830 protein-coding genes, 10 tRNA genes, 17 pseudogenes and 6 riboswitches (1 of these 863 running past the window's edge) are annotated in these 903,311 nt (G+C 69.7%); of the genes and pseudogenes, 464 read left to right on the top strand and 393 right to left on the bottom strand.

The features are described 5' to 3' along the window. Positions 1-1,285, bottom strand: partial view of a hypothetical protein gene (locus ACUZ2Y_RS09640; protein WP_476329004.1) — the 5' portion only. Its footprint begins 149 nt before the window's first position; 1,285 of the gene's 1,434 nt are visible here — the first part of the coding sequence; its start codon is at positions 1,283-1,285; the stop codon falls past the left edge of the window. Positions 1,286-1,500: 215 nt separating this feature from the next. Continuing rightward, on the bottom strand, positions 1,501-1,953 hold the full coding sequence (locus tag ACUZ2Y_RS09635; RefSeq protein WP_476329002.1) for an SRPBCC family protein: 453 nt from the start codon (positions 1,951-1,953) through the stop codon (positions 1,501-1,503). Between the two features lie 104 nt (positions 1,954-2,057). Between ACUZ2Y_RS09635 and ACUZ2Y_RS09630 the strand changes: the two genes are divergently transcribed. The 7 genes from ACUZ2Y_RS09630 (at position 2,058) to ACUZ2Y_RS09600 (ending at position 7,924) form a co-directional block, all read left to right on the top strand. Next, positions 2,058-2,630, top strand: coding sequence for a TetR/AcrR family transcriptional regulator (locus ACUZ2Y_RS09630; RefSeq protein ID WP_476329000.1), 573 nt, complete (start codon positions 2,058-2,060; stop codon positions 2,628-2,630). Continuing rightward, complete coding sequence (locus tag ACUZ2Y_RS09625) at positions 2,631-2,906, top strand: DUF167 domain-containing protein (RefSeq protein WP_476328998.1); 276 nt, start codon at positions 2,631-2,633, stop codon at positions 2,904-2,906. Between the two features lie 74 nt (positions 2,907-2,980). After that, the gene (locus ACUZ2Y_RS09620; RefSeq protein WP_476328996.1) at positions 2,981-4,462 is read left to right on the top strand and encodes a potassium/proton antiporter; all 1,482 of its coding nucleotides are present in this window, start codon (positions 2,981-2,983) and stop codon (positions 4,460-4,462) included. Between the two features lie 78 nt (positions 4,463-4,540). Then, a riboswitch (SAM riboswitch) is annotated at positions 4,541-4,656 on the top strand. A gap of 30 nt (positions 4,657-4,686) precedes the next feature. After that, positions 4,687-6,051 (top strand): aminotransferase class V-fold PLP-dependent enzyme, encoded by a 1,365-nt coding sequence (locus ACUZ2Y_RS09615; RefSeq protein ID WP_476328994.1) that lies wholly within the window; start codon positions 4,687-4,689, stop codon positions 6,049-6,051. A gap of 18 nt (positions 6,052-6,069) precedes the next feature. Then, positions 6,070-6,678 carry a signal peptidase II gene (gene lspA / locus ACUZ2Y_RS09610; RefSeq protein ID WP_476328992.1) on the top strand — a complete coding sequence of 203 codons (609 nt, stop codon included), beginning with the start codon at positions 6,070-6,072 and terminating at the stop codon, positions 6,676-6,678. Beyond that, positions 6,675-7,604, top strand: coding sequence for an RluA family pseudouridine synthase (locus ACUZ2Y_RS09605; RefSeq protein WP_091374454.1), 930 nt, complete (start codon positions 6,675-6,677; stop codon positions 7,602-7,604). Before lspA ends, ACUZ2Y_RS09605 begins: the two co-directional genes overlap by 4 nt. 65 nt (positions 7,605-7,669) lie before the next feature. Next, the gene (locus ACUZ2Y_RS09600) at positions 7,670-7,924 is read left to right on the top strand and encodes a hypothetical protein (RefSeq protein WP_476328990.1); all 255 of its coding nucleotides are present in this window, start codon (positions 7,670-7,672) and stop codon (positions 7,922-7,924) included. A gap of 120 nt (positions 7,925-8,044) precedes the next feature. On the opposite strand, the gene ACUZ2Y_RS09595 is transcribed toward ACUZ2Y_RS09600, so the two are convergent. Then, positions 8,045-9,115, bottom strand: coding sequence for an AsnC family protein (locus tag ACUZ2Y_RS09595; protein WP_476331689.1), 1,071 nt, complete (start codon positions 9,113-9,115; stop codon positions 8,045-8,047). A 98-nt stretch (positions 9,116-9,213) separates the two neighbouring features. Then, positions 9,214-9,849, bottom strand: coding sequence for a nucleoside/nucleotide kinase family protein (locus tag ACUZ2Y_RS09590; RefSeq protein ID WP_476328988.1), 636 nt, complete (start codon positions 9,847-9,849; stop codon positions 9,214-9,216). Positions 9,850-9,909: 60 nt separating this feature from the next. Here ACUZ2Y_RS09590 and dnaE point away from each other — a divergent pair, with 60 nt between their 5' ends. From dnaE to ACUZ2Y_RS09570, 4 genes are all read left to right on the top strand, one after another. Further along, positions 9,910-13,443: a DNA polymerase III subunit alpha gene (gene dnaE / locus ACUZ2Y_RS09585; RefSeq protein WP_476328986.1), complete on the top strand. Its 3,534-nt coding sequence runs from the start codon at positions 9,910-9,912 to the stop codon at positions 13,441-13,443. 85 nt (positions 13,444-13,528) lie between these two features. Next, positions 13,529-14,734 carry a cytochrome P450 family protein gene (locus tag ACUZ2Y_RS09580; protein WP_476328984.1) on the top strand — a complete coding sequence of 402 codons (1,206 nt, stop codon included), beginning with the start codon at positions 13,529-13,531 and terminating at the stop codon, positions 14,732-14,734. A gap of 266 nt (positions 14,735-15,000) precedes the next feature. Further along, positions 15,001-15,744, top strand: a complete 744-nt coding sequence (locus tag ACUZ2Y_RS09575) for a hypothetical protein (protein WP_476328982.1) — start codon at positions 15,001-15,003, stop codon at positions 15,742-15,744. Between the two features lie 107 nt (positions 15,745-15,851). Further along, positions 15,852-17,120, top strand: a complete 1,269-nt coding sequence (locus ACUZ2Y_RS09570) for an adenosylmethionine--8-amino-7-oxononanoate transaminase (protein WP_476328980.1) — start codon at positions 15,852-15,854, stop codon at positions 17,118-17,120. Between the two features lie 15 nt (positions 17,121-17,135). Here ACUZ2Y_RS09570 and ACUZ2Y_RS09565 read toward each other — a convergent pair whose 3' ends face one another. Further along, positions 17,136-17,387: a glutaredoxin family protein gene (locus tag ACUZ2Y_RS09565; protein WP_476328978.1), complete on the bottom strand. Its 252-nt coding sequence runs from the start codon at positions 17,385-17,387 to the stop codon at positions 17,136-17,138. Positions 17,388-17,457: 70 nt separating this feature from the next. On the opposite strand from ACUZ2Y_RS09565, the gene bioD reads away from it, so the two are divergent. From bioD to ACUZ2Y_RS09545, 4 genes are read left to right on the top strand one after another with little or no spacing between them, the layout of a single operon-like run. Next, positions 17,458-18,204: a dethiobiotin synthase gene (bioD, locus tag ACUZ2Y_RS09560; protein ID WP_476328976.1), complete on the top strand. Its 747-nt coding sequence runs from the start codon at positions 17,458-17,460 to the stop codon at positions 18,202-18,204. A gap of 57 nt (positions 18,205-18,261) precedes the next feature. Beyond that, positions 18,262-19,299, top strand: a complete 1,038-nt coding sequence (bioB, locus tag ACUZ2Y_RS09555; RefSeq protein ID WP_476328974.1) for a biotin synthase BioB — start codon at positions 18,262-18,264, stop codon at positions 19,297-19,299. Beyond that, positions 19,296-19,502 carry a biotin synthase auxiliary protein BsaP gene (gene bsaP / locus ACUZ2Y_RS09550; RefSeq protein WP_091374488.1) on the top strand — a complete coding sequence of 69 codons (207 nt, stop codon included), beginning with the start codon at positions 19,296-19,298 and terminating at the stop codon, positions 19,500-19,502. The genes bioB and bsaP overlap by 4 nt, the downstream gene beginning before the upstream one ends. 36 nt (positions 19,503-19,538) lie before the next feature. Next, positions 19,539-20,171, top strand: a complete 633-nt coding sequence (locus tag ACUZ2Y_RS09545; RefSeq protein WP_476328972.1) for a DUF2567 domain-containing protein — start codon at positions 19,539-19,541, stop codon at positions 20,169-20,171. Positions 20,172-20,188: 17 nt separating this feature from the next. Here ACUZ2Y_RS09545 and ACUZ2Y_RS09540 read toward each other — a convergent pair whose 3' ends face one another. Beyond that, positions 20,189-20,869, bottom strand: a complete 681-nt coding sequence (locus tag ACUZ2Y_RS09540; RefSeq protein WP_476328970.1) for an LON peptidase substrate-binding domain-containing protein — start codon at positions 20,867-20,869, stop codon at positions 20,189-20,191. A gap of 51 nt (positions 20,870-20,920) precedes the next feature. Beyond that, a complete protein-coding gene (locus ACUZ2Y_RS09535; protein WP_476328968.1) occupies positions 20,921-21,640 on the bottom strand; it encodes an NUDIX hydrolase in 720 nt (239 codons plus the stop codon). A 59-nt stretch (positions 21,641-21,699) separates the two neighbouring features. Between ACUZ2Y_RS09535 and nadA the strand changes: the two genes are divergently transcribed. The 4 genes from nadA to ACUZ2Y_RS09515 all read left to right on the top strand — a co-directional run bounded on the left by nadA (position 21,700) and on the right by ACUZ2Y_RS09515 (position 26,645). Beyond that, positions 21,700-22,707 carry a quinolinate synthase NadA gene (gene nadA, locus ACUZ2Y_RS09530; RefSeq protein ID WP_476328967.1) on the top strand — a complete coding sequence of 336 codons (1,008 nt, stop codon included), beginning with the start codon at positions 21,700-21,702 and terminating at the stop codon, positions 22,705-22,707. Further along, positions 22,704-24,332 (top strand): L-aspartate oxidase, encoded by a 1,629-nt coding sequence (locus ACUZ2Y_RS09525; protein WP_476328965.1) that lies wholly within the window; start codon positions 22,704-22,706, stop codon positions 24,330-24,332. Before nadA ends, ACUZ2Y_RS09525 begins: the two co-directional genes overlap by 4 nt. Continuing rightward, positions 24,329-25,168 carry a carboxylating nicotinate-nucleotide diphosphorylase gene (gene nadC / locus ACUZ2Y_RS09520; protein WP_476328963.1) on the top strand — a complete coding sequence of 280 codons (840 nt, stop codon included), beginning with the start codon at positions 24,329-24,331 and terminating at the stop codon, positions 25,166-25,168. The genes ACUZ2Y_RS09525 and nadC overlap by 4 nt, the downstream gene beginning before the upstream one ends. Positions 25,169-25,322: 154 nt before the next feature. Further along, on the top strand, positions 25,323-26,645 hold the full coding sequence (locus tag ACUZ2Y_RS09515) for an IS4 family transposase (RefSeq protein ID WP_476331683.1): 1,323 nt from the start codon (positions 25,323-25,325) through the stop codon (positions 26,643-26,645). A 37-nt stretch (positions 26,646-26,682) separates the two neighbouring features. Here ACUZ2Y_RS09515 and ACUZ2Y_RS09510 read toward each other — a convergent pair whose 3' ends face one another. Beyond that, entirely contained in the window at positions 26,683-27,099 is a 417-nt protein-coding gene (locus tag ACUZ2Y_RS09510) for a nuclear transport factor 2 family protein (protein ID WP_476328961.1), read from the bottom strand. A 100-nt stretch (positions 27,100-27,199) separates the two neighbouring features. Next, on the bottom strand, positions 27,200-27,781 hold the full coding sequence (locus ACUZ2Y_RS09505) for a TetR/AcrR family transcriptional regulator (protein ID WP_476328959.1): 582 nt from the start codon (positions 27,779-27,781) through the stop codon (positions 27,200-27,202). A 77-nt stretch (positions 27,782-27,858) separates the two neighbouring features. Here ACUZ2Y_RS09505 and ACUZ2Y_RS09500 point away from each other — a divergent pair, with 77 nt between their 5' ends. After that, positions 27,859-29,157 (top strand): cytochrome P450, encoded by a 1,299-nt coding sequence (locus tag ACUZ2Y_RS09500; RefSeq protein WP_476328957.1) that lies wholly within the window; start codon positions 27,859-27,861, stop codon positions 29,155-29,157. Positions 29,158-29,297: 140 nt separating this feature from the next. Next, positions 29,298-30,632: a diaminopimelate decarboxylase gene (gene lysA / locus ACUZ2Y_RS09495; RefSeq protein WP_476328955.1), complete on the top strand. Its 1,335-nt coding sequence runs from the start codon at positions 29,298-29,300 to the stop codon at positions 30,630-30,632. Position 30,633: 1 nt separating this feature from the next. On the opposite strand, the gene ACUZ2Y_RS09490 is transcribed toward lysA, so the two are convergent. After that, the gene (locus tag ACUZ2Y_RS09490) at positions 30,634-31,281 is read right to left on the bottom strand and encodes a LysE family translocator (protein ID WP_476328953.1); all 648 of its coding nucleotides are present in this window, start codon (positions 31,279-31,281) and stop codon (positions 30,634-30,636) included. A gap of 17 nt (positions 31,282-31,298) precedes the next feature. Further along, positions 31,299-32,072, bottom strand: coding sequence for a carbon-nitrogen hydrolase family protein (locus tag ACUZ2Y_RS09485; protein WP_476328951.1), 774 nt, complete (start codon positions 32,070-32,072; stop codon positions 31,299-31,301). A 40-nt stretch (positions 32,073-32,112) separates the two neighbouring features. Between ACUZ2Y_RS09485 and ACUZ2Y_RS09480 the strand changes: the two genes are divergently transcribed. The 7 genes from ACUZ2Y_RS09480 (at position 32,113) to ACUZ2Y_RS09450 (ending at position 38,652) form a co-directional block, all read left to right on the top strand. Next, positions 32,113-33,561: an ABC transporter substrate-binding protein gene (locus ACUZ2Y_RS09480; RefSeq protein WP_476328949.1), complete on the top strand. Its 1,449-nt coding sequence runs from the start codon at positions 32,113-32,115 to the stop codon at positions 33,559-33,561. Further along, positions 33,528-34,742, top strand: coding sequence for an aminotransferase class V-fold PLP-dependent enzyme (locus ACUZ2Y_RS09475; RefSeq protein WP_476328947.1), 1,215 nt, complete (start codon positions 33,528-33,530; stop codon positions 34,740-34,742). The genes ACUZ2Y_RS09480 and ACUZ2Y_RS09475 overlap by 34 nt, the downstream gene beginning before the upstream one ends. Before the next feature lie 71 nt (positions 34,743-34,813). Beyond that, positions 34,814-36,130: a histidinol dehydrogenase gene (gene hisD, locus ACUZ2Y_RS09470; RefSeq protein WP_476328945.1), complete on the top strand. Its 1,317-nt coding sequence runs from the start codon at positions 34,814-34,816 to the stop codon at positions 36,128-36,130. Then, positions 36,127-37,230: a histidinol-phosphate transaminase gene (locus tag ACUZ2Y_RS09465; protein WP_476328943.1), complete on the top strand. Its 1,104-nt coding sequence runs from the start codon at positions 36,127-36,129 to the stop codon at positions 37,228-37,230. Before hisD ends, ACUZ2Y_RS09465 begins: the two co-directional genes overlap by 4 nt. After that, on the top strand, positions 37,227-37,826 hold the full coding sequence (hisB, locus tag ACUZ2Y_RS09460; RefSeq protein WP_476328941.1) for an imidazoleglycerol-phosphate dehydratase HisB: 600 nt from the start codon (positions 37,227-37,229) through the stop codon (positions 37,824-37,826). The genes ACUZ2Y_RS09465 and hisB overlap by 4 nt, the downstream gene beginning before the upstream one ends. A 20-nt stretch (positions 37,827-37,846) precedes the next feature. Continuing rightward, complete coding sequence (locus tag ACUZ2Y_RS09455) at positions 37,847-38,008, top strand: hypothetical protein (RefSeq protein ID WP_476328939.1); 162 nt, start codon at positions 37,847-37,849, stop codon at positions 38,006-38,008. Positions 38,009-38,046: 38 nt separating this feature from the next. Further along, positions 38,047-38,652: a hypothetical protein gene (locus ACUZ2Y_RS09450; protein ID WP_476328937.1), complete on the top strand. Its 606-nt coding sequence runs from the start codon at positions 38,047-38,049 to the stop codon at positions 38,650-38,652. Between the two features lie 303 nt (positions 38,653-38,955). Here the strand turns inward: ACUZ2Y_RS09450 and soxR are convergent, their stop codons facing one another. Both soxR and ACUZ2Y_RS09440 read right to left on the bottom strand, forming a co-directional pair. Beyond that, positions 38,956-39,399, bottom strand: coding sequence for a redox-sensitive transcriptional activator SoxR (gene soxR / locus ACUZ2Y_RS09445; protein ID WP_476331686.1), 444 nt, complete (start codon positions 39,397-39,399; stop codon positions 38,956-38,958). A gap of 234 nt (positions 39,400-39,633) precedes the next feature. Next, entirely contained in the window at positions 39,634-40,170 is a 537-nt protein-coding gene (locus ACUZ2Y_RS09440; protein WP_476328935.1) for an RNA 2'-phosphotransferase, read from the bottom strand. An 85-nt stretch (positions 40,171-40,255) separates the two neighbouring features. Here ACUZ2Y_RS09440 and ACUZ2Y_RS09435 point away from each other — a divergent pair, with 85 nt between their 5' ends. Both ACUZ2Y_RS09435 and ACUZ2Y_RS09430 read left to right on the top strand, forming a co-directional pair. Further along, positions 40,256-40,930 (top strand): thiamine pyrophosphate-dependent enzyme, encoded by a 675-nt coding sequence (locus ACUZ2Y_RS09435; RefSeq protein WP_476328933.1) that lies wholly within the window; start codon positions 40,256-40,258, stop codon positions 40,928-40,930. Between the two features lie 2 nt (positions 40,931-40,932). Beyond that, positions 40,933-41,844: a transketolase family protein gene (locus ACUZ2Y_RS09430; RefSeq protein ID WP_476328931.1), complete on the top strand. Its 912-nt coding sequence runs from the start codon at positions 40,933-40,935 to the stop codon at positions 41,842-41,844. On the opposite strand, the gene ACUZ2Y_RS09425 is transcribed toward ACUZ2Y_RS09430, so the two are convergent. Then, positions 41,838-42,074 (bottom strand): hypothetical protein, encoded by a 237-nt coding sequence (locus tag ACUZ2Y_RS09425; RefSeq protein WP_476328929.1) that lies wholly within the window; start codon positions 42,072-42,074, stop codon positions 41,838-41,840. The two genes, ACUZ2Y_RS09430 and ACUZ2Y_RS09425, sit on opposite strands and share 7 nt — an antisense overlap. Before the next feature lie 126 nt (positions 42,075-42,200). Between ACUZ2Y_RS09425 and hisH the strand changes: the two genes are divergently transcribed. Genes hisH through ACUZ2Y_RS09405 form a run of 4 tightly spaced genes read left to right on the top strand, consistent with a single transcriptional unit; the run spans position 42,201 to position 44,210 of the window. Then, complete coding sequence (hisH, locus tag ACUZ2Y_RS09420; protein ID WP_476328927.1) at positions 42,201-42,836, top strand: imidazole glycerol phosphate synthase subunit HisH; 636 nt, start codon at positions 42,201-42,203, stop codon at positions 42,834-42,836. Then, positions 42,833-43,066 (top strand): hypothetical protein, encoded by a 234-nt coding sequence (locus tag ACUZ2Y_RS09415; RefSeq protein WP_091374559.1) that lies wholly within the window; start codon positions 42,833-42,835, stop codon positions 43,064-43,066. The genes hisH and ACUZ2Y_RS09415 overlap by 4 nt, the downstream gene beginning before the upstream one ends. A 9-nt stretch (positions 43,067-43,075) precedes the next feature. Beyond that, the gene (gene priA, locus ACUZ2Y_RS09410; protein WP_476328925.1) at positions 43,076-43,807 is read left to right on the top strand and encodes a bifunctional 1-(5-phosphoribosyl)-5-((5-phosphoribosylamino)methylideneamino)imidazole-4-carboxamide isomerase/phosphoribosylanthranilate isomerase PriA; all 732 of its coding nucleotides are present in this window, start codon (positions 43,076-43,078) and stop codon (positions 43,805-43,807) included. A gap of 4 nt (positions 43,808-43,811) precedes the next feature. Continuing rightward, positions 43,812-44,210 (top strand): hypothetical protein, encoded by a 399-nt coding sequence (locus ACUZ2Y_RS09405; RefSeq protein WP_476328923.1) that lies wholly within the window; start codon positions 43,812-43,814, stop codon positions 44,208-44,210. Between the two features lie 4 nt (positions 44,211-44,214). Here ACUZ2Y_RS09405 and ACUZ2Y_RS09400 read toward each other — a convergent pair whose 3' ends face one another. Next, positions 44,215-44,607 (bottom strand): PPOX class F420-dependent oxidoreductase, encoded by a 393-nt coding sequence (locus ACUZ2Y_RS09400; protein ID WP_476328921.1) that lies wholly within the window; start codon positions 44,605-44,607, stop codon positions 44,215-44,217. Between the two features lie 159 nt (positions 44,608-44,766). On the opposite strand from ACUZ2Y_RS09400, the gene ACUZ2Y_RS09395 reads away from it, so the two are divergent. Continuing rightward, the gene (locus ACUZ2Y_RS09395) at positions 44,767-46,404 is read left to right on the top strand and encodes an alkaline phosphatase D family protein (RefSeq protein WP_476328919.1); all 1,638 of its coding nucleotides are present in this window, start codon (positions 44,767-44,769) and stop codon (positions 46,402-46,404) included. A 130-nt stretch (positions 46,405-46,534) separates the two neighbouring features. Here the strand turns inward: ACUZ2Y_RS09395 and ACUZ2Y_RS09390 are convergent, their stop codons facing one another. Together ACUZ2Y_RS09390 and ACUZ2Y_RS09385 are read right to left on the bottom strand one after the other, a co-directional pair. Further along, positions 46,535-47,266, bottom strand: coding sequence for an ABC transporter permease (locus tag ACUZ2Y_RS09390; RefSeq protein ID WP_476328917.1), 732 nt, complete (start codon positions 47,264-47,266; stop codon positions 46,535-46,537). Further along, positions 47,263-47,982, bottom strand: a complete 720-nt coding sequence (locus ACUZ2Y_RS09385) for an ABC transporter ATP-binding protein (protein ID WP_476328915.1) — start codon at positions 47,980-47,982, stop codon at positions 47,263-47,265. The genes ACUZ2Y_RS09390 and ACUZ2Y_RS09385 overlap by 4 nt, the downstream gene beginning before the upstream one ends. A 99-nt stretch (positions 47,983-48,081) precedes the next feature. On the opposite strand from ACUZ2Y_RS09385, the gene ACUZ2Y_RS09380 reads away from it, so the two are divergent. After that, positions 48,082-48,612, top strand: coding sequence for a hypothetical protein (locus tag ACUZ2Y_RS09380; protein WP_476328913.1), 531 nt, complete (start codon positions 48,082-48,084; stop codon positions 48,610-48,612). A gap of 17 nt (positions 48,613-48,629) precedes the next feature. After that, on the top strand, positions 48,630-49,469 hold the full coding sequence (locus tag ACUZ2Y_RS09375; protein WP_476328911.1) for a hypothetical protein: 840 nt from the start codon (positions 48,630-48,632) through the stop codon (positions 49,467-49,469). A 5-nt stretch (positions 49,470-49,474) separates the two neighbouring features. Here ACUZ2Y_RS09375 and ACUZ2Y_RS09370 read toward each other — a convergent pair whose 3' ends face one another. Next, a complete protein-coding gene (locus tag ACUZ2Y_RS09370) occupies positions 49,475-50,056 on the bottom strand; it encodes a TetR/AcrR family transcriptional regulator (protein WP_476328909.1) in 582 nt (193 codons plus the stop codon). A 57-nt stretch (positions 50,057-50,113) separates the two neighbouring features. Between ACUZ2Y_RS09370 and hisF the strand changes: the two genes are divergently transcribed. The 3 genes from hisF to hisI are packed head-to-tail and all read left to right on the top strand — an operon-like array spanning position 50,114 to position 51,565. Further along, positions 50,114-50,887, top strand: a complete 774-nt coding sequence (gene hisF, locus ACUZ2Y_RS09365) for an imidazole glycerol phosphate synthase subunit HisF (RefSeq protein ID WP_091374586.1) — start codon at positions 50,114-50,116, stop codon at positions 50,885-50,887. Further along, positions 50,884-51,228: a hypothetical protein gene (locus tag ACUZ2Y_RS09360; RefSeq protein WP_476328906.1), complete on the top strand. Its 345-nt coding sequence runs from the start codon at positions 50,884-50,886 to the stop codon at positions 51,226-51,228. The genes hisF and ACUZ2Y_RS09360 overlap by 4 nt, the downstream gene beginning before the upstream one ends. Then, positions 51,221-51,565 (top strand): phosphoribosyl-AMP cyclohydrolase, encoded by a 345-nt coding sequence (gene hisI, locus ACUZ2Y_RS09355; protein ID WP_476328904.1) that lies wholly within the window; start codon positions 51,221-51,223, stop codon positions 51,563-51,565. The genes ACUZ2Y_RS09360 and hisI overlap by 8 nt, the downstream gene beginning before the upstream one ends. Positions 51,566-51,568: 3 nt before the next feature. Here hisI and ACUZ2Y_RS09350 read toward each other — a convergent pair whose 3' ends face one another. Then, positions 51,569-52,177, bottom strand: coding sequence for a TetR/AcrR family transcriptional regulator (locus ACUZ2Y_RS09350; protein ID WP_476328902.1), 609 nt, complete (start codon positions 52,175-52,177; stop codon positions 51,569-51,571). Positions 52,178-52,270: 93 nt separating this feature from the next. On the opposite strand from ACUZ2Y_RS09350, the gene ACUZ2Y_RS09345 reads away from it, so the two are divergent. The 5 genes from ACUZ2Y_RS09345 (at position 52,271) to trpA (ending at position 57,289) form a co-directional block, all read left to right on the top strand. Further along, entirely contained in the window at positions 52,271-53,821 is a 1,551-nt protein-coding gene (locus tag ACUZ2Y_RS09345; RefSeq protein WP_476328900.1) for an anthranilate synthase component I, read from the top strand. Positions 53,822-53,841: 20 nt separating this feature from the next. Then, on the top strand, positions 53,842-54,360 hold the full coding sequence (locus ACUZ2Y_RS09340) for a Trp biosynthesis-associated membrane protein (protein ID WP_476328898.1): 519 nt from the start codon (positions 53,842-53,844) through the stop codon (positions 54,358-54,360). Between the two features lie 111 nt (positions 54,361-54,471). Beyond that, the gene (trpC, locus tag ACUZ2Y_RS09335; RefSeq protein ID WP_476328896.1) at positions 54,472-55,281 is read left to right on the top strand and encodes an indole-3-glycerol phosphate synthase TrpC; all 810 of its coding nucleotides are present in this window, start codon (positions 54,472-54,474) and stop codon (positions 55,279-55,281) included. Beyond that, positions 55,260-56,498: a tryptophan synthase subunit beta gene (gene trpB / locus ACUZ2Y_RS09330; protein WP_476328894.1), complete on the top strand. Its 1,239-nt coding sequence runs from the start codon at positions 55,260-55,262 to the stop codon at positions 56,496-56,498. Before trpC ends, trpB begins: the two co-directional genes overlap by 22 nt. After that, positions 56,498-57,289, top strand: coding sequence for a tryptophan synthase subunit alpha (trpA, locus tag ACUZ2Y_RS09325; RefSeq protein ID WP_476328892.1), 792 nt, complete (start codon positions 56,498-56,500; stop codon positions 57,287-57,289). The genes trpB and trpA overlap by 1 nt, the downstream gene beginning before the upstream one ends. A gap of 270 nt (positions 57,290-57,559) precedes the next feature. Here the strand turns inward: trpA and ACUZ2Y_RS09320 are convergent, their stop codons facing one another. Further along, complete coding sequence (locus tag ACUZ2Y_RS09320; protein ID WP_476328890.1) at positions 57,560-58,324, bottom strand: class I SAM-dependent methyltransferase; 765 nt, start codon at positions 58,322-58,324, stop codon at positions 57,560-57,562. Between the two features lie 104 nt (positions 58,325-58,428). Between ACUZ2Y_RS09320 and lgt the strand changes: the two genes are divergently transcribed. Next, positions 58,429-59,574, top strand: a complete 1,146-nt coding sequence (lgt, locus tag ACUZ2Y_RS09315; RefSeq protein WP_476328888.1) for a prolipoprotein diacylglyceryl transferase — start codon at positions 58,429-58,431, stop codon at positions 59,572-59,574. Between the two features lie 243 nt (positions 59,575-59,817). Here lgt and ACUZ2Y_RS09310 read toward each other — a convergent pair whose 3' ends face one another. The 5 genes from ACUZ2Y_RS09310 to ACUZ2Y_RS09290 form a co-directional block, all read right to left on the bottom strand. Next, positions 59,818-61,140: an IS4 family transposase gene (locus ACUZ2Y_RS09310; RefSeq protein ID WP_476331683.1), complete on the bottom strand. Its 1,323-nt coding sequence runs from the start codon at positions 61,138-61,140 to the stop codon at positions 59,818-59,820. A gap of 162 nt (positions 61,141-61,302) precedes the next feature. Then, complete coding sequence (locus ACUZ2Y_RS09305) at positions 61,303-61,773, bottom strand: hypothetical protein (protein ID WP_476328886.1); 471 nt, start codon at positions 61,771-61,773, stop codon at positions 61,303-61,305. Positions 61,774-61,836: 63 nt separating this feature from the next. Beyond that, positions 61,837-62,631 (bottom strand): ABC transporter ATP-binding protein, encoded by a 795-nt coding sequence (locus ACUZ2Y_RS09300; RefSeq protein ID WP_476328884.1) that lies wholly within the window; start codon positions 62,629-62,631, stop codon positions 61,837-61,839. Continuing rightward, complete coding sequence (locus ACUZ2Y_RS09295) at positions 62,628-63,653, bottom strand: FecCD family ABC transporter permease (RefSeq protein ID WP_476328882.1); 1,026 nt, start codon at positions 63,651-63,653, stop codon at positions 62,628-62,630. The genes ACUZ2Y_RS09300 and ACUZ2Y_RS09295 overlap by 4 nt, the downstream gene beginning before the upstream one ends. Next, on the bottom strand, positions 63,650-64,579 hold the full coding sequence (locus ACUZ2Y_RS09290; RefSeq protein ID WP_476328880.1) for an ABC transporter substrate-binding protein: 930 nt from the start codon (positions 64,577-64,579) through the stop codon (positions 63,650-63,652). The genes ACUZ2Y_RS09295 and ACUZ2Y_RS09290 overlap by 4 nt, the downstream gene beginning before the upstream one ends. Positions 64,580-64,665: 86 nt before the next feature. Further along, a riboswitch (cobalamin riboswitch) is annotated at positions 64,666-64,788 on the bottom strand. 193 nt (positions 64,789-64,981) lie between these two features. Between ACUZ2Y_RS09290 and gltB (ACUZ2Y_RS09285) the strand changes: the two genes are divergently transcribed. From gltB (ACUZ2Y_RS09285) to ACUZ2Y_RS09270, 4 genes are all read left to right on the top strand, one after another. Further along, positions 64,982-69,541 (top strand): glutamate synthase large subunit, encoded by a 4,560-nt coding sequence (gene gltB / locus ACUZ2Y_RS09285; RefSeq protein WP_476328878.1) that lies wholly within the window; start codon positions 64,982-64,984, stop codon positions 69,539-69,541. Continuing rightward, positions 69,534-71,033, top strand: coding sequence for a glutamate synthase subunit beta (locus tag ACUZ2Y_RS09280; protein ID WP_476328876.1), 1,500 nt, complete (start codon positions 69,534-69,536; stop codon positions 71,031-71,033). The genes gltB (ACUZ2Y_RS09285) and ACUZ2Y_RS09280 overlap by 8 nt, the downstream gene beginning before the upstream one ends. A gap of 104 nt (positions 71,034-71,137) precedes the next feature. Beyond that, positions 71,138-71,659, top strand: a complete 522-nt coding sequence (locus ACUZ2Y_RS09275; protein ID WP_476328874.1) for a hypothetical protein — start codon at positions 71,138-71,140, stop codon at positions 71,657-71,659. A 94-nt stretch (positions 71,660-71,753) separates the two neighbouring features. Further along, the gene (locus tag ACUZ2Y_RS09270) at positions 71,754-73,247 is read left to right on the top strand and encodes a PstS family phosphate ABC transporter substrate-binding protein (RefSeq protein WP_476328872.1); all 1,494 of its coding nucleotides are present in this window, start codon (positions 71,754-71,756) and stop codon (positions 73,245-73,247) included. On the opposite strand, the gene ACUZ2Y_RS09265 is transcribed toward ACUZ2Y_RS09270, so the two are convergent. Beyond that, positions 73,244-74,473, bottom strand: a complete 1,230-nt coding sequence (locus tag ACUZ2Y_RS09265; RefSeq protein ID WP_476328870.1) for a lipase family protein — start codon at positions 74,471-74,473, stop codon at positions 73,244-73,246. The two genes, ACUZ2Y_RS09270 and ACUZ2Y_RS09265, sit on opposite strands and share 4 nt — an antisense overlap. Positions 74,474-74,703: 230 nt before the next feature. On the opposite strand from ACUZ2Y_RS09265, the gene ACUZ2Y_RS09260 reads away from it, so the two are divergent. The 6 genes from ACUZ2Y_RS09260 to tesB all read left to right on the top strand — a co-directional run bounded on the left by ACUZ2Y_RS09260 (position 74,704) and on the right by tesB (position 80,085). Continuing rightward, entirely contained in the window at positions 74,704-74,850 is a 147-nt protein-coding gene (locus tag ACUZ2Y_RS09260) for a hypothetical protein (RefSeq protein WP_476328868.1), read from the top strand. 100 nt (positions 74,851-74,950) lie between these two features. Continuing rightward, entirely contained in the window at positions 74,951-75,883 is a 933-nt protein-coding gene (locus ACUZ2Y_RS09255; RefSeq protein WP_476328866.1) for a trypsin-like serine peptidase, read from the top strand. A gap of 68 nt (positions 75,884-75,951) precedes the next feature. Continuing rightward, complete coding sequence (locus ACUZ2Y_RS09250; RefSeq protein WP_476328864.1) at positions 75,952-76,722, top strand: aminotransferase class IV; 771 nt, start codon at positions 75,952-75,954, stop codon at positions 76,720-76,722. Next, positions 76,719-77,378: a DUF2461 domain-containing protein gene (locus ACUZ2Y_RS09245; protein WP_476328862.1), complete on the top strand. Its 660-nt coding sequence runs from the start codon at positions 76,719-76,721 to the stop codon at positions 77,376-77,378. Before ACUZ2Y_RS09250 ends, ACUZ2Y_RS09245 begins: the two co-directional genes overlap by 4 nt. An 88-nt stretch (positions 77,379-77,466) precedes the next feature. Continuing rightward, complete coding sequence (pyk, locus tag ACUZ2Y_RS09240; protein WP_476328860.1) at positions 77,467-78,897, top strand: pyruvate kinase; 1,431 nt, start codon at positions 77,467-77,469, stop codon at positions 78,895-78,897. A 261-nt stretch (positions 78,898-79,158) separates the two neighbouring features. Then, positions 79,159-80,085 carry an acyl-CoA thioesterase II gene (gene tesB / locus ACUZ2Y_RS09235; protein WP_476328858.1) on the top strand — a complete coding sequence of 309 codons (927 nt, stop codon included), beginning with the start codon at positions 79,159-79,161 and terminating at the stop codon, positions 80,083-80,085. An 18-nt stretch (positions 80,086-80,103) separates the two neighbouring features. On the opposite strand, the gene ACUZ2Y_RS09230 is transcribed toward tesB, so the two are convergent. Then, positions 80,104-80,403: a hypothetical protein gene (locus ACUZ2Y_RS09230; RefSeq protein WP_431420842.1), complete on the bottom strand. Its 300-nt coding sequence runs from the start codon at positions 80,401-80,403 to the stop codon at positions 80,104-80,106. 271 nt (positions 80,404-80,674) lie between these two features. Here ACUZ2Y_RS09230 and ACUZ2Y_RS09225 point away from each other — a divergent pair, with 271 nt between their 5' ends. The 4 genes from ACUZ2Y_RS09225 (at position 80,675) to ACUZ2Y_RS09210 (ending at position 85,103) form a co-directional block, all read left to right on the top strand. After that, a complete protein-coding gene (locus ACUZ2Y_RS09225; RefSeq protein WP_476328856.1) occupies positions 80,675-81,556 on the top strand; it encodes a helix-turn-helix domain-containing protein in 882 nt (293 codons plus the stop codon). After that, a complete protein-coding gene (locus ACUZ2Y_RS09220) occupies positions 81,553-81,759 on the top strand; it encodes a DUF397 domain-containing protein (RefSeq protein WP_476328854.1) in 207 nt (68 codons plus the stop codon). The genes ACUZ2Y_RS09225 and ACUZ2Y_RS09220 overlap by 4 nt, the downstream gene beginning before the upstream one ends. Before the next feature lie 139 nt (positions 81,760-81,898). Next, a complete protein-coding gene (locus tag ACUZ2Y_RS09215; RefSeq protein ID WP_476328852.1) occupies positions 81,899-82,081 on the top strand; it encodes a hypothetical protein in 183 nt (60 codons plus the stop codon). A 25-nt stretch (positions 82,082-82,106) separates the two neighbouring features. Continuing rightward, complete coding sequence (locus tag ACUZ2Y_RS09210; RefSeq protein WP_476328850.1) at positions 82,107-85,103, top strand: helix-turn-helix transcriptional regulator; 2,997 nt, start codon at positions 82,107-82,109, stop codon at positions 85,101-85,103. 43 nt (positions 85,104-85,146) lie between these two features. On the opposite strand, the gene ACUZ2Y_RS09205 is transcribed toward ACUZ2Y_RS09210, so the two are convergent. From ACUZ2Y_RS09205 to ACUZ2Y_RS09195, 3 genes are all read right to left on the bottom strand, one after another. Beyond that, positions 85,147-85,401 (bottom strand): hypothetical protein, encoded by a 255-nt coding sequence (locus tag ACUZ2Y_RS09205; RefSeq protein WP_476328846.1) that lies wholly within the window; start codon positions 85,399-85,401, stop codon positions 85,147-85,149. Positions 85,402-85,681: 280 nt separating this feature from the next. Then, positions 85,682-87,265 carry a succinic semialdehyde dehydrogenase gene (locus ACUZ2Y_RS09200; RefSeq protein ID WP_476328844.1) on the bottom strand — a complete coding sequence of 528 codons (1,584 nt, stop codon included), beginning with the start codon at positions 87,263-87,265 and terminating at the stop codon, positions 85,682-85,684. Positions 87,266-87,299: 34 nt separating this feature from the next. Then, a complete protein-coding gene (locus ACUZ2Y_RS09195) occupies positions 87,300-88,397 on the bottom strand; it encodes a GNAT family N-acetyltransferase (protein ID WP_476328842.1) in 1,098 nt (365 codons plus the stop codon). A 155-nt stretch (positions 88,398-88,552) separates the two neighbouring features. On the opposite strand from ACUZ2Y_RS09195, the gene ACUZ2Y_RS09190 reads away from it, so the two are divergent. Next, positions 88,553-89,107, top strand: coding sequence for a hypothetical protein (locus ACUZ2Y_RS09190; RefSeq protein WP_476328841.1), 555 nt, complete (start codon positions 88,553-88,555; stop codon positions 89,105-89,107). Positions 89,108-89,137: 30 nt separating this feature from the next. Here ACUZ2Y_RS09190 and ACUZ2Y_RS09185 read toward each other — a convergent pair whose 3' ends face one another. Beyond that, the gene (locus ACUZ2Y_RS09185) at positions 89,138-89,533 is read right to left on the bottom strand and encodes a PAAR domain-containing protein (RefSeq protein ID WP_476328839.1); all 396 of its coding nucleotides are present in this window, start codon (positions 89,531-89,533) and stop codon (positions 89,138-89,140) included. Then, a complete protein-coding gene (locus ACUZ2Y_RS09180; RefSeq protein ID WP_476328837.1) occupies positions 89,530-90,144 on the bottom strand; it encodes a Pvc16 family protein in 615 nt (204 codons plus the stop codon). The genes ACUZ2Y_RS09185 and ACUZ2Y_RS09180 overlap by 4 nt, the downstream gene beginning before the upstream one ends. A gap of 206 nt (positions 90,145-90,350) precedes the next feature. On the opposite strand from ACUZ2Y_RS09180, the gene ACUZ2Y_RS09175 reads away from it, so the two are divergent. The 14 genes from ACUZ2Y_RS09175 (at position 90,351) to ACUZ2Y_RS09110 (ending at position 104,088) form a co-directional block, all read left to right on the top strand. After that, a complete protein-coding gene (locus ACUZ2Y_RS09175; protein ID WP_476328835.1) occupies positions 90,351-91,883 on the top strand; it encodes a phage tail sheath family protein in 1,533 nt (510 codons plus the stop codon). Positions 91,884-91,920: 37 nt separating this feature from the next. Next, positions 91,921-92,382: a phage tail protein gene (locus tag ACUZ2Y_RS09170; protein ID WP_431422837.1), complete on the top strand. Its 462-nt coding sequence runs from the start codon at positions 91,921-91,923 to the stop codon at positions 92,380-92,382. Position 92,383: 1 nt separating this feature from the next. Next, complete coding sequence (locus ACUZ2Y_RS09165; RefSeq protein ID WP_476328832.1) at positions 92,384-92,785, top strand: phage tail assembly protein; 402 nt, start codon at positions 92,384-92,386, stop codon at positions 92,783-92,785. Next, a complete protein-coding gene (locus ACUZ2Y_RS09160) occupies positions 92,782-92,934 on the top strand; it encodes a DUF6760 family protein (protein WP_091374686.1) in 153 nt (50 codons plus the stop codon). Before ACUZ2Y_RS09165 ends, ACUZ2Y_RS09160 begins: the two co-directional genes overlap by 4 nt. 16 nt (positions 92,935-92,950) lie before the next feature. Next, positions 92,951-95,158, top strand: coding sequence for an eCIS core domain-containing protein (locus ACUZ2Y_RS09155; RefSeq protein ID WP_476328830.1), 2,208 nt, complete (start codon positions 92,951-92,953; stop codon positions 95,156-95,158). A gap of 8 nt (positions 95,159-95,166) precedes the next feature. Then, positions 95,167-95,631, top strand: coding sequence for a phage tail protein (locus ACUZ2Y_RS09150; RefSeq protein ID WP_431422832.1), 465 nt, complete (start codon positions 95,167-95,169; stop codon positions 95,629-95,631). An 18-nt stretch (positions 95,632-95,649) separates the two neighbouring features. Then, on the top strand, positions 95,650-96,102 hold the full coding sequence (locus ACUZ2Y_RS09145) for a phage tail protein (RefSeq protein ID WP_476328827.1): 453 nt from the start codon (positions 95,650-95,652) through the stop codon (positions 96,100-96,102). A gap of 10 nt (positions 96,103-96,112) precedes the next feature. Beyond that, a complete protein-coding gene (locus ACUZ2Y_RS09140) occupies positions 96,113-96,931 on the top strand; it encodes a LysM peptidoglycan-binding domain-containing protein (protein WP_476328825.1) in 819 nt (272 codons plus the stop codon). Continuing rightward, positions 96,928-98,844: a phage baseplate assembly protein V gene (locus ACUZ2Y_RS09135; RefSeq protein ID WP_476328823.1), complete on the top strand. Its 1,917-nt coding sequence runs from the start codon at positions 96,928-96,930 to the stop codon at positions 98,842-98,844. Before ACUZ2Y_RS09140 ends, ACUZ2Y_RS09135 begins: the two co-directional genes overlap by 4 nt. A gap of 9 nt (positions 98,845-98,853) precedes the next feature. Next, a complete protein-coding gene (locus ACUZ2Y_RS09130) occupies positions 98,854-99,261 on the top strand; it encodes a GPW/gp25 family protein (protein ID WP_476328821.1) in 408 nt (135 codons plus the stop codon). Continuing rightward, positions 99,261-101,204: a putative baseplate assembly protein gene (locus ACUZ2Y_RS09125; protein ID WP_476328819.1), complete on the top strand. Its 1,944-nt coding sequence runs from the start codon at positions 99,261-99,263 to the stop codon at positions 101,202-101,204. The genes ACUZ2Y_RS09130 and ACUZ2Y_RS09125 overlap by 1 nt, the downstream gene beginning before the upstream one ends. Next, the gene (locus tag ACUZ2Y_RS09120; protein ID WP_476328817.1) at positions 101,204-101,743 is read left to right on the top strand and encodes a phage tail protein; all 540 of its coding nucleotides are present in this window, start codon (positions 101,204-101,206) and stop codon (positions 101,741-101,743) included. The genes ACUZ2Y_RS09125 and ACUZ2Y_RS09120 overlap by 1 nt, the downstream gene beginning before the upstream one ends. A gap of 788 nt (positions 101,744-102,531) precedes the next feature. Beyond that, positions 102,532-103,458, top strand: a complete 927-nt coding sequence (locus tag ACUZ2Y_RS09115; protein WP_476328815.1) for an NADase-type glycan-binding domain-containing protein — start codon at positions 102,532-102,534, stop codon at positions 103,456-103,458. 111 nt (positions 103,459-103,569) lie between these two features. Then, on the top strand, positions 103,570-104,088 hold the full coding sequence (locus tag ACUZ2Y_RS09110) for a carboxymuconolactone decarboxylase family protein (protein WP_476331680.1): 519 nt from the start codon (positions 103,570-103,572) through the stop codon (positions 104,086-104,088). Here the strand turns inward: ACUZ2Y_RS09110 and ACUZ2Y_RS09105 are convergent. Continuing rightward, on the bottom strand, positions 104,058-104,507 hold the full coding sequence (locus ACUZ2Y_RS09105; protein WP_476328813.1) for a MarR family winged helix-turn-helix transcriptional regulator: 450 nt from the start codon (positions 104,505-104,507) through the stop codon (positions 104,058-104,060). The two genes, ACUZ2Y_RS09110 and ACUZ2Y_RS09105, sit on opposite strands and share 31 nt — an antisense overlap. 57 nt (positions 104,508-104,564) lie before the next feature. Here ACUZ2Y_RS09105 and ACUZ2Y_RS09100 point away from each other — a divergent pair, with 57 nt between their 5' ends. Further along, positions 104,565-105,143, top strand: a complete 579-nt coding sequence (locus ACUZ2Y_RS09100) for a pyridoxamine 5'-phosphate oxidase family protein (RefSeq protein WP_476328811.1) — start codon at positions 104,565-104,567, stop codon at positions 105,141-105,143. Here the strand turns inward: ACUZ2Y_RS09100 and sph are convergent. The 3 genes from sph to ACUZ2Y_RS09085 form a co-directional block, all read right to left on the bottom strand. Further along, positions 105,131-106,072: a sphingomyelin phosphodiesterase gene (gene sph, locus ACUZ2Y_RS09095; protein WP_476328809.1), complete on the bottom strand. Its 942-nt coding sequence runs from the start codon at positions 106,070-106,072 to the stop codon at positions 105,131-105,133. The two genes, ACUZ2Y_RS09100 and sph, sit on opposite strands and share 13 nt — an antisense overlap. 58 nt (positions 106,073-106,130) lie before the next feature. Beyond that, on the bottom strand, positions 106,131-106,268 hold the full coding sequence (locus tag ACUZ2Y_RS09090) for a hypothetical protein (protein ID WP_476328807.1): 138 nt from the start codon (positions 106,266-106,268) through the stop codon (positions 106,131-106,133). Positions 106,269-106,334: 66 nt separating this feature from the next. After that, on the bottom strand, positions 106,335-108,878 hold the full coding sequence (locus tag ACUZ2Y_RS09085) for a choice-of-anchor D domain-containing protein (RefSeq protein WP_476328805.1): 2,544 nt from the start codon (positions 108,876-108,878) through the stop codon (positions 106,335-106,337). 183 nt (positions 108,879-109,061) lie between these two features. Between ACUZ2Y_RS09085 and ACUZ2Y_RS09080 the strand changes: the two genes are divergently transcribed. After that, positions 109,062-110,372, top strand: coding sequence for a COG1470 family protein (locus ACUZ2Y_RS09080; RefSeq protein ID WP_476328803.1), 1,311 nt, complete (start codon positions 109,062-109,064; stop codon positions 110,370-110,372). Positions 110,373-110,573: 201 nt separating this feature from the next. Here ACUZ2Y_RS09080 and ACUZ2Y_RS09075 read toward each other — a convergent pair whose 3' ends face one another. The 3 genes from ACUZ2Y_RS09075 to ACUZ2Y_RS09065 all read right to left on the bottom strand — a co-directional run bounded on the left by ACUZ2Y_RS09075 (position 110,574) and on the right by ACUZ2Y_RS09065 (position 114,240). Next, positions 110,574-111,206 carry a helix-turn-helix transcriptional regulator gene (locus ACUZ2Y_RS09075; RefSeq protein ID WP_476328801.1) on the bottom strand — a complete coding sequence of 211 codons (633 nt, stop codon included), beginning with the start codon at positions 111,204-111,206 and terminating at the stop codon, positions 110,574-110,576. Positions 111,207-111,322: 116 nt separating this feature from the next. Further along, a complete protein-coding gene (locus ACUZ2Y_RS09070; RefSeq protein ID WP_476328799.1) occupies positions 111,323-111,979 on the bottom strand; it encodes a response regulator in 657 nt (218 codons plus the stop codon). Then, positions 111,976-114,240 carry a sensor histidine kinase gene (locus ACUZ2Y_RS09065; RefSeq protein WP_476328797.1) on the bottom strand — a complete coding sequence of 755 codons (2,265 nt, stop codon included), beginning with the start codon at positions 114,238-114,240 and terminating at the stop codon, positions 111,976-111,978. The genes ACUZ2Y_RS09070 and ACUZ2Y_RS09065 overlap by 4 nt, the downstream gene beginning before the upstream one ends. A gap of 208 nt (positions 114,241-114,448) precedes the next feature. Here ACUZ2Y_RS09065 and ACUZ2Y_RS09060 point away from each other — a divergent pair, with 208 nt between their 5' ends. Next, a complete protein-coding gene (locus ACUZ2Y_RS09060; RefSeq protein ID WP_476328795.1) occupies positions 114,449-114,919 on the top strand; it encodes an NUDIX domain-containing protein in 471 nt (156 codons plus the stop codon). A 186-nt stretch (positions 114,920-115,105) separates the two neighbouring features. Here ACUZ2Y_RS09060 and ACUZ2Y_RS09055 read toward each other — a convergent pair whose 3' ends face one another. Both ACUZ2Y_RS09055 and ACUZ2Y_RS09050 read right to left on the bottom strand, forming a co-directional pair. Continuing rightward, positions 115,106-116,167 carry a sialidase family protein gene (locus ACUZ2Y_RS09055; protein ID WP_476328793.1) on the bottom strand — a complete coding sequence of 354 codons (1,062 nt, stop codon included), beginning with the start codon at positions 116,165-116,167 and terminating at the stop codon, positions 115,106-115,108. Positions 116,168-116,393: 226 nt separating this feature from the next. After that, entirely contained in the window at positions 116,394-117,011 is a 618-nt protein-coding gene (locus ACUZ2Y_RS09050) for a TetR/AcrR family transcriptional regulator (RefSeq protein ID WP_476328791.1), read from the bottom strand. 113 nt (positions 117,012-117,124) lie between these two features. Here ACUZ2Y_RS09050 and ACUZ2Y_RS09045 point away from each other — a divergent pair, with 113 nt between their 5' ends. From ACUZ2Y_RS09045 to ACUZ2Y_RS09020, 6 genes are all read left to right on the top strand, one after another. Beyond that, positions 117,125-118,273, top strand: a complete 1,149-nt coding sequence (locus ACUZ2Y_RS09045) for an acyl-CoA dehydrogenase family protein (RefSeq protein WP_476328789.1) — start codon at positions 117,125-117,127, stop codon at positions 118,271-118,273. A 24-nt stretch (positions 118,274-118,297) separates the two neighbouring features. Next, the gene (locus ACUZ2Y_RS09040) at positions 118,298-119,434 is read left to right on the top strand and encodes a CaiB/BaiF CoA transferase family protein (RefSeq protein ID WP_476328787.1); all 1,137 of its coding nucleotides are present in this window, start codon (positions 118,298-118,300) and stop codon (positions 119,432-119,434) included. Positions 119,435-119,760: 326 nt separating this feature from the next. Then, positions 119,761-119,922 carry a hypothetical protein gene (locus ACUZ2Y_RS09035; protein WP_166658057.1) on the top strand — a complete coding sequence of 54 codons (162 nt, stop codon included), beginning with the start codon at positions 119,761-119,763 and terminating at the stop codon, positions 119,920-119,922. 224 nt (positions 119,923-120,146) lie between these two features. Then, on the top strand, positions 120,147-120,635 hold the full coding sequence (locus ACUZ2Y_RS09030; RefSeq protein WP_091374757.1) for a transcriptional regulator: 489 nt from the start codon (positions 120,147-120,149) through the stop codon (positions 120,633-120,635). Between the two features lie 109 nt (positions 120,636-120,744). Continuing rightward, the gene (locus ACUZ2Y_RS09025; RefSeq protein WP_476328784.1) at positions 120,745-121,572 is read left to right on the top strand and encodes a lytic transglycosylase domain-containing protein; all 828 of its coding nucleotides are present in this window, start codon (positions 120,745-120,747) and stop codon (positions 121,570-121,572) included. 569 nt (positions 121,573-122,141) lie between these two features. Then, positions 122,142-122,543, top strand: a complete 402-nt coding sequence (locus ACUZ2Y_RS09020; protein ID WP_476328782.1) for a DUF4143 domain-containing protein — start codon at positions 122,142-122,144, stop codon at positions 122,541-122,543. Positions 122,544-122,559: 16 nt separating this feature from the next. Here the strand turns inward: ACUZ2Y_RS09020 and ACUZ2Y_RS09015 are convergent, their stop codons facing one another. Next, positions 122,560-123,810 carry an HNH endonuclease signature motif containing protein gene (locus tag ACUZ2Y_RS09015; RefSeq protein ID WP_476328780.1) on the bottom strand — a complete coding sequence of 417 codons (1,251 nt, stop codon included), beginning with the start codon at positions 123,808-123,810 and terminating at the stop codon, positions 122,560-122,562. Here ACUZ2Y_RS09015 and ACUZ2Y_RS09010 point away from each other — a divergent pair. The 6 genes from ACUZ2Y_RS09010 to ACUZ2Y_RS08985 all read left to right on the top strand — a co-directional run bounded on the left by ACUZ2Y_RS09010 (position 123,759) and on the right by ACUZ2Y_RS08985 (position 127,840). Further along, the gene (locus ACUZ2Y_RS09010; RefSeq protein WP_476328779.1) at positions 123,759-124,796 is read left to right on the top strand and encodes a DUF5753 domain-containing protein; all 1,038 of its coding nucleotides are present in this window, start codon (positions 123,759-123,761) and stop codon (positions 124,794-124,796) included. The genes ACUZ2Y_RS09015 and ACUZ2Y_RS09010 overlap by 52 nt on opposite strands. A gap of 10 nt (positions 124,797-124,806) precedes the next feature. Next, a complete protein-coding gene (locus ACUZ2Y_RS09005; protein ID WP_476328777.1) occupies positions 124,807-125,049 on the top strand; it encodes a DUF397 domain-containing protein in 243 nt (80 codons plus the stop codon). Positions 125,050-125,087: 38 nt separating this feature from the next. Beyond that, the gene (locus ACUZ2Y_RS09000) at positions 125,088-125,426 is read left to right on the top strand and encodes a hypothetical protein (RefSeq protein ID WP_476328775.1); all 339 of its coding nucleotides are present in this window, start codon (positions 125,088-125,090) and stop codon (positions 125,424-125,426) included. Further along, positions 125,423-125,776, top strand: coding sequence for a DUF3817 domain-containing protein (locus ACUZ2Y_RS08995; RefSeq protein WP_476328773.1), 354 nt, complete (start codon positions 125,423-125,425; stop codon positions 125,774-125,776). Before ACUZ2Y_RS09000 ends, ACUZ2Y_RS08995 begins: the two co-directional genes overlap by 4 nt. Positions 125,777-125,862: 86 nt before the next feature. Further along, entirely contained in the window at positions 125,863-127,125 is a 1,263-nt protein-coding gene (locus ACUZ2Y_RS08990; protein ID WP_476328771.1) for a hypothetical protein, read from the top strand. Between the two features lies 1 nt (position 127,126). Continuing rightward, positions 127,127-127,840, top strand: a complete 714-nt coding sequence (locus ACUZ2Y_RS08985) for a hypothetical protein (RefSeq protein ID WP_476328769.1) — start codon at positions 127,127-127,129, stop codon at positions 127,838-127,840. A 9-nt stretch (positions 127,841-127,849) separates the two neighbouring features. Here ACUZ2Y_RS08985 and ACUZ2Y_RS08980 read toward each other — a convergent pair whose 3' ends face one another. The 5 genes from ACUZ2Y_RS08980 to ACUZ2Y_RS08960 form a co-directional block, all read right to left on the bottom strand. Beyond that, positions 127,850-128,704 (bottom strand): spermidine synthase, encoded by an 855-nt coding sequence (locus ACUZ2Y_RS08980; protein WP_476328767.1) that lies wholly within the window; start codon positions 128,702-128,704, stop codon positions 127,850-127,852. Continuing rightward, on the bottom strand, positions 128,701-129,102 hold the full coding sequence (gene speD, locus ACUZ2Y_RS08975) for an adenosylmethionine decarboxylase (RefSeq protein ID WP_476328765.1): 402 nt from the start codon (positions 129,100-129,102) through the stop codon (positions 128,701-128,703). Before speD ends, ACUZ2Y_RS08980 begins: the two co-directional genes overlap by 4 nt. Positions 129,103-129,126: 24 nt before the next feature. Beyond that, entirely contained in the window at positions 129,127-130,287 is a 1,161-nt protein-coding gene (locus ACUZ2Y_RS08970) for a type III PLP-dependent enzyme (protein WP_476328763.1), read from the bottom strand. Between the two features lie 119 nt (positions 130,288-130,406). Then, positions 130,407-131,993 (bottom strand): solute symporter family protein, encoded by a 1,587-nt coding sequence (locus tag ACUZ2Y_RS08965; protein ID WP_476328761.1) that lies wholly within the window; start codon positions 131,991-131,993, stop codon positions 130,407-130,409. Continuing rightward, positions 131,990-132,397, bottom strand: a complete 408-nt coding sequence (locus ACUZ2Y_RS08960) for a DUF485 domain-containing protein (protein ID WP_476328759.1) — start codon at positions 132,395-132,397, stop codon at positions 131,990-131,992. The genes ACUZ2Y_RS08965 and ACUZ2Y_RS08960 overlap by 4 nt, the downstream gene beginning before the upstream one ends. Positions 132,398-132,923: 526 nt before the next feature. Between ACUZ2Y_RS08960 and ACUZ2Y_RS08955 the strand changes: the two genes are divergently transcribed. From ACUZ2Y_RS08955 to ACUZ2Y_RS08935, 5 genes are all read left to right on the top strand, one after another. Next, complete coding sequence (locus ACUZ2Y_RS08955; RefSeq protein WP_476328757.1) at positions 132,924-133,115, top strand: hypothetical protein; 192 nt, start codon at positions 132,924-132,926, stop codon at positions 133,113-133,115. 138 nt (positions 133,116-133,253) lie between these two features. Further along, complete coding sequence (locus ACUZ2Y_RS08950) at positions 133,254-136,496, top strand: nitrate- and nitrite sensing domain-containing protein (RefSeq protein WP_476328755.1); 3,243 nt, start codon at positions 133,254-133,256, stop codon at positions 136,494-136,496. 28 nt (positions 136,497-136,524) lie between these two features. Further along, the gene (locus tag ACUZ2Y_RS08945) at positions 136,525-136,965 is read left to right on the top strand and encodes a roadblock/LC7 domain-containing protein (RefSeq protein ID WP_091374789.1); all 441 of its coding nucleotides are present in this window, start codon (positions 136,525-136,527) and stop codon (positions 136,963-136,965) included. Between the two features lie 7 nt (positions 136,966-136,972). Then, entirely contained in the window at positions 136,973-137,533 is a 561-nt protein-coding gene (locus ACUZ2Y_RS08940) for a DUF742 domain-containing protein (protein WP_476328753.1), read from the top strand. Continuing rightward, positions 137,514-138,116: a GTP-binding protein gene (locus ACUZ2Y_RS08935; protein ID WP_476328751.1), complete on the top strand. Its 603-nt coding sequence runs from the start codon at positions 137,514-137,516 to the stop codon at positions 138,114-138,116. Before ACUZ2Y_RS08940 ends, ACUZ2Y_RS08935 begins: the two co-directional genes overlap by 20 nt. Position 138,117: 1 nt before the next feature. Here ACUZ2Y_RS08935 and ACUZ2Y_RS08930 read toward each other — a convergent pair whose 3' ends face one another. Together ACUZ2Y_RS08930 and ACUZ2Y_RS08925 are read right to left on the bottom strand one after the other, a co-directional pair. After that, on the bottom strand, positions 138,118-138,870 hold the full coding sequence (locus ACUZ2Y_RS08930; RefSeq protein ID WP_476328749.1) for a phosphatidylinositol-specific phospholipase C: 753 nt from the start codon (positions 138,868-138,870) through the stop codon (positions 138,118-138,120). A 468-nt stretch (positions 138,871-139,338) separates the two neighbouring features. Next, entirely contained in the window at positions 139,339-139,977 is a 639-nt protein-coding gene (locus tag ACUZ2Y_RS08925) for a TetR/AcrR family transcriptional regulator (protein ID WP_476328747.1), read from the bottom strand. Between the two features lie 100 nt (positions 139,978-140,077). On the opposite strand from ACUZ2Y_RS08925, the gene ACUZ2Y_RS08920 reads away from it, so the two are divergent. The 5 genes and pseudogenes from ACUZ2Y_RS08920 (at position 140,078) to ACUZ2Y_RS08900 (ending at position 144,368) form a co-directional block, all read left to right on the top strand. Next, positions 140,078-141,229 (top strand): acyl-CoA dehydrogenase family protein, encoded by a 1,152-nt coding sequence (locus ACUZ2Y_RS08920; protein WP_476331677.1) that lies wholly within the window; start codon positions 140,078-140,080, stop codon positions 141,227-141,229. 11 nt (positions 141,230-141,240) lie between these two features. Then, positions 141,241-142,411 (top strand): annotated as a pseudogene (locus ACUZ2Y_RS08915) (acyl-CoA dehydrogenase family protein). A 26-nt stretch (positions 142,412-142,437) separates the two neighbouring features. Next, positions 142,438-143,517 (top strand): zinc-binding dehydrogenase, encoded by a 1,080-nt coding sequence (locus tag ACUZ2Y_RS08910; RefSeq protein WP_476328745.1) that lies wholly within the window; start codon positions 142,438-142,440, stop codon positions 143,515-143,517. Between the two features lie 53 nt (positions 143,518-143,570). Then, positions 143,571-143,675, top strand: a pseudogene (locus tag ACUZ2Y_RS08905) (ABC transporter ATP-binding protein); the annotation flags it as partial. Positions 143,676-143,846: 171 nt separating this feature from the next. Then, positions 143,847-144,368 (top strand): GNAT family N-acetyltransferase, encoded by a 522-nt coding sequence (locus tag ACUZ2Y_RS08900; protein WP_476328743.1) that lies wholly within the window; start codon positions 143,847-143,849, stop codon positions 144,366-144,368. On the opposite strand, the gene ACUZ2Y_RS08895 is transcribed toward ACUZ2Y_RS08900, so the two are convergent. Both ACUZ2Y_RS08895 and ACUZ2Y_RS08890 read right to left on the bottom strand, forming a co-directional pair. Then, positions 144,273-145,253: a hypothetical protein gene (locus ACUZ2Y_RS08895; RefSeq protein ID WP_476328741.1), complete on the bottom strand. Its 981-nt coding sequence runs from the start codon at positions 145,251-145,253 to the stop codon at positions 144,273-144,275. The two genes, ACUZ2Y_RS08900 and ACUZ2Y_RS08895, sit on opposite strands and share 96 nt — an antisense overlap. Positions 145,254-145,343: 90 nt before the next feature. After that, positions 145,344-146,039: an Rv0361 family membrane protein gene (locus tag ACUZ2Y_RS08890; RefSeq protein ID WP_476328740.1), complete on the bottom strand. Its 696-nt coding sequence runs from the start codon at positions 146,037-146,039 to the stop codon at positions 145,344-145,346. A 186-nt stretch (positions 146,040-146,225) separates the two neighbouring features. Between ACUZ2Y_RS08890 and ACUZ2Y_RS08885 the strand changes: the two genes are divergently transcribed. The 8 genes from ACUZ2Y_RS08885 to ACUZ2Y_RS08850 all read left to right on the top strand — a co-directional run bounded on the left by ACUZ2Y_RS08885 (position 146,226) and on the right by ACUZ2Y_RS08850 (position 153,370). Beyond that, positions 146,226-146,933, top strand: coding sequence for an energy-coupling factor ABC transporter permease (locus tag ACUZ2Y_RS08885; protein WP_476328739.1), 708 nt, complete (start codon positions 146,226-146,228; stop codon positions 146,931-146,933). Beyond that, the gene (locus ACUZ2Y_RS08880; RefSeq protein WP_476328738.1) at positions 146,930-147,262 is read left to right on the top strand and encodes a PDGLE domain-containing protein; all 333 of its coding nucleotides are present in this window, start codon (positions 146,930-146,932) and stop codon (positions 147,260-147,262) included. The genes ACUZ2Y_RS08885 and ACUZ2Y_RS08880 overlap by 4 nt, the downstream gene beginning before the upstream one ends. After that, a complete protein-coding gene (gene cbiQ / locus ACUZ2Y_RS08875) occupies positions 147,263-148,000 on the top strand; it encodes a cobalt ECF transporter T component CbiQ (protein ID WP_476328737.1) in 738 nt (245 codons plus the stop codon). Then, a complete protein-coding gene (locus ACUZ2Y_RS08870) occupies positions 147,997-148,725 on the top strand; it encodes an energy-coupling factor ABC transporter ATP-binding protein (protein ID WP_476328736.1) in 729 nt (242 codons plus the stop codon). Before cbiQ ends, ACUZ2Y_RS08870 begins: the two co-directional genes overlap by 4 nt. Before the next feature lie 31 nt (positions 148,726-148,756). Next, a riboswitch (glycine riboswitch) is annotated at positions 148,757-148,864 on the top strand. A 285-nt stretch (positions 148,865-149,149) separates the two neighbouring features. Then, positions 149,150-150,247 (top strand): glycine cleavage system aminomethyltransferase GcvT, encoded by a 1,098-nt coding sequence (gene gcvT / locus ACUZ2Y_RS08865; protein ID WP_476328735.1) that lies wholly within the window; start codon positions 149,150-149,152, stop codon positions 150,245-150,247. A gap of 19 nt (positions 150,248-150,266) precedes the next feature. Then, a complete protein-coding gene (gene gcvH, locus ACUZ2Y_RS08860; protein ID WP_476328734.1) occupies positions 150,267-150,644 on the top strand; it encodes a glycine cleavage system protein GcvH in 378 nt (125 codons plus the stop codon). Between the two features lie 5 nt (positions 150,645-150,649). After that, positions 150,650-151,921: a serine hydroxymethyltransferase gene (gene glyA, locus ACUZ2Y_RS08855; RefSeq protein ID WP_476328733.1), complete on the top strand. Its 1,272-nt coding sequence runs from the start codon at positions 150,650-150,652 to the stop codon at positions 151,919-151,921. A gap of 75 nt (positions 151,922-151,996) precedes the next feature. Further along, positions 151,997-153,370, top strand: a complete 1,374-nt coding sequence (locus tag ACUZ2Y_RS08850; protein WP_476328732.1) for an L-serine ammonia-lyase — start codon at positions 151,997-151,999, stop codon at positions 153,368-153,370. Between the two features lie 11 nt (positions 153,371-153,381). On the opposite strand, the gene ku is transcribed toward ACUZ2Y_RS08850, so the two are convergent. Continuing rightward, positions 153,382-154,338, bottom strand: coding sequence for a non-homologous end joining protein Ku (gene ku / locus ACUZ2Y_RS08845; RefSeq protein WP_476328731.1), 957 nt, complete (start codon positions 154,336-154,338; stop codon positions 153,382-153,384). Positions 154,339-154,498: 160 nt separating this feature from the next. Between ku and ACUZ2Y_RS08840 the strand changes: the two genes are divergently transcribed. Then, the gene (locus ACUZ2Y_RS08840; protein ID WP_476328730.1) at positions 154,499-154,807 is read left to right on the top strand and encodes a WhiB family transcriptional regulator; all 309 of its coding nucleotides are present in this window, start codon (positions 154,499-154,501) and stop codon (positions 154,805-154,807) included. Here ACUZ2Y_RS08840 and ACUZ2Y_RS08835 read toward each other — a convergent pair. Both ACUZ2Y_RS08835 and ACUZ2Y_RS08830 read right to left on the bottom strand, forming a co-directional pair. Then, on the bottom strand, positions 154,804-155,580 hold the full coding sequence (locus ACUZ2Y_RS08835) for a SigB/SigF/SigG family RNA polymerase sigma factor (protein WP_476328729.1): 777 nt from the start codon (positions 155,578-155,580) through the stop codon (positions 154,804-154,806). The two genes, ACUZ2Y_RS08840 and ACUZ2Y_RS08835, sit on opposite strands and share 4 nt — an antisense overlap. A gap of 90 nt (positions 155,581-155,670) precedes the next feature. Further along, positions 155,671-156,459, bottom strand: coding sequence for an alpha/beta hydrolase (locus ACUZ2Y_RS08830; protein WP_476328728.1), 789 nt, complete (start codon positions 156,457-156,459; stop codon positions 155,671-155,673). A 38-nt stretch (positions 156,460-156,497) separates the two neighbouring features. Between ACUZ2Y_RS08830 and lpdA the strand changes: the two genes are divergently transcribed. The 5 genes from lpdA (at position 156,498) to ACUZ2Y_RS08805 (ending at position 167,600) form a co-directional block, all read left to right on the top strand. Then, positions 156,498-157,898 carry a dihydrolipoyl dehydrogenase gene (lpdA, locus tag ACUZ2Y_RS08825; RefSeq protein WP_476328727.1) on the top strand — a complete coding sequence of 467 codons (1,401 nt, stop codon included), beginning with the start codon at positions 156,498-156,500 and terminating at the stop codon, positions 157,896-157,898. 336 nt (positions 157,899-158,234) lie between these two features. Then, positions 158,235-166,097, top strand: a complete 7,863-nt coding sequence (locus ACUZ2Y_RS08820) for an RICIN domain-containing protein (RefSeq protein WP_476328726.1) — start codon at positions 158,235-158,237, stop codon at positions 166,095-166,097. A gap of 10 nt (positions 166,098-166,107) precedes the next feature. Beyond that, complete coding sequence (locus tag ACUZ2Y_RS08815; RefSeq protein WP_476328725.1) at positions 166,108-166,401, top strand: hypothetical protein; 294 nt, start codon at positions 166,108-166,110, stop codon at positions 166,399-166,401. Positions 166,402-166,819: 418 nt separating this feature from the next. Further along, positions 166,820-167,332, top strand: coding sequence for a cupin domain-containing protein (locus ACUZ2Y_RS08810; RefSeq protein ID WP_476328724.1), 513 nt, complete (start codon positions 166,820-166,822; stop codon positions 167,330-167,332). 22 nt (positions 167,333-167,354) lie between these two features. Beyond that, positions 167,355-167,600, top strand: a complete 246-nt coding sequence (locus tag ACUZ2Y_RS08805) for a hypothetical protein (protein WP_476328723.1) — start codon at positions 167,355-167,357, stop codon at positions 167,598-167,600. Positions 167,601-167,700: 100 nt separating this feature from the next. On the opposite strand, the gene ACUZ2Y_RS08800 is transcribed toward ACUZ2Y_RS08805, so the two are convergent. The 4 genes from ACUZ2Y_RS08800 to ACUZ2Y_RS08785 are packed head-to-tail and all read right to left on the bottom strand — an operon-like array spanning position 167,701 to position 171,892. Next, a complete protein-coding gene (locus ACUZ2Y_RS08800; RefSeq protein ID WP_476328722.1) occupies positions 167,701-168,231 on the bottom strand; it encodes an SRPBCC family protein in 531 nt (176 codons plus the stop codon). Between the two features lie 32 nt (positions 168,232-168,263). Next, on the bottom strand, positions 168,264-169,298 hold the full coding sequence (locus ACUZ2Y_RS08795) for an ABC transporter ATP-binding protein (RefSeq protein ID WP_476328721.1): 1,035 nt from the start codon (positions 169,296-169,298) through the stop codon (positions 168,264-168,266). Then, positions 169,295-170,863 carry an ABC transporter permease gene (locus ACUZ2Y_RS08790; protein ID WP_476328720.1) on the bottom strand — a complete coding sequence of 523 codons (1,569 nt, stop codon included), beginning with the start codon at positions 170,861-170,863 and terminating at the stop codon, positions 169,295-169,297. The genes ACUZ2Y_RS08795 and ACUZ2Y_RS08790 overlap by 4 nt, the downstream gene beginning before the upstream one ends. Then, positions 170,864-171,892 (bottom strand): extracellular solute-binding protein, encoded by a 1,029-nt coding sequence (locus ACUZ2Y_RS08785; protein WP_476328718.1) that lies wholly within the window; start codon positions 171,890-171,892, stop codon positions 170,864-170,866. It abuts the gene before it with no gap. A 157-nt stretch (positions 171,893-172,049) separates the two neighbouring features. Here ACUZ2Y_RS08785 and ACUZ2Y_RS08780 point away from each other — a divergent pair, with 157 nt between their 5' ends. Further along, the gene (locus ACUZ2Y_RS08780) at positions 172,050-172,463 is read left to right on the top strand and encodes an organic hydroperoxide resistance protein (RefSeq protein ID WP_476328717.1); all 414 of its coding nucleotides are present in this window, start codon (positions 172,050-172,052) and stop codon (positions 172,461-172,463) included. A 20-nt stretch (positions 172,464-172,483) separates the two neighbouring features. After that, positions 172,484-172,915 (top strand): MarR family winged helix-turn-helix transcriptional regulator, encoded by a 432-nt coding sequence (locus ACUZ2Y_RS08775; protein WP_476328716.1) that lies wholly within the window; start codon positions 172,484-172,486, stop codon positions 172,913-172,915. 48 nt (positions 172,916-172,963) lie between these two features. Here ACUZ2Y_RS08775 and ACUZ2Y_RS08770 read toward each other — a convergent pair whose 3' ends face one another. Genes ACUZ2Y_RS08770 through ACUZ2Y_RS08755 form a run of 4 tightly spaced genes read right to left on the bottom strand, consistent with a single transcriptional unit; the run spans position 172,964 to position 178,134 of the window. Next, entirely contained in the window at positions 172,964-174,001 is a 1,038-nt protein-coding gene (locus tag ACUZ2Y_RS08770) for an NlpC/P60 family protein (protein WP_476328715.1), read from the bottom strand. Between the two features lie 10 nt (positions 174,002-174,011). Beyond that, entirely contained in the window at positions 174,012-174,494 is a 483-nt protein-coding gene (locus ACUZ2Y_RS08765) for a poly-gamma-glutamate biosynthesis protein PgsC/CapC (protein WP_476328714.1), read from the bottom strand. After that, on the bottom strand, positions 174,494-175,918 hold the full coding sequence (gene pgsB, locus ACUZ2Y_RS08760; protein WP_476328713.1) for a poly-gamma-glutamate synthase PgsB: 1,425 nt from the start codon (positions 175,916-175,918) through the stop codon (positions 174,494-174,496). Before pgsB ends, ACUZ2Y_RS08765 begins: the two co-directional genes overlap by 1 nt. After that, complete coding sequence (locus tag ACUZ2Y_RS08755; protein WP_476328711.1) at positions 175,915-178,134, bottom strand: HAMP domain-containing protein; 2,220 nt, start codon at positions 178,132-178,134, stop codon at positions 175,915-175,917. The genes pgsB and ACUZ2Y_RS08755 overlap by 4 nt, the downstream gene beginning before the upstream one ends. Positions 178,135-178,281: 147 nt before the next feature. On the opposite strand from ACUZ2Y_RS08755, the gene ACUZ2Y_RS08750 reads away from it, so the two are divergent. Both ACUZ2Y_RS08750 and ACUZ2Y_RS08745 read left to right on the top strand, forming a co-directional pair. Further along, positions 178,282-179,220, top strand: coding sequence for a hypothetical protein (locus ACUZ2Y_RS08750; protein ID WP_476328709.1), 939 nt, complete (start codon positions 178,282-178,284; stop codon positions 179,218-179,220). Between the two features lie 47 nt (positions 179,221-179,267). Next, complete coding sequence (locus tag ACUZ2Y_RS08745) at positions 179,268-181,733, top strand: CapA family protein (RefSeq protein WP_476328708.1); 2,466 nt, start codon at positions 179,268-179,270, stop codon at positions 181,731-181,733. 22 nt (positions 181,734-181,755) lie between these two features. On the opposite strand, the gene ACUZ2Y_RS08740 is transcribed toward ACUZ2Y_RS08745, so the two are convergent. Beyond that, a complete protein-coding gene (locus tag ACUZ2Y_RS08740; RefSeq protein WP_476328707.1) occupies positions 181,756-181,923 on the bottom strand; it encodes a hypothetical protein in 168 nt (55 codons plus the stop codon). A 143-nt stretch (positions 181,924-182,066) separates the two neighbouring features. Between ACUZ2Y_RS08740 and ACUZ2Y_RS08735 the strand changes: the two genes are divergently transcribed. Continuing rightward, positions 182,067-182,834: a VOC family protein gene (locus ACUZ2Y_RS08735; protein ID WP_476328706.1), complete on the top strand. Its 768-nt coding sequence runs from the start codon at positions 182,067-182,069 to the stop codon at positions 182,832-182,834. A 161-nt stretch (positions 182,835-182,995) separates the two neighbouring features. Next, positions 182,996-184,219 carry a lipase family protein gene (locus ACUZ2Y_RS08730; RefSeq protein ID WP_476328705.1) on the top strand — a complete coding sequence of 408 codons (1,224 nt, stop codon included), beginning with the start codon at positions 182,996-182,998 and terminating at the stop codon, positions 184,217-184,219. A 64-nt stretch (positions 184,220-184,283) separates the two neighbouring features. Here the strand turns inward: ACUZ2Y_RS08730 and ACUZ2Y_RS08725 are convergent, their stop codons facing one another. Together ACUZ2Y_RS08725 and gltB (ACUZ2Y_RS08720) are read right to left on the bottom strand one after the other, a co-directional pair. After that, the gene (locus ACUZ2Y_RS08725) at positions 184,284-185,735 is read right to left on the bottom strand and encodes a glutamate synthase subunit beta (protein ID WP_476328704.1); all 1,452 of its coding nucleotides are present in this window, start codon (positions 185,733-185,735) and stop codon (positions 184,284-184,286) included. Further along, positions 185,728-190,251 carry a glutamate synthase large subunit gene (gltB, locus tag ACUZ2Y_RS08720; RefSeq protein ID WP_476328702.1) on the bottom strand — a complete coding sequence of 1,508 codons (4,524 nt, stop codon included), beginning with the start codon at positions 190,249-190,251 and terminating at the stop codon, positions 185,728-185,730. The genes ACUZ2Y_RS08725 and gltB (ACUZ2Y_RS08720) overlap by 8 nt, the downstream gene beginning before the upstream one ends. Before the next feature lie 461 nt (positions 190,252-190,712). Here gltB (ACUZ2Y_RS08720) and ACUZ2Y_RS08715 point away from each other — a divergent pair, with 461 nt between their 5' ends. The 3 genes from ACUZ2Y_RS08715 (at position 190,713) to ACUZ2Y_RS08705 (ending at position 192,643) form a co-directional block, all read left to right on the top strand. Continuing rightward, a complete protein-coding gene (locus ACUZ2Y_RS08715; protein ID WP_476328701.1) occupies positions 190,713-191,198 on the top strand; it encodes an FxsA family protein in 486 nt (161 codons plus the stop codon). Positions 191,199-191,272: 74 nt separating this feature from the next. Then, on the top strand, positions 191,273-191,818 hold the full coding sequence (locus ACUZ2Y_RS08710) for a superoxide dismutase (protein WP_476328699.1): 546 nt from the start codon (positions 191,273-191,275) through the stop codon (positions 191,816-191,818). Positions 191,819-191,896: 78 nt separating this feature from the next. Beyond that, positions 191,897-192,643: a hypothetical protein gene (locus ACUZ2Y_RS08705; protein ID WP_476328697.1), complete on the top strand. Its 747-nt coding sequence runs from the start codon at positions 191,897-191,899 to the stop codon at positions 192,641-192,643. Positions 192,644-192,646: 3 nt separating this feature from the next. On the opposite strand, the gene ACUZ2Y_RS08700 is transcribed toward ACUZ2Y_RS08705, so the two are convergent. The 8 genes from ACUZ2Y_RS08700 to ACUZ2Y_RS08665 all read right to left on the bottom strand — a co-directional run bounded on the left by ACUZ2Y_RS08700 (position 192,647) and on the right by ACUZ2Y_RS08665 (position 201,477). Then, entirely contained in the window at positions 192,647-193,474 is an 828-nt protein-coding gene (locus ACUZ2Y_RS08700) for an NUDIX hydrolase (RefSeq protein WP_476328695.1), read from the bottom strand. Then, positions 193,461-193,865, bottom strand: a complete 405-nt coding sequence (locus ACUZ2Y_RS08695) for a pentapeptide repeat-containing protein (protein WP_476328693.1) — start codon at positions 193,863-193,865, stop codon at positions 193,461-193,463. The genes ACUZ2Y_RS08700 and ACUZ2Y_RS08695 overlap by 14 nt, the downstream gene beginning before the upstream one ends. 12 nt (positions 193,866-193,877) lie before the next feature. Next, a complete protein-coding gene (locus ACUZ2Y_RS08690) occupies positions 193,878-196,379 on the bottom strand; it encodes a DEAD/DEAH box helicase (protein WP_476328691.1) in 2,502 nt (833 codons plus the stop codon). Between the two features lie 204 nt (positions 196,380-196,583). Next, complete coding sequence (locus ACUZ2Y_RS08685) at positions 196,584-197,060, bottom strand: hypothetical protein (protein ID WP_476328689.1); 477 nt, start codon at positions 197,058-197,060, stop codon at positions 196,584-196,586. A gap of 165 nt (positions 197,061-197,225) precedes the next feature. Further along, positions 197,226-198,056: a metallophosphoesterase family protein gene (locus tag ACUZ2Y_RS08680; protein ID WP_476328687.1), complete on the bottom strand. Its 831-nt coding sequence runs from the start codon at positions 198,054-198,056 to the stop codon at positions 197,226-197,228. A 37-nt stretch (positions 198,057-198,093) separates the two neighbouring features. After that, entirely contained in the window at positions 198,094-198,555 is a 462-nt protein-coding gene (locus ACUZ2Y_RS08675) for a (2Fe-2S)-binding protein (protein WP_091374921.1), read from the bottom strand. 10 nt (positions 198,556-198,565) lie between these two features. Beyond that, complete coding sequence (locus ACUZ2Y_RS08670; RefSeq protein ID WP_476328685.1) at positions 198,566-200,761, bottom strand: xanthine dehydrogenase family protein molybdopterin-binding subunit; 2,196 nt, start codon at positions 200,759-200,761, stop codon at positions 198,566-198,568. Between the two features lie 206 nt (positions 200,762-200,967). Beyond that, the gene (locus ACUZ2Y_RS08665) at positions 200,968-201,477 is read right to left on the bottom strand and encodes a hypothetical protein (RefSeq protein WP_476328683.1); all 510 of its coding nucleotides are present in this window, start codon (positions 201,475-201,477) and stop codon (positions 200,968-200,970) included. A gap of 111 nt (positions 201,478-201,588) precedes the next feature. On the opposite strand from ACUZ2Y_RS08665, the gene ACUZ2Y_RS08660 reads away from it, so the two are divergent. Further along, entirely contained in the window at positions 201,589-201,843 is a 255-nt protein-coding gene (locus ACUZ2Y_RS08660) for a hypothetical protein (RefSeq protein ID WP_476328681.1), read from the top strand. Here ACUZ2Y_RS08660 and ACUZ2Y_RS08655 read toward each other — a convergent pair. The 7 genes from ACUZ2Y_RS08655 to ACUZ2Y_RS08625 all read right to left on the bottom strand — a co-directional run bounded on the left by ACUZ2Y_RS08655 (position 201,806) and on the right by ACUZ2Y_RS08625 (position 208,021). Next, entirely contained in the window at positions 201,806-201,997 is a 192-nt protein-coding gene (locus ACUZ2Y_RS08655) for a DUF397 domain-containing protein (RefSeq protein WP_476328679.1), read from the bottom strand. The two genes, ACUZ2Y_RS08660 and ACUZ2Y_RS08655, sit on opposite strands and share 38 nt — an antisense overlap. 6 nt (positions 201,998-202,003) lie before the next feature. Then, positions 202,004-202,876 (bottom strand): helix-turn-helix domain-containing protein, encoded by an 873-nt coding sequence (locus ACUZ2Y_RS08650; protein ID WP_476328677.1) that lies wholly within the window; start codon positions 202,874-202,876, stop codon positions 202,004-202,006. Further along, positions 202,876-203,406: a DUF998 domain-containing protein gene (locus ACUZ2Y_RS08645; RefSeq protein ID WP_476328675.1), complete on the bottom strand. Its 531-nt coding sequence runs from the start codon at positions 203,404-203,406 to the stop codon at positions 202,876-202,878. The genes ACUZ2Y_RS08650 and ACUZ2Y_RS08645 overlap by 1 nt, the downstream gene beginning before the upstream one ends. Further along, complete coding sequence (gene recQ, locus ACUZ2Y_RS08640) at positions 203,403-205,226, bottom strand: DNA helicase RecQ (protein ID WP_476328673.1); 1,824 nt, start codon at positions 205,224-205,226, stop codon at positions 203,403-203,405. Before recQ ends, ACUZ2Y_RS08645 begins: the two co-directional genes overlap by 4 nt. A gap of 106 nt (positions 205,227-205,332) precedes the next feature. Next, positions 205,333-206,988 carry an FAD-binding dehydrogenase gene (locus ACUZ2Y_RS08635; protein WP_476328671.1) on the bottom strand — a complete coding sequence of 552 codons (1,656 nt, stop codon included), beginning with the start codon at positions 206,986-206,988 and terminating at the stop codon, positions 205,333-205,335. After that, positions 206,985-207,596, bottom strand: a complete 612-nt coding sequence (locus ACUZ2Y_RS08630) for a TetR/AcrR family transcriptional regulator (RefSeq protein WP_476328669.1) — start codon at positions 207,594-207,596, stop codon at positions 206,985-206,987. The genes ACUZ2Y_RS08635 and ACUZ2Y_RS08630 overlap by 4 nt, the downstream gene beginning before the upstream one ends. Positions 207,597-207,649: 53 nt before the next feature. Continuing rightward, positions 207,650-208,021: an ArsR/SmtB family transcription factor gene (locus ACUZ2Y_RS08625; RefSeq protein WP_476328667.1), complete on the bottom strand. Its 372-nt coding sequence runs from the start codon at positions 208,019-208,021 to the stop codon at positions 207,650-207,652. A 111-nt stretch (positions 208,022-208,132) separates the two neighbouring features. Here ACUZ2Y_RS08625 and ACUZ2Y_RS08620 point away from each other — a divergent pair, with 111 nt between their 5' ends. Genes ACUZ2Y_RS08620 through ACUZ2Y_RS08610 form a run of 3 tightly spaced genes read left to right on the top strand, consistent with a single transcriptional unit; the run spans position 208,133 to position 209,870 of the window. After that, the gene (locus ACUZ2Y_RS08620; protein WP_476328665.1) at positions 208,133-208,822 is read left to right on the top strand and encodes an aquaporin; all 690 of its coding nucleotides are present in this window, start codon (positions 208,133-208,135) and stop codon (positions 208,820-208,822) included. Next, entirely contained in the window at positions 208,819-209,463 is a 645-nt protein-coding gene (locus ACUZ2Y_RS08615; RefSeq protein WP_476328663.1) for an arsenate reductase ArsC, read from the top strand. Before ACUZ2Y_RS08620 ends, ACUZ2Y_RS08615 begins: the two co-directional genes overlap by 4 nt. Next, the gene (locus ACUZ2Y_RS08610; protein ID WP_476328661.1) at positions 209,460-209,870 is read left to right on the top strand and encodes an arsenate reductase ArsC; all 411 of its coding nucleotides are present in this window, start codon (positions 209,460-209,462) and stop codon (positions 209,868-209,870) included. The genes ACUZ2Y_RS08615 and ACUZ2Y_RS08610 overlap by 4 nt, the downstream gene beginning before the upstream one ends. Here the strand turns inward: ACUZ2Y_RS08610 and ACUZ2Y_RS08605 are convergent. Next, entirely contained in the window at positions 209,855-210,244 is a 390-nt protein-coding gene (locus ACUZ2Y_RS08605; protein WP_476328659.1) for a cupin domain-containing protein, read from the bottom strand. The two genes, ACUZ2Y_RS08610 and ACUZ2Y_RS08605, sit on opposite strands and share 16 nt — an antisense overlap. 128 nt (positions 210,245-210,372) lie before the next feature. On the opposite strand from ACUZ2Y_RS08605, the gene ACUZ2Y_RS08600 reads away from it, so the two are divergent. Beyond that, positions 210,373-210,621: a hypothetical protein gene (locus ACUZ2Y_RS08600; protein WP_476328657.1), complete on the top strand. Its 249-nt coding sequence runs from the start codon at positions 210,373-210,375 to the stop codon at positions 210,619-210,621. Between the two features lies 1 nt (position 210,622). Continuing rightward, positions 210,623-211,006, top strand: a complete 384-nt coding sequence (locus ACUZ2Y_RS08595; protein WP_476328655.1) for a hypothetical protein — start codon at positions 210,623-210,625, stop codon at positions 211,004-211,006. Between the two features lie 229 nt (positions 211,007-211,235). Here ACUZ2Y_RS08595 and ACUZ2Y_RS08590 read toward each other — a convergent pair whose 3' ends face one another. The 10 genes and pseudogenes from ACUZ2Y_RS08590 to ACUZ2Y_RS08545 form a co-directional block, all read right to left on the bottom strand. Beyond that, positions 211,236-211,619 carry an MmcQ/YjbR family DNA-binding protein gene (locus ACUZ2Y_RS08590; protein ID WP_476328654.1) on the bottom strand — a complete coding sequence of 128 codons (384 nt, stop codon included), beginning with the start codon at positions 211,617-211,619 and terminating at the stop codon, positions 211,236-211,238. Between the two features lie 154 nt (positions 211,620-211,773). Then, on the bottom strand, positions 211,774-213,981 hold the full coding sequence (gene helR, locus ACUZ2Y_RS08585; protein ID WP_476331675.1) for an RNA polymerase recycling motor ATPase HelR: 2,208 nt from the start codon (positions 213,979-213,981) through the stop codon (positions 211,774-211,776). 96 nt (positions 213,982-214,077) lie between these two features. Continuing rightward, positions 214,078-214,584 (bottom strand): annotated as a pseudogene (locus tag ACUZ2Y_RS08580) (glycosyltransferase); the annotation flags it as partial. A gap of 768 nt (positions 214,585-215,352) precedes the next feature. Continuing rightward, a complete protein-coding gene (locus ACUZ2Y_RS08575) occupies positions 215,353-216,399 on the bottom strand; it encodes an alpha/beta fold hydrolase (RefSeq protein WP_476328652.1) in 1,047 nt (348 codons plus the stop codon). A 10-nt stretch (positions 216,400-216,409) separates the two neighbouring features. Continuing rightward, complete coding sequence (locus ACUZ2Y_RS08570) at positions 216,410-217,651, bottom strand: esterase/lipase family protein (RefSeq protein ID WP_476328650.1); 1,242 nt, start codon at positions 217,649-217,651, stop codon at positions 216,410-216,412. 16 nt (positions 217,652-217,667) lie between these two features. Next, positions 217,668-218,492, bottom strand: a complete 825-nt coding sequence (locus tag ACUZ2Y_RS08565; protein WP_476328648.1) for an alpha/beta fold hydrolase — start codon at positions 218,490-218,492, stop codon at positions 217,668-217,670. A 144-nt stretch (positions 218,493-218,636) separates the two neighbouring features. Continuing rightward, on the bottom strand, positions 218,637-219,476 hold the full coding sequence (locus ACUZ2Y_RS08560) for a sulfite exporter TauE/SafE family protein (RefSeq protein WP_476328646.1): 840 nt from the start codon (positions 219,474-219,476) through the stop codon (positions 218,637-218,639). Next, entirely contained in the window at positions 219,473-220,801 is a 1,329-nt protein-coding gene (locus tag ACUZ2Y_RS08555; protein WP_476328644.1) for an MBL fold metallo-hydrolase, read from the bottom strand. The genes ACUZ2Y_RS08560 and ACUZ2Y_RS08555 overlap by 4 nt, the downstream gene beginning before the upstream one ends. 177 nt (positions 220,802-220,978) lie before the next feature. After that, positions 220,979-222,100 (bottom strand): fatty acid desaturase family protein, encoded by a 1,122-nt coding sequence (locus tag ACUZ2Y_RS08550; protein WP_476328642.1) that lies wholly within the window; start codon positions 222,098-222,100, stop codon positions 220,979-220,981. Between the two features lie 12 nt (positions 222,101-222,112). Next, positions 222,113-223,183 carry a ferredoxin reductase gene (locus ACUZ2Y_RS08545; RefSeq protein ID WP_476328640.1) on the bottom strand — a complete coding sequence of 357 codons (1,071 nt, stop codon included), beginning with the start codon at positions 223,181-223,183 and terminating at the stop codon, positions 222,113-222,115. A 93-nt stretch (positions 223,184-223,276) separates the two neighbouring features. On the opposite strand from ACUZ2Y_RS08545, the gene ACUZ2Y_RS08540 reads away from it, so the two are divergent. Continuing rightward, a complete protein-coding gene (locus ACUZ2Y_RS08540) occupies positions 223,277-224,440 on the top strand; it encodes a PucR family transcriptional regulator (protein ID WP_476328638.1) in 1,164 nt (387 codons plus the stop codon). A 1-nt stretch (position 224,441) separates the two neighbouring features. Here the strand turns inward: ACUZ2Y_RS08540 and ACUZ2Y_RS08535 are convergent, their stop codons facing one another. The 19 genes and pseudogenes from ACUZ2Y_RS08535 to ACUZ2Y_RS08445 form a co-directional block, all read right to left on the bottom strand. Further along, the gene (locus tag ACUZ2Y_RS08535; RefSeq protein WP_476328636.1) at positions 224,442-224,816 is read right to left on the bottom strand and encodes a YchJ family protein; all 375 of its coding nucleotides are present in this window, start codon (positions 224,814-224,816) and stop codon (positions 224,442-224,444) included. Then, positions 224,813-225,280 (bottom strand): PaaI family thioesterase, encoded by a 468-nt coding sequence (locus ACUZ2Y_RS08530; protein ID WP_476328634.1) that lies wholly within the window; start codon positions 225,278-225,280, stop codon positions 224,813-224,815. The genes ACUZ2Y_RS08535 and ACUZ2Y_RS08530 overlap by 4 nt, the downstream gene beginning before the upstream one ends. A gap of 37 nt (positions 225,281-225,317) precedes the next feature. Continuing rightward, complete coding sequence (locus ACUZ2Y_RS08525) at positions 225,318-226,565, bottom strand: MDR family MFS transporter (RefSeq protein ID WP_476328632.1); 1,248 nt, start codon at positions 226,563-226,565, stop codon at positions 225,318-225,320. Next, positions 226,562-227,668, bottom strand: coding sequence for a PLP-dependent cysteine synthase family protein (locus ACUZ2Y_RS08520; protein ID WP_476328630.1), 1,107 nt, complete (start codon positions 227,666-227,668; stop codon positions 226,562-226,564). Before ACUZ2Y_RS08520 ends, ACUZ2Y_RS08525 begins: the two co-directional genes overlap by 4 nt. A gap of 99 nt (positions 227,669-227,767) precedes the next feature. Further along, positions 227,768-228,115 carry a hypothetical protein gene (locus tag ACUZ2Y_RS08515; protein WP_476328628.1) on the bottom strand — a complete coding sequence of 116 codons (348 nt, stop codon included), beginning with the start codon at positions 228,113-228,115 and terminating at the stop codon, positions 227,768-227,770. A 444-nt stretch (positions 228,116-228,559) separates the two neighbouring features. After that, the gene (locus ACUZ2Y_RS08510) at positions 228,560-229,180 is read right to left on the bottom strand and encodes a TetR/AcrR family transcriptional regulator (RefSeq protein ID WP_476328626.1); all 621 of its coding nucleotides are present in this window, start codon (positions 229,178-229,180) and stop codon (positions 228,560-228,562) included. 10 nt (positions 229,181-229,190) lie between these two features. After that, positions 229,191-229,967, bottom strand: coding sequence for a methyltransferase domain-containing protein (locus ACUZ2Y_RS08505; protein ID WP_476328624.1), 777 nt, complete (start codon positions 229,965-229,967; stop codon positions 229,191-229,193). Further along, a complete protein-coding gene (locus ACUZ2Y_RS08500) occupies positions 229,964-231,127 on the bottom strand; it encodes an MAB_1171c family putative transporter (protein WP_476328622.1) in 1,164 nt (387 codons plus the stop codon). Before ACUZ2Y_RS08500 ends, ACUZ2Y_RS08505 begins: the two co-directional genes overlap by 4 nt. Position 231,128: 1 nt before the next feature. After that, positions 231,129-231,632, bottom strand: coding sequence for a hypothetical protein (locus tag ACUZ2Y_RS08495; protein ID WP_476328620.1), 504 nt, complete (start codon positions 231,630-231,632; stop codon positions 231,129-231,131). Between the two features lie 65 nt (positions 231,633-231,697). Then, a complete protein-coding gene (locus ACUZ2Y_RS08490) occupies positions 231,698-232,168 on the bottom strand; it encodes a hypothetical protein (protein ID WP_476328618.1) in 471 nt (156 codons plus the stop codon). A 278-nt stretch (positions 232,169-232,446) separates the two neighbouring features. Then, a pseudogene (locus ACUZ2Y_RS08485) lies at positions 232,447-232,869 on the bottom strand (winged helix-turn-helix domain-containing protein); the annotation flags it as partial. Between the two features lie 35 nt (positions 232,870-232,904). Beyond that, positions 232,905-234,019 (bottom strand): annotated as a pseudogene (locus tag ACUZ2Y_RS08480) (potassium-transporting ATPase subunit KdpA); the annotation flags it as partial. After that, complete coding sequence (kdpF, locus tag ACUZ2Y_RS08475) at positions 234,019-234,114, bottom strand: K(+)-transporting ATPase subunit F (RefSeq protein WP_476328616.1); 96 nt, start codon at positions 234,112-234,114, stop codon at positions 234,019-234,021. The gene kdpF and the pseudogene ACUZ2Y_RS08480, both read right to left, overlap by 1 nt. 156 nt (positions 234,115-234,270) lie before the next feature. Then, a complete protein-coding gene (locus tag ACUZ2Y_RS08470) occupies positions 234,271-235,473 on the bottom strand; it encodes an MFS transporter (RefSeq protein ID WP_476328614.1) in 1,203 nt (400 codons plus the stop codon). A 1-nt stretch (position 235,474) separates the two neighbouring features. Beyond that, positions 235,475-236,806 carry an FAD-dependent oxidoreductase gene (locus ACUZ2Y_RS08465; protein ID WP_476328612.1) on the bottom strand — a complete coding sequence of 444 codons (1,332 nt, stop codon included), beginning with the start codon at positions 236,804-236,806 and terminating at the stop codon, positions 235,475-235,477. Between the two features lie 183 nt (positions 236,807-236,989). Beyond that, entirely contained in the window at positions 236,990-237,673 is a 684-nt protein-coding gene (locus ACUZ2Y_RS08460; RefSeq protein WP_476328610.1) for a cation diffusion facilitator family transporter, read from the bottom strand. Further along, a complete protein-coding gene (gene cmtR, locus ACUZ2Y_RS08455) occupies positions 237,670-237,990 on the bottom strand; it encodes a Cd(II)/Pb(II)-sensing metalloregulatory transcriptional regulator CmtR (protein WP_476328608.1) in 321 nt (106 codons plus the stop codon). The genes ACUZ2Y_RS08460 and cmtR overlap by 4 nt, the downstream gene beginning before the upstream one ends. Before the next feature lie 16 nt (positions 237,991-238,006). Beyond that, a complete protein-coding gene (locus ACUZ2Y_RS08450; RefSeq protein WP_476328606.1) occupies positions 238,007-239,263 on the bottom strand; it encodes an MFS transporter in 1,257 nt (418 codons plus the stop codon). Between the two features lie 112 nt (positions 239,264-239,375). Continuing rightward, complete coding sequence (locus tag ACUZ2Y_RS08445) at positions 239,376-240,728, bottom strand: MBL fold metallo-hydrolase (RefSeq protein WP_476328604.1); 1,353 nt, start codon at positions 240,726-240,728, stop codon at positions 239,376-239,378. A 52-nt stretch (positions 240,729-240,780) separates the two neighbouring features. Between ACUZ2Y_RS08445 and ACUZ2Y_RS08440 the strand changes: the two genes are divergently transcribed. Beyond that, positions 240,781-241,476, top strand: a complete 696-nt coding sequence (locus tag ACUZ2Y_RS08440) for an ArsR/SmtB family transcription factor (protein ID WP_476328602.1) — start codon at positions 240,781-240,783, stop codon at positions 241,474-241,476. A 45-nt stretch (positions 241,477-241,521) separates the two neighbouring features. Here ACUZ2Y_RS08440 and ACUZ2Y_RS08435 read toward each other — a convergent pair whose 3' ends face one another. Further along, entirely contained in the window at positions 241,522-242,157 is a 636-nt protein-coding gene (locus ACUZ2Y_RS08435) for a class I SAM-dependent methyltransferase (RefSeq protein WP_476328600.1), read from the bottom strand. 300 nt (positions 242,158-242,457) lie between these two features. Further along, positions 242,458-243,483 carry a cation diffusion facilitator family transporter gene (locus tag ACUZ2Y_RS08430; RefSeq protein ID WP_476328598.1) on the bottom strand — a complete coding sequence of 342 codons (1,026 nt, stop codon included), beginning with the start codon at positions 243,481-243,483 and terminating at the stop codon, positions 242,458-242,460. A gap of 56 nt (positions 243,484-243,539) precedes the next feature. On the opposite strand from ACUZ2Y_RS08430, the gene ACUZ2Y_RS08425 reads away from it, so the two are divergent. After that, positions 243,540-243,884 (top strand): ArsR/SmtB family transcription factor, encoded by a 345-nt coding sequence (locus ACUZ2Y_RS08425; protein WP_476328596.1) that lies wholly within the window; start codon positions 243,540-243,542, stop codon positions 243,882-243,884. A gap of 68 nt (positions 243,885-243,952) precedes the next feature. Continuing rightward, a pseudogene (locus ACUZ2Y_RS08420) lies at positions 243,953-244,399 on the top strand (SRPBCC family protein); the annotation flags it as partial. 380 nt (positions 244,400-244,779) lie between these two features. On the opposite strand, the gene ACUZ2Y_RS08415 reads toward ACUZ2Y_RS08420, so the two are convergent. The 5 genes from ACUZ2Y_RS08415 to ACUZ2Y_RS08395 all read right to left on the bottom strand — a co-directional run bounded on the left by ACUZ2Y_RS08415 (position 244,780) and on the right by ACUZ2Y_RS08395 (position 247,323). Next, on the bottom strand, positions 244,780-244,965 hold the full coding sequence (locus ACUZ2Y_RS08415) for a hypothetical protein (protein WP_476328594.1): 186 nt from the start codon (positions 244,963-244,965) through the stop codon (positions 244,780-244,782). 62 nt (positions 244,966-245,027) lie between these two features. Next, positions 245,028-245,915: an MFS transporter gene (locus tag ACUZ2Y_RS08410; RefSeq protein ID WP_476328592.1), complete on the bottom strand. Its 888-nt coding sequence runs from the start codon at positions 245,913-245,915 to the stop codon at positions 245,028-245,030. Then, positions 245,804-246,418, bottom strand: coding sequence for an MFS transporter (locus tag ACUZ2Y_RS08405; RefSeq protein ID WP_476328590.1), 615 nt, complete (start codon positions 246,416-246,418; stop codon positions 245,804-245,806). The genes ACUZ2Y_RS08410 and ACUZ2Y_RS08405 overlap by 112 nt, the downstream gene beginning before the upstream one ends. Positions 246,419-246,679: 261 nt before the next feature. Then, positions 246,680-246,868, bottom strand: a complete 189-nt coding sequence (locus ACUZ2Y_RS08400; RefSeq protein WP_476328588.1) for a hypothetical protein — start codon at positions 246,866-246,868, stop codon at positions 246,680-246,682. Positions 246,869-247,176: 308 nt separating this feature from the next. Beyond that, a complete protein-coding gene (locus ACUZ2Y_RS08395; protein WP_476331672.1) occupies positions 247,177-247,323 on the bottom strand; it encodes a PspC domain-containing protein in 147 nt (48 codons plus the stop codon). 204 nt (positions 247,324-247,527) lie between these two features. Here ACUZ2Y_RS08395 and ACUZ2Y_RS08390 point away from each other — a divergent pair, with 204 nt between their 5' ends. Continuing rightward, positions 247,528-248,370: a poly(ethylene terephthalate) hydrolase family protein gene (locus ACUZ2Y_RS08390; RefSeq protein ID WP_476328586.1), complete on the top strand. Its 843-nt coding sequence runs from the start codon at positions 247,528-247,530 to the stop codon at positions 248,368-248,370. Between the two features lie 63 nt (positions 248,371-248,433). On the opposite strand, the gene ACUZ2Y_RS08385 is transcribed toward ACUZ2Y_RS08390, so the two are convergent. The 5 genes from ACUZ2Y_RS08385 to ribA form a co-directional block, all read right to left on the bottom strand. Continuing rightward, positions 248,434-249,336, bottom strand: coding sequence for an SMP-30/gluconolactonase/LRE family protein (locus ACUZ2Y_RS08385; RefSeq protein ID WP_476328584.1), 903 nt, complete (start codon positions 249,334-249,336; stop codon positions 248,434-248,436). Positions 249,337-249,415: 79 nt separating this feature from the next. After that, the gene (locus ACUZ2Y_RS08380; protein ID WP_476328582.1) at positions 249,416-250,264 is read right to left on the bottom strand and encodes a serine hydrolase; all 849 of its coding nucleotides are present in this window, start codon (positions 250,262-250,264) and stop codon (positions 249,416-249,418) included. Positions 250,265-250,404: 140 nt separating this feature from the next. Then, positions 250,405-251,403 carry a glycosyltransferase gene (locus ACUZ2Y_RS08375; RefSeq protein WP_476328580.1) on the bottom strand — a complete coding sequence of 333 codons (999 nt, stop codon included), beginning with the start codon at positions 251,401-251,403 and terminating at the stop codon, positions 250,405-250,407. Between the two features lie 200 nt (positions 251,404-251,603). Continuing rightward, the gene (locus ACUZ2Y_RS08370; RefSeq protein ID WP_476328578.1) at positions 251,604-251,969 is read right to left on the bottom strand and encodes an RNA-binding S4 domain-containing protein; all 366 of its coding nucleotides are present in this window, start codon (positions 251,967-251,969) and stop codon (positions 251,604-251,606) included. A gap of 55 nt (positions 251,970-252,024) precedes the next feature. Continuing rightward, positions 252,025-252,663 (bottom strand): GTP cyclohydrolase II, encoded by a 639-nt coding sequence (gene ribA / locus ACUZ2Y_RS08365; RefSeq protein WP_476328576.1) that lies wholly within the window; start codon positions 252,661-252,663, stop codon positions 252,025-252,027. Positions 252,664-252,749: 86 nt separating this feature from the next. On the opposite strand from ribA, the gene ACUZ2Y_RS08360 reads away from it, so the two are divergent. From ACUZ2Y_RS08360 to ACUZ2Y_RS08345, 4 genes are read left to right on the top strand one after another with little or no spacing between them, the layout of a single operon-like run. Continuing rightward, positions 252,750-253,148: a 6-pyruvoyl trahydropterin synthase family protein gene (locus ACUZ2Y_RS08360; protein ID WP_476331669.1), complete on the top strand. Its 399-nt coding sequence runs from the start codon at positions 252,750-252,752 to the stop codon at positions 253,146-253,148. Continuing rightward, positions 253,145-254,215 carry a glycosyltransferase family 4 protein gene (locus ACUZ2Y_RS08355; RefSeq protein ID WP_476328574.1) on the top strand — a complete coding sequence of 357 codons (1,071 nt, stop codon included), beginning with the start codon at positions 253,145-253,147 and terminating at the stop codon, positions 254,213-254,215. The genes ACUZ2Y_RS08360 and ACUZ2Y_RS08355 overlap by 4 nt, the downstream gene beginning before the upstream one ends. Further along, positions 254,212-255,000: a class I SAM-dependent methyltransferase gene (locus ACUZ2Y_RS08350; protein ID WP_476328572.1), complete on the top strand. Its 789-nt coding sequence runs from the start codon at positions 254,212-254,214 to the stop codon at positions 254,998-255,000. The genes ACUZ2Y_RS08355 and ACUZ2Y_RS08350 overlap by 4 nt, the downstream gene beginning before the upstream one ends. A 19-nt stretch (positions 255,001-255,019) precedes the next feature. Further along, complete coding sequence (locus ACUZ2Y_RS08345; protein ID WP_476328570.1) at positions 255,020-255,955, top strand: lysylphosphatidylglycerol synthase transmembrane domain-containing protein; 936 nt, start codon at positions 255,020-255,022, stop codon at positions 255,953-255,955. Here ACUZ2Y_RS08345 and ACUZ2Y_RS08340 read toward each other — a convergent pair. Next, a complete protein-coding gene (locus tag ACUZ2Y_RS08340) occupies positions 255,878-256,588 on the bottom strand; it encodes a creatininase family protein (protein WP_476328569.1) in 711 nt (236 codons plus the stop codon). The two genes, ACUZ2Y_RS08345 and ACUZ2Y_RS08340, sit on opposite strands and share 78 nt — an antisense overlap. Further along, positions 256,578-257,558, bottom strand: a complete 981-nt coding sequence (locus ACUZ2Y_RS08335; RefSeq protein WP_476328567.1) for a zinc-dependent alcohol dehydrogenase — start codon at positions 257,556-257,558, stop codon at positions 256,578-256,580. The genes ACUZ2Y_RS08340 and ACUZ2Y_RS08335 overlap by 11 nt, the downstream gene beginning before the upstream one ends. Before the next feature lie 36 nt (positions 257,559-257,594). Between ACUZ2Y_RS08335 and ACUZ2Y_RS08330 the strand changes: the two genes are divergently transcribed. After that, positions 257,595-258,314 carry a CDP-alcohol phosphatidyltransferase family protein gene (locus ACUZ2Y_RS08330; protein WP_476328565.1) on the top strand — a complete coding sequence of 240 codons (720 nt, stop codon included), beginning with the start codon at positions 257,595-257,597 and terminating at the stop codon, positions 258,312-258,314. Next, positions 258,307-258,717 carry a DoxX family protein gene (locus ACUZ2Y_RS08325; protein WP_476328563.1) on the top strand — a complete coding sequence of 137 codons (411 nt, stop codon included), beginning with the start codon at positions 258,307-258,309 and terminating at the stop codon, positions 258,715-258,717. Before ACUZ2Y_RS08330 ends, ACUZ2Y_RS08325 begins: the two co-directional genes overlap by 8 nt. Here ACUZ2Y_RS08325 and ACUZ2Y_RS08320 read toward each other — a convergent pair. Next, positions 258,699-259,364: a RibD family protein gene (locus tag ACUZ2Y_RS08320; protein ID WP_476328561.1), complete on the bottom strand. Its 666-nt coding sequence runs from the start codon at positions 259,362-259,364 to the stop codon at positions 258,699-258,701. The two genes, ACUZ2Y_RS08325 and ACUZ2Y_RS08320, sit on opposite strands and share 19 nt — an antisense overlap. A 93-nt stretch (positions 259,365-259,457) precedes the next feature. On the opposite strand from ACUZ2Y_RS08320, the gene ACUZ2Y_RS08315 reads away from it, so the two are divergent. The 4 genes from ACUZ2Y_RS08315 (at position 259,458) to ACUZ2Y_RS08300 (ending at position 264,889) form a co-directional block, all read left to right on the top strand. Continuing rightward, the gene (locus ACUZ2Y_RS08315) at positions 259,458-261,110 is read left to right on the top strand and encodes an alkaline phosphatase family protein (protein ID WP_476328559.1); all 1,653 of its coding nucleotides are present in this window, start codon (positions 259,458-259,460) and stop codon (positions 261,108-261,110) included. A gap of 99 nt (positions 261,111-261,209) precedes the next feature. Then, the gene (locus ACUZ2Y_RS08310) at positions 261,210-261,590 is read left to right on the top strand and encodes a hypothetical protein (protein ID WP_476328557.1); all 381 of its coding nucleotides are present in this window, start codon (positions 261,210-261,212) and stop codon (positions 261,588-261,590) included. Between the two features lie 63 nt (positions 261,591-261,653). Then, the gene (gene secD, locus ACUZ2Y_RS08305; RefSeq protein ID WP_476328555.1) at positions 261,654-263,915 is read left to right on the top strand and encodes a protein translocase subunit SecD; all 2,262 of its coding nucleotides are present in this window, start codon (positions 261,654-261,656) and stop codon (positions 263,913-263,915) included. Beyond that, a complete protein-coding gene (locus tag ACUZ2Y_RS08300) occupies positions 263,912-264,889 on the top strand; it encodes a phosphotransferase enzyme family protein (RefSeq protein ID WP_476328553.1) in 978 nt (325 codons plus the stop codon). Before secD ends, ACUZ2Y_RS08300 begins: the two co-directional genes overlap by 4 nt. A 708-nt stretch (positions 264,890-265,597) precedes the next feature. Here ACUZ2Y_RS08300 and ACUZ2Y_RS08295 read toward each other — a convergent pair. From ACUZ2Y_RS08295 to ACUZ2Y_RS08275, 5 genes are all read right to left on the bottom strand, one after another. Further along, entirely contained in the window at positions 265,598-267,982 is a 2,385-nt protein-coding gene (locus ACUZ2Y_RS08295; RefSeq protein ID WP_476328551.1) for an ATP-binding cassette domain-containing protein, read from the bottom strand. A 58-nt stretch (positions 267,983-268,040) separates the two neighbouring features. Continuing rightward, the gene (locus ACUZ2Y_RS08290) at positions 268,041-268,451 is read right to left on the bottom strand and encodes a VOC family protein (RefSeq protein ID WP_476328549.1); all 411 of its coding nucleotides are present in this window, start codon (positions 268,449-268,451) and stop codon (positions 268,041-268,043) included. Positions 268,452-268,461: 10 nt separating this feature from the next. Beyond that, a complete protein-coding gene (locus ACUZ2Y_RS08285) occupies positions 268,462-268,905 on the bottom strand; it encodes a helix-turn-helix transcriptional regulator (RefSeq protein WP_476328547.1) in 444 nt (147 codons plus the stop codon). Positions 268,906-269,047: 142 nt separating this feature from the next. Then, complete coding sequence (locus tag ACUZ2Y_RS08280; RefSeq protein WP_476328545.1) at positions 269,048-270,928, bottom strand: proprotein convertase P-domain-containing protein; 1,881 nt, start codon at positions 270,926-270,928, stop codon at positions 269,048-269,050. 303 nt (positions 270,929-271,231) lie between these two features. After that, entirely contained in the window at positions 271,232-272,311 is a 1,080-nt protein-coding gene (locus ACUZ2Y_RS08275) for a LuxR C-terminal-related transcriptional regulator (RefSeq protein ID WP_476328543.1), read from the bottom strand. A gap of 100 nt (positions 272,312-272,411) precedes the next feature. On the opposite strand from ACUZ2Y_RS08275, the gene ACUZ2Y_RS08270 reads away from it, so the two are divergent. After that, the gene (locus ACUZ2Y_RS08270) at positions 272,412-272,699 is read left to right on the top strand and encodes a hypothetical protein (protein WP_476328542.1); all 288 of its coding nucleotides are present in this window, start codon (positions 272,412-272,414) and stop codon (positions 272,697-272,699) included. 241 nt (positions 272,700-272,940) lie between these two features. On the opposite strand, the gene ACUZ2Y_RS08265 is transcribed toward ACUZ2Y_RS08270, so the two are convergent. Further along, a complete protein-coding gene (locus tag ACUZ2Y_RS08265; protein ID WP_476328540.1) occupies positions 272,941-273,624 on the bottom strand; it encodes a hypothetical protein in 684 nt (227 codons plus the stop codon). A gap of 147 nt (positions 273,625-273,771) precedes the next feature. Here ACUZ2Y_RS08265 and ACUZ2Y_RS08260 point away from each other — a divergent pair, with 147 nt between their 5' ends. From ACUZ2Y_RS08260 to ACUZ2Y_RS08245, 4 genes are all read left to right on the top strand, one after another. Beyond that, positions 273,772-273,897 carry a hypothetical protein gene (locus ACUZ2Y_RS08260; protein WP_476328538.1) on the top strand — a complete coding sequence of 42 codons (126 nt, stop codon included), beginning with the start codon at positions 273,772-273,774 and terminating at the stop codon, positions 273,895-273,897. Next, positions 273,894-274,898, top strand: coding sequence for an Acg family FMN-binding oxidoreductase (locus ACUZ2Y_RS08255; protein ID WP_476328536.1), 1,005 nt, complete (start codon positions 273,894-273,896; stop codon positions 274,896-274,898). The genes ACUZ2Y_RS08260 and ACUZ2Y_RS08255 overlap by 4 nt, the downstream gene beginning before the upstream one ends. Beyond that, on the top strand, positions 274,895-275,782 hold the full coding sequence (locus tag ACUZ2Y_RS08250) for a universal stress protein (protein WP_476328534.1): 888 nt from the start codon (positions 274,895-274,897) through the stop codon (positions 275,780-275,782). The genes ACUZ2Y_RS08255 and ACUZ2Y_RS08250 overlap by 4 nt, the downstream gene beginning before the upstream one ends. A gap of 134 nt (positions 275,783-275,916) precedes the next feature. After that, positions 275,917-277,626, top strand: coding sequence for a sensor histidine kinase (locus ACUZ2Y_RS08245; RefSeq protein WP_476328532.1), 1,710 nt, complete (start codon positions 275,917-275,919; stop codon positions 277,624-277,626). Between the two features lie 116 nt (positions 277,627-277,742). Here ACUZ2Y_RS08245 and ACUZ2Y_RS08240 read toward each other — a convergent pair whose 3' ends face one another. The 3 genes from ACUZ2Y_RS08240 to ACUZ2Y_RS08230 form a co-directional block, all read right to left on the bottom strand. Next, on the bottom strand, positions 277,743-278,384 hold the full coding sequence (locus ACUZ2Y_RS08240; protein WP_476328530.1) for a response regulator: 642 nt from the start codon (positions 278,382-278,384) through the stop codon (positions 277,743-277,745). A 374-nt stretch (positions 278,385-278,758) separates the two neighbouring features. Then, a complete protein-coding gene (locus ACUZ2Y_RS08235) occupies positions 278,759-280,669 on the bottom strand; it encodes a PA domain-containing protein (RefSeq protein ID WP_476328528.1) in 1,911 nt (636 codons plus the stop codon). 261 nt (positions 280,670-280,930) lie between these two features. Further along, positions 280,931-281,503 carry a TetR/AcrR family transcriptional regulator gene (locus tag ACUZ2Y_RS08230; RefSeq protein WP_476328526.1) on the bottom strand — a complete coding sequence of 191 codons (573 nt, stop codon included), beginning with the start codon at positions 281,501-281,503 and terminating at the stop codon, positions 280,931-280,933. Between the two features lie 201 nt (positions 281,504-281,704). On the opposite strand from ACUZ2Y_RS08230, the gene ACUZ2Y_RS08225 reads away from it, so the two are divergent. Continuing rightward, complete coding sequence (locus ACUZ2Y_RS08225) at positions 281,705-282,205, top strand: DUF2269 domain-containing protein (protein WP_476328524.1); 501 nt, start codon at positions 281,705-281,707, stop codon at positions 282,203-282,205. 45 nt (positions 282,206-282,250) lie between these two features. Here ACUZ2Y_RS08225 and ACUZ2Y_RS08220 read toward each other — a convergent pair whose 3' ends face one another. The 5 genes from ACUZ2Y_RS08220 to ACUZ2Y_RS08200 form a co-directional block, all read right to left on the bottom strand. Beyond that, positions 282,251-282,856 carry a DUF305 domain-containing protein gene (locus ACUZ2Y_RS08220; RefSeq protein WP_476328523.1) on the bottom strand — a complete coding sequence of 202 codons (606 nt, stop codon included), beginning with the start codon at positions 282,854-282,856 and terminating at the stop codon, positions 282,251-282,253. 51 nt (positions 282,857-282,907) lie between these two features. Beyond that, a complete protein-coding gene (locus ACUZ2Y_RS08215) occupies positions 282,908-283,264 on the bottom strand; it encodes a hypothetical protein (protein ID WP_476328521.1) in 357 nt (118 codons plus the stop codon). 357 nt (positions 283,265-283,621) lie between these two features. Continuing rightward, the gene (locus tag ACUZ2Y_RS08210) at positions 283,622-284,662 is read right to left on the bottom strand and encodes a zinc-dependent dehydrogenase (RefSeq protein WP_476328519.1); all 1,041 of its coding nucleotides are present in this window, start codon (positions 284,660-284,662) and stop codon (positions 283,622-283,624) included. Then, complete coding sequence (locus ACUZ2Y_RS08205) at positions 284,659-285,105, bottom strand: PTS mannitol transporter subunit IIA (RefSeq protein ID WP_476328517.1); 447 nt, start codon at positions 285,103-285,105, stop codon at positions 284,659-284,661. Before ACUZ2Y_RS08205 ends, ACUZ2Y_RS08210 begins: the two co-directional genes overlap by 4 nt. Next, complete coding sequence (locus ACUZ2Y_RS08200) at positions 285,098-286,504, bottom strand: PTS mannitol transporter subunit IIBC (protein WP_476328515.1); 1,407 nt, start codon at positions 286,502-286,504, stop codon at positions 285,098-285,100. The genes ACUZ2Y_RS08205 and ACUZ2Y_RS08200 overlap by 8 nt, the downstream gene beginning before the upstream one ends. 168 nt (positions 286,505-286,672) lie before the next feature. Between ACUZ2Y_RS08200 and ACUZ2Y_RS08195 the strand changes: the two genes are divergently transcribed. Next, entirely contained in the window at positions 286,673-287,602 is a 930-nt protein-coding gene (locus tag ACUZ2Y_RS08195; RefSeq protein WP_476328513.1) for a sugar-binding transcriptional regulator, read from the top strand. Positions 287,603-287,710: 108 nt separating this feature from the next. Here the strand turns inward: ACUZ2Y_RS08195 and ACUZ2Y_RS08190 are convergent. Further along, positions 287,711-287,787: transfer RNA gene (locus ACUZ2Y_RS08190), tRNA-Leu, on the bottom strand. Between the two features lie 154 nt (positions 287,788-287,941). On the opposite strand from ACUZ2Y_RS08190, the gene ACUZ2Y_RS08185 reads away from it, so the two are divergent. Beyond that, on the top strand, positions 287,942-288,544 hold the full coding sequence (locus tag ACUZ2Y_RS08185) for an ANTAR domain-containing response regulator (RefSeq protein ID WP_476328511.1): 603 nt from the start codon (positions 287,942-287,944) through the stop codon (positions 288,542-288,544). Here the strand turns inward: ACUZ2Y_RS08185 and ACUZ2Y_RS08180 are convergent. Then, a complete protein-coding gene (locus ACUZ2Y_RS08180; protein ID WP_476328509.1) occupies positions 288,541-290,307 on the bottom strand; it encodes a hypothetical protein in 1,767 nt (588 codons plus the stop codon). The genes ACUZ2Y_RS08185 and ACUZ2Y_RS08180 overlap by 4 nt on opposite strands. 364 nt (positions 290,308-290,671) lie before the next feature. Here ACUZ2Y_RS08180 and ACUZ2Y_RS08175 point away from each other — a divergent pair, with 364 nt between their 5' ends. The 7 genes from ACUZ2Y_RS08175 to ACUZ2Y_RS08145 all read left to right on the top strand — a co-directional run bounded on the left by ACUZ2Y_RS08175 (position 290,672) and on the right by ACUZ2Y_RS08145 (position 297,381). Next, positions 290,672-291,901: a branched-chain amino acid ABC transporter substrate-binding protein gene (locus ACUZ2Y_RS08175; RefSeq protein WP_476328507.1), complete on the top strand. Its 1,230-nt coding sequence runs from the start codon at positions 290,672-290,674 to the stop codon at positions 291,899-291,901. Between the two features lie 84 nt (positions 291,902-291,985). Further along, positions 291,986-292,915 (top strand): branched-chain amino acid ABC transporter permease, encoded by a 930-nt coding sequence (locus ACUZ2Y_RS08170; RefSeq protein WP_476328505.1) that lies wholly within the window; start codon positions 291,986-291,988, stop codon positions 292,913-292,915. Next, on the top strand, positions 292,912-294,651 hold the full coding sequence (locus ACUZ2Y_RS08165; protein ID WP_476328503.1) for a branched-chain amino acid ABC transporter permease: 1,740 nt from the start codon (positions 292,912-292,914) through the stop codon (positions 294,649-294,651). The genes ACUZ2Y_RS08170 and ACUZ2Y_RS08165 overlap by 4 nt, the downstream gene beginning before the upstream one ends. Next, the gene (locus tag ACUZ2Y_RS08160; RefSeq protein WP_476328501.1) at positions 294,648-295,532 is read left to right on the top strand and encodes an ABC transporter ATP-binding protein; all 885 of its coding nucleotides are present in this window, start codon (positions 294,648-294,650) and stop codon (positions 295,530-295,532) included. The genes ACUZ2Y_RS08165 and ACUZ2Y_RS08160 overlap by 4 nt, the downstream gene beginning before the upstream one ends. Next, a complete protein-coding gene (locus tag ACUZ2Y_RS08155) occupies positions 295,529-296,242 on the top strand; it encodes an ABC transporter ATP-binding protein (protein WP_476328499.1) in 714 nt (237 codons plus the stop codon). Before ACUZ2Y_RS08160 ends, ACUZ2Y_RS08155 begins: the two co-directional genes overlap by 4 nt. Positions 296,243-296,364: 122 nt before the next feature. Then, positions 296,365-297,207 (top strand): helix-turn-helix domain-containing protein, encoded by an 843-nt coding sequence (locus ACUZ2Y_RS08150; RefSeq protein WP_476328497.1) that lies wholly within the window; start codon positions 296,365-296,367, stop codon positions 297,205-297,207. 6 nt (positions 297,208-297,213) lie between these two features. Continuing rightward, positions 297,214-297,381 (top strand): DUF397 domain-containing protein, encoded by a 168-nt coding sequence (locus ACUZ2Y_RS08145; RefSeq protein WP_476328495.1) that lies wholly within the window; start codon positions 297,214-297,216, stop codon positions 297,379-297,381. On the opposite strand, the gene ACUZ2Y_RS08140 is transcribed toward ACUZ2Y_RS08145, so the two are convergent. Further along, positions 297,378-297,812, bottom strand: a complete 435-nt coding sequence (locus ACUZ2Y_RS08140) for a hotdog fold thioesterase (RefSeq protein ID WP_476328493.1) — start codon at positions 297,810-297,812, stop codon at positions 297,378-297,380. The genes ACUZ2Y_RS08145 and ACUZ2Y_RS08140 overlap by 4 nt on opposite strands. Positions 297,813-297,987: 175 nt before the next feature. Between ACUZ2Y_RS08140 and polA the strand changes: the two genes are divergently transcribed. The 3 genes from polA to ACUZ2Y_RS08125 all read left to right on the top strand — a co-directional run bounded on the left by polA (position 297,988) and on the right by ACUZ2Y_RS08125 (position 301,932). Next, positions 297,988-300,642 carry a DNA polymerase I gene (gene polA, locus ACUZ2Y_RS08135; protein ID WP_476331666.1) on the top strand — a complete coding sequence of 885 codons (2,655 nt, stop codon included), beginning with the start codon at positions 297,988-297,990 and terminating at the stop codon, positions 300,640-300,642. 91 nt (positions 300,643-300,733) lie between these two features. Then, positions 300,734-301,363 carry a 5,6-dimethylbenzimidazole synthase gene (bluB, locus tag ACUZ2Y_RS08130; protein WP_476328491.1) on the top strand — a complete coding sequence of 210 codons (630 nt, stop codon included), beginning with the start codon at positions 300,734-300,736 and terminating at the stop codon, positions 301,361-301,363. A 38-nt stretch (positions 301,364-301,401) separates the two neighbouring features. Further along, complete coding sequence (locus ACUZ2Y_RS08125; RefSeq protein WP_476328489.1) at positions 301,402-301,932, top strand: Rossmann-fold NAD(P)-binding domain-containing protein; 531 nt, start codon at positions 301,402-301,404, stop codon at positions 301,930-301,932. Positions 301,933-301,949: 17 nt separating this feature from the next. Here the strand turns inward: ACUZ2Y_RS08125 and ACUZ2Y_RS08120 are convergent, their stop codons facing one another. From ACUZ2Y_RS08120 to ACUZ2Y_RS08095, 6 genes are all read right to left on the bottom strand, one after another. Beyond that, positions 301,950-302,108, bottom strand: a complete 159-nt coding sequence (locus tag ACUZ2Y_RS08120; protein ID WP_476328487.1) for a hypothetical protein — start codon at positions 302,106-302,108, stop codon at positions 301,950-301,952. Positions 302,109-302,195: 87 nt separating this feature from the next. Further along, complete coding sequence (locus ACUZ2Y_RS08115) at positions 302,196-302,786, bottom strand: TetR/AcrR family transcriptional regulator (protein ID WP_476328485.1); 591 nt, start codon at positions 302,784-302,786, stop codon at positions 302,196-302,198. Then, positions 302,783-304,762 (bottom strand): YhgE/Pip family protein, encoded by a 1,980-nt coding sequence (locus ACUZ2Y_RS08110; protein WP_476328483.1) that lies wholly within the window; start codon positions 304,760-304,762, stop codon positions 302,783-302,785. The genes ACUZ2Y_RS08115 and ACUZ2Y_RS08110 overlap by 4 nt, the downstream gene beginning before the upstream one ends. Continuing rightward, positions 304,759-305,370, bottom strand: coding sequence for a hypothetical protein (locus tag ACUZ2Y_RS08105; protein ID WP_476328481.1), 612 nt, complete (start codon positions 305,368-305,370; stop codon positions 304,759-304,761). Before ACUZ2Y_RS08105 ends, ACUZ2Y_RS08110 begins: the two co-directional genes overlap by 4 nt. 92 nt (positions 305,371-305,462) lie before the next feature. Continuing rightward, positions 305,463-306,374 carry an N-acetyltransferase family protein gene (locus ACUZ2Y_RS08100; RefSeq protein WP_476328479.1) on the bottom strand — a complete coding sequence of 304 codons (912 nt, stop codon included), beginning with the start codon at positions 306,372-306,374 and terminating at the stop codon, positions 305,463-305,465. Beyond that, a complete protein-coding gene (locus tag ACUZ2Y_RS08095) occupies positions 306,371-307,192 on the bottom strand; it encodes a class I SAM-dependent methyltransferase (protein ID WP_476328477.1) in 822 nt (273 codons plus the stop codon). The genes ACUZ2Y_RS08100 and ACUZ2Y_RS08095 overlap by 4 nt, the downstream gene beginning before the upstream one ends. 277 nt (positions 307,193-307,469) lie before the next feature. Between ACUZ2Y_RS08095 and rpsA the strand changes: the two genes are divergently transcribed. Together rpsA and ACUZ2Y_RS08085 are read left to right on the top strand one after the other, a co-directional pair. Then, entirely contained in the window at positions 307,470-308,981 is a 1,512-nt protein-coding gene (gene rpsA / locus ACUZ2Y_RS08090; RefSeq protein WP_476328475.1) for a 30S ribosomal protein S1, read from the top strand. A 319-nt stretch (positions 308,982-309,300) separates the two neighbouring features. Then, a complete protein-coding gene (locus ACUZ2Y_RS08085; protein WP_476328473.1) occupies positions 309,301-309,987 on the top strand; it encodes a Clp protease N-terminal domain-containing protein in 687 nt (228 codons plus the stop codon). On the opposite strand, the gene ACUZ2Y_RS08080 is transcribed toward ACUZ2Y_RS08085, so the two are convergent. Together ACUZ2Y_RS08080 and ACUZ2Y_RS08075 are read right to left on the bottom strand one after the other, a co-directional pair. After that, entirely contained in the window at positions 309,988-310,200 is a 213-nt protein-coding gene (locus tag ACUZ2Y_RS08080; protein ID WP_476328471.1) for a hypothetical protein, read from the bottom strand. It lies immediately after the preceding gene. 85 nt (positions 310,201-310,285) lie between these two features. After that, entirely contained in the window at positions 310,286-310,885 is a 600-nt protein-coding gene (locus tag ACUZ2Y_RS08075; protein ID WP_476328469.1) for a DUF4126 domain-containing protein, read from the bottom strand. A gap of 58 nt (positions 310,886-310,943) precedes the next feature. On the opposite strand from ACUZ2Y_RS08075, the gene coaE reads away from it, so the two are divergent. The 3 genes from coaE to ACUZ2Y_RS08060 all read left to right on the top strand — a co-directional run bounded on the left by coaE (position 310,944) and on the right by ACUZ2Y_RS08060 (position 313,006). Next, complete coding sequence (gene coaE / locus ACUZ2Y_RS08070) at positions 310,944-312,113, top strand: dephospho-CoA kinase (RefSeq protein ID WP_476328467.1); 1,170 nt, start codon at positions 310,944-310,946, stop codon at positions 312,111-312,113. 70 nt (positions 312,114-312,183) lie between these two features. Further along, positions 312,184-312,537 carry an ArsR/SmtB family transcription factor gene (locus tag ACUZ2Y_RS08065; protein ID WP_476328465.1) on the top strand — a complete coding sequence of 118 codons (354 nt, stop codon included), beginning with the start codon at positions 312,184-312,186 and terminating at the stop codon, positions 312,535-312,537. Then, positions 312,521-313,006 (top strand): SRPBCC family protein, encoded by a 486-nt coding sequence (locus ACUZ2Y_RS08060; RefSeq protein ID WP_476328463.1) that lies wholly within the window; start codon positions 312,521-312,523, stop codon positions 313,004-313,006. The genes ACUZ2Y_RS08065 and ACUZ2Y_RS08060 overlap by 17 nt, the downstream gene beginning before the upstream one ends. Before the next feature lie 44 nt (positions 313,007-313,050). Here the strand turns inward: ACUZ2Y_RS08060 and ACUZ2Y_RS08055 are convergent, their stop codons facing one another. Both ACUZ2Y_RS08055 and ACUZ2Y_RS08050 read right to left on the bottom strand, forming a co-directional pair. Beyond that, positions 313,051-313,572 carry a ribonuclease FAU-1 family protein gene (locus tag ACUZ2Y_RS08055; protein WP_091375467.1) on the bottom strand — a complete coding sequence of 174 codons (522 nt, stop codon included), beginning with the start codon at positions 313,570-313,572 and terminating at the stop codon, positions 313,051-313,053. A gap of 145 nt (positions 313,573-313,717) precedes the next feature. Next, positions 313,718-314,281 (bottom strand): ribonuclease FAU-1 family protein, encoded by a 564-nt coding sequence (locus ACUZ2Y_RS08050; RefSeq protein WP_476328460.1) that lies wholly within the window; start codon positions 314,279-314,281, stop codon positions 313,718-313,720. 129 nt (positions 314,282-314,410) lie between these two features. Here ACUZ2Y_RS08050 and ACUZ2Y_RS08045 point away from each other — a divergent pair, with 129 nt between their 5' ends. From ACUZ2Y_RS08045 to ACUZ2Y_RS08020, 6 genes are all read left to right on the top strand, one after another. Further along, on the top strand, positions 314,411-315,739 hold the full coding sequence (locus ACUZ2Y_RS08045; RefSeq protein ID WP_476328458.1) for a DUF5685 family protein: 1,329 nt from the start codon (positions 314,411-314,413) through the stop codon (positions 315,737-315,739). Positions 315,740-315,810: 71 nt separating this feature from the next. Continuing rightward, positions 315,811-318,243 (top strand): molybdopterin-dependent oxidoreductase, encoded by a 2,433-nt coding sequence (locus ACUZ2Y_RS08040; RefSeq protein WP_476328456.1) that lies wholly within the window; start codon positions 315,811-315,813, stop codon positions 318,241-318,243. Beyond that, positions 318,236-318,799 (top strand): TetR/AcrR family transcriptional regulator, encoded by a 564-nt coding sequence (locus ACUZ2Y_RS08035; protein WP_476328454.1) that lies wholly within the window; start codon positions 318,236-318,238, stop codon positions 318,797-318,799. The genes ACUZ2Y_RS08040 and ACUZ2Y_RS08035 overlap by 8 nt, the downstream gene beginning before the upstream one ends. A gap of 45 nt (positions 318,800-318,844) precedes the next feature. After that, positions 318,845-321,004: an excinuclease ABC subunit UvrB gene (gene uvrB / locus ACUZ2Y_RS08030; protein ID WP_476328452.1), complete on the top strand. Its 2,160-nt coding sequence runs from the start codon at positions 318,845-318,847 to the stop codon at positions 321,002-321,004. Positions 321,005-321,142: 138 nt separating this feature from the next. Beyond that, positions 321,143-322,201 carry an LLM class flavin-dependent oxidoreductase gene (locus tag ACUZ2Y_RS08025; protein WP_476328450.1) on the top strand — a complete coding sequence of 353 codons (1,059 nt, stop codon included), beginning with the start codon at positions 321,143-321,145 and terminating at the stop codon, positions 322,199-322,201. 476 nt (positions 322,202-322,677) lie between these two features. Continuing rightward, positions 322,678-323,352, top strand: coding sequence for an ArsR/SmtB family transcription factor (locus ACUZ2Y_RS08020; protein WP_476328448.1), 675 nt, complete (start codon positions 322,678-322,680; stop codon positions 323,350-323,352). A 3-nt stretch (positions 323,353-323,355) separates the two neighbouring features. Here ACUZ2Y_RS08020 and ACUZ2Y_RS08015 read toward each other — a convergent pair. The 3 genes and pseudogenes from ACUZ2Y_RS08015 to ACUZ2Y_RS08005 form a co-directional block, all read right to left on the bottom strand. Next, positions 323,356-324,504: pseudogene (locus ACUZ2Y_RS08015) on the bottom strand (MFS transporter); the annotation flags it as partial. Positions 324,505-324,645: 141 nt separating this feature from the next. Then, a complete protein-coding gene (locus ACUZ2Y_RS08010) occupies positions 324,646-325,443 on the bottom strand; it encodes an alpha/beta fold hydrolase (protein WP_476328446.1) in 798 nt (265 codons plus the stop codon). A 26-nt stretch (positions 325,444-325,469) separates the two neighbouring features. Beyond that, complete coding sequence (locus tag ACUZ2Y_RS08005; RefSeq protein ID WP_476328444.1) at positions 325,470-325,628, bottom strand: hypothetical protein; 159 nt, start codon at positions 325,626-325,628, stop codon at positions 325,470-325,472. A gap of 177 nt (positions 325,629-325,805) precedes the next feature. On the opposite strand from ACUZ2Y_RS08005, the gene ACUZ2Y_RS08000 reads away from it, so the two are divergent. Then, on the top strand, positions 325,806-326,630 hold the full coding sequence (locus ACUZ2Y_RS08000) for a crotonase/enoyl-CoA hydratase family protein (protein WP_476328442.1): 825 nt from the start codon (positions 325,806-325,808) through the stop codon (positions 326,628-326,630). A 79-nt stretch (positions 326,631-326,709) separates the two neighbouring features. Here the strand turns inward: ACUZ2Y_RS08000 and ACUZ2Y_RS07995 are convergent, their stop codons facing one another. Beyond that, positions 326,710-328,020 carry an FAD-binding oxidoreductase gene (locus ACUZ2Y_RS07995; protein ID WP_476328440.1) on the bottom strand — a complete coding sequence of 437 codons (1,311 nt, stop codon included), beginning with the start codon at positions 328,018-328,020 and terminating at the stop codon, positions 326,710-326,712. A 205-nt stretch (positions 328,021-328,225) separates the two neighbouring features. On the opposite strand from ACUZ2Y_RS07995, the gene ACUZ2Y_RS07990 reads away from it, so the two are divergent. The 7 genes from ACUZ2Y_RS07990 (at position 328,226) to ACUZ2Y_RS07960 (ending at position 332,014) form a co-directional block, all read left to right on the top strand. Beyond that, complete coding sequence (locus ACUZ2Y_RS07990; protein WP_476328438.1) at positions 328,226-328,480, top strand: hypothetical protein; 255 nt, start codon at positions 328,226-328,228, stop codon at positions 328,478-328,480. Continuing rightward, positions 328,477-328,686 (top strand): hypothetical protein, encoded by a 210-nt coding sequence (locus ACUZ2Y_RS07985; RefSeq protein ID WP_228769914.1) that lies wholly within the window; start codon positions 328,477-328,479, stop codon positions 328,684-328,686. The genes ACUZ2Y_RS07990 and ACUZ2Y_RS07985 overlap by 4 nt, the downstream gene beginning before the upstream one ends. A gap of 25 nt (positions 328,687-328,711) precedes the next feature. After that, the gene (gene clsA / locus ACUZ2Y_RS07980) at positions 328,712-329,314 is read left to right on the top strand and encodes a cardiolipin synthase ClsA (RefSeq protein WP_476328436.1); all 603 of its coding nucleotides are present in this window, start codon (positions 328,712-328,714) and stop codon (positions 329,312-329,314) included. A 131-nt stretch (positions 329,315-329,445) separates the two neighbouring features. Next, entirely contained in the window at positions 329,446-329,898 is a 453-nt protein-coding gene (garA, locus tag ACUZ2Y_RS07975) for a glycogen accumulation regulator GarA (RefSeq protein ID WP_091375509.1), read from the top strand. A 70-nt stretch (positions 329,899-329,968) separates the two neighbouring features. Beyond that, on the top strand, positions 329,969-330,625 hold the full coding sequence (gene ftsR / locus ACUZ2Y_RS07970) for a transcriptional regulator FtsR (protein ID WP_476328434.1): 657 nt from the start codon (positions 329,969-329,971) through the stop codon (positions 330,623-330,625). 151 nt (positions 330,626-330,776) lie between these two features. After that, entirely contained in the window at positions 330,777-331,250 is a 474-nt protein-coding gene (locus ACUZ2Y_RS07965) for a bifunctional nuclease family protein (RefSeq protein WP_054046144.1), read from the top strand. Between the two features lie 197 nt (positions 331,251-331,447). Continuing rightward, a complete protein-coding gene (locus tag ACUZ2Y_RS07960) occupies positions 331,448-332,014 on the top strand; it encodes a MerR family transcriptional regulator (RefSeq protein ID WP_476328431.1) in 567 nt (188 codons plus the stop codon). Between the two features lie 107 nt (positions 332,015-332,121). Here ACUZ2Y_RS07960 and ACUZ2Y_RS07955 read toward each other — a convergent pair whose 3' ends face one another. Then, positions 332,122-332,886: a GNAT family N-acetyltransferase gene (locus ACUZ2Y_RS07955; RefSeq protein WP_476328429.1), complete on the bottom strand. Its 765-nt coding sequence runs from the start codon at positions 332,884-332,886 to the stop codon at positions 332,122-332,124. A 79-nt stretch (positions 332,887-332,965) separates the two neighbouring features. Continuing rightward, positions 332,966-333,066: riboswitch (glycine riboswitch) on the top strand. Positions 333,067-333,244: 178 nt separating this feature from the next. Between ACUZ2Y_RS07955 and gcvP the strand changes: the two genes are divergently transcribed. Continuing rightward, positions 333,245-336,112, top strand: a complete 2,868-nt coding sequence (gene gcvP / locus ACUZ2Y_RS07950) for an aminomethyl-transferring glycine dehydrogenase (RefSeq protein WP_476328427.1) — start codon at positions 333,245-333,247, stop codon at positions 336,110-336,112. Between the two features lie 87 nt (positions 336,113-336,199). Continuing rightward, positions 336,200-336,520, top strand: coding sequence for a hypothetical protein (locus ACUZ2Y_RS07945; RefSeq protein ID WP_476328425.1), 321 nt, complete (start codon positions 336,200-336,202; stop codon positions 336,518-336,520). 47 nt (positions 336,521-336,567) lie between these two features. Here the strand turns inward: ACUZ2Y_RS07945 and rnhA are convergent, their stop codons facing one another. Continuing rightward, positions 336,568-337,047, bottom strand: coding sequence for a ribonuclease HI (gene rnhA / locus ACUZ2Y_RS07940; RefSeq protein ID WP_476328423.1), 480 nt, complete (start codon positions 337,045-337,047; stop codon positions 336,568-336,570). An 85-nt stretch (positions 337,048-337,132) separates the two neighbouring features. Here rnhA and ACUZ2Y_RS07935 point away from each other — a divergent pair, with 85 nt between their 5' ends. After that, on the top strand, positions 337,133-337,960 hold the full coding sequence (locus ACUZ2Y_RS07935) for an aldo/keto reductase (RefSeq protein WP_476328421.1): 828 nt from the start codon (positions 337,133-337,135) through the stop codon (positions 337,958-337,960). Here the strand turns inward: ACUZ2Y_RS07935 and ACUZ2Y_RS07930 are convergent, their stop codons facing one another. From ACUZ2Y_RS07930 to ACUZ2Y_RS07905, 6 genes are all read right to left on the bottom strand, one after another. Further along, entirely contained in the window at positions 337,961-338,473 is a 513-nt protein-coding gene (locus ACUZ2Y_RS07930) for a SecDF P1 head subdomain-containing protein (RefSeq protein ID WP_476328419.1), read from the bottom strand. Positions 338,474-338,575: 102 nt separating this feature from the next. Beyond that, positions 338,576-340,339, bottom strand: a complete 1,764-nt coding sequence (locus ACUZ2Y_RS07925) for a vWA domain-containing protein (protein WP_476328417.1) — start codon at positions 340,337-340,339, stop codon at positions 338,576-338,578. Positions 340,340-340,433: 94 nt separating this feature from the next. Further along, positions 340,434-341,312 (bottom strand): 3-methyladenine DNA glycosylase, encoded by an 879-nt coding sequence (locus ACUZ2Y_RS07920; protein ID WP_476328415.1) that lies wholly within the window; start codon positions 341,310-341,312, stop codon positions 340,434-340,436. A gap of 1 nt (position 341,313) precedes the next feature. Then, complete coding sequence (locus ACUZ2Y_RS07915) at positions 341,314-342,363, bottom strand: hemolysin family protein (RefSeq protein WP_476328413.1); 1,050 nt, start codon at positions 342,361-342,363, stop codon at positions 341,314-341,316. After that, positions 342,360-343,682, bottom strand: a complete 1,323-nt coding sequence (locus ACUZ2Y_RS07910; protein WP_476328411.1) for a hemolysin family protein — start codon at positions 343,680-343,682, stop codon at positions 342,360-342,362. The genes ACUZ2Y_RS07915 and ACUZ2Y_RS07910 overlap by 4 nt, the downstream gene beginning before the upstream one ends. A 170-nt stretch (positions 343,683-343,852) precedes the next feature. After that, positions 343,853-344,446, bottom strand: a complete 594-nt coding sequence (locus ACUZ2Y_RS07905) for a TetR/AcrR family transcriptional regulator (RefSeq protein ID WP_476328409.1) — start codon at positions 344,444-344,446, stop codon at positions 343,853-343,855. Positions 344,447-344,611: 165 nt separating this feature from the next. Between ACUZ2Y_RS07905 and egtA the strand changes: the two genes are divergently transcribed. The 4 genes and pseudogenes from egtA (at position 344,612) to egtD (ending at position 348,921) form a co-directional block, all read left to right on the top strand. Further along, positions 344,612-345,847, top strand: coding sequence for an ergothioneine biosynthesis glutamate--cysteine ligase EgtA (gene egtA, locus ACUZ2Y_RS07900; protein ID WP_476331663.1), 1,236 nt, complete (start codon positions 344,612-344,614; stop codon positions 345,845-345,847). Between the two features lie 14 nt (positions 345,848-345,861). Then, positions 345,862-347,157 (top strand): ergothioneine biosynthesis protein EgtB, encoded by a 1,296-nt coding sequence (gene egtB / locus ACUZ2Y_RS07895; protein WP_476331660.1) that lies wholly within the window; start codon positions 345,862-345,864, stop codon positions 347,155-347,157. A gap of 3 nt (positions 347,158-347,160) precedes the next feature. Then, positions 347,161-347,880: pseudogene (gene egtC, locus ACUZ2Y_RS07890) on the top strand (ergothioneine biosynthesis protein EgtC); the annotation flags it as partial. Positions 347,881-347,976: 96 nt separating this feature from the next. Beyond that, positions 347,977-348,921 carry an L-histidine N(alpha)-methyltransferase gene (gene egtD, locus ACUZ2Y_RS07885; protein ID WP_476331657.1) on the top strand — a complete coding sequence of 315 codons (945 nt, stop codon included), beginning with the start codon at positions 347,977-347,979 and terminating at the stop codon, positions 348,919-348,921. A gap of 155 nt (positions 348,922-349,076) precedes the next feature. Here the strand turns inward: egtD and ACUZ2Y_RS07880 are convergent, their stop codons facing one another. Together ACUZ2Y_RS07880 and ACUZ2Y_RS07875 are read right to left on the bottom strand one after the other, a co-directional pair. Beyond that, complete coding sequence (locus ACUZ2Y_RS07880) at positions 349,077-349,790, bottom strand: TSUP family transporter (protein ID WP_476328407.1); 714 nt, start codon at positions 349,788-349,790, stop codon at positions 349,077-349,079. A 70-nt stretch (positions 349,791-349,860) separates the two neighbouring features. Continuing rightward, positions 349,861-352,686, bottom strand: coding sequence for an aconitate hydratase (locus tag ACUZ2Y_RS07875; protein WP_476328405.1), 2,826 nt, complete (start codon positions 352,684-352,686; stop codon positions 349,861-349,863). 408 nt (positions 352,687-353,094) lie between these two features. Here ACUZ2Y_RS07875 and ACUZ2Y_RS07870 point away from each other — a divergent pair, with 408 nt between their 5' ends. Beyond that, positions 353,095-354,513, top strand: coding sequence for a phytoene desaturase family protein (locus ACUZ2Y_RS07870; RefSeq protein WP_476328403.1), 1,419 nt, complete (start codon positions 353,095-353,097; stop codon positions 354,511-354,513). Between the two features lie 213 nt (positions 354,514-354,726). Here ACUZ2Y_RS07870 and ACUZ2Y_RS07865 read toward each other — a convergent pair whose 3' ends face one another. Together ACUZ2Y_RS07865 and ACUZ2Y_RS07860 are read right to left on the bottom strand one after the other, a co-directional pair. Then, a complete protein-coding gene (locus ACUZ2Y_RS07865; protein ID WP_476328401.1) occupies positions 354,727-356,250 on the bottom strand; it encodes a flagellar basal body protein FliL in 1,524 nt (507 codons plus the stop codon). Further along, on the bottom strand, positions 356,247-356,681 hold the full coding sequence (locus ACUZ2Y_RS07860; RefSeq protein WP_476328399.1) for a hypothetical protein: 435 nt from the start codon (positions 356,679-356,681) through the stop codon (positions 356,247-356,249). Before ACUZ2Y_RS07860 ends, ACUZ2Y_RS07865 begins: the two co-directional genes overlap by 4 nt. Positions 356,682-357,044: 363 nt before the next feature. On the opposite strand from ACUZ2Y_RS07860, the gene ACUZ2Y_RS07855 reads away from it, so the two are divergent. Together ACUZ2Y_RS07855 and ACUZ2Y_RS07850 are read left to right on the top strand one after the other, a co-directional pair. Further along, entirely contained in the window at positions 357,045-358,325 is a 1,281-nt protein-coding gene (locus ACUZ2Y_RS07855) for an NlpC/P60 family protein (protein ID WP_476328397.1), read from the top strand. 87 nt (positions 358,326-358,412) lie between these two features. Then, the gene (locus ACUZ2Y_RS07850; RefSeq protein WP_476328395.1) at positions 358,413-358,913 is read left to right on the top strand and encodes a GNAT family N-acetyltransferase; all 501 of its coding nucleotides are present in this window, start codon (positions 358,413-358,415) and stop codon (positions 358,911-358,913) included. Between the two features lie 42 nt (positions 358,914-358,955). Here the strand turns inward: ACUZ2Y_RS07850 and ACUZ2Y_RS07845 are convergent, their stop codons facing one another. From ACUZ2Y_RS07845 to ACUZ2Y_RS07825, 5 genes are all read right to left on the bottom strand, one after another. Then, a complete protein-coding gene (locus tag ACUZ2Y_RS07845) occupies positions 358,956-359,825 on the bottom strand; it encodes a S1 family peptidase (RefSeq protein WP_476328393.1) in 870 nt (289 codons plus the stop codon). Between the two features lie 169 nt (positions 359,826-359,994). Continuing rightward, positions 359,995-360,741, bottom strand: coding sequence for an SAM-dependent methyltransferase (locus ACUZ2Y_RS07840; protein ID WP_476328391.1), 747 nt, complete (start codon positions 360,739-360,741; stop codon positions 359,995-359,997). A 144-nt stretch (positions 360,742-360,885) separates the two neighbouring features. After that, complete coding sequence (locus tag ACUZ2Y_RS07835) at positions 360,886-361,620, bottom strand: maleylpyruvate isomerase family mycothiol-dependent enzyme (protein WP_476328389.1); 735 nt, start codon at positions 361,618-361,620, stop codon at positions 360,886-360,888. After that, positions 361,617-362,234: a TetR/AcrR family transcriptional regulator gene (locus ACUZ2Y_RS07830; RefSeq protein ID WP_476328387.1), complete on the bottom strand. Its 618-nt coding sequence runs from the start codon at positions 362,232-362,234 to the stop codon at positions 361,617-361,619. Before ACUZ2Y_RS07830 ends, ACUZ2Y_RS07835 begins: the two co-directional genes overlap by 4 nt. Positions 362,235-362,267: 33 nt before the next feature. After that, positions 362,268-362,624 carry a DUF4180 domain-containing protein gene (locus ACUZ2Y_RS07825; protein ID WP_476331654.1) on the bottom strand — a complete coding sequence of 119 codons (357 nt, stop codon included), beginning with the start codon at positions 362,622-362,624 and terminating at the stop codon, positions 362,268-362,270. Between the two features lie 46 nt (positions 362,625-362,670). Here ACUZ2Y_RS07825 and mobA point away from each other — a divergent pair, with 46 nt between their 5' ends. The 4 genes from mobA to ACUZ2Y_RS07805 all read left to right on the top strand — a co-directional run bounded on the left by mobA (position 362,671) and on the right by ACUZ2Y_RS07805 (position 366,285). After that, entirely contained in the window at positions 362,671-363,225 is a 555-nt protein-coding gene (gene mobA / locus ACUZ2Y_RS07820) for a molybdenum cofactor guanylyltransferase (RefSeq protein ID WP_476328385.1), read from the top strand. 74 nt (positions 363,226-363,299) lie between these two features. Next, positions 363,300-364,358, top strand: a complete 1,059-nt coding sequence (locus ACUZ2Y_RS07815) for an AAA family ATPase (RefSeq protein WP_476328383.1) — start codon at positions 363,300-363,302, stop codon at positions 364,356-364,358. Between the two features lie 65 nt (positions 364,359-364,423). Beyond that, complete coding sequence (locus ACUZ2Y_RS07810; RefSeq protein ID WP_476331651.1) at positions 364,424-365,305, top strand: DUF58 domain-containing protein; 882 nt, start codon at positions 364,424-364,426, stop codon at positions 365,303-365,305. Then, positions 365,302-366,285 (top strand): VWA domain-containing protein, encoded by a 984-nt coding sequence (locus ACUZ2Y_RS07805; protein ID WP_476328381.1) that lies wholly within the window; start codon positions 365,302-365,304, stop codon positions 366,283-366,285. Before ACUZ2Y_RS07810 ends, ACUZ2Y_RS07805 begins: the two co-directional genes overlap by 4 nt. Before the next feature lie 313 nt (positions 366,286-366,598). Here ACUZ2Y_RS07805 and ACUZ2Y_RS07800 read toward each other — a convergent pair whose 3' ends face one another. Then, complete coding sequence (locus tag ACUZ2Y_RS07800; protein WP_476328379.1) at positions 366,599-366,805, bottom strand: AbrB/MazE/SpoVT family DNA-binding domain-containing protein; 207 nt, start codon at positions 366,803-366,805, stop codon at positions 366,599-366,601. A gap of 260 nt (positions 366,806-367,065) precedes the next feature. On the opposite strand from ACUZ2Y_RS07800, the gene ACUZ2Y_RS07795 reads away from it, so the two are divergent. The 7 genes from ACUZ2Y_RS07795 to ACUZ2Y_RS07765 all read left to right on the top strand — a co-directional run bounded on the left by ACUZ2Y_RS07795 (position 367,066) and on the right by ACUZ2Y_RS07765 (position 372,040). Beyond that, on the top strand, positions 367,066-367,923 hold the full coding sequence (locus ACUZ2Y_RS07795; protein WP_476328377.1) for an alpha/beta hydrolase family protein: 858 nt from the start codon (positions 367,066-367,068) through the stop codon (positions 367,921-367,923). Between the two features lie 69 nt (positions 367,924-367,992). Continuing rightward, positions 367,993-368,283, top strand: coding sequence for a GtrA family protein (locus tag ACUZ2Y_RS07790; protein ID WP_476328376.1), 291 nt, complete (start codon positions 367,993-367,995; stop codon positions 368,281-368,283). A 14-nt stretch (positions 368,284-368,297) separates the two neighbouring features. Next, positions 368,298-368,450 (top strand): hypothetical protein, encoded by a 153-nt coding sequence (locus ACUZ2Y_RS07785; protein ID WP_476328374.1) that lies wholly within the window; start codon positions 368,298-368,300, stop codon positions 368,448-368,450. Between the two features lie 390 nt (positions 368,451-368,840). Continuing rightward, on the top strand, positions 368,841-369,389 hold the full coding sequence (locus tag ACUZ2Y_RS07780; RefSeq protein WP_476328372.1) for a hypothetical protein: 549 nt from the start codon (positions 368,841-368,843) through the stop codon (positions 369,387-369,389). 128 nt (positions 369,390-369,517) lie between these two features. Continuing rightward, positions 369,518-370,222 carry a 3-oxoacyl-[acyl-carrier-protein] reductase gene (gene fabG / locus ACUZ2Y_RS07775; RefSeq protein WP_476328370.1) on the top strand — a complete coding sequence of 235 codons (705 nt, stop codon included), beginning with the start codon at positions 369,518-369,520 and terminating at the stop codon, positions 370,220-370,222. A gap of 28 nt (positions 370,223-370,250) precedes the next feature. After that, positions 370,251-371,018, top strand: a complete 768-nt coding sequence (fabI, locus tag ACUZ2Y_RS07770) for an enoyl-ACP reductase FabI (RefSeq protein ID WP_476328368.1) — start codon at positions 370,251-370,253, stop codon at positions 371,016-371,018. Further along, a complete protein-coding gene (locus ACUZ2Y_RS07765; RefSeq protein ID WP_476328366.1) occupies positions 371,015-372,040 on the top strand; it encodes a ferrochelatase in 1,026 nt (341 codons plus the stop codon). The genes fabI and ACUZ2Y_RS07765 overlap by 4 nt, the downstream gene beginning before the upstream one ends. A 435-nt stretch (positions 372,041-372,475) precedes the next feature. Here the strand turns inward: ACUZ2Y_RS07765 and ACUZ2Y_RS07760 are convergent, their stop codons facing one another. The 6 genes from ACUZ2Y_RS07760 to ACUZ2Y_RS07735 all read right to left on the bottom strand — a co-directional run bounded on the left by ACUZ2Y_RS07760 (position 372,476) and on the right by ACUZ2Y_RS07735 (position 380,580). Then, the gene (locus ACUZ2Y_RS07760; RefSeq protein ID WP_476328364.1) at positions 372,476-373,042 is read right to left on the bottom strand and encodes a hypothetical protein; all 567 of its coding nucleotides are present in this window, start codon (positions 373,040-373,042) and stop codon (positions 372,476-372,478) included. A gap of 276 nt (positions 373,043-373,318) precedes the next feature. After that, positions 373,319-373,861, bottom strand: coding sequence for a hypothetical protein (locus tag ACUZ2Y_RS07755; protein ID WP_476328362.1), 543 nt, complete (start codon positions 373,859-373,861; stop codon positions 373,319-373,321). Between the two features lie 14 nt (positions 373,862-373,875). Further along, positions 373,876-375,633, bottom strand: a complete 1,758-nt coding sequence (locus ACUZ2Y_RS07750; protein ID WP_476328360.1) for a substrate-binding domain-containing protein — start codon at positions 375,631-375,633, stop codon at positions 373,876-373,878. Between the two features lie 55 nt (positions 375,634-375,688). After that, complete coding sequence (locus ACUZ2Y_RS07745; protein WP_476328358.1) at positions 375,689-379,195, bottom strand: P-loop NTPase fold protein; 3,507 nt, start codon at positions 379,193-379,195, stop codon at positions 375,689-375,691. Between the two features lie 55 nt (positions 379,196-379,250). Then, positions 379,251-380,045: a hypothetical protein gene (locus ACUZ2Y_RS07740; RefSeq protein WP_476328356.1), complete on the bottom strand. Its 795-nt coding sequence runs from the start codon at positions 380,043-380,045 to the stop codon at positions 379,251-379,253. A gap of 52 nt (positions 380,046-380,097) precedes the next feature. Then, positions 380,098-380,580, bottom strand: a complete 483-nt coding sequence (locus ACUZ2Y_RS07735) for a YcxB family protein (protein ID WP_476328354.1) — start codon at positions 380,578-380,580, stop codon at positions 380,098-380,100. A 24-nt stretch (positions 380,581-380,604) separates the two neighbouring features. Between ACUZ2Y_RS07735 and ACUZ2Y_RS07730 the strand changes: the two genes are divergently transcribed. Genes ACUZ2Y_RS07730 through ACUZ2Y_RS07720 form a run of 3 tightly spaced genes read left to right on the top strand, consistent with a single transcriptional unit; the run spans position 380,605 to position 385,219 of the window. Beyond that, positions 380,605-381,822, top strand: a complete 1,218-nt coding sequence (locus tag ACUZ2Y_RS07730; RefSeq protein WP_476328352.1) for a low temperature requirement protein A — start codon at positions 380,605-380,607, stop codon at positions 381,820-381,822. A gap of 53 nt (positions 381,823-381,875) precedes the next feature. Continuing rightward, positions 381,876-383,282, top strand: coding sequence for an AAA family ATPase (locus tag ACUZ2Y_RS07725; RefSeq protein ID WP_476328350.1), 1,407 nt, complete (start codon positions 381,876-381,878; stop codon positions 383,280-383,282). After that, positions 383,279-385,219 carry a vWA domain-containing protein gene (locus tag ACUZ2Y_RS07720; protein WP_476328348.1) on the top strand — a complete coding sequence of 647 codons (1,941 nt, stop codon included), beginning with the start codon at positions 383,279-383,281 and terminating at the stop codon, positions 385,217-385,219. The genes ACUZ2Y_RS07725 and ACUZ2Y_RS07720 overlap by 4 nt, the downstream gene beginning before the upstream one ends. 57 nt (positions 385,220-385,276) lie before the next feature. On the opposite strand, the gene ACUZ2Y_RS07715 is transcribed toward ACUZ2Y_RS07720, so the two are convergent. Both ACUZ2Y_RS07715 and ACUZ2Y_RS07710 read right to left on the bottom strand, forming a co-directional pair. Next, entirely contained in the window at positions 385,277-386,476 is a 1,200-nt protein-coding gene (locus ACUZ2Y_RS07715) for an RNA polymerase sigma factor (RefSeq protein WP_476328346.1), read from the bottom strand. Continuing rightward, a complete protein-coding gene (locus tag ACUZ2Y_RS07710; RefSeq protein ID WP_476328345.1) occupies positions 386,473-386,844 on the bottom strand; it encodes a YciI family protein in 372 nt (123 codons plus the stop codon). Before ACUZ2Y_RS07710 ends, ACUZ2Y_RS07715 begins: the two co-directional genes overlap by 4 nt. Before the next feature lie 109 nt (positions 386,845-386,953). Here ACUZ2Y_RS07710 and ACUZ2Y_RS07705 point away from each other — a divergent pair, with 109 nt between their 5' ends. Further along, complete coding sequence (locus tag ACUZ2Y_RS07705; protein WP_476328343.1) at positions 386,954-387,373, top strand: YybH family protein; 420 nt, start codon at positions 386,954-386,956, stop codon at positions 387,371-387,373. Positions 387,374-387,376: 3 nt separating this feature from the next. Here ACUZ2Y_RS07705 and ACUZ2Y_RS07700 read toward each other — a convergent pair whose 3' ends face one another. Both ACUZ2Y_RS07700 and ACUZ2Y_RS07695 read right to left on the bottom strand, forming a co-directional pair. Then, positions 387,377-388,528 carry a TIR domain-containing protein gene (locus tag ACUZ2Y_RS07700; RefSeq protein ID WP_476328341.1) on the bottom strand — a complete coding sequence of 384 codons (1,152 nt, stop codon included), beginning with the start codon at positions 388,526-388,528 and terminating at the stop codon, positions 387,377-387,379. Positions 388,529-388,550: 22 nt separating this feature from the next. Beyond that, positions 388,551-389,795 (bottom strand): Rv0361 family membrane protein, encoded by a 1,245-nt coding sequence (locus tag ACUZ2Y_RS07695; RefSeq protein WP_476328339.1) that lies wholly within the window; start codon positions 389,793-389,795, stop codon positions 388,551-388,553. Positions 389,796-390,082: 287 nt separating this feature from the next. Between ACUZ2Y_RS07695 and ACUZ2Y_RS07690 the strand changes: the two genes are divergently transcribed. Together ACUZ2Y_RS07690 and ACUZ2Y_RS07685 are read left to right on the top strand one after the other, a co-directional pair. Then, entirely contained in the window at positions 390,083-390,310 is a 228-nt protein-coding gene (locus ACUZ2Y_RS07690; RefSeq protein WP_312880510.1) for a hypothetical protein, read from the top strand. Continuing rightward, positions 390,307-391,113 carry a hypothetical protein gene (locus tag ACUZ2Y_RS07685; RefSeq protein WP_476328336.1) on the top strand — a complete coding sequence of 269 codons (807 nt, stop codon included), beginning with the start codon at positions 390,307-390,309 and terminating at the stop codon, positions 391,111-391,113. Before ACUZ2Y_RS07690 ends, ACUZ2Y_RS07685 begins: the two co-directional genes overlap by 4 nt. A gap of 148 nt (positions 391,114-391,261) precedes the next feature. Here ACUZ2Y_RS07685 and ACUZ2Y_RS07680 read toward each other — a convergent pair whose 3' ends face one another. From ACUZ2Y_RS07680 to ACUZ2Y_RS07670, 3 genes are all read right to left on the bottom strand, one after another. Further along, the gene (locus ACUZ2Y_RS07680; protein WP_476328334.1) at positions 391,262-392,359 is read right to left on the bottom strand and encodes a J domain-containing protein; all 1,098 of its coding nucleotides are present in this window, start codon (positions 392,357-392,359) and stop codon (positions 391,262-391,264) included. A 197-nt stretch (positions 392,360-392,556) separates the two neighbouring features. Further along, entirely contained in the window at positions 392,557-393,525 is a 969-nt protein-coding gene (locus ACUZ2Y_RS07675) for an ABC transporter permease (RefSeq protein ID WP_476328332.1), read from the bottom strand. Further along, entirely contained in the window at positions 393,522-396,368 is a 2,847-nt protein-coding gene (locus tag ACUZ2Y_RS07670) for an alpha/beta fold hydrolase (RefSeq protein WP_476328330.1), read from the bottom strand. The genes ACUZ2Y_RS07675 and ACUZ2Y_RS07670 overlap by 4 nt, the downstream gene beginning before the upstream one ends. A gap of 268 nt (positions 396,369-396,636) precedes the next feature. Here ACUZ2Y_RS07670 and ACUZ2Y_RS07665 point away from each other — a divergent pair, with 268 nt between their 5' ends. From ACUZ2Y_RS07665 to ACUZ2Y_RS07655, 3 genes are all read left to right on the top strand, one after another. Next, positions 396,637-397,659 (top strand): TerC family protein, encoded by a 1,023-nt coding sequence (locus ACUZ2Y_RS07665; protein WP_476328328.1) that lies wholly within the window; start codon positions 396,637-396,639, stop codon positions 397,657-397,659. A 93-nt stretch (positions 397,660-397,752) separates the two neighbouring features. Further along, positions 397,753-399,687: a S9 family peptidase gene (locus ACUZ2Y_RS07660; protein ID WP_476328326.1), complete on the top strand. Its 1,935-nt coding sequence runs from the start codon at positions 397,753-397,755 to the stop codon at positions 399,685-399,687. 1 nt (position 399,688) lies between these two features. Further along, a complete protein-coding gene (locus tag ACUZ2Y_RS07655) occupies positions 399,689-399,961 on the top strand; it encodes a MafI family immunity protein (RefSeq protein WP_476331648.1) in 273 nt (90 codons plus the stop codon). A 76-nt stretch (positions 399,962-400,037) separates the two neighbouring features. Here the strand turns inward: ACUZ2Y_RS07655 and ACUZ2Y_RS07650 are convergent, their stop codons facing one another. The 6 genes from ACUZ2Y_RS07650 to ACUZ2Y_RS07625 all read right to left on the bottom strand — a co-directional run bounded on the left by ACUZ2Y_RS07650 (position 400,038) and on the right by ACUZ2Y_RS07625 (position 406,548). After that, positions 400,038-400,877 carry an alpha/beta fold hydrolase gene (locus ACUZ2Y_RS07650; RefSeq protein WP_476328324.1) on the bottom strand — a complete coding sequence of 280 codons (840 nt, stop codon included), beginning with the start codon at positions 400,875-400,877 and terminating at the stop codon, positions 400,038-400,040. 134 nt (positions 400,878-401,011) lie between these two features. Next, on the bottom strand, positions 401,012-402,622 hold the full coding sequence (locus tag ACUZ2Y_RS07645) for a LuxR C-terminal-related transcriptional regulator (protein ID WP_476328322.1): 1,611 nt from the start codon (positions 402,620-402,622) through the stop codon (positions 401,012-401,014). A 553-nt stretch (positions 402,623-403,175) separates the two neighbouring features. Then, positions 403,176-403,565 (bottom strand): hypothetical protein, encoded by a 390-nt coding sequence (locus ACUZ2Y_RS07640; RefSeq protein WP_476328320.1) that lies wholly within the window; start codon positions 403,563-403,565, stop codon positions 403,176-403,178. Positions 403,566-403,709: 144 nt separating this feature from the next. Continuing rightward, positions 403,710-403,982, bottom strand: a complete 273-nt coding sequence (locus ACUZ2Y_RS07635) for a hypothetical protein (protein WP_476328318.1) — start codon at positions 403,980-403,982, stop codon at positions 403,710-403,712. 714 nt (positions 403,983-404,696) lie between these two features. Further along, positions 404,697-406,406 (bottom strand): nSTAND1 domain-containing NTPase, encoded by a 1,710-nt coding sequence (locus ACUZ2Y_RS07630; RefSeq protein ID WP_476328316.1) that lies wholly within the window; start codon positions 406,404-406,406, stop codon positions 404,697-404,699. Further along, complete coding sequence (locus ACUZ2Y_RS07625) at positions 406,393-406,548, bottom strand: hypothetical protein (RefSeq protein WP_476328314.1); 156 nt, start codon at positions 406,546-406,548, stop codon at positions 406,393-406,395. Before ACUZ2Y_RS07625 ends, ACUZ2Y_RS07630 begins: the two co-directional genes overlap by 14 nt. Before the next feature lie 93 nt (positions 406,549-406,641). Here ACUZ2Y_RS07625 and ACUZ2Y_RS07620 point away from each other — a divergent pair, with 93 nt between their 5' ends. From ACUZ2Y_RS07620 to ACUZ2Y_RS07610, 3 genes are read left to right on the top strand one after another with little or no spacing between them, the layout of a single operon-like run. Continuing rightward, on the top strand, positions 406,642-407,385 hold the full coding sequence (locus ACUZ2Y_RS07620) for an NUDIX hydrolase (RefSeq protein WP_476328312.1): 744 nt from the start codon (positions 406,642-406,644) through the stop codon (positions 407,383-407,385). Continuing rightward, a complete protein-coding gene (locus tag ACUZ2Y_RS07615; RefSeq protein WP_476328310.1) occupies positions 407,382-408,551 on the top strand; it encodes a 5'-methylthioadenosine/S-adenosylhomocysteine nucleosidase in 1,170 nt (389 codons plus the stop codon). The genes ACUZ2Y_RS07620 and ACUZ2Y_RS07615 overlap by 4 nt, the downstream gene beginning before the upstream one ends. Before the next feature lie 10 nt (positions 408,552-408,561). Further along, positions 408,562-411,114: a tetratricopeptide repeat protein gene (locus ACUZ2Y_RS07610; protein WP_476328308.1), complete on the top strand. Its 2,553-nt coding sequence runs from the start codon at positions 408,562-408,564 to the stop codon at positions 411,112-411,114. 141 nt (positions 411,115-411,255) lie between these two features. Here ACUZ2Y_RS07610 and ACUZ2Y_RS07605 read toward each other — a convergent pair whose 3' ends face one another. The 3 genes from ACUZ2Y_RS07605 to ACUZ2Y_RS07595 all read right to left on the bottom strand — a co-directional run bounded on the left by ACUZ2Y_RS07605 (position 411,256) and on the right by ACUZ2Y_RS07595 (position 413,406). Further along, the gene (locus ACUZ2Y_RS07605; RefSeq protein ID WP_476331645.1) at positions 411,256-411,534 is read right to left on the bottom strand and encodes a tyrosine-type recombinase/integrase; all 279 of its coding nucleotides are present in this window, start codon (positions 411,532-411,534) and stop codon (positions 411,256-411,258) included. A gap of 2 nt (positions 411,535-411,536) precedes the next feature. After that, positions 411,537-412,711, bottom strand: a protein-coding gene (locus ACUZ2Y_RS07600; RefSeq protein ID WP_476328306.1) for an IS3 family transposase whose coding sequence is annotated in 2 segments (ribosomal slippage) — positions 411,537-412,453 and positions 412,453-412,711 — 1,176 coding nt in all. Because the reading frame shifts where the segments join, the coding sequence is not laid out codon by codon here. Positions 412,712-412,761: 50 nt separating this feature from the next. Further along, positions 412,762-413,406: a tyrosine-type recombinase/integrase gene (locus ACUZ2Y_RS07595; RefSeq protein ID WP_476328304.1), complete on the bottom strand. Its 645-nt coding sequence runs from the start codon at positions 413,404-413,406 to the stop codon at positions 412,762-412,764. 419 nt (positions 413,407-413,825) lie between these two features. On the opposite strand from ACUZ2Y_RS07595, the pseudogene ACUZ2Y_RS07590 reads away from it, so the two are divergent. Next, a pseudogene (locus ACUZ2Y_RS07590) lies at positions 413,826-414,070 on the top strand (cytochrome P450); the annotation flags it as partial. A 6-nt stretch (positions 414,071-414,076) separates the two neighbouring features. Here ACUZ2Y_RS07590 and ACUZ2Y_RS07585 read toward each other — a convergent pair. Further along, entirely contained in the window at positions 414,077-414,676 is a 600-nt protein-coding gene (locus ACUZ2Y_RS07585; protein ID WP_476328302.1) for a TetR/AcrR family transcriptional regulator, read from the bottom strand. On the opposite strand from ACUZ2Y_RS07585, the pseudogene ACUZ2Y_RS07580 reads away from it, so the two are divergent. After that, positions 414,646-415,188 (top strand): annotated as a pseudogene (locus tag ACUZ2Y_RS07580) (DUF4267 domain-containing protein). The gene ACUZ2Y_RS07585 and the pseudogene ACUZ2Y_RS07580 overlap by 31 nt on opposite strands. Before the next feature lie 34 nt (positions 415,189-415,222). Beyond that, a complete protein-coding gene (locus tag ACUZ2Y_RS07575) occupies positions 415,223-415,642 on the top strand; it encodes a DUF2871 domain-containing protein (protein ID WP_476328300.1) in 420 nt (139 codons plus the stop codon). A 14-nt stretch (positions 415,643-415,656) separates the two neighbouring features. On the opposite strand, the gene ACUZ2Y_RS07570 is transcribed toward ACUZ2Y_RS07575, so the two are convergent. Beyond that, a complete protein-coding gene (locus ACUZ2Y_RS07570; protein WP_476328298.1) occupies positions 415,657-416,568 on the bottom strand; it encodes a LysR family transcriptional regulator in 912 nt (303 codons plus the stop codon). A 130-nt stretch (positions 416,569-416,698) separates the two neighbouring features. Between ACUZ2Y_RS07570 and ACUZ2Y_RS07565 the strand changes: the two genes are divergently transcribed. The 5 genes from ACUZ2Y_RS07565 to ACUZ2Y_RS07545 all read left to right on the top strand — a co-directional run bounded on the left by ACUZ2Y_RS07565 (position 416,699) and on the right by ACUZ2Y_RS07545 (position 420,368). Continuing rightward, entirely contained in the window at positions 416,699-417,250 is a 552-nt protein-coding gene (locus tag ACUZ2Y_RS07565; RefSeq protein ID WP_476328296.1) for a dihydrofolate reductase family protein, read from the top strand. Positions 417,251-417,330: 80 nt separating this feature from the next. Beyond that, positions 417,331-418,266, top strand: a complete 936-nt coding sequence (locus ACUZ2Y_RS07560; RefSeq protein WP_476328294.1) for an NADP-dependent oxidoreductase — start codon at positions 417,331-417,333, stop codon at positions 418,264-418,266. Positions 418,267-418,295: 29 nt separating this feature from the next. Beyond that, positions 418,296-418,937 carry a Type 1 glutamine amidotransferase-like domain-containing protein gene (locus ACUZ2Y_RS07555; protein ID WP_476328292.1) on the top strand — a complete coding sequence of 214 codons (642 nt, stop codon included), beginning with the start codon at positions 418,296-418,298 and terminating at the stop codon, positions 418,935-418,937. Between the two features lie 22 nt (positions 418,938-418,959). Next, positions 418,960-419,403: a carboxymuconolactone decarboxylase family protein gene (locus ACUZ2Y_RS07550; RefSeq protein ID WP_476328290.1), complete on the top strand. Its 444-nt coding sequence runs from the start codon at positions 418,960-418,962 to the stop codon at positions 419,401-419,403. Between the two features lie 59 nt (positions 419,404-419,462). Further along, positions 419,463-420,368, top strand: coding sequence for an NAD-dependent epimerase/dehydratase family protein (locus ACUZ2Y_RS07545; RefSeq protein ID WP_476328288.1), 906 nt, complete (start codon positions 419,463-419,465; stop codon positions 420,366-420,368). Between the two features lie 73 nt (positions 420,369-420,441). Here the strand turns inward: ACUZ2Y_RS07545 and ACUZ2Y_RS07540 are convergent, their stop codons facing one another. Next, on the bottom strand, positions 420,442-420,612 hold the full coding sequence (locus ACUZ2Y_RS07540) for a hypothetical protein (RefSeq protein ID WP_476328286.1): 171 nt from the start codon (positions 420,610-420,612) through the stop codon (positions 420,442-420,444). 832 nt (positions 420,613-421,444) lie between these two features. Here ACUZ2Y_RS07540 and ACUZ2Y_RS07535 point away from each other — a divergent pair. Next, the gene (locus tag ACUZ2Y_RS07535; RefSeq protein WP_476328284.1) at positions 421,445-422,017 is read left to right on the top strand and encodes a hypothetical protein; all 573 of its coding nucleotides are present in this window, start codon (positions 421,445-421,447) and stop codon (positions 422,015-422,017) included. Here ACUZ2Y_RS07535 and ACUZ2Y_RS07530 read toward each other — a convergent pair. Both ACUZ2Y_RS07530 and ACUZ2Y_RS07525 read right to left on the bottom strand, forming a co-directional pair. Then, positions 422,014-422,457: a tyrosine-type recombinase/integrase gene (locus ACUZ2Y_RS07530; protein WP_476328282.1), complete on the bottom strand. Its 444-nt coding sequence runs from the start codon at positions 422,455-422,457 to the stop codon at positions 422,014-422,016. The genes ACUZ2Y_RS07535 and ACUZ2Y_RS07530 overlap by 4 nt on opposite strands. Then, complete coding sequence (locus ACUZ2Y_RS07525; RefSeq protein WP_476328280.1) at positions 422,444-422,908, bottom strand: hypothetical protein; 465 nt, start codon at positions 422,906-422,908, stop codon at positions 422,444-422,446. The genes ACUZ2Y_RS07530 and ACUZ2Y_RS07525 overlap by 14 nt, the downstream gene beginning before the upstream one ends. Before the next feature lie 185 nt (positions 422,909-423,093). Between ACUZ2Y_RS07525 and ACUZ2Y_RS07520 the strand changes: the two genes are divergently transcribed. From ACUZ2Y_RS07520 to ACUZ2Y_RS07500, 5 genes are all read left to right on the top strand, one after another. After that, the gene (locus tag ACUZ2Y_RS07520; RefSeq protein ID WP_476328278.1) at positions 423,094-424,434 is read left to right on the top strand and encodes a hypothetical protein; all 1,341 of its coding nucleotides are present in this window, start codon (positions 423,094-423,096) and stop codon (positions 424,432-424,434) included. Positions 424,435-424,510: 76 nt separating this feature from the next. Further along, entirely contained in the window at positions 424,511-425,731 is a 1,221-nt protein-coding gene (locus ACUZ2Y_RS07515) for an AAA family ATPase (RefSeq protein WP_476328276.1), read from the top strand. Next, positions 425,731-426,954, top strand: a complete 1,224-nt coding sequence (locus tag ACUZ2Y_RS07510; RefSeq protein WP_476328274.1) for a vWA domain-containing protein — start codon at positions 425,731-425,733, stop codon at positions 426,952-426,954. The genes ACUZ2Y_RS07515 and ACUZ2Y_RS07510 overlap by 1 nt, the downstream gene beginning before the upstream one ends. A 116-nt stretch (positions 426,955-427,070) precedes the next feature. Beyond that, a complete protein-coding gene (locus tag ACUZ2Y_RS07505) occupies positions 427,071-427,616 on the top strand; it encodes a hypothetical protein (RefSeq protein WP_476328272.1) in 546 nt (181 codons plus the stop codon). 29 nt (positions 427,617-427,645) lie between these two features. Continuing rightward, positions 427,646-428,844 (top strand): IS3 family transposase gene (locus tag ACUZ2Y_RS07500; RefSeq protein ID WP_476325799.1). Its coding sequence is split into 2 segments (ribosomal slippage): positions 427,646-427,934 and positions 427,934-428,844, totalling 1,200 coding nucleotides; the frame shifts between segments, so codons are not numbered across the junction. 392 nt (positions 428,845-429,236) lie between these two features. Here ACUZ2Y_RS07500 and ACUZ2Y_RS07495 read toward each other — a convergent pair. The 3 genes from ACUZ2Y_RS07495 to ACUZ2Y_RS07485 all read right to left on the bottom strand — a co-directional run bounded on the left by ACUZ2Y_RS07495 (position 429,237) and on the right by ACUZ2Y_RS07485 (position 434,099). After that, the gene (locus ACUZ2Y_RS07495; protein ID WP_476328270.1) at positions 429,237-432,779 is read right to left on the bottom strand and encodes a CHAT domain-containing protein; all 3,543 of its coding nucleotides are present in this window, start codon (positions 432,777-432,779) and stop codon (positions 429,237-429,239) included. 67 nt (positions 432,780-432,846) lie between these two features. Then, entirely contained in the window at positions 432,847-433,746 is a 900-nt protein-coding gene (locus ACUZ2Y_RS07490; RefSeq protein ID WP_476328268.1) for a hypothetical protein, read from the bottom strand. Continuing rightward, complete coding sequence (locus ACUZ2Y_RS07485) at positions 433,746-434,099, bottom strand: hypothetical protein (protein WP_476328266.1); 354 nt, start codon at positions 434,097-434,099, stop codon at positions 433,746-433,748. The genes ACUZ2Y_RS07490 and ACUZ2Y_RS07485 overlap by 1 nt, the downstream gene beginning before the upstream one ends. 181 nt (positions 434,100-434,280) lie before the next feature. Here ACUZ2Y_RS07485 and ACUZ2Y_RS07480 point away from each other — a divergent pair, with 181 nt between their 5' ends. From ACUZ2Y_RS07480 to ACUZ2Y_RS07465, 4 genes are all read left to right on the top strand, one after another. Then, positions 434,281-434,886, top strand: a complete 606-nt coding sequence (locus ACUZ2Y_RS07480; RefSeq protein WP_476328264.1) for a hypothetical protein — start codon at positions 434,281-434,283, stop codon at positions 434,884-434,886. Positions 434,887-435,206: 320 nt separating this feature from the next. After that, on the top strand, positions 435,207-435,827 hold the full coding sequence (locus ACUZ2Y_RS07475; protein WP_476328262.1) for a dihydrofolate reductase family protein: 621 nt from the start codon (positions 435,207-435,209) through the stop codon (positions 435,825-435,827). Positions 435,828-435,879: 52 nt separating this feature from the next. Continuing rightward, a complete protein-coding gene (locus ACUZ2Y_RS07470; RefSeq protein ID WP_476328260.1) occupies positions 435,880-436,203 on the top strand; it encodes a YciI family protein in 324 nt (107 codons plus the stop codon). Continuing rightward, the gene (locus ACUZ2Y_RS07465; RefSeq protein WP_476328258.1) at positions 436,200-437,426 is read left to right on the top strand and encodes an RNA polymerase sigma factor; all 1,227 of its coding nucleotides are present in this window, start codon (positions 436,200-436,202) and stop codon (positions 437,424-437,426) included. The genes ACUZ2Y_RS07470 and ACUZ2Y_RS07465 overlap by 4 nt, the downstream gene beginning before the upstream one ends. A gap of 254 nt (positions 437,427-437,680) precedes the next feature. Here the strand turns inward: ACUZ2Y_RS07465 and ACUZ2Y_RS07460 are convergent, their stop codons facing one another. From ACUZ2Y_RS07460 to ACUZ2Y_RS07450, 3 genes are read right to left on the bottom strand one after another with little or no spacing between them, the layout of a single operon-like run. Then, positions 437,681-438,460, bottom strand: coding sequence for a patatin-like phospholipase family protein (locus ACUZ2Y_RS07460; RefSeq protein ID WP_476328256.1), 780 nt, complete (start codon positions 438,458-438,460; stop codon positions 437,681-437,683). 1 nt (position 438,461) lies between these two features. Beyond that, positions 438,462-439,115 carry an RES family NAD+ phosphorylase gene (locus ACUZ2Y_RS07455; RefSeq protein ID WP_476328254.1) on the bottom strand — a complete coding sequence of 218 codons (654 nt, stop codon included), beginning with the start codon at positions 439,113-439,115 and terminating at the stop codon, positions 438,462-438,464. Between the two features lie 26 nt (positions 439,116-439,141). Beyond that, a complete protein-coding gene (locus tag ACUZ2Y_RS07450) occupies positions 439,142-439,726 on the bottom strand; it encodes a DNA-binding protein (protein ID WP_476328252.1) in 585 nt (194 codons plus the stop codon). Between the two features lie 164 nt (positions 439,727-439,890). Here ACUZ2Y_RS07450 and ACUZ2Y_RS07445 point away from each other — a divergent pair, with 164 nt between their 5' ends. Then, the gene (locus tag ACUZ2Y_RS07445) at positions 439,891-441,813 is read left to right on the top strand and encodes a beta-propeller domain-containing protein (protein WP_476328250.1); all 1,923 of its coding nucleotides are present in this window, start codon (positions 439,891-439,893) and stop codon (positions 441,811-441,813) included. Here ACUZ2Y_RS07445 and ACUZ2Y_RS07440 read toward each other — a convergent pair. Then, positions 441,786-443,078: a nitric oxide synthase oxygenase gene (locus ACUZ2Y_RS07440; RefSeq protein WP_476328248.1), complete on the bottom strand. Its 1,293-nt coding sequence runs from the start codon at positions 443,076-443,078 to the stop codon at positions 441,786-441,788. The two genes, ACUZ2Y_RS07445 and ACUZ2Y_RS07440, sit on opposite strands and share 28 nt — an antisense overlap. 436 nt (positions 443,079-443,514) lie before the next feature. Continuing rightward, positions 443,515-443,904, bottom strand: coding sequence for an SSI family serine proteinase inhibitor (locus ACUZ2Y_RS07435; RefSeq protein WP_476328246.1), 390 nt, complete (start codon positions 443,902-443,904; stop codon positions 443,515-443,517). A gap of 238 nt (positions 443,905-444,142) precedes the next feature. Here ACUZ2Y_RS07435 and ACUZ2Y_RS07430 point away from each other — a divergent pair, with 238 nt between their 5' ends. From ACUZ2Y_RS07430 to ACUZ2Y_RS07415, 4 genes are all read left to right on the top strand, one after another. Beyond that, positions 444,143-445,177 carry a transposase domain-containing protein gene (locus ACUZ2Y_RS07430; RefSeq protein WP_476328244.1) on the top strand — a complete coding sequence of 345 codons (1,035 nt, stop codon included), beginning with the start codon at positions 444,143-444,145 and terminating at the stop codon, positions 445,175-445,177. A gap of 2 nt (positions 445,178-445,179) precedes the next feature. Then, positions 445,180-446,226, top strand: coding sequence for a Gfo/Idh/MocA family oxidoreductase (locus tag ACUZ2Y_RS07425; RefSeq protein WP_476328242.1), 1,047 nt, complete (start codon positions 445,180-445,182; stop codon positions 446,224-446,226). Then, positions 446,216-446,611, top strand: coding sequence for a class I SAM-dependent methyltransferase (locus tag ACUZ2Y_RS07420; RefSeq protein ID WP_476328240.1), 396 nt, complete (start codon positions 446,216-446,218; stop codon positions 446,609-446,611). Before ACUZ2Y_RS07425 ends, ACUZ2Y_RS07420 begins: the two co-directional genes overlap by 11 nt. 450 nt (positions 446,612-447,061) lie before the next feature. Then, on the top strand, positions 447,062-447,601 hold the full coding sequence (locus tag ACUZ2Y_RS07415) for a hypothetical protein (protein ID WP_476328238.1): 540 nt from the start codon (positions 447,062-447,064) through the stop codon (positions 447,599-447,601). Positions 447,602-447,626: 25 nt separating this feature from the next. Here the strand turns inward: ACUZ2Y_RS07415 and ACUZ2Y_RS07410 are convergent, their stop codons facing one another. Further along, positions 447,627-448,913, bottom strand: a complete 1,287-nt coding sequence (locus ACUZ2Y_RS07410) for a cytochrome P450 (protein ID WP_476328236.1) — start codon at positions 448,911-448,913, stop codon at positions 447,627-447,629. Between the two features lie 47 nt (positions 448,914-448,960). Between ACUZ2Y_RS07410 and ACUZ2Y_RS07405 the strand changes: the two genes are divergently transcribed. After that, complete coding sequence (locus ACUZ2Y_RS07405; protein WP_476328234.1) at positions 448,961-449,689, top strand: alpha/beta fold hydrolase; 729 nt, start codon at positions 448,961-448,963, stop codon at positions 449,687-449,689. A gap of 193 nt (positions 449,690-449,882) precedes the next feature. On the opposite strand, the gene ACUZ2Y_RS07400 is transcribed toward ACUZ2Y_RS07405, so the two are convergent. Continuing rightward, positions 449,883-450,257: an FKBP-type peptidyl-prolyl cis-trans isomerase gene (locus tag ACUZ2Y_RS07400; protein ID WP_176926859.1), complete on the bottom strand. Its 375-nt coding sequence runs from the start codon at positions 450,255-450,257 to the stop codon at positions 449,883-449,885. 156 nt (positions 450,258-450,413) lie between these two features. Further along, positions 450,414-450,698, bottom strand: coding sequence for a putative quinol monooxygenase (locus ACUZ2Y_RS07395; protein ID WP_476328231.1), 285 nt, complete (start codon positions 450,696-450,698; stop codon positions 450,414-450,416). A 71-nt stretch (positions 450,699-450,769) separates the two neighbouring features. Between ACUZ2Y_RS07395 and ACUZ2Y_RS07390 the strand changes: the two genes are divergently transcribed. Beyond that, positions 450,770-451,132 (top strand): ArsR/SmtB family transcription factor, encoded by a 363-nt coding sequence (locus ACUZ2Y_RS07390; protein WP_476328229.1) that lies wholly within the window; start codon positions 450,770-450,772, stop codon positions 451,130-451,132. Continuing rightward, the gene (locus ACUZ2Y_RS07385) at positions 451,129-451,593 is read left to right on the top strand and encodes an SRPBCC family protein (protein WP_476328227.1); all 465 of its coding nucleotides are present in this window, start codon (positions 451,129-451,131) and stop codon (positions 451,591-451,593) included. The genes ACUZ2Y_RS07390 and ACUZ2Y_RS07385 overlap by 4 nt, the downstream gene beginning before the upstream one ends. Positions 451,594-451,635: 42 nt before the next feature. Here the strand turns inward: ACUZ2Y_RS07385 and ACUZ2Y_RS07380 are convergent, their stop codons facing one another. Further along, a complete protein-coding gene (locus ACUZ2Y_RS07380; protein ID WP_476328225.1) occupies positions 451,636-452,736 on the bottom strand; it encodes an NAD(P)/FAD-dependent oxidoreductase in 1,101 nt (366 codons plus the stop codon). Between the two features lie 71 nt (positions 452,737-452,807). Beyond that, positions 452,808-453,329: a TrmH family RNA methyltransferase gene (locus ACUZ2Y_RS07375; RefSeq protein WP_476328223.1), complete on the bottom strand. Its 522-nt coding sequence runs from the start codon at positions 453,327-453,329 to the stop codon at positions 452,808-452,810. Between the two features lie 166 nt (positions 453,330-453,495). Between ACUZ2Y_RS07375 and ACUZ2Y_RS07370 the strand changes: the two genes are divergently transcribed. Continuing rightward, the gene (locus tag ACUZ2Y_RS07370; protein ID WP_476328221.1) at positions 453,496-453,918 is read left to right on the top strand and encodes a hypothetical protein; all 423 of its coding nucleotides are present in this window, start codon (positions 453,496-453,498) and stop codon (positions 453,916-453,918) included. A gap of 15 nt (positions 453,919-453,933) precedes the next feature. Here the strand turns inward: ACUZ2Y_RS07370 and ACUZ2Y_RS07365 are convergent. The 3 genes and pseudogenes from ACUZ2Y_RS07365 to ACUZ2Y_RS07355 all read right to left on the bottom strand — a co-directional run. Continuing rightward, positions 453,934-454,125, bottom strand: a pseudogene (locus tag ACUZ2Y_RS07365) (MBL fold metallo-hydrolase); the annotation flags it as partial. Positions 454,126-454,151: 26 nt separating this feature from the next. Continuing rightward, positions 454,152-455,405 (bottom strand): ATP-binding protein, encoded by a 1,254-nt coding sequence (locus ACUZ2Y_RS07360; protein ID WP_476328219.1) that lies wholly within the window; start codon positions 455,403-455,405, stop codon positions 454,152-454,154. Between the two features lie 202 nt (positions 455,406-455,607). Next, entirely contained in the window at positions 455,608-456,312 is a 705-nt protein-coding gene (locus ACUZ2Y_RS07355) for an MBL fold metallo-hydrolase (protein ID WP_476328217.1), read from the bottom strand. A 122-nt stretch (positions 456,313-456,434) separates the two neighbouring features. Here ACUZ2Y_RS07355 and ACUZ2Y_RS07350 point away from each other — a divergent pair, with 122 nt between their 5' ends. Next, positions 456,435-457,673 carry an acyltransferase family protein gene (locus ACUZ2Y_RS07350; protein WP_476328215.1) on the top strand — a complete coding sequence of 413 codons (1,239 nt, stop codon included), beginning with the start codon at positions 456,435-456,437 and terminating at the stop codon, positions 457,671-457,673. A gap of 140 nt (positions 457,674-457,813) precedes the next feature. Here ACUZ2Y_RS07350 and ACUZ2Y_RS07345 read toward each other — a convergent pair whose 3' ends face one another. Beyond that, a complete protein-coding gene (locus ACUZ2Y_RS07345) occupies positions 457,814-458,566 on the bottom strand; it encodes a maleylpyruvate isomerase family mycothiol-dependent enzyme (RefSeq protein WP_476328213.1) in 753 nt (250 codons plus the stop codon). 239 nt (positions 458,567-458,805) lie between these two features. Here ACUZ2Y_RS07345 and uvrA point away from each other — a divergent pair, with 239 nt between their 5' ends. The 7 genes from uvrA (at position 458,806) to mug (ending at position 468,209) form a co-directional block, all read left to right on the top strand. Beyond that, positions 458,806-461,658 carry an excinuclease ABC subunit UvrA gene (uvrA, locus tag ACUZ2Y_RS07340; RefSeq protein ID WP_476328211.1) on the top strand — a complete coding sequence of 951 codons (2,853 nt, stop codon included), beginning with the start codon at positions 458,806-458,808 and terminating at the stop codon, positions 461,656-461,658. Between the two features lie 57 nt (positions 461,659-461,715). Next, entirely contained in the window at positions 461,716-461,949 is a 234-nt protein-coding gene (locus ACUZ2Y_RS07335; RefSeq protein WP_091383855.1) for a hypothetical protein, read from the top strand. 37 nt (positions 461,950-461,986) lie between these two features. Continuing rightward, positions 461,987-464,332 carry a YcaO-like family protein gene (locus ACUZ2Y_RS07330; RefSeq protein ID WP_476328208.1) on the top strand — a complete coding sequence of 782 codons (2,346 nt, stop codon included), beginning with the start codon at positions 461,987-461,989 and terminating at the stop codon, positions 464,330-464,332. A gap of 92 nt (positions 464,333-464,424) precedes the next feature. Next, positions 464,425-465,915 (top strand): AlkA N-terminal domain-containing protein, encoded by a 1,491-nt coding sequence (locus tag ACUZ2Y_RS07325; RefSeq protein ID WP_476328206.1) that lies wholly within the window; start codon positions 464,425-464,427, stop codon positions 465,913-465,915. A 38-nt stretch (positions 465,916-465,953) separates the two neighbouring features. Next, complete coding sequence (locus ACUZ2Y_RS07320) at positions 465,954-466,457, top strand: methylated-DNA--[protein]-cysteine S-methyltransferase (protein ID WP_476331642.1); 504 nt, start codon at positions 465,954-465,956, stop codon at positions 466,455-466,457. A 183-nt stretch (positions 466,458-466,640) separates the two neighbouring features. Beyond that, a complete protein-coding gene (locus ACUZ2Y_RS07315) occupies positions 466,641-467,543 on the top strand; it encodes an esterase/lipase family protein (protein WP_476328204.1) in 903 nt (300 codons plus the stop codon). Between the two features lie 126 nt (positions 467,544-467,669). Continuing rightward, positions 467,670-468,209 (top strand): G/U mismatch-specific DNA glycosylase, encoded by a 540-nt coding sequence (mug, locus tag ACUZ2Y_RS07310; protein ID WP_476328202.1) that lies wholly within the window; start codon positions 467,670-467,672, stop codon positions 468,207-468,209. Here the strand turns inward: mug and ACUZ2Y_RS07305 are convergent. Then, positions 468,163-470,127, bottom strand: coding sequence for an ABC1 kinase family protein (locus tag ACUZ2Y_RS07305; protein WP_476328200.1), 1,965 nt, complete (start codon positions 470,125-470,127; stop codon positions 468,163-468,165). The genes mug and ACUZ2Y_RS07305 overlap by 47 nt on opposite strands. Positions 470,128-470,295: 168 nt before the next feature. Here ACUZ2Y_RS07305 and ACUZ2Y_RS07300 point away from each other — a divergent pair, with 168 nt between their 5' ends. After that, positions 470,296-471,537, top strand: coding sequence for a sensor histidine kinase (locus tag ACUZ2Y_RS07300; RefSeq protein WP_476328198.1), 1,242 nt, complete (start codon positions 470,296-470,298; stop codon positions 471,535-471,537). Beyond that, the gene (locus tag ACUZ2Y_RS07295) at positions 471,534-472,181 is read left to right on the top strand and encodes a response regulator (protein WP_476328196.1); all 648 of its coding nucleotides are present in this window, start codon (positions 471,534-471,536) and stop codon (positions 472,179-472,181) included. The genes ACUZ2Y_RS07300 and ACUZ2Y_RS07295 overlap by 4 nt, the downstream gene beginning before the upstream one ends. Before the next feature lie 5 nt (positions 472,182-472,186). Here ACUZ2Y_RS07295 and ACUZ2Y_RS07290 read toward each other — a convergent pair whose 3' ends face one another. Beyond that, positions 472,187-472,462, bottom strand: coding sequence for a type II toxin-antitoxin system RelE family toxin (locus ACUZ2Y_RS07290; protein WP_476328194.1), 276 nt, complete (start codon positions 472,460-472,462; stop codon positions 472,187-472,189). Next, entirely contained in the window at positions 472,459-472,731 is a 273-nt protein-coding gene (locus ACUZ2Y_RS07285; protein WP_476328192.1) for a type II toxin-antitoxin system Phd/YefM family antitoxin, read from the bottom strand. Before ACUZ2Y_RS07285 ends, ACUZ2Y_RS07290 begins: the two co-directional genes overlap by 4 nt. A gap of 109 nt (positions 472,732-472,840) precedes the next feature. Here ACUZ2Y_RS07285 and ACUZ2Y_RS07280 point away from each other — a divergent pair, with 109 nt between their 5' ends. Together ACUZ2Y_RS07280 and glmS are read left to right on the top strand one after the other, a co-directional pair. After that, the gene (locus ACUZ2Y_RS07280) at positions 472,841-473,110 is read left to right on the top strand and encodes a hypothetical protein (RefSeq protein ID WP_476328190.1); all 270 of its coding nucleotides are present in this window, start codon (positions 472,841-472,843) and stop codon (positions 473,108-473,110) included. A 9-nt stretch (positions 473,111-473,119) separates the two neighbouring features. Then, complete coding sequence (gene glmS, locus ACUZ2Y_RS07275; RefSeq protein ID WP_476328188.1) at positions 473,120-474,946, top strand: glutamine--fructose-6-phosphate transaminase (isomerizing); 1,827 nt, start codon at positions 473,120-473,122, stop codon at positions 474,944-474,946. Position 474,947: 1 nt separating this feature from the next. Here the strand turns inward: glmS and ACUZ2Y_RS07270 are convergent, their stop codons facing one another. The 4 genes from ACUZ2Y_RS07270 to ACUZ2Y_RS07255 form a co-directional block, all read right to left on the bottom strand. Next, complete coding sequence (locus ACUZ2Y_RS07270) at positions 474,948-476,696, bottom strand: EAL domain-containing protein (protein WP_476331640.1); 1,749 nt, start codon at positions 476,694-476,696, stop codon at positions 474,948-474,950. Between the two features lie 155 nt (positions 476,697-476,851). Further along, positions 476,852-477,952, bottom strand: a complete 1,101-nt coding sequence (locus tag ACUZ2Y_RS07265; RefSeq protein WP_476331637.1) for a lycopene cyclase family protein — start codon at positions 477,950-477,952, stop codon at positions 476,852-476,854. A gap of 169 nt (positions 477,953-478,121) precedes the next feature. Beyond that, positions 478,122-478,952, bottom strand: coding sequence for a class I SAM-dependent methyltransferase (locus tag ACUZ2Y_RS07260; protein ID WP_476328186.1), 831 nt, complete (start codon positions 478,950-478,952; stop codon positions 478,122-478,124). Continuing rightward, entirely contained in the window at positions 478,949-479,839 is an 891-nt protein-coding gene (locus tag ACUZ2Y_RS07255) for an NAD(P)/FAD-dependent oxidoreductase (protein ID WP_476328184.1), read from the bottom strand. Before ACUZ2Y_RS07255 ends, ACUZ2Y_RS07260 begins: the two co-directional genes overlap by 4 nt. 77 nt (positions 479,840-479,916) lie before the next feature. Here ACUZ2Y_RS07255 and ACUZ2Y_RS07250 point away from each other — a divergent pair, with 77 nt between their 5' ends. The 4 genes from ACUZ2Y_RS07250 to ACUZ2Y_RS07235 are packed head-to-tail and all read left to right on the top strand — an operon-like array spanning position 479,917 to position 483,454. Next, a complete protein-coding gene (locus ACUZ2Y_RS07250; RefSeq protein ID WP_476328182.1) occupies positions 479,917-480,483 on the top strand; it encodes a helix-turn-helix domain-containing protein in 567 nt (188 codons plus the stop codon). Between the two features lie 36 nt (positions 480,484-480,519). Next, positions 480,520-482,076, top strand: a complete 1,557-nt coding sequence (locus ACUZ2Y_RS07245; protein ID WP_476328180.1) for a deoxyguanosinetriphosphate triphosphohydrolase family protein — start codon at positions 480,520-480,522, stop codon at positions 482,074-482,076. A gap of 4 nt (positions 482,077-482,080) precedes the next feature. Beyond that, positions 482,081-482,752, top strand: coding sequence for an acVLRF1 family peptidyl-tRNA hydrolase (locus tag ACUZ2Y_RS07240; RefSeq protein ID WP_476328178.1), 672 nt, complete (start codon positions 482,081-482,083; stop codon positions 482,750-482,752). Between the two features lie 51 nt (positions 482,753-482,803). Beyond that, complete coding sequence (locus ACUZ2Y_RS07235) at positions 482,804-483,454, top strand: hypothetical protein (RefSeq protein WP_476328176.1); 651 nt, start codon at positions 482,804-482,806, stop codon at positions 483,452-483,454. A 166-nt stretch (positions 483,455-483,620) separates the two neighbouring features. On the opposite strand, the gene ACUZ2Y_RS07230 is transcribed toward ACUZ2Y_RS07235, so the two are convergent. Both ACUZ2Y_RS07230 and ACUZ2Y_RS07225 read right to left on the bottom strand, forming a co-directional pair. After that, on the bottom strand, positions 483,621-484,139 hold the full coding sequence (locus ACUZ2Y_RS07230; protein ID WP_476328174.1) for a DinB family protein: 519 nt from the start codon (positions 484,137-484,139) through the stop codon (positions 483,621-483,623). A 62-nt stretch (positions 484,140-484,201) separates the two neighbouring features. Next, the gene (locus ACUZ2Y_RS07225; RefSeq protein WP_476328172.1) at positions 484,202-484,972 is read right to left on the bottom strand and encodes an SDR family oxidoreductase; all 771 of its coding nucleotides are present in this window, start codon (positions 484,970-484,972) and stop codon (positions 484,202-484,204) included. 176 nt (positions 484,973-485,148) lie between these two features. Here ACUZ2Y_RS07225 and ACUZ2Y_RS07220 point away from each other — a divergent pair, with 176 nt between their 5' ends. After that, positions 485,149-486,777, top strand: a complete 1,629-nt coding sequence (locus ACUZ2Y_RS07220; RefSeq protein ID WP_476328170.1) for an ABC-F family ATP-binding cassette domain-containing protein — start codon at positions 485,149-485,151, stop codon at positions 486,775-486,777. A gap of 186 nt (positions 486,778-486,963) precedes the next feature. Beyond that, entirely contained in the window at positions 486,964-487,173 is a 210-nt protein-coding gene (locus ACUZ2Y_RS07215) for a helix-turn-helix domain-containing protein (protein WP_091382460.1), read from the top strand. 32 nt (positions 487,174-487,205) lie between these two features. Here ACUZ2Y_RS07215 and ACUZ2Y_RS07210 read toward each other — a convergent pair whose 3' ends face one another. Further along, positions 487,206-488,483 carry a glycosyltransferase family 87 protein gene (locus tag ACUZ2Y_RS07210; RefSeq protein ID WP_476328167.1) on the bottom strand — a complete coding sequence of 426 codons (1,278 nt, stop codon included), beginning with the start codon at positions 488,481-488,483 and terminating at the stop codon, positions 487,206-487,208. 174 nt (positions 488,484-488,657) lie between these two features. On the opposite strand from ACUZ2Y_RS07210, the gene ACUZ2Y_RS07205 reads away from it, so the two are divergent. Then, positions 488,658-490,490, top strand: coding sequence for an ABC transporter ATP-binding protein (locus ACUZ2Y_RS07205; protein WP_476328165.1), 1,833 nt, complete (start codon positions 488,658-488,660; stop codon positions 490,488-490,490). A gap of 139 nt (positions 490,491-490,629) precedes the next feature. On the opposite strand, the gene ACUZ2Y_RS07200 is transcribed toward ACUZ2Y_RS07205, so the two are convergent. The 3 genes from ACUZ2Y_RS07200 to ACUZ2Y_RS07190 all read right to left on the bottom strand — a co-directional run bounded on the left by ACUZ2Y_RS07200 (position 490,630) and on the right by ACUZ2Y_RS07190 (position 492,822). Next, positions 490,630-491,343, bottom strand: a complete 714-nt coding sequence (locus tag ACUZ2Y_RS07200; RefSeq protein WP_476328163.1) for a sugar isomerase domain-containing protein — start codon at positions 491,341-491,343, stop codon at positions 490,630-490,632. Further along, positions 491,333-491,914 (bottom strand): nucleotidyltransferase family protein, encoded by a 582-nt coding sequence (locus ACUZ2Y_RS07195; protein ID WP_476328161.1) that lies wholly within the window; start codon positions 491,912-491,914, stop codon positions 491,333-491,335. Before ACUZ2Y_RS07195 ends, ACUZ2Y_RS07200 begins: the two co-directional genes overlap by 11 nt. Before the next feature lie 83 nt (positions 491,915-491,997). Next, positions 491,998-492,822 carry an alpha/beta fold hydrolase gene (locus ACUZ2Y_RS07190; protein ID WP_476328159.1) on the bottom strand — a complete coding sequence of 275 codons (825 nt, stop codon included), beginning with the start codon at positions 492,820-492,822 and terminating at the stop codon, positions 491,998-492,000. 63 nt (positions 492,823-492,885) lie between these two features. On the opposite strand from ACUZ2Y_RS07190, the gene ACUZ2Y_RS07185 reads away from it, so the two are divergent. From ACUZ2Y_RS07185 to ACUZ2Y_RS07160, 6 genes are all read left to right on the top strand, one after another. Then, positions 492,886-493,584, top strand: coding sequence for an alpha/beta hydrolase (locus ACUZ2Y_RS07185; RefSeq protein ID WP_476328157.1), 699 nt, complete (start codon positions 492,886-492,888; stop codon positions 493,582-493,584). A gap of 14 nt (positions 493,585-493,598) precedes the next feature. Beyond that, positions 493,599-494,879 (top strand): NAD(P)/FAD-dependent oxidoreductase, encoded by a 1,281-nt coding sequence (locus ACUZ2Y_RS07180; RefSeq protein ID WP_476328155.1) that lies wholly within the window; start codon positions 493,599-493,601, stop codon positions 494,877-494,879. Then, positions 494,876-495,613 (top strand): DUF1365 domain-containing protein, encoded by a 738-nt coding sequence (locus ACUZ2Y_RS07175; protein WP_476328153.1) that lies wholly within the window; start codon positions 494,876-494,878, stop codon positions 495,611-495,613. The genes ACUZ2Y_RS07180 and ACUZ2Y_RS07175 overlap by 4 nt, the downstream gene beginning before the upstream one ends. Further along, entirely contained in the window at positions 495,610-496,833 is a 1,224-nt protein-coding gene (locus tag ACUZ2Y_RS07170) for a class I SAM-dependent methyltransferase (RefSeq protein ID WP_476328151.1), read from the top strand. The genes ACUZ2Y_RS07175 and ACUZ2Y_RS07170 overlap by 4 nt, the downstream gene beginning before the upstream one ends. A 115-nt stretch (positions 496,834-496,948) precedes the next feature. Further along, the gene (locus ACUZ2Y_RS07165; protein WP_476328149.1) at positions 496,949-498,079 is read left to right on the top strand and encodes an LCP family protein; all 1,131 of its coding nucleotides are present in this window, start codon (positions 496,949-496,951) and stop codon (positions 498,077-498,079) included. A gap of 174 nt (positions 498,080-498,253) precedes the next feature. Next, positions 498,254-498,913 carry a peptidylprolyl isomerase gene (locus ACUZ2Y_RS07160; protein WP_476331634.1) on the top strand — a complete coding sequence of 220 codons (660 nt, stop codon included), beginning with the start codon at positions 498,254-498,256 and terminating at the stop codon, positions 498,911-498,913. 139 nt (positions 498,914-499,052) lie between these two features. Here the strand turns inward: ACUZ2Y_RS07160 and ACUZ2Y_RS07155 are convergent, their stop codons facing one another. The 4 genes from ACUZ2Y_RS07155 to ACUZ2Y_RS07140 form a co-directional block, all read right to left on the bottom strand. After that, positions 499,053-499,508, bottom strand: coding sequence for a peroxiredoxin (locus ACUZ2Y_RS07155; protein WP_476328147.1), 456 nt, complete (start codon positions 499,506-499,508; stop codon positions 499,053-499,055). Next, positions 499,508-500,308, bottom strand: coding sequence for a DUF1295 domain-containing protein (locus ACUZ2Y_RS07150; protein ID WP_476328145.1), 801 nt, complete (start codon positions 500,306-500,308; stop codon positions 499,508-499,510). Before ACUZ2Y_RS07150 ends, ACUZ2Y_RS07155 begins: the two co-directional genes overlap by 1 nt. After that, complete coding sequence (locus ACUZ2Y_RS07145; protein WP_476328143.1) at positions 500,305-501,558, bottom strand: class I SAM-dependent methyltransferase; 1,254 nt, start codon at positions 501,556-501,558, stop codon at positions 500,305-500,307. Before ACUZ2Y_RS07145 ends, ACUZ2Y_RS07150 begins: the two co-directional genes overlap by 4 nt. Before the next feature lie 70 nt (positions 501,559-501,628). Then, positions 501,629-501,838, bottom strand: coding sequence for a hypothetical protein (locus ACUZ2Y_RS07140; RefSeq protein WP_476328141.1), 210 nt, complete (start codon positions 501,836-501,838; stop codon positions 501,629-501,631). 206 nt (positions 501,839-502,044) lie between these two features. On the opposite strand from ACUZ2Y_RS07140, the gene ACUZ2Y_RS07135 reads away from it, so the two are divergent. Continuing rightward, the gene (locus tag ACUZ2Y_RS07135; RefSeq protein ID WP_476331631.1) at positions 502,045-502,176 is read left to right on the top strand and encodes a YxiG-like protein; all 132 of its coding nucleotides are present in this window, start codon (positions 502,045-502,047) and stop codon (positions 502,174-502,176) included. 26 nt (positions 502,177-502,202) lie between these two features. Here ACUZ2Y_RS07135 and ACUZ2Y_RS07130 read toward each other — a convergent pair whose 3' ends face one another. The 3 genes from ACUZ2Y_RS07130 to ACUZ2Y_RS07120 are packed head-to-tail and all read right to left on the bottom strand — an operon-like array spanning position 502,203 to position 504,366. Beyond that, complete coding sequence (locus ACUZ2Y_RS07130) at positions 502,203-502,697, bottom strand: hypothetical protein (protein WP_476328139.1); 495 nt, start codon at positions 502,695-502,697, stop codon at positions 502,203-502,205. A 43-nt stretch (positions 502,698-502,740) separates the two neighbouring features. Further along, positions 502,741-503,544 carry an ArsR/SmtB family transcription factor gene (locus ACUZ2Y_RS07125; RefSeq protein ID WP_476328137.1) on the bottom strand — a complete coding sequence of 268 codons (804 nt, stop codon included), beginning with the start codon at positions 503,542-503,544 and terminating at the stop codon, positions 502,741-502,743. Between the two features lie 33 nt (positions 503,545-503,577). Next, the gene (locus tag ACUZ2Y_RS07120) at positions 503,578-504,366 is read right to left on the bottom strand and encodes a class I SAM-dependent methyltransferase (protein WP_476328135.1); all 789 of its coding nucleotides are present in this window, start codon (positions 504,364-504,366) and stop codon (positions 503,578-503,580) included. 185 nt (positions 504,367-504,551) lie between these two features. Between ACUZ2Y_RS07120 and ACUZ2Y_RS07115 the strand changes: the two genes are divergently transcribed. The 3 genes from ACUZ2Y_RS07115 (at position 504,552) to ACUZ2Y_RS07105 (ending at position 506,022) form a co-directional block, all read left to right on the top strand. After that, positions 504,552-505,136, top strand: coding sequence for a hypothetical protein (locus tag ACUZ2Y_RS07115; protein ID WP_476328133.1), 585 nt, complete (start codon positions 504,552-504,554; stop codon positions 505,134-505,136). Then, positions 505,133-505,675, top strand: a complete 543-nt coding sequence (locus tag ACUZ2Y_RS07110; protein ID WP_476328131.1) for a hypothetical protein — start codon at positions 505,133-505,135, stop codon at positions 505,673-505,675. Before ACUZ2Y_RS07115 ends, ACUZ2Y_RS07110 begins: the two co-directional genes overlap by 4 nt. A gap of 137 nt (positions 505,676-505,812) precedes the next feature. After that, on the top strand, positions 505,813-506,022 hold the full coding sequence (locus tag ACUZ2Y_RS07105; RefSeq protein WP_476328129.1) for a hypothetical protein: 210 nt from the start codon (positions 505,813-505,815) through the stop codon (positions 506,020-506,022). On the opposite strand, the gene ACUZ2Y_RS07100 is transcribed toward ACUZ2Y_RS07105, so the two are convergent. Next, complete coding sequence (locus ACUZ2Y_RS07100) at positions 506,019-506,480, bottom strand: nucleoside deaminase (RefSeq protein ID WP_476328127.1); 462 nt, start codon at positions 506,478-506,480, stop codon at positions 506,019-506,021. The two genes, ACUZ2Y_RS07105 and ACUZ2Y_RS07100, sit on opposite strands and share 4 nt — an antisense overlap. Positions 506,481-506,489: 9 nt before the next feature. Then, entirely contained in the window at positions 506,490-506,855 is a 366-nt protein-coding gene (paaI, locus tag ACUZ2Y_RS07095) for a hydroxyphenylacetyl-CoA thioesterase PaaI (protein WP_476331628.1), read from the bottom strand. 134 nt (positions 506,856-506,989) lie between these two features. Here paaI and icmF point away from each other — a divergent pair, with 134 nt between their 5' ends. From icmF to ACUZ2Y_RS07075, 4 genes are all read left to right on the top strand, one after another. After that, positions 506,990-510,232 (top strand): fused isobutyryl-CoA mutase/GTPase IcmF, encoded by a 3,243-nt coding sequence (icmF, locus tag ACUZ2Y_RS07090; protein WP_476328125.1) that lies wholly within the window; start codon positions 506,990-506,992, stop codon positions 510,230-510,232. 93 nt (positions 510,233-510,325) lie between these two features. Then, the gene (locus ACUZ2Y_RS07085) at positions 510,326-511,183 is read left to right on the top strand and encodes a 3-hydroxybutyryl-CoA dehydrogenase (protein ID WP_476328123.1); all 858 of its coding nucleotides are present in this window, start codon (positions 510,326-510,328) and stop codon (positions 511,181-511,183) included. Positions 511,184-511,306: 123 nt separating this feature from the next. Next, on the top strand, positions 511,307-512,080 hold the full coding sequence (locus ACUZ2Y_RS07080) for a nuclear transport factor 2 family protein (protein ID WP_476328121.1): 774 nt from the start codon (positions 511,307-511,309) through the stop codon (positions 512,078-512,080). A 276-nt stretch (positions 512,081-512,356) separates the two neighbouring features. Beyond that, complete coding sequence (locus ACUZ2Y_RS07075) at positions 512,357-513,346, top strand: beta-ketoacyl-ACP synthase III (RefSeq protein WP_476331625.1); 990 nt, start codon at positions 512,357-512,359, stop codon at positions 513,344-513,346. 6 nt (positions 513,347-513,352) lie between these two features. Here ACUZ2Y_RS07075 and ACUZ2Y_RS07070 read toward each other — a convergent pair whose 3' ends face one another. The 6 genes from ACUZ2Y_RS07070 to ACUZ2Y_RS07045 all read right to left on the bottom strand — a co-directional run bounded on the left by ACUZ2Y_RS07070 (position 513,353) and on the right by ACUZ2Y_RS07045 (position 521,133). Beyond that, positions 513,353-514,729 (bottom strand): GH1 family beta-glucosidase, encoded by a 1,377-nt coding sequence (locus ACUZ2Y_RS07070; RefSeq protein ID WP_476328119.1) that lies wholly within the window; start codon positions 514,727-514,729, stop codon positions 513,353-513,355. A gap of 12 nt (positions 514,730-514,741) precedes the next feature. Further along, on the bottom strand, positions 514,742-515,959 hold the full coding sequence (locus ACUZ2Y_RS07065) for an MFS transporter (RefSeq protein WP_476328117.1): 1,218 nt from the start codon (positions 515,957-515,959) through the stop codon (positions 514,742-514,744). A 471-nt stretch (positions 515,960-516,430) separates the two neighbouring features. Next, positions 516,431-517,630, bottom strand: coding sequence for a UDP-N-acetylglucosamine 2-epimerase (locus ACUZ2Y_RS07060; RefSeq protein ID WP_476328115.1), 1,200 nt, complete (start codon positions 517,628-517,630; stop codon positions 516,431-516,433). Between the two features lie 140 nt (positions 517,631-517,770). After that, the gene (locus ACUZ2Y_RS07055) at positions 517,771-518,445 is read right to left on the bottom strand and encodes a response regulator (RefSeq protein ID WP_476328113.1); all 675 of its coding nucleotides are present in this window, start codon (positions 518,443-518,445) and stop codon (positions 517,771-517,773) included. Positions 518,446-518,448: 3 nt separating this feature from the next. After that, on the bottom strand, positions 518,449-520,245 hold the full coding sequence (locus ACUZ2Y_RS07050) for a GAF domain-containing sensor histidine kinase (protein WP_476328111.1): 1,797 nt from the start codon (positions 520,243-520,245) through the stop codon (positions 518,449-518,451). 333 nt (positions 520,246-520,578) lie between these two features. Further along, positions 520,579-521,133: a histidine phosphatase family protein gene (locus tag ACUZ2Y_RS07045; RefSeq protein ID WP_476328109.1), complete on the bottom strand. Its 555-nt coding sequence runs from the start codon at positions 521,131-521,133 to the stop codon at positions 520,579-520,581. A 211-nt stretch (positions 521,134-521,344) separates the two neighbouring features. On the opposite strand from ACUZ2Y_RS07045, the gene ACUZ2Y_RS07040 reads away from it, so the two are divergent. Beyond that, a complete protein-coding gene (locus tag ACUZ2Y_RS07040) occupies positions 521,345-521,554 on the top strand; it encodes a CbtB domain-containing protein (RefSeq protein ID WP_091382376.1) in 210 nt (69 codons plus the stop codon). A 20-nt stretch (positions 521,555-521,574) separates the two neighbouring features. Further along, entirely contained in the window at positions 521,575-522,354 is a 780-nt protein-coding gene (locus ACUZ2Y_RS07035) for a CbtA family protein (RefSeq protein ID WP_476328107.1), read from the top strand. 125 nt (positions 522,355-522,479) lie between these two features. Here ACUZ2Y_RS07035 and ACUZ2Y_RS07030 read toward each other — a convergent pair whose 3' ends face one another. The 3 genes from ACUZ2Y_RS07030 to ACUZ2Y_RS07020 are packed head-to-tail and all read right to left on the bottom strand — an operon-like array spanning position 522,480 to position 526,422. Beyond that, a complete protein-coding gene (locus ACUZ2Y_RS07030) occupies positions 522,480-523,835 on the bottom strand; it encodes a cobyrinate a,c-diamide synthase (RefSeq protein ID WP_476328105.1) in 1,356 nt (451 codons plus the stop codon). After that, complete coding sequence (gene cobO / locus ACUZ2Y_RS07025) at positions 523,829-524,443, bottom strand: cob(I)yrinic acid a,c-diamide adenosyltransferase (protein ID WP_476328103.1); 615 nt, start codon at positions 524,441-524,443, stop codon at positions 523,829-523,831. The genes ACUZ2Y_RS07030 and cobO overlap by 7 nt, the downstream gene beginning before the upstream one ends. Positions 524,444-524,457: 14 nt before the next feature. Beyond that, positions 524,458-526,422 (bottom strand): putative cobaltochelatase, encoded by a 1,965-nt coding sequence (locus ACUZ2Y_RS07020; RefSeq protein WP_476328101.1) that lies wholly within the window; start codon positions 526,420-526,422, stop codon positions 524,458-524,460. Between the two features lie 128 nt (positions 526,423-526,550). Continuing rightward, positions 526,551-526,676, bottom strand: a riboswitch (cobalamin riboswitch). A gap of 100 nt (positions 526,677-526,776) precedes the next feature. Between ACUZ2Y_RS07020 and cbiE the strand changes: the two genes are divergently transcribed. Further along, entirely contained in the window at positions 526,777-527,973 is a 1,197-nt protein-coding gene (gene cbiE / locus ACUZ2Y_RS07015; protein WP_476328099.1) for a precorrin-6y C5,15-methyltransferase (decarboxylating) subunit CbiE, read from the top strand. Then, positions 527,970-528,713, top strand: a complete 744-nt coding sequence (gene cobM / locus ACUZ2Y_RS07010) for a precorrin-4 C(11)-methyltransferase (protein WP_476328097.1) — start codon at positions 527,970-527,972, stop codon at positions 528,711-528,713. Before cbiE ends, cobM begins: the two co-directional genes overlap by 4 nt. Here the strand turns inward: cobM and ACUZ2Y_RS07005 are convergent. Then, on the bottom strand, positions 528,707-529,798 hold the full coding sequence (locus ACUZ2Y_RS07005) for a cobalt-precorrin-5B (C(1))-methyltransferase (RefSeq protein ID WP_476328095.1): 1,092 nt from the start codon (positions 529,796-529,798) through the stop codon (positions 528,707-528,709). The genes cobM and ACUZ2Y_RS07005 overlap by 7 nt on opposite strands. A gap of 50 nt (positions 529,799-529,848) precedes the next feature. On the opposite strand from ACUZ2Y_RS07005, the gene ACUZ2Y_RS07000 reads away from it, so the two are divergent. Next, positions 529,849-530,592 carry a cobalt-precorrin-6A reductase gene (locus ACUZ2Y_RS07000; RefSeq protein WP_476328093.1) on the top strand — a complete coding sequence of 248 codons (744 nt, stop codon included), beginning with the start codon at positions 529,849-529,851 and terminating at the stop codon, positions 530,590-530,592. A 51-nt stretch (positions 530,593-530,643) separates the two neighbouring features. On the opposite strand, the gene ACUZ2Y_RS06995 is transcribed toward ACUZ2Y_RS07000, so the two are convergent. Continuing rightward, the gene (locus tag ACUZ2Y_RS06995; RefSeq protein ID WP_476328091.1) at positions 530,644-531,378 is read right to left on the bottom strand and encodes a TetR/AcrR family transcriptional regulator; all 735 of its coding nucleotides are present in this window, start codon (positions 531,376-531,378) and stop codon (positions 530,644-530,646) included. A gap of 80 nt (positions 531,379-531,458) precedes the next feature. On the opposite strand from ACUZ2Y_RS06995, the gene ACUZ2Y_RS06990 reads away from it, so the two are divergent. The 3 genes from ACUZ2Y_RS06990 (at position 531,459) to ACUZ2Y_RS06980 (ending at position 535,783) form a co-directional block, all read left to right on the top strand. Then, the gene (locus tag ACUZ2Y_RS06990) at positions 531,459-531,833 is read left to right on the top strand and encodes a VOC family protein (RefSeq protein WP_476328089.1); all 375 of its coding nucleotides are present in this window, start codon (positions 531,459-531,461) and stop codon (positions 531,831-531,833) included. Between the two features lie 39 nt (positions 531,834-531,872). Then, entirely contained in the window at positions 531,873-534,650 is a 2,778-nt protein-coding gene (locus tag ACUZ2Y_RS06985) for a DEAD/DEAH box helicase (protein ID WP_476328087.1), read from the top strand. Between the two features lie 89 nt (positions 534,651-534,739). Next, entirely contained in the window at positions 534,740-535,783 is a 1,044-nt protein-coding gene (locus tag ACUZ2Y_RS06980) for an SWIM zinc finger family protein (protein ID WP_476328085.1), read from the top strand. A gap of 36 nt (positions 535,784-535,819) precedes the next feature. Here ACUZ2Y_RS06980 and cobJ read toward each other — a convergent pair whose 3' ends face one another. Genes cobJ through ACUZ2Y_RS06965 form a run of 3 tightly spaced genes read right to left on the bottom strand, consistent with a single transcriptional unit; the run spans position 535,820 to position 539,015 of the window. Beyond that, positions 535,820-537,328 carry a precorrin-3B C(17)-methyltransferase gene (gene cobJ / locus ACUZ2Y_RS06975; protein WP_476328083.1) on the bottom strand — a complete coding sequence of 503 codons (1,509 nt, stop codon included), beginning with the start codon at positions 537,326-537,328 and terminating at the stop codon, positions 535,820-535,822. After that, positions 537,325-537,948, bottom strand: a complete 624-nt coding sequence (locus ACUZ2Y_RS06970) for a precorrin-8X methylmutase (protein ID WP_476328081.1) — start codon at positions 537,946-537,948, stop codon at positions 537,325-537,327. Before ACUZ2Y_RS06970 ends, cobJ begins: the two co-directional genes overlap by 4 nt. Beyond that, entirely contained in the window at positions 537,945-539,015 is a 1,071-nt protein-coding gene (locus ACUZ2Y_RS06965; RefSeq protein WP_476328079.1) for a precorrin-3B synthase, read from the bottom strand. The genes ACUZ2Y_RS06970 and ACUZ2Y_RS06965 overlap by 4 nt, the downstream gene beginning before the upstream one ends. Positions 539,016-539,030: 15 nt before the next feature. Next, positions 539,031-539,150: riboswitch (cobalamin riboswitch) on the top strand. Positions 539,151-539,178: 28 nt separating this feature from the next. Here ACUZ2Y_RS06965 and cobN point away from each other — a divergent pair. The 6 genes from cobN to ACUZ2Y_RS06935 all read left to right on the top strand — a co-directional run bounded on the left by cobN (position 539,179) and on the right by ACUZ2Y_RS06935 (position 548,661). Next, positions 539,179-542,763, top strand: a complete 3,585-nt coding sequence (cobN, locus tag ACUZ2Y_RS06960) for a cobaltochelatase subunit CobN (protein WP_476328077.1) — start codon at positions 539,179-539,181, stop codon at positions 542,761-542,763. A 249-nt stretch (positions 542,764-543,012) separates the two neighbouring features. Then, positions 543,013-543,891, top strand: a complete 879-nt coding sequence (dapA, locus tag ACUZ2Y_RS06955; protein ID WP_476328075.1) for a 4-hydroxy-tetrahydrodipicolinate synthase — start codon at positions 543,013-543,015, stop codon at positions 543,889-543,891. Between the two features lie 60 nt (positions 543,892-543,951). After that, a complete protein-coding gene (locus ACUZ2Y_RS06950; RefSeq protein ID WP_476328073.1) occupies positions 543,952-544,458 on the top strand; it encodes a hemerythrin domain-containing protein in 507 nt (168 codons plus the stop codon). A gap of 13 nt (positions 544,459-544,471) precedes the next feature. Beyond that, complete coding sequence (locus tag ACUZ2Y_RS06945) at positions 544,472-545,044, top strand: DoxX family protein (RefSeq protein ID WP_476328071.1); 573 nt, start codon at positions 544,472-544,474, stop codon at positions 545,042-545,044. 121 nt (positions 545,045-545,165) lie between these two features. Further along, positions 545,166-547,715, top strand: coding sequence for a bifunctional FO biosynthesis protein CofGH (locus ACUZ2Y_RS06940; protein WP_476331622.1), 2,550 nt, complete (start codon positions 545,166-545,168; stop codon positions 547,713-547,715). A 163-nt stretch (positions 547,716-547,878) separates the two neighbouring features. Then, positions 547,879-548,661, top strand: coding sequence for a DeoR/GlpR family DNA-binding transcription regulator (locus ACUZ2Y_RS06935; protein ID WP_476328069.1), 783 nt, complete (start codon positions 547,879-547,881; stop codon positions 548,659-548,661). A 54-nt stretch (positions 548,662-548,715) separates the two neighbouring features. On the opposite strand, the gene ACUZ2Y_RS06930 is transcribed toward ACUZ2Y_RS06935, so the two are convergent. The 5 genes from ACUZ2Y_RS06930 to fabG (ACUZ2Y_RS06910) are packed head-to-tail and all read right to left on the bottom strand — an operon-like array spanning position 548,716 to position 552,755. Beyond that, positions 548,716-549,324 carry a TetR/AcrR family transcriptional regulator gene (locus ACUZ2Y_RS06930; RefSeq protein ID WP_476328067.1) on the bottom strand — a complete coding sequence of 203 codons (609 nt, stop codon included), beginning with the start codon at positions 549,322-549,324 and terminating at the stop codon, positions 548,716-548,718. Beyond that, positions 549,321-550,367 (bottom strand): acyl-CoA dehydrogenase family protein, encoded by a 1,047-nt coding sequence (locus ACUZ2Y_RS06925; protein WP_476328065.1) that lies wholly within the window; start codon positions 550,365-550,367, stop codon positions 549,321-549,323. The genes ACUZ2Y_RS06930 and ACUZ2Y_RS06925 overlap by 4 nt, the downstream gene beginning before the upstream one ends. After that, positions 550,364-551,533, bottom strand: coding sequence for an acyl-CoA dehydrogenase family protein (locus tag ACUZ2Y_RS06920; protein WP_476328063.1), 1,170 nt, complete (start codon positions 551,531-551,533; stop codon positions 550,364-550,366). The genes ACUZ2Y_RS06925 and ACUZ2Y_RS06920 overlap by 4 nt, the downstream gene beginning before the upstream one ends. Next, positions 551,530-551,997: a MaoC family dehydratase gene (locus tag ACUZ2Y_RS06915; RefSeq protein WP_476328061.1), complete on the bottom strand. Its 468-nt coding sequence runs from the start codon at positions 551,995-551,997 to the stop codon at positions 551,530-551,532. Before ACUZ2Y_RS06915 ends, ACUZ2Y_RS06920 begins: the two co-directional genes overlap by 4 nt. A gap of 2 nt (positions 551,998-551,999) precedes the next feature. Then, positions 552,000-552,755, bottom strand: coding sequence for a 3-oxoacyl-ACP reductase FabG (gene fabG / locus ACUZ2Y_RS06910; protein WP_476328059.1), 756 nt, complete (start codon positions 552,753-552,755; stop codon positions 552,000-552,002). A 513-nt stretch (positions 552,756-553,268) separates the two neighbouring features. Between fabG (ACUZ2Y_RS06910) and ACUZ2Y_RS06905 the strand changes: the two genes are divergently transcribed. The 3 genes from ACUZ2Y_RS06905 (at position 553,269) to ACUZ2Y_RS06895 (ending at position 556,880) form a co-directional block, all read left to right on the top strand. After that, complete coding sequence (locus ACUZ2Y_RS06905) at positions 553,269-553,709, top strand: Lrp/AsnC family transcriptional regulator (RefSeq protein WP_476328057.1); 441 nt, start codon at positions 553,269-553,271, stop codon at positions 553,707-553,709. After that, positions 553,702-554,574 carry an NAD(+) diphosphatase gene (nudC, locus tag ACUZ2Y_RS06900; RefSeq protein WP_476328055.1) on the top strand — a complete coding sequence of 291 codons (873 nt, stop codon included), beginning with the start codon at positions 553,702-553,704 and terminating at the stop codon, positions 554,572-554,574. Before ACUZ2Y_RS06905 ends, nudC begins: the two co-directional genes overlap by 8 nt. A gap of 113 nt (positions 554,575-554,687) precedes the next feature. Further along, positions 554,688-556,880, top strand: a complete 2,193-nt coding sequence (locus ACUZ2Y_RS06895) for an MMPL family transporter (RefSeq protein ID WP_476328053.1) — start codon at positions 554,688-554,690, stop codon at positions 556,878-556,880. Between the two features lie 49 nt (positions 556,881-556,929). Here the strand turns inward: ACUZ2Y_RS06895 and ACUZ2Y_RS06890 are convergent, their stop codons facing one another. Next, on the bottom strand, positions 556,930-557,715 hold the full coding sequence (locus ACUZ2Y_RS06890) for a helix-turn-helix domain-containing protein (protein WP_476328051.1): 786 nt from the start codon (positions 557,713-557,715) through the stop codon (positions 556,930-556,932). A gap of 61 nt (positions 557,716-557,776) precedes the next feature. Here ACUZ2Y_RS06890 and ACUZ2Y_RS06885 point away from each other — a divergent pair, with 61 nt between their 5' ends. Then, the gene (locus ACUZ2Y_RS06885; protein ID WP_476328049.1) at positions 557,777-558,403 is read left to right on the top strand and encodes a phosphoribosyltransferase; all 627 of its coding nucleotides are present in this window, start codon (positions 557,777-557,779) and stop codon (positions 558,401-558,403) included. Here the strand turns inward: ACUZ2Y_RS06885 and ACUZ2Y_RS06880 are convergent. From ACUZ2Y_RS06880 to ACUZ2Y_RS06850, 7 genes are all read right to left on the bottom strand, one after another. After that, positions 558,400-559,301 (bottom strand): IS5 family transposase gene (locus ACUZ2Y_RS06880; protein ID WP_476326208.1). Its coding sequence is split into 2 segments (ribosomal slippage): positions 558,400-558,953 and positions 558,953-559,301, totalling 903 coding nucleotides; the frame shifts between segments, so codons are not numbered across the junction. The genes ACUZ2Y_RS06885 and ACUZ2Y_RS06880 overlap by 4 nt on opposite strands. 35 nt (positions 559,302-559,336) lie before the next feature. Continuing rightward, complete coding sequence (locus ACUZ2Y_RS06875; protein ID WP_476328047.1) at positions 559,337-559,699, bottom strand: STAS domain-containing protein; 363 nt, start codon at positions 559,697-559,699, stop codon at positions 559,337-559,339. Between the two features lie 123 nt (positions 559,700-559,822). Then, positions 559,823-561,262, bottom strand: coding sequence for a sensor histidine kinase (locus tag ACUZ2Y_RS06870; protein WP_476328045.1), 1,440 nt, complete (start codon positions 561,260-561,262; stop codon positions 559,823-559,825). Then, complete coding sequence (locus tag ACUZ2Y_RS06865; protein WP_476328043.1) at positions 561,240-561,965, bottom strand: response regulator transcription factor; 726 nt, start codon at positions 561,963-561,965, stop codon at positions 561,240-561,242. Before ACUZ2Y_RS06865 ends, ACUZ2Y_RS06870 begins: the two co-directional genes overlap by 23 nt. Before the next feature lie 89 nt (positions 561,966-562,054). Then, complete coding sequence (locus ACUZ2Y_RS06860; RefSeq protein WP_476328041.1) at positions 562,055-562,387, bottom strand: hypothetical protein; 333 nt, start codon at positions 562,385-562,387, stop codon at positions 562,055-562,057. Between the two features lie 40 nt (positions 562,388-562,427). Beyond that, positions 562,428-562,715: a hypothetical protein gene (locus ACUZ2Y_RS06855; RefSeq protein ID WP_476328039.1), complete on the bottom strand. Its 288-nt coding sequence runs from the start codon at positions 562,713-562,715 to the stop codon at positions 562,428-562,430. A gap of 407 nt (positions 562,716-563,122) precedes the next feature. Next, positions 563,123-563,740, bottom strand: a complete 618-nt coding sequence (locus tag ACUZ2Y_RS06850) for an alpha-ketoglutarate-dependent dioxygenase AlkB (RefSeq protein WP_476328037.1) — start codon at positions 563,738-563,740, stop codon at positions 563,123-563,125. Positions 563,741-563,846: 106 nt separating this feature from the next. Between ACUZ2Y_RS06850 and ACUZ2Y_RS06845 the strand changes: the two genes are divergently transcribed. The 7 genes from ACUZ2Y_RS06845 to ACUZ2Y_RS06815 all read left to right on the top strand — a co-directional run bounded on the left by ACUZ2Y_RS06845 (position 563,847) and on the right by ACUZ2Y_RS06815 (position 568,142). Further along, complete coding sequence (locus ACUZ2Y_RS06845; protein WP_476328035.1) at positions 563,847-564,113, top strand: hypothetical protein; 267 nt, start codon at positions 563,847-563,849, stop codon at positions 564,111-564,113. Positions 564,114-564,481: 368 nt separating this feature from the next. Next, positions 564,482-564,823, top strand: coding sequence for a hypothetical protein (locus tag ACUZ2Y_RS06840; protein WP_476328033.1), 342 nt, complete (start codon positions 564,482-564,484; stop codon positions 564,821-564,823). Continuing rightward, the gene (locus ACUZ2Y_RS06835; RefSeq protein WP_476328031.1) at positions 564,813-565,097 is read left to right on the top strand and encodes a DUF6235 family protein; all 285 of its coding nucleotides are present in this window, start codon (positions 564,813-564,815) and stop codon (positions 565,095-565,097) included. Before ACUZ2Y_RS06840 ends, ACUZ2Y_RS06835 begins: the two co-directional genes overlap by 11 nt. 158 nt (positions 565,098-565,255) lie before the next feature. After that, positions 565,256-565,807, top strand: coding sequence for a DUF6423 family protein (locus tag ACUZ2Y_RS06830; RefSeq protein WP_476328029.1), 552 nt, complete (start codon positions 565,256-565,258; stop codon positions 565,805-565,807). A gap of 73 nt (positions 565,808-565,880) precedes the next feature. Next, positions 565,881-567,173: an FAD-dependent monooxygenase gene (locus ACUZ2Y_RS06825; RefSeq protein WP_476328027.1), complete on the top strand. Its 1,293-nt coding sequence runs from the start codon at positions 565,881-565,883 to the stop codon at positions 567,171-567,173. After that, positions 567,166-567,591 (top strand): DUF6187 family protein, encoded by a 426-nt coding sequence (locus ACUZ2Y_RS06820; RefSeq protein ID WP_476328025.1) that lies wholly within the window; start codon positions 567,166-567,168, stop codon positions 567,589-567,591. The genes ACUZ2Y_RS06825 and ACUZ2Y_RS06820 overlap by 8 nt, the downstream gene beginning before the upstream one ends. Beyond that, positions 567,588-568,142, top strand: a complete 555-nt coding sequence (locus ACUZ2Y_RS06815) for a carboxymuconolactone decarboxylase family protein (RefSeq protein ID WP_476328023.1) — start codon at positions 567,588-567,590, stop codon at positions 568,140-568,142. The genes ACUZ2Y_RS06820 and ACUZ2Y_RS06815 overlap by 4 nt, the downstream gene beginning before the upstream one ends. Positions 568,143-568,384: 242 nt before the next feature. On the opposite strand, the gene ACUZ2Y_RS06810 is transcribed toward ACUZ2Y_RS06815, so the two are convergent. The 4 genes from ACUZ2Y_RS06810 to ACUZ2Y_RS06795 all read right to left on the bottom strand — a co-directional run bounded on the left by ACUZ2Y_RS06810 (position 568,385) and on the right by ACUZ2Y_RS06795 (position 572,157). Then, positions 568,385-568,507: a hypothetical protein gene (locus tag ACUZ2Y_RS06810; protein WP_476328021.1), complete on the bottom strand. Its 123-nt coding sequence runs from the start codon at positions 568,505-568,507 to the stop codon at positions 568,385-568,387. A 98-nt stretch (positions 568,508-568,605) separates the two neighbouring features. Further along, positions 568,606-569,202: a DUF7711 family protein gene (locus tag ACUZ2Y_RS06805; RefSeq protein ID WP_476328019.1), complete on the bottom strand. Its 597-nt coding sequence runs from the start codon at positions 569,200-569,202 to the stop codon at positions 568,606-568,608. Positions 569,203-569,941: 739 nt separating this feature from the next. Beyond that, positions 569,942-571,378 carry a S8 family serine peptidase gene (locus tag ACUZ2Y_RS06800; protein WP_476328017.1) on the bottom strand — a complete coding sequence of 479 codons (1,437 nt, stop codon included), beginning with the start codon at positions 571,376-571,378 and terminating at the stop codon, positions 569,942-569,944. Positions 571,379-571,428: 50 nt separating this feature from the next. Further along, entirely contained in the window at positions 571,429-572,157 is a 729-nt protein-coding gene (locus ACUZ2Y_RS06795; RefSeq protein WP_476328015.1) for a ZIP family metal transporter, read from the bottom strand. 107 nt (positions 572,158-572,264) lie between these two features. Between ACUZ2Y_RS06795 and ACUZ2Y_RS06790 the strand changes: the two genes are divergently transcribed. From ACUZ2Y_RS06790 to ACUZ2Y_RS06775, 4 genes are read left to right on the top strand one after another with little or no spacing between them, the layout of a single operon-like run. Next, a complete protein-coding gene (locus tag ACUZ2Y_RS06790; RefSeq protein WP_091382500.1) occupies positions 572,265-572,546 on the top strand; it encodes a metal-sensitive transcriptional regulator in 282 nt (93 codons plus the stop codon). 48 nt (positions 572,547-572,594) lie between these two features. After that, on the top strand, positions 572,595-572,876 hold the full coding sequence (locus tag ACUZ2Y_RS06785; protein ID WP_091382265.1) for a metal-sensitive transcriptional regulator: 282 nt from the start codon (positions 572,595-572,597) through the stop codon (positions 572,874-572,876). An 8-nt stretch (positions 572,877-572,884) separates the two neighbouring features. Further along, positions 572,885-573,775, top strand: a complete 891-nt coding sequence (locus tag ACUZ2Y_RS06780) for a hypothetical protein (RefSeq protein ID WP_476328013.1) — start codon at positions 572,885-572,887, stop codon at positions 573,773-573,775. A gap of 11 nt (positions 573,776-573,786) precedes the next feature. Then, positions 573,787-575,988, top strand: a complete 2,202-nt coding sequence (locus tag ACUZ2Y_RS06775) for a heavy metal translocating P-type ATPase (protein ID WP_476328011.1) — start codon at positions 573,787-573,789, stop codon at positions 575,986-575,988. Positions 575,989-576,136: 148 nt separating this feature from the next. Here ACUZ2Y_RS06775 and ACUZ2Y_RS06770 read toward each other — a convergent pair whose 3' ends face one another. From ACUZ2Y_RS06770 to ACUZ2Y_RS06760, 3 genes are all read right to left on the bottom strand, one after another. Continuing rightward, a complete protein-coding gene (locus ACUZ2Y_RS06770; protein WP_476328009.1) occupies positions 576,137-576,559 on the bottom strand; it encodes a universal stress protein in 423 nt (140 codons plus the stop codon). After that, a complete protein-coding gene (locus tag ACUZ2Y_RS06765; RefSeq protein ID WP_476328007.1) occupies positions 576,556-577,587 on the bottom strand; it encodes a TRM11 family SAM-dependent methyltransferase in 1,032 nt (343 codons plus the stop codon). The genes ACUZ2Y_RS06770 and ACUZ2Y_RS06765 overlap by 4 nt, the downstream gene beginning before the upstream one ends. A gap of 106 nt (positions 577,588-577,693) precedes the next feature. Next, entirely contained in the window at positions 577,694-578,500 is an 807-nt protein-coding gene (locus ACUZ2Y_RS06760) for an ArsR/SmtB family transcription factor (RefSeq protein ID WP_476328006.1), read from the bottom strand. A 345-nt stretch (positions 578,501-578,845) separates the two neighbouring features. Between ACUZ2Y_RS06760 and ACUZ2Y_RS06755 the strand changes: the two genes are divergently transcribed. Both ACUZ2Y_RS06755 and ACUZ2Y_RS06750 read left to right on the top strand, forming a co-directional pair. Beyond that, the gene (locus ACUZ2Y_RS06755) at positions 578,846-579,412 is read left to right on the top strand and encodes a copper resistance CopC family protein (RefSeq protein ID WP_476328004.1); all 567 of its coding nucleotides are present in this window, start codon (positions 578,846-578,848) and stop codon (positions 579,410-579,412) included. Between the two features lie 49 nt (positions 579,413-579,461). Then, on the top strand, positions 579,462-579,923 hold the full coding sequence (locus ACUZ2Y_RS06750; protein WP_476328002.1) for an SRPBCC family protein: 462 nt from the start codon (positions 579,462-579,464) through the stop codon (positions 579,921-579,923). Here the strand turns inward: ACUZ2Y_RS06750 and ACUZ2Y_RS06745 are convergent, their stop codons facing one another. The 4 genes from ACUZ2Y_RS06745 to acs all read right to left on the bottom strand — a co-directional run bounded on the left by ACUZ2Y_RS06745 (position 579,924) and on the right by acs (position 586,060). After that, entirely contained in the window at positions 579,924-581,243 is a 1,320-nt protein-coding gene (locus ACUZ2Y_RS06745) for a glycoside hydrolase family 125 protein (RefSeq protein WP_476328000.1), read from the bottom strand. Between the two features lie 67 nt (positions 581,244-581,310). Beyond that, complete coding sequence (locus ACUZ2Y_RS06740) at positions 581,311-581,697, bottom strand: VOC family protein (protein WP_476327998.1); 387 nt, start codon at positions 581,695-581,697, stop codon at positions 581,311-581,313. Positions 581,698-581,794: 97 nt separating this feature from the next. Further along, positions 581,795-583,882: a M14 family zinc carboxypeptidase gene (locus tag ACUZ2Y_RS06735; RefSeq protein WP_476327996.1), complete on the bottom strand. Its 2,088-nt coding sequence runs from the start codon at positions 583,880-583,882 to the stop codon at positions 581,795-581,797. A gap of 216 nt (positions 583,883-584,098) precedes the next feature. After that, positions 584,099-586,060, bottom strand: a complete 1,962-nt coding sequence (gene acs / locus ACUZ2Y_RS06730; RefSeq protein ID WP_476327994.1) for an acetate--CoA ligase — start codon at positions 586,058-586,060, stop codon at positions 584,099-584,101. A gap of 147 nt (positions 586,061-586,207) precedes the next feature. Between acs and ACUZ2Y_RS06725 the strand changes: the two genes are divergently transcribed. The 7 genes from ACUZ2Y_RS06725 to ACUZ2Y_RS06695 all read left to right on the top strand — a co-directional run bounded on the left by ACUZ2Y_RS06725 (position 586,208) and on the right by ACUZ2Y_RS06695 (position 593,390). Then, positions 586,208-587,284, top strand: a complete 1,077-nt coding sequence (locus ACUZ2Y_RS06725) for a sensor histidine kinase (protein ID WP_476327992.1) — start codon at positions 586,208-586,210, stop codon at positions 587,282-587,284. Next, positions 587,281-588,069 carry a LytR/AlgR family response regulator transcription factor gene (locus ACUZ2Y_RS06720; RefSeq protein ID WP_476327990.1) on the top strand — a complete coding sequence of 263 codons (789 nt, stop codon included), beginning with the start codon at positions 587,281-587,283 and terminating at the stop codon, positions 588,067-588,069. Before ACUZ2Y_RS06725 ends, ACUZ2Y_RS06720 begins: the two co-directional genes overlap by 4 nt. A gap of 20 nt (positions 588,070-588,089) precedes the next feature. After that, positions 588,090-588,425, top strand: coding sequence for a hypothetical protein (locus ACUZ2Y_RS06715; RefSeq protein WP_476327988.1), 336 nt, complete (start codon positions 588,090-588,092; stop codon positions 588,423-588,425). Continuing rightward, complete coding sequence (locus ACUZ2Y_RS06710; RefSeq protein ID WP_476327986.1) at positions 588,422-590,185, top strand: sodium/solute symporter; 1,764 nt, start codon at positions 588,422-588,424, stop codon at positions 590,183-590,185. Before ACUZ2Y_RS06715 ends, ACUZ2Y_RS06710 begins: the two co-directional genes overlap by 4 nt. Before the next feature lie 69 nt (positions 590,186-590,254). Beyond that, a complete protein-coding gene (locus ACUZ2Y_RS06705) occupies positions 590,255-590,599 on the top strand; it encodes a DUF485 domain-containing protein (protein ID WP_476327984.1) in 345 nt (114 codons plus the stop codon). Next, entirely contained in the window at positions 590,596-592,224 is a 1,629-nt protein-coding gene (locus tag ACUZ2Y_RS06700; RefSeq protein WP_476327982.1) for a solute symporter family protein, read from the top strand. Before ACUZ2Y_RS06705 ends, ACUZ2Y_RS06700 begins: the two co-directional genes overlap by 4 nt. A gap of 254 nt (positions 592,225-592,478) precedes the next feature. Next, positions 592,479-593,390, top strand: coding sequence for a glutaminase (locus ACUZ2Y_RS06695; RefSeq protein WP_476327980.1), 912 nt, complete (start codon positions 592,479-592,481; stop codon positions 593,388-593,390). Here ACUZ2Y_RS06695 and ACUZ2Y_RS06690 read toward each other — a convergent pair. After that, positions 593,387-594,322: a methionyl-tRNA formyltransferase gene (locus ACUZ2Y_RS06690; RefSeq protein WP_476327978.1), complete on the bottom strand. Its 936-nt coding sequence runs from the start codon at positions 594,320-594,322 to the stop codon at positions 593,387-593,389. The genes ACUZ2Y_RS06695 and ACUZ2Y_RS06690 overlap by 4 nt on opposite strands. A 115-nt stretch (positions 594,323-594,437) precedes the next feature. Between ACUZ2Y_RS06690 and ACUZ2Y_RS06685 the strand changes: the two genes are divergently transcribed. From ACUZ2Y_RS06685 to ACUZ2Y_RS06645, 9 genes are all read left to right on the top strand, one after another. After that, positions 594,438-595,763, top strand: coding sequence for a lysine N(6)-hydroxylase/L-ornithine N(5)-oxygenase family protein (locus ACUZ2Y_RS06685; protein ID WP_476327976.1), 1,326 nt, complete (start codon positions 594,438-594,440; stop codon positions 595,761-595,763). Positions 595,764-595,795: 32 nt separating this feature from the next. Then, complete coding sequence (locus ACUZ2Y_RS06680) at positions 595,796-596,227, top strand: PEP/pyruvate-binding domain-containing protein (RefSeq protein ID WP_476327974.1); 432 nt, start codon at positions 595,796-595,798, stop codon at positions 596,225-596,227. Positions 596,228-596,274: 47 nt separating this feature from the next. Beyond that, positions 596,275-596,742, top strand: a complete 468-nt coding sequence (locus tag ACUZ2Y_RS06675; protein WP_476327972.1) for a hypothetical protein — start codon at positions 596,275-596,277, stop codon at positions 596,740-596,742. Positions 596,743-596,909: 167 nt separating this feature from the next. Then, on the top strand, positions 596,910-597,248 hold the full coding sequence (locus ACUZ2Y_RS06670; protein WP_476327970.1) for a PEP-utilizing enzyme: 339 nt from the start codon (positions 596,910-596,912) through the stop codon (positions 597,246-597,248). Positions 597,249-597,263: 15 nt separating this feature from the next. Next, positions 597,264-598,058, top strand: a complete 795-nt coding sequence (locus ACUZ2Y_RS06665) for a pentapeptide repeat-containing protein (RefSeq protein WP_476327968.1) — start codon at positions 597,264-597,266, stop codon at positions 598,056-598,058. 71 nt (positions 598,059-598,129) lie between these two features. Then, the gene (locus ACUZ2Y_RS06660) at positions 598,130-598,720 is read left to right on the top strand and encodes a dihydrofolate reductase family protein (protein ID WP_476327966.1); all 591 of its coding nucleotides are present in this window, start codon (positions 598,130-598,132) and stop codon (positions 598,718-598,720) included. After that, positions 598,717-599,061, top strand: coding sequence for a YciI family protein (locus ACUZ2Y_RS06655; protein WP_476327964.1), 345 nt, complete (start codon positions 598,717-598,719; stop codon positions 599,059-599,061). Before ACUZ2Y_RS06660 ends, ACUZ2Y_RS06655 begins: the two co-directional genes overlap by 4 nt. Next, the gene (locus tag ACUZ2Y_RS06650; protein ID WP_476327962.1) at positions 599,061-600,251 is read left to right on the top strand and encodes an RNA polymerase sigma factor; all 1,191 of its coding nucleotides are present in this window, start codon (positions 599,061-599,063) and stop codon (positions 600,249-600,251) included. The genes ACUZ2Y_RS06655 and ACUZ2Y_RS06650 overlap by 1 nt, the downstream gene beginning before the upstream one ends. Next, a complete protein-coding gene (locus ACUZ2Y_RS06645) occupies positions 600,146-600,451 on the top strand; it encodes a DUF3037 domain-containing protein (RefSeq protein ID WP_476327960.1) in 306 nt (101 codons plus the stop codon). Before ACUZ2Y_RS06650 ends, ACUZ2Y_RS06645 begins: the two co-directional genes overlap by 106 nt. Here ACUZ2Y_RS06645 and ACUZ2Y_RS06640 read toward each other — a convergent pair. After that, complete coding sequence (locus tag ACUZ2Y_RS06640) at positions 600,378-600,950, bottom strand: hypothetical protein (RefSeq protein ID WP_476327958.1); 573 nt, start codon at positions 600,948-600,950, stop codon at positions 600,378-600,380. The genes ACUZ2Y_RS06645 and ACUZ2Y_RS06640 overlap by 74 nt on opposite strands. A gap of 608 nt (positions 600,951-601,558) precedes the next feature. Then, complete coding sequence (locus tag ACUZ2Y_RS06635; protein WP_476327956.1) at positions 601,559-602,122, bottom strand: SRPBCC family protein; 564 nt, start codon at positions 602,120-602,122, stop codon at positions 601,559-601,561. Between the two features lie 115 nt (positions 602,123-602,237). Here ACUZ2Y_RS06635 and ACUZ2Y_RS06630 point away from each other — a divergent pair, with 115 nt between their 5' ends. Then, positions 602,238-602,654: a CBS domain-containing protein gene (locus tag ACUZ2Y_RS06630; RefSeq protein WP_476327954.1), complete on the top strand. Its 417-nt coding sequence runs from the start codon at positions 602,238-602,240 to the stop codon at positions 602,652-602,654. Between the two features lie 94 nt (positions 602,655-602,748). On the opposite strand, the gene ACUZ2Y_RS06625 is transcribed toward ACUZ2Y_RS06630, so the two are convergent. From ACUZ2Y_RS06625 to bla, 3 genes are all read right to left on the bottom strand, one after another. Then, positions 602,749-603,579 (bottom strand): hypothetical protein, encoded by an 831-nt coding sequence (locus tag ACUZ2Y_RS06625; protein WP_476327951.1) that lies wholly within the window; start codon positions 603,577-603,579, stop codon positions 602,749-602,751. A gap of 63 nt (positions 603,580-603,642) precedes the next feature. Further along, positions 603,643-604,440 (bottom strand): SigB/SigF/SigG family RNA polymerase sigma factor, encoded by a 798-nt coding sequence (locus tag ACUZ2Y_RS06620; protein WP_476327949.1) that lies wholly within the window; start codon positions 604,438-604,440, stop codon positions 603,643-603,645. Between the two features lie 131 nt (positions 604,441-604,571). Further along, the gene (gene bla, locus ACUZ2Y_RS06615; RefSeq protein WP_476327946.1) at positions 604,572-605,456 is read right to left on the bottom strand and encodes a class A beta-lactamase; all 885 of its coding nucleotides are present in this window, start codon (positions 605,454-605,456) and stop codon (positions 604,572-604,574) included. 377 nt (positions 605,457-605,833) lie between these two features. Between bla and ACUZ2Y_RS06610 the strand changes: the two genes are divergently transcribed. Both ACUZ2Y_RS06610 and ACUZ2Y_RS06605 read left to right on the top strand, forming a co-directional pair. After that, positions 605,834-606,982: an inorganic phosphate transporter gene (locus ACUZ2Y_RS06610; protein WP_476327944.1), complete on the top strand. Its 1,149-nt coding sequence runs from the start codon at positions 605,834-605,836 to the stop codon at positions 606,980-606,982. After that, a complete protein-coding gene (locus ACUZ2Y_RS06605) occupies positions 606,979-607,203 on the top strand; it encodes a hypothetical protein (RefSeq protein WP_476327942.1) in 225 nt (74 codons plus the stop codon). Before ACUZ2Y_RS06610 ends, ACUZ2Y_RS06605 begins: the two co-directional genes overlap by 4 nt. Before the next feature lie 48 nt (positions 607,204-607,251). Here ACUZ2Y_RS06605 and ACUZ2Y_RS06600 read toward each other — a convergent pair whose 3' ends face one another. After that, on the bottom strand, positions 607,252-607,824 hold the full coding sequence (locus ACUZ2Y_RS06600; protein ID WP_476327940.1) for a dihydrofolate reductase family protein: 573 nt from the start codon (positions 607,822-607,824) through the stop codon (positions 607,252-607,254). Positions 607,825-607,963: 139 nt separating this feature from the next. On the opposite strand from ACUZ2Y_RS06600, the gene ACUZ2Y_RS06595 reads away from it, so the two are divergent. Next, positions 607,964-609,034: a zinc-dependent alcohol dehydrogenase family protein gene (locus ACUZ2Y_RS06595; protein ID WP_476327938.1), complete on the top strand. Its 1,071-nt coding sequence runs from the start codon at positions 607,964-607,966 to the stop codon at positions 609,032-609,034. A gap of 61 nt (positions 609,035-609,095) precedes the next feature. Here the strand turns inward: ACUZ2Y_RS06595 and ACUZ2Y_RS06590 are convergent, their stop codons facing one another. Continuing rightward, entirely contained in the window at positions 609,096-610,445 is a 1,350-nt protein-coding gene (locus ACUZ2Y_RS06590) for a PucR family transcriptional regulator (protein WP_476327936.1), read from the bottom strand. Between the two features lie 502 nt (positions 610,446-610,947). Between ACUZ2Y_RS06590 and ACUZ2Y_RS06585 the strand changes: the two genes are divergently transcribed. From ACUZ2Y_RS06585 to ACUZ2Y_RS06570, 4 genes are all read left to right on the top strand, one after another. Further along, positions 610,948-612,537, top strand: a complete 1,590-nt coding sequence (locus ACUZ2Y_RS06585; protein WP_476327934.1) for a DUF6801 domain-containing protein — start codon at positions 610,948-610,950, stop codon at positions 612,535-612,537. 146 nt (positions 612,538-612,683) lie between these two features. Next, positions 612,684-613,838 carry a DUF6801 domain-containing protein gene (locus ACUZ2Y_RS06580; RefSeq protein WP_476327932.1) on the top strand — a complete coding sequence of 385 codons (1,155 nt, stop codon included), beginning with the start codon at positions 612,684-612,686 and terminating at the stop codon, positions 613,836-613,838. A gap of 30 nt (positions 613,839-613,868) precedes the next feature. Then, entirely contained in the window at positions 613,869-615,137 is a 1,269-nt protein-coding gene (locus ACUZ2Y_RS06575) for a DUF6801 domain-containing protein (protein ID WP_476327930.1), read from the top strand. A 165-nt stretch (positions 615,138-615,302) separates the two neighbouring features. Then, complete coding sequence (locus tag ACUZ2Y_RS06570) at positions 615,303-616,472, top strand: lipase family protein (protein WP_476331619.1); 1,170 nt, start codon at positions 615,303-615,305, stop codon at positions 616,470-616,472. Positions 616,473-617,002: 530 nt separating this feature from the next. Here ACUZ2Y_RS06570 and ACUZ2Y_RS06565 read toward each other — a convergent pair. Both ACUZ2Y_RS06565 and ACUZ2Y_RS06560 read right to left on the bottom strand, forming a co-directional pair. Then, complete coding sequence (locus ACUZ2Y_RS06565; protein WP_476327928.1) at positions 617,003-618,247, bottom strand: DUF6801 domain-containing protein; 1,245 nt, start codon at positions 618,245-618,247, stop codon at positions 617,003-617,005. A gap of 278 nt (positions 618,248-618,525) precedes the next feature. After that, positions 618,526-619,992 (bottom strand): DUF2079 domain-containing protein, encoded by a 1,467-nt coding sequence (locus ACUZ2Y_RS06560; protein ID WP_476327926.1) that lies wholly within the window; start codon positions 619,990-619,992, stop codon positions 618,526-618,528. Between the two features lie 241 nt (positions 619,993-620,233). On the opposite strand from ACUZ2Y_RS06560, the gene ACUZ2Y_RS06555 reads away from it, so the two are divergent. The 18 genes from ACUZ2Y_RS06555 to ACUZ2Y_RS06470 all read left to right on the top strand — a co-directional run bounded on the left by ACUZ2Y_RS06555 (position 620,234) and on the right by ACUZ2Y_RS06470 (position 646,499). After that, positions 620,234-621,097 carry an SDR family oxidoreductase gene (locus ACUZ2Y_RS06555; protein ID WP_476327924.1) on the top strand — a complete coding sequence of 288 codons (864 nt, stop codon included), beginning with the start codon at positions 620,234-620,236 and terminating at the stop codon, positions 621,095-621,097. 44 nt (positions 621,098-621,141) lie between these two features. Continuing rightward, positions 621,142-628,362, top strand: a complete 7,221-nt coding sequence (locus ACUZ2Y_RS06550; RefSeq protein ID WP_476327922.1) for an SDR family NAD(P)-dependent oxidoreductase — start codon at positions 621,142-621,144, stop codon at positions 628,360-628,362. 4 nt (positions 628,363-628,366) lie between these two features. Next, a complete protein-coding gene (locus ACUZ2Y_RS06545; RefSeq protein ID WP_476327920.1) occupies positions 628,367-631,066 on the top strand; it encodes an acyltransferase domain-containing protein in 2,700 nt (899 codons plus the stop codon). After that, on the top strand, positions 631,063-631,386 hold the full coding sequence (locus ACUZ2Y_RS06540) for an acyl carrier protein (protein ID WP_476327918.1): 324 nt from the start codon (positions 631,063-631,065) through the stop codon (positions 631,384-631,386). Before ACUZ2Y_RS06545 ends, ACUZ2Y_RS06540 begins: the two co-directional genes overlap by 4 nt. A gap of 11 nt (positions 631,387-631,397) precedes the next feature. Beyond that, complete coding sequence (locus ACUZ2Y_RS06535) at positions 631,398-632,213, top strand: alpha/beta fold hydrolase (RefSeq protein ID WP_476331616.1); 816 nt, start codon at positions 631,398-631,400, stop codon at positions 632,211-632,213. A gap of 70 nt (positions 632,214-632,283) precedes the next feature. Further along, a complete protein-coding gene (locus ACUZ2Y_RS06530; protein ID WP_476327916.1) occupies positions 632,284-633,426 on the top strand; it encodes a glycosyltransferase in 1,143 nt (380 codons plus the stop codon). A gap of 193 nt (positions 633,427-633,619) precedes the next feature. Next, entirely contained in the window at positions 633,620-635,695 is a 2,076-nt protein-coding gene (locus tag ACUZ2Y_RS06525; protein WP_476327914.1) for an AMP-binding protein, read from the top strand. Between the two features lie 258 nt (positions 635,696-635,953). Beyond that, a complete protein-coding gene (locus tag ACUZ2Y_RS06520; RefSeq protein ID WP_476327912.1) occupies positions 635,954-637,141 on the top strand; it encodes an ABC transporter ATP-binding protein in 1,188 nt (395 codons plus the stop codon). 8 nt (positions 637,142-637,149) lie between these two features. After that, entirely contained in the window at positions 637,150-637,932 is a 783-nt protein-coding gene (locus tag ACUZ2Y_RS06515) for an MlaE family ABC transporter permease (protein ID WP_476331613.1), read from the top strand. Positions 637,933-637,936: 4 nt separating this feature from the next. Beyond that, positions 637,937-638,776, top strand: coding sequence for an MlaE family ABC transporter permease (locus ACUZ2Y_RS06510; RefSeq protein ID WP_476327910.1), 840 nt, complete (start codon positions 637,937-637,939; stop codon positions 638,774-638,776). Continuing rightward, positions 638,773-639,999, top strand: a complete 1,227-nt coding sequence (locus ACUZ2Y_RS06505; protein WP_476327908.1) for an MCE family protein — start codon at positions 638,773-638,775, stop codon at positions 639,997-639,999. The genes ACUZ2Y_RS06510 and ACUZ2Y_RS06505 overlap by 4 nt, the downstream gene beginning before the upstream one ends. Next, complete coding sequence (locus ACUZ2Y_RS06500; RefSeq protein WP_476327906.1) at positions 639,996-641,030, top strand: MCE family protein; 1,035 nt, start codon at positions 639,996-639,998, stop codon at positions 641,028-641,030. Before ACUZ2Y_RS06505 ends, ACUZ2Y_RS06500 begins: the two co-directional genes overlap by 4 nt. Beyond that, on the top strand, positions 641,027-642,046 hold the full coding sequence (locus ACUZ2Y_RS06495; protein WP_476327904.1) for an MCE family protein: 1,020 nt from the start codon (positions 641,027-641,029) through the stop codon (positions 642,044-642,046). Before ACUZ2Y_RS06500 ends, ACUZ2Y_RS06495 begins: the two co-directional genes overlap by 4 nt. After that, complete coding sequence (locus tag ACUZ2Y_RS06490; protein ID WP_476327902.1) at positions 642,046-643,050, top strand: MCE family protein; 1,005 nt, start codon at positions 642,046-642,048, stop codon at positions 643,048-643,050. The genes ACUZ2Y_RS06495 and ACUZ2Y_RS06490 overlap by 1 nt, the downstream gene beginning before the upstream one ends. Continuing rightward, a complete protein-coding gene (locus ACUZ2Y_RS06485) occupies positions 643,047-644,105 on the top strand; it encodes an MCE family protein (protein WP_476327900.1) in 1,059 nt (352 codons plus the stop codon). Before ACUZ2Y_RS06490 ends, ACUZ2Y_RS06485 begins: the two co-directional genes overlap by 4 nt. Continuing rightward, positions 644,105-645,238: an MlaD family protein gene (locus tag ACUZ2Y_RS06480; RefSeq protein WP_476327898.1), complete on the top strand. Its 1,134-nt coding sequence runs from the start codon at positions 644,105-644,107 to the stop codon at positions 645,236-645,238. The genes ACUZ2Y_RS06485 and ACUZ2Y_RS06480 overlap by 1 nt, the downstream gene beginning before the upstream one ends. A gap of 39 nt (positions 645,239-645,277) precedes the next feature. Further along, positions 645,278-645,790, top strand: coding sequence for a hypothetical protein (locus ACUZ2Y_RS06475; RefSeq protein ID WP_476327896.1), 513 nt, complete (start codon positions 645,278-645,280; stop codon positions 645,788-645,790). A 10-nt stretch (positions 645,791-645,800) separates the two neighbouring features. Then, positions 645,801-646,499, top strand: coding sequence for a hypothetical protein (locus tag ACUZ2Y_RS06470; RefSeq protein WP_476327894.1), 699 nt, complete (start codon positions 645,801-645,803; stop codon positions 646,497-646,499). Between the two features lie 128 nt (positions 646,500-646,627). Here the strand turns inward: ACUZ2Y_RS06470 and ACUZ2Y_RS06465 are convergent, their stop codons facing one another. The 3 genes from ACUZ2Y_RS06465 to ACUZ2Y_RS06455 all read right to left on the bottom strand — a co-directional run bounded on the left by ACUZ2Y_RS06465 (position 646,628) and on the right by ACUZ2Y_RS06455 (position 650,497). Continuing rightward, positions 646,628-647,626 carry an IS481 family transposase gene (locus ACUZ2Y_RS06465; protein ID WP_476327892.1) on the bottom strand — a complete coding sequence of 333 codons (999 nt, stop codon included), beginning with the start codon at positions 647,624-647,626 and terminating at the stop codon, positions 646,628-646,630. 116 nt (positions 647,627-647,742) lie between these two features. Beyond that, positions 647,743-648,999 carry a PucR-like N-terminal domain-containing protein gene (locus ACUZ2Y_RS06460; RefSeq protein WP_476327890.1) on the bottom strand — a complete coding sequence of 419 codons (1,257 nt, stop codon included), beginning with the start codon at positions 648,997-648,999 and terminating at the stop codon, positions 647,743-647,745. Between the two features lie 259 nt (positions 649,000-649,258). Next, positions 649,259-650,497, bottom strand: a complete 1,239-nt coding sequence (locus ACUZ2Y_RS06455) for a PucR-like N-terminal domain-containing protein (RefSeq protein WP_476327888.1) — start codon at positions 650,495-650,497, stop codon at positions 649,259-649,261. Between the two features lie 456 nt (positions 650,498-650,953). Between ACUZ2Y_RS06455 and ACUZ2Y_RS06450 the strand changes: the two genes are divergently transcribed. Continuing rightward, positions 650,954-651,508, top strand: coding sequence for a hypothetical protein (locus tag ACUZ2Y_RS06450; RefSeq protein ID WP_476327886.1), 555 nt, complete (start codon positions 650,954-650,956; stop codon positions 651,506-651,508). A 204-nt stretch (positions 651,509-651,712) separates the two neighbouring features. Here the strand turns inward: ACUZ2Y_RS06450 and ACUZ2Y_RS06445 are convergent, their stop codons facing one another. From ACUZ2Y_RS06445 to ACUZ2Y_RS06435, 3 genes are all read right to left on the bottom strand, one after another. Beyond that, the gene (locus ACUZ2Y_RS06445; protein WP_476327884.1) at positions 651,713-652,564 is read right to left on the bottom strand and encodes an ABC transporter permease; all 852 of its coding nucleotides are present in this window, start codon (positions 652,562-652,564) and stop codon (positions 651,713-651,715) included. Further along, positions 652,561-653,505, bottom strand: a complete 945-nt coding sequence (locus tag ACUZ2Y_RS06440; protein ID WP_476327882.1) for an ABC transporter ATP-binding protein — start codon at positions 653,503-653,505, stop codon at positions 652,561-652,563. The genes ACUZ2Y_RS06445 and ACUZ2Y_RS06440 overlap by 4 nt, the downstream gene beginning before the upstream one ends. A 156-nt stretch (positions 653,506-653,661) precedes the next feature. Continuing rightward, the gene (locus tag ACUZ2Y_RS06435; protein ID WP_476327880.1) at positions 653,662-654,837 is read right to left on the bottom strand and encodes an acyltransferase family protein; all 1,176 of its coding nucleotides are present in this window, start codon (positions 654,835-654,837) and stop codon (positions 653,662-653,664) included. 364 nt (positions 654,838-655,201) lie between these two features. Here ACUZ2Y_RS06435 and ACUZ2Y_RS06430 point away from each other — a divergent pair. The 6 genes and pseudogenes from ACUZ2Y_RS06430 (at position 655,202) to ACUZ2Y_RS06405 (ending at position 664,574) form a co-directional block, all read left to right on the top strand. After that, positions 655,202-655,767: pseudogene (locus tag ACUZ2Y_RS06430) on the top strand (DUF6766 family protein). A 140-nt stretch (positions 655,768-655,907) separates the two neighbouring features. After that, complete coding sequence (locus ACUZ2Y_RS06425; protein WP_476327878.1) at positions 655,908-660,449, top strand: HAMP domain-containing protein; 4,542 nt, start codon at positions 655,908-655,910, stop codon at positions 660,447-660,449. A 24-nt stretch (positions 660,450-660,473) separates the two neighbouring features. Further along, a complete protein-coding gene (locus ACUZ2Y_RS06420) occupies positions 660,474-662,831 on the top strand; it encodes a SpoIIE family protein phosphatase (RefSeq protein ID WP_476327876.1) in 2,358 nt (785 codons plus the stop codon). A 106-nt stretch (positions 662,832-662,937) separates the two neighbouring features. Next, positions 662,938-663,285: an STAS domain-containing protein gene (locus ACUZ2Y_RS06415; protein ID WP_476327874.1), complete on the top strand. Its 348-nt coding sequence runs from the start codon at positions 662,938-662,940 to the stop codon at positions 663,283-663,285. A 250-nt stretch (positions 663,286-663,535) separates the two neighbouring features. After that, on the top strand, positions 663,536-663,991 hold the full coding sequence (locus tag ACUZ2Y_RS06410) for a hypothetical protein (RefSeq protein ID WP_476327872.1): 456 nt from the start codon (positions 663,536-663,538) through the stop codon (positions 663,989-663,991). A gap of 67 nt (positions 663,992-664,058) precedes the next feature. Continuing rightward, on the top strand, positions 664,059-664,574 hold the full coding sequence (locus ACUZ2Y_RS06405) for a MarR family winged helix-turn-helix transcriptional regulator (RefSeq protein WP_476327871.1): 516 nt from the start codon (positions 664,059-664,061) through the stop codon (positions 664,572-664,574). Positions 664,575-664,612: 38 nt separating this feature from the next. On the opposite strand, the gene ACUZ2Y_RS06400 is transcribed toward ACUZ2Y_RS06405, so the two are convergent. After that, a complete protein-coding gene (locus ACUZ2Y_RS06400; RefSeq protein WP_476327869.1) occupies positions 664,613-665,440 on the bottom strand; it encodes an SDR family oxidoreductase in 828 nt (275 codons plus the stop codon). Positions 665,441-665,543: 103 nt separating this feature from the next. Here ACUZ2Y_RS06400 and ACUZ2Y_RS06395 point away from each other — a divergent pair, with 103 nt between their 5' ends. The 4 genes from ACUZ2Y_RS06395 to ACUZ2Y_RS06380 all read left to right on the top strand — a co-directional run bounded on the left by ACUZ2Y_RS06395 (position 665,544) and on the right by ACUZ2Y_RS06380 (position 669,034). Continuing rightward, a complete protein-coding gene (locus tag ACUZ2Y_RS06395) occupies positions 665,544-666,338 on the top strand; it encodes a crotonase/enoyl-CoA hydratase family protein (RefSeq protein ID WP_476327867.1) in 795 nt (264 codons plus the stop codon). Between the two features lie 227 nt (positions 666,339-666,565). Continuing rightward, a complete protein-coding gene (locus ACUZ2Y_RS06390) occupies positions 666,566-667,345 on the top strand; it encodes an ATP-grasp domain-containing protein (protein ID WP_476327865.1) in 780 nt (259 codons plus the stop codon). Between the two features lie 264 nt (positions 667,346-667,609). After that, positions 667,610-668,383 carry a phosphotransferase enzyme family protein gene (locus tag ACUZ2Y_RS06385; RefSeq protein ID WP_476327863.1) on the top strand — a complete coding sequence of 258 codons (774 nt, stop codon included), beginning with the start codon at positions 667,610-667,612 and terminating at the stop codon, positions 668,381-668,383. Positions 668,384-668,449: 66 nt separating this feature from the next. Beyond that, on the top strand, positions 668,450-669,034 hold the full coding sequence (locus ACUZ2Y_RS06380; RefSeq protein ID WP_476327862.1) for a lipase family protein: 585 nt from the start codon (positions 668,450-668,452) through the stop codon (positions 669,032-669,034). 80 nt (positions 669,035-669,114) lie between these two features. Here the strand turns inward: ACUZ2Y_RS06380 and eda are convergent, their stop codons facing one another. Both eda and edd read right to left on the bottom strand, forming a co-directional pair. Further along, a complete protein-coding gene (eda, locus tag ACUZ2Y_RS06375) occupies positions 669,115-669,726 on the bottom strand; it encodes a bifunctional 4-hydroxy-2-oxoglutarate aldolase/2-dehydro-3-deoxy-phosphogluconate aldolase (protein WP_476327860.1) in 612 nt (203 codons plus the stop codon). Beyond that, positions 669,723-671,537, bottom strand: coding sequence for a phosphogluconate dehydratase (gene edd / locus ACUZ2Y_RS06370; protein WP_476327858.1), 1,815 nt, complete (start codon positions 671,535-671,537; stop codon positions 669,723-669,725). Before edd ends, eda begins: the two co-directional genes overlap by 4 nt. A 100-nt stretch (positions 671,538-671,637) precedes the next feature. Here edd and ACUZ2Y_RS06365 point away from each other — a divergent pair, with 100 nt between their 5' ends. Next, a complete protein-coding gene (locus tag ACUZ2Y_RS06365; protein WP_476327856.1) occupies positions 671,638-672,807 on the top strand; it encodes an ROK family protein in 1,170 nt (389 codons plus the stop codon). 41 nt (positions 672,808-672,848) lie between these two features. After that, positions 672,849-673,580 carry a GNAT family N-acetyltransferase gene (locus ACUZ2Y_RS06360; RefSeq protein ID WP_476327854.1) on the top strand — a complete coding sequence of 244 codons (732 nt, stop codon included), beginning with the start codon at positions 672,849-672,851 and terminating at the stop codon, positions 673,578-673,580. Positions 673,581-673,656: 76 nt separating this feature from the next. Here the strand turns inward: ACUZ2Y_RS06360 and ACUZ2Y_RS06355 are convergent, their stop codons facing one another. From ACUZ2Y_RS06355 to ACUZ2Y_RS06320, 8 genes are all read right to left on the bottom strand, one after another. Further along, entirely contained in the window at positions 673,657-674,133 is a 477-nt protein-coding gene (locus ACUZ2Y_RS06355; protein ID WP_476327852.1) for an N-acetyltransferase family protein, read from the bottom strand. 34 nt (positions 674,134-674,167) lie between these two features. Continuing rightward, positions 674,168-675,193 carry a LacI family DNA-binding transcriptional regulator gene (locus ACUZ2Y_RS06350; RefSeq protein ID WP_476327850.1) on the bottom strand — a complete coding sequence of 342 codons (1,026 nt, stop codon included), beginning with the start codon at positions 675,191-675,193 and terminating at the stop codon, positions 674,168-674,170. After that, positions 675,190-676,527, bottom strand: a complete 1,338-nt coding sequence (locus tag ACUZ2Y_RS06345; RefSeq protein ID WP_476327848.1) for a GH1 family beta-glucosidase — start codon at positions 676,525-676,527, stop codon at positions 675,190-675,192. Before ACUZ2Y_RS06345 ends, ACUZ2Y_RS06350 begins: the two co-directional genes overlap by 4 nt. After that, positions 676,524-677,309, bottom strand: a complete 786-nt coding sequence (locus ACUZ2Y_RS06340) for a carbohydrate ABC transporter permease (protein WP_476327846.1) — start codon at positions 677,307-677,309, stop codon at positions 676,524-676,526. The genes ACUZ2Y_RS06345 and ACUZ2Y_RS06340 overlap by 4 nt, the downstream gene beginning before the upstream one ends. 186 nt (positions 677,310-677,495) lie before the next feature. Then, positions 677,496-678,443 (bottom strand): carbohydrate ABC transporter permease, encoded by a 948-nt coding sequence (locus tag ACUZ2Y_RS06335; protein ID WP_476327844.1) that lies wholly within the window; start codon positions 678,441-678,443, stop codon positions 677,496-677,498. Next, positions 678,440-679,723, bottom strand: coding sequence for an ABC transporter substrate-binding protein (locus ACUZ2Y_RS06330; RefSeq protein ID WP_476327842.1), 1,284 nt, complete (start codon positions 679,721-679,723; stop codon positions 678,440-678,442). Before ACUZ2Y_RS06330 ends, ACUZ2Y_RS06335 begins: the two co-directional genes overlap by 4 nt. An 11-nt stretch (positions 679,724-679,734) precedes the next feature. After that, positions 679,735-680,670, bottom strand: coding sequence for a DUF1996 domain-containing protein (locus ACUZ2Y_RS06325; RefSeq protein WP_476327840.1), 936 nt, complete (start codon positions 680,668-680,670; stop codon positions 679,735-679,737). Between the two features lie 3 nt (positions 680,671-680,673). Continuing rightward, positions 680,674-682,119: a carbohydrate-binding protein gene (locus ACUZ2Y_RS06320; protein WP_476327838.1), complete on the bottom strand. Its 1,446-nt coding sequence runs from the start codon at positions 682,117-682,119 to the stop codon at positions 680,674-680,676. Positions 682,120-682,267: 148 nt separating this feature from the next. On the opposite strand from ACUZ2Y_RS06320, the gene ACUZ2Y_RS06315 reads away from it, so the two are divergent. From ACUZ2Y_RS06315 to ACUZ2Y_RS06305, 3 genes are read left to right on the top strand one after another with little or no spacing between them, the layout of a single operon-like run. After that, entirely contained in the window at positions 682,268-682,693 is a 426-nt protein-coding gene (locus ACUZ2Y_RS06315) for an AAA family ATPase (protein WP_476327836.1), read from the top strand. Between the two features lie 30 nt (positions 682,694-682,723). Next, positions 682,724-683,575, top strand: a complete 852-nt coding sequence (locus tag ACUZ2Y_RS06310; RefSeq protein WP_476327834.1) for an oxygenase MpaB family protein — start codon at positions 682,724-682,726, stop codon at positions 683,573-683,575. Then, a complete protein-coding gene (locus ACUZ2Y_RS06305) occupies positions 683,572-684,207 on the top strand; it encodes a TetR/AcrR family transcriptional regulator (protein ID WP_476327832.1) in 636 nt (211 codons plus the stop codon). Before ACUZ2Y_RS06310 ends, ACUZ2Y_RS06305 begins: the two co-directional genes overlap by 4 nt. 11 nt (positions 684,208-684,218) lie before the next feature. On the opposite strand, the gene ACUZ2Y_RS06300 is transcribed toward ACUZ2Y_RS06305, so the two are convergent. The 3 genes from ACUZ2Y_RS06300 to ACUZ2Y_RS06290 are packed head-to-tail and all read right to left on the bottom strand — an operon-like array spanning position 684,219 to position 687,964. Further along, a complete protein-coding gene (locus ACUZ2Y_RS06300) occupies positions 684,219-684,815 on the bottom strand; it encodes an acetoacetate decarboxylase family protein (RefSeq protein ID WP_476327830.1) in 597 nt (198 codons plus the stop codon). Positions 684,816-684,824: 9 nt separating this feature from the next. Beyond that, positions 684,825-686,489, bottom strand: coding sequence for a GMC oxidoreductase (locus tag ACUZ2Y_RS06295; protein ID WP_476331610.1), 1,665 nt, complete (start codon positions 686,487-686,489; stop codon positions 684,825-684,827). 20 nt (positions 686,490-686,509) lie between these two features. Further along, positions 686,510-687,964, bottom strand: a complete 1,455-nt coding sequence (locus tag ACUZ2Y_RS06290) for a flavin-containing monooxygenase (RefSeq protein ID WP_476327828.1) — start codon at positions 687,962-687,964, stop codon at positions 686,510-686,512. A gap of 101 nt (positions 687,965-688,065) precedes the next feature. Between ACUZ2Y_RS06290 and ACUZ2Y_RS06285 the strand changes: the two genes are divergently transcribed. Genes ACUZ2Y_RS06285 through ACUZ2Y_RS06275 form a run of 3 tightly spaced genes read left to right on the top strand, consistent with a single transcriptional unit; the run spans position 688,066 to position 691,143 of the window. After that, positions 688,066-689,085: an AraC family transcriptional regulator gene (locus ACUZ2Y_RS06285; protein WP_476327826.1), complete on the top strand. Its 1,020-nt coding sequence runs from the start codon at positions 688,066-688,068 to the stop codon at positions 689,083-689,085. Between the two features lie 49 nt (positions 689,086-689,134). Next, on the top strand, positions 689,135-689,530 hold the full coding sequence (locus ACUZ2Y_RS06280) for a hypothetical protein (protein ID WP_476327824.1): 396 nt from the start codon (positions 689,135-689,137) through the stop codon (positions 689,528-689,530). 59 nt (positions 689,531-689,589) lie between these two features. Then, on the top strand, positions 689,590-691,143 hold the full coding sequence (locus ACUZ2Y_RS06275) for an alpha/beta hydrolase family protein (RefSeq protein WP_476327822.1): 1,554 nt from the start codon (positions 689,590-689,592) through the stop codon (positions 691,141-691,143). Here the strand turns inward: ACUZ2Y_RS06275 and ACUZ2Y_RS06270 are convergent. The 3 genes from ACUZ2Y_RS06270 to ACUZ2Y_RS06260 form a co-directional block, all read right to left on the bottom strand. Further along, complete coding sequence (locus ACUZ2Y_RS06270; RefSeq protein ID WP_476327820.1) at positions 691,124-691,456, bottom strand: hypothetical protein; 333 nt, start codon at positions 691,454-691,456, stop codon at positions 691,124-691,126. The genes ACUZ2Y_RS06275 and ACUZ2Y_RS06270 overlap by 20 nt on opposite strands. A 265-nt stretch (positions 691,457-691,721) precedes the next feature. After that, a complete protein-coding gene (locus ACUZ2Y_RS06265) occupies positions 691,722-692,369 on the bottom strand; it encodes a phosphonatase-like hydrolase (protein WP_476327818.1) in 648 nt (215 codons plus the stop codon). Continuing rightward, positions 692,366-693,139 carry a GntR family transcriptional regulator gene (locus ACUZ2Y_RS06260; protein WP_476327816.1) on the bottom strand — a complete coding sequence of 258 codons (774 nt, stop codon included), beginning with the start codon at positions 693,137-693,139 and terminating at the stop codon, positions 692,366-692,368. The genes ACUZ2Y_RS06265 and ACUZ2Y_RS06260 overlap by 4 nt, the downstream gene beginning before the upstream one ends. 153 nt (positions 693,140-693,292) lie before the next feature. Between ACUZ2Y_RS06260 and ACUZ2Y_RS06255 the strand changes: the two genes are divergently transcribed. The 5 genes from ACUZ2Y_RS06255 to ACUZ2Y_RS06235 all read left to right on the top strand — a co-directional run bounded on the left by ACUZ2Y_RS06255 (position 693,293) and on the right by ACUZ2Y_RS06235 (position 698,579). Then, positions 693,293-694,405: a TIGR03364 family FAD-dependent oxidoreductase gene (locus ACUZ2Y_RS06255; RefSeq protein WP_476327814.1), complete on the top strand. Its 1,113-nt coding sequence runs from the start codon at positions 693,293-693,295 to the stop codon at positions 694,403-694,405. A 28-nt stretch (positions 694,406-694,433) separates the two neighbouring features. Next, the gene (locus ACUZ2Y_RS06250; RefSeq protein WP_476327812.1) at positions 694,434-695,339 is read left to right on the top strand and encodes a phosphate/phosphite/phosphonate ABC transporter substrate-binding protein; all 906 of its coding nucleotides are present in this window, start codon (positions 694,434-694,436) and stop codon (positions 695,337-695,339) included. Then, on the top strand, positions 695,329-696,090 hold the full coding sequence (locus tag ACUZ2Y_RS06245) for a phosphonate ABC transporter ATP-binding protein (RefSeq protein WP_476327810.1): 762 nt from the start codon (positions 695,329-695,331) through the stop codon (positions 696,088-696,090). Before ACUZ2Y_RS06250 ends, ACUZ2Y_RS06245 begins: the two co-directional genes overlap by 11 nt. Before the next feature lie 151 nt (positions 696,091-696,241). Continuing rightward, entirely contained in the window at positions 696,242-697,042 is an 801-nt protein-coding gene (gene phnE, locus ACUZ2Y_RS06240) for a phosphonate ABC transporter, permease protein PhnE (protein ID WP_476327808.1), read from the top strand. A 22-nt stretch (positions 697,043-697,064) separates the two neighbouring features. Further along, on the top strand, positions 697,065-698,579 hold the full coding sequence (locus ACUZ2Y_RS06235; protein WP_476327806.1) for an alkaline phosphatase family protein: 1,515 nt from the start codon (positions 697,065-697,067) through the stop codon (positions 698,577-698,579). A gap of 54 nt (positions 698,580-698,633) precedes the next feature. Here the strand turns inward: ACUZ2Y_RS06235 and ACUZ2Y_RS06230 are convergent, their stop codons facing one another. Next, a complete protein-coding gene (locus ACUZ2Y_RS06230) occupies positions 698,634-699,215 on the bottom strand; it encodes a TetR/AcrR family transcriptional regulator (protein ID WP_476327804.1) in 582 nt (193 codons plus the stop codon). A 386-nt stretch (positions 699,216-699,601) separates the two neighbouring features. On the opposite strand from ACUZ2Y_RS06230, the gene ACUZ2Y_RS06225 reads away from it, so the two are divergent. Both ACUZ2Y_RS06225 and ACUZ2Y_RS06220 read left to right on the top strand, forming a co-directional pair. Continuing rightward, the gene (locus ACUZ2Y_RS06225; protein WP_476327802.1) at positions 699,602-699,883 is read left to right on the top strand and encodes a family 20 glycosylhydrolase; all 282 of its coding nucleotides are present in this window, start codon (positions 699,602-699,604) and stop codon (positions 699,881-699,883) included. A gap of 411 nt (positions 699,884-700,294) precedes the next feature. Continuing rightward, positions 700,295-700,477 (top strand): hypothetical protein, encoded by a 183-nt coding sequence (locus ACUZ2Y_RS06220; RefSeq protein WP_476327800.1) that lies wholly within the window; start codon positions 700,295-700,297, stop codon positions 700,475-700,477. 141 nt (positions 700,478-700,618) lie between these two features. Here the strand turns inward: ACUZ2Y_RS06220 and ACUZ2Y_RS06215 are convergent, their stop codons facing one another. The 3 genes from ACUZ2Y_RS06215 to ACUZ2Y_RS06205 all read right to left on the bottom strand — a co-directional run bounded on the left by ACUZ2Y_RS06215 (position 700,619) and on the right by ACUZ2Y_RS06205 (position 702,324). After that, complete coding sequence (locus ACUZ2Y_RS06215; RefSeq protein ID WP_476327798.1) at positions 700,619-701,014, bottom strand: STAS domain-containing protein; 396 nt, start codon at positions 701,012-701,014, stop codon at positions 700,619-700,621. 75 nt (positions 701,015-701,089) lie between these two features. Beyond that, on the bottom strand, positions 701,090-701,884 hold the full coding sequence (locus ACUZ2Y_RS06210; protein ID WP_476327796.1) for an RNA polymerase sigma factor SigF: 795 nt from the start codon (positions 701,882-701,884) through the stop codon (positions 701,090-701,092). Then, the gene (locus ACUZ2Y_RS06205) at positions 701,881-702,324 is read right to left on the bottom strand and encodes an ATP-binding protein (RefSeq protein WP_476327794.1); all 444 of its coding nucleotides are present in this window, start codon (positions 702,322-702,324) and stop codon (positions 701,881-701,883) included. The genes ACUZ2Y_RS06210 and ACUZ2Y_RS06205 overlap by 4 nt, the downstream gene beginning before the upstream one ends. A gap of 133 nt (positions 702,325-702,457) precedes the next feature. Between ACUZ2Y_RS06205 and ACUZ2Y_RS06200 the strand changes: the two genes are divergently transcribed. The 8 genes from ACUZ2Y_RS06200 to ACUZ2Y_RS06165 all read left to right on the top strand — a co-directional run bounded on the left by ACUZ2Y_RS06200 (position 702,458) and on the right by ACUZ2Y_RS06165 (position 708,999). Further along, on the top strand, positions 702,458-702,952 hold the full coding sequence (locus ACUZ2Y_RS06200) for a hypothetical protein (RefSeq protein WP_476327792.1): 495 nt from the start codon (positions 702,458-702,460) through the stop codon (positions 702,950-702,952). Between the two features lie 47 nt (positions 702,953-702,999). Further along, positions 703,000-704,226, top strand: coding sequence for a glycosyltransferase (locus tag ACUZ2Y_RS06195; RefSeq protein ID WP_476327790.1), 1,227 nt, complete (start codon positions 703,000-703,002; stop codon positions 704,224-704,226). Positions 704,227-704,271: 45 nt separating this feature from the next. Continuing rightward, positions 704,272-704,406 carry a hypothetical protein gene (locus ACUZ2Y_RS06190; protein ID WP_476327788.1) on the top strand — a complete coding sequence of 45 codons (135 nt, stop codon included), beginning with the start codon at positions 704,272-704,274 and terminating at the stop codon, positions 704,404-704,406. A 116-nt stretch (positions 704,407-704,522) separates the two neighbouring features. Continuing rightward, complete coding sequence (locus tag ACUZ2Y_RS06185) at positions 704,523-706,223, top strand: PP2C family protein-serine/threonine phosphatase (RefSeq protein ID WP_476327786.1); 1,701 nt, start codon at positions 704,523-704,525, stop codon at positions 706,221-706,223. Positions 706,224-706,459: 236 nt separating this feature from the next. After that, complete coding sequence (locus ACUZ2Y_RS06180; protein ID WP_476327784.1) at positions 706,460-707,383, top strand: anti-sigma factor RsbA family regulatory protein; 924 nt, start codon at positions 706,460-706,462, stop codon at positions 707,381-707,383. Positions 707,384-707,453: 70 nt separating this feature from the next. Further along, on the top strand, positions 707,454-708,029 hold the full coding sequence (locus ACUZ2Y_RS06175; RefSeq protein ID WP_476327782.1) for a nucleotidyltransferase family protein: 576 nt from the start codon (positions 707,454-707,456) through the stop codon (positions 708,027-708,029). Further along, positions 708,026-708,292, top strand: coding sequence for a BON domain-containing protein (locus tag ACUZ2Y_RS06170; RefSeq protein ID WP_476327780.1), 267 nt, complete (start codon positions 708,026-708,028; stop codon positions 708,290-708,292). Before ACUZ2Y_RS06175 ends, ACUZ2Y_RS06170 begins: the two co-directional genes overlap by 4 nt. After that, on the top strand, positions 708,289-708,999 hold the full coding sequence (locus ACUZ2Y_RS06165) for a metallophosphoesterase family protein (protein ID WP_476327778.1): 711 nt from the start codon (positions 708,289-708,291) through the stop codon (positions 708,997-708,999). Before ACUZ2Y_RS06170 ends, ACUZ2Y_RS06165 begins: the two co-directional genes overlap by 4 nt. A 190-nt stretch (positions 709,000-709,189) precedes the next feature. Here the strand turns inward: ACUZ2Y_RS06165 and ACUZ2Y_RS06160 are convergent, their stop codons facing one another. After that, positions 709,190-710,164, bottom strand: coding sequence for a TIGR03557 family F420-dependent LLM class oxidoreductase (locus ACUZ2Y_RS06160; RefSeq protein ID WP_476327776.1), 975 nt, complete (start codon positions 710,162-710,164; stop codon positions 709,190-709,192). Between the two features lie 100 nt (positions 710,165-710,264). On the opposite strand from ACUZ2Y_RS06160, the gene ACUZ2Y_RS06155 reads away from it, so the two are divergent. Next, complete coding sequence (locus tag ACUZ2Y_RS06155) at positions 710,265-711,764, top strand: FAD-dependent oxidoreductase (RefSeq protein WP_476327774.1); 1,500 nt, start codon at positions 710,265-710,267, stop codon at positions 711,762-711,764. A gap of 42 nt (positions 711,765-711,806) precedes the next feature. Here the strand turns inward: ACUZ2Y_RS06155 and surE are convergent, their stop codons facing one another. Both surE and ACUZ2Y_RS06145 read right to left on the bottom strand, forming a co-directional pair. Then, on the bottom strand, positions 711,807-712,565 hold the full coding sequence (surE, locus tag ACUZ2Y_RS06150) for a 5'/3'-nucleotidase SurE (RefSeq protein ID WP_476327772.1): 759 nt from the start codon (positions 712,563-712,565) through the stop codon (positions 711,807-711,809). Beyond that, entirely contained in the window at positions 712,562-713,524 is a 963-nt protein-coding gene (locus ACUZ2Y_RS06145; RefSeq protein ID WP_476327770.1) for a PfkB family carbohydrate kinase, read from the bottom strand. Before ACUZ2Y_RS06145 ends, surE begins: the two co-directional genes overlap by 4 nt. A gap of 237 nt (positions 713,525-713,761) precedes the next feature. Here ACUZ2Y_RS06145 and ACUZ2Y_RS06140 point away from each other — a divergent pair. Beyond that, positions 713,762-714,418: pseudogene (locus ACUZ2Y_RS06140) on the top strand (SulP family inorganic anion transporter); the annotation flags it as partial. Positions 714,419-714,601: 183 nt separating this feature from the next. Here the strand turns inward: ACUZ2Y_RS06140 and ACUZ2Y_RS06135 are convergent. After that, on the bottom strand, positions 714,602-716,098 hold the full coding sequence (locus ACUZ2Y_RS06135; protein WP_476327768.1) for a flavin-containing monooxygenase: 1,497 nt from the start codon (positions 716,096-716,098) through the stop codon (positions 714,602-714,604). A 72-nt stretch (positions 716,099-716,170) separates the two neighbouring features. Further along, complete coding sequence (locus ACUZ2Y_RS06130; protein ID WP_476327766.1) at positions 716,171-717,175, bottom strand: AraC family transcriptional regulator; 1,005 nt, start codon at positions 717,173-717,175, stop codon at positions 716,171-716,173. Between the two features lie 157 nt (positions 717,176-717,332). Here ACUZ2Y_RS06130 and ACUZ2Y_RS06125 point away from each other — a divergent pair, with 157 nt between their 5' ends. Then, on the top strand, positions 717,333-718,784 hold the full coding sequence (locus ACUZ2Y_RS06125; protein ID WP_476327764.1) for a flavin-containing monooxygenase: 1,452 nt from the start codon (positions 717,333-717,335) through the stop codon (positions 718,782-718,784). Between the two features lie 3 nt (positions 718,785-718,787). Further along, positions 718,788-719,612, top strand: a complete 825-nt coding sequence (locus ACUZ2Y_RS06120; RefSeq protein WP_476327762.1) for an SDR family oxidoreductase — start codon at positions 718,788-718,790, stop codon at positions 719,610-719,612. A 262-nt stretch (positions 719,613-719,874) separates the two neighbouring features. Here the strand turns inward: ACUZ2Y_RS06120 and ACUZ2Y_RS06115 are convergent, their stop codons facing one another. Both ACUZ2Y_RS06115 and ACUZ2Y_RS06110 read right to left on the bottom strand, forming a co-directional pair. Next, entirely contained in the window at positions 719,875-721,686 is a 1,812-nt protein-coding gene (locus tag ACUZ2Y_RS06115) for an SDR family NAD(P)-dependent oxidoreductase (RefSeq protein WP_476327760.1), read from the bottom strand. 70 nt (positions 721,687-721,756) lie between these two features. Then, on the bottom strand, positions 721,757-722,455 hold the full coding sequence (locus tag ACUZ2Y_RS06110; RefSeq protein ID WP_476327758.1) for a TetR/AcrR family transcriptional regulator: 699 nt from the start codon (positions 722,453-722,455) through the stop codon (positions 721,757-721,759). Positions 722,456-722,557: 102 nt separating this feature from the next. Here ACUZ2Y_RS06110 and ACUZ2Y_RS06105 point away from each other — a divergent pair, with 102 nt between their 5' ends. From ACUZ2Y_RS06105 to ACUZ2Y_RS06085, 5 genes are read left to right on the top strand one after another with little or no spacing between them, the layout of a single operon-like run. After that, a complete protein-coding gene (locus ACUZ2Y_RS06105) occupies positions 722,558-723,748 on the top strand; it encodes a lipid-transfer protein (RefSeq protein ID WP_476327756.1) in 1,191 nt (396 codons plus the stop codon). A gap of 30 nt (positions 723,749-723,778) precedes the next feature. Then, on the top strand, positions 723,779-724,210 hold the full coding sequence (locus ACUZ2Y_RS06100) for a type II toxin-antitoxin system Rv0910 family toxin (protein WP_431424399.1): 432 nt from the start codon (positions 723,779-723,781) through the stop codon (positions 724,208-724,210). Continuing rightward, positions 724,210-725,049, top strand: coding sequence for a MaoC/PaaZ C-terminal domain-containing protein (locus tag ACUZ2Y_RS06095; protein ID WP_476327753.1), 840 nt, complete (start codon positions 724,210-724,212; stop codon positions 725,047-725,049). Before ACUZ2Y_RS06100 ends, ACUZ2Y_RS06095 begins: the two co-directional genes overlap by 1 nt. 14 nt (positions 725,050-725,063) lie before the next feature. Then, positions 725,064-725,942: an SDR family oxidoreductase gene (locus ACUZ2Y_RS06090; RefSeq protein WP_476327751.1), complete on the top strand. Its 879-nt coding sequence runs from the start codon at positions 725,064-725,066 to the stop codon at positions 725,940-725,942. An 11-nt stretch (positions 725,943-725,953) separates the two neighbouring features. Continuing rightward, entirely contained in the window at positions 725,954-728,188 is a 2,235-nt protein-coding gene (locus ACUZ2Y_RS06085; protein ID WP_476327749.1) for an acyl-CoA dehydrogenase, read from the top strand. A 133-nt stretch (positions 728,189-728,321) separates the two neighbouring features. Here the strand turns inward: ACUZ2Y_RS06085 and ACUZ2Y_RS06080 are convergent, their stop codons facing one another. Further along, positions 728,322-729,005: a transposase gene (locus ACUZ2Y_RS06080; protein ID WP_476327747.1), complete on the bottom strand. Its 684-nt coding sequence runs from the start codon at positions 729,003-729,005 to the stop codon at positions 728,322-728,324. A 120-nt stretch (positions 729,006-729,125) separates the two neighbouring features. On the opposite strand from ACUZ2Y_RS06080, the gene ACUZ2Y_RS06075 reads away from it, so the two are divergent. The 8 genes from ACUZ2Y_RS06075 to ACUZ2Y_RS06040 are packed head-to-tail and all read left to right on the top strand — an operon-like array spanning position 729,126 to position 737,272. After that, positions 729,126-729,740, top strand: a complete 615-nt coding sequence (locus tag ACUZ2Y_RS06075) for a helix-turn-helix domain-containing protein (protein ID WP_476327745.1) — start codon at positions 729,126-729,128, stop codon at positions 729,738-729,740. A 57-nt stretch (positions 729,741-729,797) separates the two neighbouring features. Next, on the top strand, positions 729,798-730,973 hold the full coding sequence (locus ACUZ2Y_RS06070; RefSeq protein ID WP_476327743.1) for an NAD(P)/FAD-dependent oxidoreductase: 1,176 nt from the start codon (positions 729,798-729,800) through the stop codon (positions 730,971-730,973). Beyond that, positions 730,970-731,236, top strand: a complete 267-nt coding sequence (locus ACUZ2Y_RS06065; protein WP_476327741.1) for a (2Fe-2S)-binding protein — start codon at positions 730,970-730,972, stop codon at positions 731,234-731,236. Before ACUZ2Y_RS06070 ends, ACUZ2Y_RS06065 begins: the two co-directional genes overlap by 4 nt. Then, entirely contained in the window at positions 731,233-732,582 is a 1,350-nt protein-coding gene (locus ACUZ2Y_RS06060; protein ID WP_476327739.1) for an FAD-dependent oxidoreductase, read from the top strand. The genes ACUZ2Y_RS06065 and ACUZ2Y_RS06060 overlap by 4 nt, the downstream gene beginning before the upstream one ends. After that, positions 732,579-733,499: a dihydrodipicolinate synthase family protein gene (locus ACUZ2Y_RS06055; protein WP_476327737.1), complete on the top strand. Its 921-nt coding sequence runs from the start codon at positions 732,579-732,581 to the stop codon at positions 733,497-733,499. Before ACUZ2Y_RS06060 ends, ACUZ2Y_RS06055 begins: the two co-directional genes overlap by 4 nt. Position 733,500: 1 nt before the next feature. Next, entirely contained in the window at positions 733,501-734,502 is a 1,002-nt protein-coding gene (locus tag ACUZ2Y_RS06050) for a proline racemase family protein (protein WP_476327735.1), read from the top strand. Beyond that, on the top strand, positions 734,499-735,869 hold the full coding sequence (locus ACUZ2Y_RS06045; RefSeq protein WP_476327733.1) for an aldehyde dehydrogenase family protein: 1,371 nt from the start codon (positions 734,499-734,501) through the stop codon (positions 735,867-735,869). Before ACUZ2Y_RS06050 ends, ACUZ2Y_RS06045 begins: the two co-directional genes overlap by 4 nt. Continuing rightward, on the top strand, positions 735,866-737,272 hold the full coding sequence (locus ACUZ2Y_RS06040) for an aminopeptidase P family protein (protein WP_476327730.1): 1,407 nt from the start codon (positions 735,866-735,868) through the stop codon (positions 737,270-737,272). Before ACUZ2Y_RS06045 ends, ACUZ2Y_RS06040 begins: the two co-directional genes overlap by 4 nt. Here the strand turns inward: ACUZ2Y_RS06040 and ACUZ2Y_RS06035 are convergent. Continuing rightward, entirely contained in the window at positions 737,253-737,624 is a 372-nt protein-coding gene (locus ACUZ2Y_RS06035; protein WP_476327728.1) for a hypothetical protein, read from the bottom strand. The two genes, ACUZ2Y_RS06040 and ACUZ2Y_RS06035, sit on opposite strands and share 20 nt — an antisense overlap. 51 nt (positions 737,625-737,675) lie before the next feature. Next, positions 737,676-738,632, bottom strand: coding sequence for a LysR family transcriptional regulator (locus tag ACUZ2Y_RS06030; protein ID WP_476327726.1), 957 nt, complete (start codon positions 738,630-738,632; stop codon positions 737,676-737,678). A 172-nt stretch (positions 738,633-738,804) separates the two neighbouring features. Here ACUZ2Y_RS06030 and ACUZ2Y_RS06025 point away from each other — a divergent pair, with 172 nt between their 5' ends. Continuing rightward, positions 738,805-741,252 carry a collagenase gene (locus ACUZ2Y_RS06025; RefSeq protein WP_476327724.1) on the top strand — a complete coding sequence of 816 codons (2,448 nt, stop codon included), beginning with the start codon at positions 738,805-738,807 and terminating at the stop codon, positions 741,250-741,252. A gap of 344 nt (positions 741,253-741,596) precedes the next feature. Here ACUZ2Y_RS06025 and ACUZ2Y_RS06020 read toward each other — a convergent pair whose 3' ends face one another. After that, the gene (locus ACUZ2Y_RS06020; RefSeq protein WP_476327722.1) at positions 741,597-742,220 is read right to left on the bottom strand and encodes a TetR/AcrR family transcriptional regulator; all 624 of its coding nucleotides are present in this window, start codon (positions 742,218-742,220) and stop codon (positions 741,597-741,599) included. 105 nt (positions 742,221-742,325) lie between these two features. Between ACUZ2Y_RS06020 and ACUZ2Y_RS06015 the strand changes: the two genes are divergently transcribed. Further along, entirely contained in the window at positions 742,326-743,501 is a 1,176-nt protein-coding gene (locus tag ACUZ2Y_RS06015; RefSeq protein ID WP_476327720.1) for a lipase family protein, read from the top strand. A gap of 233 nt (positions 743,502-743,734) precedes the next feature. Beyond that, positions 743,735-744,532 carry a prepilin peptidase gene (locus ACUZ2Y_RS06010; protein ID WP_476327718.1) on the top strand — a complete coding sequence of 266 codons (798 nt, stop codon included), beginning with the start codon at positions 743,735-743,737 and terminating at the stop codon, positions 744,530-744,532. Here ACUZ2Y_RS06010 and ACUZ2Y_RS06005 read toward each other — a convergent pair. From ACUZ2Y_RS06005 to ACUZ2Y_RS05970, 8 genes are all read right to left on the bottom strand, one after another. Further along, positions 744,510-746,561 carry a hypothetical protein gene (locus ACUZ2Y_RS06005; protein WP_476327716.1) on the bottom strand — a complete coding sequence of 684 codons (2,052 nt, stop codon included), beginning with the start codon at positions 746,559-746,561 and terminating at the stop codon, positions 744,510-744,512. The genes ACUZ2Y_RS06010 and ACUZ2Y_RS06005 overlap by 23 nt on opposite strands. Beyond that, on the bottom strand, positions 746,558-747,199 hold the full coding sequence (locus ACUZ2Y_RS06000) for a prepilin-type N-terminal cleavage/methylation domain-containing protein (protein WP_476327714.1): 642 nt from the start codon (positions 747,197-747,199) through the stop codon (positions 746,558-746,560). The genes ACUZ2Y_RS06005 and ACUZ2Y_RS06000 overlap by 4 nt, the downstream gene beginning before the upstream one ends. Next, positions 747,190-747,633, bottom strand: a complete 444-nt coding sequence (locus tag ACUZ2Y_RS05995) for a type IV pilus modification PilV family protein (protein ID WP_476327712.1) — start codon at positions 747,631-747,633, stop codon at positions 747,190-747,192. Before ACUZ2Y_RS05995 ends, ACUZ2Y_RS06000 begins: the two co-directional genes overlap by 10 nt. A gap of 1 nt (position 747,634) precedes the next feature. Further along, positions 747,635-748,837 carry a type II secretion system F family protein gene (locus ACUZ2Y_RS05990; RefSeq protein ID WP_476327710.1) on the bottom strand — a complete coding sequence of 401 codons (1,203 nt, stop codon included), beginning with the start codon at positions 748,835-748,837 and terminating at the stop codon, positions 747,635-747,637. Between the two features lies 1 nt (position 748,838). After that, positions 748,839-750,461, bottom strand: a complete 1,623-nt coding sequence (locus ACUZ2Y_RS05985) for a GspE/PulE family protein (protein ID WP_476327708.1) — start codon at positions 750,459-750,461, stop codon at positions 748,839-748,841. Next, positions 750,458-751,552, bottom strand: coding sequence for a type IV pilus twitching motility protein PilT (locus tag ACUZ2Y_RS05980; protein WP_476327706.1), 1,095 nt, complete (start codon positions 751,550-751,552; stop codon positions 750,458-750,460). The genes ACUZ2Y_RS05985 and ACUZ2Y_RS05980 overlap by 4 nt, the downstream gene beginning before the upstream one ends. Before the next feature lie 85 nt (positions 751,553-751,637). Further along, entirely contained in the window at positions 751,638-751,970 is a 333-nt protein-coding gene (locus tag ACUZ2Y_RS05975; protein ID WP_476327704.1) for a type II secretion system protein, read from the bottom strand. A 36-nt stretch (positions 751,971-752,006) separates the two neighbouring features. After that, positions 752,007-752,801 (bottom strand): CpaE/TadZ family protein, encoded by a 795-nt coding sequence (locus ACUZ2Y_RS05970; protein ID WP_476327702.1) that lies wholly within the window; start codon positions 752,799-752,801, stop codon positions 752,007-752,009. Positions 752,802-753,030: 229 nt separating this feature from the next. On the opposite strand from ACUZ2Y_RS05970, the gene ACUZ2Y_RS05965 reads away from it, so the two are divergent. Then, a complete protein-coding gene (locus ACUZ2Y_RS05965; RefSeq protein WP_476327700.1) occupies positions 753,031-753,678 on the top strand; it encodes a response regulator in 648 nt (215 codons plus the stop codon). 101 nt (positions 753,679-753,779) lie between these two features. Here ACUZ2Y_RS05965 and ACUZ2Y_RS05960 read toward each other — a convergent pair whose 3' ends face one another. Further along, the gene (locus ACUZ2Y_RS05960) at positions 753,780-753,971 is read right to left on the bottom strand and encodes a hypothetical protein (RefSeq protein ID WP_476332165.1); all 192 of its coding nucleotides are present in this window, start codon (positions 753,969-753,971) and stop codon (positions 753,780-753,782) included. Then, positions 753,964-754,182, bottom strand: a pseudogene (locus ACUZ2Y_RS05955) (IS630 family transposase); the annotation flags it as partial. The pseudogene ACUZ2Y_RS05955 and the gene ACUZ2Y_RS05960, both read right to left, overlap by 8 nt. Positions 754,183-754,287: 105 nt before the next feature. Between ACUZ2Y_RS05955 and ACUZ2Y_RS05950 the strand changes: the two are divergent. From ACUZ2Y_RS05950 to ACUZ2Y_RS05940, 3 genes are all read left to right on the top strand, one after another. Then, complete coding sequence (locus ACUZ2Y_RS05950; RefSeq protein ID WP_476327698.1) at positions 754,288-754,806, top strand: RNA polymerase sigma factor; 519 nt, start codon at positions 754,288-754,290, stop codon at positions 754,804-754,806. Next, positions 754,799-755,527, top strand: coding sequence for a hypothetical protein (locus tag ACUZ2Y_RS05945; RefSeq protein ID WP_476327696.1), 729 nt, complete (start codon positions 754,799-754,801; stop codon positions 755,525-755,527). Before ACUZ2Y_RS05950 ends, ACUZ2Y_RS05945 begins: the two co-directional genes overlap by 8 nt. A gap of 61 nt (positions 755,528-755,588) precedes the next feature. After that, positions 755,589-756,206, top strand: coding sequence for a hypothetical protein (locus ACUZ2Y_RS05940; protein ID WP_476327694.1), 618 nt, complete (start codon positions 755,589-755,591; stop codon positions 756,204-756,206). Here ACUZ2Y_RS05940 and ACUZ2Y_RS05935 read toward each other — a convergent pair. Both ACUZ2Y_RS05935 and ACUZ2Y_RS05930 read right to left on the bottom strand, forming a co-directional pair. Continuing rightward, positions 756,172-757,635: an SDR family oxidoreductase gene (locus ACUZ2Y_RS05935; protein WP_476327692.1), complete on the bottom strand. Its 1,464-nt coding sequence runs from the start codon at positions 757,633-757,635 to the stop codon at positions 756,172-756,174. The two genes, ACUZ2Y_RS05940 and ACUZ2Y_RS05935, sit on opposite strands and share 35 nt — an antisense overlap. Positions 757,636-757,794: 159 nt before the next feature. Further along, entirely contained in the window at positions 757,795-758,238 is a 444-nt protein-coding gene (locus ACUZ2Y_RS05930; RefSeq protein WP_476327690.1) for a hypothetical protein, read from the bottom strand. A gap of 133 nt (positions 758,239-758,371) precedes the next feature. Between ACUZ2Y_RS05930 and ACUZ2Y_RS05925 the strand changes: the two genes are divergently transcribed. The 3 genes from ACUZ2Y_RS05925 to ACUZ2Y_RS05915 all read left to right on the top strand — a co-directional run bounded on the left by ACUZ2Y_RS05925 (position 758,372) and on the right by ACUZ2Y_RS05915 (position 759,999). Then, a complete protein-coding gene (locus ACUZ2Y_RS05925) occupies positions 758,372-759,361 on the top strand; it encodes an alpha/beta hydrolase (protein WP_476327688.1) in 990 nt (329 codons plus the stop codon). A 140-nt stretch (positions 759,362-759,501) separates the two neighbouring features. Continuing rightward, the gene (locus tag ACUZ2Y_RS05920) at positions 759,502-759,759 is read left to right on the top strand and encodes an amphi-Trp domain-containing protein (protein ID WP_476327686.1); all 258 of its coding nucleotides are present in this window, start codon (positions 759,502-759,504) and stop codon (positions 759,757-759,759) included. Between the two features lie 81 nt (positions 759,760-759,840). After that, positions 759,841-759,999 carry a hypothetical protein gene (locus tag ACUZ2Y_RS05915; RefSeq protein ID WP_476327684.1) on the top strand — a complete coding sequence of 53 codons (159 nt, stop codon included), beginning with the start codon at positions 759,841-759,843 and terminating at the stop codon, positions 759,997-759,999. 151 nt (positions 760,000-760,150) lie between these two features. Here the strand turns inward: ACUZ2Y_RS05915 and ACUZ2Y_RS05910 are convergent, their stop codons facing one another. Further along, complete coding sequence (locus ACUZ2Y_RS05910) at positions 760,151-760,369, bottom strand: hypothetical protein (RefSeq protein WP_476327682.1); 219 nt, start codon at positions 760,367-760,369, stop codon at positions 760,151-760,153. 234 nt (positions 760,370-760,603) lie between these two features. Between ACUZ2Y_RS05910 and ACUZ2Y_RS05905 the strand changes: the two genes are divergently transcribed. Beyond that, entirely contained in the window at positions 760,604-761,050 is a 447-nt protein-coding gene (locus ACUZ2Y_RS05905) for an STAS domain-containing protein (RefSeq protein ID WP_476327680.1), read from the top strand. 83 nt (positions 761,051-761,133) lie between these two features. Next, positions 761,134-761,997 (top strand): ANTAR domain-containing protein, encoded by an 864-nt coding sequence (locus ACUZ2Y_RS05900; protein ID WP_476327678.1) that lies wholly within the window; start codon positions 761,134-761,136, stop codon positions 761,995-761,997. Between the two features lies 1 nt (position 761,998). Here ACUZ2Y_RS05900 and ACUZ2Y_RS05895 read toward each other — a convergent pair whose 3' ends face one another. Continuing rightward, positions 761,999-762,490: a metallophosphoesterase family protein gene (locus ACUZ2Y_RS05895; protein ID WP_476327676.1), complete on the bottom strand. Its 492-nt coding sequence runs from the start codon at positions 762,488-762,490 to the stop codon at positions 761,999-762,001. A gap of 52 nt (positions 762,491-762,542) precedes the next feature. Beyond that, positions 762,543-762,923, bottom strand: coding sequence for a DUF6292 family protein (locus tag ACUZ2Y_RS05890; RefSeq protein ID WP_476327674.1), 381 nt, complete (start codon positions 762,921-762,923; stop codon positions 762,543-762,545). A gap of 283 nt (positions 762,924-763,206) precedes the next feature. Between ACUZ2Y_RS05890 and ACUZ2Y_RS05885 the strand changes: the two genes are divergently transcribed. Further along, positions 763,207-764,385, top strand: coding sequence for an extracellular catalytic domain type 1 short-chain-length polyhydroxyalkanoate depolymerase (locus ACUZ2Y_RS05885; RefSeq protein WP_476327672.1), 1,179 nt, complete (start codon positions 763,207-763,209; stop codon positions 764,383-764,385). Between the two features lie 11 nt (positions 764,386-764,396). On the opposite strand, the gene ACUZ2Y_RS05880 is transcribed toward ACUZ2Y_RS05885, so the two are convergent. Further along, positions 764,397-765,428, bottom strand: coding sequence for an alpha/beta hydrolase (locus ACUZ2Y_RS05880; protein WP_476327670.1), 1,032 nt, complete (start codon positions 765,426-765,428; stop codon positions 764,397-764,399). 413 nt (positions 765,429-765,841) lie between these two features. Between ACUZ2Y_RS05880 and ACUZ2Y_RS05875 the strand changes: the two genes are divergently transcribed. After that, positions 765,842-766,882: an isoaspartyl peptidase/L-asparaginase family protein gene (locus tag ACUZ2Y_RS05875; protein WP_476327668.1), complete on the top strand. Its 1,041-nt coding sequence runs from the start codon at positions 765,842-765,844 to the stop codon at positions 766,880-766,882. Positions 766,883-767,523: 641 nt separating this feature from the next. Here the strand turns inward: ACUZ2Y_RS05875 and ACUZ2Y_RS05870 are convergent. Then, on the bottom strand, positions 767,524-768,135 hold the full coding sequence (locus ACUZ2Y_RS05870) for a QsdR family transcriptional regulator (RefSeq protein ID WP_476327666.1): 612 nt from the start codon (positions 768,133-768,135) through the stop codon (positions 767,524-767,526). Positions 768,136-768,243: 108 nt separating this feature from the next. On the opposite strand from ACUZ2Y_RS05870, the gene ACUZ2Y_RS05865 reads away from it, so the two are divergent. Together ACUZ2Y_RS05865 and ACUZ2Y_RS05860 are read left to right on the top strand one after the other, a co-directional pair. Further along, entirely contained in the window at positions 768,244-769,263 is a 1,020-nt protein-coding gene (locus ACUZ2Y_RS05865; RefSeq protein ID WP_476327664.1) for an NADP-dependent oxidoreductase, read from the top strand. Positions 769,264-769,292: 29 nt separating this feature from the next. Continuing rightward, positions 769,293-770,450 (top strand): acyl-CoA dehydrogenase family protein, encoded by a 1,158-nt coding sequence (locus ACUZ2Y_RS05860; protein ID WP_476327662.1) that lies wholly within the window; start codon positions 769,293-769,295, stop codon positions 770,448-770,450. Between the two features lie 49 nt (positions 770,451-770,499). Here the strand turns inward: ACUZ2Y_RS05860 and ACUZ2Y_RS05855 are convergent, their stop codons facing one another. Continuing rightward, on the bottom strand, positions 770,500-770,910 hold the full coding sequence (locus ACUZ2Y_RS05855; RefSeq protein WP_476327660.1) for a VOC family protein: 411 nt from the start codon (positions 770,908-770,910) through the stop codon (positions 770,500-770,502). Beyond that, entirely contained in the window at positions 770,907-771,491 is a 585-nt protein-coding gene (locus ACUZ2Y_RS05850) for a dihydrofolate reductase family protein (RefSeq protein WP_476327658.1), read from the bottom strand. The genes ACUZ2Y_RS05855 and ACUZ2Y_RS05850 overlap by 4 nt, the downstream gene beginning before the upstream one ends. 289 nt (positions 771,492-771,780) lie before the next feature. On the opposite strand from ACUZ2Y_RS05850, the gene ACUZ2Y_RS05845 reads away from it, so the two are divergent. Together ACUZ2Y_RS05845 and ACUZ2Y_RS05840 are read left to right on the top strand one after the other, a co-directional pair. Then, positions 771,781-780,282: a SpvB/TcaC N-terminal domain-containing protein gene (locus ACUZ2Y_RS05845; protein WP_476327656.1), complete on the top strand. Its 8,502-nt coding sequence runs from the start codon at positions 771,781-771,783 to the stop codon at positions 780,280-780,282. Then, positions 780,282-780,761, top strand: a complete 480-nt coding sequence (locus ACUZ2Y_RS05840) for an immunity 26/phosphotriesterase HocA family protein (protein WP_476327654.1) — start codon at positions 780,282-780,284, stop codon at positions 780,759-780,761. The genes ACUZ2Y_RS05845 and ACUZ2Y_RS05840 overlap by 1 nt, the downstream gene beginning before the upstream one ends. A gap of 2 nt (positions 780,762-780,763) precedes the next feature. Here the strand turns inward: ACUZ2Y_RS05840 and ACUZ2Y_RS05835 are convergent, their stop codons facing one another. The 12 genes from ACUZ2Y_RS05835 to ACUZ2Y_RS05780 all read right to left on the bottom strand — a co-directional run bounded on the left by ACUZ2Y_RS05835 (position 780,764) and on the right by ACUZ2Y_RS05780 (position 797,863). Further along, positions 780,764-781,384, bottom strand: a complete 621-nt coding sequence (locus ACUZ2Y_RS05835; RefSeq protein ID WP_476327652.1) for an antibiotic biosynthesis monooxygenase — start codon at positions 781,382-781,384, stop codon at positions 780,764-780,766. A gap of 350 nt (positions 781,385-781,734) precedes the next feature. Continuing rightward, positions 781,735-783,465 (bottom strand): malto-oligosyltrehalose trehalohydrolase, encoded by a 1,731-nt coding sequence (treZ, locus tag ACUZ2Y_RS05830; protein ID WP_476327650.1) that lies wholly within the window; start codon positions 783,463-783,465, stop codon positions 781,735-781,737. Then, a complete protein-coding gene (gene treY, locus ACUZ2Y_RS05825; protein ID WP_476327648.1) occupies positions 783,462-785,720 on the bottom strand; it encodes a malto-oligosyltrehalose synthase in 2,259 nt (752 codons plus the stop codon). Before treY ends, treZ begins: the two co-directional genes overlap by 4 nt. Continuing rightward, on the bottom strand, positions 785,717-787,891 hold the full coding sequence (gene glgX, locus ACUZ2Y_RS05820; protein WP_476327646.1) for a glycogen debranching protein GlgX: 2,175 nt from the start codon (positions 787,889-787,891) through the stop codon (positions 785,717-785,719). The genes treY and glgX overlap by 4 nt, the downstream gene beginning before the upstream one ends. Before the next feature lie 71 nt (positions 787,892-787,962). Then, positions 787,963-789,936, bottom strand: coding sequence for a 4-alpha-glucanotransferase (gene malQ / locus ACUZ2Y_RS05815; protein WP_476327644.1), 1,974 nt, complete (start codon positions 789,934-789,936; stop codon positions 787,963-787,965). A gap of 177 nt (positions 789,937-790,113) precedes the next feature. After that, positions 790,114-791,418: an ABC transporter substrate-binding protein gene (locus ACUZ2Y_RS05810; RefSeq protein ID WP_476327642.1), complete on the bottom strand. Its 1,305-nt coding sequence runs from the start codon at positions 791,416-791,418 to the stop codon at positions 790,114-790,116. Positions 791,419-791,466: 48 nt separating this feature from the next. Further along, positions 791,467-792,606 (bottom strand): branched-chain amino acid ABC transporter permease, encoded by a 1,140-nt coding sequence (locus ACUZ2Y_RS05805; protein WP_476327640.1) that lies wholly within the window; start codon positions 792,604-792,606, stop codon positions 791,467-791,469. Further along, entirely contained in the window at positions 792,603-793,511 is a 909-nt protein-coding gene (locus ACUZ2Y_RS05800; protein WP_476327638.1) for a branched-chain amino acid ABC transporter permease, read from the bottom strand. Before ACUZ2Y_RS05800 ends, ACUZ2Y_RS05805 begins: the two co-directional genes overlap by 4 nt. Continuing rightward, positions 793,508-795,376: an AMP-dependent synthetase/ligase gene (locus ACUZ2Y_RS05795; protein ID WP_476327636.1), complete on the bottom strand. Its 1,869-nt coding sequence runs from the start codon at positions 795,374-795,376 to the stop codon at positions 793,508-793,510. The genes ACUZ2Y_RS05800 and ACUZ2Y_RS05795 overlap by 4 nt, the downstream gene beginning before the upstream one ends. Further along, positions 795,373-796,407 carry an ABC transporter ATP-binding protein gene (locus ACUZ2Y_RS05790; protein ID WP_476327634.1) on the bottom strand — a complete coding sequence of 345 codons (1,035 nt, stop codon included), beginning with the start codon at positions 796,405-796,407 and terminating at the stop codon, positions 795,373-795,375. The genes ACUZ2Y_RS05795 and ACUZ2Y_RS05790 overlap by 4 nt, the downstream gene beginning before the upstream one ends. Next, the gene (locus ACUZ2Y_RS05785) at positions 796,404-797,189 is read right to left on the bottom strand and encodes an ABC transporter ATP-binding protein (protein WP_476327632.1); all 786 of its coding nucleotides are present in this window, start codon (positions 797,187-797,189) and stop codon (positions 796,404-796,406) included. The genes ACUZ2Y_RS05790 and ACUZ2Y_RS05785 overlap by 4 nt, the downstream gene beginning before the upstream one ends. 164 nt (positions 797,190-797,353) lie before the next feature. Then, positions 797,354-797,863, bottom strand: coding sequence for a VOC family protein (locus ACUZ2Y_RS05780; protein WP_476327630.1), 510 nt, complete (start codon positions 797,861-797,863; stop codon positions 797,354-797,356). Between the two features lie 127 nt (positions 797,864-797,990). Here ACUZ2Y_RS05780 and ACUZ2Y_RS05775 point away from each other — a divergent pair, with 127 nt between their 5' ends. Together ACUZ2Y_RS05775 and ACUZ2Y_RS05770 are read left to right on the top strand one after the other, a co-directional pair. After that, positions 797,991-798,599 carry a hypothetical protein gene (locus tag ACUZ2Y_RS05775; protein ID WP_476327628.1) on the top strand — a complete coding sequence of 203 codons (609 nt, stop codon included), beginning with the start codon at positions 797,991-797,993 and terminating at the stop codon, positions 798,597-798,599. Between the two features lie 254 nt (positions 798,600-798,853). Continuing rightward, the gene (locus ACUZ2Y_RS05770; RefSeq protein ID WP_187217814.1) at positions 798,854-799,057 is read left to right on the top strand and encodes a cold-shock protein; all 204 of its coding nucleotides are present in this window, start codon (positions 798,854-798,856) and stop codon (positions 799,055-799,057) included. Between the two features lie 64 nt (positions 799,058-799,121). Here ACUZ2Y_RS05770 and ACUZ2Y_RS05765 read toward each other — a convergent pair whose 3' ends face one another. From ACUZ2Y_RS05765 to ACUZ2Y_RS05745, 5 genes are all read right to left on the bottom strand, one after another. Beyond that, positions 799,122-799,895, bottom strand: a complete 774-nt coding sequence (locus ACUZ2Y_RS05765) for an SGNH/GDSL hydrolase family protein (RefSeq protein WP_476327625.1) — start codon at positions 799,893-799,895, stop codon at positions 799,122-799,124. A 63-nt stretch (positions 799,896-799,958) separates the two neighbouring features. Then, positions 799,959-800,471, bottom strand: coding sequence for a hypothetical protein (locus tag ACUZ2Y_RS05760; protein WP_476327623.1), 513 nt, complete (start codon positions 800,469-800,471; stop codon positions 799,959-799,961). 41 nt (positions 800,472-800,512) lie between these two features. Then, on the bottom strand, positions 800,513-801,448 hold the full coding sequence (locus ACUZ2Y_RS05755) for a sigma-70 family RNA polymerase sigma factor (protein ID WP_476327621.1): 936 nt from the start codon (positions 801,446-801,448) through the stop codon (positions 800,513-800,515). Positions 801,449-801,458: 10 nt separating this feature from the next. After that, positions 801,459-802,646 carry an NAD(P)/FAD-dependent oxidoreductase gene (locus tag ACUZ2Y_RS05750; protein WP_476327619.1) on the bottom strand — a complete coding sequence of 396 codons (1,188 nt, stop codon included), beginning with the start codon at positions 802,644-802,646 and terminating at the stop codon, positions 801,459-801,461. Positions 802,647-802,859: 213 nt separating this feature from the next. Continuing rightward, positions 802,860-803,009, bottom strand: coding sequence for a hypothetical protein (locus tag ACUZ2Y_RS05745; protein ID WP_476327617.1), 150 nt, complete (start codon positions 803,007-803,009; stop codon positions 802,860-802,862). Between the two features lie 337 nt (positions 803,010-803,346). Between ACUZ2Y_RS05745 and ACUZ2Y_RS05740 the strand changes: the two genes are divergently transcribed. The 7 genes from ACUZ2Y_RS05740 (at position 803,347) to ACUZ2Y_RS05710 (ending at position 805,907) form a co-directional block, all read left to right on the top strand. After that, positions 803,347-804,621 (top strand): MFS transporter, encoded by a 1,275-nt coding sequence (locus ACUZ2Y_RS05740; RefSeq protein ID WP_476327616.1) that lies wholly within the window; start codon positions 803,347-803,349, stop codon positions 804,619-804,621. A 606-nt stretch (positions 804,622-805,227) separates the two neighbouring features. Further along, positions 805,228-805,300, top strand: a tRNA-Arg gene (locus tag ACUZ2Y_RS05735). Positions 805,301-805,334: 34 nt separating this feature from the next. Then, positions 805,335-805,407 (top strand) — tRNA-Gly (locus ACUZ2Y_RS05730). Between the two features lie 22 nt (positions 805,408-805,429). Further along, a tRNA-Glu gene (locus ACUZ2Y_RS05725) sits at positions 805,430-805,501 on the top strand. Positions 805,502-805,613: 112 nt separating this feature from the next. Beyond that, positions 805,614-805,686 (top strand) — tRNA-Thr (locus ACUZ2Y_RS05720). A gap of 33 nt (positions 805,687-805,719) precedes the next feature. Continuing rightward, positions 805,720-805,806 (top strand) — tRNA-Ser (locus ACUZ2Y_RS05715). A 24-nt stretch (positions 805,807-805,830) separates the two neighbouring features. After that, a tRNA-Lys gene (locus tag ACUZ2Y_RS05710) sits at positions 805,831-805,907 on the top strand. Between the two features lie 595 nt (positions 805,908-806,502). On the opposite strand, the pseudogene ACUZ2Y_RS05705 reads toward ACUZ2Y_RS05710, so the two are convergent. Beyond that, positions 806,503-806,904: pseudogene (locus ACUZ2Y_RS05705) on the bottom strand (recombinase family protein); the annotation flags it as partial. A gap of 68 nt (positions 806,905-806,972) precedes the next feature. On the opposite strand from ACUZ2Y_RS05705, the gene ACUZ2Y_RS05700 reads away from it, so the two are divergent. After that, positions 806,973-807,365, top strand: coding sequence for a hypothetical protein (locus ACUZ2Y_RS05700; RefSeq protein WP_476327614.1), 393 nt, complete (start codon positions 806,973-806,975; stop codon positions 807,363-807,365). Between the two features lie 56 nt (positions 807,366-807,421). On the opposite strand, the gene ACUZ2Y_RS05695 is transcribed toward ACUZ2Y_RS05700, so the two are convergent. Continuing rightward, complete coding sequence (locus ACUZ2Y_RS05695; RefSeq protein WP_476327612.1) at positions 807,422-807,616, bottom strand: DUF397 domain-containing protein; 195 nt, start codon at positions 807,614-807,616, stop codon at positions 807,422-807,424. 12 nt (positions 807,617-807,628) lie between these two features. Next, positions 807,629-808,510: a helix-turn-helix domain-containing protein gene (locus ACUZ2Y_RS05690; protein WP_476327610.1), complete on the bottom strand. Its 882-nt coding sequence runs from the start codon at positions 808,508-808,510 to the stop codon at positions 807,629-807,631. A 406-nt stretch (positions 808,511-808,916) separates the two neighbouring features. Here ACUZ2Y_RS05690 and ACUZ2Y_RS05685 point away from each other — a divergent pair, with 406 nt between their 5' ends. The 5 genes from ACUZ2Y_RS05685 (at position 808,917) to ACUZ2Y_RS05665 (ending at position 812,810) form a co-directional block, all read left to right on the top strand. After that, the gene (locus tag ACUZ2Y_RS05685) at positions 808,917-809,282 is read left to right on the top strand and encodes a hypothetical protein (RefSeq protein ID WP_476327608.1); all 366 of its coding nucleotides are present in this window, start codon (positions 808,917-808,919) and stop codon (positions 809,280-809,282) included. A gap of 694 nt (positions 809,283-809,976) precedes the next feature. Next, positions 809,977-810,390: a hypothetical protein gene (locus ACUZ2Y_RS05680; protein WP_476327606.1), complete on the top strand. Its 414-nt coding sequence runs from the start codon at positions 809,977-809,979 to the stop codon at positions 810,388-810,390. Between the two features lie 192 nt (positions 810,391-810,582). Next, on the top strand, positions 810,583-810,723 hold the full coding sequence (locus ACUZ2Y_RS05675) for a hypothetical protein (RefSeq protein WP_476327604.1): 141 nt from the start codon (positions 810,583-810,585) through the stop codon (positions 810,721-810,723). A 75-nt stretch (positions 810,724-810,798) separates the two neighbouring features. Continuing rightward, positions 810,799-812,019: a JmjC domain-containing protein gene (locus ACUZ2Y_RS05670; protein ID WP_476327601.1), complete on the top strand. Its 1,221-nt coding sequence runs from the start codon at positions 810,799-810,801 to the stop codon at positions 812,017-812,019. Beyond that, entirely contained in the window at positions 811,935-812,810 is an 876-nt protein-coding gene (locus tag ACUZ2Y_RS05665) for an aldo/keto reductase (RefSeq protein ID WP_476327599.1), read from the top strand. Before ACUZ2Y_RS05670 ends, ACUZ2Y_RS05665 begins: the two co-directional genes overlap by 85 nt. Here ACUZ2Y_RS05665 and ACUZ2Y_RS05660 read toward each other — a convergent pair. After that, positions 812,782-813,690: a hypothetical protein gene (locus ACUZ2Y_RS05660; protein WP_476327597.1), complete on the bottom strand. Its 909-nt coding sequence runs from the start codon at positions 813,688-813,690 to the stop codon at positions 812,782-812,784. The two genes, ACUZ2Y_RS05665 and ACUZ2Y_RS05660, sit on opposite strands and share 29 nt — an antisense overlap. A gap of 181 nt (positions 813,691-813,871) precedes the next feature. On the opposite strand from ACUZ2Y_RS05660, the gene ACUZ2Y_RS05655 reads away from it, so the two are divergent. The 5 genes from ACUZ2Y_RS05655 to ACUZ2Y_RS05635 all read left to right on the top strand — a co-directional run bounded on the left by ACUZ2Y_RS05655 (position 813,872) and on the right by ACUZ2Y_RS05635 (position 815,715). Beyond that, positions 813,872-813,943, top strand: a tRNA-Arg gene (locus ACUZ2Y_RS05655). A 10-nt stretch (positions 813,944-813,953) separates the two neighbouring features. After that, positions 813,954-814,024 (top strand) — tRNA-Asn (locus ACUZ2Y_RS05650). 137 nt (positions 814,025-814,161) lie between these two features. Beyond that, positions 814,162-814,232: transfer RNA gene (locus tag ACUZ2Y_RS05645), tRNA-Cys, on the top strand. A 296-nt stretch (positions 814,233-814,528) separates the two neighbouring features. Continuing rightward, positions 814,529-815,302, top strand: coding sequence for a lysostaphin resistance A-like protein (locus tag ACUZ2Y_RS05640; protein WP_476327595.1), 774 nt, complete (start codon positions 814,529-814,531; stop codon positions 815,300-815,302). A gap of 203 nt (positions 815,303-815,505) precedes the next feature. Beyond that, complete coding sequence (locus tag ACUZ2Y_RS05635) at positions 815,506-815,715, top strand: hypothetical protein (protein WP_476327593.1); 210 nt, start codon at positions 815,506-815,508, stop codon at positions 815,713-815,715. A gap of 28 nt (positions 815,716-815,743) precedes the next feature. On the opposite strand, the gene ACUZ2Y_RS05630 is transcribed toward ACUZ2Y_RS05635, so the two are convergent. After that, complete coding sequence (locus tag ACUZ2Y_RS05630; RefSeq protein ID WP_476327591.1) at positions 815,744-815,875, bottom strand: hypothetical protein; 132 nt, start codon at positions 815,873-815,875, stop codon at positions 815,744-815,746. Positions 815,876-815,905: 30 nt separating this feature from the next. Further along, entirely contained in the window at positions 815,906-816,370 is a 465-nt protein-coding gene (locus ACUZ2Y_RS05625; RefSeq protein ID WP_476327589.1) for a DUF4383 domain-containing protein, read from the bottom strand. Between the two features lie 100 nt (positions 816,371-816,470). On the opposite strand from ACUZ2Y_RS05625, the gene ACUZ2Y_RS05620 reads away from it, so the two are divergent. Continuing rightward, positions 816,471-816,770 carry a DUF1905 domain-containing protein gene (locus ACUZ2Y_RS05620; RefSeq protein ID WP_476327587.1) on the top strand — a complete coding sequence of 100 codons (300 nt, stop codon included), beginning with the start codon at positions 816,471-816,473 and terminating at the stop codon, positions 816,768-816,770. A gap of 70 nt (positions 816,771-816,840) precedes the next feature. Here ACUZ2Y_RS05620 and ACUZ2Y_RS05615 read toward each other — a convergent pair whose 3' ends face one another. Beyond that, on the bottom strand, positions 816,841-822,297 hold the full coding sequence (locus tag ACUZ2Y_RS05615) for an ATP-binding protein (RefSeq protein WP_476327585.1): 5,457 nt from the start codon (positions 822,295-822,297) through the stop codon (positions 816,841-816,843). A 358-nt stretch (positions 822,298-822,655) separates the two neighbouring features. On the opposite strand from ACUZ2Y_RS05615, the gene ACUZ2Y_RS05610 reads away from it, so the two are divergent. The 4 genes from ACUZ2Y_RS05610 (at position 822,656) to ACUZ2Y_RS05595 (ending at position 826,588) form a co-directional block, all read left to right on the top strand. After that, on the top strand, positions 822,656-823,249 hold the full coding sequence (locus tag ACUZ2Y_RS05610; protein ID WP_476327583.1) for a hypothetical protein: 594 nt from the start codon (positions 822,656-822,658) through the stop codon (positions 823,247-823,249). Between the two features lie 32 nt (positions 823,250-823,281). Further along, positions 823,282-824,526 carry an MFS transporter gene (locus ACUZ2Y_RS05605; RefSeq protein ID WP_476327581.1) on the top strand — a complete coding sequence of 415 codons (1,245 nt, stop codon included), beginning with the start codon at positions 823,282-823,284 and terminating at the stop codon, positions 824,524-824,526. Positions 824,527-824,624: 98 nt separating this feature from the next. Beyond that, on the top strand, positions 824,625-825,134 hold the full coding sequence (locus ACUZ2Y_RS05600; RefSeq protein WP_476327579.1) for a mycothiol transferase: 510 nt from the start codon (positions 824,625-824,627) through the stop codon (positions 825,132-825,134). Between the two features lie 35 nt (positions 825,135-825,169). Further along, positions 825,170-826,588: an endonuclease/exonuclease/phosphatase family protein gene (locus ACUZ2Y_RS05595; protein ID WP_476327577.1), complete on the top strand. Its 1,419-nt coding sequence runs from the start codon at positions 825,170-825,172 to the stop codon at positions 826,586-826,588. A gap of 43 nt (positions 826,589-826,631) precedes the next feature. On the opposite strand, the gene ACUZ2Y_RS05590 is transcribed toward ACUZ2Y_RS05595, so the two are convergent. Then, positions 826,632-827,774: an aminotransferase-like domain-containing protein gene (locus ACUZ2Y_RS05590; protein ID WP_476327575.1), complete on the bottom strand. Its 1,143-nt coding sequence runs from the start codon at positions 827,772-827,774 to the stop codon at positions 826,632-826,634. Positions 827,775-827,929: 155 nt separating this feature from the next. Between ACUZ2Y_RS05590 and ACUZ2Y_RS05585 the strand changes: the two genes are divergently transcribed. Genes ACUZ2Y_RS05585 through ACUZ2Y_RS05575 form a run of 3 tightly spaced genes read left to right on the top strand, consistent with a single transcriptional unit; the run spans position 827,930 to position 829,822 of the window. After that, positions 827,930-828,442, top strand: a complete 513-nt coding sequence (locus ACUZ2Y_RS05585) for an Lrp/AsnC family transcriptional regulator (protein WP_476327573.1) — start codon at positions 827,930-827,932, stop codon at positions 828,440-828,442. Continuing rightward, entirely contained in the window at positions 828,439-828,849 is a 411-nt protein-coding gene (locus ACUZ2Y_RS05580) for a cupin domain-containing protein (RefSeq protein WP_476327571.1), read from the top strand. The genes ACUZ2Y_RS05585 and ACUZ2Y_RS05580 overlap by 4 nt, the downstream gene beginning before the upstream one ends. A 1-nt stretch (position 828,850) precedes the next feature. Beyond that, positions 828,851-829,822, top strand: coding sequence for an NADPH:quinone reductase (locus ACUZ2Y_RS05575; RefSeq protein WP_476327569.1), 972 nt, complete (start codon positions 828,851-828,853; stop codon positions 829,820-829,822). A 194-nt stretch (positions 829,823-830,016) separates the two neighbouring features. Here ACUZ2Y_RS05575 and ACUZ2Y_RS05570 read toward each other — a convergent pair whose 3' ends face one another. Then, a complete protein-coding gene (locus tag ACUZ2Y_RS05570; RefSeq protein WP_476327567.1) occupies positions 830,017-830,616 on the bottom strand; it encodes a hypothetical protein in 600 nt (199 codons plus the stop codon). A gap of 221 nt (positions 830,617-830,837) precedes the next feature. Here ACUZ2Y_RS05570 and ACUZ2Y_RS05565 point away from each other — a divergent pair, with 221 nt between their 5' ends. Further along, the gene (locus tag ACUZ2Y_RS05565; protein ID WP_476327565.1) at positions 830,838-831,476 is read left to right on the top strand and encodes a pyridoxamine 5'-phosphate oxidase family protein; all 639 of its coding nucleotides are present in this window, start codon (positions 830,838-830,840) and stop codon (positions 831,474-831,476) included. 38 nt (positions 831,477-831,514) lie between these two features. Next, entirely contained in the window at positions 831,515-832,093 is a 579-nt protein-coding gene (locus ACUZ2Y_RS05560; RefSeq protein WP_476327563.1) for a TIGR03086 family metal-binding protein, read from the top strand. A gap of 255 nt (positions 832,094-832,348) precedes the next feature. On the opposite strand, the gene ACUZ2Y_RS05555 is transcribed toward ACUZ2Y_RS05560, so the two are convergent. The 6 genes from ACUZ2Y_RS05555 to ACUZ2Y_RS05530 all read right to left on the bottom strand — a co-directional run bounded on the left by ACUZ2Y_RS05555 (position 832,349) and on the right by ACUZ2Y_RS05530 (position 837,009). After that, positions 832,349-832,546 carry a ferredoxin gene (locus ACUZ2Y_RS05555; protein WP_476327561.1) on the bottom strand — a complete coding sequence of 66 codons (198 nt, stop codon included), beginning with the start codon at positions 832,544-832,546 and terminating at the stop codon, positions 832,349-832,351. After that, positions 832,543-833,742 carry a cytochrome P450 gene (locus tag ACUZ2Y_RS05550; RefSeq protein WP_476327559.1) on the bottom strand — a complete coding sequence of 400 codons (1,200 nt, stop codon included), beginning with the start codon at positions 833,740-833,742 and terminating at the stop codon, positions 832,543-832,545. The genes ACUZ2Y_RS05555 and ACUZ2Y_RS05550 overlap by 4 nt, the downstream gene beginning before the upstream one ends. Positions 833,743-833,767: 25 nt before the next feature. Beyond that, entirely contained in the window at positions 833,768-834,583 is an 816-nt protein-coding gene (locus ACUZ2Y_RS05545; RefSeq protein ID WP_476327557.1) for an ABC transporter permease, read from the bottom strand. Then, entirely contained in the window at positions 834,583-835,539 is a 957-nt protein-coding gene (locus ACUZ2Y_RS05540; protein WP_476327555.1) for an ATP-binding cassette domain-containing protein, read from the bottom strand. Before ACUZ2Y_RS05540 ends, ACUZ2Y_RS05545 begins: the two co-directional genes overlap by 1 nt. Before the next feature lie 22 nt (positions 835,540-835,561). Then, a complete protein-coding gene (locus ACUZ2Y_RS05535; RefSeq protein WP_476327553.1) occupies positions 835,562-836,410 on the bottom strand; it encodes a DUF4097 family beta strand repeat-containing protein in 849 nt (282 codons plus the stop codon). Between the two features lie 80 nt (positions 836,411-836,490). Next, a complete protein-coding gene (locus ACUZ2Y_RS05530) occupies positions 836,491-837,009 on the bottom strand; it encodes a toxin-antitoxin system HicB family antitoxin (RefSeq protein ID WP_476327551.1) in 519 nt (172 codons plus the stop codon). 877 nt (positions 837,010-837,886) lie between these two features. Here ACUZ2Y_RS05530 and ACUZ2Y_RS05525 point away from each other — a divergent pair. The 6 genes and pseudogenes from ACUZ2Y_RS05525 to ACUZ2Y_RS05500 all read left to right on the top strand — a co-directional run bounded on the left by ACUZ2Y_RS05525 (position 837,887) and on the right by ACUZ2Y_RS05500 (position 868,718). After that, entirely contained in the window at positions 837,887-839,206 is a 1,320-nt protein-coding gene (locus tag ACUZ2Y_RS05525) for a serine hydrolase domain-containing protein (RefSeq protein ID WP_476327549.1), read from the top strand. Between the two features lie 92 nt (positions 839,207-839,298). Beyond that, a pseudogene (locus tag ACUZ2Y_RS05520) lies at positions 839,299-846,792 on the top strand (amino acid adenylation domain-containing protein); the annotation flags it as partial. A 21-nt stretch (positions 846,793-846,813) separates the two neighbouring features. Beyond that, the gene (locus ACUZ2Y_RS05515) at positions 846,814-866,157 is read left to right on the top strand and encodes a non-ribosomal peptide synthase/polyketide synthase (RefSeq protein WP_476327547.1); all 19,344 of its coding nucleotides are present in this window, start codon (positions 846,814-846,816) and stop codon (positions 866,155-866,157) included. 183 nt (positions 866,158-866,340) lie between these two features. Next, positions 866,341-867,573, top strand: a complete 1,233-nt coding sequence (locus ACUZ2Y_RS05510) for an MFS transporter (protein ID WP_476327545.1) — start codon at positions 866,341-866,343, stop codon at positions 867,571-867,573. After that, a complete protein-coding gene (locus tag ACUZ2Y_RS05505) occupies positions 867,570-867,767 on the top strand; it encodes an MbtH family protein (RefSeq protein ID WP_476327543.1) in 198 nt (65 codons plus the stop codon). The genes ACUZ2Y_RS05510 and ACUZ2Y_RS05505 overlap by 4 nt, the downstream gene beginning before the upstream one ends. Before the next feature lie 294 nt (positions 867,768-868,061). After that, positions 868,062-868,718 carry a response regulator gene (locus ACUZ2Y_RS05500; RefSeq protein WP_476327541.1) on the top strand — a complete coding sequence of 219 codons (657 nt, stop codon included), beginning with the start codon at positions 868,062-868,064 and terminating at the stop codon, positions 868,716-868,718. Between the two features lie 246 nt (positions 868,719-868,964). On the opposite strand, the gene ACUZ2Y_RS05495 is transcribed toward ACUZ2Y_RS05500, so the two are convergent. The 7 genes from ACUZ2Y_RS05495 to ACUZ2Y_RS05465 form a co-directional block, all read right to left on the bottom strand. Further along, complete coding sequence (locus ACUZ2Y_RS05495; RefSeq protein ID WP_476327539.1) at positions 868,965-869,789, bottom strand: hypothetical protein; 825 nt, start codon at positions 869,787-869,789, stop codon at positions 868,965-868,967. A gap of 34 nt (positions 869,790-869,823) precedes the next feature. Further along, entirely contained in the window at positions 869,824-871,854 is a 2,031-nt protein-coding gene (locus tag ACUZ2Y_RS05490) for a hypothetical protein (protein ID WP_476327537.1), read from the bottom strand. Further along, positions 871,851-873,194 (bottom strand): glycosyltransferase, encoded by a 1,344-nt coding sequence (locus ACUZ2Y_RS05485; RefSeq protein ID WP_476327535.1) that lies wholly within the window; start codon positions 873,192-873,194, stop codon positions 871,851-871,853. Before ACUZ2Y_RS05485 ends, ACUZ2Y_RS05490 begins: the two co-directional genes overlap by 4 nt. Next, complete coding sequence (locus ACUZ2Y_RS05480) at positions 873,191-873,748, bottom strand: archaeosortase/exosortase family protein (RefSeq protein WP_476327533.1); 558 nt, start codon at positions 873,746-873,748, stop codon at positions 873,191-873,193. The genes ACUZ2Y_RS05485 and ACUZ2Y_RS05480 overlap by 4 nt, the downstream gene beginning before the upstream one ends. A gap of 4 nt (positions 873,749-873,752) precedes the next feature. Then, a complete protein-coding gene (locus ACUZ2Y_RS05475; RefSeq protein ID WP_476327531.1) occupies positions 873,753-873,920 on the bottom strand; it encodes an LPXTG cell wall anchor domain-containing protein in 168 nt (55 codons plus the stop codon). A gap of 90 nt (positions 873,921-874,010) precedes the next feature. After that, a complete protein-coding gene (gene wecB / locus ACUZ2Y_RS05470) occupies positions 874,011-875,177 on the bottom strand; it encodes a non-hydrolyzing UDP-N-acetylglucosamine 2-epimerase (RefSeq protein ID WP_476327529.1) in 1,167 nt (388 codons plus the stop codon). Between the two features lie 127 nt (positions 875,178-875,304). Next, on the bottom strand, positions 875,305-876,261 hold the full coding sequence (locus ACUZ2Y_RS05465; RefSeq protein WP_476327527.1) for a poly(ethylene terephthalate) hydrolase family protein: 957 nt from the start codon (positions 876,259-876,261) through the stop codon (positions 875,305-875,307). A gap of 91 nt (positions 876,262-876,352) precedes the next feature. Between ACUZ2Y_RS05465 and ACUZ2Y_RS05460 the strand changes: the two genes are divergently transcribed. Next, entirely contained in the window at positions 876,353-878,911 is a 2,559-nt protein-coding gene (locus tag ACUZ2Y_RS05460; protein WP_476327525.1) for a LuxR C-terminal-related transcriptional regulator, read from the top strand. A gap of 74 nt (positions 878,912-878,985) precedes the next feature. Here ACUZ2Y_RS05460 and ACUZ2Y_RS05455 read toward each other — a convergent pair whose 3' ends face one another. The 3 genes from ACUZ2Y_RS05455 to ACUZ2Y_RS05445 form a co-directional block, all read right to left on the bottom strand. Next, positions 878,986-879,549: a TetR/AcrR family transcriptional regulator gene (locus tag ACUZ2Y_RS05455; RefSeq protein ID WP_476327523.1), complete on the bottom strand. Its 564-nt coding sequence runs from the start codon at positions 879,547-879,549 to the stop codon at positions 878,986-878,988. Further along, entirely contained in the window at positions 879,546-881,087 is a 1,542-nt protein-coding gene (locus ACUZ2Y_RS05450; RefSeq protein ID WP_476327521.1) for a class I adenylate-forming enzyme family protein, read from the bottom strand. The genes ACUZ2Y_RS05455 and ACUZ2Y_RS05450 overlap by 4 nt, the downstream gene beginning before the upstream one ends. 78 nt (positions 881,088-881,165) lie before the next feature. After that, positions 881,166-881,753, bottom strand: coding sequence for a QsdR family transcriptional regulator (locus ACUZ2Y_RS05445; RefSeq protein WP_476327519.1), 588 nt, complete (start codon positions 881,751-881,753; stop codon positions 881,166-881,168). Between the two features lie 162 nt (positions 881,754-881,915). Between ACUZ2Y_RS05445 and ACUZ2Y_RS05440 the strand changes: the two genes are divergently transcribed. The 7 genes from ACUZ2Y_RS05440 to ACUZ2Y_RS05410 all read left to right on the top strand — a co-directional run bounded on the left by ACUZ2Y_RS05440 (position 881,916) and on the right by ACUZ2Y_RS05410 (position 889,123). Continuing rightward, a complete protein-coding gene (locus ACUZ2Y_RS05440; RefSeq protein ID WP_476327517.1) occupies positions 881,916-882,695 on the top strand; it encodes an ABC transporter ATP-binding protein in 780 nt (259 codons plus the stop codon). Between the two features lie 10 nt (positions 882,696-882,705). Continuing rightward, a complete protein-coding gene (locus ACUZ2Y_RS05435; protein WP_476327515.1) occupies positions 882,706-883,413 on the top strand; it encodes an ABC transporter ATP-binding protein in 708 nt (235 codons plus the stop codon). 11 nt (positions 883,414-883,424) lie between these two features. Further along, the gene (locus ACUZ2Y_RS05430; protein ID WP_476327513.1) at positions 883,425-884,276 is read left to right on the top strand and encodes a branched-chain amino acid ABC transporter permease; all 852 of its coding nucleotides are present in this window, start codon (positions 883,425-883,427) and stop codon (positions 884,274-884,276) included. A gap of 1 nt (position 884,277) precedes the next feature. Further along, positions 884,278-885,366, top strand: a complete 1,089-nt coding sequence (locus ACUZ2Y_RS05425) for a branched-chain amino acid ABC transporter permease (RefSeq protein WP_476327511.1) — start codon at positions 884,278-884,280, stop codon at positions 885,364-885,366. Beyond that, positions 885,363-886,688, top strand: coding sequence for an ABC transporter substrate-binding protein (locus ACUZ2Y_RS05420; protein ID WP_476327509.1), 1,326 nt, complete (start codon positions 885,363-885,365; stop codon positions 886,686-886,688). Before ACUZ2Y_RS05425 ends, ACUZ2Y_RS05420 begins: the two co-directional genes overlap by 4 nt. A 492-nt stretch (positions 886,689-887,180) precedes the next feature. Further along, positions 887,181-888,379 (top strand): IS3 family transposase gene (locus ACUZ2Y_RS05415; RefSeq protein WP_476327507.1). Its coding sequence is split into 2 segments (ribosomal slippage): positions 887,181-887,463 and positions 887,463-888,379, totalling 1,200 coding nucleotides; the frame shifts between segments, so codons are not numbered across the junction. 141 nt (positions 888,380-888,520) lie between these two features. Beyond that, positions 888,521-889,123 (top strand): TetR/AcrR family transcriptional regulator, encoded by a 603-nt coding sequence (locus tag ACUZ2Y_RS05410; protein ID WP_476327505.1) that lies wholly within the window; start codon positions 888,521-888,523, stop codon positions 889,121-889,123. Between the two features lie 26 nt (positions 889,124-889,149). Here the strand turns inward: ACUZ2Y_RS05410 and ACUZ2Y_RS05405 are convergent, their stop codons facing one another. Together ACUZ2Y_RS05405 and ACUZ2Y_RS05400 are read right to left on the bottom strand one after the other, a co-directional pair. Further along, the gene (locus tag ACUZ2Y_RS05405; protein WP_476327503.1) at positions 889,150-889,905 is read right to left on the bottom strand and encodes a lysyl oxidase family protein; all 756 of its coding nucleotides are present in this window, start codon (positions 889,903-889,905) and stop codon (positions 889,150-889,152) included. 78 nt (positions 889,906-889,983) lie between these two features. Then, positions 889,984-890,385 (bottom strand): hypothetical protein, encoded by a 402-nt coding sequence (locus ACUZ2Y_RS05400; RefSeq protein ID WP_476327501.1) that lies wholly within the window; start codon positions 890,383-890,385, stop codon positions 889,984-889,986. 990 nt (positions 890,386-891,375) lie between these two features. On the opposite strand from ACUZ2Y_RS05400, the gene ACUZ2Y_RS05395 reads away from it, so the two are divergent. Next, the gene (locus tag ACUZ2Y_RS05395; RefSeq protein ID WP_476327499.1) at positions 891,376-892,533 is read left to right on the top strand and encodes a cysteine desulfurase family protein; all 1,158 of its coding nucleotides are present in this window, start codon (positions 891,376-891,378) and stop codon (positions 892,531-892,533) included. Between the two features lie 287 nt (positions 892,534-892,820). Here the strand turns inward: ACUZ2Y_RS05395 and ACUZ2Y_RS05390 are convergent, their stop codons facing one another. Beyond that, complete coding sequence (locus ACUZ2Y_RS05390; RefSeq protein WP_476327497.1) at positions 892,821-893,096, bottom strand: alpha/beta fold hydrolase; 276 nt, start codon at positions 893,094-893,096, stop codon at positions 892,821-892,823. A gap of 69 nt (positions 893,097-893,165) precedes the next feature. Next, positions 893,166-893,705, bottom strand: a pseudogene (locus ACUZ2Y_RS05385) (pyridoxal-phosphate dependent enzyme); the annotation flags it as partial. Positions 893,706-894,017: 312 nt separating this feature from the next. Between ACUZ2Y_RS05385 and ACUZ2Y_RS05380 the strand changes: the two are divergent. Then, a complete protein-coding gene (locus tag ACUZ2Y_RS05380; protein ID WP_476327495.1) occupies positions 894,018-898,376 on the top strand; it encodes an OmpL47-type beta-barrel domain-containing protein in 4,359 nt (1,452 codons plus the stop codon). Between the two features lie 32 nt (positions 898,377-898,408). On the opposite strand, the gene glpK (ACUZ2Y_RS05375) is transcribed toward ACUZ2Y_RS05380, so the two are convergent. Continuing rightward, a complete protein-coding gene (glpK, locus tag ACUZ2Y_RS05375; RefSeq protein ID WP_476327493.1) occupies positions 898,409-899,911 on the bottom strand; it encodes a glycerol kinase GlpK in 1,503 nt (500 codons plus the stop codon). Between the two features lies 1 nt (position 899,912). Then, positions 899,913-900,677 carry an IclR family transcriptional regulator gene (locus tag ACUZ2Y_RS05370; RefSeq protein WP_476327491.1) on the bottom strand — a complete coding sequence of 255 codons (765 nt, stop codon included), beginning with the start codon at positions 900,675-900,677 and terminating at the stop codon, positions 899,913-899,915. A gap of 255 nt (positions 900,678-900,932) precedes the next feature. Between ACUZ2Y_RS05370 and ACUZ2Y_RS05365 the strand changes: the two genes are divergently transcribed. Both ACUZ2Y_RS05365 and glpK (ACUZ2Y_RS05360) read left to right on the top strand, forming a co-directional pair. Beyond that, positions 900,933-901,730, top strand: coding sequence for an MIP/aquaporin family protein (locus ACUZ2Y_RS05365; protein WP_476327489.1), 798 nt, complete (start codon positions 900,933-900,935; stop codon positions 901,728-901,730). Between the two features lie 29 nt (positions 901,731-901,759). After that, positions 901,760-903,280 (top strand): glycerol kinase GlpK, encoded by a 1,521-nt coding sequence (gene glpK, locus ACUZ2Y_RS05360; RefSeq protein ID WP_476327488.1) that lies wholly within the window; start codon positions 901,760-901,762, stop codon positions 903,278-903,280. The last annotated feature ends 31 nt before the right edge of the window (positions 903,281-903,311 follow it).

Raw genomic sequence — 903,311 nt, 5'->3', positions numbered from 1 at the left:
AGGTGTCGACGCACTCGTCCGGTCGGGTGGTGGCGGCAACCGGCCGCCCGTCGAGCACCAGGTCCACCCAAGTCGAATCGTCGGTCAATATCCGCGCCTCGGGCAGATTCACCCGCAGCCAGCTCGCCGCCGCGGCGGCCGGGGCGATGTCGGGCCGCTCGGTCGCGCCGACCGGGCTCGCCCACGCGGGGATCGCGAACGCCGCCACGGTCACCGCGAGCGCCGCCGTGGGCACCAGGAACGGCCGGACCAACTGGTGCCTGCCGACCCGTTCGCGGTGGGTGATGCCGAGCTCGACGGTCCCGGCGATCAGCAGTGCGGCCAGGGGCGGCACCACGGTCAGGGCCGCGGTTCCGGGGCCGCCGGGGATCAGTGCGGTCACGATCAGGGTGAGGACGCCGACGGCGAGCGGGCGCAGCCGGTAGGAGAACAGGGCGCCGCAGGCGGCGAAGACGGCGGTGGCGGCCAGGACCGGGTCCATGCCCACCCAGTGCGCCGGGACGGGGCCGTCGCCGGTGAGATAGACGCCGTTGAGGACCGATGTGGTGCCCAGGCCGATGCCGACGCCGAGGGTGAACAGCGAGGCCACCATCAGCGACAAGCGCTTGCGCCTGCGCCGCCAGATCAGCCAGGCGCCGGTGGGGACCAGGGCCAGGGTGACCGGGGCGGTGATCACCGCGATGACCAGGAACGCCGTGGCCCACAGGTCTGGGGCGAGCGAGCGGTGCCGGTTGTGCGTCCACAGCAAACCGAGTCCGGCCAACGCCCACGGCATGGCCACGTTCTCCGGCCGCACGGCGGTCTGCATGGAGATCGCCAGCGGTGACAGCGCCACCATGCCGACCGCCGCGGCGGCGGTCCACCGCGACAGGGACATGCGGCGGGCGAAGAGCCACACCAGCAGGGCGCAACAGGCGGAGGCGAACAGGATCGACTCGCGGACGGCGATGGTGCCGGTCGCGTGCCGGGCGAACGCGTCGGTCAGGGCGGTGTAGCCGCCGATCTGTAACCAGGCCAGCGGCGCCGCCGCGGCGCCGAGCGGGTCGAGCAGCTTGCCCAGTTCGGCCACGGCGTAGACCTGGGCCACATGCTGTGCTTCGACGGGTTGGGCGGGGGACTGGAGCATTCCCACCCGGAGGGCGGCGATCAGCCCGGCCAAGCTGAGCGGGACGATCAGTCTGACTAACGCCCGGCCCGCGGTCGCTGTCCGTTCTTCGGCGCGCAAACGCCAGGAACGCGCGATGAGGCGGACCGAGGAGAGGGCACTCCATCGGTGTGCGGTCATCTGGTTGCCTGCTCGGCGATCCGACACTGGGCCGGATGCGAGCGGAGCCTCCTTCGGTGGGCGAGTCCGGCAGGGGGGTGGAGCGGTCCGTCGCACGCTGCGTTCGCCCATGTTAAACGCAGATCTTCCCCTTGCGTACTGCAACTTTCCGTAAAAGAACCATGCCGCCTTACGGGTGATGCAGGAACGCTTGATGCGCCATTTGGGTGTAGCTCTTAGACCGTCGTGCGGGCGCGTTTGCGCGCCGCCCCATGCATGATCCGCACCCAGGGCGACCACTTCGCGCGCCGCGCGGGAGGGTGTCCGACGGAGTCCGCGGCTCGGTCGAGCAGATCCTCCAGGAGCGCGTCGTGCAGCCACCGCACGGCCAGGGGCCAGAGGAGGTGGCCGATCCCGCGGGGACGCGCGCTGATGACGTGCCGCAGCACGCAGGAGTCTGGAGTCGGGCCGTCGAGCACGTCGAGCGTGTGCGTGCCGCGCAGCGGGCCGGGGATGAACGTGCACTCGACCAGTTCGCCGGGCTGGTAAGCGGTGCAGGTGTAGCGGATGTCCGCGTGCCCACCGGTGGCGCCCACCGAGAGCGGTCGGTCGAACAGCACGGCGGGCCAGGCGTCGACGGGCCATAGCGGGCTTTCGGCGCCCGTGATCCGGTTGATGAGCTCACCCATTGTCGAGCGGCTGACGGGGTATTCCCGTTGGTGCACATTGTGAATCATCGTCACAGCCTTCCGTACGGAACCGTATGGTTCGCGGCGTACGGTAGCGTATGGGGGTGTCGACGAGAAGGACCAAGGACGATTGGACGGCGATCGCGCTCGAGGCGATCGCCGAAGGCGGCGCGGCCGCGGTCGCCGTCGAGCCGCTCGCCGCTCGCGTCGGCGCCACGAAAGGCAGTCTCTACTGGCACTTCCCGACTCGGGACGCGCTGCTCGAAGCCGCGCTCGCCCGGTGGGAGCGGGAGCACACCGAAGGCGTGATCGGCTTCGCCGACCGAGGCGCCACCGCCGAGGAGCGGCTGCGGCTGCTGTTCGGCGCCATCCTCGCGGGCGATCACGCCATCGGCATCGAACTGGCGTTGCTGGCCTCCACCGCCGATCCCGTGGTGTCCGCGGCCGTCGCGCGGGTGACTGAGCGCCGGATCGCCTATCTGGTCACACAGTTCGCCGACATCGGCTTCACCCGCGCGGCCGCGCGCAGGCGCGCTATCGTCGCCTACTCCGTCTACCTCGGACAGGCTCAGCTCATGCGCGCCGCGCCGGAGACGCTGCCGCGCTCGGCGTCGAGCAGGCGTGCCTACGTCGACGACGTGCTGCGAGTCATCCTCGTGCCGCCTGCGGAGCGGTGAATGGCGTTCCGCTTCGGGGTCCGGGTCAAGCCGGGCGCGCGTAAGACCAAGGTCGGCGGCCGGTGGACCGACGCGCTGGTCGTGGCCGTCGCCGCGCCCGCGGTCGAGGGCAAGGCGAACGAGGCAGTGCGCCGCGCGCTAGCCGCCGCGTTCGGCGTGCGCCGCCAGGACGTCCACATCGTCACGGGGGACCGCGGCCGGGACAAGGTCGTCGAGATCGATCCCCCTCCCGACGACGCGAAATCCACTCTGGACCGGCTGCTCGACGAGCGGTGACACGGGGACTGGTTGTCGAAAGACGCCTGCCGTCCCGCGGCAGGGGAGAATGCGTCTGACAACGTGGAGGTAGCGTGGCTGATCTGACCTTGGCGCTCGGCATCGGGGCGGCCGTGATCCTCGCGGCCGTGCTCGCGGTGCGCGTGTCGGTGAAGGTCGGTCTGCCCTCGCTGCTGCTCTACCTCGTGATCGGCGTCCTGATCGGCGAAGCGGGCTTCGGCATCGAGTTCTCCAACGCCGAACTGACGCAGGCGCTCGGCTTGGCAGCGCTGGTCCTCATCCTGACCGAAGGCGGCCTCACCACCCGGTGGGACGAGGTGAAACCCGCGCTGGGGCCCGGAATCGCACTGTCCACAGTGGCGGTCGTGATCAGCGTCGGGGTCGCCGGGGTGATGCTGCACTGGATCCTCGGCCTGGACTGGCGGATGGCCATGCTCTGGGGTGCCGTGCTGGCCTCCACCGACGCCGCCGCCGTGTTCAGCGTCCTGCGCAACCTGTCGGTCACCAGGCGGCTCGTCGGCTCGCTGGAGCTGGAGTCCGGCATGAACGACGCGCCCTGCTACATCGCGGTCGTGCTGCTCGCCTCGACCGACCCGGTCACCTGGACCCTGCCGCTCACCCTCGCCTACGAACTCGGCCTCGGCGCGGTGATCGGCGTCGGACTCGGCTGGCTCGGCACGCACGCCCTGCGGCGGGCAGCGCTGCCCGCGACCGGCCTGTACCCGCTCGCCACGGTCGCCGTGTGCGTCCTGGCGTTCGCGGGCGGGCAGGCCGCGCACGCCTCCGGCCTGCTCGCCACCTACATCGCGGGCCTGGTGCTGGGCAACTCCAAGCTGCCGCACCGGGCTGACACCGTCTCCTTCGCCGAAGGTCTCGGCTGGCTCGCCCAGATCGGCCTGTTCGTCCTGCTCGGGCTGTTCGCCTCACCGTCGCGGCTGCTCGACGCGATCGTGCCCGGGCTGGTCGCCGGGGCGGTGGTCACCTTCCTGGCGAGACCCCTGTCCGTGCTGATCTCCACCACGCCATTCCGGGTGCCGTGGCGAGAACAGGTGTTCCTCTCCTGGGCGGGACTGCGCGGGGCGGTGCCGATCGTGCTCGCGATGATCCCGCTGTCGCAGGGCGTGCCCGGCGCCACCGAGCTGGTCGACGCGGTGTTCGTGCTGGTCATCGTGCTGACTCTGGTACAGGGCAGCACCCTCGGACTGCTGTCGCGTGCCCTCAGGCTCGATCCGGGGGCGAAGCCGAAGGAGGTCGAGGTGGACGTCGCCACCCTCGACGAACTCGACGCCGAGTTGCTGCAGGTGACCATCCCGCCAGGCTCGAAGCTGCACGGCGTGTACCTGGCTGAGCTGCGCCTGCCCCCCGGCGCCACGGTCAGCCTGGTCGCCCGGGACGGCAAGGGCTTCACCCCCGGCCCGACCACCCGACTGCAGGAGGGCGACCAGATCCTCGTGGTCACCACCCAGGCCGTGCGCTCGGCCACCGAGACCCGGATCCGCGCGGTCGACCGGGCGGGCCGCTACGCCCGCTGGAAGGGCGAAACCGGCAAGGACTGATCGACTCCCAGAATCCGGACTCCCAGAATCTGGACGACAGTGCGGTGCGCCCGGGTGGTCGGCTAGGGTCGAGACCAAGGTCATGAGTGTCAGCGTCAAGCCCCGGCTCGCTGACCGGCAACCCTCCTTCCGCGGTGGGGTGCCCCGGGTGAGGACCTGGCCCGTCGCGTGGTGCGAGCGGGCAAGCGCGGACCCATGAGGGTCCCAGGACCCGGAGGCCTGCCTTGACGCTCGCCATCAACTTCCCGACCGCACGCACCGCTGACCCGAGTGAGTCCACCGTGCCCACAGTCGTCGGCGCCCGCCTGACCGTGCCGCTGCTCGACGGCCGCCAGGTCGGCTACGCCAATCTCGATCACGCCGCCAGCGCGCCCTGTCTGGACGCGGTGCGCGACGCCGTGGACGAGCTGCTTCCCTGGTACGCCAGCGTGCATCGCGGAGCGGGCTTCGCCTCGCAGGTGTGCACCCGGGTCTACGGGCAGGCGCGCGACACACTGCGCCGGTTCGTGGGCGCGCGCGCGACCGACGCGGTGGTCTTCACGCGCAACACCACCGACAGCCTGAACCTGCTAGCCCGCGCGCTGCCCAAGGGCACCTCGGTGGTGCTGTTCGACACCGAGCACCACGCGGCGCTGCTGCCGTGGCGCGGCCCGCGGGTCCAGCGCGTCCAGACCCCGGCCGACGCGGGCGCGACCATCGCCGCGCTCGACGCCGCCCTCAGCACCTGCCCGGTCGGTCCCCGGCTGGTGGTGCTGACCGGCGCGTCCAACGTCACCGGCGAGGTGTGGCCCATCGCCGAACTCGCCAAGGTCGCCCGCCGCCACGGCGCCCGGGTCGTGCTCGACGCCGCGCAACTCGCCCCGCACCGGCCGGTCGACATCCGGGCACTGGACGTCGACTACGTCGTCCTGTCCGGGCACAAGCTCTACGCCCCCTATGGCGCGGGCGCGCTGATCGGGCGCTCCGACTGGCTCCAGGCGGCCGAGCCGTACCTCGTCGGCGGCGGCGCCACCCGCCAGGTCGTCGACTGGGGCGACCACCTCGGCGTGTCCTGGACGGCCGTGCCGGAGCGGCACGAGGCGGGCTCGCCCAACGTCGTCGGCGTGCACGCGCTCGCGGTCGCCTGCGAGACGCTGTCGCAGAGCTGGGACGACATCGCCGCGCACGAGCGGACCCTGCTGCGCAGGCTGCGCCAAGGCCTCGCGGGCATCCCCGGCCTGCGGGTCCTCGAACTGTTCGGTCCCGAGCAGGACCGGGTCGGCGTGGTCAGCTTCAGCGTCGACGGCCTCGACGCCGGTCTCACCGCCGCTGTCCTGTCCGCCGAGCACGGCATCGGCGTCCGCGACGGCGCGTTCTGCGCGCACATCGCCACCCGCAGGCTCCTCGACCGCGCCGGCGCCGACCAGCAGCGGGCCGTCCGGGCCAGCCTCGGCCTCGGTTCGACCGCCGAACACGTCGACCGGCTCGTCGCCGCGCTGCGCTCGCTGGTCGCCGACGGACCGGCCTTCACCTACGCGCAGGTGGACGGCCGGTGGGTTCCCGCGGCCGACGCGCGGCCGCTGCCGTCGTTCCTGCGAGAGGTGTCCTGACCGGCCGCTTCGCACACCATGGACAATGGGCCGGTGAACACTGAGCGCGGCGACGACCGTGATACCCCGACCGAGTCGGAACCGGCAGCGTCCGCACTGTCCGCACCGCCCGCCCGCCGCCGCCTGCTGCTGATCTCGGCCGCGCTGGTCGTGTTCATCGCGGACCTGGTCACCAAGATCATCGCCGTCGCGACGCTGGAGGGCGAGGCCCCGGTCCGGCTGCTCGGCGGCGCCGTCTACCTGCAGCTCGTGCGCAACCCAGGCGCCGCGTTCTCCATGGCGACCGGCATGACCTGGCTGCTGAGCCTGGTCGCGATCGGTGTCGTGGTGGCGATCATCTGGGTCATCCCGAAGCTGCGGTCCGCCGGTTGGGCGCTGGGCCTCGGCCTGGTCCTCGCGGGCGCGCTCGGCAACCTGACCGACCGCGTCTTCCGTGCCCCGAGCGTGCTGCAGGGCCACGTGATCGACTTCGTGTCGGTGTTCGGACCCAACGGCGAGGTGTGGCCGGTGTTCAACGTCGCCGACTCGGCGATCTGCGTCGGCGGCGGCCTGATCGTGCTCATGGCGATGCTCGGCCGCGACTACGACGGCACCCACACCTCGGCCAAGGCGAAAGAAACCACATGAGCGACTCCCGCACCCTTCCCGTGCCTGATGGACTAGACGGCATGCGTGTCGACGCGGGCCTGTCGAAGCTGCTGGGCCTGTCCCGCACCGTCGTCGCCGCGCTCGCCGAGTCCGGCGACGTGCTGGTCGACGGCAGGCCCGCGGGCAAGTCCGACCGTCTGCTCGCGGGCACGTGGCTCGAGGTGACGCTGCCCGAGCCGGAGCGGCCGATCGAGGTCCAGGCGATCGCCGTCGAGGGACTGATCGTGCTGCACCAGGACGACGACGTGGTCGTGGTCGACAAGCCCGTCGGTGTCGCCGCGCACCCCAGCCCCGGCTGGTCCGGCCCGACCGTGATCGGCGGACTCGCGGGCGCGGGCATCCGCATCTCCACCTCCGGCGCCGCCGAGCGCCAGGGCGTCGTGCACCGGCTCGACGTCGGCACGACCGGCGTCATGGTGGTCGCCAAGAGCGAGCGCGCGTACACCGTGCTCAAGCGCGCGTTCAAGGAGCGAACCGTCGAGAAGCGCTACCACGCGCTGGTCCAGGGCCACCCGGATCCGAGTGTCGGCACCATCGACGCGCCGATCGACCGCCACCCCAAGCACGACTACCGCTGGGCCGTGGTGGCGGGCGGCAAGCCGAGCATCACCCATTACGAGACGATCGAGGCCTTCCGCGCGGCGTCACTGCTGGACGTGAAGCTCGAAACCGGGCGCACCCACCAGATCCGGGTGCACTTCTCCGCGCTGCGGCACCCGTGCGTCGGTGACCTCACCTACGGCGCCGACCCGGTCCTGGCCAAGCGCCTCGGCCTGACCCGCCAGTGGCTGCACGCCCGCACGCTCGGCTTCCACCACCCCGACGACGGCCGGTGGGTCGAATTCACCAGCGAATACCCCGCCGATCTCGCCGGGGCACTGGAATTGCTCGCCGCGGACTACTGAATCCCACCCGTTCGTGTCGCTCTGGGCTAGTTTGGGTCGGAGAGTCGGTAAGAGGGTGGGGAGCGATGAGCGATCAGCGCGAGGCGAAGTGGGATGGCGCGAACGACGGTGATCCGTTCGCGACCGGGGGACACGGTCGGTTCATGCGGGACGGCGCCGCGCCGTCGGTGATCGGCGCGTCGCCGGACGACGTCGACGAGACGGTCCGGGTGAGCCCCGACGAGGTGCGCTACGACCGTGAGCCGCCGACGTCGCCGATCCCGGTGGCTAACCCGGCCACCGAGAAGAAGAGCTGGCTGGGAAAACTATTCAGGCGTTAGGCCTGCATGGCCCATCGAACCGCCACCTAAGGGGACCGTGACGGCAGCCGACCACGGTTGCCCACCAACCCGCACCATCATCCGGCAGGTGACCCCAACTCAAAATTCCGGGGAGGCGGACTAGCTCTCGATCTTCCAGGTGAGCGTCCGGGATTCCTCATCCGGGCGGGGGCTCCACTGCACGGCGGTGATCTCAAGGTCCTCAGGCACGACATACACGGTGTGTCCGCCCGCGGTCTCGCCCGGCGCCACGCCGATGCGGTGCGGCGGCCGGGACGAGAGTGACACCGGCGCCTTGGACATCGACTTGCCGTCCGGGGTGACCAGGACCAGGTAGAGGTCGGGCAGCGTGCCGAAGCGGACGGTGCCGCGGTTGGTCAGCTCGGTGTGCACGACGACCGACCGCTCGCCCGGCTGCAGCCGATAGCCCGCGGCGGTGAACAGGTAGTCGGCCGGGTCGACGACCTCGACGAGCTGGATCGACAGCCGCTCGCCCTCCAGGCCCTCGGCCTGCAGCGTCTCGCCCGCGACGCCCTGCCTGCGGGGGCGGGTCGTGGGTCGCGTGCGGTCGTCGGCCATGGTCGTGGCGGGAGGCTGGTCGCCGCGCGCCCACGACGAACTGCCCGGGGGGCCCCAGGTGGAGATCGGCTCGGCGGGCGTCGGGAACGGCTGGCTCGGCGGGCCGGTCGGCGTGGGGAACGGCTGGCTGGGCGGGCCGGTGCGGACCTGGTGCGGGCCTGACGGCGGGAACTGCTGCTGCTGGTAGGGCTGCTGCTGGTACCCGGCGGGCGGCGGGTAGACCCCGGACGGCGTCCCTTGCGCTCCGTAAGCACCCGACGGCGTGCCCTGCGCGCCGTAGGACGGGCCAGGCGGTGTCTGCTGAGCGGCATAGACGCCCGAGGGCGTCCCTTGCGCGCCATAGACCCCGGACGGCGTGCCGTGCACACCTTGACCGGGTCCGACGTGTCCCGGGGCCGGCGCTCCGTAGTTGGTGGGGGCCGTCATCCGGGCCAGCGCGGCCCGCACACCGTTCTGGTCGCACTCGACGCCGACGAGCAGCGGCACACCCGCCGCGGACAGCGCGACCAGTCGGGACGCCACCTCGCGAGGGTCCATGCCGAGCCGCGCGGCCACCTCGTGCACCGCGGCACGGCCCATCTCGGCGACTACGCCGAGTACCCGTGCGTCCATGGGATCCGTCACGGATCGCACGCTACCGGGTCACCCATCGTCCTGCGCCGGAAGCTGTCACACCGGCCCGGCGAAGATCCGTTTGCGTGTTCGCCCGCTCACACCGGGGCGTCGTCGAGCACGGCCAGGCGCAGCGGGTCGTCGGCGCGCACACCGGTGTCGGCGATATGGAGCGGGCGCACCTCGGCGTCGTAGCGGGCGAACGCGGGCAGCGCCCAGTGCTCGCTCTCCGGGAGCTTGCGAGCCAGCGCGGGCGCGGAGAGCCACAGGTGCACCGAGTAGTCGTGCGGCAGCCCACGGCCCAAGAGCAGTTCGCCGTCGATCAGCACCACACCATCGGGAAGGTCGACGTAGTCGGCGCGTGCGGCGCGGTCGGTCTCGGTGTTCCACAGTCGCGGCAGGACTCGACGCGACCCGTTGGGCCCCAACGGGTCGAGTACCTCACGCCGCAGCGCTCCGCCGTCGAGCCACTGGTCGTACCGGGCGTCCGGATCGGTACGTCCCCGCTCGAACCGCAGGGACGCGGCGCGCTGGAAATCGGCCGCCGAGACCCTCAACACAGGACGGCCCAGCACCCGCAGCCGCTCGCCGAGCCGGTCGGCCAGCACGTCCGGGCGAGTGGGCGGCGCACCATCGATGATCACGCGGGTGATCTCCGGACGGGCCGCCACCTGCGCGGACACCTCGTCGATGAGAGCGGGCGGCGAAAGCGGTCGGAAACGCACACCCGCCATCCTTCCTTGTCTCGCGTGCCGGTCCACAGAACTGTCCGACGGCCCGACTAAGGTGTGCCCGTGGCTGACTCCTTCGCTCATCTTCACGTGCACACCGAGTACTCGATGCTCGACGGAGCGGCCAAGCTCAAGGACATGTTCGCCGAGTGCGAGCGCCTCGGCATGACCTCGGTGGCCATCACCGACCACGGTCACACCAACGGCATCTACGACTTCTACCGGCAGGCCAAAGGCGCCGGGATCAAGCCGATCCTCGGTATCGAGGCCTACATCGCACCTGGGTCGCGCTTCAACAAGGACCGGGTCCGCTGGGGTGACCCGGGCCAGAAGTCCGACGACGTCGGCGGCAGCGGCGCCTACAACCACCAGACGATCTGGGCCCGCGACGACCAGGGCCTGCGGAACCTGATGCGGCTGTCGAGCCTGGCGTCGTTGGAGGGGCAGCTCGGCAAGTGGCCCCGGATGGACCGCGAGCTGATCACCGAGCACTCGGCGGGTCTGATGGCCACCACCGGCTGCCCGTCCGGTGACGTTCAGACTCGGCTCCGGCTCGGCCAGTTCGACGAGGCGGTCGCCGCGGCGGGCGCCTGGAAAGAGATCTACGGCGAGGGCAATTTCTTCGTCGAGCTGATGGACCACGGCATCGAGATCGAGCGCCGGGTCCGCGACGGGCTGATCGCCGTCGCGAAGAAGGTCGACCTCCCGTTCGTCGTGACCAACGACTCGCATTACACCTATAAGGAAGACCGCGACGCGCACGACGCCCTGCTGTGCGTGCAGACGGCCAGCACGCTGCAAGACCCGACGCGATTCCGGTTCGACGGCACCGGCTACTACCTCAAGTCGCCCGACGAGATGCGCGCCATCGACTCCTCCGACCCCTGGCAGGAGGGGTGCCGCAACACGCTGGTGATCGCCGAGAAGGTCGACATCAGCGGGATGTTCGAATTCCGCAACCTGATGCCGAAGTTCCCGATCCCCGACGGCATGACGGAGGACGAGTTCTTCCGGCAGCAGGTGTGGGAGGGCATGCACAAGCGGTTCCCCGGCGGCATCGACGAGGAACACCGCAGGCAGGTCGAGTTCGAGATCAACGTCATCACCCAGATGGGGTTCCCGGCGTACTTCCTCGTGGTCGCCGACCTCATCCAGTGGGCGAAGAACAACGGCATCCGGGTCGGCCCCGGCCGAGGGTCCGCCGCGGGCGCGCTGATCGCCTACGCGATGGGCATCACCGACCTCGACCCGCTGGCCCACGGCCTGATCTTCGAGCGGTTCCTCAACCCCGACCGCGTCAGCCCGCCCGACATCGACATCGACTTCGACGAACGTCGGCGCGGTGACGTCATCCGCTACACCACCGAGAAGTGGGGTGCGGACAAGGTCGCGCAGGTGATCACCTTCGGCACGATCAAGGCGAAGGCCGCGATCAAGGACTCCGCGCGGGTGCTGTTCGGGCAGCCCGGCTACGCCGTCGCGGACAAGATCTCCAAGGTCTACCCGCCCGCGGTCATGGCCAAGGACATCCCGCTCAACAACCTGTTCGACCCGCAGCACAAGCGCTACGCCGAGGCCACCGAGATCCGCGAGCTGTACAACAGCGACCCGCAGGTCAAGGAGATCATCGACACCGGCCGCGGCCTCGAAGGCCTGATCCGCAACGCCGGTGTGCACGCCTGCGCGGTCATCCTGAGCGCCGAGCCGCTGATGGACACGATCCCGCTGTGGAAGCGCCCGCAGGACGGGTCGATCATCACGCAGTTCGACTACCCGACGTGCGAGTCGCTCGGGCTGCTGAAGATGGACTTCCTCGGCCTGCGCAACCTGACCGTCATCGACGACGCGCTGCGCAACATCGAGCGCAACGGCAAACCGGTGCCGGACCTGGAAACCCTTGGCCTGGAAGACAAGCCGACCTATGAGCTGCTCTCGCGCGGGGACACGCTCGGCGTGTTCCAGCTCGACGGCGGGCCCATGCGCGACCTGCTGCGCCTCATGCGTCCCGACAACTTCGAGGACATCTCCGCGGTCGGCGCGCTCTACCGGCCGGGTCCGATGGGCGCCAAGTCGCACACGAACTACGCGCTGCGCAAGAACAAGCAGCAGGAAATCACCCCGATCCACCCCGCGCTGGCGGAGGCGCTGGAAGACATCCTCGGCACGACCTACGGCCTGATCGTGTATCAGGAGCAGGTCATGGCGATCGCGCAGAAACTGGCGGGATACACGCTCGGACAAGCGGACTTGCTTCGCCGGGCCATGGGTAAAAAGAAGAAAGAGGTCCTGGACGCGGAGTTCGTCAACTTCTCCGGCGGTATGGAGAAGAACGGCTACCCGAAGGACGCGATCAAGACCCTCTGGGACATCCTCGTCCCCTTCGCCGACTACGCGTTCAACAAGGCGCACTCCGCCGCGTACGGCCTGGTCTCCTACTGGACGGCCTACCTCAAGGCGAACTACCCGGCCGAGTACATGGCCGGACTGCTGACGAGTGTGCGCGACGACAAGGACAAGGCGGCCGTCTACCTGGCCGAATGCCGCAAGATGGGCATCACCGTCCTGCCGCCCGACGTCAACGAGTCGGAGAAGGAGTTCGCCCCGGTCGGCGGCGACATCCGATTCGGCCTCGGCGCGATCCGCAACGTCGGCGCCAACGTCGTCGACTCGATCATCAAGTCGCGTACCGAGAAGGGGGAGTTCACCGACTTCTCCGACTACTTGCGCAAGGTCGAAGCGGTGGCCTGCAACAAGAAGGTCGTCGAATCGCTGATCAAGGCGGGTGCGTTCGACTCGCTCAAGCACCCGCGCAAGGGCTTGTTCCTGATCCACACCGACGCCATCGACGCGGTCATGGACACCAAGAAGGCCGAGGCGGTCGGCCAGTTCGACCTCTTCGGCGCGGCCGGTGGCGCGGACGAGGAGGTGGCCAGCGTCTTCGACGTGCGGGTGCCCGACGAGGTCTGGGAGTCCAAGCACCAGCTCGCGCTGGAGCGGGAGATGCTCGGCCTCTACGTCTCGGGCCACCCGCTCAACGGGGTGGAGCACGTGCTCACCTCGCAGTCCGACACGTCCATCGCGGCGATCCTCGAAGGCGGCATCCCCGACGGGACGCAGGTGGTGATCGGCGGGATTCTCGCCTCGGTCAACCGACGGGTGAACCGCAACGGCGAACCGTGGGCCTCGGCGATGCTCGAGGACCTCGCGGGTGGCATCGAGGTGCTGTTCTTCCCGAAGACGTACGCCGTGATCGGCATGGGAGTGCTGGAGGACGCGATCGTCCTGGTGAAGGCCCGGGTCGCCAAGCGCGACGACCGGACCTCGCTGATCGCGAACGACCTCGCGGTCCCCGACCTGTCCAACGCGGCGGGCGCGCCGTTCCGGCTGATCATGGCGGCGACCAAGTGCACACCGCCGCTGGTCGCGCAGCTCAAGGACGTCCTCGGTTCCTACCCGGGAACCACGGAAGTCCATTTGAAACTGATCAACGGACCTCGGCAGACGCTCCTCAAACTCGACGACGCGCTGCGGGTCAGCCCGTCGCCGTCGCTGATGGGGGACCTGAAGGCGCTGCTGGGTCCCGGCTGCCTCTCCTAAGCCTGTGGACAACTACTCGCGGTGATCCCGAAAGTGAGTACGGTGGAAGCCAAGGGGCTCGAACCGCGCACCACTGGGGGATTTCGTGCTGGACAACGACATCAAACTCGGCGCCCGATTCATCGAGGACCCGTACGGGGTCTACGCCGAACTGCGCTCAACCGGTCCGGTCCGCAAGGTCGAGCTGCCGACCGGGGTGCGCGTCTGGCTGGTCACCGACTACGCCGAGGCGCGCGCGGCGCTGGCGGATCCGACGCTGAGCAAGAATATCCGCAAGTCCGCGGACGTCATCGACCGCCACCTGGCGCCCCGCGCGAAGCGCGTCGACTTCAGCACCAGCCTGTCGTCGCACATGCTCAACACGGACCCGCCGAACCACACCAGGCTGCGCAAGCTCGTCAACAAGGCGTTCACCGCGGGCGGAATCGACCACCTGCGGCCACGCATCGAGGCGATCACCGAAGACCTGCTCGCGGGGATGGAAGGCGCCGACGAGATCGACCTGTTGGAGGCCTTCGCCTTCCCGCTGCCGATCACCGTGATCTGCGAGATGCTCGGCGTCCCGGTCGACGACCGGGACGACTTCCGGTCGTGGTCGAACCTGCTGTTGTCGAACGACCGCTCCGAGAAGCTGCACAACGCGGCGGCGTCGATGCAGACCTACCTGATCGGCCTCGTCGAGGCCAAGCGCGCCGAGCCGAGCGCCGACCTGCTCACCGCCCTGATCGAGGCCAGCGAGGACGGTGACCGGCTCTCCGGCGAGGAACTGGTCTCCATGGCCTTCCTCCTGCTTGTCGCGGGTCACGAGACCACGGTCAACCTCATCGGCAACGCCATGCTCGGCCTGCTCACCCGCCCGGACCAGTTGGCGGCGCTCAAGGCCGACCCCACGTTGCTTTCGGGTGCCATCGAGGAGTTCCTCCGCTACGACGGCCCGGTGAACCTGGCGACCTTCCGGCGCACCACCCAACCGCTGGTGCTGGGCGACACCGAGATCCCCGCCGACGAGTTCGTCGTCGTCGCCGTCACCGCCGCCAACCGCGACGAAGCCCGCTTCCCCGACGCCGACCAACTTGATGTCACCCGCAACGCCGGCGGTCATCTCGCCTTCGGCCACGGCATCCACTACTGCGTTGGCGCCCCCCTGGCGCGAATGGAAGCCGAGATCGCCCTTGGCGGCCTGCTGTCCCGCTTCCCCAACATGACCCTGGCCCAAGACAAGGACGACTTGCGCTGGCGCAACAGCATGATCCGAGGCCTGGAAGAACTACGCGTGCGCCCCCAAGGCTGACCGAGGGCAACAGCAGACTGGGCACTCTCGACACGCCCCACCGGCGCCGCGCACCGGGCCTCCTTGTCGTGGCCGCCCTGGCAGTCCGACACAGCCAATAGCGCGCTGTCGACAAGTGCCACCAAGTGCCAAGCTCGCTGATCGCGCAACGACTTGGACAATTGAGGCCGAGGAGACTCACATAACGCGGGAACGCGACGACGGCGAGAGCACGCCACGCCACCGTAATCCCAGGTTCTGGCCACCGCATTGGGTACCGTGACCTGGTGCGGGGGCAACATGGTCAGGACAGTGGTGGCGTGGTGGCCGCCCGGCTGCGCCGGGTGCGACCGCAACTCGCCGCTGTGATCGCGCTTGGGCCGCTGCTGGGCATCGCCGCGGTTCTGGTGTTCGGTGGCTGGCTGCCGGGGGTGGCTGTGCCCGCCCTCATCTTGTTCGCGGGTGTGGGTTACTTCGCCCTCCACCGTTTCCGCCCGCGCCGCTGGCCGCACGCCGCCGCCGTGCTCGGCGTGGTGTCCGGGGCGTACCTCGGGCTGAGTGTGCCCGCCGTCGCCTGGATGACCGCTCCGCTGGGGGCGGTCTCGTTGGGACTGCTGGGTTTCACCGTCGCGGACCGGGCGCGCAGGCAGGTTCTCCTGCCGTACACAGCTGAATTCGCCGACTCGCCCGTCGAGGTCCCCTGGCCCGCCCGCGGCGCCCGCGGCCTGGAACTGCTGGTCGGCGCCGACCGGATCACCCTCATCGGCAGCCGAGGCAGGCTCCGCTCCGCCCGCTCCACCGTCGACTTCGACGACGTCGGAACGATCGAACAGGTCATGGTCGCCCGCCGCGCCACCCTGCACGTCCCGGGGGTCGGGGAGCTGAACGTGACGGTCACCCCAGGCCCCGCGGTGCGCATCGCAGTGCCGCCGGGCGAGTGGATCCTCCCGACCGACCAGGGCCGTGACATCGCCCGCCTCGTCGCCCGCCGCAAGGAACTCGCCGGAGAAGAGGTCTCCGCCCACCTGTGACGCCTGCTCGCGGCTCGCGCTGAGAGAGCTGTCGCCCGGCCCACGTGGACAGTGACGTTGCTCAGGTTCTGATTCGTCGCACCTGATTCGGCGGTTAGCCTGCAACGGTGAGCCCTGACGACCTCATCGCCCTCGACCGTGCGCATGTGTGGCATCCCTACGGCCCCATGCCCGGCACCCACGATCCGCTGGTCGTCGAGTCCGCGCAGGGTGTGCGGCTTCGGTTGGCGGATGGGCGTGAGCTCGTCGACGGGATGTCGTCGTGGTGGGCGGCTATCCACGGGTACCGCAACCCCGTCCTCGACGCCGCCCTGGCCGAGCAGGCGGGGAAGATGAGCCACGTCATGTTCGGCGGCCTTACCCACGAACCCGCCGTCCGCCTTGCCGCGAAGCTTGTGGAGATCACCCCGGCTCCGCTCCAGCACGTCTTCCTCTGCGACTCCGGCTCGGTCGGCGTCGAGGTGGCGATCAAGATGTGTCTGCAGTACTGGCGGTCACTGGGTCGCACCCGCAAGACCAAGCTGCTCACCTGGCGCGGCGGGTACCACGGCGACACGTTCAACCCGATGAGCGTCTGCGACCCCGACGGCGGCATGCACAGCCTCTGGCGCGGTGTCCTGCCCGTCCAGCTCTTCGCCGAGGTGCCACCCGCCGAGTTCGAGCACGACTACGTCGCTCACCTGGCCGCGGTCATCGAGGAACACGCCGACGACCTCGCCGCCGTCATCGTCGAGCCGGTGGTGCAAGGCGCGGGCGGGATGCGTTTCCACGACGCTCGCTACCTGCATGTCCTGCGGGAGCTGTGCCTCACCCACGACGTCCTGCTGGTCTTCGACGAGATCGCCACCGGCTTCGGCCGCACCGGCGAACTCTTCGCCGCCGACCACGCGGGCATCAGCCCGGACGTGATGTGCGTCGGCAAGGCCATGAGCGGCGGCTACCTGAGCATGGCCGCCACCCTCTGCACGTCCCGGGTCGCCGACGGCATCTCCCAGGGCGAGGTGCCGATTCTCGCCCACGGCCCCACGTTCATGGGCAACCCGCTGGCCTCGGCGGTCTCGCTGGCGTCCATCGACCTGCTGTTGAGCCAGGACTGGCGAAGCACGGTCAAGCGGATCGAGTCCGAGCTGACCGCGGGCCTGGCCCCGGCCCGAGACCTGCCCCACGTCCGCGACGTCCGAGTCCTGGGCGCTATCGGTGTCGTGCAACTCGACCACCCGATCGACATGGCTGCCGCGACCAAGGCCGCCACCGACGCGGGTGTCTGGCTGCGACCGTTCCGGGACCTGATCTACACGATGCCGCCATTCGTCAGCACCACCGACGACGTCGCCACCATCACCGAAGGTGTCTTGGCCGCCGCCCAAGCGGGCTAAGGCTCGGAACAGGCGCTAAGCGACAGAGAGCCCGAACGCCTCGGCCAACTCCGAATTCGTCGGCTCCACCAACACTTCCCCACCCGGCAGCACCACGACCGGAATGTTCTTCCGCCCACCCGCCAGCTCCACCGCGCGGTCCCGCTGAGACTCATCATGTTCGACGTCGATCTCACTGAACGAGACGCCGTTCGCGGTCATCCAGGACTTCGCCCGGCGGCAGTCGCCGCACCAGTCCGCGCTGTAGATGAGGACTTGATTGTTCACGGGTTCGACACTAACGGAGGAGGACGGGTGACTACGTCACTACCAGTTGCCAGGTCTAACCTGTCACCCCGTGAGTGTCCTCGTGATCACCGGGACCGGCACGGGCGTCGGCAAGACCGTCGTCACGGCCGGGATCGCCGCGCTCGCACTGCGGTCGGGGCGTCGTGTCGCTGTTCTCAAACCCGCGCAGACGGGTGTCTCCGCCGCTGAGCCGGGCGACCTCGACGACGTGCGCAGGCTCGCCGGTGAGCTGACCACCCGGGAGCTTCGCCGCTTCCCCGACCCCCTCGCCCCAGACACGGCCGCACGGCGGGTCGGGATGCCCGCGGTGCGGCCCTCGGAGGTCGCGCAGGTCGCGGGGCAGTTGGCCAACACCCATGACCTCGTGCTGATCGAGGGCGCGGGTGGCCTGCTGGTCCGCTTCGACGACGCGGGCGGCACCCTGGCCGACGTCGCCTGGTCGCTGGGCGCGCCCGTGGTGATCGTCGCCGAGGCGGGGCTGGGCACCCTCAACGCCACCGCGCTGACCGCTGAGGCGCTGCGCGGTCGCGGCATCATCTGCCACGGCGTCGTCGTCGGCTCCTGGCCCGCCGTGCCCGATCTGGCCTGTCTGCACAATCTCGAAGACCTGCCGGTCGCCGCGGGCGCCCCGCTCATCGGGGTCGTGCCCGCGGGCGCCGGAGCGCTCGACGCCGCCGATTTCGCCCTGGTGGCCCGCACGTCCCTCGCGTCCCGGCTGGGTGGGGACTTCGACGCGGACGAGTTCGCCAAAGAGCTCGTCGCCGAGACCCGCCCGAGGCGTGAGGAACATCGCTGACGAGTGAGTCCGCCATGAGGCAGACTGCTGCGGACCGGACTCACTAGGAGGAACAACGTGACGGCTACCGCCGAGCACATCAAGGACAGCCCGATCGCGGGCGACATCCTGACTGTCGCGCGCGAACAGGTTCTCGACGGCGGCGTCGGTCTGTCCGAGGACCAGGTGCTGCAGGTCCTCCGGCTCGGTGACGACCGGCTCGACGACCTGCTCGCGCTCGCGCACGACGTGCGGATGAAGTGGTGCGGTCCCGAGGTCGAGGTCGAGGGCATCGTCAGCGTCAAGACCGGCGGCTGCCCCGAGGACTGCCACTTCTGCTCGCAGTCGGGCCGCTTCCCGACCCCGGTGCGTTCCGCGTGGCTCGACATCCCCGGCCTGGTCAAGGCCGCCCGCGAGACCGCGGATTCCGGCGCGACCGAGTTCTGCATCGTCGCCGCCGTGCGCGGCCCCGACGCCCGCCTCCTCGCGCAGGTCCGCGACGGCATCAAGGCCATCCGCGAGTCCGGCAACGACATCCAGATCGCCTGCTCGCTGGGCATGCTCACGCAGGAGCAGGTCGACGAGCTCGTCGCGATGGGCGTGCACCGCTACAACCACAACCTCGAGACCGCGAAGTCGCACTTCCCGCAGGTGGTGACCACGCACTCCTGGGAGGAGCGGTGGGACACCCTGCGCATGGTGCGCGAGGCGGGCATGGAGGTCTGCTCCGGCGGCATCATCGGCATGGGCGAGACCGACGAGCAGCGCGCCGAGTTCGCCGTGCAGCTCGCGGACCTGGACCCGCACGAGGTCCCGATGAACTTCCTCATCCCGCAGCCCGGCACCCCGTACGAGAAGTACGAGCCGATCGAGGGCAAGGACGCCCTGCGCGTTGTCGCCGCGTTCCGGCTCGCGCTGCCCCGCACGATGCTGCGCTTCGCCGGCGGCCGTGAGCTCACCCTGGGCGACCTGGGCGCGGAGAAGGGCATGCTCGGCGGTGTCAACGCGATCATCGTCGGCAACTACCTGACCAACCTCGGCCGACCGGCCCAGCGGGACATCGACATGCTGGCCGACCTGAAGATGCCGATCAAGGCGCTGAGCGACTCGCTATGACGTTCTGCGTGCACTGCGGCCGACCGCCCGCGGACGGGGACCACACCCCGTGCCGCGGGGGGCGTGCCGCCTTGGAACCGCCGCGATTCTGCGGCGAGTGCGCCCGCCGGATGATCGTCCAGATCACGCCCGCGGGGTGGTCGGCGCGCTGCAGCCGACACGGCGAGTCGACCAGCGCGGGCACGCTTGCCCTGACCGACTAGGCTCGCGCGCAGCGTCAGGCGTCGTAAGCGGAGGTCATGGTGACGGAACAGCCCGTCGAATCAGGGCAGCACGTCTACTCCGACGACTCCGGCGACTCCACAGTGCGCACCGAACCCAAGGTGCACGGCCCAGAGTTCCCGATGTGGCACCGCCCCGCGCCCCGGGTCGTGGTCAAGGCCGACCTGCTTCCGGCGATCAGCATCCTGTCGTTCGTGTCGCTGTTCGGCATGGCGGTCGGCTGGCTGTGGTCGCGTCTGGCCCCGGCGCAGCTCGTCATCATCGGCGAGGCGGGCAAGCTGTTCAACGTGCGTGGGGAGAGCCTGCACCGCTTTCACGACCTGGCGTTGTTCGTGCTCCTGGGCCTCGGCGCGGGCATCGTCACCGGCGCGGGCGTGTGGATGCTGCGCGAGCGGCGTGGTCCCGTGGTCATGCTGGCCGCCGTGATCGGTTCCGCGGTGGCTGCCTGGCTGGCCGCGCAGGTCGGCGTCTCGTGGGCCGAGGCCCGCTACGTCGTGACCGGCGTCCCGAAGGTCGGCGACGTCGTCGCGGTGGCCCCGCGCCTGGCATCCCTGTGGGCCGTCGTCGCCTGGCCGCTGGGCACGGCGATGGCCTACGGCCTGGCCGCCGCCTGGAACGGCCACGACGACCTCGGCCGCAGGCTCGGATAGAACTCGCAGGCCACGATCTAGTTCAGGCTTGCCGGTGCGCTGAATTCTGTTGGGGGAGCGGGGACCGCGCGCAAGGCCGTGAGCAAGCCGGCCTCGCGGTTGAGCAGCCGGATGATCATCCGCAGCCGGTGCAGCGGCCTGGTTTCCTCCAGCAGCTTCTGCCGGTCTTCCATGGTCAACAGGCAGTCCGCGGCGAGAGCGTGCGCGAGTTCGCAGGTGTCGGTGTCGTCGGCGGGCTCGTCCCAGTCCTCGCTCTGCCACGCGGCGTCGCAGTAGCGCCGGTGCGCGGACCGGGCGGCCTCGGCGAGCATCCTGACCGACTCGGCCGGAGCCGTCGGCGGGGGGATGTCCGGTATCCACTCGACCTGCCCGATCAGGTACGGCGCGCTCGTCGCGTCCAGTTCGAGCAGCCGAAACCGCCGGTCGCCGGTGGAGACGATGTCGAATCTGCCGTCGGGCAGCCGTTTGGCCTGCCGCAGCGCCGCCGAGCAGCCGATCTCCTGCAGTTGCGCCACCTCGGTGATCTCGTGGTGCGAGGACGGCCGCATCGCGATCACCCCGAACCGCCGGTCGGGCACGGTGCCGGTGACCAAGTCGACCGTCAACTGCCGGTAGCGCGGCTCGAAAATGTGCAGCGGCATGTTCGCACCGGGCAGGAGCACGGCCTGCAGGGGAAACAGGGGAAGCGAATCAGCCACGCGGACCACGCTACGACGAAGCGCGCCGCTCCGCTGTCCGATGGGTCACGGTTAGTTCGTACGGCCTAGCGCTCCGTCACCGGCTGGTGGTCGGAGCACCGCGAACGGGTCGGTCACCGCCATCCGGGTGTCGGCGAAGCGGAACTGCGCCGCCGGCCTGCCGCCCGCGCGCCCTGGCTTGGCTGTCTCACCCGTCGGAACAAGGAGTCCGCGGCGGGCCAGGACCCGTTGCAAGTTGGTCGCGGACACGCGGTAGCCCAGCGCCGCGGAGTACAGCTCGCGCAGCTCCGAGATCGTGAACGCCGGCGGCGCCAAGGCGAATCCGATGTTCGTGTACGACAGCTTCGACCGCAGCCTGCTCTGCGCCCGCAAGGCGATCGTCTCGTGGTCGAAAGCGGTGGGGGGCAAGGCGTCGAGGGAATGCCACGCGGTGTCGGGCGGCAGCTCGGGGTCCAGGTGCGACGGCACGAGGCAGAGGAACGCGGTGGCCACGACCCGCGGTCCCGGAACCCGGTCGGGGGCGCTGAAAACCGCCAGCTGTTCGACGTGGGAGACCTTTCGCACATCGACTTTCTCGGCCAGCTGCCGTCGAATCGAGGCCTCGACGTCCTCGTCCGCGCGCAGCCTGCCACCGGGCAGTGACCACCTGTGCGCGTGCGGTTCCATCGCGCGCTCCCACAGCACCACCTGCAGTGATCCCGCTCTCACCCGGAGCACCGCGGCCAGGACTTCGTGCGCGAGAGCCGTTGTGCCGGTGGTAGCATCTGTCATGTTTTCGATTCTAAGGCGAAAACCTCGGGATCGGAAATCTGACCAATGAGGAGGGCCCGATGACCGCGGAACTGATCGACCTGACCCCTTATGGCGGGGTGGAGCCGAACAGCGCGTGGCGGGACGAAGTGCGCAGGCTGGCCAAGCAGCGCGACGCCGTGCTGCTGGCGCACAACTACCAGCTCCCGGAGATCCAGGACATCGCCGACCACACCGGCGACTCCCTGGCCCTGAGCCGGATCGCCGCGCAGAGCACCGCGTCCACGATCATCTTCTGCGGCGTGCACTTCATGGCCGAGACGGCCAAGATCCTGGCCCCCCAGAAGACCGTGCTCATCCCGGACGAGCGCGCGGGCTGCTCGCTGGCCGACTCGATCACCGCCGACGAGCTGCGGGCCTGGAAGGCCGAGCACCCCGGCGCCGTGGTCGTGTCGTACGTGAACACCACGGCCGAGGTGAAGGCCGAGACCGACATCTGCTGCACCTCCTCGAACGCCGTCGACGTCGTGCGCTCGATCCCGGAGGACCGCGAGGTGCTGTTCCTGCCCGACCAGTTCCTCGGCGCGCACGTCAAGCGCGAGACCGGCCGGGAGAACCTCCACATCTGGGCGGGAGAGTGCCACGTCCACGCCGGCATCAACGGCCCCGAACTGGCCGAGCGCGCCGCGGCGAACCCCGACGCCGACCTGTTCATCCACCCGGAGTGCGGCTGCGCCACCTCGGCGCTCTACCTCGCCGGTGAGGGCATCGTGCCCAGTGAGAAGGTCAAGATCCTCTCGACCGGCGACATGGTCACCCAGGCCCGCTTGACCAAGGCGAAGTCGGTTCTGGTCGCCACCGAGATCGGCATGCTGCACCAGCTGCGCAAGGCCGCCCCGGACGTCGAGTTCACCGCGGTCAACGACCGCGCGTCCTGCCGCTACATGAAGATGATCACCCCGGCGGCGCTGCTGCGCTCGCTGCGGGAGAACCGCGACGAGGTCCACGTCGACCTCGAGATCGCGCTGCGGGCCAAGGGCGCGGTGCAGCGGATGATCGAGATCGGCCAACCTGGTGGTGGCGAGTGACCAGCCCGCGCTGGGAGGCGTCCGCTGACCTGGTGGTTGTCGGGACTGGCGTCGCGGGCCTGACCGCGGCGCTGCGGGCGCATTCCCTGGGCCTGCGGGTCCTGGTCGTGACCAAGGGCGCCGCCGACGAGGGCAACACGCGCTGGGCTCAGGGCGGCGTCGCCGTCGTCCTGCCCGGTGAGCACGAGGCGGGCGACTCGGTCGACAAGCACGTCGCCGACACCCTGGTCGCGGGCGCGGGCCTGTGCGACGACGACGCGGTCCGGGCGATCATCGCCGACGGTCCCGCCGCGGTCACCCGACTGCGTGAGCTGGGTGCGGTCTTCGACCCGGGCGCGGACGGCAACCTCGCCCGCACCCGCGAAGGCGGCCACAGCGCGTTCCGCGTGGTGCACGCGGGCGGCGACGCGACCGGCGCGGAGATCGAGCGGGCGCTGCTCGCCGCGACCCGCGACGGCAGGCTGCCGATCCTGGAGCACCACGTCGCCGTGCAGGCCCTGCGCACCCCTGCGGGCGCCGTGACCGGGCTGACCGTGCTCGACGACGACGGCGTGCCGGGCGTGATCACTGCCGCCGCCGTCCTGCTGGCCTCCGGCGGGCTCGGGCAGCTCTACCAGGCGACGTCGAACCCCGACGTCGCCACCGGTGACGGCATCGCGCTCGCGCTGCGGGCCGGGGCGCCGGTCGCCGACATCGAGTTCGTCCAGTTCCACCCGACCGTGCTCTACACCGGCCAGGGCGCGCGTGGGCGCTGCCCGCTGGTCACCGAGGCGGTGCGCGGCGAGGGCGCGGTCCTGATCGACGCCACCGGCGCGTCGGTGATGCGGGGCGTGCACCCGCTGGCCGACCTTGCCCCGCGTGACGTCGTCGCCGCCGCGATCACCCGGCGGATGGCCGAGGGACGCGGCGGGATCGACGACCACGTCTTCCTCGACGCCACGCGGCTCGCCGACGTGGACTTCGCGACCCGATTCCCGACTGTCTACGCGGCTTGCCGGGCCGCGGGCATCGACCCGGCCGTCAACCCGATCCCGGTCGCGCCCGCCGCGCACTTCTCGTGCGGCGGCGTGATCGCCACGGTCGACGGTCGCACGGCGGTGCCCGGCCTGTACGCGGCGGGCGAGGTGGCCAGCACCGGCCTGCACGGCGCGAACCGGTTGGCGTCCAACAGCCTGTTGGAGGGCTTGGTCGTCGGGGCACGGGCCGCGGAGACCATCGCCGGGGACCTCGCGGGCGGGCGCCTGGGCGATCCCCGGCTCGCCGTCGTCTCCGACATCCCGTGCGCGCCCGTGGCCGACCGCGACTCACTGCAGCGCGTGATGAGCCGCTACGCCGCGATCGGCCGCGAGGCCGAGGGGCTGGCCGTCGTGGGCTCGGTGCTCGACGTGTCCGCCGTGGTCCGCCCCCTGGACACCCGCGAGGCGGTGGAGGACGCGGCGCTGACCCTGGTCGCGCGGTCGCTCATCGCCGCCGCCGCGGCCCGCACGGAGTCGCGTGGGTGCCACGTCCGCACCGACTTCCCGGTCCGCGACGACGCGAACTGGCGGCGCAGCCTGGTCGTCCGGCTCAACCCGTCCGGCCAGCCCGTCCTGGCCGCCCCGACCGCTCTGCGAGGTGCGGCGTGATCGACCGCGACGACCTGGCCCGGGTCATCCGGACCGCGCTGGAGGAGGACCTCCGGTACGGCCCGGACGCGACCACCGAGGCCACCGTGCCCGCCGACGCCGTGGCCACCGCGGAGATCACTCCGCGTCAACCCGGTGTGCTGGCGGGCATCCCGGCCGCGCTGGCCGTGTTCGAGCAGGTCGTGCCGGACCTGGTCGTGGTGTCCGCGCTGGAGGACGGCGGCGCGGCCGTCGCCGGTCAGCCCGCGTTGGTGCTGCGGGGCAACACCCGCGCGCTGCTGACCGCCGAGCGGACCGCGCTGAACCTGGTCTGCCACCTGTCCGGCATCGCCACCGCGACCGCCGAGTGGGTGCGAGAGATCGCGGGCACCAAGGCCGCCGTCCGGGATTCGCGCAAGACGCTGCCGGGTCTGCGGCTGCTGGAGAAGTACGCGGTCCGCTGCGGCGGCGGCGTCAACCACCGCCTCGGCCTTGGCGACGCGATCCTCATCAAGGACAACCATGTCGTCGCCGCGGGTTCGGTCAGCAAGGCCATCGCCGCGGCCCGCGCCCACGCGCCGGACCTGTTCCTGGAGGTCGAGGTCGACGGCCTGGCGCAGCTGGACGAAGCGCTGTCCGAGGGCGTGGAACTGGTGCTGCTGGACAACTTCACCGCCAGCGACTGCGCGAAGGCCGTCCAGCGGGCGCAGGGCACGGGCACGCGACTGGAGGCCTCCGGCGGCCTGACCCTGGCTGTCGCGCGGGAGTACGCCCAGACCGGCGTCGACTACCTCGCGGTCGGGGCGTTGACGCACTCGTCGCCGGTGCTGGACCTGGGCATGGATCTGCGGGGCTAACCCCAAGGCCGCTCAGTTAGGCGGTTTGAGGTCTCGTCAAGGGGCCGCTGATCATGAGACAGCGGAGCCCCGGTAGACAGGTTTGTCCTCGCGAGACAACCACTACCAAGGGGCTCCGCTGCCTGCCCAGTCTGTCATCACCCGCACGATCACCGTGGCCCAGGGACCGTTCGCACCCGGTCATCTGGGCGAGTTGACCCAAATCGTGCCCTTCGACATGGTCGACGAGATCCTTGCCGAGACCCGCACCGTGCAGGCCAGGGTGCGGGATCTGCCCTCCCGTGTCGTGGTCTATCTCCTGCTGGCCGGGTGCCTGTTCGCGGATCTGGGCTACGGGCAGGTGTGGCACCGCCTCACCGCCGGCCTGGGTGGTCTGGATGTGGCCACACCGACCACGGGAGCGTTGTGCCAGGCCCGCCGTCGGATCGGGATCGCACCCCTGCGGGCACTGTTCGACCTGCTGCGCGGCCCCGCCGCGGCGGGCACCACGGGCGGGGTGCGGTGGCGCGGGCTGCTGGTCACCGCGATCGACGGCGCCACCATGACCGTCGCGGACAGCACGGCCAACCTGACCGTGTTCACCAAACCCGGCAGCCACAACGGCGGGTCCTCATATCCACTGCTGCGGATGCTGGTCCTGGTCTGCTGCGGCACCCGCACCGTCCTGGACACGGTCTTCGGCCCGGCCACCAGCGGTGAGACCACCTATGCCGCCCGGCTGGTCAGCGGCCTGCGGAAGGGCATGATCGTGCTGGCCGACCGGAACTTCGCCGCCGCGGACCTGGTTGCCGCGATCGCCGAAACCGGGGCGCACGTGCTGTTCCGGGTCAAGGCCGCCCGGAAGCTGCCGCCCTTGCGCCGCTACGACGACGGGTCCTACCTGTCGATGCTGGGTGTGCTCCCGGTCCGCGTCATCGACGCCGAGATCACCATCGCGACCAGTGCCGGGCTGCGAACCGGTGCCTACCGGCTGGTCACCACCCTGCTCGACCACCACCGCCATCCGGCGTTCGACATGGTCAGGCTCTACCACGAGCGGTGGGAGATCGAAACCGCGTTCCTGGAGATCAAGTCCACGATCCTGGGCGGGAAGGTCCTGCGCGCCCGCACCCCGACCGGCGTGGTCCAGGAGGTCTACGCCCTGCTGCTCACCTACCAGGTCCTACGCCTGGCGATGGCCGACGCCACCGACACCCGGCCCGGCATCGACCCGGACCGGGCCGGATTCACCGTCGCACTGCACGCCGCCCAAGACCAAGTCGTCCTGGCCGCAGGCGTCATCGCCGACACCGTGATCGACCTCGTCGGCGCGATCGGCAGGCTGGTCCTGGCCAACCTCCTACCCGACCGGCGCATCCGAACCAGCCCCCGCGTCGTCAAACGGGCCATCTCCAAATACAACGCCCGCGGCACCATCGACCGGACCAGCTACAAAGCCACCATCAACATCGACATCCCCGCCCTGCCCGATCCTTGACAACCAGAGCGAACCCCTTAACTACACGGCCTTGGGGCTAACCCCGGCTGGCTGGGGCCCATTCGTGGCCCCAGCCGCCCTGGATCATGGTCTGGAACGCCCAGCCCTGGGTGGTCCGCACGAGCACGTCGGCGTAGGTCATCTCCTGCCGCTCACCCTCGACCGTCACGGTCGCCTCGGTGACCACGACGACGAGGTTCTCGCTCAGGAAGTGCGGTGTCCGCACGGATTCCATAGCCGCGCCGCCGCCGACCACCTCACTCATGGTCCCCACGTACTCTTCACGGCTCCACGACGCCACCGCCGCATGTCCACCGGGCACGTCGGTGGCGAGGTTCAGCGGGAAGACCGCCAGATTCGCCATCTCCTCGACGGCTCCGCGCTCTGCCAGGGCGTCGTAGTGGACGAACCACTCGCGAATGCTTTCCCGCGCTTCATCAGTCGGCTGATACATCAGCACCCCATTCTCTCGTACGCTGTACCGTACAGCGTACTACAAGGGTGCGGCGACCCGGTTCTCGCGCTCTCGGATCGGCCTAAAATGGGTCATACCCTCAGTTCTTCGACCGTTCGATCATCTCCGCGAGTCCCGCCAGTAGATCTTCCGCCTTCGGGGTGCGGCTCGGGTCGAGCATCCACTGCAGGGCGAAGCCGTCGCACACGGCCAAGACGAAGCTCGCCACCGCCATGCAGCGAGGGTCGTCCGCCGGGACGTCCTCGCCATACGAGGTCGCGACGATCGCGGCGATGCGGTTTCGGGTGCGGTGTTGCAGTGCGGCCAGTTGTTCGCGCAGGCCGGGGTCCCGCTCTGCCTGGGCGAGGGCCTCGACGAAGCTGAGCAGCAGGGCCCGGTGGTCGGTGAGGTGGGTCAGGACGGTGGCCCAGGTGAGGTGGGCTCGGGCGATCGGGGAGGCGTCCGGGTCGGCCAGCGCCACCTGGGTGAGGCGTTCGCTCCACTCCTCGAACATCGCGCCGAGGGCCTCGTTGAGCAGCCCGGCCTTCGAGCCGAAGTGGTAGCCGATCGACGCCAGGTTGGTGCCCGATTCGGCGACCAGGTCGCGCGTGGTGATGTGCGCGTATCCCTTGTCCTGCAACAGTCTTCCGGCCGCCGCGAGGAGTTGTTCTCGATGTCCCACCGGCCAAGCGTAGTTGACCGGCGGATCTATACGGGTGTATGAATCGTGGAGCGGGTCACAATGCCGGAGGGTGCGCCATGAGTTCTGCCGAGGTCGTCATGCGTGAGTCGCTCCCGCCCGGGTCCCGCCTGCCTCGGCCCATCCAGACGATCCTGTTCCTGCGCTCCCGCCACCGCTTCGGACCGATCTGGCGCCGCAAGCACGGCGACACGTTCACCGTCCGGCTCGCCGCCGACCGGACCGTCGTCGTGGTGAGCAGGCCCGAGGACATCCGCGAGATCTTCGCCGGCCCGTCGTCGGTGTTTCACGCGGGCGAGGGCAACGCGATCCTCGAACCGGTGATGGGCAGCCAGTCCGTGCTGATCCTCGACGAGGACGCCCACCTGCGCTCCCGCAAACGCCTGATGCCCGCGTTCAACGGCGCCGCCCTGCGCGGCTACGCCGGGATGATGACCGAACTGGCCGAGAAGTCCGCCGACCGCTGGCCGGTCGGCAAGCCGTTCGCCGTGCACCCGGAAATGAACGCGCTGACCCTCGAGATCATCCTGCGGGTCGTGTTCGGCATGGCCGAGGGCGACCGGCTGGCCCGGCTGCGGCCGCTGATCAACAAGGTCGTCGACATCGGCCCGATCGCCATCCTCGGCTGGACCTACCCGGCGCTGAGCCGGTACTGGCCGTGGAAGCGCAACGCCCAGAACCTCGCCGACGCCGACGCCCTGCTGTACGAGGAGATCGCCGAGCGCCGCACCGAGGACCTGACCGGCCGCGACGACGTCCTGTCCCGCCTGCTCGCCGCGGACCCCGACGCGCCCGCCGCCGAGTTGCGCGACCACATGATGACCCTGCTCCTCGCCGGCCACGAGACCACCGCGACCGCTCTCGCCTGGTCCCTGCACGAACTGGCGCGCCACCCGGAAACCCTGCGCACCGCACAGGAAGCGGCCGACAACGGCGACGACGACTATCTTCAGGCCGTCACCAAGGAGGCCATGCGGCTGCGCCCTGTTATCTACAGCGTCGCCCGCAGGCTGACCGAGCCGACGGTCGTGCGCGGACACCTGCTGCCGAAGGGCACGATCGTCACGCCCAGCATCGGTCTCGTGCAGAGCGACCCCGACAACTTCGCCGAGCCCGAGGAGTTCCGCCCGGAACGCTTCATCGGCGCCCAGCCCGAAGCGGGCACCTGGATCCCGTTCGGCGGCGGCGTCCGACGCTGTCTCGGCGCCGGGTTCTCCTTGCAGGAGGCCGCGGCCGTCCTGCGCGCGGTGCTCGTCCGGTATGACATCGAGCCGGTGGGCCAGCCGGAGGCCACGATCACCCGCAACATCACCCTGGTCCCCGCGAAGGGCGCCCGAATCGTGGCCCGCCGCCGCTGATGGCGCCGGTCACAGCCGGGTCAGCATCGCGTCAACGAGAGCGTTGAGCCCGTAAAGATCGCGTAGCCGAAACCTCAGCCGTGCCTCTTCTCGGCGTTGTGTTGTCCATGGATGACACCCGAGCTACGCGGAGGACACCGGTGACACTCGTCGACCACATACCCACGCTGCGGGGCTCGCTGAACCGGCGGCTCGAACCCGGCCTCTGGCCCCGCGGCGCACGCCTTCGTACCGACAACGAACTGGAGATCGGCGGCGTCGAGACGACCCAGATCGCCGCCCGCTTCGCCACCCCCGCCTACGTGCTCGACGAGGACGACATCCGGGCCCGCTGCCGGGCCTACCGCGCCGCCCTCCCGGACGTGGAGATCGCCTACGCGGGCAAGTCGCTGCTGTGCCGCGGCGTGCTGCGGATCATCGCCGAGGAAGGTCTGTCGCTGGACGTCTGCTCGGCGGGCGAACTGGCGGTGGCCCGCTCGGTCGGCTTCCCGGCGGAGCGGATCCTGTTGCACGGCAACGTGAAGACCGCCGAAGACCTCAAGGCCGCCCTCGGCTACGGCGTGGGCCGCGTGGTGATCGACTCACTCGACGAAATCGACCAACTCGGCGCGCTGACCACCACCGCCCAGCCGGTCCTGATCCGCGTCACGCCGGGCGTCGACGGCAGCACCCACCACGCCATCACCACCGGCGTCGACGGCCAGAAGTTCGGGTTCTCCCTGGCCGACGGCGCCGCCGAACGGGCGGTCGAGCGGGTGCTGGCCGAACCGGGACTCCGCCTGGTCGGGCTGCACTGCCACATCGGATCGCAGATCACCCGGGTGGCCGCCTTCGAGGAAGCGGCTCGGCGGATGGTCGGTCTGCTGGCGCTCATCCGAGACCGACACGGCGTGGTGCTGCACCAGCTCGACGTCGGTGGTGGTCACGGGATCCCTTATCTCCCAGGGCAAGCGGAGTTCGATCTCACCGGATTCGCCAACCGCCTGCGCTGCGCGGTGAACTACGAATCGGGCAGGCGACAGTTTCCCGTGCCCGCGCTCACCATCGAGCCCGGCCGGTCGATCGTCGGCCCGGCGGGCGTGACCCTCTACCGGGTCGCGGTCGTCAAACGCGGCGCCACGACGTTCGTCGCCGTGGACGGCGGCATGAGCGACAACCCCCGGCCCGCCCTGTACGGCGCCCGGTACACCGTGCGGATGGTGGGCCGGCCTTCCTCGGCTCCCGCGGTCCCGGTAACGGTGGTCGGCCGACACTGCGAAGCGGGCGACGTCCTGGCGACCGACATCGAACTCCCGGCCGACATCGCCGCGGGCGACCTGCTCGCGGTGGCGGCCACCGGCGCCTACCACCACAGCCTGTCGTCCAACTACAACGCCGTGGGCAGGCCGCCGCTGGTCGCCGTCCGCGACGGGGTGGCCCGGCTGCTGGTCCGCCGGGAGACCGAGGACGACCTGCTCGCCCGCGACCAGGGCTGAGTCAGGCGGGCAGGGGCCTGCCGCGGTCGGTCGCGACGGTGATCGCGAAGAACGCCAGCGCCGCGCCGGTCACGTAGCGCTGCACCCGCAGCCAGTCCGGCCGACGGGTGAAGAACGCGCCCACCGCGCCCGCGGCCAGCACGAACGTCCCGTTGAACGTCAGCGCCACCGCGATCTGGGTCAGTCCCAGCAGCAGGCTCTGCATCGCGACCGAGCCGTGCGACGGGTCGATGAACTGCGGCAGCAGCGACACGTACAGGATGGCGATCTTCGGGTTGAGCAGGGCGGTCAGCAGCCCCATGCCGAAGAGCTTGCGCGGCCGGTCAATGGAGAGCCCCTGTGGTGCGAACGGCGACGCACCACCAGGCCGGACCGTCTGCCACGCCAGCCAGAGCAGATATGCCGCCCCCGCCAGTTTGAGTGCCAGATAGAGCTGCGGCACGTAGGTGAACAGCGTGACCACCCCGGCGGTGGCGGCGATCAGGTACACGAACAGCCCCGCCCCGACACCGGCCAGCGAGACCAGCCCCGCGCGGCGACCCTGGGTCACCGACCGCGAGACCAGGTAGATCATGTTCGGCCCGGGCGTCAACACCATGCCCAGGGAGACGAGTGCGACACCGACGAAAGCGCTGAGTTCGATCCCCATGGAACCCATTGTTCCAGTCAGAGCCGACGGTTCTCCAATACTGGGATCGCCGCCCGCGTGGTGTCCACGAGGTCGGTGTCGATGTCGACGACCAGCACGTCCGGTTTGCCCTCCAGCGCCGCCACGACCCGCCCACGCGGATCGGCGACCAGGCTGTGCCCGATCCCCAGCGGAGCCGTGCCGGTGACCGGGCCGGGGTCGGCCTGCCCGCAGGCGAGCACCCAGGACGTGCAGTCGAGCGCCCGCGCGCGCACGAGCAACTCCCACTGCTCGAGCTTGCCCTCGCCCGCACCCCACGAAGCCCCCAGCAGGATCGCCTTGGCGCCGCGGTCGGCCAGCGCGCGGAACAGCTCGGGGAAGCGGACGTCGTAACAGGTGGCGACGCCGAGGGTGATTCCGTCGACCTCGATCGTCACCGGCGTCTCGCCTGGCGCGACCGTGCGCGACTCGGCGAAACCGAAGGCGTCGAACAGGTGGATCTTGTCGTAGCCGAGGTGCTGCCCGCGCCCGGTGACCAGCAGCGTGTTGCGCACCCGCCCGTCCGGATCGGGGGTGAACATCCCCGCCACGACGACCACGCCGTGCTCGTCGGCGATCTCCCGGACGGCCGTCGCCCACGGCCCGTCGAGCGGCTGCGCCACCGGCCCGAGGGGCACGCCGAAGCGCGACATCGTCGCCTCCGGGAACAGCACCACCGACGCGCCGTCGGCCTGGCGCACGCCTTCGCGGACCAGCGCGAGGTTCGCCTCCGGATCGGCGGTGGCGGAGATCTGGCAGAGGGCAACTCGCACAGTCGCTCCTTACGTTTCGATCGACCACTACTCTGAAGTCGTGCCGGTTCTGCGCGCGGTAGCCGCTGTCGTTCTGATGATTTCCCTGGCCGCCTGCACGGCCGAACCTACCCCGCCCGCCTCCGGCGATCCCGACGGTCGGTCGATGATGATCGCCGCCGCCGTCGCGCCCGCGTCACTCGACCCGGCCGCGGGGTACGCCCCGCTCGGCGCGGCGAAGATCTACGACGGACTCGTCGAGTACCAGCCTGGCGGCACGCTCCGTGCGGCGCTGGCCGCCAGGCTGCCCGTGCCCGCCGCCGACGGTCGCTCCTGGGCCGTCGCCCTGCGCGGCGACGTGAAGTTCCACGACGGCAGCGCGTTCGACGCCGACGACGTCGTGGCCACCTACCGGCGCGTCCTCGACGGCCCGCTGCGCTCGAAGTTCTGGATGCTCTCCGACGTCCGGGCGCTCGACGCGGGGACCGTGCGCTTCGAGCTGTCCCAGCCCTACCCGGCGTTCACCGGCCTGCTGGTGCTGGGCGTGAAACCGACGGCTGAGGGGACCAACGGCACCGGCCCGTACCAGGTCGCCGGCTGGGAGCCGGGCCGCAAGCTCGTCCTCAAAGCCCACTCCGCCTACTACCTCGGCGCGCCGAAGCTGAGCGAGATCACCGTCGAGTTCGTCGCCGACGACGAGACCCGCGCCCAACTCCTGCGCGACGGCAAACTCGATGGCGCCGTGCTGCCCGCGAGCCTGGCGTCGGGTTTCGCCACCACCTCCGGCCTCACCGTCGTCGACCACGCCGCGGGCGACGTCCGGCTGATCTCCCTGCCTGACGGCCCCGTCACCGGCGACCCAGCGGTGCGGCGGGCGCTGAACCTCGTGGTCGACCGGCGCAAACTCATCGAAGAGGCGTTGGCGGGCAAGGGCGCGGCGACCTCGATCCCGCTGCCCGCCGCGCTCGCGGAGTTCGCCGAGCCTGGCGCGCGCTTCGACCTCGACGTGCCCCGCGCGAAGGAGCTCCTCGAAGCCGCCGGATGGTCGGCGGCCGCCGACGGGCAGCGTGCCAAGGCGGGCGTGCTCGCGGTCATCCCGGTCGGCTACCCCGTGGGCGATCTCGCCGCGCGTGACCTCATCGCCGGTTTCGCCCGCGACGCCGCCACGATCGGCGTGCGGGTCACCGCCGAGCCGGTCGCGCGCGACGCCCTCACCGGCGCCACCGCCGAACTGCGCGCGGTGGGGGACCCGTTCGACCCGAGCCGGGCGCTGTCGTGGCTGGGCGACGCGGCGGCGCGTGCCGTCACCGACCCGGCCCAGCGCGCGGTGGCGTACCGGGCGCTCACCCGCGCGTACCTCGCCGCGCCGTCCGCGGTGGTGCTCGCGGAGACCGGACACAGCTACGTGATTCGCCAGAACTGGACCGGATACCGGGTCGTCGTCGACGGCCCGGGCACAGACCACACGTGGGGGGCATGGTGGAACCTGCAGACCTGGGCGCCTCGATGATCGACCTGGACATCGACCTGGACACAGTGCGGGCGCTGACACCCGGCGCGGCGAACGGCGTGTTCCTCGACAGCGCGGGCGCGTCCCTGATCCCGCGGCCGATCGTCGACGAGGTCATCGCGCACCTGCGCCGCGAGGAGGAAGTCGGCGGCTACCGTGCGGGCGCCGAACGCCTCGACGACCTCGAAGCGGGCTACGGGGTCTTCGCCGACCTGCTGGGGTGCGATCCCGACGAGATCGCCTTCACCGACAGCGCGACCCGCTCCTACCTCGCCGCCTTCGACGCGCTGCCGCTCGGACCGGGCGACCGCCTGCTCGCTACCGAGGCCGAATACGGCGGCAACGCGATCCCACTGCTGCGGCGGGCCGAGCTCAGCGGTGCCACGGTCGAGCGCATCCCGTCCACTTCGGACGGCGAAGTCGACGTCGACGCGCTGCGGGGGATGCTCGACGAGCGGGTCAAGTTCGTCTCGCTGGTGCACGTGCCGACCAACAACGGCCTGGTCAACCCGGTCGAGTCGGTGGTCGATGCGGCGCACGAGGTGGGCGCGCTGGTGGCCCTCGACGCCTGCCAGTCGATCGGCCAGCTGCCATTGTCCTTGCGCGACATGGGCGTCGACATCATCAGCGGCGCGGCCCGAAAGTGGCTGCGCGGCCCGCGCGGGAACGGTGTGCTGGCCGTGAGCAGGGAAGCCCGCGAGCGGCTGCGTCCCCGCCTGGTCGACCTGCACAGCGGCGAGTGGACGGGCGCGAGCGAGTTCGAGTTGCGCGACGACGCCCGGGTGTTCGAGCTGTGGGAAAGCGGCGTGGCCGAGCGTCTCGGGTTCATCTCCGCCGCCCGTTACGCCCTCGACCTCGGCATCGACGCGATCGCCGCCGCCGTGGCCGACCGGGCGGGCCGGCTGCGCGCCGGGCTGGCGGCGATCCCTGGTGTTCAGGTCCGTGACCAGGGTAAACAGCGGTGTGGCCTGGTCACCTTCACGGTCGAGGGCATGGCCGACGCGGAGGTTCGCGACAAGCTGCGGGCCCAGGACATCACGGTCACGGTCAGTGAGCTGCCCTCTACCCGCTATGACATGACTCGCCGCGGTCTGAGCGCGGTCGTCCGGGCCTCGCCGCACTACTTCATCTCCCCGGACCAGATCGATACAGCTGTCGAGGCGGTCGCCGCCCTGCGGTGACGGACGCGACGGTCACGCTGGGAGGGCGACGCCTTACTCTTGAGGGGTCCCCGCGCTGATGGAAGGACCCCATGCTCACCCGTACTGACCTGCGCTCCGCCGTCCCGTCGCCCGTCGAGCTGCGCCACGCGCTGCCCCGGGCCGAGGTCGACGTGGACGCGGTCATCCATCAGGTGCGGCCGATCGTCGACGGGGTCCGTGAGCGCGGGGTCGAGGCCGCCCTGGAGTTCACCGAGCGCTTCGACCGGGTCCGCCCCGAGTCGATCCGGGTGCCCGCCGCGGAGTTGACGCTCGCGCTGGACGAGCTGGACCCGGCGGTGCGTGCGGCCCTCGAGGAGTCGATCGCGCGCGCCCGCGTGGTGCACGCCGAACAGCGCCGCACCGACGTGACCACCCAGGTCGTCCCCGGTGGCACGGTCACCGAGCGCTGGGTGCCGGTCGCCCGGGTCGGGCTCTACGCGCCGGGCGGGCTCGCGGTGTACCCGTCGAGCGTGGTCATGAACGTCGTCCCCGCGCAGGCCGCCGGGGTGGAGTCGCTGGTCGTCTGCTCCCCGCCGCAGGCCGAGTTCGGCGGCCGTCCGCACCCGACGATCCTGGCCGCCGCCGAGCTGCTCGGGGTCGAAGAGGTCTGGGCCGTGGGCGGCGCGCAGGCGGTGGCGCTGCTGGCTTACGGCGGCGTCGACACCGACGGCGCCGAACTGGCCCCGGTCGACATGGTCACCGGGCCGGGCAACATCTACCTGACCGCCGCGAAGCGCCTGCTGCGCGGTCTCATCGGCATCGACTCCGAGGCCGGGCCGACCGAGATCGCCATCCTCGCCGACGCCACCGCCGACCCGGCGCACGTCGCCGCCGACCTCATCAGCCAGGCCGAGCACGACCCGCTCGCGGCGAGCGTGCTGGTGACCGACTCGGTCGAGCTGGCCGATGCCGTCGACGCCGAGCTGGAGATTCGGGCCAAGGCGACCAAGCACGCCGACCGGGTCACGACCGCGTTGCGCGGCAAGCAGTCCGGCTGCGTCCTGGTGTCCTCAGTGGACGACGGGCTGCGGGTCGTCGACGCCTACGCGGCCGAGCACCTGGAGATCCAGACCGCCGACGCGCGGTCCGTCGCCGCCCGCGTTCGCAGCGCGGGCGCGATCTTCGTCGGCGCGTACGCCCCGGTCTCGCTCGGCGACTACTGCGCCGGGTCCAACCACGTGCTGCCCACCGGCGGCTGCGCGCGGCACTCGTCGGGCCTGTCGGTGCAGACGTTCCTGCGCGGCATCCACGTCATCGACTACTCCGAGGACGCGCTGCGCGAGGTGGCGGGCCACGTCGTCGCGCTCGCCAACGCCGAGGACCTGCCCGCGCACGGCGAAGCCGTCACCGCGAGGTTCGAGTCATGACCGCCCCCGGAGCGCGGGCGGCCCTGGCCGACCTGCCGCTGCGCGACGACCTGCGCGGCCGCTCGCCCTATGGCGCGCCGCAGCTCGACGTGCCGTTCCCGTTGAACACCAACGAGAACCCGTACCCGCCGCCGCCCGAGCTGGTCGCCGACATCACCGCGGCGGTCGGTGAGATCGCGGGCACGCTGCACCGGTATCCGGACCGCGACGCCATCGCGCTGCGCGACGACCTGGCGCGCTACCTCGCCGAGTCGACCGGCGTGCCGCTGACGGTGGCGAACCTGTGGGGGGCCAACGGGTCCAACGAGATCCTGCAGCAGATCCTGCAGGCCTTCGGCGGTCCGGGCCGGGTCGCGCTGGGCTTTGAACCGTCGTACTCGATGCACCCGATCATCGCGGGCGGCACCCGCACCGAGTGGGCGCCGACTCCGCGCCGCGCCGACTTCTCCCTCGATGTCGAGGAAGCGGTGAAGGTGCTGGCCGAGAAGTCGCCGGACGTGGTCTTCGTGACCAGCCCGAACAACCCGACCGGCCAGTCGATCCCGCTCGACGACCTGCGCGCGCTCGTCGAGGCCGCGCCGGGGATCGTCGTGGTCGACGAGGCGTACGCGGAGTTCTCCCCGCAGGAGAGCGCCGTCCACCTCATCGACGAGTTCCCCACGCAGGTCATCGTCAGCCGCACCATGAGCAAGGCGTTCGCCTTCGCAGGCGGGCGGCTCGGCTACCTGGCCGCCGCGCCCGCCGTCGTCGACGCGCTTCTGTTGGTGCGCCTGCCGTACCACCTCTCCGCGCTCACCCAGGCCGCCGCCCGCGCGGCCCTGCGCCACGCCGAGCAGACCCTGGCCTCGGTGCACGCGCTGGCCGCCGAACGCGACCGGGTGGCCGCCGCCCTGGCGGGACTCGGTGCCAATGTGGTGCCAAGCGACGCCAATTTCGTCCTCTTCGGACAGTTCGACGACGCGCCCGCCGCCTGGAAGTCCTATTTGGACGAAGGCGTGCTCATCCGGGATGTCGGCATCCCCGGGTTCCTGCGGGTGACCGTGGGCACGCCGGTGGAGAACGACGCTTTCCTGGCCGCCAGTAAGGAGATCTTCAAGTGAACCGTGTCGGCCGCGTGGAGCGGATCACCAAGGAGTCGTCCGTGCTCGTCGAGGTCGATCTCGACGGCTCGGGCAAGGTCGAGGTCTCGACCGGTGTCCCGTTCTTCGACCACATGCTCACCGCCTTCGGCGCGCACGCCTCGTTCGACCTGACCGTGCGTGCCACCGGCGACATCGAGATCGACGCCCACCACACGGTCGAAGACGTCTCCATCGTCCTGGGCCAAGCGCTGCGTGAAGCCCTGGGCGACAAGTCCGGCATCCGCCGCTTCGGCGACGCCTGGATCCCGATGGACGAGACCCTCGCGCACGCGGCGGTCGACGTGTCGGGGCGGCCGTACTGCGTGCACACCGGCGAGCCCGAGGTGATGACCGGCTTCGTCGTCGGCAACAACTACCCGACGGTCCTCAACCGACATGTCTTCGAGTCGATCGCCTTCCACGCGCAGATCGCCCTGCACCTGCGGGTGATCCACGGCCGCGACCCGCACCACATCACCGAGGCCGAGTACAAGGCCTTCGCCCGGGCCCTGCGCGCGGCGACCGAACCGGACCCGAGGGTCGGCGGCGTCCCGTCGACCAAGGGCGTTCTCTGAGCAGTCGGGAGACTGAGTTGGTGTCGAAGGACCTCGTCGTCATCGGCCTGATCGCGTTGGCGGGAATCCTCATCGGAGGCGTCTACACGACCTGGAAGACGGCCAAGGGAATGGCGATCCTGCTGGCCTTCTTCGCCCTGATGGCGGGCGGCGGCGCCCTGGCCTGGCATCTCTCCTCATGAGACGCGCGGCCGTCTGGGTCCGCGACGACTTCGAAGACGTGCGGACCCGCCTGCTCGACCGGCAGGGCAGGCGGAGGTTACTCGTGCCCACACCGAACGGGACGTTCATCCTCGGGCCGAACCCGCTGACCGAGCGGACGATCAAGGACACCCGAGCCGTGCTCGGCGGCGGGATCGGTCTGGTGTGGACCGATTCCGGGATCGTGGTAGAGCATGCGGATTACTTTGACGCGGACCCATCATTGCCCGCCATCGAACTGTTCCACCAGGAGGGCCTGCCCGCCGAGGCCGAGCTGATCCGGTGGCTCGACCAAGCCGGCGCCGACGCCGCCGTGCCGACCCATCCTCGGCCGTGGTGGGAGAAGTTGTTCGGCGAGCGCTCCAAGACCGTGCACGCGTACCGACGCTCCCGTGGTCTCCCTGTGGAACTGGCGATGCGTGTGGCGTTGTTCGCCTTTTTCGTGGTGACGTGGCCCGTTGCCTTCGCCGACCTGCCGCCGCTCTTCAAGTTGATGTTCGTCTCGGTCGTGCCGGTGGGTGTGATCGACACCGTAGCCATGCTGTTGGCTGCATCCAGGTGGCGGCAGGAAATCCCCGTGCTTGATCCGCTGGGTGTGCGAACGGACGTTCAGGCTCCTCGATAGCGCATTGGCGTGTACGCGAGTTCGCCGCACCGGCCCAGCGGTATTCCTGGTGCTTGACCGGGGTCTCACCGAAGTCATAGGCCAGGTAGGTGCTGTGGTCGCGGCTGGTCCAGCGCTCGAACAGCCGTACGTGCTTCCCCGAAGCCACCAGCGCGTCCCCGGTGCGCAGGTCCTCGCGGCGGATCGGATCGGTGATGTCGCCGAGGTCGCGCCCACCGCCGGGCCTTGGTGTGGCGTAGCTGACCGAGAGACCCCAGGTCATCGAGACGAAGCCGGAGCAGTCGGCGCCATGTCACAGCGGCATCAGACCCCGCCCTCAGTCGCCGCCTTCAGCCGAGGTGCGCCAGGCCCGAGTTTCGCCATCCCGTCGTCGCTGTTGATCAGGCCGCAGCTCTTGAGGGACAGGCAGCCGCACCCGATGCAGGACGTCAGGTTGTCCCGAAGCCGCTGCAAGGCGTCGATGCGCGCCTCGATCTCGCCGCGCCACGACTTGGACAGCTTGCTCCAGTCCACCTTCGTCGGCGTCCGCCGCTCCGGCAGCAAGTCGAGCGCGTCGTGGATTTCCTCCAGGGATAACCCCACCCGCTGGGCGGTCCGAATGAAGGCCAACCGACGCAGAACCGCCCGCGCGTACCGCCGCTGGTTGCCCGCGGTGCGTTCGGAGGTGATCAACCCCCGCTCCTCGTAGAAGCGCAGGGCCGTATGGGGGACACCGCTGCGATCGGCGACCTCGCCGATGGTCAGCATCTCAGGAAGCTTGGACACCCGGCGAGCCTACCGGGACCTCCAGGTAGGTCGAAGTACGGACACCCGCTGGTCAGGATGCAACAGCCGCCCGTCCGTCACCGCGACGTCGAGACCGATGCGGCGCGTGAGAGCGTCTGATCTCCAACTGTTCGAGATCAGGTCCGGAGCGCAAGAAGTGTTTGAAGTCTCCGCCGCCGCCCCTATAAGGCCTTCGGCGCTCGCCGACGTCGATGGCTATTCCTGAGCCCCTGTCATCCCGCTCCCGAAGTACGCCGGCGGGACGTGGTCGGTCAGCCAGACACCGTTGGCGCTGACGTGGAACACGTGGCCGTCGGCCGCCATCCGGGCCGCGTCGATCACCAGGATCACCGGCTTCCCTCGCCGTGCCCCGACCGTCACGGCGGTCTCGCGGGTGGCCGACAGGTGCACGTGGTGCCGGTTCATCGGCCGCAGGCCGTCCGCCTCGATCGACGGCAGCACCGCCGCGACCGTCCCGTGGTAGAGCACGTCCGGCGGTGTGGCGGGCAGCAGACCGAGGTCGATGGGGACGCTGTGGCCCTGGTTGGCCCGGATCCGCGTCCCGGTCTCGTCGTAGGCGAAGCGCTGTTTGTTGTTCTCGGCCACGACGGCGTCGAGGGTCTCGCGGTCGACGCGCAGGGCGGCGAGGACGGCGGAGACGTCGGTCCAGCCCGCGGAGTCGAGGGTGAGGCCCAGGTGGGCCGGGTCGTGACGCAGCGCCTTCGACAGGCGCTTGGAGAGTCTGATGTCCATAACGGGGTGTAGTGGATCACAGCGCCTGCCCGGATCGCCAGGAAGTTCTTGACCTCCAGTGAACTGGAAGTTGCACGGTAGGGCCATGACACCCGACACCACGCACCTGGCGCCGCTGTTCGCCAGGATGACCGGCGACGAGAAGCACGAGTGGGCCGCGGCGTCGACGCTCGACGTGCTGTGGGTCCTCTACGACCGCGTGCTCGACGTCGCGCCCGACCGCGTCGACGACCCCGACCGTGACCGGTTCCTGCTCTCCAAAGGCCACGGCCCCATGGCTTTCTACGCCGTTCTCGCGGACAAGGGCTTCATCGACCCGTCCATCTTGGACACCTGGACCGACTTCGGCTCCATCCTCGGCCAGCACCCCGACCGCACGCTCGTCCCCGGTGTCGAGATCGGCTCCGGCTCCCTCGGCCACGGCCTGCCGATCGCCGTCGGGCAGGCGTTCGGGCTGCGGGCGCAAGGCCGCGCGGCCCGCGTGTTCGTCCTCATCGGCGACGGCGAACTCGACGAGGGCAGCAACCACGAGGCCATCGCCGTCGCGGGCCGCCACGGCCTCGACCGCCTCACCGCGATTGTGATCGACAACCACAGCGCCAACCACGGCTGGCCGGGCGGCATCGCCGAGCGATTCGCGGTGGAGAACTGGGCGACCGCCACGGTCGACGGCCGCGACCACGACGCCCTGCACGCCGCTCTCACCGCCGACCACCCCGGCAGGCCGCTCGTCGTGGTCGCCGACGTCCAGAAGGGCTGACCATGACCACCGTCGACCTGCGCACCATGCGCGAGGCGTTCGCCGTGCACCTGACCGAGGCGCTCGACCAGGACCCGCGGGTGGCGCTCGTGCTCGCGGCGATCTCCCGAGACCTGTTCGAGCGCCCGTTGCGCGACTACCCGGACCGGGTGGTCAACGTCGGGATTCGCGAACAAGCCATGATCGGTGTGGCGAGCGGCCTCGCCCTGACCGGCTTCCGCCCGGTCGTGCACACCTACGGACCGTTCCTCGTCGAGCGGCCATACGAGCAGATCAAGCTCGACCTGGGCCACCAAGACGTCGGAGCCGTCCTCGTCAGCGTCGGCGCGTCCTACGACAACCCCGCCATGGGCCGCACCCATCAGGCGCCCGCCGACGTCGCGCTGTTCGACACGCTGCCCGGCTGGACGGTGCACGTCCCCGGCCACCCCGACGAGGTCGGACCGCTGCTCGCCGGCGCCATCGCCGGCGACGACCGCGTCTACCTGCGGCTATCGGCCCGCTCCAACTCCCGGCCGCGCCCGGTGACCGGGGAGTTCGTTCCGCTCAAGCACGGCAGCCTCGGCACTGTCCTCGCGGTCGGTCCGACCCTGGACAACGTGCTGGCCGCGACCGAGGGCGTGGACGTCTCCGTGCTCTACACCCCGACGATCCGCCCGTTCGACAGCGCCGGGCTGCGGGCGGCGGTCGACTCGACCGCGCCGAATGTGCTGGTCGTGGAGCCCTACCTGCGGGGAACCTCCGCCGCGCAGGTCGCCGACGCGCTCGCCGACGTCCCGCACCGGCAGCGGTCGATCGGCGTGCGGCGGGACCTGGAAGTGCACGCCTACGGGACACCGGAGCAGCACGATGAGATCCACGGGCTGGATGCCGCCGGGATCGCGAAGACCCTGAGGGAGCTCCTCGGCTACTGAGCGCTCAGACGTGCGCGGCGCGCGGGCACCGGCGCGGGCCGGGGGCTGGGGACGTCGACGACCGGGGAAGCCGGTCGCGCCGCGATGAGCGCGCCCGCGATGCCGATCCAGACGACGGCGAGCACGGCTGGCCACAGCACCGACTCCGACATCGCCAGATAGGCGTCGATGATCGCGGCCAAGAACAGAATGACGGCCAAACCCCAGCGCACCCGGGTGTTGGTGGTCATTGTGGGCCCTCCTCGGACTCCGGCCCCGACCTGGCCGTGGCCTGGTAATTACCCACCTTCGAGTGAATTCACACGCCAGTTTGGTCACGGTTAGGTCACGCACGTTTGGCGACTAGGCTGGGCGGCGTGGCACGAGTCGTCGTACTTGATTACGGATCCGGAAACCTGCGCTCCGCTGAGCGAGCCCTGCGCCGCGTCGGCGCCGAGGTCGAGGTGACCGGTGACTTCCAGGCCGCCGTCGAGTGCGACGCGCTGGTCGTCCCCGGTGTCGGCGCCTACGCCGCCTGCATGGCGGGACTGCGCGCCATCCGCGGCGAGCGGATCATCGGCCGCAGGCTCGCGGGCGGGCGTCCGGTGCTGGGCATCTGCGTCGGCATGCAGATCCTGTTCGACCGCGGCATCGAGCACGGCGTGGAGACCGAGGGCTGCGCCGAGTGGCCCGGCGTCGTCGACCGCCTCGACGCCCCGATCGTGCCGCACATGGGCTGGAACACCGTGCGCGCGCCGGAGAAGTCGGTCCTGTTCGGCGGGATGGACCCGGCGACCCGGTTCTACTTCGTGCACTCCTATGCGGCGCGCACCTGGGACCTGCACCCTGAGCCGCCGATGATCCCCCCGCTGGTCACCTGGGCGAACCACGGCGGCGACTTCGTGGCCGCGGCCGAGAACGGCCCGCTGTCGGCCACCCAGTTCCACCCGGAGAAGTCCGGCGACGCGGGCGCGCAGCTGCTGGAGAACTGGCTCAAGGACGTCACCGGATGACCGCCCCGCGCAAGCGGCGCACCACACCCGCCAGCAGACGCCGGTCGACCACGGCGCGCAGGCGCAGGCGGTCCACCGCCACGACGCTGGGCGGAGCGGTCGGGGCCGCCCTCGCGGGGGTGCTGACGGCGCTGGTCGGCACCCTGCCGCTGTGGGTGTGGGCACTGCTCCTGGTGGTCGGCCTCGGCGTGGGCTACCTCATGCATCGCCGCGCGCACCCGGCCACATAGGCTGCTCCGGTGAGCTTCTACTTGCTACCCGCCGTCGACGTGGCCTACGGCCAGGCCGTCCGACTCGTCCAGGGTGCCGCGGGCACCGAGACCGACTATGGCTCCCCGCTGGACGCCGCCCTCGCGTGGCAGGCCGACGGCGCCGAGTGGGTCCATCTGGTCGACCTTGACGCCGCGTTCGGGCGGGGCAGCAACCGCGACCTCATCGCCGAGGTCGTCGGCGCCCTCGACGTGAAGGTCGAGCTGTCGGGCGGCATCCGCGACGACGACTCCCTGGCCGCCGCGCTGGCGACCGGCTGCGCCCGGGTCAACCTGGGCACCGCGGCGCTGGAGGACCCCACCTGGTGCGCCAAGGCCATCGCCGAGCACGGCGAGAAGGTCGCGGTCGGCCTGGACGTGCGCATCACCGACGGCGTCCACCGGGTCGCGGCCCGCGGCTGGACCACCGACGGCGGCGAGCTGTGGGACGTCCTGGAGCGCCTGGACAAGGACGGCTGCTCGCGTTACGTGGTGACCGACGTGAGCAAGGACGGCACTCTCGAAGGCCCGAACCTGACGCTGCTCAGCGACGTCTGCGCCCGCACGGACGCCCCGGTGATCGCCTCCGGCGGAGTGTCCAGTGTGGACGACCTGATCGCGCTCGCCGGCCTGGCCGACATCGGCGTCGAAGGCGCCATCGTCGGAAAAGCCTTGTACAACGGCAACTTCACGCTTCCGCAGGCGTTGTCGGCACTGCGCTGACCAGATGACTCCGGCAGCGGCCCGCGAAGCGCTGCTGTTTCACTCGGGAGAGCACTCGGACATCGAGGATCCCCGTTGGCGCACAGGGTTCCTTGGATCGCTACGGCCGTTCGCCGGGCTCCGTGAGGAGAGCTTCCACGAGGTGATGGCCGCGCTGCGGGCGCTCGCGGAGTTGCTGGGAGCCGACGACGTGCCGCGCGAGGTCGTGTCAAGCGTCGTCGGCATCTGCCATTTCGCCCGCGCGTGGGGGATCGACCCTGACGGCATGCTGCGGCGCAACGATCTGATCAGCGACGCCGACGTGGAGCGGCTCGAAGACTGGATCTCGACGATCTCCTACGCTTTCGCCTGTCTTCTCGAAGGCAGTGTCGACGAGGCGTTCCACGAGTACGACCGGCGCTGATGCCTCAGTCCGACGCGCCGACGGTGATCTCGACGCCGATGGTGCCCTCGGAGCCGCGACGCAGCCTGCTGCCGAGCATGGTGATCCGGCCGACCAGCCCGTACTTGCTCTGGATCAGCGAGCGGGCCCGGTCGGACCCGTCGGCGTCGAGGACGCGGGCTTTGCCCTCGAAGGTGTCGCCGAGGGGCTTGCCGCCGAAGTCGCACTCGGCGAGTTGGACGCGGCCGTTGTTGCGGATGCGCTTGACCTTGCCCGAGTCGGCGACGGTCCAGAAGTAGAGGGCCTCACCGTCGCGCGCGATCCAGACCGGGGTGGGAACCGCGGTGCCGTCGCGCTTGAAGGTGGTGACCAGGAGGTATTTGCCGTCGCCGAGTCGGGTCAGCCCGTCCGATGCCATGGGGGGACAGTACTCGGATTTCGTGGTGGCAAAGCCATCCGGGCATGGGGGCGGTTGGGGCACGAACTTTCTCGCGGGCCATTCGTCGGCGTAAGTTGCCGGCAAGTTCATCCGAATAGTGGGTGTGACACTTCGCGTCGAGGTGTACCACTTGTAGGCGTGACTCCCACCACGCCCTTCGACCGTCGCGCCTTCCTCCGCACCTCCGCTGTCGCAGGTGGCGCCCTGCTGATCCCGGCCGCGCTGGCTTCCTCGGCCAGCGCGGCGGCCGTGCCGCAGTTCGCGCACGGCGTCGCTTCCGGTGATCCCTTACCCGACGGTGTCCTGCTGTGGACCCGCGTCACGCCCACTCCCGACGCTACGCCGGGCTCCGGCTCCGGCCCGGAGGTCGAGGTGCGCTGGGATGTGGCCACCGACCCGGCGTTCACCAACGTCGTCCAGTCGGGCGCCGCGGCCACCGGACCCGCGCGCGACCACACGGTCAAGATCGAGGCCGGGGGACTGGATTCGGCGACCGTCTACTACTACCGGTTCACCCTCGACGGCGTCGCCTCGGCGACCGGCCGCACCCGCACCGCCCCGGCCGTGGACGCCGACGTGAGCAGGCTGCGCCTCGGTCAGGTGTCCTGTTCGAACTGGCAGGCGGGCTACTTCTCCGCCTACCGCCACCTCGCGGCGCGCTCCGACCTCGACGGTGTCCTGCACGTCGGCGACTACCTCTACGAGTACCAGGTCGGCGGTTTCGGGGCCGGTGGCGTGACCGTCCGCCCGCACGAGCCCGCCCACGAGATGCTCTCCCTCGCCGACTACCGCCGCCGCCACGCCCAGTACAAGACCGACCCGGATCTTCAGGCGCTGCACGCCGCCCAACCGTGGTTCATCACCTGGGACGACCACGAGTACGCCAACGACACCTGGTCCGGCGGCGCCGACAACCACCAGCCGAACGAGGGCGACTGGAACGCGCGCAAGGCCGCGGCGCGGCAGGCGTACTTCGAGTGGATGCCGGTGCGCCAGGGGCCCGGCGGCCAGATCTACCGCCGGTTCCGCTGGGGCAGGCTCGCCGAGTTGTCCCTGCTCGACCTGCGCAGCTACCGCTCGCTGCAGACCACGCCGTCCTCCGGCGACCCGAACGACCCGGCCCGCACGATCACCGGCGACCCGCAGATGGCGTGGCTCAAGTCCGGCCTGTCGGGCACCGACGCCACCTGGAAGCTCGTCGGCAACTCGGTGATGATCACGCCGATCTCGGTGGGCAACGTCGAGGCGCGGTTCCTCGAAGCGCTCGGCAGCCTGCTCGGGCTGCCGCTCGGCGGCGTCGCGGCCAACTCCGACGCCTGGGACGGCTACACCGCCGACCGGCAGGAACTGTTGGGGCACCTCAAGGACAACCGGGTCAAGAACACTGTCTTCCTCACCGGCGACATCCACTCGTCGTGGGGCGCGGACGTGCCGATCGACCGCTCCAGCTACTGGTGGAACGGCAACAGCGTGGCCACCGAGTTCGTCACGACCTCGGTGACCAGCGACAACATCGACGACATCCTCAAGATCCCCGCGCGGACCGGGTCCGTGGTCGCGGAAACCGCGCTGTACGCGGGGAACTGGCACCTCAAGTACATCGAGCTGGACTCGCACGGCTACTCGGTGGTCGACGTGAACCCGCAGCGGGTCCAGATGGACTGGTACTACCTCACCGACCGGCTCAGCCCGACCTCCGGCGCACGGCACGCCAAGTCCCTAGCCACCCCCACCGGCACTCAAAAGATCAAACCCGCCGGCACCCCCGTCCTGTAGGCGGTTTCAGACAAACCAAGCCGCGCACTCAACCGCACCTAAGGGGACCGTGGCGAGACACGACCACGGTCCCCACCGATCCGCACCTGTCAGACGCAGGTGACCCAAACCCAAAATTCCGGGGAGGCGGTCAAGTGCGGCGGCGCAGGGTCGCCGCACCCAGGACCACGGCGAGCACGACGCAGGCCCCGACGATCACCAGGTTGCGCAGCAGGGTCAGGTCGACCTCGGCGGACCTGGTGACCTGGGTCAGGGCGTCGACGGCGTAGGACAGCGGCATCACGTCGGACAGCGCGTTGAGCACCCAGCCCATGCTGTCGCGCGGCTGCAGCAGTCCGCACAGCAGGAACTGCGGCAGCACGAACAGCGGCATGAACTGGATCGCCTGGAACTCGCTCGTCGCGAACGCGCTGACCAACAGTCCGAGCGCCATTCCGAGCAGGGCGTCGAGCACCGCGATCAGCAGCAGCGTCCACACCGAACCGGCGACGTCGAGTCCCAGCCACAGCACCGAGACGCCGGTGGCGATGCCCACTTGGAACACGGCGATCCCGCCGAAGGCGATGGCGTAGCCCAAAATCAGGTCCAGCTTGGCCATCGGCATCGTCATCAGCCGCTCAAGTGTGGCCGTCGTGCGCTCGCGCAGCGTCGTGACGGAGGCGATCAGGAACATGATCACGAACGGGAACACGCCGAGCAGCGCGGGCGCGATCCGGCTGAACACCAGCTCGTCGTTGAACACGAACCGCAGCAGCGTCATCAGCAGTGTGGGGACCAGCAACAGCATCGCGATGGTGCGCGGGTCGTGCCGCAGCTGGGCCAGGATGCGTCGGGCCGTGGCCAGGGTGATCGTCGCGTTCACGCCGCCTCCCTCGATCGCACCAGGTGCAGGAACGCCTGCTCCAGGTCGTGTTTGCCGGTGTCGACGCGCAAACCTTCGGGGGTGTCGTCGGCGAGGATGACGCCCTCGCGCATGAGTAGCAGCCGCTCGCAGCGGGCGGCCTCGTCCATCACGTGGCTCGACACCAGCAGCGTGGTGCCCGCCGTGGCGAGCCTGCCGAACAGCGCCCACAGGTCGTCGCGCAGGACTGGGTCCAGGCCGACCGTGGGCTCGTCGAGCACCAGCAGCTCCGGCTCGCCGAGCAGCGCGACCGCCAGGCCGGCCCGGCTGCGCTGGCCGCCGGAGAGCTTGCCGACGAGTTGGTTCTTCTGGCCGCCGAGGTCGACGTCGGCGATCACCCGGTCCACATCGGACGCGGGCGCCTTGAGCACGGAAGCGAAGTAGCGCAAGCATTCCGCCACTGTCAGGTCGGCGTAGACGGCCGGGTTCTGGGTGGCGTAGCCGACCCGGTCGCGCAGCTTGGGGTCGCCCGCGGGCAAGCCGAGCACGGTCACCTCGCCTGCCTCGACGATCTGCGCGCCGACGATCGCGCGCATCAGCGTCGTCTTGCCGCACCCACTGGGCCCGAGCAGGCCGGTGACCGATCCGTGTGGCACCTCGAATCCGATATCGCGCAGCACCTCGAGACCGCCGCGGCGGACCCGCAAGCCGCGTACCAGCACCGCGGAATTAGTCATGTGTTTAATTCTGCGCCCGTGGAGTTCGCCCGTCAAGAGGTACGCACGGGACCGTTCGAGTCGTACGGTGATCACGCCAACGCGCCACCCGGAGGTCCGATGCCCGCCGCCCAAGCCATGTCCGCGCTGTTACTGGCCATGTCCGCCGACCGCCCCAGGTTGCGCGTCGACGTGATGCCGGAGCGGTTCCTCTCCACGGTGCGCGGAGGGATCGAGGCGTGGCAGGCGGCGGTGGCGTCCTTCGACGCCGGGGGCGAGGCGACGGCCGCGCTGCCCGCCGTCGAGGCACTGTTCGAACCGGACACCTCGATCGCGCGAGCCGCGGCCGCCGCCGAGGACTCCGTGCGGTTCGGTGTCGGCAAGCCGATCGACAAACTGGTCGTCGGCCTGGTCAAGGTCCACCGCGAACTGGTCAAGGAGAACCGCAGGCCGGTCGCGATGGTCCGCAAGGCCGCCCACATGGAACGCCGCGCGACGAGCCGCTGGCGCGGCGCCGAGGGGCGCAAGGGCCTGCTGGTCGACCGGGATCTGCAACTGGAGGAAACCCGGGTCGAAGTCCGCGTCCTGCTCGACGACGCCCGCGCCGTGGCCGACCTCATGCACCGCTGGCGCGCGCAGCCGGTCGCATAACTGACACTCTGGTCTCGATGGCACCACACCGCGAGGCCGCTGACGAGCGGGTCGAACAGGTCCGCGACGACGCCGCGGGCCGGTTCCGGCTCGCGGGGGAGTTCTACGACGCTCCGGCCCGCCGCGGTTTCGCGCGGGGCGAACTGAGCTTCCTGCGCTGGGAGTTCGAGCGCGGCGTGCTGTCGCCGGTGCGGGGGAGCCCGTGGTGGCGGGCGGTCAACGGGCGCCTGCTGCGCGACAAGATCGAGGCCGACCTGGCGCGCGGCGGTCAGGTGTCCTCGCGCGCGGTCGAACTCTGGACCGACTTCGTCCGCAAGCCGACGCCGGTCACCTGGTACCGGGCGCACAACGCCAGCATCGTCGCCGGCTACCTCGAACACGAGGAACTCGCCCACGACGAGACCCCGCTCGAACGTTTCATGATCAACGTGACCCTGGTCCGCGCGCTCTACGCGCACGCTCTGGTCGCCGAGCCCCGGCTGGCCGCGGGCAGGCTCGGCCGCGCGGCCAGACACCTCGGCGACCCACGCTATGGGACGGTCGGCCTGTTCCTCAGCCTGCGCCGGGTGTTCCCGCAGCACTACCCGGTGGCGGGCGGCTCACTGGCCCGGCTGCTCGCCGAGGAGGGCGGCCTGCCGCGGCTGCTCGACTTCGGCGTGATCCTCCCGCGGCTGGAGCAGCTCTACGACTTCGCGGCGAAGTCGCTGGACGAGCCGAGGATCACGGAGCTGATCACCGACGGCATCCCGTCCTACGGCCAGGCGCCACTGGAGCCCTCAGCGTGGACGGTCACCCGCCCCAGCCTCACCATGCGACTCGTGCGCCTGGCCACGAAACCGGTCGCGGACGACCGGTAGTGCGGTCAACTCGGCAGCGCGCCGCCGTCCAGGTAGTGCTGGATCACCGGGGCCACCACGGCGACGACCTCGTCGTCCGACGCCGAGGCCATCGGCTCCACCCGCACCACGTACCGGACCATCGCCAGTCCCACCAGTTGCGCGGCCATCGCCGTCATCCGCAGCCGGGGGACCTCCAGCGCTGCCGCGACTTTCGTCAGCACAGCGCGCTCCAGGAACTCGCGGAGCATTCTGGCGGCCTCTTCGTTGGTCGACACCGAGCGCAGCAGGGCCAGGAAGGACTTGCTGGGTTCCGGAGCCGACCACAGGCCGAGCATCAGCCGCACCAGCCGCTCGCCCGCGCGGTCCCGGGGGCCGTTCAGCACGACCTCGGCCATGACCGTCGGGTTGACCGGCAGGCTCAGCGCCTCGACGAAGACCTGCTCCTTCGTGCCGAAGAAGTGGTGGATCAGCGCCGGGTTGACCTCCGCCTCCGCCGCGATCCCGCGAATGGTCGCGCCGCCGTAGCCGAGCGCGCCGAACTGGGTGCGCGCGGCGGACAGGATGTGCTCGCGTGTCTGGGTCTGTCCCGGTCTGCGGCCTGCCATCGGTTCCCCTTCGTGGTGCTTGGCTGCCCAGTATCGTCGCCACGTAGGCTCGAAGGCATGTCTGTAGCGGTGCGCGTGATCCCTTGTCTCGATGTCGACGCGGGCCGGGTGGTGAAGGGTGTCAACTTCGCCGACCTGGTCGACGCGGGCGACCCGGTGGCACTGGCCGCCGCCTACGACGCCGAAGGCGCCGACGAACTGACCTTCCTGGACGTCACCGCGTCCTCTTCGGACCGCGAGACCACCTTCGACGTCGTCCGCCGCACCGCCGAGCAGGTCTTCATCCCGCTGACGGTCGGCGGCGGCGTCCGCGAGGTCGGCGACGTCGACAAATTGCTCCGCGCGGGCGCGGACAAGGTCAGCATCAACACCGCCGCCATCGCCCGCCCCGAGTTCCTCCGCGAGGCGTCCCACCGCTACGGCGCCCAGTGCATCGTGCTGTCGGTCGACGCCCGCCGAGTCCCCGAGGGCTCCGCGCCGACCCCGTCGGGCTTCGAGGTCACCACCCACGGCGGCAGGCGCGGCACCGGCATCGACGCCGTCGAGTGGGCCGCGCGCGGCCAGGAGTTGGGTGTGGGCGAGATCCTGCTCAACTCGATGGACGCCGACGGCACCAAGGCGGGCTTCGACCTGGACCTGATCGACTTGGTCCGCGCCGTCGTGGACGTGCCGCTGATCGCCAGCGGGGGAGCGGGCGCCCTGGAGCACTTCCCACCCGCCGTCGCCCATGGGGCCGACGCGGTCCTCGCGGCCAGCGTGTTCCACTTCGGACAGTTGCGCATCGGCGAGGTCAAGGACACCCTGCGTGCGGCCGGGGTCGAGGTGCGGTGAGACCGCTGGAGGTCCGGCTGTCGGCGGCGGTCGTCGGTGCCGCGGCGGTGGTTTTCCTCGGGCTGGCGTTGCTCCGTGATGAGCCTGGCGTGCTGCGGTTCCCAATGGTGCTGGCAGTGATCGCGGCTGTGGCGATGGTCGCGATGTGGACCAGAATCCGCCCGGCAGCTCTTGTGGCGGTCGGGCTCCTTGCCTTGGCGCACACGGTGATCGCCCTCGGCGCGCTGCCGTGGTGGGCCCGGGTGGCGTCCGGTGTGCTGGCCGCGGCACATGTGTACGTGGTGATCTTGTTGCTGACCGGCCCCGCGCGGGCCCATTTCTCGGGAGTGCCGAATGACTGAGCTGGACCCGGAGATCGCCGTCCTCCTCAAGCGCAACGCCGAAGGCCTGGTCTGCGCCGTCGCCCAACAGCGCGGCACCGGCGAGGTCCTCATGGTCGCCTGGATGAACGACGAAGCACTACACCTGACTTTGACCACAAGGCGTGCCACGTACTTCTCGCGCAGCCGAGGAAAGCTGTGGGTCAAGGGCGAAACATCAGGCCACACCCAGCAGGTCCACGACGTACGCCTCGACTGCGACGGCGACACGATCCTGCTGGTCGTAGAGCAGGAAGGCGCGGCTTGCCACACCGGCGACCGAACCTGCTTCGATGCCCGGCAGCTCCTGAAGCCGTAAGCCTCAGTCCAGTGGGCCGGTCAGGTAACGCTGCACATTCGGCCCAATAGCCCGAACCAACGTCTCCACATCAGATTCGGCAAGCGGATCGAACTTGGCCACATACCGAACCACCCCAAGCCCGATCATCTGCGAGGCAACGAGATTCGCCCGCAACTCCGGCCGATCATCGGCAACAGTCCCCGCCAACTGGGCGAACACGTTCTTGAGAAAGAAGTCCCGCAACGCGTGCGCCACCTGCTCATGCGCCGCCACGCTACGAATCAACGCCGCGAACACCCCTCCGCCCTGAGCGTCCCAGTTCGTCAGGAACGTCCGGATGATCCGCGAGCCCAAGTCGTCGACCCCGCCTTCGAGCAGGTGGGCGATGATCTCCTTCGGGTTGAACGGCAGCTGTAGTACCGCCTCCCCGAACAGCGCGTCCTTCCCGCCGAACCAGTGGTTGACCATCGCCGCGTCCACCCCGGCGCGCGCCGCGATCGCGCGGACGGTGGCCCCGTCGTACCCCTGCTCGCTGAACACCTCGCGGGCGGCGGCGAGCAGCGCCGCGCGTGTGTCGGTGCCGCCGGGGCGCCGCCCGCGCTTGGGGTTCTGCTGAACTTCGTCCGCCATAGCATCATGATGAAGCAGACGCGATAATAGTTCAACATATGTTGAATTAACCCTCTCCCCGCGTGCCCGCGTGCCACCCGGCAGAATGGCGCCATGGTCAGCGCCATCGGCATCGCGTCCCGGGTCCCAACGACCACCGGGATGGGTGAGATCAGCCCCACCCGCGAGGAGTTCCACGCCCTCGCGGCGGACCGGCGCGTCATCCCGGTCGTGCGGCGGGTCCTCGCCGACGCCGAGACGCCCGTCGGGGTCTACCGCAAGCTCGCGGGCGACCGTTCGGGCACCTTCCTCTTCGAGTCCGCCGAGAACGGCCGCTCCTGGTCGCGCTGGTCGTTCGTCGGCGTGAACAGCCCCGCCGCGCTCACCGCGACCGGCGGCGAGGCGCACTGGCTCGGCACCCCGCCCGTGGGCCTGCCGACCGGCGGCGACCCGCTCGAGGCGCTCAACGAGACGGTCAAGGCGCTGCACACCGACCCGCTGCCCGGGCTGCCGCCGCTGACCGGCGGGATGGTCGGCTACATCGGCTACGACGCGGTCCGCAGGCTGGAGCGCCTCCCCGAACTGGCCGAGGACGACCTGAAGCTGCCCGAGTTGGTCATGCTGCTGGCCACCGACCTCGCCGCGCTCGACCACCACGAGGGCACGATCACCCTCATCGCCAACGCCGTGAACTGGGACAACTCGCCCGAGCGGGTCGACGCGGCCTACGACGACGCCGTCGCCCGGCTCAACGCGATGACCCACGACCTGCAGACCCCCGCCGCGCCCACGGCCGCGGTGTTCGACCGGCCCAAGCCGGACTATTCGCGCAGGCGCGAGCCCGCCGATTACCAGGCCGCCGTCGAGACCGCCAAGGAAGCCATCCGCGCAGGCGAGGCGTTCCAGGTCGTGGTGTCGCAGCGGTTCGAGATGCGCACCCAGGCCGACCCGCTCGACGTCTACCGGGTGCTGCGCACGACCAACCCGAGCCCGTACATGTACCTGCTGAAGCTCGACGGGTTCAGCATCGTCGGCTCCAGCCCCGAGGCCCTGGTCACCGTCCGGGACGGCCGTGCCACCACGCACCCCATCGCGGGGACGCGCTGGCGCGGGGTCGACCCCGAGGAAGACCAGATCCTGGAGAAGGACCTGCTCGCCGACGAGAAGGAGCGCGCCGAGCACGTCATGCTCGTCGACCTCGGCCGCAACGACCTGGGCCGGGTCTGCAAACCCGGCACCGTGCACGTCGTCGACTTCTTCCGGGTCGAGCGCTACAGCCACGTCATGCACATCGTCTCCACGGTCACCGGTGAGCTGGCCGAGGGCAAGACCGCGTTCGACGCGGTCGCGGCCTGCTTCCCCGCGGGCACCCTCTCCGGCGCGCCCAAGCCGCGGGCGATGGAGCTGATCGAGGAGCTGGAACCCACTCGGCGCGGCCTCTACGGCGGCGTCGTGGGCTACCTCGACTTCGCGGGCGACGGCGACACCGCCATCGCCATCCGCACCGCGCTCATCCGCGACGGCGTCGCCTATGTGCAAGCGGGTGCGGGCATCGTCGCCGACTCGAACCCCGCGGCCGAGGACACCGAGTGCGTCAACAAGGCGGGCGCGGTCCTGGCCGCCATCGCCACCGCGGAGACCATGCGTGAGGCCACCAGTGGCTGAGCTTTCCCTTGTGCGCGGCCATGAACGCTAAGCGTCCACTGTGGATAGTCTGCCTGCTGCTGGCGTTGGCGGCCTTGGCGCTGTGGGGCTCGTCGCGGCTGAGTTGGGGCACGGACTTCCGGACGCGCCCAGGGCAGGCCTACGACATCGACGCCTACGAGACGGTCCCGGTGGTCGGCGCCGACATGCTGCCCGCCCTGGTGCCGCTGGCGCTGTTCGCCCTCGCCGCCATCGCCGGGGCTATCGCGCTGGGCGGCTTGGCCCGCCTGGCCGTCGGCGGCCTGGTGGCGCTCCTGGGGCTGGTGCCGCTGATCTTGCCGCTGGGCGAAAGCCCGCTGCTCTGGGGACGGGCACTGGCGGTGACCGGCGGTGCGCTCATGGTGGCCGCCGGAATGCTGTTGGTGGTCCGCGGGCACGGCATGCCCCGGCTCGGTTCCAAGTACCGGACTCCGAAGGCGGCCAACGAGTCTACCGCCGCCGAACCGGATCTCTGGCGGGCGCTGTCCGAGGGGGACGATCCCACCGCGCGGGAGAGCTGAAGCGCGGACCCGGTGCCAGACCGTCGGAAGGCTCGGAGTTAGCATCATTTAGGCGGAAGGGGCAATGCTTGTGAGGCACTACACGAGCCGAACACCGATCGAGGGTGGCCAGTGAGCATCCTCGAATCGATCGTCGACGGTGTCCGGGAGGACCTTGCCGTTCGTGAGGCGGCGATTTCGTTCGACGCCATCAAGGAGTTGGCGACGAAGGCGCCCGCGCCCAGGGACGCGATGAGCGCGTTGCGCGGTTCGGATGTGGGCGTGATCGCCGAAGTCAAGCGGCGCAGCCCCTCCAAGGGTGACCTGGCGGCCATCGCCGACCCCGCCGCGCTGGCCAAGGACTATGCCGAGGCGGGCGCCCGCGTGATCAGCGTGCTCACCGAGCAGCGGCGCTTCGGCGGCTCCCTCGCCGACCTCGACGCCGTCCGCGCCGTCGTGGACATTCCGGTGCTGCGCAAGGACTTCATCGTCAGCCCGTACCAGGTGCACGAGGCCCGCGCGCACGGCGCGGACCTGGTGCTGCTGATCGTCGCGGCGCTCGAGCAGAACGCGCTGGCGTCGCTGCTCGACCGGGTCGAGTCGCTCGGCATGACCGCGCTGGTCGAGGTGCACACCGCCGAAGAGGCCGATCGCGCCCTGGAAGCCGGTGCCAAGGTGATCGGCGTCAACGCCCGTGACCTGCACACGCTCGAAGTCGACCGCGACGTCTTCGGCAGGCTCGCGCCAGGACTGCCCTCGGGCATCGTCAAGATCGCCGAGTCCGGTGTCCGCGGCCCGAGCGACCTGATGACCTACGCCGGGGCCGGTGCCGACGCGGTGCTGGTCGGCGAGGGCCTGGTCGCCTCCGGCGACCCGCGCGCCGCGCTCATCCAGCTGGTCACGGCCGGTTCGCACCCCGCTTGCCCGAGGCCGAGTCGATGAGTCCGGCTGAGGCGCCCGGCAAGCACGATCCGGACGAGCGGGGCCACTTCGGCCCGTACGGCGGCCGGTTCATGCCGGAGGCGCTGATCGGGGCGCTCGACGAGCTGAGCGCGGAGTACGACAGGGCCCGGCTCGACCCGGAGTTCACCGACGAGTTCGCCCGGCTGCTGCGGGACTACGCGGGCAGGCCGTCGCTGCTGACCGAGGCTCCCCGCTTCGCCGAGCACGCGGGCGGCGCCCGGGTGTTCCTCAAGCGCGAAGACCTGAACCACACCGGCTCACACAAGATCAACAACGTGCTGGGGCAGGCGTTGCTGACCAAGCGCATGGGCAAGAAGCGGGTCATCGCCGAGACCGGCGCGGGCCAGCACGGCGTGGCCACGGCCACCGCGTGCGCGCTGATGGGCCTGGACTGCGTCGTCTACATGGGCGAGGTCGACACCGAGCGCCAGGCGCTCAACGTCGCCCGGATGAAGCTGCTCGGCGCTGAGGTCATCCCGGTCAAGTCCGGTTCACGCACCCTCAAGGACGCCATCAACGAGGCGCTGCGCGACTGGGTGACCAATGTGGACTCCACGCACTACCTGCTGGGCACGGCGGCCGGTGGCCACCCGTTCCCGCTGATGGTGCGCAACTTCCACAAGGTCATCGGCATCGAGGCGCGCGCCCAGATCCTCGACCTCGCAGGCAGGCTGCCCGACGTGGTCACCGCGTGCGTCGGCGGCGGCTCCAACGCGATCGGCATCTTCCACGGCTTCATCGACGACGCCGACGTGCGGCTGGTCGGGATCGAGCCCGGCGGGCACGGCATCGAGTCCGGTGAGCACGGTGCGACGTTGTCCGAGGGCAGCCCCGGCATGCTCCACGGCGCGCTGTCGTACCTGCTGCAGGACGAGGACGGTCAGACGGTCGAGGCGTACTCGATCTCGGCGGGCCTGGACTACCCGGGCGTCGGCCCCGAGCACGCGTGGCTCAAGGACACCGCCCGCGCCGAGTACCGCTCGGTCACCGACGACGAGGCCATGGCCGCGTTCAAGCTGCTCTCGCGCACCGAGGGCATCATCCCGGCGATCGAGTCGGCGCACGCGCTGGCCGGTGCGCTCAAGCTTGGTCAGGAACTCGGTCCTGAGGGTCTGATCCTGGTCAACCTGTCGGGTCGTGGGGACAAGGACATGGACACCGCTGCGAAGTACTTCGGCTTCTACGAGGAGTCCTGATGGGCCTGGCCACCTTGTTCGAGGGCACCCGGGCCGAAAGGCGCGCGGCCCTGGTGGGCTACCTGCCCGCCGGCTACCCGACCGTCGACGCCTCGATCGAGCTGCTCAAGGGCATGATCGACGCGGGCTGCGACCTGGTCGAGGTCGGTGTCCCGTATTCCGACCCGGTGATGGACGGCCCGGTCATCCAGGCCGCCGCCGTCGAGGCCCTGAGCAACGGCTTTCGCTTGCGCGACGTGTTCCGTGTGGTCGAGGCGGTGTCGTCGCACGGGGGCAAGGCTGTCGTGATGACGTACTGGAACCCCGTGCACAAGTACGGCGTCGACGCGTTCTCCCGTGACCTCGCCGCGGCCGGTGGCCTGGGCATCATCACCCCGGACCTGATCCCGGACGAGGCCGCCGAGTGGATGACCGCGTCCACCGAGCACGGCCTGGACCGGATCTTCCTGGTCGCGCCGTCCTCGTCGGATGAGCGGATCGCGAGCACGGTGAAGGCGTCGTCCGGCTTCGTCTACGCCACCGCCGTCATGGGCGTCACCGGCGCCCGCGACGCGGTCGGCTCGGCCGCCGAGGGGCTGGTCACCCGCACCCGCGCGCACACCACACTGCCGGTCGCCGTCGGCCTGGGTGTCCGCTCGGGGGCGCAGGCCGCCGAGGTGGCCGCGTTCGCGGACGCGGTGATCGTCGGCTCCGCCTTCGTCACCCGCGCCGCCGCGGGCGTCGACTCGGTCCGAGAGCTGGCCGCGGAACTGGCGGCGGGCGTGCGGAAGGCACCGACCCCCATCGGGTGATTGTCAGGGTCAGGGCGCTCCTTGGGCGGTTTCTGTCGGGTGGTGCTGATCAAAGTGGCGTCATGCGGACAAGTGGCATTGATGTGCGCTACTTCGAACCCGCCGATGTGCTGCTGGTAGTCGAAGTACCTTCTCGTGGACCCGGGTATGCGCCCTTCCTTGGCAACACTGTTTCGGCTGGACGGCGAGGCGTTTGTCGAAATCGCCGTCAGCAACGGTGGCAGGCTGACCTTCGACGAACGCTGCCCCACTGACACCGACCTGCTCTGATCAGACCTCTCGGTAGGCCCGGGTGATCTCGCGGATCTCCGTCGCCTGGCGTTTCTGCACGTGAGCGAAGAAGTCGCTGTTCTCGATCAGCTTTGGCTTGCGGCGCAGCAGGCCGGGGGATTCGCGGCGGAACACCGAGAAGCAGTCGGTGTAGTCGGTGCCGCCCCACGGGATCAGTTCCTGGACCAGGCACCGCAGGCCCGCTTCGCGGCAGAACTGGTGGAACTTCTCGGCCGACATGCTGGTCGCGCGCCAGTGCTCGTTCTCGATGGTGAGTTCGCCATCGGCGCCGCGGTAGGCGGCCATGTTCGAGTGGTGCAGGAAGCCCGTGCCGCCGGGGACCAGCTTCTTGGCGAGTTGGGCCAGGTAGCCGCGGATGACGTCTTCCTCGGCGTGGATCAGCGAGTCCCAGCTGAACACGAAGTCGACCGAGTCATCCTCGACCATGTCGAGGGACAGGCCGTCGTTGACGTGGTACTCGATGTGGTCGAGGTCGGCGAAGCGCTTCTTGCAGGCGTCGATGCACCGCTGGGTCAGGTCGACGACGGTCAGCCGGTTGCACGACGGCGCCAGGTACTGGGTGGCGCGTCCGAAGCCCGGGGCGATCTCGAGGATGTGCGCGGCGGGCAGGAACGGGCCGATGCGGGGGCGGATCGTCCACGTCCACATCGCCTCGGTGCCGCCATAGCCGACCGACCACTCGTCACCGCCCGACGACCACTCGTGGTTCGACCACTGGTTGAGGTTCTCTTCGACGCTGGGCACGGTCCGCCTCCTGGCACTGCTGGTGTGCGGGCATTGTCGCGCGCCTGCGGCCTGGATGCCACCTCTTCACGCCGAGGAGACGGCGAGCCGTTACCGTGTGCCCCGTGACAAGCGCTTCCAGCCTGATCCTGGCGAACATCCCCAGCCCCGACCGCGGCGTGTGGAAACTCGACCTCGGGTTCATCACGCTTCCGCTGCGGGCTTACGCCCTGTGCATCATCGTGGGCATCGTCATCGCGATCTGGTGGGGGGAGCGGCGGCTGATCGCCCGCGGCGGCGCCCCCGGCACGGTCATCGACGTGGCGGTGTGGGCCGTCCCGTTCGGCCTGGTCGGCGGCAGGCTCTACCACGTCGCGACCGACTATTACCGGTACTTCGGTGAGGGCAAGAACCCGCTCGACGCACTGCGCATCTGGGACGGTGGTCTCGGCATCTGGGGCGCCATCGCCCTCGGTGGCGTCGGCGCGTGGATCGGCTGCAGGCGCAAGGGCATCCCACTTCCCGTCTTCGCCGACGCTGTCGCGCCCGGCATCGTGACCGCGCAGGCCATCGGCCGGATCGGCAACTACTTCAACCAGGAGCTCTACGGCGGTCCGACGGACCTGCCCTGGGGCCTGGAGATCTACCGCCGCGTCAACGAGTTCGGCGTCGAGGACCCGCTCAACGGCGTCGCGGTCAGCCACGCGCTGGTCGATGGCAGCCCGGTGCATCCGACGTTCCTCTACGAACTGGTCTGGAACCTCCTCGTCGCGCTGCTCGTCGTGTGGGCAGACCGCAAGTTCCGCCTGGGCCACGGCCGCGCGTTCGCCGTCTACGTCGCCGGCTACACCGTGGGCCGCGGGGTCATCGAGATGATGCGGACCGACCCGGCCACCCAGGTGCTCGGCCTGCGGATCAACGTCTTCACCTCAGCGGTGCTGTTCGTCGGCGCCATCGCCTACATCATCATCGCCCGCCGCCGCGGCCCCCGCGAGGATCTGTCCACAGTGGACGCCATCGACGGCGGGCCGGTCACCGTGATCGACGAGGACACCGACCTCGACGCCGTGGAACCCACCGACTCCGAGCGCGTCGACAAGACCCCGGACACCAAGACCGACAGCACGGACACCAAGACCGACAGCACGGACACCAAGACCGACAGCACGGACACCGAGACCGACAGCACGGACACCGACAGCCAGGACGCGCGGGCCGACGAGACGGCCGAGGCGGCGAAGTCCGGCAACGAGGCCAAGCCCACCAGCTGACCGGCCCCGAAGCCGCTTCAAACACCTGAAACGCCGCCCTCACCCGCTCTGCCGGGTGGGGGCGGTACGTCAGTGCCGGAAACACCCGCACCAACTACCTAAGGGGACCGTGACGGTGGCCGACCCCGATTACCACCAATCCGCACCATCACACGACACGTAAACCAAACCAAGAATTCCGGGGAGGCGGGTTAGTGGCGGGCTAGCGGCAAGGCCGTGTAGTTAAGGGGTTCGCTCTGGTTGTCAAGGATCGGGCAGGGCGGGGATGTCGATGTTGATGGTGGCTTTGTAGCTGGTCCGGTCGATGGTGCCGCGGGCGTTGTATTTGGAGATGGCCCGTTTGACGACGCGGGGGCTGGTTCGGATGCGCCGGTCGGGTAGGAGGTTGGCCAGGACCAGCCTGCCGATCGCGCCGACGAGGTCGATCACGGTGTCGGCGATGACGCCTGCGGCCAGGACGACTTGGTCTTGGGCGGCGTGCAGTGCGACGGTGAATCCGGCCCGGTCCGGGTCGATGCCGGGCCGGGTGTCGGTGGCGTCGGCCATCGCCAGGCGTAGGACCTGGTAGGTGAGCAGCAGGGCGTAGACCTCCTGGACCACGCCGGTCGGGGTGCGGGCGCGCAGGACCTTCCCGCCCAGGATCGTGGACTTGATCTCCAGGAACGCGGTTTCGATCTCCCACCGCTCGTGGTAGAGCCTGACCATGTCGAACGCCGGATGGCGGTGGTGGTCGAGCAGGGTGGTGACCAGCCGGTAGGCACCGGTTCGCAGCCCGGCACTGGTCGCGATGGTGATCTCGGCGTCGATGACGCGGACCGGGAGCACACCCAGCATCGACAGGTAGGACCCGTCGTCGTAGCGGCGCAAGGGCGGCAGCTTCCGGGCGGCCTTGACCCGGAACAGCACGTGCGCCCCGGTTTCGGCGATCGCGGCAACCAGGTCCGCGGCGGCGAAGTTCCGGTCGGCCAGCACGATCATGCCCTTCCGCAGGCCGCTGACCAGCCGGGCGGCATAGGTGGTCTCACCGCTGGTGGCCGGGCCGAAGACCGTGTCCAGGACGGTGCGGGTGCCGCAGCAGACCAGGACCAGCATCCGCAGCAGTGGATATGAGGACCCGCCGTTGTGGCTGCCGGGTTTGGTGAACACGGTCAGGTTGGCCGTGCTGTCCGCGACGGTCATGGTGGCGCCGTCGATCGCGGTGACCAGCAGCCCGCGCCACCGCACCCCGCCCGTGGTGCCCGCCGCGGCGGGGCCGCGCAGCAGGTCGAACAGTGCCCGCAGGGGTGCGATCCCGATCCGACGGCGGGCCTGGCACAACGCTCCCGTGGTCGGTGTGGCCACATCCAGACCACCCAGGCCGGCGGTGAGGCGGTGCCACACCTGCCCGTAGCCCAGATCCGCGAACAGGCACCCGGCCAGCAGGAGATAGACCACGACACGGGAGGGCAGATCCCGCACCCTGGCCTGCACGGTGCGGGTCTCGGCAAGGATCTCGTCGACCATGTCGAAGGGCACGATTTGGGTCAACTCGCCCAGATGACCGGGTGCGAACGGTCCCTGGGCCACGGTGATCGTGCGGGTGATGACAGACTGGGCAGGCAGCGGAGCCCCTTGGTAGTGGTTGTCTCGCGAGGACAAACCTGTCTACCGGGGCTCCGCTGTCTCATGATCAGCGGCCCCTTGACGAGACCTCAAACCGCCTAACTGAGCGGCCTTGGGGCTAGCGGGCTAGTTCTTCGGGGTGCGGCATCCCCACTCGGGGATCAGCCCGTCCACCTCGACCCGCGTTTGGGTCGTCAGCACCGAGCCCTTGACGCAGCCGCCCGTGGTTGAGATGCCGAAGACAACCGCCCGCTGGTCCGACGACGCCGCTACGTCTTCGGCGAAGACCGAGTCGGCGGGGTAGCCGAGGGCGACCAGTGCCTCCTCGACCGCCGCCGCGCGCGGTAACTCGGGTGCGCGCAGGCGGTCGAGTGCGGTTCGGACCTCGACGGCCCTCGTCTCCAGCAGAGCGCGGGCTTCCGGTGTCAGTTCCCGTGCCGCAGGTGGCCGCGGTTGTCGGCGTGGATCGGCGAGCCGTCGCCCCGGTACGCCGGGCCGATGGTCCGACTCGCCACTGGTGCCGTGGTGGTCGGCGGCGCAGGCGCGGTCGAGAGTGGGCCGTCGGAGCCCGCTTGGGTCGGTGTCCCGCCCGCCCACGCCCACAGTCCGACGGCGGCCACCAAGACACCGATGATCACTGCGAGCGCGGCCCCCAGCCGCTTATTCCCCATGCGCCGAGTGTGTCACGGCACGTGCTGGCACCACCACGGGATGACCTTGGCCTGTGGATAACACTTCGACCGTGGCGTCGTAATGCTGGGCGATCAGGTCCGCGCGGAGGACCTCGTGCGGTGTCCCCGCCGCGACGGGTGTGCCCGCGTCCAGCAGCAGGAGCCGGTCGGCGTACTGCGCGGCGAGGGTCAGGTCGTGCAGGGTGCTGACCACCGTGGTCCCGTCCTCCGCGCGCAGGCGGTCGACGAGTTCCAGCAGGGCTTGGGCGTGCCCGATGTCCAGGCCCGTGGTCGGCTCGTCGAGCAGGAGCAGGCCCGCCTGCTGGGCCAGGACCCTGGCCAGCACCGCCCGCTGCCGCTCGCCGCCGGACAGGGTCCGCAGCCGCCGTCCGGCCAGCGCGGTCAGGTCGAGCCGGGCCAGCACCTGGGTGACCACGGCCATGTCGCGAGGCCCCTCACGGGCCAGGGTCGCCAGATGCGGTGTCCGCCCCAGCAGCACGTAGTCGGTGACCGACAGCCCCTCCGGGATCAACGGCGTCTGCGGCGCGTACCCGATGGCGCGGGCCCGGTCGCGCGCGGGCATCGACGAAGTGGCGAGCCCGTCCAGCATGATCGCGCCCTGGCTGGGGACCAGCCCGGCGATGGACTTGAGCAGCGTCGACTTGCCCGCCCCGTTCGGTCCGATGACGGCCAGCCAGCTGCCCGCGGGCACCTCGACCGACACCCCGGACACCACCGGCCGCCCGCCGTACCCGGCGGTGACGTCACGAAGCACCAGTGTCATCGCACGCGCTCCCGGTTCATCCGCAGCACCAGCAGGAAGAACGGCGCACCGGTGAACGCGGTGATCACCCCGATCGGCAGCTCGGCGGGTGCCACGATGGTCCGCGCCACCTGGTCGGCGACGATCAGGAACACCGCCCCGCCGACCAGCGAGAGCGGCACCACAACCCGGTAGCTGGACCCGGCCAGCAGCCGCACGACATGCGGGACCACGATCCCCACGAACCCGATCAGCCCGCTCACCGCGACCGCCGCCGCGGTGGCCAGCGACGCCGCGAGCAGCACGATGATCCGTACCCGACCAGGCCGGATGCCCAGTGACGCCGCTTCCTCGTCGCCGACCGCGAGCACGTCGAGCAGCCGCCCGCACAGGCACAGCACGATGGCCGACACGGTGATGTAGGGCAGCGTCAGCAGCACCTCGTGCCACCCGCTGGTGTTCAGCCCGCCCAGCATCCACGTGTAGACCTGCTTGATCGTGTCCGTGTTGAGCTGCTGCGCGAACGTCTGGATCGAGGTCAGGAACGCCGCCACGGCGATCCCCGACAGCAGCAGGATCGCGGTGCCGCCGCCCGCGGACCGGCCGAGCACCCAGGTCAGCCCGACCCCGCCGAGCGCCCCCGCGAACGCCGCGAGCGGCAGCGGCCCGATGATCCAGCCCGCCGCCGACGGGGCCGTGACGACGACCAGCGTGGCCGCCATCCCCGCACCCGCGGCCGCTCCCAGCAGGTACGGATCGGCCAGCGGATTGCGGAAGACCCCCTGGTAGGCGGCGCCGGACACGGCCAGCGCCGCCCCCACCAGACCGGCCAGCAGCACCCGCGGGAACCGGACCTGCCACACGATCGCAGCCTCCCGCTCGCTGAGCGGCGAGACACCCCCGGTGAGCTGGGCGACGATCTCGCGGATCACCCGCGTCCACCCCAGCCCGGCCGCGCCGAGCAGGGTGGACACGACAACCGAGGCCACCAGCACCAGCAGCGCCGTGGCCAGGACCGCCGGGGTGAGCCGCGCGCGGGTCAATTGAGCGCGTCGGCCACGGCGCGGACCAGGTCGACGATCCGCGGGCCCCAGCGCGAGGCCAGGTCGTCGTCGAGCGCGACCACGCGGTTCTTGGTCACCGCGTCGACGGTGTTCCAGCCGGGCCGCAGGGCCACGGTCTCCGCGGTCTGGCCGCAGCACTTGGTGTCGCCGAGGAAGATCAGCGTCGGGTTGGCCTTGATCACGTACTCCGCCGACAGCTTCGGGTACCCGCTCGCGTCGGTGTCGGCCGCGTCGGCGATGTTGGTCATCCCGAAGAGGCCGTAGACCTTGCCGATGAACGTCTTCGACGTCGCGGAGTACAGGTCGGTGTCGAGTTCGTGGTAGTAGCTCAGCGGCGTCTCGGACTTGGGGGTGTCGCGGACGATCTTCGCGATGTCCTCCTTGGTCCGCCGCGCCAGGTCCGCGCCCCGCGCCGCGTTGCCGGTGGCCTTGCCGACCAGGTCGAACTGCGCGTAGACGTCGTCGAGGTTCTGCGCCGCGGGCAGGATCAGCACGGGGATGCCCAGCTTGCCCAGGCCGGCGACCATGTCGCCCGCGTCGCCGGAGGCGATCACCAGGTTCGGCGTGTGGCCCGCGATGGCCTCGACGTTCGGCGTCAGGCCCGACAGGGTGGTCTTGGGCGCCTCGGCCGGGAAGGTCGACTGCTCGTCGACCGCGACGACCTGCTTGCCCGCGCCGATGGCGAACAGCGTCTCGGTGGCACTCGCCGAGAGCGACACGATCCGCTCGGGCTTGCGCTCCAGCGTCAGCGGCTTGCCGTCGGGCGCGGTCACCGTCACCGGGAAGGCGTCGGCAGGCGCGGCGGGCGCGGGCTCCTCGGCGCGGGTGGCGCAGCCTGCGATGGCAAGCGCGGCGGCGAGAATGAGCGCCAGACGTCGCGCGCGTCTGGGGGTCTGCGGGGTCATCTGAACCTCGAGTCGTGGGCCGGGCCGGGTACGGGCCGCCGCCGCTCGACGCGGTCGCGACGCCGCACCCCTGCGCCGGGGGCGGAAGGCGTCGGCGTGCGTCGGCAGGCGACCTGGCTCGGCTCCGCGAGGAGCCATCTCAGTTGCGGGACAGCGCCGGATTCGCACCGGACTTCGCTTTCGCGCACGCCGCCGAACGGCGTAACCGCCCGGCCCGCTGACGCTAGCAGCCGCTCGGCCGCTCTAACCCGCGCGCCCAGGCTGACTCGTTTCAGGACTGTTAAACTCGGGTGACCCGCGGGCCGCTGCCGTCCCGCGCCAGAGTGGCTTCGTTCAGTCACCATCAACGAAGCGAACACCGCTCCTGAGCGCGAGATGACGACAGTGGAAGGCCGGCTCAGCATGATCTTTTCCGCACTCCCGTCGCCTATGGGCCTCTATGACCCGGCAGCGGAGCGCGATGCCTGTGGCGTGGCGATGGTGGCCGACATCCACGGCCGCCGGTCCCACGCCATCGTCACCGACGCCCTCACCGCCCTGGCCAACCTCGAACACCGGGGTGCCGCGGGCGCGGAGCCGACGAGCGGCGACGGCGCGGGCATCCTCGTGCAGCTGCCGGATGAGTTGCTGCGCGCTGAGACAAGCAGGGTGGCCGGGTTCGAGCTGCCCGAGCCCGATGAGCTCGGCAGGCACCGCTACGCCACCGGCCTGGCCTTCCTGCCCGCTGACGCCGACGACAGGGCGAAGGCCGTCGAGCTGGTCGAGCGCATCGCCGAGGAGGAGGGGCTGCGTGTGCTCGGCTGGCGCGACGTCCCGGTCGACCCGGTCGGCGCGGGCCTGGGGCCGACGGCGCTGTCGGTGATGCCGCACTTCGCCATGCCGTTCCTCGCCGCCGAGTCCGATGACTCTGGGGCCTCCCCAGCCGGGATCGAGCTGGACCGCCTCGCGTTCTGCCTGCGCAAGCGGGTCGAGCACGCGGGTAGCGAGATCTATTTCCCGTCGCTGTCCTCGCGCACCCTGGTCTACAAGGGAATGCTGACCACCGCGCAGGTGCCCGCGTTCTTCGCCGACCTCCGCGACGAGCGGCTGACCAGCGCTATCGCCCTGGTCCACAGCCGGTTCTCGACCAACACGTTCCCGTCGTGGCCGCTGGCGCACCCGTTCCGCTACGTCGCGCACAACGGCGAGATCAACACCGTCCGCGGCAACCGCAACCGCATGCGCGCCCGTGAGGCCCTGCTGGCGTCGGACCGCATCCCGGGCGATCTGACCAGGCTCTACCCGATCGTCGACCCCAACGGCTCCGACTCGGCGTCCTTCGACGAGGTGCTGGAGCTGTTGCACCTGGGCGGGCGCTCGCTGCCGCACGCGGTGCTGATGATGATCCCGGAGGCGTGGGAGAACCACACCACCATGGACCCGAAGCGCCGTGCGTTCTACCGGTTCCACAACAGCCTGATGGAGCCGTGGGACGGCCCGGCCTGCGTCACGTTCACTGACGGCACGCTCGTGGGCGCGGTGCTCGACCGCAACGGCCTGCGGCCCGCGCGCTGGTGGCGCACCAAGGACGACCGGATCGTGCTGGCCAGCGAGACCGGCGTGCTCGACGTCCCGCCCGGCGAGGTCGTCGCGAAGGGCAGGCTCAAGCCGGGCCGGATGTTCCTGGTCGACACCGAGGCGGGCTTGATCGTCGACGACGACCAGGTCAAGTCCGAGTTGGCCGAGCAGCTCCCGTATGAGGAGTGGCTGCACGCGGGCCTGCTCAAGATCGCCGACCTGGCCGACCGCGAGCACGTCGTGCAGACGCACGAGTCGGTGCAGCGCCGCCAGGTCACCTTCGGCTACACCGAGGAGGAAGTGAAGATCCTCCTCACGCCCATGGCGATCACCGGCGCCGAGCCGATCGGCTCGATGGGCACCGACACACCGCCCGCCGCGCTGTCGCAGCGGTCACGGCTGCTCTACGACTACTTCAAGCAGAACTTCGCCCAGGTGACCAACCCGCCGCTGGACGCGATCCGCGAGGAGATCGTCACCTCGGTGCGGCGCATCATGGGCCCGGAGCAGAACCTGCTGGAGCCGGGACCGGCCTCCTGCAGGCACATCCAGCTGCCGTACCCGGTCATCGACAACGACGAGCTGGCCAAGCTCATCCACGTCAACGACGACGGCGACCTCCCCGGCTACGCCAGCACTGTCCTGAGTGGACTGTATGAGGTGGACGGTGGAGGAGCCGCGCTCGCCTCGGCCATCGAACGCGTTCGCCGCGAGGCGTCCGCTGCCATCGACGCCGGCGCGCGCATCCTCGTGCTGTCCGACCGCGACTCCGACCACCGGATGGCGCCGATCCCGTCGCTGCTGCTGGTCTCCGCGGTGCACCACCACCTGGTGCGCACCAAGGAGCGGCTGCGCGTCGCGCTGGTCGTGGAGAGCGGCGACGCCCGCGAGGTGCACCACATCGCGCTGCTGCTGGGCTACGGCGCGGCGGCGGTCAACCCGTACCTGGCGTTCGAGACGATCGAGGACCTGATCACCCACGGCGCCATCACCGGCGTCGAGCCGCGCACCGCGATCCGCCGGTACGTGCAGGCGCTGGTCAAGGGTGTCCTCAAGATCATGTCCAAGATGGGCATCTCGACCGTCGGCGCCTACACCGCCGCGCAGGTCTTCGAGTCGTTCGGCCTGGCGCAGGACCTGCTCGACGAGTACTTCACCGGCACCCTGTCCAAGCTCGGCGGCGTCGGCCTCGACGTGATCGCCCGTGAGGCCCACAGCAGGCACCGGCGGGCGCACCCGGAGAACCCGACCGACCGGGTCTACCGGCGGCTGGAGGTGGGCGGGGAGTACGCCTACCGCCGCGAGGGTGAGCTGCACCTGTTCACCCCGGAGACGGTCTTCCTGTTGCAGCACGCGACAAAGACCGGACGCGAAGACGTCTACCGGGAGTACTCCGCCGAAGTCGACCGGCTCAACCGCGAGGGCGGCGCGCTGCGCGGGATGTTCGCGATGAAGACCGAGGGCCGCACGCCGATCCCGATCGACGAGGTCGAACCGGTCGAGTCGATCCTGCGCCGTTTCAACACCGGCGCCATGTCCTACGGCTCGATCTCCGCCGAGGCGCACGAGACGCTCGCGATCGCGATGAACAGCATCGGCGGCCGGTCCAACACCGGCGAGGGCGGCGAAGACCCAGACCGCCTGCATGACCCGCGCAGGCGCTCAGCCATCAAGCAGGTCGCGAGTGGACGGTTCGGCGTCACCAGCGAATACCTCGTGCACGCCGACGACATCCAGATCAAGATGGCCCAGGGCGCGAAACCCGGCGAGGGCGGCCAGCTTCCGCCGAACAAGGTCTACCCGTGGATCGCGCGCACCCGGCACTCCACCGCGGGCGTCGGGCTGATCTCGCCGCCGCCGCACCACGACATCTACTCGATCGAAGACCTCGCCCAGCTCATCCACGACCTGAAGAACGCCAACGAGAACGCCCGCGTCCACGTGAAGCTGGTCAGCGAGGCCGGGGTCGGCACGGTCGCGGCCGGGGTCTCGAAGGCGCACGCCGACGTCGTGCTGATCTCGGGCCACGACGGCGGCACCGGCGCTTCGCCGCTCAACTCGCTCAAGCACGCGGGCACGCCGTGGGAGATCGGCCTCGCCGAGACCCAGCAGACGCTGATGCTCAACGGCCTGCGCGACCGGATCACCGTGCAGGTCGACGGCGCGCTCAAGAACGGCCGGGACGTGATCGTGGCCGCGCTGCTGGGCGCCGAGGAGTTCGGCTTCGCCACCGCGCCGCTGGTCGTGGCCGGCTGCGTGATGATGCGGGTCTGCCATCTCGACACCTGCCCGGTCGGCGTCGCCACGCAGAACCCGGTGCTGCGCAAGCGCTACACCGGCCAGGCCGAGCATGTCGTCAACTACTTCCGGTTCGTCGCCGAGGAAGTGCGTGAACACCTAGCCGCGCTGGGCTTCCGCACGATCGACGACGCCGTCGGCCACGCCGAACTGCTCGACGTCGACAAAGCGGTGTCGCACTGGAAGACCGAGGGCATGAACCTCGCCCCGGTCTTCGAGGTGGCGCCCGTCAGCGGCGCGCGCAGGCGGGTGCGGGCCCAGAACCACGGCCTGGCCGAGGCGCTGGACCGGACGATCATGCGGCTGGCCGAGCCCGCGCTGGAGGACGCCCTCCCGGTGCGGCTGGAACTGCCGGTGCGCAACGTGAACCGCACGGTCGGCACCCTGCTCGGCGCGGAGGTCACCCGCCGCTACGGCGACACCCTGCCCGAGGACACCGTCCACGTGAGACTGACCGGGTCGGCGGGCCAGTCGCTGGGCGCCTTCTTGCCCAAGGGAATCACCCTGGACCTGGTCGGCGACGCGAACGACTACGTCGGCAAGGGGCTCTCCGGCGGCCGGATCATCGTCCGCCCGCACCCGGAGGCGCCGTTCGCCGCTGAGCGTGAGGTGATCGCGGGCAACGTGATCGCCTACGGCGCCACGAGCGGTGAGGTCTTCCTGCGCGGGTGCGTGGGGGAGCGGTTCGGGGTGCGCAACTCCGGCGCGGTGATCGTCGCCGAGGGCGTGGGCGACCACGCCTTCGAATACATGACCGGCGGTCGCGCGGTGGTGCTCGGCAAGACCGGGCGCAACCTCGCGGCGGGCATGTCCGGCGGCATCGGCTACGTGCTCGCCCTCGACCCGGCGAAGGTCAACCCGGCGATGGTCGAGATCCAGCGACCCGGCTTCGACGACCTGCGCTGGCTGCGCGAGATCGTCGCCAAACACCACAAGGCCACCGGCTCCGCGGTCGCCGCGTCGCTGCTGGGCGACTGGACCCGACGGGCCGCGGCGTTCGCCAAGGTCATGCCGCGGGACTACCAGCGTGTGCTGGAGGCGATGCGGATCGCCCGGGTCGAGGGCCGCGATGTCGACGAAGCCGTGATGGAGGCGTCCCGTGGCTGATCCGACCGGTTTCCTCAAGCAGCAGCGCTTGGACGCGCCGAAGCGGCCGGTGGCCGAGCGGCTCGGCGACTGGCGCGAGGTCTACGCCGACCAGGACCCGGCCGCGCGTGACAAGAAGGTCCGCGGGCAGGCGAGCCGCTGCATGGACTGCGGCATCCCGTTCTGCCACTCGGTGAGCGCGGGCTGTCCACTCGGGAACCTCATCCCCGAGTGGAACGACCTCGTCCGCCAAGGCGACTGGACGCTCGCGGGTGAACGGCTGCACGCCACCAACAACTTCCCGGAGTTCACCGGCCGCCTGTGCCCGGCGCCGTGCGAGTCGGCGTGCGTGCTGGCGATCACCCCGGAGGCCGGGGGAGCGGTGACGATCAAGCGGGTGGAGAACACCATCGCCGAGGTCGCCTGGGAACGCGGCGACGTCAAGCCGCAGGTGTCCACTGTGTCCTCCGGTCGCTCGGTCGCGGTCGTGGGGTCGGGCCCGGCCGGTCTGGCCGCCGCCCAGCAGCTCACCCGGGCCGGTCACGACGTCACGGTGTACGAACGCGACGACCGCCTCGGCGGGCTGCTGCGCTACGGCATCCCCGAGTTCAAAATGGAGAAGCGCGTCCTCGATCGCAGGCTCGCCCAGCTGCGCGCCGAGGGGACGAGGTTCGTCACCGGCTGCGAGGTGGGCGTCGACCTGACCGTCGAGCAGCTGCGGGAGCGGCACGCGGCGGTCGTGCTGGCCGTCGGCGCGCTGCGCGGCCGCGACGCCCCTGAGGTCCCCGGGCGCGAGCTGCGCGGCGTGCACCTGGCGATGGACCACCTGGTGCCCGCCAACAAGCAGGTCGAGGGCGACGGCCCCACGTCGATCGACGCGCGCGGCAAGCACGTGGTCATCATCGGCGGCGGCGACACCGGCGCCGACTGCTACGGCACCGCCACCCGCCAGGGCGCGGCGTCGGTCACCCAGTTGGACCAGTACCCGCGTCCGCCCGAGAACCGCGACGACGAGGTCTCGCCGTGGCCGGTGTGGCCGTGGATCCTGCGGACCTACCCGGCGCACGAGGAGAGCGGCGCCCGCCGGTTCGCCGTCGCCGTCGAGCGGTTCGTCGGCGACTCCGATGGCAACCTGACCTCCGTGCAGCTGCGCGAGGTCGAGGTCCGCCGCATCGATGGCATCCGGCAGGTCGTGCCGGTCACCGACGAGGTGCACGTGCTGCTCGCCGACATGGTCCTGCTGGCCATCGGCTTCGACGGGGTGGAGCACATGCCCCTGCTCAGCGGCCTCGGCTTGTCGCTGACCCCGCGCGGAACGCTGTCGTGCGGACAGGATTGGCAGACCGCCCCGGGTGTGTTCGTCTGCGGCGACGCCCACCGCGGCGCGTCGCTGGTGGTGTGGGCGATCGCGGAGGGCCGGTCGGTGGCCCACTCAGTCGATACCTATCTCACCGGTGCGTCCGATTTGCCTTCACCGGTCCACCCGACGGCACTTCCACTCACCGTTCGATAAACGCTGAGTGACCGCCCTTGTCATAAGATCGTGTAATTGCCAAGCAGGCACGGCGGTGCGTTATGGTCTTGAAACCAAATTGGCCATCGCGTACTCGGGGGACCATGTCCACGGTGATACCGCCCGTCGAGGACGGCGGCAGGCCTGAGCCCGAACCGGCACAGCCCCGCGCCCGCCATCGTAAGCCGGAGAAGCGTGACGGGGTGCTGCTCGGCCTCAAGATCGGCGCGTTCGTCGTCGCGGTGGGAATCGTCGTCGGGGTCATGTCGGTGCTGTCCGACAGTCCGCGGCCGCAGCCCGAAGGCGCCGACCCGCGCAAGCCGGTCACCACCACCACTCCCACGACGACAGTGCGGCCGGGCAGCCTGCCCGCGGAGCCGTCGGTCTCGCCGCCACCGCCGCCGGTCGCGTCGACGGTCCTCGCCGGTCCGCCCGCCATTCCCGTTCCGGCAACGACCACGACCACGACCACGACTCGTCCGACCAAGACGAAGAAGCCCGCCCCCGGCTCCGTCACCGTCGGCGAAGAGTGCGACACCCCTGGGGCGCTCGCGTTCGTGGGTTTCCGCGCGGTGGTCTGCCGCAGCGGCAGTCCGGGTGAACCGCCGCGCTGGCACTTGGTCTGACCGCGCGACGCTGAACATCGGGCGAACGTCGGGTGAAGCCGATCTTCGCGGCATGCCGTGCTTTCTACGGTGTGCCAAGGAGGTGACGCCTGCGATGTCCTGGGTGTCGAACAATCTGGAAGCGACGGTCGGGCTCGCGGGACTCGCGGCCTCGGTGGTCGGCTATCTGGCCGCGTTGTGGCTCAAGCGAAAGCGCATCAGCTACCGGGTCCATTTGGACACTCCGGTCGGGGTGACGCCCGCGCACGGCGGCGAGATCGAAGTCGAGTGGCGCTACCAGGGCGAGGTCGTCAAGGACCCGAGCTTCGCGCTGGTGCGCATCATGAACACCGGCAGCCAGGAGATCCGCGAGGACGACTTCCGTGAGCCGCTGGCGCTGGAGTTCGGCGGCAGGCGGGTGGTCGACGCGAAGGTGATCGAGGCCGACGACACGCTCATGCGGATCGTCGCCAGGGACAAGGCTTGGCCGCCGGTGGGGGACACCGAACTGGTGCTGCCCAAGGTCCCGCTCAACCGCAAGAACCGGATCAAGGTGCTGGTCCTGCTGACCGGCAAGGCGGACAAGAAGTCGTCCGTCGCGTGTGTCGGGTTCCTCAGCGGCGGGAAGATCGTCCGCGACACGACCACTGGAAACGGCCCCAGCAAACGGAGTCTGGTGCTCAGCGGGACCGCGATGCTGCTGGTGGGGGCGTCGCTGGCGCTGCTGATCAGCAGCCCGTGGAGCTCGCGCCCGACCATCTGCGCGGCGGGTGAGGTCAAGATCACCGGCTCCAGCGCGTTCGACCCGGTGGCCAAGGACATCGTGGCCACCTACCTCAAGCAGTGCGATTCGGCGGCCGTCACCGTGCAGGGCCGCGGCAGCCTCGACGGGCTGCGCGAACTCGACAACATCGCCCGCAACGACCCGGCCCAGCGCGAGGCCCGCATCGTGATGTCCGACGGGCCCGCGTCACGCAACTACCACAACCTGACCCCGCACCCGGTCGGCGTGGTGGCGTTCTCGGTCGTGGTCAACAAGGCCACCGGGCGGCACGCGCTCACCGCCGACCAGGTCAAGGCGATCTTCAGCGGCGACGTGACGAACTGGAACCAGGTCGGCGGCCCGGACCTGCCGATCAGCGTCGTGAGCCGCGGCGGGGGATCGGGCACCCGGCTGGCGTTCGAGGAGAAGGTCTTAGGCAGGCCCGAACCCGGTTTATCGTCCAACGACTGCGTCCGCCGCGACCGCGACCCGGCCGCGAAGGTGACCCGCTGCGAGTACGACTCGACCGCCGCGCAGCTCGACGAGGTCGACCGGCTGCCCGGCGCGATCGGCTACGCCGAGGTCAGCGCGACGACGAAGTACACCAACCTCAACCGGATCAAGCTCGACGATCGCGACCCGGATCTTGATTCGGTGATCAAGCGCGGCTACCCGTTCTGGGCGGTCGAGTACCTCTACACCTACGGCCCGCCGCAGAACGGCAGACTCGTGGACTCGCTGCTGGAGTACATGAACTCCGACGCGGCGAAGAACATCCTCCGCCGCGCCGGATACGTCCCCTGTGTGGACGGCCCACAGGACCTCATGGGCACCCTCTGCCGCTAGAGGAACGGCACCGCCCAGCAGTTCGACAGCGCGGGAAGCCCGGCGAAGCGCGCTTCCAGCCAGGCGAACGCGCCCGGGTAGCTCGCGACCGCGCCGCCCACGTGGGTCGGGCCCAGGTTCGGGGCGAGCCGGACGTTGGCGTCCTTGTCGCACCAGTTCGACGCCAGGGTCTTGCCGACGCTGTACGGGATGACGTCGTCGAGGGTGCTGTGCGAGATCAGCACCGGGACGGTCGGCTTGATCCGGCCGATCCGCTGCTCGTCGATCACGGTCTTGAACAGCGGGTTGTTGGCCAGCAGGTCCGTGATCGGCTTGCCGTCGGCGGTCAGCGTCGCCGACTTCTTGAACGCGGCCGCGGGCAGCGCCTCCAGCGTGCACTTGCCCGCGACGTCGGCGAAGACCTGCTTGCCGGTGGCGTTGAGGTACGGGTCCATGTCGATGCCGTAGCCGGCGGCCAGGCCGTAGGTCGCGTAGCCGAGGAACGCCATGTACAGGCTGCCGTCGAGAGTACGGGCGACCGCGGACAGGTCGGCGGGCACCGCGCCCATCGATACGCCCTTGAGCTTCAGCTCCGGCGCGTAGGTCGGCGCGAGCTCGGCCGCCGAGGCCGCCGCGCCACCACCCTGGGAGTACCCGTGCACCGCGACCGGCCCGTTCGCCGGGACACCGGCCGCGGGCAGCCGCTGGGCCGCGCGGATCGAGTCGAGGACGGCGTGGCCTTGGACGACCCGGTTCATGTACGTGTGCGTGCCGTCGGTGCCCAGACCCTGGTAGTCGGTGAGGGCCACGGCGTACCCGCGGGTGATCAGCCCCAGCACGAACGGGCCCTCGTACTCGGTGCCCACCGTCAGCTGCCGCGACGGCGCGCAGTGGTCGGCGAGACCCTGGGTGCCGGGGGCGTACCCGACGATCGGCCGCTCGCCGACGCCGAACCACGCGGACTTCGGGGTGATCACCGTGCCGCTGACCGCGATCGCCTTGCCGGTGCGGTCCGTGGAGCGGTACAGGACCCGCTGCACGTTGGCGTCGATCTTGATGAGGTTGATCGGGTCCAGGTAGAAGATCGACGGCTCGCTGCGGATGACGTCGCCGTTGTTGGCGGGCAGGGTCGTCGGGGTCTCGTAGAACGGCTGGGCGCTCGCGCTGGGAACGGCCAGCAGCCCGGCCGCCGCCACACCCGCGGCGACGGCCAAGACCCCTAGGCGGCGGGAGAGTCGAAACTTCACAGTGATCTCCTGGAAACGGCAGGGACGGTTACCGGGGAGTAACCCGTCTGTCTGACTGTGAGCTGGGTCCCAGGAGGTGTCAACGTTCTTTGTTCGCGCGAACTGTTCGCGCTGTTCGCCGCGCTAAGGAAGTGCCGGGACGCCGGCGACGGGGGACTCGCCAGAGGTAGATCTCCGGCTGGGTCGCGACCGTCCTGCCCACCTTGACGGGATCACGTCGTCGAGCAGGTGTGCGCCGACCCCGGCCGATCCTGGCGAACACCCCGCCCGATCCCCGTCGCGAGGGCGCTGCGTGCGCGTGGGGCGACGGCGAGTTCCGCGGTGTGTGGCTGTCGCTGAAGAGGGCGGCGCCGGCCGAGGGCAAGCTCGGCTGGTAGATCGAAGTTCACCCGGAAGCCAGATCTGTCGTGGCGGGAATCTGAGTAACTTTCAACTCGGTGACCCTGTTGATGATTCACGCCACGTGAGGGGCTGTTCATGAACCGACATCTGGTCCGGGCCGCTGTTGCCGCCGCCGCGCTCGTCTCGTCCGTCCTCTTCGCGCCAAGCGCGACCGCCGCTCCCGCGGTCAACCTCGCCGCCGACACCGCCGCCGAGGCGCGCGCGGTCGCCGCCCACTGGACGGAGCAGGCGATGCGTGAGGCCATCCCGCTCGACGCGCTCACCGTGGACGCGTCCCGGCTGGTGTCCACAGTCGCCAAAGGCGTGCCGCGGGTGATCTCGCCGACCGCCTATCCCAACGGCGGCAGCGCCTGGACCGGGTCGGGGTCGGTCGTGAAGACCGTGGGCCGGGTGTTCTTCACCTACCAGGGCCGCAACGCCTCGTGCAGCGGCAATGCGGTGACCAGCGCCAACAAGAGCACCGTGATGACCGCCGGGCACTGCGTGAAGCTCGACGGCGCCTACCACACGAACTTCGTGTTCGTTCCCGGCTACAACAACGGAAACGCGCCGTACGGCACGTGGACGGCCAAGGCGACGATGGCCACGCCGCAGTGGAACGCCAGTGAGGACATCAACTACGACGTCGGCGCCGCCGTCGTCAACCCGCTCAACGGCCAGAGTCTGACCGATGTCGTTGGGGCGCAGGGAATCGCGTTCAACCAGCCCAAGTCGCAGAACATGTACGCCTTCGGCTACCCGGCGGCATCGCCGTACGACGGCAGCAAGCTGATCTACTGTTCGGGTGGGACGTTCTCGGCGTTCCTCAGCAACGGGATCGGCATGACCTGCAACATGACCGGCGGGTCCAGTGGCGGCCCGTGGTTCAAGTCCTTCGTCGAGGGAACCGGCGTCGGCGTGCAGAACTCGGTCAACAGCTACAAGATCAATTTCTTCCCGACCTGGATGTTCGGCCCGTATTTCGGGGCCGACGCGCAGAACCTCTACAACACCGCGCAGGCGAGCTGACGCGACACGGTCCCGCGGCGGTGGTCCGCGGGACCGTGTCGCCTGCCGGGCATGCGAGACTGCAGGCGATGAGCGCGCAAGATGATCTTCAGTCGATGGCCATGGTGAACTACGGACACTTCACCTCGATGCGGGTCGACCGCGGCCGGGTCCGCGGCCTGGCCCGGCACCTCGAAAGACTCGACCGCGACGCCCGCGTGGTGTTCGGGCTCGGGATCGCCGAGGACCTGGTCCGCGCCGAGATCCGGCGGGCGATCGAGGGCAGCACGCAGCCGGTTTACGCGCGTGCCAACGTCTTCGGCCCCAAGTTCGACCCCCGGGTGCCGGAGGCCGAGGTGGAGCCGGACGTCGTGGTGACCATCGGCGAACTGCCGCCCGACGACGCCCCGCCGCTGCGCGTGCGCACCGCCGGCTACCAGCGCGACCTGCCGCAGGTCAAGCACGTCGGCACGTTCGGCCTGTTCTACCAGCGCCGCATCGCCCGCAAGGCGGGCTTCGACGACGCGCTGTTCGTCAACCCCGACGGCCAGGTGTCCGAGGGCTCCACCTGGAACATCTGCTTCCTCGACGGCGACAAGGTCGTCTGGCCGAGCGCGCCGGTGCTGCCGGGCATCGCCATGGGCCTGATTCAGAGCGGGATGACCCGCAGCGGGCTGGACTATGACGTGCGGCCGGTCGCGATGTCGGAGCTGTCCGGTTTCCGCGCGGCGTTCGCCACCAACGCGCTGAGCCCGGTCCGGGCGATCTCGGTCATCGACGAGGTCGAGTACGAGGTCGACGAGAAGGCCGCGGCCCGGCTGCGCCGCAGTCACGACCTGACCCCCGAGGAACGGGTGTGAGGTTCGAAGGGTTCGGCGAGTACGCGGTCGACTTCTTCGACGGTCTGGTCGCGGACAACTCCAAGACCTACTGGGACGCCAACAAGTCGACCTACGAGGCCGACGTCCGCGCGCCGATGCAGGCGTTGTTGGGGGAGTTGGAGAAGGAGTTCGGCGGCGAGTTCGGGGCGCCGAAGGTGTTCCGGCCGTTCCGCGACGTGCGCTTCGCGAAGGACAAGACGCCGTACAAGACCAACTGCGGCGGCGTGATCGAGGCCGGTCGGGGCGGCGGCGCCTACTACGTCGAGGTCAGCCCCGCCGGTCTGCGCACCGGCGGCGGCTGCTTCCACCTGGAGTCCGACCAGCTCGCCCGGTACCGCGCCGCGGTCGCCGAGGAGATCCACGGTGAGCGTCTGCGCTCGATCCTGGCCACGCTGACGCGCGCGGGCTGGGAGATCCGGGGTGATCAGCTCAAGACCGCCCCGCGCGGATACGACAAAGACCACGAGCGGATCGACTTGCTGCGCTACCGCTCGGTCTACGCCGCGCGTGTCTGGGAGCCCGACGACGTCCTGCATGAGCGCGCGTGCTTCGACCGCGTGCGCAAGGCGTGGCGTCAGCTCCGGCCATTCAACGAATGGGCGAGGGACCATGTTGGCGTCGCGGTGGACAGTTGATCTCCGCAGGCTGAACAATCTGAATCGAAACTTAACTTACCGGCCGGTACATCATGATCGGTCAAGCTCCGCGGTCTAAGCTGCCTTCGTGAGCCGACGCGCGAAGATCGTTTGTACGATGGGACCTGCCACCGCCACTCCGGAGAAGCTCCGTGAGCTCGTGGCGGCGGGCATGGACGTGGCCAGGATGAACTTCAGCCACGGCAGCCACAGTGACCACAAAGAGATCTACGACCTCGTGCGCGCCGCGTCCGACGAGGCGGGCCGCGCGGTCGGCGTGCTGGCCGACCTGCAGGGCCCGAAGATTCGCCTCGGCACCTTCGCGGGCGGTCCCGTCCAGTGGAACACCGGCGACGTCGTGCGGATCACCGTCGAGGACGTCGCGGGCACCCACGACCGCGTCTCCACCACCTACAAGGGCCTCGCCAACGACGCGAAGCCCGGCGACCGCCTGCTCGTCGACGATGGCAAGGTCGGTCTGACCGTGCTCGAGGTCGACGGCCAGGACGTGGTCTGCGAGGTCACCGAAGGCGGCCCGGTCAGCAACAACAAGGGCCTGTCCCTGCCCGGCATGGACGTCTCGGTCCCGGCCATGTCCGAGAAGGACATCGAGGACCTAGAGTTCGCCCTGCAGCTGGGCGTCGACTTCATCGCACTGTCCTTTGTGCGCTCGCCCGCGGACATCGACCTGGTGCACCAGGTGATGGACCGCGTGGGCAGGCGCAGGCTGCCGGTGATCGCCAAGCTGGAGAAGCCGGAGGCGGTCGACAACCTCGAAGCGGTGGTCCTGGCGTTCGACGGCATCATGGTCGCCCGCGGCGACCTGGGCGTCGAGCTGCCGCTGGAGTACGTCCCCATCGTGCAGAAGCGCGCGGTTCAGATCGCCCGCGAGAACGCCAAGCCAGTCATCGTCGCCACCCAGATGCTCGACTCGATGATCAACAACTCCCGCCCCACCCGCGCGGAGGCCTCGGACGTCGCCAACGCGGTCCTGGACGGCGCCGACGCCCTGATGCTGTCCGGCGAGACCAGCGTCGGCCGCTACGCCGTCGAGTCCGTGCAGACGATGGTCCGAATCATCGAAGCCGTCGAAACCGAGTCCACCCCGGACGCCGTGCCGCCGTTGACCCACGTCCCCCGCACCAAGCGCGGCGTGATCTCGTACGCGGCCCGCGACATCGGCGAACGCCTCAACGCCAAGGCCCTGGTCGCCTTCACCCAGTCCGGCGACACCGTCAAGCGGCTCGCCCGACTCCATACGAAGCTGCCGCTGTTGGCCTTCACCCCGGAACCTCACGTCCGCAGCCAGCTCGCCTTGACCTGGGGCACGGAGACGTTCCTGGTGCCCCAGGTCGACTCCACCGACCAGATGGTCCGGCAGGTGGACCTCTCGATGCTGGCCATGGGCCGCTACCAGCCCGGCGACCTGGTCGTCATCGTCGCCGGTTCCCCACCCGGAACCGTCGGCTCCACCAACCTCATCCGAGTCCACCGCCTAGGCGAAGAAGACCACGCCTAACACGCGAGTCGCCCCTTCCAGCAAGTGAGTCGCCCCTCCAGGCAACCGAGTTCACCATTCAGACCAGTGAGTTCGACATTCGGGAGCATCGGCGTCGGTTGCCGCCCGCCGCCGAAGCCTGAAGCGCCTCGAAGGGGTGAACTCACCTTGTCTGAACGTTGAACTCGGTTGCCTGAACGTTGAACTCGGTTGCCTGGAGGGGCGACTCACTTGCTGGAAGGGGCGACTCGCGGGTGTGGTGGGGTCGGCTAGGGTCGAGCGATGACTGAGGTTGCGCGGGCGGCGGCTGAGGCGTTGGACCACGAGCCGCTGACGGCTGACGGTGTCCCACGTGGACAGGCTGTGCTCGACCGGCTTGTCGCTCTGCTCGATCTGGAGAAGATCGAGGAGAACATCTTCCGCGGGGTCAGCCCGAGCCACTCGCCGGTGCGCGTGTTCGGCGGGCAGGTCGCCGGTCAAGCACTGGTCGCCGCCGGGCGGACGGTGCCGCCGGAGCGTGGGGTGCATTCGCTGCACGCCTACTTCATCCGCGGTGGCGACCCGAGTGTGCCGATCGTCTACGAGGTCGACCGGATCCGGGACGGGCGCTCCTTCACGACCCGCCGCGTTGTCGCTGTGCAGCACGGTAAGGCGATCTTCGCGTTGTCGGCGTCGTTCCAGAAGGTGGAACAAGGGGTCGAGCACGCCGAGAAGATGCCGGACGTGCCCGCTCCGGGCGGGTTGCCGACCCACGGTGAGTTGATGACCCCCGAGCTGAAGGCCAAGTTCGGCCGCATCGCCGACCGGCCGCGGCCGATCGACATCCGCTACGTCTCCGAGCCGCCGTGGCTTTCGCGGGACACCGGGCCCCGGGAGGCGAGCAACCAGGTGTGGATGCGGGCCGACGGCACGCTCCCCGACGACCCGCTGCTGCAGGTCTGCGTGCTCGCCTACGCCTCCGACATGACCCTGCTCGACGCGATCCTCGCCCGGCACGGCGTCTACTGGGGTACCGACAACGTCATGGGCGCCAGTCTCGACCACGCCATGTGGTTCCACCGGCCGTTCCGGGCCGACGAATGGGTCCTCTACGACTGCGTTTCCCCAAGCGCGTCGGGTGGGCGCGGTCTCGCGACGGGCCGGTTCTTCACCCAGTCCGGCGAACTCATCGCGACCGTCGTCCAAGAAGGACTGATCCGGATCGGCTGACCACGCGACTCGAGCTCTCTAGCGGTAGAGAGGAGTCTCGCTCTCTTCGGTCATCAGCAGGCACAGGTGCGCCGTGAGATACGCGCGGCACGGTGCCGGCGCCTTGGTGAACAGCCGGGTGCGGCAGGTCGGGCAGCGGCCCTGCGCGTCCGGGTGGTGCTCGTCCAGCAGCGCCTGCAGCGCGGAGACGATGCGGGGGAGTTCGCCGCGGGCCAGTTCGGCGGCGGCGTGCTCACCGCTCTCCGTCGCCCGGGTGCTGAGCGTGGACAGATAGTCCTGTAACGACGATTCCATGTGCCCGAAGATCGACTCGTTCACCCGGGTCCTTCCGGTCGGCGGCGCGGCGGGCCGCAAGACAGGTCTTTCCTACAGAGACTGCGTGGTCCTGGCGGCATTCTGCAAGTTGCAATACACGATCGGGTGACGACACGGGCGCGTCCGGTGAGCCGCTCACAGACTGACCGCAAAACGCGGAGGAGAGTCCCTTGTGTCCGGCAAGATCAGCATTGAGACTTGCCGTGCGCGGACCCAGTCGCACCCATCCGTGGGCGGGGTCGTTATGCCCGCAGTTGAAACGAGGTGAAACCAGGTGGCGCGAGACCTCAGCCCGACAGTGCGTCGCAGGCGGCTCGCGGGTGAACTGAGGAGATTCCGGGAGTCCGCGAACCTGACGATCGACGAGGTCGGCGACAAACTCGAATGCTCGGCGTCGAAGATCAGCCGCATCGAGACCGGCCACGTCGGCGTCACCCCGCGCGATGTGCGCGACATGCTCGAGCTCTACGGCATCGAGGAGGACCGGCGCGAAGCCCTCGTCCAGCTCGCCAGGGAAGCCCGGCAGAAGGGCTGGTGGCACGCCTACACGGAGGTCTTCACCGGCTCCTTCGTCGGACTGGAGTCCGAGGCCGCGTTCCTGCACACCCACCAGGCCCTCCTTGTCCCCGGCCTGCTGCAGACCGAGCACTACACCCGCGCCGTCATCCGGGCCATCCGCCCCGACGTCGAGGACGACGAGATCGACAAGCGGGTCAAGGGCAGGCTGGCCAGGCAGCGGCTGCTCACCGACCCGCACCCGCCCGAGTACTGGGCGGTGATCGACGAAGCCGTGCTGCACCGCGTCGTCGGCGGACCCGAGGTGATGCGCGCCCAGCTCCACCGGCTCGCCGAGGCCGCCGCGATGCCGCACGTGACCCTGCAGGTCGTCCCGTTCGCGACCGGCGCGCATGCCGGAATGGAGACTCCGTTTCTTATTCTGGGATTCCCCGAACAGGCCGATCCTGATGTCGTCTACGTCGAGAACACCACTTCGGGTGTCTACTTGGAACAGCCGTCGGATGTCCGCCGGTATACGTTGATGTTCGACCATTTGCGCGCGGCGGCGTTGAAGCCCGATGACACCGTCGACCTGGTCCAGCGGACAGCCGATCGGCTGGGTCGCGAATCCGGAAAGAATGAGAGGAGCGGGGCGTGACCGTTTCTGGGCTTGCCCGCGCGGAATGGCGCAAGAGCAGCCGCAGCGGCGCGGGCAACGACTGTGTCGAGCTCGCAGTCGGCACCAGCGCGACAGCGGTTCGTGACTCCAAGAACGCGGAGCACGGACACCTGGCTTTCGCCGACATCGAATGGCGGGTGTTCGTCGTCGCCCTGAAGGGCGACGAGTTCGACGCTCGCTGAGCCATGACGGATCCCTTACCTGCCGCCGTGCGCCCCTGACCGGCGGCGGGTAAGGGGTCCGCGGCTCAGGACCGCGTGATCACCCGATGCCGGGCCCCTCGCCTCAGCGGCACTCTCCTCATCACTGGAGTTCGAAGCGATGAGGAGACAGATGATGTGGACCACCGAGGCCATCAACGCAGAGGTCAACTACCGGCGCAACGGCACGCGGGACCTCACCAGCAGGCTGCACCTGCACGAGGTCAAGCGCACCGGACCGTCCTGGGTGACCCGGGTGCTGCACCTAAGCGGCCCCCGAACAAGCGAGCGTTCGGCCAACTGATCCAGCGCGCCGAGGTTGTGCGACCATGCCAGCCATGCCGCGTCTGGGTTCTGGAATTCCGCTGGTGGCGCGCGGCCGTGAACTTCGCGGTCTGCGCGCCGCTTTCGACGCGGCCGCCTCCGGCCGGGCCGGTGCCGTCCTGCTTGCTGGGGACGCCGGAGTCGGCAAGACGAGAATGACCGAAGAAGTGACCGCCTTCGCCGTCGAGCAGGGCGCGCTGGTGCTGACCGGCCGCTGTCTCGACATCGGTGAGGCGGGCCTGCCTTATCTCCCGATCGCCGAGGCCCTCTCCCGGGTCCAAGACCGGGTGCGTGACTGGACCGCCCTGAGCAGGCTGTTCCCCGGTGCGGGCGCCCCCGCCGGACCCGATCCCGGCCAGTTCGCCGCGGGCATGGGCATGCCGTCGAGCGGCTCACGCTCCGAGCAGGACATCGGCCAGCTGCAGCTCTTCGACGCCGTGCACGGCGTGCTCGACGACCTGGCCCGCGAGACGCCGGTCGTGGTCATCCTGGAGGACCTGCACTGGGCCGACGCCTCGACCCGCAGCCTGCTGTCCTTCCTGCTGTCCCGTCTGCGCGGACAGAAGCTGTTCATCCTGGGCACGTACCGAAGCGACGACCTGCACCGCCGCCACCCGCTGCGCCCCCTGCTCGCCGAACTTGTCCGGCTCCCGCAGGTCGAGCGCATCCAGCTCACCCCGTTCGGCAACGCCGACTCCCGCCTGTTCGTCGCCGCGCTCGCCGAGGAGCGGCTGAGCGAGCCGGTGCTGCGTGAGGTCGCGGGCCGGTCCGAGGGCAACGCCTTCTTCGCCGAGGAACTGCTCGCCGCGACCGCCGAGGGCGGCGGCGGCATCCCGACCACGCTGGTCGACGTCCTGATGTCGCGCGTCGAACGCCTCAGCCCGGCCGCCCAGAGCGCGATAAGGGCCGCGTCCGTCGGCGGTCGCCGGGTGCCCGACGCCCGGCTGCGCGCGGTCAGCGACCTGGGGGACACCGCACTCGAGGAAGCGCTGCGCGAGGCCGTGCAGCACCACGTGCTCGTGCCCGGGGAAGGCGACGCCTACGCCTTCCGGCACGCGCTGATGCGCGAGACCGTCTACGGCGACCTCCTGCCGGGCGAGCGGGTCCGGCTGCACGCCGCGTACGCGCGTGAGCTGTCGAAGGAGTGCGGCACCTGCGGGACCGCCGCCGCCCTCGCCCACCACAGCATGGAGAGCCACGCACTCGGCCCGGCCTTGGTCGCGTCCGTGCAGGCTGCGGAGGAAGCCGAGGGGCAGGGCGCGCCCGCCGAGGCACTCGACCACCTGGAGCGGGCCCTGAAGTTGTGGGAGGCGGTCCCGGCCGCCGACCGGCCCGACATCAGCGAACTGACCCTGCTGCGGCGGGCGTCGTGGGTCGCGGGGACGTCCGGGGACCCGGAGCGGGCCATCGCGTTCGCACGGTCCGCCGTCAAGGCCGCCGACCGCAGTGAGGACCCGGAACACCAGGCCACCCTGCGCCGCCGCCTGGCGCAGGCGCTTTATGTGCTCGACGGGCGTGAGCAAGAGGCGCTGGAGAACATCGAGAAGGCGTGGGCACTGGTCACCGACCGGCCGCCCAGCCCCGACCAGGCGTGGGTCCTCGCGGCGTACGCGACCATCCTGCGCGCCCTGCGCCGTCGCGACGAGGCCGAGGGATACGCGCGCCGGGCCATCGAGGTGGCGGAAGCGGTCGACGCGGGCGGTCCCGCGGCCGAGGGCCTGATCACCCTGGCCATCCTCGCCGAGTCCCGCGGGCTCGCCGAGGAGTCCCGCGACATGCTCGTGGAGGCCATGCGGCGGGCGGCGGCCGTCGAGGCCATCACCGTGGAGCTGCGTGCCCGGTTCTTCCTGGCGATCAACTTCTACGAGCACGGTCTCCTGACCGACGCGATCGCCGCCGTCGACGGCGGTGTCGACCGCGCCCGCGAAACCGGCCTCACCTGGAGCGCCTTCGGCCTGGAGTTGCGTGTCGTGCAGGTCGTCATGCGGTACGCGGCGGGGGACTGGGACGGCAGTGAGGCGGCGGCGGAACCGCCCGGCCACCGCGTGTCCAACACCGTCTCGGCGCGACTGGCCGCCGTCGGCGCGCACGTCGCCGTGGGCCGTGGCCGCTTCGCCGAGGCCGAGCGACTGGTCAACGAACTGCGGTCGGATTGGCACCGAGACATCCAGATCCCGCTGGTGGCGGGTGGTGTCGGCGCGGAATTGGCGACGTGGCGCGGCAGGCCCGACCGTGCTGTCGAGTGGGTCCGCGACGCCCTGGAATGGGTCGCGCAGGCGGGCGGGGCGACCCTGCTCGCCGCGATCCGGATGTCCGCGCTGGGCATCGCCGCCCACGCCGACCTCGCCGCCGCGGCCACCACCCGGCGCGACGTCGAGGCGGCCCAGCTCTCGACCGTCGAAGCCCGGCGCCTGGCCGAACTCGCCCGCGACACCGCGCGTGACGGTCGTCCCCTGACCGGCACCCTGGGCCCGGAGGGCCGCGCCTGGCTGGCCCGCGCCGAGGCCGAACTGGGTCGTGTCGGCGGCCCCGGCGACCCCGACCTGTGGCGAGCCGCGGTCGACGCCTTCGACTACGGCGCGGTGTACGAGCAGGCGGTGTGCCGGAGGCGGTTGGCCGAGGCCCTGCTCGCCGCCGACCGCCGCGACGAGGCGGCCGTCGAACTCCGCTTGGCCGACGCGGTGGCGGCCCACCTCGGAGCCCGACCGCTGCGCGAGGCTGTCCGCAAGGCGGCCCGCAGGGGACGGGTATCACTCGACGAGAACGTGGAGACTCGCGACGAAGTCGACCTGTTCACCCCACGAGAGCGGTCGGTGCTTGGGCTGGTGGCGTTGGGCAGGACGAACCGGCAGGTCGGGGATGAGTTGTTCATCAGCGAGAAGACGGTGAGTGTCCACTTGAGCCGGATCATGGCGAAGCTGGGCGCGAGCAGGCGGGCGGAAGCGGTGGCGGTCGCCTACGAGCGCGGCTTGCTCACCGAGCAGTCGCCCACGGCAGGCTGAGGCCAGTCGGGCGGCCCGTTGCCCGCGGGCACCCGGGTCTGGCTCAGAACTCCCAGACCCACCCAGTCCCATCGGCGGCGTCGCTCTTCAGCGCCGCGTTGCCCGACTTGTACTTGGTGTCGAACACGATCTTCCCGGTGGTCTTCGCACCCGGCTTGTGATGGCGGGTGAGCTGCTGGGACGCCGGGAAGCAGGCGTTCGCGGCCGCGGTCGAGACGATGGTGTCGATAACGTCATCTCCCACAACCTCGAACGACCCCGCATGCAGGTGCTTGAGCTCGTCCGCGTACTTCTCCATCGGCTCCACTGTCATCGTGAAGACCCGGCCGACAGGATGACCTCGTCGCCGCCGCGGACGTCGAGTCCGAGCACGGACAGGATGCTGCGGGACGGCCGCTGGCGAGCAGCGTCGACAGGTCGATCACGGTGATCTGCCCGGTCCGCCGGTCGGTCAGGTCGATCCCCGGCGGCCCCGCCTGCGGCCTGCCGCCGATGGAATCCGAGCACCCCGCCACCAACAGCGCACCAGCCAACAACACCGCGAGCTTCAACCGCATGTACTCCCCCTGGTAGGCCGATCAGCGAGGCAGGCGCTTGAGGGCCTTCAGGCCGATCGTCAGTGCCTTCGTCCACGCCTTCGACGGGATCCTCTTCCACCCGCGCAACGGAACCACGCGCTGCGCGGCGATCGTTTGCGCCTCAGTGTATTTGGTGAGGCCTTCTTCGCCGTTGCGCCTCCCCACCCCCGACTCGCCCATGCCGCCCATCGGCGCGTCGAGGCTGCCGAACGCGGCGCCGAAGCCGTCGTTCACGTTGACCGTGCCCGCGTGGATGCGCTTGGCCACCCGCTCGCCGGTGCGCCTGCTGCGGGTCCACACGCTGGCGTTGAGGCCGTAGCGGGTGGCGTTGGCCTGGTCGATGGCCTCCTGCTCGTCGCTGTAGCCGTAGATCGACACGACCGGGCCGAAGGTCTCCTCAGCGAACAGGAGCATGCCTTCGCGGACGTCGGTCAGGATCGTCGGCTCGTAGAACAGCGGGCCGAGTTCCGGGCGCGGCTTGCCGCCCGCCAGCACGGTGGCACCCTTGCCCCGGGCGTCCTCGACGTGGTGGTCGATCGTCTTGAGCTGCTCGGCGGAGGTCAGCGAGCCCAGGTCCGGGCCGTAGGACAGGTCCGCGCCGATCTTGACGGCCTTGGTCCTGGCCACGAACGCGCGGGTGAACGAGTCGCGGATGCTTTCGTGGACGTAGATGCGCTCCACCGACACGCACAGCTGGCCCGCGGAGGAGAAGCACGCGGTGACCGCGCCCGCGGCGGTCTTGTCGACGTCGGCGTCGGGCAGCACGATCATCGGGTTCTTGCCGCCGAGCTCCATCGAGTAGCTGGTCAGCAGCGCCGCCGCCTTGGCGGCCAAGCCCTTGCCGGTCTCGGTGGAGCCGGTGAAGCCGAGGTAATCGGCCTCCTCGATCAGCGCGGTGCCGATCTTCGAGCCGCGGCCGAGGACGATCTGCCAGACGTCCTTGGGCAGCCCGGCCTCCTCGGCCAACTCCTGCAGCCACAGGGCGGACAGCGCGGTCTGGTTGTCGGGCTTCTGCACGAGGGTGTTGCCCGCGATCAGCGCCGGGATGGCGTCCATGCCGGTGAGGGCGAGCGGGTAGTTCCACGGGGAGATCATCGACACCACACCCTTGGGGTGGCGCACCTGCGTGGTCCGGGTGAACACCGGCAGTGCGCCCGCGCGCCTGCGGGGGGCGAGGAACTTGGCGGCCTTGCGGCCGTAGTAGGACGCCGTCATCGCGGTGACCGCGACCTCGTCGTAGGCGTCGAGCCGGGACTTGCCGGTCTCGACCTGCATGATGTCAAGGACCTCGTGCTGCCGTTCGAGCAGCAGGTCGTGCAGGCGCAGGAAGATCCGCGACCGGTCGGCCACCGGCGTGGCCGCCCAGCTCACCTGGGCCACCCGGGCCCGGGCGAACGCGCGGCGCACATCGGCGTCGTCGATCTGCGGGAGCGTGATGATGGGCTCGCCCGTGAACGGCGCGGCCATCCGCACAGTGGTCGCGTCGGTGCCGGTGACGGCGCGATCGACCAGTTCGGTCGCACGGACCACCGTGGGCGCGCCGGTTACTCCACCGATGGTCGCTGAGGTCGTGGCCGTGCTCATGGGCGCTCCTTCGCTCGACACTGAGCGCCCCATGTTACTTCCGAGTAGCACCTTCCGTCGCAGTGGCGGCGGTCACGTCATCCGCCTGGACGGAACTGTCCACCGTGATGGCTACGCGGAGCATGCTGTCCTCGTAGCGCACGGTCACCGGATGGGCGGCGGACCGGGCGGCCCGCTCGAACCCGATTTCCTGCGACAGGCACCAGGCGATCATCCGCCGGTGGCCCTCGGCGCGGGCGATGCCGCCGAGCCGGTCGATCATCGCGGTGCCCACGCCCTGGCGCTGCCAGCCGTCCTCGACCAGCAGCGAGATCTCCGCCTCGGCCGGGTCGTTGGTGCGGATGAGCTGGGCCATCCCGATGACCTCGGTGCCGCACAGCGCCAGCAGCGTCTTGCCGCGCGGCGGCTGCAGCAGACGGTGCAGCCAGCGGCGGGGGAGGGTGCGCAGACCCGAGTGGTACCGGGCGAAGAGGGTCTGCGCGGAGCAGCGGGCGTGTAGGTCGGCGACCGCGTCACCGTCGGCGGGTGTGCCGGGGCGAAGGACGATGCCCGCGCCGTTGTTCGCGATGACCGCGCTCGGGGCGCCCGCGGCGGTCACGCCCGCGGTCAGCACCTCGCTGAACGCCGCGACCCGGGCCAGTTCCACCTCGGTGAACGGCGCCCAGCCGCGCCGGGCGACCAGGGTGATGTCCTTGCCCAGGCGCAGGACCGCGAGGTGTCCGCTGGGGTCGGACTCGGTGTCACCGGCTTCGGCGACGCGCACCGAGTCGGCGCCGAGCATCGTGCGCACGGCCTCGGCGGTCGCGGCCTGGTCACGCAGGGCGGCGCCCGCGGCGCGCAACGCGGCGGTGGTCCGGTCGACCATCTGCCGCACCTGAGCACGCGTGATGCCGACGCAGCGGCCACCTTCGGCGCGGATGTCGTCGATCAGGGACGCGGGCTCGGTGCCCGCGGGGGTGCTCACGACGATCTCGTCGATGACGCCGCCGGGCACCGGGAGCACTGAGAGCCCGAGAACGTTGCAGTCCCGCGCGGCGAGGCGGGTGGTGACCCGGGCGAGCGTGCCTGGACGGTCGTCCAGGCGGATACGCAGCCGCCAGGTCGTGGGCTGGGTCGCGGTGGTCGTGTCCATGCTTTGAGGATGCAGGGCGAAGATTGCCTGCCGGGGGCCTCGATGTTTCGGGCATGTGATGGGTTGCCGCCCGATCCGCCGCCCTTTCGGCCCTCGTAGCCCCGGGCGGACGGGGCCTACGGTCGGTTCCGGACCACACGCGGCGAGGCGGCGACATGGTGGGTACATCGGAATTCTCGCAGGCCCAGGCGTTTTGCTACACCCTGCCCGACACCCCGATAGCCGCCGCCTCGGTCGACATCGGACACGTCGCCGTGGCCGTCTCCCTCACCCTGCGCGGCGATTTGGCCGTGACGACCACCACGTCCCCCGAGGCCTCGGTTTCCCAGGTGCGAACCAGAAGCCTGGCGGTCGTGCGGGATGTGGCGACGGGCGTGATGGTCGGCGGCATCGGCTCCACGACAGCCCGCGTCACCTCGGGCGCGGGACACGTGTTCACCCAGGCGGGCCGCACCTTCCGCCCGCCGAACCGAATGGCATTCACCGGCAAGTGTGCGGTGGGCTACATCCGGGGAGAGGTGCGGGTGTCGGGGGAAGTGGGGTATGCGCTGGAGGTGTCCGCCCTGCCCCACCACGAGGACACACCGCCTTGGGACGGATCACCGGATGCCCGAACCTGGTTCGCCCGACACGACCACGAGCTCTCGGCGGTCGGCGTGATGGTGCTGGTGGCAGTGCCTTTCGCCCCCGGCCCACTGGTGAGCCGCTGACGCCCTGGACAGCCGGGCAGCGTGCGGTCGTCAGCCACCGATGATGACAGTGCCCGTGGCGATGATGGTGCCCTTGGGCAACGGGGCCGGGTCGTTGCACGTAGTGACCTTGTCGCCGTTGCGGGCGGCGGGTTTGTTGTTGATCAGGACGCTGGAGCTTCCTTTGAGGACAGTGCCCTGATTCGTCGGCGGCACCTGAAACGTCGACGGTGGCGGAACGATGTGCGGTGGCGAGTTCGTCACCGTGCTCCCCGTGACCGCCGCGGGCATTCCGCCGATCATCACGTTCGTACTGCACCCTCCGGTGATCGTGCCGACGAACGGCAGTGGCGTGACAGTCGGCACCGGGCCGCCAGCGGACGGGACCATGACGATGTGGTTGTCCGTCGCCATGACCTTGTCGCCCTGTTTCGCGGCGAAGCTCATGTCGGGTCACCGACCGGTGTCCGCACCCACCGCTTGTTTCCTGCCGGGGCGAGTGGGGCGGGGACCTCTTGGTTGGAGCGCAACGTGATCCGCTCGGCGGGCGCCGCCAGGTCGGTCTCCACCGGCGGTAGGTAAGGCGCGCTCACCGAGATGATGAAAGCGGCTCGCGCGGGCATGCCGAGGCTGCTCCACAGGTCGCCCGGATCGTTCCGTGACACCGAGAGGAACACCGGGTCGCCGGTTTCCGCCAGGGTGCCGCTGAGGCAGTCGGCGGGGATCGAGTCGGCGAAGATCATGGTCCGCAAGGCCAAATCCAGCAGCCGGTGTTCGTCCCCGACGCCGGTGGCGCGGGCTGTGACCAAATAGGACAGCGCGCACCTGCGGGCCGGCTGCTGCCGGGACAGCACCGCCCCGCGGTCGTCGCGGGTTTCGCCCCAGCCGGACTCGCGGCCACGGGGGTCGTCGTGCAGCCCGAAGAGGAACAGGTCGAGGACCTTCGACGGGCGCTCGGTCTGCCAGGTCGGCTTCGGCGGGTCGAGCCGCACCGCCGTCCCCTCCGGCAGGCAGCGGCCGAGCATCAGGCACAGGGCGTCGTCCACCTCGGTGATCACCGGACCAGTGTGGGCGCGGCAGGCCGCGGGCGCGACGGTCCGCCGCTCGTCCTATCGGTGCGCCGAGTCCGCCCGAAGGGGCGGTCCTGGCCGCCCCAGGCCCCGCCCCCGGACGACTGCGTTCGACCCGGCCCGCCCAGCAAGCTCGGGACACGAGTCCCGCGGTCTACGACTCGGCCCACCCGACGGTGTAGGGAGATCCTTCGATGGCCAGCAGCTATCTAGCGCCAGGCGTGTACATGGAGGAGGTGTCCTCCGGCTCGCGGCCCATCGAGGCGGTCGGCACCGCTGTCGCCGCGTTCGTGGGGTTCGCCGAGCGCGGCCCCCTGCACGAGCCCGTCCTGGTGACCAACTGGACGCAGTTCAAGACCAACTTCGGCGACTTCGTCGACGGCTACTACCTCGCGCACGCCGTGTACGGGTACTTCCAGAACGGCGGCGGCGTCGCCTACGTGGTCCGCGTCGGCGGTGCGGGTGCGGAGGGCAACGGCCACACGAACGGCCAGATCACCTCCGTGCCGATGGCTGAGCTGCCCGGCACGGGCGGCACCGGCCTCACGATCACCGCGCGCTCCGTCGACCCCGAGCTCACCGTGGAGGTGGCGCCCGCCTCGGAAGAGGGCGACGACACCTTCAAGCTGGTGGTCAAGCGCTCCGGCGAGCCGGTCGAGACCTTCGACAACGTCAGCGCCAAACGCGGCCCGAACAACGTGGCCACCGTGGTGAAGCAGCAGTCGAAGCTGATCAACGTCGAGGAGACCAAGGGCAAGGCCCTTGCCGTGCCCAAGGCGGGCGAGACCGCGCTGACCGCGCCGCCGCCCGTCCCGGAGAAGGTCGACGCCACCGAGTACGTCGGCAACTCCTCGGACCGCACCGGCTTTGGCGGCCTGGAGGCGATCGACGAGATCACCATGCTCTCGGTGCCCGACCTGATGGCCGCCTTCCAGCGCGGCGCGTTGACCATGGACGACGTCAAGGCCGTGCAGCTGGCCATGATCGCCCACTGCGAGCTGATGGCCGACCGCGTGGCGATCCTGGACACCCCGCCGGGACTCAAGGCGCAGCAGGTCAAGGACTGGCGGATGGACTTCGCCGGTTACGACTCCAAGTACGCCGCCCTGTACTGGCCGTGGATCAAGGTCGCCGACCCGGTCGCGGGCAAGCAGGTGTTCGTCCCGCCGAGTGGCCACATGGCAGGCATCTGGGCCCGCAACGACTCCAGCCGCGGCGTCCACAAAGCACCGGCGAACGAGGTCATCCGCGGCGCGGTGACGCTGGAACTCAACATCACCAAGGGCGAGCACGACCTGCTCAACCCGATCGCGGTGAACTGCATCCGCTCCTTCCGCGGCCAAGGTATCCGCGTGTGGGGCGCGCGCACGCTGTCCAGCGACCCGGAATGGCGCTACCTCAACGTCCGCAGGCTGTTCAACTACGTCGAGAAGTCCATCCTGCAAGGCACCAACTGGGTCGTGTTCGAGCCGAACGACCCGAAGCTGTGGGACTCGGTCAAGCGCACGGTGACGATGTTCCTGCGTCGGGTCTGGCGCGACGGGGCGCTGTTCGGCCGCACCCCGGCGGAGGCGTTCTTCGTCAAGTGCGACGAGGAGAACAACCCGCCGGAGAACCGCGACGCGGGCATCCTCACCGTCGAGATCGGGATCGCGCCGGTCAAGCCCGCCGAGTTCGTCGTCTTCCGCATTTCGCAGTTCTCCGAAGGCGCGGGCCTTGAGGAGTGACGCCGGCATGACCCACACCAGCTAGGAAGGATCGACCATGGCCGCAGGCCTGAGCTCCAGCCAACCCAACGACGCCCTCACCGCCGCCCGGTTCTCGATCACCATCGACGGCTACGAGATCGCCTCGTTCTCCGAACTGCAGGGCATCACCACCGAGGTCGAACCCGTCGAGCTGATGGAGTCGACCGACAAGGAGGTCGTGCTCAAGAAGCTGCCCGGCAAGACCAAGCCCGCCACGCTGGTCCTCAAGCGCGGCAAGAACGCCAGCATGGAACTGTGGGCGTGGCACGAGGCCGTGCTGATGGGCGACATCGTCGCGGCCCGCAAGAGCTGCTCGCTCATCATGTACGGCACCGACGGCAAGCCGGTCGCCCGCTACCACCTCGAACACGCGTGGCCGTCCAAGCTGGAGATCGGCGCGCTCAAAGCCGGGTCCAGCGAGGTGCTGATGGAGACGGTCACGATCGTGTCCGAGCGCATCCAGCGCGTGTCAGTCTGAGATGAGCACAGTGACGGCGCCTGGAGACACCGGGCTGCGCACGGAATACCCGTTCACGCTGCCCCGCGGGTTCGTCGACGAGCACGGTCGGGTGCACCGCGACGGCGTGATGCGGCTGGCGACCGCGCGCGACGAGATCACCACGCAGGCCGACCAGCGCTCCAAGCAGAACCCGGCGTACCTGACCGTGCTCCTGTTGGAGCGCACCATAACCACGCTCGGCGATCTGGCCGCTGTGGACACTTTCGTCGTGGAGAACCTGTTCGCCTCCGACATGGCCTTCCTGCAGGACCTCTACCGGCGCATCAACGCCGACGGACACACCGAGGTCGCGGTGCACTGCCCCCAGTGCGGCACCGGCTTCGCGGTCGACGTGGCAGGTGATGCCCCGGGGGGATCGTGACGTACGCGCCCGACCGCCTGTGGGAGGAGGTCGCGTACGTCGCCTACTACCTGCACTGGACGTTCGACTCGATCCTCGACCTCGAACACCCGGTGCGCGACCGGCTGATCACCGAGATCGGCCGCATCCACAGCAGACTCGACGAGTGAGCAGGGGAGGGACCGGATGCGCTGGCCATTCCGACGGGCGTCACACGCCACCGCACCGGTCCCCGCCGTCTCGCCGGAGCGGGCCCGCGGCGAGTGGGTCCTGGTGCCGCCCATGCCCACGACGTTCGCCGCGGCCGCACCCCTGGTGACCGGACCGGCGCCGGTCCAGCCGCCGCTGCCCGGCCGCACGGCCGTCGTCCGCTCGCATGTCCCGCCCGCGGTCGGGCGGGTCGAGGGAATCGCGCGGGCACTGCCGCTGCCCGCCGTCCGGCCCGCCGCCGAGCCGCTGCCGCGGCGGCCGAAGGTCCACAAAGGACGAGCGGTGGGACAGCTCACCGAGGCCACCGAGGCGTATGTGGGCGAGGCGCGGGAACCGGCGGAGCCGTACCGCGCGCCCGGCTGGATGCGGTATGTCCCGGAGTGGATGCGGCAGAGCACACCCGAGCCCGACCCGGTTCCGCCGCCGCGGCCCTTCCCGTCCGTCGTGCCCGACCGGCCGCTGTCGATCCCGTCGAACATCCCAGCCAACCCGCGAATCCCCACCCCCGAGTCGGTGCTCCCGCAGCGGGTGGCGGAGATCGTGCGGTCGGCCGAACCGCCGCCGCCCGCCAGGCGTAGGCCGAGCCTCGGGCAGACCCGCAGGCTCGGCCTGGGGAGCCCGGTCTCGCGCCCGGCCGACGAACCGTTCGTCCCACCCGCCGAACCGCCGATGGTGGTCGACGCGGCCCCGGAGGAACCTCCGCCACCCGCGCCGCCTCCACTACCGCCGCAGCCGCCACCCGCCCCGCCGCCCCTGGTGTACCGGGCGGGCGGCGAGCCGCTGCCGCGGGTGACCGGACGGATCGTGCGCGACGAGGTGCCTCCCGACCTGGCAGGCACCTTGAAGCGTGACCGGGGCGCGGACGTCTCGGCCGTCCCGGTGTTCCGCGGACCGGCCGTCGACGCGGAGGCCCGGTCGCGGGGAGCGCGCGCGTTCGCCAAGGACGGCGCGGTGTTCCTACCCGAGTCTGCCGGTCCGACCAGCGCAACCAAGGCGAAAGCTTTGCTGGCGCACGAACTCGTCCACGTCGTGCAGCAGCGCACCCTCGGTTCGCTGCCCGCACTGTCCACACCGGAGGGTCGCGGGCTCGAAGCCGAGGCGGTGGCGGCCGAGCGCCAGTACGGCGGTCTCGCCGACACCCCGCTCATCCACCCGCCGCAGCCGCAGGCCGCCGAGCCCAGCGTGTCCGGACCGGCCCAGCTCGCGCCCACCGTGGTCACCCCGCCCGACCCCGTGCACTCGCATTTCGAGCGCGAGGCCCGCGAGGAGATCGACCAGATCGCCGAGAGCTCCGCGCACCGCGTGCTGGAGGAGTGGAACCACCCCGCCGCGCAGGGCGACCGCGAGCGCCGCACCCCCAGTGCTTCGCGCACGACCTCGGGCCTGCCCACCACCGTGGGCGGCGCGTTCGGCGACACGGTCGGCTTCACCGAGCGCCGTGGGGACGACGCCACCTCGCCCACCACATCCACCCGCGTCACCGGTGGGTCCGGCATGTTCGACCGGGCCGCCCGCCGCCAGGAAATGGAAACCGAGCTGCTCGACGCGCTCAACGCCGAGCAGGCCGAGCAGGGCGGGTCCCTGATCAGCCACCTCGGCGACGCCGACCTGGAACGCATCGAGCGCGCCCTCGACCGCGAGGAGCAAGGCGGCGGCCGGGGATCGTCGTCCACGCCGCGCACGATCAACCCGGCCGAGGGCGGCGCGTTCGGCGACACGGTCAGCTTCACCCAGCGCAGCGGCGACGACCTGCGCGACCCGCGCGCCCGTCAGACCGGCCAGACCGCCCAGACCGCCCAGGGTGCGGCGAGCAGGCTCAGCCTGGCCGCCGCCCTCTCCGCGTCGGCTGACTCCACGAGCGCCACGCCGAGCCGGACCGCACCCGGCGCCACCGAGCGGCTCAGCGACGCGGGCGGGACCTTCGGCGACACGGTCAGCTTCAGCGAGCCCACCGGCGATGACCGGTTCCGCGGCGGCCGCCACCCCGACGCGGCCACGTCGAGCACCGGCCGCGCGGGCACCGGGACCGCGGACATGCACGGCAGTGAGGAAGAGCCCGTGGACCTCGACCGGGTGGACATGGAGGACCTCACCGCCCGCCTCTACGACCGCGTGCGCAGCAGGCTGCGCCTGGAACTGCTGGTCGACCGGGAACGGTCCGGCCAACTCACCGACTTCAGGTAGGAGGAACCGTGGCGCTTAGCGACGCGAGCACGATCGCCCTGTCCAACAGGTTCGTGGTCAAGATGACCGGCAAGTCCGAGTACGACCTCGGCAGTTGGTTCAAGGCCGAGGGCCTCGACGTGAGCTGGGATGTGGCCGAGTACCGCACCGGAGACGGCGGCAACGACCGGTTCTACTTCCCCGGCAACACCAAGTACAGCAACATCAAACTCACTCGCGCGGTTTCCGAGGAGACCAAGAAGGTTCGTTCGTGGCTGAGCAAGAACTCGTTCACCAGCGAGGTGTTCATCGGCAAGATCGAGCTCTATGGGTCCAAAAGGGACGATGGTCTGATCACTGAGTGGGAGTTGCGCGACGTGATGCCGGTGAAGTGGGCCATCACCGGGTTCGACGCGGGTGCGAGCCAGGTGTCCCTGGAGAGCTTGGAACTGGCGCACAAGGGATTCCTCGAGGACGAGATCAAGCTTGGCTGACGAAGGAGGTGACCCGCCGTGGCGCTCAGCATGTCGGCGATGCTCGCGCTCACCCTGCGTTTCCACGTGTCCGTCGACGGCGTGGACCTCGGCGGGTGGGCGCGGTGCAAGGGCTTGGCCGTGAAGTTCAACCCCTACAAGGTGAAGGAAGGCGCGAACTACCTCTACGAGCCGATCCTGCCCGGGCACCTGGAGTACCCGGAGGTGACGCTGGAGCGCGCGATGGACAAGGCGGGCGCGGACAGCGTGCAGAAGTGGCTGCGGGACCGGGCGAACGGGTGGGTGCAGTCGATGATCGGCGCCCCCGGCGGCACCGCGCAGATCACCCTCTACGACGCGCACGCCAAGGAAGTGTCGTCGTGGCAGCTCCGCAATGTCTACCCGAGCGCCTGGAAGGGACCCGACCTGGACGCGATGACCCTGGGTATCGCGATCGAGAGTTTGACGTTGGTGCACGAGGGTTTCCTGTAGGGAGCGCGAGATGACGATGAGCGTGGGCGTGGGGGCGAGCGCGGCGACCGCCGTCGGCGGGGGCGCGGTGGTCGGCGCGGCGAGCGCGGCCGTGGGCGCCGGGGTGAGCGCGGCCATGATCGCGGGCGCCCGGGTTCCCGCGATGCTCTACTGCGTCAACCCGCTGACGCCGGGTGTGGTGCCGTTCGACTTCAACCCGGAGAAGATCTCCATCAAGCGCAGTGCCAGCTATACCGCGAAGCCGAACATGCACGCGCTGCACGTTCCCGGCGGTGCCTCCGGCACGATCACCAAGTCCGTGCAGGCGCCGATGATCTCGATCAGCAAGATCGTGTTCGAGGGTGTGACGGCGAAGCTGCGGTGCGACCAGCTGCTGCGGTGGATGAGCCCGTTCAGCGGGATCGGCAGCATGGGCATCGCGGGCGCGACGCTGGAGACGACGCTGCCGGAGATCACGTTCCAGTGGGGGCCGCCGATGGTGGCGTTCATGTACCAGGTCCGGCTGGTCAGCGTCGGGATCTCCTACGTGCGCTTCGACTTCACCGGCATCCCGATCCGCGCGGAGATCGACCTGTCGATGCGCGAGCAGCCCAGCGCCCTCGCGAGCCTGCCCACCAACCCGACGTCCGGCGGCCTGCCGGGGCGGCGCACGCACACCGTGTCCTCCGGGGACACCCTGCAATCCATTGCCACGGCCCACTACGGCAGGCCCGGTCTGTGGCGGCGGATCGCGGAGGTCAACCGGATCGGGAACCCGAGCAGGCTGCGCCCCGGCCAGGTCGTCTACCTGCCGAACCCGGACGAGCTGACCACCGGGAGCAGCCGATGATGCCGGGTGGGAGCAGCACGGGCATCGTGATGCCCGCGATCCTGGTCGGCTACCCGGTCGGGATTCCCATGATGCCCAACCACTCCCAGCTGCTGATCCGCGCGGTCGTCGACACCCACCTGCACCTGCCGGACATGTTCGAGCTGACGTTCCTGGACAACGCGGGCACATTCCTCGATGATTCCGGGCTGCGCATCGGATCCGTCGTCGAGATCAAGGCGAACCGCGCCGGGTCGACGGACACGAAGTCGCTGATCACCGGCGAGGTCACCGCCGTGGAGGCGCTGTGCCAGGACTCCATGATCCTGACTGTCGTGCGCGGATACGAGAAGGCGCACCGGTTGCAGCGGGCCAAGCGGACCCGGACATTCGTCAACATGAAGGACTCCGACATCGCGAGCCAGGTCGCCCGGGACGCGGGCCTGCGCATCGGCACGGTCGACGCGACGACCACCGCGCACGACCACATCGCGCAGGTGTCGCAGACGGACTGGGATTTCCTCACCGACCGGGCTCGGGAGATCGGCTACGAGACCGGCGTGACCGGTGGGAAGTTCTTCTTCCGCAAGGCTTCCGGCAGCTCTGGCGGCGGCGTCGGGCTGATGGACGCGGCGGCGTCGATGGTCGGCCTGGGATCGACGCTGACGTTCAAGGACAACCTGCACACTTTCCTGCCCCGGCTGTCCGCCGCCAACCTGACCCCGGATGTCGAAGTCCGGGTCTGGGACTCGAAAGCGGCTCGGGTCGCGGTGGGCAAGGCCAACTCCGAGACCGGGTCGGTGAAGATCGACGGCCAGCTGCCTGCCGCGCTGGCGAACTCGTTCACCGACGGGCTTTCGCTGCCGATCACCATGCCCGCGCCGCCCGCCCTGCCCGGGATGCCCGCGCTGGACATGGGCACCGCGCCGAGCAACACCGCCTACGTCGTGGTCAACCGGCCGATGGGGCGCGGGACGAGCGCGGAGAGTGTGGCGCAGGTGGCGGCGAAGAGCTTGGCGGACCACGTGTCCAGCACGTTCGCCGAGGCCGAGGGTGACGCCTACGGCGACCCGGCGATCCAGGCGGGCGGCAGCGTGACGATCGCGGGGGTGCCCAAGCAGTTCGCGGGCAAGTGGGTGGTGACCAACGCCCGACACATCTTCGACCCGCTGGAAGGCGGGTACCACACCAAGTTTTTCGTCAGCGGCAGACAGGACCGGTCGCTGCTGCGCCTGGCATCGTCGGGTGCGAGTCAGCGGGGTCCGTTCGACGGGCTGGTGTGCGCGGTCGTGACCAACGCGAAGGACCCGGACAAGGCGGGCCGGGTGAAGGTCGCGATGCCGTGGCTGTCGCCGAACTACGAGTCGGACTGGGCGCGGGTGGCCCAGGTCGGCGCGGGCAGACGCAGCGGAGTGCTGTTCCTGCCGGAGGTCGGCGACGAGGTGTTGGTGGGCTTCGAGTTCGGCGACGCCCGGCGACCGTATGTTCTAGGTGGACTGATCAATGACAACTCGGAATTCGGCCACCTGAAGACCGCGGTCAACGCCTCCTCCGGGTCCGTCATCGAGCGTGGACTGGCTTCGCCCGCGGGCAATCGGCTGTTGTTCACCGACGACCTTCCCCCGGGCCCGCCGGGGAAGGCGCCGCCGAACAAGTCCGAGATCGTGGTGGGCACCAAGGACGACAAGCTCTCGCTGCACATCGACCAGGCGGCCGGGACGGTGAAGCTCGTCTGCGACCCGGCCAAGCCGGTCAGCAAGGGCAACGGCGAACTGACCATCGAGTGCGGCGCCATGGGCGCGATCACCATCAAGGCGGGCATGGGCGGGATCAAGCTGGAGACGACTGGCGCGCTGTCGCTGAAGGGGAAGACGGTCAAGGTCGAGGCGGACATGGTCACCGAGATCAAGGGCCAGACGATCAAGCTGAATTAGGAGTGTGCGATGTCGCAGGACTTCGTCGGTGCCGGGTGGGCGTTCCCGCTCGGCGTCGGATCGCAGGGCGGGATCGCCCTGGTCCGGCGGGAGGTGGAGCTGGAGCAGGCGATGCGGCTGATCCTGGCCACCTACCCCGGCGAGCGGCCGATGCGGCCGGAGTTCGGCAGCCGCATCCGCGATTTCGTGTTCCGCCCGGCCAACATGGAGACCATCGCCGAGCTGTCGCACGAGGTCCGGCAGGCGCTGCTGCGCTGGGAACCGCGGGTGGACGTGGAGAAGGTCGACGTCACGCCGGACCCGTACGCGCCGGGCACGCTCTACATCGACATCCGCTACAAGATCAAGGACACCAACGACCGGCGAAACCTGGTCTTCCCGTTCTACTCCATCCCTGAGGACGGGAGTGACTACTGATGGCGCTGCCTACCCCCAACCTCGACGACCGCCGATTCCAGGACCTGGTCGACGACGCGAAGCGCATGGTGATGCGCCGCTGTCCTGAGTGGACCGACCACAACGTCTCCGACCCCGGGGTGACCCTGATCGAGACGTTCGCGTTCATGACCGACCAGCTGCTGTTCCGGCTCAACCAGGTGCCCGACCGGCTCTACGTCAAGTTCCTCGACATGATCGGCCTGCGGCTGATCCCGGCCACGCCTGCCCAGGTTCCCGTCACGTTCTGGCTGTCCGCGCCCGCGATCACCACCGTCGGCATCCCGCTGGGCACCTCGGTCGCGACGATTCGCACGGAGGTCGACGAGTCGATCGTCTTCTCCACCACGCGCGACCTGTCGATCATCCCGTGCTCGCTGCATGCCGTCGGGACTTGGCGCCACGGTGCGGACGAGCCGACGCTGCGCACCGAGGAACTCCGGATGGGGGAACGGTTCCCCGCGTTCACCGACGTGCCCGTGCCCGGCGATGTGCTGCTGGTGGGCCTGACCGCCGCGGTGCCGAACTGCGTGGTGCGGCTCGACGTCGACGCGACCGTCGAGGGTTATGGCGTGCACCCCGATCATCCGCCGCTGGTGTGGGAGGCGTTCAACGGCACCGAGTGGGTCGAGTGCCTGGTCAGCCGCGATGCGACCGGCGCCCTCAACGTCGACGGCGAAGTACTCGTGCACGTGCCGCCCGACCATGAGACCGCCGTCCTCGGCGACGAGCCCGGCGGTTGGCTGCGGGCCAGGGTGATCGAGGTCGACGAGGAGTACCCGAAGTACCGGACCGCGCCGATCATCGCCGGTCTCGCGGCGAGCACGGTCGGCGGGACCGTCGTGTCCGGGCACTGCGACGTGATCGAGGACGAGGTCCTCGGCGTGTCCGAAGGCGTGCCGGGGCAGGAGTTCCTGGTCGAACACGGTCCTGTCGTCGGTGAGGCCGTCCTGGAGGTCACCTCGGAGGGCGGGTGGCAGCCTTGGACCCAGGTCCAGCATTTCGCGGCGAGCACACCGGGGGACAGCCACTACCTGCTCGATCCTGTCACCGGGACCATCCACTTTGGACCAGCGATCCGCGAGCCGGACGGCGGTCTGCGGCAATACGGGGCTGTGCCGCCGCATGGCGCCACGATCCGGCTGCGCCGCTACGCGGTCGGCGGCGGGCGAATCGGCAACGTCGGCGCGGGCGCGATCCGGACCCTCAAGTCGTCCATCCCGTTCGTGTCCGGCGTGGAGAACTTGGAGAGCGCCTCCGGCGGTGTCGACGGGGAGACGGTCGAGCAGGCCAAGGCGCGCGGCCCGATCCTGCTGCGCACCCGCAGCCGCGCGGTCACCGCGGAGGACTACGAGGCGATCACCCAAGAGGCCGCACCGGACATCGCCCGGGTCCGCTGCGTGACCGCGGGCGACAACGACGTCGCCGCCGGATCGGTTCGGGTACTCGTCGTCCCCGCGGCGGCGCAGGTGGACAACCGGATCACCTTCGCCGACCTCGTCCCCGGCGAGGACACCCTGACCCGGATCACCGACCGGCTCGACGAGGTGCGGCTCATCGGCACCAGAGTTCTTGTCTCGCCGCCGAAGTACCGCGGCGTCACCGTCGTGGCCAGGGTCATCGCCCGCCCGCGCGTCGACCGCGCCCGGGTCCGCGCCGATGCGCTGGCCGCGCTGTACGGGCACCTCAACCCGATCACCGGTGGACCGGACGGACGAGGCTGGCAGTTCGGCAGACCCGTGCAGGCCGGAGATGTCTACGCGCTGCTGCAACGGGTGCGCGGCGTCGACATGGTCGAGGACGTGCGGCTCTTCGGCGCCAACCCGGTGACGGGGGAGCGCGGCGAGGAGACCCAGCGGCTCGCCGTGGACCGGTACAGCCTGGTGTTCAGCTACGAGCACCACGTGAAGGTGGAGGAACACTGATGCGCGGGCTCGTGCCTGGCCTGGCGACCGCGGCGCCCATGCTGGAGATGCTTCCCGCGGTCTACCAGGAGGACCCGTTCACCGAACGGTTCATGGCGGGCTTCGACGACGTCGTCGCGCCCGTGCTGGCCACCCTGGACTGTCTGGTGGAGTACTTCGACCCGCTGCTGGCGCCTGAGGACTTCCTGGAATGGCTGTCCGGCTGGGTCGGCATCGAACTCGACGAGGGCTGGCCCATCGAACGCCGTCGGGCTGTCGTGGGGACGGCGGTGGAGATGTACCGCATGCGCGGCACGGTGGCGGGCCTGCGCGCCAACCTCGAAGTCCTGACCGGCGGAAACGTCGAGATCGCCGACAGCGGCGGCGTCGCCTGGTCGCGTGACCCGGTGGCGGACCTTCCGGGTGAGGCGAGCCCCCGGCTGGCCGTCCGAGTGCGGGTCGAAGACCAGGCGGCGGCGCCGCTGGACCTGGTCGAGGCCGCCGTCGCGGCGGCCAAACCCGCCCACGTGGTGCACCGAGTGGAGGTGGGCTCCCGATGATCGCCTGCAAGAGCTGCGGCTACCACAACGCCGACGCGGACACGTTCTGCGGAAAGTGCGGCGGCTTCCTGGAATGGACCGGCGTGAAGGTCGCACCGCCGCCCGCGCCGGTGGTGGAGGAGGAAGAGGAGGAGCCACAGAAGCGCGGGTTCCTCTCGCGGCTTCAGTCGGCGTTGTATTTGGATGTGGGGGACCGGCAGCCGGTGCCGCCCACCACGCGCCCGGGCATGGCCGCGCCTCCGGGTGGGCCGCCTCGGCCAGGTGCCCCGCCCGCGCCCGCCCGCCCAGGAGCGCCCGCCGCCCCGGCTCGCCCCGGCGCACCCGCACCGCCCGCCCGACCAGGTGCCCCAGCCGCACCTGGCGCACGGCCCGCCCCACCGGCGCCGCCTGGAGCGGCCAAGCCACCCGCTCCGCCCGGCGCTCCCAAACCGCCCGCCCCTCCGGGCGCCCCGAGGCCCCCGGCCCCTCCGGGAGCGTTGAAGCCACCCGCGCCTCCTGGCGCCCCCAAGCCTCCAGCGCCACCGGGGTCTTCAGCTCCACCGGCACCACCGGGCGCTCCGAAACCACCCGCTCCTCCGAGTGCGCCCGCACCGAAGCTTCCGGCCGCCCCAGGCGCCGCGGCACCTCCGGCGGCCCCCGGCGGGACCACCCCGCCCGCGCTGCCGACGGCGGCCAAGCCGTCAGCGATCGCCCTGCCCGCGCCGAAGGCTCCAGCCGTCGCCATCGCAGCGTCCGCTCCGAGTCTTCCGACGGCGGTCAAGGCCGCGCCATCGAATCCCGCCGGCTTGGTGCTGCCCAAGCCATCCACCAACGGCGACAGCGAAGCCGCGGGCAACCTCGTCGTCCCTGTCACCCCCGGCGGCCCGCAGCCCGACGCCGTCCTCCCTCAAGAAATCAAGAAAGCGCCGCCACCCAAGAAGCGACCGCCCACCCGCAAGCTCAAGCCCGGCGACCTCATCTGTGGCGACTGCGGCGAGGGCAACGCCGAGACCCGCAAGTTCTGCAGCCGCTGCGGCACCTCCCTGGCCGAGGCCGAGGTCGTCAAGCGGCCGTGGTGGAAGCGGCTGATTCCCCGCGCCGGCGCCAAGGCGCGCAAGTCCGGTGACCGTCCCAACGGGAGTAGGCGGGGGCAGTCCAAGCTCGGTGCGGCCGTCATGGCGACGTTCCGGGCGGTGCGCCGGGTCGCGGCCGTCCTGCTCCTCGTCGCCGGGATTGTCTACGGGGTTTCCGGGCAGTTCAGGGGGTGGGTGAACGAGCGTGCGTTCGCGCTGAAACACCAAGCCGAGAAGGTCATCTTCCAGCAGTACGTGCCGGTCTCACCGGTCGAGGTCACGGCCAACTCGCAGCTGCCCGACTACCCCGGCTTCGCCGCCGCCGACGGGCTCAAGAACACCTACTGGGCCGCCCCCGGCACGGGCCCCGAGCCCACGCTGGTCCTCCGGTTCGACCGCGAGGTCTCCATCTCGCGGGCCCTCGTCCGCAACGGGTCCGCGGAGGGTTTCCAGAGCAGGCATCGGGCCGAGCGGCTGCACCTCGTCTTCAACACCGGACGCACCGCGGACGTGACGCTCAATGACCACCCCGACCCGCAGGAGATCGACATCGCCAACGGCGACGGCGCCACCAGCGTGGAGATCCACGTGGTCTCGGTGTTCCGCTCGGTCAAGGGGTCGGACCTGGCGGTGAGCGAGATCGAACTCTTCCAGAAGGACTAATATAGTCAAGCTGCTTGACTAATTCGCGAGTGAGGCCTACCTTGATCCGTATCCCCACGGAGAAGAGGTCTCTTGACGTTCGTCAGTCACACGATCGACACCGCGCCCGCGATGGCGCGGCCCATCATCGAAGCCACCACCCGCAGGTTCGGCTACGTGCCCGAGCCGGTCGCGCGGATGGCCGAGTCGCCAGAACTGCTGAGCACGTTCCTCGCGGGCGTGGCCGTGTTCGACCGCTCGACGCTGACCGAGGTCGAGCGGGAGGTCGTCGTCATGACGATGGCCACCCGGGTCGAGTGCCACTACTGCGTCGCCATGCACACTCCGAAGCTGCCGGGTGACGTCGCCGAGCCGCTGCGCTCAGGCAAGCCGCTCGACGACGCGCGCCTGGAAGCGTTGCGGCAGTTCACCACCACGGTCCTCGCGACCAGCGGCGGAGTGTCCGAAGAGGACATGGCGGCTTTCCTGGCGGCGGGTTTCACCCACCGCAACGCACTGGACGTCGTGCTCGGCGTCGGCACCTACACCTTGTCCACCTTCGCGAACCGTCTCACCGAGGCGCCCCTCGACGCGGAGTTCGAGCCGTACCGGTGGGATCCTCACCACACCGGGCGCAGCGCCACCGGCTGACCGGACTCGCCGACGATCGCCCGAAGATCCGCGCGCAGACGGTGGACCTGATCGGCTCCGATCAGGTCCACCCAGCGCCGCTCGATCTCCGTCCACACCGCCACGACCCGCTCGACGCACGCCCACCCGCGCGGCGCGAGCACGACCATCCGGCTGCGCCCATCGGTCGGGTGCGGCCTGCGCTCGACGTATCCGCGCTGCTCAAGCTCGTCCACGAGCTGCACCGCCGCCTGCTTCGTCACCCCGAGGTGCTGCCCCAGTTCGACGGCCGTCGCGCCTTCGCGGTGGGACAGGTACTGGAAGACGAACCCGTGCGCCGGCCGCACATCCCCGAATCCCTCGGCCGCCAAGTGCTCGTGCACCTCGTCCATGACCGATCGGAACGCCATCGCCAGCAGCGCGGGAATCTCGGCGGCCATGGACTCTCCTCTGGTCAACTCGCTTTACTTTAGGCGCACTCCACAGATACTGGGCGCATGGGCAAAACGTACGACCGGATCGACGGCAGGTTGCTGGACTTCATCGAGCGGCAGCCGCTCTTCTTCATCGCCACCGCTCCACTCAGCGAGGACGGTCACGTCAACCTCTCGCCGAAAGGTCGCGCGGGTAGCTCCGCCCTCCTCGACGAGCGCACCTTCGCCTACGTCGACTTCGGCGGCAGCGGCGCCGAGACCATCGCGCACCTGCGGGAGAACGGGCGCGTCACGGTGATGTGGTGCGCCTTCGACGGCCCACCCAACATCGTGCGCATCCATGGCCGGGGCGAGCCCGTCTTCCGCGACGACCCGCGCTGGCCGGACCTGATCGCCAAGATCCCCGAGGGAAAGAAGCCGTCGGCGCGCGCGATCATCGTGGTGACCGCCGACCGGATCAGCGACAGCTGCGGCTTCGCGATCCCGCTCATGGACTACCAGGGCGAACGCACGATGCACGAGGACTTCTTCGGCCGCAAGACCGATGCCGAGTTCGCCGCCTACTGCGAGTCCAAGGACCACGTCGGCACCAGCCTCGACGGGCTGCCCGCCCTCCCGCTGCCGCTGCCTCAGGCCCCGTAGGCGAACACGGGGTAGTGGTCGGAGTAGTCGTTGTAGCTATAGGTCGTGAACCACGACGTCACCTTCCACGTCGGGCTCTTGACCGCGCGCGTGTCGTTGACCAGGTCGCCGCCGGGGTGGCCGTTGATCGACAGCACGTAGTCGAGATGCTCGGGCGCCGCGTTGCCGTACTGACCCTTGCAGACGCTGTTGGTCACGCAGTCCCATGAGTACCGGTGGCCGGTCAGCCGCGGCGCCCGGGCGTTCAGCGAGGTGAGCATCTGGCCGTACTCGGCGCTCGTGCCGATCACGTTCATGTCGCCCGCGACGTACACCGGCTCCGCCGCCGGGATGGCCTGCCGGTCGAGGAACGCGCGGATCTCAGCGCGCTGCGAGGCGCGAACGGACCCCGGCGAGACCGAGCAGCTGCTGTCCTCGGCCTGGGCGTGCACGCCGACCACGTGCACCGGACCCGAAGGCGAACTCAGGCGGACATAGGCGAAGCCCTTGTTCGACATCGGCTCGACCCCGCAGCGCTGGGTGAACACGTGCTGCACCTTGCGGGTGATCGGCCACCGGCTGATCACCGCGGTCCCGCCGTCCTCCGGCGTGGAGTCCGAGTAGCCACCGAGCGTCGCGTCCCAGCCGGACCGGGACCGGCCGACGACGGGCGTCTGGTGCGGGTAGGTGTCGGACAGGTTGTGCAGCAGCCGGTCGCTCGCCCCGTTGTCGAACACCTCGTTGAGCACGACGATGTCCTGCCCGGCCAGCACGTTCTGCTGGTCGATCAGGTCGGCCCTGGTCACCTGGCCCCAGTTCGGATACAGGTTCCGCGACAGCATGAAGACGTTGTAGCTCGCGATCTTCGGCACGCTGGATGCGGTGGGCGCGGCCTGGGCGGGCGCGGCGGTGAGGCTCAACCCAGCGACGAGCAGTGACGTGAATAACATTTGCGTTCGCATGGGAGCGATTGTGCGGCCTCCGCGCGCCTCGGGCAAGGAAAAACATTCACCTTTGTCCGGCGTTCACCCGGGCAGCACCGAGCTGTCGCCACCTGACCACCACACCGATCAGGACGACGAGCGTCAGCCCGCCGATGAGGTACGGGTCCTTGGTCACGACTGTGTTGCCGCTAACGCCGCTCATGAGTCCCACCCTGGTTGGTTCCGGCCTGTCTCGCCATCGGACGAGACAGCGCGTCAGGATGTGACGTCAGCCCCGGCCGACGAACTCCGCCGGACTCACCGTGTTGATCACTACGAGCAGCGGGCGTTCCGCCGAGATCGGTGTGCCGTCGACACTGGCGACGACCTGTCGCTGCCCGATGGCCGCCTTCGGGAACACCAGCAGCTGCACCGCGAACCGTCCATTCACGTCCGGGGTCGCTTTCGCTTCGCCAACCGCGTTGGCGAAGCGCACTGTGACCGGCTTGCCTGGTGGGTATCCGATTCCCGTGGCCATCGCGACCCGACCCGGTGCCAGCACGGCTGGGTTCACGTCCAAGGTGGGTTGGATCGCGCTGCCTCGCACCGCGACCAGGTGCGGGCCGCCGGGGGCGGTCGAGTCGAACCGGAGCACCGCCGTGCGGATCTCCGGCGCGCCAGGCACTGCCGGGCCACGTGGGGAGAAGCGAACTTGCACCACACAGGTTGCCGCCGGTGCCAGCGCCACGCCGAAGCAACCCGCACCGTCCACTGTGTAATCCCCGGCAACTGTTGGGGCGTCGACGGTCGCGCCGGTCACCGTCATCGGTGATCCGCCGCTGTTGCGGATGGTCAGAGGGAGCGGTGCGCCATCGGACAGCATCAGGCGGGCCCCGAAGTCGACCGGGTCGGGGGCCGCGGCGAACATTGCGTCCGAGGGGATCACGATCTCCGGTGTTCCGGTGCCACGCAAGTCGACTGTGTACGTGCGGCCGCCGCGCACCTGGAGGACCAGTTTCGCGGTGTATGTGCGGGCTTCGGTGGGGGAGAAGCGCACCGAGACCAAGCAGGTCCCGGTCGTGTGCAGGACCTCGCAGGTGTCGGCGCCGATGGTGAAGGCGTCGTCGCCGGAGATTGACGCATCCTCCACCACCAGCGGGCCGAAGCCGACGTGGCGCGGTTCGGCGCTGCGGTTGAGGGTGGTGCCGACGGTGACCGTGCCGAAGGCGACCGCCTCGCCCTCCAGGCCTGGTTCGAACGTGTGGACGTAAGCGTCGGTGAAGTAGTCGGCGTCGTCGTCGGTGAGGTCGCTTGCCTCGGAGTCGAAGGCGACCCGGCCGATGTCGGACACCGAGGGCGGGGCGGAAAAGTACGACGGGGTGCTGTCGCCCGGGCAGCGCGGGCCGCCGTCCGGGCAATCGGTGTCGCGGGGCACCGACGCCAGGGCCGCGGGCAGCATGGGCAAGCCGGCGGCGGCGCGGTCGCGGTCGACGACAAGGTCGCGAACGACCACGTGGCAGCGGGTCCGGTCTTCGCGGTCGTCTTCGTCGATCGGGGGCGGGGCCAGGATGCCCACGTCACTGGGGACGAGGCAGCTGTAGTCGGTGGGCTCGCCGATGTCGAGGTCGTCGTGCACCAGGAACGCATCGGTCACGAACGCCAGGTATCGGCCGCTCGCCGACAACGCGGGCAGTGCGCCGTTCACCGGGTCGCCGAAGATGTTGCGGGAGACGATGCCTGATTGGTTGGTGCCAGGGCGAACCACGTACACGTTGGGCTGCGCGGTCGTGCGGGACGCGACGAACGCGATCACGGAGCCGTCCCCCGAGATCGAGGGCGCGCGCATCCGGATCCCCTCATCCGGATTGACCGGGGTGCCGTCGGCTTCGAAGTCGACCCGCTGGTTCGTGTTGTCCGCGACACGGGTGCGGATCACCGCGTAGGGGTCGGTTTCGTCGTTCTCGATCCGGGCGACGGAGACGATGAACCGGCCGTCGGCGGAAACGCGGGCATCGTCGAAGCTGCGCAGCGACGCCTCGCCGAGCTTGCCGGACACCGATTCCCGGGTGGTCGGGCTGCCGATGGTGCCCGTGGCGTTCCGCAGCAGCGCCGTGGTGAGGTGCCAACTCGAACCTGAGGAGCCGGCGAACTCGCCCCACACGATCCGGCTCGCGTCGCCGGAGAGGTGGGGGTCGCGGTAGCTCGACAGCCTGGTCGCCGGGGCGGGCCTGGTGATCAGGTAGTAGCGGTAGTTCATCGAGCCGTCGGGCCTGCGTTCGTCGAAGACCCCGTTCGGGGCTCGGTCGCACAGCACGATGTCCTCGTGGTCGTACGGATCCTCGTTGACCAGGTTCGTCGCGTTGGTCATGAACGCGACGAAGCGGCCCTCCGCCGAGATCGTCGGCTCGTAGCTGTTGCCGTCCGTCGGGAACTCGACGGCCACCTGGTTGAAGTCCACCAGCCGGGCCCCGGTCAGCCCCGGAACCGGGGGCTCGCTCGTCGGCGGCGACGGCGGGCTGAACTGGCCCCGGCTGATCAGCACGGTCCGGCCGCGCGCCAGGTCGCGGACGTAGACGTTCTCCGTCTGCGCCGTCGCGACCCCGTCGAGCACGGAGGCGCTGACGAACGCGACCGCGGTGCCGTCCTGCGACATCTCCTGGTCGTGGCCGCCGGTCGGCGAGAACTTCCCGTCGTTCGCGACCGACACCAGGGCCGTCGAGCCCGGTGCGACCTCGGCGGTCGCCGAAGGCAGGGGGCCGCTGTGCACGAGCAGGGCGCCGAGGCTCGCGACCAGGACGATCGCCACGGCGCGTCGGGCGGCGGAGACGGGCACGGGTGGACCTCCGCTCAGCGGACTTGTGCTGCTCAGCCTAGGAAAACGCGCCCGCCGCCCGACCCCGGCGCACGGGTGGCCATCGGGTCGACATGATCCGCCCGATCGGGCGGATCTCGCTGCCCGGGCAGGCTCCCGTTCGCAAGCTGCGACCCCCGCACGCCGCCGGCCACACTTCGGGCCATGGGAGCTACGACCTCGCTTGCCGGGAAGGAACTGTCCGTGACCCCGGGGGCCACGGTCACCTCCACGGTGCAGATCCGCAACTCGGGAACACTCGTCGACCAGTTCACTGTGGACATCGTCGGCGGCGCCGTCGAGTGGACGACAGTGGAGCCGAACATCATCAACCTGATGCCCGGCACCGAGGGGCAGGTCACCGTGACCTTCGCCCCACCAAGGGATTCGACGGTCACCGCGGGCCTCGTCCCCTTCGGCATCCGGGTGCTCTCGCGCGAGGAACCCGCCGCCTCGATGGTCGAGGAAGGCGCGATCCAGGTCGAGCCGTTCACCGACCTGCGGGTCGAGCTGATCCCCAAGACGTCCAAAGGGCGGCGCAAGGCCAAGCACGAGCTGATCGTCGACAACGCGGGCAACTGCCCGATGGTTGTCGAGCTGACCGCCATGGACCCGGACGACGAGCTCAAGCTCGACATCGACCACCCGATCCTGACGATCCAGCCTGGCACCTCGGCGTTCCTGCGGCTGCGAGCCCGGCCGCACGACACGTTCCTGCGCGGCGCCGAGAAGCGGCACCCGTTCCAGGTGACCGCGATGACGGGCGATTCCGCGCCGGTCACCACCAACGGAACCGTGGTGCAGCAGCAGATCCTGCCCAAGTGGCTGCTGCCCGCGCTGCTGGCCCTGCTGGCACTGGCGATCATCGCGGTGACGCTTTGGTTCACCGTGTTGAAGCCGACACTGCAGTCGGCGGCCCGCGACACCGCGGAGCAGGTGGTCAAGGAGGAGCAGCAGAAGCTCACCGACAAGGCCGACAAGGCGGAGGAGAAAGCCGCCGCGGCCGAACAGAAGGCGGCCGCCGCGGAGAAGAAGGTCACTGACGGCGTGCTCGCGGGCGCGGGCGGCGGGCCACCGGCGGTCACCGCGCCGGGCGGGGCCGATGTGTCCAAGGGGCAGGCGTTCGACTTCCGCGTCGTCACCGACCCGGTGGCGACCGCGGACGGCACCGACTTCCCCACCTTCACCGCGCCCGAGCCGGTCCCGGACGGCAAGACCCTGGTCATCACCGACCTGGTCCTGCAGAACCCGCGCGGCGACTCGGGCACCCTGCGGATCCTGCGCGGCGACGAGGTCCTGCTCGAATTCGGCCTCAACAACTTCCGCGACGTCGACTACCACTACCTCGAACCGCTGACTTTCCCACCGGGCAAGGAACTCCGCGTCGCGGTGAACTGCCAGCTCCCCGGCGCCCCCGAACCCGCCACCGGCCGCTGCCGCCCCTCCGTCTCCTTCTCCGGCCGCCTAGCCGGCTAACCCCCACAACGCGAGTCGCCCCTTCCGGCAAACGAGTCGCCCCGTCCGGCGAATGAGTTCAACATTCAGGCAGCGTCTGCCGCATTTCGCGGCTCACGTGACTTCGTTTCGCTTGCCTGAATGTTGAACTCATTCGCCGGACGGGGCGACTCGTTTGCCGGACGGGGCGACTCGTTTGCTGGAAGGGGCGACTCGCGAGGGTTAGATGAGGCCTTCGCGGAGGGCGTAGGCGACGGCGTGGGAGCGGTTGCGGAGTTGGAAGCGGTTGGTCACATCGTGGAGGATGGACTTGACGGTGCGCTGCGAGTAGCACAGTTTGTCGGCGATTTCCTTTGTGGACATTCCGGAGGCGACCAAGCGGAGGACCTCGGTCTCTCGGTTCGTGATGCCTGCCAGGTGCAGGCCGCGAGGCTCCAACACGTGCCGCTGCAACCGGGACACGCGGTTCAGCAGTCGTCCCAGCAGGTCCGGCGGCAGCGCGCCCTCACCCGCGGACGCCGCCTTCACCAGGCGCACCAGCACGTCCGGGGTGGTGTCGACTCTTCGCGCGACGGCGCACACCCCGCCCTCCACCGCGGTGAGGATCTCGCTGTCCTCAAGTTCCCCCGCGACCAGCACCACCCGCGCGAAACCCCTGACCTGCAACGTCTTGAGCAGGTGGTTGGCCCGGTCGTCGAACCGGTCGGTCACCACCAGCGCGACCGCCTCAGGCGAGGCGTCGTCCTCGTCGACCAGCCACACCTCAGGTCGGGTCCGCAATGCCATGTGGACCCCGTTCTGCAGAATCGGATCCGTGGCCCGCACGATGACCGGCGTCCGACTTTGGTCCAACATGGCAACCCCACCTTCGCCTCAGAGCACTCCCGGACTGTTTCCCTGGACCGCCCACGATGCCCGAACGGGCGTCCCGAGCGCATGGGACCGGTGTCCCGAAGTTGCCCGACAGGGCGTCATTCCCCATCCCCGAGCCCGGCTTTGCGGGCCCGGACGATCGCCTGCGCGCGGTCGGCCACGTGCAGCTTGGTGAAGATGCTCGACACGTGGTTGCGCACGGTCTTCGGACTCAGCGACAGCTTGCTCGCGATGCCGGGATTGCTGACCCCGTTGGCGATCAGCGCCAGCACCTCCCGCTCACGCGCGGTCAGCTCCGGGAACACCGGGCCGGCGAGTTCGGGGCCCGCGTTGAAGAAACCGAGGACCCGGGTCGCGATGTCCGGCCCGAAGATCGCCTCGCCCCGGCCGACGGCGTGCACCGCGCGCACGATCTCGTCCTGCCCCGACCCCTTGAGCAGGTAGCCGCGCGCCCCCGCGCGCATCGCGGCGAACACGGATTCGCTGTCGTTGAACATGGTCAGCACCAGCACACCGGTGTCGACCCGCTCGCCGACGATGGCGCGCGCCGCGTCGATGCCGGTCATGTCGGGCAGATGGACGTCCATGACGACGACGTCCGGGGCCAGCTCGCGGGCCGTGGCGATGGCCTCGGCGCCGGTGGCGGCCTCGCCGACCAGCTCGACGCTCGGCTCGGCGGCCAGCACCGTGCACAGCCCGAAGCGGAACAGCGGATGATCGTCGACGACCAGCACCCTCGGGCGCGCGTCATTCATGCGGTGGCGACCTCCTTCGGCAGCGGCAGCGTCGCCAGCACGCGTGTTCCGCCCTCGGCTTCGGCGGCGACGAGGCAGTCGCCGCCCAGTTCGGCCGCCCGTTCGCGCATCGACGCCAGCCCCACACCGCCGAAGGTGTGCCCGGGCAGGCCGATCCCGTCGTCGACGACCTCGATGTGGAGATCATCGTCGACCCACAGCCGCACCGCGCACGACCGGGCGTACGCGTGTCGGGTGACGTTCGTCAGCGCCTCGCAGACGATGCGGTACGCCGCGACGTCGATCGACGAAGGCAGCCTTGGCATGACTGTCGGCACTTCGAGCATGATCGTGACGCCCTCGTCGGTCCCGTCGAGTTTCGCCGTACGGCTGGCGAGGGTGCCCGCGTACTCGCGCAGCGCCGGGACCAGCCCGATCTGGTCGAGCACCGGCGGCCGCAGCCCGGCCGCGAGCCTGCGGATCTCGGCGATCGCGTCCTGCAGTTCGTCGCGCATCCGCCCGAGCAGGACACCCGCGGCGGAGGTCGGGTCGACGCCGCGGCGGCTCGCGTCGAGCCCGAGGGCGATCGCCGCGAGCGTGGGGCCGACCCCGTCGTGCAACTCGTGCAGGATGCGGCGCCGTTCCTCCTCGCGCGCCTGGACAAGGCGGTCACGGCTGCGCCGCAGGTCCTGGGTCAGCCGCGCGGTGTAGACGGCGGTGCCCGCGTGCCGGGCCACATCGGCCAGCGCGAGCCGGTCGCGTGAGCGCAGCACCGAACGGCCGCCGACGACCAGCGTGCCCACTCGCTCGCCTTGGTAGGTGAGGGCCAGTTCGTGCCGGTCGGCCGACGGTGTGCCGGTGACCGCCGCGACCTCGGTGCGACCGTTGTCCCGGATCTCGATCGCCACGTAGGGCAGTCGCAGCGCCATCGCCAGGGACTCGACGATCCGCGGCAGCGCGGCGCCCGGTGTGTGCGTGTCCGCCAGCCGGGAGGCCAGTCGCGACACCACCCGGTACGGGTCGTCGGTGTAGCCGAAGAGCCGTTTGTTGACCAGACCCTGCAAGCCGGTGCGCAGCGGCTGGATGAGCACCGCGACCGTCGCGGCCGCCAGCCCCTGCTGCCACGCCTGGGTCAGCGGTGGGAAGAGCAGCGACAGCCCGGCGACGACGGCGACGTAGATACTGATCACCCCGGCGCTGAGCGCGCCGTAGACCAGCGACCGGCTCAGCACGACCTCGATGTCGAGCGCCCGGTGCCGCAGCACGGCCAGCGCCACCGCGATCGGCACCGGGAGGAACGCCAGCGTGTGGAACCGCTCGGGAAGCAGCGGGGTGCCGGTGACGAGCGTCGGCAGCGCCCACACCGCGAGATAGCAGACCGCGCCGAAGCCCAGTGCCGCCGCGAGCCACCGCAGCCTGCGCCGCGATGTCCGGTCCGCCGACCGCACGTACTGCCTCGCGAGCACCGCGAAGATCAGCAGGGGGAAGACGAACAGCGCGGGCAGGGCCGGGGAGGCGAGGACGGCCAGCCGGGCGAGACCGGAGCCGGTCGCGGCCATGGTGACCGTGCAGGCGGCGCCGTAAAGAAGCGGACCACCCGCGTAGCCCAGCGTCACCCACAGCCGGAACCTTGTCGTGGTGACCGCCGGGAACGACAGCGCGAAGTGCAGCATCGCCGACCACAGCAGGACGAACGACACCTCGCCGATGAACCAGCGCCAGAACTGGTCACCCGCCACGAGATCCAACGCCTGCAACGGAAAGAACGTCGCGCCCGCCGTGGTCACCGCGGCCAGGCCCGCCGCCACGAGTGCCGCGCGCGCCGCGGCCTCCCCGGGACGAACCAGGTAGATGGTCAGGGAGATGACGGCGAGAAGAGTCACCACCAGCACGGTCGGCCAGCCCTCGAGCAGGCTCTGGAACAGCGGGAACGGCCCGGTGTCGACCTCGACTTCGATGACCTCGCCACCGCGCACGAGCTGGTACGTCAGCGAATCGCCCGGCCGCACCGCGCCGCCGCCCGGGGCCTGGCCGGTGAGCAGGACGTGGTCGATGGCGAGGATCTGATCGCCCACCCGCAGCGCGGAGCCCGGCTCGGCGCCGGTGACCAGCACCGCGCCGGAACCAACGACGACCGCGGAGTCGCCCGCGTTCACCGTCGTCCCGTCGCTGGGCGCGAGCGCGCGAGACAGCAGGCACCACCCGGCTACCCCGAGGAGTGCGAGCGTGAGCAAGAGGTACGCGGCTGAGATCCGCCGCGCTCCCGCCGAGCCACCGGACACCGTCGGATCATCTCGCAGCGGTGGTGGCAAAACACAGGCATGTCGCCTGGTCGCTGGCAGGGCAGTCATCTGGATGGTCTAGCCGGGCTGGGATTGACTCCGGACCGTGTCAATCCGACCCGACCAGCACTTTCGGGCAGGACATCGCGCCCGGTGGACTACCTGGGCACCGCTCGACCTGGCCGCGCCACCGGCGTCCACTGGTCCGATGGAGGCCGTCGTGGTGGGCGTGGCGATCGTGCGTGACTTCCGGTTGTTCGTCGCCCGCCGCTCTCAGCCCGGGTCGGTCGCGGGTTACTGGGAGCTGCCCGGCGCCGAGGTCGCGCCGGGGGAGGACGAGTCGAGCGCGCTGCAGCGGCGGTTCACCACCGAGTTCAGCATCTCGCTGCGCTGCGTCGACCGGATCCTCAGCGACCGCGCGCTGACCGCGTGGCCCACCGACGACCTCGACTACGACTCCGCGCTGCTGCGGGTCTGGCGCTGCCAGCTGCCCAGCGAGTCGACGCTCGACCTGGACATGGGCGACCCGCGCCCCAACTTCTCCGTCTACGACGAGACGCGCTGGGTGCCCATCGACGACCTCGACGCCGTCGGCCCGTGGCGGGAGGCGGACCGCATCACGGCAGGCGAGATCGCCGACCACTACAACGCCGATGACCTGTGGCAACGCGCCGATTGAGCGTCTTCCGGCAAAGTGTTCGCAAAAGCGAACGTCACTATTTCACTCGGCGGCCCTCTTCCTTATGTGAGCAGCGGCCGACCCGAGCGAGGGCCGGGTCGGCCGTTGCTACCAAGGTTGTGAGGACCTTGGCGAAGCACGTGAGGACCGTTCCGACCCGAGCGAGGGCCGGGTCGGAACGGCCACTCAGTCGATCGGGATCGGGCCCGTGGCCACGAATGTCTTGCACACACCGTCGTCCAGGTCGGTGGTCAGCTCCAGCACGGTACGGCCGTCGCGGCTCGGCAGCAGACTCGGGCTGAAATTGCGGCAGCCCTCGTTGTTCACACCGGTGACGGGGATGGGCGCCGGGAACTCCTCCCACGGGTCGTCCGCCTCCGGATCGTTGACCAGGACCGTCGCTCCGTTGCCCGCGGACAGGCTGCCGTCGGCCTCGACGAGCATCTCGCTGATCAGCAGGATCGCCCCATCGGGCCCGGTGTTGGGACTCCACGCGATGGTCGGGGTGTGCCGGGGGTACCGGCCTGCCTCGGTGATGACCTGGGTGCCCAGATCGATGGGGTCGCCCCAGTCCCAGCCGTCCGACGAGGTGCGGAAGTAGATGCCGCAGTTGCGCTGGAAGTCGATGTTGCAGACCTCGTAGACCATGAAGTACCTGCCGCCCGGCAGTGCCCGCACACCGACCATTCCCGGCCGTACCCCGTGTCGCTGGTGCTTCACGGTGTCGACGGGCGCACTCCAGGTGTTGCCGTCGGTCGACCGGACGCGCACAAGCTTCTGGTCGTGGCGGGCGGTGTCCGACTCGTCGGAGTAGAAGGCGACAAGCGAACCATCGGCGGCGACGGAAAGCTCGGGCTCCCACCCGGGCTGCGCGTTCGGTGCGATGGCGATGTCCGAGAGGAACGTCCACGTGCGGCCGATGTCGGCACTGCGCCACACCCGCTGGCGCACCCGACGGTCGTCCCCGGTGTCCAGCCCCGCGGTCGTCGCCCACAGCAGCGTCCCGGCAGGCATGTCGCCGACCTTGCGTGGAAGCTCGAAGAGCGTGGCGCAACACATGCCGCGGGAGATGGCGAGGTCCGGGTCGGAGATCACCGCCACCCGCTGGAAACTCCGGCCGCGATCGGTGCTCTCGTGGATCAGCCCGACACTCTTGCCGTCGATCATGCTGCCGATGCTGGTGATGACCCGACCCGCGCCAGGACCGTGTTCGAGCCGAATCACGCGCGGGTAGCTGCTGGCCGACATCTTCGAGCAACTGGCGCGGGGGAGCGGCCTCAGCGGGGACGGCGAAGGCGAGAAGGATCACCGCGATGAACGTGCCGAGCGTCCGGATCAGCATGATCACTCCCGACCTGGTCAGACGGCCTTTCGGCCGAGCGTCCTGGGAGATCTACACGCGCGCAAACGTTGGAACACCTTCGGGTGGACAACCGAGGCGGGGAACGCATGATCTTGCTTTCCGCTTTGGGGGTCATTCGCCTAGATAGCGCTGGAGGGCGGTGGCTTTCCATTCCTCCAGCAAACGAGCCCGCCGCTTCGGGTCGCCGCCGATCATGGCGTCCAAGGCCAACCCGCGGACCAGGTTGATGGTCAGCAGCAGCATCGTCTCCGCCTGGCCGGTCGATTCCGGGGACTCGCCTTCGGCGGCCGCGCGGAGCGCCTGCAGAGTGGCGTGGCCCAGTGCCCGGTCCACCGGCAGGAGAGCCTCGCGCAGTTCAGGGTCCGTCCTGGCCGCCACCCACAGTTCCACGGCAGCGGTCGACAGCGTGCCTGAGTAGGCCGCCCACAGCATGTCGATGCCCTTGATCAGCCGTTCCCGACCCGGCGCCAGCACGGCCGCGCCCTCCACCACCTCGGCGATCAACCGGTCGAACAGGTGCTCCAAGGCCGCTGTCATCAGCTCGGCCTTGGTGGTGAAGTGGTGTTGTTGCGCACCTCGGGACACGCCGGCGCGGGCGCAGATCTCCTGGACCGTGGTCCGGGCATAACCCAGCTCCACCAGGCAGGTGATCGTCGCGTCCAGCAGGGCCTCGCGGGTCTGCTCGCGGCGTTCCTGCTGCGTGCGGTGGGTGCGTGTGGTCGACACCACATCTCCTCCTCGAACGGTCGGAGGCACTTTACGGGCAGTCGAACGTGCATGTACCTTCTGATCGTAACTTACATGCATGTCGGATTGTTTCTCTCACCCTGGAGGTCGGAGTCATGGCTCCCACGCAGCGCTCGCCGTGGATGGACGAAGACCTGGACGCCTTCCGCGACCTCGCTCGCTCGTTCTGCGAGAAGGAACTGACGCCCAACGTCGAACGCTGGATGGAGAACAAGCAGGTCGACCGCGAACTCTGGACCAAGGCGGGCGAGGTGGGCCTGCTGTGCCTGTCGATCCCGGAGGAGTACGGCGGCGGTGGCGGCACGTTCGCCCACGAGACCGTGCTCGTCGAGGAGCAGGCGCGCGCCGGTGACAGCGGCTGGGGTGTGCTGCTGCACAACGGCATCGTGGCGCACTACATCCTCGCCTACGGCACCGAGGAGCAGAAGCACGCGTGGCTGCCGAAAATGGCCTCCGGCGAGTGGGTCGGCGCCATCGCGATGACCGAGCCCGGCACCGGGTCCGACTTGCAGAACATCAAGACTCGCGCAATCAAGGACGGTGACGAGTACGTCATCAACGGCGCGAAGACCTTCATCACCAACGGCGGCCAGGCCGACGTCACCATCGTCGTCGCCAAGACCGATCCGACCAAGGGCGCCGAGGGCACCTCGCTGATCATCGTCGAGTCCGACCGCCCCGGGTTCCGCCGCGGCCGCGTGCTCGACAAGGTGGGCCTCAAGGCGCAGGACACCGCCGAGCTGTTCTTCGACGACGTCCGCGTCCCGGCCACCAACCTCCTGGGCAGCGCCGAGGGGCAGGGCTTCGTCCAGCTCATGCAGCAGCTGCCGCAGGAACGCCTGATCATCGGCGTGACGTCGGTGGTCGCGATGGAGCTGGCGCTGGAGACCACCCTGGCCTACACCAAGGACCGCACCGCGTTCGGCAGGCCGGTCTTCGGCTTCCAGAACACCAAGTTCAAGCTCGCCGAGATCGCCACCGAGGCGCGCATCGCCCGGGTGTTCCTCGACGACTGCATCGCCAAGCACCTCAAAGGCGAGCTCGACATCCCGACCGTGGCGATGCTCAAGTGGTGGAGCAGCGACCGCGCGATGGCGGCCATCGACGAATGCCTGCAGCTGCACGGCGGCTACGGCTACATGAGCGAGTACGCCATCGCTCGCATGTGGACCGACCAGCGCGTGCAGAAGATCTACGGCGGCACGAACGAGATCATGAAGGAAATCATCGCCCGCACGATCTGACCTCCAGTCTGGAAAGGACAGTCAATGGGAACCGGACCCCTGCATGGTCTGAAGGTCGTCGAACTCGCGGGCCTCGCGCCCGCCCCGTTCGCCTGCACCGTGCTCGCCGACCTGGGCGCCGACGTGGTCCGGGTCGACCGGGCCAAGCCGGGCTTCGACGTGCTCTCCTTCCCGAACGACCCCCTCACCCGCGGCAGGCGCTGGATCGGCGTCGACGTCAAGTCCCCGGAGGGCCTTGAGCTGGTGCTGAAGCTGGTCGACGAGGCCGACGTGCTGGTCGAGGGCTTCCGCCCGGGCGTCGCCGAGCGGATGGGCCTGGGCCCGGACGCGCTGCTCGCGCGCAATCCCGGCCTGGTCTATGGCCGGATCACCGGGTGGGGCCAGGACGGCCCGCTGGCCGAGTCGGCCGGACACGACATCAACTACATCGCCATCGCTGGCGCACTGGAGCCGATCGGCCAGGCGGGCCACAAGCCCACCATGCCGCTCAACCTGGTCGCCGACTTCGGCGGTGGCGGCCTGATGCTGGCCATGGGCGTGCTCGCCGCGCTCGTCGAGCGGCAGTCGTCTGGTCGCGGCCAGGTGGTGGACGCGTCCATGGTGGACGGTGCGGCGCTGCTGACCACCAGCCTGCACGGTCTCAAGAACCTGGGCCTGTGGAGCAAGCCGCGCGGGGAGAACCTGCTTGACGGCGGCGCGCCGTTCTACGACACCTACGAGACCGCCGACGGCAAGTTCGTCGCCGTCGGCGCGATCGAGGGCCGGTTCTTCGCCGAACTGGTCAAGGTGCTGGGCTTGGAGGACGTCCCCGACCACATGAACCCCGAGAACTGGCCCGCGCTGCGCACCCTCCTGGAGGAGACGCTGCGCACCAGGACCCGGGACGAGTGGGCCAAGCTCGCCGAGGGCACGGACGCCTGCCTGTCGCCGGTGCTGACGCCGGAAGAGGCGCCCACGCACCCGCACAACATCGCCCGCGGCACGTTCGTCGAGATCGGCGGGACCACGCAGCCCGCGCCCGCGCCCAAGTTCAGCCGCACGGTCCCCGCGATCCCCACCCAGCCAAGCGATGCGCGGGCGGACACGGGAGCGGTGCTGGCCGAGTTGGGCGTCCCGGCCGAGGAGATCGAGCGGCTCCGGGCGGCGGGAACCATCGCCTGAACCCATTCACTCCTCTATCGAGTTACAGCTTTCACCCGAAGGCGCGGCCCGGCGGGCTGGCGGGACCTGTACGAACAGATCTCGCTAGCCCGTTCGCGGGCGTGGGCCACGTTCGTGTCCCCGCGACTGGGGTGTCTCGCGTTGGAGTGTCGTACTAGACCTCTAGAGTGATCGCCGGACAGCGATAGTGTCGGGTGAGGAGAATTTCTCACCCACCGTGCCGCCAAATGACGGAAAGTTGCCCGTCAACCCCCCGACTTGGGGGATCATGGGCAGATGGGGCCGCGTTGGGGCCCCGGCATGGACAGAGCGGATGGAGTGAACCGATGGATGCGAAGAAAGCCGCGATCCTCGTGGTGGTCGCCCTGAGCCTGTTCTACGTCATCACGCAGCCGACGGCCGCCGCGGAAGCCGTGCAGAACCTGTTCGGCTGGCTCCGTGACGGCGCCGAGGCGATCATCACCTTCCTGAAGAACTTGTTCGCCTAGTAGCGAACGGACTTTCCCGTGAACTCTGGGAGAAGTCTGCCCCTCGGACGATCACCCTCTGTGATGATCTTGGTTTGATTAAGATCCAAATTGGACCGTAAGGGTGGATCTCAGGGTTTTAGGGCCAGGTTGGGAAAGTTCTCCTGGTTTGGGTCTGGCGATCTGTCGGTGTAGCCCCCTACGGTTTGGGCCATCGAGTGATCATGAGACCTCCAGGAGGCAGAATGCTCGACGACCCCGGGGTCGACGCCTTGGTCCGCCAGTGGACCGCAGAGCGCTCGCATGACGCCGACGCGGTGGAAGCCCACCGCATCGCGTCGGAATGGATGGCGGACGCGCCCGTAGCCGCGCCGGGTATTCCCGGTCAGCGCGCTCGGGCGGGAGCGTCCCGCTGGTCCCAAGTGGAAAGCACCGACCCCCGATACCTCGTCGCGATGCGCAAGCGTCTGCCCGGGGTTCCGGAGGAGCTGCTCTCCGCCGCGGCGGGCTGGTGGCAGATGGTCGGCGGCGTGGCGGAGGCCGAGGAGTGGTGGGACGCGGGCATGAGCCCGCTCGACCAGCGCGCCCTCGACTACCGTGCCGCGGGCCTGGCGCCCTCGGACCTGCGCAGGCGGCTCGGTCCCCTGACCGTGTTGGAACACCTGCGCCGCGGCAGTGCCCCCGCGTGGTGTGTGGCTAGGCTGCAGCGACAGCGTCGTGACGGCGCGGCCTGAGCTGTTTCGTGAGTTTCCCGTGAGTGGTCCCAGCCACTTCGCGTAACGCCGAAGTGCCCTGGTCGTTGATGCTGTCAGTGGCGGCATTGGCGACCCAGGCTGGAGCACGGTGGCGGACTCGAACAATCCGGTGACCCGGCGTGGTGCGGGCATCCTGGTCAGGCTGCTCGTCGTGGTCCTGGTCATGGTGGTCGGCGTCGGCGTCGTCTGGCTGGTCCGCGTCGCCGCGACGCCGCAGGCCATGCCGGTCGAGATTCCCGCGCTGGAAGTCCAGGCGGCCCCGGTCGAGCCGGGGTCGGTGGCTCCCGCGGGCACGGACGCCGGTGTGGCTCAGCAGCCGCCACCGCGCCCACAGGCAGGCGCGGGCGGCGCTGACGTGTTGCGGACGTGGGCGGAGAAGCTGGCGGGTCCTACGGGCGTGCCGGCGCGGGCGCTCATGGCCTACGGCAATGCTGAGCTGGTCGTGCGGTCGACCACCCCGAAGTGTCGCCTGTCGTGGGCCACGCTCGCGGGGATCGGCCGTATCGAGTCCAACCACGGCCGCTACGGCGGTGCCTCCCTCGGCGAGGACGGCCGCCCGTCCAAGCCGATCATCGGAGTCCCGCTCGACGGCTCACCCGGCGTGAAGGCGATCTCGGACACCGACGGCGGCATGTACGACGGCGACAACCAGGTCGACCGCGCGGTTGGTCCGATGCAGTTCATCCCGTCGACCTGGAAGCGCTGGGCCTCCGACGCGAACCTCGACGGTCGCGGCGACCCCCAGCAGATCGACGACGCCGCCCTGGCCGCGGGCCGCTACCTGTGCGCCAATGGCCGCGACATGGGCAGCGCCGCGGGTTGGTGGGCGGGCGCGTTCTCGTACAACAACTCGGTGCCGTATGGGCAGAAGGTCTTCGGCCTGGCCGACGGCTACGCCCGCACGGCTGCCCAGTAGTTCAGGCTGCGTGCTAGCGGTAGCGTGGGTGGCGTGCGGGCACCACCTTCGCACTCGACGACCCCGCTGCCCGAGAGCTGTTGGCCGCCGACCCGGCAAGGCTCGACCGGGCCGACCATCCGGTGCTGCTTGACGAGTGGCAGCGATATCCCGCCGTATGGGACATTCCTGCTCACCGGTAGCGCGACACCCGTGACCGCCCCAACCCACTCGGGTGCCGGTCGCATCGTGCGGGTTCGCATGCGCCCGATGACGCTCGTCGAACGTGGTGTTCAAGCGCCATCATTGGGACTGGGTGACCTGCTGTCGGGGAGGCGCGCGCCCGTCGAGGGGGAAACCGCGGTCGGTTTACCCCAGTACACCGACGAGATCCTGCGCTCAGGCTTCCCGGGGATCTGTGACGCGCCCGCTCGGGCGCGACGGGCCCAACTCGATGGATACCTCGCGCGGATCGTCGAGCATGACGTCCCTGAGCAGGGGCATCTCGTGCGGCGTCGCGCGAGAAGCCCGCCAAGACCACGACAATCGGCTATCGCGATGTCCTGACCCAGTTGTGGCTACTCGACCCCGTGCCCGCCTGGCTGCCCAGCCGAAATCCCTTCAGCCGCCTCGCTCAGGGCCCCAAGCACCAGTTGGTCGATCCCGCCTTGGCCGCTCGCCTTCTCGGCGCCACCGAGGACTCACTGCTTCGCGTCTATGCCCAAGCGAATGAGGCGACGCTGCACCACTCGCGGACCAGGGATGGTCGCCACGAAGTCGATTTCGTCATCCAGCGTGGCGACCACCAAGTCGTTGCGATAGAGGTGAGGCTCAGCGCCACTGTGGACGATCGAGACCTCGTTCACCTCCGCTGGCTCCGCGATCGCATGGGCGCCGACCTGTTGGATGCCGCTGTCATCACCACAGGCACCCATGCTTACCGCCGGTCTGATGGCGTAGCCGTCATCCCGGCGGCCCTTCTCGGACCGTGACGCACCACGATTCGACTCACGCGGGTCTGGAGAGGTCCAGCTGCGGTGATCCTCGGGCGCCGAGTAGGTAGGCGGGCGGGATGAACTTGGGCCGCTCGTTTGGCCCGATGTGTACCTCCCATTCGCTGTTGTGCGTCAGTCGGTGGTGGCGTGGGCACAGGAGAACAAGGTTCGATAGGGCGGTGACGCCACCACTGGCCCAGTGCCGAACGTGGTGGGCATCGCAAGCGCGTGCGCGGCGATCGCAGTGTGGGAACGCGCAGCCGCCGTCGCGCAGGATCAGCGCGCGCCGCAGGTGGGTGGGCACGGTGTAGCGGGTGCGGCCGACATCGAGGGGTTGCCCCGCTGAGCCGAGCACGTGAGGGATCACTTTGGCGTCGCAGGCAAGCAGTCGGGCGCGGGCCGCCGAGATCGGAACTTCGCCGTCGCCCAGGGTTGCCTGGCCGATGCCGGATTCCAGGTCCGCCAGGGGGATTGTGACGTTCACGTGGGGCCGTTCCCCGGCCGCCGAGGGCACGTCGGGAGACGCGGAGGCCAGGACGCACAACTCAGCCAACGCGTCGCCGTTGCGTTCGATCTGGTTGCGGGTGTCGTCCGCGCCGGGGCGAGGTGCGGCCAGCGGTTCGATCAGGGCGGTGAACGCCGCTCCGTCCACCGCCGAGAGCTCGAACCGGCCACTGACCCGCCCATCGCGGCGCCGCCGCCAGGCCAGTTCGTTGCGCGGCTCAGGGATGGGGGCGTCGTCGGGTGCGGGGCCGTCCTGGTCCAGTGCTGCCAGCATCCGGTCGGCGCTGGAGCGCAGCTGTGGAGGGGTGCACTCGCGGGCCTGCTCGGCCAGCGTGGTTTCCAACTCGTCGCGGGCGGCAGGCTCGACCCAGGAGGGAATCCGTTCGACCGCCCACGCGATCACATCGACGTGCTCGGCGTCGATCGCCGCCGCTCGCAGCGCTTCCCCGGTCGCCGTCAGCGGCGCGGGCCTCTCGTGGCCAGTCGGGGTGCGCGACACCGAGACCAACTCAGCGTGCCCGACCAACCGTTTGGCGTGCTTCGCGCCGATCCCGGTCAGTGCTGAGAGCAACTGCGGCAGCGACCCGTATCCCGCCAACCCTGCGACACCGTCGCGCTCCAGTTCATCCGCGACTCGCACCATGTCCGAGTACGCGGCACGAAACCGCCGCGTGGCGGCGACGAACTCCGCGACCAGCCCCGGGCCACATGACGCCCAGAACCGGCTGGGGTCGTTGTGGTGGATCTCCAGATCGGCCATACCTCCATGATCCAGCGCCACGCCACCGAAGTCATCACTCGAACGAGTGTTCGATCAAAAATTGCCACCTCGGTGCTCGTGGGCGTTGTGCACTGTGCACCTGGTCATTGGGTGATCGCTCGCACACGGGAGGTAGTCGGGTGTCACCGAAGGCGATTCCACCGTTTCGGCGCCGGAGACTGGGGCGGCGGATCCGGGAGCTGCGGGAAGGCGCTCGGATGACGTTGGAGGTGGCGGCCAAGGCGCTGGATATGAACCGGTTTACGTTGGCCAGGCTGGAGTCCGGCGCCAACAAGATGGATGTTCATATCGCCAGGTCGATGATGGATATCTACGACTGCTACGACAGCGGGCTGCTGGATGAGGTGCGGAAGGCTGTGCCGCCGGGGTGGTGGACGAAGTACGGCATTCGGGATCGCGGATACATCGGCATGGAGACCGAGGCCTCTCATGTGCGCGAATGCAGCCTGCTTAACGTGCCTGGTTTGCTCCAGACGAAGGAATACACGCAGGCACTGCTCGCACTCGGCTTGGTGGAGTGGACTGCCGAACAACTCGCCAACCACATCGCCGCACGGCAGGTTCGCCAGCGACGATTGGTCGACGACGAGTCCCCGCTCCAGCTCACCGCGATCATCGATGAAGCGGTCCTGCACCGCCAGGTGGGAGGGCGGGAGGTCATGGCGACCCAACTAGCCCACCTCATGGAAGCCAGTGGTCTTGATTCAGTTTGGCTGCAAGTGGTGCCATTCGCAGCGGGCGGCCATGTGGGGATGGATGGTGCGTTCACGATCGTCTCGTTCCCGCTGCCGCAGGAACCGGACATCGGCTATGTCAGCTACCCAACGGGAGCAATCCATATCGAGCAGGAGTGCGAGGTCTCCCGGGCTAGGATGATTTTCGATCACCTCGCCTCGCGGGCGCTTGCGCCCGCCGAGTCGATTCGGCTCATCGAGCAGGTGTGGCGCGGATACCGGCCTGACTGAGAGGCACTCCATGACGACTGCGGACTTCTCCGGTGCGGTGTGGCGCAAGAGCAGCCGTAGTGGTCAGGGCGGCAACGACAACTGTGTGGAGATCGCCTGGCGGAAGAGCAGCCGCAGTGGGCAGGGCGATAATGACAACTGTGTCGAGGTGGCGATCCAGCCCGAGTTGGTCGGTGTTCGCGACTCCAAGTACTCCGAAGGCCCACACCTCACCTTCCCCACCACCGCCTGGAGCGCCTTCCTCCCCAGGTGACGGCCCTCACTCAGGTACCGAGGTTTACCATCGGCACCGTGGGCGACACATCCAACTACTCACGCAGGCTCCTCGTCATCGGGGTCAGCGTGCTCTCACTCGTCGCCTGCCTAAGCCTGGCCTGGTGGCAGTGGCAGCGCTTCGAATCAGCCAATGGGACCTTCCAGAACCTCGGCTACGTCCTCCAATGGCCACTCTTCGGCCTCGCCCCCGCCTATATGTTCTGGCGGATGCGCAAGCTCCGCGACCGCGAAGCCGCCGAACCCGCACCAAAGCCGACCCCCAGGCCCAAGCTCATCCCCGATGACGACGGCGACGACGAGCTCGTCGCCTACAACCGCTATCTCGCCGCACTGAACGACCAGGAGAACCGATGAGCATGACCGACGAGGAAAACCCGGCCCAGGCAGTCGCGGCCAAGGGGATCCGTGGGGCGCTCGCCCGGTTCCGGGTGCTCGCGTACATCGTCGGTGTCGGGCTGCTCGCGCTGGTCGTCGCCATGCTGGTCAAGTACGTCGGGGACAACGCCGGGCCGATGGCCGTCGTCGGGCCCGCCCACGGCTTCCTCTACGCCGTCTACCTGCTCGTCGCCTTCGACCTCGCGCTCAAGGCCCGCTGGTCGGTCAAGGGCACCCTCATGGTCCTGGTCGCCGGGATGATCCCGTTCCTGTCGTTCGTCATCGAGCGCAAGGTGACCCACAAGGTCCGGGCGGGCGAAAAGCTCTGATTCACCCGAATGGCCGCTGTATCTGACGGCCGATCGGCGCCTCCTATGGGTGTCACACTGAGCTAGTCACCAGGGAGGTGACGCTCATGTCCGCCTATCTGGCCTCGCACGACGAGACGCTCGGGGTCGCCGATGTGGCGTGGCCGTGGATCCTGGGCGCGGTAGGCCTCGGCATCGTGCTCGCCGGGTGGTGGTGGTCGCGCCGCAAGAAGGCCGCCCCGCCTGAACCGCCGCCGCTGCCCAAGTTCCGGGTGGTGACGCTGGGCCTGCAGGGCTCCGGCAAGACCCTCCTGCTCACCAGCATGTACCGCCGGCTGCAGACCCCGGGCGGCCGCGGCTTCCACCTGCGCGCGCCCTACGACCAGCTCATCGAGCTCAACCGCTGGTACCAGCAGGTCGCCAGCTCCGCCGACGACTGGCCCGCCGGGACCCGGCGCGGCGAGATGCGGGAGTTCGAGTTCAGCGTCATGGCCCCGACCCACGACGGTGTCGAGCCCGTGTTCACCCTGGGCTACCTCGAATACCCCGGCGAACTCCTCACCGACCCCGACGCCCCCGGCTCGACCGCGCAGGCCCGGCTGATCGAGTCCATCGGGCGGGCCGACGCTCTCATCGGGATCATCGACGGGCTGCGTGTTCTCCAGGCGTACCAAGGGAATCAGCGGGGCGCGCTGATCCTGCAGGCCTCGCTCGACGCGATGATCAACGCGATGCTCGGCGCGCGGACGCCGATCGCGTTCGTGATCACCAAGTGGGACCTGCTCGACGCGCTGCACCCCGACGAGAACGTCCGCTTGGAGACCGTCCGCACCCTGCTCATGGGCATCGACGGCTTCCGCGACCTGGTCACCATGCACAGCGCGCGGCGGGTCGTGCGGCTGCTGCCGGTGAGCGCGGTCGGCCACGATTTCGCTGTCCTGCAAGGCAACGAGGTGCACAAACGGCCGCACGGACACTTCCGGCCCGACGGGGTGGAGCTGCCGCTGTGCGCGGTGGTCCCCGACGTCCTGCGCCAAGTCGAGCTGACCCTGGACCGGTCCACCCGCGAGCAGCTCCTCGGCTTGGCCGCCAGGCAGTCCGCGGTGAGCCCGGCGGTCGCGCTGGAGGTGCTGGCGCGGTTCGTCGCGCAGCGGGCCGGGCGGGCGCTGATCTCCGCCGCGGGCGGCGGTCTGCTGGCCGAGCTCGCGGTCTTCCCGCAGCCCCGGCCGGGCGACGCGCACACTCTCAGTGCCGCCGACCGCCGGGCCGAGGAGCTGGTCCAGGCCCGGCGGACGGTGGTGTCGCTGCTCCAGCACGAGGTCGCGGTGTTGGAGGCGCGGCTGCCCAAGTGCCGCCTCGGAGACGACTGACATGGGCGGCCGGCCGTTCCTGATCGCCCGCGGCAGGCGCCGGGGCTACCGGGTGCTGCTCGCCCCGGATGTCCTGCCCACGTACGGCTTCCTCGACGACGACGTCCTGTCGGCGCGGCCCGGCGTCCGCTATCAGGCCGGGCGGGTCGGCGGGTACTTCCTGGTGTGGAACGAATATCCGCTCGCCGAGGGCGAGGTCGACGGGCCCGTCCGCGACGAGCACAGCAGGCCGCTGGTCCTGACCGTCGGCGTGCTCTACCCGGGCGACACGATCGCCGACGACACCGAGCTGCCGCGCGCCCACCGGGTCGCGCTGGACACGTACCGCAGGTTTCTGGCCGACGAGGACGGCTTCCGGGTGGAGCGCTCCACCCAGTTCGACCCGCCGGTACGAGCCGCCCCGCCCGCCTCGGAGCGGCCGACCGCCCACCCGGAGGAACTCGCCTACGCGGCCTCCCGGCCGCTGCCCCCGCCGCCATCGCGCTCAGGCACCCGCACGCTGATCGCCGGCGCGGTCGGCGTCGCGGTGGTGGCGGGGATCGCCGTGGTGCTCGCGGTCACCGGCTCGACACCGGACCCACCGCCGCTCCCACGATGCCCCACCACCACGGCCACCACCGCGTACCCGGGAACCACCACGCCCTCGACCCGACCACCCACGCCGCAGCCCACACCCACACTGACGCCGACAGTCACGCCGACGTGCGTCCCCTAACGCAGGTGGTCAGAGGGCCTTGCGGACCAGGTAGGGCGGGATCGTGCAGCCGCGCAGGGCATCCGCGTCGATCGACTCCGGGCGGTACGGCAGGGTCTGCAGCCGCGCGATCATCCGCTCGGTCGTGTTCGCGTCGGAATCGGTGATGCCGAACAGGAACGCCCACTCGTGCTCGTCGGAGCCGTAGTAGACCGTGGTGCCGAAGATGTCGCCGAAGCGCCTCATCGACCGGATCAGGGTCTCGTTGCGCCACATCGTCGGGCAGCCCGCCTGGCACACCACGACGCCGCCGTCGGCCAGCACGGCGCGGCAGCGGGTGAGGAACTCCTCCTCGTAGAGGCGGTTGTGCTGGGCGAACTCGGCGCGCTCGTCGGGCAGGTCGACCAGCACGATGTCGTACTTCGCGCCGTCCGCCTCGGCCCGGGCCAGGAACTCCCAGCCGTCGGCGTAGTGCACCCGGACCGGGCCCTCGCCCTTGACCGCAGCCGAGAGCTCCTCGGTGGTGTAGCCGTAGGGCAGGTGCTCGGCGCACAGCTCGACGGCCTGCCGGTCGATGTCGACGTGGTCGACGACCGACGCGCCCGCGGCCACCGAGATCTGGCTGACGACGCCCTCGCTGGACCCGACGACGAGCACGCGCTCGACCTTGCGGGCCAGCAGCAGCGCCGGCACCAGCAGCGCCTCGTGGTAGGTCAGCTGGCTGAACTCGGTGCTCTGCCGGTCGTTGTCGCAGAACAGGCTGACGCCCTGGTGGGTCTTGCCGATCACCAGGTGCTGGAAGTCGGTGTCGGTCTCGACCAGGACCTCGGGCATCTCCCAGACGCGGGTCATGCCTTCGGCGAGGGGTTCAATGATCGTGTTCATCGGGCGGGCTCCGCGGGAATCGGGTTTCCCCGGTGGATGGTGTTGATCCGGGCCTCGAGCGCGCCCAGGCGGTCGCGCAGCAGGGCCACGGCGAGTTCGGGATCGGCGGTCTCCCCGCAGGTGAAGATGTCGACGAACATCGACCCGATCTCCGGGTAGGTGTGGATCGACGCGTGGGACTCCGACAGCAGCGCCAGGACGGTCACGCCCTGGGGCTCGAACTGCTTGGACACGACATCGCAGATCGTCGCGCCCGCCTTGTTCAGCGAATCCTCGAGTGCCTGTTGCAGGAAGCTCAGATCGTCGAGCAACAACGGATCAACGCCATCGAACTCGGCGAGCACGTGTCGGCCTGCGAAATAGCCGACGCCCAGTTCGGGCGCAGGGTCGTACGACATCTGTCTAACCTCCTGCGGGGGTGATCAGCCGACGAACAGCGTCGGCAGAGGCGGAAATCCGTTGAAGGACACCGACGAGTAGCTCGCCGTATAGGCGCCCGCGTCGAGGATGTCGACGTGGTCGCCCGCACGTAACGCCAGCGGGAGACTGTAACTGGTGTGCTGGTAGATGACGTCATCGCCGTCACAGGTCGGCCCGGCGATGATCACCGGTCCGGCCGGTGTCGCCGGATGTGCTGTGAGCAGCCGATATGCGATGTACTCGTTCTCGGTCTCGGCCAGTCCCGAGTAGCGGCCGATGTCGAGGTACACCCACCGGTGGGCGTCCGTGTCGGACTTTCGTGAGACCAACACCACTTCGCTTCTGATCACACCGGCGGTCGCGACCACCGCGCGGCCCGGTTCGATCAGCAGTTCCGGGGCGGTGTCGAAGTGCTCGGCGACGGCCGCGCGGATCGCGGCGGCGTGCACTTCGAGCGGGGGAGCGGGCGTCGCGTAGCCGGTGGGGAAGCCGCCGCCGATGTTGAGCGCGCGGGTCGGCACTCCGCACTCGTCGAGCGCGCGCGCGATCCGGGCGGCCTCGGCGATGCCCGAGACCCAAGCCGCCGGGTCCGTGTGCTGCGAGCCGACGTGGAAGCAGGCGCCGTCCGCCGACAGCCCCAGATCCGCGGCTCGGGCCAGCAGGCGGATCGCCATATCCGGGTCACAGCCGAACTTTCGGCCGAATGGAGTACCCGACTGCGGGGCGTCGACGATGAACCGGCACGACACCCGGGAGCCGGGGGCGAGCACGGCCAGGTTCTCCAGGTCGCCCGCGGAGTCGAAGGTGAAGCGGCGGACGCCCAGGCTGTAGGCGTAGGCGACGTCGGCGGCCTTCTTGATCGGGTTGCCGTAGGACAGCGACTCCGGCGCCGCTCCCTGCGCCAGACACAGATCGATCTCACCGATGCTCGCGACGTCGAAGCTCGACCCCTCGGCGACCAGCGCCCGGACCACCTCGGGCGCCGGATTCGCCTTCACCGCATAGAAGACGGCCGCCTCGGGCAGCGCCGCGCGCAGCGCCCGGTAGTTGGCGCGGACCACGTCCAGGTCGATCAGCAGGCACGGCGTCGTCGGCGCGTGATCATCGAGATACGCGCGTAGCCGGGTGGGGACGTCCGGCGCCGACAGAGGAACGTCAAGCACGGCGTGACTGTAATACCCGGGATACCTGCGAATCGATGACGTGGCCGTCGCCGCGCCCGGCATGGTGGCCGTACCATCCGGGCGCGGCGGACCGCCTGGAACGCGGGGTGACCGGGTGTTTACCGCCCGATGCCGGTCAGCGACCGGACTTCCATCTCCTTCTGCTTGGGCACGTCGGCCTGCTCCTTGCTCAGCACGGTGCCGAAGAAGCCGCAGAGGAACGACACGGGGATCGAGACGATGCCCGGGTTGGTGAGTGGGAACAGGTGGAAGTCGACGCCGGAGATGATCGATGTCGGCGTCCCGGACACCACGGGGGAGAAGAACACCAGCAGCAAGCACGAGCCCAGGCCGCCGTACATCGCCCACAGTGTCCCGTTGGTGTTGAACCGCTTCCAGAACAGGGAGTACAGCAGCGTCGAGAGGTTCGCCGACGCGGCGAACGCGAACGCGAGCGCCACCAGGAAGGCGACGTTCTGGCCGTTGGCGAGGATGCCGCCGACGATGGCCAGCACGCCGATCACCACCGCGGTCAGCCGGGCGACCTTCACCTCTTCGACCGGATCCGCCTTGCCCTTGCGGACGATGTTGTTGAACACGTCGTGCGCGAACGAGGCCGACGCGGTGATCGTGAGCCCGGCGACGACGGCGAGGATGGTCGCGAACGCCACCGCCGCGACGATGCCGAGCAGCACTGTGCCGCCGATCTCGAAGGCCAGCAGCGGCGCCGCCGCGTTCTCCCGGCCGGTGGCCGAGAGGATCCGGTCGGAGCCGACGAGCGCTGAGGCGCCGTAGCCGATGATCAGTGTGGCGCCGTAGAACACCGTCATCGCGCCGACCGCCCACACCACCGAGCGGCGAGCCTCCGTCGCGTTGGGCACGGTATAGAACCGCATCAGCACGTGCGGCAGACCGGCGGCGCCGAGGACCAGTGCCAGGGCCAGGGAGATGAAGTCGAGCGTGGCGGTCGACGTGCGGCCGTACTGGGCGCCGGGGTCGATCACCCGGGTGCCGTTGGCGTTGTTGGCGGCGGCCTGGTCGAGCAGCGCGGTGATGCTGAAACCGAACTTGCCCAACAGGAACACCGTCATCAGCACGACGGTGAGGATCAGCAGCGTCGCCTTGATGATCTGCACCCAGGTGGTGCCCTTCATCCCGCCGACGAGCACGTAGAAGATCATGATCAGGCCGACGACGGCGATGACGAGCGCTTGGCCGCCCTTGCCCTGCACGTTGAGCAGCAGCGCGACGACCGCGCCCGCGCCCGCCATCTGGGCGAGCATGTAGAACAGCGAGATCACCAGGGTGGAGGTCGCCGCGGCGGCGCGCACCGGGCGCTGGCGCATCCGGAAGGCGAGCACGTCGCCCATGGTGAACCGGCCGGTGTTGCGGACCAACTCGGCGATCAGCAGCAGGTTGACCAGCCACGCCACCAGAAAGCCGATGGAGTAGAGGAAGCCGTCGTAGCCGTTGATGGCGATGGCGCCCGCGATGCCCAGGAACGACGCGGCGGACAGGAAGTCGCCGGACAGGGCGATGCCGTTCTGCGGTCCGGTGAAGCGCCCGCCCGCGGCGTAGTAGTCCGCTGTGGAGCTGTTGCGCGAACTGACTTTATAGACGACATAGAGAGTGATCAGGACGAAGGCGGCGAAGACGATCGTGTTGAGGACCGGGTCGCCGACCTGGCTCGCGGCGAGGTTCGTCATCGGGCGTCGACCCCCGCCCGCACGCGGATCAGCTCGACCTCGGGGTCGATCCGGGTTCGGGCCCACCGCACGTAGAAGGCGGTGATGCCGACCGTGGAGACGAACTGGAGCAGGCCGAACACCAGGGCGATGTTGACCGAGCCGAACACGCGGATGCTCATGAAGTCCTTGGCGTAGGCGGCAAGTAGGACATAGGCGAGGTACCAGACGAAGAACAGCGCGGTCATCGGGAAGACGAACCGGCGGAACCGGGAGCGCAGCGCGGTGAACTCCGCGCTCGCGTGGATCGCGGCGTAGTCGGGGCCGGCGGGCGGTCGGGGCTGACCGGCCGGGGTGGTGATACCGCCGAATGTCGCGGCGCGCTGACCGCGTGCGCGCACAGGGGGCGGGACGACCTCGGTCATTGCATTCCTCCGTCACTGCTGTGGCAGGCGAGCGGCAGGCGAGTGGCAAGCGTCGGGTGACTCGCGTGTGGTGACTCGCGTCGGTGAATGGGTCGGGCCCTTCGGCAGCGCGGGAGATATCGCGCCGAATGGTCGCGTGCCCGTCGCCGCATTGCGGGACCGGGCCGCGCCATACTAACCGCGACTAGCGCGATCGCCTAATGATCGGTGCTATTCCAGGGCGCGGATCACGGAACGATAGCGGCGGCAATTGGATACGGCCCGATCCCGGACTTCACACGACCCGGTGAACCAGATGATCACGCGCCGTGTTCACGGTGGCTCACGGCGGGGTGATGGTCACCAATCGTGGAGTGATCACGGCCCGAAGTGGAGGTCAGAGCGCTGGTCGCGGGGGAGTAGTTGCAGGTAGAAGCAAAGAGAGGCGCGGCCGCGAAGATCGCTGGTCCGCCAGAGTGTCAATGTAACCCGATCGAGCGATTAAGCTTCCAAATACCACTCCAGGTGTGACTAAATGCTGTCGTGAGTGCCGCGCTTACCCGCTGCTAAAGCCCTGTTTCAGGTGTTTATGCAGGTCAGTCCGGTCGCATCGGAAAAGGTTGATGATCGCCTGATCGACGGTACGCTGTGCTCTCAAGTTCTCGCCGAAGTCGCCGATGTCCGGGGAGGGACGAAGCGACGCCATTCGGTTGACGTGGTCGTTGACGCGGTTCGGTGAGTTGTCCCCAGTGGATGTGGTGACCTGCATGTGGTTCCCCGTTGTGCCCTGTGCTGTCCGGGATTCGTGGTGGAAGGAGAACGGCGCGGTGAGGCTGTTGTTCCCACGGCGACCAGAGTCCGTCGCGGAGGAGTGCGAGTGACCGAGATCGTGTCCAATCCCGACTCCCCAGCCGGGGTGAGGCGTTCGCGCTCCGCCCCCGGCAGGTCGGTGCTCCGCCAGTGGCGTGACTGGAGAATCCCGGTCAAGCTCGCCGCGGTCACCCTGGTCCCCGCACTGTTCGCGATCGTGCTCGGCGCCCTGCAGATCGGTTCGCAGATCGACCGCGCCGACACCTACAAGCAGATCGACCGGCTCGTCACGGTCAACGACACCCTCCACAAGACCGTCACCTGGCTGCAGCGCGAGCGCACCAAGGCCTCGGTCCTGCTGACCTCGGGGTCGCGTGAGATCGCCTTCGAGGTGCTCACCGAACAGCGGCAGGCCGACAGCGCCCGCGACGCGCTGATCAAGGCGGCCGCCGGCCTGTCCTACGCCAACGAGACCACCGGCGCGCGCTACGCCGATGTCCTCACCCGCTTCGGCGAACTCGACATCCTGCGCGGCCGGGTCGGCGCCCGCGAGATCGACGGCCCCACCGCGCTCGACGGCTACACCCTGGTGATCCGCTCGCTGATCGCCTTCGACCGCGCCGCCGCCGAGGAGGTCGCCGACCCGGCCCTGTCGGGCACCGCGGGCGCCCTGCACGACCTTGAGGCGGCGAAGGAAGAGGTTTACCACCAACAGGGTCTGGTCGGCATCGGCCTCGCCCGCGGCGGCCTCACGAGCCAGGAACTCGACGCCCTGCGCGCCTCCGAGGCCCGCCTCGGCGACCGCACCGCCGACTTCCGCGCACTGTCCGACCCGGCGCAGCAGGCCGAGTACGACCGGACGCTGACCGAGGCCGACCTCACTTCCCGCGCCAACCTCGTCCAGCTCGTCCTGGGCGGCCGCCAAGGCGCGGCGCCGCCGATCAGCGCGCAGGACTGGAACACCGCGAGCGAGCTGGTCTCCGGCAGGCTCAGCGAGGTCAGCGCCACCCTCGGCGCGCAGATCAAGAACGGCTCCGCCGCGCTGCAGGACTCGGCGAGCGACGGCGCGGGTATCGCCTCAGTCATCCTGATCCTGGCCCTGGTGCTCGCCGCCGCGATCATGTTCGTCATCGGCAGGCAGCTGCTGGGCTCGCTCAGCGCCCTGCGCCGCGGCGCCCTCGACATCGCCGAACGCGGCCTTCCCGCCGCCGTCGCCCGGATCCGCGACGGCAAGGACCCGGTGGTCCCGACCGTCGAGCCGGTGGCCGTGGCCACCGCCGACGAGGTCGGCCAGGTCGCCCGGGCGTTCGACGCCGTGCACCAGGAGGCGCTGCGGCTCGCGACCGAGCAGGCGGGCATGCGCGCCAACTACGCGGGCGTGTTCGTCAACCTCTCGCGCCGCAGCCAGGGGCTCGTGCAGCGCCAGCTCCAGCTCCTCGAACGGCTCGAACGCGACGAGGAGGACGCCGACCAGCTCGCGACGCTCTTCCAGCTCGACCACCTCGCCACCCGGATGCGGCGCAACAACGAGAACCTGATGGTCCTCTCCGGCAGCGTCGCCGGTGAGCACCAGGCGCGCCGGGCCCAGCAGCCGGTGAGCCTGTCCGACCTGCTGCGCGCGGCGGTCTCGGAAGTCGAGCAGTACCAGCGGGTCGTCATCACCGCGCCGCCGACCGTGCTGGTCGTGGGCTACGCCGTGGGCGACCTGGTCCGGCTCACCGCCGAGCTGCTCGACAACGCCGCCGCGTTCTCCGCGCCCGCCACCCAGGTCGTGATCTCCAGCCAGCACACCGAAGGCGGCACCGTCCGCATCGAGGTGTGCGACCGCGGCATCGGCATGAAGCCCGACGAACTGGCCGAGGCCAACGGAAGGCTCGCCGAGGACGGCGTCGTCGACGCCACCACCTCCCGCCGGATGGGCCTGTTCGTGGTGGGGCGGCTCGCCGCCCGACACGGCGTCAAGGTGCGGCTGCGGCCGGGGACGCCGTCCGGTCTGCGCGCGACGGTGATCGTGCCCGCCGACCTGGTCATGTCCACTGTGGTCGAACTGCCGGGCAAGCCCGCCACCGAGATCCCCCCGGCGTCGGGCAACGGCAGCAATGGTCTCGACGGGCCCGACGGCGGTGCGCCCACGGGAAAACCGCCGCGGACCAACGGCACCCATGTGAACGGGTCCGCGGTCAACGGCTCGAAGGTCAACGGGTCCAACGGCTCGAAGGTCAACGGCACCAACGGGTCGAGCGGCGCGACGCCGAACGGGCTGCCGCGGCGGTCGATCCGCAGCGGGGTCGAGGCGCTCAGCGCGCTCACCCGCGGCGACGGCGCGCAGCTGCCCGAGCAGTTCCCCACACCGCGCGACGCGGTCGACACTCTGGCTGCTCCGCTGCCCGAGCCGCCCGCGGCCGACCCGACATCCTGGCCGAGCCACCCGGTCCCCACCGGCCTGGCCGACGACGCCCCGGCGGAAGCCCTGTTCGACCCAGTCGTTCCGGTCGAGGCCACGGAGGCTCCAGCGGCACCGGCGGCGTCCGACCCGGTGGCGCCGGGCCTGCCGGAGCCCGCCGAGGACACCACCGGCTGGTGGGACTCGACCATCATCTACGAGCGCGCCCCCGGCGCTCCGGTCGACCACGGCACCCAGGAGACCACGCCGATCTTCGACGAAATGGTCTCGGCCTGGTTCCGCGCGGTCACCGACGACCCGAACTCGACCGCCGCCGACGTCGCCATGCCGCAGGCCTGGGACTTCGCCGCCGACCAGGGTTTCCAGGCGGCGCAAGCGGTTTCGCGGGCGCAGCCGGAGGACTTCACCCGGTCCGGGCTACCCCGCCGGACCCCGCGCCGCAACCTGGTGCCCGGCAGCGCCGAGCCCCAGGCCACCACCGCCGCACCGGCCACCGACCGCGACGCGGAGGACCTGCGGACCCGGCTGTCGAACTACCAGCGCGGCGTCCACCGGGCCCGCGGCGCCCACCACACCGGGCCCGCGCACGGTCAGCCGGAGATTCAGCCGGGCCTGGACCTGCGGGGCGCCCAGTGGCGTTTCGCCGCGGACTCCGGCTGGGCCGCCGCCGAACACCTCACGACGTCCACTTCGGACACCGCTGCCGACGGCAGCCTGCCGCGGCGCACGCCGCGCGAACGGCTGCTGCCCGGCAGTCTCGACCGGGCGCCCGGCCCGCAGGTGCGGGTCGAGCGCGACGCCGACGCGCTGCGCGACCGGCTTGGCAGCCTGCAGCGCGGTGTCGGCCGCGGTCGCGAAAGTCTTGCCCGCCAAGCCACTGAACAGGATCACGGGTCCGATGTCTGACCCCGGACCTTCCCATGAATGGAGCACGATGACGTCCACGCAGTCCAAGCCAAGCCAATTCGGCTGGTTGGTCAACGACTTCGCGGAACGGGTCACCGGGGTGGCGCACGCCGTGGTGGTCTCGGCCGACGGGTTGCTGCTCACCTCTTCCGCCCGGCTGCCGGTCGACCGCGCCGACCAGCTCGCGGCCGTCGCGTCCGGGCTGATCAGCCTGACCTCCGGTGCCGCACGGTGTTTCGACGCGGGCGAGGTCAAGGAGACCGTCGTCGAGATGGAGCGCGGCATCATGCTCCTGATGGCCATCGGCGACGGCTCTTGCCTGGCCGTGCTCGCCGCACCGACCTGCGATATCGGGCAGGTCGCCTACGAGATGACCCTTCTGGTCGACCGCGTCGGCCAGATCCTGACCCCGGAATTGCGTGCGGCGCTGCAAGGCGCCACCGGGAGGATGGTGGGGCAGCCCGCATGACAGACACATGACCAGCCAGTGGGGCGAACCCGCCCCGAAAATGACCATCGCCGACCTGATGAACGGGCTCTCGCTCGGCGGGGGCCGCAAGAAGCACCGCAGGCCCGAACTGGAAGAACCGCCTCCACCCGCGGAATCGGTGGCGGACAACGGAGACGTGGAACCGGACTGGCCCGAGGGCGACTCCGGTGTGGCCGATCATGCCCCGGTCGAGCCGCTCCCCGTCGAAGACGCCGCCATGGTGCGTCCGTACGCCTGGACGCGCGGGCGCACCCGGTCCACGTTCGAACTGCGCGTGGAGACCATGGTGTCCACAAGCGACCGGGCCGCCGACGCGAACGCGTTCGCGGAGTCCGAACACCGCGCCATCGGCGCGCTGTGCAAGGAACCCCGGTCGGTCGCCGAGGTGGCCACCCTGTTCGGCGCGCCGCTCGGCGTCGCGAAAGTCCTGCTGGGCGACATGGCCCAGCTCGGCTTGGTCACGGTGCACAAGACCGCAACCGGTGGTGCCAACAAGGCCCACCTGGTGTTGATGGAAAGGGTACTGAGTGGACTCCGTCGGCTATGAGGACTCGGCGGCCCCCACGCTGACCTCGGTCAAGATCGTGGTGGCTGGTGGTTTCGGCGCGGGCAAGACGACGTTCGTCGGTTCCGTCTCGGAGATCATGCCCCTCACCACCGAAGCGGTGATGACCAGCGCGAGCGTGGGCATCGACGACCTCGCGGCAACCCCCAACAAGTCCACGACCACGGTCGCGATGGACTTCGGCCGCGTCTCACTGGACTCGGACCTGATCCTGTACCTGTTCGGCACGCCCGGGCAGCAGCGGTTCTGGTTCATGTGGGACGACCTCGTCCGCGGCGCGATCGGCGCGGTCGTGCTGGCCGACACCCGTCGGCTGGCGGACAGCTTCTCGCCGATCGACTTCTTCGAGGAGCGAAACCTCCCGTACGTCATCGGCCTGAACTGCTTCGACGGCGTCCTCGGCCACGACCTGGAGGAGGTCCGCGACGCCCTGGCCATCGGCCCGGAGGTCCCGATCGTGACCTGCGACGCGCGTGACCGGCAGTCGACGAAGCAGATCTTGATCACCATGGTCGAGTACTCGATGCGCCGCTGGGTGGCGTTACACGGCGCCGGGGTGGGCTGAGTCAGAAGTTGAGCCGGTAGACCTGACTTGCCTTGGCGGCGGTCATGAAGTCCATCGGCACGACTCCGACCATCTGCCGGTTCAGCGCGCCCAGATACCCGCTCACCTTGGGCGCGATCGCGTTGGCCGCGTCCCGGGGCCACAGGCCCCAGCCCCAGGATGAGGTGAAGGTGATGAACAGGTTGGTGGAGTTGGCGGTGCGGGCGGCGTCGAGGTGCCGCTGCACGCCGGGCCATTTGCGGGAGTAGAGCTCGAAGATCGTGCCGATGTCGTAGTCGTCGGCGATGTCGAGCCCACCCCAGCCGATGCCGGGCACACCGCCGTTGTCGGAGATGACGACGACCTTGCCGCGGCTCTGGCCGAGGGTGGGGATGTGCGCGTCGGTCTTCATCAAGTTGGGCCAGCGGCGCTGGTAGTCGGCGAACACCGCGCCGAACGCGGCGTTGGAGTCACCGGAGTACTCCTGTTTGACGCGCATGAGGATGGTCTCGCTCGGCCGCGCGGAAAGGAAGGCGGCGCACTGGTTGAGGACGTCGCCGAACATCAGGTTTTGGTAGTACGCCCCGTGGTGCATGGCGAAGGACCCGTTGATCAACCGGCAGCGCGCGTCGAGAAACCGCACTCCGATGTTCAGTTGATCGGCGATGGTGAGGTCTTGGTTCGCGACCGCCGGCCCACCGACCCGGGTCGCCGACCCGTGGGTGCCAGGCATGCTGATGCGCGAGAGCAGAGCGCCGTCGGGCAACCCGCCCATCCAATCGGATGATGCCGCGGACGCTGTCGCTGTCCCGAGTCCCACCCCGGCGGCGACCACCCCCGCCCCAGCGAGCGCCCGCCCGAACGACCTGCGAGAGACCATGGTGCCCATACGCCACTCCATCCAGTCGCGAATTGGGTTCACATTAGCGGTGGATCTTGAGCGGCGGATCCGGTCGAACATCGTGGACCATCCAGCCGCCACCACTCCGCCAACCCCACCCCGCGAGTCGCCCCTCCCGGCAACCGAGTCGCCCCTCCCGGCAAGTGAGTTCGACGTTCCAGCAAGTGAGTTCGACGTTCGGCGATGGCGTGGCCACTCACGGCCGTGAGTGATACGCCCCGGTGTTGAACTCGCCGGCCCGAACAACGACTCACTTGCCGGAACGTCGAACTCGGTTGCTGGAACGTCGAACTCACTTGCCTGGCGGGGCGACTCGGTTGCCGGGAGGGGCGACTCGCGGGGTTAGGGCGGGGAGGTGGCTGAACTGGGGTGGAGGGCGGTTAGGCCGTGGATGAAGGCGTTCAGGGCCAGTTCGAAGCTGTCGGCGTCGATCTCGTCGGCGTGGTCTCGCAGCCGGTGCGCTTGGCCGAGGTGCGGGTACCGGTCGACATAGACCTGGACGTCGTCCTCGAACCCGCGTGAGAACGAGCTCATCGCCGCCCCCAGCACCAAGTACTTGGTTGAGGCGCCGATCATTGTGGCGTAGCGGGGTGGCCAGCCCGCCCGGACGAGGCCGCCGTGGACGGCGTCGGCTCGGGCCAGGGAGGTCTCGCGGCGGGCGGGGCCGGTGGCCAATACGGGGACCATGTTCGGGTGCGCCGCCAGCGCCGCGCGGTAGGAGCGGGCCCAGGTGCGCACCCCGGCGGCCCAGTCAGCGCCCGCGAAGTCACTGACGTCCACTGTGGACATGATGTCGTCGGCGATGTCGTGCAGGAGTTCGTCTTTCGTGCGGTAATGGCTGTATAAGGAGGGTGCTTGCACGCCGAGCTCGCCCGCGAGCTTGCGCATCGACAGGCCGGTCAACCCCTCGGCGTCGACCATCGCCAAAGCGCGCTCGCGGATGCGGGCGCGACTCAGGAGCGGGGTGCTCGGCCGTGGCACGTGTGTCTCCCAGGTCACTGCCGGCAGTGGTTGCCGGGACGCGGTGGCGATCCTATCCTGACTAAACCTAACACCGTACGGTTTACCGATGGGGAGTGTCATGGACCTCGCTCTCACCGACGAGCAGCAGGCCCTCTGGGGCCTGGCGCGCGACTTCATCGATCGGGAGGTCGTGCCCAACGCGGCCGAGTGGGACCGGCGTGAGCAGGTCGACCGGGCGATCGTGGGCAAACTGGGGGCCATCGGGTTCCTGGGCATGACCATCCCCGAGGAGTACGGCGGCTCCGGCGGCGACCACCTGTCGTACTGCCTGATGATGGAGGAACTCGGCCGCGGCGACTCGGCGATCCGGGGGATCGTCTCCGTCTCGCTCGGGCTGGTCGGCAAGTCCATCGCCGGCTACGGCACCGAGGAGCAGAAGCGGCACTGGCTGCCCCGGCTCAGCTCCGGGGAGTCCCTGGCCTGCTTCGGCCTCACCGAGCCTGACACCGGATCGGACGCGGGCAGCCTCGCGACGAAAGCGGTCCGCGACGGGGACGACTACGTCATCACCGGCTCGAAGATGTTCATCACCAACGGAACCTGGGCCGACGTCTCCCTCATCTTCGCCCGCACCGGCGGACCCGGGCCGAAGGGCATCAGCGCGTTCCTGGTGCCGACCGACTCGGCGGGCTTCACCCACCGCGAGATCAAGGGCAAGCTCGGCCTGCGTGGACAGTCCACAGGGGAGCTTGTCCTCGACGGCGTGCGCGTGCCCGAGTCCGCGCGGCTCGGCGACGAGGGCGTCGGCTTCAAGATCGCCATGTCCGCGCTGGACAAGGGCCGCATGTCGGTCGCCGCTGGCTGCGTCGGCCTCGCCAAGGGGGCGCTGGACGCCAGCGTCAAGTACTCGCTGGAGCGCACCCAGTTCGGCAAGCCGATCGCCGGATATCAACTGGTGCAAGAGATGCTGGCCGACATGGCGGTCGCCACCGACGCCGCCCGGCTGTTGGTCTGGCGGGTCGCCGACCTCATCGAGCGCGGCAAGCCGTTCGGCACCGAGGCGTCCATGGCGAAGCTGTTCGCCAGCGAGAACGCCGTGTCCGCGGCGAACCTGGCGATCCAGGTGTTCGGCGGCTACGGCTACCTCGACGAGTACCCGGTCGCCAAGTTCCTGCGCGACGCCCGCGTCATGACCCTCTACGAGGGCACCAGCCAGATCCAGAAGCTGCTGATCGGCCGCGCGTTGACCGGCGTCAACGCCTTCGTCTGAGGAGAACCGCCATGGATTTCTCGCTGAGCGACGAGGAACGCGAAGTCCGCGACTGGGTGCGCACGTTCGTCCGCAAGGAGATCATGCCCCTGGAGCCCGAGGTGCTGCGCCGCGAGCGGGCCAACCAGCCCGGGTTGCCCGCCGACGAGCTGAAAGCGTTGCAGCTCAAGGCGAAGGAGTCCGGCTTCTGGGGTGTGCAGACGCCCCAGGAGTACGGCGGCATGGGCTTGAGCGCGATGATGATGGCGCTGATCGAGGCCGAGCTGGGCCGCTCGTTCGTCCAGTTTCCGCTTCGGCGGCTACGCCGACAACATCCTGTTCCACGCCAACGACGAGCAGAAGCAGCGCTACCTGCTGCCGACGATCGCCGGCGAGCGCAAGTCCTGCTTCGCGATCACCGAGCCGGGTGCGGGGTCCGACGCCAAGGCGATCCGCACGTCGGCCCGCCAGGACGGCACCGACTGGATCATCAACGGCGAGAAGACTTTCATCACCGGCGGCAACGAAGCCGACTTCACCATGGTGTTCGCGGTGACAGACAAGGACAAGGGAGCCGACGGCGGCGTTACTTGTTTTCTTGTGGACCGTGCGGCCGGGTGGCGGTCCGAGGCGATCGACACGATGGGGGAGTGGGGTCCGGCGGCGCTCGTCTTCGAGGATGTCCGGGTGCCGCAGGAGAACATCCTCGGCGAGGTCGGCAAAGGCTTCGAGCTGGCCATGCAGTGGATCGGCCGCGGCCGCTACGCCCTCCCGGCTCGCGCGCTCGGCGCGTGTGAGCGGCTGGTCGGGATGGCGATCGAGCAGGCGAACACCCGCGTCACCTTCGGCCAGCCCATTGCCGAGTACCAGGCCATCCAGTGGATGATCGCGGACTCGGCGATGGAGATCGAGGCGCTGCGCTGGCTGGTGCTGCACGCCGCGTGGGTGGTCGACCAGGGCCGTGATTCCCGTCAGGCACAGTCGATCGCGAAGCTGTACGGCGGCGTCAAGGCCAACGAGATCGTCGACCGGGTCCTGCAGATCCACGGCGGCATGGGCTACACCCGGGAACTGCCGGTCGAGCGCTGGTACCGGGAGCTGCGGCTGCTGCGCATCTACGAGGGAACGGACGAGATTCAGCGCCGCACCATCGCCCGTAACCTGCTCAAAGGACACGCGAGCGTGTCCGGCACACTCGGTTAGATCCGATCCACCAACCTAGGAGCGTCATGGTCAGGGCTGCTGTTCTCACCGAACAGGGCAAGCCGATGCAGGTCACCGACATCACGCTGCCCGCTCCCGGTCCGGGGCGGGTCAAGGTGAAGGTCGTGGCCGTCGGTGTGTGCCACTCCGACCTGTCGCTGTCCAATGGCACGCTGCGTCAGCCGATCCCGGCGGTGCTGGGGCACGAGGGCGCCGGGATCGTGCTGGAAGTCGGCGAAGGCGTCACGAACGTCGTCGCCGGCGACCATGTGCTGTTGAACTGGGCGCCCCCGTGCCGCGAGTGCTGGTACTGCGGGGAGGGGGAGCCGTGGCTGTGTGAGCGGGCCGCCGACGCCGCCGAGATCCCGCACGCCGAGCTGGCCGACGGCACCGCGCTGTACCCGGGCCTCGGCGCGGGCGCGTTCGCCGAGGAGACCATCGTCCCCGCGCGCGGCGCGGTGAAGATCCCCGACGACATCCCGCTGGAGCAGGCGGCCGTCCTCGGCTGCGCGGTCCTGACCGGCGCGGGCGCGGTGTTCAACACCGCCGCCGTGCGACCCGGCCAGTCCGTGGTCGTCGTCGGAGTCGGCGGGGTCGGGCTCTCGGTGCTGCAGGCCGCCCGGATCGCCGGGGCCGGGCCGATCATCGCGGTTGACACCTCCGAGGCCAAGCGCGACCTGGCGCTCGCGCAGGGAGCCACCGACTTCATCGTCTCCGACGACACGACGGCGAAGGCGGTCCGCAAGCTGACCGAGGGCCGCGGCGCCGACATCGCGTTCGAGTGTGTCGGGCACCCGGCGGCGATCCGCACGGCGTGGTCGTCGAGCAGGCGCGGCGGACACCTGGTCATCGTGGGCGTCGGGTCGGCCAAGGCGAAGGTCGAGTTCAGCGCGCTGGAGCTGTACTACTTCGGCCGCAAGGTCAGCGGCTGCGTCTTCGGCTCGATCGACCCGGACGTCGACGTCCCGCGCCTGCTGGACCTCGTCCGCTCCGGTCAGCTCGACGTGTCGAGCCTGGTCACCTCGACGACCGACCTCGACGGCATCGAGGGCGCCTTCGAGGACATGCGATCCGGCCGCGGCGCCCGCACACTCGTCCGCCTGTGACAAACCGCCGCCTTCGGCGGCGCGGAAACCAGCCCGCGACCATCCGCGCGTCGGCGGCCCGCAGGCTGGTCCGGGACCTGGTGGCCGCCCTGCGCGCCGACGGCCGGAGCGTCCTCCTGACCACCCACCTGACGGAGGAAGCCGACGCACTCGCCGACCGCAAGTTCGCGAGGTCGCGGTGAGGTTTCGGGGGTGCCGCACGAACACGCCATCGAAGTTGGCAGTGTTCGTGCGGCACCCCCGAAACCTCACCATCAAGGCGACCGAGCCGCGCCCGGCACGGGCGCCATGTCGCAGTGTTCGCCGCCGCCGAATCCGTGGACTTCGCGGTGGCACAAGGTTTCGCACCCACCAGTGAGATGCACTACGCGAGCCTGGATCCGCGGGTCCTGCCGCCGTGCCCGCCCACGCCCGCGGACGTGGAGTTGGTCCCGATCGCCGCGGTCGCCCCACGGCTGGTCTACGACGCGGACACCGCCGCCTCGCTCGACGAGCCGAGCGCCGCACCCATCGATTCCTTCGACTACGACGAGTGGCTGACCGAGGTCTGGGCGGCGCCGATGCTCGACCACGACCTGAGCACCGCCGCCATGATCGGTGGCAAGGTCGCGTGCTTCACCGCGGTGCAGACCGACGGCGACCGTGCCTGGTCCGGGATGACCGGGACCGTGCGCGGCCACCGCGGCCGGGGCCTGGCCAAGCTGGTGAAGTCCACCGCCATGGCAAGGGCCGGGTCTGCGGGAATCGTGCGAGCCTCAACCTCGATGGACGCCCGAAACGCGGCCATGCTCGCCGTCAACGGCTGGCTCGGCTACCGCCGCGTCGCCACCCAGGTGGGCTTGATCCGCTAGGCGAATGACCCGGTAGGCAGCGATCACCGCGGCCAAGACCGAGGCGACGACCTGCGCGGCCAACACCAGGACGTAGACGACCACCTGGGACACGTCGTCGGCGCCGAAGCGGGTGCCGAGGGTGACCAGCGACCAGCAGGCCCAGCCGAACATCGCGCCCGCGCCGACCCAGGTCATGGCGAGCGGCACCATCACCGGCCGTTCGCGCGGCAGGCGGCGGACCAGCCAGGTCAGGCCGACCGCGGTGAGCAGGGCGGCCAGGCCGTGGATGCCGACGGTCACGCTGTCGCCCGCACCGGGAGCCGAGGTCAGACCGGGCGGCATCCACAGTGTCGAGCCGACGGCCCACGACAGGTCCGCCGCCGCGACGCCGAGCGCCAGCACGGACGCGACGAGGGCCAGACCCGACGCGAGGGGGTCGGCGGGGTCGGTGTTGCGGGCCGCCCAGACGTGCGGCCACCGGGCCCGGGTGTAGAGGACGAACGCGGCCATCAGCAGCACGCCCTGGAGCGCGAAACCGCCGTAGACCACGGCGTACACCCAGGGCCGCAGGAACGCGCCGTCCCCGGCGGGCGCGTCGCCGAGGAGGGCGGGCAGCAGCGGGGCGAGGAGCACGATCGGCGCGAGCATGCCGGAGGCAAGCCACATCGGCACGATCACCACCGGCGCGGGCAGCCGCAGCCCCCACGGCCTGGTCAGCGCCAGGGCGGTGACCAGCACGATCAGGTCCATGAACACGGTGGCGATGTTCGCCACCAGCAGCTCGTCCATGTCGGCGCCGACGACGCCGACGGTGCCGCCGAAGATCCAGTTCAGCTTGAGCGCGAGGTAGGGGAAGGTGGCGGCGACGGCGCCGAGACCCACCAGCTGTCGAGTGGTCGTCATAGTCGTCAGCATGGCGTTCGGGCCGCCGCCGCACCTGAGCCCCAGGAGGGAGTCAGCTCCCCCTCGGGAGGGAGATCCTCGGACGAGACATCACAGGTCGTCGACGCACCAGTCGCCGTCCTTCTTGCGAAGGTCGAAGGTGTTGCTGTCCTTCTCGCCGGCGATGGTGGCCTCGACCTTCACCTTCGCGGTGTCGCCGTTCTCCTGGACATCGATGATCTTGATGTCCGTCGGGATGAACTGCGACGACTCCTTGAAGGCGTCAGCAGGCAGCTTGTCCTTCTCGTCGCACATGAGGGCGTTCGCGGCGGCGACGTCCTTGTCCACGATCGCGTCGATTAGCGCCTCGGTGGTGGCCTGGGGACCGCTGCCACCGGTGAGCACCAGGATCAGGGTCACGACGACGCCGACCACCACCAGGCCGATCGCGCCGAAGATCAACGGCTTGTTGTTCTTCTGCGGGGCGCCGTACGGCTGGCCGTACTGCTGCGGATACGCGCCCGGCTGGCCGTATGGCTGCTGCTGCGGGTAGCCCTGCTGCTGGAACTCACCGGACTGCGGGTATCCACCCGGATGCGGCTGTCCTGGCTGCGGCTGACCCGGCTGGGGCTGACCCGGCTGGGGCTGACCCGGCTGGGGCTGACCCGGCTGGGGGAATCCGCCTTGCTGCGGGTATGCGCCTTGCTGGGGATACCCGCCCTGCTGGGGGAACCCGCCAGGCTGCTGCGGGTCACCGCCAGGCTGGGGAGGGAACGGGTAGCCGCCGGGCTGGGGCGGTTGCGACATGGGAGGACTCCTGGGATTGGGCTGGATCACACCCGCGCCTTTCTACACCCCGACGCAGGCTCGATCACTGTATTCGCGTCAAGTTCCGACGGTGAGAGCGGACACTTGGTTCCCGGCCGTAATTGCCAATTACTGGCGGTTGCTCGCTATAGGCAACTAGACTGTAGAGCGAGCAGGGGAGGAACCATGTCCACCACGGTCGCCATGCACATGAGCGATGGCCTGTTGAACGCGACGACATCGATGTTGTTCATCGGTGTCGCGGTGGTCGGTCTGGCGGTCGCCGCGTCGCGGGCGCGCGCGACCCTCGACGACCGCACCGCGCCCATGGCCGGCCTGGTCGCGGCGTTCCTGTTCGCCACTCAGATGATCAATTTCCCGGTCCTGCCCGGCGTCAGCGGCCACCTGCTCGGCGGGGCGCTCGCGGCGATCCTGGTGGGACCGTGGGTCGGGGCGCTGTGCGTGTCGATCGTGCTGGTCGTGCAGGCGCTCGTGTTCGCCGACGGCGGCATCACCGCGCTGGGCGCGAACATCACCAACATGGCCCTCATCGGCACCGCCGCCGGCTTCCTCGTGGCGCTGGCGCTGCGGCGGATCGCCCAGCGCGGCCGGGCCGGACTCGTCGCCGTCGCGTTCACCGCCGCGGTGGTCAACACCGTGCTGGCGTCGCTCGGGTTCGTGGTGGAGTTCGCGATGGGCGGTGAGACCTCGTTCCCGCTGGGCGCGGTCGCCGCCACCGTGGTCGGCGTGCACTGCCTGATCGGCATCGGTGAGGGCGTCATCACCGCGCTCACCGTCGGCGCCGTCGCCGCGGTCCGGCCCGACCTCGTCTACCTGCTGCGCGGCACCGAGCGGCCACTGGAGCTGCGCACCGCCGAGGGGGTGGCGGCATGAGGAAGCGCGGGTTCTTCGTCGGCTTCCTGCTGGTCGCCCTGGTGATCGCGGGCGCCGTGTCCTACCTCGCCGACTCCGATCCGGACGGGCTCGACCACGCGACCATGGTCGGCTGCCAGGTCGTCGAGGTCGACGGCGCCGAGCGGCTCACCGGCAACTGCATCGCGCAGGGCGCCGGGGAGCACCAGCTCTCATTCAGCCCCCTGGCCGACTACGCGGTCGCCGGGGGCGAGCGGTCGACCGGGATCGCGGGCGTCCTCGGTGTGCTCCTGACGCTGGGTCTGGCCGGCGGCCTCTTCTGGTTGCTGCGCAAGCGATCCACGACCTGAGTGCAACCCTTCCACCGTCCCGGCGACACCCCGGTCCACCGCCTCCCGGCCCAGGTGAAGATCGTCACCGCGCTGGTCTTCGTGCTGTGCGTGGTGGCGACCAGGCGCACCGAGTTCTTGGCATTCGGGCTCTACTTCGCTGTCCTGGCAGGCGTTTGGACCGTCGCGCGGATCCCGCCGGGATGGCTGGCGAAGCGGGCGCTGATCGAGACGCCGTTCGTCATCCTGGCGTTCGCGCTGCCCTTCGTCGCCGGCGGACCGACGGTGGACGTGCTCGGCGTCCCAGTGTCCGAGCAGGGCGCGCTGGCGGGCTGGAACATCCTGGCGAAAGGCACCCTCGGCGTCCTTGTGTCGCTCACCTTGGCGGCCACCACGTCACCGCGTGACCTGATCGTCGGCCTGCAGCGGCTGCGGGTGCCCGCGATGGTGATCACCATCGCCACCCTCATGCTGCGGTACCTGGAGGTCATCGCGGCCGAGGCGCGGCGGATGCGGACCGCGCGGATCTGCCGGGGCCACGACCCGCGGTTCCTGTGGCAGGTCGGCGCGACCGCCCGGGGCATCGGCACACTGTTCGTCCGCAGCTATGAGAGAGGAGAACGGGTGCACCTCGCGATGGTGTCACGCGGCTGGGCAGGCGCTATGCCCGACGACCCGCGCCCGGCGGGCCGGACGGCTTGGTTGCTCGGGCTGGTCCCCGCCGTGATCGCCGCGGCCGTCCTGGGAGCGTCGTTATGACCGCGCTGCTCGTCGAGGGGCTCGCCTACGCCTACCCCGACGGCCACCAGGCGCTCTTCGGCGTCGACCTGCGGGTCGAGGAGGGGGAGCGGGTCGCCGTGCTCGGGCCGAACGGGGCGGGCAAGACCACGCTGGTCCTGCACCTCAACGGCGTGCTGACCGCGGGCGCGGGCCGCATCGAGGTCGCGGGCCTGCCGGTGGCCAAGGCGAACCTCAAGGAGATCCGGCGCCGGGTCGGGGTGGTGTTCCAGGACCCCGACGACCAGCTGTTCATGCCGACCGTGCGCGACGACGTGGCGTTCGGCCCGGCCAACTTCGGCCTGCGCGGCGCCGACCTCGACGCCCGGGTCAAGCAGGCCCTCGACGCGGTGGGGATGGCCGACCACGCCGACCGCTCGCCGATGCACCTCTCCGGCGGACAGCGCCGCCGGGTCGCCCTCGCCACCGTCCTCGCCTGCGAGCCGGAGATCCTGGTCCTGGACGAGCCGTCGGCGAACCTGGAGCCGGTGGCCCGCCGTGAACTGGCCGAGGTGCTGCTCGGGCTGGACCGCACGATGCTGATGGTCACCCACGATCTGCCCTACGCGCTGCAGGTGTGCCCCCGGAGCGTGCTGATCGACGGCGGCGTGATGGTGGCCGACGGACCCACCCGCGACCTGCTGGCCGACACCGCGCTGCTCGCCGCGCACCGGCTGGAACTTCCGTTCGGGTTCCGCCTCGACTAGGGTTCGCGCCATAACCGAATACCGGGCCGCATGAGTCGGAACGGGAGAGCCTCCACCCTCAGCCACGGTTCGGCACAGGTGGGGCACCGAAGGAGCAAACTCCCCGGAATCTCTCAGGTAAACCTACCGTTCCAGGCCAGGCCACTCTGGAAAGCAGACGCGACATCCGGCGTCTCACCCACGGTGCAAGCCGCTCTCCGCGGTGAAGCTCTCAGGTGCCATGACAGAGGGGGAGTTCCCACAACGGGACAGGTGTGCCTGTCGCGTCGTACCCAAGGAGCTCCGTGACCCTGTCGCGCATCGCCAACGCCGTCCCATCGGCGACACAGTCATCTGCGCACTCTGCCGCACGGCATCCGCACGCCGGTCGTGCCACGCTGCGGCGAGCACTGTCCACCCGCGCGCAAAAGGAGACCGAACTTCCATGAGCAACCCCTCCCCGCTGCACGCGGTGCACGAGGCCCTCGGCGCCTCGTTCACCGACTTCGCAGGCTGGGCGATGCCGCTGCGATACGGCAGTGAACTGGCCGAGCACAAGGCGGTCCGCGAGGCGTCCGGCCTGTTCGACCTCAGCCACATGGGTGAGATCGAGCTGACCGGTCCCGAGGCGGCCCGCGCGCTCGACTACGCCCTCGTCGGGTACCTGTCCAAGGTCAAGCCGGGCCGCGCGCGGTACACGATGATCTGCGACGCCGACGGCGGCGTGCTCGACGACCTGGTCGTCTACCGGCTCGCCACCGACCACTACATGGTCGTGGCGAACGCCTCCAACGCCGCCGTGGTCGCCGAGGCGCTGCGCGAGCGGTCCACCGGCTTCGCCGTCGAGGTGAACGACCGCTCCGCCACCTGCGCGCTCATCGCGGTGCAGGGGCCGACGTCGGCCGAGATCGTGCGCAAGGTGACCGGCGCGGACCTGGACAAGCTCTCGTACTACGCGAGCGTCCCGGCCACCGCCGCGGGCCACGACGTGCTGCTCGCGCGCACCGGCTACACCGGCGAGGACGGCTTCGAGCTGTACTCCGAGGCCGAGCACGCCGAGGACATCTGGGCCGCGATCACCGAGATCGGCCGGGACCACGGCCTGGTCCCGGCGGGTCTGGCCTGCCGCGACACCCTGCGCCTGGAGGCCGGGATGCCGCTCTACGGCAATGAGCTCGGCCCCGAGTTCACCCCGTTCGACGCCGGTCTCGGCCGGGTCGTGAAGTTCGAGAAGCCCGGCGACTTCGTCGGCCGTGCGGCCCTGGAACGTCGCAAGGACACTATCGTCGGCAGCGTGCGAGTCGGGCTCACCAGCACCGGCCGCCGCGCCCCCCGACACGGGTACCCCGTTCTCGACGGAGACGGGAACCCGGTAGGTACCGTGACCAGCGGCGCCCTCTCACCGACGCTCGGCCACCCGATCGCCATGGCGTATGTGCCGACCGCTCTCAGTGAGCCCGGCACGGCCCTGGCCGTCGACATCCGTGGCACGTCCACGCCGGTCGAGGTCGTCGAGCTGCCCTTCTACCAGCGTCCCGCCTGATCAGGAGAACAAGACAGACATGAGCAATCCGGAGAGCCTCGGCTACACCGAGGAACACGAGTGGGTCGACCTCGCCGACGCGGGCTCGGCGACCGTCGGTGTGACCAAGTACGCCGCCGACGCGCTCGGCGATGTCGTCTATGTCCAGCTCCCGGCGGTCGGCGACAAGCTGGTCAAGGGTGAGCCCTGCGGCGAGATCGAGTCGACCAAGTCGGTCAGTGACCTCTACGCCCCCGCTGACGGCGAGGTCGTGGAGATCAACGAGGCCGTCGTGGACACCCCCGAGCTGGTCAACACCGACCCGTTCGGCGACGGCTGGCTGTTCCGCTTCAGCGTGGACGGCGCCCCCGAGCTGCTCGACAGCGCCGCGTACGACGCGCTGACCAAGGAAGACTGACCCGGATGAGCACCTTCGGACAGTCCCTCGCCGAGGTCGACCCCGATGTCGCCGCGGCCGTCGACGCCGAGTTGCACCGCCAGCAGTCGACCCTGGAGATGATCGCCTCGGAGAACTTCGCCCCGGTGGGCGTGCTCGAGGCTCAGGGCTCGGTGCTGACGAACAAATACGCAGAGGGCTACCCCGGCCGCCGCTACTACGGCGGCTGCGAGCACGTCGACGTCATCGAGCAGCTCGCGATCGACCGGGTCAAGGCCCTCTTCGGCGCCGAGCACGCCAACGTGCAGCCGCACTCGGGCGCACAGGCCAACGCCGCGGCGATGGTCTCCGTGCTCAACCCCGGCGACACGATCCTCGGCCTCGATCTCGCGCACGGCGGTCACCTGACGCACGGCATGAAGATCAATTTCTCGGGCAAGCTCTACAACGTCGTGGCCTACCACGTCGACCAGGAGACCGGGATCGTCGACATGGCCGAGGTCGAGCGCCTCGCCGTGGAGGCGCAGCCGAAGCTGATCGTGGCGGGCTGGTCGGCCTACCCGCGTCAGCTCGACTTCGCCGAGTTCCGCCGCATCGCCGACTCGGTCGGCGCGCTGCTGATGGTCGACATGGCACACTTCGCCGGTCTCGTCGCCGCGGGTCTGCACCCCAGCCCCGTGCCGTATGCCGACCTGGTGACCACCACGACCCACAAGACCCTCGGCGGCCCCCGCGGCGGAGTGATCCTCTGCCGCAAGGGACTCGCCAAGAAGGTCAACTCGGCGGTGTTCCCCGGCCAGCAGGGTGGCCCGCTGGAGCACGTCATCGCGGCCAAGGCCGTGGCGTTCAAGATCGCCGCGTCGGAGGAGTTCGCCGAGCGGCAGCGCCGCGTGCTCGAAGGCGCGAAGATCCTTGCCGACCGGCTCTCCCGGTCGGACTGCGCCGAGGCGGGCGTGAAGGTCCTCACCGGCGGCACCGACGTCCACCTGGTCCTGGTCGACCTGGTGAACTCAGCGCTCGACGGCCAGCAGGCCGAGGACCGGCTGCACTCGGTCGGCATCACGGTCAACCGCAACGCCGTCCCGTTCGACCCGCGGCCGCCGATGATCACCTCCGGGCTGCGGATCGGCACCCCGGCGCTGGCCACCCGCGGCTTCGACGCCGAGGACTTCGCCGAGGTCTCCGACATCATCGCCGTCGCCCTTGGCCCGGACTTCGACGACACCACCCGGCAGGAGCTGCGCGACCGCGTGGACCTGCTGGTAAAGCGTCGCCCGCTCTACCCCGACTTGGGCTGAACAACCGGCGGCTCGGGCCACACCACGACCTGGTGTGGCCCGAGTACGCTGAATTTTGGAAGTGGAAGGTTCGTCGTGGCTATCAGTGTGTTCGACTTGTTCAGCATCGGTATCGGCCCGTCCAGTTCGCACACGGTGGGCCCGATGCGCGCGGCGCTGATGTTCGTCGACGGCCTTTCCGAACGCGGCGACCTCGACCGGGTGGCCCGCGTGCGAGTCGAGCTGTTCGGCTCCCTCGGCGCGACAGGTCACGGCCATGGCAGCGACAAGGCCGTGCTGCTGGGCCTGGAGGGCGAGCGCCCCGAAGACATCGACACCGCGATCGTCGGTCCCCGGGTCGCGAAGATCCGCGAGGAAGGGCAGCTGCGGCTGCTCGGCAGGCACACGGTCAGGTTCACCGAGGACGACGACCTCGTCATGCACCGGCGCAAGTCGCTGCCGCTGCACCCCAACGGCATGACCTTCGCCGCCTGGGACGCCGCGGGCGGCCTGTTCGCCGAACGCACGTACTACTCGGTCGGCGGCGGCTTCGTGCTCGACGAGACCGCGGCCGACGGCCCGGTCATCTCCGCCGACACCACGGCCGTGCCGTTCCCGTTCCGCACCGGCGCCGAGCTGATGGCGCACTGCGCCGCCAACGACCTGACCATCGCCCAGGTGATGCTGCGCAACGAACTCGTGTGGCGCACCGAGGCCGAGGTCCGCTCGGGTCTGCTGGCGATCTGGCAGGTCATGCAGGACTGCGTGACGCGCGGCTGCGAACAGGACGGTGTCCTCCCGGGCGGCCTGAAGGTCCCCCGCCGCGCGAAGGCGCTGCACGACAAGCTTCTCTCCGAAGACGGCGCGGGCGACCCGCTCTACGTCATGGACTGGGTCACGCTGTTCGCGCTGGCCGTCAACGAGGAGAACGCCTCCGGCGGCCGGATCGTCACCGCCCCGACGAACGGCGCCGCGGGCATCATCCCCGCGGTCCTGCACTACTACACGCGGTTCCTGTCAGTGGCCACAGAGGACGGTGTGATCGACTTCCTGCTCACCGCCGCCGCGATCGGCGTGGTGCTCAAGGAAACCGGCTCGATCTCGGGTGCCGAGGTCGGCTGCCAGGGCGAGGTCGGCTCGGCGTGCGCGATGGCGGCGGCAGGCCTGACGGCGGTGCTGGGCGGCTCAGTCGCGCAGGTCGAGAACGCGGCGGAGATCGGCCTGGAACACCACTTGGGACTGACGTGCGACCCGGTCGGCGGCCTGGTCCAGATCCCGTGCATCGAACGCAACGCCGTCGGGTCCACCAAGGCCATCAACGCCTCACGGATGGCCCTGCGCGGCGACGGCACCCATATCGTCCACCTGGACAAGGTCATCAAGACCATGCGTCAGACGGGCGCCGACATGCACACCAAGTACAAGGAAACCTCGCGCGGCGGCCTCGCCCTCAACGTCATCGAGTGCTAGCCCGGAGCGAATCACGAAGCCCTCCTCTTCTTCGCGCCCGTGCCCTGCGCCGATTTCACCGCCTCTTCCAGCTCATCGCGGGTCATCTTCGAACGTCCCTTGACGTCGAGGTCACGGGCCAGCTTGTCGAGCTCTGCCTTCGTCAGGCCAGACAGCTCCTCAGCCGGTTCCGGGGATTCCTCGCGGCGTTTCTTGCGGCTTTCGACGCTCTTGCTCAACGCGTCGAACAGGTCCACGACCTTGGTCGGCTCGCTCGGCGCCTCCTCGGAGACGATCTCGCGGCCTTCCTTCTTGTCCTCGATGAGCTGTTCGACGCGCTGGGTGTACGTGTCGTGGAACTCCTCGGGCTTCCACTCCTCGCTCATCGAGTCGATGAGCGAGATGGCCATGTCGAGTTCCTTGCCCCGCGCCGGGGCGATCTCCGGCATGGACTTCAGTTCCTTGGCCGGGTCGCGCAGGTCCTCGGCGAACAGCATCGTGGTGAGGATCAGCAGGTCCTCACCGGCGCGCACGACCGTCAGGTATTCCTTGCCGCGCATGACGAACGTGGCGACCCCGGCCTTGTTCGACTTGCGCATCGCCTGCATCAGCAAGCTGTAGGCGCGGCCGTACTCCTCTTTGGCGGGCGCCAGCCAATAGGTCTTCTGGTAATGGATCGGGTCGATCGAGTCGAGGTCGACGAACGCGGAGATGTCGATCGTGCGGGAGCGGCCCGGCGCGATGGCGTCCAGCTCGTCCGGCTCGATGATCACGTAGTCGCCGCCGCCGACCTCCGCGCCCTTGACGATGTCGGAGTAGGCGACCTCCTTGCCGGTGCGCTCGTTGACGCGCTTGTACCGGATGCGGTCGGAGGTGCCGCGCTCGAACTGCCGGAAGCTGATCGTGTGGTCCTCGGTGGCCCCGTAGAGCTCGACCGGGACCGTCACGAGCCCGAAGTTGATCGCCCCGTTCCAAATCGGCCGTGCCACGCTGTCTCCCCGGCAGTAGTTGTCCGTCCCACCCCAGTGTGGACCACATCGGCGCCAATAGTCCTGTTCAACGGTACTGGCACCGCACGATCAGAGAAGGCGTTTCGCCGATCCGACCCCTGGGTAACACCCCTGACAACAGTCAGAGGGGAGCAGGGTCATGACGGAGATGTCGCGGCTGCCGGGTCCGGTCTCGGAAACCTGGGACTGGCAGCGCACCGGGTCGTGCCGGGGACTCGACAGCGCCTGGTTCTTCCACCCCGACGCCGAGCGCGGCCAGGCGCGGGCGGAGCGGGTGCGCCACGCGAAGGAGATCTGCAAAACCTGTCCTGTCATCGTTGCGTGCAGGCACCACGCGCTCACCGTGATCGAGCCCTACGGCATCTGGGGTGGACTTGATGAGGGGGAGCGCAGGCAGGCCTACGCCCGCCGCCGCATGACCGCCCAGCACGCGGGTGCCCGTCACTAGCTGGGGTCGGCGAGACCTTCCCGGAGCTTGCGCAATGTCCGCGTGAGCAGCCGGGACACGTGCATCTGCGAAAGCCCGAGGTGCTCGGCGATCTGTGTCTGGGTGTCGTCGCGGAAGTAGCGCAGCGCGAGGATCCGCCGCTCACGCTCGGTGAGCCGCTCGATGAGCGGCCGAAGGGACTCCACGACCTCGACGCCGTCGAGGGCGGTGTTGGGCACGCTGAGCGTCTGGTCGGTCTCGGTGGGTGCCTCGTCGAGTGAGACGGAATGGTAGCTCTGCCCCGCCGCGAGGCCCTCGAAGACGGCGTCGACCGGCAGGCCCAGGTGTTTCGCCAGCTCACTCGGCGTCGGCGCGCGCCCCAGCCGCTGTGACAGCTCGTTGCCCGCGTTGCTCAGCGCCAGGTGGCGTTCCTGCAGCTTGCGCGGGACCCGCATTGACCAGGCCGTGTCGCGGAAGTAGCGGCGGACCTCGCCCATGATCGTGGGCACCGCGAAAGTCAGGAAGTCGAACCCCCGGCTGGGGTCGAACCGGTCCACCGCGTGGATCAGGCCGACAAGGGCGACCTGCGTGAGGTCTTCGTGCGGAACCCCCCGATGGGTGAACCGCAGAGCGATGTGCTCGGCCAGTCCCGCGTGCCCGGTCACCAGCGCGGCCCGCAGTTCGGCGTGCCGGGGATCCTCCGGATCCAGCAGCGCCTTCTCCGCGAACAGGGGGGCGAAATGCTCGTATTCGTGCCCTGGCCTGGTCTCGGCGGGTCGCGTGGTGACGGTCAAGGCCACACCTCGGATGGCTCAGCGTCCAGGCGGAGTGGTCCGCCCGTCACCAACCGTAGGTATGCCCCGCACCCCCGACAACTCGAGATGTCACAGCGCGTCTACTGCGTCGAGCAGTTCCCGACCGTCCAGTAACACTCTGTCGTTGTGTCGCGCGCCTTCCACGACCACCGTGCGGGCGTTCGCGGCGGTGGCGACCTCCACGCTTTGCTCCGGGGGCACGATCTCGTCATCGGCGCCGTAGACCACCGTTGTCGGGATCTTCAGCCCGCGCACGGTCTCGGCGACGGGGAAGCGGTCGCGCAGCAGCGCCCGGACGGGCAGGAACGGGTAGTGCACGGCGGCGACTGACGCAAGGTCCACGAAGGGGGAGCGGAGCAAGAGGCCGCGCGGCGGGTGGTCGCGGGCCAACCGGGCCGCCACCGCCGCGCCGAGGCTCTCGCCGAAGTACACGAGCTGGTCCTGGGTGAGGCCCTGCCCGAGGAGGAAACCGTGAGCCGCTTTCGCATCCGCGGCCAGCCCTTCCTCGGTTGGGTCGCCCGGGTTGCCGCCATAGCCGCGGTAGTCGACGAGCAGCACGCCGTGTCCCCGCGCCCGCAACGCCACCGCGAGCGGGATCCGGGCCGAGCGGTCGCCCGCGTTGCCCGGCAGCACCAGCACCGTGGTCCCCGGCCCGGGCGCGTACCAGCCGGCAAGGGTCAGGCCGTCCTCGGTTCGGTAGGTGACCTGGCGCCCGCCGGGTATGACGTTGGCGACATCCGGCGGTGCCGACGTCGACGGCAGGTAGATCAAACGGCGCTGGAATACGTACGCCAGGCCCACGACCAGCACAACCACGACGACGACACTGGTCAGCCCGAGCAACAGGGGACGCGGCACTTCGCCAGTGTGCCGCCGAGGGCCATATCGTGGACACCATGAGCACACATTTCGACGTGGTGGTCCTCGGGGCCGGACCGGGCGGGTATGTCGCGGCGATCCGGGCCACGCAGCTCGGGTTGAAGGCGGCGATCATCGAGGAGCGCTACTGGGGCGGCGTCTGCCTCAACGTCGGCTGCATCCCCTCGAAGGCGCTGCTGCGCAACGCCGAGCTGGCGCACCTGGTGCAGCACGAGGCGAAGACGTTCGGCATCCAGGTCGACGGCACCGTGAGCTTCGACTATGGCGCCGCCTACCAGCGCAGCCGCACGGTCGCCGAGGGGCGCGTCAAGGGCGTGCACTACCTGATGAAGAAGAACGGCATCACGCAGTTCCAGGGTAAGGGCACGTTCACCGACGCCAACACCATCGAGGTCGCGCTGAACGACGGCGGCACGGAGACGGTCACGTTCTCCAACGCCATCATCGCCGCGGGCGCGACGACCCGGCTGCTGCCCGGCACCTCGCTGTCCGAGCGCGTGGTGACCTACGAGGAGCAGATCCTCGCCTCGGAGCTGCCCGAGAGCATCATCATCGCGGGCGCGGGCGCCATCGGCGTCGAGTTCGCCTACGTCCTGCACAACTACGGCGTGAAGGTCACCATCGTCGAGTTCCTCGACCGGATGGTGCCGCTGGAGGACGAGGAGGTGTCCAAGGAACTCGCCCGCCGCTACAAGCGGCTCGGGGTCGAGGTCCTGACCGGCACCCGCGTCGAGTCGATCGACGACACGGGCGCCCGGGTGAAGGTCACGGTGTCCAAGGGCGGCAAGGAGCAGGTCCTGGAGGCCGACAAGGTCCTGCAGGCCATCGGCTTCCAGCCCCGCGTCGAGGGCTACGGCCTCGACCGCACCGGGGTGAAGCTGACCGAGCGCGGCGCCATCGACATCGACGGCCGCTGCCGCACCTCGGTCCCGCACATCTACGCGATCGGCGACGTCACCGCGAAGCTCATGCTCGCCCACGCCGCCGAGTCCATGGGTGTCATCGCCGCGGAGACCATCGCGAACGCGGAGACCATGGAACTCGACTACGTCATGATCCCGCGCGCGACGTACTGCCAGCCGCAGATCGCCAGCTTCGGCTACACCGAGGCCCAGGCCCGCGAGAAGGGCTACGACGTCGAGGTGGCGAAGTTCCCCTTCACCGCCAACGGCAAGGCCCACGGTCTCGCGGACCCGGTCGGCTTCGTGAAGCTCATCAGCGACAAGAAGCACGGCGAGCTGCTCGGCGGGCACCTGATCGGGCCCGAGGTGACGGAGCTGCTGCCGGAGCTGACCCTGGCCCAGCAGTGGGACCTGACGGTGCACGAGATGGCCCGCAACGTCCACGCCCACCCGACGCTGGGTGAGGCGGTCAAGGAGGCCATCCACGGCCTCGCGGGACACATGATCAATATGTGAGTGTCGCCCGCCGCGACCCGGGCAACCGGGTCGCGGCGGGTTCGTTTCGATGTGTTCAGTGTGCGGATTCGCCTGCCCCGGTCGGCCTGAGATGTCATCGCGCCCAGTCGGTGTGGGCCATTCGGCCGTCAGGGCCGCCCGATTCCATGCCGACTCCGGCATGTTGATCTCTGTCCGGTGTGGACACCCCCATTTTGTTTTGTAGCAACGACAATCGCCGCGTTACGGTGATGGTCCTCACCCGTTCAGCCGCTTGCCGTGACCCCATCCCGCAATGCAGGATTCCGCCCGTCTGGGTGTGCGGTCTCTGCCGCACTGAACTGGGGAGTTCTCCGAATGAGACGTCATTTCTGGCTGCACGCTGCCCTCCTGCGCTCGGCCGCGCCGGATTGCACGGCGGGCCGATTCCATCGGTGGCTTTCCGCGTTCCTCATCGCGGTGCTCGTCATCAGCCTCGAGGTCGGCGCGGTCTCGCCCGCTGCCGCCGAGAAGGCCGCCCCTGCCCCCGCACCGGCGCAGGTCGACGAAGCAGCCGACATCCCCTCGGCGCGCGCGACGGCTCGGTTGCGCGGTAAGCGCATAGAGGCTCTCTCGGAGCGCACGGAGTCCGCCTCTACCTGGGTCAACCCGGACGGCACCCGGACCACCGAGCTCAACGCGGGCCCCGTGCGTGTGCGCAAGGGCGACACCTGGGTCCCGGTCGACCTCACCCTGGTGAAGAACGCCGACGGCACCATCCGCCCCACGGCCCACCCCCGTGACCTCGCCATCGCCGGCGGGGGCGCCGCCACCCAGCCGCGCGACCTCGCCTCGGTGACCGCCGCCGACGGCCAGGTCGCCCTGCAGTGGTCCGGCCCGCTGCCCGAGCCGGTCCTGGCGGGCGACACCGCCACCTACCCCGAGATCCAGCCCGGCATCGACCTTCAGGTCAAGGCCACCCGCACCGGCTTCCAGCAGTTCCTGATCCTCAAGCGCAAGCCCGGCAAGCCCGTCTCCTTCACGATGCCGCTGCGCGCCGACGGCGTCTCCCTGCGCACCGACGCCGACGGCAACACCGACGTCGTCGACAAGGCCGGGACCACGGTCGGCTCCGTGCCCGCCGCGCAGATGTGGGACGCGCGGATCAACGAGAAGAGCGGCCTGCTCGCCAAGCCCGCCAAGGTCAAGCAGCGCAAGGATCCCAAGCCCAAGGTCAAGACCGCGCAGGGCAAGGACCGCGAGACCGTCGACATCACCGTCGAACCCGCTGACGGCTTCCTCGACGACCCGAACGTCAAGTACCCGGTGACCATCGACCCAGGCGCGACCATCTGGGCCAACTTCGACACCTTCACCCAGTCGAACATCACGGGCACCGACCAGTCCGGCATGGGCGAACTGCGCCTGGGCACCTATGACAACGGCACCACGAAGGCCCGGTCGTACCTGCACTTCGACATGAGCCAGTTCCGCGGCACGAGGATCATCGAGAGCAAGCTCCACCTCTACGCCACGCACTCGTGGTCGTGCAGCCCGGCCAACTGGGAAGTCTGGAGCACCCCGCTGGTCGGCACCGGCACCCGCTGGTCGAACCAGCCCGCGCCCTGGGCGCACTGGGCCACGCCGAACGTGACGACGGGCTACAGCACCTCGTGCAACGACGCCTGGGTGAACGTCGGCATCACCAACCTGCAGCAGGCTTGGTCGGACCAGGGATTCACCAACGCGGGTGTGATGCTCAAGGCGGCCGACGAGGGCAACTCCTACGGCTGGAAGAAGTTCTCCTCCGCCGAGGGCGGCGCGGTGCCGCACATCGACGTCACCTACAACACCCGGCCCAGCCCGGCGACCGGGCTCAACGTCAGCGACCGCGGCGACCACGCGGGCACCGTGTACACCCGGACGACCACGCCCACGTTGACCTTCGCCGTGTCCGATCCGGATGGTGACGTGGTTCGCGCCTACGTCTATCTCTACGAGGGCAACACGATCATCCACCACCAGGAGATCGGCGTGGTGAATTCCGGGGGTGTGGCGCAGTGGAAGGTGCCCCCCGGCATCTTGCAGGAAGGCAAGACCTACAAGTACCGCACTGCGGTGCACGACAACTACGACTGGTCCGGCGACTCGTTCTATGCCGTCAAGTCGAAGATGTCCGGCCGCGCGCTGGACATCGCCAACTGCTCGCGTGATGCGGGCGCGAACGTGGGCATCTGGGATTACTGGGCGGGTGGGTGCCAGCGGTGGTCGCTGCGCAGCAGGCCCGATGGGTACACCGACTTCGTCGGCCGCGACAGCGGGCACGCGCTCGACGTGGCCAACTGCGGCAGCGCCGATGGCACCAATGTGGGTATCTGGCACTTCAACTTCAACGGCAACGACTGCCAGCAGTGGAAGCTGAACAAGACCGGCGACGGCGAATACCGGTTGCTGGCCAAGTCTTCGGGCAAGTCGCTTGACGTGGCGGGTTGCTCGGCGAACGCCGGTTCCAATGTGTGGATCTGGTCGAGCTACGAGGCCGACTGCCAGAAGTGGTGGCTTGAGCCCGCCCCCGACGCCGGGACCACCGTGGCCTGGCGTGACTTCACCGTCGACACCAATGCCCCGGGCGCGCCGTTCGTGTCCTCTTCGGACTACCCGAGCGACAACAACTGGCACAAGGCGGCCAACCAGGCGGGCGCCTTCACCTTCACCCCGCCCAGCGGCACGACCGATATCGCGGGATACGTCTACGGTCTCGACGTCACCCCCTCCGTCGACGCCCCGGCGGGCGCGGACGGGAGGGCCACGACGTCGATCACGCCGTCGACCGACGGGCAGCACCTGCTCAACGTTCGCACCAAGGACAAGGCGGGCAACCTCTCCGCGATCGTCACCTACAAGTTCAACGTGGGCCGCGCCGGTCTCGTGCGTCCCTCGGACGGATCGCGCGTCGTGTCCCGTGTTCCCTTACAGGTGCAGGGGGAATCCGCCTTCACCCACGTCAAGTTCGCGTGGCGCCGCGGCCCCGGCGCCGCGGTCGAGGCCGACATCCCGGCCGCGAACCTGACCAAGGCCGACGGATCGCCCCTGGGCGCGGGATTCGTGCCGCTGTCCAGCCTGGGCGGCTCGGCCACCTGGAACGCCGCCGACACCCTGGGCCTGGCCGCGGGCGTGGTCCAGGTCAAGGCGATCATGGCCACCGACGCGGCCGGAACAGGCGCCTACAGCACCGTTTGGCGCACGGTCACTGTCGACCCGAGCGCCGAGGGCGCGGAGACCGAGGGCATCGCCGACGGCTCGCTGAACCTGCAGACCGGTGATTTCTCACTGTCCACAGCGGACGCCCAGGAGTTCGGTCTCTCGGTTTCGCGCACCGCGTCCTCCCGCGACCCGCGGGCGGGTTTCCAGCTGCAGCACCAGCGGCTGAGCACCAACCAGCAGAAGGTGTCGACCGACACCAGCGGTTTCAACAGCTACACCGCGCTCGTGGCCAGGGCCACCGACCGGGGCCACGACAGCACCGACTCGGTCGTGCTGACCCCGCAGGCGACCGGCCCGTGGGGCGGTGACACGTACGCCGCCGTCGGCGACGACCTGGGCGGCGGCCTCCGCCTCGGCATGCGTGCCGGGCGCACCTACCGGCTCTCCGGCTGGATCTACGTCCCGGGTGCCACGGGACTGACGCCGACGGACGAACGCGGTCTGCGGATCGTCGGCTACGTCAAGAAGAGCGACGGCAGCTACGTGCCGACGATGAGCGAGCAGCCGACGCTGACCGACGCCTGGGTGCAGCTCAGCGTCGACATGGCGGTCCCGGCGGGCGCCACCGAGGCGTTCGTCCGGCTGTACAACGGAATGGCGATCGGCAGCGGCAAGCAGGTCTACTTCGACGACCTGTCGGTCCGCGAGATCACCGCACCCTTCGGCCCGCAGTGGGAGACCGGCACGTCCGCCGACTCCGCCGCGATCGACTACACGCGGTTGGACTTCCCCGAGGAGAACACCGTCCAGGTCGAGCTGGTCAGCGGCTCGAAGGTGTGGTTCACCAAGGCGGCGAGCGGCGCCTACTTCCCGGAACCGGGTGCTGAGGACCTCACCCTGACCCTGGAGGGTGCGAGCTACCGGCTCACCGAGACCGACGGCACCGTCACCATCTTCAGCCAGGCCACCGCGGGCGGTCCGTTCCTGGTGTCCAGCACCACCCCGCCCGCCGAGGCCGCGACGACGCGCTACGCATACGAGTCGGTCGAGGACCAGGTCCGGATCAAGCGCGCGATCGCCCCGATCGAACCGGGGGTGGGTGACTGCACCACCCAGACTCCGGCTCGGGGCTGCGAGGTCCTGGAGTACGACTACGCCGCGACCACCACCGCGACGACCACCGCTGTCGGCGACTTCACCAGCCAGGTGCGCGCGGTGTCGGCTTGGACGACGAACCCGGCGAACGGGGCGTCGGAGAAGATCGAGGTCGTCCGCTACGCCTACGACGACGCGGGCAGGCTGCGCGAGGTCTGGGACCCCAGGCTCTCCCCGCCGCTGAAGACTCTCTACACCTACGACACCGCGGGCCGGGTGATCCGGGTCGATGCCACCGGTGACCTGCCCTGGTTCTACGACTACGGCAAGGTCGGCGCCGACACCAACGAGGGCAGGCTCCTCAAGGTCCGCCGACAGACCTTGCAGCAGGGCAGCGCCGACGTTATCGACGGCGAGATCGCCACCACCGTCGTCTACAACGTGCCACTCACCCGCGCCAATGGTGGTCCCTACGACCTCGACGGCGCCGCGGTCGCGGCCTGGTCGCAGACCGACGTGGCCACCGACGTCACCGCCATCTTCGGCCCGGAGGACCCGGTTTCGGCGCACAACGCGTCGGCCTCCGCACCCGGCCCCGACGGCTACCGCGCGGCGACGGTTCACTACCTCAACGCGTCCGGCAAGGAGGTCAACACCGCCACGCCAGGTGGCGACATCGACACCAACGAGTTCGACCGCTTCGGCAACACCGTCCGTGTGCTGGAAGCGTCGAACCGCGCCCTCGCTCTGGGACTGGCGCCGGGCGCGGACGCGAAGCTGGCCGAGCTGGGTTTGGCCCAGTACGACACCAAGACCAGGGCGATCTGGCTCGACGGCCAGACGAAGTACAGCGCCGACGGTCTCGACGAAATCGAGTCGCTGAGCCCGATCCAGCGCATCGCTCTCGACGGCGATCCGAATCAGCTGGTCAACGCCCGGGCAAGGGAAAGCACCACCTACGACGAAGGCAAGCCCGACGGAACCACCTATCACCTGGCGACCACCGAGCGCACCAGCGCACAGGTCGTCGGTATGGTGGAAGAGCAGGACGTCAAGGTCACGAAGTCGGTATACGACGCCCAGATAGGCGGTGTGTCCGGCTGGGGTATCCGACACGCGACCAGGGTAATCCTCGACGCCGAGGCACCCGCGAACTCACTGGGTTCGGCGACCACCGCGGTGCGGTACGACGCGCAGGGCCGGGCCCGCGAGTCGCGCAAGCTCGACTCGAACGGCACCGACGCGGGCACGACCCTGTCGGTCTTCTACACCGCGGACGCGAACCCGGACGACGCTTCGTGTGGAAACCGCCCCGAATGGGCAGGGCAGCCGTGCGTGACCAGGCTGGCGGGCGCGGTCACCGGGCATGACCCCACACGGATGGCAGGTGATCTGTCGGTTAAGCGGGTCGAGTCCTACAACCGCTTCGGCGAGCCGGACCGGATCGTGGAGACCGCCGCGGCCAAGACCCGCACGACGGTGACCACCTACGATGGCGCCGATCGGGTCTTGACCATGCGGATCACCGGTGACGTGGGCGCGGTGGTGCAGACGATCAGCACCACCTATGACCCCAACACCGGTGACGCGCTGACCACGTCGTTCGCCGACGGCACCACGATCCGCCGGGTGTTCGACAAGCTGGGCCGCGTCACCAGGTACACCGACGCCGATGGAGGGTGGACCGCCTCAGAGTTCGACCGCTTCGGCAAGCCGGTAAAGGTGAGCGACTCGCTCGGCACGACACAGACGTTCGCCTACGACCGCTCCGCCGAGCCGCGGGGCCTGCTGACCTCGATGACCGACAGCGTGGCGGGCACCATCTCGGTCAAATACGGCCCGGACGGGCAGATCGTCGAGCAGGGACTACCGGGTGGCGTGCGGCTGACGATCAACTCCGATCCGACCGGGACGCCGAGGGGGCGGATCTACACCCGCGCGTCGGACTCGACGCTGATCGCGGCCAGCACGGTCGTGGCCAACATTCGCGGCCAGGTCATCCAGCAGAACGGCCCGGCGTCGTCGAAGACGTTCACCTACGACCGCTGGGGCAGGCTGACCACGGCCAAGCAGGTGTCCTCGGCGAGCGGCAACTGCACGGTCCGCTCGTACACCTACGACCGCCGCGCCAACCGCACCGGCAAGTCCACTCGCGGCGGCACTTCGACCGCGTGTCCGGGTGAGTCCGAGCCCGCGATATCCGAATCGCACACGTACGACTCCGCGGACCGCATCACCGACGCGGGCTATGTGTACGACGCCTTCGGCCGGATCACCTCGAACCCGTCCGGCGTCACGAACACCTACTACACGAACGACTTGGTCGCGGGCCAGGAGACAGCCGAATCCAGGATGACCTGGACGCTCGATCCGGCATTGCGCTTCCGTCAGTTCAGTGCCGAGAAGAAGATCAATGGCACGTGGGCGAACGCGGTCACCAAGGTCAATCACTACGGCGCCGATGGCGATGATCCAAGGTGGATCGTCGAGGACGTCACGCAGTCCAACAACGTCACCCGCAACGTGGAGGGTCCGGACGGCGATCTCGCCGTCACCACCGCGTTGACCGGCGGCGCGGTGCTGCAGATGACTTCGCTGCACGGCGACGTCATGGCGACGGTCCCGGTGGACCCGGCCGCGGGCACGATGACCGGCGCGGTGACGGTTCTCGACACCGACGAGTTCGGCATGCCGTCGGCGGAAACGCCCGCGTCCGCGACCGCCCGCTACGGCTGGCTTGGCGGCAAACAGCGGTCGACTGAGGCTTTGGGCGGCGTGATCCTGATGGGCGCGCGGCTCTACGACCCGACCACCGGCCGGTTCTGGCAGCAGGACCCAGAACCGGGTGGCAACGCGACACCGTACGACTACTGCGGTGGCGACCCGGTCAACTGCACCGACCTCGATGGCCGCTGGGGCTGGTTCAAGAAGGCATTCACCGCGGTCGCGAACGTGGTGGCGAAGGTCGCTGAGGTCGCCTCGTACATCCCGGGACCGATCGGCTCGATCGCCGCGGGTGTCTCGGCGGTGGCATATGCCTCGGTGGGCAACTGGTCCAAGGCCGGCGAGATGGCTCTCACCGCGGCGGCGAACCTGGTCGGCGCGGGAGCGATCGTCAAGGTCGGGGCCAGAGTGGTCAAGGCCGCGGCGAAGACGGCCCACAAGGGGTCCGCGCGTGTGGGCAAGGCCAATCGCACGGCGGGTGCGAGCTGTCCCATCAACTCGTTCACTCCCGACACATTGGTGGTGATGGCCGATGGGTCGTCGCGGGCTATCGAGGAGATCGCTGAGGGTGATCTCGTCCTCGCGACCGACCCGATCACCGGAGCGCAGTCGGCGCAGCCGGTTCTCGAGCAGATCGTGGGCTACGGGGGCAAGCACCTCATCCAGATCGGGCTCGGCGACTCGGGGACCGTCGTCGCGACCACAGGTCACCCGATCTGGGTGGTCGGCAGCGGATGGACCGACGCGAAGGATCTGCGCGCGGGCAGCATGCTCCTGGGGATCGACGGGTCGGCAGTCCCAGTGCGGTCCGTCGACGACCTGGGCATGGTTGAAAACACGCTCGTCTTCAACCTCAACGTCGCCAACGCCCACACCTTCTCAGTTGTCGACGAGGGTGCGACCGCTCTCACCCACAACTGCAGGCACGGGAAGCAGTACAAGGCCGGGAAGGCCTTCACCAAGGCCAGCAAGGCCAAGATGACCGCGGCGAACAAGAAGAAGAACGGCGGCATCGAACGCTGCGACTACTGTGGCGTGGCTGTCACGCCTGCCAAGCGCTCCAGCCGCGGAGTCACTCCGCCGAGGAACGAACGGCAGTACGACCACCGCAAGGCGAAGTCCAAGGGTGGGGCCAACTGCCCGAGCTGCAACGGCGCTGTGTCCTGCCGGGTCTGCAACCGAGACAAGTCGGACAAGCCACGAAAGCGACGGCGTTAGGATGGGATCCATGAAGTCGCATCCGAAGCCGTCCCAGAAGGCCTACACCACCAAGCCGGTAGTAGAAGGTGAGCGGGTCATCTGGGTCTGTCACGATGAGGACGGCGACTGGCAGTTCTTCGGCGAGACCCCGGTGACCGAAGACGACGGTCGGATTGTCCACCTTGGACACCTACTCGACCATGACGAGTCGCTTCGGCAGGTGCTGCACATGCCGATCGGTTTCGCTGCGACCAGAAACGATGAGACTTCGGGGTGGGACATCGCCCTGTACGAAGAGGATGACGAGGACGAAGAGGACTGACATCAGTTGATTGAGGGTCCCGGATACGTCCACGCGGGACAGGACGTTCATGGGTGACGGTAGGCGCACTCAGGGAGCTTCTGGCAGGCATGCCTGAGCAAACGCCCGTGGTCGTCGATGTGAACGCCTCAGTGGTATCTGCGGGCCGAAAACATCTACCCGACGTCCGATGAGAACGCGGTCGACGATAGGGCGGGGCTTGAGGTCCTGATCACCTGGGAGCCAGATGGCGGCGGGTGGGCACTGCTTGGTCCGCTCTCAGCCCTGCGGGCGCTTGGCCGTTCGCACCGCGATTTGGCGATCCGCGATGGCGGTAGGCCCTGATCGACTACCTTGTGCCGAGCCACCCGGACTACGGCGAAGACGCGGAATAGCTGTGTCGGCCCTCAGGCGGTGTCATGTGGCAACGGAGGTTCGTATGTCGTTCCTGGGTTCTCACTCGGCCGCGCAGTCAGCAAGCCCGTATCTCGCGGACGCCGGTGAGGTAAGCGGCATCTACCGGCCAGCGGCGGAGATCGAGGCGCTGGAGCGGCCTGCGACCACCGCGCGGTTCGTGGCGCCCGGGTCGGTGACCGATGGCAAGTTCGGTCTGTTTCGCTGGGAGATGGCGCCGAAGGCGGGTGGGCCCGGTGCGCACTTTCACCGGACGTTCTCCGAATCGTTCTATGTGCTTGGTGGGACGGTTCGGCTCTTCAACGGCGAGACGTGGGTCGACGCGACCGCGGGCGACTTCCTCTTCGTCCCCGAGGGCGGCGTCCACGCCTTCCGCAACGACTCCGACGAGCCCGCGGACATGCTGATCCTGTTCGCGCCGGGGCCGCCCCGGGAGCGGTACTTCCAGGAACTCGCCGAGGTCGCCGACAAGGGTCTCGAACTCAGCCAAGAAGAGTGGGCGGACCTGTGGGCTCGACACGACCAGTACATGGTCTGACCGGCGACTTTGGGGTGACGTCGTGACGAAGCAGCCGAGGAAGATGTTCACCACGAAGGCAGTCCTGGAGGGCGGGACACATGTGGTCCGCATCGAACAGCGCGTGACCAAGCCGAAGAAGCTGCGGAAACTGCTGACCGAGCACTTGCGGGAGCAGGGTGTCGACGAGCACGACCTGGCCGATATGCGACTCGCGGATCACATCGGCGAGGTCGTGCACGAGTCGACGTCTCGGCTGGCGGTGTCGTCGAGGAGTCCGCGGAGATGACCGTGGTGATCACCGAACCAAAGGGCTGACTCGCTCTTGACCACCCACGGCGAATCCGGCCTGTGCCGCGGGGAAGGGCCGCGGTCCCAGTCGGATGGTCCTATATGGACGCGACTGGAGCGGCCTCGGGGACTGTCCAGCCGATCTGGTCGGCCATCCTGGTCAGCGTCTGCGTCATGTTGTCCCGCAGCATCTGGGCGCGGGCCGCGACGATGGCGTCGGCGTGGTCCGGGTTCTGCGCGGCCAGGGTGACCAAGTGGCTGCCGCCCTTGCCATGGATGAAGGTGTGCGTGATCAGGGTCCCGCCGTCGGGCAGGGACGAAAGCTCGTAGCTCCAGGTGGACGAGGGCTGGTCGGTGTCCTGGTCGAGGCCCTTCACCATCCACGTCACCATATTCGGCTTGGCCACGGCGACGATCTTCCCGGTGACGTTCCAGGTCCAGTCGCCCATCTGGTTGGTGGCCTCGAATTCGGAACCGGGACCCACCGGCGCATCGCCCAGCCAGCCTGCCTGGACGCATTCCGGGCTCCAGGAAGCCATGCGGGGAATGTCCGAGAGGACTTCCCACACCTCGCTCGCCTCGGCCTGGACGGGAAACTCGACCGCGATCTTCATCTCGGTGATCTTCACAGTCCGAGTATGCCCACGAGTGTCACCGCTGACTACGAATCATGTGCAGATCGTGTTTCTTTCATAGGCGCCGGATAGAACCGCCCCCGCCCGGACACCCTGATCCGAACAGTGTCACCTTCGGCGATGCGCAGGGGAGCGGGGACACGGGACACAAGCTCGGTGTCGCCCGCGCGCAATGTCACCGTCGCGTCGTGGCCGTGGAAGCTGGTGCGCAGGACTTTGGCGGTGATTCCCTCACCGTCGAGGTCCGGGCTCACCTGTTCCGGCCGCAGCAGGACGGTGCCGGACCCGGTCGCGTCGGCGGTCAGGTCGATCGACCCCAGCGCGGACGTCGCCGAGCCGCCCGTGGCGACCGCGGGCAGCAGGACCGCCTCACCGACGAAGGTGGCCACTCCCAAGTCCACGGGCCGGGAGTACACGTCCTCCGGTGACCCCGCCTGCACCACGACCCCGTCACGCATCACCGCGACGACATCGGCCATCGACAGGGCCTCGTCCTGGTCGTGGGTGACCAGCAGGGCGGTCGTTCCGGCCGCCCGCAGGACCCGGCGGACGTCGGCGCGCAGGTCGGCGCGCAAGCCGGCGTCCAGCGCGGAGAACGGCTCGTCGAGCAATACGAGGTCCGGGGCGGGGGCCAGCGCGCGGGCCAGGGCGACCCGTTGTTGCTGGCCGCCGGACAGTTCGGCCGGTTTGCGCTTCTCGAAGCCTGCCAACCCGATCAGCTGGAGCATCTCCGCCACCCGCTCCGCCCGGCCCGCGCGCGGCAGGCCGTAGCCGACGTTCGCGCCGACGGTCAGGTGCGGGAACAGGGCACCCTCCTGGGGCACCACCGTGGCCCGGCGACGCTCCGGTGCCAGCGACGTCACGACCCGGCCGCCCAGCTTCACCTCACCCGCCACCGGCCGCAGGAACCCCGCCACCACCCGCAGCAGCGTCGTCTTGCCGCAGCCGGACGGCCCCAGCACCGCCGCCAGCGAACCGGACGGCACCGTGAGGTCGACACCGCGCAGCACCCGCGTGGCGCCGTAGCCCGCGGTCAGACCGGTGATCGTCAGCTCGGTCAAGTCTGTGCTCCTCGCGTAGCCGAATCCAGCACGGCGTCCTCGGGCCGACCCGAGCGGAACACCGACACCTCCAACAGGATCGCCGGCACCGCCGACACCACGACCAGCAGCGCCGCGTAGGGCGCGGCCTCAGCGAACGCGGACACCCCGGTCTTGGTCCACAGCGCCGTGGCGAGCGTGTCCGCGCCGGTCGGGCGCAGCAGCAGGGTCGCGGGCAGTTCCTTGGCGCAGGTGATGAACACCAGCGCCGCACCCGCCGCGACACCCGGGGCGGCCAGCGGCAGCGTCACCGTGCCGAACACCCGCGCCCGGCCCCGGCCCAGCGACCGCGCCACATCCTCGACACCGACCGGCGCCGACGCGACCGCGGTGCGCACCGAGCTGATCGCGATCGGCAGGAACAGCGCCGCGTAGCCCAAGACGAGCAGCGGGGTCTGCTGGTACCACGGCTGCGCGAACCGCACCCCGAAGAAGACCAGCGCGAGCGCCACCGTGATCCCCGGCAGCGCGTGCCCCGCGTAGGCGGCCAGCTCGACCGCCCGCACCGGCCGCGACGAGTGCCGCGCGGCCAGGAAACCCACCGGCACCGCGAGCACGATCGTGGCCAGCGCGCCGAAAACGGCGAACTGCACGGTCGTCGCCGTCGTCGACACCAGCGCGCCCACGTCGATGCTCGTGCGTCCGACCCCGAGCCACTTGACCAGGGCCCCGACCGGCGCGCCCAGCGACACCACCACGATGGCGCCCAGGCCCAGCAGCACGGGCACGCTCGCGGCGCGCAGCCGAATGGGTGCGGCCTGGCGGGCCACGCCGGGGCCGAGCCGGGCGGAGGTGGTGCCGCGCATGCGCGCCTCGGCCAGGGCCAGCAGGATCGCCAGGACGACCAGCACCACGCCGATCACCGCGGCGGGCGTGCGGTCGAAGCTCCCCGCGTACGCGGTCTGGATGCCCAGGGTGAAGGTCTCGTACCGCAGCAGCGACACCGCGCCGAAGTCGTGCAGCACGTAGAGCGCGACGAGCAGCCCGCCCGCCACCGCCGACGGCCAGATCCGGGGCAGCGTCACCTTGCGGAACGTCTGCCACGGCCCGTGCCCCAGCGAGCGCGACACCTCTTCGAGCGCCGGGTCGGCCGAGCGCAGCGCCGCCGCGACCGGCAGCAGCACCAGCGGCACGTTCGTGGTCGTCAGCGCCAGCCAGGCGCCCGGGAAGCCGACGACGTCCATCGACAGCCAGGCGAACCCCGCCACATAAGAGGGAACGGCCAGCGGGAGTACCAAGAGGACTGTCCACAGGCGACGCAGTGGCAGCGCGGTCCTGGTCACCGCCCAAGCCGCCGCGGTGCCCAGTGCCACCGCGCTGACCGCGACGGCGACCAGCAACGTCACCGTGTTCACCGTCAGCTCGGCGGTGCGTGAGCGGACGGCGATGGACCAGAAGACGTCCCAGCCCTGGTCGGTGGCCCGCAGGACCAGGTAGACCAGCGGCAGGACCGCGACGACGACAGCGGGCAGCGCCGCGAGCAACCAGCCGGTCGCCCGCGGTCGCGCCGCCGACCGCTGTGTCACTTAGAGGAGCCCGACCTGGCGCAGCATGTCCGCGGTCTTGGGCAGCGACTGCAGGTCGGCCAGCTTGAGGTCCGGCGGCTGCAACTCGCTCAGCGGCACCAGCTTGTGGTCGGTCGACGTGACGCCCTCGCGCACCGGGTACTCGGCGGTCTTGTCGGCGAAGTACTTCTGCGACTCGAGGGACATCAGGAACTCGGCGAACTTGTTGGCCAGCTCCTGGTTCTTGCTCGACTTGAGCACCGCCACACCCGCGGCGTTGATCAGCGCGCCCGGGTCGTTGCCCTTGATGAAGTGCAGCTTGGCGCGCATCTTGTCCACGCCGACCTGGTGGGCCTTCTCGTACCAGTAGTAGTGGTTCGTCAGGCCCAGGGCCAGCTTGCCGTCGTCGGCGGCGTCGCGGATCTTGATGTTGTTGTCGTACTTCTGCGGCTCGTTGGCCTTGAAGCCCTCGAGCCACTTCTTGGCGCCGTCCTCGCCGCGCAGCACGCGGATCGCGGTCACGAAGGCCTGCCAGGAGGCGTTGGAGGGCGCGAAGCCGATCTTGCCCTTCCACTTCGGGTCGAGCAGGTCGTCGATGCCTTTGGGCAGGTCGGCCTCGGCCACCTGCTTGGGGTCGTAGATGACCACGCGGGTCCGCAGCGACGTCGCGACCCAGGTGCCGTCGGTCGCGCGCCACTGCTCGGGGCTCGCGTCCAGCACGGACTGCGGGAGCTTGTTCAGCCTGCCCGCGCTCGCCAGCGCGCCGAGCGCGCCCGCGTCCTGGGAGAAGAACACGTCGGCGGGGGAGCGCTCGCCTTCCTCGGCGAGCTGGCCCGCGAGCGCGGCGGTGTCGCCGTAGCGGACCTCCAGCTTCGCGCCGATGGCCTTCTCCGCCTTGTCCAGCAGGGGTTTGACCAGGTTCTCGTTGCGCCCGGAGTAGACCGTCAGCACGGGTCCGTCGCTGCCCGCCTCGGCGCCGCAGCCCGCGAGGGTCGCGCCGAGAAGGGTGGCCAGGATCGTCGCCGCCAGCCGGGTGGATCGGAGTCCCATAGCTGCTCCCGTACCGAGTGAGGTGATGGTGAGGCGAGGCTAACCTTCCGCCGCTTCTTTTACCTCATCGGGTGACGGGTGCCGCACACCACATTTGATTGTGCACAACTAAATTGCCCGCTAGGTTTGTGTCATCGAACTTCACGAGGAGGCAACTGTGCAGGCTCTCTACGAAGCCAAGGCGACCGCGACCGGGTCCGGCCGGGGTGGCCGCGTGCTCTCGTCCGACGGCGTCCTGACCGCGGACCTGGCTGTGCCGACAAGCCTCGGCGGGCCAGGGGGCGGCACCAATCCGGAGCAGCTCTTCGCCGCGGGCTACGCCGCCTGCTTCCACAGCGCGCTGCAGCTCGTCGCCCGCAAGGCGAAGGTGCGGGTGCAGGACTCGCAGGTCAGCGCGGTGGTGGGCTTGGGCGCGGTCGACGGCGGCTACGGCCTGTCGGTCACCCTGGAGATCTCGGTCCCCGACGTCGAGCGGTCCACCGTGGACGAACTGGTCGCCGCCGCGCACCAGGTGTGCCCGTACTCGAACGCGACGCGTGGCAACATCGACGTCGACCTGGTCGTTGTCTGACAGCCAGTCTAGGGAGCCCGATGGCGGAACGTGACCCACTGGCGTTGGAGCAACAGCTCTGCTTCGCCCTCTACACCGCGTCGCGCGCGCTGACCGCGCGCTACCGCCCGCTGCTCGACGACCTTGGGCTCACGTACCCGCAGTACCTGGTCATGCTGGCCCTGTTCGACCGCGGCCCGCTGACCGTGAAGGACCTGGGGCAGGCGCTGCAACTCGACTCCGGCACCCTCTCGCCACTGCTCAAGCGAATGGACGCCGCCGGGCTGCTGCGCCGCACCCGAAGTGCCACCGACGAACGCAGCGTCGTGATCGAACTGACGGAGGCAGGCGGAGCCTTGCGTCCGCGCGTGCGGGAGATCCCCCGGACGGTGTTCCGGGAACTCGGCACACCCCTGCCGGACCTGATCGACCTGCACTCCCGGCTGACCACGTTCCTCGGCAAGCTGGACTGAGACGGCGAGAAGGCTCCCGCGAAACGCGAGCGGCCGACTGGCTCGAATTCACAGTCGGCGGGCCGCGCGCCAGGCGGTGGAGTAGTGCCCGCCGTCATCGAGGAGGGACGTGCCGCCGACGTCGCCCATCGTGGGTCCGTCGATGCGCTCCCGGCTGGAGATGAACCGGTGGTGGCCGCCGTCATCGAGGCCGAGGTAGATGCCGACATGGTCGAGTGTCTCGGGATCGTCCTCGACCTCGAAGAACACGAGGTCACCTGGCTGGAGCACACCATAGGCCGACGCTCGCACCTGTTTGTTCGGCACGAGTTCGACGCCGGGTCCGTGGGCGGCGATCGCGTACGCGCGCCGGGGCAGACCCGGGCCCGGGTCGTTCGTGCCCAGCAGCGGCATTCCCATGCGGTAGCCGTAGACGAGCCGGATGTAGCCCGAGCAGTCGACCGCGCCGTAGCGGGTGCTGTCCGGATCTTCGTTGGCGTCCGGGAAGCTCCATTGCCTGCCCAGGTAGTCGTAGAAGTCGGACTGTTCTTTCCGGCCTGACCCACCCGCCTTGATCGGGCCGAATGACGCGTCCCCGCGATACCGGACACCGGCGCCGTCTTTGTCCGCGGGTGCGTCGATCACGTACTGCGTCGCCACCTCGAGGACGTCCGGGCTGGTGTCGTTGCGCGCCTCCGCGAACCAGTCGGCGAACCAGTCCGCGTTCTCCTGCCCGGGCTGCCACGGCTGTGGCGCCAAGCGAACCCAGGTCGTGGTGTGTACCGCGGCCTTGGTCGCCGCGGGCTCACTGAAGGTTCGCTTCGGCCCGTCGAGCGTCACGGTTCGGGCGCCGTCGGTGAACACGGCCAGCACCCTGCCGCCCTCGCGCACCACGGTTCGCGCGGGGGTGGTCAGCCGCTCGAAGGCCAGCGAGCCACCGGTCACCTGCGCCGCGGACTGCGGGGTCCCCACGCCGATCGTCGTCGGCGGTTGTGTCCTCGATCGGTCGGTCAGCAGCCACACGACGAGCGCCGCGAGAGCCACTACGACAACGAGGGCGCCCACCACCACACCGGTGGCAGGCTTGCGTGCCGCGCTCGACGACATGGCTGTCTCCTCAGATCGTGGGGACCAGACCGGCGAGAACACCGCTGGCCAGCACCCCGAATCCAGCGGCGCTGACGGTACCTGTCGCCGCCAGGGTCACCAGCGGTGGTTGCCTGACGAGCTGGTAGGCGATCAGACCAGGCACCACGAACCCGAGTGTCTGGTGGGCGAACAGCAGCGGGAAATCCTTCTGGATGAGAAGGAACAGGGTCGTCTGGAAGAGCACGCCGGTCAGTACGACCGAGGCGAACAGCCGCTTCCCGTAGAGGATGACGACCTTCTGCAGCAGCTTCACCGCACCGAAGGTCAGGCCGCTCATCAACACGACGATGGCGGCACGGCGGTAGTCCTCGACGAGGGTGAGCGCGAGCCAGCCGGGGGTGATCATTCCGCCGGGTGAGAGATTGGTGATCAGGTAGCAGGCGAGGGAGAACACCAGGCCGATGGCCAACCCGAGGGTGGCCACCTCGGGGGGCAGGTTCGCGCTGTTCATCATCGTTTCCTGGGTCTGGGGCGGTCGTCGGCCCGCGTGGACGCGGGCGCGACGAGCTCGGTGGGGGGATCTTGGTAGCCCGGCTTCGCCCTCGGGACACGGGCGTTCTCGGTGTGGGGAGCGGATCCGCGAGCAGGCTCGGTGGGTTCCGAGCCGAACAGGTCGCCGCGGACGACCACGGTGCGCGGGGGTCGAGTCGGGCCTGGGAACCGGGCAGCCGCTGCCGGGAGCGGGGCGCGAGGCTCGGCGGGCAACTCCTCGAGGGTGGCGAGTTCCTCGAGCAGCAGTTCGCCCTGACCGTGGATGTTGCCGACCGTCACCACGGCTGCCTCGTCGTCGATTCCGTCCAGCACCGCGTCGAGCAGTTCCGCCGCGGGACGTGAACCACCGAGGTCGACAACCCGGTCCTGCCAGTCGGCCGCGATCGCCACCCGGGCACTGCGGGTGGGCTCACCGATCAGGATGATCCGGTCCGGGTCGATCTTGGCGACGATGGCGCCCATCTGCCCGTTGCGTTCCACCCGGTCCGGCCTGCAGTTGATCACCAGGTGCAGTGGCCGCTCGATCGCACCCTGGTCGAGCAGTCGATCGATGTTCATCAGCGTGGATTCCGGGTCGTTCGCGGCGAAGACGTTGGCCAGCCGGATGATCTTGTCCGCCGCGGCGTACCGCTTGACCGAGAGCACACCCGGGTCCGGCTTGGCCGCCCACATTCCTTCCAAGGCAAGCCGGCGGTTGACCCCGAGCAAGTCCGCGATCATCAGCGCGATCGCCACGTTCTCCTTGAAGGTGACCCAGTTGAAGCCCGCCATCTCCTCGTCGGTGACCGACTCCGGGTCGACCGCGATGAGCTCGCAGTCGCGCTTGGCGGCCTCGGCTTCCAGGATGTGCAGCCGGTCGCGCTCCGCGGTGACACAGATGCCGCCGAAGGGCATCGACCGGCTCAGCGAGCGGGCCACGTCGTCGAGCGTTGGCCCCATTTCCGCGAGGTGATCCTCGCGGACGTTGCACAGCACGCCGATCGTGGATTTGATCAGCTTGGCCTGGTTGATCTCCTGCAGATCGGGCATCACGGCCATGCACTCGATGACCATGACGTCGGGCTGGTAGGCGGCGGCCCGGCGCACGATGCCGATCTGCTCGACGATGTTGGCGATCCCGAACTTGCGGTAGACCGGCTCCTCGCTGCCGTCCGGGTGGATGAACCGGGCCGCCGTGCCGGTCGTCTTGGCCGCGGTCACCAGGCCACCACCGCGCAACGCGCCCGCGCACAGCCGGGTGATGGAGCTCTTGCCGCGGATGCCGTTGACGAGCACGCGGTGCGGGATGCGCTCCAGCTGCGCGAAATGTCGTCGCTGCTCGATCAGGCCCGCGCAGAGCATGCCCATCGTCATGGTGACGAGCACGATGAAGAGGTAGGTCATCGGGTTCGGCTCGCCGAACTCGACGCGGCCTTGCGCGGGGGCGTTTGGCGGGGCAGGTCGACTTTCTCGACCGGCCGCAGGTACGTCGTCTCGTCGGTCGCGGAGCCCCGCGGCCTGCGCACCTCACCCAGGCGGTCGCGGCCATCGGCCACCGCCTGCCTGCAGATCTCCAGGCACGAGGCGATGGTGCCGATCTCATCGTGGCGCTGCGGGTAGATGACCGTGTCGCGGTCGCCGTCGGCGAGCCGGTCGGCCGCGGCCGCCACCCGGCGCAGCGGGTTGATCAAGCCGAACAGGTGCCAGCCGAAGAGCAGGGCCGCGAGCAGACCGGCCAGCAGCGCGACGAGCTCCGTGTGTCGGCGCAGGTCGTTCGCGGGCAGCGCCAAGTCCGCGACGGGCGACTGGGCGACCACCGTCCAGCCCAGCTTGCCCGCCTCGCCGCCGTACACCGCCGCGGCGGAGTGCAACACCGGACCGTCCGACCCGTCGTGGATCTCGGCGACCGTGTCCCCGCGCTGAGCCAAGTCGATGCTGTCGCGCGGCCCGCGATCAGTGACCTCTTCGAAGGCCACGTAGCCCGCGGTCGCGCTGATCGTTCGGAAGTCCGCGTCGACCAGGCGCACCCGGCCGGGTGCTTGGCTGAGCAGGCTGGCGATGTGGTCGATGTCGAACTCGCCGATCAGGGTGTGCTTGCCGTCGGGCAGCGGCACGTGGGCGAAGATCACCGGAACGCGGCCGTTGTTGTTCTGTTGTCGGATTCCGGCTTTCGCCGGCGGGCGCTCGACCGCCCGCAGCGGGCTGCGGCCCACGTGGCTCTGCGCTTGCCCCGAGCGGTCGACGAGGTAGACGCTGCGGTAGCGCGCCTGCCCGGCGGCCAGGTGATCGGCGGAGGCGCGCACCGCCTCGTGCCCCTCGGCGCCGTGCAGGGTCACCACGGCGGACAGGTCCGCGAGACCGTCGTTCACACTTCGCCGCAGTGCCTCGGTGGCTCGCCCTGTCTGTCCGCGCAGGCTGGTCACCAGGACGTCCGGCACCTGCGCCGAGCGGTCGGCGAGCAGCGTGAGGACACCTGCCGACCATCCCGCGACGGCGACCGCGGCCACGGTCACCACGATCAGCGCCGACACCCCCCGGCTGCGGGCGCCCGGTTCCTCTTCTTTGGTCAGTGCCGCCTGGCACGTGCTCGCCGCGGCCGCGATCCGGTTCACTTCGCTGATCGTCGACGGCCTGACCCGGGTGTCCAGATCGCCACCCGCGACCGCGAGGATGTCCGCGCGCAGTCGACGAACCGGCCCGACGAGGAATATCCGAACCAGCATGAAGCCGCCGACCGCGATGACGGCGAGGGTCGCCGCGGGGATCACCCCGGAGCCGCCGGTCGCGGCCGTGCCCGCCGGCGCATAGCCGACCGTCACGACCGCGAGGTCGAGGACGTGGGCGCCGCCCGACGGCGCGACCGGGGCGTAGGCGACGGTGGCCTGGGTGTCCGCGGTGATGGGTCCGAGAAGTGTGCCTGGCTCACCGGCCGCGGCCGAGCGGCCCGCTTGCTCGAGGAGCGGCGCGAGGCCGGGGTCGTCGGTGGTCTGCGGTGCCCGACTCACCCCCACGACCTGCCCGCCCAGGGTCGTCAGATGCAGCGCCTGGCGAAGTGCCGGGTCCTTGTCTGCCTCCGGCAGGGAAACCGAGGTGGTGGCCGTCAACAGTCGTTCGCCCGGCAGGCTGAGCGTGGTGACCAGCAGCAACTCGCCGTTGCCTGCGACGAGCGAGCTGAGCGCCGCGTCGGAAACGGCGGCGGGCACGGCTTGGACCGGCACCTGTTCACCGCGGGTGGCGATGAGCGCGCGGGTCGACTTGTTCAAGACCGCCGTTCCGCGCCAGCGCGACTGCTGGACGAGTTTGTCGAGCAAAGGCTCCGTCGGCCCCTCGGTCTGACCCGCGGCGGCGAGCCGCAGGTCGCTCAGACTCTGGCTGGCCGTGGCGCCGACCGAGCGCGCGGTGTCGGTGGCGAGGCGCTGTTGGCTGTCGACGAACGCGCGGGGAACGTCACCGGCCGCGCGGCCGTCGAGAAGGACACCGCTCAGTGTCGCGAGCGCGAGAAGAAGGACGAGTAGGCAGAGCGACGGCACGGCGACGCCGGACGGAAACCCGCTCTCCGGGATCTGCGATTCCAGCCTGCGCGCCTGATCGACGCGCGCGGGTCTGATAGGTCTGCTCACTGATAGCTCCGACTTCCATAGCCCCCAGGCATGGCGCCGCTGATGCCCGACCAGACAACGGCGGCGACATTCTGCTACATCAACCAGAGACACTCCACTCACATGGGTGACCTCGGGTGGATTTGTGCCGCGCTTACACTACCTGCAGTGAGAGTCATTCGTTTTCGGCGCATCCTCTGGGTGACAATGGCCGCGCTGGTCGTCGTGATCGTTTTTCTTGTGCACACGGCGACGCGTGGAAATCACGCCGACGATGGCCTCGCTGGGGAGGGCACCCACGCTGACCTGGGGCAGGAATTGGCCGCCTACACCGCGGCGCTGCGTGAGGACGCCCGATATCGGGCGCCGGACCGAGCGGAGAGCAGAACCCTCGCCGAGACCGTCGACCGGCTGGGTCAGGGCGGGCTCCAGGACGTGGACGGAGTCTCCGACCTGGTGCGTGGCCTGGGGTATCGCGCGCGCGCAGGCGTCGACGCGCCGACTGGAAGGTCGTATGTGGTGGTGTCCGACACACCAGGTGCTGAGCGTGGCTGGGGAATGTACGTGATCGACCTCTCCCGAACCGCTCGGCTCGTCGTGGAGGTTCCGCACCCGGCGTTCGACTTGCTCACCGAGGAGATCGGGTTGGAGCTGTTCCGGCGGACGCCGGGAGCTGTGCTCGCGGTCGCGGGCACCCACCGCAAGGCCGCAGGTGGTGCGGGCGACGTCGCGCACCGCACGGACTCGATGTTCCACGCGGTGACCGAACAGCTCGCCAAACGCGGTCTTCCGCAAGTCCAACTGCACGGCTTCGACGACAACTCGCTCGCCGGATCCGACGTCGTGCTGTCGCCTGGCGCGACCCCGACCACCACCGCGCTGCGTCAGGTGTCGGCCCGGATCGCGGCATCGGGCTCCCGGGTGTGCGAGGCCTGGTCCGCGGACTGCGGCGGCCTGGAGGGCAGGCGGAACAAGCAGGGCATCGCGGCGGCGGAGCATGGTTCGCGCTTCGTCCACGTGGAGATGAACAAATCTCTCCGCGATGACGTCGAGCGCCGGGCGGCCGTCGTCCGGATCCTCGGCGAAACCGACTTCGGCAGCGACTGATCCCGATGGTCTCCGAGTACGACAACACACGAAGGAGGATCCCGGCGGTGCTCGCTGCCCTGATCCGATACAAGTGGCTCATCGCCGTCGTCCTCGTGGTCGCGGCCGCCGCCACGACCCTGGTCGTGCACGTGTCCGGCGATGACTGTGCCGACTGCCTTCAGGCTCCGGGCGGCAGCACCATCGAGGCGAAGATCAAGGTCACCGGCGAGTCCGGGGATGCCATCGCCGGCGCCAAGGTCACCGTGCACGGCATCGCGGACACACCGGTCGCGCTGACCACCGACGACGAGGGAACCGTGCGTACTCCGGTGCTGTCGGGGCCCGCGGTGGCCGTCATCGAAGCGGCCGGGCACATCGTCGAGCCCGTTCCGATCGGGTGGTCGGACTCCGGCAAGGAGGTGGCGGTGCGGCTGTTCGCGCGCACGGCCAACCGCTTCGCGATGCACTCCACCGGCGATGTGATGTTCGGCAGGCGCTACGCCGTGCCGACGCAGGAGGAATCCAACCGGTCGCAGCCGCTGATCCCGGCGGATGACGCGGCGGCGGGTGCCGAAGAGGTCGTCTCGGCCGTCGCGCCCGCCTTCGGCGCCGCGGACTTCCGCACGGTGAACTTGGAGACCGTGGTCAGCGACAAGACCGCCGACGCCGCCTACCCGGGCAAGCGATTCATCTTGAACTCGGCGACCGGAACGGTGGCCGGGCTGAAAGCACTGTCGGTGGACCTGGCCGTGCTCGCGAACAACCACACACGCGACCTGCTCGACGCGGGTGTGGCCGACACGCGGGCGGCTCTGACCAGCGCCGACATCGCGATGGTGGGCGCTGGGATGACCGCGGAGGAGGCATCCACGCCGCACACCCGTGAGGTCAACGGGGCCCCGGTCACCGTGCTGGCCTATAACAGCGTCGACGGGTCGTTCGTCAACTCCAGCTTCCCGGACGCCCGCACGCGCAAGCCCGCGGACCTGCCCGAGAAGGAGCAATGGCAGTACCAGGCTCGGCCCTGGGGGTTCGCCGAGGCGAAGATCGCGACCGCGCCCCGGCGCATCCGAGAGGCGTGGGAGCAGTTCACCGCGGCGGAGAGCGAGGTCGAGGCCGACGTGGTGGGCCGCATGTGGGCATCGCTGTCGCAGATGTACCCGGAGATGCAGGACTGGGTGGCGCGCCGCGGTCACGGTGGTGCGGCCCCGTGGGACGGCAAGCGGTCCGAGGAGCAGATCCGGGCGTCGCCGAACGGGGTCACCGTCGTCCAGGTGCACGCGGGCTTCCAGTTCCAGGACGCCGCCTCGGACAACATGCGGGAGATCGCGCGCAAGGCGATCGACGCGGGAGCGGACATCGTGATCGCCCACCACCCGCACGTCCTGCAGGGCGTCGAGTGGTACAAGGGCAAACTGATCGCCTACAGCCTGGGCAACTTCGTGTTCGACCAGAACTTTATGAGCACGTTCTCGAGCGCGTTCCTGCGCACCGTGTGGGAAGGCGACCGACTGCTCGAGGCGCGGCTGCTGCCGATCGAGATTGTTGACTACAAGCCGGTCCCGGTCACCGACCGTGGCGCCGCCCAGGTCCTCACCCGGGTCTGGGAGCGCAGCGCGCTCACCACGGAGTCCTATCGCGATAGCGCGGGGGAGGTTCGCACGAGACCGGTCAAACGCGGCTCGGACAGCGTGGAGGCGCAGATCGCCATCGAGCGGCACACCGGTCGGATCACCGCCGCCGCGCCCGCCGAGCAGAACGTCAAGGTCCGGCTCGGTCCGTTGGCGACGGTGGACCTGGCGGACTCGGTCCCGCTCGACGCCCTGGCCCGGCCGCAGGACGCCCGAGGGATCGACGTCGGCCGCGATCTGTTCGGCTGGGGCCACTTCGAGGACGAGTCCGCTGACGGAGCCGTCAGCGAAGCGATCCACTGGAGCGTCAACAGCAAGCGGGAAGGAGCCCAGCCCGGGCAGACTCCGCAGGGCCTGCGCTTCCTGCGGTTGGAGACCAGGGACGGAGACTCGGTCCAGACCCGCACGATCGCCCGGATACCGCTGCCCCGACACCGTTTGTTCAAAGAGCGCAGGGGGAAGGCGGTGGGCGCTGACCCCAACCCGTCGTACTCGGTGAGCGCGATGGTCCGCCGCGCGACGACCGCGGCCCCCGAGTTGCGGTTCGAGGTGTACAACTTCGACGACAGCAATCCGGCGGAGGACCCGTCGTCGCAGGTGGTCGCCAGTTATGTCAAAGCGATCGATGTCCCGGCCGACGGGGAATGGCATCGGGTCGTCATAGACTTGACGATCGAGGAACTCGACGCCGGCCCGGCACAGGGAAACATGGTCATGCCCTACTTCCGCCTCAACAGTCGCGACGGCGACCGGGTCGCCTGGGTCGACCTCGACGACGTCCGGTTCATCGAGTGGCGCTCCGCGGCAGGCCTGACCGACACCCTCGCCCCGTTCACCATGGCCCGCAACCGTGGCGACACGACAGCGGAGCTCCCGCTGGTGGTTCGGCAGAACCGCTAGTGACGGGCCACTAGCTGCCTGCTCAGCCCTCGGCGCGCTCCTTGGCGTCGTAGGCGAGGTCGGCGTAGTCGGGGGCGGGCTCGGTTTCGTTCAAGGCGACGAGTTCCTCCGGCTTCACCCGCTCGGGCAGCGAGCCGAACCGGGCGTAGCGGAGGAAGGCGAATTCCTCGTCGGTGAACTTCTCGGCCATGGGCCCTCCCGTTGTCCTCCCCAAGTGTGCCTGGGTTCCGGCGACATGGGAATGCGCCCGACGGCGGTTGGGGGCAGGTTGGCGGCGGAGTTTTGTCGGTGGGCGGGGCTAGCTTGGCGGCCTCGACTTTCTGGAGGACAACCATGAGCCATCTCAGTGCGAACCAGCCGCTCGGCACCCCGACCTGGATCGACCTCGGCATCCCCGATCTCGACCGGGCGATGGCGTTCTACCACGCGCTGTTCGGGTGGGAGTTCGACATCGGCCCCGCCGAGACCGGGCACTACACGACCTGTCTGGTCGACGGTAAGCGCGCCGCCGCGATCATGCCCAATCCGGACCCCGCCGCCACCGACTTCTGGTGGAACATCTACCTCGCCACCGACGACTGCGACGCCACCGTCGAGCGGGTCCGCGCGGCGGGCGGCACGGTGCTGGCCGAGCCGATGGACGTCATGGAGCAGGGGCGGATGGCGATCGTCAAGGACCCGGTCGGTGCCCAGTTCGGCCTCTGGCAGGGGAACAAGCACATCGGCGCCGAGGTGGTGAACGAGCCCAATTCCTTGCTGCGCAACGACTTGGTCACGCCGGACGCGGCATTGGCGCGACCGTTCTACGCCGCGGTCTTCGACTTCACCCTCGACGCCAACCCCGACCTGCCCGACCTCGACTTCACCTTCCTGCGCAGGCCCGACGGCCACGAGATCGGCGGCATCATGGGCGAGCCGACCGCGACCAAGTCGAGTTGGGGGACGCTGTTCCAGGTCGACGACTGCCACGCCGCCGTCGAGCGTGTGGTCGCCGCCGGGGGAACAGCCGACGCCGTGCAGAAGATGGTGTACGGCAACACCGCCGCCATCACCGACCCGTTCGGCGTTACCTTCGACATCGGATCGCCTCCTTCGGCGTAATTCGGTGCGGGCTGCCAAAACTGACCGTTCCCGCTATTCGAAAGGGGACACTTTTCGTAGCGAGATTCCGCAATGACCGATCAAGCGTTGCCTTAAGTCACTGCCGTCGCCAGTCTCCATTCCGAGACCTTTCGGATACCTGAGCGCAACGGAGTGTCAACGTGCACGTCTCAGCCAGACGCGGACTCGCCGCGACATCGGTGGTCGCCGCCGTCCTGGCGGTGGTCACCGTGGCCTCGTCGCCCGCCGTCGCCGCCGATTTCTACACCCCGCCGTCGCCATTGCCCGCGGGGCGGAACGGCGACGTCATCAAATCCCAGCCGTCCACTTATAACGGCGCCACAGCGACCCGCGTCATGTATTTGTCGCGGGACGCCAAAGACAAGCCGATCGCGGTGACGGGGACGGTTCTGGTCCCGGCCAAGCCCTGGTCGGGACCGGGGCCGCGCCCGATCGTCGCCTATTCGCCGTTCACCTCCGGCATGGGCGACCAGTGCGCGCCGTCGAAGACCCTGGCGGGCGAGGGTGGCGGCGACCTGGCCTCACAGACGCATGGCCTGTTCATCAATCCGTTGCTGGAGCGGGGAATCGCCGTCGCCCAGACCGACTACCAGGGTCTCGGCACGCCCGGCGAGCACACCTACGTCGTCCGCGCGTCCGAGGCGCACACGGTGCTCGACGTGGTCCGGGCGGCGCAGCGGCTTCCCGGCAGCGGTCTGCCTGCGAACGGGCCGGTCGGCATCACCGGCTACTCGCAGGGTGGCGGCGGTTCGGCCGCCGCGGTCGAGCTGGCGTCCGAGTACGCGCCGGAACTTGACGTGAAGGGCGCATACGTCGGCGCGCCGCCCGCGGACAAGGCGGTGCTCGCCAAGAGCCTCGACGGCGCGTACGCGTTCGGGTTCCTCGGGTTCTCGCTGGTCGGCATCAACCAGGCCTACCCGGAGACCCGCTTGGTCAGCCTGGCCAACGAGGCGGGCGCGGAACTGTTCGTGCAGGCGTCGCAGGTGTGCACGATGGACGCGATCTTCAAGTTCGCGTTCAAGCAGTCGAGCAGCCTGACCAAGGACGGCAAGCCGGTGTCGGCGTATATGACGCAGGAGCCGTTCGCCACGGTGATCAAGGACATGCGGATCGGCAACCGCAAGCCGACCGCGCCGACGCTGGTCGAGCACGCCCCGGCCGACGACATCCTCCCCTACGGCCAGGGCAGGCAACTCGCCAAGGACTGGTGCGGCTTGGGTGCGAACGTCCAGTTCCGGGACATCCTCGCGCTGCCGCTGCTGGCGCACGTGTTCGCGGCCCAGCCCGCGGCAGGCAACTCGGCGGCGTGGCTGGGGGACCGGTTCGCGGGCAAAGCCGCCACGCCGAACTGCGGGAAGTTCTAGCTCCCACCGGGTGGATAGGGAACGGCCCGCGAGCGCCATTGCTCGCGGGCCGTCCTCAGCACCCTCAGACCAGCGGACGGTCCGTGGGCTCGATCGGCCGCGGCAGCACTGCCCGGCCGGTCAGGTAGGCGTCGACGCCTGCCGCGGCGCTGCGGCCCTCGGCGATCGCCCACACGATCAGGGACTGGCCGCGGCCCATGTCGCCCGCGGTGAAGACGCCCTCGACGGAGGTCTGGAAGTCGGTGCCCCGGGCGACGTTGCCGCGCGGGTCGAGGTCGACGCCCAGGTCCGTGAGCAGGCCTTCTTTCTCCGGGCCGACGAAGCCCATCGCCAGGGTGACCAGGTCGGCCGGGATCTCGCGCTCCGAGCCGGGGACGGGGACGAACTTGCCGCCCTCGTCGGCCACCTCCGTCAGCCGAAGCGCCCGCACGTTGCCGTCCGCGTCACCGACGAACTCCGTGGTGGACACCGAGTACACGCGCTCGCCGCCCTCCTCGTGGGCCGAGGTGACCCGGTAGAGCATCGGGTACGTCGGCCACGGGTTGACGTCCGCCCGCGTCTCCGACGGCTTGGGCATGATCTCCAGCTGGGTCACCGAAGCCGCGCCCTGCCGGTGCGCCGTGCCGACGCAGTCCGCGCCGGTGTCGCCGCCACCGATGACGACGACATGCTTGCCGGCAGCGTGGATCGGGGAACGGTCCAGCGTCCCGGCCGCGACGCGGTTGGCCGGGGGCAGGTACTCCATCGCCTGGTACACGCCGTTGAGCGAGCGGCCGGGGATGGGCAGGTCGCGCCACGCGGTGGCGCCGCCCGCCAAGACCACGGCGTCATAGTCGTCACGCAGCCGCGAGACGGTGACGTCCACGCCGACGTTGACACCGACACGGAACTCGGTGCCCTCAGCCTCCATCTGCTCAAGGCGCTTGTCGAGCCGGGACTTCTCCATCTTGAACTCGGGAATCCCGTACCGCAGCAGACCGCCGATCGCGTCCGCCCGCTCCAGCACCACGACGTCGTGGCCCGCGCGAGTCAGCTGCTGGGCGGCGGCCAGGCCCGCGGGCCCGGAGCCGACCACGGCGACCTTCTTGCCGGTGCGCACGGTCGGGACCTGGGGCTTGATCCAGCCCTCGTCCCACGCCCGGTCGATGATCGAGATCTCGACCCGCTTGATGGACACCGCGTCGTCGTTGATGCCGAGGACGCACGCGGCCTCACACGGAGCCGGGCACAGCGTTCCGGTGAACTCCGGGAAGTTGTTCGTCGCATGCAGCCGCTCCGAAGCCGCCCGCCAGTCGTCGCGCCAGACCAGGGTGTTCCACTCCGGCACCAGGTTGCCCAGCGGGCAGCCCTGGTGGCAGAACGGGATGCCGCAGTCCATGCAGCGCCCGGCCTGCTTCTGCACGCGCTCGTTGCCGAACTCGTCGTACACCTCTCGCCAGTCCTTCAGGCGCAGGAACACCGGCCGGTGGGACGCGTTCTCCCGCGGCGTGGTCAGAAAGCCCTTGGGGTCAGCCATGTGCGGCCTCCATGATCGCCTTGTCGATGTCGCGGCCGTCGCGCTCGGCGGCGGCCCGCGCGGCCAGCACGCGCTTGTAGTCCTTCGGCATCACCTTGGTGAAGCGCCGGACCTCGTTGTCCCAGTCCGCCAGCAATGCGCGGGCGACCGCGGATTCGGTCTCCGCCAAGTGCTTCGAGACGACCTCACGCAGAAAGTCGTTGTCTTCCACGGAAAGCGGGTCGAGGTCGACCATCTCCGGGTTGACCCGCTGCGCGGCCAGGTCGAGCACGTAGGCGATGCCGCCGGACATGCCCGCCGCGAAGTTGCGCCCAGTAGGCCCGAGCACGACCACGCGGCCACCCGTCATGTACTCGCAGCCGTGGTCGCCCACGCCCTCCACGACGGCCAGCGCGCCGGAGTTGCGGACGCAGAAGCGTTCACCCACCTTGCCGCGCAGGAAGATCTCGCCGCCGGTGGCGCCGTAGCCGATGACGTTGCCCGCGATGACGTGGTGCTCGGCGGTGTACTGCGAGCCGGGGTGCGGGCGCACGGTGATGCGGCCGCCGGACAGCCCCTTGCCGACGTAGTCGTTGCCGTCACCGACGAGCCGAAGCGTGATCCCGCGCGGGATGAACGCGCCGAACGACTGGCCCGCCGTGCCGGTGAAGGTCACGTCGATCGTGTCGTCGGGCAGGCCCTCGCCGCCCCAGCGCTTGGTCAGCTCTGAGCCGAGCATGGTGCCCACGGTCCGGTTGACATTGCGCACGGGCAGTTCGAGCCGCACGTGGTCGCCGGAGTTCAGCGCGCCCTCGGCGAGCTGGATCAGCGTGTTGTCGAGTGCCTTCTCCAAGCCGTGGTCCTGCTTGGTGACGCAGTGCCGCGAGGCCCGCGGTTCCAGCTCCGGCACGTGGAAGATCGGCGACAGGTCCAGACCCGAGGCCTTCCAGTGGTCGACCGCGTCGCGCATGTCGAGCAGCTCGGCGTGACCGACGGCCTCCTCGATCGAGCGGAAGCCCAGCGCGGCAAGGTATTCGCGCACTTCCTGGGCGATGAACTCGAAGAAGTTGACCACGTACTCGGCCTTGCCGCTGAACTTGGCGCGCAGCACCGGGTTCTGCGTGGCCACACCCACCGGGCAGGTGTCCAGGTGACACACCCGCATCATGACGCAGCCGGACACGACCAGGGGAGCGGTGGCGAAACCGAACTCCTCGGCGCCCAGCAGCGCCGCGATCATCACGTCTCGGCCGGTCTTGAGCTGCCCGTCGGTCTGCACGACGATCCGGTCGCGCAGCCGGTTGGCCAACAGCGTCTGCTGCGTCTCGGCCAGACCCAGCTCCCACGGACCGCCCGCGTGCTTGATCGACGACAGGGGAGAGGCGCCGGTCCCGCCGTCGTGGCCCGAGATGAGCACCACGTCGGCGTGCGCCTTGGACACACCCGCGGCGACCGTGCCGACGCCGACCTCGGAGACCAGCTTCACGTGGATGCGGGCCGCCGGGTTGGCGTTCTTCAGGTCGTGGATGAGCTGCGCCAGGTCCTCAATGGAGTAGATGTCGTGGTGCGGCGGCGGGGAAATCAGGCCCACGCCCGGCGTCGAGTGCCGGGTCTTGGCGATCCACGGGTACACCTTCGTGCCCGGGAGCTGCCCGCCCTCGCCGGGCTTCGCGCCCTGCGCCATCTTGATCTGGATGTCGTCGGCGTTGACCAGGTACTCACTGGTGACGCCGAACCGTCCACTGGCGACCTGCTTGATCGCCGAGCGCCGCTTCGGGTCGTAGAGCCGGTCGGAGTCCTCGCCGCCCTCACCGGTGTTGGACTTCGCGCCCAACTGGTTCATGGCGATCGCCAGCGTCTCGTGCATCTCCTGCGAGATCGAGCCGTAGGAGATCGCGCCCGTGCTGAACCGCTTGACGATCGACGAGACCGGCTCGACCTCCTCGACCGGCACCGGCGGGCGCACCCCCTCCTTGAAGGCGAACAGGCCGCGCAGCGTCTTCAGCGACGCCGACTGGTCGTCGACCGCGCGGGTGTACTCCTGGAAGATCTCGTACTTGCCCGAGCGGGTGGAGTGCTGCAGCTTGAACACAGTGGTCGGGTTGAACAGATGCGGCTCGCCCTCGCGGCGCCACTGGTAGTCGCCACCGGTGATCAGGTCGCGGTGGCCTGCGCGAACGCCGTCGCGCGGGAAGGCCTGCGCGTGCCGCTGCGCCACTTCCTCGGCCAGCACGTCGAAGCCGACGCCGCCGAGCCGCGAAGTGGTGCCGGTGAAGCAGGAGTCGATGACCTCGGCGCCGAGGCCGAGGGCCTCGAAGATCTGCGCACCGGTGTAGGAGGCCACAGTGGACACGCCCATCTTGGACATGGTCTTGCGGACGCCCTTGCCCAGCGCCTTGATCAGGTTGCGGGTCGCCTTCTTGGCGTCCACGCCCGCGATCAGGCCCTGCTCGGCCAGCTCCTCGACCGTGGCCATCGCCAGGTACGGGTTGACCGCCGCCGCGCCGTAGCCGATGAGCAGCGCGATGTGGTGCACCTCGCGGGCGTCGCCGGACTCCACGACCAGGCTGACCTGGGTCCGCGTCTTCTCCCGCACGAGGTGCTGGTGCACCGCGCCGACCAGCAGCAACGACGGGATCGGGGCCAGGTTCTCGTCGACCCCCCGGTCGGACAGCACGATGACCCGGGCGCCGTGCTTGATCGCCCACGACACCTCGGCGCGGATCTCGTCGAGCTGCTCACGCAGGGCGTCACCGCCGCCGCGCACGTCGTAGAGGCCGTGGATGGTGACGGCCTGGTAGTCCGGCCGGTCGCCGTCGTCGTTGGCGTGCACGATCTTGGCGAGTTCGTCGTTGTCCAGCACCGGGAACGGCAGCGTGATCCGGCGGCAGGAGGTCTCGTCGACCTCGAGCAGGTTCGGCTCCGCGCCGAGCGTGGCGCCCAGCGAGGTCACCAGCTCCTCGCGGATCGCGTCCAGCGGCGGGTTGGTGACCTGGGCGAAGAGCTGGCTGAAGTAGTCGAACAGCGGTCGCTGGTTCGTCGACAGCGACGCCAGGGGAGCGTCGTTGCCCATCGAGCCGATCGGCTCCGCGCCGGTGCGAGCCATCGGCTGCAGCAGGATCGCGAGTTCTTCCTCGGTGTAGCCGAACGCCTGCTGCCTGCGCACTAACGAAGCGTGCGTGGGCACCTCGCGCTCGCGCTCCGGCAGCGACTCCAGCGTGGTGAGTCCATTCGCGACCCACTCGGCGTACGGGTGCTCGGCGGCGAGGGCGCCCTTGATCTCCTCATCGTCGACGATGCGGCCCGCGGCCGTGTCGACCAGGAACATCTTGCCCGGCTCCAACCGTCCCTTGCGGACGATCGTGGTCGGGTCGATGTCGAGCACGCCGACCTCGGAGGCCAGCACGACCAGGCCGTCCTCGGTGACCCAGTAGCGGGCCGGGCGCAGGCCGTTGCGGTCGAGCACGGCGCCGATCTGGGTGCCGTCGGTGAACGAGACCAGCGCGGGGCCGTCCCACGGCTCCATCAGCGTCGAGTGGAACTCGTAGAACGCCCGGCGGGCCGGGTCCATCTCGGTGTGGTTCTCCCACGCCTCGGGGATCATCATCAGCACCGCGTGCGGCAGCGAGCGGCCACCGAGGTGCAGCAACTCCAGCACCTCGTCGAAGGACGCGGAGTCGCTCGCGCCGCGGGTGATGACCGGGAAGATCCGCTTGAGGTCGCCGGGGATCAGGTCGCTGGCGAGCATCGACTCGCGGGCGTCCATCCACGCGCGGTTGCCGCGCAGCGTGTTGATCTCACCGTTGTGCGCGACGTACCGGTACGGGTGCGCCAGCGGCCACGACGGGAACGTGTTGGTGGAGAAGCGGGAGTGCACCAGGCCGATCGAGCTGGTGACCCGCTCGTCGTTCAGGTCGGGGAAGAACAGGCCGACCTGGGGCTCGGTGAGCATTCCCTTGTAGACGATCGTGCGGGAAGAGAGAGAGGCGAAGTACACCCCGTTGTCCCCAGCCGCGTCGTGCTCGGCGCGCTTGCGCACACAGAAGGCCAAGCGCTCCAGCGGAAGGCCGGACACGCCGTTGGCGGCGGCGATGAACAGCTGGGAGAAGTACGGCATGACCGACGCGGCGGTGGCGCCCGCGTGCTCGCGGTTGACCGGCAGCTCGCGCCAGCCCAGCACCACGGCGCCCTCTTCGGCGGCCACACGCTCGATGACGGCCACAGCGGCGGCGCGCTCGGTCTCGTCCACGGGCAGGAAGGCGGTGCCGACGGCATAGGCGTCAGGCAGGGTGAAATCGACGACCTCGCGGTAGAACCCGTCCGGAACCTGGATCAGGAGGCCCGCGCCGTCGCCGGTGTCCGGCTCGGCACCGCGGGCGCCGCGGTGTTCCAGGTTGCGCAGGGCGACGAGCGCTTTGGCGACGATGCCGTGGTCTCTGCGACCGGCGAGGTCGGCCACGAACGCGACGCCACAGTTGTCGTGTTCGTACTGCTCGTCGTAAAGGCCCCCGTGCCGGGGGTCTTGGCGGGTCGTCATGTGAAGCGGCCCTCCCTCTGCTGAAGCGCACACGGGCGTGCCGAGTGGTCAGGGGAAAGCCGCAATGGGCACTTTCACCGTCGACTCGGCCCGGTGTGCGTCGCGGTGCTGTGCGGCGACGTGCGGAAATAGCCCGGGCTTGGGCGGTTGAGCGCACCTCATCGTGCGGAGTGGCAGCGCACCTCGTCGTGCGGCCTGCGTGCGGCGGTCTTGTCCGGTGTGGACGCCGTCGTCACGCGATATCGCCCCAGGATCGTCTGGGGCTTTCCATGACAATAGTGTGAACTCGGCGTTATCGGGATACGCCGAACGGAGCTCGTGGCGAACACCACGTGCCCTTGACGCCGGGCTTCCGTCGCCATGATAGCTCTGACCAGGCGATTCTGTGTTTCGGGAGCGTTTCGGGGCCTTCGGACGTTGGGCAGATATCCGGCCGAATTCTTCCAGGGAAGGGACTCGCGGTGCCGATTCTGTTGGTGCTGTTCCTCGCCGTCGTAGCGGAAATCACCGTGATGGTCACTGTCGGCAACCTTGTCGGCATCCTGCCGACCATCTTGCTGCTTATCGCCGCGACCTTCCTTGGCGTTGCACTGCTGCGCCGAGAGGGCACCAAAGCACTCGGCGCGCTGCAGGCCGCGGTCACCGCCCGCCGCCCGCCGGAGCGCGAGCTCGTCGACGGCGTGCTCGTCGCGGCCGCCGGCGTGCTGGTGGTCCTGCCCGGCTTCATCAGCGACATCCTGGCGATCCTGCTGCTCCTCCCGCCGACCCGCGCCATCGTGCGCCGCAGGCTCATCCGCCGGGCCGAGGTCGCCGTGGCCAACCGCGAGCGCCGGACGATCATCGTGGACTCGATGGTCGTCGACCCGGGCACCGACTATCCCCACCCTTCCGCATCCGACGCCCAGCCGACTATCTTCCTCCCGGAGAGCAGGCGCGAGTCCGACTGAGCGGCCTTCTCCATCAGGTGAACAGGCCGATGTCCCGCGTGCCTGTAGCCGCTTGTCTCGGAAGGATTGGCCGCATGCGTCGTTCCCTTGTCGTGATTCCCGCGGCGGCAGCACTGCTGCTCGCCGTCACGGTCCCCGCGTCCGCCGCGGGCCCCACGTCGGGCACGTTCCAGACCTACAGCCCGGGCGCCACCGCGATCACGTACGCGCCCGACAAGGTCCCCGTCGGCGCCAAGGCCACGGTCGTCCCGATCTCCGAGGGCGACAAGACGGTCGTGCTGCTGATCGTCAAGGACCTGCTGCCCGACCGCCACTACGGCGCCCACGTGCACGTCAAGCCCTGCGGCGCGCTGCCCGCCGACGCGGGCCCGCACTTCCAGAACGTCAAGGACCCGGTGGTCCCGTCGGTCGACCCGGCCTACGCCAACCCGCAGAACGAGATCTGGCTCGACTTCGAAACCGACGCCCGCGGCCACGGGCACGCGGTGGCGAAGGTCGACTGGACCTTCGGCGACCGCCCGGCCGACTCCGTCGTCATCCACGCCGAGCACACCCACACCGCCCCGGGCCACGCGGGCACCGCGGGCCCCCGCCTGGCCTGCCTCACCCTCGACGACTGAGCGACTCCGTGTGCCGGGGCCCGAGAGATGAGTGGAAGTACTCAAGGCAAGGGCCCCGGCGCCGGCTAACGTGACGCCATGATCCGAATTCGCACGGTCGTGGCGGTGGCCGCGGCCGTCGTGGTGTCGTCCTGCGCCTCGTCGCCAGGCACGTCGGGCACGGCGGAGACCGACCGCCAGGCCAAGACGGTGGCCGACGCGATCAGCTGGCCCCGCCAACACTCCGCGGCCGGTTACGCCCGCGCCGCGCTCGCCACCAGGCTGGGCTCGACCCCGGACTTCGCCGTGCTGGAGATGAAGGATCTGCGCGCCCCGACCGCTGCCGACCCGCACGCGCGTCTCGTCATCCGCATCCACCAGCCGTCGACCGACGCCAAAGCAGGGCGGACCGACGAGGTGAACGCCTGCTACCGCATGGACTTCGACAACCACGGCATCATCGACAAGCCGGAGTCGGTCACGTGCACGGAGAACGCTCTCCCGATCACCCCGCCGCCATACCCGTCGTGGAAGAAACCCGAGATCTTCGACAACCAGGTGCGGTCGGTTCTCGCCGGCCTTCCGGCGGAAGTCGAAGAGGCCGCGGTGATCGCCGCGCTCCAGCGGGCGGACCTGTTTCCCACCCTCGCCGACCCGGAGACCGAGAAGCGGGATCCGGCGATCGACCTGACTGTTGTCGGGCGGCGCGGCGTGGGGGTGTCCTTCCTCGGCAGCGACGGCGGATGCCTGCTGGGCTCCCGGGTGGCGGGGGGAGGTCGCGTCTGGCGGCCTCAGGGCCATCCGTGCACAGCCGCTTCGGCGCTCGCCGGGCTTGGCGCACCCTGACCCTCAACCGAGCAGCGCCAACAATGTCCGCGGACCGCTGACCTGTGCGTCCGCCTTCTCGCAGCGGCGGCGCAGTTCCCGGTCGGCGGTGATCACCAGGCACGGCGCGTCGAGTCGGCCGCGGGCCATGTCGACGATGGTGTCGTCGCCGCTGCCCGGGGCGTCGACGACGGTGATGCCGTCCACCGAGCCGATCCCGCGGGCCGCGCCCTCGGTGACGAAGAGGATCTCCGGGAAGGCGAGGTCGAACGGCGCGATCCTGGGGAAGCCCGTGACCTTCGCCAAGTCGTCGCGCAGTCTGGCGGCGGCGCCCGCGCGGTCTTTCCACCAGCCGTCGGCGCGGGCGCCCATGACGTTGGCGGCGTCGACGATCAGCACCGGGCGGCGCAGGGCGGTGCGCAGCGTGGGCCAGGCCTTGGCGAACGGCGGGTACAGGCTGAGCCGGTCCACCTCGTCCACCGGGATCCACGCGGCGGCGCGCGTCTCGCGGGAGGCGCGCTCGACGGCAGGCATCGTGTCGACGGAGCCGATCACGGTCTCGTAGGACCAGTTGCCGTGGTCCACCCCGATCACGCCGAACGGAATCACCAGACTCGTGTCGAGGGTGCATTCCTCGCCGGTCTCACGCAGCGCGGCCTCGACGGCGCTCTCGTGGCTGTCGCGCGCGCCGCCGAACAGGGCCCAGGTGCCGCCGCCGGGTGTCCACCGCGAGCGGTGCTGCAGCAGGACGTGCCCGTCGTGCACCGGCAGCAGGCCCGCCGCGCCGAAGCGGCCCCAGTGGATGTGCCCGCGCTCGCAGCGGACCACCCGGTCACCGTCACCCCGTGCCATGCGCCTCCTCGAACGCGGCCGGAACGCCCTTCGCGAACCCTGTCCGCTCCAGTATCGGCGTGACCCCGAACGTCGCGCCGCCGAAGTGCGCGCCGTCGGCGAATCGGGCGTCCTCCTTGCGGAACCAGGCGGGCCCACCGAACTTCGCGCGCACGAACTCGGCGTCCTCGGCGAAGGCCACCTCGTCGAACGTGGTCCCGCGGGTGAACTTCAGGGCCAGCCAGGCGAGCAGTGCGAGGACCACCGAGGAGAGGGTCTTCACGTCCGACAGGCCGGAGGCGCCCAACATCGTGAACGCCACGGCCACCAGGGCCAGGATGTAGAGATCCACGTTGTCGTCGTTGATCACACGCACCAGTAACCGGCGCAGTCTGCCTGGCCTCTGAGACATATCCGGATCTTCTCAGAGTTCGCCGACAGCGGTCACGTAAACGACAGCTGTGCCTGCCTCATCGGATGCGGCCAGGTCGATCTCTGCGGTGAAGCCCCAGTCGTGGTCGCCCGCCGGGTCCTCGAAGATCTGCCGGACCAGCCAGCGCTCGGCCTCGGCCTCGATGATCAGCAGCGCCGGGCCGCGGGCGTTGGGGCCGGTCCCGATCTGGCTGTGCGTCTCGAAGTACGGGGTGAGCGCGTCGGCCCAGGCCTCGGTGTCCCAGCCGCTGTCGCCGTCGAGTTCTCCGAGCGCGTAGTAGTCGCGGCGGGCCGCGAGCTGGACGCGGTGGAACAGGGCGTTGCGGACCAGGACGCGGAAGGCGCGGGTGTTCTTGGTGACCGCGGGCGGGGTGTCGTCGACCCGGTCCTCCAGCTCGCCGGTCTCCGGGTTGGTGAGCTTCTCCCACTCGTCGAGGAGGCTGGAGTCGACCTGCCGGACCAGCTCGCCGAGCCACTCGATCAGGTCGGTGAGGTCCTCGGTCTTGGCGTCGTCCGGGACGGTCTGGCGGACCGCGCGGAAAGCGTCGGCGAGGTAGCGCAGGACCAGGCCCTCGGAACGGGTCAGGGCGTAGAAGGAGACGTACTCGGTGAAGGTCATCGCGCGCTCGTACATGTCGCGCACGACGGACTTGGGGGAGAGCTGGTAGTCGCCCACCCATGGGTGCCCGCGCCGGTAGGTGTCGAACGCCGGGAGCAGCATCTCGGCCATCGGCTTCGGGTGGGTGACGGTCTCCAGGAGCTCCATCCGCTGGTCGTACTCGATGCCCTCGGCCTTCATCGCCTGCACAGCCTCACCACGCGCTTTGTGCTGCTGCGCGGAGAGAACCTGACGCGGGTCGTCCAAAGTGGACTCCACGACGGACAGCACGTCGAGCGCGTAGCTGGGGGACTCGCGGTCCAGCAGTTCGATCGCGGCCAGCGCGAAGGGGGAAAGCGGCTGGTTGAGCGCGAAGTCGAACTGCAGGTCGACGGTCAGCCGGACGGAGCGGCCCTGGTCGTCGGGCTCGTCGAGCTTCTCCACCACGCCGGCGGCCAGCAGCGCCCGGTAGATCGCGATGGCCCGCAGGATGTGCCTGCGCTGGGCGGGGCGGTCCTCGTGGTTGTCGGTCAGCAGCTTGCGCATCGCGGTGAACGCGTCGCCGGGGCGGCCGATCACGTTGAGCAGCATGGAGTGGCTGACGTGGAAGCTGGAGGTCAGCGGCTCCGGCTCGGCTGCGACAAGGCGTTCGAAGGTCGGCAGACCCCAGGACACCATGCCCTCGGGCGGCTTCTTCCGCACGAACTTGCGGCGCTTCTTCGGGTCGTCGCCGATCTTCGTCAGCGACTTCTCGTTGTCGATCACATGCTCGGGCGCTTGGACGAGAACCGTCCCGAGCGTGTCGTAGCCCGCCCGGCCCGCGCGGCCCGCGATCTGGTGGAACTCGCGGGCCTTGAGGATGCGGGTCTTCACGCCGTCGTACTTGGACAGGGAGGTGAACACGACTGTCCGGATGGGAACGTTGATGCCCACGCCGAGGGTGTCGGTGCCGCAGACGATCTTCATCAACCCGGCCTGCGCCAACCGTTCCACCAGCCGCCGGTACTTCGGCAGCATCCCGGCGTGGTGCACCCCGATGCCGTGGCGCACGAGCCGGGAGAGCGTCTTGCCGAAGCCGGAGGAGAACCGGAAGTTCCCGATCAGCGCGGCGATCTTCTCCTTCTCCTCCTTGGTGCAGACGTTGATGCTCATCAGCGCCTGCGCCCGTTCGAGGGCGGCGGCCTGGGTGAAGTGGACGACGTAGATCGGGGCCTGGTTGGTGCTGAGCAACTCATCCAGGGCCTCGGTCAGCGGCGTCATTCCGAAGGAGTAGAAGAGCGGCACCGGTCGTTCGGCGGAGGTCACCACAGCGGTGTCCCGCCCGGTCCGCCGCGTCATGTCGTCCTTGAACCGGGTGACATCGCCCAGGGTCGCGGACATGAGGATGAACTGGACCTTGGGCAGCTCCAGCAGCGGGATCTGCCACGCCCACCCACGGTCGGGTTCGGCATAGAAGTGGAACTCGTCCATGACGACCTGGCTCACATCGGCTTCGGCGCCGTCGCGCAGGGCGATATTGGCCAGGATCTCGGCGGTGCAACAGATGATCGGAGCACTGCCGTTGACACTGGAGTCCCCGGTCATCATGCCCACGTTCTCGGCGCCGAACATCTCGCACAACGCGAAGAACTTCTCCGACACCAACGCCTTGATCGGCGCGGTGTAGAAACTCCGGACTCCTTGCGCGAGAGCGGTGAAGTGCGCCCCCGCGGCGACCAGGCTCTTGCCGGAGCCGGTGGGGGTGTTGAGGATGACGTTGGCCCCGGAGACGATCTCCATGAGCGCCTCCTCCTGGGCGGGATACAGGGAAAGACCCTGATCGGAGGCCCAGCCGGCGAAGGCGTCGAAGAGCTCGTCGGGTTCGGGGGTGGCGGGCAGCCGCGAAGTGAGCGTCATGGTGCTCCGATCGTGCCTGGTCCACTCACCGCCTCGACACGCGGGGCCACCCCAACCCCGCGAGTCCAACGTTCAAGACAACGAGTCCAACGTTCAGCACGTCGTGAACGTTGGACTCGTTGTGCTGAACGTTGGACTCGCGGGGTTGGAGATCCCAGGCTGGCCGTGGCGGGACAGTGCACCAGCCTGGGATGGTCTGTGTGGTTAGAACCGGTGCCCGTAGAGGACGCTGCGGACAGCGCCGACGACGGAGCTGAACAGCGGCAGGGCCGGGTGCACCGGGTCCGGCGCAGTAGCCCAGAAGGCAACCGAGCGGTCCGTGTGCCCAGTGGGCAGCAGGACTCGCGCGTTCACCGGCTCCACGCCGGGGGGCAGCGGCCTGCGGCGCTGTTCGTCGGTCATCGGCTGGGTGAGGAAGGTCCACTCGGTGCGCTTGCCGGGGGTCGCGAGCACGGGGCCCGCCAACATCCGCAGCCGCAGCCACCACTGCACTTCCGCGCCCAGGCCCGCGCGCATTCGCAGGCCGCCTACGTGTTCGCCGAGGTCGAGGTACGCGCCGAGTGCGTCGCCGTCGACCGGCCAGCCCAGGGTGGTCCGGTAGTCAGGCACTTCGAACGCGAGCGCGTGCGGCTGTGCTCCACCGTCCAGTGCGCGCAAGTCGGATAGTTCCGCCGCCGTCATGGCGAGCCACCTTTCGCCGTCGACGGGTCGGGTGCGCCTCCTGTGGCGTGGTTGGTCCGAACGTCGACTTCTGTTCATCAGAATGAGTGATGGTGGCCCCCGTCACCCATCTCAGTAAGGCATAACGTTCGCCTGATGAGTCGCCAATCGGCAGGTCAGCCCGGTCTACACGCGAATGGACGCAGGCAGGATGCGCCGAAGGATCCCGTGTGGGTGACCGTGTCGGCGCCACTCTCTCGGGTAGCCGAGTGACACTTCCTGGAAGAGGACGCCGTCGTGGTGGGTGATCCGCGGGATGTGCAGGTGCCCGTAGACCATCGCGGCGGTGGGGAAGCGGGTGTGCCAGTCGGCGGTCAGTTCCGTTCCGCACCACTGGGCGAACTCGGGGTAGTGCAGGATCCGGGTGGGTTCGCGCACCAGCGGGTAGTGGTTCACCAGCACCAGGGGAAGGTCGCACTCGGCGAGGCGGGGCTCGGTCAGCGCCACCCGCGCGCGGCACCATTCGTCTCGGGTCGGGTACGGGTCGGGGTGCAGGTAGACCTCGTCGGTGCAGACGACGCCGGTCTCGTGGGCGTAGGCCAGCGACTCCTCCTTGGAGGAGCACCCCGGCGCGTGGAAGGTGTAGTCGTAGCCGATGAACAGCGGGGCCACCAGGACCGGACCGCCCTCGCCGTCCCACCGCTCGTACGGGTCTTCCGGGGTCACGACCCCGAGGCCGCGGCACATCTCCACCAGCGCCTCGTACCGAGCGACACCGCGGGCCTGAACCGGATCGGCGCCGACGGTCCACAGTTCGTGGTTGCCGGGCGCCCAGATCACCTTGGCGAACCGCTCGGCCAGCTGCCCGAGCGCCCACTCGATGTCGGGCACCTGGTCGGCGACGTCGCCCGCGACGATCAGCCAGTCGTCCGCGGACTCGGGCCGCAGCCCTTCCACGATCGCGCGGTTGTCCGCGTAGGTGATGTGCAGATCGCTGATCGCCAGGAGTGAGCCCACGCCTCGATACTCGCATGAGCGCCCGACACCGGTGATCTCACCCGCCCATCAGCTCCGCCGCCCGCTTGATCGCCTTGCGGACCCGGAAGTACGACCCGCAGCGGCACACGTTCTCGATGGCGTCGATGTCGGCGTCGGTGGGCTTCTTGGTCCGCTTGAGCAGCGCCACCGCCGCCATGATCTGACCGGGCTGGCAGTAGCCGCACTGCGCGACGTCCTGCTCCAGCCACGCCTGCTGCACCGGGTGCAGCACGTCGCCGTCGGCCAGGCCCTCGATGGTCGTGACCTCCTTGCCCGCCGCGTCGGCCACGGGCACGACACACGGGTTCACGGCTTTGCCGTTGAGGTGGCTGGTGCACGCCTTGCAGACGTCGATCCCACAGCCGTACTTCGGCCCCTTGACACCCAGCTTGTCGCGCAGCGCCCACAGCAGCGGCAGGTCGGCGGGCGCGTCGACGGTGACCGTCTTGCCGTTCACGGAGAAGGTGTAGTTGGGCAACGGGTTCTCCTTAGCGCGGGAACGGTTCGAAGTCGACCGGGAAGTTGATCGGGAAGCTGCGTGGCGCGATGCCGGTCGCGCGTGCGTACGCGTTCGCGATGGCGCCGACCGCCGCGGGGACACCGAGTTCGCCCGCGCCGCCGGGCTCGCCGTTCGGCGGCATGATGAAGATCTTGACGTCGGTGGGGGAGTCCTTCTGCCGGGCGTAGTGGAACTGCGAGTAGCTGCCCTCCAGCGGCAGTCCCCGGTCCAGGTGCAGACCGGCGCGCAGCGTCGTGGAGATCGCGTCGGTGAGCCCGCCGAGCAGCTGCGACTCCAGGCCGCGCGGGTTGATCGGCCTGCCGTAGTCGGCGGCGATCACGGCCTTCACCACGCGCGGGCTCTTCCTGTCGCGGGCGTCGATCGTGACCAGGCACGCGGTGCACGACTTGTACTCCTCGTGGAACCCGACGCCCTGGGCGAACCCGGCGGGCAGGCTCATGCCCCACTTGCCTTCCGTGGCGACCTTGTTCAGCACGGCGCGCTGCTTGTCGGTCTTGAGGAACTCGCGGCGGAACGCGACCGGGTCCTTCCCGAGTTTGCGGGCCAGCTCGTCGACCATGATTTCCTCGGCCCCGCGGGTGTTCGCCGAGTAGACCGAGCGCCAGCTGCCGGTGTGCATCTTCAGCGGCACTTCGTTGAGAAGCTGTGTGGTGACACCGAAGTTGTACGGCGACTTGATGGTCGTGAGGAAGACCGTCTGCGCGAAGCTGAGATTGCCGCCGATTGGGAGGTTCGCCGCCGTCGCGGTGAGGATCTCGCCGAGGCCGTGGCGGAAGTCGGTCTCCACGCTCGCGACGCGGTGCTCGAAGGTGAGCACGTTGCCCAGCGCGAAGGTCGCGCGGATCTTGTGGTGGCTGGCCGCGCGGGCGCGGCCGTGGCGCATGTCGTCGATCCGGCTCCACATGAGTTTCACGGGCCTACCCATGGCCTTCGAGATGTGCGAGGCCTCCAAGGCGGAGTCGAAGAACAGTTTGCGGCCGAACGAACCTCCGCCCTGCACCACGTGGACCTTGACGCTGTCCTGCGGCAGCCCCAGCTCCTGGGCGATGGTCTGCTGGGCGACGATCGGGGATTTGAGACCGGCCCAGATCTCGGCGCGGTCGGGCCGCACGTCGGCGATCGCGGAGTTCGTCTCCAGCGGCGCGTGGCTGGCGAAGGCGAAGTCGAACTCGGCTTCGACGTACTGGGTCAGCAGCGGCGGCACCACGAACGGCAGCGCGGCGGCCCGCAGCTTCTTCTTGATCGTCGCGTCGGACTCGGCGTCGACCGTGCCCGCGTTCCAGGTGACCTTGAGCGCGCGCGTCGCGTCGAGTGCCTGCCCGAAGGTCTCGGCGGCGACGGCGACACCGGTCCGCACGACCGCGACGTCCACGACGCCGGGCATCGCGCGCACCGCGGCGGCGTTGTCCACGGACCTGACCGTGCCGTTGATCGACGGCGGCCTGCGCACCATGGTCGGCAGTGCGCCCGGCACGTCGAGGTCCAGGGTGTACTGCTGCTGCCCGGTGACCATCGCACGGGCGTCGATGCGCGAGGTCGCCGTGCCGATGAGGGTGAACTCCGACTCCGGCTTGAGCGCGGGTGACCCGACGGACAGCGCCGTGTCGGCCGCTTCCACGGCCAGTTCGCCGAAGCTGACGTGCAGCCCGTCGAGCGAGACCACCTCGCCCGCCTTCGTCCGCAGGCTCGACGCCTCCGTGTCCCACCGGGCCGCCGCTGCGGCGACCAGCCGGGCCCGCGCGGCCGCGGCGGCCCGCCGGACCGGCTCGTAGACCGCGCGGATGGTGTTGGAACCACCGGTGAGCTGGTTGAACAGCAACTCGGGCCGCGCGTCGTCGAGGCGGACCCGCACCTGCGAGAGCGGCACGTCCATCTCCTCGGCGACCAGCATGGCGGTGGCCGTGGTGATGCCCTGCCCGACTTCCTCGCGCGGCAGCCGCAGCATCACCGTGCCGTCGGGCTCGACGGTCAGGATCAGCATGTTCGAGGTGGGGGCGGCGGCGAGGATGAGGAGCTCGCCCAGGTCCATCAGGTCGGCGGGGGCCGGCGGCGTCGGCACGGCGGCCCCGGCCGTCGGTTCGTCACCGGCGAGATTCACCGCGATGGTCAGCGTGGGAGCGGCGACGAGGAACGCCAGAACCTGGCGCCTGGTTGGTGTGCCCATCGGAACCTTCCGTCTGGACCAAGTGGGGGGATGGTCTAGGCCGACCGGGGGTGTGACTCAGGGCACTTTAGGCAGAAGGTGTGTGCACCTTCAACAACTGGTGGCGGTGTCTTGGTGCGTGATTGACGAACGGTCGGATGGGCGGGACGAACGGCACCCATCCACGCCGCCATGGTCACCGAACCGGGGCCTGGCTTGGGGAACAGTCAGTGCGGCGGCCCGGCGAGGAAGATCGAGGTGTAGGTGACAGCGAGCCCGGCGGCGGCGCCGAGCATGAGCGAGAGGGCCTGAGCGCCGGTCAGCCGGGACTCGCGGAGTTCGCGCTCGTACTCCCGCTGCCGGTCGTCCATCACCCGCTGCGCCATGCCCAGGTGGTTCGGGTCGAGCGGTGCGTTGACGGGCCGAGGTCGTTCGGGTGTCGGGCGAGTGGTGAAGAGGTCGTACAGGCACTGGAGGAAGGCGGCGGCCCCGAGCGCGATGGCCGGGGCGAACGCGGCCAGACCCACCCATGAGGGACCGGTGTCGAGGGCGCGGGCGACCAGCCACCCGCCGAGTTCCAGCACCAGCGCGGCGAGGCCGAATCGAACTCCAGTGCTGACGCCGGGTCCGATCGCGGTGGACCCTCGGCGGCCCTGGGTGACCTGGATGATCGCGGCCGTGGTCTGGATGAGCGCGGCGGCGAACGAGATCCACGCGGGCCAGAACTCCGTGGGCATGGCATCCCTCCAGCGATGATCTTAGATCGCCGGGAGGGTGGCCGGAATCGGGTTCTGTCGTTCGAGTGATCGTCGTGGCTGGGGGATCTTGACGCCGGGACAATCGGGCAGATGAGGAGACGCGGCGAGTTGGTGGCGAGCCCGACCTATCAGACCGCGCCGGTGTGCGTGGAGTGCGAGAACACGCCGCGGCTGGTGAAGATGGCGGCCGAGCGAATGGCGCACGGGTTCAGGCTTGCCGGTGGGGTCTTCGAGAAGTGCCGCTCTCGCAAAGGGTGGCACTTCCTGATCGACCAGGCGGCCGACGAGTGGACGCCCGGGGACACGGTCAAGGTGCCGATTCCGCCGTATCGGCCGTCATGGTGACCAGCCGCTTCGGGGACCACGAGGAGGCGGGGAGAGTCAGCGTGCCCGCCGTGGGGTTCTTGGAATCACGCACCCGAGCCACCGCCGAGTAGGCGACCTCGACACAGTCCTGCTGGTGATTGCTGAAGCTCGACTTGCGCCACTCTCCGTGCATGGTGTTTCAGCCCCGTTCGTGATCAGCTGCAATCTTGGTCAGGAAGTTCACCGAATCGGCGCAGCCAAGCGATGCCTGGATCAGCGAAGCGGTGTGGGTGCGAAACGCTTGCGTGTCTTCCGGCTCGTGGAGGAAGCCCGATACCCGGCTGTGCTCCACGTAGACGATCGGCGGCACCTTGGGGAACTCCAGCAGGGAGAAGTAGCCCGGGTTGTGGTAGCCGCCGTGCCGGAAGGGGATCACGTGGAGTGCGATGTTCGGTTGTTTCGCCATGTCGATGAGCCAGTTGATCTGCTCGGCCATCGCCGCTGATCCACCGTGTGGGCGACGCAGAGCGGCCTCATCCAAGATCGCCACATACTGCGGTGCGACGAGTCGGGCGAGGACATTCTGTCGGTCCAACCGTGCGGCGATCATGGCTTCGTGCATGGCCGTTGTCCGGCCCAGTGCGGTGATCGCGCGGGCATAGGCGGGCGTCTGCAACAGTCCCGGCACCGTGCACGGCGCGAAGTTGACGATGGAGACCGCTTCCGACTCGAAAATCGGCAACGTGGGGCGGTCGGGGTTGGTGTCGATGCCGAGCCAGCGCGAAGTGTTCAGCTCTTCGACCAGGGCCATGATCCGCTTGCGTTCGGAACCGACCACTCCGTAGATCGCGAGCATGGCGGACACCTCCGCCACCGTCGCGATCCGCTTGGCGTTCTCCGTGCGGTTCACCGTCGCGATCGACTGGTCTAGGCGGATGGCGGCTTGGCGGGTGGTGAGTCCTGCCGCTTCGCGGAGCTTCGTCAGCTCCGTCGCGAGGACACGCATTCTGGCTGGAAGTCGTTCGCTCATGTGTTTCATGAGATCAGAAGTTTCCCGGCCTGCGAATGCCACTAATGGCTGAGCGTTCTCGGGGTATGAAACGCCACCACCGCGGGCCAGAGCGACTGCGCCGCCGCCAGCACCCGCTCCGACAAACCCACCCACCGCTCCGAGCGCAGCGACACACCGAACACCGCGAGCAGAGCCAACAGGACCAAGCCCGCTATCCGGGACCGCCGGGTGCCTGCGAGCAACGGCCAGACCGACAGGAGGCCGAACGCCGCCGCCGCGACGGGTCCGTGGGTCTCCGAAGGTTGGGGGAACACAGCTACCGCCGCCGTGGCCACCCCGCCCGCCGCGAGCACGAACCGGGCGCTGGGGCGGGCCGAGGTCAGGCCGGTGGCCGTCACCACGTGGCAGATGCCGGTGATGGCCAGGCCGGTGGTCATGATCCAGCGGTCCTGGGCGTTGATGGCGGCCAAGGCGCTGATCGTGTCGCGGACCGAGTCGAAGTCGGCTGTCCTGGCGGCGGCGATGGTCCAGCCGCCGATCAACGCCACCGGGGCCAGCGCCGACGACACGCGGGCCCAGGGGGCCGTCACGCGTCGGCCAGGGTGTCGAGGATGCCTTGGCCGTACTTGGCCAGTTTGTTCTCGCCGACGCCGCTGATGGTGCCCAGTTGCTCAAGGGTGGACGGGGTTTGGGTGGCGATCTGGCGCAGCGTGGCGTCGTGGAAGATCACGTACGCGGGGACGCCCTGTTCCTTCGCGGTGGCTCCTCGCCAGGCGCGGAGGCGTTCGAAGATCGGGGTGGCCTCGGCGGGCATGTCGACGGCGGCCGCCGCCGGCTTGCGGGTCCGCGGTTGGCGGGTGCGCTCGGGCTCACGGCGCATCATTACCTGGCGGGTGCGGCCGAGTACCTCCGCGCTGGCCTCGGTCAGCGCCAGGGTCCCGTAGTCGCCTTCGACGGCCAGCAGGCCCTGGGCGAGGAGTTGGCGGACGACGCCACGCCATTCGCTGTCGTTGAGTTCGGTGCCGATGCCGAAGACTTTGAGCTGGTCGTGCCCGAACTGGGTGATCTTCTCCGTCTGCTTGCCGACCAGGATGTCGATCACCTGGCCCGCGCCGAACTTCTGGTTGCGCTCGCGGTCGAGCCGGAACACCGCCGACAGCAGCTTCTGCGCGGGCACCGTGCCGTCCCAGGACTCCGGGGGAGTCAGGCACGTGTCGCAGTTGCCGCAGGCCTGGCCTTCCTGGCTGAAGTAGTTGAGCAGCTGCACCCGCCTGCACTCGACGGTCTCGCACAGTGCGAGCATCGCGTCGAGGTGGGCGCTGAGCCTGCGGCGGTGCGCCAGGTCGCCTTCGGATGTCTCGATCATCTTGCGCTGCTGCACGACGTCGGCCAGCCCGTACGCCAGCCACGCTGTCGACGGCAGGCCGTCGCGGCCCGCGCGGCCGGTCTCCTGGTAGTACCCCTCGACGGACTTCGGCAGGTCCAGGTGCGCGACGAACCGCACGTCCGGCTTGTCGATGCCCATGCCGAACGCGATCGTGGCGACCACGATCAGGCCGTCCTCACGCAGGAACCGGCTCTGGTTGCGCGCCCGCACTCGCGCATCGAGTTTCGCGTGGTACGGAACAGCGGGAATTCCATTCTGCACAAGGAATTCCGCTGTCTTCTCCACCGATGCGCGGGACAGGCAGTAGACGATCCCCGCATCGCCCGCGTGCTCGGTGCGCAGCAGGTCAAGCAACTGCTTCTGCGGGCTGTTCTTCGCGACGATGCGATATTGGATGTTGGGCCGGTCGAAGCTGGCCACGAAGTGCTTGGCCTCGCCAAGGTTCAGCCGTTGCGTGATCTCCGCGTGGGTGGCTTTCGTCGCGGTGGCGGTCAGCGCGATGCGGGGAATGTCCGGCCAGCGTTCGTGCAGATCCGACAGCGCAAGGTATTCCGGGCGGAAATCGTGGCCCCACTGGGACACGCAGTGCGCCTCGTCGATCGCGAACAGTGAGACCTTGCCCCGGTCGATCAGCCGGGTTGTCGACTCCATTCGCAGCCGCTCGGGAGCCATGTACAACAAGTCCAGCTCGCCGTTGACGAACGCGTCCTCGACTTCCCGCCGCTCCTGCGAGTCCTGGGTCGAGTTGAGGAATCCCGCGCGCACACCAAGGTTTCGCAGCGCGTCGACCTGATCTTGCATCAGGGCGATGAGCGGCGAGATCACCACGCCCACACCCTCGCGGACCAGCGCGGGAATCTGGTAGCAGAGCGACTTGCCGCCGCCGGTCGGCATCAGGACCAGCGCGTCGCCACCGCCGACGACGTGACTGATGATCGCTTCCTGGTCGCCGCGGAAGGCGTCGTAGCCGAAGATCCGGCGCAGGACGTCGAGCTCGGGCGTCAGGGTGTCGGCGGAAGTCACGGGTCCGATCGTACGAGGTTTCCCGGGTCGTCGGTGCGATCGGCACGGCCCTGTGGACAACTGGGCCGTGCCGATGCCCGTTCTGTGGATATGTGGCTCCCGTGGGTCAGCCCAGGTCGCGGGCCAGGGCCCGGCCCGCCGCGCGGCCGGAGAAAATGCAGCCGCCGAGGAAGGTCCCTTCGAGCGCGTTGTAGCCGTGGACACCGCCGCCGCCGAAGCCCGCGACCTCGCCCGCCGCGTAGAGACCGTCGAACACCGTGTCGTCCGGTCGGATGACCTGGGAGTCCAAATTGGTCTCCAGGCCGCCCAAAGTCTTGCGGGTCAACAGGTTCAGCCGGACCGCGATCATCGGGCCGTGCGCCGGGTCCTGCAGTTTGTGCGGTTTCGCGATCCGCATGACCTTGTCCGACAGGTACGTGCGGCCATTGCGGATCGCCATGATCTGCATGTCCTTGGAGAACGTGTTGTCGAGCTCGCGGTCGCGCGCGGCGACCTCACGCTCCACCTGGTCGAACGCCAGCGCCGGGCCCGCGCCGAGCGCGTTCATCCCGTCGACGAGGTCGCGCAGGTTGTCCCGGACGACGAAGTCCGCGCCCTTGTTCTTGAACGCCTCGACTGGCCCGGGGGCGCCCTTCTTGATCCGGCTCAGCAGCAGCCGCACGTCCTTGCCCGTGATGTCCGGATTCTGCTCGGAGCCCGACAGCGCGAACTCCTTCTCGATGATCGACTGGGTCAGGATGAACCACGTGTGGTCGTACCCGGTGCCCACGATGTGCTTGAGCGTGCCGAGGCTGTCGAACCCGGGGAACAGCGGCACCGGCAGCCGCTTGCCGGTCGCGTCGAGCCACAGCGACGACGGGCCGGGCAGGATCCGGATGCCGTGCGCGGGCCAGATCGGGTCCCAGTTCTGGATTCCCTCGGTGTAGTGCCACATCCGGTCGCGGTTGACGATGTTGCCGCCCGCCGCCTCGGTGATCTCCAGCATCCGCCCGTCGACGTGCGCGGGCACGCCGGAGATCATCTCCGGCACCCGGCCGAACCGCTCGACCGGCCAGTTCTTGCGCACCAGCTCGGGATTGCCGCCGATGCCGCCCGACGTCACCACGACCGCCTGCGCGCGCAGCTCGAAGTCGCCCACGCGCGCGCGGGACGACTTGACGCCGCGCGCGAGGTCGCTGGGTTCGAGGACCGTGCCGCGCACGCCGACCGCGGCGCCGCCCTCGATGATCAGGTCGTCGACCTGGTGGCGGTGCCTGAAGGTGACCAGGCCGCGTTCGGCCGCGGCGAGCACCGGCTCGGCGAACACCCGCACGACCTCCGGCCCGGTGCCCCAGGTCAGGTGGAAGCGGGGGACCGAGTTGCCGTGGCCCCAGGCCAAGCCGGAGCCGCGCTCGGCCCAGCCGACCGTCGCCATCACCCGCAGGCCGAGATTGCGCAGGTAGGAGCGCTTCTCCCCGGCGGCGAAGCCGACGTAGGCCTCGGCCCACTGGCGCGGCCAGTGGTCCTCGCGCTCGCGGTCGAAGCCCGCGCTGCCGAGCCAGTCCTGCAGGGCCAGCTCGTGGGAGTCCTTGATCCGCAGCCTGCGCTGCTCCGGGCTGTCCACCAGGAACAGGCCGCCCAGCGACCAGAACGCCTGGCCACCGAGGTTCGCCGCGCTCTCTTGGTCGACCACGACCACCCGCCGACCCGCCTGCACGAGTTCGTAGGTCGCCACCAGGCCCGCGAGCCCCGCTCCGACGACGATGACATCCGCGTCAGTCATGTTGCCCCTTCGCTGTATGCGCGTACGACGTTGATGAACAACTGCTGACGCGCGGCCCACACGGCCTTGTCGTCGGGTTCCATCAGGCACTGCACGGCGGTCCCGTCGTGCACGGCCACGAGTGCCATCCCCAGCGCCCGCCGGTCGGTGATCCGCAGTCCGGCGGCGCTCAGCGCGGACTCGAGGATCGGCATGATCGTCGCCATGATCGCCTCCTCGCGGGCCGCCACCACCCGACGCAGCGCGGGGTTGCGCAGGGCGTGCGCGGTGAACTCGGCGGTGACCCGGAACCAGGTGTCGTCCACGGGGATCACGGCCAGCACCCGCTCGATCGCCACGTCCAGCGACGACGACTCGGGGGCGTCGGTCAGCTCGTCGCGCAGGTCCGCCAGCATGCGTTCGGAACGCTGCTCCCACATGGCGAGGAACAGCTCGTCGAGCGAGGCGAAGTTCGAGTAGAACGCGCCGCGGGTGTACCCGGCGCGATCGCAGACCTGCTCCACGGTGGACGCGCCGAAACCCTGCTCGGCGAAGACCTCCAGGGCGGCGTCGAGCAGCCGCTGACGGGTCTCACCCCGGCGTTTGGTGACGCGCTTGGCATCCGGCACGGCGGCAGCGTACCCGGAATGGATACATTTCTGTATCCGATGCGAAGTTGTATCTATTGGAGCAGGTCGCGCACCTCGGTCAGGCGGGCGTCATTGGCGGCGTACCAGACCCAGTTGCCGCGCCGCTCCCGGTCGAGGAGCCCGGCGTCGGTGAGGATCCGCAGGTGGTGGGACACGGTGGGCTGGCTCAGGTCCAGAGCCTCGACCAGATCGCCCACGCACACCTCGCCCGCCGGCGCGGAGCGGATCAGGGAGAGCAGGCGCAGCCGCCCCGGGTCGGCGAGGGCCTTGAGCACGTTGGACAGTCGCTCGGCGTCCGGCTGGCCGAGGATCGCGTCGCCGATCGGGGCGCAGCACAACGGGTCGGAGGCGCACTCCGGGTCGCTCGGCGCTTTGAGGCGGCGCACTCTGGGGGCGGAGGTCACAGTGTCGACCCTACCCAGTCGATTGACACCGGTCGATCCTGCTGGTGAACTGCATCGACACTTATGGATCTGGCTCGGGAGCGGCATGTGGTGACGGCGGTACGGGAGTCAGTGGCGATTTCACTCGGGCGGCGGATCGCGGCCGAGGCCGTCGGGACCGGTGTCCTCGTCGCGGCGGTGGTCGGCTCCGGGATCATGGGCCAGGTCCTCGCGCCCGGGCAGGTGCTGCTGCAGCTGCTCTGCAACGCGTTCGCGACGGTCGCGGTCCTGGGTGTGCTGATCGCGCTGATGGGGTCGGTCTCCGGCGCCCACTTCAACCCGGCGGTCACCCTCGTCGACGCGTTCGCGGGCCGGATCACCTGGTCGGCGGCCTCGGCGTACATCGGGTCGCAGCTGCTCGGCGGGTGTCTGGGCACGATCCTGGCGCACGCCATGTTCGAGCAGCCGCTGGTCCAGTGGACCGGCAAGACGCGTGGGGGTGTCGGCCAGCTGATCGGCGAGGCGGTCGCCACGGCGGGTCTGCTGCTGGTGATCGCGATGCTGGTCCGGGCCGGTCGCGGAGCGCTCGCACCGGTCATGGTCCCGGCCTGGATCCTCGGCGCCTACTTCTTCACCTCGTCCACGTCCTTCGCGAACCCGGCCGTGACCGTCGGCCGGGCGCTGACCGGGTCCTTCGCCGGGATCGACCCGGCGTCGGTGCCGGCGTTCGTCGCCGCCCAGCTGGTCGGCGCCGCGATCGGGGTCGGCTTGGCCGCCCTGTTGCTGGGAAAGAAGTTGCTGGGAAAGAAGGAGTCTCCGTGAGCGGGCTGCCCGAACCTTCCGCGGAGGAGGTCCGGCACGAACTCGGCCGGATCACCGACGAGCTGACCGAGCGGTACACCGGGACCTTCGACCGCGACACCGTCTCGCGGTTCGTGTTGGGGTCCTATGACCTGCTCGCCGCGCAGGCGACCGTGCGCAACCACCTTGTCGCCCTCACCTCGCACTTCGCCAAGGACCGGCTCGCCGCGCGCGCCGAGAGCATCGGGTCCAGTTCAGTGCCGCAGGTGCTGTTCCTGTGCGTGCACAACGCGGGCCGCTCCCAGATGGCCGCCGCGCTGCTGCGCAAACACGCGCTGGGGCGGGTGTCGGTCCGCTCCGCCGGGTCGGCGCCGACCGGGCTGCTCGACGAGACCTGCGTCGCCGCGTTGGCCGAGATCGGCATCGAACTCACCGAGGCCTTCCCGAAGCCGCTGACCGACGAGATCGTGAACTCCGCCGACGTCGTGGTGTCCATGGGCTGCGGCGACACCTGCCCGGTGTATCCAGGAAAGAGCTACCTCGACTGGGACGTGCCCGACCCGGCCGGTCAGCCCATCGCCGTCGTGCGCCAGATCCGCGACGACCTCGACAAGCGTGTCCGACAACTCCTCGACGACCTCACCGGAGGCCCTGACTCATGACCACCCCTGAAGTGCTGTTCGTCTGCGTGCACAACGCCGGCCGCTCGCAGATGGCCGCCGCGCTGCTCACGCACTACGCGATGGGCCGCGTCGCGGTGCGCTCGGCGGGGTCCGAGCCCGCCGAGAAGGTCAACCCGGCGGCGGCGGCCGCGGTGGCCGAGTGGGGTCTCGACATCACCGCCGAGATCCCGTCCAAGCTGTCCACTGAGGACGTCGAGGCGTCCGACGTGGTGATCACCATGGGCTGTGGCGACACGTGCCCGGTGTTCCCCGGAAAGCGTTACCTGGACTGGCGGCTGGAAGACCCGGCGGGCCAGGGCATCGACGCCGTGCGCCCCATCCGCGACGACATCGACCGTCGCGTCCGCGGGCTCATCGCCGAACTGCTGGATCAGCCCAGCGCGTGACCCGTGGTGGCGTCGACATGGTCGGGGACCGCGTCATGGCGGTCCCCGACGGTCGACGTCCCGGTGGGCTCGAACATCAGGATCGACGCGCCGCCGGCGGACGAGGGACGGTGCTCGGTCCCGCGGGGCACGACGAACACCGATCCGCGCGGCAGGACGACTGACCGTTCGGCCGCGTCCTCCCGCAGGCTGATGGTCAGTTCGCCGTCGAGGACGAGGAAGAACTCATCGGTGTCGTCGTGGGCGTGCCAGACGTGGTCGCCGCGCACCTTGGCGACGCGGACGTCGTAGTCGTTCACCTGGGTGACGATGCGTGGGCTCCACAGCGCGTCGAAGCGGGCCAGTGCGGCGTCGAGATCGATGGGTTGACTCACCTCACCAGCTTTACCAGATCCGGCTGCCCGTTCGAGCGAACCTGACTGCCCTTGTGGGCGGTGGCCGTCACGATCATCGGCGACAATCCGACGGCGTGGTCAGGAGTGTCGAACGAAGGGCGATAGTCATGGCCACCGAATTCAAGTTCGTCGTCGACGGGATCGATCTCAGCGCGGAGCAGCGCGGCGCCATCGCGCAGGCGGTCGCGGCGGCGGGGACGGTCGCGCTGACCGAGAGCATCGGCCGGAAGGTGCCGTACTTCGAGGTGGGCGGGGTCAATCTGCGCAGGTGGGAGCTGATCGGCAAGTACCTGCTGGCGGGCGACCTCGCGGAGAAGCTCGGCGGGCAGGTCCAGGGTCTGATCGACGGCCGCTGAGATGGCCGATCACACGTGCCCGAGCTCGCACGCCGGTCCGGGCGCGGTGCTGCTCGGGGTGTTCGGGCCGGACGGGCGGGCGGTCTTCACCCCGTACGGGCCGAAGCTCACCCCGGAACTGCGTGACCAGCTCGCCGCGTCGACCGAGGGGGCGCTGGAGACGCGGTTCCGGTTCGCCGCGCCCTGCGCGCAGTCGGCCTGCGTGTTCTGGGACGGCTCCTGCCGGGCGGTCGACGCGGCGCATGAGGACTACGGCTCCGTGCCTGCCGAGGCACTGCCGGAATGCGGGATCCGTGACACGTGCCGCTGGTGGAGCCAAGAGGGACCGCGCGCCTGCGCGGTGTGTCCGCTGGTTCGTACGGCCGCGCCGCAGGTGATCGTGTGATGACGTCACCCGGGCGGGGTTGAGGTCGTCCCCTGAACGGCGCGTCGAGGACGGTCCACAGTGGACCGGACCCCGACGCGGAAAGAGGTGCCGTCGCTGAGGTCAGCGCTTGGGCATGTCACCCGTCCGGCGATCGTCGACGACGTCGAACTTCTCCACGCGACCCGCTCCTTGCTGACCACCGTGCGGTGCGGATATTCCCCAGTCGGGTCGTGCGCATTCGTGCGGGTCAGCGGGAGCGGTATTCGGCGGCGAGTCGCTTGGGCGCCTGAGTCAGCCAGGCCTCCACGGTCAACTCCTCGAGTTCCCCGACGGCGATCTTGTCGAGCCGCACGAGGATGGCGGCGTAGCCGTCGAAGTGGGGAGTGGTGAAGTAGACCTCGGGATCGTCCGCGATCAAGGCGGCCTTCACCCCGACATCGGCGACGGAGGCGGCCAGCACCGGCCCCTCCGGCGCGGATTCCCCGAGTGCCGCCAGGTCAGCGCGGCGCAGGGGGCGCTCCCAGACGAAGCCCTTCCCCTTGACCCGCCACTGGGTCGTGTCGCGGGACGACTCCTCGGTGGTCTCGGGCAGTGCCAGCGCTAACCGGCGGACGTCCTCCCAGGTGGCCATCCGTCGACTGTAGCGATCAGCCCGGTGGTTCGGCAGCCGCACAGGGGGACGTTGTCGGCGGGCTCCCCTTGAGGTGGAGCAGCGCTCACCGGAGGGAGCGCTGCCCCAAACCGAGAGCACTGCTCTCTGTTGTGAGCAGTGCTCTCGGTTGCGGCTACCGGTGGTTCCCTGCCTGGGCGGGAGCTCCGATGTCGACGAGTCCGGTCAAGGCCTGCGGCAATGGACCCTGGTGCAGCACGCCTAGGCGTTGGGTGGCGCGGGTCAGGGCGACGTAGAGTTCCGCCGCGCCGCGGGGGCCGGTGGTGAGGATCTGTTCCGGGTCCACCACCAGCACCGCGTCGAACTCCAGGCCTTTGGTCTCCGACGCCGTCACCGTGCCCGGCACACCCGGGGGTCCGATCACGACGCTGGTGCCCTCCCGGCCGGCCTCGTCGCGAACGAAGTCCTCGATGGCCGTGGCCAGTTCGCCCGAAGTGACCCGCCGGGACCATGGCTGGACGCCGCACGCGCGGACTGACTCCGGGGGCTGGACGCCGGGGGCGAACTCGGCGAGCACCGCCGCGGCGACGGTCATGATCTCCGCCGGGGTGCGGTAGTTCACCGTCAGCGACCGGTACACCCACCGGCCCGGCACATAGGGCTCCAGCATCGCGCCCCACGACGTCGCCCCGGCCACCGACCGGCGTTGGGCGAGATCGCCGACCACCGTGAAGGAACGACCCGGGCAGCGCCGCATCAGCACCCGCCAGTCCATTTCGGACAGCTCCTGCGCCTCATCGACCACGACGTGCCGGTAGGTCCAGTCCCGGTCCGCGGCGGCGCGTTCGACGAGGTCGCGGGTGTCGCGTTCGACGAAGCGGTCGGCCAAGTCCTCGCCGTAGAGCAGGTCCGTGGCGTACAGGTGGTCCTCGTCGTCCATCGAGTCCTGGCGGTCGACGAGGATGTCCATCACCCCGGCGGCGTACTCGGCCTCGGCCTTGCGCTCCCGCTCGGCGGCCTGCTCGACGGCCTTGTCCGCCGCCTTGTCTCGACCCAGCAGGTCGACCAGCTCGTCGAGCAGCGGCACGTCCGACACCGTCCAGGCCGCACCATCCGCCCGTAGCAGCGCTTGGTCGGCGCCGGCCGCGCGCAGGCGTTCCGGTGACGTGTACAGGGGCGCCAGCAAGGACTCCGGCGTCAGGATCGGCCAGAGTTCGTCGAGCGCCGCGGCGAACTGCTCGTCCTCCGCCAGCTCCTTGAGCAGGTCCGCCCGCATCTCCTCCCAGGCTTCGCGGTCCGACCGGGTCAGCCAGCCCCGGCCGATCCGGGCGATCGCCCGTTCGGTGAGGACATACGTGACGATCTCGGTGAACACCGCGCGCGCCTCGTTGTGCGGCAGCCCGCTCGCCCGCGCCTCATCTCTGGCCCACTCCGCGGTCGCGGCGTCGATCCGCACCGGGACGTCGTTCAGCTGGATCGGCAGCGGCTCCTCCGGCAGCCGCTGCCGGTCGGCGACCGCCGCCGCCAGCACGTCGAGGATCTTCAGGGAACCCTTGAGCCGCGCGGCTTCCGGGGTGTCTTCGGCGGTGACGCGCAGACCGGGCACGAGGTCACCCTGGGTCATGAACACCACGTCGGACTCGCCCAGCGACGGCAGGACGCGGCCGATGTGGTTCAGGAACGCCGGGTTGGGTCCGACCACGAGCACGCCGTGGCGTTCCATCCGTTCCCGCTGCGTGTACAGCAGGTACGCGACGCGGTGCAGCGCCACCACGGTCTTGCCGGTGCCCGGGCCACCCTCGATCACCAGCACCCCTGGGTGGTCGAGCCGGATGATCTGGTCCTGCTCGGCCTGGATGGTCGCCACGATGTCGCGCATGCCCTCGCCGCGCGGCGCGTTGACCGCCGCGAGCAGCGCCGCGTCCCCTTGCGCTTCACCACTGGGGCGGCCGAGCACCTCGTCGGTGAAATCGACCACGTGCCGTCCGCGGGTGTGGAACTGGCGCCGCCTGCGCATGTTCTCCGGGCTCGCGCCGGTGGCGACATAGAACGCCCGCGACGCCGGGGCCCGCCAATCCAGCAACACCGGCTCGTACTCGTTCTCCTCGTCGAAAAGGCCGATCCGGCCGATGTATGAATGCTCGCCGGAAAGGCTGTCCAACCGGCCGAAACACAGCCCGTTGTCGGCCACGTCCAGCCGCTTTCCCTCCTTGGCCAGCGCGCGCACCTCGGCGTCGCGTTCCATGGGTGTCCCGCCGGTTCCCCGCAACGCCGAGTTGTACGCAGCCTGCACCCGGGCGCGCTCGGCGTCGAGCCGCGTGTAGAGCCCGGCCACGTAGCTTCGCTCGGACCGCAATTCGTCGTCGTACCCCTGAGCTGACACATGTTCTCGGCTGACTCGGCTGACCGTGTCAAGCAGCAGCGTCGCCGCCACGCTCGCCCCATCGGCGCGGATCCAGCCGGCCACAGCGGTCGCCTGCGCGCGGGTCTCGGGGGCCAGCGCCGTCCTGAGCGCGGCCGACAGGGACTCGGTGGTCAAGGTCGGACCGTCGTGCGCCGCGCCGATGCCCAGGTCGGCGACCCGACTCGCCCAGTACGGCTGGTCTCCCATCTGCGGCACCACCACCTGAGGCACGCCTACCCGCGTGGCCGTCGTCGTCGTGCCCGCGCCGCCGTGGTGCACGACCGCGGCCACCCGGGTGAACAGCGCCTGGTGGTTGACCTCGCCGACCCCGAAGCAGTCGCCCTGGTCATCGATCAGGCCCAGATCGGCCCAGCCCCGCGACACGAGTACGCGGCGGCCCTGCGCGCGGACCGCCTCGATGGCCGCCAAAGCGACGTCCGAGCCGCGCATGGGCATGCTGCCGAAGCCCACGTACACCGGTGGTGCCCCGGCGTCCAGGAACGCCTCCAGGTCGGCCGGGAGTGGGCGTGCGTCCGGCAGGATCCACGCGCCCGTCTGCACGACGTCGAGATCCGCGGGCATCAGCCACGGGTCCAGGGCCGGGTCCGTCGCCAGCCACGGGCGGTCGGTGATGACGTAGTCGCGGAGGTTGTCCACCGGTGGCAGGCCGTGCGCCGCCCGGTGGGTGTTGAGCGCCGCGCCGAACAGCGCTTGGATGCTCTGGGCGTCGTGGTCCCACAGCACCCGGTTGTCCGTCTCCCCCAGGGGAAACGGGTGGCCCGGGTACGCCGGCGGCGCGTGGTGCGGCGACGGCAGGGTGAGCTGCTGGAAGCTCGCGTACACGTAGTGGATGCCCAGCTTCTCGGCCACCGACCGCGCCGCCGCCACCGCGGGCATCACCCCGGTCGCCACCAGCACGTCACATCCCCGCGCTGCCTCGGTGACCTTGTCGAACTGCGCCGCGATCACCTCCGCCGCGCGCTGGGGCAGGCCGCCGGCCGACGGCGGTGTCGGCGCGTTCACCATCGCGCGCAGCGACTGGCCGACCGGCACCAGCGGCACGCCGACAGCGGCGAACCGCTCCGCGAAGTCCGGCGGCGCGCAGACCCGCACCTGCGCGCCGAGTTCCCGCACCCGCACCGCGAGAGCCACCAGCGGCTCGATACCCCCGCGCGAGTCGTACCCCGACAACAAAACACGCATTCCGTCCCACTCATTTCCTCAGGTCCCAGCTACGGCTGGGAATTCTGCGGCACGACCGGGGTCTTGCCGCAAGCCCCCCGATGCGTTATAAGTTGAGGTGGAAGGAAGTGGGTACGCCTTCTTTCCGCTGTGGACGGCACTCGACCGTCAGCCCTTGGTGAGGATGGCCTCCAGTGCGACGGCGAACTCGGCGGGCTTCTCCAGGTGCGGGCTGTGGCCGCAGTCCGCGATGACGACCTCCTCGTAGGTCCCGCCGTCGGCTGAGTACCGGTCCAGCACCGCCCGGGTCTGGGCGACCATCGGCTGCGGCGGGTGCGTTTCCTCGCCCGGCCACCCCGGGATCGCCCCCAACGCGCCCAGGTAGGCGAGATCGAACATCGACGTGTCCGACACGATCTGGTCGTCGGCGCCACGGACCCACAGGACCGGGGGTTTCGGGGTGACGCTGTGCAGGTCGTCGATTCGGAAGTGCTGCGGGGCCATCGCGTTCAGGACGCCGCGGGTGCCCGGGCCCGCGCCCGGCCAGGCCTCGCACGTGGTCGCGTCGCCAGGGTAGTGGTCGGCGCCGGTTCGGGTGGACAGCATCGATGCCACGTAGATGTCGGTGTGGTCGGGTTCGAACATCGGCTTCACGTAGAAGTTGCGCAGGATCTGCCGCGGCGAGAAGGGCGAGTCCGCCGACGTGTCGCCTTCGGCCAGGCGTCGCACGAACTCCGGGTTCGCCCCGCCCGCGCCGGAGCCGACTCCACCCGCGTCGGTCAGTTCACCGTCGACTCCCTTGGTCGCGCCGAAACCGAAGGGCGACACCGGGTTGACGAGCGTGAGCGTGCGGACCGCCGCGGGCCGGTCGCGCAGCACCCGCATCGCCACGCCGCCGCCCATGCTCCAGCCCACCAGGTGCGCCGAGTCGATGCCCAGCGCCGAGAGCAGGGCCAGCACGTCGTCGGCGTAGTCGCTCAGGCCGCGGGTGGCGTCGACCGGTTCCGGGTCGGTGTCGCCGAAACCGCGCAGGTCCAAGGCGATCGGCCGCAGGTGTTCCGACAGGCCCAGCATCGTGGTCTGCCAGAACAGGCTCGATGAGACGTTGCCGTGCAGGAACACCACGGGGTCGCCGTCGCGGTCGGCCAGTTCGAGCACGTTCACGGTCAGCCGGCCGGTGGGCACCCGCCGCGCGGTGATTCCGTCGAGCAGCATGTCAGTCCTTTCAGGACAGCCAGGTCGCGACCTGGGACATCGTCGCCGACGCCCAGCCGAGCTGGAGGTGGTTGGCCGAACTCACTGTCGTGGTCGCGCCGACGGTCGTGACACCCGTGGTGTCCAGGGCACTGGCGATGAACACGACGCCGTCGCTCGGGCCGCGCGTCTCGTTCCAGATGCCCGCGATGTTCGCCGCGCCGCCCGCCAGCAGGTACACCGGGACCGCGCTCGGGGTGGGCGAGCCCTGGATGGTCGCGATCAGCGACCCCGCGTCGACCGCGGCCTGGATGCCGGGACCCGCGGTGTAGACGCCTTGGCCGCCGTAGTACGTCGTGTACCAGTCCTGTGTGGACGTGTTCACCCCGTAGGTTCCGTCCCACCGCTTGAGCATCTGCCGCTGCCCCGGGTAGGCGTCCCAGCCCGCGGTCGGCGTGATCGACAGTTCGGGGTGGTAGGTGTACTGCCCGTAGCAGGTCATCCGGGTGTGCGGGCTCGGCGCGTTGACCTTGCCGCCGCATTCGGGCCAGATGGAGAAGTCATGCGCCCAGCCGTGGGCGAAGGGGTAGTCGTAGCCGCCGTTCGGGCCGCCGAGGGTGAGCAGCCTGCGCACGTCGCCGGCGTAGGTCCGGCCCCACGCCGGACGCACCGACGAGACGTACATGCGGGCCGACATCATGCCCTTGCTCCAGCCGACCACGTCGACCTTGGCCACCCCGAGCCGTGACTTGATCACCGCGATCGCGTCGCCGACCTGCTGCGCGTGCTGGCGGTTGTCGCCCTGCTTGTGCGCGAAGCCGATCGCGAACACCCGGTGCCCTTGTGCGCTCAGGTGCTGCATCATCCCGGTCGACGGGCAGGTCATCGAGCCGCAGCCGAAACCGCCCGACTCGTTGGGGTTGGCCCACGCCCGGTCCGGGTTGTCGTTGGCGCCGTGGACAAGCAGCACCGGCGTGGTCTTCGCGCCGGTCGACCACCCGGGCGCGGAGTAGAGCAGGAACCGGCTCGACGACGGCCGGGCGACGCCGCCGAAGAACGTCTTGCGCTGCCCGTCCTGGTCGCCGCGCCCATCCGGCGGGTACTGCTCGTCGACGAAGCCCGCGGTGCTGTCGCGGTAGCGGTCGACCTTCTCCCAGCCGTTGGCGACAGTGGTGTAGGTGGCTTCTTTGGTCAGGTACAAGGGATCTGCGGCGGCGGTGCTCACGGGGGTGAGCACCGCGACTAACGCCGCGACAGCGAGGATCGCGCGCATCGATGGTCTCCGGGGGTCAGGGGACGAGTTCGGCGGCGACGGCGTGGGCGCCGTCCGCGCTGAACAGGATCGTGTAGTGGTTGGTCCCGGCGATCGTCCGAACGCGCACGCGGTCGGCGAACTCCTCGGGGTGCGGGTAGAGCGGGACGGGTTCGTCGAGCAGTCCGCGCTCGGCCCGCAGGAACACGGTGCCCGCCGGGACGGCGTCGAACGCGGGAGATTTTGTGTGCAGGTCGCGGAAGTCGGCCCGCACGGCGTCGGCGTTCACCCGGCTGCGCAGGTTCGGGGGCGTGCCGGTCAGATCATAGTCCACATAGGACTCGATAGCGGGGGTCCACTCGGTGAAAGCCGGGTGCCCGCGCCAGAAGTCGCGGTACTCCTCGATCGACGTGAACCGCATCGACAGCCGGTGGATCGCCGGACCCAGGAGGGTCTCGATGCCTGCTTCGATTTCCATGCCGATCTCGGGCAGGGGAGCGCCGCCGTCGACGAGGACCAGGTCGTGCACCCGCGACGGGTGTCGGTGGGCGAGGGTGGCCGCGACGAACCCGCCCATCGAGTGACCGACAACCGTGGCCCGCTCGATGCCCAACGCGTCCAGCACGGCGACGCAGTCCTCGGCGTGGGCGGCCAACCCGAACGGGCCGGGCAGGCCGGCGCTGCCACCCCGGCCGCGCAGGTCCGGCGCGATGATCCGACCCTGGTGCAGCCGGGCCACCTCGGCCCACGCCAGGTGCGACGCGGTGATGCCGTGGATCGCGAGCACGGGACGACCGCCCTCGCCCCAGGTCGCCACGGTCAGGTCGCCACCCGACACGGGCACTCGGGACAGCTTCGGCATACGACCTCCCGAGTCGGCGGGCCACCACTGCGTGGCCCAGTAGGCGAACCCTGCCTCCGGTCGGCCCCGCGGTCAATGTGTCGGGTCGACATGATGATCACGTCGGTATGGCGGACTCTCACATGCCGTGGACTGGCCACGGCGTCAGTGAGCGATGTGCCTGATCACCGAGTCGACCAGCATGAACACCGCGACGCCGAACAGCAGGACCGCGAACACCCTGCGCAGGGTCGTCTCCGACACCTTGGCGGACAAGCGTTTGCCGTCCCACGCGCCGAGGAGCGCGGCGCCGGCGAACGGGCCGAGCACCGCCCAGTCGAGGTCGGGCGCGGTGGTGCTCAGCCGCGTTGCCAAGGCGGCGGCGGAGTTGACGGCGATGACGAACAGGCTGGTGGCGACGGCCGCGCGCATCCGCAGCCGCATGACGGTGACCAGGGTGGGGACGGCGAGGAAGCCGCCGCCGACGCCGAGAAGTCCGGTGATCGCGCCCAGCCCACTGCCGGACAGCATGGCCCGACCGGTACCCGGCCGCTGTTCGACAGCGGTGGCCGTGGTGGTGATCGCGGTGCCGCCGACTGCGTCGGCCGCCGTTCGGCTCATCCCGCCAAGCAAGGCCGGCGTCTCGTCGTCGGGAACGGCGCGGACGAGGGCGAAGGCCGCGGCGGCGGCGATCATGGCGAAGATCCCGGTCAGGACCGACCGGGGGAGGTGCTCGGCCAGCGCCGCCGCCCCGACCGCCGGAAGCAGGCCCGCGGCGGCGAAGACGGCGCCGGTGCGCCAGTGCACGTTGCGCGCGTGCCGGGCCAGGGCTGTCACCGACGTGACGGAGACGACGAGCAGGCTCGCGGTGGCCGCGCCGGCCGGGTCCAAGCCGAGCAGGTAGATCAGCACAGGAACGCCCAGCACCCCGCCGCCACCGCCCAGCGCGCCGAGTGCGATCCCGATGACCGCGCCCGCGGTCAACGCGAGCAGCACCGTGTTCACACCGTCTCCACCCGCGCGTCCAGCCAGGCGGTGAAGCCGCCCGCCAGGTCCGCCACGTCGGTGAAGCCGTGGGCCCGCAACACCGACGCGGCGACCGACGAGCGGAAACCGCCCGCGCAGTACACGACGGTGGGCTCGGCGGGGTCCAGTTCGTCGAGCCGCTTGAGCAGTTCGGGAAGCGGGATGTGCAGCGCGCCCGGGATGGTTCCGGCCGATTCGACCTCGCCCGCCGCGCGCACGTCGACCAGGCGCGCGGTGGTGCGTGCGACGTCCGACGCGCTCAGCCGGCGGGTGGTCACGTCGCCGGGCTGGTCCCACCGGCCGAGCACGCGGTCGAACCCGATGCGGGCCAGCCGGTTGCGGGCTTCCTCGGCGCGTCCCGGCTCACAGACCAGCACGATTGGCGCGTCGAAGCGCAGGACCTGGCCGGTCAGGTCGGCGAACCGGCCGTCGAGGCCGACGTTGATCGCGCCGGCGACGTGGCCGCGGGCGAAGTCGTCCGGGTTTCGGGTGTCGAGCACGGTGACGCCGTCGAGGCGGTCGACGACCGGGACCGGCAGGCTCTCGTCGAACGTGGGCCGGTTCTCGCGGTTGCGGTGCGAGGCGAAGGCGAAGTACATCGGCGCGATGCTCTGCCCGTCGCACACGGCGTGCACGAACTCGTCCTCGCTCATCGGCGCCAGCGCGTAGTTCGCCGTTCGCTGCTCGCCGATGGTGCTGCTCGTGTCGGTGGACAGGCTCTTTCCGCACGCCGAGCCCGCGCCGTGCGCGGGGAACACCCGGGTCGCGTCGGGCAGCGTCAGCAGGCGCTCGCGGGTCGAGCGGAACAGGGCGCGGGCCAGGTCCTCGGCCGACCAGCCGTTGGCGCCGAGCAGGTCGGGTCGGCCGACGTCGCCGATGAACAGCGTGTCACCGGTCAGCACGCCGTAGGGCGGCTTGTCGGGGTGCTCGCGGATGACCACGCAGATCGACTCCGGGGTGTGCCCGGGGGTGTGCATGATCTCAAGGTCGACCCCGCCGAGCGAGACCCGCGCGCCGTCGTCGAGCGGCTCGATCGGGAAGTCGACCTGGGCCGCCGAGCCGTACGAGATCCGCGCGCCCGTGGCCTCGGCGAGCTCCAGGTGCCCCGACAGGAAGTCGGCGTGCACGTGGGTCTCGATCACCCGCTCGATCCGCAGGCCCGCGTCCCGGGCCGCGTCGAGGTATCCGCCGATGTCGCGTTGCGGGTCGACCACGACGGCGCGACCGGTGTGTCGGTCGCCCACGAGGTAGGACGCGTGGGAGAGGCAGTCGAGGTAGAACTGCTGGAAGACGAGCCTGGTCAACTCGCGCCCCCTTAAATGTCGGTACATATGACATTAAGGCTGGCGAGCGGCCGGGACAAGTCGCCCCGGCCGCGCGCGCAGGATTGAAGAGGGCTCGAAACGTGCACTCACCTGCCTGAACTGCGAACTCGCTTGCCTGAACTGCGAACTCACTGTCGGGAACGGGCGACTCGCGGGTTAGGCGAGTTTGGTGAGTTTGCCCAGTTTGGTCAGGAGGTTGTTGGGGAGGGAGAGGCGGATGACCTTGCCCCACGCCGAGGCGACCTGCTTGGGCAGTGAGCCGGTGACGTAGGTCAGGCCGTAGCGCTCGAACAGTTCCTGGACCTTCGGGGCGATCTCCTGGTACCGGTTGCTCGGCAGGTCCGGGAACAGGTGGTGCTCGATCTGGTACGACAGGTTGCCGGTCATCAGGTGCAGCAGCGGGCTGCCGGAGATGTTGGCCGAGCCGAGCATCTGCCGCAGGTACCACTCGCCGCGGGATTCCCCGTCGATGGACTTCTTCGAGAAGGTCTGGACGCCCTCGGGGAAGTGGCCGCACATGATGACCGAGTGGGTCCACAGATTGCGGATCAGGTTCGCGGTGAGGTTCGCCGTGAGGGTGGTGACCGCAGACGGGCCGGACAGCAACGGGTGGATGACGTAGTCCTTGGTCATCTGCCCGCGGATCTTGTGCAGCGCATGCTTCAGCCGGGCCTGGAAGTCCGGGTTGTTGCGGCGCCGCTTGTGCAGGTTCTTGCCCAGCTCCAAGTCATAGGCGGCGATGCCGTACTCGAAGATGCACGCGTTGACGAAGTTCCACAGCGGCTGGCCCAGGTAGATCGGGTGCCACTTCTGGTCCTCGTCGACCCGCATGATGCCGTAGCCGAGGTCGTTGTCCTTGCCGATGACGTTGGTGTACGTGTGGTGCAGCTCGTTGTGCGAGTGCTTCCACTGCGCCGACGGGGAGGCGTTGTCCCACTCCCAGGTGGTCGAGTGGATCTTCGGGTCACGCATCCAGTCCCACTGGCCGTGCATGACGTTGTGGCCGATCTCCATGTTCTCCAGGATCTTCGCGATCCCCAGGCCGGCGGTGCCGACCAGCCACGCGGGCGGGAACAGGGAGAACAGCAGGATGCCGCGGCTGGTGAGCTCCAGCTTGCGCTGGGCGTCGATCACCTTGCGGATGTACGCCGCGTCCCGCTCGCCGCGCGAGTCGAGGATCTGCTGGCGGATGGCGTCGAGTTCCTTGCCGAGCAGCTCGATGTCCTCGGCGCTCAGGTGGTCGACGGGGCCGCGGCTGGTGGCCGTGAGTGCGGTCATGGCGGTGTTCCTCTACAGCTCGATTGTGCAGTCGCCCGCGGCGGCCGTGACGCAGGTCTGGATGCGGACGCCGTCCCCGGGGGCGGCGGTGGTGAGCGCGCCGTTGCGCAGGTCGCGCACCGCGCCTTCGCGCAGCGGCACGACGCAGCCGAAGCAGATGCCCATGCGGCAGCCGGATGGCATCAGGACGCCGGCGGCCTCGCCCGCGTCGAGCAGCGGGCCGGTGCCGTCTGTGGCAACCACGGTGTTGGAGTTGGCGAAGGTGACCGTGCCGCCGTCGCCGGTGACGAGGACGGTCGGGCGGAAACGCTCGGTGCGCAGGGTCAGGTCGCGCTCGGTGTAGTGCGCCTGCAGCGCGTCGAGCAGGCCGGTGGGGCCACACGCCCAGGTCTCGCGCTCGGCGAAGTCCGGGACGAGCTTTCCCAGGTCGGCGACGTCGAGCATGCCGTCGGTGTCGGTGTGCAGTTCGATCAGCGTGATCCGGCCGCGCAAAGCACGCAGCTCGCTGGCGAAGATCACGTCATCCGCCGTCGGCGCCGAATGCAGCAGCACAATGTCGCCCAGGTCGCGCTGGTCGCCGAGGGCGGAGCGGAGCATGCCCATCACCGGGGTGATGCCGCTGCCCGCGGTGACGAACAGGACCTTCTCCGGCCGCACGGTCGGCAGCACGAAGTCGCCGGTGGCCTGGTCGAGCTGGATGACCGTGCCAGGCCGCGCGCGCCGGACGAGGTGGTTGCTGACCACGCCGTCCGGGATCGCCTTCACCGTGACGGTGATGCGGCCGTCCATGCGGTCCGCCGGGGAGGTCAGCGAGTAAGCCCGCCACTGGCGCACGCCGTCGACGTCGACGCCGATGCGCACGTACTGGCCGGGGGTGTGCGGCCGCCAGCCGCGACCGGGGCGGATGACCAAGGTGACCGCGTCGCGCGTCTCGGGACGCAGCTCTTCGATGCGTCCGCGCAGGTCAGCGCCCGCGCGCAGCGGGTTCAGGATGTCGAGGTAGTCGCTGGGCACCAGCGGGGTCGTCGCCAGTTCGGCGAGTCGCAGCAGCCGGTCGCGCAGTCGCGGCACGGTCGAGGTCATACTTCAATATTGCTGGCCCGTACGGCGTAAAGTCCTGACCAGTAGGTGTGAATCGGGCGCGGGAAACTATTCCCTGCGAACAAAGAGGTGTGCATGCCGCAAGGGCCACGTGAGGTGTCCGACCTCGAACTGTCCGCCGGGGCCGAGGCCGTCCTGCGCGCGCGGCTGACGTCGATCGCCGAGCTGACGGTGGCGGCGATCATCGTCGAGGTGCCCAGCTACACCGGGGCGCTCAGCGGCAAGATGGGCGCGAACATCGAGAAGGCCGTCCACCTCGCCCTCGGCCGGTTCCTCGACCTGGCGTCGCGGACCAAAGGGGACGACCCGAGCACCCCGATGGGACCCGCGGTCGACGCGGCCCGCGACCTCGGGCGCGGCGAGGCGCGCAGCGGCCGGTCCATGGAGGCACTGCTCGCCGCGTACCGGGTCGGGGCTCGGGTGTCGTGGCGTGAGCTCGCCGCCGCCGCGCTGGAGGGCGGTCTCGACGCGGAGGCGCTGGCCCAGTTCGCGGAGCTGGTGTTCGCCTACATCGATGAGCTGTCCGCCGCCAGCGTCGCCGGGCACGCCGACGAACTGGCCACCACCGGCCGGGTCCGGCAGCGGCACCTGGAACGGCTCAGCCACGCCCTGCTGACCGGGGCGCCCGCCGACGCCGTCCTGGCCGCCGCCGAGCGCGCCGACTGGCCGCCGCCGCGAACCCTCACCGCGGTGCTGGTGCCTGTCGACCAGCAGCGCTTGGCCTTGACCCCACTCGACGCGCGGACGCTGCAGCCCGCCGAGGACGTCCCCGGTCTGGAGGACGAGGTCGGCGCCCTGCTGGTCCCCGACGCGACCCGGTCCACCCTGCTGCGCGCGCTCCGGCGGACGGATGCTTTCGTCGGGCCGACCTGCGAATGGCTCCAAGTGCGCACGTCCTACGACCGCGCCCTGCGCGCCTGGCGTCTCGGTTTGGCGGGCGACACCGACGCGCACCTGGCGGAGCTGGTGGTGCGGGCCGACGAAGGCGCGCTGGAGGACCTACGGGCCCGCGTCCTCGCCCCGATCCGCGCGCTGCGGCCGACCACGGCGGAGAAGCTGACCGACACCTTGCGGTCGTGGCTGCTGCACCACGGGCGGCGGGAGGACATCGCCGCCGACCTGTTCGTCCACGCGCAGACCGTGCGGTACCGCATGGGCCAACTCCGCGAACTCTACGGCGAAAAACTCGACGACCCCCGCACGGTCCTGGAGCTGACTCTCGCGTTGGCCGCGCGCTGAGTCACTGGGCTCCAGCCACGTAAACCCAGCGGCCGTCTTCGCGGGTGAAGGTGCTGTTCTCGTGCTGGACGCCCGTGCTTCGGCCCTCGCGGTAGTGGGCGCGGAACTCGACGGTTCCGTCGGTATCGAACGGGCCGCCGCGGGTCTTGCCGATGATCTCCAGGGCGGTCCAGCGCTGCCCCGGGTCGAGATCGACCTCTCGCGGGCGCGTCGAGGAATGCCAGGAGGACAACAGGTATGCCTCGTCGCCCACGGCGAAGGCGCTGAAGCGGGAGCGCATCAGCTGTTCGGCGGTCGCGGCTTTGGCCTCGCCGGAGTGCAGCCTGCCGCAGCAGTCGTCGAGGGTTTCCCCGGTTCCGCAGGGGCAGCGGGTCACCGCGGCCGCCAACGCTTCCACAGCGCCGTCGCGGCGGCGCGGGTCTTGCCGTCCCAGGTCAGCTCGACCTCCACGGTCATCTCCGTCTCTGCCGCCTCGATCACTGTGGCGCGAAGCCCCACCGTCTCGTGCAGGGGAGCGGGCCGCAGGTAGCGCACCGACAGCCCGGAGGTCACATAGGACAGCGCGGCCCCGGGCAGCGGCGGCCAGCCCCGCCGGTCCGCTTCCAACATCACCGCCGCCGCCGAGTGGCAGTCCAGCACGGTGCCGATGATGCCGCCGTTGAGGTAGCCGAGCCCGTTGTCGTGCTCGGGCCACGGCGTGAACTCGGCGGTCACGAACCCGTCGGCGGGGTAGCTGCGCAGCTTGAGGCCCTTGTCGTTGCCGTGCCCGCAGCCGAAGCACGGCAGGTCGGGATACAGCCGCTCCTGAATGCTGATCCCCAAGTCGTCACGCTGCGTCATGGCCTTCTCCGCTCGTCCCGGTCCGGCCCATTCTTTCTCACGGGGTCGGGACCGGCGCCGTCGACCGCTCCACTTCGGATCGGGTGAGGCGGTGTACGTAGGCGGCGCAGGCGATTCCGATCACGGTCAGCGCCAGCCAGGGCAGGGCGGGCATCCCGGCGGTGCGGGCCAGGTCCAACGCCGTGCCGGTGCACAGGTTGCCGAGCAGGATGCCGACGCCGACGACAGTGTTGTACAGGCCGTAATGGGTCGCGACTAGGTGGTCGCCGGACAGGCGGACGACCGTGTCCATCTCGAACGGGAACACCACCGCCGTGCCCAGCGCCAGCAGGATCGCGCTTGTCAGCAGCGCGGCCACCGTGGGGGCGGCGCCCGCGCCCGAGGTTAGAGCGAGCGGGAGGAAAGCGGCGCTCATCATGGCCAGGCCCGCGACAAGGCTGCCGCCTGGACCGAACTTGCGCTTGAACAGCGCCGTCACCCGCAGCTGACCCGCCACCGCCAGCCCCGCGGACACCGCGAACAACGCGGTCACCACGGCGGTTCCGGCCGGGCCGGGGCCCATCACCCGCCGGGCTTCCAGCGGCAGCGCCAGGTACACCTGGAACGACAGGACATACGAGCCGACCATCGCCAGGGAGAACAGCAGGAACGGGCGGTTCGCCAGGATCTCCCGCCACACCCTGGTCACCCGGACATCCGAGCGTGGCGGCGCTTCCTGCTGGGGCAGGGACCGGACCTGCAGGACCGTCAGCACCGCGAAGACCCCGGCCGCCACCAGGCACGTCAGCCGGAAGTCGAGCGCGGTGAGGCCGAGGCCGACGACCGGGCCGAGCAGGATTCCCGCCTGATAGAAGACGTTGAACAACGCGAACGCCTCGACCCGTCGCGGCCCCGCGTCGCGCGCGACGTAGGCACGCACAGCCGGGTTGAACAGCGCCCCCGCGAAACCGGTGGCGGCCGAGGCGATGATCAACGCCGGAACCGTGTCGACAACGCCCAGGAGGGTGAAACCCGCTGTGCGCAACGCACATCCGGCGACGATGAGCGGTTTGCAGCCGAACCGGTCGGCGAGCGTGCCGCCGATCAGGAACATCCCCTGCTGGGCGAAGTTGCGCACCCCGAGGATCAGGCCGACGAGCCACCCGGCGAGCGCGAGTTCGCCCGACAGGTGCATCGCCAGGTACGGCATCAGCATGTAGAAGCCCAAATTGATGGTGAACTGGTTGAGCACCATCAGCCGGACCGGCCTGTCGAACGACCGGTATTCCCGCAGCACGCCGGTCATGCGCCCGCCGCCTCGGGCGCGTGCACGGACGTGCAGCGGGTCCAGCGGGTGACGACCCGCTCCGACGGACTGGCGATCACGTCCGGTTCGGCGGGTGTGGGGGAGCCGAGAAGGTCGTGTGCGGCGCAGTAATCGTCGTTGTAGACGGTGTCGAAGTAGCGGTGCGGGCCGTCGGGGAACACCGCGACGATCCGGGTGTGCGGGTCGTGCGTGCGGGCCGCCCAGCCCGCCACCAGCGCGACCGCGCCGACGCTCCAGCCGCCGCCCGCGTGGTGGGTCGAAGCCAAGGCGCGGCACGACTTGACCGCCTCCGCGGGGGCGACCCAGTGCACCTCGTCGAACGCCGCGTAGTCGACGTTGCGCGGGTGGATGCTCGACCCCAGGCCGCGCATGAGCCGGGTTCCCGCGGGTTGGCCGAAGATCGTCGACCCGACCGTGTCGACGCCGATGAGCCGCAGGTGCGGGAAGTACTCGCGCAGCACCTTCGCGATCCCCGCCGAGTGCCCGCCCGTGCCGACCGAGCACACCAGCACATTGATGCGGCCGAGTTGGGCGAGCAGCTCCAAGGCGAGCGGCGCGTAGGCGGCTACGTTGTCCGGGTTGTTGTACTGGTCCGGGCAATAGCTGCCGGGGACCGCGTCGAGGATGGCGCGCACCCGCTGCCTGCGCGCCTGCTGCCACCCGCCCTTCGGGTGCGGCTCGGTCACCGTCTCCACCCGGGCGCCGTACGCGCTCAGCAGCCGGTGCATCATCGGCTCCATCCCCGGGTCGGACACGAGGGTGACCGGGTGCCCGTGCACGATCCCGGCCAGCGCGAGGCCGAGCCCGAGGGTGCCGCTGGTGGATTCGACGATCGTCGCCCCGGGCGCGAGATCGCCGCGCGCCCGGGCCTGGGTCACCATGTGCAGGGCCGGGCGATCCTTGATCCCACCGGGGTTGCGGCCTTCGAGCTTCGCCCAGAAACCCCGGCCCGCGGGGCAGAGCGGGCGGTCGATCCAGAGCACGGGCGTGTTGCCCACCGCGTTGGCGACGGTCAGGCAGGTCGCCGCCGCGGGATTGACGTGTTGGGCCGTGTTCGCGTGCGCACGCAGAATGTCAGTCATCGAGTTCTCGATTCGCGAAGTGTCCTCAGCAAGGGCCATGACCGGCCGGATCACCTGCCACGTGCGCAACTGCGTGGCGGGACCGGGCCGGGGGCGCTGTCAGGACCTGGCGACCGAGATTTCGACGAGTAACGCGCGACCCGAAGGCCTGGGTAATGGCACGCAGGGGACGTCTGTGTCCCCGGGTTCGGCGAGCGGGGTCGAGAACACCGTGACCGCGGGCTCACTCTGGTGCACTCCGGGGGCACTCACCGGATCGGGCACATGCTGCTCGTGCGCGGCAACGCCGCAGCCGTCGATGTGCTGCTCGGCGGCGACGGGTGCGACCCCGATGGTGTCCTGGTGCGGCGGACAGAGGGCGACCGCGAGGACGAGCAACGACGAGATCAGCATCGCCACGCCCGACCACAGACCACGCCGCGGCGGGCGAGTCGGCTGCATCCCCATGATCTCGAAACTAGCAGCGATGGTCGATCACCGTTCGCCGTGTGGCCCACATCTCGGGGCTCGGGCCCGATGTGAATTTCCCAGCCGCCCCGACGGCTACGTACGCGCGAGATAGGTGCCGAAATACGTAACCTCACCAATTCACTGTCCGGGTGGGACAGTCGATGCCGGGACCATGGACACCACACCGATCGCCACTATCTCCGCTGGGCTGGCCGCCACGCTCGACATGGAGGACCGCGCCGAGGAACGCGGCACCCTGTCGCCACACGACCGGATCACTTGTGGGCCGCACCGGCGGTGGGTCCATCAGTGCGTTTCCTCGCCGTGGCACGCCATCGCGGTGACCGGGCATCGGTGGTGCCGTGAGTGCGGGCGAACCACCCAAACGGGCCATTGGGTTCGGCCCCTTGCGTTTCAGTGGGGGCGGGCGGTCCTCCGGTGCTAGGTGAGTGCCGTCCGGATTGCGGTGGTGAAACGGTCGGGGTGATAACGCCGCGGGTCTGTCAGGACCAGGCGGGCGGCCATTTCGAACAAGGTCACCACGGTGTGCGCGACGATCTCTGGGTCGAGGTCGGTTTTATTCGCCGGAAGCAGTTCGCTTGCCAACTTCTCGGTGCGCTTGAGCACTCTTCCCCTGGCCTCTTCGCGGACCGCATGGAATTGCGCCGGCATATCGGCCATCGGCATCACGATGCACGCCCAACGGTCCGGGGCCTCGCGAACCGCGGTTAAAAACTCCGAGAGGATGTGGGCGATCTGATCGCCGGGGTCGGTGTTCGCCGGGTCCGGGCGGATAGCCGCCAGTTGGGCCAAGCCCTGTCCCTGTTCGCGGCGCAGCAGGGTGTCCAGTAGTTCGGCGCGGTTGCCGAAGACGCCGTAGACGACTGGTTTCGTGACCCCGGCCTGCTCCGCCACCGCGTCCATGGTGACCGCCGTGTGCCCTGCCGTCACCACCAAACGCAGGGCGGCGTCGAGGAGTTCCGATCGGCGTTGTTCGACGGGGACGCGAGCGGCGTACACGCGCCGCTTGCGTTTGGCCGTCACTTCGCGTCCGGTCGTCACCCGCACATTATTACGCGTCGGTAGTAATCGTGCGGCCCCAGGCGGCGAGGGTGAACTGGGGGATGTCGATGAACGTCGGGTCGGCGAGCAGGGTGTGGAACTCGTCGAGGTCGGTTTGGGTGATCTTGCCGCTCGCCAGCAAACCGGGGGCGGCCTGGTCGATCAGCGGGCGCCAGCGGTCGCGCTCCAGGTTGCCCATGCAGGCGAGCCTGCCGGTGAAGTCGATCGACGACAGGCCCGCGCCTGCCAGCAGCGACGGCAGTCCGCGCGCCCAGGTGAGGTCGGCGCCGTGGCCCGCCATGACCTCGCGGTAGGCGTCCATGATCCGGGTCATCACCGGGAACGGGGACGTTTCACCGGGGAGTTGGTACGGGTCGGTCACGACCAGCCAGCCGCGCGGATTGAGCCACGACGCCGCCCGCCGGACGACCTCGTCGCGCTCGGGCAGGTGGCACAGCGTGAACCGGGCGTGCACCAGGTCGAACCGGCCGGGGGAGAAATCCGCGTCGGTGATGTCGGCCTCGACCACCTCGTAGCGGTCCGGGGCGAGGTAGCGGGAGTCGATGTCGACCGCGACGACCCGGCCGTCGGGGCAGCGCTCCGCCAGCCAGTCGGCGATGGAGCCCGCACCCGCCCCGAGTTCCAGGCAGTCCCAGTCCTTGTCGACTCCCAACTCGTCGAGGATGCCGGTCGTGAAGCCGTCCACAGAGGACTGGATTGAGCCGAGCCTGCCGCGTTCGCCGGGGGAGTCCTTGCTCAGCACACTGTCGCGGTACCCGCCGCTCACGCGGACTCCTCCGCCGCCGACTTCGCCCCGGCGAACTCCAGCGCACCGGGCGAGCGCCAGGCCTGCGACAGCAGTTCGAGGAAGGCCAGTTCGCCGGTCCACTGGTCGTCGCTGCCTTGGCGCTGCGACGCTGTGGCGTCGGCGTCCGGTCGCGGCTCGACGCCCCGCGCCTTGGCCTGCTGCGCCGCCACCAGCCAGCGCGCGGTGGCGCGCGCCTCGACGGTGTCGGGGTTCGGGTCGGCGGCCAGCGCGTGGGCCTTCGCCGCGTCGACGGTGTCCTGGTCGACGTAGTCGCGCAGGATCAGCAGCGCGTCGCGGATCTCGATGACGCGACGGTAGAGGCGCATGTCGATGGAGGCGAAACGGGCCTTCGGGTCGGGCATCCGCACGTGCGGGACGGCCTCGACCAGGTCCTGCCACAGCGGTTCGAGCGCGCGCAGGACCCGCAGGTCGCGCGCCAGGCGCCAGACGTGGGCGACGACCGGCACCGTCACCCCGGCCACCATCAACCAGGCGGTGATGCCGATGTTCAGCGAGAACGAGGAGCCCAGCCACGGGTTGTGCGTCAGCAGGTAGCCCAGGACCACGAACGACCAGAAGATCGTCGACGACGCGAAACCGGCCGCGAGGAGCAGCAGACCGGCGCGCAGGGCGCGGGTGCTCGCCTGGCGCGCGTAGCGGGCGCACAGCACCGCGCACGGCAGCACGGCGACGACGTGCGCGACACACAGCAGCCACCAGAACGGGCTGTACCAGGGGACCGCGATGGAGGTGACGCAGCCCGCGGCGGGCACTGGGCCGGTGTTGAGCCAGATCAGCGCGACGCACACGGCCGCCGCCGACCCGTAGACGAGCAGCGGCCTGCGGCGCGAGATGGCCGCCAGCACGAAGTCGAGGATGAACGCGGAGCTGATGACGCCCCAGATGTTCATCGCGATGCCACAGCTTGTTCCGAGCACGTAGGTCTCGTTGAGCACCTTGGTGATCGGGTCGAGGTAGACGGTGATCGACCCGGCCAGACCGGCGATCGCGATCAGCAGCCGCCGTTGCGGCCGGGAACGCATCGCGCCGGGCATGCGCAGGGCGAGGGCGATCCACAGCGCGATCGCGCCGTACATGACAAGGGCGGTGCCGAACTGCTTGAGCAGGGCCGGTGTCATGTCAGCGGCTCCACAGGCCGAGCGCGGCCTCGAGTTCGCTCAGTGCCCCGGTGGACCCACCGGGTGCCTGTGCCTGCGCGGTGATCCGGATCAAGCTCGCCACCAGTTCCGCCTCCTGCTCCTCGTCGGTGCTGTAGCTGGTGCGGGCCAGCAGGCGGCGCACCAGCGCGGGCGACAGGTCAGGAAGAAACCGCCCGAGGTCGGCCACGATATCGTCCGCCTTGCTGCGGTGATCGCACAGCATGTGGCCGATCTCGTGCAGCACGATGTGGTCGCGGTGGAACGGGCTGGTCTTGGCCTCGACGAAGATCACGTCGCGGTCGGCGAGGTGCAGCCACGCGCCGCAGGCGTTGACGGTGAGCCCGGCGGGCAGGGTGCCGATGTCGATGGGTCGCTGCCGCCGCTCGGCGAGCATCTCCACCAGCGCCGAGACGGAGAACGGCCTGGGCAGCGCGAGACCGTCCACCAGTGTGCGGCACTTCTTGTAGCCGCGTCGTGTGATCATGTCGTCGCCGACACCTCCGCTCGGGCACCTCCGGAACCGCGGCCACGGTCCGGGAGTGCAGAGCATCACTCGTTCCGCGCGGGTCGGGGCTCGCCCGAGTCCGTCGCGGGCCCCAGCCGCTCGATCCGCCGTGCTTCGGTGACCATGGCCAGCAGCGCGTCGAGCGTATCGTCCGACAGCCCCTCGGCTCGCAGCGCGATCGAGCGAACCTTCTGGTTGCGCAGCGCGAGGGCGAGGTCGAGCTGGGCGTCGACCCGGGAGGCGACCACGTCGTCGAGGAAGTACTCGGCGGGGACGCCGAAGAACTCGGCCAGCGTGACCAGCGTGTCCTGGGTCAGGTTGCGCTTGCGGCCGCTGGCCAGCTCCCACAGGTAGGTCGCCGACATGGCCTTGCCGGTCTGCTCCCGGATCTGGCCGGCCAGCTTGGCGTAGCCGGGCCGGGACTCCTTCTCGGGGTACAGCCGCGACAGCAGGTGGTTGATCTTCTCGGCGAGAACACCCTCGGCAACCTCGTCCTTGCGCTGCTGGGGGTCCATTCGCGCTGTCCTCACCCTCGGCATTCACGTCCGCTGCAGCGGACGCTTTCGTTCAGAGCTTAGTGTGGATCACCCTGGTGTGGTTGACAAATGGCGGCACTCCTAGCCTATGCTCAACACAGGGCATCCGCTAAAGCGGACGGTTGGTGAGAGGGCCAGGGGGCTTCTCAGCACGGGGAACCGCTCACCGGGTGTCCCGGCCGAAGAAATTCGGCCACTAACGTCAGGGCGGGGCAGGCCCGCGCGGTGCTGAGGCACGCGCGGGCCTAGGTCCCGTTTCACGAGGTCCCGTCCTCGGTTCGCGGGGTCTCTAAGCGGTAGCCCATGCCCGGCTCGGTGAGCAGGTAGCGCGGGTCGCTCGGCCGCGGTTCGAGTTTGCGGCGCAGCTGGGCCATGTAGACGCGCAGGTAGTGCTTCTCGTCCCCGTAGTTCGGGCCCCACACCTCGCGCGGCAGCTGCTTCCGGGCGATCAGCTTGCCCTTGTTGCGCACCAGGATCTCCAGCATCCCCCATTCGGTCGGTGTCAGGTGTACCTCCACGCCGTCGCGGTGGACCTTCTTCGCGGCGATATCGATGGTGAACGCCTCGGTCTCCACCACCGGGTCGTCGTCGGCGGGCGCGGTCGCGGCCCGGCGGACGGCGGCCCGCAGGCGGGCCAGGAGCTCGCCCATCCCGAACGGTTTGGTGACGTAGTCGTGCGCGCGCTGCGGATCAACCTGACCGCGCGCGGCTACGAGGAGTTGTTCAGCGCGGCGGCCGTTCCCGGGTGCACGGCGGCGATCCCGGCCCCGAGCAGCAGCACGGTCGGCATGGCCAGCAGCACGATCGCGGCGGCCGTCACCTCGCGGCGGCCGAGTTTCTTGCCCAGGTATTCCGGGGTGCGGCCGACCATCAGCCCGGCGAGGAACACCGCGATGATCGCCATCACCAGGATGCTGTACATCCTGGTCCCCACACCGCCCGGCGTCATCTCGCCGAACAGCATGTTCACCATCGCCGCGCCGCCACCGAGGCCGCTGAGGCTGTCGTGCATGGAGTTCACCGCGCCGGTCGACGTGCCGGTGGTGCTGTTGGCGAACAGCGCCGACCCGGCGATGCCGAACCGGACCTCTTTGCCCTCAGTGGAAGCGCCGGCCAACAAGGCGGCCGGGCCGCGGATGCGTCTCGGCCCACCAGAGGACCGCGAGCATGCCCGCCCAGATCGTCCCCATCACGGCGAGCAGCGCGGTGCCCTGGCGGCGGTCGCCGACGAGGGTGCCGAAGGTGCGGGTCAGCGACACGGGAATGACCAGCAGCAGGAAGATCTCCAGCAGGTTGGACCAGGCGTTCGGATTCTCGAACGGGTGCGCGGAGTTCGCGTTGAAGATGCCGCCGCCGTTGGTGCCCAGCTTTTTGATCGCCTCCCGGCTCGCGGCCGGGGCGAGCGCGCTGGTGTGCGCGGTGCCGTCCAGGGCGGTGTAGTCCACACCGGCACCGAGTGGCCGAGCACGGTCTCCGGCACGTAGGACTGCCAGTTCGTGTTGGTCACGAAGCTGACCGCGGTGTTGAACGCCATTGACGGCTCCACCCGCCGCGACCGAAGTCGAACGGGAGCAACGGCTGGAGGCGTTGCAGCACATACACAAGCAGGATCGAGACGAAGGAGAACCCGAGGACGCCCCGGGCGTAGGTGCCCCAGTTCTGCTCGAAGCCGGGATCGATCCGGGCGGCGGCGTAGATCCCGCGTTCCACCCGGAGGTGCCGGTCGCTGGTGAACACGCGCGCCATGTGGTCACCGAGCGGCTTATAGGCGACAGCGAGGGCGAGGACCAGCAGCACGAGTTGTAAGAGGCCCGCCGCGGTGTCGGTCATCAGAACCGATCCGGGTGGATCAGCGTGACAAACAAGTAGCCGATCAGCAGCAGGGTGAGCACGCCGCCCACGGCGTTCGCGAACACGGCGTTCATCCGCGCTCCAGCCCGCGGAGAATGACCGTGAGGACCGCGAAACCGGCGATCAGCAGTAAGAGGTAGGCCGTATCGGCCATCGACGACTCTCTCCAGGCGGGGCCGCCGCCTGCTTGAGTGTCGCTGACGACGTCCTGACGGGTCGCCCGCCGATCTTTACGGGTTCTTGATGGCGGCCGGTGCTGTCGCCAGCGCGAGCAGGGCGCCCGCCAGGGTGATCGCGCCGAGGATCACGAACGCCGTGGAGTAGCCGCCGACCGCGTCGGCGAGCGCCGCACCGGCGAACGGGGCCAGCGCGGTGCTGACCGTCAGCGGCGCCGACAGCACCCCGCTGAGCCTGCCGTAGTGCGCCGAACCCCACCGGTCGCTGACCGCGGTGGCCTTGATCAGGGTGAACACGCCGCGGGCGACGCCGGCGAGCACCGCCGCGACGATCAGTGCGGTCACCGTGGTCAGGACACCGAGCACGGCTGTCGTGACCGCCATCGCCGCGAGGATCACCGCGGTGCGGGACCGCGGCGTGGTGTGCCGGGCGAGCACGCCGTAGCCGAGCCTGCCCGCCACCTGGCCCGCGCCGCCGAGCCCGAGGGCCATCGCCGCGGTGGCGGTGTCGATGCCGCGTTCGGCCAGCAGCGGGATCAGGTTGATCACGACCGCGGACGTCGCGAACGCGGCGACGCTGAACGCGATGGTCAGGATGACGAACTCGCGGCTGCGGCTGATCCGGCCGGGGTCGGCGTGCCGCGGTCGGGCCTCTGGGCGCGGGGGCCACGGCAGGCTCAGTCCGAACCAGTGCCCGGGAATGGTGATCGCCCCGAGGATCGCGGCCAGCACCAGATAGGTCGCGCGCCAGTCCAGGGCATCGGCCAGCAGGGCGGTCAGGGGAGCGAACACCGTGCTCGCCAGGCCGCCGACCAGGGTCAGGGTGGTGAGTGCCCGCACCCGACCCGGTCCGTGCCAGCGGGTGACCGCGGAGAACGCGGGCGCGTAGAGCGTCGCGCCCATCGCCATGCCCGCCACCGACCACGCCGCGATGAACCAGCCGAGACCCGGCGCCGCCGACACCGCCACCAACGAGACGACCGCGAGCACGGAGCCCGCGGTCATCACCCCCCGTGGGCCGTGGTGGTCGAGCCATCGGCCGATCGGCACCCCCGCGCCCGCGGCCACCAACTGGCTCGCCGAGAGCGCCGCGATGATCCCCGTGGTCGACCAGCCGGTGTCGGCGGCGATGTCGCCCGCCAGCACCGGCAGGGCGTAGAAGAGCACGCCCCAGCTGGTGATCACGGTGGCGCACAAGGTGACCAGCACCCGACGGAGACCCGCTGGGGCCTCCGTCAGGGTGACCGCGGTCGTCACGTCAGCGCGCGGCGGGCGCGGCGAGGGTCAGCGACTCGACCGCGGGCGGGGCGCAACAGCCGCCCCCCGAGGCCTCCGCGGGCGCGTCGTCGAACAGGCCCGCGCCGCCGCACACCCCGGTCTCGGGCAGCACGAGTTCCACCCGCTCAGCCGCTTCGCGGTCGCCGGCGAGCTCGGCGGCGATCGAGCGGACCTGCTCGAAGCCGGTCAGCGCGAGGAATGTCGGCGCCCGGCCGTAGGCCTTCATGCCGGCGAGGAACACGTTCGGCTCCGGGTGCGAGAGCTCCTTGGCGCCGTGCGGGTACACGGTTCCGCAGGAGTGCGCGTTCGGGTCGATCAGCGGGGCCAGCGCGACCGGCGCCTGCAGCGTCGGGTCGAGGTCGAGACGGACCTCCGAGAGCCAGGTCAGGTCCGGGCGGAAGCCGGCCAGCACCACGACCTCGTCCACGGCCTCGACGGTCTCGCCCGCGGCGGACACGAGGGTCAGCTTGCCGTCTTCGGCCTGGTCGACCCGCTCGACGCGGAACCCGGTGACGACGGAGATGTGTCCGGACTCCACCGCCGCCTTCGCCCGCAGACCCAGCGCGCCGCGGGCCGGGAGCTGGTCGGAGTCGCCGCCGCCGAACACCGTGCCCGTCGCGCCTCGGCGCAGCACCCAGGTGATCTTCGTCGACGGCTCGCGCTCGGCGAGACCGGCGAGGACCACCAGTGCGGTGAGCGCGGAGTGCCCGCTGCCCGCGACGGCGATGTGCTTGCCCGCCAGGTGTTCGCTCTCCTCGGTCAGGTTCGGCACCCGGTAGCTGATGCGATCGGCGGCGCCCAGCTCGCCGATGGCGGGAAGGCCGTCGCCGCCCAGCGGGTTCGGCGTGCCCCAGGTGCCGGAGGCGTCGATCAGTGCCCGCGCGGTGACCCGCTCCTCGCGACCCTCGGACGTGCGGATGTGCACGGTCAGCGGCTCGCTGTCCCGGCCGGCGTCGACGACCCGGTCGCGTCCCCGGCGGGCCGCGCCGACGACCTCGGCGTTGAAGCGGACGTGGTCGCCCAGGGCCTCGGCCAGCGGGGCGAGGTACAGCGCGGCCCACTCGGCGCCGGTCGGGTAGGCCTCGACGTCCGGGTGCGTCCAGCCGCGCGGCTCCAGGAGCCTGCGGGCGGCCGGGGCGACCAGCTCGGCCCAGCGGGAGAACAGGCGCACGTGGTTCCACTCGGCCACCGCCGCGCCCGCTCGGTCACCGCGCTCCAGCACCAACGGGGTCAAGCCGCGCTCCAGGAGCTCTGCCGCCGCCGCCAGCCCCACGGGTCCGGCCCCCACCACCACGACTGGAAGGTCAGTCATCGTCAAAACCTCTTTCATCGACGTTCCTCGATGCAACAAGGACGAATGTATCGACTCCCGTCGATTAACGCAACCATCGATATCTGTCGATACTGCTTGCCAACCCGCGAGTCGCCCCGCCAGGCAAGTGAGTCGCCCCGCCAGGCGAACGAGTTCGACATTCGCGACTCGCGAATGTCGAACTCACTTGCCGGAAGGGGCGACTCGTTTGCCTGGCGGGGCGACTCGCGGGGGTTGGCAGCAGTGTTTTCCGCGCCAGGCTTCGAGGCCTTCCCTCGTTGCGACGGCGGCGATCGTCAGGGCCGCGAGCGGGTCCGCCCACCACCAACCCAGCGTGCTGTTGAGGATCAGTCCCACGAGAAGGACGGCGGACAAGTACGTGCACAGCAAGGTCTGCTTCGAGTCGGCGACGGCGGTGGCGGAGCCGAGTTCGCGCCCGGCGCGGCGCTGGGCGTAGGACAGGCCGGGCATGATCACCAGCGACGCGGCGGCGAGGGCGATGCCGACGGGGGAGTGGTCGGCGGCCTCCGCGCCCAGCAGCGCCCGGATGGACTCGACCGTCACGTAGCCGGCCAGCACGAAGAACGACACCGCGATGATCCGCAGCGTCGCGCGTTCGCGGGTCTTGTGGTCCTTCGCGGCGAACTGCCAGGCCAGCGCGGTCGCCGAGGCGACCTCGATGACCGAGTCCAGGCCGAACCCGATCAGCGCGGTCGAGGAGGCGATGGTGCCCGCGGTGATCGCGATGACCGCTTCGACGATGTTGTAGCTGATGGTCGCGGCGACCAGAAGTCGGACCCGGCGGGTCAGGACCTGTTGGCGTTGCACGGTTGTCGCCGGTGGAGCGCAACAGGCGCACTCGCTCATGACTCGTCCGCGCAGTCGTCGGTGGGGTCGACGGCGAGCACCACGTCGACGAGTTCGCGCAGGGCCCGGGCCAGGTGCGCGTCGGCGAGTTCGTAGCGGACCTGCCTGCCCTCGTAGGCGGCGACGACCAGCCCGCAGCCGCGCAGGCACGACAGGTGGTTGGACACGTTGGACCGGGTGAGCGCGAGCTCCTCGGCCAGCCGCGCCGGGTAGCTCGGTCCGTCGAGCAGGGACAGCAGGATTCGGCAGCGGGTCGGGTCGGCCAGTGCCCGGCCCAGTCGGGCGAGCGCGGACTCCCGGGTCTCACAGGTCAGCATTCGCGAAACTATACAGCTATGACTGAACTGTCCTCGTCTCGTACATCCGGACCGCCACCACCAGCCCGGAGACGGCGGTGATCGCGGCGACGACCCAGATGGCCGCGCGCAGACCCCAGAGGTCGGCCACCACGCCCGCGAGGACGGCGCCGACCGCGAAGCCGCCATCGCGCCAGAGCCGGTAGACGCCGACCGCGCGCGCCCGCCAAACCGGGTGGGCCACGTCGCCGACGGTGGCGAGCAGCGTTGGGTAGACCATCGCGGTGCCCGCGCCGAGCAGCGCCGCCGCCGTCACCCACAGGCCGAACGTGTCGACGAGCGCGACCATGGCCAAGGCGAGGGCCTGCAGCAGCATCCCGGCGGTGATCAGGTGTTTGCGTCCCCAGCGGTCCGACAGCGGGCCGGTGATCAGCTGCCCCAGCCCCCAGATCGCGGGGTAGACGGCGGCGAGGATGCCGATGCGGGGCACGGAGAGCCCGGCGGTGGCGAACAGGATCGGGAACAGGCCCCAGGCGAGGCCGTCGTTGAGGTTGTTGACCATCCCGGCCTGGCTGGCCGCGGACAGCGCGGGCTCACGGAAGCTGGTGTGGGCGAAGATCTCCCTGCTGGTCAGGTCGGCGTGCAGGTGGTCGTGGCGGCCGTCCGCGCGGGCGGTGTGGTTGGCCGCTTCGAGCCGGGCGTGCCCGCGGGTCTCCTTGACGGCGAGGACGGTCAGCCCGAGTCCGAGCGCGGCGTAGGACAGGCCCAGGAGGAACGGCGCGGGCCGCAGCCCGTAGCGCGCGGCGAGGTAGCCGGTGGCCAGGGCGGTCGCGGCGACCGCCATGTACCCGGCGGCCTCGTTGAGCCCCATGGCCAGGCCACGCCTGCTGGGGCCCGCCAGGTCGATCTTCATGATCACCGTGGTGGACCAGGTGAGGCCCTGGTTGACGCCGAGCAGCACGTTCGCGACGACGACCCAGCCCCAGTGCGGGGCCCAGATCAGCAGCAGCGGCACGGGAATCGCGATCAGCCAGCCCGCGACGAGCACCGGCTTGCGGCCGAACCGGTCCGACCAGGTGCCGGCGAAGTAGTTGGTGGCGGCCTTGGTCAGGCCGAAGGCGAGCACGTAGGTCAGCAGGAAGGTGTAGCCGGTCAGGTGGAAGGTCTGCTCGGCGAGGAGCGGCAGGACCGTGCGTTCCTGGCCCAGCACACCGCCGACGAGCGCGTTGACGGCGACGAGCAGGCTGAACTGGGCGAAATTGGCCCGCAGGCCGAGGCGAAGGGCGGTGTTCACGCGGCTGTCTCCAGTGTGTCCCGTGTGGAGGGTCGCTCCGCGCGGTGGGGAAGGTGGTCTGCCTCGGCGGAAACGTGTGGAATGTCCGATGTGGAGAGAGGTGGGCCCGCGGTCATGCGCCGCTGTCCAGTCGGCCGCCGGTGGCTCGGACCCAGTCGCCGGCGCCGCCGCTGAGCACCGCCAGGTCGCGGTGGCCCGCCCGTTCCAGCAGACTCGCCGCGCTCATCGCACGTTCGCCGTGGCCGCACATCACCACCGTCGGCCCCGCGGGCACCTCGTCGACGCGGTCGGCCAGGTCGCCGAGTTCGATGTGGGTCGCGCCTGGCAGGTGGCCGCCGGTGAACTCCGCGGTCTGCCGCACGTCGAGCACGGTCCCGGACACCTCGTCGGCGCTGATCAGCCTCGTGCCGGTGGTCGGCAGGCGCGCGGCGGTCCAGGCGTCGAAGACGCACTCGCCCGCCAGGTTGGTGTACCCGATTTTGGCGGCCTGCCAAGCGGTTTCGGTGGTGTCCTGGTCGGGACCGCGCATGATGACCAACGGCCGGTCGTCGGGTGCCAACCAGCCCAGCCAGGAGGCGAAGGCCGGTCGCGCGGGGTTGGACAGCGCGCCCGGCACATGGGCGGCGGCGAATTCCGGCACCGGCCGCACATCCACGATCAGCGCGCCGTCGTCGAGCAGGGTGCGCACGGTGTCGACGTCGAGTTCGGGCAGCGCAGGAGGCCCGGCCATGAGCGGTGGCCCGAGTCGGTTGATCTCGCCCAACCGGGCGAAGTACGGCGGATAGCTGCCCAGCGATCCCAGCAGCCGGGCGACGAACTCGTCCTCGTCGGCCAGCCGCATCAAGGGGTTCGTCGCCTTCTCGCGGCCGATCGTGCTGGTGCGTTCGGCGCCCGGGGGAGCGGAGCAGAACGACCCGGCGCCGTGGGTGGGCCACACCGCCACGTCGTCGGGCAGTTCGGCGAGGCGGCGCAGCGAGCTGAACTGCTTGCGCGCCAACTCTTCCGTGCGCTCCGGCGCGACCAGGTCGGTGCGCGCCGCCGCCCCGACGATCAGCGAGCCGCCGGTGAACACGCCGACCGGGCGGTCCCCGTCGAGCAGCAGGAACGACAGGTGCTCGTGGGTGTGGCCGGGGGTGCCCAGGGCCCGCAGCCGCAGGCCGCCGAGGTGGACCTCGTCCCCGTCGTGCAGCCCGGTGTGGGTGAACTCGCGGTGCCCGGCGGCCGAGGCGAGCACCCGCGCGTCCTCGGTGGCGGACAGCTGCCGCGCGCCCGACAGGAAGTCGGCGTGCAGGTGGGTGTCGGCGGCGAAGGCGACCCGGAGGTCGCGCCCGCTCGCTTCCCTGTCGATCTGGCGGAGGTCGAGACTGGCGTCGACCACCAGCGCCCGGCCGTCCCCAAGGTCGAGCAGGTAAGCGGAATTGCCCAATCCCTCGTCCACGAGCGGCACAACATCGACTGCGGTCATGGCGTCCTCCTCGGCTTCTGTTCTACACTATTCCATAGAAGATTGGAGAATCATGGGTGACCGTGCCGCGAAGACCGCGCTGTTCGACCAGTTCGCCCGTGTGGGCAAGGCCCTGGCCAGCGGAAAGCGTCTCGAACTGCTGGATCTGCTCGCTCAGGGCGAGCGGACCGTCGACTCGCTCGCGCGCGCGGCCGACCTGGGCCTGACCACGGCATCGGCGCACCTGCAGACGCTCAAACAGGCCAACCTCGTCGAGACCCGCCGCGAGGGCACCAAGATTCACTACCGGCTCGCGGGTGGGGACGTCGCCGCGCTCTTCGCGCTCGTCCGATCCGTCGCCCACGACCGACTCCCCGACGTCGATGCCGCCGCGATCACCTACCTGGGCCCGCAAACCGAGGCCGTCACCCGCGACGAACTACTACGCCGCGTCCAGTCCGGCCGTGCGACGGTGATCGATGTGCGGCCCGCCGAGGAGTTCGCCGCGGGACACATCCCCGGCGCCCGCTCCGTCCCGCTGGAGGACCTGGCGAGCCTGCTCGCGGACTTGCCCGCCGACCAGGAGATCGTGGCGTACTGCCGAGGCGCCTACTGCGTCCTGGCCCACGAAGCGGTCCGCCTGCTGCTTGCACGGGGCCGCCAAGCCGTCCGCCTCGCCGACGGCATGCTCGAGTGGCGACTGGCCGAACTGCCGGTCGACACCAGTCCGCCTCCCCGGAATTCTGGGGATTGGTCGCCTGCCGTGTGATGTGGCGGATTGGCGGCGACCGTGGTCGGCTGCCGTCACGGTCCCCTAAGGCGGCGGTGGATGCCGCCCGCCGACAGACACGGCCCTGGCCGCGATCCGTTCCACAGTGCCGGCCTTGAGTCGCTCCTTGCGCTCGACGACGAACCCCGCCTGTTCCACCAGCGGCAGCGGCCGCCGGGTCTGGTGGTCGCCGATCATCCGCACCGTCACCAGTTCAATCAACCGCTGGACCAGCCGGATAGGTTTGTGGTGGCTGCCGACGTGGTCGAGCAGCAGCAGCAGCCCGCCCGGGCGCAGGACCCGGTGCATCTCGGCGATGGCCCCGCGTTCATCCGGGACGCCACAGAGGCCCAGCGTGCAGACCACGGTGTCGAATGAACTGTCGTCGAAGGGCAGCCGTTGGGCGTCGCCCTGAATCAACGTGACCTTGTGCCGGGTCTCCAAGACGCGGGCGCGGGCGATGTCCAGCATGGCGGCGCTGAAGTCGAGCCCGGTCAGCCGCACGCCCTCGGGGTAGAACGGCAGATTCCGTCCGGTGCCCACGGCCACTTCCAGCACATCGCCGGAGGCCTGCGAGCACACCCACTCCCGCCCGCCCTTGAACTGCACGCGCTCGAAGAAGCCGATGTCGCGGTCGTAGCGGTCGGCGTAGCGGTCCCACTGGTGATGGTGGTCGGTCACGGTGTCACCAAGCTACCGAGAGTTCGACCAAGCCGCCGGCCAGCACGTCTTGGCGGATTCGCAAGTCCGCCAACGGGATCGCGAGTCGCATCGTCGGGAACCGGGTGACCAGGCCGCTGAAGACGGAGCGCGGTTCGATTCGACATCGCCAGGCCGGCGATCCCCGGGTCGGTGACCCCTCGGCCGTCAGGAGTCGGGAGATCACGTCGTCGCCGGACCCCGACAGCGCGGCCGACCGGATCAGCCGTCCACGGCGTCCTCCAAGCCGCTAGGTAGTCCGCCGCTGTCCGCCTCCCCGAATTATCTCGGGGTCACCTGACGGGTGACGGAGCGGATTGGTGGGTGCCCGTGGTGGGCTGTCGTCGCGGTCCCCTTACGTGCGGGTCCGTGGTGGACGGTCGCGGCGCTGAGTCGGGCGATGGCGTGCATGAGGCGGTGTTCGACGTTGTGGGCGATGTGGTGGGCCTCTTCGACGGTCAGGCGGGCGTCGACGGTGACCGACAGTTCCGCGCGCAGGGTGTGGCCGATCCAGCGCATCCTGAGCTGGTCGACGGCCACCACGCCCGCGGTGCCCACGGCGGTGCGTTCGGCCAGGTCGACCACCGCCGGGTCGACGGCGTCCATCAGCCGGGCGAAGACCTCCTTCGCCGCGTCGCGCAGGACGAACAGGATCGCCGCCGTGATCGCGAGACCGATGATCGGGTCCGCCAAAGGGAAACCGAGGCCGACACCGAGTGCGCCGAGGACGACGGCCAGTGAGGTGAAGCCATCCGTGCGCGCGTGCAGGCCGTCCGCGACGAGGGCGGCCGAGCCGATCTCCCGGCCGACCTTGATGCGGTAGCGGGCGACGATCTCATTGCCGGCGAACCCGATGACGCCCGCCGCGGCCACCACCCACAAGTGCCGCACGGGCTGCGGGTCGATCAGCCGGTCGATCGCCTGCCAGCCGGCGAAGGCCGCGGACGCGGCGATGACGAGCACGACGACGACCCCGGCGAGATCCTCGGCCCGGCCGAGCCCGTAGGTGTGGCGTCGCGTCGCCGCGCGGCGGCCGAGGAGGAAAGCGACGCCGATCGGCACCGCGGTCAGGGCGTCGGCGAAGTTGTGCACGGTGTCGCCGAGCAGCGCGACGGAACCACTCGCCATGGCCACTGCCAGTTGGGCGACAGCGGTGACCAGGAGCGCCGCGAACGACCAGACCAGGGTGCGCATGCCGCGCTTGCTCGCCTCCAGGGCACTGTCGACGCGGTCCGCGCTGTCGTGACTGTGCGGCTTCAGCACGTGGCGAAGGCGGTGTCGGCGTGCGTGACCGTGACCGTGGGTCATCTGCCCTCCTCGGCTCTCTGGTTGCAGAGTGCCCTGCTCAGGAGCAATATGCAACCATGCGCGCGCACAATGACATGGCAACAGCCAGTGTCTCGCAGGAAGAGCGGTTCCAGGTTGCCGCCGAGCTGCTGGGAATGCTTGCCGACCCGACCCGGCTGGCCCTGTTGCGGCTGCTCGCGGCCGGCGAGCAGGACGTCAACACCCTGGCCGGGCAGGTGAGCGCGTCGCGGTCGTCGGTGTCGCAGCATCTCGGCAGACTCCGGCTGGCGGGCTTGGTCCACGCTCGCCGCGACGGTCGGCGGATGGTTTACCGCCTGGTGAGCGGCCATCTGTCGGGGCTGGTCGACGAGGCGATGGAGTTCGCCGACCACGCCGTGCTCGGCATCCCGCACCACGAGTGACCGTGTAGACCGGCGCTTCCCTGGGTATGTCGAGGGTTTCCGGACGACGCACGAAAGGAGTGATCTCGTTGAGCACGATCACCGAGAGCGTGGAGGTCGGAGTTCCGGTGACCGACGCCTACAACCAGTGGACTCAGTTCGAGACTTTCCCGCGCTTCATGGAAGGCGTCGAGCAGGTGCGCCAGCTCGATGACACGCACGTGCACTGGGTGACGAAGGTCGGCGGGGTGACCCGCGAGTTCGACGCGACGATTGTCGAGCAGATCCCGGACCAGTGCGTCTCGTGGCGCTCGGACGCGGGACCTGACCACTCCGGGAAGGTCACCTTCGACAAGGTCGACGCCCGGACCACCCGGGTCACCGCGAAGATGACCATCGACCCCGAGGGTTTCGTCGAGAACGTCGCCGACAAGCTCGGTGTGCTGGACCGTCGGGTCAAGGGCGACCTGAAGCGGTTCAAGGAGTTCATCGAGGAGCGCGGCGGCCAGGAGACCGGTGCGTGGCGTGGCTCGGTGGGGACCACGACCGAGCAGTCCACCGCCCAGGGCTCCAGCAGGCAGGCGGGCAAGCCGGGCGCGGGCATCCGACCCGGTGAGCCGGGCGTGAGCGGCCTGCGCCCGGACGACCCGGACAGTGGCGGTCTTTCGCCGAAGGCCGATCCTCGGCCGCCGTTGTAACCGGCTACCGATAGATGCCGTCCCCCATGGATCGCCATGGGGGACGGCTGCGTCCGGCGGCAAATCCTTTGAAACCGCACTGGTTTTCGAGCTCGGTAGCCGCTCGATGGATAAGCGCGCCCGATCAGGGGAACCCGGCAGATTCCGGCCCCGGACGCTGGAGTCGACCGAGATGAAGGCCGTCACGTGGCACGGCGAGCGCGATGTGGTGCGAGACGTCAGTCGGGTGGTTCTTGGACGTTGTTGTCCGGCTTCGGCTCTTCGTCCAGGTCGTCGGTGGCCCGGGCGGTGCGCCCTTCGATCCGCACGTCGTGGGTGCCTGACCCGGTGAAGTCGTCGAGCGGGTCGGCGGCCTCGGGCAGCGGATCCTTGGACTCTTGCTTGGACTCTCGGTCTTCGTTCATGGGCAGCCGGGTACCCCGACGGAGTGGACTTCACACCCGCCGTTCACCAACCGTCGACGCCCCTACGCATCCTGCTTCCCCGCCAAGAGCGGAGCATGGCGGAAACTTGACCGCTGGTCGGCCGAGGCGGGCCCCCGCTTACCAAGCCCAGGCAGCGAAGCGAAGCCAACCACAACCACCGAAGCAAGCAGCGCAAACGCCCATCCCGGCCGCTCAAGCAACTGCTCCACACCCACCGCGATTACCAACCCGCCGGCATTCCCGAGCAGATAGATGAACGCCGCCCCCGTACTCCCACCCGCGGCCCCCACAACTCGCTCAGTCGTGTCGAGCACGATCGGCAGTGCGGCCAGCAATGGGAACCCGACCACGATCACCACCACAGTCGCCACAACAACCCCAGGCGCGATCGCCAACGCCGCGCACCCCACCGCCGTGATCAGCAAGGTCGCGCCCAACACCGGCCGTTCCAGTCCCCGATGCACGACAGGTGCGGGAAGCACGGCAGAGCCGACGATGCCGGAAAGCACCAGCACAGCCAGCAGCGTCCCAGCGGTAGCCGTCGACACCCCAGCCGGCTTCAGCAACGGCTCAAGCCACGTGGTGAGCGCGATGAACACCCCGAACCCGACGAACACCAGCCCCCCGAGCGAGCGGGTCCTTCGGTCGGCGAACAGTGCGCGCAGTGCGCCCGCCGAGACCCGGGCTGGGGTGTCGATCTCGCGCGGAGCCCGGCCATGCAGTCCGAACCAGAGCGCCAGGCCGGCCAGGATCGCCGCGCCGAAGTCGATCAGGAGCAGGGAACGCAGGCCATCGGCACCCATCGCGGCGCCGAGGGTCAAAGCGGCCAGCATGCCGACCAGGTTGGCTGCCGCGGCGGCCGCGATGCCGGCGGGGCGCTGTCGGTCGGGGAGGTAGCCGTCGGCGAGTTTGCTGATCGCGTTGAGCACCAAGGGCTGGGCGACCGCGACCACGAGATGCCCGGCAGGACGAACACGTAGTCGTCGAAGAGCCGCAGCCCGGCGCCCACGGCCACGAGCACCGCGCCCACGCCGAGCGTCGGCCGGAACCAGCGGTCGAGCACGACGCCCGCCGGCAGCGCGAGTACGACGTAGAGCAGCGGGAACACGTTGGCCAGCCACCCGATCGCGCCCTCGGACACGCCGTAGTGGCTCGCCGCCGCCGTGGTGATCGGCGCGTACGTCAGCCACACGAGTTGCAGCACCGCGCTGACCAGCCCGTAGGCGGACATGACGAGCCACCCGGAGACCTGACGACGACTATCGGCCCGCACTGACATCGCTACCTCCGGCGCCACGACGGAACGTGACTCCGATTCATATTCGGTCATCGGCGCCGCGAAGGCAAGACTTCGGTCCACAGTGGTGCCGCCGGTCGGCAGCAGACCGTCCACGACGCCGACTTCCCGACCGGGTGCTGCTGTGCCCCGCACGGGTGCGCCCCTGATGTGGTGTCGGAGGCCGCAGGCAGGCCGTGCTTTGCCTGCGCGCCATGACGAAGTTCGGCTGGTGCCGCGGTCGTGGCGTTGGCTCTGGTGGCGGGATGCTCGGGCGCCGACGGTGGGACGCCGCCCGCCCCCGCGTCCGGCCGGCGATGACGTGGGGGCGTCGCACTACCGCCGCGGGCACGGCGCGCGGCAGGCGGCCGCGATCGTGGCCATCGCCATCTACGTGCTGGCACTACCGCTCATCGGCTACCTGATCGACGCCACATACTTCCCGCCCGGCGTGATCCAGGGTGCGCTCACCGTGCTCGCGGCGATCGCGTTGGTCGCCCTCGGCGTGGGCTCGGTGTTCGCCTGGGCGGCGCGGATAGCGGTGCGCCAGCTGCGCAAGCTCGGGACCCTGACCAGCCGCGCGCTGCCGTTGTTGTTGCTGTTCACCACTTTCGGCTTCCTCAGCGCGGAGATCTGGCAGAGCTTCACCGCGCTGCGCGGCAGCCGGATTCGGTGGGTCGTCGGCTTCTTCGCCGTGCTGGCGATGCTTCACCAGCGGCACGATCTACGGCATCTGCCTGCCGTTCCCCGACGAGCTGCTCCAGGTGTCGATTTCCTGGCCGCGTTCTCCGGCCTCCGCTTCGCCACGTCCACGGCCACCGACGCGCGGATCCGGCAGAGCTTTCGACCCGCTGATCGAGCACATGGCGGTGAACCTGTCCACCCGCCACCTCTACTTCGGCCCGGTGGGTCGGTCAGCCTTCGGGCAGCACCACCCAAAGCACGATGTAGATCAGGAACTGCGGTCCGGGGAGGATGCAGGACAGCACGAACAGCCACCGGATGGTGCTCGGCTTGCGGCCGACTCTCTCCGCGATCCCACCACACACCCCGGCGATCATCCGATTCCTGCGGGACCTGACCAACTCGACCGCCATGACGCTCCTTTCGGATGGACTCACAGTGTCGCGCAGTGCGGGTCGTCCCGCATGTCCCGCCGTTTGTCACCGGTCACAACGATCGGCCCGAAACCCTGGAAACGCTCCCATGTCGGCGGCCGCCCGGAGCCGTCAAGGTGAGACGGGGGCGGACAACGAGGAGCTGAGATGACCAAAGGCAAGCTGTTGACGGTCGCACTGGTGGCGGGCGCTCTTGTCGCGCCCCTGCCCGCTATCGCGCCCCTGCCCGCTATCGCGTCCCAGGCCGCTGTTCCGTCGAGCTACTACGAGCAGCCCGGCCCGCACGCGGTGACCGTGGCGCAAGGCGGACCCGACCACACCCTGTACCGCCCGACGGACCTCGGCACCCGACAGCACCCGGTCGTGATCTGGGGCAACGGCACCGGCGCCACCCCCGCCCAGTACGACTTCGCCTTGCGCCACCTGGCCTCCTGGGGCTTCGTCGTGGCCGCGGCCAACACCACCCAATCCGGTTCGGGCGCGGAAATGCTGGCGGGCGCCCGATTCCTCATCGACGAGGACAAGCGGCCCGGCAGCGTGTTCCACAACCACATCGACGAAACCAGGATCGGCGCCGCCGGCCACTCCCAGGGCGGCGGCGGCACCATCGCCGCGGGCGCCGACCCGATCGTGGACACCACCATTCCGATCCAGCCCGGCCCTCAGGGATCGGTCGCGAACCTCCGCGGCCCCAGCCTCTTCGTCGCAGGCCAGAACGACTGGATCGTCCCGTCGTTCTACGTCAGGTCACGCTACGACCAGGCAGGCCACGTCCCCGCCGTCTTCGGCGAACTCAAGGGCAGCGACCACTTCTTCCCCGGCGAGACCAGGTACCGACTCGTCGGCGTGGTGACCGCATGGTTCCGCTTCTGGCTCGCGGCCGACGAACAAGCCCGCGGCATCTTCTTCGGCTCCTGCAGTCTCTGTGGAGACAGCGCGGCATGGTCGGCAGTGGCCCGAAACGCCCGCGCCCAGGCCATTCCCGGCTAGTTCCGGGTACTCCGCGATCTCACGGACGAGCAAGCCAGAGGGCTTTCCCAAGGGCCACCAAGCTCACCGTTCGACCAGGATCACCTCATATTGCGAAGCCGTAGGCGGCAACCCGGTGTCGAACTTGGCATTCACCACAGCGAGCGTGTTCCCATGCAGAGCCGCGGTAGTCGGGATCTGGAACAGCGGGCTCGTGATCGTCTTCACCAGTGTCCCGCTGCTCAGGTCCGGGCTCAGCCGCCACCGCGTGACCTTGTTCTCGAAGTTCTGCACGACCCACAGATCCCGCCCGCGGAGCACGATCCCGTCCGCGCTCGGCACGTCGACGCCCGCCACCACCGCGCTGGCCCCGGTCTCCGGGTCCACGGTGTAGATCGCCGAGTTGGCCGAATGGGCGACCAGGAGGGTGTCGCCGTTGGCCGTGGCCTCGATGCCGTTGAGGTTGAAGTCGCCGGTGATCTCGCCTGCCGGGCCGGTCAGCACCAGGGTCTCGGCCGGGCCGGGCACACCGGTCGGGCTGACCGGCACGAAGTAGAGGTGCGGCTGGAACGAGTCGGTGAACCATGCGCCGCCGCGGACGACGACGACGTCGTTGACCGCGCCGCCGAGTTGGTAAGTGGCGACGTCATCCCCCGTGGTGCCGTCGTAGATGTGGGCTTGGCCGGCGAATCCGCCCGCCACGAACAGCAAGTCCGTGCGGTTGTCGTATTTCAGTCCCAGCGCCATCCGGCCGTCGGGCACATCTCGGAACAGGTCGGCGGTCCCGCGTTGGTAGTCGCCGCGGTAGATGTCGCCGGAAAAGAGGTCACCCGCGAAGAACGTCGACCCGCGGCCCGTGGCCACGCCCTCCGCCGACTGCGCGCCGGTCAGCACGATGACCGCACTGGGGGGCGCCGCCGTCGCCGGGACGACCGCCGCCAGGATCAGCGCCGCCGTCATGGGCAGGCTGCGTCGGAGCACCTTCATGACCGCCTCCTCACCGTGGGGAACCGCCACCCATCATGGGCCGGGTTCACGGCGAAAACGACGGGCCTTCCGGCCCCAATCACGCGGGCAGCGCGCCCGCCAACGCCCTGGTGACCGCGTCGACCCGCTCCTTGGCGCTCGCCATGGACCGGCCCTGTTGCACGGAGAGCAGCGCGACCGCGTACCGGTCGTGCAGGACGCCCGCGCTGTGCAGGTACGTCGAGCTGGGCCGGTAGGTCATCCAGCCCTGCTTCGAGTACGCGTCGACGCCCGGCGCGTGCAGCCCGAAGGCCTGGTCGAACCCGTTCGCGGCGCGCGCGGGGGCCGCGGAGAGCGCGTCGATGATGACATCGCGGGCGTGGCAGTTCTGGATGTGGGCCCGCAATCGCGCGAGGTCGTCGGCGCTCACCATCGTCTCGCCCCATTCCGCCGGGTCACGCGGCGGTGACGTCTTGGTCATCCCCGCGAGCTGAGCCACCCGCCGCACCGCGCCGACCCCGTCGTGCGGGCCCCAGAGTGCGTTCATCGCGTTGTCGTCGCTGGTCGACAGGGCCCGCCGCACCCGCTCGCGGTCGGCCGCCGACACCTCCCGCGACAGCACGTCGACGGCCACGATCAGCTTGGCGATCGACGCCGAGTAGAACGGCCGGTCGCCCCCGCTGCTCGCCATCCGCCCGGTCTTCAAATCGATGACCGCCACTCCGAGGGTCATCCGCCCGTCCGCCGCCGCGACCCCGGCGGCCACCGCTGCCGTGAGGTCCACCTCGAGCACCGGCATGGCGGCGGGCGGCGACCGCACCCCGGCCACTACCGAGGTGGCCACCCCCGGCCGGACCAGGCACCCGGTCGCGGGCGGTATCGCCGTGGTGACCGCGAATGCCACCGTCATCAGCGCCACGGCCAGGCCGGGGCGAACGAGCGAGCGCACCGGCACAGCCTCCACCCTGGGCGGGCCCCGACCCAGCGATTCCCCGCGTTGTGACTCGGCTGTTGCGTGGCCGCCATGCCAGGGCGCCGCGTACCGTCACCATTCGCACGCGGTGCGGGGCGAAGGTGGAACTGGAGCGATCAGCCGCCGTGCGCGTATTTCGCCAGCAGCCGGGCGACCTCGGCCGGGGCGGGCATCCGGGCGATCTCTTCGGCGATCACCCGTGCCGCTTCGCGGTGGGTGTTGTCCCGCAACAGTTTCCGGGTCTGCTCGGTGATGGCGTCCGCGCTCAGGTCACCGGCGAGCAGCCGCGACCCGGCGCCGGCGACCGTGACCGCGTCGGCGTTGGCGAACTGGTCGGCGCCCTGGGGGAGGAACAGCTGCGGGACGCCTGCCGCGAGCGCGCCGAGGGTGGTCCCGCTGCCGCCGTGGTGCACCACGACATCGGTGTGCGGCACCAGGTCCGCTTGCGCGACCCAGCTTTCCACGGTGACGTTGTCCGGGATCTCGCCGAGTTCCGCCACCCGCACCCGACCGGCGGCGACCACCACGCGCCCGCCCAGCGCCGCCAGACCTTTGATGGCGGTGGTGAGCAACTCGGCGGTGCCGAACGCGGTGCCGAGCGTCAGGTAGACGAGCGGCCCGGAACCGTGTTCCCACGCAGCCTGTTTCGGTCCGGAGTAGGGGACGGGCCGCAGTTCGATCCGGTCGGCGGTGGCAAGGAAGTCGTTGTCCTGCAAGGATGGCGGGCAGATGTCGAGGTGCGGCCTGCCGGGCGCCTCGGTGTTCTTGGTCGGCATTTCGAGTCCGATGCCGTCGGGGTACATCCGGCCGAATCCGTGCCAGAGCCCCGGAATCCCCGCCCGGTACGCCGCCTCAGCGGCACCTGGCACACCCCATTCGTGGATGACGAGGTCGGGCCGCAGCCGCGCCAGGTCCGGTTCGAGATCCTCGGCGTACATCTCGTAGAACGAGTCCGCGGGCCGAAACGGCCGCAGCCCATGGGCGGCCAAGGGCGCGTGCATTTCCTCGCCTGCGGCGAAGTGCACCTCGTGCCCGGCCTCCCGCGCGGCGATCGCGAGGGGGATCAGCGGATAAGTGTGACCAACCGACGCCAGACTGGCGAACAGCACGCGCATACCACCGAACCTACACCCGCCTCCGGCACCAACAGCCCCCAACGCGCAAGCCCACGCCCCAACCCGCGAGTCGCCCCGCCAGGCAAACGAGTCGCCCGTTCCGGCAGACGAGTTCGACATTCGAGGACACCCGAATGTCGAACTCATCGGCCCGGAGGGGCGACTCGTTTGCCTGGCGGGGCGACTCGCGGGTTGGGGGGTCAGGGGTCGCTTCCGCGTAGGCGGTCTAGGACGCGGCGCTCTCGTTTTGTTGGGCGGCCCGCTCCTCGGTCACGTCGGGCGACTGGGATGGCCGCCTCGGGGGTTGGCGCTGGTGTGCGGTCGATCAGGCAGGTCGCGGCGTCGGTCGCGCCGACTCGCTTCTGGATCGCCCGCACCACCTCCACCACCCGCGTGACACCGCCGACCCGCACCCGCACCTCGTCGCCCGCGGACACCGTCGTCGCGGGCTTGGCCGGGCGGTCGTTGATCCGCACGTGCCCGCCCCGGCAGGCCGCGGCGGCGTCCGGCCGGGTCTTGGTCAGCCGGACCGCCCACAGCCAGCGGTCAACGCGAGTGCTCTCCACAGCCGTCCATGATGGCCTACTCCGGTCAGCCACGAGCCGTTTCACGGCCGAGGAGTCAGGTCCGGTTGTACGAGTAGTCGCCGGAGAACGTGTCCACTTGCGGCAGGTCGTGGCCGAGCCGGTCGCGTTTCGCGGTCAGGTATCCGACGTTGTGGTCGGTCGCGGGCGCGAGGAGCGGCACCCGTTCCACGACTGTGATGCCGTTCGCCTCCAGGGCGCGGATCTTGTCGGGGTTGTTGGACATCAACCGGACCGACCGCACCCGCAGGTGCTTGAGGATCTTCGCCGCCGGGCTGTAGTCCCTGGTGTCGATCGGAAACCCGAGTGTCGTGGCCGAATCCAGGGTGTCGAGCCCCTGTTCGTCCTGCAGGACGTGGGTGCGCACCTTCGCGAGCAGGCCGATCCCGCGCCCTTCGTGCCCGCGCAGGTAGACGAACACGCCGCTGCCCTCGCTGACGATGCGGTCGAGGGCGGCGTCGAGCTGGTCGCCGCATTCGCAGCGCATGGCGCCGAAGATGTCGCCGGTCATGCATTCGGAGTGGACGCGGACGAGCACGTTGTCGCGCGCGATCGGCGTCCCGTAGACGAGGGCCATGTGTTCGTGGCCGTCGAGGAAGGCGACGGCCCGGAACTTGCCGCGGCGAGTCATGAGGTCGGACTCCGCGATGTCCTCGCTACCGAGTGCCTCGTCCACAGCATCCCCTTCAGCAGGCTCCGGCCGGACGGTCATTACGCTCGGCCGAAGGTCGTACGGTATCCGGTGCACTTGTGGAGGTCACCCTGTTCAGCATCACTGTTCGTGATCACGTGATGATCGCCCACAGCTTCCGCGGCGAGGTTTTCGGCCCGGCGCAGCGCCTGCATGGGGCTACGTTCGTGGTGGACGCGAGGTTCACCCGCGCCGAGCTCGATTCGGACAACATCGTGGTCGACATCGGTCTGGCGACCGAGGAACTCGGCAAGGTCCTCGCCGATCTCAACTACCGCAACCTCGACGACGAACCCGCCTTCGCCGGTGTCAACACGTCGACCGAGTTCCTGGCCAAGGTCATCGCCGACCGGCTCGCCGAGCGGGTGCACGCGGGCGCGCTCGGCGAGGGCGCCCGCGGGCTCGCCGGGATCGCGGTCACGCTCCACGAGTCACATGTCGCCTGGGCGAGCTACGAACGGTCCCTGTGAACGCTGTCCACGTCATCCTGCCCGGCGGCGTCGACGACCCGGCCACGCCCAGCGGGGGCAACGTCTACGACCGCCGCGTGTGCCGTGGCCTGGTGAAACAGGGGGTGGCGGTCCACGAGGCCGCCGTCCCCGGTGCGTGGCCGCGCCCGGACACCGCTGCCCGCGTGGCGCTCGCCGGTGCGCTCGCCGCGATCGCCGACGGGTCGGTCGTACTGCTCGACGGGCTGGTGGCGTGCGGCGTCCCCGATGTCGTCGTCCCCCACGCCGGCCGGTTGCGCCTGGTGGTCCTCGTGCACCTGCCGCTCGCGGACGAGACCGGACTTCCTCCCGAACTCGCGTCGGCACTCGACGTCGCCGAGCGGCAGACCCTGCGCGCGGCCAAGGCCGTCGTGACCACCAGTCCCTGGGCGACGCGCCGGCTGGTCGAGCACCACGGCCTGTCCGCGGACCAGGTGCACACCGTCACGCCCGGGACCGACCCGGCACCGCCCACGCCCGGCTCCGAAGCCGGGACCCGGCTGCTCTGCGTCGCGTCGGTGACCCCGCGCAAGGGCCACGACCTGCTCGTCGAAGCCCTCGCCGCGGTGGCTGATCTGCCGTGGACCTGCGTGTGCGTAGGCCCGCTGGGCGACCCCGGCTACGTCGAAGAGCTGCGCCTGCTGATCGAGCGGCACCGCCTCGGCGACCGCGTGTCCCTCGACGGCCCACGCACCGGCGAGTCCCTGAGCCGCGGGTACGCCTCGGCCGACCTGCTGGTGCTGCCGTCGCGTGCCGAGACCTACGGAATGGTCGTGGCCGAGGCCCTGGCCCGCGGCATCCCGGTGCTGGCGACCGCGGTGAGCGGTGTCCCAGACACCCTCGGGAAGGCCCCGGACGGCGGCACACCCGGCCTGCTGGTGCCCCCAGGCGACGCCGACGCGCTCGCGGCGGCTCTCCGGCGCTGGCTGGGCGACCCCGACCTGCGCCGGGACCTGCGGCGATCGGCGCGAGCCCGGGGGAAAGCGTTGAGGACCTGGGACGACTGCGCTCGGGACCTGGCAGGCGTGCTGGCTAGGCTCGGCGGATGAGCTTCGCCCCGGAGTGGCTGGCCCTGCGGGAGAAGGCCGACGCCGACGCCCGGGCCGAGGACCTGCTCGACCCGTTGCGGGAAAGTCTGTTGAACCGAAACCCCCTCCTCGTGCGTGATATCGGGTGTGGCACAGGATCAATGGGCCGATGGCTCTCCAGGCGGTTGGACGGCGAACAGCACTGGGTGCTGCACGACCGTGACCCGCGGCTGCTCGCCGTGGCCGGTGCGACGGTGACCGGCCACGGCGTGACGGTCGAGACCCGCGAGGGCGACCTCACCGCACTGCGCGCCGAGGACCTCAAGGGCACCTCGCTGCTGACCGCGTCGGCGTTGCTCGACCTGCTGACCGCAGACGAGGTCGACGCCATGGCCGCCGCCTGCGTCGACGCGGACTGCCCCGCGCTGCTGACCCTTTCGGTGGCAGGCCGGGTCGAACTGGACCCGCCGGAGCCATTGGACGCCGAGTTCGCCGAGGCCTTCAACGACCACCAGCGCCGCGAGGTCGACGGCCGCCGCCTCCTCGGTCCGGACGCCGTCGCCGCCGCCGTCGAGTCGTTCGAACGCCGTGGCGCGGTGGTGTGGACCCGACCGAGCCCGTGGCGGTTGGGGCCGGACCAGGCCGCGCTGGCGGGGGAGTGGCTCCGCGGCTGGGTGGACGCCGCCTGCGAACAGCGGCCCGCCCTTGCCGAGGAAGCGCCCGCGTACCTGCGGCGGCGTCTCGCGGGTGAGTTGCGGGTCGTGGTCGGGCATGTCGATCTCCTGGCGTTACCGAGTTCGGCATGACGCGACGGGGAACGTTCGCATGACGCGCCGACTCTGGCCCTGGCTGCGACTGCTCCTCGCCATCGGCATCCTGATCGCGCTCCTGATCCGACTCGGCGCGGAGGCGTTCGTGGCCGGGTTGCGCGCCATCGACCTCGGCTCGCTGGTCGCCGCGGTGGGCATCGGGCTGGTCACCACCGTCTGCGGCGCCTGCCGCTGGTGCGTCGTGGCGCGTGGGCTCGGACTTCCACTGACCCTGGGCACCGCGGTGTCCGACTACTACCGGGCTTTGCTGCTCAACGCCGTGCTTCCCGCCGGCGTCCTGGGCGACGTGCACCGTGCGGTGAGCCACGGACAGCGGGCAGGTGACCTCGGTCGAGGTGTCCGCGCGGTGGTCTTCGAGCGGTTCGCCGGGCAGGCGGTCCTGGTTGCCATAGCCATTGCCGTTCTCTACCACCAGCCCACCATGAATCTGACCCTCGACCGCGCGACGGTGATCACCGTCGTGGCGGTCCTGCTCGCTGTCGCCGGTTTCGCCGTGTTCTGGCGTAAGCGTGCCGCCACTGTCTGGGCGGACGCGCGCGTCGGGCTGCTCTCCCGACGTGCCTTCCCACTGGTGGTGCTCCTGTCGGCGACGGCCGTGGCCGGGCACCTCGCCCTGCTGCTCGTCGCGGCCAGGGTCGCCGGGACCGAGGCGCCTGCCGCCCAACTCCTGCCGCTGTTCGTGGTGGCCCTGCTGGTGATGGCGCTGCCGGTCAACGTCGGCGGCTGGGGCCCGCGGGAGGCCTTCCTGGCCGCCGCGTTCGGCGCCGCCGGGCTGGGCGCGGCCCAGGGACTCACGACGGCCGTGGTCTACGGCGTGCTCGCGCTGGTCGCGAGCCTGCCCGGCGCCCTGTTCCTATTGCTGAAGAACCGCGAGGTAGTCCGCGAACGCGGCCACCAGCCCGGCGAGCAGGTCCTCGCCCTTGCGGGCTGAGGCCAGCGACGGCCGACCGACCACCCCGGACTCCGTGTACGCCGCCATGCCGAGGGTCAGCAGGTGCCGCCGGTCGTCGGCGAGCCAGTCGCTCGTGTCGTAGCCCGGTTTGACCATCGCCGGGTGGGCATGGAGCAGGACCGAGGTCTCCAGCTCACCCGCGTGCATGTCGCTGCCCGCCGAGGTCTCGATCCCGGCGCCTGCTCGCGCGCCTGCCCAGTCTTGGGTTCCGGGGAACAAAGCCATGCCGCCCAAGGCTTCCTGCACGATGTTCGCCAGCACGTAGTTCCCGCCGTGTCCGTTGACGATCACCAGGTTCGGCACACCGGAGCGGCGCAGCGAGTCGGCGATGTCGGTCACCACCGAGTGCAGCGTCCGCGCCGAGATGCTCACCGTGCCCGGCCACGCGGCGTGCTCGTGCGAACAGGAGATCGTCACCGGCGGAAGCAGCCGCACCGGGTACGCCGCGGCGAGTTCCTGAGCGATGGTGCACGCGATGACGGTGTCGGTCACCAGCGGCAGGTACGGGCCGTGCTGCTCGAGGCTCCCGACCGGGAGCACGGCCACGGTCGCGGCCCGGTCCCGCACGTCGGCGGTGGTGGTCAGCGGAAGCAGGTACGCGTCACCGGTCATGTGCGCGACCGTAGTCAATCCGGTGGCACAGGGCCGAGAGGTCGCCGGACGCCAGCTTCGGCAGCACCTCGGGCAGCGCGTCGAAGTCGCTCTCGCCGGTGATGAGCGTGTCGAACACCGGGTCGGCGAGCAGGTCGAGCGCCAACGCCATCCGGTCGGCGTAGCCGCGCCCGGCCCGGGCCACGGTCCCGACCTGGCTGCCGCGCACGGTGAGCCTGCGGGAGTGGAAGAACTCGCCCAGCGGCAGCGAGACCCGCTTGTCGCCGTACCAGCTCAGCTCGATGACCGTGCCCTCCGGCGCGAGCAGCTCCAGCGACCGGGCGAGGCCGCTTTCGGTCGCACTGGCGTGCACCACGATGTCGAGCCCGCCCTCGGCCTCCTCCGGCGAGGCGAAGCCGACCCCCAGCGCGGCGGCGACCGCCGCCCGGCTCGGGTCGGTGTCGACCAGCTGGACCCGGGCCCCGGGGAACCGGGCGAGCACCGCGGCGACCGCGCAGCCGACCATCCCGCCGCCGACCACCGCGATCCGGTCGCCGATCAGCGGGGCCGCGTCCCACACCGCGTTCACCGCCGTCTCCACCGTCCCGGCCAGCACCGCCCGCGCCGCCGGCACGGTGTCCGGAACCAGGGTCACGGCGTCGGCTGGGACGACGTACCGGGTCTGGTGCGGATACAGGCAGAAGACAGTGCGACCAAGCAGGTTCGCCGGTCCGTGCTCGACGACCCCGACGTTGAGATACCCGTACTTGACCGGCCACGGGAAGTCACCCTCTTGGAAAGGCGCGCGCATCACCGCATGCTGGTTCTCGGGCACCGCTCCGGCGAGGACGAGTGCCTCGGTTCCCCGGCTGACCCCGGAGAAGAGGGTGCGGACCAGAACCTCTCCGGTCGCAGGCGAGGGAAGGGCGACCGGTCGAATCTCACACTTGCCGGATGAGGTGAACCAAAGGGCCCTTGCCGTGCGTGTCATTCAATATCCTCCGAAAATACTGCCGCAAGGGGCGCGATGGTCACACTGCAGCACACCACGGCTTGGCGCGAGCCCGCCGTGTGGGCGGGCGGTCAGCTCCTCCTGCTGGGCGTGCTCTGGGCGACCGTGGGACTCGGTCCGCTCGGCGCCGTCGCCGGCCTCGTCCACGCCTGCGCCACCGGGGCGCTGCTGACCCGGGCGATGCGCCGGTCCGACACCGCGGCGCTCGGGCCCGCCGACCGCGTCACCCTGGCCCGGCAGCTGCTGATCGGCGGGGTCACCGCGCTGGTGGCCGACCGCGCGGAGGGAACCGTCCCGGTCGTCGTGGCCCTCGCCGCCGTCGCGCTCGCCCTCGACTGCGTCGACGGCCTCGTCGCGCGGCGCACGGGCACGGAGTCGCCGCTGGGTGCCCGCTTCGACATGGAGGTCGACGCCTTCCTGATCCTGGTCCTGAGCGTCCACGTCGCGTGGTCGCTCGGCCCGTGGGTGCTCGCGATCGGCACCGCCCGATACCTGTTCGTCGCCGCGTCCTGGCGGCTGACCTGGCTGCGCGGGGACCTGCCGCCCAGCTTCGCCCGCAAGGCCGTCGCCGCCGCGCAGGGCGTCACCCTGGTCGTCGCCGCGAGCGAGGTCGTCCCGCACACGGCTGTCTTGGTCGGACTCGCGTTGGTCACGCTTGGGTGGTCGTTCGGCCGCGACATCGTCTGGCTCTGGCGTGACGCGCCATCGCCAGTGGAAGGATGCCGCCATGTCTGATCAAGCCAGTGCCACCCGAGTCGTCGGCAACGTCGCGCTGTGGGTCCTGCAAGTGGCTCTCGCGGCGTACTTCATCTACAGCGCGACCACGCTGTTCGGTGACGGACTCGTGCGCAAGTTCGACGACATCGGCTTCGGCCAGTGGCTGCGGTACCTCACCGGCGCGCTGGAGATCGCCGGTGCGATCGGCCTGTTGATCCCGCGCCTGTGCGGTCTCGCCGCGCTCGGGCTGGCAGGCGTCATGGTCGGTGCCGTCGGCACGGAGCTGTTCCTGGTGGACAATCCCGGCCCGGTCCTGCCCGCGATCCTGCTGGTGCTGAGCCTGGTCGTGGCGTGGTTCCGCCGCGACACCATCCTCGCCCTGGTGCCAAACCGCGGAGCTGATCAGGCTTTGGGGAAGTAGCGCAGCACGGCGACGTCGCCGACCTGGGTGACGTCTTCGAGCCGCATGCGGCTCGCGGGTCCGCCCGGGAACTCGGCCGGGTTGAGGAAGCGCGGCGCGCTCGCGTGGCCGATCAGCAGCGGGGCGACCGCCAGCTGGATCTCGTCGGCCAACCCGGCCGACAGGAACGCGGTGTGGATCCGGCCGCCGCCCTCCACCATCAGCCTGCCAACGCCGCGGCCGCCGAGGTCGTCGAGGAGCCGGGCGAAGTCGATCTCGGCGCCCAGCGACACGACCTCGGCCAGATCACCCAGACTTGCCGAGGTCGCGCCGGAATCCGTTGTGTAGACCAGCTTTCGGCCACCGCAATGCCAGAACCGCAGGTCCGGGTCGAGGTCGCCCGAGCCGGACACGGTGACCTTCACCGGGTGCTCCGGGAGGCCGTCGGCCACCCGCGCGGCCCGCCGTTCGGCGCTGTTGACCAGCAGGCGGGGGTTGTCCCGACGCACGGTCTCGGCGCCGATCAGGATGGCGTCGGACTCCGCCCGCACCTGGTCGACGCGGTCGAAGTCGAGATCGTTGGACAGCGGGAACCCTTGGCCGTCCCGGTCATCGATGTAGCCGTCCACGCTGACCGCGACGCTGAGTAGGACGTAGGGGCGGGTCAAGATGCGTCCGTTTCTGTTCCGCGAGTTGAACCGGAAGTGGTCTGTCGACCGTAGTACCGGTTGGCGGCACCACACTTTACGAGAGGACAGTCGATGGAGTTGTTCGCGCCGCTTCGCGGGTTGGGGCGCGGCCGGGTTCGTCGGATCGCACGCTGGGGAGCGACCGCCCTGGCCTGCGTGCTCGTGCTGTTCGCTCTGCTCGCCCCGAGCGACCTCGATCGCCTGAGCCCCTTGGCTTTCCTCCGCGTCCCGGCAGAAGGGCTGCTCGGTGTCGTTCTCTTCCTCGTCCTGCCCACGCGGGCGCGGCGGGGTGTGGCGGTGCTCGTGGGTGTGGCGCTCGGTCTGCTGACTGTCGTGAAGATCATGGACATGGGCTTCGACGCGGTGCTGCACCGACCGTTCGACCTGGTTCTCGACTGGCCGTTGCTCGCGCCCGCCGTGGGCTACGTCGACGCGACAGCCGGTCCGGGCGGGGCGATCGCCGTTGTGGTCGGGGCGGTCGTGCTCGCGCTCGCCCTGCTGGTCCTGACCACCCTGTCCGCCCTGCGCCTGACCCGGCTGCTCGCCCAGCACCGGCTCGGGGCGGCCCGGGCGGTCGCGGTCCTCGCGGTCGTGTGGATCACCGCCGCCATCCCGGGCGTGCGGATCGTCCCCGACGCGCCCATCGCCTCGGGCAGCGCCGCCGCCTTCGCCTTCGACCACGCGCGCCAGGTGCGTGCCGGCCTGCTAGACCACGACAAGTTCGCCGCGGAGGCCGTGGTCGACCGCTTCCGGGACACCCCGGGCGCGGAACTGCTCACCGCCTTGCGCGGCAAGGACGTCATCGTCGCCTTCGTCGAGAGCTATGGCCGCGACGCCGTCGAGGACGGGGAGATGGCGACCCAGGTCGGCGCGGTGCTCGACGCGGGCACCCGCAGGCTCGGCGACGCCGGATACGGCTCGCGCAGCGCGTTCCTCACCTCGCCGACCACGGGTGGCGGCAGCTGGCTGGCGCAGGCCACATTGCTCTCCGGCCTGTGGATCGACAACCAGCAGCGTTACCGCACCCTGGTCTCCGGCGACCGCCTGACCCTCGGCGCCGCCTTCGAGCGCGCGCGGTGGCGGTCGGTCGGTGTCGTCCCGGGCATCACATACGCGTGGCCCGAGGGGGCGTTCTTCGGCTACCGGAGCATCCAGACCGCCGGGGACCTCGGGTACCACGGGCCGCGTTTCAGCTACGCCACCATGCCCGACCAGTACACCCTTGAGGCGTTCGAGCGGTCGGAGCGCGCGAAAGCCGACCACGAGCCCGTGATGGCCGTGATCCCACTGGTCTCCAGCCACGCCCCCTGGACGCCGACCCCGGCGCTGATCGACTGGGCCGACGTCGGCGACGGTTCGATCTTCAAGACCATGCACACCGGCGACCGCCCCGCGGAGGCCATCTTCAACGGCGATCCCACTCAGATCCGTGCCGACTACCGGCGTTCCATCGAGTACTCGCTGAACACCCTGGTCTCGTATGTGGAGACCTACGGCGACGACGACCTGGTGCTCGTCTTCCTCGGCGACCACCAACCGGCCAAGATCGTCACCGGCGACAACGCCACCTGGGACGTCCCGATCACCATCGTCACCCGCGACCCGGCCGTGCTGAACCGGGTGACCCCGTGGAACTGGGACGCGGGCATGAAACCCGGCCCGCACGCCCCGGTCTGGCCGATGAACACCTTCCGCGACCGGTTCCTGACGGCGTTCGGGCCGTAGCGCTTGCGTCCAAGGGAGCTTCCCCGCGCGCGACTGGGCAGCCGGACTTCCTTTGGTCGCCCCAAGAGTTCGCGTAGGGTGGCGGGCGACCCTGGGGGTGTGATGGAGCAAGCGAGCGTGGCGAACCGGATGCGGCGCTGCCTGCTGTTGCTGCTCGCCCTCTTCGCGACCGTGCTCGTGTCGGTCGCGGCCCCGGTCGCGGGAGCGGCGCCGGTCGCGCTGGATCCCGCCGAGGCAGGCGCCACGGTCGGCGGGCCGCACGTCGACGCCATGGCGCCGTCCCGCTCGGCGGGGCGGCTCGCCAAAGAGGTCGCGCCCGCACCCGCTCAGCCCGCCGTGCCACCCGCGGCGGCCGCGGCACCTTGGCCGCGTCCGGCCGGTTTCGTTCGCCCCGACGACTTCCTCTCCTCCGCGCCACGGTGGGCGCACCGCGGCGCGATCGGCGATCGAGCGCCGCCTTCCCGGCGAGTGGATCTGTAGGTCTCCGCACGCGGGCGTCGTCCCGCGTGTCCGCCGGGTTGTTCCCTGAAGAAGGAAGTCGCCGTGCCGCGCTCACTCGCGTCGCGGGGCATGATCGGTCGGGCCGTGCTGTCCGCGATCGTCCTCGCCATCTCCGCTTACCTGCTGTTGACCACCGCGCCCCGCCTGGGTCTCGACCTGCGGGGCGGGACCCAGATCGTCCTCGAAACCCACGACTCGCCCACCGCCGTTGCCGACGCGCTCGCCACCGACCGAACCCTGGAGGTCCTACGCAGGCGGGTGGACGCGCTCGGCGTGGCCGAGCCGATGCTGGCCCGCTCCGGCGACAACCGGATCATCATCGAACTGCCCGGGTTGCAGGACCCGAAAGAGGCGGTCGAGGTGATCGGCCGCACCGCCCAGCTCACCTTCCACCCCGTTGTCGGTGACCAGGCGGTTGACGGCAGCCGGGTGCTGGCCGACGAGTCCGGGCAGTCGCTGCGGTTGGGGCAGGCCGCGTTCAGCGGCGACGGCGTCGAGAAGGCGCAGAGCGGGACCAACCCACAGGCGGGGCCGGGCTGGTTCGTCGGCATCGAGTTCCGCGGCACCGCCGCCCAGGCCTGGGAGCGCCTGACCGCGCAAGCCGCCTGCGCCTCCCCCGGAGACCCCGAACGCCGGGTGGCCATCGTGCTCGACGACAAGGTCATCTCCTCCCCGCAGGTCGACCCGTCGGTGAAGTGTCAAGTCGGGATGATCGGCAGTTCCACCCAGATCACCGGGCAGTTCTCCCAGGCCGAGGCCGCCGACCTCGCCCTGTTGATCAGCGCGGGCGCGCTGCCGGTGCCGGTCGAGATCATCGAGCAGCGCACCGTCGGCCCGACCCTGGGCGCGGAGGCGATCGACGCCAGTGCCAGGGCCGCGCTGATCGGTCTGACGTTGACCGCCCTGTTCCTGCTCGCCGTGTACTGGTTGGCCGGTGCCGTCGCGGTCATCGCCTTGTGCTGCTACGCCGGGGTTTCCTACGCCGCGCTGCTGGCCGTCGGCGCCACGCTGACCTTGCCCGGCCTGGCGGGTTTCGTGCTGGCCATCGGCATGGCGGTCGACGCCACCGTGCTGATCTTCGAACGCGCCCGGGAAGAACCTGGCGGCGGCCTGCCGCACTCCATCGAACGCGGGTTCCGTGGCGCCCTCTCGGCGATCGTCGACTCCAACGTCACCACCCTGCTTGCCGCCGGGCTGCTGTTCTGGCTCGCCTCCGGGCCGGTCCGAGGGTTCGGGGTAACGCTCAGCATCGGTGTCCTGGCCTCGATGTTCACCTCCCTGGTGCTGACCAGGGTGCTGCTGCACCTGGCGGCCAAAGCCGGACTCGCCAGGCTCCCGCGCCTGAGCGGCCTGACCCACCAGGGCAGGGTCCGGCGCTGGGTCAACCTGCGCGACCCCGGATTCCTGGCCCGGCCCGGGCGTTGGCTGACCGGGGCCGTGGTCGCCGTCGTCCTGGCCCTGGCCGGGCTCGTCGTGCTGGGCCCGAACCTGGGCGTCGAGTTCACCGGCGGCCGGGTGCTCGAGTACTCGGTGCCCACCGGCGTCGACGTCGACAGGGTTCGCGCCGCCGTCACCGAGGCCGGCTACCCGCGCGCGGTCGTGCAGACCTCGGGTGAGGACACGATGTCGGTTCGCACCGAGCCCGTGGATCAAGCCGATACCGACCGCATCCGCGCCGCGGTGGCCGCCGTCGCCGGCGACGCCACCCAGGTGCGCGACGAGAAGATCGGCCCCAGCCTGGGCGTCGAACTGCGCACCAACGCGCTGATCGCCCTTGGCCTGGCGGTTCTCGCCCAACTCGCGTACCTGGCCATCCGCTTCGACTGGCGGCTCGGCGTGGCCACCGTGGTGGCGCTGGCCCAGGACGTCCTGCTGGTGCTCGGGATCTTCGCCTGGCTGGGCAAGACCTACGACGGCGTCTTCCTGGCCGCGCTGCTCACCGTCATCGGCTATTCGGTCAACGATTCCGTAGTCGTCTTCGACCGCGTCCGCGAACTGCGACAACGAGACCAGCACGCCCCCTTCGCCCGCGTCATGGGCTCGGCTGTCCTGCAAACGTTGCCCCGCACGGTCAACACCGGCATCGGAGTCCTGTTCGTCCTCGGCGCACTATTGATCCTGGGCGACGGTTCACTGGCCGACTTCGCCCTCGCGTTGCTGTTGGGCCTGATCACCGGCACCATCTCCACGGTGGCCACAGCCGGACCCGTCGCCATCCTGCTCGACCGCCGCAGCCCCGGCGCCGGACGCACCCGTCCACCGGCGCGAACCCAGACCCGGGAGAACGACGGAGCGGTCGTATGACGACACCGGACCTGATCGCCACCGTGCGCGACGCGTTCGGCTGGCATGCCGACATCGAGGTCTCGCCGGGCCGTCGAGGCGCGCTGGGCCAAATCTGGCGCCTCGACGTCGGCTCGGACCGGTACGCACTCAAGGAGATTTTCGCTGAACCGCCATCGGAGGAGCTGATCCAGGCGGAGTTGGCGTTCGCGCACCGGGCGGCGGCGGCGGGCGTGCGCTTCCCCAAGACCCACCCCGACCGCACCGGCCACCACCTGCTCGCCGCACCAGGCGGCGGCTGGCTGCGCCTCTACGACTGGGTTGACCTGCGGTCGCTTGACCTCACCGCACAAGCCACCCCGCGAGACCTCGGAACCCTGCTCGCCCGACTGCACGGCTGCGCCCCCGTCGCGGCGTCCGAACCCGGTGGGGAAGCACCGGATCCTTGGTATGACACCGTTCCCGTCACCCATCGCTGGGCGGAAGTGGTCGGATCGGAAGCGGGCTGGGCCGCGCGACTCGCCGACCGGCTAACCACCCTGCCCGAACTGTGCGACGCGGTCGCGCCCGTCGACGAGCTGATCGTCTGCCACCGCGACCTACACCCGGAGAACGTCCTGGCTGACGCGGAGGGCGCCCTGGTGGTTGTCGACTGGGACAACCTCGGCCCCGCCAACCCGGGCCGAGAACTGGCACGCGCCTTATTCGATTGGTTCTGCGACGGTCCAACCCCGGACTTTCCCGCGATGCGTGCGATGTACGAGGTGTATGTGGGGGAGGGCGGTCCGGGGCGCGTCACCGAGCAGACGGATTTCTCAATGCTGGTCGCCAGCAGACTGAACTTCCTGCTGACACAGACAACTATCGCGATAAATCCAGAGGCCGAACCCCGGCACCGGGAATGGGCGGAGCGCGAGATCGACGAGGCACTGCGAATCCTGCCGACCCCAGGGCAGCTGGCCGACGTCCTGGCCCTGACCCGCGCTGTTCGTTAGCTCAAGGCGGCACCAATCCCACCTACCTCATGCCCAGACCGGATCACCCACCCGACGAGGGCCAAGAGCACGCTTCTAATCCCTGCCTCGCCTTGGGGTCGGCACCACCCACCGCCTCACCTGGACGAGCAAACCTCGGGGCTGCTTTTAATCCCTGCGCTGCCCCTGCTCCCTCGTCCTGGGCAAGGGGAAATGCTGGGGCGAAGAACTGTCCCTGAAGGTCTGCTCATCCGGAGGTGTAGGACGAAGAGCCATCCCTTGACGCTCGCTTATTCGGGGGTGGAAAGGGCGAAGGGCGATCCCGTGGCTACGAAAGCCGTGGCCGCTAAAGCCGCCACGGTATAGCGCAGGGGTTTGACAGACATGGGGACCATCCCGTGGCATTGGGCCACCGGATGCAGGGGAACCACCTAATTGGGACGAATACCGAACCGGCTGCGACGCAGGACGCGGTCGGACGGTTGATGCCGACGAAATCGGCCACGCGGGCGACAGGTCGGAAAGCGCAGGCGAATACCGGCCCGCCCATGGCCGAATTGATCGGCCTTTCAGTCGAGCGCGAACCTTTCTTCCGTGCGGGGCAGTGCCATTGGCCGGGTATTCAAACACTTGCGTGGCGATTCAGTGGCTTATCGCGGCCAGTGGCTCAGTCATGCCAAAACCGGCCCGCCCTCCGATGAGCGGAGGACAGGCCGGTGAAGGTCCCGGTCAGCCGGCGACGTACGCCGCGAGGTGCTCGCCGGTGATGGTGGACTTGGCGGCGACCAGGTCGGCGGGCGTGCCCTCGAAGACGATCTTGCCGCCGTCATGGCCCGCGCCGGGACCCAGGTCGATGATCCAGTCGGCGTGCGCCATGACCGCCTGGTGGTGCTCGATGACGATGACCGACTTGCCGGAGTCGACGAGCCGGTCGAGCAGGCCGAGCAGCTGCTCGACGTCGGCGAGGTGCAGGCCGGTGGTCGGCTCGTCGAGGACGTAGACGCCGCCCTTCTCCGCCATCCGGGTGGCCAGCTTGATCCGCTGCCGCTCGCCGCCGGACAGCGTGGTGAGCGGCTGGCCGAGGCTGAGGTAGCCGAGCCCGACGTCGGCGAGCCGGTCGAGGATGGCGTGCGCGGCGGGCGTGCGCGCCTCGCCCGCGCCGAAGAACTCCTCGGCCTCGGTCACCGACATCGCCAGCACCTCGGCGATGTCGCGGCCGCCGAGGTGGTACTCCAGCACCGAGGCCTGGAACCGCTTGCCCTCGCAGTCCTCGCAGGTGGTGGCGACGCCCGCCATCATCGCCAGGTCGGTGTAGATGACACCGGCGCCGTTGCAGGTCGGGCAGGCGCCCTCGGAGTTGGCGCTGAACAGCGCGGGCTTCACCCCGTTGGCCTTCGCGAACGCCTTGCGGATCGGTTCGAGCAGCCCGGTGTACGTCGCCGGGTTGCTCCGCCGCGAGCCGCGGATCGCCCCCTGGTCGACCGACACCACGCCCTCTTGCCCCACCACCGAGCCTTGGATCAGCGAGCTCTTGCCCGACCCGGCCACCCCGGTCAACACCACCAGCACGCCCAGCGGGATGTCGACATCGATGTCCTGCAGGTTGTTGGTGTCGGCACCCCGAACCTCCAACGCGCCCGACGGTGTCCGCACCGACGACTTGAGGGCGGCCCGGTCGTCGAGGTGGCGCCCGGTGATGGTGTCGCTGGCCCGCAGCCCCTCGACCGTCCCCTCGAAACAGACGGCGCCACCCGCCGTGCCCGCGCCGGGGCCGAGGTCGACGACGTGGTCGGCGATCGCGATCGCCTCCGGCTTGTGCTCCACCATCAGCACCGTGTTGCCCTTGTCCCGCAGCTGAAGCAGCAGGGCGTTCATCCGCGCGATGTCATGCGGGTGCAGGCCGATGGTCGGCTCGTCGAATACGTAGGTGACGTCGGTGAGCGAGGAGCCGAGGTGGCGGATCATCTTGGTCCGCTGCGCCTCGCCGCCCGAGAGCGTGCCCGACGGCCGGTTGAGCGAGAGGTAGCCCAACCCGATCTCCGCGAACGAGTCCAGGGAGTGTTGCAGCGCCGCCAACAGCGGCGCCACGGACGGTTCCTTGAGGCCGCGGACCCAGTCGGCGAGGTCGCTGATCTGCATCGCGCAGGCGTCGGCGATGTTGATCCCGTCGATCTTCGACGACCGGGCCTCCGCGCTGAGCCGGGTGCCGTCGCAATCGGGGCAGACGGTGAAGGTGACGGCCCGGTCCACGAAGGCGCGGATGTGCGACTGCAGCGCGTCGACGTCCTTGGACAGGAACGACTTCTGGATCTTCGGGATCAGCCCTTCATAGGTCAGGTTGATTCCCTCGACCTTGATTTTGGTCGGCTCCTTGTAGAGCAGGTCGTGCATTTCGCGCTTGTTGTACTTGCGGATCGGCTTGTCCGGGTCGAAGAAGCCGCAGCCGCGGAAGATTCGCCCGAACCAGCCGTCCATGCTGTAGCCGGGGATCGTGAGCGCGCCCTCGTTGAGCGACAAGCTGTCGTCGTAGACCTGCGACAGGTCGAAGTCGGTCACGTTGCCCATGCCCTCGCAGCGTGGGCACATGCCGCCGAGCCGGTTGAAGGTCGCCTTCTCGGCCTTGGTCTTGCCGCCGCGCTCGACGGTGATGGCACCGCTCGCCCGCACCGACGGGACGTTGAACGCGAACGCGCCGGGCGGGCCGATATACGGCTGCCCGAGCCTGCTGAAGAGGATCCGCAGCATCGCGTTGGCGTCGGTGACGGTGCCGACCGTGGAGCGGGCGTTGGCGCCCATCCGCTCCTGGTCGATGATGATCGCGGTGGTCAGACCTTCGAGGACGTCGACCTCCGGCCGTGCCAGCGTCGGCATGAAGCCCTGCACGAAGGCGCTGTAGGTCTCGTTGATCATCCGCTGCGATTCCGCGGCGATCGTGGCGAACACCAGCGAGCTCTTGCCGGAGCCGGAGACGCCGGTGAACACCGTCAGCCTGCGCTTCGGGAGTTCGACGCTGACGTCCTTGAGGTTGTTCACCCGCGCGCCCTGCACGCGGATCAGGTCGTGGCTGTCGGCGGCGTGCGGCGCGGGCGACTTGGTGTCCGACCTCGGGGCCATGATCCTTGTGTCTCCATCTGTGAAGCGGGCGTCGCCCGCCGCCGGTTCGACTGGGGTTTCAGCGCAGTTCTTGGATGCGGATCAGGTTGCCCGCGGGGTCGCGGAAGGCGCAGTCACGAACACCGTACGGCTGTTCGGTCGGCTCCTGCACGACTTCGGCGTCGCCGGACTGCAGTTGCTCGAAGGTGCCGTCGAGGTCCTTGGTGGCCAGCAGGATCCAGCCGTAGGTGCCCTTGGCCATCATCTCGGCGATGGTGCGGCGCTCGTCGTCGGTGATGCCGGGGTCGGCGGCGGGCGGTGCCAGCAGGATGGACGTGCCGGGCTGGTCGGCGGGCCCGACCGTGATCCAGCGCATCTTGCCCTGTCCGACGTCGGTGCGGACCTCGAAGCCGAGGGTGTCGCGGTAGAAGGCCACGGAGGCCTCCGGGTCGTCGTGGGGGAGAACGGTGGTGTGAATGGTGATGTCCATGGCGGCAACGCTAGGTGAGGCTCGATGTGGGCGCTTCTCGATTCCTGATCGGTCGCGTCACCTGTTTCGCCACGCACGACGGCATCCCCGCCGTCGCCCGCGCCGCCTCACGCTTGTAGACGCTGGGCGGCATGCCGACCAGCTCGGCGAACCGGGTGCTGAAGGTGCCCAGCGACGAGCAGCCGACCGCGAAGCAGACCTCGGTGACGCTGAGTTCGCCCACCCGCAGCAGCGCCATCGCCCGTTCGATACGCCGCGTCATGAGGTAGCCGTACGGCGACTCGCCGTAGGCCCGCCGGAACTCCCGGCTGAGGTGCCCGGCCGACATGTGCGCGCCCCGGGCGAGCGCCTCGACGTCCAGCGGCTGCGCGTACTCCCGGTCGATCCGGTCGCGGACGCGCCGCAGCCGCACGAGATCACTGAGCCGCTGCGCCTCGTCAGGTCTGCTGGTCACCTTCGGATCGTGCCACAGCCGACGACGTGTCCGCGGCGAACCGTCCACAGTGGGTGTTTCGGATTCCGGCAAGACGACCTGAGAACAGACGATGGCCCCGGCACGTTCGGTGCCGGGGCCACGGTCTGTCCACTATGGAGCGTTACAGGGTGAGGGTCCAGGTGTCGATGGTGCCGACGTCCTGGCTGGCGGTGTCCTGTACGCGCAGGGTCCACGTGCCGTTGCGGGTCTCGCTGGAGAGATTGACGGTGTAGGTCTGGTCGATGTTGTCGGTGCCGCTGCCGGTCTTGTTGTGCAGGACGTAGGCGGTGCCGTCGGGCGCGACCAGGGAGACCACGAGGTCGCCGATGTAGGTGTGCTTGATGTGGACTTCCGCCTTGGAGGTGGCCGAGGCGGTGCCGGTGCAGCCGGAGACGGCGATGGTCGAGTTCACCGTGGTGTTGTCGGGGATCGCGACGTCGTTGCCGTTGGTTCCGCCGCAGCCGGGAGGCGGCGTGGTGCCACCGAGGTTCAGCGTCCACGTGTCGATGGTGCCGACGTCGTTCGACGCCACGTCCTGGACCCGGAGCGTCCAGGTGCCGTTCGCGGTCTCGCTGGAGACGTTGACGGTGTAGGTCTGGTCGATGTTGTCGGTGCCGGCGCCGGTCTTGTTGTGCAGGACGTAGGCGGTGCCGTCCGGCGCGACCAGGGAGACCACCAGGTCACCGATGTAGGTGTGCCGGATGTGGACTTCCACGGTGGAGGTCGCCGACGCGGTGCCGGTGCACCCCGCGATGGTGATGGTGGAGTTCACGGTGGCGTTGTCCGGGATCGCCACGTCCGTGCCGTTGGTGCCGGAGCACCCGGGCGGGGGCGCGGTGCTGATCGTCCAGGTGAACGTGGCGGTGCCGGTCTTGCTCGTCGAGTCGGTCGCCGTCGCCGTCACGGTGTAGGTGCCCGCCGTGGTCGGCGTGCCCGAGATCAGCCCGGAGGTGCTGATCGACAGTCCGGTGGGCAGGCCGGTGGCCGACCAGGTGTACGGCGCGGTGCCGCCGGAGGCCGACAGTTGCAGGCTCGCCGCGGTGCCGACGGTTCCGGTCTTGTTGCCGGGGTTGGTCACCGTCGGGGAGCCCGGGGTGCCGGTGCCGACAGCCGTCCACACCGCGTGCGCGATGCCGTCGGCACTGCGGTTCAGGTGGGTGGCGCTGATGTTGTTCGTGGTGTCACACGACGCGTGGTAGCAGGGGTCGTAGTCGGCGCCCGCGGTGCCGCCCCACTTGGTGGCCTGCGCGGAGGTCTTGTTCGCGCTGGCACCGGTCGCGTAGCCCGATGTCGGGATGCCGCCCTGCTGGAACGAGTAGTCGTCCGAGCGGCCCTGGCCCTCGACGTTCTCCTCCGGCTGCAGGTTCAGCGAATCCCAATACGCCTTGAGCGGGGCCGCTGTGGTGGAGGTGATCCGGTTGATGAAGTAGCCGCCGTTGGTCGAGGCGACCATGTCGAAGTTGTAGTAACCCTTGATCGCGGACTTCTGGGTCGCGGTCAGGTTGTTGACGTAGAACTCCGAGCCGTTGAGGCCCTGCTCCTCGTCGGTCCACCAGCCGAACCGGACGTGCTTGGTCATCGTCGGGTTGGCCGACGCCAGCGCCAGCGCGTTCTCCAGCAGCGACGCCGAACCGGACGCGTTGTCGTTGATGCCCGGACCGGCCGAGACGCCGTCGAGGTGGGCGCCGAACATGATCACGTCATCGGCGGGCCCGCCTGGCCAGTCCGCGATCAGGTTGTTCGACCGGTAGGTGCAGTTCGTGCAGTCCTGCAGGGTGACGGTGTACCCGGCGGCCTCCAACTTGCCCTTCACGTAGTTGACCGACGCGGTGTACCCGGCGCTGCCCGCGCGCCGGTGCCCGCCGTTCTGCGTGGCGATCGTGTTGAACTGGGTCAGATGCGCCTGCACGTTCGCCACGTTGATGTCCGGCGCGGCGGCCTGGGCGGCGACCGCGCTCGGCGCCGCGATGACGACGGCGACCGCGCCCGCGGCCAGGGCCATGACGGCCCCTATCGAAAGTGATCTGCGTTTCATGAGTCCTCCGGATAGCTGCAGGGGAGAGGAATCGTCCGCGCGTTCGGCAACTCCCGGAGCCGCCCTTGGGACTGAAAGCCGGCGGATCCGGGCATGACGGAACACGCCGGACGCGTGAGCACATTCGCATCCGACTATGTGTCGGTCAACGGGTTGGGCGACCTGACGTTTTCCCAGTTCAGCGGCACTGGACCGTTCGGCCCAGCGCTCCGGCGATGGCCGGCCAGGTTTCGGGTCACCGGTCTGCCGCCTGAACTGATCGGAAGGACGTCAGGTACCCAGCGCTCGCGTCAGCAGGGTGCGGCGGTTGCGGGTCGAGGTCTTGACGAAGATCGACTTGAGGTGGTCCTGCACGGTGTGCTCGGACAGGAACATCCGGCGCGCGAGTTCGCGGGTGTCGGTTCCAGTGGTCAGGTGGCCGAGCAGCTCGCGCTCACGCGCGCTGAGGCCGAACGCCCGGCCGAACAGCGCCACCCGCTCGGCGGCCGAGGTCTCCTCGATGCTGACGGCGATATCCCGCTTGTCGGCGGCTCCGGCACCGCCGAGCCGGGCCGCCCGCAACGTCACCCACAGGCCGTCCGCCAGGTGCACCCGGGCGGTCGGCGGGTTCCGGTCGACACCGGCCTCCACGGCCAGCAACTGCGCGCCGACGTTGTACGCGCTCGCCGGGATGGGTGCCCGTCCCCGCGCGGGCGGGATGAGCGTCTGCAGGTATCCCTCGGTTTCCGGGGTCTGGCCGAGCACCGCCAAATCGGGTGAGAGCAACAGCACCACCGGACCGAGCGGATGCGCGGCGCGGGCTGGGTGGGCTGGGTGGTCGATGAAGGTGTTGGCCTGGCAGCGGCGCAGCGCCGCCGTCACCGGATCCACGATCGCGGCCAGAAACCTGGCCTCGGCCCGGCTGAACCGCGCGTCGGTGTCCGTGCGCCACAGGTCGAGGAAGCCCCAGCAGCCGTACCGGTCCGGAAATACCAGGGACGCCACATCTCCGACGTCGTAGTCGGTGAGCAGCTCCCGCCAGAACAGGCTCCGCGACAGGTCACCACCGGTCGCTTCGCGCAGCAGGGCGACCGAACTCTCGCCCAGAGCGGTCCAGCGATTCACCTCGGTCAGGTACTTGAGCCGGATCAGCCGGGGCAGCTCCGGCAGTGGCAGGCACGGGACGTGGGCGACCGGCGCCGATCCCACCGACGTCTCGGGGTCGGTCAGCAGCCAGGCGTACGCGTCGAACGGGACAACCCGACGGATCTCTTCGAGCAGCCGCACCCGTAGCTCCTGCGCGTCGCCGACGGTGTCGCAGATCCGCACGACGCGCGCCCGTGCCCGTTCCTGGGCCGGTGAGCTGCTCACCCGCGGAGTCTATGCCGGAAATACCCCAGGCATCTGGGATGGGCACTGTGTGTCAGCGCTCCTAACGTCAGGACAAAGGCAAACCTGACAAGGAGTCCTCATGCCCACGCTGCACATCGAACACGCCATCGCCGACTTCGCCCAGTGGACCGCCGCGTTCGACCGCTTCGCCGAGTTCCGCGAGCGGGCCGGAGTACGCGCGCACCGCGTCCAGCGGCCGGTCGACGATCCCGCGTACGTCGTCATCGACCTCGACTTCGACACGACCGGCGAGGCCGAGAAGTTCCTCCGGTTCCTGCGGGAACAGGTCTGGCCCTCTCGCGAGAACGCCCCGGCCCTGATCGGAACACCGCAGACCAAGATCCTCGAATCCGTCGACAACCAGTGACCAAGGAGTCATGAACCGCTGTCGCGCGCTCCTGCGAAGATTTGGCGACCTGCGCCGGCTTCGCGCTGATCTTTGCCGGGTGCCGGAGCGGCGAACGCCTATCCGTCCACCGACAGCCGCCTGGTCGCCTTCACCGGCACCACCTAGGCCGCCGACATCCTGCCCACACGATTGGCGCCGTTGCGGCCGACCTTCAGCCTGCCGCCGCACGCTTGTCGGGGCGTCGTTCGGCGCGCTCGGGTCAGCCGAGTTCGGCTCTCCGTCGCCGCAGTTCGTCGATGGTGCCGTCGACCGTGTCACGGTGCTCCTGGAGCCGATAAAGGACCTTGTCGATCTCGGCGCGAACCTCATCGACGATGCCGCGCTCGATCTCCATGTGATCGGGATGGACCTGGTTGCGCTCGCCGAGCACCAGTGGCCGGTCCACGCGCGGCACCTGCGAGATCCGGTTGTTGATGAAGTCGTTCAGCCCGTCCATGCTGTCGTTGAGCCGCTCGGTCCACGACAGGCGCCTGCGGGCCTCTTTCTCCGGATCACGCTCGTTCCAGGACGCGTCGGCCATGGTGCGGGTCAGCGCCTCGTCGGTGGCGCGGAAGTTCAGCAACAGCCCGGTGATTGCGCGCCGAACCGACTCCACATCGGACGGATCGGTTTCCTGTCGTCGCGAAGCGGGCCAGGACCGCTGCCCTCCGCGTCGTTTGTAGTGCTGCTGCATCGCCTGCTTGGAGCGTTCGCCGTAGACCGCGCCCAATTGTTCCCACGTCCACCCGCTGTCCATGACCGATTCGATCAGCACCCGTTCGGCCTGCTCCACCGCTTCGCGGGCCCAGGGCATCATCCGCAACGCATTCAAGGATTCATTCACTCCGTCAACGTATCGGTTGACGCAAATAACGTCAACCGATACGTTGACGATGTCGGCCATGAAGTGCTCAACCGGGCCCGATCAGGATGGGCCTAAAGCCCCTGCCGACACCCACTTTGGTCCCTGCCGAATGAGGTCTCCGGGCTGCGGCCCCGGACGGGCATACCCGGCCATGGTTGGACGTAGCCGAACGAGGAGGCGTCCACCGTGACCGTGTTTCCGAGACCGCGCCGAGCGGCCACCACGCCGTTCGGCATGCACGTGCTCGACGGCCTCCCCGAGGTCCGCGACCGGACCTGGCCAAGCCCACGCCCGGACGGAGCGATCTCATGACCATCCTCGACACCGAGAGCCCGCTGCGAACCGCGTTGTCGGCCGCGATCCGGGCGCCCTCGCCGCACAACACCCAACCCTGGCGCTTCGAGGTGCACGGTGATCGCGTCGAAGTACTCCTCGACCGCGACCGCGTGCTGCCCGTCACCGATCCGGAAGGGCGTGAGGCCAGGCTCGCCTGCGGCGCCGCGGTGTTCAATATCCGGTTGGCGCTCAACGGAATCGGCCGCGCCGCCGTGGTGCACCTGCTGCCCGACCCAAACCGGTCCGACCTGCTCGCCATGGTGCGGATCGCGGGCAACCGCGTGGTGATCCCCAGCGAGCGGGCGCTCGCGGAGATGATCCCGACCAGGAACACCAACCGCAGGCCGTTCCTCGAACGGCCGGTGCCCGCCCCGGTGAAAGCCGCGCTCATGCGTGCCGCCGAGCGCGAAGGGGCGTGGCTGCGGCTGGTCGAGCGGCCGCCGGAGGTCGACGCCGTCGCCGCGCTGATCCGTCGGGCCGACACGCTGCAGAGCGAAGACCCCGCTTACCGGGCCGAGTTGCGCGACTGGGTCCACGACAACGCGAATCGTGTCGACGGTGTCCCGACCCGGGCGCTGGGCCCGCCGACACGGACACCCGGTCTCATCACCCTGCGCCGCTTCACCGACGACGAGGACCCCGCGCGTGAGCGCCCGTTCGAGCAGCAGCCGCTGCTGGCGGTGCTGACCACGCCCGGCGACACCCCGATCGACCACGTGCAGGCGGGCAACGCGATGCAGCGGGTCTTGCTCACCGCCGCTGACCTCGGCCTGTGCTCGTCGTTCCTGTCGCAGCCGATCGAGGTGCCCGCTGTCCGGGCGGCGCTGCGGGCGCTGCTGCGGGCGGGCAGCCCGCACGTGGTGCTGCGCCTTGGCTACGGGTACGGCGGTTCACCCGCTCCGCGCAGGCCCGTCACCGAGGTCACCTGTTTCGCACCCACATCCGCAGGCATGACACTCCAAGGAGGAACGCAGTGACCGTTCACGACCGCACCCGCCCCATCCTGGTCGGCGTCGACGGGTCGGCTTCGGCGATCGCCGCGACCCGCTGGGCCGCCGCCGAGGCCGCCCGCCACAAGACGCCGCTGCACATCGTCAACGTCTACACCTGGCCGGTCTCCGGATACCCGGAGGCGCTGATCGCCGGGCACGACCTCCTCGACTCGTTGAAGAACGCCTCCGCGGCGATCCTCGACAAGGCCCGTGCCGCCGCGGAGTCGGCCGCGCCCGAGGTGGCCGTCGCGGTCACCTCGCATGGCGGCGACACCGTGCCGTGCCTGCGTGCGCTGAGCAAGAAGGCGTCCCTGCTGGTCGTCGGCTCCCGTGGACTCGGTGGATTCAGCGGGCTGCTGGTCGGCTCGGTCGCCGTCGGGCTCGCCGCTGACACGGAGTGCCCGGTCATCGTGGTGCGCGGGGAGCCGAACGAGGGCCCGGTGGTGGTCGGCGTCGACGGATCGCCGGTCAGTGAGGCCGCGATCGCGTTCGCCTTCGAGGCAGCCTCCGCCCGCGGCGCGGACCTCGTCGCCGTGCACGCCTGGCACGACTCGCCGCTGACCGACATGTTGGAGAAGGGCTACGCCTCGCTGTTCCTCGACACCGCCGCCGTCGACGCCGAGGAACTGCTCGCGCAGCGGCTCGCCGGCTGGCAGGGGAAGTATCCCGACGTGTCGGTGACCCGCGTAGCGCCGCGAGGGCGGGCGGCGAAGGTGCTCATGGAGCACGCCAAGGGCGCGCGACTCCTGGTGATCGGCAGCCGCGGTCGCGGCGGCTTCACCGGCCTGACCCTGGGTTCGACCAGCCAGGCCCTCATCCACCACGCGCCGTGCCCGGTCGCCGTGCTCCGGTCGCCCGACGGCCACTGATATCCACAGCGGACGAAGTGGACGCGCGGTCACCGGCACCTCAAGTTCTGCACCCGGCGTCCGCCTCACACTGCGGTTTCCCTGGACAGTGGCATCGTGGTCCTGTCGGACTCGATCACGAAAGCGGAGTGTGGATGCCCAAGTCGGAAGGCCGCGAGACGGTGTCCTTGTCGGGGCTGCGCCTCGACGAGCTCATCGGTGAACTCCAGGAGCGGCTGACCGAGGTGCGGCGGACAAGCGACCGACTGGAGAGCCTGCTCGACGCGGTCGTGGCGGTCGGCGCCGGGCTGGAGCTGGATTCCACGCTGCTGCGGATCGTGCAGGTCGCGGTCGAGCTGGTCGACGCCGAGTACGGGGCGCTGGGTGTCCTGGGCGACCAGGAGGGGCTCTCGGAGTTCGTCTACGAGGGCATTCACCCGGACCTGCGGGAGACGATGGGGCACCTGCCCGAGGGGCGCGGGCTGCTGCGCCTGCTCATCGAGCACCCGGTGCCGATCCGGCTCGCCGACCTGAGCAAACACCCAGCTTCGGTTGGTTTCCCGCCCAACCACCCGCCGATGCACAGCTTCCTCGGCACACCGGTCCAGGTGCGCGGCGAAGCCTTCGGCAACCTCTACCTCACGGAGAAGCGCGGCGGCGCGGAGTTCACCTCCGACGACGAGACTGTGATCAAGGCCTTGGCGAGCGCGGCGGGGGTCGCCATCGAGAACGCGCGGCTGTTCGAGCGGTCGCGGATGCGGGAGCGGTGGCTGGCCGCGGCCAGCGAGGTCAATGCCGCCCTGCTGGCGGGGGCCTCGCCGGAGGACTCGCTGACACTGATCGCGGAGCGGGTGGTCGAACTCGCCGACGCCGAGGTGGTGTTGATCCTGCTGGCCGACGACCCGAGCCACACGCTGTTGCGGATCAGTGCCGCGAGTGGTGAGGACACCGAGTCCGTGCTGGGTGCCGAGATGTCGGGAATGAGCACGGTGGTCAACGAAGTGTTCGCCACCGGTGAGCCCGCGATGGTGCTCGATGTCTCCGAACAGCTGGGTGACGGCATCGGGTCGATCGCGAGCAAACTCGGCCCCGCGTTGGCCGTGCCGCTGCGCAACGCGGCGGGGATCAGCGGCATCCTGCTGGCCGGGCGGGCCAAGGGCGGCGCGCAGTTCGCCGCCGACCAGGCGCCGCTGCTGGCTTCGTTCGCCGGTCAGGCCGCGGTCGCCCTGGAGTTCGCCGACAAGCAGCGCAATCTTCGGTTGCTCGACGTTCTGGCCGACCGCGACCGGATCGGCCAGGACCTGCACGACCACGTGATCCAGCGGCTCTACGCCACCGGGATGAGCCTGCAGGGCACCGTCCGCCGGATCACCGACGAGGACGTCCGCTCGCGCGTGCACCGCGCGGTGGAGCAACTCGACCAGACCGTGCGCGAGATCCGCACGTCGATCTTCGACCTGCACACCGAGAGCCGGGTCGAGGCGGCGGGCAGCTTGCGCAGGCGGCTGCTGGACATCGTGGCCGAGACCAGTGCGGAGTCGCCGGTGTCGCCGACGGTGCGTATTTCGGGCGCGGTGGACACCTTGGTCCCGCCGAGTCTCGCCGAGCACGCGGAGGCGGCGCTGCGCGAGGCGTTGAGCAACGCGGTCCGCCACGCGGGCGCAACGGAGATCATGGTGGTGATCGACGCGGGGGACGAGCTGTCGATCGAGGTCACCGACAACGGCACCGGAATCCCCGAAGGCGTGCGGCGCAGCGGGTTGGACAACATCAGCCGCCGGGCCTCGCGCGTCCACGGCGCCGTCGAACTGTCCACACCGGAGGGTGGCGGAACCCACCTGGTCTGGCGCGTCCCCCTGAGTTGATGGCTGACCCGCCTCCCCGGAATTTTGAGTGTTGGTCGCCATTCGACACACGGCGGTTATCGTGGTCGGCTGCCGCCACGTCCCCTCAGGTGCGGTTCCGCTGTTTCCCGTTGGCTCTACTTGCCTTGGTTTCGTAGGTCGGCAGCCATGACCGCGGCTTGGGTGCGGCGCTGGATCTGCAGCTTGGCCAGCAGGTGCGAGACGTAGTTCTTGACCGTCTTCTCGGCGAGGAACATGCGCTCGCCGATCTGCCGGTTGGTCAGGCCCTCGCCGATCAGCTCGAAGACCGTGCGCTCCTGGTCGGTCAGGCCCGCCAGCGGGTCTTCCTGGGCGCGTTCGCGGCGGATGCGGTCGAGCAGCGCGGTGGTAGTCCTCGGGTCGAGCAGGGACCCGCCCGAGCCCACGGTGCGCACCGCGGCCATCAGGTCCGAGCCGAGCACCTGCTTGAGGACGAACCCGGACGCGCCGGCGAGGATGGCGTCGAAGAGGGCTTCGTCGTCGGCGTAGGAGGTCAGCATCAGGCAGCGGAGTTCGGGCAGCCGCGAGAGCAGCTCCCGGCACAGCTCGACCCCGTTGCCGTCGGGCAGCCGCACGTCGAGCACGGCTACGTCGGCGTCGCTGGCCGGGACGCGGGTCAGCGCTTCGGCGACCGAAGCGGCGTGGCCGACGACTTCGAGGTCGGGCTCGTCCTCGAACAGGTCGGCGATCCCTCTGCGGACGATCTCGTGGTCGTCCACCAAAAAGATCCGAATCGTCATCGATGGCCTCCTCAGGTCCCGCGCCACCGACCCTACGGGCGGCGCGGCGCCGGGTCCGGGGCGGCGACCCGATCACCCGGGACCAAAGTTCCCGGATGCGGGGACATTCTCCCACGAGGCGGCGGCCTTGATGTGGTCATACGTTTGCCGGAACCTGTTCGCATTCCAGGAGTCGTCGACCCTGGATGCTGACCCCGGCCATCGCGGAGTTGTGGATCTACCGGACCGCACGCAGGCCCGTCGCGCTGCGAGCCTGAGCGCCGGGCGAGCAGGACGCGCATGTGTGGATGTGGGCGCGGTCGAGTTCAACCAGTGCAGGCAGGGCGTAGCGCCCTGCCTGCACCCGCTCTGTCCTTGTCAGGCGCGAACGCGGATCACGGGTCCCGGAAGATGAACAGGCCGTAGTCGCGGTCGCTTGCCAGGATCAGTACCTCGTCGCCTTGGACGTTCGGGTCGTCCGCCGGGTTGGCGATGACCTCGACGCCCCAGAAGTTGTTCCCGGCCGGGTCGAGGTAGCCGCCCACCTCGACGAGCTCGCATGTGCTGGTGTCAGCCGGGTTTGCGCACTGGATCTGCAGCGCCCGCAGGCCGCCCGAGTAGTACGAGAGGTACATCAGGCTCGGGTCGGTCGGGTCGGTGGCCACCTCGTGCACCGTGAGGTCGCCGTAGCCGGACGCGTAGGCCGGGTCCATGGCCTCGGGGATGGCGAAGGTGTCCAGTTCCTGGCCGGTGGCGGCGTCGAAGAGGTGCACGTAGCCCCACCCGTCGAACTGGCTGGTGACGTTGATCCGGTCGCCGAGGGTGCCGACGGTCGGGGTCGCCTCGGGGTAGGTGAAGTTCGCTGCGGTGTCGAACAGTTCGTGCATGGCGCGGTGTCCGATGCACAGTGCCGAAATCTGGATGTCGAACTCGTGGCCCTGGCCGCCGCAGAAGTAGGTGTCCGGCCCGAGACCCTCCTGTGCTCCGGTGTGGTGGTTGGCGATGATCACCGCGTCGTAGCCGAGCAACTGCGCTGTCTCGACCTTCTCGGAGAAGAAGCACGCGGTGCCCGCGCTCGGGTCGCCGAGCGGCCCGCGCTGCAGGACCAGGATCGATTCCTCACCCGGCGCCAGGGTCAGCGTCGAGGCGTTGGGGATCGAGCCCCGGTCGGTCGGGCAGCCGTAGCCGCCGAAGACGGTGGGACCGTTGAGCGTCCCGTAGAGCTCGTTGATCGGGACGGTCCAGCCGAACTCGCCCGCGTCGTAAGCGCCGCCGTCGTCGGTGACGACTCGGGCGCGGTAGGGCCCGAAGTCTTCGTCGGTGCCGATGAAGAACCGGTTGTCGGCGGTGAACTCGGCCTGGTGGGCGTTGCCCTCGGGGGTGAGGGCGATGCCGGTCTGCTCGAGGAGTTCCGGGTCGATCGCGGCGAAGTCGGTGTCGAGCAGGTATACCGGATTGGCCGGGTTGGTGACGTCGAGCAGGACGTAGCCGCCATCCCAGTACGAGGCGATCATGATGCACCGGCCGGCGTAGACGCCGGTGGTCATGCACTTGACCGTCATGTCGTGCAGGAACGACTCCGCGAGGTTGAGCTCGGGCTGGGCGACGCCGAAGGTGTTGAGGTCCAGCTCGCTGATCAGGATCGGGTGGCGCGGGTTGGTGATGTCGTAGATGTCGACGTCGGCCAGGTCTTCCTCGTCCTGCGCGACAAGGTAGGCGCTGGTGGAGCCCGGTGGCTGCCAGACGAAGACGCTGTGGGTTTGGTGGGCGTCTGACGTGGTGCGGTCGCCGAAGCCCTCCTTGAGCATCACCGGCTTGAGCGGGTTGCTCACGTCGTAGAGCATGAACCCGCCCTTGTAGTTCTTGCCGCACCCTTCGGCGTTCATGGCGAGGATCTCGCCGCTGAAGAACTTGGTCTCGATGTGGGTCACCTGCATGCCCTCACCGGGGCGGGTGTCCTGGGGCATCGGGATGAAGTTGACCTCGCGGGGATTGGCGGGGTCGGAGATGTCGATCACCCACGCGCCCGCGTCCGGGGAGTTCGGTCCGCCCGTCTCGGGGCCGGCGCAGTCGGGTTCACCCCAGTTGGCGAGATAGGCGTAGTTGCCGTAGGCGGCCACGTCGGCGACCAGGCCCTCGGTCTGCGTCACCTCGACCTGCCCGACAAAATTGATTTTGCCCCACGCTCCAGGCCCAGTCAGGTGGCCTTCGTTGGGACCGTGCTGTCCAGGGTGTGCGGCCGCCGGGCCGGAGATGACCAGCATGAACGCTGCTGCGGCTACCGCGGGGACGGAGATTCTCCGCATGTCCCCTCCAGTGCTCGTTCCGATGGGGTGAGCGGAACGCTTGCACCGCGACGCCACGTCGGCTAGGGGATTATGGGCCTGATTTGTCGCAATTCGGGGTCACCAGACGGTAGAACGCAGACACACGGCCGCGATTCGCTAACCGAGTGTGGTCAGCCCGCGACGCCGGCGACTGTGCCGACCTGCTCGGGCTACCCGCTCAGCAAGGAACAGTCCATTCGGACCCCTGACGGCGGCCCGGCGTTCGGCTTGGCGGAACGATCAGCCGCGGACAGCGGCCTGCGTGACCGCGACGAGTCGGTCGATCGCGGCCTCGGATGTGAGCGCGGCCGCGGCCATCAGTGCGTGCAGACAGAAATGAGCAAGCTCGTCCGGCGCGACGTCGGTGCGGACCAGACCTGCCGCTGCCGCGTCGCCGAGCAGGGTTCGGACCATTTCGTGCAGGTGTTGACGGGCGTGTGCGAGGTGCTCATCGCGATGCAGGAACGTGGTGAGAGTCGGGTCCGGGTGGCCGCGGGTTTCCCGCACGATGTGCGCGTATGCCGCGAGCACGCCTTCGAGCCGCTTGAGTGGGTCGGTTTCCTGGTCGCGGACCTCGGCGAGCAGGGCGAGGTGGGCCTGAATTTGTCGGCCGTGCCAGGCGCTGAGGATCGCCTCGACGTCGGGGAAGTACTTGTAGAGCGTCGCGCGACTGATTCCGGTCTGTTCGGCGATCTGCGACATGGTGACCGACCGCAAGCCGTGTTCGGCCGCCAGGCTCGCCGCGGTGTCGAGGATCGCCTCGCGCACCTCTTTCCGGTGCGCGTCGATCGTCGCGTTCCACAGCTTGGGCACGGCGCGAGTGTACATCGTGACGAGCATCCAGACACTGCGATAAGGTGTAGACACAGTGTCTCGAAAAGGAGTCGTCATGTCCGAGCAGCCGCCGGAAGCCCCCCGCTGGGTGAAGATCGTGTTGATCACGGGGGCCGTCCTGGCCTTGGCGGTCGTGGTTCTCCTCCTGGCCGGACACGGCCCGGCAAGCCATTGACCGCCATGCCTCGCGGCCTACGCAGATTCATGCTCGCCGCCCACGTGGTCACCTCGGTCGGCTGGCTCGGCGCGGTGGCCGTGTTCCTGGGTTTGGGCGTCATCGGCGCGAGCAGCCCGGACCCGGCCACGGTGCGCGCTGTCTACGTGGTGGCGGAACCGGCCGCGTGGGCGGTCCTCGTCCCGCTGGCGATCGGATCGCTGCTCAGCGGGCTCGTGGTGTCCCTCGGGTCGGCATGGGGACTGTTCCGGCACTACTGGGTGATCTTCAAGCTCGCCATCAACGTTGTCGCCCTCGCGGTGTTACTCCTCTACACCCGGACGCTGAGCTTCCTCGCCGACGCCGTGGCCGCCGGTGAGACGCCCCGCACGACCACGGTCGTGCTCCACAGCGCGCTGGCGATGCTGCTGCTCCTGACCGCGACGGGGTTGGCCGTCTACAAGCCACGGGGGCTGACCCGCCGCGGGTGGCGGGTGCGGCAGCGCGCGGAGCGGGTGAGGCATTGACAGGCCGGTGGGACGACCGTCGCGATCGTCCTACCGGCCGTGAGGTCAGGACTGGATCAGGTCCTGCATCTCGGTGATCTCGGCCTGCTGGCCGTCGATGATCTTCTGGGCGAGTGCTTTGGCCTCGGTGTCCGACCCCTTCACGAGTTCGTCCTTGGCCATCTCGACGGCGCCCTCGTGGTGCCTGATCATCATGCCCAGCCACAGGGTGTCGAACTCGGCGCCGCGGACCTGGCCGAGCTTGGTCATCTCGTCGGCCGACATCATCCCCGGCTTGCCCTCGTGACCGCCTCCGTGCGCTCCCGCGGACGTGGTCGGAGCGGTCGCGCCCCAGCGCGCGAGCATGTCGCGCATCTGGTTGATCTCCGGGTCCTGCGCCTTGCGAATGCGCTCGGCCAGGTCGCGGACCTGGGCGTTCTCACCGCGGTCGGGCACCAGCTCGGCCATCGCCAAGGCCTGGGCGTGGTGCGGGATCATCTCCTGGGCGAACGTGACGTCCCGGTCGTTGTGGCCGTTCTGCGTCCCACTGGCCGCGGGAGTGTTCGTGGTGGACATTCCATGACCGGCCATGGTGTCGTCGGCGCCGCAGGCGCTCAGCGCCGCGACGGTGATGGCGGCGGCGAAGCCGATTCCGATCGTGCGGAAGTTCATGGGTGACTCCTGGTCTGATGTGCGTTGGCAAATGTGGTCCGAGCTGGAGATCTACAGTCGGAACACGCACACCGAGGTGAGGAGTAATCGCCCGGCCGGCGCCGGTTTTCCAGGACAGGCCGGGGGTGAAGCGGCGCGGTCGCCGGGGGAGTCGATCAGGACGACGGGTTGCGCCGCCGCGTACGCGGTTCCCGTCGCGTTGAGCACGGCCTTGCACGCGTGCTGCTCGTCGTGGCCACATTCCTCGCTGGGAGCGGGATCGCTGTGGTGGCCGTGCCCTGCCTGCGCGGCGACCGCGACGTGGGAGGCGGCCGGTATCGAGCCGACGTGGTGCATGGCGATGACGCCGAAGGCGAGGGCGCACAGCAGTGCCCAGCCCAGCAGCGCCCCGTGCGTCCTCGCCTTCACCGTGTCCACTGTAGTCGGAGCCGCTCAGCCGACTGGCTGGAGCATTTGGCCGGTCCAGGTCACTTAGGGACGCCGCGCAGGCTCGGGCCCAGCCTGTCGACCAGCCTGCGCACTGCCGAGGATCCTGCCGACTGTGGCGCACCGGCTATCCAGGACTTCCTCGATGAGATCCGCGGGGTGACGGGGCGATCACCCCGAGGGCTCCGCATGGCCGCCATGATCGACGGTCTGCGCGTCACCCCACGCGTGCAACGCTCTTCTTGGACTTCCATGACCGCACCAGGATGTTCTCCCAGACGAAGATGTCGCCTTGGGCCGGGATCGGTAGTCACCGTCGCAGGTTGGCGGGCGGCGAGGTCAGGGTTCGAGGGTTACCTTGATCGCCTCGCCCGCGGCGACGATTCCGATGGCCTTCGACACCTCCGACAGTGGCAGCCGGTGGGTGATCAGGTCGAGCACCGGCACGCTGCCGGACGCGATCATCTCGAGGGCCTGCTTGTTGTGCGCCGGGCTGGAACCGTTGGCGCCCACGATGGTGAGTTCCCGGTAGTGGACCAGGTTGGAGTCCAGGGTGATGGTCGGCGCGGTTTTGGGGAGGCCGCCGAAGAAGCTGATCCGGCCGCCGCGGGCGGTCAGTTGCAGGGCGTCCTCTTGCGCTTTGCCGGAGGCCGCCGCGGTGATCACCACGTCGGCTCCGCGGCCGTCGGTCAGTTCGCGGATGGTGTCCACTATGTCCACTTCGGACCCGCAGATGGCCGCGTCGGGCCGCACGGCGGCCGCGGACATGTCCAGCCTGGCCCGGTTGAGCTCTACCAGGAACACCCGTGCGGCGCCGCGCGCGCGGGCCACCCGGACGTGCAGGCAGCCGATCGGGCCCGCGCCGACCACCACCACATCGTCGCCCTTGCCCACGCCTGCCAGTTCCTGTCCGTTGATCACACAGGCGAGCGGCTCGGCCACCGACGCCTCGGCGAAGCTCACCCCGTCCGGGATGCGGTTCAGCCCGTCCACCCGGAGCACCGCGTCCGGCACCACCAGGTACTCGGCGAACCCGCCGTCGTACTGGTAGCCGACCGAGGTCTGGTTGGGGCACACGGTCATCCGGCCGGACCGGCAGTCATGGCAGGTTCCGCACGGCACGGCGGCGATCACCTGCACCCGGTCGCCGACCGACCAGCCGTCCACTTCGGACCCGACCTCGACGACCTCGCCCGCGATCTCGTGCCCGATCACCCTCGGCGGCGACAGGTTCTGGTGCCCGTGGTTGAAGATCTTCACGTCGGTGCCGCACGTGGAACAGTTGCGCACCCGGATCTTGACTTCGTCGGCCGCGGGCGTGGGCTCCGGCAGATCCTCCAGCCGCAGGTCTCCCGGGGCGTAGAAACGGGCCACTCTCATGCGTCGATGTCCTTTCCGATCGTGTGCAGCAGGTCGTACACGTCGTCCACCGTGGAGGACGTGCGCAGCGTTTCGGCTTGGTCGGGCTCCATCAGGATCTGGGCGAGCGCCGCGAGCACCGCGACGTGTTCGCTGCCCTTGGCCGCGATGGCGACGCAGAGGGTCACCCTGTTCCCGTCCCAGTCCACGCTGTCGGGGAACTGGAGCACGCCCAGAGTCGTGCGGCGGACCAGTTTCCGGCTGGCGTCGGTGCCGTGCGGGATCGCCACGCCCTCACCGATGTAGGTGGTCAGCAGCCGCTCGCGCTCCACCATGGCCGCCGGGTAGTCGGGCTCGACCGCGCCGAGTTCGGCGAGCAGCGCGCCGGACTGGCCGATGGCGTCCCACTTGTCCGAGGCGACGAGCCCCAAGCGGATGGCCTGTCGGGCCAGGACCTCAGCCACGGATGTCACCGCCCTCGCGGATCGCGGTCTCGACCTGGTCGAACACCGGGTCGCCAAGGAAGGAGCGGAACTCCACGACCACCGCGTCCGGCGCCACCCCACGGGCCCGGTCGGCCAGGTCGGTGTGCGTCAGGACGAGTCGGGCGCCTGCCGGGATCTCGTTGATGGGCTTGTGCACCACCTCGACCCCGTAGGGCTTGAGCCGCTTGGTCAGCTGGCTCGCCAGCATCACGCTGCTGCCCATGCCCGCGTCGCACGCGACCACCACGCTCGTCACGTCCTTGCCCGGGATCGAGCGTTCCCCTTCGCGGGCCGGCTCTTCCGGCGCGACGGCATCCTCGTCGGTCCGTGTCCGGCCGAAGCCCAGCAGGGCCGAAGCCACGACGAACGACACCGCGGTGGCCACCACGATCGATGCCAGCACGCCGAAGTGCGCGCCCTTCGGCGTGACCGCCAGGTAGGCGAAGATGCTGCCGGGTGACGGGGTCGCGACCAGGCCCGCGCCGGTGACCAGCGCGGTGCCGACACCCGCGGCGCCGCCCGCGATGGCGGCCAGGATGAGCCGCGGCTTCATCAGCACGTAGGGGAAGTAGATCTCGTGGATGCCGCCGAGGACGTGGATGATCATCGCTCCGGGCACCGACGGCCGCAGCAGGCGCGGGCCGAACAGCAGGTACGCGATCAGGATGCCCAGTCCGGGACCGGGGTTGGTCTCAATCATGAACAGGATCGACTTGCCCGCCTCGGTCACCTGCTGCACGCCCAGCGGGGCCAACACACCGTGGTTGAGCGCGTTGTTCAGGAACAGCACCTTGGCCGGCTCCACGATGACCGACACCAGCGGCAGCAGGTTGCTGCTGACCAGCACGTCGACCCCGTTGCCCGCGGCCTTGGTGAGCGTCTGGACCACCGGCCCCACGCCCAGCGCGCCCGTCACGGCCATCGCGCCGCCGAGGATGCCTGCGCTGAAGTTGGCGACCAGCATCTCGAAGCCCGCGCGGGTGCGGTTGGCGAGGGCGGCGTCGACCTGCTTGAGGAGGAACGCGCTGAGCGGGCCGATGACCATGGCGCCGAGGAACATCGGCACGCTCGCGCCGACCACCACGCCGATCGTGGCGACCGCGCCGACCACCGCGCCGCGCTGACCGTGCACCATCCGACCGCCGGTGTAGCCGATCAGCACTGGCAGCAGCACGGTGATCATCGGGTCGACCAGCTTGGCCAGCGTCTCGTTGGGCAGCCAGCCCGCGGGAATAAACAGGGCGGTGATCAGTCCCCACGCGATGAACGCGGCGATGTTGGGCATGATCATGCCCGCCAGGTGCCCGCCGAATCGCTGCACTTTGGCTCTGATTCCGCCTTGGGCGTGTTTAAGGTCAGTCAGCGCAGGTGTCGTCATCGACCCCGCCTCCACTTCGTTCGCCGGGTGCTCATATGAGCGTCCATGTGTTCATGCGAGCAAAATCAGTACACTGGGCGGAGTTGGCATGCGTCAAGACTGCGGGCGAAGATGAGCGATGATGCGCTCATCTGAGCAGGGAGCAACGTGGATAACCCATCAAGCCGGATGCGTCCGGCAGAGCTGATCCGGGCGGCGAGCGTCGCGCGCCGGTACTACGTCGACGGGATCTCCAAGGTGGACATCGCCGAGGAGTTCGGTCTGAGCCGGTTCAAGGTCGCCCGAATGCTGGCCGACGCCCAGGCGGCAGGCATCGTCCGGATCGAGATCGACGTGCCGGCGGAGATCGACGTCGAGCTGTCAGACCGGCTGCGCGCGGCGTTCGGCCTGAAGGAGGCCATCGTCGCCGCCGCGGCCGAGGGCGGATCCGTCCGCGAGCACGTGGGCAGGCTCGCGGCGAACTACCTGACCGAGATCGTGCACGAGGGCGACGTCGTCGGCCTGGCGTGTTCGCGCACGCTGCACGAGATGGCGGGCGCCCTCACCGAACTGCCGAAACTCACTGTCGTGCAGTTGAGCGGCGTCCACTCGGGCGGCATCGAGGAGAACTCAGTGGACCTCGTGCGAAGGCTGGCGAGCATCGCGCGCGGCCCGGCGTATCCGATCTACGCCCCCCTGATCGTCGACAGCGCCGCCACGGTCCGCAGCCTGCGGAGCCAGCCGCAGGTCGCCGACGCGATGAGGAAGTACAGCACGCTGACCAAGGCGGTCGTGGCGGTCGGCTCCTGGCAGCCCCCCGACTCCCTGCTGTTCGACTCGCTGCCCGCCGCGGACCAGACCGCCCTGTGCGCGGGCGGTGTGCGCGCCGACATCTGCGGCCAGTTGCTCAACGAGAACGGCGCCCCGGTCCCGGACTTCGCCGACCGGATCATCGCGATCACGGTCGAGGAACTCCGCGCCATCCCGGAGGTCATCGCCGTGGCGGGCGGCGAAGACAAATCCACCGCCATCCGCGCCGCGCTCAGGGCGGACTTCATCACCACCCTGGTGACAGACGCGGGAGCCGCCCGGGCACTCCTGGCCAACAGCGATTCTTGATCCACTGGGAGCGTCCCCCGCCCGGATCGAGAAGGCGATGAGTTGGGACGACTCGGGAACGGACAGCCGTAGATGGCCACTGACGGCCGGACACAGCGTGCTGGGAGATGGTGCCCCCGGTCAGAGTCGAACTGACACTGGACGGATTTTGAGTCCGCTGCCTCTGCCGGTTGGGCTACGGGGGCGTCGGTGGAGGACTCTACGCGATCACCTCGAACAGGCGCGCGAGGGTTGGCGCTACCGGGTGATGTCAGCGCCGTCACGTCCGGCCTGGGACCCACGCGGGTTACGCGGCGGTAGGCTTCAGGCTTCCCGTTTCCGGTAGCAAGGAGGACCCCGGTGACCGATGTGGCTACCGAGGCCCAAGGTCCCGCTCCCCGTCGGGTGCTGGTGGCCGAGGATGAGGCGTTGATCCGGCTCGACCTGGTCGAGATGCTCCGGGAAGAGGGGTACGAGGTCGCCGGTGAGGCGGGCGACGGTGAAGAGGCCGTGCGGCTGGCCGGTGAACTCAAGCCAGATTTGGTGATCCTCGACGTCAAGATGCCCAAGATGGACGGCATCGAGGCCGCCACCATGATCGCCGGTGAGCGGATCGCTCCGGTTGTCATGTTGACGGCGTTCAGTCAGCGGGACCTGGTCGAGCGGGCCCGGGACGCCGGCGCCATGGCCTATCTCGTCAAGCCGTTCGCCAAGCACGACCTGGTGCCGGCGATCGAGCTGGCCGTCAGCCGGTTCTCCGAGCTGCAGGCGCTGGAGACCGAGGTCGCGGGGCTGACCGAGCGGTTGGAGACGCGCAAGGTCATCGAGCGGGCCAAGGGTCTGCTGATGAGCAAGCAGGGCCTGTCCGAGCCGGAGGCGTTCCGCTGGATCCAGCGCACCGCGATGGACCGCCGCACCACGATGAAGGCCGTCGCCGAAGCCGTCGTGGACAACATCAACTAGACCACGGTAAAGCTTTCCAACACCGACGTCCGGTCCCCGTCGACCCCGATCACCCGCACCTCCAGCACGTGCCTGCCCGACGTGAACCCGTTGAGCGACAACGGGATCGAGTAGACCCCGCCCGGTGACGGCCCGCCGAGTGACGTCGGCAGGCTCGCGACCATCCGCCCGTCGGCCCACAGTTGGAACCCCTGCACGCCCGCCACCGCCCCGGTGTCCCATTGGGACCGTTCCCCCGCGAGCCGCACCGTGACCACGAGCCTCCCTTGCGGGGTCACCGTCGGCGTCGGCATCGGGACGCCACCCGAGTCGCCCAGTTCGATCGACAGGGTGGGCAGGGCGTCGCGGGCGGCGCGGTCGGCTCCCCGCGGCGCTTCAGGCGGTGGGGGAGTGGCCAGCGCCAGCTCCAGGTAGCTCTCCTGGACCACCGCCCCCGGTTCCGCCCCCGGCGCGCGCACCACGAACGGGCTCAGCGCCTCCCCATCGGCGCCGAGCAGAGCCTGCGGCACCTCGGCGATCACCGTCACCGTCGACCCCGCCGACCTGGGCGGACCCGGCACGGCGGGCGGTGCGGGCAGCACATCGGCGCCCAGCTGGATCGTCGCCGCGGTCGTGTCCACCGAGCCGGACACCGTCATCGTCACCACGATCCGCGCCGACAGCGCGTCCGCCAGCAGCCGCCGCGAGATCCCCAGGGCCGGGGCGGGCGCGTCCGGCGCCAGCACCTGCCGGGTGGCCGGGTTGACCGACCTCTCCACCACCGACGGCAAAAGAGCGGGTGGCCCGCTGAACCCGGCCGTGGCGACATGGACCCGCGAACGCCTGCCTTGCGGCCCGCGCATCCCGATCAGCGCCGACGCCTCCGACCAGCGCGGCACCGCCCCCGACACCCCGACCGTGCGCCCGTCCTGCAGCACGAACACACCCGACGTGGTCACCCGAACCTCGAACAGATGCAGCACGCCGCCCCCACGCGCGGGCACCGTCGGCGGCACCTGCGCGGTCACGGTCCGCTGGTCCAAGTCCGCGCCCGTGTTGACCCGCACGCCCCCGTCGTCCACCAGCACCCGGATGGCTCCCGCGGGCAGCGTCGGGTCCTCACCCGCGTGCGGCGTGCTGCGGACCGCGCCGATCCGGTCCGCCGGCCCCGGCACCAGGTCGAGCGTCAGCCGCCCACCCGGGCCCGCCGCGTCGGTGAGGACCACGAAACGCCCGAGCAGGCCGTCGCCGGACTCGGCCAGCCGCAGCGGCTGCCGGGCCCGCAGGACCGCTTCGTCGGCCCCGCACCCGAGATCGATCGGCAGCCCCACCTCACCGGGTGAACGCGCGCCCAGGTCCACGCACCCCCGGTAGCCGGACAGGTGCCACAGCGACCCGGGCACGTCGGACCGCACGGACGCGTCGTCGCGGAACTCGTCGAGCAGCCCGGTCAGACCCTCACGCCACCCGACGTCGCCGCGGCCGGGCCTGCCGCCGACAACAGTGGGCTCGGACCGCTGCCCGAAGCTGTCGACGGCCCGCACCTCGATCTTGTAGTCGGCGTCGTCGACCAGTCCGTCGAGCTGGGTGTCCGGCGCCGCGACGAGCTTCGTCCGGGCGGGTGCGCCGCCGCCGTCCCAGCGCACCTCGTATCCCGCCGCGTCGCTGTCGGCCCACCACACCCGCAGCCGACCGGGGGCGGGCGCGGAGGCCACGTCGCGAGGCGCCGCGGGCGGCTTTCCGGGCTCGGGGAGCAGCACCCGGTCGTCGGCGAATCGACTCACCCGTTCAGGGGGCGCGGTGCTGGTCGAAGGTCGCTCCGGAGGCGGTGTGTCGTCACTCGGCGTACGCAACGTCAGGACGGCCCCCACGAGCACGGCGACCGCTCCCACCCAGATGAGCACTCGTTTTCCGCTGACCACGACCGCAGCGTATTGGCACGTCTCGCTAATGCGAACCCCATCAGAGCCCAGTGTCCGGGTGTCGAACACCAGCGCTCACTTTCGTTGCAGTCTGGTCACGAGCAGCCTAGGCGCGTGACTACTCCTCGTCAGGTCACTACTTTCCGCCCCAACCCTCAAATAGGTATGAGGGCGAGGTTCGGCATGCTGTACGGCATTGTCGGACGAAGCGGAGAAGGGACGTCACGTGCGTAACCAGACGGTGAAGGCCGCGGCGCTGGTCGCTGGCGCGTTGTTGCTCGCAGCCTGTGGCACCAACAAGGAAGAGACCGGTGCGGGCGGAGGCAACCAGGCCTGTGACCAGGGCAAGGGCACCCTGGTCATCGGCGTTATCGCGCCGCAGTCCGGTGGTCTGTCCGCGCTTGGCCTCGGCATCAAGAACTCCGCGCAGCTCGCGGCCGACCAGGCCAACGAGAAGTGCGCTGTCAAGGGCTACAAGCTCGCAGTGCAGACCGAAGACGACCAGGCAACGGCTCAGGTCGGCGCGCAGGCAGCCACCAGGCTTTCCTCTAACGCGAATGTTGTCGGCGTCGTCGGCACGCTGAACTCCTCGGTCGCGCAGAGCGTGCAGCCGATCCTCAAGGGCAAGAACATCGTGATGGTGTCGCCCGCCAACACGAACCCGTCGCTGACGCGTGGCGCCGAGTACGGCACCGCCCCCAAGCGCGGTTTCGAGAACTACTTCCGCGTTTGCGCCACCGACGACCTGCAGGGCCCGTTCGCGGCCAAGTACCTGGTCGGCAAGGCGGGCAAGAAGAACATCGCCATCATCACCGACGGCAAGACCTACGGTGAGGGCCTCGCGGCGGAGTTCAAGAAGCAGGCCGAGAAGGACGGCGCCAAGATCGCCGCGTCGGCGAAGGTCGGCGAGCGCGACACCGACTTCTCCGGTGTCATCGGCACCATCAAGGGCTCCAACCCGGACGCGGTCTACTACGGCGGCGAGTACCCGCAGGCGGGTCCGCTCTCGAAGCAGATGAAGGACGCCGGTCTGAACATCCCGGTCATGGGTGGCGACGGCATCTACGACGACAAGTACATCGACCTCGGCGGCAAGGAAGGTGACCTGGCCACCTCGGTCGGCGCGCCCACCGAGACCCTGCCGAGCGCGAAGGCCTTCGTCGACGCTTACACGGCGAAGAACTACAAGGACAAGTTCAGCGCGTACGGCGCCTTCTCCTACGACGCCACCAACGCCATCATCGCTTCGCTGGGCAAGGCCCTCGGCGACTCGGGCACGTGGGGCGACGACAAGCGCGCTGACCTGATCAAGAACGTCGGCGAGTACTCCGCCCAGGGTGCCACCGGTGAGATCAAGTTCGACCAGTACGGCGACAGCACCAACAAGCTGCTGACCGTCTACAAGGTGACCGCGGGCAAGTGGGCGGCTGACGAGACCGGCACGTTCGGCGGCTGATCCAGCGGCAAAGCTCTTTGTCCAATAGACGGTTGTGGCGGGGGTAGGCAATGAAGCCTGCCCCCGCCACTCTTGGAGGTAGACGTGGCCACGCTGCTACAGCAGCTTGTTAACGGCCTCGTGCTGGGCGGCTTGATCGCGCTCATCGCGCTGGGCTACACGATGGTGTATGGCATCATCCAGTTGATCAACTTCGCTCATGGCGAGGTCTTCATGGTGGGCGGGTTCGCCTCGCTCGCGACTTACTCCTACATCCTTCCCGAGAGCTGGAAGAGCGACTGGTGGGTCGCGCTCCCGCTGATGGCTCTCGGTGGCGCGCTTGTCGCCGTCATCCTCTCGGTGATCGTCGAACGGTTCGCCTACCGTCCGCTGCGCAACGCGCCGCGACTGGCACCGTTGATCACCGCATTGGGTGTCTCGGTTGTTCTGAAGGAAGCTGTCCGCCTGTGGTACCCGGGCGCGACCGCTCCGGTCCCCTTCCCGCGAGTCTTCGTCGATAAGCAGTTCACCGCGAACGTCTTCGGTGGAACTGTCACTGTCGGCTCCACCGCCCTCCTGATGATCGCCGTGTCGATCATCGGCGCGGTGGTCCTGCAGACCTACATCACCAAATCGCGGATGGGTCGCGCGATGCGCGCCACCGCGCAGGACCCGGACACCGCCCGGCTCATGGGCGTGAACCCGAACCGCACCATCGTGCTCACCTTCGTCATCGGTGCCGCCCTTGCGGGCATCGCCGGCGTGCTCTACGGCATCCAGATCACCAACGTCGACACCGAGGTCGGCTTCCTCTACGGCATCTTCGCGTTCACCGCGGCGGTCCTTGGCGGAGTCGGCAGCATCAAGGGCGCGGTGATCGGCGGGTTCGCGATCGGCATCGTGAAGACCCTGTCGGGTCAGTACATGCCGGGTGGCACCCAGTACGACCTGGTGTGGATCTTCGTCATCCTGATCGTGGTCCTGGTCTTCCGGCCGCAGGGTCTGTTCGGTGAGCCGGAAAGGGTGCGCGCATGAGTGTCAAGGAAGTTCTCTCGCCTGCCCAGGCACGCATGCTGATCATCGCGGGCGGCGTGCTGGCGATCATCGCGGCCCTGCTGCCGTGGGCGACTTTCCGCCTCAATGACGGTCCTTACCCGGACAAGGCGACACTGCAGTTCTTTGACGCGCCGTACGCGGTGAGCGGGTTCCGCCTGCACACCCTGCTCATCGGCATCGTGGTGCTGGTCGTGGCGTTCGCCCCGTTCAAGGTTCGCAACCGTGTGCACCGCGCGCTCGGCTGGGGCCTGACCGGCATCGCCGTCGTGAACACCGGGTTCATCCTGGCCAATGGCGGCGGGCTCGGCGCCATCACGGCGATCGACGGCAACTTCGCCTTCGGTGGCATCGTCGCCATCGTGGCGGGCGTGCTGATCTCGGTCTCGACCAAGGCGGGCGAGCTTGAGCCCATTCCGCATTGGGACACCAAGGTTCCGCGCCTGGTCGCCTACGCGGCGCTGATCATCGCCTACGTCGCGCTGCTGCTCGCCGTCGCCATGATGCTCAACGCCGGTGGTCAGGGCGGTGTCGGCAACCCGTACGCGGGCCCGATCTTCCTGTCGCTGCTGGCATTCCTGGCCGGTGTGCTGGGCGCCCTGCACGGGATCGGCCTCACCGGCTGGATCTCCCGGCTTTCCGACGAGCACAAGTGGTTCAGCGTCATCGTGCTGCTCGCGGTCGCCTTGGCGCTGCCGTTCACCGAGGCGGGCACCGACTACTGGATGACCACCGCGGCCAACATCGGCGTCTACGCCGCGACCGCGATCGGTCTGAACATCGTCGTCGGCCTCGCGGGTCTGCTCGACCTCGGATACGTCGCGTTCCTCGGAATCGGCGCATTCGTCGCGGCGAACTTCTCCGGCGCGGTCACCTCCAAGCTCGGCATCGAGGGTGAGCTGCCGTTCCTGGTGGCGGCCATCATCGCCGCGATCGTCGCGGGCATCTTCGGCGGAATCGTCGGCTCGCCGACGCTGCGGGTGCGCGGTGACTACCTCGCGATCGTGACGCTGGCCTTCGGTGAGATCTTCAAGAAGTCCGCGCAGAACGACATCGGTGGACTCACCGGCGGCGCGAACGCGATCCCGGGTGTTCCGGCGATCGACTGGTTCGGCAAGCCGTTCGACGAGTCGCTCACCATCGGTGCGGTCAAGCTGCCCTCCGGCGTCCTGTACTACGTCCTGATCATCGTGCTCGTCGCGCTGGTGATGGTGGTGTTCGCGAACCTCAAGGACTCGCGCATCGGCCGTTCCTGGATCGCGATCCGCGAGGACGAGGACGCGGCGCGCGCCATGGGCATCAAGACCGGCAAGGCGAAGATCCTCGCCTTCGTCATCGGCGCCACGCTGGCCGGTCTGGCCGGTGCGGTGTTCGCGCACAAGACCTCGACGGTCGCCTACGACAGCTTCCAGTTCATCGAGTCGGTGACGCTGCTGGCAGCGGTGATTCTGGGCGGCATGGGTTCCATCCCAGGCGCCGTGCTCGGTGCGGCGCTGCTGTTGGTGCTGCCGGAGAAGCTGCGTGAGTTCTCCGACTACCGGCTCCTGCTCTTCGGCCTCGCGCTGGTGCTGATCATGCGCTTCCGGCCGCAGGGACTGGTGCCGGACCGGCACCGACGCGCCGAGTTGGCCAATGAAGGCGCCGAAGGACGGCCGATCGAGGAGCTCAACTTGCCTGACGACACCCCCGGCGGCGCGAAGGCGCAGGTGGCCCGATGACCGCGACCAGCAATGCACCAGTGTTGTCGGCGTCCAACGTCACCATGGTCTTCGGCGGTCTGACCGCGCTCAAGGACGTCAACATCGAGCTGCACGAGGGCCAGATCCTCGGGCTGATCGGTCCGAACGGCGCGGGCAAGACCACGTTCTTCAACTGCCTCACGGGTCTCTACACCCCGACCCGCGGCTCGGTCCGGCTCAAGGGGCGCACGCTGCCCAGCGACCCGGCCCAGGTCACCGTCGCCGGTGTGGCGCGCACGTTCCAGAACATCCGGCTGTTCCCCAGCATGACCGCGCTGGAGAACGTCCTGGTGGGACGGCACTCGCGGATGAAGCAGGGCCCGATCGCGTCGCTGTTCCACGGTCCGTCCTTCAAGAAGGGCGAAGAGGACGCGCGCAACCGCTGCCTGGAGCTGCTCGACTTCGTCGGACTGTCCGGTTTGGACGACGAACTCGCGCGGAACCTGCCCTACGGCGACCAGCGCCGCCTGGAGATCGCCCGAGCACTGGCCACCGATCCGGCGGTCCTGCTGCTCGACGAGCCCACGGCGGGCATGAACCCGCAGGAGACCGAGGCGGCCCGGCAGCTGATCTTCGCGATCCGCGAGCTGGGTATCGCCGTGGTGGTCATCGAGCACGACACGAAGTTCATTTTCTCGTTGTGTGACCACGTGTCGGTGCTTGTGCAGGGCGAACTGCTGGTGGAAGGCGCCCCCGAGGTCGTCCGAGGTGACCCGCGGGTCATCGAGGCCTACCTGGGCAAGCCCCCGGAGGAGGTCCAGGCGGAGGTGGACGCGTACGCGGCGGAGAAGTCGGCGGAGCGCACTTCCATCATGGAGCCCATCCGCGATCCACGCCCCAACGAGGGAGGACAGCAGTGACCGCACTGCTCGAGGTAGAGAACCTCAGCGTCGCCTACGGCGCGATCGAAGCCGTCCGGGACGTTTCGTTCTCCGTCGAAGAGGGCCAGATCGTCAGCCTCATCGGCAGCAACGGCGCGGGCAAGACCACCACGCTGCGCACCATCTCGGGGCTGCTCCGGCCGAAGGCGGGCGACATCCGGTTCGAGGGGAAGTCGATCGCCAACGCCGACGCGCACGAGATCCTGGAGAAGGGCGTGGCGCACTGTCCCGAGGGCCGCAGGCTCTTCGGTCGGATGACGGTCGAGGAGAACCTGCAGCTTGGTGCCTACGTCCGCAAGGACACGGGTGTCGCGAAGGACATGCAGCGGGTCTACGAGCTGTTCCCGGTGCTCGGTCAGCGCCGCCAGCAGAAGGCGGGGTTGTTCTCCGGTGGTGAGCAGCAGATGCTCGCCATCGGCCGGGCGATGATGGCGAAGCCGCGTTTGCTCATGCTCGACGAACCCTCGATGGGGTTGTCGCCGATCATGACGCAGACCATCTTCGACACCATCAAGGAACTGCAGGCCCAGGGCACGACCATTCTGTTGGTCGAGCAGAACGCTTTGGCGGCTCTCGCCCAGTCCGACCGCGGTTACGTGGTCGACCTGGGACGCACGACGCTGGAAGGCCCGGGTCACGACCTGCTGGCTGACTCGCGTGTTCGTGCGGCCTACCTCGGCGAGGACTAGGTTTCACCACCCGCGAGGGCCGCATCCCGATGGGGTGCGGCCCTCGCGGCGTTTCGGGGGCCGTAATCACTCAGTCGAACGGTCGCGTTGCGGAGCGTGAGAAGTACCGGTCTGATTGCCGCATGATCACCAATCGGCAGCCCGCCCGCATGCGGGCGTTGGGAATGGAACTGGCGGCGGCTCGGGCCCGGATGGGCTTGAACACCCGGGATGCGGCGCAGGGGATAGGCACGTCGCCCGCCACGGTCAACCGAAGCGAAAAGGCCAGGCGTGTATCCCCGATCACGGATGTGGCCGGGCTATTGGCGCTATACGGGGTGACTGGTTCCGATCGCGGACGGATCCTCGAATTGGCCGAGAATCTGGATGCCCTGGAATGGTTCGAGACTGGTGACCGGCTTCCCTGGCTGCTTCCCTTCCTCGCCGCGTTCGAGTCCCAGGCGCGATCCCTGATGGAGTTCGCGCCCGCTGTCGTGCCTGGTCTCCTGCAAACGCCTGCCTACGTGCGTGCGCAGCACGCCGCTGTGGGCGTGACGGGGTCGGATCTAGACGCGATGGTCGAAGCGCGCCTCAATCGGCAGAAGGTGCTGGCCAAACTGCTGAGCCCCCAGTACACCGCCGTTATCGACGAGGCTGTCCTGCGTCGGCCATGCGGTGGATCAGAGGTGATGGTGCAGCAGATCAATTGGCTGATCGGCCGGGCAAAGATGCCGCACATCAACATCCATGTGATCCCCAACCGACACGGCGCTTATCCGAATCCCGGCATGTACATCATGATGGGATTCGCCGAAGCCCCGCCGATCGCCTATGTAGAGCATTTTGGTGTGGCAGGGTTCATCGACGCCCCCGCCGGCGTCAGCCGGTTTCAAGATCGCACTGATACGCTGATGGGGTTCGCGCTGGGGTCCGCCGATACGGTGAACTTCCTGACCAGGATGGCGGCCGACTACGAACGGAGCTGAAACACGGTGCACGCGGAGTGGCGGAAGTCGACGTTCAGCAATCCCACCGAAGCCGCGTGTGTCGAGGTTTCCTACTCCACAGATCTTCGTTTGCGGGATTCCAAGAATCCTGATGGCGGAACGCTGAGGTTCCCGGAGTCTTCCTGGTCACCTCAGCGCCTCGCCGACCTCTAGCCCTTATCGCCCGGCGCACGGTCCAGGGCCACGCACGTCAGCCGCGCCGTGCAGGTGCGCTTGCCGCTGTCCTCGGTCATCACGATCTCGAACGTCGATGTCGACCGCCCCACGTGCAGCGGCGTGCACACCGCCGTCACCAAGCCCTCACGGGCCGCCCGGTGGTGCGTGCACGACAGCTCCAACCCGACGACCAGCTTTCCCTCGGGCGCGTTCAACGCCGCCGCGATCGAGCCCAGCGTCTCCGCGAGCACCGCGCTCGCACCGCCGTGCAGCAAGCCGTACGGCTGCAGGTTCCCCTTGACCGGCATGGTCGCGACCAGCCGGTCCTTGTCCCACTCCGTCACCTCGATGCCGAGCTTGTCGGCGAGCAGCTGATCGGCCACTTCCGGGCGCAGACCGGGGATCTTCGACGGATCAATCGTGCTCAAGGGGACCTCCGCTGGGTGACTCCGATGGGTGACAGCGGGTCGACCGACCCCGACTCTCGGCAAAGCTGTCAGTGCCCCAGCCTAGACTCGCGGCGTGCCAGCGCAGACCGAAACCCGACCGCTCCCCGCCACCACCACCGAAGGCCGCCGATTGCTTTTGATCGACGGGCACTCGATGGCCTATCGGGCGTTCTTCGCGCTGCCCAAGGAGAACTTCTCCACGGGAACCGGCCAGCACACCAACGCCGTCTACGGCTTCACCTCCATGCTGATCAACCTCCTGCGTGACGAAGCTCCCACGCACCTCGCCGTGTGCTTCGACGTCTCCCGCAAGACGTTCCGCAGTGAGTCGTTCCCCGAGTACAAGGCCAACCGCAGCGCCAGCCCGGATGAGTTCAAGGGCCAGGTCAGCCTCATCGAGGAAGTCCTCAACGCCCTCTGCATCCCGAAGCTGGCCAAGGAGAACTTCGAGGCCGACGACCTCATCGCCACGCTGACCACCCAGGCCGTGGCCGACGGGTTCGACGTGTCCATCTGTACCGGCGACCGAGACGCCCTCCAGCTCGTCAACGAGCACGTCACCGTCCTCTACCCGGTCAAGGGCGTCTCCGAGCTGGCCCGGTACACCCCGGATGCCGTCCTCGCGAAGTACGGCGTCACGCCCGCGCAGTACCCGGACTTCGCGGCCCTGCGTGGCGACCCGAGCGACAACCTGCCGAAGGTCCCCGGTGTCGGCGAGAAGACGATCACCAAGTGGATCCAGCAGTTCGGCTCGCTCAACGACCTGATCGACCGCGTGGACGAGGTCAAGGGCAAGGTCGGCGACTCGCTGCGGGCGAACCTGTCGGCGGTCATGATGAACCGCCAGCTCACCGAGCTGGTCCGCGACGTCCCCCTTGAGCTGACCCCTGGCCAACTCGCCGTGCGCGCGTGGGACCGCGACGCCGTGCACCGGCTGTTCGACGAGCTTGAGTTCCGCGTCCTGCGCGACCGGCTCTTCGCCACGCTCACCAGCGCCGAGCCCGAAGCAGACGAAGGCTTCGAGGTCAGCGGCGGCGCCCTGGAGCCCGGCGAGCTGCCCGGCTGGCTGGCGAAGCACGCGCCGAAGGGCACCCGCATCGGCCTGTCGTTCAAGGACGACCAGGTCGGCGTGTCCGGCCAGGCCGTCGAGCTGAAGGCCGTCGCGCTGTCCACCGCCGGCGGCGAAGGCGTGTATGTCGACGTCACCGCGCTGACCGAGGACGACGAGCGCGCGTTCCGCGACTGGCTGGCCGACCCGGACATCCCCAAGCTCGCCCACGACGTCAAGCGCTCGCTGCACGCCCTGCGCAACCGCGGCTGGTCCCTCGAAGGCCTGGCGACCGACACCGCGCTGGCCGCGTACCTGGTCCGCCCGGGTCAGCGCACCTTCACCCTCGACGACCTGGTCCTGCGCTACCTCAAGCGCGAACTGCGCGTCGAGGACACGGCGGGGGAGCAGCAGCTGTCCCTGCTCGACGAGGAAGGCGATGACGACCGCAAGGTCGCAGCCGGCGAGATCCTGCGCGCCCGCGCGATCGCCGAGTTGGCCGACGCGCTCGACACCGCCCTGCGCGACGCCGGCCAGTACACGCTCCTCGGCGACATGGAGCTGCCCCTGCTGCGCGTCCTCGCCGAACTGGAGGCGGCGGGCATCGCCGTCGACACGGAGAAGCTCAGCGAACTGGAGTCCCACTTCGCCGCCCGCGTGCGCGACGCCGAGCAAGAGGCGTTCAAGGCTATCGGCAAGGAAATCAACCTCGGCTCGCCCAAGCAGCTCCAGGTCGTCCTTTTCGACGAGCTGGGTATGCCGAAGACAAAGAAGACCAAAACCGGCTACACCACCGACGCCGAGGCGCTGACCACGCTCTACGCACAGACCGAGAACGAGTTTCTCAAGCACCTGCTCGAACACCGCGACGCGATGCGGCTCAAAGTCACCGTCGAGGGTTTGCTCAAGTCGGTCGGCGACGACGGCCGCATCCACACCACGTTCAACCAGACCATCGCGGCCACCGGTCGGCTCTCCTCCACCGAGCCGAACCTGCAGAACATCCCGATCCGCACCGAAGCGGGCCGCACGATCCGCGACGCCTTCATCGTCGGCAACGGCTACGCGGAGCTGCTCACCGCCGACTACAGCCAGATCGAGATGCGGATCATGGCGCACCTGTCGGGCGACGAGGCGCTGATCGAGGCGTTCAACTCCGGCTTCGACTTCCACGCCGCCACCGCCGCCAAGGTCTTTTCGGTGTCGCCGACGGAAGTCACCGGCGAGCAGCGCGCCAAGATCAAGGCGATGAACTACGGCCTGGCATATGGCCTTTCGGCATACGGGCTCTCGCAGCAGCTACGCATCTCCACCGAAGAGGCACGCGGGCTGATGGACGACTACTTCGCCGGCTTCGGCGGCGTCCGCGACTACCTCCAGGAACTCGTCGGCCTGGCCCGCAAGGACGGCTACACCGAGACCATCTTCGGTCGCCGCCGCTACCTGCCCGACCTCACCAGCGACAACCGCCAGCGCCGCGAGATGGCCGAACGGATGGCGCTCAACGCCCCCATCCAGGGCAGCGCCGCCGACATCATCAAGGTCGCCATGCTGTACGTCCAGCGGGAACTGGTCGCGGCGGGTCTGCGCAGCCGAATGCTCCTGCAGGTCCACGACGAACTCGTGCTGGATGTCGCCCCCGGCGAACACGAAGCGGTGGAAGCGTTGGTACGCAAGGAAATGGGCGGCGCCTACGAACTCCGCGTCCCCCTGGACGTCTCCGTCGGCTTCGGCCGCTCCTGGAACGAGGCAGCCCACTAGGAGAAACCGCCACCCACCCTCCGCGCGGCTTTTGGCGTCGCACGTCACAGCGCGGGCAAGGGCGGGCATTCCCCTAACTAGGCTGCGCCCCGTGGATGTTTACGAGGTCATTGGCAAGCGGCGCGATGTGCGCGCCGAGTTCACCGGCGCACCCATCTCTGACGAGGTGCTCCGCCGCGTTCTCGGTGCCGCACACGCGGCGCCCAGCGTCGGCATGAGCCAGCCTTGGGACTTCGTCCTCGTGCGCGACCCGGACACCCGCGCCCAGTTCCACGAGCACGTCCACGGCGAGCGAGCCGAGTACGCGGCGACCCTGGCGGGGGAGCGGGCCGCCACCTTCGAGCGAATCAAAATCGACGGCATCCTGGAATCCACCCTCTCCGTCGTGGTCACCTACGACCCAAACCGGGGTTCGCCGTCGGTCCTCGGCAGGCACGCCATCGCCGACGCCGGCCTGTACTCGGTGTGCCTCGCCATCCAGAACCTCTGGCTCGCCGCCACCGCCGAGGGCCTGGGCGTCGGCTGGGTCAGCTTCTACCGTGAGGAGTACCTGCAGGGACTCTTGGGTATCCCGGAGACGGTGCGGCCAGTGGCCTGGCTGTGCCTCGGTCCTGTGGACCGGTTGCAGGAGGTGCCCGACCTGGAACGGCACGGCTGGCGCAGCCGGATGCCACTCGACCAGGTGGTCCATCAGGAGCGTTACAGCGCACACACGGGCTGAGTCCCCGGTAGCCTCGGGGATCCCCGGAGGGAGAAGCGATGGCGGTACGGCGAGCTTTGGTTTTGGGCGGCACCGGAATGCTCACACGAGTCACCACGGGCCTCCTCGCGGACGGCTGGCACGTCGTCCTCCCCAGCCGCCGCTACGCCCCACTGGCCGCCGAGGGCGCCGGCCGAGCCCTCTGGGTAGAAGCTGACTGGTCCTACCCCGAGCGCCTGGCCGACCGAGCCGCGCGCGCCCTGGGCGGCCCCGCCGACCTCCTGGTCGCGTGGACCGACAGCCGATCACGCGTGCCCGTCCTCAAGGCAGTGGCCCGCCTACTCACCCCCGACGCCCCGGTCGTAGAGGTCCACGGCAGCTCCTCCGCCGACCCAATCGCCGGCTGCCCGGACCCGGTGATCACCGACCACCCCACCCAACAGGTTGTCCTGCGCGCGGTCACCGACCGAGGCTCCTCCCGCTGGCTCACCCACGCGGAAATCGCCACCAGCGTCGAAGACGCCATCCACCGCGGCCTGTCCGGACGCCCTTCAGGCATCCACCAGGTCGGCGGCGTCCACGTCAGCTGACCCACCGAATTGAGAACTCAGCCTGCGGTGCCGCGTGGGCCGCGGACCAGCGTCAACACTGAGTCCCGCACCTCTTCCCGGCTCCGCTCCGGCGCGAACCCCTGCCAGTCCAGCGCCACCACCAGCACCGTCCCCAACAACGCCGCTGAAGCCGTGGGCCGACGCCTCTCCGGCATCCATCAGGTGGGCGGCCTTAGCGTCAGCTGATCCTCGCGAGTCCAACGCTCACAACGTCGAGTCCGACGCCCAGCACGCGGGTCCCGTCAGCCTGCGGTGCCCCGCAGCCCACGGACCAGCATCAACACCGAGTCCCGCACCTCTTCCCGGCTCCGCTCCGGCGCGAACACCTGCCAGTCCAGCGCCACCACCAGCACTGTCCCGAACAACGCCGCCGAAGCCGTAGGCACCGCCACCCCTTCGGGCAACTCCCCGGCATCCGCCAACCGCTGCAACTGCGCCCGAATGATCGAAGTCACCTGCTCCCGCAGCAACGACAACGTCTGCTGCCACTGCCCGGGCGTCCGCCACAGCTCACTCACCAACAGCTGCGCGAACGTCGGATACTCCGCGAAGAACGCCAACATCCCGTCGATCAACCGCGACAACGTGTCCGACGCATCCCCGTCCGCTGAACCCAGCCGGGCCGCCAGCAGATCCACCCCATACCGCAGCAGGGCGTCGATCAACCCGTCCTTGCTGCCGAAGTTGTAGTACACCGTCCCCTTCGCGACCCCGGCCTCGGCGGCGATCTCATCCACCGTCAGCCCGACCATCCCGCGCGTGCCCGCCAGCCGCAGGGTCGCGTCGAACAGTTTGCGCTTGGTGACGTCGGTCCGCCCCGGTCTCGGGCTCACAGGACGAGCTCCGGCCGCAACCGCTTGGCCGTCCACACCCGCTGCCTGCGGGCGGCAAGAGTCGACACCGCCAGCCCTCCGATCAGGTACGCCCCCAACACCGCCACATCGACGCCCACCCCGCCAAGCGGACCGCCGTACATCAGGTGCCGCAGCCCGTCGACCACGTACCCCATCGGCAGCGCCTTGTGCAGCGGGTAGAGCGCCTCGGGCAGAGTCTGCCAGGGGAACGTCCCGCCGGCGCTGATCAGCTGCAGGATCAACACGACCAGCGCGACGAACTTGCCCGAGGGACCAAAGAACGCGTTGAGCGCGTGCACGATCGCGATGAACGCCAGCGACGTCAGCGCCAGGAATCCCAACGTCGCCAGCGGCCGGGCCGGGTGGATGCCGATGAGCGTGGTGACCGCCGTGAACATCAACACCACCTGGGCAAGCCCGAGCAGCGCGGCGGGCAGCCACCCCGCGAGAGCGGTGCGCACAGCCGGATACCCGGCGGCCAGCGCCCGTGACGACAGCGGACGCAGGACCAGGAACAGCACGAACGCCCCGATCCACGTCGCCAGCCCGAGGAAGAACGGCGCCAGCCCCGCGCCATACGACCCCGCCGAGTTCTCACCGACCGTCCGCACCGCCACCGGGTCGCCGATGGTTCGCGCCGTGGCGTCGCGGGTCGCGTCGTCCGGGTGCGGGATCGTGCCGAGGCCTGCCGTGAGCCCGTCCCGCAGCTGCGTCGAGCCATCGGCCAGCGCCCGAGCGCCGGCGGCCAGCCGATCGGTGCCGTCGACGGCGGTCTGCTCGCCATCGCGCAGCGCGGCGGCGCCGTCGCGGAGCTGGGATGTTCCGTCGGCCAACCGTTTGCCGCCGTCCGCGGCCCGCGAGATCCCCTCGGTCAGCGCGGGAGTCGCCGCGGCGAGCGTGTCCGCGCCGTCAGCCACCTGGTCGGCGCCGTTGGCCAGAGTCCGCAGCTGCGTGGCCGCCGTCTGGACCTTCCCGTTCGCCTGGTCGACCGGCGCGCGCAAGCCGTGGACGCTGGCCAGTACCTCGGCGATCCGGTCTTCAGGCACGCCTATCGCACGCAGGTGCCCGGCGATATCGCTCTCCACACCGTCGAGCTTGTCCACGACCCCCTGCGCGGCGCCCGCGACCTCCTCACCCGCGACCGCGACCCGCTCGTTGCCGTCCGCGACCTGATGCGCACCGGAAGCGAGCCGAGCGGTCTGCGCGGGCAGGTCCTTTGTCTTGTCCCGCAACGTGTTCAGCCCGCCCGACAGCTCGCCCGCGCCCGCCGCGGCCGTCGCCGACCCGTCCGTCAACTTCCGCGAACCGTCGAGCAGCGCCCGCTGACCGTCGGCGAGCTTCGTGGCGCCCGCACTGGCCTCGCCCGCTCCGTCAGTCAGCTTCGACGCACCCGTCGCCGCTTCCTGCGTGCGCTGGTAGACCGTGCCGAACCCGATGAGGAACTTCTCCGCCGCCTCCTGGCCCACCTCCGACGCCACCGACCGCCGCACCTCGCTCACGACCCGGTCCGCGATCGTGCCGACCAGATAGTTGTTGGCGTCGTTCGTGGTGACCGAGATCAGCCCCTGCCGCGGCGCGAAGTCGGCGGTCGACGTCAGCGCCGAGGAGAAGTCCGCGGGCAGCGTCAGCGAGAAAGTGAACCGGCCGTCGCGCACCCCGGCCTCGGCCTCGCCTGCCGACACCTCATGCCACTCGAACGCGCCCGAGTCCTTGAGCTTGTCGGCGACCTTGCGGCCCGCGTCGAACCGGGTGCCGTCCGCGTTCGTGACGCCCGTGTCGGCCACGACCAGCGCCGCCGGGATGTGGTCGAGCCGGTCGTACGGGTCCGCGTTCGCGTAGAGGTACAGCGATCCGTAGAGCAACGGCACGAGAACCAAGGCCAGGATCGCCAGCCGGGGGAGTCGGCCGGTGGTGACGCGGCGCAGTTCGCCGCGGGCCAGACGGAGGGTGTTCACGACAGAGTCTCCAGGGGTGCGGGCTGGACGTGTTCGCCCAGCCGGGCGGGAGTCAGCGGGAGCCGGTCGGCCGCGGCGGTGCCGCACAGCACGACGACCGCGCGGCCCGCCTGGGCCTGGGCCAGCGCGGTGGGCCACCAGTCGCCCACATCGGCCGTGTGCCGGTCCGGGGTGTCGAGGACGAGCAAGTTCGCACCCGGCCGAGCGAGGTCGGTCAGCAGCGCGATCCGGGCGTCGGCAGGCACCGCCTCGAACCGGGTCCGCGCGGTCAGCCCGTGCTTGTCCAACAGTTCGGTCCGTGACCGGCGGACACGGGTCAGGGCCAGTTCCTCGGCGATGACGTCGACGACCTTCAGGCCGGGCTCGGGCTCGGTCACCCCAGGCGCGTCGACCAGCACCGCGCGCTCACGCAATTCGGCCGCGCCCGGCTCGACCGACCCGGCCGACGGGGTGATCCGGCCGGTCAGCGCCAGGCCGAACGCCGTGTGCCCCTGACCGGGGTCGCCCGCGACCACCGCGAGCTCACCTGGCCGCACGCGCAGGGAGGTGGCCCGCAGCAGCGGGCCGTGGGCTCCGGTGACCGCGACGCGATCCGCTCGGACGTCCATGGTGTCCCTCCAGTTGAACTGACCAGTCAGTACAAATAGTGTCGCATGACGGTTGGCTAGCGCAACTTGTTGGGGAGAGACCTAGGAGGCGGTCAGCGCAGGGCGGTCGCGGGGCGGACTTCCCACACTGTCCACAGAGGACGGTACCCCTGGCGGGCCCAGAACACCGGGGACAGCGGATTCGGCGGGTTGTAGTACAGGAACGAGCCGACCGTGCGTGGGCACAGTTCGGCATGCGCGACGGCCATCAGCGCCCGCCCGACGCCGGCGTGCCGCGAGTCCGGCAGCACGGACAGGCAGTTCACGTAGCCCCAGCGGCCGTGCCGCACGCGGGTTTCGGCCCACGAGCCCGGGACGGAGTCGGTGTGCCAGCCCTCGGCGTGCCCGACCGCGACCCCGTCGCGCTCGGCCAACCAGATCGGGTCGCCCTGCGTCAGATGCGCCCGCAACGCGGCCCGCTTGACCGCGCGCGCGTCCGGCCGCGGTATCGCGCCGCCGACCTGCGCCGAGTAGGCGACCTCGGCCAAGGCGGACTCGACCAGCACGTCCAGGTCCGCGCGGGTGGCCCGGCGGACCTGGACACCCGGCGTCGGCTCGCACGCCGGTGGCGCCGCCGCCCGGACGGCCAACACGGACAGCGGGACGAACCCGTGCGCCAACAGTGCCTTCGCCGCCGCCGCGTCCCGGCTCGGCCAGGTCACCACGCACGCGGTGTCCGCGCCGGCGACGGTCAGTTTGCTCGGCAAGGCGCGCAGCAGCGGGTCGAGCGCGTCGCCGTCAGCCGCGCCGAGCAGCGGGTGCAACTCGAAGACCTCGGACGCCGACCACAGCCACTGCGGCGTGCCCGGCTGGATGACTGTGCGGGTCAGCACCGCCGATACTCGCTCGCCGTCGGGCAGGGCCGTGGTGAGCAGGTCGCCGGGCGGCGGGTCCACCGCCGCCGGCAGCAGGGGGTCCAGACCGGCGAACCGGGTGGACTGGGCGCGCAGGAGCGCCGCCGTCACCGGCGGCACCTGAAGATCGCCGTGCCGGGAAACAGCTCGCCGCGCAGCGGGCTCCACTGGCCCCACTCCTGGGTGTGCCCCTCGGGCCACTCCGGCTCGACCAGGTCGAAGATCGTGAGTCCGGCGGCGGTCAGCGCGCGGACGTAGTCACCGAGCGTTCGGTGGTGCTCGACGTAGGTGGGCGTGCCCTGCTCGTCGACCTCGACGTACGGCGTCCGGTCGAAGTACGAGCCGGTGACTCGCAGGCCGTCCGGGCCCGGGTCGTCCGGGAAGATCCAGCGCATCGGGTGCGTCACGGCGAACGTCCACGTGCCGCCGGGACGCAGGACGCGCGCGACCTCGCTGAACACCGCGCCCACATCGGCCACAAACGGCACCGCGCCGAACGCCGAGCAAGCGATGTCGAACGTCTCGTCGGCGAACGGCAGCTTCTCGGCGTTTCCCCTGATCAGCGGCACGTCGATCCCGGTCGCCGCGTTGGCGGCCGAGGCGTAGCGAAGCATCCCGGCCGACAGGTCCAGCCCAACCACCCGCGCACCCCGCGCGGAAAGCCACCGCGCGCACGGCGCCGACCCGCAGCCCACTTCCAGCACAGCGCGGCCTGCGACGTCACCCAACAGGCCGGCGTCCTCTTCGCGAAGCGATTCCGGGCACCAGACGAAGTCGGCGACACCGAGGAATTCGCCGTGCTCGGCGTGATAATCGTCGGCGTCGGCGTCCCACCAGGCGATGTTGGCGGCGACGGACTCGGCCGAGCCCACGTTCACCCTGGCGACGGCGGTCGTGCCGAGGGTCTTCTCGGCGCTTGGGTTGGACACCGTGACATCCTGTCACCAGCGGCTGGATCGGCATTCTCAGAGGTACCCCGGGTTTGCCCGGTCATCACGCAGCCGCGTAGGATACCGCCGCGCAGTGGTTTCGCGCTGACTTGGGTTTCCGACCGCTGGGAATCATTCACGGGTCGCGCGGCGTTGTCGGTGTGGTCCTGTTCGTTCGGGTGTGCCGTCGGCGAAAATTCCGCCGCGCCCCGGATATCGAATGCCTTGAAAACCGTAAGCCCGACCCAAACCAATCCGTACCGGAGCCACCTACCCTATGTCCACCGACACCACCATTGTCCCGGCTGTCACCGCGCCGAAGCAGCAGGTCGCCGTCAACGACTTCGCATCCGAAGAGGAGTTCTTCGCTGCCATCGACGCGACGATCAAGTACTTCAACGATGGCGACATCGTTGAGGGCACGATCGTCAAGGTCGACCGGGACGAGGTCCTGCTCGACATCGGCTACAAGACCGAGGGCGTCATCCCCTCGCGCGAGTTGTCGATCAAGCACGATGTCGATCCCGCCGACGTGGTCAAGGTCGGCGATCAGGTCGAGGCCCTCGTTCTCCAGAAGGAGGACAAGGAGGGCAGGCTGATCCTGTCCAAGAAGCGCGCTCAGTACGAGCGTGCGTGGGGCACGATCGAGGCTCTCAAGGAGTCGGACGAGCCGGTCAAGGGCACGGTCATCGAGGTCGTCAAGGGTGGCCTCATCCTGGACATCGGTCTGCGTGGCTTCCTCCCGGCGTCGCTGGTCGAGATGCGCCGCGTGCGCGACCTGCAGCCGTACGTCGGCCGCGAGCTCGAAGCCAAGATCATCGAGCTCGACAAGAACCGCAACAACGTGGTCCTGTCGCGTCGCGCGTGGCTTGAGCAGACCCAGTCCGAGGTCCGCAGCGAGTTCCTCAACCAGCTGCAGAAGGGCCAGGTCCGCAAGGGCGTCGTGTCCTCGATCGTCAACTTCGGTGCCTTCGTGGACCTTGGTGGCGTCGACGGCCTGGTGCACGTCTCGGAGCTGTCCTGGAAGCACATCGACCACCCGTCCGAGGTTGTCGAGGTCGGCCAGGAAGTCACCGTCGAGGTCCTCGACGTCGACATGGAGCGCGAGCGCGTGTCGCTCTCGCTCAAGGCGACGCAGGAAGACCCGTGGCGTCAGTTCGCCCGCACCCACGCGATCGGTCAGATCGTGCCGGGCAAGGTCACCAAGCTGGTTCCGTTCGGTGCGTTCGTCCGCGTGGACGAGGGCATCGAGGGCCTGGTCCACATCTCCGAGCTGGCCGAGCGCCACGTGGAGATCCCGGAGCAGGTCGTGCAGGTCGGCAACGACGTCATGGTCAAGGTCATCGACATCGACCTTGAGCGTCGCCGCATCTCGCTGTCGCTGAAGCAGGCCAACGAGGGCTTCACCGCCGAGACCGAGTTCGACCCCACGCAGTACGGCATGGCTGCCGAGTACGACGCCGAGGGCAACTACATCTACCCCGAAGGCTTCGACCCGGACACCCAGGAGTGGCAGGACGGCTTCGACAAGCAGCGCGAGGAGTGGGAGCGTCAGTACGCTGAGGCTCACGTTCGCTACGAGCAGCACATCAAGCAGATCGTCAAGGCCGCCGAGGCCGACGCCGAGGCTGAGGCCGCCGGCGACAGCGCGGCTCCGGCAGGCGGCGGTTCCGGTGGCGAGCAGAACTACTCGTCCGCCGGCACCGAGAAGGCGGCCCAGTCGGGCGGCACCCTCGCCAGCGACGAGCAGCTCGCCGCGCTGCGCGAGAAGCTGTCGGGCGGCGTCTGATCTAGCCGCTTGATCTAGCTCCACCGAGAGCCCCGCACCCACCCGGTGCGGGGCTCTCGCCTTCCCACCCCACCCGCGAGTCGCCCCTCCCAGCAAGTGAGTCGCCCCGCCGGGCAACCGAGTGCCCCGCTCCGGCAAGTGAGTTCGACATTCGCGCATGGTGAGCTTGAGCCGCTCGTCGGGAGCGTCGAACTCACTTGCGTGAGCGTCGAACTCACTTGCCCGGCGGGGCGACTCACTTGCCCGGCGGGGCGACTCGCGCGGGTGGGCGTCAACCGGTGGTTGACGTTTGGGGGGGCGTCAACCTAAGGTTGACGGCATGACCACTCCACGTCTTGATGACCTCATCGGCGCCATCCGCGCCACCTACTCCGACGAGAACCCGCTGGGTCAGCTGTCCGCGGCTGTCATCGCCGCGGAGTACCTCGGCGAGATCTCCGACCACCTCATCGGCCACTTCGTCGACCAGGCCCGCCGCTCCGGCGCGTCCTGGACCGAGATCGGCAAGAGCATGGGCGTCACCAAGCAGGCCGCGCAGAAGCGCTTCGTCAGCAAGGACGACCCGAACATGTTCGCCCGCTTCACCGACAAGGCCAAGCAGTCCGTGATGGCGGCGCAAACCGAGGCGCAGCAGTCGAAGCGGTCCCGGATCTACCCGGAGCACCTGCTGCTCGGCCTGCTGTCCGCACCGGACAGTCTGGCCATGAAAGCGTTGGGGGAGCAGGGGATCGACGCGGACAAGATCCGCGCCGGGGTCGAGCTGCCCGAATCCGGGGACGCCGAGCCGGGCCCGCTGGTCGAGTTCTCACCCGCGTGCAAGAAGGCGCTCAAACTGTCCGTGCGCGAGTCGCTGCGGCTCAGCCACAACTACGTCGGGACCGAGCACCTGCTGCTGGCGCTGTTCGAGATCGACGAGTCGCCGCTGCCCGCGCTCGGCGCCGACCGGGCGAAGGCGGAGGAGTTCATCACCAAGGCACTGGCGAAGCTGCGCGAAGCCCAGGGGTGATCAGCCGATGGCGGGTGCCCAGGCGCGTTCCATGGCCGCGGCCACAGCGCGCCTGCGCAACCCGGCGAGGCTGTGCCGGGCGGGGAGAAGAACCGTCGAGAGCCACGAACGGCGGTATTCGACCAAGGCTTCGGCCACGGACGCATGGGCGACACAGTGGACCAGCCCAGGGGTCCCGAGCCGGTGCCGTCCGGATCGCCGCGCGCTCCGCATCGAAGTTCCTCCGTGTGGGTGCGGTGTTGCGCGCAACCGTACGACCCACCGTGGGTAAACGGTGGAATTTCGCCGGTGTGTCGTCCTAATCGGGTACCGGCCGCCGTTCCCGGCGTCTGCGGAAGGCCCGGACCTTGCGGTAGGTCCACACGGCCATGAACCCGAGCGCGATCAGGAACACGATCACCAGGACCGGCAGGAAGATCGCCACGAAGCTCAGGCCGATCGACCCGGCGTCCTCGATCGTGCTCACCACCGGGGCGCCCACCCCGGCGGTGCCCGCGTTGATCACCGGCCGGGCGGCGGCCTTGGTGAGGTGCACGATCAGCGCGGTGACGATGCCCAGCAGCCATCCCACCCACGGGTGATCGCTCATCCAGGTCGAGTTGTCGAAGTCCGACGCGGCCTGGGTCGCGCTGAACACGATGCCGCCGGACGCGGGTCGGATGGCGGTCTGGATCGTGTCGTTGACGCTGTCGACGACCGGGACTTTGTCCAGGACGAACTCGGCGGCCAGCAGCACGGCCACGATGCCCAGCACCCAGCCGTTGCCGAGCCAGGTGAACTCCTTGGGCAGGGTCACCGAATCGGTGAAGTTCGCCAGGAGGCCGACCACGAGGATCGGGATGTAGGCGTTGAGTCCCGCCGCAGCGGAGAGGCCCATGCCGGTCAGTGCCGCGAGCATGGGAGTGATGTTAGGACCGGGCCGTGATCGCCGCGCGCCGGCTGGGAGACTGGCCGGCATGTTGTATGTCGGCCTCAGCGGCGGAATCGGGTCCGGTAAGTCCACTGTGGCAGGCAGGCTGGCCGAGCACGGCGCCTACGTCGTCGACTCGGACAAGATCGCCCGGGAGGTCGTCGAGCCCGGCACCGAGGGGCTCGACGAGTTGGTCGCCGCGTTCGGCGACGGGATTCTCGCCCAGGACGGTTCGCTGGATCGGGCGGCGCTGGCGGCGATCGCGTTCGCCGATGAGGAGTCCCGGCAGCGGCTCAACGCGATCGTGCATCCCCGGGTGGGTGCGCGGACTTCCGAGCTGATCGCGCAGGCGCCCGCGGACGCGGTGGTTGTGCAGGACATCCCGCTGCTCGTCGAGATCGGCGTGGCTCCGGTGTATCACCTGGTGGTCATCGTGGACGCGCCCGTGGAGGTCCGGGTGCACCGGCTCGTGCACTCGCGGGGTCTCATGGAGGCCGACGCGCGCGCCAGGATCGCCGCGCAGGCCACAGAGGAGGCCCGGCGCGCGGTCGCCGACGTGTGGCTCGACAACAGCGGACCCGCCGACCAGGTGCTCGCGGCCGTCGACGAACTGTGGGCCGACCGATTGGTCCGCTACGAGGCCAACATCCGCCTGCACCGCCACACACCGCGCGGAGCGCCGCGGCTGGTGCCCGCGGACCCGACGTGGGCCGCGCAGGCCCAGCGGGTGCTCGCCCGGCTGCGGCTGGCGGCAGGGGAGAAGGCGCTGCGGATCGACCACATCGGGTCCACCTCGGTGCCCGGGTTGGCGGCGAAGGACGTCCTCGACATCCAGCTCAGCGTGGCGTCGTTGGACGACTCGCTGGACGAACCCCTTGCCCGGGCTGGGTTTCCGCTCCTGCCCAGCTTCGACCAGGACACCCCGCATGACGATTCGACCCACTGGCCCAAGCGCACCCACGTCGGCGCCGACCCGCTGCGCTGGGTCGACGTCCACATCCGCGAGCAGGGTTCGCCCGGCTGGCGGTTCGCCCTGCTGATCCCCGCCTGGCTGCGCGCCGACGACGCGGCGCGGCGGGAGTACGAGCAGCTCAAGCGCGACCTCGCGGACAAGTTCGACTCGATCCCGGAATACGGCGAAGCCAAGGACGACTGGTTCGCCCAGGCCCACGTCCGGGCCGAGAAGTGGGCCACCGAAACCGGCTGGACGCCCTGAGATAGCACTTTCGAGGTACTCAGGTTCGTTGCGCGCTTGACGTATGCCCATATGGGTATACGATTTCGGCATGGCACGAGCAGCGACGACAGTGGACGCGTTCAACGCGGTGGCCGAGCCCCGGCGGCGGGACATCCTCGACGTCCTGGCCCGAGGGGAGCTGCCGGTGAACGACCTCGTCGCCCGGCTCGGGCTGGCGCAGCCGCTGGTGTCCAAGCACCTGCGGGTGCTCAGGGAGGTGGGTCTGGTGGACGTGCGCGACGAAGGGCGTCAGCGGATCTACCGGCTCAACGGCCACCCGCTCAAACTCATCCACGACTGGGTGCGCGCCTACGAGCGCACCTGGACCGAACGCTTCGACCGCCTCGACGCGGTACTGGAAGAACTCAAGGACATGGAGGAAGACAATGGCGGCGACGACTAGCGGGACAGCGGTGGTGACCCTCCCGTCGGACACACAGATCCTGATCACCCGGGAGTTCGCGGCCCCCAAGCACCTCGTCTACCAGGCGTGGACCACACCGGACCTGATCAAGCGCTGGTGGGCAGGTGAGCGCGGCGAGGTCACCAGCATCGAGGTCGACCTCCGCGTCGGCGGCACGTGGCGCTACGTGATGGTCGCGCACGGCGGGTTCGAGGTGGCCTTCCACGGCGAATACCTGGAGATCGAACCGAACGAGCGCCTGGTGAGCACGGAGACCTACGAAGGCATGCCTGACGGTCAGGCCGTCGACACCTTGACCCTCACCGAACACGACGGCCGCACCACGCTGACGGTCTTGGTGCAGCACCAGTCCAAGGAACACCGCGACGCCCACGTCGACTCGGGCATGGAGGGCGGCCTGCAGGAGGCGCTCGACCACCTGGAGCAGGTAGCCGTCTCCCTGACCTGATCATTTCGCCGCGGACGCTTGGTCGTCCGCGGCGAAACGCTGGGTCAGTAGGGCGGCCAGACCTCGAAGATGTGCTTGTATGCCAGCCACGACGACAGGTCATGGCGGAAGCGGCTCAGTTCTTCGAGGGTCTTGTGCACCGTGCACAGCGCCAAGTCCGCGTCGCCGACTCGGAGGACCAAACCTGCGACCGCCGCCGCGAACTCCTCTGAGCGCACGATCCGCGCTGTCGAGCCGCTGCCGGGGGCCGCCAGCCCCAGGAGCAGGTCCGTGGTCCGCCAGTAACGCCCATCCCGCAGCACGCGGACGGCGGTCAGGACGCTGGGACCGCCGCGCGCGTGTCGCGAGCGGGGCTTCTGCTGGGTCAGCCGGAGGTTCAGGTCGGGGAGCAGCCAGGTGACTTCGGTGTCGGAGAACGGGTCCTCGGGGGTCGGGCACTCCATGCGGAGACCCCAGCGCTCGATCTGGCACGTCCGGAGGTTGCGTGACATCCCGGACGAGTAGCTGCGTGTTGCGCTCACCGTGTCGACTATGTCGACCAGTTGCGGCGTGATGGCCGTGCCCACGCGGCCTGAGGGTAGTCGGCAGTATCCGTTCTGTGATCATCGGGACCGATTCGTTATGTCACGACTCGTGTTCACCCGGATATCTATCGGGCGAAATATTCACCCGATCCGCTAATGGTCTATTGACCCGTTCCGGGGCCGCGCGCTAGCCCTTTCGCCACGATGTGGCGATACCCAGACCGTTGAGCCAGCCGTCGACGTCGTAGCCGTGGCGGGAGATCCCGTCGACGCTGCGGTGGGTGCGTTCGAGGGCCCGCTGCGCCGCCGACTGGTCGATCAGCTTGATCCGCAGCGCCGCGAGCAGTTCGTCGGTGTCCTCGACGCGGAGGTCGTGGCCGGTGCGGACGAGGATGTCCAAGTACAGGTCCTTGGTCCGCCAGATCGGCCCGTCGGTGATGTCGACGACGTCGATGTAGAAGTCGTGACCGAGGTCGAAACCCGGGTTGGCCTGCCATTTCGACACCCGCAGCCCGAGTTCGGGCAGCAGCAGCGACTCGAAGTAGGCGATGCGCCGGTGGCCGTCGACCGGCCGGGCCATGTAGAGCCCGTGCTCGGTGTGGCGGTATTCGTCGACCGCCCGGACGAAGCCCTTGGGGTCGATGTTCGTCATCGCCTCGACGTCGAAGAGCTCCACCTTGGGTGGGTGCACCTCGTGGTGGCGGTCGTCGCGGCGGGCGATGGGGACGGGCACCGGGAAGTTCGCGGCCATTGGCCCATCGTGCCTACTCCACCCGGTCCTGGCACAGTCTTTTCCGTGGGTTTCCGACGTCCGATCGGGTGAATCCCGCTAGGCTCCCGCGGACTCGCCGTGGTGATCTCGAAAGGACACTCCCGCTCAATGTTCGGAATCCTGCGGCCCTGTCGCCACCGTCTGCCCGGCGACCTCGCGAAAACGTGGCTGGCCCACCTCTGCGGCCTCTGTCTGGCCCTCCGCGACGACCACGGCCACCTCGCGCGCACCGTCACCAACTACGACGGCCTGGTCATCTCCGCTCTGGTCGAGGCGCAGACGGCGACCGCCCAGCGCCGGATGGCCGGACCATGCGCGCTCCGGGCGATGCGGCCGACGTCCGTCGCCGAGGGCTCCGGCGCCCGGCTCGCGGCCGCGGTCTCGCTGGTGCTCGCGTCGGCGAAGATCAATGACCACGTCGAGGACCGCGACGGCCTCTTCGGCCGCCGCCCCGTCGCGGGCACCGCGCGCCGGGTGGCGACCCGCTGGGCCCGCCAGGGCGACAAGACGGGTGCCGACATCGGTTTCTCGACCGCGGTCCTGCTCGACGCCGTCGGGCGCCAAGGTGAGGTGGAGGCCGCGCTGGGCCTCGGGTCCTCCGTGCTGACGGCGACCGAGCCGACGGAGTCCGCGACCGCCAAGGCCTTCGCCCACACCGCGCTGCTCGCCGAGCGGCCCGAGAACATCGCGCCGCTCACCGAGGCGGGCAGGCTCTTCGGCCGCGTCGCCCATCTGATCGACGCCGTGGAAGACCTCGAAGCCGACAAGGCCTCCGGCGCGTGGAACCCGCTGACCGCGACCGGGACCAGTATCCAAGAGGCGCGACGGCTGTGCGACGACGCCGTCATGGGTGTCCGGCTGGCCCTGTCCGAGGCGACCTTCAGCGACTCGAAGCTCGTGCACGCCCTGCTCGTGCACGAGTTGGGTGCCGCGGTCGGCCGCACGTTCCGCGCGCACTACCCGCAAGGTCCGCAGGGGCCCTACGGGCCGCCGGGACCCCACGGGCCCTACGGCCCGCCCCAGCCGCCCGGTCCGCAGCATGGACAGCACGGACCGCATGGGCAGCAGCCCTACGGGCAGCAGGGATGGCAGCGCCCCGGTCCGCCGCTGCCGCCGATGAGCGTCCCGCCATCGCCTCCCGGGGCGACCGGCCCGGATGGTCCGCCGCCACCGCCAAAGAAGGGCCGCAAGGGACGGGACATCTACGAACCATCGGGTTGCCTGTGCTGGAAGTGGCCAAAGCTGAAGCCCGTGCCACAGAGCCGCGGGGTGATCCTCGGCTGCGCGGCCTGCCTCTACGAGTGCGGGACCTGCCAGCAGTGCTGCCGCGACCCGTTCCCCGGGCCGTGGAGCGGCAAGCCGCACGACGCGTGCGGCGACTGTGACTGCAGCAGCTGCGACAACTGCTGCTGCGATTGCTGCGACTGCAGCTGCTGATTCGGCCTTGACCGATGCCTACTCGTCAGTAATTATGACAGCTGTCATAGTCGCGGCGTGGAGGTGTGCTCGTGGACGAGTCCAGGTGGCAGAAGAGCGCGTGCATCCTCTGTGAGTGCAACTGCGGTATCGAGGTCCAGGTGCAAGACCGGAGCCTGGCCAAGATCCGCGGCGACAAGTCGCACCCCGGTTCCGAGGGCTACACCTGCGAGAAGGCCCTGCGGCTGGACCACTACCAGAGCCGGACCGTGCGCCTGACCAGCCCGCTGCGCAGGCGCGCGGACGGCACGCACGAGGAGATCGACTGGGACACCGCGATCACCGAGATCGCGGCCCGGCTCAAGGCGGTCCGTGACACCCATGGCGGCGACAAGATCTTCTTCTACGGCGGCGGCGGACAGGGCAACCACCTCGGCGCGACCTACAACAAGGCGCTGCAGGGCGCGGTGGGGGCCAAGTACCAGTCGAACGCGCTCGCCCAGGAGAAGACCGGCGAGATGTACGTCGACGGCAGGCTCTACGGCGGCCACACCAAGGGCGACTTCGAGCACGCCGAGGTCGTCGTCTTCGTCGGCAAGAACCCGTGGCAGTCGCACAGCTTTCCCCGCGCGCGGCCGGTCTTGAAGCAACTCGCCGCCGACCCCGAGCGCACCATGGTGGTCATCGACCCGCGGCGCAGTGAATCCGCCGCCATGGCCGACATCCACCTGCAGGTCCGCCCCGGCACCGACGCCTGGTGCCTGGCGGCCCTCGGCGCGATCCTCGTCCAGGAGGATTTGGTCGACCACGCGTTCATTGACGACCACACCAGCGGCGCCGAGTCGCTCCTGGCTGCCTACCGCGAGATCGACGTGACCGACTACGCGAACCGCTGCCGCGTCCCCGAGGACTTGCTTCGCGAGACCGCGCGCCGCATCGGTACCGCGAAGAGTGTCTGCACGTATGAGGACCTCGGCATCCAGCAGGCCCCGCACAGCACGCTGTCGTCCTACCTCAACAAGATGCTGTGGATCCTCACCGGCAACTTCGCCAAGCCGGGCGCCATGTTCCTGCACTCGTCGTTCGCTCCCATCGCAGGCGCCGCGCCGGGCGGCTCCGGCGGGTCGCGCCGCCCGAAGAGCCCGATGCGACGGGCGGTGGGCGCGGCGACGGACCTCGCCGCCGCTGCCGCCGTGCGGCTGCCCGCCGTGCTGCCGGACTTCCTTGCCACCCGCCTGGCCGCACTGCTCCAGCCACCGGTCGCGAAGATCGCAGGCGGCGGCTCAGGCGGTAAACCCGCTGGTGGCGGCAGGCGCACGCCGGTAACGAACGCGCGCATCATCGCCGGACTCGTCCCATGCAACTCGATCGCCGAGGAGATCCTCACCGACCACCCGGACCGCTTCCGTGCGATGTGGATCGACAGCGTCAACCCGGCGCACTCGCTCGCCGACTCCGAGAGCTTCCGCGAGGCGATGCGGGCGCTCGACCTGACCGTTGTCATCGATATCGCGATGACCGAGACCGCGCGGCTGGCCGACTACGTGCTGCCGGCGTCGACCCAGTTCGAGAAGTGGGAGTGCACGTTCTTCAACGTGGACTTCCCGCGCAACGTCTTCCACCTGCGCGCGCCGGTCATGTCGCCGCTGCCGGGCACGCTCGCGGAGCCGGAGATCTACACGCGGCTGATTCGCGAACTCGGCGTCGTCGGCGACAGCGTCCTAGAGCCGTTGCGTCGTGCCGCGCGCCGCGGCCGCAAGCAGTTCGCGCTGGCGTTCTTCACCGCCGTGGGCGCCAACCCGAAGCTCATGCCGCTGGCTCCGCACCTGCTGCGCGAGACGATCGGGGAGACCCTGCCGGAGGGTGCGGCCGGAACGGCGTCGCTGTGGGGTGCCGCGCAGCTCTGCGCGATGGCCAACCCCAAGTCGGTGCGCCGCGCGGGCTTCGACGGCACCGGCTTCGAGCCGGGTGACAAGCTTTTCGACACCGTGCTTCGCGGGGAGGGCGTCGTGTTCACCCTCGACGACTACGAGCACGCCTGGAACTACGTCCGCAGGCCCGACCGCCGGTTCACCCTGGAGATCCCCGAACTGCTCGACCGGGTGCGCGCGCTGGCCGATGAACCGAGTTCCTGGGTCACGGAAGAGTTCCCGTACGTGCTTTCGGCGGGGGAGCGGCGGTCATTCACCGCGAACACGATCATCCGCGACCCGTCCTGGCGCCGCCGCGACCACGACGGCGCGCTGCGGCTCAACGCCGCCGACGCGGCCGGCCTCGGTGTCGGGACCGGCGATCGGCTCCGGGTGGTCACCGAACGCGGCCAAGCGGAGGCCGTTGTCGAGGTCTCGGACATGATGCAGGCGGGCCACATCTCGCTGCCCAACGGCATGGGGCTCGACAACGGAAGCGCGAAGGTCACCGGTGTGGCGCCCAACGAGCTGACCTCGCTGCACCACCGCGACTTCCTGGCGGGCACGCCGTGGCACAAGTACGTCCCCGCCCGCCTGGAGCGCATCGATGCCTAGATCCCCGCGCGACGCGATGATCGACAGCGCTGTCGTCCTGTTCCGACAGCGCGGGGTTGCCGACACCTCCCTACGTGACGTCGTCGAGCACAGCGGGGTTTCGCGGGGATCGATCTACCACCACTTTCCGGGCGGCAAGGAAGAACTCGCCCTCGCGGCCACCGAGCGCGGCGGCGACTTCATCGGGAACCTGCTTGAGCGGCTCCTGGCGGACGTCGACGGCGAGCGCGCGATCGCCGCGTTCGTCGACTACTGGACCTCGGCGCTGGCGAAGGCCGATTTCGTCGACGGCTGCCCGATCGGCGCGGCCGCTCTCTCCTCCGACGAGACCGCGTCGGCCCGGGACGCGGCGGGCCGCGCCTTCGCGCGATGGGAGACGCTCCTGGCCGACGCGATAGCCGGCCGAGGTGTCCCGGCCGCGCGCGCGGCGACGCTGGCCACGCTGGCGATCGCCAGCATCGAGGGGGCGCTGCTGATGTGCCGGGCGCGACGCGACACGGAGCCCCTGACCAGGGTGGGCGTCGAATTGAGGGTCCTGCTCGCCGTGTCCGAATGAGGCTGTCCGACTGAGATTGTCGGTGGGGCCGCGTACTGTCGGGTTGTGGCTTTCCCGACCGAGCACCCAGTCCTCGCGCACTCCGAACACCGACCCGTCGGCGACATCCCCCGTGCCGACGGGAAGTTCCGCATGGTCGCGGATTACCAGCCCGCGGGCGACCAGCCGGCCGCCATCGAGGAGCTGGAGAAGCGGATCAAGGCGGGCGAGCAGGACATCGTGCTGCTCGGCGCCACCGGCACCGGCAAGTCGGCGACGGCCGCCTGGCTCATCGAGCGGGTCCAGCGGCCGACGTTGGTCATGGCGCCGAACAAGACGCTCGCCGCCCAGCTGGCCAACGAGCTGCGCGAGTTCTTCCCGGACAACGCGGTCGAGTACTTCGTCAGCTACTACGACTACTACCAGCCCGAGGCGTACATCCCGCAGACGGACACCTACATCGAGAAGGACTCGTCGGTCAACGACGACGTCGAGCGGCTGCGCCACTCCGCGACGATGAGCCTGCTCTCGCGGCGCGACGTCATCGTGGTCGCCTCGGTGTCCTGCATCTACGGCCTCGGCACCCCGCAGTCCTACCTCGACCGCTCGGTCGGGCTCAACGTCGGCGGCGAGGTCGAGCGCGACGTGCTGCTCCGCGCGCTGGTCGACATCCAGTACGCGCGCAACGACATCGCCTTCGCCCGCGGCACGTTCCGCGTGCGCGGCGACACGGTGGAGATCATCCCGGCATACGAGGAGCTGGCCATCCGCGTCGAGTTCTTCGGCGACGAGGTCGACAAGCTCTACTACCTGCACCCGCTGACCGGCGACATCGTCCGTGAGGTCGACGAGCTGCGGATCTTCCCCGCCACCCACTACGTCGCCGGCCCCGAGCGCATGGAACGCGCGATCGGCGCCATCGAGGCGGAGCTGGAGGAGCGGCTCGCGACCCTGGAGCGCCAGGGCAAGCTGCTGGAGGCGCAGCGGCTGCGCATGCGCACGGCATACGACATCGAGATGATGCGCCAGGTCGGGTTCTGCTCCGGCATCGAGAACTACTCCCGGCACATCGACGGCCGCGGCGCGGGCACCGCCCCCGCGACCCTGATCGACTACTTCCCCGACGACTTCTTGATGGTCATCGACGAGTCCCACGTGACCGTGCCGCAGATCGGCGGCATGTACGAGGGCGACATGTCCCGCAAGCGCAACCTGGTCGAGCACGGCTTCCGGCTGCCCAGCGCCGTCGACAACCGGCCGCTGACCTGGGAGGAGTTCGCCGAGCGGATCGGCCAGACGGTGTACCTGTCGGCCACCCCGGGCCCGTACGAGATGGGCCAGGCGGGCGGCGAGTTCGTCGAGCAGGTCATCCGCCCGACCGGCCTGATCGACCCCGAGGTCATCATCAAGCCGACCGAGGGCCAGATCGACGACCTGGTCCACGAGATCCGCGAACGCGCCGAGCGTGACGAACGCGTGCTGGTCACGACCCTGACCAAGAAGATGTCCGAGGACCTGACGGACTACCTGCTGGAACTGGGCATCCGGGTGCGCTACCTGCACTCCGAGGTCGACACCCTCCGCCGCATCGAGCTGCTCCGGCAGCTCAGGCTCGGCGACTACGACGTCCTGGTCGGCATCAACCTGCTGCGTGAGGGCCTCGACCTCCCGGAGGTCTCGCTGGTCGCGATCCTCGACGCGGACAAGGAAGGCTTCCTGCGCAGCGGTACGTCGCTGATCCAGACCATCGGCCGCGCGGCCCGAAACGTCTCCGGCCAGGTCCACATGTATGCCGACCGGATCACCGACTCGATGCGGCACGCCATCGACGAGACGAACCGCAGGCGCGTCAAGCAGGTCGCGTACAACACTGAGCGCGGACTCGACCCGCAGCCGCTCCGCAAGAAGATCAACGACATCCTCGACCGCGTCCTCACCGAGGCAGGCGACGACGACTCGGTCCCCGTGGGCGGCTCCGGCCGCAACACCTCCCGCGGCAAGCGGGCGGCGGGGGAGCCCGGCAACGCCCGAAGCGCAGGCATCGTGGGCGGCAAGGACGTCAAATCCATGCCGCGCGCCGAACTGGCGGACCTGGTGCAGCAGTTGACGGACCAGATGATGAACGCGGCCCGAGACCTCCAGTTCGAACTGGCGGCCCGCCTGCGCGACGAAATCCACGACCTCAAGCGCGAACTGCGCGGAATGGACGCGGCCGGGATCAAGTGACCGGCGGTCGCTGACAGCGGCAAGGCGGGACGTGGTCGCCGGTGCTGTCCACACCGCGTCGACCATCCTTGACCCGCGGGAATAGTGGCGACCCACCCTGTGTTTGAGAGTTCAACTATCCAATGCGGGAGTGGGGCCATGAGCTACGAGATCCTGGGTACGCGGCAGAAGCCGACGTTCGGGCTGGACACCTTCGGTGACGTGGAGAACGGCGCCGACGGTCAGCTGGTGAGCCAGGCGGAGGCGATCCGCCAGGTGGTGGCCGAGGGGGTGCTGGCCGACCAGGTGGGTATCGACTACTTCGGCGTCGGCGAACACCACCGGGCGGAGATGGCGGTGTCCTCACCGGACGTCGTGCTGGCCGCGATCGCCGGCCAGACCGAGCGGATCCGGCTCGGCACCGGGGTGACCGTGCTCAGCTCGGACGACCCGGTCCGGGTGTACGAGCGGTTCGCCACGCTGGACGCGGTGTCGCGCGGGCGGGCGGAGGTCACGCTGGGCCGGGGGTCGTTCACCGAGTCGTTCCCGCTGTTCGGGCACTCGCTGGCCGACTACGACGTGCTGTTCGCCGAGAAGCTCGACCTGTTCACGCACCTGCAGGACGAGAAGCCGGTCACGTGGAGCGGAACGGTACGGCCGCCGCTGGAGCACGCGCAGGCATACCCGGTGACCGAGGCGGGTCGGCTGCCCGCGTGGGTCGGTGTCGGGGGCACGCCGCAGTCAGTGGTCCGGGCCGCCGCGTACGGGCTGCCACTGGTGATGGCGGTGATCGGCGGGTCGCCCGAGCGGTTCGTCCCGCTGGCCGAGCTGTACCGGCGGGCGCTGGCCGAGGCGGGCCACCCGGAGCTGCCGATCGCCATGCACAGCCCGGGACACATCGCCGAGACCGATGAACTCGCGCGGGCCCAACATTTCCCGCATCACCATGCCGCGTTCGCCAAGATCGGCGCCGAGCGCGGGTGGGCGCCGATGACCCGCGCCGACTACGACGCGATGGCCGGTCCGCGCGGCGCGCTGTTCGTCGGGTCGCCCGAGACCGTCGCGCAGAAGATCGCCTGGTCCGTGCGGACCCTCGGCCTGTCCCGATTCCAGCTGAAGTACGGCGTCGGCGCGCTGCCGCACGAGCAGCGGCTTGAGTCGATCCGGCTCTACGGCGAGCAGGTCGTGCCTCGGGTCAAGCAGCTTCTGAACACCTAGGGGCGTCTGTGACGGCCATCACGCCGGATCGTGATCAGACGGAGCTGACCAGCTACGTCGGCCGCGCCGCCGAGATGGAGGACCGCGCCGCGGCTGCCGGCGGCGGACCGGCCGGTCGCGCTCGTCGGTCCCGGTGGGTGGGGAAGACCGGCTGTGCAGGCGGGTGCCGGCCAAGGCCCACCGCCGGGCAGGCGGGCTGTGCTACCTGGGTGTGGTCGAGATGCTGGACGGCAAGCCCGCGGCCATCCGGGAGGCCGCCACGGCCGCGTTGCGGCCGCAACTGCTCGTGCGCGATCGCGTTGGCGAAGCCATGGTTCATCTCCCAGCGCACCGCCGAGACGCAGGTCGACCACATCCTTACCAAGCTCGGCCTGCGCAACCGCACCCAGGTCGCCGCCCGGGTGTAGAACACCGCCCGGCCGACGACTGACCACACTTCGGCCGCCGCCGAACCGTCCACGGTGCATCCTGAACCCATGTCCGCCCAAGACCTGGCCAAGCTCGCCGCTCTCCTCGCCGACGAGACGAGGGCAGGTTTCTGCCTGGCGCTCCTGGACGGCCGAGCCTGGACGGCGACCGAACTCGGCAACGCGGCGGGCGTCGCGCGATCCACCGCGTCGGAACACCTGAGCAAACTCGTCGAGGGCGGTCTGCTCACCGAGGAACGCCAAGGCCGACACCGCTACGTCCGCTTGGCCGATTCCAGCACCGCCGCGCTCATCGAACTCATGATGACCAGGCTCTCGCCCGCCCCAACGAAGACCCTCAAAGCCGCTACCACCAGCAAGGCCATGGCCGCCGCGCGCACCTGCTACGACCACCTCGCGGGCACCCTCGGCGTCGGCATCGCCGATGCCATGCGGGCCAACGGGTTGCTGGACGACAACCTCAGTGTCACCAAGGAAGGCGCGGCGTGGTTCGGCGACCTGGATGTCGAACTGCGGTCAGGCACCCGGCCCGTCGCCCGTGCCTGTCTCGACTGGACTGAGCGCAGGCCGCACCTCGCCGGTGCCGCCGGGGCGGCCCTGTGCGCCACCCTGATGGCCCGGCGGTGGGTAGTCCGCGTCGGTACTTCGCGGGCTGTCCGACTGACCGACCCGGGCAGTGACGCGCTCTTTGGCCTGCTCGGCGTCCGGCTTGCGCCGCAGTGAGCCGACGGCGGGCACGAAGCAGACCACCAGGACGGCGACGGCGACCAGGATCGCGGCGCCGGTGAGCGTGGCGGAAACGCCGAAGTGCTTCGCCAGCGGACCCACGGCGATCTCGCCCAAGGGGATGGCGATGAACGAGCCAAGGGCGTCGTAGGAGTACACGCGGGCGAGGCGGTCCTGTGGCACGTTCTCCTGCAGCGCCAGGTCCCACGCGATGCCGAACTGCTCGACCGCGATGCCGCCCACGAACATCACCACGAGTAGCGGGATCATCATCGGCGCGTGCGCCAGGACCACCAGCACCACCGATTGCGACCCGAGCAGCGCGGTGCCGAACAGCAGCGCCCGCGACGGCAGCCACCGGCTGGCGACGATGCCCCCGACCAGCGACCCCACGGTCTGCGCGCCGAGGACCAGGCCCCAGGCGAACCGTCCGATGGTCGAGTCCGCGATGGACGGGCCGAGGACGAAGACACCGGCCACCACGGCCGCGTTGATGACCATCAGGCCCGCCACGACCGTCCACACCCAGGACCGCGCGGTGAACTCGCGCCAGCCCGCGCGGATGTCGGCGAGCGGGCGGGTCGGGGCGGTCTCGTCGATCTCGGGCGCGTCGACCCGGGCATAGCAGACCGCCGCGACCGCGAAGACGAGCGCGGTCGCCGAGACCGCCCAGCCGGGCCCGGCGAACGCCGCGACCATCCCGCCCAGCGACGCCCCCGCGATCATGGCGGTGTTGACGCCCATCCGGACCACCGCGTTGGCCTGCCGCAGCAGGTGCGCGGGGACGGTCTGCGGGGTCAGGGCCGAGGCCGCGGGCAGCGACACCGCGGAGACGGCGCCGTTGACCACGCTCAGCACGATCAGCAACGGCACGGTCGCGAACCCCATGAGGACCGCGGCGCCGGTCAGCGCCTGCGACACCGCCGCGGCGATGCTCGCGCCTTGCAGGATCACCCCGCGCGGCAACCGGTCGGCAAGCACGCCGCCCATGAGCAGCAGCGTCACGTTGGCGATCGAGCGGGCGCCGACGACCAGGCCCAGCGTGATGACCGAGCCGGTCAGGTCCAGCACGGCGAACGCGAGCGCGATGGGGGCGATGGAGTTGGCCAGGTAGGTCGCCACCCGGCCGGTCGCGAGCCTGCGGAACATGGTGTGCCGCAAGGGCTCGAACATGCCCCGGGAAGCGGTGCTGCGCGTCGAGGTCATGGGCGTCCGTCGCGGGTCGGGGATTCGGCCGCTTGGAGTATGCCGGTCGCGCGATCCACGTGCGGGTGGTTCAGCGGGATTCGATCAGGAAATGGTCTCCAGGAAGCCGGTGATCCGACCGGTGAGCCGCTCGGGCCGCAACCGCAGTTCGAGGGGGCTCTCCGCTTCGACGAACATCGAGTTGGGCATTTCGTTGGCGAGCATGTCCGCGTCGCCGAAGGGGTGGATCGGGTCGCGGCGGTGCCCGATCACCAAGGCCGGGGCGGTGATCGCCATGCGCAGCGCCTTCGGCGGGGCGATGCGGCCGAAGAAGATCCCGTGCACGGCCGCGGCCATCGCGGCGGGTTCCTGGCGCAGGGTGTCGGTGACGACGTCGACCCACTGGTCGCCGCTGGGCACCTTGTCCGCCAGCCACGCCACGCCCCGGACCAGCGCGGGCAGGAAGCGGGCGGTGAACAGCAGCGGGGCGAACGCCATCAGACCGGCGACGATGGCGTTGTCCAGGACCGGCATCTCGATGACCAGGCCGAGGACGCGTTCCGGGGCCGCTACGGCGACCTCCAGGGAGACGTTGGCGCCCAGCGACGTGCCACCGATGACGGCCTGGTCGACGCCGAGGTGGTCGAGCAGGGCCACGACCTGGGCGGCCCAGATGGACATCGAGTACTCCCAGGACCGGGTCGGCCGGTCGGACTCGCCGTGGCCGAGCAGGTCGAGGGTGATCACCCGGTAGCCCGCGTCGGCCAGCGACCTGGCCAGCGGCGCGTGCATGCGGCGGGTCATCAGCTGGCCGTGGGTGAGGACGACGAGCGTGTCGCCCGCGCCGAACTCGGTGTAGCGCAGGGTGTGGCCGCCGGTGGTGAAGGACCGCGCGAGTTCCATGCCGAGAGGTTACTCGGCGGTACGGCTTATTCGGGCCGCCTGCGCCGACCGGCGCCTGCGGCCGACTTGGCCTCGGTCTGCTCGGCCGTGTCCGGCTTCGGCTGTTCCGGCTTGGCCGAGTTCGCCGCCATCTCCCGCAGCAGTTCGTCGAAGATCGGCGTCGACATAGCGGTCTGGCCTGCCATGCGGGTCTCCCATCGCTCCCGTTCCGGACTCGGAATTTACCCCGCGCCGGGGTGCGGCCTGGCACACCAGGGCTTGCACGATCGGGGGAACCCGGCAGCGTGGCTTGACATACCGCGAGTAGATCCCCGTCCCAGGCGCGGGCAGACAACTGGTTACTCGTGAGTAATAATAGCCGCATGACAGAAAACCTGGTGTCCCTGAAAGTCGACGTCGCCGATCATGTGGCCGAGGTGACATTGCTCGGTCCGGGCAAGGGCAACGCGATGGGACCGGACTTCTGGCGCGAGCTGCCGGTGGTCTTCACCGCCCTCGACGCCGACCCCGAGGTCCGCGCGGTCGTCCTCACCGGCAGCGGCGCGCACTTCTCCTACGGGCTCGACCTGCCCGCGATGATGGGCTCCTGGGCCGACATGCTCGGCCCCGACAGCCTGGCGGGCGCGCGCACCCGGTTCCTGGACACCATCCGCGACCTGCAGAACGCCGTCACCTCGGTCGCCGCGTGCCGCAAACCGGTCATCGCCGCGGTCAGCGGCTGGTGCATCGGCGGCGGTGTGGACGTCATCGCCGCCGCCGACATTCGCCTGGCCAGCGCCGACGCCAAGTTCAGCGTCCGTGAGGTGAAGGTCGCGATCGTCGCTGACCTGGGCAGCCTGCAGCGGCTCTCCGGCATCATCGGCGAGGGTCACCTGCGCGAACTCGCCTTCACCGGCAAGGACATCGACGCCGAGCGGGCCCGCGCGATCAACCTCGTCAACGACGTCCACCCCGACCAGGCCGCCCTGCTCGACGCCGCCCGCGCGCTGGCCGCCGAGATCGCGCAGAACCCGCCGCTGGTCGTGCAGGGCACCAAGGACGTGCTCGGCCAGGACCGCGACCGCCGCGTCGCCGACGGCCTGCGCTACGTCGCCGCCTGGAACTCCGCCTTCCTCCCCAGCAAGGACCTAGGCGAAGCCGTCCAATCCTTCCTGGAACGCCGCCCCCCCAACTTCACCGGCGAGTAACCGCGAGTCGCCCCTCGCGGCAAACGAGTCGCCCCTCCAGGCGAATGAGTTCGACATTCGCGACTCGCGAATGTCGAACTCACTTGCCTGGAGGGGCGACTCGTTCGTCTGGCGGGGCGACTCGCGGAGTGAGGACGCTGGGGTTGAGCACGCCGTCGGGGTCGAAGGCTTGTTTTATGGCGGTGTAGAGGTCTAGTTCGGCGGGGGAGCGGGTTAGGTGGAGCCAGGGGGATTTGGCCACGCCTATGCCGTGTTCGGCGGAGATTGTTCCGCCGTGGGCGGCGGCGGCGCGTAGCACCGCCTCGGTGATCCGGTCCTCGTCGGCGCCCGCGCCGACCACGTTGACGTGGAAGTTCCCCTCGGCCAAGTGTCCGAAGAGGACCAACGTGCCGGTGGTGACGATCGAGCGCACCTCGCGCTCGAATTCCGCGGCGGCGGCCGGGGGCACGCCGACGTCGAGTTTCAGCGGCGTGCCAAGGGAATTGACCGCGTCGGTGTGTCCCTCCCGCAGGGTCCACAGCGCCCGGCGGGAGGGCTCGTCGACCGCCAGAGCCGAGTCCAGCACCCCCGACAGGCCCTCGACGGCGGCCCCGAGCGCCTCGGTCGGATCGGTGTTGTCGGCGCACTCCACGAGCAGGTACACCGGGTGCGCCACCGGAAACGGCGGTGGCACCTTCCGGTGGGCGCACACCAGCCGCGCGCCGTTGTCGTAGTACACCTCCGCCGAGGTCAATGAGGGCAGCGACCGCAACGCCGCCACCGCGGCGACCGCGTCGGACGTGCTCGCGAACGCAAGCGTCGCCGTCGCCTTATGTGCGAACGCCGGGACCAGCCGCAGCCGGACGGCGGTGATCACGGCGAGGGTGCCCTCGCTGCCGGTCAGCAGGCCCGCGATGTCGTAGCCGGTGCTGTCCTTGTCCAGCCCCGAAAGCGTGCCCACGACCCGCCCGTCGGCCAGGACCGCCTCCACCCCGGCGACCTGCTCGCGCATCGACCCCCACCGCAGCACCCGCAGTCCGCCCGCGTTCGTGGCCACCATTCCGCCGACCGTCGCGCTGTCCCGGGACGCGATATCGACGGCGAAGTCCAGCCCCGCCGCGACCGCGTGCGCCCGCAGCGCCGCCAGCGTGACGCCACCGCCCGCGGTCACCTGCCTGCTCGCCGGGTCGACCGGACCGAGGGTGTCGAGCCGGGTCAGGCTCAGCAGAACCTCGCCGTGGTGGGCGATCCCGCCGCCGACAAGCCCGGTGTTTCCGCCCTGCGGGACCACGCCGACGCCATCGTCGCGGCACAGCCGCAGCACCTCGGCGACCTGCTCGCGGTCGGCGGGCCGGACGACGAATCGGGCGTGGCCGCGGTATCTGCCGGTCCAATCCGTCGTGAAACCCATGCACCGACCCGCATCCGTGAGGACATGGTCGTCACCCACCGTCGAGGCAAGCCGCCGGGCGAGGCTCACAGGTCCCCTTTCAGGGTGCGCGATTTCGCTCTGTGTGGGCCAGGAAGTGGAACAACTCCACCCGTCAGGCGTCCACTAGGTGAACAGGCTAACGAAGCCGACTGCGTGATCGACACTTCTGACGGAGGTGGGCGAGATGAGCGAGGCGATCTCGGAGTTCGAACCCGAGTCGGGTCAGCCCGCGCTGACCCAGCTGCATCCGCGTAGACTGCCCACCTTGCCCTGCAGCGTCGTGTGGAGCCGCGGGCGCGCCTACGTCCTGGAAGTCGGGGACGACGGGTACGCGTTCTGGGTCGGTTTCGACCGCTACGGCAGATTGCAGTCGCTGAGTAGAGCCGCGCTCGAGCGGCAGGGTTGGACCCACCATCGTGCTGAACGGAAAACAGCGTGAACGACATCGCGGCCAGACCCGTGATCCGCAAGCCCCGCCCCCTCCCGACCGTTCCCTGCAGCGTCGTCTGGAGCAAAGGCCACCCATTCGTCCTTGAGCGGTTCGCGGGCACGGCCCGCTGGGTCGGCATGGACACCTACGGCAGGCCCTGCGCCCTGACCCCGACCGCGCTCGACACCCAAGGCTGGTCGCACCGCCGAGCCTGAACCGGGCCGATTACGCTCCCTGCTCATGGCCGCACGCGACGGGGAACCGTCTGACCGGGGATCCGACCGGGTCCTCACCATCCCCAACGCGCTCAGCGCGCTGCGCCTGGCCGGTGTGCCGGTCTTCCTGTACCTGCTGCTGGTGCCGCACGCCGACGGGTGGGCGATCGCCATCCTGATGTTCAGCGGGTTCACCGACTGGCTCGACGGCAAGATCGCCCGTTGGCTCGACCAGGCCAGCAGGCTCGGCGCGCTGCTCGACCCGCTGGCGGACCGGCTCTACACCCTCGCCACGATCGTCGCGTTCGTCCTGCGCGACATCGTGCCGTGGTGGGTGGCGGCCGTCCTGATCGCGCGCGACGTGGTCGTGGCGGGCTGCATCGCGCTGCTGCGGCGCCGCGGCTTCGGCCCGCCGGAGGTCACCTACATCGGCAAGGCGGCCACGTTCAACCTGATGTACGCCTTCCCGCTGCTGCTGCTCGCCGAGGGCACCTCGACGCTGGCAGGGGTCGTCCGGCCGATCTCGTACGCGCTGGCCATCTGGGGCGGCGCGCTGTTCCTGTGGTCGGGCGCGCTCTACCTTGTGCAGACGCGGGCGGCACTGCGGTCCAGGACCCGGGTCGCGTAGCCAACCGAACCCTCCGCGTGAGACGATCTTCGTTCGATCGTGCGGGCTGGAGGGGAGCCACCGGCCCGGCTGCTGATCGCGCACGGTACGTTGGCACTGTTCAACGTAATAGGACAGCAGGAGGAGCTCAGGTGAGCACGAACGACGGGCCCGGCGTCCCGCCGGAGCAGTCTCCGGAGCGGACTTCCGTATTCCGGGCCGACTTCCTCTCCGATGTCGAGGGCACCCAGGCCCCGGCTCCAGAACCCGCGGTCGCGGGTGTCGACGCCCTGCCTGCCGGGTCGGCCCTGCTCGTGGTCAAGCGTGGCCCGAACGCGGGCTCCCGATTCCTGCTCGACCGCGACACCACCAGTGCGGGACGGCACCCGGACAGCGACATCTTCCTCGACGACGTCACCGTGTCCCGCCGCCACGCGGAGTTCCGCCGCGAGGGCGGGGAGTTCGTGGTGATCGACGTCGGCAGCCTCAACGGCACCTACGTCAACCGCGAGCCGGTCGACCAGGCCGTGCTCGCCGGTGGCGACGAGGTCCAGATCGGCAAGTTCCGCCTGGTGTTCCTCACCGGACCCGGCGCGGGCGCCTAGTGGTTTGACTTATGGGCATTCGACCGTGACGGCGGCGCGGCCCGCCAGTGACGGGTGGAACATCGGGGCGGTGCTGCAACGGCTCCGCCCCGAGTTCCCGGACGTGACGATCTCCAAGATCCGGTTCCTGGAAGCGGAAGGCCTCATCCGGCCGGACCGCTCGCCCGCCGGATACCGGCGGTTCACCGGCGACGACGTGGAGCGGCTGCGCTTCGTGCTGGCCGCGCAGCGCGATCATTACCTGCCGCTGCGCGTGATCAAAGACCAGCTGGAGCAGGCCGACCGCGGCGGTGCCGCCCGGCCGCTCACGGTCGCCGTGGAACGGATCGATCCCGACGAGTTCGCCGCGAGCTCGGACCCGCGGCTGACCAGGGACGATGTGCTACGCCAGGCAGGTGTGGCGGGCGTGCTGCTCGACGATCTCGAGCAGTACGGACTCGTCGCGGCGGGCACGGACGGTTTCTACGACGGCGACGCGGTTCAGATCGCCCGGCTCGCCGCGGGCCTGGCCGATTACGGGATCGAGCCCCGGCACCTGCGCGCGTTCCGCGCGGCGGCCGACCGGGAGGTCGGTCTCATGGAGCAGGTGGTCGCCCCGATGTACCGGCAGCGCGATCCCGCGGCGCGCGATCGCGCCGACAGCATCGCCCGCGAACTCGGGGCGTTGTCGGTCGGATTGCACTCATTGCTGGTCAAGGCAGGTCTGCGGCGTATCACGGGCCGGTAAATGTGGCCTTGTGCAGGTAATCATTGTGATCTGATCACGATGAGATAGTCAGGCGTCCGAGCCGGATGGCGGGTAGCGTCGAAGTAGGCGATAAGCGATCCTCAGATGACGGGACGCCGGACGCCCCAGCGAGCGGAGGGAGGCGAGCCCGATGAGCGAGATGCGCGTCGTAGGAGTGCGGGTGGAGTTGCCCGCGAACCAGCCGATCTTGTTGCTGCGCGAGACCGAAGGTGAGAGGTATCTCCCCATCTGGATCGGCTCCGTGGAGGCGACCGCGATCGCCCTCGAGCAGCAGGGGGTGCGGCCCGCGCGGCCGCTGACCCACGACCTGCTCAAGGACGTGATCGGGGCGCTGGGCCGGGAGTTGGAGCAGGTCCGCATCACCGATCTTCGCGAGGGCACGTTCTTCGCCGAACTCGTCTTCGACGGCGATGTCCGGGTCTCGGCCCGGCCGAGCGACTCCGTCGCACTGGCGTTGCGGGTCGGTGTCCCGATCCACGCCGAGGACTCCGTGCTGCAGGAAGCCGGGCTCATCATTCCGGACGAGCAGGAGGACGAGGTCGAGAAGTTCCGCGAGTTCCTCGACTCCGTCTCGCCGGAAGATTTCCGCGGCGCCGACACCTGAGCAACCGGCGCGTCGCGTTCCCGCGCGTCGCGTTGACCAGTCCCCACGCCAGTCTTACCGTCAGGGATGAGCGAATCGCCGATGCGGCCGTGACCCACAGCCCGCACCGGCCGATACGCATGGCCGGCGGTTCCCAAGAGCGGAACGGGCGGTCTCGTTCGCCGGCCACATCGGTGGTCGGACGAGGGGAGGCAGGCGTGTTCGAGGAAGGTCCCGTCGGGGCTGATACCGGAGAGCAGGGCGAGCTGTTTCCGGACGCCTCGCTGCCCGACGAGCTCGTCGGCTACCGGGGTCCTGCCGCGTGCCAGATCGCAGGCATCACGTACCGGCAGCTCGACTACTGGGCGCGCACTGACCTGGTGGTTCCCACGGTGCGCGGTGCGCACGGCTCCGGCTCGCAGCGGCTGTACTCGTTCAAGGACGTCTTGGTCCTCAAGGTCGTCAAGCGCCTGCTCGACACCGGCGTCTCCCTACAGAACATCCGCGTCGCGGTCGACCACCTGCGTCGGCACGGCGTGCGCGATCTCGCCCGCATCACGCTGTTCAGCGACGGGACCACGGTCTACGAGTGCACCTCCCCCGAAGAGGTCGTCGACCTGCTGCAGGGCGGACAGGGCGTCTTCGGCATCGCGGTCAGCGGCGCCATCCGAGAGATCAGCGGCACGATTCACGAGTTCCCCGCCGAGCGCGCGGACGGCATCGAGATGCCGCACCAGTCGCAGGACGAACTCACCCAGCGCCGGAAGGCGCGCAACGCCGGTTAGGTACGACAGACAATGGGCTCCGGGCGACGGCTACCCGCACCAGCCCGGCTACCCCGTCAGCCCGGATACCCCGCCACAGCAGCAGCCCGGCGGCTGGCAGTAACCGCTTACCCGAGGGTGAACGGGCGGGTCGACGTCACTCTGGTGAAGCCGATGCGGCGCAGGATCGGTTCGCTCGTCGGTAGCGCGTCCACCTGCAGGTAACGCACTCCCCGGGCCTGGGCTCGGCGGGCGCGGTGACTGACCAGGGCTTTGTAGATGCCCTTGCCGCGCCACGCCTCCAGGGTGCCGCCACCCCAGAGTCCCGCGAACTCGGTACCGGGGCAGTAGTCGGTTCGCGCGGCGCTCACCGGTGTGTCACCGGCGACCGCGAGCACCACGTCCAGGGTCTCCGGGGCCTCGGCGAGCACGGCCAAGAGCCGCTCACGCAGGCCGCGGTGGCACTGGCCGAAGACCTCGTCGTGCACCTCGGTGGCCCGGACGATGCCTTCCTCGTCCGTCACGTCGATCAGGTCGACCCCGGCGGGCGGGGCGAAATCGGGGACCTCCGCCGCCTCGGCGACCATCACCGCTTCCAGGTCCCCCTGGTGCAGGCCCGCCGCCCGCAGCCGATCGGGCAGGTCGGCGGGGAGGTCATGGGTGTAGTACTTCCACTCGTATCCGCCGCGGAAGTTCTGGGACTCGGCGGCGATCGCGGCGTCGGCGGTGTCGTCGTCCAGGTCGCTCCACACCACGCCGGTCCAGCTGTGCGGCTGGTCGCTGACGTGTCGGACAAGCCGGGCCGTGCGGTCGACCCTTGTGGCCGAATCACCGGGCGGAAGTTCACGCCTGAGTTGCCGGTCGAACGCGGAGAGTGCCGACGAGGTGTCCATTGTGACAGTGGACCCCGCATTGAGCACTCTGGGCAAACGACTTTGGACACCCACCGTCTAGACTTCAGGGTGTCGTCGCTGATCCCACGCGGGAGAGCTCGAGCGGTCAACCGGCCGTGTCGACGCCGAAGGAGCAAATCCTCCCCGGAACCTCTCAGGCACAAGGACCGCGTGGGCGAGACGCCTCTGGAAAGCGGGCGACCCAGGCACCCCTGGGAAGCCCCGCCGAAGGTGCAAGTCCGGCAGTTCGGACGAAGCTCTCAGGCGCTCGGGTTCTCGGGCACGGACAGAGGGGGAGGGCCAAGCGGGCAACCACCCGCTCAGGCCCGACCCCTTGTATCGCCGGAGGAGCTGCACCATGACTCGGATCCCCCTCGCCGCGCTCGAGCACGGCACCCTGTTCGCCGACCGGCACGTCGGTCCCCGACCCGCTGAGCTGGCGAAGATCCTCGACGTCATCGGGGTCGGGTCGCTCGAGGAACTCGCCCAGCGCGCGGTGCCGGAGTCGATCCGCGAGAGTGACATGGGCCTCCAGCTGCCGCCGCCCGCGACCGAGTTCGGCTCGCTGGCCGAGCTGCGCGAGCTGGCCTCTCGCAACCGCACGCTCACCCAGATGATCGGCCTGGGCTACTACGGCACCGTGACGCCGCCGGTGATCCGGCGCAACGTGCTGGAGAGCCCGGCCTGGTACACCGCGTACACGCCGTACCAGCCGGAGATCTCCCAGGGCAGGCTCGAAGCCCTCCTCAACTTCCAGACCATGGTCGCCGACCTGTCCGGCCTGCCGACGGCGAACGCGTCGATGCTCGACGAGTCCACCGCGGCCGCCGAGGCGATGACCCTGCTGCGCCGCGCAGGCCGGTCGAAGTCGGCCCGGTTCGTCGTCGACGCCGACACGTTCCCGCAGACCGTCGCCGTCATCGAGACCCGCGCGGAGCCCCTCGGCATCGAGATTGTCGTCGCCGACCTGGCCGACGGGCTGCCCGAGGGCGACTTCTTCGGTGTCCTGCTGTCCTACCCGGGTGCCAGCGGCGCCGTGCGCGACCACGAAGCCCTGATCGCCGACGCCCACGCGCGCGGCGCGAAGGTCGCGGTCACCGCCGACCTGCTCTCGCTGACCGTGCTCCGCTCGCCCGGCGAGATCGGCGCCGACGTCGTCGTCGGCACCACCCAGCGCTTCGGTGTCCCGATGGGCTTCGGCGGACCGCACGCCGGCTACATGGCCGTCCACGCCGGACTGGAGCGCCAGCTGCCGGGCCGACTCGTCGGGGTGTCCACCGACGCCGATGGCAACCTGGCCTACCGGCTCGCGCTGCAGACCCGTGAGCAGCACATCCGCCGCGAGAAGGCCACCTCGAACATCTGCACCGCGCAGGTGCTGCTCGCCGTCGTCGCCTCGATGTACGCGGTCTACCACGGCCCCGACGGCCTCAAGGCCATCGCGACCCGCGCCCACCGCATGGCCGCCGTGCTGGCCGCGGGCCTGCGCGCCGGTGGCGTGGACGTGGTGACCGACTCGTTCTTCGACACCGTGCAGGTCCGTGTCCCCGGCAAGGCCGCGGACGTCGTCGCGGCGGCTCGCGACCTGGGCGTCAACCTGCGCCTGGTCGACGCCGACCACGTGGGCGTCGCCTGCGACGAGACCACCTCGCGCGACACGCTCGCCCTGGTGTGGCAGGCGTTCGGCGTGAGCGCCGACGCCGACGCGCTCGACCTCGACACCGACGACGCCATCCCGGCCGAGCTGGTGCGGACGTCGGCGTACCTGACGCACCCGGTGTTCAGCACCCACCGCTCCGAGACCGCGCTGCTGCGCTACCTGCGGTCGTTGTCGGACAAGGACGTAGCGCTGGACCGCAGCATGATCCCGCTGGGCTCGTGCACGATGAAGCTCAACGCGACCGCGGAGATGGAGCCGATCACCTGGCCGGCCTTCGCCGACCTGCACCCGTTCGCCCCGGCCGAGGACGCCGCCGGGATCCTTCAGGTGATCAAGGACCTGGAGACCTGGCTCGCGCAGCTCACCGGGTACGACGCGGTCAGCCTGCAGCCCAACGCGGGCAGCCAGGGCGAGTTCGCCGGCCTGCTGGCGATCCGCGCGTACCACCGCTCGCAGGGCCACGGCGAGCGCGACGTCTGCCTGATCCCGTCGAGCGCGCACGGAACCAACGCGGCCAGCGCGGTCATGGCGGGCATGCGCGTCGCCGTCGTCAAGTGCGACGACTCGGGCAACATCGACATGGACCACCTGCGGGCCAGCGTCGCCGAGCACGCCGACGACCTCGCCGCGATCATGATCACCTACCCGTCCACCCACGGGGTGTACGAGGACACCGTGCGCGAGGTCTGCGCCCTGGTCCACGACGCGGGCGGTCAGGTCTATGTGGACGGTGCGAACCTCAACGCGCTCATCGGTCTCGCCCGGTACGGCAAGTTCGGCTCGGATGTATCGCACCTGAACCTGCACAAGACCTTCTGCATCCCGCACGGCGGCGGCGGCCCCGGCGTCGGCCCGATCGGCGTGCGCTCGCACCTCGCGCCGTTCCTGCCGAACCACCCGCTGCAGCCGCTGGCCGGCCCGGCCACCGGCGTCGGCCCGATCAGCGCGGCCCCGTGGGGCAGCGCATCAATCCTGCCGATCTCGTGGGCCTACGTCCGCATGATGGGCGCCGACGGCCTGCGCCGGGCGACCCTGACCGCGGTCGCCGCGGCCAACTACGTCGCGCGTCGGCTCGACGAGCACTTCCCGGTCCTCTACACCGGCGAGGGCGGCTTCGTGGCCCACGAGTGCATCCTCGACCTGCGCCCCATGACCAAGGCCACCGGCATCACCGTCGACGACGTGGCCAAGCGGCTGGCGGATTACGGCCTGCACGCACCGACCATGTCGTTCCCGGTCGCGGGCACGTTGATGGTGGAGCCCACGGAGTCCGAGGACCTGGCCGAGATCGACCGCTTCTGCGACGCCATGATCGCCATCAAGGGCGAGGTCGACCGCGTCGCGGCAGGGGACTGGCCGCTGGAGGACAACCCCCTCCGCAACGCCCCGCACACGGCGGCGTCGATCGCGGGCAAGTGGGACCACCCGTACACGCGGGAGGAAGCGGTCTACCCGGCGGGCGTCACCGCCACCAAGATCTGGCCCCCGGTGCGCCGCATCGATGGCGCCAAGGGCGACCGCAACCTGGTCTGCTCCTGCCCGCCGCTGGACGCGTACCAGAGTTGATGGCTTGATCACGGGCCCCGCCGAGAACCTTCGGCGGGGCCCGGCACTGTCTCCCACAGCTGAGCATCTCCATGACGGGATCAACCAGTGACCACACCCGAAACACGACTGCGACGGCGGATACGACTGGACTTCCCCGAACCCGGTTCTGCTCAGGAGATCCTGCGCCTCCTCGCGGATCTTTCACACCAAAGTGACAACACCCTCGGCACTGAGCGCGTGCACGCAGCGATCATTCTGCTTGCCCAGGGAGACATCACGCGATTTCGTCGAGCCCTCACCTTGAGCACTCAGGACTGGCGTGACGTGCTCGTCGCCGCTGGGCTCGCGGAAGAGGACTGGCCGACTCGGCTTGACCAGGAACTTGGTCCTGTCACCGCCAGTTCGCCAACCCAAGACAGCAAGTAGCCTCATCCCCCAGGCCGGGGTTAGTTTGTGCTCCGGCGGGGTGTTTCTCAGACTCGCTTGCGGCCGGTCGGGAGTTCCAAACCCGCGGCCAGCAAGGCGTCGTGGAGGCCCGCCAAAGCGAGGCGGTCGGCGCGTTCGTTGTCGGGGTGGCCTGCGTGGCCCTTGACCCAGTGCCACTCGATGTCGTGGCGGGCGGCGGCCAAATCCAGGCGGCGCCAGAGGTCTTCGTTGGCCACAGGCTTCTTGGCGCTGGTCATCCAGCCGTTGGACTTCCAGGTGGTGACCCACTTGGTGATGCCATTGCGGACGTAGGTGCTGTCGGTGAACAGATCCACCTTGGCCGCCCTGGTCAGCGTCTCCAAAGCCTGGATGGGCGCCATCAGCTCCATCCGGTTGTTGGTCGTCTCACCCGCGTCGCCGCCGCGCAGTTCGCGTTCGTTGTCGCCGTAGCGCAGGACCGCGCCCCAGCCGCCCGGGCCGGGATTGGGGATGCAGGCGCCATCGGTGTAGATCTCGACCACGGTCATTGGCGCGATCCTAGCGGCGGGAATATGTCGGCCCGCCGGGAGTTGGCACCTGGTGGAGAACATCCACACAGGAGGAAACCGCCGCATGCCGACCAACCCTGACATCTCGCTGAACGACGACACCACCATCCCGCAGCTCGGCTTCGGGGTGTTCCAGGTGCCCGACGACGAGGTCCGCGCGGTCGTGGCCGACGCCCTCGGTGCCGGGTACCGCAGCTTCGACACCGCCGCGTACTACCGCAACGAGGTGGGCACCGGCCAGGCCCTCGCCGAGTCCGGCCTGCCGCGTGAGGAGCTCTACGTCACGACCAAGGTCTGGAACGACCGGCAGGGCTACGACGAGGCGTTGCGGGCGTTCGACGAGAGTCTGGCGAACCTCGGCCTCGACTACATCGACCTGTTCCTGATCCACTGGCCCACACCCGGCGCCGACAAGTATGTCGACACCTGGCGGGCGCTGGAGAAGATCAAGGAAGACGGCCGCGTCCGCTCGATCGGCGTCTCGAACTTCCACGTCCCACACCTGGAGCGCCTCTTCGCCGAGACCGGCACGGTGCCCGCGGTCAACCAGATCGAGCTGCACCCGAACCTGCCCCAGGCCGACCTGCGCGCCTTCCACGCCAAGCACGGCATCGCCACCGAGGCGTGGAGCCCGCTCGGGCAAGGCGTAGTGCTCGCCGACCCGACCGTGGTCGCGATCGCCGACCGGCTGGGCAAGTCCGCCGCCCAGGTGGTGCTGCGGTGGCACCTGGACCTGGGCAACATCGTCATCCCGAAGTCGGTCACCCCGGAGCGGATCCGCGCCAACTTCGAGGTGTTCGACTTCGCACTGACCGCCGAGGACCACAAGGCACTCGACGGTCTCGACAACGGTGTGCGCACCGGGCCGGACCCGGAACAGTTCTGGGCGTGATCACTTCCCGGTGATGGCGCGCTCCAGCTCCCGGATCTCCTTCTGCGTGAACGAACCGGCGATCTGGAGCGAGCCACCGGTGATCGCCGACGCGATCTGCGGCGCCGAGACCAACTCGCCGTCCACCACGATGGCGAGTTGCTTGCCCACGTTCTCAGTCGTCCACTTCGCGAAGATCGCGGCGGTGTCGTCGGGCAGATCGATGTTGAGCACCCAGCGCCCGTCCATCTGCTCGACCCCGACGTTCCTGAACCGGCCGAAGTCGCCGATGGAGGGACCGAGGCGGTAAGTGGAACCATCCTCCCCGGTCAGCACGTCAGGTGCGGCTGGGGCCGGGGTCTGAGCGGGCGGGTCGACCGAGAGCACCGGCCGCATCTCGACCGGGACCTTGACGTCGACCGGACCGCTGCCCGCTTGTGTGGTTTGCGAAGAGGGCGGCGGTGTCGGTGTGGATTCCTTGCCGCACGCGGTGAGGGCCAGCAGCAGCCCGGCAAGGACGATCAGCTTCGGCATGATCGGATCCTACGGTGACCCGGGCCCGCTTCGGGCGCTTTCCGTTGGGACTCAGCGACTGCGGCCCCCATCCCGACCACGATGAAACGTGACGAACCCAGCTCAGTCTCGTCGGGCCGCGAGCTGCCCCAAAGCCGCCTGAAGCCCGCGAGCACTGGAAAGCGCCGACACCGTCCCACCGGTGAGCTTCGCGATGTCCCGCAACGCGACCCGGTTCTGGTCCGGACCCAACGCGATCACACTGACCACGACCGGCTTCTTGGAGCTGCCGACCGCCTTGATCGCCGCCGTCAACTCAGCCAACGTCATCGAACCGTCGCTCCCGCCGTCAGTGATCACGACGATCTCGTTGCGCTTCCCCGTCACATGTCCGCTGATCGCCGCCCGATAAGCCGCCGCGATGCTCTCGTACAGATGAGTCGCCCCAGTCGGAGCCAGCGTGTCGACGGCCTGATGCAGGCGTGCCCGGGTCTCGCCGATCGGGCCGGTCGCCACCAGTTGCTCGTACGGCTTCGCACGGTCAAGTCCCTGCGAGAACTGCCAAAGCCCCAACGAACCCGACACCGTGTAGTTCGCGTACCCGTGCAACGCTTCCTGCACCCACTGCATCCGCGTCCGTCCGTCGCCGTTGTCCGCGCCCATCGACTTCGACACGTCGACCAGCATGGTCACGATGCGGCCGCCCTCAGCGGCCGCCGCCCACGTGGCGGCGAGTTGCTGGGTGGTTCGCGGGTTCGCCGGGGCGGTGGCGGGTGGCAGGTCCGGCCAGCCGATGCCCAGCGTGCTCGGTGGGCGCTCGTTCGACGCCGTGCGCAGGCCCGCGCGGCCCAGCGACCGCTGTTGGTCCGGTTCGAGGAGGAACTGGCGGAACCGGTCGGCGGCGTTCGCCAAGGCCGCATCGATGCCCGCGAGCCGGACGAAGGGGAAGTCGGCGGTCGGGATCGGGCCGTCGGGCATGACCTCGAACAGGGGGCGCTTCGCCGCCGGCCTGCCGTCGATGGCGAGGTTGCGCCGGTGCAGGTCGACCTCCAGGACCGGCACCGCGCTGAACGGCGCGGTCGTCATCGACTCCGCCTCGCCCAACCTGATGAGGGCCTCGCGGGTCGTCTCCGGGACGCCGGTCGGCTGGCCTGCCGTCAGCTTGCTGATCGCGTCGGCGATCTCCGGGCGTTCGAGGACCTCGTGTGTCAGCGGGCTTTGCTTGCCGACACCGGACAGCACCGCCTGCACCGCCAGCCCCGTGGCGGGGTTCGCGGCGGGCTGCGGCAGCGCGACGATCAGCCTGCCCCAGCCGGACTGGCCGAACCGCGACCAGCCACTCGGGTCCGGGATGAGGGTGGCGACGTCGGCCCAGGTGAACGTCACCGTGTCGGTGAGCGCTTTCGCCGCGGGCTCCGGGGTGGCCAGCACGATCGGGCTGCTCGCGACCGTGTCCGGCGCCGAGCCGAGCAGGGCGTCGTCGACGGCGCTGAGCCGGTCGGTCCAGAACGACGACTCCGGCAGCCAGGCGTGCGGCCGGTCGCCGAGTTCGCGGACGTTCCACTCGCCGGTGAGACCGGCGAGCATCGGACCCGACTCCGTCGCCGCGACCGTGACCTTGACGCAGAAGTCGTCAACCACCGCGCCGGAGGCGTTCCACCGCCCGGCGATCTCACGCAGCGGCTCTTCGACGCTGGGCGCGACGGTGACCTTGAGCGTCGTCGGGCCATGCGGACACTCGCGGCCCCGCTCGGCGGCGCGCTCGTCGGCGACATAGCGCAGCCAGTTGGCGCCCAGCCACAAGGCGATCATGAGCACGACGAGGCCCAGGACGAGAATCGACCGCCGCAGCGCGCTGCGGCGGCCGACCGCACGTTGTCGAGGCATCGCCAACCCTTTCGTGCGCTCGCGGACAGAGATGCTGTCCGTAGTCGGGCGCCCGGCAGAGGCACTCTATTAGGTGAAGTGCGTGCGTCAAGGGCTAACTGTGAGTAGCACTTTCCAGTAGGACGTCGCACAGCGCGATCAGCCTGAGCCGCAAGGGTTCCGCTCGCCGGACGAACTCCGCCTGCGTGCGCGCGTACTCGGCCCGGCCACGCTCGGTTTCGATCCGCACCGGCTCGTAGCCCAGCGGGGACAGGTCGTACGGGCTCGCCCGCATATCCAGCTCACGCACGTCCGAGGCCAGGTCGAAGCAGTCGGCCAGCAGATCCGACGGGGTGTACGGATCGAGCTTGTACGCCCACTTGAACAGGTCCATCGTCGCGTGCAGACAGCCCGGCTGCTCCATCGCGATCTGCCGGTCCCGGCTCGGCTCCAGGGTGTTGAGCGGCCGCGCGGGCTCGGTGAAGAAGCGGAACGCGTCGAAGTGGCTGCACTTGATCGTCTGCGCCTCGACGACCTCGTCGGTGCCCGCCGCGCCGAGCCGCAGCGGCCAGTCGACATGCCGGATCTCCGACTCCGGCTGCCGGTAGACCATCGCCCACTCGTGCAGCCCGAAACAGCCCAGCCGAGGTGGCCGTGACACGGTGGCGGCGAGCAGGTCCCGGATGAACCGGGCGCTGCGCCGCCGCGATTCCGGCAGCGCGGCCAGGTCGACCGTGACACCGGAGTCGGTGGCGGTGTAGGCGGGCCAGCGCAGGTACGCCCGCGCCGACTCGCCCGCCAGGACCACTCCCGCGCCCGGGTGCCACCGTTCCAGGTGCGCGGGCCGGTGCGAGTAGTACGTGAACAGGAAGTCCAGCACCGGGTGCTTCTCGCCGCGCCCGCGCCGCGCCTGGTGCGGCTCGGTCCACGCGCGCATCCGCTCGACATGCGCGTCGCGCCGGGCGTGCCAGTCGGTCTCGTCGAGAAGGATCATCTCAGCCACCGTTGACGATGTGCGTCCCGTCCCGCACGGTGCCCACGTACTCCTCGACGAGGTCCTCCAGCGCGACCACGCCGAGCACCGTGCGGTCCGCGGCGACCGCGGTCGCCAGGTGGCTGTGGGCCCGGCGCAGCGCGCTGAGCGCCTCGTCGACCCGCGAGTCCGCGGGCACCTGCGGCAGCCCACGCACCCGCGACGCGGGCAGCCGGGTCGCCGGGTCGGCGTCGACCTGGTCAAGTACATCCTTGACGTGCACGTAGCCGGTGATCGACCCGTCAGACATGCGCACGGGGAACCGCGAGTAACCGGTCTCGGCGACCGCGCGCTCGATGTCGCCGAGGGTCGGCGGCGACGGCACGGTCTTGAGCTGGTCCAGCGACACCATCACGTCGGCGACGGTCCGCTCCGCCGAGGACAGCGTCTGGGTGAGCCGCCGGTGCTCGGAGTCGTCGAGCAGACCCTCGCGGCGCGACTCCGAGATCAGGTTCGCCAGTTCGTCGCGCGTGTAGGCGGTCTCCATCTCGTCGCGCGGCTCCACCTTGAACTGCTTGAGCACGAACGTCGACGCCACCGTGAACAGCGCCAGCACCGGCCGCACCAGCTTGCAGAACGCGTAGTGCACCGGGACCAGCGCCATCGCCACACCCTCCGGGCCCGCGATGGCCAGGTTCTTCGGCACCATCTCGCCGATCACCGTGTGCAGGGTGACCACGATGCCCAGGGCGATCGCGAAGGCGACGCCGTGCAGGACCGCGGGCGGGATGTCGAGGGAGTGGAACGGGCTCTCCAACAGGCCGGCGATCACCGGTTCGGACAGCGCGCCCAGCCCCAGCGAGCACACCGTGATCCCCAGCTGCGCGCCCGCGATGAGCAGCGGCAGCTGCTGGCCCGCCTCGATCGCCACGGCCGCGCGGTGCTTGCCCTCACGGGCGAGCGCCTCGAGCCGGTCGCGCCGGGCGGTGATGATCGCGAACTCGGCGCCGACGAAGAAACCGTTGCCCAGCAACAGAAGGATGGTCGCCAACAGGGCGAGGATGTCGGTCATGCCTGCACCTCGCGCACCTTGGCGACACGCAGCTCGGCGATGCGGTGGCGATCCATCCGCATCACCGTGATGAGCCAGCCGTCATAGCGCAGCTCGTCGTTCACCGACGGGATCCTTCCAAGGCGGTTGAGGACGAACCCCGCCACCGTTTCGTAGTCGCCGGTGGGCATCCGGAAACCGGTCGCCTCGGCCAGTTCGTCGTCGCGCAGCAGCCCGGACACCATCCAGCTGTCCTTGCCCAGCGGGCGGACCGGGTTGACCTCGCCGCGGTCGTGCTCGTCGCGCACGTCGCCGACGATCTCCTCGATCAGGTCTTCCAGGGTGACCAGCCCGGCGGTGCCGCCGTACTCGTCGACCACGACCGCGACCTGCAGCCCGGAGCCGCGCAGCCGGTCGAGCAGGACGTCGCCGTCGAGCGTCTCCGGCACCGTGGGCACCGGGCGGGCCAGCGAGGCGGCCTTCGTCGTCGCGCGCATCGCGTGCGGGACACCGAAGACCTGCTTGACGTGCACCACGCCGCGGATCTCGTCGAGGTCGCCGCCGTGCACCGGGAATCGCGAAAACCCGGTCGCGCGCGCAAGCGCGATCAAGTCGAGGACAGTGGCGTCCGCGCGCAGCGCCTGCACCTGCACGCGCGGGGTCATCAGCTCGTCGGCCGTGCGCTCGCCGAAGCGCAGCGACCGGCTCAGCAGCACGGCGGTGCCGGTGTCGAGCGTCCCCTTGGCCTCGCTGGAGCGGACCAGGCCGCCCAGCTCATCCGGGGAACGGGCCGACCGCAGCTCCTCCTGGGGCTCGACGCCGAGGCGCCGCACCACCCAGTTCGCCGAGCCGTTGAGGGCGTTGATCAGCCACCGCAGCGCCGCGGAGAACACGGCCTGCGGACCGGCGACGGCGCGCGCGGTCGACAGCGGGCGGGCGATGGCGAGGTTCTTCGGGACCAACTCGCCGAACACCATCGACAGCGATGTCGCCACGATCAGCGCGATCGTGATCGCCACCACGTCGGCCGCGCCCTTGGGCAGGCCGATCAGCGCGAGCAGCGGCTCGATGAGCTGCGCGAGCGCGGGCTCCGCGATGTAGCCGGTGATCAGCGTGGTGATCGTGATGCCCAGCTGCGCGCCGGAGAGCTGGAACGACAGGGTCCGGTGGGCCTTCTGGATGGCCAGCGCGCGCCGGTCGCCGACTTCCGCGGCGTGGTGGTCGACCTGGCTGCGTTCCAGGGTCGTGAGGGAGAACTCGGCGGCGACGAAGAGCGCCGTCCCGAGAGTGAGCGCGAACACGGCCAGCAGGCCGAGGACGCTGATCAGGGGACCGGTCACCGGGAGTCACACCCGGGTACCGGGCCGGTATGGTCGCCGGGACTCTCTCCCGGCCCGCTACTGCGGCCCGGTGATTGTGCTTCACGCACGGGAAACGGTCACTCCTTGAGACATAGAAGCTGCTGGTAGCCCATTCTAGGGAATCCAGATGGGTTTTCGCTCGACAGGCGTCAGGTGGCCCGGCGGTGTCGGCGGACGGTCTCCTCGACGAGGTCGAGGACCGGGTCGAGGTCGTCGGCGGGCAGGCCCATCGCCAGATGGGAGACCAGACCTTCGAGGACGAGTTCGAGGAACGCGGTCAGCACGGTCACGTCGACGTCGTCCCGCAGGTTTCCCGCGTGGCGCTGGCGCAGCAGGCGCTCGCGGGTGGCGATGGTGAGCTGCTCGGAGCGCTCGGCCCAGCGGGCGCGGAACTCCGGATCGGTCCGCAGCCTGCGCGAGACCTCCAGCCGGGTGCCGAGCCAGTCCGCCGGGCTGTCACCGTCGCCCGCCGCGGGGGTCGACTGCAGGTCGCGCATGACCTGGACGAGACCCTGCTGGGCCACCACCTCGGTCATCCGCAGCACGTCGTCCTCGGCCAACGCGAGGAACAGCGACTCTTTGTCGCGGAAGTGGTGGAAGATCGCACCGCGCGACAAGCCGGTAGCCTCTTCAAGGCGGCGCACGGTCGCCCCCTCGTAGCCGTGGCGCGCGAAGCAGGACCGCGCCCCGTCGAGGATCTGACGGCGGCGCGCGTCGAGGTGGTCTTGGCTCACGCGGGGCACCCGACGATCGTGTCAGCCGAACCCCCAGGAAGCAATCCGTACGTACGTATTGGGTATCACTCGCCCTTTCGCTTGCCCCTGTCCGGCCCCGGCATTTGGGATCATGCGCCTGTCGGTGCCCCCGTGTAGCGTCGATTTCACGGCACGGACGAAGGGGTGAGTCCTCTGACCGCAGTATGCGATCCGGAGACCACCGGGCCCGATGGACGACGTTTGCGGGCCCGCGTGGAAGCCGAGGCGTACGTCGCCTCGGTGTGTTTCAAACATGGCCCACCGAATCTGGTGGGAGTCGAGCTGGAGTGGACGGTCCATCACCGTGACGATCCCCGGCGGCGTCTCGACTCCGATCATCTCGCCGCCGCTCTCGGCCCGCACACGCCGACGACGCTAAGACCCGACAGTCCCCATCTCGCGCTTCCGGCGGGATCGCCGCTCTCCTTGGAGCCTGGCGGTCAAGTCGAGATCTCCTCCCTTCCGGCCTCCGATTTCGGGCAGTTGCTCGACGCGGTCATCGCCGACCACCACTATCTCGCCGACCGGCTCGATCAAGCGGGCCTGGTCCTGGGTGCCTGGGGCACCGATCCTTTCCGGACTCCACGTCGAGTCCTCGACACTCCCCGCTACGCGGCCATGGAGCGCGCGTTCGCACCCATCGGGCCCGACGGGATCGCCATGATGTGCGCGACCGCGGGCCTGCAGGTCTGCGTCGACGTCGGCGAGGCCGCCGACACACCGGCCCGCTGGGCGGCGATCACGTCGCTGGGGCCGGTGATGCTCGCGCTGTTCGCGAACTCGCCGCACCTCGCGGGCGAGCTCACCGGCTGGGCCTCGACCAGGGCCCGCAGCGTGTTCGGCACCGACCCGTCGCGCAGCTGCCCGCTCCCGCTGACCGACGACCCGGTGGGCGCGTGGGTCCAGTACGTCCTCGACACCCCGCTGCTCTGCGTGCGAAGACCAGGTCAGAGCTGGGACGCGCCCCCAGGGGTCACCTTCGCCGACTGGATCGCCGGGGCGCTACCCGAACCGCCCACCACGGCCGATCTCGATTACCACATCTCGACGCTGTTCCCGCCGGTCCGCCCGCAGGGCTACTTCGAGGTGCGCTACCTCGACGCCCAGGACGGCGCGGGCTGGATCACCCCGGCGGCCCTCGTGGCCGCGCTGACCGCCGACCCGGCCACCGTCGACGCGGTCGCCGCGGCCTGCGCGCCGGTCGCCGACCGCTGGGTCGTCGCGGCCCGGCACGGACTGGCCGACCCGCCGCTCGCCGCCGCCGCCCGCGCGGTGCTCGACATCGGGCTGCGCGCCGTGGCGGATCTGGGTCTGCTGCCCGATTACGCCCGGCTGGTCACGGGGGACCTGGAACGGCTGACCGACACGACCACCGGGAGGAAGTCGTGACCAGCACGGAAGACATGCGCGGCAAGGTCGCCGACGCGCTGCGCCGATCACGTGAGCGCAGCACCACGCTGACCGAGTCCGTCGACGACGACGACTTGGTCCGCCAGCACTCGAAGCTGATGTCGCCGCTGGTCTGGGACCTCGCGCACATCGGCAACCAGGAAGAGCTCTGGCTGGTGCGCGACGTCGGCGGGCGCGAGCCGGTGCGCGAGGACATCGACCACCTCTACGACGCCTTCCAGCACGCCAGGGCTGACCGGCCGGCGCTGCCGCTCCTCTCGCCCGCCGAGACCCGCGGCTATGTGCGCGAGGTGCGCGAGAAGGTGTTCGACGTTCTTGAGCGCGTTCCGCTCGAAGGCGCGCGGCTCGTCGACCAGGGTTTCGCGTTCGGGATGATCGTGCAGCACGAGCAGCAGCACGACGAGACCATGCTCGCCACCCACCAGCTCCGCGTCGGTGTGCCGGTCCTGCACGCGCCGGACCCGCCCCCCGCGACTCGGCCCGCGCGCCGGGAGGTGCTGGTGCCGGCGGGCGAGTTCACCATGGGCACCTCGACGGAGCCGTGGGCGCTGGACAACGAGCGGCCCGCGTTCCGCCGCAGTGTCGACGCCTTCTTCATCGACACGGTCCCGGTGAGCAACGGCGACTACCTGGCGTTCATCGACGCGGGCGGCTACGACGACGAGCGCTGGTGGAGTGCCGAGGGCTGGACGTTCCGCACGCAGGCCAACCTGGTTGCGCCCCGATTCTGGAAGCGTGCAGGCGACGGCTGGGTGCGCACGCGTTTCGGTGTGGTGGAACGGATCCCGGTCGACGAGCCGGTGGTGCACGTCAGCTTCCACGAGGCCGCCGCGTACGCGAAGTGGGCGGGCAGGCGGCTGCCGACCGAGCCGGAGTGGGAGAAGGCCGCCCGGTTCGACCCGGCCACCGGCCGGTCGCGCCGGTATCCGTGGGGCGATGAGGATCCCGGGCCCGAACACGCCAACCTGGGCCAGCGGCACCTGCGGCCCGCGCCGGTCGGGTCGTACCCGGCGGGCGAGTCGGCGCTGGGCGTGCGTCAGCTCATCGGCGACGTCTGGGAGTGGTGCGACTCCGGTTTCGAGGCCTACCCGGGGTTCGCGGCGTTCCCGTACCGGGAGTACTCCGAGGTGTTCTTCGGCGGCGACTACAAGATGCTGCGCGGCGGGTCGTTCGGCACCGACAAGGCGGCCGTGCGCGGGACGTTCCGCAACTGGGACCACCCGATCCGCAGGCAGATCTTCGCCGGCTTCAGATGCGCCCGCGACGTGCGCCCGGATGAGGCGCGGTAACGCATGTGCCGCCATCTGGGTTACCTAGGCCCTGCCGTGTCCTTGTCCTCCCTGCTGTTCGACCCGCCGCAGGGGTTGTTGAGGCAGACGTTCGCGCCGAAGGACATGCGGCAGGGCGGCACGGTCAACGTCGACGGGTTCGGCGTCGGCTGGCGCACCGACGGCGAGACGGTCCGCTACCGCCGCGCGGTTCCGATGTGGATCGACCACGGCTTCGCCGCCGTCGCGGCGAGCACCCGCAGCGAGGTGGTGCTCGCCGCCGTCCGGTCGGCCACGGTCGGCATGCCGATCTGCGACGACGCTTGCGCGCCCTTCACCGAGGGCCCGTGGCTGTTCAGCCACAACGGGCGGGTCGGCGGGTGGCCGGAGAGCGTGGCCGGGCTCGCCGCCGAACTGCCCACAGTGGACCTGATGACGCTCGACGCGCCCACTGACAGCGCCCTGGTCTGGGCTCTGGTGCGGCACCGACTGCGGGCGGGTGTCGAGCCTGCCGACGCGCTGGCCGAGGTGGCCCGCGCGATCGGCGCGGTGGCGCCGGACTCGCGGCTCAACTTCCTGCTCACCGATGGCCGGACGCTCGTCGCCACCACCTGGTGGCACTCGCTTTCCGTGCTGAAGACCGAAGACAGCGTCGTCCTGGCCTCCGAGCCGTGGGACGACGATCCACAGTGGACGACTTTGGGTGACCACCTGCTGGTCACCGCCACGCTTGACTCGGCCCCGGATGTGCGCGTCACCGAACTGGGGCCGATCGCCGAAACACCGGAGGGGAACGCAGTGACCACGACCGACGCCAGGAACTCCGCTGTCGAAGTACACCTGCCCGAAGACCACGCCGCCCGCTCGCTCGCCGCCGACGTCCGCGCCGGGCTGACCGCGACACCGAAGTCCTTGCCCCCCAAGTGGTTCTACGACACCCGGGGCAGCGAGCTGTTCGAACAGATCACCACGCTGCCCGAGTACTACCCGACCCGCGCGGAACGTGAGATCCTCGCCGCCCGCGCGGGCGAGATCGTCTCGGTGACCGGCGCGCACACTTTGGTGGAGCTGGGCTCGGGCTCCTCGGAGAAGACCCGCCTACTCCTCGACGCCCTGCGTGACGGCGGAACGCTGTCGCAGATCGTCGTGCTGGATGTCTCGGAATCGGCGCTGCGCGAGGCTTCGGCGGCACTGGGGGAGGAGTACCCGGACACGACCGTCAATGGTGTCGTCGGCGACTTCACCGAACACCTGGGTCTGCTTCCCGGCGAGCCCGCGCGGCTGGTCGTGTTCCTCGGCGGCACCATCGGCAATCTCCTCCCCGGTGAGCGCAAGACGTTCCTGGCGTCGATCCGCGAGGTCCTCAAGCCGGGGGAGTGGCTGCTGCTGGGCACCGACCTGGTCAAGGACGAAGCCACGGTCGTCGCCGCCTATGACGACGCCGCGGGGGTGACCGCGGAGTTCAACCGCAACGTCCTCCACGTCCTCAACCGCGAACTGGACGCCGACTTCGACGTGGACTCGTTCGAGCACGTGGCCCTGTGGGACGCCAAGAACGAGTGGATCGAAATGCGCCTGAGGTCGACCAAGGCCCAACGAGCCCACATCACCGCCCTGGACATGACAGTCGACTTCGCCGAAGGCGAAGAACTCCGCACCGAAATCTCCGCAAAATTCCGCCGCGACGGTGTGGCGAAGGAACTCAACGCCGCAGGCTTCACCCAAACCAACTGGTGGACCGACGCCCAGTCCCGCTTCGCCCTCTCCCTAGCCAAAGCCAACTAGTGACATGGCGCCCCTCCGGGGCGCGGCTCGGCCGCCTTGATGGTGACGTTTCGGGGGTTCCGAACGAACACTGCCGACTTCGATGGCGTGTTCGTTCGGAGCCCCCGAAACGTCACCGCGACCTCGCGTGAGCGGAGGGGCGCCATGTCACAGCGTCAGAGGATGCTTTTGCCGATTAGGAGCAGGGCGCTCAGGGCGGCGACGACCAGGACGCCGACACGGAGGCGCGGGCCCTCGACGTGTTTGCGGAGCGGGTTGGAGATCAGGGCGCCGCAAGCGAGGAACGGGGTCAGGTAAGCCGCGGCCACCAGGTGCCGCTGTTCCACATGACCGGCCATGGCGAGCATCGCCAGCGACGAGATCGACGCCACCAGGAAGAACGCGCTCAGCGTCGAGCGGATCGTCGGCCCGGACTGGTTCTGGTACACCAACGCGATCGGCGGCCCGCCGATCGACGCCATGGTGCCGAAAGCGCCCGACGCGGTGCCCGCCACGAGCAGGGCGGGGACGGTCGGACGCGGCTTCCACGTGATCACCGACAGGCCCACGCACACGAGCACGCTCACCCCGATCAGCGCGGTGAAGCCCGCCACCGGCAGCGTCGCCAGGGCGATCAGGCCGAGCCCGTTGCCGGGCAGCCGCCCGACCATCGCCCATCCGACGTTCTTCCACTCGACCGAGCCGTGCTCCCGGAAGATCAGCATCGCCGAGAGCGCGGTCCCGGCGAACAGCACCGGGACGGGCACGAGCATCGGGTCGATCAGCGCCAGGATCGGTCCGGCGATCAGGTTGAGGCCGAAGCCGATCGTGCCCTGCACGGCCGCGCCGACCAGCAAGACCAGGCCCGCGATCAGCAGTCCGACTGTCAAAGGAATCCCCCAGAAATGCGAGAGCGGGAGACATCCGGGGTTGCCGGATGTCCCCCGCTCATCTGCGTTATCAGCTGTTGACCATCTTGCGCAGCACGTACTGCATGATGCCGCCGTTGCGGTAGTAGTCCGCCTCACCGGGGGTGTCGATGCGCACGACGCCGTCGAACTCCACAGTGGACCCGTCGGCCTTCGCCGCGGACACCTTGACGGTGCGCGGGGTCTCGCCGTCGTTGAGCGCGGTGACGCCCGTGATCGCGAACGTCTCGGTGCCGTCGAGGCCCAGCGACGCCGCGGTCTCGCCCTGCGGGAACTGCAGCGGCAGCACGCCCATGCCGATCAGGTTCGACCGGTGGATGCGCTCGAAAGACTCCGTGATGACCGCGCGGACACCGAGCAGCGAAGTGCCCTTGGCCGCCCAGTCGCGCGACGAACCCGAGCCGTACTCCTTGCCCGCCAGGATGACCAGGCCGATCCCCGCCGCCGCGTAGTTCTGCGCCGCGTCGTAGATGAAGGCCTGCTCGCCGCCGGCGGTGAAGTCGCGGGTAAAACCTCCTTGGACCCCTGCGCCGTTGTTCTCGCTGTCCAGCAGCATGTTGCGCAGCCGGATGTTCGCGAACGTGCCGCGGATCATCACCTCGTGGTTGCCGCGCCGCGAACCGTAGGAGTTGAAGTCCCTGCGCTCCACGCCGTGCTCGGTGAGGTACTTGCCCGCGGGGGTGTCAGCCTTGATGGCACCGGCCGGGGAGATGTGGTCGGTGGTGACCGAGTCGCCCAGCAGCGCGAGAACGCGTGCGCCCTCGATGTCGGTGACGGGCGTGGTCTCCATCGTCATGCCCTCGAAGTACGGGGGCTTACGGACGTAGGTGGACTGCGGGTCCCACTCGAAGGTCTTGCCGGTCGGCGTCGGCAGCGACTGCCAGCGCTCATCGCCCGCGAAGACGTCCTTGTAGCTGTTGGCGAAGCTCTCCGCCGACATCGCCGAGGCGATGGTGTCGGAGATCTCCTGCGGCGTCGGCCAGATGTCGGCGAGGTGCACCGGCTGACCGTCGGACCCGATGCCCAGCGGCTCGGTGGTGATGTCGATGTCCATCGACCCGGCCAGCGCGTACGCCACCACCAGCGGCGGGGACGCGAGGTAGTTCATCTTGATGTCCGGGTTGATCCGGCCCTCGAAGTTGCGGTTGCCCGAGAGCACCGACACGACGGCGAGGTCGGACTCCTGCACACCCGCGGAGATCTCGTCCTGCAGCGGGCCGGAGTTGCCGATGCAGGTGGTGCAGCCGTAGCCGACCAGGTTGAAGCCGAGCTTGTCCAGGTACGGGGTGAGACCCGCGCGGTCGTAGTAGTCCATGACGACCTTGGACCCCGGCGCCAGCGTGGTCTTGACCCACGGCTTGCGGTTGAGGCCGCGCTCGACGGCCTTCTTCGCCAGCAGCGCCGCGCCGATCATGACCGACGGGTTCGACGTGTTGGTGCACGAGGTGATCGCGGCGATGGCCACCGCGCCGTGGTCGAGTTCGAAGGTCTGGCCGTCGAGGGTGACCGTGGTCGGCTTCGAGACCCGGCCCTCGGCGTTCGCGGCGGCCGAGTGCGAGTCGAACGGCTTGCCCGAGGACCCGTTGCCGCGCGCGGCGAACGCGGGGGCGTCGCTGGCCGGGAAGGACTCCTCCGACGCCTCGTCCACAGTGGACGTGGTGTCCATGGCGGGGGCGTAGGCGCCCAGCGCGGCGCGGAAGGCGGCCTTCGCGTCGGTGAGCTGGATGCGGTCCTGCGGGCGCTTCGGGCCGGCGATCGACGGGACGATCGTGGCCAGGTCCAGCTCGAGGGTCTCCGAGAAGACCGGCTCGATGGACGGGTCATGCCAGAGGCCCTGCTCCTTGGCGTACGCCTCGACCAGTGCGACCTGGTCGGCGGAGCGGCCGGTGAAGCGCAGGTACTCGATGGTCTCCGCGTCGATCGGGAACATCGCCGCGGTGGAGCCGAACTCCGGGCTCATGTTGCCGATGGTGGCGCGGTTGGCCAGCGGGACGGCCGAGACACCGGAGCCGTAGAACTCGACGAACTTGCCGACGACGCCCTGCTTGCGCAGCATCTCGGTGATCGTGAGGACCAGGTCGGTGGCGGTGGCGCCCGCGGGCAGCTCGCCGTGCAGCTTGAAGCCGACCACGCGCGGGATCAGCATGGAGACCGGCTGGCCGAGCATCGCGGCCTCGGCCTCGATGCCGCCGACGCCCCAGCCCAGCACGCCCAGGCCGTTGACCATGGTGGTGTGCGAGTCGGTGCCGACCAAGGTGTCCGGGTAGGCCTGCCCGTTTCGGGTCATCACAACGCGCGCGAGGTGCTCGATGTTGACCTGGTGGACGATGCCGGTGCCCGGGGGGACGACCTTGAACTCGTCGAACGCGGTCTGGCCCCAGCGCAGGAACTGGTAGCGCTCCTTGTTGCGCTGGTACTCCAGGTCGACGTTGGTCTCGAAGGCGTCCGGGCGGCCGAAGATGTCGGCGATCACCGAGTGGTCGATGACCAGTTCGGCCGGGGCCAGCGGGTTGACCTTGGTCGGGTCGCCGCCCAGCGTGGTGACGGCCTCACGCATGGTGGCGAGGTCGACGACGCAGGGGACGCCGGTGAAGTCCTGCATGACCACGCGGCCCGGCGTGAACTGGATCTCCGTCGACGGCTCGGCCGCCGGGTCCCAGTTCGCCAGGGCGCGCACGTGGTCGGCGGTGATGTTCGCGCCGTCCTCGGTGCGGAGCAGATTCTCCAGCAGGATCTTGAGGCTGTAGGGCAGGCGCTCGGAACCCTCCACCGCGTCCAGCCGGAACACCTCGTATGAGGCGTCACCGACGTTCAGCGTGGCACGGGCGCCGAAGCTGTCCTTGCTAGCAGTAGTCACGTCCAACTCCAGTGGCGGCGCAAGTCAGTCAGTTCAGGTAGTCGAGCCCTGAGTCTCGCGCACCTGGTTGAGGCGCGCATCGACAGGCTCACGAAGTAAACAGTACGCTTGTCCTGTAAGCGATTTCAAGTGGGGGCAGATGTGATCCATCACGTGCTGGTCCGCCTCCCCGGAATTTCAAGTGTTGGTCGCCACCAGCGAAATCTGACGGTCTGGCGGTCACCGTGGTCGGCTGCCGTCCCGGTCTCCTAAGGCTGCGGTTGTCGGTCGCGCGGGTCGCCGTGCCGGTGTGGCGGAATCGGGCGCGAGTGTCCGCTGGGCGGACCCGGTGGAGATTCCCGGCAGACGCCGATTTCACACCGATGATCCGGTCGGCAACCGGCTGGAGTTCCTAGAAGACTGAGCGGCATGGACGCGGTGGTGGTGGGGGCGGGACCGAACGGGCTGGCGGCGGCGCTGGTGTTGGCCAAGGCCGGACTGTCGGTGCGGGTGCACGAGGCGGCGCCGACCATCGGCGGTGGGTGCCGGACGGCTGAGCTGACCGTGCCCGGCCTCCGGCACGACGTGTGCGCCCACGCCCACCCGATGGGTCTGGCCTCGCCGTTCTTCCGCGCTTTCGACCTGGCGGCCCACGGTGTGGAGCTGGTGGCCCCGGAGCTGTCCTACGCCCACCCCCTCGACGGCGGCCGCGCGGGCCTGGCCTGGCGTGACTTGGATCGGACGGCCGAGGGTCTGGGTCGCGACGGACCGGCCTGGCGGCGACTGCTGGGGCCGCTGGTGCGGGACTGGCCGGGCCTGGTCGACCTCGCCATGTCGGACTTCCGGTCGGTGCCCCGCGCCCTCCGGTTCCCACTGCGGGTCTTGGAGCAGGCTTCCCCGTTGTGGGGTGCGCGATTCCGCGAGGAGGTCGCGCCCGCCCTCCTGACCGGCGTGAGCGCCCACGCTGTGACACCCCCGCGAGCCCTCGCACCCGCCGGCGCGGGACTGCTGCTCGCCACCCTCGGCCACGCGGTCGGCTGGCCCATCGCCCGCGGCGGCAGTCAGTCCATTGTGGATGCGCTGGCGGCGGAGTTGGTCAGGTTGGGCGGGAAGATCGAGACCGACAGCCGAATCGACTCGCTTTCACAGATCCGCGCGCACGCCGTTCTGCTCGACGTCAGTCCTGCGGCTCTGGCAGGCATGGCCGAACTCCCCGCACGGTACCTGCGCTGGCTGCGCGCGTTCCGTTATGGCGGGGGAGTGTGCAAGGTGGACTTCGCGCTGTCCGGCCCGGTGCCCTGGACGGTTCCCGACCTTGCGCTTGCCGGAACGCTGCACGTGGTCGGCGACCGGGCGGAGGCGGTCGCGGCGGAAGAGGAGGTCGCGTCCGGTCGGCACCCCTCTCGGCCGTATGTGCTGGTGGGCCAGCCTGATGTGGTTCGGGCGCCCAACGGGCTCCATACACTGTGGTCGTACGCGCATGTGCCCAACGGGTCCACTGTGGACGTCGGCGAACGGGTGACAGCTCAGATCGAACGGTTCGCGCCTGGGTTTCGGGACCTTGTGGTCGAGCGTGCGGTGGTGACGGCTGTGGAGATGGGGCAGTACAACGCGAACTATGTCGGTGGGGACATCGGCGCTGGTGCGCTTTCGGTGCGGCAGACGGTGTTTCGGCCGGTGCCGAGGTGGGATCCTTATCGGACTCCGATACCTGGTGTGTATCTGTGCTCGGCTTCGACGCCGCCGGGGCCTGGGGTGCATGGGATGTGTGGGGTGCACGCGGCTGGACGCGTTTTGCGGCAGCGGTTCGGCATCAAGGCGGATCCGCTGGATTTGATCCGGAGCTGAACGCTCTCAGCCGTGGCGCCCAAGGGAAGTTGGGCCCAAGGGAAGTGGTGGGCCAGGACGAGGGGCAAGGGCGGGGCGAAGAGCCGTCCCTTGAGGTTCGCTCGTCCGGGGGTGGGGAGTGTGGGTGGCCGGGTGGGTGGGCGAAATGGAAGAGGCCCCGCCGTGGCGGAGCCTCTCCCATGTCTTGTCTAGCGCTTGGTTCCTACCGCTGTCTTACTTGAGCATCTTGATGAGGGCCTTGACGTCGCCGGGCTCCAGGCTCTTCAGGGCGGTGACCTGGATGTCGGTCAGCGACCGGATGGGGCTGACGTACCACTTGCCGTCCACCTGGGTGGTGACGACGCCGGTGTTGGCGATCATGCCCTTGACCAGGTTGGTCAGCGCCTTCTTGGCGTCCGGCTTCATTCGCTTGCCGCCGATCTCGGCTGCCGCGTCGTCGGCGCAGAACTTCTTGCGTTCGCCCTGGGCCTCGGCCGAGTAGCACTCGCCGTCCTTGGTGACGCTGACCTTTTCGCCGTCCATCTCCGCCTCGAACTCCTTGAGGAGGACCTTCGTGGCGCCCTCGACCTCAGTGGTCTCGGTCTCCAGCTTGGTGATCTTGGCCCCGGTCGGTTCAGCGCCGTCCTTCTTGGCCATCTCGACCAGCATCGGGCCCAGGTCGTGGATCACTGCCATCTCGTCCGGCGGGAGGAGCTCGATGACTCGCTCCAGGTTCGCGTCCAGGCCCGCTTCGGCCATCTCGCGGACGGCCTGGTTGGGGGAGTCGGCACCCTTGGCGGCGATGGGGGTCCTCGGCCACGAGTTCTCGGACTCCTGCAGCGCGTAGTCCGCGATCGTGTAGAACAGGCTCGGGTACCACTCGCCGTCGACGTTCACGGTGGCGATGCGGATGGCCTTGCCGTCGTTGTCCTTGACGATCTCCGCGATGTCGACCGTCTCGGTCTGCGGCTTGGCGTCCATGCCGCGCGGGAACGCGGCCTCGATGAACTCCTCGGTCAGCGGCAGCTTGCTCGCATCCGAGCTGATGGTGACCTTGCCCGCGACCAGCTTGGTGATGGTCAGGTGGTCGTTGACCTTCTCCGCGCCCTGCTCGTCGAACTGCAGGCCCTCAGTCTTGAGCTCGAAGCCCTGCAGCTTGTTCGGGTCGGCGTCGGCCTTGTAGACCTCGAGGCGCTGCAGCTCCTTGGTGGTCTCGGAGTTCAGCGTGGTCATCAGGTCGCGCTCGGCGGGCGCCAAGCCCGTGAGCAGACCCGCGACGTCACCCTGGCCGAGGGCGTTGACCAGGCTGGTCGCCGCCGCCGTCGGGCTCTGTGCGCCCGCGGGGGCGCTGCCCCGGTTGAGGGCCCACACCGTGACACCGACGCCCGCGGCGACCGCGATGACGGCTGCCACGACACCGATGATCAGGCCCTTGCGCTTCTTGGGCTGCTCCGGCGCCGGGTAGCCGTAGGCGCCGAATTGCTGCTGGCCGTACGGGTCGCCCTGCGGCTGGCCGTACGGCTGCTCGACCGGCTGGCCGTACTGCTGCGTGGGCTGCGGCCCGGTCTGCGGGTAGCCCTGGGCTTGCTGCGGCCCGGTCTGCGGGTACCCCTGCTGCGGGTAGCCCCCCTGCTGCGGGTATCCGGGCTGGCCGCCCTGCTGGGGGTGACCGCCCTGCTGCGGGTACCCAGGCTGGCCGCCCGGCTGCTGATATGGGTCGTTCGGCTGCCCCTGGCCGCCTGAACCTGGATAGGTCACGGTTCCCCTCCTGCGATCCTGCTTGCGCTCTTGCGCCGGCTTACGAAGATGCCCACGGCCCCGATGAGAGCCACCAACGAGCCGATCAACGTGACTGTCGGTCCGGTGCCCGCAATGCCGAGCGAGCTTTCCTCGCCACCGCTTTCGACGGTGGCGACACCCGAAATGGTTCCAGTGAATATCGTCAGAACCACGCAGATCGTTGCGCTCGTCCGGTACAAGCCGAACGTGTATGCGACAACGCTCAGCGTCACCACCGGGACCAGGCCGAACCAGACGTAGAGCAGCATCTCCAGCACGTCGCCGCGCAGGAAGCCGAGGGTCTGGATCACGCCGATGAGCTGGAAGCTGTCGCGCAGCACCGCGCCGGACCGGAACCAGGGAAGAAACATGCCCGCGACGACCGCCACGAGTCCCGCGGCGGCGATCACGGCGGTCGCCGCCCCCCGAGCGCGAGCTGATCCCTGAGTCACGGCGACATCGTCGCAGCACCGGGCACAGGCAGTCACATCGGGCTCAGCTCCGATTCACTCACTGTGCCTAGCGTCGGCACCCAGGTGGAGCAGCGCGCATACACCCTACGTGTCGCAGGAGGCCCAAGTTGTCCAGGGTGGTGAAGTTTTCCCTGTTACGACTGGTGCGATTGTGGTCCTAATGGCACAGTCGACGTGGGTCGGTCCGTTTTCCGCTGATGTCGGCGGGCGCGGCAGCCGGTCCGTCCGAAGTGGACGGGGGGAGCCGTCCGCACAGGGAGATGGGAAACCATGGGGAAACGACGCGGTAGCAGAGCGTTCATGATCGCGACGTCGCTCACGTTGGTGATCAGCATGGCGGTCCCGGCGACAGCGGTCGCGGTGCCCCCACCCCCGCCGAATCCGAGCGATTCGGACCTCTCAGCGGGCCGCACCGAGGCCAAGGCCAAAGCGGGCAAGGTCGGCGAGCTGACGAACCAGCTCGCCAAGGCCGAGGCCCGGCTGATGGAGCTGCAGGCCGAGGTCGAAGCCAAGATGGAGGACGCCAACAAGGCCCTCGTCGACCTCGAGACCGCCGAAGACCTCGCCGCCAAGGCAAAGGCCGACGCCGAGGCCGCCAAGCGCGAGTCCGACGGTGCGAGTCAGTCCATCGAGAACGCCCGCAAGCAGCTAGACGAGTTCGCCGCGGGCAGCTATAAGCAGGGCACGACCGTCGGCTCGATGTCGGCGTACATGGGGGCCAAGAGCCCGGAAGACCTGCTCGCCCGCGCGCAGCTGCTCAACGCCGTCAGCGGCAGCGAACTGGACGCGCTGGAGTCGATGGAGCGGGCCCGCGCGGTCAAGGCCAACAAGGACTCACTGGCCCGCGCCGCCCTCGACGAAGCCACCAAGCGCCAGGCCGAGGCCGAACAGGCCAAACGCAACGCCGACGCCGCCACCGCCTCGGCCCAGCAGGCCCAGCGCGACCAGGCCGGGAAGTCCAAGGAACTCGAAGCCGCCCGCGCGGACTACGAACGCCAGCTCAACGACGCCCAGGCCAAAGTCGGCGGCCTGGAGAACCAGCGCAAGCGCTACCAGGACTGGCTCGCCGCCAAGCAGCGCGAGGACGCCGCCAAGGCGGCCGCCGCGCAGAACGCCCCTTCGCCGGGCCCGCGCCCGACGGTCAACCGCCCGGCGACGGGCAACGCCGTCCGGGTCGTGATCGACCGGGCCCTGTCGCAGCTGGGCGTGCAGTACGCCTGGGGCGGCGGCAACGGCAGCGGCCCCACCCGCGGCATCCGCGACGGCGGCGTCGCCGACTCGTTCGGCGACTTCAACAAGGTCGGGTTCGACTGCTCGGGGCTGATGATCTACGCCTTCGCCGGCGTCGGCATCCGGTTGCCGCACTACAGCGGCTACCAGGCGGCCACGGGCCGCCGCGTCCCGCTGAACCAGATGGCCCCCGGCGACATGCTCTTCTGGGCCACCGGCGGCCGCATCCACCACGTGGCGATGTACATCGGCAACGGCCAGATGGTCGAGGCGCCGTACTCGGGCTCCAGGGTCCGCATCGCCCCGGTCCGATACGGCGGCATCGTCCCTTACGCGACCAGGCTGCTCTGACTCGCCTTGTGGTGAGATGAGCGGGTGCGTGTCCTGTCGTGTCCCGAAGCGGAGACGCCGCCCGAGTTTCGTGACCAGGTCTTGCGAATGCGGCATCAGGCATGGCCTGGCGGCCGGACTTCGCTGACGCACGACCCGGCGCTGCGGCCGGTGTCGATGCTGCTGGTGGACACCGACGAGGTGGTCGCCGCCCTGGACATCCTCGCCAAGGAGATCGTCCACGCGGGACAGACCTATTCCGCTGCCGGGCTGAGCACTGTCGTCACCCGGCAGGATATTCGCGGTCGCGGGCACGGTCGCCTGCTCGTGTCGGCGGCGCACGACGCCATCGCGGAGCGCGGCTTCGATGTCGGGCTCTTCACCTGCGACCGTCCACTGCGAAGCTTCTACGAGAGCGCCGGATGGCGGTCGCTGCCGGGCACGGTGCTCATCGGCGGAACGGCCGAGGCGCCGTTCGCCAGTGACCGGCCCGGATTCGACAAGGTCACGATGGCGGACTTCTTCTCCGAAGCGGCGAAGCGGAACCAGTCGGCGTTCCACGGTGCCCGCGTGGACCTGCATTCCGGGGAGATCGACAAACTGTGGTGACGGCCCCTGGTGTCCAGTATGGACACCAGGGGCCGCTACCGGCTAGAACACCGAGACGCCGTACTTGCTCAGGGCTTCGGTGACCGGCTGGTAGAACGTGGTCCCGCCGGTGCGGCAGTTGCCGCTGCCGCCCGAGGTCAGGCCGAGGGCGATCGAGCCGTCGTACAGCGGGCCGCCGCTGTCGCCCGGTTCGGCGCACACGTTGGTCTGGATCATGCCCCGGACGGTGCCTCCGCCGGAGTAGTGGACGGTGACGTCGAGGCCGGTCACCGTGCCGCTGCGGGTGCCGGTGGTGCTGCCGCGGCGGCTGACCGACTCGCCGATGTAGGCGTTGGCCGCCGACGTGATGTCCTGTCCGCCAACGGAACCGGAGACCGTGACGGAGGAGTTGGTGTACTTCACGATGCCGTAGTCGTTGCCCGGGAAGCTGGATCCGGTGCGGTCACCAAGTTTGGTCGTGTGGCTCGAGTTCGCGAACCACTCCGACGCCGAGTCCGTGCAGTGCCCGGCGGTGAGGAAGTAGTACGTGCTGCCGCTGCGGACGTTGAACCCGAGCGAGCAGCGGTACCCGCCGCCGTAGATGGCGTCGCCGCCGGTGGTGAGCGGGGCGAACGTGCCCGCCGTCCGCTCGACCCTGGCCGCGCCGCCGGAGCCGGCCGCCATGGCCACTAATCGCCCGAAGTCCGCTTGACGCACGGAACCGTCGGCGGTGATCACGACCTGGTTGGTCGCCGGGTCCACCGCCCATGCCGTGCCGGGCGTGCCGTTGTCGAGCCGGGTCTTGAGTTCTTCGAGCTGCTGCACACTGCGCGACGCGGCCAGGTCGGTGGCCGCGGCCGTGCCGGGGACGACGCCCGCGACCGCGAGGGCCGCCGCGGTGACGACCAAGGTGTGTCGAATGGTGGTTCTCATTGTTCCGCCCTTCAGCAGGGGACCGGGAGCGCGGTTCAGGCACGCCCCCGGGCGGTTTTAGAGAGGTATTCCCTACCTAACGAGACAGTCCAGGTCGTCACAAGCGAGCGTTGGAGTGATCTTCACGCGGGTAGGGGCTCGGCGGCACTCGCCCGCCGAGCCCCGCGCACTACCGTTTCATCAAGGCGAACAGGCCCCAGCCGAGGTATTCGCGCAGGTAGCGGGTGTAGCGGATTTGCGACTCGCTCAGTTCCGCGCGCATCTCGGCCGCCAACTCGTCATAGGGGTTGGCATCGAGCCAGCGGCGGATGTTGAGCCACTGGGCGGCGACATAGCGGTCCCAGCTGTCGCCATCGGCGAGGACCATTTCGACGACGTCCCACCCCAGTTCGTTGAAGTGCCCCACCAGGTCCGGTAGCAGCCGCCACTCGTCGGGCCGGGTGGCGTAACACGCTTCGACGGTCGCCTGGTCCGGTGGCGTGAGCCGCCAGTACGGCTCGCCGACCAGCATCAGGCCGCCCGGCCGCAGGCTGCGGGCGAGCAACTCGACAGTGCCGGTCACGCCATCGCCGATCCAGGTCGCGCCGACGCAGGCCACCAGATCGACCGGTGCGTCGGACACGAATCCCGCCGCGTCGTCATGCCGGAAGGCGACCCGATCGGCCACTCCCAGTTCGGCGGCGCGCTCGCGGGCGGCGTCGAGGAACACGGTGCTGATGTCGACACCGACACCGCTGACGCCGTGGTCGTGCGCCCAGGTGCAGAGCAGTTCGCCCTTGCCGCAGCACAGGTCGAGAACGGTCGTCCCCGCGGGCAGGCGCAGCGCCCGGCCCATCGTGGCGAGCTTCTCGGCGGTGATCGGGTTGAGGACCCGGTGGCTGCTCTCGCGGATGGTGAAACTACGTGGAAGATCCACTTCGGTCGGTCCTTACGGGTGAGGTGTGCGTGACAGGGGAGCGTCGAACCGTCCGAACAGTCACCAAAACACCTCATCGCGTCGCGAGGATTGACCTGCCCACGCTAGAACACGGCCGCGGGCGCCGTCCAAGCGTTTTCCGCCTCAGAACGGGACTTCCACCGCGAGAAGACCGTCCCCGGGCGCCCGACCGGACAGGAACCGGCAGAACTCGACCGCATCGAGCCGCAGTTCCGGTCCGCCGTGCGTCCACTCGCCGCCCGCCGGGCCGGAGAGCACGAGGGTGAACGGCTGCCCGTGGCGGCCCGCCCACTCGTCGACGACGTCGGCCACGAGCACGCCGTCGTGCTCGGCGGTGAGGACCGGTGTGCCGCCGACCGCGCGGTGGATGTCCATCCGGTGCATCCACGGGTCGCGGGTGAGGATCACGTCCATCAGGTACCCCAGCGTCCACTTCTCGCCATGCTCGTTGCCTTCCATGGACTTGCGGCGGAGCAGGCTGGGAACGCGGCGTCGGGCGCGCGCCGCTTTCGGTGCGACAGCGGCGAAACGCGTGACGACCTCGGCCGGGCTCAGGTGCACGTGCTCCTCGACTTGCAGGGCCGTCAGCGCGTCGATGAACACACCGCCGCGCTTGCGGGCCGCGCGCGGCTGGCGCACGCTCTCCAGCGGGGATGCGGCTATCTCAGCCATCCCCAAGGCGTGTCCGGCCATCGCGCGGACGTCCCATCCGGCGCACTCGGTGGGTGTCGCCCAGTCGTCGGGTGTGAGGGACCGCAGTACATCGACGAAACGCTGGTACTCGGTCTCGGCGAGCCGTGCGGCCGTCGGGCGGTCCAGGGTCGGTCTGCGGGGCGCGGTCTTGGTCATCGTGGTCATCGAGTGCTCCTCAGTGGTGGGCCGGGCAGGCCCATGTGGTCGGCGAACATGTCCATCGCGCGGGGGAGCAGCCGTCGCCACCGGTCGCCCCCGGGATCGTTGGCCAGCTGGGTGTCAACCAGGCCGCCGACCAGTGACACATACAGATCCACGTCTTCTGGCTGGTCGACCCCGATGCGGTGGAGTTGCTCGCGCAGCCGCTCCATCACCGCGACCGACGGCGCGTAGGACTCCGCGCTCGGCTGGAAGTCCGGGATCGCCCGCTGGTTCATCAGCTGGAACCGGGCGAGGTCGGCGACGGAGAAGTCGAAGAAGGCCTCGCACATGGCCAGCAGCGCCACCCGCGGGGCTTCCGGCAGGCTCGCCGTCCGCTCCAGGGTGATCTGCAGGAAGTCCGACCAGGCCTGGCCGAACATGGCGTCGTAGATCGAGTTCTTGGACGCGAAGTGTGTGTAGAGCGAGGGCGAGCGCATCCCGACTCGTGCGGCGACCTCGCGCAAGGTCACCGACGACAGACCCCCGGCGCGTGCGATCTCCCACGCGGCTTCGACGATCTCCCGCCGGGTTGCCTCACGCCGTTCGGCCTGCCTATCACGATTAGGTAGAACGCTCATAGTTAGGCAGCGTGCGCCCGATGGCGGGCATTGTCAAGGACGGTTCAGGCGCTCGGTGAGATCGTCGAGAGTCGGCATGAACCACAGGTGTGTCCCGCGGTTGGACTCGCGGACAAAGGAGGCCATGGCCTCGCTGCGGGCGATGTGCCCGGCCATGTCGCCCAGCACGACCAGGCGCATCCGGTAGTTGACGAATTTCTGGACGATCTCGCCCGCGACCCGGGTGCGCAGGACGAAGAAGTCGTCGGCGAACCGGCTCGTGGGGATGACGATCATGTCCACGTCCTGGCCCCAGAGCTCCCCGAGGAGGTCCGTGGCGTCGCTGTCGCGGGCCAGCGCCGGGCCGTCGCTCGCGCACACGGCCAGGGAGACGTCGTTGACGGTCAGCATGGTGAACACGGACACGGACGGTAGTCGCGGCCGTTAGGGTGGTCGAATGGATTCCTGGGCCGCGGTCATCCTCGCGGGCGGTCGCGCGTCGCGGATGGACGGTCGGGACAAGGTCGCCATCGAGGTCGACGGTGTCACCTTGCTCGCGCGCGCCGTGGCCGCGGCCGCGGGCGCCGACCCGATCGTCGTGGTCGGCAAGCGCAGGCCGGTTCCGCGTCCGGTCGTGTGGACCGTCGAGGACGAGCCGGGCTCCGGGCCGGTCGCCGCCATCGCCGCGGGCATCGCGCCGCTGCCCGACGACCCGGACCTGCCCGTCGTGCTACTCGCCGCTGACCTTCCGCGACTCACCCCGGCCACCCTCGCCCGGCTGATCGACTCCCTGGGGCGCACCGGCGTCCTCCTTGTCGACGCCGACGGGCGCGACCAGTGGCTGCTCAGCGCGTGGCGGCTCGGGGTGCTGCGGGCCGCTCTGCCCGAGCGGCCGGAGGGTTTGGCGCTGCGCAAGGTGCTGGGTGGACTCGACCCGCTGCGGGTTCCGGCCGTCGCCGACGAAGCCGCCGATGTGGACACTCCCGAGGACCTTTCCCGCTTCACCAGTTGAGTTCACAGCGCTCACACCGCTCATGCGGTTGGCTGTAACCCGCTGGAATGACTGTGCGCTGAGGAGGACAGCTGGTGACCGAGCCTGGGCAGGTCGAGCAAGAGGGCAGCACGCCCGCGCGTGACGCGCAACTGCTCGAACGCACCGTGTTCGAGGTCAAGCGGGTGATCGTCGGGCAGGACCGGTTGGTCGAGCGGATGCTCGTCGGCCTGCTCGCCAAGGGCCACCTGTTGATCGAGGGTGTGCCCGGTGTCGCCAAGACGCTCGCCGTGGAGACCTTCGCGCGGGTGGTCGGCGGTTCGTTCTCCCGGGTGCAGTTCACCCCGGACCTGGTGCCCGCCGACATCCTCGGCACCCGCATCTACCGGCAGGCCACCGAGCGCTTCGACGTCGAGCTCGGCCCGGTCGTGGCCAACTTCGTCCTCGCCGACGAGATCAACCGCGCGCCCGCCAAGGTGCAGTCGGCGATGCTCGAGATCATGGCCGAGCGGCACGTGTCCATCGGCGGCCAGACCTTCCCGATGCCCGACCCGTTCCTGGTGCTCGCCACGCAGAACCCGATCGAGAACGAGGGCGTCTACCCGCTGCCCGAGGCGCAGCGCGACCGGTTCCTCTTCAAGATCATCGTCGAGTACCCGACGGCCGAGGAAGAGCGCGAGATCGTCTACCGGATGGGTGTCACGCCGCCGGAGGCCAACCAGGTCCTCAGCCCCGAAGAGCTGCGCCGCCTGCAGGACGTCGCCTCCAGGGTCTTCGTCCACCACGCGCTCGTCGACTACACCGTCCGGCTCGTGCTGGCCACCCGCACCCCCGCCGACCACGGCCTGGCCGACGTCGCGGGCTGGATCGCCTACGGCGCGTCGCCACGCGCCAGCCTCGGCATCGTCGCCGCCGCCCGCGCCCTGGCGCTGGTCCGCGGCCGCGACTACGTGCTGCCCCAGGACGTCGTCGACGTCGTGCCCGACGTGCTGCGCCACCGGCTCGTGCTGTCCTACGACGCGCTCGCCGACGGCGTCCCGATCGACCACATGATCTCCCGGGTCATGCAGACCGTCCCGCTGCCGCAGGTCTCCGCGCGGCCGCAGGCGCCCAGCGGGCACCCGGCGCCTGCCGGGGTGGCCGGCAGGCCGTGAGCAGGCACAAGGCCGCCGAGGGCGAGCGGCCGAACTGGGCGCCGCCGGTGCTGCGGGGCGACCGGATGGAAGCGGGCCTGCGGCTGCTGGAGATCGACGTCCGGCGCAGGCTCGACGGGCTGCTGCAGGGCAACCACCTCGGTCTCGTGCCCGGACCCGGGTCCGAACCGGGGGAGGCCCGGCCCTACCAGCCGGGCGACGACGTGCGCCGGATGGACTGGGCGGTCACCGCGCGCACGACCATCCCGCACATCCGGGAGACGGTCGCCGACCGTGAGCTGGAGACGTGGCTGGTCGTCGACCTGTCCGCGAGCCTCGACTTCGGCACGGCCGCGTGCGAGAAGCGCGACCTCGCCGTCGCCGCGGTCGCCGCGATCGCCCACCTGACCCGCGGCGGCGGAAACCGGGTCGGCGCGCTGATCTCCACCGGCGAGAAGATGATCCGCATCCCCGCGCGCGGCGGTCTCGCCCACGCGCGCGGCCTCGTCCGCAAGGTCGCCGAGACCCCGCGCGCGAGCGAAGGCGTCCGCGGCGACCTGGCCAACGCCATCGAGCAGCTCCGCAGGCCACCGCGCAGGCGTGGGCTCGCCGTGGTCATCTCCGACTTCCTCGGCCCGACCGACTGGCAGCGCCCGCTGCGCGCGCTGTCGCTGCGCCACGAGCTGATCGGCGTCGAGGTCGTCGACCCGCGCGACATCGAACTGCCCGACGTCGGCACCGTCGTGCTGGCCGACCCGGAGACCGGGCGCCAGCGTGAGATCACCGCGTCACCGTTGCTGCGCAAGGAGTTCGGCGCCGCTGCCGCCGAGCACCGTGAGGCGGTCGCCAAGGGGATCCGGCAGGCCGGTGGCGGGCACCTGGTGCTGCGCACGGATTCCGACTGGATCGCCGACACTGTCCGCTTCGTCGTGGCCCGCAAGCGCCGCTGGTCCGGAGGCGTCGCATGAGTTTCCGCAACTTCGCCACCCCGTGGTGGTTCCTCCTGCTGATCGCGGTCGCCGCCCTCGTCCTCGGCTACCTCTACGTGCAGCGCATCCTGCGCAAGCGGACGCTGCGCTTCGCGAACCTGGAGCTGCTGGAACGAGTCGCGCCGAACCAGCAGGGCTGGATCAAGCACGTGCCCGCGATCGTGCTGATCATCGGCCTGGTGCTGCTGACCACCGCCATGGCGGGACCGACCGCGCAGCAGAAGGTGCCGCGCAACCGGGCCACCGTGATGCTGGTGATCGACGTGTCGCTGTCGATGGAGGCCACGGATGTGGCGCCGACCCGGCTCAAGGCGGCCCAGGTCGCGGCCAAGTCCTTCGCCGAGGGGCTCACGCCCGGGGTCAACCTGGGACTGATCACCTTCGCCGGCACCGCGACGGTCCTGGTGGCGCCGACGACCGACCGGGTCGGCGTGGCCAAGGCGATCGACAATCTGAAGTTGGCCCAGTCCACCGCGACAGGTGAGGCGATTTTCGCGGCGCTGCAGGCGATTGAGGGCTTCTCCCAGGTCGTCGGCGGCCCCGAGGGCCCACCGCCCGCGCGCATCGTGCTGATGTCGGACGGCAAGCAGACCATCCCGACGGAGAACGAGGAAGACCCGCGCGGGTCGTACACCGCGGCCAAGGCGGCGGCCGACAAGAAGATCCCGATCACCACGATCTCCTTCGGCACCAAGGAAGGCACCGTCGACATCGAGGGCCGCGTGCAGTCCGTGGCGGTCGACGACACCGCCATGAAGGAGATCGCCGACCTCTCCGGCGGCGACTTCTACCGAGCGGCGACGGCCGAACAGCTGCGCAAGGTCTATGACACCCTCGGCGAGCAGATCGGCTACGAGATCAAGGAAGCCGACGCGAGCAAACCGTGGCTGGTGTTGGGCACCCTCGCGGCATTGATCGCCGCGGGCAGCGCTCTGCTGATCGGCCAGCGACTGCCATAGAAGGTCACTTCTTGCCGAGTGTGATCAGTCGGCTCGTGACCGAAATCCGCGGTGGGAAGCGTCGTCTAGGTCCTAGATGGTGTCGAAACCGGCGGAGACCTCGGCGTAGATGATCGGGTTGATCGCGAGTTCGCCCGCGTCGCGGGCGTCGGCGACCGCGTTCTCCGACCAGTCCGCCCAGGACGGATCATCGGTGAGGATGTCGAGCAGGACACACGTATCGACAAGGGGTTACCGCCGGGCAGGGGTTGGGGGCGACAACTCGCAGGCGCTTATCACCCGCCACGAAGAAGGTCCATCAGCTCGTCGGTACTCATGGGGTCGTCGCCTTGCCCCGCATACCGCGGGCAAGGCGGCGGCCATGCGTCTGGCGGTTCCCGATCCGGACGATGTGCAACGTGGCACCGTCTTCGACGACCTCGACCTCGTCGCCCTCCCGTAGGTGGTACTTCTTCCTGAGCTCGGCAGGGATGGTGACCAGTCGCTGAACCGGGCGCGTGGGTTGGATCAGGGTTGGCACCGACCAAGGCGCGCAGGCTCATCTGCGGGGTGCCGCCAGGTGTAGCCGACGAACACTGTCGCCGCTTGGCGCCCTCGGAGGCTTGATCGCCGCGACAGCGCACTGCTGATCGGCCGGCACCCGCCCTGATTCGGCGCTCGGACACATTTCCGATTCGGGTTTTTGTCTTATCCTGCACGCTTTTCGGCTAACTGTTTCCGATGAGTTCGCACGTCAATACGCTGCGGCGAATCATGATCTATCGCCTGCGAGGAGTTGTCGTGCCCCGACTTTCCAGAAGACTCATATTGGCCGCGTCCGCCGTCGTCACGGCCGCCCTGTTCGTCCCCCTTGATGCCTCCGCCGCGGACAACCCGTACCAGCGCGGCCCGGCCCCGACCGTCCAGGCGCTCGAAGCCGCGGCAGGCCCGTTCGCCGTGGCCAAGGTGTCCGTCCCCGGCGGCAACGGGTTCGGCGGCGGCACGATCACCTACCCGACCGACACCAGCCAAGGGACCTTCGGTGCCGTGGCCGTGTCGCCCGGCTTCGTCGAGAACGAAGGCGCGATCGCCTGGTTCGGGCCACGACTGGCGTCGCACGGGTTCGTGGTGATCACCATCTCGACGAAGGGCCTGTTCGACCAGCCAGACGCCCGTGGCGCGCAGCTCTTGGCCGCCCTCGACTACGTGACCAAGTCCAGCACCGTCCGCGACCGCGTCGACCCCGCGCGGCTGGCGGTCATGGGCCACTCCATGGGCGGCGGCGGAGCCCTCCACGCCACGGCCCTGCGGCCCGCGCTGAAGGCGTCGATTCCGCTGCTGGCGTGGAGCAACACGAAATCCTGGAACTCGGTCCGCGTCCCGACGATGGTGATCGGCGCGGAAAACGACTTCATCGCCTCCGTCGGTTCGCATTCGGAGCCGTTCTACCAGTCCCTCGGCGGCGAGAAGGCCTACCTGGAAATGAACGATGCCGACCATTTCATCACCAATTCGCCCACACCGACGGTCGGAAAGCTGACGGTGTCGTGGCTGAAGCGGTTCATGGACATCGACACCCGCTACGACCAGTTCCTGTGCCCGCCACCGGTCGCGGGCGGCCCGATCTCGGAGTACCGCGACACCTGCCCGTACATTTGATCCCGGTGGGCGGCCGGGAATTTCCCGGCCGCCCGCTTTCCGGTCACCTTGCCCTGCCAACCTGGCCGCATGCCCCCCGCTCTGACCGCTCGTGGTTTCCATGCCGCCATGGAGTCGGTGACCCGCCGCCTGCCGTTCGGTCTAGCCGATGTGGTCCCGCCCAGCCTGCTCGGCTTCGGTGTCATCAACGGCTTCACGTTCCTCGTGGACCTGGCCCTGCTGACGGTTCTCCACAGTGGACTCGGGCAGCCGCTCTGGCTCAGCATCACCTTGGCGTACGCGGCGGCGTTCGCCTTGAGCTTCGCCCTCAACCGAGCGCTGAACTTCCGCTCCCATGCCCGGTCGGCCCGCAGGCGCTGACGTACGTGGTCGTCGTGATCGTCAACTACCTGCTGTGGATCCTTGGCGTAGGCAACGGCCTTGCGGCTCTAGGCGTCGCTTACCACTTGGCCCGCCTGATCGCCGGCGCATGCGAAGCTGTGTACATGTACTGCGCCCTGCGCTGGATAGTCTTCCGGGACGCCTGACTTACGGAGACGACGTGACGGCCGAACAGGTCTTTGGGATTCAAGAGTTGGTGGCGATGGTTTGTCCTCGCACTCGCCCTCGTGTTCATTGCCTTCGGCGGGTGGGCTGTTGCGGTGATCTTCGGATGGGTGTTCGCGCGACCGCGCATGGCATTGAGGAGTGGCCCGTCGTGGGGCCCACGGAGCGAGTGCTCTGGTCGGACATTGTCGGCTTCACCATCGGAGACGGGCCGTCGATGCTTCCATCCAAGTCGCCCACGCTCATGCTGGCCGAAGGCCATGGCGAGCACACCTTGACGTCGTTGGCGTACTACGGATGGAGGGGGAATACACCCCGAGCCGTCTCACGGCTGGAAGCATTGGTCAACGACATGATCGAGAAGCGCGGCGATGGTCGACCAGTCGAATGAGATCGAGGCGGTGGGTATGAAATGGATATTGGCGGGCGCTCTGACCGTTGTGATCGCCGGGTTGGGTGTCGGCTGCTCCATGTTGGCCGATACCGGGGTGGCTGCTCGCCCCGCATGCGAGCCCAACCAACAGCGTCTTGCCTCGATGGAAAACGACGGCGCTCTCAGGTTGGCCGTCCCAAGGTTTAACGATGCCAGGCGGTTTGCGGTAAACCCGTGCGAAGCTGACGACGGGACGGGATCGGTGGGGGTCGTCGGAACTAATCCGACCGCCGCGAAAGCAGAATTTATGGAATTTTTCCGGCGCGAATCGCCGACTGTTGGTTGGAATCTGATGACTGAGGACTCCGGCCCGGTTGTGTCCGGTTCTTCCGTTGTTCTCGACCGTCTGTGTTTCGAAAGCGGACGAGAGTCCGGTGCGCGATTGATGGTCATTCGCAAGGGAAACCCGCGAGAGCCCGAGCAAAATGTCTTCATCGAGATTCAGTTCGGCGACGGTGGTCGAAGGTGTGGTGATTTGTCCCGATAGTCGAACGCCTCGCCCGGCCTCGGCACCTGGGGCTGTGACGAAGGGCGCGTCGGCCCGACCGAGGTTACGTTCCAGTAGCCAGATAGCCTCCTCACCGGACGTGTTCGCGGGCCTGGATGGGGAGCGGAATGGGACGGTCGGTACTGGTCACCGGCGGGAACCGAGGCATCGGTCTCGCGATCGCGCAGGCGTTTCTGGCGCAGGGCGACAAGGTGGCGATCACGCACCGGGGGTCTGGGGCTCCTGAGGGGATGCTCGGCGTCCAGTGCGATGTCACCGACGCCGACGCCATCGACAAGGCGTTCGCTGAGGTCGAGGCCGCCAACGGGCCGGTGGAGATCCTCATCGCCAACGCGGGCATCACCGACGACACCCTCCTCATGCGCATGGACGAGGAGCAGTTCACCCGGGTCATCGACGCCAACCTCACCGGCGCGTTCAGGGTGACCAAGCGGGCCACCCGGAACATGCTCAAGGCGCGGTTCGGGCGGGTCGTCTACATCTCCTCCGTCGTCGGCATGCTCGGCGCGCCGGGGCAGGTCAACTACGCGGCCAGCAAAGCCGGCCTCATCGGGATGGCGCGGTCGATCGCCCGTGAGCTGGGCTCCCGCAACATCACCGCCAATGTCGTGGCGCCCGGGTTCATCGAGACCGACATGACCGCCGGGCTCACCGAGGACCGCAAGAAGCAGATCCTCGGCAACGTCCCCGCCGGTCGCTACGGGCAGGTCGAGGAGATCGCCGCCGCGGTCACCTTCCTCGCGTCCGACCAGGCGGGTTACATCAACGGCGCCGTGCTCCCGGTCGACGGTGGCGTCGGCATGGGCCACTGACCACACATTCCCAGGAGGACACCCAGCGATGACCGGACTGCTCGAAGGCAAGCGACTGCTGATCACCGGCGTGATCACCGACTCGTCCATCGCGTTCCACGTGGCCAAGGCCGCCCAGGAGCAGGGCGCGACCGTGGTGCTCACCGGGTTCGGCCGGATGAGCCTGGTCGAGCGGATCGCCAGGCGGCTGCCGCAGCCCGCGCCGGTGATCGAACTGGACGTGCAGAACCCCGAGCAGCTCGCGACGCTGGCCGACCGGGTGCGCGAGCACGTCGACGGGCTCGACGGCATCGTCCACGCCATCGGGTTCGCCCCGCAGAGCTGCCTCGGCGCGCCCTTCATGGACGCGCCCTGGGAGGACGTGAGTGTCGCCCTGCAGGTGTCCGCGTACTCGCTCAAGTCGCTGACCCAGGCCGCGCTGCCGCTGCTGGGCCGCGGTTCGTCGGTCGTCGGTCTGGACTTCGACGCGCGGGTCGCGTGGCCCGCCTACAACTGGATGGGTGTCGCCAAGTCGGCGTTCGAGTCAGTCAACCGGTACATGGCCCGTGAGCTGGGCCCGGAGGGCATCCGGGTCAACCTGGTCGCCGCCGGTCCGGTTCGGACGATGGCCGCCAAGTCCATCCCCGGCTTCGCCGAGCTTGAGGCAGGCTGGGCCGCTCGCGCGCCGCTGGGCTGGGACGTCGACGACGCCACCCCGGTCGCCAAGTCCGTGTGCGCGCTGCTGTCGGACTGGCTGCCCGCGACCACCGGCTCCATGGTGTGGGTGGACGGCGGCGTCCACGCCCTCGGCATGTGATGGCCGACGCGCTGCTCTGGCTGTCCTTCGGCGGCCCCGAGTCCCCGGCTGACGTCCGTCCCTTCCTGGAGAACGTCACCCGGGGCCGGGGGGTGCCGCCGGAGCGGCTCGACGAGGTCGAGGCGCACTACCAGCACTTCGGCGGCGTCTCGCCGATCAACCGGCTCAACCGCGAGGCGATCGACGCCGTCCGCGAGGAGCTGGAACGCCAGGGTGTCGACCTGCCGATCTACTTCGGCAACCGCAACTGGCACCCGATGGTCGAGGACACCGTCGCCCAGATGACGGCCGACGGTGTCCGCTCCGCGCTGGTGTTCCCGACCAGCGCGTACGGCGGCTACTCGGCGTGCCGTCAATACGACGAGGACATCCTCCGGGCTCGGGCCGCCGTGCCGGACGCGCCGGAGTTTCTCAAGCTGCGCCACTACTTCGACCACCCGCTGTTCATCGCCGCGGCCGCCGACGCCGTGCGCGAGGCGGCGATCCCGGGCAGCCGCCTGGTCTTCACCGCGCACTCCGTGCCCGACTCGGCCGACGTCGCCGCCGGGCCGCCGGAGGAAGGCGGACGCCGGTACTCCCGTCAGGTCGCGGAGGCGGCCCGGCTCGTCGCCGCCGAAGTGGGCGCCGCCGAGTACGACGTGGTGTGGCAGTCGCGGTCGGGTCCGCCGCGGATCCCATGGCTGGAGCCGGACATTGCGGACCACCTGGAAGCGTTGCACGGCAACGGGGTCCGGGCGGTCGTCGTCTGTCCTATCGGGTTCGTCAGCGACCACCTGGAAGTTGTGTGGGACCTCGACACCGAGGCGGCGGACAAGGCCAAGGACCTGGGCATGGACTTCGCCCGCGCCGCCACGCCGGGCACGGACCCGCGATTCGCGGAACTGGTCGTGGAACTGGTCCGTGAACACCTCGCCGACGCGCCCGTGCGCAAGCTGTCGGAGTTCACCATGGCCGGCTGCACCCGCAACGGCGAGCCGTGCGCCGTCGGCTGCTGCGAGCCGGCGAAACGCCCGGGCGCCTGAACGTCGCCAACTGCGAACTCGTTGACCCGAACTGCGAACTCAGTGACCCGCACTGCGAACTCGTTGTCCTGAAGTGCGAACTCGTCGTCCTGAAGTGCGAACTCAGTGTCGGGAGCGGTGGACTCGCGGAGAAATAGGGTGGCGGGACGGTGCAGGGATCCGTCCCGCCACCCTCTGGCGGCTAGGCGCGCAGTCGGACCCTGTGCCGAAGGTCTGACGCTGCAGCCTGTGCGGGGAAAACAGCCGCGACGTACGCGATCGCGCACTCCGGGCACATCAGTGGTTCGCCTGGACGATCGCGAAAGCGGTCGTCCACCGGCATGCCGCACAGGCCCACCGTGCGGCTTACCGGAACCAGATGTGCCCGTCCACGATACGTCGCGCTGGTTCCCCAGCACACATCGCCGCGCGGGTCGGGGATGCGATTCATGATCATCACCCGTTCGCTTGGGATATGTCGAGCTTGGTGTGGAGCAACCGGCCGGTCTCGCTGAGCGTGACCAGTCGGCAGTCTCGGAGGCGGGCCGAGCCGATCACCACGTGACCCGCGTTGATCAGCTCCCGAAGCCGCGCGGTGAGCCGCCCGCCGATGGGTTCGCCGCGGTCGGTGATCTCGTTCTGCTCGGTCATGCCGAGTTCGCCGCGCTGCGCGCACCGCAGGAGGACATACCAGTCGCGCGAGCGGGCGGCGTCCGCGGGGGAGCGGCGGCCGCGGCGCAGCCAGATGTCGAGGAGGCGTTCGCCCGCGGACGTCAGTTCGGCGACGACCCAGCCGTCACGCGGGTCGACCGCGTTGGCGAAACCGATGAAACCGTCGCGGCGCAACGTGAACAGCGCGCTGATCATGAGGGCGCTCAAGTCGTCGCACCGGTGGCGCAGGGCCGACGTCGTGCCGTACGCGCCCACTTCGCCGCGCGCGACCATCTGCAGCGCGTGGAGGTGGGTGGTATCGAGCGCGAGCGGACGGGTTCCCGGCTTCCGTTCGACGAGATGTGCGGTCATGGTGTGACTCCGGTAACAGCGGTTGGTTCAATGTGCTCATATTGGGCGAGTCGAACCACGATCGCTCATCTCAACATCCCATAGCACCGCGTTATGGACAGCCCGTTTTGCCTGCCACGACAGCATTTCGCGAGGTCGGAGGCACTATGGGGTGGCAGAACTGTTAATTCGAACGGGAATCTCCCGTCGACGATCATGGATTTCGCCGCGATCAAGCCGACGGAACACGCCATCACATGACCGACTGTAGGCACATGATCCACGGTGCGTGCGCGGTCAGGTCGCCTTCAGGGCGTGGTCGACCGCGCTCTCCGCGTTCTCCAGGTTCCGCTTGAGCAGTCCGAGTTCCTCGACCAGTCCGGAGATCCGGGCCGGCGACGTGCCGTCGACCCGTTTGGCGAGGACGGCCATCCGGGTCGCGCAGTCGTTCAGCGTCGCCAGGGCGGCCGACGACCTCGTCTGCGCGAGCCGCATGTCGTTGCGCGCCACGAGCGCCGCGAGCCGGTACGCGGCGTCGACGACCCGGGCGGTCGGCGCCATCACCGGGTCGGCGTCGCGCACGGTCGTGGCCCGCAGCCGCACGTCGACCGCGGTCAGGCAGATCCGCCGCAGCAGGTCGCGCGCCCGCGCGGGGGCCGCCGCGCTGTCCTTGGTCAGGGCCGCCTTGATGAGGAGCACCAGTCCGGCGACACCGACACCCACCGGCACGGCCAGCCATCCCCAGTTGGCGCGCGCGGCGGTCAGGGCCGCGGCGAGCACACCGAGGAGGACGGCGGCGGCGAGCCCGGTGGGTTCGCGCAGGTTCTGTCGTAAGCCCATCGGCCAGCAGCCTCTCAGAAGTTGTGAAAGACGCTGACGAACACCTCGTCGATGTTCTTCGGGTCCTTGACGGCGTCGTAGGACAGCGCCTTGCTCGTCGTCGCGATCATCCGCATGGTCTCCGGGTCCGACCGCTGTCCGTAGGAGATCGTGAAGATCGGCATCTTGGTTTCGGTGAGCTCCGGGTTGATCTTCGCCAGGAGCTCCTCCCGGGCGCCCGGGACCTTGCTGCTGTCGGCGCCGTCGGAGAGCACGACGATCGCGTTGATCCGTTCCGGGTCGGGCTGCGCGGTCATCTTGGCGTAGGCGGCGCCGACCGTGGCGTACAGATCGGTGGCCCCGGTCGCCCCGAGTCCATCGATCGTCGCCGCCAGCGCGGCTTTGTTGTCGGCGAGCCGCCCCACCGGGACGTGCTCGGTGTAACCGGGCGAGGAGAACGTCCAGAGCCCGACTTCGTCATCGGCCGACAACAGGTCAAGCGCCCGCTTCGCGGCCGGTTTGACCAGGTCGAGCTTGCTGCCGCGCACCTCCGGGTCGTTCTCCGCGGCGGGTTCGTTCATCGACCCGGAGACGTCGAGCACCAGCAGCACCCGGGCGTCGCGCCGGGTTCCGTTCCACGCCTTGACGATCGCCTCGACCAGGTCCGGTGTCGGCGCGGGAATCGCCGAGACCAGCTGACCGTTCGGGATGGACAGTGTGGTGCGCAGCTGCTCGGTCGGCGCGCTGGGATTGGCCCAGTCGCGGAAGCCTGCCTCGCGGAACCCCAGCAGCCGGTCGCCTTCGCTGAGGTAGGCGTAGAAGTCGTCCGCCGCGGCCCGCTGGTCCGCGGTGGCTGAGGCCAGCACGACGAACGGGTGGTCGAACTGCAGGGTGCCGTCCGTCGGCGTGATCGTCTTGAACTTGCGGTTCGGTCCACCCTGGTTGTAGGTGTACGCGAGCTGCTCCTGCATGACGATCGCGCTGACGTAGGGGACCGGCAGGTTCTTCTTGTCCTCGGCCAGCAGCGTGTCGACGAACTCGGCGGCGTCCTTGCTGTACCGCTCGACCGACGACTCCACGCCGTGCACGAATCTCGTGACCTGGCCGTCGGTGATGCTTTCCTTCGTGATCCCCGGATAGTTGTTCGCGATCGAGCCCGCGTGGAAAGTCGCGATCGACGCCGCGAGGCCCGAAGACGACAGCTCCGGGTGATCGCGGCCCAGCGAGAACTTGCCCCACTCCGGCTTGCCGAGCGACGCCCAGCCGCCCGGCGCGGTCGCCAGGGCCAACAGGTCGTCCCAGCCCGGATCGGGATGCTTGGCCAGGAACACCGCGGCCATCTCCTCGGGCATGGCCACGACGAGCGGGCTGGACATGATCGACCGGTGGGTCTCGGTCACCACCACTTCGAGCCTGCGCGCCGCCGGTATCCGGCTCAGCCATAAGGACGTGCTCGGACTCCACACCTGCGGTTCCGGCAGCCCGGTCTCGGCGGCGGCCCAGCCGGTGCGCAGCGCCGACATGGCTGTGCCCGACGTCAGGCCGTGCACCGTGACCGTGGCGCATTTGCCACCGCCGAACTCGCGGCCCGCCGCGTTGTAGCGCTCCGCCATCCGGCCGATCAGCTCGTCCTTCTCGGTGGACGTGCTCATCTCCAGGGGCACACAGTCGGTTCGCGCCGCCGCTGGCTTGTCGTCCCCGGTGAGCAGATAGATCCCGCCGATGGCCAGCAACCCGGCGACAACCGCGATGATCAACGGTGTGTTGGCGCGTGCTGTGCGCGGGTTCGACACGTGCGGTCCTCCCAGAGATCGTCAGGCAGGCGGAGCTGCCAGTGTGACAGAGAGATCACTCTCCGATGACTTGATCGTCGGAGTCGACCATGTCGTAAGTCTCGAAGCTGAACCGGGTCACCGTTCCCGCCCACGCGCGATACGTGCCGGTGTCGCCATGGACCGCGACACCTGCCCGAATGGCGTCGAGAACGGCATTGGTCTGCCGCCATCCGGCGTCCTTGGCTTCCAATTCCGCCAGCACCGCCCACACGTCCGCCTCCTGCGTCGTGCGCAGCGCGGTCACCAGGTCGCGGGCCTGGTCCGGTGCGGTCAGCACGATCGCCAGCAGGATCAGCACCGCCTGGTACGGCCCGCCGTCCTGGCCGACGAACCGGTCGAGGTTCGTGCCGGGCACGCCGATGCGCACCAGCCGGTACAGGTTGATCAGCTTCTTGACCGTGCGCGGGGTATCGAGCAGCGGCCGGAGCCGTTTGATGAAGTCGCGCTCGGTCTCGCGCAGGAGCAGGCGGTCCGGGCGCAGTGTCGGATCGGCCACCGGCGAGCGCCGCGGTGCGGGCATGGCCTTCACGCGGGACACGCTCGATGGCGCGGCGGCGGTCGTCGGTTGGGACGGCCGCGGCGTGGTCTCCGGACCGCGGGGCGCTTCGGGTTCGGTCTGGGGGAGCAGCTGGTCGATCAGCCGGTCGGCGCCCGATCCCATGGGGCGCAACGCGAAAGTGATCTGGAAGATCTTGTCCAGGTAGTCCAGTGGGCGGGCCGCGACACCGTTGTCCGGGCCGAACAGCTCGCTCTGGTGCTGCTCCAGCGACCGGCGCAGCCACCGCGGGTCAACGGCCACCACGACCACGAACAGCGGCAGGGCCAGCAGCAGGTGCACCGCGGCGAGCACGTCGACGACCTTGCGCGGCGGGCAGCGGTCGAGGTCGTCGACGTAAAGCACGATCCGCTCCAGCGGCGGCGGCCCCTGCGGCATGGCCCGCCATTGGTCTAGGGCGGCGCGGACGTCGTCGCTGAGGGTCCGCAGGTGTTCATAGGCGCGGCCGAGGACCCCGCGGTACTGCTCGTAGTGCCCCGCCCGCACCTCGGCGATCAGCGCGGACAGGCGCGCGGTCGGGTCGGTGCGGGCCAACTCCGCGTCCTTGGCGGCGATTTGGGTGTCGAGAAACTTCTTACGGGCCCGCACCTTCTCCCGCAGCGACCCGGGCAGCCCGGCGAACTTGCCCCAGCCGGTGATCAATCCCTCGACTACCGGGATCACCGCTGCGCCGATCGCGATCACGGTGGCACCCACCACCGCCAGTGTGGAGCCCCACAGGGCCCAGCTGACGCCCGCGGCGGCGAGGGCGACGGGGATCAGGGCGAGCGTCCACCGCGAGCGCAGCACTGTCCGCTCGCGCCACAACAGGCGCAGCAGCGCGGGCGCACGCAGGTCCGCGGCGGCGCCACCGGTCCGCTCGGCCCGCTCGAGTTCGGCGCCGAGGTCACGGCTGCGCGCCCGGAGTTCGTCCAGCTCGGCCTCGGTGGACTGGCTTGCGCTGTCCTGTTGTTCGCGCGGGGTCAGGCTGTCGAAGAGGTGCTCGATCAAGCCGACCCAGAGGTGGTCGTCGCTGTACTGCCAGGCGTTGAACCGGATCTGACGCACGTTGGCAGCGAACGCGCTCTGCTCCGGGTTGCCTTGTGACCGGCCAGCGAGTGTCTTGACCTGCTGCTCCAGCTGACGCAGGAAGCTCGACTTGCCCGCACCCCAAGCTCCGAGCAGCGCCACCGACAGCGGGGGCCCGATCGACCGGTCGGCGATGAGGGCGGCGAGGGTGGACACGTCGCGGGAGAACCCGAGGAAGTCGGCTTCGCTCTCGGCGTCATTGCTGACGTCGGCGCGCTCCTGTCCGGGCTGCCCTGGGGTGAGTCCGGTGCCCGCGAGCTGGAAGCCGGTGATCGGGTCCCACACCCGGATCGTGCCGTCCTCGCCGCCGCTGATCAGCCTGCCGTCGTCGTCGACGACCAGGGACTGCACGCGGCCGAGGTGTCCGTCGAGGACCATCGGGTGGTCGGGTCGGCTGAGCTGCCAGACCAGGATCGTGCCGTCGTCGGCGCCTGCGACGAGCCTGCCGCGGGCGAAGGCCAGGCAGCGCACGGCGGAGGTGTGGCCGGCGTAGCGGGTCTGCTGGTCGAACACGTGCAGCCAGACGGCGCCACTGGCCATGCCGACCGCGATCGACCCGTCCGGCAGGAAGGCGAGAGCGTGCACGGCGGTGCCTGCAGGTGCCTGTGTTTCTCGGGGTTCGTCGCCCCAGGTCCGGACGACGCCGTCGTCGCCGCCGGAGGCGATACCCGCGTCCGGGGAGAAGGCGACGGCGCGCACCCAGTCGTGGTGGCGTCCGATGATCTCGTCGGGCTTGTCCGGGGTCCACAGCCGGACCGTGCCGTCGAGGCTGCCGGTGACGACTCCGTCATCGGTGAAAGTGGCGGCGTGCACGGTGGACTCTTGGTTGGAGCTCCCCAGTTGGGTGCTCTTGTCGGAATCGAGATCCCAAAGCCAGGCGTCGCCGTTCTCGCAGAAGGCCCGAACCTGGGTAGGGGAGGCCTTCACCGCACGGATTCCGGCGGTCGGACCGGTCAGTGTGGTGCGGTGCTTGCCGGTGTTCCGGTCCCAGATCCGCACGGCGAGGTCGTCGCCTCCGGTGACCAGCGCTCCGCCGCCGATGTCCATCGCCCGGATGCCTCCGCCGTGTCCGGCCAGAGTGACCGGGGACGACCCGGTGACTCGGACCGTCCGGTCTCCGCAGGCCGCGGCGACGCGGCCGCCGTGGGTCGCGAGCGCGTGGATCGCGTGTCCGTGATCGGCGTGTTCGGTGACAGCATCGGTGCGCCGGTCCCACTGCCACACCCGCCCGCCCGCTCCGCCGAAGGTGACCACGTGCCCGTCCGCGGAGATGGCCACCGCGTGCAGTGGTTCGCCGTCGCCGGTGAAGGTGTGGGTGACCCGGTCCACGTCGGCGTGCCATACCTTGACCAACCCGTCGCCGCCTGCGGAGGCGACCGTGCCGGTGCCACGGGCCGTGGCGATGGCGGTGACACCGCGCTCGTGCGAGGTGATTGTCCTGGCCGAGGTGTCGATCTCTGAGATGGTCTGGACGAGACCGGTGGAACCGCCGTAGTAAAGCCGGTGATGGTCAGCGGCGGCCGCGTGCACTGGACCGTCGTAGGTAGCGACGTTGCGGCGGTTGCGAGTGGCGATCGTTCCGTCGAGCCCGCAGAGCCAAATGTCCGCGTCGATCGCGATCGCCCCGATGGGCCCGCTGCTCAGCGGCTTCGGGCTCCGCGAGTCGAACACGACGCGCGTCGCACCGGCCCGCCCAGCGCACACCGCGCCGCCTGCGACAACCAGGGAACGCACTCCGCCGGGAAGGGCGTGGACCGCTTCCAGTTCCTCGCCGTCGGCCGAATCCCAGAGCCGGACCGTGCCGTCATCGCCGCCGGTGATGAGTTGTGAGCCGTCGGAAGTGAAAGCGACGGCGCGGACGAGTCCTGGGTGGCCGGCGAAGGGAGCGGTGATCACCCGTGGCAGTCTGCCCGGTCACGGGCACCGACCGCTACGAAACGGGTGCGTTGAGTCAGTGCTTCTCGGCGTGGTCCGAGAACACCCGGACCGCTTCCTCGACCGCCGCCAGCCGCGCGACCCGGACGGCGTCGAACAGCGGGCGCAGGGCCTCGGCGCGCCTGCGGGCAGCCGAAGACGACACGGCGTTGCCGGGGGCGTCCTCCGAGGCCAGCTCAAGGATCGCGGAGACCTCGTTCGCCCGCTGCAACACCCGCAGCGCGCGTGGGGGAGTGCCTTCCGGCCACGGTGCGGCCGAGCGGTGGGCGACGCGGGCGGTGATTTCCTCGCGGACACCGGAGCGGTGCTTGGCCACCCCGAGCTCGGTCAGCACGCCCGCCGCGACGCGCATGGCGCCGGTCAGTTCGTGCTCGGCCTCGCCGAGGGGCAGGTGTTCGGCCGGCGGGGCGTCGCCGATGTCGAAGACCGTCCACCGCAGGACGCCGTCCGCGACGGGCTCGGGGACCAGGCCAAGCGGGGCACCGTGCAGCACGACGGCCTCACCGGCGTGCAGGGCGGTGCCCGCGAACTCGCTGCGACCGCCCAGGCCGCGCACATCGCCCGCGACCGGCAGGGCGAGCCTGCCACCGGTGACGTCGGCGCGGCGCACGGCCGCGAGCAGGGCGGCGACCTGGCCGCCCGCCTGACCCCGGACCGGGACGTCGAGCGCGGCCCCCGTGCTCTCGTCCACGGCCACCACGTCGTGCAGTTCGGCCCAGTGGAGCAGGGCGTCCAGGACGTCGTCGGCGGCGGCGGATCCGTTGAGCCAGGCGGAAACCCACACCGCGAAGGTCGCACTCGGAGTTGACACGAGAGGCAAGGTTACGCCACGTGTGCGGCGGCCACTGTGTCAGCTCCCCAGCTCAGGTCCCGTTCGCCGGGCCCACCGTCCGTACCAGCAGGTCACGGAACCGGTCGAGATCCTCGACACTGTCGAACGCGCGCCCTGGCAGCGGGTGGAAACCACCGGATCCGGTGTGCAGGACGAAGTTCCGCTCCGTCTCGGCCCAGCCATCGAGGTCGGCCAGCACGATGTCGCTGTACGCGGTGCCGTCGAGGGTCATCATGCGGATCGCGTGGCCGTCCACGTCGGCGGTGACGGTCCGTCCCGCGATCGGATTCCGGCGAAACGCGAGCCGGGTTCCGATCGTCGGCAGCGCGGCGATGACCAGGGCACAGACCAGCCCGAACACGCCCGGTACCGGCTGCCCGACTACCAGCAGGACAACCGAGAACACACCGAACGCGACGGCGAACCAGACACTTCGGCGGGCGAACGGCACCGTCGCCTTGATCCCGTCGGACCAATCCCCGGGCGAGGGTTCCCAACGAAGTCGTATCAACACGCCGGACAACCTACTGTCACCGTCGTGAGCAAGAGCAAGCCCGCGGGCGCCAGGATGCGCCGGATGGCCGAGAGTTCGACGGCCACCAACCTCGAACTGTTTTTCGACCTGGTCTTCGTCTTCGCGTTGACCCAGGTCACCGCCCTGATGGCGAACACACCGACTTGGCATGGCCTGGGGCGAGGCGCGTTGCTGCTCGCCGTCGTCTGGTGGTGCTGGGTCGGGTACTCGTGGTTGTCCAATCTGGTCCAGGCCGACGAGGGACTGGCCCGCACGGCGATGCTGACGGCGATGGCCGCCATGTTCGGCGTCGCCATCGCCATCCCCGAGTCGTTCGACGACCTGCCGGGCGGTGTGCACGGACCGACCGTGTTCGCCTTGTGCTACCTGCTGGTGCGCTCGGTGCACCTGTGGCTGTTCTGGATCGTCGCGCGCGGGGACGCGGCCCTGCGCGCGCAGCTCATCCGGTTCGGTCTGACCATGGCAGCCGGCACGACACTGCTGCTCGCCGCCGCGCAGACCTCGGGCACCGCGCAGACGCTGCTCTGGGTCGCCGCGGTCGTCGCCGACTACGGCGGCACGGCGGTGATCGGCGTGCGCGGCTGGCGGATCGACTCGGCCAAGCACTTCGCCGAGCGGCACGGCCTGATCCTGATCATCGCGCTCGGCGAGTCCATCGTGGCGATCGGCGTGGGCATCAACGAGCTGGCGATCTCGCTGCCGATCCTTATCGCCGCGGCGCTCGGGCTGACCATCGCCGCGTGCCTGTGGTGGGGCTACTTCGACACGCACGCGCTGATGTCCGAACGCGCTCTGGCGAAGGTCCGCGGCGACGCGCGCACCAGGATGGCGCGGACCGCGTTCACCTACCTGCACCTGCCGATGGTCATCGGGATCGTGATGCTCGCCCTCGGCATGAAGAAGGTGCTCAACTATGTCGCGGGGGTGGACGGGCACACGCTCTCCGATCCCCTCTACGGACCGCCGCTGTGGGCGATGTTCGGCGGCGCCGCGCTGTACCTGCTGGCCCAGGCCGCGATCTCGTGGCGGTGCAACCGGGCCTTCAAGACGCAGCGGGTCATCGTCGGCCTGCTGATGATCGCCGTGGTGCCGCTGATGGCCCTGCTGCCCGCCCTGGCGTCGCTGGGCGTGCTGACCGCGATGATGGTCGCCCTGATCGCCTACGAATGGGTCCACTACGCCGCCCACCGCGACGAGATCCGCCACGCCGAACACCACTAGCTGGAGTGCGCTCCACGTCGACCTGCGGGCCGAACGTGCGTAGCGTCGAACACGTGACCGCCAAGAACACCGCACCCGACTCGCTGCCGCGCACCGCCGGGGACCTCCGCGCCCAGGGGCACCTGCCCAAGGGCGTCAAGACCGAGATCCGCGACAACCTGCTCGCCGCGCTGCGGGCGGGCCGGGACCCGTGGCCCGGGATCGTCGGGTTCGAGCAGACCGTGCTGCCGCACCTCGAACGCGCGCTGCTGGCCGGGCACGACATCGTCCTGCTCGGCGAGCGCGGGCAGGGCAAGACGCGGCTGCTGCGCACCCTGGCCGGGCTGCTCGACGAGTGGACCCCCGTGATCGACGGCGCCGAGTTGGGTGAGCACCCGCTGGCGCCGATCACCCCGGCCTCGATCCGGCTGGCCGCGGAACTGGGCGACGACCTACCCGTCGTCTGGCGCCACCGCGACGAGCGCTACACCGAGAAGCTCGCCACCCCCGACACCTCTGTCGGCGACCTGATCGGCGACGTCGACCCGGTGAAGGTCGCCCAAGGCCGCACCCTGGGTGACCCGGAGACCATCCACTTCGGACTCGTCCCGCGCGCCCACCGCGGCATCGTCGCGGTCAACGAACTGCCCGACCTGGCCGAGCGGATCCAGGTCGCGCTGCTCAACGTCATGGAGGAGCGCGACATCCAGGTCCGCGGCTACACCTTGCGGCTGCCGCTCGACGTGCTGGTCGTGGCCACCGCGAACCCCGAGGACTACACCAACCGCGGCCGGATCATCACCCCGCTCAAAGACCGGTTCGGCGCGGAGATCCGCACCCACTACCCGACCACGGTCGCCGCCGAGGTCGCGATGGTGCGCCAGGAGGCCCACCTGGTCGCCGAGGTGGGCGACCCGCTGCTGGAGGTACTGGCCCGCTTCGTCCGCAACCTGCGCGAGTCCAGCGCCATCGACCAGCGCTCCGGGGTGTCCGCCCGCTTCGCGGTGGCCGCGGCCGAGACGGTGGCCGCCGCCGCGCTGCGCCGGTCCGCGCTGACCGGCGAGGAGCCCGCGGTGGCCCGGCCGATCGACCTCGACTCGGTGCCCGAAGTGTTGCGCGGCAAGCTGGAATTCGAGTCCGGTGAGGACGGTCGGGAGACCGAGCACCTGACCCACCTCCTGCGCCGGGCCGTGGCCGAGACCGCGCGCGACCGGTTCGCGGGGCTCGACTTGCGGCCGCTGATCGACGTGATCGCCGACGGGAACCTGGTGGCCACCGGGGAACGCGTCCCCGGCCGGGAAGTCCTTGCCGCCCTGCCGGAACTGCCGGTGCTGCACGAGGTCGCCGCCCGCGTCGGGGTGAACGCCGACGCCGCCCCGGGCCGGATCGCCGCTGCGGTGGAACTGGCTTTGGAATACCTGTTCCTCACCCGCAAGGTCGCCAAGGACGCCACCACCGGCGCGGCGGTGTACGGGCCATGACCGGCCAGTTCGCCTATGGCCCGTTCCATGAGGGGCCGGACCCGCTGGCCCCGCCGGTGGACCTGCGGGCGGCGCTGGAGCAGCTCGGCCGCGACATCATGGACGGTTCCTCGCCGCGCTCGGCCCTGGAGGAACTCCTGCGGCGCGGCACCACCGGGACCACGGGTCTCGACGAGCTGACCAGGCGGCTGTGGGAGCGCCGGGCCCGCATCCAGCGCAGGCACAACCTCGAGGGCACGCTCAACGAAGTCCGCGCCCTGCTTGACGAAGCACTCGAAGCCGAGCGGTCCGCGCTGTTCCCCGACCCGTCCGACGACGCCCGCTTCCGCGAGGCCCAGCTCGACGCGCTGCCGCCGAGCACAGCCGCCGCGGTCCGCGAACTGGCCGAGTACGACTGGCGGTCCGAGCAGGCCCGCCAGGCCTACCAGCGCATTCGCGACAAGCTCGGCCAGGAGCTGATGGAGTCCCGGTTCCAGGGCATGAAACAAGCTCTGAGCGAGGTCAGCCCCGAGGACGCCGAACGCATCCGGGCGATGATGGCCGACCTGAACGCCCTGCTGTTGGCCCACCTGCGCGGCGACGACACCGACGAGCAGTTCCGCCGGTTCATGGCCGACCACGGCGATTTCTTCCCCGAGAACCCGCGCACCGTCGAGGAACTCATCGACGCGCTCGCCGCCCGCGCCGCCGCCGCGCAGCGCATGATGAACTCGATGAGCGAGCAGCAGCGCCAAGAGCTGTCCAACCTCATGGCCGCCGCCTTCGGCGATCCCCGCCTGGCCGAACAGATCTCCACCCTGGACGCGAACCTGCGGGCGCTGCGGCCGGGGGAGGACTGGACGTCGGCGACCAGGTTCCGCGGCCAGGACCCGCTGGGCATGGGCGAGGGCGCGCAGGCGATGGCCGACCTGGCCGAGCTGGACGCACTCGCCGAGCAGCTGGCCCAGTCCTACCCCGGCGCCCGGCTGGAGGACATCGACCTCGAAGCGCTGTCGCGCCAACTCGGCGACGACGCGGGCGTGGACGCCCGCCGACTGTCCGAACTGGAGCGTGAACTGCGCGCGCAGGGCCTGTTGGAGCGCTCGTCCGACGGCACCCTGCACCTCTCACCGAAAGCCTTGCGCCGCTTGGGTGAGACCGCCCTCGCCGACGTCGCCGCCACCATGCGCCGCGGCGAGCGCGACACCGCCCGCGCCGGAGCCGCCGGCGAGCCCACCGGCGCGTCCCGCCCGTGGCGGTTCGGTGACTCCGAACCCTGGGAGGTCTCTCGCACGGTGCGAAATGCGGTGCTGCGAACGGCATCGACGAAACAGGGCGAAGTCCGAATCGACGTGACGGACGTCGAGGTCATCGAGACCGAACAGCGCGCCCGCGCGGCCATCGCGCTGTGCGTGGACACGTCGTGGTCGATGGTCCAGGACGGCCGCTGGATCCCGATGAAGCGGACCGCGCTGGCCCTGCACCACTTGGTGAGCACCAGGTACCGCTCGGACGAACTGCAGCTCATCACCTTCGGCAGGCATGCGTCCACAGTGGACATAGGTCAGCTGACTGCCTTGGAAGGCGTGTGGGAACAGGGAACGAACCTGCACCACGCCCTGCTGCTGGCGGGCAGGCACCTGCGCCGCAACCCGGACGCCCACCCCGTCGTCCTGGTCGTCACCGACGGCGAACCCACGGCGCATCTGGAACCCGACGGCAACGCCGAGTTCAACTACCCCACAACGCCTCGGACGATTTCGAAGACGCTGGCCGAGGTCGATGCCTTGGCCAAACTGGGCGCGTCGGTGTCGGTGTTCATGCTGGGCGAAGACGAACGCCTGGCCACTTTTGTCGACACCATCGCGAAACGCGGCGGCGGAAGGGTGCTCAACCCGGATCTGGACGGCCTGGGCGCAGCGGTAGTAAGCGACTACCTGCACACCCGCCGCGCTTAGCGACAGGGAACGACAGACCAACACGAGCCCCAGCTATTGTAAAGTAACTACACGGCGTCAACCGAGGATCCGCCCCGCCCGCCCCCGCAAATACCGCTGTTCAGCGACGTTCGGCGTGCGCTTGGCGGCAGCCTCATACGCTTGCCGGGCGGAAGCGAAGTGACCGGCCATCTCAAGGAGATGCCCCCGAACCGCGTCGACCCGGTAATGCCCGCCGAGCGAAGATTCCGCGGCAGCCAACGCAGACAGACCTTCCGAAGCCCCATGTGCCATCGCCAAAGCCACGATCCGATTCAACGTCACCATCGGCCCAGGCGCACACGCGTTCAACAACTCATACAGCCCAAGGATCTGCGTCCAGTCCGTCTCCTCAGCCGACCCGGCTTCGTCGTGCACCGCCGCGATAGCCGCCTGCAACTGATACGGCCCGATCGCCGCGGTCGCCAGCGTCGAGCTGATCAGCGTTATCCCCTCAGCGATCGCGGCCTGATCCCACAGCGACCGATCCTGCTCAGCCAACGGAACCAGCTCACCGTCCCGGGTCCGAGCCGCCCGCCGCGCGTCGGTCAGCAGCATCAAGGCAAGCAGGCCCGCGACCTCCCCGTCATCCGGCAGCCGCGACCGCACCTGGCGGGTCAGCCGGATCGCCTCCGAGCTGAGTTCCACCCGCTGCAGCGAGGTGCCCGAACTGGCCGTGTATCCCTCGTTGAAGACCAGATAGAGCACCTCCAGCACCGGTTCCATCCGCTCCGCCAGCTCAGGCTCGGGCGGCAGCCGGAACTCCGCGCCCGCCGCCTTGATCCGCGCTTTGGCCCGGCTGATCCGCTGTCCCACAGTCGATTCCGGCACGAGCAGCGCCCGCGCGATCTCCGCCGTCGTGAGCCCGGCGACCGCGCGCAGCGTCAGCGCCACCTGCGACACCCGGGTCAGTGCCGGGTGACAGCACAGCAGCAGCAACGTCAGCGTGTCGTCCACACCGGACGCTTCCGTCGGGACGTCCAAGGCGGCGACGGTGTCCTCGCGCCGCCGTCGGGCCGAGTCCGCGCGCAGCGACTCGATGCGCCGCCGGGCCGCCGTGGTGATCAGCCACGCCTTCGGGTTGTCCGGCACCCCGTCGCGAGGCCACTGCACGGCGGCGGCAAGCAGCGCCTCCTGCACCGCGTCCTCACAGGAGTCGAACCCGCCATACCGCCGCACCACCGCGCCGAGCACCCGCGGCGCGAGATCGCGCAGCAGGCCCTCGACCCCGGTGGTCACTGCTCGAGCCAGCTCAGGTCCAGCACCGGCCGCACCTCGACCTCCGTCAGCGCGGCGTCGGGCACGCGCGCGGCGATCTCGGTGGCTTTCTCGATTGAGTCGCACTCGACGAGCAGGAAGCCCGCCAGGTGTTCCTTCACCTCGGCGAACGGGCCGTCGGTGACCAGGGTCCGCCCGTCGCGGACCGAGACCCGCTTGCCCATGGTGGGCTCCGCGAGTCCCTCGGAGACGATCAGCTCACCGGACTCGGCGAGTTCGTTCGAAAGTGCCATGTGCCCGCGGCCGAACTCCATGCGCTGCTCATCGGTGAGCGTCTCCCACACCGCCAGCGAGCGCGGGTTGCTGTGGATCAGGATCAGGTACTTCACGGAAGTCCTCCCAAAGTTTCTCGAATCAGTCTCACCCGGATGTCGAAGCCGCCGCCACGGCTTCGACGTCCCAGACGAACACATCCCGACGACTTACGAGGAGCACACCGTGAACGAGCAGATCCGGCACCTGATGGCCGAGCAGGAAACCGCCATGCGCAAGGGAGACGTCGACGCGATCGTCGCCGCCTACGCGCCCGACGCGGTCCGGTACGACCTCGCGCCGCCGCTGCGGAACACCGGCATCGACCCCGAGGGGCTGCGCGCCTGGTTCGCGACCTTCGACGGTCCCGTCGACTACGAGATCCGCGACCTGGTGGTGACCGCGAACGCGGACATCGCCTTCTGCCACAGCCTCAACCGGCTCTCGGCCGTCCCGCGTGGCACGGACCACAAGTTCGACCTGTGGTTCCGCTCGACGGTCTGCCTGCGCGAGACCGACGGGAAGTGGCTGGTGGTCCACGAGCACACGTCCACACCATTCCACATGGACGGCTCGTTCACCGCCGCGGTCGAGCTGCGGCCGTGACTATCACAGGGCGCAGACGCGCCACTCGCCGGACTCCTTGATCAGCGGGTACGTCCGGCGGTCGACGCCGCCGGAGCCCAGGTCGGTGGCCAGCACGGTGAAGTTCGGCGGGTCGGCGTCCGGGTCGACGCTCTCCAGCGTCAGCCGGAAGCCACCCGCCAAGAACAGCTGGTCGCTCCGGTCGTGGTCGCGTTCGCACGTGACCCCGGCCAGGGCGTTGTTGTCCTGGACGTTGATCGCGTCGACGAACACCCGGGCGGTGGTGATCGGCGGGTTCGCGGGTTCCTGGTCGACCAGGAAGTACGCGGCCGCCGCGATGCCCGCCACGGCCACACCGCCCGCCGCGACCAGCCGCAGGCGCCGGTCGCGGCGCGGTGCCGCACTCGGGACGGCCGCCGCCTTGTCCGACCACGTCGCCTCCGGGGGCGGGACGCGGCGCTCGTTGAACTCCCGGCCGTCGTGGCGCACCAGCGTGGTCCAGGCCTGACCGTCCCAGTAGCGCCGTTCGACCCGGCCCTCCGGGTCCGGCCGCCAGCCCGGCGTGAGCAGCTTCTCCAGTTCCTCCGCGACCCCGGGGGCCACGTCGGGGCGCGCCCGCAGGCGTACCAGCAGGCTCCACACCGCGGTGCGGTCGGTCTCCTCGCGCAGGCGTCGGCGGAGTTCACCGAGCATCTCGTGCTGCGCCGACCGGTCGAGCTTGGGCTGCTCGAGCTGGGCCCGGTAGCCGTCGAAGTAGGGGATCAGCGGGCGCGGCGCCAGCGTCACCGGCAGCGGCGCCGCCGCGGGCAGGGTGAGCATCGCGGCCCGCAGCAGGCGCACCCGGTCGGCACCCGCGATGGCCGGGTCGTAGAGGCCGGTGCCCGCGAGGTCGGCGGGCACCGGCATCGACTGGGTCCGCACAGTGAGGATCGGCCTGCGCAGCTGCTGCGCGTAGCGCAGCTCCGCCATGCAGCCCGGCGAGCGCAGCGACGTGGGCGACAGGACGAACAGGAACGCCTCGCACCGCTCGATCCGTGCCAGCACGCCGTCCCACCAGCGTGGCCCATTGGGTTCGCCGCCGTCGATGGTGACCTGCCTGCCCATGGCGGCCAGATCGGCGCGCAACCTGGCGGCGACGTCACGATCCGGGGCCGCATGGCTGATGAACACCTGCATGTCCACTCCGCCCGAAGCTCCGTCAGCGCCCGTTGAGCGCCTTGTCGATGTCACATACCCGCCATTCGCCGTTCTGGTCGGCCAGCGGGATGCTCAATGTTACCGACGAGTTGCCGACGGTACGAGCAGCGAGAATAGTGAATCTGGGCTCATCTCCGTCGGCGTCGACACTCTCCAGGGTGATATTGGCGGTGTCGAAGAACGCGCCATACAGGTGACGGTTCTTCTCCAAGTCTGCCGTGCACACATACTGCTGCATGGCTTGATCATCGCGTGTGTTGACCGCGTCGACGAATTTTCGTGCCACGTGCACCGCCGAACCGGGGTCCGGTCCGGTGCCGCCGAGCAGCATCAGCCCACCCGCGATCCCGCCCGCCACCAGGACGACACCGGCGCCGACCAGCCATGGGAACGTCTTCTTGCGCCTCGGACTGCCCGCCGGGCCGTCCGGACCGCGCGCGGCGACCGTGCGGGGCAGGAGCTCGGTTACGTCGGCGGGCCTGCGCGGCTCCACGTCCACCCGCGGCGGCCTGCCGCGGTCGTCGAACTCCTGGCCGTTCTGCACGACCAGCGTCGTCCACGCCTGGCCGTCCCAGTAGCGCGCCTCGAACCGGCCCTGCGGGTCGGGCTGCCAGCCGGGCGAGAGCAGGTCCTCGATCGCGTCGGCGACCGGCCGGGTCAGGCCCGGCCTGCCGCGCAGCCGCACCAGCAGGTTCCACACCTCCGGCCGCTCGTCGGTGTCGGTGAGCCGCGTCCGCAGCTGGTCGAGCAGCTCGACCTGCTCCGTCTCGGCCAGTTCATCGGCGTCGATGCGGTCGAGGTAGGCGTGCAGGTAGGTCGCGGGGATCTCGGGCTCCTGGGGCAGGCGGGAGGCCAGGGGTTTGGCCATGGGCAGCGCGTTGAAGGCCTTTAGCAGGGCGATCGCGGTCTCCGCGGACCGCTCGGTGTAGTCGACGGCGCCCGCGCCGAGGCCCTCGGGGATATCGGCGCGGGGCACGCGGCTCACGATCACCGGCATGATCGGCCGCCGCAGCGCCGCGGCGTAGCGCAGCTCGGCGAGGCAGGCCGTCGAGCGGATGGAGTCGGGGGACAGGGCGAAGACGAACACGACACAGCTGCGGACGTGGTGCAGGACCTCGTCCCACCACCGTTGTCCGCCGTGGCTCTCGCGGTCGAACCACACCTGGTGGCCTAGTCGTTCGAAATCCGCTCGCAGTTGGGTGATCGAAGCCTGGTCTCGTCTTGAGTAGCTGATGAATACGTGCATCTCGGGCGTCTCACGTTCACTGGCTGTGATGCGGAAGTGTCCGCACGGTATGTGCCTGATGGACTCGAGGACAGGGACCTATGGCCCTACTGCAAACGCCTATGTGTCCCTCTGTGATGGGTGGGTAGCAGGTTGGAGGCGGTTGTGACAACTGTCCGTGATTTCCGGTGGGCACGTGACACAAGGGCGGCCCGGAACTGAGATGTAGCTCTAAGTAACGTCGGAGCGGTGCCACCGCGTGCGACGGACGATGACTTAACGTGGAGCCGGATGAACGGGAGGTTCGCGTGACGCGACAGGGTGACGAGGTGGTGGCGGAACTGCGCGCGCAGTTCCGCTCGGAGCTGCCCGCCAGGGTCGAGGCGCTCGACGCGGAGGCGTTGGGAGATCTCACCGCCGCCCTGCGCGACGCGCGCAGGCGCCAGCGCGAGAGTCTGGCGAAGGCGGCCGACGACTCGCTCAAGCAGGTGCCCCGGCTGGTCCGGCCGCTGGTCCGCAAGGTGATCGGCCTGTGAGCGCCAAGATCCGCGCGGAGCTCGTCAAGCTGGCCAGGCTCCTCGGCGACGAACCCGAGCGTTTCTCCTACCTCGCGGACCTGCCGCTCGAAGACCTGCGGATCATCCGCGAACGCGCCACCGACGTCCTCTTCGGCGCCAACCGCGGCATGTTCGAACGCATCGCCGCGGCGAGCAAACTCGTCCCGGTCGCGGTGACCACCGCCGTCGCGCAGAAGTCGTTCGGCCCGCTGCTGTGCGCGCGGATCGCCGGCGTCCTCGAGCCGGAGCGGGCGGTCGAGATGGCGGGCCGACTCCCGGTCGAGTTCCTCGCCGACGTCGCCACCGAACTGGACCCGCGCCGGGCGGCCGGGGTGCTGGCGGCACTGCCCGCGGCGAAGGTCGTCGAGGTCGGCGCGGAGCTGACCGGCCGCGGCGACTTCGTCAGCATGGGCCGGCTCATCGGCGAACTGCCCGACGCGACCCTCCGCGTGGTCGTCCGGGAACTGGACGCCGACGCGATCCTCCGCACGGCGGTGTACAGCGAGAACGACGACCGGTTCGCGACGATCTTCGCGATGATCCCGGACTCACGGATCCCGGAAGTGCTGGACGTGGTGATCAGCGCGGACGCCTCGACGGTGGACGAACTCGGCGATGATGTCCTGCCGGTGCTGGCAGCGTTGGACGATGCGGGCCTGAGCCGACTCGCGACGGCGGTGAACGCGTTGACACCGGACCAGCGCAAGCGGTTGGTGGAACTGGCGGCGAAGGCGGGCGTGGCCGACCAGCTCGGACCGCTGGGCCCCGCTCTCAGCGCCTAAGGCTGCCGTGGCTCTTGCCCAGCTTCGTTTCCAGATCGCCCACCGCGCCAGGGAAAGGGCCTGGGCGGGCGCGCGCATTCAACCTTGACCCCGGAGTCGACATGCTCACCCTCGACTCGGCCGCGTTGATGATCGGCCGGCGCACGCACTAAGCCGAGGCGGAAGCGGCGTCGGGTTCGCGGACCACGCGGGCGCGGACCTTGCGCAGGATGCGCTGGTCGACCAAAGCGCAGTCGACCGAGAGCCAGTCGCCGATGTCTTGGACGAACTGGTCGGGGACCATGGCTGACACACCCAGCCCCGGTGCGTCATCGGCGGTCAGTGGGCCGCGGCGGTTGGGGTACAGCAGCAGGACGCCGCGGACGTCGACGTCCGGCAGGTGGTCCTGGAAGGCCGCCACGGCGTCGAACAGGTTGGTGGTGCCGCCGCGGAAGGCGTGGCCGTTGCGCCACAGGGAGCCGTCGTCGTCGATCTCGTAGTGGCCGGGCAGCCACAGCTTCGACTCGACCAGCACCAGTCGGTGTCCACAGAGGACGGCGTGCTCGATGTCGGCGAACACCGACCCGGGGCGCGACAGTCCGTGGAACACGCGGGCACCGGGGAGCCTGGCCAGGTAGTTGACCAGCATCTCACTGGTCAGCCGCTCACCGACCGGCTCGTCGTCGGCCACCCCGAACACCGTGCGCTCGCCGAACTCCGCCAGCGCCGACCGGTTGGCCCGGGCCGCGGACAGGTAGGAACGCAGCAGCCGGATCATCGCGACCAGCGCGGTCACGACCAGCGCGAGCCAGCACACCAGCACGGCGGTGGGCAGGTCGCCCGGCAGCAGCAGCGGAACCGTCAGCAGCGCCGTGCCGATCAGCGCGGCGGCGGCCGGGGCGTGCCCCGGGGTGCGCACGTAGCCGATGCGCGGCTGGTGTTTGGTCAGGTGCCACCACGACAGCGACGCGGGCGGGAGGTCGCAGCCCCGCGGGGTGAACACCGGCTCGTCTCGGTACATCCGCCTGCGCGCCCGCGGCTTGGGCACCTCCGGCGTCGGCCGCTCTCGGTCGCCCTGGTCGTACTCCGCGCGCTTGCGGGAGTCGGCCAGCGTCTCGTACGCGGTCTTCAGCAGACGAAACGTCCCTGCCGTCCCGCCCGCGTCGGGGTGCATGACCTTCGCCAGCGCCCGATACGCCGACTTGATCTCGCCTGCCGACGCGTCCCTGCGAACGCCGAGTAGCTCGTAGTAGTCGACTTCCGCCACAGCGCGATCATTTCAGACTCTCCCCGCGCCGTCGCCCGCACACCCCACCGCGAGTCGCCCCGTCCGGCAAGTGAGTCGCCCCGTCCGGCAAACGAGTTCGACATTCGAGGGTGGAGTAGAGCTGAACCACCAGGTGCGAATGTCGAAATCACTTGCCGGACGGGGCGACTCGTTTGCTGGACGGGGCGACTCGCGGGTCAGCTGGTGATGTCCTTGGTGCGGAACCGGCGGGAAGCCAGGAAGAAGAACACCGCCGCGTAGGTGATCGCCGAGAAGGCGCCCTTCGTCATGTTCGACCAGTCGATGTCGGTGGCGATCAGGTCGGACCAGGCGAAGGACCAGTGGGTCGGCAGGTAGTCCCGCAGGTCCCCGAGCGCGGTGATCTGGTCGAGGATCTGCGACAGGATCGACACCAGCACCGTGCCGCCGACCGCGCCCAGGGGCGCGTCCGTGGTGACCGACAGGAACAGAGCCAGCGCGGCCACCCACAGCAGGTTGATCGAGATGTACGCGATCGAGAACACCAGCGCCAGCATCGAGTTCTCGAACGACACCGCGTCGCCGGTCGGGCTGACCGCCTCACCGGTGCCGTAGAAGACGATCCCGACCGCCAGCGCCACCGCGGGCAGCAGCACCAGGCACAGCAGTGACAGCAGGCCCGACGAGATCGCCTTCTGCCGCAGCAGCCGGTGCCGGGGGACCGGCATCGACAGCAGGTACTTCAGGCTCGACCACGACGCCTCCGAGGCGATGGTGTCGCCGAAGAACAGGGCGACGATCATCGGCAGCAGGAAGCTCCCCGTGGCGAACAGGATGAACACCACGAAGTTCGGCGCGCTGGCCGTGGCCAGGTCGACGAACCCGCCGGAGCGCCGGGCGTTGTCCGACGAGCCGAACTCGAACGCCGCCCACAACAGGAACGGCAGCAGCACCAGGAACGACAGCAGGAACTGGGTACGCCGCCGTCGCAGCTGGCGGACCAGCTCGACCCGCAGCGGCAGCGTGCGGCCCGGCCGGAACCCCTTGACCGACCCGTCCGGGCTGAACGCCGTGGACTCCTTGCCCGCCGCGACCGCCATCTCATCGATCGCGGCCGGGTCGGTGTGCACAGTCGACACGTTCGGGTGAACCACCACCGGAACGTCCTTGTGGCCGTTTTCGTTCATGATCCCTCTCCGACCAGCTCAAGGAAGACGTCCTCAAGGCGCCTGCGCGGTCCCGCCTGCTCGACCGCCACCCCCGCCTTGACCAGCACACTGAGCGCCTCGGAGCGCGGCAGCCCGTCGAGGTCCGCGTGCACCAGGGACCCATCGACGGTCACCGCGTTGACCCCGGTGACCCCGCGCAGCGCCTCGGCCGCCGCCTCCGGGTCGTCGACCCGGAACGTCGCCTCGCCGCCACCGGCCACGATCTCGTCGACCGAGCCCGCCGCGACCAGCTTGCCGCGGTGCATCACCACGACGTGGTCGCAGGTCTGCTCCACCTCGGCGAGCAGGTGGCTCGACACCAGCACCGTGCGGCCGGTGGCCGCGTAGCGCCGCAGCACGTCGCGCATCTGGTGGATCTGCGGCGGGTCGAGCCCATTGGTCGGCTCGTCCAACACCATCAGGTCCGGGAACCCGAGCATCGCCTGGGCGATCGCCAGCCGCTGCCGCATGCCCTGGCTGTACGTGCGGACCTTGCGCTCGACCGCGTTGCCCAGCCCCGCGATCTCCAGCGCCTCCGCGAAGTGCGCCCGCTCGAGGGGACGCCCGGTGGCCGCCCAGTACAGCTCCAGGTTCGCCCGGCCGGACAGGTGCGGCAGGAAGCCCGCCCCCTCGACGAACGACCCGATCCGGGACAGCACCGGCGCACCGGAGTGGATCTTGTGGCCGAACACCCGGATCTGCCCGTCGCTGGGCGAGATCAGCCCCATGAGCATCCGCAGCGTCGTCGTCTTGCCCGCGCCGTTCGGGCCCAGCAGACCGAGGACCTGCCCGCGTTCGACCCGGAACGACAGCGAGTCGACCGCCCGCAGCCCGCCCGGGTAGGACTTCGACAGGTTCTCGATCACCAGCGGCACATCGGTCAGCGCGGCGTCGACGTCGTCCTCGCGGCGCCTGCGGATCATCCCGACGATCCCGGCGATCAACCCCAGGCCGAGGACGACCCCGATACCGATCAGCGGCGCCGCCGGGGGAGCAGAACTCGACCGCGCGCCCGCGACCACGGGCACCTGCAACGAGCTGTCCGGCGCCACCTCGACCTTGTAGGCGGCGGCCCGCGAAGGCGTCGCGTACGCCTGGTCGGTCGTGGTCACGACCAGCTCGACCCGGTGGTCGGTCTCGATCGGCCGCACGATCCCCGGCAGCGCCACCGTCACCTCGACCGGCGTGCCGTCGGTCGGCAGCCCCGGAACGCGGAAGGCGGACACGGCCGAGCCAGGCAGCGTCCGCACACCGTCCGGACCGACGTCGTAGAGCTTGGCGAACAGCACCGCACCATCCGGCGCGGGCAGGTTCGGCACCGTCGAGACGCGCAGCTTGACCGTCGACGCCCCCGCGATCAGGAGCTGCTGGTCGAGCGGCGGGCTGGCGAACCGCGCGGACTGGCCGGGCAGGTCGATCGCCACCCGGCCGGCGAGCCGGGCCGAGCCGCTGATGACCGAGCCGAGCCCAGGCATGCTGCTGATCGACGCCGGATTGCCGCCCGGCGGGTTCACGACCGTCTGCGCCACCCCGTCGACCCGCACGGGCCTGCGCTCGGTGGCCGCGCCCCCGGTCAGGCCGGGATAGCCGCTCGCGGTGACCGTGCGCACCGACGGCGCGCCCTGGGCCCGCAGCGCGCCCTGCACCGCGTACTCGAAGGGGGTGCCGGGGTCGTCGCCGAGACCGCGCAGGTGGAAGTCGAACCAGTTCGCGATCTCACCGCGCAGGCCCGGGCCGGGCTTGCCGCCGTCGTGGCCGCCGGTGTACCAGACGACCTTGACCTTGCCGCCCGCCGCGCTGATCTGCCGCGCGGTGGCGTCGGCCTGGTCGAGGCCGAACAGGGTGTCCTGCTCGCCCTGCACCAGCATCGTCGGCTGGGTGATGTTCTTGGTGACCGAGCTCGGCGAGACCGACCGCATCAGGTCGATCGTCGCCTGGTCGGCCCGCCCGGTCGTGGCGACCTGCGCGTACGCGCGGCACACCGACTCCACGAACCGACCGCACGGATTGCCGTCGTCGGGCCTCGGCATCCGCTCCGGCCTGCCGGTGTCGATCGGGGCCGCCGCCCCGCCCGAGTCCCGGGATTCCTCGTCGCCGGCCTCGGTCGCTTCCGAGGAGGGGTTCGCCAGGCCTGCGGCACCCATGCCGGAGGCGAAGAAGATGCCTGCCCATGACCGCTTGAACACCCCGTCGTCGGCGAATGCGTTGGCCGACGGCGACCCGGCGACCTCGCCGACGGTCGCCGAGTTCGGCACCAGCGCCTGGCTGAGGTCGTTGTAGGTGATCACCGGGGCGAGCGCGTCGACCCGCTTGTCGGTCCCGGCGAGCAGCAGCGACAGCGCGCCGCCGTAGGACCCGCCGGTGACTCCCACTTTCGGGTCATTTTCGCCGTCGAGGACGACCTCGGGCTGTGTGGCCAGCCAGTCGACCAGTCCGCGGGCGTCGGCGACCTCGTGGTCGGGGGAGTTCAGCGCGATCCGCCCCCCGCTTCGGCCGAAGCCGCGCGCCGACCACGTCAGCACGACGAAGCCGCGCTGGGCGAGTTCACGCGCGTCGGCGTCGACGCTCAGCTTGCTCCCGCCGAACCCGTGGGCGACCAGCACAGCGGGCGCCGGGGTGCGTTCGGGCAGGTAGAGGGTGGTGTCGAGGGACACCGGGGCGGTCTCGCCGGGCCCGCCGGGCAGCGGCAGGAGGGCTTCGCGGGTCTGCACCGGGGGCGGCTGGTCACCCCGGTTCAGCCAGACGATGCCTGCGGCGGCGACGGCGGCCACGAGCAGGGCGGTGGCCACCTGTCTCGGGCGGATTCGGGGAAAGCTGGGCACGCTGACGAAGGTATTCCAGACTTGCTGAGAGCGTTCCCAGCAGCGCCGCTGTGACAAATCCCAACGTGCCGAACAGCCACCCCGGCTGGTGTGTCGGGATCTGACAAGGAACAATCAACCGCAGTATGTGCTCGGAGGGGAGTATTCCTTCGCGCCGGTGTCGTCAACACGGACCCTTCGGGGACCCGGGGCCGGCGGTCGGACGAGTTGTCCGGCGGAAGAGACCTCCGGTGCTCGGCGTTTTGCCCGTACACCGGAGGTTAAATCAATGGCAGTTCCTGCCTGGGCCTGGTTCGCCACGATCGGCGGCCTGCTCGTCCTGTTCGCGATCGACCTGCTGATCGTCGACCGCAAACCCCACGAGGTCACCATCGGCGAAGCGAGCCGATGGGTCGCCTTCTACATCGGCTGCGCGGTCGCCTTCGGCGGTGCCATCTGGGCCTTCTCGGGTGGGACGTACGCGGGTGAGTTCTTCGCCGGCTACATCACCGAGTACTCGCTCTCGGTCGACAACCTGTTCATCTTCCTGATCATCATGTCGGCGTTCGCCGTGCCGAAGATCCACCAGCACAGGGTGCTGCTCGTCGGCATCGTGATCGCCCTGGTCATGCGCGGCATCTTCATCGCCGTCGGCGCGGTGGCGATCGCCAGGTTCAGCTGGGTGTTCTACCTGTTCGGCCTGTTCCTCATCTACACCGCCTGGAAGCTGTCGCGGCAGGGTCTCGGCGAGGACGAGGAATACGAAGAGAACGCGATGACGAGGTTCGTCCGCAGGCTCTTCCCCGTCACCGACCAGTACCACGGCTCCAAGTCGTTCGTGCGGCTCGACGGCAAGCGGTTCGTGACCCCGATGTTCATCGTCATGATCGCCATCGGCACCGCCGACCTGCTGTTCGCGGTCGACTCGATCCCGGCCATCTTCGGTCTCACCAAGGAACCGTTCCTGGTCTTCACCGCCAACGCCTTCGCGCTGATGGGGTTGCGCCAGCTGTACTTCCTGCTGGGTGGCCTGCTGCGCAAGCTGGTGTACCTGTCGGTGGGCCTCGCGGTCATCCTCGGCTTCATCGGCGTCAAGCTGGTGCTCGAGGCGCTGCACACCAACACGCTGCCGTTCATCAACGGCGGCGAGCCGCTGAACGTCCCGACCATCGGCATCCAGGTCTCGCTGTCGGTCATCGTGGGTGTCCTGGTCATCACGACCGTCGCGAGCCTCATCAAATCGCGCAAGACGGAAGCGAATGACGCCGAGGACGATTCGGACCTGACTGAGCCCGCCGCACAGAAGCACTGAGAACGGGCTTAATAGCTGCTCCCATATTTCTGTGGCGGGTATGGGAATAATCAATCGTCCGTCGGCCAGGTGACTGTCCGGTACGGTCGGTTGGTGCGTCCAGAAGACATTGACCTGCTCGCGGCGCCAGGCGTGCCCGCGATGCGTGGCGACTTGCTGCTGGTAGGAGTCTCGACCCCGGATCTCGAGGCGAACTCCTACCTCGGCGGGCTGCGCCGGATTCCGATCGACGGCGGGGAATCCCGGGAATTCACCCAGGGCTTCCGCGACGTCGCCCCGGCGATCTCGCCGGACGGCAGTCAGGTCGCGTTTCTGCGCAGCACGGGGCCCGGTGTCAAGCCGCAGGTCTATGTGATCCCGGTCGACGGCGGCGAGGCGCGGCAGGTCACCGATCTGCCGCTGGGCGCGGGCACCCCGGTGTGGGCGCCCGACTCCCGGCGAATCGCCTTCACCGCGCGCGTCCCCGACCCGAGCCGCTATGGAGCCGACGGGCCGGACGGCACGCCGGATCCGGCGTCCGAGGCGCCCCGGTGGATCGACCGGCTGGACTACCGGTTCGACGACAGCGGCTACCTGGCCGACCGCCCGGTCCAGCTGTTCGTCATGGACAGTGCCGACTCGGACGGCAAGCCGGTCGTGCTGACCGAGGGCACCGCGGAGCCCGCGGAGCCCGCGTGGACGCCGTCCGGGGAACACCTCGTCGTCGGCGCCAAGCGGGACTGGGGCGTCGAGGACACCATCAACGTCGACCTGTGGGCGGTGCCCGCCGAGGGCGGTAGCCCGATCCTGCTCGCCCGCGGCGCCGGTTCCGCGAACCACCCGGTGGTCACCGACGACGGCATGGTCGTCTACCTCGGTGAGGCGTTCGCCGGGACGGCCGCGGTCGCCAACAACACCGGGCTGTGGGCGGTTCCGCTCCGGCTGGACGGCGTGCCGGGCGAACCGCGCAGGCTGACCGACCCGGAGACCGTCGACTGCGAGGTCGCCGCGGGCAAGCCGCTGGTGACCGAGGGCGGCGTGCTGGTCGGTGTGCGCAACCAGGGCGCGGTGGAACTGCGCCGGGTCGCCACCGGTGCGGCCGAGGCGACGCTCTCGGAGCTGACCCTGGTCACCGGACACGAAGCTGTGGTCAAGGGATTCGCCGCGGACGGCGACCGGGTCGTCGTCTCACTGTCCACTTGGGACTCGGCGGGCGAGGTCGTGTTGGTGACCGGCGACGAAACCTGTGCCCTCACCGACTTCTCCGGCCCGCTCCGCGCTTCCGGGGTGCGCCCCCTCATCGAGGTCAAGGCCTCCGCCCCTGACGGGTACGCCACCCACGGCTGGCTCGTGCTGCCGGAGGGCGAAGGCCCACACCCGGTTCTCCTCGCGGTGCACGGCGGCCCGTTCATGTACCACGGCTGGGGTTTGTACGACGAAGCCCAGGTATACGCCGCCGCGGGATATGCGGTGGTCCTGCCCAACCCGCGCGGCTCAGCCGGGTACGGCCAGGCCCACGGCCGCGCCATCGTCGGCGCGATGGGAACCGTCGACGTCGACGACGTCCTGTCGGTCCTCGACGCGGTCCTGGAACGCCCGGATCTCGACGCGGGCCGGGTCGGTGTGATGGGCGGCTCCTACGGCGGCTGGATGACCAGCTGGCTCGCCGCGCACCACGGGGCACGGTTCAAGGCGGCGTGGAGCGAGCGCGCGCTGAACTCGTGGGAGTCTTTCGAGGGCACCTCGGACATCGGCTGGTGGTTCGCCGAGGCCTACTGCGGCACAGACCCCGACGCCCTCAAGGCGATGAGCCCGTTGACGCACGCGGCCAAGATCGACCTGCCGATCGTCCTGGTCCACTCCGAACACGACTACCGTTGCCCGCTGGAGCAGGCGCAGAGGCTGTTTGTGCGGTTGCGCCGCAACGGGGTTCCGGCGGAGATGCTGATCTTCCCGGGAGAGGGCCACGAACTGACCCGCTCCGGCCAGCCCCGCCACCGCAAGCAGCGCTTCGACGCGGTGCTGGAGTGGTTCGGCAGGCACTTGTGACATCGACGCTTCGTACTTCGAGGAGATCACCGGCCTCCTGCGCGGACTCACGATCCGGCTGAGCGACCGGCTCCCTGAGAAGGACCTCACCTGGATAACCGAGTTCCTCGATGCGAACGAACTGGGCCTCGCTCTGGACCAGATCGCTTATGCGCTCAGCGAGGACGAGCAGCCGGTCACGGCCGACGAACGTGTCGACATGCTCGCTCTCGCCGACCGTATGCAGATGGATGACCACGTTTCCCGAGCCCTGACGTTCTGCCCGGAACGCTGAGAGCGGTCGCTCAGTCATCGGCATGTGTGCGCTATGCGGCAGATGAGTGCGGTTTGTCGCGGCGCCGCGGACGAGGTTAGGCCGGTTGCCGGGCCGACTCGAAGAAGGTGATCAACTCCTCGGCGACAGACTGTGGTGCGAGCACCGGCGCGAAGTGTCCGAGGCCCGGCAACTCCCAAAGCTGCGGGTCGGCGACGTGCTGGGCGATGAACCGCGCCGAAGCGGTGAAGAAGGTGTCGAGTCGGGTTTGCCGACCCAGCAGGAGCAGCACCGGTGCAGTGATCAGCGCCAGCGCCTCGGGGTCAGTTGACCGTGGCCCCTCATATGACGCGTCGTGCTGGACGAACCGGAGCATCGCCGGTACTCCGCCCGCCCACCGTTCGAAGAAGTTCGTGTGCTCCAAGGCGGCGATCTCCTCGTCGGTGCAGATCCACGGGGCGAATGCGCGCACCGCATCGACGAGCCGGCCGGCGGCGGCCGCCGCACCCATCTGCTCCATAGTGGCGAAGGTCCGGGCGAGGTCGTCCTCTCCCATGACCGAGATCAGGCCTGGCTCGTACGCGGCCACGGCGGCGACAGAGTCACTGCGCGCCGCCGCGCCGAGCACCCACGCCCCGCTGCCCGACCAGCCGACCAGGTAGACCGGCTCGCCGATGCTGTCGACGAACGCCGTCACATCCTCTTCCAGACGCGGCGGCGAATGGTCCGGGTTGTCAGCCGAAAGTCCGCGGCCCCGGGTGCTCGGCAGATAGCAGGTGAACCGGTCGGTGAGCTGGGGCAGCAGTGCCTCCCAGGCGACCTCGCCGTCCCCGATCCCGCCGTGGACCAGGACCAGCGGCGGTCCCTCTCCCCGTACTCGTCCGGCGATCTCGGTGCCGTCGTCGGAGACCGCTCGGTGGATGCGCTGCTCAGTCATGGTGATCTCTCCTGAACGATCATTGCGCCGTTGTTCGGCGCGTCCACCTGACGCTAGGCAGCGGTGCGGCACCCGGGCATCGGTGCGATTGACCAACCCGCCGCGGCGGTCCTACGCGGTTGTGCGTAGTCGTCTCACTCGGTGGCTGTCAGCCCGTTGTCGATTGCGTAGCGCGCGGCCTGGGTCCGGGAGGTGACACTGATCTTGTGGAAGATGTTCGTCAGATGCCGGGCGACCGTGCGGTCGCTGATGAAGAGCGTCTCGCCGATCTCCCGGTTGGAGCGGCCGGCCGCCACCAAAGCCAGCACTTCGCACTCGCGCTGGGTCAGTCCATCGGGCGGCTTCGGCACGGGCCGGTGTGCGCCCAGCCGTTCGTATGTCGCCTCCGCTTGCGCGGCCTCCGCGCTTGCGGACGCCTCGTCGCCGAGTGCCCGGTACGCCTCGGCGAGGAGGACACACGTGCCGGCGGCGTCGTACGCCGCGCCGAGCTCTCGCCAGCGCCGGCAGGCGTCGCGGAGCACCGGGAGGGCCTCCTCGGCGCGGTCCTCGGCCAGCAGCACCGCGCCACGTGCCGCGGCGGCCATCGCCTCGAGTCCAGAGGTGGTGTACGTCGACGCCGTCGCCTCGATCTCGGAGGCGGCCGAAGCAGCGTCATCGAGGCGCCCCGCAGCGATCGCGATCTCCACCGCGGCAGCACACAGTGGAGCGCGGCGAAGCGGGTCAGTGCCGGCCGCCGCCACGGCCACGCGCACCGACGTCGCGGCACCTCCGGGATCGCCCGTCCGCAGCCGCAGCAGCGCCCGCCCCGGCTGCGGGTCACGTCCACGGGCGTGCGCCTCGTCGTACGCATCGGTCGCGCTCGGGTCGCCGCGCAACCGGCGCGCTTCGGCGACGACGTACCACGCCTCCGCGGCGTAGTCGATCCGGTTGGCGTCGAGGGAGGCTGTCACCCGCAGCGCCGTCCGCTCGGCCTCGTTCCATTCGCCGCGGATCAGGTGGAGCTGAGCCCGGTGCACCGCGCACAGGCCCCCGAACAACACCGCTGCGGGGAAGGTGGCCAGCCACCGCTCGGTCAGGTCGACCCAACGAGTCATCCGGCGGATGTCGGCGATCTCGTGACAGGTCGCGATGGTGTGACAGTAGAGGCTGCCCGACGTGAACGGGGAGAGCCGGCCGTCCAGCACGGTGACCATCGCCTCGTCGAGCAGTTTCAGCCCGTCGACTACCTGGCCGGATCTGATCAGGGCGCGGCCTTCGCCGTTGAGGCCCATGGCTACTACCTCAGGCTGGCCCAGCCGATGGCCGAGATCCTGTATCCGGCGTGCAGCGTCCACCGCCCCGCCCGGCCGCCCTGCCTGGAGACTCGGCTCCAGTTCGGTCATGTGCAGCAGGAACCCATGCGCGCGGCACTCCGGGACATCTTCCAGCAGCCGCCCGGCCTTGCTGATCCAGCCTACGCACTGCGGCTCGTCGCCCCGTCCCAGAAGGAAGATGCCAATGAGGATGGCGGCCCACGCAGCCTCGGCAGGTCGAGATTCCGCCAGAAAGGCCTCGCACGCAGCGGCCTCGAGCCGCAGGGTGTCCTCGACGCGGCCAAGCCACCACACGGCATCGGCGTACGCCGCAAGGTCGTCCGCGGTGAGTCGCTTGGCCGCGACGGCGTCGAAGTGCGCCGCGGCAGTGGCCCAGTCCTGTGCGCCGTGAGCCTGCCGCGCCCGGCTCAGAATGTCCGGCTTCTCGTTCACCACCGTCCCCGTCGCCACACAGCAGACTGTCAGTCTCGGGTCGATGACACGGCGAAACCGACTTCCACAGACTGTACGACTTAGGGCAGGACGCTGGCGATGGCCAACCCGCTCATCGGCAGAGCGAGCGTTCAGCGGACGGCACGCTACGCGGCATGAGAGTGCGTTCAGATCGCGAAGGTCAGTCGATGAGACCGTTGGCTCGCGCTTTCGCCAGTTCGTACCGCGTTGGTTTGGTGTCGAGCAGTTTCAGGCCGTTCACCGCCCACGATCGCAGCCATTCGTAGTCATTGTGGAGCTGGTCTACCAGTACTGGCAGCGCCTTGGGCGTGCGAGCCTCGCCGATGAGTTCGAGCAGCAGCCGCGCAGGCCGTGATCGACCTGGTCTTGGTTGAACTCGGCGATGAGCTGGTCGAGGTGTTTCGCAGCGGCGCTGAGAAAGCCAGGCGCTTGGCGTGGAATGCCGAGCAGTCCGGTGGGCCGGACTGCTCGGCGGTGGCGACGGCGCTCGCACACACGGATGTCCCAGTCATGGTCCTGCCGGGAGTGACTCCTACCTGTCGCTTGTGCAGACGCTGGGGATGTAGCCTGACCACCCGGCATAACCGTTGTGGCGCTTGATCCCGTCCTGGACCAGGATCCAGCCGTTCATGCCGGTGTATCCGCACGCGTTATAGCCTGCACCGACGACCAGCTTGCGGCACGGGAACGTCTCCCCGCCATAGATTGTGAAGATGGCCGGGGACGCCGCATCGGGTCGGGCCTTGGCAACCACGGTGTCGTGGACATCGACCCACGACCCAGTGCACTGGCCGAACGCAGCAGTCGGCTTTTGCCCTTCGGGCTGCGCCTCCGCCGCGGCACCGGTTCCGGACGCCACAGCCGAGGCCGCCAACACCGCGGCCGTCAGGGCTGCCAACGGGAACAGCTTCGATTTTCGCATTTCTTCCCCTTCGTATGACTGCTAGTTCATTCGTTCGATATCAGGAATCTCGTCGGTCTGGCGCACGTTGTCACGTCGCGGTGCGGTGCTCGCGCGCTGGTCAAATGTCGCTCCCGCATAGTGGGGAGGCCATCTCGGTCGGCTTCAGCTGACCAGTACGCAACTGGCCCTGTCCTGCCACGTGCCCAGGTCCGTGGTGCGGTCGTACCATCCGGCCCGGGTGCCCTGGCTCGGGCAGTTCCACGAGTCGTAGAGCGGGATGTCGCAGCTGTTGTAGGTCCACAGCGACGCTGCCCGGTCGCTCCAGCCGAATGATCGGAGGTCGTAGAGGCCTTCGTTGTCGCCGTAGCCAGCGCTGCAGTTGCCATACCCGTAGAACGTCACGCGGCTGCCGTTGTAGAACGTCCCTGCGTACAAGCTGAACCGCGCCACCGTATTGGGCGCCTGGCCGATCGCAGTACACGCACCGGCCTGGTCGACGGCCGCGGTGGCGATCCCCAAGGCTGGGTCAAGTCTTTAGTGAATTCACGAGTTCACCTACCTTTCCATGGGGCCGTGCCGGGATTCCGGCTGGCACGTCGCTCGTCGGCAGCGAGGTGTGTGGCTACATCAGTACTGCGAAGAGGTTGTCCGGCGCCGAGGGCCACGCGCCGGACATCAACGTCCGGTCAATGAGCGGCTGACTGGGTACGCTGACTCACTCCTAACAAGGCTTGTCGCTGAACTGTGGTTTCTTTGCGATAGGCGAATGGTCCGACGGGGAGGGAGACGGAGACGAAGGCGCACCTCGTGGTCTACGACGTGGGCTGAACGCGGCGGCCGCGGTTTGTCAGGCTTGGCGGGCACGGTCACGTGTGGCGCGACCTGTATCGGTGGGCGGGACAAGTTGGGTAGGACTGGCGCGCGCATTCCGGTAGCCCCGGCGCGGAGAACATAGTCCGAGGACTGCGCGGAGACTGTTGGCGGCGTCCGTTAGGACGGCCTGCTGAGGGTTCCTGGGTTCTCTGCCAGCATCTGGACAATGAACGATTCATCCGGGGCAACGCCCGATTGGAGGTGCCACATGGTGAACACCGTTGGTAACAGGCGGCTTAGCTCTGTTTGCCGTCTTTATTTTTGGAACTCGCGCAACTAGCCGATCGGAGTGTTCCCGACCGCGGCGATGTCGGGAGGTGGGTTGCAGGGAGTCGTGGTGCTGTCGGCCAGCGCGAGAGCCGGGATCATCAGTAGTGTTACGAGCACGATGGCGAATTCCCGTCCGCGGCGAGTTGCTTGCGGTCCTGCCTCGTGGTTGGTGGCGCTGGCGTTGAGGTAGGACTGCTCTCGGATGTTGGGTTTTCCTCGGTCGTGGGCCCAGTCTTGGATGACTGTGAGCTGGGTGCCGCGCAAGAGCAGGCTGGGGTCGCGGTCGTATCGGTGCCACGTTGCGGCCGCGTTGGTGAGTTCCCGGTGCATACGTTGCCCTTCGCGGTCTTCGCTCAACCATGCGGTCAGGCGTGGCCACGCCCCGGCCAGTGCGCTGTGGGCGAGCTCGAGACCATGGGTGTCGGCAACGAGCACACGGGCCCGGACGAACAGTTCGACGACGTTGCTGACGGCCGGGGTGTCGTCGAGCTCGTCGAGGCTGACCGTGCGTGTGGTGCTGGCCATGCCTTCGGCGGGTTCGGTGAGTCGTTGGAACATATCGCGGGCGATGTCCTGCCCGTGGTCGCCAAGGGTGCTGAACACTTCCTCCGCTGCTTTTGCCTGGAGGCCGTCGAGTTCGCCGCTGGCTTGAAATGCGGCGAGGGTGAGGTTGTTGCCGCTGCGGTGCCGCCATGTTTCGAGAAGAGCGTTTGAGAGCCACGGCAGGGAGCCTGCCTGGCCATGGGTGCGCGCGATGACGGTGGTGAGTAATGGTGTTTCGATCGTGCATCGGGCTCGGATCGCCGGTTGGATGACCGCCTGGCGCAGTTCGCCGATGGTCATCGGATCGACTGCGACCCGGGAATACTGAAGAATTTCGGCTAGTTCGGGATACGTGGCGACGTGCACCTCGAAGTCGGCTCGTACGCCGAGCACGACGCGGATGCTGCTGTCCTGCGCTGAGGCGGCGGTCAGCAGCAGGGCGATGAAGCGCGATCGTTCTTCGGCGCGCTGGCACATGGTGAACAGCTCTTCGAACTGATCGACGATCATCACAGCCTCGTCCTCGGCGGGGTGCGAGGCGATCAGATTCTCGATCTGCCGGCGCAGAGATTTGGCGGTGGCCTCTTGTTCACGTTGCGCGGCGCCTGCGGAGTGATCGCCGAGCGCCGCGAGCTGTCGAGCGCATGCCTGTAGCGGGTGAGCGCCTGGGGTGAATGCGATGATGATTCCGGTCAACTTCGGAGTGAGGCCGGCGCGAAGGAGCGAGGTCTTGCCTGAGCCTGATGGGCCGATCACGGCCGCGAATCGATGGGTCGCGATGCGGCTGAGCAGGGTGTCGACGAGCGGTTCGCGTCCGAAGAAACGGCCGGCATCCTCGGTGCCATATGCGCGGAGCCCTATGTAGGGTGCGGTGTCACTGTCGGTGTCGTCGCCAGGAGTCGCGGTGTTCAGCTCGGTTACGACGGAGCGCCACCTGTGTTCCCATTCGACGCGATCACCGCCGCAGGCCTGAACATAGGCGAGCGTCACCGCGAGGCTGGGCAGCCGCCGCCCACTGGCGGCGTCAGACAAGGTGGTAGCCGAGAAGTGCGCGCGCTGTGCCAATTCACGGTACGGCGGACTGTCCGCTGCTGCCCGCAGTTTGCGCAGATCGACGGCGAAGGTGCTCAGCGCGGACCCGTCCAGCTCTAGCGGCTTCTCAGCGCGCGGCACGGCTGACCACACCCTCGTGGCTGCCTGAGGTGCCTGCGGCGGCCAGCCAGGTGGAGGCGAGGCAGAAGCCACCGCAAAGCCCGATGAAGAGCAAGGTCGCGGCGAGTTTGAGGGCGAGCGAGATCGGCAGATACGTTCGCATCGATGACTCTTTTCGTCGATCTGACGGTAAGTGTCACCAGACTAGAGGTCGATCCGACTTGTCGTCAACGTGACGAGAAGCTAGTCTTCCGGTGTGGCACAAGACCTGAAACGACGTCCGCAGGTGGCTCTCGCCGTCGATCTCGCGATTCTCACCGTGCGCGAGGACCAGCTCCAGATCCTGCTCGTCGAGAGAGCCAATGAGCCCTACCGTGGTCAGCTGGCGCTACCCGGTGGCTTCATCGACACCGCGGACGAAGATCTCGACACCGCCGCGGCCAGGGAACTGTCCGAGGAGACCGGCCTGGCCGCCGAGCGGCTGCATCTGGAGCAGTTGCGTGCCTACGGTTCGCCGGGTCGTGATCCACGGGGCCGGGTGGTGACAGTGTGCTACCTGGCCTTGATGCCCGACCTGCCGATCCCCGTCGCGGGAGGCGACGCACGCGCCGCACGCTGGGAACCAGTTGACACCGTCCTCGCCGACGGCGACCGACTGGCCTTCGATCACCGGACACTCATCGCCGATGCGGTCGAACGCGCCCGTGGCAAGCTGGAGAACACGACGCTCGGCGTGGCCTTCTGTCCTCCGGAGTTCACCATCAGCGAGCTGCGCCGGGCCTACGAGATCGTGTGGGGGCAGGAACTCGACCCCCGCAATTTCCACCGCAAAGCCACCAGCGTGGACGGTTTCCTCGAACCCACCGGGCAGCGAACGACCCGAGACGGCGGCAGGCCGGCCGCGCTGTATCGACGCGGATGGGCGAATGTGCTGCACCCACCACTGCTGCGCGGGCACAATCAGAGTGCTGCAGCACACGGGAGGGGTGACGGCGGGTGACGAGTACGTCCGGGCCGACGGTGGTGGTGCTGACCGCGCTGGAGGTGGAGTACGCGGCCGTACGCGCGCTGCTGAGCGAACGCCGGCTCGAGACGCACCCGGCGGGGACCCTGTTCGAGGTGGGACGGCTCTCCGGTGGTCGCGGATCGATCGTGCTCGCGCTCACCGGCCCGGGGAACCAGGCCGCGGCCATACTCACCGAACGCGCCGTGGCCACGTTCGCCCCCGACGCGTTGCTGTTCGTCGGCGTCGCCGGAGCACTCCACGACGACCTCGAACCGGGGGATGTCGTCGTGGCGACCAAGGTCTACAGCTACCACGGCGGCAAAGACCAGGACGGCGGCTTTCTCGCCCGCCCGCAAGCATGGGAAGCCCCGCACACACTCGACCAGCTCGCCCGCCATATCGCCAGGCAAGACTCGTGGACGGAACTCCTGCGGTCCGCCCCCGAACGACGACCACACGTGCATTTCAAACCGATCGCCGCCGGCGAGGTCGTCCTCAACTCCCGCACCACCCCACTCGCCACACAATTGCGCGCGACCTACAACGACGCCGCCGCCATCGAGATGGAAAGCGCCGGGGTCGCCAAAGCAGGCCACCTGAACCACAGCCTTCCGGTGCTTGCCATCCGAGGCATCAGCGACAAGGCCGATGGCCACAAGCACGCCGCTGACAGCGCGGGCTGGCAACCCATCGCCGCAGCCCACGCGGCAGCGTTCGCACTCGCCCTGGCAGCAGAAATTCTCACAGCCAACCGACCACCGTCGAATCGAGGAGAGGTGAAAACGGTGATCGAAGCCCTGGACCTGGTCGTAGCCGCGTTGACCGCGGGCGCCGTCGCAGGAGCGAAAGACACCGCGAGCGTAGCGGTCAAAGACGCCTACGCGAGCCTGAAGACCGCGACCTCCAAAGCACTGCGCCGATCCCACGCCCCCGCGAACACCGACTCGGTCCTGCAGGCACCCGGCGACCATCGCGACGAACTCGCCGCCGCACTCACCGAGGCCGCCACCGGCACCGCACTCGTCGACGCCGCCCGCAAGGTGCTGGAACTGGTCGATCCGCACGGGACCGAGACCGGCAAGTACGTACTCGATGTCCACGACAACAAGGGCGTGCAGGTCGGCGACGGCAACACCATGACCCTCAACTTCAACGACTAGCCCCGCACCCATGGCGCAGCTACCCGAGCATCCCCGCCAGCCCCGATACGCCGACGTCCACGACAACATCGGCGTGCAGATCGGCGACGGCAACATCCTCAACGTCGTAACACCCCACACATCGGTAACCTGGCCAGTCCGCGTCGGCGTCCCGCCGCCACTGGCCGACCGCTTTCAACCCCGCGACGCCGGAGACCGAGTACAGCGGGTGCTGGACGTAAATGCCACGGAGGGATCCGCTTCTGCCGGACGGTCCCCCGGGGTGGTGTTGTCCGGTCTCGGCGGAGTCGGCAAAACACAGCTCGCGGCTCGGCACGCGCACGCTGCCTGGCGCGACAACGCCACCGACCTCGTGGTGTGGATCACCGCCGTGACCCGCGACGCCGTCATCGCCGCCTACGCCACCACAGCGACAGAAGTCTTACGTGACACCAACCCCACGATCACCCAACAACCACCCGAACAAGCCGCCCGCAGCCTGCTCGCATGGCTGGGTGCCACATCCAGACGATGGCTGATCGTGCTGGACGACGTGCAAGAACCCAGCGACCTCAACGGCCTATGGCCACCACACACCTCCTCCGGCCAAGTGCTGGTGACCACCCGCCGCCGCGACTCCACCTTGAGTCGCGGCGACCGGCAACTCATCGACGTCAGCGTCTTCACCGAGGCTGAGTCAATGGCCTACCTGTCGGCCAAACTGCCCGAACACGCCACAGCCACCTGCGGCGACGGCGCGCTTCGACGGCTGGCCACGCAACTGGGGCATCTGCCACTCGCGCTGGCGCAAGCCGCGGCCTTCATCGCCGACAAACCACTGCTGACCGTCGACACCTACCTTGACCGCCTAGCCGCCCGCAAAACCCTCACCCAGGTACTCCCCACACCTGACACACTGCCCGACGAGCACCAAGAGACCGTCGCCGCAACCTGGTCACTGTCCATCGAACGTGCCGACACCCTTCACCCCGAAGGGATGGCCCGCCCACTGCTGAACATCATCAGCCTGCTCGACCCCGCAGGAACCCCTGCCGCCGTGTTCACCACCTCCACCATTCGCAGCCACCTCAGCGCGGTGGCGGAGCGAGAAATCGACGACGACACGATCGGCGACGCGCTGAGCTGCCTGCACCGCTTCAACCTCATCACCCTCGCCCCCACGCAACCCGCCCGTGCCGTTCAAGCCCACGCGCTCGTCCAACAAGCGACCCGCGACACCATAGAACCTGAGCGATTCGCCACGCTCGCACGAACCGTCGCGGACGCAGTCGACGAGGCTTGGCCGAAGATCGACACCAACGACGCCTTCGTCCAGGCACTTCGTTCATCCACCGCTACCCTTAACCATAATGCGCAATCCGCATTGTGGCACCCCTTGGGCCACCCGGTGCTTTTTACAGCAGGAAGGTCGCTGGGCGACGCGCAACTCTTAGACTCCGTCATCAGCTATTTTCAAGGCCTAATCGACCAAGCCCACGCCTATCACGGATCGGACCATCCTGACACTCTTTTCAGTCGCATGGAGGTGGCGTACTGGCGAGGTATGGCGGGCGATACGGCTGGGGCTTCGGTAGAACTCGAACTGTTGCTGGCTGATCAGTTGCGGGTGCTCGGGTCCGATCATCCCGACACCTTCAGTACGCGCGACGCCCTCGCGCGCTGGCGAGGGGAATTGGGTGATGCCGCTGGAGCCATGACCGAGTACGAACGGTTGCTGGCTGATCGGTTGCGGGTGTTCGGTGCCGGTCATCCTGCCACCTTGCGCACGCGCGGCTGCCTTGCGCGCTGGCGAGGGGAATTGGGTGATGTCGCTGGAGCCATGACCGAGTACGAACGGTTGCTGGCTGACTGGCTGCGGGTGCTCGGTCCAGAGGATCCCTTCACCCTGACGACGCGCCACAACCTGGCACACTTCCAAGCCACTTTCGGGGAGGTTGCTAGAGCTATCGCTGAGTTCGAACAGGTGTTAGCCGACCAGTTACGGGTGCTCGGTCCTGACCATCCCGACACCCTGACCACACGCGGTAGCCTTGCGCACTGGCGAGGAGAATTGGGTGATGTCACTCAAGCCGTGACCGAATACGAACTATTGTTGACCGACCGGTTACGGATGCTCGCTCCAGACCATCCCGAAGTTCTCATCACACGTAGTTGCCTGGCATCCTGGCGAGGCAAGTTGGGTGATGTAGTTGATGCAATTGGCGAATACGAACGGGTGTTAGTCGAACAGTCGCGGGTATTCGGTGTTGACCATCCCGAGACCCTGCTTACGCGCTGTATTCTTGCACGCGCGCGCGAGACAGCGGGTGACGTCGCAGGGGCCGTGGCTGACTACGAACTGTTGCTGGCCGATCGGTTGCGGGTGCTCGGTCCCGACCATCGGGATACCCTGGTGACACGCCACAACCTGGCACACTTCCGGGCCATTTCCGGGGAAGTTCCTGGGGCCCTCGCTGAGTTCGAACGGGTGCTAGCCGACCAGTTGCGGGTATTCGGTCCCGACGATCCCGACATCTCGCGCACGCGTAAAAACCTGGCGTACTGGCGAGGCGACGTGGAATAACGTTGTTGTGGTAGCTCTCGTACCCAGATCTGCTCGCCGTCGGTTAGAAGTGTTCGACACTCGCCGACACACTTTCGTTGTGTAATCAATGCCTAGAAGCCGCTGCCCGCGTCGACATCCGCTTGTCGGCAGGACCGTGCGTTAGGTGCCGGAGGCCATGTAGGCGGCGAGGGTGTAGTTGGGGTGTCGGTCGAGGTTGGTGCGGGCTCGGTCGTAGCGCATGGTGGTTCGTGGGTCGGCGTGGCGTGCGGCGATTTGGACGTCGCGGAGGTCGACGCCCGCGTCGAGCATGGTGGTGACGAAGGTGTGGCGGAGCATGTGGGGGTGCATCCGTGGCAGGCGAACCACCGAGACCGCGGCGAGGCGTTGGAGTCTGCGTGTGAGGGGCCCCGCGTTCTCCGGACAGCTCGTCGGTGAGATTCCTATGCTGCGAGCTGGGTATTGAGGAAATCGTTGTGGACCTCAAGTGGCGTCCGGTATCCGATTGCGGAGTGGAGTCGGGTCCGATTGTAGAACCCTTCGACGTATGCGACAACGGCCTGGCGCGCTTCGGCTCGTGTGGCGAATGTCATGTGGTGCAGCCATTCGTTCTTCAGTGCGGAGAAGAACGATTCGGCCATCGCATTGTCCCAGCAGACACCGGTCCTGCCGACCGATTGACGCATTCCCAAGGCGGTGAGATGGGCGGCGTAGTCGTAAGAGGTGTAATTGGAACCCCGGTCGGAGTGGAAAATGCAGTCACGCTCGATGGTGATCGTGACGGCGGCATTATCGAGCGCGGCCCGGATCAGCGATGTCCGGTAGTGATCGCCCATGGACCATCCGACGATCATTTTCGAGTAGCAGTCGATCACCGTCGCCAGATAGAGAAACCCCTCGCCGGTCGCGATATACGTGATGTCGCCGACCAGCTTCGTTCCCGGCGCGTCGGCGGTGAAGTCCCGTGCGACCAGGTCGGGGATCCGTTGGCCGGTGCCGGCCTCGGTAGTGGACGGCCGCCACGGCTTCGGCTGCCTGGTGACCAGCCCCGACTCGCGCATCAACGCCCGCACCAGCTCCTGGCTGACCTGGACGCCGGAGCGGGCCAGGACGGCGTGCACCCGGCGGTGCCCGTAGACATGGTGGTTCGCGTCGAACACCGCGGTGATCATGTCTTGCAGGGCTCGCCTGCGCGTCGAGGTCGCGCTTTCGGGGCGATTTCTCCATTCGTAGAATCCCGCGCGGGAAACCGACATCCAGGCACACATCCTGCTGATCGGATAGCTGTCCTTCTCGCCGTCGATGAACTCGTACTTCGAGGTCACCGATATTCCTGGGCGAAGAAGGCCGCCGCTTTTCCCAGGAACTCGGTACGCATCCGCAGCTCCTGGTTCTCGCGTTCGAGTTCACGCAACCGAGCGCGTTCGCTCACGGTCAAAGGCTCCTCGTCGACCGGATGCTTCCGCCGGTACTGGGCAACCCAATTCGCCAAGGTGCCCTCATTTACGCCGAGTTCCCGCGCCACCTGAGCGACCGGACGAGGTGGCTGTGAATTGACCACCATCTTCACGGCCTCATCCCGAAACTCGGGCGAGAACTTCCTGCGCTTCTCTGCCATCGATCATCCTTCCGTACAGACCGACCTTAATAGGTCAGCTGTCCGGAAACTCAGGGGCTCCTCAGTGTGGCGCAGTGGCGGTCCATGCGATGTGCTCGCCGGTTGAGCAGAATCGCCCCGGTGGTCCGGTCGCCCACAGCCCGGTCGAGAGCCCGGCCGACTGCGGGCGGCAGCGGTACGAGAGCGACTTTGGTGCCCTTGCCGACCACTCGCAGAACGCGGTGTCCGTGTTCCTCACCGATGTCGGTGATGTCGGCGCCGCAGGCTTCGAAGATCCGTAGCCCGAGCAAGCCGAGCATCGCGACCAGGGCGAAGTCGAAGAGGTTAGTGGAGTCGCGTGCCGCGGTGAGCAGTGCCTCGAATTGCAGGTGCGACAAGCCCAGGGTCGGTGACTCGTTCGCGACTTCCGGTCTGCGGACGTAGTCGGCCGGTGAGTGCTGCAGCACCGAGTCGATGACACAGGTGCGGTAGAAGCCGGTGACTACGGCCATCCTGCGTGACACGGTGGAGGGCTTGAATCTTCGGATCTCCTGCATCCACCGCACATATCGCTCCACATCCGCACGTGCCATGTCCAGCGGAGCGAATTGGTGCTCGCTGCACCAGGTCAGGTAAATCCGCAGGTCGGACTCGGTATGCGTCCGCGAGGTGCCGGTGAACCGGGCCAGGTAGGCCGAGCACGCCAACCTCAACACGACGTCACTGTCGGGTGGAACGCCTGAATTAGTCATGTCCACGACGGTGAACCCGGTCCACGTGATCAGCGACCCCGCTGCGGCATGAGCGTGCGCTAACTCAGCCGCGCGCCATGCGGCATGAGAGTGCGTTCACAGAAGTCATCGAACGCGTAACAGCGTTGAACATCAAACGACATCACCACACCGACGTGGACGCAGGCCAGTTTGGGATGGGCTCGTGGATGTACGTGGTGACCGAGCTCGTCGAGGTGCGCGTGGTTGACGCGGCCTTGGCCGATCCCGCCATCGCACGCCAGCCCCCATCTTGGTGGATGCGACCCACGTCGGCATCCGCAGGGCAACATCCTTCTGCGTCGGCTACATCCATCCATGGCGTACGCATCGACGAGTGGTTGCAGTGTTGCTACTCGCGGCAGCACGGACAGGACGCCGCCGCGTTCGACGTCACCCGCGCTGACAAGTCGCATGTCGCGTTCGGCCACGGCGTGCACCACTGCCTCGGCGCGCCCTTGGCCAGGCTGGAAGCGGCGATCGCCCTGCCCGCCCTGTTCGAGCGGTCCCGAACATGACCCTCGCGACCTCGCCGGATGCCTTGGGGCACCTCGATTCCTTCATCTCCAACGGACATCGCACGCTGCCGGTCCTGCTGAACGCGGACTGACCCCGCTTACCGTTCCTCGGCCGCGGGGGCTTGCCCTGGAGCCGGGGAGGTCAGGGTGTTCACGATGGTGTCGGTGTAGTCGCTGGTGATCGGCTCGCCGGTCACCAGCAGCCGGTACCAGAGCGGGGCGACCAGCATGTCGTCGTAGAGCGCGGGGTCGCCGGCGGCCAGCTGCCCGGCTTCCTGGGCTTTGACGAGCCGGGCCCGGTTGATCGCGGCCAGCGCGGTGTGGACCTTGCCCTGGATCATGGCGGCGAGTTCCGTGTCGAGCTGGGCCGAGCCGATCACGCCCGAGATGATCTGGCCGTGCCGTTCGTCGGCGAAGACCTCGGCGAGGGTGCGCAGCCAGGTGCGCAGGTCGGCGTCGATGTCACCGGTGTCGGGATAGAGGAAGAACCGCTCGCCCAGCCGGTCCATCAGGGCGTCCAGGAACAGCGCCCCCTTCGACGGCCACCAGCGGTAGACCGTCGGTTTGCCCACCTTCGCCCGCGTGGCGACCGCCTCCATGGTCACCGCGGCGTAGCCGCGCTCGGCGCAGAGGTCGACGGCGGCTTGCAGGATCTCGTCCCGGGAGCGTGCGGTCCGGCCGGTGGGTGGGGTGCTCACCGCGATCACTCTACCCAACTACAAAACGTTCTGTTACGTTCTGCGGCGGCATAACGTTACGTAACGTTTTGAAGAGAAGAGGCGACCATGACCCTCAAGAACGTCAACACCGTCCTGGCCACGGTGGGGCCCTGTTCATCGCCTACGTCGGGCTCTCCTACGTGCTCGTCCCGGAGTCCACGGCGCCCGGCTTCGGCCTGCCGCGCTGGCCGTCCGGGGACGGCGACGGTTTCCTTGTCCTGAAAGGCATCCGGGACCTGGTGTCCGGTCTGGCGATCGCCGCGATGGTGCTCACCGGCCAGCGACGCGCGCTGGGCTGACTCCTTCTGGTCATCGCCTGCACACCGCTCGGCGACATGATCATCGTGCTGGCCCACGACGGATCGTCGGCCGCCACGTTCGGCATTCACGGAGCGACCGCCGCCCTGGTCGCGCTCACCGGCGTTCTGACCCTCCGTGAAACCCGCGGCCGCCCGGCCACCGCGGAGCGGTCGTCCCTCGCACTTCAGTGAATTCCCGTCACCCTTTCCCGGAAAGAGCAAAGTAATGCGCAAATCCTATTACGCGGCACACATCTACATGATCTTCGGAGTGGTTTCCGGCTTGTACTACCGGGAGTTCACCAAGCTCAACGAGTTCGACGGGCGAACCCAGCTCGCGCTCATCCACACGCACCTGCTCGCGCTGGGCATGCTGGGCTTCCTCATCGTCCTGGCGCTCGACAAGCTGTTCCAGCTTTCCGGGACCAGACTGTTCACCCTTTTCTTCTGGTTCTACAACGCGGGCATCGCCGTCTCGGTCGCCATGATGTTCGTCCACGGCACCCAGACGGTTCTCGGCCTCTCCGTGCCCATGGCCGTCTCCTTGACCGCCGGGCTCGGCCACATCCTGCTCACGGTCGGGCTGATCCTGCTGTTCGTCCTCCTCGGCAAACGCCTCAAGAAGACCGTCCAGCCCGCAGCGTGAGCACGGCGGCCCCGTCAGTGGCGGATGGCGAGATAGACCCGGGCAGCGACGTCCTGGGCGGCCTGGTTGAAGGCGTGGATCTGGGGTGCGGTGTTGGTGCGCAGCCAGGTCGGCGCCCATTCCAGGGGCGGCGCGTCGCTGATCGGGAGATACACGACGCCGGGCCGCGCGTAGAACCGTGACACCTGCGCGCCCATCACGAAAGCGCCTTCCCCTGCGCCGATCAATGCCAGGGCTTCCTGGAGTGTTTCGAAGCGCGGTCCCGGTTCGATCGGGTGGCCGCCGGGCGTGTGGTCCGGCGTGCGATCCGCGCGCCAGTAAGCCGGGAACGCTTCAGCCACTTGCAGCATTTTGACCGCGGCGAGGTCTTCCAGCGAAACGGTGTCGCGGCGGGCGAGCGGATGCCGAGCGGACACCCCCAGCACCCGCGTCTCGGAGAACAGGACCTCGCCGGTGACCATGTCGGGTTCGTCGTGCGGCAGGCTCACGACCAGCAGGTCGGTATCGCCCGCGCGCAGCCGCTGAAGGCCGTCGACGATCTGCACTTCCCTCGGCTGAGCCCGCCAGCCGGGGTGACGCCGGTCGAACAGCTGGGCCGCCTGGACCACGAGCTGTCCTGCGGCGGCGCCGAGGAAACCGACCCGCAGCACACCGTGGACACCGCGCGCGACGTCGGTCGCCTTCCGGAGCCCGGCCTCGATCAGGTCGTAGGCGGGTCGCAGATCGTCGTACAACCGTTGCCCCGCTTCGGTGAGGGCGACATGGCGGCTGCTGCGTTCGAACAGCGGCGTCCCGATCTGTCGTTCGAGCTTCTTAATCGTCTGGCTGATCCGCGCGGTGGTCACGTGCAGGCGATCGGCGGTGCGGCCGAAGTGCAACTCCTCGCCGAGGGTCAGGAACGCTTCCAGTTCAAGCCGCTCCAGCACATGCGCCTCCGGACATTAATCCCACCTTAATGACCGTTGCACTATGTCACCTTGTTGGCGGATCAAGCCCCCTAAAGACTGAATGAGACAACATCACTCGGTGTCACCGACTCTCACTCAAGGACTCTCTGTGGGCAAGATTGTTTCGCTCGTCTACCTGTCGCTGGACGGGGTGATGGAGAAACCGACCTGGACCGGGCCGTATTTCAGCGCCGAGCACGCCAAGTTCGCCTACGGCCAGTTGTTCTCCAGCGACGCACTGCTGCTGGGCCGCGTCACCTACGAGGGCATGGCCGCCGCCTGGCCGCATATGGAGGAGTCCGACGGTGACTTCGCCGTCCGCATGAACACCCTCCCCAAGTACGTCGTGTCGACCACCCTGGAAACCGCCGAGTGGAACAACACCGTCGTCGTGCGAGGCGATCTGGCCGCCGAGATCTTCGAGCTCAAGGCGCGCTACACCGGCGACATCCTCATCTACGCCAGCGGAGTCCTGGTGAACTCCCTGATCGAGCTCGGCCTTCTCGACGAACTGAAACTCTGGCTGCATCCCGTGATCGTCGGAAGCGGCAAACGCCTGTTCCCCGCGGGCATCGATTCGACCTCGTGGCGTCTCGCGACGACGGCGGCCTTCAGCTCCGGAACGATGATCCTGGACTACCGGCCCACCGGCCGCGAGTGAGTCCCTCCCCCCGATTTCCCTGCCTGGCGGACGTTTCGCCGTCCCAGCATCCCTTCATCGAGCGACAAGGACTGTTCATCATGCGTGCTATCGGCCAGGATTCGTTCGGCGGTCCGGACGTGCTGAAGATCATCGAGGTACCGCGCCCGGTACCCGGCCCCGCCGAGGTGCTGGTGCGGGTACGTGCCGCCGGGGTCAACCCGACCGATTGGTGGCACCGGGCCACCGGCGGGCTGGCGGGCGACGTCCCGATCCGGCTGGGCTGGGACGTGTCCGGCGTGGTCGAGGCCGTCGGGCCGGGGGTGACCCTGTTCCAGCCCGGCGACGAGGTCTTCGGCGTACCGCGCCAGCCCGCTCCTGCGGGGACCTACGCAGAGTACGTGACCTCCCCGGCGAGGCACCTCGCCGCCAAACCGGCCGGACTTTCCCCGGTGGAGGCCGCCGCGCTCCCCTTGGCCGCGCTCACCGCGTGGCAGGCCCTCGTCGACACGGCCGACATCCGGCAAGGCAGCCGCGTGCTGATCCACGCCGCGGCGGGCGGCGTCGGGCATCTGGCCGTCCAGATCGCCAAGGCGCGCGGCGCTCAGGTCATCGGCACCGCTCGCGCCGCCAACCACGACTTCGTGAAAAGCCTCGGCGCCGACGAGGTCATCGACTACACCCAAACCGATTTCACCACCGCCGCCCGCTCCATGGACGTCGTGCTCGACACCATCGGCGGCGACTATGGACCCCGCTCCCTGCGGACCTTGAGCCCGGGTGGCATCGTCGTCTCGCTCGCCTCACCCACCGAGGCGAAGCTGGCGGACGAGGCCCGGTCTCTCGGACTCCGTTCCGTCTTCATGATCGCCGAAGCCGACCAGTCGGGGATGCGGGAGATCGCCGCCCTCGCCGAAGCCGGGCGACTGCGGGTCCGCGTCGACACCGTCTTGCCGTTGGCACAGGCGGCCAAGGCCCACGAAATCGGCGAAGCGGGCCATACCGCCGGAAAGATCGTCCTCACCGTCTCCGCCTGACCCTTTCCCCTTCTCACGAGAGCAGGCCCATGCGTTTGTTCCTTTCCTCCTGGAAACTCGGGGACGCCCCCGCACTTCTGGACGACCTCGCCGGCGACGTCCGGACCGCGGCCGTCATCGGCAACGCGCTGGACGCCCTCCCCTGCCCGGCGAGACGGCAGGCCACCGGCCGCGAGGTTGCGCTGCTTCGCGACCGTGGCTACTCAGTGTCCGAAGTGGACTTACGTGACCATTTCGGTGCTTCGAAAGGACTCGCTGAGCGCTTGTCCGGCTTCGGGGTCATCTGGGTCCACGGCGGCAACCCGTTCGTCCTGCGGCTGGCGATGGCCCTCAGCGGCGTCGACGGGATCCTGCCCGGCCTGCTGCGGCGCGACGCCGTCGTCTACGCGGGCTGGAGCGCGGGCGCCTGCGTCCTCTCGCCCAGCCTGCACGGCCTCGAACTCGTCGACGACCCCGCAGACACCGTCACCGCCTACGGCAGGCAGGCGATCTGGGAAGGGCTCGGTCTCTTGGACTACGCCTTCGTCCCCCACTACCGCTCGCCGATCCCCGAAAGCGAGCCCATCGAGCGCGTCGTCGAGCGCTACGACCGCGAAGGAGTTCCGTACCGCACCCTCCGCGACGGCGAGGTCACCATCATCGACCGGCCGTCGACCCCTGCGAACCGCTGACACCCCAACGAAAGAGAGAACCATGAACGCCGTACGACTCCCCGTCGACAAGCTGGCACCGCACATCAACCGCGCGCTCAACTCGCTCGACGCGGCCTCCCGCAAGGTCAGCCTGGAGCCCGCGCTGCTGGAACTGGTGCGGGCACGCGCTTCCCAGCTCAACGGCTGCGCCTACTGCGTCGACATGCACACCAAGGACGCGCGTACCGGTGGTGAGACCGAGCAGCGGCTCTACGCGCTGCCGGTGTGGCGCGAGACGCCGTTCTTCACCGACCGTGAACGGGCGGCACTCGAGCTGACCGAGGCTGCGACCCGGCTCGTCGACGGCCCTGTCACCGACAAGGTGTTCGGCCGGGCGGCCGCCGAGTTCACCGAGGTCGAGCTCGCCGAGCTGATCTGGACCATCACCGTGATCAACGCCTGGAACCGGCTCGGCGCCACCGCCCGGCCCTGGCCGCTGGACTGACGGCCGCCGCTTCTCCCCAGCCATACGCGCGAACGCGCCTACCGGATCGGAAACATCACATGCGCGTCTTCATCACCGGGACCACCGGCTACATCGGGGGTTCGGTCGCCGACCTGCTCCTGCGCTCAGGACATCGGGTCGACGGTCTCGTCCGTAGCGAGGACAAGGCTCGCGAGCTGGAGCGGCGCGGCATCAACCCCGTCATCGGCACGCTCGACGACGCCGCACTGCTCACCGCGCGCGCCCGCGAGGCCGACGCCGTCGTCAACGCCGCCAGCAGCGATCACCGGGGCGCCGTCGAGGCGCTCGTCGAAGGGCTGGCTGGCACCGGCCGTCCGCTGGTGCACACCAGCGGATCCACCGTCGTCAGCACCGACTCGCGCGGTGCCGTCGCCGACGAGGTATACACCGAGGAGGTCATCGCCCCCGGCTCAGGCTGGAGACCCATCGAAAAGAAGGACGCCCGTGTCGCACTCGACCGGTTCGTCCTGGACGCGGCGAGCCGCGAGGTGCGCTCGGTGGTGCTGTGCAACTCCCTCATCTACGGGCACGGCCGGGGCATGTCCCGCGACAGCCTGCAAGTCCCCGTCCTCGCCAGGCAGGCCCGCGAAAGCGGGGTCGCCCGGTATGTCGGGGATGGCCGCAACATCTGGTCGACCGTGCACATCGACGACCTGACCGACCTCTACCTCCGTGCGCTCACCGACGCTCCGGCCGGATCGTTCTACTTCGTCGAAAACGGCGAAGCGTCGTTCCGCGACATCGCCGCCGCGATCGCCCGGAAGTTCGGTCTCGGTCCCGCCGAGGCGTGGGACACCGACGACGCCGTCGCCCACTGGGGAGAAGAACTCACCTTGTACGTTCTCGCCTCCAACAGCCGGATCCGAGGCCGCGCCTCCGCTGGACTCGGCTGGCGTCCGGCGCACGCCTCCGTCTTGGAGTGGATCCAGGACAATCTCGACTAACGCGTCGCGCGGGTGGTTTCCGGGGCGGTGCGGATCACGACATCCGCACCGCCCCGGAGCCGCCCTCGAACGGCTACTCCTCCGGGCGTACGCGGGAAGGCGTCCCGCGACGACGCAGCGCGGCGAGCCGTTCACTCCGTCTCCGGGGCTCGACGAGACTGAGCGCGATGAACGCCAGCTGGCAGCCGATGCCGAGGGTGGCGGCCACCGCGGCGGTGCCGGTCAGGACGACCGCGACGAGCATGGCGAGCCGGAGAGTGATCGGCCAGGCCTGTAGAAGGTCGCCCTTGCCAGGCCGCGCCTCGTCGGCTGAGAGTGAGAGGTGGGCGACCGGTGTCGGCCCTGCGCGACGACACGGTCCCGGGCTGACCGCCACCCAGCTCCACGACATCTTCCGCCCGCGCGTGAGACGTGGTGGTAGTGGAGCAGGTTGCGTGTGCTCGCCGACCCGGGTCGGCATCCCTCCGCATCGGCCGGGTGGCGACGGCGGCGTCCGCCCGCGGCCAAGGCGTGGCGGCCCGCCTGATGGGGCCCTGACGGTGCCCGGCGAGTACGTCCTCGACGCCCAGACCTACGTCCAAGGTTTCTTCGCGCGCTGCGGCTTCGTCGCGGAAGGCGAGGAGTGCACCGACGACGTAATCCCCCCACATCCGCATACGCCGCCTCCGACGGTAGCCGACGTGATCGAAGGGTCGACACGCGTGATCAAGGGGTCGACACGGTGAGAGCCTTGCGGCGGCGTCGTGTCGACCTCCTGATCACGCGTGTCGGCTTCTCAATCACGCGTGTCGACTCTTCCAGCACGGCTTAGACAGCCGCCCCCCGCGCGGGGCCGTCGCCGTGATCACCTTCACCGCGCGGTCCACATCGGACTCCGCGAGGTCGGCACGCGCCGTCAGACGCACTCCCGTCAAAGTTGTCGGCGGGAACCGGGCAACTTAACCGTCACCCGGACCGGCGTCCGCACATCGGCAGGATCGTGCGTTCAACGGCGCCGCCTGTTGCCGCCTGTGGCATGAGCGCGCAACGTGTACCTCCCGGTTGCAGGGTCCAGGCCGAGTTCATAGCTTGGTTTGGTGGATCGTGATGACATGCTGAAGTCAGCTGACGCCGCTCGTATGGGGAAGGCTGCCGAACACCTGGTGGCAGCGTTTTGCATCCTTGCCAGCAGGGGCGAGTTGAATGTCTCCATGTCGCTCGTCGATGATGAGGGAGTCGACCTCGTCTTCCACCGACGGAATTCACCGGTGACCTTGGCTGTGCAGGTCAAGGTGAGGATGTCTGACAGCAAGCGTGTACGCGCGGAAGGTTTCGTGGCGTTCGTCCGCTCGCAAACCTTCACGCCTCGGCGCGATCTCGACATGTTGTTCGTCGCGATCGACATCGTCCGGGGCGTCGTCATGAAGGCGTGGCTTGTCCCCAGCCTGCACTACGCCGAGGTGGTGGGAACTCCGAATAAGCGGGGACGCCATCGATTCGCGGCTTCCATGAAGGAGGCCACCAGCGACCGGTGGCGAACCCACCGGCTCGAACCCGAGCAACTAGCTCGGGTCGCGCCGTCCGGACGTCCTTTGTCGGCGGGACGGGACCGCCTGGAGCCATCCTCCGTCGGCTCGCAAGCATCGCTCAGGGCTCACGCCGAGGTTTAGGTGCCGGAGGCCATGTAGGCGGCGAGGATGTAGTTGGGGTGTCGGTCGAGGTTGGTGCGGGCTCGGTCGTAGCGCATGGTGGTTCGTGGGTCGGCGTGGCGTGCGGCGATTTGGACGTCGCGGAGGTCGACGCCCGCATCGAGCATGGTGGTAACGAAGGTGTGGCGCAGCATGTGCGGGTGCATCCGCGGCAGGCGCACCACCGACACCGCGGCCAGGCGGCGGAGCCGTCGGGTGGCGCAGTGGCGGTCCATGCGGTGAGCTCGCCGGTTGAGCAGGATCGCCCCGGTGACCCTGTCGCCGACAGCCCGGTCGAGAGCCCGGCCGACGGCGGGCGGCAGCGGCACAAGAGCGACTTTGGTGCCCTTGCCGACCACGCGCAGGACTCGGTGGCCGTGTTCCTCGCCGATGTCGGCGCCGCAAGCTTCAAAGATCCGCAACCCGAGCAAGCCGAGCATCGCGACCAGGGCGAAAATCGAACCGGTTGGTGGAGTCGCGGGCGGCGGTCAGCAGTGCCTCGAACTGCAAGTGCGACAAACCCAATGTCGGTGACTCGTTCGCGACCACCGGTCGGCGAACGTAGTCGGCCGGTGAGTGCTCCAGCACCGAGTCGACGACACAGGTGCGGTAGAAGCCGGTGACCACGGCCATCCGCCGCGACACCGTGGACGGCTTGAATCCGCGGATCTCCTGCATCCACCGCACATACCGCTCCACATCCGCCCGCACCATGCCCAGCGGAGCGAGCTGGTGCTCGCCGCACCAGGTCAGGTAGATCCGCAGGTCGGACTCGGTATGCACCCGCGAGGTACCGGTGAACCGGGCCAGGTACGCCGAGCACGCCAACCGCAACACGACGTCACCGTCGGGAAGTACTTCCGAAGTAGTCATGTCCACGACGGTGAACCCGGCCCGCTTGCCCAGCGACCCCGCCGCGGCATGAGAGCGCGTTCAGACCGCGATCTGATGGCGATGGTTCATGGAACAGCCCCGTTCCATGCCGCTCCTGCTACGCTTGCCGCGATGATTACCTACTTGAGCCGATCGGAGGTTCCGTTCGCCAAAGGTGAGTGCTGATGCACCCTTTGACTGCGAATGAGAACCTCCGCCTCCTTTTCTGGGCGCGCGTGCGCGAGTTCGCCGTGCCTCCATCGATGATCGAGACAGCGACTGCCCGCCGGGCGGTGGGCGACTGGGCAGGGGCCTGCGCCGCGGCGCGAGTCGACGTGGATCTGAACCTGCGGGCCGTGGGTCGTGCCCATGGCATTTGGTTGGCAGCACAGGTCCGCGCTGATCTGCGTCATCTGGCTCCTGATCTGCTTCGCTGGCATTTTCCGAGGATCGGTCCGGACGGCCTGCTGCGGCCAGGGCTCACGGTTTCCCTGGCTCGGTATTGTTCGACGGCTGACAGCGGTGGCGCGATACACCTCGTGGCACGTACGCCGCCGGCGTGGGCGGATGCCGGTCAGCGGATCAGCCTCGCATTGTGGGTGCCGTCCCAGCGCGGGACCGGAGTGGGTCTTCATCCGCATCCCCGCCCCGACCGCCGATATCGCCTCGATCTGCATCGCCACTTATGGGACGCGCGCAAGGCCGGTGAGCTGCGGGAGCGGTCCGGCCGCTGGCCCTGCGACGGCGATCTCGCAGGGGACTGGATCCCTGCCGGGGTCGGCGCCTGCGCCGTGGACCGGTGGGCGGCCGAGGCGGCGCTGCTACTGGGCGCTGAGGGGCGTGGAGGCGACGTCGCCGTGCGGCTCACTTCCCGGCACCGGTTGATACTGAACCTGGGCGCGCCGCGTGAGGCGGTCGGCGGCTGCGCCCGTGAGGTGCCGGTCCTGCCCGACGCCGCGACCTGGGTCCTGCCCGACCTTGAGTTGCTTCATGCCGGGTTGATCGACGTCGACCTGCTGCATCCGCTTGTCGCGTCGGCACTTCGACCTGACCATCGGCCGGTCGGTCCGTCACGGAGTCCGGACGGCTCAGGGAATTCGCGCCTTGTCGAGTGTCGTGGTGCCACGCACCGAATCGGTGTGGTGAACGGGGTGCTCGTCCCGCTCGACCACGACCCCGACGAAATTCGCCGCGAGGAACTGCTCGCCGCGTTGGGCGGCACCGAACTGCCGTGCCTGCGGGTGATCGACGAAGCACACCGGCATCCGGAAAGTCTTGCCGATGTTCGCGCCCGGCTGGACCACGGCGACACCACCGGCGCCCTCGCCACCGTCGAAGGCCTGCTCGGACCGGACGTGCTCCTGCGCAGCGGCGCATTGCGCGATGAGCTGGAGGCTGCGGTGCGCCGCCGGGTCGCGCATGGGCTGTATCGGGCCGGGCTGGCCGGGTACGGACCGGCTCCGTCCACACGGGACACCCCCCGTCGCGTTCTCCGGACCCGCCCGCGCCACGCGACCCTTCGCTGACCTCATACCTCGCTTGCTCGCCTGGCCGACGAACGGCCCCGATTCGACCCCAAGGTGATCGAAACTGTCTACTGCCATGGATATTTCTTCCGAAACGGCTCACCTCCGACCGCTGGACATCGCCGCCGATCTGCTCGCCCTGCTGCACGACACGACCACCGAGCCGCGTACGGACACCCAACTGGAAGCCTTGACGCTGGCCGTATCCGCCGATTTGCCGGTGCTGCTGTGGGGCGAGCCGGGCATCGGCAAGACTGCGGCGCTCAACCAGCTCGCGGAAGCTCTCGAACTGCCACTGACCACTGTGATCGCGAGCGTGCACGAGCCATCCGACTTCTCCGGTCTGCCGGTGGTCGGCGATGATCCCGCGGAGCAGGGGGTGCCGATGGCCCCGCCAGACTGGGCCGTGCGCCTGGTCCGGGCCGGCCGGGGGCTCTTGTTCCTCGACGAGCTGTCCACCGCGCCGCCGGCCGTCCAGGCCGCGCTGTTGCGCGTTGTGCTCGAGCGACGGGTCGGTGCCCTGCGGCTTCCGCCGGGTGTCCGGATCGTGGCCGCCGCCAATCCGCGTTCCTCCGCGGCCGACGGTTGGGAGCTGAGCCCGCCGCTGGCCAACCGGTTCGTCCATCTGCAATGGACCTACGACCACGACGTCGTGGTACGTGGGCTGGGCGGGACATGGCCGAAGGCGACGCTGCCACGGCTGGACCGCGGGCGGCTGCCCGACGCGGTGACGTTCGCCCGCCGGGCGGTCTGTGAACTACTGGTCGCCCGGCCCGGACTCGTCCATCAACTGCCGAAGAACGAAGCACGCCGCGGCGGTCCGTGGCCCTCACCGCGCAGTTGGGAGATGACCCTGCGGCTGATCGCTTTCGCCACCGCGGCGGGTGCCTCCCGAGACGTGCTGTCCATGCTGGTGCGGGGCACCGTCGGAGACGGGCCGGGCCTGGAGCTGCTGGCCGCCATGGACCGGATGGATCTGCCCGACCCCGAGGTGCTGCTCGCGGATCCAGAAGCGGCGATCCTGCCCGAGCGTGGCGACCTGCGCCAGACGGTGCTCGATGGCGTGGTGGAGGCGGTTCGCAAGCGGCCGGAGCAGTCCCGCTGGAACGCGGCGTGGTCGCTGCTGGTGCTGGCTTTGGAAACCGGCGCCCCGGACCTGGTGGTCGTGCCGGCGGCCACGCTCGCCGCGCTGCGCCGCGACGACTGGCAAGTGCCGGCAGCCATCGAACGACTGTCCGGGGCGGTGTCGTTGTCGCGACGAGCGGACCTGGCCGCGGTCGGCGAGGGCACACACTGATGACGCCGGGGAGTATGGACGAGGAGAAGCTTTTCGCCGCCCGGCTGCACGCCGTCCGGAACCGGCCGTATCTGGCGACGGCATTGTTCGCCTTGCACACCGTGGAATCACGGCAGGTGCCGACCATGGCCGTAGACCGCCACTGGCGCTGCTACGTTTCGCCGGCGTTCGTGGACCGCACCCCGTTGGAGGAGCTGGCCGGGGTCTGGGTGCACGAGGTGTCCCACCTGCTGCGCGACCATCACGGGCGCAGCGACCGGTTCGCCGCGAAGCACGAACTGACCGGGCCGGGAGAGCGATTGCGCATGAACATCGCCGCGGACTGCGAAATCAACGACGACGTGTTCGGCGACGGGCTGGCACGGCCCGAGGGCGCCGTCGAACCAGCGCTGCTCAGGTTGCCCGAGGGGCAGCTGATGGAGGACTACCTACGCCAGTTCCGGCTCGGCCCGTACACCGCCGGATTCGCCTGGCTGGACTGCGGCAGCGGCGCCGACGGGCTGGAACGGGGCTGGGATCTGGGTGCCGACGGTGCGCGTGGGCTCAGCGCGCACGAACGAGATGCCGTCCGGTTCCGGGTCGCGCAAGGCATCAACAGCAGCCGGGGGAGCATCCCGAAAGGCTGGCAGCGCTGGGCACAGGAGGCATTCCAGCCGCCCCAGGCATGGCGGGAACTGCTGGGGGCGGCGGTCCGTTCGGCGGTTTCCAGCCCAGGCGTGGGTGAGGACTACACCTACGGTCGCCCCTCGCGCAGGTCAGCCGGTCTGCCCGGCGTCATCATGCCGAGCCTGCGGCGCCGGCCACCTCGTGTGTGCGTAATCGTCGACACCTCCGGGTCGGTGAGCGACGCCGAACTGGGGAGCGCGATCGTCGAAATCGCCGCGATCGTCCGAGCGGTGGGCGGCAGGCGCGATCTTGTCTCAGTACTGTCGTGCGATGCCGCCGCACACAGCACACACCAGCTGTGCCGCGCCGAAGGGATCCACTTGGTGGGCGGCGGAGGCACAGATCTGCGCACCGGCTTCGCCAAAGCTCTGCGCGGCAGCCCCCGCCCCGACGTCATCGTCGCCCTCACCGACGGCCAAACACCCTGGCCCGACGCAAGACCGCCCGGCCGGACGGTCGTAGGCCTGTTCCCCCGACAGCGTCCATCAGACGAGAACAATCCCCGCTACACGCCGGACACGCCACCCGCTTGGGCACGAGTGGTCACCCTTGGCTGATCTCTCGACGAACGTTTGGTGGCTTCGGAAAGTCACTTCCGGGCGTTGCAGGCCCGTCCTCTCGTCGGCATGTCCGTGCGTTCACGGGAACGACCGATAAGCGGCATGGTCGGGCGTTGGCGGTCGCGGCCGATCGCGGGCGTCGCGGGACAGTGACCTCGCCGCTTGCCAGCTATCAGCCGATTCGAGAGGATTCGATCGACATGGGTCGATTCGAAACAGCGTCCTTGGCACTCATCCCCGGGCAGCGAGTCTGCGCCAAGGTCACCAGCCATCATCCCTGGGGCGTGATCGTCCAGATCGTCGGCCACGAGAACCTGGGTGCGTCGATCGACATCATCGGGCAGTTCAGCCAGATGATTCGGGCTGACCAGGACCTTCGGGCACTGTTTCCGAAAGTCGGCACCGAGATCGAGGCCGTGGTGCAAGCAGTTCGGCGCTGGGTTCCACCCGCGTGGGTTCGACTCAGCATCAGGCCGGCCGACTTGGAGAGCTTTCAGTGGCCCTGCGACTTGTGCGGCCAACCCACCACACTCAGCGTGCCAGGAGACGGCCTGATTCTGGACATTCGGAGCAACGATGGACCTGGGAGCAGCACGATGATCTCCCACCGCACGGGCCTTGACCCCGGATGTTGGACACCAGACACACTTGGATCCTGACGGTCCGGGTGGACAGGAGTCCCGCACAGATGGTGATGAAGCACTATCCGCCGGAGTTCAAGGCCGAGGCGGTCGCGTTGTACCGGTCTCGGCCGGGCGCGACGATCAAGTCCGTGGCCGAGGACCTCGGGATCAACCACGAGACGCTGCGCAGCTGGATTCGGCTCGATGACGGGCAGCGCACCGGAGCACCGGCGACGGCGACGGTGTCGCCGTCGAGTTCGGCGGACAACGAGAACACCTTGCTGCGCAAGCGGATCCGCGAACTGGAGGAGGAACGCGACATCCTGCGCAAGGCGGCCAAGTATTTCGCCGGGGAGACGCGCTGGTGAACCGCTTCCAGTTCGTCGCCGACCATCAGCGCCTTTACGGCGTGAAGCGGTTATGTCAGGTCATCGGGATCGCCCGGTCCAGCTATTACCACTGGAAAGCCACCGCGCCCGACCGCGCGGCCCGCGCCACCGCCGACGATCGGTTGGCCGCGCGCATCCGCACGATTCACCGTGACTCGGCGGGCACCTACGGTGTCCCCCGGGTCACCGCCGAGTTGCGCGAGGCAGGGCACCAGGTCAACCACAAGCGGGTCGCCCGGGTCATGCGCGGTATCGGCCTGGCCGGTCTGCGGCTGCGCCGCCGACATCGCACCACCATCGGCGACCCCGCCGTGGCCAAGGCGCCGGACCTGCTCGGACGGGACTTCACCGCCGAAACGCCGAACACCAGGTACGTCGGCGACATCACCTACCTACCGATCGCCGACGGCACGTTCTGCTACCTGGCGACCGTGATGGACCTGTGCTCGCGCAGGCTGGCCGGGTGGGCCATCGCCGATCACATGCGCACCGAGCTGGTCATCGACGCACTACGGGCGGCCCAGCGCACCCGGGGCAGCCTGGCCGGGGCGATCTTCCACGCCGACCACGGAGCCCAATACACCTCTCGGGCCTTCGCCGAGGCCTGCCATCAGGCCGGGGTGATCCAGTCCATGGGCGCGGTCGGCAGCTCGGCGGACAACGCCGCCGCGGAAAGCCTCAACGCCTCGTTCAAACGCGAAACCCTGCAAGGCGCACAGAACTGGGCCAGCGAACGCGATGCGCGGCTGGCCGCCTTCGGCTGGCTGCACCGCTACAACACCCGACGACGCCACTCCCACCTCGGACAGATGTCCCCGATCGACTACGAGAACAGCCGCCACCCGACACCGGCTACGCTGAATCAAGCCGCATAACCCCGTGTCCAACATCCGGGGTCAAGCCCCCACCTGTCTTGCGAACCAGATCCACCCGAAGAGCATCGGCGAAGGTGCGAGAGCTTTGAACATTGGTCGAAGCACTGATCGCACGAACACGACATAGCTCCCGCACATCGGCAGATGAGCGCGATGCCCGCGGACGCGCGGCTCGCGGCATGAGAGTGAGTTGAGCGGTAATGCTCTCGGTGACAGCCGAGAGGAACGGAGGGGCAGCAAAGAGATCATCGCCCTACGGGTGGTGTGTCCAACCTGGCCGTCGGACTCTGTTCACACCGATGAGTCGATTCCTCGAGCAGGGATGGCCTCTCCACAAGGTCCGGCTTGGTCGAACTGGGCGGTATCGTTCTCTCATGTGAATCCGATGAACATCACGGTCCGCTGTGGACCAAGGCGGCCCACAGGTCGGCTCGTTCGGGGTAGGTGTCGCGCAGCTCCAGCGCGGCTGTGCGAACGGCATGGGCTGCCCGCTGCGCGGACGGCGCATCCGGTAGCTCGCGGTAGAAGGTCTGTGCGGCAGCGGCGGCTGCCTGGTCGTTGAGCGGCCACAGGCTCGCTACGACGTGTCGAAAGCCCGCGAGGTGGAAGGCGGACGCGAGGGTGAGCGCCTCGTCGGACCTCTCGCTGCGGGAGGCGGTGGAACACGCGGACAGGTAGGCCAGTTCGGCTCCGGCCGTCCGGGCCTTGCTGATCTCGTGGACGGGCAGCTCGTCGCGGTGCAGGTGTAACACGGCGTCGTGCGCCATTGACGTGGCGGTGGCGTGGCAGGCGAAGTGCGCCCACGTGCTGTTCTCGAGCAGGGCGAGGACGTTGCTGGCATTTGCCTCTTCGCCGGTGAGCAGCGGGTGGTCGGGGTGTTGCGCCTGCAGCATGGTGGCTTCGGCGGTTGTGCCTGGCAAGAGCGGGAATCCCGGTGTGTCCTCGAGTGCGACCGTCAGCTGGTGTCGCGTGGTGGGCCGCGGGCGGTTCCTCAGGTGGTGCAACGTGCGCAGGCTCGGGATGTAGGACGACACGAGCCGGTCGAGTGCTCCCGGCTCGTCGGCTACTCCGGCGGCGTGCAGTGGTAGTGAACCGGTGTTGCCGATGGGCAGCCACCACACTCTCTGCTCGTGCAGCTCCGGCAGCAGAGTGTCCACAACGGACTCCCACAACCACGCGAGAACGTCGGAAAGCATCCGTTGTCTCCGCAGCATTCCGGTGAGCGAGGTATCCGTGACCGCTTCCCGGACGGCGTCGCGGCACGCGCGGACGGCGTCGGCGGTAAACCGGGGCAGGGCGATGTGGACCGGGTCGGCGTCGGCCGTCACGATGACGGCGTCCCCGCGGCGCTCGGCCGCGTTCACCAACACGACCGCACCGCCCTCGGCCGCTTGCCGCAGGACGGAGGTCGTGCCGGGTGCCATGAAGTGCGCGAACCCCGGCAGGTCGCGGATCTGGCGCGCGAGATCGTCGTGCTCGGCCCACAGCGCGGCACGGTTGCGCCTGCCGACCTGGTCGGGAACCGGCTCGCCGGTGAGGTCGCGCAGCACCTGGGTGTTGAGCCGCTTGTGGATCTCGCTGAGCCGATCGGCGACGACGGGCAGGACCGACGCGAGGTCGGTGAGGTCGGTTCGGGTCTCGAGCTCGGATCCGATGATGAGCGCCCTGCCCTGTTCCGCCACCTCAACGGCGCCCGCCGGGTCGCCCGCGGCCAGATGAGCGGCCACGGCTTCGCTCGCCAGGTCCTGGTACCCGCCGAGTCGTCGTTCCTGTTCGACCCACTCGAGGTCCCGGTCGGCGACCGCGCGCAGCAATCCCACAGCGTGGTCGAACGCGCGGACGGCGAGCCGCTGCTGGTCCAGTGCCGCAGCGAGCAGCCCGGCCGCCTGACCGGCCTGCACCCGGTACTCCGGTGCGCCGTTCATGGGCCCGGTGGCCATGTCGACGACCTGTTCGGCCAGCCCGGCATCGTGCCTCTGCGCGGAAAACCGGAGGAACTCGCGTTCGCCGTCGCACAACTGGGCGAGCACTTGTGCTCGCCCAGGGTGATCCGGTGGCATCGCCGACAAGGCGGTCCAACGGATCTCGATCGCCTGGCGCAGGTCGGCGACGTCACCGGTGGCTTCGTGCCGCAAGTGGTACAGCGAGGCGAGGTTCGCGGTCTGCCTGGACTTCATCGTCGCGTCGTGCGTGGCGGCGACGGCGCGGTCGCCCAGCTCGATGGCGTGGTCGAGGTACGCGATCTCACCCGTGTCCTCGAATAGCAGCCGGTGGGTACGGGGGACGATGTGCAGCATGTCGGGTACCTGATGCGGGTGCACGTCGATGCCATGCTCCAGTAGCCGCACCGCGCGGTGCAGTGCCTCGGCCGACCCGAACATCGTGTAGGCCTCGAGCAGCGCGTCGGCCGCGAGCATGACGGCGTTGGCGCGCTCCGGATCGTCGGCGGCGATGTGGTCCAGTGCCCACTCGAAGTTCTGGAGCGCGGCGGTGAGATCGGCCCGTGCGTCCGACTGCGTGAACCGCGCGCGGTAGATGGCGCCGACATCCACCGCGGTGCGGGCGTCGACGGATTTCTTGGGATCACGCGCCCACGTGGTGAGCCCGGCCAACTCGACAGCGCGTTCGATGTCCGCCCGGTCGCCCGTGCGCACGAAGCGGGCGTAATAAACCATGCCCAGGCGCATGAGGACGTCGTCGGTCACGGGATCCACGCTGCAGAACAGGCTGAGCGTCGACTCGTCGAGTTGGAGCCGCGGGCCCGCGATCACAATCTCCCCGAGTGCGATGAGCGTGTCCGTGTCCAGGCCGCGCCGGACGAGCCTCGACAGGTTCGTCAGCCACAACCGCCTCAAGTAACCACCGATGTGCGGTGGCGGTGCGGGAAGGGCCGCCACCGCCCGGAACGACGGCTTGAGCCTCGCCATCCTGACCACTGCGGCGCATTCCCGGATCCCGCGGTTGTCCGCGCCACCGGTAATCGCGAGCAGTCGTGTCCCGAACTTCGCCGCACGCCGGAAGTCGCGGGCGCGTCCGGTCCGGTCGAACCGCAGGAGGTGGGCGCCGAGCAGGCCGAACAGCCTTTCCGCAGGGTAGGCCCGCGGAATGCGCGCGGCGAGCACGATGGCACGATCGGCGTCCTCCTGCGATCCGGTCAGGCTGCATCGCGCCTGGTAGGCGGAGCTGAGCGCGGCCAGCAGGTATGGCAGGTGGGGGCTGAGACGGAGGGTATGCGCCGCGTCGAACAACAGGTGGGTGTACGCGTGGCGGGCCCACGTCTTGGTGATCCGGCGGAACAAGGTCGCAGGCGTGCGGTGCCGCAGTGCCTTCTCGCCCATCGTGATCCCCGGCTCGAGCACATACAAGTTTCCCCACCTGAGGGGTTCGAGCTGTGCGCACGCGGCGAACCCGAGGAACCAGCCGCGTTCGGGCAGGTCCGCGGGCAGCGCGGCGTCGGCGTGCAGGTATATGTCGCCCGCTCGCTCCAGGTGGGCACGGTCACCGGTCAGCTCGTATGACTGCCACAGGATCTCGGCCAGGTAAGCCAGGTACACCGGGTGTGCCGGGTGCTGCGGCGTGGTGTTCTCCACGAGGTGGCCGAGCAGCAACTGTGCCGCGATGAGCACGATCCAGTCACCGGTGGTCACGACGTGCCGGGAGATCGCCACCGCCGCGCCGAACTGCATCGCCTCGTCGGCGCCGGGACCGGGCAGCAGAGTGCGGAGCACGTCCCCGACATCCACGGACGGCGTGGTGGGTGGCCAGAGGTGCAGCACCGCCTGTGCGAGGTCGCCGATGTCGCCTGTCGGTGCGGGGACACACTGGAACCGCAGCAGGAACAACTCACCCAGCAGCCGGTTCTCCACGCTGCGGATGCCCTGGTCGGTCATGGCTTCGCGCAGTACGTCGGCTTCCGCGCGAACCTCGTCCGACAACAGGGCATTCCGGTCACCGCTGCGCCGGTAGGCCGCAATCCTTTCACGTACTGCGTCCCCGATCACGTCATCGTCCTTTCCGGACGATGGCGGTGATCCGCGCGCCCTCGGCGATCGTCAACGGTCCCGTCGCGCCGCCGTCCGCGATGCCGAGTACCGCGGCGAGGGCACGCCCGTGCAGGTCGATCGCGGCCTCGGACAACGAACTGAGGTCGGTGACGGCGGCTCGGGCACGCACCCACCCCGTGACTCCAATGGCGGTCGCGACCGGCACTGCGGGCCACCAGAACACCCCAAGGACCAGGAACGGCCAGGCCCAGCTGCCGACCGCGGCGGCTGCGGCAAAGGCACTACCGGCAGCGGTGATCTCGGCGCGAGCGGTGTCCGGGAGCACGAGCCACAGACGCGGCCACGCGTAGGTGAGGTCGAGACCGTACCGGTGCAACCCCACCTGTTCGACCGCATGGATTCGGTCGCCCATCCACGTCGGCCTGCCGGGTTCGGCCATAGCCAGCCGGGTCACGCGCGTGGCGGCGACATCGACCTCGTGCTGCTGCGCCGCAGTGCGATTGTCGGCCGGGTGGTCGCGCTCGAGGTCGCGGCGCCGCAGCAACCGGTCGTGCCACCGAGCACGCCGCCGCGCAACCTGCCAGCGGCCGGCGAACGGCCAGCGCCCCAGCCACAGCACGCGCGTCACCCCTGCCATGGCCTGCACCACGAGGCCGGTCGCGCTCGCCGCGAGGACCACCGCGAGGATCACCGCTGCCTGCGCTGCGCCGTTCTGTCTTGCCACGGCGGCGATGAGGGTGGACGCCTCACGCGCCGCCCTCGCCGGGTCGATGGCGTGCGCGTGCCCGAGGCGTGGCCCGAGGAACGCGAGAACCACGAACAGTGCGCCGGGCAATAGGAGCAGTGCGACCCAGCGTTCGGCCAGCTTCTTGGCCAGCTCCTGGAAGAACCCGCCCATCAGTCCTGCCGCCTCGCCATCGCATTACGCGTCACCAGACACCGGGGTACCGCTCCTGCGGGAACGGGGGTGGCGACGCGGTCACAACGCCCGTCGGGACACACGAACCGCTCGTCGTCGGCCTGGCCGGGACCTGCGCCGGGCAGGCCGCTGCTCAGCGACCGCACCGCTGTGGTGCCGTCGACGCCGAGCAGCAGCCCGAGCAGCTCCAGGATGGGACGACACGCAGCGGCCTCCGCCTCGATCCTCGTCAGCAGGTCCCGCTTGGCCTCGCCGTGGTACGCGACCTCGGCCCGCAACGTGGTGAGCTCCTCGCACAACGCGGTCAGTGCGAGCCGTTCGGCAGTGTCCACGCGGCTGCTCCTAGGTCGTTGGCGTGAAGTACAACGGATGCGACTGTAGGCCCGAGCGCCAATCGGTAGCTTCCGCTCATCGGCAGAAGCGAGCGTTCAGCGGACGCACGCTACGCGGCACGAGAGGGCGTTCAGGACAAACGGGGGCGACGATTGGCGCGTTGTTTGGAACACTGCGGCGGTGCATGATCCAACGGCGTTCACCGATCCGGAGAACTGGGCGGGCGGCTTCTACGAGCTGTCGCTGGAGGTTGGCGACCGCAACGATGAACGTCTCCAACGCGCGGTGACCGCGCTGTGGCAGGCCGCTGGGATCACTGGCTGCTACGTCAGCACCGATCAGGAACCCGCCGAGCAGACCGCTGTGCCCGTGACCGTCGCGTCTCTGCAGGAGTTCGGCCACCTACGCGCAATCGTGCGCCCGCCCCTTGGTGGCCCTGTCGTGTGCGGCTGCTTCGCCACACGCTTCGATGATGAGAGTCTGGACTGGCTGACGTTGTATCTTCCGCTCGGTGCGCTGGCCCGGGTCGAGCGACGCATCGGCAGTTTCCCATTCGGTCCGGACGGCGACTCCGGTTCGCTGACCTGGCGTGCTTCGCTGGATACGTGGCTTGCCGGGGTGGGGAACGATGTGTTCCGCCACGTCGATTTCCGTCTGGGTCTGATCGGCTTCGAGCTCGATTACACCACCGCGGCCGAACTCAACGGTGCCGCGCCAGGACGACGCTGGAACGGGTACCTACTGCCTGCCGACGGACGACTGAGGTACACACCAGCAAACCAATAGAACACGACCACATAGCCATGACCAGCGTTTCCTGCATCCCATGTGAGTACCTTTCAGGCGGGCGCTCGCCTCGCGGCATGTGCGGACGACTTGTCCGGGTCTTCGCGATCGATCTGGTCCAAGAGCCTGTCCGCGCTGGGCGCGCTTGAGGAAGGGGAGCGCGGTCGCCGCGAAACTGTCGTGCTGTCGGATCGCTGACAACCGGCGTCCCGGAAAGTTCTTCAAAGAAATCCGGGAGGCGGTGTCGGATCGGGGCGGTGGTGTTCGTAGCAGGGGTGAGGCCGCCCACAGGGGCGGCGCCAAGGTAAGGAACCGCGAACATGAAGCTGACAACCATGACCCAGGTCACCATCGACGGAGTGATGCAGGGAAACGGCCACGCGTCGGATGAGGACCGCGGGAACGGATTCGAGCGCGGCGGATGGGCCCGGGGGAAGGGTGACAACGAGACCCACGCGTTCATCAACCAGACCTACCAGCGCGCTGACGCGTTCCTGCTCGGCCGGCGGACCTACGAGCTGTTCGCCGGCTCGTGGGGGTCCTTGACGGTCCAGGATGTCCCTGGCTGGGAGCCCGTCATGCGGGCATTGAACACACAGCCCAAGTACGTGGCGTCGACCACACTCGCCGATCCGGCGTGGTCGGGCACCACCGTCCTGTCCGGAGACGTCGCGGCCGCCGTCCGAGCGCTGAAGGCTAAGTCGGGGGGTGAGCTGCAGGTGCACGGCAGTGGCGCCCTGACCCGGTGGCTGCTGGAGAACGATCTGGTCGACGAGATGACTCTGATCGTGGTCCCGGTGATTCTCGGCCAGGGCGCGCGATTGTTCCCGGAGACCGGCCCGGATCTTGCGCTCGACCTGGTCGAGTCGCGAGTCGACTCCAAGGGCGTGACGATCCAGGTCTACCGGCCGGCCGGGCGCCCGCAGTATGCAACGGCTTGAAGTCCATGACCGGTACACCACGCTGTCTTGACACCCACAGGAGATGATCTTCATGCAGTATCTGGTTTCCGTGATCGATGACAAGAGCAATCCCGGCAGCACGGACAGGCAGCCTGCTATCAGCGCGTTCAACGAACGACTGATCGCCGAGGGCTACTGGGTTTTCGCGGGCGGACTCGCAGACACCAACGCGGCCACGGTCATCGACAACCGGGGCGAGCAGGCGGTGTTCAGCGACGGGCCTTTCGTGGAGTCGAAGGAGTACCTTGCCGGCGTCTGGGTGTGGGAGGCCCCCGATCTGGATGTGGCGCTCAAGCTCGCCACCGAGGCGTCGAAGGTCTGCGATCGGAAGATCGAGGTGCGGCCGTTCCAGTGAGCGACGTCGAGGAGGCGATCACCTGGGTGCACCACGAGGAGTGGGCGCGGGTCGTCGCCACGCTGACCCGGCGTTTCGGTGACCTCGACATCGCCGAGGAGGCGGCTGCCGAGGCGTTCGCGACCGCCGTCGAGCGGTGGCAGGCCGACGGCGTGCCCCCCAACCCCGGCGCCTGGCTGACCACCACCGCCAACCGCAAGGCCATCGACCGGATCCGGCGCGCGAACAAGCGCGACGACAAGCACAAGGAGGCTCAGATGGTGTACGACGACGACCCGCCCGAGCCTGTCGGCGCGATCGACGACGACCGGCTCCGGCTGATCTTCACCTGCTGTCACCCGGCGCTGGCGATGGAAGCCCGCCTGGCGCTGACACTGCGCATGGTCGGCGGTCTGACCATGTCCGAGATCGCCCGCGCCTTCCTGGTGCAGGAGACCGCCATGGGGCAGCGGATCACCCGCGCGAAGGCCAAGATCAAGGCGGCCCGCATCCCCTATCGGATGCCGTCCGCCGAGGATCTCCCCGCGCGCGTCACCGGCGTACTCACCGTGCTCTACCTCGTGTTCAACGAGGGCTACCTGGCGACCGGCCCCGACACCGATCCCGTACGTCATGACCTGACCGCCGAGGCGATCCGGCTCACTCGCCTGATCCGCGCCCTCCTGCCCGAGGACGGCGAGGCGGCCGGGTTGCTGGCGCTGATGCTGCTCACCGAGGCCCGCCGCACCGCCCGGGTTTCCGCGAGCGGTGAACTGGTTGCCCTCGACGAGCAGGACCGTGGGGCCTGGGACGCGACGCTGATCGCCGAGGGTCACCGACTGGTGCGCGAGCGCCTGGCCGCCGGGGTCGCTCCGGGCCGCTACCAGATCCTCGCCGCGATCAACGCCGTGCACACCTCCGCCCGCGACATGCGCGACACCGACTGGTCGCAGGTCCTCGCCCTCTACGACCAGCTCGTCCGCCTTGACCCCTCCCCGGTCATCGCCCTCAACCGAGCCATCGCAGTCGCCGAGCTCGACGGACCGGAGGTGGCACTCGCGGCCGTCGACCGTCTTGAACACAGGTTGGCCGGCTACCACGCCTACCACGCCACCCGCGCCGACCTGCTGCGCAGGCTGGGCCGCAGCCAGGAGTCCCGTGCGGCGTACGACAAAGCCATCGAGCTGGCAGGCAACACCGCCGAGACCGCCAACCTGACACGCCGCCGCGACCAACTGCGGTAACGCCCACGGATCCCGATCGAACCCCGCGCGCAGCGGCGGCCGACCCCGGCGCAATCAGATCGGCTCAATACCCCGCATGAGGTCGTCAGCTTCTGACGGTCGGCACTGCACTGTCATCGGCATAAGCGGACGTTCACAACAGTAGGGCCAATAGATGAGGTAACCCGCCCCTCTGATAGAGCCGAACCACCCGACCGGCGCTGTCATGGGAAGGTGCGGCCGAGACGTCGGAGGCAATGGCTGGCACCTGTGAGTCAGACGCGACCTGGGGCTCCATACAGCCCAGGCCCATCCACCGTCAGTCCATGTAGGAATGCGCTCGTGACCACATAGGACTCGCCGATCAACTCCGGTGTGTGGGTGAAGTCCAGCGGTGTCACCCGAATCAGCGGCGGTCCCGGCAGATACACGACCGGCACGTCCTCAGCCGCGAGCGGCGCCTCCAGCACGGCCTGCTGTCGCATCGACACCATCGCCATGTACAGCACGATCTCCGCCATCCCACGCGGCACCTCAGGCAGTCGGCCGGGAAACGCGCAATCCAGCACCACCAACGACTTCGCGCCCATCGCGACGGCTAGGCGCATCGGCACATTGGCCACCACACCGCCGTCGTAGAGCACCCTTCCCTCGTGTTCCACCGGCGGAAAGATGCCCGGGATAGCGGCGCTCGCCAGCACCGCGGGCGCGACCGGGCCGGAGCGGATCAGGACCGGCTGCGCGGTCGCGACGTCCATCGCCACCACGCCGAGTGGCAGCCGCAGGTCCTCGAAGGTGACGCCGCCGCCAAGGTGTTCGTCGACCACCGCCGCCAACCCGTCGCTGGGGAACAGGTGGGTCTTCGTCCGCTGGAACGTTCGCACCTGACCGAGCAGGCTTCCGGGGAACACCGACTGCCGGGTCATCCGAGACCAGATGTCGGTCAGCCGCTCGATCGGCGGCTCGCCAGCCGGGACAAGCCGCTGACCCCCGCACCCTCGCTCGGTCGCGTCACCATCAAAGCGACCGAGCCGCGCAGGCGAAGCCTGCGCCATGTCACAGCAGCGTGTAGTTCAGCTCCTCGCAGATGCGGGCCAGTGGCAGGTCCAGGCCTGGGTAGTCCAGTGGCAGCAGCAGATCCGGCGACGTCGGCAGGCTGCCGCGCGAGGGCGGGTCCCACAGGCAGATCGCGGGTTCACCACTGTCCATGGACGATCTGTACCAGACCCCGTCCAGTTCCGGGTGCGCCGAGCGGATCGCCCGCGCCCACGCCTGGGTGACGGTTTTGTTGCCGCTGCTGATCTCCTGGGACGCGCCCGCCCGGGTCGGCCACAGCCCGCACAGGTCGAGCAGCCGCAGGGTGCGCTGCGGCCGGAAGACCACCAGGTGCGGGCGGCGGGTGGAGCGGTCGACGACCGAGGTCTGCTGGAACACCTCCGCGACGCTGGTGCGCACGGTCAGTCCGAAGTAGAGCGCGCCGTGGCCGGACTCCGCGGTGGGGCCGCCGTCGCGGTTGACCGGGTGCGGGTCGAATCGGGCGTGCGGTAGTGGTCCGGTGTAGCGGAAGGAGTTCCAGCGCTGCCGGTGTGCGCCGCCCGCCGCGAAGACGCGGACCAGGTGCGTTCCACTGTGGACGGCGACGACGTCCTCATCGACACGCAGCAAGGTTTTGAGGGCAGCAGGAACCGGCGGCTGGGGGAGCCGTGACATCGTGCGTTGGTCCAGTCTTCGCAGGGTCAGGCCGGTGTGCCGAGCATCGAGGCCAGCGCCGCGACCGGGGTGGGGTCGCCGCCGGCAAGCAGCCACTGTCTGGGCGTCGCGGGCTCGTCGTTGATCCGCAGGTCGGACTGCGGGGTGGTCATGAACGCGGCCACCACCAGCGGCGGCTGGTCGGACGGGACCGAGCGCAGCACCACGTCGAGGCCCGGCAGCACGCCGGACGCCGCGAACTGCCACGCGGGCAGCCGCCAGCCACCCCGGTCCTTCCAGCCCGCGAGCCTGCCCGCCGAGAGCCGGTGGCGGATGCGGCTGGTGTCGACGCCCACTGCTTGGGCGGCGTCGCCGACGGTCAGCGCGGAATCGCGCAGCACCGTCTGCGCGGCCACCGCGCGCGCCCGCGAGTCGACCTCGTCGGGGCGGCGTGGGGTCAGGTCGAGCCCGACCTCGGTGAGGGTGTCCCGCTGCTCGGCGGAGAAGTAGTCGGCTGGGTCCGGCGTGGCCGGGGAGAGCCGACGGGTGGCTTCCTCGATCATCTCGGCGAACTCCACCGGGCTGATCCGCAGGCCTGCCTTGGCGAGTACGGTCTCCAACGCGACAGTCATGCGCCTAGAGTATCCCGAATGTGCGGGTTCGTGCGCATTTGTGGGGGAGTTCACCGGAGTCCGGGAAAAAGTAACTGAGATCGCCACTTTCCGCTCAGGGTCAAACACTGACAGTTGTCCGGCTTCCATGCAACCTAGGTGCCCCACACCTTCGTCCTTGGCATATGAGCAGCGACTTACGGAGACTTCCCCGGATCGGCGTGGCCACGGTCGCCATCGCCGTGGCGGGCGCGGGCGTCATCGGTGCCGCGTACTGGGTGGGCAACGACAAGACCGCCAAGACCGGCGACCGGCCTGGGGTCATCGAGGCCTCTGCGGTGCGCCTGGTGGCGTTCGATTCGTGCGACAAGGCGCTGGCCGAGCTGAAGGCCGCCGCGGTGAAGAAGGTCGGGCCCTACGGCTTCGAGTCGCCGATGCTGATGGAGCGCGGCACCGCGGCCGCGGAAGGCTCGCAGCAGAAGGATTCGGCGGCGCCGGGGGAGTACTCGGGCACCAACAACCACGAGTCCGCCGCCGACGAGCCGGACCTGGTCAAGACCGACGGCAAGCGGATCGTCAGCATCGTCGACGGCACGCTGCGCGTGGTGGACGTGGCCACGAAAGCCGTGACGGCGACGCTGAAGATCCCCGAAGGCCAGCCGTCGGCGATGCTCCTCGACGGTGACCGCGCGCTGATCACGGCCTACCCCAACGACAACATCGCCTACGACAGCCCGCACCCGCACATGCACGCCGGGCGGGTCGCCTTCGTGCAGGTCGACCTCGCGGGCGGCGCGCGGGTTTCCGGATCGCTGACCGTCGACGGCTCCTACCTCGACGCGCGCCAAGTCGGCTCGGTCGCCCGAGTCGTCGTGCGGTCCCAGCCCCGGCTTCCGTTCGTCATGCCCACGCAGGGAATCGACGAGCAGGAAGCGACCCGGCGCAACAAGGAGGTCATCGAGAAGTCCAAGATCGGCGACTGGGTCCCGCGCCACAGCCCCGGAACCCCCGCCGAAGGCCAACTCTATGACTGCACCGCGCTGAGCAGGCCGGCGAACTACACCGGCACGTCGACGCTCTCGGTGCTGAGCTTCGACATGCGCAACGCCCTCGGCACCGGCGACGGCGTGGGCCTCGCCGCCGACGGCGACACCGTCTACGGCACCGCGAACAGCCTCTATGTCGCCGACGACCGCCAGTCGCACGTGGGCATCCTGCCCGCGGACGGCCGCGGCAAGCCCATGCCCGGACTCCCGCGGGCGTCGACCACCACCGTGCACCAGTTCGATATCGCGAAGCCCGGCAAGCCGGTCTACCAGGCGTCCGGGATGGTTCGCGGAACGCTGCTGAACCAGTACTCGCTCTCCGAGCACCGCGGCAACCTGCGGATCGCCACGACCATGGACGACCCCGGTTGCTGCGACCCGGGCAAGGAGTCCTCCAGCTCCGTCGCCGTGCTGACCAGGCGCGGCGCCGAACTCGCCGAGATCGGCAGGCTCGACGGGCTGGGCAAGACCGAGCGCATCCACTCGGTGCGGTTCATCGGCGACACCGGCTACGTGGTGACGTTCCGCCGCACCGACCCGCTCTACACCGTCGACCTGTCCGACCCGGCCAAGCCGAAGGTCACCGGCGAGCTGAAGATCACCGGATACTCGGCGTACCTCCATCCGGTCGGCGACGGTCGGCTGCTCGGTGTAGGCCAAGAGGCGACCGAACAGGGCCGGGCCACCGGAACCCAGGTGTCATTGTTCGACACGAAGTCCGTCCAGGCGCGCAAAGTCACCGGCTTCCACGTGGCGGGGGCGTCGTCGGAGGTCGAGTTCGAGCCGCACGCGTTCCTCTATTGGGCCGCTAAAGGACTCGTCGTGCTGCCGCTGAACGAGGCGGGGCCGGACCACCGGCCCGCGGCCGTCGTGCTGCGCCTGCAGGGGGACTCGCTGACCGAGGCGGCCCGGCTGACCCATCCGCGCGGCGGCGAGTACGGCGACGTGCAGATCCGACGGTCGCTCGTGGTCGGCGGCACGCTGTGGACCGTGTCCGGCAGCGGGATGCTCGCCAGCGATCTCGACACCCTGGCTCAGAGCGCCTGGGTGCCGTTCACCTGATGTTCGCGCCGCGGGAGCGGGGTGTGCAGGTAGGACCACGGGATCGGCCCATCGGTCGACTCCGGGAACACCGGCGGCACCCCGCTCAGCGCGGTCCGCGTGGCTGACTCGTCAACCACGAACTCCGGTCGCAGCGCCTCGGTGTCGTAGTAGCGGTGGAAGACCGGGGTGATGCCGCCCGACATCGGCGGCACGATCCAGCTCCAGTCGGCCGGGCAGGTGCGCCCGGCCTTCTCCTCGCGCTCCACGTGAGTGAGGAACCGCGCGGACTCCGTGTGGTGGTCGGTGATCGCCACCCCGGCCTCGGCGAACGAGTGCAGCACCGCGACGTTGACCTCGACGAGCGCCCGGTCGCGCCACAGCGACGTCTCCCGGCTGGTGTCCAGCCCGAGCCGCTCGGCGACCGTGGGCAGCAGGTCGAAGCGGTCGTGGTCGGCGAGGTTGCGCGCGCCGATCTCGGTGCCCATGTACCAGCCGTTGAAGGGCGCCGCCGGGTAGTCCACGCCACCGATCGACAGCCGCATCGAGCTGATCGCGGGCACCGCGTGCCACCGCAGGCCCAGCTCGGCGAACCACGGGTGATCCGGGTGCCGCAGCTCGACCTCGTGGACCGCGTCGCGCGGCAGCGGGTGCACGATGGTGCCCTCGTCGCGTCCGGAGACGACCAGCGGCAGCACGTCGAACGCGCCCGGCGCTCCCTCCGGCGCCCAGCCCAGGTCTCGCACGGCCTTGGTGAACTCGGCGTAGCGCGGGTCGCCCAGGACGGTTCCGTCCGGCAGGCGGTGACCGGCGTAGCGGATCAGCTGCTCGTTCCAGATCCTCGGCGCCGGCGCGTCCGGGGCCTCCGGGGCGAAGATCGTGATGAGCGGCCGGACCTTGCCGCCGTTGGTGGCGATCCGCAGATGCTCGACGCACTGCTCGGCGACCTCCACGGGTGCGCGCACCGCTCTGAGGTCGCGCACGCGCATGCTTTGCCAGTAGAGCCTGCCGATGCAGCGGGCGCTGTTGCGCCACGCGACCCGGGCGCCGAACTCCAGCTCCGCGCTTGTGTGCCGGTAGGTGCCGGTCAGCGCGAACTCCGCCCGCACCCAGCGGAGCCGCTCGGACAGCGGACCGGCGTCGGGGTTCTCCGCGTGGAAGAGCTCCAGGAACTCCTCGGCTTGGTCGAGATCGGCGACGCCGCTAGCCGGCTCCGGGGGCCCCAGTGGCTCCGGTGGCTCAGCCTTGTCGTTCCCGCGAGGTAACGCCCAGATCTCACCAGTCACTCGCGAGAAACTACCTCGTACTCGACGACTTGACTCCACCTCTCACTCGTTTGGAGGTCACCCGTCGGACGCACGGCCAGCCGGGTGAAATCTCTGTCGTTTGTTCGGTTGAACAACGTTCGTCGTCTCTCGTATGCGGATATATGCACCCGGATTCCCTGTTGGCGTCACCCAGACGCACGTTGACCCGTCAACCAGTGGCCGAAATATGGACTTGGACGTGGCGTTGATCACGTCTCTTTTAGCCCACAACCAGTAACGCGATTCTCTGCATTCGTTCGATCCGGTAGTCCCAATGCGGTGAATGGGTGACTGTGTGTCAACGGGGTAACGATGTTGTCCGCCGCTGAACGCAAACAGACCGGCGGACGTGGCCCACCGGTCTGCCACCATCCGATCGGGCACGGCACAGCCCGGTCGGAACGATCCCCGCGAGTCAGACCGCGAACACCGGCCCGGTCGTCACGGCGAACTGGCACGGGTTGCCGTAGCTTGTGGCGAAGTCGATCTTCTTGCCCTTCCAGTGCCCGGTGGCCGTGACGTAGACCGGGTCGTACTGCAGCGTGCAGGCCCGGTCCGGATCGATGTTGAGCTTGTTGAAGTCGCCGTCGACCAGCGACAACTCGCGGCAGGCCGCCGCGGGCTTGCGGTGCTTGCCGCCCGCCGGGCGGCACTGCAGCGTGCCGGTCATGGTCGGCGATTCCGACCCCGTCACGGTCAGGACGAGCGAGGCGGACTCCGGGATCACGTGGTGCGCGCTCGCCGCGGGTGCGCAGACCACCGCGACGGAGATGCCGAATGCGCCGATGAGCGTCTTACGGAACATGAATGAACACTCCTTCTCCGACGGAGCGGTTTCCGCTCGAATGGGTGCGCCGGAAACCGTGTCCGCACCATGCCGCACGGCCGGACGAATCCAAGCTTAGGCCGATCCGAATTTGCTTTTCCAGCCGGGGGGTATCGCGCCGACGGGTCGATCAGTGCTATTCATGGCGCCGCAATCTCCGACACATCAGGTCGGATAGGGTACTTCCTTAGACGTACATCGGGTGAAAGGTCTATAAGTGGGTGGGATAACACGCGCGTCCAAAGCCTCGCGCGACCGTTTGTCCGACCGCATCGCCATCGGGATGCTGATCAAGGCGTTTCCCCCGGACGAGGTCGACGCCGCGATCAATGCGGCAGGGGTACGCGAGCAGCGCTCCAGAGCCCTGCCCGCGCGCACCATGGTCTATTTCAGTCTCGCCATGTGGCTCTTCGGCGGCTCCGGGTACGACGCCGTCCTCACCCGGCTCACCACGGGCATGCGGTGGGCCGGGGTCACGACGGGCAAGCGCGCGGAGCCGAGCACCGGGTCGATCACCAAGGCGCGCAAGCGATTGGGTTCGGAAGTTATGCGCAGGCTGTTCCTGCGCCGAGCCGTGGCCGACCTCGACACACCGGCCGTGTGGCGCGGTCTGCGGGTCTGCACGCTCGACGGCGGCGCGATTGACGTGCCGGACACGGCGGCCAACCTCGCCGCGTTCGACACCGCCGAGGTGCGGATGGCCGCGCTCGCCGCGCACGGCGACGGCGCGCTGCTCGACGTCGCCGTCGGCGCGTCGGACGCCGAACTCGACGCCCGGCTCATCAGCACGGTCTCGCCGGACACGCTCGTCGTCGCGCACCGCGCGGAACCGGCCTACGACGTGTGGCGCTCGGCGGGGGAGCAGGGCGCGCACCTGCTGTGGCGGGTGGGCGAGTCGGTCGACCTGCCGCGGTTACGGGTGCTGTCGGACCACTCGTACCTCTCGCGGCTGCTGCCGGAGCGCGACCCGATGGCGCGCTCGATCGCGGTGCGGGTGGTCCAGTCGAGTGACGCGGAGTTGGTCACCACGCTGCTCGACCCGGAGCGGGCGCCCGCGGCGGAGTTGACGGCGCTGCACCGGGACCGCTGGCGGTTCGCGGCGGTGTTCGACGCGCTGCAGACCGAGTCGGTGGCGCTGCGGTCGCAGGACCCGCACGGCGTCGCGCAGGAGCTCTGGGCGATGTTATGCGTCTACCAGGCGGTCCAGTCGTGGCGGTGGGACGGTAAGGAAGCGATGGCTGAAAGAATGTGAGGGTGGACGACCTCCGAGTAGCGATCATCGGGTACGGCCTCGCGGGCCGTGCTTTCCATGCCCCTTTTGTCGAGGCGGCCGCGGGTCTGCGGGTCGGTGCCGTGGTGACCAGTTCGGCCGAGCGGGCCGCCGAAGTGGGTCAGCGGTATCCGGACGCGACCGTGTTGTCCACTGTGGACGAACTGTGGCGGCGAACGGACATCGACGTCGTGGTGGTGGCCTCGCCCAACCGGTTCCACGTCGAGCAGGCGCGCGCCGCGCTGGACGCGGGGATGGCGGTGGTCGTCGACAAGCCGGTGGCCGCGACCGGCGCGGAGGTCCGCGACCTGGTGCGGCGGTCCGAGCGGGCGGGCCGGATGTTCACGGTGTTCCAGAACCGGCGCTGGGACGGCGATTTCCGCACCGTCCGGCACTTGGTCGCCAGTGGAGCCCTCGGCGAGATCGGCCGCTTCGAGTCCCGCTTCGAGCGCGCGTCCCGCAAGACCCGCACGTCGTGGAAGGTCAGCGCCGACCCGGCCGACCTCGCCGACATCCTCTACGACCTGGGCAGCCACCTGGTCGACCAGGCGATCGTGCTGTTCGGCAAGCCGGTGTCGGTGTTCGCCGAGACCCGGTCGCCGAACCCGGCGGTCCCCGTCTCGCAGGACGCCACGGTCCTGCTGACCCATGCGAACGGCGTGCGCTCGTACCTGCGGATGAGCGGCGTGACCATGCCGGTCGCGCCGCGGTTCGTCGTCGTGGGCGCGGACGCGGGGTACCGGAGCTGGGGTCTCGACCCGCAGGAGAAGGCGTCGGTCGAGGGCAGGCTGCCCACCGATGAGGGCTTCGGCGTGTACCCGGAGTCGCAGTGGGGTGAAGTCCTTACCGACGACGGCGTGCGGAAGGTGCCGACGGAGAAGGGCGACTACCTGGCGTTCTATCAGGCCGTCGCCACGCGCGTCCGTGGCGACGGCCCGCCGCCGGTGCCGCCCGCGGAGTCGGTGATGGTGGTGGACACCCTTGAGGCGGCGCTGCGGTCGGCGGCCACCGGGGTCCCGGTTGAGCTCTGAGGGCCTGGTCGACGGCACGACGCTCGCGCGGTCGTCGGTGGTGGCCAACAACGCGATGAACCGCGGGCGCGGCCTGGACTCCTACCGACGCGAACTCGGTGTGGATCCGGTCGCGGAGGTGCGTGCGGGCGGGTGGCTGGATCTGTGCTGCGGCAGCGGTCGTGCCTTGATCGAGGCGTCCGGGCTGGTGGGTGCCGCGCCGCTGGTCGGGGTCGATCTCGTGGACTGCTTCGCGTCCTCGCCCGGCCGGGTCGACCTGCGGGTGGCATCGCTTTCCGACTGGGAGACCGACGGCCGGTTCGATCTGATCACCTGCGTCCACGGGCTGCATTACGTCGGCGACCGGCTCGGTCTGCTGGCCTCGGCGACGCCGGTCCGCCGGTAAGGCGCGGTTGGTGTCGGATTGGCCCGGCCGTGCGCAACCGGCGCCTAAGGGGACCGTGACGGTAGCCGACCACGGCCACCTCCAATCCGCATCTTTCAGACGCAGGTGACCAACCCTAAAATTTTCGGGGAGGCGGTCTAGTTGCCCTTCACCTACCTCGGCGCCGACGCGGCGGCGGGCCCGAACTACACCGGCCAGGATGCGGTCCACGCCCACTACACGTTCGTCGTAACCCCTGACTTCTGACGAACGGTCGGGAAACATCCATTCGTCCTAGCCTCGGGTGGACCACGTCCGGTTACGCTCGATCTCGCTAGCCGCGCCACCGGACGTTCCCCTGTCGTCCCCACCGCGTCCGTTGGGGCACAAGCGTTCCCGCCGCTGCCGCACACCCTCCGACGCCCGGAGCGCCCCGGGTGAAAACAGGGCTGCCCACCGAAAGGACACTCCATGCGCACCACCCCGATCAAGGCCGCGATCGTCGCCGTGGCCGCCATCGTCGGCTCCTTATTCGCCACCGGGCAGGCTTCCGCCGCCGTGGAGGAGAAGGACCGCGTGTTCGCCCCGTCGGCGGCCACGCCGATGAGCGTGCTGGTCACCAAGCTCTCCCACAGCGAGGCCGCCGCCCGGTTCCGCGCCGCCGGGATCACCTGGTCGTCCAGCGGCAACTGCAGCAACCGCTACAACTCGACCTGCACGTCCTTCGAGCAGATCAACCTGACCACGGTCCAAGGCGCGGAGACGCTCAAGCGGGTCTCCGGCTGCGCGCTCAACATCACCGGCGGCACCGAGACCGGCCACGCCAGCGGCACCTACAGCCACTGGAACGGCTACAAGCTCGACTACTCGCTCTACACCTGCGTGGGCAACTACATCCGCAACAACTTCAGCTACATCGGCGGCAACCAGTGGCGCTCCGGCTCGGGCAACATCTACTACCTCGAGAGCAACCACTGGGACGTGACGTACTACAACTGCGGCGGCTGCTGACCTGACCGCCCGGTGGCCACGGCCGTCACCACGCGGTCGTGGCCACCGGCAGGCTTTTGATCCCGTTCTGGAAGTTCGACCGCAGCCGCACCGGCTCGCCCGCGAGGGTCAACCGGTACGGAAGGTCGAGGACGGCCCGGAACATCGCCCGCATCTGCACCCGCGCGAGGTGCGCGCCGAGGCAGAAGTGCGGGCCGTGGCCGAAGCTGAGGTGTTCGCCCGCGGGTCGGGTGATGTCGAACCGGTCGGGGTCGCGGAAGACCCGCTCGTCCCGGTTCGCTGAAGAGAACCACACGACGACCTTCGTGCCCGCGGCGATCGGTGTCCCGGCGAGTTCGGTGTCCACTGTGGCCGTTCGGCGGAAATGCATCACCGGGGTCCACCATCGCAGCATTTCCTCGACGGCGTTCGGGAGAAGATCGGGTTCGGCTTTGAGCCGGCGATAAGAGTCCACATGGGACAATAAAGCGATCATCCCACCGGGAATGCCGTTGCGGAGTGTCTCATTGCCCGCCACCGAGAATAGCCAGAACAGATTCTCGAATTCCTCGATCGAGACCCGGCCGCCTTGGTCGTCCACATGGGACATCAGGGTGCTCATGACGTCCTCGCCCGGATGCAAGCGCTTGATCTCGCCGAGCCCGTTCGCGTAGGCGTAGAGGTCGGGCATCCCGTCGCGGGTTCGCGGGTCGGGCATGCGCCCGTCGGCTCCCGCCTTGGGCCGCAACCTCAGGGCCTGGCGGGCCAGGTCGGTCGAACCCGCGCCCTCGGTGTCGCTCACGGCGTACTCGGGGTCCTGGAAGCCGATCACCCGGTTGCTCCAGTCGAACATCAGCCACCGGTCCTCGGCCGGCACACCGAACACCTCCGCCAGGGTCAGCAGCGGCAGGTCGGCGGCGACGTCCTTGGCGAAGTCGAACTCGCCGCGCTCCACCGCCCGGATGACGAGGTCACGCGCCCAGCCGTCGATCCGGTCGGCCAGCCGGGCCAGCGCCCGCGGGGTGAACGCCCTGGTCAGCAGCCCGCGTAGGCGCGAGTGGTCCGGCGGGTCCTGGTTGAGCATCATCCGGCGCACGTAGGCCAGCGCCTCCGGCGCCGGGTCGCGGATCTGCGTCGCCCCGAGCCGCGATGAATAGACCTCCGGCGTGCGCAGGACGTGGCGCACCTCGGCGTGCCGCAGGACCGCCCAAAACCCGGGGCCGTCGGGCTCGTCGACCCAGCGGACGGCGGCCTCATCGCGAAGGCCGGCCAGGAGAGCGTGCGGCACGGCGGTCACGTAGGTGTCCGGGTCGAGAATCGGCGCGGCGTCCATGCCCCGCATTCTGTACCGCCCGGCGCCGCGTGCGGCAAGATCAGCGCGTGGACAACTTGTACGTCTCGCGAGGCGGCGCCGACGGGCCGACCTTGCTGCTGCTGCACGGGCTGGGTGCGACCGCCGAGGTGTGGGAGGGCGTGACACCGCTGTGGCCCGGCCGGTGGGTGGCCCCCGACCTGCCGGGACACGGTCACTCGCCCGCCCTGGCCCGCTACTCCTTCGGCGGACTCGCCGCGGAGGTGGCCGGGTCGGTCGACGGGCCGGTCGTCGTGCTCGGCCACTCGCTCGGCGGCGTGGTCGGCTTGGCCCTGGCCAGCGGCTGGTTCGGGGTTCCGGTGGCCGCGGTGTGCGGGATCGGCATCAAGGTCAGCTGGACACCCGACGACCTCGCGAAATCCGCGCAGCTCGCGGCCAAGCCGTCCCGGCTGTTCGCCTCACCCGAGGAAGCCCTCGACCGCGCGGCCAAGGTGGCCGGGCTGCCATCGGTGTCGATCGACAGCAGGCTTGTCGTGGAGGAGGAGGACGGCTGGCGGCAGAGCCTCGACCCTGGCGCCTTCGCCGTGGGCCGCCCGGACCTCCCCAGCCTGCTCGGCGCGGCGCGGGGGCGGGTGCGGCTGGCGGCGGGGGAGACCGACCCGATGAGCCCGGCGGACCACCTGCGGACATTGGTGGCGGACCCGGTGATCCTGCCCGGCCTCGGCCACAGCCCCCACGTCGAGAACCCGGACGCGCTGCGGCCGCTGCTCGAGGAACTCCTCAGCGCGGTCGTCTGAGTATCGAGCGGGACTTCCCGGAGAGATGTGCCGGAACCGGGCGGGCCGCGAGCAGGGCGGCTTGGCACGCGGTCGGCACTCCACGGCCGCTGATCGTCTCACCGGACGCTCTGCGAAGGCTGCTCGCGGCAGGATCGACGACCGTGTCCGTCCCTGGGCTCCCGGCGGACCGGGAGCCCAGGGGTCGTGCGAACTAGTTCACGCCGACCAGGTCGACCACGAAGATCAGGGTCTCGCCCGGCTTGATGGCGCCACCGGCGCCCCGGTCGCCGTAGCCCAGGTGCGGCGGGATGACCAGCTTGCGCCTGCCGCCGACCTTCATGCCCGCCACGCCGCGGTCCCAGCCCGCGATGACGCGGCCGCCGCCCAGCGGGAAGCTGAACGTGTCGTTGCGGTTCCAGGAGGCGTCGAACTCCTCGCCGGTCGAGTGGGCGACGCCGACGTAGTGCACCGTGACGAGCTGGCCGGGCTTGGCCTCCTCGCCGTCGCCGACGGTGATGTCCTCCACCACCAGGTCCGCGGGCGGGGCGCCCTCGATCGGGTCGACCTCGGGCTTCTGCAAAGCCATGCTCACTCCTTGCGATTTTCGGATCAGTCGCCGCCATCTTCCCCCGACCGGGACCGTCCACGCTCGACGACCCACCCGGCGTAACACCGCGGGCCCGGCCGGCGACTTCAACATCGCGGCCCTGTCACCCCCCGACGGCAGGGTCGCACCCCATTTTCAGGGCGCCTCGGCCGCCGAGATCCGGTACTTCGCCACCGCCGCGTCCAAGATCTCCGCCGACTGCCCCGAGTCCGGCCCGGTGCCGCGGAACCGGGCGAGATCCTCATCGGACTCCCACCGCTCGTACACGTTGACACGACCCGGTTCGAGCAGGTCCGCGGACAACGCGAAGTCGAGACACCCTGGTGCCGCACGCGCCTCCTCGAGCACGATCCGGCAGCCCTCCAGATACTCGGCACGCTCGTCGGGGTCGACATACATTTGCCCGGAAATGATGAGCATGATCCTCCAGTTCGCCGTGGACCCCCAACGTATCGCTTGACAACCGCGCCCGGCCGTGAATACTTAAGCATGTGCTTAACCAACGCGGCGACCTCGACAAGGTCTTCCACGCCCTGGCCGACCCGAGCAGGCGGACCATGGTCGAGCGGTTGGGCAGGGGACCGGCGTCGGTGAGCGAACTGGCCAAACCGCTGGCGATGTCCCTGCCCGCGGTGGTGCAGCACCTGGCGGTCCTCGAAGCGAGCGGGCTGGTGAAGTCCGAAAAGGTCGGACGGGTCCGCACCTGCCGCATCGAGCCAAAGATGCTCAACATGGCCGAACAGTGGATCACCGAACGCAAGGCGACCTGGGAGAGCCGACTCGACCGGCTCGGGGACTTCCTCGCCGAAACCGCACCAGAACCGGAATCCGAAGAGCAAAGGACAGAATCATGAGCGTCACCCACACGACCTTCGTCGTCGAGCGCGTCTACCCGGCCACCCCCGAGCGCGTCTTCAACGCCTGGGCCGACCCGGAGTTCAAGGCCCGCTGGTTCGCAGGCCCGGCGGACTGGGAGAACAGCCCGCTGAGCCTCGACTTCCGCGTCGGCGGCGAGGAGTCCAGCAGCGGCGGCCCCAAGGGCGGCCCGGTTCACACCATGCGCGCCCGGTATCAGGACATCGTGCCCAACGAGCGCATCGTGTCGTCCTACGAGATGTACACCGACGACCAGCGCATCTCGGTGTCGCTGGCGACCGTCGAACTCACCCCCAAGGGCGACGGCACCCTGCTCACCTACACCGAACAGGGCGCCTTCCTCGACGGCCTCGACCAGCCCAAGTACCGCGAAGAGGGCACCGTGGAGCTCCTCGCCGCCCTGGGCGCCGAACTCAGCCGCGAGAACGCCACCGCGTGACTCCGGGGGGCTGGGCCGCGTTCCCGCGGCCCAGCCCGGTCACTACAGCATGGACACCAGCCGTGGATGGCGCTGCGCCAGGAAGGCGCCCTTGACAATGGCTTCCTTGTAGAGCGCGGCTATCCGTCCAGTGAGGACGGACCCAGTCGGGCTGTCGTCGGCCCGCACGAACTGGATCAGGCCGTCGCGGCGGCCGAGGCTCACGCACTGGTTGAAGTAGCGAAACTTCAGTGGACGGGCCTCCTTCCCGGCCATCCGGTCACCGATCGCTCGCACGGCGTACACCGCGCACGGAATGCCGGTGGCGCAAGCCATCCGCAGCTCCTGCCCGGTCGACATGTGGGCCGCCGCCGCGTCGCCGATGCCGTAGACGTCCGGGTGCGACACCGACCGCAGGGTGTCGTCCACGACCATTCGGCCGTGCCCGTCCGCCTCGAATCCGGCCTCGCGGGCCAGCGGCGACACCCGGAACCCGGTCGTCCACACCACGGTGTCGGCGCTGATGTGCTCGCCGCCTGCCAACACCACCCCGTCGGCGCGGACCTCCGCGACCCGCACCTCGTCCCGGATGTCGATGCGCAGCCGGTCGAACGCCCGCCGCACATGCGAGCGGGCGCGTTCCGAGAACGCTCCACCCAGGACACCGCCGGTGACGAGGCGGACCTTGAGGTCCGGGCAGGTCTCGGCCAGCTCGGTGGCGGCCTCGATCCCGGTCAGCCCACCGCCGACCACCGCTACCGTGCCGTGCGCCCGAACCCCGGACGCCTGCTCGAACCCGGCCACCGTCACCGCGTGCTCGCGGACCCCGGGGACGGAGTCCACGTCAGCCTGGCTGCCGAGGGCGTAGATCAGCGTGTCGTAGGGGAGCGGCTCGGCGCGATTCGCGAGCCGGACCGTCTTGGCGTCGGCGTCGATCCCGGTGACCCGGTCGACGATGAGGCTGACGCCGGTGCCGTCCAGGAGGTCGGCCAGCCGCCGGTCCCGCAGCTCTTGCCCGGCGGCGAGCTGGTGCATTCGCACCCGCTCGACAAACCGGTCACGGGCATTGACCAGGGTGACCGCCGCGTCGGCGTGCCCGGCCGCCAGCTTGGCGGCGATGAGGCCGGAGTACCCGGCACCGAGGACCACGATGTGCTTCGTCATGTGCATCTCCGTTCGTCACCACATGGACACCGTGGCGCGCGGAGATGTGACAGCGGATCGTGGGATGTGGGTCACATCAGCCCGGACAGCTTGTAGAGAGCCAAAGAACCCGCGACCGCGACGTTGAGACTGGCGCCGATGCCGATCATCGGGATCTCCACGCAGGTGTCGAGCAGGTCCAAAGCCTCCGGCGGGATGCCGTGCTGTTCGTGTCCCAGCACCAGCACGGTTTTGCTGCGGACCGCACCGACGTCCGCCAACCGCACGGCTTCATCGGCGAGTTCGACGCCGACGATCCGCACGCCGCGCCCGCGTTGGCGGGCGAGCCAGCCGAGCGGGTCGCCCGTCCAGTGCACACACAGCGGTTTGCGCAGGGTGTTGCCGCGGGCGAGTGCCTCGGGAACCCAGGGGAAGCGAGGCAGCGCCAGACACGCGCCGACCGCGTCGCAGGTGCGGGCGAGCGTGCCCAGGTTGGCGCCGTGCAGCGGCCACAGCGGGGCGGCGTAGAGGTGGTCCCAGCAGGAGTGTTTGCGGGACCGGCGGGAGTCGCGGATCTCGGACGGGGTGCGCACCCGGATGGCGGGCCCGCTCATCGCCTGGCGGAGGAACGCCTCCCGCGCGGTGTTTTCACCATGTCACACGGCGATTCGCGGCTCGCCGGGGCCATCGTCGACACACCGCGATCAGCGGCGACCGGATCGTACCGTCTAAAGAGCAACCGCCTCAGGAGTGGGAGGATCCGGCGGTGACGGATCGAGTGTGTGGCGAGTCCGCGGATGGGTCCGCGTCCTCGCGGTGGCGGCGCTTCTCGGCGTGATCGCCCTGATGGCGCAGCCCCGCTGGCTCAATCCCGACTGGCAGGACGGCATGCCGCTCGCGGACTGGGTCTGGGCGGGCGGCTTCGTCGCCGCGTTGGCCGCCGCCACCTGGGCCGCGCTCCGTGCGCGCGTCGTCCTCTCCGACGGGCACGTGCGAGTGGTCAACCCCTGGCGTACAAGCACTTTTCCCGCTGCCGAGGTGGTTGCCGTGCCGCCCGGGGACAAAGGGGTCCGCTTCGACCTCGCGTCGGGGCGCTCGGTCAGCGCGTTCGCCGTCCAGTGCACGGCGCCGCACCGAGGGCGGGAGCCGAGGTGGGTGGACGTGGCCAGGGCCGTCACCGGGCGCGAACCCGACGACGGCTGACCTGGCCCGCGTCGTTCACCAGCCGCGTTCGCGCCATTCGGTGAGGTGGGGGCGCTGTTCTCCCAGCGTCGAGTCGGCGCCGTGGCCCGGGTAGAACCAGGTGTCGTCGGGGAGGACGTCGAAGACTCGGGATGAGACGTCGTTGATCAGAGACTCGAAGTCCTTGGGCTTCGTCGTCTTCCCGACTCCACCCGGGAAGCGTGAATCACACTGACGGTGAACAGGTGATTCGTTCACGGTGCAAGGCGCCAGAGTGCGTCGAGCGGTACAGCTTTGATCTTGTCGCCGAACGGCAACGTTTGTTGGCCGGTGTAGAGCACATAGCCTGCGACGAATCGATCTCCGAGGCGGCTTGCCAGGTTCCGTAGTCCGGCAAGGTCTTCGGTGCGGACAGTCGCTCCAGCCTTCACTTCGATCCCGATGACTCTGCCGTCGGGTGTCTCGATCACCGCATCGACCTCGACCTTGTCCTTGGTTCGGTAGTGGTACAGCCGACCGCGTTCCTCGGACCAGGTCAGTTGCCGGGCAAGTTCCATCACGACGAAGTTTTCGATCATCGCGCCCGCGGCACCACCTGGCTCTCCGAGCCGGAACGCGTCCTGTCCGATGAGGTGGCAAGCGACGCCCGTGTCCACGAAGGCCAATTTGGGTGTGCCGACAGCTCGTTGTGTCTGCCCGGATGACCAAGCTGGAACGCTCTTGATGAGGAAGACGGAGGCCAGCAACTCCAGGTACCGCACAAGAGTGGTTCGCGGTATGCCGGACTGGCCGGCCAAGGTAGCGGGGACCAACAAGCCGCTAGCGCGTCCGGCCAGCATCGCCAGAAGTTTGAGCAGGTCTCCGCGACGCTCGATGCTCGCCAACTTCAACACGTCGCGTTCGATCAGGGTGGATAGGTAGGAGTCGAAGAACGCGGTTCGCCTGCGTGGAGTGCGGCGTGTGGCTTCGGGAAAACCTCCGACGACGACACGGTCCAAGTAGTCTCGCCGCCGCAGCGTAGACGAGTGATCGATCCTGTCGCCGTGCCGAAAAGCCGCGTCTACGAAGCGATCTGGTTCTCCCGCTATTTCCCCCTGCGAGAACGGCCAGAGTTCGATCACTTCCATGCGGCCAGGGAGCGCATCCGGGAGGGTCCGCAGCGCCAGGATGCGTGACGAGCCGGTGAGAAGGTAGCGCCCTGGCGTCGGATCCAGGTCGACGGACACCTTGATCGGCTGGAGAAGCTCCGGCGCAAGTTGGATCTCATCGATGACCATGAGCGTGTCGTGTTCTACGAATCCGGTCGGGTCGTCCTTCGCCGCGCGCAGGGTCGCTGGATCGTCCAGGAGTCGGACCACTGTTGTTGGTCGGCGACTTGCAGCCAATCTTGTCAGGGTGCTCTTGCCGGCCTGGCGGGCTCCGTTGACGAGGATGACCCTGGTGTCCGCAAGTGCTTCGGTCACCAGTGACTCGGCATGGCGCTGGACCAGGCCCGGGGGCGTGCTCATAGGGGTGATTGTGCCGCAAACACAAGATCAACGGTCATTGTGACGCACCGTTCGTGGTCACCTAGACGGTTGAAATGTGGTTACTTGGACGCCTGGATTGTGGTGAGCGGGACGCCAGAGGAGTGCCTTGGCGGAGGAACCGGGCACGTGTGGAATCTTCTATACCGCGAGTAGCGACGGGAACTCCACACGTACCGCCCGGTCACCAGGCTCGAGTTCGCCACTCCGTCAGGTGCGGTCGTTGTTCGCCCAGGGTCGAGTCGTCGCCGTGGCCAGGGTAGAACCACGTGTCGTCCGGCAGTTCGCCGAAGATCCGCGACTCCAGGTCGTCCATCAACGACGCGAACTTCTCCGGGTCGGCCGTTTTCCCAGGACCGCCCGGGAACAACGAGTCGCCCGTGAACAGGTGGGGGTGGCCGTCCGGGTCGCGGTAGAGCAGGGCGATGGAGCCCGGTGTGTGACCGCGTAGGTGGATCACTTCCAGGTCCACCTGCCCGACCGTCACCGTGTCGCCCTGGGTCACGAAGCGGTCCGGCGGGATCGGCAGCGGGCCTGCGTCCAGTTCGTGGGCGATCGTGTTGGCGCCGTTGGCTCCGGCGACCGCTCCGAGGGCCTGCCAGTGGTCGCCATGCTGGTGCGTGGTGACGATGGTCTTCAGGCTGGGCCGGTCCTGGTCGTAACCGATGACGTCGGAGAGGCGGGCCGGGTCGGCCGCGGCGTCGATCAGCAGCGCCTCATGGGTGGCGCGGCAGGTGAGCAGATAGGCGTTGTTGTCGAACGGGCCGACGGACACCTTGGTGATCGTCAGCGCGTTCAGTGTGCGGCGGGCAGCGGGGCCACCGGGCTCGACATGGCCGGTGTAGTCGTCGACGAGGTCCACGGTCGCCGACGGTAGTCTGTCTGCCACCGTTGGTTCCACCCGCGAAGGCGGCGCACCGGGTCAGGCAGTACCCTGTTACCTGAGCGTGACCTGAAACCGAGCTGCAACTGACCTGAAACTGACCACAGTCGCCGATCACCTGCGAGCCCGTGAACTCAGAGACAGAGATCCGAACACGGTCCCCACGCAAGCTGAGCTGGGACGTCATCAGGGTGCTGGCCGTCTACTCGGTCGTCGTCCAGCACGTCACCCACCAGTCGCCGATCAACCACGCCGAGCTGGGTCCGTACCCGTTCGTCCTGCCCTTGCAGTTCGGCGCGAGCACGCTGCTGGTGATCTCCGCGTTCTTCATCTGCGTCACCGTCCGACGTGGTGAGACGGGCACGTGGCTGCGCAACCGGCTCGCCCGGCTGCTGCCCGCGTACCTGTTCGCGGTGGTGATCACCTACGGCGTCTCCCGGGCCGTCGCGCCCGCGTTCGGGTGGTATGTGCCCAATGTCACGGACCTCGCCGCGAACTTGCTGCTCGTGCAGGCGTGGTCGCCGACCTTCCACTGGATCGACGCCTCCTACTGGACGCTGCCCGTGCAGGTGATGGCCTTCTTCGCCGCCGCGCTGCTGTGGCCGCGCCGCTGGACGCGGGGCGCCGCGCTGCCCTGGCTGCTGTGGTCACTGGTGGTGGTGCCGCTGGTGATCCGATTCGTCTGGCGCGACGACGTCGACTCGGCGCAGTGGATTCGGTCGGTCTTCGACGGGCTGGCGCTGCACCGGGTGGCGTTGTTCGGCGTGGGCATCGCGATCTGGCTGTGGACCCGCGACCGGTTCTCCGGCAAGCATCTCGCCCTCTACCTCGCGGCCGTCCTGGTCGCGCAGGACGCCCACGCCTACTTCGTCGACACCTGGTCGACCGTGGCGTTCGGGGTCATCCTCGCCTGCATCGTCGCCGCTGCGGGCGGCCCGGACTGGGACATCCCGGGCCTGCGGCAGCTCGCCACACCCATCCGCTGGCTCGGCGGCATCTCGTTCGGCGTCTACCTGGTGCACCAGGAACTCGGTTTCGTCTTCGCCCGCTTCCTGCTCGACCTGGGCGTCGGACCGTGGGGCCGGTTGTTCGCCTGCGTGGTCATGGCCGTGGTGCTGGGCTGGGCGATGACCCGACTCGTCGAGCAGCCGTGCCACCGCTGGCTCACCGGCGACATGTTCCTCCGCGCGCGCGTCGCGGGCAGCGCCGTGGTGGAGGCGATCCGCGACCTCCCGCAGGTGCCCCAGACTCAAGTCCTGACCACGCCTGACGGCCTGCCGCGGCAGGCTCGTCAGGTCAACCCGGCCGCCGCGGACCCGCTCACCGCACTGCCGTCCTGGGCCATGGCCGGCTCCCAGCTCCGCTGACCCCGCGAGTCGCCCCGTCCAGCAAACGAGTCGCCCCTTCGAGCAAGTGAATTCGACGCTCAGGCCAAGCGAATGTCGAACTCGGTTGCGGGAAGGGGCGACTCAGTTGCTGGGAGGGGCGACTCGCGCGGGTGAACGAGTTAGCCCCAGGCGCCCAGTTCGGGTAGGGGGCCGGCGAGGTCGGTAGGGGTGCCGCGGCCGGTCAGCCAGGTCAGGGCGGCCGCCGCGGAGCCGCTCACCTCGCTGTCGCCGTCCTGCGCGATGGCCAGCTCCCAGCTGCGCTGACTTCCGTCGGGCAGCGAGACAGTCAGCCGCAGCGGGTGGCCGTCGGTCCGACTCCGGTAGGGGAGCAGCGCGCGGTCCAGGAGCAAGTCGAGGTGGCCGGTCGGGACCGCGTCGAAGCCCACTTCGAAATCGAGGTCGACCAAGTGGGTCCACACCTCGAAGAGCCGCATCTGCGGAATCTGCGCGGCGGCGATCGGGCTTCCCGAGGAGTTCAGCACCCGCGCCGCCCAGTCCTCGTGACCGAGCCGCGTAGCCTCGACCATGAAGCGGTCGCAGGCGGCGAACAGGTCCTCGCGCTGGATCTGGCCGAGCCTGCTCGCGCCGGCGGCTATGTCGGCGTTTCGGTCGGCCCAACTCGGGTAGGCCGCGTGCTCGATGCCGGTGCGCGCCCAGGTCAGCAGGTTGACCAAGGCGTCGGCGTTGCGGGCGAGGTGGGTGACCACGTGCCCGCGGGTCCACCCCGGCAGCAGGCTGGGCCGGGTGAAGTCGGTCTCGGCGAATCTCTCGACCACACCGGTCAGGACGGCCGTGGCCTCGCGCACGGCGGCCAGCGTGGCCGCGGTGGTCGTGCCGTTCATGGTGTTGGCGGACGTGTTCGACCCAGTCATGAGGACCCCGACATGCTTGGCGTGAACGGAGCGCGATGTGCTCCCGTGGACCAGCCTAGGTGAGTGAGGTTACCCGTGGGTACCGCTCCGCGGGTGCATCGCCGCGGCCGGTCCGCGAGAATTGTCGGTGCCCGGCTTTAGCATGGGTGCCGGCCACCAGTGGCCACTCAACCTGCTGCGTGCGATCCCTCCCCGGATGCCGCGTTGCCCGATTTCAGAGCACTACCGAAGGGATCTCAGTGGCCGACCGCCTCGTCGTTCGCGGCGCCCGGGAGCACAACCTGCGCGGCGTCGACATCGACCTGCCCAGGGACAGCCTGATCGTGTTCACCGGCCTGTCGGGCTCGGGCAAGTCCAGCCTCGCGTTCGACACGATCTTCGCCGAGGGGCAGCGCCGGTACGTCGAGTCGCTGTCGGCCTACGCGCGGCAGTTCCTCGGGCAGATGGACAAGCCGGACGTCGACTTCATCGAGGGTCTCTCGCCCGCGGTCTCGATCGACCAGAAGTCGACCAGCCGCAACCCGCGTTCCACGGTCGGCACGATCACCGAGGTCTACGACTACCTTCGCCTGCTCTACGCGCGCGCGGGCAAGCCGCACTGCCCCACCTGCGGCGAGGCGATCAGCAGGCAGACCCCGCAGCAGATCGTCGACCAGGTCCTGGCGATGGAGTCGGGCCTGAAGTTCCAGGTGCTCGCGCCCGTCATCCGCGGCCGCAAGGGCGAGTACATCGACCTGTTCTCCCAGCTGCAGACGCAGGGTTATTCGCGCGCGCTGGTCGACGGCAAGGTCTACCCACTGACCGAGCCGCCGAAGCTCAAGAAGCAGGAGAAGCACGACATCGCGGTGATCGTCGACCGCCTCTCGGTGAAGGCGTCGTCGAAGCAGCGCCTCACCGACTCGGTGGAGACCGCGCTCAAGCTGGCCGACGGGCTCGTCGAACTCGAGTTCGTCGATCTTCCCGAGCACGACCCCGGCCGCATCCGGGGCTTCTCCGAGCACCTCGCCTGCCCGAACGGCCACCCGCTCGGCGTCGAGGACTTGGAACCGCGTTCGTTCTCCTTCAACTCGCCGTACGGCGCGTGCCCGGTGTGCTCGGGTATCGGCATCAAGAAGGAGGTCGACCCGGAGCTGGTCGTCCCCGACGACGAGCTCTCGCTCGAAGACGGCGCGATCGCGCCGTGGGCGGGGGGCCAGACCGCCGAGTACTTCGTCCGGCTGCTCACCGCGCTCGGCGAGACCATCGGGTTCCGGACGGACACCCCGTGGCGGCGGCTGCCCGCGAAGGCGCAGAAGGCGGTCCTGCACGGCGTCGACGACCAGGTCCACGTCCGCTACAAGAACCGGTACGGGCGTGAGCGGTCGTATTACGCGGCCTTCGAGGGCGTGATCCCGTTCCTCGAACGGCGCCAGGAGCAGACCGACTCCGAGTACATGCGGGAGAAGTACGAGGGCTACATGCGCGAGGTGCCGTGTCCCTCGTGCCAGGGTTCGCGGCTCAAGCCTGAGATCCTTGCAGTGACGCTGCACCACGGCGAGTACGGCGACCGCTCGATCGCGGACATCTCAGCCATGTCGATCAACGAGTGCTCGGCGTTCCTCGACGGCCTCAAGCTCGGCAAGCGCGAGACGATGATCGCCGGCGCGGTCCTCAAGGAAATCCAGGCGCGCCTGCGGTTCCTGCTCGACGTCGGCCTCGACTACCTGTCGCTCGACCGCGCGTCCGGCACCCTGTCCGGCGGCGAGGCGCAGCGCATCCGGCTGGCCACGCAGATCGGGTCCGGGCTCGTCGGTGTGCTCTACGTGCTCGACGAGCCGTCGATCGGCCTGCACCAGCGCGACAACCACCGGCTCATGACGACCCTGATCCGGCTGCGCGACCTGGGCAACACGCTGATCGTGGTCGAGCACGACGAGGACACCATCCGCCAGTCCGACTGGGTCGTCGACATCGGTCCGGGCGCGGGCGAGCACGGCGGCCGGGTCGTGCACAGCGGCACTTTCAAGGACCTGTTGAAGAACAAGGAGTCGCTCACTGGCGCCTATCTCTCCGGCCGCAGCGTCATCCCGATGCCGTTGGTCCGCCGCACGATCGACAAGAAGCGCCAGCTCACGGTCGTCGGCGCGCGTGAGCACAACCTGCGCGGCATCGACGTGTCGTTCCCGCTGGGCTGCCTGGTCTCCGTCACCGGCGTGTCCGGCTCGGGCAAGTCCACCCTGGTCAACGACATCCTCGCGACCGTCCTGGCCAACAAGCTCAACGGCGCCCGCCAGGTCCCCGGGCGGCACACGCGGATTCGTGGGCTCGACCAGGTCGACAAGCTCGTGCAGGTCGACCAGTCGCCGATCGGCCGCACCCCGCGGTCCAACGCGGCGACCTACACCGGCGTGTTCGACCACGTCCGCAAGCTGTTCGCCTCCACCACGGAGGCGAAGGTCCGCGGCTACCAGCCGGGGCGCTTCTCGTTCAACGTCAAGGGCGGCCGCTGCGAGGCATGCGCGGGCGACGGCACGATCAAGATCGAGATGAACTTCCTGCCGGACGTCTACGTGCCTTGCGAGGTCTGCAAGGGCGCGCGCTACAACCGCGAGACCCTTGAGGTCCACTACAAGGGCAAGACGATCGCCGAAGTCCTCGACATGCCGATCGAGGAGGCCGCGGCGTTCTTCGAGCCGATCAAGGCCATCCACCGGCACCTGGCCACCCTGGTCGACGTCGGCCTCGGCTACGTCCGGCTCGGCCAGCCCGCGCCGACCCTGTCCGGCGGCGAGGCGCAGCGCGTCAAGCTCGCCAGCGAACTGCAGAAACGCTCCACCGGCAAGACCGTCTACATCCTCGACGAGCCGACCACCGGCCTGCACTTCGAGGACATCCGCAAGCTGCTCGGCGTGATCAACGGCTTGGTGGACAAGGGAAACACCGTGATCGTCATCGAGCACAACCTCGACGTGATCAAGACTTCGGACTGGATCGTCGACATGGGCCCGGAGGGCGGCTCGGGCGGCGGCACGATCGTCGCCGAGGGGACGCCGGAGGACGTGGTCAAGGTCGAGGGCAGTTACACCGGGGAGTTCCTCGCGCACGTGATGTGACCTGCAAGGATCCCGGGTGGATGATGTATTTCTCGACCGGTTGCCGACTCCTACCTCATGACTGAGGTACGCAACCAGGAGGCCGCCATGCAAGACACCCGGGAACTCGTCGCGAGGGTGGCCACACCGTCGCGGGCCACCGCCGCGCCCCAGGCGCTGCGCGGTGGCGGCGACGAGGAACTGCGGTTCTGGGAGGTCCTCAAGGGGATCACCGCGCCCGCCGAGTTCACCCTGGTGACCCATGGCCGCCCTCGACACGCCTTGGACTTGGGGGCGGTGCGTGCGGGCTGACCAGGCCACCAGCCGCGAGACAACGACGCTGACCCGGGTGCGACAGGCACTCGGGGACGCGGTCGTGGTCTACAGCGGCCCCGGCTGCGTGCCGCCACCGACGGCGAGGCTCGCGATCCACGTGGCCGCGGCCGAGGAGGACTTGACCCCGTTCGGTCGGTGGGCACGCTCCGCCCGGCTTCCCGCGGTCGCGCTGACGTTCGACGGCGAGCGGGTCTTGGTGGGCCCGCTGTCCGCCCCCGGCCACCCCGGCTGCGCGGAGTGCGCGCGCCGGCGCATGCTCGCCGCCAAGGCGGCTTCGTTCGGCGCGGTCGCCCCCCAGGTCGCGCACATCGCCGTCGCCGACTCGGCGAGGGGTGTCGCCCTCCGCCGACCCGCCGCGAAACCCGACGTGAACACTGTGGACGCCCCAGTTCGGACCGGCTCGGGCACCATCGCCGACGACCCGGACCGCACCTCCGCTGTGTCGGGCACGACCGTCGACGACCCGGACCGCACGTCCGCTGTGTCGGGCACGACCGTCGACGACCCGGACCGCACTTCCGCTGTGTCGGGCACGACCGTCGACGACCCGGACCGCACCTCCGGCGTCGCGCGATCCGCTGTCCTCGGGGCGGATGACGATGTGGAACGAACCATGGCGGTGGCGGGATCGATCATCGTGGCCGCCGATGACGACGTGGAGCGAACCACGGCCGTGGCGCGATCGGTCATCACCGCGGCCGATGACGACGTGGAGCGAACCACGGCCGTGGCGCGATCGGTCATCATCGCGGCCGATGACGATGTGGAGCGCACCGCCGCTGTGTCGGGCCTCCTGTACGGCCGCATCACCCCGCCGGATGACCCGGACAAGACCGCCGTCGTCCGCGACAAGCTGATCGACGACATCACCGAACGGTCCGGCAGCCACGGCAGCTACGCGGGCAGTCTCGACCTCCCCGACCCGCAAGCCGACCGAGTCGTCGCCCTCCTCCGAAACGGCGCCCGCGAACTCGTCGACCACGTCGCCGAGGTGGTCGACGGCGAAGTCGTGTGGCACCGCGTGATCCCCTTGCCCTCGTGCGACGTCTGCGGCGGCGCCGAGGGGATCGGCACCGTGGGGCTTCCCGACGGCGACGACCCGGCCGCCCTGCTGGAGGCGCTGGCAGGCTGGGTGGACCCGCTGACCGGCGTCATCCCGTGGATCTCCCTCACCCAGCCGCTCGGCACCGGACCCGACCTGCCCTTTGTCGCCACGGCGGCGCCACCGCACCACGTGGACACCGAGGGGCGGGCACGGGCACTGCCGATCGGCTGGGGCAAGGGCGCCACCCAGGCCGAGGCGATCCTGTCCGCGGTGGGGGAGGCGGTCGAGCGGTACGCGCCGTCGCTGCCCGAGGCCGACCGGCTGGTGTGGGCCCGGCCCGCCGACCTGGCCGGGGATGTGCTCGACCCCCGCGAATTCCCTTTGTACGAACCGGAAAGCCACGCCCGCGCCGGGTTCGCGTTCGCCGCGTTCGACCGCCGGACCGACCACCCGTGGGTCCGCGGCACCTGGCTGGGCACCGACCGGCCCGTCTGGGTCCCCGCCGTCTTCACCTACTTGGCGATGACGCTGCTGCCCGAGCACCTGATCTGCCAGGGCACCTCCAACGGCCTCGCCGCGGGCACCGACGCCGAGTCGGCCACCGTCCGGGCGGTCCTGGAACTCATCGAGCGCGACGCGATGATGGCCGCGTGGCTGACCGGAGCCAAAGGCCGGTTCGTCGAACTCGACGACACCCTCGACCCGGACCTGGCCGCCATCGTCGAGGCGCTGCGCACGCAGGGCGTCACCATCGAGGTGTACCTGCTGCCCACCAGCATGTACGGCGTCACCGCCGCCGCGCTGGCCCTCGGCGACGGCAAGCGCAGGCCCGGCGCGACCCTGGGGCTCGGGGCCGACAGGTCGCCGCGCGCGGCGATCCGGGCCGCGGTGCTCGAACTCGCGCAGACCGCGTCGCACCTGGCGGGCCTCATGCGGGAGCGCCCGGTGCCGAAATGCCCGGAGGACGTGCGCGACATGCTCGACCACGCCGCCTACTACTTCCCGCTCGACCGCGTCGCCGCCTTCGACCGGCTCCGCTGCGGCGGCACATCCCGACTGCGCGACCTGCGCGAACCCGTCGCCGAGTCGTCGGTCACCGACCTCGCCCACGTCCTGGGCTCGGCGAAGGTCCGGGTGGCCGTGGTCGACGTGACGAGCGCCGACGTCGCGATGGGGCCGTTCCGGGTGGTCCGCGCGGTGAGCCCCGACCTGCAGCCGATCAGCTACGGCCACGGCAACGACCGCTCGGTCGTGGCCCGCCTGCGCGGCAGCACCCCGGCGGCGAACCGCATGCACGTCCACCCCATCTGGTAGCGGGCCGGCAAGAAAACGACGGCACCCTCGCCCCCGACCGTGGTGTCGTTTTCCCGCCAGCCGGTGTCGGTGGCCTGGGGAAGACTGGTCGCATGTACACCGAGGTGGAGCGTTGCGTGCGAGCCGTGCAATCGAAGGACGCACGGTTCGACGGCTGGTTCTTCACCGCCGTCCTGACCACCCGGATCTACTGCCGCCCCAGCTGTCCCGTGGTTCCGCCGAAGGTCCGCAACATGCGCTTCTACCCGAGCGCGGCGGCGGCCCAGCAGGCTGGTTTCCGCGCCTGCAAGCGATGCAGGCCCGATGCCAGTCCCGGCTCTCCACAGTGGAACGAGCGGGCCGACCTGGTGGCCCGGGCGATGCGGCTGATCGCCGACGGCGTCGTCGACGCCGAGGGCGTGCCCGGCTTGGCGCGCAGGCTGGGCTACAGCGTGCGGCAGATCGAGCGGCAGCTCCAAGCCGAGCTCGGCGCGGGTCCGCTGGCCATCGCCCGGGCCCAGCGCGCCCAGACGGCCCGGCTGCTGATCGAGACCACCGCCTTGCCGATGGCGGTGGTCGCGCCTGCCGCCGGGTTCGCCAGTGTGCGCACGTTCAACGACACGGTCCGCGAGGTGTTCGCCCAGTCGCCCACGGAGCTGCGACTGCGGGTGCGTCCGGCGGGGAAGCCGGACGGGGCGCCGTCGACCACGCTGACGTTGCGGCTCCCGTTCCGCGCGCCGCTGTGCCCGGACAACCTGTTCGGCCATCTCGCGGCCACGGGCGTGCCCGGTGTCGAGGAGTGGCGCGACGGCGCGTACCGGCGCACGATCCGCCTGCCGCACGGCCCGGCGATCGTCGACTTGCGCCCGCACCCGGAGCACATCGGCTGCAAGCTGATGCTCTCCGACCTGCGCGACCTCGCGCTGGCGATCAGCCGCTGCCGGTGGCTGCTCGACCTCGACGCCGACCCGGTGGCCGTCGACGAACTGCTCGCCGCCGACCCGCTCCTGGCCCCGCTGGTCGCGAAGGACCCCGGCAGGCGGGTCCCGCGCACGGTCTGCTCGGCCGAGTTCGCCGTCCGCGCCGTCCTCGGCCAGCAGGTGTCGACCGCCGCCGCCCGCACCCACGCGGCCCGACTGGTCACCGCCCACGGCGACCCGATCGACGACCCGGCAGGCGGCCTCACCCACCTGTTCCCCACCCCGGAGGCGCTCGCCGGGATCGACCCGGAGACGCTCGCCATGCCCCAGTCCCGCAGGCGGACGCTCACCACGCTGGTCGCCGCCCTAGCCGCGGGCGACCTCGACCTCGGTGTCGGCAGCGACTGGCACGCCGCCCGCCAAGCCCTCTCCGACCTGCCCGGATTCGGGCCGTGGACCGTCGAGATGATCGCCATGCGCGCCCTCGGCGACCCGGACGCCTTCGTCCCCGGCGACCTCGGGGTCAAGCTGGCCGCGGCCGCCCTGGGCCTGCCCGTCGACCCGAAAGCACTCACCGCGCACGCCCAGGCCTGGCGGCCGTGGCGCGCGTACGCGACGCAATACCTGTGGGGCGCGGGCGACCACGCCATCAACCGCATGCCCGAACCAAGGAGAGACAAATGACAGTGTCCGGCGCAATGTTCGACACCATGTCCGGCACGATGTCCGGCACGACCACCCGCGTGCACACCGTGGTCGACAGTCCCGTCGGCGCACTGACCCTGGTCGCCACCGCAGGCGTCCTGTCCGGCCTCTACATGGAACAGCAGCGGCACCGCCCGCCGGAGGAGTCCTTCGGCGAGCGCGACGCCGAGCCGTTCGGCGAGGTGATCACCCAACTCGGCGAGTACTTCGCGGGCGCTCGCAAGCGCTTTGACCTGCCCATGGCGTTCGCGGCGGGCACGGAGTTCCAGCGGCGTGTGTGGACGCGGCTCTGCGAGATTCCGTATGGCGAAACCGTTTCCTACGGCGAGTTGGCGGCCCAGCTGGGCAAGCCCTCCGCGTCGCGGGCGGTGGGGCTGGCCAACGGCAAGAACCCGATCGGCCTGATCGTGCCGTGCCACCGGGTGGTCGGGTCGAGCGGCGACCTGACCGGCTACGGCGGCGGCCTGCCCCGCAAGCGCTTCCTGCTCGACTTCGAACGAGGGCTCAAGGCCGAGGTCTGAGCACAGGTGGAGTGATCCACACGCGACTTCTTGTGTGGTTGTGACAAAGAATCGGCGGTGGACAAAACGTGACTTCCCTTACCGGCCGAACGGAGTAATTTCCTCGGCGGCGTCGGGCCCACCGGCCGGTCGCCGCCGAGGGGTCCAGGCCAACGTTCGTCCAGTCACCTCAAGGAAGCCACCATGAGATCGCGTCCCACCCGCTGGTCCCTGATCGCCGCCGCCGTCGCACTGGCCGCGGGCACTGGGGTCGCCACGATCGGGCCCGCTTCGGCCGCCGACGCTCCCACGACCTTCCAGAGCGCCTACGAGTACTCGGTGGCGAACCCGAACGCGACCCCGCCGGGTGCGAACAACTTCGGGTGTCCGCTGAGTTTCCTGCACCCGCGGCCGGTCGTGCTGGTGCACGGGACGTTCGAGAACATGTACGACAACTGGGGCACGATGTCGCCCGCGCTGCGGGCCGCGGGATTCTGCGTGTTCGCCCTGAACTACGGCAGCGTCGACCCGACCCGGACCATCAACGGCACCGGTGACATCCCGACCTCGGCGAAGGAACTCTCCGCGTTCATCGATCAGGTGCTGGCCAAGACCGGCGCGTCCAAGGTGGACATCGTCGGGCACTCGCAGGGCGGCATGATGCCGCGCTACTACATCAAGAACCTCGGCGGCGCGAGCAAGGTCGACAAGCTGGTCGCGCTGTCGCCGTCCAACCACGGCACGACGGTCGCGGGCCTGTCGAACCTGCTGACCTCCATCCCGTTGGCGAAGTCGTTCATCGACACCCAGTGCCCGGCGTGCGGCCAGCAGTTCGCGGGTTCGGACTTCCTCACGCAGCTCAACGCCGGTGGGGAGACGAACCCGGCGGTGAGGTACACGGTGATCCAGACCCGCTACGACGAGGTCGTCACCCCGTACACCTCGGCGTGGCTGGCCCCGGCGTCGAACGTGAAGAACAAGCTGGTGCAGGACATGTGCCCGGTCGACCCGGTCGAGCACATCGGGATCGCCTGGGACCCGCTGGTGATCCAGCAGACGATCCACGAGCTCGACTCGCGCCTGCCCGCCGTCGTCGCCTGCCTCTGAGTGCTCGCCACCGGGAAGCCGCACCTGCTCTCAGGTGCGGCTTTCCCGTGTACTGGCAACGGTGAGGGATGTGACGACCCGGCGGCCCGGTGGCGAGCTTGATCGAGTTCTGGTCCCATGGAAGGCGTGTCTCCGCCAACCCGCGCCCAACTCGCCGCCGCCCGTGACCGCACCATTCCCGACGTCCTCGCGCCGGGTCTCGCCGTGATGTTCTGCGGCATCAACCCGAGCCTGTACTCCGCGGCCACCGGGCACCACTTCGCCCGGCCCGGCAACCGCTTCTGGCCCGCCCTGCACCTGTCCGGCTTCACCCCGCGGCTGCTGCGCCCCGAGGAGCAACACCTGCTGCCCGAGTTCGGCTTGGGCGTGACCAACCTGGTCGCCCGGGCGACCGCGCGCGCCGACGAGCTGGCCGCCGAGGAACTGGCCGCAGGTGGCGAACGCCTGGTCGCCGTGGTCGACGAGTACCGCCCGCACACCGTCGCCGTCGTCGGGGTCACCGCCTACCGGGTCGCCTTCGGTGTGCCGCACGCGGTGATCGGCCCGCAGGACCAGCGGATCGGCGAAGCCAAGCTGTGGGTGCTCCCGAATCCGAGCGGGCTCAACGCCCACTTCCAGCTCAACGATGTCGCCGCGGAGTTCCGGGCACTTCGCGAGCGCGGCTGAACACCGTGAAGAGCAAGCGCAGCCCGATGAGCGCGCTGATCAGCAGCAGGTTGTAGCCGATGCCTTGATACAGCGTGGTTTCCCCCAGCAGCCGCGGTCCACCGGCACTGCCGAGCAGCAGCACGCCCATGATTCCCGCGGTGGCCCCGATGAACGCCAGGATGACCTGGTGGAGCAGTCCGGTCACCAGCGCGCGGTCGCGTTCGTCGGCGAAGAGCCGGACGTTGACCGAGAGCCGCCCCTCTTCCAGCGCACCACTGATCCGGTCGATTCGCCTCGGCAGCCGCCGCAGGACGGGAAGCATGGCCATCAGCTCACCGGTGACCATCTCCCGGGCACCCGCCACCGCGGTGGGGCCTGCCACGCGCGCGGCCATGTACGAACGTGACTCCAGGACGATGTCGAACCCGGGCGACAGGCGCGCGAGTGTGCCCTCCATCGTGGTCAGCGCCCGGAACACGGCGGCGATCGCGGGCGGCACGGCCAGGCCGAACGACGTCACCAGCCGGAACAGGTCGGTGAACATGGTGATGTCCGGTTCGGACCCGTGCTGCAGGTGCGTGGCCATGAAGCCGCCGAGTGCCCGCTCAAGCTTGCGTTCGTCGATCTCGGCGGGACGCTCGACCACGGACAGCAGACCGTCGCGCAGGGCGGCGGCGTCACCGCGGTCGATGGCGAGCAGCAGGTCCTGCAGGCCGGTCCGCAGGGAGGTGTCGAGCCTGCCGACGGAGCCGAAGTCGAGCATCCCGAGTCGACCGTCGGACAGCAGCAAGATGTTGCCCGGGTGCGGGTCGGCGTGGAACACACCGTGCTGGACCACCTGACGCAGCAGGCAGTGCAGCAGTTCGCGGGCCGCCCCAGCGGGGTCGGGCACGGCCGCCGCCTTGCGCAGCGGGACGCCGTCGAGCCGCTCCATGACCAGGACCCGCTCGGTGCTCTCGTGCAGCAGTGGAAGCCGCACCGCCGCGTCGGGCAGGTGCCCGCCGGACGCCGCGGCGACCGTGGTCAGGTTGCGGGCCTCGATCCGGAAGTCCAGTTCCTCCAACAAGGCGCGGGCGAACCCGTCGGCCAGGTCGACCACGCCCAGCGACCGCGCCCAGGACGTGCGGGACTCCAGGGTCCGGGCGAGCCGGTGCACGATGTCGAGATCGAGTTCGACCTGCGCGCGCACGTCCGGCCGCTGGACCTTGACCACCGCGTCCGCGCCGGATCGCAGCCGCGCCCGGTGCACCTGGGCGATCGACGCCGACGCCAGCGGCGTGGTGTCGAACTCGGCGAACACGTCCTCGGGCGCCGCGCCGAACTCGGCGCGCAGCACCGCGTCGATCGCGTCGGCCGACACCGGGGCGACCCGGTCCTGCAGCAGGCTCAGCTCGTCGATGAACTCCGGCGGCAGCAGGTCGGCGCGGGTGGAGAGCACCTGCCCGAGCTTGACGAACGTGACCCCGCCTTCCTCCAGCGCGATCCGCAGCGAGCGGGCGAGCCGGGCCTGGCCGCTGTCCTCCCGCTTGCCCGCCAGGTACGGGCCGAGCCCGTGGCGCACGGCGATCGCGGTGATCCGGGTGTAGCGGCGGGTCCGTGACCACCGGCCGCGGATCGCGCGCAGCGAGCCGAGTGGACCAAGGCCGGTTCCCGCGGGCCAGACGACCTCCCAGACGAACAGGACCGCGACCGCCACCAGCAGCGTCCCGCCGAAGAACGGGATGATCAACAGCAGCACCGCGGCTTCGTCCCCGGGCCGCACCTCTTGCATCCCCTGGCCGACCACCCCCGCGAGACTCCAGGCGACCAGGCTGGAGACCGCCGCCCGCAGCGTTCCGACATGCACCCCGAGCGTCCGCCGGGCGCCGACGATCATGACCTTGACGCTGATCGCGAACGCCACGAAGCCGAAGACACTGAGCAGGACGTAGTTCATTACTTCCCTTCCCCATTTGACGCGCCGAATCGTCGCGCGGCGCCCGCCGCGTGAGCCTCCCACGGGCGGATGACGGTCCTCCCTCCTACGGGGGAGAGCCGCGGACCGGGCGGGGGAGGGGCGGCCCGCGGGCGGTCTGCCAGGATCGGTGGTGTGGGAGTGCGGGCGGTGCTGGGACCGGTGGGTCGAGAGTCGACCTATCGGCGCTGGGTGTATTTGATCATCGGCGGCGCGCTGCTGGTCCCGTACCTGTTCCTGGCCTCCACCCTGCTCTCGGTGGCGGCCGACCGGATGCCGGTCTGGCTGATGGTGGCGCTGATCCTGCTGGTGATGGTCGCGGCGATCGTGGTGATGTCGTTCATCCCGGCCGTGCGGGTGATCGAGGGGACAGCGGCGCGGGAACTGCTCGGCGACGCGGTGCCCGAGCACGCCACGCGCCGGGTGACGTCGTGGCCCGCGCGGTGGCGCACGGCGGCGTGGGCGGTGTCGCACCTGCTGATCGGCGGGGTCGTCAGCGGGGTCACGCTGGCGCTGCCGCCCGCGGTCGTGTCGTCGTTCGCGGTGCCGTTCACCGGGTCGTTCTACCTCGGTCAGGACTCGGTGCCGATGCCGAAAGGCTGGGCGGGCGCGTGGATCCCGGCGCTCGGCGTGCTGAGCCTGGTGCTGCTGGTCCACGTCGTGTCCTGGTGTGGAGCGCTGTTCATCCGGCTGGCCCCCGCGCTGCTCGGCCCGACCCCGGACGACGAACTCGTCGCCCTGCGCAGGCGTGCCGAACAACTCGCCGAACGCAACCGGCTGGCCCGCGAACTGCACGACTCGGTGGGGCACGCGCTCAGCATCGTCACCGTCCAGGCCGCCGCCGCCCGCCGGGTGCTCGCGGCCGACCCCGTGTTCGTCGACAAGGCGCTCGGCGCCATCGAGGAGTCGGCTCGCTCCGCGCTGGAGGATCTCGACCACGTCCTCGGCCTGCTGCGCGAAGACCGCGCGCCGACGGCACCGCAGCGGACACTCGACGACCTGCCCGGTCTGCTCGACCGAACCCGGATCGCCGGGGTGCTCGTGGAGTCCACCGTGGACGGCGAGGTGTCGAGGCTGCCCGCCGCGGTGTCGCGCGAGGCGTACCGGATCGTCCAGGAATGCCTGACGAATGTCCTGCGGCACGCGGGAAAGGTCCCGGTCGCCGTGCGGCTGGCGGTGGAGCGGTCGGAGTTGGCGCTGGACATAGACAACCCGCTCGACGGCGCGGGTGCTCCGCGACCAGGTGGGGGACGGGGCCTGGCGGGGATGCGCGAACGCGTGACCGTCCTTCGTGGACAGATGACGGCGGGCGTCCAGGACGGTCGCTGGGTGGTGGCCGTGCGCATTCCGTTGCGTTCGGGTGTGCGGGACGAGGAGCTGGTGGGCGAATGATCACGGTACTGCTGGTCGACGACGAGGAACTGATCCGCGCGGGGCTGCGCGCGATCATCGACTCGGAGCCCGACCTGTCAGTGGTCGGTGAGGCGGGCGACGGCGCGGAGGTCGCCCCGCTGGTGGCCCGGCTGCGGCCCGACGTGGTGCTGATGGACGTGCGGATGCCCGCGGTGGATGGCATCGCGGCCACCCGGCACCTGCTGGAGACCTTCGCGGAGCCGCCGAAGATCCTGGTCGTCACCACTTTCGAGAACGACGACTACGTCTACGACGCCCTGCGCGTCGGCGCGAGCGGGTTCCTGCTCAAGCGGACCCGGCCAGACGACATCGTCAAGGCGATCCGCCTGGTCGCGACCGGCGACTCCCTGCTGTTCCCCGCGGCGATCCGCGCGCTGGCCGCCGCGCACGGCTCGGACAAGGGCAACCGTGGCCTGGCCGCCGCGGGCCTGACCGAGCGGGAGGCGGAGGTCCTGCGCCTGATGGCCACCGGGCTGTCCAACGGCGAGATCGGCGAGAAGCTGTTCGTGAGCCTGCAGACGGTCAAGACCCACGTCGGCAACGTCTTGGCCAAACTCGGCGCCCGCGACCGCACCCAGGCCGTCATCACCGCCTACGAATCCGGCTTCATCACTCCCAGCTGAGGCATCTATCGTGGCCGGTATGCGTCAGCACGATGTTCAACCTTCAGCACCGTGATGGCTCGGCGCGCTTCATCGATCTCGTAGAGGATTCGGAACGCGCCTCGCCGGGCTGAATCGATGCCGTCAAGTTCGTTGCGGAGAGGTTTGCCGACCCGGTGAGGACTCTCGAGGAGTGAACCTGTGATGAACGCGATCACGGCAGCCGCAACGCCTTCTGGAAGTTTCTGCTGGAGCGTGCGGGCAACTCTCGCGGATACCTGGAGTTCGTAGCGCTCGGTCACGTGCGCGGTCGCAGCGCCCGAATCGCGTCCACGCCGCGGATGACATCGCCGCGGTCAACCTCTTCGCGGCTTTTTCGGATATCGGCCATGGCTTCCTGGTCGCTCAGGATTTCCAAAGTCTCCTCGAGCGCGGCCAAGTCCTCATAGCCGATCAGCACGGCAGCAGGTCGCCCGTTGCGGGTAACCACTACCCGCTCGTGCTCGCGCTCCGCTCGGTCGACGAACGCCGACAAGTGATCGCGTACGGCGCGCAAGGGCTCGACAGTCATGGCCACAATTGTGGCACAGCGGTCGTATGCCCGCCAGGCCAGCTCCGTGTGCCCGATTTCGGGCAGAAAAGTTGCCTAAACGGGTCGGTCGGTGCCACTGTCGGATGTCGTGACCGAGTCACCGCCGCCGGACCTCGTCCGGCACGTCGCTGAGAGCACCGGGCTCGCGCCCGGGGTCGCGGCGCGGGTCGTCGCCGATGTGATCGGGTATTTCGGCGAGACGACCGAGGACTACGTCCGCCGCAGGCACGCCGAGCTGCGGGGCAAGCAGTACCGCAACGCGCAGATCTGGACCGCCCTGGCGGCCGAACTGGCCGCCCGGCCAGTGGCGCCGCCGAAGCTGACCGAGCGCCAGTTGCGCCGCATCGTCTACGGATAGGGAGCATGTATGTGCGGAATCGTCGGATACGTCGGGGACCGCGACGCCACCCCGGTGCTGGTCGAGGGCCTGCACCGGCTGGAGTACCGCGGCTACGACTCCGCCGGCGTGGCCGTGCTGCGCAAGGGCAAGCTGGTGGTCACCAAGGCCGCCGGACGCGTGCAGGAGCTGCGTGACCGGCTCGCCGAGTCGGCCCCGGTCGCCTCGACGATCGGCATCGCGCACACCCGCTGGGCCACCCACGGCGAGCCGTCGGACCGCAACGCCCACCCGCACCTCGACGCGGCGGGCCGGATCGCGGTGGTGCACAACGGCATCATCGAGAACGCCGAGCCGCTGCGCGCCAGGCTGACCGCCGAGGGCGTCGAACTCGCCTCCGAAACCGACACTGAGGTCTTCGCGCACCTCATCGCCGCCGAACTCGGCAACGGGTCCCTCGAGGACGCCGTTCGCGCGGCCGTGCGGCAGGTCGAGGGGACCTACGGGCTGGTCGTGCTCGACCGGACCCGCCCCGACGAGCTCGTCGTCGCCCGCAACGGCAGCCCGATCGTGCTCGGCATCGGCGACGGCGAGATGTACGTCGCCTCCGACGTCGCCGCGCTGGTGCACCACACCCAGCGCGTGGTGTTCCTCGACGACGGCGAGCTGGCCACGGTCAAGGCGAACGAGTACCGCACCTCCACGCTGGAGGCCCGGCGCACCAGCAAGGAGCCGACCACCGTCGACGTCCTCGCCGACGACTACGAGCTGGGCGGCTTCCCCGACTTCATGCGCAAGGAGATGGCCGAGCAGCCCGAGGCGGTCGAGCGCGCCCTGCGCGGTCGGCTCGACGAGCGCTTCGCCACCGCCCACCTCGGCGGGCTCGGCCTCGACGCGATGGCGCTGCGCGCGGTCCGCCGGGTCAAGTTCCTCGGCTGCGGCTCGGCGTACTACGCGGGCCAGATGGGCGCGACCCTCGTCGAGGAGCTGGCCCGCATCCCCGCCGACGCCGAGCCCGCGTCCGAATTCCGCTACCGCAACCCGGTGGTCGACCCGGACACGCTCTACGTCGCGATCAGCCAGTCCGGCGAGACCCTCGACACCCTGGCCGCCGTGCAGGAGCTGCGGCGCAAGGGCGGCCGGGTGATCGGCGCGGTCAACGTCGTGGGCAGCGCGGTGGCCCGCGAGTGCGGCAGCGGCGTCTTCCTGCACGCCGGGCCCGAGGTGTCGGTGGCCTCCACCAAGGCGATGACGAACATGTCCGTCTCGTTCGCGATGCTCGCGCTGCTGCTGGGCCGCGTGCGCGACCTGTCGGCATCGTCGGGCACCCGGATCGTCAACGGGCTGCGCGCGCTGCCCGAGCACATCGAGGAGGTGCTCGGCACCGACGACGCGGTGCGGGAGATCGCGAGGCGCTACTCGAAGGCCACGCACATGTTCTTCCTCGGCCGGGTGCGCGGCTGGCCCGTCGCCCGCGAGGGCGCGCAGAAGCTCAAGGAGATCTCCTACGTCCACGCCGAGGCGTACCAGTCCGCGGAGCTCAAGCACGGCCCGCTCGCGCTGATCGACGCCGACATGCCGAGCGTGGTGATCGTGCCGGACGACGAGCTGCTGTCGAAGAACCTCAGCACCATGGAGCAGATCAAGGCGCGCGGCGGCCCGGTCATCGCGGTCACCAACGCCGACCTGCCCGACGGGCTGGCCGACCACGTGATCCGCGTGCCGCGCGGTGAGCCGGAGCTGGACCCGATCGTGTTCACGATCGCCCTGCAGATGCTCGCCTACCACCTGGCCGTGGAGCTGGGCCGCGACGTCGACAAGCCGCGCAACCTGGCCAAGAGCGTGACGGTCGAGTAGGTCAGACCGCCTGGTGGGCGGCGAGGTAGCGGGTGTCGGCTCTCGGGTCGACCCGCGGCGAGTGCCGGCCTCGCCGCTCACCGGGACGGCCGCGCAGCACCTCGACGCGGTCCGCGCCCGGCCGGGTCAGCACCCAGCTTGACCCGGCCACCGCCTTGGCCTGCTTCTTCAGCGGGGCCAGCAGCCGCGACGCCTCACGGTAGGACGCGACCGTCCGCACGCCGCAGACCAGTGAGGCCAGCGACACGGTCACCGTCATGCCCTCGGTCACCCAGGTCTGGTCGACCACCCGGCCGGCGAGCGTGGCGATCTCGTCGAGCTCGGTGACGATCAGGAAGTCGTCGCCGCCGACGTGGCTGACCCGGGTGCCCGGCAGGTCCGCCTCGGCGTCGGCCAGGGCGCGGCCGATCGAGCGGATGAGGTCGTCGCCCGCGGCGAACCCGACCGTGTCGTTGACCGCCTTGAACGAGTCGACGTCGAGCCAGGCCACGACGAACATCTCGTTGTTGTGGATGCGGCGGTCGATCTCGCGGTCGACGATCTCCGCGCCGGGCAGCCTGGTCACCGGGTTGAGCGCGGCGGCCTGCTCGATCTTGGACTCGGCGACACCGCGCACGACCTCGGTCAGCCGGACCACGCCCAGGCAGACTCGGTGGTTGTCCACCACCACGATGTCGTCGCCCGCGCGCTCCCAGTCGGCGTCGCCGACCATCTCCAGCAGCTGCAGCCCGGTCGCGTCGGCGCGGATCACCCGCGGCGCGTCGGCGTGCCTGCTGGCGGGCTTCTTCGCGTTGAGGGCGTGGCCGTAGGGGCCGGTCACCGCGATCAGGAAGCGGCTGCGCTCCACCGAGTAGGTGGGTCTGCCGTAGGTGTCGAGCAGGACGACGCCGTTGATCGTCGGCGCCCCGGCGAGGGCGTCGCGGACCTCCTCGGCGGTCACCGTCTCCGGCAGGGTCGTCGCGGGGCGCAGGAAGTCGACGACCATCGGCACACCGGGAGCCTCGTTGGTGGTCCGGCTGGTCGCGTTCAGTTCGATGATGTCGGCCACCTGGCGCGGCAGCGGCACCAACGTCGTCGCGTCCGCCGTCTCACCCGCCAACAGCGCGCCCTGGGCCAGGCGCACGCCGAGCCGGTTGAGGCAGAGCAGCTGGTCCTCGCTGTCGACGCCGACCGCGGCGAGCCGGATGCCGGTGCGTGAGCAGAAGTGGGCGAGGCTCTCCACGATCGCCAGGCTGGTCGCCTCGTCGGGCAGGCCGCCGATCAGGTGCGCGTCGAGCTTGACCAGGTCGGGCGCGACGTCGGCGAGCAGGGACAGCGGCAGGTCGCCGTCGCCGACCGAGTCGAACGCGATGCGGTAGCCGACCTCGCGCAGTTGGTCGAGCCCGCGCAGCAGCTCGGCGCGGTGCACCTGGCTGAACGGCGGGCTGATCTCCAGGACCACCTCGGTCTGGTGCCGCCCGGTCTCCTTGAGTGCGGGCCGCAGCGCGGCGATCAGCTCATCGGCCTTGGTCGCGGTCGCGGCGAGGATGTTCACGTGCAGCGGCACGGCGACATCGTGGCGCGCGGCGGCCAGCACGGCGCGGCTCGCGAGGGTGATATCGGTTTCGACCAGACGGCCGGATTTCCCCGCTTTTCGGAGCAGGTCGTAGATTCCGCCGGATTTGGGCCGCGCGAGTGCCTCCACCGCGACGGGCTCCCCGGTACGGGTGCTGAGCAACGGCTGGAACGCGAAACTGACGTCCTGAACCATGGTCACGGGCGTCATAGTGCCTGTTCCAGGCATTGTTGTGACCGGAGGTCACCAGCTGTTCACTTAGCTGTGGTCCACCTCACGACCATTGGGGGAGCGGTGGACACACGCGCAACCCGAAAGGGCGAATCATGCGAATTCGGCTTTGGGAATGATTACCGCAGTATCGCCATGGTTGTGCGAATTCTCCACGGAACGTCCCGGAACAGGGCGGCCATCGCGCCGGTCGTCCCACGTACGTCGTCGCGACCGGTGAGGTAGGCGTCGCGAAGGTCGGCGGGCAGGGCGAAGAAGGTGTCGAAGAACGCCGGGAAGCGCTCGGCGGGCAGCGCGGTCAGGGTGCGCAGCCCGCGCAGGCGTAGCCGGTGGACGACTCGGGCGGCGGGGGACCAGACGGCGGCGCGAGCGGCGGCCCTGGCCTTGGCCGGTCCGTCGGGCAGGGCGGCGGCGATCGCCCCGGCGACCAGGGGGGCGACGGTGAGGGCGTCGCCGAGGCTGTACCCGGTGGCCGGATGGATCATCCCACCCGCCGCCCCGAACGCGACCGCGTCCCCACCCCACGGCGGCCCGATATCGAGGGCGAACCGCACCCACTCGGTCTCGTCGGTCAGGCTGACTCCCCGCGACCGGAGCCGGGAGGCCAGCACGTCGCGGGCCACACCGGGCCGGGCGGCGAGGCTCGTCTCCTCCAGCAGGACCCGTTCCCCGGGCAGCGGCACGGCGTAGAGGAAGGTGGCGACGCCGTTGTCGGTGATCCAGTCGTCCATGAACACGGCTTCACCGGGCGCCACGAAGGCGGAGGCGGCCTTCGCGGAAACGATCACCCCGAAGGCTGTCTGCTCGGTCCGCGGCGGCCGGGGCGATCCCCCGGTCAAGACCCGACGAGCCCCTGAGGCGTCGACGGTCACCGCGCAGGCGATGCGCCTGCCGTCATCCAGGGTGACCGTGGACCCCTGCGGACCGTGCTCGGCGCCCCGCACCCGCCCGGCGAACACGGTGACGTCGGACCGGGCGAACCCGGCGAGCACGGATTCGTTGTGCAGCACGCAATACCCACGCTCAAGCGGCCGTCCGGCCGCCCGCACGGCGGTAGCCCGGGCGACCCGCGCATCGGGTGGAAGGAAAGCGCGCTGGTCATCCCAAACCCCGTAGGTCGCGGCCCAGGGCGCAAACGGATCAGGATCCACCAGCGCGGTCCGCAACCCAACCCCCGCACAGTGATGGGCCACCGCCCACCCCGCCGGCCCCGCCCCCACCACCACAACATCCACCCCCCAATCCCACCACGCCCACCCGCGAGTCGCCCCGCCAGGCAAACGAGTCGCCCCTTCCGGCAACTGAGTTCGACATTCGGCGCATCGCGAATGTCGAACTCGGTGACCCGGAGGGGCGACTCGTTTGCCGGACGGGGCGACTCGCGCGGGGTTAGGTGGGGAGGTGGGCGAGGTGGACGGTTTTCGCGGTCAGGAGGAACAGGTCTGGGCGGAGGGCCACGCCTGCCGGGTCGGTGGGGTCGAGCAGTCGGTCGAGGGTGGCGAGGTCCTGCGCGTCCAGCGTCCCGTCGAGCATCGTGCGGCGGTGCACCAGGTATCGGGTGACCGAAGCTCGTGGGCCCTCAGCCAACGGCGCCGGGTGATCCACCAGGAAACTCTTGGAACGCACCGAGACCAGGCCGGCCGCCCGCAGCATCGAAGGCCAGTCCTCCACCACCGCCACCGACCCGGGAAGCTCCGCCCGCATCTGGCTGAACCGTTCCTCCCGGGCCGCGTCCATCCGCGCCTGCAGTCCCGGCCTGCCGAACCCCAGGTCACGCGGCAGCGAACGCGCAGGCAGCTCGCCCTCGACGACGGCCAGGACGCCGCCCGGTTCGAGTAGCCCGGCCAGCCGGTTCAGGGCGTCCTGCTGATCACCCACGTGGTGCACGACCTGCCCGGACCACACAAGGTCCGCCCGCCCGAGGTCGGCCAGTCCTTCCGGGAAGGAAGCCACCCGCGTCCGCAGGGTGACGCCGAGTCGGGCGGCCCGCTTCTCCGCGCGCTCCAACAGTTCCGGCGATCCGTCCACCGCGATCACTTCCGCGTCCGGGAACACCTCCGCCATGCGGCACGCGGCGACGCCCGGGCCGCTGCCGATGTCCAGGATTCGTCGCGGTCGCAGGTCGCGGAGCTCATCGAGTGCCTGGCGCACATAGGGGCTGTGCGTTTCGCCCTCGAGTTCCAACAAGTCGGCCATCGCGGCCCAGTCCATGTGTGTCATCGCGCACCCTCCAGTAGTTCTTCCTCGATCAGATCCATGTTCACCGCGATGGCCGCCGCCGCCCCGGCCGCGGCGGCCGTCACCACCTGCGCCTTCGGGTCCACCACGTTGCCCACCGCCCACACACCGGCGATACTGGTCCGCCCACTCGGGTCCACCGCGACCCAGCCGTCCACCCGAGCGCAGCCCAGCCCGGTCAGCAACGCGTCATTGGGGACGAACGTCGGCGCGACGAACAGCGCTGACCGCTCCACCACCGACCCGTCCGCCAGCCGCACTCCGCGCAGCCGGTCATCGGCGATCACCAACCCGTCGACCCGGCCATCGACGATCCGCACCCCGCGCGCGGTCAGCTTGGCCCGCCCCGAGTCATCCAGCGCCTCGACGAAGAACACGACGTCGTCGGACCACTGCCGCACCAGCAGCGCCTGGTGCACCGACTCGGGCCGCGTGCTGAGCACACCGACCGGCTCGCCACGCACCTCCCAGCCGTGGCAGTACGGGCAGTGCAGGACGTCCGTGCCCCACCGCTCCCGGATTCCGGGCAACGCGGGCAGCTCGTCGCGCAGCCCGGTCGCCACGATCACCCGCCGTGCGCGGACCGTCCACTCGGCCAGTTCGACCTCGAAGCCGTCGCCCGCGACCCGCAGCGCCCGAACCTCGCTCGGCACCACCCGTCCGCCGTACCGCTCGACCTCCGCCCGGCCCACCGCCACCAGCTCCGCGGGTGGCATGCCGTCCCGCGAGAGGAAACCGTGAACCCCTTGCGCCGGCGCGTTCCGCGGCGTGCCCGAATCGACGACCATGACCTGCCGCCTGGCCCTGGCCAGCACGAGCGCCGCGTTGAGCCCGCCGGCCCCGCCTCCGATGACCACTACTTCTTCCATGGGAAACCTCCTGCCACCGACAATGCGCCACGGCAGGCTGACTTGACAAACCTTGTTGCTGTTTCTGCAATAGAGGGATGGAAGAAATACTGGCCGAGGTCGGACCCCGGCTCAAGCGCATCCGCAACCAGCGCGACTGCACCCTGGCGGCACTGTCGGAGAAGACCGGGATCTCGGTCAGCACCCTGTCTCGGCTGGAGTCCGGGCAGCGCAAACCCAGCCTGGAGCTGTTGCTGCCGATCGCGCACGCCCACCAGGTGCCGCTGGACGAACTGGTCGGCGCGCCACCGGTCGGCGACCCCCGGGTGCGGCTCAAGCCGGTCAGACACGGCGAGTTGACGGTGGTGCCGCTGACCCAGCAGCCCGGCGGCCTGCAGGCGTACAAGATGGTCATCCCGCCACGCCGCAGCGAGCCGGACCCGCGGACCCACGAGGGCTACGAGTGGCTCTACGTGCTCAACGGCAAGCTGCGCCTCGTCCTCGCCGAGCACGACATCGTGCTCAAGGCAGGCGAGGCCGCCGAGTTCGACACCCGGCTGCCGCACTGGTTCGGCAGCACCGGCGACGCGCCCGTCGAGATCCTCAGCCTGTTCGGCCCGCAAGGCGAACGCATGCACGTGCGCGCCGGCCCCCGCGGCAAGTAACCCGCCGACTCACATCGCCCGTACTAACCTCGGCCTATGCCAGATCACCTCCGCCACCGTGAGTCCCGCCGCGACGCCGGGCCGGGTCCGGTCGACCTAGCCGCGACGCCGTTTCGCGGGGACCGCGACCGGGTCGTCGCGTCGCCGTTCTTCGCCCGGCTGGGCGGGGTGACGCAGGTGGTCAGCGCCAGCGGGTCCGGCCTGCTGCACAACCGGCTCACCCACAGCCTCAAGGTCGCCCAGATCGGGCGCGCGATCGCGGAGCGGCTGATCTCCAACCCCGAACTCGCGCCGCTGCTCGAGGACCTCGGCGGCTGCGACCCCGATGTCGTCGAGGCGGCATCCCTCGCCCACGACCTCGGGCACCCGCCGTTCGGCCACCTCGGCGAGCAGGTCCTCGACCGGCTCGCCCGGCACCGGTTCGGCCTGCCCGACGGGTTCGAGGGCAACGCGCAGAGCTTCCGGATCATCACCACCACCGACACCCGCGGCCCGCGCGCCGCCGGCCTCGACCTCACCGCCGCCGTCCGCGCGGCGACGCTGAAGTACCCGTGGACACGCCTGACCCACCCGTCACCGCACCCGCGTGAGATGGCCGACCCGCCGCGCGGCGCCGCTGAGCCGAACGACGCGCCGGGGACCGGGTCGAGCAAGTTCTCCGCCTACGTCACCGAACTCGACGACCTGACCCAGTGCCGCACGTCCTTCGACCAGCGGGTCGAAACTTGGCAGCAGACCGTCGAGTCCTCGGTCATGGACAACGCCGACGACATCGCCTACGCCATCCACGACCTCGAGGACTTCCACCGCATCGGCGTCCTGCAGCACGCGCCGGTGTCGGCGGAACTGGGACAGTGGGAGTCCGACCGCGCCGAGTTCGCCGCCTTCGACGACGAAGAACTGGCCAAGCACCAGCGCAGGCCCGGCCAGTCCCTCGAGGCCCTGCGCCGCAGGCTGCACGCGCGCGACTCCTGGATGGTCGACGACGACGCCTTCGCCGCGGCCGTGTCGCGCGTGCGCGAAGAACTGGTCGACGACCTGCTGTCGGTCCCGTTCGACGGCTCGGTCGCCGCCGAACAGGCCTTCGGCCGCTTCGCGTCGGGCTGGACCGCCCGGCTCGTCGGCGGTGTGCACGTGCTGGCCGACCCGCCCACCCGATCTGGGCACGTGCTGCTGGGCCGTGAGCAGTGGCACGAGGTGCAGGTCCTCAAGTTCGTCCACCGCCGGTTCGTCCTGCTGCGCCCGGATCTGGCCCTCTACCAGCGCGGACAGGCGCGGCTGCTGACGTCGCTGGTCGAGGCGCTGGAGCAGTGGATGAGCGACCGGTACGAAGCCGATCGGCTCCCGCGCAGGCTCCACGACCTGGTCGAACTCGCCCACGGCGAGTACACGATGTTGGCCGTCGACCACCCGAGGACCCTCATCGGCGCGGCGGGCGAACAGCCATCGGGCCCGGCCGCGGTCCTGTCGCTGGCCCGCGGCCGAGCGGTGATCGACTTCGTCGCGTCCCTCACCGACGGTCAGGCGGCGGACCTCCTGGAGGCGCTGTCGGGGCGCACCGGCCAGTTCTGGTCCGACTCCTTCGTACTCTGAGCCCATGAGCAAAGCGCGAACTGTCGCCGGCGGTGGTCGGGCGGTGGAGATCACCGCCGACCGGATCGTGGGCTGGTACGACCGGTTCGCCGGCAGGCACGGCGGGATCAGCCGCACGGTGGCGACCGCGGAGTCGATCGTCGTCGAAGCGGCGGACGGCGCCACCGCGACCGTCGCGGTCCCCTTCGCACCGCTCGACACCGAACCGGGGGAGTGGGCAGGACTCCGGATCGACATCCTGATCGCACACCTGGAACGTCCACGCAAGGTCGGCCTGCTGCTGGTCCGGCTGGGCGGCCACAGCCTCGGGGTCGCCGAGGCGGGGAAGGTGACGGTGTCCCGCACCGACCGTCGCCTGGTCCACGGCCGCAACGCCGCGGGCGGCTGGTCACAGCACCGCTTCGCCCGGCGCCGGGAAGGCCAGGCCAGGCAGGCGATGGAGGCCGCCGCCCGCGACGTCGCCGAGGTGCTCGGCACCCGAGTGTCCGAATTGGACGCGGTGGTTCTGGGTGGCGACAAGAGCGCCCTCGACATCTTGCGCGGACAGCGTTCGCTGGCCCCGGTGTTCGCGTTGGCCGAGCCAAGGGTCCTCGACGTCCCCGATCCCCGCCGCACCGTGCTGGATGACGCGGCCGAACGCGCGTTCTCAGTGGAGATCGTCGTGCGCGACAGCTGACTCCCAGCTGACACACAGCCAGGACACAGACTCGGTGCGCACAGTGGACCCATGACCGACACACCCAGGCCAGACGACCGCCCCGCGGGCAAAGCAGCGGACGCTGCCGGCTCGGCCACACCCGGCGATCAACCGACCGCGGCCCTGCCCGACCCGAACCAGCCCCAGGCCGCGCACCCGGCTGCCACCCAGCCCGACCCTGCTGCCGCCCAACCCGCTGCCGCCCAACCCGCTGCCGCCCAACCCGCTGCCGCCCAACCCGCTGCCGCCCAACCCGCTGCCGCCCAACCCGCTGCCGCCCAACCCGCTGCCGCCCAACCCACGACAGTGCTGCCCGCGGAACCCGCCGCCGCTCAGCCGGTCGCCGCCCAACCGGTGGCCCCCGCGAAACCGAAGCGAACGGTGAGTCTCCTGGTCGCGGGTCTCGTCGGCGCGGGATTGCTCGTCGCAGGCGGCGTCGGCGGCTACTTCATCGGCGAAGCAGGCGACGACCGCCGAGGCGGCCCGGGCTTCGCCCGTGAAGAGCGCATGGGCCCAGGCCCCGGCCGAGGCCCTCGCGGAGACCACGGACCGTGGAGAGACAGGGGCGACCGCCGAGGCGGCATGCGCGGCCCTGGTGACGTCCCTCCCCCGGGTGACCCGGCAACCCCGCCGACGGTTCCCACATCAGCCGCACCCGCACCCACCACGACCCCGAGCTGACATAGCTCAACGGAACCACCCACAGTCCCACTTCCGGGGAGCCGTTCAACGTGGGTGGGCCCCGCTGGCTCGATTGTTTAGTTCGAGAACTGAAGGCGGCCAGGATGAGGGGCAAGGGGGAAGTGCGGGCGACGAGCTGTCCCCGAAGGTGACCCCAAGGCCAGTGTCAGTAGTAGCCCTTCGCGCCGTCTACGAGTTCCCGGATCGTGTCCATGTGGCCGGCGTGGCGGGCGGTTTCCTCGATCATGTGGAACATGATCCACCGCAGTGACGCCGAGCCAGACTTGAAATCGCGGTTCTTGCCGATGTCGTCAAGCGCGTAAGCGGCGATGGTTTCGTTCGATGACTCGCACTCGCGTTCGTACTCTTCCAGCAGCTGTGCCAACGGGATGCCGTCGACCAGCATGTCGGCGTCTTCGGGAAGAGCTTCGTCGAACTGGGGGTTCTTCTCAGGGGATTCGCCGTTGAGCATGATCTGGAACCAACAGTGCTCGACCCACCGCATGTGCGAGACGAGACCTGCCAGGGTCATCAAGGGTGAGGTGGGAAGCACCGAACGGTGAGCGTCCTCCTCGGACACTCCCTGGCACTTCCATCGAATGATCTCGCGCTGCATGTCGAGCCAGCCGACGAGCTGGGTGCGTTCGTCGGCGTCGAATGCGGGCCGGGTGGGGGTAATCGCCATGGCGGGACGCTACTTCAGCCCGCCGAACCCCGCATCGGAGTTTTCGGCGGGCCGAAGCCGGTCTACCCGAGCGTCCCCGTCGCCAGCAGACCTCCGTCGACGCGGATGGTTTCGCCGGTGATCCACGCCGACCGGTCCGACGCCAGGAACGCCACCAGGCCCGCCACGTCCTCGGGCACCCCGAGCCGCTTCATCGGGTACGCCTCGGCCGCCTTCTCCTCGCCCTCCGCGTACAGCGCTTCCGCGAAGCGGGTCTTCACGACGCCCGGTGCGACCGCGTTCACCCGGATCTTCGGGCCCAGCTGCCACGCCAGTTCCTCGGTCAGCCGGATCAGCGCCGCCTTGCTGGCCCCGTAAGCCGCGATCACGCCGGTCGAGCGGAGCCCCGCCACGGACGCGATATTGACCACGGACCCGCCGTGCTCGCCCATCCACGACTTCACCGCGAGCTGGATGAACCCCAGCGCACCCACCACGTTGGTGTCGAAGATCTTCCGCACGGCGTCGAGGTCGGCGTCCACCAGCGCCCCGTACACCGGGTTGATCCCCGTGTTGTTGACCAGGATGTCCAGCCCGCCCAACTCCGAGATCGTCCGCGCGACCACCGCCGCGCGGTCGTCCGCCGAACTCGTGTTGGCCGCGAGCGCCAGCACCGAGGCCCCGGGCGCCGCGCCGCGGATCTCCTCGGCGGCGGCGTCGAGTGCCTCCTGCTTGCGGGCCGAGATCGCCACGGCGGCGCCGCCGCGTGCGAGTTCGATGGCGATGGCCAGTCCGATGCCTCGGCTGGCCCCGGTCACCAGGGCGGTCTTACCCGCGAATTCACCGTCAGTCATAGCTGCACGATAGCTAAGCGAGCGCTTAGGTTCGAGTGCGGCCGGAAACCGATCGACGCTGTCTCGTAGACTGGACCCGTGCTCTTCATCGACTGATGTGCGGGAGGGCTCGTCCGCTGAGGCGGATGGGCGGATGACCCCTGCCTCGACACCCACCCGATCGATGGAGCTTTCACGTGATCACCGCTACTGATTTGGAACTGCGCGCGGGTTCGCGCATCCTGCTCTCCGACGCCACCCTGCGCATCCAGCCGGGCGACCGGATCGGACTGGTCGGCCGCAACGGAGCGGGCAAGACCACCACGCTGCGTGTCCTCGCGGGCGAGGGCGAGCCCTACGGTGGCGACGTCCGGCGCACCGGCGAGATCGGCTACCTCCCGCAGGACCCGCGCGAAGGCGACCTGTCGGTCGTCGCGCGCGACCGGGTGCTCTCCGCGCGCGGGCTCGACGAGCTGCTGCGGGAGATGGAGAAGGCGCAGACCTCGATGGCCGAGCTGGTCGACGAGGCCAAGCGCGACGCCGCGGTCCGCAAGTACGGCAGGCTCGAGGAGCGCTTCTCCAGCCTCGGCGGGTACGCCGCCGAGAGCGAGGCGGCCCGGATCTGCTCCAACCTGGGCCTGGCTGACCGCGTGCTGGCCCAGCCCTTGTCCACGCTCTCCGGCGGCCAGCGCCGCCGGGTCGAGCTGGCCCGCATCCTGTTCGCCGCGTCCGAGTCCGGCGCGGGCGGCGGCTCCGGCACGATCCTGCTGATCGACGAGCCCACCAACCACCTCGACGCCGACTCGATCGCCTGGCTGCGCGGGTTCCTCAAGGGCCACAGCGGCGGCCTGGTGGTCATCAGCCACGACGTCGACCTGCTCGCCGACGTGGTCAACAAGGTCTGGTTCCTCGACGCCGTGCGCGGCGAGGTCGACCTCTACAACATGGGCTGGCAGCGCTACCTCGACGCGCGCGCCGCCGACGAGAAGCGCCGCAGGCGTGAGCGGGCCAACGCTGAGAAGAAGGCAGGCGCCCTGATGGCGCAGGCCGACAAGATGCGCGCGAAGGCCACCAAGGCCGTCGCCGCGCAGAACATGATGAAGCGCGCCGAGAAGCTGGTCGCAGGCCTTGACGAGGTTCGCCAGGGCGACAAGGTCGCCAAGATCCGCTTCCCGGAACCGGCGCCCTGCGGCAAGACGCCGCTGATGGCCGAGGGGCTGAGCAAGTCCTACGGTTCGCTGGAGATCTTCACCGGCGTCGACCTGGCCATCGACAAGGGATCACGCGTCGTCGTGCTCGGCCTCAACGGCGCAGGCAAGACCACCTTGCTGCGCCTGCTCGGCGGCATGGAGAAGGCCGACTCGGGTGGCGTCATCCCCGGCCATGGCCTGCGTTTGGGCTACTACGCCCAGGAACACGAGACGCTCGACCACGACGCCAGCGTGTGGTCCAACATCCGCCACGCCGCGCCCGACACCCAGGAGCAGCAGCTGCGCTCGCTGCTCGGCACGTTCCTGTTCAGCGGCGAGCAGCTCGACCAGCCCGCCGGAACGCTCTCCGGCGGTGAGAAGACGCGCCTCGCGCTGGCAGGCCTGGTCTCCAGCCGGGCGAACGTGCTGCTGCTCGACGAGCCCACGAACAACCTCGACCCGGCCAGCCGCGAGCAGGTCCTCGACGCCCTGCGGCGGTACTCCGGCGCCGTCGTCCTGGTCACCCACGACCCCGGAGCGGTCGAGGCGCTCGAACCCGAGAGGGTGATCCTTCTCCCTGACGGAACCGAGGATCACTGGTCGCCGGACTATCTCGAACTCGTTCAGCTCGCCTGAAATAGGGCATTACGCAGGGATCTTGTATTCGAAGATCACCCTGTGTCCCGAGCCGGGTATCCGCGGTGATCAGCGCTGTCGCACACCTTTTTGTCATCTCGTCTGGCAATCCGCGCTTCCGTGTTCGATCATTGCGGCGGTAGGGGTCTTCAAGGCCCCGACCACTCGCGACGGAAGGCGGACAACGTGGCTGACCTCAAGAAAGGCGCGCGGATCACTGGTGCCACGCGCGACAAACTTGCCGGCGACTTGAAGAAGAAGTACGAGAAGGGCGCCAGCATCCGAGCGCTCGCGGAAAGCACCGGGCGTTCCTACGGATTCGTGCACCGAGTCCTCTCGGAGTCCGGCGTGACCCTCCGCGGGCGCGGCGGAGCGACGCGAACGAAGAAGAAGTAGCGAGCGCCGCGCGTCCGTCCGGCTGAGACTGTTTATCCGACGCCGGATGGTTGCGGTGTCGCGCCGACACCGGGACCGGTCGCCAGACCGGCCTCGACGTCGGGCCCGGTGTCCGCGGAATCCCGGATGGACTCCAGGCCCGGGTCGGCCGGACGGGCGAAGGCGAGCGCGGCACCCAGCAGGGCCACGGGATACACCAGATAACCCCACCTCGTGGCGGGTGCCAACACGATCGCCGCACCGAGCCCCACCGCGACGCGCGTCATCGCGTCCGCCATCGACAGCGGCGGACGCACCAGCAGCCAGGCCGTGATCACCGTGGCGGCCAGGCCCAACAGGACGAGGGCCACCGTGTGACCGACCGGGCCGAGCCCGGCGATCAGGTGACCGGGCAGCGGGCTGGACGCCGGTGACGACGCCTGCCCGAGGCCGATCGGGAACTTGACCACGTGCTCGACGAAGGACGCCGGGTCGGCGGCCAGGACGGGCACGGTGATCAACACGCCCACACCCGCCAGCGTGCCGAGGAACCGGGCCAGTGCCCGACCGCCGCACGCGGCGAGCACGCCGATGCCGATCACGGCGGTGGCGGGCAGGGCGGTCAACTTCATGGCGACCATCACCGCGCACACGGCGCCGCTCCACGCCGGGCGCACGCGGTAGGCGAGCGCGCCCGCGAGCACGATCAGCGCGATCACCGCCACGTCGTCGCCCGCGACGCACAGCGTCAGGGCGGTCAGCGGGTTCGCCACCAGGTGCATGGCCCGCACCGGGATGGGCGGGCGGTGCAGTACGCGCCACGCGCCCCACAGGGCCGCGACGCTGCCCAGCAGGAACATCACCCGCGCGTCGGTGAGCGGGTGGTCGCCGAACAACGCCCGCGGCATGCCGAACAGCGACATCGCGGGCCCATAGGGCGTGTAGTCGTCGGGGTGGGCGGCCCGGCCCAGCGTGGCCAGGTCCGTGTACGGCGTGCCGTGCGCGAAGAGGTTCCGCGCGGCGCGTTCGACCACCCACACCTCGGGCTGCGCCGGGAACGACCACGGCCACGGTCCCCAGGTGAACGACGGCGCGCGCTTGACCACGAGGAAGAGCAGCGGCACCAGGATCGCGCCCACCGCCGCGACCACGACCGGGATCTTGCGGCGCGTCGGCAGCAGCAGCGTGAACGCCGCGGCGGCCAGGTAGCCGACTGTCGCGAAATTGCCCCAGACGCGATACCCATAGAACTCCGAGGCGACCGCGGTGACAGCGGCGGCGACGGCGCAGCCGGTGTAGATCAGCAGGTCGAGCCGCAGCGCAGCACGCACCGAGCCCCCCATCGCCCACATTTCTGTCACCGTCGCAGGGCAGGCTACCGACGTGATCGAGACCACCACTGACGTGGGCGGGAAGTTCCAGCCCGGTTCGCGTGTTGTACGAGAGCTGTATCAAGAGAGGGGGTGCGCGTGGACAACTCGATGATGAGGGGCATGGCGCGCTCGATGCGTTCGACCGACCTGCCCAAAGGGCTGCGCAAGGGCACCGTCCGGCGCGTCTTCACTTTCAGCCGCAGGCACCGGCCGCGGCTGATCATCTTCTTGCTCCTGACCGTCGTCTCGGCGGTGTTGGGGGTGACCTCCCCGCTGCTCGCGGGCAAGGTCGTCGACGCGATCGTCGGCCGCGACGACGTGTCCGTCGTGGTCTGGCTGGCCGTCGGCATCGCCGCGCTGGCCATCATGGGCGCGGTGCTGGGGGTCGCCGAGCGGTGGCAGTCCGCCCGCATCGGCGAAGGCCTGATCTACGACCTGCGGCGCGCGGTCTTCGAACACGTGCAGCGAATGCCGGTCGCGTTCTTCACCCGCACGCGCACGGGCGCGCTGGTGAGCAGGCTCAACAACGATGTGATGGGTGCCCAGCGGGCGTTCACGTCGACCCTGTCCGGGCTGGTCGGCAACGTGATCGGGCTGGTGCTCTCGCTCGGCGTGATGATGACCCTGTCCTGGCAGGTCACGCTCCTGGCGCTGATCCTGCTGCCGGTGTTCGTCCTGCCCGCCCGCCGCGTCGGCAGGCACATGGCCGACCTGCAGCGCGAGTCGTCCACCCTGAACGCGTCGATGACCACCCAGATGACCGAGCGGTTCTCCGCGCCCGGCGCGACCCTGGTCAAGCTGTTCGGCCGCCCGGACGTCGAAGCCGTCGAGTTCGGCGAGCGCGCCGGACGCGTCCGCGACATCGGCGTGCGCACCGCGATGGCGGCGCGATGGTTCATGACCAGCCTGCAGCTGGTGTCGGCGTTGGCTCAGGCGCTCGTCTACGGCCTCGGCGGCTACCTTGCGCTCAAGGGCGACCTCGCCCCCGGCACGGTCGTCGCCCTGGCCCTGCTGCTCACTCGCCTCTACGGCCCGTTGACCGCCCTGGCGAACGTCCGCGTCGACGTGATGACCGCGCTGGTCTCCTTCGAGCGAGTGTTCGAGGTGCTCGACCTGCCGCCGATGATCTCCGAGAAGCCGACCCCCCGCCCGGTCCCGTCCGGCGCGGTCTCGGTCGAGTTCGACTCGGTGCGTTTCGCCTATCCCGCGGCGGACAAGGTGTCGCTGGCATCGTTGGAGGAGGTCGCGGTCCTAGACCAGCGCGGCGGCGAGGAAGTGCTGCACGGCGTGTCATTCGTGGCCGAGCCCGGGGCGATGATCGCCCTGGTCGGATCGTCGGGCGCGGGCAAGTCGACCATCGCGTCACTCGTGCCCCGGCTCTATGACGTCGATTCCGGCGCGGTCCGGCTGTCCGGCGTGGACGTCCGCGACCTGTCCTTCGCGGCACTGCGCGACACGGTGGGCGTGGTGACCCAGGACGGACACCTGTTCCACGACACGATCCGCGCGAACCTGGCCTACGCGGCCCCTGACGCCACCGACGCGGACATCATGGCCGCACTGCGACAGGCGCGGCTGGGCAAGCTGATCGACGCCTTGCCTGACGGGCTGGAGACGGTCGTGGGGGAGCGCGGGTATCGGCTTTCCGGTGGGGAGCGGCAGCGATTGACGATTGCGCGGCTGCTGCTGGCGCAGCCTCGGGTCGTGATCCTTGATGAGGCGACCGCGCATCTGGACTCGGAGTCGGAGGTGGCGGTGCAGGAGGCGTTGGCCACCGCGTTGGAGGGTCGGACGGCCATCGTGATCGCCCACCGACTGTCGACCATCCGCGCCGCTGACCAGATTTTGGTGGTTGAGGCGGGGACGATCGTCGAGCGTGGGTCGCACGATGAGCTGCTCGCGCGCGACGGCCGCTACGCCGATCTGTACCGGACTCAGTTCGCCGAACAAGACGCCGTGGCCTAGCCCCCGCAACGGCCAAGCGCCACAACCAGCACCGGCAAGCGCAGCCCGGCAAGCACCCTCGCCCCCCCCCCGAAGGTGAGGGGCCGATCCCAAACAGGCACCCGCCCGCCAAGACAGCCAGCGAACACCACAACCAAACCTAGGCGAGCGTAGGAATCCGAGGCGCGTACCGCTGCATCAGAGCCTCGTTCGCCTCATCCCCGCCCTCCATGTTGGAGCTCTGCCACAGCGGCAGCTCCATCCCCTCACGCACCGCCCGGTCGTTGAGCCGGATCAAGATCTGGTTCCACAAGTACGCGACCGTCACCGACGACAGCGGCGCCGTCACCGGCTTCGACTCCGGGTAGCCCACATCCCCGGGCGCGGTGAGCGTGTCCAGCACGATCGTCGCGTTCTGCGCCAACGTCGTCCCCGCGCGGCGCGGTGCGGCGGTGGTCGCGGCCAATGAGGTGACGGCGACGACCGGGCAGCCGGCGTCGAGGGCGCACAGGGCCAGCTCGACGGGGTAGTGGTTGACGCCCGAGTTGGAGAAGATGAACAGGACCTCGTGGCCGGACAGGTGCAGGTTCCGGAACACCGACCGGGCCAGGCCCGGGGTGCGTTCGGCCTGCAGGGCCCGCCGGACGCCGCTGAACACCTGGAGTTCCTCGTGGAACAGCGGCCGCACGCAGGCCAGGCCGCCCGCGCGGAAGAACGTCTCGGCGACCGCCGCGAGGGAGTGGCCCGCGCCGCCCGTGAGCACCAGGCCGTCGGCGCGGACGCAGGCCAGGACCAGGTCGGCGACGTCGTCGAGGGCGTCGGCGTTGTGGGTCCCGACCTCGGTCAGGTGCGCGAGCATCAGGTCACTGGTCATGGGTTCTCCCTGGCAGGTCTTCCAGCCGGTCGGCGTCGGCGCCGTCGGCGATGTCAGCGCACGGCACGTCGGTGACGCGGTTCCGGGCGAGGTAGGGGCGGGCTCCGGTGTCACCCTCGGCGGCCTCGGCGACGCCGCGCCAGTGGTCGCGGCCGATCAGCACCGGGTGGCCGGGCACGCCGTCGTAGGTGGCTCGGGCCAGCGCGTCGGGGGCGGCGATGGCGATGAGCCTGCGGATCGCGTCCGCGGTGATGCCCGGGGTGTCCACAGTCAGGACGATCACCGCGTCGGAGTCGCCGAGGGCGGTGAGGCCGACCCGCAGCGACGAGCCCATGCCGTCGGCCCAGTCGGGGTTGTCGACCAGCTCGCCGGGCAGCTTCGCCCGGGCGCGGACCTCGTCGGCGGCGGCGCCCAGGACGGTGATCACCGGGTCGCAGCCCGCGTCGGCCAGGGTGGCGGCGGCGTGTTCGACCAGCAGGCCGGAGCCCCACGGGACGAGCGCCTTGGGCATCCCGAACCGCCTGCCCCCGCCCGCGGCCAGGAGCAGTCCCGCCACCGAGCAGGCCGCCATGGAGCGAGCTTAGGGCCATCTCGCAAGATCGAGAAGTAGCGCGCCCCACCACGTCCGAGGGACGTCGCGGGCTGTCCAGCGGACTAGCGCAAGTGGTCCAGCAGCAGGGCCGTCAGCGCGTCCGGTGCCTCCTCCGGGATCCAGTGGGAGGCGTCCTCCAGCATCTCGAACCGGTAGGCGCCCGTGACCCACTTCCCGCAGGCCAAAGCGGCCGTGGACCCGAACGCGACGTCCTCGGTGCCCCACACGTACATCGTCGGCACCGACACCGCGTCGGGCGCGACGTTCCACCGGGTCGCGCGATACCAATTCAGGGCCGCGGTCATCGCGCCCGGCTCGGACAGCCGGGTCACGTAGTCCTCGATGTGGGACGGCGGCACGCGGTGCTCGAACATCTGGCGCAGTGCGGCGGCGTTGTCGGCGAGCAGCCGCTTCTCCGCCGAGCGCTCTTTGAACACCGAGATGTACTGCGACCGCAGATGCTGGTCTTCGTCCTCGCGGTACGCGGCCGCGATCGCCGCCGGGTGCGGCGCGGACACCGCGGTCAGCGTGCGGACCCGGTCGGGGTGCTCGGCGGCGGTGTGCCAGCCCACCGCGGCACCCCAGTCGTGCCCGACCAGGTCGAACCGGGACCAGCCCAGCTCGGCGGCGATCGCCAGCACGTCGGCGACCAAGTCGTCCATCCGGTAGTCGCCGACCTCCTCGGGCCGGACCCCGGGGGAGTAGCCGCGCTGGTCCGGTGCGACGGCGTGGAATCCCGCGCGCCCGAGCTCGCCCACCACGTGCCCCCACTCGGTGGAGGCCTGCGGGAAGCCGTGCAGCAGCAGGACCGGCTGGTCGCCGGGGGAGCCCCCGCACAGCGCGTCGAAGGCGCCCGCGGCGGTGGTGATCTGGAGGTGGTCGCTCACCCGCCGGAATGTACTCACTCACACTGACCGAACTCGAACGGCGGCGGTTGCGAAGATTGTCATGTGAATGACAGCGCGCGGCCCGCCATCCGGGTCTACGGTCCGACCGAGAACATCCGCGGTGTGGCGCTCCTGCTGCACGGCGGCCGCGAGCGCAGCCACGAGCGGGTGCACCGCTACCGCAGCGCCTACCTGCGGATGCTCCCGTTCGCCCGCGACATCCGGCACGAGGGCGCCGCTGACGGTGTCGCCGCCTGGGCCCTGCGCTACCGCTACCGGGGCTGGAACTCCCCCGAGCTCGACCCCGTCCTCGACGCCGCGTGGGCGCTCGACGAGATCCGCCGCGCCCACGGCGACGTGCCGGTCGCGCTGGTGGGCCACTCGATGGGCGGTCGCACCGCGCTGCGGGTCGCGGGAGCGGACTCCGTGGTCGCGGTCTGCGCGCTGGCGCCGTGGACGAAGCCGAACGAACCCGTCGAGCAGTTGGCCGGTCGGACCGTCCTCATCGCGCACGGGCTGCTCGACAAGATGACCGACCCCGAGCTGTCCTTTCAGTACGCGGCGCGCGCCAAGGCCGTCACGGACCGGGTCGCGCACTTCGACGTGCACGACGAAGGGCACGCCATGCTGCGGAAATCCGCCGCGTGGACCCGGCTGGTCACCGGTTTCACACTCGGTGCCCTCGGGACCCAACCTTTCGACCCCGTCATAACGAATGCCCTGGGACAGCCCTCACCGGAAGGGTTGCGCATTCCTCTCTGAGGGAGGCCCCAGTGGTGGATCTGCCAGTGGCGGATCGGCGGCGGGTCGCGGTCATCGGCGGCGGCGTGTCCGGCCTGACGGCGGCGTACCTGCTGCGGCGTCGGTACGACGTGACGCTGTTCGAGGCGGACGACCGCGTCGGCGGCCACGCCCACACTCATGACCTGCCGACATCGGCGGGCACGATCGCCCAGGTGGACAGCGGTTTCATCGTCCACAACGAACGGACTTACCCGAACCTGATCCGGCTCTTCGGCGAACTCGGTGTGGCGACCCGCGAGTCCGAGATGTCGATGAGCGTGCGCTGCGAGGGCTGCGGCCTGGAATACGCGGGCGCGCGCGGCGTCCGGGGGCTGTTCGCCCAGCCCGCGAACGTGGGCTCGCCGAAGTTCCTGCGGATGCTCGGCGAGGTCGCCCGGTTCCACCGGCACGCCCGCCGCGTCCTGCGTGACGACCCTGGCGACATCACGCTGCGCGGGTTCGTCGTGGTCGGCGGCTATTCGCGGTACTTCGTCGACCACTTCCTGATCCCGCTGGTGTCGGCGGTCTGGTCGGCGGGCGCGGAGCTGAGCATGCGGTACCCGGCCCGGTACCTGTTCGAGTTCCTGCACCACCACGGGATGCTCGCGGTCACCGGCTCGCCGACCTGGCGGACCGTCGTCGGCGGCTCCCGGACCTATGTGGAGCGCGCGGCGAAAGGCCTGACCGCCGTGGAGGTCTCCACACCGGTGCGCGCGCTGGTGCGCCATGCCGACCACCTGGAGATCCGCGACGACGCCGACGTGGTCCGCCGGTTCGACCATGCCGTCGTGGCCACCCACCCGGACCAGGCGCTGCGGCTGCTGGCCGAGCCGACCCCCGCCGAGCGGGCCGTGCTGGGGGCGTTCAGCTACTCGGTCAACGAGACCGTGCTGCACAGCGACACCTCGATCCTGCCGCGCGCGGAGGGCGCCCGGGCGTCGTGGAACTACCTCAAGCCCGCGTGCGACTCGGCGAGCGGACCGGTGCGGGTCAGCTACCACATGAACCGGCTGATGGGACTGTCCGAAGAGGACCAGTACGTCGTCAGCCTCAACGCTCGCGACCAGGTCGACGCGGCGAGCGTGCTGCGCTCGATGCTCTACGAGCACCCGGTCTACACCCCGGAAAGCGTTGCCGCCCAACGGGAACTGCCCGCCCTCAACGACCGTTCGGTGGCCTACGCGGGCGCCTACCACGGCTGGGGCTTCCACGAGGACGGGTGCGCGTCCGGAGTCCGCGCCGCCGCGGCGTTCGGTGCCGGCTGGTCGTCGTGACGGCGGCGATCTACGACGCCATCGTCACCCACACCCGCACCGAGCGGCTGAACCGGTCCTTCCAACACCGGATCTACCTGTGGCTCGTCGACCTCGACGACCTGCCGCGGCTGCCCGCGCCGCTGCGGCCGTTCGCCCGGTTCGACGCGCGCGATCACCTCGGCGACCCCTCCGCGTCCATCAAGGACAACCTGGCCGCCTGGCTGGCGCCACAGGGGATCGAGGTGAGCGGCCGGGTCCTGATGCTGGCGAGCGCCCGGGTTCTCGGCTACGTGTTCAACCCGATCACCGTGTACTGGGTGCTCGACAGCGCCGACCGGGTGGTGTGCGTGGTCGCCGAGGTCCACAACACCTACGGCGGACGGCACCGCTACCTGCTGCACACCGACGACCGCGGCCGGGCGCGCACCGACAAGGAGTTCTACGTCTCGCCCTTCCTGCAGATGGGCGGCACCTACCGGATGCGCCTGCCCCGGCCCGGTGCGCTGCTGTCCTTGACGGTGGCCCTGAGCCAGGGCGGGAAGACACCGTTCACCGCGACCCTCGTCGGCGAGCGACGCCGGGCGACCACCGCCGAGGTCCTCCGCACCGTCGCCCGGCGACCGCTGATGCCTCAGCGGGTCGCCGCCCTGATTCGCCGACACGGCATCGCGCTGTGGCTGCGCCGCGTACCCGTGGTTGATCGCACAGTCCCCCGCCCCCCATTTGAGACTGCCCAGGAACGAGTCCGATGACTGACACCACTCTCCGATCCGCGCAGCCCTGGGGAACCCTGTACTCCCCACCGCGCAGCCCCGCGCGGGCCCGGATCGCGCGAATCGTCTTCGCCAACGCCGTCCGCACGCTGTCGATCCGGGTGCTGTTCCCCGACGGCACCCGGATGGGCGCGGGCGGCCCGGATGCGCCGGTCATGCGCGTGCACCGGCCGACCGCGTTCTTCCACCGCCTCGGCGTCGACGCCAAGATCGGCTTCGGCGAGTCCTACATGGTCGGCGACTGGACCAGCCCGGACCTGGTGGACCTGCTGACCGAGTTCGCCGCCCGGATCAGCACGCTGATCCCGCCCGCGCTGCAGACCTTGCGCCGCTGGGTCGACCGGCGCCAGCCCGCGGGCGCGGACAACACCGTCGCCGCCGCGCGGGCCAACATCCACCGGCACTACGACCTGTCCAACGACCTGTTCGCCGCCTTCCTCGACGAGACGATGACGTACTCGTCGGCGCTGTTCACCCCGGGCGACACCGACCTCGACAGAGGGCAGCTCCGCAAGATCGACGGTGTGCTCGACTACGCGGGCGTGCGCGCGGGCTCGCACGTGCTGGAGATCGGCACCGGCTGGGGCGCCCTGGCGATCCAGGCGGCCCGCCGCGGCGCGCGGGTGACCACGCTGACCATCTCGGGCGAACAGAAGGTCCTCGCCGAGCGGCGGATCGCCGAGGCGGGGCTGTCGGAGCGGGTGCAGGTCCTGCTGCGGGACTACCGCGAGGCGCAGGGCAGCTACGACGCCATCGTGAGTGTCGAGATGATCGAAGCGGTCGGGCAGCGCTACTGGCCGACCTACTTCGGCACGATCGACCGGCTGCTCAAGCCCGGCGGCCGGTTCGGGCTGCAGTCGATCACCATGCCGAACGACCGGATGCTCGCCTCACGCGACTCTTATACGTGGATCCAGAAGTACATCTTCCCCGGCGGGCTCATCCCGTCGACCGAGGCGATCGACGAGAGCGTGGCCAACCACACGGGTCTGCGCGTGCTCGCCCACCGTGATTTCGGCCTCGACTACGCGGAGACGCTGCGGCAGTGGCGGGCCAGGTTCGTCGAACGCTGGTCCGATGTCGCCGACCTGGGCTTCGACGACACTTTCCGCCGGATGTGGGAGTTCTACCTGGCGTACTCCGAGGCCGGGTTCCGGTCGGGCTACCTGGGGGTGCGCCAACTGTCCATCGGTCACTGAAAGCAACCTCGGGTGGGCGTTCCGCGTCTTGGCTAAGGGGAGTGGCAGACTCCCCGCACTGCCGTGGACAGATAAGGGGAACGGTCTCAGTGAATCGTCTGGCTGGAGAACTCTCGTGAGCTACGGGCATGGGCAGGATCAGCACGGCCGACCGAGATACGCCCCGACCAGGGCCATGCCGCAGGGCGGGCCCGGCTACGACCGCAGGCAGCCGCCGCCCCCGCCGCGCGGACCGCGCGGTCAGCACCAGCCCTACGGATCGCCGCCCCCGCCGCGCCGCAAGCGGCGGGGCCGCCGGATCGCGCTGACCGTGCTGCTGGTCATCGTGGGACTCCTCGCCGGGCTGTGGATCTACCTGGAGTCGTCGCTGACGCGCATCGACGCGCTGGAGGACTACGAGGGCAGGCCCGCGGCGGGCGCGGGCACCAACTGGCTGATCGTCGGGTCCGACAGCCGTGCGGGCCTCACCGCCGAGGACGAGGAACGCCTCGCCACCGGTGACGCCAAGGGCCAGCGGACCGACACGATCATGCTGCTGCACGTGCCGGACAACGACACCCGCCCGACCCTGGTGTCGCTGCTGCGCGACTCCCTTGTGGACATCCCGGGCAAGGGCAAGAACAAGCTCAACGCGGCCTACGCGTTCGGCGGACCGAAGCTGCTCGCGAAGACCGTGGAGACCGAGACCGGCCTGCGGCTCGACCACTACATGGAGATCGGCTTCGGCGGCTTCGCCGATGTCGTCGACGCGGTCGGCGGGGTCGAGATGTGCCTCGAAGCCCCGATCAACGACCCGCTGGCCGGGATCAACCTGCCCGCGGGCTGCCAGGAACTCGACGGCGCCAACGCGCTCGGGTACGTCCGCACCCGCAAGGGACCGCGCGCCGACCTCGACCGGGTGATCCGTCAGCGGGCGTTTATCGGCGCGCTGACGAAGAAGGCGACCAGCGCGGGCACGCTGGCCAACCCGTTCAAGCTGTTCCCGCTGCTGGGAAGCGCGCCCGACGCCATCTCGGTCGACGACGACACGCACCTGCACAACCTGCCGTCGGTCGCGTTCGCGATGGGTGGGGCCGGTGACGGCGGTCTGATCACCACGACCGTGCCGATGGGCGGCAGCCAGAACGTCAAGGGCGTCGGGTCGGCGATCCTGTGGGACAAGGTGAAGGCGCCCAAGCTGTTCGAGGCGCTGCGGACCGACGCCGAGGTGGCCGACGAGCTGATCGTCGGGGCACCCGGAGGCTGAGTCCGACCTGCCGCGCGCCTGCTCGGGCGCGCGGCGGCCGGCTACCCCTGATCGGCCCTGTCGGGTTGTCGCGCGTGCGCCCTACACTCGCTCGCTGCTACGAACCCGACCGAAGGAGCAGCTGTGCAGCTCACAAGGCTGTTGTGTGCCACCGTGTTCGTCGCGGCCGCGGTGATGGTCCCGTCCGGCGTCGCCGCCGCCGAGGACCAGCCGAGCGTGACCAAGGGCCCGTGCCAGTACACGGAGACCCCGGATGACCCGGCGGCCCGCCCGATCCGGCTGCCGCGCGACCCCGCGCACACACCGGACCACGGCAAGGTCAAGGTCAAGCTGCGGACGTCGCAGGGACCGATCGGGCTGACCCTCGACCGGGCGAAGGCGCCGTGCACCGTCCAGAGCTTCCTGCACCTGGCCCGGCACGGGTTCTACGACGTGACCACCTGCCATCGGCTCACCGCGTACCCGACGCTCAAGGTGCTGCAGTGCGGCGACCCGAGCGGGACAGGGGAGAAGGGGCCCGGCTACAAGTACAAGGACGAACTGCCCACGGACCTGCCCGACTGGCCCGGCGACACAACCGGCACCCGCAAGGTCTACGCCCGCGGCGTGCTGGCCATGGCCAACGCCGGCCCGGACACCAACGGCAGCCAGTTCTTCCTGGTATACGGCGATTCCCGCCTGCGCCCCAACTACACCGTCTTCGGCACGGTCGACCTCCCCGGCCTGTCCACACTGGACACCGTCGCCGCCGCCGGCATCGCCCCCACCCCCGACACCCCCACCCCCGTCGACGGCACCCCACGCCTCACCACCACCATCTTCCACGCCCGCTAACCCACCCACTCGCGAGTCGCCCCCTCCAGCAAGTGAGTCGCCCCGCCAGGCGAATGAGTTCGACATTCGCGATATCCCGAATGTCGAACTCACTTGCCGGAAGGGGCGACTCACTTGCTGGAGGGGGCGACTCGCGGGGTTAGGGCTTGCGGGTGCGGAGGGCTTCTAGGGCCTTGTCGGCGTGTACGGCCATGCGGAGTTCGCTCTTGATTGCTTCGAGGACCTTGCTGTCGGTGTCGATCACGAAGGTCATCCGCTTGGTGAGCAGCGGGCCGAACTTGCGGCGCACGCCGAACAGGGTGGCGACCTCGCCGTCGGGGTCGGACAGCAGCGGGTAGTCGAACGAGTGGATCGAGGAGAACTTGGCCTGCCGGTCGACCGAGTCCGGGCTGATCCCGATGCGGTGGGCGCCGACCTCGGCGAACTCGGCGGCGAGGTCGCGGAAGTGGCAGCTCTCCGCGGTGCAGCCCGACGTCATCGCGGCCGGGTAGAAGAACAGGACGACCGGTCCCGTCTCAAGGAATTCGGACAGCGAGCGCTCGGCGCCCGTCTCATCGGCGAGCTTGAAGTCGGGAACGAGATCTCCGGGCCGCATCAGATGGAACTCCTCGGTGTCGGTTTCGGTGTCGTCTTCGGTGGCAGCGGCAGGAATCCGCTGGTGCGTGCGACGTATTCGGCGTAGCCGGGCCGGGTGCTTGCCAGGTGTTTCTCGGTCAAGGGTTTGCCGGTGCCTTTGGCGAGCAGGAACGTCATGAGCAGCGGCGCGGGGAGGGTGGCCGCGCCGACCCACGAGTGGCAGGCGATCAGGTACAGACCCCACCATACGCAGGCGTCGCCGAAGTAGTTGGGGTGTCGGGTGTAACGCCACAGGCCCGTGTCGAGGACCCGGCCCTTGTTCGCGGGGTCGGCGGTGAACCGGCTCAGCTGCCGGTCGCCGACCGCCTCGAAGGTGAACCCGACCAGCCAGAGCGCGACGCCCAGGTAGGCGAGCGGGCCGAAGGTGTGCTGGCCGTACTGGGCGACCTGCACCGGCAGCGACACGATCCACATGACCACGCCCTGGGTGAGGAACACCACCCGGAACATGTGCGCCTTCGGGTTGCCCTTGGCCTTGGCGAGGATCTCCGCGTAGCGGCGGTCCTCGGGTTTGCCGTGGTTGCGCAGGTGCAGGTGGATGGCCAGGCGCAGTCCCCAGACCGCGGTCAGCGCCGTCGCGGTGAGTCGGAACGCCGTCGATCCGCTGGACAGCCCGAACGAGACGACGGCGATCACGACGAAACCGAGCCCCCACACGGTGTCGATCGTGTCGTACCGGCCGCGCCACAGGCTGATCCCGAACGCGGCCACGATCACCAGTGCCGTCACGGCCGCGGTGACCGCCAGGTTGAGGATCACCGGAAGACCTCCCGGGTCGCGGGGAACCCGCTGGCGCCGTCCGCGGCAGGCCGCACGGCCAGGATTTGGTCGACGCCCATCCGGTTCTCCTCGAACGCGAGCGCGCCGCCCGCCAGGTACAGCCGCCACACCCGGGCCTGCTGCTCGCCGACCAGGGCGACCAACTCGTCCCATTTCTCCTCGAGGGTCCGCGCCCAGGCGCGCACGGTCCACACATAGTGCTCGCGCAGCGCGTGGACGTCGCGGACCTCCATGCCGGCCTGTTCGAGCAGGTCGACGGTCTGCCCCACCGGCCGCATGTTCATGTCGGGGGCCACATAGGACTCGATGAACGCGCCGCCACCCTGCGCGGTGGCCCCGCGCGACATTTGCTGCAGCAGCAGCCTGCCCCGCGGCTTGAGCATGCGGAACAGGGTAGCGGCGTAGGTCGGGTAGTTCGCGGCGCCGACGTGCTCGCCCATCTCCAGCGTGCCGATGGCGTCGAACGGCTCGTCGTCGAGGTCGCGGTAGTCCTGCAGCCGCACCTCGACCTGGTCGGCCAGGCCGTACTCGTCGAGCCTGGCCAGGATGAACGCGCGCTGCTCGGCGGACAGCGTGATCCCGGTGACCTGCGCGCCGTAGTGCCGCGCGGCGTGGATGGCCAGCGACCCCCACCCACAGCCGACGTCGAGCAGCCGGTCGCCCGGGCGCAGGTCGAGCTTGGTGCACACCAGGTCCAGCTTGGCCCGCTGCGCGTCCTCGATGGGGTCGTCCGGCTTGGTGAAGTAGGCGCATGAGTACGCCATCTGCGGATCGAGGACGCGGCTGTAGAACTCGTTGGACAGGTCGTAGTGATGGGCGATGGCGGCCCGGTCGCGGTCCTTGCTGTGCTCGTCACCGGACAGCCTGGCCTCGGCGGCGGGAGCGGGCGGCCGTTTGCCGAAGACGCCCAGCTTGAAGCCGATTGTCACGAGCGCGGCCTTGTCCTTGAGCGTCAGCTTCGGCTTGGTGGCGCCGGCGAGTGTCCAGAACCGGGACAGGGCCTCGGCCAGGTCGCCTTCGACGTCGAGCTCCCCACTGACGTAGGCGCGCGCGAGCCCGAGCTCGTTCGGGTCCCAGAGAAGCCTGCGCAGGGCCCGCCGGGATCGCACGATGGCGACGGGCCCGTCGGCGGCCCCGGCCTCGCTGTCGTCCCAGGCCCGGAGCCGGACGGGGAGGGGTGCGCCGATGGCTCGTTCGGCGGTCTGCGCCAGCGTGGAGGCGATGGCCACGACTCTCCGTTCGTCGGTGATGACGGGTATTCGGAGGCGGGCCCGATCGGGATTGCTGCTTGTGCCGCTTCTACGGTGTCCCGGGTTTGGGGAGGCGTGTATACGCTTCGTGGGGATGATCGGGCGGCGGTTGGCGAGTGATGCCGACAAACACGTCGCCGTACGCCGTGTCGAGGACCCAGTGGTCCCACTGGTCGAGTTCGGACTCGCAGTAGCGGTGCGGCAGCCGACTGAACAGTTCGAACCCGTCCTGGGACAGCCGCCCACCCGCATCCTCCATGTGATCAGCGTAGCCGCCTGCTGCCTTCGACTGGTGTGTCGCGTGCAGCGATATACGCGAGCGGATCTCGCCGGAGTATCCGCGCTATCGGTTCAAGTACTGCGTTCGCGCGGCGGTGACGTCGGCGGTGGCCGCGAGGTCTGGGGTCGGTCGTTGGATGTCCGGTTGGTCGATTTTGACCAGGGCCGCGAACTCGACGGTTACGACTGGGGCGACCGTTTCATGAGGCGGTGATCGAAGCCAATGGCCACCACATCTCGCTCGTCTGCTCCGACCTGGCGGTCGACCGTGTCGAGCCCGGCTACTCGGCCTTTGCCGTGGACGGCAAGGAACTCTGACACGGCATGCTCGTGAGATCCGGCTGTCAGGCGATGGCGTTCTCCGGCAAGAGGGCAAGGAGTTGGGCCGCGTGGCCGGGAAGCTCGACGTCCGCGAGGCCGGTGATGATGTCCCGCAGCGGGATGGGCTGATCGACCATGATCGTGTCCTTGGAAACCAGTCGGGCCGGTACCAAGGTGTCCGATTCGGTCTCGCTCAGTATCGGACCCGCGAGCGCGCAGAGGGCCTCGCCCTGGGTGCGGATTCGTTCGCGGAGTCCGTCATTCCCGCCGGCTGCCTCGATGAGATGGCCGAGCGTCCAGGTGTCCTGGGAGACACGGTTGTCGTAGGTGGTCGGTGCGCCCGCGGCGATGGCGGAAAGGGTTGAGATGGTGGCGGCGTTGACGATGGCGACGTGCGCCAGGATCTGGTCGGCGTTCCATTCGCCCGTCGGTGGGATTGGGGCCGAGTCGGCCTTCGCGACGGTGTCTGCTGCATCCAAAAGTGTGCGGAAGGCGTCGCGAAGCGGGGTGGTGTCCATGGGTCTTGTCGCTTTCTCTTGCGTAGCAAGGTTCCGAGCTTGGTCAGGCGTCTACTTTGGACATATCCCACGGCGCCTGGGGGAGCACCTCGCCGGTCTCCATCAGCGACTTGAGGTTCGCCAACACGGCGGGCCACCCATGGGAGATGCCGTTGAGCATGTCGCGGTTGGGCAGGTTTTCGTGGGTCACCGTGAGGCGGACGATGTCTTGGTGCGGCTCGATGAGGAACGTGACGACCGATGGTTCCCTTGCGGCGTCAGGGTTGTCTTCGAAGGTGATGACGAGGCGGGCCGGGGGCTCGGACTCGATCACCTGGCCGACGACGTCGACAGCACCGGACCCGTCGACGCGTCGGTGTTCCCAGGGGGAACCGGGCTGCCAGTCCGAGACGTTGGCGTGGTTCCAGTACTTCGCGGTCAGGTCGGCGTCGGTCAGTGCTTGCCAGACCTGTTCCGCGGTCGCGCGGATGTAGGTGGCGTAGACGTAGGTCGGAATGGATGTGGTGGCAGTGGTCACGGCTGTCTCCTCGGCGTGATTTTTGATGGCGTTCAGGGTCTGTAGTCGCGGCTTGTCGAATCCGGAGATCCAGCGTTCCTCGATGTCGTGGATCGGCGCCGGATTCAGGTAGTGCAGGCGTTCCCGTCCCCGCCGCACGACGATCACCAGGTTGGCCCGCTGCAGGACGTCCAGGTGTTGGGTCGCGGACTGGCGTGCCATCTCCAGGTGTTCGCACAGTTCGCGCAGCGTCTGGCCGTTGTGTTGGCGCAGCCGGTCGAGCAGCAGTCGTCGGGTTGGGTCGGCGAGCGCCCTGAACACCGAGTCCACCGCGGTCGCTTCGAGGGTCACGCGACCATTATGCAGGTAAATACCTGCCTATTGTCAAGCGGCCGCCTGCCGCTTGGTCCCGATCGCCAAGAGGTGCGCGCTGGCGTTGATCAGCAGTGGATCCCGCTCGACCAGCCGCGCGCAGCTCAGGGCCGCATTCGCCCTGGCCGTGAACTTCTCCTCGCCCGCGGCGTCGTGGGCGGGCCAAGCCGGTCCTTCGACGCCGTAGACCTCGACGTCGTCGAGGCGGGCGGCTTGGATCTCGGCTCGGAGTTCGTCGGCGGTGTGCCAGTGGGTCGAGACGAACCCGACGTGGCCGTCGTAGCGGCCCGTCGCGATGACCGCCTCGATCGACGGCGTCATGTCCGCGTCGAGCGAGCCGTCGGCGCCCGTCTCCATGATCGAGAGGTAGCGGCTGATCCCCGCCGCGGCGAGCACACCCCCGGGCCGGAGCACCCGCACTCCTTCGGCCAACGCCCTCGTGCGGTCCGCGGTGTCGACGAGGTGATAGAGCGGACCGAGCATCAGCACGAGGTCCATGCTGTTGTCGGCCACGGGAAGTCCGCGGGCGTCGCCGACCACCGCGGTGACGCCCGGCAGGTTCGCGGCGGCGGTCGCGTGTGCGGCGACCACGTCGATCAGGTGCACCGTGTGCCCGTCGCGGGCGAGCCACTCGGCGTGCACGCCGGTCCCACCGCCCACGTCGAGCACCTTCGCTCGCGCCGTGAGGACTCGACGGAGCAGTTCTTGGGTGCGCAGAAACTCAAGCTTGCCGTGCGGTGTCCTGGCCAGGCGCGAGGTCTCCGCGTGGGTGGAGTAGTGCCGAACCACGTCCGTACCCATGCGTCATGCTGGCCGCCGTCATGACGGGCGGGCAACGGCATTTCGCCTCAAGCCCCTTGGGTGTGGAGGGGCGTTGCTGTGCGGAGGTCGGGTGTTCGGTTGGATGGAGTCGACGATTCCGGGTGTGCCGTTCGTATGGGTAGGTGGGGCGTGGGTTTCCTGGTCGCGGCCGGTGGCGGTCGTCGGTGACGGGGTCGCGGCTGGCGAAGGTGGCGACTGAGGTGCTGTCGCCCGCTGTGGTGGTGCTCCTGCTGCCCCTGGCAGTCGCCTGGCAGGCGACGGGGTATCGGGTTGGGCCGACGCTGGTGTGGGGCATCGTCGTGGCGCTCTTCTCGAGCATCCTGCCGATGGTCTTCATCATTCGCGGGGCTCGCCAGGGCCGGTGGGACGGGCACCATGTGCGGGACCGGGAGCACCGGGCCGTTCCGTTGCTGGTCGGGCTCGCCTCCACCGGCATCGGGTTGGCGATCCTGCTGGTCGGTGACGCCCCTCGGGCCGTGGTGGCGTTGACGGTGGCCATGGCGGTGACGCTGGCCGCCTGTATCGCGGTGACGGTGTGGTGGAAGGTGTCGCTGCACGCCGCTGTGGCCGGGGGAGCGGTGGTGCTGGTGGCGCTGCTCTACGGCCCGTGGGCGTTCTTGCTGGTGGTGCCGCTCGTCATCGTGTGCTGGTCTCGGGTGGTCCTGCGCGACCACACCGTCGCCCAGGTGGTCGTGGGCGCTCTGTTGGGCCCGGTGGTCGGCGGCGCCGTGTTCCTGGCGATCACATGACCGAGTCACGCGCCACACGGTTCGCGGTGAACGTGCGGGACGCGTTATATCCGAACGTCCTGCCGGTCGTGGTGGCTGTCGCGGTGGCCACGCGGGCCATGGGTGGCTTCTGGCTCCCCTTGCTGTGGGGCGCGCTGGCGGGAATCTGTGCGGTGCACCTGCCGCAGAAGTTCGTCGTGCGCGACTCCGCTCCCGGTTTCCCGATGGCGCTGGTCGGGTACGCCACGCCGGTGGTGGGGGTGGCGATCATGCTGGTCGCGGGCGTGCCCCGCGAGGTGGTGGCGCTGACCCTGGCCATGGCGGCGACGCTGGCCATGACCTCGCTGGTGAACGGCTCGGCCCAGGGGGCGGCTTGGGGCGGCCTGGTCGCGCTAGCCGCCGTCTTCAACCCACAGATCCACCTCCCGGTCGCGGTGTCGGTGCTGGTCGTGGTGGGCTGGGCGCTGGTCAGGATCGGTGAGCACAGCCTGCCGCGGGTGGCGATGAGCGCGGGCGCGGGGCCTACCGTGGGTTTGGCCGTGTTCCTGCTGGCCAGATGAAGGACCGGATCAGGCGGGCCGACTGGCCGAGACACTCGTCTTGGTGGTGCCGTTCTTCGTGGCGCAAGACCATTTCGGCAATTCGCGGACCTGGTTCAGCGCACTCTTGGCGGTGATCACCGCGACTTTCGGTGCTCGTGCGCGGGGTCGGAAACCGAGCCCTGACCCGGTGGCTGGGGTACATCTCGCCCGTGGTCGGTGTGGCGATTCTGCTGGTCGTGGGCTCGCCACCGGTCGCGGCGATGGCTGCCGTCCTGTTCGCGACGCCCGCGGTGAGGGGGTCGCCGCGGGTGGGCTTCGCGGGACTGGCGGTCGCGGCAGTGGCCGTGTTCCTGGTCGCGCGCTAGTAGTCCACCCGGTCGGGGCGTGCCTCCCACGCGGCGAACGGGGTCTGTTCGGTGCCGGTTCGGATGTTGTCGACGGCGATCGGCCACGTCCGCCGGGGCTGGGCGAACACGTCGTAGAAGCGGCGGTCGTCGAAGCCCGCCTTGGCCGCGTCATCGCGGTCGGCGGCGTACACGACCCGGTCCACGCGGGCCCACAAGGCCGCCGCCAGGCACAGCGGGCACGGCTCACAGGACGAGACCAGGACGCAGCCGGTCAAGCGGAAATCGCCGAGTACCCGGCAGGCCCGACGGATCGCGACGACCTCGGCGTGGGCGGTGGGGTCCAGGTCCGTCGTCACCTGGTTGGTCCCGCGCGAGAGGACCTTCCCGTCCCGCACCACCAGCGCGCCGAAGGGGCCGCCGCCCGCGGCGACGTTGTCCTTCGCCAGCTGGACCACCTCGGTCAGCCAGGGCAGCATGACGCCTCCCTACCTCAGGGTTCGGCTCCGGCCGCGGAACTCGGCCACGACCTCATCGCCCCTGGTCACTGTGACGTCGTAGATGCCGCTGCGGCCGTAACGGGTGCGTTCCCGCGCCGTGGCGACCAGCTCGTCGCCGAGCTTGACCGACGCCACGAAGGTGATGTCCGCCCCGGCCGCCACGGTGACCGGGCCATGGCTGTTGCACGCGCAGGCGAAAGCGGTGTCGGCCAGCAGGAACACGTACCCGCCGTGGCCGATGGCGTGCCCGTTCACCATGGTCTCGGTGACCGTCATCCGCATGGCGGCCCGCCCGGGCCCGGCCTCCAGCAGCTCGATGCCCAACGACGCCGAGGCGAGGTCGTCCGAGAGCATGCGGGCGACGGACTCAGGGGTCGGTACGGTCGTCACGCACTCATCGTAAGCGGAGACGTGCACAACAGCGTGGTTGCGCATCCGATAGTAGGAAGACAAACTATTTAGGTCCGGCGACCCACGGAGGCTCGAGCATGTCCGCACCGCAGTTGTACCGACCCGCGCACCCGGTCCGCTTCGTGACCGCGGCCAGCCTGTTCGACGGGCATGACGCGGCGATCAACATCATGCGGCGGATCCTGCAGTCGCAGGGCGCCGAGGTCATCCACCTTGGCCACAACCGCTCGGTCCGCGAGGTCGTCGCCGCGGCCATCCAGGAAGACGCCCAGGGCGTGGCCATCAGCGCCTACCAGGGCGGGCACGTCGAGTACTTCACCTACCTCGTCGAACTGCTCGCCGAGCAGGGCGCGGGCCACATCAAGGTCTTCGGCGGCGGTGGCGGCGTCATCGTCCCCGACGAGATCAAGCTGCTGCACTCACGTGGCGTGGAGCGGATCTTCTCCCCGGAGGACGGGCAGACCCTCGGCCTGGCCAAGATGATCAACTCGATGATCGAGGCCTGCGACCACGACCCGTCCCAGGTCGCCGCCGCCGACGCGCAAGCGCTGCTCGCGGGCGACCAGCGGGCGCTGGCCCGGGCCATCACCCAGATCGAGGCGGGCAACCTCGCCGACGACGCCCGCGCCGCGATCGCCGAGGCCTCGGCGTCCCGGCGCGTCCCGGTCCTGGGCATCACCGGCACCGGCGGCTCCGGCAAGTCCTCGCTCACCGACGAACTGGTCCGCAGGCTGCGCCTCGACCAGCAGGACAAGCTCCGTGTCGCCGTCATCGCCGTCGACCCGACTCGCCGCCGCGGCGGGGGCGCGCTGCTCGGCGACCGCATCCGGATGAACTCCCTCGACGGCGACCAGACCTTCTTCCGCAGCCTGGCCACCCGCGGCGCGGCCTCGGAGGTGCCCGACGGGCTCGCCGACGTCATCGCCGCCTGCAAAGCCGCGGGCAACGATTTGGTCATCGTCGAGACCCCCGGCATCGGCCAGGGCGACGCCGCGATCGTCCCGTTCGTCGACACCTCGCTGTACGTGATGACGCCCGAGTTCGGCGCCGCGTCGCAGCTGGAGAAGATCGACATGCTCGACTTCGCCGACGTCGTGGCGATCAACAAGTTCGAGCGCCGCGGCGCCGAGGACGCCCGCCGCGACGTGGCACGCCAGATCGTGCGCAACCGGGAGGCGTTCGGCAAGTCCTGGGAGGACATGCCGGTCTTCGGCACCAGCGCCGCCACCTTCAACGACGACGGCGTCACCGCGCTCTACCAGGAGTTGCGCGGCCTGCTCGCCGACAAGGGCGTCCCGTTCGCCGAGGGCGTGCTGCCGCACGTCGACACGAAGGTCTCGACCTCGGCCGCGACCATCGTCCCCGCCGCGCGGGCCCGGTACCTCTCCGACATCGCCGAGACGGTGCGCGGCTACCACCGGGCCACCGACGCCCAGGTGGAGGCGGTCCGCAGGCACTGCGCGCTCAAGGAGGCGGTGACCGCGCTGGCCGAGGCCGATGCGTCGAGCGCCGACCTCGACCGGATCGCCGCCGAGGCCGCGCGCCGCGTCGAGCGCGACACCGACGACCTGCTGGCCCAGTGGAAGGTCACCGCCGAGCAGTACCGGGCCGAGGAACTCGTCGTGAAGGTCCGCGACAAGGAGCTGCACACCCAGCTGTGGCGGGAGACGTTGTCGGGCAACAAGGTCCCGCGCGTCGCGCTGCCGCGGTTCGATGACGAGCCGACGCTGCTTCGCTTCCTGCGCAAGGAGAACCTGCCCGGTGGATACCCCTTCACCGCGGGTGTCTTCCCGTTCAAGCGGGAAGGCGAGGACCCGGCCCGCATGTTCGCCGGTGAAGGCGACGCGAACCGCACGAACCGCCGGTTCAAGATGCTCTCCCACGGCAACCCGGCCACCCGCCTGTCGACTGCGTTCGACTCGGTGACGCTGTACGGCCGCGACCCCGACACCCCGCCGGACGTCTACGGCAAGATCGGCACCTCCGGGGTGTCGATCGCCTCGCTCGACGACATGAAGGCGCTCTACGACGGCTTCGACCTGACCGCGCCGACGACGTCGGTGTCGATGACGATCAACGGCCCGGCGCCGACGATCCTGGCGTACTTCCTCAACACCGCGATCGACCAGCGCGTCGACGCGTTCGTCATGGAGCACAACCGGCAGCCGAATCCCGAGGAATACCAGCAGCTTTCGGCTTGGGCGCTGGCGAACGTGCGCGGCACGGTGCAGGCCGACATCCTCAAGGAGGACCAGGGGCAGAACACCTGCATCTTCTCCACCGAGTTCTCGCTGCGGATGATGGCCGACATCCAGGAGTGGTTCATCCAGCACAAGGTGCGGAACTTCTACTCGGTGTCGATCTCCGGCTACCACATCGCCGAGGCCGGGGCCAACCCCATCAGCCAGCTCGCCTTCACGCTGGCCAACGGCTTCACCTACGTCGAGTCGTACCTCGCGCGCGGCATGGACATCGACGACTTCGCGCCGAACCTGTCGTTCTTCTTCTCCAACGGCATGGACGCCGAGTACTCGGTCATCGGCCGGGTCGCGCGGCGGATCTGGGCGGTGGCGATGAAGGAGCGCTACGGCGCGGGGGAGCGGTCGCAGAAGCTCAAGTACCACGTGCAGACCTCGGGCCGGTCCCTGCACGCGCAGGAGATGAACTTCAACGACATCCGCACGACGCTGCAGGCCCTGTGCGCGCTCTACGACAACGCGAACTCGTTGCACACCAACGCCTACGACGAGGCGATCACCACGCCGACCGAGTCCTCGGTGCGTCGCGCGATGGCGATCCAGCTCATCATCAACAAGGAGTGGGGCCTGTCGATGAACGAGAACCCGCTGCAGGGTTCCTTCGTCATCGACGAGCTGACCGACCTGGTGGAAGAGGCGGTGCTGACGGAGTTCGACCGCATCTCCGACCGCGGCGGCGTCCTCGGCGCCATGGAGACCGGCTACCAGCGCGGCCGCATCCAGGACGAGTCGATGCTCTACGAGCACCGCAAGCACGACGGTTCGCTGCCCCTGGTCGGCGTCAACACGTTCCTGCCGGAGAAGGGCAGCGAGGACGAGGTCTTCGAGATCGAACTCGCTCGCGCCACCGAGGAGGAGAAGCGCTCCCAGGTCGACCGCACCCGCGCCTACCAGGAAGCCCACCGCGCCGAGGCGCAGGAGGCCCTGGCCAAGCTGCGCGAGGTCGCCGCGTCGGACGGCAACGTCTTCGCGGTCCTGATGGACGCGGCGCGCGTGTGCACCCTCGGCCAGATCACCGAGGCGTTCTTCGAGGTCGGCGGCCAGTACCGCCGCAACGTCTAGTACTTGCGGTAGACAGTGTGACGGCAGTGTTGAGTGACGGGCAGTGTTGACGACAGTGTTAACGACAACGGCGTCGAATCAGGGAGTAAAGCAGTGAGCGAGACCAGTCGCGTCGGCGTGATCGGATCGGGCCTCATGGGCTCGGGCATCGCGGAGGTCTGCGCCCGCGCGGGCCTGGACGTCATCGTCGCCGAGGTGAACGCCACGGCCCTCGACTCGGGCCGTGCCCGCATCGAGAAGTCGCTGGCCCGGGGCGTGAAGAGCGGCAAACTGGCCGAAGCGGACCGCGACGCGGCGCTGACGCGCATCCGGTTCACCACGGACCTGGCCGACTTCGCCGACCGCCAGGTCACCATCGAGGCCGTGGCCGAGGACGAGGCGATCAAGACCGAGATCTTCGCGACCCTCGACAAGGTCGTCGAGGCCGACGACGCCATCTTCGCGTCCAACACCTCCTCCATCCCGATCATGAAGCTGGGCATGGCCACCGCCCGCCCGGAACACGTCATCGGCGTCCACTTCTTCAACCCGGTGCCGGTGCTCAAGCTGGTCGAGCTGGTCCCGTCGCTGCTGACGGCGGAGGAGACCAAGACCCGCGCGCAGGCGTTCGTCGAGACCGCGCTGGGCAAGCAGGTGATCCTCTCCCAGGACCGCGCCGGCTTCGTCGTCAACGCGCTCCTGGTCCCGTACCTGCTCTCGGCCATCCGGATGATGGAGTCCGGCTTCGCCTCCGCCGAGGACATCGACAACGGCATGGTCCTGGGCTGCGCCCACCCGATGGGCCCGCTGCGGCTCACCGACCTGATCGGCCTGGACACCACCAAGGCCATCGCCGACTCCCTGTACTCGGAGTTCAAGGAGCAGCTCTACTCCGCGCCCCCGCTGCTGCTGCGCATGGTCGACGCGGGTCTGCTGGGCAAGAAGTCGGGCCGCGGCTTCTACCAGTACTGACCGGGTCCTTCGGTCCTAGTCGGGCGCACCCGAACGGCGCAGTATTCACGGTTGGCGGGGTGGGGGTCGCCGTGCCTCAGCAGCCGGACGGGTGGCGCCCGGCTGGCAACCGTGGGAGTCGCCATGGCAGACCTGATGATCAGTGGAGTGGAGCGGACCGGTGAGGTCCGCAGGTTCCGGGACCACGGCAAGATGGTGTTGGGCACCGCGGGCGGGATGACCCTCGGCAAGGGCATGTTCGAGCCGGGCTGGCGCTGGTCGGAGGACGTCAAGCCGCTCGCGGGCACCGACTCCTGCCAGGTCCACCACCTCAGCTACGTCCAGGCGGGCGCCATGGGCATCCGGCTCGACGACGGCCGCGAGTTCGAGATCCACGCCGACGACCTGGTCGACATCCCGCCAGGGCACGACGCCTGGGTGATCGGCGACGAGACCTGCGTCATGCTCGACTCCTCACCGGACGCGACCGGGTACGCGACCGGCCCGGCCCAGCGCGTGGCGCCCTATGCGGACGACAACGTCGCCGCCGTGCGCGCGGGCTATGCGGCGTTCAACAGCGGGGACGTCGACGCCCTGATGTCGATCCTCGCCAAGGACTGCGTGCAGCACGTGCCGGGCAAGAGCCAGCTCGCGGGCGAGTACAAGGGAATCGAAGCGGTCCTCGGCTACTACGGCAAGCTCGGCGAGCTGTCCGACGGCACTTTCCGGGCCGACCTCATCGATACCCACAGCGACGGCAAGAGCCACGTTTGCTCGATCCACCAGATCGCCGCGACCCGCAACGGCGTCACCAGGGTCAGCCGCGGGTCGATCGTGTTCACCTTCTACGGCGGCCACGCCACCGACCTGCTGGAACTGCACAGCGACCAGGCGGGCGACGACGCGTTCTTCGCCTGACCCCGTATCCCCGAGGTCCGTCACCCGACGCAGGCCAGGTGCCGGGTGTGGACCTCGGGCAGGGCCTTCCACCAGCATTGACAACACGCTAGGTGATCGAACCTGGAATTTCGAGGCGGCGGACTATGACATTACCGACGGGTGTTACTGACGGGTCACTTATAGAACGTGAAGAGAATGCCGATCTGAATAGCGAAATCACCGTTTAGTGTGAGAATCCGGTCACAACTACAGCGTTACTCTTCGGTAGTTGTACAAAGTGATGAAGTGGCAGTCATCGCCTTGCGCGACCAGGATCGAACGACCGGAGCCCGCCTCATCGGCGTGGGCTCGTATCGCCCTACCGTGGCGGTTCCCAGTGACGTCATCGCGGCCCGTTTCGGCCGCACCGGCGAGTGGATCCGCGAGCGCACCGGGATCATGTCCCGCCGCTTCGCCGGCGACGACGAGACCGTCGAGAGCATGGCCGTCGCGGCCGGACTCGAGGCGCTGACCGCGGCCGGGTTGACCGCCGCCGACATCGACCTGGTGATCGTGGCGACCTGCAGCCACCCCGCGCCCATCCCGAGCATCGCCTCGGGTGTCGCCGTCCGCCTCGGCGCGCTCACCGCGGCCGCGTTCGACCTCAACGCCGCCTGCTCCGGGTTCTGCTACTCCCTCGCCGTGGCCGCCGACGCGGTGCGCTCCGGCTCCGCCCGGCACGTCCTGGTCATCGGCACGGAGAAGATGACCTCCCTGGTCGACCAGACCGACCTGGGCACCTCCATCATCTTCGGCGACGGTGCGGGCGCCGTCGTGGTGGGCGCCTCCGCCGACCCGGGGATCGGCCCGATCGTCTGGGGTAGCGACGGCTCCGCGGCGGACCTGATCCACATCCCCGCGGGCGGCCTGATGCACATGGAGGGCCAAGCGGTCTTCCGCTGGGCCACCACTGAGATCCACCCCATCGCCGTGCAGGCCTGCGACCGCGCAGGCGTGCGGCCCGAGGACCTGGCCGCGATCGTCCCGCACCAGGCGAACCTGCGGATCGTCGAGGCGCTTGCCCGCAAGATCGGCGCCCCGAACGCCGTGGTCGCGCGCGACGTCGTCGACCACGGCAACACCTCCGCCGCGTCGATCCCGATGGCGATGGAGCGGATGATGCGCGAGGGCCAGGTCGAGCCCGAAGGGCTGGCGCTGCTCGTCGGATTCGGCGCCGGACTCACCTACGCGGCGCAGGTCGTGCGTTTTCCGAAGGTTGCGGAAAACGTGCCGGTGAATGCCTGACCGGAATTATCCGGTCTGCTTGCCGATCATCTCCTGGAACCAGTAGTACGAATCTTTCGGCGTCCGCTTCAGCGTGGCGTAGTCGATGTGGACCAGGCCGAACCGCTCCGCGTACCCGGCCGCCCATTCGAAGTTGTCGGTGATCGACCACGCGAAATAGCCGCGGACATCGATCCCATCGGCGATCGAGTCGGCCAAGGCGCGCAGATGCGCGTCGTGGTAATCAATGCGCGCCTGGTCCGGCACCTGGCCGTCGACGGGGTCGGGGTCGTGGTACGAGCAGCCGCTCTCCGTGATGTAAATCGGGGGAAGGTCCTCGCGGTACCGGTCGGCGAACATCGACACCGTCTCGCGCAACCCTTCGGGCGCGACGGGCCAGCCGAAGTCGGTCGTCTGGTAGCCGACGACCGGGCGCGGCTCGAACGGCAGACCTGGTGGCAGCAAAGCACCTTCGACCACCGGGGCCTGTCCGTCGGACGCCGACGCGGCGCCGACCACGGTCGGCTGGTAGTAGTTGATGCCGAAGAAGTCCATCGGCGTGGAGATCACCTTGAGGTCCTCGGCGACCGGCCCGGGCATCGCCTCGGCCAGCTCGTCGACCGGATAACTCCCGCGCAGCAACGGATCCGAGAACAGCCAGTTCACCAGAGTCGTATAGGTCTCCGCGGCGGTCACGTCCGCGTCGGCGTCGGACGCAGGCCACACCGGCCCGTGGTTGCCGGCGATGCCGATGTTGGAACACCCGGCCGCGCGCAGCGCCTGAGTCGCCAGACCGTGGCCGAGAAGCTGGTGGTGCACGGCGGGAAGCGCCTCGAAGCCCAGCGCGCGGCCGGGCGCGTGGTTGCCCAGCGCGTAGCCGAACATGGTGACGACCACGGGTTCGTTGAGCGGCATCCACATCCGTACCCGGTCGCCGAGCCGCTCGCCGACCGCGGTGGCGTAGTCGGCGAAGTGGTGGACGATGTCGCGGCCGATCCAGCCACCGTCGTCCTCCAAGGCCTGCGGGGTGTCCCAATGGAACAGGGTCGCCGCGGGGGCGATACCGGCTGCGCACAGCTCGTCGACCAGCCGGTCGTAGAAGTCGAGTCCCTTGGCGTTGACCGCGCCCTTGCCGTCGGGCACGATCCGCGGCCACGCGATGGAGAACCGGTACGCGCCGACACCGAGGTCGCGCAGCAGGGCGACGTCCTCGCGGTAGCGGTGGTAGTGGTCCGTCGCGACGGCCCCGGTGTCACCACCGGCCACCCGGCCCGGTTTGGCGGTGAATGTGTCCCAGACCGAACGGCCGCGGCCGTCCTCGTCGACCGCCCCCTCCACCTGGTAGGCGGCTGACGCCGCGCCCCAGAGGAAACCGGTGGGGAAGTCCGGGAACGGCTGCGGCATGCGGGTGTCCTCTCAGCGAACTGTTTTGATCCGGTAGACCAGCGCGGCGCCGAGCAGGCCAACGCCCGCGGACACCGTGTACAGCGCGGGATATCCGCCCAGTCTGCCCACGATCGGCGCGGCGACGACCGGGGCGAGCACCTGGGGGAGCGTGTTGGCGATGTTGATGACGCCGAGGTCCTTGCCGCGGTCGGCGGCGGCGGGCAGCACCTGGGTGATCAGCGCGAAGTCCACTGAGGTGTAGATGCCGAACGAGACGCCCAGGACGGTCGCGGCGACCAGGGCGCCCGGCCAGGTCGGCCACCCGGCGAGCAGCATCGCGGCCACCGACATCACGATTCCCGAGCCTGCCACGAAGACCCGCCGCCTGCCGACTCGGTCCGACCAGTAGCCGCCGATGAGCACCGTGCCGAGCAGCGCGAGCGCGTACACGCCGGTGAGGACCACGACCCCGCCCTCGGGGTCGCTGATCCGGACTTGGTCTTTGAGGTAGTACAGCAGGTACAGCAGGGCGATCGCGTTGCCGAGGTTGATCAGGAACCTGGTCAGCCACGCCCAGGCGAAGTCGGGATGCTCACGGGGGCTGATCCAGAAGCCGCGCAGGAACGCCTTGGTGTCCCACGCGGGCGCTTCGGCGATTGTCCGGTCGCGACGGAGCAACACGAACGGCAGCGAGCCGAGGACGACGAACGCCGCGCAGGCCGCGTATCCACTGAGGACACTGCCACCCGCGTAGGCGAGGCCGGTGCCGCCGAGCACGCCGACGGTCTGGGCCACGCCGAAATACCCGCCCGCGACACCTCGCTGGTGGATCGGCACCTGGTCGGGGATCGCGGCGCTGAGCGCGGCGAAGGGGGCGTTGAGCGCGATCTGGGTGAGTGACCAGCCGACGATCATGCCCACTGTCGACTCTGCCGTGGCCAGCACCATGAGGCCGCCTGCGCCTGCCAGTGCACCGCCTGCGACCCAAGGGATGCGTTGGCCGAATCTTGAGGTGGTGCGGTCTGAGAGGGCGCCCCAGAGGGGGTTGGCGACCATCGAGAAGACCGCTCCGATGCCTGCGACCAGGGCGAGGATGCTCTCTTTGTTGGCTGGGTCGATCAGGTTGGATTGGGTGCCCAGGAGGATCTGGAGGGGGCCGTACCAGCCGACGAAGGTGGCGACGGTGGCCAGGCAGAACGCGATGACCCAGCGGGTGGGGACGCTGGTACTCGGCTCGGTGGCGACCATGCCGCAGCCTCCCTGGCCTCCGTGGTTAACGTGAGAGAGAATCACGTAAGGATTGTGGGTGGGGTCGGTGTCGTCAAGGGCGCAGTTGGTTGCGGGGCGCCTGTTTGGGTGGTTCGCCTTGATTCGGGGACCCCGGAAATGGACCTGCGCGGGGAAAGCGGGCAGGTGGAGGAACTGCCCCGCGCCGCGAAAATTTAGGTCCATGTCACCCCGAATCAAGGCGAACCACCCAAACGGGCCGGTGGTGCTGGCCCCTTGCGTTAGCGGGCTGGGGGTGTCGCTCGGTCGCGGTGACGTTTCGGGGGTCCCGCACGAACACGCCATCGAAGTTGGCAGTGTTCGTGCGGGACCCCCGAAACGTCACCACAAAAGCGACCGAGCCGCGCCCCCGGGCGCCATGTCACAGCGGCCGAGCCGCGCCCCCGGGCGCCATGTCACAGCGACCGAGCCGCGCCGGCGGAGCCGGCGCCATTACACAGTGAATTCGCGTGGGCGGGATCGTAGGCCTAGGAGCCATTCGACCGCCTGCTCGCAGCGAACTGCCGCGAAGCCGTCGCCGAAAGGGTTGTTCGCCGGCGGGACCGCGAGCCGCTCGACTTGGCTCAGTACCAGCTTTTCCGCGATGCGAGCCACTATTGCGCGTTCTGGGGTGGCGGTCCATGGGTAGCCGGGCCGCTCCGGCTCGGCCCACACGCCCACGCCGCCGACCAACACGAGCGCGGGCACACCGAAGCTGGGGGCCTGTTCGGCGAGCACGTCCGAGTCCGTTACCACCGCCGCCGCGATTGAGAGCAGGCATACCTGGTCGGGGTGGTCCACCGGGTCGATGATCGTCACCCGCACCAGTCTGCCGAGTACGTCGTCGGCCACCAGGCGTAGTTCGCTTTCGTATGCGGCGGGGAGCACCACTTCCAGGTCCGGGGTGGCCAGCACGAGATCAGCGATGCCGTGCAGCGCCGCGGCCAGGTCGTCCTGGCTCCAGCGGGTGGAGTCGAGGGAGACGAGCACCAATCGGCTGCCGCCGTGGAGGACGGCCTCCTCCAGCGCTCGGACACGGTCGTCGGCGTGTTCGTGGTGGCGTTCGATGGCGCCGAAGCCCGCGTCCACCGCCGTGCTGCCGACCGTGACGACCTTCGGGCCGCCGTGTGCCTCGCAGGCCAGGTTCGCGGCGGCGTCGGCGGTCGCGGCCAGGTGTAGGGAGCTGATCTGGGCGATCAGCCGCCGGTGGCCTTCCTGGGGGAATGGTGCGGTCAGGTCGTGTGAGCGCACGCCCGCGTCGAGGTGGACCACCGGGATCCGGCGCCAGAACGCCGCCATGGCCGCACTGAACGCGATGGCGTTGTCGCCCTGGACGAAGACCGCGTCGGGAGCCAGATCGGCGTAGACGCGGTCGAGCGCGTTGAGCAGCCAAGCGGCGCCCTGTGTCGTGTGGCCGTCCAGAGTGGACTCGACGACCAGGCTGGGGACGATGTCGAAGGCCGCCAGCGCCTCGCCGACCTCCTCGGTCTGGTCGCCGCAGGAGATCACGATGGGGCGGACCCGGGCGCTACGGCGCATCGCCGCCGCCACCGGGGCGATCTTGACCGCGGCGTGCGCGTCGCCCGCGACCAGGCAGACGTGGGGCGTGCGACCCGGCTCGGGTGCGGGGAGCGGGACAAGCGTGTTCGGCATGACCGTCACCCCTTCCGCCTGAATCCCTTGTGACTGGGATTCGTTGCGCGGTAAGACTTGGACGGCTCCGACGCTACCTGCGGTAGTTCTACTGGTGGATTCGACACGCCGACCTCGGCGTTTACCACCCAGCTTGGTGACTATGCGCGATTGTCACTCGCGGGGCGCGCTGGGGTCCGGGTGTTCTGCAGCCGGGTCGCGTAGACGGCGGCCTCGGTGCGGCGGTCGAAGCCGAGCTTGTGCAGCAAGGTCGAGACGTAGTTCTTCACGGTCTTCTCGGCCAGGTAGAGCTGTCCCGCGATCTGCCGGTTGGTCATGCCCAGGGCGATCAGGTCGAGGATCTTGCGCTCCTGCGGGCTCAGCGTGCTGTAGCGCGGGTCCTCGCCGCGGCCGCTGCGCAGCCGGTCGAGCACGGTCGCGGTGACCCCGGCGTCGAGCAGCGAGCCGCCGCCCGCCAGCGTGCGCACCGCGGCGACCAGGTCGTTGCCGCTGACCTGCTTGAGCATGTACCCGGCCGCGCCCGCCATGATCGCGCCGAACAGGGCCTCGTCGTCGGAGAACGACGTCAGCATCAGGCACGCCGGCGGCGGGACGATCGAGGACCGCAGGTCCCGGCACACACTGACGCCTTCGCCGTCGGGCAGCCGGACGTCGAGGATCGCGACCTGCGGCCGCAGCGCGGGCACCCGGGCCAAGGCCTGGGCGGCGCTGGCCGCCTCGCCCACCACGGTGATGTCCGGTTCGGCGTCGAGGAGTTGCCGCAGGCCCCGACGGACGACTTCATGGTCGTCGAGCACGAACACCGAGATGGTCATGGATCAGGTCTCCTCATCCGGGTCGGCTGCGGCATGCCTGGGCAGCGGCACGGTCCAGCACACGCGGGTGCCGCCCCGTGCCGGGATCTCGAAGTCGCACTGGCCGCCCCAGTGGTGCGCCCGCTGGGCCATGTTGGCCAAGCCGCTGCGATACGGCAGGTCCGTCGGCAGCCCGACACCGTCGTCCTGGACCAGCAGTTCCAGCCGGGTGGCCCGCCGGTCGACGGCCACCGTGACCTGCACACCGAAGGCGTGCGCGTGGCGCACCACGTTGGACAGGGACTCGCGCAGGGTCGCGATCAGATCGCCGTGGGCGTCGGGCGGCACCACCGAGTCGAGCGGTCCCTCGAGCCGGACGGTGGGTTCGTAGCCCAATGAGACCGTCGCGTCGGAGATGGTCCGGAGGATCTCCCCACGCAGGCTGTACGGGCCGTTCGCGGGCTCCTGCAGCGAGAAGATGCTGCGGCGGATCTCCCGGATCGTCTGGTCGATGTCGGCGACATAGGTGTTGAGCCGGTCGACGACGGGCTGGTCGTTGAGCCCCCGGCACAGACCCTGGATGCCGATGCCGACCGCGAACAGCCGCTGGATCACCAGGTCGTGCAGGTCGCGCGCGATGCGGTCGCGCTCCTCGAACAGCGCCAGCCGCTGCCGGTCCTGCTGCGCCTCGGCGAACTCCATCGCCTGGGCGGCGTGCCCGGCGTAGTTCTCGATCATGCCCAGGTCGTCGTCGTCGAACGGCGCGGCGCCCAGGTACTTCGCGACAATCAGCACCCCCATCGGGTGCGGGCCGGTGCGCAGCGGGACGAACATCGCGGGCCCAAGGTCGGCGATCGGCCCGGGAATCCGCTGGAAGGTGTGGGCGGACCGGGCGAACGCGGCCTTGCCGAGCTGTTCGATCATCCGGCCGCGCCCGGTGCTGAACACGTCGCCGGTGATGCTGTCGACGATCGGGATGCGCAGGCCGTGGAACGCCGGCGCCAGTGCCCCGTCGCCCGCGCGGACCGCCAGGAACTCGGGTCCGTCGGGCACGCAGATGGCGGCGATGGCGGCGTCGGGCACCGACCTGGCGCGGGCCGCCACCAGCCGCAGCCCCTCGGCGGTCTCCGGTCCGGTGCGCAGCACCGAGGTGACCTCGTTGGTCGCTCGCAGCCACTGCTCGCGCCGGTGGCTGGCCTGGTACATCCGGGCGTTCTCGATCGCCAGGCCCGCCGCGGCGGCCAGCGCGCCGAGGACCTCGTCGTCCTCCTCGTCGAACACCTCGTCGCCGACCTTATCGGCCAGGTACAGCGCGCCGAGGGTCACGCCCCTGGCCCGGATGGGGACGCCGATGAAGGAGCCCATCCGGGGGTGGTGCTCCGGGAAGCCCGCGGCGGCCGGGTGGGCGGGAACGTTGTTGAGGCGGACCGGGCCGGTCGCGTCGATCACCAGGCCGAGGACGCCTTCGCCCGAGGGCAGCGCGCCGATGGCGGCCTCGGTCGCGGCATCGATACCCGTATGGGTGAACTCGACGACCTCACCGCTCGGGCCGAGGGCGGCCAGCGCGCCGTAGCGGGCGCCGACCAGCTCACAGCCCGCGACGACGATGCGCCGCATGACATTGCGCAGGGACAGGTCGCTGCCGACCGAGAGCACGGCGTCGAGGAGGTGGCGGACCCGGTCCTGCGACACCTTCGCGGCGGCGGCCAGGTAGATCAGCTCGTGCACGATCGGGTCGGTGGATCTGGCGGATGGGCGGGGCGGCGTGTCCGCGCGGCTGCCCTCTTGGCCACGCCCGCTCTCCGCCCCTGTCTTCAACACCGCCCACCGCTTTCGCCCGTGCGTCCCTTGGCGCCTGCAACCGCGGAGGGATCGTGTCCGCTCGCGCGGGTGAAACATTGATACGTCGAATTTCACGCGATCGAGTCTTTTCGTCGGTACTACCGTGGCCCCATTCGGCGCTGTGCGCAAGAGCGGAAGTCACGCGGAGCTATCGGTTAATTGCCACCCTAGAGATCGTCTAGCTCGTGATCTCCTCACGGATCGTGACGGTCGGCGTCGACTCGATCACGATTTGCTACGTTCCGTAGGCCGGGTGGCGTAGTCCCTTGATTCTTTTGAGCGGTTCGGCTGGTATTCGGAAATGTTCGCGAGTCATTCCGGCAATTCGCTGGTGGTAATCCAGCGCAAATTCCAGCGGTGTGGACCGCCGCGGAAAACCGCGCGCGACAATGGTGCCACGTCGATTCGCCAGAACGCCGGCGGATCGGCGCCAAGAGTGGTCACGATCATCGCCTTGACGACGGCCGGGTGCGTGACGGCGACGATCCGGCGGCCCGGCTGAAGATCGTCGAGCCAGTCCGCGACCCGGGTCAGCAAGTCCACAATGGACTCGCCGCCGTGCGGCGCGGCCTTCGGGTCGGTGAGCCAGCGGGCGACCTCGTCGGGTTCGGCGCCCGCGACCTCGTCGAGCGTCCGGCCTCGCCAGCGCCCGTAGTCGCAGTCGCGCAGCCGGTCGTCGATCTCGGCCGTCACCCCGAGCGCCGCGGCGGTCTGCGCGCAGCGCGTCTCAGGCCCGCGCGAAGCGCAGTCCACTCGACCCGGTCCGGCTACGTCGAGCGACCGTTCGACCGGTTCGTCGCGGGGAAACGCGGCCATTCGGGTGGCCGCGGTCGCGGCATGGCTGACCACGGTCAACGTCGCGCTCATGAGATATCCCACCGTCCGAACGGCCGCGTTGACAGTGCCAGCCCGGCTCCAATACTTTTCAGAGTCGACCCTGATGGTAGAAGGAAGCCGGTGAGAATCCGGCACGGCCGCGCCACTGTGATCGGTCCCGGAGCACCCGGAGCCGAAGTCAGACCCTCCACCATCGTCCCGCTCCACTGACTGGGCCGCGTGAAGCCCCGAGGAGGATCTCATGACGCATGCCGTCGCGAACCCCACCCCGATCCCGCTGAGCATCCCGATTCGGCAGACCCTGCCGTACGCGATCTTCGTGGGTGTTCTGTCCCTGCTCGCCATGTACTTCGTCGGAGCCGAGCAGGGAGCGCTGGCGATCTTCGAGGGCACCTCTGTCCACGAACTCGTCCACGACGCGCGTCACCTGCTGGGCTTCCCGTGCCACTGACCGGCACTGACGTTGACGCTGTGACGGCCGGGATCAGCCCGGAGAGCGCGTCCGGCGCGCTCACCGTCCGATCAGTGTTGATCTGGGGTCTGCTGGCCGGTCTGGTCGGCGGGCTCCTGGCGTTCGGGTTCGCCGCCGCGTTCGGCGAGCCCTCGGTCGACCGTGCCATCGCCATCGAGGAAGCGGGCACGCCCGCGCACTCCGACGGGCACAGCCACGCAGGTGAACCGGCCGCCGAGGAGGAAGAGGGCTTCACACGGGCCTTCCAGTCCACGGTCGGCCTGGGCATCGGCGCCGTCGTCTTCGGACTCGGCCTGGGCGGGTTGTTCGGCCTGGCCTTCGCGTTCGCCTACGGCCGGATCGGCACCCGCACCCCGGGTTCCACCGCGCTGGCGGTGGCGGGCATCGGTTACGTCGCGGTGGTGCTCGTGCCATTCCTGACGTACCCGGCGAACCCGCCCGCCGTCGGCAGCGCCGACACCATCGGCGACCGCACCGCCCTGTTCTTCGCGATGATCGGCATCTCCGTGGTGCTGGTGATCGCCGGGACGGTGCTCGCCCGATCGCTGACCCCGAGGCTCGGCGGCTTCACCGCCACCGCGGTGTCCGTGCTCGGGTACGTGGTCGTGGTGACGACGGTGGCAAAGCTCTTGCCCACGTTCCAGGAGATCCCCGCCGGCTTCCCCGCCGACCTCATCTGGAACTTCCGCATCGCCTCCCTAGGCACCTCCGCCGTCCTCTGGGCAGCAATCGGCCTCACGTTCGCCAGCCTCATGACCCGAAGCCTCCGCCGCACCTGACGCGAGTCGCCCCGCCAGGCAAACGAGTCGCCCCTCCCAGCGAACGAGTTCGACATTCGAGTTGTCTCAATGTCGAACTCACTTGCCGGGAGGGGCGACTCACTTGCCGGGAGGGGCGACTCGCGTCAGGTGGCGGTGGCGAAGGTGGTGATGGCGGTGGGGTCGCCGGCGGGGTGGGTGTGTAGGTAGGAGGCGTGGATGTTGGCTTGGATGAAGCCTTCGCGGCGGGTCGTGCCGTCGTGGTCGCGCCAAGCCCAGGCCGGGGTGGTGCCGTGGACTGGGGTGGTGATCGTGCGGTGGAACTCGTGGCCGGTCACGCGCCTGCCCTCGGGGCGTAGTGGCGACGGTGCCATCGAGACGGCGTCGCGGTAGCCGAGGGTCAGGCGCGCGGTCATGGCGGCCGTCGCGTGCAGGACACCACACATGGGTTTGCCGTCCAGTTCGGACACCAGGTAGAGCAGTCCGCCGCACTCGGCGTGGATCGGGGCGCCCGACTCGGCCAGCGCGCGCACGTCCTCGCGGAGCTTCTCATTGGCTGACAACGCCTCGGCGTGCTGTTCGGGGAAGCCACCGGGCAGCACCAAGCCCTTCGTGCCCGCGGGCAGGCTCTCGTCCCGGAGCGGGTCGACCACCGCGATCTCCGCGCCGGTCGCCCGGAGCAGCTCCACGTGTTCGGCGTAGCCGAAGGTGAAGGCCGGGCCACCGGCGACCGCGATCACCGGGCGACCCGGTACGACCTCGACTTCCTCGACCGGATCCCAGACGGGGCCGGGGAAGTGGGACGCCGACCGGGCGAGCCGCACGACGGCGTCGAGGTCCACCGAGGTGTCGATCAGGTCGGCCATCGCCTCGACCGCGCGCATCGCCGCGGCACCGTGTTCGACCGCGGGGATCAGACCGAGGTGCCGTGACGGGACATCCACTTCGATCGCGCGCCGCACCGAACCCAGCACCGGCAGCCCGACATCGGCGCAGGCCTCACGCAGCACCTGGTCGTGCCGGTCGGAGCCGACCTGGTTGAGCACGACCCCGGCCATCCGCACACCCGCGCGGTAGGACCGGAAACCGTGCAGCAGCGCGGCCAGGCTCGTGCTTTGGCCGCGGGTGTCGACCACCAGCACCACCGGCGCGTCGATCAGCTCGGCGACGTGCGCGGTCGAGCCGAACCCGCCCGCCGCGACCTGGTGGCCGATGCGCCCGTCGAACAGGCCCATCACGCCCTCGACCACCGCGATGTCCGCGCCCAGCGCGCCATGGCGGAACATCGGCCCGACGCGGTGTTCGCCGACGAGCACGGGATCGAGGTTGCGACCCGGTCTGCCGCCCGCCAGCGTGTGGTAGCCGGGGTCGATGTAGTCGGGGCCGACCTTGAACGGGGCCACGGTGTGCCCACGCCTGCGCAGCGCGGCCATGAGTCCGGTGGCGATCGTGGTCTTGCCGCAGCCCGAACCGGGCGCGGCGATGACCAGCCTGGCTACCACTCGATGCCCTTCTGGCCCTTCTGTCCCGCGTCCATCGGGTGCTTGACCTTGGTCATGTGCGTCACCAGGTCAGCGGCGTCCATAAGGGACTGCGGCGCGTCGCGGCCGGTGATCACCACGTGCTGGTGGCCCGGTCGGTTCGCCAACGTCTCGACGACGTCGTCGACGTCGATCCAGCCCCACTTGAGCGGGTAGGTGAACTCGTCGAGCACGTAAAGCCCGTGGGTCTCCTCAGCGAGCCGGCGCTTGATCTCCGCCCAGCCCTCACGGGCGGCCTCGGCGTGGTCGTCGTCGTTGCCCTGTTTGCGCGACCACGACCAGCCCGAACCCATCTTGTGCCACTCGACCGGCCCGCCCTCGCCGGTCTCCTCGTGCACCTTGCCCAGCGCCAAAAACGCGGACTCCTCGCCGACGCGCCACTTCGCCGATTTCACGAACTGGAACACCCCGATCGACCAGCCCTGGTTCCACCCGCGCAGCGCGAGGCCGAACGCGGCGGTCGACTTGCCCTTCATCTCGCCGGTGTGGACCACGACCAGCGGCCGGTTGCGGCGCTGCCGGGTGGTCCGGCCGTCGTCGGGGACGACTTCGGGTTTGCCTTGTGGCATCGGTTTCTCTCCCTTTACGCGGCGCGGGCGGCGCGAACCACGCCCGCCACCGAGTCCGCCGACAGTTCTTCCAGACGAAGGCCGGTGCCGCCTAGCGCGGCGGTCAGCTTGCCCGCCAGGCCGAGCCGGACCGGGCCGCTCTCACAGTCGACGACGACGCTCGCCGTGCCTTCGGCGGCGATCATCGCCGCGGCCCGCATCGCGTCGCCGACAGCGTCGCGCGAGACGGCCACGGTGGCCCGGCCGTCGGTCACCACGACCAGGAGCGCGCGCCTGCGCGGGTCGCGAAGGCGTTCCACGGCAAGGGTTTTGCGGGCGCGGAGCAGTCCGTCGGCCAGCGGGGTGCGACCGCCGGTGCGCAGGTCGCGCAGCCGGGCCACGGCCGCTTCGACCGACGACGTCGGCGGCAGCGCCAGCTCAGCGGACGACCCGCGGAAGGTGACCAGTCCGACCTTGTCGCGGCGCTGGTAGGCGTCGCGCAGCAGGGAGACGACGGCACCGGTCACCGCGGACATCCGCTTGCGGGCGGCCATCGAGCCGGACGCGTCGACCAGGAACAGGACCAGGTTGCTCTCCCGGCCTTCCCGCACGGCTTTGCGCACGTCGCCGGACCGCACGATCAGTCCGGCGCCAGTGCGGCCACGGTCGCGCTGGTAGGGCGCGGCGGCGGTCAGGGTGCCGACGAGGTGGATGCCGGAGCCCTGTGAGGTCGACGCCCTCAAGGCCCGTCCGGAGCCTGCCCGCGATCGGGATCGGCGGCCGGGTGCGCCTTCGCCGACACCGGCGATCTCCAGCTGCCGGGCCCGGAACGCCGGGTCCGGTGTCGCCGGGGCCTGACCGCCGGAGGGCGTTGGCGGCGCTTCAGCGTTCTGCGGACCTTGCGACGGCCCACTCGGTCCTTCACCTGGCTCAGGCACGCCACCGCCAGGACCGTCGGGTCCGGGATCAGGGTCCGGTTCGCGATCGGCTTCCTCGGCGGCATCTTTGAGCGCTTGGTCGAGTTGGTCCTGCTCGATGCCGGGTTCGTCGAACGGGTCGCGCCTGCGCCGGTGCGGCAGTGCCAACCGGGCGGCGACCTCCACATCGGACTCGTCGACCCGCTCCGCGCCCCGCCATGCGGCGTGGGCCACGGCGGTGCGGGCGAGCACCAGGTCGGCGCGCATGCCGTCGACGTCGAACGCGGCGCAGACGGCGGCGATGCGACGCAGCTCGGAGTCGGGCAGCGACACCTCGGGCAGCGCCTTGCGGGCCGCGACGATCCTGGTCGCCAGCTCGGCGTCCGCGTCGGACCAGCGCTCGGCGAACCCGGCCGGGTCGGCTTCGAACGCGAGCCTGCGGCGGATGACCTCGGTGCGCGTCGGCACGTCCCGCGAGGCACGCACCTCGACGGTGAGCCCGAACCGGTCGAGCAGCTGCGGACGCAGCTCGCCTTCCTCCGGATTCATGGTGCCGACCAGCAGGAACGACGCCGCGTGCGAGACCGACACGCCTTCGCGCTCGACGTGCGCGCGGCCCATGGCGGCGGCGTCGAGCAGCAGGTCGACCAGGTGGTCGTGGAGCAGGTTGACCTCGTCGACGTAGAGGACACCGCGGTGCGCGGCGGCGAGCAGACCCGGCTGGTAGGCGCGGACGCCCTCGGTCAGGGCGCGCTCCAGGTCGAGCGATCCGATCAGCCGGTCCTCGGTCGCGCCGACCGGCAACTCGACCAGCCGCGCCTGCCGGGTGTCATCGTCTGTGTCGGTGTGCGGGCCGTCCGGGCAGTGCGGGTCGGGCCGCTCGGGGTCGCAGCTGAACCGGCAGCCCGCGACGACCGACGCCTCCGGCAGCAGGGCGGCCAGCGCGCGCACGATGGTCGACTTCGCCGTGCCCTTCTCGCCCCGGACCAGCACGCCGCCGATCCCGGGGTGCACCGAGTTGAGCAGCAGGGCGAGGCGGAGATCGTCGTGGCCGACGACGGCGGAGAACGGGTAGCCGCTCATCGGCACACAGGGGAGGACGGCACAGGGGAGGACAGCACAGCAGAGACAGACGGCACAACAGGGATGACTGGCAGCACGCCATGATCCTCACTCCGGGTCCGCGCCCGGGTCGGTCTTGGCAGGGTTGGAGTGTCCTGGCTCCCGGATCGCCGCGCCGCTCCGGCCTTCCCAGGGCGGGTGCCCCGGTGGCGCGCGGGGGAGTGGCGCTCCCCGGTGACAGTGGCGGGACCGCACCGGATTCGCACCGGTTTCCTCGCTCACCCTGCTTGGTCGGTCACATCGTCGCAGATGGGGATGCGGTGGCCAAGCCACGTGGCGTGGATCTCGACTACCCGTCGGTTAACGTCTTGGCTTGTGGTGACAGTGGTGGGCATCGGTGCGGACGGCTGGGCGGGATTGACCGACCCGGCCCGCGACGCGTTGGCCAGGGCCGACGTGGTCGTCGGCGGCGCGCGTCAGCTGGGGCTGCTGCCTGACGAGGTCAAGGCGGAGCAGGTCGAGTGGCCGTCGCCGCTGCTGCCCGCGATCCCCGGCTTCCTCGACTCCCACCGCGGCCGGGACGTGTGCGTGCTGGCCAGTGGCGACCCGGTGTTCTACGGCATCGGGACCACGTTGAGCCGGTTCACCGACGTCCGCGTCCTGCCGCACCCGTCCTCGGCGTCGCTGGCGTGCGCGCGGCTGGGCTGGGCGCTGGAGGACGCGGAGATCGTCAGCGCGGTGGCCCGACCGGTCGCCCGGCTGCACTCGGTGATCCACCCCGGCGTCCGGGTGCTGGTTCTCAGCGAGAACGCCTCGACCCCGGCCGCCGTCGCCTCCCTGCTGACCGCGCGCGGCTTCGGCGAGAGCGTCATGACCGTGCTGAGCGACGTGGGCGGGCCGGGGGAGCGAGTCGACACCGGCATCGCCGACGGCTGGTCGGCCGAGGTCGGCGCGCTGAACATCGTCGCCGTCGAGTGCGTGGCCAGTGCCGACGCCCGGCGGCTGCCGCGAAGCCCGGGCCTGCCCGACGACGTCTATGAGCACGACGGCCAGATCACCAAACGGGAGATCCGCGCGGTCACCATCGCCGCGCTGGGCCCGGAGCCCGGGCAGTTGCTGTGGGACATCGGCGGCGGGTCCGGCAGCATCGGCATCGAGTGGATGCGCAGCCACCCGTCGTGCCGGGCCATCGCGGTCGAGCCGCGCGACGACCGGGCCGAACGCATCAACCGCAACGCCGCCCGGCTCGGCGTCCCGGGGCTGCGGGTAGTGGTGGGGTCCGCGCCGGACGCGCTGGCCGACCTGCCCGAGCCGGACGCGGTGTTCGTCGGCGGCGGGGTGACGGTCGAGGGCGTGATCGCGGCGGGCTGGGCGGCGTTGAAGCCGGGTGGACGGCTGGTGGTCAACGCCGTGACGCTGGAGTCCGAGGCGCACGTCACCCGGTGGCGGGCCGACCTCGGCGGCGAGCTGATCCGGCTGGCGATCAGCCGGGCCGCGCCGTTGGGCGGGTTCACCGCCTGGCGGCCGATGTTGCCGGTCACGCAGTGGACCGTGCGGAAGGAGGACACATGACTGTGCACTTCATCGGGGCAGGCCCGGGTGCGGCGGACCTGATCACCGTGCGCGGGCAGCGGATCATCGCCGAGTCGCCGGTCTGTCTGTACGCGGGCGCGCTGGTGCCCGACGAACTGCTCGACCTGTGTCCGCCGGGCGCGCGCAAGGTCGACACGGCGAACCTGACCCTCGACGAGATCATCGCCGAGATCACCGCCGCACACGCGGAGGGCCACGACATAGCCCGGCTGCACTCCGGCGACCCGTCGGTGTTCAGCGCGATGGCCGAACAGGTTCGCAGGCTTGACGCGGCCGCGATCCCGTACGACATCACCCCGGGCGTACCCGCCTTCGCCGCGGCGGCAGCGTCCCTGCGCACGGAGCTGACCGTCCCGGGCGTCGGCCAGACGGTCGTGCTGACCCGCACGTCGGCCCGCGCCACCCCGATGCCCGAGGGCGAGGACCTCGACACCCTCGGCCGCAGCCGGGCGACGATGGTGCTGCACCTTGCCGTGCAACGCATCGATGAGGTCGTGGCGGAACTCGTGCCGAACTACGGTCCACTGTGTCCGGTCGCGGTGGTGGCCTATGCGTCGCGTGCGGATGAGGTGATCTTGCGCGGCACGCTGTCGGATATCGCGGGTCGCGTCCGGGAATCGGGGATCAAGCGCACGGCGGTGATCATCGTCGGCCGGGTGTTGGCGGCGGAGGGTTTCTGCGACAGCCACCTGTACTCGGCCGCGCGCGAGCGTCAGTGAGCGCGGCCCACGATCGTGCCTGCCCGGTCGATCGCGACCACGTCGACCGCCACCTCGGCACCTCGCAGGACTTCCACGGCAGTGCGCTTGGCGCCCTCGGCGACGGCGTCGCCCAGCGGGATTCCCTTGGCCTGAGCCAGAGTGAGAGCTTCGAGCGCGGTGTTGGCACCGAGGATGCGTTCGGCCAGTTCGCTGTCCCCGCCCGCCTCCACCGCTGTGCGGGCGAGCGCGGCGAGGTTGACCTGGGAGCGGGCGGAGTGCAGGTCGAGGTGGCCGTCCGCGAGCTTCGACAGCTTCGCGAAACCGCCCGCGATCGTCAGCTTGGGCACGGGATGGCGGCGCAGGTACTTGAGCACCGCGCCGGCGAAGTCGCCCATGTCGAGCAGGGCGTCCTCGGGCAGGCCGTAGAGCTCCATGACCGTGCGCTCCGACGTCGAACCGGTGCACCCAGCCACATGCCGGTACCCGGCCGCGCGGGCGACGTCGATGCCGCGGCGGATGCTGTCGATCCACGCCGAGCAGGAGTACGGGACGACGACGCCGGTGGTGCCCAGAATCGACAGGCCGCCAAGGATTCCCAGCCGCGGGTTCCACGTCTTGCGGGCAAGTTCCTCCCCACGGTCGACCGAGATCTCGACCACGACATCACCGGTCCCGCCGTGCAGCGCCGCGACCACAGCGACGTGGTCGCGCATGAGCGTGCGCGGCACCGGGTTGATCGCGGGCTCGCCGACAGCCAGCGGCAGCCCGGCCTTCGTGACCGTGCCGACGCCCGGTCCCGCGACGAACGTCACTCCGCTACCTGGCGGCCCGTGCCGCACGGTGGAGCGGATCAGCGCACCGTGGGTGACGTCCGGGTCATCGCCCGCGTCCTTGACCACGCCCGCCATGGCGCTGCCCGGGTCGAGGTCCTCCACGGCCAGGGCGAAGGCAGGTGTCTGCCCTTTGGGGAGGGTGATGGTGACCGGGTCGGGGAACTCGCCGGTGAGCAGCGCGGTGTAGGCGGCCGTCGTCGCCGCTGTGGCGCACGCGCCCGTCGTCCAGCCGTAGCGCAGCCCTTCCGGCGTGCGCCGTTCCTCGGTCATGCCACCAGGGTGCCTGGTCGGCTCGGCCCGATGTCACCGGGGGTGGCGCGGTGAAGGTATTGATCCTGGGCGGCACGGGAGAGGCCCGATCCCTGGCCGCCGCGCTGGTGGAGCGCACGGACACGCAGGTCGTGTCGTCGTTGGCCGGCCGGGTCCGCGACCCGAAGCTGCCGGTCGGCGACGTGCGGGTCGGCGGTTTCGGTGGACCCGACGGTCTCGCGGACTGGCTGGCGGCCGAGCGCATCGACGCCGTGGTCGATGCCACGCACCCCTTCGCCCAGCGCATCAGCGCCTCCGCCGCGGAGGCCGCCACTCGCTGCGGTGTTCCCCTGCTCATGCTGCGCCGTCCCGGCTGGTCCGCCCGTCCCGGCGACGACTGGCACTGGGTCGACGATCTCCCCGCCGCCGCGCGCCTGCTCCCGACGGTGGGGGAGCGGGTGTTCCTCACCACCGGCCGCCAAGGCCTCGCCGAGTTCGCCGACTGCCCGGCCTGGTTCCTGGTCCGCTGCGTCGACCAGCCCGACCCGCCGACCCCCGCGCGGATGCACCTGCTCCTCGACCGCGGCCCTTACACCGTCGACGGCGAGCGCACCCTGATGACCGAACACCGCGTCGACGTCCTCGTCACCAAGGACAGCGGCGGCGCCCTGACCGTCGCCAAGCTCGACGCCGCCCGCGACCTCGGCCTCCCCGTCGTGATCGTCCGCCGCCCCCCGACCCCGGACGTCGAGCAGGTGGCCACCGTCGCCGAAGCCACCACCTGGCTCACGCGAGTCCCCCGTTCCCGACAGTGAGTTCCCCGTTCCCGACACTGAGTTCCCCGTTCCCGACAGTGAGTCCGCGATTCAGGGTTTGGACTGGATCAGCAATTCGATGCCGTCGAGCGTGCGGGCCAGCCCGAACTCGAATCCATCGGTGTCGAACGCGCCCGCCGCGGCGACCTTCGTCATCGCCGGGAACTTCGCCGCGGTGACGTAGGCGTTGAGCACCGGCTCCCGCTCGGCCCACCACTCCACCTCGGTCAGCCCGCTGCGCGCCGACGCCTTCTGCGCGTCGATCGAGACGAACGCCAGCCCGCGCACATAGCTGTCCAGCAGCAGGTACACGCCGAGCATGTCGTTGGGCCCGAGCCCCGCCGACTCGGCCACCGCGAGCAGCGCGTCCATCCGGGCCGTCTCGTTGGGACCGGGCAACTCGTGCGCGAGTGGCGCCATCAGCAGCCAGGGATGACGGTGGTAAGCCGCCCACAGTTCCCGCGCGTACCCCTCCAGCGCCGGCCGCCACCCCGCCGCCGGGTCCGGCACGGGCAACTCGCCCGACACCTGGTCCCGCATCGCGGCGACGAGGTCGGCCTTTCCGGGGACATAGGTGTAGAGCGACATTGTTCCGACGCCGAGCTTCTCCGCGACCCGGCGCATCGACAGGTCGGCCAGCCCGTCGCGGTCGGCCAGCTCGATGCCGGCGGCGACCACCGCGTCCACGGTGAGGTCGGGCCTGCGCCCCCGGCCGGTGTCCCCGGGCGAGCGCCAGAGCAGCGCCATCGTCCTCGCGGGTTCTCTGCGCTCTATTTTTTCCGCCACGCGCGTAACGCCTTCCGTATGCTGTACGATACGGTGTACGAAATCAGATCGTACGCTGTACCGCCAGTCTAGGAGAGCGTATGCGAATCAACCGTTTCACCGTGGCCGTCACCGTCGACGACGTGGTCGCGGGGGCGGAGTTCTACGTCCGGCACTTCGGGTTCCGGACGATCGTGGCCGAGGACTTCATCGCGAAGCTCCTGCACGAGGACCCGGCCTACGAGCTGTGCCTGATCAAGACCGGCACCTTCGGCGAGGGCCCGCACGCCGCGGGCATCGTCCTGGCGCTGGAGGTCGAGGACATCGAGGCCGAGGTCGCCCGACTCGAGGCCGAGGGCGTGTCGATCACGGCTGCGATCCAGGACGAGGAGTGGGGCGAGCGCCTGTGCCAGGTCACCGACCCCAACGGGCTCACGGTGCAGCTCGTGCAGTGGGTGGGCGAACGCCCGGCGTAAGTGCGCGACCAACCACCGACGAAGGGACAATCACGACTTATGGGGATGATCGCGGCCGACGCCGCAACCCGCCTCGCCCGGTGCGCGGCGGTGTTCGAGCCGGGCGAGCCCGCGCGGACCGGGTACGTGGCCTTCCACGGCGACCTGCCCGACGGGGTCGGCGCGTCCGGTGAGCTGGACATCGCCGAGCCGTACGGCGGGACGGTGACGGTTCCCGTCGTGCGGCTTTCCGTCGCGGACGCCGTGCCGGTGCTCACCCGCGCCCGGCGTGGATCCGACGCCCACCCGGCGGCCGCGTTCTGGGGCGCGGCCGTCCTGGTGGGTCTGCAACTGGTGGCGCGCGGGCGGATCATGCCCGGCGTCACCGAGAACGGCTTCGACGCCTGGCGGGCGGGCCCGCTCGACCCCGCCGACGCCGAGCGCCTCCGCGAGCTGGCCGCCGCCATGCCCGCGGCGGCCCGAGCGGTTCCCGTTCCTGGGCGCACACCACTGGAGCTGCCTGACGCGCACTCACTGGTGCGCGGGTTCGTCGACGCGGTGGCCGACGGCATGCCGCGCACCGCGGCGGCGCCGCTGGTGGCGGGCGGTCCGCTGTTCGCCGCCCGGACGCCGACCAAGGCGCCCAAGCTGCGGGCGTGGTCCGACGAGCTGTCGGCGGGTCTCGACGCGGGCGTCCGGGTGTCGCTGCGGCTGGAAGTGCCCGGCGAGGACTACACCTCGGGCGCGTTCCACGCCGTCGTGCAGGCCCACTCGCTCGCCGACCCGGCCGTGGTGGTCGACGTGGCGAAGCTGTGGGCGGACGGCGGGCTGGGCCCCTCGGCTCGCATCGAGGTCACCCTCGCCCTGCGTCGCGCCGCCCGGGTGTGGCCGCCGCTGGAACCGCTGCTGTCGCGGGGCGTGCCCGACCGGCTGACCCTCGACGACGCCGACGTCACCGACCTGTTCCTCCAGGCGCCGCGCCTGGCCGCGGCCGGGATCGACGTGCACTGGCCCAAGGAGCTGCTGACGTCGATCTCCGCGAAGGCGGTCATCGGTCAGACCGACCAGCCGCCGTCGAACATGCGCTCGTTGCTCGGTGGCGACGGCGTGCTGTCGTTCGACTGGCAGCTCGCACTCGGCGACCAGCCGCTGACCAAGGTCGAACTCGACCGGCTCGCCGAGGCGCACCGGCCGGTGGTGCGGCTGCGCGACCAGTGGGTCCTGGTCGACCCGGAGATCGCCCGCAAGGCGCGTGATCGCGAGTTGAAGCCGGTCAGCGCGGTGGAGGCGCTCGGTGTCGCGCTCGCGGGCACGACCGAGATCGACGGCGAGCGGGTCGAGGTCGTCAGCGGCAAGTGGCTCGACGACCTGCGGGCGCGCATCGCCGATCCCGACAGCGGCGCCGACACCGTGCCCCAGCCCGCCGCGCTCACCGCGACACTGCGCGATTACCAGCTGCGCGGCCTGCGGTGGCTGGCCCGGATGACGTCGCTCGGCCTCGGCGGCTGTCTTGCCGACGACATGGGCCTGGGCAAGACGATCACGCTGATCGCGCTGCATCTTCATCGGCAGTCCAAGGGCGACACAGCAGACACCGGTCCGACGCTGGTGGTGTGCCCGGCATCGCTGCTGGGCAACTGGGAGCGGGAGATCACCAGGTTCGCGCCGGGCACCCCGGTCCGCCGCTACCACGGCAATGCCCGCACCCTGGCCGACGACGGCTTCGTCCTGACCACGTACGGCACCATGCGAATGGACGCCGAACAACTGGGCGCGCACCGCTGGGGCTTGCTGGTCGCCGACGAAGCGCAGCACGTGAAGAACCCGTCCTCCAGCACGGCAAAGGCGCTGCGCACGATCCCCGCCGATGCGCGGGTCGCGTTGACCGGCACGCCGGTGGAGAACAATCTGTCCGAGCTGTGGGCGGTCCTCGACTGGACCACGCCCGGCCTGCTCGGCACCCTCGGCGCGTTCCGCACCCGCTGGGCCAAGCCCATCGAGGCCGACCGCGACGAGGAACTCGCGCGGCGGCTGTCCCGTCTCGTGCGGCCGTTCCTGTTGCGGCGGCGCAAGTCCGACCCGGGCATCGCGCCCGAGTTGCCGCCCAAGACCGAGACCGACCAGCCGGTCTCGCTCAGCCACGAACAAGCCGCGCTCTACACGGCCGTGGTGCGCGAGACGATGGAGAGCATTCGCCAAGCCGACGGCATGGCCCGGCGCGGGCTGGTGATGAAGCTGATCACCGGGCTCAAGCAGGTCTGCAACCATCCGGCGCAGTACCTCAAGGAACCGTCGGCCAAGCTGGCGGGCCGGTCCGGCAAGCTCGAACTGCTCGACGAACTGCTCGACACCATCCTCGCCGAGGACGGCTCGGTCCTGGTCTTCACCCAGTACGTGACCATGGCCCGGCTGATCGAGCGACACCTGCGTGAACGCGGCATCGGCGCGGCGCTGCTGCACGGCGGCACCCCGATTCCTCGGCGCGAACAACTGGTCGCCGAGTTCACCGAAGGCAAGTTCCCGGTGTTCCTGCTGTCGCTGAAGGCGGCGGGCACGGGGCTCAACCTGACCCGCGCCGACCACGTCGTGCACTACGACCGCTGGTGGAACCCGGCGGTCGAGGACCAGGCGACGGACCGGGCGTACCGGATCGGCCAGACCCGGCCGGTCCAGGTGCACCGGCTCATCGCCGAGGGAACACTGGAGGACCGCATCGCCGAAATGCTCGGCACCAAGCGAGACCTGGCCGACTCTATCCTCGCCGCGGGCGAGTCCGCGCTGACCGAGCTGTCCGATGTGGACCTGGCGGCGCTGGTGGAACTGCGGGGTGGCCAGTGATAGCCCGCGGATTTCCCGCCTTCCCGCCCGCCAAGCGGCGTCCAGGCCACTTCGCGCGCACTTGGTGGGGGCGTGCGTGGATCAAGGCCATGGAGGACTCGGCGCTGGACGAAACGCAGCTGCGGCAGGGGCGCAAGTACGCGTACACGGGGTATGTCGGGTCGATCACGGTGAGCCCCGGTCGGCTCGCGGCGACTGTGCGCGATTACGAGGACGACACGTCGTATCAGACCGTCATGCGGCTGGAACCGTTGTCCGATGCGGAATGGCGGCGTTTTCTCGATCAGGTCGCGGTGAAGGCTGGTCATATCGCTGCTCTTCTTGATCGCGACATGCCTGCTGAGTTGGTGGATGCCGCGGGCGATGCCGGGGTGCGGTTGCTGCCGGACATCGGTGATCTTGATCCGGAGTGTTCGTGTCCGGGGTGGGAGATGCCTTGTCGGCACGCGGCTGCGCTGGCGTATCAGGTGTCGTGGCTGTTGGACGCTGATCCGTTTGTGCTGCTTTTGCTGCGTGGCAAGGATGAGGCTGAGCTTCTGGGCGATCTCCATGGTCGCTCCGCTCCGCCTGCCACGGAGTTGGCTACTGAGGTGTTCGCGCGCTCGCCGGTGGGGCTGCCGGAACTGCCGCCTGTGCCTGAGGGGCGGCCGACCGTGCTGTCGGTTCCGCCCGCCGAGGGCGTCGATCCGGAAGCCTTGGAGCTGCTCGCTGCCGACGCTGCTGCACGGGCCCGCGAGATGCTGACCGACGAGGTCTCCGACCTGGCCCGCAGACCGGACGCGATCCGTTACGCGGCAACATATCCGGTGGCTGAGGCCCGGCTGCGGCCGATGGTCGACGGTCTCGACCGGGCGGTCGCGGCCTGGCGCAACGGTGGGGAGCAAGGGCTGCGGGTGCTGGAGACCACCTGGCAGCCGCCTACCACCCACCGTGCCCGCGCCGACGACGCGCTGGCCTCGGTCGCGGAAGGCGAGGTCACCGTCGAGCGCAACCACTGGACGATGGGCGACCTGCAACTGCGGCTGGGTCGGGACAACCGGTGGTACCCGTACCGCGACCAGGGCGGTGAATGGTGGCCGGCGGCGCCGCCGCAACCGGACGTCACGGCGGCACTCATCACCGTCCTCGCCTGACTGTGGGTCGCGCCTCCTGGGGCGCGACCCGCAGCGTCAGCCGGGATAGGTGCGCGGGGTGAAGACGGCCTGGGTGCCGTCGCCTCGGTTGACCACTCGGGTCTGGGACGAGCCGATCAGCAGGAGACAGCGCATGTCCACCGTGGTGGGGTCGAGGTCAGCCAGCCGAACGACGCGCACCGACTCCTCTGGGCCGCCGACGTCACGGCCGATGACGACCGGGGTGTCGGGCTTGCGGTGCCTGAGGAGCAGGTCACGTGCTTCGCCGAGTTGCCAGGTCCTCGACTTCGACGCCGGGTTGTAGATCGCGATCACCAGGTCGGCCGCCGCCACCGCGTCGAGCCGTTTGGTGATGACGTCCCATGGCTTCAGCCGATCGGACAGTGAGATCGTGCAGAAGTCGTGTCCTAGCGGCGCTCCCACGCGGCTGGCCACGGCTTGGGCGGCGGTGAGGCCAGGGAGGATTCGCACTGGCACGTCGGTCCACTGTGGATCGCTTGCCACCTCAAGGACCGCCGCCGCCATGGCGAACACGCCAGGGTCGCCTGACGACACGACCGCCACGCGCCTGCCGCGCTTGGCCAGGTCCAAGGCGAACGCGGCGCGCTCGGCCTCGACCTGGTTGTCGGAGGCGTGCCTGCGTTGGCGGGGGTTCGGTGGGACGCGGTCGAGGTAGGTGATGTAGCCGACCAAGTCGTCAGCGGTGGCCAACGCGTCTTGGGCTTCGGGGGTCAGCCATGGCCTGCCTGCCGGGCCAGTGCCGACCACTACGACCTCGCCGACCGACTCTGTCGACACCGAGGGGGTGGTGTGGCAGGCGACCCCATCGTTGATCGGGCTCGGGAGCAGCGCCAAGGAGAAGTACGGGACCGTGGCCGGGTCCACTTCGGACAGAGGCATGCTGCGGCCCTGGTCCCAGGTCGCCCGCTCCACATACAGCGCGCGGTCGAGTTTGCCCGCCGCCTCGAAAGCGGCGCGGACCTTGCCGAAGGTGCGGCCCAGCTTCATCACCGCGGCCGAGTCCGTGGCCGCGAGGTGCCGGGCGAGATCCTCTTCGGGCAGCGTTCCGGGAAGCACGGTCAGGACTTCCTCGCCCTCGACGAGTGGTCGGCCCAGCACCGCCGCCGCCGCGCTCACCGATGTGACACCAGGGACGACCTCGGTCGTGTACCGGTCGCACAGTCGCTTGTGCATGTGCATGTACGAGCCGTAGAACAGCGGGTCGCCCTCCGCCAGGACCACCACATCGCGCCCGGCGTCGAGGTGCACTGCCAGCCGGGCGGCGCTCTGTTCGTAGAACTCGGCCATCGCGCCGGCGTAGCCGCCCGGGTGGTCCGTGGTCTCGACGGTCAGCGGGTAGACCAGCTGTTCCTCGATCTGCCCTTCCCGCAAGTACTTCGCGGCCACACCACGCGCGATGGACTTGCCGTGGCGGGCGCTGTGGTAGGCGATCACGTGGGCTTCGCCGATCAGTCGCGCGGCCTTGACCGTCATCAGTTCCGGGTCGCCGGGGCCGAGGCCGACGCCGTACAGGGTGCCCGTCATTCTTGCTCACTCGCGATCGCGTTGATCGCGGCCACGGCCATGGCGCTGCCGCCCCGCCGCCCGCGAACCACCAGGTACGGCACGCTTCCGTGCGCCGCCAATGCTTCCTTCGACTCCGCCGCCCCGATGAAGCCCACCGGCAGGCCGAGCACGGCGGCGGGCTTGCCCGCGCCCTCGTCGATCATCTCCAGCAGGCGGAACAGCGCGGTCGGGGCGTTGCCGATCGCCACCACCGAGCCCTCGAGTTTGTCGCGCCACAGTTCCATCGCCGCCGCGCTGCGCGTGTTGTCCAAAGTGGACGCCAGGTCGGGGACGGTCGGGTCCGACAGCGTGCAGATGATCTCGTTGTCCGCGGGCAACCGCTTGCGCGTGACACCCGAGGCGACCATGTGCGCGTCGCACAGGACTGGGGCGCCGTCGAGCAGGGCCGTGCGGGCGGCTCGGACGACGTCGGGGGAGTAGGCGATGTCGCTCACCAAGTCGACCATGCCGCAGGCGTGGATCATGCGGACCGCGACGCGGGCCACGTCCTCGGGCAGCCGGGCGAGATCCGCCTCGGCCCGGATCGTGGCGAACGAGCGGCGGTAGATCTCCGCGCCGTCCCGGATGTAGTCGATCAAGGTTCCTGCCTTCCAGACACCTGGTAGCCGCTCTCGGTGGCCACCACGTCGATCACTTCGCCCGCGGGTCGTCCGCAGCGCCGAGCGCAGCCGGACCAGTGCGCGGGTCGGTCAAGGGGCCGAGCGTCCGCACGGACGTCGGCCAGGGATTTGGCACAGCCGGGCCGCCCGGTGCACGCGGTGACCCCGATCCACGGCGAAGCCGGGTCGGTGATCAAGCCGGGCACGTCGGGCTCCGGACCGGCGACCACCAGACCGCGCCACGGTGTCACCACGACGTCACAGCCAAGCGCCAGGGCCTGCTCGGAGGTCAACCGGCCCAAGGGGACCGCGACACCGAACCCGGCCGTGCCGTCGGCGAACTCCACCGGCCCGACCGGGCCGACGGCACCGGGAACGCCCGGCTCGACCCGCTCAGCGGCCATCGGGAACCGTGCGGCGATCACGCTCGCGTCCAACTCGGAGATCCGCCACTGCTCATCCCGCAGCTCCAGGAACGCGGCGGCACAGGCCAGCATCGTCGAGACCACGTCGGACCGCGGCACCCGGACGCCGTGGTCCACTCCGCCGAGCAGGATCGCGACCGACGCGCCGACCGGCAGGGCGGCGACATCCGCGCCCAGCCACGCCACGTCGCCGCGACCGTCGTCGAAGACGAACAGGAACCGGCCGGGCAGCTCCGCCAACTGCGGCGCCGCACACAACGCGGCGTCCAGCTCCGCGGCCAAACCAGGGTCGCCCAGCGGCGAAGACATGATGTTGCGCACTTTCTCGTGCGTCAGCGAGGGCAGCAGGCCCACTTCGGCCAGCCGCGCACCCAGCTCGACCTCCGCGCCCTCGGCCAGTCCACGCACCTGGAGGTTCGCCCGGGAGGTCAACTCCAACACCCCGTCGCCCAGGTCAGCCGACGCTTCCGCAACGGCCCTGAGCTGCGCGAATGTCAGCCTTCCGCCCGGAATCCGCACCCGTGCCAGGCCGCCGTCAGCGGCCCGGTGGACGTCGAGCGCACCCGGGCAGGCATCGGCACCCGAGCGACTGCGCCTGATTCCAGACTGGGAGGTTTGCACCGACCGAATATAGGGTGAGCCAGTCACTGCGATGGCAAGTGGAGGAAGCCGGTGTGAATCCGGCGCGGTCCCGCCACTGTCACCGGGGAATCGCTTCCCCGGAAAGCCAGGAACTCCCGTCATCGCGACCACGACCCGGGGCGCGGACCCCAGGAAGGGCCTCATGATCCTGCTCTTGTCGACCTCCGACACCGACCTGCTCTCCGCGCGCGCAAGCGGCGCCGACTACCGGCTTGGCAACCCCGCCCGCCTCGGCGTGGACGACCTGCCCGCCCTGCTCGACGGCGTCGACGTGGTCATCGTCCGCCTCCTCGGCGGCCGCCGAGCCTGGGAGGAAGGCCTCGACGCGCTGCTCGCCGCACCCCGCCCGGTTGTCGTCCTCGGCGGTGAGGCGGCGCCCGACGCGGAGCTGATGGAGTGCTCGACCGCGCCCGTCGGCGTGGTCGCGGAGGCGCACAGCTACCTCGCGCACGGCGGCGGCGACAACCTCCGCGAGCTCTTCCACTTCCTGTCCGACACCCTGCTGCTCACCGGCAACGGCTTCGCCAAGCCGGTCGAGCTGGCCACCTGGGGTCCGCTGGAGCGTGAGCCGCGCCGCACCGAGGGGCCGAAGATCGGCATCCTCTACTACCGCGCCCACCACATCGCCGGGAACACCGCGTTCGTCGAGGCGCTGTCGTGCGCCGTCGAGGACGCGGGCGGCCAGGCCGTCCCGGTCTACTGCGCCTCCCTGCGCACCGCCTCCGAAGACCTCCTCGCACTGCTGGGCACGGTCGACGCCCTCGTCGTCACCGTGCTCGCGGCAGGCGGCACTCGCCCCGCGGACGCCGGCGCGGGCGGCGACGACGGCGCGTGGGACGTCGGCGCGCTGGCTGCCCTTGACATCCCGATCCTGCAGGGCCTGTGCCTGACGTCGAGCCGCTCCACCTGGGAGGAGAGCGACGACGGCCTGTCCCCGCTCGACACCGCGACCCAGGTCGCCGTGCCCGAGTTCGACGGCCGGATCATCACCGTCCCGTTCTCCTTCAAGGAACTGGACAAGGACGGTCTGTCGGTCTACGTCGCCGACCCTGAGCGCGCCGCCCGCGTGGCGGGCATCGCGGTCAAGCACGCGACGCTGCGCCATGTCCCGGCCGCCGAGCGCAAGATCGCGCTGATGCTGTCGGCGTACCCGACCAAGCACGCCCGCATCGGCAACGCCGTCGGCCTCGACACCCCGGCCAGCGCGATCGCCCTGCTCAACGCCATGAAGGAAGCAGGCTACGACGTCGGCGACCTGCCCGGCGTCTCGGCGGGCGACGGCGACGCGCTGATCCACGCGCTCATCGAGGCCGGCGGCCAGGACCCGAACTGGCTCACCGAGAAGCAGCTCTCCGGCAACCCCGTCCGCATCTCCGCCGGCGAGTACCGCACCTGGTACGAGACGCTGCCCGAGGACCTGCGCGCGTCGATGGAGGAGCACTGGGGCCCGGCTCCGGGCACGCTGTTCGTCGACCACTCCAACGACCCCGAGGGCGAGATCGTCCTCGCCGCGCTGCAGGCGAACAACGTCGTGCTGATCGTGCAGCCGCCGCGCGGTTTCGGCGAGAACCCGGTCGCGATCTACCACGACCCGGACCTGCCGCCGAGCCACCACTACCTGGCCGCGTACCGCTGGGTCGCGGGCAGCTTCGGCGCGCACGCGATGATCCACCTCGGCAAGCACGGCAACCTGGAATGGCTGCCCGGCAAGAACCTCGGCATGTCCGCGTCCTGCGGGACCGACGCCGCGCTCGGCGACATGCCGCTGATCTACCCGTTCCTGGTCAACGACCCGGGCGAGGGCACCCAGGCCAAGCGCCGCGCCCACGCCACCCTGGTCGACCACCTGGTCCCGCCGATGGCCCGCGCGGAAAGCTATGGGGACACCGCCCGCCTGGAGCAACTGCTCGACGAGCACTCCAACATCGCCGCGATGGACCCGGCGAAGCTGCCCGCGATCCGCGCCCAGATCTGGACGCTGATCCAGGCCGCCAAGCTCGACCACGACCTCGGCCTGGAAGACCGCCCGCACGACGCCGAGTTCGACGACTTCCTGCTGCACGTCGACGGCTGGCTGTGCGAGATCAAGGACGTCCAAATCCGCGACGGCCTGCACACCCTCGGCCTCGCCCCGACCGGCGCCGCCCGGGTCAACTTGGTCAACTCGATGCTCCGCGCCCGCCAGATGTGGGGCGGCAAGGCGTCCGCGCTCCCCGGCCTGCGTGAGGCGCTCGGGCTCTCGGAGGACGGTTCGGAGACGCGGACCAAGGTCGACGAGATCGACGCGCTCGCTTTGGCCCTGGTGGAGTCGATGGAGACCCACGACTGGTCGATCGACGCGGCAGCCCAGGTCACCCGCGAGGTGCTCGGGACTGAGAATGAAGCCGTCACCGAGGTCCTGACCTTCGCCGCACTGGAAGTCGTTCCCCGACTGGCGAAGACGACCGACGAGATCGACCACATCCTGCACGCCCTCGACGGCGGCTATGTCCCCGCGGGCCCAAGTGGTTCACCGCTGCGTGGCCTGATCAACGTGCTGCCCACCGGCCGCAACTTCTATTCTGTGGACCCGAAAGCGATCCCGAGCAGGCTCGCCTGGGAGACCGGCTCGGCCATGGCGGAGTCCCTTGTGGACCGCTACAAGACCGACACCGGCGAATTCCCGCGCTCGGTCGGCCTGTCGGTGTGGGGCACGTCCGCCATGCGCACGGCGGGCGACGACATCGCCGAAGTGTTGGCGCTCATGGGCGTCCGCCCGGTCTGGGACGAGGCGTCCCGTCGGGTCAGCGGCCTGGAAGTCATCTCCCTGGAGGAGCTGGGCCGCCCGCGCATCGACGTCACCGTCCGCATCTCCGGCTTCTTCCGCGACGCTTTCCCGCATGTCGTCTACCTCCTCGACGACGCCGTGCGCCTGGTGGCGGCCCTGGAAGAGTCCGAAGAGGACAACTACGTCCGCGCACATGTCTTGGCGGACAACACAAAAGACGAACGTCGGGCCACCACCCGCATCTTCGGCTCCAAGCCCGGCGCCTACGGCGCGGGCCTGCTGCCCCTGATCGACAGCCACAACTGGCGCGACGACTCCGACCTCGCCGAGGTCTACGCCGTCTGGGGCGGCTTCGCCTACGGCCGAGACCTCGACGGCGCCCCCGCCCGCGAGGACATGGAATCGGCCTATAAGCGCATTGCGGTGGCCGCCAAGAATGTCGACAGCCGCGAACACGACATCGCCGACTCCGACGACTACTACCAGTATCACGGCGGCATGATCGCCACCGTCCGCGCGCTCACCGGCAAGGCCCCCGCCGCCTACATCGGTGACAGCACAAGGCCGGAGTCGGTCCGCACCCGTTCACTGGAGGAGGAGACCAACCGAGTCTTCCGCTCCAGGGTGGTCAACCCCCGCTGGATCGAAGCGATGCGCCGCCACGGCTACAAGGGCGCTTTCGAACTGGCGGCAACCGTCGACTACCTCTTCGGCTACGACGCCACCACCGGCGTGGTCGCCGACTGGATGTACGACAAGCTGGCGCAGACCTACGCCCTGGACCCGGAGAACCGCAAGTTCCTCACCGAGTCGAACCCGTGGGCCCTGCACGGCATCGCGGAGCGACTGCTGGAGGCAGCGGAGCGCAAGATGTGGGCCGACCCGGACCCGGCGACTCTGCAGCAGCTCCAGGAGCTATACCTGCAGGTAGAGGGCGACATCGAGGCGGGATCCGAGTAACGGCATAGATCATGGTGACGGATTCGGCCCGAGACGCGGAATCAGACGGGCCGATCCCAACCCTGAAGGTGACGGCCCGACCCGCCGTCAGCAGAACCCAAGGGCAGCACCGAACTGCCTGTTTGGGTGGAGTGGTTTCTTCGTAGGGGCCCCAAAGAAACCACTCCACCCAAACAGGCACCCCCGCTAACGACCCTGTGAAGCAACGCGAACTGGTGCCCGAGACAGCAAAGCACCAGTCTCGGAGACATGAACCTCACCGGCATCTTCGTCCCCCTAATCACCCCGTTCACCGCCAACGACCAGGTCGACCAAGACTCCCTGGCCAGGCTCGCCCACGAGGTGATCACCGACGGAGCCACCGGTCTGGTCGCCCTGGGAACCACCGCCGAGGCGGCCACCCTCGAACCCCACGAACGCGCCCAGGTCATCGAAGTCTGCGCGGATGTCGCCCGACAACACCACGTCCCCCTGATCGTCGGCGCCGGAGGCAGCGGCACCGCAGCCGCCGTGAGAGCCATCAACGAACTCCCAGAGGTCGCAGCCGCCCTCGCCCTCGTCCCACCCTTCACCCGCCCCACCGAGGAAGGCGTGATCGAGCACTTCCGCGTCCTCGCGAAGAGCAGCCCCGTACCCCTGATCGTCTACAACGTCCCCTACCGCACAGGCCTCACCCTGTCCGCCGACACCGTCCTGCGCATAGCCGAGATCCCGGGAATCATCGGCACCAAGCACAGCGTCGGCGCGATCGACGCCGCCACAATCGCGATCCTCGCTCACCGCCCAGAAGGCTTCGCCGTGCTCGCGGGCGACGACGTCCTCGCCGGGCCGCTGCTCGCCCTCGGCGCCGAAGGCGGCATCCTCGCCGCAGCCCACGTCCGCACCGCCGCCTACGCCGAACTGGCCGACGCCTGGGCCAAGGGTGACGTCGACCGGGCCCGCGCCCTGGGCCACCGATTGGCTGATCTCTCCGCCGCCCTGTTCGCCGAGCCCAACCCCGCGGTGATCAAGGCGGTCCTGCACGACCAGGGCCGAATCGCCACCCCGGCGGTGCGGCTGCCGCACCTTCGAGCCTCAGCCGCCGCGCTCGCGTCGGCGAGCGAGTGCCTCGCCCTCGCCCTACGGTGACTGACGGTTGACCCGCGTCCCGCGCGGGTACCCCGACATCGAGATGGCGAAGGGATTGAGATGACCGACGACGTGATCGAACTGATCCTCGCTGACCACCGGCTCTTCGAGGACTTGTTCCGGGACCTGCGGGACGACACGAACGACCGGGCGAAGGTGCTGGCTGAGCTGTCCACGCGACTGGTCGCGCACGCCGAGGCCGAAGAGGCCGAGGTCTACCCGGCGCTGCGGAAGTTCAAGAAGGTCGACGCCGAAGAGGTCGAGCACGGCGCGGAGGAACACGCCGAGGGCCACCAGGCGCTGCTGGCCCTCATGGAGATCGAGGACACCTCCTCCGACAACTGGGAAGACCACCTGCAGAAGCTGGTCGAGGCGGTCAACCACCACCTCGACGAGGAGGAGCGGACGATCCTCAACGACGCCCGCGAGTCCGTGCCCGACGAGCGGCGCGTCGAACTCGGGACGAAGTTCGTGGAGGCCCGCGAGGAGCGCATCGCCGCGGGGTGTGGGGACCTGGACTACGTCCGCGAACTGGCGGAGCGCACCGAGGACCGGATCGACGAGTGAGAGGACGAGAACGATGATCTTGCGCAGGCTGGCCCGACCGATGCTCGCCGCGATCTTCATCTCCGGCGGGATCGAGGCGTTGCGCAACCCGGCGGCACACGCGGAGGCAGCTAAGCCGGTGCTGGACACCATGCTCGGCGCCGCGGGCGACCGGCTGCCCGCCCAGGTGCCGACCGACCCGCAGACCCTGGTGAAGATCGACGCCGCGGTCAAGGTCGGCGCGGGGGTGGCGCTCGCGCTGGGCAAGTTCCCCAGGGCCGCGTCGCTGCTGCTCGCGGGGAGCCTGGTGCCCACCACCATCGCCACCCACCGGTTCTGGGACGAGAAGGACAGCGCGGTCGCCACGAACCAGCGGGTCCACTTCATGAAGAACGTCGGGCTGCTCGGCGGCCTGCTGCTGGCCGTGGGCGACACCGAGGGCAAGCCGTCACTGGGCTGGCGGGCCCGGCGGGCCACCCGGCAGGTCAACAAGCGGGCCCATGAGCTCGGCGAATGGGCGCATGACACGGGTGAATCGGTGACCGAGACGGTCGCCGAGGCGCCGCGCAAGGCCCGCAAGGCGCTGGCAGGCGTGCTGCCTGGCTGAGGACTGAGGCGCGGGTCACGTCCGACTGCTCCTCGGGACGCGGGTTTTGTCCTGACCTCCTATTAGGTTGGGACAAAGTCCCGTGGAGGTGTCCGTGATCCGTGTGCCCGCCGAGTCCGCCCTGCGTCGTGCCCTGCGTCGAGCGCGCGACGGTGTCACGCTCGACCAGGTCGAAGCCGAGGTGCTGTTGCACGCTCGCGGCGAGCACCTCGAAGACCTGTTCGACACCGCCTCCCGCATCCGCGACGCGGGCTTGGCGGCGGCCGGGCGGCCCGGGGTCATCACGTACTCCCGCAAGGTCTTCATCCCGCTGACCCGGCTGTGCCGCGACCGCTGCCACTACTGCACGTTCGCCACGGTCCCGCACCGCCTGCCCGCGCCGTTCCTGAGCCCCGACGAGGTCCTCGAGATCGCCCGCGCGGGTGCGGCGATGGGCTGCAAGGAAGCACTGTTCACTCTCGGCGACCGGCCGGAGGACCGCTGGGACGCCGCCGCCGACTGGCTGGAGGCCGCCGGCTACCCCGACACGCTGTCCTACGTCCGCGCGATGGCCATCCGGGTGCTGGAGGAGACCGGCCTGCTGCCGCACCTCAACCCCGGCGTGCTGAGCTGGACCGATCTGCAGCGGCTCAAGCCGGTCGCGCCGTCGATGGGCATGATGCTGGAGACGACGTCGGAGAAGCTGTGGGCCGAGCCCGGTGGGCCGCACTATGGCTCGCCGGACAAGGAGCCCGCGGTCCGGCTGCGGGTGCTGGAGGACGCGGGCCGCTCGGCGGTGCCGTTCACCACCGGAGTGCTCATCGGCATCGGCGAGACCTTGGCCGACCGGGTCGAGTCGCTGTTCGCGATCCGCGGTGTGTCGCGGCGCTACGGCGGCATCCAGGAAGTCATCGTGCAGAACTTCCGCGCGAAGCCGGACACGGCGATGCGCGGCATGCCGGACGCGGAGGCCGAGGAACTGGCCGCGACCGTGGCCGTCGCCCGGGTCATCCTCGGGCCGAAGGCGCGCATCCAGGCCCCGCCGAACCTCATCGGCGGCGAGTTCGAGCTGCTGGTGCGCGCCGGAATCGACGATTGGGGCGGCGTCTCGCCGCTCACCCCGGACCACGTCAACCCCGAACGCCCCTGGCCGCACATCGACGAGCTGGCGTCGCGGACCGCGGCGGCCGGGTTCCGGCTGGCCGAGCGGCTGACGATCTACCCCGAGTACCTCCGCCGCGGCGAGCCGTGGCTCGACCCGAGGCTGTCCGCGCACGTGGCGGCGCTGGCCGACCCGGAGACCGGGATGGCCGTCGAGTCGGCGCCGCTGGTCGGCAGGCCATGGCAGGAGCCGGAGGTCTCGCTCGCCGAGTCCGGCCGCACCGACCTGCACACGTCGATCGACACCGAGGGCCGCACGAGCGACCGCCGCGACGACTTCGACTCCGTCTACGGCGACTGGGACGAGCTGCGCGGCCAGGTCACGCAGCGGCCGGCCGCCCTCTTATCCGACGGAGTCGTGCGCCCGGAGTTTTTACAGGCATTGCGGCACGCGGAGAAAGACCCGAGCGGACTGTCCGACGCGGACTCGCTGACCCTGCTGTCGGCCGGTGCGGGCGCGGAGATCGAGGCCCTGGCCGAACTGGCCGACGGCCTGCGCCGCGACGCCGTGGGCGACGTGGTCACCTACGTGGTCACACGCAACATCAACTTCACCAACGTCTGCTACACCGGCTGCCGGTTCTGCGCGTTCGCCCAGCGCCGCACCGACGCCGACGCCTACACGCTGTCGCTGGACCAGGTCGGGCAGCGCGCCGAGCAGGCGTGGTCGGTCGGCGCCACCGAGGTCTGCATGCAGGGCGGCATCCACCCCGACCTGCCCGGCACCGCGTACTTCGACATCGCCGCCGAGGTCAAGCGCCGCGCGCCGGGGCTGCACGTGCACGCGTTCTCGCCGATGGAGGTCGTCAACGGCGCCAGCCGCACCGACCTGTCTATCCGCGACTGGCTGACCGCGGCGCGCGAGGCGGGCGTCGACTCGCTGCCCGGCACGGCGGCGGAAATCCTCGACGACGAGGTCCGGTGGGTGCTCACCAAGGGCAAGCTGCCGACCGCCACCTGGCTTGAGGTGGTGACGACCGCGCACGACCTGGGCATCCCCACGACGTCGACGATGATGTACGGCCACGTCGACAAGCCCGAGCACTGGGTCGCGCACCTCAAGCTGCTCGCCCGCACCCAGGAACGCACGGGCGGGTTCAGCGAGTTCGTCCTGCTCCCGTTCGTCCACACCAACGCGCCGCTGTACCTGGCGGGCATCGCCCGGCCAGGCCCCACGCACCTGGAGAACCGTGCGGTGCACGCGCTGGCGCGGATCTTGCTGCACGGGCGGATCGCCAACATCCAGACCAGCTGGGTCAAGCTCGGCGACAGCGGCGTCGTCGACGTGCTCCGCGGCGGGGTGAACGACCTGGGCGGCACCCTGATGGAGGAGACCATCAGCCGCATGGCGGGCAGCGACAACGGCAGCTACAAGACGATCGCCGACCTGGAGGCCCTGGCCACTGCGGCCGGCCGCCCATCACGGCAACGGACCACCACCTACGGCGTCGTGCCCGATGAACGCCTCGCGACGGCCCGCACGCACGACGGCGTGTGGAAACCCACCCTGCTGCCGCTGCTGGGGCCCTGACCAGGGACGTTCGGAGTTGTCGGTAAATGACAGAATACCTGCGTGTTCCCGCACGCGCGTTGAGGTGTTTCGGTCGTTGAATACCGCTCTACAAGGCGATACCTTGCGACACCGCGCATGATCGAAGGGGCGCGGAGGGTCCGGAGGATCGCGGAGGCTTGTGGTGGATCGATACGAACGCTTGAGCGCTTTGCTCGACATGCTCGGCCAGAGCGGCAAGGTGGACGTCGAAGACCTGGCCCGGGACCTCGACGTCTCCGCGGCCACCATCCGCCGCGACCTCGACCACCTGGCTGAGCAGCAGCTGCTGACCCGCACGCGCGGGGGAGCGGTCGCGAACAACGTGGCCTACGACCTGCCGCTGCGCTACAAGACCGCCCGCCACGCCTCGGAGAAGGAGCGCATCGGCAAGGCCGCGGCGGCGCTGGTGTCACGAGGTGCGGTCATCGGCCTCAACGGCGGCACCACGACCACCGAGATCGGCCGTGCGCTGGCCATCCGCCCGGACTTCGCCCAGTCGGATGAACCGGGCGTCACGGTGGTGACCAACGCGCTCAACATCGCCAACGAGCTGGCGGTCCGGCCGCATGTGAAGATCGTGGTGACCGGGGGAGTGGCCCGGCCCCAGTCGTTCGAACTGAGCGGCCCGCTTGCCACCCGCATCCTCGACGAGATCACTTTGGACATCATCTTCCTGGGCGTCGATGCGGTGGACCCTCTTCGCGGTGCTTATGCGCATCATGAGGGTGAGGCCAGCATCAACCGGCTGATGACGCAGCGGGCGCGGCAGGTCGTGTGCATCGCGGACAGCTCGAAGCTGGGGAAGCATGCCTTCGCGCAGATCTGCCCGACGTCGGCGATCAACATCCTGATCACCGACTCGGATGCTTCTGCGGAGACTGTTGCCGCCTTTGAGGCTGAGGGCGTGGACGTTCGCATCGTCTGATCGGGCGCTGGCTGGGTCTGTCGGACGGGTCTTTTCCTTGGGTCCGCTGTCTGTTTAGTGGTTGCCCGCACCCAGCATGGCGAGTACCAGTGTCGCGTAGCGCTTGCCGAGTTCCGCTGGGCCCGGGGTGCTTGCCGCTGTGTACCACCTCGCGATGTCCACGCACAGGGACAGGGTTGCCCTCGCCGCCGAGCGGATGTCGCATGCGAAAACGCCTGTGGTGACGCCCTCCTCGATCAGCGCCCGCACTACCCGTTCCGTTCGCCTGCGCAGGTCCGCGACCGTGGTGTAGTCCGCCTTCGGCAGCGCCGTGATCTCGTACTGGACGATCCGGGCGATGCGGTGGTGGGTGGCGTGCCAGGAGGCCATTTCCGACACCAAGACCCGCATCCGGTCCGCCGGGGTGCCCGGGCCCGATGCGGCGGCTTCGACGATCGCCAAAGCGCGTTCGTGGCCACTCAAACTGATCGCCGACAGCACCGCCGCCTTCGACGGGAAGTGGACGTACAGGGCCGCCGGGCTCATGCCCGCCGCGGTGGAGATGTCGCGGGTGGTGGTGGCGTGGTAGCCGTTGTCGGCGAACGATTCCACCGCGGCGGCCATCAGTCTGCGGGCCGCCGCGGCTGTCACGTCCGGGAACGCCCCGGCTACCAGCTCGCTCATCCTGGCAGGTTAACCAATTTCGCCAGTGCGGCGCGATGCTTGCCGGGGGTGCCGAGGGCGAGTTCGTCGGCCTTGGCGCGCTTCAGGTACAGGTGCGCCGGGTGTTCCCACGTCATCCCGATCCCGCCATGCAGCTGCACACACTCCTCCGCCGCGCGCACCGCGACCGTCGAGCACAGCGACTGCGCCACCGCGACCGCCACCCGCACATCGTCGCTGGACGTCGACAGTGCGTCGGCGGCGTTGAGGGCCGCCGCACGGGCCAGGACGATCGACTGCCACAGGTCGGCGAGGCGGTGCTTCAACGCCTGGAACGAGCCCACCGGGCGACCGAACTGGTAACGCTGCTTGAGGTACGCCACCGTCGTCGTCAGGCACCACTCGGCGATGCCCACCTGCTCGGCCGCCAGCAGCGCCGACCCGGCCAGCAGCGCACTGTCCACAGCGGACTCACCGGAACCGGTCAGCCGCACACCGGGATCGTCGAACGTCACATCCCACACCGGCCGCGTCAGGTCCAGCGACACCACCGGCCGCACGGAAGCCGCTTCGACAAGGTGCAACCCACCGTCCGCGGGCACCAAGAACTGAGAAGCGACACCGGCATCCGCGACCGAGCGAACTGTCCGCGCGAGCGGTCCGTCCACCGGGCCGGACAACGGGATCGCCAGCACCACAACGGATTCGCCGGACGCCATGCGCTTCAACGCGTCCTGCGCGTTCGGGTCGTCGGACAGGTGCAGCAGCGCGGCCGTGGCCAGCATGCTGCCCAGGAACGGGACCGGCGCCACCGCGCGGCCCAGTTCCTCGGCGACCACTGCTGCTTCGCGCCAGCTCGCGCCCTGTCCGCCCTGAGACTCCGGGATCGGCAGCGACGTCGCGCCCAGGTCCACCAGGGTTCGCCACAGGTCCATGTCCGACGGCGTGGACGACTCGACGCGTCCGAGCACCGCCGCCGCGTCGGCCTTGTCCGCCAACAGTTCCCGCACGCCCGCGCGCAGCGCTTCCTCGACGTCGGAGGTCAACAGGTTGGGGTCGCTCATTTCGGCAGGTCCTTCCACGCGACATCCTTGTCGACCCGGGGTTCGCTCGGCAGGCCCAGGACCCGCTCGGCGATGATGTTGCGCAGGATCTCCGACGTGCCGCCCTCGATCGAGTTGCCCTTGGCGCGCAGGTAGCGGTAACCCGCGTCGCGCCCGGTGAAGTCGACCATGTCGGGCCTGCGCAGCGTCCAGTCGTCGTAGCGCAGGCCGTCGTCGGTGATCTCCAGTTCCAGCCCGGACAGCTCCTGCGCGAGCCGGGCGAACGCCAGCTTCATCGCCGACCCCTCCGGCCCGGGGGCGCCGTTCGCCAGCTGCTGGCGCAGCCGGATCCCGGCCAGCCGCAGCGCTTCGGCCTCGACCCACAGCTTCAGCAGCCGGTCGTGCGCCTCCGGTGTGCGCCGCTGCGGGTTGGCCCGCCAGGTGTCGCAGACAACCCCGATCATCCCGCCCTCACGCGGAATCGAGCGACCGCCGATCGCGACGCGCTCGTTCATCAGCGTCGTCTGCGCGACCCGCCAGCCGTCGCCGACCTCGCCGAGGCGGTGGGCGTCCGGGATGCGCACGTCGGTCAGGAAGACCTCGTTGAACTCGGCCTCACCGGTGATCTGGCGCAGTGGCCGCACCTCGACGCCCGGGTCGGTCATGTCGCACACGAAGTACGTCATGCCCGCGTGCTTGGGCACGTCCGGGTCGGTGCGGGTCACCAGAATCGCCCAGCGCGCGGTGTGCGCACTCGACGTCCACACCTTCTGCCCGGTCACCAGCCAGTCGTCGCCGTCGCGGCGGGCCCGGGTGCCCAGGGCGGCCAGGTCCGATCCGGCGCCCGGCTCGGAGAACAGCTGGCACCACACCTCTTCGCCGGTCCACAGTGGACGCAGCAGGCGCTTCTTCAGCTCCTCGGACCCGAAGGCGAGGATCGTCGGCGCCGCCATGCCCAGCCCGATGCCGATCCGGCGCGGGTCGTTGTCGGGAGCACCCGCGGCGGCCATCTCGGCCTCGACGATCTCCTGCTGCGCCCGGGGCAGCCCCAGACCACCCAGGCCCTCGGGGAAGTGCACCCACGCGAGCCCGGCGTCGAACCGGGCGCGCAGGAAGTCGAGCCGGTCGGTCGTCGCCGGGTCGTGCTCGGCGAGGAACGCCGCGACCCGCTCGCGGACGTCGGTCAAGGGGTGTCCTTTCCTGGGACGAGCAGCACGACGGCCTCGGCGACGCAGCCCGGCTTGTCCGCGCCCTCGATCTCCACCGTGTAGGCGAAGACCGCCTGGACGCCGAGAGCCACCGGGGTCACCGACTTCAGCTCGGCCCCCGCCCGCACCCGCGAGCCGACCCGGACCGCGCTGGGGAACCGCACCTTGTTGAGCCCGTAGTTGACGCCCATCGAGAAGCCGCGGAAGTCGTAGATCTCCCGGCCCAGCATGGGAAGCAGCGACAGTGTGAGGTAGCCGTGCGCCACCGTGCCGCCGAAGGGACCCTTCGCGGCGCGCTCGGTGTCGAGGTGGATCCACTGGTGGTCGCCGGTGGCGTCGGCGAACTGCTGGACCTGCTCCTGGGTGATCTCGTGCCAATCGCCATAGCCCAGGTGTTTCCCCTGGGCAGCGGTAAGCGAGTCGAGCCCGTCAAAAGTATGCACGCTCAGTCCTTCGGTCCGCCGGCGACGTAGATGACCTGGCCGGAGACGAACCCGGCTTCCTCGCTGCACAGGAACGACGCGGTGGCGGCGATGTCAGCCGGGGTGCCGATGCGGCCGACCGGGATCATCGACGCCGCGCCCTTCTTGAAGTCCTCGAACGACACGCCCATCCGCTCGGCGGTGGCGGCGGTCATCTCGGTCTCGATGAACCCGGGGGCGATCGCGTTGGCGGTGACGCCGAACTTGCCCAGCTCGATGGCGAGGGTCTTGGTGAAGCCCTGCAGCCCGGCCTTCGCGGTGGCGTAGTTCGCCTGGCCGCGGTTGCCCAGCGCCGACGTGCTCGACAGGTTCACGATCCGGCCGTACTTCTGCTCGGTCTGGTGCTTCTGGACCGCGCGGGTCATCAGGAACGAGCCCCGCAGGTGCACGTTCATGACCATGTCCCAGTCGTCATCGGTCATCTTGAAGAGCAGGTTGTCGCGCAGGATGCCCGCGTTGTTGACCAGCACGGTCGGCGCGCCCAGGGTCTCGGCGACCTTGGTGACCGCGGCCTCGACCTGCGCGGAGTCGCTGACGTCGGCACCGACGGCGAGGGCCTTGCCGCCCTCGGCCTCGATCGCCGCGACGGTGTCCGCGCAGCTCGCCTCATTCAGGTCGATCACGGCGACGGCGAACCCGTCACGGGCGAGGCGTTTGGCGACAGCGGCGCCGATACCTCGAGCTGCGCCGGTGACGATGGCGGTGCGGGGCTGGGACACGGACTCCTCCGAACGGTCGAGTTGCTAAGCGATCGCTTAGCGAACCTACTCCCGAGTGTTCGCCGGTGTCCAGACCCGCGCGAGTCGCCCCTCCCGGCAAGTGAGTCGCCCCGCCGGGCAAGTGAGTTCGACGCTCCCGCAAGTGAGTTCGACGCTCACGGCGAGGCGGCTCGAGCGCACCATGCGCGAATGTCGAACTCACTTGCCGGAGCGGGGCACTCACTTGCCGGAGCGGGGCACTCACTTGCCGGAGCGGGGCACTCGGTTGCCCGGCGGGGCGACTCACTTGCCGGGAGGGGCGACTCGCGCGGGTTTGTGGGGCCTGGGTGGCGAACACGGCCACGAGTGTGCGGGTCCCGGTGTCGGGCACGACGGCCCCGTGGGCGACGTCGCAGGAGTCCGGTGAGGTCATCCCAGCAGTCTCGTCCAGGGGAGCCGCTTAAGCCACGTGTGGACCTGATTCGGCAAGATCGCGCTGTGGCATGATGACATCAGTCAAACAATGGGGTTTGCATGGATGAGATTGACCGGACTCTCTTGGCCCGGCTGCAGCAGGACGCGACGACACCTTATGCCGCGCTGGGGCAGGAGGTGGGACTTTCCGGGGCGGCGGCGCACGAGCGGGTGCGCAAGCTGCGCGAGCGCGGCGTCATCCGGCGCACGACCATCGACGTCGACCCGGCCGCCGTCGGCAAAGGGGTCCTCGCCTACGTGATGATCGAGGCCGACGCCTGGATGGGTGGACCCGATACCGGCGAGGCGTTGCGCGCGCTGCCGTGGGTTGAGGAGGCGCACATCGTCGCGGGCAGCCCGTCGCTGCTGGCGAAGGTGCGCGCCAAGACCACCAGCGAGTTGCAGCAAGCCCTCAAGGGGATCTTCGACATCGAGGGCGTCACCGGGACGCAGACGATCGTGGTGCTCGAGACGTTCTTCGAGAGGTCCGTCGATGTCTGAGCTCGCCTATACCGGGCTGACCCTCGACCGCGCGGGTGCCCGGCGCTCGGACGGCCAGTGGCTGGCAGGCCTGCGCAACAACGCCAAGGCCGTCGCCCTGTGGCGCGACCACTGCCTGGTCCGTGCCGAGCGGCCGGTCTGGACGGATGTCCCGGAGGATCCGAAAAACACAGTCTTCCTCGGACTCGACGGGGACACCGGCGTGTTCGCCGTAGACCTGTCGGACCTGGAGGAGGCGGCCGCCGCCGAGTCCGTCGGCGCCGACGCGGCCGTCGACATCCGGCGGCTGGTGAGCGGCCTGGACGCGCAGGGCGCGACCCGCCTGGCCTACGCGCGGGGTCTGCTGCACTGGAACCGGAACCAGCGGTTCTGCGGCGCTTGCGGTTCGCCCGCCCGCGCCGCCCACGGTGGACACCTGCGGATCTGCACCGGTTGCGGCAAGCTGCTGTTCCCGCGCATCGAGCCCGCCGTGATCACTCTGGTCGAGCACGGCGACCGCTGCCTCCTGGGTCGACACCGGGGGTCCGCGGCGAACGCCTTCTCCACCCTGGCCGGGTTCGTCGAGATCGGCGAGAGCCTGGAGGACGCCGTCCGGCGCGAGGTCGCCGAGGAGGCGGGCGTGGCGGTGGGCACAGTCGAGTACCGGGCGTCGCAGGCGTGGCCGTTCCCGTCGGGGCTGATGCTCGGCTTCCGGGCGGTCGCCGAAAGCCCCGAGATCGCCGTCGACCGCGACGAACTCCTCGAAGCCCGCTGGTTCACCCGGGACGAAGTCCTTGCGCTGCAAGAGGAACACCGGGTGGCGGGGACCGGGCGGACCGACTCGATCGAGCACTTCCTGGTGACCTCATGGCTGTCTGGATCGTGAACCCCTAGGGGATCTACCGGGGTACAAGATCGGGGACAGCACCTGATCCGCCGGGGCGGTTCCCCTGCCAGTCTTCGTTCGACCTGAACGGAACCTGTGTGGGGGAACCCAAGATGTCAGCAAAACCGATGGTGACGGTGCGTATCGCCAGATGGAGCGCGTTACACCCGTGGCGGGCGATCGGCGCCTGGGTCGTGTTCGTCGCCCTGTGTATCGGGACCGGCGCGGTCCTCGGCACCAAGACCGCCGACTTCGACGACAACCCGAAGGGTGAACAAGCGGTCTACCAGCGCATCGTCGACGACGCGCAGCTCAACCGGCCCGCGACGGAGAACGTCCTGATCACCGCCCGCGACGGCGCGCTCGACCAGGACAAGGCGCTCGCAGTCGCGGGCGAGGTCCGCACCCGGATGGACGCGCTCACCGAGGTCGACAAGGTCGGCGAGCCCGCGCCGTCGCCGAAGGGCGGCGCGATCCTGGTCAGCGTCGACATAGCAGGCGACCGCGAGACCGCGGACGAGCGGCTGCAGCCGCTGCTCGACGTCACCGCGTCGGTCCAGGCCGCGCACCCGGACCTGCGAGTTGAGCAGGTGGGCGGCAAGTCGTTGAACAAAGCCCTTTCGGAGACCTTGGGGAAGGACTTCCAGAAGGCCGAGTTCATCAGCATCCCGGTGACGTTGATCATCATGCTGCTCGCCTTCGGCGCCGTGATCGCCGCCGGTGTCCCGGTCCTGCTCGCCATGTCCGCGGTCTTCAGCGCGCTCGGCCTGTCGGCGCTGGTGTCGCAGCTGGTGCCCTCCACGGAGAACACCTCCAGCATGATCCTGCTGATCGGCATGGCGGTCGGCGTCGACTACTCGCTGTTCTACATCCGCCGAGAACGGGAGGAACGGGCGCGCGGGGCCAGCCACATCGACGCCGTCGAGATCGCCGCCGCCACGTCGGGTCACGCGATCGTCGTCTCCGGAATCGCCGTCGTGGTCGCCATGGCGGGCATGTTCGTCGCCGACGACGTCACGTTCTCCTCGATGGCCATCGGCGCGATCCTCGTCGTCGTGGCCGCGGTCATCGGCTCGATCACCGTCCTGCCCGCGATGCTCGCCAAGCTGGGCCGCTGGATCGACCGTCCCCGCGTTCCGCTGGTGTGGCGGCTTTCCGCGGGCTCCAACGGTGAGCCGAGGTTCTGGAAGGCGATCCTGAAGCCCTCCCTGCGACGTCCCGGCGTGGCCCTCGTCGTGGCCGGTGGCGCCTTGGTCGCCCTGGCGATCCCCGCCGCCGGGATGACCCTCAACTCGCCGTCGGACGCCGACCTTCCGCGCAGCATCCCGATCATGCAGAGCTATGACCGGATGACCGCCGCGTTCCCGAGCAAGGGCGCCGTCCACGCCATCGCGGTGCGGGCACCCGCCGACGCGGTCGGCTCGACCGAGTCCGCCGTCACCGAGCTGACCCGCCGAATCCAGGCCGACTCCGGCTTCGCGAACGACAGCGCCCCCAGGGTGACCCGCTCGGGCGACGGCCGGATCTTCGTGATCGCCGCGGCCATTCCGCACCGGGGGAGCAGCGCCGAAGCCGACCAGTCCCTGAACTGGCTGCGCACCAACGCTCTTCCCGCCACTGTCGGCGCTGTCGCGGGCGCGGAGTTCGCCGTCAGCGGTGAGACCGCGGGCAACAACGACTTCGTCGACAACATGACGTCGGTCCTGCCGTGGGTCGTGACGATCGTGCTGCTGCTGACCTTCCTGGTCATGCTGTGGACGTTCCGCTCACCGGCCATCGCCGCCTCGGCGATCTTCCTGAACCTGCTCTCCGCGGGCGCCGCGTACGGCGTGCTTGTCCTGGTGTTCCAGAACACCTGGGCAGAGGGCTTGCTGAGCTTCACGTCGACCGGCGGCATCGTGGCCTGGCTGCCGCTGATCCTGTTCGTCGTCCTCTTCGGACTCTCGATGGACTACCACGTCTTCGTGGTGAGCCGCATCCGTGAAGCCCGCGCGAAGGGCATGGACACCCGATCCGCGGTGTCACACGGCATCACCACCTCGGCCGGTGTGGTGACCAGCGCGGCCGCCGTCATGATCGGCGTGTTCTCCATCTTCGCCACCCTGAGCACCATCGACATGAAGCAGATGGGCGTCGGCCTGGCCACCGCGATCCTCATCGACGCGACCCTGATCCGCGCGGTGATCCTGCCGTCCCTGATGGCGGTCCTGGGCGAGGCGAACTGGTGGACGCCGAAGTTCCTGCGCCCCCGCGCGGAGCCCGTGACGGCGCCCGCTCCGATCCGGGAACTGGACCGGGTCGGCTGAGCGACCGCGCCCCTGCCCCGGATCGAGCTGATCCGGGGCAGGGGCCTGTTCAGCCTCGAAGCACCGCGGCCGTCGCCGCGTCGGCGGGGAAGAACGATTCGATCGCGAGTTCGGCCACCGTGACATCCATGGGCGTCCCGAACGTCGTCACCGTGCTGATCAACGCCAGTTCCGCCCCGCCGTGCCGAATCCGCAGCGGCACAACGACATCCGCGGAGTCCACCACCGGTTCCGCTTCAGCACACGGATATCCCGCCAGCTCGTCATGGAGTTCGGCGAGCGAGTCGTCCGCCGTGATGACGATCTGCCTGCGCAACCGGCTCAGCAGGTGCGCCCGCCACTCACCCAGGTTGACGATGCGCGACGCCAACCCCCGCGGATGCAGGCTGACCCGCAACACGTTCACCGGCGGGGTCAGCAGATCGGCGGCGACACCGTCGAGCTGCGCGAGGAGACTTTCGTTGGCCTCCACCAGGTTCCAGCCCCGGTCGACCGCCACCGCGGGGAACGGGTTGTGCCCGGTGAGGACCTGGCGCACCGCCGTGCGCACCGCCGCCAGCCGCGGCGAGTCGAGCGCGTCCTGGGAGTACACCGGGGCGTATCCCGCGGCGAGGAGCAGCTGGTTGCGGTCCCGCAGCGGCAGTTCCAGGGTGTCGGCGAGGAGCAGCACCATGTCCCGGCTGGGCGCCGAGCGCCCGGTCTCGATGAAGCTCAGGTGCCGGGTGGAGATGTCGGCCCGCAGCGACAGCTCCATCTGGCTGAGTCGGCGGTGCTCACGCCACTGGCGCAGCAGCGCCCCAGCGGACCGGTCGAGTGCGGCGGCGGCGGTGGTCATGAGCCCACCGTACGACGGCTGTCGATTACCTCCGAGGTCAACTCTGGCGCACACTGGGGCCATGCGCTTCGCCGACCGAACCGACGCCGGCCGCGTCCTCGCGGGCAGGCTGACTCACCTGCGCGCGGAGAACCCGCTGGTCCTGGGCCTGCCGCGCGGTGGCGTCCCGGTCGCCGCGGAAGTCGCGAACCGGCTCGGCGCCGAGGTGGACGTCATCCTGGTGCGCAAGGTCGGCGCCCCCGGACACCCCGAACTCGCCGTCGGCGCGGTGGGGGAGGGCGACGTCACCGTCCACGCGGACGACATCCTGCGCGACCTCGACCTCGCGTGGTCCGACGTGGCCGCCACGGTGGCCGGTGAGCGCGCCGAGATCCGCCGCCGGGCCGACCTGCTGCGCGCGGGCGCCCCGCCACGGGATCTCGCGAACCGTACGGTGATCCTGGTCGACGACGGCGTGGCCACCGGGTCGACGATGGCGGCCGCCGTGCGGGTGGTGCGGGGCATGGGCGCGGCGCGGGTGGTCGTCGCGGTGCCCGTGGCGCCGCCGGATGTGTTGGTGCGCTTGCGAACCGTCGCCGACGAAGTCGTGTGCCCGCTGACACCGCGGCGCTTCGTGGCCGTCGGGTACTGGTACGAGGATTTCAACCAGGTGCAGGATTCCGAGGTTCGCGCGATCTTGGGCCGCTAGGGCGTGTCCGCCGGATCAGGTCGTGATTTGTCTGGTTTGGCGCGGATCCAGTCGAGGGTCTCGACGATGTCGTTGGTCGCTTGCCAGTGCAGACCCAGCTTGTCGTAGCGTGTGGCCAACGCCCGGAACTGCTTGCGGCGGTTGTAACCCCGCTCGACCTGGTTGCGTCGCTTGTAGTGCTCGGCATCGAAACTCGGAGGGCGACCACCGGCCGATCCCTTACGCAGCCGATTGGCGACCTGATCCCGACGCTGCGGGATCACCGCCTTGATCTTCCGCAGGCGCAACGCTGCCCGATTGGCCTTGCTGCCATAGGCTTTGTCCCCGGTCAGCGAGTCCGGTCGCTGCCGAGGCCGACCAACACCACCAGGCCGGCGCACCGCGATCTGCTCCAGCAGCGGCACCAGCTGGGTCACGTCAGCGGCTTGACCTGGTGTGACCCGGGTCGCCAGTGATCTTCCCCGACCATCGGTGATAGTGTGGATCTTGGACGTGAGACCACCTCGAGACCGGCCCAGTCCTTGCGCTGCCCGCGATTCCTCGGCACTCAGCCCCCTTTACGGGCACCTGCGGCGTGCTGATGAGCCCGCACGATCGTGGAGTCGACCTGGGCGTCCCAATCGATCTCCTCGTCGACTTCGGCACGCCCGATGACCTGCTGCTTGAGCTGCGCCCATGTGCCATCCGCAGCCCACCGCCGATACCGTTCATAACAGGTCTTCCACGGCCCATACCGTTCCGGCACGTCCCGCCAGGGCGCACCAGTGCGCATCCGCCACAAAATCCCGTTGATCACCCGACGTCGATCTCCCCAACGCCCGCCCCGGCTTTGGCTCACCGCCGGCAGCAACGGCTCCAAGATCGCCCATTCCGCATCTGTCAGATCACCACGCGCCACACCAGTATTTGATCAGATGTTCCGGCGGACACGCCCTAGGACACGCCTTCGTCGATCCGCACGCTTCGCGCGACCGCGGCCGGGCCCAGCAACTCGAGGATCCGGCGCATGGACGCGGGCGGGTTGTGCAGCACCAGGAAACGCCCCTCGCCGAGTGAGCCCGCGGCCCGGACCACCGTGATCACGCCGGAGATGTCGATGAAGTCCAACTCGGCGAAGTCCAAGTGCACGTCGCCCTCGGCTTGTCTGCACAGGGCGAGCAGGAACTCCTCGAAATCGGGGCGGGTGCTGAGATCGGCGTGCCCGGACACGCGTGCGCCATTGGGGCGGTCGGCGTCGCTGTGGTGGCCGTCGGGGCTCGGCTCAGGCAGCGGAAAGAGGTCAGTGATCGCCGACACCGCCTCGCGGAGGGGCGGTCGGCCCGCCAGCCGTACTCATGCCCTCACCCCTCCCGGGCGCAGCGGATCTAGTGGACGCCGAGCCTACGCGTGAGTACGTCTCGTGTCTCAGGTCCAAAGTCCTCAGCCGGGCCCGGCGGGTAATAAGACCGTCAAGCACGTCCTTCCGGGCTCGCTGTCCACCGAGACCGACCCGCCATGGGCGTGCAGGACGGCCGACACGATCGCCAGGCCCAAGCCGGTGCCGCCCGCCGCGCGCGAACGGGAGCCGTCGCCGCGCACGAAGCGTTCGAAGACGTCGCCGCGCAGGTCGGCGGGGATGCCCGGGCCGTCGTCGGTGACGGTCAGGACCACGTGGTGCTCGGTGCGCGACAGCCCGGTCGTGACCGTCGTGCCAGGCGGCGTGTGGGTCCGGCCGTTGGCCAGCAGGTTCGCCACCACCTGGTGCAGCCGGGCCTCGTCGCCGGTCACCACCACGGGGTCGGCGGGCAGGTCGAGCCGCCAGTGGTGCCCCGGTCCGGCCACCTGGGCGTCGCTCACCGCGTCGACGACCAGCCGGGACAGGTCGACCGGCTCGGCGAACAGCGGGCGGCCCGAATCGAGCCGGGCCAGCAGCAGCAGGTCCTCGACCAGCGTCGTCATCCGCGCCGCCTCGGACTCCACCCGGGACAGCGCGTGCGCGATCGGCGCGGGCACCTCGTCGTCCTGCCTGCGGGCCAGTTCGGCGTAGCCGCTGATCGCGGTCAGGGGAGTGCGCAGCTCGTGGCTGGCGTCGGCGACGAACTGGCGGACCCGGGTCTCGCTGGCATGCCGGGCGGCGAGCGCGTCCGCGACGTGGCCCAGCATCTTGTTGAGCGCGGAGCCGACCTGGCCGACCTCGGTGCGTGGATCGGTGTCGGCCGCCTCCACCCGGTCCGGCAGCGCCACCTCACCCCGGTCGAGCGGCAGTTCGGCCACCCGGCGCGCGGTCGCGGCCATCCGGTCGAGCGGCCGCAGCGTCCGGCGGACGATGACCACGCCCGCCACACCGGCCACGGTGAGGCCGAGGAGGGAGACCGCGCCCAGGACGAAGCCGACTGTCCACAGGGTCTCGTCGACGGAGTCCATCGGCAGGCCGGTGACCACGGTGGCGGGGCCCGCCCGGGTCGCGATGAGGCGGTAGGACCCGAGGCCGCGCAGGTCGCGTTCGCGGACGGTGCCGTCGACCGGGAGCGCCGCCAGGGCCGGCAGCAGGGCCGTGGGGATGTCGTCGCGGCTACCGGTGGTGCGCTGCAGCTTGGCGTCGAGCACCCGGCCGTCGTAGACCAGCACGTTGAGGGTCCCTGGCCCCTGTCCGGGGGCGTCGATCGGCGGTCTGCCGCGGTGCGGGCCCTGGTCGCGGCCGACGTAGTCGCTGGCCCGCACGCCCGCGTCGGCGAGCTGCCGGTCGAGCTGGGCGACGAGGAAGGCGCGCAGCACGACGAGGGTGACCACCCCGATGACCAGGCAGACCATCGCCAGCAGGACCACCTGCTCGGTGATCAGCCGGGCCCGCAGCGTCCTAGCGCGCCGGTTTGAGGACATATCCGGCGCCGCGCATCGTGTGGATCATCGGCTCGCGGCCCGCGTCGACCTTCTTGCGCAGGTAGGAGATGTAGAGCTCGACGATGTTGGCCTGCCCGCCGAAGTCGTAGTTCCAGACCCGGTCGAGGATCTGGGTCTTGCTCAGCACCCGGCGCGGGTTGCGCATGAGGAAGCGCAGGAGCTCGAACTCGGTCGCGGTGAGGGTGATCTCGGTGCCGCCGCGGAACACCTCGCGGGTGTCCTCGTCGAGGGTAAGGTCCCCGACGACCAGGTTCGCCCCGGCCGAGGCCTCGGTGATGCCGGTCCGGCGCAGCAGGGCGCGCAACCGCAGGACGACCTCCTCGATGCTGAAGGGCTTGGTCACGTAGTCGTCGCCACCCGCGGTGAGCCCGGCGATGCGGTCCTCCACGGAGTCCTTCGCGGTGAGGAACAGAACGGGCAGCGACCCGACCTCGGCGCGCAGCCTGCGCAGCACTTCCAGCCCGTCGAAGTCGGGCAGCATGACGTCCAGCACCACCACGTCCGGCCGAAACTCCCGCGCGACCCGGACAGCGCTGCCACCGTCGAGGGCGCTGCGCACCTCCCAGCCCTCGTACCGCAGAGCGAGCGTGACCAACTCGGCCAGCGTCGGCTCGTCATCGACGACAAGTACCCGAACGGGCGACCCATCGGATCGCCGCAGCTCCGGCCGGTGTGCGGACATGGCCTGAATCATCCGCCACCCGGATGCGTCGAGCCTGTGCTGAACCTGTGCGCCTGCTGTGTAACCGGGGGTCCGGCTGAGTGATGGGGTCAGGCGGCGTGGTGGCAGGTCTGGCAGGTGCAGTCGGCGCAGGTGCAGTTGTTGCAGCTGTCGGCGCAGCCTTCGCACTGGCAGGTGGCGTGGTTGCAGGTGGGGCAGGTGCAGTCGGTGCAGCCGCAGGTGGCGCAGGAGTCGTCGCAGCTGTCGCACTGGCAGCGGTCGCACTCGTCGTAGTGGACCGTCCCGTTCTCGCGGTGTTCGCGGTGCAGGTGGCCGTCGTGGACGTAGTCGACATGGTCGCCGTGCACGATGGCCGCGTGCCCACACTCGGGGCCGTGCGTGTGCCGGTGCTGTTCCGCGGGCTGGTGCTCGATCGTCGTCATCCCCCCATGCTTATGCGCATGGGTGCATCCGGCGAGTCGATCACTTGTCGACCGGGTCGACCACCTTCGACGCCGCGACGATGATCGACCACAGTGGACTGCGCGTGCGTTCGTAGTAGACCCGGCGGTTCGCGGGTTCCCGGTGCTCCACCAACATCCCAAGATCGACCATCCGAGTCAGCTCGATCCCGCAGGCACTCTGCGCGATCACCGTCTTGGGCGGCTCGGACTGGTAGAACCGAGGCCCCGCATGCTGATGAATCCACAGCGCCAGCCGCAGCCTGCTCGGCCTGCCGAACATGAGCCGACCGACATCGCCTGCGTCCATTGGGGGCTCCTGGGTAAGCGGTAGCAGTTATCCGATATCAAGATAGCGGGGTTCAGGGGTGGTGTCGAGGTGATGACGCGGTAGTGGGGGTGAGGCCTAGTGCTGTCCGACGAATCCGGTCCAGCCGAAGCCCGGCCCGCGTCGACCTGGCCCCGGCTCGACCAGTCCGCCCGACCTCCGCCGACTCGGCCAGGCCTGGTGCGGCATGGCCGATGCGGCCTGTTCGGCCCCCTGTCCCGTCCAACTTGACCAGTCCGCCCGGCCTGGCCCGGCTCGCGAGTTTCGGCCGGCCCAGCAGCCGTAGCCGGTTCACTGGTGCCGGCCCCGCGGGAGCCTGCGCACCTCGTCGCCGAATCGAATCCCGCCTTTCGGCAGGAGTCAGGCCACCCGATCTCCGGGGCTGTCGCTTAGAGCACTCCGCGGGGTCGGAACTGGATGCTGATGCGGGGACCGACCGGTCTGGTGGTCTTGGGGACCGCGTGTTCCCACGTCCGCTGACACGACCCGCCCATCACCAGCAGATCCCCGTGCCCCACCTCGTGGCGCAGCGTCCGGCCCCCACCCCTGGGACGCAGCGTCAGTGCCCGCGGGGAACCCACGGAGACGATCGCGACCATCGTGTCCTCCGTGGCCCCCCGGCCGATTCTGTCGCCATGCCAGGCGACGGAATCGTGGCCGTCGCGGTAGAAGCACAGGCCCGCGGTGGCGAAGTGTTCCGGGTGGTAGTGCAGGTTGAGTGCGTCCCTCGCCGCTGTGAGGGCCGGGTCGGGCAGTTCCGCGCCTTCCCGGTAGTGGCACAGGAGTCTGGGGACGTCGACCACCGAGTCGTACATTTTTCGGCGTTCGGCTTTCCAAGGCACGGTATCGACCAGGCGGTCGAACAGGTCGTCGGCTCCGGGCAGCCAGCCGAGGAACAGGTCCAGCCATGCGCCGTCGGACAGCGGGACGCGGCGCAGGCCGGACAGGGGTGGGAGCCCGGCGGTTTCCGGGGAGTCCCACAGCGATCCCTGCAGTGCCACGCTCACCCCGCAAATGATACACAAATCATCGAACAGGTGTTCAGTGCGCGTGTTGCTCTCTCACAAGGGATACTGGATCCACACCGATGTGCCATCCCCGAGAGGAACCATCATGCTTGCCGTTGCGAGTCGGACGACTCCGGTGGTCGAGGTGGGCGTGCGGCTGCGGGCCGCCGCCGAGAAGGTGTTCCGCGACGTTTCGCGTCCCGGGGCGGTCGACGACCTGGTCGCCGGGCTGGCCTGGACCGCGGCGTGCGGGCAGACCTGCCAGCTGACGGGCCCGGTCGCCGGTGTCCGCCGGGCGATCGCGGCGCTGCGGGCCGGTGACGCGTTGGCAGCGGAGTCCGCGCTGCGCTCGGTGCTCGCCGCCATGCGGTGACCAGGGACACCCCGCGCGGGGAACCATGCCGCCGCGATTCGCGTTATCGAGGTGTCGCTTCCTGAATCAGGGCTGACGGACGTTTCCCGGCGGTGTCCCCCACACTGTCGGACGCACGCCGTCGGCGCGCGGGCGACCATACCGCCGACCGGACACCCCCAAGAGTCCGGTCGGCGGCGTATAAATCCACTCCGAACGTGGGCCGATTCGCGCCGTGAATTTGTCATGCCCATCGCGTGCGGAAATTAGCGCAGCGTTGTGCGCGTTACCCGGGTGCTCGGTGTCGAGCACACTGGCCGTGTATTCGCGCATTCTTCAGACTAAAGGAGCGCGACTTATGCGCGACCGCCTGCGGAGGGAACGAAAATATGGCTTCGGTGACGAATGCGCTGCGTTCCGGTGTCTTCGGAGAAGATTACGTGGATCTGGCCGACCCGGTCGCAGGCGCGCTGGGCCGACTCCCGCGCGACGGCAGGCGCGCGGCGACGCGCAGGCTGACCGAGATGCTCACCGAGCAGGACGGCAGCTTCGACCGTTCGCAGGTCGACCACTTCGTGGAGAGCCTGCTGATGACCGCCCGGATGTCGCGCGTCCGGGACTACCGGATCGCGATGGCGACGACGGAGAGCCCGGCTGAGCCGCGCGACATTGATGACGTGATCGCCCTGCTGGAGGTCGGGACCGATGAGTCGGGAACGTATGCGGCTTAAGCTCAACCTTGGGCTCGCCCGGCTCGAGAAGTGGGCGGGCTCCGCGGGCCAGGTCGAGAAGAACGCGCTCTACAAGGCGCTGTTCGCGGTGGCCGACGGCACGGTCTACAACACGTACAAGGTGCTCGACGACGTCGCCCGTGACGGCGAGTTCTTCGTCGTGGTCCGCGACAACCTGATCGTCAAGATCTGCTTCCGCGAGCCGGACGTCTTCGGTGTGCTCTATATCGGCGTGCCTGAGGAGTCCGCCGACACCGAGGTCGAAATCACCTGAATCGCGTCAAGCCGCCAGTGGAACGTGCCGCGAGGGCCGATTGGCCCAATCGTGAATCGTGTCATTGAGCTTGTCTGGATCTTGTGCCAGCCTGGGGCGGAGATCTCGCGTCCACGTTTTCCCGCAAAACTCGATCTTGTCGAATGCGTCAAGGAGGCATGGTGTCGGAATTGGACATTCCCGGGCTGGACGTATCCAGTCGGGTGCGAGCTCGCGATATCCAGATGGCCGCGGTCGCCGATGTGCGCAGGCGCGTCCTGATGATCTCGGGGGCGGTGGACGCGCTCGACCATGACGTGGCGATGAGCCTCTACCTGCCCGAGCCCGGACGCTGGCAGGTGATCAAGTCCGAGACCAACCTGACTGACCAGACCTGGGTCGCCATGCAGGTCACCTGCGACGATGACACCCACTTCATCGACGGCGACGACGGCATGATCATGTCCCGCCAGTTCGCCCGCACCTTCCTGACGCCCGACCAGCGTCGGCTCACCTTCCACGATGGTGAGGTGCGCCCCGGCGAGTCGATGCTCAAGGTCTTCGATCTGGAATGCACCACGCGCAGGCCCACCTACGCGCACGCCCGCTACAGCGCCTCGCCGACTGACAGCCCCGAGCAGACCGCGGAGGCGGTGCGCAAGCTCGTGGCCGACGGGATCGCGCAGCGACCGGTCATCGAGATGATCGTCCCGGTCACCGTCATCGGCTGATCTCGCGACGGTTCGACACAGGCGAAGCCGGGTCACCCGGCTTCGCCATCGCGTCCATCCCAGGCGAGGCCAGATGATGAAGTTCATGCCCGAACCGCACCTGCTGGAGTCGCCGAGAGGCCGGGACTGGCCACACCCCTCGGTATCGCGGTCGGCAGCCACCTGCCCGCTGCCCGCCCGCGCCGACGTGGTCATCGTGGGCGCGGGCCCGGCGGGACTGGCGGTGGCGTCCGCGCTGTGGCACCTCGGTGTGTCCGATGTGGTCCTGCTCGACCGCGATGGCAGGCCGTGTCAGCGGTTCTTCGACCGGATCGACACCCTCGGGCAGCGCGTCCTGCGTTCGCCCTACGAGCACCACCCCGGTGTCGAGGGCTACCGCGACTGCGAACTGCTCGACTTCGCCCGGCTGCACTGGTCGCGGCTCACCCCGGTGGAGCGCCGGGAGATCCGCATGGCGCAGGCGGGGCACCGATCCGTTGTCCCGGTGGACGTCTTCGAGGCGTACTGCCGCCACATCGCGTCCGTGCACGGGGTGACCTCGCGGACCTGGCGTGCCGACGTGCACGCGGTGCTGCCCGGCCGGACAGGTCTCGCCGTGCACACCGACCGGGGCCGCGTCGACGCGCGCTTCACCGTGCTGTGCCTCGGCGAGGAACGCCGCGCCGCGCCCGCCGCCTGGTCGGGCGGGGTGAGCTACTGGGACGAGCCCGTGCCCGCCGCCGCCCGGTCGGTCGTCGTGGTCGGCGCCGGGCTGAGCGCCGCGCACGTCATCGCGAATTCGCTGGCCCGCGGCCGAACCGTGCGCTGGGTGCTCCGCGAGAACGAAGAGCGCTACCAGTGCGCCGACGTCAATGCCTCCTTCTTCCGCCCCGAAGGCCGTGCCCGGTTCGACCACTCGTCCTGGTCGGACCGGCTCACCCTCATGGGCCGCCACCGCCGTGCCTCGGTCATGTTCGAGTTCCAGCCCCTTCTGCGCGCCGCGGAAGCCGACGGCAGGCTGACCGTGCACCGCGGCCACGCCGTGACCGACACCCGCCCGGGCGCTGTGCGACTGGCCGACGGCAGCACCGTGCACGGTGACCACGTCGTCCTCGCCATCGGCACCACGCCGTCCACCGGCGAGAGCCTGCTGCCCGCCGACGTCGCGTGCGCCCGCGACGGTTGGCCTGACCTTGACGAACGCACCCTCGCCTACCGTGCGGACCCCCGCGTGCTCGCCGTCGGCGCCGCCGCCTGCATGGTGCTCGGCCCCGCCGCCCGCAACATCGACGGCCACCGGGTCGCCACCGCCCGGGTCGCCGCCACCATCGCCGCCCGAATCGGCGTGGCCGTGCCGACCGCGATGGAGGTCGCGGCCCTTGTCTGACACCAGGTTCGACCTGCCCGCCGTCGACGACCCGGCGTCCACCGAAACCGGGATCATGCTGCTCGGGCTCGACCCGGACCGGCTGCTGGCGTGCCTGGCCGTGGTCACCCTCGCCGCCGACGCCGGTCAGGTCGCCATGCTCGTCGACCACGTCCGCCATGGCGGTGCCCAGCTGACCATGCCCGACCTGGTCGCCGCCGGTGCCCGCCGATGGCGCTCGATCCGCCCGGAACTGGCCGAGGCCGACCCCCACCCGTCGACTTCGGCGTCGCTCCGACAGGCGTGGGAGCGCAGCCACCGCACTCTCACCACCGTCTTCAACACGGTCGGCCCCGCCGGTGTGGTCTACCTGACCGCCTGCTGGCTGCGCCGCGCCGACATCGACGACCTGGTCGCCACCCTAGGAGGAAAGTCGTGACCTACTTGCCGTCGCTGCCCGAGAACGCCGTCCTGTTCGACGTGTTCAAGGCCTACCCTGACACCGCCCGCCCGATCGTCGAGTACCACGAGACGGTGATGCGCGGCCCGTCCCCGTTCAGCCTGGCCGAGCGCGAGCTGATTGCCGCTTACGTCTCGGGGGTCAACAACTGCGCGTACTGCCACGGCGTCCACACCGCCACCGCCGAGGCTCACGGCGTCGAGCCGGGGCTGCTGCAAGCCGCGCTCGCCGACCTCGACAGCGCCGAGGTGGACCCGCGGCTGGTGCCCGTGCTGCGGTACGTCGGCAAGCTCACCCGAACCCCGCCGGCGATGACCCCAGCCGACGCCGAGGCCGTCTACGCCGCGGGCTGGGACGAGTCCGCGCTGCACAGCGCCGTCCTCGTGTGCGCGTTGTTCAACTTCATGAACCGCATGGTCGAGGGCTTGGGCGTGAGCGCTGACGCGAGCTACTTCGCCGTGTCGGCGAAGCGTCTGCATGACATCGGGTATGTGGGGCTGGCCAAATTGATCCCACCGGCGGTCGCCTGATCGGCCATTCGGACCACGACACTCGATGCAATCAACGAAACGAGTATCCGTCTTGTGACTGAGTGCTCGTTAACGTCGTGAACCGCCCGGCCGAATACCAGGGTTCGGGAATCGACTGACAGTAGCCGAGGGATCACGCGATTCGATGTCGGTGGAAATGCGAAACCCCGCGAACCGGAGCGCACTGTCCCGGCCATGATCGCAAGTCGCTGACGTCAACTCGTCCGACGTGCGGTTTCCGGCTATCTGGGCGCCTGTGGGGTTTCTTGGGCGATCTCGGGCTCGGCAGGCGCCTCCTTGTCGAGGTCGACGCCGAACTCGCGTACCAGCATGGTGTAGATGGGGTTCGGATCGGTCTGCAGCATCGTTTCTTCCTGCCTTTTCGCGGGGTGTCCGGATCGGAGTTACCCGCTCTGCTCGTATTCACACCCCTTCTCGTTCCAAGCGGACGTTACGTAATGGTCTAGGGGCAGTCGATTGCTTCGAGGAGATCGAGATATCCCTCACTCGCGTGCCAGAGGGCGTCGGCGACCGGTTCGAGCTTGCCCGGCTTCCAGCGCCGGTCGGCGTAGTGGACGGTCCGGGAGCTAAGCGCGCGCAGACTCACTGCGAGATCGTCGGCCAGTCGCCGGGCCATCGCGTCGGCGGACGGCTCGTCGAGGCGGACATCGGCGGTGTCCCCGTCCCCGATCGCGTCGAGGGTCGACTCGGCGATCCCGTTGTCGAGATCCCAGACGAGCGCGGGCCGCCGAAGCACGTGGTTCCACACGGGAGCCCGCGCCGAACGCCAGCGAACGGTGACCGGGGCGGTCTGCAGCTTCGCGGCGTTGGCCCAGTGCTGCGACCCGGACGGCTCGGTGAGCCACGCGACGTCATCGACCGGAAGGTCGACCACCAGCGCGATCGTCACGGCGTCGAGCTCGTCGACCGGCTCCAGGATCTCACCGGCCGCCCATAACTCGCGCACGCGGAGCGGGAAGATCGACTCTGGCCGGGTGGCCATGTCGGCGCACGTCTCGGCCACGGTCCTCAGATGGTGCAGCGCGCGGATCCGCTTCACTTTGCTCCCCTCGTGAAGTGCTGTGGGGAAGACGTTACGGGACGGCTTTGGGGCGGCACATCGGACTTCGGTCTGATGTGGACTAGGCCAATAGTCCTAGGACCTCGAAGTCCGAAGTGGACTCACTGAAGCAGGTTCGTGCGGCTACGTTCTTGGATCTCATTATCCGGTATTGACTATCAAGATATCGGGTAGAGCCGGTGGGTTTGGGGTGGCGTGGATAGCGGGGGGCCGATCGATGGCTGGGTTTTGAGAGGAAGCTGCGCTTGGCGGAGGGTTGGGCAAACGCAAAGAGGCGGGGAGGGGGCGGACGCGGGAAGGAGGTGTCGGGAGGAGAGGGGACGTGGGGTGGGAGGGCGGCGCGCGCGAAAGGACGTGCGAGGGAGGAGCGGCGAGGGGGAGCGCGCGGGGAAGCGGGACGGGGAAGCGGCGCGAGGGAGGAGTGGCGCGGGGGAGAGGCGCGAGGGAGGAGTGGCGAGGGGGAGTGGCGAGGGGGAGTGGCGCGGGGAGTGGCGCGGGGAGAGGCGCGGGGGAAGCGGCGCGAGAGGAGAGGCGCGGGGCGTGGGAAGGGCGCGAGGAGTTGGGCGTGGGGAGGAGGGGTCGGGGAGGAGTAGTTCGGGAAGGAGGGGGTCGGTAAGGAGGGACGTGGGAGGAAACGGGTGCGGGAAGGCGGTGGGCACGGTGTTGGGGCAGGGGATGCGGTGGAGAACGAGGGTGGGGAGCCAGCGCCACAGAGAAGCTAGAGCCCGAGGAATCGGCGTAGGTGTTCGTTGGTGATGGCTTCCCTCAACTCCGTCGAAGGGAGCGTTGTCGTGCGGTCGCGGAGAAGTGTGCGCAGGATCAGGGACGCTATCTCGGGGCCGTACCGGTCCCAGTCGACGCTTAGGTCAACCTCGCCGAGTAGTTCGGTGATCAGTTCGCGGACTGATCCGATGTCGGCGGCGTCGGCCGTTGGGGTTCTCGCGTCGAGGGTTTTGCTCAGGAGGGCTTGGGCGTCGATGATGCCCGCGCCCATTTCGCCTGTGTTCCAGCCTGGTGGGCGTCGGGCGGTGTCTCGAATGAGCCGTTGGAACAGGCCTTGCACCGTCTCGCCCCGGCCTCTTGCGGCGGCGATCACCCGGTCGCGGCCATGGTGGGCCAGCCACAGGGCGGCGACGGCCGCGGTGAGGGCTACCGCGAAGCTGGTTCCCTGTCCTTGTCCCGAATCCCCGTCACCCGGGAACTGGGGGATGCGCGCCCGGTAGACGTTCTCGCCGGGTGCGGAGATGTCGACCGCCTGTCCTTTGCACGTCCCGCGCCACGGGGTGTCGTCCGGGGTTTTGCCTGCCACCGCCAGGCACTTGTCGTAGCGGGCGGGCCATACGACGGTGCCCACACAGTTTCCCGCCGCCGCCATGACGATCACGTTCGCCGCCACCGCCCGGTTGATCGCCCGGTCCAAAGCGAACGAGGGCAGTCCGCCCAGGCTCATCGTGATCACGTGGGCTCCGTGGTCCGTCGCCCACACAACGGCTTTCGCGACCGACACCTGCGACACCCGCACGACGCTCTCGATCGCCCGGATCGCCATGTGCCGCACCCTCGGCGCGGCGCCCGTGACCACGTGGGTGTTGGGGGAGACGATGACGCTGGCCGTGGCGGTGCCGTGACCGGGGTTTCCGTCCGCCAGCGGATCGGTGGAGTCGTCATCGTTGTCGACGAAGTCGTAGCCCGGGACGGCCAGGACGCCGTCCATCTCGCGGTGGCGGATGACGCCGGTGTCGGGTTGGCCGACGACGATTCCCTCGCCGCGCCCCGGCCTGCCCTGACTCCGCGAGTATTCCCACGCCTGCGGCACCCGGATCGTCCACAGCGCCCACTCCGGGGCCAGGCCGGGATGCTCCGGGGACCAGCAGCCGGGCGGGAAATCCGCGCCGCGCACGGGGTCGGGTTCGGGGAACAAGGCGGTGGGCAGGTCGGGTTCGACCGCGAGGGCTCCGTAGTCGTCGGCAAGGGCATAGGAGTCGCTGAAGGCGTTGGCGTCGGTGGGGAAGGTGCGGTCCGGGAGGTCGATGATCAGGATGTCCGGGTCATCGGTCGAGAGGGGCTCGACTTGGGCGCCGCGTTCGGCGATGAGCCGGGCCGTGGCGACGGCGGGGTCCTGGTCAGGTCGCAACCGCATCGCGAAACGAGCCATGGTGCCTCCCAAGGACGACCTGCGGCGTGCCGTTCACCGTAGTCGATCAGTCACGCCAAGTGGCTGACGAGAAACGCCGTGGTGAAGCCGAAAGTAGCCACCACGCCGGTCGCGCTGCCGCCGTTCTCGAACGCCTCCGGCATCATCGTGTCGGCCAGCATGGTCAGGATGGCGCCCGCGGCGAACGCCTGGACGACCGCCACCGTGCCGGGCGAGGCGCCGCCGAGGGTGGCGTATCCGAGTCCGGCGGCCAGCGCCGAGACGGCCGCCACGCTCGCCCACAGGCCGAGGATCCACCGGGTGGAGTGGCCCGCCTTGCGCAACCCGGACGCGGCGGCCATCGACTCGGGGACGTTGGACAGGAACACCGCCGCCACCACGGCGGTGCCGACCGCGCCGCCGTCGAGGAGGGACACGCCGATCGCGGCGGACTCGGGGATGCCGTCGAGCAGTGAGCCGAGCACGATCGCGCCGGCGGCGCCGGAGCGCTGGCGGCCGTCCGACCGTTTGCGGTGTTCACCGCCGCGGCGGTCGATGACCAGGTCGCCGAGGAAGAACGCCGCCGAGCCCGCGGCCAGTCCGGCGGCGAGGGCGAGCGCTCCGCCGCCGCTGAACGCCTCCGCCGCCAGTTCGAAGGCCAGGGCGCTGATCAGCACACCGGAGCCGAACGCCATGACCAGGGCGATGACCTTCGGCCGGGGATTGCCGACCAGGCCGACGATCGCGCCGACCACCAGCGCGAGGCCGCCGACCAGTCCCCACCACATCGCTTCCCACATGCGGCCAGCCTGGCGGCAATCGACCTTGTTCGCACGCGCGGGGGATCGTCGCCGGGTACCCCTGACCGGTATTCTGGCTCTTCAACGACGACAAGCGGGGAGTGCACGTGGCCGTCGACAGCAGTAACCGCGAGGCCTATCTGAAGCGACTGCGCCGGGTGGAGGGGCAGATCCGGGGCTTGCAGCGGATGGTCGAGGAAGACAAGTACTGCATCGACATCCTCACCCAGGTGTCCGCCGCGACGAAAGCCTTACAGGCGTTCTCCCTCGAACTGCTCGACGAGCACCTCGCCACCTGCGTGGTCGAGGCCGCGGCCGCCGGCGGGGACGAGGCCGCGGTGAAGGTGAAAGAGGCGTCGGACGCCATCGCCAGGCTGGTCCGATCCTAAGGGTACCCCCGTAGGGTATAGTTGTCGGTGTCCACGAAGGAGACACCGATGCACGGCTACAGCGGCGACAAAGACGACTACCTGAAGCGACTGCGCCGGATCGAAGGCCAGATCCGGGGCTTGCAGCGGATGGTCGAGGAAGACAAGTACTGCATCGACATCCTCACCCAGGTGTCGGCCGCGACCAAGGCGCTGCAGGCGGTCTCGCTCGGGCTGGTCGACCAGCACCTGCACCACTGCGTCGCCGAGGCGGTCGCCGAGGGCGGGCAGATCGCCGACGACAAGGTCCGCGAGGCCAGCGCGGCCATCGCGCGTCTCGTCCGGTCGTAGGGGCCCGTGTGAACACCGCCCGCACTCTCTCCGCCTACGCCGCCGCGTTGGTCCTGGTCGGCGGCGCGGCCTACGCGCTTGGCGCCGCGGTCGGGCCCGTGGATGTTCCGCAGCCCACCCAGCAGGCGCAGCATGGCGATTCGGGCAGCCATATCGGTGAACCGGCTGTCGCGTCGGCGCCGGTCGGCCTGTCCGCGTGGAGCGGCGGCTACGCGCTCGTGCCGACCGCGACGACGCTCGCGGCGGGCACCGCGCAGCCGTTCTCGTTCCGCGTCACCGGCCCCGGCGGCAAGACGGTCACCGACTTCGAGGTCGCGCACGAGAAAGAGCTGCACCTCATCGTCGTGCGCCGTGACACCGCCGGCTACCAGCATGTCCACCCGGAACGCGCCGCCGACGGCACCTGGTCGGTCCCGCTCGCGCTGACCCAGCCCGGCAGCTACCGGGTCTTCGCCGACTTCGTCCCGCGCGGCGCGTCCCCGCTGACCCTGGGCGTCGACGTGATGGTGCCGGGCGAGTTCCAGCCGATCGCGCCGCCGGAGTCGTGGCTGGCGAAGGTCGACGGCTACGAGGTGCGCGTCGCGGGCGAGCTGATCGCCGGGCACGCCTCGAAGCTGACCGCCACCGCCACCTTGGACGGTAGGCCGGTCGCCGATCTGCAGCCCTACCTGGGCGCCTACGGGCACATGGTGGCGCTGCGCGGCGGCGACCTCGCCTACCTGCATGTGCACGCCGAAGCGGGCTCACCCGGCCCGGACGTGCCGTTCGTCGCGGAAGTCCCGTCCGATGGCACCTACCGGGTGTTCCTGGACTTCAAGCACGGTGATGTCGTGCGCACCGCCGAGTTCACGCTGACCACGTCGCCGGAGCACGGCGCCGACGGTCACACGCACGGCTGAGAGGGCCTCACGTGACCACGAACCTGACCAGGACAGCCGAGATCGAGCTCTCGATCGGCGGCATGACCTGCGCGTCGTGCGCGAACCGGATCGAGCGCAAGCTCAACAAGCTCGACGGTGTGACAGCGACGGTCAACTACGCGACCGAGAAGGCGAACGTCACCTACGCCGAGGGCATCGACCCGGGCACGCTCGTGGCCCAGGTCGAGGCCGCCGGGTACACCGCGCGACTCCCCACCACGCAGGCGCCCGAGGCCGAGGAGCGCGACACACTGCGGGACCGGCTGCTCGGCTCGGCCGTCCTCTCGGTTCCGGTGGTCGCGATGGCCATGGCGCCCGCGCTGCAGTTCACCTACTGGCAGTGGGTCTCGCTGGCGCTGGCCTCCCCGGTGATCGTGTGGGGCGCGTGGCCGTTCCACCGCGCGGCGTGGATGAACCTGCGCCACGGCGCCGCGACCATGGACACGCTCGTCTCGATCGGCACGCTGGCCGCGTACCTGTGGTCGCTCTACGCGCTGCTGCTCGGCTCGGCTGGTGTGCCCGGCATGACGCACCCGTTCGAGCTGACCATCGCCCGCGGGTCCGGTGAGGCCATCTACCTGGAGGTGGCCGCGGGCGTCACCACGTTCATCCTGGCGGGCCGGTACTTCGAGTCCCGCGCCAAGCGGCGGGCCGGTGCCGCGCTGCGGGCCCTCCTCGATCTGGGTGCGAAGGACGTCGCCGTGCTGCGCGACGGTGTCGAGACTCGGGTGCCGGTCGGGCAGCTCGCCGTCGGCGCCCGGTTCGTCGTGCGGCCGGGGGAGAAGGTCGCGACCGACGGCGTGGTGGCGGAAGGCACGTCGGCGATCGACGCGAGCATGATGACCGGCGAATCGGTGCCGGTGGAGGTCGGTCCGGGTGCGGCCGTCGTCGGCGGGACGGTGAACGTCGGCGGCAGGCTGGTCGTGGTGGCCAAGAACGTGGGCGAGCAGACGCAGCTGGCCAGGATGGCGCGGATGGTCGAGCAGGCGCAGACCGGAAAGGCCGAGGTCCAGCGGCTCGCCGACCGGGTCTCCGCGGTGTTCGTGCCGGTCGTGATCGCGCTGGCCGTCGGCACGCTGACGTTCTGGCTGGGCGCGGGGGCGTCCACGTCCGCGGCGTTCACCGCGGCGGTGGCCGTGCTGATCATCGCCTGCCCGTGCGCCCTTGGGCTGGCGACGCCGACGGCGCTGCTTGTCGGCACGGGACGCGGCGCGCAGCTGGGAATCCTGATCAAGGGACCGGAGGTGCTCGAGTCGACCCGGCGGGTGGACACGGTGGTGCTGGACAAGACCGGCACGGTGACCACCGGTCAGATGTCCCTTGTGGACGTTCAGATCGCCGAGGGTGAGGACGTCGAGACCGTGCTGCGCCTGGCGGGTGCGGTGGAGGATGGGTCGGAGCACCCCATCGCCCGGGCGATCGTGAAGGCCGCGCGCGACAAGGTCGGCGTTTTGCCCGCGGTCGCGGACTTCTCGGCCATCGAGGGCCGGGGCGTGCGCGGCACGGTGTCCGGGAAGGCCGTGACCGTCGGCCGGACCATGCTGCTCGACCAAGCCCTGCCCGCCGAGTTGGTGACCGCCAAGGCCGAGGCCGAGGAGCGCGGCCACACGGCCGTCGCCGTGGCCTGGGGCGGCCGGGCGCGGGCGGTGCTGGTGGTGGCCGACACGGTGAAGCCGACATCGGCCGAAGCGGTGAAGCTGTTGCGTGCGTTGGGTTTGTCGCCGGTGCTGCTGACCGGCGACAACGAGGCTGTCGCACGGTCTGTGGCCGCCGAGGTGGGGATCACCGAGGTGATCGCCGAGGTGCTGCCGGAGGAGAAGGTCGAGGTCATCGCCCGGCTGCAGCGCTCTGGCAAGGTCGTGGCGATGGTGGGTGACGGTGTCAACGACGCCGCCGCGCTGGCTACCGCGGACCTTGGGCTCGCGATGGGGACTGGGACGGATGTGGCGATCGAGGCTGGGGATCTGACGCTGGTGCGTGGGGATCTGCGGGCGGCGGCGGACGCGATTCGGTTGTCTCGGCGGACTTTGCGGACTATCAAGGGGAATCTGTTCTGGGCGTTCGCTTATAACGTGGCGGCGTTGCCGTTGGCGGCTGCCGGGTTGTTGAATCCGATGTTGGCGGGTGCCGCTATGGCTGCCAGTTCTGTGTTCGTGGTGACGAATAGCTTGCGGTTGCGGGCGTTTCGCTGAGCTGGCTTGCTTGTGCGGGCTCTGGCCGGCTTTGGCTGGGGTGCCAGTTTGGGTGGAGTGGTACTGGCCCGTCGCGTTACGGGGTGGTTGGGATCGGCCCGTTGCCTTCGGGGGGCGGTTAGTGGTTGGAGATGCGGAGCTGTCTGGGCTATGCGCTTTCCGGGACGATCAGGACCGGGCGGTGGGCGGTGCGGCTCAGGCCCGCGCCCACCGAGCCTCGGGTGACCCGCACCGGGGTCCAGTGCTTGTGGTGGCCCACCACGATCATCACGGCGTCGTGCTCGTCTGCCGCCGTCTTGAGTGTCGGCACTGGCTCGCCTACCTGGACCGCGTACGTCCAGTGGCCTTCATGAGTGGCCAGGGCACGCTCGATGTTTCCGCGTAGTTCGGTGAGGGCGGCTTCGGCGTGTTGTTCCCAGTCCGCCGAGTCCGGGTCGACCGGGTAGTCGCGCAGGTCGATCGCATGCACGACGTGCAGGTCCGTGCCCAGTTTCGCGGCGAGGTCGGCGGCGACCGCCAGGACCTGGAAGCTCAGGTCCCGGTGGTCGACGCCGACCACGAGGGCGGTCATGGTTTCCGGGCGATCACTATGTCGCGGACGATCGCCTGGTCGACGCGGTGTTCGAAGGAGCGGTAGGGGCCGTCGTCGACGGGATCCAGGCCGGCGCGCGCGAGGATTTCGAGGGTGTCGGCCCGGGGTGCGACATTGGTGTTCACCGCGATCCCGATGGACCCGCCCGGCCGCAGCAGCTTGGCCCAGTTGGGGGTGGCCTCGCGCAGCAGGTCCAGTGGGGTTCGCTGGAGGGCCTGGCCCGCGTGGCTGCCGTGCTGCACGCCATAAGGTGCGTCGGTGACGATGATGTCGACGCTCTCGGGGCGGTGGAAGTCGCGGGCCCGGGTGGTGTCGGCGTTGACATAGGTCAGCGACAGCGCGTCGCCCGCCTTGTAGCTTTCGTTGCTCAGGCCGATGTACGCCTGCAGCTTGCGGCCCAGGTGCTGCTTGTCCCGACGGACCTTGACGACCTCGGCGTGGTGCTTGATCCGCTTGCGCTTGAGCCAGGTCTGCAGGAACGCCGCGTACGCCTCGAAGTCCTTCTGGTCGACGTCGATGCCCGCGGCGTCGTAGCCGTACATGATCGCCTGGTTGAGCGTGGTGCCGCGCCCGCACATCGGGTCCAGCACGGTCAGCCGGTGCTCGAGCATGTCGCGGGCCCGCGCCGACGACATGATGGTGACGTTGAGCAGCAGCTTGGTGAACAGCTCGTTCGTCTTGCCCTGGTACTTGAGGATGGTGACCAGGTCGCTGTCGAACGCGTCGAGGCGGTGGATGTGCACCGGGTCGAGCAGCTTGCCGTCGAACCGGAACAGCGCGTACATCGACGACAGGTTCGCGAGGTAGGCGACATCCGACTCGTCGAACGGGTCGGCGCTGAAGGTGACGTAGGGGACGCCGGCGAGTTCGGTGCGGGCGATGTCGCTGATGCGACCGTCCACGACGGACTGGTTGAACACCTCGAGTTCGGCCACGGTGAGCGCGACCGACGAATCGGCGTACACACGGTTCGTCGAGGGCAGGATGAGGAGTGCGTAGTCGGCCATGTCTCCCGCACGGTCACTGGGGCTGTCAACCCGCTGATCCTAGAGCGTGGCGACTGGGCGGGCCGATCGAAAGGCGCCCCCAAGTCCGAGGGCGCCTTCCGCGAGCTCAGTCCTCTTGGTCCGCGACGAGCTTTCCGCCCTCCAGGAACGTCTTCAACGCGGACAGGATCATGATCCAGCCGCCGCTGGTGCCCTCCAGCATCTTGCTGTCCGGGGTGTCGAAGCCGTCGTGGGTGATGGTGAGCTTCATGCCCATCATCGGGATCTCGGCGGGCTCGATGTCGAAGCTCACCTTCGAGCGCTCCTTGACCGCCTCGGCGAACGCCTCGTCGGAGTCGAACAGGTCGCGGTGCATCGGCTGCAGGGAGTGCCAGGTGTAGGCGAGCCGCTTGCCGGGGACGGCTTCGAGGACCTGCTGGTCCATGTCTTCGTACTCGCCGTCCGGCATGGACTTCCACAGGACCGGTGAGCCGACCTTCCAGTCCGACTTCGGTCCGGTGCCGCCCATGTAGATCTTGATGAACTCCGGGTCGGTGAGCGCGCGGTACAGCTTGTCCGCGGTGGTCTGGATGTAGGTGACGTAGACGAACTCGGGCTTGCTCATCGGTTGTCCTTCCAGGACGTGCTTGAGGTGGGACAGCGCGGCCATGCGGTCGCGTTCGTACTTCCCGATCCACCGGTCGGCGATCTCGTGGATGGGCACGGGATTGAGGTAGTGCAGCTTTTCGCGGCCGTGTTTCACGGTGCTGACGAGCGAGGCGGCCTCAAGCACCGCGAGGTGCTTGCTCACCGCCTGCCTGCTCATCCCCAGGCCCTCGCTGAGCTCGCGCAGGCTCAGCCCGTTGTCGGCGTTGAGCCGGTCGAGCAGTTGCCTGCGGTTCGCGTCGGCGAGGGCTTTGAATACCGCGTCCATGACCGCCCCCTTCGCGGCCATAATAGGCAACCAAAAGGTTGCCTGTCTACTCGCCGACAACCGTGAGGAGCCTGCCCGCGGCGGGACGCACCCAGAACACGTTGACGTCGACCGCGAACACGGGCGACCCCGCCGCCGCAGCCGATCTCCCGGATCCGGTCCGCGGGCCGCACGTCGATGGCGGCCACGGCGGCGCGCAGGCGCCACGGCGGTCTGGTGCTCACGGCGACTCCCTCGGCCGGGAACTGGCGGGTCCTCCTGAACGACCACTCGGGTATAGCAGCCCCGCGCGACACCGGCAGGCGGTGCTTGACGATCACCGGCCAGACTCGGAAGGCTCCACCCATGGCACACCGCACCAGCCGCGTCGTCGGCGTCCTGTTCAGCGTCATCGCCGCGACCCTGGTGGCCACCGCGTCTCCCGCGCTGGCCCACAACTCGCTCAAGTCCAGCGACCCGAAAGCCGACTCGCTGCTCGACGCGGCACCCGCGGCGGTCACGCTGACCTTCACCGAGGCACTCACGCCCGGGCAGACGACGCTCACCGTCACGGGCCCGGACGGGGCGCCCGCCTCCGGTGACGCCGCGGTGGCGGGTGCGACGGTGAGTGTGCCGTTCAAGCCGACCTTCCCCGGCGCCTACAAGGTCACGTACCGGGTCACCGGGCACGACGGCGACGCGACGTCGAGCAGCCTCACCTTCACCCTCAGCGCTGCCGCGATCCCCACCACGACGACGGTGGCGCCGACCACGACTACGACAACCACCACCGGGGGGCTGACGGCCATCGCCACCCGGCCTGAATCCGACGTGGTCGACTCGGACACGCCTTGGTGGCCGGTCGCCGCCGGGGTGCTGGTCCTGGTCGCGATCGGGGTGCTCCTGGCGGTCCGGCGCAAGCGCGCCGAGTAGCGCACGATGCGCGATGCGCCGGGCCGGGTCAGCGGGCAGGGTTGACGGTGTGGAGCCCTCCATCTCGCGCAGCACGCCCGTCGCCGCCTGCGCGGACGACGTCTGGTCCCTGGTCAGCGATCTGCCGCGGATGGGGGAGTTCAGCCCCGAGAACATCGGCGGGTACTGGGTCGACCGCGCCGGCCCCGCGGTGGGCGCCAAGTTCCGCGGCACCAACCGCAACGGCGCCAAGCAGTGGTCGACGACCGCCACCGTCGTCGAGTGCGTGCCCGGCAGGCTGCTGACCTTCGACGTGTACTCACCGTTGCGGGTCCGGGTGTCGCGATGGTCGTACGTGATCGAGCCGACCGACACCGGGTGTGTGCTGACGGAGAACTGGTACCGCGTCGGCAGCTGGTTCGTCCGGCGATTCCTCGGGCCCAAGGTGACCGGGCGGCAGGACCGGCCCGGCTACAACGTCGAGTCGATCGAGCACACCCTCGCCGCCGTGAAGGCGTACGCGGAGCGCTGATCAGGCCCGCGGCAGGTACTCGGGGCTGCGGCCACCGCCGAGGCGGTATCCACAGTGGACGAGCACGAGCTCGCAGAACATGGAATTGGCCCAGGAGAACCACTCGCGGGTGAACTTCGTCGGATCGTCGACGTGGAAGCTCTCGTGCATCGTCCCGGTGCCGCCGGTGGTGTCGAGCAGCAGCGCGATGATCTCGGCCTGTTCCTCGGCGGTCGTGGCGGTCAAACCCCGCACGCTCAACGCGATCGGCCAGACGTGGTCGCGCGGCGTGTGCGGGCTGCCGATGCCTTTCGCCGCGGTGCCTTGGAAGTAGTACTGGTTCCGGGGGCTGAGCAGGAACTTCCGTGTCGCCTGGTAGACCGGGTCGTCCACGCCGACACAGCCCAGGTAGGGCAGCGACAGCAGGCTCGGCACGTTGGCGTCGTCGAGCAGGGCGCTGCCGCCGAACCCGTCGACCTCGTAGGCGAAGATCCCCGTGCCGCCCGGCCCCTCGACGGTGGCGTGGTCGGCCAGGCCGTCGCTCATCTCCCGGTGCAGGCGGTCGGCGTCGGCGGCGAGGGTGTCGTCGCGGAGCAACTCGCGGGCGATCTCGGCGAGTTGCCGCATCGCCTGCGCCGCGTAGAAGTTGCCAGGCACGTTGAACCCGGCCTCGCACGCGTCGTCGCTGGGGCGGAACGCGCTCCAGACCATGCCGGTGGGCCGGGTCAGCCTGCCCTTCCCATGCCGGTTCAGCGTGTTGCGGCCACTCGCGAACCGCCCGCCGCGGCGGAACGTGTAGCTCGACCGGTGTTCGTGGTCCTGCTCGGTGGTGAAGGTCTGCACGATCCGCGCCGCCGCGACCCGGAACGTCGCCTCACACCAGTCGGTGCTGCCCGCGGACTTCCACAGCGTGTAGGCGAAGTCGATGCCGTAGGTCAGCGAGTCGATCTCCCACTTGCGCTCCCACACGATGGGGTCCATCGGGGTGCGGTCGGAGTGGTGGCCCTGGCCGTCGGGTTCGAGGTTGAACGCGTTGGCGTACGGGTCGATCGAGATGTAGCGCCAGTGCCGCAACAACAGCCCGTTGAGGAGGCTGAGCAGCTCGGGGGCGTCGTCGAGCAGGTACAGCAGTGGCTTGAGCTGGGCGGCGGAGTCACGCAGCCACATCGCGGGGATGTCGCCGGTGATGACGAACGTGGTCCCGTCGGGCTGTTCGGACACCGTCTTCTCGGCGGTGTCGCGCAGGAACCGCGTGACGGCGTCGGCGATCTCCGCCCGGCCCGTGACCTCGGTGATCCGGGCGGAGACCTTGCCCAGCAGGTCAGCCCTCAGCTGCGCCACGGTGGCCTCCCGGTGATCGGATCCATCATCCGATCTTGCCACCGAACCGGTCGACGGCACCCGACGATCAAGACTTGGCGTTCTCCCACAGGCCCATGACGTTGCCCTCGGGGTCGGTGAAGTACGCCGCGAAACCCATGTCGGCGACCGGCTGCTTGTCGACCGCGGTCTTGCCGCCCAATTCACCGATCTTCTTCAGGGCGTCGTCGATGCTCTCGACGTCGATGACGATGACCGGCGACTTGAACGACCGTTCGGCGTCGCGCTGGGCCATGCCCCCGTTGATGTATCCCGATTCGGTCGGGCCCTGGTCGGAGGTGGGGCCCGAGGAGACGATCGTGTAGTCCATCCCGGGGAACGCCTCGACCTTCCAGCCGAACGCTTCCTGGTAGAACGCCTTGGCCCGGTCCGCGTCGTCGAACGGGACCTCGAAGTGCACCACTCGGCCGGTCATGTCCGTTCTCCTTATGAAATTTCGTCCCGTTCGACGGTAGTAGGGGACGCGAACGGGGGCGAGCCGAGCGGCCCGCCCCCGTTCGCCGGTCATCGGGTCAGGATGTGGCCCATTTGCTCTGGCAGGCCTTGAGGTCGGCCTTGACCTGCTGGCCGCGGTCCACGATCACCGGCACGGTCTCCAGGACCTTGCCGTTCTTCTCGCAGGTCAGCGTCCAGTTCTCGATCAGACCGCCCGCCGTGTGCTCCTCGCCGTCGTACAGCGACGCCGTCAGCGTCCACGTCGGCGTGATCGACGCGAAGTTGACCACCCGTAGGACGTAGGTGCCCTGGACCGGGTTCGTCAGCAGCACCCGTTCCTTGACGCCGACGGAGCCCTCGGACTTGCCCACCTCGGTGAGCGAGCCGTCCGCGCCGCGCAGGAAGACGTACAGGTCGAGGTCGTCCGGGGTGGGCCAGTCGAGCTTCACCTCGAAGGCGTCGGCCGGGCGGTCGACCACGAACGTCTTCTCGGTCTGCGCGAGCGGAAGCGTCATGCCGGTGAAGGCCTCCCGCTTGAGCGGGGTCGAGTTGAGCAGCCGGTACTGCTTGGCCTGCACGACCGGGCGGGTCGACGGGTTGACGTGCCAGGTGTAGCGGCCGTCCGGGCCCACCACCATCGACGTGTTCAGCCGGTCCGGGATGTGGCCCGACCAGGTCGGCGTCGCGAACTCTTTGCGCAGGCGAAGCGTGGCCCCCGCGGGCGCCTTACCGGCGATGACGGAGTGGGTCGCGGTGTCGACCGCGTTGGTGAGTGCGATCAGGTAAGCCTCACGGTTGCCCTTGCCCGCGTAGGCGCCCGCACCCAGGTACTCGTCGATGACCTTGGGGAACGGCGGGTGGAACTCGTCCGGGCCGATCTCGAAGGTGTAGCCGAAGCCGCCGGTGGCGTTGTACGACCAGTCCTCCGTGGTGCCCGTGGTGTCGTAGAGCTCCCACCCGTGCTGGTTCTTGTACCCGTTCTGCGCGGCCATGGTCGCGCCGAGCGCCTTGAGCGCCGCCTCATCCGGTGCGTCGCCGACCGGGATGCCGCCGGGTCCGATGGTGTCGGGGTGCACGCCGTTGGGCCGCAGGACCAGGTTGGAGAACGTGTGGTTGGTGATCAGGGTCGTCACGTGGCGGCCGCTGACCAGCTCCCGGATGTTCTGCGTCTCCGGCTCGCTGAACGGGCCCGCGCCCCGGTAGGTCGGGTCGGCGAACAGGTCCGACGCGCCTGGGCCGCCCCAGAAGCCGCCGTAGTTGCGGTTGGGGTCGACGCCGATGCCGAAGCCACCGGGGCTGGTGGCGCCGGCGAGCGCGCACGTTCCGTCCGGGGTGTCGACGCCGTCGATCACGCGGCAGTTCTTGCGCTTGTAGGCGTTGCCGGGGGTGCCGAGGATGGTGGCGGTGCCGCCGTTGTCGGCTTCGCGCAGGTCGATGAGGGCGCCGTCGGTGCGCGAGCGATCGAACCCGTCGACGTTGACGACCGGGACGACGAGCACCCGCGACTTGTCCAGCAGCGCGGTGATGCGGGCGTCCTGGCCGTAGTTCTTCACCAGGTCGTAGGCGAACTCGATCGTGTGCTCACCGGAGGGCCACTCACGGGCGTGGTGCACACCCATGATCGCGAACACCGGCCTGCCGTCCTCGGCGGCGCGCACGTCCCGGCCGATCTCGACGCTCCGCACCGTGTTGCCGTCGAGGGACTTGTGCGGCAGGTCGAAGGGTTTGACGAGGTCCGGCCGCATCCTGACCAGGGCGGCCATGTCGCTGTTGTAGTCGGCGAGCGTGCGGTAGGCGTCGCGGCCGCTGGGCAGCAGCGACACCGCGGTGGCCTCGGCGTAGGCCTTGTTCGCCGCGTTGACCTGCGCCTCCCGCGCGACCATGTCGGGGATGCGCACCTGCCAGGTCAGCCCGGCCCGACGAAGGGCGTCCGCGTCGGCGACGGTGTGCAGCACGACCTCGACGTAGTCGTGACCCGCGTGTTCGGTGAGGTCGAGGCCAAGGCGGGTGAGTAGGGTTTTGTGTGCCCGGGTCGGGGTGTCGACGGTGACCAGTTGGGTGGGGAAGACGCTGATGTCCGCCCCCGCGGGGGCGACGGTGAACGCGATGGCGCTCGCCGCGACGGCTAACACGGATATCCGTTGGAACCTGGACGAGCGATTCACCGGGAGCTCCTCCGCAAGCGGGTCGGATGACGCCGCGGACCCTCGATCGCGGCACGGACCTGCGTGTTTCGCCGCCCGTGCGCCATTCAACGACAAGCAGCGTGTCGCGTTACGGCCATCCGGTCCACGACAGTCCGCGGCCCGACCATTCGGACGGCGCATGTCACCGCGGGATGCGCCGTCCGAATGTCGAACTCGCTTGCCTGGAGGGGCGACTCAGTTGCCGGGAGGGGCGACTCGCGGGTTGAGGCCTGAGGAGATCAGGGCCATCACCGACGAGTCGGCCAGGGTGGTGGTGTCGCCGACCGCGCGGTTTTCGGCGATGTCGCGCAGGAGGCGGCGCATGATCTTGCCGGAGCGGGTTTTGGGGAGTTCCGGGACGACCAGGACCTGGCGGGGCTTGGCGATCGGGCCGATCTCCTTCGCCACGTGGTCGCGCAGTTGGGTCGCGACCTCGGCGTCCTGGCCGCCGCGCAGGATGACGAAGGCGACGATCCCCTGGCCTGTGGTGGGATCCGCCGCACCGACCACCGCGGCCTCGGCGACGCTGGGATGGGACACCAGCGCCGACTCGACCTCGGTGGTGGAGATCCGGTGGCCGGACACGTTCATCACGTCGTCGACCCGCCCCAGCAGCCAGATGTCGCCGTCGGCGTCGTACTTGGCGCCGTCGCCCGCGAAGTAGAAGCCCTGGTCGGCGAAGCGCGACCAGTAGGTCTCGCGGAAGCGCTGCTCGTCACCCCAGATGCCGCGCAGCATCGACGGCCACGGCTCGTCAAGGACCAGGTAGCCGCCACCGCCGGGGCCGACCTCGACACCCGCGTCGTCCACCACGCGAGCGCTGATGCCGGGAACGGGCCGCTGCGCCGAGCCGGGCTTGGTGCTCGTGACCCCAGGCAGCGGGCTGATCATGATCGCACCGGTCTCGGTCTGCCACCACGTGTCGACGATCGGACAGCGCTCGCCGCCGATGTGCTTGCGGTACCAGATCCACGCCTCCGGGTTGATCGGCTCGCCGACCGAGCCCAGCAGCCGCAGCGACGACAGGTCGTAGCCCGCCGGGATCTCGTCGCCCCACTTCATGAACGTGCGGATCAGCGTGGGCGCCGTGTAGTAGATGGACACCCCGTACTTCTGGATGATCTCGAAGTGCCTGCCCTGGTGCGGGCTGTCCGGCGTGCCCTCATAGACGACCTGCGTCGCGCCGTTGGCCAGCGGGCCGTAGACGATGTAGGAGTGGCCGGTGACCCAGCCGATGTCGGCGGTGCACCAGTACACGTCGGTCTCGGGCTTGAGGTCGAAGACCGCGTTGTGGGTGTACGCGACCTGGGTGAGGTAGCCGCCGCTGGTGTGCAGGATTCCCTTGGGGTTACCGGTGGTCCCAGAGGTGTAGAGGATGAAGAGCGGGTGCTCGGCGTCGAACGCCTCCGGATCGTGGGTGTCGGACTGGCCATCGACCAGGTCGTGCCACCACAGGTCGCGGCCCTCGGTCCATTCCACAGTGGACTCGGTGCGCCGCACCACCAGGACGTGCTCGATCGACGCGCAGTCCGCGATCGCCTCGTCGGTGTTGGCCTTCATCGGGGCGGCCTTGCCGCGCCGGAACTGGCCGTCGGAGGTGATCAGCAGCCGGGCCTGGGCGTCGTCGACGCGCGAGCGCAGGGCGGTGGGGGAGAAGCCGCCGAACACCACGCTGTGCACCAGGCCGAGGCGGGCGCAGGCGAGCATGGCGAAGATCGCCTCGGGGATCATCGGCAGCTGGATCGCCACCCGGTCGCCCGCGCGCAAACCCAGTGACGCCAGCGCGTTCGCCGTCTTCGACACCTCGCGCAGCAGGTCGGCGTAGGTGATGGTGCGGGCGTCGCCCGACTCGCCCTCCCACTGGATCGCCACCCGGTCGCCGTGCCCGGCCTCCACATGCCGGTCGACGCAGTTGTAGGCGACGTTGAGCTTCCCGCCGACGAACCACTTGGCGACCGGCGCGTCCGACCAGTCCAGTACGTCCGACCATTCGGACGCCCAGGACAGCCTGCGCGCCTGGGCCGCCCAGAAGCCCTCCCGGTCGGCGTCGGCCGCGGCGTACCAGCCCGCGTCGACGTTCGCGGCGGCGGCGAAGCCGCGCTCCGGCGCGAACGTGCGCCGCTCGTCCATCAGGTTCGACAAACTGTCCGTGGTCATCGCGTTCTCCCGCCGTCCCGGTGCGCAGGCCGCCACGCTAGGACGACACGGGCACGGCCGGAGATGATCAGCGACGGACGGTGTCGGGTCGGGGACGAACGGTCGACGAGTGGACGAGAACGCAGCACCGTCGCCTAACATCAAGCCATGTCAGTGCCCGCACAGCCGCAGGTACGGCCGCCGCGTCGGCCGTGGCCGCCGTGGGTGCGCTCGGACGCGGCCTCGGTGCTCGGCACCGCGCGCCGGATCGCCGATGACCTCGCCGATGGGTTGTCCGGTCCGCGGGTGCGGGCGGTGGCGCGCGGGGTGCGGATGCTGCTCGATGTGGACGGTGTGGCCCTCGCCGACCTGTCGGGCCGACCGGTGTGGGCGGGCACGGCCGGCCCGGAAGACCGGGTGACCGCGCTCGTCCAGGAGGTCCTGCATACCGACACCCGTGCTGGCCGCGCGCCGCTGGTGGCGCTGCCGCTGCACGTGCACGACGAACTCGCCGGCGTGCTGGTCGTGTCCGGCCAGATCCGGGCCAGTGCGGTGCGCGAGGTGGCCGACTGGATCGTCGCCGCCCTCGAACGGTCCCGCCTGGAGGTGTCCGCCGAGTACGCCGCGCAGGCGGAGCTGCGGGCGCTGCGCGCGGAGATGTCGCCGCACTTCGTCTACAACGCGCTGACGGTCATCGCCTCGCTCGTGCACTCCGACCCCGAGCGGTCCCGCGAGCTGATGCTCGACTTCGCCGACTACAACCGGTACAGCCTGGCCAGCCACGGCGAGTTCACCACGGTCGCCGACGAATTCCACGCCATCGAGACCTACCTCGCGTTGCAGCGCGCCGTGCTCGGCGACCGCCTGCGCGTGCAGATCCGGGTGGCGCCCGAGGTCCTCGCGGTCACCATCCCGTACCTGGTGTTGCAGCCATTGGTGGAGAACGCCGTCCGGCACGGGATCGAGCCCCGCGCGGGCGACGGGATCGTGCAGGTCCGCGGCGAGTCGGAGGGCAACGACTGCGTGATCATCGTGGAGGACGACGGGGTCGGCATGAACCCGTCGGTCGCCGAGGCGATCCTGGCCGGGCACGGGACCGCGGGCAGCATCGGGCTGGCCAATGTGGACAGACGGCTGCGCAACGTCTACGGCGCCTGGTACGGGCTCGTGGTGGAGACCGCGCCCGAGGCCGGGACCAGGGTCGTCGTGCGGGTGCCGGTGTTCCAGCCCGGGGTGGCGACATGACCGGCATGCGGGTGCTCGCCGTCGACGACGTCAAGGCGGCGCTGGACGAGCTGTGCAGGCTGCTTCGGGTCGCGCCCGAGGTGGCCGGGGTCGGTGCCGCGGGGGACGCGCTGACCGCGCTGCGGATGATCGAGGGCGGCGAGTTCGACGCGGTGTTCCTCGACATCTCCATGCCCGGCATGAACGGTCTCGAACTGGCCTCGCTGCTGTCCAAGCTCAGCAAGCCGCCGGTGATCGTCTTCGTCACCGCCTACGACGGGCACGCGGTGTCCGCCTACGGCATCGGCGCCGTCGACTACCTGCTCAAACCGGTCCGGGCGGAACGGCTCGCCACCACGCTGAGCCGGGTCGCGCGGATGGTCGCGCCGGTCGAGATCCCTGAGCCCGTCACCGCGCCGGACGACACCGCTTCGGCCAAGCCCGACGCGATGCCGGTGCTGCCGGTGGAGAGCGAGGGCCGCATCCGCTACGTGCGGCGCGGCGACGTGGAGTTCGTCGAGGCGCAGGGCGACTACGTGCGGCTGCACACCCGCGGCGGCGTGCACCTGGTGCGGATGCCGATCTCGCGGCTGCTGGAGTACTGGGAGGGCGCCGGGTTCGCCCGTGTCCACAGAGGATTCCTGGTGGCCATCGACGCGGTCCGGGAGCTGCGCAGCGACGCCGTGGGCGGGATGCTCGCGCACACCGACCTCGGCGACGTCCCGGTCAGCAGGCGCCACGCCCGGGAACTGCGGGAACGGCTGCTGCACGCGGCTCAGCGCGGCGAACTGGGCGGGCGGGGCTGATGCCGTCGCGGCGGGTCGCGGTGACCAGTCCGCAGACGCGGATCGCGCACGCCCGCCGCCGGGTGCACACCGCGTGGCGCCCGCCCGCGCTCGACCCGGATGACGTCCAGCGGGCCATGCGGGTCTACGCCGTTCAGCGCAGGCGCGCGCTGCTTCCGTTGGTGCTGCTGGTGTCGCTGCTGCTGGGCATCCCGGCGGTCCTCGCCGCGTGGCCCGAGCTCGACGACGTCCGGCTGCTCGGCATCCCCGTGTCCTGGCTGGCGATGGGCGCCCTGCCGTACCCGCTGATGGTGGGTATCGCGGCCTGGCAGCTGCGTCGGGCCGAGCGGGCCGAGTCCGCCGACGAAACCACATGATCGCCTTCCTCTCCGTCGCCCCGGTCGTGCTGATCACGCTGCTGATCGGGCTGCGCGGCATCGCCGCCATGCGCACCACATCGGACTTCCTGGTCGCCTCGCGGCGGGTGTCGCCGCTGCTGAACTCGGCCGCGGTGTCGGGGGAGTACCTCTCGGCGGCGTCGTTCCTCGGGGTCGCCGGGCTTGTCGTCAAGGACGGCATGGGGGCGCTCTGGTACCCCGTCGGGTTCACCGCGGGCTACGTCGCGATGCTGGTCCTGGTGGCCGCGCCGATGCGCCGCTCGGGCGCGCTGACGGTCCCCGACTTCGCGGTCGCGCGGCTCGCTTCCCATACGCTGCGTAAGCTGTCGGCCATTGTTGTGCTGGTGATCGGCGGGCTGTACCTGGTGCCGCAGTTCCGCACGGCCGGTCTTGTGCTGTCGGCGGTGAGCGGCAGCCAGTACTGGGTGGGCGTGGTGATCGCGGCCGCCGCCGTGAGCATCACCCTCGCGCTCGGCGGGATGCGGGCGGCGACCTACGTGCAGGCGTTCCAGTTCTACCTGAAGATGCTGCTGTTCATCGTGCCCGCCGCCTGGCTGCTCATCCAGGTCGGCCCGGAGGTGCGGCACGAGGCGGTGCACCCGGTGGAGTTCACCCATTTCGCCAAGGACACCCCGGTCGACTTCCAGCTCGACGTGACTTTGGAGCTGCGTGAGCCCACGACGGTGCTGCGGCCCGGCGGCGGCCGCGAGACCCTGCCGCCGGGAGAGCTGCGGGCGGTGTCGGGAAGCACGCTGGTCTTCGCCGAGGGCACGGCCGTCCCGCAGGTCCGCGGCGGCGCCGCGCCGGGCGGGCCGGGCTGGCAGCGCCCGCTGCTCGACCTGCGCCACGCCGGCTACCCACTGCTGGGCACCTGGGCGATCCTGATCGCCACCATGCTGGGCACGATGGGGCTGCCGCACGTGCTCGTCCGGTTCCACACCAGTCCAGACGGCCGCGCGGCCAGGCGGACCGCCGCGATCACCGTCGGGCTGCTCAGCATCTTCTACCTGTTCCCCGGCATCTACGGCACGCTGGCGAAAGTCCTGGTGCCGCAGCTCTACCTCGCGGGCACCACCGACACCGCCGTGGTCGCCCTGCCGTCCCAAGTGGAATCCGGCGGCTGGGCGGACGTGTTCACCGGCCTGCTCACCGCGGGCGCCTTCGCCGCTTTCCTGGCGACGTCGCTGGGCCTGCTGCTGGTGGTGTCCGGCGCCATCGCCCACGACTTGCTGCCCGGCGGCCTGAACCGGTTGCGGGGCACTGTGTTCGCCGCCGCGGCCGTCGTCGTGATGCTGGCCCTGCCGTCCGCCCGGCTCGACGCGGGTGTGCTGGTCACATGGGGGTTCACCGTCGCCGCGTCGACGTTCTGTCCGCTGCTGGTGCTGGGCATCTGGTGGTCGAAGCTGACCAAGGCGGGGGCCCTGGCGGGCGTGGCGGTCGGCTTGCTGGCGTCGGCGGGAGCAATCGCCGTTACTCTGTTTGGCGGAGAACTCACCGGCTGGCAGGCGATCCTGGTCGCCCAGCCGGCACCCTGGTCGGTGCCGCTGGCGTTCGCCACCATGATCGGGGTGTCGCTGTTCGGCCGTCCGCCGTCGTGGGCCGCGGCCGCGATGCTGCGCCTGCACCTGGGCGAGGAGCAGCACGCCCGACCGGGACCTGGACGTGACCTGGGCCACTTGTCCTGGCAGGCCCGCCGTTCGTCCGCCGTTCGTCGCATCACTCGACGTCTGGGCCGCTGACCGGATCTCGCGGGTACTGATCTTCCTACGGTGACGGGTAACCCGAATCCCCGTTGACGGAGGCCCGCAATGACCCTCACAGATCCCGCGGTCGGTCCACCGCAGCATCCGGCCTGGACGGAGATCCAGCAAAGTCCTGAGTTCGGGTCGCTGCGCAAGCGGCTGCGCGGATTCGTCTTCCCGATGACCGCGCTGTTCTTCCTCTGGTACATGGCGTATGTGCTGCTCGCCGACTACGCGCACGGCTTCATGTCCATCAAGCTGTTCGGCAACATCAACGTCGGGTTGGTGTTGGGCCTGCTGCAGTTCGTCTCGACGTTCGTCATCACGATGCTGTATGTCCGGCACGCCACCAAGAACCTCGACCCAGCCGCGGAGAAGATCCGCAAGAAGATCGAGGGTGAGGACGCATGAACACTCAATTGGCCGCTGGGGCATCCGGTAACCCGGTACTCAACATCGGCATCTTCGGCGTCTTCGTCGCGATCACCATGGTCATCGTCTTCCGTGCCAGCCGCACGACGAAGACCGCGGCTGACTACTACGCGGGCGGGCGTTCGTTCACTGGCAGGCAGAACGGTGTCGCCATCGCAGGCGACTACCTGTCGGCGGCGTCGTTCCTCGGCATCGCGGGCGCCATCGCGCTCAACGGCTATGACGGCTTCCTGTACTCCATCGGCTTCCTGGTGGCATGGCTCGTCGCCCTGCTGCTGGTCGCGGAACTGCTGCGCAACACCGGCAAGTACACGATGGGTGACGTGCTGGCGTTCCGCATGAAGCAGCGCCCGGTGCGCGCGGCGGCGGCGACGTCCACCTTGGTCGTCTCGTTCTTCTACCTGCTGGCCCAGATGGCGGGCGCGGGCGGGCTTGTCGCGCTGCTGCTGGGAATCAGCGGCAAGACCGGACAGGCGGTGGTCATCACCCTTGTCGGTATCATCATGATCATCTACGTCCTGGTCGGCGGGATGAAGGGCACGACCTGGGTGCAGATCATCAAGGCGGCGCTGCTGATCACCGGCGGCCTCGTGATGACGATCTGGGTCCTGGCGAAGTTCGGCTTCAACCTGTCCAACGTGCTCGGTGCCGCCGTCGACGCCGGTGGCGCGAACGGTGAGGCGCTGCTCAACCCGGGCAACCAGTACGGCAAGTCCGAGACCAGCAAGCTCGACTTCATCTCGCTCGGGCTGGCGCTGGTGCTGGGAACCGCGGGCCTGCCGCACATCCTGATGCGCTTCTACACGGTGCCGTCGGCCAAGGAAGCGCGCCGCTCGGTCGTGTGGGCCATCTGGCTCATCGGCATCTTCTACCTGTTCACCCTGGTGCTGGGCTACGGCGCGGGCGCCCTGGTCGGCCCCGAGGCCATCAAGAACGCTCCCGGCAAGGCCAACTCGGCCGCACCGCTGCTGGCGCAGGCACTCGGCGGACCGGTGCTGCTCGGCCTGATCGCCGCGGTCGCGTTCGCCACGATCCTGGCTGTGGTGGCGGGTCTGACGATCACCGCGTCGGCGTCGTTCGCGCATGACATCTACGCCAACATCATCAAGAAGGGCAAGGTCGACGACAAGGCCCAGGAGGTGCGCGTCGCCCGGATCACGGCGGTGGTGATCGGCCTGGTCGCGATCGGCGGCGGGATCGTCGCGAATGGACAGAACATCGCGTTCCTGGTGGCTCTGGCCTTCGCCGTGGCGGCGTCGGCGAACCTGCCGACCATCGTGTACTCCCTGTTCTGGAAGCGCTTCAACACCAGCGGTGCGCTGTGGAGCATCTACGGCGGTCTGGTGTCCAGCATCGTCCTGATCATCTTCTCGCCCGCGGTGTCCGGAAAGCCCGCCACCGCGGCCACCCAGTCGATGATCAAGGGTGTCGACTTCCACTGGTTCCCCCTGGAGAACCCGGGCTTGGTGTCGATCCCGCTGGCCTTCTTCCTCGGCTGGCTCGGCACCGTCCTGTCGAAGGGCGGTACTGATGCGGAGAAGTACGCGGAGATGGAGGTTCGCGCCCTGACTGGCGCATACGCGGAGAAGGCCACCGCGCACTGACCCGCCTCCCCGGAATTTAAGGTTGGTCGCTTTCCGGGAGCGGGTGCGGATCGGTGGGGACCGTGGTCGAGTGGCGTCACGGTCCCCTAGGTGGCGGTTAGATCGCGCTGCCGGTTCCTCAGCCACGACATAGACCCGGGGGCGCGTCGTCCGAGGAGGACGGCGTGCCCCCGGCCCGTGCCCGGCAGCCATAAGCCGCACACGCGTGCTGGTCGGGATGGCCGACGCCCGGGCCGCACTGTCACTATTGCGCCGTGCATATCCCAGCGCTGCTCGACGCCATCCACGCCGAGGTCTCCGAGGCTGTGCCCCACGGCGTCCCGGCCGACTACATACCCGCGCTCGCCGGTGTCGACGTGACGAAGTTCGGGATCGCCGTGGCCGACATCGACGGCACGGTCACCGGGGTGGGGGACTGGGAGACCCCGTTCTCCCTGCAGAGCATCTCCAAGGTGTTCACCCTCGCCATGGTCTTGGCCCGCGACGAGGAATCCCTCTGGGACCGGGTCGGCAAGGAACCGTCCGGAAACCCGTTCAACTCGCTGGTGCAGTTGGAAAACGAAGCAGGCATCCCGCGCAACCCGTTCATCAACGCCGGCGCCATGGTCACCACCGACCACCTCGCCTCCATCGTCGGCGACGCGGCCGCTGAGCTGCTTGCCTTCCTGCGCGCCGAGAGCGGCAACCTCGCCGTCCGAGTCGACACCGAGGTCCGCGATTCCGAGGTCACCCAGAGCGACCGCAACCTGGCGCTCGCCCACTTCATGGCGTCCTACGGCAACATGCGCAACCCCGTCGCGACCGTCGCCGACCAGTACGTGCGGCAGTGCGCGATCATGATGAGCTGCCGCGACATCGCCCTGTCCGGCCTGTTCCTCGCCCGCCACGGCATGCGGACCGACGGCAGCAGGCTGCTCACCCGCAGCCAAGCCAAGCGGCTCAACGCCATCATGCTCACCTGCGGCACCTACGACGCGGCAGGTGAGTTCGCCTACCGGGTCGGGGTTCCGGCCAAGAGCGGCGTCGGCGGCGGGATCCTGGCGGTGATCCCAGGCCGGTGCACCATCTGTGTCTGGAGCCCCGGCCTGGACACCCACGGCAACTCGATCAGGGGCGTCGCCGCCCTCGACCGGTTCACCACGCTGACCGGCTGGTCGGTCTTCTAACCGAGGTATCCGCCCATGTTGCGAAAGTAGTCGGTCGCGGCGAGCTCTCGGTCGTCCTCGGTGCGGACCCGCTCGATGGCCAAGCCCGGGCTCTGCCCACGCCGGGCTTCGGGGCCCGCGACGATGACTACGCCGTCGCCCTCGCGGATGAAGATTCGGCCGGGGGTGCCGCCGTAGCGGGCCCGCGACACCGATGCCTGGACGATCCGCAGCCGCTTTCCGTTGTGGAAGGTGAAAGCGTTCGGGTACGGGTCGGACTGGGCGCGCACCAAGCGGTCGAGTTCCTCGGCCGACCAAGTCCAGTCGACGCGGCTGTCCTCGATGGCCCGCTTGTGGAAGAACGTGGCCTTCGACCGGTCCTGCGGTGTCAGCATCGCGGTCCCGGAGGCGATGAGGTCGATGGCCTCGGTGACGACCGGCGCGATCAGGTCGACCGTCTTGTGGAACAGGTCGGTCGTCGTGTCGCGGGGACCGACCGGGATGGACCGCTGCAGGACGATCGCGCCCGCGTCGAGGTCGTCGTCCATCATGTGGGCGGTCAGGCCCACTTCCTTCTCACCGTTGATGAGGGCCCAGATCAACGGGGAGAAACCCGCGTACGCGGGCAGCAGCGAGTCGTGCACGTTCAGGGTGCCGTGCCGGGGGAGGGTGAAGATCTTCGGCGGGATCCATGTCCGCCAGTTGTTCGCCACGATCAGGTCCGGCTCGAGTTGCTGCAGCCGGGACATCACGTCCTCGTCGGGACGCGTCTTCAGCATGACCTCGACGCCATGCGAGGTGGCCAGGTCGGCCACCGAATCCGACCAGATCTTCTCGTAGGCGTGATCGGACCGCGGGTGGGTCACCACCAGCACGACCTCGTGCTCCGACTGGAGCAACGCCCGCAGAGTCCGGTGACCCCACGTCTGGTAACCGAACATGACCACCCGCATGGGCGTTTCCTCCTCGTGGTGCACGTCACCCGGTCGGGTGAAACTGAGCCTAACTTAACTTAGGTTAGGGTGACCTTTGTTCGGGTACCGCCACTAGGGGATGGGTAGGTCACAGATGCGGGTCGATACACCGGTCTACGACGTCGTGGGCGTGGGCTTCGGCCCGTCGAACCTGAGTCTCGCGATCGCTCTCACCGAGCACAACGCGACGGCGGCCACGCCCCTGACGGCGCGGTTCCTCGAGCGGCAGCCGCGGTTCGGCTGGCACCGGGGGATGCTCCTCGACGACGCGACGATGCAGGTGTCGTTCCTGAAAGACCTGGTCACCCTGCGGAACCCGACCAGCGAGTTCAGCTTCGTGGCATACCTGCACAGCCGTGGCAGGCTCATCGATTTCGTCAACCACAAGAGCCTTTTCCCGCTGCGCGTGGAGTTCCACGACTACTTCGAGTGGTGCGCGGCGAAGCTGGCCGAGCAGGTGCTCTACGGCCAGGAGGTCGCCGCGGTGAACCCGGTCGTGGTCGACGGGGCGGTGGCGTACTTCGACGTCGTGTCCCGGCCGACCGACGGCGGCGACCCGAAGACCGTCCGGGCGCGCAACCTGGTCCTGGCCACCGGTTTACGGCCCAACCTGCCCGACGGCGTGAGCGCGGGCGAGCGGATCTGGCACAACAGCACCCTGCTGCGCGACATTGATCACGTCCCCGACGCCGCCTCCCGTTTCGTCGTCGTCGGCGCGGGCCAGAGCGCCGCCGAGGCAACCGCGTTCCTGCACACCCGCTTCGGTGACGCCGAGGTGTGCTCGGTGTTCTCCCGCTTCGGCTACAGCCCGGCCGACGACAGCGCGTTCGCCAACCGGGTGTTCGACCCGGCCGCGGTCGACGAGTACTACCTCGCGCCCGAAGAGGCCAAGCGCAAGATCATGGGCTACCACGCCAACACGAACTACTCCGTCGTCGACGTCGACCTCATCGACGACCTCTACAAGCGGATGTACCAGGAGAAGGTGCTGGGCAAGCCGCGGCTGCGGATGTTCAACGTGTCCCGCCCGGTCGACGTCGCCGACCTCGGCGACCGCGTGCGGGTCACCGTCGAGTCGATGACCTCCGGCGAGCGCACCGTGCTCGACGCCGACGTCGTCGTCTACGCCACCGGCTACCGCGGCGACGATTCCCTTGCCCTGCTTGGCGATCTGGCAGGCGAGTGCGCCCGCGACGACCAGGGCAGGCTCCAGGTCTCCCGCGATTACCGCGTGCACACCTCCGCCGACATCGCCGCCGGGATCTACGTGCAGGGCGGGGCCACCGAGCACTCGCACGGCATCACCTCGTCCCTGCTGTCCAACAACGCGGTGCGATCCGGGGAGATCCTCGACGCGATCCTGCGCGGCGACCGGACCCCGGTTCCCGACGCGGAACTCGCCCTGAGCACTCTCGGCTGACCCGTTCGGCCCACCGGGCAGGCGCGTTTTGGATGTACGGGCCCGTGCCCGACGACGTGCTGGCCCTCCCGCTCGACGATCCCGCCGCCGACCTCGCCACGGTCGGCGGCAAGGGCGCCTCGCTGGCACGCCTGGTCCACGCGGGCCTGCCGGTGCCACCCGGATTCCACATCACGACCAGCGCCTACCGGGCGTTCGTGGCCGCGGGTGGCGAGATGCCGCCCGAGGTCGCCTCGGCGATCCTGGCCGCGTATCAGGAAGGGCCGGTCGCGGTGCGGTCCTCGGCGACCGCGGAGGACCTGCCCGACCTGTCGTTCGCCGGCCAGCACGACACGTTCCTCAACATCACGGGGCCCGACGCGCTGCTCGACGCGGTCACCCGCTGCTGGGCGTCGCTCTGGACCGAGCGGGCCGTCGCCTACCGGGCGCACAACGGCACCGGACCCAACAAGGTCCAGGGCTGACTGACCAAGTTGATCGGCCCGATGACACGACCGCCCTGCTTACCGGCTTGCAAGGTGCGGGCGGTGACCTGGCCAGTCTCGGCCCGCTGCTCGGCCTGGCCCAGCTGCGGCGCGGCGAGATCGACCGCGAGACCTACGCCGCCACGTGGGGCCACCGCGGACCGGACGAGTTCGAGCTGTCCGAACCGCGCCCAGCCGAGGACCCGGCCTGGATCGACCGGCTCCTCCACCGCGTCGGCGACCTCGACCCGGACACCCTGCTCAAACGCCAGGCCGCGACCCGCGACGAAGCCTGGGAACGGCTCGTCGAGCGGCACCCCGGGAAGGCGGCGGCGATCCGCCGGGCCCTCGACAAGGCCGCCGACGTGGCCCGCGCACGCGAGCGGGCCCGCTCGGAGATGGTGCGCGCGTTCTGGGTGCTCCGCGCGTTCGTCCTGCGCCGGGGAGCTGACCGGGCGCGGCGACGACCTGTTCTTCCTGCCGGTCGAGGACATCGTCGCGGTTCTCGACGGTGACGAGGCCCCACTGGCCGCCGTCCCGGCCCGCCGCGCCGCCTACGACCGCTACCGCGCGCTGCCCGCGTACCCGACCCTGATCCGCGGCCGGTTCGACCCGGTCGCCTGGGCGGCCGACCCGAACCGCCGGACCGACCCTCTACGACGAGACCGCCGAGCACCAGCCGATGGGCGAGGAGATCACCGGCTTCCCGGGCGCGGCGGGCATCGTCACCGGAACCGCCCGCGTGGTGTCCACTGTGGATGAGGCGGAAGCGTTGCGGGAAGGCGAGATCCTGGTGACCGCGGTGACCAACCTCGGTTGGACACCGCTGTTCCCGCGGGCCGCGGCGATCGTCACCGACGTCGGCGCCCCGCTCTCGCCCGCGGCGATCGTCGCCCGCGAACTCGGCATCCCCGCGGTGGTGGGCTGTGGCAACGCGACCGCCCGACTGTCCACCGGGGACCACGTCCGTGTCGACGGCGGAAAGGGAACAGTCACACTGGTGGCACCAGACCACGAGTGACCCGCCAGGAGTGAAGTGTCCGACCCCGCCCGGCTGCGCGCCGACTGCGCGAACTGCTTCGCGCTGTGCTGTGTCGCGCCCGCGTTCGCCAAGTCGGCGGACTTCGCGATCGACAAGCCCGCGGGCAAGTCGTGCCGCAACCTGCTCGACGACTTCCGCTGCGGCATCCACACCAAGCTGCGGACGTCCGGCTTCACCGGGTGCACGGTGTTCGACTGCTTCGGCGCGGGCCAGCAGGTCTCCCAGGTGACCTTCGGCGGCCAGGACTGGCGGTCGGCGCCGAAGCGGGCGAAGCCGATGTTCGAGGTGTTCGCCGTGATGCGGCACCTGCACGAACTGCTCTACTACCTCACTGAAGCCGAGTCCCTGGCCCCGAGCATGCGCGAAGATCTCCAGCGCGCCCGCGAGGGCATCGAGGCGCTCACCCAGGGCGACCAGGACAGCCTGCGTGGACTGGATGTGCCGGTCCACCAGGGCGCGGTGAACGCGCTGTTGCTGCGGGCGAGCGAACTGGTGCGGGCGGGCGTGCCCAAGAAGAAGGAACGCCGGGGAGCGGACCTGATCGGGGCCAAGCTGCGCGGCGCCGACCTGCGGGGCGCGAACCTTCGCGGGGCTTACCTGATCGGCGCGGACCTGCGGGCCGCCGACCTGCGGCTGGCCGACGTCATCGGCGCCGACTTCCGCGACGCCGACCTGCGTGGGACGGACCTGCGCGAGAGCCTGTTCCTCATCCAGTCCCAACTCGACGCGGCCAAAGGCAACGCCGAGACGAAGCTGCCGCCGTCGCTGACAGCGCCACCGCACTGGTAAATCCGCTCCTGACTGTCGATCCGGCCGTGTCCCGTTCGTATAGGGGATAGAAACGACGGAAGGACTCGGACATGTGCAGGATCGTGGTCGTCAACAGCGTGACCCTCGACGGTGTCACACAAGCCCCAGGACACCCGGACGAGGACCGCCGCGGCGGCTTCGCCCACGGCGGCTGGGCGACGCCCTACGGCGACTCGGTGTTCGCCGAGGCGATGGCCCAGAGCATGAGCACCACCGGCGCGCTGCTGTTCGGCCGACAGACCTACGAGCACTTCTTCGCGGTCTGGCCGAACCACCCCGAGCCGAACCCGTTCACCGACGTGCTCAACCGCACCCGCAAGTACGTCGCCTCGCGGACGCTGACCGAACCGCTCCCATGGCAGAGCTCCACCCTGCTCGCGGACGACGCCGCCGACGCGGTGCGCGAACTCAAGAAGCAGCCTGGCAAGGATGTGGTGATACTCGGAAGCGGAGCACTGGTCCGGTCGCTGATGGCGCACGGGCTCATCGACGAGTTCCTGCTCGCGATCCACCCGGTGGTGCTCGGGTCGGGGCAGCGGCTCTTCGGCGGGTCCATGGCGTCGCTGCGGCTGACCGAGAGCGTCACGACAACCACGGGCGTGGTCGTGGCGACCTACCGGTCCGAGGAGGGCACTCGATGAAGCAGTACCTGCTCAGCGTCTACCAGCCCGACGGGGACCTGCCGCCCGCGGAGATCCTGGAGCCGATCATGCGTGACCTGGTGGCCTGGAACCAGGAACTGCGCGACGCGGGCGCCTGGGTGTTCGGCGCCGGGCTGCACCCGCCGAGCACGGCCACGGTGCTCCGGGTGAAGGGCGCGGAGATGCTCATGACCGACGGGCCGTTCGTCGAGGGCAAGGAACACCTCGGCGGGTTCACCGTGATCGCGGCGCCCGACCTGGACGCGGCGGTGGCGTGGGGCCGCAGGCTCGCCGAGATCACCGCCCTGCCGATCGAGGTCCGGCCGCTGCAGGGCACCTGATGGACATCGCGAGCGTCTTCCGCGAGGAGCACGGGCGTGCGGTGTCCGTGCTGGTCCGGGCATTCGGCGATATCGACCTCGCGGAGGAAGCCGTGCAGGACGCCTTCGTCGAGGCGGTCAAGCGGTGGCCGTCGAGCGGGCCGCCGCCGAGCCCGGCCGGGTGGATCATCACCACCGCCCGCAACCGCGCCATCGACCGGCTGCGCCGCGAAGCGACCCGCGACGAGCGGCAGGCCGCGGCGACGCCCGCGGTCGACGAACCGGGGGAGGGTGACGTGGTGGGCGACGACCGGCTGCGGCTGATCTTCACCTGCTGCCACCCGGCGCTGGCCTCCGCCGCGCAGGTGGCGTTGACGCTGCGGCTGCTCGGCGGGCTGACCACCGCGGAGATCGCCCACGCGTTCCTCGTCCCCGAGCCGACGATGGCGCAGCGGCTCGTGCGCGCCAAGGGCAAGATCCGCGACGCCGGGATTCCCTACCGGGTGCCGAACGATCCGGCGGCCCGGCTGCGCCCGGTGCTCGCGGTGGTCTACCTGGTGTTCAACGAGGGCTACCTCGCCTGCTCGGGCCCGGACCTGACCCGCGACGACCTGTGCGCGGAGGCGATCCGGCTCGGCAGGCTGCTGGTCGAGTTGATGCCGGAGGAGCCCGAGGTGGTCGGACTGCTCGCTCTGATGCTGCTCACCGCCTCCCGCTCGGCCGCCCGCACGGACGCCGACGGCGCCGTGGTGCTGCTGTGCGACCAGGACCGGACCCGCTGGGACCGGGACCTGATCGCCGAGGGGCAGGCGCTCGTCCGGTGGTGCCTGCGCCGCGGCGAGCCGGGGCCGTACCAGCTCCAGGCGGCGATCAACGCCGTCCACAGCGACGCCGCGACCGTCGGCGAGACGGACTGGTCGCAGATCGTCGCCCTCTACGACCAACTGTTCGCCATGACCCCGACCCCGATCGTGGCGCTCAACCGTGCGGTCGCCGTCGCCGAGATCGCCGGGCCCAGGGCGGCACTGGCCATCGTCGACGACCTGAACCTCGACAAGTACTACTTGTTCCACGCCATCCGGGCAGACCTGCTCCGGCGGCTCGGGTGGGTCGAACAGGCGGCCGACGCCTACGACGCCGCGATCGCCCGCGCGGACAACGCCGTGGAGCGCGAACACCTGTCCAGGCGGCGGGAGGCGCTGACCGCTTGAGGGGCGGCTGCGAATCCGACCAGACCGCTGGGTCGGTCACCGAGATCACCCCAGGGCGGCGTTTCCGGTGGTGGATCGCTCCGCACAGCACTCTTGTGCGGACTTCGCCCACCCATGTCGGGTTGACTAGCGATCCGGGTGCCGATCTTGATCGGCTCGTTGGGCGACTGGTGCTCCCGCCTGAGGCGCCTGAGGCCTGAGGGGGGCCGTCCTCGTCGCCGCGGGCCTGCCTGCCGTCCGGATCCGGGCGACCGCCGCCGCCATCGACACGATCGCGATGCCCAGGCACAGGAACAGTCCGGGTCCCGCGTTGGTCTCGACGTTCTCCGGTTTGAGGTTGAGCAGCGCGAGCCGGGCCGGGTCGAGGTCCGGCAGCGTCACCCACCGGATGATGACCAGCACCACCGCGGTGACCGCGAGCAGCAGCCACACCACCGACCCACCGGGCAGCCGAACGCCGAACGCCCGCGCCAGCAGCAAAGCCGCGGCGAGGAAGAGCGCGAGGACGGCCAACCAGGCGACCGGGCCGCTGCTCCACGCTGTCGACGTGGTGCGGAAGCCGATCTGCTCCACGAGGTCGGCGAACTGGCCGGTGACCCGCTGCCAGGGGAAGAAACTGACGACGAGGGCGCCGAGCCCGGCGAGGATGCCGACCCACTCCAATGGGCTGAACCGCCCGGTCCGGTCTGCCGAAGCCACCCGCGGCCGCCTTTCATGTGTCTGTTGTGAACGGCCAGTATGCGCCCGCCCAGGTGACCTTGGCAGTGCGAAGGCCCGTACCCAAGATCGACTCAGTGGGCTGGGACGCGACCGATCGCAGGGGGCTGCGGTGGTGCGACTCGACATCAATGCTGATCACGTCCGGTTGACCGGCGCGGGAGTCGAGGTCCGGAACACGCATCCAGGGCTGGACGACTGGATCAGGGGCCTGGCGTGGCGCGTCGGTCACCGGCCGATTCCCGAGGTGCCGCACGACCTTGGAACGGCGCTGGGCCAACGGTTTCTCGCCTGCCCGGTGGGAGCCGCGCCCGGCCGAGGGACACCAACCCTGCCCCCGCGAGTCGCCCCTCCCGGCAAACGAGTCGCCCCTCCCGGCAAACGAGTCGCCCCTCCCGGCGACCGAGTTCAACATTCGCGGCCCGTCGATCGGACCCACAACGCTGTGAGACCCCCACGTGGGACTGGGCACAGTGTCATGAATGTCGAACTCATTTGCCTGGAGGGGCGACTCATTTGCCTGGAGGGGCGACTCATTTGCCTGGAGGGGCGACTCGTTTGCCTGGAGGGGCGACTCGCGGGGTTTTGGGTCAGTGCAGGGAGTCGGGGCGGTTCGGGTCCTGGCCCGGCGGCAGCGGCGGGACGCCGGTCTCCGGCGGCGCACCCGGCCCGGCGAGAGCCGGTCCGTCACCCTGCTGCGGCGGACGCTGGATCTCGCCGCGCCACGCGCCGGTCTCGTGACCCTGGCTTTCGATGAACTCCTTGAACCGGTGCAGGTCGCCGTCGATGCGGTGCCCGATCACCCCGAGCGCGGCGCCCGCCTTCTCGGTCAGCGTCTCCGGCTCGTACTCCATCTGCAGGTTGACCCGCGTGGTCTTGTCGTCGAGCCGGTGGAACGTGACCACACCGGACTGCTCCTGGCCTGCCACCGACTTCCACGCGATTCGCTCATCCGGGTGCTGCTCGGTGATCTCGGTGTCGAACTCGCGGTGCACCCCGCCGATCGTGGTCTCCCAGTGGTTGCGCGTGGGGGTCACCTGAATGATCCGGTCGACCCCGTCCATGAACACCGGGAACGACTCGAACTGGGTCCACTGGTTGTAGACCGTGGACACCGGCGCGGTCACGTCGACTGACTTCTCGATCGTGGTCATTCGCACTCCTTAGGTCGTGGGCTACATCCGTGACCTACCCCTGACGGCTGAGACCTACACGTGCTGTGGTTGAACCGGCTCGCCCTGGGTAGCCAGAGGGAGCGAAAGGAGCGACATGATCACTGCCAGGGAATTGATGACAGCGGACGTCACCTGCGTGCGCGCGTCCGACACCGTGATGGACGCGGCTCGCGCCATGGCTCGACTGGGCGTCGGGTCGCTGCCGATCCGGGGCGAGGACGACACGCTCAAGGGGATGCTGACCGACCGCGACATCGTGGTGAAGGTGCTGGCCGAGGGCAAGGATCCGATGGCCATGCACGCCGGTGAGCTGGCCCAGGGTGAGGCGGTGACGGTCGGGGTCGACGACGACGTGGAGGCCGTGCTGAGCGCCATGGCCGAGCACAACGTGCGCCGGGTGCCGGTCCTCGACGGGGGCGACCTCGTCGGCATCATCGCGCAGGCCGATGTGGCCCGCGCGCTGCCCGACCGACCGGTCGGCGACCTGCTCAAGGCCATCTCGACCGACTAGCCTGCCGACAACGGAGAACCCCACCGCACGTCGGGCGCGGCGGGGTTCTCCGTCGTTCATTCTGTGTCGTTCATTCTGTTGTTACCCGCTCGGATTACCGCCTGCGGTGTTGCGGCGGCTCGTCCACGTCGATTGGCTGCGGCACATCGCGCTGCGGCACATCGCGCTGCGGGATACCGCGCTGCGGGACATCGCGCTGTGTCACGTTGTGCTGTGGGACACCGCGCTGTGTCACGTTCTGTTGGGCGACGTTGGGCTGCAGCACGTCACGCTGCGGCACGTCGCGCGGCGGCGGCACGTCGTGGGTGCGCGGGTCGATCGGGCCCGTCGGTGCGGCCGACTGGGTTTCGGCCCGTCGGGTCTCGTCGAGCGGTGTCCGGGTCGAGTCCTCGTCGGCCGCTGTGCTGGTCTCGGCGGTGTACGTGTCGTAGGTCCGCTCGCGGATGGTGAAGCGGCCCAAGGCCACCGCCGCGAGGAACACGATGAGTGCGCCGAGCCCGGTGTGGAACGCCAGCTCGGCTCCCACCTGGGTGGCCGTCGAGCCCACCGGCTCACCGGTGGCGGGCGTGCCGTTGTTCCACAGCCTGCTGACGGCGGGGCCGAGGATGAACCAGGCGCCGCCGAGTGCGGCGAGCCAGCCCCAGAACACGCCGCCGCCACGCCGGTTGGTGGCCATCAGGGCCAGACCGCCGAGCAGCACCGCCAGACCGGGCAGGATGTTGAGCACCAGGCGGTTGCTGGTGAACGTCCACGCCGTGTCCGGGGTGTACGCGAGCGAGAGGTACGGCCCGATCAGGGGGATCACCGCGCCCCACGCCCCGAGCAGAACCAGCAGCAGGCCGTTGATGGCACCACGCCGCCGGGGTACGTCCGAGCTCGTGGTGAGCTCTCTGGATGCGCTGACATCCGGGTCATAGCTGGTCATCAAGTGCTCCTTCCGACACCAGCCAAGTACCCAGGGCGGCACCGGTTCATACCTGAATGGGGCTCACGGCTGGGTGATTCCCTCGCGCAGCGTCAGCAGGGTCTTGCTGAGCAGGCGTGACACGTGCATCTGGGACAGGCCGACCCGGTTGGCGATCTCGGTCTGGGTGAGGTTGCCGTAGAAGCGCAGCACCAGGATCCGGCGTTCCCGCGCGGGCAGCCGGTCCAGCAGCGGCCGCAGCGTCTCGTTGTTGTCCACCTCGTGGTACGCCTCGTCCTCGACGCCGAGCCGGTCGGCGACGGGCGCGGCGTCCTCGTCGGGGCCGAGCATCTCGTCGAGCGACCGGGAGCGGTAAACCGCGCCCGCTTCGAGGCCCTCGTACACCTCCTCAGGGGAGATCCCCAGGTGGGCGGCGATTTCGCTGGGTGTCGGCGCGCGACCGAGGGTCTGGGACAGCTTCGAGCCCGCCGCGGTCATCGCGAGGTGGCGTTCCTGCAGCCTGCGCGGCACGCGGATGGCCCACCCGGTGTCGCGGAAGTACCTGCGGACCTCGCCCATCACGGTGGGGATGGCGAAGGACAGGAAGTCCGTGCCCCGGTCGGGGTCGAAACGGTCGATGGCGTTGAGCAGGCCCACGGTCGCCACTTGCAGCAGGTCGTCGTGCGACTCCCCGCGGTGGCTGAACCGCTGCGCGATGTGTTCGGCGATGGGGAGGTGCCCGGTCACGAGCCGCTCCCGAAGGTCGGCGCGCTCGGGGGAGTCCGCGGGCAGCTCCGCCATCGCCTCGAACAGTGGCCGCAGGTGTCCGTAGCCCTCCGACGAGTTGCGGTAGGCGGCGCTGGTCAACTGCGGTTGGGTCATGCCCGCTCCCGTTCCAGGCTGGGTCTCCGTGTGGGTCGTTGACTGGTGGACTACCACCGATCGACGAACCTCATTCGCCCACGACCGGATACGGCCGGATATCGCCTGGTCAGAGCCTGGTCAGAGCTGGGTCAGCACGGGTGGAGTTCGGTGGCGACCACTCGTGCGATGTCGGCGAGGATGCGGTGCTCCCCGGGAGTGGTCGGGTCGGTCCGGGTCGTGTAGACGGCGATGACCAGCGGCGCCGCGCCGGGCGGCCAGGTGACCGCGATGTCGTTGAGGGCGCCGTAGTCGCCGCCGCCGGTCTTGTCCCCGGTCGTCCAGTCCTTCGGCAGGCCGGCCCGGATTCGCTCGTCGCCGGTCTTGTTGCCGATCAGCCAGCCGGTGAGTTCGGCCCGGTCACCGGGGTGCAGGGCGTCGCCGAGGACGAGTTTGCGCAGGTCCCGCGCGATGGCGTCGGGCGTGCTGGTGTCGCGCGGGTCGCCGGGGAGGTTGGTGTTGAGGTCGGTCTCGTAGCGGTCGAGGCGGGTCCAGCGGTCCCCGAGGGTGCGGGCGAACTCTCCGATGCCGGAGGGGCCGCCGAGCAGGCGCAGCAGGAGATTGCCCGCGGTGTTGTCGCTGGTGGTCATGGTGGCCGCGCACAGGGCGCGGACGGTCATGCCGGTGTCGACGTGCAGTTCGGTGACCGGGGAGTGCTTCACGAGGTCGGCGTGGGTGTAGTGGATCACCCGCTCCATCAGGCCTGGGTCGGCGGTGCGGGCTTGTCGCAGGATCGCGGCCGACGCGAGGCACTTGAATGTCGAGCAGAGCGCGAACCGCTCGTGCGCGCGGTAGCGGATGGTTTTGCCGGTACCGGTGTTGATCGCCGTGACGCCGATGCGGCCGGGGTAACTGGCTTCGAGCTCCCGCAGCGTGTGCTGCGCGCTGGTCGCACTCGCCCGACCGGCGGTCGCGACGAGGAGCGGGGCGGCGACGGCGGCGGTGAGCAGGGTGCGGCGTGTGTGATCAAGTCCCATGTCTTGAAAGGTACAGACCATGGGTGGAGAGAGTGTGGAGATCAGGTGATGGTGACGTGGCCCGCATCCGGTGTGGCCCACCACCGCGGCGGGTCGAGAACCTGGTTCTCCGGGTCGGCGAAGCCGGACAAGACTTGATCACCCGGTTTTCCCACCCGGTGGCGACGGCTGCGTGCGGCTGGCGACCGATCTTGGCGCGGCCCACCCCGTCATCGCCGAGGTGTTCATCGAACCGGTTCCGCGGTCCGACCTGGCCCTTCGGTCGGCTGTCCTGGCCCGTTACGGCAAGCGGAAAAGCTTGCCTGCCCCCTGCGATCGGGTGAACGACTGGTTAACGTAAGTTTGCGCCGTTCTAGTCGTCGGGGGAGGGGTTCTCGGTGGATGTGTCTGTGCTGGTCGCCATCGTGGTGGTGACCGCGCTGATCTTCGACTTCACGAACGGCTTCCACGACACGGCCAACGCGATGGCCACGTCGATCGCCACGGGCGCGCTGCGTCCTAGGGTGGCCGTGGCGCTGTCGGCGGTGTTGAACCTGGTGGGCGCGTTCCTGTCGGTCGAGGTCGCCAAGACGATCTCGGGCGGCCTGGTCGACGACGCGGCGATCACCCCGGCGGTGGTATTCGGCGGGTTGGTCGGGGCGATCGTGTGGAACCTGCTGACCTGGTACGTCGGCCTGCCGTCGAGTTCGTCGCACGCGCTGTTCGGCGGGCTCATCGGCGCGACCTGGGTGGCCGCGGGCAGCGACGCCGTGCGCTTCGCCAAGCTGGCGGAGAAGGTGCTGGTCCCGGCGCTCGCCGCGCCGCTCATCGCCGGGCTGGCCGGCCTGGTCGCGACCTACCTGGCCTTCCGCATCACCCGCCGGGCCACCGCGAGCCGCACGCCGCGCGGCTTCCGCATCGGCCAGATCGCCTCGGCGTCGATGCTCTCGCTGGCGCACGGCACGAACGACGCGCAGAAGACCATGGGCATCATCACCCTCACCATGATCAGCGCGGGCACCCTGCCCAAGGACTCCGGCCCGCCGGTGTGGGTCATCGTGAGCGCGGGCGTCGCCATCGCCCTGGGCACCTACCTCGGCGGCTGGCGGATCATCCGCACCCTCGGCCGGGGCATCACCGACATCGGCGCCCCGCAGGGCTTCGCCGCCCAGGCCAGCGCCACCGCCGTCATCCTGACCTCGTCCCACCTGGGCATCGCGCTCTCGACCACGCACGTGTGCTCCGGCGGCATCCTCGGCGCGGGCCTCGGCACGCCGCAGGCGAAGGTGCAGTGGGGCACGGCGGGGCGCATGGTGCTCGCCTGGGTGATCACGCTGCCTGCCGCCGGCCTGGCGGGCGCCCTCGCCGGTGTCGTCGCCGAGTCCGGGACGTTCGGCATCATCGTGGTCGCCGTGGTCGGACTGGCCTTCGGCCTCGGGATCTACATCCGCTCGCGGCGCGATGTCGTCGGCGCGCACAACGTCAACGACATCCCGGTCGAACCCATCCCCGGTGCGACGGTCGAGACCGCGGGGGGCAGCCGATGAACATCAACTGGGCTCTGCTGGTCGAGGTTCTCGTCGTCGCCTTCGGCACCGCCCTCGGGACCGTGGTCCTGTTCTCGCTGGGCGTGCGCGGGTGGTCCGACCACGCCGACGCCCGCGCGAAAGGCGGGTCGAGTGTCGTCGGTGTCGCCATGGCCGCGGTGAGTTTCGCGCTGTGCGCGGCGGTCGTGGCCTTCGGTCTCTGGATCATCGTCGCGGGCTGACCCGCCCGCGGGCCGCCTGAGTGGCTCAGGCGGCCCGCGCGGGTGGGGTCAGCTCTCGACGGGCCGGTAGGTCTGCAGGAGCACGTTGGTGCCGACGTTGCGCGACTCCACCAGTTCCAGGTCGGACGCGCCCGCGCCGTCGTTGAACAGGCGCTTGCCGGAGCCGAGGACGACCGGGTGCACCATCAGCCGGTACTCGTCGATCAGGCCGTGCGCGCGCAGCGTGTCGATGAGCTGCGAGCTGCCCGGGACGAGGATGTCGCCCTGGTACTTGGTCTTGAGGTTCGCGACCTCCTCGGCGACGTTGTCGGAGATGACAGTGGTGTTGTTCCACTTCGCCTCGCCGAGGGTCGTCGACACGACGTACTTGGGCATCGAGTTCATCTTGTCGGCGAACCCGGCATCGTCGGTCATCTCCGGCCACGCGCCTGCGAACGTCTCGTAGGTGTGGCGGCCGAGGAGCTGCGCGTCGCTCGCCATCAGTTCGTCGAACTTGAACTGGTCGCCGTCCGGGGCGGGGGACTTTAAGCTCCAGCCGCCGTGCTCGAAGCCCTCGGCGCCACCCGGGTCCTCGATGACGCCGTCGAGGGAGATGAACTCGGTGACAACGATCTTGCCCATGATGTGCTCCTTCGGTGTGGGTCCCAGCGGTGCGGGGCTCTCCTTGCGTTCACTCACCCGACGAGCGCTCCACCGTGGAATCGACAGACCTCGACAAAGTATTTTCGAGAAACTTCCAACCGACACCGGAGGACCGCCCATGCGCGCCGTCGTCATCACCGAATTCGGCGTGAAACCGCTGGTCCAGAACGTGGATGAGCCGACGCCGGGCCGCGACGGGGTCGTCGTGCGAGTCGAGGCGACCGGCGTCTGCCGCAGCGACTGGCACGCGTGGCAGGGGCACGACCCGAGCGTCGCGCTGCCGCACGTGGCCGGGCACGAGCTCGCGGGCCGCATCGTCGAAGTCGGGCCCGAGGTGCACGGGTGGCGGCTGGGGGAGCGGGTGACGGTGCCGTTCGTCTGCGCGTGCGGCGCCTGCCCCCAGTGCGCGAGCGGCAACCAGCAGGTGTGCGACCGGCAGTTCCAGCCGGGGTCCACGCACTGGGGCTCCTTCGCTGAGTTCGTTGCCCTCGACCATGCCCAAGCGAACCTGGTTCGGCTCCCGGAGTCGATCGACTCGGCCGCCGCGGCCGTCCTCGGCTGCCGGTTCGGCACGGCGTACCGCGCGGTCCTGCGTCAAGGCGCGGTGCGGGCCGGGCAGTGGGTCGCGGTGCACGGGTGTGGTGGCGCGGGGATCTCCGCGGTCATGCTCGCCGTGGCCGCGGGCGCTCGGGTGGTGGCCGTCGATGTGTCACGCGCGGCGCTCGACCTGGCGTCGTCGCTGGGGGCGGAGGTGATGATCGACGCGGGCGAGGTCGACGACGTCGCCGCCGCCGTCCGGGAGGTCACCGGCGGCGGCGCCCATGTGTCGCTCGACTGCGTCGGCCACCCCGTGACCTGCGCGGCTTCGGTGGCGTGCCTGCGTAAACGCGGCAGGCATGTGCAGGTCGGGCTGATGCCGCCGTCGCTCGGTGTCGCGCCGATCCCGATGCACCAGGTGATCTCCGACGAACTCGTCCTGCTTGGCAGCCACGGTGTCCAGGCGCACGAGTACCCGGCGATGCTCAGCATGGTCGAGAAGTCCGGCATGGACCTCTCGCGACTGGTGGGCGGCCGGATCGACCTCGACGGCGTGCCGGACGCACTCGCCGCGATGAACGACCCCGTACCCGGCCGCCCCGGCGTCACCGTCGTCGACCTGACCCCGCGAGTCCCCACCTCCCGACAGTGAGTTCTCAATTCGGGGTGCTCGAACTGAGAACTCGTGGTCGGGAGGTGGGGACTCGCGGGGGTCAGATGGCGTCGTCGAGGAGGACTTCCTCGGGCTCCTCGGCGTCCCCGGTCGGGTTGCCCTCGGCGATGATCCGCCGGTAGCGCAAGGCGATCTCCAAGGACAGGCGCTCCTCCGGATCGGCCAGGCGCTCGCCGAGCAGCTGTTCGAGCTGGTGCATGCGGTAGCGCACGGTCTGGGGGTGCACGTCGAGGCGGGTGGCGATCTCGTTGATTCCGCCGCGGGTCTCCAGCCAGGCGAGCAGGGTGCCCTCCAGGCGTTCCCGCTGCTTGGCGGTCAGGTTCTCGAACGGGACCAGGACCCGGCCGGTCAGGTGCGAGACCAGGAACTCGTCCGACATCAGGGCCAGCGTCGAGAGGTGCTCGGCGCACAGTGTGATGTTCTTGTCCGGCAGCACACCGCGGTGCACGAGGGTCATCGCCTTGCGCGCGCAGCGCAGCGACAGGACGGCGTCGCCCAGTGCCACCGTCGGGCCGACCGCGGCCCGCCTGCCGCGCAGTTCCTTCTCCAGCCGAACGAGGTGGCGGTCCGGGTCGGCCACGACCAGGCACGGCTCGGTGCTCTCCAGGTCGACGAGAACCTCGGGGCCCAGCGCGGTGGCGGGCAGCCGGTGCTGGTCCTCGCGGTATTCCAGGGAGATGACCGCGACCCGCTGGGGCAGTTCCCAGTCGGTCACGCCCGCGAGGTCGGCGAGCGACTGCCGGGCCACGGGCGGGTCGGACAGGATCATCTTGAGCAGCTGTCTGCGGCGCCGCTCCAGCGCGCCGGTCGAGCGCGCCTGGGCGGCGGTGTACCCGGCGATGGCCGCGGTGCACAGCTCGTCGACCCAGGCGAAGATCGCGTCGGCCAGGGCGAAGAGCACGTCGTGGGGGATTCCGACGGACCGGCCCGCCGCGCTGAGCTGCCGCCAGACGACGCGGGCGCCGACCCGGACCGCCGTCTGCAGCGAGTCCATGGTGCGGCCTTCGAGGAACTCGACCCGACCCGCGTAGCGGAACGCCGCCTCCCAGTCCGCCTGCTGGGCGTTGGGGTCGAGGATGTTGTCGAAGCACTTGACCACGGCCATGTCGACCGCGCCGAGGAGGACCTCGCGGAACTTGCCGTCGAGCGGCTGGGCGTAAGCGGGAACCGCGCGCTGGATCTCCAGGACCGCGGCCTTCACCAGGTGCGGCGCCATGGGCCGGAGCTTGTGTGCCAGCTCCGGCGGGATCATCCGCCACATCTTCAGCGCGGCGTCGGTGCGATGCCGGGAACGCAATCGGGCCGGGTCGTCACCATTGACCGGTTCGACTTTCCGCAGCGCCGTCGCCGTCAGATCGGCACGCGGGCTTCGCCCGTTCAGTTCGGTCATTAACCCACCTCGTCGGGGAGAATGTGGTGGAACCACCGGGGCGCGGCGGCGGCGTTTGCTCGAATGACGATAAATTCAGCGGATTCAAGTGTCAAATAGCGGCCCGCGGCCCGCGTGCCCATGCCAACGATCAGTCGGTTGGCGTAGCGGAGTTTGTGTGAGACGGATAGTGCGAACGCCAAGGCCTGTCCGAACGTGACAAAACTACGCAGGGTGCCGTTATCCTTGGGTTTGCCTGGGGTTTCGGCTACGCTTCGTGACTGTTCGTCTCGCCGCGCAACCTCTGGGCGGTCCTTGTCACCACCGGGCAAAACGTTTGATCGGAATTGCTTTCGAATGACAATTGTGCCGGTTTGCCTGCGGAATCCGGTATTGCGAGCCGATCTACTGGCGGGTACGTTGCGTCCATATACCGGAGCCGTTTCGACGTAATAGTCGGCTCGGCTTTGTGCAGGCTCTTCCCTAGATTACCGGTCCCCGTTTTTGTGCGGTTGGAGAACAAATGACTCACCGGAAGTTAAAACCGAGGCGTCTCGCCGCCGTGCTGGCGGGCCTCACCGTCACCGGCCTGGTGACCACCAGCCTGTTCGTCTCGGCGGGCGGTGCCACCGCGGCCGAACTCGACCTCAACTACTCATGTACGTTCCCGTTGATCGATGTGCAGCCGGTCAAGGTGCACATCAACGCCGGCATCCCCGACACGATCACCGCGGGCGTGCCGACTGGCGAGTTCACGATCGAGGCGCTGACCACCCTCAATGAGGACACCACGACCGGCCTGAAGCTGGTCAAGGTCGCCACGATCGAGGGCTCGGCCATCTCGACCGCGCACATCACGGCGCCCGGTTTCGACACCGACCTGGACATTCCGGTGGTCGTGGAGAAGACGGCGATCCCCGCGTCGGGCGGCTTCACCGTGCGCGCGACCGGCAAGACGCCGTCGCTGAAGTTCCCGCAGGCAGGCCCGATCAAGATCACGGTCCACGACCTGCTGCTGACCATCACCGCGAGGAAGGCCGACGGTTCGCTGGCGAGCATCCCGCCGTCGAACCCGTTCGACGCGCCGTGCGCCCAGGACCCGGGTCAGAACAACGTGCTGAAGGAAGGCCAGATCCTTCCGAAGCCGACCACTGAGCCCACGACGCCGACGACCACGACGACGACGACCGAGCCGACCACGACTCAGCCGACCACGACTGAGCCGACGACGACTGTGCCGACGACGACCGAGCCCACGACGACTCAGCCGACCACGACTGAGCCGACGACCACTGTGCCGACGACGACCGAGCCGACCACGACTCAGCCGACCACGACTGAGCCGACGACCACTGTGCCGACGACGACCCAGCCGACCACGACTCAGCCGACCACGACTGAGCCGACGACCACTGTGCCGACGACGACCGAGCCCACGACGACTCAGCCGACCACGACTGAGCCGACGACCACTGTGCCCACGACGACCGAGCCGACCACCACGACTCAGCCGACGACCGAGCCCACGACGACCCAGCCGACCACCACTGAGCCGACCACGACTCAGCCCACCACGACCCAGCCCACGACGACCAAGCCGCCGGGCGACGTCATCGACATCTCGTACACGGTCAAGGGCAAGACCTACATCAAGAAGCTCAACGCCTCCGCGCTGATCGGACCGGGCAAGCTCGACGCCAGGGTCAAGCTGGCCGAGGGCACCTTCGCCGGTGACCTGAGCCTGCCCGGCACGAGGATCAACTTCGCCCTGTTCGGGTTCCTGCCCGCGCAGGCCACGGTGAAGATCGTCCCGTCCGGGCCGGTCACCGGCACCATCGCCGCCGACGGCTCGGTCAAGTCGAACGTCCCCGTCGACCTGGTGCTGACCAACGTCAAGGTGTTCGGGCTCTCCATCGCGGGCGGCTCGTCCTGCAAGTCCTCGACGTCGATCGCGCTCGCCTCGAACCCGGGCTTCAACCCGGTCGCGGGCGGCACCCTCGCCGGCACCTACGACATCCCGCCGTTCGCCAACTGCGGCATGTTCACCCCGGTGATCAACAGCCTCACCGCGGGCCCCGGCAACACGATTGAGATCGCGCTCACGAAGAAGTGATCCAGCCGCGCGACGTGTGACCCCCGCTCGCCCCGGTGCGGTTCATCCGCACCGGGGCGAGCGGTCGGCGCGACCGCGCCCCACTACCCCCGCGCGCCGCGTCAGGCGAAGTCAGCAGACACGGAAGAGGACCGATGAGGATTGGTATGAAATCGACGAAGTTGGCCGCGGGACTGTCCGGCGCCTTCGCCGCCGGGATGGTCGCCGCAGGACTGCTTGTCGGCGCCGGGACCGGTGCGGCGGCCCAGCAGGTCGATGTCGACAAGACGCTGGACTTCACCTGCCCCTTCCCGCTGCTGGGCATGCAGACGCTCAAGACCAGGATCCAGGCCACCTTCACCCTGCCCGCCGCGCCCGGCGACCCGGTGCGGACAACGAACTTCAAGACGACCGCCACCGTGCCCGCGACCTCGACGGCCGGCCTGCGTGAAGTGGGCTCGGCGACCCTCGAAGGTACCGCCGACGCCGCGGTCAACGTCGCCACCGGCGGCGCGAACCTGAACATCAAGCTGCCCGGCCTGGCTGTCGCGAAGACCACGATCCCCGACAGCGGGCCCTTCGACATGACGGTCACCGGGTCCGTCCCGGAGTTCGCGCCCGAGCCCGGCCCGGTGTCGGTGACGATGAAGGGCTACACCGCCTTCGTCACACCGAAGAAGGCCGACAGCAGCTACACCGGCATCGGCGACATCGTCTCGCCGTGCACCCTTGTCCCCGGCCAGAACCCGGAGCTGCTCAGCTTCGTCGCGGGCGGCGGTGGGAGCACCACCGTCACCACCTCGCCGCCGCCGACCGGGGTGACGTATGGCTACGCCATCAAGGGCAAGTCGAACCTCAAGAACCTCACCGGTGACATCCCGATCTCCGGGACCATCGACGCCGAGCTGGTCCTGGCGACCAAGCGGTTCACCGCCGCACTGGCGTTGAACCCCACGACCGCGAATCTGACCATCATGGGCTTCCTGCCCGTGGTGTCCAAAGTGGAGTTCGAGAACGTCGGACAGACGTCCGGGAACATCGATGCGGGCGGGGTGCTCAGATCGGCTTCCAAGGTCACGATCAAGCTGCCGCAGATCAGCCTGTTCGGCTTCCCGATCAGCCAGAGCGCGGACTGTAAAACCGTTGCCCCGTCGGACATCCCGCTGCAGTCGGGCGCCAACTTCGACGTCATCGCCGGCGGCAGGCTCACCGGCACGTACGCCATCGCCCCGCTCAAGGGCTGCGGCGGCTTCAACGACTACATCAGCGGCTTCGTCGCCGCGGACGGCAACAAGCTCGACCTGACACTGACCGCTAAGTAGCACCAAGTGTGCGCACGTGAAAGAGGACCTATGAGGACACGGATGAACGGGAAGATGGCCGCCGGAGTGGCCGCCACGGCGACAGTCGCGGTGGTGGCCGGGTTGTTCGCGAGCAGTGGGACCGCGGCCGCGTCCGCGAGCCTGGACCTGAACTACTCCTGCACCTTTCCGCTGATCGATGTGCAGCCGGTCAAGGTGCACATCAACGCGGCCATCCCCGACACCATCACCGTGGGCGTGCCGACCGGCGAGTTCACCATCGAGGCCCTGTCCACTCTGAACGAGGACACCACAACCGGCCTCAAGCTGGTCAAGGTCGCCACGATCGAGGGTTCGGCCATCTCGACCGCGCACATCACGGCACCCGGTTTCGACACCGACCTGGACGTTCCGGTCACCGTGGAGAAGACGGCGATTCCCGCGTCGGGCGGCTTCACCGTGCGCGCGACCGGCAAGACGCCCTCGCTGAAGTTTCCGCAGGCCGGGCCGATCAAGATCACCGTGCACGACCTGAACCTGAAGATTACCGCGAGGAAGGCCGACGGTTCGCTGGCGAGCATCCCGCCATCGAACCCGTTCGACGCGCCGTGCGCCCAGGATCCAGGTCAGAACAATGTGTTGAAGGAAGGCCAGATTCTCCCGGGCGGCGGTGGCGGCACCACCACGCCGACCACATCGCCATCGACGACGCAGCCGACCAGCTCGACCCAGCCGACGAGCTCGACTCAGCCGACGTCCGAGCCTACGACGACTGAGCCCACGAGCTCGACTCAGCCGACCAGCTCGACTCAGCCGACGACCGAGCCTACGACGACTGAGCCCACGAGCTCGACTCAGCCGACCACTGAGCCCACGACGACTGAGCCCACGAGCTCGACACAGCCGACCACTGAGCCGACAACGACGGCGCCGACCAGCTCGACCCAGCCCACCACCGAGCCCACCACGACGGCGCCGACCAGCTCGACTAAGCCGACGAGCTCGACTCAGCCCACCAGCTCCACGCAGCCCACGAGCTCGACGCGGCCGACCAGTTCGACGCAGCCGACGACTCAGCCCACGAGCTCGACACAGCCGACCACTGAGCCGACGACCACCACGGTCACCACTCTGCCGGTGGTCAACACCCAGGTGCCCTCCGGTGGTGTGGGCGGATACGTCCCCACGAGCAACAGCTCGACCAGCGAACTCGCCGACACCGGTGCCTCCGTGGCGTGGCCGCTCGGCATCGGCCTGCTGCTGATCGGGTTGGGCGCCAACATGATCCTCGTGATGCGCTTGCGCGCCCGCCGTCGCTGACAGTCCACAGGGGACGCGCGGTGCGCGTCTGACCCGCACCGGGCGTCCCCATCCACCTACTGCCACTACTGACTCGGAGGTCGAGCGGTGCGCTCTCTCTTCACTCACTCCTCGCATAAGGCGGCGCGGCGCAAGACCCGGCTCTCCGCTGTCGCCACGGTTCTGATGGTCGCGGCTTCGGCCGTGGCTCTCGTGAGCACCCCGTCCGCGGCCGCGGGCCCGGCCCCCGCCGACCCCGGCCCGACCGACGACTCGTTCTACACCCCACCGTCGCCCCTGCCCGCGGGCGCGCGCGGTGACGTCATCCGCTGGCGGCCGAGCCCCGCGCCGCAGTTCACCGGCACGGTGAACTCGTGGCAGGTCATGTACTTGTCGACCGACGAGGACGGCGCCCCGAACGCGGTCACCGGGACGATCCTGGTGCCCAAGACCGCGAACCCGGCCACCGCCCCCATCGTCAGCTTCGCCTCCGGCACCCACGGCGGCGCCTTCCGCTGCGCGCCTTCGTCGATGCTGGCCGTGGGCGCGGGCTACGAGCGCCCGGCGATCGCCGACATGCTCAAGAGCGGCTACGCGGTCGTGATGACCGACTACGCGGGCTACCACGTCAACCCGAAGACCACCTACATCACCGGCCTGTCCGAGGGCCGCGCGGTGATCGACATGGTCCGGGCGGGCCAGAAACTGCCCGCGGCCAAGCTTTCCACGACCGCGCCGGTGTTCTTCCGCGGCTACTCCCAGGGCGGCGGCGCGGCACTGTGGGCGGGCCAGCTGCAACCCGAGTACGGCCAGGACATCAAACTCGCGGGCATCGTCGCCGGCGGTGTCCCGGGGGATCTGGTTCAGGTCACCCTCAAGCTCGACGGCAGCCGCGGCTTCGGCTTCCTGCTGTATGCCTTGGTGGGCCTCGACAACGCCTACCCGGAGATCAAACTCGCGTCATACCTGAACGACGCCGGCCGCGCCGCGGTCGCCGACGTCCAGAACGAGTCTTGCACTCTGGAATTGCTGCTGAAGTACAAGAACAAGGCCCTGTCCGAGTACACCACCGACACCCCGGTCCAGGAGGCTCTCCTGGCCGCTGTCGCGAAGAACAAGCTCGGCACCATGCCGGTCAAGGTGCCGGTCTTCCAGTACCACGGGTCCAGCGATGACGTCGTCGCCTTTGGACAGGCCGACACGTTGCACAAGACGTACTGCCGAGCGGGTGTGAACCTGACGTGGAAGGCGTACCCGACTGACCACATCACCGGGATCTTCACGGGGAACGCTGACGCCATGACGTTCCTCAAGGACCGGGTGGCGGGAACTCCGGCCACTCCCAACTGCCCGTAACCAGACACAACGAAGAGGCCGGGAGCTCTTGCTCCCGGCCTCTTCGTTGTCCACCACCCAACGCCACCCCCGCCCAGCAACACCAGCCCCCACCCGCGAGTCGCCCGTTCCCGACAACGAGTTCCCCGTTCAGGCCATCGAGTTCGCAGTTCAGCAAGCGAGTTCCTCGTTCCCGACAACGAGTTCAACGTTCAGTCTCAGGCGCACCCAGCGAACCTCCCGTTTGCAGGCCTCGACGCACGAACTCGATGGCCTGAACGTTGAACTCGTTGTCGGGAACGGGCGACTCGCGGATGGGTGGGTGGCTGGTGTCGCTGGGCGGGTGAGTCGGGGCGGGCGGGGCGAGGGTAGGGGTTCGAGCGCATACCCATCTGCCACACCTCCGCCGCAGTGCTGCACGCACTTCCCCAGGACCGTGCCTGGTCTCCCTGGTACGGAACGTAAAGGAGGGCCCCGCCGCGATGCGGCGGGGCCCTCCGGTGGTGGAGCGGTGGAGCGGTGCTACTTCCCTGTGGAGCGGTACTGCGTGCTTACTTCGAGGTCAGGTTGACCGCGATGGTGTTGCCCGCCGCGGCAGCGAAGCCGCTGATGAAGTCGTTGAACGAGCCACAGCCCTTGAGCGGGGCGATGGTGTACGTGCTGGTGAGCTGACCGCCGGCGATGATATCGAAGCCGGGCGCCGAGGCCAGGTTGATGTCGGACGGGGCGACGGTCTTGCAGTCCGCGCTCTGGCTGATCGGGAAGCCGAACAGGCTGACCTGCGGCAGCTTGATGGTCAGCAGTGCGTTGGCCTTGAGGGTTCCGTCAGCCTCGATGGAGCCGGAGACCTGACGCTCGTTGACGAACTCGACCTTGGACACGACGGGCAGGAAGCCCATGATGCTCAGGTTGGCCGTGGCCGGGTTCAGGACCAGGTCCGCGGTGAACTTCTTGGTTGACAGCACCAGGTTGGCGTCGATGGTGCCCTTCAGCGGGATATCACCGGACATGTTCTTCAGGTTCGACTTGCCCGCCAGGTTGTAGCCGTACTTGACGCCGCCGCTGGGCGGAGTCGTGGTGACCGGCGGCTTCGTGGTGGTCGTCGTGACCGGCGGCTGGGTGGTGGTCGTCGTGACCGGCGGCTGGGTGGTGGTGGGGTTAGTGGTGCTGGGCGGAGTGGTCGGCGTGGTCGTGCCACCGCCGCCCGGGAGGATCTGGCCTTCCTTCAGAACGTTGTTCTGGCCCGGGTTCTGCACACACGGCGCGTCGAACGGGTTCGACGGCGGGATGCTGGCCAGGGTGCCGTCAGCCTTCTTGGCGGTGATGGTCAGCACGAGGCCGTGGACGGTGATCTTGATGGGTCCCGCCTGCGGGAACTTCAGCGACGGGGTCTTGCCGGTCGCGCGGACGGTGAAGCCACCCGAAGCGGGGATGGTGGTCTTCTCCACGGTGATCGGCACGTCGAGGTCGGTGTCGAAGCCAGGCGCGGTGATGTGCGCGGTGGCGATCGCGGTGCCCTCGATCGTGGCGACCTTGACCAGCTTGAGGCCGGTCGTGGTGTCCTCGTTCAGAGTGGACAGGGCCTCGATGGTGAACTCACCGGTCGGCACGCCCGCGGTGATCGTGTCGGGAATGTCGGCGTTGATCTTCACCTGGACCGGCTGAACGTCGATCAGGGGGAAGGTGCAACCGTAGCCCAGGTCAAGAGTGGCAGCGGCCGCGCTCGTGCCCGCACCGATGAAAAGGCCGGCGCCCACCAGCCCGGCAGTGGTGACCGAGGCCAATACCGCGGTCAATTTCTTTGAACCTCTGCGATGATTCACAATCATCCTTTCGTGGTATCAACGGTGATACGAATACCGCGGGCTCCGGTGCGCAGTCGTCAGCGGAGACCGATCTGGCAAGAGTGGCCGGGAAGGTTGCGAGTGGTTTTGTGACAGGCTCGCTACCATTAAGGAAACTAGCTTTGGGACTTTGGCCACGCAAGGTTTCCCGGTGCGCATCGCGAAATCTCTTCAACCTTTGTCATGGGCGAATATTTTCGACCGACCGGTTGGACTGTGTGGGACAACTCTCACCGGGATGGGGCATCGCCTAAGGACACGAAGACGTACATCCCGTGGCTGTCGGCGTAGATCGTCTCGAATGCGGCGCCCCCGTGCCGCTCCGAAATCCAGCGCAGCGGGTCCGCGGGCGGGACCGGCGCCCCACTGTGCTTCTGGTCGAAGACGACGTACTGCGGCACCGGGTTGTTCGCATGTCCGACCCAATAGGTATCGGTGCGCCCGGACAGGGGTGCGAGCAGGTTCAGCGTGGTCTCCACGGTGGCCCCGTCCGGGACCAACGCCATCGCCGCCCACGCCGCCTCGACCCGCTCCTCCGGGGAGAACATGGTCTTCGGGTCCCAGTACTGCGACAGCGGGAACTTGTCCGTCAGGGCGATCGCGATGGCCAGCATGGCGATCGCGCCATGGGTCGCCCACGCCTTCCGCGCGCGGTCTCGAACCCCCTCACCTGTGGATTCGGCGGCGCGAAGGCGGATCAGGGAGTCGATGGCGGCGACGAACAAGATCGGCATCAGCGGTGCGCTGTAGTGGAAGGTGGTGCCCCAGTAGAACTCGTTGGGCGAGATGAACCGCAGCCCGAGCGGGACGACCGCGATCAAGGCGATCGGTGACCGCACTGCGAGGAAAGCGGTCGGTAGCAACAACAGGAACAGGGTGTGGACCTTCACGTCGCCCGACGTCCACAGCTGCTCGCCCAACGCGGAAATCATGCCGAACGGACCCTGTTCCGCGGTCGGGTCGGCTCCGCCCGCCTGCTTCCAGAACGGGTATTTGCCCTCAGGGTTTATCGCGGGGATGAGTATTCCGATCGCGATCAGCGTCGCCCCGATACCGAACACGCCCAGAACAGCGCCCGCGAGTCGCTTGCCGCGAATGGCGATGACCAGGCCAATGCCGGCGACGATGAACCCGAGATCCTCCTTGACGAGCACCAGCGGCAGCGCCCACAGGATCGCGTGCGGGAAGCGCTGCTCCATGACCGCCACCAGCGAGAACGCGATGAGCGGGACGGCGAACGCGATCTCGTGGAAGTCGAAGTCGACCGCGGCCTGCAGCCCCCAGGACAGCCCGTACGCGGCGCCGACGGCGTAGCCCGAGCCGGTGCCGAGCCGCTCGATGGCCAGCCGGGTGATCGGCACGACCGACACCGCGATGAGCAGCGCCTGCGCCACCAGCAGGGTCATCGGGCTCGGCCAGAGCCGGTACAGCGGCCCGAGCAGGGCGAGGATCGGGTGGAAGTGCTCCCCGAGCACGTTGTACCCGTGTTCCCGCACGTTCGAGATCGGCGGCTCGAACTTGGCGTACCCGGCCACGGCCTGGGTGAACAACGCCAGGTCGAACGAGCCGTGCGCGATGCGCTGGAACCGGGCCAGGGACATCACCGCGTAACCGACGAAGATCGCCCCAGCCAGCAGCCACGGCCCCTTGATCACGCTCGGTGATGTTTCGCTCTTCTGCACAGGTTTAGCGCCCATCTTGCTCACGGTGAAATAAGAACGATGGCCGAGCCGAGTGTTTCCGGAAAGCTCAGAAGCCGTCAATATAATTCGGGTCCCGCCTGGTGGGCAAACATCGGCGGGGTCGATCGCCTGGTCCGAGCGGTGTCACTCACATTCGAACAAGGTTTGCGAGACCCTTGTTGTGTGGTGCACGAGGTTGTCCGGGCCGGCTTGACGCCCCTCACACGCGCCTTCTAACTTCGCTCAACAGCGCCGGATGGGTGTCACTCGTTTGGTCGGGTGTCCATACGGTCCGGTCTGGCCGGTGAGGAGCCTCGTGGAAATTCAGGATAAATCACTGGTTATCACCGGTGCGGGTCGTGGAATCGGCGCCGCGATGGCACTGCGTTTCGCTCACGAACGCCCGCGCGGAGTTCTTGTCACCGATATCGATGAACTCGGCGCCCAGCGGGTCGCGGCCCAGGTCCGCTCGCTCGGGGTCCCGTCGATCGGCGTGCGCGTCGACGTCAGCGACCGGGACCAGATCACCGGGCTGGTCAAGCTCGCCGAGAAGGAATACGACGGCGTCGACATCGTCTGCTCCAACGCCGGTATCGCCACCGGAATGGGAATCCACGCCGGTGACGGCGACTGGGCCCGCTGCTGGTCGGTCAACGTGCTCGCGCACGTGCACCTGGCCCAGGCCGTGCTGCCCGCGATGGCCCGCAGGCACAGCGGACACCTCATGATCACCGCGAGCGCCGTCGGCCTGCTCGGCCTGCCCGGCGACGCCCCGTACTCGGTGACCAAGCACGCCGCGGTCGGACTCGCGGAGTGGCTGGCGTTCACCTACGGCGGCCTCGGCGTCACGGTCAGCGCGCTGTGCCCGATGGGTGTGCGCACCGACCTGCTCATGGCGGGCCTGGAAGCGGGCCACCCCGCCGCGCGGGCCGTCGCCGACGTCGCGCCGATCATCACCGCCGAAGAGGTCGCCGAAGCCGCGGCCCAAGGCGTGATCGACGACCGGTTCCTCATCCTTCCCCACCCGGAGATCGCCGACCTCTACGCGAGCAAGGCCGCCGACCCCCAGGCGTGGGTGACCAACCAGCAGTCCGCCGCACGCCCGCGGATCAAGGCGTGACCTGGGCCCGCGCCCGATCGCGGAACACCAACAGCGGAGGCGACATGCCAGCGAGAGTCGAACGGCCCGATCTCGTCATCGGGATCACCGCGCCCGGTGCGGCCGACGCCGCCCTGTGCGCGGCGGTCAGCGGCGCGGGCGGGCTGGGAGTCCTCGATCTGGGCAGCGGCGACCGGGCGGCCCGGGAGGCGCTGGCCTCGGTCGTCCGGGTGGCCGAGGACGCGCCGATCGGCGTCCGGGTGCCGCATTCCTGCGCGCTGACGGTCGAGGATTTCCTTGCCCTGCTGGGAGACCGCTCGAGCCGAATCGCCGCCGTCGTGCTCGGCTGGGACTCCCCGTGGGCGCTCGCCGACATCCCGGACCACTTCTTCGTGCTGGTCGAGGCCACCTCAGCCGCCGAAGCGTTGCGGGCGGCCGAAAATGGCGCCGACGGCGTCATCCTGCGGGGGAGCGAAGCGGGTGGACGGGTCGGGTCGCTCGGCTCGTTCGTGCTGCTGCAGCAGGTGCTCAGCGACCCGGACCTCACGGTGCCGGTGTGGGTGTGCGGCGGAATCGGCCCGAACACCGCCGCGGGTGCCGTCGTGGCCGGCGCCGCGGGCGTCGTCCTGGAGACCCAACTGTCGCTGCTTCCCGAGGCCGAACTGCCCGCGCACGCCTGTGCGGCGCCGGCCACCGGCGACGCCTCCGCGACCGTCCTCGTCGGCGGGCACCGGGTGCTGCCCGACCGCACCGCCGAACCGTTGCCCGCCGATCTCGACGAGTCGACGGTGGCCACCCGGGTGGCGGCGGGCGGGCTGGTCGCCGCGGGCCAGGATGTCTTTCTGGCGCAGCGGTTCGCGCGCTCCCATGGGAGCGTCGCCCGCGCCGTCCGGGCCGTGCTCACCGCGGTCCGCTCCGCGCTGGCGCCCGGTGTCGCGGCGCTGGCCGAGGGGTCGGCTCTCGCCCGTGCGCTGGGCACCGCGCTGCCGGTCGCGCAGGGGCCGATGACCCGAGTCAGCGACCAGGCCGCGTTCGCCGCCGCCGTCGCCGGACAGGGAGCGCTGCCGTTCGTCGCGCTCGCCCTGTCCACAGAGGACCAGACGCGTGCGCTGCTCACCGAGACCCGGGAAACCCTGGGGGAGCGGCCTTGGGGCGTCGGAGTCCTCGGGTTCGCCCCCGAGGGAATCCGCGCCGCGCAGCTCGCGGTCATCAAGGAGATGCGACCGGCCACCGCGCTCATCGCCGGCGGCCGGCCCGACCAGGCCCGCGTGCTGGAGGACGAGGGCATCGCCACGTTCCTGCATGTGCCGTCCTCCGGTCTGCTGAGCCAGTTCCTCGCCGCGGGCGCGCGCCGGTTCGTCTTCGAGGGCGCCGAGTGCGGCGGCCACGTCGGCCCGCTGTCGAGCTTCGCCCTCTGGGAGGCGCAGGTCGCCGTCCTGATCGAGGCGGTCGACGCCGGCCTGCGTGCCGACGAGCTGCACCTGCTCTTCGCGGGCGGCATCCACGACGCGCGCTCCGCCGCGACCGTCGCCGCGGTCGCCGACCCGCTGGTGCGCAAGGGCGCCGGTGTCGGTGTCCTGATGGGCACCGGCTACCTGTTCACCGAGGAAGCCGTCACCTGCGGCGCCGTGCGGCCGGTGTTCCAGCGCCAGGTTTTGGCCGCGACGCACACCGAGCTGCTGCGCACCGCCCCCGGCCACGCGACCCGGTGCGTGAGCAGCCCGTTCACCGAGTCCTTCCACTCGCTGGGCAAGGAACTGCTCGACCAAGGCGTGCCCGAGCGCGAGGTGTGGGAGCGGCTGGAGTCGCTCAACACCGGCAGGCTGCGCATCGCCAGCAAGGGAGTGCGCCGCGAGGGCGACGAACTCGTCGCCGTCAACGAGGACGACCAGCTCGACCAGGGTCTGTTCATGGCGGGCGACGTCGCAGTGCTGCGGTCCCAGCCGACCACCATCGCCGCCCTGCACGCCGAGGTCACCTCCGGCGCGGTCGCGTTGTGGAACAAGCGATCCACCGTGCTGCGGTCCCATATGGACATGCCGGCGGGCACACCTGAGCTGCCGCCGCTCGACATCGCCATCGTCGGCATGTCCGCGATGTTCCCCGGCGCCGACACACTCGCCGCCTTCTGGTCCACTGTGGTCGGTGGCGCGGACCAGGTCACCGAGGTGCCCGCGGGCCGCTGGGACGTCGACACCTACTACGCCGCGGGCGGCGGCCCCGGCCGCACCCCGTCGAAGTGGGGCGGCTTCCTGCCCGAGATCCCGTTCGACCCGCTGAGCTACGGCATCCCGCCGTCGACCCTGGCCGCCATCGAGCCGGTGCAGCTGCTGGCCCTCGAAGCGGCCCGCCGTGCCCTCGCCGACGCGGGCTATCCCGACGGCGGACCGGGCCGCGACCGCACGAGTGTGGTGTTCGGCGCGGAGGCGGGCAGCGACCTGGCCACCGCGCAGACCCTGCGCATGGCCCTGCCCGAGTACCTCGGCGCGGTCCCGGAGCAGCTGGCCGACCAGCTCCCCGAGCTGAGCGAGGACACGTTCCCCGGCAGGCTGGCCAACGTCATCTCCGGTCGCATCGCCAACCGGCTCGACCTCGGCGGCGCCAACTACACCGTCGACGCCGCCTGCGCGTCGTCGCTGGCCGCGGTCGACATCGGCTGCAAGGAACTCGTCGGCGGCACCAGCGACATGGTCCTGTGCGGCGGCGCCGACCTGCACAACGCGGTCGACGACTACCTCCTGTTCTCCTCGGTCGGCGCGCTGTCCAAGACGGGCCGCTGCGCGACCTTCGACTCCTCGGCCGACGGCATCGCCCTCGGCGAGGGCGTGGCCGTCGTGGTCCTCAAGCGCCTGGCCGACGCCGAGCGCGACGGCGACCGGGTGTACGCGGTGATCCGCGGTGTCGGCAGCGGCAGCGACGGCAAGGCGCTGGGCCTGACCGCTCCCCGCCCGGACGGCCAGCGCCGCGCGATCGAGCGCGCCTACCGCACCGCGCGGGTGTCGCCGACCGAGATCGGCCTGGTCGAGGCGCACGGCACCGGCACCGTCGTCGGCGACCGCACCGAGCTGTCCACTTTGGACGCCGTCTTCACCGAGGCGGGCGCCGCGCCGGGCAGCTGCGTCATCGGGTCGGTGAAGTCGCAAATCGGGCACACCAAGTGCGCGGCCGGGCTCGCCGGCCTGATCAAGGCCGCGCTGGCGGTGCACACCGGAGTCAAGCCGCCGACGCTGCACGTCACCGAGCCCAATCCGGCGTGGGACCCGCGGACCAGCCCGTTCGTCTTCCACGGCAAGGCCGCTCCGTGGACCCAGCGGCCCGACCACCGGGTCGCCGGGGTCAGCGCGTTCGGCTTCGGCGGCACCAACTTCCACGTCGTGCTGCGCGGCCACCAGCGCTCCGACGCGGTCCGCCACGGCCTGCGCGAGTGGCCCGCCGAGCTGCTCGTGTTCCGCGGCGCCGACGACGCGACCGCGCGCAGGCAGGTCGAGCGGCTGCTGACCCTGGTCACCACCAACGACGCGCACGGCAGGCCGTGGACGCTGCGCGACCTCGCGCGGACCGCCGCCGAGCGCGCCGATCGCGACCGCACACCGGTCCGCATCGCCGTGGTGGCCAAGGATCTGGACGAGCTGGCGATCCAGCTGCGGGCCGCTGTCGCCGGTCAGTCCACGCCCGGACTGCACGTCGAGGGCGGGCCCTCCGGCAAACTCGCAGTGCTGTTCCCCGGCCAGGGCAGCCAGCGCCCGGGGATGCTCGCGGACCTGTTCGTCGCGTTCCCCGAACTGGGCAGGCTGGCCCGCGCGGTCGGCATGGACACCAGTGTGATTTTCCCGCCGTCCGCGTTCGGCCCGGGCGGCTCGACCGCGCAGGCCGACGCCCTGCGCGACACCAGGGTCGCGCAGCCCGCGCTGGGCCTGACCGGCCTCGCCGTGCACCACCTGCTGACCCGGCTCGGCGTCACCGCCGACGCCTTCGGCGGGCACAGCTACGGCGAACTCGTCGCACTCGCCGCCGCGGGCGCGCTCGACGCGGGCACCCTGATGAGCCTGAGCACCGCTCGCGCCGAGGCCATCCTCGGTGCGGCGGGCGAGGACCCCGGCACGATGGCCGCGGTCTCCGCGAGCCGTGCCGACACCGCGGCCGTGCTCGACAAGCTGTCCGGGACCGTGGTCATCGCCAACGACAACGGTCCACGGCAGGTGGTGGTGTCCGGGCCGACCGCGGATGTCGAAGCGGCCCTGGAAGCCCTGCGGGCGGCCGGTTTGTCGGCTCAGCGCATTCCCGTGGCGTGCGCGTTCCACAGCCCGCTCGCGGCCGGCGCGGGCAAGACCTTCGCCGAGGTGCTGGCCGGTGTGCCGGTCAGCGCACCCGAGGTCCCCGTGTGGTCCAACCGCACCGCGAGCGCGTACCCGACCGACCCAGACGGCGTCCGCGCCGAACTGGCCGCCCAGATCGGCTCCCCAGTGCGCTTCGCCGACCAGGTCGAGGCGATGTACGCCGACGGCGTGCGGATCTTCCTCGAGGCGGGCGCCGGGCGTGTCCTCAGTGGACTCGTCGGCCGCATCCTCGGCGACCGGCCGCACACCGTGATCGCCTGCGACAACGGCGGCATCCCGGGCCTGCTCGACGCGGTGGCCCGGCTGGCGGTCGCCGGGATCGACGTCCGCACGGGCTGGCTGTTCAGCGGCCGCGACGCCAAGGACGTCAGCACCCTCACCCCGCCCGCGCGTCCGGGGTGGACGATCGACGGCAGCTTCGTCCGGACCGTGGACGGCAGCTACGTGGGCCTGGCACCCGCGCGCAAGGTCACGTTGGCGGGTCCCGCGGTGGCGGTGCCCGCCGCGTCGGACCGCGACGAGATGGTGAGCGACTTCCTGCGCACGAGCCGAGAACTCATCGCGGCGCAGCGGGATGTCCTGCTGGGCTACCTGGGTTCGGCGCCCGTGGCGCAGCCGGCCGTGCAACCCGCCGCGCGGCCCGCCATGGAGCCGATCGCCGCACCCGTGGCCGCCCGCCCCGCGGTTGTCGCGCCGGACGCGCTGTCGGTGGTGGTCGAGGTGATCGCCGCCCGCACCGGGTATCCGGTGGAGATGATCGACCCCGCGGTGGATCTGGAAGCTGATCTGAGCGTGGACTCGATCAAGCGCACGGAGATCGCCGGCGAGGTCGCGACCCGGTTGGGTCTGACCGGCCAGAACGTTATCGACGCTCTGGTGAAGACCCGCACGGCCGCCGCGATGGCCCAGGCCGCGGGCGGAACGAAGACCGCCGCCGCGCCGGTGCCCCAGGCAGTCGACGCGCTCGCCGTGGTGATCGAGGTCATCGCGGGTCGGACGGGATACCCGGTCGAGATGATCGACCCCGCGGTGGACTTGGAAGCGGATCTGAGTGTGGACTCGATCAAGCGCACGGAGATCGCCGGTGCGGTCGCGTCGCGGCTTGGGCTGGGCCAGGACCAGGTCGAGGTGCTGGTCAAAGCTCGGACCGCCGCCGCGATGGCGCAGGCGACCGGGACGGAAGCTCCGGTCTTGGCACCGGCGACCGGGACCGAACCTGCCGTCGTGGCAAAGGTTTCGGCGGTCGGTCCGCTCGGTGTCGTGATCGAGGTGATCGCCGCCCGCACCGGCTACCCGCCCGAGATGATCAGCCCGACCATCGATCTGGAAGCCGACCTGAGCATCGACTCGATCAAGCGGACCGAGATCGCCGGTGAGGTCGCCGTGCGGCTCGGGCTGGGCCAGGACCAGGTCGAGGTGCTGGTCAAGGCCCGCACCGCGGCCGCCATGGCGGGTTCCGTGGCGGACAAGGCGCCGCCATTGGGTGTCGAGGGTTCGCCCGCGCAGCGCTACGTGCTGGAGTTGGTGGCGGCCGCCGCCGAGCCGAGTGCCGACATGATGGCACTGGCGGGCAAGCACATCCTGATCGCGGGCGGCGACCCGGCGCTGGCCACCGAACTGGCCGACCAGCTCTCCGCGCGCGGCGCGCTGGCCATCCCCTTCCAGGGCAGGCCGGAACTGGCCGCCGACGTCGACCGGGTCGACGGCCTCATCTCGCTGCACGCGCTGCACGACGAGGACGCCGTGCTGCCCGGCACGTTCGGGCTGCTGAAGTCCGCGCTCGCCCGCGGGCCGAAGTGGGTGGTGGCGGCCTCGGCCGCGACGCCGGTGGCCGCCGGGCTGCGCGGCCTTTTCCGGTCCCTGCACCGCGAATACCCCGAACTGGTGGCCAGGCACGTCGAGCTGGACCCGGCCATGACCCACGAACAGACCGCCGAGCTCATCGTCACCGAAGTCCTCACCGGCCGCGACGAGCCCGCCGTGATCGTCACCGCCGAGGGCAGGCAGGCCTACCGCATGGTGCCCAAGGCGCTCGGCTCCCTCGCCACCTCCGGCGCGGGACCGGCGGGCACCGGCGCGGCCGAGGCGCAAGCCGTCGGGCTGGGCCGCGACTCCGTCGTGCTGCTCATCGGGGGAGCGCGCGGGATCACCGCCCAGGTGGCCCTCGCGATTGGCGAGGCCGCGGGCTGCCACATCGAACTCGCGGGCCGCACCGTGCTCGACGTCGAGCCGGAGCCCCCGACCGTCCTGGTTGCCCGGGACCTGGCCGGGCTGCGGTCGGCGCTGGCCGGGCTCGGCGGGCGTGACCTCGCCCAGATCGAGCGGAAATCCCGCGAGATCCTCGCTCGCAGAGAGGTCACCGCGACCCTGCGGGAGATCAGAGGCACGGGCGCGACCGCCGAGTACCACACCCTCGACGTGCGCGACGGAGACGCGGTCCGGCAGCTGATCAAGCAGGTGCACACCGAGCACGGCAGGCTTGACGGCGTCATCTACGCCGCGGGTGTCATCGAGGACCGGCTGGTCGCCGACAAGGACCCGAAGTCGTTCGAGCGGGTCTACGGCACCAAGGTCGGCGGTGCGAGCGCGGTGCTCGGCGAGCTGAGCGACCTGGCCGTGGACACGAAGTTCGTCGTGTTCTTCGGCAGCATCGCCGCCGCCCTGGGCAACCGGGGCCAGGCCGACTACGCCGCGGCCAACGACGCCCTCGAAAGCATGGCCGCCGAATGGTCGCGGCACACCGGAAACCGCGCGCTCACTGTCCACTGGGGACCGTGGGCTCCGGTCGGCGCGCACAGCGGCATGGTCAGCGCGGAGCTGGGCCGCTCCTACGCCGAGCGCGGGATCAAGCTGCTCGACCCGAACGACGGCGTGGCCAGTCTGCTGCGCGAACTGGCCTGGGGCGACCCGGCCCAGCGCGCGGTCGTGTACTCGGCTTCGGAGTGGTGAGGCGATGACGGCCATCGACATCCTCGGACCCAGGACGGTCACCGAGCCGGAGCGGGTGCTGCTGCTGGCCGCCGCCAGCCCGGCCGAGCTGTCCGCGCTGCTTGACCGCTCCGACACCGACGTCCTCGCCCTGCCGCCCGGCACGGCGATCGGCGCGCGGCTCGGCATCGTCGACCCGACTCCGCGCAGGCTCGCCCTTGCCCGCAAGGTCGTCGCCAGGGGCCGTGCCCTGCGTGGTCGCGACGACGTGTGGTTCAGCCCCGACCAGTTGCTGCGCGGCGGTCGGACCGCGTTCGTCTTCCCCGGCCTGGAAGCCGACTTCGCCCCACGGGTCGACGATCTCGCCGAACTGCTCGGTGTGCCGGTGCCTGACCTGGGCACCCAGACCGTCGGCAGGCACGGCGGCGCGGTCCTCGCGGTGGGCAGGCTGCTGGACGCGGCGCTGCGCCGGATGGCGATCGTGCCGGACGCCGTCGCCGGGCACAGCGTCGGCGAGTGGACGGCGATGATCGCGGGCGGTGTCGTCTCCGGTGCCGACTTCGACGCCATGCTCACCCGCACCGACCTGGACGCGCTGCGCGTGCCCGGCGTCGAGTTCGCGGTGCTCGGCTGCCCCGCCGCCCGCGCCGCCGAAGCCATCGCGCACAGTCCGGATCTGGTGATCTCGCACGAGAACTCGACCAACCAGACCGTCGTGTGCGGGCCCGCGGACCGCATCGCCGAACTGGTCGAGCGGATGCGCGCGGCGGCGGTGATCTGCCAGGTGCTGCCGTTCCGCTCCGGCTTCCACACCCCGATGCTCGCGCCGTTCCTCGGCGAGTTCGAACAGGGCGTGCCCAGCCTGCGCATGCACCCGGCCGCCATCCCGGTCTGGTCGGCGAACACCGCGAGCCCGTTCCCGGACGACCCGGCGCTGGCCCGTGAGCTGTGCGTGCGCCACTTGGTCGAGCCCGTCCGGTTCCGCGCCACCATCCAAGCCCTCTACGACTCCGGTGTGCGCGTCTTCATCCAGGCGGGCCCCGGCCAGCTCGGGTCGCTGATCGACGACACGCTCCGCGACGCCGTGCACCTCACCGTCGCGGCCAACTCCGGGCAGCGCTCCGGTGTCGACCAGCTTCGCCGGGTCGCCGCCGCATTGTGGGCCGAGGGCGGCAATCCCGACTTCACCGCGCTCGTCCCGCGCAAGGCCGAGGAGCCGGTCGAGCCGAGTCTGTCCCGGCTGAGCGAGCTGGCGGTGCGGTTCCCGGCGCTGCGTGAGCTGACCGCGCTCATCGACGAGACCGCCGACGCCGTCGCCGCCGTCCTCACCGCGGCGGGCCGCCCCGCCTTGGCACCGCGCGAGTTCAGCCTGACCGTGTCCACATCGGACATGCCCTACCTTGCCGACCACTGCTTCGCCCGGCAGCGCGAAGGATGGCCCGACGAGACCGACCTGCGGCCCGTCGTCCCGGCGACCACCGTCGTGCAGCACCTGATCGACGCCGCCCGCTCGGCCGCGCCCGGCCGGGTCGTCGTCGGCGTCGACAACCTGCGCTTCCGCCGCTGGCTCGTCGCCGCGCCCGCGACCGAGGTCGCCGTGTCGGTGCGGCCGTTGGACAGCGACCGGGTCGAAGTCCGGCTCGGGGACTACGCCGACGGCACGGTCGTGCTGGGCGACAGCTACCCGCGGGCCCCTCGGCCGTGGCCGAACAAGCTGGGGGAGCGGGCCCCGAGCCTGTCGGCGTCGGACCTCTACGCCCAGCGCTGGCTCTTCCACGGCCCGTCCTACCAGGGGATCAGCCGCACCCTCGCGGTGTCCGACGACGACGCCCGCGCGGAGATCACCGTGCCCGAAGCGCCGGGCGCCCTACTCGACAACGTCGGCCAGGTCATCGGCCACTGGCTGGTGGAGAACCACCCGCAGCGCTGGATCGCCTTCCCCATCGCGATCAGCCGGATCCGGTTCCACCGCCCGGTTCTCGGCATCGGGTCCACTGTGGACTGCTCGATGCGGGTCACCGGGATCGACTTGGCCACCGTGCGCGCCGACGCCCAGGTCACCGCGGGCGGGGAGGTGGCGGTGTCGATCGAGGGCTGGACCGACACCCGCTTCGACAGCGACGCCGCGATCGGCTCGGTGCACCGGTTCCCGGAGACCAGCACCCTGTCGTGGCGGGCCGAGGGCGGCTGGTGGGCCGCCGCGGAACGCTGGCCGAGCCTGGCTTCCCGCGAGTTCTACCTGCGCAAATACCTTGGCGCCGCGGAGATCGCGGAGTACGAGGCGTGCGACCCGACCGAGCGGCGGCGCTGGCTGCTGCGCCGGATCGTGGTCAAGGACGCCGTGCGCGGCAGGCTGTGGGACGACGGCTACGGCCCGCTGTTCCCGGCCGAGCTGCGCGTGCGGGAAGTCGCGTCCGGCCGGTGCGCGGTCACCGGCGTGGGCGGGCTCCAGATCCCCGACCTGACCGTGAACGTCGACAGCAGCCACGAGTTCGGGGTGGCGATGGTGGACGGCCAGATCGCGATCGCCGAGCTCGAATGGCCACCCAGTCGCAACCGCGATCCACGGCTGACAGCTGCGGCTTCGGCCGCCTCGGAGCTGATCGTGAACGCGGGCGGCGCCCGCATCGAACTGGTGGCCAATCCCGATGGCCTGCCCGTTCGCCAGTACGTCGTGGCCTGGGTCCCGGGCCAGTCCACACCGCAGAAGGAGGAAACACCGTGACGACCACACCGATCACCGAGGTGCCGTCCCAGCAGGCAGTGCTCGAGGAGATCAGCTCGATGCTCCTCAGAGTCCTGGACCAGTACGGCCTGGATGATGTCGAGATCACCATGGACACCACGTTCCACGATGAGCTGGGCTTGGAGAGCATCGACTTGGTGACCGTCGGGTCGATGCTGACCGACCGCTACGGCGAGCAGGTCAACCTCGCGGCGTTCCTCGCCGACCTCGACATCGACGACGTGATCGGCATGCGGGTCGGCCTGCTCGTGGACTTCGTGCGCACCGCGCTGAGCCGGCCGCGCCTGGCGGGGAGCTGACACCCGTGGGCATGATCCAGGCGAACGGCATCCGCACGCACTACCAGCTGATGCCCGCGAAGAACCCGGCCACACCGGAGCCGCCCACGGTGGTGTTCGTGCACGGCCTCGGCTACGACAGCCTCGCCAGCTTCTACCTGACCCTGGCCGCGCCGGTGTCGCAGGCGGGGATCGACGTGATCACCTACGACCTGCGTGCCCACGGCCGCAGCGACCGCCCGGTGAGCGGCTACCGGGTCGCCGACTTCGTCGAGGACCTCAGCGCACTGCTGGACGAAACCGGCGTCGAGGGCCCGGTTCACCTGGTGGGCAACAGCTTCGGCGGCACCATCGCGTTCAGCTTCGCCGAGCGCTACCCCTCGCGGGTGCGCAGCATCGTCGCCATCGAAGCTGAGCCCGCCACCCACGAGTGGTCTCGAAAGATCGGCGGCACGCTGACGAACGTGGTCGACTGGATGGAGGACCCTCAGGTCCTCGCGTGGCTGGAGGAGACCTACGGCGCCCACCACGCGCGCCTGTCCAAGGTCGCCGGCGCGGTCATCCGGGCGACGACGATCGTCGACGAGGTACCCCAGGGGCCGTTGCTCGACGCTGAGGCGCTGCGCGGCATCCGCTGCCCGGTGCTGTCCATTGTGGGCAGTGAGGGATTCCAGAGCGACAACCTGCTGGCTGTGCAGTCCTCGCTGCCGGACTGCCGAACCGAGGTGATCGACGGCCAGAACCACTCGGTGCTGGTCGAGCGCCACCGCACCGTGCGCACCCTGCTGCTCGACTGGATCGAAGAGATCGAGGCGATCCCCGCGGAGGTGGAGGTCGGGGCGGCATGAGCGAGCTCGCGAGCGAATCATTGACACAGTGCCTTCGCGAGTGGAGCCACCGAACGTGTGAGGTGGCCGCGTGAGCCGGTTTTTGATCGTCGTGCCGCCCTTCGTGGGCCATGTCAACCCGGTCGCCGGGGTCGCGGCCGAGTTGATGGGGCGCGGGCACGAAGTGGCGTGGGCGGGCGACCAGGATCTGCTCAGCAGGCTCCTCCCCGCGGACGCGACCGTTTTCCCCGTCGCCTGTCCGCTGCCCGACCGGCCCGCCGACGTGCGTGGGTTCGCCGCCTGGAAGTTCCTCTGGGAGGCCATGCTCGTCCCACTCGCCCACACGATGCTCCCCGGCGTGCGGGCCGCGGTCGAGCAGTGGCAGCCCGACGCGCTGTTGGTCGACCAGCAGGCGCTCGCCGGGGCGCTCGTCGCGGGCAGCACCGGGCTGCCCTGGGCGACCTCCGCCACCACCTCCTCCGAGATCACCGACCCGCTGGCGACGATGCCCGCGATCGACGGCTGGGTCCGGGGAATGCTCACCGACCTTCGCCTGCGTTTCGGCGACCCGCTCGACGACCACGATCTGCGTTTCTCCCCGCACCTGGTGCTCGCGTTCACCACCCCCGCCCTCGCAGGCGACCCCGCGGTGGCCGCGCCCGTGCGGTTCGTCGGACCCTCGCGACGGCCCGCCCGGCCCATCGGCTTCCCCTGGGAGTGGCTCGACGACCGGCCGCTTGTCCTGGTCACCCTCGGCACCGCCAACGACGACGCCGGCGCCAAGTTCCTCGCCGACAGTGTCACCGCCCTGCGCGACCGACCGGACCTGCAAGCCGTCGTCGTCGACCCCGCGGACACGCTCGCGGACGTTCCCGCGAACGTTCTCTGCCGCGCCGAGGTGCCGCAACCCGAACTGCTCGATCGGGCCGCGCTCGTGGTCTGCCACGCCGGGCACAACACCGTCTGCGAGGCGCTCGACCGGGCCGTTCCGCTGGTCGTCGCCCCGATCCGGGACGACCAACCCGTGATCGCCGAGCAGGTCGTGCGCGCCGGGGCGGGCCTGCGGCTGCGGTTCGTGCACGCGGGGGCCGAGCGGATCGGCAAGGCGATCGACGCGGTCCTGGCCGAGCCCGGCTACCGCGACGCCGCCAAGCGGGTACAGGAGTCGTTCGCCGCCGCGGGCGGCGCCGCCGAGGCCGCGACCGGACTTGAATTTCTTGCACGTTCTGCGTGATCAGCCTGTGGTGAACTGACAGAACACGAGCGATAACTTGTGGAGCGAAGCGATATTTCGCCGGTCGACAAAATAGCCTTGACCAGCGCGGATTCGCGCTGCGATCCTGATTGTCGAGCTGTGACACCTATCAGAGAGGGTGCGCTCCACAAAATTCGGGGGTTGTTTTTAAGCAAAGACAGGATCGTGTGCCATGTCAGCCGATTGTGTTGTCTTCGACATCAACATCGATCATCCGCGCGAGCGTGTGTGGAGCGTGATCGGCGACCTTCCGCGGTATTCGCGATTCTTCCGCGGAATCACCTCATTCGAGCAGATAGCCGCTCGGGGATATGGCACCCCAGCCCGCTTCCTGCTGCGCGCCTACATGGGTCCGGGCGCGCTGCTGCACCACGAGATCGAGACCAGGATCGCCCGGCCCGACGAGCAGCTCGTCCTGGCGGGCAAGCCGGACAACGGCAGCTGGGTCTCGATCCGACTCGAGGACGGCGGACCGGGTCGGACGATCCTCAAGTTCGTCTTCTTCCAGCCGATGCTGCGCCACCCGCAGGGGATCGACTGGACCGAGTCCGACATCAAGAACTGGGTCCGCGACGCCGTGCGCCGCATCGACGGGAACCTCGCGGGCATCTCCGACCCGCGCGCGGTGCTCAAGCGCAGGGACGTCAGCTCGTCCCCGATGCGGATGGTCTCCACCCTGGCCAAGGCCGGGATCCTGGTCCCCACGCGGCCGGACAAGATGTTCAAGCAGCTCAAGGCGGTCGCGACCTGGGGCGGGACCATGGTCGCCGGGTACACCGCGGCAGCGGCTCGCGAACCAGGCAAGACCGCGGTCATCGACCCCACGGGCCGACGCACCTTCGGCGAGATCGCCGACCGCTCCAGCAGGCTCGCGGAGGGACTGCGCGACCTCGGTGTGCGCGCCGGGAGCAAGGTCGGCATCCTGGCCCGAAACCACGCGTCGTTCGTCGAGTCGCTGGTCGCCTTCGGCAAACTCGGCGCCGACGTCGTCATGCTCAACACCGCGCTGTCCGCGGAGCAGGTCGTGGAGGTCGTGCGGCGCCATCGGGTCAAGGTGCTCGTCGTCGACGACGAGTTCGCGGGCAAGGTCGACTACCTGCCGGTGACCATCACCCGGCTGTGGACCGGCTCGAAGTCGCCCACGGTCGAGAGCGTGATCGCCGAGAACGAGCCGGGCATGTTCACGGCGCCCAAGGAGCCGGGCAGGCTCATCGTGATGACCTCGGGCACCTCCGGCACGCCGAAGGGCGCGCGCCGACCGACGCCGCCCGGCCTGGGCAGCGCGGCGATGGTGCTCTCCCGCATCCCGATGAAGGTAGGCGACAGCGTTCTCATCGCCGCCCCGATCTTCCACAGCTGGGGCCTGGTCGGCGTCCAGATCGGCATGGTCCTGCGCGCCACCCTTTCGCTGCAGCGCACCTTCGACGCCGAGGCCACGCTGCGGGCGATCGAGAAGCACCGGATCACCACGCTGTTCGTGGTGCCGATCATGCTGCAGCGCATGCTCGCCCTGCCCGACCACGTGCGCGAGCGCTACGACACCTCCAGCCTGCGCATCGTCGCCAGCAGCGGCTCGGCGATCCCCGGCACCGTGGTCACCGGCTTCATGGACGTCTTCGGCGACATCCTCTACAACTTCTACGGCTCCACCGAGGTCTCCGCCGGCGCCATCGCCACCCCCGCCGACCTGCGGGCCGCGCCGACCACCGCGGGCCGTTCGCCGCTGGGCTCGACCCTGGGCATCCTCGGGCCCGACGGCGAGCAGGTGCCACCGGGATCGGTCGGGCGGATCTTCGTCGGCAACGACATGCTCTTCGACGGCTACACCGACGGCGTCGCCCGCGAGATCAGACACCACCTGATGGACACCGGCGACCGCGGCTACTTCGACGCCGACGGGCGGCTCTTCGTCTCCGGCCGCGACGACGAGATGATCGTCTCCGGTGGGGAGAACGTCTTCCCCCGGCCGGTCGAGGAAGTGCTGTCCGCGCTGCCGCAGGTCGACGACGTCGCCGTGGTCGGCGTGCCCGACGACGAGTACGGCCAGCGCCTGGCCGCCTATCTCGTGCTTCGCGCGGGCGCGCGACTCGACGCGGAAATAGTGCGTTCTTATGTCCATCAGCGGCTGGCCCGGTTCTCCGTGCCGCGCGATGTGCTGTTCGTCGACGAGCTGCCGCGCAACCCGACCGGAAAGGTCCTCAAGCGCCTGCTGACCGATGAGCACCCGCTCGTCCAGCAGCTGGACTGAGCCCTTGCTGTCCGTTCCACAAAGTCCGTGGGCGAACTCTGTCCGGAGTGACAACTCCGCCCGCATTCCGGGCCATTATGGAAGCCATTTCGGGCACATGTTGTCAGCCGTGTGACACGTCGGTAATGTACCGCTGAGTAGCCGATTCGCGACCATTGCGTGAATGTGGTCCCGCTATTAGTCGTCGGGTCGGAAAGAAATGCCCGGTGCCTGGATTGTGTTTGTCCTTCGGCGAAGACGAAATCATTGGGAGATGCGATGGGTGTCGAGGTCGCCGTCGAGGGATTGAGCAAGTCCTTCGGCCGCCAGTCCATCTGGCGCGACGTCACCCTCACCCTGCCCCAGGGTGAGGTGTCGGCGCTGCTCGGACCTTCGGGCACGGGCAAGTCCGTCTTCCTGAAATGCCTGATCGGGCTGCTCAAGCCCGAGCGCGGCAGCGTGATCATCAACGGGGTCAACCTGTGCACGTGCAGCGAGCGGGAGATGTACGAGATCCGCAAACTCTTCGGGGTGCTGTTCCAGGACGGCGCCCTGTTCGGCTCGATGAACCTCTTCGACAACGTGGCGTTCCCGCTGCGTGAGCACACGAGGAAGTCCGAGGCCGAGATCAAGCGGATCGTCTTCGAGAAGCTCGAGCTGACCGGCCTGCAGGGCGCGGAGACCAAGCTGCCCGGCGAGATCTCCGGCGGTATGCGCAAGCGCGCCGGGCTGGCCCGGGCCCTCGTGCTCGACCCCGAGATCATCCTGTGCGACGAGCCGGACTCCGGTCTCGACCCGGTCCGCACGGCATACCTGTCGCAGTTGCTCATCGACCTGAACGCGCAGATCGACGCGACGATCCTCATCGTCACCCACAACATCAACCTCGCCCGGACGGTCCCGGACAACATCGGCATGCTCTTCCGCAAGGAACTGATCATGTTCGGCCCGCGTGAGGTGCTGCTCACCAGCGACGAGCCGGTCGTGGAGCAGTTCCTCAACGGCAGGCGGTTCGGTCCGATCGGGATGTCCGAGGAGAAGGACCAGGCGCAGATGGCCCGCGAGCAGGCCCACGCCGAAGCCGGGCACTCCGACGGGTCCAATGAGGACGTTCGCGGTGTGGTGCCGCAGATCGAGCCGACGCCGGGGATGCCCGCCCGCGACGCGGTGCGCAGGCGCCGCAACCGGGTGCTGAAGATCCTCGACACGCTGCCCGAGAGCGCCCAGCACGGTGTGCTTGCCTCGCTCAGCGCCGAGGACCTCGGCCGCTACGACGACTGGGCCCGCCGCGCCGCGCAGAGCCGCATGGCCACCAGGCACGCGGGTCCGGTCGCGACGATCCCCGGTGTGTCCACACTGGACCCAGGCGCGACCGGCAGGCCGCACCCCCCACCTCCGCTGCCGCACCGGGGCTCACGTCCCGGTGACGAGCACCGCCAGCGCCCCCGACCGGAGGCGCGTCCGTGACCACCCTGATGGACAAGTCCCGGTCAGCGGTCGTCAGCGCGCTCAACGAGTTCGGCAGCCTGTTCTCCCTCGGCCTCGACGTCGTCGTGAACATGTTCCGCAGGCCCTTCCAGGCCCGTGAGTTCATCCAGCAGTTCTGGTTCATCGCGAGCGTCTCGATTCTTCCCGCCGCGTTCGTCGCGATCCCGTTCGGCGCGGTCATCACCCTGCAACTCGGGTCGCTGACCAGCCAGATCGGCGCGGAGTCGTTCAACGGCGCGGCCAGCGTCCTGGCGGTGATCCAGCAGGCGAGCCCGATCGTGACCACGCTGATCATCGCGGGGGCGGGCGGCTCGGCCATCTGCGCCGACCTCGGCTCCCGCACCATCCGCGAAGAGATCGACGCGATGAAGGTCCTCGGCGTCTCGCCGGTGCAGCGCCTGGTCGTGCCTCGGGTGCTGGCCGCGATGCTGGCGAGTGTGCTGCTCAACGGCATGGTCAGCGTCGTCGGTGTCGCGGGCGGCTACTTCTTCAACGTGATCATGCAGGACGGCACGCCCGGCGCCTTCCTCGCCAGCTTCTCCGCCCTGGCCCAGCTGCCCGACCTGTGGGTCAGCGAGCTCAAGGCGCTCATCTTCGGCTTCCTCGCCGGGTTGGTCGCCGCCTACCGGGGGCTCAACCCCAAGGGCGGCCCGAAGGGCGTCGGCGACGTGGTGAACCAGTCCGTGGTCATCACGTTCCTGCTGCTCTTCTTCGTCAACTTCGTGATCAGCGTGATCTACCTGCAAATCGTCCCCGCGAAGGGAGCGTGAGTCGGTGATCAACATCAGTGAGCGCCGCCGCCGCGCGGTGCTGCGTTCGACGAACGGCCTGGAACGCCTCGGCGACCAGCTCTGGTTCTACTTCCGGGCCCTGGCCTGGATTCCGCTCACGGTCACCCGGTACTCCCGGGAGGTCATCCGGCTGCTCGCCGAGGTCAGCTTCGGCAGCGGCGCGCTCGCCGTCATCGGCGGCACCATCGGCGTGATGGTCGGCCTGAGCGTGTTCACCGGCACGGTCGTCGGCCTGCAGGGCTTCTCCGCGCTCAACCAGATCGGCACCTCGGCGTTCGCGGGCTTCCTCTCCGCCTACCTCAACACCCGTGAGATCGCGCCGCTCGTCGCCGGTCTCGCGCTGTCGTCGACGGTCGGGTCCGGCTTCACCGCCCAGCTCGGCGCGATGCGGATCTCCGAGGAGATCGACGCGCTGGAGGTCATGGCGGTGCGCAGCCTGCCGTACCTGGTGACGACCCGGATCATCGCCGGGTTCTGCGCGATCATCCCGCTGTACGTGATCGGCCTGCTCACCTCCTACATCGCCGCGCGCACCATCACGGTGGAGGTCTACGGGCAGTCGGCGGGCACCTACGACCACTACTTCAGCCTGTTCCTCCCACCGGAGGACGTGCTCTGGTCGTTCGTCAAGGTGCTGATCTTCAGCGTGGCGATCATCCTGACGCACTGCTTCTACGGCTACCGCGCCACCGGCGGCCCGGCCGGTGTCGGCGTCGCGGTCGGCCGCTCCGTGCGGACCTCGATCGTGCTGGTCAGCATCCTGGACTTCTTCCTCAGCCTGGCGATCTGGGGCGCGACGACGACCGTGCGGGTGGCGGGATGAGCATGGACATGCGTAAGGCGCGGCTGCGCAACCAGGGCTTGGGCCTGGTCTTCATCATCCTGATCCTCGCCTCGGGTTGGCTGACCGTGGCCATCTACCAGCACCAGTTCAGCTCCGACGTGCCGGTGCGGCTGCGCGCCGACCGGGTCGGCAACCAGCTCAAGGTCAACGCCGACGTCAAGGTTCGCGGCATGGTGGTGGGCACGGTCCGCACCATCGATGTCGTCAACGGCGGCGTCGACGTCGGCCTGGCCATGGACCCGGACAAGCTCAAGCAGCTGCCCCGCAACGTGACCGCGCGGCTGCTGCCCAAGACCCTGTTCGGCCAGCGCTACGTCAGCCTGATCATCCCGGAGTCGGCGGACGCGACCCGGCTCGCCGAGGGCGACACGATCGACCAGGACCTCAGCGGCAAGGCGATCGAGGTCGAGAAGGCACTGCGCGACCTGATGCCGGTGCTGCAGGCGGTGCAGCCGCAGAAGCTGGCGAGCACCCTCGGCGCGATCTCGCAGGCCTTGGACGGCCGGGGGAAACCGCTGGGGGAGACCATGGTCAAGCTCAACGGCTACCTGGCCGCCATCAACCCGCAGATGCCGCAGATCGAGACCGACCTGGTCAAACTCGCCGAAACCCTGGAGACGTACCAGGACGCGGGCCCGGCGATCGTCGACGCGCTGTCGGAGATGAGTGCCACGGCGAAGACGATCGCCGACAACCGGCAGAACATCATCGACATGGTCACCACGGTGACCGACGCGTCCGGCCACCTCGCCGGGTTCCTCGAGACCAACGGGAAGAACCTGATCGGCCTCTCCGCGGCCAGCAGGCCCTCGCTGGAGCTGCTCGCCCGGTACTCGCCCTCGTTCCCGTGCCTGTTCGCGGCGGTGAACGCGCTCAAGCCCGACGTGGACAAGGCGCTCGGCGTCGGCACCAACCAGCCAGGACTGCACGTGACGATCACCGTGAAACCCTCCCGGGGCCCGTACCTGCCCGGCCGCGACACCCCGCGCTACACCGCGGGCGGCGGACCGCGCTGCTACCAGTCCGGTGGGGCGCAAGGCATGACCGTGCCGTCCTCGGCGGGCCCCAACTCACCCGCGGAGAGCCGGTTCGTCGGCGAACTGCTCGGGGCGGCGTGGGGCGTCACCCCCGAGGAGGTCCCCGACTGGAGCGGCCTGCTTGTCGGGCCCCTGCTGCGCGGAGCCGAGGTGACCCTGCGATGAGGAGCCTGACCGGACCGCTGCTCAAAGGCCTGATCTTCACTCTCGTCACGTTGCTCGCGACCACGATCCTGGCGATCACCATCGCCAACCGCGGCAGCGGCGACACGGCGACCTACAAGGCACGGTTCACCGATGTCACCTCGCTCAACCCCGGTGACGACGTGCGCATGTCCGGGGTGCGGGTCGGCCAGGTCGACCACATCGAGATCGTGGACAACGCCGTCGCCGAGGTCGAGTTCTCCGTCGACCGGCGCTGGCGGCTCACCCTCGAGGCGACCGCGGCGATCAAGTTCCGCAACCTGATCGGCCAGCGCTACATCTCGCTGGACCAGGGGACGGGCGACGCCACGGTGACGATGGCCGAGGGCCAGCTGATCCCGCTGGAGCGCACCCGGCCCGCGCTCGACCTGACCGCGATGTTCAACGGGTTCAAGCCGCTGTTCCAGGCGCTGACCCCGCAGGACGTCAACCAGCTCTCCTTCGAGATCGTGCAGGTGCTGCAAGGTGAGGGCGGCACGGTGCAGAGCCTGATCCAGCACACCGCGTCGCTGACGAACACGCTGGCGGACAAGGACGAAGTCATCGGCAAGGTCATCGGCAACCTCAACTCGGTCCTGGAGCAGATCAACGGCCGCGGCGACAAGCTGGGCACCCTGATCACCACGACGCAGCAGCTGGTGACGGGCCTGGCATCCGACGCCAAGCCGATCGGCGACGCACTCGAGAGCCTGTCCGCCCTGGCCACGAGCAGCTCCGGCCTGCTGCAGGCGGGCCGCGAACCACTGCGCCGCGACATCGAAGCCCTTGGCGCGCTGTCGAAGACCCTGGCGGACAACTCGCCCGCGTTCGACAAGTTCATCGCGATGCTGCCGACCAAGTACGAGACGATCGGCCGGACGGTGTCCTACGGCTCGTGGATGAACCTCTACCTCTGCGGGGCCACGACGAACGTCAAACCCGCACCGCAGCTGCCCGGAACCCAGCCGCTCCCGGTCGGGATCCCCGTCACGGACGCGAGGTGCGGACGGTGAAGCTGAAGAACCTGAAGTCGTGGCAAGTGAAGCCGTTCAGCGAACGCAACCAGGCCAAGGTCGGCGTCGTCGGCGGGCTGATCATGTTCCTGGTCGCCGCGCTGATCTACTTCGGACCGGAGCTGCCACTGATCGGCAGCGGCACCACGTACACCGCGCAGTTCCGCGAGGCCGCCGGGCTCAAGCCCGACGACGAGGTGCGCGTGGCCGGGGTGAAGGTCGGCAAGATCACCAAGGTCGAGCTCAAAGGCCAAGTGGTGCTGATCAGCTTCCGGATCAAGGGCGTGTGGGTCGGTGACCAGACCGTCGCCCACATCAAGATCAAGACCTTGCTCGGGCAGAAGAACCTGAACCTCGAACCGAAGGGCACCGAGGAGCAGGACCCGGCCACACACATCCCGGTGAACCGCACGGTCACGCCGTACGACGTGACCGACGCCTTCGCCGACCTGGCCGAGACGACCGGGCAGATCGACACCACGCTGCTCGCGAAGAGCTTCACCACCCTCGCGGAGACGTTCACCGCCGCGACCCCGGAAGAGGTCCGCTCGGCCCTGACCGGGCTGTCGGCGCTGTCGCAGACCATCTCCACCCGCGACCAGGAACTCAAGAAGCTCCTCGAACACAGCGCGACGTTCACCAAGACCATCGCCGACCGCAACGCCCAGTTCGAGCTGCTGCTCAAGGACGGCGCGACCCTGCTGCAGGAGTTCAACAAGCGCAAGGACGCGATCACCGCGCTGCTCAAGGGAACCCAGGACCTCGGCCGCGAACTCGCCGGGCTGGTGAAGGACAACCAGGCCCAGCTCGGACCCGCGCTCGACCAGCTCAACCGGGTCGCCGACGTGCTGCAGCGCAACCAGCAGCACCTGGAGCGGTCGCTGCGCCTGGCCGGACCGTTCTACCGCCTCGTCGGCAACGCGGTCGGCAACGGCCGGTGGATCGACACCTACATCTGCGGGCTGGTGCCCGCGAGCGGTGGCGGCTGCGTGCCGTCGAAGGGAGGGGGTCGCTGATGGCGGCCACCAGGAAGTGGGCGGTGGTGCGGGGACTCCTCGCGACCGTCACCGTCATCGCGATCGTCGCCGCGGCCGTGCTCTGGGTGCTGCCGAAACTGGAGTCGGGCAACAAGGTCACGGCGTACTTCACCGCCGCCGTCGGCGTTTACCCCGAGTCCGACGTCCGCGTGCTCGGGGTCAAAGTGGGCACCGTCGACACCGTCGAACCGCAGGGCGCCACGGTCAAGGTCGGCATGACCCTCGAACCCGGCATCCCGATCCCGGCCGGGGCGGTCGCCGTGGTGATCGCGCCCAGCCTGGTCAGCGACCGGTACGTGCAGCTCGCGCCCGCCTACTCCAGCGGCCCGGAACTCGCCGAGAACGCGATCATCCCGGTGAGCAGCACGATGGTGCCGGTCGAACTCGACGAGCTGTTCACCAGCCTCGACAAACTCAACACCGCGCTCGGCCCGGACGGGGCGAACAAGGCGGGCGCGCTGTCGGACTTCATCACCAGCGGCTCGACCTTCCTCGAGGGCAACGGCAAGGAAATCAACAACATGCTCAAGGCGCTCGGCCAGTCCGCGCGCACGCTCAGCGGCTCCCAGGACCACCTGTTCGACAGCATCGACAACATCCAGAAGATCACCACCATGCTGGCGACGAACGACGAGGTGGTCGGCAAGTTCAACGACCAGCTGGCCCAGGTGTCCCAGTTCCTCGCCGAGGAGCGCGACACCTTCGGCGGCGCGATGCACGAACTCGCGGGCGCGTTGTCGGTGGTGGAGGCGTTCATCAAGGACAACCGCGGCAAGATCAAGGTCAGCCTGGACAAGCTGCAGGGCACCGCGCAGATGCTCGCCGACCAGCGCGCCGCGCTCGCCGAGGCGTTCGACACCGCGCCGCTCGCGCTGACCAACGTCATGAACGCCTACGACCCGGCCACCGGCACCATCGACGGCCGCGGCAACCTCACCGAGTTCTCCAGCGCCAACCCGGTACTGCCCTTGGTGGGACAGTGAGGACCCGGCTGCGGCTGGCCGCCGCCCTCCTCGTCGTGCTTCCCCTTGTCGTGCTTCCCATCGCCGGGTGCGGCTCGGTGGGCGGGCTCTACGACATGCCGCTGCCCGGCGGCGCCGACCTCGGTGACCACCCGTTCCGGGTGACCGCGCAGTTCCGTGACGTCCTCGACCTCGTGCCCCAGTCCGGCGTCAAGGTCGGCGACGTCTCGGTCGGCCGGGTCGAGACGATCGAACTCGCGCCCGACGGCCGCACGGCACTCGTCACCGTCGTGGTCAACGGGTCGGTCTCACTGCCCGCGAACTCAGTGGCCCGGCTGCGGATGTCCAGCGTCCTCGGCGAGAAGTTCATCGAACTCGACGAGCCGCCCAACGAGAGCCCCGACGGCAAGCTCAGCGAGGGCGACCAGATCCCGTTGGAGCGCACCGACCGCAACCCGCAGATCGAAGAGGTCTTCGGCGCGCTGTCGCTGCTGCTCAACGGCGGTGGCGTCGGCCAGCTCCAGCAGATCACCAAGGAACTCAACGCGGCGTACGGCGGCAACGAGGAAGCCATCCGCTCCCTGCTGAAGAACATGAACACGTTCGTCAGCGGTCTCGACGCCCGCAAGGGCGAGATCACCCGCGCCTTGGACGGCATGGGCAAGCTGGCGGAATCCCTTGGCTCACGCAAGGAGCAGATCGCCAACATGATCGACAACCTGACCCCCGGCATCGAGACGCTCAGCCAGCAGCGGGAGAAGCTCGTCGGCATGCTCGGCGCGCTCGACATGCTCTCCGACGTCGCGGTCGACACCATCAGGCAGAGCAAGGACGACATCGTCGCCGACCTGCGCGCGCTCGAACCGACGCTGCGCAAGCTCACCGAAGCCGGGGCGGACCTGCCCAGGGCGATGGAGATGCTCCTGACGTTCCCGTTCCCCGACTCCGCGCTCGACGCGATCAAGGGCGACTACCTCAACACCTATCTGAAGCTCGACGCGAAGGTCGCGCCGCCGCAGACGATCGCGGGCGCGCCCAGCCTTCCGCTGCCCTCCAACGAGCAGGGAGGTCGCTGATGCTGACCAGGAAAGTCCGGGTCCAAGTGGTGGCCTTCGTGCTCATCGCGCTGGTCGGCGTGAGCTATGTCGGCGCGCGGTACGCCGGTCTCGGCGGCATGTTCGGCAACTCCGGCTACACGGTCACCGTCCGGCTCGCCGACTCCGGCGGCATCTTCACCCACGCCGAGGTCACCTACCGCGGCGTCGGGATCGGTCGGGTGGGCCAACTGCAGCTGACCGACGCGGGAGTCGAGGTCGAGCTGCTGATCAGGCCGGACGCGCCCGCGGTGCCCGAGGAGGTCGACGCCGTGGTGGCCAACCGGTCGGCGGTCGGCGAGCAGTACATCGACCTGCGCCCGCGCCGCGCCGGATCGCCCTTCCTGGCCGACGGTTCGGTCATCCAGCAGCGCAACACGGCGCTGCCGCTGCCCACCGAGACGCTGCTGCTCAACCTGGACAAGCTGGTCACCTCGGTGCCCACCGACGACCTGCGCAACGTGGTCGACGAGCTCTACGACGCGACGCTCGAGACCGGCCCGCACCTGCAGGCCCTGCTCGACTCCGCGGCGAGCTTCACCGACAAAGCCGTCGAACACCTGCCGCAGACCACCACGCTGATCACCGATGCCGGGGTCATGCTGAGCAGGCAGGTGGAGAACGGGGAGGCGATCAAATCCTTCAGCGTCAACATGAAGCTGATCGCCGAGCAGTTCAAGGCCTCCGACGGCGACATCCGGACCCTGCTGGGCTCCGCCCCCGCCGTCGCGCTCCAGGTCAGTGAGCTGATCAAGGAGATCGGTGGGGCGACCGGGATTCTGCTGGCGAACCTGCTGACGACGTCGAACGTGCTGCAGACCCGACAGGGCAACCTGGAGCAGCTGCTGGTGATCACCCCGCAGGCGGTCGCCGCCGGCCGCCAGGTCATCCGGCCGGACGGCGCTCACTTCGGCCTCGCGTCGACGTTCTTCGCGCCGCTGCCCTGCGTCACCGGTTACAACACCAAGTACCGCGACGGCAAGGACACCAGTCCCGCCCAGTTCAACACCCAGGCCCGCTGCGCGTTGGCGGCCAGCACGGGTGTCGGCGTGCGCGGCTCGCAGAACGCCCCCGGTTCGGGTGCCGTGCCGCCCGCGTCCAAGCCCGGTGGCTGACAAGTCCTTTCCAGACAGTCCACAAGAGAGTGAGGCGAGATGGCGTCGACCACGATCCTTCGCCGCGTCGGTATTGTCGCGGTTGTCCTGGCCACGGCATTCGCCGCGTGGGGCGGATTCTCCTACTGGCAGGCGACGACGTCGGACACGATCGCCGCCGCGGCGGCCCGTGACGACGTCCTGACCGCGGGCCGCACTGCCGTGGCCACCATGACATCGCTGGACTACCGCAGCGTCGACGCGGGCCTCGCCCGCTGGCTCGACACGTCGACCGGCGCGCTTCACGAGGAGCTGAAGGCGTCGCTCGACGGCAGCAAACAGCAGATCCAGCAGGCCAAGGCGACGACCACCGGGACAGTGCTCGACCTGGCCCTGACCGCACTCGACGAGCCTCGCGGCACGGCGACGCTCATCGCCGCGGTGGAGATCGTCGTGCGGCCCGAGACCGGGGAGCCCGCCACCAAGCGGAACCGCTTCCAGGCCGATCTGGTCCGGACACCCGCCGGGTGGAAGGTGGGCGGTCTCGCCCAGGTCCCGTACATCCCGGTGTGAGAGGACTCCCATGCGTACCGACCGCAAGACCCACCCCAACCGCCGCAGGCCCGTGGTCGCGGGCACCCGCAAGCGCGGCGGCACCGCGCTCGCCACACCGGACCTCGGGATCGATGAGGACTTGGTGGACGCGGATATCGAGTCTGATGCCGATACCGACACCGACTCTGCTGTCGCTGAGCCTGACTCGGATGTGGACACCCCCGCGCCGAGCAAGCGCCTGTCGGTGGTGCTGATCGTGGTGGCCCTGGTGGTCGCCGCCGCGGGGACCTGGCTGACGATTGCCGCCGCGTCCCACCGGGCGCGGGTTGAGGCCAACACCGCTGTCGTGGACAACTCGACCACCGCCCAGGTGATCGGACAGGTCAACGAGGCGGTGGAGCAGATCTTCTCCTACAAGTTCGACGACACCGCCGCGACCGAGAAGGCGGCGGCGGATGTGCTTGTGGGAGCGGCGAAGGACCAGTACGCGAAGCTGTTCGAGCAGGTTCGGCAGCAGGCCCCGGAGCAGAAGTTGGTGCTGCGGTCGAAGGTCGCACTGTCGGGCGTGACGATGCTGTCGGGCGACAACGCCACGCTGCTGGTGTTCGTCGACCAGAGCGCGACTCGGGGCGACACCAACGCCGGATCGTCTGGGGCGGCGCAGTTGCGGGTGTCGGCTTCGCGGTCGGACGGCCGGTGGCGGATCACGGAGTTGCACACTGTCTAGGTTTGGCCAGACAATCACGACAGCCGTCCGGAACCCAAGGGGCACCGTGACGGCGCTCAGCCACGGTGGCAGACCCAACCGCGCCGGTGATCGACCGGTGACCACCCTTTGAATTCCGGGGAGGCGGACTAGTTGTACTGCCCCGAGAGGTTGGGGACGCGGCTGGCGGGTGGTTTGCCGGCGAGTGCGGTGTGGCCGCGGTGGTGATTGTAGGTGTGCAGCCATCGCGGTAGCTCAGCTCGGCGCTCGGTCTCGGTGCGATAGGGCTGGTTGTAGGCCCATTCGTCGAGCAGGGTGCGGTTGAACCGTTCCACTTTGCCGTTGGTCTGGGGCCGGTAGGGGCGGGTGCGTTTGTGGACGATGTTCGCCTCGCGCAGCGTGTCGCGCCAGAGTCGTGAGCGGTAGCAGGAGCCGTTGTCGGTGAGCACTCGCGCGATGGTGATCCCACAGTCTGTGAAGAACGACTGTGCCCGGCCCCAGAAGGCGGTGGCGGTCTCTTTGGTCTCGTCAGGCAGGATTTCGGTGTAGGCCAGCCTGCTGTGATCGTCCACGGCGTTATGCAGGTAGCTGTAGCCGAGGTTGGCGCGGTTGCTGTGCGTGCGAGGCCGAGCGGGATCGCGGTGGGCGGCGCTGTTGCGGGTGCCGGCGGCGCGGCCGTGAACCTTGTGGCCGCCGCCGTCGGGGATGTTGCCCAGTTTCTTGATGTCGACGTGCACCAGGTCGCCGGGGGCGGCGTGTTCGTAGCGGCGTATCGGCCGGCCGGTGGCGCGGTCTAGATGCGCCAGCCTGGCCAGGCCGTAGCGGAGCAGAACCCGGTGCACCGTGGACGGGTTCAGGCCAAGCAGGTAGGCGATCCGGGCAGGTCCCCACCGGCGGGCCAGCCGAACCTTGATGATCCGCCGTTCAGTGCGCGACAGGGTCCGGTGCGGGCTGGTACGCGGGCGTGAGGACCGGTCGACCATGCCCGCCACACCCTCATCGCGGTAGCGGCCGGCCCACCGGGACGCGGTGGTGACCGCGACCTGGAAGCGTTGCGCGGCCAGCCGCAACGGCCAGCCCTCGTCCACGACGCACCGGGCCAGACGCAGTCTGCCGGTCTCAGTCAGCGGGGCGTTACGGTGGCACATGAGGGCCTCCTCGGTCGGTGCAGATGTCGTAATCCACACCGAACCCGGAGGCCCTCACCCATCCAACATCATCCGATCACGTGTCGCCCCGTACCCAACCTCCGTGGTCAGTACAACTAGTCGTCGTCTTCGGTCGCTTGGAGCGTGGCACGCCTGGAGCGCAGGGCCACCTCAAGGGCGAAGCGGGCATCGGGGCTGGCGAGGCGGTCGCCGAAGAGGCGTTCGAGTTGCCGTAGGCGGTACCGCACGGTCTGCGGGTGGATGTCGAGCATGGCGGCGATCTCCGGGGCGCTTCCCTTTGTCTCCAACCAGATCAGCAGTGTCTCGCTGAGCTTGCCGCGCTGCTTCACGGTCAGCCCGGTCATCGGGGCCAGCGCCCGCTCGGAGATCTCGCCGACCAGGAACGGGTCGTTGAGCAGCCACAGTGCCGACATGTGGTGTTCGAACCAAGTGACCGGGGAGTCGGGGAGTTCGCCGCTGTCGATGAGGGTCAGCATGCGTCGGGCCCAGCGCAGGGAGTTGCCCGCTTCGGCCGGGGTCACGGCCGGACCGACGGCTATTCGCCACCCGGGGAGGTCGTCCGCCAGCTGCTTGAGGAGGGACTGGTCGTCCTCGCCGGTGAGCAGACACGGTTCGGGGCTGTCGAGGTCGACGAGGAAACGCGGGTCCACCGACGGGTTGGGGAAGTCGGTGATGTCCTCCGCGGGCTTGAGCGCCACGGCGACGACCTGGTGGGGGACCGGCCAGCGCGCGGACTCGGCCAACCGGGGCAGCGGGAGCCGCTTCGGGTCGCCGTCGGCGGAGAGCAGGCCGTCGAGCAGCTGCCTGCGTCTGCGTTCCAGGGTGCCCAGGGCGTTGGCGCGGGCCGAGGCGTGGCCCTCCACGGACAGCGCGGACAGCTCGTCGATGTAGGCGAAGATCGCCTCGGCCAGCAGGCAGAGGGTCGCGGTGGACACACCGGCGCGTTCGCCGACCTTGGCCATGTGCCGCCACGCCACTCGGGCGCCGACGCGGTACGCGGTCTGCAGCACGTCGAGGATCGGGTCCTCGTAGATCTCGTGCAGACCCAAGTCGCGGAACAGCTGCGCGTGGTGGTCCTGCGGGGTGGACGGGTCGGCCAGGCGGTCGAGGAACTGCAGGATCGCTCGGTGGATGCCTTCGAGGATCGACTTTCCGATGGCGCTCTCGGCGGGCTTGGCCAGCGCCGGAATCGTCGTGTTGATCTCGGACAGGATCTCGCGGACCAGGTCGGGCACGCCGGGCCGGAACAGGGGGGCCAAGCCGCGGGGCAACTGTGACCACAGGTCGACCAGGGCGGTCCCGCCGCCGCCGGGCTGGGTGGCCGCCAACAGGGAATCGAAGGCGATCCGCACCGGCCGACCCGACTGGACACCACTCGAGCCGGATCGCGTATTCGCCACCCTCGACCTCCATCACCTATGTTTCGCCGCGCATGACGGCCAGGAAAAAAATCGATCACACTCGGACACAACATTCACGAGTGCTGTTCGAACATACCGGCGGGGTGGCCGGCGGGGAATGCCGAGCGTGATGATCCATCCGGTTTTGGAGAATAGTGTCGAGACCTTGTCATTCCGACACAGCAGGCGACCGGACTTTCGTCCCGCTTGGTCAGCGCAGCACTTTCAATTGTTTGTCCTGCTTCGCGCGGAGCAGCCTGCCCGCGCGCAGTGCGATCTCCAGGTCCAGTCGGGATGTCGAGTCGTCCAATTGGTCGCCGAACAGTTTCTCCACCAGTTTCATGCGGTAACGCACGGTTTGCGGGTGGATGTTGAGCCGGTCGGCCATTTCCGGGGCGCTGCCGCGGGTCTCCAGCCAGGCCAGCACCGTCTCCGAGGCCCGCGTGCGCTGCTTGTCGGTCAACCCGGTCAGCGGCGCCAGAGCGCGCTCGTAGAGCTGTTCGATCAGGAACTCGTCGCCGAGCAGCCACAGCGTGGACAGGTGGTCGCGGCACCAGAGGACCTCGCGGTCGGGGAGCACCCCGCGGTCGACGAGGTCCATCGCGCGCCGCGCCCACCGCAGCGACGACGGCGCCGCGGCCAGCGGGACGACCGGGCCCACGCACACCCGCCTGCCGCGCAGCCGCTCGGTGAGCAGCGGCAGGTGGGCGTCGGGATCGGCGCTGATCACGCACGGGACGTCGCCGTCGAGATCCAGCAGCACCTCCGGCGGGGTCGGTGTGCCCCAGTCGCCGTCAGGCAGGTCGGCGTGCTCGACGACGATCACCGAGACCCCGTCGGGCACCTGCCAGCCCACCTGGCCCGCCAGCGCGGCCACCGCCTTCGGCGACGCGGGCTCGTCGGCCAGCAGCAGGTCCAGCAGCCGCTGCCGACGACGCTCGACCACCCCGGCGGACTCCGCCTGGGCGGCGGTGTACCCCTCGATCGACAGGCCGGAGATCTCATCGACGTAGGCGAAGATCGCTTCCGCGGCGACGGTGAACATCGCTGTCGGCAGCCGCTGCTGCTGACCCCACGCCGCGACATGGCGCCAGGCGACCCGGCCGCCCACCCGGTACGCGGTCTGCAGGCAGTCCAGGCTGCGGCCCTCGGTGAACTCGACCCGCCCGAGCTGGCGGAACATGGCCGCCCACTTCTCGTTCTGCGACCCGCCGACGCCGACGGTGTCGAGGATGCGCAGCACCGCCTGCTCCACCCCGGCGGTCATGATCGCGCCGAAATGCCCCTTGAGCGGGCGCGCGTATTCAGGCACCGCGTGCTGGATCTCGCGAATCATGTCCTGGGTCAGCCTGCCGACCATCGGGTGGAACTTCACCACCAAGTCGCGCGGCAGCGAAGCCCACAACGCGGTGGCCCGGTCCTGGGTCCGCGTAACCCGATCAGCGGCCATCATCGCCCCCTGGAGGTGATTTAACGAAACATATCCGTCGGCCAAATGGCCGGAAGTCTGCCGGAAGTCAGCTGTGTACGACGGTAGGTTCGGCGGCCGGTTTGTGTCAAACTACGATGGCCATTTTCCGGAGCTGCCTCCTATCGGGTGAAGCCGTTCCGCGCTTTCTTGAGCGATAGTGATGCAGGTGCCGCCGGAGTCGTGCGATCCGAACAACAACGATTGTTGTCGACGTCGACCGGGTGCCTTCCGGTCGGGTAGCCGCGATGGACAAGCCCCGGGCGTCTTTCTGTTGGTTGTTGATAAATACCGCTCACCCCCGTGGTGTGATGCTTGCCGCCGATCGCAACCCGCCAGTAACGTCCGTTTCCCTGGCAACGGCGCGATCGGCGGAATTCTTTCCGGCCGGGCGGCGCCCGTTTCCGATCTTGCCGACGTCCCCTAAGGAAGCCGACCATGATTCGACGTTTTGTCGCCGCGGTCGCGGTGACCGCGTCCGCCTGTACCGCGCTCGCCGGGTGCGGCTCGGATGATGACAAGGCCAACGATCCCGCGATCGCCTGGTCTGACAGCGTCTGCAAGACGATCGAGGCGGGTGCGGGGAAGCTGCAGCAGCTGCCCGCGGTCGATCCGAGCAACCCGCAGGCCGCGAAGGACAGCCTCGTCGTCTACCTGGGCCACCTGTCGGAGGCGCTGGTCGGAGTCTCCGACGGGCTCAAGTCCGCCGGTTCGCCGCCGGTCAAGGACGGACAGGCCACGCTGGACAAGGCGATGACGACGTTGACGACGACGAAGTCGACGATCGACACGGCGAAGACGAAGCTGCAGGCCGCCGCGGTGACGGACCAGGTGACGTTCCAGGCGGCGATCTCGGACATCTCCAAGGTGATGGCGACACTGACGAACGCTGAGGGGCCCGCCAAGGATCTCAAGGAGAACCCTGAGCTTGCGGCCGCTTTCAAGGCTGCCCCGACTTGTCAGAAGGTTGAGGGGGCGCAGGCGCCGGCATAGCTCTGGCTGTGTTCGGCCGCGTTCCATTTCAACCCGCGAGTCGCCCCTCCAAGCAAGTGAGTGTGTCGTTCGGGCAACCGAGTTCGACATTCACGCTGGCGGGAACGCCGCCGGGTGACGTGGGCAGCTTAGGTTCGCCACGTGAATGTCGAACTCGGTTGCCCGAACGACACACTCACTTGCTTGGAGGGGCGACTCGCGGGTTTACCGGGTGCGCCGGAAGTTGCGGGCGGCGATGACCGCGCCCGCCGTGGCCGTGGCCGCCACCAGTCCGATCGCCGCCGCCAGTGCCCAGCCCACCGGCTTTCCCAGGCACAGGGCCCTGATCGCGTCGATCGCGTACGTCACCGGGTTGACCGTGGAGACCACCTTGATCCACCCCGGCATCGCTTCCACCGGCATGTAAGCGCTGGAGGCGAACATCAGCGGGAACATCACGATGAACGAGATGGCCTGCATGGTCTCCGGCTTACCCTGCCACGTCGCCAAAGCGACGAAGAGCCAGCCCATGCCCCAGCCGAAGACGATCGTCAGCGCCACCGCCGCGACCACTCCGCCCGTTCCCGCCGGGGTGAAGTCCAGAACCGCCACCGCGACCGCGATCGCCACCACCACCTGAACGGCCAACCGCACCGCGTCAGCCAGGGTTCTGGCCACCAGGACGGAGAAGAGGCTGATCGGCATTGTCCTGAGCCTGCCGATGAAGCCGGTGTAGATCTCCGTCAGCATTCCGACACCCGAGCTCATCGCGGTGGTCATCGCGATGTTCGCCAGGGTGGCGGGCATCAAATAGTTGATGTAGCCCTGATACTCCACGACTCCGGGCAGGGTGCCGATGCCGCTGAAGACCTGGCTGAACAGCAGCAGCATCACAACCGGCTGCAGCAGGCCGAAGAACACCAACCGGTAGTCGCCGAAGGCGGTGCGCAGGGAGCGCAGCGTCAGGACTCTGATCTGGGTGGGCACGGTGCTTCCCGCCCAGCCGACTCGCCTGCCGAGGTAGAGCTGGACGGTGTCGTCGTCGCGGCCCCTGGTTCGAAGTGCGTGGCGGCTCATACCGGGCTCCGGGCGGCGCGGTGCAGAGCAATATAGACGTCGTCCAGGGTGGGTTCGGTGACGGTCAGGTCGAGGGGGATGACCGACCAGGTGTCCAAAGCCCGCACCAGTGCCGAGATTTCGCGGCCGGTGGCGACGGGGACCGTGATGGCGCACAGCGGTTCGTCGGCCAGCGGCGCCATGCCGGCGAACATCAGGGCGTCAGCCGCGCGGCGGGTGGTGAACGGGTCGGCGAAGGTGACCTTGGCCGACCGGGTGCCGACCCTGGCCTTGAGTTCCGCCGGCGTTCCCCGGGCGACGATGTGCCCGCCCGCCAACACGATGATGTCGCGGGCCAGCCGGTCGGCCTCGTCGAGGTACTGGGTGGTCAGCACGACCGAGGTGCCGTTGGCGGCGAGTTGTTCGACGAACGTCCACAGTTCGCCGCGGCTGATCGGGTCCAGGCCCGTGGTGGGTTCGTCGAGGAACAGCACGTCCGGCTTGCCCAGCAGGCTCGCCGCCAGGTCCAGTCTTCGCTTCATGCCGCCGGAATAGGTGGCGGCCTTGCGGTTCGCGGCCTGGACGAGGTCGAACATCTCGATCAGCTCATCGGCCCGGGCCGCGGCCCGGCGGGCGCCCGCGCCCAGGAGGCGGGCGATGAGGATCAGGTTGGCGCGGCCGCTCAAAGTCTCGTCGACGGCCACGAACTGGCCGGACATGCCGATACACTTGCGCACCAGGTGGCCCGCCTCGACGACGTCGAAGCCGCACACCGTGGCCGTTCCCGAGGAGGGAAGGGTGCGGGTGGCGAGGATGTCGACCAAGGTCGTCTTCCCCGCGCCGTTGTGGCCAAGGATGCCGAGGATGGTGCCGGGGCCGACCGCGAGGTTGACGTCGACCAGCGCGGTCACCGGGCCATAGGACTTGCCCAGGCCGACGACACTGATGCGCGGTCGTTGCATCCCTGATTCCCGTCGCCTCGACGCCCCGTTCCCAACGGTCAACATACCGAGTGAATCCGCTGTTCAGACCGCATGAAGCAATGTGGAAATCGATCACCGCGCGGTTACTGCGGGCCGGGTGGACTGCTGTGTGAGGACTTATCCGGAAGTGACAACTCACGCCGAACGCGGATCCGGCAGCGGTGCGTAGTACTCGCGGGAGCGGCCACCGGCGTCGAACGCGCCCATGATCCGCTGGGCCGGGACCTCGATCAGCCAATAGCTCAGGTACGCCACCGGGGTCGACACCCCGAGCAGCAGGGCGGCGGTCACCAGGAACGGTGTCGTACCGCCCGCCGGAGCAGGCAGCAGACCGGCGCCGCCGAGCACCCGCAGCAGCGGCTCGTGCCAGATGTAGAGGCTGTAGCTGACCATGCTCAGCGACAGCATCGGCGGCCACCGCAGCCAGTACGGGCCACGTCCCGTGCTCAACGCCGTCGCCGCGATGAGCAGCATGATGCCCGTGCCGAAGAACGTGTGGGTGAATGTGTCCGGCATGTGCGCGTAGCGCAGCCACACGCCCGCGGCGACGACCGCGCCGCCGGAGAGCCCGACCAGGGTGCGCACCGCTGCGTTGGGCCACCGCACCCCCGCCGCGGACGCCACCGCCAGCAGCATGCCGACCGCGAAGATGTCGAGCTTCGCCACCGGATTGAACCAGATCGACCAGCCCTCGACCGGGAACCCGCGCACGTAGACCGCCCAGCACTTGTACAGCAGGCTGATCGCGATCAAGCCCGACGGCACCGCCACCATGACGGCCTCTTGGGCCTGACGCAACAGGGCGGGCACACCGGTGTCGGGGCGCGCGCTGGTCCAGCCGCAGATGGGCGTGACCTGCACGCTGTCGCGGCCGAGCCGGATCTCGGTGCGGCTGATCCGGGTCGCCATGGCGCCGAGCCTGCGGCCGACCTGCCGGTCGGCGGTCCCGCGCAGCAGCACGGCGATCCCGTCCTCGCCGTCGAGCCCGATCAGCTCGTGCCGGGACAGGTCCGCGCTCAGCATGGCCGCGGTCTGGTCGTGGATGTGGGCGAGCCCCTGATGGCCGAACCGGGAGACGATCCGGTCGCGTTCGGCGAAGCGGATCACCGCCACGACCGGCGCTCGGCGTGAGCGCTCGCCCGCGGCGAGGACGTCGGCGACCTCACGCGCCCAGGTCTCGCGGTCGGCCCACCGGTGCCGCTGGGGGTACCACTGCCCGGCCCCGGCGTGCTGGGGGAGCCGCAGCGTTCGCGGTTCGACACTGCCGCCGGAGGTTGCCAGCTGGACCGGCCCGTTGGTCAGCAACGCCAATCCCGGAGACCGGAAAGTTTCCGGGAAGTGAATTTTCGATTCGCCTGAAAGAATGTGACGGGAGTCATTGTTTATTCACCCGATCAAGGTAGTCGAGCGATTTGTCTCATACAGAGAGCTATCTTAATGGGCTGTACGTGTCAATGTGAGCCGACTATATCGAGTGAATCTCTTAACTAGACACACGCATCCGTTACGGTCGTTGTTCAGCCGCGACAACTGCTCCATCCGGCCTAGCGGATGCTCGGGTGGTCAAGCGGAGGGCGGCTGGTCCTTGTACGGTCGGTCCGTCGTCCAGCGGGCGTCGCCCCGGACAGAGACCTGAAGTGACGGACCCGGCAGTGACGACTTGGAGGAGCGGAGCATGCGGCGCTTCCTTCGCGACAACGGGCTGACGCTCGGGTTCGGCGCACTGTTCCTGGGTGCCCTGATCGGGCAGGCGTTCGCCGGTCACGCGGACATGAACAACAAGCGGCTGAGCCACGACCTCGACGCGGTCGGGCTCGGCGACTACCTCACATCTCCGATTTCGCCGTCGACGTGGCGGAGAACTGGCAGTCCGAATATCCGCAGTTCTTCCTGTTCGTCATGGCCACGATCTGGCTTATTCAGCGCGGATCGCCGGAATCGAAGCGGCCGTCGGAGGCGGGCCTGGAAAGTGACGCGAAGCAGCTCCTCGGTAAACACACCAGACCCGACTCACCCGCGCGGGCGAGGGCGAGCGGATGGCGCACCGCGCTTTTCTCCTGGTCGCTCGGTCTCACCATGGCCGGTTTGTTCCTGCCGTGCTGGCTGGCGCGGTTCGTCGCGGGCCGCGCCGCCCACAACGGGGAGCAGCTCTCGTCGTTCCAGGACCCGCTCGGCGCGGGGGAGTACCTGCTGTCGGCCGACTTCTGGAATCGTTCGCTGCAGAACTGGCAGTCCGAGTGACGGAGGAGCCGGGCTGACCCCTTGCCCCCAGTTTGCGTTCTGGGGAGCAGAATGTGACCAGCGTGTAGCGTCATTCGCCTGCCGCGTGCAAGGTGGCGACGGGCGTCCACGCGCCGAGCGGACGAGCGAACGGACGGGACATGGGTGACACGACTGCCGAGTCCGCGACACGCGCGCGGGCGGGCCGAGGCATCGGCAAGGTCGGCGAGTCGGAACTGCGCCAGCTGCTGGCGGGACTGACCGCCGTCCGCGACGGCGACTTCGGCACCCGCCTGCCCGATCACGCCGACGGCCTGCTCGGCGAGATCGCCGCTGTGTTCAACGGCATGGTCGACCAGCTCTCCCTGTTCACCTCCGAGGTCACCCGCGTCTCCCGCGAGGTCGGCACGGAGGGCCAGCTCGGCGGCCAGGCCGAGGTGCCCGGCGTCTCCGGCACCTGGAAAGACCTCACCGACTCCGTGAACGCCATGGCGGGCAACCTGACCCGCCAGGTCCGCGACATCGCCCAGGTGGCGACCGCGGTGGCGGGCGGCGACCTGTCGCAGAAGATCGACGTGGACGCCCGGGGCGAGATCCTGGAGCTCAAGGACACCGTCAACACGATGGTCGACCAGCTCTCGTCGTTCGCCGACGAGGTCACGCGGGTGGCCCGCGAGGTGGGCAGCGAGGGCCGACTGGGTGGTCAGGCCGACGTCAAGGGAGTCTCGGGCACGTGGCGTGACCTGACGGACTCGGTGAACTTCATGGCGGGCAACCTGACGGCTCAGGTCCGCAACATCGCCCAGGTCACGACGGCTGTCGCGAAGGGCGACCTGTCGCAGAAGATCGACGTCGACGCCCGGGGCGAGATCCTCGAGCTGAAGAACACGATCAACACGATGGTCGACCAGCTCTCGTCGTTCGCCGACGAGGTCACCCGTATGGCCCGCGAGGTCGGCACCGAAGGCCTGCTCGGCGGTCAGGCCGACGTCAAGGGCGTGTCCGGCACCTGGCGTGACCTGACCGACTCGGTGAACTTCATGGCGGGCAACCTGACCGCCCAGGTCCGCAACATCGCCCAGGTCACGACGGCTGTCGCGAAGGGCGACCTGTCGCAGAAGATCGAGGTTGACGCGCGCGGGGAGATCCTCGAACTGAAGGAGACCATCAACACGATGGTCGAGCAGCTCTCCGCGTTCGCCGACGAGGTGACGCGCGTGGCCCGTGAGGTCGGCACCGAGGGCAGGCTGGGCGGCCAGGCCCGGGTGCCGAACGTGGCGGGCACCTGGAAGGACCTCACCGAGTCGGTGAACGTCATGGGCGACAACCTGACCGCCCAGGTGCGCTCGATCGCCGAGGTCGCCACCGCCGTCGCCCGAGGCGACCTGACGCAGAAGATCCGGGTCGACGCGCGCGGGGAGATCCTGGAGCTCAAAGAGACCATCAACACGATGGTCGACCAGCTCTCCGCCTTCGCCGACGAGGTCACCCGCGTGTCCCGCGAGGTCGGCACCGAGGGCAACCTCGGCGGCCAGGCCACCGTGCGCGGGGTGTCGGGCACCTGGAAGGACCTGACCGACAACGTCAACGTGATGGCGTCGAACCTGACCGGCCAGGTGCGCTCGATCGCCACGGTCGCCACCGCGGTGGCCAGGGGCGACCTGTCGCAGAAGATCATCGTGGAGGCCAAGGGTGAGGTCGCCGCGCTCGCCGAGGTCATCAACACGATGGTCGACACGCTTTCCGCGTTCGCCGACGAGGTCACCCGCGTCGCCCGCGAGGTCGGCACCGAGGGCCAACTGGGCGGGCAGGCCCGGGTGCCGAACGTGGCGGGCACCTGGAAGGACCTGACCGACAACGTCAACTTCATGGCGAACAACCTGACCAACCAGGTCCGCAACATCGCCCAGGTCACCACCGCCGTCGCGCAGGGCGACCTGACCCGCAAGATCGACGTCGACGCCCGCGGCGAGATCCTCGAACTCAAGACCACGATCAACACGATGGTCGACCAGCTGTCCGGCTTCTCCGCGGAGGTCACCCGGGTGGCCCGCGAGGTGGGCAGCGAGGGCCGCCTCGGTGGCCAGGCCGAGGTCGAGGGCGTGTCCGGCACCTGGAAGCGGCTCACCGAGAACGTCAACGAACTGGCCGGGAACCTGACCCGCCAGGTGCGTGCCATCGCGGAGGTCACCAGCGCGGTCGCCGAGGGCGACCTGACCCGGTCGATCACCGTCGAGGCCTCCGGTGAGGTCGCCGAGCTCAAGGACAACATCAACTCGATGGTCGGCTCGCTGCGCGAGACCACCCGGGCCAACCAGGACCAGGACTGGCTCAAGTCCAACCTGGCCCGCATGTCCGGGCTGATGCAGGGCCGCCGCGACATCGCGCTGGTCGCCGAACTCATCGTCGACGAGCTGGCCCCGCTGGTCTCGGCCCAGTACGGCGCGTTCTACCTCGCCGAGGACGGCGCCGACGGCCAGGAGCTGCGGCTCATCGGCTCCTACGGACACCCCGGCACCGCGGGCAACGGCAGCGAGCCGGTGCGCTTCCGGTTCGGCCAGTCCCTGGTCGGGCAGGCCGCCCGCAGCAGGCGCACGATCGCCGTCGAGGATGTCCCGCCCGGCTACGTCACCATCTCCTCAGGCCTGGGCCAGGCGGCGCCGACGAGCCTGATCGTGCTGCCGATGGTGGTCGAGGAGCAGGTCCTCGGCGTGATCGAGCTGGCCTCGGTGCGCAGCTTCACCCAGATCCAGCGCGACTTCCTCGAACAGCTGATGGAGACGGTCGGGGTCAACGTCAACACCCTGGTCGCCAACGCCCGCACCGACGAACTGCTCGGCGAGTCCCAGCGGCTCGCCGCCGAACTGCAGGCCCGCTCCAGCGAGCTGCAGATCCGGCAGGAGGAGCTGCAGCTGTCGAACGCGGAGCTGGAGGAGAAGGCCGCGCTGCTGGCCAGCCAGAACCGCGACATCGAGACGAAGAACCTGGAGATCGAGCAGGCCCGCCAGGAACTCGAAGCCCGCGCCCACCAGCTGGCACTGACGTCGAAGTACAAGTCGGAGTTCCTGGCCAACATGAGCCATGAGCTGCGCACCCCGCTCAACAGCCTGCTCATCCTGGCCCAGCTGCTCGCCCAGAACCCCACCCGCAACCTCACCGCCAAGCAGGTCGAGTACGCGGGCATCATCCACTCGGCGGGCTCGGACCTGCTGCAGCTGATCAACGACATCCTCGACCTGTCCAAGGTCGAGGCGGGCAAGATGGACGTCAGCCCGGAGCGGATCGAGCTCACCGGCCTGCTCGACTACGTCGAGGCCACCTTCCGGCCGCTCACCACGCAGAAGAACCTCGACTTCCGGATCAACACCGGGTCCGACGTCCCCGCCGAGGTGCTGACCGACGACGCCCGGCTGCGCCAGGTCCTGCGCAACCTGCTGTCCAACGCGGTGAAGTTCACCGAGCGCGGCGGCGTCGAACTCAAGATCGAGTCCGCCTCGCCCACCGAGCTGCCCGCGTCGGTCAGCATCCACGGCCCGGCCATCGCCTTCCGGGTGATCGACACCGGCATCGGCATCGCCGAGCAGCAGCTCGAATCGATCTTCGGCGCGTTCCAGCAGGCCGACGGCACCACCAGCCGCAAGTACGGCGGCACCGGCCTCGGCCTGTCGATCAGCCGCGAGATCGCCTACCTGATCGGCGGCGCGCTCACCGCGACCAGCGCACCGGGCATGGGCAGCACGTTCACCCTGTTCCTGCCGGTCGCGCACCCCGACTTCCAGGAGATCCCGGCCGACTCGCTGACACAGCCCGCTGTCGAGGAGGACGACTCCCCGGACGCCGCCTCCCGCCAGCGCAGGCTGCTGGTCATCGAGGAACACCGGCCGGGGCTGCTGTCGCTGGTCGCCGAGAGCGCGGTCGCCGACCTCGGCGCCAGCCACGACCTCAACGACCCGCGTGGCCCCATCGCCGTGCTCAGCGCGGTCAGCGCCGCCGAGGCCGCCGACGCGCTCGCGGGCGGGCCCTGCCACTGCGTCGTCCTCGAACTCGACCTGGCCGACGCGGTCCGGTTCCTCGAGGTCATGGACAGCTACCCCGAGCTGCGCGGCATCCCCGTGCTCGCGCACAACAACCGGCGGCTCGACGTCGAACAGGAGCGCGGCCTGCAGGCGCGCGCGGGCAGCAGGCCGATGGAGTTCCTCTCCAGCCTCGACGAGCTGCGCGAGCGGATCGCGCTGCACCTCAACGCCGACCAGGCGGGCGACGTGCTGCCACTGGCCCGGCCCGACCGGATCGGCGAAAGCCCGTCACCGCAGCCGATCCGCGGCGACCTGGCCGGGCGCACAGTCCTCGTCGTCGACGACGACGCCCGCAACGTCTTCGCCCTCACGGGCATCCTGGAGACCCACGGCATGCGTGTCCTGCACGCCGAGAACGGCCGCAAGGGCATCGAGACCCTCGCCCACCACACCGACATCGACCTGATCCTGATGGACATCATGATGCCGGAGATGGACGGCTTCGCGGCCACCACGGCGATCCGCGACATGGCCGAATACGCCGACCTGCCGATCATCGCCGTCACCGCCAAAGCCATGCCGGGCGACCGGGAGAAGACGATCGCCTCGGGCGCCAACGACTACGTCACCAAACCGGTCGACGCACACGACCTGATCACTCGCATCCAGGACAGCCTGCGGGGCTGACGACCATCAACGGGAGCCGATTTCGTGCACACGCCCACTGAGCCGCAGCAGCCGCTCGAGGTGGAGGGGCGGGTGGGCGAGCACGGCGACAACGCCACTGCCGGGCTGGAGAGACTGGCTGAGACGGTGCGCGGCCTGCGCGCGCAGGTCGACCGGGCACGGATCGGCGCGGACACCCGCGGGCTGATCGAGCTGGCCAAGGGCGTGCTGGTCGAGCGCCTGCACATCGGGCCCGCCGAGGCGGCCCGGCAAGTCAGCACCCTGGCCGAGCAGGCGGGCCTGTCCCAGGCCGAGCTGGCCGCCGACATCGTCAACCGCACCGCGCGCGACGGCTTCGCCCAGCTCCTGCTCGACGAGATCGCCGACCCGCCACCCGAGGTCGGCGCCCGGCTGCGCACCGCCGAGAGCGGGGTGCTGGCCGCGGGCGACGTCCAGGCCGTGACCGAGGCCATACTCGAACACGCCCTCGCGCCACTGGGCGCGACCGCCGCCGCGGTGTGGACCGTCGACCTCGACGCCTCGCTGAGGCTGGCGGGCGCGGTCGGCTTCAACCCCGACGAGATCGAACGCTGGCACTACGTCCCTCCGGGGGTCACGACCGCGGCGAGCAGCGCGCTCACCAGCAGGCGCACGATCTGGATCCGCGGCGGCGACTCTGGTGTCCTGCCGTCCATCGGCGGCGCGCAGTTCCGCGAGGGCGGGCGGGTGGCGACGCTGGCCACCTCGGGCGGCCACATCCGCGGCGTCCTGGAGATCTGCTGGCCGATGGCGATGCCCACGCAGCCACCGCAGGTGGTCCGCCAAATCGACGCGCTGGCCGAGCTGTGCGGGCACGCCATCGAGACCCGGCCGGAGGCCGCGGCCGACGCGCCGCGCGCCGACCTGACCGCGCTCGCCGACGCCATGCTCGACCCGGCGATCGTCCTGGTGCCCGAGTTGGACGAGGGGAGCGCCGTCACCGACTTCCGCGTCCACCACGCCAACGCCCGGTTCGTCGACCCCGACGGCAGGCCGCGCGAGTCGGTGGTCGGCGCGACCCTGCTGGAGGCCTACCCGACGGCCGCGGGGGAGACGGGCCTGTTCGACACCGTCGCCGAGGTCCACGCCACCGGCGCGCCGTTTCGCGCCGAGCGGCTCGCGCTGAGCGTGTCGATCGACCAGCCGCCGCTGACCGAGTTGGAGGCGCTGAGCGTCAGCCGCGTCGGCGGGGGAGTGCTGATCACCTGGCGGCCGCAGGACGAGTCGGCGAAGTCGACGATCCTGCTCGGCCACGCCCAGCGGCTCAGCCAGGTCGGCGGCTTCGACGAGGACAAGATCACCGGCGAGATCACCTGGACCAGCGAGCTGTACGGGCTCTACGGGCTGCCCGAGACCGAGGGCCCGATCCCGCTGGCCGACCTGGCCGAGCACGCCCACCCGGACGACTCGGCGACCATCACCCGGTTCCTGCGCACGCTGCTGCACCACGGCCGCCCGGCGTCCACGGTGTTCCGGATGCGCAGGCCCGACGGCGCCTACCGGCACAGCCGGGTGATCGCCGAGCCGCTGCTCGACCCCAGTTCCGGGCTCGTCGCCGTGCGCGGCGCCTACCAGGACATCTCCGCGCAGCACTGGACCGAGGTCGCGCTCGCGGCCACCCGCGACCAGCTCGTCCTCACCGAGCAGGAGTCCGCCGAGCGCAACCGGCTGGCCCTGCAGCTGCAGCGGGCCATCATGCCCTCCACGCACGACCCGATCGAGCTGCCCGACCTGCGCATCGCCGTGCGGTACCGGCCGGCGGAGAAAGACCACCTGGTCGGCGGCGACTGGTACGACGCCGTGGTCCTGCCGTCGGGCCAGCTGCTGATCTCCGTCGGCGACATCGCGGGCCACGGCATCGACGCGGCCACCGGCATGGTCGTGCTCCGCAACGCCCTGCGCGGACTCGCCGCCACGGGCGCGTCGCCGAACCAGCTGCTGACCTGGCTCAACAACGTCGCGGGCAACCTCGCCGACCATGTGCTGGCCACGGCGCTGTGCGGCCTCTACGACCCGGAGACGCGCGTGCTGCGCTGGGCCAGGGCCGGGCACCTGCCGCCGGTGCTGGTCCGCGACGGCCACGCGAGCACGCTGCCGATGCTCAAGGGGCTGCTGCTGGGCGTGAAGGCCGACGCCGAGTACGAACTGGGCGAGGTGCACCTGCGCGAGGACGATGTCCTGGTGATGTACACCGACGGGCTGATCGAGCGGCGCACCGCGTCCCTCGACGACTCCCTCGACCACCTGCTCGACATCGTCAGCACCTCCGCGGTCGACCTCGACCAGCGGCTGGACCGGCTGCTGCTGCACTGCGACGCCGACACCGACGACGACGCCTGCATCGTCGGCATCCAGGTGCGGTGATCCCCGGCTGAAGGGCGGACCGGGGCGGAACCTATACCCTTCGCCGGGATCGTGTGTCCCGAACTCAGGCACGACTGCTGGTTCCAGCGCGCTGGAGGCGTCCCCGATGACCAAGGCTCCGATGAACACGACCACCGAACGCGCAGGCGACTCGGTCCTCGTGCGGGTCGAAGGTGAAGTCGACCTCGCCACGGCCGCGGAACTCAAAGGCGTGCTCGCCGCGGCGGCCGATCTCGGCGATGCCCGGCGCCTGGTCGCCGACCTCAGCGGCGTGACCTTCTTCGGCTCCGCGGGCCTGACCGTGCTGCTCACCGCGCACGAGCGCGGGTGTGAGACCGGCGTGCCGTTCGTCGTCGTCCCGGGTGCGGAGACCTCCGCCCGCCGGATCCTGGAGATCACCGAGATGCTCGAGGTGCTGATCACGGCCGACTCGGTGGACTCGGCGATCATCTGATCCCGGAAATACACCAGGCCCCGACGACCATCACGGTCAGTCGGGGCCCGGGGTGCCCGACGGCGGGCCGAATAAGACGGTGGGGACCAAGTCCAGCCGCTAGTTACCCCGCCCTACCGGATCTCACACGTGGTTGGGGAAAAAATCTCCACCGGTTTCGAACCCCTTCGGGTGTCGATCCGCGTTTCGGCTGGTGACCTGCGGCGACGCCCGGTTGATTCAGGGCAGCCAAGCCAGGAAGAGGGAACCAATGACCCGCAAGTCCGTGATCACGACCGTGCTCGTCCTCCTCGCCGTGGCCGTGGTGGGCGTCGGTGTCGTGCTCGCCTACGACGCGTTCCGGACGCGCAAGGTCGACTCCTACGCGATCACCTACGAGGTGACGGTGGAGGGCGCGGGCGGCATCCGCAAGGTCGAGTACACGGCGGTGCCCGACGGGCAGCACCGGACCGCCGACCCGACCACCCGCACCGACGAGGCCCCGACGGCGGCGCCGTGGAGCCGCGACGTGATCATCCCGGCGGGCCGCCAGGCCAAGCTCGTCGTCACCCCGGCGGACGGCGCGGTCGTCGGGTGCAAGATCGTCCTGGACAAGGACCTCGGCAGCCCGAAGACGAAGACGCTCACCGAGAACAAGGCGCCCGCGGCCGGAGCGCCCATCACCTGCTCGACGACACTGGACGACGACCAGAGGTTCCGCCGGTAAGGGATAGCGCGGTCGGCACCACGTACGATCAGACCGTACGCAGGCCGAACGATGAGCAGGGTGAACGATGACCGAGCCGCAGCCACTGGTCCCCGGGACGGTCGGCGACCACACGAGTTGCCTGCTGGTGAAGCTGGGTCAGGTCATGTTCCGGCTGGCCGAGGAGGAACTGCCCGGCCTGCGGGTGCGGCACTACAGCATCCTGCAGGCCCTCGCCGACAACGGCCCCACGCCCCAACTCGCCCTCGGCGCGTACCTGCGGATCGACCCGGCGACCATGGTGAGCAGCCTTGACGACCTGGAGAACGCGGGCCACGCCGCCCGTGTGCGCGACCCGGGCGACCGCAGGCGGTACCTGGTGGAGATCACCGAGAGCGGCCGGACGGCGCTCGCGGGCGCCAACGAACGCCTCGGCGAACTCGATGACCAGGCCTTCGCGGAGCTGTCGTCGGCCGACCGCAAGGCGCTGCACCGGATCTTGACGAAGCTGTCCTCCGGCACCACGCTGCCCGCCGCGTTCGACGCGATCCGGGACCAGCCCGCGTCGAGGAAGCTGCCGACTTCGCGGCAGGCGTCCGCGTAGGCGGGCGGCGCGGGCGTGGGGTCTCGCCGTGACTCGGATCAGGTCGCGTCGAGGAAGATGTCGAGGGCGAGGTCACCGGTGGCACCAGCGGCGCGGTAGGCCGACAGGTCGGTGATTCCCTCCTCGGCGAGCACGTCGTCGTCGACGAAGTGGTTGCCGGTGCACTCGCGGGAGTCGCGGACCAGGATCGCGTGCGCGGCGTCGGCGACGATCTGGGGGCTGCGGGACTGGTCGGCACCGCCCAGGAGGTTCCGCACGGCCGCGGTGTCGATCAGGGTGCGGGGCCACAGCGAGTTGGCGGCGATGCCGTCGGCCTTGAATTCCTCCGCCAGACCGATCGTGCACAGGCTCATGCCGTACTTGGCGAGCGTGTAGCCGAGGTGCGCGCCCACCCAGTGCGGGGCCAGGTTCAGCGGTGGCGACAGCGTGAGGATGTGCGGGTTCGCCGCGGCGCGCAGGTGCGGGATGGCGGCCCTGCTCAGGGCGAACGTGCCCCGGGTGTTGATGTCCTGCATGAGGTCGTAGCGCTTCATGTCGAGCTTCTCGGTGCCCGTCAGATCGATCGCGCTGGCGTTGTTGATCACGATGTCGACGCCCCCGAAGCGGTCCACCGCCTGCTTGATCGCGCCGGTGACGTCGGCGTCCTCGCGGACGTCACCGACCACGGCGATCGCGTTGCCGCCCGCCTTCTCGATTTCCTCGGCGGCGGTGAAGACGGTGCCTTCCAGCTTCGGGTGTGGCGTCGCGGTCTTCGCGAGCAGGACCACGTTGGCGCCGTCCTCAGCGGCCCGCAGGGCGATGGCCAGTCCGATGCCCCGGCTGCCGCCGGACATGACGATCGTCTTGCCCGCAAGGGTCCTGACCACGGCCGACCTCCAGAAGTGTGCGTTCCAAATCGTACGTATTACAAATGATATGTCTAGCGATGTCAATTTGCGCTAGTCTGCGGCTCTCGACGAGGAGGCGACAGTGTCTGAGGCGGCAGAGGCGGTACAGGTCACCCGGGACGCCGCGGTGACCACGATCAGCATCAACCGGCCCCAGGTGCGCAACGCCGTGGACCGCCCGACCGCGGCCGCGCTCGCCGAGGCCTTCCGCGCCTTCGACGCGGACCCGTCGGCCTCGGTCGCCGTCCTCTACGGGGAAGGCGGGACGTTCTGCGCGGGCGCCGACCTCAAGGCGATCAGCACCGGGCAGGGAAACCGGGCGACGCCGGACGGCGACGGCCCGATGGGGATCTCCCGGATGCGGCTGTCGAAGCCGGTCATCGCGGCGATCAACGGGCACGCCGTGGCGGGCGGGCTGGAGTTGGCCGTGTGGGCCGACCTGCGGGTCGCTGGGGAATCCGCCGTTCTCGGGGTGTTCTGCCGGCGCTGGGGCGTGCCGCTGATCGACGGCGGGACGGTGCGCCTGCCGCGGCTGATCGGCACGAGCGTCGCGATGGACCTGATCTTGACCGGCCGCCCGGTGGACGCGGCGGAAGCCCTGCGGATCGGCTTGGTCAACCGGGTCGTCCCGGACGACCGCGTGCTGGCCGCGGCGCAGGAGTTGGCGGCGCGGATCGCCGCGTTCCCCCAGACCTGCATGCGGCAGGACCGGCTGTCGGTGTTGGAACAGGAGGGACTCGACGAGCGGGTCGCCCTCACCAACGAGTTCAGCCACGGCTTGGTGTCCCTGTCCGCCGACACCCTCGCGGGCGCGACCCGTTTCGCCGAAGGGGCTGGACGGCACGGTGCTTTCGACGGCCAGGGAAGTCCTTTGTAGACAACAAGGAAGTGGGAGCGGAACGGCCGCTTGACCAGGCCGCCGTGGCCCCCGTGCCGCCAGTGCTGTTCCATGTCGGTATGGACTCGAGCGTTTTGGTGCTGATGACTGATCACAGCTCGAGAGAGGGCAGCCGCAAGGTTTTGTCCCGCGCCGCCGAGCGGCTCACCGGAAAACCTCCGGTTTCGATCGACGCACGACACTTCTTCCCAGGTGGGAGCGGCAAGGTGACCGCCGTCGACGGCGAACTCCAGCTTGCGGTTCCCGCCGAGAATTTGGTGGTGAGACCCTCGGCTCTGGTCATCTACGAGATACCACCGGAGAAACGCCGAGGGTTCGAGGCCGCCCAGCGGCAGCTGCACGCGTTCGGGGCCGCTTCCTTGGGCACCGACGTCGAGGCCTGGCGGGTGGCAACCGAGAAGGACCTCACCGTCGAGCGGTTCACCCGCGACGGCATCGCGCAGATGGAGACCATCAGCGTGACCGCGGACGCGGACCCCGCCGCGGTCTTCGAGCGTCTGGGCCGCGACGTCTGGGCCCGCCCGGTCGTCGGCATGGGCGGCAACGACGTCTTCCACGTCACCACCGACGAGCAGCTGCACGCCGCCACCCGCTACTACGGCGAATCCGGCCTCGGCTGGCTGATGGCCCGCGACGCGAACAACTTCACCGCCGACGGGGTGCGCCAGCAGTTCCGCGTCGTCGTGCTCGACGGGCGCGTGGTCTACGCCTGCGAGCACGTGCAGGCCCAACCCGACGCGCCGTGCAACGAGACCCGAGGCGCGGTCTCGACCAGGTTGACCCTCGATGAGCTACCTCCGGAACTGCACCAGCTGGCGGTCTCGGCCACCAAGTCGCTGGGGCTCAACCTCGGCGGTGTGGACCTCGCGCTGGTGGACGGCGGCGTGGTGTTCGAGGTCAACGTGCATCCCGCGTTCAACACCTCGATCCCCATCGAGGAGTCGTTCGCCACGCCGTACATCGAGGCGCACCTGGCGCTGCGGTAGCGCCGCGGCTCCGCTGCGGGGACCCCGGCGCCTGCTTGGTCAGCCGCGGCCGAACGAGTTGTTTCCCAGCGGCAGCGGGGTGCCCGCGACGTCGAACGCGGCGAGGTTCGACTACTCCACAGTGGAACCCGAGAACCTCGCGCCTTCGACGCATCAGTAGCACCACTGCCATTGGGCAACAACGGGTTCGGACGGGCTGACAGGCCAAGGGCATCGGGCTGTCAGTGGGTGCGAAGCCCCACATGGCCTGCCAGGATGATCGCCATGGGACACGACGAGATCCCCCTCCGCGGTGGAAACGCGACCACTGGGGTGGTTCGGATCGGGCAGACCGTGCGCCGCCCCACCGGTCCCTGGACGCCCGCTGTGCACTTGCTGCTCACCCACCTGCACGCGGTCGGGTTTGTCGGTGCTCCGAAGCCATTGGGGATCGACGAGAAGAATCGGGAAGTACTGAGCTTCCTGCCGGGAACCGTGCCCTGGCCGGACCACTTCGACCTGCTCGACCCCGACGAACGCCTCGCACGTGTCGCTCGGATCACCCGCGACTTCCATGACGCGGTCGCCGGCTTCGTTCCCCCACCCGACGCGCGGTGGCAAGTCCTCATTCCGGCCAACGGGTCCGACATCATCGCCCACCACGACCTCGCACCATGGAACCTGGTCATCGGCGATCCGCACTGGGCGTTCATCGACTGGGACACCGCTGCGCCGGGCACCCGCCTGTGGGACATCGCGTACGCGCTCCACGGCTTCGTGCCGTTGTCGGCCGAGCCCCAGTGGAATCGGGTCGACGCCGGGCGCCGTGTTCGGGTGTTCGTCGACGCCTACCGGCTCGACGAGGCCCAACGCCGCGACCTCATCCCTCTGCTCGCTTCCCGCGCCAAATCCATGCACACCTTCCTCGCCGCCCAAGCCGCCGCGGGAACCCAGCCTTGGACGCGACTGTGGCGCGACGGGCACGGCACGTCCTGGCGGGCCGACGCGGTCTACATCGAGCAATGCACTCCGGAGTGGGAGCACGCATTGCTCGGGTGACCGATCACCAATGGGCAATCGCAAGAGGTCCCAACCCCGGTGTCGCCAATCGACAGCACTGCCGCTTTGTCCTCCAGGCAACACCCTCTTTTCGCCTCGGTCGTTCGGATCGGGGTCGCCCGCTTCCACGGCATCGACTTCACGCCCTACCTCAACGCCACGGGCTGGGAGTTGCTCGGGAAACTCCAGCGCGCGTCGATCGTCAACGTGCTCGCCCAGTACCCGTGGCTGACCTGGTCGAATATCGTGAAGCCGGAGTACGCCGACCCGAACTCGGTGCCTGAGCTCGTCGAGGCGATCAACAAGATCAACCTCGGTCAGGCGCCCATGCCGACGATTCCCGGCTTCATCGGCCAGGGCAACGCCGGCGTGCTGGCAGGCACGTTCAGCAATCTCCCCGGCATCGGAACCGGCGACGGCGTGATGGTGGCAGGCGACGTGCGAGCGCTCGCCAGGCAATACTGCGCCACCGGCAACGCCTCGATCAAATACTCCCAGTACGACCTGCTCGAGCACGGCACCGCGACAGTCGCTTGGGCGCCCGAGGCGATCCTGTGGCTCAACGACCGGTTCGCGGGCAAGGCGGCTCCGTCAGACTGCGGTCGGATTCCCGCGGGCAACTCACTCGCCCCGGAGTTGCCAGTGTCCTGATGCTCGCTCGGGTCGTCAGTGGACCTGCCGGTGAAGCCGAACCTGCTGAGGGCGAGTGGCGCCTCAGCAGGTTCGGCCGGTCACAGTGCCGCCGCGGCCTTGGCCGCGGCCTCGATGGCAGCCCAGTCACCGTCGACGATCGCGTTCGTGGGGGCGATCCAGGAGCCGCCGACGCAGCCGACGTTGGGCAGAGCCAGGTAGTCCGGGGCGGTCGCCTCGGTGATGCCGCCGGTCGGGCACAGCCGCACCTGCGGCAGCGGGCCCGCCACGGCGCGCAGGTAGTCGGGGCCGCCCGCGGCCGATGCCGGGAAGAACTTCATCTCCGTGAGCCCGCGGTCCAGCATCGCCATCATCTCCGAGACCGTGGCGACGCCCGGCAGATGCGGCAGCCCGGTGTCGGCCATGGCGTCGAGCAGCCGGGGCGTGCCGCCGGGGCTGATCAGGAACTTCGCCCCCGCGCGGGTCGCCGCCTCCACCTGCTCCGGGGTGGTGAGGGTGCCGACGCCGACCACCATCTCGGGGACCTCGGTCGCGATCAGTTCGATGGCCGCCAGTGCGGCCTTGGACCGCAGGGTGACCTCGATGACCGGCACACCACCAGCCAGCAGCGCCCGCGCGAGCGGCACGGCGTCATCGGCGTCGCGGATGACGACGACCGGGATGACGGGGGACAGGTCGAGGACCGAACTCATGACGCGGTCTCCGTTCCGAAGACGGTGGCACCCTGGTCGGCGGGGCCGATGGCGGCGCGGAAGGCGGCGAACAGTTCGCGGCCGGTTCCGGTGGGGGAGTTGGGTTCGCGGGGCTCAGGGGTTCGCGCGTCGAGGTCGGCGAGGACGTCGAGGGTGCCGGTCTCGGCGTCGACGGTGACGAGGTCGCCGTCGCGCAGCCGCGACAGCGGGCCGCCGTCGGCGGCTTCCGGGGTGACGTGGATGGCGGCGGGGATCTTGCCGGAGGCGCCCGACATCCGCCCGTCGGTGACGAGCGCGACCGCGTGTCCACGGTCCTGCAGCACACCGAGTGCGGGCGTCAGTTTGTGCAGTTCGGGCATCCCGTTGGCCTTGGGGCCCTGGTAGCGCACGACGGCGACGAGGTCGTGGAACAACTCACCCGCGTGGAACGCGTCGAGGAAGTCCTGTTGGTCGTCGAAGACGCGCGCGGGGGCGGTGACGACCCGGTGCTCGGCCTTGACCGCCGACACCTTCATGACCGCCCGGCCGAGCCTGCCCGAGAGCATCCGCAGACCGCCGTCGGGGGCGAACGGATCGGCCACGCCGCGCAGGACGGTCTTGTCGAGGCTCTCGGCGACGCCGTCCTGCCAGACGACACCGCCGTCGCACAGGGCCGGCTCGGCGCGGTAGGCGGACATCTCGCCCGCGACGGCCCGGGCGTCCGCGTGCATGAGGCCCGCGTCGAGGAGTTCGCTGATCAGGTACGTGGTGCCGCCGGCGGCATGGAAGTGGTTCACGTCGGCGGTGCCGTTGGGGTAGATCCGGGTCAGCGACGGCACGACGGCCGACAGCTCGGCGAAGTCGTCCCAGCGCAGGGTGATCCCGGCGGCGGCGGCGATCGCGACCAGGTGCATGGTGTGGTTGGTGGAGCCGCCGGTGGCCAGCAGCGCGACGACGCCGTTGACGACGGCGCGTTCGTCGATCACCTCGCCGATGGGCGTGTAGTTCTCGCCCAGGCGGGTCAGGTCGAGGACGCGGCGGCCCGCTTCCTCGGTGAGCGCGGTGCGCAGCGGCGTGCCCGGGTTGACGAAGGCGGCGGCGGGCAGGTGCAGGCCCATCGCCTCCATCAGGAGCTGGTTGGAGTTCGCAGTGCCATAGAACGTGCACGTGCCGGGTCCGTGGTAGGCCGCCGACTCGGCGGCCAGCAGCTCATCGCGGCCGACCTTGCCCTCGGCGTGCAGCTGCCGGACGCGGCTCTTCTCCGCGTTGGACAGGCCGGAGGTCATCGGGCCCGCCGGAACCAGGATCGTCGGCAGGTGCCCGAAGGCCAGCGCGCCGATGACGAGCCCGGGCACGATCTTGTCGCACACACCGAGCAGCAGCGCGCCGTCGAACATGTCGTGGGACAGGGCGAGCGCGGTGGACATGGCGATCACGTCGCGGCTGAACAGCGACAGCTCCATGCCCGCGCGGCCCTGGGTGATGCCGTCGCACATCGCGGGCACGCCGCCGGCGAACTGGGCGACACCACCGGCTTCGGCGATGGCCCGCTTGAGGATGGCGGGGTAGGCCTCGAACGGTTGGTGCGCGGAGAGCATGTCGTTGTAGGCGGACACGATCGCGATGTTCGGCTTCACCGCCGCGCGCAGCGTCAGCTTCTCGGCGGGGCCGCAGGCGGCGACGCCGTGGGCGAGGTTGGCGCAGCCGAGCGATCCTCGCGCGGGTCCCTGAGCCGAGGCGGCGCGGATTCGGTCGAGGTAGGCGGCGCGGCCCACGGCGCTGCGCTCGGCGATGCGGGCGGTCACGGCGGCGACGGTGGGATGGGTGCTCACGGCGTTCAGGTTAGCCAGACTTCTGTATCGATACAAGCAACCTTAGGTATTAAAAGTACTTTAGTGTTCAGTGGACCTCCGATGGACAGGAAGTGATGGGATGGCGGCAGGACCAGTCATGGCCCCGGGCGCGTCCGCCGGTGAGGTGTTCGGACTCATCCGTGGCGGCCTCGCCGAAACCCGCGCCGACCTGGGCAGACTCACCGGCCTGTCGCGCACCGCCGTCACGCTGCGGGTTGACCAGTTGATCGACCGGGGCTTGGTAGTGGAGACCGCGGCGGGCGGGTCGACCGGCGGCCGTCCGCCGACGCGGCTGGTGTTCAACGCCGACGGCGGAGTCGTGTTGGCCGCCGCACTCGGTGCGAGCCGCAGTCAGCTGGCCGTGTGCGACCTGTCCGGCCGCGCCCTCGCGACAGCGACGGTGGAGTGGGCCGACGACCCGGCGGTCGTGCTGGCGGCGGTGGCCGACTCGTTCGACCGACTGCTGGCGGGCCGCAGGCCGCTGCGGGGCATCGGTGTGAGCGTGCCCGGCACGGTCGAAGCGGGCACCACCCGCAGCGTCAGCCCGTCGGCCTGGGTCGATGTCGACATCCCCGCGTTCTTCGCCGAGCGGTACGGCGTCCCCGTGCGGGTCGACAACGACGTCAACGCCCTCGCGCTCGCCGAGCACCGCGCGCACCCCGACATCGACGACCTGCTGGTGATCAAGGTGTCCACCGGCATCGGCGCCGGGATCATCTCCGGCGGCGGCCTGCGCCGGGGCGCCATGGGCGCGGCGGGGGAGATCGGGCACACGAAGGTCGTGGACGGTGGCGGCGCGGTGTGTCGGTGTGGCGGTGTCGACTGCCTGGAGGCGGTCGCAGGCGGCTGGGCGCTGGTCCGCGAACTGACCGCGCTCGGCCGGAATGTCGGCACCGCGCTCGACGTGGCCGACCTGGCCCGCGCCGACGACCCGGACGCGCTGCGCCTGGTCCGGGCGGCCGGGCGGCACCTCGGCGGGGTGGTCGCGGCCGCGGTGAACCTGCTCAACCCGGCGATGATCATCGTCGGCGGTGACCTCGCGCGCGCGTACGAGCCGCTGGTCGCGGGGATGCGTGAGCTGATCTACCAGTCCGCGGCCGCCACGGCGACCCGCGACCTGCGGATCGAGCCGGGCACCCTGACCGACGGCGGCACCCGCACCGGCTGCGCGGTCATGGTCCTAGACGACGTCCTATCAGCGGCGTCGGTGAACGCGACTGTCGCGGGCAGGCCCGTCGCTGTCGGGTAATCGGTTGTCCGAGCGGCGCGTGGTGCGATGGAATCGGCGGCGTGCATGAGCTGAAGACTCCGGCGGACGTTGCCGCCGTCACGACCGAACCCGTGCTCACCTGGGGCGCCCAGGCATTGGTGCCTGGATACCCCAACGAGGGCGGGCAGGCATGGGAGCACGACGGCGCGGTCCTTGTCTACGCGCCGGGGCTCTACCGGCGTGATCGCGTGATCCTGGCCGGCCCGGCCGAGCAGGCGCTCAAGCTGCTGACGTCCGTGCGTCTGCCACCCCGGGGGGTTCCGATCGCCCCCACCGAACTGGCCGACGAGATAGGTCAGCTGGAACCCGGCTGGTCCGCGTACGCCACGTTCGGCTGGATGACCACCACGGGCGATCCAGGCCCGCGCCCCGACGGCGTCCGCTGGCTCACCGAGACCGACCTCGACGACGCGGACTACTTGGTGCGCACAGCGAATCCGGACGGCTGGCTCGTCCCACGCGAGACCGGAACGCGGCGTTGGGCGGGCATTTTCGACGGCGACACCCTCATCTCGATGGCGGGCGACGCTTGGCCCGCGCCCGACATGGGGTTCATCGCCGGCGTAGCGACCCACGAAGACCACCGCGGCAAGGGCGCCTCCAGCGCTGTCTGTGGGTTCGTGCGGGACACCCTGTTGGCCGAACACGGGTCTTGCGGGCTGATGGTCTACGCGAACAACGCCACCGCGATCCGACTCTACGAGCGCTTGGGGTTCACCTACCAGAGCATGACCGCGTTCGGTCGCGACTAGATCCGAAAAGTCGGCCCGCTTCGCCGCGGTGCGGGTGGTGACGGTTACGGCCGCCCTCCCTCAAACAACGGGAACCTCAGGGAGAAGGCCCAACCCTCATCTGGTTCGCGTCGCGCCGGTAGGTGTAGAGAATGAGCCCCCTATGGACATCGGCCACCTTGTCGTACAGCGCGCGAGCTGGGGAGTTGTCCAGGGTGTTCCAGTAGAGGCGTGGTGCGCCGTGCTCCTCGGCCTCCCACGCCACCCACTTGATCATTGCCATGGCGACACCCCGCCTGCGCACTTCCGGGTCGACGAACAGGTCCGCCAGATAGCATCTGCCCGCACCCCAGATGCCGTCGTGGAACACGTAGTGCGCGATACCAACCATCTTGCCGTCCAGCCACGCGGCGATCCCACGTCTCCGCTCCCTGTCGAGCAGGTGTTGCCAGGTGTGTTCGTAGTCGTCGTCGCCGACCTCGGTTTCGAAGTGGGCATGGTGAGCACGGGCCAGCACTTCCCAGCAGGCGCGGTCGGATTCGGTCAGGGGGTTGATCTCCACCATGGTGCCCATCCAGGTCAGCGGTGCCCGCGGATCCGGCCTTGGCTCAGGCGGATTCTCGCTCCACCAAGCGGGTCGGCAGGACCACCGGGGAACTCGGCGGGTCGCCGCCGATCTGGGTGAGGAGTAGTTCGGCCATGATCCGGGCCTGGTCGACCACCGGCTGATGGATGGTCGTCAGCGGTGGTTCGGTGTGTTGGGCCATCTCGATGTCGTCGTAGCCGACCACCGCGACATCCTCGGGCACCTGCCGCCCGGCGGCCCGTAGGGCTCGCAGGGCTCCGATGGCCATCAGGTCGCTGGCGACGAAGACGGCGTCGGTGTCCGGGCGTCGGCTCAGGATTTCTGTCATGGCCTGTTCGCCGGATTCTCGGGTGAACGAGCCGCGTGCGATGTGGTGGGGTTTCAGGCCTGCCGTGCGGAGGGTGTCCTGGAAGCCGGTCAGGCGGTCGACGCCCGCGGTCATGTCCGGGGGGCCGGTGACGGTCGCGATGCGGGTCCGGCCTGCCGCTATCAGCCGTTCGGTGGCCAATACCGCGCCGCCGAGGTTGTCTACGTCGACATAGGTGAGGCCTGGCAGCGGGTGCTGGGGGCGGCCGCCGACCACAGTCGGGATGCCCGCGCTGAGCAGGAGTTGCGGCAGTGGGTCATCGCCGTGCATGGACACCAGTAGGACGCCGTCGACGTGGCCGCCGCGCACGTAGTCGGCGAGGCGGGCGTGTTCGGCGTCGTTCTGGGCGTTCATCAGGACCAGCTGGACACCGGTGCCCATCAGGGTCTGGCTGGTCGCGATGATCATGTTGCCGAGGTACGGGTCGGCCAGCACCTTGGCGTCCGGCTCGCGCATGACCAGGGCGATCGAGTCGGTGCGGCGGGTCGCGAGGCTGCGGGCGGCGCGGTTGGGGACGTAGCCGAGGCGGGCTATGGCGGCGTCGACCGTGGCCTTGACCTCGGGGGACACCTTGGGCGAGCCGTTGATCACCCGCGACACGGTGGCACGCGAGACGCCCGCTTCGGCGGCGACCGTGTCGAGGGTCGGCTGCCGCCGTGTGGCCGTCCCGTCCGCGCTCATACCGTCCCGTTGGTCCCATGGTTTTTGATCACTTCGCGATACCAGTATGCGCTGTCCCTCCAGACCCGGCGCTGCGTGGCGTAGTCGACGTGGACGATGCCGAACCGTTTCGCGTAGCCGTAGGCCCACTCGAAGTTGTCCAGCAGCGACCACACGAAGTATCCCTTCACATCCACGCCCGCTTGCAGCGCCGCGTGCACCGCGGCGAGATGGTCGTGCAGGTAGTTGACGCGGTCGGTGTCGTGCACCTCGTCGTCGAAGGCGGCGCCGTTCTCGGTGATCATGATCGGGATCGCCGGATACTCGTCGCGCAGGCGCGTGAGGATCGCGGTGAGACCACCCGCGTCGATCGGCCAGCCCATGGCGGTGAGTGGGCCGCTCTGGACGAACCCCACATCCGCGCATCCCGGCCAAGGACCGTCGGTTCCCTCCGCGCCTGATCGGACCACGGTGGGGCTGTAGTAGTTGACGCCCAACAGATCCATCGGGGTGGCGATCACCGCCTCGTCACCGTCCTGGACGAAGGCCCAGTCGGTGAGCCGCGCGGTGTCGGCACGGACGTCGGAGGGGTAGCCGCGCCCGAAGAGCGGGTCGAGGAAGATCCGGTTGGCCAGCCCATCGATGCGCCGCGCCGCGTCCCCGTCGGCGGGGGACGCGGGTGTCACAGCCGCCAGGTTCAGCACGATGGACGTCCGCGCCGTGGCGGGCAGGGCGGCCCGGAGAGCCTGGGTGCCCAGCCCGTGCGCGAGCAGCAGGTGGTGTGCGGCGCCCAGGGAGACGCCGGGGTCGGTGCGGCCGGGCGCGTGGTCACCGGAGGAGTAGCCGAGGAACGCCGAGCACCACGGTTCGTTGAGTGTGGTCCACAGCGGCACCCGGTCGCCGAGCCGCTCCGCCACCAGCCCGGCGTACTCGGCGAACCGGGCGGCGGTGTCGCGTTCGGCCCAGCCGCCCGCGTCTTCCAGGTCCTGGGGCAGGTCCCAGTGGTAGAGCGTGAGCATCGGGGTGATGTCGTGGCCGACCAGTTCGTCGACGAGCCGGTCGTAGAAGTCCAGCCCGGCGGCGTTGGCGGGTCCGCGCCCGGTCGGCTGCACCCGGGGCCACGCCACGGAGAACCGGTAGGCGTCGAGCCCCAGGTCCCGCATCAGGGCGACGTCGGAGCGGTACCGGTGGTAGTGGTCGGCCGCGACGTCGCCGGTGTCGCCGCCCGCCACCTTCCCCGGGGTGTGCGCGAAGGTGTCCCAGATGGACCGGCCGCGTCCGCCCACGTCGACCGCGCCCTCGATCTGGTACGACGCCGTCGCCGCACCCCACACGAAGCCTTCCGGGAACTTCATCCCTTCACCGCGCCCTGCATGATTCCTCCAATGATCTGCCTGCCGAGGATGAGAAACACGATGAGAATCGGGAACGTCGCGATCACCGTCCCGGCCAGCACCAGCGAGTAGTCCACCTCGATGCCGCTCGCCGTGTTGGCGATGGCGACCTGCACGGTCGGGTTCTGTGTGTTGAGCAGGATGAGGGGCCAGAACAGGTCGTTCCAGTAGGTGATGAAGATGAGCAGGCCCAGCACCGCCGCCCCCGGCCGGGCGATCGGCAGCACCAGACTCCAGTAGATGCGCAGGGTGGAGGCACCGTCAACCCGACCGGCCTCGATCAGCTCGTCGGGCATCGCGGAGGTGAGGTACTGGCGCATGAAGAACACGCCGAACGCGCTCACCAGGGCGGGGACGATCACCCCGCGCAGGTCGTTGGACCAGCCGAACCACTGGGTGACCATGATGTAGAGCGGGATGATCGCCAACTGGGTCGGCACCAGCATCGTCGCCACCACCATCGTGAACAGCGCGTTGCGGCCCCGGAAGCGCAGCTTGGCGAAGGCGAACCCGGCGAGCGTCGAGGTGAGGACCACCGACACGGTGATGGACCCGGCCACCAGCGTCGAGTTGAGCAGCGCCAGGCCGAATTTGCCCTGGACGAACGCGGTGGACAGGTTGTCCCACAGGTTGCCGCCCGGCACCAGCGGCGGCGGATAGCGCCCCACCGACGACTTGTCGCGCGAGGACACGACCACCGACCAGTACAGCGGGAACGCCGACACCAGCACGATGGTTATCAACAGCCCGTAGGTTATCCACAGGCCGCCGTCTTTGGACCGTTTCCGTCTCCCCCTCCCGATAGACTGGCCAAGGGCTGTCCCCCCAGGGAAGGGCGGGGGCTGCGCGGGGGCGGGTTTTGGGGATGTGGATGTGGATGTGGTGGGCATCAGGGGGTGCCCTCCGAGGGTTCGTCGCTCATGAGATGCCTACTCGCTCGACCGGATGCGGCGGGTCAAAACGAAGTTCACGGCCGCGATGACCACCGTGATCACGAACAGCGTCCACGCGATCGCCGCCCCGTAGCCATAACGTCCGTTGGTCCAGAACTGTTGGTACAGGTACAAAACAATCGTCTGGAACTGCCGTTCCGAGCCGCCGTTGTTGTTGCGGGTGGTGTCGAACAGGAACGGTTCGGCGAACAGTTGCAGTGCGCCGATGGTGGAGACGATGACGGTGAAGATGATCGTCGGCCGCAGGCTCGGGACGGTGATATGCCAGAACTGCTGCCACTTGCTCGCCCCGTCGATCGACGCCGACTCATACAGGTCGTACGGGATCGTCTGCATCGCAGCCAAATAGATCAGCGCGTTGTAGCCCGTCCAGTGCCACATGACCATCACCGACACCGCGATCCACGACGACCAGCTGTCCGCCCGCCAGTCGACCGGACTGTCCACAAAGGGCTGCAGCAGCCAGTTCAGCAGGCCGAAGTCGCGGGCGAACATCTGGTTGAAGATCAGCGCCACGGCCGCGACCGACGTCACGTACGGGACCAGGACCCCCATCCGCAGCACCAGCCGCCCGCGCAGGCGGTAGTTCAACAGGTGCGCGATGCCCAGTGCCAGCAGCAACTGTGGAACCGTCGACACCAACCCGATGCCCAACGTGTTGATCAGCGCGTTGTGGAAGTTCTCGTCGGTGAGCAGGGTTCGATAGTTGTCCATGCCGACCGACACGTCCGCGCTGCCCGGCTTGCGCGGGCTCCACGCCGTGGTCGAGATGATCGCCGTGTAGGCCAGCGGGAACAGGCCGAACACGGCGAACAGCAGGAAGAACGGCGAGATGTACAGGTACGGCGAGACCGTCAGGTCGAGCCGGTGGAGTCGGGACCGCCACGGCAGGCGGTCCCGACTCCGCTGGACCCCGCGCGTCATCCCGCGGCGGCCTTGATGTCGCCCAGCGTCTTGCGCCAGACCTCGTTCGGGTCGGTGCCCTGCTCGACGCTGTTCAGGGCGGCGGCGAAGATGTTGCCGATGACGCCGCTCTCCGGGCCCGTCACCTGCGCGGGCGCCTTCTCCAGCGACTCCGGGAAGATGGTCCCGGCGGGCGCGTTGCTGAAGAACGGCGAGGTGAACCCCGCGACCTCCTTGTCCTTCCACGTGCTCTGCTGGCTCGGGAAGTTGCCAATCGCCTTGAACAGCTTGACGCTCTGCTCGGGCGCGGTCAGCCACTTCGCCAGCTCGGCGGCGGCCTTGGTGTTCTTGCCCTGGCTGGGAACCGTGACGTAGGAGCCGCCCCAGTTGCCGGAGCCGCCGGGGATCTTCGCGATGTCCCACTTGCCGCTGGTCTCGGCGGCGTTGCCCTGGATGTAGCCCATCATCCAGGCGGGGCAGGTGATCGTGGCGAACTGGCCCCGCTGGAACCCGGTGTTCCACTCGGGCGAGAACTCCGGCAGCGCCGCGGACTGGCCCGCCTGGATCGCCTTGACCGTCAGGTCCCACGCCTTGCGCACGACCGGGTTGTTCTCGGCGATGAGCTTGCCCTCGGCGTCGTAGAAGGTTTCCTTCTCGTTGCCCAGGATGCCGGTGAAGACGTGTCCGCCCGCGTCGAACCACTTCACGCCCTGCGGCGCCGTGGAACCGAAGCGGGTCCCGGTGGCGACGTAATCCTCCCACGTCGGCCACAGCGCCGACACGGCCGCACGGTCGGTCGGCAGACCGGCCGCGGCGAACAAGTCCGTGCGGTAGCACATGGCAAGCCCGCCGATGTCCGTCGGCAGCCCGATCAGCGCCTTGCCGTCCGGAGTGGACGCCCGGGCGACGACCGCGTCCGTCCACTGTGCGGTGTCGACGCCCTCGTCGCGGAAGTTGACGAACTTGTCCGGCTGGCCGATGTACCCGGCGACCTGCCCGACCTCGATGACCTCGATGTCGGCGGCGCCGCTGCCCGCGGTGAGGCGGGCCTGGATGTTCTGGTGGTGGGTGCCGAAGTCGCCGCGGTTCTCCACGATCGTGACGCCGGGATGGGTCCGCTCGTACTCGTCGTAGATGGACCTGTCGTTCGGCAAGGAGAAGTTGTCACCGAAGACGTTGACCGTGAGGGTGACGGGACCGGACTGGGCGGTCTCGCCACTGTCGCCGCACGCCGTGAGCGCCAGAGCGCTCACGGCGAGCGTCGCGACAACGGCCACGCGCGGCCGTCGTGCGTTGTGCATGGTGTCTCCTGTTACTGCTGGATGGGGATTCCGTCGGTGCCGCACACGTAGCCGGCCTTGATGCAGTTGTCGACCCGGCGCTGCAGCTCGCCGGGATCCCAGGCGTTGAGGAAGTCGCCGTGGAAGGTGTAGCCCGGCGCCGTGGTGACGTTGACGCCGTTGCGCGTCCCCGCAAGGGAAAGCCCGCCGCCGCTGACCGGATAGGTGATCAGGAACTCCAGCCTGGGCAGCACCACGGGGTGGCTGCCCGGGCAGACTCCCGCGACCGCGAACGCCATGTGGTCACGGTGGTTAGGGGAGTCCAGCCGGGACCCGTCCCAGCAGGTCGGGAAGTCGAGATAGTTCTCCAACTTCGACCCGGCAGGGCAGGACCGGAAGTCCCGGCTGGACTCCGGGTACCCGACGCACGACCAGCGCGCGGCGGGGTTCTGGTCCGGACTGGTGGCCAGCGCGTTGCCGATCACGTAGCGCAGCCCTTGCGGGTGGGCCACGGCGCGGGTGTGGTCGGTGATGCCCTGGTAGTAGATCGTCACCCGCTCCGGCGCGACCGGTGTCCCGTTCTGGTAGAGGGTCGGCACCCAGTAGGCGGACTTGTCCGACACCGGGTCGCAGTTCGTTCCGCCCAGCCGCAGCGATTGCAGCGTCGAATTGGCGTCGGTCGTGGTGTTCCCGAAGAATTCGTGGATGTGGGAAACACCGGTCCGGCCGGGGAAGACGATCGGGTCGTTCCCGGCCCGGTGGCTGCTGCGGCACTCGGCCCGGAACTCCGAGCCCCGCACCGGAGCGGCCTGCTGCGCCACCATCGCGGCCGCCTGGTCGTCACTCGGCGCCCCGCTGTGTCCATTGTGTCCACTGTGGTCGATCGTCTCGGCGTTGCCGATCACCGCGGTGGTAAGGCATGCGGCGAGCGCGAGGCCGATGGTGACCTTGAGGAGTCGGGTGGCCATGGCTCACTTCCCGAAGGTGAACCAGTTCAGGTTGACGAAGTCAGCGGGCTGGCCGCTGGCGAACGTCACGTACACGTCATGGACCCCGGTGACACCGCTGATGTTGGCCGGTATCGTCCGCCAGCTCTGCCAGCCGCCGGTGTTCCCGACGGCGAAGCTGCCGATGGGTGGATTCGTCCGGCTGTCGAGCCGAACTTCGACCAGCCCGCTCACCCCGCCCGCGGCACCCGACGCGGCCCGCGCCACGAACTGCGTCGCCGGTGAGCCGGAGCCGAAGTCGATGCCCCGGTACAGCGCCCAGTCCCCGTTGCCGATCTCGCCGAGGTGCCCGCCGCCGCCGGTGTCCTGGGCGGTGCCGACGCTCATGCCGGACTGCTGCTGGAACGCCTCCGCCTGGAGGGTGCCGTAGGCGTTGCCGCCATCCGGGGGCGGCGTGGTGGTGGTGGTGGTGGTCGGCGGAGTGGTGGTCGTCGGGCGTGTGGTCGTCGTGGTGGGCGGCGTGCCGCCGCTGGTCCACACGGCGACGTAGTCGACGACCATCGGGTGGCCGGGAACCGTCGCCCCGGTCGGCGTGGCGTGTCCCGCGACGCCGTCCGGGAAGGCACCGCCGATCGCGACGTTGAGCAGGATGAAGTAGCCCGCGTGCGTGGTCATGTTCTGCCAGGCGTCGGCGGGCATCTGGTTCTGGCTCACCGAATGGAACTGCTGCCCGTCGACATACCAGCGCAGCTGGTTCGGCGAGACGCTCTGGTCCCACTCGAACCGGTAGGTGTGGAACGCCGACTGGCAAGACGCGCCAGGGCACACCCGGCTCGCGCCGAGGCCGTTCGTCTCGTTGCACGGGCCGCCCGGGTTGACTCCACAGTGGAGCACGCCCCACACGGAGTTGATCCCGTTGACGTTCTCCATGATGTCGAACTCGCCGATACTGGGCCAGTTCCAGTAGTTCCCGCGATACGGCGACCCGAGCGCCCAGAACGCGGGCCAGTACCCGAGGGCGGCCTGACCGGTGACGTTGGGCATCTGGACGCGGCCCTCGATGCGCAGCACCCCACCGGCGGGCGCCTTGAAGTCGCCGCGGTGGGTCTCCAGGCGGGCCGACGTCCAGTTCCCGGCCGCGTCCCGCCGAGGCGTGATGCGCAGGTTCCCGGCGCCGTCAAGGCTGACGTTGTTGGGGTTGTTGGTGTGCGCGGCGATTTCGCCGGTGCCCCAGTTGCCGGGGCCTCCCGGGTAGCCATGGCCGAGATCGAAGATCCAGTTCGCGGACGACGGAAGCTGTCCGGCTGGTCCGGTGAAGTCGTCGCTCCACTGCAGCGTCCACCCGGCAGGGGTTGGGGGAACGGCGGCTTGAGCGGAGACGGTCAGGGGGACCACGACGGCGAGCGCCGCGACGGCGGCGCCAATCGCGTAGCGGGCGCGGCGGGGTGGGGCGAGGGAGAAGACGGGCATGGGCGGTGACCTCCAAGTCACGGGCAGGGAAACCCATGTTGCGGTGCACAACAAATCTTGCCGAGTCTGATGAAAGCGCTCTCACGAGCGAATGTCAACGGCTCGATACGCATCCGTAAAAACTGCTCGGGTATGGCGTGACCGCTGGTTGCACTCCCGCCGCGACTCAACTGGGGACGACGCCGCCGTCGCGCGCGCCGCGATCGCGATTGCCCGTGACGGGCTGGTCGACCGGGAACTCATCGCCGAGACGGTGCTGCTCTGCGCGGTCGCGGGCGAGCACGTGCTGGTGGTCGGCACGCCGGGTACGGCGAAATCGGAGGCGGTGCGGCGGGTCGCGGCGCAGCTCGGCGGCTGGTACTTCGAATACCTGCTCGGCCGTTTCGCCGAGCCCAATGCGCGACATCGCGGTCCCGCTCTCCGACTTCGACACACCGCCCGCGCCCGGTTTGAGCCCGCCGCACTACGACGGCCGCGAGCTTCTGCTGCCCGTGGCGGACACGTGGTATCGGCTGTCGCGGTCGACACTGACCGCGGCCAAGTCGTCGCCCGCCTCAGCACGCGGGTCTTGTGAAACAAAGCGACAAATTTGTATCATCGGCGCATGGACGCCACGGAACTACCTGGGCCGGGATCGATGCACTGGCGCTACGGCGGTGATCGGCGCGGCTATCTGCTGCTGGTCCGGGCCGGGCTGCTGCAGCTGATGCACCCCGGCCTCGGCGCCGGGGTGGAGCAGCACTCGGACTTCTTCAACGAGCCCTGGCAGCGAGTGCTGCGGTCGGTGCCGCAGATCCAGGGCACGACGTTCGACTGGCCAGAAGGCGGTGCCACCGCGCGCAAGATCCGGGACTACCACACCGAGATCAAAGGGACAGATCAGCGGGGCAAGCGCTATCACGCGCTCGATCCCGAGGTGTACTTCTGGGCCCACGCGACGATCTTCGACGCGCTGTTCCAGTCGATCGACATGTTCGGCAAGCCGCTGAGCGAGGCGGACAAGCACCGGCTCTACGCCGAGGGCTGCGAGATCTATCGGGCGTATGGCGTCAGCGACCGGGTCATGCCGCCGGACTGGCCGTCGTTCCAGGAATACTTCGACCGGATGTGCCGGGAGCGGCTGGAGATCACACCCGCGGCCCGGGCACTGATCGAGTTCAGCAAGAACCCGCCGAAGGAGTTCCCGCTGGTGCCCGCGCCGATCTACCGGGTCGTGCGCAAGCCCAGCGGGAAGCTGCTGTGGTGGCTGGCGGTGGGCACGCTGCCCGCGTCCGTCCGCGCCCACATCGGCGAGCCCTGGAGTGAGAGCGACCAGCGCAGGTTCGACCGTGTCCGTCGGGTGGTCAGCTCCGGCTGGCCGGTCCTGCCGTCGCCGCTGCGCCACACCGCGCGGGCGCGGCAGGGGTATCGGCGGACCGGGTCGGGCCCGGAGACCGCCAGTAGGCTCACGGTGTGAGATCGCCGGACTCCGCCAGCCTGCTCGACCTCGTCACCGCCGCGACCGACACCGACGCGGTCGGCGAGACGATCCTCGATGCCGCCCTCGCCGAGATGCTCGACTTCGGCCTGCGTCGCACCAACGTCGAGGTCGTCGCGAAGCGGGCCGGGGTGTCGCGGGCGACGGTGTACCGGCGGTTCGAGACGAAGGACGCGCTGGTCCAAGCCGTGCTCGTGCGGGAGAGCCGCCGGTTCTACACCGAGATCGCGGAGGCGGTCGCCGCCCTGCCGACCGTGGCCGAACGGCTCGTCGAGGGCTTCGTCGTCGGCGTGCGCCACGCCCGCACCGAACCGCTGATGAACCGGCTGCTGGCCACCGACCCGGAGGCGCTGCTGCCATACCTCACCACCCACGGGTACGCGATCGTCGCGGCGTCCCGGGATTTCCTGGTGTGGCAGGGCGAACAGGTCGCGGGGAAGCTGCGGCCGGTGGAGAACCGTGACCCGGCCGGGGTCGCGGAGATCTTCGTTCGGCTCGCGATCTCGTTCACCCTGACTCCGCAAACCTGCATCCCGTTCGACTCCGACGATGACGTCCGGCGGTTCGCGAGCAGCTACCTCGCGGTGCTCATGCGGGAGTTCGACGCCTGAGTCGGGATTGGTCAGGAGCCGAAGCGCATGGTGAAGTCGAGTAGGGCGAAGCTGGCGAAAGGTCGCCTGCTGTCGAGGTAGCCGAGTGGGCCGGTGGGGTCGATCTTCCAGCTTGATCGAGCCGCCGCCAGTCGGCCGCTTGCCTTGACTGGACTCTTCTTCGGGCCGTCCTGGATTACCGAGAAGCTCGCGGGCATACGGAAGGGCGACCGTCCCAGGACGCGGTACTCGGCCTCAGCGATCGGGCCGTCGGCCGACCAGGCGCTTGCGGTGAAGTGCGGGCGGTGGGTCATCTCGAATTCCGCGAGGTCCTTCGGGATGTTCCACAGCTCCCGCCCACCCGCCAGTGATACCGGGCTGTCGACCCAGATGTGGGTGATCGACGCCGCCAGGCCGTCTCGGACCGGAACGGTCGCCATGATCTCGCGGTAGGCAAGCACCCCGTCCTCTTGGTAGTCGACCCAGGCCGTCACCACGAAACCGTTGCCGCCCACCACGATCGGGCGCACCCCCGTCGGCAGTGCGGGCAGTGCGGCGACGGGCAGCCGCCAAGCCGATATGTACGCCTGGCCGACCATGTGCCACGGCTGCGGCGGATAACTCTCCATAATGGACTCCTAGACCAGACGCAGTGCGCCGGGGGCGGTTGCGGGGACGGTGGGGAGGACCGGTGCGACCGGGTCGATGCGTCGGTAGGTCGAGCCGAGTTCCGGTCGGGGGTCGGGTTCGCCTTTGTTGGGCCAGAACGACATGGCCCGCTCAGCCTGCGCCGTGATCGTGAGCGACGGGTTGACGCCCAGGTTTGCCGTCACCGCTGAACCGTCGGCCACATGCAGGCCCGGGTGGCCGTAGACCCGCTGGTACGGGTCGACGACGCCGGTCGTGGGGGAGTCGCCGATGACGCAGCCGCCGATGTAGTGCGCGGTCGACGGGATGTTGACCACGTCCATGTACGTCCCGAGTGTGTCGCCGTCGATCTTGTCGGCGTAGTGGCGGTTGGCCTCGTGACCGATCGGGATCCAGGTCGGGTTCGGGTCGCCGCCGCCCTGGCGGGTCGAGAGGTGTTTGCCGAACAGGCCGCGCTTGCGGAAAGACGTCAGCGAGTTGTCCAGCGACTGCATCACCAGCAGGATCACCGACCGCTCCGACGCCTTGTGGAAACGCAGGGACCGCAGGAAACGCAACGGGTGCAGCAACACCATCAGCGCGAACCGGAGCAGACGCATCCGGCCGCCGTCGACCATGGGCGCGGCGAGGGCGAACATGGCGTTCTGGCCGACGCCGTAATGGCAGACCTCGATGTGGGTGTCCGGTCGCGGGTGGATCGACGACGTGATCGCGATGCCCTGGGCGAAATCGTCGCGGGTGCGGCTGCTGGCGGTGAGGATGGCCTCGGAGTTGGTGCGGGTCAGTTCGCCGAGGCGATCGGAGATCCGGGGCAGGGTGCCACTGTCCTTCATAGCGTGCAACAGTTTCTGCGTGCCCAGCGCGGCGGCGGAGAACACCACCTGCTCGGCGGTGAACGTCCGGCGCCGCTCGCGGAACAGCTTGCCCGAGCGCACGGCGGTGACCTCGTAGCCGCCGTCGATCGGCTTGACCTCGGTCACCGTGGTCATCGGGTGCACCTCCGCGCCGCCCTGTTCGGCGAGGTAGAGGTAGTTCGTCGTCGTGGTGTTCTTCGCGCCGACCGGGCAGCCGGTGAAGCACCGGGCGCAGTGCGTGCAGCCGGTGCGTTCCGGTCCGGCGCCGCCGAAGTACGGGTCGGGTACCTGCTTGCCCTCGTCGCCGAAGAACACGCCGACCTGCGTCGGGTGGAACGTGTCCAGGACGTCCATCTCCACCGCCACCTGCCGCAGCACGTCGTCGGCCGGGGTCATCCGCGGGTTGGTCGCCACGCCCAGCATCCGCTTGGCCTGGTCGTAGTACGGCGCGAGTTCGCTCTTCCAGTCGGTGATGTGCGACCACGAACGGTCGGTGTAGAAGTTCTCCAGCGGCTCGTACAGCGTGTTGCCGTAGATCAGCGAGCCGCCGCCGACCCCGGACGCGCTGAAGATCGCGCACTTGCCGACCACGCTGACCCGCTGCGGCCCGGTCAGCCCCAGCTTCGGCGCCCAGATGGAGTCACGCAGGTACCAGTTGGACTTCGGAAAGTCCTGCGGCTCCCACCGCCTGCCGGACTCCAGGACCGCGACCCGGTAACCCTTCTCGGTCAGCCGCAGCGCGCTGACACTGCCGCCGAAGCCGGACCCGATCACCACGACGTCATAGTCGAAGGAGGGCATCTCCACCTGCTTTCCTCGTCTCACGCGGATTCCCACGCCGTGTGGTGATAGTCGTCCGGGTTCAGTGTGCGCGTGGCCAGCCGGTACGCGCTCACCGTGCCCGGCCAGTTGTTGGTGATCCGCCCGGCCGCGGTGCGGTACCAGCTCGAACAAGTCGTCCACACGGAACGGGCGAGCCGGGCCTGGATCTTGCGGTCGTACCCCTCGGCGACGTCCGCGCGAACCTCCAAAGAGGACCGCCCGTCCAGCCAGAGCACCGCTTGGCGGACATAGCGTGCCTGCGACTCCAGCATGTAGACGATCGAGCCGACCCCGAGGTTCGTGTTCGGCCCGTACATCATGAACAGGTTGGGGAATCCCGGCACCGCCATGCCGAGATAGGCGTGCGCGCCCTCGCTCCAGGTGTCAGTCAGCTTCTGGCCGTCGACGCCGTGGATGGCCATCGGCGCGAGGAACTCCGTCGCCTTGAAGCCGGTGCCGTAGACGATCACGTCGGCCTCGTGGACGATCCCGTCGGCGGTCCGGACCCCCTCGGCGACGATGTCGGTGATCGCCGTGGTCTCGACCGACACGTTCGGCTGGGCCAGCGCGGGCAGGTAGTCGCCGGAGAACAGGCCGCGCTTGCAGCCGGGTTCGTGGTCCGGGGCGAGTTTCGCGCGCAGCACCGGGTCCGGCACCTGCCTGCGGAGCTGGAACCGAGACAGCGCCGCGACCGCCCGCCCCATCGGCTTGACGTCCACCAGCGCCAGCGAGAGCACCTCGCAGAACACCCAGAACGCGAATCGTTCCGCCTTCTGGGTGACCGGCAGCGCGCGGAACATCGCGTGCTGCCATTGCCGGTACTCGACCTGCGGGCGCGGCAGGATCCACGGCGCCGAACGCTGGAAGACCGTCAGCCGGGCCGCCTTGGGTTGGATCTCCGGGACGAACTGCACCGCGCTGGCTCCGGTGCCGATCACCGCGACGCGCTTGCCCGTGAGGTCCACCGAGTGGTCCCAGGTCGCCGAGTGGAACGCGGGTCCGGTGAATGACTCGACGCCCGGGATGTTCGGCATGGCCGGCCGGGAGAGCTGGCCGGTGGCGGGGACGAGGACGTCGGCGGTGATCCGCTCGCCTGCGGCCGTGTCGATCTGCCAGCGGCCCTGGTCGAACGTGGCCGCGGTGACTTCGACGCCGAACCGGAGGTGCGGGCCCAAGCCGTACTTGTCCACGACCCGCTTGAGGTAGCCCTGGATGTCGGGCTGCCGGGAGAAGCGCGAGGGCCAGGTGGGGTTCGGCTCGTAGGAGAACGAGTAGTAGGGCGAGGGGATGTCGCAGGCCGCGCCGGGATAGGTGTTCTCCCGCCAGACGCCGCCGACCTCCGTGCCCTTCTCCAGGATGGTGAACGAGTCGATGCCCGCCCGCTTGAGCTCGATCGCCATGCCGATCCCACCGAACCCGGTGCCGATGATCACGACCTGTGGCCTCTGCGTCATGGCTTTACGTTAGGGCTGGTCGCGGCCCTCGGCTAAGAGAACCGCGGCCGGAAAATCGAGAATTTCGGCCATTCGGCGTCCGCTGATCCATACTTTCGGCCATGGTGGAACTCGGGCGGCCCGTCGTCGCCGAATGGACCTTCCCGCGCGCGGCGGGCAGCGTGCTGCTGATGATCCGGTTCGCCGAGGAACACGGCGTCGCGGCGGCCGACGTGCTGCGCGGCAGCGCCCTCACCGAATCGGCGCTGGCCAAGCCGGACGCGCAGATCGACGCCCACCAGGAACTCGCCGTCGTCCGCAACCTGGTCCGCCTGCTCGGGAAACGCCCGGCGCTCGGCGTGGAGGTCGGGTTCCGCTACCGGGTCACCACGTTCGGGATCTTCGGCTTCGCCTGCGTCAGCAGCCCCACCGTGCGGGACATGATCGCGTTCGCGCTGCGCTACTGGGACCTCAGCTTCGCCTTCTGCATCCCGGTCGTGCACGTCGACGGCGACGAGATCCGCTGGGAGCTGCGCGACGACCGCGTCCCCGCCGATGTGCGCGCCTTCCTGGTCCAACGCGACATGTCGGCCATGTTCAAGGTGATGACCGACCTGCTGCCGGAGCCGATCCGGCTGCGCTGGCTGGAGCTACGCTTCCCCGAGCCGCCGGGCTGGCCTGACGACGCGTTCGGCGTGCACCCGACGTTCGACGCGCCCGCCAACCTCGCCGCCCTCGACCTCAACCTCGACCAACCCCTGCCGCAGGGTGACGAGCACACCGTGGCGCTGTGCGAGGCACAGTGCCGAGACCTGGTGGCCCGCAACCGGGCCCGCACCGGCATCGCGCGCGAGGTACGGGACCGCCTCATCAAGGTGGGCGGCGCCGCGACCATGGACGAGGTCGCCCGCGCGATAGCCCTGAGCCCACGCACCCTGCGCCGCAAGCTCGACGACGCGGGCACGAGCTACCGCGCGCTCCTTGACGAGGTCCGCGAGACCCTCGCCGAGGAGATGCTCGCGACCGGCGCCCTGTCGGTCCACGACGTGGCCCTGCGCCTCGGGTACGCGGAGGCGTCGAGCTTCATCTACGCGTTCAAGCGGTGGAAGGGGACGACCCCCGCGGCGTTTCTCCGCGAGTGAGCCTGCGACTCGCTGTGATCGGCGTCATACTCCCGGTAGGAGGTGGCCCATGACCACGGACGAGGACGTCCCACCGGAGCGCTCCATCGCGGCGACGGCCGAGTTCCTCGGCGTCGAGCCCGCCGAACTGGACTACATCACGGCGGACCTCTTGTCGGAGCCCACGGTCGACTTGGACCCCGACTTGGCGGAGGACGATGAGGCCGCTGAGTCCGAGATCGAGGCGCTGGTGACTCCGCCGAATCGGATCTCGTACCTGAGCCACTGGGCCTGGGAGGGGTTCAATGGAGACCGAGTCCGCTGGAGCGCCTACGCGAACTGCCAGTACTCCACCCGGTACCACCTCTGGAGCGACCAGATCAATCGGTATGTGGTCGACGGAAGCTGCCGCACGCCCATGGGGACTTACGTGCCCCGGTTCAAGGTCTGGTGGCACACCGCGTGACGGCAGGCTGACTGACTCGTTATCGGTGCGGCATCGTCGCCGGACGGATCGGAGTCGTCATGGGGTCTCAGCTCGCGCGCGTCCTGGCAGCGCTGTTGGCCGCCGCGGTGGCCACGGTGGTCGCCGCGCCGGTTTCACAGGCCGCCCCGACCGTCGTGAACGGCTGCGTCGCCGGTGTGCCTGATCCCGGGACGACCGTGCCGGTCCAGATTTGCTACACGATCTTCCGCCCCGAGAGCGCGGACAGCGCGCACCGGGTACCGGTGATCTTCCACAGCCACGGGTGGGGCGGCAGCCGCGCCACCGCACCCGAGGGTTTCGCCGACTTTCTGGGCGCGGGCTTCGGTGTGCTGAGCTTCGACCAGCGCGGGTTCGGGGAGAGCGGGGGAGTCGCCCAGTTGGAGAACCCCGACATCGAAGGCCAGGACGTGCAACGGCTCGTCGACGTGGTCGCCGGGCTCGACTGGGTCAAGACCCAGCGACCGGGCGACCCGGTGATCGGCGCCATCGGCGGTTCCTACGGCGGCGGCTACCAGTTCGTCGGCGCGTTCAGCGAACTCCGCGACCGGGGAGCCACCCGGTTCGACGCGCTCGCCCCCGAGATCACCTGGCACGACCTCGGCGAAAGCCTTGCGCCGCAAGGGGTCCCGCGAACCCTGTGGGCCCTGCTCCTCTACGCGGCCGGGACGCCGTCCGCCGCGAACTCCCAAGCCGCGACTGTCGGCCTCGTCGAGGCGGCGGCGACGGGCAACTGGCCGCCGAACCTGGCGGCGTTCATCGTGAAGAACGGTCCCGCTTGGCACGTCTCGCAGGGGCGCAAGCTGAACATCCCAGTCCTGTTCGGACAGGGCGAGACCGACAACCTGTTCCCGCTCGACCAAGGCCTGAAGAACTTCCAGCGGGCGCTCACCCCGAGCGCGCGGGCCCGAAGCATCATGGTCGGCTACAACGGCGGGCACACGCTGCCCAGCGTGCTTCCCATGGGAGCGCCGGACGCCGCCGCGTTTCTTGCCGCGATCGCGGAAGGCGGCCTGCCGGTGGACGATCCGTGCTCGAAGAAGCTGAACGACAGCAACTTCCGGGCGTTGTCGCTGCGCTTCTTCCAGGAGGAGTTGCAGGGCAAGTCGACCGGACTCGGCGGGCGCGGGCTCTACCACCTCGCCACCCTGGGCGGCCGCTGCGTCACGCTGGCCGACACCGCCGCCACCCAGTCCGTGCGGCTGGGCTCGGTTGTGAACACGGTCGGCGTCGGCCTGCCGCTGCACTACCCGATCGCCTCGGGCCCGATCACGATCGCCGGGACACCGACGCTCGACGCGAAGGTCACGTCGCTCTCGCTCGACAGCAGGCTGATGCTCGCCCTGTCCGTGGGCACCTCGCCGCTCGACGCGCACATCGTGCAGAACAACATGCTGCCGCTGCGCGAACCCGGCATCGCCTTGGGCAAGACGCGCACTGGTGTCGAGTTGCCGTCGATCGCGGTGGACGTGCCCGCGGGCAAACACCTCTACCTGACGGTGTCGCCGCTGTCGGACATGTCCTTCGGGCATGGCAGCAGGCTGCCCGGAGCGATGTCGCTCAACGACGTGGTGGTCAACCTGCCCGTGCGGTGACCGGCCCGAAGTTCGGGAAGTGCGGCGTCCTGGGCGGCTTCGGGGCCAGCGCGAGCGCGGCGACCTCGACGCCGATGCCGGTCATGGCGAGCGTGAGCCCGGTCAGGGACATCTCCCCCTGGTACGGCGTCTTGATGGTGAACTGGCACCGCCGCACCGCGGGCTGCGTCTCGGTGTCGACGACGCAAGTCGACTGGCCGACGTTGTTCTGCCAGCCCTGGGACTGCTCCTCGGCGGTGACCAGCGCGATGATCGACAGCGCCACCCCGGCGGCGATCACCACCAGGCCCAGCACGATCAGGAACTTGCGCATGGACGGGTCGCTCGCATTCGCTGAAGGGGATGCGCTCGCCCGCCGCGGGCCTTGCCGACCCCCAGGCGGCAAGACACGGCGCGGGCAAGCGACTGATCGAAATCACCCCATGCCGCCTGGACCGGGACGGCCAAGACCGGTGTGCCCTTCCCCTGCGGCACCGCGCTCACCGTCCCCGTCCAGCTTCAGCAGGTCCTTTCGACCTGCCATCGCGACGGTAAGCGGCGGCGGTTGCCATTCTGTTGCCACGCGGACGTGCGCGGGATCAGCCGAGCAGTGCGGGCAGGTCGGCGACGCTGGGCAGCAGATGTGTGTGCCGGACCGCGCCGAGGGTCGTGGCGTCCAGGCCGCCGCTCAGCACCCCGACGACCATGCCCGCGCCCGCGTTCGTCCCGGCTTCCAGGTCACGCACGGTGTCCCCGGCTGTGAGGACCCGACGGACATCCCGAACCCCGGTCAGCTCCATCGCCCGGAAGATCATGTAAGGCGCGGGCCTGCCTGCCGCGACGTCGTCCACGCAGACGACCGCGTCCACGACCGAGCTGTCGACGCCGACCACGGCCAGCAGCGAATCGGTGATGCCCCGGTCGAACCCGGTCGTCAGCGCGATCTTGATCCCGTTGGCCCGCAGCTTCGCGATGGCCTCGCCGACCCCCGGCAAAAGGTGCGGCGGCACGGCCGCGTAGGCCGCGGCCAGTCGGGAACGGAACTCCGCCAGTGCGACGTCCACAGTGGACTGGTCGGGGACCATGCCCGCGATGGCCTCGCGCTTGTCGGCGCCCATCCACCGCTGGATGTCGGCCTCGGTCGGCGAGCCGCCCGCCGCGCGCACGGCTTCCTCAAGCGCGACATACACGGCCGAGTACTCCTCGACGGTGGTGCCCGCGATGTCCAGGACAACGAGTTCGATCACGAAGCCGACTTCTTTCGCTCGGTGGCCGGGCGCCAGCTGCGCACCAGCGCGGGCTGGGCGGCCTGGTGGGAGTTCTCGATGGTGAAACTGATCATGTCCGGGCGGTACCGGTCGTCGGAGTACTCGATTTCCTCGCCCTCGGACCCCCGCGCGAGCCGGCGTTCGCGGAGCAGGGGAGCGCCCAGCGCGACGTCGAGCAGGTCGCTGTCGGTCTGGTCGGCGGCGACCGCGTCGATCATGTGGTGGGCGACGGTGATGTCGACGCCCTGGCCCGCCAGGTAGGCGTAGATCGAGCCGGAGTCGCAGTCGAAATCGAACAGCAGCCGCCCGGCCGACTCGACGAACGTGGAGCGCTCGACCATGGTCGGCTTGTCGTCGATCAGGCGCAGCCGCACCAGTTGCACGACCGGCGTGCCCTCGTCGATGTGCAGCGGGTCGGCCACCTCGGCGGGCGCGGGCCGCAGCGCGACCTCAAGGGTCCGCTGGCCCGCCGTGCGGCCGAGGCCGTCGACCCACCGCGAGAACGACAGGAACGTGTCGAACGGCTGGCTCAGCACCTGCCTGCGCACGACCGGCGGCTTGCCCCGGCCGCCGCCGATCAGCCCTTCGGCGCGCAGCGTCGCCAGCGCTTGGCGGACCGGTCCGCGCGAGGCGTCCCAGAGTGCGCAGAGCTGCGATTCCGACGGCACCTGCGCCCCGACGGCCAGTTCGCCGGTGGCGATCTGCCTGCGCACCTCGGCCGCGATCTGTTCGTGCAGCGGTGTCCCCATGGACTTGACCATACAGGTCTCGACTGTCGAGTCAAACTGCCGGTTGCGGACATTTCCGCTGGTCAAGCGGCTGTTGAACGGAAGATGAACAGCGAATGCGTATGCGCACCCGGGCATTGACAGGGGTTGTGCGGCTCTTCCATCGTTCTTGTCATGACAAGTGACATCGGCCGAGCGGACCTCGTGGTCGTCGGCGCCGGGATCGTCGGCCTGGCGCACGCTTACGCGGCGCTGGAACGCGGGTTGTCGGTCGCCGTCGTCGAGCGCGACGACCGGGCGACCGGGGCGTCCGTGCGCAACTTCGGCCACGGCTGCGTTACCGCGCAGGACGGTCCGGCGCTCGACTACGCCCTCGCCGCGCGGGCCTCGTGGCTGCGTCTGGCCAAGGACTCCGGCATGTGGGCGCGCGAGGCGGGCGCGGTTGTGGTCGCCCGTGACGACGACGAATACGCGGTCCTCGAAGAGTTCCACGCGATCCGCGACGACCAGGTCGTCCTCCTCGACGCCGCCGGGGTCGCCGAGCGCGTGCCGGTCGGCGCCGACGTGGTGGGCGGCGCGTTGCTGCCGCTGGACATCCGGGTCGACCCGCGCGAAGCGGTCCACGCCATCGCCTGCCTGCTGGCCGAGCGCGGGGTGACGTTCCACTGGGGCACCACGGTGCACGTGATCGAGCCGGGTGCCGTCGGCACCAGCAAGGGCACGGTCCGCGCGGACAAGATCGTCGTCGCGGTCGGCCACGATGTCGACCGGCATTTCCCCGATCTCGCCGAAGAAGCCGAGGTCCGGCGGTGCGCGCTGCGGATGCTGCGGGTGGCCGACCCGCACGGCCGGGCCATCGACCCGGCGGTGCTCACCGGCTTCTCGATGCTGCGCTACGACGCGTTCGCCGCGTGCCCGACGTTGCCCGCGCTGCGCGACCGCCTGAGCGGGCAGCGGCCGGACCTCGTCGGCATGGGCATGAACCTGATGTACACCCAGGCCCCCGATGGCGACCTGATCATCGGCGACACCCACCACTACGCCCGCACCCTCGACCCGTTCGACACCGAGGACCTCGACAACGCGGTCCTCACCGAGACAGCCCAACTCCTTGGCGTGCCGCACCTGACCGTGCGGCAGCGGTGGCGCGGCGTATACGCCTCCGCGCCCGAGCCGTTCCTGATCGCCACCCCCGCCGAAGGGGTCCGAGTCGTCTCGGTCACCTCCGGCATCGGCATGACCACCGCCATGGGCCTCGCCCCGGGCGTGCTCGACGACCTGCTCTGAACCCTGTTCCCCCGCAAGGAGTTTCGTGATGCGCGTACGTACTCGACTGACCGCCGCCGCCGCAGGCGCGTTGATGTGTCTGACTATCGCCGCTTGCGGCTCGGCTGAGCCTGCTGTCGCGGGCGCCTGCCCCAACGGCAAGGTCCGCTTCGGGGTGGAGCCCTATGAGGACCCGGCCAAGCTGACCCCGGCGTATGAGGTGCTGGCCAAGGCGCTGGAGAGCAAGCTCGGCTGCCCGGTGGAGCTCAAGATCGTCGACGACTACTCCGCCGAGGTCCTCGCCATGCGCAACGGGCAGCTGGAGCTGGCCCAGTTCGGCCCGCTGGGATATGTCTTCGCCAGCACCAAGGCCAACGCGCAGCCCGTGGCCTCCTTCGCCGACTCGACCGGCAAGCTGACCACGTACACCGGCGGCATCTGGGTCCCCGCGGACTCGCCGGTCAAGTCGATCAACGACCTCCCCGGCAAGACACTGGCGCTGTCGAGCCCCGGCTCCACCTCAGGTGACGCGCTGCCGCGCTACGCGCTGAAGAAGGCGGGCATCGCCGACAACGCGGTGAAGATCGACTACGCCGGCGGCCACCCGGAGGCGCTGCTGGCGCTGAAGAACGCGAAGGTCGACGCGGCCGAGATCAACAGCCAGCAGCTGACCACCGCGACCGCCGCGGGCACCTTCGACCAGTCCAAGTTCCGCCAGATCTGGACGTCGGACCCCATCCCGAACGACCCGATCACCATGCGGGGCGACCTCGACAAGGCGTTCCAGGACAAGGTCCGCGAGGCGCTGCTCGGCCTGAGCCCCTCGGACGTCGCCAAGGTCAGCGCGTTCCTCGACGTCGACCCGCCGGGGCCGCTCGTCGCGGTGACCAAGGAGACGTACCAGCCGCTGTTCGACCTCGCGAGCGCCCTGGGGCTGTCCGAAGATGACGTCTGAGCCCAGGCTGGCCATCCGGGGCCTGCACAAGTCGTTCAACGGCAGGTCCGTGCTTTCCGGGGTCGACCTTGACGTGCACGGCGGCGAGTTCGTCGCCGTGCTGGGAGCCAACGGTTCCGGCAAGTCCACCGCGCTGCGCTGCGTCGTGGGCCTGCAGACTCCGGACTCCGGCGAGATCCGCCTCGGCGGCCGGGACGTGATCGGCCTGAGCGGCAAGGACCTGGCCCGCAGCCGGGCCCAGGCGGCGATGGTGTTCCAGCAGATCCACCTGGTACGTCGGCGAAGCGCGCTGGACAACGTGTGCTCGGGCGCGCTGGGCAGGCTCCCGGTAGGTCGGTCGCTCACCCCGGCACTGTTCCCGCGTGAACTGCGGGAGGAGGCCATGTCGTGCCTGGAACGAGTCGGTTTGGCCGACCGGGCGGCGGAACCCGCGGGCAAGCTCTCGGGCGGCCAGCAGCAACGGGTGGCCATCGCTCGCGCCTTGTGCCAGCGGGCGAGTGTGGTGCTGGCCGACGAGCCGGTGTCAGCGCTGGACCCCAGTGCGGCCGAGCAGGTCGTGGCGCTGCTCGCGGAGCTGGCGGGGGAGGGGCTGGCGGTGGCGACCGTCCTGCACCAGCCGGACCTCGCCCGTGCGCACGCCGACCGGATTGTCGGGCTGCTGAAGGGAACGGTCGTGCTGAACGCCGCACCCGAGAAGATCAGCCAGTCCGATGTAGACACCCTGTACGAACCGGAAAGAGAACAACGATGAGGACCGCGATCGGGGCAACCGTAGCCCCCACCCTTCCCGGGGGGACTGCCCTTGGCCAGTCTATCGGGGGTGGGCGACAGGAATGGCGGTTGTGGGGTGGGCTGTGGATAGCTTGTGTCGCCCACACAGGTGAAATCCGCGGTGATCGGGCATGAGCGTCAAGATCGCCCCACCCCGGCGCACCAAGCCCTCGCTGCTCGTCGTCGGGATCGTGGTCGGCGTCGTCGCGGTGCACGTGCTTGCCTGGCGGGACACCGAGTTCTCGCCCGCCGCCCTGGTGCAGGGGTGGCGCGGGATGGCCGACTTCCTCAGTGAGGCGCTTCCGCCCGACTTCACGTGGGACAAGGTGCTGCGCCCCAGTATCGAGGCCGCGCTCGTCACCCTCTACATCGGACTGCTCGGCACCACCTTCTCCATCCCGTTCGCGCTTGTCCTGGCGTTCCTCGGTTCCCGGGCGACCACGTCCAACACAGCCATCTATCAGGCCGCCCGTTCCATCCTGTCGTTCCTGCGCTCGGTCCCCGACGTCGTGTTCGCCCTGATCTTCGTCACCGCCGTCGGCCTCGGCCCGTTCGCCGGTGTCCTCGCCCTGGTGTTCCACAACACCGGCGTCATGGGCAAGCTCTGGGCTGAGGCCATGGAAGAGACCGATCTCGGCCCCCGCGACGCGCTGCGGATCAACGGTGCGTCGGGACTTCAGGTCGCCGCCAACGCGGTGTTGCCCACCGTGTTGCCCCAGTTCGTCGGGCTGTTGCTCTACCGGTTCGACGTGAACGTCCGGTCCTCGCTCGTCCTCGGCCTTGTCGGCGCGGGTGGGATCGGATTCCTGATCAACCAGTCCATCAAGTTGTTCAGGTTCGACCAGATGGTCACGCACATCCTTGTGGTGCTTGTCCTCGTGGTCGCAGTGGATCAGTTATCCGCCGTCATCCGGCGCCGCATCGGCGCCTAAGTCCGGAAAGGACTAACTCACGATGAGTACATCTCGTCGTCGCATCCCCACCCTGCTAGGTGCCGCCGCGCTGGCCGCGACCTTCGCCATAGTCGTGCCCACCGCGAACTCCGCGGCAGCACCGCGCCCCAAGAAGGTCGTCGTGTTCGGCATCGACGGCCTGCTGTTCGACAAGATCGCCCCCGTCAACGCCCCCACCCTCGACGCCCTGATCGCCAACGGCCGGTCGAGCAAGACCACGCTGTACGCCAACCCGATGGCGCCGACCCTGTCCGGGCCCGGCTGGGCCACCCTCGCCACCGGCGTCTGGCCCGACAAGCACAAGGTGACCAGCAACAACTGGGGCACCTCGACGAACCTCGCGCAGTACCCAGACTTCCTGACCAGGCTGGAGAGCGCCAACAGCGCGCTGTCCACCTACGCCATCGCCGACTGGTCCCCGCTGACGAGCGACAGCGCGGGCAAGGCCATCTTCAGCAGCGCCATCGACAAGCGTGAGACCGTCAGCGACGCACCGGGCTACGCCGCGGCCGACGCCACGATAGCCACCAAGGCCGCGACGCACCTGCGCGACACCGGCCCGGACGCCTCCTTCGTCTACTTCGGTGAAGTCGACATCGCCGGCCACAGCTGCGGCGCCGCAGGCTCCTGCTACCCCCAGGCGATCGAGAACACCGACAAGCACATGGGCACGGTCATCAGCGCGATCAAGGCGCGCCCGACCTACGCCGACGAGGACTGGACGTTCCTCGTCTCCACCGACCACGGCCACACCAACTCCGGCGGCCACGGCGGCAGCAGCGTCGCCGAGCGGTCGTCGTTCGTCATCCAGACCGGACCGGGTGTCCCCGCCGGGACGTTCGCGGTGAAGCCGAAGAACGTCGACATCGCCACCACCGTCCTCGGCATCCACGGCGTCACCGCCGCGCTCGACGGCCAGGTCCTGGGCACCCCGTCCACCGATCCGTTCGAAGGTGTCACCTTGAAGCCGAGGGTCGACGAGACCGACATCCCGACCGACGTGCTGGGCTGGACGAAGACCGTGCCCAGCGGCTGGGGCATCGACAACACTGGCATGGGCACCGGCGGCATGGCCGAGTGGCGCGGCTGGTCGCTGACCAACGACGACTTCTGGACCAGGACCCAGGCCGACCAGCAGCGCGAGTCCAACGTCCGGGCCCGGGGGGTCTTCGCCGTCGCCGACTCCGACGAGTGGTCCGACAAGACCACCAGCGGCACGTTCAACTCCACCCTGGTCTCCGCGCCCTACGCCGTGACCGCCGGCCGGACCGCGACCATCGGTTTCGGTTCGCACTACCTCAAGGAAGGGTCGGAGACGGCCACCGTCACGGTCTCCTTCAACGGCGGCGCCGAGACGCAGATCCTCAAGTACACGGCCGACGCCGTGGCCAAGCTGGAGAAGCTCACCGTGCCGGTCCCGTCCGGCGCGACCTCCATGGTCGTCAAGTGGCGCCTCGCCAACGGGGCGAACAACTGGTACTGGGCGGTCGACAACCCGTCCGTGTCGGTCAGCTGACCTGAGACGCCTGTGCCCCGCGGTGACGACCGCGGGGCACAGGCGTGTCCGGACTTATCCAGGCGTCGTCAGCAGCTTCGCCAGCGTCGCGGTGAACCGCTCCGCGTCCACCCCACCAGGCGTCGACCCGAAGTACTCCACGGTGAGGAAATACCCGATCATCGCCGACATCATCACGATCGCCCCCGCCGCCGGGTCCTCGGTGACCGCGGCGGCCGGAGTCTGCAGGAACAGGTCGGCGATGCCCAGTTCCACCCCGCGGTCGACCATCAGCTGCTGAACCCGCGCGGCCATGTCCGGCGCCCGGTCGCGTTCCCACAGCAAGATCGCGATCAGCGGCTTGAGCTCGCGCAGGAAGTCGAGATCCTCGTACAGCTGGCGGGCCAGTGTCACGCTGATCGGACCGTCGGCCCGCGACACCTGCGCGGCGGGATTCTTCTGCACCCGCTCGATTTCGCGCTCGACGACGGCGAGCAGGAGCTCGTTCTTGTCCTTGAAGTGCCGGTAGAAACTGCCGCTTCCTGGAGACAGGCCCGCGCCCGCCTCGATCGCGGTGATCGCCGTCCCCACGGTGCCGTTCTGTTCGAACAGCTTCAACGCGACGTCCATGATCCGATCCCGGGTCCCGGTGGCCATGACCGTAAGAGTACTCTTGCGTGAAGTAAGAGTGTTCTTGCATACTCGGCGCCAGTTCCGAACACCTCTGAACAGCCGATGTCAGGAGCGCGCCATGGGGAGACTCGCCGTCCGTCTCGGTTCGGCGGTCTCCGCGGTGGCGTGCGCCGTGGCGGGCGTGGCCGCCGTCGCGCAGGGGGCGACGGCGGCCATGGCCGCGCCGGTGACCATCCCGGCGCCGCGGCGGTGGACGCTCGGGACCGGCGCCTACACCTTCGGCATGGACACCCGGATCGTGGCCCGCACAGGGGGCGTTGCGGCAGGCCGCGGCCGTGCTCGCCGCCGATCTCCGAGCGCTCACCGGCATCCCGCTCTCTCACGCGGTAGGCGCCCAGGGCCGTCCTGCAGTGGCTGCGCCAGGGTGGACCGTCCCGGCGGGCACCGCGGCCGACTGGCCCGCCTATCCCGAACGCGGCCTGCTCGTCGACGTCGGCCGCCAGTTCTTCTCCGTCGAATGGCTGCGCTCCCGCATCCGCGAGCTGAGCTACCTCATGCTCAACCTGCTGCACCTGCACTTGTCCGACCGCTTCGGGCTCCGGCCGGCCGGCGAGACGCACCCCGGAGATCGTCTCGCCTCAGCGCTACACCAAGCGGGAGATCGCCGACCTGGTCGCCTACGCGGCGACTGACCAGTTTCAGCTCCGGGTGGCTCGACAGGATCGCGTCGGCGTCTGTTCCCGGACCCGCAGTGGCACGCAGCCGGCCGAGTACGCCAAAGTCCACTATGGAGCGAAAGCGACCGGCAAGGACACCTATTACGGGTTTATCAACTGGGCCAACGACATCGTCCGGGCCGCGGGCAAGGCCACGCGCATACACAACGACGGGCTCAAGCCGGGTGGGGCGACCATCACCGTGGACTCGGACATCATCGTGGGACCACTGGTCGCGGAACGGGTTCGCCGGCTTCCCGTGGACCGGCGACGCCTACGCCGGCAAGCAGTTGATCGCGGCGGGGCACCGGGTGATGAACGCGTCGTTCACCCCGACCTACGACACGACCGGCGGTCCGGCCGCGGTTCAACGCACCCCCGTCGACCATGTACGACCTGTGGCACCCCGACGTGTTCGTCGCCGGCTCCCGGCTCAGTGCCGCCGAACGCGCCGCGAACCTCGGATCCAAGGTCAGCCTGTGGTGCGACGACCCGAACGCGGCGACCGAGGCCGAACTCGCGGCCGTGTCGCACAGCGCGGTGTCGCGGATCTGGTCTTGGCCGCCCTAGGGCACTAGGGCGCACATGACAAAGCGGTTCCCGGTGGTCGGGGGGCGTGCCACCGGGAACCGCTCGCTAGCCCTATCGGAGTAGGGGTGCACGGCGTTAGCAGTACTTGATATTTATTTTCCGCCGCTGTTCAGGTGCTGGTCAGGGGCCGTCGACGGCGTCGTCGACAGTGCCGTGGAGATCGAGTTCGGCGTTCAGCCCGGTCAGCTCCAATGGCCGCAGGACGGCCGTCCCGGTGGCCACGATGGGCAGCCGGACGCCGCGCGCGGCGGCGTTGGCGGTGTGCCGCAGGAGGATGGTGATGCCCGCCGAGGACAGGAACGTCACCCCCGACAGGTCGACCACCACCCGTCGGTGCCCGCTGTCGGCGTTCTCGGCGAGACTGCGGTCCAGCGCGGGGGCGGTGAGCATGTCGACTTCGCCGGTCACCAGCAGGATCACAGTGTCGACCGACGCCTGCCGCGCGGACACCTCAAGGCCGGGCGCGACCATGGCCGCATCGGTCACAGCGGCGGTGGGCTGATCGGGCTCGGTCATGGTGGGCACTCCCTCGGGTCGCAGCGCCAACAATACCGTCGCGAGGCCGATCGACCCAGCCCGCGGACCGTCCCCTCAGGAGTCGGTGATCCCGGCGCGAAGCCCTTTCAGGGTTTTGGCGAGGAGTCGGGACACGTGCATCTGCGAGAGGCCCACGTGGTTGGCGATCTCGGTCTGGGTCATGTTGCCGTAGAACCGAAGGATCAGGATCCGGCGTTCCCGGGCGGGCAGCCGGTCCAGCAGCGGGCGCAGGGTCTCGTGGTACTCGACGCCGTCAAGGGCGTCGTCGTCGACGCCGAGCCGGTCGGCCATGGCGGTGTTGTCCTCGCCGGGGCTGAGGATCTCGTCGAGGGACTGCGACCGGTAGACGTTCCCGGCCTCGATGCCCTCGTAGACCTCCTCTTTGGTCAGACCGAGGTGCGCGGCGATCTCGCTGGGCGTCGCCGCCCGGCCCAGCCGCTGCGCCAGCTCGGAACTCGCCGTGCTGACGGCGAGATGGCGTTCCTGCAGGCGCCTGGGCACCCGGACCGACCAGCCGGTGTCGCGGAAGTGCCTGCGCACCTCGCCCATGATCGTCGGGATGGCGAAGGACAGGAACTCCGTGCCCCGATCGGGGTCGAAGCGGTCGACCGCGTTGATCAGGCCCACGGTCGCGACTTGGAGGAGATCATCGTGCGATTCGCCGCGGTGGCTGAACCGCTGCGCGATGTGCTCGGCGATGGGGAGGTATCCGGTGACGAGGGCGTCGCGCAGCGCGGCCCGCTCGGGCCCGGGATCGAGCGGGGCCATCTTCTCGAACAGCGGCCGCAGGTGTGCGTAACCCCCGGAGGAGTTCCGCCACGCGGCGTTGACCAGGTGTGGGTGCGTCATGGCCTGCTGCGGTCTCTGCGCACGAGCACGTCGAGACGCAGCACCGGAAGCGGGCGGGTCGTGTCGACGCCATGGGTGATGTCGTCCACCAAGGCGACCAGCAGCCCCCACCCCAGGGTCGAATCGTCGATCGGCCGCACGTCGAAACCCTCGACCGCCGCGGCGAACCCGATGGTGCCCGGCGCGATCTCGAACCGGCAGGCCAGCGGGGTGCCCACCACCGCCCGGTCCACCAGCAGGGAACAGGCCTCGTCGACGATCAGCTTCACATCGGCGATCGCCTCGATGTCGTAGTCCTCCCGCATCGCGATCGCGGCCGCCACCGTGCGCACCAGCGGCATCTCGGCCATGCCGACGGTGAGCTCCACCAGGCGCGACGTCGCCGTCGCGCGGTGTTCGCCGGTAGGCCCGAGCAGGGCGCGGCCAGGGTGGTCCGTCACATAAGTGGACTACCCCCGATCGGGGCATACCAACCGAGCGTGCCGCTCCCGAGGTGAATCGGTTGAGGTGTCGAAAACCAGGGAACGGGTAGTCAGACGGTAAGCGATCAATGACAGCGGCCGAAGGGATGTCATGGACATCAACAGCTTCGTCTTGTTCCTCATACTGGGTATCGTTCTGGTGGCCGTGGACGGGCAGATCATCTACCGTGCCGGATCGCGATACCTAGAGAACTCTTACACAGACGACAGTTCCGCGGCCTCGATGGCCCGGCTGGTGTCGGTTCTGTTCCATCTCGCGGTGCTCGGTGTGCTGGCGATGCTCTCGACCATCGACTTCTCCGCGGACCGCCCGCTGGAGTCCGTCGTCATGCGCCTGGGCGTGTTGCTGCTCATCCTCGCGGTCGGCCACGCGATCGCCATCAAGGTCCTGACCCGGATGCGCGACCGGCTTGACGCCGAGGGACTGTCCCAGCGGCGGTTCGAGAGCCCCGAGCGCACCGACCAGGTCGACCGGCTCGACCACGTCCAGCGGTCCGAGGCGGAGATCATGGTCCCGCCGAACGACGACAGGACCGCGCCCACCGTTCGCGGGCCTCGTCGGGTCGACCCGAGCCCGCCCCGCTGACGCTCTGCCATTGGAGCCGGCGGAGCCGTCGGACAGGAGCCCCCGTCATGAGAATCGCGATGGTGTCGGACTGCGCGGACCCTCCCGCGGCACCACATGGGCCGGACGCCGGCGGACACAACGCGCGGGTCTCCGACCTGGCGGCGGCGCTTGTCCGGCACGGCCACCACGTGACGGTCTACACCCGGCGGGCCGACCCGGACCAGCAGGAGACGGTCCGGGTCGACGACGGCTACGACGTGGTGCATGTCCCGGCGGGTCCGCCGCGGCCGATGGCCCGCCACGACCTGCTGCCGACGATGGGCGAGTTCACCCGGTTCCTCCTCGCGCGCTGGCGCGAGGACCCGCCGGACGTGGCGCACGCGCACTTCTGGATGTGCGGGCTCGCGACGGTGCTGGCGGGCCGCAGGCTGGGCATCCCGACCGTGCAGACCTTTTCATCGCTGGGCATGGCGGGCACGCGGCGCCAAGGGCAGGCTGACACCGATCTGGCTGACCGGATCGAGACCGAGCGGCTGATCGCGCGGCGGGCCGACCGGATCGTGGCGGGCTGCACCGACGAGGTGTTCGAGCTGGTCCGGATGGGCGTGCCCCGCTCGAAGATCGCCATGATCCCCACCGGTGTCGACGTCCACCGGTTCGTCCCGTCGGGGCCGACCGCCCCGCGCGAACTCGGCCACCGTTTGGTGACGGTCGGGAAGTTGTTGCCCCGCAACGGGTTCCAGTCGATCATCCAGGCCATGCCGATGCTGCCCGACACCGAGCTGGTCATCGCGGGCGGCCCGACCGGGGCGGCCCTGGCCGCGCACCCGTACGCCGCGGCGCTGCTCGACGAGGCGGCGCGGCTCGGTGTCGGCGACCGGGTCTGGTTGGCGGGGCACGTGAGCGCGGCGGACATGCCCACCCTGCTGCGCTCGGCCGACGTGGCCGCGTGCGTGCCCTGGTATGAGGCGTCCGGCGTGGCGCCGCTGGAGGCCATGGCGTGCGGCCTGCCGGTCGTCGCCACCGCGGTCGGCGCGCTCACCGACACCGTGGCCGACGGGGTGACCGGCCTGCACGTGCCGCCGCGCGACCCGGCGGCCCTCGCCTCAGCCGTGCTCGCTCTGCACGCCGACGACTCCGGCCGGGCCGCCCTGGGCTTGGCAGGCCGCGACCGGGCGCGGGCGCGGTACAAGTGGGACCGGGTCGCTCTCGACGCGGTCCGCGTGTACGCCCGTGCGCGCTCCGTCACCGGTCACCCGGCCGGGGGAAATGCGCTGCGGGTCGACGCATGACCGGGCCGCGGCGGGGTACTTCGCCCGAAGAGGAGGCGAGACCAGATGCCTGACCCGATGCCGCATCCGAGACCCGACGGCCAGGTGGCCGATCCGGCCGACAGCGACGGGGGCGGGACCATCCCGAGTCCGCGTGACGAGGAGGAACTCGAACCCACGATCGTCCTCGGCCGCGAGTAAACCGAGGCGAACCCCCGCGCGAACAATCCCGCCACGCTTTGTCGCCTCGCCCGGTGCCTGACATGATTTGGGCCCCAAGCGGGTCGCACCCGCCCACAGGTGGAAGGCGTGGCGCGATGGCCGACGACGCGGTGCCCTGGGAGATGGTCGGGCGCGCGTTCGACACCGCGCCCGCCCAGGTGCTGATCGTCACCGGCCCGGACCACGTCCTGCGCTACGCCAACGAGGCCGCGGTGCGGGGCGGGGGACACCGCGGGCTCGGCGTGCCCGGACGGACCGCCTTCGCCGACGTGGAAGGGGTCGACAGTCTGATCGAGGCGCTGGACCGCGTGCTCGAGACCGGTGAGCCGGTGGACGTGCGCGAGTCGCGGCTGCGGTTCGTCGTCGACGGCGAACCCCGTGAGGTAGTGGTCCACTACAGCCTGTCGCCGCTGGTCGGCGCCGCGGATCCGGTCGGCGTGCTGATGATCGCCGTCGACGTCACCGACGAGGTCGCGGTCCGCGACGAGCTGCGCGCGCTGGCCGAGCGCAGGCAGATCGCCTTCGACCGGGTCGCGCTCCTGGCCCGGGTCACCGAGGCGGTCGGCGGGGCCGACGACCCGCGCGCCGAACTCACCGCCCTGGCCGACATCGCGGTCCCACAGCTCGCCGACAGCTGTCTCGTGTTCACCATCGACGACACCGTGCCTCCCGGCCCGGACGGAATGGTCCTGACCACCGTCGCTCACACCCAGGTCCAGTCGCTGCCGGTGCCGCTGTCCACGGGAATGCGATCGGTGGATCCCGCCGGTCCCTGCCCGGTGGCGACCGCGATCCGCACCGGCGTGGTCGCGCACTGGCAGGGCCCGCCGGAGCGGCCGCCGTGGTCGCCCGGGCTGCTGCTCGACGACTGGCACCGGGGCAACCGGGTGCACGCCGCCGTGGCCCTGCCACTGCACACCGAGTCGCACACGGTCGGGGTCGCGCTGTTCGGCGTGTGCGCGCCGCGCGGCCCGATCGGCGACGACGACGCGGATTTCCTCTCGCTGCTCGGGGCGTGGCTCAGCAAGCCGCTGGCCCGCGGCAGGCGCCAGCAGCGCGCACGCGACGACGCCGCCACCCTGCAGGGTGCGATGATCACCGACCCGCCCACGGTCCCGGGGGTCTCCCTCGCCGTGCGCTACCAGCCCGCCCAGTCCGGTGTGGCGGTCTGCGGCGACTGGTACGACGCGTTCGAACTGCCGAACACCGACCTCGTGCTCGCCGTCGGCGACGTCGCAGGCCACGACATCAGCGCCGCGGCGACCATGGGGCAGCTGCGGGCGGCGCTGCGCGCCATCGCCTTCGACGACGCCCTGCGCCCCGGCGGCGTCCTGTCCCGGCTCGACACCGTGGTCGACGGCCTGGACATCGCGCCGTTCGCCAGCCTCATCCTGGCCACCCTCGAACGCCGCCCCGGGCTCCCCGCCCGGCTGCGCTGGAGCAACGCGGGACACCCGCCGCCGCTGCTGATCACCCCGACCGGCGCACCCGAATACCTCACCCGCGGCGCGGGTCGGGTCATCATGAGCGGGCTGCACCGGCCCGCCCACCGCACGACGGCGAGCATCGTCGTCACCCCCGGCACCACGGTCGTGATGTTCAGTGACGGGCTGGTGGAGAACCGGGCCCGCTCCATCGATGACGGGCTGGCCGAACTGGCCGTCCTGGCAAGCCGCGCCCGCGACCTGTCCGTCGACGAGCTCAGCGAGTACCTGCTCGAACAGTCGAGCGGAAACACCGACGACGACGTCGCCCTCCTGGTAGCCCGACTCCAGTCCGCCTCCCCGGAATTTTGACTGTTGGTCACCCCACCGGGTGACGGTGCGGATTGGTGGGTGACCGTGGTCCGGTGCCGTCACGGTCCCCTTGGCCGCGGTCAGACGCATGGCCGGTTGTCAGTCGCCACTAATCCTGCGTGGACTATGGGTGCGGGGGTACCGTGGACCGGCGATGAAGTCAGAAATGTCGCGCCCTCGTGTCCCCGCGTTGTCCGACTGGCGCCGACCAAAATCTTCGGTTGGAGGTGTCGCCGGTGCCCCACCCGGCCCCGCCCGCCCATGGCGTGGCGTTCTACCGCGACGAACCGACCTACGTGGCGGCGGTGCTCCCGTTCGTCCTCGGCGGCCTGGACGCGGCTGAAGCGGTGGCCGTGGCGGTGCCCCAGCCGAACATCGACAGCCTGCGCGCCGCGCTGGGCCCAGCGGGGTCGAGGTCGATCGAGTGGATCGACATGATCGTGGCCGGGCGCAACCCGGGGCGGATCATGACCGGCGTCCTCGGGGCGTTCGCCGACAAACACCGCGACGAGGCGGTGCGCATCGTGGGCGAGCCGGTGTGGCCGGGCCGCAGCCCCGAGGAGTACCCCGCGTGCGTGCAGCATGAGGCGCTGATCGACGAGGCGTTCGAGGGTCGGCCGGTGGCCATCCTGTGCCCCTACGACTTGGCGGTCGGTCCCGCCGCCCTCGCCGACGCCATAGCCACGCACCCCTCGATCCTGGAGGGGGCCGAGGGCACACCGAACCCGTATTACGACCGCCACCGCGCGCTGGCCGCGCACAACGTCCCGCTTCCCGTCCCGGACCACGCCCGGACGTGGTTGGTCACCACGTTCGACATCGCCGCGCTCCGCGTCGCCGTCGCCGACCTCGCCGCGACCGCCGGACTGACCGCGGCGCGGATCCAGGACGTCGTGCTGACCGCCGTGGAGTTGGCGACCAACAGCATCGAACACGGCTCCGGCACGGCGATGCTGTCACTGTGGGAACGCGCCGACGCGCTCATCGTGCGGAACTGGGACGCCGGGATCATCAGCGACCCCCTCGCGGGCAGGCGCACCGTCGCGCCGACCCGGGGCCGCGGCCGGGGCCTGCTGCTGGTCAACGCGGGCGCCGACCTGGTGCGCACGCACGTCGACGAGGCGGGCACCACGGTCCAGGCCTGGTTCCGCCGGAACTGACCGGGAGTTTCGCGTTCGCGGTTTGGGGAACCACTCAGGAATGAGTGCCCAGGGAGACCTACTTCGGACCGTGACGAAGGTGTCCGCCGCACTGCACACCGCGGGTATTCGCTTCGCCCTCACCGGCGGCTGCGCGGTGTACGCACGAGGCGGACCGGAGACCGAACACGACGTGGACGTGCTGGTGAAACTGTCCGACGTCGATGACGCCGTCCGCGCGCTGGTCGCGCAGGGGATGCGGGCCGCGCCGCCGCCGGAGGACTGGCTCACCAAGGTCTACGACGGCGACCGCCTTGTCGACCTGCTGTTCCGGCCCAACGAGCGGCCGGTCACCGACGAGGTACTCGACCGTTCGGAGGTGATGCGGGTCGGTCCCGCGACCATGCCCGTCCAGACCGCCACCGACGTCATGATCGGCAAACTGCTGGCGCTGGGAACACATCGTGGCGACCTGAACGAACCCATGCAGTCCGCGCGGGCCCTGCGCGAGCAGATCGACTGGTCAAGGCTGGCCGTGGAGACCGCCGAATCGCCGTACGCTGAGGCGTTCCTGCTGCTCGCGGGCAGGCTCGGCGTCACACCGAGACTCATCCGCATCGTCGACAAACGACCGCGCGGCACCGACGACCGGGAGGAACTCGCATGACCGGCGACCACAGCACGGGCGCACCCCAATACCAGGTCGCGGCCGTGCGCCGGGCTTTGGCCGAGGACGACCGCACCGCGGAACAAGGCATCAAGGTCACCGTCCGAGGCGACACCATCCTGCTCTCCGGCGACGTGGAGTGCGCACGCAGGCGCGACGAGATCGCCGAGGTGGTCCACGAGGTGGTGCCCGCGATGCGCATCTACAACGACATCAAGATCACCGAGGCGGGCGAGCCCACGGGCCGGGAGGAGTTCCGATGATCCGCATCGCCGCCATCGGCGACGTCCACCTCAGCGAGGACACCGGCGGCCGGTTCCGCCCGGCCTTGCGCACGCTCGACGAACACGCCGACGTCCTCCTGCTCGCGGGCGACCTGACCCGACACGGGACAGTCGAGGAGGCGGCGGTCGTGGCCGCGGAGTTCGGTTCGCTGTCAGTGCCGGTGGTGGCGGTCCTAGGCAACCACGACTACCACAGCAACCGCGCGGCTGAGGTCACCGAGGTGTTGGCCGAAAGCGGCATCTCGGTCCTAGAGGGTCAAAGCGCGATAATCCCGGTCGGCGGCCGAAAGGTGGGAATCGCGGGCGTCAAGGGATTTGGTGGGGGATTCGCGGGCAAATGCGCCAGCGCGTTCGGCGAACCGGAGATCAAGGCGTTCGTCGAACACACGGAGGTGGCGGCGGCAAAGCTGCGCGGAGCCCTGGAGGCAATGGACTGCGACGTCCGGATCGCCCTGACCCACTACTCACCCGTCTCGGACACCCTGCGGGGCGAGCCACCCGAGATCTACCCTTTCCTGGGCTGCTACCAGTTGGGCGAGGCGATCGACTCTTGTGCGACGGACCTGGCGATCCACGGACACGCGCATTACGGCACTGAGCAAGGATTCACGCCGGGTGGGGTTCGGGTACGCAACGTCGCCCACCCGATCATCCGGGCCGCCTACGCGATCTACTGCATCGAGTGATCAGCACAATCACCAACGCAAGGGCAATACAACAAGCCGCCCCCGCGCGACGACAAACCCCCACCCGCCACGGGGGGCTGCCCTTGGCCAGTCTATCGGTGGGTGGGGGGTTTGTGATGGGTGTGCGGATTCCTGTGGATGGATCGGCGGGGCTGTGGATAGGCAACCCCAAAGTCGCTGGAACGGCCGATCAAGCGGGGGCAGCCGATCGCAGAGCGGGAAGCAGCTCCTTCTCCGCCACATCAAAGAACGCGTCCTGATGCTCCCCACCGATCTGCACCAGCGCCACGTCGGTAAACCCAGCCTTCCAAAACGCGGAAACAGCCTCGACGATCGGCTCAAGGTCAGGTCCACAAGGGATAGCCCCAGCCACATCCTCCGGCCGGACGAACTTCGAAGCGCCCTCAAACCCAGCCGGAGTGGGCAGATCCGCGTTCACCTTCCACCCGCCGCCAAACCACCGGAACTGGTCGTGCGCCCGCTCGACAGCGGCATCGCGGTCGCGGTCCCAGCAGATCGGGATCTGGCCGATCTTGCGGCCTTCCGGGTCGGCGATCGCGTCCCACCCCTGGCACAGCTCAGGCTTCGGGTCGGTCGCGACCATGTGGTCCGACAGCGGCGCGAAGTGCTCGATCGACTCGCGGCCGGAGACGGCGGTGGCGATCGGGACGCGCACGTTCGGGCAGTCCCACAGTTTCGCCGAGTCGACCCGGAAGTGGTTTCCCGAATAGTCGACCAGACCGCCGTCGAAGAGCGCGGCGATGATCTGGATCGCCTCCGCCAGCATCTCGTGGCGCATGGCGACCGGTGGCCAGCCCTGGCCGACGACGTGTTCGTTGAGGTTCTCGCCCGCGCCAAGGCCCAGGGTGAAGCGGTTGTCCGACAGCAGCTGCGCGGTCGCGGCCTGCTGCGCCACGATGGCCGGGTGGTACCGCAGGATCGGGCAGGTCACGTAGGTCATCAGGCCCACGCTCTCCGTTGCGTGCGCGACCGCGCCCATCGTCGTCCACGCGTTGGGGGCGTGCCCCTGGGAGGCGAGCCAGGGGGAGAAGTGGTCGCTCATCACCTCGAAGTCGAATCCTGCGCCCTCGGCGGCCACCGCGTGGCGGACCAGCTCGGCGGGGCCTGCCTGCTCGGTCATCAGGGTGTAGCCGAAGGCAACCATCGCGCGTGCTCCTCATTCCTCGGTTTACCTGGACTTACCCGCCGTCGACCAGCGCAAACGGACCGTGCTTGAACCTCACCGGACCGGGGTACCCGATCGCATGACGACCACCACCTCCGAGCAGTCGCTGTGGCTGCGAACCGCGCCGTCGACCGCCTACCCGTCGCTCGCCAAGGACACCCACGTCGACGTCGCCGTTGTGGGCGGCGGGATCACCGGGCTCACCACCGCGCTGCTGCTCAAGCGCGCCGGGCTGCGGGTGGCCGTGCTGGAGGCGGACCGGATCGGGTTGGGCGCCACCGGCAACAACACCGCGAAGGTCAGCGCGCTGCAGGCCACCACGTACTCACGGATCACCCGCAAACACGGGGCCGACGCGGCCGCCCAATACGCGGCGGCGAGCACGGCCGGGGTGGAGCTGGTGGCGGCCCTCGCCGAGGAGGAAGGGATCGACTGCGACTTGCGGCGTCGTACGGCCTACACCTACGCCCTCGCCGAGGGCGAGCGCGACGCGGTCCGCGCGGAAGCGGAGGCGGCCGAGCGGGCGGGCCTGCTCAGCGAATACCAGGCCGAAAGTGACCTTGACGTGCCGTTCCCGGTGTTCGGCGCGGTTCGTCTGGCCGACCAGATCGCCCTGCACCCTCGCCGCTACGCCATCGGGCTGGCCGCCGCGGTCGACGGCGACGGCTGCGTGGTGCACGAGAACAGCCAGGTGGTCGATGTCGAAAGCGGCACGCCGCCGTCGGTGCGGACCGCGGGCGGGGTGGTCCGCGCCGATCATGTCGTCATCGCCAGCCACTACCCGATGCTCGACCGTGGCCTGTTCTTCGCCCGCATCGAGGCCGTCCGCGCGTACTGCGTGGCAGTGCGACTGCGGACCGGCACCCCACCACAGGGCCTCGCGATCAGCGCGGGCAGCCCGGCGTGGTCGATCGCGCACTCGGGCGACTCGCTGATCCTCGCCGGGCAGAGCCACCGGACCGGTGCGAGCGACACCGCGGGCCGCTACGCCGCGCTTGAGGCCTTCGCGCACGAGCACTGGGACGTCGCCGAGGTGACCCACCGCTGGTCGGCGCAGGACGGCAGCCCCTACGACGGGCTGCCGATGATCGGCACCTACCTGCCAGGGTCCGACTGGCTCACTGTCGCCACCGGCTACCAGAAGTGGGGCCTGTCCACCGGTTCGTTCGCCGCGCTGCTGCTGGCGGGCCACATCACCGGCCAGGAACAGCCGTGGTCGCGCCGCTTCAGCCCGCACCGGGTCTCGTTCAGCGGCCTCGGAAACCTCGCGAAGATGAACACGACCGTCGCCCGCGACCTTGTCGGCGACAGGTTGGCCCCGATGCTGGACAGCTCCGACGAGATCCCCGTCGGCGGCGCGGGCATGGTGCGTGACACAGCGGGGCGCAAGGCCGTGTACCGCGACGACACCGGCGAGCTCCACGCCGTTTCGGCGCGCTGCACCCACCTGGGCTGCCTGGTGCGCTTCAACGACCAGGAACGCAGCTGGGACTGCCCGTGCCACGGCTCCCGCTTCGATGTCGACGGCACCGTGTTGGAGGGCCCGGCCGGCAAACCGTTGGAACCGCGTACGCCATGAGGTTCAGGGCGAGCCGGTCATTTGACGGCCCGAACAGGCGGGTCAGGGCAGGCTGGGCAGGTCGGCGCGGGGGACCTCGCTGACCGAGCGCAGGGCGGTGAGAGTCGCGTGGCCCTCGGCCAGCAGGGCGGCGTCGGTCCCCGGTTCCAGCTCGGTGTCCACCGCGATCGTGGTGACGTCGATGAACCCGTCGCGCAGCCGCTCGACTCGGCTCTGCACGACACCGAAGTCGGCCAGAGCCGCCCACTGCACCGGCTTCACCTGGTCGGGCACCACATTCGGCACGTTGAGGTTGAGCACCGACCCCGCGGGCAGGTCGGCGAGCAGCTTCACGGTGTCGCCGACCAGGGCCGCCGCGGTGTCCCAGTGGTGGTCCTCGGCGGGGTCCAAGCCCACGTCCAGCGACACGGCCAGCGCGGACACACCGTTGATGGCCGCGGTGAGCGCGGCCCCGACCGTGCCGGAGTGCAGGATCGCTCGACCCACGTTCGCGCCCCGGTTGATCCCGGAAAGCACCAGCTCCGGCGGCTCACCGAACCCGCCGCGGCAGGCGGTGAAGGCGATCAGGCCCGGGTGCGCCGCGACCGCGTGCGTGACCGCGGGGTGGGTCAGACCCGGCAACTCACGGCTTTCGACCCGGACCCGACGCCCGTCCACCGCCGCGGAAAGGCTCGCGCTGGTACCGCTGGACTCGGCGGCGGGCGCGGCGATGGTGACCTCGAAGCCGGCGGCCAGTGCGGCGTTCGCCAGGGCAGGCAGGCCGGGGGAGTCGATGCCGTCGTCGTTGGTCACCAGGATCATCCGTCCTCCTCCACACACGGCGTCAACCGCACTCGTTCGCTCAGTTCACGTACCGCGCGACCGCTTCCGGTGCCCAGCCCGTGCCGGGTCACGTTGATCGCCCCCGCCGCCCCCGCCAGCCGCAGTGCGGCGTCCCACGGCAGGTCGGCGGCCAGCCCGTAGGCGAGCGCCGCCGTCATCGAGTCGCCGCCGCCCCCCGTGTCGACCGGCACCAGCCCGGGCGACTCCACCAGGTGCGCCTGGCCGTCGAAGTAGGCGAGGGACGGGTGTTCGGCGCGTGAGATCACCACGATCTCCGCGCCGCTGTCGGCGAGCCGGGCCGCGGCCTTGCCCAGCGGCTCGTCCTTCGGCACCTCCTCGTCGCTGAGCTTGATCACGGTCGGACCGCCCTCGCACGCCGCCTGTAGCCGCGAACCCGACAGGTCGACGACGACCTTGCACCCGTTGCTGGTGAGGTCCGCCGTGAGCCGCTCGTAGAGGGAGTCGGGGACCACGCCGTCGTCCAATGGCCCGCCGAGCACCGCGACTCCGGCCGCCAGGCCCGCGAGGAGGATGGACTCGTAGAGGTCATCGAGTTCGTGTCTGGTCAGCGGGTCGGCGGCCATCCGCACCACCTCGGTGCGGCTGCCGTCGCGCCGATCGTGCACATAGGACCCATTGCGGGCCGAGACGTCGACCGCGCGCACCCGCAGTTCGGGCTCGATGAGGTGGCGCAGCGCCTGCCCGGTCTCACCGCCGAAGGTCGCGCACACGGTGACCTCGGCGCCCAGGGCGGCAGCCATTCTGGCCTGCCAGATGCCCTGGCCACCGGCGTGCAAATGGATGTCCGGGCGCCCGTCCAACTCCTCGACGGTCACCGTCAGGTCGGGTGCGGGTGCCAATACCGCTATCGAGATGTCGCCGATGATCCCACCGCCTTTCTGATCGGGATGTACCCAAACTCCTCCAGGTGGAACCACCCGGGTGTGATTGCGCACAGGGCACCCGGCAAGCGGGTGCGGGCGGCGGCACGGTGTCCCTGGGCCGCACCGTCGCCGGTCTCACCCCCACGTCCGGCCACGCTCACTGCCCCGCGCGCGGACACGCCTCGACCCGACAGGACCGCCCGTTGCGCACCGCGGTGAACAAGCTCAGGTTTCCGGCTCCCAAGGTCCTGCGGACCGAGGTCCTCGCAGGCCTGGTGGTGGCGCTGGCCCGGCGGCATGGGCGGCTGCGCGATGATCGGCCAGACGATGATCAACGTGAAGAGCGGCGCCCGCACCCGGCTGTCGACGTTCTTGGCCGGGGTGCTCCTCATGGCGCTGTGCGTCGCGGTCGGACCGCTGGTGTCGCGGATCCCGATGGCCGCGCTGGTCGCCGTCATGGTGCTGGTCGCGGTCGGCACGTTCGACTGGCACTCGGTCGCGCCCGCCACGCTGCGGCGGATGCCCACCGGGGAGATCACCGTCATGGTGGTCACCGTCGCGGTCGTCGTGGCCACGGACAACCTGGCCGTCGGCGTGATCGTCGGCACGGTGACCGCGATGGTCGTCTTCGCCCGCCGGGTCGCGCGGCTCGCCAAGGTGGAGCCGCTGCTCGACCCGGACGGCTCGCAGGTCGTCTACACCGTCACCGGCGAGCTGTTCTTCGCCTCCAGCAACGACCTCGTCTACCAGTTCGACTACGCGGGCGACCCGGACAAGGTCATCATCGACCTGGCCGCCGCCCACATCTGGGACGCCCCATCGGTCGCCGCGCTGGACGCGATCACCACGAAGTACGCCGCGCGCGGCAAGACCGTGGAGATCATCGGCCTGAACGGGCCGAGCGCGAAACGCCACGGAACCCTCACCGGCGAGCTCGCGGGGAGCTAGTCGCCTCCCCGGAAATTTATGTTGGGGTCACCTGGCGGGTGATGGACCGGACTGGTGGGTGACCGTGGTCGGCTTTCCCCTTGGTTTGATCTTCCAACTGTCGCAAGAAGGAATGATCAACCAAGGGCTTCATCCATGATCAACCGGGGCGCCCGTCGCCGACACGGACCTTAAACAACAAGCTTAGACCCGGTTTGCAGGGTAGTCGGGTTTGTCAGAACCCTGGCGGCTGAACCTCATCGCCTTGTCGGCGATGGGGGAGTGGCGCAGCGTGAACACGTCGCGGAGGTAGTTCATCCGCAGCCGCCAGGGCGCTGTCTCGCCCTGCTTGGGGAAGTTGCCGATGGAGCGCTGGACGTAGCCCGCGGAGAAGTCCATGAACGGCTCCTCGGCCACCGCCGGGTCGCGCTCGGGCACGCACGAGTCGTAGCCGTTGTCGTCCATGTGCTTGAGCAGCCTGCAGATGTACTCGCAGGCGATGTCGGCCTTGAGCGTCCACGAAGCGTTGGTGTAGCCCACGATGTAGCCGAAGTTCGGCACACCGGAGAGCATCATTGCCTTGTACGCCATGGTGTCCGGCAGCTTCACCGACTTGCCGTCGACGACGAGTGCCATGCCGCCGAAGGCCAGCAGGTTCAGTCCGGTGGCGGTGACGATGACGTCGGCGTCGAGCTTCGCGCCAGACGCGAGTCGCAAGCCCGACTCGGTGAAGGTCTCGATCCGGTCGGTGACGATCGAGACCTGGCCACCGCGGATCGACTGGAACAGGTCGCCGTTGGGCACCAGGCACAACCGCTGGTCCCACGGGTTGTACGACGGCTTGAAGTGGGTGTCGATGTCGTAGTCGGCGGGCAGTTGCCGTCGCAGCGCCATCCGGAGCAGCTTCTTCACCAGGCCCGGCCTGCGCCTGCTGAGCTGGTAGAAGCCGGTCGCGACAAGCACGTTCTTCCACCGAGTGATCGCGTAGGCGACCTTGCCCGGCAGCACCTTGCGCAGCGCGTTGCCGATGGCGTCCTTGGCCGGGATGGAAAGGATGTAGCTCGGCGAGCGCTGCAGCATCGTCACGTGCGCGGCATCTTGGGCCATCGACGGCACCAGCGTCACCGCGGTCGCCCCGCTGCCGATCACCACGACCCGTTTGCCTGCGTAGTCCAGGGTCTCCGGCCAGTGCTGGGGGTGCACGATCGTCCCGCCGAACCGCTCGGTGCCCGCGAACTCCGGAATGTAGCCGGCGTCGTAGCGGTAGTAGCCGGTCGCGCTGAACAGGAAGTCGCAGGTCAGTTCCAGCGCCTCGCCGGTGTCGCCACGCAGCGCCCGCACCGTCCAGCGGGCCTGCTCGCTCGACCACTCGGCCGAGACGACCCGGTAGCCGAAGCGGATGTGCCGGTCGACGCCGTACTCGCGGGCGGTCTCCTTGACGTAGCGCAGGATGTCGTGGCCGTCGGCGATGGCCTTCTGCTCGGTCCACGGCTTGAACCGGTAGCCGAGGGTGAACATGTCCGAGTCCGATCGGATGCCGGGGTAGCGGAACAGGTCCCAGGTGCCGCCGATGCTGTCGCGGGACTCGAGGATCGTGTAGGTCTTGTCGGGCAGTGCGGCTTGGAGGTGACAGGCCGCGCCGATCCCGGACAGGCCCGCCCCGACGATCACCACGTTCACGTGCTGCGGCTGGTCCGCCATGGGGCACTCCTGTCACTCGTCAGACGTGGCCGAGTCTGCCACGAAGCGCGTTGTCCGGTCTCGGCACGCGAGTCAGTCGCGGGCGCGGTAGGAGCGCGGTGACGTGCCCGTCCAGCGGGTGAAGGCGTGGGTGAAGCTGGTCGGGTCGGAGTAGCCGAGCCGCTGCGCGACCTGGGCGACGGTGAGCCCGACGGTGCCGAGCATCTCGACGGCCAGGGTGTGGTGGATCTCGGCTTTGAGCGCCCGGAAGGACGTTCCCTCGTCGGCCAGCCGCCTGCGCAGGGTGCGCACGTCGTGGTGCAGCCGGGCGGCGACCTCGGCCATACCGACGTTGTGCTCAGGGTGGGCGAGCAGCGCCGAGCGGACCCGGGCGGCCATCCCGGTGCGCTCGGCGGTGGTGTCCAACAGGGCCTGGCACTGGCGTTTGCACGCGTCCCACGTGTGTTCATCGGCCTGCGGCAGCGGGGTGGCGAGCAACTCGTCGGGCAGCGTGATCAGGTTGCGTGGGCGTCCACTGAGGACTTGCGAACCGGGGAGGACCGCCGCCAACGCCTTGGCTCGTGGCGCGGACAGTGTCACCTCCATCCGGACCTCCGGGACCTCGGAAATCAGCAGCCTGACCAGGGCGGCGACGGCGGCGAGGTCGCGTTCGACGAGCAGGTCGCGGACGTCGGCGGGGAGTTCGTCGTCGAGCAGGGCCAACACGGTCTGGTCGTCGGCGCGGCGCAGCACCGGGTGGACGAACGCGGTGGTGAGGCGGAAGAAGCGGACACCGACCTCGATCGCGTCACGCCAGGTCGGGCTGGTCAGCAGCGCGAAACCCCACACACCGACCGCGCCCAGGGTGTAGCCGCGCCCTGCCTGCACGCCGAGCCCGGGCAGGTCGCCGAGCCTGCGGACCAGGTTGCGGCCCACCCGCAGCTCTTGGGTGGCGTCGATCCGGTCGAGTTCGTCGAGGTCGTGCTCGGTCAGGCCGGTCCCGACCAGGCACTGCCGCGCGGTCAGCCCGTGGTCGAGGCCGGTTTTCAGCAGGAGCCGGGCGCCCACGGGGCCGCGGGGGAAGTCCCAGGTCGGCATCGACGCTCCTCCAGCTGTCCGAAAAATACAGGTTGCTGACCGATTGAATCATGGCTCGGCGTGGTTCGGGGTTCCTACTGTGATGTCGCGGATGTCGCGGATGTCGCGGATGTCGCGGATGTCGCGGATGTCGCGGGTGTCTATGTAGGAGGTGGCAATGGCAGCTGGGCAGCCGCGGGTGGCGATCGTCGGGGCGGGCATGTCCGGGCTGTGCATGGCCGCGAAGCTGCGCCAGGGCGGGTTCGACGACCTGGTGGTCTACGAGAGCGCGGGCGAGGTCGGCGGCACCTGGCGGGACAACACGTACCCGGGCCTGAGCTGCGACGTCCCCGCGCGGTTCTACTCGTACTCCTTCGCCCCGCACGCGGGATGGAGTCGCAATTTCGCGCCGGGCGCGGAGATCCAGCGGTACTTCGTCGGCGCGTCAACCGATCTCGGGCTGCGTCGGCACATCCGGTTCGACTCGGAGATCGCGCGCGCCGAATGGGACGGGCGCCGCTACCGGCTGCGGACCACCGACGGGCACACCGACCACGCCGACGTGGTGATCGCCGCCACCGGCATCCTGCGTGAGCCGCGGCTGCCGGACATCGAGGGACTGTCGTCCTTCGCCGGGGCCGCCTTCCACTCCGCTCGCTGGGATCACTCGGTGCCGTTGCGCGGCAAGCGGATCGCGGTCATCGGGACCGGGTCGACGGGCGTGCAGATCACCTCGGCGCTCGCGGGTGTCGCGAAGCCGCTGACGCTGTTCCAGCGGACCGCGCAGTGGATCCTGCCGCTGCCGCAACTGCCGTACAGCCCGGTTTCCCGTGCTGCCCTGCGTGTCGTGCCCGGGCTGAACCGGCTGAGTTACCGGTCGTATCAGCACATCATGGAACTGGTGTTCGGCCACGCCGCTGTCGAGCCGGGCTGGCAGCGGTCGGCGGTCGCGGAGATCTGCCGGTCGTACCTGCGGCTCGCGATTCGCGACTCCCGTCTGCGCGCGAAGCTGACGCCGCCGGACGACCCGATGTGCAAGCGCCTCATCATGTCCGCTTCGTTCTACCCGGCGCTGCGTCGCCGGGACGTGCACCTGGTCACCGACTCGATCACGCGGGTCGAGCCTGCCGGCATTCGGACTTCGGACGGGCGGCTGCACGAGGTCGACGTCATCGTGCTCGCGACGGGGTTCGACGCGCACGCGTTCCTGCGGCCGATGGAACTTGTCGGCGAGCACGGGCAAACCCTCGCCGACGCCTGGCGTGCTGGACCGCGCGGGTATCGGACCGTTGCGGTGCCCGGGTTTCCGAACTTCTTCACGCTGATCGGACCGCACAGCCCGATCGGGAACCACTCGCTGATCGCGATCGCCGAAACGCAGGCCGACTACGTGCTGGAGTGGCTGGAGCGGATCCGGTCAGGCTCTGTGTCCACGGTCGTGCCGACTGCCGAGGCGACCGAGGAGTTCAACTCGGCGTTGCGCTCCGCGATGCCTTCGACTGTGTGGACGACCGGCTGCGACAGCTGGTACCTCGGCGCGGACGGGGTGCCGGAGCTGTGGCCTTGGACGCCCGCCGTGCATCGGAGAATGCTCGCTTCGCCTGTGCTGCCGCACTTTCAGGTCACTTAGTCGATGGAGGGTTCTATGGGGCGCAGGTCGCTCAGTGGCAAGGTTGTGGTGATCACCGGTGGGGCTCGGGGGATTGGGGCGGCTACCGCACGCGCTCTGTCCGCACGCGGCGCTGTCGTGGTGATCGGTGATCTGGATGGGGATCAAGCGCAGGAGACGGCGGCTGCTGTTGGTGGCACTGGGCATGCTCTTGACGTGACCGATCATGCCGCGTTCTCGGCGTTTCTCGGCTCTCTGGGGCAGATTGATGTTCTGATCAACAATGCCGGGATCATGCCGTTGGCTGCTCTCACCGAGGAAGCGCCTTCGACTACCGCGCGGCAGTTGGAGATCAATCTGCATGCGGTGATTCATGGAACTCGTGCGGCTGTCGCTCTCATGCGGCCGCAGGGGTCTGGGCACATTGTGAATGTGGCTTCGGCGGCGGGGAAGTTCGGGTTTCCCAATGCGTCTACGTACTGTGCGACGAAGTTCGGAGTCGTGGGGTTCTCGGAAGCAGTGCGTGCTGAGCTGCGGGGGAGTGGGATTGAGGTGTCCTGTGTGATGCCTGGGATGGTTCGCACGGAGTTGATCTCCGGGTTGGAGGAGATCGGGCTTCTCCGGCCGGTTACCGCTGAGGCTGTGGCTTGGGGGATTGTTCGGGCGCTGGAGAAGCCCCGGTTTGATGTGTTTGTGCCTCGGCGGTTGAACGCTCTCACTCGGGCTCAGCGGCTCTTTCCCCGGGCTGTTTCCGAGTGGGCTATGCGTCGGGTGGGGGCGGACACAGCTTTGGTGAATGGTGCCGCCTCCGGTGAGCGCGCTGCCTATGAGGCGCGGGTGCACGGCTAGGTGGGTGCACGGGTGGGTGGTGTTCGCCGAGTCGGCTTGATCTGGGGACCCCGGGGAAGGACCTGCGCGGGTAAAGCGGGCAGGGTGAAGAAACTGCCCCGCGCACGGCGAGTTTAGGTCCTTCTCCCCCCAGATCAAGCCGACTCGGCGAACACCACCCACCCGTGCGCTTGCGTTGAATAGGTGCGGTTGTGTGGGTTTGCTGCCTTGCCTGCTGGTGCTGGGTGCTGGGTGCTGGGTGCTGGGGTGCATGCTGTCCGCGTTAAAGGCGTCGCCAGATCATTCTTGTAGCGGCGGCGGCCATTGCCGGTAGGCCTGCCTTGTCCTTTGGGCGGTCTGGCATTCCCTCGTAGCCGACGATGTGCCCAAGTGTCCTTGTCGTGCGCGGGGCGATCATGCTGGCCACCTCCGCATGCCTGCCGAAGGGGAGCCAGACCGACAGGGTCTCCGGCTTCTTGACGATTGCCTTGCGTACCAACGAAGCTGCACGTTCGACCGTCATCATCGGGAGCGTGCCGAAGGCGTTGAAGCGTTCCGATGGGGCCGTCATGTCGGTGCTGACCAGAGGCAGCTTGACCGCTGTCACGGTGATTCCGTGCGACAGCAGCTCCCGGCCGGTGACGATGCCGAACTCCTCCAGGGCCGCCTTGGACGCCAGGTAGGCGGAGAACCTTGGGGTGTGGTTCTGCAAGCCCTGTGTCGTGACGTTGACGATGTGGCCGCTTCGCCGTTCCCGCATCGACGGAAGCAGGCCCAGGGTCAGCCGCACCGCCGCGAAGTAGTTGAGGGCCATGGTTCGCTCGTAGTCGTGGATGCGGTCGGTCGCGTCGATCACTGAACGGCGGATGGAGCGGCCTGCGTTGTTGACCAGGACGTCAATGGCGCCGTGGTCGGCCAGTACCTGCTTGACCAAGGCGTCGACGGCGTCGTTGTCGGTGAGGTCGCAGGGGTACGACAGGGCTGTGCCGCCTTGTCGGGCGATGTCCGCCTGGAGTTCCGCCAGGTCGTCGGCGCGTCGGGCGACCAAGAGGACGTGGGCGCCCTCCCGGGCGATGCGCAGGGCGGTGTGTTTGCCGATACCCGATGAAGCGCCGGTGATCAGGACCGTGCGGCCTTGCAGCGGGGGGCGGCGGGAGGCGCGGTCGGGGTCGATGTTGGCGGCCCAGTGGTGGTGGATGGTGCGGGCGTAGTCGCTCAGCGGCGGGACCGACAGGCCGCTTCCCGCGAGCGCTCTGCGGGTGGCGGCGTCATTGGCGGTGGCGTTAGTCGACAGGCGGGCCAACGTGTCCCGGGACAGGCCAAGCTCTGCCAGCACCGCCCGTCGGGTCGCGCGGAGGAGGCGGCTTCGGTCGAGGAGGCCGAGGGCGGCCGTGGAGACCGCTGTGATGCCTCGGGTCAGCGAGGCCGGGACAGTCGTGGTGATTCGGGGAGCGCCCGCGGCATCGGCGAAGGCGTTGTAGATCTCGTGTACCGCGACGGACTTCGGCGCCGTGATCGGGTACGTCATGTGGGAGCCGGCGTGGTGGTGGATCAGGTGGTCGATCACGGCGGCGGCGTAGTCGACCGGGATCACGTTGGCCTGCCCCAGATCCGGGCACGCGAGCGGCAGCGCCTTCGGCAGGCGGGCGAGGCGGGAGACCAGGCTCAGCAGGTCGCCCTCGCCGAACGGTTCGCCGGTTCGTGAGTCGCCGAGCATCAGGGACGGACGGTAGATGCGCACGTCCATCCCGCCCTGCCCGCGCAGCAAGGTGCGGTCGCCGGGGCCGGGGGAGAGCTGGTGGAACGCGACGGCGCCCGCGGCGCGGGCGTAGCCGACCACGGCGGCCACGGCCCGGGTCGACAGGTGGATGACGTGGTCCACCGAATCGGGCAGGCAAGCGCCCAAGCCCGGCTGGTCGAGGTCGCACGCCATCGCCACCACCCGCGGATCGTCGGCCCAGCGCCGCTTGAGCCGGTCGACGGCCGAAGAGCGCGCGAGCGCGTAGACGGTGGTGCAGGTGGGGCGTTTGAGCAGGTTGTCGACCAGGTCACGACCGAGCAGGGTCGCGGCGCCGGTCACGAGATAGGTGGTCATGGCCCCTGCTCAAGTAAGTGAGACATCGTGTCGCACCCACTGTCGCACGCTGCGGAGGCGCCCGGCAAGGTCAGTTTCCGAGTAGGTCGCCGATCGGTGCGTCGGGGTCGACGTCGACACCGAGGGCCTTGAGGTTGCCGTCGAGGATCGCCCAGATCGAGCAGGTCAGGAACTCGGCGAGTTGCGCGGTGGTCAAGGTGCGGCGCTTGTCGGCGAGCCAGCGGTTCACCGAGGCGTCGACGAAGCCGATGATGCCGGACGCGATCGACGGTGCGAGGTTGGTGTCCTTGCCTGCTGCCTTCAGCGCGATGGCGAACAGCTCGGCGGCCTGGGACGCGATCGCCGCCTTGGTGCCCGCGACGATGCGAGACCCGACGGAGGGTGCGCCGGTTCGAACCGCCGCGCCGAGGAACGCGTGCAGACGCGGGTGCTGCTCGATCCAGTCGAGGTAGGCCACAACCGCCCGTCGGATCGCCTGGATCGGGGTGCCGTCGGGGCGCAGCGTCGGGTCGAGTTCGGCCATCAGCGAGTCGATGATCCGCTGCCGGATCTGCTCGTCGAGGTCCGCGCGGTCCTTGAAGTGCCGGTAGACCACCGGGCGCGGCACGCCGACCCTGTCGGCGATCTGCTTGACGCCGACGCCGGGGCCGTCCTGCTCGATCGCGGCGACGGCGGCGTCGAGCACCTCCAGCCGGCGCTGCGCTTTGTGCGCGTCCCAGCGCGTCGACCGTCCGTCGACGTCGGGCTGATCCTTCTCGGCTTCGAGCATCTCTGGAGGATACTTCCAAACAATCTGTGTGCGACACCTTGTCACAGTCAACTAAGTGAGACACACTGTTTCGGCAAGGGTAGGACAAGCGAGGGAGGCCCGGTGGGCGGCAAGGCGTACGTGATCGGCGTCGGGATGACGAAATTCGAGAAGCCCGGCAGTCGCGACTGGGATTACCCGGACATGGCGCGGGAAGCGGGCACGAACGCCCTGGCCGACGCGGGTATCGACTACTCCCAGGTCCAGCAGGCGTACGTGGGCTACGTCTACGGCGAGTCCACCTCCGGTCAGCGCGCGGTCTACGAGCTGGGCATGACCGGCATCCCGGTGGTCAACGTCAACAACAACTGCTCCACCGGCTCCACGGCGCTGTTCCTCGCGACCCAGGCGGTCAAGAGCGGCCAGGCCGACGTCACGCTCGCGTTGGGCTTCGAGAAGATGCAGCCGGGCTCCCTCGGCGCCACCTTCGAAGACCGCGAGCAGCCGATGATGCGGCACCTGCTCGCGCTCGCCGAGCTGCAGGAGTTCGCGATGCCGCCCGCGCCGTACATGTTCGGTGCCGCAGGCCGCGAGCACATGCAGCGCTACGGCACCACGGCCGAGCAGTTCGCCAAGATCGGCGTCAAGAACCACAAGCACTCGGTCAACAACCCGTACGCGCAGTTCCAGGTCGAGTACTCGCTCGAAGAGGTGCTGGCCGCCAAGACGGTCTACGACCCGCTGACCAAGCTGCAGTGCTCGCCGACGTCGGACGGCTCAGGCGCGGTCGTCATCGCGAGCGAGGCGTTCGTCGAGAAGCACGGCCTCGCCGCCCAGGCGGTGGAGATCGTCGGCCAGGCGATGGTCACCGATCTGCGCAGCACCTTCGAGGACAAGAGCGCGATCACCCTGGTGGGCGCGGACATGACCAGGACGGCCGCCCGCCAGGTCTACGAGCAGGCAGGCATCGGACCGTCCGATGTGGACGTCATCGAGCTGCACGACTGCTTCTCCACCAACGAGCTACTCACCTACGAGGCGCTCGGACTGTGTCCGGAGGGCGAGGGCGGCAAGCTCATCGACGCGGGCGAGACCACCTATGGCGGGCAGTGGGTGGTGAACCCGTCCGGCGGCCTGATCTCCAAGGGCCACCCGCTCGGCGCGACCGGGCTGGCCCAGTGCTCCGAGCTCACCTGGCAGCTGCGCGGCACCGCCGACAAGCGTCAGGTCGACGGCGCGAAAGTCGCCCTGCAGCACAACATCGGGCTCGGCGGCGCGGTCGTCATCACCGCCTACCGCCCCGCCGACCGCTGATCAAACCCGAACAACCAAGGAGAGACCGATATGACCACCGTGAACGTCGCCGTCGACCTGCCCTGCACCCCGGAGAAGGCCTGGGCCACCGTGTCCGACCTGAGCCGCTTCGAGGAGTGGCTGACCATCCACCAGGGCTGGCGCGGCGACCTCCCGGCCACGATCGGCGTCGGCTCCAAGATCACCGAGGTCGTCTCGGTCATGGGCATGGCGAACAAGATCGAGTGGACCGTCGAGGAGTACGACGAGCCGCGCTCGCTGAAGATCAGCGGCACCGGCATGGCCGGGGTCAAGGTGTCGTTCACCCTGTCCGTCGAGCCGAAGGGCGACGCGACCAGCGCGAACATCGACGCCGAGTTCACCGGCCAGATGATCGTCGGCCCGATCGGCATGGCGGTCGGCAAGAGCACCCGCGGTGAGCTGGAGAAGTCGGTGGCCAAGCTCGCCGAGCTGGTGGGCTGATGCCCGAGTTCGACACGGCCGGGCTAGGCCAGTGGACCGACCCGGATGTCTTCGAGGTCACCGCGGAACGGATCGCCCAGTACGCCGCGGCCACCAACGACCCGATCCAGCGTCACCTCGACGGCGAGGTCGCGCCGCCGGTGTTCGGCATCGTCCCGGTGTTCAACTCGCTGGTGCCCGCCGCGCTGTCGGTGGCGCCGCCCGAGTTGCTCGCCCGGCTGGTGCACGGCGAACAGGACTTCCGGTTCCACCGCCCGATCCGCCCGGGCGACCGGCTGACTTCCCGGGCCAAACCGGTCGGCGTGCACGGCAAACCCAACGGCACGGCGGTGCTCGTCTACACCGAGACCGTCGACGCGGATGGCGGCCTGGTCAACGAGCAGTGGATGACGGCGTTCTTCCGCAAGATCGACGCCGCCATCACCACCGGCGACCTGGCTCCCGTCCACACCTTCGACGAGTCGTTGCGCTCGGTGGACCCGGCAGCGGAGGTCAAGGCGCACGTCGACGACGACCAGACATTCCGCTACTCACCGGCATCGGGCGACCCGATGCCGATTCACCTCGACGACGAGCTGGCGAAGATGGTCGGTCTGCCGGGGATCATCGCACATGGCTTGTGCACCATGGCTTTTACGTCGTGGGCGGTGCTGACCGAGTTCGCCGACAGCCGCGTCGAGCGACTGGGCAGGCTGGCCGTGCGCTTCGCCAAGCCGGTCCTTCCCGGCCAGGACCTCACCACCCGCATCTGGCCCACGGGGTCCGGGGCGGTCGCCTATGAGACCACTGTGGACGGTGAACTGGTCGTCAAGGACGGCCTCGCCGAACTGACTTCCTGAATGGAGACCTGAACGTGGGAGCACTTGACGGCCGGGTGGCCATCGTGACCGGAGCCGGACGAGGGATCGGGCGTGAGCATGCGCTGCTCTTCGCCGCCGAAGGCGCCTCTGTCGTAGTCAATGACCTCGGCGGAGCGAACGACGGCAGCGGATCAGACGCGGGACCGGCGCAGCAGGTGGTCGATGAGATCACGGCGGCCGGCGGTAACGCTGTCGCCAATACCGATAACGTCGCCGACTGGGCGGGCGCGAAGGCGCTCGTCGACCAGGCCGTGTCGGAGTTCGGTGGGCTCGACGTGCTGGTCAACAACGCGGGCATCCTGCGCGACGCGTTCGTCGCGAGCATGTCGGAGACCGAGTGGGACGCGGTGATCGCGGTCCACCTCAAAGGCCACTTCGCCCCGCTGCGCCACGCCGCCGAGTACTGGAAGTCGCGTTCGAAGGCGGGCGAGCCGGTCGCCGCTTCGGTGATCAACACCGCTTCGGCGTCGGGCACCTTCATGCCCAACGCCGGCCAGGCCAACTACGGCGCGGCCAAGGCGGGCATCGCCGCCATGACGCTGGTCGCCGCCCAGGAACTGGAGCGCTACGGGGTGCGGGTCAACGCGATCGCCCCCATCGCACGGACCCGACTCACCCTGGCCACGCCCGGCATGGGTGCGCTCTTCGCCCAAGAGGTGCCCGAGGGCGAGTTCGACGCGTTCAGCCCGGCGAACATCGCGCCCCTGGTCGCCTACCTCGGCACCGAGAAGTGCCCGTTCAACGGCAAGGTCTTCGCCGTGCAGGGCGGGGCGATCTTCGAACTTGAAGGCTGGCGCGGGGGGCGCACGGTGGAGACCGACGGCCCGTGGACCCTGGACAACCTCGACGAGCACCTGGCCGACTGGGCCTGAGAAGGAGAACCATGATGGCCCCTACCGGCTACGAGCTCGGCCTCGGCCTGTCCGAGGAGCACTTGGCGCTCGCCGATTCCGTGCGCGGATTCGCCGACCGCCACATCACCGCCGACGTGCTTCGTGCCGCGGTCGACGCCAAAGCCGAGAGCCTGCCCCCATTCTGGGGCGAGTCGGCCGGCCTGCTCGGCCTGCACGTTCCCGAGGAACACGGGGGCCAAGGCGCGGGCCTGCTGGAACTGGCGGTCGCCCTGGAGGCGCTCGGTCGGGCCGCGCAGCCCGGGCCGCTGCTGCCGACCGTTCTCGCCTCGGCACTGCTGGTCGCGGCCGACGCCAAGGCAGGCGCTGAGTTGCTGCCCGGTCTGGCGGACGGGTCACGCACCGCCGGTGTGGGCCTGGCCGATCCGCTCGACGGCCGGGAGACCGGCGACGGTCTCGTCGTGTCCGGCGCGACGGTCGGCGTGCTCGGCGGAGCGGTCGCCGACGTGCTCGTGCTGCCGGTGCGGCTGAGCTCGGGGGTGCGGTGGGTCGTGCTCGACAAGGCCGCCCTCAAGATCCGCGAACAGGACAGCATGGACGTGATCCGCCGCTGCGCGCTGGTCGAGGCGGTCGAGGTGGCGGTGCCCGCCGAGCGGGTGCTCGACGGTCTCAGCGCCGAGCGGGTCCGCTCGATCGCGGCGGTGCTGTTCGGCGCCGAAGCGGTGGGCATCGCCTCATGGTGCGTCTCGACCGCCGCTGAGTACGCCAAGGTGCGGGTCCAGTTCGGCAGGCCGATCGGCCAGTTCCAAGGCGTGAAGCACAAGTGCGCGGCTATGGGCATCGAGCTGGAGCGCGCGCGGGCCGTCGTCTGGGACGCCGCGCGGGCGCTCGACTCGCAGGCGGACCCCGGAGGCGGCGTCGTCGATACAGCCGCTGATTTCGCCGCGGCGGTGGCGGCCGTGGTCGCGCCCGACGCCGCGGTTCGGTGCGCAGCCGACTGTATCCAGGTCCTCGGCGGCATCGGCTTCACCTGGGAGCACGACGCCCACCTCTACTACCGCCGCGCGCTGACCCTGCGTGGACTCCTTGGCCGCAGCGCGGAGTGGACCGACAGCGTCGCCCGGTTCGCGCTGAGCGGAGTCACCCGGCCGATCACCATCGACCTGCCCGAGGGCAGCGAGGCGATCCGCGAATCGGTGCGCGCCGAACTGGCCGAGATCGCCGCACTGGGTCCGGACGAGCAGCTCATCGCGCTGGGCGACGGCGGCTGGGTGCAGCCGCACCTGCCCCGCCCGTACGGCCGCGACGCCGGACCGCTGGAACAGGTCGTCATCGGCGAGGAGACGAAGCGGGCGGGCATCCAGATGCCCGAGCTGCTCATGGGCGGCTGGGCCGTCCCGCCGATCGTCGCCTACGGCACCGAAGAGCAGAAGCAGCGGGTCGTTGTGCCCACCCTGCGCGGCGAAGTCGTGTGGTGCCAGCTGTTCTCCGAGCCCGGCGCGGGTTCGGACCTGGCGTCGCTGACGACGAAGGCCGAGCGGGTCGACGGCGGCTGGAAGATCAACGGCCAGAAGATCTGGACCACGGTGGCCCAGTTCTCCGACTGGGCGATGCTGATCGCCCGCACCGACCCGGCCGCGCCCAAGCACGAGGGCATCACGTACTTCATCCTCGACATGGCCACCCCCGGCGTGACCGTGCGCCCGCTGCGCGAGGCCACCGGCTCCGCCCTGTTCAACGAGGTGTTCCTCGACGACGTGTTCGTGCCGGACGACTGCGTGGTCGGCGAGATCAACGACGGCTGGACGGTCGCCCGCGCGACTTTGTCCAGCGAGCGGGTCGCCCTCGGCCGAGGCAACGCCTCGTACCCGACACTCGCCGACCTCCTGCGCTTCGCCGCGGGCCGCGACCTCGACGCCACCGCCATCCACCGGATCGGCGAGTTCGTCTGCGAGAACCAGGTCCTCGACCTGCTCGGGGCCCGGACCGTGCTCAAGCAGCTGTCCGGCGCCGAGAACAACACCGCCGGCACGACCTCCAGTGTCAGCAAGTTCCTCAGCATGCGGTTCGGCCAGCAGATCGCTGAGTTCTGCCTTGCGGAGCTCGGGGTCGCGGGCGCGGTGGCGGTCAAGGGAGAGCCCAGCGACAAGTGGATGGACCAGGTGATCGCCTGCCGCGCGATGACGATCTACGGCGGGACCACTGAGGTGCAGCTCAACGTCATCGGCGAACGCATGCTCGGGCTGCCCCGAGACGCCGATCGCTGACGCTCATCGGCGGCCCTGGGCTTGATCATGCGCCGGGCACCTCGTCGGGTGGTTCGGCGCCCGCCGGCTTCAAGCCCCCGAACGCAAGGGGCAGAACCGAACCACCCGAACAGACATCCCATGGTGTTTGGTGTCAAGCCGCGGCTTGGTTGTGGTGGAGTTGACGGTGGGACCAGACGGTGGTCTCGTCGTAGGGGGTGCCGGTTTTGAGGCAGCCGTGCAGGATGCCGACGAGTCGGTTGGCGAGTTGGCGTAGCGCGCCGTGGTGGCCGACGCCGCGGGCGCGGTGTTGGTCGTCGTAGGCGCGGGCGCCGGGAGAGCCTTCCAGGTCGGAGAACGCCTGGGCGTGGAGGGCGTCGACGAGCCGGTCGTTGTGCACGAAGCGGGCCGGCACGAGTTTCTTCTTGCCCGAGGCGCGGGTGATCGGGCTGGTGGCGCCGTAGTTCTTGCGGGCCTTCGCGGTGGCGTAACGGGTGTCGTCGTCACCGAACTCGGCGAGCACCCGGGCGCTGAGGATCATGCCCAGCCCGGGCTGGGACAGGTGGATCTCACCGTCCGGGTGCCGACCAAAATGGGCCTCCACCTGCCCCTGCATGGTGCTGATCTCCGTGGTGAGGATGGCCACCTGAGCGCGCACCGTGGCCGCGTATGCGGCGTTCACCTCGGGCGGTTGGCCCAGCTGCTCGGCCCCCAGTGCGGCCCGGATCTTCTCGGCCCGCTCGGTGACCCGGTAGCGGCCTGCCCGTATGAGCGCGGCGGTGATCCGCGCGGTGCTCAGTCGGGTGGCGGAGACCGGGTCGGGTGCGCATTGACCCAATCGAGCTAATGTGAGGCGGTTTCAGGTATCGCGCCGGTGGCTCGTGCGTCCCCGGCGTGGCGACGGCGTCCGGTTAATCTGACTGGACGAACGTGGATACGCGCGGATCAGGGAGGCGTTGTGGGGCGAGAGAGTGCCGGTGCGGTGCTCGGCGCGAACATCCGCGCGCTGCGGGCGGAGTTGGGCCTGTCGCTGTCGGAGCTTGCGCGGCGCTCGGAGATCGCGAAGGGCACGCTCTCGCAGCTGGAGAACGGCGCGGGCAACCCGACGATCGACACGGTGTTCAGTCTTTCGAACGCACTGCGGGTCCCGGTCTCGTCCCTGCTGACCGAGCAGGCGAAGCCCGGGGTCGTGCTGGTCCGCTCGGCCGGGCTCGACGTGCTCAGCAGCAACGCGGTCGACCTGCGGCTGCTGCGCAGGCTGGACCTGGTCGAGACGGTCATGGAGGTCTACGACCAGCGGGTGCGTCCCGGCGAGGTCCAGCAGTCCGCCGGGCACCCGGGATACGAACACGTCGTGGTCACGTCAGGCGTGCTCCGGGTCGGTCCGGTCACCGAGCCGTACGTGCTCGAACCCGGAGACTACGTGTGCTTCCCCGGGCATCTCCCGCACCTGTACGAGACGGTCGAGGGCCCGGTGACCTCCGTGCTGATGCTGCAGTACCCGGTGGACGCCGGGACCACCCCGATGGCCGGTTCCTGCGCGGTGTCGAGCGCCGCCCGACCTCAGGGTTGACGTTCAGGGCGTCGCCCCTTAACGTCTCCGGTGTTCACTTTAATGAACGCTGGAGGGATGGTCGTGTACCCGGACGTTGTGGTGGTGGGCGCTGGTGTCATCGGCGCCGCCTGCGCGCACGCGCTGACCGCCGCCGGCGTCGAGGTGACGGTGCTCGACCGCGGCGCCCCCGCCTCGGCCACGACCGCGTCCGGTGAGGGCAACGTCCTGGTGTCGGACAAGGCTCCCGGCCCGGAACTCGACCTCGCCGTGGCGTCCCGGCTGCGCTGGCCGTCGCTGATCGCCTCGCTGCGTGAAGACCTCGGCGCGGGCGCGGAGATCGAGTGGGAGGCCAAGGGCGGCCTGGTCGTCGCCACCACTCCCGCCGCGGCTCAACCCCTGCTTGACTTCGCCGCCGCCCAGCGCGCCGTCGGTGTGGACGCCCGTGAGATTCCGGCGGAGCGGGCCCGAGATTTCGAACCACACCTGACCCGGGCGGTCACGGCCGCCGTGCACTACCCGCAGGACGCGCAGCTGCAACCGGTCCTGGCCGCCTGCGCGCTCCTCGCGGCCGTCCGCAAGCGCGGCGGCACGGTGCGTTCGGGGGTTACGGTGTCCGGAGTGGACACCGACGCCACCGGCCGCGTCCGCGCCGTGCGCACCTCCGACGGCGAGGTCCCGTGCGGTGCCGTGATCAACGCCTGCGGCCCGTGGTCCGGCGCCTTCTCCGCCGCCGCGGGCGCCCCCATCGCCATCCTGCCCAGGCGCGGAATAGTCCTGGTCACCGCAGCTCTACCGCCCACCATCCGGCACAAGGTGTACGACGCCGACTATGTAGGCGCCGTGGCCAGCGGCGACGCCGACCTCCAGACCTCCAGCGTGGTCGAGTCGACCCCCGCGGGCCCGGTCCTGATCGGCTCAAGCAGGCAGCGGGTGGGCTTCACCGACCACCTGGAGGTCGCGGTCCTGCGTGAACTCGCCCGCAAGGCGGTGGCGCTGTTCCCGATCCTCGCGAACGTCCCGGTGATGCGCGCCTATGGCGGTTTCCGCCCCTATGCGCCCGACCATCTCCCGGTGATCGGCCCGGACCCGCGGGTCCCCGGCCTCTGGCACGCCACCGGCCACGAAGGCGCGGGCATCGGCCTGGCCGCCGCGACGGGCAGGTTGCTGGCCGAGCTGCTGACCGGCGCCCAGCCACACATCGACCCGACACCGTTCCGAGTGGACCGCCCAACTCTCATGGAGGCGGCGTGAACGTCACCGTCGACGGCGTGCCCCGGCCCGCCCACCCCGGCCAGACCGTCGCCGCGCTGCTTCTCGCCGCGGGCCAGGTGTCCTGGCGGGACACCAGGACCGGTGGCAAACCCCGGGGCCTGTTCTGCGGCATCGGCGTGTGCTTCGACTGCCTGGTCGTGGTCAACGGAATCCCCGATGTCCGCGCCTGCCAGCGTGTCGTCGTCGACGGTGATGAGATCCGGACCCAGCACGGTGCCGAGTTGCCGGAGGCGCGGTCATGACCAGACGTGTCGTGGTCGTCGGTGCCGGGCCGGCGGGCATCAACGCCGCTCTCGCCGCCGCCGACGCGGGCGCCCAGGTCACCCTGGTGGACTCCGCGCCCACGGTCGGTGGCCAGTTCCACCGCCAACCCGCGGGGGCCGGACCGGACCAGGTCCCCGGCGGCACAAGGCTTGCCGAGCACCCAAGGGTCCGCCTGCTCGCCGACACCGTCGTCTGGACCATCGAGCCGCTCCACAACGGACACCTCGTCCACCTCCGCACCGGCCAAGCTGACGGACCCGCACGCCGCGGCGAGACGCTGACCGCCGACGCCCTCGTCCTCGCCACCGGCGCCTACGACCGCGCCCTGCCGTTCCCCGGCTGGGACCTTCCCGGCGTCGTCACCGCGGGCGCCGCCCAAGCCCTCGCGAAGGGACAAGGTGTCGCGATCGGCAAGCGGGTGATCGTCGCAGGCACCGGTCCCTTCCTGCTGCCGGTCGCGCGGTCGCTGACCAGCGTCGGCGCCCAAGTCGTGGAAGTGCTGGAGGCGAACGGCGGCATCCGCGGCTGGACACCGTCCGCCCTCTTCGCCGGCCGGGGCAAGCTCGCCGAACTGGCCGGATACGCCCGACTGCTCGCGAAGCGCCGCATTCCCTACCGGCGCAGGCGCACGGTGATCGCCGCCCACGGCGAGGACCGGGTCACCGGAGTGACCACCGCCGCCCTCGATCGCGACTGGCGAGTCCGGCCAGGGACCGAGCGCCGCGTCCCCGTCGACGCGGTCTGCGTGGGCTTCGGCTTCACGCCGCAACTCGAACTCGCCGTCTCCGTGCGCTGCCGGCTTGTCGACGGGTTCGTCGAGGTGACCTCCACCCAGGAGACCTCGGTTCCCGGCGTGTTCGCCGCCGGCGAGCTGACTGGCATCGGCGGGGCCGATCTCGCCGCGGCCGAGGGCACCATCGCGGGCGCGTCCGCGGCGGGCAGGCCGATTCCCGAAGCGGCACTTCGGAAAGCGCGCCAAGGTCGGACCTTCGCCGAAGGGCTGGCCACCGCCTACCCGGTCCGCCCGGGCTGGCGGACCTGGCTTGCCGACGACACCTTGGTCTGCCGGTGCGAAGAGGTCACCCTCGCCGCCCTGCGCACGGCCGCACGGGAGCGCGACGCGCTCGGTGTGCGGTCGCTCAAGCTGACCAGCCGCGTGGGCCTTGGCCTGTGCCAAGGCCGCGTCTGCGGACGCAACGCCGCTGAGCTGGCCGCCGGGTTCACCGGCGGCCACTACGACCCCGCCGACACGGCCAGACGGCCGATCGCGGCACCACTGCGCCTCGGCGAACTCGCCGAGGACACCGAGAAGGAGAACACGTGACCCAGGAACGGCTCGACGGCGTGATCGTCGCCACCGCGCTGCCCTATGCCGAAGACCCGAAGGCGCCCGCGGGCCTGCGCCCGGACCTCGACCGCTACGCCGAGCACTGCCAGTGGCTGGTGGCCAACGGCTGCCGCGGCGTCGGGCCCAACGGCTCCCTCGGCGAGTACTCCTCGCTGACCGACGACGAGCGCAGGCAGGTCGCCCGCACCGCGATCGAGGCGGTCAAGGGCACGGGCATCGTCGTGGTCGGCGTGCACGGCGCGGGCGCCCACCAGGCCCGGCACTGGGCCGAGTTGGCCGCCGAGGACGGCGCCGACGGCGTGCTCTGCCTGCCGCCCACCATGTACCGGGCCAACCACGGCGAGGTGATCCACCACTTCACGGAGGTGGCCAAGGCCGGGCTGCCGATCATGGTCTACAACAACCCGATCGACACCAAGGTCGACCTCACCCCCGAACTGGTCGCCGAGATCGCCCAGATCGACAACGTCGTCGCGGTCAAGGAGTTCTCCGGCGACGTGCGCCGGGTGCTGGAGATCCGCGAGGCCACCGACATCGCGGTGATCGCCGGGGCCGACGACGTCGTCCTGGAGAGCCTGCTGATGGGCGCGACCGGCTGGTTCGCCGGTTTCCCCAACGTCTTCCCGGCCGAGTCCGCCCGCCTCTACTCCCTTGCCATGGAAGGCAAACTGGCCGAGGCGCGGGCGCTCTACGAGCCGCTCGTCGCCGCGTTCCGGTGGGATTCGCGCATCGAGTTCGTCCAGTCGATCAAGTTCGGGATGGACGTCGTCGGCCGGTTCGGCGGACCCTGCCGCCCGCCGCGCGGCCCGCTCGCCGACGAGCAGCGCGCCCGCCTGGAGCAGGACATGCGCAAGGCCGTCGACTACCTCCGCGCGCACCCGGTGGCGGCCTGACATGCGCTCCGCCCGGTATTTCAGCGCCGTCGACTCGCACACCGAGGGCATGCCGACTCGGGTGATCACCGGCGGTGTCGGCGTCATCCCCGGTGCCACCATGGCGGCCCGCCGTGAGCATTTCATGGCGAACCTGGACCACCTGCGCGAGTTGCTGATGAACGAGCCGCGCGGCCACTCCGCGATGAGCGGCGCGATTCTGCAGCCGCCGACCCGGCCGGACGCCGACTGGGGTGTGCTCTACATCGAGGTGTCCGGCTGCCTGCCGATGTGCGGGCACGGGACGATCGGCGTGGCCACGGTCCTGGTGGAGACCGGCATGGTCGAGGTGACCGAGCCGGTGACCACGGTTCGGCTCGACACCCCAGCCGGTCTGGTGCTCGCGGAGGTGGCGGTGCGCGATGGCCGGGCGGAGCACGTGACCGTCCGCAATGTCCCCGCCTACGCGCACGAACTCGACGCCACGGTCCACGTCCCCGGCTACGGCGAGGTGCGCTACGACCTGGCCTACGGCGGCAACTTCTACGCGATCATCCCGCTGGAGACGCTCGGCCTGCCGTTCGACCGCGCCGCCAAGGACCCGATCCTCACCGCCGGACTGTCCATCATGGACGCCATCAACGCCCAGCGCAGGCCCGCGCACGTCGCCGATCCGAGCATCAGCGGGTGCAAGCACGTCCAGTTCACCGCGCCGGGTCACGAAGGCAGTCACTCCCGCAACGCGATGGCCATCCACCCCGGCTGGTTCGACCGCTCGCCCTGCGGCACCGGGACTTGCGCCCGGATGGCCCAGTTGCATGCCCGTGGTGAGCTGAAGCTGGGGGAGGACTTCGTCAACGAGTCCTTCATCGGTACCCGCTTCACCGGCAGGCTGCTCGAGGAGGTCCCGATCGGCGACCGGCTTGGTGTCCTGCCCACGGTGACCGGCCGCGCCTGGATCACCGGCATGGGCCAGTACCTGCTCGATCCCGAAGACCCGTTCCCCAGGGGGTTTGAGCTGTGACCCGAGTCGTGTCCACGTCGCCGCAGCGACCGTCGGATGTGGTCGTCGATGTGCCGGTGACCGAGCCCGCCGCCGTTCTCGCCGCCGCGGCACAAGCCCGTGCCGCGCAACGGGAGTGGGCTTCGGCCGCACCCGGTGTCCGGTCGGCGGCCCTGGCGGCGGTCGCTCAGTCGGTCGCCGACAACGCCGCCGAGTTGGCCGCGCTGGCGGTGCGCGAGGTCGGCAAACCCGCCGCGGAGGCGGCCGGTGAGGTGGCCCGGACCGTCGCGCTGCTGCGGTATTACGCGCAACAGGCGTTCGATCCGATCGGCGAGACCTACCCGACCGGGGCGGGTCTCGGGTTCACCGCGCGCAGGCCGCGCGGGGTAGCCGGGTTGATCACCCCGTGGAACTTCCCGCTGGCGATCCCGGTGTGGAAGTCCGCCCCCGCCTTGGCTTTCGGCAACGCCGTGCTGATCAAGCCGTCGCCGGACGCCACCGCGTGCGCCATGCGGCTGACCGAACTCTTCGCCGCCCACCTGCCGGCGGGCTTGTTCTCCGTGTTGCCCGGAGCGGCGGAGACTGGCGCGGCCCTGGTGTCCTGTGTGGACGTGGTGTCGTTCACCGGGTCCGGCGCGGTCGGCCGCGGCATCGCGGTCGACGCCGCGCGACGCGGTATCCCGGCCCAGTGCGAGATGGGCGGGCTCTCGGCGACGATCGTGCTGCCCGACGCCGACCTCGACCGCGCGGCGACTGACATCGCTTACGCGGCAATGGGTTTCGCCGGACAGAAGTGCACCGCGACGAAGCGCGTGGTCGTCGTGGGCGACAGCGGACCGATCGGCGAGGTGCTCGCGAGCAAGATCGGCGAACTCGGCTTCGGCGATCCGGCCGAACCCAAGGTCGTGGTCGGACCGGTGATCAGCGAACAAGCCCGCGACCGGGTGGCGGACGCGGTGACCCACGCCCGCGCTGAGGGTGGCCGGGTGGTGTCGTCCGGCACGCGAGCGGGCGATGAGGGCTGGTTCGTCGGCCCGACGGTGATCGCCGGACTCGCGCCGGATGCCACGCTGAACCGCGAAGAGGTCTTCGGCCCGATCACCACGCTCACGTCCGTCCCGGACCTCGATGCCGCGCTGACCATGGCGAACGGCACCGACTATGGGCTGGTCACGGCCGTCTACACCGCGGACTTGGATGTCGCCCTGGCCGCGGCGGACCGCTGCGAATCGGGGATGGTGAAGGTGAACGCCCCGACCGCGGGCGTCGACTTCCACCTGCCCTTCGGCGGCGAGAAGGACTCCGGCTACGGCGGCCGCGAACAGGGCAAGGCCGCGGCTGCCTTCTACACGTCTTCCCGCACTGTGCAGATCGGAGCGAACCGGTGACCCGACCTGCGCGACGTGACCCGAGTCGACTCGTTGAGGCGGCTGGCTTTCGTGACTTCGTCGGCTCGGGTTGGGGTCCCGGTGATCGGGAGGTGTGCCTGCCGGGTGGTGCGGCCGAGGCCGCGCGGGAGCACCGGCGGCGGTTGACCGATGCCCTGCCAGGCAAGCGGATCGTGGTCGGGGCCGGGTGGGCACCGGTCCGGGCCAACGACACCGACTACGGTTTCCGGCCGGACAGCGACTTCTCGTGGCTGACCGGCTGTCACGCCGAGGGCGCGGTGCTCGTGCTGCGGCCGGGACACGACGCGGAATTGTTCCTGCGTGAGCCCGCCGGCCCGGACGAAGCCGACTTTTTCGCGAACGCGCGCGACGGTGAACTCTGGATCGGCCCGACACCTGGGCTCGCCGAATGGTCGGAGGCGCTGGGTCTCCGGTGCCGGTCGCTGGAGGAACTGCCGTCCGCGGTGCGCGGGCGAATCCCGGAAATGCTCGCGACCCCGGGCGTCGACCCGCTCCTCGACGCCTTGGTGCCCGGTGCGCCCGGTGGCGAGCTGCGCCGGACGCTCGCGGAGTTGCGGCGGATCAAGGACGACTGGGAGATCGGGCAGCTGCGCCACGCGGTCGACGCCACGATCCGCGGGTTCGAGGACGTGGCCGGGGAACTCCCGGCCGCGGTCAAGGGCGGCGGCGAGCGGTGGCTGCAGGGCACCTTCGACCGACGGGCCCGAACCGAGGGCAACGGCGTCGGCTACGCCTCGATCGTCGCGGCCGGTCCGCACGCGCCCGTCCTGCACTGGGTGCGCAACGACGGTCCCGTGCCGGAGGAATCGCTGCTGCTGCTCGACGCGGGGGTCGAGGTCGACACCCTCTACACCGCGGACATCACCCGCACGCTGCCGGTGTCGGGGGAGTACAGCCAAGTCCAGCGCCAGGTCTACGACCTCGTGCTCACGGCCCACCGCTCCGCGCTCGCCGCGGTCCGCCCCGGCGCGGGCTACGGCGCGTTCCACACCGCCGCGATGCGGGTGCTGGCCCAGGGTTTGCACGACTGGGGCCTGCTCCCCGTCTCGGTGGATGAGTCCCTCGAAATCGGCAACCAGCACCACCGCCGCTACATCGTGTGCGGTGTCGGGCACTTCCTCGGTTTGGATGTGCACGACTGCGCCCATTCCTCGGCGGAGATGTATCACGACGGGGTGCTCGCCGAGGGCATGGCGTTGGCGGTGGAACCGGGCCTTTACTTCCACCCCAACGATCTGACTGTTCCGCCGGAGTTGCGCGGGATCGGCGTGCGGATCGAAGACAACGTCGTGGTTACGGCGCAAGGCATCGAGGTGTTGTCGGCAGCCCTCCCGACTGCGCCCGCCGAGTTGGAGGCTTGGGTCAGGCGTCAGCAAGGCTGATCGTGGGGTTGGTCAAGAGGATGCGGGCCAGTTCGGACGGCTGGGAAACCATCGGCCAATGGCCGGTCCGCATCTCCTCTGACCGCCGGCTCGCACTCGTCAGCAGCTCGATGACATCATCGGTCGGCTTCGGCCCGTCGAGGAGGCACTTGATGTACGTCGCCGGCAGCTCGCTGAGAGGTCGAGTGAGCTCGACGGGTTCGGTCAAGGTCGAGCAGGGATGTGGGGTGGAACCCACCACAAGACGGGGGATCTGTTCGCTTCGCCGCGCGGCTTCCCCGGTGGGGATTCCCGCATAGCTGTGCCCGACCAGGACAACATCACGCAGGTCATGCTTCTCGATCTCGTCCACGATGTCCTCGACGTGGGTTCGCAGGCCGGCAGGCACACCGTGGACACAGCACTAGTTCAGCCGAGGGTGAACTTCCGGGTGCGCGAGCCACCACGGGCGGAACACCGGGCTCTCCATGGCGTGGTGGGTGTAGGCGGCGGCGGAGGCGTCGTGGATCCGGTGGATCTGGTTCTCCGTCAGCCTTTCCCGGCGCCACGCCAGCACCAGGCGCATCCGCATTGGCTCGTCGGCGAGCGGGCGGACGACCAGGCCGTCGCAACCCATCGAGGTCGGTTCGACCAGTTGCACCGCCTGGCCGGACCTGATCAGCTGCCGCCCACCCCCGCTGGGCACCTCGAAGCGGATCCGCGGAACGAAACCGGCCCCGCGGCACGCCGAGCGCAGCGTCGCCAGCGAGCCGTCGTCGGCTCCGGGCGGACAGATCCAGGAGTCGTCGGCCAAGTCCGCCAAGGGAATCTCCGCCAGGCGGGCGGACGGATGGGTGTCCGCGACAGCCACGAAGACCGGCACGCGCGGTACCAGAGTCCGGTACATCACCTGTGCGCCAAGGGGAACATCCTTGTCGTCGGACATGCCGATCAGGGCCGCGTCGAGTCGGCCGTGGGCCAGGGAGTGGGCGAGCATCGTGCTTGACGGCTCCACCTGAAGCCGGATCTCGGCTTCCGGCAACTTCTCGTCGAGTTGTGCGACCAACGTGGCGACGCACTCCATGTGCGCCGAACCCATGCGCAGCACGGATTGGGCGTTCGGGCGCACCAGGTCGGCGCTGAACGCGTCGAGTTCGACCAGCAGCACCCGCGCGCGGCCCAGGACGCGTTCGCCCAGGGCGGTGGGCGCGGTTCCGGTGCGGCTGCGCAGGAACAGCTGCCCGCCCACCGACCGCTCGACGCGCTGCAACAGCAGGGTGAGCGACGGCTGGGACACGCCGAGGGCGGACGCGGCCTGCGAAAGGCTGCCCGTCTCCGCGATAGCGCAAATGGCCCTCAGGTGTCGAAACTCCAGGTCCATAAGCAAAGACTATAGAGCCAAATCATTACCAGCGGATCCCTCTCGGTGTGACTCTCCCTCAATGCGCGATGGTGTTGATACCAAAGGAGGATCTCCGTTCGCGCGGCCATGGAGGCCTTATCCCCTGCACGCCGCCCAATGCGGCAAACTCCCTGCACCGGAGACACACGTGATGAGATTTCGTCCGCGGCCCGGGTTGGTCCTGCTGACCCTGCTCGCCGCCACCCTGGGATTACCGGCCCCGGCCGCCGTCGCCGCACCTGAGCGCCTGCCCGCGACCGCGCCACCGCCAGTCGCCCAGTCCCACGGCACCGCCCGTGAGTCCAGGACGCCGACGCCACTGACGGATCGCGGTCCGATCCCGGCCACCACACCGCGAGAGAGTGGCGTATCGGCCGCACAGTCCGCCGCGGCCTGCGACCCGGAGGAGTTCACCAGCCGCACGGGGGCCGCGCTGGTCCAGCACATCCGCGTGTCGACGCTGGACTGCGTCAACTCGCTGTTCACGCTCACCGGAAGCACCGCCACCGGAGCCTTCCGCGAGGCGCAGATGGTGAGCGTCGCGTATGGGCTGCGGGACAACGCCGTCGCCTACCCCGGCGACAACTCCACCGCCACCGGCCAACTCGTCCTCTACTTGCGCGCCGGGTATTTCGTCCAGTGGTACAACCCCGATGTCGTCGGCCCCTATGGTCCGACGCTGCGCACCGCGATTCAGGCCGCGCTGGACACCTTCTACGGCAACTCGCGGGCGTTCACCGTCAGCGAGGCCAACGGCGCGACGCTGTCCGAGGCGGTGACACTGATCGACAGCGCGCAGGAGAACGCACGCTACCTGGGGGTCGTCCGCCGCCTGCTTTCCAGCTACACCAGCGCCTATGACGCCTATCCGTCGATGGTGTCGGCGGTCAACGGTGTCTACACAGTACTGTTCCGCGGCCACTACCTGCCCGCTTTCGTCTCAGCCGTGCAGAGCGATCCGGCGGTCATCGACTCGCTCAACGCGTTCGCGCTGGCACATCTCACTCTTCTCGGCACCAGCCGCGCGTACCTGACCACCAACGCGGGCCGGGAGATGAGTAGGTTCCTGCAGCACGACGCGCTGCGGACGAAGGTGCGCCCGCTTGCCAAGGGCCTGCTCGACCGCAGCTCGATCACCGGCCCGACCGGCGGCCTCTGGATCGGCGTCGCCGAGATGGCCGACGCCTACGACAAGGCCAACTGCGCCTACTACGACGTCTGCGACCTGCCCGCCCGCCTGAACGCCGCGATCCTGCCGATCACCCACACCTGCTCGGCCGCGCTCCGGATCCGCGCCCAGGCCATGACCGCCCCCGAACTGTCGGCTTCCTGCACGAGCCTGGCCAACCAGGACGCCTTCTTCCACCGCGTGGTCAGCGACCCCGGCCCGGTGGCGAACGATCACAACACGACGCTGGAGGTGGTGGTCTACGACTCCAGCACGGACTACCGGACCTACGCGGGCACGATGTTCGACATCGACACCAACAACGGCGGCATGTACCTCGAAGGCAACCCGGCGACCGCGGGCAACGTGCCGCGCTTCATCGCCTATGAGGCGGAGTGGCTGCGGCCGACGTTCGAGGTGTGGAACCTCAACCACGAGTACACCCACTACCTCGACGGCCGCTACAACATGTACGGCGATTTCCCGACCACCGTCAGCACCCCGACCGTCTGGTGGATCGAGGGCGTCGCCGAGTACGTGTCCTGGTCGTACCGCAACCTGGCGAACACGGCGGCCATCGCGGAGGCGGGCAAGAAGACCTACGCCTTGAGCACCCTGTTCGACACCACCTACGACCACGACGCGACCCGGGTATACCGCTGGGGTTACCTGGCTGTCCGCTACATGATGCAGTCACACCCCGCCGATATGACGACGGTCCTCGGCCACTACCGCGCGGGCAACTACACAGCCGCCCGCACCCACCTGAAGACCACGATCGGCACCCGCTACGACGCCGACTGGAACACCTGGCTCACCGCCTGCGCGGCCGGCGACTGTGGAACCGGTAACCGCCCGCCCACAGCCGACTTCACCTACACCGTGACCGGGCTGACCGCCGCGTTCACCGATCGCTCCACCGACACCGACGGCACGGTCACCGCCCGTCGTTGGGAGTTTGGGGACGGCGGCACATCCACCGCCACCTCACCGACCCGCACCTACACGGCAGCGGGCACCTACACCGTCCGCCTCACCGCGACCGACGACAAAGGCGCGACCGCGACCACCACTCGCTCGGTCACCGTCACGGCCGCACTCCCCGAGTGCACCACCGCCGACACCCGCGCACTGGGCAAGAACTGCCAGCGCACCAACCGATCCGCGGTGAACTCGGGGTACGACTACATGTACCTGTGGGTCCCGACCGGAACCGCTCAACTCCGAATCACGGCGAGTGGCGGTGCGGGCAACTGCGACCTCTACTACAGCCCGACCAACTGGGCCACCACGGCCACGGCCACACACAGGTCGGTCACCAGCGGCAACAACGAGTCCGTCGTGGTGGCGAACCCACCAGGCGGCTACGTGTACATCAGCCTGAAGGGTTCCACCGCCTGCTCCGGCGTCACCGTCGCCAGCAGGTACTAGGCAACAGACAACGGGCCCGCCGGTGAGTTCACGCACCGGCGGGCCTCCTGTCCCGCCACCAGCCATGCCAGCTGTCCGATCACTGTCACCGATTGAGCGCACGGGCAAACGCGAAATGGATCGGATGTTCCCCCGAGGTTGTCAGCCGAGATCGCGGCAACCAAGGGGTTCCGTAGACCTAGGTGACGAGCACCTGCATCAAACTATTAAGTAGTCACTATCAAGATATCCGATGGACCCGAGAGAGCACGACGTTCGGTTCGCGAGCTGCTCACCCAAAAGCGCATCGACGGGAGGGCGCCGAGGCATGCGGCGGGGCGGACGGAGCCGTGTTCGGGGCCAGATCAGCCGGTGAGCAGGGTGTTGGCGAGCGCGAGCAGGGCGGCTTCGAGGTCCTTGGCTGACGTCCGCTGGTGCAACGACCAGTCGTAGACCACCGAGTTCAGCGCACCGATGAGGGCGAGGCCGGCGAAGCGGAAGTCCCGGGGCGGGATCTCGCCGCGGGCGACCGCGGCCTCGCCCTCGTGGGTGACCGTGGCGATGATGGCTTCGCGGTACTCCAAGCGGGCCTGTTCGACCTTGGGGCTGGCGCCGACGACCTCCACGAAGCTGACCCGGACCCGGCGGGGGTCGGCGATGATCGTGTGCAGATACGCGGTCACGGCCGCGACCAGGCGGGCCTCGATCGGGGTCGCCGGGGCTTCGGCGAGGGCGGTGGCCGTGGCGGTGAGGGCGGCCTCGGTGATCTGGGAGTGCAGCGCGATCAGGACCGCTTCCTTGTTGGTGAACTCGTGGTAGAAGTGCCGCGTCGACACTTTCGCCGCTGAGCAGAGTCGGTCGATGGGGGTCACCTGGTAGCCCTCGGTGCCGAACAGGTCGAGCGCGGCTTCCAGCAGGCGCTCCCGGCGGGCGGCGCTGCGTTCTCCCGCGTCGCGGCCCGAGTAGCGGCGCGTCACTGGCTCGGTCATCGGCTCGGTCATGTCTCCAGCTCTTGTCATCGGGGTCGCGTAGGCCTACGGTAGCGGCCAAGCTCAAAGCGAAAAGATGTATTTTCGATTATGGAGGGTCGGCCCATGAAACGCACGGCACGTCTGGCATTGCTGGTGTTGGCGGCAGGATCGCTGGTCGGTGGCGCGGTTGTCGCCGTCCCGGCCGCGACCGCGGCGCCGGACGCGGTCGTGGAGCCCGACCTCGACCCGTTCTACCGGCCCGCCCCCGGCTTCGAGGCCGCGCGCCCGGGCACGGTGCTCAAGAAGCGCGACGTCACCGCCGCTGGGCTGCCCGCAATGCAGCTGCAGGTGCGCAGCAACGACGCGAAGGACCGGCCGGTCACCGTGGTCTCGACGCTGATCGTGCCGTCCACCCCGTACCTCGGGCAGCGGCCGCTGCTGTCCTATCAGCCGGCGACCGACAGCCTCGGCGACCAGTGCAACCCCTCGTACACCCTGCGGACCGGCACCGAGAAGGAGGCCGCGCTGCTCGGTCTGGGGCTGGCCAAGGGCTGGGCGGTCGTCGTCACCGACTACCAGGGGCCGCGCGACGCCTACGGCGCCGGGCGGATGGAGGGGCACGCGGTGCTTGACGGCATCCGCGGCGCGATCTCCGTGCCGGAGGCGGGCCTGGCGAAAGCCAAGATCGGCGTCTGGGGTTACTCGGGTGGGGCTCTCGCCTCGGGCTGGGCGGCCGAGTTGCAGCCCACTTACGCGCCGGAACTCCGAATCTCGGGAGTCGCGGCAGGCGGCACCCCAGCCGACCTCGCCTTGGCCGCCGAGACGATGGACGGCGGCCCCTTCTCCGGACTCGGCCTCGGCGCGGTCAACGGCCTGATGCGCGAGTACCCGGAGCTGGAGACCCTGCTCAACGACGCGGGTCGCGCGCTGCGGGCCGACATGGACGACATGTGCGTCGGGGACCTGGCCGTCAGCTACCCGTTCCGCAAGCTGAGCGAGTTCACCACCTCGCCCGACCCGCTGAACGAGCCGGTCGGGCGCGAGGTGCTGGCGCTCAACCGAATGGGCGCGCAGGCACCCACCGCGCCGGTCTACCTCTACCACTCGAAGTTCGACGAGCTGATCCCCTGGACCGCGGGTGACGCCGTCCGCCGCGAGTGGTGCGCGAAGGGCACGAAGGTCACCTTCCACACCGACTACCTCAGCGAGCACAACGTCCTCGCGGTCACCGGCGCCCCGGCCGCGGTCGCCTACCTCAGCGCCCGGTTCTTCGGGCTGCCGGTCACCGACGCCTGCTGACCGGGGGACGGGCGGGCCCGCGTTCTCGGTCGCGAGTCGCCCCGCCAGGCAACCGAGTCGCCCCTTCCGGCAACTGAGTTCGACATTCGTGCCATCGCGAATGTCGAACTCAGTCGCTGGAAGGGGCGACTCGGTTGCTGGAGGGGGCGACTCGCGGTTGCTCGGTGGGGTGTGCCGATTGGGTGCGGGCGATACGGTGATCGCCGAGTCTGGCCGACAGGCGGGAGCCGGGGATGCAGGTCGTCCTGTACGTCATGGTCACGCTGCTGGGTCTGGCCGTCGGCTCCTTCCTCAACGTGGTGATCCACCGCGTGCCGCGCGGCGAGTCCGTGGTGAGTCCGGCGTCGCGCTGCCCGAGCTGCGGGAAGCCGGTGCGGGCCCGGCACAACATCCCGGTGGTCGGCTGGCTGGTCCTCAGCGGACGGTGCGCCGACTGCGCCGCGCCGATCGGGGTCCGGTACCCGTTGGTGGAGCTGGGCACGGCGCTTGTCTTCCTCGTGGTGGCCGTGCGGATGTGCCAGCTCGGGCTGGTGTCCGCGCTGCCCGCGTACCTGTGCTTCGCGGCCGTCGGCATCGCGCTCGCCCTGATCGACCTCGACGTGCGGCGGCTGCCGTCCGCGATCATCCTGCCGTCCTACCCGGTGCTCGCGGTGCTGTTGGCGGTGTCCTCGGCGGTGCGCGACGACTGGTGGTCGCTCGGCCGGGCCGGGATCGGCGCCGCCGCCCTGTTCGCGTTCTACTTCCTGCTGGCGCTGGTGTACCCCGCCGGGATGGGGTTCGGCGACGTGCGGCTCTCGGGCCTGATCGGCGGCGTCCTCGCCTACCTGTCGTGGTCGACACTGGTCGTCGGCGCGTTCGGCGGGTTCGTGCTCGGCGCGGTGGTCGGCGTCGCGGTCCTCGCGGCAGGCCGGGGTGACCGAAAGACCGCGCTTCCGTTCGGGCCCTTCATGATCCTGGGCGCCCTGCTTGCCTTCTTCGTCGCCGAGCCCATCGCGAACTGGTACCTGGTCACCGTGGGCTGGACCAGCTGAGCACACTGACCTGGCGTCGGCCCGCCAGCGGGGTGACCGGGTCGGCGTCGACGAACGCGACTTTCGCCCGGAGGCTGGGTGTCCCGCTGGTCGCGCACGGCCCGGGGGACGGGCAGAGGTAGACGCTGAGGTACACGCTGAAGACGAACCCCGGCGAGTCGTCGGGGACTTCGATGACGGGTCCGCCGTAGGAGAAGCTGCCAGTCAGCTTCACCCACAGCGAGCGGGTCACGACGCCGAAGCGGAACACCTGCTCGGAGGCGTTGTTCAGGGTGATGTCGAGCGCGGCGTGCGGGGCGTAGGTGGTGCCCTGGACGTAGAACTGGTTGTTGGGACTGCCATCCGAGGTCACCAGTGCGCACCGGGAGGCGTTGCCGAGCCCGGTGTAGGGGGCCGCGGTGACGCAACCCGAGCCCGCCCGGAACGCCGGCGCCACATAGGTGAGGTCGAGCTGGACGGCGTCGATGTCGGCCACGCTCGCCCTGTCCAGCGAGACCTTGAGGTCGATCGTCACGCCGGTGAAGGTCCCGTCGTGGATGGACTTCGCGAGCGCGCCGGTGCGGGCGGGGTCGACGGGGACCGCGGTGGTCTGGAAGACGGGTGAGCCGGGCCGCCCGGCGGCGGAGGCGGTTATCGGCGTGCCGCCCTGCGGTGTCAGTGTCACCTGGAGGGCGTCGCTGCGCGAGACGTCGGAGTGCCGGTGGGTGACCTTCACCGCGGCCGACTTCAGGACCGATCCGGCCGGGATGGGAGACGGCGGCGCGAACCCGCTGGCCTTGATGGTCGTGTCGTCCTTCTTCGTGGCTGTCCAGGTGGCGAAGTTGACCGTGTCCGCGTTGGCGAGCGCCGCCGCCGTCGCGGTCGCGCCGAAGGCGCCCTGGCCTGGGACGTCCGTGACCTTGAGGTCGGTGAGCGCGGTGTCGGTGTCCGACCCGGACTTCAGCCCGTAGACAGCGACCGGTGGTCTGGTGGTGCTGTAGGTGCCGCAGATTTCCGCCTGACCCGCCTTGACCGCGAGTTGGCTGTCGTTGCCGAAGATGAACTGGACGCCGACGGCGTTGGCGTCCTTGATCGGGTTGTTGCAGGAGCCGGGGATCGTGGGGTTGAGCGGTGGCTCGGCGATCACCTGACCCGCTCCGTTGACCGGGGTGCCCGCGACGAGTTTCCCGGTGTCGATCGTCCAGATGTTGCCGCCCGCCGAGGGGAGCCGGGGATTGGCGTTGGGACCGGTGTTGTGGAAGTCGAAGTAGTACGCGCCGGGCTTGAACCACCAGACGCTGTTCTTGCAGGCACTGCCGTTGCTCATCATCGACGTCAGGGCGTTCGCGTCGTCGTAGTAGCCGGGCTCGAAGATGATCCGTCCCGTGCTCACGCACAGGGGCGGTTTGCGATGCGGCGGCGCGGCCGCGACGGCGGGCAGGTAGTTCGGGTCTTCGCCGAGGGGGTTCGCGGGCGCGTAGGGGCACGACGGGGGTGACGGGTCGCTGATGATCGTCCCGGTGCAGCCGGTCCGCCCATAGACGCGGGTGTTCGTGGCCAGGCTGCCGTTGACGACGTTGATGTTGGAGTTCGAGAACACGACGCCGCGCACGCGGAACATCGAACCGCTGGGCTGCTGGATGTTGACGCCGTCCTCGCCCGCGTGCGTCCCGAGCGCGAGGATCGCGCTGCCCGGCCGGTTGCACATCGACAGCGACGGGCACTGGATGAGGACCTTGGACGGGTCGGCCCCGCACGCCACCGTCGCCGCGCCCGCACCCACGATCCCGTCGAGCGAAAGTGTGTCGGCGCCGCCGAAGCAGTGCTGCCCGGGGGAGTTGTTGTACGTGCTGTTGCGGATCGTGTTGATCGCCGCCGCCATCGCGCCGTCCGATGTGGACGCCGTGGCGCCCTGGTCGCGCAGGGCGATGGTGGTGCGGATGCTGGTGCCGGAGAAGGAGAGCAGCGCGAGCAGGCCCAGGCTGATCACCATGACCAGGACCAGCACCAGGATCAGCGCCGCACCACTGTCGTCGTGACGGCGTCTCATGTCTGCCTCCGCTGCCCGTTCAGGCTGATCTCATAGGGGTCCGCGTTCGGCGTGGTGACGGTGAACGTCAGCGTCACCCGCTGCGGCACGGCCGCGGTGTCGCACGCCCCGCCGCAGTCGACGATGAGCGTCGCCGGGTCGACGTAGTGCGCGACGACGATGTCGGCGACGGTGCCGCCCGCGCATTTGATCCGGTGCAGTTCGCTGACAGGGCCCATGGGCGCCAGGTAGTAGGCGACGACGTCCACGCTCGACGCCGGCGCGGCGGCGGAGTTGTCCCAGCGCTCGGACAGCAGGCGGATCTTGGCGGTGGGCGTCGCGGCGGTGCCGCACACGTGCCCGCCCGCGTCGAAGGCCGCGTCGAGCTGGATGGACGGCTTGAACGCGACACCGGTCAGGCCGTGCGCGGCGGCGTAGTCGCGGATGCCGACGGTGGCGATGTCCTGGCCGAAGTAGGTGGCGCTGATCTGCGAGTCGTGGGACAGCTGCAGGCGGGCCGTCGCGCTCGCCGACTGGCGCAGTCCGGCGATGACCAGCCCGGCCAAAGGCGCGCTGATCACACCGAGGATCACGATCGCCATGAGCAGCTCGACCAGGGTGAACCCGGCATCATCACGGCTGCGGCGAGTCAGGTGCATATCGGCTCCCCAAGGCCGCAGGGCTTGCGGATGACGATGACGCCGCGTTCGGTGGCCCGGCCGTCGTTGCCCGCCACCTGCAGGGTGAGCTGCTGCAACCCGGTGTCGGTCCCGCACGAGACCTGCCAGGCCGTGCCGTTCCAGTACTTCATCGCGGTGACCGCGGAGGTGTACCCGGCGGGGACGGTGAATCCGGCGGGGGCGGCGTAGGTGGCGGGCCCGGCGCACGCGACGTAGCCGCCGTTGGCGACACTCGTGCGGATGGCCTCGCCGAAGTCGCGGACCATGGTGCCCGCGGTGGACTGCTTTCGGTGCACGTCGGAGGCGAGCACGCTGGTGGTCAGGCCCGCGCCGATCGCGACCGCGCCGATACCGAGGATCACCACGGCGATCAGCAGTTCGAGGAGCGTCTCGCCCCGGTCGTCGGCCGCCATGTCAGGACACCTGGTTGAAGATGCCGTACATGGCCGAGACCAGTGCCACGGCGACGAACCCGACGACCACGCCCATCACGACGATCACCGCGGGCTCGAACAGCGCGGTGAGCTTCTTGAGCTTGTAGTCCAGTTCGCCCTCGTAGTACTGGGCGGTGACCTCCAGTTGCGCGTCGAGGGTGCCGGTCTCCTCGCCGACCCGGATCATCTGCCCCGCGGTGGTGGGAAACAGCCCGGTCGCGGCGATGGGCTTGGCCAGCCCCTCGCCTTCGAGGAGGGCCTCGCCGACCCGGGACAGGGCGCCGACGAACACCCGGTTGCGCAGCGACTCCGTGGCGACCCGCAGCGCCTCCGGCAGCGGGACGCCCGCGCTGACCATGGAGGAAAGGATGCGGCTGAACCGCTCGACGAGGGCGAACTGGATGGTGGAGCCGACGACGGGCAGCGAGAGGAAGAGCTTGTCCCGGGCGTAGCGGCCCCGGGTCGTGCGCACCACCCCGAAGATGATCAGGGCGAGGAGGACGAAGCCCGTGCCCAGCGCCCACCACCATTCGGTGAGGAAGTCGGTGACAGCCAGCAGCATCCGGGTCGGCAGCGGCAAGGTGGCGTCCAGGCTGTCGAAGAAGACCTTGAACCGGGGGAGCACGAAGCTGGCCAGCACGACGACGGTGATCAGCGACATGCCCGCGATCATCGAGGGGTAGATCAGCGCGGACTTGATCTTGCGTTTGGCTTCGAGGTCGCGTTCGAGGTACCGCGCGAGCCGGTCGAGGACGCTGTCGAGCTTGCCGCTGAGCTCCGCCGAGCGCAGGATCCCGCGGTAGAACTCGGGGAAGATCTTCGGGTGCCGGTCGAAGCACTCCGAGAGCTTCTCGCCCCGGCGCAGCCCGTCCTCGACCTCGCGCATCATCTTGCGCACGGAGGAGTTGTCGGCTTCCTCGCCGAGGGTGCGCACCGCGTCGATCAGCGGCAGGCCGGCCTTGATGAACGCGCCGAGCTGCCGCGACAGGTGCATGACCTCTTCGCGCTTGACCCGCGGCGCGGTCAGCTCCTTGCGGAGCACGCCGGCCTTCTCGATGACCTGGATGTCGCGCAGTTCCTGCTCGTAGAGGGCGAGTTCGGCGGCTTCGCGGGTGTCGGCCTTGTGCGTCCCGGTAGTCGGACTCCCGTCGGGACGCGTCGCGCTGTAAGCGAATTTGGCCATCTCAGCTCCCGATCACGTAGACGGAACGCAGGACCTCGGCGACGGTGGTCACACCGGTCTCGACGAGATGCGCGGCGGCCTCGGACAGCGTGCGCATGCCCTCGTAGCGGGCCAGCTTGCGGAACTCCTCGTGCGACGCGCGGGAGAGGATCAGGTCCCGGATCGGTTCGCTGACCGGCATCATCTCGTAGACGCCGATGCGTTCCAGGTAGCCGGTGTTCGCGCAGAAGTTGCACCCGGCGCCGCGGACGAATCCGTTCCGCGGCGGCGCCCCGCCGAGCGAGTCGAGGAACATGAGTTCCTCTTTGGACGGTTGGTAGTACTCGGTGCAGTACGTGCATACCCGGCGCACCAGGCGCTGGGAGAGCACCGCGGTGACCGAGGAGGCGATGAGGAAGTTCTCGATCCCCATGTCCAGCAGGCGGTGCAGGGCCGCGGCGGCGTCGGTGGCGTGCAGTGAGGAGAGCACGAAATGGCCGGTGAGCGCGGATTGCACGGCGATGCGGGCGGTCTCCACGTCGCGCACCTCGCCGACCAGGATGATGTCCGGGTCCTGCCGCAGGATCGACTTGAGGCCGCCGGCGAAGGTGATGCCCGCCTGCTCGTTGATCTGGATCTGGTTGATCGACGGGAAGGTGTACTCGACCGGGTCCTCGATGGTCATGATGTTGCGGTCCGGGCTGTTGATCTCGCCCAGCGACCCGTAGAGGGTGGTGGTCTTGCCACTTCCGGTCGGGCCCGCGCAGATCACCATGCCGTATGGGGAGCGCAGGAGCGCGGCGTAGCGCTTCGCCATCTCGGCGGGCATGCCGAGTTGTTCGAGGCGGAAGAGCGGACGGCTCTTGTCGAGCAGCCGCAGCACGACCTTCTCGCCGCCGATCACGGCGGTGGTCGACACCCGGATGTCGACCGCGCGGCCCTCGACGTCCATGCTGATCTGCCCGTCCTGCGGGCGGCGGCGCTCGACGATGTTCATCCCGCCGATGATCTTGATCCGGCTCACGATCGCCGGGCCCATCGATCCGGGCAGGTCGAGGACGTCGTGCAGGGCGCCGTCGATGCGGAAGCGGATCCTGATCCGCTCCGGCTGCGGTTCGATGTGGACATCCGACGCCCGGTCCCGCAGGGCCTGGGTGATGATGAGCTGCACGACCTGCACGACCGGTGCCTCGTCGTTGGCCGAGACCGCCGCCACGGTCCGAGCCGCCGTCTTGCGCAGCACGTCGCGCGCCTCGAAGTCCTTGACCCGCGAGTCGATTCCGGTCAGCGCCCGGTAGGTGGCGCCGATGACGTGCAGGATGTCCTCCCGCCGGGCCACCTTCACGGTGAACGGCATCCCGGCTGCGGCGCGCAGTCCATTGAGGACCGCGTCGGACGGGTCGGCGACCGCGAAGGCCACCCCGTTGCCGGTCTTGAGCTGCACCGCGACCAACTCGCGCGCGGTCGCTTCCTTGATCAGGGCGGTCGCCGCCGGTTCGGGGGTGACCGAGCGCAGGTCGACCTGCTGCATCGGGCGCTGCCCCCGCGCCTTGGCGTGTTCGGCCGCGGCGTCGGCCAGGCTGCCCATGATCGGCTGGTCCACCGGTGCGGGCATGGGGGTGTCGGTGCGCTTGCCGAGTCTCATGACGCCACTCCAGCGCGGAATCGGGGACGGGCTTCGATGTCCTTGGGGTAGAGGCTGCGGGCGGCGGCGTCCTCGTAGGTGATTCGGCCTGCCTGCACGAGATCCGACAGCGACTGCTCGAAGGTGACCATGCCCTCGTTGCGGCCGGTGATCAGCGAGTTGCGGAGCTGGTTGGTCTTGCCTTCTTTGACCAGGTTGCGGATCGCGGAGTTCGCGACCAGCACCTCGAACGCGGCGACCATGCCGCCGCCGGTGGCCGGGATCAGCCGCTGGTAGACGATCCCGGTGAGCGCGGCGGAAAGTTGCACCCGCACCTGCGACTGCTGCTCGGCCGGGAAGACGTCGATCATGCGGGCCAGCGACTGCGCGGTGTCGTTGGTGTGCAGCGTGGCGAAGACGAGGTGGCCGGTCTCGGCGATGGTCAGCGCGAACCGGATCGACTCCAGGTCCCGCATCTCGCCGACCAGCAGCACATCGGGGTCCTCACGCAGCGCGCTGCGCAGGGCGTTGGCGAAGGACGCGGTGTCGCTGCCCACTTCGCGCTGGTTGACCGCGGAGCGCTTGTGCTCGTGGACGTACTCGATCGGGTCCTCGATGGTGATGATGTGGCAGGCCCGCTCGGTGTTGATCCGGTCGATCACCGCGGCGAGCGTGGTCGACTTGCCGGACCCGGTCGGCCCGGTGATCAGGACGAGTCCCTGGTGCTGGCGGGCGAACTGGCCGAGCACCGGGGGAAGACCGAGCTGATCCATGGAGGGGATCACGCGGGGGATCATGCGCAGCGCCACGGCGGTGTCCCCGCGCTGGGTGAACGCGTTGCCGCGGACCCGGGCGTCGTCGCGCCAGGAGAAGGAGAAGTCGTACTCGTGGTTGCGTGCCCAGTGCGCGATCTGTTCGGGGGTGAGCAGTTCGGCGAGCAGCGCGTCGGTGTCGGTGGCGGTGAGCACGGGCTCATCGGGCAGTGCGTGCAGCTGACCCTGGATCCGTAGTTGGGGCGCCATACCGGCGGTGAGCAGGAGGTCGGTGGCGCCTGCCTGCCACACGGCGTCGAGCAGCGCGTCGACATAGCTGCCGAGAGCGGGACCGTGCATGGCGAACCTCCGGATTTCGTGCCGTGTGGATCGGATGGAAGTGAGGGGCCGCCGCCCTGCACGGCGGCCCCTCACCGGCTTGTAGCTAGCATTTGGCTCCGGGGGTGACGGTGCCGCTGGCGTCGGTCGTCACGCCCGATTTGAGGGCCGCGTCGCTGCGGATGAAGCCATTGGTCTTCAAATTGGCCATCGTCGCGTATGAGCCGAACTTGGCGTAGTTCGCTTCCTGGGCGACTTCCAGGGTCTTGACGTCCGCCTGGCAGGCGGCTTTCTCGCCTCTGTCGTTGATGCCGTTGACGGCGAAGACGACGATTCCCGCGAGGACGCCGAGGATCACGATGACCATCAGTAGTTCGATGAGGGTGAAGCCCTTCTCGTTCTTACGGGCCTGGTGGACTCTGTCGAGCAACGCGTTCATGGTTTCTCCCTGAGTGTGTGTTGGTGGCATGTCTTGCTAGGAAGCGTTTTCGGACACCTCCTCGCCGCGGATCCGCGTGTCGGCGAACCGGCGGACGGCGGTGCTGAAGGGGTGTCGTGGTGCGGACTCGGTGAGCGGCACGCCCCGGTTGATCGAGGCGGCGAGCTCCCAAGTGGACGGAAGGTAGGCGGCGATCGGGTTGCGCAGGATCTCGTCGATGTCCGCCGCCGTCAGGCCCGTCCCGGCGTCGGCGCGGTTCACCACGATCGCCCGGCTGTGCTGCCGGATCGAGAGCAGGTCGAGCATGTCGAGGGTGGCCCGCAGGTGCGTCAGGGCGGGCCGCTCCGGCGTGGTCAGCAGGACCCGGTGGGTGGAGAGGTCGAGCGCGGTCAGCACGTGCGCCGAGAGGCGGGTCGGGGTGTCGACGACGACGTAGTCGTAGCGGGTCGACAGCAGGATCAGCAGGTCGCGCACCAGTGTCGCGGGCATCCGCTCGGCGTCGCCGGGCCGGGCGGGCGCGGGGACGCAGTCCAGTCCGGGCCGGTAGGCGGCCAACGGCATGGTCATCCAGACCGTGTCACCGACCGACAGCGTGCCGCGGGGTCGGAGCGCGAGGGTGGTGGCGATGTCGCCGTAGGCGAGGTCGAGGTCGACGAGGCAGACCCGGCGGGCCGCGGCGTTCAGGGCGACGGCCAGGTTGGTGGCGAACGTCGTCTTGCCGCAGCCGCCTTTCGGTGCGAACACCGTGATGACTTGGCCCTGGTCCGTCACGTCGATCACCTCCTCGCCGGATGAGGAGAAGCGTGGGCCGGACGGGGGTGTGGGCGGCATCGGGCGATCGGCCGGACGGCGGATGTCCGACGGGCCGACGGTGACGGCCCACCGGCCGACACCTGTCGGCCGATCGACCGACAACGGAGCCGACCGATCACCCTCAGTAGGGACTTTGGTCCCGGATGCCGCCGGATGTGTAACTTTCGGGGCTGTCGGACCGAAAGGTAGTTGAATGCTTAAACAGCCTGTTCGGGGCGCGGGGACGGACCGGCAGACCGGAGGAACGATGTCGATCCGCCTTGCCGTCGTCGACGGACATCCCCTCACCCGATACGGGCTGGCCGGACTGGTCGCCGAGCACGATGACATCGAGATCGTCGCCGAATGGGGTTCTGTGGCCGCCGCCCGCGCGATCATCGAAGTCCGGCCGACCGTGGTGACGATCGACGTGGACCTGCCCGACGGCGACGGACTCCAGCTGGCCCGCGAGTTCCGCGACCGCGACCCCGACCTCGGCATCGTGGTGCTCACGTCGAGCGCCCGCGACGACATCCTGTTCCGCGCCCTGGACTCCGGGGTCTCGGCCTTCGTCGGGAAGGCGGCGCCGATGGCCGAGGTCTTGGGCGCCATCCGCCACGCCGCTGTCGCGGCGACGTCGTTCACCGCCACCGGCCTGGTCCACGCCTTGGCCCGCAAGCGCGACACGGAGACCCGCTTCGCCCTGAGCCCCCGCGAGCGCGAGGTGCTCCTGCTGCTGCGCGACGGCCTGTCGGTGCCCGCGATCGCGCGATCCACTTACGTGAGCCCGTCGACGGCCAAGACGTACGTAGCGCGCCTCTACGAGAAGCTCGGCGCCAACAACCGCGCCCAAGCCCTCATGACCGCCCTACGCCACGGCCTGATCCACAACGACGAGATCCCCGCCGTCATCTGACCGTTCCAAACACACGCGAGTCCCCACCCCACGACACTGAGTTCTCATTTCGCGACACACCTGAAATGAGAACTCATTGTCGGGAAGTGGGGACTCGCGGGTCAGCAGTCCCAGGCGGTCTGCGCGGTGCGGGAACCGGTCGACAGGTCCAAGCCGCCCCAGGCGCGGGTGCGGACGCCGGTGGTGGCGACCGGGGTGGAGACCAGCTCCCGGGTGGGCCGGGCGGCGCTGCGGAAGCCGAGGGGTCTGCGAGCCGGAGTTCGCGGTGATGATGCCCGCCTTGACCTAAGCACCTGGCCAGAAGTCTCGTCCGAAACCTTGGGGTAGCCAGGGGCTGGTCCAGGGTGCGGCGGTGGTGAGTGTCTGGTCGGTGGTTCGGCCGCGGAAGTAGGTGTGGGTCTGGCGGACGCGGTCGGCCATGGTGGCGGGTGCGGTGTTGGCGATCCACTGTTTGAGGCCTGCCCAGACTCGTTCGACGGAGTTGTCCTGTGGGCTGTATTTCGCGCGCCGGCATGTCGCGGCGCTGAGGTGGAACCGATCGGGAGTGGGCGGTGTAGACCTACCGACAGGACGCACCGACTAGGAGTAGCGATCAGCGACGCGGAGGCCGTGGCCAGGGTGCGCGCCGGGGATTCCGGCGCGTACGGCGATCTCGTGCGCGCTCATGCCGGTGTCGCCCTTCGGGTCGCGGTGTTCCTCGGCGCCGGGGCGGACGCGGAGGATGTCGTGCAGGAGTCGCTGGTGAAGGCGTACCGGGCGCTCGGCGGCTTCCGTGCGGACGCGCCGTTTCGGCCGTGGCTGCTGCGGATCGTGGCGAACGAGACCCGCAACGCGCAGCGTTCGGCGAAGCGGCGTGGGGCCACCGAGGCCGCCGCCGTGCTGCCCGAGCCGGTGGAGGACCCGGAGCTGTCGGCCGAGGCCCGGGCCCGGCGCGCCGAGGTGTTGGCCGCTCTTGAGGTGTTGCCCGAGCCCTATCGGCTGGTCGTGACCTGCCGATACCTGCTCGACCTGGACGAGCGGGAGACCGCGACCGTGCTCGGCTGGCCGCGCGGCACGGTGAAGTCGCGGCTGTCGCGGGCGCTGCGCAAGCTGCGTGTGTCGCTGGAAACGGACCTCGCCCATGACTGACCCGCTGATCCGCGAACTCCGCGCCCTAGGGGACGACCTCCCGTCGCCCGCGCCCGCCGACGCGCTCACCGCCGCCGTCCTGGCCCGGGTGGCGAACGAGCCCGTCCCCGCGCGGGCCTCGCTGCCGCGCCGGGTCGTGTGGTGGCTGCGGGCCCGCTGGCGGGCGCTGGTGTCCCTGCTGACCGGGCTGGTCCTGGTCGCCGCGCTCACCCCGCCGGTGCGCGCGGCCGTGGCGCAGTGGCTCGGGATCGGCGCCGTCGAGGTCCGCACATCGACCGGCGCGCCCCCGGCGACCGCCCCGCCGCCGCCGACCGCGGCCCGCGGGATCAGCGTCGAGCAGGCCCGGGACCTGGTGGCGTTCGACGTCGTCGTGCCCGCGGAGCTGGGGACGCCGTCCGGGGTGGAGGTGTCCGCCGACCGGGCCGTGGTGTCGCTGAGCTGGCCGGGCATCCGGCTCGACCAGATCGGCGCCCGACTGGCGCCCTACTTCATCAAGACCGTCTACGACCAGGTCGAGTTCACCACCGTGCGCGGGTCCGACGCGTTCTGGCTGCCGGGCGCGCACGAGGTGGTCGTGCAGTCCGCGGACGGCTCCCAGCGCCGGGAACCCGCCCGCCTCGCCGGCCGCACCTTGCTGTGGCAGTCCGGCGCGGTCACGCTGCGGCTCGAAGGCGACCTCGACCGGGAACGCGCGGTCGCGATCGCCGAATCGGCGCGCTGAACGGGAACCGCGCGGCGGTGGCCGGTGTATCCCCACCAGTCACATCCGAGGAGGCACCGCCATGCGCGCGACTGTTCTGACTTTGCTCACCGTGATCGGCTTGCTGGTTCTCAGCGCGGGCCCCGCGGCCGCGGGCGGCCCGACGAGCGTGGTGCTGACCATGCCCGAGAACCAGCGGGCGGCGGCGCTCTACCACTCCGATTCCACCTATATCCGCCTCGACGGCGCGCTCAGCGGCGGTGCCGCCGCGTCCCCGTACGAGTCCAATTCGTACGTCACCGCAACCTGGCTGATCCACGACGTGGAGGTGTGGCGGACTGACCGGATCCACCTGACGCCCGCCGGCCCGGTGATCGAGACCAGGACCATGAACGGGACCGAGCGGGGAATCTGGGACGCGCCCGCGTCCTGGCACACCAGTTCCTCGCCCAAGGAACTCCTCGCCATGCTCGACACGCTCGGCCTCACCTCGGGGCCCGCGGCAGCCCGGATCGCGGAGTCCGCGGAGGCGGCGCCCGCGCCGACGCCGGTCGAGCCGGTCGCGGACGTCAAGTGGGAGTGGGGGATCGGCGGCCTCATCGCCGGGGCGCTGCTCACCGTCGCGGCCGTGCTGCTGCGTCCGCGCCCGCGGGGACTGCCGTCGTTCAGTCGGCCGCGGCCCGCTCCGCCGCTCCCGTGATGTTGCGGGCCATCCCGCCGAAGACGACACCGTGGAACGGCGCGATTCCCTTCCAGTAGGCGTGCCCGGCCAGCCCGTGCGGCTCGAACACCGCGCGCTGGCGGTAAAGGGCGCCACCGTCCGCCGTGGGCTCGACGCACAGTTCGAGCCACGCGCGGCCGGGCACCTTCATTTCCGCGCGCAGGCGCAGCATTCGCGGTCGCTCCAGGCGTTCCACCCGCCACCAGTCCAGCGCCTCGCCCACGTGCAGCCGCCTCGGGTCGCGTCTGCCGCGGCGCAGGCCGACACCGCCGGTGAGTCGGTCGATCAGGCCGCGGACCGACCACGCCAACGGGAACGAGTACCAGCCCCGCTCACCGCCGATCGACTCGATGACGTCCCACAGCGCCTGCGGGCTCGCCGACGTCGAGTGCTCCCGGATGTCCTCGTACACCGAACCCCCGGACCACTCCGGGTCCGACGGCAGCGGATCGGAGGGTGCGGTCGGCCAGGCCGCGTCCGACCAGCGGGTGGGCACGTCGGCGTTGCGGATGCGGGCCAAGGCCAGTTCGACGGCCTGCTCGTAGTGCAGCAGGCCGGGTGCCGGGTCGGGGATGTGCTTCTCGATGTCGTGGTCGCGGCATACGACCTCGTGCACGACCGACTCGATCAGCGGGACGGCGATGCTGCGCGGCACCGGCGTGACCAGGTTGACCCACTGCGCCGACAGCCACGGCGTGAGCACCGGGACGGGCAGCACCACCCGGCGCACCAGCCCGGCGACGACCGCGTAGCGGCGCATCATCTGCAGGTAGGTCAGCACATCCGGCCCACCGATATCGAACGCCCGCGACACACTTCCGGGCAGATCGGCGGCCGCGACCAGGTAATGCAGCACATCGCGCACGGCGATCGGCTGGATCCGGTTGTGCACCCAGCGCGGCGTGATCATCGCGGGCAGCCGCTCGGTCAGGTAGCGCAGCATCTCGAAGCTGGCCGACCCCGACCCGATGATCACCGCGGCCTGCAGCACCGCGGTCGGCACGCCGCCGGCGAGCAGGATGTCGCCGACCTCCGCGCGGGAACCCAAGTGGTCGGACAGGTCGCCGGACTCGGGCAGGATCCCGCCGAGATAGACGATCCGCGCCACACCCGCCTCGCGGGCACACTCGGCGACCACCGTCGCGGCACGCCGGTCGATCTCGACGAAGTCCGCCCGATTGAGTGAGTGGACGAGGTAGTAAACGACCTCCTGCCCCGCCATCGCGGCCCGCACCTGAGCGTGGTCGGTGACATCACCTCGGACGACCTCGACGGCGTCACGCCAGGGGACTTCGGCGAGTTTGTCGGGTGTCCTGGCCACCGCCCGGACCTCGTGGCCCGCCTGAAGCAGTTCGGGCAGCAGCCGCCCGCCGATGTAGCCGGTCGCGCCGAACACCACACATCGCATCAGTCGATTCTGGGTGCGGCGCTCATGGGCCGCACAGTGAGCTCACTGCGCACCGAACGGCAACCGCCGACCCCGTCGGAACGCGACGGCCTAGCCCACGGCCTGGCTGGAGGCGCCACCATCCTGAATCGCCTGGGTCGAACCACTCAACAGGCAGCACTAGCCGCCCCGGGCCACGCGCGGTGGGATCGCAGGCTCCCTCGGAGTCGCCTCATGGCCAGGTTCACCCGGCGTGCGGCGGTCGCGTTTCAGTGCCGCCTCATACAGGTGTCGCCGCCCATTTGTCAGCTTTCGGGTCTCGCGTTCGAACTCCCGGAACGGCTCGTAGTAGGTGTCCTCGTATTCCTCGACAACCTGAAAGGTCCACCGCCCAGGCAGCACGTTGCGCCCCAACAGTTCCCGCCGCAGCCGGTCGGCCAAGTCCCGATGCCCGGCGAGGGCCAGGAGGCCTATCGCCTCTTCCACCTTGAAGTCGGCCGATCCCGTCAACTGGTGGAAGGCGTACAGGTGGCCGCGCGCGATCTCGGTGGTCTCCAAGGCCTCGGTCAGCTTCCCCACCGCCTCCACCGTGGCCGAGTCGACCGGTTGCTCTGTGTCCGCCATGTCCGGGTAGTACCCCGAAACCCGTCCGACCCCACACACACCCCGGCCGCGGTTTTGCCGGATACGGACAACATTCGCCGGCGGGACACACCGACCGTTGCTCACCGTGTCCAGGCGGTGCGACAGTCGACCAGTGAACAGTCGTACTCCCAGTTCGGGCGAGACCCAGACCGCGCACGAGTACCGCCCGGGCGGGCAGAGCTTCCGGGCTGCGGTGATCCGGTCGCTGTGCCGGATCTTCGTGCGGCCGACGCTCGCGTGCTGGCCGTTGCGGGGGCCGCTCTCGAAGATGATGCCGCTGGTCAACCTCGCGCTGCGGGTAGTTCCCCGGTTGCGGGAGACGGAGTGCGAGCACGTCGACGGCGGCACCTGGCGGGCCGAGTTCGTCCGCCCGCGTGGGGTGGCCGACTCGGTCGCCGCCATTCTCTACCTGCACGGGGGAGCGTTCCTGTTCTGCGGCCTGGCGACCCATCGGCGGATCGTGGAGCGGCTGGCGCTGCGGACCGGGCTGCCGGTGTTGTCCGTGGCCTACCGGCACCTGCCGAAGGGCCGCCTCGACGAGTCTCTCGCCGACGCCGCCGAAGCGGTGCGCTGGCTGGAGACCCGCGGTATCGCGCCGGACAAGCTGGTCTGCGTCGGTGACTCCGCGGGCGGTCACCTGGCCTTCGCGCTGGCGCTGAACGCCCCGGCCGCAGGCCTGCCCCGGCCCGCGGGTGTCGTCGGCCTCTCCCCGTGGCTGGACTTCGACAGCGTCACCAAGCTCGGGCACCGCAACGCGCGCTCGGACGTCTTCATCCCGGCCCGCAGGTTGTCGCGGGTCGGCCTGCTGTGCGCGGGGAACGGCACCGTGATCGACCCCGTCCGCTCGCCGGTCAACGGCGACCTGTCCTGCCTGCCGCCCGTCCTCATCCAGTGCGCCGAGGACGAAGTCCTGCGCTGCGACGCGGAACTCATGGCCGAACGCCTCACCGCGGCAGGCGTTGAGCACCGGCTGCAGATCTGGCAGGGCCAGGTGCACGCTTTCCCCGTGCTGGGCCATGTCCTGCCCGAGAGCAGCGCCGCCCTCGACGAGATCGCGACCTTCACCACCGTCGTCCTGGCAGGCTCGGCGAACACCGCCTGAGGCGCCGTCTTGCGGCTGGTGAACAGGCGGGCGGCGCCGAGATCCCGATCAAGGGCGACCTTGTCACCGCGCGTCAGAGTGCGCGCGATTGACTGTGCCCCCAGGCTCCCGCCCGAGGGAGACCCGACATCGGAGGCCACGTGTCCGACGCGACTCGAGACATCGAACGCATCTACTCCACCCCCGAGGTCGTCGCGAAGCTTCGCCGCCTCGCCGACGCCCTGGAGTCCGAGACGTCCTTCCGCATCCAGATCGCGGGTGAACGCATTCGCGTACCTGCGCGCGCCCAGTTCTCCATAGAGCACGAGCGCGGCGACGACGAAGAGGAGATCGAGTTCCAGCTCAAGTGGACACACGAAGAGGCCGACGACGCTGACGACGACGAGTCGGTGGTCTAGGCACTCCGTCGCGTGGCGGGCGGCGATCCCGTCGCCCACCACCCGCGGCCTGGATCTACATTTGCGGGTTGCCCCGATCGCGTGGGCGAGGCCTTCGCCAAGATGGTGCTCGCCGACCGGACACCCCTGCGGGCCGAGTTCGACGCCATCGTGACCGCCGACTTCGGCCGGTCCGCCTTCCCGAACCCGACCAGGCCGAGCGTTCCGCTCACGGCCCGCACCCGCGACCGCCTCCCGTGAGCTGACGGGACTGCGCCAAGCGCTCGACGCCGCCCTGAGCGGGCTCACCCTCGACGCGGACCTCACCGGGCGAGCCGGCGACAGCCAGGGCACCCGCGCCCGGAGCCCGCGCTGCGGGCCGGGCCCGTGCGGCGCCACAGGCGATGACCGGTCAGCGCAGCCCGTCACCCTGATCGTCGAACGGGATGACGCGGTGCTGGTCGGCGACGTCGGCCGGGTCCGCCTCCTGCCAGATCTCGCCGACCGGCTCGAGGTCGGTCTCCTCATCCGGGTCGACCGGTGTTTTCTGGGCGACCACGTCGCCCTCCGGCACCTCGGTCGTCCCGAGCGGGGCCAGTCGAGGGTCGCTTTCCTCCGACGGCAGCCTCATGGGCGGGCACTCCCTCCATCTCAGGGTGGTCGAACGCCTTGGGCCCAGTCTTCCCCGACTCGGGCTGGTCAGCACGACTGGCGAAGTCGGTTGCCCCGTGGTGGCACTGTCGAATATCCTGAGGGCACGGTTGAACCCAAGCCGCCCAGAATCATCACGCCTTCGTTCGCTTCGGTGCGACGAGCCAGGCCCGCTGGCTGTGTGTGGTTCCCGTCGGGCCGGTCTGGAGACTCCATGGGTGACATCGTTGACCCTCGCGGCGCCCTGCGCTCGAACACCGAGGGAACAGGACCGTTGACCGTCAAGGTCACCCTGCGCCGCGCTGACCTGGTCGTGCTGACCAGTCACGGCGAAATCGACCTCTACACCGCGCCGATCCTGCGCGAGGCCATGGCCGCGCAGGAGGCCGCGCGGATGGTGCTGGACCTGGCCGGGATCGAGTTCTGCGGGGTCGCGGGCGCGCGCGTGCTGGAAGAGGGCGCGGACCGGGCGCGGGCCCAGGGCAGGCGGCTGAGCCTGGTCGTGGCCACCGTCGCGGTGCGCAGGCTGCTGCAGCTCACCGGGCTCGACCGGCGCATTCCCACGTACCCGGACCTGGCCACGGCGCTGTTCGTCGAACAGCTGGGACTGGCACCGACCGGGTCCGAAGAGGATGCTGGGGAGTCTCCAGTTCCGCCGTGAAACCCGCACGGCCCGGAAACCCGACCCCGACACCACTCCATGCTCTGAGCCTGGCGCTGGAACGGCGAAACCTTAGGTGACAAGTGACCATCCAGCAGCCGTATGAACTCGACGACGACGGCAGCGCCTTAGACGAGCAGATCTGGGCCCAGGACAAGGCGCAGTTCGTCTCGCTGGCCGAGCAGCCCGCCGACGTCGCCCTCGACGCGGACTTGGGCCCGCTCTCGCGGGAGTTCGCCCGCCTGACGAAGACGCTGCTCGCCGCGTCCACCGTCGCCGAGGTGCTCGAACAGGTCGTTTGGGCGGCGCGACGGGTGATTCCCGGCGCCGACCTGGTGTCGGTCACGCTGCGCGAGCCGGACGGGACGTTCCACACCCCGGTCGAGACGGACCTGATCGCGGCGAAGCTCGACCAGTTGCAGTACGACACCGGCGAGGGACCCTGCGTGACGGCCGCACGCGCTTCGACCCCCGGCTACGTGCGCACCGACGACCTCGCGCGGGAACCGGAGTGGCCCACCTTCGGCCCGGCCGCCGCCGCGTGCGGGTACAGCGCCATGCTCGCCACGGCCCTGGTGCCCGACTGCCTGCCGCCGCAGCTCTCGGGCGCGCTCAACATCTACGCGGCCGAACCGGGCACGCTCGACGCCCAGGCACAGGAGACCGCGCTGCTCCTGGCCATCCACGCCTCATTGGCGCTGGCGACCACGAAGGCCGTCACCCAGGCGGAGCTGCGCGAGGCACACCTGCGGCGGGCGATCGAGAGCCGGGACGTGATCGGGCAGGCCAAGGGCATCCTGATGCACCGCCGCAGGATCAGCGCCGATGAGGCCTTCGACCTGCTGCGCCGCACCTCTCAGGAACTCAACGTCAAACTCGCCGACCTCGCCCGGACCGTGGCCACCCGGCACGGCGAACTGGACATCGCGGACGAGTCCGCGGGCTGACCTAAGTCACCTCGATGACGCGGGCCTCGACCAGGGTCCCGTTCTCGATGCGCAGCGTTCCCATGGTCCCGTGCGGCTGACGCCTGCGGTCGGTGGGCGAGCCTGGGTTGAAGATGCGCAGTCCGGTGCCCACTACGTCCATCGGAATGTGTGAGTGGCCGAAGACCACCAGGTCGGCGTCCGGGAACCGACGGCGCAGCCGCGCGGGGCGACCGCCGGCCTTGCCGCTGTCGTGGATCATCGCCACCCGGAGTCCGTCCAAGTCGAGTTCAAGGGTCTCCGGCGCACCCCAGGCGGCGACGTCGGGGCCGTCGTTGTTGCCGAGCACGACGTGGACCGGCGCGAACTCGGAAAGCTCGTCGAGCACTTCCACGGTGCACACGTCGCCCGCGTGCAGGATCAGGTCGGCGCCACGCAGGTGCGTGGCGACCGCGGCGGGGCACCCCTTCCAGTGGCGGGGCGCGTGGGTATCGGACAGCACTGCGACGAGCACGCCCACCATCCTGCCCGCCCCAAACTCGCGACGCTCGGACGCGGTCAGACCGTCATGCGCTTCGGGCGGCTGAGATGACCGCGCCGCGTCCGAGTGCGGCCAGTCGGTCGGCCAAGTCGTCGTCGGCGTTCGCCCTGCGCAGTCGTACCGGGCGGGGTGAGCCGACGGTGTCGCCTCGGCGTAGTCGGTTGACCCAGCCCGCGACGAGCGCGGGTGACGGCAGGACGTCCTGCCCCAGATAGGCGACCACGATCAGGTCTTCCCCGCTGTGCGTCTCGGCCGCCGCCGCCCAGCCGCGCTCCTCGTCCCAGAGCAGCGCCACGTCCCCGTCCGGGTAACGCGGGAGTCGCCCGTCGAGGGCGAGATAAACGCTCGCGGGGCGGTCCATCTGCAGGTAGGAGGAGTGTCCGCTCAGCCCCAGCGCTTCGGTCACCCGCCGCGCATATTCACGCAAGCCACGTGCCACCGCGTCATCGAGGTCCGCTTCCATCGTCACCATCCGCGTCCGTCGGGTCTCTCGCCGCCGGCTGTTCGACGTGCCCACGGGGTACCCCGGACAGGTGTCGGGTAACCATCCGGGTGGTGTGATGGTCACCGCCGGTGGCGCTCGCCGACACCTGGCCGAGGCGGAAAGTGGTGTGGCGGACCAGAGCCGGCGGGGTGGTCGCGTTCCTAGGATCGAGGGCAAAGATCGCCCTCAGCGTGGAGGTCGCGTCATGCCGAAAAGTCGATCCGCCTACCCGCCCGCCGCGATGCTCGCCGCGGCATTGGCCGTCCTGATCGTCGCCGCCCTGTCCCTCGTGGCCCGGCCGAAGCCCGCCGAGGCCGCGACCCCGCAAGAGGTGACCGGCTTCGGCACCAACCCGGGAAACCTGCGGATGTTCCGCTACGTGCCCACGGGTCTGCCCACTGGCCGACCGCTCGTCGTCGCCCTCCACGGCTGCACCCAGAACGCGGCGGGCTACGGCCCCGGCTCGGGCTGGACCCGGCTCGCCGACCAGTGGAAGTTCTCGGTGGTCTTCCCCGAGCAGAAGCAGGCGAACAACGCCAACTCGTGCTTCAACTGGTTCGAACCCGCCGACACCCGCCGAGGCTCCGGCGAGGCGCTCTCGGTCAAGCAGATGGTCGACCGGATGCGGCAGGATCTCGGTTCGACGTCGGCCCACGTGAGCGGGCTCTCGGCGGGCGGGGCGATGACGGCGGTCATGCTAGCGACCTACCCGGAGGTCTTCGCTGGTGGGGGAGTGGTCGCGGGCCTGCCTTTTGGTTGCGCCACAACGGTTGCCTCGGCGTACAGCTGCATGAGCCCGGGTGTGGACCTCACTCCGGCGCAGTGGGGTGACAAGGTGCGGGCCGCGGCCGCCTATTCCGGTGTTCGCGCGAAGGTGTCCATTTGGCACGGTACCGCTGATGCCACGGTGCGGCCGATGAACGGCGGGGAGTTGGTTGAGCAGTGGACGAATGTCGTTGGCACTGACCAGGTTCCTGAGGTGCGCGACACCGTCGCCGGCTATCCGCATCGGGTTTATGGCGGGGCGGTGGAGATCTATGACGTGACCGGGATGGGGCATGGGCATCCTGTCGATCCCGGACCTGGTGCTGCGCAGTGCGGGACCGCGGGGGCCTATGTGTTGGACGTGAACATTTGCGCTTCCTACCACATGGCTCGTTTTTGGGGACTGGTCACGAGTTCCCCGACTCCGACGACGACCTCGACATCCGCGCCGCCCTACACCGAGGTCGCGAACGGCACGGCCACCGACCACTACGTCGCCGGGCGGGTGAACGTGACCGAGTACAACGTGCTTGGTGCCCGATACGGGTACAACACGCCGTTCGCGCTGTATCGGTGTGATGTGGGGTGGACCGACAAGTCGGATTGCTCGCCGATCTGACGTGCGTGGGGTCAGCAGATGCGTTCGGTCAGCCAGGCCAACGCCAGCGGGTAGCGGTATTCGATCGCGCCGTGTTTGCCTGGGAACAGTTCCAGCCGCACCACGTCGTCGGCTACGCCTGCTGCCGCCAAAGCCCGGCGGAAGGCCACCGCGCCGAAGTCGAGGTAGTACTCGTCCTGGTCGCCCGCGTCGATCCAGATTGCCTTGAGGGAGCGCAGTGCCTCGGCGAACTCCGGGCGGGCGGCCATGCGGACCGGGTCCCGGCGCAGCCAGCGGTCCCACACCTCAGGGATCGTTTGTCCGAGGTCGTCGAAGGGGAGTCGGACCGTTCCGTCTTCGTCGGCCGAGTAGCAGGCGGCGTAGCCGTACACCTCGATGAGGTTGAAGTCGGTGTCCTTCGTTCCCACGATCCGGCCGCTGCGGAAATCGGCGATGAAGTTGTCGTAGGAGCCGTCGTAGCTGTCGCGGAGCAGGCGGGCGACCTTGGGGAAATCGGTCTGGTAGGCGGCTTCGAACAACGCGTCCCCGGCGTGGGTGGCCAGCGCGCCGAAGACGTCGGGGCGGAGCATCGGGGTGATCATCGCGCCGTAGCCGCCGCTGGATTTGCCGGTGATCGCCCGGTGGCCCGCGCTCGGCATGGTCCGGTAGTGCTCGTCGACCCACGGCACGATCTCGTCGCAGAGGTAGGAGTGGTACTGGCCGGTGCCGGGGGAGTCGAGGTACTGGCTGCCGCCGACCGACGTCCACGCGTCGACGTAGACCACGATCGCGGGTGGGGCCTCCTTGCGGGCGAAGACCCCGTCGGCCAACTCGATGAACGGCTGCCGCCAGGGGGTGCGGTTGCGCCACATCGCGACGTGCCCGGTGTAGCCCTGGATCACGTAGACCGTGGGATAGCGCCGGTCACCCTCGTCGTAGCCGGGCGGGACGTACACCCACAGCGGCCGCTCATGCGGGTCGCCAAGCGGGTTGCCGCGCAGCAGGTCGCTGGCGAACACGTGCTCGTCGATCCGTCCGGCGAACTCGGCCGTCCACGGCAGCATGCGGGATCTCCTTTGATCGGGCGTCCTGCCGTATTCTTCCTTGCGGCGCAAACGGATTGCACGACCAGCGCGGACACGGCGCCGGGGACGACGACACCCGGGTCGAAGATGTAGGCGATCGCGGCGGCCCGGTCGCGCGGGCCGAGCCGGCCGAAGATGTGCCCGATGTGGCTCTTCACCGTGACCTCGGAGATGCCGAGCCGCCGGGAGAGGGCGTCGCGGTCGTCATGTCGGCTTGACCACTTCGGCGCCTGCCACGCGAGCGCGCGGGCCTTGGCGCTGCCGGGATGGCGGGTGAGCGCAGCTACCGACGGGTGCGCCCAACAGGTACCTGCCCCGAACGGATCTTGCGGCGACGCCCCGGTTGTCGCCAGGGTGGGAAGAACTTTCCGGTCCGACGAGGAGGTCGGTACATGTCGACGCAACTGCCCCGCCGCACAGTGATCACCGCCGCCGCGCTCAGCCCCGCGCTCGCGGTCGGCGTGCCCGCCGCCGCGCGGGCCGCGCCCGGTGGTTCGGTGGTTCGTGACGTCGTGCTGGCCGTGCACGGCGGCGCGGGCTCGCTGCCCCGGGGCGGCATCACCCCGGCCCAGGAGAAGGCCTACCGCGACGCCCTCGAAAAGGCACTGCGGGCCGGAGCCGGGCTGCTCGCGGGCGGCGCCTCCGCGCTCGACGCGGTGGAGGCGGCCGTCCGGGTGCTCGAAGACGACCCGAACTTCAACGCGGGCAAAGGCGCGGTGTTCAACACCGACGCCGAACACGAACTCGACGCCTCGATCATGAACGGCAAGGACCTGCGCTCCGGGGCGGTCGCGGGCGTGCACAACACCCGCAACCCGATCTCGCTGGCGCGCATGGTGATGGAGCGCTCCCGGCACGTGCTCATGGCGGGCAAGGGCGCCGACATCTTCGCGCTGCAGAACGGTCTCGCCTACACGACCCAGGACTACTTCTTCACCCAGCGGCGGTGGGACGCGCTGCTCAACGCGAAGAACCCGCCACCGGTGCCGCCGAGCGTCACCGAGGGGCAGACCGTCGGCGCGGTCGCCGTCGACCAGCGCCGCGACGTCGCCGCGGCCACCTCGACCGGCGGCCTGACCAACAAGCTGGTGGGCCGCGTCGGCGACTCCCCGGTCATCGGCGCGGGGACCTACGCCAACAGCCGCACGGTCGCGGTGTCGTGCACCGGGACCGGGGAGGTGTTCATCCGAGGCGTCGCGGCGTACGACATCTCGGCCCTGATGGAGTACACCGGGGCCGCCGTGCAGGACGCCGCCGCGAAGGTCATCACCCAGAAGATCACCGCACTCGGCGCGACCGGCGGCGCCATCGCCCTGGACCCCCGAGGGCGTCTCGCCACCCCGCACAGCACCCTGGGGATCATCAACGGCTACATCACCCGCGACGGCACCGTCGTCACCCGCCTCTACAACGACGAGACCCCGCCGCATTAGGCGTGTCCCCGGAATTGATGGCCTTGGTCGCGTGGCGTGAGATAGGTGCGAGGTGGCCGCGCCACGTTCGCGCTTGGGGGATTCCTCGACGACCACGAGAAGACGACGCACGGGGCAAGTCCGCGCGAGTGCTGATGGCGATCGCGGGGGCCGTGCTCGCGCCACCCTCCTCGCCGTCGCCGCGCTGAGCCCCACCGAGAAGGTGGACAGCTGGGGCCCGATCGTCGCGGTGACCGTCGGGGCGCTCGCCGCGGCCTGGTTGTTGGTCCTCGGTGCGCGCGTGCCTGGCGCGGCCGACCTCGGCCGGGCCTACCGTCGCGTGGTCCAGTTCGTGCCGTTCGCCTGCGCGGGTGTGGTCCTCGCCGCGGGCGCGCTGGCCTGGCCCACGACCGCGGCGACCCGGGTCACCGAACCCACGGAGTCCAGCATCCAGTTCAACACCGACCAACGGGTCCTGCGTCAAGCCGGGGTGCCGTTCGCCTGCGCGGGCTATCAGCTCACGGCGGTCGCGGTCGGCGGGACACTCGTGGAGCCGGTCGTGACGGGCGAGAAGGGCGGGTGCCGGTTGCGGCAGCAGCTGATCCCCTCTGCGGTCGCCATCATCAAACCGCTGATCAAAGCCCCCGTGAACTCCGTTGTCGTCACGCCTTGGCCTCCGCATCGGTTCGGTGGATCCCGAGCAGCGCGGTGTGGACCTCACGGAGCTTGCCGATCTCGTGGCGCATCCCGGCGGGGGAGTCGTCGTGGATGAACGCCTCGCCGAGGCGGACGATCGCGTACGCCAGGGTCGTGATCTCGATCGGTGGCCGGAACCCGTCCTCGTCGGCGACGCGTTCCAGGTAGGCCTCCACAATGCGGACGACGCCCGGGTGCACCAGGCCTGAACTCGACGTCAGCACCTGCAGGCCGGACGGCTCCAAGGCCACGAAGGCGCGCAGGGGCGGGTTGTCGATCAGCCGTTGGTTGACCGAGGCCAGTGCGTTCAGGACCCGGGTCGCCCCCCGGCCGCCTGCTTGTTTGTCCGCCCGGTCGAACAGGTCCGCCATCTCGCCGAGGATGACCTCCGCGAGCAGGCCCTCTCGCGAGCAGAACCAGCGGTACATCGTCGCCCGCGAGGCGCCGAACTCGGCGGCGATCGCGCGCACCTCGATTCGCCGCCCCTCGACGAACGCCCGGCGCGCGGCCGCGAGCACTTCGTCCCGGGTCGCGGCCGCCGGCCTGCCCACCGGTCGGCGGGGCTCCCTGGTGGTCATCACAAGGACGGAATATAGTGCATCTTACGGAAGATGTCTGAAATTACTCCCGGCGAGTCGGCGCAGGAACCGTCCACCGGGTCTGACCAGCGATTCAGGGAGATCTCAGTGCCGACAGTGCCAATGGCCAACCGTCAGATCCGTCTCGCCGCGCGCCCGGTCGGGCTGCCCGACGACACCTCATGGCAGCTCACGGAGGAGCCCGCGGGGACGCCCGGCGACGGCGAGGTGCTGGTTCAGACCCTGTGCCTGTCGCTGGACCCCGCGATGCGCGGCTGGATGAACGACGTCCGCTCCTACATCCCGCCGGTGGGCATCGGCGAGGTCATGCGCGCGGCAGGCGTCGGTCGCGTCGTCGCCTCGGGTGACCCGCGTTTCGCCGAAGGCGACTACGCCTCCGGTGCCGTGGGCGTGCAGGAGTACGCCGTCCTGCGCGGCGACGACCTGCTGCCGGTCGACCTCGATGTCGCCCCGCCCGCCCGCTGGCTCGGCGCGCTGGGCATGTCCGGCATGACCGCCTACTTCGGACTCCTCGACGTCGGTGCGCCCAAGGAGGGCGACGTGGTCGTCGTCTCCGGCGCCGCCGGCGCGACCGGATCGCTGGTCGGCCAGATCGCGAAACTCAAGGGCTGCAAGGTGATCGGCATCGCCGGCGGCGCCGAGAAGTGCCGCTGGCTGGTCGACGAACTCGGCTTCGACGCGGCGATCGACTACAAGTCCGACGATCTGAAGGCGGCCCTGAAGGAGCACGCGCCCAAGGGTGTCGATGTGTACTTCGACAACGTCGGCGGCGAGATGCTCGACACCGTGTTGGCCCGGCTGGCCCGCGGCGCCCGGGTGGTCATCTGCGGCGCGATCTCCCAGTACAACGCGACCGAGTCGGTGCGCGGCCCGCAGAATTACATGCAGCTGCTGGTCGCGCGCGCCCGGATGGAGGGGTTCGTGGTGTTCGACTACGCGAACCGCTTCCGCGAAGCCGCCAAGGAACTCGCGGGCTGGATCGCCGAGGGCAAGCTCGTCGCCCGCGAGGACATCGTCGACGGTGGTGTCGACGCCTTCCCCGCGACGCTGAACAAGCTGTTCGGCGGCGAGAACACGGGCAAGCTCATCCTGCGCCTGGCCGACTGAACAACGTCCCGAGACTTTAAGGAAAACCCATGCGCCGCACCGTTTTCACCGAAGACCACGAGGCATTCCGGCAGACTGTCCGGGCCTTCATCGAGGCCGAGGTCGTCCCCGGCTACGACGAGTGGCTCGCCGCCGGCCTCGTCCCGCGCGACCTGTACCTCAAGCTCGGCGCGCTGGGCGTCTTCGGCATCGAGGTGCCCGAGGAGTTCGGCGGGGCGGGTGAGGAGTCCTTCAAGTACGAGGCCGTCATCACCGAGGAACTCACCCGGGCCGGGGTGAGCTTCGGCGGCAGCAGCGTGCACGTCGCGCTGTGCCTGCCGTACCTGCTGGCCTACGGCACCGAGGAGCAGAAGCGCCGCTGGCTGCCCGACTTCGTCTCGGGCGAGGCGATGTTCGCCATCGCCATGACCGAGCCCGGCACCGGCTCGGACCTCGCGGGCATGCGCACCACCGCCAAGCTCTCCGCGGCCGGCACGCACTACATCCTCAACGGGGCCAAGACGTTCATCACCGGCGGCGTGCACGCCGACCGCGTCATCGTGTGCGCCCGAACCGCGCCGCCCGCGGAGCAGGACCGCCGATTCGGCATCTCGCTGCTGGTGGTCGACACGAAGTCCGAGGGCTACGCGGTCGGCCGCAAGCTCGACAAGCTCGGCCTGCGGGTCTCCGACACCGCGGAACTGTCCTTCACCGACGTGCGGGTCCCGGTGGAAGACCTGCTGGGCGAGGAGAACCAGGGCTTCTCCTACCTCGGCCAGAACCTGCCCCGGGAGCGGCTCAGCATCGCCTTCGCCGCCTACGCTCAAGCCAAGGCCGCGGTGCGGTTCGCCCAGGACTACGTCACGCAGCGGGAGGTCTTCGGCAAGCCGGTCGCCGCCTTCCAGAACACCAAGTTCGAACTGGCCGCCTGCAAGTCCGAGGTCGACGCCCTCGAAGCGGTCGTCGACCGGGCGCTGGAAGCCCACGACGACGGCGACCTCACCGCGGCCGACGCGGCGTCGGTCAAGCTCTTCGCCACCGAGGCGGCGAGCCGGGTGATCGACCGGTGCCTGCAGCTGCACGGCGGGTACGGGTACATCAACGAGTACCCGATCACCAGGCTGTACGCGGACAACCGGGTCAACCGGATCTTCGGCGGCACCAGCGAGGTGATGAAGACGATCATCGCCAAGGACATGGGTCTTTGACAACCGGGGCGGTGGGGTAAGGCCCCACCGCCCCGATTTCCGTGACGTCTCAGGCGGAGTCGGCCGCGGTGGTGCCGTCGGGATGTCCGGGCGGCCACTGCACCAATTCGACCCGATAGCCGTCCGGGTCGGTGAGCCACGACGTCCTCGGGCCGTCGGGACCGCCTGGATACTGGACGGGTTCCGGGTCCAGGCCCGCCGCGGTCAGCGCCTCCATGGTGTCGGCCAGCGTGCCCACCTGGATCGCCAGGTGGTCGAAGCCGCTGCCCACCACGACGGGTCCGTCGCCGGGACGGTGGACCAGTTCGAGCGTGGCCCACGGTTCGTCGGGAAATTTGAGAAGCACGAGGCAGTTGTCGCCTGCGGGGACTCTGCCCAGCTCGACGTAGCCCAGGGCGCGGTAGAAGTCGAGCGAGCGGTCCAGGTCGGTGACGCGATACGCGACGAGGATCGTCTTCACGCGGCCTCCCCGGGCCGACGCACGCGGTAGCGCAGGTGCGTGACGTCTCGGTCATCGAGCCTGCGGACGAGGTCGAGTTCGATGTGATCACCGCCGAGGTGGTCGAACAGCCTTCGGCCCTCCCCGAGGAGGACCTGGACCAGGTGGATCTCCATCTCGTCCATCAGCCCGGCGCGGAGCAGCGCCTGCGCCGCGCCCGCGCCGTGGACCATCACCGGACGGTCCCCGGCGGCGGCGCGCGCCTCGCGGGCGCACTCCTCGACGTCGGTGACGAAGTGGGTGTTGTCCGAGACCACGTCCCCGTCGTCGCCGCGGTGGGTGAGCACATAGATCGGCACCCCGTCGTGGTGGTCGCCCTGCCAGCGCCCGGCGAGCTCGAAAGTGCGGCGCCCGGAGATCACCGCGCCGGTGGACATCGCTTCGCGGTAGACCTGCCCGCTCGGGCCGTCGGACTCCCGGTCGTCGAGCCAGTTGAACAGCCGCCCGCCGGCACGCCCGAGTTCCTGGCCCGGCCGGTCGTCCGGGCCGGTGATGTAGCCGTCGAGCGACATCGACATGTACAGCCGAATCGGATTGCTCATCGTGCCCCCAAGCACTGGTCAATACAATCGGAACGCGATCCTTCCAGATCCTCGGCGGCTGTGCGACCACACGCGTCGGACGGGCATCGGGCCTTCGGTCACCGGCCTTCGCGACTTGATCGGCTGGTCAGCCGCACACCCTGAGCCCGCTGCCGGGCCGCCGTAGGACCATTCGGCCGTATTTATCCGCGAAACACAAACAGGCAGGCATTTCCGGCTTCCTGAGGTAACAAGGACTTCACCCACGGCGAAACCTTCCCCGGTTGATCCATCCGAGAGGGGTCGTCCCGTGGCCGCCAAGCGCCTGTCAGTGAGCCGCCGCAGCATGACGCTGTTGGTGATCTTCGCGTTGCTCGTCCTGGGCATCGTGCCGGGCGGGCAGCGGCTGACCCCGCGACCCGCCACCGGCAGCACGGCGGTCGAGGCGCCGGAGCATCCGGAGGGGGCGAGCTTCAACCCCAACCAGATCAAGGACATCAAGGCGGGGGACCCGGGCGCGGGGATCAACCTCGTCAACGCTCCGGGCGCGTCGAACATGGGTGACGCGCGACTGGTCTACCCGCTGCAGGTGCCGCCCGGCCGCGCCGGTGTCGCGCCACAGCTGGGTCTGCAGTACAGCTCCAGCGCGGGCAACGGCTGGCTCGGCACCGGGTGGGACGTCTCCGTCCCGAAGATCGCCATCGACACCCGGTGGGGCGTCCCCCGCTACCACGCGGGCCTGGAGACCGAGACCTACCTGCTCAACGGCGACCAGCTCACCCCGGTCGCGCACCGGTCCGAACTGGTCGCGCGGACGGCTGAGAAGGTGTTCCACACCAGGGTCGAGGGGCAGTTCAGCCGCATCGTCCGCCATGGCGACAACCCCACGAACTACTGGTGGGAGGTCACCGACAAGGCCGGGACCCGCATGATCTTCGGCACCGCGGCCGACACCCGACTGGCCGACGGCAACGGCAACATCGCCACTTGGGCGCTGCGCGAGGTGCGCGACGCGCACGACAACCTGATGCGTTACCACCACGTCACCGTCGAGGACGGCGGCGTGGCCGGCGCGTCGGTGCCCGGCCGCGACCTGTACCTGGAGAAGATCACCTACACCGGCCGCGGCAACACCGAGGGCCGCTATTCGGTCACCTTCGACCGCGACCGCGAACGCGGCGAACCGCGCCGTGCCGACGTGGGCATCGACGCGCGCCTCGGGTTCAAGCGGGTGACCGCGGACCTGCTGCGCCGGGTCGAGGTGCGGCTGGACGACCAACTCGTCCGCGCCTACGAGCTGAACTACCGCACCGGTGCCTTCCACAAGTCGCTGCTGCAGTCGGTGTCCCAGTTCGGCGAGGACAACCGCGTCTTCAACACCCACACGTTCGACTACTTCGACGACATCCGTGACCAGGCGGGCGCCTACGACGCGTTCACCGGCGCCACCGGCTGGAACGTCCCGGACGACGGCCTCGGCGCGAATGTCCGCGACGGCGAGGCGGGCGCCCTGTCGTCGAACACGTCCAAGAGCGCGGGCGGCCACCTCTACGTCGGCTACAACCCCACCTCGCCCAGCAAATCGAACTCGGCGGGCCTCAAGGTCGGCTACAACGCGGGCTCGTCGGAGGGCCTGCTCGCCCTGGCCGACGTCAACGGCGACAACCTGCCGGACAAGGTCTTCCGCAACGGCGGTGGCATCTTCTACCGCCCCAACCTCTCCGGTCCCACCGGCCAGACCCGCTTCGGCGACACCCCGATCCGGCTGAGCAACCTGCCGGGCATCGGCAAGGAGAAGAACCGGTCGACCACGGTCGGCATCGAGTCCTACTTCGGGGTGGCCGCGCAGCTCGACTACGTCTCCACCACGACCACCGCCGACCGCTACTTCGCCGACGTCAACGGCGACGGCATCACCGACCTCGTCAACAACGGCGGTGTCCTCTTCGGACACCTCGACGCGAACGGGAACCCGGCCTACAGCTCGAACAGCCACGACACACCGGTGCCGGTGGGCGCGGGCACCACGTCCGGCTCGATCGTCGGCGACCAGACCGCCGAGTTCGAACGCCAGGTCGACGCCGCGCCGCTGCTCGACGGCGTCCGGCGCTGGGTCGCGCCCTACGACGGCACGGTTCAGGTCGACGGCCGGGTGCGGCTGGTCCAGGACACCAGCCCCGAGCGAGCCGAGTACCGCGCCGCCGACGGCGTCCGGGTGGCGATCCAGCACAAGGACACCGAGCTCTGGTCGCAGCGCATCGGCCCGCAGGACCACATCGAGTTCGAACCGACCGGTGTGAACGCGATCCAGGTCCAGCGCGGCGACGCGATCTACTTCCGCGTCCAGTCCATTTTGGACGGCAACTACGACCAGGTGGCCTGGGACCCGGACATCTCCTACGTCGGCATGGTCGCGTCCACCGACGTCAACGGCCTGGACAATAACCGCTACCTGGCTTCACGTGACTTCACCCTGGGCGGGCGGCCCTCGGTGGTCACCGCCCCGCTGACCGGCACCCTGCACCTGTCCGGCGACGCGGTGAAGTCCGGCCCGACCTCCGACGACGTCACCGTCGTGATCAGCCGCAACGGCGCCGATGTGGTCACCCGGACCCTGTCCGCCGCCGCCGGCGGCACCGCGGCGATCGACCTCGACATCCCGGTCACCGTCAACGACAAGCTGTCCTGGCGGCTCAAGGCCGACTCACCGGTCGACGCCGGGACCCTGACGTGGGTGCCGCGCGCGCACTACACCGCCGCCGACGGCGTCGACTCGGTCGTCGACGCCAATGGCGACCCGGCGATCGTCATCAGCGCCCCGTACGACCTCGACATGTACCCCGCGACCACGCTGACCGCGCCGCAGGGCCACTTCACCGCGACCGCGACCGGACAGCTGACCGTCCAGCCCGCACTGGGCTTCGACTTCGCCGGCCAGACGCCGGACGCGAAGGTCGTCTTCACCGTCAAGAAGCGCGGCGCCCTGCTGGCCAAGCGGGTCATCGACATCGTCGACGGCCAAGTGCCCACCCTGGCCGCGCTGTCGGTCCAGGTGACCGCGGGCGACGCCCTGTTCTTCGACTTCTCCAGCCTGGACACCACGCTGCTCGCGAAGCTGACCGGCCAGTCGGTCACGGTCAGCGCTGACGGCACGAACTTCGCCGCCGCGCCGAGCGCGCTGCACACCTCCGCGGAGCAGGGTGCGTTCGCGCAGCCCTACCGCGGCTGGGCCGCCATCGGCTACCAGGGCAACCGCGCCCGGGCCACCAGCCCGATCGCGCAGAGCGAGCTGGTCATCGACGAGAACTACCGCGACCAGCTCCCGGACGGCCCGACCGAGGCCGACCTGCCCGGCTTCACCGCCGACCCCAAGGTGACCGCGCCGAAAATCGTGGTGTTCGCCCCGATGCCCGCGCTGGGCCGCTGGGCGGGCGCGGACGAGAACACCTGGGTCGCCGCGGCGGGCGCGTCCAGCTCCCGGCTGGGCCTCGACGTGATCGACGTGCTGCGCGACGCCGACTTCGCGGGTGCCACCGCGGTTCCGCGCCGCGGCAAGACCAAGCAGATCTCGACCACCCTCGGCGTCGGCCCGCTCGGCGGCAGTCTCGCCAAGGGCCGCTCCACCGGCGAGGTCGACTTCCTCGACCTCAACGGCGACCGCTTCCCCGACGTGGTGGGTTCGGCGGGCGTGCAGTACTCCGACATGACCGGCGGCCTGGGCGGCACCCGCGGCAGCGTCGGCGGCACCGTCCGCGAGTCCGAGTCCTTGGCCTACAGCGTCTCCGGCAACGCGGGCAGCCCCGCGCGGACCTCGTCCTCCGGTCGCGGCCAGGACGTGCCGACCGGCGGCACCAACGCCAACACCGCCAAGTCCGGTGTGGAGATGCCCGCGCTGGGCATCGGCGGCAACCTCGGCGGCGGCGACTCCGACACCGCCTACGACCTGATCGATATCAATGGCGACGCCCTGCCGGACCGGGTGTTCGAGAACGGCGACGCCGCGCTGAACCTCGGCTACTCGTTCGCCGGGCGCGAGCCGTGGCCGGGCGGCCCGGTGAACACCGGCGACACCCGCAACGCGGGCGTCAACCTTGGCTTCAACACCGACTACTACGGCTTCGCGGGCGGCGTCTCCGCGTCCACCGGCTCAAGCAAGACCGACGCGACCCTGATGGACATGAACGGCGACGGTCTCATGGACCGCGTCTTCGCCCACGACGGTCAGCCGGTCGGCGTGGCGATCAACACCGGCACCGGGTTCGCCGCGCCCACGCCGTTCCGCGGCAGCCACGCGGGGGTGAACACCGACAAGAACGCCTCCCTCGGCGGCGGTGTGTACTTCACCTTCGGGTTCTGCTTCATCTTCGGCTGCATCGTGTTCAACCCCGGCGCTGACGTCTCCACCGGCATCGGCCGCACCGAGCAGGCGCTGCGCGACGTCAACGGCGACGGCTACGTCGACCACGTCCGGTCGACGAAGGACAACGAGCTGGTCGTCGCGGAGAACAAGACCGGCCGCACCAACCTGCTCAAGTCGGTGGGCCGTCCGCTGGGCGCGCGCATCGACCTCGACTACGCCCGCAGCGGCAACACCTACGACTCCCCGGAGTCGCGGTGGGTGCTCACCCGCACCGCGGTCAATGACGGCCACCCTGGCGACGGCCACGACGTGCAGCTGTCGACCTTCGGCTACGAGAACGGCAAGCACGACCGGCTGGAGCGGGAGTTCCTCGGCTACGGCAAGGTGGTCACCGAGCAGCGCGACCACGCCGCGGCCGTGTACCGCACGAAGACCGACGAGTACCGGGTCGACAGCTACTACACCCGCGGGCTCCTCGCGCGCACCGCGACCGCGGACGCCGCGGGCAGGCTGTTCGCCGAGTCGCTGAACACCTACCAGCTGCGCGACGTCGCCACCGGCGCCGCCGCCGCGCCGGACAGCACCACGGCGACGGTGTTCCCCCAGCTGACCAAGACCGAGCGCAAGTTCTACGAAGGCCAGGCGACGCCGGGCAAGACCACGACGACGGAGATGTCGTACGACGAGTACGGCAACCTCACCCGCTCGTTCGACACCGCCGACGTGGGCGCGGCCGACGATCTGGAGACCAGGCTCGGGTATTCCGCCTCGATCCCGGCCTGCCGCGACCGCAACATCGTCGGCGTCGCGAACTCGGTGACCGAGACCGGGGACACGGTTCTGCGCAAGCGCCAGTCCACAGTGGATTGCGTGACGGCGGACGTGGTGCAGGTCAAGGAGTTCCTCGCCGACGGCGCGGCGGCCGTGACCGACATGGAGTATTTCCCCGACGGCAACCTGAGGTCGGTGACCGAGCCCGCGAACAAGAACGGGGAGCGCTACCGCACCGACTACGGCTACGACACCGTTGTGGGCGTGCACATCGAGTCCATTATGGACAGCTTCGGCTACCGCTCCACCTCGACGCACAACCTCAAGTACGGCCTGCCGGACAGCGTCACCGACAAGAACAACCAGCAGCTGAGAACCGCCTACGACAGTGTCGGCCGGACCGACTCGATCACCGGGCCGTACGAGCTGCCGGAGAACCGGTTCACGATCGACTTCGAGTACCACCCCGAGGCGGCGGTGCCATACGCGGTGACCCGCCACGTCGACCGCACCGCGACCGGCGTCCGGGCCGACACCATCGACACGGTGCAGTTCGCCGACGGTCTCAAGCGGCCGCTGCAGACCAAGAAGGACGCCACCGTCGCCCCGGCCCCCGGCGCTGACCCGCAGCCGGTGATGACGGTGTCCGGGCGGGCGAAGTTCGACTTCGTCGGCCGCACGGTCGAGCAGTACTACCCGGTCACCGAACCCAAGGGCGACAACAACCTCACCTTCAACGGCACGGTCGACTCGGTGCCGCCGACCAAGACCGACTTCGACGTGCTCGACCGGGTCAAGAAGACGGTGATCCCGGACGGCAGCACCTCCCTGCAGGCCTACGGGTTCGGTGCGGACCGCTCCGGGGCGACGCGCTTCGAGACCGTGGCCACCGACGGCAACGGCAAGCAGCGGCGGACCTACCAGGACGTGCGCACGCTGACCACGGCGGTCAAGGAGTTCAACCCGGCGGGCGGGCAGCCGGTGATCTGGACCAGCTACGGCTTCGACGCGCTCGGCCAGCTCACCGCGGTGGTCGACGACAAGAACAACACCACGTCGTCGGTCTACGACAACTTCGGCCGCCGCACCATCGTCGACAGCCCGGACTCGGGTCGCGCGGAGTCGCGGTACGACCTCGCGGGCAACGTGACCGCGAAGATCACCTCGAAGCTGCGCGCGGCGAACAAGGTGATCGAATACGACTACCGGTTCACCAGGCTGGCCGGGGTCCGCTACCCGACCTTCTCCGGCAACAACGTCACCTACACCTATGGCGCCCCCGGCGCGCCGAACAACGCCGCGGACCGGATCACCCATGTGCGTGACGGTGCCGGTGAGGTCGCCCGCGCGTACGGCCCGCTCGGCGAGCTGACCCGCGAGACCAGGACCGTGCCCGAGTCCATCCTCAACGGGCCCGCGCGCAGCTACAGCACCGGCTACACCTACGACTCGTTCAACCGGGTGCTGAAGCTGAACTACCCGGACGGCGAACTGCTCACCTATGAGTACGACTCCGGCGGCCAGGTCAACCGCGCGACCGGCGTCAAGGGCGAGTTCGACTACACCTACCTCGCCCGGATGGACTACGACAAGTTCGCCCAGCGCGTGCTGATGGAGACCGGCACGGGCGTGCGCACCACCTACGCCTACGACGCCGCCGACCGCCAGCTCGCCACGCTCAAGGCGCGGCTGCCCGACGGGCACGAGTTCCAGAACATCAGCTACACCTACGACAACGTCGGCAACATCAAGCAGCTGCGCAACGACGTCGCGCTGCCGCACGGCAAGCCGATCGGCGGGCCGAGCACGCAGACCTACGGCTACGACGACCTGTACCGGGTGACGTCGGCGAACGGCGAGTACCGCGACAAGGACAACAAGCTCGACCGCTACGACCTGAGCCTGCGCTACGACTCCATCCACAACACCGTCAGCAAGACCCAGCGGCACGAGATCGTCGTGAACTCGATGGAGACCGAGTTCGCCACGGTCGCCTACCAGCCGTCTTCGGAGCAGTCGGAGCCGGTGGTCGTCGCCGACGACCCCATCGCGCCGGTCACCGTCGAGGAGGAGACCGCGACCAACCCGCCGCTCGGGGTCATCGAGGAACCCGACGAGGACTCGCCGCTCACCGTCGAGGAGCAGCAGTCGCTGACCACCACCCAGCAGGGTGGCACGACGGTCCAGCCGCAGCGGCAGACCAGCTACGACTACACCTACGCCTACACCGGCGCCAAGCCACACGCGCCGAGCAAGATCGGCCCGGTCAACCAGACCTACGACGCCAACGGCAACCTCGTCGACACCGTCAACACGCTGCCGCCCGCCCCGGGCAAGCGCAGGCAAATGGTGTGGGACGAGGAGAACCGGCTGGCCTGCAACCAGGACCACAACCGCAACAGCACGATCGCCCAGGACCCCAGCGTCTGCACCAGCCCGCAGCAGCCCGCGACCGTCCGCTACCACTACGACGCCGACGGCACCCGAGTCGTCAAGATCGCCGGTCCGCAGCACATCTACCCGAACCAGAACTTCAGCGAGCGCAACGGAACCGGGTTCAAGCACGTCTTCGTCGGCGACGTCCGGCTGGCGACCAAGACGGTCAAGCCGGACACCTCCTTCGAGAACCACATCTTCTACTTCCACGCCGACCACCTCGGCTCGTCGGGCTACGTCACCGACGAGTTCGCGAACCTGACCGAGCACAACGAGTACTTCGCCTTCGGTGAGACCTGGGTCAACGAGCACCCGGCCCAGCCCACCCCGGTGCCCTTCCAATACGGCTCGAAGGAGCTCGACGAGGAGACCGGGCTCTACTACTACGGGGCCAGGTACTACAACCCGAGGACCAACCTCTGGCAGAGCCCGGACCCGATCCTCGGCGACTACCTCGACGGTTCCCCCAACCGCGGCGTGTACCAGCCGTTCAACCTCGCCCTCTACACCTACGGCAACGCCAACCCGATCCGGATGACCGACCCGGACGGGCGCAGCACCTGGAACCGGGTGATGGGCGCGGTGAAGCTCGTCGGCGGCGGCCTGGAGACGGCCGCGGGCGTCACCTTGGCCACGACCACCGGCGTGACCGGTGTCGGCGCGGTGGCCGGAGCGCTGGTCGCCGTGCATGGCGCGGACACGGCGGTCACCGGCTGGAAGCAGCTGTGGACCGGTGAGGACGAGAGTTCCGGCACCAGCAAGCTCATCCAGGCCGCCGGGGTCAGCAAGCAGACGGCCGACATGATTGACGGCGGCCTCGGGTTGGTCGGCGGCGGCGGGGCGGCGATCGCGACATCCCGGATAGCCGGCGCGACCAGGACAGCCGCCGCGGTGAGCAGTCAGGTGATGCCCGCCTTGCCCAAGGCACTGCAAGGCGGCGCGAACTCCACGCACGTCTACTTCGGGACCGACGCCGGTAAGGTCGTCTACGCGGGAATCACCAACTCGATCGCGCGCAGGCAGGGTGAGCACGGCGCCCGGTTCGCGATCGAGGCGATCACGAAGAACCCGCTGACCCGCGGCCAGGCCAGGGCCGTGGAGGAAGCGCTGATCGTCCGCTACGGCAGAGCAGTCCCTGAGGGAGGCGCGTTGCAGAACATCAAGCACAGCATCAGCCCGACGCACGCGTACTACAAGGACGCGGTCGCCTGGGGCAACGCGTGGCTCAAGGCGAACGGGCTCTGATGGCCGAGACCAACCTGAGCGTGCTCAAGCCGTCCCGCAAGGCGCTCAAACCCGGCGACGTGTTCGCCTTGCGGATGCCGGACGGGCGGTACGGCTTCGGCCGGGTCATCCGGACCGACGCGGAGATCGGCCCGATGACCGGGTGCGTGCTGATCTACGTCTACCGCGTGCGGTCGGACACCATGGACGTGCCCGACCGCGCGGAGCTCTCGCCCGACCGGCTGCTCATCCCGCCGGTCATGACGAACAAGCTGCCGTGGTCGCGCGGGTACTTCGAGGTCATCGCGAACCTGCCCACCGGGCCGGGGGAGGAGCTGGCTCAGCACTGCTTCCTCAGCGCCGCCCGCGGCACGCACTTCGACGAGTCCGGGCACCAGTTGCCCGGCCCGGTCGAACCGGTCGGCGACTACGCCCTGCACAGCTTCCGCACCCTCGACGACATGATCAGCGACGCGCTGGGTGTGGCCCGCGTTCCTTGACCTCAGGCCATCTCGGGCACCCGCAGGTGGGCCAGCGCCAGCTCGAACTCGACGACGTCGAGGATGTCGACCCCGGCTTCCTCGGCGCTCGCCGTGCGGAGCGTGTCCGCCTGGGTGCGGGCGCGTTCCATGGCCTCGGGGCTGTCGTAGGTGACTGAGGAGACCGCGATGCCGGACTCCCGGTCCATGAGGAGGCTGGCGCTGCAGAACCCGTCGAACTCCTCCATGGCGGGCAGGGCGGTCATCTTGTAGGTCTGGATGGCCCGGTCGGCCTGGTCGGCCTCGAACCGCATCCAGGTGGCGCGGACGCACGCGCCCGGCTGTGAGGTGTGGTCGCGGTGCAGGACGGCGATCTCCCACTCGTCGACCTGGGGGCGGGCACCGAGGACCTCGGCGGCCTGCTCACGCAGCTGGCGGAGCTTCGGCTCGCTGGAGCGCATCGCCTCCTCGGTCTCCCACGCCGTGGTCGCGATGCAGCGACCGGATTGTCGGTCGGCCAGCAGGGAGATGCCGACGAAGCCCTCCATGTCGCGCAGCGTGGGCATGACCTGGTCACGGATGTTGGCGATGCCGGCGTCGATGTTCTCCGGGTGGCCCTGGACTGTGGTGGATCGTGCGAACACGGTCGTTCCTTCCGGCCGGGGCAGCGCCCCGATGGCGCCACCGGTCGGCGTCCACTGTCGTCCGCCATCCCCGATCCGGCAATTCGAAGCCCGGTCAGCCCAGCGCCTTGAAGAGAAACGCGAACTCGTTTCGCCTCGCGGTGACGATTCTTGCTCCTTATCGCTATCAGCTATCGACTATCAAGATATCCGGTAGACCTGATGGGCACCGAGGCGCGCGGTTAGTCGGGATGGACCAAACGCCAGGACGGAGGAGGGGCGGGCTTAGGCGGGGTGACCAAGCGCCATGAAGGGGGGAGAGGGGCAGGTGACCAAAAGCGCCATGAAGGGAGAGAGCGGTGGGGTGCCGGTCAGAGGATCGTGAACGACTCCGGTGGGACGCGGAGGTGGGCGCCGGTCACCTCGGGGTCGCCGCTCGACAGCAGGACCGGGCCCGGTTGGCGGTCCAAGACGACTTCCGCCTCCGCTGTGCCCAGGTTGACCACCACCCGCCGGTCGCCGCGGTGCAGGGTCAGGCAGTCGCCGTGGGTGTCGACGCGGAAGCGGTCGAGTCGTGGGTCGGCGAGTTCCGGGTGGGCCCGGCGCAGCGCGATCAGGGCACGGTAGGTGTCATAGACCGACTTGTGGGCCGGGTCGTGCAGTTCGCCCCACGGCAGCGCGGAGCGGATCACCGTGGCCACGTCCATCGGGTCCGGGACGTCTTGTTCGCCCCAGCCGTGTTCGGCGAACTCCTTGCGGCGGCCGTCGCGGACGGCGGCGGACAGGTCCGGGTCTTCGAAGGAGGCGAAGAACTGCCACGGCGAGGTGGCGGCCCACTCCTCGCCCATGAAGATCATCGGGGTGTACGGCGAGCACAGCACGATGGCCGCGCCGCACAGCATGCGGTCGTGGGAGATGGTGGCGGTCATCCGGTCGCCCTGGGCGCGGTTGCCGATCTGGTCGTGGTTCTGCAGGTAACAGAGGAACCGGTGGCCGGACGTGCGCCGCGGGTCGATCGGCCTGCCGTGGGTTCGGCCGCGGAATGACGACCACGTGCCTGCGTGGAAGAACGCCTGCCGCAAAGTCGCCGCCAACGCACCTGGTGCGCCGAAGTCGGTGTAGTAGCCGTCGGTCTCGCCGGTCAGCGCGACGTGCAGGGCGTGGTGCAGGTCGTCGCACCACTGGGCTTCCAACCCGTAGCCGCCCGCGTCGCGGGAGGTGACGAGCTTCGCGTCGTTGAGGTCGGACTCCGCGATCAGGTGCAGTGGCCTGCGCAGCCCGGCGGCGAGCGCGTCGACCTCGCCGGCGAGTTCCTCCAGCAGGTGGGTGGCGCCCTTGTCGACCAGCGCGTGCACCGCGTCCAAGCGCAGCCCGTCGAGGTGGAAGTCGCGCAGCCAGCCCACGGCGTTATCCAGCACGTACCGGCGCACCTCGTCGGAGTCCGGGCCGTCCAGGTTCAGGGCGGGTCCCCAGATGGTGCGCCCGGCGAAGTACGGCCCGAACCGGTCGAGGTAGGCCCCCGAGGGGCCGAGGTGGTTGTAGACGACGTCGAGCAGCACGCCGAGCCCGCGCGCGTGGCAGGCGTCGACGAACCGCTTGAACGCCGTCGGCCCGCCGTAGTGCTGGTGGACCGCGCCCCACAGGACACCGTCGTAGCCCCAGCCCGCGGTGCCGTCGAACGCGTTGACCGGCAGCACCTCGACGAAGTCGATCCCGAGGTCGACCAGGTGGTCCAGGTGCTCCAGCGCCGCGTTGAAGGTGCCCTGCTCGGTGAAGGTGCCGATGTGCAACTCGTAGACGACCCCGCCCGCCAGCGGCCTGCCCGCCCACCGCTCATCGGTCCAGGTGAACGCCTCATGCGAGTACCGCCGGGACGGGCCGTGCACGCCCGCGGGCTGCCACAGCGACCGCGGATCCGGCAGCGGCGTGTCCTCGTCGTCGAGGAGGAAGGCGTAGTCGGTGCCGTCGCCGGTGCCGGGCACGTCGGCGTGCCACCAGCCGCGGTCGTCGCGGACCATCTCGTGGGTGTTGGGGCCGAGGGCGAGCCGGACCTGGTCACGGTGTGGCGCCCACACGGAGAAGTGTTCGTCGGAGCGGGTCACCGCACGTCCTCTCGGTGCAGTAGGGCAACCGGGTAGGTGGACAGGAGATCTTCCAGCGGCACAACGGAATCAGCGAGCTCGCGGCCGGTCAGCACGTCGGTCCACGGTCCGCGACCGGCCGGGAGGGCGAGCACGGTGTCGCGCCAGCCGCCGTCGCGGGCCAGGGTCACCGGCAGCCTGGTTGCCACCGCGACGAGGTCGGAGCGGCGGGTGAACGCCAGCGCGTGGGCGGCGGCCGGACCGTCGGCGTGGAGCGGCCGGTAACCGCTGAACAGCTCGGGCTTCGACCGCCGCAACCGCAGGACCGTGCGGACCACATGCAGCTTCGCCGCCCCCGTGTCGTCGACCGGAGGCAGCCAGCCGGACTCCAGCCGCTCCAGCAGCCGGGTGCGGGCGGCGAAGTCGACCGGCCGCCGGTTATCCGGGTCCACAAGGGACAGATCGAACAACTCGGTGCCCTGGTACACGTCCGGCACACCCGGTCCGGCGAGCTGGACCAGTTTCTGCCCAAGCGCGTTGGACCACCCCGGCAGCCGGATCCGCTCGACGAACTCGGCCACCTCGGGCCCCAGCTCGGCTTCCACGGTGGCGGGCCAGGCCCGTACCGCCGCCTCGAACTCGTCGTCGTGCTCCACCCACGACGTGCGGACCTTCGCCTCCTTCGCCGCCTTGTCCAGGTACGCCGACAGCCGCTCCGGCGCGATCGGCCACGCGCCCACCAGCGACTGCCACGCCACCAGTTCCAGGGTCGGCTCGGCCAGCCCGCACCGCGCGGACCACCGGTGCACCGCTTCGGCGAACTCGCCCGGGATCTCCGCCAGCACGGCGAGGCGGGCGCGCACGTCCTCCGAGCGCTTGGTGTCGTGGGTCGACAGGGTCGTCATCCCGGCAGGCCACCCGGCCTCGCGGGCCGCCGCGCCCGCGTGGAACTCGGCGGGGGAGACGCCGAAGCGGTCCGGCGTGCCGCCGACCTCGTTGAGCCCGGTGAGCCGCGGGTAGCGGTAGAACGCGGTGTCCTCGTCGCCTTTGGCCACGACCATGCCGGACGTCTGCTGAATCCTCGTCGCCAGTTCCCCGCCGGGATCGGCCCGCACGGTTCGGTCCAGGACGTCGATCGCCGACGCCAGGTCCGGCCGGGCCGCCCGCGCCCGCTCGACGGCCGCCGTCCAGTGCCCGGAGCCCTCCGGCAGGTACGAGCGGTACACCGGGAACGCCACCATCAGCTCCGCGACCGCGTCGGCGGGCACACCTGGGGCGAGCGCGGCGATGCGGCGCATCTCGGCCACCAGCGACCGGGACGTGATCAGCCTGCGGCAGCGCTCCTCCTCGGCGTGGAAGTCGATCCCGCCGAACTTCGCGGCGAGTTCGGTGAGTGGCTCCGCACCCGCGGCGTCGACGAACACCCCGCACACCTCGCGCAGGGTGTCGTAGCCGGTCGTGCCGTGGACCGGCCACGACGCGGGCAGCGACTCGCCCGCCGCGAGGATCTTCTCCACGACCAGCCAGCAGTCCGCGCGAGCCCGCAGCGTCCGCAGATAGCCGCCAGGATCGGCCAGGCCGTCGGGGTGGTCGATACGCAGTCCGTCGACCTCACCCGCGGCCACCCAGCGCAGCACTTCGGCGTGGGTCCCGTCGAACACCTCGGGCAGCTCGACCCGGACCGCGGCCAGCGAGGTCACGTCGAAGAACCGGCGGTAGGTCAGTTCCGCGTTGCCGCGCCGCCAGTCCACCAGCCGGTAGTGCTGCCGCTCGTGCACCTCGGCCGCGCTGCCTGCCGCCGTTCCGGGCGCGATCGGGAACTCGTGCTCGTGGTAGGTCAGCCGACCGTCCCGCAGTTCGAGGGCGGCGTCGTCACCGAGTACGGGCAGCATGATCGGGCCCGCGGCGAAATCGATGTCGAACCAGCTCGCGTACGGGGACTGAGGCCCGTGCTGGAGAACGTCCCACCACCAGGGGTTGGCCGCGGGCACCTCGACGGACATGTGGTTGGGCACCAGGTCCAGCACGATCCCCAGGCGGGCGGCGCGGGCGGCGGACACCAGCCGCAGGCGGGCGGGTTCCCCGCCCAGTTCGGGGTTGGCCATGGTCGGGTCGACCACGTCGTAGCCGTGGGTGGAGCCGGGCGCGGCGGCCAGCAGCGGCGACGTGTAGACGGCGCCGACGCCGAGGCGCTCCAGGTAGGGGACCAGCTCGGCGGTGGCGTCGAGGTCGAAACCGGGCCGCACCTGCACCCGGTAAGTGGACGTGGGGATCACGGCCCGACCTCCGTGCGCTGCAGCACGAGCAGCGACCGGGCTTTGACGTTGAGCCCCTCGCCCGCGCCGAACGTCCGAGCGATGGCGGGCCGGTCGCCCGCGATCACGCCGACGACGACCCCTTCGCCGGACTCCCTGAACACCTCGCCGCTCGCGGTGTCGAGCACGACGCTCCACTCGGTCCCGTAGCTCGCGTCGGGCACGGTCATCTCGATGTCGTCGTCGTGGGCGTTGAAGCACAGCAGGAACGAGTCGTCGTGGACCCGCTCGCCGCGACGGTCGAGGTCGCCGATGGCGTCGCCGTTGAGGAATGCCATGATCGAGCGGCCGAACCCGGATTCCCAGTCCTGCTCGGACATCTCGTCGGCCGACGGGGTGAACCACGCGATGTCGCGCAGCTCGTCGCCCTTGCGGATCGGCCTGCCCGCGAAGAACCGCCGCCGCCGGAACACGGGGTGGTGGCGCCGCAGCTCGATGACCGCCTTGGTGAAGTCGAGGAGGTCGGTGTTCTGGTCGAGCAGGGACCAGTCGACCCAGGACAGCTCGTTGTCCTGGCAGTAGCCGTTGTTGTTGCCCTGCTGGGTGCGGCCGAACTCGTCGCCGTGCAGCAGCATCGGCGTGCCCTGCGACAACAGCAGTGTGGCCAGCAGGTTGCGGCGCTGCCGGGCGCGCAGGTCGTTGACCTTCTCGTCCTCGGTCGGACCTTCGGCTCCGCAGTTCCAGGACCGGTTGTCGTCGGCGCCGTCGCGGTTGCCCTCGCCGTTGGCCGCGTTGTGCTTGTCGTTGTAGGACACCAGGTCGTTGAGGGTGAAGCCGTCGTGCGCGGTGACGAAATTGATCGACGCGTAGGGCCTGCGGCCGTCGTCCTGGTACAGGTCCGACGAGCCGGTGATGCGCGAGGCGAACTCGCCGAGCGTCGCGGGCTCGCCGCGCCAGAAGTCGCGCACGGTGTCGCGGTACATGCCGTTCCACTCGGTCCACAGTGGAGGGAAGTTGCCCACCTGGTAGCCACCGGGTCCGACATCCCACGGTTCGGCGATCAGCTTGACCTGGCTGATCACCGGGTCCTGCTGCACGAGGTCGAAGAACGTGGCCAGCCGGTCGACGTCGTAGAACTCGCGGGCCAGGGTGGCGGCGAGGTCGAAGCGGAACCCGTCGACCCGCATCTCGGTGACCCAGTAGCGCAGCGAGTCCATGATCAGCTGCAGGGTGTGTGACGGGCGCACGTTGAGCGAGTTGCCGGTGCCGGTGTAGTCCATGTAGTACCGGCGGTCGTCGTCGACGAGTCGGTAGTACGTCTCGTTGTCGATGCCGCGCAGCGACAGGGTGGGCCCGAGGTGGTTGCCCTCGGCGGTGTGGTTGTAGACCACGTCGAGGATCACTTCGATCCCGGCTTCGTGCAGCGCGCGGACCATCGCCTTGAACTCCTGGACCTGGTTGCCCGCCCGACCCATGGGTGAGGCGTATCCGTCGTGCGGGGCGAGGTAGGCGATCGTGTTGTAGCCCCAGTAGTTGCGCAGGCCCCGCTCGGTGAGCCCGTGGTCGTGCAGGAACTCGTGCACCGGCATCAGCTCGACCGCGGTGACGCCGAGGCCGGTCAGGTAGTCGATCATCACCGGGTGGCCCAGCGCCGAGTAGGTGCCGCGCATCTCCTCGGGGATCTCCGGGTGCAGCATGGTCAGCCCGCGCACGTGCGCCTCGTAGATGACCGACTCGTTGTACGGCGTGTTCGGCGCGCGGTCGTTGGCCCAGTCGAAGAACGGGTTGACCACGACACCGCGGAACGTGTGCGCCGCGGAGTCGGCGTCGTTGCGCGCGTCCGGGTCGCCGAAGGGGTAGCCGAACACCGACTGGTCCCAGTCGACGGCGCCCGCGACCGCCTTGGCGTAGGGATCGAGCAGCAGTTTGTTCGGGTTGCAGCGCAGCCCGTTGGGTGGGTCGTATGGGCCGTGCACCCGGAAGCCGTACTCCTGGCCTGGGCCGATGCCGGGCAGGTAGCCGTGCCAGACGAAGCCGTCGACCTCCGGCAGCGCGATCCTGGTCTCGGCTCCAGCGGCGTCGAACAAGCACAGCTCGACCCGGTCGGCCACCTCGGAGAACAGCGCGAAGTTGGTGCCCGCGCCGTCATAAGTGGCGCCGAGCGGGTAACGGGAACCTGGCCAGACCTGCACGCGCACTCCTTGGTGGTGACAGTCGCTTTTCGAGTCGTTCACGGGGTCGACAGTCGTCGACAGTCACAGTGCTACCGCCTATCGCGCGCCTCTGCAGGACGGGCTGCGCGAAGCGCGGACACCGCGCGCTGGAGCAGCGGGTGTTCGAGCAGCTCATCGACCGTGACCGGGAGCGGAATCCGCCAGTTGGGATATTCGTCGACGGTGCCGGGCAGGTTGGGCTGGCGCGGTTCGCCGATGGCGTCCTGCGGGGAGATGAGCAGCAGCCTGCTGGCCGCGGTCGCCAGCAGGGCGTGCAGGGCGGCGACCAGGTCTTCCTCACCGGGGTCGGTTGGGAGCAGGCCGTGTTCGGCGAGTTCGGCCAGCAGTTCGTCTCGGTCATCGGCGGCGCGACGGGCTTCGGCTTCCGGGTCGTCGAGATGGCCCAGTTCGGTCCGCACCCGCACGTTCTCGCCGCGCAGGAAGCCCGCCGCGGTCGGCAGGTCGTGGGTGGAGATGCTGGCCATCGCCTCGGTCGACCACCGGCTCGGCGCGAGCAGCGGCGTGCCGGGTGCGTCCTCGTCGCGCTGGAACCACAGCACCGCGGAACTCAGGACGCCCCGCTCGCGCAGCGTCTCGGTCACCTCGTCCGGCACGGTGCCGAGGTCTTCGCCGACCACGATGGCGCTCGCCCGGTGGGCTTCCAGGGCGAGCACGCCGAGCAGGGCGTCGGCGTCGTAGCGGACGTAGGTGCCCTCGCTCGCCGGGCGGCCCGGTGGGATCCACCACAGCCGCCACAGGCCTGCGACGTGGTCGACGCGGATCCCGTCGGCGTGGGCGAGGACGCTGCCGATGACGTCGCGGAACGGCTGGTACCCGGTGGCGGCCAGCCGGTCGGGGCGCCATGGGGGCAGGTTCCAGTCCTGGCCCTGCCTGCTGAACGCGTCCGGTGGGGCGCCGACGGTGACCTCGGAGGCCAGCACGTCCTGCAGTGCCCACGCGTCGGCGCCCGCCGGGTCGACGCCGACGGGCAGGTCGTGCACGATCCCGACGCCGAGACCGGCGGCACGGCCCGCCGCGCGGACGTCGGCGAGCTGGTGGCCGCACAGCCGCTGCACCCAGGCGTGGAAGCCGACCCGGTCGGTCAGGTCGCGCCGGGCGGCGGCTACGGCGGGGTTGTCCGGGTGGCGCAGGTCCGCGGGCCAGGTTCGCCAGTCCGCGCCATGCCGTTCGGTCAGGGCGCAGAACGTGGCGAAGTCGTCGAGCGCGGGGTCGGCAGGCTGGGCCCGCTGGTCGGGCGCGTGCCGCCACAGCAGTTCCAGCGCCGCGAGCTTCGCCTTCCAGACCGCGTCGTAGTCGATCAGCTCGGCGTCCGCGGGTGGGGCGAGCGCGCCCACCTCGGTGCGCACGTCGGATGGGGCTTGGCGGAACGCGTCGAGGTCGGTGATCGGCAGGTACAGGGGATTGGCGAACCGGCGGCTCGACGGCGAGTACGGCGAGCGCTGCAGCGGCGTGACCGGGGTGATCGCCTGCACCGGGTTGACCAGGACCACCCCGGCGCCCAGCCGGGCCGACCCGGTGACCAGCGCGCGCAGGTCGGCGAGGTCGCCGATGCCCCACGAGCCCGCCGAGCGCAGCGCGTAGAGCTGCACCATCCAGCCCCACGCGGGTGGGACGGGCGGCAGCTTGGCGGGGGCGACGATCACGGTGACCTGGCGGTCGCCGATGGCCAGGGTGTGGAAGCCGAGTGGCAGGTCGGGCGGGAGCCGGTCGCGGACCGCCCGGGTGTCGCCGTCTTCGGTGGTGAGGACACCCGCGGCGCCGATGGCGGGGGAGTCCCCGGCGCGGAGCACGAGCGGGTCCGGCACCGTCGCCCGGTCGCGCCGGAACCGGGCGTCGGCCAGCTCGGCCCGGACCGAGGCGGGGGTGCCCGCGTCGACGCCGAGCTGGGCGAGCACCGCCACCACGACGTCGTCGGCGATGTCGATCCGGCGCCGTTCGGTGTCGGAGTACCAGGTGGCGACGCCGTGGGCGTCGGCCAGGTCGCACAGGTCGGCGTCGGCCAAGACGGCCCTCCTCGTCGCGGTGGGTGCGGGTATATCTCACCGTAAACCGCGGCGTGCCTCCGCGCCCGGGACCACACCGGTGCGTGGCTATGTCCACAAAGGACCAGTCGGCTGAACGGCGGGCGGGGCCGTCCGCGCACTGTGTGCCGGACGGCCCCGCACCGCGGTGCGCCTCGGTCAGCTCTGGAAGCAGGGCTTGTCGAACTTGTAGTCCTTCGCGGTCGGTCCGACGAAGAACGGCTTCACGGTGCTGACACCGGTCGGTGAGGCATCGTCCGGCTTGGCGATCATCGTCTCCCGGACCACACCCGCGTTGGCGTCGCCGGTGAAGTTGCCCGCCGATGCGGGCAGCATGCCCTCATAGTCGACCTTGTCCAGCTGCTTGACGGCCTTGAGCAGGCCTTCCCTGGACAGGTCCTTGTTCGCGACGGCCTTCTTCAGTGCCGCCTGCAGCGGGTAGGACCAGACCCAGCCCGCGGTGTAGCCGTCGTTGCCGGTGACCCCGGTGCCGAGCGTGTCCCGCATGTTCTTGTGCCCCGGTGTTTCGGCTGTGAACGTCTCCCACGGTCCGGACTGCAGGTACAGCGCCTTGAACGCGGGCCCCGCCGGGCTCTTGAGCAGGCCTGGGTTCCACGTCGGGCTGGTGCCGATGTACTTGCCGGTGTAGCCGCGGGCGGCGGTCTGGCCGACGATCACCGCCGCGTCGGTGGGGCCGGTGGTCAGGATGACCAGGTCGGGCTTCTTGGAGGTGACGGCGTTGATCGCGCCCGCCTGGTTGTCCTGCCCGGAGGCCGTCTCGACCGCTTCGAACGTCAGGCCGTTCTTCTCCGCGGCCACCTTGGCGCCCGCCGCCGCGTCCTCGCCGTAGTCGCCGGGGTAGTGCACGGCCATGACGGACTTGGGCTTGAACTCCTCGACCGCGTAGTCGATCGCGTTCATCGACTCCAGGCAGTAGTTGGTGCCCGATTCCAGGATCACGTCCTCGAACGCCCACGCCGAGGTCCACGATGCGGGCACGGACACGATGTTGTTGTCACTCAGGTCGCCGATGATCGCCGCGGTCGTCGGCGAGCCGAGGGTCTGCGCCAGGCCGAGCACCTTGCTCTTGATCTCCTGGTAGACCTGGTTGTGGGTCTCGGGGTTGTACTTGTTGTCGCGGACGTAAGTGGTGACGTCGACGCCGTAGCCGTCGATGCCGCCTGACTTGTTCACCCGCTCCCAGAACTTCTTCTGCGCCTCGGTGATCGGCACGGCCAGCGCCTTGAACGGGCCGGAGGTCAGGTCGGAGATCGTGCCCAGGAAGATGCAGCCCTTCTTGAGGTCGGGCGTGTCCTTGCACGGCTCGGCGGTGACGCCCACGTCGGTCTTGACGGCACCTTCGCCGCCGCCACCGCCGCCACCGGAGTCACCTCGGCCGCAGCCGGTCGCGATCAGCGCCAGGGCGGACAGGCCCGCCAGCAGCTGAGTTGTTCGACTGGTCATCGGTATTCCTTTCGTGGCAGGCGAATCGACTGGCTAGTAGGAGAAGGGCTAGTAGGAGAAGGGCCATGCCTTGAAGTAGTTGCGGATCCGGATCCAGATCCCGAACAGCCCACGCGGCTCGAAGATCAGGAAGAGGATGATCATCAGCCCATAGAAGATGATCGCCAGGTTGGCCGCGCCGAGCGGTGCGGTCACGTCCGAGCTGATGAACGGCAGGACTGTCGGCAGCTCCTGGGTGAGCCGCGGCAGCATCGTGATGAACAGCGCGCCCATGATCGAGCCGGAGATCGTTCCGGCCCCACCGATCAGCACCATCGCGACGAATTGGATGGACAGCAGCAGGTTGAACGAGTCGGGTTCGACCCGCCCGAGAACCGCGTAGAGCAGCGCGCCCGCGCAGCCGGCGTAGAACGACGAGATGCCGAACGCGAGCACCTTGTAGCGGGTGACGCTGACCCCGATCACGTCGGCCGCGATATCGCGGTCGCGTACCGCGGCGAACGCCCGGCCCACCTTCGACCGCACCAGGTTGCGGGCGAACACGGCGAAGATGATGAGCAGCACGAGCGTCAGCAGGTACATCTTCTGGTCACCCGTGAGAAAGTCGCCGCTGCGGTCGAGGCGTTGCCCGAACATCTCCGGTACCGGGCCCTGCCTGCCGACGCCCGGCCCGCCGGTGAGCGACCGCCACTCCTTGAAGATGTGCAGGCCAAGGAACACCAGCCCGAGGGTGACGATGGCCAGGTAGAGCCCGCGCAACCGGGTCGCGAGCGGTGCGACGATCACGCCCGCGAGTCCGGCGACCAGCCCGGCGGCGAGCAGCCACACGGGCAGGAACGTGATGCCGAAGCCGATCGTGCGCCTGCCCGGCTCGCCGCTGAGCGCCGACGCGGTGTACGCGCCGATGGCGAGGAAGAAGGCGTGCCCGAGGCTGACCTGACCCGCGTACCCGGTGACGATGTTCAGCCCGATCGCGCCGATCGCCGCGGCCAGCCCGGTGGCGAACAGGTGCAGCCACTCGTCGGGCAGCCCGAACGGCAGGTAGGTGGCCGCGAGCAGCACCATCGCGACGACGGCGAGCTGCTTGGGCCGGGTGTTGAGCATCCGGAGGTTCTGCCCGTACGAGGTGTACAGCTCGGGCCTGCCCCAGAGCTGACGCGAGGCCTTCGGGGACCGTTGGTCGGTCATACCCGTTCCACCTCCTTCGTGCCGAACAGCCCGTACGGTCGGACGAGCAGCACCAGCAGCATCACCACGTAGGCCGAGACCACGGAGAAGTTCTGGCCCAGCCACGGCGCGAAGTCGCTCTGGTAGGTGGCGACCAGCGACTCGACCAGCCCGACGGTGAACCCGCCGATCACCGCCCCGCCCAGGGAGTCCAGCCCGCCCAGGATGATCGCGGGCAGCGCCTTGAGCGCGATGATCCACAAGTTCTGGTCGATGCCCGCGCCGGTGGCCTGGAACGTCCCCGCGACCGCGGCCAGCGCGCCCGCCATCGCCCAGGAGGTGGCGAACACCGTGCCGACCGAGATGCCTTGCGCCAGCGCGGTTTCCTGGTTGAACGAGGCCGCCCGCATGGCGAGGCCGAGCCTGGAGAACTTGAAGAAGGAGAACAGCACGACCACGAGGAGGGCCGTGGTGACCAGCATCACGATGTGCCGCTCCTGCACCTGCACGCCGCCGAGAGTGATCGAGCTCAGCCCCCACGGGTCGCCCACGGGGCGGACGTCGAGGCCGATGAAGATGTTGGCCACCAACCGGACCACGATGTCGATGCCGAGGGTGATGATCGCGATCACGAACACCGGCTTGCCGACCATCGGCCGGATCACCGTCCGCTCGATGCCGAGCCCGAGCAGGGCGACACCGATCGCGCCGAGCACCAGGGCCAGGAAGAAGCCCCACGGGCTCGGTATCCCGAGCAGCGGTTCGGCGAGGAAGCTGACCGCGAGGGCGCCCGCGAGCATGAACGCGGGCTGGGCGAAGCTGACCACCCGCATCGACTTGTAGATGATCACGAAGCCGAGCGCGAGCAGCGCGTAGACCGACCCCTGGCCGAGTCCGCCCGCCACCGCCTGCAGGAAGGTGGTCATGCGCCGCCTCCCTTGGGGTACATGGATTCGACCAGGCCGTCGAACAGCTTGCCCAGCGCCGACCGCTTGACCTTCTGCGTGGCGGTCAGTTCGCCGTCCTCGTGGTCGAGTTCCTTCGGCAGCATGCGGAACTTCTTGATCTGCTCGACGGAGGCGAACTTCTTGTTGACCTCGTCGACGATGCCCTGCACCAGCTTGATGACCTCCGGGCGTTCGGACAGGTCCCGGTAGGTGGTGTACGGGATGCGCTTGCGCTGCGCCCATTCCCCGACGGTCTCCAGTTCCACGCCGATCAGCGCGCTCAGGTACGGGCGCTTGTCGCCGATCACCACGGCTTCCTTGATGTACGGCGAGACTTTGAGCGCGTTCTCGATCTCCGAGGGCGCGACGTTCTTGCCGCCCGCGGTGATGATGATGTCCTTCATCCGGTCGGTGATCTTGACGTGCGTGCCGTCGACCCACACACCCACATCGCCGGTGTGCAGCCACCCCTGCTCGTCGACCGCCTTCGCGGTGGCCTCCTCGTCGCGCCAGTAGCCGGCGAACACGCCCGCGTGCCTGGTCAGGATCTCGCCGGTCTCCTCGTCGACGCGCAGGTCGACACCCGGGTGCGGCTCGCCGACCGTGCCGAGCTTGACCCGGCCGGGCCGGTTGGCGGTGGCGATCGCGCTGTTCTCGGTCATGCCGTACACCTCGTGCATCGGCACCCCGATGCCCATGAAGAACTTCAGCACGTCCGGCGCGATCGGCGCGGCGCCCGAGGCGGCGTAGCGGACCTTGCGCATGCCGATGCGGTCGCGCAGCGCGCGGTAGAGGAACAGGTAGCCCAGCGCGTAGCGCAGCCGGGTGCCCGGTGTGTGTTTGCCGCCGGTGCGCACCAGGGTGTCGCCGATGCCGTCGGCCACCTTGAGCCAGAACCGTGCGAGCGCGCGCTTGGCCGGGGACGCCGAGGCGATCTTGATGTTGACCCCGGCGAGCACTTTCTCCCAGATGCGCGGCACCCCGAACAGGATCGTCGGCTGGATCTCCCGGAGGTTGGGCTGCACGGTCGCGATGGACTCGGCGAAGTTGACCTGCACCCCCGCCGACGAGTTGAACCAGGTGGTGAAGATCCGCTCGGCCACGTGGCACAGCGGCAGGTAGGACAGCATGATGTCGTCGGTGCTCGGCGGGGGAGAGGTGAACCCGCCGCCCTCGATCAGGGTGTGGATGCTGAACTCGACGTTCGCCACGGTCAGCATCGCGCCCTTGGGCGGACCGGTCGTGCCCGAGGTGTAGACCAACGTCATGATGTCGTCGGACTGGGCCTGGCTCATGGTCTCTTCGACCGCGCCCGGGTGCGCCGCCCGGTGTTCGGCGCCCATGGCCAGGAGGTCTTCCCAGAACAGCAGTTTCGGGTTGTCGTAGCGGCGCCGGATGCCCCGGGGTTCCAGGTAGACGATCCGCTCGAGTTCGGGCAGCTCGTCCAGCACGGACAGCACCTTGTCCGCCTGCTCCTGGTCCTCGGCGAGCAGGACCTTGCTGCCCGAGTGGGCGAGCAGGTAGGCGACCTCGGAGGCCGGGTTGGTCGGGTAGAGGCCCACCGTCATCGCCCGCACCGCCACCGCGGCGAGATCGGTGTAGAGCCACTCCCGGCGGTTCTCCGACTGGATCGCCACCCGGTCGCCGGGCCGCACGCCGAGCGCGAGGAGCGCGTGGCCGACCAGCTCGACTTTGTCCCAGTAGTCCGACCAGGACACTTCCTGCCAGATGCCGAAGTCCTTCTCCCGCATGGCGACCGCGTCAGGCATGGCGCGCGCGCGATCTCGCACCCTGGTCACGATGGTGGTCGTGGTCTTCGTGCTCGGTTCGACGACCTGGGTCATGACGTCACCTCCGTCGCGTGTTCCTGCCCCAGGTAGGCCCGGATGACCCCTTCGTCGGCCTGGACCCGGCCGGGCGTGCCGGTGACGATGGGCGTGCCGAAGTCCATCGCCATCACCCGGTCCGCCAAGTCCATGACCAGGCCCATGTCGTGCTCGACCAGGATCATCGGGATGTCGAGCTCGTCGCGGATGTCGAGGACGAAGCGCGCCATGTCCTCGGTCTCCTCCAGGTTCATGCCCGCGACCGGCTCGTCGAGCAGCAGCAGCTTGGGCTCCATGGCCAGTGCCCGGCCCAGCTCCACGCGCTTCTGCACCCCGTAGGGCAGCAGACCCACCGGAAACGCGCGCCACTGCTCCAACTCGAGGAAATCGACGATGTTCTCCACCACGGCGCGGTTCGCGATCTCCTCGCGACGCGCGCGGCCGAACCAGGCGAACGCGGACAGCGCGCCGTAGCGGATGTGGTGGTGCCTGCCGAGCATCAGGTTGTCCAGCACGGTCAGGTTCGAGAACAGCTCGATGTTCTGGAACGTCCGGGCCATCCCGAGCGCGGCGATCCGGTGCGGCGGCTTGCCCACCAGGTCGACGCCGTCGAACACCACCCGGCCCCGCTGCGGCCGGTACACCCCGGAGAGCACGTTGAAGATCGACGTCTTGCCCGCCCCGTTCGGGCCGATGATGGCGAACAGCTCGCGCTCGCCGACCTCGAAGGAGACGCCGTTGACGGCCTTGACGCCGGCGAAGGACAGGTGGACGTCGTCGAAAATGAGGATGGGCCCGCGCTGGGACGTCGATGCGCTTACCGGGATCGGCTCGCGCTGTGGCGTCGATTCGCTTGCCAGGACGGGCTCGCGCTGGGACGTTGATTCGCTTGCCAGGACGGGCTCGCGCTGGGACGTTGATTCGCTTGCCAGGACGGGCTCGCGCTGGGACGTTGATTCGCTTGCCAGGACGGGCTCGCGCTGGGACGTTGATTCGCTTGCCAGGACGGGCTCGCGCTGGGACGTTGATTCGCTCGCAGGCTCGCTCATGAGAGCCACCGCTTCCGCCGCTTGTAGTGCTTGACGTCGCGGAAGGACTTGACCGCGCCCTCCGCGCCGAGTCCCAGGTAGAACTCGCGGATGTCCTCGTCGGCGAGGAGTTCCTTGGCGGGTTTGTCCATCACGATCTTGCCGTTCTCCATCACGTACCCGTGCTCGGCGATGGACAGGGCCATGGTGGCGTTCTGCTCGACCAGCAGGACCGTGGTGCCCTGGGCGTTGATCTGCACGATCAGGTCGCGGATCTGCTGGACCAGCAGGGGAGCCAGGCCCAGGCTGGGCTCGTCGAGCAGCAGGTGGCTGGGGTCCGACATCAGCGCCCGGCCCATCGCGAGCATCTGCTGCTCGCCGCCGGAGAGGTAGCCCGCGGTCCGTTTGCGACGGTCGCGCAGCACCGGGAACAGCCCGTAGACCCGGGTGAGGTTCTCCTTGAGGTGCTTGATGTTGGTGTGGGCGCCGACCCGCAGGTTCTCCTCGACGGTGAGCTCGGCGAAGATCTGCCTGCCCTCCTGGACCTGCTTGATTCCCCTCGCCACGATCCGCGCCGCGTTGCTGCGGTGGATGGGCTCGTCGTCGAGGGTGATCGACCCCTTGGTCACCTCGCCCTCATGCACCCCGAGCAGGCCGGAGATGGCCCGGAGCAGCGTCGTCTTGCCCGCCCCGTTCGCCCCGAGCAGGGCGACGATCTTGCCGTCCGGCACCTCGAGGCTGACACCGCGCAGCACCAGGATCACGTCGTCGTAGACGACCTCGAGGTTGCGGACCGCAAGCATCAAACCTCCCACCGGTGACCCGCGTCACACTCTGTCAGCAGAGCATTGATCACGCGACCGCTGAGACCAAGCGATGAGGCTTGATTCGTTATACGTTCCTCGCGCTCCGGCACCCCTAGTCGCAGAGTGCAGCCGTTCAGGTGACCGATCGCTACACTCTGTAGTCAGTCGAGCAGTTTGGTCCCGTTGAACACGCCCAGCCGCTCCTGGTAGAGCTCAAGCCCGACCCCGTTCGGGTCCCGGAAGTAGACGCTGTCCTCGACACCACGATCGGGCCCGAGGTACTCGATACCCGCGTCGACGAGCTTCCTCTTGGCCGCGTCCAACATCTCGGCCGACACCGAGATCGCCAAGTGCTGCACCCCGCCGATGGTCTCGGTGAACGGCGGGTGGTCATGGCCGGGGAAGTCGAAGAAGCCGAGCAAGTTGTGGTTGCCGATGTCGAAGAAGAAGTGGCTGGACCCGGCGTAGTCACGGTTCTCCACCAACTCGACCAACGGAAACCCGAGCAGCTCCTGGTAGAACGCGATCGTCTCCTCGACATCGCGGCAGATCAGCGCCAGGTGGTGGATGCCGCGGACCGTTGTCGCCTGCCCAGGCCGCAAGTACCGCTCCCGCAACGACTCCCGACGCGCGCGGATCTCCTGGAGTTCCTGACCTTCGGGCTGCGGCATCTCGCTCCCTTCGCCTGAGTGGTTCGCGACCGACCACTCTATTCCGATCGCGGCCACGACTCACGTTGTGACGGTTGATCGTCTTCGGGCGGGGGTACCTTCCTGCCAGTCGTCCCGAGGAGCGCCGATGAAGCTCTACGCCGACCAGCCCGTCCGCCGCGCGCGCCAGGCCACCGCCGACCTGGTCGCCCTGCTGATCGTGTTCGCCACCGTGTGGCTCGCCACCGAGGTCCGGGAGCGGGTGCTGCGGCTGCGGGCGCCCGGCCAGGGCCTGGTCGACGCGGGCACCGGGTTGAGCGGCACGTTCGACGCCGCCGCCGACAACGCCGACGACGTGCCCCTGGTCGGGCGCCCGCTCGCGGACGCCCTGCACACCGGGTCGGCGGGTGGCGCGCGGCTCAGCGAGGCGGGCCGGTGGCAGATCGAAGCCGTCGAAAGCCTGGCGCTGTGGCTGACCGTGGCGTTGATCGCCGTCCCCGTCACGCTGCTGCTGATCGTGTGGCTGCCCCGCCGGGTGCGGTACGCGCGAGAGGCCAACGCCGCGGTGCGGCTGCGCGATCAGGGCCCGGACGGACTGGACCTGCTCGCGCTGCGGGCCCTGGTGACCCAACCCCTGTCGCGGCTGGCGTCGGCGGGCCCGGTCGGGGCGGGCTGGCGCACCGGCGACCCGGAGACGGTGGCCGATCTGGCAGGCCGGGAGCTGCGCAGACTGGGCCTGCGCCCGCCCGCGACCTGACCCGCGGCACGACGGGTTCGGGACGGGTTCGGTTCCGTACCACCCGCACGGTCGACCGCGTAATGGCGGGGTAGCGCAGGCGCCGAAAGGACTACCCGTGTAGCGTCAGGACAGCTGTCATGGTTCCGAAGTGCAGGTTGCCCGTGAGCGCGAGCCACGGGCGTTTTGTTTTTCCCAGTCACTGAGGACCACGGCGATCACCTGCGGTCCCGCATCGTGCGGGCGCCGACTTACTACGTTCTTTTGGAGGACACATGGCCACCGGAACCGTCAAATGGTTCAACGCGGAAAAGGGCTTCGGCTTCATCGAGCAGGACGGTGGAGGACCCGACGTCTTCGCCCACTACTCGAACATCGCTGCCCAGGGCTTCCGCGAGCTGCAGGAAGGCCAGAAGGTCACCTTCGACATCACGCAGGGCCAGAAGGGCCCGCAGGCGGAGAACATCGTTCCCTCCTAGCACCTCGCGACGGCCGCCGATCCATCGGCGTGCCGTAGGCGCAGGTGAGAGCCCAGTCGGGCTCTCACCTGCGCTGAGCTGTTCCCGCCACCACGGACTCCAGGGCACGCAGATATCCGAGCTGCCGGTCGCGGTTCGGGTGGTAGGAGTTGGTCAGCGGCGTGGTGACCGGATGCACCCAGGGGTCGTCCCCACAGATCCCGTGCCCGGCGAACACCTCCCGAACATCCACGAACGTCACCGCACTCCCGGCCGCGGCGACGGCCGCCGCGGTCACCTCGGCGAGTGAATCGGCCCCGTTGTTCACCGCGGCCCGCTTGGCCGGTGACAACCCGCCCGAACAGCCGTGGGACTCGAACAGCCGCGGAAACCCCAAAACGACAACCCTCGCCTTCGGCGCGGCGGCCGCGATCCCCTCGAACAACCGCCGGAAGCGACCCGGCAACTCGGACCGGATCATCTCCCGCGCCCGCGCCGCTGACTTCTCGCAGGCGTGGTCCGAACCCAGCGTGCACGTCGTCATCACCTTGGTGAAGTCGGCGTCCACCCCGCCGACGGTGAGCGTCACCAACTCGGTCTCACCCGACAGCGACCCCAACTGCCGGTCCAGGACGTGCTGCGTGGTCGCCCCGGAGCACGCGGGGAACGCGAACGCCCCAGGTGAATGCGCGGCCTTCCAGAGGTTCGGGTGCGCGAATTCGCTGCGCCCACATCCCGTCCGGGAGCTCCCTCCGCTGCCCACACCAGCGGCATACGAGTCCCCGAGAGCGACGTACTCCGACACCACCGGTGCGGGGACCACAGCCAGACTCAACACCAACGCGGCAACGATGCTCATGCCCGCTGTCGTAGCACTGTGGCCGACCCCGCTGGGATTGGCTAACCAGTTTGTGGAGCGCACTCATCGAATTGAGGCACGCAGCGAGACGCTCAGCCGGAGCAGCGCCCGCCCCTCGCGCGCCGCGAAGGTGTCTCCCCACGTGATGCCCCGGCCGTAGGAGTGCACCGGCACCTCGGCATGACGGGCGATGCCGATCGTCAGTCTCCGGGCACCGCGAGTCAGGACGTGACACGTCCAGGCGGGGTCGGAGTTCGTGATCGACGTGCGCGGGTCCGGGTCGCTTCGGTAGCCGGCCCGCGCGGCCGCGGCGAGGACCACCGCACCGAGGTCCGGTGCGTCGGCGACCACCAGGTACCGGGTGAACCATGGGGTCCGGTTGTCGAAGCCGATTCCCGAGTCGCCGTGCCGGGCGAGGAACCGGGGCCGCAGCGCGCGCATCTCCGTGACGACGGGCCGCATCGCGTGCCGTGCCGGGTTGCCGGGGATCGCCCGCAGCAGGCTCAGCGCGATCCAGAACAGGACCAGCACCGGTAGGAGCGCCTGCCTGATCCCCTTCTTCACCGCATCGCGCACGGCGCCACCCTGCGGCAGGCCAGGTGCGCTGTCAAGGTGAGTCACCACGATGCGATGAGCGGATCCTCGTGCTCGCTCCGTCGCCATTCCTCGGTGATCCGGCCGAGTTTGGCCGGGGCGGCCATGGCGCGCAGGGCCGCGATCTTGTCGTCGCGGACCTCCAGGATCACCACGCCCAGGACGCGGCCGTCGAGCGCGGCGATCACCGCGGGGGAGCCGTTGACCATGGCCGCGTGGAGTGCGGGGGAGCCGCCTGCCAGCTTCCGTTTCGCCGGCGTCGGCTTGAAACCGGCGCGCACCATGGCGGCGATCCGCTCCGGAACCGAGAATCGCAGGAGCTTCTCCGCCAACCCGGCGCCGTCGGTGACGGCGGTCGCGTCGTCGGTCAGCAACGCCAGCAACCGTTCGGTGCGGCCGGAGGAGGCGGCGTCGAGGAACGCCTCGACGATTCGGCGCGCGGAGGCGCGGTCGACCGCACCGACGGTGCGCTCGGCGGCGACATGGCGGCGGGCCCGGTGGGCGTGCTGCTGGCTCGCGGACTCGGTGATGTCGAGGATCTCGGCCACTTCGGCGTGGCTGTGCGAGAAGGCCTCACGCAGGACGTAGACGGCCCGCTCGATCGGCGAGAGGCGTTCCATCAGCGTCAGCACGGCCAAAGTCACCGATTCGCGCTGCTCGACGGTTTCGGCGGGCCCCAGCATCGGGTCGCCGTCGAGAAGGGGTTCGGGCAGCCAGTCGCCGACCGCGCGTTCGTGTCGCGTCTTCGCCGAGCGGAGCCGGTCGAGGGACAGGTTGGTGACCACCTTGGTCAGCCACGCCTCGGGCACCTCGATGTGTGCCCGGTCGGCGGCCTGCCAGCGCAGGAACGCGTCCTGCACCGCGTCCTCGGCGTCGGCGGCCGAGCCGAGCAGGCGGTACGCGAGCGAGGCCAACCGGTCCCGGTTGGCCTCGAACCGCGCCACGGTGGCAGCGTCCATGAAGGCGACTCTAGGCGTCGACCGTCTCGGTGGACCGGTCGGACGCGGTGGTCAGATGGCGCTTGCGAGTCGGCAATCCGTACGTCGGGTGGCTCATATTCCACGCGACGTTCCTGAGCACGAACGCCTTGACCCACGCCGCCGGTCGACCGCGAAGGGACCAAGTGGACCGCGCGTCGCCGTCGACCACCTGGAAGATCGCGTCTTTGCCGCCAAGGCTGACGCAGTTGCCGAGGTATGCCAGCGGGGTCTTCGCGGGTTCGCGACCGGTCAGGTCCCCGATGATCGCGGCCGTTGCCTGCATTCTGGTGAATCCCGCTGTGGCGCAGGACATCGGCAGCGGTCGACCGTTCCCGCCGACGGCGTGGGCGCTGTCACCGGCGGCGTAGACAGTGGGGTGCGAGACCGATCGCATCATCCGGTCGACGGTGATCCGGCCGTCGTCTTCGACGGCGAGACCGCTCGCGGCGGCGATGGGATGCACGGCGAAGCCCGCCGCCCACAGGGTCGCGTCGGAACGGAAGGTGGTGCCGTCGGCGGCGACCGCGCCCGTCGCGGTGACCTTCTCGATGGTGGTGTGCTCGTGGACCTCGATGCCGAACCGGTCGAAGGCGCGCAGCAGGTGGCGTCGGGCCTTCGTGCCCAGCCAACCTCCCAGCTCGCCGGTGGTGGCCAGGGTGACTTTGAGCCCCGGCCTGGATTCGGCGATCTCGGTGGCGACCTCGATCGCGGTCAGGTTGCCGCCGACGACCAGCACCGACCCGTTCTCGCCCAGTCCATCCAGCCGCCCGCGCAGCCGCAGCGCCGCCTGCCGCCCGGCGACGTGGAAGGCGTGCTCGTCCACCCCCGGGACGCCCTGATCGGCGGAGGTGCTGCCGAGCGAGTAGAGGAGGGTGTCGTATTCGAGGTGGTCGGTGCGTTCGCCGTCGGTCACGGTGACGGTCCGGTGCTCCGGGTCGACCGCGGTGACGTGCGCCTGCCGCAGCCGGATGCCCGTGCCCGCGAACATCTCCGCCAGTCCCATGCGGCGCAGTTCCGCGCCTGCCGCGAGCTGGTGCAGGCGCATCCGCTCGACGAAGTCGGGTTCGGCGTTGACGACGGTGATCTCGAAGTCGTCGGGGTGCAGGTGGCGGGCGAGGTATCCGGCGGCGGAGGCTCCGGCGTAACCGGCTCCGAGGACGATGAGGCGATGCCGCATGTTGCTGCTCTTGTCTGTTCGCACGCCCTCTGAACGAGACAGCCCCCGGATTCCTGACAGGCTCGACTATGGCGTGGATCACCACGACCGGAGCAGGGCACCTCCCGCACTCGAAACAGATGTCCGCTGAATGACGATGCACTTTTCGCGGACGGCTCCTGACGCGAACCCCCAGGCGCCGGTCGAGCCGTTCGCCCTTGCGCGGGTGCCGGTTTACGCGGTTTCGGCGACGATGGCGCTCATCGGTCCGGCCGGCGGCCGGTGATCGAGGTAGCGCCAGCCGGTCTCGCGCAGCCAGGTCGCGCCTTCGTCGACGCTGTAGACGTCGCCGTCGTTGACGTGGATCGCGAACTCTCCCGCCATGAGCGCGGCGGGGAGCGGCCGTGTTGGGCAGTGACATGAGGCGCTCGTAGACTGAAACTGATGACCGAGTTGGTCTGGGGGAGATGGTCAGTGGTCAGTGCCACGGAGCCCACTCTGCGACGGATAGTCGCCGTTCTCGGCCGCGCGGAGGTGTTGGGCCACTCGTCGCTGTCCCACAAGCCTCGGGGCCACCCGGCCGCAGAGGCGGCGCGCAACCCCTCGCACGAAAGCCGGATCAGCCGCTTTCAGCAAGATCTCACCGGCGAGCAGATCGCCGAGTTCGAGCGCATCGCGGGGCCGAGCCGGCCCGGGTGGGCTACCCAGTCAGCGGGCCACGGTGACCCAGGCCGGCAATGAAGGCCCGGTTCCGTTGCGCCGCAACCGGTTCTTCCTGCTGTTGTGGTCGGGTCAGAGTGTGTCGCTGGTCGGATCGCAGGTGACGGTTGTCGCCTTGCCGCTGGTCGCCGCGCTCACCCTCGGTGCGGGTGCCTGGGAGATGGGCGTGCTCGCCGCGTGCGGCAGGGTGCCGTATCTGGTGTTCGGCCTGCCCGCCGGGGTGTGGGTCGACCGGCTGCCCCGCAGGCGGGTGCTCATCGTCTGCGGGCTCGGCCAGGCCGCGGTGCTGAGCTTGGTACCCGCCGCGGCGGCACTGGACCTGCTGACGCTGACGATGCTGTTCGGCGTCGCGTTCGCCGCGGGCGCGCTGGCCGTGTTCGCCGACATTGCCGCGCTGGCCCTGGTCCCGACGGTGGTGCCACGTGGCCAACTCGCCGGCGGCCAGGGCGCACTGGAGGCCAGCGCGTCGGCATCGCAGGTCGCGGGTCCCGCCCTGTCGGGCTGGCTCGTCCAGGCATTGACCGCGCCGCTGGCCATCCTGGCCGACGCCCTGAGTTTCCTCGTCGCAGCCGCGGCACTCTCGGGCGTCCGGGTCACCGAGCGCCCCCGCCGCGACGAGGACACTCCGTCGATGGTTCGCCAGATCATCGCGGGCGCGCGGGCGGTGTTCGGACCGCGAGTGCTGCGCTACGTGACTCTGTGCACGGCCACGCACATCTTCTTCTTCAACGCCTACCTGGCCGTGCTGGTGCTGTACCTGGCGCGGAACCTCGCCATGTCACCCGCCCTGCTCGGCCTCACGCTGTCCGCCGGGGCCGTCGGCGGACTCATCGGCTCGATGCTCGGTGCCCGAATCGGCAGGCGCTTCGGCCTGGGTAGGACGATGGCGGCCGCGATCACGGCGGCCGGGCTCGGCTCGGTACCGATCGTCTTCGCGGAAGACGCCACGGGACCGTCCATCGTGATCGTCGTCGGCTCGCAGACCCTGCTGTGGTTCGCCTTGCAGATCTACAACGTCCACCAAGTCCCCATTCGCCACACCCTGACCGACGAATCCATGCACGGCCGGGTCAACGCGACCATCCGCACCACCGTGTGGGGGACCGCCCCACTCGGCGCACTGGCAGGCGGCGCCGTGGGCGCCCTGGTGGGACTACGCGCCGCACTGCTCTTCGGCGGAATCGGCGCCACGACGGCCGCGCTCTGGCTCATCCTCACCCGGGTGACCACCGTCCGGACTCTGGACACGACCACGTCCGCGACACCGTCGCAATAGGACATCACGGCAAAACAAACAGACGCACGGACAGGGGGGCGCAAGGTCGATGCTCGGCACTGACGCACAAGGTCGTCTGTCGCCGAGTGCGGAGGGACGCGGGCGTTTATATGATTGACCCGGCGGGTTTCGTGCGACATTATTGTTCCAACACCGACGAAAGGGATTGAGATGGCGAGCATGTGGAAGCGAGGAACGCGACGCTGCTATAGCGACGCGATCTTTGCCGCGCGCTTGTCGAATCTTTGTTCCGCCGAGTCCATGCGGCCCGAACGGTCGCGGCTGTGCAGGTCAGGCTCCCCACCGATGGCGTAGACACGTCATGTCAGGGAGCCGTCCATCGGAAAACCGATCGGGCGGCTTCTTTATTTCCTACGCCCGAAATAGTAGGTCGGTCCCTTTTCTTCCGTCGATGCTTTATCGCGCCATCAATCGTGCCGCGTGCGTATTTTGACAACTTCACAGCGGAGCAGACATTTCGGCCTGGTCCACCTCGCGTCGGGGTTGGGGCAGGTCATGGTGGAGACGGGCTGTGGAGCCCGACCCGGCTGTAACCCGGGCGCCCGAGAGGGCAGAGGTGGTTCGACTCCACCCTCCACCACGCACACCCCTGTAGCTCAGCGGACAGAGCAGCGGCCTCCTACGCCGTGGTGCGCCGGTTCGACTCCGGCTGGGGGTACGGCGCCGCGGACAGGGGTGCCCGCGGCGTGTCGGCGGTCGTGGTGAACTCGGCGGACACGTCGGTCTTCCAAACCGAAGCAGCGGGTTCGATGCCCGCCGACCGCTCAACAGGCACAGCACCCCTGATGGCCGGCGGGGCTGTGGGTTAGGCCGCCGCACTTTCACTGCGGAGTACAGGGTTCGAGTCCCTGGCCGGCTGCGCGATGCCCGGTAGCTCAGACGGACAGAGCGCCCCACTACGACCGGGGAGGCCCCTGGTTCGACTCCCGGCAGGGCAACTGGGGACGTGCCATCAGGCACGCATGATCTATGCCTGTCGAGCTCGACTGGTCGAGCACCCGCCTTGTAAGCGGGAGGAACCGGGTTCGAGTCCCGGGACAGGCTCAAGACGGCGACATGGAAACCGTTGTCGGACAAGGAGGATTGGCCGAGTGGGAAGGCAACCGTCTCGAAAACGGTAGTCGGCGCGGGAGCGCCGCGCAGGTTCGATCCCTGCATCCTCCGCCGGCGCGGCCTTCGCCGCGCCACGGGTCGTCAGCTCAATTGGTCAGAGCCGCCGACTCTTAATCGGCGGGATAGGGGTTCGAGTCCCCGGCGGTCCACCAATGTATGCGGTGCGCGAACTCTGTCTGTGCTGGTCAGACCGGCATGGGAGAGTTCGTCCCGCTCAGGTTCGTCTTCGTGCCTGGGTTGTGGGATGCGGAAGACCGGCGTGATCCGGTCGGGTGCGGTGACCTTGATCTGGGCGACGAGGGCTTCCACGAGGGCTTTCTGCTGGTGATAGTCGCCCTCGGTGATGACGGCGGTGATGTGGTCGGAGACGTCGTCCAGGGTGGCGGCGTCGGGTTGGGCTGGTCGGTTGTCGAGTTCGGCGGTGAGGTCGTCCCGGCGGACACGGAGTTGTTTCTTCTGGTCGCGCAGCTTGGTGAGGCGGGCTTTGATGTCCTCGTCGTCGGCTTCCATCTGGTCGTCCTCGAAGGCGTCGAGGTAGCGGTTGACCTTTGCGGTGATCTTGGCGAGGTCGGTGTGGATGCGGTCGAGTTCGGCGGTGTTGTGTCCGTGGGCGGCGTCGTGTCGGTTGGCGGCGTCGGTGACGGCTTCGGCGATGAGGTCGTGGCGGCTGCTGTAGAACCGGGCGGTGGCTTCCAGGATGGCGGCGTCGAGGCCGTCTGCGTTGAGGCGGGGGTAGTCGCATTTGGCGGTGCCGTAGCGGTTGCGGTTCCAGCAGGTGTAGTAGCGGTAGGTCTTGGTTTTGCCGGTGGCGCGGGTGCCGATCATGGGCTTGTCGCATCGCGGGCAGGTGATGCGGCCGGTGGCCAGGTAGTCGCTGCTGTTGGTGGCGCGGTGTGAGGGTGTCTCGCCACGGGTTTCGAGGATGCGCGCGGCTTGGTCGAACACGTCGGCGGTGATGATCGGGGGGTGGGCGTCGGGGACGGTGATGTCGCGGAAGGTGATCTCGCCGAGGTAGACGCGGTTGGTGAGCATCCGCAGGATCTGGACCTTGGACCAGATGTTGCCGGTGGTGGTGCGCAGGCCGCGTTCGTTGAGGCTGGCGGCGATGGTGTTGGAGCCGAGCCGGTCGCGGATGTAGAGGTCGAACACCAGCTCGACCACGGCGGCTTCGGCCGGGTCGGGGATGAGGTAGGAGTTGTCGCTGATCTGGTAGCCGAATGATCGGCGTCCGCCGCGCCATTTGCCTTTCGCGGCTTTTCGAGACCGTGGATGAACACCCCGTGATCGTCGTCGTCCCACGATGGGCGTTGTCGGAACAGGAGCCTCTTCAAGTGCTCACCGACGATGACGACCAGTCACACGCCGTCCTCATCCGTGAGGGAACCACCATCGGCCACGACCTCGCGAAACTGATCAACGACATCGTTCAACAGCTGATCGCTCTGGCGTCCCTGGACCGCAGCCTGCGCTCAGACGATCCCAGTCGCAACTGGTACGTCACCATGTTCGGCGACCGGCGCGCACGCGCGCCGCGACGCGGCGACGATCAGTTCCTGTCCATCCCCCGGGAACCCGACTCGCCGGATGAACGAACGGGGCGGCCTGCCTGAGGCCACCCCGTTGTCCTCTCGGCTGTGACAGTTCGATCAGTGGGCGAGTTGCGCAGTCATGATTTGCAGGTGATGCGCGACCGAAACGTCTCCCAGGCAGTCCTCGGGAATGCGAGCGCGCCGCCAGTGGGACTCTTGGAGTCCCGGACGCCCGCTTCGGTCGTGGCGAGGGCGATCTCGACGCACGCCTGGTTCTCGTTGCTGTAGCTACTCTTGCGCCATCTTGTCTGGGCGATGTCGGCCGTAGACATGGTCAGCTCCCTCTACCTCCAGGCCCTCATGATCTCGGTGATCCGCCGAGCCGATTCCTCTGGATTGAGCGCCTGTTCGCGCAGGCGGTCAAAGGTAAGGCTATAGCCAGAGAGCCGATCTTCGTCCTCGATGTACGCGCCGTCCTGCAACCCCTCCACGTAAGCGGCCGTGGGTGCGTCCGGCTCGAAGTAGATCAGGTGGTAGGCCGTTCCGATTCCCGGGAAGGCGCCCAGCGTCGATGGCAGGACCTGCACGATGATGTTGTCCTGTGCTCCGCGCTTGAGTAGATGATCAAGCTGGGCGGCCATAACATCGTGCCCGCCGATCGGCAGGTGCAGGGACGGCTCATGCAGGATCGTGTGCAGACGAATCGGCTCCGTCGGATCGTCCAGCCGCGCTTGGCGTTTCTGTCGAAGGCTGCGCCGCTCGGCCACGATGTCCTCAGGTATCTCCGACCCTCGGACGCCGAGCAGCGCTTCCGAGTATCCGGCCGTCTGAAGAAGTCCGGTGATCAGCACGGTCTCGACTGTGCGCACCTCGAAAGCGTCGGCCTCGTCTTCAACGAAGTCCTTGAAGTCTCCACGCAAGCTGTCGGGGCTGTAGGTTCCCCACTCGTCTTGACTGTCCGTGGCGGCAACGGCCAGCCGGACGGTGCGGTCGCGGTCGTCTTCCCCGATGCCAATGATCGTTGCGAGTGCGATGATCTCCGCCGGACCAGCGATCAACTCCGCGCGTTCCAACCTGCTGAGCTTCGACTCCGACCACTTCAGCGGCTTGGTCACCTGCTCCAGCTTGAGTCCCCGATCCGTGCGCCACTTCCGAAGGGTCCGGCCAACCCGGCGTTGGCGGACGCTGGGTCCGTCTTTCTTCGGCACGTGTGCCTCCTGGCGCATCTCGTAGTCGACAGCAGCCTGTAGCAGGCACCGAACATTAGCGCGCCCAAGGTACGCCATTCGAGTGATCTGCAATTTTTCGAGTCGAGTGTATTTGCGCTCGTGCAATTTTGCGAAGAAGCTCGGTGCAACTAGAACGCATCGGGAGGTTTGCGGTGGGGTGGTCGAGGGAGAGGGCAAGCGGCGACCGCTGGCCTATCGCCGATGTCGCACGACGGGAGCGGGTTCGCGCCTGCGCCGAGGGTGTGTCGGACCGTCGTGCGTTCTCAAGGAGTGCGATGCACACATCGACGCGATCAGCCGGTCACCTTCGGGCTGGCGTGTCTCGCGCGCTCCGCGACGGCTCGCCCGGTCCTGCTCCAAGATTCCTCAGGACCGGGCGGGCCGTTCGTCAGGGAGCGACGTCATGAGCGCGGGCGAGTTGACGATCTCGCCGCGGTTGGGTCTGTGGCTCGTGCTCAAGCGAGCACGCGATCAGAGACTTCGTTGGCTACGCGCTGACCAAACGGTCTACGACGGCGGACGCCCACTTCAACTTTGGCTGTATCCCCACCTGGATGTTGCGATGGCGGACTCATATGTGCGCTTCGTCAGCATTGCCGACTCCGGGTTCATCACCTGCCGCGCGTTGCTTACCGCCCAAGGCGCGGCGCTGTTGTCGATGCTCGACCTCATCCAACTTGCGGACGCTCATGCCGAGCGGCAGCAAAGGGTCCTGTTCTCAGGTCGCCCGGTGGCGTTGATTCCCAGCACCGTGGGAGGCGTCGTATGAGTGTGCTTCCCATCCTGCTGACGGCGATCAGCGCGCTGTTGATGATTTCGTTGGTCGTTGCGGGCGTCGTTCTCCTCGCCCGCTTGGCCGAAAGTCGCCGGTTGGACCGATGCAGGCGGGCCGATGCTTGGCGACCGCGTCATGGCATTTCTTCAGACAGCCCGGCGGGCAGTCGAGACATCTTGACGCGCCGCTGCCCGCCGGGCGTTCCACCACCGCCGCCGGAGACGCACAACGACGTGCGTACCCCGAATCCGGCGGGCACGCAGCAGCGGACTCGATCACTCCGCGCCGAATGCACTCTCGGCCGCTGCGTGGATACGGCGAGGAGTCGGGAGTGCGCGGCGGCCACACCCCAGCCAGGTCGCCGCTGACTGCTCCTCGCAGGACCCGCACGACGGGGTGGCGACGTCGTGCGGGTCCCACAATCCATCGCGGAAAGGGAACGACCGGTTATGAGAATCGTGGTCCCGGAACAGACCTGGGAACGCGGCTACTTCCGCCCTGAGCAGGTGCACTTGCTGGAAACGTGCGATGGCCGACCGCGTGTGTTGGACCGAGGCGAGCAGCACGGTCCTGTGCTCGTGGCTGTGTGCGGGTCTTGGCTTCGTTCGGCACCTGCGGACCCAGCCACGACGCATGGGCGATGCGTCGAGTGCAGTGATGCTGCCAAGCGAATCGGAGGGATCGTCTGATGGAACGCCAGATGATCCACGGCGATCTGTCCAAAATGGATGGACCGGTCGCGGATGAGCCCGTGGTTCTTGCTGCGTCAGACCACTCGCGGGTTGCCTCGCGGGTCGATCGGCTACGCCGGGAGGGATACAAATTGTCGCCGCTTCCGGGCCTGACAGGACGGGTCGATGGTCTCTACGCCGTGCGTTACTGGATGGGAATGATCGACAGTGCAGTCATTCGAGCGTTCGACTGCGTGAGTGCTGCACGGGTTCTCGATCAGATGGTCATTCCGTATTGGGGTGACGAAGAGCCTCCCGTGGTATGGGCGAATGTCGGAGACCTTGCCGTCATTGACGAACTGCTCGCGCTGCCACGGCCGCCTGACATCCGCCGAACCCGACCGTCGACCCACTTGGCCGTTCTTCGATGAACCGCGTATAGCCGTTGGTCGCAGGTCGCACAGAGGGGAGGTGAGTTCACTCAGATGGATCTTTGGAGCGCAAGGCCGCCGCCTCCGGTTGGTGCCTGACTACGCACTCTCGTAGTCAGCGTCAGCCGATCAGTGGTCCCGTCAAGCGCTCAACACCGACATGCTCGATTCGACAGAAAGGATCACGTCACCATGATCAATGACCCGCTGGTGCTCGCCGTCGAGAGCCTGGAGCAGGTTCACGACCGGTACGACTTCGCGCACTCCGACTCCACCGGTACCTCCACCGGCGACGACGGTCAAGGAGCCGACAAGCTGAACCACCCCGAGTAGCCGCCCCGTAGGGGCGTCCGACTGATGAGCTAGCTCGACTCCTTCGACACGGCCCGAGTTATCCAAGGGACAGACATGAAGCACGCTCTCGTAGATGGAATTGTGAAGGCGCTTGGTTGGGCCGGGCCAGAAGAGTTGGGCACCGGATTCGTGCGCGGAGCCCTGCCTGATGCAGGGCTCCGCGCACGCCTGCTGACACCGAGCCGACTGCTCGACCTCGTGATGCGTCGGAGCCTGTCCGCTCCGCAGTTGCGCGTGTTCCAAGACGGCAACGAGATCCACCCCGCTCGATTCCTTGACGACACGGCGAACCGCCGTGGACAAGGGATTCGGATGGCGAACATGTCCCGGCTCGGCAACTTGCTGGAGTCCGGGTGCACGATGGTCCTCGATCAGGCCGACGTGTTCGACCCGACCTTGGAGGCAGCTTGTCGCGCTCTCCAGTGGTGGTCGCACGAACAGGTACAGGTGAACACGTATCTGACAACCCATGCGACAGACGGCTTTCCGTTGCATTGGGACGACCACGAGGTGGTCGTGGTTCAGCTCGCCGGCGAGAAGGACTGGGAGGTCCGCACCTGTCCTCGTGTCGCGCCCATGTACCGCGATGCTGCGCCGAACGATGCGCCGCCGGAGGAGGTGGTGTGGAAGGGCACCTTGCGAGCTGGCGAGGTCATGAACGTACCGCGTGGTTTCTGGCACCGAGCCAGTCGAGCTGAACTCGGGGATGGTGTGAGCCTCCACGCGACGTTCGGGATCTCGAAACGGACCGGCGTGCACTGGCTGACTTGGCTCGCCGACAACTCGCGTCGCATTGAGGCATTCCGGCACGACCTTGACCGAAGTGCGTTGTCGAGTCAGGCCGACGAGCTGATCAAGGCGATCACACCCCTGACTCGTGAGTTCTCACCGGAAGCCTTCCTGGCTGCTCGCGAGGTCGAGCACAGTGTCGGCAGGCACGTCCCCATGCTCGACTTCCTCGGCGCGGAGAAGTCGATCGTCTGCGTCTCAAGTTTCGAGCCCCAGATCCGCGAGGCGGCGAGCGGTGCGATTGAGGTACTGGTCGCCGGACGCAAGCTCACGTTTGCCGCCGCCGCGCGCCCGGCTCTCGACGCGCTGCTGTCCGGTCACCCCGTCGACCTGGCGGAACTTGAGTCCGCGACCGGCCTCGACGTTTCACAACTCGCCAATGTGCTGTTGAAGGAGAAGATTTGCGCGCCGCTGACCCCGGAGTTGTCCTCGGGCTATACCGGTCTCGTCACCCATCTGCCATCTTCGACGCAGCTCACCGCCTAGGAGTCCGCACGCTCGACACCGCGTACAACTATCACCAGTTCGGGTCTCATCGCACGCTCCGCCGCGTCGCCGGGGATGTGCTAGCCGAGTTCGACATCTCGACCAAAGTCGGATTCTTCCCAGGTGAAGGTGCTGCCGGACCCGATCATTCGCTGGCACCGGACATGCTCACTGAGGCCGTCCAACGTGCAGTTGACGACCTGGGCCAGGTTCCGGCTGTCGTTCTCCTGCACAACCCCGAACGCACGCTGGAGACGTTGTCGCTGGACGAGGCAATGGATCAGTTCGCCGCAGCGGCAGCGGCGTTGGAGGGAGTTGTCGCGTCGGGGCTCGCGGCATCCTGGGGAATCTCCACCTGGCACGCGGACCGGGTTCTGCGAGTCGTGGCCGAGATCCCTAAGGTCCACCGGCCGAGGCCGCACATCGCGATGGTTCGAGCTGGCCTGCTGGTGAGCGGCAGGGAATTGGACGCGGGTGAACGCCTTGCTCGCCAGCTCAGCGTGAACGAGGTGTGGGGTATGAGCCCGTTCGGCGGCGACGCCGATTCGGCGATCTGGACGAAGGTCGACAGCCGGATGTTCATGGACGAGGAGTGCTCGGTGCGGCAGGCAGCGTTCCGTGTCGCGGGGGAACTTCCGCGAGTGGACCAGGTGGTCGTGGGCACCGACAACCCTGATCATCTCGTAGAACTGGTAACGGCCGCGACCATGAGGCCCGACATGGACAAGATCGCGGCCTACCGCGACCTGCTGCGATCGAGAGCTACGCGGGCGCCGCAACCAGCGAGCTGAGCAGCCGCTCGGACTCGCGGAGCGCAGGCTCCACCAAGGGACCGGGGGTCGGCTTGTTCTTGGACAAGCGGATCACGTTCGAGCAGAACAGCAACTGCGCGAGCAGGCCCGACCGTGATCCCAGATCATCAGCGAACTCACGCTGAACACGATCTGCGACTTCCGGCACCCGGAGTGAATGACCCCACAGCGTCGCGGCATCGAGCCCACGCGGTGCGGAACCCCAGCTCTCCCAGTCAAGGATGCAGCAGTCCGGCGCGGTGATGTTTCCCCAGTGCAGATCCCCGTGCGCTGTGGTCCACTCGGTGACCGTCGTGTCAACGCTGCGATCGCCGAAGACCTGGTCGATCCGCTTCGTCAGATGGCTCTGCGTCATCGTCACGCGGCCGGTTTCGTGACCGGACAGCGCTCCCACCGAGGTCGTCAGGTCACCCCACCAGCGATCATCGAGCGCAGGTTCGGCAGTAATCACGCCCGAGCTGTCCACCGCGGCCGACTTGACCAACTCCGTTTCGTCTGCGCGCCACACCACGCCCCTGGCGTCATCAAGCCAACGGTGCGAGCGGAACAGCCTGGGCTTATGGACGCCGACGATCGTTGAGGCCATCTCCGGCCCGGCCCAGGAGTCATGAGCGTCAGCGGGCGCGCGCCAGGTCAGGTGGACCCACGTGCCGTCACTGCTCGGGAAGCCAACCGTCGCACCTTGCGTGCCGAAGGCGCTTCCCGCTCGGTCCAGCGACAGGCCGAAAGCCTTCTCTACGATCTCGATGGCGTCGTCGTACTGCTGTGCGCGCAGGTTGTAACCGTCAAAGTCCACTCTGTGAACTTTAGCGTGTCCCTGGTCACTCTCAGCCATTTGGTGGGTGATCAGTTCGATCACGTGGGGTGCCACCTGAGACCGGTGATCCCACCGCCCGGAGCTGAGCTGACGGCCTGCCGGTCAGTCATCGGGGCGCACCGATGACCGCGTGTGCACGGCCTTGACCTGCACTTCTGGACCTTCGGCGGTCACCTCGGCAGAGTTCTTATGCTGGGACGTTAGGTCCACTCGGCACAGCCATGCCCCTGTGGTCCAACGGACAAGACACCGGCGTCCGAAGCCGGGGACGCGGGTTCGACTCCTGCTGGGGGCACGTCGTCATTCCCCTGAGGTGCAACAGGTCGCACGCCCGGTTGTTAACCGGGAGGACCAGGTTCGAGTCCTGGTGGGGGCGCGGGTCCGCGCACCGACGGTGCCCGGCGCAAGGGGCGAACACACGCGTGGCTCGGCAGTCACCCGGGACTCATGACCCCGGGCACCTGGATCGACACCAGGGCGCGCGACCAATGTCCGGCCTTTGAGCCGGTCCTTGGCCTACGTCACGACGGTCGTGGGGCGGCCTGCAAAGCCGTCGACACCGGGTTCGACTCCCGGGTGGGCCTCATCGGTGTCTGCTTCGCTGTGTTTCCCGGCTCGCGCTGTTGGGCACCCGTGTTGGAGCAACGGTGAACGGAGGCCCCATGCCTGACCTGCGACAGCACACACCACCGATACCTGACCCGGTCGCGCCGGATCCCGAGCCGCGTCCACTCCCGCCAGAGCCGGACCCCGTTCCGCCGATTCCGGGACCCGGCCCGACGGTTCCCCCGGTGCCCGGGCCGCTCCGCCCTGGCTGACCTGGCCGCACCGCATGAGGCGCTGCCCGGCGAGGAGAGTGGCGGGGTAGGAGAGTAGGGGCGTGCGGAACGAATTGTCGTCGACCACGTGCGAAGCGCCGCCTGCTCGGGGACGGCGAGCCGGTCTGCTGATGCTCGCCGTGTTCGCCGCCGCGCAGGTGGTGTGGCTTGTGTCGGCGGTGTCGCTGTTGGTGCTCTTCTCGGCGGGGGACGGGCCACTGCCGCTGCCTGCGTTGGTGACCCTGCTGGTGGTGCCCACGGCGTTGGCCGCGGTGGCGGCGGTGGTGGGCACCGCGTTCCTCGGCGGTGGATCACCGCGGACGCGGGTCCCGCGCGAGTTGGCCCTTCGCTGGAATCCTCGTGACGTGGGTTTGGGCGCCGCGATCGGGGTTGGTGGGCTGGTCGTCACCATTCCCGCGGCGGCGGTGTGGTCGTCGTGGGTTGGCGGAGACGAGGCGAACTCCGCGGTCGGTGCGGCGTTCGCCGGTCGGACGCTCGCCCCGGCGACGGCGGTGGTGGTCTTCCTGGTCGTCTGGCTGCTCGCGCCGCTAGCCGAGGAAGTGCTTTTCCGCGGCGTCCTTTGGCGCGCACTGCAACATTGGCGGTGGAACCGGTGGGTGATCTTCGCCGTGACCAGCGCGGTGTTCTCCATCGCCCACATGGAACTGCTGCGCACACCGCTGTTGCTGGTCATCTCCGTCCCCGTGGGCTTGGCCCGGATGTTCACCGGCAACCTGCTCACCAGCGTCGTCGCGCACCAGACAAACAACTTTCTGCCCGCGCTCGCCCTGCTCTTGATCACGACCGGCGCCCTGCCTGCGATTCCCGGCGGGTGAGGCCTGTCCCAGCGCACGTGGAGGTGTCTTCGATGAGGTCGAAGCTGTGGTGGCCGGTGGTGGCGGCGTTGGTGTCGGCGCTCGCGGCGTGTGGCGGATCCGCGGGCTCCCCGCCGGGCGGGCCGTCGCCAACGCCGTCGCCAACGCCGCTGCCACCGTCGTCAGCCACGGCCTCGGCGCCCACGACTTCGTCGGAGCCGTTGATGAGGCTGCGGGGCGTCGTGCAGGAGGGTGTGGAAGCGGGTTGCCGGGTGTTGACGACCGACGGCGGTCAGTACCTGTTGCTCGCCGGTGCGGGCCTGGTGGTGCCCATGGGCACGGAGGTGGTTGTCGAGGGCAGGCCCGCCCCGGACCTGGTGAGCTACTGCCAGGAGGGCATTCCCTTCGCGGTGAGCAAAGTCGAACCCGCGTGAGGCGACAGGAGTAGCGCTCGATGGGGCGTCAGCCCTGGGCGTCCGGGTCGTCGGCGGCGCCGAGTGCGTCGTCGACGCCGATCTCGCCGTCTGTGCGGACGTGCTCGTGGAGGGTTTCCAGCCGCTGTTCTTCTCCTGAGTCCTGCGGAAGCGTGCTCATCACAACCCCTTCCGATACGCGTTCGTCTTCTTAGTCCCTGCCGTCCGGTGGGGCGCTGACCCATTCCAGGATCAGCATCGTGGCGCCGAAGGTCAGGTGCAGCACGTCGTCGGCGGTGTTGGTGGGGATGAAGTTGGCCGCACTGCCGTCGGCGACGATGAGGCCGTACCCGCCGAACAACATCAAGAGCCCGCCGCCGCCGACCAGGTACAGCCTGGCTGCCGTGGTGGCGCGGGACAGCACCACCCCGGCGAGGCCGAACCCGATGTGCATCAGGTTGTGCAGAACGGACACGGCGAACAGCCCGAACAGCAGCCCCGGCCGCTCGGGTCCCGCGAAACCCATGGTCTCGTGGTTGGTGACCGTCGCGGGCACGAAGCCCGCCACGCCCAGCGCGATGAAGACCAGACCGAGGAAGAACGCGGCTTCCCGGGCGAACCCCCGGGCGGCCGCCTCGTCGGCGGCTGGGATGTGGTGTGTGTGCGCGTGTGCCATCGCCATCGCCTCCCTGACCTCGTGTGTCCCTCCATCGTGCGCCCGGCGGGGCCGCGGCGAAAGTCGCGGAATTGTCGGTGGCCTGTGCGATGGTGCGACCGTGGTGGTGGACTTCGATGCCGAGCTCTGGGAGTGGGATGCCCGGCGCGTGGACAGCTGGACGTTTGTGAGCCTGCCCGAAGGCGCGTCCGAGGAGATCCGCGCCGTCACCGGCCCGCGGCGCGGGTTCGGCTCGGTGCGGGTTCGGGTCACGGTGGGCGCCACCACCTGGACGACGTCGGTCTTCCCGGACAGCGGTCGCGGCGTCTACGTGCTGCCGGTCAAACGCGCCGTGCGCCGCGCCGAGGGGCTCGACGCGGGCGACGTCGCGGCGGTCTCACTGGAAGTGCTCGACCTCTGACCCTATGGTCACGCGACCGCGACGGTCCGGGATGAGCGAGACGGAGCCGCCCGCTCATCCCGGAACCCGCCTACGCCAACCGGGCTTCGATCGCCTCGATGACCCGCGGCCGCAGCTCAGCGGCCCGGATCACGGCGTCGACCGAACCGACTTCGACCGCACGCCCGATGTTGTGGACCCGGTCGAACTCGCCCGCGACCTCACCGAGTTTCTCGGCCCGGACCGTGGCGCGCAGCTCGTCCAGTTCCGCGGTCAGCGCCGCGCGGTCCGCGCCGGTGGCGGCCGCGCTGCGGGCCTCCAGGTCCCGCATCCGCGGGTCGGCCGCGATGCGGGCTGTGACGTCGCGGGTGAACACGACCGCCGCGGCGGGGGCGCCGCCGAGCACGGACGCGAACGAGCCCTCCAATGCGAGGACCGTCATGTTCGGGTTGAGCGCCTTGGAGAACACCACGAACGCGCCACCGTGGTACCTGGAGATCACGCAGAACACGATCGGTCCGCGGAAGTTCACGATCGACCGCCCGATCTCCGCGCCGTACTCCAGCTGGAGTTTGCGCATCGACTCCGGTGAGCCGTCGAATCCGGACAGGTTCGCCAGCACCACCAGCGGCCGGTTGCCGCTCGCCGCGTTGATCGCCCGGGCCACCTTCTTCGACGACTTCGGGAACAACGTGCCCGAGGTGTAGGTGTCCGGGCCGTCGGTGGGCGGGAAGCCGCGGCGCTGCACCGACCGCGACTCGATCCCCACCAGGCAGACCGGGATGCCGCCCAGGTGCGCGTCCTGCACGACGGCCGTCTCGGCGTCGGCCATGCCCGCCCAGCGTTCCAGCACCGGCCGGTCCTGGTCGGACAGCGCCCGCATCACGACCCGGATGTCGAAGGCCTTCTTCCGGTCCGGGTTCGTCTCGGCGGAGAAGATCTGCCCGACGCTGGTGAAGTCGCTGCCCGGCGCCCGGTGTGGGTAGCCGGTGACGTCGCGGTCGCGCGGGTCGGTGGTCTCCACCCGGCGCGGCCCGTCCTCACCCGGGGCGACATAGGTGTGGTCGTAGTACGTCATCAGCAGGTCCCTGGCCGCGGCCAGGTCCGACGCCCAGTACTGGGCCTGCCCGTTGGGGCCCATCACCCGGTCGTAGCCGCCGATGCCGAAGTTGTCCTCGGCGGAGACACCGCCGGAGAAGTCCAGCGACTGCTTGCCGGTGAGCACCATGGCCGAGTCCGGTGTCATCACCAGGATGCCCTTGGTGTGCATGAGCATCGTGGCCTCGGCGTTCCAGTACGGCTGGGCGCCGACGTTGATGCCCGCGACCACGATGTTGATCTCGCCGCCGTCCTGGGTGAACGTGACGATCCGCTTGAGCGCGGCGGCCACCCAGTCCATGTTCTCGGTGCCCGATTCCATGGAGATCCGGGCGCCGGAGGACACCGTGTACCACTCCACCGGGACCTGGAGCTGTTCAGCCAGGTCCAGCGCGGCGATCACCCGGCGGCACTCCGGTTCGGCCAGCGCGCCGAGCGAGGTGGTCGGGTCGCCGAGCAGCACGACGCGGGTGACACCCTGCGGGTGCCGCGCGGTCGGGGTGCGGACGACGCCCGCGACGATGGCGGCGGTGTTCTTCCCCCTGGGCCGGTCCACCGGCACCAGCGTGTGGTTGCCGTCCAGGTCGTACTCGGTGAACTCGCCGATCATGCTGGTGATCTCGTAGGGGTACACCGTGTTGCGGCTGCTGGCCCGCACCACCTTCTGCCGGTAGCTGTCCAGCGGCAGGACCGGCTCGTCGGACGGCTCGCCGATGGTGAGAGCCGGGCGGCCGGTGGCGTCGAACGAGATCCGCAGCGCCATCCGCACCAGGTCACCGGTTTTCGGGTTGCGCTGCCGGAGGATGAACTCGATCTCCTCCAGGCACGCCCCCGCGGTGGTGGGCATGATCCGGTTGGCCAGCTGCTCCAGCTCGGCTGGGGTGATGTCGCTGGTCTGCCAGACGTAGACCACGATCCGGTTGGTGTTGAACCGTGCCGCCGCGGGCCGCCGCTCCTGGGCCCGGCGGATCGAGTCCAGGCAGGTCGCGAGGGTGTTCTCCGCGGTCGGCAGGGCCACCAGCCTGCCGTCGTGGTCGCGTAGCCCCACCAGGTCCCGGACCTGGGTGAAGGCCACCAGCCGCTCGTCGGCGCGGTTCTCCCGGGCGAGGCAGTGGAACAGGTACACGTCCTCGTCGGCCGACGGCAGCCGGGTGAGGTCGAACTCGCGCAGCCGTTCCAGCTGCATCCGCTGGGCGATGTAGGGGTGCAGGCCGCGGATCAGCCGGTCCTCGGCCATTCCACTGTCCGACCCACTGTCCGTCGGGCGGAAAGTGATGTGCTGGTGCATGACGTCGCCGCCGCGGCCCGCGACGGTGAGGGTGAGCCTGCGGACCTGCGCGGGCAGCGGGTGCGCGCTGACCACCTCGGCCAGCCGCGCGGCCAGGTCGGCGGCGTCCTCCGGCTGGTCGCGCCACGCCAGGTAGAGGTCGGCCTCCAGTGGGCCCGCGCCCGCGGCCAGGGTGCCGAGGCCCCGCAACGCCTCCGGGAGGTCGTCGTGGCGGGTCGCGGTGGATACCACGGTGAAGTCGGTGCGCTCGGCGGTCACGAAGGTGCGGTCGGAGATCACGCTGGTCTGGATGTCGACCAGGCGCTTGTTGCCGTAGTACCGCCGGGTCAGCACCTCCAGCATGATCGCGTTGTCGCGCGCGTTCCGCTCGAGGTACTGGCTGAGCACCCGCACGAGCGGTTCGGTGGTCCGCACCATCTGGGCGATCCGCTCATCGCGGTCCGCGGCGTCCGGGTGGGCGGCCAGGTACCGCACGTGTTTGCGGACGTCGGCGTAGACCCGGGCCCGGTTGCGGCGCAGCATCGGCTGGCCGAGCCAGGCGAACACGACTCCGCGCGCCAGGTCGGAGACCACCGGGAACCGCACCTGGGTGGCGGCGATCAGGTGTTCCATGGCGAGCCCGACAGGTTCGCGCAGCGCCTCGTCCGGCGGCGACTCCCGCAGCCAGGCGCGCAGCAGGGTGGCGACGACACCGGCGTCGGTGGTCGCCCGCTGCTGGGCGAGGAAGATCCGGAACACGGCGGCTTCGAGTTCCGGGGTGCGTTCCAGGTCGGTGACGCCGTAGTGGCTCAGCGCCTTGGCGAGTTTGGCCTGGAACCGCTCCGGCAGCCCGGCCCGGTCCACGTCGAGGCTCTGCAGGTAGGTGTGGAAGTACTCGCGGGCGCTGTGGAGGTGGCTCTCACCGCTGATGTCCTCGCCTGCCGGGCGGTTGCGGCTCAGGTCGGCGAGATCGGCGAAGATGGTCATCAGGCGCACTTCCGCGGCCAGCGGCCGCCCGCCCGTCTCCCGCGCGGCGAGGTAGTCCTGCAGGACCCTGCCCTCGTCCTGGGGGTCGACGTCGTAGCCGAGCAGCTGTCCGCACAGGTCCTGCAGGCGGTCGGTGGCGGAGACATCCGGGCCGGTTTCCGCGAGGTCCCAGTCCACTGTCTCTTCGGTGTCGGCCGTGTTGTTCTTGGCGCCGCCGTTCTCGGCGAGCGGTTCCAGCCGCAGCAGCGGGGCGCCGGTCTCCACCAGGCTGCCCACGGCCACGGTGCATTCCTTGATCCGGGCGGCGAACGGCGCCCGCAGCACCGTCTCCATCTTCATGCTCTCCAGCACCAGCACCGGTGCCCCGGCCTCCACCTCGGACCCGGCCGCGACCGGAGTGGCCACGACCAGCGCGGGAGCGGGGGAGCGCAGCACACCGCCCTCGTCGCGGCTGACCCGGTGCGCGACGCCGTCCACCTCGACCAGGACCACCGGGCCCGCGGTGCCCAGGAGCAGGCGGTGGCGGACGCCGTTGACGCGGATCCGTCCGGCGTGCTGGTCGAAGCGGTCCAGTTCGACGTCGGCGGTGCGGGCGTCGCGCCCGGCCTCGATGCCGACCCGGAACCGGTGCGCGCCGACCCGGGTGGCCCGGACCCGGTACGTGGCGCCCCGCAGCTTGAGGTCGAGCCTGCGGCCGCTCTCGTGGCGCACCTGCGGGCGGCCGCCGAACGCGGTGGACAGCAGGCGCTGCTGTTCGACGCCTTCTTCTTCCTCGTAGGCCTGGATGGCGGCGGCGGCGATGGCGACGGCGGAGTGGCGCTGGGCGACGAGCCTGCCTTCCCCGCGGACCCGGTCGATCCAGCCGGTGTCGGCGCTGGCGTCGATGACCTCGGGCTGGTTGAGCAGGTCGAGCACGAAGCTCTTGTTGGTGGCGCCGCCGTCGATGATGACCGTGGTGGCGGCCATGGCGTGGCGCAGCCTGCCCAGCGCCTCGGTCCGGTCGCGGCCGTGGGCGATGATCTTCGCGATCATCGAGTCGAAGTCGGCGGGGATGGTGTCGCCCTCGCGCACGCCGGTGTCCACCCGGATCCCTGGCCCCGATGGCAGCTCCATCCGGACGATGCGGCCGGGGGAGGGCGCGAAGTCGCGGTCGGGGTCCTCGGCGTTGAGCCGGGCCTCGACGGCGTGTCCGCGCTCGACCGGTGGCTGTCCCTCCAGCCGATTCCCGGCCGCGACCCACAGTTGGGCTTTGACCAGGTCGAACCCGGTGGTGGCCTCGGTGATCGGGTGCTCCACCTGCAGCCGGGTGTTGACCTCCAGGAACGCGAACACGTTGTCCCCGGGGTGGTACAGGAACTCCACGGTTGCGGCGCCGCGGTAGCCGACCGCGACGGCCAGCCGCTCGGCGGACGACTTGAGCTCGGCGGTCTGCTCGGCGCTGAGCACGGGGGACGCGGACTCTTCGATGATCTTCTGGTTGCGGCGCTGGATCGAGCAGTCACGCACGCCCAGCGCCCACGCGGTGCCCTGGCCGTCCGCGATCACCTGCACCTCGACGTGCCGGGCGCCGGTGATGAGGCGCTCCAGGAACACGACTCCGCTGCCGAACGCCCGCGCGGCCTCCTGGCTGGTGCGCTCGTAGGCGTCGGCCAGGTCGGCGTCGTTGGTGATCACGCGGATGCCGCGCCCGCCGCCGCCGGCGGTGGCCTTGAGCATCAGCGGGTAGCCGATCCCGGCCGCGGCCGCCAGCGCGGCGTCCAATGACTCCACCGGCCCGCGGCTCCACGGTGCGACGGGTACGCCGACCTCCTCGGCGATCAGCTTGGCGCCGATCTTGTCGCCGAGTTTGCGCATCGCGTCGGCGCTCGGGCCGACGAAGGTGACGCCGACCTCCTCGCAGAGCGAGGCGAACGCCGGGTCCTCGGCGACGAAACCCCAGCCCACCCAGGCGGCGTCGGGCCGGGTCTCGACCAGCGCCTGCTTGAGCACTTTCAGGTCGAGGTAGGGCCGGGCCGACGCGGGCCCCAGGTTGTAGGCGACGTCGGCGGCACGGACGAACGTGGCGTTGCGGTCGACATCGGTGTGCAGAGCGATCGTCTCGATCGCCGTCCCGGTCTCCGCGGCCAACTCCCGGGCGGCATGGATGAGCCGCATCGCGGCCTCTCCACGGTTGACGATCGCGATACGGCGGAACATCCGACCGACCTTCCCTCTCCTCGACGTGGCCTCCGAGCATGTGGCGCTCGGCATGGCGCGGTTCCCATCTTCAGGTCGCGCCCACTCTGCCTGGCGCCCCGATCCGCGTTGTCCCCGGATGGGGCCCGTGGCGAGTGCCGCGGGCTACCCGGTTCACTTGCCGCGGCGGTGTGACGCAGGTGTCTGGTTTCCTGTCGACGAGTGAGCAGAATGGCGTTGCCCGTCGTCGACAGCTGACTGTATCGAGCCCACTCGGTGTGTGTGCGCGATGTGCCACCCGATCTCATCCTCGACATCGTCGTCGTCCCGGACCCCCATTCGCCGGACACCGCGCCACCCGTCGGGGCACACTCCTGGCGTGGATCAGCGGGTGGGGGCGCCGTGGCGAAGTGTCGTCGGCCACCTCGTCGGTGTCTGGGTGGCGGCGACGGTCGGGTTGTTCATCGCCGCGCACGTGGCGCTCTTCGCGTGGCTGTTCCAGGTGCGGTCAGGGGTGGTTCCCGCGCTGATCGCCTTGGCGGTGCTCGTGGGCTCGGTGTTGTGCGCGGGGTCGGTGTGGTGGCGCGGTTCCACCCGCACCGCGACACCGCGCGGCAAGCTTGGCTGGGCCGCCATCGTCACGCTCGCCGGTATTCCCGTCGCGGTGTTCGTCGGGGCCGTGACCGAAGCGCTCGAACCGGGGGTGGACTTGGATTTCACCGGGTTCGTCGCCGTGTCCGCGACGTTTCCGCTGGTCGCGGGCCTGATGGTGAACCGCGCCGCGGCCAGGTGGGCCTGCGGCTCACTGCTGGCGGGCGCCGTGGTGGTCGGCTTGTGGCTGCCGACCGCCGCGCCGAGCTGCGCCGAGGACCTCGCCGACGAGCCGACTTCCTGGCTGTCGCCGAACCCGCCGCCGTGCGACCGCGACGTGTGGCGGCACTTCCGCGGATTCTGGTCCGACCTTCTCGACTGAGTCCACGACACGACCTCCCGGAGAACTGGCGGATGACTCCACCCTCGCTCCCCTCGCCGCGCAAGGCTGACGGTCCGATGACCTACCGGCAGGTACTCGCCACCCGCAACGTCGCCCAGCTGCTGCTCTCGGCGTCGCTGTCGCGGCTGGCGTCGGAGATGCTCCTGTTCGCGGTCGTGCTCGCCGAGTTCGGCTCCGCGGTGCTGGCCGGTCTCAGCGGGTTCTTCCTGACCCTGCCCGGCTTCCTTGTCAGCCCCATGGCGGGCGCGATCCTCGACCGGGTGGGCGCGGTGCGCGCGGTCATCCTCGACACGGTCATCAGTGCGCTGCTGATCGGCCTGGTGGTGCTCGCGTCGGTGGGGGGCAGGCTCGACCCGGTGCTGCTGCCGGCCGTGCTGGCGCTGTACTCGCTCACCAGCCCGCTGAGCGCGGGCGGCATCCGCACGCTGTTCCCGCGGTTCGTCCCGGAGGCGGCCTACGACAAGGCGAACGCGCTCGACCTGAGCACATACTCGGTGACCGACGTGATCGGCCCACTCGTCGCGGGCACCCTCTTCGCCCTGGTCGGGCCGGACGCGACGCTGGGCATCGTGGCGGGGATGTTCGCCATGGCCGCGCTGAGCCTGCTGCTACTGCGCGGCTCGGGCGCCGAACCGGAGCGCGACGACCGCGAGCACCTGCTGCGCGAGGCCTGGGACGGCATCACCTACTTGTTCGGCAACGGCACGCTGCGCGGTCTCGCGGTCTCGTACTCCTGCTACCAGGTGGCCTTCGGCATCCTGGTCGTGGCCGTGCCGGTGACGGTGGCCGAGCGCATCGGCGGCACCGGGCCGACCGAACAGGTCGCCGGCCTGCTGTGGAGCCTGGTCGGGGTGTGCGGCGCGGCGGGCGCGCTCCTGGCGGGCAAGGTCCTGCGCGCGGGCGGTGAACGGGCGCTGCTCATCGGCACGACGGTGCTGTCCGCGGTGGCGATCTTCCCGGTGAGCGCGATCGCGTCGCTGGTGATGCTGGCGGTGGGCCTGGCCTTCGTCGGTCTGCTGGAGGGCGCGCTGAACGTGAGCGTGCTGTCGCTGCGCCAGCGCCGCACCGCGCCGCGGTGGCTCGGCCGTGTGATGACGGTGTCCATCAGCGTCAACTTGATCGGCTTTCCCATTGGCGCCGCCCTCGGCGGCTTGGTGGTCGCCCAGTCCACTACCGCCGCGTTCGCCGTGGCCGCGGTGTTCGCGGTGCTGGCCGCCGTCGGCGCCGCGCTCGTCATCCCGAAGGAGCCGGGGTGAGAGGGCGAGCAAGGGTGTCCTTTGTGGATCAGCGACTGATGTGCGCGTTGGGTTGCGAGCTGACGGTGTCGACCAATGGTTCGAAGTACAGTCGGAGCATGACCAGTGCCTGCCTCGTGGTGGACGCGTTCGAGCGGATCGCTGAGGAGGTACGCGCCGTCGTCGACGGGCTCAGCGCCGACCAGCTGGCGCACCGGGTCGATGGCGACGCGAACTCCATCGCGTGGCTGGTGTGGCACCTGTCCCGCATCCAGGACGACCACATCGCCGGGGTCGCCGGGCTCGACCAGGTGTGGATCGCCGGTGGCTGGGCCCGCCGGTTCGACCTGCCGTTCCCCGACGCCGACCACGGCTACGGCCACACCACCGACCAGGTCGCCGCGGTCCGGGTCGACTCGGCCGACCTGCTCACCGGCTACCACGAAGCCGTGCACCGCCAGTGCGTCGAGTGGGCGGCGGGCATCACCGACGCCGACCTGGAACGCATTGTGGACCGGTCGTGGACGCCGCCGGTCACCCTCGGGGTGCGGGTGGTCAGCGTGATCTCCGACTGCCTGCAGCACGTCGGCCAGGCCGCGTTCGTCCGCGGGATCGCGCTCCGCGACTGAGAGGGCCTGCGAAACGTCAACGGGGAGCGTGGTGTGTGAGCAGGGTGGCCGCGGCGGTGATCGTGGTGGCGTCGGTCTCGGGGGTTGTCTCGTGCCGCGGTTCCGACACGCCACCGACGGCGTCGGACGCAGCCGTGACCATCGTGAATCTGAACGCCGCCATGGGCTACGAGATGGGCAAAGGCGACCCGGCCGGGACCGACGCCACCTCGGCCGACTTCGATCACCTGGCCGACGACATCCTGAAACACCAGGCCGACATCGCCAACCTGCAGGAGATGGCGCTGCCCGCCGCGCACGACATGCGGGAGCGGCTGGTCCGGCGGACCGGGCAGGTGTGGGAGCTGAACTGGGCGCACTCGGGTAGGGCGACCTACTACCCGGGCCTGGACGAGAACGAGGGGCCGAGCGCCGGGTTCGACAACGTGCCCTCGGGCAACGCCCAGCTCATCCGGCTCGGCGCGGGTGTCCGCAGCCAGCAGCCGATCACGATCGACGACCAGGAACCTCTTCCGGACCTGCCCCCCGACCAGGGAATCGAGCTCAAGTCCGGCGGCCGCTCGTTCATGGGGGCGACGATCGTCACCGAACGCGGTGCTGTCGACGTCTACAACACCCACCTCGCCCTGCCGAGGAACGCGTCGGACGCGGAGCGGGTCAAGGACGTGGAGGATATCCAGGCGTTCACTGAGTCCCGGCCCAACCCGGCCGTCATCACCGGGGACTTCAACGAGACGATCGACTTCGCCGCGGGCAGGCAGGGGGAGCCCCCGAACCCGGTCCGGGACGCGTTGCGGGTGTTCATGTCGAAGTACCGCTACACCGATGTCGCTCACGACAAAGGGCCCACCAGCAACCAGAAGAAGAAAAAGGTGACGCTGAAGGGCGTCGGTGTCGAGATCGAAATACCGCTACCGCCGTCCCGAATCGACTTCATCCTCACCCGGGGTGTCCCCACCCGCGACACCGCCCGGTTCGAGAGCCACGAGTCCGACCACTGGGGTCTGGTCACGACCATCGATCCGACAGCAGACCTCGTACCCGGCACCGCGGCCCCCACGACCACTGCCGCGCCGACCACCAGCGCCACCCCAGAGACCGGTCCCGACAAGGCGTTCCTCGGCACGTGGTACTCGCCGGAACCGGTCGACCAGCCCTCACACCCCTCCACCAAGTACCACGTCGAGCTGACGCTGCGCGCCGGTCGGGTCGGTGCCGTGGTGGGGGAGGTGTCCTACAGCGGCCTTGGCTGCGCAGGCACGCTGACGCTGCTGTCGGCCGCGCTGGATGTCGTCGTGGTGCGTGAGGACATCACCACTGACCCCAACACCCGCTGCATCAAGAAGGGCACGATCACCTTCCGCCTGACCGGCGGCATGCTCTCGTACGCCTACCTCGAATCCGACGACCCCGCCCGGGGCCTGACCGCGACCGCGGACCTCCGCCGGAAGTGAACCGAAGCCTCCACTGTGGATGCTTGACCCGCGGGGCGGTGGCTCAGCGGAGTAGCTCGGCGATGCGGGTGATCCCCTGAGTGATCTTGTCGTCGGGCAGGCCGGAGAAGCTCATGCGGGCGTGGTTGCTCTCCTCCTTGACGGGGAAGAACGTCGCGCCGGGGACGTAGGCGACCTTGGCCCGGGGAAGCGTCACGTCCCGCATGAAGGCGGCGGTGTCGAATCCCTCGGGGAAGGACATCCAGGTGAACAGGCCGCCGTGCGGCTTGGTGAACCGGACCGTGTCGGGAAATGTCTCGGCGATGGTCTTGAGGATGAGGTCGCGCTTGTGCCGGTAGGCCGCGCGGGCCACGGCGATGTGCGCGTCGATGTCGAACCTGTCGAGGTAGAGCGACGCCGCCGCCATGTTCAGCGTGCTGCACTGGGTGTCGGCGGCGAGCTTGAGCAGCCCGAGCTTCTCCACGATCTCGCCGCCCGCGACCGCCCAGCCCAGCCGCATCCCCGGGGCGAGGATTTTCGAGAAGCTGCCCAGGTGCACGACCCGCCCCTGGGTGTCGAGACTCTTCAGGGTGGGCAAGGGATCGCCGTCGTAGCGGAGTTCGCGATACGGGGTGTCCTCGACGACCAGCAGCTCGAAGCGGTTGGCGAGTTCGATCAGCCGCTTGCGCCGCGACAGGCTCATCGTGACGCCGGTCGGGTTCTGGAAGTCCGGCACGGTGTAGATGAGCTTGGCCCGAGGCGTGTGGGCGAGGGTGTGCTCGAGATGGTCCATGTCCATCCCGTCCTGATTGATGCGCACCGGCGCGTAGGTCGGCTCGAACGGGTTGAACGCGATGAGCGCGCCGATGAACGTGGGGTTCTCGGTGATCACCGCGTCGCCCGCGTCGAGGACGAGCCTCGCCACGAGATCAAGTCCCTGCTGGGCGCCCTGGATGATGAGCACGTCATCGGCGACGCAAGCGATCCCGTTCCGCGAGAGGCGGCGCGCGATCTGCTCGCGCAGCACCGGCAGGCCGTCCGACGGGCAGTACTGCAGGCTGGCCGGGTCGCCGGTGAGCAACTCGGCGAACACCTCGTGCAGCTCGCTCATGGGGAACAGTGCCGGGTCCGGGTACCCGCCGCCGAACGAGATGATCTCGGGATCGGCGCCGAGGCGCAGCAGTTCTCGGATGGCAGACGGTGCCACCCGGCTCATCCGGTTCGCGTATCTGACAGTCAACGGGACTCCCGGGTTGCATTCGACTGACATGTGACCCATAGTGATTTACATCTGATAGGCAATCATGCGCTCAAGGTTGTCGACTGACAAGCCTTGTCTCTCACTGTGGGAGCGGATCGTCCATGTCACCTCGCCAGGTCCCGCCTCGTCTCGACCAGACGGACGTGGAGATCCTGAAATACCTCGCGGGCGACGCCCGGCTCTCGCAGCGCGCGATCGCGCGGGAAGTCGGCATGTCGGCACCGGCGGTGGCCGACCGGATCGCCCGCCTGGAAGCCGTCGGGGTGATCCAGGGCTACCGGGCACAGTTGAACTACGCGCTGCTCGGCCGCTCGCTGACCGTGGTCGTCGGCGTGGCTTCCGAGCGCAGCGACGACCAACGCGAACTGGCGCAGAAGATCCTGCAGATCCCCGAGGTCGAACGTGTCGACCTGCTGACCGGCTCATCGGACCTGCAGGCCCGGCTGCGCGTACGCGACCAGGAACACCTCAACGAGGTGTATTTCGACCGGCTGCTCACGTTGCCCGGGATCAGGCGCACCGAGACCGCGCTCGTGCTCTACGGCTACACGCCGGACAACTTCGCCGAACGTGTGCTGGCCCAACTGACCGAACCAGGACAAGAGGAACCATGACCGAGCATTTCAGCACCGAAGCCCACGGCACCCCCAACAGTCCCGGCCGGTTCGTGACGGTCGCCGACCTCGACCCCGTGGAGTTCGTGCAGGGCCTGCGATTCCGGGCCGTGCTCGGCGAGAACGCGATGGCGAGCTTCGCGACGTTCGAGCCGCGCACGGTCGCTCCCCTGCACGTCCACGAGGAGGAGCAGATCACGATCGTGCTCGAGGGCGAGTTCGAGTTCACCATCGACGGCGAGACCCGGACCATGCGCCCCGGTGACGTCGCGGTGATCCCGCCCTGGGTCCCCCACGGGGCGCACACGCTGGACTCGCACTGCAAGCAGGTGGACATGTTCACCCCGCCGCGCAAGTCGCTGCTGGAGCACGCCCGAGCCGCCGTCGACGCCGGCGAACAGGACTGACGTGCACACGATCAAAGTCACGCGGTTCGGTTCCGAAGATGTGCTCCAGTACACCGAGTCACCCGTGCCGGACCCGGCCGCGGGCCAGGTCCGAGTGCGCGTCGAAGCCGCGGGCGTCAACCCCGCCGACACCTACATCCGCACCGGCGAATACGCGTTCTTCACACCGGAACTGCCCTACACACCGGGTTTCGATGGCGCGGGCGTGATCGACGCGGTCGGCGGGGGAGTGGACTCGGTGGTGCCCGGGGACCGCGTCTTCGCCGCCGCACTGGGGACGAAGGCGTTCACCGGCACTTACGCGGAGTACGCGGTGATGGACGCCGCCGCGGTGCATCCACTCCCCGACGAGCTGTCGTTCGCCCAAGGCGCGGCGGTAGGCGTTCCGTGTGTCACGGCGTGGCGCGCGCTGTTCCAGAAGGCCCAGCTCCAACCAGGCGAGACCGTGCTCATCCACGGCGCCAGCGGCGGCGTCGGTATCCCGGCCGTCCAACTGGCCCGTGACGCGGGTGCCGTCGTCATCGGCACAGCGGGCTCCGCCGCGGGCGCCGACCTGGTCCGCGCCGCGGGCGCACACCACGTTCTCGACCACAGCACACCCGGCTATCTCGATGAGCTGCCCCGGCTCACCGACGGCGTCGCGGTGATCATCGAGATGCTGGCGGATGTCAACCTGGCGCGCGACCTCGAGATCCTGGCGATGCGGGGCCGAGTGGTGGTCGTCGGCAGCCGTGGCAGCCTCGACTTCACACCACGGCTGACCATGCGCAAAGAGGCGGTGATCATGGGAACCGCGCTCTGGAACGCCACCGAACCCGAATCGGCAAGCGCCCTCGCCGCCGTGGCCGCCAAACTTCGCAGCGGCGCGATCCGCCCGTTGGTCGGGATCGAGATGCCACTGCGCGACGCGGCGCAAGCCCACCGTCGGATACTCGCCGCGGGGACTCGCGGAAAGCTCGTGCTGGTTCCGTAGAGCCCCCGCTGTCACTCCACGGTGCTCGGAGAATTCCCGCCGGCGACCACCATGGCGAGCGGGTTGTCGCCGAACCGGGCGAAGCCAGTGTGCTCACCGAGAATCTCGTCACCGCCTACGAGCAGATCGATGTCGAGTAAGCCACGCGTCGAGTTCTGGTGAGCGACTGGATGGTGGACCCCTACGCGGTTGCGTCAGCGCTCGTTGGCTGACCCGCGAGGGGAGTACATCCATGGCCGCTTGAGGTCGAAGTACCTCGGCGGTTCCGCGTTGAGTGCTTCCATCTGCTCCATCTGGGTCTTCAGTTCGGCGGGCGGCTCTTTCCGCTCGCCCTCTCTGGCTTCGGCTTCGGAGGTGAAGAACAGCTCCATGGCGTAGGCGCCGTCGGGGAAGTCGGCTTCGACGCTGCCGATGACGTCGGGTCGGAACTGTGCCCATTTGTCCGAGTTCTCGGTGGCGAGTCGCCTGCCGAGTTCGGCGTCGGTGACCCGGCCTTCGATGATTTGCACGAACTTGGCTTGGTCGGGATTGCCCTGCACGTCCACCGTCACGTCCGTGCTGTTCATGAAGGCGGCCCCGGAGGTGAACAGCCGGGACGTCTCCGACCACCATTTGTCCTGCTCGGGGCGGTCGCTGTTCTGCGCGGCGTGCTCGGCCGAATCGAACCGCACCATCGCGACCAGCGTGCCGTCGTCGGTGACACCCGCGGTCGACCCGAGCCAGCCGGTCGCGCCGGGTGCGAGGTCCTGAACCCACTTGTCGAATCGTTCGTGCGCTTGATCGACGTCTGACACTTCGCCTTGGATGACTTGAACGAACATCGTGCGCCTCCAGTGCGTCCTGGCGGCGAGCGGGCGGCCCGTCACCTGCGAGTACGACGGTACGACTGCCGCGGGAGTCGCGCTCGGTCGCCGCGGTCAGTCCTAGGTGTCCCGCCGCCCGCGTCAAGGAAGGAAACGCGAAGCCAAGCGCGTAATGTGCACCTCAGCGTGGGGGTGGACAAAGGAGCGGGCCGATGGGCACCGACGGGACGACCGGATTCGGCTACCACCTCGGCCAGCGCGTGCTGCAGGACCAGTTCGACACCCGCCGCATCGCCGACCGGATCAGCCAACGCCTCGTCCACCACGCGCTCACCGAGGACGACCGGGCGTTCATCGAAGCGCGGGACATGGTCTTCCTCGCCACCGTCGGCCCGGACGGGCAGCCGACCTGCTCCTACAAGGGCGGTGACCCCGGCTTCGTCCGGTTCGTCGACGAGCACACGCTGGCGATGCCGAGCTACGACGGCAACGGCATGTTCCTCTCGCTCGGCAACGTGGTCGCGGGCTCGCCGGTCGGCCTGCTCTTCATCGACTTCGAGAACGGCGGTCGCACGCGGGTCCAAGGCGCGGCCACCGTCGCCGCCGACGACCCGCTACTCGAATCCTGGCCGGGTGCGCAGTTGGTCATGCGGATCCATGTCTCCCAGGTGTTCCCCAACTGCGGTCGCTACGTCCACCACTACGCCCTCGTCGAGCGATCCACGTTCGTGCCCCGACACAAGCGGCTGACTCCGGTGCCCTCGTGGAAGCGCGCCGATTGGGCGTGTGACGCACTGCCCGCGCACGACCCGGCCAACGATCCCGGCGACCGGCCGGTGCGCTGGCGCTGACCCGGAGCCGCTGACGCGGCTGTGTCAAGGAGACCACTATGGACCTTGCTGAACTGCACCGGCGGGCCTGCGAACGCTTCGGCGAGCACGTGCGCGCGGTACGCCAAGACCAATGGACCGCCCCGACGCCGTGCGCCGACTGGGATGTGCGCGCCCTGGTCAACCACGTCGTCGGTGAGGATCTCTGGACCGCCCCCTTGATGGCGGGCGCCACGATCGAGGAGGTCGGCGACAAGTTCGACGGCGACGTCGTCGGTTCCGACCCGGCCGCGGCCTACACCGGTGCCGCCGAATCGGCGGTCGCGGCCGTCAGCGCGGACGGTGCGCTGGAGCGCACGGTGCACCTGTCGTTCGGGGATATGCCCGGCGAGGAGTACGCCTGGCAGCTGTTCGCCGACCATCTCATCCACGGCTGGGACCTCGCCCAGGCGATCGGCGCCGACGACCGCCTCGACCCCGACCTGGTCGAGGCCTGCGCGGGTTGGTTCGCCAAGAACGAGGACATCTACCGATCGGCGGGTGCCGTGGCGCCGCGTCCGGAGGCGCCCGCCGGCGCTGATCAGCAGACCGTCCTACTGGCCGCGTTCGGCAGGCGGAAGTCGAACCACGTGCGGTGACTGTCGCGTCCGCCGAGTGGCCTTCGAACGGGTTGCGGATGGCTGTCGTCGGCAGGCACGGTAGGGCGGCGGTCACCGGCACCGCCGCCCAGCCACCACCGTTGGTCCTGCTGCGCCAACTGCCCACCACGCTGAGGATGGCCGAACGCCGCGGACACCGGCCCAGCCGTGATGACCGGCCGAGTCGGCCGCCAACCGCGACGAACTCGGTCGGATCAGGTGATCCACGTGCCCGACCATCGTGCCGCTATGCCTTCAGGATTCGAGGACGGTGATCGCCCCGGCGGGGCAGGCGTGCGCTGCCTCCCGGGCACCCGCGTGCTGCCCGGGCCGTGGCGCGGGGTCGAGGAGCAGCACCAGACCTTCGTCGGTGTCCTGGTCGAACATCTCGGGAGCGGTCAGCGCGCACATGCCCGATCCGACGCAGCGCGCCCGGTCCGCGGCGAGTCTCATCGCTGGTCCCAGGTGACCGGAAGCCCGTGCACGCCATAGATGTTCAGGTCATGGCGCAGCGGGACATCCTCGGCCGGGACGGCCAGGCGCAGGGTCGGGAACCGGGCGAAGAGCGCGGGAAGCGCGACCCGCATCTCGACTCGGGCCAGCTGCTGCCCGAGGCACTGGTGGATGCCGTGCCCGAAGGCCAGGTGTCCGGTGGCCTGCCTGGTCAGGTCGAGGGTGTCCGGGTCGGGGAACTTCTCCGGGTCGCGGTTGGCGGCCTGGACCGAGAGGGTGACCGTCTCGCCCGCCCTGATCAGCAGGCCACCCAGCTCGACGTCTTCCAACGCCGCCCGCGCGCCGGTGTGCGTGATGGTCAGATAGCGCAGCAGTTCCTCCACCGCCTGGCCCGGGTCCGCGCGCAGGGCGGCGAGCTGGTCCGGGTGGCTCAGCAGGGCGAAGGTTCCCAGCGCGATCATGTTGGCGGTGGTGTCGAGGCCCGCGCCGAGCAGGAACGTGCCCAGGCCCGCGATCTCGGTGTCGCTCAGGTCGCCTGCGGTCAGTTCGCTGAGCACGTCGTCGGTCGGATTCGCGCGTTTGGCCAGGACCAGTTCGTGCACGTACTCCTGCAGCGCACCATAGGCGGCGTACTGCTCCTCTGGACTGGCGTCCGCGCCGCTCAGTGCCATCGCGTGCCGGTTGAAGGTCGCGCGGTCCGCGTACGGCACCCCGAGCAGTTCGCAGATCATCATCGCCGGGATGGGATGGGCGTACGCCGACACCAGGTCCACCGACGGCCCATGGCGTTCCATGGCGTCCAGGTGCTCGGCGGTGATCTGCTCGACCCGTTCGGTGAGCACCCGCATCCGGCGCACGGTGAACTTGCCGGTGAGCAGCTTGCGGTAGCGGGTGTGCTCGGGCGGGTCGATCCCGGTGAGGTCGCCGACCGGCGCGGGCGGCATCTCAGTGATGCCCGCGCCCGGAAACGGATAGTGCATGAGTTCGTACCGGGAGCTGAACCGGGTGTCCGCCGCCACCGCGCGGGCCATGGCGTGGCCGGTGACCAGCCATCCGACGTGCCCGTCGGGGTAGACCATCCTGGTGAGCGGGCTCTGCGCGCGGATCCGGGCCAGTTCCTCGGGCGGATCGAACGGGCAACCGGCGGGGCGGGTGGTGGGCAGCGAGTCGACCCGCGGAACCTGTTGGTGCTGCATGATTTCCCCCTGATGGATCAGTTGCCTAGCGGGCGGATTCGCGGTTGAACAGCCTCTTCGACCAGAGGTAGCCACCGAGAGCGATGACGACGCACCAGCCGGCCGCGATGGCGGCGTTGTTCCCGATCGGAGTGCCCATCAGCAGGCCGCGCAGGGTCTCGATGAGCGGGGTGAACGGCTGGTACTCGGCGAACCAGCGCAGCACGGTGGGCATCGAGTCGGTCGGGACGAATCCGCTGCCGAGGAACGGGAGCAGGACCAGCGGCATACCGACGTTGCTCGCCGCCTCGACGCTCTTGCTGGCCAGACCGAGCGCGACCGACAGCCAGATGAAGGCGAAGGCCATCATCACCAGGACACCGACAACGGCGAACCAGTCCCCGACACTCGCCGACGGCCGGAACCCGATGGCCAGCGCGACACCCAGGACCGCCGTGATGGCGAGCATGGTTTGGATGAGACTTCCGACGACGTGTCCGGTGAGGACGGACACGCGGGCGATGGCCATGGTGCGGAACCGGTCGACGATGCCCTCGGTCATGTCCATGGCGACCGAGATGGAGGTGCCCTGGACCGCTGAGGAGATCGTCATCAGGATGATCGCCGGGGTGACGTAGTTGAGGTACTCGGCACGTCCGCCTGCCGCGCCGCCGATCCCGGCGCCGAGGGCGCCGCCGAAGACGTAGACGAACAGCAGCAGAAAGACGATCGGCATCCCGATCAGCAACACCGTCATCGACGGATACCGCAGCATCCGCTTGAGGTTGCGGCGAAGCATCGTCGCCGAGTCGGTCAGGGCGTAGATCATAGGCTTTTTCGCCGTGTTGATCGTGGTGCTCATCAGGAGGTCACCTTCTCGTTCTTGGGAGTGCCGGTGAGGGCGAGGAAGACGTCGTCCAGGTCGGGGGTGTGCACACTCAGCGAGTCGACCTCGACCGCCGCGCCGTCGAGCCGGTCGAGCAGGGCCTTGAGCGACCGGAGGCTGCCGTCGTGCGGCACCCGCAGGTCGAGGGCGTCGCTGTCGCGGGGGACCTGGCCCAAGGCGCGCGCCGCGGAGTCGAGGTCGCCGACCTCGGCGAACCGAAGCAGGACGTGGCCGCCGGGGATGCGCCGCTTGAGCTCGTCCGCGGTGCCCTCGGCGACGATCTTGCCGTGCTCGAGGACCGCGATCCGGTCGGCGAGCTCGTCGGCCTCCTCCAGGTACTGCGTGGTGAGGAAGATGGTGACGCCGCCCGCGACGAGGTCGCGGACGATCTGCCACATACCGCGGCGGCTGCGCGGGTCCAGGCCGGTGGTCGGCTCGTCGAGGAAGATCACCTGTGGGGAGCCGACCAGGGTCATCGCGAGGTCGAGCCGCCGCCGCATCCCGCCGGAGTAGGTCGATGCCGTCTTCTTGCCCGCTTCGACCAGGTCGAACTGTTCGAGCAGTTCGGCGGCGCGGCGCCTGCCCGCGGCCCGGCCGAGGTGGTGCAGGTCCGCCATCAGGATCAGGTTCTCCTGACCGGTCAACAGGTTGTCGACCGCGGAGAACTGGCCGGTGACACCGATCGCCGCGCGGACCGCGTCGGGATCGGCGGCCACGTCGTGGCCCGCGACCGTGGCGGTGCCACCGGTCGCGCCGATCAGGGTGGACAGGATCTTGACCGTGGTGGTCTTGCCCGCGCCGTTCGCGCCGAGCAGGGAGAAAACGGTTCCCCGTGGGACATGCAGGTCGATGCCGTCGAGCACGACGTGGTCGCCGAACGACTTGCGCAGTCCGGTGGCCGTGATCGCGGGCTTGGTCAGTGGAGTGTTCATGGGTGAATGCCCCTTCGATAGGTCAGGAACGGCGGACGGTGATGTCGCCGTAGGAGGTGTGGGCGCGGACTTCGACGGTCTCCTCGGACTTCTCGGGCCCCTGGCCGGCGTCGTCCAGCGATTTGTGCACGCGCCCGTGCCCGGTGTTCAGGTCGAGCCAGGCGGCGGTGCCGTCGGCGACGCCGATCTCAAGGTCGCCCGTCGAGGTGTTCAGCACGACCACGCCGCGGGCGACCTCGCCGATGTGGATGCTTCCGTTGGCGGTCTTGGCTTCCACCCTGGCATCGGCCCGCTCGACGGAGATGTCGCCGTTGGCCGAGCGCACCCGCAGCTCCCCGGTGACCGTGCCGATCTCGGTGTTGCCGTTGGAGTTCTTGATGACGGCGGCGCCGCCGATCTCACCGACGCGGATGCGTCCGGTGCCGGTGGCGATCTCCGCGTCGCCCGCGACCGTGTCGACGGTGACGTGGCCACCGGAGGTGTCCAGGCGCAGCGCGCCGGTCCGGTCGAGGCGGAAGTGCCCGACCGAGGTCTTGAACCGGCAATCGCCCAACACGCCGGTGCTGCGGACGTCGGCGACCGACAGGTCGCTGTGCACCTGCGAGCCGGTGGGAAGCTCGATCAGCACGTCGACCGACCTGGTCTTCTTGGAGAAGTCGAGCGCGCGGGACTTCGGCCCGCGGACCACCAGGGTGCCGTCGGCGTACTCGACGCGGGTCTTCTCCGCGGCCTCCACATCGGAGGCGTCGGACGCGTCGCTCGGCCGCACCTCGACAACGGTGTCGGTGCGGTCGGTCGCGACGATCCGCACGTCCCCGACGGACAGTTCGATGGTGACGGAAATCGGTTCCGCGGTGGCGAAAACAGGCATGGCTGTCCCCTCATGGTGTGTCGGAAGAACATCCCCGCTGGTCGGGGCGTGGGAAGAGAAAAGTCTGTGTTCGGCTGGGGCTAGCGCGCCCAGCCGGTGTAGCGCTGCGCGCCGCGCTTGCCGCGCCGGTCGGAACCGAGGTCGCGCTCCTGGCCCTGCAGCGCGGTCGAGGCGGCCCGGACCAGCCACGCGTTGACCGACCGGCCTTCTTTGCCCGCCGCCTCCTCGATCGCGGCCTTGAGCTGTTCGGGAAGGCGCACGTTGATCCGCGTGACGGGGCCGTCGTCGAAGCCGGCCACGGTCTCATCGACCGACACCGCGCCACGGTCGGAGCTGTCCTCGGTCGGTTGCTCCACCTGCCCAGGCGTCACAACGAAGTTCGGGTCGCGTCCACGAAGCCGCACCTGGACCGAGCCGGGAGCCAGGTCACGGGTGATCTCGTCAGCGGCGGCCGACAGGGCTTCGAGCAGGGTGAGCCGGATCGCCGACTCCATCGACACGCTCAGCCGCTCGATCAGCGCGCCGGCGTCCCCGCCGCCGGTCTCGGCGACCGTCAACAGCTCGCGACCGAGCGAATCCACATACGGTGTCAAGTCCATGGCACCACTATGGCACCTGGTGGCACCAAGTGCAATCTTGTTGGCTCAAAGTGGCACCAAGGTGGCTCCGATCAGGTCGGCGCCGACTCCGTGGAAGCCGGTGACGGCGCCACACCGTCGCGCGGAACCGCTCCCGGATGTCGATGTGGAACACGGTGGCCGCGGCTTCCGTCACACAAGATGCTCACGAGCGTGCTGGGCGGCGCCCGGTCGGTTTCCGCTCGACTGGGACGGATTGCGCCTGTCCTGTGACACCCTCGAGCCGAGTAGTTGCCACGTGAATCTATGCCCGTGGATCGCACTGGCGGTTTATCGTCATTTCGTTCCCCCGTTTGCCGTGGTAACGGTGAGACGGTGCCGCTCATCTGGCGGGGAACACGATTTGTAAGCTACTTTCCGGTAGGTGTTCACCGGTCGGAGTTGCGGTCTACTGTGGATGGTTTTGACCTGCGAAAATCCTTTGGAAAAGGCAATTCAGAACATGTCGGATAGCGTTTGCATCGCATGTGAGTGAAATCACAGCATCGAATGCTGAATACATTCGTTGCGTGTGATCGATCTACATCTGGGCCTGGGGGCTTTGCGGTTTGGCACACACTTTCGATCCGAATCGCAAGAGCGCTCTTTCGACACCTCTCCGCAGTTCTGTCGGCCGGATATGTTCCACCGTTCGGCGGTAGTGGCGTTCTGTCCGAAAAGGTCACGATGGTTTGGCTTCGGCGCAGCCGGGTATTTGGAGAACGCGCTGACAGGTCGCTCCTGTCGATGGACGTTTCACGACGGCCGCAGCTTCTCCCTCATGTTCGAACAGTCCCCGCGAGGGCTAAAGCCCTGGCGGCAATAAACCGTGCCCACCGGGCGCTGATTGTGAGGACCTGTGCACAGATCCAGGGTTCACGCCCTCCTGGCCGAGCTGACCCGCGAGCACGCCGTGCCCGGTGTGCAACTGGCGATCCACCATGAGGACCGCACCTGGGTCTGGGAAGCGGGCGTCGCCAGGCACGGCGAACCCGAACCGATGACCACGGCTGCCGCGGTGCCCACGGGCTCCATCACCAAGGTCGTCACCGCCGCCACCGTCATGGCACTGGCCGCCGACGGCGATCTCGACCTCGACGAGCCGCTGTCCGCGCAGGTCGGCGGCCTCGACACCCTGCCCGCCGACCTCGGCGACACACTTACCCTGCGCCACCTGCTCAGCCACACCTCCGGACTGCCGTCGGACAGCGTCGAGGCGACCGCGCCCAACCTGCGCAGGCTCTTACAGGAGGAGGGCGCCGACCTGATCCCGCTCGCCGAGCCGGGTGTCGCGTTCTCCTATTCCAATCTCGGTTACCTTCTCGTCGGCCACGCCATCGAGGACGTCACCGGCATGAGCTGGGCCGAAGCCGCCGCCGCGATCGTGCTGACCCCGCTGGGCATCACCCCGCGCCTGGTGGTCGGGCCGCGCCGCACGGGCGGGATCGTCAGCGGGCACACGGTCGACCGGGCGCGTGGCGTCGTGCGTCCCGTGGCCCAGTCCCTCGGCGCCGTCGAGGCGCCCGCGGGTGCGATCGCGGCCAGTGCCGCGGACCTGGTGCTGATCGGCCGTGCCCTGACCGGCCACGAGCGGGGCGCGCTGCTCGATCCCGGGTCCATCAAAGACATGCAGACTCCCGTTCCCGGCGCCGAGCCGTTCGGCATGGCTGACGGGTGGGGTCTCGGCCTGGCCTCCTACGGCTCGGCGAGCACGTCGATCGGCCACGACGGCACCGGCGACGGCACGTCCTGCCACCTGCGGATGAACCCGTCCACCGGCACCGTCGTCGCGATGACCGCCAACGCGGGCGCGGGTTTCGCGCTGTGGCGGGCGCTGGCCGCCGAACTGCCCGCGTACGGCGTCCCGGTGGAGGACCACGACCCGATGCCCGAGACCGGTGATCCGACACCGGTCCCGCCGGGCTGCGAGGGCGACTACGACAACGGCGGCACCGTCTACTCGATCGTCCACAGGGAACCGGAAAGCCTCCGGCTGACCGTGGACGACGAACCGTTCGCCGACCTGACCTTCGGCGCGGACCTGCGGTTCACCATGCGCGACTGCGACACCGGCGAGACCGACCAGGTCGGCCGCATCCTGACCGACCGGTCGGGCAGGCCCGCCTGGCTGCAGGTCGGCGGGAGGCTCGCGCGCAAGCGCGACCTCGTCCCGGCCTGAGGTCCCCCACCCACCGCTGTTTCGCGCCGGTTTCCGGCGGGGGACGGCTATGCCCGCGAAAGGTTCGACCAGTCATGGCGTCAGCGCACACCACCCTGCTGGACCTGTTCGCCCAGAGCGCTCGGGCCCACGCCGATGAACCCGCGCTCTCGGCCGAGGACCGTGCGGTCACCTACCGCGCACTCGACAGCTGGTCGGACCGGCTGGCGCACAAGCTGCGCGCCCAAGGCGCCGGGCCGGAGCGGGTGGTCGCGCTCGCGCTGCCCAGGTCGGTCGACATGGTCGTCGCCCAACTCGCCGTGCTCAAGGCGGGTGCGGCCTACCTGCCGATCGACCCCGACTACCCGGCCGACCGGATCCGGGCCATGGTCGACGACGCCCGGCCGCTGCTCGTGGTCGACGACCCGGCGTGGGTGGCCGACGCGGGTCAGACGGCCGCCGTGCCGGTGCGCCCGCACCTCGACCAGCCCGCCTACGTGATCTACACCTCCGGCTCCACCGGCAAGCCGAAGGGTGTCGTGGTCACCCATCGCGGGCTCGCCACCTTCGCCACCGCCGAGGTCGACCGGTTCGACGTGCGGCCGGGGGACCGGGTGCTGCTGTTCTCCTCGCCCAGCTTCGACGCCTCGGTCCTGGAGCTGTGCATGGCCTTCGCCTGTGGGGCCACTCTGGTGGTGCCGCCCCCAGGGCCGCTGGTGGGTGAGCAGCTCGCCGACGTGCTCGCTGCGCGCCGGGTGAGTCACACGCTGATCCCGCCGGTCGTGCTGGCCACGCTGCCCGATGTGGAGCTGCCCCACCTGCGGACCCTGGTGGTGGGCGGCGACGCGTGCACGGCCGACCTGGTGCGCCGCTGGGCGCCCGGCCGCCACATGATCAACGCGTACGGCCCCACCGAGTCCACCGTCGTCTCCACCTGGAGCGACCCGCTGACACCGGGGGAGGGCGCACCGCCCATCGGCCGCGCGATCCCGGGCACCGAGGTACTGGTGCTCGACGACGACCTTCGCCCGGCCGAGCACGGCGAGCTGTATGTCACCGGCGTCGGACTGGCCAGGGGATACCTCACCCGGCCAGGCCTGACCGCGCAGCGGTTCGTGGCCGCCCCCGACGGGCAGCGGATGTACCGAACCGGCGACGTCGTCCGGCGGCGGGCAGGCGGCGACCTTGAGTTCGTCGGGCGCGCGGACCACCAGGTGAAGATCCGCGGCTTCCGGGTCGAGCCGGGCGAGATCGAGGCCGTGCTCGCCGCGGACCCGCGGCTGGGGCGGGCGGTCGTGGTGCCGCGCACCGACTCGGGGCTCAAGCGGCTCGTCGCCTACGTCGTCCCCGCCGGCGACCACCGGCCCGAACCGGCGGACCTGCGCGCGGTGCTCGCCGCCCGCCTGCCTGACTACCTGGTGCCCGCGGCGATCGTCGTGCTGGACGCGTTCCCGTTGAGCCCCAACGGGAAGCTCGACCGGGCCGCGCTGCCCGCACCGGTTGTCGGCTCGGCCGCGGCGGGGTACGTCGCGCCGAGGGACGAGCGGGAACGGGCGCTCGCCGACTTGTGGGCCGAGGTGCTCGGGGCCGCTGAGGTGGGCGTCGAGGACGACTTCTTCGCCCTGGGCGGCGACTCCATCCTGGCGTCGCGGCTGAGATCGAGAATCGTCGCCGAGTTCGGCGCGGAGTTGTCCGGGCGCGCGGTGTTCGACGCCCGCACGGTCGCCGCGCTCGCCGCCCTGCTCCCGGCCACGTCCACCCGCTGCGCGGCCATCCCGCCCGCGCCCGCGGGCCGACCGCTGCCGCTGTCGCCGGCGCAGCGACGACTATGGCTCGCCGAGATCACCGCGGGCGGGCTCGGCAACAACACCGGCGCCGCGCTGCGCCTCACCGGCGACCTCGACCGCCGCGCCCTGCGGACCGCGCTCGACCGACTCGTCGCCCGGCACCACGCACTGCGCACCACGATCGACACCATCGCCGGCGAACCGTGTCAGATCGTCGCCCCCGCCCCCGATCTGCCCTTGCGCGAAGTCCGCACCACCGACCTCGACGCCGACCTCGCCCGCGCCCTGGCCGAGCCCTTCGACCTGCGGGCAGGCCCGACCACCCGCGCCACCCTGTTCGCCGCGGGCCCGCGCGACCACGTCCTCCTGCTCGCCCAGCACCACATCGTCACCGACGGCTGGTCGATGGCGCTGCTGATCGACGAACTGCTCGCCTGCTACCGCGAAGCCACCGGCGGCGCTCCCGCCGTCCTCGCCGAACAGACCGCCACCTACGGCGACTTCGCAGCCTGGGCCGCGGACCGCGCCGACCACACCGACGCCTTGGCGTACTGGCGCGAGCGGCTCGACGGCCTGGTCCCGCTCGACCTGCCCACCGACCGCCCAAGGCCGGCGGTGCGCGTCGGTTCGGGCGGTGTCCTGCGCCGCGAGGTGCCCGCCGACCTCGTGCGCCGGCTGACCGTCCTCGGCGCCGCGCACGACGCGACGCTGTTCATGACCCTCACCGCCGCCGTGCAACTGGTGCTCGCCGCGCGGGCAGGCACCCGTGACGTCGCCGTCGGCACGGCGCGCGCGGGCAGGCCCAGGACCGAGTTGGACGCCGTGGCGGGGTTCTTCGTCAACACCCTGGTCCTGCGGTCCATTGTGGACCCGGCGGCGCCGTTCAGCGAGTTCCTGGACCACGTCCGCGAGAGCATCCTGGACGCCTTCGCCCATGACGACGTCCCCTTCGACCGGGTGGTCGACCACCTCGCCCCCGAGCGTGACGCGAGCCGCACGCCGCTCGTTCAGGCTGTCGTCGCCCTGCAGCAGCCGCTGCTGCGCGCCACGGAAGCGGGCGGGCTGCTGGTCGGGGAGCAGGACCTGCCCCGGCCCGCGTCCCGATTCGACCTCACCGTCGAATTCTGGCCGCGCGGCGACGCCCTGACCATGACCGCCGAGTACGACACCGCGCTGTTCGACGCGCCCACGATCGAGGCCATCTCCGCCGAGGTCGACCACGTGCTGCGCGCGATCGCCGACCAGCCTGACAGTCTACTGAAGACACTGGTCGACCTGTCCGACACCGGCAGCACACCGCGCATCAGCCGGGCCGCGCCTGCCCGCTATCTCGCACCCCGGACGCCCGTCGAGGCGACGCTCGCGGAGGTATACGCCAAAGTCCTGGGCGCGGCCCGAGTCGGTGTGCGCGACAACTTCTTCGCCCTGGGCGGCGACTCCATCCTCAGCATCCAGGTCGTCACCGCCGCCCGCGCCGCCGGCCTCGTGGTGACCTCCCGCGACGTGTTCACCCACCAGACCGTGGCCGCCCTCGCCCCGCACGCCGTCCCGGTCGACCGCGTGGACCGCCCAGAGAACGCTCCCGTGTTCGGGAGGGCGCCGCTCACCCCGATCCAACGCTGGTTCCTCGACACGCACACCGTGCGCCCCGAATGGTTCCACCAGTCCTGCGTGGTGGACCTCGGCGAACCGGTGGACGAAGCGGCACTGCGTGCCGCGGTCGCCACCATCACCGAACACCACGACGCGCTGCGGATGCGGTTCGCCGACACCACCGCGCAGGTCAACGCCCCGGTCGGCGCGGACGGCGCGGTGTTCGGCCACGGACCGCTGTTCACCGCCACGACGATCGGAGTGAACACTGTCCGGCTCGCCGCACACCACCTGGTGGTGGACGGCGTCTCCTGGCGCGTTCTCGCCGAGGACCTGCGCGCCGCCCACACCCAGGCCCGGCTCGGCCAGGACGTGCGCCTGCCCGGCCGCACCACGTCGTTTCGCGACTGGGCACGGCGGCTCGCCGCCCACACCGCCGAGGGCGGATTCGACCACCAGCGCGAACATTGGGCGCACACCGTCCAGGATGACGGCCGCGTGCCTCGCGCCGCCGACGGTCCCAATACCGTTGCGACACAACGGGAAGTGACCGTCTCACTCACCGAGGACGAGACTCGCGCACTCATCCGAACCGTGCCCGACGCCTACCGAACCCGGGTCGACGAGGTCCTGCTGACCGCGCTCACCTCGGCGCTGGGGGAGTGGACCGGCCGCGATCGCCTGCTGGTCGACGTCGAGGGCCACGGCCGGGAAGACCTGTTCGACGACGTCGACCTCTCCCGCACGGTCGGCTGGTTCACCACCCTGTACCCGGTCGCGCTGCCCGTGCGGCCCGACTGGGGGACCGCGCTGAAAGCGGTCAAGGAGACCGTGCGGTCGGTGCCCCAGCGCGGGATCGGCTACGGCGCGCTGCGCCACCTCGCGGGTGACCAGGACCTGGCCAGCGCCGCTGAGGTGAGTTTCAACTACCTCGGCCGGTTCGACGGCCCCACCGGACTCGACCTCGACGCGCACCCCGACGCGCCACGAGCCCACGTCGTCGATGTCGTCGGCCGGATCGAGGGCGACCGGCTCGCCTTCACCTGGTACTACAGCGAAAGCCTGCACAACGAGGACACCATCGCCACCCTGGCCGACGCGATGCTGGTCGCCCTGCGCGACCTGACCGGCCACTGCGCGAACGCCCACGGCCGCACCCCGTCGGACTTCCCGCTCGTCACCCTCGACCAGGCCGCGGTCGACCGGCTGGCTCTCCCCGGAGTCGCCGACATCCTGCCGCTGACCCCGATGCAGGCGGGCATGGTGTTCCACGGCCTCTCCCAGTCCGGGGCAGGCGCCTACTTCCAGCAGACGTCCTTCGTCCTCGACGACGTGCCCGACCCGGCCGCCCTCGCCGCGGCCTGGCGGCACGTCGTGGACCGCACACCGATCCTGCGCTCGGCGGTGCACTGGCAGGACGAACCCGTTCTGGTCGTCCACGACCGCGTGTCCGTGCCCATCACGATCCTGGACTGGACCGGTCAGGACCGGGCCGAGAACCTCGCCGACCTCCTTGCCGCCGACCGGGAGGCCGGGTTCGACCTCGACCGCGCACCGCTGATGCGCCTGACCATCGCCCAACTCTCGCCGACCGAGGTCCAGGTGCTGTGGACCTTCCACCACGTGCTGCTCGACGGCTGGTCCGTGTTCGGGGTCCTCGCCGACGTGGCCGCCGCCCACGCGGGCAGGCCGCTGCCCGACCGGCCCGACTTCGCCGAGTACCCGCGCTGGATCGCGGGCCACGACGACGGCGAGGAGCACTGGCGGCGGGTGCTCGCCGACGTCACCGCCCCGACCCCGCTGCCCTTCGACCGGCCCCGCTCGTCGGTCGCCCAGCCCACCACCTCGGCCCGCACCGATGTCGCCCTGTCCGTTCAGGAGACCGCGGCGCTGTATGACTTCGCGAAGGCCCAAGGGCTGACCCCGGGCACGGTCGTGCAGGGCGCCTGGACGCTGCTGCTCGCCCAGTACAGCGGCAGGCGCCAGGTCTGCTTCGGCGCGACGGTCTCCGGCAGGCCCGCCGACCTGCCGGACGTCGAGTCGATCATCGGCATGTTCGTCAACACGCTGCCCGTGGTGGCCACAGTGGACGGTTCGGCGCCGGTTGCCGACTGGCTGCGGGAGATCCAGCGCGGCCAAGCCGAGGCCCGCGCCGCCCAGCACACGCCGCTGACCAAGTTGCACGCCTGGAGCCAGGTTCCCGGTGGTGTCGACCTGTTCGACAGCGCGGTGATCTTCGAGAACTACCCGATCGACGGACCACCCGTGCGGGAACTCGCCGCGGTGGAGAGCACCACATTCCCGCTCAGCGTCACCGTCTACCCGACCGAGCGCCTGTCGCTGCTGGTCGGCTACGAGCCCGCGCTGTTCGACGCGGACACCGCCCAAGCGCTGGCCGAGCACCTGACCCACCTGCTCCGCGAACTCACCGCCGACCCCGACCGACCCGTCTCGGCGGTACCCGTCCTGACCGCCGTGGCCCGCGAGCAGATGGATCAGTGGAACCGGACGGACGTCGACATCCCCGCGACCACCCTGACCACTCTGCTCGCTGACCAAGCGGCCACGACCCCGGACGCCGAAGCCTTGGTGTTCGAGGACATTCGCTGGACCTACGCCGAACTGCACGCGCGCGCCGACCGGCTCGCGCACTGGCTGCGGGACCAGGGGGCCGGGCCGGAGCGGGTCGTCGCGGTCGCCCTGCCCCGGTCGGCCGAGCTGATCGTCGCCCTGCTCGCCGTGCTCAAGTCCGGTGCGGCCTACCTCCCGGTCGACCCGGACCTGCCCCGGCAGCGGATCGACTTCATGGTGGCCGACGCGGGCGCGGTCCTGCTGCTCGACGAGTCCACGGCCATTCCGGTGACCGACGGGATCGCGGAGGCACCCGATCTCGACCCGGCGAACGGCGCCTATGTCATCTACACCTCGGGGTCCACCGGCAAACCCAAGGGTGTCGTGGTGCCGCACGAGGGCATCGTGAACCGGCTGCTGTGGACCCAGGACCGCTTCCGGCTCGGGGCGGGCGACCGGGTGCTGCAGAAGACGCCGATGAGTTTCGACGTGTCGGTCTGGGAGTTCTTCTGGCCGCTCATGGTCGGCGCCACCCTGGTGGTCGCCCGGCCCGACGGGCATCGCGACCCGGCTTACCTCGCCGAGCTGATCCGGTCCGAGTCGGTCACGACCGTCCACTTCGTCCCGTCCATGCTGCGCGCCTTCCTGCGCCACGCCGACATCACCAGCTGCACCAGCCTGCGCCGGGTCCTGTGCAGCGGGGAGGCGCTGCCGCCCGACCTGGCCGAGGAGTTCCACACCGCCGCCAAGGCGGAGCTGCACAATCTCTACGGGCCCACCGAAGCGTCCGTCGACGTCACCCACTGGCACTGCGCGCCCGGCCGGCCGACCGTCCCCATCGGCGGGCCGGTGTGGAACACGCGGCTGCACGTGCTCGATGACGACCTGCGCCCGGTCCCGGTGGGTGCGCCGGGTGAGCTGCACCTCGCGGGTGTCCAACTCGCCAGGGGCTACCTGAACCGGCCCGGCCTGACCGCCGAGCGGTTCATCGCGAACCCGTTCGGGCCGGGTCGCCTCTACCGCACGGGCGACCTGGTCCGCTGGACCCGCGACGGCGAAGTGGAATACCTGGGCCGCACCGACCAGCAGGTCAAGATCCGCGGCTTCCGGATCGAGCCCGGCGAGGTCGAGTCGGCACTGTCCGCGCTGCCCGACGTCGATGAGGCCGCGGTGATCGCCCGCGACGGCAGGCTCGTCGCCTACGTCGTCCCCGCGACCGCCGACCCCGCGGCCATCCGGGCCGCTGCCGCCGGGGTGCTGCCCGAACACCTGGTTCCCTCGGCCGTCGTCGCGCTGGAGCGGCTGCCGCTGACGACGTCCGGCAAGCTCGACCGGCGCGCCCTGCCCGACCCGGACTTCACCGTCGTGAGCGCCGATACCGCACCCGAGACGGATGCCGAGACGGCGCTCGCCGAGATCTGGGCCGAGGTGCTGGACCTGGAACGGGTCGGCGTCGAGGACAGCTTCTTCGACCTCGGCGGCGACTCCATCCTCAGCCTGCACGTCACCGCCCGCGCCAACGCCGCCTTCGGTGTGGCCATCAAGCCCCGCGACGTCCTCACCGCCCGCACCGTGCGCGCGCTCGCGACCCTGGTCGAGGACCAGGTGCTGCGCGAACTCGAAGAACTCGCCCGGCTCGACGACGCCACCCAATAAGCCCGAGAGGACCCGGAGACAATGACGTCATCGAAGCAGAGCAGAGCCGAGGCGCTGCCCGAGCACCTGCGCGCCCAACTCGCCCGCAGACTCGCGGGCCGCGCCGCACCCGCCCCGGACACCATCCCCACCGCACCCGGCGCCGGTCCGTTCCCCCTGTCCTCGGCCCAGCAGCGGCTGTGGTTCCTCAGCGAATTCCGCCCCGGCGGCAACGACTACAACAGCGGCACCGCCTTGCGCCTGACCGGCGACCTCGACGTGCCCGCCCTGATCGACGCGCTGCGAACCCTGCCGCGCAACCACGAATCGCTGCGGACCACGTTCGCCGAGGTCGACGGCAGGCCGGTGCAGGTCGTGCACCCCGCCGCCACACTCGACGTCCCGCTCGTGGACTGCGCCCGCGACGACCTCGACGCCCTGCTGCGCACCGAGTTCGCCCGGCCGTTCGACCTGCGCGAAGGCCCGCTGCTGCGGGCGCTGCTCGTCCGGCTCGACGAGCGCGAACACGTGCTGCTGCTCGCCTCCCACCACATCGTGGTCGACGGCTGGTCGCTGGGCGTGCTCATCGAGGACCTGGCGAAAGCCTATGCGGGCCAAGCGATATCCGGGCCCGCGCTGCGGTACGCGGACTTCGCGGTCTGGCAGCAGGGAAGGCTCACCGGCCCGGCGATGGCCGAACACCTCGACTACTGGCGCGACCGACTCGACAGCGCCGCGCCGCTGGACCTGCCGACCGATCGGCCGCGGCCCGCCGTGCGGTCCGTCGCGGGCGCCGCGCACCACTTCCGCGTCCCCAAGGATGTCTCCACCAAGCTCGCGGACCTGGCGCGCGCCAACGACACCACGCTGTTCACGACCTTGATGGCCGCCTGTCAGGTTTTGATGGCCCGCTACAGCGGCCAACGTGACATCTCGAACGGCACGGTCACCGCGGGCCGGTCCCTGGCGGAGCTGAACCGGGTCGTCGGGTTCTTCGTCAACACCGTCGTGCTGCGCTCCACAGTGGACCAGACGCGGACGTTCACCGAGTTCCTCGCCGAGGTCGACGGCACCGCCATGGACGCGTTCAGCCACGACGAGGTGCCCTTCGACCGGCTGGTCGAGGCCGTCGGCGCCCCGCGCGACCCGAGCCGCAACCCGCTGTTCGACGTGCTCGTCATGCTGCAGAACGCCCAGCGCGGCCTGCCCGAGTTCCCGGGAATCGCGGTGGAGGAGGTGGACCTGCGCCGCTGGGCGGCCAACTTCGACCTCAGCGTCGAGTTCACCGAGCGCGCCGAGCACCTCGACTGCGTGCTGGAGTACAGCTCCGACCTGTTCGACGCGGCCACGGTCGAGCGCATGGCCGGGCACCTGCTCGTCCTGCTCGACGCCATCGCCGCCGACCCGGACCGGCCGCTCGCGGAGCTGCCCTGGCTGAGCGCCGCCGAGACGGCCGCGCTCGACACCTGGAACGGCACCGGCCTCGACGTCCCCGCGACCACCTACCCGGCGCTGTTCGAGGCCCAGGTCCGCCGTACCCCGGGGATGACCGCGCTGGTCTGCGGTGAGGAGTCCTTGACCTACGGCGAGCTGAACGCCCGCGCCAACCGGCTGGCGCACCGGCTGATCGCCGACGGCGCCGCACCCGAGCGGGTCGTCGCGGTGGCCCTGCCCCGCTCGGTGGAGGCTGTCGTCGCCCAGCTCGCGGTGCTCAAGTCGGGCGCCGTCTACCTCCCCGTCGACCCCGCCTTACCCGCCGAGCGGCGGGGCAGGCTCATCGCCGACTCCGGCGCGGTCCTCGTCATCGACCATCCACTTGAGACAGTGGGTTTGCCTGACACCGACCCGGAAACTGGTCTGCGGCCGGACAACGCGGCGTATGTGATCTACACCTCCGGCTCCACCGGCCGTCCCAAGGGCGTGACCGTCGAGCATCGCAACCTCGTCAACCTGCTGCACAGCCACCGCGCGGACTTCGCGGGCGAGCGCAGGCTGCGGGTCGCGTTGTCGGCCGTGTTCTCCTTCGACACGTCGTGGGAGGGGCCGGTGCTCATGGCCGATGGCCACGAGCTGCACCTGCTGCCCGACGAGGTCCGGCTCGACCCGGAGGCGCTGGTCGACTACGTCGTCCGCAGGCGCATCGACTTCCTCGACCTCACACCGTCCTACCTGCGCCAACTCCTCCCGGCCGGGCTGCTCACCGGCGCGCACCGGCCCAGCGTCCTCATGCTCGGCGGTGAGGCGCTGCCCGAGGACCTGTGGCGTGACCTGGCCGCCGCCGACACCGTCGCGTACAACTTCTACGGCCCCACCGAAGTCACCGTCGACGCCCTGTCCGCGCCCGTGGCGGGCGACCGCCCGGTGATCGGCCGACCGCTGCGCAACCTGCGGGCCCACATCCTCGACGACGACCTGCGCCCGGTCCCCGTCGGCGTTCCCGGCGAACTGTTCCTCGCCGGCGCTCAGGTGGCCCGCGGCTACCTCGACCGGCCAGGACTCACCGCGGAGCGCTTCATCGCCGATCCCTTCCACGGTGGGCGGATGTACCGCACCGGTGACCTCGCCCGGTGGACGGCCGAGGGGACCGTGGAATACCTGGGCCGCACCGACGAACAGGTCAAGATCCGCGGCTTCCGCATCGAGCCGGGGGAGGTCGAGGCCGCGCTGCTCGGCTGCGCCGGCATCCGCGCGGCCGCGGTCGTGGCCCGCGAGGACGACGGCCACCGCAGGCTCGTCGCCTACGTCGTCGCCGCCGACACGATCGACCCGGCCACGCTGCGGGCCACCTTGAAGGCCACGCTGCCCGACTACCTGGTGCCCGCCGCGTTCGTCCCGCTCGACGCGCTGCCTGTCACCTCGAACGGCAAGCTCGACCGGCACGCCCTGCCCGCGCCCAGCGTGCGCGCGGAGGTCGAGGGAACTTACGTGGGTCCGCGCACCGACACCGAGGCGCTGCTCGCGGACCTCTGGGCGGACGTGCTCGGCGCCGACCGGGTCGGGGTCACGGACAACTTCTTCGCCCTGGGCGGTGACTCCATCCTCAGCATCCAACTGGTGTCCAAGGCCCGGCAGGCGGGCCTGCGGATCACCTCGCGGGACGTGTTCACCCACCAGACCGTCGCCGAACTCGCCCTGGTCACCTCCCGCGCGACCGTCGCCGCACAGGCCCCGGCGCGGACCGGTCCGGCGCCGCTCACCCCGATCCAGCGCTGGTTCTTCGACACCCACGGCGACACCTCGAACTTCACCATGTCCGTCCTGGTCGACCTCGCTCCCTCCGCCGACCACGCCGCCTTGGAACGCGCGTTGGCCGCGGTGGTCGAGCACCACGCCGCCCTGCGCAGCCGATTCCGCCTGGGGCACCAGGAATCCGCCGACGCCGACGTGACTCTGCACCGGCATGAGGTGTCCGACGCCGCGGAGATCCCGGCGCTGGCCGACGCCGCCCGCGCGACCCTCGACCCCAGCGCGGGTCGGCTGGTGCGGGCGCTGCTGATCGAGGGACTGGGCCGGCCGCGGCTCTTCCTGACCGTGCACCACCTCGTGATGGACGGCGTCTCGTGGCGCATCGTCCTCGACGACCTGACCACCGCCTACCAGCACTGCGTCCAAGGGATGGACGTGCGGCTCGCCCCGGTCGGCACGCCGTTCGCCGAGTGGTCCCACCGGCTCGCCGAGCACGTCGCCACCGGCGCTTTCGACGCCGACCTCGCCCACTGGGCCGCCGTACCAGCCCCGGAACCGCTGCCCGTCGACCACGACGGCGCCAACCTGGCGGGCGACACCCGCTCGGTCACCATCCGCCTGGACCCCGACACCACCGCCGCACTCCTGCACCGCGTGCCCGACCGCTACCGCACCCAGGTCAACGACGTGCTGCTCAGCGCCCTCGGCCGCGTGCTCGCCGACTGGACCGGCCGCCACCGGGTGAGCCTCACCCTGGAGGGCCACGGCCGGGAGGAGATCCTCGACGGCGTCGACCTGTCCCGCACGGTCGGCTGGTTCACCACCCAGTTCCCCGTGGCGCTCGACCTGCCCGACCGCGACTGGGGCACCACCCTGAAAGCGGTCAAGGAGCAGCTGCGGGCGGTGCCGCACAAGGGAATGAGCTACGAGGCACTGCGCTATCTGCGGCCCGGCACCGGCCTCGACGGCACAGCTCTGCCCGGGGTCTGCTTCAACTACCACGGCCAGTTCGACACCGCCGACCACACCGGCCTGATCGGCGCCCGGCACAGCGAATCCGGCGCCGAGATCGACCCGGCGTCCACAAGGGACTTCCAGCTCGACGTGTCCGGCTTGGTCGAAGCGGGCGAACTCGCCCTGACCTGGCAGTACTCATCGAAGTTGCACGATGAGTCCACCGTGCGCGGACTCGCCGATGCCATGGCCCGCGCCCTCGCGGAGATCGCCGCCCACTGCGCCCAGCCGGGTGCGGGCGGGCGGACCCCCTCGGACTTTCCGCTGGCCCGGCTCACTGAGTCCCAAGTGGACGCGATCGCGGGCGACGGCACGGGCGTCGAGGACGTCTACCCGCTCACGCCGCTGCAGGCGGGCATGGTGTTCCACAGCCTGGTCGACCCGGACGGCGGCAGCTACGTCGACCAGGTCCGCATCGTGCTCGACGGCGTCGCCGACCCCGCCGCGCTCACCGAGGCGTTCCAGCGGGTGGTCGACCGGACCCCGATCCTGCGCACCAGCGTGGTGTGGGAAGGCGTGGACGAGCCGGTCCAGGTCGTCCGCACCCGGGTCGAGGTGGCCGCGGACCACCATGACTGGCGCGAACTGTCCGAAGTGGACCGTGAGGCCGCGCTCGTCGACCTGCTTGCCGCCGACCGGGCGCGGGGCTTCGACTTGGGGAGCGCGCCGCTGCTGCGGGTCGCCGTCGCCCGCTGGACCGACGACCGGGCCGTCCTCGTGTGGTCGTCGCACCACGTGCTGCTCGACGGCTGGAGCACCGGCCAGGTGTTCGCCGAGGTCTGCGCCCACTACCGCGCCATCACCCACGGCAGGCCCGCCGCCGCTCCCGCGCGCAGGCCGTTCCGTGACTACCTGCGCTGGCTGGCCGAGCAGGACACGGCCGCCGCCGACGCGCACTGGGCGGGCGTGCTCGACGGGTTCGACACCCCCGTCGCCGTGCCGTACGACCGGCCGCCCACCCAGGCGCACCGCACCGAGTCCAGCGCGTCGGTCCGCCGCGGCCTCGACCGGGCCGCGTCCGACCGCCTCCGCGCCGCCGCCCAGCGGGCTGGTCTCACGGTGAACACCGTGGTCCAGGGCGCGTGGGCGTTGCTGCTGTCGCGCTGGGCGGGCGCCGACGACGTGGTGTTCGGCAGCACGGTCTCCGGGCGCCCGGCCGAACTCGCGGGTGTGGAGTCGATGGTCGGCATGTTCATCAACACCGTGCCCACCCGGGTGCGGGTCGACCCGGACCGGCAGGCGGGGGAGTGGCTACGCGACCTGCAGGCCGCGCAGAGCGAGTCCCGGCGGTTCGATTTCCTTGCCCTGAACCGGATCCAGGCCCACAGCGCGGTGACTCCGCTGTTCGACAGCGTGGTGGTGTTCGAGAACTACCCGTTCGAGGACGCCTCCAGCGACGACGGCATCCGGGTCGCCGAGGTCCACGCGGTGGACACCACCAACCTGCCGCTCACCCTGTCCGCGCACGTGGACGACCGCGTCCACCTCGACCTCGCCTACGACCCCGCCCTCCTCGACGAGACCACCGCCGAGCGGGCCGCGGGCTGGCTGCTGTCGCTGATCACCGGCCTCGGCGAGAACCCCGAACGCCCGCTCGCGGACCTGCCGTGGCTGACCGCCGAGGACCGACGGCAGGTGGTGGTCGACTTCAACGACACCGCGTGCGAGATGCCGTCGACGCTGTTCCCCGAGGTGTTCGAGCGCCAGGCCGCCCGCACCCCGGACGCCGTGGCGGTGGTGTGCGGCGACACCACGCTGACCTACGCCGAACTCGACGCGGCGGCCAACCGGCTGGCGCACCGGCTCATCGCCGAGGGCGCGGGCCCGGAGCGGATCGTCGCGCTCACCCTGCCGCGTTCGGCGGACACCGTCGTGGCGATCCTCGCCGTGGGCAAAGCGGGTGCGGCGTTCCTGCCAGTCGACCCGACCCTGCCCGCCGAGCGGATCGAGTTCCTGCTGCGCGACGCCGACCCGGTCACCGTGCTCGACCAGATCGGCGACACCTCCGGGTATCCCGACACCGCTCCCGGCGTCACCGTGCGGCCGGAGCAAGCCGCGTACGTCATCTACACCTCCGGTTCGACCGGCAAGCCCAAGGGCGTCGTCGTGCACCACGGCGGCCTGGCCAACCTGTTCCACGACCACGCCATCGACCTGCCCGGAAGCGCCAGGGACCGGTTCGCGCTCACCGCCACGTTCTCCTTCGACACCGCGATCGAGGGCCTGCTGTTCCTCGCCGCGGGCCACGAACTGCACGTCATCGACGAGAACCTCCGGCTCGACCCCGACGCGCTTGTCACCTACCTCACCGAGCGCGCCATCACCGTCGTGGACCTGACCCCCACCTACGCCACCCAACTGGTCCCGGCCGGGCTGCTCGACGCGCCGCTGCGGCTGCTCATGCTCGGCGGCGAGGCGACCCCGGAGTCGCTGTGGCGCGAGATCGGCGCACGTCCGGGGCTCGAAGCGGTCAACTACTACGGTCCCACCGAGTGCTCCGTGGACGCCACGGTCTGCCGTACGAGCGACGCCGAACGTCCCTTGATCGGCAGGCCGCTGCGCAACCTGCGCGCCTACGTCCTCGACCAGGACCTGGACCCGCAGCCGCCGTGCGTGCCCGGCGAGCTGTACCTCGCAGGCCCGCAGCTCGCCCGCGGCTACCTCGACCGGCCCGGCCTCACCGCTGACCGGTTCATCGCCAACCCCTTCGACGGCGGTCGGATGTACCGCACCGGGGACCGCGTGCGGTGGACCGCCGACGGCAGGCTCGACTACCTCGGCCGGGTCGACGACCAGGTCAAGATCCGTGGCTTCCGGATCGAGCCCGGGGAGGTCGCCGCGGCCCTGCGCGAGCGGCCCGGTGTCCGCGACGCCGCCGTGGTCGCGCACGCCGACACCGCCGGCCACCGGCTCGTCGCCTACGTCGTCGGCGAGCCCGGCGACCTGCGTGCCGACCTGGCCCGGGTGCTGCCCGACTACCTAGTGCCCGCCGCGTTCGTCACCGTCGACGCGCTTCCCCTGACCTCCAGCGGGAAGCTCGACCGGCGCGCGCTGCCCGCCCCCGACTTCACCGCCGCCTCCACCTACGTCGCGCCGCGCACCGAGGCTGAGGGGACCGTGGCCGCGGCCTGGGCCGACGTCCTCGGCGTGCCGAGGGTCGGGGTGGAGGACAACTTCTTCGCCCTCGGCGGCGACTCCATCCTCAGCATCCGCGTGGTGTCCCGGCTGCGGGCCGCGTTCGGCGTCCAGCTCTCGCCGCGCGCCATCTTCGACCACCCCACGGTCGCCGCGCTCGCCCGCGCCATCCCCGGCGGGGACACCAGCGTCATTCCCCGCCACGACGGACCCGCGCCACGCTCGTTCGCGCAGGACCGGCTGTGGTTCCTCGACCAGTTCGAGCCGGGCGACACCGAGTACGTCAGCCCGACCGCGCTGCACCTGTCCGGGCCGCTCGACGTCCCCGCGCTGACCACCGCGCTGACCGGCCTGATCGCCCGCCACGAGTCCCTGCGGACCACCTTCGACGACACCGGGACACGCGTCGGCGAGCCGTATCCGGCGTCGCTGACGCTGATCGAGACCGACGACCTCGACCAGGTCCTCACCGAGGAGAGCACGCGCCCGTTCGACCTGCGCCGCGGTCCGCTGCTGCGCACGACCCTGATCCGGCTCGGCGCCGAGGAGCACGTCCTCGTCCTGACCTTGCACCACATCATCACCGACGGCTGGTCCACAGCCGTGCTGACCGAGGACCTCGCCGACCTCTACCAGGCGGCACTGTCCGGTGTGGACGCCGAGCTGCCGCCGATTCCGCTGCGTTACAGCGATTTCGCGGCCTGGCAGCGCGAACAGCCGACCGACAAGCAACTCGACTACTGGCGTGGCGCGCTCGACGGCATCGAGCCGCTGCGCCTGCCGACCGACCGACCACGGCCCGCCGTCCGCTCGACAGCGGGCGCGTCACACGAGTTCGCGCTCTCCCAGGAGATTGCCTCCGCGCTCAGACAGGGCGAGGGCACGCTGTTCATGGCGCTCCTCGCCGCCTGTCAGATCATGTTCGCCCGCTACAGCGGGCAGAGCGACATCGCGGTCGGGACCGCGGCGTCCGGGCGGGAGCGCGCGGAGTTGGAGCGGATCGTCGGATTCTTCGTCAACACCCTCGTCCTGCGCTCCACAGTGGACACCCGGAGGACCTGCACCGACCTGCTCGCCGAGGTCCGCGCGACCGTTCTCGACGCGTTCGCCAGCCAGGATGTCCCGTTCGAGCGGGTGGTCGACGCACTGGCCCCCGAGCGCGACCCCAGCCGCTCGCCGCTGTTCGACGTGATGGTGCTGCTGCAGAACACCCCCGATGAGATCCCGGACCTCGCGGGCCTCACCGTGACCGAGGTGCGGGTCCCGGTGATCACCTCGACCTGCGACCTGACCATCGAGTTCCAGGAGTCCGGGCACGGTCTGCGCGGAGCGGTCGAATACAACCCGGACCTGTTCGACCCCGGCACGATCGAGCGGATGGTCGGACACCTGACCGTGCTGCTGACCGAGATCGCCGCGAACCCGCACCGGCCGATCGGCGAACTGCCCCTGGCCGATGAACGGGCACAGCTGGCCCGGTGGCAGGGCGGCGGCCGGTCTGTCGACGAGGTCGCGCCGCACCAGGTTTTCGCTGCCCAGGCCGCGGCCACACCCGGCGCGACCGCAGTGGTCTGCGGCGCGGACGCCCGCACGTTCGGCGACCTCGACGCCACCGCGAACCGCTTGGCGCATCTGCTGATCGAGCGCGGCGCGGCGCCGGAACGCCTGGTCGCGCTCACACTGCCGCGGTCCGCCGATCTCGTACTGGCGATCATGGCCGTCCTCAAAACCGGGGCCGCCTACCTCCCGGTCGACCCGACGCTGCCGCGGGAGCGGATCGACTTCCTGCTCGCCGACGCCGATCCGGTCACCGTGCTCGACGCGATCCCGGACACCGACGGCCACCCGGACACCGACCCGGACGTCGCGCCCCATCCGCGCCACCCGGCCTACGTCATCCACACGTCGGGCTCCACCGGCACACCCAAGGGTGTCGTGGTCGACCACGGCAACCTGGCGGCGCTGTTCGCCCACCAGCGCGCCGAGCTGATGGCGGGGGAGCGGCTGCGCTACGGGCAGACCTCGGTGTTCTCCTTCGACACCGCCGTCGAAGGCCTGCTGTTCCTCGCCGCGGGCCACGAGCTGCACGTCATCGAGGACGACACCCGCCTCGACCCGCACGCGCTCGTCGCCTACGCCGACCGGCACCTCGACGTCCTCGACGTGACCCCGGCGCACGCCCGCAGACTCCTCGACGCCGGACTCACCGGCACCGCCCTGCGCACGCTCACCCTCGGCGGCGAGGCGATCGACCCGGAACTGTGGCGCGCGCTCGCCGACGCGGACCTGGCCGCCGTCAACCTCTACGGCCCCACCGAAGTGACGGTGGACGCGACGTGGAGCCGGGTCACGGGGGAGCGGCCGGTGATCGGCAAGCCCCTGTCGACCGTGCGCGTGTACGTGCTGGACGACGACTTGCGGCCCGCGCCGATCGGTGTGCCCGGCGAACTGCACCTCGCCGGTCCGCAGGTCGCCCGCGGCTACCTCGGCAGGCCCGGCCTCACCGCCGAGCGGTTCATCGCCGACCCCTTCCACGCCGGCCGGATGTACCGGACCGGCGACCGGGCCCGCTGGCTCGCTGACGGAACCCTGGAATACCTCGGCCGCGCCGACGACCAGGTCAAGATCCGCGGCTTCCGGGTCGAACCGGGCGAGGTGACCGCCGCCCTGCTGCGCCACCCGGACGTCCGCGAGGCCGCGGTCGTCGCCCGCGTGGCCGGGGAACACCAGCGGCTCGTCGGCTACGTCGTGGCCGACACCGCGGACGACCTCGCCGCGTTCCTGCGCCGCAGCCTGCCCGAGTACCTGGTCCCGTCCGCCATCGTCTGCTTGGACCGGCTCCCGACTACCGCCAACGGCAAGCTCGACCACCGCGCGCTGCCCGCCCCCGAGCTGCCCGACCCGACCGGGTTCGTGCCGCCGCGGCCGGGGGTCGAAGCCGAGTTGGCGGCGATCTGGGCTGACGTGCTGGGGGTGGACCGGGTCGGCGCGCGGGACAACTTCTTCGCCCTCGGCGGCGACTCGATCCTGAGCATGCAGGTCGTGTCCCAGGCCCGCCGCGCCGGACTGCGCCTGACGTCGAAGGACATCTTCCTGCGCCAGACCGTCGCCGACCTGGCCGTCGGCGTCGACCATTCCGTTGCCACGACGGAGATCGAGGCCGCCGGACCGGCCCCGCTGACTGCGATCCAGCACTGGTTCTTCAGCACCCGCGCGCCCGGGCACCGCGACCACTTCGCCATGTCCATGACCGTCTCGCTCGACCCGGACGTCGACGTCAACCGCCTCCGCAGTGCCCTCAACACCGTCGTCACGCACCACGACGCCCTGCGCACCCGGTTCTTGGATGACAATGGGTGGCGACAGGAGCCGACCGCGGTGGGGGAGCTGCTGCGGGTGGCGGAGGGCGATCCGGACGAGGAAGCCCTGGCCGCGCAGACCGCCCTGCGGATCGCCGATGGCGAGATGGTGCGTGCGGTCCTGTTCACGGGTGCCGAACCGCGTTTGTTCCTCGCGGTGCACCACCTTGTCGTGGACGCGGTGTCCTGGCGCATCCTGCTGACCGACCTCGAACGCGCCTACGCCGGTGACCCACTGGAATCGACTGTCCCGTTCGGACAGTGGGCGCGGCGGCTTGCCGACCATGTCGCGAACGGTGGATTCGATGACGATCTTCCCTTCTGGCAGTCGATCCCAGCCGTCCCGCCGCTGCCGATCGACAGCGCGGACAACTCCGTCGGAGCCGCGCGCACGGTCTCAGTGACGCTCGACGAGGCCACGACGGACGCCCTGCTCCACCAGGTGCCCGAGGTCTACCGCACCCAGGTCAACGACGTGCTGCTCGCCGCGCTCGGCCGCGTCCTGACGGACTGGACTGGTCACGACCGGGCGCTGGTGACACTGGAAGGGCACGGTCGCGAGGACGTGCTCGACGGCCTCGACGTCGGCGGCACGGTTGGCTGGTTCACCAGCCAGTTCCCGGTCGCTCTCGACCTTCCGGACGGCGACTGGGGCACGGTCCTGAAGTCGGTCAAGGAGACCCTGCGCGCCGTCCCGCGCCGCGGCCTGAGCTTCGAGGCGCTGCGCTACCTGCGCGCCGACAACGGTTTGGCGGCAGTCCCCGAACCGCAGGTGATCTTCAACTACCTGGGCCGCTGGGACGACGACTCCGGCACCGGCCTGCTGCGCGCCAAGGCTCCCGACCTCGGCCGCGACATCGCCCCGGACAGCGGGCGCAGTCACCTGCTCGACATCACCGCCGCGGTCTCGGCGGGCAGGCTGCACCTCGATTGGGAGTTCGTCGGCGATGAGACCACCGTGCGAGACCTGGCCGAGGCGATGTCGGACGCCCTGCGGGAGATCGTGGCGCACTGCGCCGACCCCGGCGCGGGCGGCCGCACCCCGTCCGACTTCCCCCTCGCCCGACTCGACCAGTCCGAAGTAGACGCTCTTGGTGTCGCCGAGGACGTCTACCCGCTCACCCCGCTGCAGTCCGGGATGCTGTTCCACAGCCTGCTGGACGGCGGCTCCGCCTACGTCAACCGGACCCGGCTCCGGCTGCGCGGAGTGCGGGACCCGCACGCTCTCGGCGCGGCCTGGCTGCGCGTCGCCGAGCGGACGCCGATCCTGCGCACCGACGTCGTCTGGCAGGGCGTCCCCCAACCGCTGCAGGTCGTCCGCCACGACCCGCGCGTGTCTGTCGAGTACCGGCCGGTGACGGCCGAGGACGAGACCGCGGGCATCGACGTGGCCGCGGGTCCGCTGACCCGAGTGGTCATCGGCCCGGTGTCCGGTGACACCGTCGACCTGCTGTGGACGTCGCACCACCTGCTGCTGGACGGGTGGAGCACCGCGCACGTCTTCGCCGACGTCCTCGCCGAGTACGCCGGCCAGGGAAGTCCCGCGCGCCGCCCGTTCCGCGACTACCTGGCGTGGCTGGCCGACCAGGACACCGTTGCCGCCGAACAGCACTGGCGCGCGGTCCTGTCCGATGTGGACGGACGCACCCCGCTGCCGTTCGACCGGCGCCCGGTCGACGCCCACCGCGCCGAGTCCACCGGGCACATCCGGGCAGGCCTGCCCGCCGGGCCGGTGGAGCGGATGGCCCGCGCCCACGGGCTCACCGTGAACACCGTCGTGCAGGGGGCGTGGGCGCTGCTGCTGTCCCGGCACAGCGGCGAGGACGACGTCGTGTTCGGCACGACCGTGTCCGGGCGGCCCGACGACCTGCCGGGCGTGGAGTCCATGGTCGGGATGTTCATCAACACCGTGCCCACCCGCGTGCGGGTCGACGGTGCCGACACGGTGTTGTCCTGGCTGCGCGCGCTCCAAGCCGAGCAGGCCGAGTCCCGCCGGTTCGACTTCGTGTCGCTGGCCCAAGTCCAGTCGTGGAGCGCGGTGCCCGCGGGCGAGCCGCTGTTCGACAGCGTCGTGGCGTTCGAGAACTTCCCGGAGGGGTCGGAGACCGCGGGCGCACCCACCGTCGAGTCTGTCGAGGCCGCGGAGACCACCAACCTCCCCCTGAGCGTCGCCGCGCATCTCGATGGCGCCGACCTGCGCGTGGAACTCGGCTACGACCCCCGGCTGTTCGACGGCGCCACCGCCCGCACCCTCACCCGGCGACTGACCGCACTCATCGAGGCCATCGCCGCCACTCCCGGCAGCCCAATCGCCGACCTCCCCTGGCTGTCCACAGAGGAATCGGAACTCCTCGCGTCCTGGAACGACACAGCTCGCCAGATCACCCCCACGGTGTTCGCCGACCTCTTCACCGCTCCCGACGCGCCCACCGTCGAAGACGGCGACACCGCCCGCACCTACGTCGACCTCTTCACCGCCGCTGCCGCCCGCACTCCCGACGCGCCCGCCGTCGAGGACGGCGACACCGTCCTCACCTATGCCGACCTGAACGCCGCCGCCAACCGCCTGGCCCACCACCTCATCGCCAAGGGCGCCGCCCCCGAACGCGTCGTCGCCCTGCGCCTACCCCGCTCCGCGGACCTGGCCGTCGCACAACTGGCCGTCCTGAAGGCAGGCGCCGCCTACCTCCCCGTCGACCCGGCCTACCCACCCGACCGCATCACCTTCATGCTCGACGACGCCCGCCCAGTCCTGGTCCTCGATGCCTTGCCCGACACCTCCGCGTTCCCCTCGACCGACCCGGCCGTCGACCTCCGCGCGGCGTCACCCGCGTACCTGATCTACACCTCCGGCTCGACCGGAACCCCCAAGGGCGTCCTCGTGACCCACACCGGCCTGGTGAACTTCGCGACCGCCGAACTGGGCCACTTCGACGTTCACCCCGGCGACCGTGTCCTGGCCTTCTCCTCGCCCAGCTTCGACGCGTCGGTGCTGGAGTGGGCCGTGGCCCTCGCCGGCGGCGCCACCCTGGTCGTCCCCCCTCCCGGCCCACTGCTGGGCGCCGAACTCGCCGAAACCCTGACCTGCCAACGCATCTCCCATGCCCTCATCCCCCCTGTCGCCCTCGCCACCGTCCCGGACGGCCACTACCCGCACTTGCACACCCTGATCGTCGGCGGCGACACCTGCCCCGCCGACCTGGTCCGCCGCTGGTCGCCTGGCCACCGGATGATCAACGCCTACGGCCCCACCGAGGCGACCGTCGTGGCCACCTGGACCCAACCCCTGTCGACTGCCATGGAAACTTCCACTGCCGACACATCCGGCCCGACCGTCGTCGCCGCCCGGCCCCAATCCCCGTCGACTGCCACAGAAGCAGCCACGGCCGACACATCCGGCCCGACCGGGTTCATCCAGCCATCCACAACAGACCTCCCACCCACCATCGGCCGCCCCCTGCCGAACACCCGAGCCCATGTGCTCGACCGCGACCTGCGCCCAGTCCCACCCGGCGTGCCCGGCGAGCTGTATCTCGCCGGTGTCGGCCTGGCCCGCGGCTACCTGCGCAGGCCCGGCCTCACCGCCCAGCGGTTCCTGGCCGACCCCTTCGGCGCACCCGGCGATCGCATGTACCGCACCGGCGACATCGTCCGCTGGACCCCCCAAGGCGAGCTGGTATTCCTCGGCCGCGTCGACAACCAGGTCAAACTGCGCGGCTTCCGCATCGAACTGGGTGAGATCGAGGCCGCCCTCACCGCTCTCCCCGGGGTGACCGCCGCCGCGGCCATCGTCGGCGAAGACGAATCTCCACGACTCGTCGCCTACCTTGTCGGCCACACCGACGACCCGCGGGCCGCCCTCGCGCGCACCCTGCCCGAGCACATGGTGCCCGCCGCGTTCGTGACGCTCGACGCCCTCCCGCTCACCCCGAACGGCAAACTCGACCGCCGCGCCCTGCCCGCTCCCGAGTGGACACCCGCCGCCGGGCACGTGCCCCCGCGCACTCCCGAGGAGCGCGCCGTCGCCGCCGTGTGGTCGGACGTGCTCGGCGTCCCCGAGGTCGGCGCGTCGGACAACTTCTTCCTGCTGGGCGGCGATTCCATCCTCAGCATCCGCGTCGTCTCCCGCCTGCGGGCGGTGCTCGGCGTCGACGTGTCACCCCGGCTGCTGTTCACCCATCCCACAGTCGAAGCCCTCGTCGCGGCTCTTGGTGGGGCAGGCCACGAGCCCATCCCCAGACTCCCCGACGATGCTGACGCCCCGCTGTCGTTCGCCCAGGCCCGCCTCTGGTTCCTCCAGCAGTTCGACCCCGACAGCACCGAGTACGTGACACCCCTGCCTCTGCGGCTCCGCGGCAGACTCGACATCGACGCGCTCTCGGCCGCCGTCACCGCCCTGGTCGCCCGCCACGAGGCGTTGCGCACGACATTCCACGAGAAGGACGGCACCGGCGTGCAGACCGTGCACCCGCCCACACAAGTCCGGATACCGGTTGTCGACGACATGCCGCCCGCGCTTCCCTTCGATCTCAGCGAAGGGCCACTGCTGCGAACCACCCTGGTCCGAGTCGCCGAGGACGAGCACATCCTCGCGATGACCATGCACCACATCGTCACCGACGGCTGGTCCGCCAACGTCCTTATGACCGACCTCGCCGAGCTGTACCGGGCCGAGGTCACCGGCACCGAGCCCGACCTGCCCGCGCTCCCCGTGCGCTACCGCGACTTCGCCGCCTGGCAGCGCGGCCGCACCGACATCATGGCGACCCAACTCGCCCACTGGCGCGACATCCTCGCAGGCGTGCCCGCCCTCGACCTCCCGACCGACCACCCGCGTCCCCCGGTCCACACCACCACCGGCGCACAGCTCGGGTTCACCATCCCCGCCGATGTCGCCAACCCGCTCCGTGCCTTGGCCCGCGGGCAAGACGGCACCCTGTTCATGGCCCTGGTGGCCGCCTGCCAGGTGCTGCTGCACCGCTTCTCCGGACAGGACGACATCGCCGTCGGCACCGTCTCCGCCGGCCGCGAACACCCGGACCTGCGACAGCTGGTCGGCTTCTTCGTGAACACCCTCGTCCTTCGGTCCACAGTGGACCCAAGAGAACCGTTCGCGGACTTCCTGGCCCGTGTCCGCACAACGGTTCTCGACGCCTTCGCCCACCAGGACGTCCCCTTCGAGCGCGTCGTCGACGCCGTCGCCCCCGACCGCGACACCAGCCGCACCCCGCTGTTCCAGGCCATGGTGGTCCTGCAGAACGCCGTCGGCGAGACCACCAGCCTCCACGGCCTCACCGCCGAGGACGTCGCGACCGACTCGGTGACCGCGAGCTACGACGTCACCTTCGAATTCCACGAGACCGACGACGGCGCCCTCCACACCACCCTCGACTACAACACCGACCTCTTCGAGCCCGACACAGCGACCCGCCTCGCCGACGCCCTGCGACTCCTCCTCACCGCCGCGGCGACCGCCCCCGCCACACCGGTCGGCATGCTCCCGGTGATCACCGACGCCGAACAAACGCGGATGCGGACGTGGAACGACACCGCGCACCCGGTCCCCGCCGCATCGCTGGCCGAGCTGGTACGCGCCCAAGCCGCCCGCACCCCACACGCGCCCGCCATCATCGCCGGCGAGGTCGTGATCGACTACGCCACCCTGGAAGCCCGAACGAACCGCCTGGCCCGCGCGCTGACCGAGCGCGGCGCCCGCCCGGAGACCGTGGTGGCGATCATCCTGGGCCGCTCACCGGATTTGATCATCGCCGAACTCGCCGTCACCAAAACCGGCGCGGCCTTCCTCCCCATCGACCCGACCTACCCACCCGACCGCATCACCACCATGCTCGACGACGCCCGCCCGGCCCTGATCATCGACAGCCCCCTGACCGACCCCGACCCCAATCCCAGTCACGATTCGCACGACCACATCGCCGCTGACCACACCGCCGCCCAACGCCCTGCCGCCGACCACCACACCGTCGGCTACCACGCCTTGGCCCATCGCCCTGCCGCCGACCAGCCCGACGCCGACCACTCCACAGCCGCTGACCACACCGCCGCCCGCCACGGTGGCAACTCCGGGCTCCCCCTGGAACACCCCGCGTACGTCATCTACACCTCCGGCTCCACCGGCCGCCCGAAGGGCGTCGCCGTCACCCACGCGGGCCTGGCGTCCTTCTCCGCCGCCGAGATCGACCACTTCGACGTCCACGAAGGCGACCGCGTGCTGGCCTTCTCCTCACCCAGCTTCGACGCATCGATGCTGGAACTGTGCATGGCCCTGCCCGCGGGCGCCGCACTGGTGATCCCACCACCGGGCCCCCTGCTCGGCGACGACCTGGCAGGCGTCCTGCGCGACCACCGCATCACCCACACCCTCATCCCACCGGTAGCCCTCGCGACCGTCCCCGAGACCGATCTGCCCGACCTGCGCACCCTGATCGTCGGCGGCGACACCTGCTCAGCCGAATTGGTCGCCCGCTGGGCCCAAGGTCGGCGCATGATCAACGCCTACGGTCCGACCGAGTCCACCGTTGTGGCGACATGGAGTGAGCCGCTCGTCCCGGGCCACATCCCGCCGATCGGCGTGCCGATCCGCAACACCCGCGCGCACGTCCTGGACGATGACCTGCGACCGGTCCCCATCGGCGTCGCGGGGGAGCTGTACGTCGCGGGCGTCGGTTTGGCTCGCGGCTATCTGCACCGGCCCGGCCTGACCGCCCAGCGGTTCGTCGCCAACCCGTTCGGCGAGCCGGGGGAGCGGTTCTACCGCACCGGCGACCTCGTCCGCTGGACCCGCGGCGGCGACCTGGAGTTCGTCGGCCGCGCCGACGACCAGGTCAAGGTCCGCGGCTTCCGCATCGAGCTCGGCGAGGTCGAGTCGGCCCTGCGGAGCCACCCGGGCGTGGCCGACGCGGTGGCCACCGCGCACACCGACGCGGCGGGCCACAAGCGGCTCGTCGGCTACATCGCCGCCACGCACCCGCCGACCGCCGCCGAGCTGCGCGACTTCCTCAGCGCGACCCAACCCGACTACCTGGTGCCGACGGCGTTCGTCTTCCTCGACGCACTCCCGTTGTCTCCCAACGGAAAAATCGACCGCCGCGTCCTGCCCGAGCCCGAGATCCACGCCGCGGCCCACGTCGCCCCGACCAACCCCACCGAGGCCGCACTGGCCCGCATCTGGGCCGACGTGCTGGGCATCGACCGGGTCGGGATCTCCGACAACTTCTTCACCCTCGGCGGCGACTCGATCCTGAGCATCCAAGTCGTCGCCCGCGCCCGCCAGAGCGGAATGCGGCTGGCCACCAGAGACCTGTTCCTGCACCAGACGATCGCCGAACTCGCGCCCGCGGTCACGGTCCTGGAGCGCGCCGACCACACTCCGGTCGTCGGACCCGTGCCGCTCACCCCGATCCAGCACTGGTTCTTCGACGCCCAGAGAAGCAACCCCCACCACTTCAACCAGGCCCACTTCGCCGAGCTGACCGCGGAACCGGATGTCCCCGCACTGCGCGCCGCGTTCGACGCGCTCCTCACCCACCATGACGCGCTGCGGTTGCGCTTCCACCACGGCGACGGCGCCTGGCACCAGCACAACGCCGAACCCCGACCCGCGGACGTGTTCACCGAGCACAGCATGTCCACTGTGGACGAAGAGGGGCTGGAACGGGCAGCCGACCTCGTGCACGCCGGATTCGACATCGGCGAAGGCCCGCTGCTGCGGGCGGTCCTGTTCCACTTCGCCGACGGATCCCGGCCGCGCCTGCTGATGGTGGCGCACCACCTCGTCGTGGACGGTGTCTCCTGGCGCATCCTGCTCGACGACCTCGACACCGCCTACCAGCAGGCCCTGCACGGCAAGCCGACCGATCTTGGTGGCAAGACCACCTCGTTCCAGCAGTGGTCCACCCGACTCGGCGCCCTCGCCGCGGGCGGCGGACTCGACCACGAGCTCCCGTACTGGACCGCGGCGTCCGGCCGCGGTGGCGTGCCGGTCGACCACCCCGAACCCGTCCCGGGCACCCCGACCGACGCGGTATCGGTCCACCTCGACCCACAGGACACCGACGCCGTGCTGCGCGGTGCGCCGACCGCGTACCGCACGCGGATCAACGATGTGTTGCTCGCCGCCCTCGCCTGGTCGCTGTCGAGGTGGACCGGGCGTGAGGAGGTCGCCGTGCACCTGGAGGGGCACGGCCGCGAGGACATCATCGACGGGGTCGACCTTTCCCGGACCGTCGGCTGGTTCACCACGATGTTCCCGGTCGCCCTGACCGTTCCGCGTGGTGACTGGCGGACATTGATTCGGGCAGTGCGTAAGCAGCTGCGCGCGGTTCCGGGCAATGGCTTCGGCTACGGCGCCTTGCGCTACCTGGGTGGTTTGACCGATGACGGACCGGAGCCCGCGGTGTCGTTCAACTACCTCGGTCAGTTCGACTCTCGCGCACAGGATGAGGAGAGCAGCCTGTTCCACACCACACTCCCGGCCATCGGGCGCGACCACGACCCGGTCGACAGCGGGGGACATCTGCTCGACGTGGTCGGCGAAGCGGCCGACGGGACGCTGGCGTTCGCCTTCTACTACCGGCCGGACCGGCACGACCGCGGCACCGTCGAGCGAGTCGCCGCCGACTTCGCCACCGCCCTGCGCGAGATCGCCGCCGACTGCAGGCGGGCGCTGTGAGGCGTCGGCCGCTCGTCGCCGCGGCCCCGCGCGCGCCATCCGCCGACTGTCGGAGGGTGTCAAGAGGTATGGGTCGCTCGTTGTCGCGGCCCCGCGCGCGCCATCCGCGCGCGCCATCCGCCGACTGTCGGAGGGTGTCGTGAGTCCGCCTGTGTCCCGGCCGGAGTGTCGGGTGGTGGTGTCGTGACCAAGTCCGCCCCGCCCGTTCCCTTGTCCCGCAACCGCGACTACACCCTGCTCTGGGCGGGCCAAGCCTGCGCCGAAGTCGGCTTCAGCGCCTCCATGATCGCCTTCCCGCTCCTGGTCCTCGCCCTCACCGGGTCCGCGGCGGCCTCCGGGCTGGTCCTGGCCGCCGACGCCGTCGCGCAACTCCTGGCCGGGCTGCCCGCGGGGGCGCTGGTCGACCGCTGGAACCGCAAGCTCGTCATGCTCACCTGTGAGGCGGTCCAAGCCGCCGCTCTCGCCAGCCTGGTCGCCGTCGTGCTGTGGGACGTGGCGACGGTCCCGCACCTCGTCGCGGTCGCCGCCGTCCTGGGAACGTGTCGCGCGCTGTTCGAACCCGCCGAAGACGCCAGCCTTCCGTCGCTGGTTCCCGATGCCCAACTCGCCACCGCCATCGCGATGAACGGTGCCCGGTCCTCGGTCGGGCAGATGGCGGGCACCGCGCTGGGCGGCGTCCTGTTCACCGTCGCCCGCTGGGTCCCGTTCCTCCTCGAACTCGTCACCCACCTCGTCGCGTTCGTCGCACTCGCGTTCGTCCGCCTCCCGAGGCGGACAGCGGCGACGGCCGCGCCCCCCGACCTGCGGCGCGAGATCGCCGAGGGCCTGCGGTGGGTGTGGCGGCACCCGGAGATCCGGGTGACCGCAGCGTGCGCCTTGAGCCTCAACTTGTTCTTCAGCGCGTTCTACCTGATCGTCATCGTGCTGGCCGACCGGCGGGGCATTCCGGCGGGGCAGATCGGCGTCATGGCGGCGATGCTCGGTGTCGGTGGCATCGCGGGCTCACTGATCGCGCCCTACCTGCACCGCACCCTGAGCCCGTACCTCTCCATCGTCGGTGTCTTCTGGGCTCTGACCGCACTGGCCCCCATCGCGCTCGTCGTCGACAACGGCTACCTCATGGGAGCCCTGTTCGCGGGCATGGCCCTGCTGGCGCCCACCGCGAACACCACCATCACCACCCACCAACTCCTCCTCACCCCCGATCCGCTGCGCGGCAGGTTGAGCGGCGTCATGAACGTGGTCGTGGGCGCCGCCGCCGCGCTCGGCCCGGCACTCGGCGGCCTCCTCGTCGAGGCGGTCACCGCCGACTGGGCCGTCCTCGTGTGCGCGGCAGGCATGGCTGCCGTGACCGTGTTCGTCACCGCCAACCCAACCCTTCGGCACTACCCCGAAAAGGAAGGAACCCCAGAGTGAGAGACGACATCACCTACCAGGTCCTCATCAACGACGAGGAGCAGTACTCATTGTGGCCCGCCCACCGCGAGATCCCCTCGGGCTGGCGTGCGGAGGGCACCACCGGCAGCAAGGACGAGTGCGGTGCCCACGTGGACCGAGTCTGGACCGACATGCGTCCCAAGACGTTGCGCGAGCACATGGACGCCACCTGAGCGATGGCGCTGCCCCCACGGAGCCAACTCCGCGGGGGCAGTGCCCCTGAGTATGCGAATAGTTACATACCGACAAATAGGCCGGGTTGGTTATTTCGGATCGTTCCGCGCTTATTTGTGACATCCTGTCGCCGGAATTCGATCATCACTAATGGCGAATGTCACGCGTTGCACATGGCCGATCACCGAAGTTTATTTTTCGCGTATTTGGTGGAATGAAACACGCGCGGGCGCCGCGTCGACACAGAAGGCATGACGCGGAGCGATCAGCAGGCGCCCGAAACCCTCGCAACGATGCAACCAACCCGAGTCCGACTGCTTGTGTTGAACCACCAGCAGATGGTGCGGGAGGGGCTGCGCGCGATGTTGGCGAGCCGCTCGTCGATCGAGGTGGTCGGGCTCGCGGAGGACTGCTCGGGCGCGATCGAGGCCATGGAGCGCCTCCGGCCCGACGTCGTCCTGCTCGACATCAAGTTCGGGCACGGCGTCGGCCTGGAGATGTGCCGGGACATCCGCGAGCGCTGGCCCGCGACGAAGGTCATCATCCTGACCACGCACGAAGCCGAGATGCACGTGTTCGAGGCGCTGCGTGCGGGCGCGCGCGGCTACCTGCTCATGGGCATCCGGGTCGAGCAGCTGATCCAGGCGATCGAGGGTGTGTGCGACGGCGAGACCGTCCTCGACCAGGCGCTCGGCGGCAGTCTGGCGCTGCAGGCGGCGCAGCGCGGCGGGGCTCACGATTGGCCCGGCGCGCGGGTGGGGCTCTCGCGCCGCGAATCCGACGTGCTGCAGGAGATGTCCCGGGGTCGGGACAACGCCGACATCGCCAGAGCGCTCTACATCAGCGAGGACACGGTCAAGACGCACGTGAAGGCGATCTTCCGAAAGCTCGGCGTGCACGATCGCGCGCACGCCGTGGCCATCGCCCTGCGCTACCGGATCGTCCGCTGACCACACCGACGCGACGCCCCCTCGACCCCCCGTTGCCGGGGAACCGAGAGGGCGTCGCGTTCGGCTATCGGTGTTGGATCAGATGCGCTGACGAGCCAGGACTGAGCGCCGGGCGATGAAATAGACCAGCACATCGTCCGCTGACCGCGCTACCGGATCGTCCGCTGACCACACCGACGCGACGCCCGCTCGACCCCCCGTTGCCGGGGAACCGAGAGGGCGTCGCGTTCGGCTATCGGTGTTGGATCAGATGCGCTGACGAGCCAGGACTGAGCGCCGGGCGATGAAATAGACCAGCACGGCGAAGGCGAGCAAGCCGCCACCGAGGAGCAGCCCGGTACCGGTCGCCATCGGGATCGGATCGACAGTCGGGGTGCAGCTCGACGACGCGATCGTGATCGTTTGGCCGTTGAGCAAGGTGATGAAGATGGCGTCGACGGTCAGGGTGCCGTCCGGCCCGGTGGTCTGCCGGTTGAGCACGACGGACGCGATCGCGGGATCGAGGACGGTCACACTGGTGTTCGGGGCCGCGCTTGACTCCAGTGTGATCGGAGCCAGCAGGCCTGTGGTGATCTGACCGCCCACGATTGAGGAGTCACCGCTCACCAGGCCGGTGACCGGGTCGATCGTGCATCTCGAACTCACCGTGGTGGCACTGAGGGTCGAGATTCCGCTCAGCGTCGCATTGACGTTGTTGACGGTGGAAGTGGCCCCGGTCGTCGTGGCGGTGGTCTGCAGCAGCCCGGTGGTCACCAGTCCGGCCACGTTGGCGCTGGCCAAGCTGTCCGGGGCGCAGGGGCCGGGGGTACACGAGCTGGCGGCGAAGGGGCCCGAGACGACCAGTCCCCCGGTTCTCAGGCCGAACGAGCTCGTCGAGCCCGCTGCCGCATTGGCGATTCCGGCGGTGCCGAAAAGACCGATGATTGCCAGGCCGGCGACGAGTGTGGCGCGACCCCCGCGAATTGTTCTGATGGTCATGTAAAGCCCTCCCACGCTTCGAAGTCGCGGCCTTTGGATGGAACTGGTCGCGGTATTGACGCTAGGCTTCGCGCCCGTCCGTGGCTGCGGCAAAACCTCCCCTCACGGGGTTAATTCCGCCGGAAAATCACCGCACGGCGAACAGCAGTCCGTCATAAGTGGTACCCGCGGGCGTGAAGTGGCCCGGGTCGAGAAGGGCCTCGCGGGCGAGACCGGCCGTCGCTTCGGTTTTCGGGTCGAGCACAACGAAATTGGCACGAACGCCCGCCAGGTCCGCCCGAAGCGTCGCGAGGTCGCCCGGCGTCGAGATGATCACCAGCCGCCTGCGCAGTTCCGTGCCGACGTAAGGGTGGGTGAACAGCAGCGGATTGCGGTCGGGGATCGCGACAACGGAGCCCCGCGGCGCGTCGGCGAGGTCGGTGTAGTCGGTCCACGGGAAGCGCGTGTCGTACCGGGTCGCCTCGTCGGCCTGCAGCAGCCGCACGGCCTGGCCCGGCGAGAGCGGGTCCGTGCCGGTGGCCGACAGGTATGTCGGGGAGACCGACCACCACATCCCGATGCCGACGAGGACGACCACACCGGCGTGGAGCACGCGTTCCCAGCGCCCGCCCAGCCACCGCGTCGCCAGGACGAAACAGACCACGCCGAGCCCGACGAAGAAGATCGTGAACCGAGACCACCAGGACGCGGGCTGCAGCATCAGCAGCACGCAGAGCGGGATCAGCAGGCCGAGCAGGTACACGGCTCGGTCGCGCAGGAAGCCGAAGACCATCACCAGGATCGCCGGACCCAGCAGCAGCCACTGCGGACCGAACCCGCCGAGCCGCTGGTCGTAGAGGAACGGGTGCGCGAACAGGTCGGCGGTCCACGACTGGAAGATCTGGGTCAGCGGCGGCAGTTCGGCGAGCTCCGGCGGGACGTTCCCGCCGATGACCAGCTGCTGGACCGACCCCTGCCCCTGGAAGAACGGGATGGTGACCGGCCAGAGGGGATTGCCGTAGGTCACCAGGTTGCGCAGATACCAGAAGCCGCCGACCACCACCGCCGGGATGAGCAGTGCGAACAGCGGCGCGACCGCCCACCGGCCGAAGCGCTGTCGGACCGCCACGACCCGCGTGGCCGCGGGCGCGGGTGCGGTCAGCACGGTGGTGCCACCGCCACCGCCCGAGCCGCCCGACCCGTTCGCCGGTCCGCCGGTCGAGTCGAGTGGCGGGGCGATCGGTTCCGGTGGGCGGAGCGCCCGCCAGAGGCTCAGCAGGACAAGGACCGCCATCAGGACCGCGATGACCGCGCCCAGCACGTTCGACGACTTGGTGCCGAGCATCATGCCGATGGCGAGTCCCGAGACCAGGAAGTGCGGGACAAGGCTGCGCGGCGACTCGCCGCGCAGGTCGTACGCCGAGAGCACCAGCTGCCAGGTCACCAGCACGGTCGCGCTCGCCGCGATGTCGACGTAGCCGGTGCCCACCTGCAGGAACACGATCGGCGTCGCGGCGAACAGCAGTCCGGCGAACAGCGCACCCGACCGGCGGGCCCCGGCGTTCGACGCGATGCCGACGACCGCGGCGACACCCATGGCCGCGAAGAGGAACTGGGTGAGTCCCGCGAGCCACATGCTGTGCAGGAAGGTCGCGCTCCACGCCGTGATCAGTTCGGCGTTCTGCGGGTACACATCGGCGAAGACCGACTGCGGCGAGTGCGTCACCGCCTCGTGCTGAACCCAGTTGTCCACCGAGATCAGGTGGTAGGCGTTGCCGTCCCAGTCCATGACCGGGAACCGGACCGCGATCGCCAGCCGCCAGAGGTACTGCGCGAGCACCAGCAGCCCCAGCACGAGCAGGACCGGGTGTCGCCACGGCCGGCGGGCCGCGCGACCCAGTGCTCCCCACACCGCGCGACCGGATCTGCGAGCCGTGTCGCGGCGCAGAGTCAGGCTCCAGAGCACCTGGAGGACCGCAAGCGTGCCCGCGGCGAGCGCGAGCGGGGTGGGCCGAAGCTGCCCGGCCAGGCCGACGCCGAGGACGAGCAGGCAGAGCTGGGCGGCCAAGACGACCAGCCAGGCCGACACGGTGTCCACGGTCCGGCGCAGGCCCAGCGACAGCGTGAACCGCCAGCTCCCCACGACGACGGCCGCGGTGGCGGCCAGCAGCAGCGTCACGGCCTACCACCTGACCGGGCCGGGATGGGCTCGACTCCGACCCGCTTGGTCTTCTCCCAGCCGGTCTCGCCGCGCAGCATGCGGCGCAGCGCCCCCCAGACGGCGGCGTAGCCGATGTAGGTCACCGCGATGAGCAGGTGCGACAGCCCGACCGCGCGGAGCAGGCCGATGGCGCGGTTGCGGCGCAGGTAGATCAGGCCGAACGCGACACTGGGGGAGAAGGAGATGATGTACCACGCGAGCGCCCGGACCGCTCGCGCCCAGCCGTCGTCACCGAAAACGCCGCCGCCCGTGATGAGGTTGCGCACGATCTCCAGCAGTCCGAAGTGGAACAGCACCGACCACGGCAGCATCAGCAGCCACGGGATCGACAGGTACAGGCTCAGCTCGAGCACGGCGGCATGGCTCATCCGGCGGGAGCGCCAGATCTCCGGCAGCCTGCGCGCGCACACCATGTGCCCCTGGAACCACCGCGTCCGCTGGCGCAGCAGCCGCGACATCTCCGGTACCGCCTCCTGCTCGACCGACGCCTCGATGGTGCTGGTCAGGCGCCACCCGTCGAGCAGCAGGGAGATCGTCAGGTCGAGGTCCTCGGTGAGCGAGGACGACCACGGTGGCCGGTTGAGGCCCAGCAGCGCCGAGAGGCGGGCAAACTGGCCGTTGCCGCCGAGGCTGACCGTGCCGGTGCGGATCCGGCCGATCTGCGCCACCGCCGACACACCCCAGAACTCGAAGTCCTGCATGGTGGTGAGCAGCGACTGCCGGTTGCGGATGCGCACCGCGAGCTGCGCGCCGCCGACCCGTTCGTCGTCGAAGAGCCGGGCCACCTCGCGCACCGCCCCGGTGGACAGCCTGCCGTCGGCGTCCATGACGCAGACCAGGACCTGCTCCGGATCGAGCCCGCGCCGCCGCACGTCGGCGACGACCTCGACGAAGCCCGCGTTGAGCGCCGCGCCCTTGCCCAGGCGGGCCTCGGGCAGCGTGCGCCGCACGACCACGGTCCGCGCGCCGCCCGCGGCTCTCGCGGCCTCGGCGGTGGTGTCGGCAGACCCGTCGTCGATTATTACGAGCCGCAGGTCGGGCGACTGCGCCACCAGCGCGCGCACTGTCGCCCCGATCACGGCGGCCTCGTCGAGCGCCGCCACCATGACGTAGGTCTGGAACGCCGACGCCGTGTCGGTGTGCGCGGCCTCTTCGTCGTACCGGTGGCCGGACTGGTGTCCGACCCGGTGGCCGTTGCGGCGGAATTCAAGGACTCCGGCCAGGATCGCGCCGAAACAGTAGAGCAGACCGAAACCGACCACGATCAGGGCGAAGCCGCCGACAAGCTGGTCGATCACGGCTCACTCACCGGCCTGCGGTCTCGGGCGAGCACCCAGAGATAGACCAGCAGGGCCATCGCAACGCCGAAGACCGTCATGGTCGAGCCCGCCGCCTCGTGGCTGAGCACGTAGCCCGCGCGGTGTCCCCACTGCGAGCTGGCCAGGACGATGACCACCACCCGCAGCAGGTTGACCACGACGATGAGCAGGCAGGCCAGCGCGAGCGCGGAGAAGATGCGGCGCAGCCGGAACCGCGGGGCGAACAGGGCGAGGAGTGTGCTGCCGAGAAGGAAGGCGAGCAAGACGATGAGCGCGCTGCACTCGGCGGTGATCTCGAACCCGCGCTCCACCGGGCGGCCCACGAACACCCGGGCCTCGGGGGGATAGGCGAAGACCGGGGCGACGAGGAGGCGGTCGGCCAACCAGGCCGCCGCGGTGGCCTCACCGCCCCGGAACGGCGTGCGGATCAGCCAGCCGGCGACACCGACGGCCACGAACAGCGCGGCCCACATGAGCCTGCCCGCCCGTTGGACGGCGGTGAGCTCGCGGGACGGAGGACGTGACCACGGCACGGCGTCACTCGCCTTCGCCGCGCTGGACCAAGCTGAGCCGGAGCAGGACCAGACCCGCGATGAGCGCGAGAACCCCGGCCAGAGACCACAACAGCACATCGGCGCCCGTGGCGGCGAGCACTCCCGCGGCCGTTCCCCCGCCGGCTACCGGTCCTACTCCGTTGTACCCCATTTTGTTGTCTCTCTTGATCGGTGAATCGAAGTTCCCCGGGATCAACGTTAGGCCGGTCGGCGGCCCAAAACGCTTCAGCGGCCTCGAATCTCACCCCACGAGGGGAGGGGCGAAGTCACGCGGCCGTTCGGTGGTGCCCAGCAGCCATCCGGCCGCGTCCGCGCACCGCTGCGCGGCGTGCCCGTCGCCGTACGGATTCACCGCGTGGGCCATCCGCCGGTAGGCGGCCGGGTCGGTCAGCAGCCCGTGCGCGGCCGCCACGATCACCTCGGTGTCGGTGCCGACGAGCCGGGCCACGCCCGCGTCGATGCTCTCCGTGCGCTCGGTCGTCTCCCGGGTCACCAGGACCGGTATGCCGAAGGCGGGCGCCTCCTCCTGGATCCCACCGGAGTCGGTGACCACCAGATGGGCGCGGGCGAGCAGCCGGGCGAACGGGCCGTAGGGCATCGGTCCGGGCATCAGCACGTTCGGCCTGCGCCCGACCGCGGTCTCCAGGACCCCGCGCACGGCGGGGTTCATGTGGGCGGCCAGGACGATCCCGATGTCGGGGTGCAGGTCGGCGAGTCGGGCCACGGCCACGCCTACGCGCCGGATGGGCTCGCCCCACGATTCCCGGCGGTGCGCGGTCACAACCACGACGCGGTCGCCGGAGGCGTCGAGCCGTTCCAGCTCGGCGCTGCCGTACGCGCGGCGCCGTGCGCTCGCGGTGTGTAGGGCGTCGATGACGGTGTTCCCGGTCAACACGACCGTCTCGGCGGGCGCTCCCTCACGGAACAGGTTCGTCGCCGCGGAGACGGTCGGCGCCAGGTGCAGTGCGGCGATCTGGCCGACGAGCCTGCGGTTGCCCTCCTCCGGGAAGGGCGCCGTCAGGTCGTGGGTTCGCAGGCCCGCTTCGACATGGGCTACCGGGATTCGGCGGAAGAATCCGGCGAGGGCACCGCACAGTGTTGTCGCCGTGTCGCCCTGGACGACGACCAGATCGGGCCGCACGGCGGCGAGCGCCGAGTCGAGGGAGCGCAGCAGGGTCGCGGTCAGCTCGGCGACGCCACGGTCGGCCCGGGGGACGGCGAGGTCGATGTCGACTTCGAGGCCGAACAGGCCAAGGACTTCGTCGATCACCGCCCGGTCGTGCTGACCGGTGACGATGACGGTCACGTCGGCCCAGCCGCTCTCGCGCAGGGCGACGACGACCGGGGCTAGTTTGATCGCTTCCGGCCGAGTCCCGAGCAGGACCGCGATCGCGCGCGAGTGCGTCATCACCAGCACGGTAGGAGCCTTGCCTGCCGGGCACCGGGGACGGCTGGGTTAGTTGCCCTCTGGGGGTGAGAGTCACCCCGCGAAACAGCCCGCCTGGCGCGCTGGGCGCCAAGCGGGCCGCTCGACATCAGGAGATGTGCGGACAGGTGGAGCGCCACTCCTCGATCGCGGAGCCGCGCGCGGGCGGCGGGCAGAGGAACTGCTCGTAGCGGGTGTCGTTGTCGATGAAGCGCTTGAGCCACGAGATGATGTACTTCGCCAGCGTGGTGTCAGCGGAGTTCGGGTAGAAGTGGCTCGCGCCGTTGGCCTCCAGGTACGCCTTCTCCGGGGCGCTGGTCAGCGACTGGTAGAACGGCTCGGCGTGGCTGCTCACCGGGGCGATGGAGTCGTTCTCCGCGCCCACGATGAAGGTCGGCACGCGGGATTCGCCCCAGGTCTTGTCGGTGTTCCACGGCGTGATCGGCACCGCGGCCTGCAGGCTCGGCCGCTTGACCGAGGCGTCGAGCGAGCCGCCGCCTCCCATGGAGTGGCCCATGACGCCGAGGCGGGTCGGGTCGATCCGGGTGCGCACGGTGCTGCGCTGGGTCAGGTAGTCCAGGGCAGCGAGCAGTTGGTCGCCTCGGGAGGCGGGCTGGTCGTAGACGCTGTTGGTGTCGATGATGAACACGACGAAGCCCTGGGAGGCCACGCGCGGGCCGAGCCAGGCCAGCGAGTCCTTGCTCGCGGTGTAGCCGGGGGAGACGGCGACCGCGCCGAAGGTGCCCTGGGCGGTGCTCGTCGGATAGTAGATGGAGCCGCCGCCGAAGCCCGTCACCGAGTACCTGGAGACGGTGGTCTCCGCCGTGGCGAAGTAGCCGCGGGTGGCCTCGATGCTGGAGTTGGACGGGGCGGGGCCGCGCTCGTACGGGTTCTCGGCCGCTTGGGCGGTTCCGGAGACCACGCCGAGCGTGGTCGCGGCGGTGATCGCCAAGGCGAGGCCCGCGAGGGATTTCTTGTTTCGGCGCACTGCTTCGTACTCCTTTGTCGAAGAGGCTGTCGACTGGACGCGGGAGCCAGCATCGGCGCGCTCGGAGCGTGGGCGCATCGGCGAAACCACCAGGGTTGTGAAACAAATTGTCATGGTGTTTCATCAAAGGTCGAGTTCGACCCGGGGGACCTCGACGAGGAGTCGCTCCATGGCGTTCCCGCCCGCTCGTGACGCCGAACTGGCGCGAATCCGCCTACTGGTGCGCGCGGTCCGCGCCTGCCGTGGCGACGCCCTGGTGCTTGTCGGCGGGCCAGGCAGCGGCCGCACCACCCTCCTCGACGCGGCGCGCACGATCGCCACCGGCGTGCACGTCCTGCGCGTGGCCGGTGTCCCGGCCGAACAGGACGAACCGTCGGACCGCCTGCGCGGCCTGGCCGACCTCGCCGCCGACCACCCTGTCCTCTGCCTGATCGACGACGCCCAGTGGCTCAACCCGGCGAGCCTGGCCGCGCTCGGCCGCACGGCCAGACGGTGCGAGGGAAGCGGACTCGGGCTGCTCTTCGCGGTGCCGGGTCCAGGCTGGACGGAACTGTCCGGAGTGGAGCAACTCGTCCTCCCCGCCGCACCCGACTCGGCTCCGGCCGACCTGCCGATGGCCGTGCGCGCGGCCCTGGTCGAGGCGACCGCGGGCCTGCCAGGCCACCTCGCGGCGATGGCGGCGTCGCTGAGCGCGGCGCAGCGCGCGGGTCACGCACCGGTACCGGAGCTGCTTGCGGGCGCTCACCGTGCTTCCCTCGCCGCGCTGCTCACCGGACTCGGGCCCGCCGCTCGAACCGTCGCCGTCCTCTGCGCGTGTGAGCCGCTGCCACTCGACGCCGTCGACCGGGCGGGGCTGGACCGCGCGGCGGTGGCCGACTGCGTCCGGTCGGGCCTGGTCACCATGGACGGCGACCACGTCCGCTGCCCGAGTCCGATCATCGCCGCCACCCTGCTGGCCGACATCCCCGGCCCCGAACGCGCCGCCGCCCACGCCACCCTGGCGGCCGTTTTCGACAACGATCCCCGCGCCACCTGGCACCGGTTCGCCGAAGCCCGCCCACCCGACGCCGCCGCGGCCGAGACCCTGGCCGAAGCAGGCAGACGCGCCCACGCGGCAGGCGAGTTTCCCACTGCCGTCCGCGCCCTGACCCGCGCCGCCGAGCTGTCGCCGACACCGGCCACCGCGGCCCGCCTGCACCTCGCGGCCGCCGACGCGGCCTGGTCCGCGGGCCGGGCGACGCAAGCCGAGGCCCTCCTGATCCGTGCGCGCGCCGAGGACCCGGCTCTGACCGGCGAGACCGCCCTCAGACAAGGCGAGATCGCCCTGCGTGCGGGGCACCCGGCGGTGGCCGCGCACCAACTCGCCCTCGCCGCGGAGCACCTGACGACCGACGCCCGCTTGCTCCAAGCGCTGATCCTGGCGGGCGAAGCCCGAAGAATGGCAGGCGACCTGGTCGGCTACGCGGCCATAGCCGAGCGCGTCGCGGCTTTGCCCCCCACTGATGAGGCTGTCGTGGACCCGCTGGTGGCCAGGCACTTCGCCGCCATGGCCGCGACCTTCGCCGGCCACCACCCAGCGGCGGGTCTCGCGCTGAGACGGTCCGCCGTGGCTGTTTCGGCGCACGACACCCGGCACGCGTTGTGGTCGTGTGAGGCGGCCATGATCGTCGGGCAGGCCGACCTGGCCCACGAGCACGCGGCGGCCGCCGTCGCGCGGGCGCGGTCGGCGGGGGAGCGGACCCTGCTGCCCCTCGCGCTCGCCGCCCTGACCATGACGACGCTGGTGCTCGACCGCCCGGCCGCCGCCACGGCCGTGGCCACCGAGGGCCGCGCCGCCGCGGTCGCCGCCGGGCAGTCCAACAGTGAGGTCGAGCATCTGACCCTGCTGGCCTTGGCCGCGGTGTCGGCGGGCGACTGCGCCACCGCCCTGACCTGGTTGGCGCTGGCCGCGCCGGGGATCGCCGAGCGGGGTCTGGGCCGACCGGGCACGTACGCCGCGTGGGCGCGGGGGTGCGTCGACCTGGCCGAGGACCGCCCGGAGGAGGCGTTCGGCAGGCTCCGCGCCATGGCGACCGGCGTCGGCCGGGCGCACCCAGCCATCCGTGTGCTGGCGACGCCGCAGTTGGTGGAGGCGGCCGTGCGCTGCGGTCGCGCGGACCAGGCTCGGCGGGCCCTGGCCCGCTTCGACAGCTGGGCGGAGTCCACCGGCGCTCCCACGTGGCTCGCCTTCAGCCGCCGCTGCCACGCCCTGCTCGAACCCGAGTCCGCGGCTGAACATTTCGAGGCGGCCATCCGGTTGCACCTGGCCGCCGGGTCCACTTTGGAACTCGGCCGCACCCGCCTGCTCTACGCCCGCCACCTACGGCGCGACCGCCAGGCCCGCTCAGCCCGCGACCAACTCCGCGATGCCCTGCGCCTGTTCGACAACACACCACACTGGGCCGAACGAGCCCGGGCGGAGCTGCGGGCCGCCGGAGATGTGGGGTCCGCCCGATCCGCCGGAAGCGGTGAAGACCTGACGCCGCAACAGGAGATGATCGCCCGGCTGGTCGCGCAGGGGAGGACCAACCGGGAGATCGCCGCACGGCTGGTGATCAGCCATCGGACGGTGGATCACCACTTGCGCAACGTGTTCCTGCGGCTGGGGGTGCGCTCCCGGGTGGAGCTCGCCGCTGTCTACGCGGGACACGACCGAAACCGGATTGCCGTGGAAGGACAGGGCGAATGACCCTGCCGCCGCGAAGCCGACCATCAATCACCACCGACACATCCCAACCCCACACATCCCAATCCCGGGACGAGTCATCGGCGTAGAGCGGAAGCCACGGCGTCGCTCAGCAAAGCCGTGACGGTCTGGCGCATCATCGCGTGCGCGTCCTCGGCGGACATCGCCCAGTCCTCCCGCAGCGACGCCCACGTCGGCAGGCTCACCGCGACCGTGATCACCATGAGCAGCCCGGGGCCCGCCACCGCGAGTTCCGGCGCGAACACCTGCGCCACCTCTTCCCGCACGCGGCGCAGGTGTCGTGTGCGGGCCGCGCGCAGAACGGGCGAGTCCGGTTCGCGGAGCATCGCGGCGCGGGCGGCGGGGGAGACGATCTCCAGCAGCCTGACCCGCTGCGCGCAGAACTTGGCCAACCGGTCGTCCAAGGGCAGCGTGGGCGGGATGGCCGTGTGGGCCGCGTCCCGCCACCGCGACATCAGCTCGACCGCCGCGGCGAACAGGTCTTCCTGGGTCGGGAACTGGTGGGAGATCTCGGCTTCCGGCACTCCGGCCCGGTCCGCGATCCGTGCGAGGGTCGGGCGCGGGTCGCCGTCGCAGAGCAGGTCGAGGTGGGCTTCGGTGATGCGGCGGGCAGTGGTCATGACGCGAACCTGGTGCGCAGTTCGCGCTTGAGGACCTTGCCCGCCGCGGAGATCGGGATCTGGTCGACGAAGCGGACCTCGCGCAGCCGCTTGTAGGCCACCACCTGCGCGTTGATCTCCGCCATCAGAGCGTCCTCGGTCAGGTCGGGGCCGCTGGGGACGACGAACGCCACGGGCAACTCGCCCGCCGCCGGGTCCGGTTTGCCGACGACGGCCGCGGCGGCGACGCCGGAGTGCGCGGCGAGCAGCTCCTCGAGTTCGCGGGGGTAGACGTTGTACCCCTTGTACAGCAGCATGTCCTTCTTTCGGTCCACAATCGACAGATAGCCGTCGGCGTCGAGGATGCCGATGTCGCCGGTGCGCAGCCAGCCGTCGGTGAGCACTTCGGCGGTGGCGTCAGGTCGGTTGTGGTAGCCGGTCATCACCTGCGGTCCGCGCAGGCAGACTTCGCCCCGCTCGCCCGCGGGCAGCGGGTCCAGACCATCGTCGTCGACGATCCTGACCTCGGTGTCGAACAGCGGCACGCCGACCGAGCCGACCTTGCGGGTGCCGCAGCGGTGGACCGGGCTGAGCGTGGCGCCCATGGTGACCTCGGTGAGGCCGTACCCTTCGGCGATCACCGCGTTGGGGAACAGTTCCAGCAGCCGCTCGATCATGTCGACGGGCAGTGGCGCGGCACCCGAGGCGAGCAGCCGGACCGAGGTCAGGTCGCGGGTGTGGATGTCCGGGTGGGCGAGCAGCGCGGCATACAGCGCGGGTGCGCCGCCGATGGACGTGATCCGCAGTCGCTCGGCGTCGCGGAGGTACGCGCCGGGATCGAGTCGGTCGTGCAGCACCGTCGTCGTGCCCATGAGCATCAGGGCGTTGAGTCCGGCGATCGTCCCCATCGCGTGGAACCACGGAGTCAGGTTGATCACGACGCTCTCGCCGAGCCGCACCGGCCACTCCTCGGGGGCGCCGACCTGGTCGAGCACGAGCCCGCCGTGGCCGTCGAGGGCGGGAAGCGACCCGGTGGACCAGCACGCGTACTGCAGCGAGTTGGTCACGACGTTGCGGTGGGGGAGCGCCACTCCCTTGGATTCCCCGGTGGTGCCGCCGGTGTAGGCCAGGTGCGCGAGGGTGCCGGTGTCGACATCGGGCAGCTCGCCAGGATCCGCCGCGGCGAGCGCGGCGACGTCGCCCGCGGTCACCACCCGCACGGCTCCGGCGTCGGCGAGTTGCTTCTCGCGCGCGCCTTGCGGCTGCAGGGGGTTGACCGGGACGAACGTGGCGCCCGCGAGGAGGGTGCCGTAGTAGGCGACCGGGTACTCAAGGCAGTTCGGCATCACGAGCGCGACCCGGTCTCCGGGCGCCACCGCCAGTCCGCGGGCGAAGCGGGCGGCTTGGCGGGCGAGGTCGGCGAAGGTGAGTGTCCGGTCGCCGCGGGCGAAGGCCACCCGGTCGCCGTAGCGGCGGGCCGAGCCCAGCAGGATGGCCGAGACACCGACGTCGGGGTACGCCAGCGTTCGGGGCAGTCCGGGCGGCCAGGCGCTCGTCATCGAGCCTCCTCAGTGGACAGTCGCCCGGAGCGCGGGCGTTGACACAACCCCGCCGATGAAACACCCTTGCGATGTGTTTCACAACCCCCGGTCGGTGTCGACCAGTGCGCCGAGCAGCGTGGTGGCCGCGTCGAGGTCGGGCGTGCGCGCGGCGAGGACGTCGGCGTACAGGAAGCCCTCACCCAGTCTGACCACGGCGAACGCGAGCGTGTCGAGGTCGACCCGGGGGGTGAACCCGCCGTCGGCGACATCGCGGGCGAACAGGTCCACATGCTGGGCGAGGACCCGGGGCTGCACCCGGCCCCGAGGGTCGGTGAGCACCCGCAGCGCCACCACCGGCTCCTCTTCGAGCAGCACCCGCATCCCCTTGTTGCCCGCGATCGCCGCGCGGTACTCGCGCATCACCCACAGGCAGCGCAGCATTCCGTCGGCGTCGCGCACGGCCGCGCCGTTCGCCTTGTCCCACTGGCGCGTCACCGAGTTGATCGTGCGGTCGGACATCAGCCAGAGCGCGTCGCCCATGAGGTCCTCCCGGTTGCCGACGCGGCGAAACAGGGTCGTGCGGGACACGCCGACCTCGGCGGCGAGGGTGCCGGTGTCGAGCCGCGCGCCGCGGTCGATCCACCGGGCCGCGGTGCGGACGATCAGGTCTTCGGATGCGCTCACGCCAGCAGCGTATTCGCCCGTGAGCAAAGGGGCGTTGCGGCAACGAATCTCGCCGATTCCTTGACATGCCTCGGCGGCGTCCCCATGATTGCCCGTCATACCGCTCGGTATCTCGAATCCCACATAGTAAGACCGGACGACGTCGTCCCGACGGGAGCACCCATGGCCGAACCACCCCTGCTGCGAGTCAGCGACGTGACCGTGCGATTCGGCGGACTGACCGCGCTGGACCGGGTGTCCTTCACCGCCGACCACGGCGAGGTGCTCGGGGTGATCGGTCCCAACGGCGCGGGCAAGACCACGCTGTTCAACGTCGTCTGCGGATTCCAACAGGCGCAGGAAGGCACGTTGAGCTGGCGCGGCGACGTGCTGCGTGGGCACAGCCCACACCGGCTCGCCGCCCTCGGCATCACCCGCACCCTGCAGGGACTCGGACTGTTCGGGCACTGCACCGTCCTCGACAACGTGATGATCGGCGCCGACCGGCACGCCCGCACCGGCGGCTTCGCCGGGCTGCTCGGCCTGCGCCGCACCGCCCGCGAGGACCACGCACTGCGTGAACGGGCGATGGCGGTGCTCGCCGACCTCGGCATCGACGGCCACCGCGACACCCTGCCCGGCGCACTGCCCTACGGGCTGGCCAAACGCGTCGCGCTGGCCCGCGCCCTGGTCGCCGAACCCGACCTGCTGCTGCTCGACGAACCGGCGGGCGGACTGTCCGAACAGGACATCGACGACCTCGGCGCGCGGGTCCGCCGCCTGGCCGAGTCGATGGCCGTCGTGCTCGTCGAGCACCACATGGACCTGGTGATGAAGGTGTGCGACCGGGTGGTGGTACTCGACTTCGGCCGGGTCATCGCCGACGGCACCCCCGCGCAGGTGCAAGCCGACCCGGCCGTCACCGAGGCCTACCTCGGCGCCGTCCCCGAACCGCGACACTAGGAGCGAACCGTTGCTGGAGATCGAAGACCTGGTCACCACCTACGGTGCGGTGCGTGCCCTGGACGAGCTGAGCATGTGGACCCGGGACGCGAACATCACCGCCGTGCTCGGCGCCAACGGCGCGGGCAAGACGACCCTGCTGCGCACGATCAGCGGACTGGTGGCCCCGGTGTCGGGTCGGGTCCGCTTCGACGGCGCCGACATCACCGGCCTGCCCGCCGACCGGATCGTCCGGATGGGACTGGCACACGTGCCGGAGAACGGCGGCGTGATCACCGAGCTCACCGTCGAGGAGAACCTGCGGCTGGGCGGGCTCTGGCGCCGCGACAAGGCGGCCCGCGCGGCGAAACTGCGTGAGGTCTACGACCTGTTCCCCCCGTTGGCGCAGCGCGAACGCGCCCAGGCCAGCACGCTCTCGGGCGGCGAACGGCAGATGCTCGCCATCGGCCGGGCCCTCATGAGCGACCCCCAGATGCTGCTGCTCGACGAGCCCTCACTCGGCTTGGCCCCGGCGATCACCGTGCGAATCATGCGCATCCTGCGGGACCTGCGCGACCGCGACGGGCTGACCGTGCTGCTCGTCGAGCAGAACGCCCGCAGCGCGCTGTCGGTGGCCGACCGCGGCTACGTGCTGGCCCTCGGCCGGGTCGTCGCCGTCGAGGAAGCCGACGACCTGCTCGCCGACGACCGACTGCGCCACGCCTACCTCGGCTTCTAGGAGAACCCCCGATGGACAAACTGCTCACCCTCACCCTGGGCGGCCTGACCAGTGGCGCGGTCTACGCCGCGCTCGGGCTCAGCCTGGTCATCATCTTCCGGGCGACCCGGGTGGTGAACTTCGCCCAGCCCGCCCTCGCCCTGATCAGCGCCTACGTCGCGTTCTCGGTGAACAAGGCCACCGGCGGCTACTGGCTCGGCTTCGCCGCGGCCCTCCTCACCGGCGCCCTGCTCGGCGCGCTGACCGAGCGGCTGATCATGCGCCGACTCGCCGACCGCGGCCACCTCGCGCCGGTGATCGTCACCCTCGGTCTGCTGTTGGTGTTGCAGGCGGTCGCCGGGATGATCTGGTCGGCCGAGCCGCGCTCCTTCCCTTACGCGTTCGACTTCCGCGGCACGTTCTCCCCGGCCGCCGGGTTCGCCGTCGCGGTCGTTCTCGTCGTCGCCGCGGGCGTGCTGATCCTGTTCAAGGCCACACCCCTGGGACTGCGGATGCGGGCGGCGGCGTTCCGCCCGGAGGTGGCAGGCCTGCTCGGCGTCCGTGTGGGCCTGATGCTCACCGTCGGCTGGACGCTCGCCGCCGCCGTCGGCGCGCTGGCCGGGCTGCTCGCGGTGCCGCCGTTCATCTACCCGACCGCCCTGGACTCGGTGTTCGTGCACGCCCTGGCGGCGGCGGTGATCGGCGGCCTGGACAACCCGGTCGGCACCATCGCGGGCGGTTTCGCCCTCGGTATCGGGCTGTCCTTCGTCTCCGGCTACGTCGGTCCCGAACTGGTCACCATGGCCGCGCTGGCCATCCTCGTCGCCGTGCTGGTCGTGCGCCCGCACGGGCTGTTCGGCCACGCCGTGGCCAGGAGGGTCTGACATGGCCGCCGACACCGTCACCGCCCCCGTCACGCCCCCACCGGTGAAGACCCGCACTGGGCTCTCCCCGCTGACCCGCCATCTGTTGTTGGCCCTGCTCGCTCTCGTCGCGATCGTGGCGCTGAGCATGGTGGTCGACCCGTTCACCAACGTTCGGCTCGCCACCGTCGGGTACTACCTGCTCGCCGTCGCCGGCCTGACTGTCCTCACCGGACTCACCGGCCAGGTGTCCCTGGGCCACGGCGCGTTCATGTTCGTCGGCGCGTACACGGTGGCACTGCTCGTCGTCTACGTGCCCGCGCTGCCGTTCTGGGTGGACCTGTTGCTCGCCGCCGTCGCGAGTGGACTCGCGGGCGCCCTCACCGGAGCCGCCGCCGCCCGCCTCACCGGCCCCTACCTGGCAGGCGCCACACTCGCCCTCGCCGTCGGGCTTCCCTCGGTGACACAACGGTTCCCGGACTTCCTCGGCGGCAGCAACGGGCTCGGCTTCACCGTCAACAGCCTGCCGGCCGGACTTGCCGGGACCGTCCCGTCGACCCAGTGGCAGGCGTGGGTCGTATGGGCCGTCGTGCTGGTCGCGCTGGTGCTTCTCGCCAACCTGACCCGCGGCAGACTCGGCCGCCGCCTGCGCGCGGTACGCGACGACGAGGTGTCCGCCGCGCTCGCGGGCATCCACGTCGGCCGGATGAAAGTGTTCGCGTTCCTGGTCAGCGCGGTCTGCGCCGGGCTCGCGGGCGGGCTGCAGGCGTTCCTGCTGGGCACCGCCGCGCCGGGGTCGTTCACCCCGGCGCTGTCGCTGAGCCTGTTGGCGGCGATGGTGCTCGGCGGCGTCGGCAGCCTGTGGGGGGCGCTGTGGGGAGCGCTCGCGCTGGTGTTCCTGCAAGCGGGGTCCGAAGAGCTGACCCACGCCCTCGCGTTGGGCACCGATGTGTCGAACAACCTGCCCCTGGCCATCTACGGCCTGGTTCTGATCGGCGTGGTCCTCGCGTTCCCGCAAGGCATCCACGGCATCGGCAGGACTCTGCGGACGCGGCTGCGCCCGCAGCGGACCCCGGCGCGAACCAGCGCCGACGATGAAGGAGAAGCATGAGCACGAGACCCTTACGACGACGGCTTCGCCCACTGGCCGTCACGTTGGCGGCCGTCCTCCTCGCCAGTGCCTGCGCGGGCGCGGGCAGCACCCCCACCGGCGGCGCGAACAAGGCAGACAGCGCACCCGGAGTCACCGACGACAAGGTCGTGATCGGCACCCACCAGCCGCTGACCGGCCCCGCCGCCCCCGGCTACTCCACCATCTCAGCGGGCGCGCGGGCCATGTACTCCTACATCAACGACAAGGGCGGCATCCACGGCCGCAAGATCGACTACCGGGTCGAGGACGACGGCTACAACCCGACCCGCACCGTCGAGGTCGTCAAGAAGCTCGTGCTGCAAGACGAGGTGTTCGCCATCGTCGGCGGCCTCGGCACCCCCACCCATTCCAAAGTGGTCGACTTCCTCAACAGCGAGCGCGTCCCCGACCTCCTGGTCTCCTCCGGCGCCCTCCGGTGGGACGACGTCGCCCAGAGCCCCACGACGTTCGGGTTCCAAGTGGACTACACCCGCGAGGGCAAGATCCTCGGCAGCCACATCAAGAACAACATGGGCGGCCAGAAGGTCGGTGTGCTGCATCAGAATGACGACGTCGGCCGGGACGGTATGAAGGGCCTCGACCAGTTCATCGCCGACGCCGTCGTCTCCCGCCAGCCCTACGACCCGGCCAACACCGACGTGCTGCCCCAGATCACCGCCCTGAAGAACGCCGGGGCACAGGTCGTCGTGTGCGAGTGCGTACCCGCCTTCACCGCCCTGGCCATCCTGACCTCCGCGCGGCTGGGCTATAAGCCGCAGTTCGTGGTCAGCAGCATCGGCGCTGACCCGCGCACCCTGGCAGGCCTGCTCGCCGACTTCGCCAAGCGGGGCGGCACCGAGGTCTCAGCGGGTGCTCTCCTCGGCGGCCTGATCGGCGCGGGCTACCTGCCCGACGCCGCCGCCGACGACCCGTGGATCACCCTGTTCAAGGAGGTCCACCAGCGATACATCCCGAACGTGCCGCTGACCAACACCGTGGTCTTCGGCATGGCCCAGGCCTACACCTTCGCCCAAGCCCTCAAGGAAGCCGGCCGCGACGTCACCCGCCAGAAGATCATCGACACCATGACTTCCGGCGCGCTCAAGGGTCCCGGCCTGACCCCGTTCGCCTTCGGCCCCGACAGCCACTCCGGCTATACCGGTGCCTACGTCTTCAAGGTCAACCCCGACACGTCCACCACCATGATCGCCGCACCGGTCGTGACCGACCGCGAGAACGGCCCCATCCAGCCCGCCCCCACCACCCGCAAGACCCCCACCGAAATAGCCCTGGTCCGCTGACCCCCGCCGCCCGGGCCGACACACGGCCCGGGCGCGGCAAGCCCCGGCTGCCACTCTCCCGAGCACCACCCTCCAGAGTGGTAGCGCCCCCACCCCGGACCCCGCACCCCCGCACCCCCCCCGCACCCCCGCACCCCCGGCACCTCGTGCCTCGCACCCCCGCGCCCTGGCACCCCCCGGCAACGCAAGGAGCCGATCCCAACGGCCTGTTTTGGGTTGAGTGGTTCTTTGGGGCAGAAGAAGACCCCTAAACTCGCCGTGGTCGTGGGCCGAAGGCTCCCCACCCGCTCTTCCACGACAGGGTCTTTCTTCGTAGGGGCCCCAAAGAAACCACTCCACCCAAACAGGCCCCCGCCAAAGCCGGCGGCGAACCACGTCAATCCAGCCGGCAAGCAGGTAAGCCGACGCCCAGCAAGGGGGCCTTGACCCCGGATGTTGGACACCAGACACACTTGGATCCTGACGGTCCGGGTGGACAGGAGTCCCGCACAGATGGTGATGAAGCACTATCCGCCGGAGTTCAAGGCCGAGGCGGTCGCGTTGTACCGGTCTCGGCCGGGCGCGACGATCAAGTCCGTGGCCGAGGACCTCGGGATCAACCACGAGACGCTGCGCAGCTGGATTCGGCTCGATGACGGGCAGCGCACCGGAGCACCGGCGACGGCGACGGTGTCGCCGTCGGGTTCGGCGGACAACGAGAACACCTTGCTGCGCAAGCGGATCCGCGAACTGGAGGAGGAACGCGACATCCTGCGCAAGGCGGCCAAGTATTTCGCCGGGGAGACGCGCTGGTGAACCGCTTCCAGTTCGTCGCCGACCATCAGCGCCTTTACGGCGTGAAGCGGTTATGTCAGGTCATCGGGATCGCCCGGTCCAGCTATTACCACTGGAAAGCCACCGCGCCCGACCGCGCGGCCCGCGCCACCGCCGACGATCGGTTGGCCGCGCGCATCCGCACGATTCACCGTGACTCGGCGGGCACCTACGGTGTCCCCCGGGTCACCGCCGAGTTGCGCGAGGCAGGGCACCAGGTCAACCACAAGCGGGTCGCCCGGGTCATGCGCGGTATCGGCCTGGCCGGTCTGCGGCTGCGCCGCCGACATCGCACCACCATCGGCGACCCCGCCGTGGCCAAGGCGCCGGACCTGCTCGGACGGGACTTCACCGCCGAAACGCCGAACACCAGGTACGTCGGCGACATCACCTACCTACCGATCGCCGACGGCACGTTCTGCTACCTGGCGACCGTGATGGACCTGTGCTCGCGCAGGCTGGCCGGGTGGGCCATCGCCGATCACATGCGCACCGAGCTGGTCATCGACGCACTACGGGCGGCCCAGCGCACCCGGGGCAGCCTGGCCGGGGCGATCTTCCACGCCGACCACGGAGCCCAATACACCTCTCGGGCCTTCGCCGAGGCCTGCCATCAGGCCGGGGTGATCCAGTCCATGGGCGCGGTCGGCAGCTCGGCGGACAACGCCGCCGCGGAAAGCCTCAACGCCTCGTTCAAACGCGAAACCCTGCAAGGCGCACAGAACTGGGCCAGCGAACGCGATGCGCGGCTGGCCGCCTTCGGCTGGCTGCACCGCTACAACACCCGACGACGCCACTCCCACCTCGGACAGATGTCCCCGATCGACTACGAGAACAGCCGCCACCCGACACCGGCTACGCTGAATCAAGCCGCATAACCCCGTGTCCAACATCCGGGGTCAAGCCCCAGGAGCCAGCCGGCAACCATGCAAGCAGGCAAGCCGGCGAACCACGCAAGCAGGCAAACAGGCACAGCGAGCTAGGGTGATGCCGGATCAACCGGCACGAAGGGCTCCACCATGGCCAGGGTCACCACAGCGGACCTCCCCGTCCGCGACCGCCTGCTGCACGCGGCCTCGACCCTCTTCGCCGAGCGCGGGTTCGCCGAGACGTCCATCCGCGAGATAGTCGAGGCCGCCGGTGTCACCAAGGGCGGCCTCTACCACTACTTCGACTCCAAGGACGCGCTGCTCTCCGCCATCCACGACCGCATGCTGAACATGCAGATCGCCCGGATGAACACCATCGCCGACGCCACCGACCTGTCCCTCACCGAGCGCCTGCACGCGATCTTCGCCGATGTCGTGGAGAGCAGCATCGCCAATCTGGACGACGCCATGGTCTTCTTCCAGTCGATGCACCTGCTCTCCCCGGAGCACCAGGCCCGGGTCCGCGCCGAGCGCCGCCGCTATCATGAGCGGTTGCGTGACCTCGTCGCCGAAGGCCAGCGCACCGGCGAGTTCCGCGACGACGTCCCGGCCGCCTTGGTCATCCACTACCACTTCGGCGCCCTGCACCGCCTGGGCACGTGGTACCACCCGGACGGCTCGCTGAGTGCCGAGCAGGTGGGGGAGTACTTCGCCGAACTGCTGGTTCGCAGCCTCGCTCCCACCGGGCCATGAGACTTCGCCGATCCGCGGCTGCTTCGTCAGGCGACCGGGCCGTAGCCGAGGGTTTTGACGGTCATGCTGCCGCGGCGTTGCGTGAGCTGGAAGTCCACCCAGGTCTGGTTGTTGGCGTTGTTGCTCTCGGCGAACAGGCCGTTCGCGTCCGCGGTGGCGCGCAGGCGGTATCGGCCCTCGGGCACGCCGGTGATGTCGAAGAACTGGTCCGACATCGTCCAGGCGTACTTGTCGCCCCAGCCGACCGACAGGCCCATGGACAGCGCGGTCGAGTCGTGGTTTCCGCAGCCGGCGCCGCCGTAGACCTGCTGTTGCGGGGCTCCCGGCAGGGAGAGCCGGTAGGCGTTGGTGTCCATGAAGCAGAATCCGCCCTTGGCCGACTTGCCCAGCTGCGCGCCATTGTCGAGGCGGTGCAGGGTGTAGGTCTCCAGGTCCTTGACGTGGTAGTGCCCGTGGCTGTCGTTGCCGAAGGTCATGACCGCCGCCGTCGGCGTGTCCGTTGTGGACCCGTCGCTGTTCTCGACCCGTTGCGCGACGGTGAAAGCGGAGTTCTGGTCCGGTCGGGAGGCCACCACGCGGAACGCGCCGGCGCCGACGTTGACAATGGTCGCCGAGAAGCGCAGCTGCTGCTGGCCCGCGGCGGTCCATGTGACCGTGAGGTCGGTCAGTTTCGCCATCCCCAGGTCGGGCAGCTTGGCGGTGGCCGCCGCCGCCGGACTTTGGCCTGCGACGAGCATCCCCGCGGACAGCAGGGTGACGGCGGTGGCAAACCAGCGAGACACCTTGAACCTCCACTGTAGACAGAACGGGACAACCGATGAAGCGCCCGGCGGACGCCGGGCGCGTTCATCGATGGCTGGTTACTTCGGGGGAACGGTCTTCTGATCGCCGAAGAAGCACAGGTGCGACAACCCGTAGAACCCGCCGCTCTTCACGTTGACCGGCGCGTGCAGGCCGGTGTCGCTGGTCACGCCGGGCGCGGGGTAGGTGTAGAGGTTGTAACCGGGGCCGCCCTTGACCACGACGGACGTGACGAGGAAACCGTCGACCGTGGTGAAGGAGAACGTGGACCCGGTGACTGTGATGGTGACGAGGCCGCCCTTGGTGCCGCTGGTGACGGGCTCGACCTTCAGGCCGCCCGCACAACTCGGGTTGCCCGAGCCGGTCACCGGCGCGACGTGCGTCGCCGAGGCGGTGGCGGAGCCGAGGAGGGAGAACGTGGCCACGAAGGCCATGGCTAGCAAGACTTTGGTGAATCGCATGGAGCCGCACCCCTTGTCGAGTCATCGCTGCCGAGCGGCAGCTGGTGAGATCCCCGACGGAGGAAGTATGTCGCCCCTTTTGCCGCTCTGGCTTGGGCCTTTCGGCCCGACTTGACTCCACCGCGGTGATCACACGGACGGTGGGCGACCGGTGACTCTCGGACGTCGGCGGCCGCTTGGCGGATCCTGTCGAAACGGCACCCCCGGTCGATCTTCCCCGCTATCTCCGCAGCCGCCGCATCGCACCCGAGCCCGTGCGGACCGATCCTCTGGAGGACCGACCACCCATGTTCATGAACACCGCCCTCGCCGTCCTGTTCGCCGCGGGCGGGGAGAAGTCGACCGGGGAGATCCCGGGCGGCCGACGTCTACGACGTGGTCAAGGGCGCGACGTGCCAGGTGGCGGAGGTCAAGCTCGACGATCCCGCGTAGAACCGAGGGTTTGGCGCACGGTCGGGGGCTGGGCATGCCGGACGCATGATCGGACGTTTGCGCTGCGTTGTGCTGGACACGCGGCATCCGCAGTCGCTCGCCGACTCTACGCGGGTTTGTGGGTGGCCAGGTGGTCGAGGATGAGCCGACCCGGACCGTCGTAGTCGATCCCGACGGCAGGGGGCCGGCGTTCCAGTTGGCGCCGGAGCGCGAACCGCCGGCGTTCCCAGCAGATTCCCTGGACGTGCTTGTGGACGACGTCGACGCCTGGTGTGGGAGGTGTTCGCGGAAGCGGCGAGTCTTTCGCCGACTGAACGGAGGTTGAGCCCGGGGCGTGCCGGCACAATCACCGCACGCCCTGACCCACCACACGCCGCGCCGCTCCCACCACAGCTGTCCACGGGCGGCAAGTCACAGCCCGGGCTCTCTCTTCGTCGTGGGGGCGCTCAAGCCACTGCTCACGGGCCGAACCACATCCGGTTGACCGCATGGCATGCGGTGCGCTGGTGTGGGAGTGTCTTCCACACCAGCGTTCCATCCCGACGAAATCAGGTGGCCATGACTGTCCCGAGTGGACTCAGAGAGGGTCCGATCTACCTTGACCACAACGCCACCACGCCGGTCGACCCGCGGGTGGTCGAGGCATGTCTGCCCTACCTGACCGAGCATTTCGGCAACCCGTCGAGCGGCCACGCCTACGGCCACGCGGCGCACGCCGCGGTCACCACCGCGCGGTCGGAGGTGGCGCGGCTGCTCGACGCGACCCCAAACGAGATCGTGTTCACCGGCGGCGGCTCGGACGGCGACACCTTGGCGATCCGGGGCGCCGCACTCGCCAATCGGGATCGCGGGGACCACATCGTCACCCAGGCCACCGAACACCCGGCGGTGCTCGCGGCGTGCGACAGCCTTGCCCGATTGCACGGGTTCCACGTCACCCTGCTCGGCGTCGGAACCGATGGCTTGGTCGACCCGGCCGAGTTGGAGCGCGCGCTGACCCGGCCGACCGCGCTGGTCTCGATCATGCACGCGAACAACGAGACCGGGACCATCCAACCCATTCGCGACCTGGCCGCGGTGGCCCACACCCACGGTGCCCTGTTCCACACCGACGCGTCGCAGTCGGCGGGCAAGATCGAGGTCTCGGTGCCGGATCTCGGCGTCGACCTGCTCACCATCACCGGCCACAAGATGTACGCGCCCAAGGGGATCGGCGCCCTCCATGTCCGAAGTGGACTGGTTCTCGAACCGTCGGTGTATGGGGGAGGGCAGGAACACGGCCTGCGTGGCGGCACCGAGAACGTGGCCCTCATCGTCGCGCTGGGCCAAGCCGCCCGACTCGCCTGTGACAGCGCTGACGGGCAACGGCTTCAGGGACTGCGCGACCTCCTGCGCGAACAGCTCGAAACGCATCTGCCCGGCCGTGTGCACCTCAACGGCCACCACACTCGGCGGCTGCCCAACACCCTCGACATCAGCATCGACGGCACCACGGGCGAGAACCTGCTGGCCGCCACCCCGGGGATCGCGGCCGCCACCGGCTCGGCTTGCCACGAGGGTGACACCCGCCCGTCGCCCGTCCTGACCGCGATGGGCCTCTCCCCGGCGCGCGCCCTGTCCGCTCTGCGACTCACCGTCGGCCGGTGGACCACCGCCGATGACGTCATCCGCGCGGCACGTCTGCTCGCGGACAGCGCGCGCCCAGGAGGTCGATGAGTCCGATACTGGTCGGTGGGCGACGCGGATGACCCTTGGTTTGTCCCGCCGGCAGGCCGATGACATCGGCAATGCGTTGTGGGGCATCACGATGTGTCCCCAAGCAGAGTTGGACGACGTGGGGCACGGCACTGACGGCCACGGTGACCGGCGTGCGCGGGGTGTCCTTGCGTTCCGCGGTCTGGCTACACAGGACTTCGTCAACGTCGACCGGTTCCGGGTCGCCCGGTGAGCGCGTCGTGGTGGCTGGGCGCGGTTCCACGCACCACGTCATCCGGGCAGCCCCGTCAGTCCTGGCCGCGCAGGAAGTCGAGCACGTGCCCGGCGAACGTCTCGGGCACCAGATCGATGGCGATGTGCTGCTGTCCCGGCATGACAACGACCCGCGTGTCCGGGATCGCCGCGGCCACGGTCTGGTAGCCGGCCGTCAAGGCGTCCGGGCTGTCCTCGCCGACGAGCAGCAGTACCGGCACCCGGATGCGCGCGGCCCGCCCTGGATCGAAGGTGATCGCGGCTTGTCCGCGGTCCTCGCGGGTGATCGACTCGGAGATCCCGACGGACATCCGCGACGAGCCGCGGGTCGGTATGGCCGCCAGGGTCGAGTGCGATGGGCGGGGAGATCGCGAATCCCGCTACGCGAACAGTCCACTGTAGGCGTTGAGGGCCGGTTGGCCGCCGAGATGCGCGTAGAGGACGGTGGAGTCGGACGCGATCTCGCCTCGGCTCACGAGGTCGATCAAGCCTGCCATGGACTTGCCCTCGTACACCGTGTCGGTGACCATGCCCTCGGTGCGCGCCGCGAGTCGCATCGCGTCGAGGGTCGTGGTGTCCGGGATGCCGTAGGTTCCGGCGTGGTAGCGCTCGTCGAGCAGGATCTCGTCGTCGGCGAGGTCGCGTTCGACGCCGATCAGTTTTGCGGTGTCGCGGGCTATCCGGCTGATCTGGTCGCGGGTCTGCGCGGGTTTCGCCGACGCGTCGATGCCGATGACGCGTCGCGGCCTGCCGCCCGCGTCGGCCAGGGCAGCGAACCCCGCGACCATGCCCGCCTGCGTGCTGCCGGTCACTGAGCACACGATGATCGTGTCGAAGAAGACACCGAGCCTGCTCTCCTGCTCGGCGACCTCGTAGGCCCAGTTGGCGAACCCGAGCCCGCCGAGCGGGTGGTCGGAGGCCGACTGTCAACGACCGCCACCAGAAGTCGGACGCGTCGCGACGGCTCGGGTCGCGGCCACCTGCCGAAGCACCTCGCTGGTCAAGGGGCCAACGGGAGGCGGACAAGAACAGCCGGCCGGTGTGTACCGGGGCGCCATCGCCGAGTGGTAGTCCACCCGAAACTGTGGCCCTGGTCGGGTTCGGGTCTAAAGTCCCGGAAAGTCACTGGTCGTGCCACCCGGGTAACACCCCGTCCATGGAACACGACCCCCAGTCGGACTCGCGGTGAAACCGGCGCCCGTCGACTTCGCCCACTGGAGATCGGTGACTCCATGGATCTGCACTCGCCCGCCCGCCGGGGACTCGCGCTTGGCATCGTGGCGGCGGTGGCGGTGCTCGGCGCACCCGCCGCGCACGCCGCCGCCTTCGGGACGCCCGCCGTCGTCTACACCGCGGGCGGGGTCGCCACAGGTGGGGTCTACTACGCGAAGAGCGGGTCCACGCTCACCCTCACGGTGAACACCGACGACAAGGCCCGCTGCGTCCACGTCGCCGGTGTGGCCAAGCAGACCTCGACGATCCCCCGCACGGTGTGGACGTTCGCGGTGCCCGCGCCGACCGCGTCCGACGGCGTGCAGAGCACCGCCGTGACCATCGGCGAGAGCAGCAACGCCAACACCTGCAACACCAAGACCGCGCAGACCACCGCGTCGTACGTGCTGGACAACACCGGCCCCGCGGCCGTCGCGTCGATGGCCCCGGCGCCGAACGCGGCAGGCTGGAACCAGGCGACCGTGGCCGTGTCGTGGACCGCGAACGACGGCACCGGCGTAGGCGGCGGCTCGGTCACCGGGGGTACGACCGTCGCCGCCGACACCGCGGGCCAGACGGTCACCGGCTCCGCGACCGACGCGTTGGGCAACGTCGGCCCGACGTCATCGGTCGTGGTCAGGCGCGACACCGCGAAGCCTTTGATCAGCGGAAACCGCACCCCACAGGCGAACGGGTCCGGCTGGAACAACACCGACGTGACCGTGTCGTTCACCTGCTCCGACGCGCTGTCCCTGATCAAGAGCTGCCTAGCGGACGGCGCCGCGGGCGCTTCGAAGACGCTCAGCGGCAGCGGCGCGAACCAGTCGGCAGGCGGCACCGCGACCGACAACGCCGACAACACCGATACCGCGTCGGTCGGCGGCGTCAACATCGACAAGGCGGCGCCCACGGTGTCGGCGAGCGCGACGCCGTACGTCCCCGGAACGTGGACCAACACCGACGTCACCGTGTCCTTCGCCTGCGCCGACGCGCTGTCCGGAGTGGACACCTGCTCGGCGCCCGTGGTGCTCAAGGGTGAGGGCGCCGACCAGTCCGCGGGCGGCACGGCCAAGGACAAGGCGGGGAACACCACCGGGACCACTCTGTCCGATGTGGACATCGACAAGACGGCGCCGGCGACCGGCGCGACCGCGCCCCAGACCGCGTGGAACAACACCGACGTCACCGTCGCGCTGACCGCGGCGGACGCGCTCTCCGGTGTCCGCGACACGCACTACACCGTCAACGGCGGCCCCACCCGGACCGGCACGAGCCTGGCGTTGAGCGCCGAGGGCAGCTACCTGGTGTCGTACTGGAGCGTGGACAACGCGGGCAACACCGAGACCGCCAAGACCGCCACCGTCAACATCGACAAGACCCCGCCGACGATCAGCCACACGCTCTCGCCCGCCGCGAACGCCAACGGCTGGCACAACGGCGCCGTCGCGGTCACCTTCACCTGCGGCGACACCGGCGGCTCGGGCGTCGCGACCTGCGGGCCGGACCGAACGGTCGACACCGAGGGCAAGGACCAGGACGCCTCCGGCACCGTGGTCGACACCGCGGGCAACTCCGCGACCGACCCGGCGACGGTCAGCGTCGACACCACCAGCCCGGCGGTCACCCCTTCCGTCAGCTCAGTGGCCAACGAGCACGGCTGGCACAACCAGGACGTCACCGTGTCCTTCGAGTGCGTCGACGCACTGTCCGGTGTGGACAGCTGCACCGCGCCGATCACCCTCGGCGAGGGCGCGGGCCAGTCCGCCACCGCCACCGGCACCGGCACCGACGCCGCGGGCAACACCGGCACCGCGGGAGTGTCCGGCGTCAACGTCGACAAGACGCCGCCGACCCTGACCGGCTCGCCGAGCGCGACCGGCTGGAGTGCGGGCGACGTCACGGTCACCTGGACCTGCACCGACACCGGGTCCGGCGTGCTCGCCGCACCCGCGCCGAGCATTGTCGGCGGCGAAGGCGCGGACCTGTCCGCGTCGACCACCTGCACCGACAAGGCGGGCAACACCGCCGTGGCCACCGTGTCCGGCATCGGCATCGACCGGGCGGCCCCCCACTCCGCCGCGACGATCACGGCCCCGTTCGACGGCGGCTGGCACGCCGACACCGCCGAGGTCACCCTCACCGCCGCGGACGCGCTGTCCGGCGTCGCCTCGACCTACTACCGCGTCGACGGCGGCTCGTCGCAGCTCTACACCGGCCCGTTCGCGTTCACCTCCGGCGGCAAGCACGTCATCGACTTCTGGAGCGTCGACACCGCGGGCAACCTGGAAGACCCCGCGGGCAACAGCCTCGGCGTGTGGATCGACGACGCCGTCCCGACGATCTCGGGCAGCCGCACGCCCGCCAACGCGCACGGCTGGAACAACGCCCCGGTCACCGTGTCCTTCGCCTGCGCCGATAGCCAGTCCGGTGTCGCGGGGTGCACGGACCCGGTGGAGCTGACCGCTGAGGGCGCCGACCAGGCGGTCGGCGGCACCGCGGTCGACGGGGTCGGCAAGACCGCGACCACCGCGGTCGGCGGGATCGGGATCGACCTGACCGCGCCCACCCTCACGCCGACGGCGACCGAGGGCTGGCACAACCAGGACGTGACCGTCGGCTGGATCGCGGCGGACGGGCTGTCGGGCGTCGACCCGGCCACTCAGCCCGCCGACAGCGTCATCACCGGCGAGGGCCGCAACCTCGGTGCCGGTCCGGTGACGGTGAAAGACAAGGCGGGCAACGAGAGCGCGCCGACGTCGGTGACCGGGGTGACGATCGACCGCACCGGTCCGGCCATCACCGGTGGGCCGATCACCGCGCCGAACGCCGCGGGCTGGTACCGCGACGAGGTCGTCGTCGACTTCGGCTGCGCGGACCCGACGCTCGCCGACGGCACCGCGGGCTCGGGCGTCGCCACCTGCCCGACGAGCAAGGTGCTCAAGACCGACGCGGCGAACCAGTCGGTGACCAGCGACCCGGCCACGGACGTCGCGGGCAACGCCACGGCGGGCAAGACAGTCGGCGGGATCAACATCGACGGCACCGCGCCCGCCACCACGAGCAACAACCAGTGCTCGAAGACCAACGGCTGGTGCACCGGCTCGACCGCGAACGTCGTGCTCACCGCCGCGGACGCGCTGTCCGGGGTCAAGGAGATCCACTACCGCGTCGACGGCGGCGCGGAACAGGTCACCGCGGGGGCGAGCAAGACCGTGCCGGTCCCGCTCGACGGCAGCGGCGCGGGGACCGTGACCTACTGGGCCGTGGACCACGCGGGCAACGCCGAGCCCGCCAACGCGGTCGCGCTGAAGTGGGACAACATCGCCCCGGCGGTGACCCACACGGTCAGCCCGGCGCCCAACGCCGACGACTGGAACAACAGCGACACGACCGTGCACTTCACCGCGAAGGACGACGACTCGGGCTCCGGTCTCGAAGCGGGCTCGGTCACCCCGGACGTCGTGGTCAGCGTCGACACGCCGGGGCAGGTCGTCACCGGCTCGGCTCGCGACACCGCGGGCAACGTCGGCACCGACTCGGTGACGGTCAAGCTCGACAAGACCAACCCGGCCATCACCGCCGCTATCGCCGGTGGCCCGCGGCCGTGGTTCACCGAGCCGGTCACCGTCCACTTCACCTGCTCCGACGCGGGCTCCGGCATCCCGGCCACCGCCTGCCCGGACGCCGTGACCCTGGGCGACGGCGCGAACCAGTCGGTCTCGCGCACCGTCACCGACCGGGCGGGCAACTCCGCCACGGCCACGCTGACCGGCATCAACGTCGACCAGGAGGCGCCGGTGATCGTCTCCACCAGCGTCGCCGACGGCGCGGTCTACCGCGACTCCGCACCGGCTCCGACCTGCGCCGCGACCGACGCGGTGTCGGGTGTGGAGAGCTGTGCCGTTGCCGTCACCCTGGTCGACGCGGGCACCTACGCCTTCACCGCCACGGCGAAGGACAACGCGGGCAACACCACCACGCTGTCCGGCCGCTACCGGGTGCACCTCTACCGGTTCGGCGGGTTCCTGCAGCCGATCAACGACCCCACCATCGTGGCGGGCTCGGCGACGAGCGTGTTCAAGACCGGCAGCACGGTCCCGGTGAAGTTCCAGCTGCGCAACACGACCGGCGCCCTCGTCCAGGCACAGACCGCCCCGCAGTGGCTCGCCCCGGTGAAGGGCAGCCTCACGACAGCCGGGGTGAACGAGGTCGCCACCAGCGACCCGGCCACCACCGAAGGCGCCTTCCGCTGGGACGCCACCGCGCAGCAGTACATCTACAACTGGCAGACCAAGGGACTCACCCCCAACCACACCTACCGCCTCAGCGTCCGACTCGACGACGGCCAGGTGCTCTCGGTGGTGATCGGCCTGAAGTAGCCGGGGACCCCTGACCCCGGATGACGCGGCGGTCAGGGGCGGCGGGCCCAGCCGTAGCTGAGTTCCGCCGCGCGGCACCAGTTGTCGTACTCGGCTTCCCGGTAGGCCGGGTTCATGCGTGGCAGCCACTGGGCGGCCAGGTGCCAGTTGCGTCGCAGGCCTTCGAGGTCGGGCCAGTAGCCGGCGCTCAGGCCCGCGGCGTAGGCGGCGCCGAGTGAGACGGTCTCGGAGATCATCGGCCGGTTCACCGGGATGTCGAGGACGTCGGCGATGAACTGCATCAGCAGGTTGTCCGAGGTCATGCCGCCGTCGACGTTGATCGCGGCGGCGTTGACGCCGAGGTCGGCGTTCATCGCGTCCAGCACCTCGCGGGTCTGCCAGGCGGTGGCCTCCAGGACCGCGCGAGCCAGGTGCGCCTTGGTGATGTACGAGGTGAGCCCGACGATGATGCCGCGCGCGTCGCTGCGCCAGCGCGGGGCGAACAGGCCGGAGAACGCGGGCACGATGTAGCAGCCGCCGTTGTCCTCGACGGTGCCCGCCAGCGTCTCGATCTCCGGGGCGGTGGCGATCAGGCCAAGGTTGTCGCGGAACCACTGCACGAGCGATCCGGTGACCGCGATCGAGCCCTCCAGCGCGTACACCGCGGGTTCCCCGGCCAACTGGTATCCGATCGTGGTGAGCAGGCCGTGGGTGGAGCGCACGAACGAGTTCCCGGTGTTCATCAGCAGGAAGCTGCCCGTGCCGTAGGTGCACTTGGTCTGCCCGCGGGAGAAACAGGTCTGACCGAACAGCGCGGCCTGCTGATCACCGAGGGCGGCCCTGATCGGGATGCCCGGGGCGACCCGGCGGGTGACCCCGAAGTCTCCTGTGGACGGACGGATCTCGGGCAGCATCTGCTCCGGGATGTCGAAGAACGACAACAGGTCCTTGTCCCACGACAGGGTCGCCACGTTCATCAACAAAGTGCGGCTCGCGTTGGTGACGTCGGTGACGTGGATGCCGCCGTCGGCGCCGCCGGTGAGGTTCCAGATGATCCAGGTCTCCATCGTCCCGAACAGCACGTCGCCGCGCTCGGCCCGCGCCCGCAGCCCCGGCGTCGTGTCGAGCAGCCAGCGCAGCCGGGGCGCGGCGAAGTAGGTGGCCAGCGGCAGGCCACAGCGGTCGCTGATCTGGTCCGCGCCCGGCCGCTCGGCGAGATCGGCGACGAGTTGCTCGGTGCGGACGTCCTGCCAGACGATCGCCCGGCCGACCGGCGCCCCGGTTCGGCGATCCCAGACGACCGTGGTCTCCCGCTGGTTGGCGATGCCGAGGGCGACGACCTGCTCGGTGGCGATACCCGACTCCCGAAGCGCTTGGGGCACGATCCGGTCGATGTTGCGCCAGATCTCCACGGCGTCCTGCTCGACCCAGCCGGGCTTCGGGAACCACTGGCGGTGTTCCCGCTGCGCCACGGACACCAGTCGGGCCCGCTGGTCGAACAGGATGCACCGGGTGGAGGTGGTGCCCTGGTCGATCGCCATCACATAGCGCTGCATGTCACCGGTCCATAGCCAGATCGCGTGACACCGACCGGCTCGCCTCGAGGACGAAGAGCAGCAGGTCCTGGCGCGGCCGCGTGGTGTTGGCGCACAAGCGATCCGCGGGTCCGGAGACGCCGATCGCGCCGACGACCGAGCCGCCGGGGAGCCGCAGCGGGGCGGCGAGACTGGCCTCTCCCGGCATGAACTCCCCGACATCGGTCGCCCAGCCCTGGGCCCGCACATCGGCCAGCATCCTGGTCAGCGCCGTGGGTTTGACGACCGTGCGGCTGGTCAGCGCGGTCAGCGCCCCGGTCAGTGTCCCGGCCGAGAGATCGTTGTCCCAGGCCAGCAGCACTTTCCCCCAGGCCGTCGCGTGCAATGGCAGCTTCGCGCCGAAGTCGGAGGTCTGGGCGGTGTCGTCCGGCCGGAACACGTGGTGCACGACCAGCACCGTCCCTTTCGATGAGACGCCGATGCGCACCGCCTCGCCGCTGCGCGCGGCCAGGGAGTCCGACCAGTTCATCGCTCGCGCGCGCAGCAGGTTCGGGTCCATCCGGCCTGCGCGCGGGTGCGGGCTCCCCGCGGGCAGCTGGTACCGGCCGCCCGCCCGGTCCTGCTCGACGAACCCGACGTCCTGCAAAGTGCTCAGAATGCCGTGCACGGTGCCTTTGGCCAAGCCGAGGGCGGCCGCGATCTCGCCCAGGCCGAGCCGTCCCGAGCCGCGCTCAAGCAGCCGCAGGATCGCCGCCGCCCGCTCGATCGACTGTATTGAGCCCGGCATCCAGCGAAAATACTCCGATACCGCTAATTCGACAATGTCGAACGGAGTGGGCGTCGGTCGGCGACGCTCCGCAGAACTGTGAGCTGGGTCATACCCGATCGGGAGGACTTTCGAGGTCAGGCGCCTGCCGTCCGGGACCTTCCGACCATTCGACAATGCCGAACAGCGGCTCTGGAGGCCGGAGAAACCGCTTCGTAACCTCCCGGTCATCGCGACGGCCCCGACGCGACTCGGATCGGAGAAAAGGAGGAGCCGATGACTCTCGGCTCTGTCTTCCTCAGTGAGGTTCTCGGCACCGGCATCCTCCTGTTGCTCGGCGCCGGCGTGGTCGCCAACGTGCTGCTGACCAAGTCGAAAGGGTTCGACGGCGGCTGGCTGCTCATCAACTTAGGTTGGGGACTCGCCGTGATGGCAGGCGTGTTCGTCGCCTACAAGTCGGGCGGACACCTCAACCCCGCGGTCACCCTCGGCGTCCTGTCCAGCGGCGCGGAGGAGTACGCGCCCGGGGTCGCGGTCGGCTTCGGCTCGACCCTGGTCTACGTCGCGGGCCAGCTGCTCGGCGCGTTCCTGGGGGCGTGCACCGCGTACATCACCTACAAGCAGCACTTCGACGCCGAGCCCGACGAGGGCAAGCGGCTCGGCGTGTTCGCCACCGGGCCGGAAATCCGGGCCTACCAGTGGAATCTGCTCACCGAGGTGGTCGGCACCTTCGTCCTGGTGATCGTGATCCTCGCACTCGGCAAGACCCCGCACGGCCTCGGGCCGGTCGCCGCGGCGCTGCTCGTCGTCGGGATCGGCGCCTCCCTCGGCGGACCCACCGGGTACGCCATCAACCCGGCCCGCGACCTCGGCCCGCGCATCGCCTACGCGCTGCTCCCGGCACACCGGGCGGTGTCGGCCGCGGTCACCGTCGGCGCGCCCGCGGGGGACCCCGGACCTGAGCGCCCGGCGAGCGGCACCAAGGACGCGGACTGGGGCTACGCCTGGGTTCCCGTCGTCGGACCGCTGATCGGCGGCGTCCTGGCGGGCCTCGCCTCCCAGTTCCTGTTCTGACCACCACTCCCGCAGCGGAAGGAACCTCGATGGCTGACTTCGTCGGAGCGATCGACCAGGGCACGACCAGCACCCGCTTCATGGTGTTCGACCACGGTGGCAACGAGATCGCCCGCCACCAGCTCGAGCACGAGCAGATCCTGCCGCGCCCCGGCTGGGTCGAGCACAACCCCACCGAGATCTGGGAACGCACCCGCGCGGTCATCGAGTCCACCCTGAACAAGGCGAACCTGAGCGCGAGCGACCTCGCCGCGGTCGGCGTGACCAACCAGCGCGAGACGACCGTGGTGTGGAACCGCCGCACCGGCAGGCCCTACTGCAACGCGATCGTCTGGCAGGACACCCGCACCGACCGGATCGCCGCCGAACTGGACCGCGACGGGCGCGGCCAGGTCATCCGGCGCAAGGCCGGGCTGCCCCCGGCCACCTACTTCTCCGGCGGGAAGCTGAAGTGGATCCTGGAGAACGTGCCGGGCGTCGCCGAGGACAGCTTGCGCGGCGACGCCGTCTTCGGCACCATCGACACCTGGCTGCTGTGGAACCTGACCGGCGGGGTGGACGGCGGCGTGCACGTCACCGACCCGACCAACGCCAGCCGCACCATGCTGATGGATCTGGAGACCTGGGACTGGGACGACGAGCTGCTGTCGTTCTTCGGGGTCGCGCGGGAGATGCTGCCGTTCATCCTGCCGTCCTCCAACCCGGAGCTGTACGGGGTGACCCGCGCGAACGGACCGTTCGGCGGCGAGGTGAAGCTCGCCGGAGACCTGGGCGACCAGCAGGCGGCGACCGTCGGCCAGGTGTGCTTCCGGCCGGGCGAGGCCAAGAACACCTACGGGACCGGCAACTTCCTGCTCCTCAACACCGGCCACGAGCTCGTCCGCTCGGAGCACGGTCTGCTCACCACGGTGTGCTACCAGTTCGGCGACGACAAGCCGGTGTACGCGCTGGAGGGATCCATCGCGGTGACCGGCTCGGCGGTGCAGTGGCTGCGCGACCAGCTCGGCATCATCTCCGGCGCCGAGCAGAGCGAATCTCTTGCGCGCCAAGTGGAAGACAACGGCGGGGTGTACTTCGTGCCCGCGTTCTCCGGGCTGTTCGCGCCCTACTGGCGCTCCGACGCCCGGGGCGCGATCGTCGGGCTCTCCCGGTACTCCACCAACGCGCACATCGCCCGGGCCACGCTGGAATCCATCTGCTACCAGACCCGCGACGTCGTCGAGGCGATGCAGGCCGACTCCGGGGTCACCCTCGACGTGTTGCGGGTCGACGGCGGCGTGACGGCCAACGAGCTGTGCATGCAGGTGCAGGCCGACCTGCTCGGCGTGCCGGTGTCGCGGCCGGTGGTGGCCGAGACCACGGCGCTGGGCGCGGCGTACGCGGCGGGCCTCGCGGTCGGATTCTGGCGGGACACGAGCGAACTCGAGCAGAACTGGCGCGAGGACGTGCGCTGGCAGCCGACCATGGACACCGAGCAGCGCGAACATGGCTACACGCGGTGGAAGAAGGCCGTCACCCGGACGCTCGACTGGGTCGACATCGGCGACTGATCGGCGACTGATCGGCGACTGATCGGCGACG

Source organism: Actinokineospora sp. UV203 (genome assembly GCF_056323665.1).
The sequence above is the reverse complement of the archived record's forward strand: the minus strand, read 5'-3'. Positions and strand labels throughout refer to the sequence as shown.

What these genes read in the sequence shown, in the direction of transcription:
- ACUZ2Y_RS05695 (WP_476327612.1), bottom strand. Translation starts at nt 807,616, where the DNA reads ATGTCTACGGCCGACATCGCCCAGACAAGATGGCGCAAGAGTAGCTAC.
- ACUZ2Y_RS06270 (WP_476327820.1), bottom strand. Translation starts at nt 691,456, where the DNA reads ATGCGCAAGTTCCTGATCGTGCTGGGCCTGGTGGTGATCGCCGCCGGG.
- ACUZ2Y_RS07080 (WP_476328121.1), top strand. Translation starts at nt 511,307, where the DNA reads ATGGCAGACCTGATGATCAGTGGAGTGGAGCGGACCGGTGAGGTCCGC.
- ACUZ2Y_RS09490 (WP_476328953.1), bottom strand. Translation starts at nt 31,281, where the DNA reads ATGGGGATCGAACTCAGCGCTTTCGTCGGTGTCGCACTCGTCTCCCTG.
- ACUZ2Y_RS06130 (WP_476327766.1), bottom strand. Translation starts at nt 717,175, where the DNA reads ATGCCGACCTGGGACTTCCCCCGCGGCCCCGTGGGCGCCCGGCTCCTG.
- ACUZ2Y_RS08665 (WP_476328683.1), bottom strand. Translation starts at nt 201,477, where the DNA reads ATGCCCACGGAGTTCTGGCCCGCGTGGATCTCGTTCGCCGCCGCGCTC.
- ACUZ2Y_RS06290 (WP_476327828.1), bottom strand. Translation starts at nt 687,964, where the DNA reads ATGACGCAGAGGCCACAGGTCGTGATCATCGGCACCGGGTTCGGTGGG.
- ACUZ2Y_RS07325 (WP_476328206.1), top strand. Translation starts at nt 464,425, where the DNA reads ATGTACACCGAGGTGGAGCGTTGCGTGCGAGCCGTGCAATCGAAGGAC.
- ACUZ2Y_RS08705 (WP_476328697.1), top strand. Translation starts at nt 191,897, where the DNA reads ATGATCCGAATTCGCACGGTCGTGGCGGTGGCCGCGGCCGTCGTGGTG.
- ACUZ2Y_RS06925 (WP_476328065.1), bottom strand. Translation starts at nt 550,367, where the DNA reads ATGAGCGACCCCAACCTGTTGACCTCCGACGTCGAGGAAGCGCTGCGC.
- ACUZ2Y_RS05420 (WP_476327509.1), top strand. Translation starts at nt 885,363, where the DNA reads ATGAGCACGAGACCCTTACGACGACGGCTTCGCCCACTGGCCGTCACG.
- eda (WP_476327860.1), bottom strand. Translation starts at nt 669,726, where the DNA reads ATGAGTTCGGTCCTCGACCTGTCCCCCGTCATCCCGGTCGTCGTCATC.
- ACUZ2Y_RS05540 (WP_476327555.1), bottom strand. Translation starts at nt 835,539, where the DNA reads ATGAACACTCCACTGACCAAGCCCGCGATCACGGCCACCGGACTGCGC.
- ACUZ2Y_RS08565 (WP_476328648.1), bottom strand. Translation starts at nt 218,492, where the DNA reads ATGCCGAAGCTGTCCCGAGTGCCCGTGTCGGGTGGCGACCTGACCGTG.
- ACUZ2Y_RS08495 (WP_476328620.1), bottom strand. Translation starts at nt 231,632, where the DNA reads ATGATCACACGACGCGGCTACAAGAAGTGCCGCACACTGGTGGACGGT.
- ACUZ2Y_RS07415 (WP_476328238.1), top strand. Translation starts at nt 447,062, where the DNA reads ATGCGCACCACCCCGATCAAGGCCGCGATCGTCGCCGTGGCCGCCATC.
- ACUZ2Y_RS05745 (WP_476327617.1), bottom strand. Translation starts at nt 803,009, where the DNA reads ATGGCGGGAGAGTTCGCGATCCACGTCAACGACGGCGACGTCTACAGC.
- ACUZ2Y_RS08415 (WP_476328594.1), bottom strand. Translation starts at nt 244,965, where the DNA reads ATGAACGAAGACCGAGAGTCCAAGCAAGAGTCCAAGGATCCGCTGCCC.
- ACUZ2Y_RS06450 (WP_476327886.1), top strand. Translation starts at nt 650,954, where the DNA reads ATGATTCGACGTTTTGTCGCCGCGGTCGCGGTGACCGCGTCCGCCTGT.
- ACUZ2Y_RS07870 (WP_476328403.1), top strand. Translation starts at nt 353,095, where the DNA reads ATGGACGCGGTGGTGGTGGGGGCGGGACCGAACGGGCTGGCGGCGGCG.
- ACUZ2Y_RS07510 (WP_476328274.1), top strand. Translation starts at nt 425,731, where the DNA reads ATGACGCCGGGGAGTATGGACGAGGAGAAGCTTTTCGCCGCCCGGCTG.
- ACUZ2Y_RS06810 (WP_476328021.1), bottom strand. Translation starts at nt 568,507, where the DNA reads ATGCTGCAGACCGATCCGAACCCCATCTACACCATGCTGGTACGCGAG.
- ACUZ2Y_RS07445 (WP_476328250.1), top strand. Translation starts at nt 439,891, where the DNA reads ATGAGCAGCGACTTACGGAGACTTCCCCGGATCGGCGTGGCCACGGTC.
- ACUZ2Y_RS06825 (WP_476328027.1), top strand. Translation starts at nt 565,881, where the DNA reads ATGATGAAGTTCATGCCCGAACCGCACCTGCTGGAGTCGCCGAGAGGC.
- ACUZ2Y_RS09430 (WP_476328931.1), top strand. Translation starts at nt 40,933, where the DNA reads ATGACCACCGTCGACCTGCGCACCATGCGCGAGGCGTTCGCCGTGCAC.
- ACUZ2Y_RS05365 (WP_476327489.1), top strand. Translation starts at nt 900,933, where the DNA reads ATGACTCTCGGCTCTGTCTTCCTCAGTGAGGTTCTCGGCACCGGCATC.
- ACUZ2Y_RS06060 (WP_476327739.1), top strand. Translation starts at nt 731,233, where the DNA reads ATGACCAGACGTGTCGTGGTCGTCGGTGCCGGGCCGGCGGGCATCAAC.
- ACUZ2Y_RS05500 (WP_476327541.1), top strand. Translation starts at nt 868,062, where the DNA reads ATGCAACCAACCCGAGTCCGACTGCTTGTGTTGAACCACCAGCAGATG.
- ACUZ2Y_RS06475 (WP_476327896.1), top strand. Translation starts at nt 645,278, where the DNA reads ATGGCGTCGACCACGATCCTTCGCCGCGTCGGTATTGTCGCGGTTGTC.
- ACUZ2Y_RS08430 (WP_476328598.1), bottom strand. Translation starts at nt 243,483, where the DNA reads ATGACCCACGGTCACGGTCACGCACGCCGACACCGCCTTCGCCACGTG.
- ACUZ2Y_RS08870 (WP_476328736.1), top strand. Translation starts at nt 147,997, where the DNA reads ATGACCGCGCTGCTCGTCGAGGGGCTCGCCTACGCCTACCCCGACGGC.
- ACUZ2Y_RS05630 (WP_476327591.1), bottom strand. Translation starts at nt 815,875, where the DNA reads ATGAGCACGCTTCCGCAGGACTCAGGAGAAGAACAGCGGCTGGAAACC.
- ACUZ2Y_RS06015 (WP_476327720.1), top strand. Translation starts at nt 742,326, where the DNA reads ATGAAACGCACGGCACGTCTGGCATTGCTGGTGTTGGCGGCAGGATCG.
- ACUZ2Y_RS09500 (WP_476328957.1), top strand. Translation starts at nt 27,859, where the DNA reads ATGAGTTCTGCCGAGGTCGTCATGCGTGAGTCGCTCCCGCCCGGGTCC.
- glmS (WP_476328188.1), top strand. Translation starts at nt 473,120, where the DNA reads ATGTGCGGAATCGTCGGATACGTCGGGGACCGCGACGCCACCCCGGTG.
- rnhA (WP_476328423.1), bottom strand. Translation starts at nt 337,047, where the DNA reads ATGACCGTGGTCGAGATCTACACCGATGGCGCCTGCATCCCCAATCCC.
- ACUZ2Y_RS06110 (WP_476327758.1), bottom strand. Translation starts at nt 722,455, where the DNA reads ATGCTCGAAGCCGAGAAGGATCAGCCCGACGTCGACGGACGGTCGACG.
- ACUZ2Y_RS07270 (WP_476331640.1), bottom strand. Translation starts at nt 476,696, where the DNA reads ATGGTTCAGGACGTCAGTTTCGCGTTCCAGCCGTTGCTCAGCACCCGT.
- ACUZ2Y_RS06590 (WP_476327936.1), bottom strand. Translation starts at nt 610,445, where the DNA reads ATGACCGAACTGAACGGGCGAAGCCCGCGTGCCGATCTGACGGCGACG.
- ACUZ2Y_RS07700 (WP_476328341.1), bottom strand. Translation starts at nt 388,528, where the DNA reads ATGCAGGTGTTCATCAGCCATGCGGCCCCGGATCGTGACGTCGCCGCC.
- ACUZ2Y_RS05995 (WP_476327712.1), bottom strand. Translation starts at nt 747,633, where the DNA reads ATGGCGGCCGACGACCGGGGCGAGACGCTCCTCGAACTGCTGATCGCC.
- hisD (WP_476328945.1), top strand. Translation starts at nt 34,814, where the DNA reads ATGCTCACCCGTACTGACCTGCGCTCCGCCGTCCCGTCGCCCGTCGAG.
- ACUZ2Y_RS07255 (WP_476328184.1), bottom strand. Translation starts at nt 479,839, where the DNA reads ATGGAAGAAGTAGTGGTCATCGGAGGCGGGGCCGGCGGGCTCAACGCG.
- ACUZ2Y_RS08300 (WP_476328553.1), top strand. Translation starts at nt 263,912, where the DNA reads ATGACGACACCGGACCTGATCGCCACCGTGCGCGACGCGTTCGGCTGG.
- ACUZ2Y_RS06250 (WP_476327812.1), top strand. Translation starts at nt 694,434, where the DNA reads ATGCGCGTACGTACTCGACTGACCGCCGCCGCCGCAGGCGCGTTGATG.
- ACUZ2Y_RS09635 (WP_476329002.1), bottom strand. Translation starts at nt 1,953, where the DNA reads ATGGGTGAGCTCATCAACCGGATCACGGGCGCCGAAAGCCCGCTATGG.
- ACUZ2Y_RS08880 (WP_476328738.1), top strand. Translation starts at nt 146,930, where the DNA reads ATGAGGAAGCGCGGGTTCTTCGTCGGCTTCCTGCTGGTCGCCCTGGTG.
- ACUZ2Y_RS08520 (WP_476328630.1), bottom strand. Translation starts at nt 227,668, where the DNA reads ATGACTGACATTCTGCGTGCGCACGCGAACACGGCCCAACACGTCAAT.
- ACUZ2Y_RS08390 (WP_476328586.1), top strand. Translation starts at nt 247,528, where the DNA reads ATGACCAAAGGCAAGCTGTTGACGGTCGCACTGGTGGCGGGCGCTCTT.
- ACUZ2Y_RS07110 (WP_476328131.1), top strand. Translation starts at nt 505,133, where the DNA reads ATGACCGAGTCACGCGCCACACGGTTCGCGGTGAACGTGCGGGACGCG.
- gcvH (WP_476328734.1), top strand. Translation starts at nt 150,267, where the DNA reads ATGAGCAATCCGGAGAGCCTCGGCTACACCGAGGAACACGAGTGGGTC.
- ACUZ2Y_RS08550 (WP_476328642.1), bottom strand. Translation starts at nt 222,100, where the DNA reads ATGACCGCACTCACGGCCACCAGCCGCGGCCCCGTCGACCACCTGAGC.
- ACUZ2Y_RS06095 (WP_476327753.1), top strand. Translation starts at nt 724,210, where the DNA reads ATGCCCGAGTTCGACACGGCCGGGCTAGGCCAGTGGACCGACCCGGAT.
- ACUZ2Y_RS08710 (WP_476328699.1), top strand. Translation starts at nt 191,273, where the DNA reads ATGCGTCGTTCCCTTGTCGTGATTCCCGCGGCGGCAGCACTGCTGCTC.
- ACUZ2Y_RS08280 (WP_476328545.1), bottom strand. Translation starts at nt 270,928, where the DNA reads ATGGCCCTGGCCGCGGGCGCGGTCGCCGTCGTCATCGCGGCGCCGAGC.
- ACUZ2Y_RS08700 (WP_476328695.1), bottom strand. Translation starts at nt 193,474, where the DNA reads ATGGCACGGGGTGACGGTGACCGGGTGGTCCGCTGCGAGCGCGGGCAC.
- ACUZ2Y_RS06605 (WP_476327942.1), top strand. Translation starts at nt 606,979, where the DNA reads ATGAACATCAACTGGGCTCTGCTGGTCGAGGTTCTCGTCGTCGCCTTC.
- ACUZ2Y_RS09595 (WP_476331689.1), bottom strand. Translation starts at nt 9,115, where the DNA reads ATGGACGCACGGGTACTCGGCGTAGTCGCCGAGATGGGCCGTGCCGCG.
- ACUZ2Y_RS09405 (WP_476328923.1), top strand. Translation starts at nt 43,812, where the DNA reads ATGACTCCGGCAGCGGCCCGCGAAGCGCTGCTGTTTCACTCGGGAGAG.
- ACUZ2Y_RS07855 (WP_476328397.1), top strand. Translation starts at nt 357,045, where the DNA reads ATGATCGCGACGTCGCTCACGTTGGTGATCAGCATGGCGGTCCCGGCG.
- ACUZ2Y_RS05980 (WP_476327706.1), bottom strand. Translation starts at nt 751,552, where the DNA reads ATGCACGGTCCCGCTCTCGGCAGCTATGTCGACGCGCTGCTCGACGCC.
- ACUZ2Y_RS05535 (WP_476327553.1), bottom strand. Translation starts at nt 836,410, where the DNA reads ATGCCTGTTTTCGCCACCGCGGAACCGATTTCCGTCACCATCGAACTG.
- ACUZ2Y_RS09475 (WP_476328947.1), top strand. Translation starts at nt 33,528, where the DNA reads ATGGTGGAACCTGCAGACCTGGGCGCCTCGATGATCGACCTGGACATC.
- ACUZ2Y_RS06000 (WP_476327714.1), bottom strand. Translation starts at nt 747,199, where the DNA reads ATGCACCTGACTCGCCGCAGCCGTGATGATGCCGGGTTCACCCTGGTC.
- ACUZ2Y_RS09130 (WP_476328821.1), top strand. Translation starts at nt 98,854, where the DNA reads ATGTCGCAGGACTTCGTCGGTGCCGGGTGGGCGTTCCCGCTCGGCGTC.
- ACUZ2Y_RS09175 (WP_476328835.1), top strand. Translation starts at nt 90,351, where the DNA reads ATGGCCAGCAGCTATCTAGCGCCAGGCGTGTACATGGAGGAGGTGTCC.
- ACUZ2Y_RS07755 (WP_476328362.1), bottom strand. Translation starts at nt 373,861, where the DNA reads ATGGGCTTACGACAGAACCTGCGCGAACCCACCGGGCTCGCCGCCGCC.
- ACUZ2Y_RS06215 (WP_476327798.1), bottom strand. Translation starts at nt 701,014, where the DNA reads ATGACCGAGCCCGATCAGCCCACCGCCGCTGTGACCGATGCGGCCATG.
- ACUZ2Y_RS09165 (WP_476328832.1), top strand. Translation starts at nt 92,384, where the DNA reads ATGAGCACAGTGACGGCGCCTGGAGACACCGGGCTGCGCACGGAATAC.
- ACUZ2Y_RS08335 (WP_476328567.1), bottom strand. Translation starts at nt 257,558, where the DNA reads ATGACACGCACGGCAAGGGCCCTTTGGTTCACCTCATCCGGCAAGTGT.
- ACUZ2Y_RS06980 (WP_476328085.1), top strand. Translation starts at nt 534,740, where the DNA reads ATGGAGGACTCGGCGCTGGACGAAACGCAGCTGCGGCAGGGGCGCAAG.
- ACUZ2Y_RS08810 (WP_476328724.1), top strand. Translation starts at nt 166,820, where the DNA reads ATGTCGTTCCTGGGTTCTCACTCGGCCGCGCAGTCAGCAAGCCCGTAT.
- ACUZ2Y_RS05635 (WP_476327593.1), top strand. Translation starts at nt 815,506, where the DNA reads ATGAGGCTGCGGGGCGTCGTGCAGGAGGGTGTGGAAGCGGGTTGCCGG.
- ACUZ2Y_RS06300 (WP_476327830.1), bottom strand. Translation starts at nt 684,815, where the DNA reads ATGGAGAGTTATCCGCCGCAGCCGTGGCACATGGTCGGCCAGGCGTAC.
- ACUZ2Y_RS08460 (WP_476328610.1), bottom strand. Translation starts at nt 237,673, where the DNA reads ATGAGCGAGTGCGCCTGTTGCGCTCCACCGGCGACAACCGTGCAACGC.
- ACUZ2Y_RS08885 (WP_476328739.1), top strand. Translation starts at nt 146,226, where the DNA reads ATGTCCACCACGGTCGCCATGCACATGAGCGATGGCCTGTTGAACGCG.
- ACUZ2Y_RS06465 (WP_476327892.1), bottom strand. Translation starts at nt 647,626, where the DNA reads ATGTGCCACCGTAACGCCCCGCTGACTGAGACCGGCAGACTGCGTCTG.
- ACUZ2Y_RS09035 (WP_166658057.1), top strand. Translation starts at nt 119,761, where the DNA reads ATGGATGCGAAGAAAGCCGCGATCCTCGTGGTGGTCGCCCTGAGCCTG.
- ACUZ2Y_RS08020 (WP_476328448.1), top strand. Translation starts at nt 322,678, where the DNA reads ATGTCCGCCCAAGACCTGGCCAAGCTCGCCGCTCTCCTCGCCGACGAG.
- ACUZ2Y_RS07160 (WP_476331634.1), top strand. Translation starts at nt 498,254, where the DNA reads ATGGTCCCGTCCGGCGTCGCCGCCGCCGAGGACCAGCCGAGCGTGACC.
- ACUZ2Y_RS06285 (WP_476327826.1), top strand. Translation starts at nt 688,066, where the DNA reads ATGGTGGAACTCGGGCGGCCCGTCGTCGCCGAATGGACCTTCCCGCGC.
- ACUZ2Y_RS06660 (WP_476327966.1), top strand. Translation starts at nt 598,130, where the DNA reads ATGTGCAGGATCGTGGTCGTCAACAGCGTGACCCTCGACGGTGTCACA.
- ACUZ2Y_RS09270 (WP_476328872.1), top strand. Translation starts at nt 71,754, where the DNA reads ATGTCCTGGGTGTCGAACAATCTGGAAGCGACGGTCGGGCTCGCGGGA.
- ACUZ2Y_RS09350 (WP_476328902.1), bottom strand. Translation starts at nt 52,177, where the DNA reads ATGGCGGACGAAGTTCAGCAGAACCCCAAGCGCGGGCGGCGCCCCGGC.
- ACUZ2Y_RS05910 (WP_476327682.1), bottom strand. Translation starts at nt 760,369, where the DNA reads ATGAGGCTGCCGTCGGAGGAAAGCGACCCTCGACTGGCCCCGCTCGGG.
- ACUZ2Y_RS09140 (WP_476328825.1), top strand. Translation starts at nt 96,113, where the DNA reads ATGACGATGAGCGTGGGCGTGGGGGCGAGCGCGGCGACCGCCGTCGGC.
- ACUZ2Y_RS08085 (WP_476328473.1), top strand. Translation starts at nt 309,301, where the DNA reads ATGACCACTCCACGTCTTGATGACCTCATCGGCGCCATCCGCGCCACC.
- ACUZ2Y_RS06330 (WP_476327842.1), bottom strand. Translation starts at nt 679,723, where the DNA reads ATGCACAACGCACGACGGCCGCGCGTGGCCGTTGTCGCGACGCTCGCC.
- ACUZ2Y_RS05990 (WP_476327710.1), bottom strand. Translation starts at nt 748,837, where the DNA reads ATGGCCAAATTCGCTTACAGCGCGACGCGTCCCGACGGGAGTCCGACT.
- ACUZ2Y_RS07475 (WP_476328262.1), top strand. Translation starts at nt 435,207, where the DNA reads ATGAAGCTGACAACCATGACCCAGGTCACCATCGACGGAGTGATGCAG.
- ACUZ2Y_RS07195 (WP_476328161.1), bottom strand. Translation starts at nt 491,914, where the DNA reads ATGGCGGCCTGCTCGGTGGCGGGACTGCTCCTGGCCGCGGGCGGGGGC.
- ACUZ2Y_RS08960 (WP_476328759.1), bottom strand. Translation starts at nt 132,397, where the DNA reads ATGACCGAGGTCGTCCCGCCCCCTGTGCGCGCACGCGGTCAGCGCGCC.
- ACUZ2Y_RS08080 (WP_476328471.1), bottom strand. Translation starts at nt 310,200, where the DNA reads ATGCGGAGCGCGCGGCGATCCGGACGGCACCGGCTCGGGACCCCTGGG.
- ACUZ2Y_RS09210 (WP_476328850.1), top strand. Translation starts at nt 82,107, where the DNA reads ATGCCAGCCATGCCGCGTCTGGGTTCTGGAATTCCGCTGGTGGCGCGC.
- ACUZ2Y_RS06930 (WP_476328067.1), bottom strand. Translation starts at nt 549,324, where the DNA reads ATGAGCGAGCTGGTAGCCGGGGCGTTCCCGGACGTGACAGCCGCGGCG.
- gcvT (WP_476328735.1), top strand. Translation starts at nt 149,150, where the DNA reads ATGAGCAACCCCTCCCCGCTGCACGCGGTGCACGAGGCCCTCGGCGCC.
- ACUZ2Y_RS06165 (WP_476327778.1), top strand. Translation starts at nt 708,289, where the DNA reads ATGATCCGCATCGCCGCCATCGGCGACGTCCACCTCAGCGAGGACACC.
- ACUZ2Y_RS08695 (WP_476328693.1), bottom strand. Translation starts at nt 193,865, where the DNA reads ATGTCTCAGAGGCCAGGCAGACTGCGCCGGTTACTGGTGCGTGTGATC.
- ACUZ2Y_RS06765 (WP_476328007.1), bottom strand. Translation starts at nt 577,587, where the DNA reads ATGGCCGACTACGCACTCCTCATCCTGCCCTCGACGAACCGTGTGTAC.
- ACUZ2Y_RS08575 (WP_476328652.1), bottom strand. Translation starts at nt 216,399, where the DNA reads ATGCTGCTCGACGGAATCACCGCGCGGCGGGTGCCCACCGGCCGGCTG.
- ACUZ2Y_RS06295 (WP_476331610.1), bottom strand. Translation starts at nt 686,489, where the DNA reads ATGCCCTCCTTCGACTATGACGTCGTGGTGATCGGGTCCGGCTTCGGC.
- ACUZ2Y_RS08530 (WP_476328634.1), bottom strand. Translation starts at nt 225,280, where the DNA reads ATGACGCAGCGTGACGACTTGGGGATCAGCATTCAGGAGCGGCTGTAT.
- ACUZ2Y_RS06125 (WP_476327764.1), top strand. Translation starts at nt 717,333, where the DNA reads ATGGCAGCTGGGCAGCCGCGGGTGGCGATCGTCGGGGCGGGCATGTCC.
- ACUZ2Y_RS06320 (WP_476327838.1), bottom strand. Translation starts at nt 682,119, where the DNA reads ATGCCCGTCTTCTCCCTCGCCCCACCCCGCCGCGCCCGCTACGCGATT.
- ACUZ2Y_RS06585 (WP_476327934.1), top strand. Translation starts at nt 610,948, where the DNA reads ATGACTCACCGGAAGTTAAAACCGAGGCGTCTCGCCGCCGTGCTGGCG.
- ACUZ2Y_RS06770 (WP_476328009.1), bottom strand. Translation starts at nt 576,559, where the DNA reads ATGACCGCCCTCGTGGTCGGCGTCGACCACCGGGACCTGAGCTTCCAG.
- ACUZ2Y_RS05840 (WP_476327654.1), top strand. Translation starts at nt 780,282, where the DNA reads ATGGCCGAGACCAACCTGAGCGTGCTCAAGCCGTCCCGCAAGGCGCTC.
- ACUZ2Y_RS08000 (WP_476328442.1), top strand. Translation starts at nt 325,806, where the DNA reads ATGACAGAAAACCTGGTGTCCCTGAAAGTCGACGTCGCCGATCATGTG.
- ACUZ2Y_RS07525 (WP_476328280.1), bottom strand. Translation starts at nt 422,908, where the DNA reads ATGACTACTTCGGAAGTACTTCCCGACGGTGACGTCGTGTTGCGGTTG.
- ACUZ2Y_RS09015 (WP_476328780.1), bottom strand. Translation starts at nt 123,810, where the DNA reads ATGGCCGATCTGGAGATCCACCACAACGACCCCAGCCGGTTCTGGGCG.
- ACUZ2Y_RS06415 (WP_476327874.1), top strand. Translation starts at nt 662,938, where the DNA reads ATGACCAAGGCTCCGATGAACACGACCACCGAACGCGCAGGCGACTCG.
- ACUZ2Y_RS05670 (WP_476327601.1), top strand. Translation starts at nt 810,799, where the DNA reads ATGAAGCACGCTCTCGTAGATGGAATTGTGAAGGCGCTTGGTTGGGCC.
- ACUZ2Y_RS06135 (WP_476327768.1), bottom strand. Translation starts at nt 716,098, where the DNA reads ATGGCGGACCAGCCGCAGCACGTGAACGTGGTGATCGTCGGGGCGGGC.
- ACUZ2Y_RS06220 (WP_476327800.1), top strand. Translation starts at nt 700,295, where the DNA reads ATGTACGACCTGTGGCACCCCGACGTGTTCGTCGCCGGCTCCCGGCTC.
- ACUZ2Y_RS06575 (WP_476327930.1), top strand. Translation starts at nt 613,869, where the DNA reads ATGAGGACACGGATGAACGGGAAGATGGCCGCCGGAGTGGCCGCCACG.
- ACUZ2Y_RS05700 (WP_476327614.1), top strand. Translation starts at nt 806,973, where the DNA reads ATGATCGGCGTCCGCCGCGCCATTTGCCTTTCGCGGCTTTTCGAGACC.
- ACUZ2Y_RS06235 (WP_476327806.1), top strand. Translation starts at nt 697,065, where the DNA reads ATGAGTACATCTCGTCGTCGCATCCCCACCCTGCTAGGTGCCGCCGCG.
- ACUZ2Y_RS06260 (WP_476327816.1), bottom strand. Translation starts at nt 693,139, where the DNA reads ATGGGGACACCGCTGCACGAACAGATCGCGGCCGAGGTGCGCAGGCAG.
- ACUZ2Y_RS07995 (WP_476328440.1), bottom strand. Translation starts at nt 328,020, where the DNA reads ATGGGTTTCACGACGGATTGGACCGGCAGATACCGCGGCCACGCCCGA.
- ACUZ2Y_RS07760 (WP_476328364.1), bottom strand. Translation starts at nt 373,042, where the DNA reads ATGACCGCACATCTCGTCGAACGGAAGCCGGGAACCCGTCCGCTCGCG.
- ACUZ2Y_RS06020 (WP_476327722.1), bottom strand. Translation starts at nt 742,220, where the DNA reads ATGACCGAGCCAGTGACGCGCCGCTACTCGGGCCGCGACGCGGGAGAA.
- ACUZ2Y_RS08385 (WP_476328584.1), bottom strand. Translation starts at nt 249,336, where the DNA reads ATGAAGGTGCTCCGACGCAGCCTGCCCATGACGGCGGCGCTGATCCTG.
- ACUZ2Y_RS07810 (WP_476331651.1), top strand. Translation starts at nt 364,424, where the DNA reads ATGGAAGCGGGCCTGCGGCTGCTGGAGATCGACGTCCGGCGCAGGCTC.
- ACUZ2Y_RS06440 (WP_476327882.1), bottom strand. Translation starts at nt 653,505, where the DNA reads ATGCAACGACCGCGCATCAGTGTCGTCGGCCTGGGCAAGTCCTATGGC.
- ACUZ2Y_RS06985 (WP_476328087.1), top strand. Translation starts at nt 531,873, where the DNA reads ATGGGGATGATCGCGGCCGACGCCGCAACCCGCCTCGCCCGGTGCGCG.
- ACUZ2Y_RS06200 (WP_476327792.1), top strand. Translation starts at nt 702,458, where the DNA reads ATGGACATCAACAGCTTCGTCTTGTTCCTCATACTGGGTATCGTTCTG.
- ACUZ2Y_RS05785 (WP_476327632.1), bottom strand. Translation starts at nt 797,189, where the DNA reads ATGCTTGCGGTCCGCAACCTCGAGGTCGTCTACGACGACGTGATCCTG.
- ACUZ2Y_RS05685 (WP_476327608.1), top strand. Translation starts at nt 808,917, where the DNA reads ATGAGCGCGGGCGAGTTGACGATCTCGCCGCGGTTGGGTCTGTGGCTC.
- ACUZ2Y_RS05985 (WP_476327708.1), bottom strand. Translation starts at nt 750,461, where the DNA reads ATGAGACTCGGCAAGCGCACCGACACCCCCATGCCCGCACCGGTGGAC.
- ACUZ2Y_RS07550 (WP_476328290.1), top strand. Translation starts at nt 418,960, where the DNA reads ATGAACGCCGTACGACTCCCCGTCGACAAGCTGGCACCGCACATCAAC.
- ACUZ2Y_RS05615 (WP_476327585.1), bottom strand. Translation starts at nt 822,297, where the DNA reads ATGTTCCGCCGTATCGCGATCGTCAACCGTGGAGAGGCCGCGATGCGG.
- ACUZ2Y_RS09045 (WP_476328789.1), top strand. Translation starts at nt 117,125, where the DNA reads ATGGCTCCCACGCAGCGCTCGCCGTGGATGGACGAAGACCTGGACGCC.
- ACUZ2Y_RS06550 (WP_476327922.1), top strand. Translation starts at nt 621,142, where the DNA reads ATGCCAGCGAGAGTCGAACGGCCCGATCTCGTCATCGGGATCACCGCG.
- ACUZ2Y_RS07295 (WP_476328196.1), top strand. Translation starts at nt 471,534, where the DNA reads ATGATCACGGTACTGCTGGTCGACGACGAGGAACTGATCCGCGCGGGG.
- ACUZ2Y_RS08025 (WP_476328450.1), top strand. Translation starts at nt 321,143, where the DNA reads ATGAGCTACGAGATCCTGGGTACGCGGCAGAAGCCGACGTTCGGGCTG.
- ACUZ2Y_RS06630 (WP_476327954.1), top strand. Translation starts at nt 602,238, where the DNA reads ATGATCACTGCCAGGGAATTGATGACAGCGGACGTCACCTGCGTGCGC.
- ACUZ2Y_RS07925 (WP_476328417.1), bottom strand. Translation starts at nt 340,339, where the DNA reads ATGCCTCGACAACGTGCGGTCGGCCGCCGCAGCGCGCTGCGGCGGTCG.
- ACUZ2Y_RS08920 (WP_476331677.1), top strand. Translation starts at nt 140,078, where the DNA reads ATGGACCTCGCTCTCACCGACGAGCAGCAGGCCCTCTGGGGCCTGGCG.
- ACUZ2Y_RS06895 (WP_476328053.1), top strand. Translation starts at nt 554,688, where the DNA reads ATGTCAGCAAAACCGATGGTGACGGTGCGTATCGCCAGATGGAGCGCG.
- ACUZ2Y_RS09040 (WP_476328787.1), top strand. Translation starts at nt 118,298, where the DNA reads ATGGGAACCGGACCCCTGCATGGTCTGAAGGTCGTCGAACTCGCGGGC.
- ACUZ2Y_RS05930 (WP_476327690.1), bottom strand. Translation starts at nt 758,238, where the DNA reads ATGGCGGACACAGAGCAACCGGTCGACTCGGCCACGGTGGAGGCGGTG.
- ACUZ2Y_RS09370 (WP_476328909.1), bottom strand. Translation starts at nt 50,056, where the DNA reads ATGGCAGGCCGCAGACCGGGACAGACCCAGACACGCGAGCACATCCTG.
- ACUZ2Y_RS07410 (WP_476328236.1), bottom strand. Translation starts at nt 448,913, where the DNA reads ATGGACGCCGCGCCGATTCTCGACCCGGACACCTACGTGACCGCCGTG.
- ACUZ2Y_RS08105 (WP_476328481.1), bottom strand. Translation starts at nt 305,370, where the DNA reads ATGGACGTCCGAGCGGATCGCGTCGCGGTCACCGGAGCCCACGGCCCG.
- ACUZ2Y_RS05770 (WP_187217814.1), top strand. Translation starts at nt 798,854, where the DNA reads ATGGCCACCGGAACCGTCAAATGGTTCAACGCGGAAAAGGGCTTCGGC.
- ACUZ2Y_RS09120 (WP_476328817.1), top strand. Translation starts at nt 101,204, where the DNA reads ATGCGCGGGCTCGTGCCTGGCCTGGCGACCGCGGCGCCCATGCTGGAG.
- ACUZ2Y_RS07400 (WP_176926859.1), bottom strand. Translation starts at nt 450,257, where the DNA reads ATGGCTTTGCAGAAGCCCGAGGTCGACCCGATCGAGGGCGCCCCGCCC.
- ACUZ2Y_RS08725 (WP_476328704.1), bottom strand. Translation starts at nt 185,735, where the DNA reads ATGGCTGACCCCAAGGGCTTTCTGACCACGCCGCGGGAGAACGCGTCC.
- ACUZ2Y_RS08290 (WP_476328549.1), bottom strand. Translation starts at nt 268,451, where the DNA reads ATGGACATCACCATTCACACCACCGTTCTCCCCCACGACGACCCGGAG.
- ACUZ2Y_RS06355 (WP_476327852.1), bottom strand. Translation starts at nt 674,133, where the DNA reads ATGGGCACCATGGTGGAGATCAACCCCCTGACCGAATCCGACCGCGCC.
- ACUZ2Y_RS08815 (WP_476328725.1), top strand. Translation starts at nt 166,108, where the DNA reads ATGAAGTCGCATCCGAAGCCGTCCCAGAAGGCCTACACCACCAAGCCG.
- ACUZ2Y_RS07850 (WP_476328395.1), top strand. Translation starts at nt 358,413, where the DNA reads ATGCGGCATCAGGCATGGCCTGGCGGCCGGACTTCGCTGACGCACGAC.
- hisI (WP_476328904.1), top strand. Translation starts at nt 51,221, where the DNA reads ATGACTGAGCTGGACCCGGAGATCGCCGTCCTCCTCAAGCGCAACGCC.
- ACUZ2Y_RS09605 (WP_091374454.1), top strand. Translation starts at nt 6,675, where the DNA reads ATGAGCGACTCCCGCACCCTTCCCGTGCCTGATGGACTAGACGGCATG.
- ACUZ2Y_RS09195 (WP_476328842.1), bottom strand. Translation starts at nt 88,397, where the DNA reads ATGGACACGACCACCGCGACCCAGCCCACGACCTGGCGGCTGCGTATC.
- ACUZ2Y_RS08210 (WP_476328519.1), bottom strand. Translation starts at nt 284,662, where the DNA reads ATGAGAGTGGCCCGTTTCTACGCCCCGGGAGACCTGCGGCTGGAGGAT.
- ACUZ2Y_RS07065 (WP_476328117.1), bottom strand. Translation starts at nt 515,959, where the DNA reads ATGGTCGCCACCGAGCCGAGTACCAGCGTCCCCACCCGCTGGGTCATC.
- nudC (WP_476328055.1), top strand. Translation starts at nt 553,702, where the DNA reads ATGTCTGAGCTCGCCTATACCGGGCTGACCCTCGACCGCGCGGGTGCC.
- ACUZ2Y_RS06455 (WP_476327888.1), bottom strand. Translation starts at nt 650,497, where the DNA reads ATGGCCGCTGATCGGGTTACGCGGACCCAGGACCGGGCCACCGCGTTG.
- ACUZ2Y_RS09010 (WP_476328779.1), top strand. Translation starts at nt 123,759, where the DNA reads ATGACGCCCAGAACCGGCTGGGGTCGTTGTGGTGGATCTCCAGATCGG.
- ACUZ2Y_RS05605 (WP_476327581.1), top strand. Translation starts at nt 823,282, where the DNA reads ATGACTCCACCCTCGCTCCCCTCGCCGCGCAAGGCTGACGGTCCGATG.
- ACUZ2Y_RS06650 (WP_476327962.1), top strand. Translation starts at nt 599,061, where the DNA reads ATGGACATCGCGAGCGTCTTCCGCGAGGAGCACGGGCGTGCGGTGTCC.
- ACUZ2Y_RS09055 (WP_476328793.1), bottom strand. Translation starts at nt 116,167, where the DNA reads ATGTCGGCCAGCAGCTACCCGCGCGTGATTCGGCTCGAACACGGTCCT.
- ACUZ2Y_RS05555 (WP_476327561.1), bottom strand. Translation starts at nt 832,546, where the DNA reads ATGAGACTCGCCGCGGACCGGGCGCGCTGCGTCGGATCGGGCATGTGC.
- ACUZ2Y_RS05440 (WP_476327517.1), top strand. Translation starts at nt 881,916, where the DNA reads ATGGCCGAACCACCCCTGCTGCGAGTCAGCGACGTGACCGTGCGATTC.
- ACUZ2Y_RS06210 (WP_476327796.1), bottom strand. Translation starts at nt 701,884, where the DNA reads ATGACGCACCCACACCTGGTCAACGCCGCGTGGCGGAACTCCTCCGGG.
- ACUZ2Y_RS08240 (WP_476328530.1), bottom strand. Translation starts at nt 278,384, where the DNA reads ATGACGATTCGGATCTTTTTGGTGGACGACCACGAGATCGTCCGCAGA.
- ACUZ2Y_RS05425 (WP_476327511.1), top strand. Translation starts at nt 884,278, where the DNA reads ATGGCCGCCGACACCGTCACCGCCCCCGTCACGCCCCCACCGGTGAAG.
- ACUZ2Y_RS05810 (WP_476327642.1), bottom strand. Translation starts at nt 791,418, where the DNA reads ATGACCAGTCGAACAACTCAGCTGCTGGCGGGCCTGTCCGCCCTGGCG.
- ACUZ2Y_RS07920 (WP_476328415.1), bottom strand. Translation starts at nt 341,312, where the DNA reads ATGATCCTTCTCGACGAGACCGACTGGCACGCCCGGCGCGACGCGCAT.
- ACUZ2Y_RS06635 (WP_476327956.1), bottom strand. Translation starts at nt 602,122, where the DNA reads ATGACCACGATCGAGAAGTCAGTCGACGTGACCGCGCCGGTGTCCACG.
- ACUZ2Y_RS06720 (WP_476327990.1), top strand. Translation starts at nt 587,281, where the DNA reads ATGACCGGCATGCGGGTGCTCGCCGTCGACGACGTCAAGGCGGCGCTG.
- ACUZ2Y_RS06555 (WP_476327924.1), top strand. Translation starts at nt 620,234, where the DNA reads ATGGGTGTCACTCGTTTGGTCGGGTGTCCATACGGTCCGGTCTGGCCG.
- ACUZ2Y_RS07460 (WP_476328256.1), bottom strand. Translation starts at nt 438,460, where the DNA reads ATGGCGCAGGCTTCGCCTGCGCGGCTCGGTCGCTTTGATGGTGACGCG.
- coaE (WP_476328467.1), top strand. Translation starts at nt 310,944, where the DNA reads ATGTTGTATGTCGGCCTCAGCGGCGGAATCGGGTCCGGTAAGTCCACT.
- ACUZ2Y_RS06655 (WP_476327964.1), top strand. Translation starts at nt 598,717, where the DNA reads ATGAAGCAGTACCTGCTCAGCGTCTACCAGCCCGACGGGGACCTGCCG.
- ACUZ2Y_RS09380 (WP_476328913.1), top strand. Translation starts at nt 48,082, where the DNA reads ATGCCCGCCGCCCAAGCCATGTCCGCGCTGTTACTGGCCATGTCCGCC.
- ACUZ2Y_RS08500 (WP_476328622.1), bottom strand. Translation starts at nt 231,127, where the DNA reads ATGACACCGGCCCTGCTCAAGCAGTTCGGCACCGCCCTTGTCATGTAC.
- ACUZ2Y_RS09400 (WP_476328921.1), bottom strand. Translation starts at nt 44,607, where the DNA reads ATGGCATCGGACGGGCTGACCCGACTCGGCGACGGCAAATACCTCCTG.
- ACUZ2Y_RS09340 (WP_476328898.1), top strand. Translation starts at nt 53,842, where the DNA reads ATGAACGCTAAGCGTCCACTGTGGATAGTCTGCCTGCTGCTGGCGTTG.
- ACUZ2Y_RS06835 (WP_476328031.1), top strand. Translation starts at nt 564,813, where the DNA reads ATGCGGCTTAAGCTCAACCTTGGGCTCGCCCGGCTCGAGAAGTGGGCG.
- ACUZ2Y_RS09030 (WP_091374757.1), top strand. Translation starts at nt 120,147, where the DNA reads ATGCTCGACGACCCCGGGGTCGACGCCTTGGTCCGCCAGTGGACCGCA.
- ACUZ2Y_RS08340 (WP_476328569.1), bottom strand. Translation starts at nt 256,588, where the DNA reads ATGACCGGTGACGCGTACCTGCTTCCGCTGACCACCACCGCCGACGTG.
- ACUZ2Y_RS09205 (WP_476328846.1), bottom strand. Translation starts at nt 85,401, where the DNA reads ATGGAGAAGTACGCGGACGAGCTCAAGCACCTGCATGCGGGGTCGTTC.
- ACUZ2Y_RS08235 (WP_476328528.1), bottom strand. Translation starts at nt 280,669, where the DNA reads ATGCGGAGAATCTCCGTCCCCGCGGTAGCCGCAGCAGCGTTCATGCTG.
- ACUZ2Y_RS09545 (WP_476328972.1), top strand. Translation starts at nt 19,539, where the DNA reads ATGGTGACGGAACAGCCCGTCGAATCAGGGCAGCACGTCTACTCCGAC.
- ACUZ2Y_RS06350 (WP_476327850.1), bottom strand. Translation starts at nt 675,193, where the DNA reads ATGAGCGCGGACGGGACGGCCACACGGCGGCAGCCGACCCTCGACACG.
- ACUZ2Y_RS08940 (WP_476328753.1), top strand. Translation starts at nt 136,973, where the DNA reads ATGACCAGCCAGTGGGGCGAACCCGCCCCGAAAATGACCATCGCCGAC.
- ACUZ2Y_RS06170 (WP_476327780.1), top strand. Translation starts at nt 708,026, where the DNA reads ATGACCGGCGACCACAGCACGGGCGCACCCCAATACCAGGTCGCGGCC.
- ACUZ2Y_RS05390 (WP_476327497.1), bottom strand. Translation starts at nt 893,096, where the DNA reads ATGTCCGTCGGGATCTCCGAGTCGATCACCCGCGAGGACCGCGGACAA.
- ACUZ2Y_RS06445 (WP_476327884.1), bottom strand. Translation starts at nt 652,564, where the DNA reads ATGAGCCGCCACGCACTTCGAACCAGGGGCCGCGACGACGACACCGTC.
- ACUZ2Y_RS08125 (WP_476328489.1), top strand. Translation starts at nt 301,402, where the DNA reads ATGGCGGTACGGCGAGCTTTGGTTTTGGGCGGCACCGGAATGCTCACA.
- ACUZ2Y_RS06385 (WP_476327863.1), top strand. Translation starts at nt 667,610, where the DNA reads ATGGGACACGACGAGATCCCCCTCCGCGGTGGAAACGCGACCACTGGG.
- paaI (WP_476331628.1), bottom strand. Translation starts at nt 506,855, where the DNA reads ATGCTCTCGGACGACCTCGCCTCGGCGTCGTTGGGCATCGAGCTGCTG.
- ACUZ2Y_RS09415 (WP_091374559.1), top strand. Translation starts at nt 42,833, where the DNA reads ATGACCGCCCCGCGCAAGCGGCGCACCACACCCGCCAGCAGACGCCGG.
- ACUZ2Y_RS06845 (WP_476328035.1), top strand. Translation starts at nt 563,847, where the DNA reads ATGCTTGCCGTTGCGAGTCGGACGACTCCGGTGGTCGAGGTGGGCGTG.
- ACUZ2Y_RS07520 (WP_476328278.1), top strand. Translation starts at nt 423,094, where the DNA reads ATGCACCCTTTGACTGCGAATGAGAACCTCCGCCTCCTTTTCTGGGCG.
- fabI (WP_476328368.1), top strand. Translation starts at nt 370,251, where the DNA reads ATGACCGGACTGCTCGAAGGCAAGCGACTGCTGATCACCGGCGTGATC.
- ACUZ2Y_RS07825 (WP_476331654.1), bottom strand. Translation starts at nt 362,624, where the DNA reads ATGCTGACCGTCAACGACGTCTCCCTGGCCGTGTGCGCGAGCGACGGC.
- ACUZ2Y_RS05805 (WP_476327640.1), bottom strand. Translation starts at nt 792,606, where the DNA reads ATGACCGACCAACGGTCCCCGAAGGCCTCGCGTCAGCTCTGGGGCAGG.
- ACUZ2Y_RS06050 (WP_476327735.1), top strand. Translation starts at nt 733,501, where the DNA reads ATGCGCTCCGCCCGGTATTTCAGCGCCGTCGACTCGCACACCGAGGGC.
- glyA (WP_476328733.1), top strand. Translation starts at nt 150,650, where the DNA reads ATGAGCACCTTCGGACAGTCCCTCGCCGAGGTCGACCCCGATGTCGCC.
- phnE (WP_476327808.1), top strand. Translation starts at nt 696,242, where the DNA reads ATGAGCGTCAAGATCGCCCCACCCCGGCGCACCAAGCCCTCGCTGCTC.
- ACUZ2Y_RS06855 (WP_476328039.1), bottom strand. Translation starts at nt 562,715, where the DNA reads ATGGACGCAGGCGATGTCGGTCGGCTCATGTTCGGCAGGCCGAGCAGG.
- ACUZ2Y_RS08160 (WP_476328501.1), top strand. Translation starts at nt 294,648, where the DNA reads ATGACCGCGACCAGCAATGCACCAGTGTTGTCGGCGTCCAACGTCACC.
- gltB (WP_476328702.1), bottom strand. Translation starts at nt 190,251, where the DNA reads ATGACGACCCGCCAAGACCCCCGGCACGGGGGCCTTTACGACGAGCAG.
- ACUZ2Y_RS06870 (WP_476328045.1), bottom strand. Translation starts at nt 561,262, where the DNA reads ATGTCCTCAAACCGGCGCGCTAGGACGCTGCGGGCCCGGCTGATCACC.
- ACUZ2Y_RS06310 (WP_476327834.1), top strand. Translation starts at nt 682,724, where the DNA reads ATGGACGCCACGGAACTACCTGGGCCGGGATCGATGCACTGGCGCTAC.
- ACUZ2Y_RS06115 (WP_476327760.1), bottom strand. Translation starts at nt 721,686, where the DNA reads ATGACCACCTATCTCGTGACCGGCGCCGCGACCCTGCTCGGTCGTGAC.
- ACUZ2Y_RS08660 (WP_476328681.1), top strand. Translation starts at nt 201,589, where the DNA reads ATGAGGAGACGCGGCGAGTTGGTGGCGAGCCCGACCTATCAGACCGCG.
- ACUZ2Y_RS08735 (WP_476328706.1), top strand. Translation starts at nt 182,067, where the DNA reads ATGAGCCATCTCAGTGCGAACCAGCCGCTCGGCACCCCGACCTGGATC.
- ACUZ2Y_RS06760 (WP_476328006.1), bottom strand. Translation starts at nt 578,500, where the DNA reads ATGGACGCGGTATTCAAAGCCCTCGCCGACGCGAACCGCAGGCAACTG.
- ACUZ2Y_RS05545 (WP_476327557.1), bottom strand. Translation starts at nt 834,583, where the DNA reads ATGAGCACCACGATCAACACGGCGAAAAAGCCTATGATCTACGCCCTG.
- ACUZ2Y_RS07040 (WP_091382376.1), top strand. Translation starts at nt 521,345, where the DNA reads ATGACGCATGCCGTCGCGAACCCCACCCCGATCCCGCTGAGCATCCCG.
- ACUZ2Y_RS06280 (WP_476327824.1), top strand. Translation starts at nt 689,135, where the DNA reads ATGACCACGGACGAGGACGTCCCACCGGAGCGCTCCATCGCGGCGACG.
- ACUZ2Y_RS07515 (WP_476328276.1), top strand. Translation starts at nt 424,511, where the DNA reads ATGGATATTTCTTCCGAAACGGCTCACCTCCGACCGCTGGACATCGCC.
- ACUZ2Y_RS08060 (WP_476328463.1), top strand. Translation starts at nt 312,521, where the DNA reads ATGGCGGCGACGACTAGCGGGACAGCGGTGGTGACCCTCCCGTCGGAC.
- egtB (WP_476331660.1), top strand. Translation starts at nt 345,862, where the DNA reads ATGCGCGGCAAGGTCGCCGACGCGCTGCGCCGATCACGTGAGCGCAGC.
- ACUZ2Y_RS08770 (WP_476328715.1), bottom strand. Translation starts at nt 174,001, where the DNA reads ATGTCGTCGAGCGCGGCACGCAAGCCTGCCACCGGTGTGGTGGTGGGC.
- ACUZ2Y_RS08980 (WP_476328767.1), bottom strand. Translation starts at nt 128,704, where the DNA reads ATGAACACGATCATTGAACCCCTCGCCGAAGGCATGACCCGCGTCTGG.
- ACUZ2Y_RS08005 (WP_476328444.1), bottom strand. Translation starts at nt 325,628, where the DNA reads ATGGCAGGCCAGACCGCTATGTCGACGCCGATCTTCGACGAACTGCTG.
- ACUZ2Y_RS07395 (WP_476328231.1), bottom strand. Translation starts at nt 450,698, where the DNA reads ATGCTCATCATTTCCGGGCAAATGTATGTCGACCCCGACGAGCGTGCC.
- ACUZ2Y_RS08945 (WP_091374789.1), top strand. Translation starts at nt 136,525, where the DNA reads ATGACGTCCACGCAGTCCAAGCCAAGCCAATTCGGCTGGTTGGTCAAC.
- ACUZ2Y_RS07245 (WP_476328180.1), top strand. Translation starts at nt 480,520, where the DNA reads ATGCCAGATCACCTCCGCCACCGTGAGTCCCGCCGCGACGCCGGGCCG.
- ACUZ2Y_RS09155 (WP_476328830.1), top strand. Translation starts at nt 92,951, where the DNA reads ATGCGCTGGCCATTCCGACGGGCGTCACACGCCACCGCACCGGTCCCC.
- ACUZ2Y_RS08010 (WP_476328446.1), bottom strand. Translation starts at nt 325,443, where the DNA reads ATGGAACTCGCGCGGTCCTTCACCACCGGCGGCCACACCCTGCGCTAC.
- ACUZ2Y_RS06410 (WP_476327872.1), top strand. Translation starts at nt 663,536, where the DNA reads ATGACCCGCAAGTCCGTGATCACGACCGTGCTCGTCCTCCTCGCCGTG.
- ACUZ2Y_RS05860 (WP_476327662.1), top strand. Translation starts at nt 769,293, where the DNA reads ATGCGCCGCACCGTTTTCACCGAAGACCACGAGGCATTCCGGCAGACT.
- ACUZ2Y_RS05885 (WP_476327672.1), top strand. Translation starts at nt 763,207, where the DNA reads ATGCCGAAAAGTCGATCCGCCTACCCGCCCGCCGCGATGCTCGCCGCG.
- ACUZ2Y_RS05775 (WP_476327628.1), top strand. Translation starts at nt 797,991, where the DNA reads ATGAAGCTCTACGCCGACCAGCCCGTCCGCCGCGCGCGCCAGGCCACC.
- ACUZ2Y_RS07830 (WP_476328387.1), bottom strand. Translation starts at nt 362,234, where the DNA reads ATGAGCGTTCTACCTAATCGTGATAGGCAGGCCGAACGGCGTGAGGCA.
- ACUZ2Y_RS09090 (WP_476328807.1), bottom strand. Translation starts at nt 106,268, where the DNA reads ATGAGCGGCGTTAGCGGCAACACAGTCGTGACCAAGGACCCGTACCTC.
- ACUZ2Y_RS08840 (WP_476328730.1), top strand. Translation starts at nt 154,499, where the DNA reads ATGACGGAGATGTCGCGGCTGCCGGGTCCGGTCTCGGAAACCTGGGAC.
- ACUZ2Y_RS06885 (WP_476328049.1), top strand. Translation starts at nt 557,777, where the DNA reads ATGCGCTTCGCCGACCGAACCGACGCCGGCCGCGTCCTCGCGGGCAGG.
- ACUZ2Y_RS09110 (WP_476331680.1), top strand. Translation starts at nt 103,570, where the DNA reads ATGGCGCGGCCCATCATCGAAGCCACCACCCGCAGGTTCGGCTACGTG.
- ACUZ2Y_RS06690 (WP_476327978.1), bottom strand. Translation starts at nt 594,322, where the DNA reads ATGCGGGTGGTCATGTTCGGTTACCAGACGTGGGGTCACCGGACTCTG.
- ACUZ2Y_RS06230 (WP_476327804.1), bottom strand. Translation starts at nt 699,215, where the DNA reads ATGGCCACCGGGACCCGGGATCGGATCATGGACGTCGCGTTGAAGCTG.
- ACUZ2Y_RS08570 (WP_476328650.1), bottom strand. Translation starts at nt 217,651, where the DNA reads ATGCGCGCGATCCTCGCTGTCGCGGCGTTAGTCGCGGTGCTCACCCCC.
- ACUZ2Y_RS08545 (WP_476328640.1), bottom strand. Translation starts at nt 223,183, where the DNA reads ATGACCTCGACCGTGCCGCGACTGCGCGACCGGCTGCTGCGACTCGCC.
- ACUZ2Y_RS08395 (WP_476331672.1), bottom strand. Translation starts at nt 247,323, where the DNA reads ATGATCGCCGGGGTGTGTGGTGGGATCGCGGAGAGAGTCGGCCGCAAG.
- ACUZ2Y_RS05940 (WP_476327694.1), top strand. Translation starts at nt 755,589, where the DNA reads ATGCGCGCGACTGTTCTGACTTTGCTCACCGTGATCGGCTTGCTGGTT.
- ACUZ2Y_RS08490 (WP_476328618.1), bottom strand. Translation starts at nt 232,168, where the DNA reads ATGGACCCCCAGCAGCGCAAGGACGAGGTTGCCGAGGGTGTTCTCGCC.
- ACUZ2Y_RS06425 (WP_476327878.1), top strand. Translation starts at nt 655,908, where the DNA reads ATGGGTGACACGACTGCCGAGTCCGCGACACGCGCGCGGGCGGGCCGA.
- ACUZ2Y_RS05780 (WP_476327630.1), bottom strand. Translation starts at nt 797,863, where the DNA reads ATGCCGCAGCCCGAAGGTCAGGAACTCCAGGAGATCCGCGCGCGTCGG.
- ACUZ2Y_RS06725 (WP_476327992.1), top strand. Translation starts at nt 586,208, where the DNA reads ATGTCAGTGCCCGCACAGCCGCAGGTACGGCCGCCGCGTCGGCCGTGG.
- wecB (WP_476327529.1), bottom strand. Translation starts at nt 875,177, where the DNA reads ATGACGCACTCGCGCGCGATCGCGGTCCTGCTCGGGACTCGGCCGGAA.
- ACUZ2Y_RS08595 (WP_476328655.1), top strand. Translation starts at nt 210,623, where the DNA reads ATGGCCGATCACACGTGCCCGAGCTCGCACGCCGGTCCGGGCGCGGTG.
- ACUZ2Y_RS05975 (WP_476327704.1), bottom strand. Translation starts at nt 751,970, where the DNA reads ATGAACGCGTTGCTCGACAGAGTCCACCAGGCCCGTAAGAACGAGAAG.
- ACUZ2Y_RS06275 (WP_476327822.1), top strand. Translation starts at nt 689,590, where the DNA reads ATGGGGTCTCAGCTCGCGCGCGTCCTGGCAGCGCTGTTGGCCGCCGCG.
- ACUZ2Y_RS08195 (WP_476328513.1), top strand. Translation starts at nt 286,673, where the DNA reads ATGCGTCCGGCAGAGCTGATCCGGGCGGCGAGCGTCGCGCGCCGGTAC.
- ACUZ2Y_RS06190 (WP_476327788.1), top strand. Translation starts at nt 704,272, where the DNA reads ATGCCTGACCCGATGCCGCATCCGAGACCCGACGGCCAGGTGGCCGAT.
- ACUZ2Y_RS09255 (WP_476328866.1), top strand. Translation starts at nt 74,951, where the DNA reads ATGAACCGACATCTGGTCCGGGCCGCTGTTGCCGCCGCCGCGCTCGTC.
- ACUZ2Y_RS07315 (WP_476328204.1), top strand. Translation starts at nt 466,641, where the DNA reads ATGAGATCGCGTCCCACCCGCTGGTCCCTGATCGCCGCCGCCGTCGCA.
- ACUZ2Y_RS08245 (WP_476328532.1), top strand. Translation starts at nt 275,917, where the DNA reads ATGCCCAAGTCGGAAGGCCGCGAGACGGTGTCCTTGTCGGGGCTGCGC.
- ACUZ2Y_RS08440 (WP_476328602.1), top strand. Translation starts at nt 240,781, where the DNA reads ATGGGTGACCGTGCCGCGAAGACCGCGCTGTTCGACCAGTTCGCCCGT.
- ACUZ2Y_RS07250 (WP_476328182.1), top strand. Translation starts at nt 479,917, where the DNA reads ATGGAAGAAATACTGGCCGAGGTCGGACCCCGGCTCAAGCGCATCCGC.
- ACUZ2Y_RS08270 (WP_476328542.1), top strand. Translation starts at nt 272,412, where the DNA reads ATGCCCACGCTGCACATCGAACACGCCATCGCCGACTTCGCCCAGTGG.
- ACUZ2Y_RS07235 (WP_476328176.1), top strand. Translation starts at nt 482,804, where the DNA reads ATGACCGACACACCCAGGCCAGACGACCGCCCCGCGGGCAAAGCAGCG.
- ACUZ2Y_RS05680 (WP_476327606.1), top strand. Translation starts at nt 809,977, where the DNA reads ATGGAACGCCAGATGATCCACGGCGATCTGTCCAAAATGGATGGACCG.
- ACUZ2Y_RS07060 (WP_476328115.1), bottom strand. Translation starts at nt 517,630, where the DNA reads ATGCCGAACACGCTTGTCCCGCTCCCCGCACCCGAGCCGGGTCGCACG.
- ACUZ2Y_RS08785 (WP_476328718.1), bottom strand. Translation starts at nt 171,892, where the DNA reads ATGGGACTCCGATCCACCCGGCTGGCGGCGACGATCCTGGCCACCCTT.
- speD (WP_476328765.1), bottom strand. Translation starts at nt 129,102, where the DNA reads ATGTCGTACGACCCTGCGCCCGAACTGGGCGTCGGCTATTTCGCAGGC.
- ACUZ2Y_RS07560 (WP_476328294.1), top strand. Translation starts at nt 417,331, where the DNA reads ATGCGTGCTATCGGCCAGGATTCGTTCGGCGGTCCGGACGTGCTGAAG.
- ACUZ2Y_RS06500 (WP_476327906.1), top strand. Translation starts at nt 639,996, where the DNA reads ATGAGGAGCCTGACCGGACCGCTGCTCAAAGGCCTGATCTTCACTCTC.
- glpK (WP_476327488.1), top strand. Translation starts at nt 901,760, where the DNA reads ATGGCTGACTTCGTCGGAGCGATCGACCAGGGCACGACCAGCACCCGC.
- ACUZ2Y_RS09105 (WP_476328813.1), bottom strand. Translation starts at nt 104,507, where the DNA reads ATGGCCGCCGAGATTCCCGCGCTGCTGGCGATGGCGTTCCGATCGGTC.
- ACUZ2Y_RS06670 (WP_476327970.1), top strand. Translation starts at nt 596,910, where the DNA reads ATGGGCGAGGAGATCACCGGCTTCCCGGGCGCGGCGGGCATCGTCACC.
- ACUZ2Y_RS05625 (WP_476327589.1), bottom strand. Translation starts at nt 816,370, where the DNA reads ATGGCACACGCGCACACACACCACATCCCAGCCGCCGACGAGGCGGCC.
- ACUZ2Y_RS07455 (WP_476328254.1), bottom strand. Translation starts at nt 439,115, where the DNA reads ATGTCACGGCTCCCCCAGCCGCCGGTTCCTGCTGCCCTCAAAACCTTG.
- ACUZ2Y_RS09070 (WP_476328799.1), bottom strand. Translation starts at nt 111,979, where the DNA reads ATGAATGACGCGCGCCCGAGGGTGCTGGTCGTCGACGATCATCCGCTG.
- ACUZ2Y_RS05880 (WP_476327670.1), bottom strand. Translation starts at nt 765,428, where the DNA reads ATGCTGCCGTGGACGGCCGAGTTCGCCGGACGGATCGACGAGCACGTG.
- ACUZ2Y_RS08220 (WP_476328523.1), bottom strand. Translation starts at nt 282,856, where the DNA reads ATGAACTTCCGCACGATCGGAATCGGCTTCGCCGCCGCCATCACCGTC.
- ACUZ2Y_RS06710 (WP_476327986.1), top strand. Translation starts at nt 588,422, where the DNA reads ATGATCGCCTTCCTCTCCGTCGCCCCGGTCGTGCTGATCACGCTGCTG.
- ACUZ2Y_RS08740 (WP_476328707.1), bottom strand. Translation starts at nt 181,923, where the DNA reads ATGGCCGAGAAGTTCACCGACGAGGAATTCGCCTTCCTCCGCTACGCC.
- ACUZ2Y_RS05690 (WP_476327610.1), bottom strand. Translation starts at nt 808,510, where the DNA reads ATGCGCCAGGAGGCACACGTGCCGAAGAAAGACGGACCCAGCGTCCGC.
- kdpF (WP_476328616.1), bottom strand. Translation starts at nt 234,114, where the DNA reads ATGAACGCCGTGTTCGCGAACGCCGTGGGCGGCGTGCTCACCCTGCTG.
- ACUZ2Y_RS08685 (WP_476328689.1), bottom strand. Translation starts at nt 197,060, where the DNA reads ATGACGGCGGCGGAACTATCCGACTTGCGCGCACTGGACGGTGGAGCA.
- ACUZ2Y_RS06085 (WP_476327749.1), top strand. Translation starts at nt 725,954, where the DNA reads ATGATGGCCCCTACCGGCTACGAGCTCGGCCTCGGCCTGTCCGAGGAG.
- mobA (WP_476328385.1), top strand. Translation starts at nt 362,671, where the DNA reads ATGGATTCCTGGGCCGCGGTCATCCTCGCGGGCGGTCGCGCGTCGCGG.
- ACUZ2Y_RS05795 (WP_476327636.1), bottom strand. Translation starts at nt 795,376, where the DNA reads ATGACCCAGGTCGTCGAACCGAGCACGAAGACCACGACCACCATCGTG.
- ACUZ2Y_RS06255 (WP_476327814.1), top strand. Translation starts at nt 693,293, where the DNA reads ATGACAAGTGACATCGGCCGAGCGGACCTCGTGGTCGTCGGCGCCGGG.
- ACUZ2Y_RS08540 (WP_476328638.1), top strand. Translation starts at nt 223,277, where the DNA reads ATGCCGCAAGGGCCACGTGAGGTGTCCGACCTCGAACTGTCCGCCGGG.
- ACUZ2Y_RS06570 (WP_476331619.1), top strand. Translation starts at nt 615,303, where the DNA reads ATGGTCGCGGCTTCGGCCGTGGCTCTCGTGAGCACCCCGTCCGCGGCC.
- ACUZ2Y_RS06005 (WP_476327716.1), bottom strand. Translation starts at nt 746,561, where the DNA reads ATGAGACGCCGTCACGACGACAGTGGTGCGGCGCTGATCCTGGTGCTG.
- ACUZ2Y_RS06120 (WP_476327762.1), top strand. Translation starts at nt 718,788, where the DNA reads ATGGAGGGTTCTATGGGGCGCAGGTCGCTCAGTGGCAAGGTTGTGGTG.
- ACUZ2Y_RS09375 (WP_476328911.1), top strand. Translation starts at nt 48,630, where the DNA reads ATGGCACCACACCGCGAGGCCGCTGACGAGCGGGTCGAACAGGTCCGC.
- ACUZ2Y_RS05430 (WP_476327513.1), top strand. Translation starts at nt 883,425, where the DNA reads ATGGACAAACTGCTCACCCTCACCCTGGGCGGCCTGACCAGTGGCGCG.
- cobN (WP_476328077.1), top strand. Translation starts at nt 539,179, where the DNA reads ATGATCCTGCTCTTGTCGACCTCCGACACCGACCTGCTCTCCGCGCGC.
- ACUZ2Y_RS07490 (WP_476328268.1), bottom strand. Translation starts at nt 433,746, where the DNA reads ATGGGCGGGTTCTTCCAGGAGCTGGCCAAGAAGCTGGCCGAACGCTGG.
- ACUZ2Y_RS08065 (WP_476328465.1), top strand. Translation starts at nt 312,184, where the DNA reads ATGGCACGAGCAGCGACGACAGTGGACGCGTTCAACGCGGTGGCCGAG.
- ACUZ2Y_RS07205 (WP_476328165.1), top strand. Translation starts at nt 488,658, where the DNA reads ATGCGTTCGACCGACCTGCCCAAAGGGCTGCGCAAGGGCACCGTCCGG.
- ACUZ2Y_RS05790 (WP_476327634.1), bottom strand. Translation starts at nt 796,407, where the DNA reads ATGAGCGAGCCTGCGAGCGAATCAACGTCCCAGCGCGAGCCCGTCCTG.
- ACUZ2Y_RS05465 (WP_476327527.1), bottom strand. Translation starts at nt 876,261, where the DNA reads ATGCGCCCACGCTCCGAGCGCGCCGATGCTGGCTCCCGCGTCCAGTCG.
- ACUZ2Y_RS06595 (WP_476327938.1), top strand. Translation starts at nt 607,964, where the DNA reads ATGCGCGCCGTCGTCATCACCGAATTCGGCGTGAAACCGCTGGTCCAG.
- ACUZ2Y_RS08200 (WP_476328515.1), bottom strand. Translation starts at nt 286,504, where the DNA reads ATGACGACACCTGCGCTGACTGACCTTAAACACGCCCAAGGCGGAATC.
- ACUZ2Y_RS07345 (WP_476328213.1), bottom strand. Translation starts at nt 458,566, where the DNA reads ATGACTGGGTCGAACACGTCCGCCAACACCATGAACGGCACGACCACC.
- ACUZ2Y_RS05450 (WP_476327521.1), bottom strand. Translation starts at nt 881,087, where the DNA reads ATGACGAGCGCCTGGCCGCCCGGACTGCCCCGAACGCTGGCGTACCCC.
- ACUZ2Y_RS06480 (WP_476327898.1), top strand. Translation starts at nt 644,105, where the DNA reads ATGCTGACCAGGAAAGTCCGGGTCCAAGTGGTGGCCTTCGTGCTCATC.
- ACUZ2Y_RS05565 (WP_476327565.1), top strand. Translation starts at nt 830,838, where the DNA reads ATGGGCACCGACGGGACGACCGGATTCGGCTACCACCTCGGCCAGCGC.
- ACUZ2Y_RS08255 (WP_476328536.1), top strand. Translation starts at nt 273,894, where the DNA reads ATGACCATCCTCGACACCGAGAGCCCGCTGCGAACCGCGTTGTCGGCC.
- ACUZ2Y_RS07470 (WP_476328260.1), top strand. Translation starts at nt 435,880, where the DNA reads ATGCAGTATCTGGTTTCCGTGATCGATGACAAGAGCAATCCCGGCAGC.
- ACUZ2Y_RS07005 (WP_476328095.1), bottom strand. Translation starts at nt 529,798, where the DNA reads ATGACCGAGGAACGGCGCACGCCGGAAGGGCTGCGCTACGGCTGGACG.
- ACUZ2Y_RS06195 (WP_476327790.1), top strand. Translation starts at nt 703,000, where the DNA reads ATGAGAATCGCGATGGTGTCGGACTGCGCGGACCCTCCCGCGGCACCA.
- ACUZ2Y_RS08765 (WP_476328714.1), bottom strand. Translation starts at nt 174,494, where the DNA reads ATGAACAGCGCGAACCTGCCCCCCGAGGTGGCCACCCTCGGGTTGGCC.
- ACUZ2Y_RS08345 (WP_476328570.1), top strand. Translation starts at nt 255,020, where the DNA reads ATGACGCGCCGACTCTGGCCCTGGCTGCGACTGCTCCTCGCCATCGGC.
- ACUZ2Y_RS06945 (WP_476328071.1), top strand. Translation starts at nt 544,472, where the DNA reads ATGATCTTGCGCAGGCTGGCCCGACCGATGCTCGCCGCGATCTTCATC.
- clsA (WP_476328436.1), top strand. Translation starts at nt 328,712, where the DNA reads ATGGCCGCACGCGACGGGGAACCGTCTGACCGGGGATCCGACCGGGTC.
- ACUZ2Y_RS06950 (WP_476328073.1), top strand. Translation starts at nt 543,952, where the DNA reads ATGACCGACGACGTGATCGAACTGATCCTCGCTGACCACCGGCTCTTC.
- ACUZ2Y_RS07100 (WP_476328127.1), bottom strand. Translation starts at nt 506,480, where the DNA reads ATGCTGCCCTGGCTGACCGAGGTGGTCCAGCTGGCGAAGGACAACGTC.
- ACUZ2Y_RS06905 (WP_476328057.1), top strand. Translation starts at nt 553,269, where the DNA reads ATGGATGAGATTGACCGGACTCTCTTGGCCCGGCTGCAGCAGGACGCG.
- ACUZ2Y_RS06365 (WP_476327856.1), top strand. Translation starts at nt 671,638, where the DNA reads ATGGCGGCAGGACCAGTCATGGCCCCGGGCGCGTCCGCCGGTGAGGTG.
- bsaP (WP_091374488.1), top strand. Translation starts at nt 19,296, where the DNA reads ATGACGTTCTGCGTGCACTGCGGCCGACCGCCCGCGGACGGGGACCAC.
- ACUZ2Y_RS07720 (WP_476328348.1), top strand. Translation starts at nt 383,279, where the DNA reads ATGACCGGCCAGTTCGCCTATGGCCCGTTCCATGAGGGGCCGGACCCG.
- ACUZ2Y_RS09080 (WP_476328803.1), top strand. Translation starts at nt 109,062, where the DNA reads ATGGGAGCTACGACCTCGCTTGCCGGGAAGGAACTGTCCGTGACCCCG.
- ACUZ2Y_RS07955 (WP_476328429.1), bottom strand. Translation starts at nt 332,886, where the DNA reads ATGGACACCTCGTCGGCACTCTCCGCGTTCGACCGGCAACTCAGGCGT.
- ACUZ2Y_RS08635 (WP_476328671.1), bottom strand. Translation starts at nt 206,988, where the DNA reads ATGACTGACGCGGATGTCATCGTCGTCGGAGCGGGGCTCGCGGGCCTG.
- ACUZ2Y_RS06245 (WP_476327810.1), top strand. Translation starts at nt 695,329, where the DNA reads ATGACGTCTGAGCCCAGGCTGGCCATCCGGGGCCTGCACAAGTCGTTC.
- ACUZ2Y_RS09005 (WP_476328777.1), top strand. Translation starts at nt 124,807, where the DNA reads ATGACGACTGCGGACTTCTCCGGTGCGGTGTGGCGCAAGAGCAGCCGT.
- ACUZ2Y_RS07045 (WP_476328109.1), bottom strand. Translation starts at nt 521,133, where the DNA reads ATGAGCGCGACGTTGACCGTGGTCAGCCATGCCGCGACCGCGGCCACC.
- cobO (WP_476328103.1), bottom strand. Translation starts at nt 524,443, where the DNA reads ATGCCACAAGGCAAACCCGAAGTCGTCCCCGACGACGGCCGGACCACC.
- ACUZ2Y_RS06680 (WP_476327974.1), top strand. Translation starts at nt 595,796, where the DNA reads ATGTACGGGCCCGTGCCCGACGACGTGCTGGCCCTCCCGCTCGACGAT.
- ACUZ2Y_RS06795 (WP_476328015.1), bottom strand. Translation starts at nt 572,157, where the DNA reads ATGTGGGAAGCGATGTGGTGGGGACTGGTCGGCGGCCTCGCGCTGGTG.
- ACUZ2Y_RS07320 (WP_476331642.1), top strand. Translation starts at nt 465,954, where the DNA reads ATGTCCGGCACGACCACCCGCGTGCACACCGTGGTCGACAGTCCCGTC.
- ACUZ2Y_RS05515 (WP_476327547.1), top strand. Translation starts at nt 846,814, where the DNA reads ATGACGTCATCGAAGCAGAGCAGAGCCGAGGCGCTGCCCGAGCACCTG.
- ACUZ2Y_RS05765 (WP_476327625.1), bottom strand. Translation starts at nt 799,895, where the DNA reads ATGAGCATCGTTGCCGCGTTGGTGTTGAGTCTGGCTGTGGTCCCCGCA.
- ACUZ2Y_RS06520 (WP_476327912.1), top strand. Translation starts at nt 635,954, where the DNA reads ATGGGTGTCGAGGTCGCCGTCGAGGGATTGAGCAAGTCCTTCGGCCGC.
- ACUZ2Y_RS06580 (WP_476327932.1), top strand. Translation starts at nt 612,684, where the DNA reads ATGAAATCGACGAAGTTGGCCGCGGGACTGTCCGGCGCCTTCGCCGCC.
- polA (WP_476331666.1), top strand. Translation starts at nt 297,988, where the DNA reads ATGGCCTATCGGGCGTTCTTCGCGCTGCCCAAGGAGAACTTCTCCACG.
- ACUZ2Y_RS09135 (WP_476328823.1), top strand. Translation starts at nt 96,928, where the DNA reads ATGATGCCGGGTGGGAGCAGCACGGGCATCGTGATGCCCGCGATCCTG.
- ACUZ2Y_RS07935 (WP_476328421.1), top strand. Translation starts at nt 337,133, where the DNA reads ATGCCGACCAACCCTGACATCTCGCTGAACGACGACACCACCATCCCG.
- ACUZ2Y_RS09170 (WP_431422837.1), top strand. Translation starts at nt 91,921, where the DNA reads ATGGCCGCAGGCCTGAGCTCCAGCCAACCCAACGACGCCCTCACCGCC.
- ACUZ2Y_RS07230 (WP_476328174.1), bottom strand. Translation starts at nt 484,139, where the DNA reads ATGGCGATTACCCCCACCCGGCCCGCATTCGACGCCGACGAACGCACC.
- ACUZ2Y_RS06800 (WP_476328017.1), bottom strand. Translation starts at nt 571,378, where the DNA reads ATGGCTCGTTTCGCGATGCGGTTGCGACCTGACCAGGACCCCGCCGTC.
- ACUZ2Y_RS08600 (WP_476328657.1), top strand. Translation starts at nt 210,373, where the DNA reads ATGGCCACCGAATTCAAGTTCGTCGTCGACGGGATCGATCTCAGCGCG.
- ACUZ2Y_RS07200 (WP_476328163.1), bottom strand. Translation starts at nt 491,343, where the DNA reads ATGACCAGTGACCTGATGCTCGCGCACCTGACCGAGGTCGGGACCCAC.
- ACUZ2Y_RS09060 (WP_476328795.1), top strand. Translation starts at nt 114,449, where the DNA reads ATGGAGGCCGTCGTGGTGGGCGTGGCGATCGTGCGTGACTTCCGGTTG.
- ACUZ2Y_RS05875 (WP_476327668.1), top strand. Translation starts at nt 765,842, where the DNA reads ATGTCGACGCAACTGCCCCGCCGCACAGTGATCACCGCCGCCGCGCTC.
- ACUZ2Y_RS05530 (WP_476327551.1), bottom strand. Translation starts at nt 837,009, where the DNA reads ATGGACTTGACACCGTATGTGGATTCGCTCGGTCGCGAGCTGTTGACG.
- ACUZ2Y_RS05970 (WP_476327702.1), bottom strand. Translation starts at nt 752,801, where the DNA reads ATGCCGCCCACACCCCCGTCCGGCCCACGCTTCTCCTCATCCGGCGAG.
- bla (WP_476327946.1), bottom strand. Translation starts at nt 605,456, where the DNA reads ATGGGACTTGATCACACACGCCGCACCCTGCTCACCGCCGCCGTCGCC.
- ACUZ2Y_RS07140 (WP_476328141.1), bottom strand. Translation starts at nt 501,838, where the DNA reads ATGGAGGATGCGGGTGGGCGGCTGTCCCAGGACGGGTTCGAACTGTTC.
- ACUZ2Y_RS06335 (WP_476327844.1), bottom strand. Translation starts at nt 678,443, where the DNA reads ATGACGCGCGGGGTCCAGCGGAGTCGGGACCGCCTGCCGTGGCGGTCC.
- ACUZ2Y_RS06535 (WP_476331616.1), top strand. Translation starts at nt 631,398, where the DNA reads ATGATCCAGGCGAACGGCATCCGCACGCACTACCAGCTGATGCCCGCG.
- ACUZ2Y_RS08045 (WP_476328458.1), top strand. Translation starts at nt 314,411, where the DNA reads ATGTTCGGAATCCTGCGGCCCTGTCGCCACCGTCTGCCCGGCGACCTC.
- ACUZ2Y_RS07335 (WP_091383855.1), top strand. Translation starts at nt 461,716, where the DNA reads ATGACTGAGGTACGCAACCAGGAGGCCGCCATGCAAGACACCCGGGAA.
- ACUZ2Y_RS07240 (WP_476328178.1), top strand. Translation starts at nt 482,081, where the DNA reads ATGAGCAAAGCGCGAACTGTCGCCGGCGGTGGTCGGGCGGTGGAGATC.
- ACUZ2Y_RS09535 (WP_476328968.1), bottom strand. Translation starts at nt 21,640, where the DNA reads ATGACAGATGCTACCACCGGCACAACGGCTCTCGCGCACGAAGTCCTG.
- ACUZ2Y_RS07835 (WP_476328389.1), bottom strand. Translation starts at nt 361,620, where the DNA reads ATGACCACGATGACCAAGACCGCGCCCCGCAGACCGACCCTGGACCGC.
- ACUZ2Y_RS09385 (WP_476328915.1), bottom strand. Translation starts at nt 47,982, where the DNA reads ATGACTAATTCCGCGGTGCTGGTACGCGGCTTGCGGGTCCGCCGCGGC.
- trpA (WP_476328892.1), top strand. Translation starts at nt 56,498, where the DNA reads ATGGGCCTGGCCACCTTGTTCGAGGGCACCCGGGCCGAAAGGCGCGCG.
- ACUZ2Y_RS06345 (WP_476327848.1), bottom strand. Translation starts at nt 676,527, where the DNA reads ATGAAGTTCCCGGAAGGCTTCGTGTGGGGTGCGGCGACGGCGTCGTAC.
- gcvP (WP_476328427.1), top strand. Translation starts at nt 333,245, where the DNA reads ATGACTCGGATCCCCCTCGCCGCGCTCGAGCACGGCACCCTGTTCGCC.
- ACUZ2Y_RS08890 (WP_476328740.1), bottom strand. Translation starts at nt 146,039, where the DNA reads ATGTCGCAACCGCCCCAGCCCGGCGGCTACCCGTTCCCTCCCCAGCCT.
- ACUZ2Y_RS07120 (WP_476328135.1), bottom strand. Translation starts at nt 504,366, where the DNA reads ATGGGTACGGACGTGGTTCGGCACTACTCCACCCACGCGGAGACCTCG.
- ACUZ2Y_RS08075 (WP_476328469.1), bottom strand. Translation starts at nt 310,885, where the DNA reads ATGCTCGCGGCACTGACCGGCATGGGCCTCTCCGCTGCGGCGGGACTC.
- ACUZ2Y_RS09290 (WP_476328880.1), bottom strand. Translation starts at nt 64,579, where the DNA reads ATGACCCCGCAGACCCCCAGACGCGCGCGACGTCTGGCGCTCATTCTC.
- ACUZ2Y_RS08165 (WP_476328503.1), top strand. Translation starts at nt 292,912, where the DNA reads ATGAGTGTCAAGGAAGTTCTCTCGCCTGCCCAGGCACGCATGCTGATC.
- ACUZ2Y_RS07780 (WP_476328372.1), top strand. Translation starts at nt 368,841, where the DNA reads ATGGTCGACCAGTCGAATGAGATCGAGGCGGTGGGTATGAAATGGATA.
- gltB (WP_476328878.1), top strand. Translation starts at nt 64,982, where the DNA reads ATGATCTTTTCCGCACTCCCGTCGCCTATGGGCCTCTATGACCCGGCA.
- ACUZ2Y_RS08325 (WP_476328563.1), top strand. Translation starts at nt 258,307, where the DNA reads ATGTCTGATCAAGCCAGTGCCACCCGAGTCGTCGGCAACGTCGCGCTG.
- ACUZ2Y_RS08445 (WP_476328604.1), bottom strand. Translation starts at nt 240,728, where the DNA reads ATGACCGCAGTCGATGTTGTGCCGCTCGTGGACGAGGGATTGGGCAAT.
- ACUZ2Y_RS06600 (WP_476327940.1), bottom strand. Translation starts at nt 607,824, where the DNA reads ATGGGCAAGATCGTTGTCACCGAGTTCATCTCCCTCGACGGCGTCATC.
- ACUZ2Y_RS09075 (WP_476328801.1), bottom strand. Translation starts at nt 111,206, where the DNA reads ATGTTGGACCAAAGTCGGACGCCGGTCATCGTGCGGGCCACGGATCCG.
- ACUZ2Y_RS06160 (WP_476327776.1), bottom strand. Translation starts at nt 710,164, where the DNA reads ATGGTTGCCTTCGGCTACACCCTGATGACCGAGCAGGCAGGCCCCGCC.
- ACUZ2Y_RS07155 (WP_476328147.1), bottom strand. Translation starts at nt 499,508, where the DNA reads ATGCGGCCCGGAGATCTCGTTCCCGACTTCAAGCTCGCCGATGAGACG.
- ACUZ2Y_RS08655 (WP_476328679.1), bottom strand. Translation starts at nt 201,997, where the DNA reads ATGCACGGAGAGTGGCGCAAGTCGAGCTTCAGCAATCACCAGCAGGAC.
- ACUZ2Y_RS06990 (WP_476328089.1), top strand. Translation starts at nt 531,459, where the DNA reads ATGCGAATCAACCGTTTCACCGTGGCCGTCACCGTCGACGACGTGGTC.
- ACUZ2Y_RS08425 (WP_476328596.1), top strand. Translation starts at nt 243,540, where the DNA reads ATGCGCGCGCACAATGACATGGCAACAGCCAGTGTCTCGCAGGAAGAG.
- ACUZ2Y_RS06860 (WP_476328041.1), bottom strand. Translation starts at nt 562,387, where the DNA reads ATGACGACGATCGAGCACCAGCCCGCGGAACAGCACCGGCACACGCAC.
- ACUZ2Y_RS05395 (WP_476327499.1), top strand. Translation starts at nt 891,376, where the DNA reads ATGACTGTCCCGAGTGGACTCAGAGAGGGTCCGATCTACCTTGACCAC.
- ACUZ2Y_RS09300 (WP_476328884.1), bottom strand. Translation starts at nt 62,631, where the DNA reads ATGACACTGGTGCTTCGTGACGTCACCGCCGGGTACGGCGGGCGGCCG.
- fabG (WP_476328370.1), top strand. Translation starts at nt 369,518, where the DNA reads ATGGGACGGTCGGTACTGGTCACCGGCGGGAACCGAGGCATCGGTCTC.
- ACUZ2Y_RS07625 (WP_476328314.1), bottom strand. Translation starts at nt 406,548, where the DNA reads ATGCGAACGTATCTGCCGATCTCGCTCGCCCTCAAACTCGCCGCGACC.
- ACUZ2Y_RS09185 (WP_476328839.1), bottom strand. Translation starts at nt 89,533, where the DNA reads ATGAGCTTCGCCGCGAAACAGGGCGACAAGGTCATGGCGACGGACAAC.
- hisF (WP_091374586.1), top strand. Translation starts at nt 50,114, where the DNA reads ATGTCTGTAGCGGTGCGCGTGATCCCTTGTCTCGATGTCGACGCGGGC.
- ACUZ2Y_RS09435 (WP_476328933.1), top strand. Translation starts at nt 40,256, where the DNA reads ATGACACCCGACACCACGCACCTGGCGCCGCTGTTCGCCAGGATGACC.
- ACUZ2Y_RS05850 (WP_476327658.1), bottom strand. Translation starts at nt 771,491, where the DNA reads ATGAGCAATCCGATTCGGCTGTACATGTCGATGTCGCTCGACGGCTAC.
- ACUZ2Y_RS08820 (WP_476328726.1), top strand. Translation starts at nt 158,235, where the DNA reads ATGAGACGTCATTTCTGGCTGCACGCTGCCCTCCTGCGCTCGGCCGCG.
- ACUZ2Y_RS06545 (WP_476327920.1), top strand. Translation starts at nt 628,367, where the DNA reads ATGACGGCCATCGACATCCTCGGACCCAGGACGGTCACCGAGCCGGAG.
- ACUZ2Y_RS07435 (WP_476328246.1), bottom strand. Translation starts at nt 443,904, where the DNA reads ATGTTCCGTAAGACGCTCATCGGCGCATTCGGCATCTCCGTCGCGGTG.
- ACUZ2Y_RS08985 (WP_476328769.1), top strand. Translation starts at nt 127,127, where the DNA reads ATGGGCGGCCGGCCGTTCCTGATCGCCCGCGGCAGGCGCCGGGGCTAC.
- ACUZ2Y_RS08330 (WP_476328565.1), top strand. Translation starts at nt 257,595, where the DNA reads ATGGTCACACTGCAGCACACCACGGCTTGGCGCGAGCCCGCCGTGTGG.
- ACUZ2Y_RS07545 (WP_476328288.1), top strand. Translation starts at nt 419,463, where the DNA reads ATGCGCGTCTTCATCACCGGGACCACCGGCTACATCGGGGGTTCGGTC.
- ACUZ2Y_RS08930 (WP_476328749.1), bottom strand. Translation starts at nt 138,870, where the DNA reads ATGGGCGGGTTGCCCGACGGCGCTCTGCTCTCGCGCATCAGCATGCCT.
- ACUZ2Y_RS05965 (WP_476327700.1), top strand. Translation starts at nt 753,031, where the DNA reads ATGTCGATCCGCCTTGCCGTCGTCGACGGACATCCCCTCACCCGATAC.
- ACUZ2Y_RS05580 (WP_476327571.1), top strand. Translation starts at nt 828,439, where the DNA reads ATGACCGAGCATTTCAGCACCGAAGCCCACGGCACCCCCAACAGTCCC.
- ACUZ2Y_RS06405 (WP_476327871.1), top strand. Translation starts at nt 664,059, where the DNA reads ATGACCGAGCCGCAGCCACTGGTCCCCGGGACGGTCGGCGACCACACG.
- ACUZ2Y_RS06890 (WP_476328051.1), bottom strand. Translation starts at nt 557,715, where the DNA reads ATGACCACCGCCGCCGCCGCACTCGACCGGTCCGCTGGGGCGCTGCTG.
- ACUZ2Y_RS09600 (WP_476328990.1), top strand. Translation starts at nt 7,670, where the DNA reads ATGAGCGATCAGCGCGAGGCGAAGTGGGATGGCGCGAACGACGGTGAT.
- ACUZ2Y_RS06755 (WP_476328004.1), top strand. Translation starts at nt 578,846, where the DNA reads ATGGCACACCGCACCAGCCGCGTCGTCGGCGTCCTGTTCAGCGTCATC.
- ACUZ2Y_RS08965 (WP_476328761.1), bottom strand. Translation starts at nt 131,993, where the DNA reads ATGACGAACCTCGCCGCGAGCCAGGTCGGCGACCCGGTCCTCAACACG.
- ACUZ2Y_RS09215 (WP_476328852.1), top strand. Translation starts at nt 81,899, where the DNA reads ATGAGGAGACAGATGATGTGGACCACCGAGGCCATCAACGCAGAGGTC.
- ACUZ2Y_RS05935 (WP_476327692.1), bottom strand. Translation starts at nt 757,635, where the DNA reads ATGCGATGTGTGGTGTTCGGCGCGACCGGCTACATCGGCGGGCGGCTG.
- ACUZ2Y_RS08610 (WP_476328661.1), top strand. Translation starts at nt 209,460, where the DNA reads ATGACCACCCCTGAAGTGCTGTTCGTCTGCGTGCACAACGCCGGCCGC.
- ACUZ2Y_RS05560 (WP_476327563.1), top strand. Translation starts at nt 831,515, where the DNA reads ATGGACCTTGCTGAACTGCACCGGCGGGCCTGCGAACGCTTCGGCGAG.
- nadA (WP_476328967.1), top strand. Translation starts at nt 21,700, where the DNA reads ATGACCGCGGAACTGATCGACCTGACCCCTTATGGCGGGGTGGAGCCG.
- ACUZ2Y_RS07450 (WP_476328252.1), bottom strand. Translation starts at nt 439,726, where the DNA reads ATGACTGTCGCGTTGGAGACCGTACTCGCCAAGGCAGGCCTGCGGATC.
- ACUZ2Y_RS09275 (WP_476328874.1), top strand. Translation starts at nt 71,138, where the DNA reads ATGTCCACGGTGATACCGCCCGTCGAGGACGGCGGCAGGCCTGAGCCC.
- ACUZ2Y_RS06840 (WP_476328033.1), top strand. Translation starts at nt 564,482, where the DNA reads ATGGCTTCGGTGACGAATGCGCTGCGTTCCGGTGTCTTCGGAGAAGAT.
- ACUZ2Y_RS07020 (WP_476328101.1), bottom strand. Translation starts at nt 526,422, where the DNA reads ATGAGCGGCTACCCGTTCTCCGCCGTCGTCGGCCACGACGATCTCCGC.
- glpK (WP_476327493.1), bottom strand. Translation starts at nt 899,911, where the DNA reads ATGCAGCGCTATGTGATGGCGATCGACCAGGGCACCACCTCCACCCGG.
- ACUZ2Y_RS07305 (WP_476328200.1), bottom strand. Translation starts at nt 470,127, where the DNA reads ATGAACTACGTCCTGCTCAGTGTCTTCGGCTTCGTGGCGTTCGCGATC.
- ACUZ2Y_RS06685 (WP_476327976.1), top strand. Translation starts at nt 594,438, where the DNA reads ATGCGGGTCGATACACCGGTCTACGACGTCGTGGGCGTGGGCTTCGGC.
- ACUZ2Y_RS08120 (WP_476328487.1), bottom strand. Translation starts at nt 302,108, where the DNA reads ATGCCGGAGAGGCGTCGGCCCACGGCTTCAGCGGCGTTGTTGGGGACG.
- ACUZ2Y_RS07650 (WP_476328324.1), bottom strand. Translation starts at nt 400,877, where the DNA reads ATGACTGAGCAGCGCATCCACCGAGCGGTCTCCGACGACGGCACCGAG.
- ACUZ2Y_RS08690 (WP_476328691.1), bottom strand. Translation starts at nt 196,379, where the DNA reads ATGACGCTCACTTCGCGGCTGCCCGCCACCCCCGAACCCGACGAGCTC.
- icmF (WP_476328125.1), top strand. Translation starts at nt 506,990, where the DNA reads ATGTCCGCACCGCAGTTGTACCGACCCGCGCACCCGGTCCGCTTCGTG.
- soxR (WP_476331686.1), bottom strand. Translation starts at nt 39,399, where the DNA reads ATGCTGACCATCGGCGAGGTCGCCGATCGCAGCGGTGTCCCCCATACG.
- ACUZ2Y_RS06830 (WP_476328029.1), top strand. Translation starts at nt 565,256, where the DNA reads ATGGTGTCGGAATTGGACATTCCCGGGCTGGACGTATCCAGTCGGGTG.
- ACUZ2Y_RS08895 (WP_476328741.1), bottom strand. Translation starts at nt 145,253, where the DNA reads ATGACGACCACTCGACAGCTGGTGGGTCTCGGCGCCGTCGCCGCCACC.
- ACUZ2Y_RS05675 (WP_476327604.1), top strand. Translation starts at nt 810,583, where the DNA reads ATGATCAATGACCCGCTGGTGCTCGCCGTCGAGAGCCTGGAGCAGGTT.
- ACUZ2Y_RS05370 (WP_476327491.1), bottom strand. Translation starts at nt 900,677, where the DNA reads ATGCCGGGCTCAATACAGTCGATCGAGCGGGCGGCGGCGATCCTGCGG.
- ACUZ2Y_RS07285 (WP_476328192.1), bottom strand. Translation starts at nt 472,731, where the DNA reads ATGACTGTCGAGCCCTTGCGCGCCGTACGCGATCACTTGTCGGCGTTC.
- ACUZ2Y_RS09345 (WP_476328900.1), top strand. Translation starts at nt 52,271, where the DNA reads ATGGTCAGCGCCATCGGCATCGCGTCCCGGGTCCCAACGACCACCGGG.
- ACUZ2Y_RS08315 (WP_476328559.1), top strand. Translation starts at nt 259,458, where the DNA reads ATGGAGTTGTTCGCGCCGCTTCGCGGGTTGGGGCGCGGCCGGGTTCGT.
- ACUZ2Y_RS08225 (WP_476328524.1), top strand. Translation starts at nt 281,705, where the DNA reads ATGCCTCGCGGCCTACGCAGATTCATGCTCGCCGCCCACGTGGTCACC.
- ACUZ2Y_RS05460 (WP_476327525.1), top strand. Translation starts at nt 876,353, where the DNA reads ATGGCGTTCCCGCCCGCTCGTGACGCCGAACTGGCGCGAATCCGCCTA.
- ACUZ2Y_RS09200 (WP_476328844.1), bottom strand. Translation starts at nt 87,265, where the DNA reads ATGAGCACGGCCACGACCTCAGCGACCATCGGTGGAGTAACCGGCGCG.
- ACUZ2Y_RS07990 (WP_476328438.1), top strand. Translation starts at nt 328,226, where the DNA reads ATGAGCGAGGCGATCTCGGAGTTCGAACCCGAGTCGGGTCAGCCCGCG.
- ACUZ2Y_RS09440 (WP_476328935.1), bottom strand. Translation starts at nt 40,170, where the DNA reads ATGGACATCAGACTCTCCAAGCGCCTGTCGAAGGCGCTGCGTCACGAC.
- ACUZ2Y_RS07930 (WP_476328419.1), bottom strand. Translation starts at nt 338,473, where the DNA reads ATGCCGAAGCTGATCGTCCTTGCCGGGCTGCTGCTGGCCCTCACCGCG.
- ACUZ2Y_RS06515 (WP_476331613.1), top strand. Translation starts at nt 637,150, where the DNA reads ATGGACAAGTCCCGGTCAGCGGTCGTCAGCGCGCTCAACGAGTTCGGC.
- ACUZ2Y_RS07675 (WP_476328332.1), bottom strand. Translation starts at nt 393,525, where the DNA reads ATGAACGAAAACGGCCACAAGGACGTTCCGGTGGTGGTTCACCCGAAC.
- ACUZ2Y_RS05945 (WP_476327696.1), top strand. Translation starts at nt 754,799, where the DNA reads ATGACTGACCCGCTGATCCGCGAACTCCGCGCCCTAGGGGACGACCTC.
- cobM (WP_476328097.1), top strand. Translation starts at nt 527,970, where the DNA reads ATGACTGTGCACTTCATCGGGGCAGGCCCGGGTGCGGCGGACCTGATC.
- ACUZ2Y_RS09625 (WP_476328998.1), top strand. Translation starts at nt 2,631, where the DNA reads ATGGCGTTCCGCTTCGGGGTCCGGGTCAAGCCGGGCGCGCGTAAGACC.
- ACUZ2Y_RS08150 (WP_476328497.1), top strand. Translation starts at nt 296,365, where the DNA reads ATGATCACCAATCGGCAGCCCGCCCGCATGCGGGCGTTGGGAATGGAA.
- ACUZ2Y_RS07965 (WP_054046144.1), top strand. Translation starts at nt 330,777, where the DNA reads ATGAGCGAGATGCGCGTCGTAGGAGTGCGGGTGGAGTTGCCCGCGAAC.
- ACUZ2Y_RS08515 (WP_476328628.1), bottom strand. Translation starts at nt 228,115, where the DNA reads ATGGGGATGCAGCCGACTCGCCCGCCGCGGCGTGGTCTGTGGTCGGGC.
- ACUZ2Y_RS08910 (WP_476328745.1), top strand. Translation starts at nt 142,438, where the DNA reads ATGGTCAGGGCTGCTGTTCTCACCGAACAGGGCAAGCCGATGCAGGTC.
- ACUZ2Y_RS06700 (WP_476327982.1), top strand. Translation starts at nt 590,596, where the DNA reads ATGAACACTCAATTGGCCGCTGGGGCATCCGGTAACCCGGTACTCAAC.
- ACUZ2Y_RS07385 (WP_476328227.1), top strand. Translation starts at nt 451,129, where the DNA reads ATGAGCGTCACCCACACGACCTTCGTCGTCGAGCGCGTCTACCCGGCC.
- ACUZ2Y_RS07640 (WP_476328320.1), bottom strand. Translation starts at nt 403,565, where the DNA reads ATGCGAAAATCGAAGCTGTTCCCGTTGGCAGCCCTGACGGCCGCGGTG.
- ACUZ2Y_RS06325 (WP_476327840.1), bottom strand. Translation starts at nt 680,670, where the DNA reads ATGGCCACCCGACTCCTCAAGGTCACCATCGGCCTCGCGCTCGCCGCA.
- ACUZ2Y_RS06025 (WP_476327724.1), top strand. Translation starts at nt 738,805, where the DNA reads ATGAGATTTCGTCCGCGGCCCGGGTTGGTCCTGCTGACCCTGCTCGCC.
- ACUZ2Y_RS06705 (WP_476327984.1), top strand. Translation starts at nt 590,255, where the DNA reads ATGACCCTCACAGATCCCGCGGTCGGTCCACCGCAGCATCCGGCCTGG.
- ACUZ2Y_RS08035 (WP_476328454.1), top strand. Translation starts at nt 318,236, where the DNA reads ATGCCTAGATCCCCGCGCGACGCGATGATCGACAGCGCTGTCGTCCTG.
- ACUZ2Y_RS07555 (WP_476328292.1), top strand. Translation starts at nt 418,296, where the DNA reads ATGCGTTTGTTCCTTTCCTCCTGGAAACTCGGGGACGCCCCCGCACTT.
- cmtR (WP_476328608.1), bottom strand. Translation starts at nt 237,990, where the DNA reads ATGCTGACCTGTGAGACCCGGGAGTCCGCGCTCGCCCGACTGGGCCGG.
- ACUZ2Y_RS07360 (WP_476328219.1), bottom strand. Translation starts at nt 455,405, where the DNA reads ATGAGCACGCCCCCGGGCCTGGTCCAGCGCCATGCCGAGTCACTGGTG.
- ACUZ2Y_RS06155 (WP_476327774.1), top strand. Translation starts at nt 710,265, where the DNA reads ATGACGACCACCACCTCCGAGCAGTCGCTGTGGCTGCGAACCGCGCCG.
- ACUZ2Y_RS08995 (WP_476328773.1), top strand. Translation starts at nt 125,423, where the DNA reads ATGAGCATGACCGACGAGGAAAACCCGGCCCAGGCAGTCGCGGCCAAG.
- ACUZ2Y_RS06030 (WP_476327726.1), bottom strand. Translation starts at nt 738,632, where the DNA reads ATGGACCTGGAGTTTCGACACCTGAGGGCCATTTGCGCTATCGCGGAG.
- ACUZ2Y_RS05870 (WP_476327666.1), bottom strand. Translation starts at nt 768,135, where the DNA reads ATGACCACCAGGGAGCCCCGCCGACCGGTGGGCAGGCCGGCGGCCGCG.
- ACUZ2Y_RS07575 (WP_476328300.1), top strand. Translation starts at nt 415,223, where the DNA reads ATGCGCAAATCCTATTACGCGGCACACATCTACATGATCTTCGGAGTG.
- dapA (WP_476328075.1), top strand. Translation starts at nt 543,013, where the DNA reads ATGAACCTCACCGGCATCTTCGTCCCCCTAATCACCCCGTTCACCGCC.
- ACUZ2Y_RS07070 (WP_476328119.1), bottom strand. Translation starts at nt 514,729, where the DNA reads ATGCCGCAGCCGTTCCCGGACTTCCCCACCGGTTTCCTCTGGGGCGCG.
- ACUZ2Y_RS07055 (WP_476328113.1), bottom strand. Translation starts at nt 518,445, where the DNA reads ATGACCATCTCGGTGTTCGTGCTCGACGACCATGAAGTCGTCCGTCGG.
- ACUZ2Y_RS06490 (WP_476327902.1), top strand. Translation starts at nt 642,046, where the DNA reads ATGGCGGCCACCAGGAAGTGGGCGGTGGTGCGGGGACTCCTCGCGACC.
- ACUZ2Y_RS06100 (WP_431424399.1), top strand. Translation starts at nt 723,779, where the DNA reads ATGACCACCGTGAACGTCGCCGTCGACCTGCCCTGCACCCCGGAGAAG.
- ACUZ2Y_RS08350 (WP_476328572.1), top strand. Translation starts at nt 254,212, where the DNA reads ATGAGCTTCGCCCCGGAGTGGCTGGCCCTGCGGGAGAAGGCCGACGCC.
- ACUZ2Y_RS07375 (WP_476328223.1), bottom strand. Translation starts at nt 453,329, where the DNA reads ATGAGCGGGCCCGCCATCCGGGTGCGCACCCCGTCCGAGATCCGCGAC.
- ACUZ2Y_RS05400 (WP_476327501.1), bottom strand. Translation starts at nt 890,385, where the DNA reads ATGCGATTCACCAAAGTCTTGCTAGCCATGGCCTTCGTGGCCACGTTC.
- ACUZ2Y_RS05755 (WP_476327621.1), bottom strand. Translation starts at nt 801,448, where the DNA reads ATGGACGCTGCCACCGTGGCGCGGTTCGAGGCCAACCGGGACCGGTTG.
- ACUZ2Y_RS07845 (WP_476328393.1), bottom strand. Translation starts at nt 359,825, where the DNA reads ATGAGAACCACCATTCGACACACCTTGGTCGTCACCGCGGCGGCCCTC.
- ACUZ2Y_RS05585 (WP_476327573.1), top strand. Translation starts at nt 827,930, where the DNA reads ATGTCACCTCGCCAGGTCCCGCCTCGTCTCGACCAGACGGACGTGGAG.
- ACUZ2Y_RS05455 (WP_476327523.1), bottom strand. Translation starts at nt 879,549, where the DNA reads ATGACCACTGCCCGCCGCATCACCGAAGCCCACCTCGACCTGCTCTGC.
- ACUZ2Y_RS07170 (WP_476328151.1), top strand. Translation starts at nt 495,610, where the DNA reads ATGACTGACACCACTCTCCGATCCGCGCAGCCCTGGGGAACCCTGTAC.
- ACUZ2Y_RS07130 (WP_476328139.1), bottom strand. Translation starts at nt 502,697, where the DNA reads ATGGACACCACCCCGCTTCGCGACGCCTTCCGCACACTTTTGGATGCA.
- ACUZ2Y_RS07790 (WP_476328376.1), top strand. Translation starts at nt 367,993, where the DNA reads ATGCCCCCCGCTCTGACCGCTCGTGGTTTCCATGCCGCCATGGAGTCG.
- ACUZ2Y_RS07915 (WP_476328413.1), bottom strand. Translation starts at nt 342,363, where the DNA reads ATGACCGACATCCTCGCCCTGTTGGCGACCATCCTTCTGTTGCTGGGC.
- ACUZ2Y_RS06470 (WP_476327894.1), top strand. Translation starts at nt 645,801, where the DNA reads ATGCGTACCGACCGCAAGACCCACCCCAACCGCCGCAGGCCCGTGGTC.
- ACUZ2Y_RS07695 (WP_476328339.1), bottom strand. Translation starts at nt 389,795, where the DNA reads ATGCACGTATTCATCAGCTACTCAAGACGAGACCAGGCTTCGATCACC.
- ACUZ2Y_RS05905 (WP_476327680.1), top strand. Translation starts at nt 760,604, where the DNA reads ATGGGTGACATCGTTGACCCTCGCGGCGCCCTGCGCTCGAACACCGAG.
- ACUZ2Y_RS07380 (WP_476328225.1), bottom strand. Translation starts at nt 452,736, where the DNA reads ATGACGAAGCACATCGTGGTCCTCGGTGCCGGGTACTCCGGCCTCATC.
- cobJ (WP_476328083.1), bottom strand. Translation starts at nt 537,328, where the DNA reads ATGACGGGCACCCTGTACGGCGTCGGCCTCGGCCCCGGCGACCCGGAA.
- ACUZ2Y_RS07610 (WP_476328308.1), top strand. Translation starts at nt 408,562, where the DNA reads ATGGCGCAGCTACCCGAGCATCCCCGCCAGCCCCGATACGCCGACGTC.
- ACUZ2Y_RS09590 (WP_476328988.1), bottom strand. Translation starts at nt 9,849, where the DNA reads ATGGCGGGTGTGCGTTTCCGACCGCTTTCGCCGCCCGCTCTCATCGAC.
- ACUZ2Y_RS09250 (WP_476328864.1), top strand. Translation starts at nt 75,952, where the DNA reads ATGAGCGCGCAAGATGATCTTCAGTCGATGGCCATGGTGAACTACGGA.
- ACUZ2Y_RS09100 (WP_476328811.1), top strand. Translation starts at nt 104,565, where the DNA reads ATGGGCAAAACGTACGACCGGATCGACGGCAGGTTGCTGGACTTCATC.
- ACUZ2Y_RS08525 (WP_476328632.1), bottom strand. Translation starts at nt 226,565, where the DNA reads ATGACCGGCGTGCTGCGGGAATACCGGTCGTTCGACAGGCCGGTCCGG.
- ACUZ2Y_RS07665 (WP_476328328.1), top strand. Translation starts at nt 396,637, where the DNA reads ATGGCAGTTCCTGCCTGGGCCTGGTTCGCCACGATCGGCGGCCTGCTC.
- rpsA (WP_476328475.1), top strand. Translation starts at nt 307,470, where the DNA reads ATGTCCACCGACACCACCATTGTCCCGGCTGTCACCGCGCCGAAGCAG.
- ACUZ2Y_RS07540 (WP_476328286.1), bottom strand. Translation starts at nt 420,612, where the DNA reads ATGCTCGTCGCGGTCGTCCTGACCGGCACCGCCGCGGTGGCCGCCACC.
- ACUZ2Y_RS08295 (WP_476328551.1), bottom strand. Translation starts at nt 267,982, where the DNA reads ATGGCCCCGAGGTCGGACACCAAGTCGCCCGCGCCGCACGCCGCCGAC.
- ACUZ2Y_RS09125 (WP_476328819.1), top strand. Translation starts at nt 99,261, where the DNA reads ATGGCGCTGCCTACCCCCAACCTCGACGACCGCCGATTCCAGGACCTG.
- ACUZ2Y_RS08265 (WP_476328540.1), bottom strand. Translation starts at nt 273,624, where the DNA reads ATGGCCGACATCGTCAACGTATCGGTTGACGTTATTTGCGTCAACCGA.
- ACUZ2Y_RS09425 (WP_476328929.1), bottom strand. Translation starts at nt 42,074, where the DNA reads ATGACCACCAACACCCGGGTGCGCTGGGGTTTGGCCGTCATTCTGTTC.
- ACUZ2Y_RS05380 (WP_476327495.1), top strand. Translation starts at nt 894,018, where the DNA reads ATGGATCTGCACTCGCCCGCCCGCCGGGGACTCGCGCTTGGCATCGTG.
- ACUZ2Y_RS06865 (WP_476328043.1), bottom strand. Translation starts at nt 561,965, where the DNA reads ATGTCCGCACACCGGCCGGAGCTGCGGCGATCCGATGGGTCGCCCGTT.
- pgsB (WP_476328713.1), bottom strand. Translation starts at nt 175,918, where the DNA reads ATGACCTACCTCTTCATCGTGCTCGTCACCATGACGATGGGCATGCTC.
- ACUZ2Y_RS05410 (WP_476327505.1), top strand. Translation starts at nt 888,521, where the DNA reads ATGGCCAGGGTCACCACAGCGGACCTCCCCGTCCGCGACCGCCTGCTG.
- ACUZ2Y_RS07805 (WP_476328381.1), top strand. Translation starts at nt 365,302, where the DNA reads ATGAGTTTCCGCAACTTCGCCACCCCGTGGTGGTTCCTCCTGCTGATC.
- ACUZ2Y_RS08990 (WP_476328771.1), top strand. Translation starts at nt 125,863, where the DNA reads ATGTCCGCCTATCTGGCCTCGCACGACGAGACGCTCGGGGTCGCCGAT.
- ACUZ2Y_RS08050 (WP_476328460.1), bottom strand. Translation starts at nt 314,281, where the DNA reads ATGGCCGCGAACTTCCCGGTGCCCGTCCCCATCGCCCGCCGCGACGAC.
- surE (WP_476327772.1), bottom strand. Translation starts at nt 712,565, where the DNA reads ATGATCCTGGTGACCAACGACGACGGCATCGACTCCCCCGGCCTGCCT.
- ACUZ2Y_RS08465 (WP_476328612.1), bottom strand. Translation starts at nt 236,806, where the DNA reads ATGACTGACCTTCCAGTCGTGGTGGTGGGGGCCGGACCCGTGGGGCTG.
- ACUZ2Y_RS06505 (WP_476327908.1), top strand. Translation starts at nt 638,773, where the DNA reads ATGAGCATGGACATGCGTAAGGCGCGGCTGCGCAACCAGGGCTTGGGC.
- ACUZ2Y_RS06185 (WP_476327786.1), top strand. Translation starts at nt 704,523, where the DNA reads ATGGCCGACGACGCGGTGCCCTGGGAGATGGTCGGGCGCGCGTTCGAC.
- ACUZ2Y_RS05750 (WP_476327619.1), bottom strand. Translation starts at nt 802,646, where the DNA reads ATGCGGCATCGCCTCATCGTCCTCGGAGCCGGTTACGCCGGAGCCTCC.
- ACUZ2Y_RS06010 (WP_476327718.1), top strand. Translation starts at nt 743,735, where the DNA reads ATGCAGGTCGTCCTGTACGTCATGGTCACGCTGCTGGGTCTGGCCGTC.
- ACUZ2Y_RS05800 (WP_476327638.1), bottom strand. Translation starts at nt 793,511, where the DNA reads ATGACCACCTTCCTGCAGGCGGTGGCGGGCGGACTCGGCCAGGGGTCG.
- tesB (WP_476328858.1), top strand. Translation starts at nt 79,159, where the DNA reads ATGACTGAGGTTGCGCGGGCGGCGGCTGAGGCGTTGGACCACGAGCCG.
- ACUZ2Y_RS05550 (WP_476327559.1), bottom strand. Translation starts at nt 833,742, where the DNA reads ATGCAGCACCAACAGGTTCCGCGGGTCGACTCGCTGCCCACCACCCGC.
- ACUZ2Y_RS06070 (WP_476327743.1), top strand. Translation starts at nt 729,798, where the DNA reads ATGGTCGTGTACCCGGACGTTGTGGTGGTGGGCGCTGGTGTCATCGGC.
- ACUZ2Y_RS06625 (WP_476327951.1), bottom strand. Translation starts at nt 603,579, where the DNA reads ATGACCAGCTATGACCCGGATGTCAGCGCATCCAGAGAGCTCACCACG.
- ACUZ2Y_RS09190 (WP_476328841.1), top strand. Translation starts at nt 88,553, where the DNA reads ATGGTGGGTACATCGGAATTCTCGCAGGCCCAGGCGTTTTGCTACACC.
- ACUZ2Y_RS06740 (WP_476327998.1), bottom strand. Translation starts at nt 581,697, where the DNA reads ATGACCGGCCGAGTGGTGCACTTCGAGGTCCCGTTCGACGACGCGGAC.
- ACUZ2Y_RS07260 (WP_476328186.1), bottom strand. Translation starts at nt 478,952, where the DNA reads ATGACACACATGGACTGGGCCGCGATGGCCGACTTGTTGGAACTCGAG.
- ACUZ2Y_RS08775 (WP_476328716.1), top strand. Translation starts at nt 172,484, where the DNA reads ATGGCGGAACGTGACCCACTGGCGTTGGAGCAACAGCTCTGCTTCGCC.
- lpdA (WP_476328727.1), top strand. Translation starts at nt 156,498, where the DNA reads ATGAGCACACATTTCGACGTGGTGGTCCTCGGGGCCGGACCGGGCGGG.
- ACUZ2Y_RS06560 (WP_476327926.1), bottom strand. Translation starts at nt 619,992, where the DNA reads ATGGGCGCTAAACCTGTGCAGAAGAGCGAAACATCACCGAGCGTGATC.
- ACUZ2Y_RS08375 (WP_476328580.1), bottom strand. Translation starts at nt 251,403, where the DNA reads ATGCGCGTGCTGTTCGCCAGTCTGGCGTCGGTTGGTCACACTTATCCG.
- ACUZ2Y_RS09510 (WP_476328961.1), bottom strand. Translation starts at nt 27,099, where the DNA reads ATGTATCAGCCGACTGATGAAGCGCGGGAAAGCATTCGCGAGTGGTTC.
- acs (WP_476327994.1), bottom strand. Translation starts at nt 586,060, where the DNA reads ATGACCACGGACAGTTTGTCGAACCTGATGGACGAGCGGCGCACGTTC.
- ACUZ2Y_RS06525 (WP_476327914.1), top strand. Translation starts at nt 633,620, where the DNA reads ATGTCAGCCGATTGTGTTGTCTTCGACATCAACATCGATCATCCGCGC.
- sph (WP_476328809.1), bottom strand. Translation starts at nt 106,072, where the DNA reads ATGTTATTCACGTCACTGCTCGTCGCTGGGTTGAGCCTCACCGCCGCG.
- ACUZ2Y_RS08590 (WP_476328654.1), bottom strand. Translation starts at nt 211,619, where the DNA reads ATGGCCACCTGGGAGGACGTCCGCCGGTTAGCGCTGGCACTGCCCGAG.
- lspA (WP_476328992.1), top strand. Translation starts at nt 6,070, where the DNA reads ATGGACAATGGGCCGGTGAACACTGAGCGCGGCGACGACCGTGATACC.
- ACUZ2Y_RS08670 (WP_476328685.1), bottom strand. Translation starts at nt 200,761, where the DNA reads ATGGGCACACCAACCAGGCGCCAGGTTCTGGCGTTCCTCGTCGCCGCT.
- ACUZ2Y_RS06620 (WP_476327949.1), bottom strand. Translation starts at nt 604,440, where the DNA reads ATGACCCAACCGCAGTTGACCAGCGCCGCCTACCGCAACTCGTCGGAG.
- ACUZ2Y_RS07225 (WP_476328172.1), bottom strand. Translation starts at nt 484,972, where the DNA reads ATGACTGACGGTGAATTCGCGGGTAAGACCGCCCTGGTGACCGGGGCC.
- ACUZ2Y_RS05475 (WP_476327531.1), bottom strand. Translation starts at nt 873,920, where the DNA reads ATGGGGTACAACGGAGTAGGACCGGTAGCCGGCGGGGGAACGGCCGCG.
- ACUZ2Y_RS05600 (WP_476327579.1), top strand. Translation starts at nt 824,625, where the DNA reads ATGACCAGTGCCTGCCTCGTGGTGGACGCGTTCGAGCGGATCGCTGAG.
- ACUZ2Y_RS06785 (WP_091382265.1), top strand. Translation starts at nt 572,595, where the DNA reads ATGCACGGCTACAGCGGCGACAAAGACGACTACCTGAAGCGACTGCGC.
- ACUZ2Y_RS09465 (WP_476328943.1), top strand. Translation starts at nt 36,127, where the DNA reads ATGACCGCCCCCGGAGCGCGGGCGGCCCTGGCCGACCTGCCGCTGCGC.